Annotated in this window: 658 protein-coding genes, 9 tRNA genes, 1 other RNA gene, 2 pseudogenes and 1 riboswitch (1 of these 671 only partly in view); of the genes and pseudogenes, 358 read left to right on the top strand and 312 right to left on the bottom strand. The window is 40.7% G+C overall.

Translation table 11 applies throughout. The annotated features are described in order from the left end of the window. Positions 1 to 12 precede the first annotated feature (12 nt). Positions 13 to 288 carry a tRNA (cytidine(34)-2'-O)-methyltransferase gene (locus GYY70_RS06320; protein ID WP_084562462.1) on the bottom strand — a complete coding sequence of 92 codons (276 nt, stop codon included), beginning with the start codon at positions 286 to 288 and terminating at the stop codon, positions 13 to 15. Between the two features lie 95 nt (positions 289 to 383). Between GYY70_RS06320 and GYY70_RS06315 the strand changes: the two genes are divergently transcribed. The 6 genes from GYY70_RS06315 to GYY70_RS06290 all read left to right on the top strand — a co-directional run bounded on the left by GYY70_RS06315 (position 384) and on the right by GYY70_RS06290 (position 8,361). Continuing rightward, positions 384 to 1,814 (top strand): UbiA family prenyltransferase, encoded by a 1,431-nt coding sequence (locus GYY70_RS06315; protein ID WP_202984446.1) that lies wholly within the window; start codon positions 384 to 386, stop codon positions 1,812 to 1,814. Positions 1,815 to 1,837: 23 nt separating this feature from the next. Beyond that, positions 1,838 to 2,212, top strand: coding sequence for an EamA family transporter (locus GYY70_RS12225; RefSeq protein WP_174831643.1), 375 nt, complete (start codon positions 1,838 to 1,840; stop codon positions 2,210 to 2,212). A gap of 1 nt (position 2,213) precedes the next feature. Continuing rightward, the gene (locus tag GYY70_RS06305; RefSeq protein ID WP_174831642.1) at positions 2,214 to 3,188 is read left to right on the top strand and encodes an NAD(P)-dependent oxidoreductase; all 975 of its coding nucleotides are present in this window, start codon (positions 2,214 to 2,216) and stop codon (positions 3,186 to 3,188) included. After that, positions 3,188 to 5,515, top strand: a complete 2,328-nt coding sequence (locus tag GYY70_RS06300; protein WP_174831641.1) for a hypothetical protein — start codon at positions 3,188 to 3,190, stop codon at positions 5,513 to 5,515. Before GYY70_RS06305 ends, GYY70_RS06300 begins: the two co-directional genes overlap by 1 nt. A gap of 331 nt (positions 5,516 to 5,846) precedes the next feature. Next, entirely contained in the window at positions 5,847 to 7,034 is a 1,188-nt protein-coding gene (locus GYY70_RS06295; RefSeq protein ID WP_202984445.1) for a M20 aminoacylase family protein, read from the top strand. Positions 7,035 to 7,074: 40 nt separating this feature from the next. Continuing rightward, a complete protein-coding gene (locus tag GYY70_RS06290; protein WP_174831640.1) occupies positions 7,075 to 8,361 on the top strand; it encodes an MFS transporter in 1,287 nt (428 codons plus the stop codon). Positions 8,362 to 8,423: 62 nt separating this feature from the next. On the opposite strand, the gene tkt is transcribed toward GYY70_RS06290, so the two are convergent. Then, on the bottom strand, positions 8,424 to 10,409 hold the full coding sequence (tkt, locus tag GYY70_RS06285; protein ID WP_174831639.1) for a transketolase: 1,986 nt from the start codon (positions 10,407 to 10,409) through the stop codon (positions 8,424 to 8,426). Positions 10,410 to 10,720: 311 nt separating this feature from the next. Here tkt and GYY70_RS06280 point away from each other — a divergent pair, with 311 nt between their 5' ends. After that, positions 10,721 to 11,038 carry a ComEA family DNA-binding protein gene (locus GYY70_RS06280; RefSeq protein WP_244895221.1) on the top strand — a complete coding sequence of 106 codons (318 nt, stop codon included), beginning with the start codon at positions 10,721 to 10,723 and terminating at the stop codon, positions 11,036 to 11,038. A gap of 22 nt (positions 11,039 to 11,060) precedes the next feature. Here the strand turns inward: GYY70_RS06280 and GYY70_RS06275 are convergent, their stop codons facing one another. After that, positions 11,061 to 11,948, bottom strand: a complete 888-nt coding sequence (locus GYY70_RS06275; RefSeq protein WP_084547758.1) for a LysR family transcriptional regulator — start codon at positions 11,946 to 11,948, stop codon at positions 11,061 to 11,063. A 235-nt stretch (positions 11,949 to 12,183) separates the two neighbouring features. Here GYY70_RS06275 and GYY70_RS06270 point away from each other — a divergent pair, with 235 nt between their 5' ends. The 6 genes from GYY70_RS06270 to GYY70_RS06245 all read left to right on the top strand — a co-directional run bounded on the left by GYY70_RS06270 (position 12,184) and on the right by GYY70_RS06245 (position 17,902). Beyond that, complete coding sequence (locus GYY70_RS06270; protein WP_025329972.1) at positions 12,184 to 13,548, top strand: CitMHS family transporter; 1,365 nt, start codon at positions 12,184 to 12,186, stop codon at positions 13,546 to 13,548. 43 nt (positions 13,549 to 13,591) lie between these two features. Beyond that, on the top strand, positions 13,592 to 14,929 hold the full coding sequence (locus GYY70_RS06265; protein WP_084562470.1) for an acyclic terpene utilization AtuA family protein: 1,338 nt from the start codon (positions 13,592 to 13,594) through the stop codon (positions 14,927 to 14,929). Positions 14,930 to 14,931: 2 nt separating this feature from the next. Continuing rightward, complete coding sequence (locus GYY70_RS06260; protein WP_025329974.1) at positions 14,932 to 15,234, top strand: hypothetical protein; 303 nt, start codon at positions 14,932 to 14,934, stop codon at positions 15,232 to 15,234. 123 nt (positions 15,235 to 15,357) lie between these two features. Next, positions 15,358 to 16,011, top strand: coding sequence for an acetate CoA-transferase subunit alpha (atoD, locus tag GYY70_RS06255; protein ID WP_025329975.1), 654 nt, complete (start codon positions 15,358 to 15,360; stop codon positions 16,009 to 16,011). Between the two features lie 13 nt (positions 16,012 to 16,024). Continuing rightward, entirely contained in the window at positions 16,025 to 16,690 is a 666-nt protein-coding gene (locus GYY70_RS06250; protein ID WP_174831638.1) for a 3-oxoacid CoA-transferase subunit B, read from the top strand. Positions 16,691 to 16,720: 30 nt separating this feature from the next. Next, on the top strand, positions 16,721 to 17,902 hold the full coding sequence (locus GYY70_RS06245) for an acetyl-CoA C-acetyltransferase (protein WP_174831637.1): 1,182 nt from the start codon (positions 16,721 to 16,723) through the stop codon (positions 17,900 to 17,902). A gap of 120 nt (positions 17,903 to 18,022) precedes the next feature. On the opposite strand, the gene GYY70_RS06240 is transcribed toward GYY70_RS06245, so the two are convergent. The 3 genes from GYY70_RS06240 to GYY70_RS06230 form a co-directional block, all read right to left on the bottom strand. Then, on the bottom strand, positions 18,023 to 18,493 hold the full coding sequence (locus GYY70_RS06240) for an ester cyclase (RefSeq protein WP_174831636.1): 471 nt from the start codon (positions 18,491 to 18,493) through the stop codon (positions 18,023 to 18,025). A gap of 162 nt (positions 18,494 to 18,655) precedes the next feature. Then, a complete protein-coding gene (locus GYY70_RS06235) occupies positions 18,656 to 19,075 on the bottom strand; it encodes a GFA family protein (protein WP_174831635.1) in 420 nt (139 codons plus the stop codon). Positions 19,076 to 19,129: 54 nt separating this feature from the next. Continuing rightward, on the bottom strand, positions 19,130 to 19,513 hold the full coding sequence (locus tag GYY70_RS06230; protein WP_025329980.1) for an MAPEG family protein: 384 nt from the start codon (positions 19,511 to 19,513) through the stop codon (positions 19,130 to 19,132). Between the two features lie 257 nt (positions 19,514 to 19,770). Here GYY70_RS06230 and GYY70_RS06225 point away from each other — a divergent pair, with 257 nt between their 5' ends. From GYY70_RS06225 to GYY70_RS06215, 3 genes are all read left to right on the top strand, one after another. Continuing rightward, positions 19,771 to 20,946: a phosphoglycerate kinase gene (locus tag GYY70_RS06225; RefSeq protein ID WP_025329981.1), complete on the top strand. Its 1,176-nt coding sequence runs from the start codon at positions 19,771 to 19,773 to the stop codon at positions 20,944 to 20,946. Positions 20,947 to 21,389: 443 nt separating this feature from the next. Further along, positions 21,390 to 23,798, top strand: coding sequence for a membrane-bound PQQ-dependent dehydrogenase, glucose/quinate/shikimate family (locus GYY70_RS06220; RefSeq protein WP_174831634.1), 2,409 nt, complete (start codon positions 21,390 to 21,392; stop codon positions 23,796 to 23,798). A gap of 169 nt (positions 23,799 to 23,967) precedes the next feature. Next, on the top strand, positions 23,968 to 24,489 hold the full coding sequence (locus tag GYY70_RS06215) for a Spy/CpxP family protein refolding chaperone (protein WP_174831633.1): 522 nt from the start codon (positions 23,968 to 23,970) through the stop codon (positions 24,487 to 24,489). Between the two features lie 81 nt (positions 24,490 to 24,570). On the opposite strand, the gene GYY70_RS06210 is transcribed toward GYY70_RS06215, so the two are convergent. The 6 genes from GYY70_RS06210 to recC form a co-directional block, all read right to left on the bottom strand. Next, on the bottom strand, positions 24,571 to 26,652 hold the full coding sequence (locus GYY70_RS06210; protein WP_174831632.1) for a TonB-dependent receptor domain-containing protein: 2,082 nt from the start codon (positions 26,650 to 26,652) through the stop codon (positions 24,571 to 24,573). A gap of 105 nt (positions 26,653 to 26,757) precedes the next feature. Beyond that, the gene (locus GYY70_RS06205; protein WP_174831631.1) at positions 26,758 to 28,074 is read right to left on the bottom strand and encodes a DUF445 domain-containing protein; all 1,317 of its coding nucleotides are present in this window, start codon (positions 28,072 to 28,074) and stop codon (positions 26,758 to 26,760) included. A gap of 296 nt (positions 28,075 to 28,370) precedes the next feature. Further along, complete coding sequence (locus tag GYY70_RS06200) at positions 28,371 to 29,372, bottom strand: hypothetical protein (RefSeq protein WP_174831630.1); 1,002 nt, start codon at positions 29,370 to 29,372, stop codon at positions 28,371 to 28,373. Between the two features lie 117 nt (positions 29,373 to 29,489). Beyond that, the gene (locus GYY70_RS06195) at positions 29,490 to 29,891 is read right to left on the bottom strand and encodes a hypothetical protein (RefSeq protein WP_084547747.1); all 402 of its coding nucleotides are present in this window, start codon (positions 29,889 to 29,891) and stop codon (positions 29,490 to 29,492) included. Between the two features lie 54 nt (positions 29,892 to 29,945). Further along, entirely contained in the window at positions 29,946 to 33,572 is a 3,627-nt protein-coding gene (gene recB / locus GYY70_RS06190) for an exodeoxyribonuclease V subunit beta (RefSeq protein ID WP_174831629.1), read from the bottom strand. Beyond that, positions 33,572 to 36,796 carry an exodeoxyribonuclease V subunit gamma gene (gene recC / locus GYY70_RS06185; protein WP_174831628.1) on the bottom strand — a complete coding sequence of 1,075 codons (3,225 nt, stop codon included), beginning with the start codon at positions 36,794 to 36,796 and terminating at the stop codon, positions 33,572 to 33,574. The genes recB and recC overlap by 1 nt, the downstream gene beginning before the upstream one ends. A gap of 251 nt (positions 36,797 to 37,047) precedes the next feature. On the opposite strand from recC, the gene GYY70_RS06180 reads away from it, so the two are divergent. Beyond that, a complete protein-coding gene (locus GYY70_RS06180; protein WP_025329990.1) occupies positions 37,048 to 37,419 on the top strand; it encodes a hypothetical protein in 372 nt (123 codons plus the stop codon). A 75-nt stretch (positions 37,420 to 37,494) separates the two neighbouring features. On the opposite strand, the gene dsbD is transcribed toward GYY70_RS06180, so the two are convergent. Both dsbD and folE2 read right to left on the bottom strand, forming a co-directional pair. Then, complete coding sequence (dsbD, locus tag GYY70_RS06175; RefSeq protein WP_232332564.1) at positions 37,495 to 39,354, bottom strand: protein-disulfide reductase DsbD; 1,860 nt, start codon at positions 39,352 to 39,354, stop codon at positions 37,495 to 37,497. A 150-nt stretch (positions 39,355 to 39,504) separates the two neighbouring features. Continuing rightward, on the bottom strand, positions 39,505 to 40,278 hold the full coding sequence (folE2, locus tag GYY70_RS06170) for a GTP cyclohydrolase FolE2 (RefSeq protein WP_174831627.1): 774 nt from the start codon (positions 40,276 to 40,278) through the stop codon (positions 39,505 to 39,507). 256 nt (positions 40,279 to 40,534) lie between these two features. Here folE2 and GYY70_RS06165 point away from each other — a divergent pair, with 256 nt between their 5' ends. The 3 genes from GYY70_RS06165 to GYY70_RS06155 are packed head-to-tail and all read left to right on the top strand — an operon-like array spanning position 40,535 to position 43,319. Beyond that, positions 40,535 to 41,692: a PLP-dependent aspartate aminotransferase family protein gene (locus tag GYY70_RS06165; protein ID WP_096765443.1), complete on the top strand. Its 1,158-nt coding sequence runs from the start codon at positions 40,535 to 40,537 to the stop codon at positions 41,690 to 41,692. Positions 41,693 to 41,712: 20 nt separating this feature from the next. Then, entirely contained in the window at positions 41,713 to 42,495 is a 783-nt protein-coding gene (locus tag GYY70_RS06160) for a J domain-containing protein (protein ID WP_174831626.1), read from the top strand. 47 nt (positions 42,496 to 42,542) lie between these two features. Next, positions 42,543 to 43,319, top strand: coding sequence for a ferredoxin--NADP reductase (locus GYY70_RS06155; protein ID WP_174831625.1), 777 nt, complete (start codon positions 42,543 to 42,545; stop codon positions 43,317 to 43,319). An 81-nt stretch (positions 43,320 to 43,400) separates the two neighbouring features. Here the strand turns inward: GYY70_RS06155 and GYY70_RS06150 are convergent, their stop codons facing one another. Then, entirely contained in the window at positions 43,401 to 43,778 is a 378-nt protein-coding gene (locus tag GYY70_RS06150; protein ID WP_174831624.1) for a CHAP domain-containing protein, read from the bottom strand. Positions 43,779 to 44,280: 502 nt separating this feature from the next. Between GYY70_RS06150 and GYY70_RS06145 the strand changes: the two genes are divergently transcribed. From GYY70_RS06145 to GYY70_RS06110, 8 genes are all read left to right on the top strand, one after another. Further along, a complete protein-coding gene (locus GYY70_RS06145; protein ID WP_174831623.1) occupies positions 44,281 to 44,697 on the top strand; it encodes a DciA family protein in 417 nt (138 codons plus the stop codon). A gap of 186 nt (positions 44,698 to 44,883) precedes the next feature. Beyond that, positions 44,884 to 45,423 carry a hypothetical protein gene (locus tag GYY70_RS06140; protein WP_174831622.1) on the top strand — a complete coding sequence of 180 codons (540 nt, stop codon included), beginning with the start codon at positions 44,884 to 44,886 and terminating at the stop codon, positions 45,421 to 45,423. Between the two features lie 355 nt (positions 45,424 to 45,778). Beyond that, positions 45,779 to 48,448: a preprotein translocase subunit SecA gene (secA, locus tag GYY70_RS06135; protein ID WP_084562488.1), complete on the top strand. Its 2,670-nt coding sequence runs from the start codon at positions 45,779 to 45,781 to the stop codon at positions 48,446 to 48,448. A 268-nt stretch (positions 48,449 to 48,716) separates the two neighbouring features. After that, positions 48,717 to 49,493: a ferredoxin--NADP reductase gene (locus GYY70_RS06130; protein WP_025329998.1), complete on the top strand. Its 777-nt coding sequence runs from the start codon at positions 48,717 to 48,719 to the stop codon at positions 49,491 to 49,493. Positions 49,494 to 49,605: 112 nt separating this feature from the next. After that, the gene (locus GYY70_RS06125; protein WP_174831621.1) at positions 49,606 to 50,523 is read left to right on the top strand and encodes a lysine exporter LysO family protein; all 918 of its coding nucleotides are present in this window, start codon (positions 49,606 to 49,608) and stop codon (positions 50,521 to 50,523) included. A gap of 1,330 nt (positions 50,524 to 51,853) precedes the next feature. Continuing rightward, the gene (locus GYY70_RS06120) at positions 51,854 to 53,122 is read left to right on the top strand and encodes an MFS transporter (protein ID WP_174831620.1); all 1,269 of its coding nucleotides are present in this window, start codon (positions 51,854 to 51,856) and stop codon (positions 53,120 to 53,122) included. Positions 53,123 to 53,144: 22 nt separating this feature from the next. Then, entirely contained in the window at positions 53,145 to 53,969 is an 825-nt protein-coding gene (locus tag GYY70_RS06115; RefSeq protein ID WP_174831619.1) for an amidohydrolase, read from the top strand. Positions 53,970 to 54,241: 272 nt separating this feature from the next. After that, positions 54,242 to 54,790 carry a hypothetical protein gene (locus GYY70_RS06110; protein ID WP_084563732.1) on the top strand — a complete coding sequence of 183 codons (549 nt, stop codon included), beginning with the start codon at positions 54,242 to 54,244 and terminating at the stop codon, positions 54,788 to 54,790. A gap of 130 nt (positions 54,791 to 54,920) precedes the next feature. Here GYY70_RS06110 and GYY70_RS06105 read toward each other — a convergent pair whose 3' ends face one another. Next, a complete protein-coding gene (locus GYY70_RS06105) occupies positions 54,921 to 56,348 on the bottom strand; it encodes a P-loop NTPase fold protein (protein WP_174831618.1) in 1,428 nt (475 codons plus the stop codon). Between the two features lie 501 nt (positions 56,349 to 56,849). Between GYY70_RS06105 and uvrB the strand changes: the two genes are divergently transcribed. The 3 genes from uvrB (at position 56,850) to mqo (ending at position 61,386) form a co-directional block, all read left to right on the top strand. Next, on the top strand, positions 56,850 to 58,877 hold the full coding sequence (gene uvrB, locus GYY70_RS06100) for an excinuclease ABC subunit UvrB (protein WP_084553346.1): 2,028 nt from the start codon (positions 56,850 to 56,852) through the stop codon (positions 58,875 to 58,877). A 163-nt stretch (positions 58,878 to 59,040) separates the two neighbouring features. After that, positions 59,041 to 59,475: a hypothetical protein gene (locus tag GYY70_RS06095; RefSeq protein WP_174831617.1), complete on the top strand. Its 435-nt coding sequence runs from the start codon at positions 59,041 to 59,043 to the stop codon at positions 59,473 to 59,475. A gap of 399 nt (positions 59,476 to 59,874) precedes the next feature. Beyond that, positions 59,875 to 61,386 (top strand): malate dehydrogenase (quinone), encoded by a 1,512-nt coding sequence (mqo, locus tag GYY70_RS06090; RefSeq protein ID WP_174831616.1) that lies wholly within the window; start codon positions 59,875 to 59,877, stop codon positions 61,384 to 61,386. A gap of 947 nt (positions 61,387 to 62,333) precedes the next feature. On the opposite strand, the gene GYY70_RS06085 is transcribed toward mqo, so the two are convergent. Beyond that, positions 62,334 to 62,681, bottom strand: coding sequence for a helix-turn-helix domain-containing protein (locus GYY70_RS06085; protein WP_174831615.1), 348 nt, complete (start codon positions 62,679 to 62,681; stop codon positions 62,334 to 62,336). 114 nt (positions 62,682 to 62,795) lie between these two features. Between GYY70_RS06085 and GYY70_RS06080 the strand changes: the two genes are divergently transcribed. Then, a complete protein-coding gene (locus GYY70_RS06080; RefSeq protein ID WP_174831614.1) occupies positions 62,796 to 63,356 on the top strand; it encodes an NAD(P)H-dependent oxidoreductase in 561 nt (186 codons plus the stop codon). A gap of 263 nt (positions 63,357 to 63,619) precedes the next feature. On the opposite strand, the gene rnz is transcribed toward GYY70_RS06080, so the two are convergent. The 3 genes from rnz to GYY70_RS06065 all read right to left on the bottom strand — a co-directional run bounded on the left by rnz (position 63,620) and on the right by GYY70_RS06065 (position 65,143). Then, on the bottom strand, positions 63,620 to 64,537 hold the full coding sequence (gene rnz, locus GYY70_RS06075) for a ribonuclease Z (protein ID WP_174831613.1): 918 nt from the start codon (positions 64,535 to 64,537) through the stop codon (positions 63,620 to 63,622). A 103-nt stretch (positions 64,538 to 64,640) separates the two neighbouring features. Beyond that, on the bottom strand, positions 64,641 to 64,856 hold the full coding sequence (locus GYY70_RS12345) for a lysozyme inhibitor LprI family protein (protein ID WP_370521155.1): 216 nt from the start codon (positions 64,854 to 64,856) through the stop codon (positions 64,641 to 64,643). An 83-nt stretch (positions 64,857 to 64,939) separates the two neighbouring features. Then, the gene (locus tag GYY70_RS06065; protein ID WP_370521154.1) at positions 64,940 to 65,143 is read right to left on the bottom strand and encodes an MFS transporter; all 204 of its coding nucleotides are present in this window, start codon (positions 65,141 to 65,143) and stop codon (positions 64,940 to 64,942) included. A gap of 511 nt (positions 65,144 to 65,654) precedes the next feature. Between GYY70_RS06065 and GYY70_RS06060 the strand changes: the two genes are divergently transcribed. Then, on the top strand, positions 65,655 to 66,464 hold the full coding sequence (locus GYY70_RS06060) for a DUF3304 domain-containing protein (RefSeq protein WP_174831610.1): 810 nt from the start codon (positions 65,655 to 65,657) through the stop codon (positions 66,462 to 66,464). Between the two features lie 495 nt (positions 66,465 to 66,959). Here the strand turns inward: GYY70_RS06060 and GYY70_RS06055 are convergent, their stop codons facing one another. Continuing rightward, the gene (locus GYY70_RS06055) at positions 66,960 to 67,388 is read right to left on the bottom strand and encodes a hypothetical protein (protein WP_174831609.1); all 429 of its coding nucleotides are present in this window, start codon (positions 67,386 to 67,388) and stop codon (positions 66,960 to 66,962) included. An 849-nt stretch (positions 67,389 to 68,237) separates the two neighbouring features. On the opposite strand from GYY70_RS06055, the gene GYY70_RS06050 reads away from it, so the two are divergent. The 4 genes from GYY70_RS06050 to GYY70_RS06035 all read left to right on the top strand — a co-directional run bounded on the left by GYY70_RS06050 (position 68,238) and on the right by GYY70_RS06035 (position 74,961). Further along, positions 68,238 to 69,929, top strand: a complete 1,692-nt coding sequence (locus tag GYY70_RS06050; protein WP_084548045.1) for a glutamine--tRNA ligase/YqeY domain fusion protein — start codon at positions 68,238 to 68,240, stop codon at positions 69,927 to 69,929. A gap of 128 nt (positions 69,930 to 70,057) precedes the next feature. Beyond that, the gene (gene yccS / locus GYY70_RS06045; RefSeq protein WP_174831608.1) at positions 70,058 to 72,214 is read left to right on the top strand and encodes a YccS family putative transporter; all 2,157 of its coding nucleotides are present in this window, start codon (positions 70,058 to 70,060) and stop codon (positions 72,212 to 72,214) included. Positions 72,215 to 72,407: 193 nt separating this feature from the next. Beyond that, complete coding sequence (gene proP, locus GYY70_RS06040; protein WP_100116453.1) at positions 72,408 to 73,973, top strand: glycine betaine/L-proline transporter ProP; 1,566 nt, start codon at positions 72,408 to 72,410, stop codon at positions 73,971 to 73,973. Positions 73,974 to 74,064: 91 nt separating this feature from the next. Next, entirely contained in the window at positions 74,065 to 74,961 is an 897-nt protein-coding gene (locus GYY70_RS06035; protein WP_174831607.1) for a hypothetical protein, read from the top strand. Positions 74,962 to 75,276: 315 nt separating this feature from the next. On the opposite strand, the gene GYY70_RS06030 is transcribed toward GYY70_RS06035, so the two are convergent. The 4 genes from GYY70_RS06030 to tsaD are packed head-to-tail and all read right to left on the bottom strand — an operon-like array spanning position 75,277 to position 79,202. After that, complete coding sequence (locus GYY70_RS06030; protein WP_084548049.1) at positions 75,277 to 75,705, bottom strand: DUF4124 domain-containing protein; 429 nt, start codon at positions 75,703 to 75,705, stop codon at positions 75,277 to 75,279. A gap of 20 nt (positions 75,706 to 75,725) precedes the next feature. Further along, the gene (locus GYY70_RS06025) at positions 75,726 to 76,211 is read right to left on the bottom strand and encodes a hypothetical protein (RefSeq protein WP_037392261.1); all 486 of its coding nucleotides are present in this window, start codon (positions 76,209 to 76,211) and stop codon (positions 75,726 to 75,728) included. A 24-nt stretch (positions 76,212 to 76,235) separates the two neighbouring features. After that, positions 76,236 to 78,140, bottom strand: coding sequence for an ATP-binding cassette domain-containing protein (locus GYY70_RS06020; RefSeq protein ID WP_084585868.1), 1,905 nt, complete (start codon positions 78,138 to 78,140; stop codon positions 76,236 to 76,238). 39 nt (positions 78,141 to 78,179) lie between these two features. Continuing rightward, on the bottom strand, positions 78,180 to 79,202 hold the full coding sequence (gene tsaD, locus GYY70_RS06015; RefSeq protein WP_037392266.1) for a tRNA (adenosine(37)-N6)-threonylcarbamoyltransferase complex transferase subunit TsaD: 1,023 nt from the start codon (positions 79,200 to 79,202) through the stop codon (positions 78,180 to 78,182). Between the two features lie 201 nt (positions 79,203 to 79,403). Here tsaD and queC point away from each other — a divergent pair, with 201 nt between their 5' ends. The 6 genes from queC (at position 79,404) to GYY70_RS05985 (ending at position 88,429) form a co-directional block, all read left to right on the top strand. Next, positions 79,404 to 80,066, top strand: a complete 663-nt coding sequence (gene queC, locus GYY70_RS06010; RefSeq protein WP_174831606.1) for a 7-cyano-7-deazaguanine synthase QueC — start codon at positions 79,404 to 79,406, stop codon at positions 80,064 to 80,066. A 110-nt stretch (positions 80,067 to 80,176) separates the two neighbouring features. Continuing rightward, positions 80,177 to 80,449: a YbeD family protein gene (locus GYY70_RS06005; protein WP_025330038.1), complete on the top strand. Its 273-nt coding sequence runs from the start codon at positions 80,177 to 80,179 to the stop codon at positions 80,447 to 80,449. Beyond that, positions 80,446 to 81,090 carry a lipoyl(octanoyl) transferase LipB gene (gene lipB / locus GYY70_RS06000; protein WP_174831605.1) on the top strand — a complete coding sequence of 215 codons (645 nt, stop codon included), beginning with the start codon at positions 80,446 to 80,448 and terminating at the stop codon, positions 81,088 to 81,090. The genes GYY70_RS06005 and lipB overlap by 4 nt, the downstream gene beginning before the upstream one ends. After that, on the top strand, positions 81,087 to 82,043 hold the full coding sequence (lipA, locus tag GYY70_RS05995; RefSeq protein WP_174831604.1) for a lipoyl synthase: 957 nt from the start codon (positions 81,087 to 81,089) through the stop codon (positions 82,041 to 82,043). Before lipB ends, lipA begins: the two co-directional genes overlap by 4 nt. A 460-nt stretch (positions 82,044 to 82,503) precedes the next feature. Further along, positions 82,504 to 86,970, top strand: coding sequence for a glutamate synthase large subunit (gene gltB / locus GYY70_RS05990; protein ID WP_037475329.1), 4,467 nt, complete (start codon positions 82,504 to 82,506; stop codon positions 86,968 to 86,970). Between the two features lie 49 nt (positions 86,971 to 87,019). Continuing rightward, positions 87,020 to 88,429 (top strand): FAD-dependent oxidoreductase, encoded by a 1,410-nt coding sequence (locus GYY70_RS05985; protein WP_025330042.1) that lies wholly within the window; start codon positions 87,020 to 87,022, stop codon positions 88,427 to 88,429. Between the two features lie 77 nt (positions 88,430 to 88,506). Here GYY70_RS05985 and GYY70_RS05980 read toward each other — a convergent pair whose 3' ends face one another. Both GYY70_RS05980 and GYY70_RS05975 read right to left on the bottom strand, forming a co-directional pair. Further along, on the bottom strand, positions 88,507 to 90,135 hold the full coding sequence (locus GYY70_RS05980) for an FAD-dependent oxidoreductase (protein ID WP_174831603.1): 1,629 nt from the start codon (positions 90,133 to 90,135) through the stop codon (positions 88,507 to 88,509). Positions 90,136 to 90,148: 13 nt separating this feature from the next. Further along, positions 90,149 to 91,657, bottom strand: a complete 1,509-nt coding sequence (locus GYY70_RS05975; protein ID WP_084585861.1) for a polyamine aminopropyltransferase — start codon at positions 91,655 to 91,657, stop codon at positions 90,149 to 90,151. A gap of 197 nt (positions 91,658 to 91,854) precedes the next feature. Between GYY70_RS05975 and GYY70_RS05970 the strand changes: the two genes are divergently transcribed. The 4 genes from GYY70_RS05970 to speD are packed head-to-tail and all read left to right on the top strand — an operon-like array spanning position 91,855 to position 95,541. Further along, positions 91,855 to 92,253: a DUF350 domain-containing protein gene (locus tag GYY70_RS05970; protein WP_041879341.1), complete on the top strand. Its 399-nt coding sequence runs from the start codon at positions 91,855 to 91,857 to the stop codon at positions 92,251 to 92,253. 32 nt (positions 92,254 to 92,285) lie between these two features. Further along, positions 92,286 to 93,329 carry an SPFH domain-containing protein gene (locus tag GYY70_RS05965; protein ID WP_084548056.1) on the top strand — a complete coding sequence of 348 codons (1,044 nt, stop codon included), beginning with the start codon at positions 92,286 to 92,288 and terminating at the stop codon, positions 93,327 to 93,329. A gap of 8 nt (positions 93,330 to 93,337) precedes the next feature. Next, the gene (locus tag GYY70_RS05960; protein WP_174831602.1) at positions 93,338 to 95,176 is read left to right on the top strand and encodes a DUF4178 domain-containing protein; all 1,839 of its coding nucleotides are present in this window, start codon (positions 93,338 to 93,340) and stop codon (positions 95,174 to 95,176) included. After that, positions 95,164 to 95,541 (top strand): adenosylmethionine decarboxylase, encoded by a 378-nt coding sequence (speD, locus tag GYY70_RS05955; RefSeq protein WP_174831601.1) that lies wholly within the window; start codon positions 95,164 to 95,166, stop codon positions 95,539 to 95,541. Before GYY70_RS05960 ends, speD begins: the two co-directional genes overlap by 13 nt. Positions 95,542 to 95,828: 287 nt before the next feature. On the opposite strand, the gene GYY70_RS05950 is transcribed toward speD, so the two are convergent. Then, positions 95,829 to 96,635, bottom strand: a complete 807-nt coding sequence (locus GYY70_RS05950; RefSeq protein ID WP_038648650.1) for an outer membrane protein assembly factor BamD — start codon at positions 96,633 to 96,635, stop codon at positions 95,829 to 95,831. Here GYY70_RS05950 and rluD point away from each other — a divergent pair. The 20 genes from rluD to GYY70_RS05850 all read left to right on the top strand — a co-directional run bounded on the left by rluD (position 96,634) and on the right by GYY70_RS05850 (position 114,448). Beyond that, on the top strand, positions 96,634 to 97,764 hold the full coding sequence (gene rluD / locus GYY70_RS05945) for a 23S rRNA pseudouridine(1911/1915/1917) synthase RluD (RefSeq protein WP_084548059.1): 1,131 nt from the start codon (positions 96,634 to 96,636) through the stop codon (positions 97,762 to 97,764). The two genes, GYY70_RS05950 and rluD, sit on opposite strands and share 2 nt — an antisense overlap. Positions 97,765 to 97,773: 9 nt before the next feature. Next, positions 97,774 to 98,565: a peptidoglycan editing factor PgeF gene (pgeF, locus tag GYY70_RS05940; RefSeq protein WP_174831600.1), complete on the top strand. Its 792-nt coding sequence runs from the start codon at positions 97,774 to 97,776 to the stop codon at positions 98,563 to 98,565. A 320-nt stretch (positions 98,566 to 98,885) separates the two neighbouring features. Then, the gene (locus GYY70_RS05935; RefSeq protein WP_174831599.1) at positions 98,886 to 99,413 is read left to right on the top strand and encodes a DUF6882 domain-containing protein; all 528 of its coding nucleotides are present in this window, start codon (positions 98,886 to 98,888) and stop codon (positions 99,411 to 99,413) included. A gap of 402 nt (positions 99,414 to 99,815) precedes the next feature. Further along, on the top strand, positions 99,816 to 100,547 hold the full coding sequence (locus GYY70_RS05930; protein WP_084548062.1) for a beta-ketoacyl synthase chain length factor: 732 nt from the start codon (positions 99,816 to 99,818) through the stop codon (positions 100,545 to 100,547). 41 nt (positions 100,548 to 100,588) lie between these two features. Further along, the gene (locus GYY70_RS05925) at positions 100,589 to 101,314 is read left to right on the top strand and encodes a 1-acyl-sn-glycerol-3-phosphate acyltransferase (RefSeq protein WP_238791854.1); all 726 of its coding nucleotides are present in this window, start codon (positions 100,589 to 100,591) and stop codon (positions 101,312 to 101,314) included. Between the two features lie 3 nt (positions 101,315 to 101,317). Continuing rightward, on the top strand, positions 101,318 to 101,575 hold the full coding sequence (locus GYY70_RS05920; RefSeq protein ID WP_025330055.1) for a phosphopantetheine-binding protein: 258 nt from the start codon (positions 101,318 to 101,320) through the stop codon (positions 101,573 to 101,575). Between the two features lie 37 nt (positions 101,576 to 101,612). Beyond that, entirely contained in the window at positions 101,613 to 101,870 is a 258-nt protein-coding gene (locus tag GYY70_RS05915; protein WP_025330056.1) for an acyl carrier protein, read from the top strand. Continuing rightward, positions 101,863 to 102,411: a membrane protein gene (locus tag GYY70_RS05910; RefSeq protein WP_041879327.1), complete on the top strand. Its 549-nt coding sequence runs from the start codon at positions 101,863 to 101,865 to the stop codon at positions 102,409 to 102,411. Before GYY70_RS05915 ends, GYY70_RS05910 begins: the two co-directional genes overlap by 8 nt. Positions 102,412 to 102,413: 2 nt before the next feature. Continuing rightward, on the top strand, positions 102,414 to 104,117 hold the full coding sequence (locus GYY70_RS05905; RefSeq protein ID WP_174831597.1) for an AMP-binding protein: 1,704 nt from the start codon (positions 102,414 to 102,416) through the stop codon (positions 104,115 to 104,117). Beyond that, positions 104,114 to 104,854, top strand: coding sequence for a glycosyltransferase family 2 protein (locus GYY70_RS05900; protein WP_174831596.1), 741 nt, complete (start codon positions 104,114 to 104,116; stop codon positions 104,852 to 104,854). Before GYY70_RS05905 ends, GYY70_RS05900 begins: the two co-directional genes overlap by 4 nt. Then, positions 104,847 to 105,797: a glycosyl transferase family 2 gene (locus GYY70_RS05895; protein ID WP_174831595.1), complete on the top strand. Its 951-nt coding sequence runs from the start codon at positions 104,847 to 104,849 to the stop codon at positions 105,795 to 105,797. Before GYY70_RS05900 ends, GYY70_RS05895 begins: the two co-directional genes overlap by 8 nt. After that, positions 105,781 to 106,230, top strand: coding sequence for a thioesterase family protein (locus GYY70_RS05890; RefSeq protein ID WP_174831594.1), 450 nt, complete (start codon positions 105,781 to 105,783; stop codon positions 106,228 to 106,230). Before GYY70_RS05895 ends, GYY70_RS05890 begins: the two co-directional genes overlap by 17 nt. Before the next feature lies 1 nt (position 106,231). After that, entirely contained in the window at positions 106,232 to 106,834 is a 603-nt protein-coding gene (locus GYY70_RS05885) for an outer membrane lipoprotein carrier protein LolA (protein WP_174831593.1), read from the top strand. After that, entirely contained in the window at positions 106,818 to 109,166 is a 2,349-nt protein-coding gene (locus GYY70_RS05880; protein ID WP_174831592.1) for an MMPL family transporter, read from the top strand. The genes GYY70_RS05885 and GYY70_RS05880 overlap by 17 nt, the downstream gene beginning before the upstream one ends. Then, entirely contained in the window at positions 109,153 to 110,406 is a 1,254-nt protein-coding gene (locus GYY70_RS05875) for an NAD(P)/FAD-dependent oxidoreductase (protein ID WP_174831591.1), read from the top strand. Before GYY70_RS05880 ends, GYY70_RS05875 begins: the two co-directional genes overlap by 14 nt. Next, entirely contained in the window at positions 110,400 to 110,840 is a 441-nt protein-coding gene (locus tag GYY70_RS05870; protein WP_174831590.1) for a hypothetical protein, read from the top strand. Before GYY70_RS05875 ends, GYY70_RS05870 begins: the two co-directional genes overlap by 7 nt. Continuing rightward, positions 110,833 to 112,053 (top strand): beta-ketoacyl-ACP synthase, encoded by a 1,221-nt coding sequence (locus GYY70_RS05865; protein WP_174831589.1) that lies wholly within the window; start codon positions 110,833 to 110,835, stop codon positions 112,051 to 112,053. Before GYY70_RS05870 ends, GYY70_RS05865 begins: the two co-directional genes overlap by 8 nt. After that, entirely contained in the window at positions 112,034 to 112,501 is a 468-nt protein-coding gene (locus tag GYY70_RS05860; protein WP_037392603.1) for a hypothetical protein, read from the top strand. The genes GYY70_RS05865 and GYY70_RS05860 overlap by 20 nt, the downstream gene beginning before the upstream one ends. Further along, on the top strand, positions 112,494 to 113,228 hold the full coding sequence (fabG, locus tag GYY70_RS05855) for a 3-oxoacyl-ACP reductase FabG (RefSeq protein ID WP_174831685.1): 735 nt from the start codon (positions 112,494 to 112,496) through the stop codon (positions 113,226 to 113,228). Before GYY70_RS05860 ends, fabG begins: the two co-directional genes overlap by 8 nt. Beyond that, entirely contained in the window at positions 113,222 to 114,448 is a 1,227-nt protein-coding gene (locus tag GYY70_RS05850; protein ID WP_174831588.1) for a beta-ketoacyl-ACP synthase, read from the top strand. The genes fabG and GYY70_RS05850 overlap by 7 nt, the downstream gene beginning before the upstream one ends. On the opposite strand, the gene GYY70_RS05845 is transcribed toward GYY70_RS05850, so the two are convergent. Continuing rightward, positions 114,432 to 115,076 (bottom strand): 4'-phosphopantetheinyl transferase superfamily protein, encoded by a 645-nt coding sequence (locus GYY70_RS05845; protein ID WP_174831587.1) that lies wholly within the window; start codon positions 115,074 to 115,076, stop codon positions 114,432 to 114,434. The genes GYY70_RS05850 and GYY70_RS05845 overlap by 17 nt on opposite strands. A 33-nt stretch (positions 115,077 to 115,109) precedes the next feature. Between GYY70_RS05845 and GYY70_RS05840 the strand changes: the two genes are divergently transcribed. The 16 genes from GYY70_RS05840 (at position 115,110) to GYY70_RS05765 (ending at position 127,441) form a co-directional block, all read left to right on the top strand. Beyond that, positions 115,110 to 115,535: an excinuclease ABC subunit A gene (locus tag GYY70_RS05840; RefSeq protein WP_174831586.1), complete on the top strand. Its 426-nt coding sequence runs from the start codon at positions 115,110 to 115,112 to the stop codon at positions 115,533 to 115,535. 239 nt (positions 115,536 to 115,774) lie between these two features. After that, positions 115,775 to 117,565 carry a 2-isopropylmalate synthase gene (locus tag GYY70_RS05835; RefSeq protein WP_084548094.1) on the top strand — a complete coding sequence of 597 codons (1,791 nt, stop codon included), beginning with the start codon at positions 115,775 to 115,777 and terminating at the stop codon, positions 117,563 to 117,565. A gap of 223 nt (positions 117,566 to 117,788) precedes the next feature. Next, the gene (gene ureA / locus GYY70_RS05830) at positions 117,789 to 118,091 is read left to right on the top strand and encodes an urease subunit gamma (RefSeq protein WP_084548076.1); all 303 of its coding nucleotides are present in this window, start codon (positions 117,789 to 117,791) and stop codon (positions 118,089 to 118,091) included. 91 nt (positions 118,092 to 118,182) lie between these two features. Further along, on the top strand, positions 118,183 to 118,497 hold the full coding sequence (locus tag GYY70_RS05825; RefSeq protein ID WP_025330074.1) for an urease subunit beta: 315 nt from the start codon (positions 118,183 to 118,185) through the stop codon (positions 118,495 to 118,497). 103 nt (positions 118,498 to 118,600) lie between these two features. Then, the gene (gene ureC / locus GYY70_RS05820) at positions 118,601 to 120,322 is read left to right on the top strand and encodes an urease subunit alpha (protein ID WP_174831585.1); all 1,722 of its coding nucleotides are present in this window, start codon (positions 118,601 to 118,603) and stop codon (positions 120,320 to 120,322) included. Positions 120,323 to 120,352: 30 nt separating this feature from the next. Next, positions 120,353 to 120,868: an urease accessory protein UreE gene (gene ureE, locus GYY70_RS05815; protein ID WP_174831584.1), complete on the top strand. Its 516-nt coding sequence runs from the start codon at positions 120,353 to 120,355 to the stop codon at positions 120,866 to 120,868. 13 nt (positions 120,869 to 120,881) lie between these two features. Continuing rightward, entirely contained in the window at positions 120,882 to 121,601 is a 720-nt protein-coding gene (locus GYY70_RS05810; protein WP_174831583.1) for an urease accessory protein UreF, read from the top strand. Between the two features lie 22 nt (positions 121,602 to 121,623). After that, positions 121,624 to 122,181: a HupE/UreJ family protein gene (locus GYY70_RS05805; RefSeq protein WP_037392624.1), complete on the top strand. Its 558-nt coding sequence runs from the start codon at positions 121,624 to 121,626 to the stop codon at positions 122,179 to 122,181. A gap of 151 nt (positions 122,182 to 122,332) precedes the next feature. Next, positions 122,333 to 122,968: an urease accessory protein UreG gene (gene ureG / locus GYY70_RS05800; protein WP_174831582.1), complete on the top strand. Its 636-nt coding sequence runs from the start codon at positions 122,333 to 122,335 to the stop codon at positions 122,966 to 122,968. Beyond that, positions 122,968 to 123,780 (top strand): urease accessory protein UreD, encoded by an 813-nt coding sequence (locus GYY70_RS05795; RefSeq protein WP_174831581.1) that lies wholly within the window; start codon positions 122,968 to 122,970, stop codon positions 123,778 to 123,780. The genes ureG and GYY70_RS05795 overlap by 1 nt, the downstream gene beginning before the upstream one ends. A gap of 268 nt (positions 123,781 to 124,048) precedes the next feature. Beyond that, positions 124,049 to 125,158 carry a hypothetical protein gene (locus tag GYY70_RS05790; RefSeq protein ID WP_174831580.1) on the top strand — a complete coding sequence of 370 codons (1,110 nt, stop codon included), beginning with the start codon at positions 124,049 to 124,051 and terminating at the stop codon, positions 125,156 to 125,158. A 127-nt stretch (positions 125,159 to 125,285) separates the two neighbouring features. Next, on the top strand, positions 125,286 to 125,960 hold the full coding sequence (locus GYY70_RS05785; protein ID WP_084563218.1) for an XRE family transcriptional regulator: 675 nt from the start codon (positions 125,286 to 125,288) through the stop codon (positions 125,958 to 125,960). A 449-nt stretch (positions 125,961 to 126,409) separates the two neighbouring features. Continuing rightward, positions 126,410 to 126,631, top strand: coding sequence for a hypothetical protein (locus GYY70_RS05780; RefSeq protein ID WP_041879282.1), 222 nt, complete (start codon positions 126,410 to 126,412; stop codon positions 126,629 to 126,631). 34 nt (positions 126,632 to 126,665) lie between these two features. Continuing rightward, a complete protein-coding gene (locus tag GYY70_RS05775) occupies positions 126,666 to 126,908 on the top strand; it encodes a hypothetical protein (RefSeq protein WP_084548085.1) in 243 nt (80 codons plus the stop codon). Between the two features lie 72 nt (positions 126,909 to 126,980). Beyond that, positions 126,981 to 127,190 (top strand): hypothetical protein, encoded by a 210-nt coding sequence (locus tag GYY70_RS05770; RefSeq protein ID WP_174831579.1) that lies wholly within the window; start codon positions 126,981 to 126,983, stop codon positions 127,188 to 127,190. Positions 127,191 to 127,192: 2 nt separating this feature from the next. Continuing rightward, positions 127,193 to 127,441 (top strand): hypothetical protein, encoded by a 249-nt coding sequence (locus GYY70_RS05765; protein WP_084563214.1) that lies wholly within the window; start codon positions 127,193 to 127,195, stop codon positions 127,439 to 127,441. 1,101 nt (positions 127,442 to 128,542) lie between these two features. On the opposite strand, the gene GYY70_RS05760 is transcribed toward GYY70_RS05765, so the two are convergent. Then, positions 128,543 to 128,618: transfer RNA gene (locus GYY70_RS05760), tRNA-Ala, on the bottom strand. A 239-nt stretch (positions 128,619 to 128,857) separates the two neighbouring features. On the opposite strand from GYY70_RS05760, the gene mltG reads away from it, so the two are divergent. From mltG to GYY70_RS05675, 17 genes are all read left to right on the top strand, one after another. Then, a complete protein-coding gene (gene mltG, locus GYY70_RS05755; protein ID WP_174831578.1) occupies positions 128,858 to 129,862 on the top strand; it encodes an endolytic transglycosylase MltG in 1,005 nt (334 codons plus the stop codon). 15 nt (positions 129,863 to 129,877) lie between these two features. Continuing rightward, positions 129,878 to 130,504, top strand: coding sequence for a dTMP kinase (tmk, locus tag GYY70_RS05750; RefSeq protein ID WP_037391743.1), 627 nt, complete (start codon positions 129,878 to 129,880; stop codon positions 130,502 to 130,504). Next, entirely contained in the window at positions 130,501 to 131,490 is a 990-nt protein-coding gene (gene holB / locus GYY70_RS05745; protein WP_174831577.1) for a DNA polymerase III subunit delta', read from the top strand. The genes tmk and holB overlap by 4 nt, the downstream gene beginning before the upstream one ends. 9 nt (positions 131,491 to 131,499) lie before the next feature. Next, positions 131,500 to 131,859, top strand: a complete 360-nt coding sequence (locus tag GYY70_RS05740) for a PilZ domain-containing protein (protein ID WP_037391894.1) — start codon at positions 131,500 to 131,502, stop codon at positions 131,857 to 131,859. After that, a complete protein-coding gene (locus GYY70_RS05735; RefSeq protein ID WP_174831683.1) occupies positions 131,859 to 132,641 on the top strand; it encodes a YchF/TatD family DNA exonuclease in 783 nt (260 codons plus the stop codon). The genes GYY70_RS05740 and GYY70_RS05735 overlap by 1 nt, the downstream gene beginning before the upstream one ends. Next, positions 132,638 to 133,429 carry an MBL fold metallo-hydrolase gene (locus GYY70_RS05730; protein ID WP_174831576.1) on the top strand — a complete coding sequence of 264 codons (792 nt, stop codon included), beginning with the start codon at positions 132,638 to 132,640 and terminating at the stop codon, positions 133,427 to 133,429. The genes GYY70_RS05735 and GYY70_RS05730 overlap by 4 nt, the downstream gene beginning before the upstream one ends. 1,841 nt (positions 133,430 to 135,270) lie before the next feature. Then, complete coding sequence (locus GYY70_RS05725) at positions 135,271 to 137,625, top strand: SdrD B-like domain-containing protein (protein WP_174831575.1); 2,355 nt, start codon at positions 135,271 to 135,273, stop codon at positions 137,623 to 137,625. 1,279 nt (positions 137,626 to 138,904) lie between these two features. Beyond that, complete coding sequence (locus GYY70_RS05720) at positions 138,905 to 139,495, top strand: rhodanese-like domain-containing protein (protein WP_174831574.1); 591 nt, start codon at positions 138,905 to 138,907, stop codon at positions 139,493 to 139,495. A gap of 38 nt (positions 139,496 to 139,533) precedes the next feature. Further along, positions 139,534 to 143,337, top strand: a complete 3,804-nt coding sequence (locus GYY70_RS05715; protein ID WP_174831573.1) for an Ig-like domain-containing protein — start codon at positions 139,534 to 139,536, stop codon at positions 143,335 to 143,337. 45 nt (positions 143,338 to 143,382) lie between these two features. After that, positions 143,383 to 147,777 (top strand): RHS repeat-associated core domain-containing protein, encoded by a 4,395-nt coding sequence (locus tag GYY70_RS05710; RefSeq protein WP_174831572.1) that lies wholly within the window; start codon positions 143,383 to 143,385, stop codon positions 147,775 to 147,777. Between the two features lie 290 nt (positions 147,778 to 148,067). Continuing rightward, on the top strand, positions 148,068 to 148,268 hold the full coding sequence (locus GYY70_RS05705) for a hypothetical protein (RefSeq protein WP_174831571.1): 201 nt from the start codon (positions 148,068 to 148,070) through the stop codon (positions 148,266 to 148,268). Between the two features lie 320 nt (positions 148,269 to 148,588). After that, entirely contained in the window at positions 148,589 to 149,059 is a 471-nt protein-coding gene (locus GYY70_RS05700) for a hypothetical protein (protein WP_174831570.1), read from the top strand. Between the two features lie 404 nt (positions 149,060 to 149,463). After that, positions 149,464 to 149,763, top strand: coding sequence for a zinc ABC transporter substrate-binding protein (locus tag GYY70_RS05695; RefSeq protein ID WP_180214718.1), 300 nt, complete (start codon positions 149,464 to 149,466; stop codon positions 149,761 to 149,763). Positions 149,764 to 150,460: 697 nt separating this feature from the next. Beyond that, positions 150,461 to 150,865, top strand: coding sequence for a DUF4279 domain-containing protein (locus GYY70_RS05690; RefSeq protein ID WP_174831569.1), 405 nt, complete (start codon positions 150,461 to 150,463; stop codon positions 150,863 to 150,865). 306 nt (positions 150,866 to 151,171) lie between these two features. Next, positions 151,172 to 151,741 carry a hypothetical protein gene (locus GYY70_RS05685; RefSeq protein WP_174831568.1) on the top strand — a complete coding sequence of 190 codons (570 nt, stop codon included), beginning with the start codon at positions 151,172 to 151,174 and terminating at the stop codon, positions 151,739 to 151,741. 245 nt (positions 151,742 to 151,986) lie between these two features. Beyond that, positions 151,987 to 152,220 carry a hypothetical protein gene (locus GYY70_RS05680; protein WP_025330157.1) on the top strand — a complete coding sequence of 78 codons (234 nt, stop codon included), beginning with the start codon at positions 151,987 to 151,989 and terminating at the stop codon, positions 152,218 to 152,220. A 682-nt stretch (positions 152,221 to 152,902) separates the two neighbouring features. Beyond that, a complete protein-coding gene (locus tag GYY70_RS05675; protein ID WP_174831567.1) occupies positions 152,903 to 153,505 on the top strand; it encodes a hypothetical protein in 603 nt (200 codons plus the stop codon). A gap of 51 nt (positions 153,506 to 153,556) precedes the next feature. Here the strand turns inward: GYY70_RS05675 and GYY70_RS05670 are convergent, their stop codons facing one another. The 3 genes from GYY70_RS05670 to GYY70_RS05660 form a co-directional block, all read right to left on the bottom strand. Beyond that, a complete protein-coding gene (locus GYY70_RS05670) occupies positions 153,557 to 154,120 on the bottom strand; it encodes an RNA 2'-phosphotransferase (RefSeq protein WP_238791834.1) in 564 nt (187 codons plus the stop codon). Between the two features lie 447 nt (positions 154,121 to 154,567). Next, complete coding sequence (locus GYY70_RS05665; protein ID WP_174831566.1) at positions 154,568 to 155,602, bottom strand: NAD(P)-dependent alcohol dehydrogenase; 1,035 nt, start codon at positions 155,600 to 155,602, stop codon at positions 154,568 to 154,570. A 481-nt stretch (positions 155,603 to 156,083) separates the two neighbouring features. Beyond that, positions 156,084 to 156,833, bottom strand: coding sequence for an amino acid ABC transporter permease (locus GYY70_RS05660; RefSeq protein WP_025330161.1), 750 nt, complete (start codon positions 156,831 to 156,833; stop codon positions 156,084 to 156,086). Between the two features lie 235 nt (positions 156,834 to 157,068). On the opposite strand from GYY70_RS05660, the gene ribF reads away from it, so the two are divergent. From ribF to fetB, 6 genes are all read left to right on the top strand, one after another. Continuing rightward, positions 157,069 to 157,998: a bifunctional riboflavin kinase/FAD synthetase gene (gene ribF / locus GYY70_RS05655; protein WP_174831565.1), complete on the top strand. Its 930-nt coding sequence runs from the start codon at positions 157,069 to 157,071 to the stop codon at positions 157,996 to 157,998. 90 nt (positions 157,999 to 158,088) lie between these two features. Further along, positions 158,089 to 160,875, top strand: a complete 2,787-nt coding sequence (ileS, locus tag GYY70_RS05650) for an isoleucine--tRNA ligase (RefSeq protein WP_174831564.1) — start codon at positions 158,089 to 158,091, stop codon at positions 160,873 to 160,875. Between the two features lie 104 nt (positions 160,876 to 160,979). Then, positions 160,980 to 161,465: a signal peptidase II gene (gene lspA / locus GYY70_RS05645; protein WP_037475735.1), complete on the top strand. Its 486-nt coding sequence runs from the start codon at positions 160,980 to 160,982 to the stop codon at positions 161,463 to 161,465. 43 nt (positions 161,466 to 161,508) lie between these two features. Continuing rightward, a complete protein-coding gene (gene ispH / locus GYY70_RS05640) occupies positions 161,509 to 162,450 on the top strand; it encodes a 4-hydroxy-3-methylbut-2-enyl diphosphate reductase (RefSeq protein WP_037475651.1) in 942 nt (313 codons plus the stop codon). Continuing rightward, positions 162,447 to 163,163 carry an ATP-binding cassette domain-containing protein gene (locus tag GYY70_RS05635; RefSeq protein ID WP_084562122.1) on the top strand — a complete coding sequence of 239 codons (717 nt, stop codon included), beginning with the start codon at positions 162,447 to 162,449 and terminating at the stop codon, positions 163,161 to 163,163. Before ispH ends, GYY70_RS05635 begins: the two co-directional genes overlap by 4 nt. Next, positions 163,081 to 163,959 carry an iron export ABC transporter permease subunit FetB gene (gene fetB / locus GYY70_RS05630; RefSeq protein ID WP_202984443.1) on the top strand — a complete coding sequence of 293 codons (879 nt, stop codon included), beginning with the start codon at positions 163,081 to 163,083 and terminating at the stop codon, positions 163,957 to 163,959. The genes GYY70_RS05635 and fetB overlap by 83 nt, the downstream gene beginning before the upstream one ends. A gap of 132 nt (positions 163,960 to 164,091) precedes the next feature. On the opposite strand, the gene iscX is transcribed toward fetB, so the two are convergent. The 11 genes from iscX to serB form a co-directional block, all read right to left on the bottom strand. After that, complete coding sequence (gene iscX, locus GYY70_RS05625; protein ID WP_084547429.1) at positions 164,092 to 164,286, bottom strand: Fe-S cluster assembly protein IscX; 195 nt, start codon at positions 164,284 to 164,286, stop codon at positions 164,092 to 164,094. Between the two features lie 80 nt (positions 164,287 to 164,366). Next, complete coding sequence (fdx, locus tag GYY70_RS05620) at positions 164,367 to 164,708, bottom strand: ISC system 2Fe-2S type ferredoxin (protein ID WP_025330169.1); 342 nt, start codon at positions 164,706 to 164,708, stop codon at positions 164,367 to 164,369. A 72-nt stretch (positions 164,709 to 164,780) separates the two neighbouring features. Then, positions 164,781 to 165,407, bottom strand: coding sequence for a glutathione S-transferase family protein (locus GYY70_RS05615; RefSeq protein WP_084547430.1), 627 nt, complete (start codon positions 165,405 to 165,407; stop codon positions 164,781 to 164,783). 53 nt (positions 165,408 to 165,460) lie between these two features. Further along, the gene (gene hscA, locus GYY70_RS05610) at positions 165,461 to 167,329 is read right to left on the bottom strand and encodes a Fe-S protein assembly chaperone HscA (RefSeq protein WP_174831563.1); all 1,869 of its coding nucleotides are present in this window, start codon (positions 167,327 to 167,329) and stop codon (positions 165,461 to 165,463) included. Between the two features lie 89 nt (positions 167,330 to 167,418). Next, positions 167,419 to 167,922, bottom strand: a complete 504-nt coding sequence (gene hscB, locus GYY70_RS05605) for a Fe-S protein assembly co-chaperone HscB (RefSeq protein WP_084547432.1) — start codon at positions 167,920 to 167,922, stop codon at positions 167,419 to 167,421. Between the two features lie 143 nt (positions 167,923 to 168,065). Continuing rightward, positions 168,066 to 168,386, bottom strand: a complete 321-nt coding sequence (gene iscA / locus GYY70_RS05600) for an iron-sulfur cluster assembly protein IscA (protein ID WP_025330173.1) — start codon at positions 168,384 to 168,386, stop codon at positions 168,066 to 168,068. A gap of 313 nt (positions 168,387 to 168,699) precedes the next feature. Then, positions 168,700 to 169,083, bottom strand: coding sequence for a Fe-S cluster assembly scaffold IscU (iscU, locus tag GYY70_RS05595; protein ID WP_025330175.1), 384 nt, complete (start codon positions 169,081 to 169,083; stop codon positions 168,700 to 168,702). Between the two features lie 133 nt (positions 169,084 to 169,216). Further along, positions 169,217 to 170,431 carry an IscS subfamily cysteine desulfurase gene (locus GYY70_RS05590; protein WP_025330176.1) on the bottom strand — a complete coding sequence of 405 codons (1,215 nt, stop codon included), beginning with the start codon at positions 170,429 to 170,431 and terminating at the stop codon, positions 169,217 to 169,219. Between the two features lie 40 nt (positions 170,432 to 170,471). After that, a complete protein-coding gene (locus tag GYY70_RS05585) occupies positions 170,472 to 170,942 on the bottom strand; it encodes a Fe-S cluster assembly transcription factor (RefSeq protein WP_025330177.1) in 471 nt (156 codons plus the stop codon). Positions 170,943 to 171,486: 544 nt separating this feature from the next. Beyond that, positions 171,487 to 172,428, bottom strand: coding sequence for a prolyl aminopeptidase (gene pip, locus GYY70_RS05580; RefSeq protein WP_174831562.1), 942 nt, complete (start codon positions 172,426 to 172,428; stop codon positions 171,487 to 171,489). Positions 172,429 to 172,537: 109 nt separating this feature from the next. Next, a complete protein-coding gene (gene serB / locus GYY70_RS05575; protein ID WP_174831561.1) occupies positions 172,538 to 173,380 on the bottom strand; it encodes a phosphoserine phosphatase SerB in 843 nt (280 codons plus the stop codon). 304 nt (positions 173,381 to 173,684) lie between these two features. Here serB and GYY70_RS05570 point away from each other — a divergent pair, with 304 nt between their 5' ends. After that, entirely contained in the window at positions 173,685 to 175,727 is a 2,043-nt protein-coding gene (locus tag GYY70_RS05570) for an OPT family oligopeptide transporter (RefSeq protein ID WP_174831560.1), read from the top strand. Positions 175,728 to 176,446: 719 nt separating this feature from the next. Here GYY70_RS05570 and GYY70_RS05565 read toward each other — a convergent pair. Both GYY70_RS05565 and GYY70_RS05560 read right to left on the bottom strand, forming a co-directional pair. After that, positions 176,447 to 176,674, bottom strand: coding sequence for a hypothetical protein (locus GYY70_RS05565; protein WP_174831559.1), 228 nt, complete (start codon positions 176,672 to 176,674; stop codon positions 176,447 to 176,449). Between the two features lie 653 nt (positions 176,675 to 177,327). Continuing rightward, positions 177,328 to 177,403, bottom strand: a tRNA-Glu gene (locus GYY70_RS05560). A 319-nt stretch (positions 177,404 to 177,722) separates the two neighbouring features. Here GYY70_RS05560 and GYY70_RS05555 point away from each other — a divergent pair. From GYY70_RS05555 to GYY70_RS12090, 5 genes and pseudogenes are all read left to right on the top strand, one after another. Then, on the top strand, positions 177,723 to 177,899 hold the full coding sequence (locus GYY70_RS05555; RefSeq protein ID WP_174831558.1) for a hypothetical protein: 177 nt from the start codon (positions 177,723 to 177,725) through the stop codon (positions 177,897 to 177,899). A 47-nt stretch (positions 177,900 to 177,946) separates the two neighbouring features. Next, positions 177,947 to 178,177, top strand: coding sequence for a hypothetical protein (locus tag GYY70_RS05550; RefSeq protein ID WP_084584844.1), 231 nt, complete (start codon positions 177,947 to 177,949; stop codon positions 178,175 to 178,177). Between the two features lie 380 nt (positions 178,178 to 178,557). Next, positions 178,558 to 179,808 (top strand): hypothetical protein, encoded by a 1,251-nt coding sequence (locus GYY70_RS05545; protein WP_174831557.1) that lies wholly within the window; start codon positions 178,558 to 178,560, stop codon positions 179,806 to 179,808. A gap of 416 nt (positions 179,809 to 180,224) precedes the next feature. Next, entirely contained in the window at positions 180,225 to 182,471 is a 2,247-nt protein-coding gene (locus GYY70_RS05540) for a glycosyltransferase (RefSeq protein ID WP_174831556.1), read from the top strand. Positions 182,472 to 183,266: 795 nt separating this feature from the next. Then, a pseudogene (locus GYY70_RS12090) lies at positions 183,267 to 183,539 on the top strand (IS3 family transposase); the annotation flags it as partial. A 66-nt stretch (positions 183,540 to 183,605) separates the two neighbouring features. Here GYY70_RS12090 and GYY70_RS05535 read toward each other — a convergent pair. Continuing rightward, positions 183,606 to 184,430, bottom strand: a complete 825-nt coding sequence (locus GYY70_RS05535) for a helix-turn-helix domain-containing protein (RefSeq protein ID WP_174831555.1) — start codon at positions 184,428 to 184,430, stop codon at positions 183,606 to 183,608. 201 nt (positions 184,431 to 184,631) lie between these two features. Between GYY70_RS05535 and GYY70_RS05530 the strand changes: the two genes are divergently transcribed. Beyond that, the gene (locus GYY70_RS05530; RefSeq protein ID WP_174831554.1) at positions 184,632 to 185,996 is read left to right on the top strand and encodes an MFS transporter; all 1,365 of its coding nucleotides are present in this window, start codon (positions 184,632 to 184,634) and stop codon (positions 185,994 to 185,996) included. A 127-nt stretch (positions 185,997 to 186,123) separates the two neighbouring features. Here the strand turns inward: GYY70_RS05530 and GYY70_RS05525 are convergent, their stop codons facing one another. Genes GYY70_RS05525 through GYY70_RS05515 form a run of 3 tightly spaced genes read right to left on the bottom strand, consistent with a single transcriptional unit; the run spans position 186,124 to position 188,858 of the window. Next, the gene (locus tag GYY70_RS05525) at positions 186,124 to 187,494 is read right to left on the bottom strand and encodes a histidine kinase dimerization/phospho-acceptor domain-containing protein (protein ID WP_174831553.1); all 1,371 of its coding nucleotides are present in this window, start codon (positions 187,492 to 187,494) and stop codon (positions 186,124 to 186,126) included. Next, positions 187,491 to 188,153 (bottom strand): response regulator, encoded by a 663-nt coding sequence (locus GYY70_RS05520; protein WP_037475621.1) that lies wholly within the window; start codon positions 188,151 to 188,153, stop codon positions 187,491 to 187,493. The genes GYY70_RS05525 and GYY70_RS05520 overlap by 4 nt, the downstream gene beginning before the upstream one ends. 6 nt (positions 188,154 to 188,159) lie before the next feature. After that, positions 188,160 to 188,858, bottom strand: coding sequence for a VIT family protein (locus GYY70_RS05515; protein ID WP_084548249.1), 699 nt, complete (start codon positions 188,856 to 188,858; stop codon positions 188,160 to 188,162). A gap of 145 nt (positions 188,859 to 189,003) precedes the next feature. Between GYY70_RS05515 and GYY70_RS05510 the strand changes: the two genes are divergently transcribed. Next, positions 189,004 to 190,632: a phosphoethanolamine transferase gene (locus GYY70_RS05510; protein ID WP_174831552.1), complete on the top strand. Its 1,629-nt coding sequence runs from the start codon at positions 189,004 to 189,006 to the stop codon at positions 190,630 to 190,632. Positions 190,633 to 190,657: 25 nt separating this feature from the next. Here the strand turns inward: GYY70_RS05510 and GYY70_RS05505 are convergent, their stop codons facing one another. Genes GYY70_RS05505 through GYY70_RS05495 form a run of 3 tightly spaced genes read right to left on the bottom strand, consistent with a single transcriptional unit; the run spans position 190,658 to position 196,630 of the window. Then, positions 190,658 to 192,892, bottom strand: coding sequence for a DEAD/DEAH box helicase (locus GYY70_RS05505; RefSeq protein WP_174831551.1), 2,235 nt, complete (start codon positions 192,890 to 192,892; stop codon positions 190,658 to 190,660). Then, positions 192,892 to 194,196, bottom strand: a complete 1,305-nt coding sequence (locus GYY70_RS05500) for an ATP-binding protein (protein ID WP_174831550.1) — start codon at positions 194,194 to 194,196, stop codon at positions 192,892 to 192,894. The genes GYY70_RS05505 and GYY70_RS05500 overlap by 1 nt, the downstream gene beginning before the upstream one ends. Before the next feature lie 4 nt (positions 194,197 to 194,200). Further along, positions 194,201 to 196,630, bottom strand: coding sequence for a TerB N-terminal domain-containing protein (locus GYY70_RS05495; RefSeq protein ID WP_174831549.1), 2,430 nt, complete (start codon positions 196,628 to 196,630; stop codon positions 194,201 to 194,203). A 377-nt stretch (positions 196,631 to 197,007) separates the two neighbouring features. On the opposite strand from GYY70_RS05495, the gene GYY70_RS05490 reads away from it, so the two are divergent. Together GYY70_RS05490 and dcd are read left to right on the top strand one after the other, a co-directional pair. Further along, positions 197,008 to 197,910: a recombination-associated protein RdgC gene (locus GYY70_RS05490; RefSeq protein ID WP_025330195.1), complete on the top strand. Its 903-nt coding sequence runs from the start codon at positions 197,008 to 197,010 to the stop codon at positions 197,908 to 197,910. Positions 197,911 to 197,999: 89 nt separating this feature from the next. Then, complete coding sequence (dcd, locus tag GYY70_RS05485) at positions 198,000 to 198,566, top strand: dCTP deaminase (protein ID WP_025330196.1); 567 nt, start codon at positions 198,000 to 198,002, stop codon at positions 198,564 to 198,566. Between the two features lie 73 nt (positions 198,567 to 198,639). Here the strand turns inward: dcd and GYY70_RS05480 are convergent, their stop codons facing one another. After that, complete coding sequence (locus GYY70_RS05480; protein ID WP_037393604.1) at positions 198,640 to 198,984, bottom strand: DMT family protein; 345 nt, start codon at positions 198,982 to 198,984, stop codon at positions 198,640 to 198,642. A 280-nt stretch (positions 198,985 to 199,264) separates the two neighbouring features. On the opposite strand from GYY70_RS05480, the gene GYY70_RS05475 reads away from it, so the two are divergent. The 11 genes from GYY70_RS05475 (at position 199,265) to GYY70_RS05425 (ending at position 208,290) form a co-directional block, all read left to right on the top strand. Beyond that, on the top strand, positions 199,265 to 200,833 hold the full coding sequence (locus tag GYY70_RS05475) for a hypothetical protein (RefSeq protein WP_174831548.1): 1,569 nt from the start codon (positions 199,265 to 199,267) through the stop codon (positions 200,831 to 200,833). Next, positions 200,830 to 202,167 (top strand): S49 family peptidase, encoded by a 1,338-nt coding sequence (locus GYY70_RS05470; RefSeq protein WP_174831547.1) that lies wholly within the window; start codon positions 200,830 to 200,832, stop codon positions 202,165 to 202,167. Before GYY70_RS05475 ends, GYY70_RS05470 begins: the two co-directional genes overlap by 4 nt. A 9-nt stretch (positions 202,168 to 202,176) precedes the next feature. Then, positions 202,177 to 202,635 (top strand): hypothetical protein, encoded by a 459-nt coding sequence (locus tag GYY70_RS05465; RefSeq protein ID WP_174831546.1) that lies wholly within the window; start codon positions 202,177 to 202,179, stop codon positions 202,633 to 202,635. Between the two features lie 15 nt (positions 202,636 to 202,650). Beyond that, positions 202,651 to 203,829, top strand: coding sequence for a hypothetical protein (locus GYY70_RS05460; RefSeq protein ID WP_174831545.1), 1,179 nt, complete (start codon positions 202,651 to 202,653; stop codon positions 203,827 to 203,829). Positions 203,830 to 203,869: 40 nt separating this feature from the next. Next, positions 203,870 to 204,319: a hypothetical protein gene (locus tag GYY70_RS05455; RefSeq protein WP_174831544.1), complete on the top strand. Its 450-nt coding sequence runs from the start codon at positions 203,870 to 203,872 to the stop codon at positions 204,317 to 204,319. 6 nt (positions 204,320 to 204,325) lie between these two features. Then, a complete protein-coding gene (locus tag GYY70_RS05450) occupies positions 204,326 to 204,847 on the top strand; it encodes a hypothetical protein (protein WP_174831543.1) in 522 nt (173 codons plus the stop codon). 2 nt (positions 204,848 to 204,849) lie between these two features. Then, positions 204,850 to 205,689, top strand: a complete 840-nt coding sequence (locus tag GYY70_RS05445; RefSeq protein ID WP_174831542.1) for a hypothetical protein — start codon at positions 204,850 to 204,852, stop codon at positions 205,687 to 205,689. Then, a complete protein-coding gene (locus GYY70_RS05440; RefSeq protein WP_174831541.1) occupies positions 205,689 to 206,201 on the top strand; it encodes a hypothetical protein in 513 nt (170 codons plus the stop codon). Before GYY70_RS05445 ends, GYY70_RS05440 begins: the two co-directional genes overlap by 1 nt. After that, positions 206,201 to 206,608 carry a hypothetical protein gene (locus GYY70_RS05435; RefSeq protein ID WP_174831540.1) on the top strand — a complete coding sequence of 136 codons (408 nt, stop codon included), beginning with the start codon at positions 206,201 to 206,203 and terminating at the stop codon, positions 206,606 to 206,608. The genes GYY70_RS05440 and GYY70_RS05435 overlap by 1 nt, the downstream gene beginning before the upstream one ends. 11 nt (positions 206,609 to 206,619) lie before the next feature. Then, the gene (locus GYY70_RS05430) at positions 206,620 to 207,831 is read left to right on the top strand and encodes a phage tail tube protein (RefSeq protein ID WP_174831539.1); all 1,212 of its coding nucleotides are present in this window, start codon (positions 206,620 to 206,622) and stop codon (positions 207,829 to 207,831) included. An 81-nt stretch (positions 207,832 to 207,912) separates the two neighbouring features. Continuing rightward, positions 207,913 to 208,290, top strand: a complete 378-nt coding sequence (locus GYY70_RS05425; RefSeq protein ID WP_174831538.1) for a hypothetical protein — start codon at positions 207,913 to 207,915, stop codon at positions 208,288 to 208,290. Positions 208,291 to 208,632: 342 nt separating this feature from the next. Here the strand turns inward: GYY70_RS05425 and nrdB (GYY70_RS05420) are convergent, their stop codons facing one another. Together nrdB (GYY70_RS05420) and nrdA (GYY70_RS05415) are read right to left on the bottom strand one after the other, a co-directional pair. Further along, positions 208,633 to 209,676, bottom strand: a complete 1,044-nt coding sequence (gene nrdB / locus GYY70_RS05420; protein WP_238791853.1) for a class Ia ribonucleoside-diphosphate reductase subunit beta — start codon at positions 209,674 to 209,676, stop codon at positions 208,633 to 208,635. An 84-nt stretch (positions 209,677 to 209,760) separates the two neighbouring features. Beyond that, positions 209,761 to 212,115: a class 1a ribonucleoside-diphosphate reductase subunit alpha gene (nrdA, locus tag GYY70_RS05415; protein WP_174831536.1), complete on the bottom strand. Its 2,355-nt coding sequence runs from the start codon at positions 212,113 to 212,115 to the stop codon at positions 209,761 to 209,763. Positions 212,116 to 212,241: 126 nt separating this feature from the next. On the opposite strand from nrdA (GYY70_RS05415), the gene GYY70_RS05410 reads away from it, so the two are divergent. The 12 genes from GYY70_RS05410 (at position 212,242) to GYY70_RS05350 (ending at position 228,315) form a co-directional block, all read left to right on the top strand. Then, the gene (locus GYY70_RS05410) at positions 212,242 to 217,833 is read left to right on the top strand and encodes a phage tail tape measure protein (protein ID WP_174831535.1); all 5,592 of its coding nucleotides are present in this window, start codon (positions 212,242 to 212,244) and stop codon (positions 217,831 to 217,833) included. Between the two features lie 6 nt (positions 217,834 to 217,839). Continuing rightward, positions 217,840 to 218,175 carry a phage tail protein gene (locus tag GYY70_RS05405; RefSeq protein WP_255454278.1) on the top strand — a complete coding sequence of 112 codons (336 nt, stop codon included), beginning with the start codon at positions 217,840 to 217,842 and terminating at the stop codon, positions 218,173 to 218,175. Continuing rightward, positions 218,175 to 218,894 carry a phage minor tail protein L gene (locus tag GYY70_RS05400; protein ID WP_174831533.1) on the top strand — a complete coding sequence of 240 codons (720 nt, stop codon included), beginning with the start codon at positions 218,175 to 218,177 and terminating at the stop codon, positions 218,892 to 218,894. Before GYY70_RS05405 ends, GYY70_RS05400 begins: the two co-directional genes overlap by 1 nt. 1 nt (position 218,895) lies before the next feature. Further along, positions 218,896 to 219,642 carry a C40 family peptidase gene (locus tag GYY70_RS05395; protein WP_174831532.1) on the top strand — a complete coding sequence of 249 codons (747 nt, stop codon included), beginning with the start codon at positions 218,896 to 218,898 and terminating at the stop codon, positions 219,640 to 219,642. Beyond that, entirely contained in the window at positions 219,635 to 220,390 is a 756-nt protein-coding gene (locus tag GYY70_RS05390) for a tail assembly protein (protein ID WP_174831531.1), read from the top strand. Before GYY70_RS05395 ends, GYY70_RS05390 begins: the two co-directional genes overlap by 8 nt. A 1-nt stretch (position 220,391) precedes the next feature. Beyond that, a complete protein-coding gene (locus GYY70_RS05385; protein WP_174831530.1) occupies positions 220,392 to 221,957 on the top strand; it encodes a host specificity protein J in 1,566 nt (521 codons plus the stop codon). 63 nt (positions 221,958 to 222,020) lie between these two features. Then, positions 222,021 to 223,937, top strand: a complete 1,917-nt coding sequence (locus GYY70_RS05380) for a tail fiber domain-containing protein (protein ID WP_174831529.1) — start codon at positions 222,021 to 222,023, stop codon at positions 223,935 to 223,937. Beyond that, complete coding sequence (locus GYY70_RS05375; RefSeq protein WP_174831528.1) at positions 223,924 to 225,600, top strand: DUF1983 domain-containing protein; 1,677 nt, start codon at positions 223,924 to 223,926, stop codon at positions 225,598 to 225,600. The genes GYY70_RS05380 and GYY70_RS05375 overlap by 14 nt, the downstream gene beginning before the upstream one ends. Before the next feature lie 9 nt (positions 225,601 to 225,609). Then, positions 225,610 to 226,788, top strand: a complete 1,179-nt coding sequence (locus GYY70_RS05370; RefSeq protein WP_174831527.1) for a hypothetical protein — start codon at positions 225,610 to 225,612, stop codon at positions 226,786 to 226,788. 106 nt (positions 226,789 to 226,894) lie between these two features. Next, a complete protein-coding gene (locus tag GYY70_RS05365) occupies positions 226,895 to 227,281 on the top strand; it encodes a hypothetical protein (RefSeq protein WP_174831526.1) in 387 nt (128 codons plus the stop codon). Beyond that, the gene (locus GYY70_RS05360; RefSeq protein ID WP_174831525.1) at positions 227,274 to 227,567 is read left to right on the top strand and encodes a hypothetical protein; all 294 of its coding nucleotides are present in this window, start codon (positions 227,274 to 227,276) and stop codon (positions 227,565 to 227,567) included. The genes GYY70_RS05365 and GYY70_RS05360 overlap by 8 nt, the downstream gene beginning before the upstream one ends. Continuing rightward, the gene (locus GYY70_RS05350) at positions 227,551 to 228,315 is read left to right on the top strand and encodes a peptidoglycan-binding protein (RefSeq protein WP_180214717.1); all 765 of its coding nucleotides are present in this window, start codon (positions 227,551 to 227,553) and stop codon (positions 228,313 to 228,315) included. The genes GYY70_RS05360 and GYY70_RS05350 overlap by 17 nt, the downstream gene beginning before the upstream one ends. A 249-nt stretch (positions 228,316 to 228,564) precedes the next feature. On the opposite strand, the gene GYY70_RS05345 is transcribed toward GYY70_RS05350, so the two are convergent. From GYY70_RS05345 to GYY70_RS05105, 48 genes are all read right to left on the bottom strand, one after another. Beyond that, on the bottom strand, positions 228,565 to 229,020 hold the full coding sequence (locus tag GYY70_RS05345; RefSeq protein ID WP_174831524.1) for a hypothetical protein: 456 nt from the start codon (positions 229,018 to 229,020) through the stop codon (positions 228,565 to 228,567). A 93-nt stretch (positions 229,021 to 229,113) separates the two neighbouring features. Continuing rightward, positions 229,114 to 231,270 (bottom strand): AAA family ATPase, encoded by a 2,157-nt coding sequence (locus GYY70_RS05340; RefSeq protein WP_174831523.1) that lies wholly within the window; start codon positions 231,268 to 231,270, stop codon positions 229,114 to 229,116. Positions 231,271 to 231,283: 13 nt separating this feature from the next. Further along, positions 231,284 to 232,063, bottom strand: coding sequence for a hypothetical protein (locus GYY70_RS05335; RefSeq protein WP_174831522.1), 780 nt, complete (start codon positions 232,061 to 232,063; stop codon positions 231,284 to 231,286). A gap of 191 nt (positions 232,064 to 232,254) precedes the next feature. Further along, the gene (locus tag GYY70_RS05330; protein ID WP_174831521.1) at positions 232,255 to 233,292 is read right to left on the bottom strand and encodes a metallophosphoesterase; all 1,038 of its coding nucleotides are present in this window, start codon (positions 233,290 to 233,292) and stop codon (positions 232,255 to 232,257) included. Beyond that, the gene (locus tag GYY70_RS05325) at positions 233,270 to 233,488 is read right to left on the bottom strand and encodes a hypothetical protein (protein ID WP_174831520.1); all 219 of its coding nucleotides are present in this window, start codon (positions 233,486 to 233,488) and stop codon (positions 233,270 to 233,272) included. Before GYY70_RS05325 ends, GYY70_RS05330 begins: the two co-directional genes overlap by 23 nt. 9 nt (positions 233,489 to 233,497) lie before the next feature. Then, complete coding sequence (locus GYY70_RS05320) at positions 233,498 to 233,980, bottom strand: hypothetical protein (protein WP_174831519.1); 483 nt, start codon at positions 233,978 to 233,980, stop codon at positions 233,498 to 233,500. 13 nt (positions 233,981 to 233,993) lie between these two features. After that, positions 233,994 to 234,455, bottom strand: coding sequence for a hypothetical protein (locus GYY70_RS05315; RefSeq protein WP_174831518.1), 462 nt, complete (start codon positions 234,453 to 234,455; stop codon positions 233,994 to 233,996). Positions 234,456 to 234,502: 47 nt separating this feature from the next. After that, positions 234,503 to 234,706: a DUF2116 family Zn-ribbon domain-containing protein gene (locus tag GYY70_RS05310; protein WP_174831517.1), complete on the bottom strand. Its 204-nt coding sequence runs from the start codon at positions 234,704 to 234,706 to the stop codon at positions 234,503 to 234,505. A gap of 10 nt (positions 234,707 to 234,716) precedes the next feature. Continuing rightward, entirely contained in the window at positions 234,717 to 235,148 is a 432-nt protein-coding gene (locus GYY70_RS05305; RefSeq protein WP_174831516.1) for a hypothetical protein, read from the bottom strand. A gap of 9 nt (positions 235,149 to 235,157) precedes the next feature. After that, a complete protein-coding gene (locus GYY70_RS05300; RefSeq protein WP_174831515.1) occupies positions 235,158 to 238,343 on the bottom strand; it encodes a DNA polymerase in 3,186 nt (1,061 codons plus the stop codon). Further along, on the bottom strand, positions 238,343 to 238,906 hold the full coding sequence (locus GYY70_RS05295; RefSeq protein ID WP_174831514.1) for a hypothetical protein: 564 nt from the start codon (positions 238,904 to 238,906) through the stop codon (positions 238,343 to 238,345). Before GYY70_RS05295 ends, GYY70_RS05300 begins: the two co-directional genes overlap by 1 nt. 113 nt (positions 238,907 to 239,019) lie before the next feature. Next, the gene (locus GYY70_RS05290) at positions 239,020 to 239,559 is read right to left on the bottom strand and encodes a PolC-type DNA polymerase III (RefSeq protein WP_174831513.1); all 540 of its coding nucleotides are present in this window, start codon (positions 239,557 to 239,559) and stop codon (positions 239,020 to 239,022) included. A 42-nt stretch (positions 239,560 to 239,601) separates the two neighbouring features. After that, the gene (locus GYY70_RS05285) at positions 239,602 to 240,420 is read right to left on the bottom strand and encodes a hypothetical protein (RefSeq protein ID WP_174831512.1); all 819 of its coding nucleotides are present in this window, start codon (positions 240,418 to 240,420) and stop codon (positions 239,602 to 239,604) included. Positions 240,421 to 240,651: 231 nt separating this feature from the next. Beyond that, complete coding sequence (locus GYY70_RS05280) at positions 240,652 to 243,552, bottom strand: hypothetical protein (protein ID WP_174831511.1); 2,901 nt, start codon at positions 243,550 to 243,552, stop codon at positions 240,652 to 240,654. 1 nt (position 243,553) lies between these two features. Next, positions 243,554 to 244,498, bottom strand: coding sequence for a helicase-related protein (locus tag GYY70_RS12340; protein ID WP_174831510.1), 945 nt, complete (start codon positions 244,496 to 244,498; stop codon positions 243,554 to 243,556). Beyond that, on the bottom strand, positions 244,488 to 245,234 hold the full coding sequence (locus tag GYY70_RS05270; RefSeq protein ID WP_174831509.1) for a DEAD/DEAH box helicase family protein: 747 nt from the start codon (positions 245,232 to 245,234) through the stop codon (positions 244,488 to 244,490). The genes GYY70_RS12340 and GYY70_RS05270 overlap by 11 nt, the downstream gene beginning before the upstream one ends. Then, positions 245,194 to 246,153 (bottom strand): hypothetical protein, encoded by a 960-nt coding sequence (locus GYY70_RS05265; protein WP_174831508.1) that lies wholly within the window; start codon positions 246,151 to 246,153, stop codon positions 245,194 to 245,196. The genes GYY70_RS05270 and GYY70_RS05265 overlap by 41 nt, the downstream gene beginning before the upstream one ends. A 258-nt stretch (positions 246,154 to 246,411) precedes the next feature. Beyond that, positions 246,412 to 247,242, bottom strand: a complete 831-nt coding sequence (locus GYY70_RS05260; RefSeq protein WP_174831507.1) for an FAD-dependent thymidylate synthase — start codon at positions 247,240 to 247,242, stop codon at positions 246,412 to 246,414. Further along, positions 247,239 to 248,165 carry an ATP-dependent DNA ligase gene (locus tag GYY70_RS05255; protein WP_174831506.1) on the bottom strand — a complete coding sequence of 309 codons (927 nt, stop codon included), beginning with the start codon at positions 248,163 to 248,165 and terminating at the stop codon, positions 247,239 to 247,241. Before GYY70_RS05255 ends, GYY70_RS05260 begins: the two co-directional genes overlap by 4 nt. Continuing rightward, the gene (locus GYY70_RS05250; protein WP_174831505.1) at positions 248,135 to 248,359 is read right to left on the bottom strand and encodes a hypothetical protein; all 225 of its coding nucleotides are present in this window, start codon (positions 248,357 to 248,359) and stop codon (positions 248,135 to 248,137) included. The genes GYY70_RS05255 and GYY70_RS05250 overlap by 31 nt, the downstream gene beginning before the upstream one ends. A 14-nt stretch (positions 248,360 to 248,373) precedes the next feature. After that, positions 248,374 to 248,742 (bottom strand): dATP/dGTP diphosphohydrolase domain-containing protein, encoded by a 369-nt coding sequence (locus tag GYY70_RS05245; protein ID WP_174831504.1) that lies wholly within the window; start codon positions 248,740 to 248,742, stop codon positions 248,374 to 248,376. Next, positions 248,730 to 248,921 (bottom strand): helix-turn-helix domain-containing protein, encoded by a 192-nt coding sequence (locus GYY70_RS12335; protein WP_174831503.1) that lies wholly within the window; start codon positions 248,919 to 248,921, stop codon positions 248,730 to 248,732. Before GYY70_RS12335 ends, GYY70_RS05245 begins: the two co-directional genes overlap by 13 nt. After that, the gene (locus GYY70_RS05235; protein ID WP_174831502.1) at positions 248,918 to 249,187 is read right to left on the bottom strand and encodes a hypothetical protein; all 270 of its coding nucleotides are present in this window, start codon (positions 249,185 to 249,187) and stop codon (positions 248,918 to 248,920) included. Before GYY70_RS05235 ends, GYY70_RS12335 begins: the two co-directional genes overlap by 4 nt. After that, positions 249,157 to 249,492 carry a hypothetical protein gene (locus GYY70_RS05230; protein WP_174831501.1) on the bottom strand — a complete coding sequence of 112 codons (336 nt, stop codon included), beginning with the start codon at positions 249,490 to 249,492 and terminating at the stop codon, positions 249,157 to 249,159. The genes GYY70_RS05235 and GYY70_RS05230 overlap by 31 nt, the downstream gene beginning before the upstream one ends. A 491-nt stretch (positions 249,493 to 249,983) precedes the next feature. Further along, positions 249,984 to 250,499, bottom strand: coding sequence for a hypothetical protein (locus GYY70_RS05225; protein ID WP_174831500.1), 516 nt, complete (start codon positions 250,497 to 250,499; stop codon positions 249,984 to 249,986). Continuing rightward, on the bottom strand, positions 250,496 to 250,771 hold the full coding sequence (locus tag GYY70_RS05220) for a hypothetical protein (RefSeq protein WP_174831499.1): 276 nt from the start codon (positions 250,769 to 250,771) through the stop codon (positions 250,496 to 250,498). The genes GYY70_RS05225 and GYY70_RS05220 overlap by 4 nt, the downstream gene beginning before the upstream one ends. A gap of 107 nt (positions 250,772 to 250,878) precedes the next feature. Beyond that, complete coding sequence (locus GYY70_RS05215) at positions 250,879 to 251,352, bottom strand: antirestriction protein ArdA (protein ID WP_174831498.1); 474 nt, start codon at positions 251,350 to 251,352, stop codon at positions 250,879 to 250,881. Positions 251,353 to 252,031: 679 nt separating this feature from the next. Further along, positions 252,032 to 252,349, bottom strand: coding sequence for a hypothetical protein (locus GYY70_RS05210; protein ID WP_174831497.1), 318 nt, complete (start codon positions 252,347 to 252,349; stop codon positions 252,032 to 252,034). A gap of 19 nt (positions 252,350 to 252,368) precedes the next feature. Then, complete coding sequence (locus tag GYY70_RS05205; protein WP_174831496.1) at positions 252,369 to 252,578, bottom strand: hypothetical protein; 210 nt, start codon at positions 252,576 to 252,578, stop codon at positions 252,369 to 252,371. Between the two features lie 56 nt (positions 252,579 to 252,634). Continuing rightward, positions 252,635 to 253,450, bottom strand: coding sequence for a hypothetical protein (locus GYY70_RS05200; protein WP_174831495.1), 816 nt, complete (start codon positions 253,448 to 253,450; stop codon positions 252,635 to 252,637). Positions 253,451 to 253,686: 236 nt separating this feature from the next. Then, a complete protein-coding gene (locus GYY70_RS05195; protein ID WP_174831494.1) occupies positions 253,687 to 253,908 on the bottom strand; it encodes a hypothetical protein in 222 nt (73 codons plus the stop codon). A gap of 13 nt (positions 253,909 to 253,921) precedes the next feature. Further along, positions 253,922 to 254,314: a hypothetical protein gene (locus GYY70_RS05190; protein ID WP_174831493.1), complete on the bottom strand. Its 393-nt coding sequence runs from the start codon at positions 254,312 to 254,314 to the stop codon at positions 253,922 to 253,924. Between the two features lie 85 nt (positions 254,315 to 254,399). Further along, positions 254,400 to 254,696 (bottom strand): hypothetical protein, encoded by a 297-nt coding sequence (locus GYY70_RS05185; RefSeq protein ID WP_174831492.1) that lies wholly within the window; start codon positions 254,694 to 254,696, stop codon positions 254,400 to 254,402. A gap of 118 nt (positions 254,697 to 254,814) precedes the next feature. After that, positions 254,815 to 255,279, bottom strand: a complete 465-nt coding sequence (locus GYY70_RS05180; RefSeq protein ID WP_174831491.1) for a hypothetical protein — start codon at positions 255,277 to 255,279, stop codon at positions 254,815 to 254,817. 30 nt (positions 255,280 to 255,309) lie between these two features. Further along, positions 255,310 to 255,777, bottom strand: a complete 468-nt coding sequence (locus GYY70_RS05175) for a hypothetical protein (protein WP_174831490.1) — start codon at positions 255,775 to 255,777, stop codon at positions 255,310 to 255,312. Continuing rightward, on the bottom strand, positions 255,770 to 256,477 hold the full coding sequence (locus tag GYY70_RS05170; RefSeq protein ID WP_174831489.1) for a hypothetical protein: 708 nt from the start codon (positions 256,475 to 256,477) through the stop codon (positions 255,770 to 255,772). Before GYY70_RS05170 ends, GYY70_RS05175 begins: the two co-directional genes overlap by 8 nt. Then, a complete protein-coding gene (locus GYY70_RS05165) occupies positions 256,470 to 257,180 on the bottom strand; it encodes a hypothetical protein (RefSeq protein ID WP_174831488.1) in 711 nt (236 codons plus the stop codon). The genes GYY70_RS05170 and GYY70_RS05165 overlap by 8 nt, the downstream gene beginning before the upstream one ends. Positions 257,181 to 257,424: 244 nt before the next feature. Beyond that, entirely contained in the window at positions 257,425 to 258,108 is a 684-nt protein-coding gene (locus tag GYY70_RS05160) for a hypothetical protein (RefSeq protein ID WP_174831487.1), read from the bottom strand. Between the two features lie 55 nt (positions 258,109 to 258,163). Beyond that, positions 258,164 to 258,823 (bottom strand): hypothetical protein, encoded by a 660-nt coding sequence (locus GYY70_RS05155; protein WP_174831486.1) that lies wholly within the window; start codon positions 258,821 to 258,823, stop codon positions 258,164 to 258,166. Beyond that, positions 258,820 to 259,749: a recombination-associated protein RdgC gene (gene rdgC, locus GYY70_RS05150; protein WP_174831485.1), complete on the bottom strand. Its 930-nt coding sequence runs from the start codon at positions 259,747 to 259,749 to the stop codon at positions 258,820 to 258,822. Before rdgC ends, GYY70_RS05155 begins: the two co-directional genes overlap by 4 nt. Before the next feature lie 680 nt (positions 259,750 to 260,429). Further along, positions 260,430 to 260,609, bottom strand: a complete 180-nt coding sequence (locus tag GYY70_RS05145; RefSeq protein WP_174831484.1) for a hypothetical protein — start codon at positions 260,607 to 260,609, stop codon at positions 260,430 to 260,432. Next, a complete protein-coding gene (locus GYY70_RS05140; RefSeq protein WP_174831483.1) occupies positions 260,606 to 260,890 on the bottom strand; it encodes a hypothetical protein in 285 nt (94 codons plus the stop codon). Before GYY70_RS05140 ends, GYY70_RS05145 begins: the two co-directional genes overlap by 4 nt. A 99-nt stretch (positions 260,891 to 260,989) precedes the next feature. After that, entirely contained in the window at positions 260,990 to 261,475 is a 486-nt protein-coding gene (locus GYY70_RS05135; protein WP_174831482.1) for a hypothetical protein, read from the bottom strand. A gap of 241 nt (positions 261,476 to 261,716) precedes the next feature. After that, positions 261,717 to 262,253 carry a hypothetical protein gene (locus GYY70_RS05130; protein ID WP_174831481.1) on the bottom strand — a complete coding sequence of 179 codons (537 nt, stop codon included), beginning with the start codon at positions 262,251 to 262,253 and terminating at the stop codon, positions 261,717 to 261,719. A gap of 30 nt (positions 262,254 to 262,283) precedes the next feature. Beyond that, on the bottom strand, positions 262,284 to 262,868 hold the full coding sequence (locus tag GYY70_RS05125; protein ID WP_174831480.1) for a hypothetical protein: 585 nt from the start codon (positions 262,866 to 262,868) through the stop codon (positions 262,284 to 262,286). After that, positions 262,865 to 263,464: a hypothetical protein gene (locus tag GYY70_RS05120; protein ID WP_174831479.1), complete on the bottom strand. Its 600-nt coding sequence runs from the start codon at positions 263,462 to 263,464 to the stop codon at positions 262,865 to 262,867. The genes GYY70_RS05125 and GYY70_RS05120 overlap by 4 nt, the downstream gene beginning before the upstream one ends. Before the next feature lie 101 nt (positions 263,465 to 263,565). Then, positions 263,566 to 264,543, bottom strand: coding sequence for an antA/AntB antirepressor family protein (locus GYY70_RS05115; RefSeq protein WP_202984442.1), 978 nt, complete (start codon positions 264,541 to 264,543; stop codon positions 263,566 to 263,568). Between the two features lie 118 nt (positions 264,544 to 264,661). Next, positions 264,662 to 265,306: a hypothetical protein gene (locus GYY70_RS05105; RefSeq protein WP_174831478.1), complete on the bottom strand. Its 645-nt coding sequence runs from the start codon at positions 265,304 to 265,306 to the stop codon at positions 264,662 to 264,664. Between the two features lie 895 nt (positions 265,307 to 266,201). Here GYY70_RS05105 and GYY70_RS05100 point away from each other — a divergent pair. From GYY70_RS05100 to GYY70_RS05085, 4 genes are all read left to right on the top strand, one after another. Beyond that, positions 266,202 to 267,137: a DUF723 domain-containing protein gene (locus tag GYY70_RS05100; RefSeq protein ID WP_174831477.1), complete on the top strand. Its 936-nt coding sequence runs from the start codon at positions 266,202 to 266,204 to the stop codon at positions 267,135 to 267,137. A 206-nt stretch (positions 267,138 to 267,343) separates the two neighbouring features. Beyond that, a complete protein-coding gene (locus tag GYY70_RS05095) occupies positions 267,344 to 268,546 on the top strand; it encodes an RNA-guided endonuclease TnpB family protein (protein ID WP_174831476.1) in 1,203 nt (400 codons plus the stop codon). A gap of 168 nt (positions 268,547 to 268,714) precedes the next feature. Further along, positions 268,715 to 269,098, top strand: coding sequence for a hypothetical protein (locus GYY70_RS05090; RefSeq protein WP_174831475.1), 384 nt, complete (start codon positions 268,715 to 268,717; stop codon positions 269,096 to 269,098). Continuing rightward, a complete protein-coding gene (locus GYY70_RS05085; protein WP_174831474.1) occupies positions 269,091 to 270,815 on the top strand; it encodes a phage terminase large subunit family protein in 1,725 nt (574 codons plus the stop codon). The genes GYY70_RS05090 and GYY70_RS05085 overlap by 8 nt, the downstream gene beginning before the upstream one ends. Here GYY70_RS05085 and GYY70_RS05080 read toward each other — a convergent pair. From GYY70_RS05080 to GYY70_RS05055, 6 genes are all read right to left on the bottom strand, one after another. Continuing rightward, the gene (locus GYY70_RS05080) at positions 270,790 to 272,046 is read right to left on the bottom strand and encodes an integrase arm-type DNA-binding domain-containing protein (protein ID WP_174831473.1); all 1,257 of its coding nucleotides are present in this window, start codon (positions 272,044 to 272,046) and stop codon (positions 270,790 to 270,792) included. The genes GYY70_RS05085 and GYY70_RS05080 overlap by 26 nt on opposite strands. A gap of 787 nt (positions 272,047 to 272,833) precedes the next feature. Continuing rightward, entirely contained in the window at positions 272,834 to 273,940 is a 1,107-nt protein-coding gene (locus tag GYY70_RS05075) for a class I SAM-dependent methyltransferase (RefSeq protein ID WP_238791831.1), read from the bottom strand. A gap of 159 nt (positions 273,941 to 274,099) precedes the next feature. Continuing rightward, on the bottom strand, positions 274,100 to 274,792 hold the full coding sequence (locus tag GYY70_RS05070; protein WP_078475113.1) for a Bax inhibitor-1 family protein: 693 nt from the start codon (positions 274,790 to 274,792) through the stop codon (positions 274,100 to 274,102). 209 nt (positions 274,793 to 275,001) lie between these two features. Then, positions 275,002 to 275,616 carry a 7-carboxy-7-deazaguanine synthase QueE gene (locus GYY70_RS05065; protein ID WP_174831472.1) on the bottom strand — a complete coding sequence of 205 codons (615 nt, stop codon included), beginning with the start codon at positions 275,614 to 275,616 and terminating at the stop codon, positions 275,002 to 275,004. Further along, on the bottom strand, positions 275,603 to 276,040 hold the full coding sequence (queD, locus tag GYY70_RS05060; RefSeq protein WP_174831471.1) for a 6-carboxytetrahydropterin synthase QueD: 438 nt from the start codon (positions 276,038 to 276,040) through the stop codon (positions 275,603 to 275,605). The genes GYY70_RS05065 and queD overlap by 14 nt, the downstream gene beginning before the upstream one ends. A gap of 83 nt (positions 276,041 to 276,123) precedes the next feature. Continuing rightward, a riboswitch (PreQ1 riboswitch) is annotated at positions 276,124 to 276,169 on the bottom strand. A 115-nt stretch (positions 276,170 to 276,284) separates the two neighbouring features. Continuing rightward, entirely contained in the window at positions 276,285 to 277,955 is a 1,671-nt protein-coding gene (locus GYY70_RS05055) for an AarF/ABC1/UbiB kinase family protein (protein WP_174831470.1), read from the bottom strand. A 73-nt stretch (positions 277,956 to 278,028) separates the two neighbouring features. Between GYY70_RS05055 and GYY70_RS05050 the strand changes: the two genes are divergently transcribed. Together GYY70_RS05050 and GYY70_RS05045 are read left to right on the top strand one after the other, a co-directional pair. Then, the gene (locus GYY70_RS05050; protein ID WP_025330203.1) at positions 278,029 to 278,568 is read left to right on the top strand and encodes a C40 family peptidase; all 540 of its coding nucleotides are present in this window, start codon (positions 278,029 to 278,031) and stop codon (positions 278,566 to 278,568) included. A 17-nt stretch (positions 278,569 to 278,585) separates the two neighbouring features. Continuing rightward, entirely contained in the window at positions 278,586 to 278,783 is a 198-nt protein-coding gene (locus GYY70_RS05045) for a hypothetical protein (protein WP_232617000.1), read from the top strand. 217 nt (positions 278,784 to 279,000) lie between these two features. On the opposite strand, the gene GYY70_RS05040 is transcribed toward GYY70_RS05045, so the two are convergent. The 3 genes from GYY70_RS05040 to GYY70_RS05030 form a co-directional block, all read right to left on the bottom strand. Next, on the bottom strand, positions 279,001 to 279,525 hold the full coding sequence (locus tag GYY70_RS05040; protein ID WP_025330205.1) for a hypothetical protein: 525 nt from the start codon (positions 279,523 to 279,525) through the stop codon (positions 279,001 to 279,003). 140 nt (positions 279,526 to 279,665) lie between these two features. After that, positions 279,666 to 280,292: a BON domain-containing protein gene (locus GYY70_RS05035; RefSeq protein ID WP_174831469.1), complete on the bottom strand. Its 627-nt coding sequence runs from the start codon at positions 280,290 to 280,292 to the stop codon at positions 279,666 to 279,668. A gap of 30 nt (positions 280,293 to 280,322) precedes the next feature. Next, positions 280,323 to 280,910: an SIS domain-containing protein gene (locus tag GYY70_RS05030; RefSeq protein ID WP_025330207.1), complete on the bottom strand. Its 588-nt coding sequence runs from the start codon at positions 280,908 to 280,910 to the stop codon at positions 280,323 to 280,325. Positions 280,911 to 281,169: 259 nt separating this feature from the next. On the opposite strand from GYY70_RS05030, the gene rsmI reads away from it, so the two are divergent. Further along, positions 281,170 to 282,048 carry a 16S rRNA (cytidine(1402)-2'-O)-methyltransferase gene (gene rsmI, locus GYY70_RS05025; protein ID WP_174831468.1) on the top strand — a complete coding sequence of 293 codons (879 nt, stop codon included), beginning with the start codon at positions 281,170 to 281,172 and terminating at the stop codon, positions 282,046 to 282,048. A 150-nt stretch (positions 282,049 to 282,198) separates the two neighbouring features. Continuing rightward, positions 282,199 to 283,134: a peptidoglycan DD-metalloendopeptidase family protein gene (locus tag GYY70_RS05020; protein WP_174831467.1), complete on the top strand. Its 936-nt coding sequence runs from the start codon at positions 282,199 to 282,201 to the stop codon at positions 283,132 to 283,134. 313 nt (positions 283,135 to 283,447) lie between these two features. On the opposite strand, the gene GYY70_RS05015 is transcribed toward GYY70_RS05020, so the two are convergent. Then, positions 283,448 to 283,993 carry a cysteine hydrolase family protein gene (locus GYY70_RS05015; protein ID WP_174831466.1) on the bottom strand — a complete coding sequence of 182 codons (546 nt, stop codon included), beginning with the start codon at positions 283,991 to 283,993 and terminating at the stop codon, positions 283,448 to 283,450. A gap of 66 nt (positions 283,994 to 284,059) precedes the next feature. On the opposite strand from GYY70_RS05015, the gene GYY70_RS05010 reads away from it, so the two are divergent. Continuing rightward, a complete protein-coding gene (locus GYY70_RS05010; protein ID WP_174831465.1) occupies positions 284,060 to 284,491 on the top strand; it encodes an Lrp/AsnC family transcriptional regulator in 432 nt (143 codons plus the stop codon). A gap of 18 nt (positions 284,492 to 284,509) precedes the next feature. On the opposite strand, the gene GYY70_RS05005 is transcribed toward GYY70_RS05010, so the two are convergent. Together GYY70_RS05005 and GYY70_RS05000 are read right to left on the bottom strand one after the other, a co-directional pair. Beyond that, a complete protein-coding gene (locus GYY70_RS05005) occupies positions 284,510 to 285,085 on the bottom strand; it encodes a hypothetical protein (RefSeq protein WP_238791829.1) in 576 nt (191 codons plus the stop codon). Positions 285,086 to 285,286: 201 nt separating this feature from the next. Next, positions 285,287 to 285,922 (bottom strand): flavin prenyltransferase UbiX, encoded by a 636-nt coding sequence (locus GYY70_RS05000; protein ID WP_037393625.1) that lies wholly within the window; start codon positions 285,920 to 285,922, stop codon positions 285,287 to 285,289. A gap of 233 nt (positions 285,923 to 286,155) precedes the next feature. Here GYY70_RS05000 and GYY70_RS04995 point away from each other — a divergent pair, with 233 nt between their 5' ends. Then, positions 286,156 to 286,653: a hypothetical protein gene (locus tag GYY70_RS04995; protein ID WP_174831464.1), complete on the top strand. Its 498-nt coding sequence runs from the start codon at positions 286,156 to 286,158 to the stop codon at positions 286,651 to 286,653. A gap of 91 nt (positions 286,654 to 286,744) precedes the next feature. Here the strand turns inward: GYY70_RS04995 and GYY70_RS04990 are convergent, their stop codons facing one another. Further along, complete coding sequence (locus tag GYY70_RS04990; protein WP_174831463.1) at positions 286,745 to 287,908, bottom strand: extracellular solute-binding protein; 1,164 nt, start codon at positions 287,906 to 287,908, stop codon at positions 286,745 to 286,747. Between the two features lie 320 nt (positions 287,909 to 288,228). On the opposite strand from GYY70_RS04990, the gene alaS reads away from it, so the two are divergent. Both alaS and GYY70_RS04980 read left to right on the top strand, forming a co-directional pair. Then, on the top strand, positions 288,229 to 290,856 hold the full coding sequence (alaS, locus tag GYY70_RS04985; RefSeq protein ID WP_174831462.1) for an alanine--tRNA ligase: 2,628 nt from the start codon (positions 288,229 to 288,231) through the stop codon (positions 290,854 to 290,856). Between the two features lie 85 nt (positions 290,857 to 290,941). Beyond that, a complete protein-coding gene (locus GYY70_RS04980; RefSeq protein ID WP_025330218.1) occupies positions 290,942 to 291,559 on the top strand; it encodes a phospholipid-binding protein MlaC in 618 nt (205 codons plus the stop codon). Between the two features lie 54 nt (positions 291,560 to 291,613). Here the strand turns inward: GYY70_RS04980 and GYY70_RS04975 are convergent, their stop codons facing one another. The 5 genes from GYY70_RS04975 to miaA all read right to left on the bottom strand — a co-directional run bounded on the left by GYY70_RS04975 (position 291,614) and on the right by miaA (position 297,046). After that, on the bottom strand, positions 291,614 to 291,865 hold the full coding sequence (locus GYY70_RS04975; protein ID WP_084548264.1) for a GlsB/YeaQ/YmgE family stress response membrane protein: 252 nt from the start codon (positions 291,863 to 291,865) through the stop codon (positions 291,614 to 291,616). Between the two features lie 293 nt (positions 291,866 to 292,158). Further along, positions 292,159 to 292,365, bottom strand: coding sequence for a hypothetical protein (locus tag GYY70_RS04970; protein ID WP_025330220.1), 207 nt, complete (start codon positions 292,363 to 292,365; stop codon positions 292,159 to 292,161). 293 nt (positions 292,366 to 292,658) lie between these two features. Further along, positions 292,659 to 293,909, bottom strand: coding sequence for a serine hydroxymethyltransferase (glyA, locus tag GYY70_RS04965; RefSeq protein ID WP_025330221.1), 1,251 nt, complete (start codon positions 293,907 to 293,909; stop codon positions 292,659 to 292,661). 318 nt (positions 293,910 to 294,227) lie between these two features. Next, positions 294,228 to 295,745, bottom strand: coding sequence for an acetyl-CoA hydrolase/transferase family protein (locus GYY70_RS04960; RefSeq protein WP_037475978.1), 1,518 nt, complete (start codon positions 295,743 to 295,745; stop codon positions 294,228 to 294,230). A 356-nt stretch (positions 295,746 to 296,101) separates the two neighbouring features. Next, a complete protein-coding gene (gene miaA / locus GYY70_RS04955) occupies positions 296,102 to 297,046 on the bottom strand; it encodes a tRNA (adenosine(37)-N6)-dimethylallyltransferase MiaA (protein ID WP_174831461.1) in 945 nt (314 codons plus the stop codon). A gap of 702 nt (positions 297,047 to 297,748) precedes the next feature. Between miaA and GYY70_RS04950 the strand changes: the two genes are divergently transcribed. From GYY70_RS04950 to GYY70_RS04930, 5 genes are all read left to right on the top strand, one after another. After that, positions 297,749 to 298,639, top strand: a complete 891-nt coding sequence (locus GYY70_RS04950; RefSeq protein WP_025330224.1) for an NAD(+) kinase — start codon at positions 297,749 to 297,751, stop codon at positions 298,637 to 298,639. 244 nt (positions 298,640 to 298,883) lie between these two features. After that, positions 298,884 to 300,545 carry a DNA repair protein RecN gene (gene recN, locus GYY70_RS04945; RefSeq protein WP_174831460.1) on the top strand — a complete coding sequence of 554 codons (1,662 nt, stop codon included), beginning with the start codon at positions 298,884 to 298,886 and terminating at the stop codon, positions 300,543 to 300,545. A 323-nt stretch (positions 300,546 to 300,868) separates the two neighbouring features. Next, positions 300,869 to 301,108, top strand: a complete 240-nt coding sequence (locus GYY70_RS04940; protein ID WP_174831459.1) for a sulfurtransferase TusA family protein — start codon at positions 300,869 to 300,871, stop codon at positions 301,106 to 301,108. Between the two features lie 142 nt (positions 301,109 to 301,250). Continuing rightward, positions 301,251 to 302,291: a dihydroorotase gene (pyrC, locus tag GYY70_RS04935; RefSeq protein WP_174831458.1), complete on the top strand. Its 1,041-nt coding sequence runs from the start codon at positions 301,251 to 301,253 to the stop codon at positions 302,289 to 302,291. Positions 302,292 to 302,293: 2 nt separating this feature from the next. Further along, the gene (locus GYY70_RS04930; protein ID WP_084563328.1) at positions 302,294 to 302,734 is read left to right on the top strand and encodes a thioesterase family protein; all 441 of its coding nucleotides are present in this window, start codon (positions 302,294 to 302,296) and stop codon (positions 302,732 to 302,734) included. Between the two features lie 69 nt (positions 302,735 to 302,803). On the opposite strand, the gene GYY70_RS04925 is transcribed toward GYY70_RS04930, so the two are convergent. Next, a complete protein-coding gene (locus GYY70_RS04925; protein WP_025330229.1) occupies positions 302,804 to 303,025 on the bottom strand; it encodes a YdcH family protein in 222 nt (73 codons plus the stop codon). Positions 303,026 to 303,168: 143 nt separating this feature from the next. On the opposite strand from GYY70_RS04925, the gene GYY70_RS04920 reads away from it, so the two are divergent. The 4 genes from GYY70_RS04920 (at position 303,169) to GYY70_RS04905 (ending at position 307,063) form a co-directional block, all read left to right on the top strand. Next, the gene (locus GYY70_RS04920) at positions 303,169 to 303,759 is read left to right on the top strand and encodes a LemA family protein (protein WP_025330230.1); all 591 of its coding nucleotides are present in this window, start codon (positions 303,169 to 303,171) and stop codon (positions 303,757 to 303,759) included. Between the two features lie 396 nt (positions 303,760 to 304,155). Beyond that, on the top strand, positions 304,156 to 305,019 hold the full coding sequence (locus GYY70_RS04915) for a YgcG family protein (RefSeq protein WP_238791828.1): 864 nt from the start codon (positions 304,156 to 304,158) through the stop codon (positions 305,017 to 305,019). A 124-nt stretch (positions 305,020 to 305,143) separates the two neighbouring features. Then, positions 305,144 to 306,073, top strand: a complete 930-nt coding sequence (locus GYY70_RS04910; protein ID WP_174831457.1) for a DnaJ domain-containing protein — start codon at positions 305,144 to 305,146, stop codon at positions 306,071 to 306,073. A 435-nt stretch (positions 306,074 to 306,508) separates the two neighbouring features. Continuing rightward, complete coding sequence (locus GYY70_RS04905) at positions 306,509 to 307,063, top strand: TPM domain-containing protein (protein ID WP_238791825.1); 555 nt, start codon at positions 306,509 to 306,511, stop codon at positions 307,061 to 307,063. Between the two features lie 366 nt (positions 307,064 to 307,429). On the opposite strand, the gene GYY70_RS04900 is transcribed toward GYY70_RS04905, so the two are convergent. From GYY70_RS04900 to modA, 4 genes are all read right to left on the bottom strand, one after another. Continuing rightward, positions 307,430 to 308,224 (bottom strand): TOBE domain-containing protein, encoded by a 795-nt coding sequence (locus GYY70_RS04900; RefSeq protein WP_174831456.1) that lies wholly within the window; start codon positions 308,222 to 308,224, stop codon positions 307,430 to 307,432. Next, positions 308,211 to 308,906, bottom strand: coding sequence for an ATP-binding cassette domain-containing protein (locus tag GYY70_RS04895; RefSeq protein WP_202984441.1), 696 nt, complete (start codon positions 308,904 to 308,906; stop codon positions 308,211 to 308,213). Before GYY70_RS04895 ends, GYY70_RS04900 begins: the two co-directional genes overlap by 14 nt. 72 nt (positions 308,907 to 308,978) lie before the next feature. Then, positions 308,979 to 309,659, bottom strand: coding sequence for a molybdate ABC transporter permease subunit (modB, locus tag GYY70_RS04890; RefSeq protein WP_174831454.1), 681 nt, complete (start codon positions 309,657 to 309,659; stop codon positions 308,979 to 308,981). 65 nt (positions 309,660 to 309,724) lie between these two features. Beyond that, a complete protein-coding gene (modA, locus tag GYY70_RS04885; RefSeq protein ID WP_174831453.1) occupies positions 309,725 to 310,492 on the bottom strand; it encodes a molybdate ABC transporter substrate-binding protein in 768 nt (255 codons plus the stop codon). Between the two features lie 464 nt (positions 310,493 to 310,956). On the opposite strand from modA, the gene fdnG reads away from it, so the two are divergent. The 7 genes from fdnG (at position 310,957) to GYY70_RS04850 (ending at position 319,844) form a co-directional block, all read left to right on the top strand. After that, positions 310,957 to 314,064, top strand: a complete 3,108-nt coding sequence (fdnG, locus tag GYY70_RS04880; RefSeq protein ID WP_174831452.1) for a formate dehydrogenase-N subunit alpha — start codon at positions 310,957 to 310,959, stop codon at positions 314,062 to 314,064. A gap of 12 nt (positions 314,065 to 314,076) precedes the next feature. Then, positions 314,077 to 314,991: a formate dehydrogenase subunit beta gene (gene fdxH, locus GYY70_RS04875; protein WP_037476001.1), complete on the top strand. Its 915-nt coding sequence runs from the start codon at positions 314,077 to 314,079 to the stop codon at positions 314,989 to 314,991. Continuing rightward, positions 314,991 to 315,650 carry a formate dehydrogenase subunit gamma gene (locus GYY70_RS04870; protein ID WP_174831451.1) on the top strand — a complete coding sequence of 220 codons (660 nt, stop codon included), beginning with the start codon at positions 314,991 to 314,993 and terminating at the stop codon, positions 315,648 to 315,650. Before fdxH ends, GYY70_RS04870 begins: the two co-directional genes overlap by 1 nt. Positions 315,651 to 315,791: 141 nt before the next feature. Further along, positions 315,792 to 316,592, top strand: a complete 801-nt coding sequence (fdhD, locus tag GYY70_RS04865; protein WP_084548278.1) for a formate dehydrogenase accessory sulfurtransferase FdhD — start codon at positions 315,792 to 315,794, stop codon at positions 316,590 to 316,592. A 99-nt stretch (positions 316,593 to 316,691) separates the two neighbouring features. Then, positions 316,692 to 318,017, top strand: coding sequence for a cation:dicarboxylate symporter family transporter (locus tag GYY70_RS04860; RefSeq protein ID WP_037476005.1), 1,326 nt, complete (start codon positions 316,692 to 316,694; stop codon positions 318,015 to 318,017). A 245-nt stretch (positions 318,018 to 318,262) separates the two neighbouring features. Beyond that, a complete protein-coding gene (locus tag GYY70_RS04855) occupies positions 318,263 to 319,192 on the top strand; it encodes a formate dehydrogenase accessory protein FdhE (protein WP_174831450.1) in 930 nt (309 codons plus the stop codon). Between the two features lie 88 nt (positions 319,193 to 319,280). After that, the gene (locus GYY70_RS04850; protein WP_084548280.1) at positions 319,281 to 319,844 is read left to right on the top strand and encodes a hypothetical protein; all 564 of its coding nucleotides are present in this window, start codon (positions 319,281 to 319,283) and stop codon (positions 319,842 to 319,844) included. On the opposite strand, the gene GYY70_RS04845 is transcribed toward GYY70_RS04850, so the two are convergent. After that, positions 319,845 to 320,393, bottom strand: coding sequence for a TetR/AcrR family transcriptional regulator (locus GYY70_RS04845; RefSeq protein ID WP_084548281.1), 549 nt, complete (start codon positions 320,391 to 320,393; stop codon positions 319,845 to 319,847). A 262-nt stretch (positions 320,394 to 320,655) separates the two neighbouring features. Here GYY70_RS04845 and GYY70_RS04840 point away from each other — a divergent pair, with 262 nt between their 5' ends. Further along, positions 320,656 to 321,054, top strand: coding sequence for an HPP family protein (locus GYY70_RS04840; RefSeq protein WP_202984440.1), 399 nt, complete (start codon positions 320,656 to 320,658; stop codon positions 321,052 to 321,054). 266 nt (positions 321,055 to 321,320) lie between these two features. On the opposite strand, the gene GYY70_RS04835 is transcribed toward GYY70_RS04840, so the two are convergent. Further along, positions 321,321 to 322,388: a saccharopine dehydrogenase gene (locus tag GYY70_RS04835; RefSeq protein WP_174831449.1), complete on the bottom strand. Its 1,068-nt coding sequence runs from the start codon at positions 322,386 to 322,388 to the stop codon at positions 321,321 to 321,323. A gap of 568 nt (positions 322,389 to 322,956) precedes the next feature. Here GYY70_RS04835 and GYY70_RS04830 point away from each other — a divergent pair. Both GYY70_RS04830 and GYY70_RS04825 read left to right on the top strand, forming a co-directional pair. Beyond that, positions 322,957 to 324,096: an MFS transporter gene (locus GYY70_RS04830; protein ID WP_174831448.1), complete on the top strand. Its 1,140-nt coding sequence runs from the start codon at positions 322,957 to 322,959 to the stop codon at positions 324,094 to 324,096. 171 nt (positions 324,097 to 324,267) lie between these two features. Further along, positions 324,268 to 324,837: a TetR/AcrR family transcriptional regulator gene (locus GYY70_RS04825; RefSeq protein ID WP_174831447.1), complete on the top strand. Its 570-nt coding sequence runs from the start codon at positions 324,268 to 324,270 to the stop codon at positions 324,835 to 324,837. Between the two features lie 204 nt (positions 324,838 to 325,041). On the opposite strand, the gene glp is transcribed toward GYY70_RS04825, so the two are convergent. The 4 genes from glp to GYY70_RS04805 are packed head-to-tail and all read right to left on the bottom strand — an operon-like array spanning position 325,042 to position 327,542. Continuing rightward, on the bottom strand, positions 325,042 to 326,232 hold the full coding sequence (glp, locus tag GYY70_RS04820) for a gephyrin-like molybdotransferase Glp (protein WP_174831446.1): 1,191 nt from the start codon (positions 326,230 to 326,232) through the stop codon (positions 325,042 to 325,044). Next, a complete protein-coding gene (locus tag GYY70_RS04815; protein WP_174831445.1) occupies positions 326,229 to 326,840 on the bottom strand; it encodes a molybdenum cofactor guanylyltransferase in 612 nt (203 codons plus the stop codon). Before GYY70_RS04815 ends, glp begins: the two co-directional genes overlap by 4 nt. Continuing rightward, entirely contained in the window at positions 326,831 to 327,292 is a 462-nt protein-coding gene (locus GYY70_RS04810; RefSeq protein ID WP_174831444.1) for a molybdenum cofactor biosynthesis protein MoaE, read from the bottom strand. Before GYY70_RS04810 ends, GYY70_RS04815 begins: the two co-directional genes overlap by 10 nt. A gap of 1 nt (position 327,293) precedes the next feature. Continuing rightward, positions 327,294 to 327,542, bottom strand: coding sequence for a MoaD/ThiS family protein (locus tag GYY70_RS04805; protein ID WP_174831443.1), 249 nt, complete (start codon positions 327,540 to 327,542; stop codon positions 327,294 to 327,296). A gap of 187 nt (positions 327,543 to 327,729) precedes the next feature. Here GYY70_RS04805 and moaA point away from each other — a divergent pair, with 187 nt between their 5' ends. Beyond that, positions 327,730 to 328,704, top strand: a complete 975-nt coding sequence (gene moaA / locus GYY70_RS04800; protein WP_174831442.1) for a GTP 3',8-cyclase MoaA — start codon at positions 327,730 to 327,732, stop codon at positions 328,702 to 328,704. A 71-nt stretch (positions 328,705 to 328,775) separates the two neighbouring features. On the opposite strand, the gene GYY70_RS04795 is transcribed toward moaA, so the two are convergent. Further along, positions 328,776 to 330,419 carry a lactate permease LctP family transporter gene (locus tag GYY70_RS04795; RefSeq protein ID WP_174831441.1) on the bottom strand — a complete coding sequence of 548 codons (1,644 nt, stop codon included), beginning with the start codon at positions 330,417 to 330,419 and terminating at the stop codon, positions 328,776 to 328,778. Between the two features lie 660 nt (positions 330,420 to 331,079). Between GYY70_RS04795 and GYY70_RS04790 the strand changes: the two genes are divergently transcribed. The 5 genes from GYY70_RS04790 to GYY70_RS04770 all read left to right on the top strand — a co-directional run bounded on the left by GYY70_RS04790 (position 331,080) and on the right by GYY70_RS04770 (position 337,347). Next, positions 331,080 to 332,657 carry an inorganic phosphate transporter gene (locus GYY70_RS04790; RefSeq protein WP_174831440.1) on the top strand — a complete coding sequence of 526 codons (1,578 nt, stop codon included), beginning with the start codon at positions 331,080 to 331,082 and terminating at the stop codon, positions 332,655 to 332,657. Between the two features lie 176 nt (positions 332,658 to 332,833). Next, on the top strand, positions 332,834 to 333,970 hold the full coding sequence (locus GYY70_RS04785) for a polyamine ABC transporter substrate-binding protein (protein WP_174831439.1): 1,137 nt from the start codon (positions 332,834 to 332,836) through the stop codon (positions 333,968 to 333,970). Positions 333,971 to 334,423: 453 nt separating this feature from the next. Further along, positions 334,424 to 335,176: a 5'/3'-nucleotidase SurE gene (gene surE, locus GYY70_RS04780; RefSeq protein WP_037393579.1), complete on the top strand. Its 753-nt coding sequence runs from the start codon at positions 334,424 to 334,426 to the stop codon at positions 335,174 to 335,176. Further along, a complete protein-coding gene (locus GYY70_RS04775; RefSeq protein ID WP_025330257.1) occupies positions 335,170 to 335,847 on the top strand; it encodes a protein-L-isoaspartate(D-aspartate) O-methyltransferase in 678 nt (225 codons plus the stop codon). Before surE ends, GYY70_RS04775 begins: the two co-directional genes overlap by 7 nt. A gap of 456 nt (positions 335,848 to 336,303) precedes the next feature. Beyond that, entirely contained in the window at positions 336,304 to 337,347 is a 1,044-nt protein-coding gene (locus tag GYY70_RS04770) for a zinc-dependent alcohol dehydrogenase family protein (RefSeq protein WP_174831438.1), read from the top strand. 73 nt (positions 337,348 to 337,420) lie between these two features. Here the strand turns inward: GYY70_RS04770 and GYY70_RS04765 are convergent, their stop codons facing one another. From GYY70_RS04765 to tsaB, 11 genes are all read right to left on the bottom strand, one after another. Then, positions 337,421 to 338,431: an aldo/keto reductase gene (locus tag GYY70_RS04765; RefSeq protein WP_174831437.1), complete on the bottom strand. Its 1,011-nt coding sequence runs from the start codon at positions 338,429 to 338,431 to the stop codon at positions 337,421 to 337,423. A 191-nt stretch (positions 338,432 to 338,622) separates the two neighbouring features. Next, complete coding sequence (locus tag GYY70_RS04760) at positions 338,623 to 339,591, bottom strand: LysR family transcriptional regulator (RefSeq protein ID WP_084553962.1); 969 nt, start codon at positions 339,589 to 339,591, stop codon at positions 338,623 to 338,625. Positions 339,592 to 340,318: 727 nt separating this feature from the next. Continuing rightward, positions 340,319 to 341,518, bottom strand: a complete 1,200-nt coding sequence (locus tag GYY70_RS04755) for an MFS transporter (RefSeq protein WP_174831436.1) — start codon at positions 341,516 to 341,518, stop codon at positions 340,319 to 340,321. Between the two features lie 269 nt (positions 341,519 to 341,787). Next, positions 341,788 to 342,588, bottom strand: coding sequence for an ABC transporter permease subunit (locus GYY70_RS12330; RefSeq protein WP_174831435.1), 801 nt, complete (start codon positions 342,586 to 342,588; stop codon positions 341,788 to 341,790). Beyond that, positions 342,585 to 343,529, bottom strand: a complete 945-nt coding sequence (locus GYY70_RS04745) for an ABC transporter ATP-binding protein (protein WP_096765737.1) — start codon at positions 343,527 to 343,529, stop codon at positions 342,585 to 342,587. The genes GYY70_RS12330 and GYY70_RS04745 overlap by 4 nt, the downstream gene beginning before the upstream one ends. 463 nt (positions 343,530 to 343,992) lie before the next feature. Continuing rightward, a tRNA-Asp gene (locus GYY70_RS04740) sits at positions 343,993 to 344,069 on the bottom strand. 32 nt (positions 344,070 to 344,101) lie between these two features. Continuing rightward, positions 344,102 to 344,177, bottom strand: a tRNA-Val gene (locus tag GYY70_RS04735). A 65-nt stretch (positions 344,178 to 344,242) separates the two neighbouring features. Continuing rightward, positions 344,243 to 346,216, bottom strand: a complete 1,974-nt coding sequence (locus tag GYY70_RS04730) for a monovalent cation:proton antiporter family protein (protein ID WP_172332926.1) — start codon at positions 346,214 to 346,216, stop codon at positions 344,243 to 344,245. A 99-nt stretch (positions 346,217 to 346,315) separates the two neighbouring features. Next, complete coding sequence (locus tag GYY70_RS04725; RefSeq protein ID WP_174831434.1) at positions 346,316 to 347,182, bottom strand: uracil-DNA glycosylase family protein; 867 nt, start codon at positions 347,180 to 347,182, stop codon at positions 346,316 to 346,318. Beyond that, positions 347,176 to 347,607, bottom strand: coding sequence for a ribosomal protein S18-alanine N-acetyltransferase (gene rimI / locus GYY70_RS04720; RefSeq protein ID WP_174831433.1), 432 nt, complete (start codon positions 347,605 to 347,607; stop codon positions 347,176 to 347,178). The genes GYY70_RS04725 and rimI overlap by 7 nt, the downstream gene beginning before the upstream one ends. Then, complete coding sequence (gene tsaB, locus GYY70_RS04715) at positions 347,604 to 348,287, bottom strand: tRNA (adenosine(37)-N6)-threonylcarbamoyltransferase complex dimerization subunit type 1 TsaB (protein ID WP_174831432.1); 684 nt, start codon at positions 348,285 to 348,287, stop codon at positions 347,604 to 347,606. The genes rimI and tsaB overlap by 4 nt, the downstream gene beginning before the upstream one ends. Before the next feature lie 261 nt (positions 348,288 to 348,548). Here tsaB and gluQRS point away from each other — a divergent pair, with 261 nt between their 5' ends. From gluQRS to GYY70_RS04670, 9 genes are all read left to right on the top strand, one after another. Next, the gene (gene gluQRS / locus GYY70_RS04710) at positions 348,549 to 349,442 is read left to right on the top strand and encodes a tRNA glutamyl-Q(34) synthetase GluQRS (RefSeq protein WP_084563351.1); all 894 of its coding nucleotides are present in this window, start codon (positions 348,549 to 348,551) and stop codon (positions 349,440 to 349,442) included. A gap of 38 nt (positions 349,443 to 349,480) precedes the next feature. After that, positions 349,481 to 351,184 (top strand): thiol reductant ABC exporter subunit CydD, encoded by a 1,704-nt coding sequence (gene cydD, locus GYY70_RS04705; RefSeq protein ID WP_174831431.1) that lies wholly within the window; start codon positions 349,481 to 349,483, stop codon positions 351,182 to 351,184. Further along, positions 351,181 to 352,836 (top strand): amino acid ABC transporter ATP-binding/permease protein, encoded by a 1,656-nt coding sequence (locus tag GYY70_RS04700; protein ID WP_174831430.1) that lies wholly within the window; start codon positions 351,181 to 351,183, stop codon positions 352,834 to 352,836. Before cydD ends, GYY70_RS04700 begins: the two co-directional genes overlap by 4 nt. Positions 352,837 to 353,217: 381 nt before the next feature. Continuing rightward, a complete protein-coding gene (locus GYY70_RS04695; RefSeq protein WP_174831429.1) occupies positions 353,218 to 354,762 on the top strand; it encodes a cytochrome ubiquinol oxidase subunit I in 1,545 nt (514 codons plus the stop codon). Between the two features lie 9 nt (positions 354,763 to 354,771). Further along, on the top strand, positions 354,772 to 355,920 hold the full coding sequence (cydB, locus tag GYY70_RS04690) for a cytochrome d ubiquinol oxidase subunit II (protein WP_174831428.1): 1,149 nt from the start codon (positions 354,772 to 354,774) through the stop codon (positions 355,918 to 355,920). Between the two features lie 64 nt (positions 355,921 to 355,984). Continuing rightward, a complete protein-coding gene (cydX, locus tag GYY70_RS04685; protein WP_025330274.1) occupies positions 355,985 to 356,104 on the top strand; it encodes a cytochrome bd-I oxidase subunit CydX in 120 nt (39 codons plus the stop codon). A gap of 260 nt (positions 356,105 to 356,364) precedes the next feature. Continuing rightward, positions 356,365 to 356,646, top strand: a complete 282-nt coding sequence (locus GYY70_RS04680) for a hypothetical protein (protein ID WP_174831427.1) — start codon at positions 356,365 to 356,367, stop codon at positions 356,644 to 356,646. 369 nt (positions 356,647 to 357,015) lie between these two features. Continuing rightward, positions 357,016 to 357,378, top strand: a complete 363-nt coding sequence (locus GYY70_RS04675) for a DUF423 domain-containing protein (RefSeq protein WP_174831426.1) — start codon at positions 357,016 to 357,018, stop codon at positions 357,376 to 357,378. A gap of 27 nt (positions 357,379 to 357,405) precedes the next feature. Next, positions 357,406 to 357,894, top strand: coding sequence for a hypothetical protein (locus GYY70_RS04670; RefSeq protein ID WP_025330277.1), 489 nt, complete (start codon positions 357,406 to 357,408; stop codon positions 357,892 to 357,894). A 97-nt stretch (positions 357,895 to 357,991) separates the two neighbouring features. Here GYY70_RS04670 and GYY70_RS04665 read toward each other — a convergent pair whose 3' ends face one another. The 3 genes from GYY70_RS04665 to GYY70_RS04655 form a co-directional block, all read right to left on the bottom strand. Beyond that, a complete protein-coding gene (locus GYY70_RS04665) occupies positions 357,992 to 359,362 on the bottom strand; it encodes an NAD-dependent succinate-semialdehyde dehydrogenase (protein WP_174831425.1) in 1,371 nt (456 codons plus the stop codon). A 179-nt stretch (positions 359,363 to 359,541) separates the two neighbouring features. After that, positions 359,542 to 360,231 (bottom strand): LrgB family protein, encoded by a 690-nt coding sequence (locus GYY70_RS04660; RefSeq protein ID WP_025330279.1) that lies wholly within the window; start codon positions 360,229 to 360,231, stop codon positions 359,542 to 359,544. Between the two features lie 36 nt (positions 360,232 to 360,267). Then, positions 360,268 to 360,672, bottom strand: a complete 405-nt coding sequence (locus tag GYY70_RS04655; RefSeq protein WP_084548311.1) for a CidA/LrgA family protein — start codon at positions 360,670 to 360,672, stop codon at positions 360,268 to 360,270. A 105-nt stretch (positions 360,673 to 360,777) separates the two neighbouring features. Between GYY70_RS04655 and GYY70_RS04650 the strand changes: the two genes are divergently transcribed. After that, a complete protein-coding gene (locus GYY70_RS04650; protein WP_174831424.1) occupies positions 360,778 to 361,671 on the top strand; it encodes a LysR substrate-binding domain-containing protein in 894 nt (297 codons plus the stop codon). Between the two features lie 232 nt (positions 361,672 to 361,903). Next, a complete protein-coding gene (locus GYY70_RS04645; RefSeq protein ID WP_174831423.1) occupies positions 361,904 to 362,254 on the top strand; it encodes an antibiotic biosynthesis monooxygenase in 351 nt (116 codons plus the stop codon). A gap of 100 nt (positions 362,255 to 362,354) precedes the next feature. Here GYY70_RS04645 and coaD read toward each other — a convergent pair whose 3' ends face one another. Next, positions 362,355 to 362,870 (bottom strand): pantetheine-phosphate adenylyltransferase, encoded by a 516-nt coding sequence (gene coaD / locus GYY70_RS04640; RefSeq protein ID WP_025330283.1) that lies wholly within the window; start codon positions 362,868 to 362,870, stop codon positions 362,355 to 362,357. Between the two features lie 849 nt (positions 362,871 to 363,719). Here coaD and GYY70_RS04635 point away from each other — a divergent pair. The 11 genes from GYY70_RS04635 (at position 363,720) to nagZ (ending at position 375,897) form a co-directional block, all read left to right on the top strand. Beyond that, positions 363,720 to 364,907: an efflux RND transporter periplasmic adaptor subunit gene (locus tag GYY70_RS04635; RefSeq protein ID WP_051506402.1), complete on the top strand. Its 1,188-nt coding sequence runs from the start codon at positions 363,720 to 363,722 to the stop codon at positions 364,905 to 364,907. A gap of 3 nt (positions 364,908 to 364,910) precedes the next feature. After that, entirely contained in the window at positions 364,911 to 366,848 is a 1,938-nt protein-coding gene (locus GYY70_RS04630) for a MacB family efflux pump subunit (RefSeq protein WP_037393504.1), read from the top strand. Positions 366,849 to 366,950: 102 nt separating this feature from the next. After that, positions 366,951 to 368,324, top strand: coding sequence for a TolC family protein (locus GYY70_RS04625; RefSeq protein WP_370521145.1), 1,374 nt, complete (start codon positions 366,951 to 366,953; stop codon positions 368,322 to 368,324). Between the two features lie 602 nt (positions 368,325 to 368,926). Continuing rightward, positions 368,927 to 369,667, top strand: coding sequence for a DNA polymerase III subunit epsilon (gene dnaQ, locus GYY70_RS04620; RefSeq protein WP_172332912.1), 741 nt, complete (start codon positions 368,927 to 368,929; stop codon positions 369,665 to 369,667). Further along, positions 369,664 to 370,371: a 2-C-methyl-D-erythritol 4-phosphate cytidylyltransferase gene (ispD, locus tag GYY70_RS04615; RefSeq protein WP_174831422.1), complete on the top strand. Its 708-nt coding sequence runs from the start codon at positions 369,664 to 369,666 to the stop codon at positions 370,369 to 370,371. The genes dnaQ and ispD overlap by 4 nt, the downstream gene beginning before the upstream one ends. Beyond that, the gene (gene ispF / locus GYY70_RS04610) at positions 370,368 to 370,850 is read left to right on the top strand and encodes a 2-C-methyl-D-erythritol 2,4-cyclodiphosphate synthase (RefSeq protein ID WP_041879117.1); all 483 of its coding nucleotides are present in this window, start codon (positions 370,368 to 370,370) and stop codon (positions 370,848 to 370,850) included. Before ispD ends, ispF begins: the two co-directional genes overlap by 4 nt. An 87-nt stretch (positions 370,851 to 370,937) precedes the next feature. Next, positions 370,938 to 371,606 carry a ribose-5-phosphate isomerase RpiA gene (gene rpiA, locus GYY70_RS04605; RefSeq protein ID WP_174831421.1) on the top strand — a complete coding sequence of 223 codons (669 nt, stop codon included), beginning with the start codon at positions 370,938 to 370,940 and terminating at the stop codon, positions 371,604 to 371,606. A 163-nt stretch (positions 371,607 to 371,769) separates the two neighbouring features. Next, positions 371,770 to 372,420, top strand: coding sequence for a thermonuclease family protein (locus GYY70_RS04600; protein WP_174831420.1), 651 nt, complete (start codon positions 371,770 to 371,772; stop codon positions 372,418 to 372,420). A gap of 12 nt (positions 372,421 to 372,432) precedes the next feature. Beyond that, the gene (gene nth, locus GYY70_RS04595; protein WP_174831419.1) at positions 372,433 to 373,074 is read left to right on the top strand and encodes an endonuclease III; all 642 of its coding nucleotides are present in this window, start codon (positions 372,433 to 372,435) and stop codon (positions 373,072 to 373,074) included. Positions 373,075 to 373,160: 86 nt separating this feature from the next. Next, positions 373,161 to 374,630: a Do family serine endopeptidase gene (locus tag GYY70_RS04590; RefSeq protein ID WP_174831665.1), complete on the top strand. Its 1,470-nt coding sequence runs from the start codon at positions 373,161 to 373,163 to the stop codon at positions 374,628 to 374,630. 169 nt (positions 374,631 to 374,799) lie between these two features. Beyond that, on the top strand, positions 374,800 to 375,897 hold the full coding sequence (gene nagZ, locus GYY70_RS04585; RefSeq protein ID WP_238791821.1) for a beta-N-acetylhexosaminidase: 1,098 nt from the start codon (positions 374,800 to 374,802) through the stop codon (positions 375,895 to 375,897). Between the two features lie 65 nt (positions 375,898 to 375,962). Here the strand turns inward: nagZ and adhP are convergent, their stop codons facing one another. Beyond that, positions 375,963 to 376,976, bottom strand: a complete 1,014-nt coding sequence (adhP, locus tag GYY70_RS04580; protein ID WP_025330295.1) for an alcohol dehydrogenase AdhP — start codon at positions 376,974 to 376,976, stop codon at positions 375,963 to 375,965. Positions 376,977 to 377,791: 815 nt separating this feature from the next. Here adhP and truB point away from each other — a divergent pair. The 4 genes from truB (at position 377,792) to GYY70_RS04560 (ending at position 380,000) form a co-directional block, all read left to right on the top strand. Then, positions 377,792 to 378,715, top strand: coding sequence for a tRNA pseudouridine(55) synthase TruB (gene truB, locus GYY70_RS04575; RefSeq protein WP_174831418.1), 924 nt, complete (start codon positions 377,792 to 377,794; stop codon positions 378,713 to 378,715). Between the two features lie 87 nt (positions 378,716 to 378,802). Further along, the gene (gene rpsO / locus GYY70_RS04570) at positions 378,803 to 379,069 is read left to right on the top strand and encodes a 30S ribosomal protein S15 (protein ID WP_025330297.1); all 267 of its coding nucleotides are present in this window, start codon (positions 378,803 to 378,805) and stop codon (positions 379,067 to 379,069) included. A gap of 392 nt (positions 379,070 to 379,461) precedes the next feature. Continuing rightward, positions 379,462 to 379,686 carry a hypothetical protein gene (locus tag GYY70_RS04565; protein WP_174831417.1) on the top strand — a complete coding sequence of 75 codons (225 nt, stop codon included), beginning with the start codon at positions 379,462 to 379,464 and terminating at the stop codon, positions 379,684 to 379,686. Further along, a complete protein-coding gene (locus GYY70_RS04560; RefSeq protein WP_041879136.1) occupies positions 379,686 to 380,000 on the top strand; it encodes a hypothetical protein in 315 nt (104 codons plus the stop codon). Before GYY70_RS04565 ends, GYY70_RS04560 begins: the two co-directional genes overlap by 1 nt. Positions 380,001 to 380,294: 294 nt before the next feature. Here the strand turns inward: GYY70_RS04560 and GYY70_RS12325 are convergent, their stop codons facing one another. Further along, positions 380,295 to 380,402: a RepB family plasmid replication initiator protein gene (locus tag GYY70_RS12325; RefSeq protein ID WP_110414477.1), complete on the bottom strand. Its 108-nt coding sequence runs from the start codon at positions 380,400 to 380,402 to the stop codon at positions 380,295 to 380,297. A 67-nt stretch (positions 380,403 to 380,469) separates the two neighbouring features. Next, positions 380,470 to 381,045: an acyl-CoA thioesterase gene (locus GYY70_RS04550; protein WP_041879139.1), complete on the bottom strand. Its 576-nt coding sequence runs from the start codon at positions 381,043 to 381,045 to the stop codon at positions 380,470 to 380,472. A 429-nt stretch (positions 381,046 to 381,474) separates the two neighbouring features. Between GYY70_RS04550 and pnp the strand changes: the two genes are divergently transcribed. After that, positions 381,475 to 383,598: a polyribonucleotide nucleotidyltransferase gene (gene pnp / locus GYY70_RS04545; protein ID WP_174831416.1), complete on the top strand. Its 2,124-nt coding sequence runs from the start codon at positions 381,475 to 381,477 to the stop codon at positions 383,596 to 383,598. A gap of 141 nt (positions 383,599 to 383,739) precedes the next feature. Here pnp and GYY70_RS04540 read toward each other — a convergent pair whose 3' ends face one another. Then, entirely contained in the window at positions 383,740 to 384,780 is a 1,041-nt protein-coding gene (locus tag GYY70_RS04540) for an alpha/beta fold hydrolase (RefSeq protein ID WP_174831415.1), read from the bottom strand. A gap of 656 nt (positions 384,781 to 385,436) precedes the next feature. Between GYY70_RS04540 and GYY70_RS04535 the strand changes: the two genes are divergently transcribed. Together GYY70_RS04535 and mpl are read left to right on the top strand one after the other, a co-directional pair. Then, the gene (locus GYY70_RS04535; protein WP_174831414.1) at positions 385,437 to 385,853 is read left to right on the top strand and encodes a hypothetical protein; all 417 of its coding nucleotides are present in this window, start codon (positions 385,437 to 385,439) and stop codon (positions 385,851 to 385,853) included. Between the two features lie 283 nt (positions 385,854 to 386,136). Then, positions 386,137 to 387,540 (top strand): UDP-N-acetylmuramate:L-alanyl-gamma-D-glutamyl-meso-diaminopimelate ligase, encoded by a 1,404-nt coding sequence (gene mpl / locus GYY70_RS04530; RefSeq protein WP_174831413.1) that lies wholly within the window; start codon positions 386,137 to 386,139, stop codon positions 387,538 to 387,540. Between the two features lie 193 nt (positions 387,541 to 387,733). Here mpl and GYY70_RS04525 read toward each other — a convergent pair whose 3' ends face one another. Next, positions 387,734 to 388,009 carry a hypothetical protein gene (locus tag GYY70_RS04525; RefSeq protein WP_025330303.1) on the bottom strand — a complete coding sequence of 92 codons (276 nt, stop codon included), beginning with the start codon at positions 388,007 to 388,009 and terminating at the stop codon, positions 387,734 to 387,736. Between the two features lie 183 nt (positions 388,010 to 388,192). Between GYY70_RS04525 and GYY70_RS04520 the strand changes: the two genes are divergently transcribed. Beyond that, complete coding sequence (locus GYY70_RS04520) at positions 388,193 to 388,870, top strand: helix-turn-helix transcriptional regulator (protein WP_025330304.1); 678 nt, start codon at positions 388,193 to 388,195, stop codon at positions 388,868 to 388,870. Positions 388,871 to 389,035: 165 nt separating this feature from the next. On the opposite strand, the gene clpX is transcribed toward GYY70_RS04520, so the two are convergent. Further along, positions 389,036 to 390,298, bottom strand: a complete 1,263-nt coding sequence (clpX, locus tag GYY70_RS04515) for an ATP-dependent Clp protease ATP-binding subunit ClpX (protein ID WP_084562430.1) — start codon at positions 390,296 to 390,298, stop codon at positions 389,036 to 389,038. 410 nt (positions 390,299 to 390,708) lie between these two features. On the opposite strand from clpX, the gene GYY70_RS04510 reads away from it, so the two are divergent. From GYY70_RS04510 to GYY70_RS04480, 7 genes are all read left to right on the top strand, one after another. Beyond that, positions 390,709 to 391,659: a D-alanyl-D-alanine carboxypeptidase family protein gene (locus GYY70_RS04510; protein WP_084547286.1), complete on the top strand. Its 951-nt coding sequence runs from the start codon at positions 390,709 to 390,711 to the stop codon at positions 391,657 to 391,659. A 470-nt stretch (positions 391,660 to 392,129) separates the two neighbouring features. Beyond that, positions 392,130 to 392,882 carry an SDR family oxidoreductase gene (locus tag GYY70_RS04505; protein ID WP_100125256.1) on the top strand — a complete coding sequence of 251 codons (753 nt, stop codon included), beginning with the start codon at positions 392,130 to 392,132 and terminating at the stop codon, positions 392,880 to 392,882. A 10-nt stretch (positions 392,883 to 392,892) separates the two neighbouring features. Further along, complete coding sequence (locus tag GYY70_RS04500; RefSeq protein ID WP_174831412.1) at positions 392,893 to 393,402, top strand: Fur family transcriptional regulator; 510 nt, start codon at positions 392,893 to 392,895, stop codon at positions 393,400 to 393,402. A gap of 631 nt (positions 393,403 to 394,033) precedes the next feature. Further along, positions 394,034 to 395,158 carry a sterol desaturase family protein gene (locus GYY70_RS04495; protein ID WP_084551784.1) on the top strand — a complete coding sequence of 375 codons (1,125 nt, stop codon included), beginning with the start codon at positions 394,034 to 394,036 and terminating at the stop codon, positions 395,156 to 395,158. Between the two features lie 19 nt (positions 395,159 to 395,177). Next, positions 395,178 to 396,278, top strand: coding sequence for an acyl-CoA desaturase (locus GYY70_RS04490; protein ID WP_078474281.1), 1,101 nt, complete (start codon positions 395,178 to 395,180; stop codon positions 396,276 to 396,278). Positions 396,279 to 396,445: 167 nt separating this feature from the next. Next, on the top strand, positions 396,446 to 397,249 hold the full coding sequence (locus GYY70_RS04485; protein WP_174831411.1) for a carbon-nitrogen hydrolase family protein: 804 nt from the start codon (positions 396,446 to 396,448) through the stop codon (positions 397,247 to 397,249). Positions 397,250 to 397,446: 197 nt separating this feature from the next. Then, positions 397,447 to 398,808 carry a sodium-dependent transporter gene (locus tag GYY70_RS04480; RefSeq protein ID WP_084551781.1) on the top strand — a complete coding sequence of 454 codons (1,362 nt, stop codon included), beginning with the start codon at positions 397,447 to 397,449 and terminating at the stop codon, positions 398,806 to 398,808. 261 nt (positions 398,809 to 399,069) lie between these two features. Here GYY70_RS04480 and GYY70_RS04475 read toward each other — a convergent pair whose 3' ends face one another. Next, positions 399,070 to 399,912, bottom strand: coding sequence for a class II glutamine amidotransferase (locus GYY70_RS04475; RefSeq protein WP_174831410.1), 843 nt, complete (start codon positions 399,910 to 399,912; stop codon positions 399,070 to 399,072). 437 nt (positions 399,913 to 400,349) lie between these two features. Beyond that, the gene (locus GYY70_RS04470; protein WP_174831409.1) at positions 400,350 to 402,587 is read right to left on the bottom strand and encodes a calcium-binding protein; all 2,238 of its coding nucleotides are present in this window, start codon (positions 402,585 to 402,587) and stop codon (positions 400,350 to 400,352) included. Positions 402,588 to 403,812: 1,225 nt separating this feature from the next. Here GYY70_RS04470 and hslO point away from each other — a divergent pair. Continuing rightward, positions 403,813 to 404,727, top strand: a complete 915-nt coding sequence (gene hslO, locus GYY70_RS04465; protein ID WP_078474318.1) for an Hsp33 family molecular chaperone HslO — start codon at positions 403,813 to 403,815, stop codon at positions 404,725 to 404,727. 74 nt (positions 404,728 to 404,801) lie between these two features. On the opposite strand, the gene GYY70_RS04460 is transcribed toward hslO, so the two are convergent. The 6 genes from GYY70_RS04460 to GYY70_RS04435 all read right to left on the bottom strand — a co-directional run bounded on the left by GYY70_RS04460 (position 404,802) and on the right by GYY70_RS04435 (position 409,251). Then, positions 404,802 to 406,118: an aminopeptidase P N-terminal domain-containing protein gene (locus tag GYY70_RS04460; protein WP_174831408.1), complete on the bottom strand. Its 1,317-nt coding sequence runs from the start codon at positions 406,116 to 406,118 to the stop codon at positions 404,802 to 404,804. Between the two features lies 1 nt (position 406,119). Then, positions 406,120 to 406,503: a VanZ family protein gene (locus tag GYY70_RS04455; RefSeq protein WP_238791819.1), complete on the bottom strand. Its 384-nt coding sequence runs from the start codon at positions 406,501 to 406,503 to the stop codon at positions 406,120 to 406,122. Further along, a complete protein-coding gene (locus GYY70_RS04450) occupies positions 406,500 to 406,709 on the bottom strand; it encodes a hypothetical protein (RefSeq protein WP_025330322.1) in 210 nt (69 codons plus the stop codon). The genes GYY70_RS04455 and GYY70_RS04450 overlap by 4 nt, the downstream gene beginning before the upstream one ends. Positions 406,710 to 406,772: 63 nt before the next feature. Continuing rightward, positions 406,773 to 407,501, bottom strand: a complete 729-nt coding sequence (locus GYY70_RS04445; RefSeq protein WP_174831407.1) for a YebC/PmpR family DNA-binding transcriptional regulator — start codon at positions 407,499 to 407,501, stop codon at positions 406,773 to 406,775. A gap of 170 nt (positions 407,502 to 407,671) precedes the next feature. Continuing rightward, entirely contained in the window at positions 407,672 to 408,151 is a 480-nt protein-coding gene (locus tag GYY70_RS04440; protein WP_084547142.1) for a low molecular weight protein-tyrosine-phosphatase, read from the bottom strand. Continuing rightward, the gene (locus GYY70_RS04435) at positions 408,151 to 409,251 is read right to left on the bottom strand and encodes a conjugal transfer protein (protein WP_174831406.1); all 1,101 of its coding nucleotides are present in this window, start codon (positions 409,249 to 409,251) and stop codon (positions 408,151 to 408,153) included. Before GYY70_RS04435 ends, GYY70_RS04440 begins: the two co-directional genes overlap by 1 nt. A gap of 215 nt (positions 409,252 to 409,466) precedes the next feature. Here GYY70_RS04435 and htpG point away from each other — a divergent pair, with 215 nt between their 5' ends. Together htpG and GYY70_RS04425 are read left to right on the top strand one after the other, a co-directional pair. Continuing rightward, positions 409,467 to 411,368 (top strand): molecular chaperone HtpG, encoded by a 1,902-nt coding sequence (htpG, locus tag GYY70_RS04430; protein ID WP_174831405.1) that lies wholly within the window; start codon positions 409,467 to 409,469, stop codon positions 411,366 to 411,368. A 432-nt stretch (positions 411,369 to 411,800) separates the two neighbouring features. Next, positions 411,801 to 412,217: a DUF2628 domain-containing protein gene (locus GYY70_RS04425; protein WP_037392114.1), complete on the top strand. Its 417-nt coding sequence runs from the start codon at positions 411,801 to 411,803 to the stop codon at positions 412,215 to 412,217. A 191-nt stretch (positions 412,218 to 412,408) separates the two neighbouring features. Here GYY70_RS04425 and GYY70_RS04420 read toward each other — a convergent pair whose 3' ends face one another. The 8 genes from GYY70_RS04420 to GYY70_RS04385 form a co-directional block, all read right to left on the bottom strand. Further along, positions 412,409 to 413,788, bottom strand: coding sequence for an amino acid permease (locus tag GYY70_RS04420; RefSeq protein ID WP_174831404.1), 1,380 nt, complete (start codon positions 413,786 to 413,788; stop codon positions 412,409 to 412,411). Between the two features lie 82 nt (positions 413,789 to 413,870). Then, positions 413,871 to 415,121, bottom strand: coding sequence for a kynureninase (gene kynU, locus GYY70_RS04415; RefSeq protein ID WP_174831403.1), 1,251 nt, complete (start codon positions 415,119 to 415,121; stop codon positions 413,871 to 413,873). Between the two features lie 161 nt (positions 415,122 to 415,282). Continuing rightward, the gene (locus tag GYY70_RS04410) at positions 415,283 to 416,668 is read right to left on the bottom strand and encodes an amino acid permease (RefSeq protein ID WP_238791815.1); all 1,386 of its coding nucleotides are present in this window, start codon (positions 416,666 to 416,668) and stop codon (positions 415,283 to 415,285) included. A gap of 161 nt (positions 416,669 to 416,829) precedes the next feature. Beyond that, the gene (locus tag GYY70_RS04405; RefSeq protein WP_174831402.1) at positions 416,830 to 418,287 is read right to left on the bottom strand and encodes an NAD-dependent succinate-semialdehyde dehydrogenase; all 1,458 of its coding nucleotides are present in this window, start codon (positions 418,285 to 418,287) and stop codon (positions 416,830 to 416,832) included. An 82-nt stretch (positions 418,288 to 418,369) separates the two neighbouring features. Then, positions 418,370 to 419,644 carry a 4-aminobutyrate--2-oxoglutarate transaminase gene (gene gabT, locus GYY70_RS04400; protein ID WP_174831401.1) on the bottom strand — a complete coding sequence of 425 codons (1,275 nt, stop codon included), beginning with the start codon at positions 419,642 to 419,644 and terminating at the stop codon, positions 418,370 to 418,372. A gap of 772 nt (positions 419,645 to 420,416) precedes the next feature. After that, positions 420,417 to 420,857: a hypothetical protein gene (locus GYY70_RS04395; RefSeq protein WP_174831400.1), complete on the bottom strand. Its 441-nt coding sequence runs from the start codon at positions 420,855 to 420,857 to the stop codon at positions 420,417 to 420,419. Between the two features lie 1,095 nt (positions 420,858 to 421,952). Next, a complete protein-coding gene (locus GYY70_RS04390; RefSeq protein ID WP_174831399.1) occupies positions 421,953 to 423,167 on the bottom strand; it encodes a sugar efflux transporter in 1,215 nt (404 codons plus the stop codon). Between the two features lie 520 nt (positions 423,168 to 423,687). After that, positions 423,688 to 424,689 (bottom strand): asparaginase, encoded by a 1,002-nt coding sequence (locus GYY70_RS04385; RefSeq protein ID WP_174831398.1) that lies wholly within the window; start codon positions 424,687 to 424,689, stop codon positions 423,688 to 423,690. A gap of 112 nt (positions 424,690 to 424,801) precedes the next feature. Here GYY70_RS04385 and gltX point away from each other — a divergent pair, with 112 nt between their 5' ends. The 3 genes from gltX (at position 424,802) to GYY70_RS04370 (ending at position 429,377) form a co-directional block, all read left to right on the top strand. Continuing rightward, positions 424,802 to 426,193, top strand: a complete 1,392-nt coding sequence (gene gltX, locus GYY70_RS04380) for a glutamate--tRNA ligase (RefSeq protein ID WP_174831660.1) — start codon at positions 424,802 to 424,804, stop codon at positions 426,191 to 426,193. A gap of 258 nt (positions 426,194 to 426,451) precedes the next feature. Continuing rightward, a complete protein-coding gene (mnmA, locus tag GYY70_RS04375; RefSeq protein WP_084547682.1) occupies positions 426,452 to 427,558 on the top strand; it encodes a tRNA 2-thiouridine(34) synthase MnmA in 1,107 nt (368 codons plus the stop codon). A gap of 154 nt (positions 427,559 to 427,712) precedes the next feature. Further along, positions 427,713 to 429,377: an AMP-binding protein gene (locus GYY70_RS04370; protein WP_174831397.1), complete on the top strand. Its 1,665-nt coding sequence runs from the start codon at positions 427,713 to 427,715 to the stop codon at positions 429,375 to 429,377. A gap of 554 nt (positions 429,378 to 429,931) precedes the next feature. Here GYY70_RS04370 and purE read toward each other — a convergent pair. From purE to GYY70_RS04350, 4 genes are read right to left on the bottom strand one after another with little or no spacing between them, the layout of a single operon-like run. Continuing rightward, positions 429,932 to 430,429 carry a 5-(carboxyamino)imidazole ribonucleotide mutase gene (gene purE / locus GYY70_RS04365; protein WP_174831396.1) on the bottom strand — a complete coding sequence of 166 codons (498 nt, stop codon included), beginning with the start codon at positions 430,427 to 430,429 and terminating at the stop codon, positions 429,932 to 429,934. Then, positions 430,426 to 431,124: a hypothetical protein gene (locus GYY70_RS04360; RefSeq protein WP_174831395.1), complete on the bottom strand. Its 699-nt coding sequence runs from the start codon at positions 431,122 to 431,124 to the stop codon at positions 430,426 to 430,428. Before GYY70_RS04360 ends, purE begins: the two co-directional genes overlap by 4 nt. A gap of 27 nt (positions 431,125 to 431,151) precedes the next feature. Then, a complete protein-coding gene (locus GYY70_RS04355) occupies positions 431,152 to 431,820 on the bottom strand; it encodes an O-methyltransferase (RefSeq protein ID WP_174831394.1) in 669 nt (222 codons plus the stop codon). Positions 431,821 to 431,837: 17 nt separating this feature from the next. Then, on the bottom strand, positions 431,838 to 432,023 hold the full coding sequence (locus GYY70_RS04350; protein ID WP_084585198.1) for a DUF3460 family protein: 186 nt from the start codon (positions 432,021 to 432,023) through the stop codon (positions 431,838 to 431,840). Between the two features lie 204 nt (positions 432,024 to 432,227). Here GYY70_RS04350 and pcnB point away from each other — a divergent pair, with 204 nt between their 5' ends. The 16 genes from pcnB (at position 432,228) to GYY70_RS04270 (ending at position 452,628) form a co-directional block, all read left to right on the top strand. Continuing rightward, complete coding sequence (gene pcnB / locus GYY70_RS04345) at positions 432,228 to 433,562, top strand: polynucleotide adenylyltransferase PcnB (protein WP_084554071.1); 1,335 nt, start codon at positions 432,228 to 432,230, stop codon at positions 433,560 to 433,562. Beyond that, positions 433,559 to 434,065: a 2-amino-4-hydroxy-6-hydroxymethyldihydropteridine diphosphokinase gene (gene folK / locus GYY70_RS04340; RefSeq protein ID WP_174831393.1), complete on the top strand. Its 507-nt coding sequence runs from the start codon at positions 433,559 to 433,561 to the stop codon at positions 434,063 to 434,065. Before pcnB ends, folK begins: the two co-directional genes overlap by 4 nt. A 19-nt stretch (positions 434,066 to 434,084) precedes the next feature. Beyond that, positions 434,085 to 434,717: a deoxynucleoside kinase gene (locus GYY70_RS04335; protein ID WP_025330346.1), complete on the top strand. Its 633-nt coding sequence runs from the start codon at positions 434,085 to 434,087 to the stop codon at positions 434,715 to 434,717. 546 nt (positions 434,718 to 435,263) lie between these two features. Beyond that, entirely contained in the window at positions 435,264 to 436,055 is a 792-nt protein-coding gene (gene panB, locus GYY70_RS04330; RefSeq protein ID WP_174831392.1) for a 3-methyl-2-oxobutanoate hydroxymethyltransferase, read from the top strand. A 172-nt stretch (positions 436,056 to 436,227) separates the two neighbouring features. Then, complete coding sequence (thiD, locus tag GYY70_RS04325) at positions 436,228 to 437,052, top strand: bifunctional hydroxymethylpyrimidine kinase/phosphomethylpyrimidine kinase (RefSeq protein WP_174831391.1); 825 nt, start codon at positions 436,228 to 436,230, stop codon at positions 437,050 to 437,052. Positions 437,053 to 437,145: 93 nt separating this feature from the next. Then, on the top strand, positions 437,146 to 437,805 hold the full coding sequence (gene ung, locus GYY70_RS04320; protein ID WP_174831390.1) for a uracil-DNA glycosylase: 660 nt from the start codon (positions 437,146 to 437,148) through the stop codon (positions 437,803 to 437,805). Positions 437,806 to 437,877: 72 nt separating this feature from the next. Then, positions 437,878 to 439,875 carry a DNA helicase Rep gene (gene rep, locus GYY70_RS04315; protein WP_174831389.1) on the top strand — a complete coding sequence of 666 codons (1,998 nt, stop codon included), beginning with the start codon at positions 437,878 to 437,880 and terminating at the stop codon, positions 439,873 to 439,875. An 87-nt stretch (positions 439,876 to 439,962) separates the two neighbouring features. Beyond that, complete coding sequence (locus GYY70_RS04310; protein ID WP_025330351.1) at positions 439,963 to 440,445, top strand: peptidylprolyl isomerase; 483 nt, start codon at positions 439,963 to 439,965, stop codon at positions 440,443 to 440,445. 195 nt (positions 440,446 to 440,640) lie between these two features. Then, positions 440,641 to 443,334 carry a bifunctional [glutamate--ammonia ligase]-adenylyl-L-tyrosine phosphorylase/[glutamate--ammonia-ligase] adenylyltransferase gene (gene glnE, locus GYY70_RS04305; protein WP_174831388.1) on the top strand — a complete coding sequence of 898 codons (2,694 nt, stop codon included), beginning with the start codon at positions 440,641 to 440,643 and terminating at the stop codon, positions 443,332 to 443,334. Positions 443,335 to 443,475: 141 nt separating this feature from the next. Beyond that, positions 443,476 to 444,144 carry a DnaA regulatory inactivator Hda gene (gene hda / locus GYY70_RS04300; protein ID WP_037392794.1) on the top strand — a complete coding sequence of 223 codons (669 nt, stop codon included), beginning with the start codon at positions 443,476 to 443,478 and terminating at the stop codon, positions 444,142 to 444,144. Beyond that, complete coding sequence (locus tag GYY70_RS04295) at positions 444,141 to 444,806, top strand: HAD family phosphatase (protein ID WP_037392796.1); 666 nt, start codon at positions 444,141 to 444,143, stop codon at positions 444,804 to 444,806. The genes hda and GYY70_RS04295 overlap by 4 nt, the downstream gene beginning before the upstream one ends. A 945-nt stretch (positions 444,807 to 445,751) precedes the next feature. After that, complete coding sequence (locus GYY70_RS04290) at positions 445,752 to 448,022, top strand: NADP-dependent malic enzyme (protein WP_084585204.1); 2,271 nt, start codon at positions 445,752 to 445,754, stop codon at positions 448,020 to 448,022. A gap of 77 nt (positions 448,023 to 448,099) precedes the next feature. Beyond that, positions 448,100 to 448,606, top strand: a complete 507-nt coding sequence (greB, locus tag GYY70_RS04285; protein WP_084547692.1) for a transcription elongation factor GreB — start codon at positions 448,100 to 448,102, stop codon at positions 448,604 to 448,606. 197 nt (positions 448,607 to 448,803) lie between these two features. Continuing rightward, positions 448,804 to 449,715, top strand: a complete 912-nt coding sequence (locus GYY70_RS04280; RefSeq protein WP_174831387.1) for a MoxR family ATPase — start codon at positions 448,804 to 448,806, stop codon at positions 449,713 to 449,715. Beyond that, positions 449,699 to 450,634 carry a hypothetical protein gene (locus GYY70_RS04275; RefSeq protein ID WP_096765647.1) on the top strand — a complete coding sequence of 312 codons (936 nt, stop codon included), beginning with the start codon at positions 449,699 to 449,701 and terminating at the stop codon, positions 450,632 to 450,634. Before GYY70_RS04280 ends, GYY70_RS04275 begins: the two co-directional genes overlap by 17 nt. Further along, positions 450,628 to 452,628 (top strand): DUF3488 and transglutaminase-like domain-containing protein, encoded by a 2,001-nt coding sequence (locus tag GYY70_RS04270; protein ID WP_174831386.1) that lies wholly within the window; start codon positions 450,628 to 450,630, stop codon positions 452,626 to 452,628. The genes GYY70_RS04275 and GYY70_RS04270 overlap by 7 nt, the downstream gene beginning before the upstream one ends. A 528-nt stretch (positions 452,629 to 453,156) precedes the next feature. Here GYY70_RS04270 and GYY70_RS04265 read toward each other — a convergent pair. The 3 genes from GYY70_RS04265 to grxB form a co-directional block, all read right to left on the bottom strand. Beyond that, positions 453,157 to 453,831 (bottom strand): LexA family transcriptional regulator, encoded by a 675-nt coding sequence (locus GYY70_RS04265; RefSeq protein ID WP_174831385.1) that lies wholly within the window; start codon positions 453,829 to 453,831, stop codon positions 453,157 to 453,159. Between the two features lie 132 nt (positions 453,832 to 453,963). Continuing rightward, entirely contained in the window at positions 453,964 to 455,676 is a 1,713-nt protein-coding gene (locus tag GYY70_RS04260) for a thiamine pyrophosphate-dependent enzyme (protein ID WP_174831384.1), read from the bottom strand. 262 nt (positions 455,677 to 455,938) lie between these two features. Further along, a complete protein-coding gene (grxB, locus tag GYY70_RS04255; protein ID WP_037392813.1) occupies positions 455,939 to 456,586 on the bottom strand; it encodes a glutaredoxin 2 in 648 nt (215 codons plus the stop codon). A 221-nt stretch (positions 456,587 to 456,807) separates the two neighbouring features. On the opposite strand from grxB, the gene hemF reads away from it, so the two are divergent. Next, positions 456,808 to 457,734, top strand: coding sequence for an oxygen-dependent coproporphyrinogen oxidase (gene hemF, locus GYY70_RS04250; protein ID WP_174831383.1), 927 nt, complete (start codon positions 456,808 to 456,810; stop codon positions 457,732 to 457,734). A gap of 25 nt (positions 457,735 to 457,759) precedes the next feature. Here hemF and GYY70_RS04245 read toward each other — a convergent pair whose 3' ends face one another. Then, on the bottom strand, positions 457,760 to 458,992 hold the full coding sequence (locus tag GYY70_RS04245) for a chloride channel protein (protein ID WP_174831382.1): 1,233 nt from the start codon (positions 458,990 to 458,992) through the stop codon (positions 457,760 to 457,762). Positions 458,993 to 459,137: 145 nt separating this feature from the next. Between GYY70_RS04245 and GYY70_RS04240 the strand changes: the two genes are divergently transcribed. Together GYY70_RS04240 and GYY70_RS04235 are read left to right on the top strand one after the other, a co-directional pair. Beyond that, positions 459,138 to 460,766, top strand: coding sequence for an ABC-F family ATPase (locus GYY70_RS04240; RefSeq protein WP_025330365.1), 1,629 nt, complete (start codon positions 459,138 to 459,140; stop codon positions 460,764 to 460,766). Positions 460,767 to 460,805: 39 nt separating this feature from the next. Beyond that, complete coding sequence (locus GYY70_RS04235; RefSeq protein WP_238791809.1) at positions 460,806 to 461,363, top strand: GNAT family N-acetyltransferase; 558 nt, start codon at positions 460,806 to 460,808, stop codon at positions 461,361 to 461,363. A 48-nt stretch (positions 461,364 to 461,411) separates the two neighbouring features. On the opposite strand, the gene crcB is transcribed toward GYY70_RS04235, so the two are convergent. Further along, entirely contained in the window at positions 461,412 to 461,798 is a 387-nt protein-coding gene (gene crcB, locus GYY70_RS04230; RefSeq protein WP_174831381.1) for a fluoride efflux transporter CrcB, read from the bottom strand. Between the two features lie 123 nt (positions 461,799 to 461,921). Here crcB and GYY70_RS04225 point away from each other — a divergent pair, with 123 nt between their 5' ends. The 5 genes from GYY70_RS04225 to GYY70_RS04205 all read left to right on the top strand — a co-directional run bounded on the left by GYY70_RS04225 (position 461,922) and on the right by GYY70_RS04205 (position 465,052). After that, complete coding sequence (locus GYY70_RS04225) at positions 461,922 to 462,458, top strand: NUDIX hydrolase (RefSeq protein ID WP_037391996.1); 537 nt, start codon at positions 461,922 to 461,924, stop codon at positions 462,456 to 462,458. A 16-nt stretch (positions 462,459 to 462,474) separates the two neighbouring features. Further along, positions 462,475 to 463,230 (top strand): hydroxyacylglutathione hydrolase, encoded by a 756-nt coding sequence (gene gloB, locus GYY70_RS04220; RefSeq protein WP_174831380.1) that lies wholly within the window; start codon positions 462,475 to 462,477, stop codon positions 463,228 to 463,230. 158 nt (positions 463,231 to 463,388) lie between these two features. Further along, positions 463,389 to 464,729, top strand: coding sequence for a deoxyguanosinetriphosphate triphosphohydrolase (locus GYY70_RS04215; RefSeq protein WP_174831658.1), 1,341 nt, complete (start codon positions 463,389 to 463,391; stop codon positions 464,727 to 464,729). A 161-nt stretch (positions 464,730 to 464,890) separates the two neighbouring features. Further along, positions 464,891 to 464,967: transfer RNA gene (locus GYY70_RS04210), tRNA-Arg, on the top strand. Between the two features lie 10 nt (positions 464,968 to 464,977). Continuing rightward, positions 464,978 to 465,052 (top strand) — tRNA-Glu (locus tag GYY70_RS04205). A 151-nt stretch (positions 465,053 to 465,203) separates the two neighbouring features. On the opposite strand, the gene recG is transcribed toward GYY70_RS04205, so the two are convergent. The 15 genes and pseudogenes from recG to GYY70_RS04130 form a co-directional block, all read right to left on the bottom strand. Continuing rightward, positions 465,204 to 467,240 (bottom strand): ATP-dependent DNA helicase RecG, encoded by a 2,037-nt coding sequence (gene recG, locus GYY70_RS04200; protein ID WP_174831657.1) that lies wholly within the window; start codon positions 467,238 to 467,240, stop codon positions 465,204 to 465,206. A gap of 190 nt (positions 467,241 to 467,430) precedes the next feature. Continuing rightward, the gene (gene ilvD / locus GYY70_RS04195) at positions 467,431 to 469,299 is read right to left on the bottom strand and encodes a dihydroxy-acid dehydratase (protein ID WP_084552840.1); all 1,869 of its coding nucleotides are present in this window, start codon (positions 469,297 to 469,299) and stop codon (positions 467,431 to 467,433) included. A 189-nt stretch (positions 469,300 to 469,488) separates the two neighbouring features. Continuing rightward, positions 469,489 to 470,079 carry an RDD family protein gene (locus GYY70_RS04190; protein WP_174831379.1) on the bottom strand — a complete coding sequence of 197 codons (591 nt, stop codon included), beginning with the start codon at positions 470,077 to 470,079 and terminating at the stop codon, positions 469,489 to 469,491. A gap of 905 nt (positions 470,080 to 470,984) precedes the next feature. Continuing rightward, the gene (locus tag GYY70_RS04185) at positions 470,985 to 471,608 is read right to left on the bottom strand and encodes an RDD family protein (protein ID WP_174831378.1); all 624 of its coding nucleotides are present in this window, start codon (positions 471,606 to 471,608) and stop codon (positions 470,985 to 470,987) included. Positions 471,609 to 471,733: 125 nt separating this feature from the next. Continuing rightward, positions 471,734 to 472,150 (bottom strand): transcription antitermination factor NusB, encoded by a 417-nt coding sequence (nusB, locus tag GYY70_RS04180; RefSeq protein ID WP_084547423.1) that lies wholly within the window; start codon positions 472,148 to 472,150, stop codon positions 471,734 to 471,736. 34 nt (positions 472,151 to 472,184) lie between these two features. Beyond that, the gene (gene ribH / locus GYY70_RS04175) at positions 472,185 to 472,637 is read right to left on the bottom strand and encodes a 6,7-dimethyl-8-ribityllumazine synthase (protein ID WP_174831377.1); all 453 of its coding nucleotides are present in this window, start codon (positions 472,635 to 472,637) and stop codon (positions 472,185 to 472,187) included. A gap of 133 nt (positions 472,638 to 472,770) precedes the next feature. Beyond that, positions 472,771 to 473,667: a DMT family transporter gene (locus GYY70_RS04170; RefSeq protein ID WP_084547407.1), complete on the bottom strand. Its 897-nt coding sequence runs from the start codon at positions 473,665 to 473,667 to the stop codon at positions 472,771 to 472,773. Between the two features lie 152 nt (positions 473,668 to 473,819). Then, positions 473,820 to 474,902, bottom strand: a pseudogene (ribBA, locus tag GYY70_RS04165) (bifunctional 3,4-dihydroxy-2-butanone-4-phosphate synthase/GTP cyclohydrolase II); the annotation flags it as partial. Positions 474,903 to 475,678: 776 nt separating this feature from the next. Next, positions 475,679 to 476,302, bottom strand: coding sequence for a riboflavin synthase subunit alpha (locus GYY70_RS04160; protein ID WP_174831376.1), 624 nt, complete (start codon positions 476,300 to 476,302; stop codon positions 475,679 to 475,681). A gap of 20 nt (positions 476,303 to 476,322) precedes the next feature. Next, positions 476,323 to 476,820, bottom strand: coding sequence for an acyl-CoA thioesterase (locus GYY70_RS04155; protein WP_025330379.1), 498 nt, complete (start codon positions 476,818 to 476,820; stop codon positions 476,323 to 476,325). Between the two features lie 81 nt (positions 476,821 to 476,901). Continuing rightward, complete coding sequence (corA, locus tag GYY70_RS04150; protein ID WP_174831375.1) at positions 476,902 to 477,978, bottom strand: magnesium/cobalt transporter CorA; 1,077 nt, start codon at positions 477,976 to 477,978, stop codon at positions 476,902 to 476,904. 25 nt (positions 477,979 to 478,003) lie between these two features. Beyond that, on the bottom strand, positions 478,004 to 479,503 hold the full coding sequence (gene ppx, locus GYY70_RS04145) for an exopolyphosphatase (protein ID WP_174831374.1): 1,500 nt from the start codon (positions 479,501 to 479,503) through the stop codon (positions 478,004 to 478,006). A 351-nt stretch (positions 479,504 to 479,854) separates the two neighbouring features. Then, on the bottom strand, positions 479,855 to 481,273 hold the full coding sequence (gene glnA / locus GYY70_RS04140; protein ID WP_025330382.1) for a type I glutamate--ammonia ligase: 1,419 nt from the start codon (positions 481,271 to 481,273) through the stop codon (positions 479,855 to 479,857). A 430-nt stretch (positions 481,274 to 481,703) separates the two neighbouring features. After that, complete coding sequence (locus GYY70_RS04135; protein ID WP_084585086.1) at positions 481,704 to 482,834, bottom strand: P1 family peptidase; 1,131 nt, start codon at positions 482,832 to 482,834, stop codon at positions 481,704 to 481,706. A gap of 74 nt (positions 482,835 to 482,908) precedes the next feature. Beyond that, complete coding sequence (locus GYY70_RS04130) at positions 482,909 to 484,381, bottom strand: MFS transporter (protein WP_084547415.1); 1,473 nt, start codon at positions 484,379 to 484,381, stop codon at positions 482,909 to 482,911. 461 nt (positions 484,382 to 484,842) lie between these two features. Here GYY70_RS04130 and aroE point away from each other — a divergent pair, with 461 nt between their 5' ends. Together aroE and mtgA are read left to right on the top strand one after the other, a co-directional pair. Further along, a complete protein-coding gene (gene aroE / locus GYY70_RS04125) occupies positions 484,843 to 485,652 on the top strand; it encodes a shikimate dehydrogenase (protein ID WP_174831373.1) in 810 nt (269 codons plus the stop codon). Continuing rightward, positions 485,649 to 486,344 (top strand): monofunctional biosynthetic peptidoglycan transglycosylase, encoded by a 696-nt coding sequence (gene mtgA / locus GYY70_RS04120; RefSeq protein ID WP_084547417.1) that lies wholly within the window; start codon positions 485,649 to 485,651, stop codon positions 486,342 to 486,344. Before aroE ends, mtgA begins: the two co-directional genes overlap by 4 nt. Positions 486,345 to 486,378: 34 nt before the next feature. Here mtgA and GYY70_RS04115 read toward each other — a convergent pair whose 3' ends face one another. Beyond that, positions 486,379 to 486,645 carry a chaperone modulator CbpM gene (locus GYY70_RS04115; RefSeq protein WP_078475325.1) on the bottom strand — a complete coding sequence of 89 codons (267 nt, stop codon included), beginning with the start codon at positions 486,643 to 486,645 and terminating at the stop codon, positions 486,379 to 486,381. Between the two features lie 15 nt (positions 486,646 to 486,660). Continuing rightward, positions 486,661 to 487,629 carry a DnaJ C-terminal domain-containing protein gene (locus GYY70_RS04110; RefSeq protein ID WP_174831372.1) on the bottom strand — a complete coding sequence of 323 codons (969 nt, stop codon included), beginning with the start codon at positions 487,627 to 487,629 and terminating at the stop codon, positions 486,661 to 486,663. Positions 487,630 to 488,576: 947 nt separating this feature from the next. Here GYY70_RS04110 and aceE point away from each other — a divergent pair. The 6 genes from aceE to GYY70_RS04080 all read left to right on the top strand — a co-directional run bounded on the left by aceE (position 488,577) and on the right by GYY70_RS04080 (position 497,676). Beyond that, positions 488,577 to 491,285, top strand: coding sequence for a pyruvate dehydrogenase (acetyl-transferring), homodimeric type (gene aceE / locus GYY70_RS04105; RefSeq protein ID WP_370521143.1), 2,709 nt, complete (start codon positions 488,577 to 488,579; stop codon positions 491,283 to 491,285). A gap of 108 nt (positions 491,286 to 491,393) precedes the next feature. Continuing rightward, a complete protein-coding gene (gene aceF / locus GYY70_RS04100; RefSeq protein WP_078475322.1) occupies positions 491,394 to 493,034 on the top strand; it encodes a dihydrolipoyllysine-residue acetyltransferase in 1,641 nt (546 codons plus the stop codon). A 112-nt stretch (positions 493,035 to 493,146) separates the two neighbouring features. Next, positions 493,147 to 494,898: a dihydrolipoyl dehydrogenase gene (gene lpdA / locus GYY70_RS04095; RefSeq protein ID WP_174831371.1), complete on the top strand. Its 1,752-nt coding sequence runs from the start codon at positions 493,147 to 493,149 to the stop codon at positions 494,896 to 494,898. A 276-nt stretch (positions 494,899 to 495,174) separates the two neighbouring features. After that, positions 495,175 to 496,302: an AI-2E family transporter gene (locus GYY70_RS04090; protein ID WP_174831370.1), complete on the top strand. Its 1,128-nt coding sequence runs from the start codon at positions 495,175 to 495,177 to the stop codon at positions 496,300 to 496,302. Between the two features lie 121 nt (positions 496,303 to 496,423). After that, positions 496,424 to 496,690: a 30S ribosomal protein S20 gene (gene rpsT / locus GYY70_RS04085; protein WP_025330392.1), complete on the top strand. Its 267-nt coding sequence runs from the start codon at positions 496,424 to 496,426 to the stop codon at positions 496,688 to 496,690. 32 nt (positions 496,691 to 496,722) lie between these two features. Continuing rightward, entirely contained in the window at positions 496,723 to 497,676 is a 954-nt protein-coding gene (locus tag GYY70_RS04080) for a bile acid:sodium symporter family protein (protein ID WP_174831369.1), read from the top strand. Positions 497,677 to 497,824: 148 nt separating this feature from the next. Here GYY70_RS04080 and recX read toward each other — a convergent pair whose 3' ends face one another. From recX to GYY70_RS04060, 4 genes are all read right to left on the bottom strand, one after another. Further along, the gene (gene recX, locus GYY70_RS04075; protein ID WP_025330394.1) at positions 497,825 to 498,295 is read right to left on the bottom strand and encodes a recombination regulator RecX; all 471 of its coding nucleotides are present in this window, start codon (positions 498,293 to 498,295) and stop codon (positions 497,825 to 497,827) included. Further along, a complete protein-coding gene (locus GYY70_RS04070) occupies positions 498,292 to 498,999 on the bottom strand; it encodes a phosphoglycolate phosphatase (protein ID WP_174831368.1) in 708 nt (235 codons plus the stop codon). Before GYY70_RS04070 ends, recX begins: the two co-directional genes overlap by 4 nt. 158 nt (positions 499,000 to 499,157) lie before the next feature. After that, positions 499,158 to 500,228, bottom strand: coding sequence for an aldose epimerase family protein (locus GYY70_RS04065; RefSeq protein WP_174831367.1), 1,071 nt, complete (start codon positions 500,226 to 500,228; stop codon positions 499,158 to 499,160). Beyond that, positions 500,215 to 501,528, bottom strand: coding sequence for a replication-associated recombination protein A (locus tag GYY70_RS04060; RefSeq protein ID WP_174831366.1), 1,314 nt, complete (start codon positions 501,526 to 501,528; stop codon positions 500,215 to 500,217). Before GYY70_RS04060 ends, GYY70_RS04065 begins: the two co-directional genes overlap by 14 nt. A gap of 168 nt (positions 501,529 to 501,696) precedes the next feature. Between GYY70_RS04060 and GYY70_RS04055 the strand changes: the two genes are divergently transcribed. Both GYY70_RS04055 and thrC read left to right on the top strand, forming a co-directional pair. Further along, positions 501,697 to 502,044, top strand: coding sequence for a hypothetical protein (locus GYY70_RS04055; protein ID WP_025330398.1), 348 nt, complete (start codon positions 501,697 to 501,699; stop codon positions 502,042 to 502,044). A 38-nt stretch (positions 502,045 to 502,082) separates the two neighbouring features. After that, on the top strand, positions 502,083 to 503,498 hold the full coding sequence (thrC, locus tag GYY70_RS04050) for a threonine synthase (protein WP_174831365.1): 1,416 nt from the start codon (positions 502,083 to 502,085) through the stop codon (positions 503,496 to 503,498). 65 nt (positions 503,499 to 503,563) lie between these two features. On the opposite strand, the gene GYY70_RS04045 is transcribed toward thrC, so the two are convergent. Together GYY70_RS04045 and GYY70_RS04040 are read right to left on the bottom strand one after the other, a co-directional pair. Then, entirely contained in the window at positions 503,564 to 505,066 is a 1,503-nt protein-coding gene (locus tag GYY70_RS04045; protein ID WP_078475313.1) for a sodium:proton antiporter, read from the bottom strand. A 104-nt stretch (positions 505,067 to 505,170) separates the two neighbouring features. Continuing rightward, on the bottom strand, positions 505,171 to 506,109 hold the full coding sequence (locus GYY70_RS04040; protein ID WP_025330401.1) for a Dyp-type peroxidase: 939 nt from the start codon (positions 506,107 to 506,109) through the stop codon (positions 505,171 to 505,173). 332 nt (positions 506,110 to 506,441) lie between these two features. Between GYY70_RS04040 and GYY70_RS04035 the strand changes: the two genes are divergently transcribed. Further along, the gene (locus GYY70_RS04035; protein WP_174831364.1) at positions 506,442 to 508,172 is read left to right on the top strand and encodes a cation:proton antiporter; all 1,731 of its coding nucleotides are present in this window, start codon (positions 506,442 to 506,444) and stop codon (positions 508,170 to 508,172) included. A gap of 137 nt (positions 508,173 to 508,309) precedes the next feature. On the opposite strand, the gene GYY70_RS04030 is transcribed toward GYY70_RS04035, so the two are convergent. The 11 genes from GYY70_RS04030 to GYY70_RS03980 form a co-directional block, all read right to left on the bottom strand. Then, positions 508,310 to 509,695, bottom strand: a complete 1,386-nt coding sequence (locus tag GYY70_RS04030) for an MFS transporter (protein WP_202984439.1) — start codon at positions 509,693 to 509,695, stop codon at positions 508,310 to 508,312. A 95-nt stretch (positions 509,696 to 509,790) separates the two neighbouring features. Next, positions 509,791 to 510,681, bottom strand: a complete 891-nt coding sequence (cyoE, locus tag GYY70_RS04025) for a heme o synthase (protein WP_174831363.1) — start codon at positions 510,679 to 510,681, stop codon at positions 509,791 to 509,793. A 9-nt stretch (positions 510,682 to 510,690) separates the two neighbouring features. Continuing rightward, entirely contained in the window at positions 510,691 to 511,023 is a 333-nt protein-coding gene (cyoD, locus tag GYY70_RS04020; protein WP_025330405.1) for a cytochrome o ubiquinol oxidase subunit IV, read from the bottom strand. Further along, entirely contained in the window at positions 511,020 to 511,631 is a 612-nt protein-coding gene (locus tag GYY70_RS04015) for a cytochrome o ubiquinol oxidase subunit III (RefSeq protein ID WP_025330406.1), read from the bottom strand. Before GYY70_RS04015 ends, cyoD begins: the two co-directional genes overlap by 4 nt. Continuing rightward, on the bottom strand, positions 511,631 to 513,616 hold the full coding sequence (cyoB, locus tag GYY70_RS04010; RefSeq protein WP_174831362.1) for a cytochrome o ubiquinol oxidase subunit I: 1,986 nt from the start codon (positions 513,614 to 513,616) through the stop codon (positions 511,631 to 511,633). The genes GYY70_RS04015 and cyoB overlap by 1 nt, the downstream gene beginning before the upstream one ends. 19 nt (positions 513,617 to 513,635) lie before the next feature. Further along, positions 513,636 to 514,526, bottom strand: coding sequence for a ubiquinol oxidase subunit II (gene cyoA, locus GYY70_RS04005; protein WP_174831361.1), 891 nt, complete (start codon positions 514,524 to 514,526; stop codon positions 513,636 to 513,638). A 1,020-nt stretch (positions 514,527 to 515,546) separates the two neighbouring features. Further along, on the bottom strand, positions 515,547 to 516,554 hold the full coding sequence (gene hemB / locus GYY70_RS04000; RefSeq protein ID WP_174831360.1) for a porphobilinogen synthase: 1,008 nt from the start codon (positions 516,552 to 516,554) through the stop codon (positions 515,547 to 515,549). A gap of 351 nt (positions 516,555 to 516,905) precedes the next feature. Next, positions 516,906 to 517,508, bottom strand: a complete 603-nt coding sequence (locus tag GYY70_RS03995; protein ID WP_174831359.1) for a LysE/ArgO family amino acid transporter — start codon at positions 517,506 to 517,508, stop codon at positions 516,906 to 516,908. Between the two features lie 234 nt (positions 517,509 to 517,742). Continuing rightward, positions 517,743 to 518,498: an endonuclease/exonuclease/phosphatase family protein gene (locus GYY70_RS03990; protein WP_084547862.1), complete on the bottom strand. Its 756-nt coding sequence runs from the start codon at positions 518,496 to 518,498 to the stop codon at positions 517,743 to 517,745. Positions 518,499 to 518,520: 22 nt separating this feature from the next. Further along, positions 518,521 to 518,964: a dihydroneopterin triphosphate diphosphatase gene (gene nudB / locus GYY70_RS03985; RefSeq protein ID WP_174831358.1), complete on the bottom strand. Its 444-nt coding sequence runs from the start codon at positions 518,962 to 518,964 to the stop codon at positions 518,521 to 518,523. A 4-nt stretch (positions 518,965 to 518,968) separates the two neighbouring features. After that, on the bottom strand, positions 518,969 to 520,390 hold the full coding sequence (locus tag GYY70_RS03980; protein ID WP_174831357.1) for a mechanosensitive ion channel family protein: 1,422 nt from the start codon (positions 520,388 to 520,390) through the stop codon (positions 518,969 to 518,971). Between the two features lie 318 nt (positions 520,391 to 520,708). Here GYY70_RS03980 and rpsF point away from each other — a divergent pair, with 318 nt between their 5' ends. The 5 genes from rpsF to mltB all read left to right on the top strand — a co-directional run bounded on the left by rpsF (position 520,709) and on the right by mltB (position 523,311). Beyond that, on the top strand, positions 520,709 to 521,092 hold the full coding sequence (gene rpsF / locus GYY70_RS03975) for a 30S ribosomal protein S6 (RefSeq protein WP_025330414.1): 384 nt from the start codon (positions 520,709 to 520,711) through the stop codon (positions 521,090 to 521,092). 19 nt (positions 521,093 to 521,111) lie between these two features. Further along, positions 521,112 to 521,408 (top strand): primosomal replication protein N, encoded by a 297-nt coding sequence (gene priB / locus GYY70_RS03970; RefSeq protein ID WP_174831356.1) that lies wholly within the window; start codon positions 521,112 to 521,114, stop codon positions 521,406 to 521,408. A gap of 5 nt (positions 521,409 to 521,413) precedes the next feature. Then, positions 521,414 to 521,644, top strand: a complete 231-nt coding sequence (gene rpsR / locus GYY70_RS03965) for a 30S ribosomal protein S18 (protein ID WP_025330416.1) — start codon at positions 521,414 to 521,416, stop codon at positions 521,642 to 521,644. 15 nt (positions 521,645 to 521,659) lie between these two features. Further along, on the top strand, positions 521,660 to 522,115 hold the full coding sequence (gene rplI / locus GYY70_RS03960) for a 50S ribosomal protein L9 (RefSeq protein ID WP_041880712.1): 456 nt from the start codon (positions 521,660 to 521,662) through the stop codon (positions 522,113 to 522,115). 116 nt (positions 522,116 to 522,231) lie between these two features. After that, a complete protein-coding gene (mltB, locus tag GYY70_RS03955; RefSeq protein WP_370521152.1) occupies positions 522,232 to 523,311 on the top strand; it encodes a lytic murein transglycosylase B in 1,080 nt (359 codons plus the stop codon). Positions 523,312 to 523,660: 349 nt separating this feature from the next. Here the strand turns inward: mltB and GYY70_RS03950 are convergent, their stop codons facing one another. Beyond that, positions 523,661 to 524,818 carry a hypothetical protein gene (locus tag GYY70_RS03950; protein ID WP_174831354.1) on the bottom strand — a complete coding sequence of 386 codons (1,158 nt, stop codon included), beginning with the start codon at positions 524,816 to 524,818 and terminating at the stop codon, positions 523,661 to 523,663. A gap of 675 nt (positions 524,819 to 525,493) precedes the next feature. On the opposite strand from GYY70_RS03950, the gene dnaX reads away from it, so the two are divergent. The 3 genes from dnaX (at position 525,494) to recR (ending at position 528,840) form a co-directional block, all read left to right on the top strand. After that, positions 525,494 to 527,452: a DNA polymerase III subunit gamma/tau gene (gene dnaX, locus GYY70_RS03945; protein WP_174831353.1), complete on the top strand. Its 1,959-nt coding sequence runs from the start codon at positions 525,494 to 525,496 to the stop codon at positions 527,450 to 527,452. A gap of 57 nt (positions 527,453 to 527,509) precedes the next feature. After that, the gene (locus tag GYY70_RS03940) at positions 527,510 to 527,851 is read left to right on the top strand and encodes a YbaB/EbfC family nucleoid-associated protein (RefSeq protein WP_025330421.1); all 342 of its coding nucleotides are present in this window, start codon (positions 527,510 to 527,512) and stop codon (positions 527,849 to 527,851) included. Between the two features lie 383 nt (positions 527,852 to 528,234). Further along, positions 528,235 to 528,840 (top strand): recombination mediator RecR, encoded by a 606-nt coding sequence (recR, locus tag GYY70_RS03935; RefSeq protein ID WP_025330422.1) that lies wholly within the window; start codon positions 528,235 to 528,237, stop codon positions 528,838 to 528,840. Between the two features lie 161 nt (positions 528,841 to 529,001). Here the strand turns inward: recR and ilvA are convergent, their stop codons facing one another. Next, positions 529,002 to 530,534, bottom strand: coding sequence for a threonine ammonia-lyase, biosynthetic (gene ilvA, locus GYY70_RS03930; RefSeq protein ID WP_078475305.1), 1,533 nt, complete (start codon positions 530,532 to 530,534; stop codon positions 529,002 to 529,004). A gap of 199 nt (positions 530,535 to 530,733) precedes the next feature. Between ilvA and GYY70_RS03925 the strand changes: the two genes are divergently transcribed. Continuing rightward, positions 530,734 to 531,876, top strand: a complete 1,143-nt coding sequence (locus tag GYY70_RS03925; protein WP_238791807.1) for a D-alanyl-D-alanine carboxypeptidase family protein — start codon at positions 530,734 to 530,736, stop codon at positions 531,874 to 531,876. A 135-nt stretch (positions 531,877 to 532,011) separates the two neighbouring features. On the opposite strand, the gene GYY70_RS03920 is transcribed toward GYY70_RS03925, so the two are convergent. The 16 genes from GYY70_RS03920 to purL form a co-directional block, all read right to left on the bottom strand. Next, positions 532,012 to 533,304, bottom strand: coding sequence for an adenylosuccinate synthase (locus tag GYY70_RS03920; RefSeq protein WP_174831352.1), 1,293 nt, complete (start codon positions 533,302 to 533,304; stop codon positions 532,012 to 532,014). A 36-nt stretch (positions 533,305 to 533,340) separates the two neighbouring features. After that, positions 533,341 to 534,492: an ATP phosphoribosyltransferase regulatory subunit gene (locus GYY70_RS03915; protein ID WP_174831351.1), complete on the bottom strand. Its 1,152-nt coding sequence runs from the start codon at positions 534,490 to 534,492 to the stop codon at positions 533,341 to 533,343. 151 nt (positions 534,493 to 534,643) lie between these two features. After that, the gene (locus tag GYY70_RS03910) at positions 534,644 to 535,462 is read right to left on the bottom strand and encodes an undecaprenyl-diphosphate phosphatase (RefSeq protein WP_038648776.1); all 819 of its coding nucleotides are present in this window, start codon (positions 535,460 to 535,462) and stop codon (positions 534,644 to 534,646) included. A 98-nt stretch (positions 535,463 to 535,560) separates the two neighbouring features. Further along, the gene (locus GYY70_RS03905) at positions 535,561 to 536,256 is read right to left on the bottom strand and encodes a thiol:disulfide interchange protein DsbA/DsbL (RefSeq protein WP_025330427.1); all 696 of its coding nucleotides are present in this window, start codon (positions 536,254 to 536,256) and stop codon (positions 535,561 to 535,563) included. Between the two features lie 29 nt (positions 536,257 to 536,285). After that, positions 536,286 to 536,996 (bottom strand): SPOR domain-containing protein, encoded by a 711-nt coding sequence (locus GYY70_RS03900; protein WP_174831350.1) that lies wholly within the window; start codon positions 536,994 to 536,996, stop codon positions 536,286 to 536,288. Between the two features lie 98 nt (positions 536,997 to 537,094). Further along, positions 537,095 to 538,588 (bottom strand): YifB family Mg chelatase-like AAA ATPase, encoded by a 1,494-nt coding sequence (locus GYY70_RS03895; RefSeq protein ID WP_174831349.1) that lies wholly within the window; start codon positions 538,586 to 538,588, stop codon positions 537,095 to 537,097. Between the two features lie 11 nt (positions 538,589 to 538,599). Beyond that, positions 538,600 to 538,905: an accessory factor UbiK family protein gene (locus tag GYY70_RS03890; protein WP_078475299.1), complete on the bottom strand. Its 306-nt coding sequence runs from the start codon at positions 538,903 to 538,905 to the stop codon at positions 538,600 to 538,602. A gap of 89 nt (positions 538,906 to 538,994) precedes the next feature. Continuing rightward, complete coding sequence (locus tag GYY70_RS03885; RefSeq protein WP_174831348.1) at positions 538,995 to 539,435, bottom strand: hypothetical protein; 441 nt, start codon at positions 539,433 to 539,435, stop codon at positions 538,995 to 538,997. Positions 539,436 to 539,522: 87 nt separating this feature from the next. After that, a complete protein-coding gene (locus GYY70_RS03880; protein ID WP_174831347.1) occupies positions 539,523 to 540,314 on the bottom strand; it encodes an NUDIX domain-containing protein in 792 nt (263 codons plus the stop codon). Then, the gene (acpS, locus tag GYY70_RS03875) at positions 540,311 to 540,697 is read right to left on the bottom strand and encodes a holo-ACP synthase (RefSeq protein ID WP_025330433.1); all 387 of its coding nucleotides are present in this window, start codon (positions 540,695 to 540,697) and stop codon (positions 540,311 to 540,313) included. The genes GYY70_RS03880 and acpS overlap by 4 nt, the downstream gene beginning before the upstream one ends. A 29-nt stretch (positions 540,698 to 540,726) precedes the next feature. Next, positions 540,727 to 541,458 (bottom strand): pyridoxine 5'-phosphate synthase, encoded by a 732-nt coding sequence (gene pdxJ, locus GYY70_RS03870; protein ID WP_084563445.1) that lies wholly within the window; start codon positions 541,456 to 541,458, stop codon positions 540,727 to 540,729. Positions 541,459 to 541,537: 79 nt separating this feature from the next. Beyond that, on the bottom strand, positions 541,538 to 541,849 hold the full coding sequence (gene yfaE, locus GYY70_RS03865) for a class I ribonucleotide reductase maintenance protein YfaE (protein ID WP_025330435.1): 312 nt from the start codon (positions 541,847 to 541,849) through the stop codon (positions 541,538 to 541,540). A gap of 55 nt (positions 541,850 to 541,904) precedes the next feature. After that, entirely contained in the window at positions 541,905 to 543,038 is a 1,134-nt protein-coding gene (nrdB, locus tag GYY70_RS03860) for a class Ia ribonucleoside-diphosphate reductase subunit beta (protein ID WP_096765293.1), read from the bottom strand. A gap of 86 nt (positions 543,039 to 543,124) precedes the next feature. Continuing rightward, positions 543,125 to 545,404, bottom strand: coding sequence for a class 1a ribonucleoside-diphosphate reductase subunit alpha (gene nrdA / locus GYY70_RS03855; protein ID WP_174831346.1), 2,280 nt, complete (start codon positions 545,402 to 545,404; stop codon positions 543,125 to 543,127). Between the two features lie 386 nt (positions 545,405 to 545,790). Further along, complete coding sequence (luxS, locus tag GYY70_RS03850) at positions 545,791 to 546,297, bottom strand: S-ribosylhomocysteine lyase (RefSeq protein WP_084563444.1); 507 nt, start codon at positions 546,295 to 546,297, stop codon at positions 545,791 to 545,793. Positions 546,298 to 546,316: 19 nt separating this feature from the next. Then, on the bottom strand, positions 546,317 to 550,252 hold the full coding sequence (gene purL / locus GYY70_RS03845; protein WP_174831345.1) for a phosphoribosylformylglycinamidine synthase: 3,936 nt from the start codon (positions 550,250 to 550,252) through the stop codon (positions 546,317 to 546,319). A gap of 166 nt (positions 550,253 to 550,418) precedes the next feature. Between purL and GYY70_RS03840 the strand changes: the two genes are divergently transcribed. Beyond that, complete coding sequence (locus GYY70_RS03840) at positions 550,419 to 550,757, top strand: P-II family nitrogen regulator (RefSeq protein WP_078475291.1); 339 nt, start codon at positions 550,419 to 550,421, stop codon at positions 550,755 to 550,757. Between the two features lie 103 nt (positions 550,758 to 550,860). On the opposite strand, the gene GYY70_RS03835 is transcribed toward GYY70_RS03840, so the two are convergent. From GYY70_RS03835 to dapA, 11 genes are all read right to left on the bottom strand, one after another. After that, positions 550,861 to 551,448, bottom strand: coding sequence for a biotin transporter BioY (locus GYY70_RS03835; RefSeq protein ID WP_174831344.1), 588 nt, complete (start codon positions 551,446 to 551,448; stop codon positions 550,861 to 550,863). A gap of 87 nt (positions 551,449 to 551,535) precedes the next feature. Beyond that, positions 551,536 to 552,873, bottom strand: a complete 1,338-nt coding sequence (gene hslU, locus GYY70_RS03830; protein WP_084563441.1) for an ATP-dependent protease ATPase subunit HslU — start codon at positions 552,871 to 552,873, stop codon at positions 551,536 to 551,538. Positions 552,874 to 552,930: 57 nt separating this feature from the next. Then, the gene (hslV, locus tag GYY70_RS03825) at positions 552,931 to 553,464 is read right to left on the bottom strand and encodes an ATP-dependent protease subunit HslV (RefSeq protein ID WP_025330443.1); all 534 of its coding nucleotides are present in this window, start codon (positions 553,462 to 553,464) and stop codon (positions 552,931 to 552,933) included. Positions 553,465 to 553,695: 231 nt separating this feature from the next. After that, positions 553,696 to 554,244: a hypothetical protein gene (locus GYY70_RS03820; RefSeq protein ID WP_174831343.1), complete on the bottom strand. Its 549-nt coding sequence runs from the start codon at positions 554,242 to 554,244 to the stop codon at positions 553,696 to 553,698. Between the two features lie 257 nt (positions 554,245 to 554,501). Continuing rightward, complete coding sequence (locus tag GYY70_RS03815) at positions 554,502 to 555,320, bottom strand: symmetrical bis(5'-nucleosyl)-tetraphosphatase (protein WP_174831342.1); 819 nt, start codon at positions 555,318 to 555,320, stop codon at positions 554,502 to 554,504. Between the two features lie 60 nt (positions 555,321 to 555,380). Next, positions 555,381 to 555,767: a RidA family protein gene (locus tag GYY70_RS03810; RefSeq protein ID WP_174831341.1), complete on the bottom strand. Its 387-nt coding sequence runs from the start codon at positions 555,765 to 555,767 to the stop codon at positions 555,381 to 555,383. Between the two features lie 30 nt (positions 555,768 to 555,797). Beyond that, positions 555,798 to 556,997 (bottom strand): radical SAM family heme chaperone HemW, encoded by a 1,200-nt coding sequence (gene hemW / locus GYY70_RS03805; protein WP_174831340.1) that lies wholly within the window; start codon positions 556,995 to 556,997, stop codon positions 555,798 to 555,800. Continuing rightward, positions 556,990 to 557,601 carry an RdgB/HAM1 family non-canonical purine NTP pyrophosphatase gene (gene rdgB, locus GYY70_RS03800; protein ID WP_174831339.1) on the bottom strand — a complete coding sequence of 204 codons (612 nt, stop codon included), beginning with the start codon at positions 557,599 to 557,601 and terminating at the stop codon, positions 556,990 to 556,992. The genes hemW and rdgB overlap by 8 nt, the downstream gene beginning before the upstream one ends. Next, positions 557,594 to 557,833 (bottom strand): NGO_0222 family membrane protein, encoded by a 240-nt coding sequence (locus tag GYY70_RS03795; RefSeq protein ID WP_025330449.1) that lies wholly within the window; start codon positions 557,831 to 557,833, stop codon positions 557,594 to 557,596. Before GYY70_RS03795 ends, rdgB begins: the two co-directional genes overlap by 8 nt. Before the next feature lie 1,180 nt (positions 557,834 to 559,013). After that, a complete protein-coding gene (gene bamC / locus GYY70_RS03790) occupies positions 559,014 to 560,162 on the bottom strand; it encodes an outer membrane protein assembly factor BamC (RefSeq protein ID WP_174831338.1) in 1,149 nt (382 codons plus the stop codon). Between the two features lie 46 nt (positions 560,163 to 560,208). Then, positions 560,209 to 561,084: a 4-hydroxy-tetrahydrodipicolinate synthase gene (gene dapA, locus GYY70_RS03785; protein WP_084563436.1), complete on the bottom strand. Its 876-nt coding sequence runs from the start codon at positions 561,082 to 561,084 to the stop codon at positions 560,209 to 560,211. A gap of 224 nt (positions 561,085 to 561,308) precedes the next feature. Between dapA and GYY70_RS03780 the strand changes: the two genes are divergently transcribed. Beyond that, positions 561,309 to 562,703, top strand: a complete 1,395-nt coding sequence (locus GYY70_RS03780; RefSeq protein WP_037394020.1) for a nucleobase:cation symporter-2 family protein — start codon at positions 561,309 to 561,311, stop codon at positions 562,701 to 562,703. A gap of 251 nt (positions 562,704 to 562,954) precedes the next feature. Here GYY70_RS03780 and GYY70_RS03775 read toward each other — a convergent pair whose 3' ends face one another. From GYY70_RS03775 to GYY70_RS03740, 8 genes are all read right to left on the bottom strand, one after another. Further along, the gene (locus GYY70_RS03775; protein WP_174831337.1) at positions 562,955 to 564,355 is read right to left on the bottom strand and encodes a DHA2 family efflux MFS transporter permease subunit; all 1,401 of its coding nucleotides are present in this window, start codon (positions 564,353 to 564,355) and stop codon (positions 562,955 to 562,957) included. A 772-nt stretch (positions 564,356 to 565,127) separates the two neighbouring features. Then, positions 565,128 to 565,874 (bottom strand): phosphate/phosphite/phosphonate ABC transporter substrate-binding protein, encoded by a 747-nt coding sequence (locus tag GYY70_RS03770; protein WP_174831336.1) that lies wholly within the window; start codon positions 565,872 to 565,874, stop codon positions 565,128 to 565,130. Between the two features lies 1 nt (position 565,875). After that, entirely contained in the window at positions 565,876 to 566,379 is a 504-nt protein-coding gene (locus tag GYY70_RS03765) for a PAS domain-containing protein (protein WP_238791804.1), read from the bottom strand. A gap of 441 nt (positions 566,380 to 566,820) precedes the next feature. Beyond that, positions 566,821 to 567,183, bottom strand: a complete 363-nt coding sequence (locus GYY70_RS03760) for a roadblock/LC7 domain-containing protein (protein ID WP_025330457.1) — start codon at positions 567,181 to 567,183, stop codon at positions 566,821 to 566,823. A 608-nt stretch (positions 567,184 to 567,791) separates the two neighbouring features. Beyond that, positions 567,792 to 569,768, bottom strand: a complete 1,977-nt coding sequence (locus GYY70_RS03755; RefSeq protein WP_174831335.1) for a DNA topoisomerase IV subunit B — start codon at positions 569,766 to 569,768, stop codon at positions 567,792 to 567,794. A 127-nt stretch (positions 569,769 to 569,895) separates the two neighbouring features. Further along, complete coding sequence (locus GYY70_RS03750; protein ID WP_037394009.1) at positions 569,896 to 570,435, bottom strand: RNA pyrophosphohydrolase; 540 nt, start codon at positions 570,433 to 570,435, stop codon at positions 569,896 to 569,898. Positions 570,436 to 571,713: 1,278 nt separating this feature from the next. Next, positions 571,714 to 571,854 carry a hypothetical protein gene (locus GYY70_RS03745; RefSeq protein WP_157785008.1) on the bottom strand — a complete coding sequence of 47 codons (141 nt, stop codon included), beginning with the start codon at positions 571,852 to 571,854 and terminating at the stop codon, positions 571,714 to 571,716. A gap of 299 nt (positions 571,855 to 572,153) precedes the next feature. Then, complete coding sequence (locus tag GYY70_RS03740) at positions 572,154 to 573,485, bottom strand: DEAD/DEAH box helicase (protein WP_174831334.1); 1,332 nt, start codon at positions 573,483 to 573,485, stop codon at positions 572,154 to 572,156. Between the two features lie 425 nt (positions 573,486 to 573,910). Between GYY70_RS03740 and GYY70_RS03735 the strand changes: the two genes are divergently transcribed. The 5 genes from GYY70_RS03735 to hisC all read left to right on the top strand — a co-directional run bounded on the left by GYY70_RS03735 (position 573,911) and on the right by hisC (position 579,851). Further along, complete coding sequence (locus GYY70_RS03735; RefSeq protein WP_174831333.1) at positions 573,911 to 574,858, top strand: class I SAM-dependent methyltransferase; 948 nt, start codon at positions 573,911 to 573,913, stop codon at positions 574,856 to 574,858. Between the two features lie 28 nt (positions 574,859 to 574,886). Then, complete coding sequence (locus GYY70_RS12320; protein WP_174831332.1) at positions 574,887 to 575,477, top strand: ricin-type beta-trefoil lectin domain protein; 591 nt, start codon at positions 574,887 to 574,889, stop codon at positions 575,475 to 575,477. Positions 575,478 to 575,957: 480 nt separating this feature from the next. Then, on the top strand, positions 575,958 to 577,145 hold the full coding sequence (locus tag GYY70_RS03725; RefSeq protein WP_174831331.1) for a 5-(carboxyamino)imidazole ribonucleotide synthase: 1,188 nt from the start codon (positions 575,958 to 575,960) through the stop codon (positions 577,143 to 577,145). A gap of 30 nt (positions 577,146 to 577,175) precedes the next feature. After that, positions 577,176 to 578,711: a SulP family inorganic anion transporter gene (locus tag GYY70_RS03720; RefSeq protein ID WP_174831330.1), complete on the top strand. Its 1,536-nt coding sequence runs from the start codon at positions 577,176 to 577,178 to the stop codon at positions 578,709 to 578,711. Between the two features lie 81 nt (positions 578,712 to 578,792). Beyond that, positions 578,793 to 579,851, top strand: coding sequence for a histidinol-phosphate transaminase (hisC, locus tag GYY70_RS03715; protein WP_174831329.1), 1,059 nt, complete (start codon positions 578,793 to 578,795; stop codon positions 579,849 to 579,851). Positions 579,852 to 579,926: 75 nt separating this feature from the next. Here hisC and GYY70_RS03710 read toward each other — a convergent pair whose 3' ends face one another. Both GYY70_RS03710 and GYY70_RS03705 read right to left on the bottom strand, forming a co-directional pair. Beyond that, on the bottom strand, positions 579,927 to 580,895 hold the full coding sequence (locus tag GYY70_RS03710; RefSeq protein WP_174831328.1) for an FAD:protein FMN transferase: 969 nt from the start codon (positions 580,893 to 580,895) through the stop codon (positions 579,927 to 579,929). Between the two features lie 24 nt (positions 580,896 to 580,919). Then, positions 580,920 to 583,697: a flavocytochrome c gene (locus GYY70_RS03705; RefSeq protein ID WP_174831327.1), complete on the bottom strand. Its 2,778-nt coding sequence runs from the start codon at positions 583,695 to 583,697 to the stop codon at positions 580,920 to 580,922. Positions 583,698 to 584,167: 470 nt separating this feature from the next. On the opposite strand from GYY70_RS03705, the gene GYY70_RS03700 reads away from it, so the two are divergent. The 5 genes from GYY70_RS03700 to sbmA all read left to right on the top strand — a co-directional run bounded on the left by GYY70_RS03700 (position 584,168) and on the right by sbmA (position 590,482). Next, a complete protein-coding gene (locus tag GYY70_RS03700) occupies positions 584,168 to 585,418 on the top strand; it encodes a lipoprotein-releasing ABC transporter permease subunit (RefSeq protein WP_174831326.1) in 1,251 nt (416 codons plus the stop codon). Next, positions 585,411 to 586,106: a lipoprotein-releasing ABC transporter ATP-binding protein LolD gene (gene lolD, locus GYY70_RS03695; protein WP_174831325.1), complete on the top strand. Its 696-nt coding sequence runs from the start codon at positions 585,411 to 585,413 to the stop codon at positions 586,104 to 586,106. The genes GYY70_RS03700 and lolD overlap by 8 nt, the downstream gene beginning before the upstream one ends. Positions 586,107 to 586,141: 35 nt before the next feature. Beyond that, a complete protein-coding gene (gene recD, locus GYY70_RS03690) occupies positions 586,142 to 587,923 on the top strand; it encodes an exodeoxyribonuclease V subunit alpha (RefSeq protein ID WP_174831324.1) in 1,782 nt (593 codons plus the stop codon). Positions 587,924 to 588,068: 145 nt separating this feature from the next. Next, complete coding sequence (locus GYY70_RS03685) at positions 588,069 to 588,797, top strand: 5'-methylthioadenosine/adenosylhomocysteine nucleosidase (RefSeq protein ID WP_084551613.1); 729 nt, start codon at positions 588,069 to 588,071, stop codon at positions 588,795 to 588,797. Positions 588,798 to 589,279: 482 nt separating this feature from the next. Then, positions 589,280 to 590,482, top strand: coding sequence for a peptide antibiotic transporter SbmA (gene sbmA / locus GYY70_RS03680; protein WP_084552921.1), 1,203 nt, complete (start codon positions 589,280 to 589,282; stop codon positions 590,480 to 590,482). Positions 590,483 to 590,687: 205 nt separating this feature from the next. Here the strand turns inward: sbmA and GYY70_RS03675 are convergent, their stop codons facing one another. Beyond that, positions 590,688 to 592,457 carry a sodium:proton antiporter gene (locus GYY70_RS03675; RefSeq protein ID WP_038648789.1) on the bottom strand — a complete coding sequence of 590 codons (1,770 nt, stop codon included), beginning with the start codon at positions 592,455 to 592,457 and terminating at the stop codon, positions 590,688 to 590,690. Between the two features lie 371 nt (positions 592,458 to 592,828). On the opposite strand from GYY70_RS03675, the gene fumC reads away from it, so the two are divergent. Beyond that, on the top strand, positions 592,829 to 594,217 hold the full coding sequence (gene fumC, locus GYY70_RS03670) for a class II fumarate hydratase (protein WP_174831323.1): 1,389 nt from the start codon (positions 592,829 to 592,831) through the stop codon (positions 594,215 to 594,217). Positions 594,218 to 594,353: 136 nt separating this feature from the next. Here fumC and GYY70_RS03665 read toward each other — a convergent pair whose 3' ends face one another. From GYY70_RS03665 to GYY70_RS03640, 6 genes are all read right to left on the bottom strand, one after another. After that, the gene (locus GYY70_RS03665; RefSeq protein ID WP_080690442.1) at positions 594,354 to 594,788 is read right to left on the bottom strand and encodes an META domain-containing protein; all 435 of its coding nucleotides are present in this window, start codon (positions 594,786 to 594,788) and stop codon (positions 594,354 to 594,356) included. A gap of 90 nt (positions 594,789 to 594,878) precedes the next feature. Next, the gene (locus GYY70_RS03660; protein ID WP_143555265.1) at positions 594,879 to 595,721 is read right to left on the bottom strand and encodes an RnfABCDGE type electron transport complex subunit B; all 843 of its coding nucleotides are present in this window, start codon (positions 595,719 to 595,721) and stop codon (positions 594,879 to 594,881) included. Between the two features lie 145 nt (positions 595,722 to 595,866). Beyond that, a complete protein-coding gene (locus GYY70_RS03655) occupies positions 595,867 to 597,261 on the bottom strand; it encodes an efflux transporter outer membrane subunit (protein ID WP_174831322.1) in 1,395 nt (464 codons plus the stop codon). Next, on the bottom strand, positions 597,258 to 598,517 hold the full coding sequence (locus GYY70_RS03650) for an HlyD family secretion protein (RefSeq protein ID WP_174831321.1): 1,260 nt from the start codon (positions 598,515 to 598,517) through the stop codon (positions 597,258 to 597,260). The genes GYY70_RS03655 and GYY70_RS03650 overlap by 4 nt, the downstream gene beginning before the upstream one ends. A gap of 17 nt (positions 598,518 to 598,534) precedes the next feature. Then, a complete protein-coding gene (locus GYY70_RS03645; protein WP_174831320.1) occupies positions 598,535 to 600,268 on the bottom strand; it encodes an MFS transporter in 1,734 nt (577 codons plus the stop codon). Positions 600,269 to 600,710: 442 nt separating this feature from the next. Next, positions 600,711 to 600,786 (bottom strand) — tRNA-Thr (locus GYY70_RS03640). 201 nt (positions 600,787 to 600,987) lie between these two features. On the opposite strand from GYY70_RS03640, the gene GYY70_RS03635 reads away from it, so the two are divergent. Beyond that, on the top strand, positions 600,988 to 602,208 hold the full coding sequence (locus GYY70_RS03635; protein WP_078474813.1) for a uracil-xanthine permease family protein: 1,221 nt from the start codon (positions 600,988 to 600,990) through the stop codon (positions 602,206 to 602,208). Positions 602,209 to 602,515: 307 nt separating this feature from the next. Here GYY70_RS03635 and GYY70_RS03630 read toward each other — a convergent pair whose 3' ends face one another. Next, positions 602,516 to 602,719 carry a cold-shock protein gene (locus tag GYY70_RS03630; RefSeq protein ID WP_025330479.1) on the bottom strand — a complete coding sequence of 68 codons (204 nt, stop codon included), beginning with the start codon at positions 602,717 to 602,719 and terminating at the stop codon, positions 602,516 to 602,518. A gap of 226 nt (positions 602,720 to 602,945) precedes the next feature. Between GYY70_RS03630 and clpS the strand changes: the two genes are divergently transcribed. Both clpS and clpA read left to right on the top strand, forming a co-directional pair. Then, entirely contained in the window at positions 602,946 to 603,251 is a 306-nt protein-coding gene (gene clpS / locus GYY70_RS03625; RefSeq protein ID WP_025330480.1) for an ATP-dependent Clp protease adapter ClpS, read from the top strand. A 142-nt stretch (positions 603,252 to 603,393) separates the two neighbouring features. Further along, a complete protein-coding gene (gene clpA / locus GYY70_RS03620) occupies positions 603,394 to 605,688 on the top strand; it encodes an ATP-dependent Clp protease ATP-binding subunit ClpA (RefSeq protein WP_174831319.1) in 2,295 nt (764 codons plus the stop codon). Between the two features lie 222 nt (positions 605,689 to 605,910). Here clpA and GYY70_RS03615 read toward each other — a convergent pair whose 3' ends face one another. From GYY70_RS03615 to GYY70_RS03605, 3 genes are all read right to left on the bottom strand, one after another. Beyond that, positions 605,911 to 607,494 (bottom strand): phosphoethanolamine transferase, encoded by a 1,584-nt coding sequence (locus tag GYY70_RS03615; protein ID WP_174831318.1) that lies wholly within the window; start codon positions 607,492 to 607,494, stop codon positions 605,911 to 605,913. Positions 607,495 to 607,501: 7 nt separating this feature from the next. Further along, a complete protein-coding gene (locus GYY70_RS03610) occupies positions 607,502 to 608,503 on the bottom strand; it encodes a 2Fe-2S iron-sulfur cluster-binding protein (protein WP_174831317.1) in 1,002 nt (333 codons plus the stop codon). A gap of 184 nt (positions 608,504 to 608,687) precedes the next feature. After that, a complete protein-coding gene (locus tag GYY70_RS03605) occupies positions 608,688 to 609,491 on the bottom strand; it encodes a basic amino acid ABC transporter substrate-binding protein (protein ID WP_084563411.1) in 804 nt (267 codons plus the stop codon). Positions 609,492 to 609,734: 243 nt separating this feature from the next. Between GYY70_RS03605 and panC the strand changes: the two genes are divergently transcribed. The 3 genes from panC to GYY70_RS03590 all read left to right on the top strand — a co-directional run bounded on the left by panC (position 609,735) and on the right by GYY70_RS03590 (position 615,442). After that, positions 609,735 to 610,574, top strand: a complete 840-nt coding sequence (gene panC / locus GYY70_RS03600; protein WP_174831316.1) for a pantoate--beta-alanine ligase — start codon at positions 609,735 to 609,737, stop codon at positions 610,572 to 610,574. Between the two features lie 53 nt (positions 610,575 to 610,627). Then, positions 610,628 to 614,299, top strand: coding sequence for a DNA translocase FtsK (locus GYY70_RS12070; protein WP_238791800.1), 3,672 nt, complete (start codon positions 610,628 to 610,630; stop codon positions 614,297 to 614,299). A 765-nt stretch (positions 614,300 to 615,064) separates the two neighbouring features. Then, entirely contained in the window at positions 615,065 to 615,442 is a 378-nt protein-coding gene (locus tag GYY70_RS03590; protein WP_084552727.1) for a DUF805 domain-containing protein, read from the top strand. Between the two features lie 319 nt (positions 615,443 to 615,761). Here the strand turns inward: GYY70_RS03590 and GYY70_RS03585 are convergent, their stop codons facing one another. From GYY70_RS03585 to GYY70_RS03570, 4 genes are all read right to left on the bottom strand, one after another. Continuing rightward, positions 615,762 to 616,103, bottom strand: a complete 342-nt coding sequence (locus GYY70_RS03585; protein WP_084561887.1) for a hypothetical protein — start codon at positions 616,101 to 616,103, stop codon at positions 615,762 to 615,764. A gap of 476 nt (positions 616,104 to 616,579) precedes the next feature. After that, the gene (locus GYY70_RS03580) at positions 616,580 to 616,921 is read right to left on the bottom strand and encodes a hypothetical protein (RefSeq protein WP_174831315.1); all 342 of its coding nucleotides are present in this window, start codon (positions 616,919 to 616,921) and stop codon (positions 616,580 to 616,582) included. Positions 616,922 to 617,405: 484 nt separating this feature from the next. Further along, positions 617,406 to 617,747 carry a hypothetical protein gene (locus GYY70_RS03575; protein ID WP_174831314.1) on the bottom strand — a complete coding sequence of 114 codons (342 nt, stop codon included), beginning with the start codon at positions 617,745 to 617,747 and terminating at the stop codon, positions 617,406 to 617,408. Positions 617,748 to 617,773: 26 nt separating this feature from the next. After that, on the bottom strand, positions 617,774 to 618,142 hold the full coding sequence (locus GYY70_RS03570) for a tlde1 domain-containing protein (protein ID WP_174831313.1): 369 nt from the start codon (positions 618,140 to 618,142) through the stop codon (positions 617,774 to 617,776). A 201-nt stretch (positions 618,143 to 618,343) separates the two neighbouring features. On the opposite strand from GYY70_RS03570, the gene GYY70_RS03565 reads away from it, so the two are divergent. The 10 genes from GYY70_RS03565 to GYY70_RS03520 all read left to right on the top strand — a co-directional run bounded on the left by GYY70_RS03565 (position 618,344) and on the right by GYY70_RS03520 (position 632,197). Next, positions 618,344 to 620,275: a histidine kinase gene (locus GYY70_RS03565; RefSeq protein ID WP_174831312.1), complete on the top strand. Its 1,932-nt coding sequence runs from the start codon at positions 618,344 to 618,346 to the stop codon at positions 620,273 to 620,275. A 16-nt stretch (positions 620,276 to 620,291) separates the two neighbouring features. Next, on the top strand, positions 620,292 to 620,945 hold the full coding sequence (locus GYY70_RS03560; protein ID WP_084547296.1) for a response regulator transcription factor: 654 nt from the start codon (positions 620,292 to 620,294) through the stop codon (positions 620,943 to 620,945). Between the two features lie 189 nt (positions 620,946 to 621,134). Continuing rightward, positions 621,135 to 622,358 (top strand): nitrate/nitrite transporter, encoded by a 1,224-nt coding sequence (locus GYY70_RS03555; protein ID WP_174831311.1) that lies wholly within the window; start codon positions 621,135 to 621,137, stop codon positions 622,356 to 622,358. A gap of 12 nt (positions 622,359 to 622,370) precedes the next feature. Then, positions 622,371 to 623,741, top strand: a complete 1,371-nt coding sequence (locus tag GYY70_RS03550) for a NarK family nitrate/nitrite MFS transporter (protein ID WP_174831310.1) — start codon at positions 622,371 to 622,373, stop codon at positions 623,739 to 623,741. Between the two features lie 98 nt (positions 623,742 to 623,839). Further along, the gene (locus GYY70_RS03545) at positions 623,840 to 627,535 is read left to right on the top strand and encodes a nitrate reductase subunit alpha (protein ID WP_174831309.1); all 3,696 of its coding nucleotides are present in this window, start codon (positions 623,840 to 623,842) and stop codon (positions 627,533 to 627,535) included. Between the two features lie 13 nt (positions 627,536 to 627,548). Continuing rightward, a complete protein-coding gene (gene narH / locus GYY70_RS03540) occupies positions 627,549 to 629,102 on the top strand; it encodes a nitrate reductase subunit beta (RefSeq protein WP_174831308.1) in 1,554 nt (517 codons plus the stop codon). A 9-nt stretch (positions 629,103 to 629,111) separates the two neighbouring features. Then, positions 629,112 to 629,747 (top strand): nitrate reductase molybdenum cofactor assembly chaperone, encoded by a 636-nt coding sequence (gene narJ, locus GYY70_RS03535; RefSeq protein ID WP_078474594.1) that lies wholly within the window; start codon positions 629,112 to 629,114, stop codon positions 629,745 to 629,747. A 12-nt stretch (positions 629,748 to 629,759) separates the two neighbouring features. Then, positions 629,760 to 630,449: a respiratory nitrate reductase subunit gamma gene (narI, locus tag GYY70_RS03530; RefSeq protein WP_037391857.1), complete on the top strand. Its 690-nt coding sequence runs from the start codon at positions 629,760 to 629,762 to the stop codon at positions 630,447 to 630,449. A gap of 401 nt (positions 630,450 to 630,850) precedes the next feature. After that, a complete protein-coding gene (locus GYY70_RS03525; RefSeq protein ID WP_174831307.1) occupies positions 630,851 to 631,528 on the top strand; it encodes an XRE family transcriptional regulator in 678 nt (225 codons plus the stop codon). 447 nt (positions 631,529 to 631,975) lie between these two features. After that, entirely contained in the window at positions 631,976 to 632,197 is a 222-nt protein-coding gene (locus GYY70_RS03520; RefSeq protein WP_084562022.1) for a hypothetical protein, read from the top strand. A gap of 492 nt (positions 632,198 to 632,689) precedes the next feature. Here the strand turns inward: GYY70_RS03520 and GYY70_RS03515 are convergent, their stop codons facing one another. Continuing rightward, entirely contained in the window at positions 632,690 to 633,307 is a 618-nt protein-coding gene (locus tag GYY70_RS03515; protein ID WP_174831306.1) for a LexA family transcriptional regulator, read from the bottom strand. A 378-nt stretch (positions 633,308 to 633,685) separates the two neighbouring features. Between GYY70_RS03515 and GYY70_RS03510 the strand changes: the two genes are divergently transcribed. After that, the gene (locus GYY70_RS03510) at positions 633,686 to 634,114 is read left to right on the top strand and encodes a hypothetical protein (protein ID WP_084547110.1); all 429 of its coding nucleotides are present in this window, start codon (positions 633,686 to 633,688) and stop codon (positions 634,112 to 634,114) included. A gap of 487 nt (positions 634,115 to 634,601) precedes the next feature. On the opposite strand, the gene GYY70_RS03505 is transcribed toward GYY70_RS03510, so the two are convergent. Continuing rightward, positions 634,602 to 635,192, bottom strand: coding sequence for a LexA family transcriptional regulator (locus GYY70_RS03505; protein ID WP_174831305.1), 591 nt, complete (start codon positions 635,190 to 635,192; stop codon positions 634,602 to 634,604). A gap of 362 nt (positions 635,193 to 635,554) precedes the next feature. Here GYY70_RS03505 and GYY70_RS03500 point away from each other — a divergent pair, with 362 nt between their 5' ends. From GYY70_RS03500 to GYY70_RS03485, 4 genes are all read left to right on the top strand, one after another. Further along, entirely contained in the window at positions 635,555 to 636,457 is a 903-nt protein-coding gene (locus GYY70_RS03500; protein WP_174831304.1) for a phage antirepressor N-terminal domain-containing protein, read from the top strand. A gap of 302 nt (positions 636,458 to 636,759) precedes the next feature. After that, entirely contained in the window at positions 636,760 to 637,248 is a 489-nt protein-coding gene (locus tag GYY70_RS03495) for a hypothetical protein (protein WP_078474179.1), read from the top strand. Between the two features lie 3 nt (positions 637,249 to 637,251). Further along, entirely contained in the window at positions 637,252 to 637,593 is a 342-nt protein-coding gene (locus GYY70_RS03490) for a hypothetical protein (protein WP_078474178.1), read from the top strand. A 52-nt stretch (positions 637,594 to 637,645) separates the two neighbouring features. Continuing rightward, positions 637,646 to 638,080, top strand: coding sequence for a M15 family metallopeptidase (locus GYY70_RS03485; RefSeq protein WP_174831303.1), 435 nt, complete (start codon positions 637,646 to 637,648; stop codon positions 638,078 to 638,080). A gap of 471 nt (positions 638,081 to 638,551) precedes the next feature. On the opposite strand, the gene ssrA is transcribed toward GYY70_RS03485, so the two are convergent. Continuing rightward, positions 638,552 to 638,912, bottom strand: a transfer-messenger RNA (tmRNA) gene (gene ssrA / locus GYY70_RS03480). Between the two features lie 269 nt (positions 638,913 to 639,181). Here ssrA and GYY70_RS03475 point away from each other — a divergent pair. The 21 genes from GYY70_RS03475 (at position 639,182) to GYY70_RS03380 (ending at position 654,917) form a co-directional block, all read left to right on the top strand. Beyond that, positions 639,182 to 639,583 (top strand): BPSL0067 family protein, encoded by a 402-nt coding sequence (locus GYY70_RS03475; RefSeq protein WP_174831302.1) that lies wholly within the window; start codon positions 639,182 to 639,184, stop codon positions 639,581 to 639,583. Then, a complete protein-coding gene (locus GYY70_RS03470) occupies positions 639,567 to 639,920 on the top strand; it encodes an STY0301 family protein (protein WP_174831301.1) in 354 nt (117 codons plus the stop codon). Before GYY70_RS03475 ends, GYY70_RS03470 begins: the two co-directional genes overlap by 17 nt. A 207-nt stretch (positions 639,921 to 640,127) precedes the next feature. Then, a complete protein-coding gene (locus GYY70_RS12315; RefSeq protein ID WP_370521139.1) occupies positions 640,128 to 640,481 on the top strand; it encodes an STY0301 family protein in 354 nt (117 codons plus the stop codon). Between the two features lie 384 nt (positions 640,482 to 640,865). Then, on the top strand, positions 640,866 to 641,363 hold the full coding sequence (locus GYY70_RS03465) for a DUF1841 family protein (protein ID WP_174831300.1): 498 nt from the start codon (positions 640,866 to 640,868) through the stop codon (positions 641,361 to 641,363). A 111-nt stretch (positions 641,364 to 641,474) separates the two neighbouring features. Continuing rightward, a complete protein-coding gene (locus tag GYY70_RS03460) occupies positions 641,475 to 641,930 on the top strand; it encodes a DUF441 domain-containing protein (protein WP_037475441.1) in 456 nt (151 codons plus the stop codon). A gap of 68 nt (positions 641,931 to 641,998) precedes the next feature. Further along, positions 641,999 to 642,089: transfer RNA gene (locus tag GYY70_RS03455), tRNA-Ser, on the top strand. 262 nt (positions 642,090 to 642,351) lie between these two features. Then, complete coding sequence (locus GYY70_RS03450) at positions 642,352 to 642,858, top strand: Gp37 family protein (RefSeq protein ID WP_174831299.1); 507 nt, start codon at positions 642,352 to 642,354, stop codon at positions 642,856 to 642,858. 8 nt (positions 642,859 to 642,866) lie between these two features. Beyond that, entirely contained in the window at positions 642,867 to 644,270 is a 1,404-nt protein-coding gene (locus GYY70_RS03445) for a phage tail sheath subtilisin-like domain-containing protein (protein WP_174831298.1), read from the top strand. 9 nt (positions 644,271 to 644,279) lie between these two features. After that, a complete protein-coding gene (locus GYY70_RS03440; protein ID WP_037475438.1) occupies positions 644,280 to 644,795 on the top strand; it encodes a phage major tail tube protein in 516 nt (171 codons plus the stop codon). 121 nt (positions 644,796 to 644,916) lie between these two features. Further along, positions 644,917 to 645,201, top strand: coding sequence for a phage tail assembly protein (locus GYY70_RS03435; RefSeq protein ID WP_025330546.1), 285 nt, complete (start codon positions 644,917 to 644,919; stop codon positions 645,199 to 645,201). Further along, on the top strand, positions 645,143 to 645,349 hold the full coding sequence (locus tag GYY70_RS03430) for a GpE family phage tail protein (protein WP_080690445.1): 207 nt from the start codon (positions 645,143 to 645,145) through the stop codon (positions 645,347 to 645,349). The genes GYY70_RS03435 and GYY70_RS03430 overlap by 59 nt, the downstream gene beginning before the upstream one ends. Before the next feature lie 165 nt (positions 645,350 to 645,514). After that, positions 645,515 to 648,040, top strand: a complete 2,526-nt coding sequence (locus GYY70_RS03425) for a phage tail tape measure protein (protein ID WP_174831297.1) — start codon at positions 645,515 to 645,517, stop codon at positions 648,038 to 648,040. Continuing rightward, positions 648,040 to 648,936, top strand: coding sequence for a phage tail protein (locus tag GYY70_RS03420; protein ID WP_174831296.1), 897 nt, complete (start codon positions 648,040 to 648,042; stop codon positions 648,934 to 648,936). Before GYY70_RS03425 ends, GYY70_RS03420 begins: the two co-directional genes overlap by 1 nt. A 2-nt stretch (positions 648,937 to 648,938) precedes the next feature. After that, positions 648,939 to 649,160: a tail protein X gene (locus tag GYY70_RS03415; RefSeq protein ID WP_025330549.1), complete on the top strand. Its 222-nt coding sequence runs from the start codon at positions 648,939 to 648,941 to the stop codon at positions 649,158 to 649,160. Continuing rightward, positions 649,148 to 650,245 carry a phage late control D family protein gene (locus tag GYY70_RS03410; protein WP_174831295.1) on the top strand — a complete coding sequence of 366 codons (1,098 nt, stop codon included), beginning with the start codon at positions 649,148 to 649,150 and terminating at the stop codon, positions 650,243 to 650,245. The genes GYY70_RS03415 and GYY70_RS03410 overlap by 13 nt, the downstream gene beginning before the upstream one ends. Beyond that, positions 650,229 to 650,858, top strand: a complete 630-nt coding sequence (locus tag GYY70_RS03405; protein WP_174831294.1) for a phage baseplate assembly protein V — start codon at positions 650,229 to 650,231, stop codon at positions 650,856 to 650,858. The genes GYY70_RS03410 and GYY70_RS03405 overlap by 17 nt, the downstream gene beginning before the upstream one ends. 82 nt (positions 650,859 to 650,940) lie before the next feature. After that, on the top strand, positions 650,941 to 651,312 hold the full coding sequence (locus GYY70_RS03400; RefSeq protein WP_025330552.1) for a GPW/gp25 family protein: 372 nt from the start codon (positions 650,941 to 650,943) through the stop codon (positions 651,310 to 651,312). Next, entirely contained in the window at positions 651,309 to 652,454 is a 1,146-nt protein-coding gene (locus GYY70_RS03395; protein ID WP_174831293.1) for a baseplate J/gp47 family protein, read from the top strand. The genes GYY70_RS03400 and GYY70_RS03395 overlap by 4 nt, the downstream gene beginning before the upstream one ends. Beyond that, a complete protein-coding gene (locus tag GYY70_RS03390) occupies positions 652,447 to 653,025 on the top strand; it encodes a phage tail protein (RefSeq protein ID WP_174831292.1) in 579 nt (192 codons plus the stop codon). The genes GYY70_RS03395 and GYY70_RS03390 overlap by 8 nt, the downstream gene beginning before the upstream one ends. Continuing rightward, positions 653,025 to 654,266: a phage tail protein gene (locus GYY70_RS11935; protein ID WP_180214713.1), complete on the top strand. Its 1,242-nt coding sequence runs from the start codon at positions 653,025 to 653,027 to the stop codon at positions 654,264 to 654,266. The genes GYY70_RS03390 and GYY70_RS11935 overlap by 1 nt, the downstream gene beginning before the upstream one ends. A gap of 9 nt (positions 654,267 to 654,275) precedes the next feature. Next, entirely contained in the window at positions 654,276 to 654,917 is a 642-nt protein-coding gene (locus GYY70_RS03380) for a hypothetical protein (protein ID WP_174831291.1), read from the top strand. 362 nt (positions 654,918 to 655,279) lie between these two features. Here GYY70_RS03380 and GYY70_RS03375 read toward each other — a convergent pair whose 3' ends face one another. Together GYY70_RS03375 and tsaE are read right to left on the bottom strand one after the other, a co-directional pair. Beyond that, complete coding sequence (locus GYY70_RS03375) at positions 655,280 to 656,602, bottom strand: N-acetylmuramoyl-L-alanine amidase (protein WP_174831290.1); 1,323 nt, start codon at positions 656,600 to 656,602, stop codon at positions 655,280 to 655,282. A gap of 3 nt (positions 656,603 to 656,605) precedes the next feature. Continuing rightward, positions 656,606 to 657,076 (bottom strand): tRNA (adenosine(37)-N6)-threonylcarbamoyltransferase complex ATPase subunit type 1 TsaE, encoded by a 471-nt coding sequence (gene tsaE, locus GYY70_RS03370; protein ID WP_041879587.1) that lies wholly within the window; start codon positions 657,074 to 657,076, stop codon positions 656,606 to 656,608. A gap of 235 nt (positions 657,077 to 657,311) precedes the next feature. On the opposite strand from tsaE, the gene murI reads away from it, so the two are divergent. The 6 genes from murI (at position 657,312) to upp (ending at position 661,789) form a co-directional block, all read left to right on the top strand. Further along, positions 657,312 to 658,118: a glutamate racemase gene (murI, locus tag GYY70_RS03365; RefSeq protein ID WP_038648809.1), complete on the top strand. Its 807-nt coding sequence runs from the start codon at positions 657,312 to 657,314 to the stop codon at positions 658,116 to 658,118. 23 nt (positions 658,119 to 658,141) lie between these two features. Beyond that, on the top strand, positions 658,142 to 658,783 hold the full coding sequence (gene purN / locus GYY70_RS03360) for a phosphoribosylglycinamide formyltransferase (RefSeq protein ID WP_174831289.1): 642 nt from the start codon (positions 658,142 to 658,144) through the stop codon (positions 658,781 to 658,783). A 17-nt stretch (positions 658,784 to 658,800) separates the two neighbouring features. Beyond that, positions 658,801 to 659,475 carry a DUF3108 domain-containing protein gene (locus GYY70_RS03355; protein WP_174831288.1) on the top strand — a complete coding sequence of 225 codons (675 nt, stop codon included), beginning with the start codon at positions 658,801 to 658,803 and terminating at the stop codon, positions 659,473 to 659,475. A 9-nt stretch (positions 659,476 to 659,484) separates the two neighbouring features. Next, positions 659,485 to 660,747 (top strand): RsmB/NOP family class I SAM-dependent RNA methyltransferase, encoded by a 1,263-nt coding sequence (locus GYY70_RS03350; RefSeq protein WP_174831653.1) that lies wholly within the window; start codon positions 659,485 to 659,487, stop codon positions 660,745 to 660,747. Positions 660,748 to 660,769: 22 nt separating this feature from the next. Further along, positions 660,770 to 661,081, top strand: coding sequence for a Grx4 family monothiol glutaredoxin (gene grxD / locus GYY70_RS03345; protein WP_025330563.1), 312 nt, complete (start codon positions 660,770 to 660,772; stop codon positions 661,079 to 661,081). A gap of 75 nt (positions 661,082 to 661,156) precedes the next feature. Then, entirely contained in the window at positions 661,157 to 661,789 is a 633-nt protein-coding gene (upp, locus tag GYY70_RS03340; protein ID WP_025330564.1) for a uracil phosphoribosyltransferase, read from the top strand. Between the two features lie 265 nt (positions 661,790 to 662,054). On the opposite strand, the gene GYY70_RS03335 is transcribed toward upp, so the two are convergent. The 6 genes from GYY70_RS03335 to arsC all read right to left on the bottom strand — a co-directional run bounded on the left by GYY70_RS03335 (position 662,055) and on the right by arsC (position 667,631). After that, the gene (locus GYY70_RS03335) at positions 662,055 to 663,464 is read right to left on the bottom strand and encodes an ATP-binding protein (RefSeq protein ID WP_174831287.1); all 1,410 of its coding nucleotides are present in this window, start codon (positions 663,462 to 663,464) and stop codon (positions 662,055 to 662,057) included. After that, positions 663,440 to 664,102 carry a response regulator transcription factor gene (locus GYY70_RS03330; protein ID WP_084547155.1) on the bottom strand — a complete coding sequence of 221 codons (663 nt, stop codon included), beginning with the start codon at positions 664,100 to 664,102 and terminating at the stop codon, positions 663,440 to 663,442. The genes GYY70_RS03335 and GYY70_RS03330 overlap by 25 nt, the downstream gene beginning before the upstream one ends. Positions 664,103 to 664,230: 128 nt before the next feature. After that, on the bottom strand, positions 664,231 to 664,491 hold the full coding sequence (locus tag GYY70_RS03325) for a hypothetical protein (RefSeq protein WP_084562939.1): 261 nt from the start codon (positions 664,489 to 664,491) through the stop codon (positions 664,231 to 664,233). A 434-nt stretch (positions 664,492 to 664,925) separates the two neighbouring features. Beyond that, positions 664,926 to 666,215: a glutamate-1-semialdehyde 2,1-aminomutase gene (gene hemL / locus GYY70_RS03320; RefSeq protein WP_174831286.1), complete on the bottom strand. Its 1,290-nt coding sequence runs from the start codon at positions 666,213 to 666,215 to the stop codon at positions 664,926 to 664,928. Positions 666,216 to 666,614: 399 nt separating this feature from the next. Further along, positions 666,615 to 667,274, bottom strand: coding sequence for a YdcF family protein (locus tag GYY70_RS03315; protein WP_174831285.1), 660 nt, complete (start codon positions 667,272 to 667,274; stop codon positions 666,615 to 666,617). After that, the gene (arsC, locus tag GYY70_RS03310; protein ID WP_025330570.1) at positions 667,275 to 667,631 is read right to left on the bottom strand and encodes an arsenate reductase (glutaredoxin); all 357 of its coding nucleotides are present in this window, start codon (positions 667,629 to 667,631) and stop codon (positions 667,275 to 667,277) included. It abuts the gene before it with no gap. Positions 667,632 to 667,899: 268 nt separating this feature from the next. Between arsC and GYY70_RS03305 the strand changes: the two genes are divergently transcribed. Next, on the top strand, positions 667,900 to 668,418 hold the full coding sequence (locus tag GYY70_RS03305; RefSeq protein WP_174831284.1) for a TlpA disulfide reductase family protein: 519 nt from the start codon (positions 667,900 to 667,902) through the stop codon (positions 668,416 to 668,418). Here GYY70_RS03305 and nadB read toward each other — a convergent pair. Further along, on the bottom strand, positions 668,413 to 669,951 hold the full coding sequence (gene nadB / locus GYY70_RS03300) for an L-aspartate oxidase (RefSeq protein WP_174831283.1): 1,539 nt from the start codon (positions 669,949 to 669,951) through the stop codon (positions 668,413 to 668,415). The genes GYY70_RS03305 and nadB overlap by 6 nt on opposite strands. After that, complete coding sequence (gene nadA / locus GYY70_RS03295; RefSeq protein ID WP_174831282.1) at positions 669,923 to 671,146, bottom strand: quinolinate synthase NadA; 1,224 nt, start codon at positions 671,144 to 671,146, stop codon at positions 669,923 to 669,925. Before nadA ends, nadB begins: the two co-directional genes overlap by 29 nt. 218 nt (positions 671,147 to 671,364) lie before the next feature. On the opposite strand from nadA, the gene GYY70_RS03290 reads away from it, so the two are divergent. The 3 genes from GYY70_RS03290 to GYY70_RS03280 all read left to right on the top strand — a co-directional run bounded on the left by GYY70_RS03290 (position 671,365) and on the right by GYY70_RS03280 (position 674,901). Continuing rightward, positions 671,365 to 672,324 (top strand): hypothetical protein, encoded by a 960-nt coding sequence (locus GYY70_RS03290; RefSeq protein ID WP_084586299.1) that lies wholly within the window; start codon positions 671,365 to 671,367, stop codon positions 672,322 to 672,324. A 215-nt stretch (positions 672,325 to 672,539) separates the two neighbouring features. Then, entirely contained in the window at positions 672,540 to 673,412 is an 873-nt protein-coding gene (gene nadC, locus GYY70_RS03285; RefSeq protein WP_174831281.1) for a carboxylating nicotinate-nucleotide diphosphorylase, read from the top strand. Between the two features lie 127 nt (positions 673,413 to 673,539). Then, positions 673,540 to 674,901 carry an FAD-binding oxidoreductase gene (locus GYY70_RS03280; RefSeq protein WP_202984438.1) on the top strand — a complete coding sequence of 454 codons (1,362 nt, stop codon included), beginning with the start codon at positions 673,540 to 673,542 and terminating at the stop codon, positions 674,899 to 674,901. A 121-nt stretch (positions 674,902 to 675,022) separates the two neighbouring features. On the opposite strand, the gene GYY70_RS03275 is transcribed toward GYY70_RS03280, so the two are convergent. Both GYY70_RS03275 and yaaA read right to left on the bottom strand, forming a co-directional pair. Then, a tRNA-Ser gene (locus tag GYY70_RS03275) sits at positions 675,023 to 675,113 on the bottom strand. A 107-nt stretch (positions 675,114 to 675,220) separates the two neighbouring features. Then, positions 675,221 to 676,003 carry a peroxide stress protein YaaA gene (gene yaaA / locus GYY70_RS03270; RefSeq protein WP_174831279.1) on the bottom strand — a complete coding sequence of 261 codons (783 nt, stop codon included), beginning with the start codon at positions 676,001 to 676,003 and terminating at the stop codon, positions 675,221 to 675,223. Positions 676,004 to 676,182: 179 nt separating this feature from the next. Here yaaA and GYY70_RS03265 point away from each other — a divergent pair, with 179 nt between their 5' ends. The 3 genes from GYY70_RS03265 (at position 676,183) to GYY70_RS03255 (ending at position 679,843) form a co-directional block, all read left to right on the top strand. Then, positions 676,183 to 677,367, top strand: coding sequence for an O-succinylhomoserine sulfhydrylase (locus GYY70_RS03265; protein WP_174831278.1), 1,185 nt, complete (start codon positions 676,183 to 676,185; stop codon positions 677,365 to 677,367). A 158-nt stretch (positions 677,368 to 677,525) separates the two neighbouring features. Next, on the top strand, positions 677,526 to 677,855 hold the full coding sequence (gene trxA / locus GYY70_RS03260) for a thioredoxin TrxA (protein WP_174831277.1): 330 nt from the start codon (positions 677,526 to 677,528) through the stop codon (positions 677,853 to 677,855). 725 nt (positions 677,856 to 678,580) lie between these two features. Beyond that, positions 678,581 to 679,843 carry an MFS transporter gene (locus GYY70_RS03255; RefSeq protein WP_084547708.1) on the top strand — a complete coding sequence of 421 codons (1,263 nt, stop codon included), beginning with the start codon at positions 678,581 to 678,583 and terminating at the stop codon, positions 679,841 to 679,843. Between the two features lie 102 nt (positions 679,844 to 679,945). Here the strand turns inward: GYY70_RS03255 and GYY70_RS03250 are convergent, their stop codons facing one another. The 3 genes from GYY70_RS03250 to aroA form a co-directional block, all read right to left on the bottom strand. Continuing rightward, complete coding sequence (locus tag GYY70_RS03250) at positions 679,946 to 681,334, bottom strand: phosphomannomutase/phosphoglucomutase (protein WP_174831276.1); 1,389 nt, start codon at positions 681,332 to 681,334, stop codon at positions 679,946 to 679,948. Positions 681,335 to 681,425: 91 nt separating this feature from the next. Next, positions 681,426 to 682,466 (bottom strand): Holliday junction branch migration DNA helicase RuvB, encoded by a 1,041-nt coding sequence (gene ruvB / locus GYY70_RS03245; protein ID WP_025330817.1) that lies wholly within the window; start codon positions 682,464 to 682,466, stop codon positions 681,426 to 681,428. An 80-nt stretch (positions 682,467 to 682,546) separates the two neighbouring features. Next, positions 682,547 to 683,860, bottom strand: coding sequence for a 3-phosphoshikimate 1-carboxyvinyltransferase (aroA, locus tag GYY70_RS03240; RefSeq protein WP_174831275.1), 1,314 nt, complete (start codon positions 683,858 to 683,860; stop codon positions 682,547 to 682,549). A 192-nt stretch (positions 683,861 to 684,052) separates the two neighbouring features. Between aroA and GYY70_RS03235 the strand changes: the two genes are divergently transcribed. From GYY70_RS03235 to hfq, 15 genes are all read left to right on the top strand, one after another. Next, positions 684,053 to 684,670 carry a hypothetical protein gene (locus GYY70_RS03235; protein WP_084547712.1) on the top strand — a complete coding sequence of 206 codons (618 nt, stop codon included), beginning with the start codon at positions 684,053 to 684,055 and terminating at the stop codon, positions 684,668 to 684,670. Positions 684,671 to 684,843: 173 nt separating this feature from the next. After that, positions 684,844 to 685,518: a (d)CMP kinase gene (gene cmk, locus GYY70_RS03230; RefSeq protein ID WP_174831274.1), complete on the top strand. Its 675-nt coding sequence runs from the start codon at positions 684,844 to 684,846 to the stop codon at positions 685,516 to 685,518. Positions 685,519 to 685,742: 224 nt separating this feature from the next. Next, positions 685,743 to 687,428: a 30S ribosomal protein S1 gene (gene rpsA, locus GYY70_RS03225; protein WP_041879471.1), complete on the top strand. Its 1,686-nt coding sequence runs from the start codon at positions 685,743 to 685,745 to the stop codon at positions 687,426 to 687,428. Positions 687,429 to 687,434: 6 nt separating this feature from the next. Next, positions 687,435 to 687,752 carry an integration host factor subunit beta gene (locus tag GYY70_RS03220; RefSeq protein WP_037395076.1) on the top strand — a complete coding sequence of 106 codons (318 nt, stop codon included), beginning with the start codon at positions 687,435 to 687,437 and terminating at the stop codon, positions 687,750 to 687,752. A gap of 147 nt (positions 687,753 to 687,899) precedes the next feature. After that, entirely contained in the window at positions 687,900 to 689,060 is a 1,161-nt protein-coding gene (gene zapE, locus GYY70_RS03215; RefSeq protein WP_041879476.1) for a cell division protein ZapE, read from the top strand. Between the two features lie 88 nt (positions 689,061 to 689,148). Then, a complete protein-coding gene (ndk, locus tag GYY70_RS03210; RefSeq protein ID WP_025330810.1) occupies positions 689,149 to 689,574 on the top strand; it encodes a nucleoside-diphosphate kinase in 426 nt (141 codons plus the stop codon). A 78-nt stretch (positions 689,575 to 689,652) separates the two neighbouring features. After that, complete coding sequence (locus tag GYY70_RS03205; protein ID WP_025330809.1) at positions 689,653 to 690,414, top strand: hypothetical protein; 762 nt, start codon at positions 689,653 to 689,655, stop codon at positions 690,412 to 690,414. A gap of 99 nt (positions 690,415 to 690,513) precedes the next feature. Beyond that, positions 690,514 to 691,596, top strand: coding sequence for a 23S rRNA (adenine(2503)-C(2))-methyltransferase RlmN (gene rlmN, locus GYY70_RS03200; RefSeq protein WP_174831273.1), 1,083 nt, complete (start codon positions 690,514 to 690,516; stop codon positions 691,594 to 691,596). A gap of 4 nt (positions 691,597 to 691,600) precedes the next feature. After that, on the top strand, positions 691,601 to 692,365 hold the full coding sequence (gene pilW, locus GYY70_RS03195) for a type IV pilus biogenesis/stability protein PilW (RefSeq protein WP_084547716.1): 765 nt from the start codon (positions 691,601 to 691,603) through the stop codon (positions 692,363 to 692,365). After that, positions 692,365 to 693,255, top strand: a complete 891-nt coding sequence (locus GYY70_RS03190; protein WP_174831272.1) for a RodZ domain-containing protein — start codon at positions 692,365 to 692,367, stop codon at positions 693,253 to 693,255. Before pilW ends, GYY70_RS03190 begins: the two co-directional genes overlap by 1 nt. Position 693,256: 1 nt before the next feature. After that, entirely contained in the window at positions 693,257 to 694,525 is a 1,269-nt protein-coding gene (gene ispG, locus GYY70_RS03185) for a flavodoxin-dependent (E)-4-hydroxy-3-methylbut-2-enyl-diphosphate synthase (protein ID WP_174831271.1), read from the top strand. A gap of 66 nt (positions 694,526 to 694,591) precedes the next feature. Further along, positions 694,592 to 695,884, top strand: coding sequence for a histidine--tRNA ligase (gene hisS, locus GYY70_RS03180; protein WP_174831270.1), 1,293 nt, complete (start codon positions 694,592 to 694,594; stop codon positions 695,882 to 695,884). Then, entirely contained in the window at positions 695,884 to 696,510 is a 627-nt protein-coding gene (locus GYY70_RS03175) for a tetratricopeptide repeat protein (RefSeq protein WP_041879496.1), read from the top strand. The genes hisS and GYY70_RS03175 overlap by 1 nt, the downstream gene beginning before the upstream one ends. 135 nt (positions 696,511 to 696,645) lie before the next feature. Then, positions 696,646 to 698,097, top strand: a complete 1,452-nt coding sequence (gene der, locus GYY70_RS03170) for a ribosome biogenesis GTPase Der (protein ID WP_037395057.1) — start codon at positions 696,646 to 696,648, stop codon at positions 698,095 to 698,097. Between the two features lie 85 nt (positions 698,098 to 698,182). Continuing rightward, positions 698,183 to 698,431: an RNA chaperone Hfq gene (gene hfq, locus GYY70_RS03165; protein ID WP_037395054.1), complete on the top strand. Its 249-nt coding sequence runs from the start codon at positions 698,183 to 698,185 to the stop codon at positions 698,429 to 698,431. A gap of 50 nt (positions 698,432 to 698,481) precedes the next feature. On the opposite strand, the gene GYY70_RS03160 is transcribed toward hfq, so the two are convergent. The 7 genes from GYY70_RS03160 to GYY70_RS03130 form a co-directional block, all read right to left on the bottom strand. Beyond that, positions 698,482 to 698,814 carry an SMR family transporter gene (locus GYY70_RS03160; RefSeq protein ID WP_037476230.1) on the bottom strand — a complete coding sequence of 111 codons (333 nt, stop codon included), beginning with the start codon at positions 698,812 to 698,814 and terminating at the stop codon, positions 698,482 to 698,484. Between the two features lie 260 nt (positions 698,815 to 699,074). Beyond that, a complete protein-coding gene (locus GYY70_RS03155; RefSeq protein WP_025330799.1) occupies positions 699,075 to 699,752 on the bottom strand; it encodes an epoxyqueuosine reductase QueH in 678 nt (225 codons plus the stop codon). 129 nt (positions 699,753 to 699,881) lie between these two features. Then, a complete protein-coding gene (tpx, locus tag GYY70_RS03150) occupies positions 699,882 to 700,379 on the bottom strand; it encodes a thiol peroxidase (protein WP_084551136.1) in 498 nt (165 codons plus the stop codon). 290 nt (positions 700,380 to 700,669) lie between these two features. Further along, positions 700,670 to 701,179 (bottom strand): dihydrofolate reductase, encoded by a 510-nt coding sequence (locus GYY70_RS03145; RefSeq protein WP_172396979.1) that lies wholly within the window; start codon positions 701,177 to 701,179, stop codon positions 700,670 to 700,672. Then, complete coding sequence (locus GYY70_RS03140) at positions 701,176 to 701,970, bottom strand: thymidylate synthase (RefSeq protein ID WP_025330796.1); 795 nt, start codon at positions 701,968 to 701,970, stop codon at positions 701,176 to 701,178. The genes GYY70_RS03145 and GYY70_RS03140 overlap by 4 nt, the downstream gene beginning before the upstream one ends. A gap of 36 nt (positions 701,971 to 702,006) precedes the next feature. Continuing rightward, positions 702,007 to 703,080, bottom strand: coding sequence for a tRNA dihydrouridine(20/20a) synthase DusA (gene dusA / locus GYY70_RS03135; RefSeq protein ID WP_174831269.1), 1,074 nt, complete (start codon positions 703,078 to 703,080; stop codon positions 702,007 to 702,009). A 171-nt stretch (positions 703,081 to 703,251) separates the two neighbouring features. Continuing rightward, positions 703,252 to 705,630, bottom strand: coding sequence for a tetratricopeptide repeat protein (locus tag GYY70_RS03130; protein WP_174831268.1), 2,379 nt, complete (start codon positions 705,628 to 705,630; stop codon positions 703,252 to 703,254). Between the two features lie 426 nt (positions 705,631 to 706,056). Here GYY70_RS03130 and GYY70_RS03125 point away from each other — a divergent pair, with 426 nt between their 5' ends. After that, positions 706,057 to 706,251 (top strand): CsbD family protein, encoded by a 195-nt coding sequence (locus GYY70_RS03125; RefSeq protein WP_174831267.1) that lies wholly within the window; start codon positions 706,057 to 706,059, stop codon positions 706,249 to 706,251. 40 nt (positions 706,252 to 706,291) lie between these two features. Here GYY70_RS03125 and GYY70_RS03120 read toward each other — a convergent pair whose 3' ends face one another. Together GYY70_RS03120 and GYY70_RS03115 are read right to left on the bottom strand one after the other, a co-directional pair. After that, the gene (locus GYY70_RS03120) at positions 706,292 to 706,933 is read right to left on the bottom strand and encodes a hypothetical protein (RefSeq protein ID WP_174831266.1); all 642 of its coding nucleotides are present in this window, start codon (positions 706,931 to 706,933) and stop codon (positions 706,292 to 706,294) included. 285 nt (positions 706,934 to 707,218) lie between these two features. Next, entirely contained in the window at positions 707,219 to 708,403 is a 1,185-nt protein-coding gene (locus GYY70_RS03115) for an MFS transporter (protein ID WP_174831265.1), read from the bottom strand. A gap of 243 nt (positions 708,404 to 708,646) precedes the next feature. Between GYY70_RS03115 and GYY70_RS03110 the strand changes: the two genes are divergently transcribed. The 3 genes from GYY70_RS03110 (at position 708,647) to GYY70_RS03100 (ending at position 711,326) form a co-directional block, all read left to right on the top strand. Beyond that, positions 708,647 to 709,537: a LysR family transcriptional regulator gene (locus GYY70_RS03110; protein WP_174831264.1), complete on the top strand. Its 891-nt coding sequence runs from the start codon at positions 708,647 to 708,649 to the stop codon at positions 709,535 to 709,537. Positions 709,538 to 709,703: 166 nt separating this feature from the next. Next, positions 709,704 to 710,402: a JAB domain-containing protein gene (locus GYY70_RS03105; RefSeq protein ID WP_174831263.1), complete on the top strand. Its 699-nt coding sequence runs from the start codon at positions 709,704 to 709,706 to the stop codon at positions 710,400 to 710,402. 15 nt (positions 710,403 to 710,417) lie between these two features. Beyond that, positions 710,418 to 711,326 carry a DUF5655 domain-containing protein gene (locus tag GYY70_RS03100; RefSeq protein ID WP_174831262.1) on the top strand — a complete coding sequence of 303 codons (909 nt, stop codon included), beginning with the start codon at positions 710,418 to 710,420 and terminating at the stop codon, positions 711,324 to 711,326. Positions 711,327 to 711,569: 243 nt separating this feature from the next. On the opposite strand, the gene GYY70_RS03095 is transcribed toward GYY70_RS03100, so the two are convergent. The 16 genes from GYY70_RS03095 to GYY70_RS03020 form a co-directional block, all read right to left on the bottom strand. Next, positions 711,570 to 714,674: an HsdR family type I site-specific deoxyribonuclease gene (locus GYY70_RS03095; protein ID WP_174831261.1), complete on the bottom strand. Its 3,105-nt coding sequence runs from the start codon at positions 714,672 to 714,674 to the stop codon at positions 711,570 to 711,572. Beyond that, positions 714,667 to 715,836 carry an AAA family ATPase gene (locus GYY70_RS03090; protein ID WP_174831260.1) on the bottom strand — a complete coding sequence of 390 codons (1,170 nt, stop codon included), beginning with the start codon at positions 715,834 to 715,836 and terminating at the stop codon, positions 714,667 to 714,669. The genes GYY70_RS03095 and GYY70_RS03090 overlap by 8 nt, the downstream gene beginning before the upstream one ends. Before the next feature lies 1 nt (position 715,837). After that, entirely contained in the window at positions 715,838 to 717,082 is a 1,245-nt protein-coding gene (locus tag GYY70_RS03085) for a restriction endonuclease subunit S (RefSeq protein WP_202984437.1), read from the bottom strand. Between the two features lie 14 nt (positions 717,083 to 717,096). Then, positions 717,097 to 718,662, bottom strand: a complete 1,566-nt coding sequence (locus GYY70_RS03080; RefSeq protein WP_084547733.1) for a type I restriction-modification system subunit M — start codon at positions 718,660 to 718,662, stop codon at positions 717,097 to 717,099. Between the two features lie 1,023 nt (positions 718,663 to 719,685). Beyond that, positions 719,686 to 721,251: a glutamine-hydrolyzing GMP synthase gene (gene guaA / locus GYY70_RS03075; protein WP_084551170.1), complete on the bottom strand. Its 1,566-nt coding sequence runs from the start codon at positions 721,249 to 721,251 to the stop codon at positions 719,686 to 719,688. A 111-nt stretch (positions 721,252 to 721,362) separates the two neighbouring features. Continuing rightward, positions 721,363 to 722,310 carry a DUF2806 domain-containing protein gene (locus tag GYY70_RS03070; RefSeq protein WP_174831259.1) on the bottom strand — a complete coding sequence of 316 codons (948 nt, stop codon included), beginning with the start codon at positions 722,308 to 722,310 and terminating at the stop codon, positions 721,363 to 721,365. A 342-nt stretch (positions 722,311 to 722,652) separates the two neighbouring features. Further along, positions 722,653 to 723,207: a hypothetical protein gene (locus GYY70_RS03065; protein ID WP_174831258.1), complete on the bottom strand. Its 555-nt coding sequence runs from the start codon at positions 723,205 to 723,207 to the stop codon at positions 722,653 to 722,655. 165 nt (positions 723,208 to 723,372) lie between these two features. After that, positions 723,373 to 723,906 (bottom strand): hypothetical protein, encoded by a 534-nt coding sequence (locus GYY70_RS03060; RefSeq protein WP_084584741.1) that lies wholly within the window; start codon positions 723,904 to 723,906, stop codon positions 723,373 to 723,375. A gap of 294 nt (positions 723,907 to 724,200) precedes the next feature. Then, entirely contained in the window at positions 724,201 to 724,716 is a 516-nt protein-coding gene (locus GYY70_RS03055) for a hypothetical protein (RefSeq protein WP_174831257.1), read from the bottom strand. 107 nt (positions 724,717 to 724,823) lie between these two features. Then, complete coding sequence (locus GYY70_RS03050) at positions 724,824 to 725,081, bottom strand: hypothetical protein (protein WP_084547083.1); 258 nt, start codon at positions 725,079 to 725,081, stop codon at positions 724,824 to 724,826. A 321-nt stretch (positions 725,082 to 725,402) separates the two neighbouring features. Next, positions 725,403 to 725,849: an SsrA-binding protein SmpB gene (gene smpB, locus GYY70_RS03045; protein ID WP_174831256.1), complete on the bottom strand. Its 447-nt coding sequence runs from the start codon at positions 725,847 to 725,849 to the stop codon at positions 725,403 to 725,405. A 136-nt stretch (positions 725,850 to 725,985) separates the two neighbouring features. Continuing rightward, positions 725,986 to 727,326: an MFS transporter gene (locus GYY70_RS03040; RefSeq protein ID WP_174831255.1), complete on the bottom strand. Its 1,341-nt coding sequence runs from the start codon at positions 727,324 to 727,326 to the stop codon at positions 725,986 to 725,988. 94 nt (positions 727,327 to 727,420) lie between these two features. Next, positions 727,421 to 728,437 (bottom strand): ketol-acid reductoisomerase, encoded by a 1,017-nt coding sequence (gene ilvC, locus GYY70_RS03035; protein ID WP_025330776.1) that lies wholly within the window; start codon positions 728,435 to 728,437, stop codon positions 727,421 to 727,423. Positions 728,438 to 728,523: 86 nt separating this feature from the next. Continuing rightward, positions 728,524 to 729,015 (bottom strand): acetolactate synthase small subunit, encoded by a 492-nt coding sequence (gene ilvN, locus GYY70_RS03030; protein ID WP_025331818.1) that lies wholly within the window; start codon positions 729,013 to 729,015, stop codon positions 728,524 to 728,526. Between the two features lie 12 nt (positions 729,016 to 729,027). Next, positions 729,028 to 730,752, bottom strand: a complete 1,725-nt coding sequence (gene ilvB / locus GYY70_RS03025; protein ID WP_174831254.1) for a biosynthetic-type acetolactate synthase large subunit — start codon at positions 730,750 to 730,752, stop codon at positions 729,028 to 729,030. Between the two features lie 389 nt (positions 730,753 to 731,141). Next, positions 731,142 to 731,999: a chorismate mutase gene (locus tag GYY70_RS03020; protein WP_025330775.1), complete on the bottom strand. Its 858-nt coding sequence runs from the start codon at positions 731,997 to 731,999 to the stop codon at positions 731,142 to 731,144. 240 nt (positions 732,000 to 732,239) lie between these two features. On the opposite strand from GYY70_RS03020, the gene GYY70_RS03015 reads away from it, so the two are divergent. From GYY70_RS03015 to GYY70_RS02980, 8 genes are all read left to right on the top strand, one after another. Further along, a complete protein-coding gene (locus GYY70_RS03015) occupies positions 732,240 to 733,238 on the top strand; it encodes an HlyD family secretion protein (protein ID WP_025330774.1) in 999 nt (332 codons plus the stop codon). A gap of 1 nt (position 733,239) precedes the next feature. Then, a complete protein-coding gene (gene rbbA / locus GYY70_RS03010) occupies positions 733,240 to 736,044 on the top strand; it encodes a ribosome-associated ATPase/putative transporter RbbA (protein WP_174831253.1) in 2,805 nt (934 codons plus the stop codon). After that, a complete protein-coding gene (locus GYY70_RS03005) occupies positions 736,045 to 737,172 on the top strand; it encodes an ABC transporter permease (RefSeq protein WP_025330772.1) in 1,128 nt (375 codons plus the stop codon). A 31-nt stretch (positions 737,173 to 737,203) separates the two neighbouring features. Next, positions 737,204 to 738,682 (top strand): efflux transporter outer membrane subunit, encoded by a 1,479-nt coding sequence (locus GYY70_RS03000; protein ID WP_174831252.1) that lies wholly within the window; start codon positions 737,204 to 737,206, stop codon positions 738,680 to 738,682. A gap of 157 nt (positions 738,683 to 738,839) precedes the next feature. Further along, positions 738,840 to 740,396 carry a patatin-like phospholipase family protein gene (locus GYY70_RS02995; protein ID WP_174831251.1) on the top strand — a complete coding sequence of 519 codons (1,557 nt, stop codon included), beginning with the start codon at positions 738,840 to 738,842 and terminating at the stop codon, positions 740,394 to 740,396. Positions 740,397 to 741,289: 893 nt separating this feature from the next. Then, the gene (gene aspT / locus GYY70_RS02990; protein ID WP_084554107.1) at positions 741,290 to 742,990 is read left to right on the top strand and encodes an aspartate-alanine antiporter; all 1,701 of its coding nucleotides are present in this window, start codon (positions 741,290 to 741,292) and stop codon (positions 742,988 to 742,990) included. Positions 742,991 to 743,020: 30 nt separating this feature from the next. Further along, entirely contained in the window at positions 743,021 to 744,613 is a 1,593-nt protein-coding gene (locus GYY70_RS02985; RefSeq protein ID WP_025330768.1) for a bifunctional aspartate transaminase/aspartate 4-decarboxylase, read from the top strand. 183 nt (positions 744,614 to 744,796) lie between these two features. Then, on the top strand, positions 744,797 to 745,522 hold the full coding sequence (locus tag GYY70_RS02980; protein ID WP_174831250.1) for a glutamine amidotransferase: 726 nt from the start codon (positions 744,797 to 744,799) through the stop codon (positions 745,520 to 745,522). A 19-nt stretch (positions 745,523 to 745,541) separates the two neighbouring features. Here the strand turns inward: GYY70_RS02980 and GYY70_RS02975 are convergent, their stop codons facing one another. Then, on the bottom strand, positions 745,542 to 745,557 hold the end of the coding sequence (locus GYY70_RS02975) for a YkvA family protein (protein WP_174831249.1). It continues 341 nt past the right edge of the window; the window shows 16 of its 357 coding nt (coding positions 342–357); the start codon falls outside the window, past its right edge; the stop codon is at positions 745,542 to 745,544.

The following is a 745,557-nucleotide window of genomic DNA, read 5'->3' as shown; positions in this document are numbered from 1 at the left end:
CTGTTACTGTATCTAGGCCAGAGAGGGGAAGGACTGCTGACGCAGCGCTTCGTAGAGGACGATGGCGGCGGCGTTGGACAGGTTCAGTGAGCGGATGTGCTCTGACTGCGGAATTCGCAGACATTGCCCGGCGCGTGCCTGTGCGAATGCCTGGGGCAGTCCGGTGGTTTCGCGACCGAAGAGAAAGTAGATTTGCTGATTGGGGTCGCTGTAGTCGAACTGAGTGTAGTTGCGAGTGCCGTAGGTTTCTATCAGGTAGACTTGTGCGTTAGTCTGAGTTTCAGTCATGCTGATGAAAGGCCTCCTGATAGTTGTCTATTGATGATAGCCTACCATCTAGGTAAAATTAGTGCTTTATTTAATCGATATACTGGGGAAAAATAGTGACAGAATCAAGTCTTCCGCTAGTTGTGGATTTAGATGGAACATTAATTCTGACTGATTCATTACATGAAACCCTGATCAGTATGCTTAAATTATATCCGTTTAAGCTTTTCAAATTAATAAAAATATATTTCCAAGGTAAGGCAGAATTTAAAAAATTTGTCTATGAACATAGTAATTTTAATGCTGATAAAATACCTTATCGTCATGAATTAGTTAACTACATACAAAAGCAACGACAACAAGGAAGAAAAGTCATACTTGCTACTGCTGCCTATAAAGATATTGCATATAAAGTAGCGGATTTTTTGAATTGCTTTGATGATGTTATTGCTACGGATTCACAAAAAAATTTAAAAGGAATAAATAAATTTAATGCGATAGAACAGAAAATCGGACGAAAATTTATATATGCAGGGGATGATAGTGCTGATTTGCCGATTTGGAAAGAGGCTAGCGGAGCTATTGTTACAGGAAATAAAACTGATAAACTTATAAAAATAATAAAGCAAAGCGGAACGCCGGTATTAAAACAGTTCAGCAATAAAGATAAAAAAATGATGACATGGCTGAAAGCCATACGTTTACATCAATGTTTGAAAAATCTGCTTCTCTTTGTTCCACTCCTTACTTCTTTTCAGTTTTATGATTTTCAAAAATTTTTAATAGTATCTACTGCATTTATCGCTTTTTCTTTAGGTGCATCAGCAACATATATTTTAAATGATTTATGGGATCTGGAAAATGACCGTCAGCATTTGAATAAAAGACATCGACCGTTTGCTTCCGGAAATTTATCGATTGCTCAGGGTCTCAGGCTAAGTTTATTGCTTTTAACGAGTGCAGGATTAATTTCTATTTTGATATCAAGATATTTTTTTGGTATATTTTTATTATATTTATTAATAACAACATTATATAGTTTAAGGTTAAAACAGATTATATTATTAGATATAATAGTTTTATCCGTTTTATATACCGTCAGAATATTAGCAGGCGGAGTAGTAGCTAATATAGAATTAAGTTACTCTTTACTGGCATTTTCTGTCTTAATATTCTTAAGTTTGGCTACTGTAAAACGGTGTGCTGAGTTAGTTTCAAAGTCCGATGAGAATAATTCGATTGTTGGTAGAGGGTATATAAAAGCTGATTTAGATATTCTCTGGCCATTAGGTATAAGTACATATATTGGTGCCATTATTGTTTTTGGTCTTTATATTAACGCTCCGGAAACCATTGTTTATTATAGAACTCCTGCTTTATTATGGTTGGCACAATTATTGATGGTCTATCTGATTGGTAATTTATGGATGATGACTAAAAGAGGTTTAATGCACGATGACCCGATCGTATTTTTTATTCAAGATAAAAAAAGTCTGATTTTACTGGCTTTAATAATATATATCATATTGTTAGCCAGATATATTTAGTTTTCTGATTTGGAAGAGTTAGAGTGAATTTATTAACATTTATGCTTGCAGTTATCAGCGTTACACTAAATGCTCTGGCACAAATTGCATTACGTAAAACTATGCAGACTATTGGGACGTTTCCCCAAAGTGCTTCAGATTATTTTTACTTTGGATATCAGCTAATATTGAATGCATGGTTTATTACTGGTATGAGCCTTTATGCAATTAGTATTGGTTTATGGATGGCTGTATTGGGCAAAACTGAAGTGAGTCTGGCTTATCCGCTTTTATCGATTGGTTATATCATTACTGCTTTTATCGGGTATTTCTTTTTACATGAAAATGTTAATCTGCTTCGTATTATAGGTTTGGTTACTATTTGTATAGGAATCATAATTATTTCCAGGAGTGCATAAATTGCGTCATATTATTACCGGAGGTAGCGGGTTCACAGGACAGATTCTCATAAGAAAATTATTACAGAATGGTAATGAAGTAGTTAATTTTGACATAAAAAATTATACTGATTGCACTCTGGAAAAACAGAGTCAGTTTGTTTATGGTGATATACGTTCAGTTCAGGATATAAGAAAATTAGATCTTCAACCGGATGATATTGTTTATCATTTGGCTGCACGACAGTTTGCTGATAATGTACCTAAATCAAATCGTCAGGCTTGGTTTTTTGAGGTGAATGTTGCTGGTACTCAAAATATTTTGCAGGCAATGTCAGCAGCAGGTACAACCAGAATGGTATTTTTTTCTACTGATATGACCTATGGTTTAGTGAATTCATGTCCGGTATCAGAGGAGCATCCCCAAAATCCTTTGGGACCATATGGAAGCAGTAAAGTTGAAGCAGAAAAATTAATTCGAAGTTATGAAAAATTAAATGCTACTATTTTTCGTCCGAGACTGATTACCGGAGCCGGGCGTTTAGGTATATTAGGTAAATTATTCAGGTTGATATCATTAAATTTACCTGTGCCGATGATAGGAAATGGTACTAATCGTTATCAGATGGTAAGTGTTGATGATTGTGTTACTGCTGCTTTGCAGGCCTGTAAAAATAACTTTCCCAGAGAAAACTTTAATTTGGGTTCATTAAATCCTCCGACAACCAGAGAGCTGTTAGAGGCAATCATCAAACATGCTAATTCAAAATCTTTTTTAATACCGGCTCCTGCAAGATTGATTAAACCGGTACTGTCCGGACTGGATAAAATAGGTATGACAATATTATATCCTGAGCAGTATACCATTGCTGATCAGAATACTTTGCTTGATATTACAAAAGTTAATCAGTTGCTAGACTGGTCACCTTCATGTTCAGATATAACTGCTATGTGTGCTGCATATGACAATTATATCAATATAAAGAAAACCCAATAATGAGTAATGAAAACGTAAATGTTAAAGAGGCATTGTTATTCTCAATATTTTATTCAATTGCAATAATTATTATATGTAGTCTGTATCAGAGTGATTTTTTTTGTATTGATGATGCTTCTTATGAATTGCTTGGTTTTTTCAGACAGATTGGCCATATTTGGTCAGAAGGGAAAATACCTTTTATAGTTGACTCTATGTATATCGGTGGTAATGAGATGATTGATTTAGGGAAAGGTATATTTTTACCTCAGAATATTCTGGTTTCTCTTATTACTTCTCGTTTTCATCATATTCTGTTATCTGGGTGGATACTGGCTTTTATAAATATCGTATTGGTTTCGCTATCTTCCTTGGTTATTGCCAGATTATTCAGATTATATAAATGTTATGCTTATACACTGGCCGCATTTACAGTTATTCAGCCGGTCTTTCTTTATCAGTATCTGGGTGCCTGGTGGAATGCCGCAAACGGACAGGCATGGGCAATGGTGTCTATTGCCACATTTTTATTACTTAAAAAAAATTACTCTAAAACCTATATTATTCTGAACTTTACATCAGTTATTTTTTTGCTTTCTGCCGGCTGGCCACATGGAGTAATAGGTTATGCTGTGTTTGTCGGAATAACTCTGGTTTTTGAATTTAAACAATCAGGTAAGTTGAATAAGGTTGTTTATTTGAGTATTCCGGCTATTCTGGCACTTATTTTTTCTTTCCCAATTTATTCCGAATATATTTTTTCGTATGATTTAACTAATCGTGTAAGTGGATTTGATAGTTCACTCAGAGCTTTTACTCCTTCATGGTCTGCTATTACTCTGGGTTTTTTTCCTACTTTTTATGATTATATGACTTATTTCAGCTATAAGCTGGTGTTAGTACCCTTTGGTTTTTCGACTGTATTTTTGCCTATGGTATTTTTTTACCACAATATCAAAGAACTTTGGCATCGAAATGATAATCTGAAATGGTTTTCTATATTAATTATAGTTTTTTTTCTTTTATCGCAAATGCCTGCTCAATTCGGTCCTTTGCGCTGGCCATTTCGATTTTTACCCTTTATTTCTTTTTTTATTTGTCTGGCTGTTTTCTATATTTTGCAGTATGCACATGCTATCCGAGGTAAAAAGCTAATATTAAATAAAAAAATTTATATTTCTTTATATATTATCTTAGGTGGATTTTTTTTATTTTTACCAGTTTATGCCGGCTTTGATACATTAACATTGATTCTGAGTTTAGTATTGATGCTGTTTTTACTTGAACATGATTTATTTAATTTTAAAAAAAGTATATTAGCTAATTTTAATAAAAAATATTTTTTAGTTATTTTATTTGCATCGTGTCTGGTTTTTTTTAATTCCTGGAATCTTCATCCGTTTTATGTTGTATTGCAAATTTTTTCTGTCTGGCTGCTTATATTGAGCCCGATAATTATAGAGAGAAAAAGTTCATTCAGGATGATAGGCTTAACTTTATTAATTTTATTATTGTTACTTAACGGATTGCCTACTTTGGGCGGTTATTATCTGCGTCAGACCGAATTAACTGAACGTATTCAGTTACCAGATAATGTTAATTTACAAGGTTACGTTTTGTCTCTTCCATTAAATATTTATTTAAAACAAACCCGGCAATTAAATGATATTGCTTCAGCTCAGTTCGGGTTTTATGATATTAAATCAATAAATGGTTATTCTCCTGTAGGTAGTAAAAGACTCGAGAAAATATTACCGGTTAATCAGTCTGCACATGGTATTTTTGCATCTAAACCGACATTGGAGAATATTTTACAGAGTGCAAAAGGATTCAATGTTTGTCAGGCAGTGTTGATGCAGATTAGCACTATTATCGTTAATAAGGATGATTATACTGCCTTTAGTCATCAGTTTAAGCAGTGCGGATATAGTGAAGTTCAATCAGCAGATAGCCGTAGTGATTTGTATGTATCGTTACCATTTACTCTGACAAAAGGGTGGGAAAATAATTCTCCTTTTGTATATCCTGATATAGCTGGTGTCAGAATTGTGAAACACGAAAATAATACAGATTGGGTTCAGATTCCAGAACATAAAGATAATATTACGCTGATATTCCCGCGTTTATGGTGGTATGGCTATTCTGCTAAGATTGATGATCATATATTATCTGTTACTGCAGATAGTTCAGGTTCATTGGTACAGGTTTCTGTACCGCCTGATTTTAATGGAGTGTTACGTCTGAGTTATTTTCCGGTAACTTGGCGATATTTATGGTTTTTGCCCATATTGGCAATAATAGGATTGATAACTTTATTGTTTTTTAATGGAAAATTAAAGAATGATTAAAACTTGAGTAAAAATATTTTAAATCACGGTTTAATTAAATATCTTTTCTAAATATAAAAATGCACTTTAAATTTCAAAAAGTGCATTTTTTGTTCTGTCATCAGACGGGTATTTAGATTTTTTAATGTAAAAGAGACAAAACAGATTAATATTGAAAACTATTCTTTTAGGTTATATAAATAACTGGTTTTTATTATTCATATTTTGTTTTAAATATACTTAAAAAATTAATCTTATAAGACAATGTATTAAATTATTTTGTTTTGTCAATAATAATTTTGTTTGTTAAGCTATAGTCTTCTTAATTCATTAAAAATGTAAAGGTATGTTTATGAAAGAAATTCATGAGCTGATTGAAGCTGAGTTAAGTACTTTTGTTCAGCTGCGTCATGATATTCATCAACACCCTGAATTGGCTTTTGCAGAAAATCGAACCAGCGATAAAGTTGCCGCTTTGCTGGAGCAGTGGGGATATAAAGTTGAACGGGGTATTGGTGGTACTGGTCTGGTAGCGCAACTTCAAGCTGGAAATGGTGACAGACGGATTGGTATCCGGGCTGATATGGATGCATTGCCGATTACTGAAGAAAGCGGTGTTGCGCATACAAGCCAGCATACAGGCAAAATGCATGCATGTGGTCATGATGGACATACTGTAATGCTATTGGCTGCGGCTAAAGTATTAGCCAGCAGAAAATCGTTTAATGGTACATTGAATCTGATTTTTCAGCCGGCAGAGGAATATGGCAAATCTGGTAGTGGTGCTATGCGGATGATTGCTGATGGTCTGTTTGAAAAATATCCGTGTGATGCCGTATATGGTATGCATAATATGCCGGGTTATCCACAGGGGCAGCTACATTTTTATGATGGCTGGATGATGGCTTCATCTGATGTGGTCACTATTACAGTAAAAGGTGTGGGCGGGCATGGCGCGAAACCGCACAATACGCATGATCCGATTGTGGCTGCTTCTTCTATCGTAATGGCTTTACAGACAATTGTGTCACGCAATGTCAGTCCGCTGGATTCGGCTGTGGTTACAGTAGGTATGTTTCATGCCGGTGTGGCGAATAATGTGATTCCGGAGCAAGCTGAGTTAAAACTGACTGTGCGTTGCTTCAAGCCTGAAGTACGTAAGCTGTTACAGCAACGTATTGTGGCAATCGCTCAGGCTCAGGCACAAAGCTTTAATGTTGTGGCTGAAGTGGATTATCAGCATGGATATGCTCCTGTATTTAATACCAGTAAAGAAACTCAGTTTGCGCGCCAGGTAGCACGTGAAGTGGTAGCGGAAGAAAATATTGTCGATCAGACTGAACCAATGGCCGGAAGTGAAGATTTTGCATTTATGCTGGAAAAATGTCCGGGAAGTTATTTGTTTATTGGTAATGGTCTGAAAGAAGTGGATGCTGCTTCGGGTTTTGATTTGCATAATCCTTATTATGATTTCAATGATAAAAATATAGCTATTGGTGCGACATACTGGGTAGCACTGGCTGAGCGCTTTTTAAAATAAATCAGATTTGAATTTTTAATAAAATAATTGGAGTAATAATATGAATACAGGACAAGTAGCTATAGAGCATAATAAGCCACCGGCGAAAGCGATTGCGGCGGCGGTGGCAGGGAATGCACTGGAATTTTATGATTTTATTATTTATTCATTTTTTGCAGTGTATATTGCGCAATCGTTTTTTCCCTCAACCAATAATGATAAATACACCAGTTTGCTTGCTGCAGTAGCTGTATATGGTGTCGGTTTTTTTACGCGACCGTTGGGTGGTTTACTTATTGGTGCCTATGCAGACAAGAAAGGTCGCCGGGCAGCGATGATGCTGACAGTGGCATTAATCACGCTGGGAACGCTGGGACTCGCTGTTACACCCAGCTATGAGGTGATCGGGATTGCAGCTCCTGTTATTGTGGTTATTGCACGTATGGTTCAGGGGCTGGCTTTAGGCGGAGAAGTAGGTCCCGCTTCTGCAATGCTGATTGAATCTGCTCCGCCAGATAAACGTGCTTTTTATGCCAGCTGGCAAATGGCCAGTCAGGGAATTGCGGTAGTGATTGGTGGTTTGGTTGGTATTACTGTTTCCAGTATTCTGACTCTGGAACAATTGAATGCATGGGGCTGGCGCATACCTTTTCTGGTAAGTCTGGTATTAATTCCGATTGCTCTGTATATTCGCCGTGCCTTACCGGAAACGCTGGAAGAACCGACTTATCACAGTGGTACTCAGATGATAATAATCATATTTTCCCGTTATAGGAACGAGGTGATGCTGGGAATTATGGTGCTGATGTCGACGGCTATTACCGCTCAGGTAGGTAATTATATGACTACTTTTGCTATCGATACGCTTAAATTTAAGCCAAATATTGCGCAAATCTGCACTACTTCGGGTGGATTGATGATGTTTGTGTTTTCATTACTGGCAGGTATGCTGGCTGATAAATATGGTCGTAAAAGTATTATGTTATGGCCACGGGTGGCTTTAATGCTGCTGATTGTACCGATGTTTTATCTGTTGGTAAAAACTGAAAGTGTGGCGATGCTGTTGCTGGTAACAATGATGGTAACGTTGTTAACAGGGATGAGCGGCGCCAGTAGTTTAGTGGCTATACCGGAAATGATACCGATTAAAATACGCGCAACCGCTGTATCACTAATTTATGCTATTGGTGTAACTTTGTTTGGTGGTACGGCACAATTTATGATTACCTGGCTGATCAGGCATTTTGGTGCAATATCGCCGGCTTATTATGTAGCAGGTACCAGTTTATTATCTGTAATAGCTATTCTGATGATGCCGGAAACACGTCATATAAATGTAAAAGATTAAATCTAATTCATAATGATATAAAAAATGCCGGCAAACAATGCCGGCGTTTTTTATATGCTCATTTAAATGATATTTTTCACTACTTCAACAACCTGTTCGACAGTGAAACCAAATTCCTGAAAGAGTTTCTCAGCTGGTGCGGATTCACCAAAACGATTAATACCAATAATGGCGCCATTTGTACCCACATATTTATACCATGAATCACTGACACCGGCTTCAATGGCAATACGAGGCAGATGAGCAGGTAAGACGCTGTCACGGTAGGCCTGATCCTGCTGATCAAAAATATGGGTATTAGGCATAGATACAACTGTTGTGGCAATACCTTGTTCAGCTAATTTGCTCTGAGCATTGACAGCCAGCTCCACTTCAGATCCTGTGGCAATAAGTACTGCCTGTGCAGCCTTTGTATCGGGTGCTTTCAGTACATAACCGCCACGACGGATATTGGCTAGCTGCTGGTTATCCCGTGGCATAAATGGTAACCCCTGACGGCTGAATATCAGGCAACTGGGGTGATTGGTTGCAGCGGCGGCATCTGCCCACGCTATCAGTGATTCGGCACTGTCACACGGTCGCCATACACTCATGTTCGGAATCAGACGCAGGGTGGCAATTTGTTCAATCGGCTGGTGTGTCGGACCATCTTCTCCCAAGCCGATAGAATCGTGTGTGAATACAAATATCGGGTTGATTTTCATTAGTGCAGCCATGCGCAAAGCATTACGGGCGTATTCACTGAACATCAGGAAAGTAGCTCCGAATGGTTTGATACCACCGTGCAGGCTCAAACCATTCATAATGGCTGCCATACCAAATTCTCGCACGCCATAATGGATGTAATTGCCGCCACTGGTGGCTGTCACGGCAGTACTGCCAGACCAGTCGGTCAGGTTTGAGGGGGTAAGATCTGCAGATCCGCCTACAAATTCAGGTAGAATTTGTGCCAGAATTTCGATGCTGTTCTGACTGGCTTTACGGGTGGCCACTTTTTCAGCTTTGCTGCATACTTCATTTAATGCATTTTGAACGTGTTCTGCAAAATTTTCCGGCAGTTTACCGTCCATGCGGCGGATAAATTCAGCTGCTTCAGCAGGGTATTGTTGCTGATACCGATTAAACAGATTTTGCCACTGCTGTTCCAGTTGAGTACCGGCTTTAAGCGCACTCCAGTCGTCATAGATTTCTTGCGGAATGGTAAATGGTTCATGTGTCCAGTTCAGAGCAGCGCGGGTAGCGGCAATTTCTTCGGCACCTAATGGTGCGCCATGGGTTTTATGGCTGCCTTCTTTGTTAGCGGCACCTTTGCCGATTCTGGTTTTACAGCAGATAATCGATGGTTTCTCGGTTTCGGCTTTTGCTGCGGTAATGGCTGCGCGGATAGCGGTTTCATCATGGCCGTCTACATTGGCAATTGTGTGCCAGCCGTAAGAGGTAAAGCGTTCAGGAATGTTTTCGCTGAACCAATTGTCTACTTTGCCATCAATTGAGATGTTGTTGTCATCATACAGAACAATGAGTTTGCCCAGTTTAAGCGTGCCGGCCAGTGAACATACTTCATGGGATATTCCTTCCATCAGACAGCCATCGCCGACAAATACGTAAGTATGGTGATCAACAATATTCAAGCCCGGTTTATTAAATCGGGCAGCCAGAATTTTTTCTGCTAGTGCCATACCAACGGCATTACCAATTCCTTGTCCAAGTGGTCCGGTTGTGGTTTCTACACCATCAGTGTAGCCATATTCCGGATGTCCCGGGGTCTTACTGTGCAGCTGGCGAAAGTTTTTCAGATCTTCAATACTGAGATTGTAACCGCTCAGATGCAGCAGACTATACAGCAGCATGGATGCGTGTCCGTTCGAAAGGATGAAACGGTCGCGGTTGTAAAACTTGGGGTTAGCTGGATTGTGTTGCAGGAATTCGCGCCACACTACAGTAGCCATTTCGGCCATACCCATTGGTGCGCCCGGATGCCCTGAGTTAGCCTGTTCAATTGCGTCCATTGCCAGGAAGCGAATAGCATTAGCGAGATGTGAAGCCATGAAGTTGCCTTTTGATGAGGGGATTGCTGGTTGCAATAGCGATGTGAGTTAATGGACTGTACTCCGCCGCAAGAGACAAAGGTTATCCAGTGCGAATTATCCTGAATCTGCACAAACCTTTCAAGGAAAGACTGTTTTTATCTGATTTTGATGGTTTGAAAAAGGGACAGTTAAGTTGAGATATTCATAATAGTATAGTACTTTTATTAATTAAAATAATAATTGCATAATTTGAGCCTATATTTTATGCTATTGTCAATTTATAAGTATGATTTGATCAGCACATCTTATTAATCAAAGGAGAATACAGAGTGCAAAAGATTTGTATGATTCTGGTACTGTTGTTTGCTATGGCCTCGTTATGGGCCGCTGTTAATATTAATACTGCTTCTTCACAGCAGTTACAATCTTTACCGAATATTGGTGCAGTTAAAGCGCAGGCAATTATTGATTATCGTAATGCCCATGGACCTTTTCATTCCACGGAAGATATTATGCGTGTAAAAGGCATTGGTAAAGCAACTTATGAAAAATTGCAAAATTATATTAGTGTCAGGGGTGTAACGATTAATTCGAACCCAACTTCTAAATATCGTCGTGCTGTACCTGCTACCGCTGCATCCAGATAGTATTAGCTATCTGCATATACTTTTAGTCTCTGAATATGTTGGCTTTAATGTGATGATAAAAATTCTCAGCCTGCGGTGATAGTTTGCGCTCTTTATGTTTAATCAGATAAATGGAACGTTCCAGATTCATGTCTCTGACATCTCTGACTACGAGATTTTTATGTTCAAATTGAAATAATGTTAGTCTCGGTACTATGCCAATGCCATAATTAGCCGCTACCAGTCCCATCATGGTGGTGAGCTGGCTAACTTCTACTACATAATTTATTCCAAATAAATCTACAATTTTATCAACGAAATGGCGAATGCTGGTACCTTTAGTAAATCCAATCATGCCATATTCAAGTAAATCTTTTAATTCAATATCTGCTTTGCTGGCCAGTGGATGATTGATATGACATATAAGATGAAACTTGTCAGAAAAAAGAAACTCGGCAGAAATTTCAGTCAGAGAGGGAGATTTTGCGGTTAACGCCAGTTCTGCATGTCCTTGTAATAGGGCTTGCAGACACAAATCCCATTGTGTATCGAGTAATTCAACTTTGACATTGGCATGCTGATGATGAAAAGTAGCCAGCAGCTGTGAAACCCATTGTACGACGATAGACGGCATAACTGCCAGTACCAGTTTTTCCTTATGATTATTGGCATGTGAGCGGATTTCTTTGGTAGTGCGCTCATAGGCAAACATGAGTTCACGAGCCAGTTTGATGAAGTGGATTCCGTCTTCATTTAGCTGAACTTTTCGGGTATCCCTGTCAAACAGGCGATAGCCGATTTCCTGTTCCAGATTGGCAATCAGGCTACTGAATGCAGGCTGAGACAAATGGATCTTCTGGGCTGCACGGGTGAAGTTATCTTCTTCTACCAGCGCCAGAAAGGCTTTTATCTGCTTAATTGATATATTCATATAGCATTATTTGCCGTATTTAAATCCATATTGCTATCTACAATAGCATATTTAGCGTCAATACATATTGAGTTTTATCAAATTTTTCATATGCTGCCGGATTTATCGAATTTGTTTATTAATCGATTTTTATTATCGATTAGACAGGGTGTGTTGTTATGGCGAGAATGCAGAGGCTTTCTTAAATATTTATTCATTTATTCTTTTTTAATAATAACCCAAAAAGGGGATTCTTATGCTGGCTTTAGTAGGCATATTAACTATTGCAACTTTGCTATTTTGCATTATGAGCAAGCGGTTATCGCCGATAGTCGCTTTGATTATTATTCCTATTCTAGGGGCTGTAATCGCACTATATATCGTACCGTTGTTTCAGGGTAGTCTGGATGTAGTACCTCATTACACCGTTATACCAAAAATGGTGGTAACAGGAATATCCAAACTGGCACCTATGGCAGCGATGTTTGTGTTTGCCATTATTTTCTTCGGTGTGGTAAGTGATGCCGGGATGTTTGATCCGATTATCGCCAAGATTCTGAAGGTGGTAGGTACTAATCCTAAGAGAATTATTATTGGTACTGGTGTTCTGGCATTGATTGCGCATCTGGATGGTAATGGAGCTGTGACATTTCTGATTACAGTACCGGCCATGCTGCCTTTATATAACAAACTTGGTATTGATAAGCGAATTCTTGCCGGGATTACAGCACTGAGTGCTGGTGTAAATTTCCTGCCATGGACAGGACCGATGATTCGTGCTTCCGCAGCGCTGGAGGTATCTACACATGATCTGTTTACGCCACTGATTCCGGCGCAGATTTGCGGGCTGGCGTTTATGGTGTTTATGGGCTGGTACTGGGGACGCAAAGAAGAAAAACGCTTAGGTCTGGCCGGAGCTGGTGCTGGTGCGGTAATCGGTGGTGAAAATGAAGAAACAGCAACACATTTTGCGCCAAAAGAATTAACCGAAGAAGAGCAAAAGCTGCGTCGGCCGCATTTATTCTGGGCGAATATTACTCTGGTGATTCTGGTAATTACGGGTATGGTAGCCACAAAAATATCACCAGTGGTTATTTTTATGGTGGCATGCTGTATTGCGCTGACATTAAATTACCGCAAGCCTGCTGAACAATCTGCACGGATTAATGCTCATGCTAAGGGCGCGCTGATGATGGCATCTATTTTGTTTGCTGCCGGTGTGTTCACAGGCATTATGGGTGAATCCGGTATGCTCAAAGCTATGGCAAATTCAGCCGGTCATTTTGTACCTGACAGTTTGTCTTCTCATATTCCGTTTATTGTCAGTCTGGTAGCAATGCCGCTGAGTCTGGTATTTGACCCTGACTCCTATTATTTCGGCATTATGCCGGTGGTAGCCAATATTGGTGGTTTCCCGCCTATTCAGGTGGCTCAGGCTTCTTTACTTGGACAGATGACTACTGGTTTCCCGGTTAGTCCGCTGACTCCGGCTACCTTCCTGTTGTGCAGTCTGTCCGGCGTTGATTTGGCTGACCATCAGAAATTCTCTATTCCGATACTTTGGCTAGCTTCTATCGTGATGGCTGTAGGTGCAATGTTATTCGGAGTATTCCCGATATAAACAGGTTGTTTTTAAGTTGTTGAATGTAAAAAGGGTATGATATATGAAAAAAATCAGAATTGGTTGTGGTGCCGGATATGGTGGCGACCGGATTGAACCGGCTGTAGAGCTGGCGGAAAAAGGGGATATTCAGTATCTGGTATTTGAATGTCTGGCTGAACGCACGATTGCTATCGGTCAGCGCCAGAAAAAGCATAATCCGGAAACCGGTTTTAATGAATTACTGGCAGCGCGTATGCAGGCAGTATTACCGGCCTGTCTGGAAAAGGGAATCAAGATTGTTACTAATATGGGTTCTGCCAATCCGCGTGCAGCAGCCAAAGTAACTGCCGAAATCGCACGTTCTCTGGGCGCAAAAAATCTGAAAATTGCCATTATTGAAGGCGATGATGTTTACGAACAGGTTATGCAGCAGGATCTGCCACTGGATGAGCTGCAAAAACCGGTTTCACAATGCGGTAAGAAAATTGTTTCAGCCAATGCTTATATCGGCGCTGAACCAATGGTACAGGCGCTGGACAACGGTGCAGATATTGTTATTGCCGGCCGTGTTTCTGACCCTTCTCTGTTCCTGTCAATCATGATGCATGAGTTTAAATGGGGTGCAGAAGATTGGGAGCATCTGGGTAAGGGCACTATTCTGGGACACTTGCTTGAGTGTGCCGGCCAGATTACTGGTGGTTATTTTGCTGATCCGGGTTACCGCGATGTACCTGATCTGGCACGTCTGGGCTTTCCGATTGCCGAAATCAGTGCCGATGGTGATGCAGTAATTACTAAAGTTGAAGGCTCTGGCGGCATGGTTACTCCTGATACCTGTAAGGAACAGATGCTGTATGAAATTCATCGCCCGGATGAATATAAAACACCGGATGTCACCGCAGATTTCACGCAGGTAACCTTTACACAAGTAGGTAAAGACCGTGTTGCTGTTACTGGCGGTACAGGTCGTGCCCGTCCTGAGACGCTGAAGGTATCTGTAGGTTATGAAGATGGTTTTATTGGTGAAGGTGAGATGAGCTATGCCGGTCCGGGAGCGGTAGAGCGCGGTCGTCTGGCACTGGCCATCGTAAAAGAGCGGTTTGAAATTGCACATGCAGAACCACAAGAGGTGCGTTTTGATCTGATTGGTATTGATTCTCTGCACGGTGCAACTTTGTCACAGAGCAGCCTGCCGTATGAAGTTCGTGTGCGTGTAGCCGGACGTTTCGCAACTAAAGCTGCGGCAGCAGTTGTGGGTAATGAAGTTGAAGCTTTATATACCAATGGTCCGGCCGGCGGTGGCGGTGCTATGAAATCTGTAAAAGAAATTGTGGCTATGGATTCAACATTTATTCCCCGTAATCTGGTGACAACCAGTATTGACTATCTGGAGGTTTGATAATGAAGTTACGTGAAATTGCACACTCTCGTACTGGTGATAAAGGTAATACTTCAAATATTTCGGTAATTGCTTATCGACCTGAAGATTATGAACGTATTAAAGCAGCAGTGACTGCGGAAAAGGTTAAAGCGTTTTTTGCAGACATCGTGACTGGTGATGTCGTGCGCTATGAATTACCGAATATTGGTGCACTGAATTTTGTTATGTATGGTGCTTTGGGTGGCGGTGTTACCCGTACGCTGGCACATGATATGCATGGTAAAGGTTTGAGTGCAGCAATTCTGGATATGGACATTGAGTAATTAATCACTTGCCGGCGGTGCTTTTCAGGGTATCGCCGGCAAATCAAATATTGTCATAGATCTATAACAAAATCAGTTGTTATGTATTTGTCCGGTCTTTGGTTTATCTCAGGTTAGAAGAGTATGAAAACAAAACAGCTCAGTTTAGCGGATGTAAAAAATCATCTGTGGGATGGAATGACCATTATGTTTGGCGGTTTTATGGGAATCGGTACGCCCGCCAGACTGGTACAGGCTATTCTGGATTCAGGGGTTAAGGATTTAACTATTATTGGAAATGATACTGCGTTTGTAGAAACCGGTGTCGGCCCGCTGATTACGAATAATCGTGTCAAAAAAGTTATTACTTCGCATATCGGTACTAATCCGGAAACCGGTAAGAAAATGATTGCCGGTGAGATTGAAGTTGAACTGGTACCGCAGGGTACGCTGGCAGAGCGGATTCGTGCTGCCGGCGCAGGTTTGGGTGGTGTGCTGACACCTACCGGATTGGGAACAATTGTCGAAGAAGGCAAACAGAAAATCGCGGTAAACGGACAGGAATACCTGCTTGAATTGCCATTACAGGCTGATCTGGCCATTGTGGAAGCAAAAACGGCAGATAAGTTGGGTAATCTGGTGTATGAACTGTCTGCTCAGAATTTTAATCCGCTGGTTGCTCTGGCTGCGAAAAAGGTAATTGTTGAAGCAGGCAATGTGGTTGAAGTGGGTGAGATTTCACCTGATGCGGCGACTACACCGGCAGCGCTGGTTGATTATATTGTTTATCCGGAATAAAGGAAGAGTCACCATGAATGCAAAAGAATTAATTGCACGCAGAATTGCATTGGAATTCAATGACGGGGATGTGGTGAATCTGGGTATTGGTCTGCCGACTCAGGTAGCCAATTATGTACCGGAAGATATTCATATTACTTTGCAGTCTGAAAACGGTTTTCTCGGTCTGGCTGCACTGGACCCTGAAAAAGCCAATCCTAATCTGGTGAATGCAGGTGGTCAGCCATGTGGTATTGCTGCCGGCGGTTGTACTTTTGACAGTGCATTTTCATTTGCACTGATTCGCGGCGGCCATGTTGATGCTTGTGTACTGGGTGGTCTGGAAGTCGATCAGCAGGCAAATCTGGCAAATTGGATGGTACCGGGCAAAATGGTACCGGGCATGGGTGGTGCAATGGATCTGGTAACCGGTTCGCGCCGGGTTATTATTGGTATGGAGCATTGTACTAAAAATGGTGAATCCAAAATTCTGAAACAATGTACTTTACCGCTAACAGCAAAAAACAAAGTTAATCTGATTGTTACTGAATTAGCTGTGTTTGGTTTTAAAGACGGACAACTGGTTTTACTGGAACATGCACCAGGCGTTGATCTGGAAACAATTAAGGCTAAAACTCAGGCTGAATTTACTGTGGCTGAAGATTTCCGTGAAATGGCAATCAGCCAGCGTGGTTTATAGGCTGGTAACAGTCAGATTTAGGAGTTAAATATGGAAAATGCAGTTATTGTCAGTGCAGCGCGTACACCTGTAGGCAGCTTTAATGGTTCGCTGGCCAGTGTAGGCACAATAGATTTGGGTAAGCTGGTTATTGCTGAAACTTTAAACCGTGCCGGTGTTGAAAGCGGGCTGGTTGATGAAGTAGTGATGGGTAATGTGCTGCAGGCCGGGCTGGGACAGAATCCGGCACGACAGGCAGCCCTGGCAGCCGGACTGGCTGATAGTGTACCGGCGTATACTGTTAATAAAGTATGCGGTTCGGGATTAAAAACGGTAGCACTGGCCGCTCAGTCTATTGCCGCGCAGAATGCAGAGGTAGTGATAGCCGGCGGTATGGAAAATATGACGCGGGCACCATATCTGCTGGATAGCCGTGCACGCTGGGGCTATCGTATGGGTAATCAGCAGGTGATTGATACTATGGTACACGACGGGCTGACCTGTGCTACCAATCATTATCATATGGGGATTACTGCTGAAAATATTGCACAGAAATATCAGATCAGCCGGCAGGAACAGGATGAGCTGGCTTTACGTTCTCAGCAGCTGGCTGCGCAGGCGGTTGCAGCCGGTGTATTTGATGCAGAAATTGTGCCCGTAACAATTAAAACACGTAAAGGTGATACTGTATTTGCGCGTGATGAATATCCGCGGGCTGAGGCAACTGCTGAAGCACTGGCTAAATTGAAACCGGCATTCAGTGCCGATGGAACGGTGACTGCCGGCAACTCATCAGGAATTAATGATGGTGCTGCTGCTGTGTTGGTGATGGCGGAAAGCAAAGCAAAAGAACTCGGATTACAGCCTCTGGCACGTATTCGCAGTTACGCCAGTGCTGGTGTCAGTCCTGCACTGATGGGGCTGGGACCTGTACCTGCGACACAGAAAGCTTTGCAGAAGGCCGGTCTGGCACTGACAGATATTGATTTGGTTGAGGCAAATGAAGCTTTTGCTGCACAATTCCTCGGAGTAGGCCGCGAATTGCATTTTGATATGGATAAGACCAATATCCATGGTGGTGCGATTGCGATTGGTCATCCGATTGGAGCCAGTGGCACACGCATTCTGGTAAGTCTGTTATATGGTATGCAGGCAAAAGATGTTCAGTTCGGGCTGGCTACGCTGTGTATCGGCGGCGGTCAGGGTATTGCAATGATTGTTGAGCGTATGTAATACAGTTTAATTTCACTGAATATCCAATTGAAAACAGACTATATATTAAATATATATGGTCTGTTTTTGCTTGAACGAAGAAAGCGCTGTTAAGGCGCTTATAAGTTGTCGGATTAATCATTAAAACATCGTATTATTATTTTCTGCCTGCTCTGGTACATTTTGAATCACATCCCAATGCTCAACTATTTTTCCATCTTTAACTCGGAATATATCAACTACTGCTTTACCAAGATCATCTTCATTGATTTTAGAATGGACATGTAACCATACTATATCGCCCTCCACAGATGAACGAATTATGATGGCACTTGATTGCGGATTTTGTTTAAAGAAATCTTCGAAATAAGTAATCGCAGGTGTTCTACCATTAGCGACATAAGGATTATGTTGTTTATAATCTTCAGCCAGTGTTTTTGTTGCCTCAGCAAGTTGATGTTTATTAAAGAAGTTATTATAAAAATTGATAACCAGTGTTCGATTTTCTTCTTCTTGAGCGATATTTCTTTGCTTTAGATCTTTTGCAGCGGCAACACCTGTGAAACTCAACAAACAAATACCAATTAAAAAGCTTTTTTTAATTACATTCATACCAACTCCAATTCCTATTTTTATTTTAATTTAGATAAACTCTAACTATAATGCGTTATTAATCTATAATGCATACCGCTTGAATGGTCGCAATTAAACTAAATAAAACAATATAGTTATTTATTCGGATAAGAACTGTTGGATAGACTAATCCGGCCGTGATTATTTCTGCTGCTCTGCTATCATTTGCTGAATATCAGCCTCTGTCAGGTTATGTGTCTGATTGGCGAAAGAATAGCATTCCGGTTTGTTATCAATATAAACCTGAAGATTGAAATCCAGGGCGTCAGGCTGGTTAAGTGTCCATGCGGCTATGTAGTATTGGTCGCTATTTTTTAAGTGATAATACAGATGAGTACCGCATTCTGAGCAAAATCCTCGTTCCGCCCATTGTGATGAATTGTAATTTTTGATGAATTCTGTATTTTCAAACTGAATCTTACCATTATGCATAATTGTCATCAGCGGACCTGCACTCCATTTACGGCAGGTACTGCAATGGCAGGCACTCAGTGAGTGGTTATCTGTTTCCAGAGAAAATTTAACTTTGCCGCAAAGACATGAACCTGATTGTTTGCTCATATACTACCCCTTTATTGCAGATTGAATTATCAAAATTACTTGCCAGTATTGTATTCAGATTGCAGCTATGTAAAGCGCAATGATACAGATAACGCCCACTCCCCAGATACATGAACGGGCAAAAGATTTATCTTTAATGTAACAATAAAAATAACCTAGACGACTGAGAATAAACAATACACTCCAGAAGTTAATGGTGAACTGGGCAGCATTATCAGTTGCATGGGCAATAATGACCGCAGCAGCGAAAGGTGCAAATATTTCGTAACCATTTTGCTGTGCAGCATTAGCACGTGCAGCTTTACCTTGAGCTTTAGCCATAAATTCACGGGGCTGATGATTATCATCAGCTTTAAATCCACCACTTTTCTTAGCATAAGATGCTGCAATCCATGGCAGAAGCATGGCTATTAAAACACACCAGTAAGCAAGAGTCATAATGTTGTACCTCGGTAGTTATGTGTGTACTGCAATTAAATAAATAAATTATGTGATGGCGCTGGTTAAGTACGGGCAGTTTTATCCTGTCTGTGACTTTACCCTATGGGTAAATTATAAGATAATTTAAAGTTTTTCAAGCTTTTTGTGATTTATAACTATTTTATCTGTTTGTGATGCGCTGATGTTGTCATTCTTTGGGAGGTACGGAGTGATATAACAGATTTATCAGCGTTTTTTATTGCGGGAACTCAACCATGTTGTTTAAAAAATTAGCTGATCAGGATGTGTCTGGCAAGACCGTTGTGATTCGGGTAGACATGAATGTGCCTATTAAAGATGGTGTTATTGTTGATGATACGCGTATTCGTGCTTCTTTAGCTTCGATTCGTTTTTGTTTGCAGCAGGGTGCAGCAGTTGTGGTGCTGACACATCTGGGACGACCGAAAGCCGGCGCTCCAAAACCGGAAGACAGTGTTGCTCCGGTGGCGCAACGATTAGGAGAATTATTAGGTCAGAATGTCAGTGTGGCAGAAGACTGGCGTGAACACAAACCACAGTTGCAGGCCGGACATGTAATCATGCTGCCTAATGTTCGTCTGAATATCGGCGAGAAGGAAAATGACCAAGCTCTGGCTGCAGCTTATGCTGCGCTTGGTGATATCTATGTTAATGATGCTTTTGGTACTGCACATCGTGCAGAAGCTTCTACAGCGGCAGTGGCAGAATTTGCACCGCTGGCCTGTGCCGGTATGCTGCTGACAGCTGAACTGGAAGCGTTAACTCATGCAGTACAGAATCCGCAGGCTCCGGTAGTGGCTATTGTGGGCGGAAGTAAAGTATCAACTAAACTGACGATTCTGGAAAGTCTGGCCGATAAGGTGGATCATTTAATTGTAGGTGGCGGAATTGCCAATACATTTTTACTGGCAAAGGGACTGCCTGTAGGGCAATCGCTGGCTGAAGCTGATCTGGTTGATAGTGCACGGCAGATTATGGCTAAGATAGCGGCTAAGGGCGGTGATATTCCTTTGCCTGTTGATGTGGTGGTAGCCAAACGTTTTGCTGCTGATGCAGCTGCTGAAATTAAAAACGTAGCCGATGTGGCCGAAGACGATATGATTCTGGATATTGGTCCGCAATCAGCACAGAGACTGGCTGAGATGATGAAAGAGGCAAAAACGATTGTCTGGAATGGTCCTGTAGGTGTATTCGAATTTGCTGCATTTGCTCATGGTACTAAGGTGCTGGCAAAGGCAATTGCTGATAGTGATGCTTATTCAATTGCCGGTGGCGGTGATACGCTGGCTGCAATTGCTCAGTTTGGTATAACTGATGATATCAGTTATATCAGTACCGGTGGCGGGGCATTTCTGGAGTTTCTTGAAGGTAAGACTTTACCGGCCGTTGCTGCGCTGACTGCACGAGCCTGATTGCTAATTTTATTTATCGGCATCGTTACGGATGCTTTTTTAGGCGAAATTGCTTAATACCGCAATTTCGCTTTTTTCATGTCTGTTGTTTTTATGATGATTCAATGACATAAGAAGTTAACTTCTTTCCGGCAGAAACATATTTTGTTGTATGTGAATAAAACTCGGATTGTACTGAGATAAGTACATTATTCGGGCATCCCTCCTGTATTAAAAAACTGAGTGTTAATTTTTTGACAATGGCTTATTTAAAGGTTAATAATTTAGTTACTTTGTAAATTCTAATTTATTTATGTTTATTTAAAGTATCTTTTTGTATTTATTAATTTATAAATAACTAATTTTAAATAATTTAAAAATATTGCTGCCTGATAAGTAAAGTTTTATGTACTTTACATGTTGGTTAGCAATATTTATTCACACATTCAAGTTAGGAGTAGTTGATGTCTGGTTCTTCAGGAAGTTGCTGGCGTAATCTGCCACGCTGGCTGCTTGTATTGATATTGCTGGCTGGCGGTCTGGCGCTAGGCTATGGCGGAATTAAGCTATTGATACTGGGCGGTTCCGGCTATTATTTACTGGCTGGTATTGCTTATCTGGTACTTGCGATAATGGTTGGTTTGCGTAAGTCTTATACTGCCTTGTTTTCGCTGGCAGTGTTTGTGGCAACGCTAATCTGGGCATTAACAGATGCAACGGAGTTAACTTATTGGGCTCTGATGCCGCGTCTGGTTATACCTGCACTGTTTCTTATGATGACTTTGTGGTCAGGCAGTGGCTATCAGGGTGTTTCAGCTTCCGGCCGCCGTTTTTATAATTTTAGCGGAGTTGTTATATTTCTGGCTTTACTGGTCACGCTGATTGCGTCGTTTTATCCGCATGGTCAGATTCATAATCAGGTTAATATCAGTGAGAATGCTGATGCGGTACATGAAAATGCTCAAAATCCGTCTGACTGGGCATTTTTTGGCAGGAATCAGCGCGGTACCCGCTTTGCACCGTATACCCAGATAAATCCGGATAATGTGCGTAATCTGCAGGTAGCATGGACATTTCATACTGGCCGCCGTACTTCCGGTAAAGCAATCGGTGTAGACGAAAATACACCATTGCAGATTGGTGACAAGCTGTATTCATGCACACCGGAAAATTTGGTATCTGCAATTGATGCGGATACCGGTAAGTTAATCTGGCGCTTTGATCCTAAAGCACGTACTGCGGAGCATGTAACCTGCCGCGGGGTAGGCTATTATGATATGGATAAGGATGATAGCCTGACCAATGCTGAAAAAGCCGCTTATACTCAGTCTGTATGCCGGCGCAGAATTGTTGTATCTACAGTGGATGCACGTCTGTTTACTCTGGATGCAGATAAAGGGACGTTATGTCCGGGTTTTGGTGACAATGGTTATGTGAATCTCAAGGCTTATATGGGGCCGACTGAAAACAGTAAGCGCTATCATCCGACTTCTCTGCCGGTAATGATGGGACATTTAACTGTTGTAGGCGGCTGGGTTCGAGATATTGTTCATGGTGAACCATCTGGTGCGGTACGGGCATTTGATGTACGTGACGGTAAGCTGGTGTGGACATGGGATATTGGTAAACCTGAAGGTCTGGCTAAGCCCGGTCAGAATTACACACTTGAAACACCTAATGTCTGGACTATTCCTACTTATGATAAAGAACTGAATCTGGTTTATTTACCAACCGGCAATGGACCGCCGGATTACTGGGGTGGTGACCGCAATCATATTAAGGAAAAATTCGGGGCAGCAGTGGTTGCTCTGGATGCCAGCACCGGTAAATTACGCTGGGTACGTCAGCTGGTTCACCATGATGTATGGGATTATGATTTGCCTTCTCAGCCTGTACTGTATGATGTTACCAATGATAAAGGCCAGAAAATTCCTGCTCTGATTCAAACTACTAAAACCGGGCAGATTTTTGTAATTGACCGGCGAAACGGGGAATTTGTCACTAAAGTTGTGGAAAGCCCTGTACCTACAGCTCCGGCAGCCGAAGGTGAACATTTGTCTGCTACGCAGCCTGATTCTGTGGGTATGCCCAATATTGGTAATGAGCCGCTGACTGAACGCAGTATGTGGGGTATCACACCGTTTGACCAGTTATATTGCCGTATTCTGTTTAAGAATTCTGTATACAAAGGCCGGTTTACGCCACCGAGTGCACAGCCGTATATTGAATGGCCAAGTCTGCTTGGCGGCATGAACTGGGGTGGTATCTCAATTGATGAATCACGGAATCTGATGTTTGTGAACGATATGCGCATGGCACTGCGTATGCAGTTGGTTACCCGTGAGGAGGCAAAACAGTTCAAGGTTTCTACTGATGAAGTACCGGGATTTATGGGTACGATTCGGCCGCAGGTTGCCGGTATTTATGGCGGTGTGAAAATCGACATTCTGCAATCTCCGCTGGGTGTACCATGTCAGCAGCCGCCATTTGGTACGCTGAGTGCTATTGATTTGAACACCAAGCAGCTAGTATGGCAGGTGCCAATGGGCACGGTTCAGGATACCGGACCTCTGAATATTAAGACAAAACAGCCAATGCCGATTGGTATGCCTACGCTGGGTGGTCCGACAGCCACTGCCTCCGGTCTGGTATTTTTTGCCGGTACGCAGGATTATTATCTGCGTGCAATAGATGCCAAAACTGGTAAGGAAGTTTGGAAAGCACGCCTGCCAGTGGGTTCGGTTGCTGCTCCGCTGATTTATGTCTCTCCGAAAACCGGTAAGGAGTATGTGGTTATTTCAGCCGGTGGTACCAGCCATTCAAATGATGTTGGTGACTATGTAATTGCTTATGCATTGCCGGATAAAAAGTAAATCTGACCGGCACTAAAAAACAGCACCTGGGACGGGTGCTGTTTTTTAAAGAATTAATAAAATTGTTTACTAATTAATTTCAATTATATTCATGATTTTACATACTACTATGAAATACTGTTTGTTAAATATGAATGTATTCTTAACTCAAATAACAAGGAGTTGTGTTATGAAAACTTTTATCCGTGTAGTAACGCTTGCTGCTTTGTCTTCAATGAGTATGGGTGCTTTTGCTGCTGCCGGAACAGAACAGCCGCCGACAGCAGTAGTCACTGAAACTGAAACAGTGGTTGTGCATGAGCAGAAACCGGTTTTGGGTCCGGTAAATCCACATTCAATTTTGCCTCAGTTGAATTTAAGTAATCAGCAAAGGGCACTGGTACAGAAAATTGATCATCAGTATGCCAGCCAGCGTCCGCTTATGAGCAATGAAAATCGTCAGATTCTGGCTAATTTGCAACAGGAGCGTAAAAATCTGGTATTAAATAAACAATTTGATGATGTTAAAGCTAAAAATATGATTGCACAGGAACAGCATCTTTGGGCTGAACAGCAACAGGCACGTGCTGATTATGATTTTTTACAGTTAAAACGCGAACATGATATCTATCAGATTCTGACTCCGAAACAGCAACAGCAATATTGGCGTTTGCGTCAGCAACAGAAGTTGCTGCACTCCAAAGCGCGATAATTTATTGTTACTGTAGTTCGGTTTTGTGATTTAAAACCCCGCATTGCGGGGTTTTTATTTTTCTCTGGTAAGAAATCTTTATCAGAATTTAATCTGTGCCCGTGCCCACAGTGTACGTCCTGGCTCGTTAACACGGTATTGTTGTACGGAATAGGTGTCGAAATCATAAGCAGATTTATTTACTGCTTCGGCATAGGTTTTGTTAAAAACATTGTCGATACCGATTTGTACCAGCATATTTTTACCGGGTTTCCAGCCGGCATTTAATGCCAGTGTCCCAAAGCCGCTGCTCTGACCTAAGTCCATGCCAACAATGTTGCCCTGATTTTTGGCATAGCGGTGCTGACTAGTAACAACACGCCACAAGGCACCGGCGCTGAAATGCTCGTTTTCCCAGTTGAGGTAAGTACGCCATTCCAGTGGCGGGGTTTGTGCCAGTGGTCGTTTATCACTGCGGTTACTGGCATAGGTATAGGCGAGGCTACCGCCAAGATTCCAGTGTGGTGCGAACTGCCAGTTGGTTCTGGCTTCGAAGCCATAGCGGCGCGCATCTATCTGGCGGGCTGAATTTTTGCTGTTAATGCTTTCAATCAGAATAAAATCATTGATTTGTCCTGCAAAAATATCAATTGAGCTGCTGATGCTGTTACCCTGATAGCTTAAACCGGCATCGATTTCATGGTTGGTTTCCTTACGCAATTTTTCGCCGTTGGCTTTACTGCGTTCCCAGTAATCAGGAGCACGCTCGGCAATACCATAGCCGAGATAGCTGGTTAGTTTATTGTTGTGGTGTTCCAGACGGATAAAGCCGGCATTCAGTCCCTGATGCTGGCGCAAATACTTTGAGGCAATGGAATTTTTCTGCGGATTAAATAGGGTACTGGTCCAGTCATGACGAAAACCGCTAAAGAGACTGTTATTATCATTTATATTCCATTCACTCTGAATATAGGCACCGTGACGTTTATAAGTCTGGTTCCAGATAAAGGGCAGTTTGTAATAATTTTCTGCCTGCTGTTTATTGGTACTCATTACCATAGGCCGGGTGCTGACTTCATCATTTTGCCAGTCTGCACCGATTTCACTGTGTGTATTTCCCAGCTCTATTTGTGCTGACAATTTAGCTGATTTTATTTCACGCGAAGGATTCATTACTGAATACATGCGGCGTACCGGCATGGTGGTATGCATACCATTCATATTGGGCATATCCGATGCCATTTTGCTCATACCGGAAGCCATTTTCATCGGTGCAGGAGTACGCAGACTGAAATTATCCATCACATGGTCGATTTTGCTGCGACCATATTCAAACTGCAGCTGACTCAGCCAGTTGGTGATATTTTGCTGGCGCAATTTCATTGACCAGCCATGGCGGTCGAACTGGGTGCCGTCCATACTGCGGTCGGCATAGCGGGCATGGCCGGTGCTGTGTTCATATTGTACAGCCAGCAGGGTGTCAGTAAATGGGGTAAGAGCTGCCTGAGCCATCTGATTATTGCGTTTGAATGCAGAATGAATGGTGTCTCCATTACCGTCTTTGTAATCTTTAGACTCATTGTGACTGGCATTAAGCCGCAGCCAGCCGTACTGATTACCTAGTATACCGTCGATATAAGCATCACTGCGCCCGAATGATCCTTTTGTAAAGGCACTGTCTAATTTGGCAGTGGGCTGAGATAGTGGTTTTTCATCACGGATAAAACGTACAGAACCGCTAATCATTCCCGGCCCCTGATTAACTGCTTGTGGTCCCTTGGTAATAATGACTCTGTCGTAGCTGGCCGGAAACAGATAGGAGGTGGGCGGATCCATGCGTCCGGGACAGCCGCCCAGTACAAACTGGTCGTCAGCACTGATCAGCAGGCGTGAACCGCCCAAACCGCGTAGCAGAGGATCCCCTGAGCTGCCACCTTTACGTGTGACACTCATTCCTGCAACTGATTTAAGTAAATCAGCACCGTCCTGTGCCGGTAAAGGCTGAAGGGCTGTTTTGGGGTTGATTACTTCCACACCCGGTGTATTTTGTTTTGAAGCGACCACCACTATCGGACTTAATTCTGCTGTATGCGGTTCTGTGTTTTCTGATTGTGGCTGGGCACGAACTGTAGAAATGAGACAGGACAAGGCTAAGAAAAAAAGAGATTTGTCACGATAATGCATGGGAGTGCCTGAATGACTGAAATAATGTAATTTATTATATCTTAAATTATCTAAGTAAATATTTTAATAAATTTATAAATTAAATTAAATGTAAATATAATATATTCAGGCAATTATCCACTGGGATACAATGTAAATAATCAGACCGATGCATCCGCCGACGAGGGTGCCGTTAATGCGGATAAATTGTAAATCTCGCCCGACACTCAATTCGAGTTTATCAACCATTTGTTTACTGTCCCAGCTTTTGACTTTATCGGCAATGAACTGACTGACGCGATTTTTATACTGGCGAGTGATGAGTTTTGCACACAATGTAATCCGGGTATCCAGTCGCTGCATAAATCGCGGGTTTTGCATGGCTTGCTGCTGTATATGGGTAGATAACCGGCCGAGCTGCTGCTGCCACCATGAATTACTCTGGCTGGTGTCGTGTTCACTCCATGCCACAAAACTATCCCATAAATCCATTATGCTTTGTTGCAATGCTGCAGAATGCAGCAGTTGTTGCCGTCCGGCCGCAAGCCGTCTGTGCCAACTCCGGCTGCGACGTAATTTGCGTTCGGTAACGAGAAGCTGTTTTCGGCAGGCGCGCCAGAAAAAGTGCTTTGGGTTCGCCAATACCGCATCTATATAGGAATCTGCCCAATCGAGTGCTTTGCCGGCAACCCAGTCATCAATACGTGCAGTCAGTGTCGTTTTCAGCGAAGCCTTAAATTTATCCCATGTACTTGGATCGCTTTTTTCAATTTTACTTACCCAGGATAACAGACTTTTTTCAAGTTGTGCCCGTGTCTGTTCGTTTTGTAGCCATTGGCGTATTTGTTGCAGTAAAGATCGTATCAGCAGTGTATCAATACCTTGTTTATGGATTAAATGAAGAAAGTTAGCCAGTGTTTTGCCCAGACGGGCACCGCTGTACTGGGTGTTTAGCAGCTGACTGCAAAATCCGGCTACTTCACGGGCACTGGCGGTATTTAATAGCAGCGGAATCTGGCGGGTCAGAACAGGCAGCCATTTTTGCTGATTTTGCGGAGCACACAGCCATTGTAGGGTTCTGCTGGCCGGATGCATACGGTAGATGCGTCCGGCAATCGCTTTATCCTGTAAAAAATTATTTTCAATAAAACGTCCGAATTCATTGGCGATTCTTTCCTGTTTCTGAGGCAGAATTGCGGTATGAGGAATAGGCAGACCAAGGGGGTGGCGAAACAGGGCAGTAACTGCAAACCAGTCTGCCAGTGCTCCTACCATAGCGGCTTCGGTAAATGCTTTAAGATAGGCCAGAGCCGGATATTGTTTTTGCAGCAGGCAGCTTAAAACAAATAAAACACAGGCAATAATCAGCATACTGGTAGCCAGTATTCGCATCCGTCGCAGACGCTGGCGCTGTATCAGACTGGTAATGGTGGCTGTGTTCATAATATCGGTGTGTTTCAGATATCCGGATAAAATTTTTCAGTATATAAGCTTACTGGTTAATTGGTCTTGTTGCCGATTTGATTTCCTGAATTTACTCAACTGAATGAAAGTATCAATCTTGATAAGGGAGAAATAGCCGGTAGTTAAAGGTTGGTATCGTTAGCTGGATTTGATTTTATAATAAATTTTTTACCCGGACGCTATATTAAATAATACATATTATTTAATATTCCATGAATATTTCATTGATATGACGTTATGCTTTTTTGGCTGATAAAAATAATACTGGAAACTGATTATTCGGGTAATGGTTTTTGGAATGCTTTTACCGACAAAATAATGAGTACGCCAATATAATTTAAAATCATATAGAGCGAATAGTTAATCAGCCATACAATTTCGAATTGCTCTCCGGCTGCTGCACCGCAGAATTTCCTTGTTAGTCCGTATAAAATAGTGAGTGCCAGTAAATAATAGGCTGAACTGAAAGCTAAATAATTTAATAAACCAGACCGTGTAACTTGATTTTTTCTGGTAACACTATCTTTGATAGCGAGAGCAAAGGCCGGTAATATATAAATCCAGTAAAGTATAAAGCACAGAAACATTACTACAGAGAGGATATCAAGTATGCCACTTTCAAAATAAGGAATCATTAATCCTCTGCCAATTATGCTGTTACTGCAAGTCAGCACAAACAGATAAACTGCCGTGAAAATGAGCAACTTTTTAATACTGAATTTACCCTTGCCGGCTTTTTGTTCAGTGTTAGTTTTTTTGATGGTTAATAAATTATCGGAAGCAGAAGCTGTTTTACGACATTTAAATGATAAAACCTGACAGATAAATTTAAATATTAAAATAATAAAAGCACCAATGCTGTTAACAAAGGCATAAATAAAAACAAGGTAGTTATTGAAATAATTGAAATTGAGATATGTGATTGGTTTTAAATAAAGAAATAAAACAAAAATTAGAAAATAACTGATTGAATAACGCAAAAGTGTAACGGTTGATGGCGTCTTATCAGGACTACACACCCCTTTGAAGTATGAAGAAAAAATCTGCTTTATTGTTAGTCCGAATACCCATATTAATAAAAGACCAGAGGCCTCTGCACAGAAAGGAGCACAAAGGAATGAAAATAAAGTAAACTCATTATAAGATAGGTTTATATTATACTCATATAAAATTCTCCAGATATTCCAGATAAGATGAGTAACAGTCAAACAAATTAACGAAAGCTTCAGAGAATTATTCGTGTTAAAAATTTCTTTAGATTGATTTTTTATACTCAATTTATTCAGCCCCTGGCGATAACCTTAATTTGATTATCTGTAATCTCATCAATCCGGAGTTTTGTATTAATTGTATTTTTAACAATATGTATCAGACTATTTCAGTAAACTGTAACCTCAAGCCGTTACTTGTGGTTTACGGCGTTTATGCTGCCACCACTTGAATCCGTAACCGGCAATGACCGGAATCAGCGCATAAATAATCAGGGCTGTCCAGCTGCCGTACCAGTGTACCAGTGTGGTGGTACTGTTATCATTGTTAAGAACAATTTCGGTAGATGAGTAACAAATAGCGCGCCACCAGCACATAACCAGAAGCCCCAGAAAAACCGGCCAGATTTTGCATGTACGCCCGCGCTGCCATAACAGGAAAAATACCAGCGCCCATATCAGTGTCAGGGTAGTAACTAATAAACCCGTATCAGTTGGCAGATGCAGATAGCGACAGATAATAAAGGTGATAACGACCCATATGCCGGCAAGTATGGCCATGATAAATTCTTCGGGCTTGTTGAGCATGTTGTTGCTTCCTTAGCGAAAAATACGGCTGGAATGGTTAATATACCGCAGCTGCTATACTTTGTCATGTTCTACTAGCCATGGCCTGAGACTGGCTGTGTCTATATCCCATTTCCATATGCCATTCTGGTTGTGCGGATTAAGTCCGCGCAGGAAGAGATAACGTACGCTGATACTGGGCGGCAGCTGCCGGCGACTGTGCAGAAATCGTGCACAGGCAATGCTGTAAATGAGTGCCTGAAGGTAGTAATGATGTCTGGCAATAGCCTCGTCCATGTTTTCCTGAGTATAGTCTGACAGACGATTTCCCAAATGGTTGGATTTGTAATCAATAACATATACCTGACCATGCCGGTCTTCGCCTAGAAGATCGATAGCCCCGTTGATAAATCCGTTTACTGTAGCAAAATCCAGCTCCTGTGCCGCCTGAACACAGCATTGCGGTAATCCGGATGCGTGGTTAAACCACTGTTGTAAATCTGCGATACTGAAATCGGCAACCCGCAGCATGAAATTCATTTCAGCCACTCGTTGTGCTTTAGGTATGTTTGCAATAATGGTTTGTGGTGACAGCTGGCATTGGCGTACGGTATCAGTAAGCGTCTGCATGGTGGTGCTGTGCCGGCTGTCGAAACCATAACGCGCCAGACAGTCGAGAATATGCTCCTGTTCCGTTGCAGTAGCCGGCAGGCTGAATTCGGTCTGTTCCAGTATGGCATGCAGACAAAGTCCGGCGTTGATACCGCGCTCGAATGCGAGCACAGGTGTTTCCGCTTCTGTATCGGGGCTCAGCGGCTGAGTCTGTACTTCAGCCTGATCCAGCGCAGGTGCTATTTTTTCTTCTTCCGGAGCAGATTCGCGGTGACTGTAATCATGCCGGCTCAGACTGGTGAAACTGGTATAGCGTATGGATTGAAAAGTCCGTACTGTCGGTGTTAGCGCACGATAAGGTTGTTCGGGTTTTATACTGATATCAATACAGACAGGGTCTACACTACCTTCACACCATTGAAACAGCTCAGGGTTGCCGGCAGCCAGACATTGATGCCATGCAGCACGTAAAGTACTGGGCAGATTGGGCTTATGAGTTTCCTGCCAGAATTGGCGTGATTCTTTCAGGGTATTGTCCGGCTGTCCGTCCAGTAGCCATGCCATGGGGTTACTGGCGGTATTGTTGCAGGCGGCAGTGTACAGTATCAATTGTTCGCGTGCCCGGGTAAAGGCCACATAATACAGACGCAAGCGTTCGGCCATACTTTCGCATTCCAGCTCCTCCCGGTCGCTGTCACTGAGCAAACTATTGGCAATCAGTTCCACTTTATCCTGCTGATGCAGACGTTGCCAGTGTTCCTGATTATTAATGGCCTCTTTACCATCCCATGCAAACGGACAGAATACCACCGGATATTCCAGCCCTTTGGAAGCATGCATGGTCACAATTTTAACCAGCGCTTCATCACTTTCCAGTCGCAGCAGACTGCTTTCACCTGCTGAACGCTCGTTGCTGATGGCACTGGTCAGCCAGTTCAGCAGGGCGTTGGCCGTCGGCAGGGTTTGTTCAGCATCAGCCAGTAATTCGGCCAGTTGCCACAGATTGGTCAGACTGCGCTCATTGCGCTGTGTAAGCAATCTGATTTCCATGCCGGTCTGGCCGGCAAACCACTGTATGGCAGAATAAATACCATACTGCTGCCATTGTTCGCGGGTTTGTATTGCCAGCTGTATCCATTCGCTCAGTGTATTTTCATTTTGGTTCAGTTCTGCCAGCTGTGCTGCTGTCCAGCCGAACAGTACACCGCCAAGGATAAAGCGTAATGTTTCAGTGCGCTGCGGTTGCAGCCAGAAACGTAACAGAGCCTCGACAGCCTGTGCCTCAGTGCTGGAAAAAACTGAATGGTTTCCAAGAGAGACGCTCATGATGCCGCAGCGTTTCAATGCGCCGGCAATCATGCGGCCTTCATTATGTGAATGCACCAATACGGCAATATCGCCAGCCTGTAACGGCCGGTTACTCAGTAGCAGTTCTCCGCGCATACCCTGATTAATCATGCCGGCAATTTCATAGGCACAATATTCGGCCGCACGTGTCCGCAGACTGTCTTTATTCGGGATAATTTCCGCTCCCTTCTCGCTGACATCTATTTTTTCATGCAGCCAGCGCACCACTACTGCCGGTATAACAGTATTGCCGTGACTGTAATGCAGACGGTTATTTTCTGCCTGTGCCTGAACCTGCGGATAGCTGATACCCTCAAGAATAAAAGGCAGCTTTTTGCCGCTGAACAGGTGGCCAATGGCTTGTACCAGTGCCTGATGGCTGCGGTAATTGGTGGTCAGGGTATAGCGCTGCTGTGGCGGGGTATCGGCAGCGGCGCGCAGATAGGCGTGAATATCAGCACCACGGAAACGGTAAATAGCCTGTTTCGGGTCACCCACCATAATAAGCGGGCGGTTTTGTTCGGCAAACGCAGTTTTGAAAATTCGGTACTGCAACGGATCAGTATCCTGACATTCGTCTACCAGTGCAATCTGCCATGTTTGCGCCAGTGCTGCGGCCAGTGTTTCAGACATGGGATTATCCGCAGACAGTGCCAGACCCAGATCTGCCAGTAAATCGTCAAAGCTGCGCTGATGGCTGTTGCGCCGGTGCTGATTCAGACACTGGCGCACGTAGTTAAAACAGTCCAGCTGTAATTGCAGTGATATGCTGTCTTCTGCAATCAGCATGGCAGTAACAGCTTCTGCCAGCTCTACCAGTGGGGCAATGTTAGCTATCAGCTCATTATTGAGTGTTTGATTTTTTTTGGTGTTTTCCTGTAGCTGGGATGAGGCCAGTTTGGCACACTTTTCCAGTACAGAAGAAGAAAAAGAATGGCAGTTTACTTCGCTTTCCATTACCTGCTGCAGGTCAGTGAAAAGCTGCTGATAACTTTTCTGGCGGTAAATATTGCCATTTAGCTGCTGATGTAACTGCCAGAATGAATCCTGAATAAGGCTGAAATGTGTACATACGCTTTGCCATGCCTGTTGCCAGCAGTTATTTATGCCGGCTATATCCGCAACCGGCGGCTGGCGTACCTGTAAATCTACCATGCCGCAGTGCCGTCCCATTTCCTGCATAACCCGGGCAGGGGTAAGTTTGTAAGCGACGGCCAGAGTGGCCATGCTGCTGTTATTGCTTACCTGCTGCCGCCAGAAGTCTTCGGCAAATCGGCACAGCATTTCCGGATCAGTTTCAATAGTTTCCGTATCAAATGGTGTCTGGCATAAAAAGGCATAATCAGTGAGTACGCGCTGGCAGAATCCGTGAATGGTGTAAACGGCTGCACGGTCAAACTGGGTAATGGCTGCCTGTAGGCGTAGAATCAGACTGGCATCATCATCCTGACTGCGGGCACAGTCAATCAGCTGTTGCAGTACTGGGTCATTCTGTTCCGCAGGCAGATTATTTTGTAACAGAGCCAGAGCCTGATTAAGGCGGGTACGCAAACGGGTTTTCAGCTCCGCTGTAGCTGCTTTGGTAAAAGTGACCACCAGAATAGCGTCAACCGGCATGCGTTCCAGTAACACCAGCCGTGCAAACAGGGCGGCAATGTTAAAGGTTTTCCCGGTACCGGCAGAAGCTTCAATCAGGCTGCTGCCGTTTAAGGGCATGGTAATCGGATTTAATGCTTGGCTCATTATAATTTATCAGCGGTTTCCAACACTGCTGTCATGGGCAGCAGTAATTCTTCAATTAGTTGCCAGAACAGCGGGGTGTCAATCGGCAGTTCTTCATCGCGGCCAAATACCTGAGCTACTTCGGGATAGTCTGCCTGCGGTTTTCCGTTATGGCTGTCTGCATAGACTTTAAACGCGGTGCTGCGTTCTTCGGCACCATATTCGGGCGTACGGTTTTTCTTTTGCCGGTTACGATACCATTTAAGGGCTGTGGTAAGGCTGGTTTTCGGAAAAAAGGGCAGTGGCCGGCTTTGACCCAGCCGGTAATACTCCAGCCATAAAGCCAGTTGCGCTTGTGCATCAATCCGGCTCATTGCTGCCAGCATGCGCGGTTTGGCCGGATAAAGCTCATATGTGTCCTGTGCACCTTCGCTTTCAGTAGCGCAGAGGAGTAAATGGCGCAGATATAACTCAATATTATCCGGTGCTGTCGGGGCGTGATTCCGTTCAATAAGCTGCCCGCACTGATGTAAACAGCTGATGTTGCCACTTAGCTGTAACTGTTCATGTTCAAAAATAAAGGCAATATCGGCGACAGCGGGACTGAACAGTATGCTGCTGTCCAGAGCCAGTGTCTGATTGCGTAGAACCTGGCTGACGATCACGCCCAGCTCGCCTTCAGGCACCAGTCCGCTTACTGCCAGTGCTGCATCTACCTCAGCAAAGTCCAGATGCTGCCGGCGTGCACGGGTATAGGCAGTATAAATCGATGCACTGTTTTCAATTGCAAACGGTTCTGCTGCACTGACTGGTGTTTCCTGATAGGGTGCCTGCCATTGTAACTGCTGCTGAAGCCAGTGACGTACCGGATTACGCCAGAACCGGATAAAGGATTCAATATCAACTTCCTGATTCTGTTTTTCCGGTTCAGTTATTTTTGCATAAAATGGCGCAGGCTTATCTGTATTCTGATTCAGTGCCATGGCGTAATCACTGCGGCAGCTGACTAAATCGCCGTTAAAATAGCGATAGGAAAAGGGTTGTAACGGGTGTCTGATGATATGCTGCTGATTAAATACCAGTGGATTACAGCCGGTCATGGCGGCCAGAACATCGGTCAGCTCATAAAGCAGAGCAGAGGGGGCCAGTTCTTCGTTTTTGCGAATATCTTTACCGATATACGACAAATACAGTTTTTCGCGCGCACTTAAAATAGATTCAAGAAACAGATAGCGGTCATCGTTACGACGGGCACGATCGCCGCGGCGCGGGTGCTGTGCAATCAGGTCGAAAGCAGCAGATTTGGTAGTACGGGGAAATTCGCCGTCATTCAGACCGAGCAGACAGATACAGCGAAAGGGCAGGCTGCGCATCGGTACCATACTACAAAAGGTAATCCCGCCGCGCAGAAATCCGGCCTGACGGGTAGTGGATAAATAATTCTGCAAATGCTCGATTGCAATGGCCGGTTCAATAGTCAGATTAAATTGTGCCAGTGCTGCCTGCGCCTGCCATTCAGCCAGACTGGTTTCCAGTTGCTGCATGGCATGTCCGGACAGAGAATCAGTATCGGCTAAATCCCGCAGAAGTTGTCGTGTACGCGCAATCCATTCGGGAATGGTAGCTGCTTTTTGCCAGCAGCTATGATGTTTAATCAGACAATCTATTAACTGTTGTGCGCGTGCCAGAATTTCAGTCTGGCCGATATCACCGAACCATGGAAGCTGTTGCTGCCACAGTGCCGTATATTTATTTTCCGGCAGCAGCCAGCCGAGTACCGTACGTTCACGCGCCTGCTGCCAGGTAAAGTGCTTACCCTGTCCGCCATATTCATGACGCATATCTGCATCCACACCCCAGCGTACCCCTTGTTCGCTCCAGACACGGTGAATCAGTTCTGCATCGCTGTCGTTTAAATCAAAACGTGCGCGCAGAGCAGATTCATCCAGCAAAGGCAGCACAGTTTCAATATCAAACCGGCTCTGCATCAGTTGCAGCAGTTTTTCGAATAATTGCAGTAGTGGTTCATGCAGGCTGATTTTAACGTCGGCAATGCTATAAGGCAGAGCAGGCGTGTTGCCCTGCGTTTGTCCGAATACTGCGTGGATAAAAGGCAGATAAGGCTCAATATGTGGGGTAAGTACCGCAATATCCTGCGGCTGCCAGTGCGGATGTGCGGCCAGGTCCTGAATCAGCTGCTCTTTGAGAATTTGCAGTTCACGCAGGCAGGAATGCGCCGCCACAATCTGAATGGAATTATCATATTCCTGCAGCCGGTAGGGTGGTTCAGACTGTTTCGGATGTTGCAGGCACTGAATATCGTTTTGCAGACGGTGTAACAGAGTATCTGCCACTTCATCACACTGAGCATAGACAGAAGGCATATACACTACTTCACCCAGATCATTGAGTGCATCAAAAAAATCCCGCCCCTGTTTGCCCAGACTGGCCAGTAAAGGATGACCAACCACACTCAGGTCAGTTTCCTGACTATTGAGCAGCATATCTGCTGAGAGAACATTGCCCCAGTACTCAGCACACGGGTTTACCGCAAATATATGCACATCAGTATATTGGGCTATTACCTGTAATGCATGCAGATAAACCGGTGCCAGTGTGGCAATACCGAATACGAATATCCGCTCGGGTAAATGTTCAGAACCAAGTTTGCTCAGAAATTCCTGCATTAAGCCGGCGCGGTGTGGTAAATCTGATTCATTGTTCAGCCAGCGCCATAGCTCTGCCTGCCATTGCTCATCTTCACCCAGATTCGCAGATTTGTTTTCCTGCCAATTATTTATCCAATCATTGCGATAGATTAAATATTGGTCAAACATATCAGCAAGTTTTCCGGCCAGATGGTAAGGTGCCTGAGTACTGCTATCAAGATAAGAATGTAGTGCGGTAGCAGTTTGGCATAACTGAGGTTGTCTGAACGCCGGGCTATGAAACAATCCCAGTAAGCGCCAGCGCAATACTTCTGACTGAAACGGGTTAAGTGCTGGTGTTTGCGGTAATACCTGATGAGTTAATTGCCAGATGTAGCTGGCCGGCAGACTGAAATGCAGATTAGCGGCAATACCGTGCTCCTGAGCCAGATAGTGATTCAGATAGCGGCGCATACCCTGACTCTGTACCACGATTTCTGTTGCAGCCCATGCTGACTGTGGTGAGGTATGCTGATATACGCTGGCAAACAAAGCAGCTAAATCAGATAGTTGATTGGATTGATAAACATACAGCATAACAGCATCCGGCACCAGTTAAGACTGTTATTATAGCTGTACCAAAGTAACTTGAGCGGTTAGCCGGATACAAATTTGCTCCTATGTCAATTTTATTGCTATGACATAAATGCATGTTTACAGATATCAAATTAAAAAAATTTCTTTATAAAAATAGTTAATACTGGTCAAAAGCTGGAAAAAATTGGAAAATAGGTAATTAAATACTCTGCCATAATTAAAATACTGGCAATATAAAGAAGGATATCACAGTGAGATTTGATGGCGTCATTGATGAGTTAGCGGCAACTAAAGGTGTCATGGCGTGTGCTGTCGTGGATTATGAAAGCGGAATGTTTATAGACGGGGTTAGTCCGTCAGGCATGGATCTTGACATTCTGTCCGCCGGCAATACCGAAATTGTGCGTTCAGAAATAAAGGCTATTGAGCGCCTTTATGGTCAGGACAACAATGAAGATGCTATAGACGATATTCTTATCAGCCTGCATAAACAATATTATTTATTGCGGCCGATGAAGAATGTTCAAGGTGTGTTTATGTTTATGGTACTCGACCGCAAAACAGCCAATCTGGCACTGGCACGGCGCGCTTTAAAAGTGGCTGATCGTCATTATCAGGATTGAAACACTCAAACAGAAAAAGTATGCACTGTTAACTCTCTGTGCAACAGCCTCTTTGCAAGCAAAGAGGCTGTTAATTTATTGTGCTTTCTGTACTTGTTTGTCATACCAGCTTAACAATTCTGATGCCGGTACATAGCCAATCAGTGGCTGGCTGCGATAGCCGTTTCTGTGTACAACAAATAATCCCGGAGGTCCGTACAGACCATAGCGCTGCATCATTCTGCGCTGTGCCGGCGTATTATTGGTTACATCAATCTGTAAAAAACGCTTTTCTTCAATTACCCGTCTGACTGAAGCTTTACTTAAAGTAAATGCGGTCATTTCCTTGCAGGATATACACCAGTCTGCATAAAAATCTACCAGTACCGGCTTATTCGGATCTTCATCAAACAACTCTTGCATAGCCTGACGTAATTGTTCCGGCTTATCAAAATAACGACCAAAATGCTGACCGTTTGGCGGAGTTAAAGTAAGAAAACGATGTAAAGGCGTCACACAGTTCATTATGCTGGCAGAAACAAAACCAATGCCACAAGCCAGAAACAGTATACCGGTAATCGCATTAAACCAGCGCTGGCGTGCTGATGAATGATACCACTGCCAGCCTAAATAGATTGCGGGTATCAGCATCAGTAAAGTATAAATAGTGACTACCAGATAGTAATTCAGAAACGGAGTGGCAATATAGGTAGCTGCACCCAGCAGCATCAGACCGAACAGATATTTGACACCAATCATCCACTTACCGGCACGGGGCAGAATATGCACACCGAATACAGAAATCAGAATCAGCGGGATGCCGGTACCCAGTGCCATAACATACAGAGCCATGCCGCCCAGAGCAGCATCCCCGCTCTGAGCAATATAACCCAGTGCAAAAGCCAGAGGTGGTGCGACACAGGGGCCGACAATCAGCGCTGACAATGCCCCCATTATCAGCACAGAGAGCAAATGTCCGCCATGAAAGCGACCGCTGACCCGCTGAAAAAACGTCTGCCAGCGTGCCGGCAACTGAATACTGTATAAATCAAACATTGATAAAGCCAGTATCACCAGTATGGCTGCGGCAGCCAGCACTACTGCAGGCTGTTGCAGCCATCCGGTCAGAAACGCACCGGTACGGGCAGTAACAATACCAACAATAGTGTAGGTAAAAGCAAGCCCCTGTACATAAACAAATGACAGGATAAATGCCCGCAATTTAGTGGTTTTCCGGCGGGTACCCATTACGATGGCTGATACTATCGGCAGCAGCGGATACATGCATGCTGTCAGACTCAATCCCATCCCGGCAATAAAAAAAGTCATTAAATTGGTAATCAGCGTTGCGCGGGAAAGCTGAAACAGACTGTCTCCGCCTGAGCTGCCTGACCACTCCGGTGGCGGAGCTTTAACCGGAGGGTCAGTAAAAGTATCCGGCGGGACTGGCTGAATATGTGTTGATTGTGGCGTAATACGATATTTGCCGGTACGGCTGATGGTAAATGTATTTTCTACCGGCGGATAACAGATTCCTGCATCTGCACAGCCCTGATAAGATAAAGTTAACTGATACGGAACAGTCTGTGCATCTGCCTTATAGTGCCAGACTGCATCTGCATGATTGTAGTAAACCTGCTGGGTACCAAAAAACTCATCGTGCTTTTGCTGTCCCTGCCGGATAAATTGTCCTTCACCAAATATATCCGCCGGCTCAGTAGTAATCTGAATTTTATTCCGGTACAAGTAATAGCCGTCGGCAATAACAAAATGTACACGAATATCCTGATTATGAACGATCAGTTCCGGTACAAAAGCCTGTTCCGGAGGTAATAAATTTTTATTGTCCGCAGCCAGTACCGCACTATTCAGCCCCGGCAGCAATACCAGCAGCATAAACAGCAGTTTTAACAGGGAAGCCATACAGACACGAGAACGGGTAGGATTGTGATACATAAAAAATGGTCACAGTAACCAGTGTAATTTCAACCTGAACAATCAACAAAGAAAATGACTACCGGCAGAACCGAAGGGTAGTCATTATCTCCCCTTAAGTGCTTTCTGATTTCGTTTATCCAGATAAAGCTAAGTCTGCAAACAATCAGTTTACGGGTATTGTATCAGTGCATAGGCAGAATGGTTATGAATAGATTCAAAATTTTCACTTTCTACTGTAAAAGACTGAATACGTGTATCAGTTTTTAGCGCGGTAGCAACATCACGAACCATATCTTCAACAAATTTGGGGTTATCATAAGCATATTCAGTGACATACTTTTCATCCGGCCGTTTCAGCAAACCGTATAACTGACATGAACCCTGTTGTTCTACCAGATCAATAATTTCTTCAATAGCAATTGATTCAGTGCATACCAGCGTAACAGTGACATGTGAACGCTGATTATGCGCTCCGTAAGCAGAAATTTCCTTACTGCACGGGCACAGACTGGTAACCGGAATGATAACCTGCAATGTTTGCTGATAAATACCGGCCTGAATTTCGCCACTGAGCACCACTTCATAATCCAGCAGGCTGGAAATACCGCTTACCGGAGCCTGCTTTTGCCGGAAAAAGGGAAAGCGCATACTGATTTTACCTGCTGTTGCCTGAAGTTTTTCTAACATGGTGGCAGTCAGTTGCCGCAGTACAGTAAAATCAATACTGTCATGCTGTGTCTGCATTAACTCAATAAAGCGTGACATATGTGTGCCTTTCTGTTCGGCCGGCAGTGACACAGTCATGGTTAAATCAGCAACAGTATGTTGTTTACCTGCAGCACAAATAATACTCAGCGGCAGGCGTAAGCCTTTCACGCCAACCTGATTGATTGGCATATTGCGTTTATCAACACTGCTTTGCACGTCGGCAATAGTGTCCATTCTGATAATTTTCCTTGCAAAACAAATCTGAATCCAGCCGGCGCAGTATAGTTAAACCACAGAAACCGCCGGCATATAAGGCGTAAAATTATACTGTATGCCTTAATTCCGAGCAAATCAGTCGGGATTAGTGTAAAAGAAACAGTATGCTGCCTGATAACCAGAGTGCGTGCTAAACTAGCAGCCTCAGTACTAATGCCGTTACCCGTATAAACAGCTGTCTGAACAGCAAAACCAGTAATCAAATGGAGAAAATATGAAATTTGCCACACAGACCATTCATTCCAGTTATCAGCCGGAAGAGCATAACCGTGCCCTAATGCCGCCTATTTATCAGAACAGCATGTTCGCCATGAATGAAATCGGCGAAAATATTCCGTTCCGTTATGCGCGTATTTCCAATCCGACACGGCAAGTACTTGAAGACACAGTCGCCGAGCTGGAAAATGGCTGTGCCGGTTTTGCCTATGGCAGTGGTATGGCCGGAATCGATGCTGTGTGGCGTACTTTTCTGCGGCCGGGTGATACCATTGTTGCGGTAGCCGATATTTATGGCGGAGCTTATGATTTATTAACCGAAGTATATGCCCAGTGGGGTGTTAACGTTATTTTTGCCGATCTTACCAATCCGGATAATCTGGACCGGATACTGGCACAGACCAAAGTAAAAATGGTATGGCTGGAAACCCCGAGTAATCCGCTGCTGCGTCTGGTAGACATCGCTGAACTGTCTGCTAAAGCCAAAGCTGCCGGTGCCATTGTCGGTATGGATAATACTTTTGCGACACCCTACGTACAGAATCCGCTGAATCTGGGTGTGGATATCGTCTTTCATTCCGCAACCAAATACCTGTGCGGACATTCAGATGTGCTGATGGGTATTGTTGTGGTAAAAGATCCTGCACATGCAAAATTATTACGTGCCATAAGTATTAATACCGGCGGCGTGGCCGGCCCGATGGACTGTGCACTGGTATTACGCGGTATCAAAACACTGGTTGTGCGTATGGACCGGCATTTATCCAATGCGGCTGAACTGGCCAGACGCTTGCAGCAGCACCCTGCGGTAGAAAAAGTATTTTATCCCGGTCTGGCGGAGCATGAACACCATGATATCGCCTGTAAACAGATGCAGCATGGTTTTGGCGGAGTGGTCTCCATTTATTTACGTCAGAACAGTCGCGAAGCAGCCAATAGTGTGATAAAAAATCTGCGCATGATTCGGATGGCGGCCAGCCTTGGCGGCGTCGAAAGCCTGATTAATCACAGTGCCAGCCAGTCGCATAGCGGCATGAGTAAAGAAGTTAAAGAATCTCTGGGCATCCGTGAAGGCCTGCTGCGCATTTCCGCCGGTATCGAAGATATTGAAGATATCTGGGATGATATCAATCATGCACTCAATACCTTGATTTAACCTGTGTAAGTGAAAAATCCGTGCACAATTATTATGAAGTATTAAATGTTGCTCAAGGGGCATCCGACGAAGTCATTCGTGCGGCCTATCGGGCTTTGTCACAAAAATACCATCCTGACCGCAATCCGCATAATCCGCAGGCGCATCAGCGTATGGCTGAGATTAATAAAGCATATGCAGTACTGTCTGATCCGGAGCAGCGCCATCATCATGATGTGTGGATTGCGCGGCAAAGCCTGCAGGCAAGGTTGTCACCGTCATTGCTGGCGCGCCGGCAGACACCATTTGCGCCTCCGGTTTTATTGCCTAACCATCAGGATAAAGTTGTCGACCTGCACGAACGCGGTCATGGCTGGTTATGGATTGTGGGGATTGCCGTACTGATTGCTATGGGCGGAGTTTGGTGGAGGCTGGCATATCCGCCGGCTAATAATGTTAATGAGCAGGGCAGCATGCCAGTTACCGCGGCACCCAATGGACAGCTTTTCCCGCTTAAAGCGGCTTATGTATCCGGCTATCCGGTTTTGCGTGAGCGCGGCAATAATAATATTGTTGTACATGCCACCTCCTTGCAATCGCCGGTATTTGCCCAATTATACGAATTGCACGCCGGTAAATTTACTGCTATACGCACCTTTTATATTCCGGCGGGCGAAACCTTTACCCTGCATAAAATCGGTGATGGCAGTTTCAGCCTGCAATACCAGCGTATTAATGATGGAAAATGGGCAGTAAGTGATGGTATTGAAATCAGTCATACCGAAGCCAGCCGAAAATATCAGGATATCGATATCAGACTGTAATCATACTGTCACCGCTCAGGCGGTGCTACACACACAGGAATAACTGCATGCAGGCTGCCGCAGAAGCTAAATTTACTGAAGAAACCGTACTCTGGGTCAAACAGCATACCCCTAAACTGCTGACTTTTGCCATCACCCGGCCTGAAGCCTATCGCTTCAGTGCCGGTCAGTTTTCGCGTCTGGGTTTTCGAGACGGCGCAGGTTTTATCTGGCGCGCCTATTCTGTTGTATCTGCCGAATATGCAGATACACTCGAATACTTTGTAGTATTGATTGAAGGCGGACCGATGAGCGCCCGGCTGGCACAATTGCAGGCAGGCGATTCTATACTGCTGGATAAAACCGCTTTTGGCTTTTTTCTGCCGGGGCGATTTACTGATGGCGAGCAGCTGATCATGCTCAGTACCGGCAGCGGCATTGCACCGTTTCTGTCTATGCTGCAACAGCCTGCTGTCTGGGAACGTTTCCGGCATATCGGGCTGGTACATTCCGTTTCATATGCCAAAGAACTGATTTTCAGCCAGCATATAAACGAGTTAATCCATCACCCTCTGATTGGCGAATATACAGATCAACTGACTTACCAGCCGGTAGTTACCCGTGAACCAACTGCCGGAGCACTCGGTCAGCGTCTGCCGCAATTATTGCAGAATGGTACGCTGGCAGAAGGTCTGGGTTTGAATTTCAACCAAGAACAAACCCGTTTTATGCTGTGTGGTAATCCGGCCATGGTTACCGATACTTTTCAGACCTTACTGGATATGGGCTATAGCATGCACCGCAACAGAATACCCGGACAGATTATTATGGAAAACGGCTTTTAAATGGTTAATATACTATTGCTTTAACATAAAGCCGATCCAATGGAGCTACGTATTACTGTTGATGACTCATTATGGATTTACTTATTCCATTCGATAAATTTTATATGAAGGTTTTTTTTCGGTGTAAATTGAACCGGGCCAGAAATTTTTTTGTTTAAAATCTGAAATCCACTGAGAACCAGAATACATTTGCATATGACCATGTTTATGTTGAGCATCCGGATTCTGTATTACAGCAATGTCGCCAGCTTTATAGCCACCGGGAACAGAAGAATATTCAGTAAACCCAGCGCTTTTTAAAAATGGGCCATAGTCTTTTGCCGAAGTTGGTCTTGGTCCCAATAAACTAATTCCACCTGCTTGAATGGCTTCTCTAACATATTTAGCACAGTACCCTTGTGATTGTGACTTCGCATGGTTCTTAAGGTGAGTGACGGCTTTGTTAACATCCCATGTCATTAGAAATTCTCCTGATTTTGATTGCCCTAAAAAATTAAATGAAATTTAATCATTTGCTATTGTTCAGTAAAATATTACAAATACAATTTAATACCAAATAGACTATTGTTTTGTTGAGAGGCAGTAAATTTTTGAATTCAATACCACCTTCAATTTTACTATATATTTTTATAATATGCAAAAGTATGTCAATATATATAGCTATTTGTATAGAAAAAGCTATTAATCATTACAATAATATTAAATTATTTAAAATTATGCAATATTTGTGTTTGTGTGCATGGAAGAATAAATGCAAATTTGTTTTTATAAAAATATACTGCATGTTATTGTTTATAGTTGATGTAGATGAGTTCGTAGTAATTACTGCTTGCGCAGCTTAGTAATTTATAATAATTGTTTTTTAAATCAATATTTAAAAATGATTATAAATAACGTTCATCGCTATTTAAATAAATGGTGAATGCCATTGTATCTCGAATAATTTACGTTAGTATTTAAAATGAATTTAAACCGTTTCGGCAAAACGAATGCTCAGCTGAATCATTTACTGGTGCAGTCTGCACACTGGCAGCGGTTGAATGCATGCCTTAAACAGGAGCTACCAGCCAGTCTGTGTGCTCATTTTAATGTGGCCTGTGTGCGTGCTGGCTGTCTGGTAGTGATTGCTCATAATAGTATGGTGGCTTCACGCTTACGCATGGTGTTGCCAGCACTATTACCACAAATACAAAAAATTGATACCACCATTGAAAATATAAAAGTTAGAGTAAAACCAGCAGATTCAAAACAGAAGGTGATTAAAAATGCCAGTTTAAGCCCTGTAGCTCGTAATGCATTGATGCGTTCGGCTCAGGCTTTAAGCCATCATCCGGAACTGGCAGCAGCATTACGCAGCTTAAGTGAAAAAAACGATTAGAATAGTATTTTTGCAGAAATAAGTAAACTAATCATTTCTGATTATGAATCATATTGAGGTTTGAATATACACATTGATTTTATTATGATAATATTTTAGCTATAATACTTTATCGCTAGTACGTTTTGTTTTGCAAAAATATCATTTAATCTAATTATTATACTTATTTATGATTAGGGTCAAAACATGAGAACACAAAATATACTTTTATGCAGTTGTTTACTTATTTTCAATTTAGCTGGGGGGGCAGCAATTGCAAAAACTAATACAGTAGTATTGAGCAATCAATTCAAGGCTGCGCTATTGTGCAAAGCCGAACCTGTTGATGCACGTGATTCAGGTATAACTACACAGCTTAATAAACAAAAAATTACTGTAAAAAATTTCGAAAAAGACGGCCTTATTGATCTGGAATATCGCTTTACTAAACCGCTGCAGATTGCAAATACTTCTGTTTCTGTGGTTCGATATCAGGGCGATAGCGGTTCATATTTTTTTGCCATAGCCAAAGGCGATATGGCCAGATTTGCTAAATCTATTGGTGCCAAACCCGTACCGGTTCAGTTAAAAGAGACTCTTTCCTGGGGCGATAATATAAACCAGTACTATCAATATACAACTGACGTAACTGCTGATAATCCCTATCCAGACACAATTCTTATCGGACGAGACAAAACTTCGAAACAGGGTGAATTTTATTTTGGCTGCTTACGATTTGATTATTAATCATTTAAAAAAAACAAAATCGTAACAATAACATAGCCTTTACAGCTAAATTTAACCATTCTCGATATTTCTTAACCACATTATCATCTGCATTGCAGATGATATTTTTTTATAGACACTGCTGTATTAATCACAGCAGCAACAGCATCTTTTACCACAGACAGCGCTTGGAAAAAACAGTTTTACCATTATATTAAGCACCATAAACAGCAATCAGTAACTTCTGAACAGCTTCAGATTGCACATAATTGACACAGGCATGCAAACAGCCGCACAGCAGCGTAGGCGCTTGTGTTAAAATCTTCTATTTCAAGCTTACTATTTATTGCGCCAGCAGGTGCCGGACTGTTGATTTATGTTGAAAAACTTAGCTAAAAAAATTCTCGGAAGCCGCAACGACCGGCTTTTGAAACAATATCGTAAAGAAGTATCCAGAATCAATGCGCTCGAACCGCAACTTCAAGCTTTAAGCGATACTGAACTACAGGCTAAAACTGCTGAATTCAAACAACGTCTGGCTGATGGGGAAAAACTCGATAGCCTGCTGGTAGAAGCTTTTGCCGTATGCCGTGAAGCCAGTAAGCGTGTACTCGGTATGCGGCATTTTGATGTGCAGCTTATCGGCGGTATGGTACTGCATTATGGCAAAATTGCCGAAATGCGTACCGGTGAAGGGAAAACTCTGGTTGCCACGACAGCCGTCTATCTGAATGCTCTGACCGGTAAAGGCGTACATGTAGTTACCGTGAATGATTATCTGGCTGCACGTGATGCCGGAATCATGCGTCCGCTGTATGAATTTCTGGGCATGTCTGTCGGCATCATTATCAGCAACATGGATCATGCCGATAAAAAAGCCGCTTATCTGGCTGATATTACTTACGGTACCAACAATGAATACGGCTTCGATTATTTACGCGACAACATGGTAAGTGATCAAAGCGAAAAAGTGCAGCGTGAGCTCTCATTTGCAGTAGTTGATGAAGTAGACTCCATTCTGATTGATGAAGCCCGTACACCGTTGATTATTTCCGGTCAGGCTGACGATAACGTCACGCTTTATCAGGTAATGAATCAGATTCCGCCACAGCTGATTGCCCAGAAAAGCGAAGACGGTGAGGGCGATTACTGGGTAGACGAGAAAGCCCGGCAGGTAGTGCTCAGTGATCAGGGGCATGAGCATGCCGAGCAGATTCTCACCAAAATGGGTTTGCTGCAGGAAGGCGATTCCCTGTATTCCACTACCAATATCATGCTGATGCATCATCTGATGGCTGCGCTGCGTGCTTATACACTCTACCAGCGCGACCAGCATTATGTGGTACAGGATGGCGAAGTAATTATTGTTGACGAATTTACCGGCCGCCTGATGGCCGGACGGCGCTGGTCTGATGGTCTGCATCAGGCTGTTGAAGCCAAAGAAGGCGTGGAAATCAATAAAGAAAACCAGACACTGGCTTCCATTACTTTCCAGAATTTCTTCCGTCTGTATGACAAACTGGCCGGCATGACCGGTACTGCCGACACGGAAGCCTTTGAATTCCAGAATATTTACGGTCTGGAAACCGTTATCATCCCGCCAAACCGCCCGATGATACGTAAAGATCTGAACGACCAGATATATCGTTCAATCGAAGAAAAATACGAAGCTGTGGTTGCCGATATCAAAGAGCGCCATGCCAAAGGTCAGCCAATCCTTGTTGGTACCACCAGTATTGAAAATTCCGAACTGGTATCCGCCTTACTGGATAAAGAGCACCTCAGACATAATGTTCTCAACGCCAAAGAACATGCTCGTGAAGCGGATATTATTGCTCAGGCAGGCCGCCCCGGCATGATTACCGTAGCCACCAATATGGCCGGTCGTGGTACGGATATTGTGCTTGGTGGCAATATCAAGCCGCAAATAGATGCCATTAATGCCGATGACAGCCTCAGCGAAGAAGCGAAAAAAAGTGAAATCGACAAATTACAGCAGCAATGGCAGATTGACCACGATGCCGTGATTGCAGCTGGCGGTTTACACATTATCGGTACCGAACGCCATGAAAGCCGCCGTATTGATAATCAGCTGCGCGGCCGTGCCGGTCGTCAGGGTGATGCCGGTTCCAGCCGCTTTTACCTGTCGTTTGAAGATCCGCTGTTGCGCCTGTTTGCACTTGACCGTGCAACAGCCATTCTTAACCGTCTGGCTCCTGAACGTGGCGTGGCTATAGAAGCCGGAATGCTCAACCGTCAGATTGAAGGAGCACAGCGCAAAGTCGAAAACCGTAACTTCGACATGCGCAAACAAGTACTCGAATACGACGATGTAGCCAACGACCAGCGTAAGGTTATTTATCATCAGCGTGCCGATATTCTGGCCAGCAACGATATTGACGGTCTGATGCAGGAAATACGCCATGATGCAATTGTTGATACTGTAGACAGCTTTATTCCGCCGGATAGCATGGAAGAGCAGTGGGATATTTCCGGTCTGGAAAACAAACTGGCTGCTGATTACAACATTGAAGTTTCCATCAATGACTGGCTTAAAGAAGACAACAGCCTCGACAACGAAAGCATTTCTGAACGTCTGCTGGATATAGTAGAAAAAGATTATGCTCATAAAGTCGAACTGGTTGGCATCGACACCATGCGCAAATTTGAACGCGACATCATGCTGCAAATCATTGACAGCCGCTGGCGCGAACATCTGGCCGATATGGATTACCTGCGTCAGGGTATTCATCTGCGCGGTTATGCCCAGAAAAACCCGAAACAGGAATACAAACGTGAAGCATTTGAAATGTTTCAGGCCATGTGGAGCAATATTCGCCATACCGTTGCTTCATTGCTGATTTCAGTGCGTTTTCAACCGGCCTCTGAAGAAGAACAGCACGAAGTATTCGCTGCTGATAATGTAGCAGAAGATGAAGATTTCAGCCCGGAAGCTCTGGAAGCGCGCGGTATTGTTATTCGTCGTAACGATCCGTGCCCGTGTGGCAGCGGTTTGAAATATAAACTGTGCCATGGCCGTCTGTAACTGCGGATAAACCAGCTTAACATCAACAGGTTGCTATAATTATGGCAACCTGTTGATATATTTACTGCTGTTCAGATAAAACTGTCTGAAACAGAGTACTTTTATTAAAGTGAATACTCTAAAACCCATTGAACAGCACATCAAATTGTCTTAAAATTCACACCTTACGTCAGCGACCAGAGCATAAAATGTCCCTGAATGGCAACAGAAAGCTGGCGTGTTTTCGGTTTACGCTAATAATACCGCTTTCCTTAACCATGGATAATTAATGGCAGCCTATAACACACAAAAAGTATTGTCTGTACACCACTGGACAGACGCATATTTCACATTTACCTGCACACGGGACGAATCATTACGTTTTCAGAATGGTCAGTTTGTGATGATTGGTCTGATGGTAGACGGTAAACCCCTGATGAGAGCCTACAGTATTGCCAGTGCCAATTGGGAAGAAGAGCTGGCTTTTTTCAGTATTAAAGTACAGGATGGTCCGTTAACCAGCCGCCTTCAACATCTGAAACCGGGTGACGAAGTACTGGTGAGTAAAAAGCCTACCGGTACCCTGATTGTCGGTGACCTTAACCCCGGCAAACACCTGTATCTGCTGTCTACCGGTACCGGTCTGGCACCATTTCTCAGCGTAACCAAAGACCCGGACATCTATGAACAGTTTGAAAAAATTATTCTGATTCACGGCGTGCGCTATAAAAAAGATCTGGCCTATTATGATCATTTCACCACAGAGTTACCCAATCATGAATATCTGGGTGAATTAGTACGTGAAAAACTGATTTACTATCCGGTGGTTTCCCGGGAAGATTTCATCCATCACGGACGCCTGACTGATTTAATGAAATCGGGTAAACTGTTTACCGACATTGGCTTGCCGCCGATTAATCCTGCTGACGACCGGGCGATGATTTGCGGCAGCCCCGAAATGCTCAGAGACAGCTGTGAAACACTTAACAGTTTTGGTTTGACTATTTCCCCGAAAATGGGGCAGCGTGGTGACTACGTTATCGAACGCGCTTTCGTTGACCAGTAAAATCTGAACGTATATTTCACAGGCAGCCATTGTCACACAATGTGCTGCCTGTTCTGTACCTGCCTGTAGCTAAACCGTTTATTATCCCTAATTCTGCCGTACACAAATATCCATGCAAAATTTAATTTCCCTGCTAATCATTCTGATTCCCTTGTTTATCGGATTTTGCATACCCACACCGGCACGGGTTGTAAACTGGCTGAATTACGGGCTGGCATGGCTGGTATATCTGATTTTATTTCTAATAGGATTATCACTGGCGCAAGAACCCGATCTGGGCGCACAGCTGGCTAATATCAGCTTAACAGTAGCGGTATTATTCGTCTGCCTGATTGCAGCCAACCTCCTGATATTTATCTGGTTTGACCGTCGTTATCCGTGGCGGCTGAAACGGCAGCAACAAACAGGCCAGTCCGGCAATACCAGTATTATGGGCAGTCTTAAGCAGGTTGGTTGTCTGCTTGCCGGACTAATCGCCGGCAATTATCTCTCTTTTGACTGGTTGGGCAGCCCGCTGGCTGCTGTTAATAAAGCGCTGATAATTTTACTTTTACTGGTGGGCATGCAGTTGCGCAGCAGCGGCATTACCCTGCATCAGGTATTTCTTAATCGCCGCGGCGTTATCTGTGCCGGATTATTCACACTGGCCAGCCTGCTTGGCGGTTTGCTATTTGCCCTGATTATGCCTGATGTGTCTGTAAGTAAAGGGCTGGCACTCAGCAGCGGTTATGGCTGGTATTCACTTTCCAGCATTATCATGAGTCAGGCTTACGGTGCAGTCTGGGGCAGTATTGCCATGTTTAATGATCTGGCACGCGAATTCTTTGCCCTTATTTTTATTCCCGCACTGATGCGTCGTTATCCCACTACAGCCGTCAGCGTAGGTGGTGCAACCAGCCTGGATTTTACTTTGCCAGTAATACAGTCTTCCGGCGGCATTACTGCAGTACCGGTGGCAATCAGCTTTGGTTTTATTGTTAATATTACTTCGCCAGTATTGATGGTGTTTTTTTCATCACTAAAGTTTTAACAGATAATATTAATTGCTGTTACAGAATTATCCTGAAAATCTTGTATAAAGATTGCTATTCGAAAACATAGCTATCTTCTTTCCCTGTATATTTGCCCGAAAATAAATAATTATAGAATTCGTATTTAGATAATCACGAAGTAATAGAAAGTCAGTTTGTATGAAGAAAATAATTATTTTTAAAACCAATACTTGGAAGAGGAGTATTACAGCACATTCTCACAATTAACACTGTCCGGTTTAAATGATTAAAAAATAGAATTTTTGCTTACTGAAAAATCAAATAAAGGTATAAATAAAAATATTCTTAGCCGTAATTTTATATTTACTTTAATAAATTATAAAAAATGGAATTCGGTTTCTTAATCTTATCAAGTACGGAAATTACAGAAATTATTCTGTTTAGTATTAATACACTATGTTTATTATCTAATTCAAAACTTTCATCTGTTTTATAGGTAAATTTTGAAAGAAATTTCAGCAGTATTAAAACTCTAGATAATAGCAATAAATGAAGTAAAATTATTTAATGTTAAAATTAAATTTTTAATGTAAAAATTAATTTGATTAAATATATTGTTTAAAAATATAATCTGATATATGGGTTTGTTTTAATTTAATCAAAGCTTAAACTCAGGGAGGATAAGATGGATTATAAGTAAGCATCAAGACAGAGATATATATAATTTTTTATAAAAATAAAAATATATATTGTCTGACAATAAAATGGTTCATTCACCATAATAATCATTTAATATTATTTGCATAAATTGTATGCCAGATAAAATGTATGTTTTAATGCTTGTCAGGGACAACTACGGATAAATATCGGATATTTATTGGTATTTATTTTTAAAAAATATATTTTTATTAAAATAATATTCGTTATTAAGAATAAATTTTCATAATTTATTGCTAAAACAAATATAATAGAAAAAAAGGTGCACAAAATGTGCCAATTTTATTAGAATTAAAATAATTTATTAATTAATAACCTTTATGTGCAATAAAGACTTAAAGATTTGCTTAAAATCAAAACTTTATTGTATATAATTGTAGTTAAATGGAAAAAGACTAATATACTAGTGTATGTATCTGGAAAGATAAATCTTGTATATCTTAATGTTTAATAGATTGATTATCGAAATAGGGTGATTAATGAAAAATTTCATCTGTTTTATTTTATTTTGAATTACATTATGTTTTTTTATTGGCTTTAAATGCTATTAAGCGTAAATTAAAGACATAAAGTTTTAAAAATTAAGTTTTATATCTGCTGCAAGCATAACAAATTGATATTCTCAAAATTAGATAAAGAAAGAGAAACTTTATGTTTAAGTGGTACCGGGCAGTTTCAGCAAATGAAAGAAAAACCTTTTGGGCATGCTTTAGTGGCTGGGCACTCGATGCTCTGGAAACACAGATGTTTGGTTTGGTGATTCCGTCACTGCTTGTATATTTTGCTATCAGTAGAGGGGAGGCCGGCTTATTCAGTAGTGCCACACTTGTCACTTCAGCACTGGGTGGCTGGTTTGCAGGAGCTCTTTCAGACCGGTACGGACGCGTTAAAACATTGCAAATTATGATTATATGGTTTGCAATTTTTACATTTCTGGCGGCATTTGTTACCGAATATCACTGGTTGCTGGTGCTGAAAGCTTTACAGGGATTTGGTATTGGCGGTGAATGGGCAGCCGGAGCTGTACTGATGGCAGAAACCATTTCCAGCCAGTATCGCGGCAAAGTGATGGCAACAGTACAAAGTGCATGGGCTGTGGGATGGGGACTGGCCGTTATACTGTTTTCCGTTGTATTCAGTCTGGCTCCGGAAACTTTCGCCTGGCGCATCATGTTTGCAGTTGGTTTATTGCCGGCACTACTGATTTTCTATGTACGCCGGCATGTACAGGAGCCGGTAAAACAAACTAGCGTAGTTTCGAAAAATGAAAACAGCATGCCTATAACCGAAGCACTGTTCGGCATCTTTTCTCCTTCACTGATTCGTACTACTTTACTAGGCGGTTTGCTGGGTTTGGGCGCACATGGCGGTTATCATGCAATCATGTCGTGGCTGCCTACGTATCTGAAAGAAGAACGCCACCTTTCTGTGCTCAATTCCAGTGCCTATCTGGCAGTAATCATCGTTGCCTTCTGGTGTGGCTGTATGGCCAGTTCAGTTTTACTCGATAAAATCGGCAGGCGTTTTAATGTTGTCTGTTTTGCTATCTGCTGTGTAATTACAGTACGTATTTATCTGTTTGTCCCCTTAACCAATACCCAGATGCTGTTTCTGGGTTTTCCGCTGGGATTCTTTGCTGCCGGTATTCCCTCCAGTCTTGGAGCATTATTTAATGAATTGTATCCGCAGAAATACAGAGGTGCCGGAGTAGGCTTCTGTTATAATTTCGGCCGTATTCTTTCCTCTGTATTTCCGCCTCTGGTCGGGCATATGAGTGTTTCAATGTCGCTGGGTTCAGCCATCGGTATAGATGCCAGCTGGGCTTATTCAATCGTGGTCATTAGCGTATTGCTGTTACCGGAAACCAAAGGGCGCGACTTAAGCGAAATTGATCAGGACGGTCAGATATCTGACAAATAGCAGATTGAGAAAGAGAAATAACATGAATCAGGAGTCGGTAGGTATTATAGACAGCCATGCCCATGTTTTTATGCTGAATTTACCGATGGCGGCCGGCCGCCGCTATACACCGGCACAAAATGCGCCGCTCGCTGATTATCTGGCACATCTGGATGCTCATGGCTGTACACATGGCGTATTGATTCAGCCCAGTTTTCTGGGTTATGACAACAGCTTTATGCTCCAGGCTATTGCACAGACTAAACCCCGTCTCAGAGGCGTTGCCTGTGTTGAGCCATCTGTCACAATGCCTGAACTTGAAGCACTGGATAAAGGCGGTATTGTCGGTATACGCCTGAATATTATTGATGGTGTCCAGCCGGATTTACAAACCGATTCATGGCAAAATCTGCTTGATAAAGTGAAAGAGCTTAACTGGCATGTAGAAGTACATTGCCGCAGTAACAAACTCAGTGACATGATTGCAACACTGCTCAAACAGGATGTGAAAGTGGTGATTGATCATTTCGGCCGGCCTTCGGATTGTCAGCCTGCCCGCGATTATGGTTTTCAGCAGTTACTTGAGTGGGGGCGTAGCGGAATGATATGGTGCAAACTGTCGGGAGCATACCGGATTAGTGCAGCCGCAGCAGAAGGTCACAAATTCTTTGCTTCTGCCATCCCTTTATTAGTAGAAAATCTGGGCAGCCATCGGCTGATGTGGGGAAGCGACTGGCCGCATACCCAATTTGAACAGCAGATTACCCCTGATTATCTGTCTACGCAGCTGAATATGCTGTTGAAGGATAAACAGCTGACACACAATATACTCTGGGATACACCGGCAAAGCTGTTCAGATTTATCTAAAAGTGCGGATTCGACTAACTGAAATCACTCAGGTAATTAATCAGCACAGTATGCAGAGAAACTGGCTTCAGCAGACAAATAAATAAAAACTTATTTACCATACACACTATATGTTTAAATATTAATAATTCATTGATATCTTTATTGTGAAGTTATCATGGATTAAGAGAAACAGAATTTAAGCTTTATTGTCGCTGTCTGCATGGAGGCTCTGGCTATATCTGATTTGATATATAAAGTTAAAGCAATATCTGATTAATCAGGAAAACCGTATGAACAAACTGCTGCTTACCTCTGTCTTATTGTTTTGTATATCCGCCGGTGCTGCTGCCAAAGAATACAATTATGAAACCAGCGATGTGAATGATCTGCCGCCGCAGTGCATTACATTAAAAGCTTTTGTATCCACAGCCAATAATCAGTATGACATGGCTTACAAAGGGCAGAAATCTTTATCTGCTGCCGATAATGTTGTTTCCACCGAAATCAGAGCGGCGTTTCTGAAAGGGACGCCGGAAGAATATCTGAATAATGGTATGCTGCAATATTATAATCTGATAAAAAGAAACGGCCTTGAAAAGGAAATTGCAGAGAACCGGATTTATAATCTGACCGGTTTCATGTCACGTGAGGATTTAATCAATATCGCTAAAAAAATCAAAAATCAGGCCTTAAGCGGTAAACTGGACAGTAAACAGTTCAGACTGAATGATGAAACAGTGATTAATGCCTGTCTTAAAAAGGCAGCCAAACCGCCGGCAGGTAGTGGCGCAGATTATTACAAAGCCATTGATTATTCTAAACGTACACCGAAAAAATAAATATTTAACCGCCTGTATGGCGGTTTTTTTATTCAAATTTTATTTTTGCCAGCAGGTTTCAATATTTCTGGATATTAATTCTTTATTCGTAAAAAAGATAAAAAATGTAGATAAGTACCTATCCGAAAAATTAATTAAATTTGAATGAATTAGAAATTTCAATGAATTTTTTTATGTCAAACAATTGTGATAAATCTATATGAGGATTTCCATAATCAGCTCTAATTGTCTCAAGTCTATTTTTTTTATTTTCATCAAAATGAAAATTGTTAACATACTGTTCAATAAATTCTTGTGATGAAATTGAACGAGATAAAAACGATTTCGAGATTTCTAAAAGTAAGTATTCTATTAGTTCTAAGTAATAATTTAAATCTTCATTATTTGGAGTGCAATGAGAACGAATATTTTCTAATGTATTTGAAATAAAATCAGTATCATTTTTGTTATCCAGACTTTTATATAAATCTGGAAATTTTAATTTTAATATAATTAAAAAAATAATTGTAAGAACTGTCCAATTGTCTAAATGAGCATTACTTTCCGTTCTAATAATAACATTAAAAATATTAAAAAAAGCTTCTTGTTCTCTTAAGCTTAATTTATATTTGTGAACAATGTTTACTAAAAAATCTCTAGTTGGTAAACGATAAAATCCTGCTTTTTGGAAATAATTTTCAAGTGAAAATTTATTCATTAAGTGAATAATATATGATGCATCTGATGATAGCGGAAGCAGATAATCAAAATCAATAAACCGGCGCAGATAGCCGTTAACATCCAGTCCTTGGCCGTACACGGCTCTGATAGAATGGCTAAGCTGAGTTTTATCCGTTGCCAGTACAAAAATAATATTATCCACATTAAACAAATGTTTGGCTTTTTCCAGTACCTCAATCGCAAAATCAGGGCGGCAGCGATCCAGCTCATCAATAAAAATTACTAATGGTTTTTTCTCTTCATTACTGGAACAGCACTCAGCTAGTCGGCTTAACGCCTGTTTGAATTCAAGCAGAACTTGTTTAGATTTTTCATATTTTTCAATTTGGTCTTTGGCTAGAGCAGCATTCAGATTAGTAGCAAATTCAGCAATTTTATCAGCTTTAATGTGACCTTTTGAAATAAAACTGCCAATGGCTGAGACAATTGTCAGCCACTCCTTAGATGATCCATCCTTTATCAGGTACCGAATTTTATCTTTAATAATACTTAACAAACCTTTAGCTTTTGATTCAGCTTCGCCCGACAGATTATCGATAGCTAGACTAATTTCCCCAATCAGTGCAATCAAGGCATCGTCAGTATAATCACTTTCCCATGCATTAAAATAAATAGTAGTTATATTCCGTTTCTTCAGATACTGCTGCCACATTTTGATAAAGGTGGTTTTACCCTGTCCCCAGCCACCATCAATACACAGTACAATAGACTGTTCAAAGCTGGTAATAAATTGAGTCAGAACGGTGATATTCTCCTCTCTGCCCAGTACATCGTTTTTAAACGGATTATCGGCATCAATTTCGATTGGCTGGCATTTGCTCAGGCTGAGTTCACCCATAATACTTTTTCCCCTGTATAACAATATTCTGCCGGTACTCACCGGTTATTCCGGTTGGTGTAATCAATGATTTGATTATAATATTTCTGAATGGCTGTAATACAGAAATCAATCCGGAAAGGCGCATAAAAATAGACCCTTTAGCGGGTTTTACAACATAGCCAGACATGGCGCAGTATGATTTCACCAACTATCTCTTGCCTGCTGTCGGCTAACGCAAAACCACCGGCCGGCAGGGCAGGCTCGGCATAATATGCCTGATTGGCTGCTGTGGAATATTAACTTTCTGATTAAATAACTGATTTGTTAGAAAACCACCATAAAAAGTAAAGTCTGGCAGCAGCCGGTTTTTCAGCAGGCAGAAGTGATATAAAGCATTATGTTCAAACTTGCTTTTTACCTGTAATGGCCTTATTTGTAAGCCAAAACCGCTGCCGGCGGTTTTGGCTGTTTCAGCCGTGATTTTTTTGCTGAGTTGAATTTTATTTAGGTTACAAACTTATGGATGTTATTCAGTATCCGGGTAGTGTGTTTAAACTGCATCAGCCATTTCCCCCTGCCGGTGATCAGCCGGCTGCAATCAAAGGATTGCTGGAGGGACTGGAAGACGGTTTGTCCGGCCAGACTCTGCTCGGCGTTACCGGTTCCGGTAAAACATTCACCATGGCCAATGTGATTGCGCAAAGCGGCCGGCCGGCAATTATCATGGCGCATAACAAAACGCTTGCTGCCCAGTTATATGCGGAAATGCGTGAGTTTTTTCCGGAAAACGCAGTTGAGTATTTTGTTTCCTATTATGATTACTATCAGCCGGAAGCCTATGTGCCCAGCCGTGACCTGTTTATTGAAAAAGATTCGGCCATTAACGAGCATATCGAGCAGATGCGTCTGAGTGCCACCAAAAGCCTGATGCAGCGTCAGGATGTGGTGATTGTGGCAACTGTATCGGCCATTTATGGTATTGGTGACCCTAATGAATATCACCAGATGATTCTGCACCTGAAAGAAGGGCAGAAAATCGACCAGCGCGATATCATCGCGCGTCTGGTAGCCATGCAGTATGAGCGTGGCGATATCGACTTTGCCCGCGGTTCTTTCCGCGTGCGCGGTGATGTGATTGATATTTTCCCCGCGGAAAGCTCTGAGCTGGCTTTGCGTGTCAGCTTGTTTGACGACGAAGTAGACCGCATGCAGCTGTTCGACCCGATATCCGGCAGCCTGCAACAGCGGGTAGGGCGCTATACTGTATTTCCGTCCAGCCACTATGTTACCCCGCGCGAAACCGTATTGCGGGCATGCGAAAACATCAAACAGGAGCTGGGCGACCGGATTAAATGGTTTACCCATGAAGGACGTCTGGTCGAAGCGCAGCGCATTGAACAGCGCACCCGCTTTGATCTGGAAATGCTCTATGAAATGGGTTTTTGCAAAGGTATTGAAAACTACTCACGCCACTTTTCCGGCAAACCGGAAGGAGAGCCGCCGCCTACTTTAATGGATTATCTGCCCAAAAATGCACTGATGTTTATCGATGAAAGCCATGTTACTGTCAGCCAGATTGGCGGTATGTACAAGGGCGATGCTTCACGTAAGCAGAATCTGGTGGATTATGGCTTTCGCCTGCCGTCTGCGCGGGATAACCGGCCGTTAAAATTCCATGAATTTGAGCGGGTGATGCCGCAAACCATATTTGTGTCGGCTACTCCGGCGAAATATGAAGAAGAACATGCCGGTCAGGTAGTCGAGCAGGTGGTGCGACCCACTGGTCTGGTGGATCCGGAAATCATTATCCGTCCTGTGGCCACACAGGTAGACGACTTACTCTCGGAAATCAATATCCGCCGTGAGCTGGGGGAGCGCGTGCTGGTCACTACGCTAACCAAACGCATGGCCGAACAGCTTACCGATTACTACGCCGAGCTGGGTGTAAAAGTGCGCTATCTGCACAGTGACATTGATACCGTCGAACGGGTAGAAATCATTCGTGACCTGCGTCTGGGATTGTTTGATGTTCTGGTAGGCATTAACCTGCTGCGTGAAGGGCTGGATATTCCCGAAGTTTCACTGGTGGCAATTCTGGATGCGGATAAAGAAGGTTTTCTGCGCAGTCACCGCAGCCTGATTCAGACCATAGGCCGCGCTGCACGTAATGTTAACGGTAAAGCTATACTGTATGCCGATAAAATTACCGATTCCATGAAAGCCGCCATAGATGAAACCGAGCGTCGCCGTGCCCGCCAGATATCTTTTAATGCAGAACACGGTATCGTGCCGCAGCAAATTAAAAAGCAGGTACGCGACCTGATAGATGGCGTTTACCATGATGAAAACGGCAGCAAAGGGCGAGGTCGCAGCAAACTCAAAGTCGGGGAAATCCGTAACGAAGATGATGCTGTTAAAGAAATCGCCAAGCTGGAAAAAGCCATGCAGGCTGCTGCACGTGATTTACAGTTTGAAGAGGCAGCACAGATTCGTGACAAAATCCGTGCGATTAAAGAAAATCTGTTATTTGGTGCCAGCGAAGCTTAATCACTGGCTTTTTCTGCGCCGGCTGCGGTAAAGTATCTAGTATCATGCCGGAGTAGTCAGAGATACTTAACAACCAGACAGCATACCTGTATGCGGCATTGTCAGGTACACTGAATAACACAGCCGGCTCCTGTCAGCCGGCCGGTCAGAACGGGACAGTATCATGCAGCACAGGCAGATCCATACCCACCATCCATCAGCTTTGGCCAGACTGCCCGCACTTATGCTGCAAACGCTAAGCAGTGTAAACATCACCGCTTTATTCTGTACTATATTATTTTACTGGCGCGCCAATAGTGAACTGCCCTTGATGCAGACCAGCTTACTTAATTCTAATGATATCAAGCTTATTCTTGTACTTATCTGTGGCTGCATGCTTTTTGCGTTAGTCCCTTCACTATTGGCGGCCGTATTCTGCTCTTGTTTTGTCCGGCGTCTGCCGCGCTTTCTGCTCGGCGCAGCCGCCGCCATTATTGCCTTTTCAGTCGCACTTCTGCAAAACTGGCTATTTAGCTGGCCGCTGGACTGGATACCGATACTGTTTAATGCACTGGCTGCCGCCATCAGTGCTCTGTGTGTTAACCGTTTGCAACAGTAGATACAAAAAAATCAGCCATAAACGCAGCGGTTATGGTCGGCATAGCTGTAATACCCTTGTTATTGATTTGTAAAAATTTGTATTAAAATATATAAAAATTAATTTAAAACAATAAAGATATAATCATTTGCTGTTACTATAAAATATCATTGTCATGCTAATAAAAAACAATTTTCTTAATAAACAATAAAATAGTCAATAAAAAGCCATAGAGTCTGGTACATACTGTATTTTGCTATTGCTGCCTGTTAGTAAAAGTGCTTAAATTAACCACTTGTTATTGTCAATGATTTAAGTCAAAAACAAGTAAATCACACCAATACTGATTACTTCGTGTGCGAACTTCCAGATAAACATTTAATCAGAGTAGCCTGAAGAGAAGAGAAAAGAGTTTGCGTTATGAAAAACACCAATAGCGATAGCTCAGCAGACGTAGTATTAATCGGCGCCGGCATAATGAGCGCGACACTGGGAACCTTTCTTAAGGGGTTACAGCCAGACTGGCAGATTAATATCTACGAACGTCTCGCTGGTGTGGCTACAGAAAGCTCAGATGCATGGAATAATGCCGGTACCGGCCATTCAGCCCTGTGCGAACTCAACTACACCCCTGAGCTGAAAGACAGCACAATCGAAGTATCCAAAGCAATTAAAATTATTGAACAGTTTGAATTGTCCAAACAGTTCTGGGCATCACTTGTCGATGCCGGTATGATTGCCAATCCCGGTGAATTTATCCGCAGTGTGCCGCATATGAGCCTTGTACGCGGTGAAACTGATGTTGCTTTTCTGCGTAAACGTTTTGCTGCCTTGCAGCAATACCGCCTGTTTCAGGATATGGTTTATACCGAAGATAAAGAGCAGATTAGCCAGTGGGTGCCGCTCATGATGCAGGGGCGGGATAACAGTGAGCCAATAGCCGTTACCTGGTCGGATCTGGGTACTGATGTCAATTACGGCGCCTTAAGCCGCATTCTGATTAACAACCTCACCAGTCACGGCTGCCAACTGCATCTGCAGCACGAAATTATCGACTTGAAACAGCAGGATGGACGCTGGCACCTGAAAATCAAAGATTTAACTAATCAAACCTGTCAACAAGTATCTGCCCGCTTTGTATTTATCGGCGCAGGTGGCGGCTCCCTCAGACTGCTGCAGAAAAGCCAGATTGAGGCCGGCAAAGGCTACGGCGGCTTTCCCGTCTCCGGTCAGTGGCTGGTGTGTAAAAATCCCGAAATTGTCAGACAGCATAATGCCAAAGTATATGGCAAAGCATCAGTCGGCGCCCCGCCGATGAGTGTGCCGCATCTTGATAAACGGGTTATCGATGGCGAAGAAGCATTACTTTTTGGCCCTTTTGCCGGCTTTACCACCAAGTTTCTCAAATGCGGCTCATTTAAAGATCTGTTCCAGACTCTGAATTTTGCCAATATTTGCCCCATGCTCACCGTCGGTGTGCATAACTTCGCGCTTGAGCATTACCTGATACAGCAGGTACGGTTAAGCTTTACCGACCGCATGCAGGAATTACGTACCTTTTATCCCGAAGCCCGCGATGAAGACTGGCATCTGGCCGTTGCCGGCAATCGCGTACAGGTAATCAAAAAAGATCCGCAAAAAGGTGGCGTGCTGCAGTTTGGTACTGAGCTGGTAAAATCTACCGATGGTACACTGGCTGCCCTGTTAGGCGCATCTCCGGGTGCTTCTACTTCCGTATCCATTATGCTTGAATTACTCGAACACTGCTTTGCCGATAAAGTCAGCGGCGAATGGAAGCAAAAACTGCATGAATGGATACCGAGCTATGGTCAGAAACTGGAACAAAACCCGGAGCTGGTACAGCGTATTCGCGACTGGACGATTAAATCGCTGAACTTACATACTCCGCAACAACAAAGCATAAACAACTGAACACACACATACTAAAAACCATTATTGCCATAAACTTCCTTACCAAATTCTTGCTGAATTTGGTTTTTTTTTGTGTTATTGCCGCAACTTTCAGTATGCACGTACCAGAATACAGAGATAGTTTCGTCCGTAATTATTACTGTACTGGTTATACTGTAGTTACTATCCAACACTATAATTTTTAAATTGCAACCAAAGCATAAAACCGAAAAAAATACTTGCTGTATGGATTAAATTTATTTAGTATCAGTTAAAAGAAAATAACATAGACATACAAAAATATATAATTATAACTAATACTTATAACTATATAGTGTAGTAATAAGCGCCACTTCATTTTCAAAAATGCGGTGGCGTTGTTTTTGTATCAGACCAGTTGCAACAGGTATGATTTATATCACCGGATAAAATTTTTCCTGATAGCAGGGCAGAGCCTGCATTCACTGTTAATCCGGTATCTTGAGTAATATTCCATTTATGATAATACTGCTTAATCCATCGAATATAAGACACTGGTTTTCCCGTGTATCACTATCAGACTCAACAGTAATCTTATTTTCTGAACAATAGCGGCATATCCGTGCTTATCTCTAAAACTTATATTAAAAATCCATACACATAAAAATACCGCTATATCAATAGCACAATAAACTCAGGATAAACTAACAAACTGATTATGCAAGGATTCCGTATAACTGCATCGATATAAGCTATTACATTGATATCAGAACTTAAATATAGTCTGATATATATTGTTATATATCTTTGCTGCGTATTGTAATCAGCAGAGGAATAAAGATCAGGCAAAGAAATACAATAAATAGAATTTGATAATTTGAAGCTTCCAGGATTAAACCGTCAGGATAAGTTCCAATCCCTCCGCCACCAAATTCTGTCTTTAGTCATATAAATACGCCGACAATGTCGGCGGATAAAGTTTTTTCAGATTATGATAATGGGTCATTTTTATGATTATTTCCCCATTGGCAAAACATATCTAAAATAGGAACTAAAGATTTACCTCGTTCTAATAACCCATATTCCACTTTAGGTGGAATTTGCGGATATTCTTTTCTAAAAATTAATTTATCTTTTTCCATCTCTTTTAGGGTATTACTCAGTGTTTTAAAAGAAATATGATTAATGCTTCGTTTAAGTTCATTGAACCGCATTGATGGTTGATTTTCGTTTAACCAATAAAGAATAACAATTTTATACTTACCTCGAATCATTGAGAGTGTGTAATTAAATCCACTATTCTCAAAATGATCTTCGGCACAATGATGATTTTCCATGTTCACACTTTCCATAAAGATAGTACATAACAGTAATTACCGTACTTCAAAACTAATCGTATTAATATTAGTATGACTTAATTATTGATAATAATATAGAAGGAATATTTAACAATGAAACGCACTTTAGTGATTGTTGCTCATCCTCACTTAGCCTCTTCAAGTGTTAACCGATGCTGGGTTAATAGATTAAATCAGTATCATGAACAAGTAACCATACATGATTTATATTCTTACTATCCCTCTTTTAAAATAGACTCTGGTTTCGAACAAAACTTAATTGAAAATCATCAAAATTTGGTAATTCAATTTCCGGTATATTGGTTTAATTGTCCACCATTATTAAAACAATGGTTAGATGACGTTTTCACTTACGGATGGGCATTTGGTGCCTTAGGCGATAAATTAAAAAGTAAAAAAATTGGTTTAGCTGTTTCGGCAGGTATAAAGAAAGCGGACTATTCTCAAACAGGACATTATAAATATACACTTGAGCAAATTCTCAGCCCCTTTGAATTAACAATAAATTACGTTCAGGCTGATTATCAGCCCGTTTTTGCAATTTATGGCGCAAATAATGAGCCAGACTATCCGGATAAAATTACACAAAAAGATATAGATAAAAGTGCAGATGATTATGTGAATTGGATGAAAAAATTAGGAATGCTAATTTAAAACAGATCATTAAAGTTCATCCATGCTTATTACTAAATAAATCTACTGTAGATTAAAAAATTAAGAAATATGCTGCATATTTCTTAATTTTTTCTAAAGTAATTGGTATTTAATGATTTTATTCTGAATAAAAAATGAAACAGTACAGACTCCTGAATATTTTTTACAAAATCTATAAATTTCAGGCTCAATTAGCTTTTCTTGCGAAACTTTATTACTAATTGAAACATCAGCAAACTAGCCGATAATGTCGGCATATTTGTCTATACTTGGAACGTGGCAAAATCAGTTGCGATTTCAGTATGGATAAAAATGCTCTTAGCCTCATTAACTAATTTGGCATTGTCATTGAGAGAATATCGAGGGCTTATATGCGTCATAATCAATCTTTTAACATTGGCTTGTTTAGCAATCGTGGCTGCATGAACAGTGGTAGAATGGCCATGCTCAATTGCTTTTTGTCCTAATGCATTTTCATGCGTTGCTTCATGGACAAGTACGTCAACATCTTTAGCTAATTCAATTGAAGCATCACAAGGTCCTGTATCACCTAAAATAGCCAGTTTTTTCCCTTGTTTAAAATCACCAAGATAATTACGACCATCAATGACACGGCCATCGGCTAGTGTTACTGTTTTACCTTCTTTTAAATAGGCATAATGTGGACCAGGATTAATATTATCTTGCTGTAATTTGTCGATATCTAAGACAGGTGGCGAATCCTTTTCAATAACACGATAACCAAAACAAGGTACCCGATGCGCTAATAATTTGGCTTCAACCTGAAATTTAGTATCTTCAAATACCAAACCATCTTGATCAAGTTCAATAATGTTTAAAGGATAAGTTATCCAGGAATAACTAATATCAATCACAGTTTGAATAAATTGTTTGATGCCTTTAGGGCCAATCAAAGTTAGTTCCGATTGATTTTGGGTTAATGAACGTGTAGTTAAAACACCCGGTAAACCAAACAGATGATCACCATGCAAATGTGTTATAAATATCATCTCTAATTTGGCTAAGCTAAATTTTGCTTTCTGCATTTGCATTTGAGTTGCCTCACCACAATCAAAAAGCCATAATCGGCCTCTTTCTTGTCGGAGATCGAGCATAATACTACTTACATTGCGCTCGGCGGTTGGTGAACCTGAGCTTGTTCCTAAAAAAGTTAGTTTCATAACTATATCAATCTTTTGTTGAATGTCTTATTACATACTAAGAATAACAATATATAACTTTATTTTTATGCAATAACAATAAGTGGAAAAAATTTTATAACAGTTACAAACAATCAGACCAATAAAGATCAAGTTGTTTTGTTCGTTGAAAATTCAGTTCAGCTAAATAAGTGTATTTTAACATATTTAGAGCATTACCAATTGCTCCACCCCCTAACGAATAAGTAAAGTCACACTGTAAATCACGATATTTAATCAATTCTTTATTAGATTTTTTAAGTTTATTTTTTGCAATTACCGATGTACTCTTTGTCTTCATACCAATTTGAAAGTGCATTAAAAAATTTCTGCTGCGATTTATTTAACTCAGCTTGACTGATATAAAAATTTTTTTCTAAGCATTTAGTCAATTCTGCTTCTGAAGAGGAGTAATAGAATCTTCTTACGACCATACCAATCATTATAAAAACCATAAAACGGTTGCAGCACACCATATGAAACGAGATATGCAGTTAAAATGATACTTGCCTGAGAAATAGGGATGCCAAAATCCAGTGAAATATCGGGTAAAAGAAGTGAAGCCATCCAATTATCTGTAGCTGAAATAAACCCAGCAAATTCGAGTAAGATAAGAACAAAATAAATTTTTTATAAAATTCATCATTAATTCTGCTTAATATTTTGATTTATATATAAAATAATTAATATATATTAATTTACATATTAATGATTAAAGAGATACGGCGCGTCTTTTAACGATCCTTATTTAGTTGTTTATAATCTACTTTATCGAAATCATTTTAACAACAAATCCTAAAGAAGAAATATCAATTCCATCAATATTAATAAATTGAGTCCTATGCAATTTATCGATATAAATCAAACCTTCATCAGCAAAATTAAATATAATATTCAATCTGTTGAGTCTGCATTGGCATTGCTCAATATGATTAATCCATTGCTATACCGTTTGTTTAATTCAATAACAAACAGGTTTAGTGCAGATAAAATACAGTAAGCGCATTTATCGGATGATAGTCCGCTATATTTTATTGAATGATATATATGTAGACCATAGAAACTGATATTGTCTTTTATATCTATAGAGTGAGCATAAATGTCCGGCAAAAAAATATTCACCGCAAACCTCCTTATCCGGTTGTGCTTATTATTGCTGTCGGCAACTGCGATCACCTCCTGCGGAGAATACGTTGATCCTTATGTTGGTATGACAGGTAAAAAACAATCCTATGCCGTGCCGGTTGATGTGCTTGTATACACTGATGAAAATATTTCCGGCGGTTCCGTTATTTCCGGCGGCTCAACCAGAAATATTTTCAGTGATTCAACCAATGATGGCTGTATTCCGAATACCAATGGTGTTGATGATGATGAAGTAGGTAAAAAACGTTATGGTGGTAGCGGTTCTTGTGGAACAGCTTATCTTCCGATGAAATGGAAACCGGGGATGATGGTACGTATCAACTGGCGGGTATCACCATATCCGGAATGGCATGCCAGAGGATTGAATGTTCCAGATCCTAAAGAAGCAGCTATTCTTAATCAGTATGATGAAAACTATTCGGCAGTAATACCGTTACCACCGCCATCGGCATTTGCAGGAAATCATTCTGGTAAGGCAAAAAATATCACCATACATTTTCTGGCCTGTAATCAGATATTGATAGATTACGGTACTCGAAAGGAAAGAACACCGGAAGTGGTGAAAAAACAGTTTGAACTATTTGCGAAAAGCCAGAAGCTATGCACGCCACGCCCATCCATCAAATCCATGGCGGACTACCGGCGCAATAAAGTCAAGATGGATGCAATCAAGCAGGAACGGGCAAATATTAAGCAGGTAATCTTACCGGAATATATAAAGGAACTGGAACAGCAGGGAAAACTGCCGGTTAGCAGTAAGTAAGTTTTGCAGGCTATCTGTGGTCACCGGCTGACATTTTACCGGTGCAATTAAGCATGCGCCGGTAAGTCTAAACTGTTTTATTTGTTAAAAAGCCGGCTGATTTAGCCATAGCCGGAATCCTGAATCTTCTGAGAATAACGCCATTGTCCCTATATTGGGACAGTGGCGTTTTATTATCCGCAGTCAATATGGCAAATATCGGTTCGAATAATAACAAATCTCCATTTCCGTGCTGGTTATTGATAATATATTTGCATAAAATGCTGATAGATGTATTTAATTATTTTTAATAAAGCAATAAAAATAAATAGGAATACAGACCAGTGGAGAACAAAATTAACAGCTAAATCCTGAATATAAAGATAAAACGTTCAGCTGTTAATTTTGCCGGATTGGTTAGATATGCCGATGGTTTTATTTGATATTATAAATTATTTTCTCTGTTATTGTTCTCACACTAATAATACGCTATGTGACAATTAGAAATTTATCTGGTTAATGATGTTCTTGCCGGATTTTATGCTCTTTGTTTCGGGATTGTGTACTATTATTGTGGGTTTTGATGGGAGCAGGTGTATTTTTTATACTGGAATTCGGTAAAGTGTGTGTGTTGGTGATACTGGCATGTTTTAATCTGATAATATTTCTGACCGATGCAAAGATAATTAAAGCGATACATATTAATACGGAGAATCTGGCGCTTGTTTGCAGTGTGCTTATGCGGTTTTTTCTTCTTACGGTTTTATCAGGGTTGAAATAGTAATGATACAGGCGCAAAAGCAGGGAAGGGGTTGCGGTGCCTGCAGATGTCTGTATTTCCGGACTGACTTTGTCTTTGATCAGGGATTGCTTATCACCGCCTGTTTGTTGCCGGCTTGTTTTTTTAAATTTATTCTGCCAGTTGAATTTGTTTACTCGTACCATGATTAATCCTTTGATATCAGCTGCTTTCTGCCGGATATTTCATGCTCTTAATGCCTGAATATCTATTTACCGGTATTAAGACCTGCACTAAGGCTGGTAACTGCGCAGGCTGTATGCCAGATTGTGTCTGGCACTGAAACCGGAAGAAAGCATGTGTTGATAAAAATTTCGGGTTGTTGATCGTGCGGGTAAAGATGTGTGTATTTTTATTTGAATGAATTTTCAAATTTAATTCTGATAATTGTACATAAAAACTTTGTTTTGTAGTCTGATTATTATATGAAATAAATTAATGCAGATATTAATGTATGCTTGGGTTTATGGCGGCTTAGTGATTTATTATGGCTTTTAGTAACTGGCTGATGTGATGCGGCTCGTATCCAGAAGATGTTTTACTGAAAATATGTTTACAGAATAAATTGTGTTAAAGACGCAATGTCATTTTAACGAATGTGGCGTTACAAGCTGTGTGTTGTATTCTGTGCTTTACGACTGCCTTGATTTTTATATTTTGAATATTAAGCATATTTTATTTTGTACGAGCAGTGTGCATCTGACAATCTGACACGTAGGTATTTCGCTGTTGAATCTGCCCGGTGATAGACAAAGGCAATTTGGTTTTTTCCGGTGATGGATGCTGAATTTAATTAATCGGTAAATTATTGTTTGTATTTCATCTGATTTGGTTTAGTATTTGCTTAATTATTACTAAACTGTTTAATTGATACGTTTTTGGTTAGTATAATTGTATATTGCTTATATAAATTGGGTATATAATTATTACCTTTTAGTTGGTGTTTTCAGGCGTTTTTATTCTGCAAAACACATTTGCACATATTCAGAAGAACTATGCTTAATAAAGATCAGTTTGCCGATAATCATTTTATACGCTCTATTATTGAGGAAGACCTGCAAAGCGGGAAATGCCGGCAGGTAATTACGCGTTTCCCTCCCGAACCTAATGGTTATCTGCATATCGGCCATGCTAAATCAATCTGCCTGAATTTTGGTCTGGCTTATATTTATGATGGTTTGTGTAATCTGCGCTTTGATGATACGAATCCTGAGAAAGAATCGGATGAGTATGTGCGCTCAATTAAGGAAGATGTGCAGTGGCTGGGTTTCCAGTGGCATGAGGAACGTTTTGCTTCAGATTATTTTGAACGTCTGTATGAGTATGCGCTGGAGCTGATTAAAGCAGGTAAGGCGTATGTGGATGATCTGGATGCTGAAGAAATGCGTCAGTATCGCGGTACGTTAACGGAGCCGGGTAAAAACAGCCCGTATCGTGAACGTACGATAGAAGAAAATCTGGATTTGTTTGCCCGTATGCGCAATGGGGAGTTTCCGGACGGCAGTAAAACGCTGCGGCTGAAAATTGATATGGCTGCGGGCAATATTAATCTGCGTGATCCGGTAATCTACCGTATCCGCCGTGTGCATCATCATCGCACTGGTGATAAATGGGTTATTTATCCGATGTATGATTATACGCATGCGATTTCGGATGCGATTGAAAATATTACCCATTCGCTGTGTACGCTGGAATTTGAATCACACAGGCCGCTGTATGACTGGGTGGTGGAGAATATTACGATTGCGCATCAGCCACATCAGTATGAATTTTCACGGCTGGAACTGCTGTATTCGATTACTTCCAAACGCAAGCTGAATCAGCTGGTAGTGCAAGACCATGTGTCCGGCTGGGACGACCCGCGTATGCCGACTATTTCCGGTATGCGCCGCCGTGGTTATACGCCGGAAGGGCTGCGTCTGTTTGCCAAACGGGTAGGTATTTCCAAGAGCGAAAATGTGGTGGATATGAGTGTTCTGGAAGGTGCTATTCGTGAAGATCTGGAAAGTGTGGCACCACGGATGATTGCGGTGCTCAATCCGATTAAAGTTGAGCTGATTAATTTTGATGAGGCGGTAACGCAAAGCCGTGAAGCACCGTTTCATCCGCATCATCCGGAAATGGGCGAGCGTCTGATACCGCTGACGAAAACGATTTATATTGAAGCAGACGATTTTGCGTTGGAGCCGCCTAAAGGCTGGCAGCGTTTAACGCCAGGCGGTGAAGTGCGCCTGCGTTACAGCTATGTGATTAAGTGTGAGGAAGTGGTGCAGGATGCGTCTGGACGGGTGGTATCGCTGAAATGCTCGATAGACCATGACACGCTGGCTTCTAAGCCGCAAGGACGTAAGGTGAAAGGTGTTATTCACTGGCTGTCTACTGAACATGCTGTGCCGGCAAAGGTGCGGCTGTATGACCGGCTGTTTACTGTGGAACGTCCGGATGCAGTACGCGGTGATGATGGTCAGTATCGTGATTTTACTGAGTTTCTGAATCCGGCCTCGGTAACAGAAATTGATGCACTGGTGGAGCCGGTAGCAAATACGCTGGCACCGGAAACACGCTATCAGTTTGAGCGTCTAGGCTACTTTGTGACTGACCGCTATGACCATACTGCGGAAAATCCAGTATTTAACCGTACTGTAACTTTACGTGATACCTGGCAGGCACAGGTTGAGAAGAAATAATTGTGTCTGTATATGAAAAACCGGCTTTTTGAAGCCGGTTTTTTTATGCTGTAAATAATCTGTCCGGTTTATCCGACAGCTTGCTAAAATGAGGCAGGTTGTGTTTTCTGGTCATTAGAGGCGGTTTGATGCGAACAATTCCGGTACGTGCAGGTTATCTGGCCAATTTACCGATGCTGCTCAGTATGATGCTGGCAGCACTGTGGGTATGGTATACGGGCAATACGGCAGAAAGTACGGCGCTGTTTCTGGGGATTATTGCCGGCGGGCTGGTGGATCTGGATGATGGATTTACCGGCCGTTTACGCAATCTGTTTTTTACACTGATACATTTTTCTCTGGCCGCTACTGCAGTGCAGTGGACATTCGGGCATCCGCTGGCGTTTTCGTTGCTGATGGTGTGGGCGGCATTCAGTATGACGATGATGGGTGCTATTGATGTGCGATACCGTACGATTGCTTTTGGTACGCTGCTGGTGATGCTGTATACGGTGCTGACTTATTCGCCACTTTTACCCTGGTATACCAATCCAATTATGCTGGTTTGTGGTACCAGTTTGTTTAGTCTGTGTACGCTGGTGCTGCATCTGCTGTTTCCCAACCGGCCGGTGCAGGACAATCTGGCCGGCTCTTTTGCCAGACTGGCCGATTATATGCTGGTAAAAGCTCAGTTTTTTGACCCGGATGAGGTGGATTTGCTTGCAGAAAGGGAACTTGAGCTGGCAATGAAAAATACGGCAGTGATTAATGGTTTTAATCAGTGCCGTACTGCTTTGTTTTATCGTCTGCGCCGGCAGCACCGGCAGCGTAGTATTGGCATGCTGCTGCAATATTATCTGACTGCACAGAATATCCATGAACGTATCAGTTCGCGTCATGTTGATTATGCGGCACTGGCGCACAAGCTGGCACACTCTGATTTAATTTACCGTATTCAGCGCCTGATTGTATTGCAGGCGCAGGCTTGCCGGCAGATGAGTGAATGCCTGCAGGAAGATAAGCCGTATGCATTTAATCTGATGCTTCAGCGTGCCGGTGAAGGTGTACAGCAGGCTGTGGCACGTTATTGTGCAGAACATGGCAGTGATGAGGATTTACCGGGTTTACAGCAGCTAACGGCTAATATTCTGGCGATTAATGAGCAGCTGTTGTGGCTGGAACAGGTAAAGAATAACAGTAAAGAACAAAACATCGGTGATTTGCAGATTGCCGGGCTGGATGTTGACCGGATACGCGATATTCTGCCGGCGTTAAAAGCACATTTTACTTTTCAGTCGAATGTGTTGCGCCATGCTGTGCGTCTGGCCATTCTGACTGCTGTTACCTGTGTGGTGGTTGAAAGTTTCCATCTGAAAATGGGTTACTGGATTTTGCTGACCGGGGTTATTGTCTGTCAGCCGAATTATTCGGCAACAACAGCCAGGCTGAAACAAAGAATTGTGGGTACGCTGCTGGGGGTAGTAGTCGGTTCGGCATTGCCCTATTTTGTGCCTACGCTGTCTGGCAGGCTGATAATTGTGGTGGTTAGTACGGTGCTGTTTTTTGCATTCAGGGTTCGTCGCTACAGTTTCTCCACGTTTTTTATTACGGTTCAGGTGCTGGTGGGTTTTGCGATTATCGGTATGGATACGCAGTCAGCCATGCTGTCACGCTTTACGGATACGATTCTTGGCTCAGTGCTGGCGTGGTGTGCGGTATCGTATTTGTGGCCGGACTGGCGTTATCTGACGCTGGGGCGGATTGCCGGGCGCGCCTTAAGCAGTGACGGTGTCTATCTGCGACAGGTAGCGCAGCAGTTGCAGAACGGGCTGAGCGACGATGTTGTTTATCGCGCGGCACGACGCAATGCACACGAGCTGGCGGTTACGCTGAGTAATACTGTAGCTGATATGTCGATGGAGCCAAAACGTTACGGGCAACATCTGGCTGAGGGTAAGACCTTGCTGCAACTGAATTATGTATTGCTAAGCTGTATTTCTGCACTGGGTGCGATTCGTGCTCAGGTGGATCGCCTGCGACCACAGCTGACGCCGGAACAGGTGCAATACTGGATGACGATTGCCGGCAGTCTGGCAGAATTGATGGAGCAGAAATCCGATTCCGCACTTTTTCAAATTAAGTGGGAGGCTTTGGCAGAGCTGTTAAAAGTGAGCAGGCCGCTGCCGGATGATGATGTGGTTGAAAAGGTATTATGGCGGCAATTGCATCAGATTCATGTACAGCTGCCACTGTACAGGCAGGCTTTGCGGGCTGATGCCGGAGCAGGCAGGATAGCGGCTCAGTAATGCGGCAAACAGGCTGTGAAAGTGAATTAATAAAAGTTTGAAAAAATTGGTGTGGAATAAAATAATTGTAGCACAAGCGCTCTTTTATCGATTATGCTGTAGATAGTTTTCTTTAAAATTCAATTACAAAGCGTTTTTCAGACGTATGTTATAATTGAAATATCATTTAAATATTAATAATGAGAGGATTATCATGACAGCAGTTAATGAACAAAATGAGGCTTCTTCTCATGTTCCACCATTGATTCCTACTCAGAACGGAACGCTGGAATTACACGATATCACTATTGTTGACCAGAATAAGCTTAAAAAGGCCATTTCTGCCGCTGCACTGGGTAATGCCATGGAGTGGTTTGATTTTGGGGTATATGGTTTTGTGGCTTATGCGCTAGGACAGGTATTTTTTCCGTCTGCTTCGCCCAGTGTGCAGATAATCGCCGCATTGGGTACCTTCTCCGTACCATTTCTGGTGCGCCCGCTTGGTGGTGTATTTTTCGGGATACTTGGCGATCGCTTCGGCCGGCAGAAAGTATTGTCGACTACTATTATTATTATGGCACTCAGTACATTTTGTATCGGTCTGATTCCATCGTATAACAGTATTGGTATGTGGGCACCTTTGCTGTTGCTGTTGTGTAAGCTGGCTCAAGGGTTTTCAGTGGGCGGTGAATATACCGGAGCGGCTATTTTTGTCGCGGAATATTCACCCGACCGGCAGCGCGGGTTTCTGGGCAGTTTTCTGGATTTTGGTTCAATCTGCGGGTTTGTGCTTGGGGCAGGGCTGGTGGTATTGCTGGAAAATATTATGGGTTCGGCACATTTTCTCTCGTGGGGCTGGCGCATTCCGTTTTTTCTGGCTGCTCCTTTAGGTCTGCTGGGCTTGTATTTGCGCCATGCTGCGGAGGAAACTCCGGCTTTTCAGCAACATCTGGATATGATGGAAAAGGCTGAGCAGGAAGACGTTGGTAACCGGCCTCAGGTTTCGTTTAAGAAAATTGTGCAGCGTTTCTGGCCTACATTGCTGGTGAGTGTCGGGTTGGTGTTAACCACAAATATCACTTACTACATGCTGCTGACTTATATGCCCAGCTATCTGTCGCATAATCTGCATTATGGTGAAGATCGCGGTGTGCTGATTATTATTGCGATTATGATTGGTATGATGTTTATGCAGCCGATTATTGGTTTTGTCAGCGATAAAATCGGACGTAAGCCATTTGTGATTGGCGGTTCAATTGCTTTGCTGATTCTGGCTATTCCGTGTTTTCAGCTGATTACCAGTGGCAAAGTAGGGCTGATTTTTCTCGGGCTGTTTATTCTGGCGCTGATTCTGAATTCTTTTACCGGTGTTATGGCTTCTACGCTGCCGGCACTGTTTCCTACCCGTATCCGTTACAGTGCTCTGGCCAGTGCGTTTAATATTGCGATTATTATTGCCGGTTTAACGCCGACTATTGCCGCTGCGCTGGTGGATGCTACTAATGATTTGTTTATTCCGGCTTATTATCTGATGCTGGTGGGAATTATCGGTATTGTTACCGGTATCTGCCTGAAAGAAACGGCCAACCGCCCGCTGCGAGGTGTGTCTCCTTCAGCTTCGAATAAGCAGGAAGCGCGTGAGCTGCTGGTGCAGACTTATCAGCATATTGAGCAGAGTGTGGATGATATTGATGCAGAAATTGCCCGCTTACAGGAGCAGATAGGCGAGCTGGAAAAGCGTAAGCAGCAATATATTGATTTACATCCGAAGCTGGAGTGAATAATTAATTTAAATTGAATATAATTAAACCACTATGTTAACTTTTGTTTGTTAATATAGTGGTTTTTTAATTTCAGGGGAGTGTTAAAAAATGAATAAATATTCAGATTTGCTTAAATCAATTAATACTGGGTTAGCTACAGTTGGTATTTTATGCAATGTTATGGGATTTATGATTGTAATTATTTATTGCATTCACATCAGATTTTATCCAACTGGTTTAACTATAAATGATGCTTTGTTTTTTTGGTGGATTTTGTTGATATTTGGTTTTTTATATATATGTATCACTTCGATGATATATCACGCAAGTTTATTAGTGATTAAACTAAATAAAAGACCTATAAATAAAATTTTGAAAAAATGTAATATGAATCAAATGTATTTTCCAAAGAGCTCAAAAGTATATACTGCATTTGCTATTGTAATGCAAATTTATTTAGTTATATTTGGCTTTCTGGATCGAGAATTAATTCAAATAATTTTTGGGTTAGAAATTGGCATGATTTTTGTATTAATTTTTAAATATTCTATGTATGAAAGAATTAATTTAGCAGAAAATAAAAATACAAGTGAAAAAGTAAAAGTATTTGTACCAAAATATTTTGAAAACCACAAAAAATTATTTTTAAATATTACAACTTGTATTGTTTATTTACCTTTGTCATTAATGTTGTTAGTATATTTATCAGATAATTTAACTTTTAGAATGGCAGGAATTAAATATAAAAATGTAACTATATATACTGATATTAGTTATGGTAAATTTTTACAGAACAGAATTAATACATTAAAAATAGAGAATAAAGAATTACAATCAGTTAATATAAATTGTACAAATTTGTGCAACATAGATTCAGTAGATATTTTATTTACCAATATTGGTTCCAAAACTTTACTAGCTATCCCGTCAGATGATATTAATAAGCAAGGTTTACGTTTGGAGTTGCCAACTGAAGAAATTAAAAGTATTGAAGAAAAAAAATAAGAATTTGAGAAAAGAATCATCAGATGTAAATTGATTAATCAGAAAAAGAAAAATCTTTTTGTACTGATAGTGATGCTTATCTATTATTTAATCAATATTGATAGTAGTTTTAACAGATATTTGATTGATGCGTTGAGGCTGAGGATGATGTTATTACTTTATATCAGAAATGCTTTTATATGGTTTTATCTACGATTTATTATTGATAATACTGCCTGAATAATAGAGTTAATTCTCAGATATATACTTTTAATGAATCATTCAAGTTATTTACCGGCTAAAAAGTATTTTAAGCCGGTAAATTCTAAGCAGATTTTATTTGCCATTCAGAGCTTTATCCAAATCCTGCTGCCGGGATTTTACGGCATCTTCCAGACCTTTTATGCGTTCCTGATAGCGCACGTAGTTGCGTTCATTTCCCATACGAATTTTTTTACCGTCTTCCAGTGCTTTTTTGGCATCGGCAAGGTTTTTACGGGCAGCAGAAATCGCGGCCTGATCAGGCTGGTTGCGGGCGGCTGAATCTGCATCTTTGGAATTGGTATCAGGAGTGGTTACGACAGGTTTGTAGGCAGAAGTGGTTGAGAAATTCCCGCCCAGATTGCTGACAGAATGGCAGTTTTTACCTTTCGGAACTTCGCTGTAACTGTGATTCCCCCGGCTGTCGGTGCATTCATATATCTGTGCCAGTGCAGAAGTACTTATCAGTGTACACAATGTAGCAAGTATCAGGGATTTTCTCATGATTTATCCTTTATCTGGGTTTACATACGACCAAGTTCCCGCTGTATGGCCTGAATGTTCTGCTGCCGGTCAAGTACCGCGCTTTGCAGTTCGGTAATATTACCGCCTTTACCGGTACGGCTGCGGTTCAGTGCCTGCTGTGCCTGAGCAAGAGCATTACGTTCATTGGTCAGCTCCTGCTGCAAAATGGCACGACGGGTATTGTCGCTGCCTTTAGGAACGATATTAACTGTGGGTTGCAGGCCGCTATAGGCTGTTGCTACCTTGGTTGCAGACCGCGGGCGGCTGCGTATTGTGGCCGAAGCACTACTGTTGCGGTAGCTGGGGCGGCTGTCGCTGTAGCTACCGATAGCCGGTAAGTTGGCTACGGCACAATTTCCCTTTAGTTTTGAGGTATAGACAACTTCGCCGTTTTCAAGACAGGTATACACTTTTGCAACGGCACTCTGTCCTATAAACAGGCCACTGGTAAATATTAGTATGGGAATGATTTTTTTGTATGTCATTATTGAGCCTTATACTGCAATAATTCAAGTAGTCTGGTTAATGTTTTCGACTTCTTGCTGCCATTCAAGCCATTTTTCTTCAGTCTGAGCTAATTTTACTTTGAGCTCGGCCAATTGGGTAAGGGTTTGTTGTAATTTTGTCTGATTTTCGTCAAGATATGCTTCTTCACTGGCAAGAAACGCTTCATGTTGTTTGCGTTGCTGTTGCCAGTTTCCCATATCCCGTTCGGCTTTTTCGATATTTTTCAATAACGGTTTAATCAGACGGGCACGCTGCTGACGTTGTTGTGCTTCAATGCGTTTCTGCTCTTTGCGATTGTGATTATCACGCGAATCCTGCGGCTGTTCACCGTTATGCTGATCCTGAGTTAAACGCCACTGGCGGTAATTGCTCAGGTCACCATCAAAGTGTTTCAGTTCGCCATCACTGAGATAAATTAAGGCATCAGTAGTGGATTCAAGCAGGCTGCGGTCGTGAGAGACTACGATCAGTGCGCCTTTAAACGTCTGTAATGCTACAGTTAATGCATGGCGCATGTCCAGATCAAGATGGTTTGTCGGTTCGTCCAGTAGCAGCAGGTTCGGTTTTTGCCAGACTATCATTGCCAGTGCCAGACGGGCTTTTTCACCGCCGGAAAAAGGGGCAATTGGTTGTAAAGCCATATCACCGATGAAGGCAAAGCTACCGAGGAAGTTGCGGATTTCCTGTTCGCGTACGGCCGGTGACAGCTGCTGGATATGCCAGACCGGACTTTGGTCTGCACGCAATGTTTCGAGCTGATGCTGGGCGAAATAGCCGATTTTGAGTTTTTCCGCACGGATAATCTGGCCGCTTAGTGGTTTCAGGCTGCCGGAAATGGCTTTGATAAGGGTGGATTTACCGCTGCCGTTTACCCCGAGCAGACCATAACGTGCTCCGGATTCAACTGAAAGGTCGATATCGTGCAGAACGGTTTTGTCACCATAGCCAAGGCTGATGTGTTCCAGTTTCAGCAGCGGATTAGGCAGATGGTCAGGCTGTGCAAACTGAAACGAAAATTCACTGTCCAGATGTGCCGGCGCAATGCGTTCAAGCCGTGCCAGTGCTTTGATTCGGCTTTGTGCCTGTACTGCCTTGGTGGCTTTAGCTTTAAAGCGGTCGATAAAGGATTGCAGGTGCTGAATATGAGCCTGCTGTTTAAGATAGGCAGCCTGCTGCTGAGTCAGCCGCTGTGCACGTTCCTGCTGATAAAAATCATAGTTGCCGCCGTAGAGGATAAGCTGCTGTTGTGTCAGTTCAACTGTCTGAGTGGTGGTGGCATTCAGAAAATCACGGTCATGCGAAATGATTATCTGGGTGGTGTCCAGACCGGCCAGATGCTGTTCCAGCCACAATACTGTTTCCAGATCCAGATGGTTGGTAGGTTCATCCAGCAGAAGTAAATCCGTACGGCACATCAGTGCCTGAGCCAGATTCAGGCGCATACGCCAGCCGCCGCTGAATGATTTTACCGGTTGCTGCTGTTCCTGCTGTGAGAAACCAAGACCGTTGAGCAGTTTGGCTGCACGTGCCGGTGCACTGTATGCGCCGATTTCATCCAGCCTTGCATGATATTCTGCCTGTTTGAAGCCGTCGTCGTCATCTTCGGCCTGTTGCAGTAGCTGTTGCAGTTGCTGCAATTCGCTGTCGCCCTGCAACACATAGTCCAGCGCGGGTATATCCAGTGCAGGTGTTTCCTGTTTGACAGTGGCCAGTTGCCAGTGTTTGGGTAAACGGATATCACCGCTGTCATGGCTGATTTTACCTTCAATCAGAGCAAACAGACTGGATTTGCCAGTACCGTTTTTACCAATCAGGCCGATACGCTGACCCGGATAGATGGTCAGGCTGGCATTATTCAAAAGTTGTTTATTACCACGTTGTAAACTAAGGTTTTTAATTTCAATCATATTAATCTGTACGGTTAACCATGCTGAGGGTGCACGGTATTACTGAACAATCTGGCTGAGCGGCCAGCGCGGCTTTACATTAAAACCGGCAGCAGGCTGTGCGCTGCTCAGGTGCATGGCGCCGGCAAAAGCAATCATGGCACCATTATCTGTGCAGTAGGCCATTGGCGGAAAGAATGTTTGTATTCCCGGCAAGTTGCTGAGGCTCTGGCGTAACTGCCAGTTTGCGCCGACACCGCCGGCAACAACCAGCTGCTGATAACCGGTTTGTTTTAATGCCTGTTTGGCTTTGCTGGTGAGTACATCTACTACGGCGTTCTGAAATTCGCGGCAAATATCATTGCGAATTTGCTCCGGAAGCTGTTCTTTACAGCCTGTTTCTGTGCGGATTTTGTTTACTGCGGTCAATACTGCGGTTTTTAAACCGGAAAAACTCATGTTTAAGTCGTGTGAATGCAGCATGGGGCGGGGAAAATGCAGGCTGCCCGGTTGTCCCAGTCTGGCCAGTTCAGACAGTTTGGCACCGCCGGGATAAGGCAGGCCAAGCAGTTTGGCGGTTTTATCGAAAGCTTCTCCGGCAGCGTCATCTATGCTTTCTCCCAGAAGGGTATAGTCGCCAATCCCTTTTACGGCCATAAACTGGGTATGTCCGCCGGAAACCAGTAAGGCGACGAAGGGAAAGGCAGGTTTGTCTTCGCTCAGTAATGGCGAGAGCATGTGTCCTTCAAGGTGATGTACCGGAATAACCGGTTTGTTCAGGGCGAATGCCAGAGCATTGGCAAAGCTGGCGCCGGCCAAAAGTGCACCGCCCAGACCCGGTCCCTGAGTGTAGGCAATAGCGTCGATATCACTGTATGTTTTATCTGCCTCTTGCAGACAGGCCTGAGTAAGCGGTGTCAGCCGGCGGATGTGATCGCGGCTGGCCAATTCGGGCACAACACCGCCATATTCTGCATGCATGGCAATTTGTGTATGTAGTTGATGAGCCAGCAGACCGTGCGTGCTGTCGTACAGGGCGACGCCGGTTTCATCACAAGAAGATTCTATTCCCAGTACCAACATGTTTGTGTATTTGAAATATCAGCAATAAAGCCGGTTATTTTACCTGTTTTACACGCTTTCGTGACCAAACTGTCAGTATAAGAGGGCAAATGTTTTATAATTTGTAATAAATGACTGCGTGGTTCGCAAACCTCCCACGTCAGGCGGCCGGAAAGAGGGCTTTCCGGCTGGTTCTGAAATCAAAACTAAGGAATCTGGATAATGAAACAATATTCTAAGGCGCTGGTAATTTTTTCCGGCGGTCAGGACTCAACTACCTGTCTGTTGCAGGCTATTGCTGCTTACGGGCGTGAGAATGTGCAGACGATTACGTTTCAGTATGGTCAGCGTCATGCGATTGAGCTGGAAAAAGCACGCTGGATTGCACAGGATCAGGGTGTGGCACAGACAGTGATGGATTTGTCGCTGTTGCAAAGTATTACCCATAATGCGCTGATGGATAAACAGCAGACGATTGAAGCACCGGCAGAAGGGTTGCCCAATACTTTTGTCGACGGACGGAATGCGCTGTTTTTACTTTATGCGGCTATTTTCGCTAAGGGTCAGGGTATTCATGATGTTATTGCTGGTGTTTGTGAAACAGATTTTTCCGGCTATCCTGATTGCCGTAATGTGTTTGTCCAGTCTATGAATGTAACGCTGAATCTGGCTATGGATTATGAATTCAGGCTGATAACGCCGCTGATGTATCTGGATAAGGCGCAAACATGGGCATTGGCGGATGAGCTGGGCTATCTGGACTATGTACGGAAACACACACATACCTGTTATGATGGTATAGAGGGCGGTTGTGGTAAATGCCCGAGCTGTGTATTGCGCGAACGGGGATTACAGACCTATCTGGCACAAAAAACAGGTGTTTAGTCTGGCTGTACAGCTGTTCTTAGCTTTGGATTAAAAAATTTTACGTGAATAAGCCTGTTTTGCATGGGATTTACATGGTACAAACGTGAGCAGACAGGAAAGGTACAGAAATGAGTGATAATCTGAAAACCAGTATTATTGAATTTCCGCTGGATTTCCCGATTAAGGTAATGGGTGCACAGCATCCGGAATTTGAGGCTAAAGTGCTGGAGGTGGTGCAGCAGCATGCACCGGATACAGCGGCAGAAAATATTAATACCCGTCCGAGCAGTAAGGGTAATTATATTAGTGCAACGGTGGTGGTTCGTGCTGAAAATCAGGAACAGCTGGATAATATTTATCGTGCTTTAAGCAGCCATCCGATGGTGAAAGTTGTACTATGAAAGTGGTGCAGCTGGGTTTACGCTCCTATCAGCCGGTTTTTGCGGCTATGCAGGAATTTACTGCACAGCGTACGGCTGATACTGAAGATGAATTATGGGTAGTTGAACATCCGCCGGTGTTTACTCAGGGTATGGCTGGTAAGCCCGAACATATTCTGGTGCATGATGATATCGAGGTAGTGCAGATTGACCGTGGCGGACAGGTTACTTATCACGGTCCGGGGCAGCTGGTGGTATATACGCTGATTGATTTCAAGCGCCGGCATATTACTGTGCGCGAACTGGTCAGCCGGCTGGAAAACAGTATTATTGCAACGCTGGCTGATTACGGAATCACAGCGGTAAATGATCCGAAACGTCCCGGTGTTTATGTGAACGGTCAGAAAATTGCTTCGCTTGGTCTGCGTATTAAACAAGGCGCGGTGTATCACGGGCTGGCACTGAATGTGAATATGGATCTGACTCCGTTTACACATATTAATCCGTGCGGTTATGCCGGTTTGCATATGACCCAGATAGCGGATTTTGTTAAACCCTGTCCTGAGCTGGCCGATGTGGCTGAGCGTTTAACCGGCTACCTGACTTTAGAATTGAATGCACCGCCGCCTGAGCGGAAATCTATACAGAAAGTTGTACTATGAATCAAGATAACAGCCAAGGGGTAAAACATAAAGGTGCAGAAAAAACTGCGCGCATTCCGATTAAGGTTGTGCCGCTGGAAGAAAAACTGAAAAAGCCGAAATGGATACGGGCACGGCTGCCAAGCAGCCAGAAGTTTTTTGAAATTAAAAGCATTGTGCGTGAGCAGAAGCTGCATACTGTATGCGAAGAAGCCAGCTGTCCGAATATTGGAGAATGTTTCAGCAAGGGTACGGCAACATTTATGATTATGGGTGATATCTGCACCCGCCGCTGTCCGTTCTGTGATGTGGGACATGGCCGTCCTAATCCGCTTGATCCGCAGGAACCAAAGCATCTGGCTGCTTCAGTGAAAGCAATGAATTTACGTTATGTGGTGATTACTTCGGTTGACCGTGACGACTTACGCGATGGCGGGGCACAGCATTTTGCCGACTGCATTACTGCCATCCGCGAGTCAAGCCCGCATACACAGATTGAGGTGCTGGTGCCTGATTTTCGCGGCCGTCTGGATACTGCGCTGGATATTCTGGCACAGACACCGCCGGATGTACTGAATCACAATCTGGAAACCGCACCGCGCCTGTATAAGCAGGCTCGTCCCGGAGCCGATTATCAGCATTCACTGAAACTGCTGAAACAGTACAAGGCATTAAGGCCGGAAGTGGCGACCAAATCCGGTCTGATGGTAGGGCTGGGAGAGAGTGATGAGGAAATTCTGGAAGTTATGCAGGATTTACGTGCTCATGATGTGGAAATGATTACTATCGGCCAGTATTTGCAGCCAAGTAACAGCCATTTGCCGGTATTGCGTTATGTTACGCCGCAGCAGTTTAAGGAGTTTGAAAAGCGTGCTTACGAGATGGGCTTTAAGCATGGTGCCATTGGTGCCATGGTACGCTCCAGTTATCATGCTGATGTTCAGGCTGAACATGCGGGTGTCGTTAATGAATAATATTTATCGGGGAGATGCCGGCATCTCCCTTTTTTTATTTATTACAGCCGAAAAGTATAAAAACAGGATGCGCCTGTTTTTTTATATTTAAAGCCGGAAATAATTAAATCAGATAATTTTATATTGTTGAATTAGAATAATAATTGATTATTATTCTCAATTAAAATAATTTGCCAATAGCATAATTTGTGCTTTTGGCAATTTTTTTGGCTGTTTAGGCAGTTTTTATTAATTATCTCTAAATTGGTGAAAAATAGCAGATATTGTACTCAATTCCATTTTTATACGCAGTAAAACGGATTATCGTAGTGATTTAATCTAAATTTAAATGAAATCACAGAGTTTTTTTTGCGGTGCCGGAGAAAAAAGGTTTTGACGCTTATAGGTAAATTTTTGTATGTTTGTTACCTTGTCTAATTAATTTGTGCTTTGCAGTTAGTGCAGCAAATGAGGTTTCCCGATGTCCAGCTTATACGACCACTCTCTGGTAAAAGAAAACTGCGGTTTTGGATTGATTGCCAATATTGAAGGCGAAGCCAGCCACAAGGTGGTGCGTACCGCAATTCTTGGGCTGTCACGCATGCAGCATCGCGGTGCGATTTTATCGGATGGCAAAACAGGTGATGGTTGTGGCCTGTTACTGCAAATGCCGAAAAAATTCTTTCAGGCTGTTGCCGAAGAAGAAGGAATTACGCTGGCCAAAAACTTTGCCGTAGGGATGATTTTCTTTCCCCGTGATGAGGCTTTGCTAGAAGAATATAAAGCAATAATTGAGGAAGAACTGACCCGTGAAACGCTGAATATTTCATTCTGGCGGCCTGTTCCCACTAATCCGAAAATGCTTGGTTCCATTGCTCTGGCGGATATGCCTTATATTCAGCAGGTGTTTGTTAATGCGCCTGCCGGCTGGCTGCCGCGTGATTTGGAACGGCGGCTGTTTATGACCCGCCGGCGTGTTGAAAAACGGATTAATCATCGTGATTTTTATATTTGCAGCTTATCCAATCAGACGATGATTTATAAAGGGCTGTGTATGCCCAAGGATTTGCCGCGGTTTTATCCTGATCTGGCTGATTTGCGCATGCAAAGTGCTATTTGTCTGTTTCACCAGCGCTTTTCAACCAATACATTGCCACGCTGGCAGCTGGCACAGCCATTCCGTTATCTGGCACACAATGGTGAAATTAATACTATTTCAGGGAATCGTGCCTGGGCGCGCGCACGCTCGTATAAATACCATACTCCGCTGATTCCCGATTTGCAGACTGCTGCGCCGTTTGTAAATGAAACCGGTTCGGATTCCAGCTCTCTGGACAATATGCTGGAGCTGTTTGTGAATGGCGGTATGGATTTGTTCCGGGCTATGCGTCTGCTGGTACCGCCGGCATGGCAGCACAATCCAGATATGGATGAGGATTTGCGTGCATTTTACGATTTTAATTCCATGCATATGGAACCATGGGACGGTCCGGCCGGTATTGTACTGAGTGACGGCCGCTATGCGGCCTGTACGCTGGACAGAAATGGTTTACGGCCGGCGCGCTATGTTATTACTCAGGATAAACTGATTACGATTGCTTCTGAAGTGGGTATCTGGGATTACGCACCGGATGAAGTACTGGAAAAAGGCCGTGTCGGACCGGGTGAGTTGCTGGTGATTGATACGCGTGAAGGCCGGCTGATGCATTCAGCGGATATCAATACTGAGCTGAAAACCCGGCATCCGTATAAAGAATGGCTGGATAAAAATGTATTATCGCTGATTCCGTTTGAAAAACTGCCGGATGAAGAGGCCGGTACTTCCAGTTTGTCAGCAGACCAGTTGCTGGTTTACCAGAAACTGTTCGGTTATGACATGGAAGAGCTGGAAAATGTGGTGCGGATACTGGGAGAAAACGGACAGGAACCGGTAGGATCAATGGGTGACGATACGCCATTTGCGGTGTTGTCACAACGACCGAGGGTACTGTACGACTATTTCCGTCAGTATTTTGCTCAGGTAACCAATCCGCCGATTGACCCCTTGCGCGAAAAACATGTGATGAGCCTGAATACTTGTATCGGGCGCGAAATGAGTGTGTTTTTTGAAGCTGAGGGAATGTCACATCGGGTGAATTTTAAATCGCCGGTATTGCTGTACTCTGATATGCAGCAGTTATTGCAGTTATCAGCTGAGCATTATCAGCATCATCATCTGGATGCTGTCTATAACCCGAATGAAACCAGTTTGCAGGAAGCGCTGGTACATTTATGCGATGAAGCTGTGGCTGCTGTCAGAAACGGTGCTGTTCTGCTGGTGATATCAGACCGCAATGTCAGCCGGAATGCTATTGCTATTCCTGCTGTTTTCAGTGTCGGTGCTATTCAGCAGCGTCTGGTCGAAACCAATTTGCGCTGTGATGCCAATATTATTGTTGAAACTGCCTCGGCACGTAATCCGCACCATTTTGCGGTACTGATTGGTCTGGGTGCCACGGCAGTGTATCCGTATCTGGCGTATGAAAGTCTGGCCAGAATGGTTAGCATAGGTGCAATTACCAAACCATTACGGCAGGTAATGCTGAATTTCCGCAATGGTATTAACAAGGGGCTGTATAAAATCATCTCCAAAATGGGTATTTCAACGATTTCTTCCTATCGTTGTGCCTGTTTGTTCGAAGCAGTGGGCTTTCATCACGAAGTGATGCAGTTATGCTTTAAGAATATGATTAACCGGATTGAAGGTGCAACATTTGCCCAGCTGGATGATGAGCTCAGATGGCTTCACAAGCGGGCATGGCAGAAAAGCCGCGGACTGGAAATCGGCGGTTATCTGAAATACAAGCCGCAGGGTGAGTATCATGCCTATAATCCTGAGGTGGTGAATACATTGCAGGCGGCCATAAATACCGGAGACTATAGCCGTTACCGTCGTTATGCAGATGCAGTTAACCACCGTCCGCCTGCTATGCTGCGAGACTTGCTGCGTCTGAAAACTGATAATGCAACGCCGGTTAAACTGGAACAAGTAGAAGCCGCAGAAAATCTGTATAAGCGCTTTGACAGTGCGGCAATGTCTATCGGTGCACTGAGTCCGGAAGCGCATGAAGCGCTGGCTACTGCGATGAACCGTCTGGGTGGTTTCTCCAATTCGGGAGAAGGGGGCGAAGATCCGAACCGCTACGGCACTGAACGGGTATCACGGATTAAACAGGTAGCTTCCGGCCGTTTTGGTGTAACACCGGCTTATCTGATGAGTGCTGATGTTATTCAGATTAAAGTGGCACAGGGTGCCAAGCCGGGCGAGGGTGGTCAGTTACCTGGGGATAAAGTGACTCCGTACATTGCTCAGCTGCGCTTTGCCGTGCCCGGGTCTACGCTGATTTCGCCGCCACCGCATCATGATATTTATTCAATTGAAGATTTGGCACAGCTGATTTTTGACTTGAAACAGATTAATCCACGTGCGCTGATTTCAGTTAAGCTGGTGTCTTTACCGGGTGTGGGTACGATTGCTACCGGTGTGGCTAAGGCATATGCCGATCTGATTACTATTTCCGGTTATGACGGCGGTACCGGTGCCAGTCCGATAACCAGTGTGAAATACGCCGGCAGCCCGTGGGAGCTGGGTCTGGCTGAAACTCAGCAGGCTCTGGTAGAAAATAATCTGCGCCACAAAGTGCGCTTGCAGGTTGACGGTGGTTTGAAAACCGGGCTGGATATTGTGAAGGCAGCTATTCTGGGGGCTGAAAGTTTTGGTTTTGGTACCGGACCGATGATTGCACTGGGCTGCCGCTATCTGCGCATTTGCCATCTGAATAACTGCGCTACCGGTGTGGCGACACAGGATGATACTTTGCGCCATGAACATTTCCACGGCCTGCCTGAGAAAGCAATGAATTATTTCAAATTCATTGCACAGGATGTCCGCGAAATTATGGCGCAGCTTGGTGTAACTCAGTTAACTGATTTAATCGGCCGTACTGAGTTACTGGAAATTGTTTCCGGAATTACGCCTAAACAAGGTACGCTGGATTTGAGCAAGCTGCTGTATTCCCCGAAAGTACCGGATGGCAGCTCACGCTACTGTACCCAGACCAATCCTCCGTTTGATCCGGGGCGCCTTAACCGTACCATCATGCAGGATATTGGTGATGCGATACAAAGCGGTGAGGATGTTGAATTAAATTATGATATTAATAATACCGACCGTTCAGTAGGTGCCTCATTATCCGGCCGGATTGCGGAAACTTACGGTAATCGCGGTCACGTGCCTCAGCGTTTTGATATTTATCTGACCGGAACAGCCGGACAAAGTTTTGGCGTATGGCTGGCCGGAACGGTAAATTTATATCTCACCGGGGATGCCAACGATTATGTGGGTAAAGGTATGGCCGGCGGCAAAATTGTGATTCATCCGCACGGCGGCACAGCTTTCCGTCCTGAGGACACGACTATTATCGGCAATACCTGTCTGTATGGTGCTACCGGTGGCAAGCTTTTTGCTTCCGGTAAGGCCGGTGAACGTTTTGCTGTGCGCAATTCCGGCGCTACGGTGGTCGTAGAAGGCATTGGTGACAATGGCTGTGAATATATGACTGGTGGTGTGGTATGCGTACTCGGTAAAACCGGAATTAATTTTGGTGCCGGTATGACCGGTGGCTTTGCCTATGTACTGGATGTAGACGGCTGCTTTAAACAGCGGATCAATCCGGAGCTGGTGGAAGGGCTGGATATCAGTGAATTAACTATGCATCAGGAAAATCTGCGCGGGTTAATTGCCGAGCATGTAGAAAATACCCACAGTCCGTTAGGGGAGCGCATTCTGGCAGAATGGGATAATTATGTCAGCCGTTTTGTGCTGGTTAAACCGAAAGCCAATGATGTTGATGCGTTACTGGGACATAAGCCGCGTACAGTTACAGAACTGCGTGCAGTGACCCAGTAAGCCCGCCGGATAATGCAGAAATAATTAGAAATATTGCAAGGAACACCAGATGAGTCAACGCGAAAATGTTTATCAGTTTATTGATGTGCCGCGTGTGGATCCCCCGAAAGAACCGCTGACTGTACGTCGGCATGAGTTTGCGGAAATTTATCAGCCGTTTACTACTGCACAGGCTATTGCGCAGGCAGACCGCTGTCTGGCCTGTGGTAATCCGTACTGTCAGAATAAATGTCCTTTACACAATAATATTCCCAACTGGCTGCGACTGGCCAATGAAGGAAGAATTATCGAAGCAGTTGAACTGGCACACTCCACCAATAGTCTGCCGGAAGTCTGCGGACGGGTTTGCCCGCAAGACCGCTTGTGTGAAGGTGATTGCACACTGAATGCTGAATTCGGAGCGGTTACGATTGGAGCCATTGAAAAATACATTACTGAACAGGCTTTTGCACAGGGATGGCATCCTGATATCAGTAAGGTGGAAAAAGTAGGCAAAAAAGTGGCGGTAGTCGGTGCCGGTCCGGCCGGGCTGGGCTGTGCCGATGTACTGATTCGCAATGGTGTGGATGTTACAGTTTACGAACGGGCGACAGAAATCGGCGGTTTACTGACTTTCGGTATTCCGGCTTTTAAACTGGAAAAAGAAGTGATGATGCGCCGCCGTCATGTACTGACTGATATGGGTATTGAGTTCAGACTGGGGGTAACAGTAGGTGAAGATGTTACCCTGCAAGAACTCGAACAGCAGTATGATGCGGTATTTCTGGGTGTGGGTACTTATCAGGGGCTGCGCGCAGGTATTGAAAATGAAGATGCTGCTGGTGTTTATCTGGCATTACCTTATTTAATTGGCAATACCGAACATTTGCTGAATATTCCCAGTAAAGATTATGTTTCTATGGCCGATAAGCGCGTAGTGGTTCTTGGCGGTGGTGATACTGCCATGGATTGTGTGCGTACAGCTTTACGTCAGCAGGCAAAAGAGGTTATCTGTGCCTATCGCCGCGATGCGGCCAATATGCCCGGGTCAAAAAAAGAATTCAATAATGCGCGTGAAGAAGGTGTTCAGTTCAAATTCAATGTGCAGCCACAGGCAGTAGTGACTGATGCTGATGGCACAGTAAGCGGTATTCAGGTAGTAAAAACCATAATGGGTGCGCCGGATGAACGCGGGCGCCGGCGTGCTGAAATTGTTGCCGGCAGTGAAGAAGTTATTGCCTGCGATGCGGTGATTGTGGCGTTTGGTTTTGCTCCGCACAGTATGCCCTGGTTAAACAGTGTTGGCGTTACTGTGGATGAACGCGGCCGGATTCAGACTTGTGGTGAATATAAACAGCAGACAGCCAACCCCAGAATTTTTGCCGGTGGTGATATTACCCGTGGTTCTGACTTGGTGGTTACTGCTATTGCCGAAGGTCGTGATGCGGCACAAAGTATTATGGATTATCTTGAAGTTTAGAAAGTTTGTTATCTGAATCAAACAGCCTGCTGCCATATTTCTGGCAGCAGGCTGTTTGTTTGTTCTGATACCGCATATTAGTGTTGTGCCAGTATCTGAACTGCCGCACGTTTACCCCAGTAGCAGGCTTCTTCAAAAATCGAATAACCGGATAAATCACTGTGTGCAAACTGTAAGCGACCGGTATAAGTACGCAGTGACTGTAAACCCTGATTGGACAGATAGCCCGGTTGCGGTACAGCCATGGCATGGCCACGTAAACTTAAACGCGCCTGCAACATACGCCGGCGTAGTTTAACTCCATAGATTTGCTCCAGTTCTGCGGCCGCACATTGATAAATTTCATCGGTTGAGGCAGACAGCATCCAGCGGCGCACATTAGCAGGGGTATCATGATTCAGCGCAGTATAGGCGGTAAATGAGGTATAGGTCGGTGGACCCTGCCGGATTTGCTGGTGGGTTGCCACCACATAACCCAGTCCTTTCCCCTGATAGAGGATATTATCCCAGGCGAGTTTGCTGCCCTTGCGTTCTGCCGGAAAACCACGCAGCAGAAAATTTGCCACAATCCATGGTGCATATTGCGGCATATGAATATCCGGTTTGAATCCGTACTGCTGAATATCTTTAACCACATGGGCTGCAATATAAAGTGGCATGGCACATACAACATGCTGAGCTTCAAGCCAGTAATATTGTTGCCGCTCTGTACAGATAAGCAGGCGAACACCCTGATTATGCTCCTCAATTGAAACAGCAAAGGCATTGATACTATATGGCTGAGTGCGTGGCAAACTAATATCCGCCAGACTGGTTGCCGGATGCAGGCGGCAGAATGTGCGTATCCGTTGTGACAGTTCATTCAAACCATCAGGCCATGTCATTATTGTGCCATGCTCATTTTGCTGATTACCGCGCGCACAAAAATAGTGCAAACCTGCCCAGGCACTGATTTGTCTGATACCTTGTCCGTAATCATCACGGCAGCAATAGTCCAGATACCATAAAAATGTCGGCGAACGATAGTTTTGCTGCTCAAGCCAGTCAGCAAATGTTATTTTTTCCAGACGGCGCCATTGGCTATCCATGCTGGCTAAATCAAGCGGAATAGTGAATAAACGCTTACTATCCGTACCACGCTGACTACTGAGCCTGTGTATAAACTGAAAAAAGCGTTTACTGTCGGCATCTGTATGCGGCAGTAAATCGTTCTGCCATTGCTGCTGATAAAACAGACGCTCATTGGGTACTTGAAGCAAAGCCCGTTCATCATAGACACCATGCTGACAGAGCTGTAAATCACTAAGTAGTTCGCGAATATGTTCTGATTCAGGCGAAGGCAGGGGCAGATAATGGGCTCCGGTCGGATAGTTTACGCCAAACTGCTGTTCGCCGCGGTTATTGCCATTGCGTTCAGCCCCGTCAAGTAAAATATAATCCTGCATGCCTTGTCTGGATAATTGCCACGCCGCAGCCAGAGCTGCCGCCCCGCTGCCGACAATCACAGTATTCACACTGAATCTGGGTATCTCTGCCGGGACATTTATACGAGCATCACGAATAGCATGGCCGGTTGCCTTACCGGGAAAATCTATACTGACTGGCGGTTGTCCGGGTCTGAAATAGCGCCATGCCTCATAGCCGGTTAGACCTACCATACTGGCACCGAGCACATGGCTGAGAAAACGGCGACGACTGATTTTCATTTCTGCTATTCCTTTAGCGCATGACAGCGCGCCAGTCAGCCTCAAAATACTCTACCAGCTTTTGTGTATTCAGATGATTGGGTTCAACAGAGCGGCGTTGCATATCTTTCGGAAAAATAAACATTTCTCTTGTACTATCGGCATCCAGATAGCGTGTTGGTACCTGATAATGATCAGGAATCAGAAATTCACCGCTCTGATTTGCCATTACATAACCCCATTCACCGAATGACGGAACATAAACATGGTAAGGCAGAGTCTTTAAGCCGGCCGTTTCCAGCGTGTTTACAATACACCAGAACGCATTCGGGGCAAAATAAGGTGAAGTGGACTGCACTACGATATTGCCCTGCGGATTTAAATGTTGTGCAACCATCCGGTACATCGGAACTGAATACAGCTTGCCCAGAGAAAAATTAGACGGGTCGGGAAAATCGATAATGATTGCATCAAATTTCTGCTGATTGTGTTCCAGCCACTGTGCCGCATCCGCATTGATAATATGCATTTTCGGATTATTCAGTGAGTTCTGGTTTAGCTGGCGCAAATGAGTAGAGTTACGGAATACTTTAGTCATGCTGGCATCCAGATCGACCAGAGTAACCTGCTTAACCTGAGGGTATTTCAGTACTTCACGAGCAGCCAGTCCGTCACCGCCGCCCAGTATCAGAACGCTGGCAGTCTGAGGATTCTGTTCCATTACCGGCAAGACCAGTGCTTCGTGATAACGGGCTTCATCCATTGAAGAAAATTGTAAATTGCCGTTGATAAATAAACGGGTATCATTATGCCATTTTGTAATGACCAGACGCTGATAAGGAGAGGCTGTGCTGTATACGACCGGATCGCCGAAATAATGCTGTTCTGCCTTATCGGTAATTTTATTGGCATAGCAGAAAAGAAGAATCAGAATAAGCAGAACCACATTACCGCGCAGATACAGGCTGCGGTAGCGGCGTAAGTTTTTTTTAAATAACCGTGCAGTTAATAATGCAACAACCGTATTCAGAATACCGAACAGCAGGGCACTTCTGGCCATACCGAGTTTGGGTGCCAGAATCAAAGGAAAGAGCAGGGAAACAGCCAATGCGCCCAAATAATCAAAAGTCAGCACCCGGCTAACGACTTCTTTAAATTCAACTTCCCGTAAATTGAGTACCCGCATGACCAGCGGCAGTTCCATTCCGGTAACAATACCAATGGTCAGTACCATTCCGTACAGTATCGAACGAAAAGGTGTCTCAGAGAAGCCAAACAGAACAAACAACAGCAGCGCAGAAATACCGCCAACGATACCCACCAGAATTTCGATATCAATAAAACGGCTTAATGCATCTTTGTCCTTGATATAGCGTGTCATATGTGCACCGATACCCATTGCAAACATGTACACGCCGATAATTGAAGAAAACTGAAGTATCGAATCACCAAGCAGATAACTGGCCAGAGCAGCAATAATCAGTTCATATGCCAGACCGCAGCTGGCTACCACAAATACCGATACAATTAAAGCAGGATTCACCGTTTATCCTTTTATTCATTTTGTCTGCTTCAGGCACAGGCTGCTGTGAGGCATCCTGTCTGACTAAACTGTATATACTGATAAGGCAATAGTTATATTCAGATGTTAAATTTATGCATATTAAAGTAAATTCAATACTATACAAAATAATTATTATACGGTATGTTTAACATCAGAAATAATCGGGATAATAAATAATGACAATTCCTTTATTGCAATATCTCCAATATTTAAAATATTTTGTGGTGGCGCTATCCATGCTAATCGCATTTGCTTTGTTATATATGCGTATTACACCTATAGCTGAGCTGAAATTAATTAAACAGGGGAATATTGCCTGTGCTGTTTCACTGAGCGGCTCAATGATCGGTTTTTGCATCACTCTGACTTCCAGTATGCTGCAATCAGTTAATCTGCTCAGTTTTATTATCTGGGGCATAGCAGCCATGATTATTCAGATTCTGGTGTATTTGATTGCTACCTTGCTGATACCTAAAGCTAATCAGGAACTGGTAAATAATAATATTGCAGTCGGAATTCTGTTTTTTGGTTTGTCTGTGGCTATCGGTATTCTTAATGCTGCAGCATTAAGTTAATAATTAACTTTAATTTAAACTGGATACGAACAATGGTAATGAATTCAATTTTTGGCAGTAATGGTCTGGGTGGCTTCATTAAGAAACAATTTATTGACGTTATCCAGTGGGAAAATCCTGACCCGGATGTGTTAATGTGGCGGTTTCCCTTACAGGATCAGGAAATTCAGAATGGTGCTGCTCTGGTGGTGCGTGAAGCACAGTCTGCTCTTTTTGTGGATGAAGGTCAGATTGCAGATCAGTTTGGTACAGGAACATTTACCCTTAATACCCAGAATCTGCCTTTACTCACCAATCTGAAAAACTGGAGTAAATTATTTCAGTCTCCATTTAAATCAGATGTGTATTTTTTCAATCTGCGTCAGCAATTATCCAGACGCTGGGGAACTGCACAGCCGGTTACCATTCGCGACAGTGATTTTGGCGTCATCGCTGTACGCTCGTTTGGCATGTACACTTTTCGCATTGCCCAGCCGGCAGTTTTCTTTCGTGAAGTAAGCGGTGTCTGTGAAGAATACCGAACTGAAACATTGGAAGAGCAGCTGCGTAATCTGGTCATTACTCAGATGGCCACTGCTTTTGGCAATTCTTCTATTCCTTTTCTGGATATGGCTGCTAACCAGCTAATGCTGTCACAGCAAATGATAACATTACTAAAACCGGCTTTTGCAGAGCTCGGACTGGAGCTGGAAAAGTTTACTGTGGAAAGCATTACTCTGCCGGAAAATCTGCAAAAGCGTCTGGATGAGCGTATCGGCATGGGTATTGTCGGGGATATAGCACGTTACACCCAGTATCAGACTGCACAGGCCATTCCGCTGGCAGCGGAGAATGAAGGCGGTATTGCCGGAATTGGTGCCGGACTGGGGGTCGGTATGAATATAGCCACTGTGATGACTTCAGGTCTGACCGGAACGGTGGCTGCACAGACTGCACCGGCCGGTAGTACTGAAAACGGATCTTCAGATTTAACTGCGCGGCTCGCGCAACTGAAAACATTGCTGGAGCAAAATCTGATTAGTCAGAATGATTATGATACTGCCAAGGCTGAGATTATCAAAAAAATCACCGGTTAATTCGCAGTATGAATAGTTCATCCTCTTATCTTCTGCACACAAACTGTCCCAGCTGCGGGGCTGAAATCGGAATCCGTTCAGCCACCGCAGTAACTGCGGTTTGCGGCTATTGTCATTCTGTTTTATTAGTTAATCAGAACAAACTGCTTCAATCAGGGCGCCATTCTGCAGTATTGAATGATTTATCTCCGCTGCAAATCGGTACTACCGGTAAGTGGCAGGGTAAGTCATTTATTCTGATCGGGCGTATACAAGTACATTATGAAGCAGGTTTATGGAATGAGTGGCATGCACTGTTAGAAGATGGCAGCAGTGCATGGCTGTCTGAAACTAATGACCGTTTTGCTTTTACCCGTTTGCAGCCGGCATCTGCCAGTGAGGAAAAATTACCCGAATTCAGTAGTCTGAAAGTCGGTAAAACATTTTTTAAGTATCAGTCACGTCGGTATGCTGTAGCTGATATTCACAAAACCAGCCGCGGTCAGTATGTGGCTGAAGGTGAGTTACCTGTATCGCTGCCAAATTCTGAAACAGCACTGGTAGCTGATTGCCGTAATGGTTTGTCATTTATTACGCTGGATTACTCATCCGGTCAGCAACAGCCTGAAGTATTTGCAGGCCGGGGAGTGACCCTGAAATCACTGAAACTGCAAAACACTCGCAGAAAAGAACAGATACGCAGCCAGGCCGGTTATGTAAAAGGCAGAACTAAAAGAGGTAAATGCCCGAGTTGCGGCGGTGAAATTCTCTGGGTAAGCGGGGTAACCGATTACGTACTATGCCAGTATTGCCACGGTCAGATGGATATGAGTGAAGACGCGGCATTACAGAAAAACATCAGTGAGAAGCGTGAATGGTATGAGCGTCAGTTAACCATTAAAATTGGCAGTAAAGCACGTATCAACAATGAAGACTGGTGGGTACTGGGTGCAATGATACTGGTGGAATTACCAGTACAGATAGCTTTTCCAGATGTACCTTTGTATGTTCAGGTTATGCGTGAAGAGACAGAGGAAGAAGACAGTCTTGGTTGGACTGAATATCTGCTTTACTCACCCAGAAAAGGCTTTTTATGGCTGCTGGAGCTGGAAAATAATCAATGGGCAATGGCTTCAACACTGGACGATTGGCCTATTTTAAACGGACCATTACAACCTGTTGATTTGAAAAGAGAAGACATTCCATTTTTATATGATTATGCCGCCCATGTAATGTATGCTGCCGGTGCATTTTACTGGCAGGTTGCTCCGGGCGATAGAATGTATTATATCGATTATGGTTGCAAGGCGCATAAACTGTCTACAACGCTCACGGACAACGAACAATCATGGTCTGTGGTCAGCACCATCCCTGCTTCTCTGGTGGCTGCATGGTTTCAAAATGATAAAAATATCAGTATTAAAGCAAAACCCCTTGAGCGGGATAAAGCTGTTGAAATTGTGCGTGAACATCAAGGCATTAAAGCAAAAGATTTTAATGCCGACAATATCAGAAAATGGTCCCGGCAAACCTTTATAAATTCTCTGTTTAATATTTATAACCCTAATTTCTGGATAGCTTTATTTGTTGTTTTAAATTTACCAGTAATTTTTATAATATTGGTCGGCGGACCGGCTGATTATGACTATGGAATTGATGCGGTGCTAGTGTTTATACTTGCTTTTAGTTTACTGTCGACTGTGCCCAAATTAAAAACTCGTCAATTAAATAAAACCAGAAAATATAATATATATATTGCTGCAATACTATTAATTGCATTTACATGGATAGATTATGCCGCGCATGAAACAGATACAAACTCTTCGGGCGGGCATTATTATAGTAGCAGCGGGCGATGGCACAAATAAAACAGCTTAGTCATAGTGTAGGGCAGCACTGTTTACTGGATGTTTATCAAACAAACGGTAACTGGTTGCAGGATGCTGTTGCCATCGAAGAATTATTGCGTCAGGCTGCGCAGGCAGCACAGGCGCATATTCTTACCAGTCATTTTCATACTTTCGGCGGTAACGGTGGTGTTACGGGTGTATTGTTATTGGCTGAATCACATATCAGTATCCATACATGGCCTGAACATCACTATGCTGCCATTGATATATTTATGTGCGGACAGTTACTGACTGAAGCTGCTGTGGCAAAATTACAAAAATTATTACCGGATGCACAGATGCAGATTCGCTGGTTAGCACGCGAATATTTGCCAGAAGTATAAAATTTTTTCTGAACTGAAATCAGGGTAACAATAATCAGAACATACTTTTCAATTTCAGAAACGATGCCTGCAGAAATTCCGAACATATTGAATAAATATTTGCTGTAAAAAAGACTACAGATTACTTGTATTTGTAAGTTCTGATTACTTCTGTGCACCATGTGCAAAAACTATACAGAGCAGAATAATCAATTGCGCATATACAAAAAATCAGACCAATACCTGCGAATTGGTCTGATTAAGAAGTGTAGCTTATCTGAGACTGAGTACCGGAATATCAGCCGTAATTACTTCCAGTAACGCCACCATGGAATGGTATTGTGATCCTGCCATGGTTTCTGTAAATACGGGCTGTTCGGGAAATTCTGTGCCAGTACACGTTTGGTATCATCACTGAGTTTCTGCTCGCCCAGATTTGCATATGCTGAAACCATGATTGCCAGAGCTTCTTCAACATTTGGCGTATTCTGAAATTGAGAAATGACAGTCTGTGCCCGTCCTACCGCAGCAAGCCACGCACCGCGCTTCATATAATACCGTGCCACTGAGAGTTCATTACCACCCAGTGCATCCAGCAGTTTCTGCATTTTGGCACGGGCGTCGTCAGCATATTTGCTCTGTGGAAAATACTGTACGAGCAGAGCAAAAGTAGCATAAGCTTCGCGGTTCGCTTTAGGATCGCGGTCAGACCAGTCCTGTTTTGCCAGTTTGCTGACAAATGATTTGTCTTCATTGAGCTGAATCAGCGCTTTCAAATATAACGCATAATCCATATTCGGATGTTGCGGATAAAGACGCTGGAACTGTTCAATCGCAGCCAGTGCCTTATCGTTCTCATCATCCTTATAATAAGCATAAGCCGTATCCAGCTGAGCCTGTTCGGCATAAGAACCATAAGGAAAACGTGCCTGCAGAATTTCGTATAATTTCTCTGCATGAGTATAATTACGGTGCATCAGCTCATCATGTGCTTCATTGTACAGACGCTGAACTGACCAGTCCTGGGTAATCTGGGAATCTTTATCTACCGTACTTGTGCTGGCACAGGCACTCAGTAACAGGCCTAAGGCCACCGCCAAAAACAAATTTTTCATGAAAGACACTTCTTTGTTAGAGAATGATGACGATTATAACGATGATTTGCCATTTACGGCAGATGATAGTACACAAAGTTATAAAAATTGGACAGTACCTAATGAACTGGCCGGCCTGCGTCTGGATGCCGCACTGGCAAAACTAGCGCCAGAATTTTCCCGCAGCCGGCTGACTGCGTGGATAAAAGACGGCCATGTCACAGTCAATGGCAGCGTTGTCCCGCCCAAGTATAAACTGATAGGCGGCGAAGCCATACAGGCAGCTATCCAGCAGGATGAAAGCCAGCTGGCTTTCATACCGCAGGCTATGTCACTGGATATTATATATGAAGATGATAGTGTACTGGTACTGAATAAACCGGCCGGGCTGGTTGTACATCCTGCAGCAGGAAACTGGCAGGGCACATTACTCAATGGTCTGCTCGCGTATTGCCCGGCACTGACACAAGTACCACGAGCCGGTATCGTACACCGTCTGGATAAAGATACCAGCGGATTAATGGTTGTCGCCAAAACCATAGTCGCACAAACTCATCTGGTTCGTCAGTTACAGGCACGGACAGTCAAACGTACCTATCGTGCTGTTGCTGACGGGGTAGTGCCGTTTGACGGTAAAATTGAAACACTGATCGGACGTGATCCGCATAATCGTACCCGTATGGCTGTTGTCCCTTTTGGCGGCAAAGAGGCCATTACGCATGTAAAAGTACTCGAACGTTATGCCGATTTCAGCTATATCGAATGTCAGCTGGAAACCGGCCGTACTCATCAGATTCGCGTGCATATGAAAGCTGCCGGACATCCGCTTGCCGGAGATGCTCTTTATGGTAATCCGCGCCATCACGCCACAACAGAAGTCAGAGACGCTATTAAAATGCTGGCACGTCAGGCACTGCATGCCTACCGGCTGAGTTTTATTCATCCGCAAACTCAGGAGAATATGCAATTTGAAGCTCCGTTACCGGCTGATATTTATCATTTACTGTCTGTACTGCGTTTACAGGCTGGCATGGACTCTTCCATTAAAACCGAAGACCAATGGCAGCAGCGGCTGAGTGCGGAAGCAGCAGAAGATGATGACTGGGACGACGATGATTATGATGTGGATGTTATTTATGTACGCGAATAGGACAGAGGAATGAATCAATGGGACATGAATCAGGCACTCGGTCTGAATCAGAATAAAAATGTCTTTTTTAATGCACAATGGCCTGCACCAGCCAGTGTGCATACCCTGTTTACAACACGTCAGGGCGGTGTGAGCCAGCCACCGTTCAATTCATTGAATGTCGGAGCACATGTCGGTGATAACGCAGATGCCGTGCAGCATAATCGTGCATTAGTACAACAACAGGTAGCAAAACCTCTGGCTTATCTGAATCAGGTGCACAGCGCAGATGTTATTAATGCTGTGTCTGCGTTAACTGCGTTGCAGTCAGGTACACCGGCCAATGCTGATGCAAGCTTTTGTCACCGCGGCGAATCGGCAGCCTGTGCGATTATGACAGCCGATTGTTTGCCGGTATTATTGTGTGACCGTGCCGGAACTGTTGTTGCTGCTGCACATGCCGGCTGGCGCGGACTGGCAAACGGAGTATTGCAGAATACTGTAGAGGCTATGCAGGTTAACCCTCTGGAAATATTAGCTTACCTTGGTCCTGCAATCGGACCGGAGGCTTTTGAAGTCGGCGCTGAAGTATGGGAGGTGTTTTGTCTGAAACAGCCAAAGGCGCAGACTGCATTTACAGATATTGGTAATGAGCACTATCTGGCTGATATTTATGCTCTGGCACGGCTGGCTCTCGCAGATGCCGGTGTGCATCAGGTATATGGTGGAACGGAATGTACTGTATTGCAGCGGGAGCGTTATTTTTCTTATCGTCGTGACGGGAAAACCGGACGTATGCTTAGTGCAATCTGGCTCGAATAAAACCGCAATGGATTAAATTGCTTACAAATTGAATTCATTTTTTAGCCAGAGCATCAATGTTTTATAGAAAATAATCAACTTAAAAAATAAATTGTTGATGCTTCTGGCGAAAAATTTAATCCGGTCATGCATGCTAATAAAGTGGTAAATATCTGATAATAAATGCTTAATAATATTGTAAGTATATACTTTGTTTAGTTAACTATAAAAAACTGATTTAGAATTTAATAATTATCGTGATATAATTCAAATAGTTATAACGATTAATAAATATATAAAATAATTTTTTCTTAACCAATATTATAAACAGGGGATAAAACATGGGTAATTTCTTAAAAAAACTTTTTGGCAGCAAAGAAAAAAATACTGATCAGCATACAACAGAGCTTTCCGAGCCAGAGCTTACCATTGTACGCGCAAATAACGAGATACAATTACGCACACAGATGGCAATAGATACTTGGGGTCTTGATACCGCTGAATGGAGTGCAGACCTTGATACCGGTACGATTACTTTTGTCAGTCATGAAAAAAAACTGATGGTAACTGCCCCAATACAAATAGTTGGTACATACAATACTGAAGACAATACCTGGTTATGGGGGTGGGATCATCCGTCAGTCAGTGAATCGCTCAGTATAGCTGCACAAAAAGTGCGAGATTTTGGTACTGAGTATCATCTGGAAAAACTCACCACTCGCAAGCTTATGGTTTCTATGGATGATGCATGGGGATTTGCTGCACTTGCGTGTTACCTCAGCGGCGGTGAAGGCTGCTATACCGGTTCGGCAGACACAACGAAAATATTCATGGTCTATGGTACGGTAACAATAAGTAATAAAGACTAACTGGCAATCTATTATTGAAGTAATCAGTAAGATTAGATGTGCATTGCTTTGTTGATATGACATTGAAGTTTACATAAATAAGCGCTTTAACAGAGGAGCGCGGCTTTTATGTGCTGATAGGTATACACTAATATCTGTAAATACATTAATTTAAAATCTAAATAATAATTAACACTTAATTTAAATTTAAAATTACTTTTAGCCTTTTACCCTTAATGTTTTTAATCATTAACTATTAATTATTTAGGGTCTTTAATATTGCATAAACAAATACTTTAGATTTTGCCAGATATATTGAAATTAAATAGATTCAAATGACATTAACAATAAACAAAAATATTTTATTGTTTATTGTTATATATTTACATATAATGTCAAGTTTATAAGATTTTCAACAGATATATGAAGTTTTCAATATCTGACTGGCATGCTGTTAGTCCTTTTCATCATACGCCGGAAGACTGGCAAAAATGGGTTGCTCAGCGCAGAAATGTAGGTGATTTACCGGCTAAAGATGTGGATTTATCTTTTTTGCCGGCAATGAAAAGACGTCGCTTAAGCTCTGCTGCTCGTTTGATGTTTGCTGCGTCATGGCCGCTGCTGCAAGAGGATGCTTCCTGTCCGGTAGTTTTTGTTTCTCATGATGGTGAGATCAACCGCAGTTTTCAATTGTGGAAAAGCCTGATACAGCAAGAAGAGTTATCACCCACTTCGTTTGCCTTATCAGTACATAATGCCATTATCGGACAATGGTCGCTGATGCGGGGTGATATGAGTGAAAGTATTGCGCTGACTGCCAGATACAATGGTTTGGAAATCGGAGTTACTGAGGCTGTAGGTCTGCTGGAAGAGGGGGCATCACAGGTTTTGGTAGTCGTAGTAGAAGAACCTCTGGCTGAGGAATATAACGTAGCCGCTGTACGTGCTCCGTTTCCGCTGGCACTGGGGTTAATTATTACCAGAGGTGAACAGGTAAGCCTGACTTATTCAACAGCAGATACTGGCAACGAATTATTATCTGGTGAACTGAATTATTACAGTAGTGCACTGGAATGGATTACACAGCAGATTACAGCGCAACCCGTGCGTCATCAATCTGCAGAGCAAGGTATCTGGCGGTGGCAAATTGGTTAACAGATTGGTGTAACTGGCTGTGGCGCTGGTGTGCAACAGCAATGGGTTTTGTAATTTTTGGTGTATTCGGGCTGCTGTTTAAAATAATTCTGTGGCCTTATACCTTACCTGCTGTAAGAAAAAATGCAGATAGCCAGATAAAAGCGCGACGGCTGGTTGCATCTGTCTGGGCGGCATTTATCCGTTATCTGAGTATCACAGGAGTTATTGCTGTCCGCTATCATGGTTTTGAACGTTTGGGTCGCCCCGGGCAACTGATTTTAGTGAATCATCCTTCATTACTGGATGTTGTGTTTATGCTGGCCAAGGTACCGGTGCTCAACTGTATTGTTAAGAACGATTTATTGCGTAATCCGGTAATGAAAAGCTCGATACTTGCCTGTGGATTTTTACCGAATGATGAATCTTTACAGGTTGTTGAGGATGCGGATGCAATACTGCGCAGCGGGCAGAGTATGCTGATTTTTCCTGAAGGGACACGTACCGGATGGGATAATAAAATTTGTTTTAATCGTGGTGCTGTGTCTATCGGATTACGCAGTGCCAGCGTAATTACTCCGGTCGTGATTGTCATGAATCCGCCGGCGTTGAAAAAATACCAACCCTGGTATCAGGTACCAAAACAGAAAATTCATTATGATTTTTATGTTGGTGATGATATCGATCCACAGCAGTGGTTACAACACAAACCTTTGCCAATTGCGGCAAGACAACTTAACCAGCAGTTGCAGGAATATTTCCAGCAGGAATGCAGTAGAAGAAAGTAGTAAATGAGCGATTTAGTTATTCAGATTAAAGAATTAATTATTGACAGTTTAGGGCTGGAAGATATCACAACAGATGATATAGGTGATGATATGGCCTTATTCGGGGATGATGGTCTAGGACTGGATTCAGTAGATGCTTTGGAGTTAGGTCTGGCCATTCAGAAAAAATTTGGTTTGCAAATGGAAAATGACAGCAGCCAGCTGCGCGAGTATTTTTTTAGTGTTAATACACTAGCAAATTACATCCAAAGCAAACGTTAAAGATAACCTGTTTTTATTTTAAAAGGGAAACCTGTGTATGACTGAACAGGAAATTTATGCCATTCTGGCAAATGCACTGGAAAATCTGTTTGAAATTGCTCCAGAGCGAATCAAACCGGAAGCAGATTTATTTGCAGATTTAGAAATTGACAGTATCGATGCTATTGATCTGATTGATTATATCAAGCGCCAGACTGGACACAAATTACAGGCAGAGGATTTTCGCAATGTGCGTACGGTAGCTGATGTAATTCAGGCAGTCATGAACAAGGCCAAACAGGCCGAGAATGCCTAAATTATATCCGGTAATTAATACTGTACTCGTTCTGGTCAGTATCCTTTATCCGTTTATCTGGTATTTTGGTCAAAAATACACCGGCGTTATTCCGGTTGCAGTATTGATGGCGCTGATCTGGCTGTTACGGGCATTACTTAACCGTCAGCCATTACAAAAGCTGTTGTCATGTGCAGTAATGTTACTGTTTATCGTTTTAGCATGGCTGCATTCAGCTAAAGCCATGTACTGGTATCCGGTAATGGTAAGTGCGCTGCTTTTGCTGGTATTTGGTGCAAGTCTGTATAGCCGGCAGTCCTTAATTGAGCGTCTTGCCCGCTTACAGCGTCCTGATCTGCCTGCTTCAGGTGTGCGCTATACCAGACGTATTACTCAGATATGGTGCGGTTTTTTTTGTGTGAATATCATAATTACCGCTGGTTTGATTACCGGTGAATACTGGCACGCATGGACTGTATATACAGGGCTGATTTCTTATCTGCTGATGGGAATACTGTTTGGCGGAGAGTTTCTGTATCGGCGGTTAATATTAAAAATATAAATATGATGACGTCAGAGCAATTCTGGGCAGAGCGGGCCCGAAGTCAGGCTTTATTTACTACTGGTCAGAGCAGCCTGAGCTGGCAGCAAGCCATGGCACAAATAACGGCATTAAGCCAGTATTTGTCTGATCATTCTGTCAAAAGTGCCGGTCTGTATTTTGATGATAATGCTCATTTTGCCATCGCTTTACTGGCATGTGTGCAGGCCGGTACAGATGTTTATCTGCCGGCTAATCTTTCTGATGAAAATGCTCAGTGGCTGGAGCAGACTGTAGATATTTATCTGTCTGATGAAATTAATAATAAACTGAATATTCCGTCATTACCGGCATCTGCATGGAATTCACAGAGCTACAGTGAGTCTGACAGAAAGCCGATAAATAATATCGCGGTATTTTTGCAAACATCAGGTTCTACCGGTAAAGCCAAACTGATTAAAAAAGACTGGAACGTATTGTGTCTTGAAGCACAGATTCTGGCAGAAGTATTACCGGATTCAGTTATCAAAGACCAGCCGATTGTGCTGGGCAGTGTCAGTGTACAGCATATGTATGGGCTGAGCTTTCTTATTATGCTCAGCATGTATCTGGGATTGCCGCTTTATCGTCATCGCCTTATTTTTCCGGAGTTATTGCTGGTAACTAGTCAGGCTTTTAAAAAAGTGATCTGGATCAGCAGCCCGACTTTACTGCATACATTCCGGCAGACTCATGATATCTCTCTGGCTAAAGGGCATGTGAGTGCTGTTATTTCTGCCGGCGGAATACTGGCACAAACCAATAAAGATTTTTTGCTTGAACATATCTGTTCTGAAGTAATTGAAATTTATGGCAGTACTGAAACTGGCGCAGTAGCCAGTCGAATCAAACAGCCATACTGGCAGTTTTTTCCTGATATTAGTTATAGCGTTAGTCAGAATGGTTTGTCTGTTCAGTCGCAGCGCTGTACTACCGAGCAATTACTGGCTGATGCAGTGGTGGAGCATGAGAATGGTTTTGATTTGTTAGGCAGGATAGACCGGATTATCAAACTGGCAGATAAACGTATTTCCCTTATGCAACTGGAAAATCAGCTTATGCAGCATGAATGGGTTGCTGATATTCATATTCTAAAGCATCCTGAGGGTACTCATCTTGCTGCATGGGTGGCTTTGACCGATGCCGGCGTTCGTGAATGGTGCAAGCAGGGACGCAAAGTTATTATTCATCAGTTAAAAAACTATCTGGCTAAAAGTCAGGAAAAAATTGCCTTGCCGCGCCATTGGCGGTTTACAACAGTGTTACCGCGCAATTTACAAAGTAAACTGAATCCGGAGGATGTGCAACAGGCCATTTTACAGCCAGTTATCAACCCTGTTGTTCTGGATCAGAAAATGGTTTCTGCAGATGAATACTGGTTACGGATTCAGGTCCCTCTGGATCTGGAGTATTTCAAAGGTCATTTCGATGTATTTCATCTGGTACCGGGCGTTATTCAGATTAAATGGATAATAGAGCTGCTACAACAATGTTCATGGCTGGTTCAGGCACCATTACAGATGGAAAATCTGAAATTTCAACATTTTCTCCGGCCGGCTGATGTTATTGAACTGGTATTTAAGCGTGATTGTGTCCGTAGAAAAATTTCCTTTCAATGCACAATGCAGGATAAAAAAATTACTTCCGGCCGGTTGGTGATACCTGATAGTGAAAGTGATGCATCATGAGACTGCTGGCATTGATTCCGCATTATAACCATTTGCATACAGTAGGTAAGGTGGCTCAGTCGATGCTGGGCTACGGGATAGATTGTCTGATTGTAGATGACGGTTCTGATGAAACAATTCGTACGCAATTACGTGAATTATTACAACCCGGTATTGAAATAATTTATCGTGCCTGTAACGGTGGCAAAGGTGCTGCGGTTAAGGATGGCATAAAGTATGCTGCTGTACATGGCTATACACATATTTTGCAGGTGGATGCTGATGCACAGCATTGTCTGGAAGATACGCAAAAACTGATAACTGCCGCTGAAGCACAGCCTCATGCAGTTATTTGCGGGCGACCGGTTTACAATGACGATACACCAAAAGCACGTCTTTATGGACGTAAAATTACTAATTTCTGGTTGGCAGTAAATACGTTATCAATGGATATTCAGGATGGAATGTGCGGATTCCGTATTTATCCGCTGGTTCCTACCATTGATGTGATCAGAGAAAAAAATATTGGTAATTACATGGATTTTGATGCTGAACTTCTGGTGTATCTGCATCGGCGGGGCTGTGTCTTTATCTGGATTGATACGCCGATTACTTATGCTTCCGATGGTATTTCCCATTTTCGGGTCTGGAAGGATAATGTTCTGATTTCCAGAATGCATGCGCGTTTATTTTTCAATATGTTATTGAATTTACCGGAAATTTTACGAAATCGCCGGAAAAGGAAGCTCCATGGCTAATTCAATCCGCCACTGGGCTAATCAGCAGGAACGGGGAAGTAGCTTTGCCTTGCTTCTGACCCGTTATCTGGTTAAATATTGTCCTGTACTGCTTTTGTCACCGATAGTTTGTATAGTAGTGGCATATTTTTATCTGACCGCGTCATCGGCACGCCGAAATGTTGCCTGTTATCAGCATTTATTAGCAAAAAGCCATACAGAGCTGTCCCGGATTCTGTCCGTAAAAGGATCTGTATTCTGGCAGTTTTATGCTTTTGCTCAGGCTATAGTCGACCGCTTCGCAGTCTGGCAGGGGCGCATCAGATATGAAGATTTGATTATTCATGATCCGGATAATCTTACTCAGTATATTGATCAGCCTGTTGCAGGTACTACGGGACAGATATTTGTCTGTTCACATTTGGGTAATACAGAAATCTGCCGTGCATTAGTCAAAAAGCATAAAAATCTTATACTGAATGTGCTGATTCATAGCAGCCATGCAGTGAAATTTAATAAGGCTTTAAAAGACGCCGGTGCTTCACGGATTCGTTTAATTCAGGTGACATCTCTGGATACAAAGGTAATGATGGAGCTGAATGAAAGAGTGCAGCGTGGTGAGTGGCTGGCTATTGCTGCTGACCGTGTACCGGTAAGAGGAGAGAAAATTGTAGCCATCCCATTTCTCGGGCAGACAGCAAACTGGCCACAGGGACCATGGTTATTAGCCGGATTATTAAAAGTACCAGTCAATACCTTGTTCTGTTTTAAACAGCAGGGTAAGTATCATTTACATATTCAGCGTTTTGCAGCAAATGTGAACTGGAAACGGCAAAAAAGGGAACATTGTATTAAACAATATGTTCAGCAATATGCTCAATTGTTAGGTACCTATTGCTGTAAAGCACCAAGACAATGGTTTAATTTTTTTGATTTTTGGAATCAGGATGACAGGGCAATATAAGCAGTTACGGCACAGTGTGATTATTGAAGTACCTTTCTTTGATATCGACTCAATGGATATTGTCTGGCACGGGCATTATGTCAAATATCTGGAAGTAGCACGCTGTGCTTTTTTAAGTGCTATAGGTTATGATTACAATGTCATGAAAGCCAACGGTTATGGCTGGCCGATTGTGCAACTTAATCTCAAGTATGTACGACCGGCTGTTTTCGGACAGAAAATCCGCGTTGAAGTTGTATTAAAAGAATATGAAAGCTGTTTGAAGTTTGATTATGTCATCAGTGACATAATCAGCGGCAAAAAGCTTACCAAGGCATCAAGTATGCAGGTTGCTGTGTGTATGCAGACACGGGAAACTCAGTTTCAGACGCCGGAAAGCTGGTTACAGGCAGTGCGAAATGCCATGCAAAATGGTTTGAAAGGGGAAGATTAATATGTTGAGAAAAATTTTATTTATTTGCTGGTGTTGCCTGTTTAGTGGATTGTTATGGGCTTTTGATTTAACTGAGTTACAAAATCAATTGCAACGGCCACAAAATATAAAAGGTGATTTCACACAGCAGCGTTTTTTACGCGGTACCAATAAACCCATTATTGCACAGGGACAGTTTGTACTGGTACCAAAAGCCGGCTTATTATGGCAGATGAAAAAACCTTTTGCAGATACCATGAGGGTGCGTAAATCAGGTATTGATCAGCTAAACGCCAATAATAAATGGATTGCCAGTAAACAATCAGCCAGTGCGCAAAAAAATCAGGTAAAGCTTTTTCTGGATCTGCTTGCCGGGCAAACTAATGGCATACAAAGCCAGTTTACTTTGCAATTGCAAGGCACTGCTCAAAATTGGAAATTACAATTGCAGCCGAAAAGTGTATTGATGAAACAAATCTTCACCAGAATTGATATTCAGGGTGATGAGTCGGTGAAAAAAATTGTACTGTCTGAAGTGCAGGGCGATCGTACGGAAATTACATTTTCCGCTTTGAAAATTAATACAGCCCTGAACAGGTTTGAGCAAAATGCCGTTTTACCGTAAACGCGTCTGGGCTGGTCTTTATTTACTGCTGATATTTTTTGTGGCGGCAGCGTTATTTTATAGCTTTCTGCAACAGAATCGTCTGGATACTGATTTAACCAGCCTGTTGCCTGATGACGGGCAGAATACACAGGCACAGCAGATGGCTAAAATGCGCATGAATCAGCGTATGAACCGTGATATTGTGGTTTTAGTGGGCAGTAAGTCGCCTGACAAGGCGGTTGAAGCGGCACAGATGATTCAGCAAAAATGGCAGGATAGTCATATATTCCAGTCTGTTACAGGTAAACTTGAACCAGATGTTGCCGCTTTGCAGGCCAGTATGCAACGACTGAGTCTGGCTGTCGTTTCAGAACAAAGCTGGCGCAATATTATCAATCAGCCTGAAGAAGCTTTTGCCAGACAGGCGCAAACACTTGTTAATCCGTTTGCTGAGCGTAGTATATTACCTGTTGACCAGGACTGGCTCGGACTGGGTAACATCATTATGCATCAGGCCAGTCAGGACGGACCTGTTTATTATAATTTTCAGACAGGCTGGCTGAATATAGATGATGGTGATACTACATGGGTTTTATTACGGGCGCGTTTACCGGAAAAAGCCGGACTGATTAATGTACCAGATGGTCTTCTTAATGTAATTCATGATACTCAGGCATCTCAGGATGTGCAGGTACTGATGGCTGGTGGTGCTATTTTTGCCGCAGAAAATAAAGCCACCGGAGAGAAGGAAAGCCAGTATATGAGTATACTGGGTATGGGTTTAACTTTTCTGCTGCTGTTGTTGCTTTTCCGCAGTCTGCGTATTTTATATTTATTGCTTCCTCTGGCAGTAGGTATCTTATTTGGTCTGGCAGCTACCGTAATGCTCTTCGGACATATCCATATTCTCACTCTGGTAGTGGGAACCAGTTTGATGGGTGTATTGCTGGATTTTCCTTTACACTGGCTGGCCAGTGGCGTGATTCAGCAGCAATGGAATCGCTGGCAGGCTTTACATATTGCAGCTAAAGCCTTTTTATTAAGTTTGATTATTACTTTACTGGGTTATGCGGCTTTACTGATTACACCTTTGCCGATATTGCAGCAGACGGCGATATTTTCTGCTGCTGCGCTGATTAGTGCATTTTTATTCAGCTTACTTTGTTTACCTGCATTTTTTTCTACTACTCAGGCATATATCTATCCGCAGGCTTTGGGTGCCATGTTATCTTTCGGTAAATTTATCGTCCGCAAGAGGCAGACTATGGTACAGAAAAAATGGCCGGTATTACTGATTCTGCTGCTTATGGGCGGAGGCTTATTGCGGCTGAACACTCAGGATGATATCCGCCAGTGGGCTAATCTGTCACCACAATGGATGGCACAGGCACAAAAAATCGGTTTACTTACTCAGACGATGCCGTCCGGACAGTATTTTGTATTACAGGCAGATAATGATGATGAATTGTTACTGAAAAGTCGTACTCTGGGCAAATCATTACAGGATTTGGTTATACAAAAACAATTATCCGGTTTTCAGTCTCTTGATCAGTGGGTTATGCCGTTTAGCATCCAAAAGCAGCGCCAGCAGGATGTAAGTTGTCTGTTAAGCAATACAGATAACTGGCGTGATTTAGTTAATTTGGGCATAGATGAACACAGTATCCGGGATTATCTGACTGGTTTACAAAAACTACCTTTGCAAACAATTTCCCAAAGTCTTGATAATGAACTGGGAACCGCATGGCAGGATTTATATCTGGGCAAAATGAGTAACGGAAAAGTTGCGGCTATTGTCAGTTTGTCAGGAGTAAGTCAGGTTACTGCTTTACAGAAGCTGGCCGATAAAAATAACGGTATTTATTTTGTTAATAATTTACAGGCATTAAATCAGTTATTTACACATACGCGAAATCAGGCAATTGCATTGAAGATAGCTTCTTATCTGGTAGCCATCGTATTGCTGGCTTATGCTTTTGGCTGGCGTAAAGGACTTTTAATGCTGGCTGTACCTGTTCTGTCTTCATTAGCCTGTCTGGCTGTATTTGCTTATGCGGGCTGGCCATTGTCTTTATTTGCTATTTTTGGTCTGTTTCTGGTTACGGCAATAGGTATGGATTATGCAATCTATGTTTCCGTCAAACAGATGGCAGTAGCCGAACGTCTGGCCGGTGTATTGCTGGCTGCGACAACAACAATGATTTCGTTTGCTATTCTTGGTTTCAGCGCAACTCCGGCTATTGCCAGTTTTGGTCGCAGTGTTGCTCTTGGGGTATTTTTTAGCTTGATACTGGCTCTGGCCTTGCTGCCCGGAGCCGATAACAGGGGGAGGTGTAATGAGTCAGTTTGATGTGGTAATAATTGGTGCCGGTCCGTCCGGATCTATTGCCGGTGCTTTATTAAATAAAAAAGGTTATCGGGTTTGTGTACTTGAAAAACAAGTTTTTCCCCGGTTTGTGATTGGTGAAAGCCTGTTACCTCATTGCATGGAATTTATTGCAGAGGCCGGAATGCTGGAAGCAGTAAATGCAGGTGCTGCCGATGGTTTCCAGTTTAAAAATGGTGCGGCATTTAGCTGGGGTAATCGCTATACCACTATAGATTTTACCGATAAATTTTCACCGGGTCCGGGTACTACCTTTCAGGTAATGCGGGGACGTTTTGATCATATTCTTATTAGTGAAGCACAGAAACAGGGCGTAGAAGTTCGTTTTGAACACAGTGTTAACGGGATTGAGTTTGAGGATGCTGCTGCTGTTCTGTCAGTAACAGATACACAGGGAGTGCCTTATCAGATTCGGACGCAATTTGTGCTGGATGCCAGCGGATACGGACGGGTATTAGCAAAATTGCTTGATCTGGAACAGCCGTCTTCCTTGCCTGAACGCATGGCTTATTTTACTCATATTGATGATAATGTTACAGATCCGGTATTTGACCGTAACAAAATTCTGATATGTACCCATCCAGATTTACGTGATGTGTGGTTCTGGTTTATTCCATTCAGTAACAATCGTACCTCTATTGGTGTGGTCGGCTTGCCGGAATGTCTGAACAATCATGGAGCAGAGGGTGCGGAGGCTATTTTACAAAAATTTGTCAGTGAAGTGCCCATGCTCAAACGCATTCTGGTCAATGCACAATGGCACAACGATGTACCATTTCGGACTTTACGCAATTATTCTGCTAACGTTAAAAGTCTGTATGGAAAACGCTTTGCTTTATTAGGAAATGCTTCAGAATTTCTTGATCCGGTTTTTTCATCCGGCGTAACGATTGCCATGCATTCGGCCAAACTGGCTACAGATGTACTGCACCGGCAGTTTTCCGGAGAAACAGTAAACTGGCAGCAGGATTTTGCTGATAAATTACAGATAGGTATTAATACCTTTAAGACTTATGTCAATGGCTGGTATAGCACAGCTTTTCAGGATGTTATATATGCTGAAAAAATTAATCCTGAAATCAGACGCATGATAAGCTCTATTCTTGCCGGCTATGCATGGGATGAAACCAACCCTTATGTTATCAATTCAGAACGTCGTCTGGCTGTTCTGGCAGAAATTTGTGGTCAAGCCAAAATATGTTAAAGAATTTTGTTATTTGGCTGATGATGTTGTTTTGTCTTAGCGCCTGTCAAAGTTTACCAGTGATTGATTCGTTACCGGTATTGAAGCAAACGCTCACTTTGCAAGTTACAGATAAAAATGGCAGTAACAGTCTGCTGTTAATTGAACCGTTGTCGGAGCAGCAATGGCGGTTTGTACAGGTTGATGGTTTAGGTGCACCGATATCCAGACAGATTCTGCAACAGGGAAAATGGCATAATGACGGTTTTTTACCTCCTAATCCCAAAGCACGTCAGCTATTTACTGCCGTCTATGCTTATCTTGGTCATCAGTATCATTGGTCTGTACCTGCTGAACTGAATGATGTAAGAGTTTCTTCTGGTACAGATGGTATGGTTGCAGAAATAGAATGGCATAAACAGCATTGGAAAATCCGGGAGGTAACTGATGAATAAACCGGTTTTTCTAAGTCGTCCTGCTATGGTCAGTGCTCTCGGCTGTGGTGTGCATGAGCATATAAGTGCTTTGCTGGGTGAAGCAGACAATTATCTTACCCGTAGCGATTTCTGGGTAAATGGTAAATCATATTTATTCGGATCAGTCCAGACAGCATTAAGACCCTTTCCGACCGGATTGAATCCGGATTTCTGTAGTCGTAATAATCAGTTGCTTTGGCACGCACTTTTACAGATTGAAGAAGACATTCAGGATGCCATAACTGAATATGGGAACGATCGGGTAGCAGTTGTACTCGGTACATCGACAACTGGCGGTGATGATAACAGGGCTGCCCTTGAGTATGGATTTACGCGGCAGGACTGGGTAAACAGTGGTTATAATCAGACCTTGCAGTTAATGTCTTCACCGGCAGATTTTGTGGCTGAGATGTATCAGTTGCGTAATGTCCGCTATGGTATATCAACTGCCTGTACTTCAGGAGCACGAGCACTCATAAGTGCGGCACGGTTATTGCGTACTGGTATGTGCGACGCTGTAATTTGTGGTGGAGTAGATACTCTTTCGGCGCTGACTATTAATGGTTTTCATGCATTAAAGGTATTATCTTCCGGGCAATGTCAGCCATTTACCGCCATGCGCGATGGCATCAATATTGGTGAAGCAGCAGCTGTATTCGTAATGACCCGGAATCCGGCCAGAGGTCTGCCTCTATTAGGATATGGTTCAAGCAGTGATGCCTATCATATGTCCAGTCCGCGTCCTGATGCGGAAGGAGCCAGAAAAGTAATTCAGCAGGCTTTACATAATGCACAGTTGCCGGCCAGTGCTATTGGCTGGGTTAATCTGCATGGTACTGGTACTACTCAGAATGATGCTATGGAAGCGCTGGCTATTCATAACGAATTGGGTGAGGAAGTATCCTGTGCTTCAACTAAAGCACTTACTGGTCATACACTTGGGGCAGCAGGTGCACTCGAAGCTGCTTTCTTATGGACAGTAATCAGTCGCCAAATTAATCCTGATGGTAAATTACCCCCGCATCGGGCAAAAACAAATCTTGATCCCGAATTAGCATTCATTCATCTGACACAATTTCAGGAAGCATTCAATGCTGATAATCCGCGCATAGCATTAAGTACTTCATTTGCTTTTGGTGGTAATAATACCGCACTGATTATGGGGAGCAATAATGCAAACCCCGATTTATGATGTGGCTTCCCTGCTCCCACATAGTGGCAGAATGGTGTTACTGGATGAAATCGTAAATTATGATGAACATAGCTTAACAGCCTATGCATACGTAAAACCAAATCAGATCCTGGTTACGGGAGAATGTCTTCATTCATGGGCAGCAATGGAAATCATGGCTCAGGGCGTAGCGGCATGGGCTGGCGCATTAGCTCATGACGCCGGTGAACCGGTGCGTCTGGGATTTTTGCTGGGAACAAGAAAGCTTCAGCTTTATTTTTCAGCATTACCAGTACCCGTTATCTTGCAGATTAAGATTCATGCTTCTTTACAGGATACAAACGGCTTTGGCGTTTTTGACAGCCAGTTATGGCTGTGTGATGAAGCCAGAAATCCGAATCAGTTACTGGCGGAAGCAGCACTTAATGTATACAGTCCTACTGAAAATGATCTAATACATGATGAATAATGATAAAACCATTCTGGTTACCGGTTCCGCGCGCGGAATCGGCAGAGCAATCGCACTGACGCTGGCTCAGGCTGGCTGGGATATTGTGCTGCATTGTCGCAGCCGGCGTGCTGATGCTGAAAAAGTAGCTGCTGAAATAGCGGCATTTGGCTCTCACAGCCGCATACTGACTTTTGATATCAGTGACCGGCAAGCCTGTCAGGAAGTTTTACTAAATGATATCGAACAGCATGGTGCTTATTATGGTGTGGTACTGAATGCTGGTATTACCCGTGATAACGCTTTTCCGGCACTAAGTAACGATGACTGGGATCAGGTGCTGGATACCAATCTGGATGGTTTTTTCAATGTACTGCATCCGCTGATGATGCCCATGATACGCCGGCGAAAAGCCGGGCGTATTGTTTGCGTTGCTTCTGTTTCCGGAATAACAGGTAATCGGGGGCAGGTAAATTACAGTGCATCCAAAGCCGGTATGATTGGGGCAGCCAAGGCACTTGCAGTTGAGCTGGCCAGACGCAAAATTACAGTTAATTGTGTAGCGCCCGGGCTGATCGAAACAGAAATGATTGATGAACATGTACCTGTTGCTGAGATTCTGAAGGCTATACCTATGAATCGTATGGGACGGGCAGAGGAAGTAGCCCATGCAGTAGCTTTTCTGGTATCAGAACAGGCTGCTTATATTACCCGGCAGGTGCTGGCTGTAAACGGAGGTTTATGTTGAGACGTGTTGTGATTACAGGCATGAGCGGTGTCAGTGCGCTGGGGAATGACTGGGCTTCAGTTAAAAGCGGGTTGCTGGCTTATAAAAATAAAGTAGTCCGTATGGAAAGCTGGGATCGGTATCAGGATTTAAATACCAGACTGGCTGCACCGGTGACAGACTATTCTCCTCCTGCACACTGGACGCGCAAACAACTGCGCAGTATGGGAAAAGTAGCCCAGATGTGTACACAGGCTGCTGAAAATGCACTGGCAGATGCAGGACTGCTCGGAGATGAGTCTATTAAGGACGGGCGAATGGGCGTAGCATGTGGTTCGTCTACAGGCAGTCCGCAGGATATTCGCGACATCAGCGAACTTGTTCTTAATGGCAGCTCTGCAAATTTTAATGCCAATACCTACGTACGTATAATGCCGCATACTACGGCTGCTAATCTGTCAATTTTCTTTGGTCTGACCGGAAGGGTAATTCCTACATCCAGTGCCTGTGCTTCAGGTAATCAGGCAATTGGTTATGCTTATGAAGCAATTAAATCTGGCAAAATTGATATGATGCTAGCCGGAGGTGGTGAGGAGTTATGTGTTTCTGAAGCTTTCGTGTTTGATTCGTTATATGCAACAAGTTTGCGTAATGAGACTCCGGAGCTATCACCAAGTCCCTATGATGCTGATCGTGATGGACTGGTTATTGGAGAAGGTGCAGGTATTCTTGTACTGGAAGAGTACGAAATGGCTAAAGCACGCGGAGCCAGAATTTATGCTGAAGTTGTGGGATTTGCCTGTACTAGTGATGGGTCACACATCACCCGACCGGAACGTACGACAATGCGCCGTTGTATGCAGATGGCACTTGAAGATGCGCATCTGTCGGCTGCTGAGGTTGGTTATATTAATGGTCACGGTACAGCAACTGAACAGGGAGATATTGCGGAAACTCTTGCTACGGCGGATGTGTTCGGATACGTGCCGATCAGTTCGCAAAAAAGTTATCTTGGACATACTCTTGGCGCCTGCGGCGCACTGGAATCATGGTTTTCAATTCACATGATGAATGAAGGCTGGTTTGCACCAACTTTGAATCTCAATCAGATCGATAGCCGGTGCGGTGAGCTGGATTATATTGTCAATAAAGCCCGCGAAATTGATACAGAGTTTGTTATGAATAATAATTTTGCTTTCGGAGGGGTAAATTCATCTCTGATATTTAAACGGATGAGCTAACAGGCCATTGATGCCAGTTAAATTTGTAGTTATGCCAGCGACCAAATCCATAAGTACAATTTAACGGGGATGTAGAGCAGTCAGCAGGATAGACTACACTGATATGCCAGCAATTATCGACAATGCAGCTGTATGCCTGAACCGGAATATCCAATGCCGGAATATAAATTCCATCATATCCGTCAGGTATTAAATTATATTGGTGCATATCAGATAACTGACCGTGTCTGACTTTAATCAATGCTTCTTTGAGCGTCCATAACTGGTAAAAAGAGCAAGATAGATTCTGCTGTTCAGATAGCCATTTCTGTTCGTTATCTGTACAGCAGAGCTTTGCCAGTGATATAAAATCACGTTCCTGTGCATACTCCATATCAATACCCGGAATATGCTGTATTGAAGAACAGGCGATTAAACCGGCATAACCTTTCTTATGTGTAAGAGAAAGCCGTTTATAGAAAGCAGAAAGCTGCTGTTTCAAAAACCGGCTGCTTTGCCAGTCGGTACGCTGAGCTAAATGCGGATTTTTCTGTAAACGCTGTTTGTCTGCCTGATCCAGTTTCAGGTTATTGTATTGTTCGGAGACTTCGGATGATGCAAGCAAAATCAGACAATCTTGATTCATCATGTAGTACACTTCATTAATTAAAAGGAGTAAGGAATGAAAAAGTTTTCTAAAGTAATAACACTGGCAGCATTGCTGGCTTGTGTGTCTGCTGCTTATGCACGTGATGATAAATTGCTTTTGTCTATTCAGGATGCAATTAATGCACCGGAAGCTACACAGGTATTGAATCCGAAAATAAAAGTTTATTTTGCTCAGAGTTCAGGACGGGTAGTGCGTGCCGGTCTGGTTAGCAACCGTAAAACCAATAGTGTAGGCAAAACAGATGAAGAAGCCTGCCGTTGGGCATTTCTATCTGCTGTAAAACAGCTACAGGAACAGGCCGTTGCTCATAATGCCAGTAAAGTAACCAATATTGTCAGCTATTATAAGAAAAACAGTATGGCTAGTACAAAAGAATATGAATGTCATGCTGGCGGAGTGATTGCAGGTGTTGCTCTGAAAGGAGATCTGGCAAATTAAAATCACAGCTGTTTGCCATACAACCGCCATTTATCTGAATAAAAGATAAACCGGCGGTTTTTTATCACAAGTATAAACTCAAAAATAATTATCTCTCTTTTGTCTAAAATGTCTAAATAAAATTATTCTATTAAGAAAAATAGAAATTTAACTTGCTTTAATGTCTAATTTTACGTATATTAGCTTAACGGAATATATTGTAGCACAATAAAATGAGTAAATTGGACAAAAGGTCAGTTATGCAATTGAATATAGACCGCTTAATTGCCTATTTTGGTGGCGTCAATGCTTTGGCAGAAGCACTCAAACAACATTATCCGGATAATGCTGCTTCTACAGCTGCTATTTATAAATGGCGTAAGCGTGGTTCATTACCATTAAATCAGTTACAAAAAATTATTCTGATGGCTGAGAAACAAAATAAGCCGCTGGATATCAATGCATTTATGCAACACAATAACACTACCTTGGAGAGACCAAGAATGACCAGTACCAATAATCGAGTCATTATATTTGACACCACCCTGCGCGATGGAGAACAGTCGCCGGGTGCAGCCATGACCAAAGAAGAAAAAATCCGCATCGCACGCCAGTTGGAGAAGTTAGGTGTAGATGTAATTGAGGCAGGATTTGCTGCTGCCAGTCCGGGTGATTTCGATGCTATTCACAGTATTGCCGAAATTATTCAGAATGCAACGGTATGTTCACTGTCACGGGCTAATGAACGAGATGTACGTAAGGCCGGAGAAGCTATTGCACCGGCAAAGCGCAAACGCATTCATACTTTTATTGCTACCAGTCCGTTGCATATGGAACATAAACTGCGCATGAAACCGCAACAGGTTAAAGAAACCGCAGTTAAAGCAGTAAAAATTGCACGCGAATATACTGATGATGTGGAATTTTCCTGCGAAGATGCATTGCGCAGTGATATCAATTTTCTTGCCGAGATTTGTCAGGCAGTTATTGAGGCAGGTGCTACTACCATCAATATTCCGGACACAGTGGGTTATGCCATTCCTTTTCAGACTGAGGCATTTTTCCGTGAATTGATTCAGAAAACACCCGGCAGTGATAAGGTTATCTGGTCGGCACACTGTCATAATGATCTCGGGCTGGCCGTAGGAAACTCACTGGCCGCCGTAAGCGGTGGAGCACGACAGGTAGAGTGTACTATTAATGGTCTGGGTGAACGGGCAGGTAATGCCAGTCTGGAAGAAGTAGTCATGGCACTGAAGACCCGTCACGACATTTTTGGTCTGGAAACCAATATTGATACCACACAAATTGTTCCTACCTCAAAAATGGTTTCTACAGTTACCGGTTATCCTGTCCAGCCAAATAAAGCCATTGTAGGCGCAAATGCTTTCGCCCATGAGTCCGGTATTCATCAGGATGGGGTGCTGAAATGCCGCGAAACTTATGAAATTATGTCTGCTGAATCAGTTGGCTGGAGTACAAACCGGCTTACACTGGGTAAACTTTCCGGTCGTAATGCTTTCCGGACTAAATTACAGGAGCTGGGTATCGAGCTGGATAGTGAAGAAGCACTGAATGCAGCCTTTGCCCGCTTTAAAGAGCTTGCAGATAAAAAACGTGAAATTTTCGATGAAGACCTGCATGCGCTGGTTTCAGATGAGCTGGTTAGCCGCGCACCGGATCGTTACAAATATGTATCTCTGAGTATTCACAGTGAAACCGGAGAAGAGCCGGTAGCAGAAATTGTTTTTAATCTGGACGGAAACGAAAAACGGGCTAGCGGTCATGGTTCAGGACCAGTTGATGCGGTATTCAAAGCCATTGAATCTGAAGCGCACAGCACAGCCGATTTACAACTGTATTCAGTTAATGCCATTACTGCCGGTACTGAAAGTCAGGGTGAGGTTACAGTCCGTTTATCGCGTGAAGGTAATCTGGTAAGCGGACAGGGTGCTGATACAGATATTATTGTCGCCAGTGCCAAAGCCTATCTGTCTGCTTTGAATAAGCTGGATAGTCAGCCGCGGGTTAAAGCTCAGGGCGTGATTTAGCAGCTAGCCGGCTTTCATAACAGTTACAGCTTGATAAAAATTAGTTATTAATTTAACAATACCCGTATAAATAATAGTTTATACGGGTATATTTTATTGAGAAAAAATCTTACTATATACAAAAACCCTTATTTAAGTTTATTATTAATTATTAATAAATAAATTAATTTTCTTAAGTATAATTGTAAATAACACCATAATATTTACAAAGGAAAACTTAGATATGCATCTAACCAGTCGTGAACAGGAAAAACTGATGCTGTTTCTGGCAGGAGAACTTGCGGCCAGACGGCGGGCACGGGGAATAAAACTGAACTATCCGGAAGCGATAGCTTATATCAGCAGCCAGCTACAAGAAGCTGCACGGGATGGTATGAGCGTTGCCGAACTCATGCAGTACGGAGCAACACTGCTCACCACTGCTGATGTTATGGAAGGTGTTGCTGATATGGTAGATGAAGTCCAGATTGAAGCTACTTTTCCGGACGGGACAAAGCTGGTTACCGTACATCAGCCTATTCGCTGAAATAAACGTCAGTTATTCTGAGATTAGCTGCAGGCGAATTATTATTAAACAGCAAATAATATCTGTTCAAAACAAATTCAGGAGAAACAGCATGATTCCGGGAGAATATATTCTGGCCGCAGATGACATTATGGCCAATCAGAATCGCCGTACAATGACCATTGTTGTCATTAATCGTGGTGATCGTCCGATACAAGTGGGTTCCCACTATCATTTTTATGAAACCAATCCGGCACTTGAGTTTGAGCGGGAACAGACACGCGGCATGCGTCTGAATGTTCCTTCCGGTAACGCAGTCCGGTTTGAACCCGGAGAATCGAAAACGGTAGAACTGACGGAGTTTGGCGGGCACAAAAAAATATTTGGTTTTCATAATGCCATAAATGGCAGCGTAAACAGTGAATAATTTATCTGACTGAGCAATAACAGATTGATGTAAATATTCTGATTAATAGCAAAAATAACTTACCGAAAAATCGATACAAATTATTTAGACAGAGAAACCAGCTATGAGCCTGAAAATTTCCCGCCGGCAATATGTTGCTACTTACGGACCAACAGTAGGCGATAAAGTGCGTTTGGGTGATACTGAATTATTTGCAGAAGTAGAGCGTGATTTACTTACATATGGTGACGAAGGAAAATTCGGTGGTGGTAAATCCATCCGGGACGGAATGGCACAGTCTGCTACAGCAACGCGCAGTAATGAAAATGTGCTTGATATGGTTATCACTAATGTACTGATACTGGACTATTGGGGCATTGTAAAAGCTGATATTGGTATTCGTGACGGCAAAATTGTTGCTGTAGGTCAGTCAGGGAATCCGGATACAATGGACGGAGTGCACCCCAGAATGATTATTGGTGCTGCTACCGAAGTGCATAATGGTGCCAACCTGATTGCGACCGCAGGCGGGATTGATACCCATATTCACTTTATTTCTCCGCAACAGATTACTCATGCCATCGAATCGGGTATTACTACCATGATTGGCGGTGGTACTGGTCCGGCCGATGGTACCAATGCCACCACAGTCACACCGGGCGCATGGCATATTCAGAAAATGTTACAGGCTGCTGAACAAGCGCCGGTTAACCTTGGTTTTTTTGGTAAAGGTAACTGTGGCACTCCGGAGCCGCTGCGTGAACAGATAAATGCCGGAGCACTGGGGTTAAAAATCCATGAAGACTGGGGAGCTACAGCCGCTGTCATCGATGCATCATTACGGGTGGCCGATGAGATGGACGTGCAGGTGGCAATTCATACTGATACGCTGAATGAAGGCGGTTTTCTTGAAGATACCATGCGTGCAATTAATGGCCGTGTAATCCATACCTTTCATACTGAAGGTGCAGGTGGCGGGCATGCTCCGGATATTATTAAAGCTGCGATGTATCCGAATGTATTACCGGCTTCCACCAATCCTACCCGTCCGTTTACAGTTAATACCATAGACGAACATCTGGATATGCTGATGGTGTGCCATCATCTGGATAAAAGTGTAGCAGAAGATGTGGCGTTTGCTGATTCACGAATTCGTCCAGAAACCATTGCTGCCGAAGATATTTTGCATGATATGGGTGTATTTTCGATTATGAGTTCAGATTCGCAGGCTATGGGCAGAGTGGCAGAAGTCATTCTGCGAACATGGCAAACTGCCGATAAAATGAAACAGCAGCGCGGACGTCTGACCGAAGAAACAGGTGCGAATGACAATTTCCGTATTAAGCGATATCTGGCGAAATACACCATTAATCCGGCTATTGCTCAGGGCATCAGTGATTATGTCGGCTCAATTGAAACAGGTAAAATTGCCGATTTGGTTCTGTGGAAACCGGCATTTTTTGGAGTTAAGCCGGAAATTATTATCAAGGGCGGCAGCATCAGTTATGCACGTATGGGTGATCCGAATGCCTCTATTCCGACACCGCAGCCAGTTATTTACCGGCCGATGTTTGGTGCGCTGGGGCGTGCTGTTCAGGATACTGCTGTGTTATTTGTCTCTCAGGCAGGAGTGGATAATGATATTCGCAAAAAATACGGTTTATCTAAACAGACTCTGCCTGTGCATAATTGCCGTGCAATCGGTAAAAAAGACCTGATTCACAATAATGCTATGCCGGAAATCAGCGTAAATCCGGAAACTTATGAAGTACGGGTGAATGGCGAACATATTACCTGTAAACCAGTAAATAAAGTGGCTTTGGCGCAGCGATATTTTCTGTTTTAATATGCAATAATATTTTTTATAAAACCACAAATGAATCTAATTATCCAAACCATTATCGGCAATCTGCAAACTCTAAAACAGGAAAAGCAGATTACTACTCAGATGCTGGATACTGTCTGCCTGCAATGGTTTGAAGCAGACCGGCGCATTATCCGTACTACAACTGCCGGCGGGCGCGAAATTGCTTTTCGCCTGCTGAAAGAGGGGCAGCGACTGCATCATGATGATGTGGTTTATCTGGATAAACAGCTGGTCATTGCAGTGCAAATCGAGCCAAGTGAAGTCATAGTACTTGCTCCGCAAACTTTGCCGGAAATGGCACGTGCTTGCTATGAAATCGGCAATAAACACACACCATTGTTTCTGGATGGTAATGAATTACTGTTGCCGTTTGATAAACCTTTATTTGAGTGGCTGCAGGCTGCCGGATTCGCACCGACACGTCAGCAACGAAGATTAAGTGAACAGTTGCGGGCTAATTCAGCGCCGGGTATCGGTGCAGGACACAGCCATAGCCATGATATAACCGGCCATCACCATCATTAATGAATTTCACTATATGTCCGGCTCAGACCGAAAAATTGATATAGAAACACTGACACGAGCAGGATTATTGCTGCAACTGGCCGACCCGACGCTACCAATAGGTGGTTTTAATCATTCCGGAGGGCTGGAGACTTTTGTTCAGCAGGGCATTATTTATGATGCTGTTACACTGAAAGCATTTGCTGAAACACAGTTAAAGCAAAACTGGTTACATAATGATGGTGCTTACATGTCTCTGGCTTATACTGCTGCTACTGAACATAATCTGAATGCCCTGATATCTCTGGACAGACAGATAGGGGCGACAAAAATCGCACGTGAATTACGGGAAAGCAGTTATAAGCTCGGCATACGTCTGCTGAAAATTTTTGCACCACATACCAGCTCAGCAATAGTGGCTTCCTATCAGACTGCTTTAACAGCACAGCAGGTACGCGGGTTTTACCCGCTGGTATTTGGATTACTTGCTGCGTCCATGCAACTGGATAAAGCGGCTGCATTGCAGGCATTTTATTACAATGCGGTAGTAGGTTTAATTACCAACGGAGTTAAGCTGATACCGCTCAGCCAGATGGCCGGACAGGAAATGTTAATTGAATTGCATGCAGTAATAGCTCATATCGTTATTGCAAGTATGCAACCGCAACAACAGCAACTTGGCGCTACTACACTGGCAACGGACATTCGGGCGATGCAGCACGAACGTTTGTATAGCCGTTTGTATATGAGTTAATGTCTCAACACTGGAGGAAAACATGAAAAAAATATTTGCTTTATTATTATTATCCCCGGCATTTGCCTTTGCTCATCCCGGACACCTTACCGAAGGCTGGATGGCAGGCGTTCAGCATCCGCTCAGTGGCTGGGATCATCTGCTGGCTATGGTAGCAGTAGGTTTATGGGCGGCAACTTTTCAGGGTAAAGCACGCTGGCTGATTCCTGTTACTTTTGTCAGTGTGATGACTGCCGGATTTGTGATGGGGGCACAGGATATCCGAATACCAATGCTGGAGCAGGGGATTGCCGTTTCCGTACTGGTATTGGGGCTGGCTGCGGCCTGGCTGAAAAAAGTACCGGCAGGTGCTGCTATGCTGCTGGTTGGCTTGTTTGCTTTGTTTCATGGTATTGCACATGGTGCCGAAATGGGCTCACATGGTGCATTCAGTTATGCCTGTGGCTTTATTATTGCAACGGCGGTTTTGCATGCCATCGGATTTGCACTGGGTACTGTAATGAGTAAACATCAGTGGGTATTACGTTTTATCGGCAGCGTGATTGGTCTGATTGGTTTCGGTATGCTGTTTGCAGGCTGATAACAATACTCGGATAAAATCAGTTCAGACAGAAATGGCTTCTGAACTGATTGTTTAATAAACAAGCTGTTCTGTCTGAATAGAAGCAGCTGAGTTAGTCGTGAAATACTGTATCAGACCGAATAAACGTAATCGATGCACAGAGAACACTATGCGTGAATACATTAAAATCGGCGTTGCCGGTCCGGTAGGTTCCGGTAAAACTGCACTGATTGAAAAACTTACCCGTCATATGGCTCAGGAATATAGTATTGCGGTGATTACCAATGATATCTATACGCAGGAAGATGCTGAATTTCTGACCAAAAACAGCCTGTTGCCACCAGAACGAATTATGGGCGTAGAAACCGGTGGTTGTCCGCATACTGCCATTCGTGAAGATGCCAGTATGAATCTGGAAGCAGTAGATGAAATGACAGCACGCTTTCCAGATATTCAGATAGTATTTATCGAAAGTGGCGGTGATAATCTTTCTGCTACTTTCAGCCCTGATCTGGCTGATGTTACGCTGTTTGTTATTGATGTGGCGCAGGGAGAAAAAATTCCGCGCAAAGGCGGACCGGGTATTACCCGTTCTGATTTGCTGGTTATCAATAAAACTGATTTAGCGCCGTATGTGGGTGCCAGCCTTGAAGTGATGCAGCATGATGCACAGCGTATGCGTAAAGGGCAGCCATTTGTATTTACCAATCTGATGGCAGAGGAAGGTATTACCACTGTAATCAAATGGATTAAAAAATACGCCTTACTTGAGAACACAGACGAACCAGCCGGTCTGATACGTTAATGCACAGCCGTTTACATCTATCTACTCAGCTAAACCGGCACGGACAGACTACCTTTGCCAGTTGCTTTTATACACCACCGCTGAAAATTTTGCCTTTACCGCAAATGATATCACCGGTATGGTCGCTGGCTTTGCCGGCGATACAAATGAGTTCATCACCGGGATTACTGGCAGGGGATAGTATTGATATTGATATAGAGCTGGCGGAACAAACTCAATTGTATTTGTTTACCCAAGCATTTACCCGGGTGCAATCCATGCCGGCTGCTACGGAAGCACAGCAGCATACCCGTATCTGCTTGCATGAACACAGCCGGCTATGCTATCTGCCTCATCCTTTAGTTTTGCATCGTGATGCAGCTTTAACACAAACCATGCATATTACTCTGGCAGATAACTGTCAGCTCATGCTGGGCGAAATCATAGCCTGCGGTCGCGTGCTTAATCAGGAAAGCTGGGATTTTCGCTATCTGTCTTCACGCATTAACATTGATTACCGGCAGCAGGCATTGCTTAATGACAATATATACTGGCATCCGCACCAGCAGCCGTTAAATGTACTGGGACAGATGGAGCAATATACCCATCAGGCTTGTCTTTACTATGTCAATACCGCTGCCAGCAAAAACGAAATCCAGCAACTGGTTAACGAAATCTATTCTGCACTACAGCCAGACTGGCCGTTAGAAAATAATCAGTATTTATGGGGGATAACTCAGGCTGGCGATTGTGCTTTATGTATACGTGCATTAGGTTTGAACGCAGAAACGTTACAGCAGATATTAGAACAAATGGCACGTTATTTAAGTTAATACACTCTTATATTTATCCGGATAATGATTAAAATGAACTAATGCTATTGTTAATTTTTTAATAATTTTTGTATAAATATTTTTTATTTTTGGATAATATAGTTAATAGAGAAATTTATTTTAGTAAATTGAGTATAACTCTGTATCTGAATCAGTAATTATTAAAAATAATCGTTTTACTTAGTTTTATTCAGAGCTGTCATTAATTTTTGTGATTCTGATATAGACATAATAGTTATCATAATTAAATGTGGACAGGATGCGGTCTATGACTTACTACACCGAAATTTTTACTCCGGAAACATATCAGGCTTTTACTCAATCAGATCGAACGATTGATGGTTTTTATGAACGACATAAAGAGGTTGCGAAACGGGTTAAAGCCGGAGATATTTTAGTTTGTTATGTTACCCGCATCTCTCGCTGGTGTGGTTTACTTGAAATACTTGATAACGAGCCGTTTAGGGCTATTAAACCTGATTTTGTAGAAACAGACGATCAGCATGTTTTGTGTTTTCATGTACGACCAAAAGTATGGTTATCCTTGCCTGATTCAATCCCAATTCGTGACGATAAAATCTGGCAGCATCTTTCTTTTACTCAGTCATATCCTAAAAATAGTAGTATCTGGACCGGTATTCTGCGAAACAGTTTAAATAAACTTAATGATAAAGACGGAGAGTTATTAGCAGAGATGCTATCGATGCAGGCTAATAATCCTTTTCCTTATCCTTTAGATGAAAAAGAGTTGAAAAACTTAAAAAAACATACTGTGAATCGTGTGGATAAGGTAGTTCAAGTTTCTGTGCCTGAAAATGATGAATCTATAGATGATAATGAAGGCAGTCAAAATAATGATGTTCGTGAATCAATTAAAATGCAGGCATTACTGGCTCAGATAGGAGCTTGTATGGGACATCGAATTTGGTTACCTAAGGCAGATCGCAGCAGAGTCTTAAAAGAATGGAACAAAGGTACCGAAGCTTTATTGGATAGATTACCGCTTAATTATGATGAAGCGACAATAAGTACGATTGAACAAATAGATGTTATCTGGTTAAAAGGGCGTTCAATTGTTCGGGCGTTCGAAGTAGAGCATACGACTTCAGTTTATTCGGGTTTATTAAGAATGGCCGATTTACTTGCACTGCAACCGAATATGAATATCAAATTACATATTGTTGCACCCGATTACCGGCAGGAAAAAGTTTTTCAGGAAATACTCAGACCGGTTTTTTCTCTTTTAGAAAAAGCACCTTTATCTGAAATTTGTAGTTATATTTCTTATAGTAAACTGAAAGAACTCAGTAAACAAAAGCATTTAGACAGAATGAATGATGGGGTATTGGATGATTATGATGAGCAGGCAGAATTGTAATTTTTATTTTAAATTGTCAATTCAAATGGGTTTTATCTTAGAATTTTAGTACAGTCTCAACACGATTAAGTTATTGAAGCATTATTACATATGTGATAAATTTTAATTTTTATCCGGAAAGCGATCTATGACCACATTCGGAGAACGTCTGGCTAAGCTTCGTGAAAGTAAAAATCTTTCACAAGCTAAATTAGCAAAAATGGCAGGCGTCCCACAAAGTACAATCGCACAAATAGAAACAGGCAGAAATAAAAGCACAAAAAAAATAATAGAGCTTGCAGAAATTCTGGATACTACGCCAAATTATTTATTGAATGGAGTAAAAGATTTAAGTGTAGTTCCGGTATCCTCTGAAATTGGTAGCTATTCTGACAAAAATATTAGTGATAAAGGGGCGTATGTGAAAATTCCGCATTACGATATTAGTTTATCTGCAGGTATTGGTAACGCAACTTGGATAGTTCGTGATAATCCGGATAAATTACTCTTCAGAGAAAGTTGGCTACAGAGAAAAGGTCTTAATGAGTCATCTCTTAAAGCAATGTATGTTCGTGGTGAATCCATGGAGCCCTTACTTTATGACATGGACACGATTTTGCTGGATATAAATGATATAGAGATTGTAGATGGCAGTGTATATGCAATAATATTTAAAAATAGATTATATATTAAAGAATTACGTAATTCTGAAGATGGTGTGGATATCATTAGCTATCACCGGGATTATGAAACTATGCATGTAACACAAGAAACATATGACCATTTTAAAGTACTAGGTAAAATGGTCTGGCGAGGAGGCTAAAACTTCAAACTTGATACCGCTAATAAATAGCGGTTTTTTTACAACAAATAATCACAAAATTAATAATTAATTCGTTTAATAATCAAATTATTACTATTTTTAAGTCTAAATAATCACAAAATTGATTGCTTATATTTAATTACAATTGTAATATACACCCATCGACCAAGTTAAAGAAACTGACGACTTCGGCATGAAACAGTGTCGGGGAAAGGAAGCAAAAGAATGACTGGTCAGATTGCCGAGTTTCATAAGCTGAGGATAAGCAAGCACTCCTTTATTATTCTTGAAATTGTTTATCGGTTTTTTTTAAAAATTTCAGCTATAAACGGAAATAAAATGAGTTTAAAAACCACAATAGATATATCAACAATAAATATATTTTAGTTTTTAGAACTCGGTAACAGTGCAACTCTCACCACTTAATCACTTTTAAAAAGGAGTTAATTATGCTGGAAATTGTTCAACCCTCAAAAGAAAGAGTTAACTATCCGGTTGCTCGCAGGGATCCGGAGTACGGATTTATTGTTCTGTTTTTTTCTGAAAGCCATGGAGTTGTTATTTCTACTACTGATGAAGATGAGTACAACATCGGCGATACGTCACTTAATTGGTTATCTTGTAAAAATAGTGAAGATTGGGAACCAGTAGATTTAACAATTTCAGGATAAGCATAATTGATTTAATAACAAGCAGGAGAACGTGATGGAAATCAGCTTAACCAAAATAAAGCGACCTGATCGTGGCTTTGACTGGATGCATAAAGAAAGCGGTTTTGTAATATCCAAATACGCTATTATTAATAACGAACCTATTTTTGCCGTTTATTATAAAGGTAAAGCAGCGTTTTTCTCTTCTTTTAAAACAGCCAGATATTTTATTTGCCATTGTATTAACTCTTCCAAAACTAAGAAAAGCTTTAAACAAAAATTAGAACATATGCATTAATTTATCTGCATCACAAATGCACCGTAACAGATATTTGCAATAACAAATGCGCCGGTCTACAAAGGAGAAAAAATGTGCAAATTATCGACCACCATCTTGGTGGTCTTTTTTATAGCAACTATTTTTGATGTAAAACCTTCTCCGCTTTCAAAAATGCAATGTGAAGGACAATGTTTGATGCAAAAGAAACAGGAAGAAGCTGATAAGGAAGGCAATCACATGAGAAAAATAATGGACAGTAAAGAATATAATCCGGTAAATGCTATTGTACTGGAACCATAGTTATGATTAATAGTAAAACAATATTCAGGCATCTAACTGATGAAGAGTTAGTCAGACACGTATGGCAAAACAACAATGTCTTTTCTAATATTTGTTTAGAAACTGAGCTATGCCATCGTCTGGAGCGACGTCTGGATTGGATAGATCCGGTATTGTTGCAACATTACGGCTATGCAGATTGTAGTGCACTGATAGCAGATCTCGATATGCTCGCCCGGCTACGTAACAGTTTTAACCCGATAAATGACTAAATAATATTTTCTATTTAAATATGAGTCTTTAGATATTAATGCAGAAATGAGTACAAATCTTTTTATTCAGATTGGATGCTAAAACTTATAGTTAACTTTAACGAGCCAAATATTAAATAAGCGATCAAACACTTTCTATGCTGAATAGTGGCTTTGTAAATTGAAATTAGTATAAACAAAACTTAGCTGGCTTTTAATTGGGTGCTATATGTAAATTTTATTAACTATTGCAAAAGTTGCATATAACTTGCACTAATTTCTGAAGTTGTTTCATAGCAATGCCTGCACATAAATCCTTTAGTCACAAGTATTTTTAAGAAAAATATGATAAATGACTAAAAACTAATATAACTTTTGTAAGTTTAAGAAGCTAAGTATATAAAAGGAGTAGAGCAAATCTAGTAAATAATATGTGTCTGCCAAAGGAAAAACAGGTGGGGATGGTATTATTAAGAAACCATCCTGAGAATACCTAGCGTAAAACTAACGCAGTATAGTTAAAAGAAAAGTCTGAGTATTTAAAATTTATTGTAATTTTTGTACTGGCGACAGGTTTGAGAAGAGTAAATATTGTAGGTTTTAAAAAGGAAGAATACAAATTGATTTATCACGTCACATTACATTGATTTTGCATTTTAAACAAAATAATTAAAATCAATTGAAATATGATTAAATAATGAAGTAATACTCACTATTTTAAGTCGGCTAGACAAATATAATAATGTATGTATTTATCAATAAACATAAAATAATCAAAAAATTGCCAGTTATCCATGGAAAAAAGCTTTAAAGCGCGCCAAGATTGAAAATTATAGATTTCATGATAACCGGCATACGTAGGCAACTAATCACGCAGTACAAGGGACACCCACGCGGCAACTAACTGAGTTAGACGGCTGGTCTGGTGAAAAGATATGCGCGCATGAATGTATGATTGAGTTGGCAAATAAAATGCTGGAAACAGACCTGTAACTGAGCAAATCCCTAACAATCGTAAGAAAGAAAGTGCCATGACCCGCGCAAAACCCGCGCAAAGATTTTATAAATACAAAAATAGACGCTGGCGGGCGTCTAATTATGTTTACTAATCAAAATGTTAACTGGTGGAGGTAAGCGGGATCGAACCGCTGACCTCTTGCATGCCATGCAAGCGCTCTACCAACTGAGCTATACCCCCACTGTGTGCAGCGAATTACTGCTGAATAGGTTGCGCATTTTACCTGAACTACCGAATTTTGCAAGCACTGATTCAATCTTTGCTGAGAATGAGAGAAAATATGGTTTTCAACCGGTATGATTTTTGAATATAACGCTTATCCCATAATAAACATGGATTGATAAAGTAGTCGCATCTGCTAATTAAATTTATACTTACATGCTAACCCAGATTTTTTGTTCTCAAACAGGAAAGCGTTTATGCAGCGCAAAAAAAGACAGACTATACTTTTAATACTAACAGGCTTACTGGTATTTGCGCTGATGTGGGCAACACTTTTATTCCTGCCTAAAAGCAATACAGGCTATCGGTTAAAAGTACCGGCTGGCTACGGCATCAGTGGAGTAAGTCGTAATTTATCTGCTAATGATGTGATTTACAGCCGCTGGGTTTTTGTCGGTACTGCTTATATGCTGGGTATGGGAGATAAAATCCATCGTGGTAATTATCGCATTCCCCGTTCAGTTTCCAGCTGGCAAATTTTACAAAGGTTGCGCAACGGTAAACCAGACAGCATTACGGTGCAGATTATTGAAGGCAGTACATTTGCGCAAATGCGCAGGTTAATTGATAACACACCGGATATTGAGCATATTACGAAAGACTGGCCGGACAGCAAATTGTTACAGCAGCTAAATGCTGAAAGTAATTACACTCAGGCGGAGGGGCTGTTTTTTCCGGCTACTTATGATATTAGTTCAGACAGTAGTGATTTATCTCTTTATCAGCAGGCATTTAATACGATGCAGCGACATTTACAGGCTGCATGGGAAGAGCGTCGCAGTGATTTACCTTATCAGTCTGCTTATGATTTACTAATTATGGCCAGCCTGATTGAAAAAGAAACCGGCCATGCTGAAGACAGAAACAATGTAGCAGCTGTATTTGTCAACCGGCTTAATCAGCATATGAGATTACAAACAGATCCTACTGTCATTTATGGTATGGGTTCCCGTTATAAAGGCAAGATTGGAAAAGCGGATTTGCGCCGTGATACACCATATAATACTTATACTCGTTCCGGTCTGCCGCCTACTCCTATTGCTCTGCCGGGTAAAGCAGCGCTCGAAGCTGCGGCACATCCGGCCAGTAACAATTATCTTTACTTTGTAGCGCGAAATGATGGTACAGGACGCAGCCAGTTCAGCCATAATCTGAATGAACACAATGCTGCTGTCCGCCAATATATTCTGAAAAAGCATTAACCGGGTTTACTATAGATGAAAGCAAAATTTATTACTCTGGATGGAATTGACGGTGCCGGTAAATCAACCAACCTCAATACCATACGTAACTGGTTTGAAAAACACCAGTTGCCGGTACTCTTTACCCGGGAACCCGGCGGTACGCCCATTGGTGAGGCATTACGCGAATTATTATTAAACCCGGCTACTCATGCTAATGCCCGTACTGAAACTCTGATGATATTTGCTGCACGCCAGCAGCATCTGGATGAGGTTATTAAACCGGCACTGGAAAAAGGCATACATGTAGTCAGTGATCGTTTTACCGATGCTACATTCGCCTATCAGGGAGGTGGCCGTGGTTTACCGCTGACAGATATCACTATTCTGGAAAACTGGGTGCAGCAAGGTTTTCAGCCCGATTTAACTTTATTACTGGATGTACCTCTGACAGTTGCACAGCAACGTCTCAGCCAGAATAGCCATCCTGACCGTTTTGAACAACTGGATGCTGCGTTTTTTGAGCATACTCGCGCTGTTTACCTGGAACGTGCTGCGGCCACACCCCGACGCTATTCTGTTATTGATAGCAGTTTGAATCTTCAGGATGTGGCACAGCAAATTAACCAAGGGTTAGCACAGTTGTTTGGATTAGATTCATGATTTATCCATGGCTTGAACCAGTCTGGCAACAGATAGCCCGGCACTGGCAGCAACAACCGCATGCATGGCTGCTTTATGGTCATCCGGGAATTGGTAAACGGGAATTTGCTGAATATCTGGCACAAGCATTATTATGCGAGTCTCCGGGTACTAATCATCAGCCGTGTGGTGAATGTACATCCTGTCATTTATACAGTCAGCACAGCCATCCCGATTTTCTGCTGGTTACCCCCGAAGAAACAGATGGCGAAGGCGGAGAGCGTAAACAGCCACTGATTAAGGTGGAAACTATACGTAACGTTCTGGATTTTGCCCATCTGAGTGCTCATCGTGGCGGCAAACGTGTAGCTCTGATTTATCCGGCAGAAAATATGAACTTGCAAGCAGCCAACGCACTGCTGAAAATTCTGGAAGAACCGCCGCAAGGTATGGTATTTATTCTGGTAAGCCATCAGAAAGATCGTCTGTTACCAACAATTAAAAGCCGTTGCCGGCAAGTGGTGTTAACCATACCAGCACCTGCACAGGCACTGGCTTATGCACAACAGCAACACGGAGATAATGCAGCTGAACTGTTAGCCTTTCACGGCGGAGCCCCCTTGTTTAATGAAAACGACAGCCATACTCGGCTGCGTAACGAATTAATTACCTTGCTGGTTAAGCCGCGTCTGATTGCTTTGCTGGATTATGCCGCTACTTTTGATAAACACAAACTGGCTCTGGCTACTTTTCTCGACTGGCTGGCTAAATGGTTACTTGATCTGTCACTGGCTCAGCAAAATATACAACCCATGTATTACCCTGTATGGAGTAAAGCATTAAATGAGATTAGCCGGCAGGCAGATACATTATCGTTGTTTGCCTTAATTGATAAAGTAAACAAGCTTGCCCCTTACGGTAAACATACACTAAATGTTAAAATGCAGCTGGAAGATTTATTAATTGAATATCTGAATATTTGGCAGCAAAAAAACATAAAATCATAAAGGAAATTTATGGCCGAAGCTCCTGCTAATCTGCCGGGCAAAATGCTCAATTTAACAATACCCGACAAACCGGAACTGTATCGCAGTTACATGGCTTTTCTGCAGCATGGTGGTCTGTTTGCTCCTACCACTGATACATTTAATATGGGTGAAGAAGTATTACTGGTCGTTAACTTGCCAGAATTCAACGAAGCTAAATATTTGCGTACCACCGTAGTATGGATCAACACTGCTACCACTTCCACCGGGCAGCCACAGGGTATCGGGCTGGCATTTGGTAAAGATGAAGACAGTATTGCAGTAAAACAGTCGATTGAAGATATTTTGCCCGGATTACTGCTAAGCGAACGTACTACTTATACTTTATAATCATGCTTATCGATTCACACTGCCATTTAAATATGCCTGATCTGGCAGTCAGATTACCGCAAATACTGGAAAATATGGCTCAGGCAGACATAGGTCAGGCTATTGCTATTAGTGTAGATCGTACTAGTGCTGCTGAGGTACTGGCGCTGGCAGAACAGCATACCAATCTGTTTGCCAGCGTTGGTGTTCATCCTGAAGATCAGAATTCAGCAGAAATGAGTGTGGATGAATTGGTTGCCGCTGCCCGACATCCAAAAGTAGTGGGTATCGGAGAAACCGGACTCGATTATCATTGGTGTAGCGGAGATCTGGCATGGCAGCATCAGCGCTTCAGTACGCATATTCAGGCATCTAATCTGACCGGCCTACCTCTGATTATCCATACCCGGGAAGCTACCAGCGATACATTGCGCCTATTGCATGAAAATCAAGCACAACAAGGTGTGATTCACTGTTTTACAGAAGATACTGCATTTGCCAAAGCTGTACTGGATTTGGGTTTTTACATTTCTTTTTCCGGAATTGTAACCTTTAAAAATGCCAGACAGATACAGGAAGCGTGTCGCTATGTTCCGTTAGACAGGATACTGGTGGAAACTGATGCTCCTTATCTGGCACCTGTGCCTAAACGCGGTAAACAAAATGAACCGGCTTACGTGCGTTATACTGCCGAATTTGTAGCACAACTGCGCGGAGACAGCATCACCAGCATTGAAGAAGCTACAACGGCTAATACCTATCGGCTTTTTAGTAAAATTCCGCCAATCAGCAATCAGTCATGACACAGATTACTGTTACTGTACTTGGCTGTGGCAGCTCATCCGGTACACCGGTTATCGGGTGTGACTGTTCTGCATGTATCAGCACAGATCCCAAAAACCGGCGTACCCGTTGCAGTGCACATGTACAGATTGGTGAACAATACTGGCAAATTGATACTGGTACTGATTTTTATCATCAGGCCTTACAACATAAGCTGCAGCGTATCGATGGGGTGCTTTATACTCATCCGCATGCAGACCACCTTAACGGCATTGATGATTTGCGTGCATTCTGCTACAGACAACGTGCAGCTATTCCTGTTTACGGACACCATGACACCTTGTCCAATATTCAGAACCGTTTCGATTATGCCTTTCTGGAGCAGAATAACCATTGGAACAGGCCGGTATTACGTGCATATGAACTGCCATTGAATCAAGGTAAAAATAGCGTTCTGACTATTGACGGTGTACCTGTGTGGCACTTCGGTGTACCACATGGTAGCTGGACAACCAGTGCCTTTCGTATTGGCAACATCGCCTGGTTTACCGATCTTAACCATATAGATGAATCTGTATTTCCGTACTTAAACGGGCTGGATTATCTCTTTCTCGATTGCCTGATGGATACCCCATATCCAAGTCATCTGAGTACCGAGCAAGCTTTCACTTATGCTAAGCGTATCAATGCCAGACAAACTTACTTCATTCATATGACTCATAATTTGGAATATCACGCACTCAAGCATCGCTGCCCCAAAAACTGCACACCGGCTTATGATGGTATGGTGGTAAGCAGTCATTATTAATTTTTTTATTAAGAATAGTCTAACTTTTACAAGTAGAAATTTTTTGATTGCAAATAAATTTCTATTATTTATCTTATCGCGGATTACTAATTTATTTGTTTTAGCAGGCTCAGTATCAAAATATTTTCATTTATACAATTTTTATTGGATTTGCCTTGCAATTAATACTTTCTTTATCACTTGCTATATACAGTTATCTGTATTCTTAGAAAATAAAATTGATACGGTATTGCTCTGATAAATAAACGGATTATGGTGTATTGTTCTAAAAACTGAAAAACAGAATTAATACCTGAATAATCAAAACACAAATGTTAATGATTTATCTGAAAATACACTAAAATTTTAAGTGGTAAATTGCACAAATTTGCTCATTATATCTCTGGCGCTTGATATCAAATGATTGCTCTGTTACAGAATATAATCATTCTGATTAAAAGCTTTATGCATCGGATGTATCTTAAGACATTACCGTACTTTTTTAACAATCATGCTGATACAAATTTTATAGGTAATATCAGTGTCAGAATAGAGAAGTTGGTGTGAGATATATATGATGTTTCTTCTGATAATAGACAAAACGCACTTTTTACCGATATAAGTAATATAAAAACATATTCACAGTATAATTTGGTGAAGGTCTTTAATTTAACTTCTAAAGCATTAATACAGGATGTATTATCTGTCTAGAATTATTGAACAGGATTAATAGTATGGATTAACACTTGCAAAGTATGTTAAAAACAGAGTATAGTAAGAAAAATATTTTAAAATTTAATTGTGTGATACAGATATTTATAAATACATTGTTTCTGAATAATGTGATTTTAGAAATTTACTTTTAAAGTTGTGAATGAATAAAAGAGAAATAACAAGGAAATGGAGTTTAATTTTAAATTATCGGTATAAAATACTTAAATAAGTTCCGGATGAATTAATAATCATATTTAATATTTGAGTTATTGACACAAAATTATATTTTTATTGAAATCATTTAAATTATCTTGGTCAGATGAATAAATAGTAGATTAAGTTTCAAATATTGCTGATATCACTGATTAAAGATAAAGTCAGTATTTAAAAAAGCTGTTATATTTAAAGAAATAGATGTCTGCTTAATTTTAATGTATATTTAATATGAAAGTGGCATTTATTTATTGGTTGTTTTAAATTTGAATTAAATAAATAGAATTAGCTTTTATAGTTTGCTGCAGGTATTAATATCATTGTTGAGTTTGAATTAAAAGTATTTGTATTATTATGATACTTGAAATAAATAATATTTTGCTCACATATATCATCCATCTTACCTGTATTTACTTCATTAATCTGCATAATTTAAACAACTGACGCGCTTTTATTAAGCTTTGGTTGTTATATTTAAATTTTTTTCTGACAGGATGCAACACTGCTGCCAGTGTGGTTAGATGTTGCTCTTAAATGACGAATAATTAATAAAATTGCAATAATTGCATTACATAGCTAAGCAATCCGCTTATAGTTTAAAATTCATTTGTAATAATTATTTATAAAGCATTTATAAGTAATTATTTATCTGAAAATCACAATAAACATAACTTACTAAACAATAGAACATACGGATATAAAAATGGAGATTAAGAGATATTTATAGATAAATCAAATCTGAATTTAAATAATAGATTAAAGGGAGAGTAAACAGATAATTGGATGGATATATGAAATTATTGAATACAATATCTGTAAATTCAACAAGATAAATAATGATACGTGAAGGTTAAATAATGAAGGCTAACCTATTAAAATACTTTAAAGGGTTTTGCCATATACTGACTCTGCTGGCATTTTTTTTCTGCAGCATAATGCCCGCCAGACCAGTATTTGCGCAAGATGCAGAATGTGCAGAAGTTAAAATAGTAATTGAGCAAAAGCTATCTTTTGAGCGGCAGGCATTTGATGCACGAATGCTAATTAAAAATGGTTTGGATACCAGACTGAAAAATATACGGGTTGAGTTAGTTTTTACTGACAAAGATAATCAGCCGGTTGAGGTAACCCAAAAAACTGAGGATGGAGAAGCTAAATTTTTCTATCGGATTAACTCCTTGTCAGGAATAGACAATATTAACGGAACAGGACAGGTAGCTGAAAAATCCAATGCGGATATTCACTGGCTGATTATACCGGCCTACGGAGCAGCTAAAGATAAAGATACGCTTTACAACATTGGTGCTAAGCTGACTTATGAGCTTAATGGTCAGGAGACCACAGTAGATGTTGTTCCAGACTATGTGGTAGTGAAACCCCAGCCATTACTGTCACTGGATTACTTTTTACCTGGTGAAGTTTACGGAGATGATCCATTCACGCCAGAAGAAGAATCTCCGGTTCCGTTTGCTTTGGGTGTACGCATAAAAAATGAAGGTAAAGGTATTTCCTATAAAACCATGATTGATTCTGCTCAGCCCAAAATTGTGGAAAATAAAAAGAATCTGCTAGTAGATTTCAGCATTCTGGGCAGTTATATAGGCAATCAGCAGGCAGGTAAAAGTTTGTTACTGGATTTTGGTGATATAGAGGCCGGTGCTGTAGCTGTCGGTCTCTGGAATATGACGGCCAGTCTGTCAGGTACATTTACGGATTTCAAGGCCACATTTACTCATGCCGATACTTTAGGTGGTGCGGTTACCAGTCTGTTAAAAGCTACGAATACACATACACTGATCCATGATGTAAAAGTCGATTTGGCCAGCAGTGATAATATTACCGATTTTCTGGCACGTGAAGGCGATGCCTTGCGCCTGTATGAGTCTAATGGTGTGGACACTAATGTAACTGACCAGAGTAGTAAGGCTGATTTAAAAGAAATCAGCAACAGTTACCAGCTAACATTCCCTGCATCTAAAGGGTTTGTTTATGCAAAAGTACTCGATCCTTTTCATGGTAGCCGACAACTGAAAAATGTTGAGCGTTCAGATGGTAAGCGCTTACTAAATGATAATGTCTGGTTATCTAAATCACGTAATGAAGATCTGTCATGGTCTTATTATGTGAATGTATTTGATCATGATTCAACTGGTAAATATAATTTATTTATAAAAGGTAGCGTTCAGGATCAGGCAGTGATAGCCGGTATGGTATTTAATGATTTGGATGCAAACGGATTGTTGAATAATAATGAACCGGGATTGAATCATATCAAAGTTGTCCTGTCCGGAAAGGATAATGCCGGTAAACGCATTGATCGGGTTGCTTATACTAATGAGGCAGGTAAATTTATTTTCGAAAAATTACCTGCCGGTGATTATTCTGTATGGGTTGTCGATGTAGAAGGAATGATTGATGGTCCTGCTGTTGCTGGTAGCGCCGGCGGTAATGCTGTTGCAGGCAAAATTGAGCACATTGTACTATCAGATGATATGCATGCAGACAATAATCTGTTTGCAAAGCAAAAAATTAGCCAGCCTCCTGCAACCGATAATGCCGACATTTCTATCAGTGCTCAAGCAGTGGAATGGAACAATTCATTACCTGACGATACTGCGCAAATATTGATCACGATTAGTAATCACGGACCTGAGATTGCCAACAATATTTATATTCAGCATGATTTACCTGAGAATCTTGAAATTACTGATCAGAAAGTTGTGGCAGGAAACTATAATACACAGGATAAACGTATTGATAAACTTGCTTCAGGTGAAAGTACCACACTATTATTGACAGTTAAGATAACTGGGGATGATAAGGCAGGCCAGTTTACTACGCATATACTCAGTCAGACTAACGATCCTGATTTAAGTAATAATCAAATTAGTATTCCGGTTTTACCAGGAAAGGCAGATGTTGAGCTTGAAGTTGAAAAACTGGAACGTGTACCAACACTGCCTGCAGACAGCGTACAATTATTATTAACTATCAGTAATAATGGCCCTGCTGATGCTCGTAATGTTTATTTGCAAACTGATTTGAGTTCTGATATAGAAATAACCAGTCAGAAAGTTTTGATGGGAAATTATCATATTAAAGATAAGCGGATAGACAGGCTGGCAGTAAATGATGCAACTATATTGTTATTAACTGTAAAAGTAACTGGTTCCGATGGAAAAGGAAATTTTGTTGCCCGGGTAACAAGTCAGCTTACCGATCCGGATAAAAATAATAATACAGTTACATTTCCTGTATCAGTAATAAATCAGGCAAAATCTGTACATTAAATGATGTAATTTGTTAATGGCTTCTGATTAAAATAGAAAATCGTACAGTAAAGTACGATTTTCTATATCCGCAAATTTAAACAAAAATATACACAATATACTAATTATTTGAAATTTTTATTGAAAATTATTTGCCTGTGAAGATTAAGGTATGATAATATTTACCAACAATTTAAATTAATTCTTCTTTTTTAGAAAAACAACACTGATACATTAATCTGATACTGAAAAGAATATTGAACGCAAAATTCAAAGTTCTGAAATATTCTTATATTTATCTGGCTATTTAGATTAATCATTACACTTGTTAGTAGATTGCTGATTTCTGGTAAATAAATCTACAATTATTCAAATATTTATCGTCGCATTATTTTGTCTGAAAAATAATGCAAAATGAATAATGTATAAAATTATTTCCTCTAGTATTTATCAGATAAGTAAATTAAACCTGTTAATTATTTCAAAAGCTTATGGAGTGCTGAAAATTTTATTTTGAGTTCAGTAGAATCAATATGAACTGATATTGGATGATATTTAAAAAGCTGATAATCCCTTTTTGATGTAATTTTGTACTGATATATAAATTAATGCCATTAAACTTAATTTGGGTACGAATTTTTATTATATGAAATATGTCAGCAGAAATAATTATTATTGAAATGCATATTAAAGTGAAACTGGATGATCTTTATTAAATAATTCATATGCAAAATCTTGGATGGAAATATCAGAATTTTATATATATAGCATTTTAAATACTGTTGAAAACATAGAGATTTATATTTTTAATTTATATTTCAGTCTTTTGTCTACAAGAGTGATAAGGAAAATTAATCGAATTGATGGCTTTATGCATTATGAAAATAAAGCAATATAAGCTCAGAATCAGCTAGTAGATTATTAAGACAATTTTTCAGACTAATAACCAGTTTATGTCTAAATATATAAAATTTAAATATTTTATCCAGATAGTAATCGGTAATTAAATAATAAATAAAAAGAATCAGTTATGCTTAGATTTAGTAAATTTTTTATCCTTATGTGCTTACTAGTTATCTATAAAACACTAATATTCGCACAAAATATTTCAGCATGTCAGAGCAATATATCTGATCCCGTAATATCGCCTGAGGCTATCAAATGGCCAGATAACCGGAATAAACAGCAGCTGGATAAAAATTTCTGGCTGACAATGGATGAAATAAGTAAAAAGCAGCCGGATAATATTATTTTGGTGGATGTCAGATCAGGAATAAAAGAAAAAATTTCCGGATTAAATATGCTGACCATCCCACTTAACCAAATATCTGAAGCACGCTTTTTAATGGATAAAAACGTAATTCTGGTTGGCAGCGGCTTTGATCAGATTCCGATAAATCAGACTATTAATTATTTAAGAAAAAAAGGCTTTAAACGTATTTTTGCTTTAACTGGCGGTATATATGCCTGGGATAACCAGCAAGAATCAGTGTCACTGCGTCAGCTGGAAATTTCACCGGAAGAATTTTTATCCGGAGGAAAAACCATACACTGGCAAATCATTTCTATAGGCTTAAGTACCGAACAATTGTCTGTACTACCAGAGCAGCCGGTTAAACAATTTGCATTTACCCAAAATACAGTTTCAGAACTAAATCAGTTTATGCAAAAAAAATTTACTAATAAAGATACTTTTATTCACTATGTATTGGTTGGTGCAAATGAACAGGATATTAAATTGTTACAACAGCAAATTAAACTTAGTAAATCAGCCAATATTACATGGTTGCGAGGCGGAATAATTGCTTACCAGCATTATGTACAACAACAAACAAATTTAATTAACCATACCGGAAAGAGTTTATACAGACCTTGCCGATTAAACATATAACTTACTTAAGGAGTTTTCTGACTAATGAGGGGTATAAAATGAATATTTATCAATACTGGAAAAACCGGTTTCCCGGTTTAAGCCGAACGGAAAATTCAAAACTTAAAAACAAACAGAAAAATGCATTTGTAATGATTTTCTGTGCATTATGCACTATTGCATCTGCATCAGGCTATGCCGGAACAGATACCCATTTAAATGGTGATAATATGGTAAGTGGTGCATTGCCTATTGGTTTTGAGTTTAATTATTATGGCAAAAAATATAATAAATTTTATGTCACTACTAATGGCTTGCTGCAATTTGACAAACCTAAGAAAAATTATATCAATGCTTGTTTACCAAAAATTAATAATACGCTGTATGTATTCTGGGATGATTTAGTTACCAATGTCCCCGGCGAGCCTATGGGTAATATCAAATATGAAACTCAAGGGGTGGCTCCGAACAGGCAGCTGATAGTTCAATGGACGAATCAATATTTTAAAAATACGAAGAATCCTCAGCCTATGGGTACATTTCAGGCTATCCTTTATGAAGGTTCAAATCAGATTAAATACCAATATAAGTCTTTGACTGATGAGCGCAGCAGGGGTAACAGTGCAACTATAGGCATACAAGGTACTCGACCAAATACTGTCCAGATCGGTTGTAATAAGGCTGATATTATTCGATCAGAACAGGCAATCTTATTTACGCCCAATGGTAATTCAACAGCATACACTAAGAATGAAAATGCTGAATATGATTTCATTGATATTTCAGATTTAATCCCTCCGGCACCACAGCCTGTTGCCACTTATAGCAATCAGCCTCCGGTCTGGTTATGGAAAAATACTGATACATTTAACACCTGGGAAATTGAGATTCAGGATACTGCCGGGAATTCTGTGCATAAAGAAGTGCTGAATCATGTAAATCAGTTTACTTTCACCGATGGTTTACAGGATGGCAAGTCTTATCGTGCCCGTATAAGAGGGAGTATTAATAATGGTGCAAGCTGGGAAATGTGGTCTCCATTATCTGCTCCAACCACAATTGATACAGTCAACCCAGTTGTTGAGCTGAATAAATTCAACCGTATTAATAGCAATACTGTTCAAATTAGTTACAGCAGCAACGATAATTTAAGTGGTGTTGCTTCTGTACATTTGCAGATAGCAAATAATCCTGAATTTAATAATCTTTTGATTGATAAGGATATTAATACTCAGGCTAATAGCGTGCAAATTGATAATGTGCCCTCTGCAGGTATTTTATATGCACGTCTGAATGCATTGGATAAGGCAGGTAACAGCTCTGGTTATACCAAAGCTACTGCTATTATGATTGCACCACCTGTACTTATTAATCCGGTTACTCAGGCAAAGATTAAAACCTCTTTATTAAAAGTACAGGGTACGGCTGAAGCAGGTAGTAAAGTACAACTATATTTAAATAATCAATCGATTGGGAAGCCTGCAATAACGGATGAAGAGGGTAATTTTAATCAGGATATCCGGTTATCTGAAGAAGGTAGCTATCGCTTGCATGCTATTGTGATAAATGGTTCTGCCAGCAGTGAACCCAGTGCTCCTGTAATATTTGATTTCGCTTTACCTGTACCTACAGGAGCAATCACAACACCCGGAGAAAATCAGACTCTTTCTGCCCCTATAGATATTCAGGTAGATGCAGCAGATGAACTGGGGATTGAAAAGGTAGAGCTGTTTATTGATAACAAACAATTTGCAGCCCTGACCGAGCGTCCTTATCAGGCACACTGGCCGCTTACTATGCAGGATAATGGCAGTCATGAATTATCAGCAAAGATAACCAATACCAGTGGCAAAACCATAACCAGTACACGTACGGTAAATGTTAAGATTGAACCGCCGGCACCTCCGCCTATACCTTACAGCGGTAAAATAACAGCAATTAGCCCTGCCGTCAGTTATGGTCCTCAGCCTGTTACAATTTCCGGTCAGGCACTATATCGTGCTGATAATACTGCTGCAGCAAATGTACCATTGAAACTGGTTTTAAATGTAAAAGGTTTTGAGCGAAAAATTGCTGTTGCTACAGATGAAAATGGTAATTTTTCCTATACTTTTACTCCGCAGGATTCTGATTCCGGTACTTATCAGATTGGTCTCATTCATCCTGATGAAAAAACAGTTATCAGTCAGGGTAGCTTTGCAATTAACCGGATTGCATTCAATATTCAGGGTTATCAGCTTAAGGCACCGCGTACCATTCCAACCACGATAACCGTAAATGCTACGGCCAGTACAGGCGCCAAAAAATTACGCTGGGTACTTGCAGCTGAGAATCAGCCGGATGGCGTATTGCCACAAGGTATTAATATAGAGTCTGAAGCAGTTGATATCGCGCCCGGACAAACCCGTTCTACAACAATTAAATTTACTGCCGATAATAATGCTGCAGAAAAGGGGAGCTTATATCTCGTTGCATTTGCTGAGGATTCAGGAGATTTGGTACGCGGAAAACTGCAGATTAATTATCAGCTTGGTCAGCCAATGCCTGATTTGTATGCTTCTCCGACCTATATCCAGACTGGTTTGAAGCAAAATACAACAACCACGGCTAATATTCATATCGGCAATAAAGGTTTAGCAAAAGCCGAAAATGTTCAGGTAGAGCTGGTAGATGAACAGGGTAATCCGGCACCGGAGTGGGTATTTATTGCCAGTGACAAAAATATTAATGCAATTGCGGTTGATGAAAAAGTACCTGTGCAAATCATGGCTCAACCGGACAACAGCATAACTGATGGAATCTACAATTTTATTATCAGAGTTTCCACGGGTGGAAAACTGTCCGGCAAGATTCCGGTAAGCATTTCTGTTACCCAAAGCGGACAGGGTATTGCATATTTTGATGTGGCTGATATTTACACGGCTACACTGGATGCAGAAGGTCAGCTCATTAAGGGGGTTAAAGGAGCAACCATTAAATTACAGAATGATAATGTTCTAACCGAACAATACACACTCAGTACTGATAAAGATGGTATTGCTTCATTAAGTGAATTGCCGGCAGGTATTTATCGCTACCGTGCCAGTGCACCTAATCATATGGATGCCAGTGGCCGGATTGTAATTAATCCCGACAGTACCACTAATCAGCACATTTTTCTGGAATATCAAACAGTCAATGTAGAGTTTGGTGTAACTGAAACTTCGATTAAAGATGTCTATGACATTAATGTTAATGCCACCTTTAATACACAGGTACCGGCACCGGTAATTTTGCTGGAACCTCTGTCGATTAATCTGGGTGCTATGCAGATAGGTGAAGAAAAAACCGGAGAGATTACAGTAAGTAATTATGGATTAGTTCAGGCAGAGAATGTCGTTTTAAATTTGCCTAAAACCGATTCCAGATTCAAATATGAATTTTTCGGAGAAGTACCCAGTGTGCTGAAACCAAAAGAAAAAGTAGTTATTTCATATAAAGTTACTGCTCTTGGTCCGAAGCAGCCGGCATTGTTGCAATCCAGAAGTGCTACGTTGCCTGATTTATTGCGCTCAGCACCTGCTACTAATGAAGGGGATTGTACGTCTTATGAAGCCCCCTATACAGAAATCCATCAGAGTGAATGTCCCAGTGGTGACGTTTCCAAAGGCAGCAGTAGCGGACGGTTTTATCAGTATACGGGTAAGAAATGCTCTGCCAATGGTATTGGCGGAAGCTGGGGTGCAGGTGGTTCAGTTGGTGGTAACAGTGGAGGTTTTGGTAGTGGTAGCAGTATTAGTTCACCGGCCGCCATGCCGATTTCACCCGGATGTACACCTGATGCTCCGTGTTCGAGTAAAGGAGCGAGTCCTGGTGGATGTTAAGCATTATAAATAAAAAAATCTAATTTTCGAAATAAAGGACATAATATGAAAATAAAAAATATTAATCGGCATAGAATCAGGAGCGTCGATAAGCTACATATTATTAGCAGTCTGATTATTATGCTAATTATGATAATGTCACAAACGATCTATGCCAGTGTGAGATTACCTAATACCGAATACACTGAAAGTACTACAGATATGAGTGTCAAAGTACTTGGCGGCAGTGTAAGGCTGAATCGAACTTGGGAAAATGGACGCTGGTATCTGAATCCGGCGTGGGCAGAGCTGCATTTTAAACTAGATCCACTGGACAGCAGCGTCAAAACCATCGACCGGGCTGGTACTATTTATAAACGTAGTGGCACTTCTGACCTGTACACTTTTCACCAAGTATCTATTCATAAAACAGAAGATGGCTGGCGTTGGACTGATAAACATGGAAACTGGATTAATTACGATAGTAAAGGGCGACCACTTAATTATGGTGATGCCAATAACGTTAAGGTTAACTTTGAACTTGATAAAGATGGCCGCCGTAAAGCAATAAAAGACCACAATAATGAGTTGGTTTACAGCCTTGATTATGACAATAAAGAACACTTGATTAAAGCGACCGATCGTAGTGGTCGTAGCGTTAATTATACGTGGTCAGGAGATAATTTAACTAAGGTCACAGATGTTCTAGGTAATGTTTGGCAATATGGATACGATAAAAATGGTCAGATTAGTAGTCGCACTGAGCCTGATGGTGGCGTAACCAAAATTGATTATGTTCTCTCCGTACCTTCATCCGCAATGTATATGATGGACAGTGGAAGGGCCGGTGGTAGTTTTTCACAATCAATTGTAGTTAGCACTGATACATCTGGTAACAATAAAAAATTGGCACGCGTTGGTAAAATCACAGCTCAAACTGGCGCAGTGACTGTATATAATACAGATTATAACCGTGTTAATAAACAGTATACGATTACTGTTAATGATCCGCTTGGTGTTAAAACAGTAAATGTGTATGACTCAAAAGGTGAAAAATTATCAACAACTGTTAATGGTGAACTTAAGGAGCGTTACGAATCAGATACTGCTACTAATCAGGTAAAAATATTTGATGAACGTGGTATTGCAACAATTGTTCAAAAAGATAGCGAAGATCGCCCGATTAAGATTACTGCAGCAGATGGTAGTACAGAAAGTTATCAGTACAATAGTACAGGTAGGCTGACTAAGTATGTCGATATCGGTGGTAATGTAACTGAATTTCAATATAATGATCAAAATAATCTGACCCAGATTATTCGTGCAAAAGGAAAACCGGAGCAGCACATAATATCGTGGGAATACGATCAGCTGGGTCAAGCAAAGAGCTTAAAAACTGGAGAGAAGCAGAAAATAAATCTGCAGCAGACATTTGATAAATATGGAAATGTCGCTAGTTACAATGATGGTAATGGTAATATTTATCAATTTACATATAATGTACAAGGCCAAGTAACCAGTGTCAAAACCCCGAATAATAATATTTGGCAACTAAGCTACAATGCAGCAGGTATTCCTGAACAATTTATTGATCCACAAGGGCATATAACAAAATATACCAGTGATGCTCTGGGAAGGATAACTCAGATAACGGATTCAATGGGTAATACCACCAATTACAGTTATCAATACAATAGTCAGGGTTGGCAGGTAAAAGCTACCAATGCACTAAATCATACTTATACCTATAATTTTGATCTGGTCGGAAATTTTATCAATGTTATTTTACCGTCAGGCTTGGAGCTCAAACAAAGTTACGATAAACAAGGAAGATTTAAAAGCCAGCAAGATATTGCGGGAAATACTACGTCAATAGAATATGGTGCTAAAGGCAGCGGTTTGGATGGTCTGGTTGTTAAAGCATTGTTTCCAACCTATAATGAAAAGTATAACTATGATTCCTTTGGTTCACTTACTAGCATTAGCCAGATTTTAGATAATAATACAAGTTTAACCACAAGTATTAGCTATAACGAGCAGAAATTGCCGGCCAGTATTACCTTTCCGGATGGCAGCACATTCATGACCCGTTATGATGCATATGGTAATGTTGTAAAATATATAGATGCACTGGGTGCGGAAACCAGTAGTAAATGGGATGAACTTGGCAATTTAAGCAGTATCATTGATCCCGCTGGTCATAGCTATACGTTCAGTTATGATAATAATGGTAACCTGATTAAAGAAAGCGAATCTGCCAATAATCAGACAAGCTATAGTTATGATAAAGATAATCAGCTTATAGCTCAAAAAGATGCTAATGGTAATGAAGTACGTTATCTATATAACCAGACAGGTGACCTGATTGAAGAAAGCCATTTTAAAAAAAATCAGGCAGATCCTGTTCAACGCATAATTTATAGTTATAACGACATTGGTCAACTCACAGGTGTGAATCAGGAAGGTGATACACAAAGTAGCTTTAATTATGTGCTGGATAAACTTGGTCGTAAAATCAAAGAAACTATTACATATCAAAACAATAATAGGAAAATAAGTAAAACATTACAATATAGCTATGATATTGATGGTAATCTAGCCAGCATTACCTATCCAGATAATAGTGTAGTTAAATACTCATATATACAAGGAAATTTGAAAGAAGTAGCGTTACCAAATGGCGAAAAAATAATCTGGAATAGCTATCTTTGGAATGAGCCTGAAAGCATTACTACTCCAGGCAGTAAAACTGATATAACTTATACAGCTTTACAGCAGCCTTTAAGTATTCAGGTTATCAATACAGATAACAAAATTTTGCTTCAACGCAATTATCAGTACGATAAGTCTGGCAATATTATTCAGAGTAAAACGGAGGAAGGTACTACTGATTATCGCTACGATATATTAGACCGTTTAACACAAGTTAATCCGGATCAGAAATTACGACAAAAAGGTCTATCAGCAGAGGCATATAGCTATGATGTAATTGATAATCGTATTGGCAGTGCCAATCAGGCAGAAAAATGGCAATATAATAGTAATAACCAACTAATTCAATGGGGCAGTGGTGAACAGCAGACTGTACTGAGCTATGATGAATCAGGTAATTTAATTAACGAGCAAAAAGCTAATAAAAATAATAATTATCAATATGATCATATAAATCAATTGATCAGTATTCAGGATGGGAAAATTGAAAAAGCACATTACCAATATGACCCATTTGGTCGCCGAATCAGCAAAACAGTAAATGGTGAAACTACCTATTACTTATATAGTGATGAAGGTTTGATAGCTGAGTTTGATCATAATGGTAAAATGCAAATAGCATATGGATGGATGCCTGATACCGTATGGGGAACCAGTCCACTGTGGCAAGCTGGTCTAAGTAATGAACAAACTCTAAAAAATGCAGATTATAATTTTTTAATAACTGATTATCTGGGAACTCCGCAACTTGCTGTAAACTCCAGAGGACAGCAGACGTGGAAAGGTATTGCAGATGCTTTTGGTAATACTCATCTAGATCCTAATAATATTATTACCATGAATCTGCGGTTGCCGGGACAATATTATGATCAGGAAAGTGGTTTATATTACAATCTTAATAGATATTATAACCCGCAAATCGGTCGTTATATTGGATCAGATCCATTAGGTATAGAAGGTGGTCTTAATCTATATAACTACGCAGAAAGTAATCCATTAATGAATATAGATCCATATGGATTATATTCGTTTCCCAATTTTATTGATGATTCAAGCAATTTTTCTTCAGGATTTGGTGATGGTCTAACATTCGATGGTACTAAATGGATTAGAGATAAAAATGGTTGGGGTGCGGTTGATGATTGTTCTTGGCTGTATAAAACAGGAAAGGTTGCAGGTGAAGTAGTTCAATTTTATTTGGGCGGTAAAATTATTGGGAAAATAATTATACCAGTGGTTCCGGCTGCTCAAAAAGCAAGTCAAAAAGCTGCTGCCTTGATTGCTGCATGGCGATTCAAACCTGATGTTACAGCAAATTTATTTATACGTGGTAAAAAAATTAGGGATTGGAATCAAACAGCAAGAAAGGTAAAAAATCCTAAATTGTTTGATTCTAACAAAAAAACTTTAATACATGAAAAAGTAGATGCAAAAAATGCCAAGGAAATTAAGAGAAATAGCAGTAAAAGATATCCAAATGGTGATATGAGTACAGCCCATGCTGAGATAGGTGCATTGCAAAGAGCTACGGATCAAGGATTAACTCTAGGTGCCGATGCTGAGATGACGGTAAAAGGACAATTGCTTTGTACTTATTGTTTAAGTGATGTGTTTGCGATGGCTCAAAAGTCAGGGCTTAATTCTTTAAAAATAGTTGCAGAAAATACAGAAAAGGGAGAAAGGGCATATTATGTATGGAAAGCTGGGTGGAAAAAACATAAAATGAGAAGGCTTCCTCCAAAAAAATAACTATAGATTTATGATATTAAATAAATATTTGAAAATTTAGTATGAAATATATAAAATAATGGAATAGTAAAATGAGAAATTTATTTGAATTTAATGGAGTGTTATACGGATGCATCAGAAGAAAAATTCTATCTGATAAAGGAATTCATATTGATAACATTACATTAGCAGACATTAATGATACTTTAAATTTGTTTGTATCTGCGACCGGTTCCCTTTATTTGGAACAATATAAGCAGAAAGGTATCGAACCTTATCAATTAATTCTTTACTCATAAAATCGGAAATATATGGTGATGTTTGCATATGTTAGTGTAGGAACTGATGATGAAATCAGAACTTTTTATGATCCGACACGCCCCAAAATCATGGTAGATATGCTTGGTGATAATTGGGATAATAGAATGATTGTCGACAATTTTAGTCTGGTTAGGAGAGCTTTTACTGAATTTTATTTAACAGGTGATATTGATCGTGAAATAGTTTCTTAATAACTAAAAAAGCCCCGGTTAACCGGGGCTTTATAATTAAAAGTAAATCAGTTAACAATATCAATTTTCTTAATATGTCTTGTTAAGAGACGATATAAAATTGGATTAATACAGCCTTAAAACGATAAGGAATGATCGTAAATAGGATTTACACAAGTGATTCAGCAAATAATTGATTAAAGATTGATATTGCTATAGAAAAGATTCGTTTAATCGATTTCTTCAGATTAAGAAAGGGATGAGATAGTTCTGAAGAAAAGAAGCCAATAGTATGAAAATCGTAATAGTTGTAGAGTGACCTTTCCTAAGGATAAATTCAGATGATTATTGAAGATTTAAATATAAACTGGAAAGCAGATGGCTTATCAACATATGATTGGCCTGCAATGGATAAAAATGGAAAAATTGCAATAATGGTGAATGAATCTTGGGGGGATTTACCTAAAGCACTATTATCCAATGATAATGCAAAATCATTATTAAATCCTTTTTTTGAACATATCTATGAAGGTCTGGATGAATATAGTCAGTATTCATACAACAAACATGGACAAACAATATTGGATTTATATACAAACAATTATACAAATTTAAAAGAGAGGAAAGATGTTGAAAAGTCAGTAGCAAAGTTATCTAAGCAGAAGGTACTTTTAGATGAGGGACTATTTGCGAAAAAGGGTGTGTTTGTATATTATGGATTTCTTGATTGTGAGGAAAATTATTTTTTAGTTGATTATACAGGAAAAATTAAAACCGGGGATTATTATAGATCTTATCTTCCAACAATCTAAGCTTCAATCGAAGATTTACCGAAAGAGTTATGGCCGGTAATCGTCGTATCTGATACGGTGGATTTTACAAAAGATAGAATATTTGATAATGATAAAATTAGTGAGTATTTTTCCAGAATGTTTAGCTAAAATATAGTTTAATTAAAAGCTCAGCTTATACTGGATTTTAATAGTTTAAAAAATCTGGAAAAATTATTAGTATTTAAAGGAACTGAAAACTTTTAGGAAGTAAAATATTATCGTAAAAAAAACATGAGCTAAGGTAGTCAGTAAAAACATTAATTCTTTAAATATTTATAGACTACTAAAAAATGGTAGCTGGACAAGGCAAGAATACCTACTAAGTATGTCTGGACGATTCCCAAAAAGGTAAAATAATAGATAAAAGAGAAATTTATATAGAGATGCTTTATTGGGCATTACCTTATATTAGAAATCTTCAAACTCATGGTATGCTTAGAAAAGCTTTGGATAAATCCTGCTATTTAGAAGCTCAACTGGTACATAATTTGCCATTAAAACTTTTGAATTCAGATTTTAATGAATCTCATGTGCATTTTTTAAATTATCAGGCTAAATATTATTTTGAAAATTGTAATAATAGAATATCACCAAACTATAATATACATATTGAATGTATTAAAAAATTATTTAAATTAGTTCCCGATGAATTAAAAAGAAAACTTGAATGGAATGGTCCATGATTCTTAAAAAATTAAGCATTTAATAAAGCTAATACACAGTTTCTGTTCTTAAACAGGGACTTTTTTACCATGAGTGATATACAAAAATTTATTCTGCTAGACTTTTCTTTTATTTTTAAAGCAAAGAAAAGCAATATTTTTTAGATATATATTACTCATAATTTTATAAATCTATCTTCTAAAATTATGATGTCAACAGGTATAAGATAAAAAAATTCAACTAATAACAAAAATAGTTATATGAACCAATATGACTAAACATACGGAAAATTTCTCCCTTGTACCTATTTTAGTATTTCGAATTGCAAAAATAGAAGCTATGTAGTAGGAATAAGCTAAAGCCTATTGCCGGTATATGATAAAAAAGAAATAAAATTTAGATAAAAGAAATATAGTTACTTTCGATGTGCTGAAGCTTATTGATAATGGTCGGAATAAAAAATGTTAAAATAAATAGTGCTTAATGCTGAAAAGCAATATCTGAAGCACTTGGACCAAATTAAAATAAAAGTAAAGGAAATCAAAAAATGCAAAAGATAATTATTTAAATAAAATGATTATGAACATAAATTCGTAGTTAAGAAGAAATAGTCGAAGTAGTAAATAGATAAATAAAGATACAAAAAAATTATGAATATTCAAACATAGTGAATTTGAAAATGGTATTCTAAATGGGTATTGCTGATAAGAGTATAAAATGTTACAAACTGAAGTGATTATAGAATTTATCATATGCGGACCAGATTTTAATCCAGATAGTGTAACCAAATTACTTGGAATTTCGCCTACAAAATATACTATCAGGGGAAGTATGAAAAATTGCAAATATAGCCCTGCTATAGAAACCACCTGGTGTTTACGGCGTAGTATAAATTCACTAAATGATCTGGATCATCAAGTACGTCAGATAATTGATAGGATTGAAAACAAATTAAATATATTATTAACATTTAAAGAAGAGAATGATATAGATTTTGTATTCACAATTTATGGTCATGTATATAAGAATGAAAAGCGATCAGAGATATATTTGAGAAAAAATACGTTAGATTTCATATCTGATTTGGGAAGTAAATTAACTATAGATATCGAATTTTGGTAAATAGATATACTAATATTTTTCTATAAACTATTATAGAAAGTGAATTAATAATCAAAAAAATCCTGGTTTTCAAGCTGGGATTTTTCTAAGTGATTAACTAAAACAAGTGAGTATTCTGAATTATAAAAGAGGTAAATTAATAGAATTAGGCAGCTTAATAATAACATTGAAAGTAAAAATATTTTAATTGAAATTGATATTAAAAATTTAGTATCAAATTAATCTAATAAAAACTGAAAATCAATGCGATAATATGAACATATTAGGAAGTATGTATGAAATATACAAAACGTTGGGATAGTAAAAATGAAAAACTTATTCGAATTTAAAGGAAGGTTGCACGGGGGTACTCATCAACCATTAAATCACCCATCAACAGAGATCTATTTTAAAAAAGAATTTCAAAGCGTGTACGGTGAAGATGTGGATCTTAATCTACCTACATTACATAATCAATCTACATTAGCAGAGATCTTTAAGGGATTTTTTTACCGAATTACAAGAAGAAAAATTCAATCTGATAAAGGAGTTTATATTGATAATACTACATTAGCAGACATTAATGACACTTTAAATTTATTTGTATCTGCGACCGGCTCCCTTTATTTGGAACAATATAAGCAGAAAGGTGTTGAACCTTATCAATTAACACTTTACTCACAGAATCAGAAATATATGGTGATGTTTGCATATTCAAATGTAGGAGAAGATGATGAAATCAGAACTTTTTATGATCCGACACGTCCCGATAACATGGTAAATATGCTTGGTAATTTTTGGAATAATAGAATGGTAGTCGAGGATTTTAGTCTGGTTAAAAGAGCTTTTACTGAATTTTATTTAACAGGTGATATTGATCGTGAAATAGTTTCTTAATAAATCTATTAAATTTATGAAAATATCACAAATAAATAGAATAAAATTGATATTCAATTAGAATTATTTAATTTAGTTATAGTTAATAATAATTAAGATAGGGTATTACTATTTAAAACAAGATTATATATAGTACAACAGAAACTAAAAATTTTTAGGATAAAAGTTGAAAGTAGAGAAAGAAGAGGAGTAGTATCAAAAAAAGTATGGTGAAAGTAGATGCTTTTATTAAATAGGGAGTTATGATGAAATATCAAGATGGTAGTGAAATAAGGGCAGGAGATGAGATTCTTCTTGACGGAGGAATGACTGGTGTTGTCCTGTGCTGTTTTGATTCGAGTGAATATACTCCTGAGTTTGATTATGATAATTGGATTGATTTGTTTAAGACCGGGCTGATGGTAGATTCGGATCAAATAGGTTTAATTTATTATTCTGAGCCGGATTTAGAATTTGAATTAGTTAGTAGAAAAAAATAGTTTATTAATTATATTAGAAATTCTGTTAATCATTGAATTTATGAAGATTCGTCTATATTGGAAATAATTAAAATTGGTATTATGTTCATAAATTTCATTATGTTTTTACTTGGAGTAAAGGGGAATAAGTGCCATTGATAGCGAGGTTGATAAAAGAGTTAAAGAAATAATCAAAAAAGTGATAAATTTGAATATGATTTAAAACAATATTTAGATATTCTTCCAGAAAAACAACTCAGGAGAGCAATATATAGTCTCAGAAAACTATTATATTTATGCAGAGATTTCTTCAGAAGAAATGTTTAAGTTTATAGTTTATATGTTTTCTGAGGATAAAATAATATCCAAGGTTAATTTTTTTGATTTTATTTTCTATGTTGTTTTAAAGATAGATTTTAATAGTCTTCAAAATTTAAAATTGAAAAAATGGAGATTCTATGTGTAAGTTGTGACAACTTTTATCGTATGAACAGATTATTAAATCAGTTATTTAGTAAGCAGAATTTAATGAATTATATTGCAGATATGATTGAAAAATTAAATAGAATTAATTCAGTTTTTATTGTATCATTTTATTCCATTCTGTTAGACAGTGACAATAAAGAAATCATTTAGTATATTTCGTCGATTATCAATAGTAATAAGTTAGTGAATAAACTATCTGATAAGGAGTAATAAGGTAATGAGTGCCTTTGATGAAGAGATTGAAATTGAAATTGATGAGATAACCAAAAAAAGTAATAATTTTGGATATGATTTAAAACATTATTTAGATAGTCTTCCAGAAAAACAACTAAGAAGAGCTATATATATTTTATCAAAATTTTATTATAAAGATGTTTCATCAGAAGAGATATTTAAATTTATAGTTTATATGTTTTCTGATGATAAAATAATATCCCAAGTTACTTTTGATAATTTTATTCTTACTGTCATAGTAGAGTTAGACACAGAGAATTTTAATAGTGCTCAAAAATATAAATTGAAAAATATAGTAATGGAAAAAATGGAAATTTTATGCAACAGTTGTGACAACTTTTATCGTATGAACACATTATTAAATAAATTATTTAGTAAGCAAGATTTAATGAATTATATTGCAGATCATCTAATTGCAAAATTAGATAGAATTAATTCCGCTTTTATTGGATCATTTTTTTCTATTCTGTTAGATAGTGATGATAAAGAAATTATTCAGTATATTTCGTCGATTATCAATAGTAATAAGTTAGTAAATAAACTATCTGATAAGGAGTTAACTCTATTGAAAAGACAAATTTTGTAAACTCTTCGTTTTTAATAAAATATTGTTTTTAAATATTTATAATTTATTTGCTCATCTATATGGTTGTAAATATTGTGTTGGTACGGTTTGAACCAGCCATACTCCGTTTTCCGCCAGATAGAATTGATATGCTTCCTGATACATTATTAAGGCGTGTATTTGCAGCACAATAGGGTTGCCATGACGTGTGCCGACTTTTATCGCAGTATTCACATCTGCTGACAGATGTACATAATGGCGGCTCCCTGCGATTAATCCTTGCTGTTTGATTGAGTCCATAAATCTTGTGGCTGTACCGTGATATAAAAACTCTGGCGGTTTTTGCGCATTATGACTGATATGAACCTGATCAGTTGAATGTCCCTGTGCTGCACGAATTTTTAAGCCATCTTCAGAAATGGTAAATCGTTTTTTATCACTTGTTTTAACAACCACCTCGATAATATCTCTGGTGAGTTGTTCTCCATGCAGGTTTGCCTGTTTGATTAAGTATTCTATATTTCCCCATCCCTGCTGATCTAAGGTGATATCTATTGTTTCCGGCTTATGTCTTAGAATATAGCTTAGGAATTTACTGGTTTTGATAATTTTCTCTGACATTAATTTCGTATTCATATGTTCTATATTGTATTAATTTGAAATCATAGTTTATTAAGTTAAGTATTAGTTCATTGGTGTTGTGTTGGCTGATTTTAATATAGTAAATGTATATTAAAAATGAGGAATAGTATATGTTAAAAATATAAGATTGGTTGAAGAATAGTTAGTTATACCGGAAAATTTTTGAAAATTCAGAGATTTATTTTTTTACTAGGATGATAACTTAAAGTATTGATGGTAGTGATGCGGTAAAAAATATATGAAGTCAGTAAAATTGTTAATGAGAATGGGTTATTGCGAAACAGATTTTCTTTTTAAGTTTGGTCTGCGTTGATACAACAGCCACCGGATGGTTTTTTTATTGATGATAGTAATTAATTGTTTATCCCTCAAGATAACGTGAATTTTATAGAATCAGGCTGTGGTTATACATATTGCTCAGCCTGATTCTATTAGGAAAGATTAAGGTATTAGTACTGCACGGCCATTAATCTGCCCTTTAATCAGTTTATCGTATACTTCCAGAGCCTGTGAAAGAGGGTAGGTGGTGTATTCGATATTTATAATACCTTTTCTTTTCATGTCCAGCACTTCCATCAGTTCAACCCGTGAACCCCAATAGGGTGTACAAAGCGATGCTCCCCATGGCTGATTCATGCAGTGCCAGTCGAGTTTGCCACCACCCAGACCAACTACTGTCCAGTCGCCGTTTAATCCGACTGTTTGTGAGCCCAAAGTCAGAGTTGGCTTATTGCCAACAAAATCAAGTACGACGGCACATTTCTTCACACCGGTAATACGGGTAATTTCTTCGACAATGCTATCGGTATCGCGGTCGGTACGTATTACATAATCCGCACCATATTTTTTGGCCAGTTCCAGTTTTTCATCATTAATATCACCGGCAATAATGGTGGCTGAATATAGCTGTTTCAGGATTTGTACAGCCATATGTCCTAAACCACCTATGCCGATTACGAGAACAAAAGCAGATGGTGTTATTTTGCCGGCAGAACGTTTAATTGCATGATAGGGAGTTAAGGCTGCATCGGAAAGAGGGGCTACTTCTTCCGGGTGCAGGTCATGCAAAGGTACGAGTAAACGGCTGGATGGAACAATCATGTATTCAGCCATGCCGCCATTGGTACCCAGTCCACCACCGAGGATCGGAGATTCCGATTGATGCTCACAGTAGTTTTCCATAGATTGCTGACAAGGCTGGCAATGTCCGCAACCCCATGGTCCGTATACCATGACAGCATCTCCTACTTTAAAATCGGTTACTCCTTCACCCAGTTCTTCAACCCATCCGGCATTTTCATGTCCCAGGGTAAATGCAGGAGCACCAGCAGGAATACCACTTTCGATCAGGTGTATATCTGAGTGGCACACGCCGGCTGCGCCGATTTTTATCAGTATTTCACCGGCTTTGGGTTTTGGTTTTTCGATTTCATCTATGCGGATATCGTGTTGTGCATGTAATCTGACAGCTTTCATGTTTTTCTCTTTTTCTGTTGATAAGATAAATATATAAGTTAATAGTTAATCAATTTGTTTAATTTGTGTCAAGTTATTAGTTTTTATTATATATTTTGTTTAAATCTATAGTACAAATTTTTAAAATGTAAATAAAGCTGTATGAATTAAGATATTTTTGATATCTGTCTCCTGATGAGTTACATATTGAAGCTAATCGATAACTGACTGGTGTTATTTATGATGATTAATATTTGATAGCTGATTCAAATAGATTTTTTCAGTGTTGGATTTGCAATTTGAAATAGCTGGTTTGCAATAATATTGATTGGGTCGGAAAACCATATGTAATAAATGTAATTGATTTGACTCTGGTGTCAGTAAAGCTATAAATCAGTTTGTACATTGGTGTTATGAAATTGAATTCTGCTATTTTATAAAATGAAACAGGACGGTTGATTTTTAACCGTCCTGTTCTCATGTTGTTGATTTCTGTCTAAGCTCAGTGCTGATAACCTTTATTGTATTTTTTCTCCAGCCATGAGAAGAACCAGCTTAAGGCGATGGTCATTATCAGATAGATTATGGCAATGGTGTATAGCGGTGTCTCGTAGTTAAGATAACGTCCGGCTGCTGCGCGGGCAGCAAAAGCCAGTTCGACTACGGCGATGGCGGATAAAAGTGAGCTGTCTTTAAGTAAGGTAATAAATTCGTTGCCAATTGGCGGCAGCATACGGCGGATAGCCTGTGGCAGAATGACATAGCGCATGGCTTGTGTATAACTCAGACCAAGAGAGCGGGAGGCCTCGAATTGTCCGCGGTCTATTGACTGGATGCCTGCACGGAAAATCTCGGTAATGTAGGCTCCTGAATTAACTGAAAGTGCAAGTACGCCGGCAATCAGTGCACCGTAGCTGCGGCGCAGTTCGACAGCCAGATCGCCGCTGATAATCAGACCGTCAGCAGGGTTGATAAGCAGTGGAAACCAGACAAAATACCAGATGAAAATCTGTACAAACAGGGGTGTGCCGCGGAAAATGGTTACATAGAGCAGGGAAATCTGGCGCAATGACCATACGAATGCACGCATGGGCAGCCCGCCTTTTTCAATGCGGATAATGCGTGCAAGGGCAAAAATCAGACCGAGAAGTGTGCCCATAAATGTGGAAATCAGGGTGACGCCGAGTGTTGTAAGCGCACCGTAATAAAACATTTCACGGTATTCGTAGATGATGTCAAAACGAAAGGCCATTGTGTTACCTAATAAATTTTCTGAGGTGTTGCTGGCTATTGATAGCCTTAGCGTCAGGGTGGCGGCTATTTTAGCAAGAAATAGGGGGATAACTGTATTAAAATTTGTTTGTTCTTGAGAATAAAGTGGATTTGATGGTTGAAACGGCTGGAAAATCCTGAGCAATTGCGCTGGCTAAGGCTGGCTGAAATGTTTACAATGATACGTTTTATTATTTGATTTATTCAAGAATTGTATGCGAGTTTGGTTGGGGAGCGGGCAGCAGCCGGATTGGCCGGATGGTACTGCGGTGACTATCGGTAATTTTGACGGGGTTCATTGCGGGCACCGGCATATTTTGATGCGTTTGCGTCAGGAAGCCGGACAGCGCGGGCTTAGTTCGGTGGTGATGATGTTCGAGCCGCAACCACAGGAATTTTTTGCGCAGCAGGCAGGGAAAACTTTGCCGTTTCGTCTGACTCCGCTGCGCGATAAGCTGGATCTGCTTGCTGCAAGCGGCTGTGTTGATGCGGTTTATGTTGTGCGGTTTAATCAGCAGTTTGCAGCTATGCAACCGATGGATTTTATCAGTCAGATGCTGGTTAAACATTTGCACACGCGCTATTTGCTGGTAGGTGATGATTTCCGCTTCGGTACACGGCGCAGCGGTGATTTTACTTTATTGCAGGCGCAGAATGAGTTTGTTACTGAGCACACGCCTTCAATTGTGGTTGAAGATGTGCGCGCATCCAGTACTGCGGTGCGGATGGCACTGGCTTCGGGTAATCTGGCTTATGCACAGTTGTTGCTGGGGCACGAGTATACGCTGAGTGGTCGTGTGAAGCATGGGGCCAAACTGGGGCGTGAACTGGGTTGTCCTACTGCTAATGTGCATTTACCGGCTTTGCACTATGCTCTGAACGGGGTATTTGTGGTCGATGTATCCGGAGCTTTCGGGCGTAAGCGCGGGGTAGCCAGTTTTGGTAAAAACCCGACTGTCTCTTCGGGCAGTTTACAAAAGCTTGAAGTGCATATTTTTGATTGTGAAGATGATTTATACGGGCAGCGTTTACAGGTGCATTTTTTGCATAAGCTGCGCGATGAGCTGAAGTTTGAATCGCTGGCTGCGTTACAGACGCAGATTTTTGCTGATATGGAAGCCGCCCGAATATGGCAGGCTGCCTGAACAGCAGGATTATGTTCGGGTGGCCGTAAAATTTATTGAACTGAATTTATTCTGAATATTAAAAGTTAAATATATTTTAAAGAGAAAGTCATGACTGACTATAGTAAAACAGTAAATTTATTGGATACGCCGTTTCCAATGCGCGGTAATCTGGCCAAGCGTGAAGGCGGCTGGCTGAAATCTTGGTATGAACAGAAGCGTTATCAGAAACTGCGTAAACTGGCAGCGGGAAGACCTAAGTTCATTCTGCATGATGGTCCTCCATATGCAAATGGTGATATTCATATCGGCCATGCTGTAAATAAGGTATTGAAGGATATTATTATCCGGAGTAAGACGCTGGCTGGTTTTGATGCACCATATGTTCCGGGCTGGGATTGTCACGGTTTGCCGATTGAGCTGATGGTGGAGAAAAAGCACGGCAAGAATATTCCGGCTGCAAAATTCCGTGAGTTATGCCGGGAATATGCACGGGAACAGATTGACCGGCAGAAAAAAGATTTTATGCGTCTGGGTGTACTGGGTGACTGGGAACATCCATATCTGACTATGGACTATCAAACCGAGGCAGATATTGTGCGTACGCTGGGACGAATTCAGCAGGGCGGTTATTTGTATCGTGGTGAGAAGCCGGTACAGTTCTGTCTGGATTGCGGCTCTTCGCTGGCAGAAGCAGAGGTAGAGTATAAGGATAAGGTTTCTTATGCGATTGATGTGGCTTATCAGTTTAAAGATAATGCTGCTGTGGCGAAAGCTTTCGGATTGAATGAGCTGCCGGGTGAGGTATATGGTGTTATCTGGACAACAACTCCGTGGACTTTGCCGGCCAGTCAGGCAATTTGTGTCGGACCTGAAGTGGTTTATCAGTTGATTGATACGCCTAAAGGTAAGCTGGTGCTGGCTAAAGAGCTGGCTGAGGCGGCTTTAGCCCGGTTTGGTTTTGGTGCGGATAATACGGCGGTACTGGCTGAAACAGCTGGCCGGCAACTGGAAAATCTGCATTTAAATCATCCGTTTCTGGATAGAGATATTCTGGTATTACTGGGTGACCATGTTACTACCGAAGCTGGTACTGGTATGGTACATACTGCTCCGGCACATGGTCTGGATGATTATTTTGCCTGTCTGCGCTATGGGATTAAGTTGTATAACCCGGTAAATGCTGAAGGGCGCTATATCAGTGATGTGCCACGGTTAGCCGGTATGACAGTCTGGGAAGGTAACCCGGTGGTAATCGACTGGGTTGCGGAAGAAGGTAAGTTACTCTCTAATGGCAAAATTACCCATAGTTATGCGCATTGCTGGCGCCATAAAACACCCTTGATTTACCGGGCAACCGGTCAGTGGTTTATCGGTATGGATAAGGAAGGTACCGATGGTAAAACATTGCGCAATAAGGCTATGAATGCTGTTGATGTTACTGAATTTTTTCCTGCATGGGGACGTGCGCGTCTGGAGGCAATGATTGAAGGGCGTCCGGACTGGGTGGTTTCCCGCCAGCGTTACTGGGGTACTCCGATGGCGTTTTTTGCGCATAAGGAAACTGGTCAGTTGCATCCGCGTTCGGCTGAGTTACTGGAAGAGGTAGCTAAGCGGATTGAGCAGCACGGAATTGAAGCCTGGTTTGCATTGGATAAGCATGAGCTGTTAGGGGCTGATGCAGATGAATATGAAAAGCTGCCGGATACGCTGGATGTCTGGTTTGATTCAGGCAGTACGCATTATGCAGTATTGCGTCAGCGCCCTGAACTGGCATGGCCGGCTGATTTGTATCTGGAAGGTTCGGATCAGCATCGCGGCTGGTTTCAGTCTTCATTGCTGACAGCTTGTGCAACGGTTGGCAGTGCTCCTTATAAACAGTTGCTGACACATGGTTTTGTGGTGGACGGTAATGGACAGAAGATGTCCAAATCTGTTGGGAATGTGGTTGCACCACAAAAGGTCAATGACAGTCTGGGTGCTGATATTCTGCGCCTGTGGGTGGCTTCTACCGATTACTCCGGTGAACTGGCCATTTCTGATGAAATTCTGAAACGGGTTTCTGAAAGCTACCGTCGTTTGCGCAATACGCTGCGCTTTTTGCTGGCCAATCTGAGTGATTTTAATCCGGAAACGGATGCAGTAGCGATTTCAGATATGCTTGAGCTGGACCGCTATGCTCTGGTATTGGCTCAGCAGTTACAGGAGCGCGTAGCTAATGATCACTTTACCCGTTATGCATTCCATTTTGCGGTACAGGATATTGTGCATTTCTGTTCGGAGGATATGGGTGCTTTCTATCTGGATATTCTGAAAGACCGTCTGTATACAATGCAGGCAGGCAGCTATGGCCGTCGGAGTGCACAGACTGCGCTTTATCATATTACGCGTAATCTGGTGTTGCTGCTGAGTCCGATTCTGTGCTTTACGGCTGAAGAAGCCTGGGCTGTTTTAACAGGTAATGATGAGGATAGTGTGCTGTATCATACTGCACATGTGTTCCCGTCTATGGCTGAGGCGGAATTAGCCGGTCTGGCACAGAAATGGCAGGCAATCCGTGCAGTAAGAGATACTGTTAATGCGGCTATTGAGCCTTTGCGTGCTGATAAGAATGTTGGTTCGTCATTACAGGCCGATGTGGCTATTCGAGTACCGGCGGATATTCTGCCTTTTATTACGGCAATTGGTGATGAGTTACGCTTCGTGCTGATGGTTGCCAAGGTTACTGTTGAGCAGGGTGATGAGCTGTCGGCTACGGTCACTGTTGATCAGGGTACTAAGTGTGAACGTTGCTGGCATTATACAAATGATGTGGGTTCTGACCCGAAACACACGACAATCTGCGGTCGTTGTGCACTTAATATCGATGGTGCCGGTGAACAGCGGTTATATGCTTGATGCGGGTTAATGATTTTAATCTTGCCGGTTATTTTGGCATGATTTGAATGATTCAGGCGTAATTGGTTTGGCCGGTTACGCCTGTTTGGTTTTTAGGGAAGGTTATGCTGAGTAAAAAATTGTTTTTATATGGTGCAATTATTATTGCGGGGCTGATAGCTGATCAGTTAACGAAATATCTGGTTTTATGCCATATTCAATATTTGGAAAGAATTACGGTAATACCGGGTTTTTTTGATCTCACACTGACATATAACCCCGGCGCGGCGTTCAGCTTTCTTGCAGATGCCGGAGGCTGGCAAAAATTCTTTTTTATGGGACTGGCTCTGGTGATTTGTGTTTATCTGTTGCGTGCAATTATCCGTGATGAATTCGCAAAGCTGGGTAAAGTTGCTGCAGCCATGATTATAGGAGGGGCCGCAGGTAATGTAACAGACCGGCTGGTGCACGGGCATGTGGTTGATTTTCTATTGTTCTACTACCATAATTGGTTTTATCCGGCATTTAATGTTGCTGATAGCCTGATTTGTGTCGGTGCGGTGTTGCTGGTGCTGGAAAGTATTTTCCATCAGAAGAAAAAGGCGGTCTGATTGATTCGTCTGTGATGAATTCAGCCAGGTAACGGGATGTTTAATGAGTGACAAAAAGATTTTACTGGCCAATCCGCGTGGATTCTGTGCCGGTGTAGACCGTGCTATCAGTATTGTAGAACGGGCACTGGAAGAGTATGGTGCTCCGATTTATGTACGGCATGAAGTAGTACACAATAAGTTTGTGGTTGATAATCTGCGCAATAAGGGTGCGGTATTTATCGAAAATCTGGATGATGTGCCTCCTGATGCGACGCTGATTTATTCTGCTCATGGTGTATCTCAGGCTGTACAGCAGGAAGCAGTTGCACGCGGCTTTCGTATTTTTGATGCTACGTGTCCTCTGGTAACTAAGGTTCACCGGCAGGTATCACGGCTGGATGAACAGGGTTATCAGATTATTATGATTGGTCATAAAGGCCATCCTGAAGTTGAAGGAACGATGGGGCAATTGCCGCCGGGTGTGATGTTGCTGGTGGAAACAGTTGCTGATGTGGCAAGTTTACAGGTCCGCAATGAAGAAAAGCTGGCGCATGTGAGCCAGACAACGCTTTCGGTTGATGAAACCAGCGGTATTATTGCCGCTTTAAAACAGCGTTTTCCTCACATTAAAAGTCCGCATAAAGAGGATATTTGTTATGCAACCACCAATCGTCAGGATGCAGTGAAAAAACTGGCTGCTACCTGTGATGTGGTGATTGTGGTGGGATCTCCTAATAGTTCGAACAGTAATCGTTTGCGTGAAGTAGCAGCATTACTGGGTGTTGATGCCTATATGGTTGACAATGCCGGCTGTCTGCAAACACAGTGGTTCAGTGGTAAGCATCAGGTTGGTATTACAGCCGGTGCTTCAGCACCTGAGGTACTGGTGAATGATGTTGTACAAACTATTGTTTCCTGGGGATACCCGACAGTTACCGAAGGTGCTGGTGTGGAGGAAAATATTATGTTTGTTCTACCGAAAGAACTGCGTGGCTCATCATGAATACGCCGATTTTATCCGGTGAGGGTGTGTGTCAGCGTGCCCATGATGATGGCAGGATGTTATTACAGGATATCGATTTTCAGCTCTGGGCTGGAGCACGTGTGGCAATCAGCGGTGCATCCGGGGCAGGAAAATCGGTTTTTTTACGTACGATTTCTCTGCTGGATTTACCAGCTTCGGGCACGCTGTATTGTCATAATCAGCCGGTTCGTCTGAATGCACATTGTATTGCACAGCATCGCAGCCAGATCGCTTATGTACGGCAGCAGGCGGTGCTGATTCCGGGTACGGTGCGTGATAATCTGTTTTTACCTTTTACTTTGCATCATTATCAGCATAAAAAATTTCAGCCGGATAATGTACAGCGGGTGTTAGAGAGTCTGGGTAAAGATGGTAATTTTCTGGAACGGGATGCAACGGATTTATCCGGAGGAGAGGCACAGCTGGTGTGTCTGTTGCGTATATTGCAATTAAATCCGCCGGTTTTGCTGCTGGATGAGCCAACGGCTTCTCTGGATGAAGATTCGGCACAGGCCGTACAAAAGCTGGTCGGTCAATGGCAGGAAGATAATCCTCAGGCTGCCTATATTTGGATTTCACATAGTGAGCAGCAGATTAATCAGGTAGGTGATGAAATCTGGTATCTGGATGCCGGACGGATTACTCACACCAGAAAATCACCACGGGCGGGAGGCAATAATGCAGGGAACTAATTACATTAGTGTTGCAGAACTGGCTCTGGCTTCATTGCTGATTCTGGTGAGTGCCGGTGTTTCATTATGGCTGAAGCTTGGATTGACAAAACGTATTCTGATTTCAGCAGTTCGGGCTATTGTGCAGCTGTCCGTTGTGGGTTTGTTATTAAAATGGATATTTGCCTCTAATCAATGGTACTGGGTACTGCTGATTATTGTTGTTATGACTGTGATTGCCGGTTTTTCTGCGCGTTCGCGGGGCAGTTATGTATATCGGGGTCTGACCCGTGATGCTTTATCATCTGTATGGCTGGCTTCGTGGTTAAGTGCTGCTGTGGGATTATATGCGGTACTGCATATCCGGCCATGGTATTCACCGCAGTATGTGATTCCCCTTCTGGGGATGGTATTGGGTAATTGTCTGACAGCTGTAGCATTGTGTCTGGACCGTTTAACACAGGATTTACGTCAGCAGCAGGCTCGTGTAGAAGTGATGCTGTCTATGGGCGCTACAGGCTGGGAGGCTTATCGGGATACTGCGCGTGCAGCGGTAGTAGCAGGGATGTTGCCAACAATTAATCAGTTGAGTGTAGTGGGGTTGGTAAGCTTGCCGGGTATGATTACCGGGCAGATTCTGGCCGGTGCCTCTCCTGATCAGGCAATCAGGTTTCAACTATTCACTATGTTTCTGATTTGTGCCGGTTCTGCCGGCGGTTGCTTATTATGTGCGGTTTTTGTTTACCGGCATGTATTTAATCGTTGCTGGCAATTTTGCAGCTGGCGCTTGCGCCGCAGAAAAACTGATAAGATTTAGTGATTTAATTTATATATTAAACAAACCGGTTGCCTATAGAAGTTGGCAACCGGTTTGTTTCAGTTATAAGCCGGACATCATCTGTAACATCATTATTTGTACGGATATTCTGATAAATTTAGATGACTAAATTCAGGCAATTTCATCAATCCATGCCTGCTGAACCGCTTCGAGTATGCGCTCGCCGCAGTGCTCCGGATTGTCATCAAATTCTGGCAAAGCCAGTATCAGATCACGCAGTTGGGTAAAGCGGATACTGGCAGGGTTGATGTCTTCGTAGCGGTCGGCCAGTTCCTCGGCGATTCGGTGTATATCAGTCCATTTCATGGTTTAAGCCTGCACTTAATTAGATAATTAAAAAATATTATTAATTCAATCGGTTTGGAGAGTATTGTCATCAAATATGATTAATGCTCTTCACGTGCATGATTGATGGTATATTTGGGAATTTCGATGGTAACATCACTATCAGCCAGACGTGCCTGACAGCTCAGGCGTGAATCGGCTTCCAGCCCCCATGCCTGATCAAGTAAATCTTCTTCCTGTTCAGTCGGTTCAGGCAGGCTATCGTATCCTTTGCGGATAAGAACGTGACAGGTTGTGCAGGCGCAGGATTTTTCGCAGGCGTGTTCAATTTCAATATCATGCTCAAGTAATGCATCACAAATACTGGTTCCTGTGGGAATGTCACTTAAAACTTTACCTTCAGGACAGAGTTGAGGATGGGGCAGTACAGTAATTTTGGGCATGGTAATTCCGTGTTTCTAAATAAAGCAGGCGTGTCCGGTTTTAAAATAAAACCATTCACGCCGAAAATGTTATTAAATTATACCTTGTACTTTCAGTACGGTGGATACACCGGTATCAGCACTTACGCGCTGATAGAATTTACTCAGATTATGATATGCGCTCAGATCAATGTTACATCTTTTTGTCCAATGTGCTTCTATAAAAATGTAAACATCTGCAATAGTGATATTATCGCCAGTCAGGTAATCCTGCTGAGCAAGAATATTATCAACAAAGGAAAATAAATTTTTCAGAGCAGCGCTAGCATAGGCCTTCAGATTCTCCTGTGCTTTTTCATCATCTACCATGCGTGCTGCATAGAAATAAGGTTTAAAGCTCATGTGTAAATCAGAATTGGCAAAGGCCAGCCATTGGCGGGCAAGAGCGCGTGCTTTGGGATCATGTTGTGCTGTAACGCCATAGATACCTTTATCCGGTGCAAGATCATTGATGTAATCAATGATTGCCACATTCTGACGCAGTGCCCAGTTGCCGTCAGTCAGTAATGGTACTTGCCCCTGAGGGTTCAGTGCCAGATATTCCGGCGATTTGATTGTGTCGCGACCTACCTCTTCAGCGGTATATTCGAGTCCGCTCCATTCTAGTGCCACATGCGGTACAAATGCACAGGTATTTGGTATGTAATATAGCTTTAACATGAGGTTATCTCCATTGTATTGACAGACAATTCAATTTGTCTGCATTTGAAATATCAGATTTCTCTGACGTTTTTACCTTGCAAAGCTCGTTGGATATTGCGGTTCATGCGTTTGGCAGCAAATTCATCAGTTGCGTGATTCAATGCATGAATAGCATCACGAATATCCTGAGCATCTCCTTGCTGGATTTGTTGTCGGGTGTGTTCCAGTGCAGTTTGAATAGCCTGTTGTTCATCATGGCTAAGTAAGTCAGCATCCATAGACAGTGCATTGGTGACCGCCGCAATAATGCTTTCTGCTTCTACTGTGGCTTCTGTACGGGCACGTTGTCTGGCATCGGTTTGTGCATGAGTAAAACTGTCTTTCAGCATTTGGGTAATAACGGTATCGTCAAGTCCGTACGAAGGTTTTACTTCAATATGAGCCTGTACTCCTGTAGTTTGTTCGCGGGCAGAAACAGAAAGCAGACCATCGGCATCAACCTGAAATGTTACCCGTATGCGTGCTGCTCCGGCGGCCATCGGCGGGATACCGCGGAGTGTGAATTGTGCCAGACTGCGGCAGTCTGCGACTAATTCACGCTCACCCTGTACAACATGAATCATCATGGCTGTTTGCCCGTCTTTAAAGGTTGTAAAATCCTGAGCGCGTGCTGTAGGTAGGGTACTGTTGCGCGGGATAACCTTTTCAACCAGTCCGCCATAAGTTTCCAGCCCGAGTGATAACGGAGTTACATCCAGTAACAGCCATTCATCATCATTTTTATTGCCTGCCAGTACATTGGCCTGCATCGCAGCTCCCAATGCTACAACCTCATCTGGATTAAGGTTGTTCAGTGGAGTCTGACCAAAGAAAGTGGCTACAGCCTGCTGTACATGCAGCATGCGCGTAGCTCCGCCTACCATAATTACCCCTTTTATCTCACTTTTACTGATACCGGCATCGCGCATTGCCTGTTTAACCGGCTCTAGTGTTTTGGCTACCAGAGGCTGAGTTAGCTGATGAAAGGTGTCACGGCTGATATCAGTGAGGACTTTTTGTCCGTTAGAAAGAGTGGTGGCAATGGTGGTTGAAGTTTCACTTGTCAGAGCTTCTTTGGCTGCACGTGAAAGTGATTGTAATAATGCGCTATCCTGTGCATTTAACTGTGATAATTTATTCTGTTCCAGCAACCAGCAAAACAAACGCTGGTCGAAATCGTCACCACCCAGAGCACTGTTACCGTTTGTTGCTTTTACTTCAAACAGACCACGGCTTAAGGTTAAAACTGAAACATCAAATGTTCCGCCGCCAAGATCATAAACGATAAATGTTCCTTCAGCGGCATTGTCCAGACCATAAGCAATTGCAGCCGCGGTGGGTTCATTCAGTAAGCGTAAAACATGCAGACCGGCCAGACGGGCGGCATCCTTGGTTGCCTGGCGTTGTGCATCGTCAAAATAGGCCGGTACGGTAATTACTGCGCCGGCAAGTTCACCACCGAGTGTGTTTTCTGCACGGGTTTTCAAAACACGTAGAATATCTGCAGAGACATCTATCGGGGTTTTATTTCCTGCACGGGTGTGAATGCTGATAATGCGCTCATCATTAGTAAAATGATAGGGCAGATAACGGGTTTCAGACTGATTTTTGATATCTTCAAGAGTACGGCCAATCAGACGTTTAGCTGAACTGATGGTGTTGGCCGGATCGATTCGCTGTGCTTTTAATGCATCTGTGCCTACTTCCGGTAGACTATCCTGCTGGTAGCGGACAACAGAGGGCAGGGTAATCCTTCCCTGTTCGTCTGCAAGACATTCGGCATAACCACTGCGTACGGTTGCAACTAAGCTATTAGTTGTGCCTAAATCAATGCCTACAGCACGACGATGTTCATGCGGTACAGCGGAAAGGCCGGGTTCGGCAATTTGCAATAAAGCCATAATCTGAATTTAATCCTGATTTCTTAAATATTACTTAATACTTCGTTTTTTTATCAAAGCATATCTTTAATACATTGATTCTGATGATGTCAGGGAAGCGCAGCTTGAATTTCACTTTGTAATCTGTGTAAAAAACGCCCCTGGCGTACCAGTTCTGCTGCTTTTTCCGGCTGATTCTGTATAAAGGCCGCATCCAGTTGCTGGTATAAGCCAGTTTGTTCGAGCTCAATAGTGGCTGCAAGTTCTTTCAGTGTCGTCCAATCAGCTTCTGCACGGGCGTCTTCGAGTGTCTCACGCCATTGCATCTGCTGCATTAAAAACTCAGCCGGAAAGTGCGTATGCTCAGGTGCATCCGCATCTATTCCCTGTTGTTTCAATAAATATGCAGCCCGGTCAAGCGGATTGCTCAGAATACGATAAGCTTCGTTAACGGTAGCAGCCATCATCATGGCCTGCTTTTGTTCAAAAGCACTTCTGGCAGCAAATTTATCCGGATGGCACTGTGCTGCCAGCAGGCGATAATTCTGCTCCAGTTGCTTATCATCAATATTGAACTGTTCAGGTAATTGGAAAAGCGCAAAGTATTGGTTCATGTGGCTCACCTTTATGGTGAAAATTGGGTCAAAGCTAAAGATACCGGACATGAAAAACAGGCTTTTCGCAAAATTTGGCTGTAATGCTGTATTTTGCTTATCAGCCGGCAGAATTGCGACATTCCGGCAATAGGGTTATTTATTTAAACATGAAAGCTTTCACCACAACCGCATTCATCTTTGGCATTGGGGTTGGCAAATTTAAAACCTTCCTGTAATCCTTCTTTAACAAAATCCAGTTCAGTACCATCCAGATAAACATGGCTTTTAGGATCAACAAATACTTTGACACCATGTTGTTCAAACAATAAATCTTCCGGCTGGATGTTATCAACAAATTCAAGAGTATACGCCATACCCGAACAGCCACTGTTTTTAACCCCGAGACGAATACCTTCGCCTTTACCACGTTTGGTCAGATAATTGCTAATATGCTTAGCGGCTTTTTCAGTCAGAGAAATCATATTCTCACCTGTTGGAAATTTGTCCTGAATTTACTATGCAGTACCTTCAGGGTTTTTACAATTATGATTAAAACGACGTTTGTAAGATGAAAGAAATGATCGCTTAATGGCAATATTTTCTTCACAGTTAATACAAAAACGTGTACCAGGAAACTGAAGCTGATGTTCAGATGATATTGATTCACCGCATTCCAGGCAAAATTGACTGGTACACATTCTGATATCGTTTAGGCGTACTGCATTAACCGATTGATTGTCATTATTTTCAGTAGTGGGTTCGTTGTTATTTGCGGTACTGCCAAAAATCATCATATTACTCGTTATGTTTTTTTCGATAATCTGCTACAGCAGCCTTAATAGCATCTTCTGCCAGAATAGAACAATGTATTTTTACTGGCGGTAATGCTAGTTCTTCAGCAATGGCACTGTTTTTAATGGCCAAAGCCTCATCCAGACTCTTACCTTTAACCCATTCTGTAATCAGACTTGAAGAAGCAATAGCAGAACCGCAGCCATAAGTCTTGAATTTGGCATCTTCAATAATACCGTTATCACTTACTTTGATTTGTAATTTCATTACATCGCCGCAGGCTGGTGCGCCTACCATACCAGTACCCACGCTCTGGTCACCCTTTTCAAAAGAGCCGACATTGCGCGGATTTTCATAATGATCAATGACTTTGTCACTGTAGGCCATAATAAGTTCCTTTTACAATTCTTCTGATGCCAGAATAACTACAATTGCTTTTATATTCGCAGCAAATAACCTGTTTTTGGTGTAGCCCTGCGATATATAGCAGGGCAGAATATATCGTTTCAGTCTGAGCTGATTAATGTGCTGCCCATTCGACACTACTCAAATCAATGCCTTCCTGATGCATTTCCCACAATGGAGACAATTCGCGTAATTTACCGATTTTGGATTTAATCAGTTCAGCAGCATAATCAATCTCGGCTTCGGTAGTAAAACGTCCGAATGTAATACGCAGAGAGCTGTGCGCCAGCTCATCATTGCGACCCAGTGCGCGCAGTACATAGCTTGGCTCCAGACTTGCGGAAGTGCAGGCAGATCCGCTGGAAACAGCGATATCTTTAACAGCCATAATCAGACTTTCACCCTCAACAAAATTAAAGCTGATATTCAGATTCTGATACACGCGATGTTGTAAATCACCATTGATATATACTTCTTCAACACCTTTAATTGCATTAAGGAAACGGTCACGCAGTGCTTTAGCATGAGCATTGTCTTTATCCATTTCCAGACGCGCCAGACGGAACGCCTCACCCATGCCGACAATCTGATGAGTAGCCAGTGTGCCGGAACGGAAACCACGCTCATGCCCGCCGCCATGCATCTGTGCATTCAGGCGGACACGGGGTTTGCGGCGTACATACAAAGCACCAATTCCTTTAGGGCCGTAGGTTTTGTGTGCAGACATACTCAACAAACCAATCTGATTGGCTTTTACGTCAATATGAACTTTACCGGTAGCCTGAGCAGCATCGACGTGAAAAATGACTCCTTTTTCAGCACAAAGTGCACCAATAGCTGCAATATCCTGAATTACACCGATTTCATTATTTACCCACATCACACTGACTAAGGTTGTATCAGGACGGATAGCAGCTTCCAGCTCTGCCATATCAATCAAACCGTTCTCCTGTACACCCAGATAGGTAACTTCGAAGCCTTCTCTTTCCAGCTCTCGCATGGTATCCAGAATAGCTTTATGTTCAGTTTTGACCGTAATCAGATGCTTACCTTTACTGGCATAAAACTGTGCCGCACCTTTCAATGCCAGATTGTCAGATTCAGTGGCTCCTGAAGTGAAGATAATTTCTTTAGAATCCGCACCAATCAAAGCAGCAATTTCATTGCGTGCATTTTCTACGGCTTCTTCTGCCTGCCAGCCAAAGCTATGGCTATTGGATGCCGGATTACCAAAAAATTCCGTCAGGTAAGGAATCATTTTTTCAGCCACACGCGGATCAACCGGTGTTGTAGCTGAATAATCAAGGTAGATAGGAAGTTTTACGGTCATTGTCGTGTTCTCTTTAAATATCTATGGCTGCGCCGGAGTATTAATGCAGATTAATTAAGGTAACTGGCTGCTCCGGGTTGCTTTTTTTTTCATTACTGTTGTTATGGTAAGTTCGCTGATTCAGAATGCATTGCAAAGTAATGCCGCGCAAATAGCTGTCTATGGTTTTATTCAGATTTGCCCATAAGTCATGAGTCAGACAAGGTGAACCGTCCTGACAATCAGCATGACCGCCGCAAACGGTAGCATCCAGAGTGTCTTCCGCTGCAGAGATAATATCTGCAATATTAATCTGAGCAGCATCATGACTCAGTACATAGCCGCCCCCCGGCCCGCGAATACTTTCTACCAGCCCGGCACGGCGTAATTTTCCGAACAGCTGCTCAAGATAAGACAGGGAAATGCGCTGGCGTTCACTTATTGCAGTCAGGTTTACTGCACCAGATTGCGCATGCATAGCTAAATCCAGCATGGCAATGACGGCAAAACGCCCTTTGGTGGTTAAACGCATGACAAAACCCGAAACAGATTGACAATGTATGAATTATCTAATACCCGACAATTTTAGTCAACTTTATTCATGGATAAATCAAGTAATTATGTCAGAATAAATTCCATCACAAATACATAAGATTCTAAAATTAATACTGGTTAAAACACTGGAAATACAGACTGTTTACAGCTGCCTGGCAGCAGAACCGAACGAATTGTTTTAATTTTTGCGGATGATATTTCCAGATTATTAATAACATTCATCCAATCAGAGCGTTTGTATATGATAAGCACAGAATGATTAAGAAATTCGGGATTATCGGTTTTTCTGAGAACAGGCCGGAATCAAGCTCACGGATAGTAAAATGAAAAAATAATGCAAGCCGTAAAAATACTGAAGTTGTTAATAAAGCTGAGCTAATAGCTTAACTTTAAAAGATATTGATACTTTGTTTGAGAAGAAATTAAAATTCTAAATATTTATGCTGATTGAAAAATCATATTTCTGATAATAAAACAGGTCTGAATATATTCAGACCTGAAAGAAATGTCCGGAATAAATGTTATAAACTGGCAAAAGCATCGGTAGCAGCCACCAGAGCAGCCTGATTTGCCGGTTCAAAGCCAGAATGACCGGCCATAGTGACTACCAGTCTGGCATGCGGTAAAGCCCGCTGCAATTCCCATGCGCTTTCAATCGGTGTGCACATATCATAGCGCCCCTGAACAATGACAATCGGAATATCAGCCAGTATCTGAATATTTTCCAGTAAGGCAAATTCGCTTGCCAGCCAGCAGCGATGGACAAAATAATGATTTTCAATCCTTGCAATTGCCAAGGCACGCTGCGGATCATTATATTCGTCTATACCAGCCTGATTATGCTCTAAATGTACAATACTACTTTCCCATTGGGCCCATGCTTTAGCTGCATTGAGCTGAGTTGTTTCATCCGTATAAGGATGGCATAACAACTCATGATAGGCATCTACTAAATTATGCCGTTTATCTTCAGCAATCGGTGCGAGATAATTCTCCCATGCTTCCGGAAAAATATGATTTGCGCCTTGCTGATAAACCCAAGTAATTTCATGTGGTCGGCACAGAAAAATACCGCGCAGTATCAGCTCACTGACTCTTTGCGGATAAGTTTTAGCATAAGCAAGTGCCAGTGAGCTCCCCCATGAACCACCAAATACCTGCCAGCGTTCAATGTGCAGCATCCTGCGAACTTTTTCTAAATCTTCAACCAGATCCCATGTAGTATTGTCGTCAATACAGGCATAGGGCAGGGAACGCCCGCATCCACGCTGGTCAATAATAATAATGCGGTATTTTTCCGGATTGAAGAAACCGCGGCATGCAGGCGAGGCACCGGCTCCTGGCCCGCCATGTAAAAAAATAACTGGTTTACCGGCCGGATTGCCGCTTTCTTCCCAGTAAATCTGATGAATTGCAGAAACCTGCAATAATCCGGACTGATATGGTTCAGTTATTGGATACATAAATGTGTTCCTGAAAGCATCTGCAAACTAACTAAATGATTATTATTAAATTATAATTCAATTTGTATCTGGTTTTATCACTGTTCTGCCGGCTGTCTGCGGTTATCAATCAGCGAAACCACTTACGTACGGCGTCCAGACCGCCAAAGCGTATATTAATAGACGTTGCGGCCTGTGTTTTCGTTTTGGCGTGGTAGGCAACTCCAAAACCGGCTGCCTGTAGCATCGGAATATCATTTGCACCGTCACCCATTGCCAGTACCTGCATTGGGTTTAGTCCAAGTTTTTCTCTGAATTGAACCAGTAAATCAGCTTTAGCCTGAGCATCAATAATTCTGCCTGCCAGCTCTCCGTTCAGAACATTATCTTGTATCACCAGCTGATTAGCAAAAGTATAATCAAGCCCGTATTGTTGCTGTAGCCGTTGAGTAAAATAAGTAAATCCACCGGAAACCAGCATGAATTTAACTGCATGTTTCTGACACTGCTGCAACAGCCATTCTGCACCCGGAGAAAGTTTCAGTACATGTTCATAAACCTGTTTTAATTCTTCAACCGGTAAACCCTTCAATAAAGCTACACGCGCCCGTAACGATTGCTCAAAATCAATCTCACCGCGCATTGAGCGTTCGGTGATGGCCGCAACCTGTGCCTGTAATCCCACTCCGGCAGCAATTTCATCCACACATTCAATGGTAATCAAAGTGGAATCCATATCACTAACAATTAATCCTAAGTCTGCAAAACTCTGATCAGGCAAAATAGCAAAATCAATTTTTTGCTCAATCAGCTGAGTCTGTGCTGATTCAGATAATTCAAAATCAACACTAACCGGCAGCCGCAGCACAGAATTATCAAATGTATATTCCGGATTTGACGGCATAATTGCGTTTAAATGGGATAAGTCGCACAGATGTAAATCTGTATGTTGTAAAACCAGAACAGGAAGCATAACAAATATACAGTCAGAAAAAAATTCAGTATAGACATCCATAATAGGCTTGACAACCAACAGTTAAAAAGAAAATTAGTGCTGAAATCAGAATCCGGAAATTGAGTAAAATTAATCTTATTTAAACTAAAAATAAAAACAAAAAACTTAATTTACATTAAATTCATTAAACATAAAAAAAAATTACAAATGAGTTTGTACAATGCAACTTTTTATCCAAAATTGCGGTCGTGAAAGGATAAATATCCAGAAAATTTAGTATTAATTACTATTATTCCGAACTGCATCTTTATGGAGTTATTACATGCAACACCCCTCAACCACCTCATCGGCGGTCGATCAGTATCGCGAACTTACCGTTCGCGGCATGATCTTAGGTGCATTAATCACAGTAATATTTACTGCATCTAATGTATATCTGGGGCTGAAAGTTGGCCTGACATTCGCTTCATCCATACCTGCTGCCGTAATCTCTATGGCTGTACTCAAATGCTTCCATGGTTCAAATATTCTTGAAAACAATATGGTACAAACACAGGCATCGGCGGCCGGTACTTTGTCTTCAATTATCTTTGTTCTGCCCGGTTTATTAATGATTGGTTACTGGCAGGGTTTTCCATTCTGGCAGACAACCTTGATATGCGTTGCCGGCGGTATTCTTGGTGTTATTTTCACTATTCCTTTACGCCATGTACTGGTTGTTAATAGTGATTTACCTTATCCGGAAGGTTTAGCCGCTGCTGAAATACTCAAGGCCGGTGACCACAATCAACCACGGGAAAATGATGAAGATTCACCGCAAAGCGGAGTTAAACAGATTGTTACCGGTGGTATTTTATCCGGTATTTTCAGTTTTCTGGCTGGTGGCTTACGCGTAATCAGTGAAAGTGCCAGTTACTGGTTTAAAGTAGGCGGAGCCGTATTTCAGGTGCCAATGGGCTTTTCACTGGCTTTACTGGGTGCCGGTTGGCTGGTAGGTATTACCGGCGGTATTGCTGTACTGCTAGGCATGTTTTTTTCGTGGGGAATAGCCGTACCGTATTTCACCAGCACCACTGCAATGCCTGAAAATGTTTCAATGATGGATTTTGCAATTAAACTTTGGGTAACCAAAGTCCGCTATATTGGTGCCGGAGCCATCGCTGTTGCTGCAATCTGGACATTAATTACCCTTTTCAAACCTATGCTTGAAGGCATGAAACTTTCTTTTCAGGCCTTTGGATCGGATTCACAAACCAGCAAGACACAGGAGCGGGTAAATCAGGATTTATCGCCTAAAACCATGATGCTGATTGTAGTGGCTACTCTGATCATTCTGGTTGCTACCTTTTACAGCTTTATTGCCACTGCGCCGATATCTTTCGGACTGGCCTGTGCTTTGGTTGCGTGTGCCACCATCATGGCCTTCATTATAGGTTTTCTTGTGGCTGCAGCTAGTGGCTATATGGCTGGTCTGATTGGTTCTTCTTCCAGCCCGATATCCAGTATCGGTATTGTTTCAATCATCATTATATCGCTGGTATTCATGGTGATTGGTCAGTCTAGCGGTATTTTCGCACAAGCTGGTGGTAATCAGTTTATGACAGCTTTAGCATTATTTACTGCTTCTGTGGTTATGGCCATTTCTACTATTTCTAATGATAATCTGCAGGATTTAAAAACCGGCCATCTGGTTCAGGCTACACCGTGGCGCCAGCAAGTAGCACTAATTATTGGCAGCATTGTTGGTGCGATAGTAATCTCACCAGTACTTGAACTGTTGTATAACGCTTATGGTTTTACCGGAGCTTTACCACGTGCCGGAATGGATGCTGCTCAGGCACTGTCAGCACCGCAGGCAACTCTGATGACCACTATTGCCAAAGGGATTTTTTCTCACAATCTGGAATGGGCATACATCAGAGCAGGTGTATTTTTGGGTGTATTCCTGATTGTGCTTGATGTAGTGGTTAAATATCTTCGTCCGGGCTGGAGTGTACCGCCGCTGGCAGTGGGTATGGGTATTTATCTGCCGGCTTCCGTCAATATGCCAATCTTTATCGGAACAGTATTATCCTATTTATGTTTGCGTTATATCAAAAAACGCCACACTGATCCTGTTATTCAGGAGAAAGAGGTTAAAGCCACAGATCGTCGTGGTACATTGCTGGCTGCCGGATTAATAGTAGGTGAAAGTATCGTAGGTGTAGTAATGGCTATGGTAATTGTTGGGTCTATTGCTCTGGGCGGCGGCGAATCCCCACTGGCTTTGAATTTGCAGGGTTGGGATAAAATTGGAGAACTATTAGGTTTACTTCTCTTTATCTCATTTATGGCAATTCTGGTACGGCAAATAATAAAAAAATAACAGTTAATTAATTAAAACAGCGCATAAAAAGCGCTGTTTTTTTGTATATCTTCTGAGTTATACAGACTTAAATAAAATAATTCTACAGTATATTTATATGCCATTATACTTAAGAAAAATAAAAAAATAGCTTCAATACTAGCTGTCTTGAAAATATCTAATGTTAATAGAAAACATATAAGTTATTATTGTATAAATATTTTATTAGTATTTTTTTATATATCCTCATAGAGAATAATTTTTCATGTAATGAATATTATAAAAATGAATACAGTAATAATTGAACACATTGCACAATAAACTGTTATTGCAGATTAATATATCAACTAACTCTGATTTTTAAATTCATTATATTTTTTGTAATAATATCTCTTTTTATTATAGTAAATTTTGATATTCACATTATCAATCTGGAAACTGGGAAATTTTTATTTTCTATTGTTAATGCACAGCGGATGCATTCCGCACTTGGTGCCACGTTGACAGGGGGCTAGCAGGTGAGCGAAGAAGTTACAAGTACCGTGAGTTAGTAGGTTTTATATACTAAAGAAAAAATCAGCTAGGTATTGTGAAGATTAAACTGATTTATGCCGGTAATTTACATATAACAACATTGCAGCATTTGCCTTACCGGATGCTGATCTTTGAAACTGATACCGACCAGCGTACTAGATCAGAAATGCGGGGACAACTTAACTAGCCGGTTGCCTCAAGGATTATTAAAATAAACGCTGCACACCTAGGACAAAGCTCAAAATCATAATATTTCCCTCCCGCTGCATAATTTTTACATACAAAGTTTCTGCAAACATAAATGATTTTTCCACAATTTGGACATTTACACATATCTCTTCTAAATTTATTTTTAATAAAATTGTTGCTCGGATTTTTTTATAACAAAACGGACAACGACCTAATGGTTTAGCCTTTGGTGTTTGTTTATTCATAATTGATACCTTAATAAATCCATATTCGGTATTATTAAAATGTGTTAAAAATGGAAACCAATATATTTCTAATCAATTAATGTCTTAATACTTCGTTAACCAAACAGTAAGTTATATAGCTAAAGATTAATCAATTTATTAAATAAATACAACTTAATCAAGTATAGTATAAATTTGAGTTTTTCATGTTAAGAATATTTTATTTATTTAAAATATAGTTAAATAAAATATAAAGAATGTCTAATATCTATGCTTAAAAATTCTGAATAAAAAGAACAAATTGAATTCATTAAAATAAACTGAACGATGTCAAGCGTAAACGTGATACGTTAATAAATGCAATTGAGAACGGTTCAGATGAAGTAAGTTCAATTATGAAACGAATATCAAATTATGATGAAAGAGAAAGAGCTCTATTAATTGAACAGGAAAAAATATCTGCTGAACCTGTCTTTGTCGAGCCTTCTGGTATTGAAATTGATTCAGCTGTTAAAGCTCTGCGGGATATCATAACAAATATAAAGAATGTACGAAAAATAAGGATTTTATTACAATCATTTATAGAGAGTATTGAAGTATTTGATGATGAAATAGTTATAAACTATTTACCCGAACGGATTGTGAATGCAAAAGCGGTTCGTAGTAAGAACGAATGGCACGCCTACAGGGATTCGAACCCCGGTTTCTACCGTGAAAGGATAGTGTCCTCGGCCTCTAGACGATAGGCGCATTAATATGTGTTAGTGTGTATATGATACTACAATTTGTATAAACGTATATCATTTTCACAAGTCTGGAAAGCAATTCTAACAGTTTTAATTATTACAAAAAATATCTCTTTATCAGAATTATTATATTGTCAACTTAGATCTTACACTGCTTTTTTTTAAAAGAAAAATTAAAATCGATTAATAACATATCTATAATAAATTAACTAAATGTTAAATTAAGTTAAACTAATATATAAATAAATATTTTATGATATAATATATTTGTTGTTTAAACAACATAACAATAATATTATATATTTATTTACAAAGGTGAAAATATGGCTTTTTTTTCTGTTACTGCCACTCATGGACCTAAAGTGCTTATTAACAGCAATATGGTATATAAAATAGTTGATAGTGGTAATTCTCGTGCCATTTATCTAGGAAATGATAAAGATTTTGTTGCAGTTAAGGAAAGTTTTTCTACCATTTTCGATGATTTAAAGAGTAAATAAAGGATGTATAGGTTAAATTTTATTTTCTTTGAGAAGGAATTCATAAAATGAAAACTGATTTAACATGCATTCTTTTAACATTACTGTTATCTTTTTCATTTAGCAATGTTTTTGCATATAAACCTTCTCAATTTGATAAAATTCGCCTGAAACAAAATTGTAAAAATGAGCAGGAGTCGCCATTTAAAGACTTCGCTGGTACGCCCAGTTGTGACAAGCTGAAAAAAATCGAAATCGATGAAAATCAGCCAACTTACCGGGTAATTCATGAACAATAAATGAATCTTATCTGAAAAGGTAAGTATAAACGTAGCCTGATTAGGCCAATCTGGTTACAAAGTTGACAGATTTAAACTCTGCAAGCTGCATCAGAACGACGGTTCTGATGCAGCTTAAATTTTATTAATAATAGTATTTTTATGTCGATTGACAGGGTAAGTAACCAAATAAATGAATAATACATATCTTAAATGTACTATTTTAATTTTATTTCAGTCCATTGTTCAGTTATTTGCTTATTTGTTATAATTTAATTTGAAATTTTAATTAAATTTAATATTAATGTTATAGTTTATTTTAATGCGTTAATATTATATAATATATAGAAATTATTTTAATTTAGATATACTAAATTTTAAACTTTTAATAAATATAAGTTATGAATGTATTAATATTAACAAATCATTTGGTTGAACTTTGTGGTTCAGAAATTCAAGTTTTGGAGATATATAAGTATTTCAAAGAAAGAGATCATAATATTTCGGTATATGCAAATATTTTGGGTGATCCTATTATTAAATATTTTGATAAAAATGATTTAATAACAAATTTAGAACAAATAAATTTAGAAAATATTAATTTTATTTGGTCTCAACATTGTATGGTTGCTAGACTATTTCAAAATCATATACATAAAAATATCGATCTTAAATTAATTTCAGTGCATTTATCCCCATATGAAATGATGGAGTTATGCTCATTACCATATATGAAATTATTAGATTGTATATATGTAGCAAATAGCAAAGAAACAAAAGATAAATTAGTTTCGTTGGGTATTGAAACCAAAAATATTTTTATTAGCAGTAATTGTGCCCCGAGTAAATATTTGGATAACTCTATTAAAGAAACTAAGCTGAACAATATTTTGGTAGTATCAAATCATTTACCACAAGAAATAATCGAGGCTACAAATATATTAGCTAAAGATTTTAATGTAAATATCATAGGTGGAAAAAAAGCTGTATTAGTCACCCCTGAGCTAATAAAACAATATGATATGATAATAACTATCGGTAAAACAGTACAATATGGATTATTATCTAATATTCCTGTATATTGTTATGACCATTTTGGCGGACCAGGTTTTTTAAATTTTGAAAATTATGAAGTAGCAAAATATTATAATTTTTCAGGAAGAGGTTTTGAGAAAAAAACTGCACAAGAAATTGTTTTAGAAATCAGAGAAAATTTTCAATTTTCCGTTGATTTCTTTAATAAATTTTCAAAAAAAAATGACTTTATACTTGAAAAATTTATGGACAACCTCTTTCAGCAAAATAAAAAATGTATTCTTACAAAGGAAAAACAGCAATTATTACTTCCTTTTGTGGCTTTTGAAAAAAAAATCGCTGAATTATATTCATTAATGAAAAAAGAACAGCATTATAGTGGTCAACTTTTGTTAGAAATGGTCAAATTAAAAACTGAGCTTAATAGTAAAGAAGAGAAACTAACCAATTTTTCTAAAGAATTATATTTGGCTAATGAAAAAATTAACTATAAAGAAAGTAAAATAATAAAGTTACAGAAAGAAAAACAAAAATTAAAAAGAAAATTAAAAAAAATTCTAATTATATTTTTATTAGCATTTACAATGTTATCAATATTCATTTATAAATTAATATAATTTAACTAGATAAAGAAATATGCAATTAAATAGCCAAATTTAATAATTAATAATTAATTATTAATAATAATTAGAGAAATTAATAATAATTAGAGAAAGAAGATTAGCATGTAGAATAAAATTCTAATATTTAAAATTATTGTGCCCATAAAATATATTTTTTATTATAATTTTATGTTCGATTTATTATTAGTGGATACTTAATTGTAAAATTTAACTATTTGAATTTTTTAAGTTATTTAAATTCTTATTTTATTGTAAAATTATTTATAAGCTAAGAAATTGCATACCTATATGATTTATATATGTAAATTTTATATGAAGTATTTTTATGTTAAAATATTTACACATTTAAGCTAATAAGATATTATCTTAACTTTATTGAATATAATTAGCAATATAGTTGGTGTATAAACATGCTTAAGAGAATACAATCATCTAAGTTTGTAAAAATTAAACTGCTGGGGTTAACTATTTATAAAAGAGATACAGATTCCGAAAGACAATATATTTTGAAAAGTTTGTTAACCATCAAGAAAAATCAAACACATAAAACTATTCGATTATTGGGAATAAAAATTTACTCTAAAAAAATAATTACAAATAAAAAAAAGTCTGATAATTTAAATCAAACTGATAATTTGTGGTTTGTTCCTACAATCCCGTCAGATGATGACTGGAACAGATTATCACCTTGCAAATATACACATTCAACTCGTTGTGTAGTGGTTTTACCTGTTTATAAAGGGTTAAATGAAACTTTATGCTCAGTTTTTCATGCATTAAAAAGCCGAATTTCTGATTCTTACAGTCTTTTAGTTATAAACGATTGTGGACCTGACGAAGAGCTTAATATTAAGTTACAGCAACTTTCTGAGAAAGGTCTTTTTGATTATTATTGTAATAAAACAAATTTGGGTTTTGTTAAAACAGTTAATTATGCAATTACACATCTATCACATAATCTTGATGTAATTTTACTGAACTCAGACGCTTTTGTTTTTCCCGGATGGTTTGAGAAAATGATTCGTTATGCTGATCAGGATGAATCTATTGCTACAATCACACCAATGTCAAACAATGCTACAATATGCAGTTATCCATTTACTAATTATGATAATAATAAAGAGTTGGAAATAACACCTGCCCAACTTAATAATCTTGCTTCTGAAATAAATAAAAATTTATATGTAGAAACGCCAACAGGTGTTGGTTTTTGTTTTTATATGAGAAGAACAGTTATAGACAAGATAGGACTTTTAGATGATGTACATTTTAAAGTTGGATATGGAGAAGAAAATGATTTTTGTATGAGAGCAATACATGCCGGCTTTAAGAACATTATTATTGGTGATGTTTTTGTTTTTCATGTTGGGTCTGTTTCTTTTTCTGCTACTAAAGAAGAAAATATGAAGCGCGGAGCAAATGCATTAAAATTAAAACATCCGAATTACAACTATTTAGTTCAAAATTTTATTAATGTTGATCCACCTTTTTTATTAAGAGCTAATCTTGATTTGGCAAGATTAAAATTTTTGATTAAAAATCAAAAATGTATTGTGTTTATATCACATAACTGGGGAGGGGGAATTAATACATATCTTGAGCAGATAATCAATAAATATACTAATGAATCTATTTTTTGTATTGTTTTAACTGTACATGATAGAGAGTTATATTCTATTAGCTTGGAAAAATTTGAACAATTAGATTTTAATAACTTAAAAAATCTTTCTTTAAGAGGAAATTTAGACTTTTTAAATCTTTTTTTTAAAACCATTGATCCGGATTTGGTACATATTAATAGCTTTGCAGGTCTTGATTGGTATTACCACCAAAAATTATTAACATATTTTTCATCATCTAACTTAAAGTATAAATTTGTTATTCATGATTATGCCTGTATGTCTAATGATTATACACTTCTAAGTCCTGAATACATTTATGAAAAAGAACCCTCTTTAGAAAAAAGAAATATTTGGAATAATTTTAAAACACCAATATCAAATTTAAATATGACAGATGTATTTGAAAGGCAGGCAGTTTATGCTGATTTTTTTCATAATTGCTCAATAATTGAAGCACCTTCCAAACGTGCTAGAGATATTATATTAAGTGATTTTCCTGATTTAAATATAAATGTTATTCCTCATGATTCACTAGTTAAAAATATATTGCCTGCCAGGAGAAGTAAAGAAATTGGTAAAATTAAAATTGCAACAATCGGAGCCATCGGTTTAGCAAAAGGATCGCAATTACTATCAGCACTGGCTCTAGATTCACAAACAAGAGATTTAAATTTAACCTACTTTGTAGTTGGATATGTAAATGCAGCTCTTAAACAAGATATGAAGAAAAATGGCATTAGTATTTCTGGTAAATTTCAGAATGAAAATGAATGTATTAATATACTTAGAGAAATTTCTCCGGATATAGTTTTACTGCCAAGTATTTGTGAAGAAACCTTTTGCTATACCTTATCTATAGTTTTAGCTTTAAAAATACCAACTATTGTTTTTGATATTGGTGCTCAGTCAGAAAGGACTCAGGAATTTGATTGGGTTATACGTTTAAACCCATCATTAATGAGTAATCCTAGGGCTATTTCAGATATAATTAGTAGACTAAATATTGATGATTTATGGGAAAAGGCTAACAGTTGAAATCATTAAATATTTATATTTGTGTAAATTTTATATTAAATAAAATAATTAATAAAATTTTGGGCTTAGAATAAAATAATAATATTATTATATAGAGTTTAGTTATGCCTATAAGGTAGTCTTTTATAGGCATAATAAATAATAATTGTTTATTTATTATTGTATTTATACACTTATATACTGAAGATAACTATTAAATATCTTACTAAGTAGTTATTTGTTTAGTATTTAATGAGTTTAAATTATTGAATGAATTGATCGTTTAATTATTTTATTAAATAATAATATTTATATAATAAGTACATTTTATTAATCCTGAAAATATTCTTATTAATTATTACCTAATAATTAATTTTAAAGATTTAAACAATAAAAAAATTTAATTTTATAAGGGTTTATATTTCAATTCAATTTGAAATATGGAATATGTATTTTGTTTGTTTTGCAAATTTTTAATTTTAAGTTCTAAACTATATAACATAGTAATACCATCAAAAATAGACAGTCCTAATCCGCTGCCAGTACTTTTTTGCCCAGCCGGCCGGAAAAGTGTTCGCGCAGACGTTTCAGGTTTTCTAAAACAATATTATTAAAGGGATTAGTAATGCTGATAGAGTTTGTGTTCAGGGTTAAATTAATACTACTGTGTTCAGGACTATAGCGAATGGCATTATCAGGCAGTTTACGGATAAGAATAGTCAGCAGGGTATAATTACGTAATACTGCCGCCGCATCAGTATTAAATTACTGCAAGATACGACACTGGCGTTCACGTACCAGCAAGTTCACACTTAGAATTTACGAATAAAGCCCCAAAAAACGCCTTAAACGAGTGATACCTGATTCATTAGCGGTTCCCAGAACATCTATGAATGTTAGTCAATGGATTTTATGCATGACCAGTTGACTGACGGACGGAGCTGCCGATTATTTAATGTGATTGATGATTTTAATCCAGAAGGCTTAACTATAGAGAGAAACTTATCTTTGTCCGCAGTTCTGGTTATACAGTCGTTAAATCGGATCATCGAATGGCGGGGGCAACCTAAATCGTTACGCTGTGATAATGAGTTCTAGTTTTTTAGTGAAAAACTCTCTGCATGGTTAAAAAATAAGGTTTATGTTGTGTTGTATTTAACCAGGCAATGTAATGTGAGTGAAGTCTCGCCATGAGAGACGGTTTCTCATGGTTTTTTGGTAGTTTCCCGGTGTGATCCCGAGATTTCGTCGGAAAATAGAAATAAACCCGCTAATATTGTCATAACCTAAATATAAAGATATTTCTGTGACAGGTTTTCCGGCAGCAAGCAATTCCAATGCTTTTAACATGCGCAGTTTCTGACGCCATTCTGTGAAGTTAAACCCAGTTTCATTTGTAAACCGACGTGTTAATGAGCGTCGGGAAATGCCAGCCCAAATGCTCCAGTCGTTAATCTTTCTATCATCACCAGGATTATCACACAAAGCTAAAGCGATTTTTAACAGACGCATATCTTTTGGCATTGGAAGTGCTAGCTCAACTTGAGGCATTGTTCTAATCTCGTCAAGGATTACGGCAATTAATCGCTTCTGTTCAGGTTCCAGTTCAGAATTATGCCATGACATGGTTCGTGTAATTGCTTCACGCAGTAAGTCAGATAATTCTAAAACGCATGGTTTGACAGGTAGTTTAGTACATGCGTTTTTTTGTATATAGATGCTCCATCCTTCGAATGGTCCATGTGATCCAAGAAGACTATGCTGTACATTCGGAGGTATCCAGACCCCATGAGTTGTGGGCACTACCCATTGACAATTTTCTGCTTCAATTGAAATTAAACCTTGTAATGTGCCGAGTAATTGTCCTCTCGCATGACCATGACGTTGTGTCACTCTTTGTGAAGAGTGGCTGACTGTCGATATGATCATTGGTTTGCTATCAGAAGAAGCGATCTGTGGAGAAATGAGCGGAGTATTCATTTATATGGCCCCGATGGGATATTTTGTGGCTTAAATTGGTTAGTAAAACTCTATTCTACTGTCTATCCTGAAGCCTCTTAATTGTATTGAAGATAACAAATTAGCAATAAATAGATAAGTTGTAGATGAGCAAAATAATAGTTTTTTATACAAATTTATTGGGTATTTTCAATTTTATTAATCATCTAGAGAGAGGTTGACATGGCACAATCAGTTGAGCTGACGGCCGCAGAAAGAAAGTTAGTGTTTGCTATGACGCTATCTAGTATATTGCCATTACTGGATGGCAGCATTGTTAATGTTATTTTATCCTCAATTTCGAATGACATTAATGCCTCTTATGCTTATATACAGTGGGCTGTTACTGTATATATGCTAGCCTGTGCTGCGGGTATATTACTATCTCCTTATATACATGAAAGATTTGGACTCAAGAAAGCATGGATATACTCAATTTTTGTTTTTCTTGTAGGTTCTATATTGGTTGGATTTTCATATAATCTGGTTTCTTTAATTCTGTTTAGATGTCTGCAAGGTTTTGGTGCAGGAATATTAATTCCAATTACTCAATCCACAATAGCGACTTATTTTGGTAAGGAAAGACTAAAGCCGGTTATGGCATTGATTGCTATTCCGTCAGTCTTTGCTCCTGCACTAGGACCAGTTTTTGGAGCAATCATATCAGAACAGTTAAATTGGAGAATAGCTTTTTTTATCAACATACCTTTAGTACTTGTGGCTTTTTTCTTTGGCAGGACGACAATACCCGCTAATAAAACGTCTAAATACAATATGAATATTTATGTATTTATGACATTTTTAATTTCTTTAATTCTATTTTTTATCTCTATTAAAAATATCGCATCTGGGCATTTTTTTGATATTTCTAATATTATTATGCTGGTTTTCGGTATTGGTTTGATGATGATTTCGCTTATTACTAATAACAAGTCAGACAGTAAACTGATTGATTTAAGTGCATTTAATAGTCCTCAATATTCAATGTCAATAATGATGGGGTTTCTGACGTCGCTTATCTTTTTTGGTTTTATGATTTTTTTTCCTTTAATACAAGCAATAAATGATAATGTATCTATTACATATATTGGTATGCTGCTTGCCCTGCAAGGTGTAGGTGCCTGGTTGGCTAGAAAATTTATTTATAAATCTCTAAGTGAGATAAATTCATTTCTAATTATTGGTGTAGGATTAATAATATCAGCAATAAGTATATTAATAATTCAAGTTGGTGGGAACGCCTCTGAAATCATCGGTTTTACTGTTCGAGGCTCCGGATTAGGCATCGCCACGATTGCTGTTCTGTCTTCTCCATTCGAGTTTTGTGATAAAAATCAAATTAAGGACACGAGTGCTGTCACGCGTGTTGTACAGCAGATTGGCGGCGCATTTGGGGGAGTATTATCAGGAATACTTATCTACCTGACGCAAGCTCAATTAATTTCAGTAAACAATGCTTACCATGTAATGTTTTTTGTATCTCTTGTATTTGGTGTTATTGCTGTTATTGCCTATATTTTCTTTGGTCGAGTGAATAAAATCGCTTAACATAAGATTTGGTTCATTTATATGAATTTTGGGCGCCGATTAACAAGTCTGTTGCTGAGAGAATAGTGCAAACATTAGCTAAAAGCCCCACCGTCTTACAAACAAATCCTTAGTTAATATTATTGTATTATGATGCTTTTTGTTGCAGTTTAACCTGGAAATTAATAGTTTCATTTTTATACTTTCTAATCTTTACTATATCTAATTCCATTTGCAGCCAGTGCAGCTGGGCAATACCATCAACAATAGACAGTCCCAAGCCACTGCCACTGCTTTCTTGCCCTGCCGGCCGGAAAAAGCGTTCACGCAGACGTTTCAGGTTTTCTGAGGCAATATCATTACAGGGATTAGTTATGCTGATAGAGTTTGTGTTTAGGGTTAAATTAATAATACTGTGTTCAGGACTATAGCGAATGGCATTATCAAGCAGATTACGGATAAGAATAGTCAGCAGGGTATGGTCACCGCAAATAGGTAATACTGCCGCCGCATCAGTATTAAATTGCCGCAGGATACGACACTGGCGTTCACGTGCCAGCAAGCTGACACTCTCTATAGCGTCATTGGTAATATCTGTCCAGTTAATTGCTTCGGTATGGGGTAACTCGGTAAGTGGATCAAGGCGGGAAAGAGTAAGAAGCTGATCGACCAGACGGGTAGTGCGGTCGATGCTGTGTTCAATGCTGCGTACACGCTGTTGCTGAGCATCGTTCAGACTGGTCAGTGCCAGCACTTCTGTTTGTACTTTAAGTGCGGCTAACGGGCTGCGCAATTCATGTGCTGCATCTGCTGTGAAACGCAGTTCACGTGCGCGAGATTGTTCTATACGCTGAAATAAATCATTTAATGCAGTGATAATAGGCAGAATTTCGGTAGGTGCAATATTAGAAAGAGGTGTAATACTGTGCGGTTCTCTATGGTACAGAGTTTGTGCCAGTGTCTGAAGTGGCTGTGTACCACGGCGTACGCTCCATGCAATCAGCCATAGTAAAAGCGGCAGAGCAAGTATAGATACTGCCAGTTGAGACCATACTGCACGCAATACAGTTTGCAAACGTTCGTGCATACTGAATGATACGGCTACTTTGAGTTGCTGCTGAGGACTGTTCAGATAAAAAATACGCCATGCATGGCTTTGCCACCAGTATCCCTGATTGATAAATCCCTGATAATCTGGTTGATAGGGAATAGACTGGCCTGTTTCATCGGCATTAATCAGTTTACCTTTATACCAGATGGCGTATCCGGATTCTTTAGCATCAATAAGCCCGCGCTGTGGTTTTGGAATAGATGGTAAAGCGGGATATTGGCTGGAATTGAGATTGATCGGTGTATGTAATAATCGCTGTGCCAGCTGACTCATCTGTGTATCACCGGCTTCATTGATTTCATGCATTACCGCCACTGCGCTAATGATGGCTGTCAGAATCCACAGAAGTGGCAGGGTGATACCAAGATAGATAATTAAGCGCCGGCTGATAGCGGTGGTTGGCTTCAAGGTGCCTCTCCGAGCTGATAGCCCAGTCCGCGCCGGGTACGAATAATGGTTGTGCTGATTTTTTTACGTAAATGATGCACGTGTACTTCTATGGCATTGCTCTCGACTTCCTGTTCCCAGCTATACAGTTTATCTTCGATTTGAGCACGGCTGAAAACATGTTGCGGATGAGTGACGAGTAGTTGTAATAACAGCCATTCACGCTGGGTAAGATTAAGTGGTTTGCCATACAGGCAGGCATGACAGGAGTTAAGTTTCAGACTCAGCTGCCCGAAGTTAATTTCGGTCTGACTGATGCCCTGACTGCGACGAATAAGCGCATGCAAACGTGCAATCACTTCATCAAGCGCAAAAGGTTTACATAAATAATCATCAGCACCGGCATTCAGACCGGCAAGTCTGTCGGGCAGGGCATCGCGGGCAGTGAGAATCAAAACCGGTGTACTGAGATTCTTGCTGCGCCAATGGCTTAAAACGTCCATACCATCTCTTTCCGCCAGACTTAAATCAAGTATTACAGCATCGTATGGTGCTACACTTAATGCCTGTTCTCCAAGGCGGCCGGATGCAAAAATATCGCATGCCATACCTTGCTGGCTCAGACCGGCAGTGAGGCCGTCAGCAATGTCTCTGTCATCTTCAAGAATAAGTATACGCATATTTTTTTATATAGTGATACCAATAATCCGACCTATCATGCTGGTAAAGGCCAGTGCAAGTGCACCTAATATGACTATTCGGATTACAGCCGGACGTTTGGGAGCTCCGCCCAGATGTGCTGATATGCAGCCCAGAATACCAAGACCGGCTATGGTGGTAACCGACAGTATGCTCATCAGCCATACGGTAGAGCTTAACAGAGATAGTAATACTGGTAACAAAGCACCGCAAGCAAAAGACAGTGCGGAAGCCAAAGCTGCCTGAAGCGGATTGGCTTTACTGACTTCGGTGATACCGATTTCCTCACGGGCGTGGGCTTCAAGGGCATTATGTTTGGTTAGAGCTTCGGCAACCTGTTGTGCAAGTGTTTTGTTTAAACCACGCTGACGATAAATATTAGCCAGTTCTTCCAGTTCTATTTCCGGATATCGGATAAGTGAGTCCAGTTCTTTGCGTAAATCAGCTGCTTCTGTATCGCGCTGGCTGGAAACGGAAACATATTCTCCCGCAGCCATAGAGGCGGCACCTGAAACAAGCGCTGCAATACCGGATATAAGCAAGGTATGCTGATCCGGATCGGCTGCTGCCATCCCCATTAGCAGGCTGGCAGTGGAAATCAGTCCATCGTTAGCGCCAAGAACGCTTGCACGTAACCAATTGTTACGATTAGAAAAATGTTGTTCATCATGCCATGACTGGCTCATTTCGGGCTCCTGATAAGTACAAATTAGTACTTTGCAGACATATTAATTACCGTACCACAATGACGCCGCCTATTGGCATGGTTTACCTTAAGCTTCACTTAAGGCTGTTTTTTTACACTTGCCGCTGTTTAGTTAACAGGGGCTGATGATGCAGTCGAAATGGGTATTAAGCAGCAATCGGGCCATATTATTGCTCAGTATTTATATCTTATTGATATTTAATGTAGGTTTCTGGAGCTATCTGTTTCAGCATGTAACCCTGAAAAATAATGTTATTTTTTGGTTTACCGTACCCGTTCTGATGCTGGCAGCAATGAATTTTTGTATGCAGTTGTTATTCTGGCCATATTTACACCGGTTGATGGTGCCACTGCTTCTGTTGCTGGGTTCAGCTGTAAGTTATGCAGTGATGATGCAGCATATTTATTTTGATGCCAATATGCTGCAAAACATTATGCAAACTGATATGGGTGAAGCCGGTGCCTGGCTAACGCCTCAATTCTGGATGTGGCTGGGCATTACCGGCTTATTGCCGGCGCAGTGGTATTGCTGGGGTGTTAATATTCATTATACAAAACCATGGTATCGTGAATTCGGCAAACGAATTGTGGTCATAATTGTTTCTTTAATTACGGTTTTTACAGTTATTCTGCTTGCGTATGGCAGTTATATTTCTTTTTTCCGGAATAATAAGACTGTGAATCATTTAATAGTGCCCACTAATTTTGTCGGAGCAGCAGTAAAAACAGCTTATAACTCATATGATGCTCATCAGCCTTTGCAACGCATAGGACTGGATGCCAGTCATCAGCGTCATGGGAATAAGCGGTTATTGATACTGGTGATGGGTGAAACCACGCGCGCTCAGAATTGGGGATTGAATGGTTATCCGCGTCAGACTACGCCAGAGCTTGCTGCTATGGGTAATCAGGTTGTCAATTTCCCTCAGGTTAGTTCGTGTGGTACAGCAACGGCTGTGTCTTTACCCTGTCTTTTCTCGAATATGCCACACCAGTATTATCAGGCTAATCTGGCAAAACATCAGGAAGGGCTGCTGGATGTTTTGCAACGTTCAGGAGTTGCGGTAAGCTGGCGTGATAATGATGGCGGGTGTAAAGGTGTATGTGACCGTATCCGTCATCTGGATGTGCGGGACTGGGCGCCGAATTTGAAATGTAATAGTGATGGTTGTCTGGATGAAAGCCTGTTAATTAATTTACACGATATGATTACTAATATGCCTGATGATGCTGTACTGGTATTGCATACAATGGGTAGTCACGGTCCCGCTTATTTTCAGCGTTATCCTGAGGCATTCCGGCGCTTTATACCGACTTGTGATACGAATCAGATTCAGCAATGTACCAGGGAGCAATTGCGTAATACATACGATAATACAGTACTGTATACAGACCATATACTGGCAGAAATAATTAAGTTATTACAAAATGAATCCGGTCTGGCCAGTGCGATGTGGTATTTTTCTGATCATGGAGAATCTTTGGGTGAAAACGGTATATATCTGCATGCAACACCCTATGCCATTGCACCGGAAGAGCAAACCCGTGTACCTATGCTGTTCTGGGCAAACCATGATTTTGCCGAAATCAGTAATCTGGATATGAACTGCTTACGCTGGCATGCGCATCAGCAAGAATTTTCACATGATAATATTTTTCATTCAGTACTGGGACTAATGGATGTGAGAACCAGTGAATACCAAACTCAGCTGGATTTATTCGCATCGTGCCGGAAAAATAACTTTAATTATTGATTTGAAAATAATTATTATATGAATATTATGTTTTAGTAATTTCTGATTTTGTATGAGCAAATTGCTGTAACCATTTTTTTGTTGCTTGTAGATCAAAAGCCTGACGCGCATATTTCATTAATAACAAATGTTCAGGGAGATAAGAGTCAAATTTTTCCTGTTTTTGTTCTGGAACAAGTTGTGCAAGTGCCCAATCTTCACCAAAATCTTCCTCAGCAAGTTGTTTTAATATTTTTTCGACATCTTCAATTGATTTATCATATACTAAGATTATTCCATTATTTATCGCTAGGGTCAGATCTTTCCGATGTAAAAGGGCAAAGAGAGTATTAATAAGTTTGTCTCCTTCCCACGTTAATATATACACTGTGTTATCGTACTGGATTAATCTTTCTGTAGAAAGTTTAAAATATTTAAAAAAACGACAGCTTTCAATAAACAGGTTTTTAGCATTATTATCGGTAAAATCTGCTTTCCCGTTTGCAGCTGATATCCTGAAATCTTCATCACATAATATTTGATACATTTCCTTACGGATAGTTCCATGAATATTTAAACTATTATTTTGAAATGTCGGAGGAACTCCTCCTTTTGTTTTATCAACTAAAATGATTTTATCTGAAATATCAATGCTGATTATTTGCCAGCGCTGGCCAGCAAAAATGATATTTTGTCCTTTTATGAGTATATTCGTGACAGGTATAGATCCTAGCGTTTTGTTTTTGGTTATTACCCGATACTCAAGCGGAGTTTGGAAGACACTATAAAAAGTATAATGGTTAACAAGTTTTTCACCATTTACGCCTAAAATCAGAATATCGTTGTGTGTCTGTCCAATTAATTGCTCTGAACCCATATGTCTGAGCAAACTTTTAAACTGTGATGTGGTAACGTTTTGAAAAGGTCCTTCCTTGCATAATAATTGGTAAAGCTGTTCTATCCGGATACCACCCCATTGAGCAAGTACAGACAAAATTTGATGCAAAAGTGTTGAGAAATGAAGCAAGCCGTTATCGACTGGTTCAAACCAGTTACTGCTGATTAACAGACGTACCATCGCTAAAGCTTGAATTAATTCCAGATGTAATAAATCGATAAAATTAGATGTTTCTGTTTTTTTTGTTCCAGCTATTAACATCCGTAATATTGATGAATTGCCACGTCTGCCACTTCGTCCTACCCGCTGTCGCAAACTAGAAACTGAATGCGGGCTACCTATTTGTATAACCGAATTAACTTTACCAATATCAATTCCTAATTCAAGCGTCATGGTGCAAATTGCAGTAGTAGGAAGTGAACTTTTCTGTAAACGTTGTTCTAAGGATTCCCGAAATGATTTTGCTAAAGAGCCATGATGCGGGAAAAATTCATTCGGCAGATTTTTTTGCTCACACATATCACTCAGGCAAACAGCAATTTTTTCACACTTTGGTCGGCTATTAACAAAAACAAGATTGTTACTACCGCGGCAAAAGCGAAATATGTCCTGACAAATTTGATCTGTAACAGTATTAGTAGTTTTAGAAAAACGATTTTCTATCTCATCCTGTTTAGATTGATCAATATAGCCACGTACTTGTAATTTAAGTGAAGAATGAGCATGGGTTTCGCGAATTATCTGGCAATGGAGTCTTTGATTTGGTCGTAGCGACAGAGGAACACTGTTTAAATCGCCTAATGTAGCACTTAAGGCAATGCGTGGAACTGGTGTTTTTAGCTTGCCAATAAGGTGCTCAGTACGAGTTAGCAATGATAATAATTGTATGCCTCTTTCTTGACCGATAAAAGCATGAAATTCATCAATAATGATATATTGCAATGACTGAAAAGCTTTTCGGAACCAGCCAGAATCATTGAGAAGCATTGATTCTAACGATTCCGGTGTAATTAGCAGAATACCAGAGGGAGATTTTTTAAATTTAGTTTTCTGGTTTGCAGGAATATCTCCGTGCCATGGGGTAAGTTGCATCGACAGCACTTTCGTCAGACTATAAAGGCGACGATACTGGTCATTAATCAATGCCTTTAATGGACTGATATATAAGATACTTACTCCATTTTGTATTTCCATGCATTTACTACAGGCAGGCAAAAATGCAGCTTCTGTTTTGCCTGCAGCTGTTGAGGCACTAATTAATACATCGGTTTTTCCAGCAAGTATCGGAGCAATAGCAAGTTGCTGAATTTCTCGCAGGCTATTCCAACCTTGCTGGTAAATCCACTTCTTTACTTTTTGGTTTAGTAAATGATAGCTTTGCATTACAGTCTGAAATCTGTCAGATTATCATCATTTTCAATTTCTATTTCCATATCAGAGTTTTTTTCTTCTTCTATTTTGAGTGATTCAAGTAGTTGCTGCCATGAAATCTCTGGATGTTGTTCTATAACGGTAAGCATATCCAAAAATGCCTTAATAGTGTTACGTGGCGTTTTGAAATAGGCTTCTCCGATGGTTTGGTTACAATGAATCAGAAATGCCGTTAAAGAATCATCTGGGACAAGGTATTTAGTACTGTCTCCTGAGGCATAAATATGCCGAAGATTTTTTAGTAAAATATATAATTCTTCAGGGGAAAGACAGGCTAAATGTAATGCTGGGGATGAGTAATCGATTACGTCTGCTTGTTTAGCAAAATTATTTTCTGCAAGTCTTGTTTGCAATGCTTCATAACTATATAAGCCTTTGTAAGGATCAAGCAGAAATTCAGGTGTTCCACCTAATAAGAAGCCAATATATTCAGCATTTCCCTGTAAGCAATCATTTAATATGCGTAGTATTTGCTCATAATTAGATTTTCTGGCCTGTGTATTGCTTAGCTTATATAAATTTACCATTTCGTCCAGATTAACCAATAATCCGCTATAACCAGCCTGTCGTACAAATAGACTCATTATTTTTAAAGCATCGTAAAAAAAAGCGTCGGAAATAATGGTTCTCACCCCTAAATCATTGCGGGCATCGGTTTTGGTGCTGTATTCTGCTCTTAACCATTTAATCGCACAAGCTTTTAAATGTTCATTATCCTCTTCGCTTGCTTTCCAATATATTTCAATAACTTTGGCAAAATCATAACCTCCAACCATTTCAGATATGGCTGTGAGTCTTTTATGAATAACTTTCTCTACACTGTAGTCGTTGCTTTCTGCTTCTTTCTGAACTTGGGTAATGAATTTTTCTACAACACTGGTCAGGGCGTTTCCATCAGGTTTATTACGTGTAGACATATTTTTCATTAATTCTGAGTAGAGATTTTTGGCCTGACCACCAGTAGCATGCAGGCGTCTGTCTGGAGATAAATCTGCATGTAATGTTACTAATTTCCGTTCCAGTGCAATTGCTCTTACTACACTCATAAAAAAAGTTTTGCCTGAACCATAGTCACCAATAATCAGCCTGAAAGCAGCTCCTCCATCTTCTATACGCTGGATATCTTGTATCATGGCTTTTAATTCATTAACTCTTCCCACCTGTATATACTGAATACCGATTTTCGGAGTAACACCTGCTTTCAGGGATTGAATAATTGCATCTCTTTCTTTTGCTCTGATTTTTTTTTCTGCCATCATTTTATCCTTGTAATTCAGTTAATATTTCAAAATCTATATAAATATCATTATTTTCTTCTATAAGTGGTGCATCTACACATTCATAGGCCCATTCGTTTATGGTTTCAATTGCACCGTCGGGCAATAAATTAAATTTTTTGCATAATTCAATATATTCATCACGCTTCCAATGTTCTCTTGTAATCAAAATGTTTAAGAACTGTTGATGAGTGCTATCAAGATTCTGGTTATCCGGCAATTCAGGCTGAGGTACTGTCGGTTCTTCTTCAATATCAGTAAATATAGAGCTTAATAACGATTGCACATCACTGGTTTCGCTTTCATGCAGTTTAAGAATAGCCGAGTCAAGGATAATATTGCTTTTTTTATCTGTATCAGTTTTATTATTTTCTGATGCTGCTAATGGTTGTTTTTGCAGAGCTTTGTTGGAGGATGCTGATAGTGTGTGAATGTCATTGACTACGGTAAATTTGTCTAACCCTAAAGCAGTGTATAATTTTTCAATCTGTTTGATTTCAGCAGGTGCTGCATCACCGTCTGCCAGAGCAATGGAAATGAGCAGATGACTAATAATTTTTCTTTGGTTGGAATCAAGTTTTGCTATTTTATCTCTTAAACCTTGCATGCCATGAGTATTATTCAAACACGATAATAAAAAAAGTTGTAAATACTGTTTTTCTGTATCTTGTAAATCTTGATTAGAATCTATAAAACGTTTTAGTAATTCTTTTTCTTTCTCATGAATAAAACCATCAATATTTGCTACGATTACGCCTAGTCTTATTAATAGCTCAGTATATCGAAACTCTGCACTGGGCTGAAAATTCACTAAATCCGGACAATCATGTATTACAATTTTATCTTCAGGATTGATTTTAATTGTTTGAATGCGGCTGTCAGGTATTATAGTTAAACCAAATTTGTTTGCCATCCGCTGCATCAGCTCATTTTCTTTTTTATTAATTGCTTTTGGTAATTCGGTATTGATATTTTTCCAAAAATCCTTTACCGAAGCCAAACCGTTCTGCTCCAGCAAGACATGATTGACCCATGCTCTGAACTGTTTAATTACAGCAGAATCATTTTTATTAAACAGTTCTGCCGGCAACAAAGTTAGGGCAGTAATATCGTTACGGGAAGAATTTTCTCTTGCTAAGTAACGGCTGTATTCACCCAGTAAATTTGTACATAGTTCCGCTATTGCAATCAAGCTTTTTAAAGGTTTTGTTAATATGCTTGGGTCTGGTAAATTGGGATTATCCCATTGGCAAAAGCCAATAGAGCGATTTGCAGCCTGATAGTCGATTTTTAATCTTGTCTTATTAGGTTTAATCAGGATACCCGCAGGAAAATGTTCATTAAATTTCAGAAAGAAAAGCTGTCGAAACTCCTCTTTACAGCGTCGTGCAGCTGTTCTGAAATAATATTCAGAAGTGTAATCTAACCAGTCTAATGCTAAGCTTGCCTTTACAGGTTTTTCATTTTTTACTGTTACAGCCAGTATCAGTTTAAAAAATAATTCATTTGAAAATTGGAATAATTCATTTTTCAGCTGTTTGGTAATAGCTGGACGTAAATAGATCATTAATGCCAGTAAATTGCCCGAATAATTATTGAAAGAATAATTACTGTCATAAATTTTCCGTAAACGTATTATTTCATAAAATATTTCAAAATATTCTTTTGTATCAATTAAATGAATGGAGTTTTTGTTGGCAATGATGCGACGTTCCAAACCATAAAAATATAGGAAAACATAGCCTATAGGCATATTGGGATGAGAACGATCAGATGCCAGCCAATCTAAATATATCCCGCGACATTGAGGAGAAAGTTCTGAATAGTTTGGCCAATAGCATAATGTAGCATCAGTATAGAATTCAGTCTCATTTTCAATTTCAACTGGTTTAGACACAGGTAAAGCAGGATCAATCAAACTATCTTCACTACTGTATCCGTTTAATCCCATTAATTTACTGCCGTAGAAAATAAATCCTTTGTTCAATTCCCGGTTTTGAATGGTAATTGAACTATCCAGCGGGAGCCAGCGTCCGTCTTCGATATCCTGAATTTCTGATTTTTTTGAATAATTATCGGAGGTAATTGTAAAAGTTACCAGTTCATCATCTTCATTTTTATTAACTGATTGTTTATCATTATTATATTGAGTCGATAACTCGATAATAACTGAATTGATATTATTTTGAGAATAGGGTTGTTGCGTGTTGCTATCATATTCTGATTTTTCAGATTCTGTTTCTACAGACAAAATATTATCTTGATGAGGTTTGGCTATTTGCGAAGCCGAGCTTTTCTGAATACGATTGCGTGATCTTGGAGCTGGTGGTTTTTGCTTTTTATTGGAAAAGATGATTATTAATGAAAAAAAAATTGCTATACAAGTAAAAATCACCATTTTATAAAATGCCATTCCACTTTAATTCAATGTTAAAAACATATAGAAATAGTTAACAAACAAAAGCTGACTGCCTAATACACATTTTATGTAAATATATTTTTAGATATTACGACCATATATATATTTAAGCCAAGTTATTTGGCTTTTTTTAATTTGAAATGGAATAATTTATTAGTTTGTGTTGTTTTATGTACAATAAATTTGATGTGTATAAAGCTATTGAGATGATTAACTAGGTCAATTCTTATACTATATTAATATTTTTGAAGAAATTAACTTGGTTATTTATTTGAGCAATTATTATTTTATTAAGTTGTATAGATAACGCACTTAGGTTCAAGCTGCCGTATAATCACTCATTTCCTAGTTGGCTGTGAAAGAAATTACGCATGTGGTTTAAGCAATTAAGTATTTATCCGCTCAATAAAGACAATCTGCCGAATTTAGAAACTTTAGTTGATAAGCTGACCGAAGCTCAGTTTAAGCCGTGTATGGGATTGGATTGGGACAGTATTGGTTTTGCCAGTCCTGTATCGTTTAGCCCGGAGATGGTGTTTCCGGCACAGAATACATGGCGTATTGCGCTAAAAAAAGAAGAAAAAGTATTACCGGCAGCCGTGGTGCGAGATATTCTTGACGAAAAAATTAATGAAATACGCGAAGCTGAGGGGCGGAATGTCGGGCGTAAGGAGAAGATGGAACTGAAAGAAACCATCACCGATGATTTGTTACCGCGTGCTTTTACTAAAAGTGGTAAAACAGAAGCCATTATTGATACTCAGCGCGGCTTATTAATGATTAATCAGGCCAATGCCAACCGTGCTGAAATGCTGCTTACGAAATTACGTGAGGCACTGGGTGGGCTGGAAGCGAAGCTGCCACGCACTCAGCAGTCGCCAGGTAGTCTGATGACGGAATGGCTGTTAAGAGGAGATGCTGCCGGTCATTTTGAGCTGGACTGTGATTGTGAACTCAAAGGACTGGGTGATGCTGCACCAGTAGTTCGTATCAGCCATCAGGATTTAACCGCAGAGGAAGTGGTTAATCTGGTCAAAAATGGTAAGGTTGTTACTCAGTTGGGGTTATGCTGGCAGGACAGAGTACGTTTTGTGCTGACGCAGGATTTTACTCTTAAACGTATTCAGTTTCTGGATGTGATTCAGGAGGAAGCTGCAGGGCAGGGAGACGATATGCAAAGTATAACCTTCGCATCACAAATACTGATGGCAGAAGCCTTAGGCGATCTGCTTGCTGAGCTGGTGCATCATCTGGGCGGCTGGTTACCGGAATAATGGCTTTAAACGGCGTAAATAGTCGCAATTTGCCTGCAACAGTGGCATTGGCTTCGGTATAATGCGCTAAATTTATTAAGGATACTGTCATGAGTATTAAGTCAGACAAATGGATACGCCGTATGAGTGAAGAGCACGGCATGATTGAACCGTTTGAACCTAATCAGATTAAACAGTTAAACGGTGAAAAAATCATTTCCTATGGTACTTCCAGCTATGGTTATGATATTCGCTGTGCACGCGAATTCAAGATTTTTACTAATATCAACAGTACTATTGTAGACCCGAAAAATTTTGATACGCGTAATTTTGTAACTGTTGAAGACGACTTTTGCATCATTCCGCCTAACTCGTTTGCTTTGGCACGTACTGTGGAATATTTCCGTATCCCGCGCAATGTTCTGACTGTTTGTCTGGGTAAATCCACTTATGCACGTTGCGGTATTATCGTTAATGTCACGCCATTTGAACCTGAATGGGAAGGCTATGTAACTCTGGAATTTTCCAATACCACGCCATTACCGGCTAAGATTTATGCTAATGAAGGGGTGGCACAGGTATTGTTTTTTGAAAGTGATGAAGAGTGCGCTACTTCTTATAAGGATCGTGCCGGTAAATATATGGGGCAGACGGGTGTAACTTTACCTAAAGCTTGATATAAGTCTGTGTTTGAAAAAGGACGCGATTGCGTCCTTAAAAATTGCGATGTTCAGGCGGCGGTTTTACAGATTAGCGTTTAAAAGCAAAATATACTGCACCAAGAATAAAGCCGAAGCTGATTAAATAGTTAAGTCTGAATTCATCTTTTAAATAAAGAATCGCAAACAGGGTAAATACGACCAGTGTCACTACTTCCTGAATAATCTTCAGTTGGAATGGTTTAATTCCCCACTGTGCCCCCAGATGATTGGCCGGCACTGCAAGACAATATTCAAATAGAGCAATTCCCCAGCTAATCAAAATAATCTGCCAAAGTGGAAATTGGTAATTATTAGGTTTAATATGCCAGTACCATGCAGTAGTCATGACCAGATTGGATGCTGTGAGCAAACAAATAACAATTAAGTAATGCATAATGATGTGGTGTATATAAATTGATGATCTCTTAATAAGATAAATCATACAATGAAGAAATGGTTTTGTTCATATACTCGGAATGAAAAATAGAGTATTTATTTATATTGTTGAAAATAATATAAATAAATGGAATTTGGCGGTAATAAAGTACCTCTTTAGGTACCAGTTTAAAATTTGGCTAACAAGCCAAATTTCTTTACATTTTATTTGTTCAAAAAGTTTCACAATTGTGTACAAAGTGGTATAATGTTTCTGTATTAATAAGTAATTAGCAAGTATGGCGTTTTTATCAGGTGTTAAGCAGTTTTTTAGCCGCAATTCCGCGGCTCAAAGTACACCTAAAAACGGCACTAAAGTCAGTGTTCAGCAAAATAATTTTAATCCCTCACAAATAAAAGTACCTAAGCAGCAGCAGGGTAAAGCTGTCTATTTAACTAAGTCTGCAATGTCTAGTGGCCAACCACTAAGCAATACTGACCGAAATTTAGTTAATACTGACATTACTACTTTCAGAACTGAACAAGATACTCAAAAAGTAATCCGTCAGTTTGCCATTGCAATGCCAGATTTATCGGCGTCTGTAGCTGCTTATATTCGGATGGCAGTAACTAAAACATACACTGCCACCGCCAAAAATCAAGATGGTACTTTTAATAGAGATGCGACTACAGCTCTTCAATCAATTCTGACGAGATTCGATGTCTTGAAAAATTACGAAGAAGGGTTTTCAAATACTGCTTCTATACGTGCTGTAGCTGAGATGCTGGCAAAGGAATTGAGATACTACGGAGCTTGCGCTCTGGAGTTAGTTTTAGATAAGCAACGATTACCTGTTCGTTTACAACCTATCACAGTGTCATCTATTAAGTTTGTTCCTGAAAAAGATGGCAGTTTAAAACCAATTCAAAAAGTAGACAGCGATGAAATCGATTTGGATATTCCGACCTTTTTTTATCGCCCTATAGATCAGGATTTACTTACTGCTTATCCAGACAGCCCTTTGGAAGCAGCACTACAACCTGCGCTATTTAATCAGCAGTTCATGGATGATTTACGGCGTATTGTTCGTCAGGCTATTCATCCACGAATGAAAGTGACGATTAATACCGAAAGTATATTAGCGCAGATGCCTGCTTACTATCAGGAATCTTCGGATGATGAAGACGAGAATACTAAGGTAAATAATTATATACAAGGTGTTGTTGACTCAATATCTAACATAGTAAACAGCATGGAACCAGAAGATGCCTTTGTTTCTACTGACAGTATTGAAGCTTCATATATAACGGCCGGTAACAATTCTCATGATTCAGAAATAGTTAATTTACAAAACATGATTGATGCCAAGGTTGCTACAGGTACTAAAACTCTACCTGCAATCCTAGGTTATGGCTCAGCTTCCAGCAATATCGCCTCAACTGAATCTCTGCTGTTTATGAAATCCGCAGAGGGTGTCCAGTTTGCCTTGAATGACATTTTTAGTCAGGCATTGACACTTGCTCTAAGACTAATGGGTTATGACGTCTATGTGGATTTCAGTTTTGGCTCTATCAATTTACGCCCGGATGCTGAGTTGGAAGCTTTTAAAGCAATGGAACAGTCCAGAATTCTGGAACAACTAAGTTACGGATTTATTTCTGACGATGAGGCTAGTTTACGACTTACAGGGAAATTGGCTCCTGAAAGCATGCCTGAACTGTCAGGAACAAACTTCACAGTTAATAAATCGTCTGTTTCAGAAAATCCTTATAGTAACACATCACAAGGTGCCTTAAATCAGGATTTGAATCAGACCAATACACCAAAAAATGCAAAGAGCAAAAACGGAGGGAAAGCAGGTAATTGAGTATTAGTTTGAATAAACCAGAATTATGGTTAGGTACTGAAAGTTCTTTGGCTTCTTATCAAAATTTTTGTGCGAACTACGAAGAAAAACTAGCAGCTAACATGAAACTTTCTTCAAGTGATTCTCCTCAATCACTTCTTGAGCAAGACCTTTATATTAAACAAGGTGATGTTGCCATTGTACCTATTAAGGGTGAATTAGTTAATGAGGATATTCCTGTAGTTTTAGCAAAATTGTGGGGGGTAACTACATACAACTCTCTACAAGAATCTTTTTATGAGCTTGCTGAAGATAAGGATGTAAGCCGGGTCATTTTAGATATTAACTCAGGCGGTGGAAGTGTCTCAGGTATAGATGTTACACACTCAGCTCTTAAATATCTTAAGAGCAAAAAACCTGTTGCAACATTTGCTGATCAGTGTCATTCCGCAGCTTATTGGTTGGGTAGTTTAGGAGAAAAGTTCGTACTGGCTAGACTTGGTTCAGTAGGGTCAATAGGTGTAGTTACGTTTCTTTTATCACATAAAAATCGACTGATTAAGGAAGGTATCACCCCAACGGTAATTCGGTCAGTCGATAAAAAGTGCTTAGTCAATCCGTATGAAGACCTGACAGATACTGCTAAAGCCGAGGTACAAGAACGTGCAGATTATATACATGGCATTTTTGTAAATACAGTAGCCCAAAACCGGCTTTTAAATCCTGAATATGTAAAAACCAATATGGCAGACGGTAGCAGCTATTTTGGTAATGAAGCAGTTAACCGTCATTTTGTGGATTCAATTGATACCTTGGAATCCCTCTTATCTACGTGGCAACCACAAGCTTCGGGTAGCCGCAATTATCAACCCAGTAGTCACCTGACTACATTTAATGGAGAACCTAGTATGAGTGTAACAGCTCCAGAAGAAAAGGCAGCTACTGAGGTAACTGCAAACACTTTTCAACCTGAAATTGCAAGCTTACAAGCTCAATTAAAAGAGCAAGCAACAAAACTTGCAGACTTGACTAAGCAAAACTTTACGCTTTCAAGCCGAAATACAGAATTAGAGGCTACAAACAAAGCCTTAGCTTCCAATTTAGTAGATGCTAATCAAACTGCGGATAAGTATGCCGAACTTCTGGGTTCAGCTATTCAGGCTAAAGCGGCTGCTTTAAACGTAGAAGCTTACCTGCCGACTGACATTGCGGGTTTAGAGGCTCTGAATCAACAAATTGATATGAAGTTTCAACAAAAGTATCCAGCGGGTGGGGTAGCTGTAACTGATCCAAAAGCTATGGAATCCGAAACTAAGCAAGAAATCGATTGGATGAGTCGGATAAAGGTTAACTAAGGAGATTGAATGGCTAAACATATTCTAAGTATTGTCGAAAAACATAATCTTCGAAATACAGTTACTAGTACGTTCGGCACGTTAAAGTCGAAGTTCTCGAATAACGATCACAACAAAGCAGTTAAGCGTACAAGTTCTAATGCGATGGTGCTGTGTGAAGAGGGTGATGAAATTGAAGGTTTTGTTGACTCTATAGAACCAGGTACTTTGGATGGCTTGTCCTACGGAGCTTGTGTTTGTCATGCCCCTCTGGTTCGTATGTTTGTAACCGGACAGGATTTAAGTTTTGGAGATTATGTTGTATGTGGTGCTCAAACTGAACCGAGCGTTTCTAATGGAAATGATGATTTTCTTTTAAATAAATATGGCACGACTGTGGTGAAGAAAGGTTCACCCACTAACTTTAAATGGCGAGTTATCGCTTCAGATGCTCGTAATCCAAATGTGTATTTAATTGAAGCAGTTTAATAACGAAAGGAACTTATGTCAGGATTTGTAGGTAATGCAGCATTTATTGAAGCAGGTGGTAGACCTTCTCAAATACCTATTTCTGTAGATCTTTATAAATTGGCAGCAGATGATAATATGTCTGTACCAGAGTATTTACAGCAGGAATATGGGCACAAAGCTGATAAAAACTATGCAGGTGGTAATGTTTTTTCACAAGTGATGGCATCCTTAAACACCCCTATTAATGTGAAAGGTAAGGGTTTTCGAGGTATGAAGCTTGGAGATGTTTTGGACGGAACATTTCGAGCAGCAGCAACTCAGGATGCAAAAACAGCGAGCACAATTTTAGCACCGGCTGCAATTTTGTCAATAGTAGAAGAAAATAAGGCGGAAGACCATACTGATACCCTTAGTATGTTTGAAAAGTTAGTTGCATTAGATGAGTCTGTTCCAAATGACACGTTTGCAATGCCAATTTTTGATTCATCAAATGCTGATAAACAACAGGCGTCTGCAATTGGTCAGTTAGCAACACCTAATATTGTGGGTCAGTTAACGATCTCTCAGAAATCACACACTATTCCAACTTTTTCGTACGGTTTAGAGGCCTCAGATAAGGCTTTAAAAGCCTACTCCATTGATAGTATAGCAATTTACCTAAAACGTCTTCGTAATCAACTGGCCTTTAACTTAGTATGCCAACAGTTAAATTCTTTGATTAACGGGGATGTTGATATGGATATGAAACCGTTACCTGTAGTTCCTATCACTAGATATGATAGTGAAGCTGGTAATGGTGTGTTAACCCATAGGGCTTATGTGAAGTGGTTACGGGCTAATTGGAAATTCCGTCAGGTAGATTATGTTCTGTGTAATGAAGACGATTATTTCAAAATTATTGATCGTAAGGGTCGACCAACTATATTGACTAACCCTGTTACTAGTTCAGAACAAATGGCTTATCCGGCTAAACCTATCAATATGAATATTTATGAGCCTCAAATATATATCCTTGAAGAGGGAATTATTCCGGCTGGTACGTTAGTAGGTATTGATTCACGGAGTGCTATTGCCAGAGTTAGAAACTCTCAGGCTAACTATGATGCGGTTGAAGATTTGGCAATGCGCCGTGGTAAAGCAATGCGTTTTGACGAAGGACAAGTTGTTTATCGTCATGACGATAAGGCTTTTAAAGTAACTACTCTAAATTAATCAATTGAACAGGCTGCTTCGGCAGCCTCCTGGAGAATTTATGGCAAGAAATAACCAACAAAATAAGTCTGATCAGGTTGACAACACAGAACAACCCGAACAGCTTGAACAGGATGCAGGCGTAGACCTGACTGATACAGTAGAACAACCTGAAACTACTGATACAGTAGAACAACCTGAAACTACTGATACAGTAGAACAACCTGAAACTACTAAACAGGAGACAATTAAACAAAAACCCCCGAAGGATAACCCTGCAATGGAGACTGAAAAAGCAGTTTCAAAATTACCAAAGACTGTCAAAGTCCGTGTAACTCACGGTTATGATTTACTTCACCCTTATACAAATAAATGTGTTAAGACTGAATTACAAGAATTTCCTTGTGATAACTGGATGCTGGCACAACTACAGGCAGGTTTCGTAGATATGTACACAATTACCAACGAACGTTTACTGTGGAAATGCGGTAAATTGGTGTACGCAAAGTAGTTGAATATGTCAATGGAAATACCTGGCACAGGCTTACCAGACCCGGCAGCTATTCAGGCTGCCGCAGGTGCACCGCTGGATATTGTATTGGAGCCTTTTGGCACACTGACAACGACTGACGAAGTTCGGGCTATTTTTGGTCTCTCCTCAGCAGAGTTGTCAGACGACATGTTGATGCAACCTGTCTATATAAGTGAAGTAAAGGAAACCTTGTTACGGATTCGTCCAGAGTTATTCAGTAATTGGGATACTTTACAGAATGAACGATTGCTGGAGATGGTCAAACGAGTTGCTCTTTACAGCATCTGTAATTTAATAGGTGAGACTTTACCACTTATAGCAGCACGTGTATTGACTGATTCCAAAGCTTCAATTCAACGTTTCAACTCAGATTTATCCAGTATAGCTGAAACGATTCGAAATCGACTGAATCAGGCAATAAGAGCATTGAAGCAGTCTAAAGCTTCTAATCAACTTCCACGGTTTATGGGTGCAGGTCAGCCTAGCTATGACCCTGTGACTGGGTAAATATGGATTTAGTAGCGGTTTCTAGACGGTTCGACCTGACCCCTATATGGGATGCTTACACAGGGGAGAAGTTAAAAGCCACCTGTCAGGTAACTGTATGGGATAACCCAAGACGAGACGGTTTAACCACATTACGGCGAACGTTGTCTATGGCGTATTCTGTAAAACTACCTGTAAGGCATACCCTTATTATAGGGGGACAGGTTTGGATAGTATCAGCTTATTCAAACCCTGACACATGGGAAAAAGATGTAAGCCGTAAAGGTTATGTTGCTCAGTTGGCTGAATTAGGGAAGGTAGCCAGAACCAGCCAACTGTTAGACGGCTCAGGTGAACATGTTTATATGTCCAGAGTCTGGGTTAAGGATGTTAAAGATATTACAACATCCTCTGAATTTCAAAGTCAGTACTACATCTACTTTACAAAAGGTGAGCACTTTGAAGAGGGTGAATTTGCATTCATTAAAGACCGCTGGCACATCATTCGAAATATATACACGTCTACTGCCGGGTTTTATATAGCTGAATGTAATGAACTGGAACCTGAGTGTCTTTTCTCCTTATCAGTTGATATCGGAGATTACGATCCTGTTTCAGAAACAACTACTAAAAATATCCGCCAAATACCTGTTATTAAGCTGGATTGGCGGGACGACTATACCAACAGCCTACCATCAGCAGAACCTCAACAGGTCGGAGATATCCGGTTCAGAACCTCTCAAGAATATGCTGAATATTTGGAGAAAGCTGTAGAAGTCGATTTTGAAGGAGCGAAGTGGAAGCCTGTCAGGGTTGAGCATAAAAATCATGGAGCTATTTCTGTGGTAATTAGGAAAGTTTAATGCGGGTAGTTTTGAAAAAACCAAAGAACGGTTTACCTGTACTTAATTTGCTTCAAGCTCTTGTACGAAAAGAGGCTGCTGAACGGTTGATGTTTTTAGCTAAAGTGGCTCTTGAAGTTGCTACAGAACATACACCAAAGTGGTCAGGAGCTGCCACAGAGAGTTGGAAATTGTCGCTAAACGGGGAAACCGTAGTAGATTCCGGCTACCCAGTATTTGTTGATTCTCCTGCATTTGAGGAAGGTATCCATGACTCAAAAGCACCAGCATTTAACAGGTCTGTTGTAAATGCTGAATTAAAACGAATTCGCTTGGCGGTGTATGCAAAAGTCCGGGCAGGTAAAGATGTAAAAATCACTCTGTATAACTCTCAGCCTTATGCTACCAGATGGCTATCTTCCAACTCATTGGGAATTTTGCTGCGTGCAGTAAATCAGGATTACTACACGTTTAATGAGATTTGTGCCGAGGTAAGGGTATCTGCACGTTTAGCGCAATTCGGGAAGTGGTAATGGATAGAGAACTTTTTCGTGACGCGGTCACAACTAAATTCAGAGATAAATTCTCAAAAAGAACGGACTGCCTCGTTCAGTATGAAAACGACAAGCATGTCGATATTGGAGAAATAACTTTACCCGTGCTTTCTTATGAGGTTGTTTATTCAAATTCAGAGCAGGCAGATTTAAACGCTAATCCCTATATACATGATGAGGGGAATATTCTGGTAACAGTTTTAGTACGAGAAGGTACAGGTACGAAAGACCCCATCAGATTACGAGAGGAGTGTGCTGTCTTACTGCAACGCCAATATCTGGCCGGTGCTCAGATGGAAGTTGGCAAATTGCTACCTAATTCTCATGCTGTAAAAGGATGGGTAGGTTATAGGGTTTCTGTACCTTTTCATCATTATCATTTTTAAGAAAGGAATTCATGACATTACGTGTTGGCTCAACCTCCTATGCTCAGTTGGCTTTTATGCCTGAAGCTGAGATAGGAAAAACCCCGACTACCGGTAAGGGTATAGATTTAAGAATGACCGGTGAAAGTTTGGAACAAAACATTACAAAGGATGTTTCAAAGGAGATTAACCAGTCCCGTCAGGTATCCGGTATGTTTCTTACCGATGCCCAGACATCCGGTGGTTTTAATATTGAACTTAGTGCTCGTGAGTATGACCCGTTATTTGAAGCTCTGTTGATGGGTACATGGTCTAAGTTTGGTGATAACGGTGTACTTAGTGTTCAGAGTATAGCAATCTCTTACGATGACACTACACAGTTAAGTAAACTAGAAATCACAGCAAACAGAAATACTGACTTTACCAAGCTTCTGTCAGTTGGTAATTATTTCTCAGTTTCTGCTGACGAAGCTTCGGCAGAGTTTAACTATCCTCTTATAGTGGCCCAGGTTGAAGCTGGAAGTATTTATGTAAAAACAAAGCTCACTGACGCTACTTTGGCCACCAATGTGAAGGTATACCATGGTCATGTTAGTAATGGAGTGACTGATCGCTCATTCTCTATTGAAAAACGCTTAACTGATAAAGACCAGACATTTGTATATTCGGGTATGCACGTGAATAAAATGTCTTTAAGTTTTGAGAGCCAGGCTGCTGTAACCGGTAACTTCGATTTTATCGGTATGTCCTCAGAATGGGGTACCGGCCGGATGCTTGGAGATAAAAGTGAATATATCCCAAGCCAGACCGGAATCCCGATTAATACCGTTGTTGGTATGAAAGGTGCACTACTGGATGGAGAGGATGTCCGTGAAAAATTAACCGCTGCTATCGAAAAAATATCTATTGATTACGATAACTCTATGAAGGGTCATGCAGGGATAGGTGTTCTGGGCTTTGTTGATATTACAGCCGGAACTATTAATGCTGGCGGCACTATATCTATGTATTTTAATGATGCCAGTATTTACAACGATGTGATTAGTCAGAAGCATCACCGTCTGGAATTCGCTGTCTACGATAAAGATGGACATGGCTATGCATTTATCTTCCCGTGCTTAGAGTTGAAAGACCCTAAAGCAGCAGTTAGTGGTAAAGACGAAGCATTAAAAATGGAGCTGGGTTATACAGCTTTGCAAGACAGCGGAAATACTGATAAGACATTTTTTATTGAGAGGTTTTAAACATATATGGCAACAAAAAGCCGGAAGATACCAAATCAAAAAGTAGCAGGCTTTTGTCCTGAACGTGAGTACACCTTTGATATGGAGAAGGAAACACAGGGTGTCTGGGTTGATATAGATGCTGCCACTGACGCTAAGGTTAAGGTAGCACGGTTTGGTACTACTCGATACTACCAAGTTTATAATCAGATTCTGCAAAAAATTGCTCCGAACCCAGAAAGTCTGACTAAAGAACAAGAGGATGAGGCTGCCCGTAAAGTTCTAAGTGAGTCTGTAGCAGAATGTATCCTTCTGGATTGGAGAAATTTTGTAACACTAGACGGTACTGAGCTTCCATATTCAAAAGAAGAAGCCCTTAAATTACTCAGTTTAGATCCGTTCCTTGATTTAATTCTGACATTCTCTCAACAGGTAGAACGTTACCATAAATACGCACTGGATGCAGCTGTAAAAAACTGATTGCTGTCCTCGAATGGGAGAATAAGTTCGGGTCTTCAATTGAAACTTTCTTAGCTCTGCAAGCTGACGGAGTGAAGGTTAAAGCTTTAGAGATAAGACCTGAACTAAAACAGGAATATATATGGTTGTACAATGCATATTCCTTTCTCTCACCCAGCAGGACACTAGGTGCAGTGGGTGAATACTATATACCTTTGTCAGAATATGAAGCTTATTTTTCCATATTTAAAATAGAGGAGGTGTCAGTAAGAGAATTTGCTTTGACCGTTTTGTATCAAGTAGACCATGCGATGCTTAGTTTACGTTATGCAGAAAAAACCACCGGATAACCGGTGGTTTTCTTTAAAGTTCAAAATCGCTTAAGTCGTCTTCATTAAGTTCGGCATCAATCTGGCCGACCAGATAAGAACTAATTTCTACCTCCTGAGGTGCTACCTGCACGTTATCAGAAGAGAGCCATGAATTAATCCACGGAATGGGATTCTGTTTAATCCTGTACAGATCAGGTAAACCTACCACCTGCATTCTCTGACCAGATATAAATTTAATGTATTCAGTCAGGATAGTTTTATTCAGCCCAATCATAGAGCCATCTTTGAACAGATACTCTGCCCAATCTATCTCCTGTTGAACAGCGCGTTGAAATATATCTACTGAATCCTGCTGACACTCATTAGCAACCTGTTTCCATAACTCACCCTCTGAGCCATTACGCAAGTTATTCAACATCTGCTGGGTACCTGTGAGGTGTAAAGCTTCATCACGGGCAATCAGTTTGATGATTTTGGCATTGCCTTCCATCAGTTCGCGCTCAGCAAAAGCAAAGGAACAGGCAAATGAAACATAAAAGCGGATAGCTTCCAGTACATTGACACACATCAGGCATAGATATAATTTTTTCATAGTAGGTACAATATCAGTACCCCCTTGAATCCAGTCTTGGGTAGCTGCTATCAAATCATCGTAGTAGACAGCCACCTCATCAGCGCGGGCCAGAATATGCTTATTGTCCATGATGTCATTGAAGACTACCGACGGGTCGGTAAAGATATTCCGGATAATATGCGTATAGCTTCTTGAGTGTATGGTTTCGGAAAATGTCCAAGTGGTTACCCAGGTCTCCAGTTCAGGTAAAGAGCATATGGGTAAGAAAGCTATGCTTGGGCTTCGCCCCTGAATAGAGTCTAGAAGAATCTGATATTTCAGATTACTAATAAAGATGTGTTTTTCATGCTCAGGAAGACTGGCGAAATCTGAACGGTCTCTGGATACATCAATCTCTTCTGGTCTCCAGAAGAAAGACAACTGTTTTTCAGTTAATTTTTCCAGAAACAGGTATTTCTGCTGGTCATAGCGAGCCACATTTACAGATTGACCAAAGAACATAGGTTCCTGTAACTGATTATTATGATTCCGATTAAATATAGAAAAAGTCACAAATACTCCTTGAGGTCTTGCGACCTCATGAATTTAGATTTTACAAGCACCACTGTCACAACCACTGTCTGCCAACGAATCCTGAGTATCATCAGACCCGTCTCGGGTATTGTGGTAGTACAAGGTTTTAACTCCATATTTATAAGCAGTCAGCAAATCTCTCAGCAGTACTTTCATAGGAACTTTAGCGTTCTCATATTTTGCTGGGTCATAATAAGTGTTAGCAGAAATAGACTGATCCACAAATTTTTGCATCACGCCGACCAATTTTAGATAGCCCTCATTAGATTCTATATCCCAAGCCAATGTGTAGTCTCTGGCCAGTTGGTTAATATGTGGAACTACCTGTTTTAATATCCCATCTTTAGAAGCTTTAACAGTGACAAGTCCGCGTGGAGGTTCAATACCATTAGTAGCATTTGAAACCTGACTGGAAGTTTCTGAGGGCATAAGTGCAGTAAGCGTAGAGTTACGTAAGCCATATTTTTGAATGGCGAATCGTAAGTCTTCCCAATCCTGAATTAACGGAGTTGAGCAAAATTCGTCTATATCTGTTTTATAGGTATCAATCGGAAGTAATCCTTGAGCATAAGAGGTATCTTCGAAACTGCTACATTTTCCACGTTCTCTAGCTAAATCAATAGAGACAGTTAATAACATATACTGGATTGCTTCAAATAATTGGTGAGTTTTACGAACTGCTTCCGGACTACCATATTTCAGACCGTTAGCGGCCAGATACGTTGCAAAATTAATGACGCCGATACCCAGTGGACGACGGGCTAGGGTCGCTTGCTTGGCAGCTTCGGTTGGATAATCCTGATAGTCCAGTAAATTATCCAAGGCTCGCACTAATAAAAATAAAACCGTACCAAATGAAGCAGCAATGCCTTCATCATCTAAATCCTGTGTTTCAAAATCTATTTTAATAAATTTTTCAAGATTAATTGCGGCAAGTGTACAGAGTGCAACTTCACCCAGCTTTTCAGGGTTTTCGAGGCTTTCTCCCGGACGAGTGGGTAAAGTAATTTCAGCACAGAGATTAGACTGATAAATTGGAGCTTTCTCAGGATTAAAAGCACTGTGTGTGTTGCAGTGATCTACATTCTGAATATAGATACGTCCGGTACTAGCCCGTTCCTGCATTAAAATAGAGAATAAATCTTTTGCCAATACAGTTTTTTTACGAATAGACTTATCAGCCTCATAAAGAGTATACAATCGCTCAAATTCTGATTGGTCAGCAAAAAATGCTTCATACAAACCAGGAACATCAGAAGGTGAAAACAGTGTGATTTTCCCGTTTTCAATTAAACGGGTATACAACAGGCGATTAATTTGTACACCGTAGTCAAGATGCCGAACGCGGTTCTCTTCAACTCCACGGTTGTTTTTCAGTACCAGCAGATTTTCTACTTCCAGATGCCATAACGGGAAATATACCGTGGCAGCTCCCCCACGGACACCACCTTGTGAGCAGGATTTAACGGCTGCCTGAAACATCTTATAAAATGGAATACACCCAGTATGCTTGGCTTCACCGCCACGAATTGCACTGCCCAGTGCGCGAATTCGACCGGCATTAATACCAATGCCTGCGCGCTGAGATATATATTTTACAATTGTATTAGAAGTAGTATTAATGCTGTCGAGGCTGTCATCACAATCAACCAGAACACAGGATGCAAACTGACGGGTTGGGGTACGTAACCCTGCCATAATGGGTGTGGGGAGAGATATGAAAGACATGGCTAAAAACTGATAGAAAAATTTCACATAGCCTAGCCGGACATCTGCTGACTCTTTTCTGAACAAACACATTGCTACAAGCATGAACAGAAACTGCGGTGACTCATAAATTTTCCCAGTTGTCCGATTCTGTACCAGATATTTTCCTTCTAACTGTTTAATTCCTGCATAGGCAAAAGTCATGTCATAATCGTGATCAAGGAAATCATCAAGACTGTCAATTTCTTCTCTGCTGTAATCTTTTAAAATCTGACTGTCGTATAAACCCAATTCAGTTAGATTAGTGATATGTGTATATAACTCAGGCGGAAAAAAATCACCAAATGCCAGTTTCCGAATTCTAAATAAAACTAACCGGGCAGCGATGTACTGCATCTCTGGTTGCTTTTCTGAAATTAAATCGGCTGCGGATTTTATGAGCAGCAGATGGATATCATCGGTAGAGATACCATTGTAAAGTTGAATATGTGCATTTGCTTTAATTTCACTGATAATATCCGGAACCTCAAGCTGTATATAGTTCTGGTTATCCTTTTTTTCAGAGCAGCTTATTACTGCCCATTTTAAGACATCGTCAATCTTACTTTCATTATAATCTTCCAAATTACCATTACGTTTAGTTACTTTTAGATTTGACATAGTTTCACAGCGTTAATTAAGAGAAATAGTATTGTAATTTTTTGCGTTCTATTTGTACACAAAAACGAAACAAAAAGAACGAAAAAATGGTAAAATTAGGACTTCAAATGCGATGTCTGAGAGTTAATGGAAGAGAAGTACGAATTAGGTTTTAGTAGTGAAGGTTTGTCAGAGCTATTGGCACAAATAGTTAAATTAAACCAAGCTCTTACAAATTTAGGTCAAAATACTCAAGGTTTAGAGCACTTTAATCAGGAATTCCGCAATGTCGATGCGCAGATGCGTAAAAGCACGGCAGGGATGGTTCAGGCTTCCAGAAACCTATCACAGACGCTAGCCAGTCACTCACTTGCAACAGCAGAGTCTCTAAAAAATATTAAAAAAGCTCTGAGAGAAGTAGAACCCGAAGCTCGTAACTTTCTGACTAATCTTCTTAAGAATAATAACTTTGACCGTTACCTGTCTGACCTGAATAAATTAAATAAGGGTCATGAGTTTACCCGGAATCAATTGCAAAAGTTGGCTAAACAGGCAGAGGATTTTAATTCTGTCGTCGACCATCTTCGTAAGGACTCAGGGATTTTTACTGCGTTCAAAAATATGTTCGGCAGTGACGCAGCCTCGCATCTGCAAAGTAAGGATTTTCTGGCTGACTTAGACCGAATCCGTAGGTCTCTTAATCAGATTCAGAAAGTAGACACTTCCAAATCCCTAGACTCCCTGACTCGTCAAAATAATAGAAATCAGCTTTTAAATGATCAGGTAAGAGAACGTGTCAAAGTCTTACGTTCAGAGACAGAACTCAATAAGCTTAATGCAGCTCAGCTAGGTAAACACCTAGCTGAGCTTCGGGCGATAAGCACCGAATATAGTCGCATTCAGGCCATGCCTAAAGGAGCTGAGAGGTCTTCGGCTTTTAGGGAATATCGTAGAAACTATGGTTCGGCTGCTGCTACGGCTGCTTCACAGCAGAGTATTAGTAAAGCACTGGCGAGCGGAGATGTACGAGCTGCGCAATTACTGGCTCAGGCAGAAGGGCGGACTTTAGATGTACTGGTTAAACAGCAGAATGTCAGTCGCAATCTGAATCAGCAACTAGAACAGCGACTCGCTATTGCGCAAGCTGCATCTGTAAGTAATAGCAGACAGGCTGCACAATTAGAGGCACAGCTTCACTATTTGCGCGAGATGCGTAATGAGTATCTGCGTATCAGTGCTTTACCAGCCTCACCTTTAAAGTCCGCAGAACAGCGTGTTTATAAGTCTCGTTACGGTGCCTATGCAGCATCTGAAGCAAGCATGCCTACTATCAACAAGGCAATCGAGTCAGGTGAATCTGCATTATCACGCTGGCGACAGATAAACGGGGAAATTCGCAATGTAATGGTGTCTTCGCGTGACCTGCATCAGGTGTGGCGAGGTATGGCCGCAGGTGTTAATCAAATATGGTTGAGTTGGGGTTCTTTACTCCCAATGGCGGCTGGCCTTGCCGGAGCCTCTACAGTATTTAAGTCTTTAACTGTGGGTAAAGACTTTGGCTGGCAGATGGAACAGGTAGGTGTGGCTGCCGAGGCGGGTAGTGCAAAAGTAGCAGAACTGTCTCAAAAAATTCTGGATATGGGTTCCCAGCGGTTGGTTCAGGGACCAATTCAGATTGCACAGGCTTTAAAAGTTCTGACGCAGGCAGGTCTTTCAGCATCTGACGCTTTTAAGGCAATACCTGCCACACTTAATCTAGCTCTTGTAGCTGGCGACCTGTCCGATGAAGATTCTGCCAAGTTTCTGGCAGGTCTGCGTTCAGCATTTCATCTGAATAATGAAGACGGGTCTTTAAACGCGCATGCTTTGCAGGAGGCTGCTGACCAGGCTGCAATGGCAGCGAACGTTTCTCAGACTTCCGTAGGGAAGATGACTGAAGCACTAAAGCAGGCGTCCTCTGAGGCTGCCCGTTTTGGCTTATCGGTTACAGATACTTCTGCTGCGCTGTCTATTCTGGCTAAATATAATATTGAAGGTTCCGCAGCCGGTACATCTCTGAAGAATTTTCTAAGTGACCTTTCAGGACGTACAGCGAAATCTACTAAAGCCCTTAACCAGTTAGGTCTGTCAATTTATGATGTGAACGGAATGGTAAAACCGTTCAGTCAGGTGGTTGCTGAGCTGCAATCTAAATTGCGCGGATTAACTGATCAGCAGCAACAGCAGTGGTTAAAAGCCATATTCAACGAGCGTGGTTTGAAGACAGCCAACATTTTGCTGTCTCAATCTGGAGATGAATTTACTAAACTGCATAACCAGATTGCCCGTGCGGGTGAAAACATGGGTTACACCACGACGCAGGCTGCTCGACTGGGTGATACTGCTCAAGGTTCTTTCCTGAAAATGAAGAACTCCTGGGAAAACACCTTTGCCTCAATCGGACAAAATACCCAAGGTGATTTTAAGGGTTTGATGTCTTCGCTTTCGAACTTTGCTAACGATGGTAATGTTCGTCAGATTATTACAGGTCTTACATCGGGATTCCTGAAACTGGCCGACACGGTTGTAAATACTGTTAAGGTTTTAACTCCGGTTGCTCCATTACTCACGGGCATTGCCGCAGCCGCCGCTACTGTATCGTTTATGAACTGGGTAGGCGGACTTGGTCTGGTATCAACGGCTGTTGGCTTAGTCTCATCTGCCTACAAAAGTGCTTCTCTAGCTACACAGACATTTGCAGCTATTCAGGCTGGTACAGCAACCACGCTGGCAGGAACTACTGGAACATTAGCTGCTCTCAAAACAACTGTTACCGGGTTGTTTACCGCAATGGGACCCATTGGCTGGTCTGCATTGGCTGTAGGTGGTTTTGCTGCGTACATGGTTTTATCCAAAAAGGCTGTAATTGATTTATCCAGTGAAATTAAAACTCTGGATTCCAGTTTAGCTGCGGTTAAAACCGATGTATTGGAGAAATTTAATACAACTGGTGCCGGTCTTCGTTTAGATCAGAAATTAGGTTTAGGCTATAAGTCAAACTTCCAGCAATATGCTTTGGAAGCTGAAACTACAATTCAGGCTTTTGAAAAGAATCGTCAGAGGATTGATGCAGCAGTACAAGATTCCCTTGCTCAGATAAACTCAGCAGCAAGTCAAAGCTCTGCGTACCGGATAGAGCAGGAAACCTTGTTGCTTGACCGTAAACGGACATTAATACAAGAAGAACTAACACGATTTGACCAGGCTACTCAGCATAAAAATGAATTAGATACTCAATCTGCCCAGATTAGAAGTAATCTGGTGAACGACCTGTATACGCTTGAAATGAATTTGATGTCTAAGCGTACTGCGATGGCTATGCAGCATATGCAGGAAATCCAGGCAGAAGCTGTAAAAACTCAAAGTCTTCTCAGTAGCTTAACTGACGGAAAAAGATCAGAAGCCCATGACCGTTTAGAATTCGTAAACAATAAAGACTTCCAGCATCTGTTAAACCCCGAAGATAAGAAATTTAAACTTCTTGTATCTCAGGGTATGCCGGCAAATCAGGCTAATGCTCTGACATCTTCTACATTTACAGAAGATGAATTACGGGAGAGATTAAATAAATTACTCACTCCTGCCGGTTTAAAAGAACTTAAAGAGCAAATCGAACTAGACCCCCAACGGACAGCCATTTACCTGCAAAACCTGAAAATCGGTGCTGAAAATCTGGCTTCAATAAGTGCTTACAAAAATCAGACCCCTTATGGTGTGAAAAGGGGTTCTGAGGGTATTGCTGATATTTATGCTCAGACATTAGACCCTAACCCAGGCAAACGTAATCTTCTGTCTAGTAGTAACGCTCACATAACTAAGGATGCTTTACCTGCTTTAACCTCGTTACTGTCACAGGCTGAGGCGAAACTGGCCGGAGAACGTAAAACTTCCCTTGAAGTTCGTCAGTCTAAGAATCTGATTGAAAACCCGCCTGTATTAAATCCGGCGTCTTCCAGACCTTTACCTACATACAATTCAGACTTAGGTAATCTGGAAAAGACTGCTTTACAGGATACACAGAAGTCACTACGTGACCAGATGCAGAAAGAGCTAGCTGCAAAGGGAAGTGTCTCAGATTCTCTGGTAAAAGCCTTTATGGACAATGCGCGTGCACTGGATGAAATCAGCCAGTCTGAGTACACCCGTAAACTGCGCCAGAAACAAATAGAAGCTGAGAATTTTCTGAAAAGTAAAGGTTCCGCTGAGGATAAAGCCCGCGCTCAGAAAACTCTGGATGCTATCAAAAATGTGACAAATAAGGGTTCAGAACTGGCATATCAGGCTCTGACCAGTGGTATGACGAGGGTCACCTCTGGTTTTGGCCACAGACATTCACCTAAAGCTGGGGCTTCCACTTACCACAACGGTATAGACTTGGCCATGCCTGTAGGCACAGTGATTAATGCACCGGAGAGCGGTAAAGTTATCCGCTCTTGGTCTGGTGGTGCCGGTGGAACACAGATGCAATTTCAGGGCGACAGCGGAATCATCTATGGTATGGCGCACCTGTCTGCCGTCCTGCGTCAAACAGGTGACAGAATAGAACGCGGGCAGGCTTTAGCCCGCTCTGGAAACACAGGTAACACTACCGGACCACATCTACATCTGACAACAACTGTTAATGGAAAAAAGGTAGACCCTAGAACAGTAAAGCTCGGTCAGCGTAGTGGAGCGTCCAATGCGCTCGCAAGTGCTATAGGTGGAGATACTACTAACTATACTGAAGCTGCACGAGATACTGTACGTGAGCTGCAAATGCAGGCTCAGAAATACTCTTTAGACCAGCAGAGTAAACTACTGGAGCAAAAGAAAGTAGAAGTAGATCTGCAAAATCAACTGGGCGTTATTACTGACCGTGAAAAAGCCAGACAGGAGATGCTTCTGCAAGTTGAAAGCCTGCGTATAAAACAGGCTCAGGCTCTGGCTGAATTAAAGTCTAAAAACGTAGATGAAAATGCAACAACTTATAAAGATACATTTGCAGATTATCAACGTCAGATTGAAAACACACAACGTACATTTGAAGCTGCTCAACAGGCACAAACTAACTGGAAAGTTGGCTTAAAACGTTCTTATAACCAGCTAGTAGATGAATCTATTAGCTATGGTACTTTTGCACAAAAGGCTTTTAATTCAGTTACTGACTCTGTCATTTCAGCTATGCAGAATCTGGCTGTAACCGGAAAACTAAATTTTAAGAGTATGACAGCCAGCATTCTCGGAGACTTAGCCAAAATAGCAATGCGAATGGCTATGCTGAAACTCATTAATGTAGGGATGAGTGCTTTCGGAGGTGGTGCAGGTGGTAGTTTAAACAGTTTATTTGCTCGCGGCGGTGTTGTATCACAAGGCGGAACCCTCGCTTATGCTAACGGCGGCGTGCTGCATCACCCGACTACATTTGCTATGGCCAGAGGTATGGGGCTGGCAGGTGAAGCTGGTCCGGAAGGAATTTTACCCTTAACCCGAATGGCAAATGGTGATTTAGGTGTACAGGCTACCGGAGGTGGAGCAGGTACGGTAATAAATACTCCTGTAACGGTGTCTGTAACTATTAACTCAGATGGTAGTTCTGAGTCGTCTGTGGATGCCAAAGGAGCTGAGGGTTTAGGCCGGACAATAGGTAAAACTATAGAGACTGAGGTTTATAAGATTTTAACAAAAGAAACACGTGCCGGTGGCATGTTCGCAAAGGGTTAATAAAGTATGGATATATTTAATCGAGACTGGATTCCGGACCGAGATATGGGTGTTGAGGATAGCTCGGATGCTGTAAAGGTGATTCAATTTGGTGGAGGTGTCGTGCAACTAATTCCATTGAGAGCTGGTTCACCTCTGAAAGTCTATAGCCTGACGTTTACACGTAAGCCTGCAACCATTAAAGCAATTGAGGATTTTTTAAACCAGCATACAGGTAAGCGTTTTCTATGGGAACCCCCTCTAGAGAGTCAACAAATAATTGTTATTCATTCTGATAAATCCATTAAAAAAACGGGATTTGAAGATGTTCTGTCTGTAAAGTTCACTGAGGTTGCTATTTGATGAATGCACGTATTAACCAGATGAGTGAAGAGTGGTTTAAAGCCACTGAAAAGTTGGATCAGGATGTACTGGTTGAACTCTGGACAATTGATTTACGGAATATTGGTGGTCAGATTTATAGGTTTGCAAATGATACTAACGAGCTGGGTAAGAATTTTATCTGGCAAGGGCATGAATTTGCAGTTTACCCGATTTTAGGTGAGGGATTTGAAGTCTCCACGCAAGGAACATCTAACAGACCAACTCTGACAATATCCAATGCTCTGGGCTTTGTAACCGGAGCTGTAGAAGAGTATGACCAATTAAAACGAGCCACTGTCTATCGGCATTTGGTCTATAAGCAATTTATGGATGCTGAAAATTTTGCTGAGGGGAATTCTTCTGCTGACCCGTTACAGGAGATTAAAACCAGCTACGTTATTGAGCGTATGGTTTCCTTAACAAGAGAACAAGGGGTATTTGAACTGGCAGTGCCCAGTGAGTCAGATGGTGCAACCGTACCATGCAGGGTGATGACCTCACAAAATTGTTGCTGGCAGTATCGTGGTGAAGGCTGTGGTTATACCGGACACGCTGTGGCCGATGAAAATGATATGCCCACCAACGACCCCTCACTAGATAGCTGCGGTAAACGTTTATTGAGCTGTAAAGCCCGATTCGGAGAAACCGCTGTGTTACCAATCGGTGCTTTCCTGTCAGCAAAAAATGTAAAGGCCTAATATGAAATTAACTAAAAAAGTCCAAGGTCTGATTAAAACTCATGCGGCAGACAGCAAAACAGAAATTTGTGGTTTTGTTGTACAGAATAAAAGAAGTCAGACCTACTACCCGTGTACAAATGTTTCAGCTCTACCTGAGGAGAGTTTTGAAATAAGTTCAGATGACTGGATAACTGCGGAAAAGCAAGGAGAGGTAGTCGCGATTGTCCACAGTCACCCGAATAATGAACCTTATCTATCTGGTGCAGACCGGGTAGCTCAGCACCAAAGTAAGTTACCCTGGGTTTTAGTAACAGGAGGTGAAATAAAGACGTTCAGATATGCCCCGTTATTACGCGGAAGAGTGTTTGAATATGGAACACAGGATTGTTTTACTCTGATTCGTGATGCTTTTATGCTGGCTGGTATTGAATTTCGTGACCATCAGCGAATTGACATTAATTATGATGCGGAAATTCACAGCTTTGAAAATAACCTGCCTGACGGAGGCTTTTCTAAAGTTCAGGAACTACAGGTGGGTGACGTTATTCTGACAGCTTACAGCAATATTCCTGCCCATGTTCTGCTGTACATTGGCCACGGGGAAGTTATTCATCATAAGGTTGACCGCCTAAGTGGTAAAGAAGTCTACACAGAGGCACTGCGCCGGCGCACTGACAGCATCTGGAGACATAAAGACTGGCAGCCGGACATGATTGCAGCCATAAAGAATGATTTAGAAAATAATGTAAGAGGTTTAAGTGATTAAAGTTGTTTTTCATGGCGATTTACGTCGATATGGTCAGGAGTTCAGTCTGCACGCTCACAGTCCGGCTGAGGCTCTGAAAGCCTTAATGGTACAGATTGAAGGCTTACGTGCTTATATTAATGCCGGACAGTATCAGGTGAAGTTCAATCAGGATATTCTGGATGAAGAAGCTGTTAAAGAAAAATTCCACCAGTATGCTAAAGGTGAGTTACATCTGACACCTGTTACTTCTGGTGCGGGTAAATATACACAGATTGTTGTAGGTGTAGTGTTGATTGCTGCAAGTTGGTATGCAGGTGGTGCTGCTGGCTGGGCATATCTGGGAACAGGTACATTGGCCGGCGGGATGTTTATGATGGGTGCGTCACTGGTGCTTGGAGGTATAGCCCAGCTATTAACTAAAACACCATCACTAGATATGAACTCTGGCAAAGAGGAAAAGTCCAGCAGAAATACATCATTTTCTAATCTGCAAAATTCTGGAGCAGACGGTCAGCCTGTTCCTCTTGCTTATGGTCGTGTCCGGTGTGGTGCGAGAGTGATCAGTCAGGGTTATCAGACCCGCAGGGTAGATACTAAAAATGACCCGGTAATGCAGAACCCGGATATTGGTTTAAATCTGAATTTAAAGAAAACGTTTGTGTCTCCGGTAGCAGCAACTGCCCCTAACGGCGTTGCTTACAATATTGACCGTAATAATGATAGTGTACTTAATGCCAATTATACTGTTAGTGTAGGAGTGGATTGATATGGGTGGTAAACAGTCTAGTGGTGGTAGCCGGACACCTTATATTGCCCCTAATACCGGCTCAAGTGCTCAGTCTCTGAAAGTAGTTCATGCTATATGTGAAGGGGAAATACAAGGTTTTGTAACTAAAGATCCTCTGCAATCCGTATATTTTGATAACACACCTGTACAAAGCCGGTCTGGAGAATTTAATTTTCACGGTGTAACCGGACTATTTACTACTGGTGCCGCTGATCAGACTTATCTGCCTGGATTTGAGCAGGTTGATAATGTTACGAATGTAGGCGTGGAAGTTAAAAAATCTCTGAATATTTCCAGAACTGTGTCTAATGATAATCTGACCAGTTTACGGGTGACTGTAGGTGTAAGTAAAAATTCCAAGACAGATAAAAAGACCGGAGATGTTAAACCTACTACCACACAAGTAGTGGTAGATTTAGTTAAGAATACTGTCTTCTCTTCTCAAGTAGTAACATTCACAGAGAAAAGCAGCGGTAACTTTATGACCGATGTGGTATTTGATAAAGTTCCGGCCTCACCATTCAATATCAGAGTTTCCCGAATTACCGACGATAGTAACTCGGATTTAGTGGTGAATAATACCTATTTTTTCTCGTATGTCGAGATTATTGGTACAAAACTGAATCACGCTAACACTGCGCTGGCTGCGTGGTCAATTGATACTGATCAGTTTGGAAGCAGTATGCCTACGATTACCTATGATATTCTGGGTAAGCTGATTCAGGTTCCTTCAAATTACGACCCTGTTAATGGGACATATAACTCTCCGGTTTGGGATGGCTCTTTCAAAGTGGCGTGGTCTAATAATCCTATGTGGGTGCTGTATGATATTTTAACGACCAGTCGTTACAGCAGTATTGCCAGTCGGATACAGGCTTCTGACATTGATAAGTGGACACTTTACGCTATAGGTAAGTGGTGTGATGATTTAGTTGACGATGGGTTTGGCGGAAAAGAGCGTAGGGCAGTATGCAATGTTTATGCTTCGGAAGAGCGCGCTACTTATGACTTAATATCTGACTTGTGCTCTATTGTGACCGGTTATCAGATTTGGAATGGTGCTCAGTTCTCAGTAGTGGTCGATAAAAATGACCCACCGGTTGCACAATATACCAATACCAATGTGGAAAATGGTCAATTTACTTATTCAGGTGTAGGTGTTAAAGCTATTCATACTGCCGTGTATGTTCAATATATTGACCGGAATAACAATAGCGAGCCTACACAAGAGTTAGTACAGGATGACGAGGCAGTCCGTAAATATGGGTTTATTGCCAAAAATGTTACTGCATTTGGCTGTGACAGTCGCGGTCAGGCTATCAGGTTTGCAAAGTGGCTGCTTGAAACTGAGCGACGTCAGCAGCTATCCGTATCATTCACTGTAGGTCGGGAAGGTTTAAGACATTTACCTCATGACATCATTCAGGTGGCTGATAGTGACTACGCAGGAACACCCTTAGGCGGTCGAGTTACTTCGGTTAAGGGTAATAAAATACGAGTGCCAAGTCTGAGGCTTGAAGAAGTTCCAAGTAAGCCTAAAACGTAATAGATTGCTGAAATAACAGGCAAAAAAGAGTATAATATACGCGGTTTAACTGCGTATATTTTTATGGTTGAAGTAACAAAAATTGATCTGGGATTAGATTCTACAGGTAGAGGTGGAGACAGTCAAAGGACTGCATTTGAGAAGTGTAATGATAATGTTGATATTCTGGTTGATAGCATCTCCAGGGTGTCAGAACAATTAGAAACTGTTAGTAGCACTAATAAGGAATTAACTACAACTATTAAAAACTTCGCTACTAAAGGGGATAATTCCGATATAACAGCTTTAAATGGCTTAAAACACAATATTATTCAGCCAGCAGATGCTTCGGATAATATGGGTTCTGTTACTCTGCGCCAGCTTAATGCTAAGTTTGCTCAAGGCTCAGGTTCTTCAAGCGGTACAACCCATGTAGTTTCAGACTACATCGGAGCTATTCAGTGGTTTAATGGCTCTCGTGCCGCAATCCCTGTCGGATACATACCAGCGGACGGACAACTCCTGAATAGAGAAGATTACCCTGAATTGTGGGACACACTGTCAAGAGACTTACTTAATATAGTTAGTGATACAGAATGGCTTAGTGCCTCAGATAAACGTGCTTCTTTTTCTTCCGGAAATGGCTCAACAACTTTTCGGGTTCCGGATATTAACGGTAAGCAGTCTGGCAGTCTGAAAGGGTTGTTTGTTCGTGGTGATGGTTATGCTGCAAGCGGTACTGTAAATGGCGATGCTATCAGAAATATTGAAGCTTCTATTCATGCAGCAGGGGCTTCTGCCTGGCAGTTGCCCTCAGGAGCGTTTTATTTAGCCGGCAGCAATGCTACAGTGGCTGAATACACTAACTCAAGTATGTCACCCACAATATTGAGGTTAGATGCATCAAGAGTCGTTCCAACCGCAAATGAAAACAGACCTGTCTCCGCTAATTTTATAGCTATCATTCGTGTAAACAATATTCTTAGTGTTAATACACGGCAGGAAATTGTGACAGCTCAGTCTAATGTACCTGTTAATGGCTCAGTAGTATCCGGGGGTGTTTTAGAAACTTCACTCTCAGTTAAAGGCAGTAAATACGCATCAGCCAGTATAAATAGTATTAAAACAGTTGGTGTAGACGGAGCTGGTATTCAATTTAATACAGTGGATTACTCAACTAAAACACCTACTACTCGCCAATATACTTTAAATTCAGATTCCGGAGAGATTTTTACTTATAGTAATCCGGCAATGGGACGAAATAAGTTGGGGCTGGGTACTGCATCTACCTATAATGTTGGTCAGGATGGTGCCGTCATACCTGTACTGAATCAATCTAACGTATTTTCAATGCCTCAGGTTATTAGAACATACGGAGGTGGGAACACTAATCTTTGTTTAGAGAATAGTGCTGGTTGGGGTGCTGGAGGTGCAGTTGTAACTGGGCAGGTATATCGAGGTCCGTTGTTGACTTCCAGTTGTCCTATGTGGGGTGATCAGCAAAGAGGAATACGGGCAGACTTCTTTATAGAAGAATGTGCGGGTTATTCTACACAGGCAACTATTAGTCTTAAAGATTGGAGTCAGAACTGGCATTACTGGGTATTTAAAAATGATAACAACGCTTATAGTTCTGGTACTTGGATTAGTTCATCTGATAAACGTTTAAAGACTGAATTTAAGGTTATAGGTTCAGATACTGATATTCTAGAGCAGTGCAAATCCTTCAGAGGTTATGTATTCAAACGAAAAACCAATAATCATTATGAAGCAGGATTTATAGCACAAGATATTGAAAAGGTGCTGCCTGAAAGTGTCTACGTGAATCAGGATATCACTCTGAATGACGGTACAGTAGTCAAAGACTCATTAAGTCTGGACTATGGTGCCATGAGTGCCTATAACCATGAGTGTATTCTGGCTTTAATCAGTAAAGTGGATGAGTTAACTAAAAAGATTGAGAGTTTAGAGAAGAAACAGGAGACGGATGCCGAAGTTTAAGCATAAATCCGTAGTAGGCGGTACAATTTTTGTAGCAACAAAAAATGGTATCAAGAGCGCAAAGATAACAGCTCAATCTGGAAGTAACTTAACTATCGACCCTGTTATCCCGATACAAGAGGGAGATACTTGTGTTATTCATATGGATGTTAAGTCCAGGCTGTTTCGCACTGTAAGTATCACAGAGAACGCCAGAGAAGAGACCTACACCATCTCAGCAGTTAGTCACGACCCTTCTAAGTATGGTGAGATAGATTCAGCCGCTAATTTCCCGACCACAATTAATAAAACTGATAAAGCCGAAATTAATAATATTACGGTCTCAGATGAGGGCGGTAAGGTTAATGTAGGTTGGGATGGGTCATTGTCTGGTTCCTACGTTTCTTATGATGTCAAGGTTTACCGTAATGGTGTGTTTTATCGCCATATACCTGACGCACAAACCCCTAATATAGAATTAAATGATTTACCTTGTGGTAACTACCGTATAGAGATACGAGGTAGGACTGCTAAAGGTACACTGTCAGAACCTCAGGTAAAGACTTTTGTTATTGACTACACCTTGACAGGATTTCAAGCAAAAGGCGGCTTATATTCTATTCACCTATCTTGGGTTAATCCTATAACTGTCGTAAATCAGGCTTGTACCGAAATATTCATAAACACTGAGAACAGATTAGACACTGCGCAGTTATTGGTTTCTGTACCTTACCCCACTAGTAGTTACACAGTACAAAATGTAAAACTATCCGACCACTATTTTCTATGGGCGAGATTTAAGGATGAAACTGGGGTAACTGGTGATTTCACAAATGTTATTGAAGCAACCGCCGACCCTGACCCTAAACCTATTCTCGACCAGATTAATGGAAGTCTATCTTTTGAACAGTTTAAACCAGAAATTACCGACGAATTACTTCAAAACATCCCAGACTTCGCTGGGGACAGTCAGGAGATGGCTGGAGATGATACACCGCGCGCTGGAAAGTGGGATGTTTACTCTCAGATTACCAGCGGTGACTATGCTCTAACCAAACAAATAAAAGCGGTCAAATCTCAGGTTAATCAGAATATAGCTACTGTCGCTGAACAGATAACAACATTAGCAGATAAGCAGCATGCTGAGAGTGAAAAACTAACCACAGTCGTTGCACAGGTTAATGATGCAAAAGCTCAGGTTACCGAGGTTGCTCGTTCATATGCGGACCTGAATGGGAAGCTGTCTGCGACATGGCAGGTGCAGGTGTCTGTAGATAATTCTAAAGGGCAACCGGTTATCGGAGGTGTGCATCTGGGTGTGGACGGAGCCAGCGGTCAGTCTGAATTTGTGGTACAGGCAGATAAGTTTGCGGTCTGGACAAGCCAGAAAGTGCCTCTGTTTACCGCTCAGGAAGGCATACTTGGTTTAAATGGGGATTTAGTACTTTCTGGTACTTTGAGTGGTAAAACTTTAATCGGTAACGAACTACGAGGTGGCCAGATAAATGGTGGTTCATTAAACATAGGTAATGGACGTTTTGTAGTTGATAACGGAGGTAACGTCAGCATACGGGACAACAGTCAGACTAAACGTGGACTGGTTCTTACTAGTCAGAATATCTGTGTATATGATACTAACGGAAATATTATGGTTGTTATCGGATATCTATCCGGACGGTATTAGAGGTGTTGTTTGTACGGTATAGAAGTTTATTTAGGCTCAGGTGTAAAACTCCTGTCTACAACTGAAATGGGTGTAGCGTTTGATATTAATAAATCCGGACAGAATGTTGATTATAGCTGGACACCCAATAAATATTCTCAAGTTGAATTCCCACTTTCGCCCATTATGGGTTACTGGTCAGACTCTGAACAAGGTGTAGTTGATCAGTTCAATGCTGCAACCTCTGACTCTGTAGCTCATCAATTATGTGAGAACACTTATACTCCCGGCTCAATTTCCTATGCCAACGGGCACATAGTTAGTTCAACAGCCAGCCTTCTAGGTTTAACAAATACAATAAATTCCCCGGCTAAAGCTATTATTCAGCCCAGTGCACCTACATATGGGTTTTGGGGTCAGGGGAGTCTGATCAGCATTATGCAAGAGATGTCTTCATATATGCTTAAAAGTAAATTTGTTCAGCGGTCACGGCGGATGTGGATGAAACGTGGCAAAGTGAAATTTGACAGTCCTACCATGCATCTATTAGTAGTGCGTGTAGGACAGGATGAAGTGGCTGCTTTATATCCGGCGGATTTCTCCAGTTCATTTTCTATTGGATTATTCAGTAAGACACCTACACAGGAAATCTACGTAATTTTCAGTGAAGCTGATTACGTGGATATTCAGATACAAATATATAGTAAATGGCCAACCGCACCTATCTATCCGGGCTACGGTATTGAAACTTTCCGGACAGACGGTAGTAAAACATTTACATCTCAAAATCCACCCCTGTTACCGGTCTTTGTTTCTAACTCAGGGAGTATCAATTCTATTCCGTCATCAAGCTACAAACTTGGATGCGTATTCAGTCGTGTAGATACTTTTGTCTATGGGAGACAGTCAGGGTCAACTGCCTGCTGTGTATTTAACGGTATTAACTGGGTGCATGGTAGTAAATGGGCTTCATCTCTAATGGGATTTACCGGCGGAGGCGAATGGAATCCAAGTGATAAATCCAAACAGTTCTCTTTTAGTATGGGTACATTTGACTCAAATACATGGGACTGGATGGCCAGCAGAAGTTCAAACTCGAAAGAAGGAGCCTACGTGAAATACTCCTTACCTAAGTTTGCAAAAGACAGAGGAATAACTAAAGAGGCTTTAGAGCAGGTGGGGGTTTTTATGGGTGTGGTAATGTATTAGTTAAATTCACTGTTATAATTCATTTATAATAGTGAATACACTATTTTATAAGGAAAAAATAGTGAATTTATGCTATAATATAACTTATTAAATACCAAAAGAATCTATGTCTTTAAGTTCAGGCGGATCTAACTATGTTCTGAATCTGGGTGCTGTAGGAATAACCGGTACTTTTCTAGGAATGCCTATTGAGGCTCTGGTTTTAGGCGCATTAGCCGGTGCAGCAGTTCAAAGTCTTCAACCGTCTATAACCCGGTTGTCTGGCGTAACGAATGTAGTTACAAGCACATTATTAGCCGGTGCATTCACACCGGTATTACAGTTTACGATTGAGAAAGAATTTAATCTTGATAATGCCAATGCCTTTTTTAGCGCAGCTATCCCTGTTGTGATTGGTGGTGCATGGCCTTGGCTGTTACCTATTGTTGCAGATGGAGGAAAACGAATATTGACAAGTTTATTTGATAAGTTCGGAGGCTCAAAACATGATTAACCTATTAGCATCCATAAAAATAACTGCGTCAGTATTTATCTTCCTTTTTGCAGTGTGCCGGATATCCAACCGGCAGTGGAAATTTTATCAGCTAGAGATGTGGGCGTATGTCCTGCTTACAGCCGGAGCAGTCTCGGCAATTGCAATGGTGCTTCTGTCACCAACGATTGTTCTGGCACCGGCTGATATTCCGATTGATGTGGGTATGGCTTTATTTTTCTATTCCCAGATCACTCAATTAACTAAAAACCGCAAACCAAAGGGTGTACATGATAAGACAAGGTAGCAAAGGAGCAGAGGTGCGTGCGTTACAGCATGCATTAGGTTTAACAATAGATGGTATGTTTGGTGTCAAAACCCAAACGGCAGTTGAACAATTTCAACGACAATCAGGTTTATTAGTAGATGGTGAAGTTGGCTCTAAGACTTGGGCTAAATTAATGCCAGTATTAAGAGAAAAAGACCTGAAACCCATTAATCCGAAGATATTTTTTGATAGTATCCGACCGTTATTCGGTAAGTTCACTCAGACTCAGGTAGATTGCCTGAATATTCTCGTGCCTTGTATGGCAGGGCAAACCACTAATAATACGGCTTACATACTGGCAACTGCTTATCATGAGACGGCTGCGACTATGCGGCCAATTGAAGAGTATGGTAAGGGTAAAGGTAAGAGGTATGGTAGACATATCAGAAAAGATGGCAAGGCATACAACAGCAGTCTGCCTATCTATTATGGACGAGGTTACGTTCAATTAACCTGGTATGAGAATTACGAGAGAGCAGGTAAAGCATTAGACCTTGACCTGATCCATCACCCGGAACTGGCTTTGAAAACAGATGTAGCTTATGCCATTATGGAACAGGGTATGGTTGAAGGTTGGTTTACTGGTATGAAGCTAGAGAATTATATTTCTTTAAATAATGCGGACTACAAAGGAGCAAGGAAGATTATTAATGGTACAGACAGAGCAGTAAAAATTGCAGGTCATGCAGAACTGTTTGAGCTGGCTTTACGTAAGGCTCGCGCATGACTGTAAAAGACGTTAAATCTCTAATGGCAATTGCCGTATTTATAGGTTTGGTGTCGTATTTTACTGTAGACAGAGAATTGAAATATGAGAAAGGGCGGTTAGAACCAATCGAAGATTGTCAACCTAGACCCAAATAGACAAATAGACAACTGGTCAGATGAATTATGCATCTGACCAGTTTTTGTAGTTAGTGTAATATATTGAGTTGCTTAAATTAATATAATTCATGCAAACCTCATAGTTTAAAGGTTAATTTTTAGTTCCCATCTTAGAATGTAATTTCCGTAAATTACTCAGACAGTTGAGAAGAATCTCTAGTTCCTGCATGCTGACATTATTCTTTTCCAGCATTTCTAACATCTTAGAAGAGGATTTCGAATCAACAGGGATATTAGGGACACGGTCAGGTACCTCCCATTCCAGCTTAAAGGCCTCTGCTATAAGAAGCATAAGTTTCCGATTAGGATGTCTGCTGTAAGACTTGTCTGAGCTTTCGTACTTGACACCCGAACTTCTGGATAGTCCTACAATATCCCAGAACTCTTCAGTAGTTAAACCCAGAAGAGCAGTCCGGAGATTAATGATATACGACTTCCATTGTCTGGGGTCTTGCGGGATAAGTGGATTTACACCTATATCTTTAAGCGTCCGTTGTGCTCTCGCAGCTAATATTGAATTGTCTTTAGTCTTGTCTTTGTTAACCATTCTCACTTGTTCTTGATAAAATTAATTTAAAAATTTATTTTACCGTATTAATAAGGAAATAAAAACCAGAGGAGTTAACTCTGGTTTTTACGTTTACAATGTAATCAGGTTATCAGCAACAGCTTCCGTTGTATCTTCATGCGTGACGATAATTATCTGATCAAAGCCTGTAGAAGTAATAAATCCTAAAGCTCGCATCTGGCGTTCAACATCACAGGCTGCAAAAGGTTCATCCAGTAACATAAAACCGCATGTTGGCAAAAACGTTTTCGTTAGTGCTACCCGAATCGCTATGCCTAAAACATCCAGCGTACTGCCTGACAGTGCTTTAGTATTATGGCCATCTACTTCAAACCCGGTACTGGCTTTAGTAACTATAGAAGGTGTATCTCGCATGGTGCTGAAATACTGGGAAATTGTATTGCAGACCTGCTGCCAGATGGTGTTGGCCAGTATAGGTTTAATCTCACGTAAAGCCTTTAACAATGCGTTATTAATTTGAGTATTAATAATCTCATTCTTAAAGTTATTAATTTTGTCTTTTACATTATTTTCCTCAGTTTTAAGTTCAGAATATTGTTTGCGCAATTGCTCAACTTTAACCGGTATCTCAGATTTTTTACTATTAACTGAATTGATACCATGTTGAATATCATTCAAGTCCAGTCTAACCTGATTTAAAGTGTGGGAAAGCTCAGCAGATGAGGTATCAGATTCAGGTACCAGAGCAAGGTTTTCAGTTAACTCCGCCAGTTGGGTTTCAGCATCAACAAGCTGTTGTTTAAAAACTTCCTGCTTAGATTCCCACGCTGATAAGTCCTCCAATAAATCTTCGTACACTTCCAATTGTCTGGAGACCTCATGATCAACCTCTGCGAGCTCTCCACCTGTCCATTTATATTTCAGTGGATATTTTCCGTCATCATCTATGACCCATTTTGAGTTTATTGCAGGGGTAAATTCAGGCTGACGCAAAACCGCTTTCAACTTATTAATTTCAGATTCGACTTCAATAATAGAGTTATCCAGTTTGGCCAACTCAATGTTGAGTTCAACAATTTCCTCGGAAATACGAGCGTTGTTTTTCTGCATCTCATCTGCATTATCCCACTCCCGTTTACAGGTGGGGCAGCCTAAATTAGTACATTTCTGATCTTCCAGGTTCTTGCGCTTTAACAGTAACTCCTGTTTCCGAATCCTGTACTCACTATAGTTTGATTCAAGCATTCCTATATCTTGCTGTATGGATTCTTTTGTTCCATTAATTCTGATAAGTGGATTTTTAGAATCAAAATGACTAGGACAATAGTAGGAATAACTTAAATAATCTAAATGCAGAATCCCGAGCTTTTTCTGAATGTCGGCTTGTGCACGTATATTTTTTAATTGCTCATGAAATTTCACACGTGATTCAGCATCCGCTACAAGATGAGCGTTTGGTCGTGTAGATACAGGTGCATTTAACCCTGACCTTATAGAATCAAGGCTCTTTTCAACGTTTGCAATAGAGAGTTTTAACTTATTTCTGGTTTCTTCTTCTCCTCGGATTTTATCCAACTGCTCTGTAAGTCTGTCTATATCAGATTTTTTACCAGTAGCCTGAGCTTTAAGTGCCTGTAACTGTTCATCTAGAGTACTATTTTCAGTAGCCTCAAACTCATCAATATCGATAAAGTCATCTATCTGCTGGTGGGTATTGACCAGTTGAGTTTCCAGTTCTGCAACTAGCTGTTGCAGATGGTCAGACTTACCTAAACTAAAATTGGTCTGTAGAGTATTAATGTAACCATCGACCACATCAAAATCTGCCAGCTTCTCTATTAGTTGGATAGATTTACTACCTTCATCTAGTGTGCCTCTGACTGAATTCTGCGAGGCAAACATTAAGTTAGTACCTGTTCCGGGCTTTAAATCCAGAAGTTGTTCACAACGTCTGGTTACTTCACGCTGTCCTGTGATTTTTATATCACCTGAATTAAGCTCTGCCCCTCTAGCAGAACGTACAATGTGATATGTCTGACCGTTTAAATTCAGTTCTAAGGTTACAACATGGGATTTGTCTGGTGCACCCCAGGTAGTTAAATCATTTGAACGACAGGCTTCTACACCGAATAGCGCAAAGGTTACAGCTTCGAATATGGTTGATTTACCACATTCATTTGCTCCTCGAATAACTGTAACACCTTGCGTAAATTCTAATTTGAGAGAAGTATGCTGTCTGAAATTTGTTAATTCTAATTTTGTTAGCATAAATTCTTTTTTATTAAGCCATTAAGTGTCTAACTTCAAATTTATATTTTTTGGCCTGACGCTCTAAATTATTGTATAGATCACCCATTTTAGACAGTATACGTTCCTTGATGCTTTGAGGGTGATTCCAATAAAATAACTCTTCCCGTGCTTCTGGAGAAGCAGGCGTGACAGATAAATTCATAGTATTTAAAGTACAAGTGAAACGAAGCAAGTCACCTTTAGGTGGTAAATTTTTATTACTATAAACAAGGTTAGCGTTAGAAATGTACCCGGCTATAAAAGGTTCTACGTCTGAGCGGTAAACTACTTTTTTCAATCCATAAAAAAGTAGTTTACCATCTAACTGTAAATTATGTTCTTGTCTTAATATAGGGTCTTTCTGAATAACATATAAATGGTTTATAACTTTAAGATATTCCATATACTGTACTAAACCCAACTCTTTGTAAAATATTACACGGGCAAGTTGGTCTACTGTTTGGTTAATAAAACTCTCCTGTTCAAGCCTGGTATCTAAACGTCTATCTTTTTCCCAAGTTAATATATGACGAGAAGGGCTTCTAATAACAGCGTTCTCAGCCAGTAAAACTTTAATATCAAAACATAGAAATAACTTATAGACTTTCTTCCTTGTCCTTACCGCTTTGTATTTAAGTTCTATATCCGAAACTGAAAATACATATTGAAGAATTTTCTTTAATCGAACCTCTATTTCACTTAACACTTCATCAATTTTATAAGGCTCTACTGAGCTGAATAAACTTAAATCTAAAATATTTTCACTTGTCATAATAAATCTTTCATAATTTTCCGAAATAGCCTAAAAGCCCAGTAACAGCCACCAGGGCTGTACATAATATAGCTATAAGAATTATGGAATCTCTAGCTTTGTTTTCAGATTCTTTTATAGTATCTGTAGCTGAAAATACCGTAGGAATTAAAATAAAAAGTGCCATAATTACTATAAGTGTGAAGTTCAATTTAATTATCCTCCATCAAAGCTACCACCTCTTCAAATCTATGTTTCAATGACTCAGATAGTCTGCTGGCAACCAACTCTTTAACATCATATTTTTTAACATCGTCAACCTCTGCAAACTTTTCATTACTTAGAGATTTAATTCGAATTGAATTTGTTACCACAAAAGCCTCAGATTTCTGACGTATATTTTTAAGTGTTGAAATAGTGGCAGCCGCCTCTGACTGATCAGCTTCACCGGATATTCTTAAAAAGTGTTTCTCCGGAATCTCTGAGGCAGTCCAATCAATTTCAGCAAAGCAATCTGCTATCTGCTGATAAGTTACATATTGCAAAACTGTGTCATATAACACTACATATTGTTTAGTATCGTCGCCCAGACAGTCAGCAATTGAGCTGATAATCTGATTTCCTACGATATGAACATTACCTATTTGTCGTTTTTTGTGCTCATGCGCAAATACTAGGGTAGTACCTACTTTTGCAAATTCCAGAGCTAAATCGGCAGACACATTTAAAGAGTGGTCGGTCTGAGCTGCGAACTTGTTGTCATAATTTGCATGTAGAAAAACATACTTAGGAGACTGTTTTAAAACCTCTGCCAACTCCTGACTAAACAAATCCTGATTCATCATGTGCGGAATGACAAATATTCCCGGATAAATCTCTTCGTATTTTTTACTAATGATTTTTACATTAGAAATTGAAGCTTCTAAATACGAAGCCAAATTATGAAAACTGGAAATAACATCTGAACTCTTGCTTTCATCGTGATTTCCAGCCGCCAAAAATAAGGTTTTATTCGGATTATTTACGCACCAGTTTTGTAGATGTCTAAACACAAAAAATTCAATTGACTTATCTACATCAGACTTATCAAACAGGTCTCCATTTATTAATAAGTCTGAATTATTTGCTCTGTTTAATAAATCTAGAAACTGCTGTTTCATGAATTCTGTCAGTGCTTTCTGACTTTCAGGTGTAGTTCCTGTCTGACGAGACACACCTAAATGTGTGTCATTTATTACGGTGAGTTTCAATAGATTCCTTTTTAGAAAATTTAGTTTTTAATTGAATAAAAAGATTACAGGTTATACATATTAGAAAAGTTAAACTTCTTGAAATTATGGCCACTAATATAAATAACCCAGTAATTCCTAATATCAATTCCCAATCCCAATTCCAATCCCAATTCCAATCCCAAGTAAACCTGCTTACATAGCCCAAGTTCTGCATCAGGTTTCCTTATTCATCAATATCTAAAACTTCAGGAGTTTTATGCTGATTAGTAGTGGGGTTTAATGCTGAGGATAAATAACTTCTAACTTTCGTTAATTTCTTATTATTATCTGAGGCTTCGATTTCGTTAATTGCTCTCGTTATTAGTTTTTTTAGAGTTTTTTCCCTGGATTTAGGAAATTTTAAACCGGCAGGGGTGGTCATAGTAAGTTTGTCAGCGTAATCAAGAATTATATGTTTGTAATAACCTTCTTCTACATCAATTCGTATATATAAAAGGTAAGAGTTATACGATATACAAGATTTATACTTATCTAAATCAGATAAAATAATTTCCAACATATCGCATATATTATCGTCAGCTACAGGCCAATCGCCATAATCGATTATATCCATAACAATTTGACTTAATTTATAAGAACCAAAAGCTACAGCTAACAGACAAATTACAATTAACATATAAAGTAAAATAGTGACTAACAAATCCATAAAATTTCCTCTGTTAATTATTCGCTGAGTTCTGTGACAGAACCTCTTTTAAAACTGCCAGCAACGCGCTGTCAGCAGTAAGATGTTTTTCATAATTACTTAAGTCAATACTGGCTTGTCCTTGAATATTGAAAATTTCATAGACAACATCTAAAGGTACTACGTGCCAGTATCCAGCTTCGTAATGGTGAACTAAAACAGATACAGTACTTCCGGCTTTCGAACGTCTGTACAATTTAGCGCGTTGATTGCTACTAAAGGCATTCTTACTTAATCGATAAGCATGTTTAGTGCTTTTGACCTCGATTACCCCATGATGATTAGGCAAAAACCACTGGAAGTCGCCTACCTGGGCCATAAACGTATTTCTGGCCGAAGTAGCGTCATACATACGTTGCCAATCGAAAATAGGAAGATTTACATTTTTAAGAGCCTGTCTGACGAGTTCTTCTGACTCTTTACCTGTATTACGCATAAACACCTCCGGGTGTTAGTTTTAGAACTAACACCCTGTATTAAAAGTTACATATTCTTTAATTTTTGGTCTCGTTCGTAGTCATCCCGACACTCAACAGAACACCAGCGTAGGTCACCTTCCACGGGGTCACCGCAGTACAGGCAGTAACCTGTAGGTTTAGTAGTTTCTGTATTTTGTTTGGAATTACGAAGAGCCGCTTCTAAAAGGCTTTGCTCAACCAAGGATGCCTGATCAGCAATATCTACCATCAGTGTCTCCTTAACTATAAAAATAATTGAGTCGCGTAAGTTGGTCGCGCAGGATATACTCCATTTCTAGATAGTCGCCCTTATGTAATAGCTTGACTATTTCAATAAGAATTTCTTTATATTCAGTCCGGAGCTTTGAGCATTCTTCATCTGAATTCAAATCACCTGAATCTGAGTCAGCCCTTAACTTTTCTATTACTTCTTCTTTACTAACTAACTCTTTCTTAAGCTTGGTATTTTCAGTGGTTAACCTTTCTAGATTATCTTTAAGCTCAACAAAATCCTTTGGTTTACCCACCGCAATATCCTGAGATAATAAACCTCTGACAATTTTGTAGAGCTTAGCGTTTTCAGTTTTATAAACTTTTAGAATTCGAGATAGAGCTTCCAGCTCTGCTAATCTGGCTTTACTCACTATGCTTTGAACAATTACGTTACTCATAATGTTCCCTCATGCAGCCTGTAATTCGCGATCAGACACTTTGTTAATAAGCGCAGTAATGTTTTCAGCCGTAGGAACAACGTCATCACCTAACTCATGCTGATCACCAAACGTCCAGCCGATTGAGACAGAACTTTGAATAGGAACTTGCATATTGGCATAAGGTGCAGTCATAGCTTTGTAGATTATCGGGATAACTTCTGGCATATCCTTAATAGCAATAGAGAAGACTAACTCATCATGAATCGGAGCCAGGAAACGAATATCATATTTATCTCTGATACCTGCTTCATAAATACGTCCCATTGCAAGTTTAGTCATTTCAGCACCGGAACCTTGCACCATGAAATTAACCGCCCGACGTTCATCTTTTGACGCTTCATAGATATTAGTGCTATTAATGTTCTCAAGATGACGACGTGCGCCTAACATAGTCAGACTATATCCAAGGGCTTTGGCTTGTTTGACTACTTGGGTTTTCCATTGCTCTACACCAGGGAAAGCATCGACTTTGGCTTTGATGTATTCAGAGGCATCATATTCAGAGCAACGTAGTGTAATTGACAATTTTTGTGCCTCAACCCCGTACTGTGTGCCAAAGTTGACTGTTTTAGCTAATTTACGCCAGTTTGAAATCTCTTTGTGACGAGGGTCGTCTTCATTAACCTGAATAGCTTTGAAAGCTTCATAGTCCATACCAGAAATTTTGGCACCAGTAATGGAGTGCATGTCTCGTAGATTTTCACCAACATAACAGGAGAGCATATTTTCATCCTGAGATAAGTCAGCAATAATCCTTAACTCCTGCGCTGAAAAGTCCAGCGACACTATCATGGCCTGATTATGATGAGGTTCTATAATAGTACGGAAATCTCCGGCACCTTTAGGAAACTGTTGCAGGTTCGGATTGGATGAAGAGAATCTGCGGGTGTTCGTACTGCACTGGTTCAAACTGGCATGGATTTTCCGGTCTTTCCAGTGTGGAAGCATCCGATAGGTTTTATAAAACAGATTAAACCTAGTTCGTAATGTCTTTATTACTAATAGATTTTCTAATACTTTCCGTCTTTCTGTATATTCTGTATATTCTGTAGTGTCATAGCAGATAGCTAGCTCTATAGCATCCGCATCTGTCTTAGGTGAACCCCCTTCCTCATAAAAAGGTTGAAGCCCAGTTGGTTTATTCCGAATACGGACAGGTAGCTGTAGAGTCTCGTACATAAGTTTGGCTAACTGGTCATGGCTATTGAAATTAAAATCAGGTTGACCCTTAAACACAGCTTTTAAAGCTTTGTTTAAATACTCAAGATCACCATCCTCTAACCAGCTTCGTAAATCGTCAGCACCAGCTAAAGAAAGCTCTTCAAGTAAAGCTTCAAATTTACGTTTACGTGTCGTAAATGGTTGACCTTTTAAAAGTTGATATGCATATTTAATACCGGCGGGTGTTTTATAATTCTCCTCCGTCAGAGGTTTGAATACTGTACCTTCCCATTGTTTTTTAATCAGAAATTGATAAATTTCATTCTGGTATTTTTCTAATTCGGCTTTATCTCGTTTATCTAATGCAGCTAACGTAGCCAAGTTGATATTCAAACCATCCAGAAAAGCTTGTGCTGTCCAGAACGCTGCGCTAATTTCAACCTTACGGTAGATTTCCCAGCTTTGCTCTGTAAGCATAAATAAGCGATACCACTGGAAGAGGGCAGCAGTACAGATCGTGTCATCTGAGGCATAACTTAAGGCCTCTGTTAAAGTCAGCTCGTCCATCTTCCGGATGTGGCCATCAGAATCAGTAACGGTCTCAGCAAATGTAGCCTGTTCATAATTCAACCAGCGTTTTGAGTTTTCTTTTAAGCCTAACGGACTGTTTTCATCCACATAAGATGCCATTAACTTAGTGTCATCAATGTCTCGCAAAAACCATCCGTAAGTATTTTTCAGGACAGGTAGCTCAAAGTTAACGTTCTGGATCACAAACCTATGGGTGGGATTAAGAAATAGTAGAACTTGCTCAACCATTTCTAGCGAAAGATTCTCTGTATTAGCGTGATTAATACTGAAATCAAATGTATATTGAAAATTGCCGCCCAGAGTTAATTGCACACTAACTAACTCAGATCCAAAAACGTCTAGTTTCTGACCATGCCCTTTTTTAGTTGCATTTATCGCAGCCAGCCAGTCATCTGACTCTTCCGGAGTTGATGTTTCAATATCCAGAGACACATAGGGACTTTCTGTTGCAATCCGTTTAATCTGGCTAAAGACTTCATTGAAATTACTTTGGGTTACACCAACTACTTTTTGAGCGTAATTCAAAAGATTTGGGTGATGAATCACACCAGTCTTATTAACCCCATGTTGCCATTCTAATAATGACGGTTGAATCATTTCAGTATGCAGTTTGGCACATTTTAAGGACAGTTCAACAGACTGTGAGTGGTCAATCAGTTTTTGTAACTGAGGACATTTCTCTACGTCTTCCTGCATCTTTACTAAAGACTTAGTTTCAATGAGTCTACGTAAAACTTCTAAACCATTATCTCCAAACTTAGCATAAACAGCTTCAAAAGCTTTTTTACCAAATCCTGGTGCACCTTTGATGTTGTCCGAAGTATCACCTACAGTAGCCTTATAAACATCTATAAAGCCCACGGGGAAGTCGCCGAATGGGTTAGTATTTAAGTTTTCGTTTATATAGGTAGATACATTTGAATGTTTCGAAAGAATAGCTAAGTCACCATCAACTGACCAAACCAATACAGGCTCCTCAGTTATAGTTTGAGCAAACCATGCAATCAAATCATCTGCTTCAACCCCTGGATGTGAAACAACTTGTGAACCAAGATTGAGCATAGCCTCAGTCCACATTTCTTCTAGTTTATTGTACTCATTAAAGATAGCCTGGGATTTAGTTCTACCTTGTTTATATTCAGGATAGATGGCTTTTCTGAACTGAGTTCCGGCTCTTCCTTCTTTTACCCAGACGATATCTTTAGGATTTAAGTGAAGCTGTTCACAAAAGGTTTTTAGTACATTAGTAGCATTATCAAATCCGTACTGTGAAGTATTTATCCATTGAGATGTAACTTCATCATTCTCATTTGTAAGTTCTTCTATGTACCCAAATTCACTATCTTTCCCAGCAAATAGGGCTTTTTTAAGAATACCACTAGTATCAGCAAATACTTGCATTAGCGTCTCCAGAATCTGTAACTTGTGTTTTTGCCCGGAAATAAGACGCGGGCAATTTCTAATACGTTCAGAAAGTTCTGTTTAACGTCCGGTTTATGCAAAATGAGAGGAAAAACACTGACACAGTAGACATAAAGGTCATGTGCCCACTCATCTCGTAGATTAACCGGACTGTTTTGAAAAGATTTCAGACATTTAATAGGGGAGACGGATGTTTTATTCTGATAGTTTTTTAGAGCGATATCAGTCCACAAACCCCACCGGTCGTGGCTCCATCCGAGATTTACATCATTAAGTTTGATAAGCAACTGCTCATTTGTAATTATTAAACCGCGATGCTTATCCAATGCATTTAGTTCCCCTAAAACATCAGTGAGTAACCAGAGAAAATACCTGAAGCTTTGCGCATGTTTGTTCTGCACAGTTGAGCTGTTTAATAACCACTTCTGAACATCAGGGGGTAATTCAGGTATTGTCGGGTTGTAGATCCAATCAAATAATCTGTTTGTATTATTTTCAGGGATTGGATGTTGCCACTCAAAAATGTTTAATCCGAAAACCATTTGTTTTTCCAACGCAATAGTCGGAGCTTTAAATATTGGCTCTCGCGCTGGACTGGAAAAAACTGCACTTTTAGGTAGTGCAGTCAGGAACCTTTCAAAATCCTCAGTAAAACTCAAGATTTGTTTTGAGAACCTTTCAATAGATCTTCAAATGTTAAATTGAGATTGGATAAAAAGTATCTAAGAATGTCACAGGTAGATTCGATATCACTCAAAGCAGCATGAGCAGGTCTTTGCTCTAATTCTAGATTCATCACTGCGGTTTGCAGTTTGTGATTCTCCCATTCAGGAAACTGTTTACGAACTAAAGGATATGTATCTAAAATCTGTTTCCCAGAAAATCTATCTCCACCAATCATCCGTATATCAAATTTCACATTGTGACCAAATATAGTATCAACACCCTGTAGCCAATTTAAAAAAGGAGATGTTTTAAATACTTCTTCAATGGTTGGCTCATTCTTCACATCCTCATCAGTAATACCATGAATACGAGAAGCACTTTCAGGAATGGAAATTAAAGGGTTAATCCTTTGACTTATACAATCAACTGTTTTTAAAGTTTTAGCATCAACTAAAATTGCTCCCAGCTCTACTACTTTTGCAAAATACCCTACACCAGTTGTTTCTGTATCAATACCTAAAATATACATAAAGTCCTTACAAGGCGTTGATTACAACGCCTTTAATAGTTATTAGGCAGCTTGTTCCGGAATTGCGATACTATTTTGCTGAGCTTGGCGAGCTAATACCTCTTTTAAATTAACTACATTTACAGCAGTAAATTCAAACTGTGACCAAGATACATTACTGTTTCGGATTTTGGCCTCTTTATCGATTTTAGCAAGTTGAACACAATTACAAGCTCCGGGGTTCCATGCTGCTTGATAACGGTAACTTTCTTCCGCATTGTCCCAAGCTTTCAAACTTGTTGGTGACAAAAATACAGTTACAAAATCTATTGTTTTAAGCGCTAACTCTATACCTGGGGATGTTGGTACCCCTTTAGATTTTAGAGGTTCACCTGAAACAAATTTACAATACAAAGCACCGCGTTTTTTCCAATCTGCCTTGGGATATTGTTTTCTAACTTTGGCTAAATAGTCTTCCTGAGAGTAAGAGACCCCTTCTTCTTCTACGATACCGTTATAAGCTGTAACAGATATAGCAGGGGTTTCTTCAGAATTCCCATCGTTTAAACTCAATTTGTCATACAATGTAAGTGAAATTGGTATAACAATTGCGGACTCCAGTAACATATTAGGAGTACCACCTTTAGTCTGAGCTATAGCTATGCCAGACGTTTTAATCATAACGCTATGAGAGTTCGACAAATCTCTGCGCTCTTTTGGTTTAGAAATATTAAATACGTTGGTATTCGCCCCAGGATTAGTGACTGTAGCAGGATTTTGTGTTGAGATTACCTGAGGAACTGTGTTACCTGTTTCATTTAGAGTTGTGGAATTTAAAGAGTTGTTAGTTGTTTCTGTGGAATTTAAAGGTTGTTCTAGCATAAATTTTCTTTCATAAAATGATAATAAAGTTCAGTAAAGTAATAAATAAAGTTCAATAAGGATATATTTTAGAACATCAAAAAAGTATAAAAATTCAAACCATAGTTAAATGGTTCGTTATTGATACTTTTTTGAACATATAGAAGGAAAAGAAAACTAACCATCTATATGGTTGAGTTGATAATAACCCAAATTTAAATCCAATTCAAGACTAAATTTGGGTTGAATCAACTATTTGGTACTAAAATTAGCTACACCGGCTTCTTCCATTTTGGCAACATCAATTTTGATACAATCTGTGCCTAGTGAGGTATCTGTAAAAGAGTCGACTGCAAAAGACGCATTCTTCAGAACAGAGTGAAGTTCTCTATCAGATGAATAAACAGGTACGACTCCAATCTCTTTACAGCGTTTTCTATAACTAAAGAATAGTCTGGGTGCAGAAACAATTAAGTATTGAACTCTGCCCGCAGCACTGTCGCCATCCATAAAGCGGTAATGTGTTCCAATCACAATCTTACCAACAGAAATATCTGACTCTCTGGAAGCATTCGACATAGATTTCATAAACATAACTACTTCACTGGCTACTTCTGTAGTCCAGAAAGCTTTATTCAGTAAAGCTAAACGCATTGCTTTTAACTTTTCTGTAAAAACATCTCCGAAATGCTCAAATAATGTCGCTGTAAAGAAGTCAAAACCGGCTGTTACAGCAATAGCATTTGAAACAATACGGTCATTTGCTCCGTTATATAAAAGATGAGAAACCTCCTCTTCAACAGTAAGATAAGAATTTTTTAAATCAAGTAAATCACATGTAATAGCACGTTTGGCCAGTAAATAGCCAAGAGCACTGATCAGTACTTCGTTTCTGGACAGAAATTTAACATGTTCTGCGCGACCCACTTTGTCATCCAAATGAAACATGGCCGGAACAAGACGTTCCAGCAGTGACGTTTGCGATGTGTCTATCGATTCCCCTAGCCATGCAATAGGAGCCAGCATGGGTTGATTGCTTAACTCTGCATAATGCGAGCCGGCAGTGTTGCCTCCACCCTTACTTACGGTTGAACCAACTGTATAGGCTACTTGAAGCAGACCTCTGAAGTCTTGTAACCACTGAGGTGATACATTCTGAGGCTTTACTTCATCCACTACTACCGGAATAGAAGCTGAACTGACCAACCGTTTCTCAATCGCAAATCGTGAAGTATTATTCGCAGCTAATACATTTAACTTATTTTTAAACGAAAACAGATTCAACAGCAAATTAATAGTTGTAGTTTTACCTGATCCGGCCTGGCCCACAATCTGCATTAATGGAAAATTTTTTATTAAGTCCATTCTATACAAAATGTGTTTAATAAAACATGCGGAGAACCAACCCAGAACCACAGACAAACTATAAGTATTACCATTTAAATCTAATAAGTGTTTTACAGCTTCCTGCAACTCACTCTTATTTTGTTCAGGTACATTAAATAAATCTGTCTTAAAAATCCCCGCTTCATTTGAAGCATCTACATAAAAAGGGTAGTTATGTATCGAAGATTTTGAAACTACCCCCTCATGAGTAGTCTTGGCTTCAACCCAGAATCGACTAAACAGACTTTCTGTATGATGTTCTTCATTTTCTTTAGCATCCGCCACATCAACATATACACCTTCAAGACAGGTGGCTTTTAATTCTTCATAACCATCAGAAGATGATCCTGCAAAATTAAGCAATGCCTGACGAAACCGGCTAGACTCTTTCATGGTCAAACCCATTATATGTCCGCCTAATTTCTGAATATGTAAAGAGAATTTAACCTGATTATTCAGCTCAGCTAGCGATATAACCATTCTGGGTAAAGAGTTACCCAGAACTACAGGTATCACACTATAGTGCGTAATTAAACCATTCTCGTCTCTAATTACTTGGAGTGAGTCAGGTTTCCAAGCATAGTCTGATACAGTTAAAACATCTTTAGAAGTTAACTGTACAACGCCAAGATCACTGGCGTGCATGTCACCTGCCATATTCTGAACAAATTTTACGCGCTCAATTTCATCCTTCATATCTATACCGCAATAATCCAGATTGGAAGCATATTCTTCTTGTAAGATAGACCTTAAACCTATTGAAGTATACTCAAAATAGTTATTTTCAGCTACATACCGAAAAGCCTCACGCATAGCTACTTCTATGTCATGTTTGGATGAATGGGTTAACCCCTTTATTTGCGAACGTTTTTCAATAAAACCTTTAATAGATTCTATATATTTATCTTCATGTTCCAGAGTATTCATACCTACAGCTACCGCAGCAATAGCCATCTGTAACTTTATATCGTTCAGGTTCTTACCTTGATTAACAGCATCTCCTGAAAACAGTGCCTGAATAGTAGGTACAGCACTCGGATTAGGGAAACTTAGTTTCTTAGCCTTATTTTTAGCTCTTGTCTTCTTCTGTTCATTTAAGTTAGCTATAGCAACAGAATAGAGAGTTGATAGCCCCTTATTAAATTCCGCATCCTCCGGGCGGATATCCGGACGTTTTTGGGAACACCAATCCCAGTAACCCTGTTCATCCAGAGTTAGTAGTTGCTCTGGGTGGATAGGGACTTTCCACGAAATCTGTCCGTTGTCCAAAGTTCGTGATCGATAGGTAGTACGCCACATTCTTCCACGTTTGGCAGTATAAACCCGCATATCTAAATGAGGTGTAATTAACTCCCAAGCTAAACTTCTATAAATGTCAGGTAGGTCAGGAACACCTTTCAGCATTGCAAGATTTTTTGCTTTTTCTGACATCAGACAAACCATAGGAATAGTGCAATGCACACCTTTACGTCCGGATAACCACCATGACGCCTGACGTAAATCGAAACCCAATTCTTGCAGTTTTCGCATAAAACTGCGGACGTCCTCTAAAACTGAATTGATATCTCCGTCACTGTCCCAATCAAGATAAAACGGTCCTCGGTAAGCCAGGTTTTCCGGGGGGGGTTCACCTTTATTCCACTTAGCATTACAATCCAGAATAGTCATAAACTCAGGTTTATGCTCATTAAGATAGTCTTGGCGATTTATATCTTCTAAGGTTTGCCACGGACTCTTTCCGGTCATGACACTATAATACCAACTCATTTTAACCTCCGAACAACCAATCACGTAAATCTTTATAGGAATATTGGATCCGGTTGGCTATAGTATCTTTAGCTAATAAAATTTCCTGTCTGCGCATTTGTACTGTACCTTTGGCACAAGCTAGTCTAACCCGGCAAGTTTCTGTTTGACCGTTTCTATCAATTCGACCTATAGCCTGAATCAATTCTTTAGGTATCATAGGTAGCTCAACAAATAAAATATCTGTACAAACTTTCTTGATACCGTCTAAACCAGAACCCATAGATAAGGGTTGGCCAATTAAAATCTTGCAATCATCTTCCTTAAGAAATCGATTCAAATTTTGCATTTTGACTTTCGCTGTTAGCTTTCCGTAAATTTCTACAGCATTCCAGGGTTTACAAAAATCTTTTAAAGCCCTAATTGTGTTCTGGTAATAGGCAAAGATAACTAACTTCCGGCCACCAAGTTCTGACATAATCTGTTCAATAAGTTCAAAAGCTTTTACTTTTTTACGGGCTTCTTGTTTAGATTTTTCATCTTCAAAAAATGACTCATAACCTACGATTATTTGTTGCAACATTATGTGAAGCTTCTGAACTGTATTCCCATTAATTTTCTCATTGCCGTATTTAAATAAAGCATTCTCAGCTAAACTGTCATAAGCTTCTTTATGTGATTTCTCTAATTCATAAAAAATAGGTTTGAAAATAACCTCAGGTAAATACTTATCTACATCCCTACGAAAAACCCTTGCACTATTAAACAAAAAGTTTTCATTTAACTCATCCTCATTCTTATACTCAAGAATCTTGTTAAAAAAATCTCTGGATTTCACATGCTTAGCATCAAACCATTTTTTAGATACATAAGCATCAGGGTTCGTAATTGAAATATAGGCATAAGCATCGTCGGGTGTGGTCAGAGGCGTACCAGTCATAGCTATAAATCTACGTTCAGCTACCACGATATGTATCCTTCAACAATTGCTGTAATAAATTAATTGATTCAGTTGAGTCTTGTTTTTGGGCAGACGTCTTAGTAGACTGTTTTCTTTTAGTCTTTGCTTTATGATTTAAAAATAACGCAGATTGACCAGTTAAGAATGCCTTGACCGCTTTATAATTCCCTGTAGCAATATTTTTCATAGATGTAGCTTCATCTACGATGAGGGTAACTTTCTTATCGAGAAAGAAGTCAAACAAACGTTTAAAATCATTTTTAAACACCTCTATAGACATAAGCAAATAATCAACATCTAAAGAAATTCTGCTACGTTCATCTGGCGTACCAGCATAGATTTGAACACGTTTAATTTCAGGAACTAGTTTGATAGTTTCTTCCCACTGAGTTAAGAGGATAGGGGGCATTAAAATAATTGTTGTCTCATACCCTTGTAACTTGTGATAGAGAGATGCAGCTAGTGCGGTTAAAGATTTTCCGGTTCCAACTTCAAAATACATTCCCGCAGCCGGTTTATCTGCAAAGGCATTTACCCAAGTCGATTGGTATGGATAAAGTGGAAAGGGTATCGAAAACTGGTTTTCTACTAATTCAGCAGCATTAGATAAAGGATAATAATCAACAACCTCTTCTGCTGGTAATTCATTTAGAAGACGCTTATATTCTTCTGCACTGACAAAGTGCTGCTTAGGACTAAACCTAAGATGCCCATGCTCGAGCTGTTCCGTAGTTGGGGTCATAATCAGATTTTTGGGGGATTCCAAGGCTGGAGAAATCCCACTTTTTTCTAGCGTATTCTGAAATATCTGTGTCATTATCTACGTCCACCTCACGTTTAAAGTTTTCTATCATAATTTTTTTATCTTCTTGTTTTCTTCTCTGAACCTTCTCGTAGTATTCAAGGGAGGATAACGGTGAAATATCTACTTGTTGTAATTTTTGTATCGATTTGCCTGACGCATCCCACTCTACGACAGCTTGAATGACAGGTTCTTTATCGTAATATTCCGGATATTCTAAAAAAAAGACATAATCTGGTAGATACCCTTGTCTAATCTTGTGTCGTAATACATTAATTTCTAATTCAAAAGGATGACGAATCAATCTATAAGTCTTACCTAACTTTTCTTGCATATTTTTAGGAAGTTCCTGACAGAGTCGTACTTCTTTTATAGAACGGTAGTACCGAAGACCCATAGGATCCATGTGTCTGAATTTTGCTAAGAGAGCTATATAGCGTTCCGGTTTACTCAAATCTCTGTCTATATATATAGTTGTATCTGTATCTATACCCATCTCCTGCATAATAGCTTTGTATTCGGGATCATCCTCTGAACGGTCACCGATTGCTTCTACTTCGGGGTGTGGATTTTCAACTTCATATCTGTAATTCCGCCACAAAATCGGAAAATGCTCCTGAAAATGTTTTACTAACTCTGGTTTTTTCACTTTTAAGCGATTCACGCTTAAAAGCCATGAAATAAAATCTTCTCCATCCAGAGCAGCCTCCCTCTGAGACCTGCCACTAAATTTTAAAGTTTGAAAAGACTTATATACTCGAACTCTCTCATGGTTATTTCTCCAATTCATACCTAAACAATTAACAATTCTGGAAACCGGAAGAAGACTTCCATCAGGGATAAACTCCAAAGTTTTCATCTCCCCTGTATCCATATACTTAAATACAAACGGCTGTAAAAGTGCTGACATAGAACCCTCGTCACTATAAAAGTTCTAAATTGAAATAATTTAAATCAAAAAAGAACAATTAAAAGCCATAGAAAAACCTGGGCGGAACAAAGTTCCAACCCAAGTCCTTATACTACTGAATCTAACGAGTGTTCGTCAACCTTATATTTAAGGCATAATGAATTATCTGATAAAAAGCCTCAGTATTTAAGTTTAAAACTCTAAGTATTAACATATTTTCCCCTCTTCACGCAGGGTTCGTTGGCTTTTCCAACCTCTGAGGTTTGCGTAGTATTCTGTATCTTCACAAGCAATAGCTTGATGTTCAAGAGGTGAATAGTGCTCTGGTTTACTTCCTACAAGTTTATCGTATAACTTTGCATTCTCGTCATATGATGGAAAGTTTCCATCATGATTCAGATAGGAAACACGAGCACAACGTGCTGCTGAATCTTTACCAAATAATTCCATCAATCTTAAAGGTGATTGGTTTTCATGATCACCACCTAAGTAATAGGGTAGATGTATATTGGTTAACTTAGGCTTAGAAGTCTGTAAAGCATTTCGTATTTTCTCTGCCAAGTTTCTAATTTCAGGTTGTGCAGCAGGGTGACAACGTAATGCAAAGAAGTTATCCCAATCTGTAGCTGTAACTACTACAGATATCTGAGAAAACCATTCTGTAGGTCTATTTGCCCACTGCTTATGTAGACCTAACTTAGAGAGAATCCAGACACCAAGACTATTATTTATGGCCATGCCATACCAAATAGCTTTTGCAAGCCAAAGACGGACGCCTTTCAGATTTTCATCTTGAGCCTGCATTCCCGCCTGATTTTTACCCCAGCGGACAGGTGTAACAAAATTATCCCAAATGTTCTTTAGCATTCTGGAAACTGGAACAGCACGGCTACTTGAAGCATTCCGGGAAAACATTCTATGAGTCATAAACTCAGAGTGGATGTATCTGGGATATTTCAGATTCAGAGTAGTTATCCGGCATCCTTGTGAACTGATAGAATCAGCTAATACTTTAACTTCTACTTTTGCTAATTTCATATATCCCCGCTTGTCCGTAACCGTAAGAAAACAGGGTGGCGAGGTGCTTCCTTAATACCATGTGAAAAATACTTATATGTTACTAACCGACCAAGTAACTCATCTCGACGCTTCCAGAATTCCTGACGCTGGGCATCGTTAAACCCAGTACCGATTTTGAACTCAACACCCTCAGGTGTTTTACAAATTAAAGCTCCTAATTTGTTACCCCCTTCTAAATTTTCTTTATGAGAAGAACGCTCAGTAAGTCCAAGTGCATTAGTAACTGCCTGATTATGATTATGCATTAGTTCTTCAAAACCAATAATCTCAGCTTCAGCATCTAAGAATCGTTTCAGCTTTATCATACCCTGCTCCTTAAGGGTACTACGACCTTGCTTGTACAGTGCTGTAGGGGAACGGAGAATTACTCCTTCATAACCTTGAGCTAATACTTCTTGTTCATAAGCTACTAACTCTTCGTATGAAGTGATTAATTTGGTATCAACAAGTTGAAAAAAGACCTCTGGAAAATCCTCACTTGCGACTCTGAAACCTTTAAAAGGCCTCAATAGTAAACGGAGTCTGTTTTCATAATCCATGTCTGGGATGTGGCAAAGATCAAAAACACAGAAAGTGACATCCGGTTCCCCAGATTCTTTTCTAACAGCACCTGATGTATTGATGTATACATCTTTATCATAAGGGTTACCAACTACTAACTCACCATCACAACCATCCAGTATATTGTTAAAAGATTTTATGATATTTTGTACATGCTTGTTAGAAATTAGCTTATTAGAACGGGTATAACCTACACCATCCTTAATGTACATACGCACACCATCAATTTTAGGTGATGCCAAGAGTGGAAACTTTAAATCTTTTTCTTGACCTTTTTTCAAGGTTGCTGCTAACATAACTCTGAATTTTTCATTCGACACATTTTATCCTTTACAGAATTTGGAATTTTAGGTAACTCAGACCACGCAACGTCAAAGCCATCCACAGGGGTGCCGATACGCAAAACTCCATACTTGGACAGCATTAATAACTTAGCTGCCCGTGGGTCTGGTTTATTTTCTTCAATATCTTTTAAATACACTAATGCTGCTGTTGGAATAGTTTTATTCAACACACAATAAAATCCTTTTAGCTTTTCTTAACTTCACTAAACCCCTTACACAATTCTTCCCAACCAGATTTTGATTGATTTATTGCTGCCCAATATAAATCATTCAATTCAGGTTTTTCCTGTAATACATATAGCATCATCAAATTACAAGCCGCATGAATAAGATGAGGACGTCCTGACTCAGGATCATTTATCTCACCAGAATGAAACGCAGTCAGATGTCTTTGGAGAGCTGCATACAAGCGGCTCCAGTTCAAGCCCTCCCGCCAATTATGATCTGAGTATTTTTCTGCTCCGAATCCTAAAACCGTAGCAACCGCTGTTAGCCATTTAGGGTCTACTAAATCTAAACGGGGTTTTCCATTGTCATATTTTATACCGGGCATTTTGAACCCTCGAATCTTAATATATATGCATAAGTATCTCGGTTATAGCCAGCAGGGAGTTTGCCATTTAATCGGTCAAACGGAGGCAGAATTCCAAGTCTAACCCATCTATATATAGTGGATACTGATACGTTCAATACTTTAGCCACATCTGATACGGAATAAAAATCTTTACTCATACAATCTCCAATTTATATAAATGTCTTTTTACTAAGGATCTAATTCGATTTAGATACATAACAAACATGGCATTTAAAGAACCTGGACCGGCATAACCCATATTTTTTAAATTTTCTTCTGCTGAACTTAGTATCTGTATTAACTTATCAGGCTCAGTATTTTGAATTTTTTCTGTAAGAGGAGGGCACCAGTCTCCCTTACATGCTGCTTCTAAATACGGTCTTAGTTCAGAGTCTAGGGTTGTTGAGATTGGGATTTCAGCCATTGAGATATCTCCAAATAAGTGGTTGGAAGATAAAAACTATTTTTAAATGCATTACTGTTAGGGAAATAGTTTTTCTTCGCCGCTATTAGAATTTCATAGTTATTTTTAGAGTGAATATAAGAATCTTGATAATAACCAGAGGCTGTAGCAACTATTTTTAGTAAAGATTTATTGCCAACATAATTATTCTCAATAAATTTAAGGGTTTTATTACGTTTTAAATAACTCTCTAAGTTATATTCAAATTCACTTAGAGAACCCCTAATTATCATTACGGGTATCCCATAAATGATATTAATGGTCATCCTTGTACTCCTTGATAGCATTCAGTAGAAAACCATAGAATCGATTCGGTATAGAGGTATCCTCCTGCTCAACAGTACGAATTAGACCTTTTAATAAAATATCTACCTCCTGTAATGACAAATTTTGAACAATCTGGTTTATGTCTGAATCTGACAAATGTTTCATAAGTAAACCTTTATTCATACTACTTTTAACAACTTACTTCGTATCGAAGGTTATTATATCAAGTGTTCAAAAAAATATATATAATTTGTAATAAATGTACACATTATATATATAAATACTTGTTTAATATCTTAATTTAATAATCAATTTTTAAATCTACTTATCATTTAAGATACCTAATTTATATTTATGCTCGGGTATGACGGTGAGAGAGTTTTCAGAATCCCTAAATTTTAATTTACCGGATAAAATTAAACCCTGAACATGTTGCTCAGGGTTTTTAACAGTTTTATCCAATTCTACAATTGCATATTCATATGTATTCTTAAATACACGATAAGATTGCTTGCCTTCTTGCACTAAATTTCCTCAAATTACTAAAATAATTAACCGAACCTGTTTCAGTGACTTCACCTAACCCAACAGAATTAGCAAAGTCTACTAACTGGTTATACATAAGTTTATATTCTCTGTTTACGGCCCTCCTTAGGTTAGTTTTATTCAAGTTTTTTGGAACAACTGAAAAACAGAGTAGGGTATTAAGCCTGTTGGTTTCCCCACTTACTGTTGGTAAGGATTTCTCAGTTTTCCACTGTAATAAACAATCTGATATAAAACTTTCAAGTTCTAATTCAGAGTTAATAAGAATCTGAAAACCAGAAGTCTTCCCGTAGCATAACTTGTACTGATAAAAGATAGTTTTCTTATTGGTTCTGGAAACAAATTCATAAGCATCATGATAAGCTTGAATAAGAAACCTTAAATCATCTGACAAATCCCAACAATCGTCGGCTGCTACACTAATACTTGAGGCTTTAAACTGAAAATTTTCAATGCTCATGAAACTGAGCAGTTAAGGGGGGTATTATCCAGCGTTTTGGCCACCTGATTTAAAAACTCAGGGTTGTTGATCTTAATATTTTTAAATTCTTCAGCCAGACTTTTTAAAATATCTGAGTCTATTCCATCTAAAATACCGGCCAGAATTAACGCATTTATTTTGGCCATATGAACGGGGTCTTTGTTGTAAAGGTCACCTATAAACTCATCTGCCTCTGTAATTAAACAATCACTTTTAATTAAACTGGCTACACTGGTTTCGGTAGTTTCCATAAAACCTCTAATTATCTAAATTGAAAAACATACCCATCAGTAAATGTGTAATTATCATATTTAAACGCTTGAACGGCCTCGTCTAAATCCACAAGATCTAAAATAAACTAATAAGTTCTATATAGCTCCCCTGTTTTAGGATCTACTGACCCAGGTAAAGCCTTTAATATCTCTTCCAAGAAGTCGTAGACATAATCACCAGGCTCCGAGTCATAGCTACCTATGTACGACTTTCTCCCTTCTTCTAGAGCTTCTTTTACAGATAAATCACTATCATAGTTACCCCAGGCAGCTAAAACGCATGTCAACCCCTCGGAGTCTAACTCAAACACATCCCAAGCTTGAGGGTCAACTTGTGAGCCTTTCACAAGCTGTTTTAATAGAGGTCGAACTTCCGAATCAAAATCAAAATCCTGAAACATAAACTCAGGCTCATCTTCATCTTTATGAAGTTCTTTACAGGCAGCGATAAAGTCATCATAACTATCGTAATCTGACATATCCAGCCACTTACCAGCTAATTTATTATCGTTACCTTCGTTATATTTTTTATAAGTTCCTACATAAACACCAGCATACATATAGTTCTCCTAAAATGAAAAGACCTCCGGATTAAGGCGGTCTTTAATTAAAAAGCCAGCGGTTAGCTGGCTAGTTATTGTTTATCTGGTTCAGGTTTTTCGTCTTATCCGGCTTGGATATAGTTACTCTTTTAAATTCCCTGTTCGGGTAGTATTCAATCACAATAATGTTGTTTTGATTTACTGAAAATTTCCACACTAAAAAGAGTGTAATAGTACGAACAAGTTGATAAATAGCAGGACTAAAAATTATTAATCCAATGGATAGTAGGTTATCATTTAAAATATTAAGAATTTGAATAAAGGTTGACATCTTACTCCTTTGTATTTTAGTTATGTATTCAGTCTTATTTCCTAAAAGGAAAAATATCAGACCACATATGTTTACGATGATTCTTATAGTCGAAAAACCAAAGCAATGGGATCATGAACATCGGGAACAATATAAATAAAATTAAAGATGACCATGTTATTAATGCAGAGGAGGGTGCATCGTCTAATATAGTTTCATTAATCTCTCTAAGGCTACGGTATAAACTTTTTAATAGATCTATAAGTATTACAAAAGGGAATCCCACTAGAACAACCAAACAACACAGGACCCAGCAAAACAATAAAATAAATAAATTTTTCAAATATCGCTCCAAAAAAAAAAAATTAAGCCAGCTAAGTGCTGACTTTAAAGTAGAAGCTCTCCGGAAGAAGTAATCCAACGTACTCGATTCTCCATACGGATTTCTGAGTGTACTTCTGTAGGTTGATCGTCAAACGTATATTTGTAAAACCACCCGTCATCCTCCGAGTCATACTCCAGATAAAAATATCTGTTCGATAGTTTTACTATAGAAGCTACACGTTCATAGCCCCAATCCCTTCGTAATGTTTTATCTGTATGCGAAAAAGTATAAACTAGCTTTTCAAGTATGCGTTCACTTAGGTATTCACCTCTATCAATTTTATTTAAAAGGTATTTTTCAATAGTTTGTTTATCTGACACAGTACTCTCCATAAGTTAATTAGAGCTGGTACTTAACTGGCTTAGCATTTTCCCAATCACAAGTTATTCCACCTGAATTTCCAGAATCAAAAATTAAACAGGTAACTGTCCGACCGTCCTCTAAAGTCCTGCGCAGTTCAATCGTGCTCCAGGATGAAATCGTGCTTTGCAAACCACAACCAGCAATAAAGAGAGTCGCCATAGCGACTAGAAATAATTTTGTTTTCATAGAATTCTTTCCTTTAGAATTAGAAGTTCAAAATATTCTCCAAAAATAAGAGCCAGCTAGGTGCTGGCTTTTTTGCGTTCATTAGAGCATTTATAAGTAATCTCTCCTTTAACACTATCGTAATTAATAATTTTAATTTTGATAGTGTTAACATTCCCCCAAATCACCCCATCGGAATTAATAATTTCATTCGCATCAACATTACCGATAACTTGTCCACCATAAAGATTAATAATATTAGCCTTAACATTTTTATGAACGTATCCAGAAGTGATAGTAAAAATATCAGCTTTAATATTTCCAAAAATATTAGCGTAGCTAGTCATATTAACAATATTAGCTTTGATGTTTGCTGCATGAATTTGTCCATGATAAAGTATATTAAGACTTTTAATTACAGAATGCCCTCTGATAAATGAATAAAAATTAATAACAACAATATTAGCCTTAAGTTTAGTTCTTACGTAAATACTCGCATAATTATCTAAATAAATTTCATTAGCCTTTACACGGTTCGCATCAACTAACGCCCAGTTTCTAAGATCTAATTTTCCATTAATTTTAAGATTCCCTTTAACAATAATTCGCTTTTGCTTTTGAGAAACAACATTCCCGGTAATATGAACATTTCCATTATAAAAAAGATGACCATTTACATAGTCTCGTACTAAAGGTTTTTTATTAAAAGGTAAATTCTTTACTAATAAAACACCTAAACTTCCGTAATCAAAATCCTCACATAGCTTTAGTACTTCTGAAACTTTCCCACCATTGGGAAAATGCTTTTTAAAAGTTTGAATATCGTTATTTACACAGTCTTCCAGTGTTTCAAGCCATTCTTGAGTAACTATAAACTCTTCTACATTCTTCATTTATAAACCTTTTAATAAGAAAATCTAATATTTATATAGTTATGTCTAAAGTTAGACAATAAAATGGCCGCTTACGGCGGCTAGTCGGCACGTACTACTGGATGAAATAACTCCAGTCACGTGCTGCACGCTGTTACTTCCGCCACCTGCGTGCTGGGCGGTCAACAGATCAAGATAAATAAAAAGTCGCTATAGCGACTGGAATTGGTTTCATTTTCATTTTCAGATTTTTTAGTTTAACCTGTAATTGTGATATCTACAGGTTCCCAGTGTTCATGATCAAAACAGTTTGTCCAACTAGTAAACTCCTCACCCAATTCATAAGTAACACTTTCATCAGGTTTTATAACAAACCCTTTGTCTGTAGAAAAAAACACAACAATATAATTTCCCTCTATGTGTCTTCGAGCAACAGGAAATACAAATGGTTTTTCGGGCACCTTAATAACTTCCAGCATATATAACTCCTTTTTAATTATTTTGTATTTTTTCAATATTAAAATCATATGGATCAAGCCTAGCACTGAACTCCACAACTTTTAAAGTAATTCCTTTGCTCCCATCAACATCAGGAAAGCCTACCGTTTGTGCAATATAATCTTCTATAGAAGACCAACGACCATATCCGCACATCTCAGATGTGAGGTATGAATAAGCTAAATTGGAAATAATTTGCAGGCATTCCTGTAAGCACTCAATAAAATTATCTTCAGTGAGCTCTAGATCATGAAAAATAGCCATTTGTTCAATGACTTCATATAAATTTTTATTTTTAAAATCGACTTCAAAAATTACATAACAATCCGGGAAAAAGTAATCTTCTGAAACTTTATATTGTTCTTTTCCTGAATATTCATTATTCATAAACTCTCCATAATCAATATGTAAATTATGGCCACTATATAGTGGCCATATTTCAATTTAATAATTAACAATGAAGTTAATCGTCCTAAGGACGTGCTTTAAAAGTAGCCTGTTCTTGACTGTTTGCACAGTGCTTAGAACCCTTAATAAGTGATTTCAAATCCACTTTGACTGGCTGTTCTGGGAATTTGGAATTAAATTCATCAAGAAAACCAGAAGAAGAACCAGAAATTACAGGAAAATACCACCAAAAAATTGAGAAATACTGGTCTTGCAGTTTAACTATAGTTGAAACTGCTTCAGCTATACCTTCTTCTTTGACATGCTCTTTATAAGGGAAGTCTCTTACAAGTCTTTTAAGTTCTTTTTCTGTTAAATCCACTCTTTTATCAATTTTCTCTAAAATTAATTTTTCAAAATCTGAATCATTTTCCTTGTTAATCTCCTTAAAAATAAAGCCACTGTATAGTGGCTTTGTTTATGTGCGTTACAAATTTGACTTAAAACTTCTTCCCGTTAGTACCTGAACGATGTTCTCTGGTATGGTCTACACGTTTAGTGTTGTAGTCCCATTTTTCCATCATAATATTGCCAATTGGTATGTTAAATGCACCTGCCAGGTCCAGAATTCGAATAAGGGCATCAGCCAGTTCTACCGCAAACATATCGTACTGAGGTAAGTGGTCGTCTTTAAGGTCTTTTCTTAAACCTTCTAAAGCTTCACTTATTTCAGAGTGAATTAAAGCTAATTTTTGAGTTATTATAAGATTTATAGACGTATTTATACTATCTAATACTTCAGATTTATAACCCTCAGGAAGGTGATCGATATCCGATATATTATCTTTTCGGAATCGTTTTGCCGCCAAATCATCCCACCAACCAACCTCAGAGTTATGTTTGTAAATTGACTTTGAAAGGTCATTAATAGTTGAACTGAGTTCTTCTTTGTTCTCAAAAGACATTTAAATATTTCCTATTAAAAAAGCCAGCGGTTAGCTGGCTTGGGTTAGTTTGTCTTCATTATGCTTTGATTTTTCGGAAATTACTCTAGACATAGTATTTATTGATTTATCTGCATCTTCCTGTGTTCTATAGAGCAAACCAAACTCAAATTTGAATTTAGATTCCGGATTGGAAGGGTCATATATCAATGTTTCACTGATTGGCACATATTCTGGAAAAGCATTGGTTACCATCCAAATTACTGTTCCAGCTTCGGGTTCGTCTGTAATATATGAAAACTCCTCAGGATTCTCTTTCATATACTCAAAAAGAAACTTTTTAGCTTCCTGAGCATCTTCTTTAGTCAAAAAGCAAAGAGAAAGTCTTGTAAGTTCTTTTTCTACCCAATCATGTACGGATTTAATTGCTAAAGCTTTATCAAAGTCTGAAAAATCCAAAGAAAAATAAATTGAATCTAATTCAGGTAATCCGTTTATGCAGATAAATTCTTTACTCATGGTCTCTCTCTTTAGTCAAGAAAGCCCACTGTTCAGTGGGCTTTAGTAATTTTGGAATCGTAGGGTTTATCAGGTTTAGCATTTTTATACCTGCACGTAATGCATGTTTCTCTTTAGAAAAGAATAATCCGAGTTTTAAATAACGAACATGCCAAGGTATCTCCGGGTCATATTTAGTCCATATAACACCAGATTCAAGACCAAAATATGAATAATAGACCTTTGTTCCTCGCTCTGGAGCTTTAGTTAAAAACTTATATTTAAATTTTTTCTGCTCCATAGCTAGAGCTTTTGTTATTATACCTGCGGCTTCTCTAAGGTCTTTAGAGGTATTATAAAGAAACCCGTTTATTAACAACCTTTGGTGTCTTTCATTCTTAAAGTCAAAATAGATACTTCTAGAATCAAGCTCTAGACCATCCATATCTACACCATACCAGACTTTAGTTCCTGGTGCAGGTTCAGATGTAATGTATTTTAATTGTTCTTTATGGGATTTTATGAAGGTCTTTAGAAATTCGAGTGCTCTTTTAACGTCCTTTTCAGTTGGGTAAATTCTATAAATTGTGAGCCAATATTTTTCAACGTGAATACCCTTCCATTCACGGTTCAAATACCCACTAGTACTATAATTAGTCAAAAAATAGACTATTTGACCTTCTTTAGGCTCCTTTTTTAAGCATTTAAATTTCTTAGTCATGGTCTCCCTCGTTAGTTAATAAAGTCCATTGTTTAGTAAGCTTTAATCGTTTAGAACCTAAAGGATTAATTTGTTTTAGCATAGCTCTACCGGCGCGTAACGCATGTTTCTTTTTAGAAAAAAGTAATCCAAGTTTTAAATAGCGAACAAATTCAGGCGCATCAGGGTCATACTCCCATCCCTCAACACCGGATTCAACACCACAATGTGGGTAATAAACAATGGATCCAGGTTCAGGAACCTCCGTTAAAAATTTATATTTAAATCTTTTATATTCCATAGCCAAAGCTTTTGTTATTATTTTTGAGGCTTTTTGAACCATATCCGAGCTATTATAAAGTAAACCTAGTTTTAATAGTGATTGATGGTTTGCATTCATAGGGTTGAAAACAAAACTCCTAGGATCGTCCACAGAACCGTCCATATCGAGGCCATACCAGACTTCGGTTTCAGGTTCAGGCTCAGATGTAATATAATTTAGTTGTTCTTTGTGGGATTTTATAAAATTCTTTATAAATTTAGCAGCACGTTTAACGTCTCTTTTGGTTAAATAGATTCTGCGCTCGGAAAGCCAATTATAAGAATGAGCTTCTCCCGTCCACAGAATTTGCAGATAAAAGCTATTACTATCCTCCGGAGTTAAAAGAAAGACGGTTTGACCTTCTTTCGGAGCCTTTTTTAAAAATTTAAATTTCTTAGTCATAATTAATTCTCCTAAAAATTAAAGCTCACCGGATAGTGAGCTTTGAAATGTTGTTTCAGGTACTTCAAAGGTTAATTCGACGTATCAGCTTTTGATGCACGTTGGGTTTCTTCCTTCTGTTTCAGTTCCTTTTTATTTTCCTCAGCTAAAGCTTTTTTAATAACTCTAAAGCTTTGTTTGTATAAGTAGTATCAACACACCCATTTCCAGTCATACCAAAACTCCTTCATTAAACATTTGGCCATTAATCACAGTTAGTCTCCTTTAATCGTGAGTTATTGTTTAATACTGGTAAATCTAACCAAGTTTGAAGTACTTCTACAGCATCATCTCTACATGTAAATAATAAATTCTGGTCTGAGAGACGATTATGATCCGGGTTGTCTGACTTAAATCTAATAGAAATTACAGTGCCTGAATAAGAGTCTGGAACATAAAATAATTTGTTTTCTAAGGGGTGACGGTAATTAAATAGCTTATCAATATCAATTGGGATAGACCTATTAGATATCATAACTTTAGTATGTAAAGCTTGATCTAACTCTTCTTTAGCTTTTAATACGGCTTTTTCAGTTACATAAACTAAGCCACTCTCCATCAAATATTCTATATCTGAATAATCTCTCCGTGAGTGTTGATGAAAAAACCCATTCAGATAACCCATTTTCAAAATATATATGGGACCTTTATGATCAGTTTTTAAACAAGAAAATCTGTTAGGGGTATTTTTTATATAATCTAAAAGAAATTTTGTTGCGGCTTGCGCGGATTGCCAGTCTTTAAAAAGAACAGTTTCAGAGCTGCAATAATTTTTGTAACTTTGACACCATTCTGTACGTATATAACCTCCGGCTTTTGTAAAACAAGGCAAATAAATAACTTCTCCATCCATAGGCTTACGGTTAAATATATTGAACTTTTTAGGCATAATAATCTTCCATTAAAAAAGCCACCGAGTAGGAGGCTTTTAAAAAATTAAATAATCAATAAGCATAATAAGAGAAAAAATCCCTGGAGGGATTTAAAACTCTTACCATTCGTTCTAGGGCTCGACTAGCGTAGCCTTTCGAAGAATAGATGAGACAGTTGGATAGAAGCTCTTTGTGTATTTTATTGGACGAATCAAACTCAATACTCATAACACTATTAGATGAAGTATCTGGAATAAAAACTACAGTTCCAGATTCAGGAGCCTCAGTAAGACAATTAAAATGTTGGGTTGTAAATTGAGATTTTAATGCTTTTAATAGTTCTCTAACCATACGTTTTGCATCGGCTTCACTATAGAAAGCAAGTTCGTTCGACCAGTAGAACTCTAAATTTTCAACACTATTCGCAGGGATTTGTTGATAAGGTGTAGGGTATAAACCAAAATTTATGATATAAACAGTTGTTAATCCGGATGGGGTATCTCTACATAAGTGTGTAGTACCTTTCGCTAAGGCGGTCTCAATTAAAAATTTAGTAGTATTACTGACTAAACTTAAAGAGTCATAAGCTAAATATTCAGTAAAATACCAATAGTCCTCTGGATTACACCCCCAAATTTTTGTTGTATAACCTCCAACACGTGCAAAGTCAGGTACATAATATTTATCTCCCAGAATTGGTCTATCTACTAAAGGAAAAATGTGAGTATTCATATCTGCTTCCAACCTCCAGATAACTCCACTATGTCATTGATTAATGAACTAAGAAATACTGACCGGTCATAAAGAACGTTATCCCAAGGTGTGTCTTTTCCAGGGTTATCCAGAAACTTAACAGATTTCAGGTTGAAGTCCTCAGTTAAAGTAAATTCAACAAGGTCTTTCCAAACCATATTCAACTGAGTTACTTTTACACCAGCATTTAAATGTTGTACGACTTGTCCTGAACTAATATCACCATTCGATATTCTTATTACTTGACCTTTTTTGGAATCTTCACAAATCACACAACTGGAACCAACTTCGAATTTTCCATCTTCGGATTGACCGTTTCGAACTACTTCACGCATAAACTCATGAAGTGGAACAACAGTAGCAGGGGTTGAGGCCCAGAATTCACCTAAATCTGATACAGCGTTGCGTAATGAATTAACAAACGTATCAGCACGGGATGGGTTGGTTGTGTTGATCAGTAATAGTTTATTTTGAGTATCTATAACACCTTCGGTAATGAACGTTTCAGAAAAGGCTATTGGTAAATAATCTGTAATAATTTGGTCTTTAAGTAAGATTTTCTCTTCTTTACTCAAAGAAGCATAGGTATCAGTCTTAGAACTCAAGCCAGTTATAGGAGAACGAGAAAGGAGATTCTCCACCATCAAATCTTTAATCATGGCTTCGGTCAGAATCTTTTGTTCAGTTTGAAGTCGCATGTAAGAGATTTTGTCTATAGTAATCTGATACCGGTCTCCTAATATTTCTGGATTAATAGGGATGAATCCAGAGCGTGACCTCTGATTAGGTTCGGGAGGTCTAAAATGAGCCTTAAGCAGTTGGTCTTCGATTTCAGGGTATATGTTTCGTAATCGATATAATTTCACCTGTGAAAAATGCGGATGTTTTACGTTTGATTTCGACATAAGTTCTCCAAGTATTGTTTTGGTTGAGGTGGAAGAGGGGGTGGAAAAGGTATGGGAAGTAAATGCTATATGAATATTCCCAGACACCTTTTGGTAATAGGTAGATAAATTTCTTAAAAGAGGTATGGGAAACTTAATGCTATATGAATATTCCCATACCTCTTCTAAGATTAATTCAATGCTATATGAATATTCCCAGACACCTTTTTAGGTCAATTCAATGCTATTTGAGTATTTCCACCCCTCTTTTTTGCCTAATTTTTAGGCAGACGTAGGCAGTTGCAGTGGTTTAAATTAAGAGAATTTCCACAAAATATAAATATAAATCAATTATATAATTGTGATTTTGGCTGTTGGCAGTGGGCTTTTGTGTAGGCAGTGATTTTCAAAAAGGGGGTACCCCTATTATTATTTTTATGTGTTCAAAATTAGAATAAAAAAATTCTCTCTATATATATTTAAATACTTATTTTATATAATAACTATATGTTACTAAATTTGGTTTAGTATTTTTGTTAAAAATATATATAAAATCAATTAATTAAAATTATATAACAAATGCATATTTTTTAGAGTCGAGACTCTAGGGAAGCACTGTAACCCGGAATGCACCTGCCTGCACAACTTTTGACCCAAAGGGGTATTACAATACCCTTATTGCATAAAATTTCCACCCCCCTCTAGCAAACAGGTAGTGTTCCAACCACTGCACTCATGTCTATTAGCAAACCTTCCCTGTAGATCTGCCGCTGTACAGCGAAAAATGGAACATCCAGCTTAGCGATATTAGGCTTTCTGGAAGATACATTGGATTTCAGAATTTTTCCGTCGCGTGACAGATATCGTACTTCGTAGGTCATGAAAAGAACTCCTTCGGTTTGGTAACACCTGTAATCAGCATGAAGAAATTGGTGGCCAGTTCTGCTAAGCCTCGTGATTCAAAGTCGGATATAGGAAAGTAGGCTGTCTGTTCGTATTTTCGAATTTTGACTGAAGTGCAGGATACTGATACGTATAGTAGCTTTCCCATTGAGATAGAGACATAGCCGTAATTTTTATCGGATATTTTTATCCTCTTATCTTTAGCAGCCGCTTTGATAGCTTTGACAATCAAAGTCAATATCTGGTCCATACTCATCATCTAAAGATCCTCGCAGAAACGTATAAAGAAAAAGGCAGCCAAATGGCTGCCATTAGAAATGTGAACATTATGTTCTCCGGATTGTAGATTTCCTAAAATCTATGGGTTCTCCTGATATCCCACTATAGAGATTCCATTAGTATGGCTAATAGCTATTTTTACGTAAGTCCATAAGCCTCTGTAGTCGGGACCTGTAAAGTTTCTTATCTCATGCCGGGTTTCAGGTGTTAAAACCAAAAACTTGTATTGGCCTACAATTCTGTGGTCACCTAAGTCTGTATAACTACTCATAATAATCCCTGCTAAACCATTAATTTCTACGACTTCTTGTCCAAACGTTAGTGACGTGTTACTTAAAACAACGTCAATTGGTTGCCATTGCTCATCATTTGTACATTCACAAAAACCTGAATATACAGAATCTAATTCATACCCATTTTTTGAGGGCTTTAAGAATGCTGCTTTTGTCTTAGTAAAAAATAAAACAATATCTCCAGAGATTTTTTGGAGATAGAGTCTAGGAAACTTCAAATTATCTTCGTCTATTAGTTTCCTATCTAAGGGTTCCCAACTTATATCTATCATGTCTACTCCTTATTATTATCTTTAGAAAACCAGCCCCCTGTTGTGCGAAATTCGGAGCAAAATTTTCAAATTTCGTTTTCAAACCGCCCAACGTTCATTATAAAACGCCCATCGCACAACGCCAATCATAAAACACCCACCGATATTCGGACAAAAAGCCACCTACAACGCACGATTGGCATCGTACGCAGCCAGACCTACGTCTTTTAACTTGCGTCGCTCTACGGGCGTTTATGGGCGATTAATGGAAATTGAGAACGTGAGAATTAGGACGAGTTTGAATAGCTGCCGGACGAGCCTCGCGCCCTGATTGATTGTTTAACGGCATTAGAACGATTTGTCTGTTTTTAGGTGATGCTTTGTGAAACTCACCGAAGCCGGTTGGAGTAGGGCGTTTGTCCTTTCCCCGCATGAATTTGTCCAGACATTCTTCGAACTCTGCCCGTGTTTCCGGAGTCTGATATGCTGTCTTTGACCTTTTGATTCCGAATTCATAAAGTACATCAGCCGGAGCCTGCGCTATAAGTTTTTTAAACTTATTCCGCTCATAGACCTCATTCTCTGCCCACTGTGCAGCGGTCCATATACATTGGGCGAATTCCTCATCGGCAGTAAAAAAACCTCGCAGAAAACCAAAATACTGCTTTGCGTTGCCTGGAGGTTTTATTCCGTAGAGTTTAAACGGGCAATGATCCTTGAATCTAATCCAGTAGGGGATTTTTGAAAGAACTTCTCTCACCTGTTTTTTATCTAATTTTGTAAGGTTAAAAGGTTTCATTTTTCATCCTTTTGAATTTCATTTTCATTTTCAAACCTCAGATTCTGCATCGAAACGCCTGCCATCAGCATAAAAATAATAGTTGTTTTCTTTTGCCTCTAAAGGAAATGAACTTAAAACATATTCATACTCTTCCTGTAGTGGTTTCGCGGCATGTTCTATAGCAGACTCAAGACAGTATTCTAATGAACGTCTGTATTCTTTTTGTTGAATGGATTCTTTAAGTCCGTAAACAAACGCATTCGTAATCCAGTCAAGACTTTCATCCTCAATCTTTTGTATTTTTGAAATTCGTTTTTTACCATTTAACCAATAGACTTTTGGACAGAAAGCCAATTCATGGTAAAAATACAGAAGTTTTTTTAATATTGTTATAGGTGCCATACGGTACCAAATCAGGTCACTGGATTGATTAAACCAGACGTGGTGCGTCCCATAGTCAAACTCCCAGGAGTCAACTTCAATTCCTAAATCTTTTAGCTTTGCGATAAAGTTTCTCCACTCATCAAACATGCAATATGCTGGATCAGAGTCTAACCAATCAGATTCAGCTTTTTCTTGCGCAGGTTTAGACAACTCATCGTAGCTGTAAATATTTATTGAAACTGTTTTCATAGCTCATTTCCCCAAAAATCCAGAGCACAAGAACCATCTCTGAAAAATAATTCGTTTTCTATCTCTTGAGATGAATTACTAATAAGTTTTTGAGTGTCATCTATTAAAGCCTGAGCTGCCTGCTTAATAGCTTCCTGAAAATAATCATAAAGTGTTAATTCCAGATTTTTATTCTGGATTTGTTCTTTTAAGCAGCTCATAAAAGCCTGTTCATGAGCATTTTTCCAGTACCAATTTTTCATAAAAACTTTTGAGACATACTGACCCTTATTTAATTTATAAGTTTTAGTAGCCAGTCGCAGACCATCATAGAATGCCATAACCTTTTTAAGCGCAGATTTGCCGGTTATATCTTTTATAAATTGATTTGTACCTAGCGTGCTGTAAGGATCCACATCAACTTCAGCTCTCCATATATTAAAATCCCCATACTTTAGTACAAGGCCTTTTTGTTCCAGGGTTTTACAAAATTCCTCCCAATATAGAAGATATTGGATTCTGTGAAATTTGTCATACCAGCTTTCTATAGCTATTTTTTGGATTTTTTCCGGTAATTCTGCGTATGGAAATTTTCGTCTTGGTCTTTTCATTCTCATTTTCAAACCTCTCAGATTTAAACAGTTTTCAAAATTCGATTCGATTTCAAACCGCACGATAAATAAACAAAAACCGCCTTTAGCAAGCGGTTTTTGTTTATTTACCAACAGTTATTTAGATGTTTGATAGTGTCCAACTGACGGCGTATTTGATTACTTAGTGTTGAGCTTTGTGTAGTCTCACATATATAGACTAAATTTTTATTATGCCGATTTAATAAGTCGACAAACTCCTGTTCATATATCCAAAGTAATTGGTAATGTGGATATTCGGCTAAATCTGGAGGTGCTTTGAAGTACTGAAACATAGATAGAAGCCTATATGCCCAGACAGAAATTCGAGCAGATTCCCAGATAAAATCGTTCATATCCAGTGGGCGTTCTTTTACAGCTATAGCGTCCAATCTGTCTTTGTACGCTTCCAATAGTTCATATTGCAGATTCTGGCTTTTACGTTCGCACTCTATAAAATATTTACGTACTTTCCGCCCGATGTCCGATTTCTCGACCATAGCCAGCTCTTTTGCCATGTCCAGTGTGAGAATGTACTCTTTAGTTGGGCGTCCTCCTTTAGGGTTTTTTATAGTCCTATATAAATTTGTTATATCTAAGTCTATATTTATAGGTTTTCCCCAATTTTGGGGAAAACTATCATTTTGAATATTATCAGTATTTATACTTTCATTAGGTTTTTCCCAAATTTGGGAAAAACCTCCCTTAGGTTTTTGCCAATTTTGGCAAAAACTATTGTCACCCTCACTTTGAGTAGTTTTCGCCAAATTTGGCGAAAACTCAGAAGAGTTCTCAGAGTTTTTGATTCCCCAAATTTGGGGAATCAAGCTATTATTTTGATTAATAGGAAAAATACTAATTCCTAAACTCTCATCGGCAATATGGTAATCTACACCAGCCACAAAATCATATTCCTCAATACGGTCTTTAATCCATGTTGCAAAGACTTTACCCACATTTAATAATTGATGTAGTTGTCGAGCGTCGCACACTAGCTGTTCTTCTCCATGCACTAGGGCAGGGAATACAGCCACCAACTGTGCACTGTCCGGTGTTGTATTTGTCATTGTTTAATATTCCTATGTCATTTTGAAAAATGGACGACAAAAAACCGCCTTTATGGGGCGGTTTTTATCTCAAAGAGTCTATTTTATAGTTTTTGGTCTATAGTTCTCCTTTCTCAGATTATGCGGCTTTTACTTCTTGTACTGCTAAACTTGGCATATTCTGCATTTCTTGGGCTTCTTCTCGTTGTGCGTTGTCTTTATCAGCTTGAATAGATGAGCACATTGCTTCTAACTGTTTTACATAGTCCAATAATCCAAGACTGTTAAATTCTTTCTTTAGTCTATTAACTCCTTTCTCTGCTCGTTCAAGTTTCGTGCTTCTTGGTGCGTTTGCTTTTTCCTGCTTTTTAGCCTCTTTCCGGGCTTCTATCACTTCAACTGCATAAGGGTTAGGTGTTTTCAGTACGTCATCTGCTGCATTCTCTGGCGCACGTTTAGCATAATCTGAACGCTTTAAGACACCAGTCTTACTGTTTCTTTTTACTGCGTAATTAAAATCGTTCAGAATCTTACGCGCAGAATCAAACATATTAAACAACTTAACCAGACTAACAAGGTTAGTGTCATTATTAACACGGATAGAAAAACTAATTATCTGCTGTATAGATGCAAAAATTCCTTCCCGCTGAGCACGTAGTTTTTCAGCCATTGCACCCTTTTCTGCTTGAATTTTATCCAGCGTTTGCAAGGCATTGATCAGGTTATTAACTGTATCAGTAAAGTTATTTGCATTAATTGTGTTGTTGACAATTTTATTTTCCATGGTATCATATCCTTTGTTAATAGGGATTGATGTCAATTGATGGAGATTGATATCAATTGATAAAGCCTAGTAGTAAGAGGTCTTTATTAATCCCTGTTGATAAAGTTATAACCTTTGTTAGGTTGTTTAAAAAAGTTGTTTGGCAATGTTACAGGGTTGCAGCCCTATTGCCTCACACAGTTGTAAAAAAGTTATTAACAGGTAACACCTATTAATAACGCCCGCATTGGGTGGATTTATCCATACAATGCTAAGAAGTTTATAAGCTGCTGGTAACAGCTTATAGGGTCATATGCGTTAGGGTGGAGGCTAACAAAGCAAACACCTTAACGTATATTATCTTTTGTGCGGTGTAGTATTCGCACATGCTACAGCACGTTACATGTGTATAGCTTGGTTAAACGTGTAATATACGTATTAACTCTTGCTTATCCTAATTGTAAAAGAACGTCCCACGCCTTACGGCTAGAGAGTGCGCAATGACAAATTCATGTCTTTATTCAATACACAGTAACGTGTATAGTCGCATATCTTAAAAAGCAGTATGCTAGTTTTCCGGCACCCGTCGTACGTGGTGCTTTTTTAGTCTTACTGCTTTAAGTTGTTAAATATCAGTAAAGGACTGTATCGCTTTGTGTCGCTCTGTGTCCTTCGGTATGTGTGTATATTAAGTCATAAGGCTTAAAGTTACAAGGCATTTTACAGAACTTAACATAATGACTGACGGGTACACATTTGTCATGATAGCCCGCCAATCGGGGCTTCTGAGGTCTCTCAAAAAATTTTTTGAATTTTTTTGAAACTTTTTTGACACAAACCAGAATTTATTTTGACCTGAAATTACTGTACTTTTATAATACTATTGTTAATAAATTGTAAAAGGTGGTGAGGAACGATGCCTAAAAAATGGCTTAGTTTTGATGAAGTCAAACAAAAATATGAGCATAGTTTTCCTAAAAATAAATTACTGGAATTTACTAGGTATGATGAAACATGCATAATAGAATGCCCTACACACGGGGTGATTAGTGGGCATACCTATAAAAGTATATATAGAACAGCGCATGGCTGTCCGTTATGCAATAAAGAGTTATTTAAACAAGGTAGCTCTCTTGCTGAAAAACGTTTTAGAGACGCTAATAAGAGATTTGAGCAAAAGTTTCCTGGTAAAAAGTTAATTTCCTATACAAATTTTTATGGAGATTGTGTAGTAGAGTGTCCCACCCATGGGGAAGTTACAGCAACTTTTGCAAACGCGATGAATACTAAATACGGCTGCCCATTATGCGGCAAAGAGCTGTCTATTAAAGCCCTGCGCTCAAAGTCCAAACCTAAAACCTCTTCAGATAAACAGATAACCGAAACTCCTCCGACTGTAGTCCGCCCACTGATCTATGGTGAACACGCAGAGTCCTCTGATAGCTCTTTCGTTCTCGTGCCGTACTATGCGGATTTGAGGTTGTCCGCTGGGGCAGGGCAGATTACCGAGAACTTAGAGACAACCCCAATTCCGTTAAGTCGTGTCGACTTACAGAAGAAAGGGATTAGTCCGAAGAATGTCATGTGTTGTAAAGTTCAAGGTGATAGTATGGAACCTATGCTGCAAGACGGAGCTTTGGTTGGCATCGATACTTCCGATAAAGTCATTCATGCAGGGAAAATTTACGCTTTTGTTCAGGCGGATGGTCTTCTTAGAATTAAATCTCTAGTGCTTTCTGACCCGAAACACATAAAAATTCACAGCATTAATTTTGCATATCCGGACGAAACTGTTCTGGCAAGTTCAGTAACTGTCATCGGAAGACTGTTCTGGGCATCAACACTGTTTTAACAAAGTCTTGACACAGTCTGAACTAATTGTTAATATCGAAATAAGTTATCTATACCCATGTAGATAATCCTTTCATTAAATTACGTAATAAAAAAGAAGTGGAAGCCTAAAGCTTCCACTTTTTTTTAATTTTCTTTTGTTCAAATATATTGACAAAATGAACAAATCAGAATAATCTACACCCACATTTGATTCCATAGACACTTATGCTGGTTAGAAAAGCCTTTAAATTTGAATTGATGCCAAACGGTGCTCATGTCCGCAAAATGAAACAATTTTGCGGCTGTGCCCGTTTTGTATTCAATAAGGCTTTAGCCTGGCAAAATGAACAATATCAGGCAGATAACAGTGTTAAGTTTAGCTATACTAAAATTGCTAACTTATTGCCGTCTTGGAAATCTGAATTTAACTGGTTAAAAGACTGTCAAGCGCAAGTATTACAGCAGTCACTTAAAGACTTGGAATCTGCATTCCGGAATTTCTTTGCTAAGCGGTCAGACTTTCCTAATTTCAAAAAGAAGGGAATTAAGGATAGTATTCGCTTTCCTCAGAATACGAAATTAGAGCAGCACAACAACCGTATCTACCTGCCGAAAATTGGCTGGGTTAGATACAGAAACAGCCGTCAGGTAGTAGGAACCATTAAAAACGTTACGGTCAGCCAGAAATGCAATAAATGGTATGTATCTATTCAAACCGAATTTGAGCAGCCCGACCAAACGCCAAATGGTGGCGAAGTCGGTATTGATATGGGCGTTGTACGTCTTGCTACATTAAGTAATGGTCAGTATTTTGAACCAAGCAATAGTTATAAAAAGTCTCTACCGAAATTAGCAAAACTGCAACGGCAGATGAGCCATAAAACCAAGTTCAGTAACAATTGGAAAAAAGCCAAAGCTAAGGTTTCCAAACTACATTTTTCTATTGCCAATATCCGACGGGATTACCTGCATAAAATCTCAGCTCAAATTAGCCAAAACCACGCGATTGTGTATGTTGAAGATTTAAAGGTAAGTAATATGTCTAAGTCGGCCAAAGGTAATAGTGAGCATCACGGCAAAAATGTAAAACAAAAATCAAGATTAAATCGTTCAATTCTTGACCAGTCATGGTATGAGTTTAGACGACAGCTTGATTACAAATTACTTTGGCGTGGTGGTCACCTGATTACTGTAGATCCAAGAAATACCAGTCGCACTTGTCCGATATGCGGACACATTAGTAAAGACAACCGTAAAACTCAGGCTCAGTTTGAGTGTGTAGATTGTGGTTTTGCAGCTAATGCCGATGAAGTAGGTGCGATTAACATTTTAAGGGCAGGGCGTGCCCGGTTAGCCTGTGAAGTGAACGATGCAGTAATGTCGTCAGCAGCAGGAACCCACCGAAGTGATTTAGCGGAGTGCTGCTAAACACAGTAGGAATCTCCGCCTTTTAGACGGGGAGGACGTCATTTCCTTTGTGGTTAGATATTCCTACTCCTTATATAAATAGAAATTTTTTCAAAAATAAACACTTTAGTTTCAAAAATGAACAATAAATGATAAAATAGCTTAAATTTTAAACAGGTAGTTGTTAGTTTGACTGGAAAAAAGTTTGACGCTTCGCAGTATACGCGAGAGGAATTAAAAGAGTTAAATCAGAGATTATCCGAGTATTTAGGTTTAGTTCCTAAAGACTTAGATATCCAAGCAGAGATTAAAGAACATTATTTCAGATGTAAACGGATAGCTGAAGCCGCAGAAGCTAAATTTGAGGCTAACCCCTCAGCTATGTCATCAGCACTGAACACTGTTAATTCTGCATTAAAAGAATTAAGCCGTCAGGAAACAGACATCTATAACGCTGCAAGGGCCAAAGCCTTAGAAATGGCTATTATTAATACACTAAAGGAATTTTCAGACCTAGCTCCTGGTATCCTTGATAGGTTTCATGCAAATTTAAAGGGGGTTATGCATGTCTAACCGCCTAAATCTAGCTAATATCTATCAACGTATAGAGAGTGCAGTATTAGATCGGTATGACCTTACTCAGGTAGCCGATTGGATGTGTAAAAATATAAAACTGAAAGGTCGTAATTTATCTTTCAAAGGTTACGAATATCAAAAAATCATTCTTGATTCTAATACCGTATCAGAGTTAGTGATAAAAAAGTGTTCCCAAGTTGGTATTTCAGAGCTGATGTTGATGAATAGCTTGGCTATGTGTCAGCTAGTGGATGGCTTTAACATTATATATACGTTACCTACAGCTACTTTTGCTCAAAATGTAATGAAAACCCGTGTAGATCCTCTTATTCAAGGTTCTCCGGAGTTAGCACAAAATATAGCTAAGACTTTAGATAATGCTTCTGTTAAAGGTTTTGGTAATAGTCATTTATATTTAAATGGGACCAATAGTAATAATGCCGTAATTTCTGTTCCCGCAGATGCTATTTTTGTTGATGAATTAGATTTTTCTGACCAAGGGATGATAGAGAAACTCCAGTCCCGTTTAACTGCATCGACTTACAGATGGTGGCGATATTTTTCTACGCCTACTGTAGAGAATTACGGTATAGATAAGAAATTTAAAAATACCCGACGATTCTATAACTTCTGTAAATGTGTTCACTGCGGCCACTACTTTATTCCACAGTATTTGGAACATGTCAGAATCCCTGGATATAAGGGGGATTTATTAGCTATTACCAAACCTATGTTGAATGTAATAGATTGGAAATCAGCTACCTTATTCTGCCCAAAATGCGACAAGCCTGTAGATTTGTCGATTGAGCATCGGCAATATGTTTGTGAAAATCCAGAAGATGTAGGTTTTGAAGGGGAAGGCTATCAGGTGTATCCAACAGACGCTCCTGAGGTTATCAAAATGTCTGACTTAGTTTTATGGTCTACAGGCTTTGATAGTAAAGTACAGTTTCAAAATTTCCATTTGGGTATTACAGCAGAGGATGAGGATTCTGGTTTAAACCCCGATGACTTTGAAAGAATGAAACTTGTAGGTGAGCAACCTCTTCGTGGTCAAAAAGTTTTTGGTATAGATTTAGGAATAATCTGTCATATAGTTGTAGCAGTAACTAATGGTACAGATAAATTAACTGCGTTGGAGTTGCACAGAGTTGACTATACAGACTTTGAAAAAACGCTACAAAAACTAATTAGGATTCACCACCCTGCAACTATTTTGTCAGATAGTCAACCTTATGTAGAAACAATTTATAGATTACAAAACTCTATTCGTAACCTTTACGGTGCATTATATGTTGCTAATAAATCTATGGAATTATTCCGCCTATTGACTACTCAAGAGGATTTATCCAGAGCTACCTTGAAAGTTAGACAGGTTAATATTAACCGTAACTTCGCCTTTAATACCTTAATGGATTCCATTCGTGAAGGTTATATAGGTGTTGTTCCAAATATCCCTGATATCAATATCCTAGCTGAACAGCTTCAGGATATGCGAAGAGTACCAAATGGTACAAGACAAGCCTTTAGCGATGGGGCAGATACAGCGGAAGTAGAAAATTACAGATGGGTAAAAACATCTGGAAATGACCACTTCCACCATGCACTTCTGTATGCTTATATAGCTATGTTTTTAGTGAAACACGTTCCGGACATGAAACATGTCTCACCCCTTTTTTGTACCAGTTTTAAAATAAAGAATCAAAATCTTTAATCTCGCTTAGACAGTAATCTGCCCAAGCCTGCATCATTTCTCGACGTTCCTCAATCAAAGGCTGTCGATCATAGGCTCTCTGAACTTTACTACCGTACTTATGACATAGTTGAAGTTCAGAGAGTCTGTCTGAGTAGCCCATACTAACTGCCCACCCCTTAAATGTAGATCTAAAGCCGTGGGTAGTTATACATCTATCCGGAATATCAGATTTAAAATGTTTGGCATGGTTATTTAGGAATGTCCTTGTAGCTATATGGTTTAGAGGTTTTATACCATTACGTGAAAAAACAAGAGTATTTGTACTTTTTCGGCACGACACTAGCTTAATAACTTGTGTACTCAACGGAAAATAACGGTTAACAGAGGTCTTTGATTCTTCTCTTTCCGGACTCAGTGTCCATATGTTTGTTTCAAAATCAATATCACCCCATTGGATAAGTCTAGCTGCACTTTTACGACATGCAGTTAAAATAATAAACATCAAACAGTATTTACTTTTACTTTTTCTAGTTTGCCCAATTACAGTTTTAAAAAATAAAGGTATATCTTTCCAATCTAAGGCTGGTTGGTGGGCCTCTTCTTCTGGAGGTTTTCTTTGTTTACCAAGAGCTCTTCTTACAGAGGTGCAGGGGTTATGTCCGCAGTACCCCATTATATTTGCCCATTCGAAAATCTCACGAATATGTGATAACACATTAGTAGCTGTACTCGGTTTTGTATTCCAAATTTCTTTAAGTAATTCCGTAATATCACGTATATTAATTTCTGTTATAACTTTATTAGCCAAAGTAGGGTAGACATAAGTCTGTAAACGTCTTTTAAAGTTGTACGCACTCCTTGGGTTTTTCCACCTACCCATTTCTTTTTCATGATTTAAATACTCCTCAGCTAAGTATTCAAATGTATAACTTTGCTTTTGTAATTCCTGGTCTTTATTTTTCTGTTTTTCGACTTTAGGATTTAACCCTTGTTTTAAAGCTGCCCTATAGAGTTTTGCTTCAGCTTCAGCTTCAGCTATACCCATTTTAGGGTAGTGACCTAGGGTCATTTTTGTGCGTTTTTTAGAAGAGTTATCGTAATAACGGAGAATCCAAGCCCCAGCACCTTTTGTGCTTGAACTAGGATAGAATACAAGACCAGCTACTGCTGAGCTGGTTAGAGGTTTACTTTTGGGAGCTATATTGCGTAGCTTACTATCTGTTAATCGCTTTCCAGTTTGTGTCGCCATGTTATCCTTAAAAAACAAACTGAGTATATCACAGAGAAGTTTTAAACGTTAAGTACCATTTTAGGTACCAGTTTGGTGCTTAAGTATACGCTTACGTGCACCTAGGTGACAAAAAGCACCTCTAGTAACCCTTTAATTATATAGATTTTATTGTCAAATAGGGGTAGAGGGACGCAGCTAAGAGAAAAAGCATTTGTTCGGAATGAAAAATATATCTTACTGCAATCAATGTTTTATTCAAAGATAAATAGCAGGAAGTAATAGAAATGTAATAAGTAATTAATACAAAATTTCAGATGTTTTATTGATATATATTTCAACTTTGAATTCAGTTGTATATTTACACTCAATATTAAGTATATCTGTAATTATCTGGAATTGTATTGAGATAGTTTAAGTAAAAGGTTTACTGTATCTGCGGGTAAAGAGTACAGATGGTATTTTGAGTAATAAAAATGATGAAGCAGATATTGATTAAAGCAGAAGGTTTTTGCAATATGTGTCTGGATTAGTAATTAAAATATATGCTTTTCAACTGAATTTCTTACAAACTGAAATTAATTTCAATTTGGCGCCAGGCAATGGTGATATATCTGAAAAAGATATTTATGACTTGTAATTCTAAATAAATCAATAATTTTTGTGTTAAGGGTGAGCTGGACGTTGAAAGTGGTTTCCGGTGCTATTAAGTTCACTAAATTATAGTTTATGTTTGTGAATAGATTTTTTGTCTGTATGTACGATGAAGAATAAAACAGGTGTTTGCATTACTATGCAAACACCTGTTTTATTGAATGCCCAATTGCCACAAAGAAGTGATTTCACGATTACGGGCATAGGAAAGTGGATGATGTTGTTCCCGGGCTTTTTGATGCGTGGGTTGAGTATCGATTTTATGAATAATTTTTAACCCTGCTGCTTCTATCCATTGATGTAATGCTTCTGAGGGGCGTAAGCCCAGATGTTCAGCTATATCGGACATAATCAGCCATACCTGCCCGTTTGCTGAGAGGTGGTTTCTGACATTTTCCAGAAATGTATTCAACATTTGATGGTTGGGGTCATAGAGTGCAGTTTCTATATCGCTGCTTGGTTTAGCGGGTAACCATGGAGGATTGCAGACAATGAGATCGGCCTTGCCCTCAGGAAACAGGCTGGTATGCTGAATATGAATTTGTTTATTTAAACCCAGATGCTCTATATTTGCTTGTGCGCATGCAATGGCGCGCGGGTTATTATCTGTTGCAATGATTTCAGGTATTCCACGCTGTGCGAGTATAGCAGCCAGTACGCCACTGCCGGTTCCTATGTCCCATGCTGTCTGACAATCTGAGGGAAGTGCTGCATGGGCAACCAGTTCAAGATATTCACCGCGTACGGGCGAAAATACACCGTAAGGAACATGGATTTTTTGTCCTTGCAATGCAGGAATGGAAACACCGGTTTTATGCCACTCATAAGCGCCAATATAGCCTAATAACAGATGTAATGGCAGAAGTAGGACGTTCTGATTGGGTTTGCCGAATACGTCGTTCAGAGCAGCTGCAATGTCTGGTGCGCGACTATTGTTAAGTATGCCCTGAGGCTGAATCTCTACTAATAGAAGCTGGAACAGGCGGCTGTGCTGAGCCTGTTGCAAACGATGTTTATGAAAATCAGTATGAATACGGGCTTTACTGCGAACACGTTTTTTAATCGCAGCCAGTAGTTGTTTACCCTGATGATAATCTCCGCGCCAGAGCAATGCAGTATGCTGACGCATGAGTTGAATCGCCTGTTCTGCGCTGATCTGAGTGATAGCCTGAATGTGTTCCGGAGCGGGATGGCGGCTGTCGCCTCCCCAGTCTGCCTGCATGTTTTGTGCGTTTTCTGTCCAGTGAATGGTTTCGTTCATGTTGGTTTGTTATATAAAAGGCATTATATAAGAGAATAATATGTTAAACAGGATTGCAGGTAAATAATAGGGCTGTGGATTGGGTGTACGTGATTTTGCAGAAATAAAAACTGCCTGAACTTAACAGATGTTCAGGCAGTTTTGTAGTTGGTATGTATTTTAGCGGTTATCCATTATAGCCAGCAGAATTTGTATCAGACTGGTAAAGATATTGTACAAAGAGACAAACAGAGTGAGTGCTGCACTGGTTGCACTGTCTTCACCACCGGCAATAACTGTACGGATTTGCCACATAATCATCAGTGAACTGAAAATGACAAAACCGGCTGCAATAGTGAGTGACAAAACCGGTAAATGCATAAACATATTCAGAATCATACCGATAATTAAAACAACTGCTCCAACAACCAGAAACTGACCAATACCTTTCATTTCAGATTTGGAACGATGAGCAATTGTTGCCATGGTAAAAAATACGGCCGCTGTCATTAATGCTGCCATACCTACAATTTGTGATCCGACAGCAGAAGCCACAGCAAGTTGTAAAAGCGGAGAGATGAAAAATCCGATAACAAAAGTAAAAACCATTAACAAGGCTATACCCAGATTGTTATAACGGTTTTTTTCAATTGCAAACATCAGCCCGTAAGCGAGAATAAAAAACGCTACAACTGATAGCCATGAATTGCTAAACAGAGCATAGAAATTTATATAATTACCTGCGTAAGCACCTGCGGCACAGGGCAGGAAAGATAGTCCGAGCAGGCTGTAGGCTTTGCGCAGAACAACGGTTTGCTGGTTGTCTTCTGCCTGACCCAGCTGGGTAAAATCGTAAGTGTTACGAGATTTCATGAATAATATTCTCCGTGATTTTGTCAGTAAATAATTTCTCTGGTTGATTATATTGTAACAATTGTTGGCAAAATATGCACAATAATGATGAATTGTTACAATAAAAATGTTGATTTTTATTTTTAAATATATTTCTAATAATATTAGGCTGATTTGGATTTTTTCAAGGATTTTGAATCGCCGGCAGAATACATAGATGAGCAGAAATATTATTCTATATTGGCCAGTTTGTGTGTCTGAATGCTTAGCAACCATTTATTATTATGGCGGTTTTGATTCAGTCTGCCGAGATATTGTAATGTCGAAAGCATATTGAACTGGTTGTTTTGTTCGCAGGGCGAAAGAAAATAGTGTCTGGCCTGAATATGTTGTTCTATGTTCTGGCAGAAGGTAAGAAAATCCGGATGGTTTTCAACTACGATGCGTACTTCGTCAGCCTGACGCTGTAGTGGAAACGGATATTGGTGACGATAATAAAATTTCGGGCTCAGGGCTATATAGTCGATAAGCGGGTCTACTGTGCCCAAACCATTGCTTTCGATGGCAAGATAATAATTTTCCTGTTTAAGTGCGCGTAAAAGTAAGGGCAGTTTTTTGTTGATAGTAGGTTCGCCGCCGGTAATGATTATGTTTTTACTCTGAAACTGACTGACGGTATTGAGGATGTGCTCCAGACTCATACTTTGGTAACTCATGAAGTCAGTATCGCACCATGGGCATTTGAGGTTACAGGCTGCCAGACGGATGAAAATAGCAGGCATACCGGTATTGTAGCCTTCGCCCTGCAGGGATTCGAAGATTTCGACAATATTAAACTGGATCATAGCTGGTATTCTGATATTCGCAATAGGAGGTAGGGGTTTCCCATAGGGTAATTTTGGATACTGGCAGATGAGCTGTAAGCTTATTGAAGATAAACCGGCTCATGCTTTCAGCAGTAGTGCGACAGGGAAAGGCAAATACTTTTCGCTCCATTTGGCGAAGGAGGGCTGCGATTTTACATTCGTTGCTATTGGTTTCATCATACAGATAGGCATGATCCAGCTGGCTGATAATATGCTGGTTAATGATATTTTTGATGTCGGAAAAATCCATAACCATTTCTTTGCTGGATCCTTGCTGATGTAGCTGGTCGCTTACTTCGACAATCAGGCGATAGGTGTGTCCGTGCAGGTTATGACATTTGCCCTGATGCCCGTCCAGCATATGGCAGGCATCGAACTGGAATTCTTTGGCGATTTTAAACATATTTTCTGTCTAAAAGCCAAAGAAGAAAGATTTGTCATTAAGAGAAGATGATATTGCAGAATACAGTTGATACATGTGTAGCAGGGCTCCTAGTTTTTTTTCGTGGGATGGATTGCGAACCACGTGGTTATTCAGTTTTCAATAACACATTTGCTGTGTGAAGGGATTTCTATTACTTCAAGTATATATTTTAATGGGATCAGCTGTTTTCTTACAAGGGTAACTGAGTAACTGCGGGATTGATTCAGTGTCGTCCTGAACGCCAGATTGACCAGATTACCCAGAGGCTGTTGCTGAATGCCAGTAAATAGCCAATCAGTCCGAAAAACGACAGACCGAATATTTTCGGGCCGGAGTTAATACTCATAACAATAGATGAGCCAATGATAAGTGCCGCTGTAACAATTCCCATTGTCAGGCGATTAACAACTTTATCCAGCTGGTTATTAAATTTATCGATGTGCTGAATGTTCAGGTTAACAGGGAGCTGTCCGTGCCGGATGCGTTTACTTAGACGTAATAGATTTTGGGGTAGTGTATCTATTAACTGAGCTAAAAGATGTAACTGTATTTTATTGTGGCGCCAGATTGACTGGATGTTAAAGCGATTGCGCAGTACGTTTTTGATGGTGTTTCGTGCATGATTTAACAGTTCAAAGTCGCCGTCTATTTTTTTTATAACGCCATCAAGGGTAATCAGGCATTTGAACAGGATAATCAGATCCGCAGGCAGGGTGAGACCATGTTCACGAATAATATGGGTAATATCGTTAATTATCTGACTGATACGCAGTTCTTTACTATTGAGCTGCTCATAATTATTCAGCATTTCCAATACATCTGTTCCGAGCTGGTCTTCGTTAATAATTTCTCCCTGCGCCCAGTTGGACAGAACATATTGCAGTGCAAACTGGTCGTGCTCCAGCAGTGCATGAATCAGAGTGATGATTTCCTGATGGCGCTGCTGGCTTAACCGGCCGACAAGCCCGAAATCAATTAAGGTGATTCGTCCATCATTTCGTACTAAAATATTACCCGGATGCGGGTCTGCGTGAAATAAACCATGCTGTAATATCATATCAAGAATGGTATCGACCAGTGTGGCTGCAAGATTTTTTCGCTGCTGCTTGTCCCAGCCGGTGAAATCAAGATTTTTAAGTAAAGTATCGTCAATATATTCTTGTACTAATATTTGCCGGTTAGAATATGCCGCATAAGTTTGTGGTATATGGATTTGCTGCTGATAGTTGTAAAGGCGGGAAAAATGTTGCATATTGCGACGTTCGGCAGACAAATCTGTTTCTTTTTCGAGTGAACGGGCAAAATATTGCACCATTTGTACCGGATAGTAACGTCTGGACTCGGGTATTTCCGATTCAAGCAGTTGTGCTATGTGGTTAAGAATACGCAGATCAGCTGCTACGGTTGACTCAATACCCGGGCGTTTAACTTTAATGGCGACCTGTTCTCCGCTGATAAGTGTGGCGCGGTGAACCTGTGCTATGGATGCGCTGCCGACAGGCTGAGCTTCTATATTACTGAAAATGCTTTCCAGTGGCTGGTTAAGCTGAGCCTGAATAATATTTCTGATGTCTGGAATCGGAAGAGGATGTGTGTTGTTTTGCAGATGGGCAAATTCCTCTGTCCATTCTTCTCCGAAGACATCGGTACGGGTAGCTAATATTTGTCCGAGTTTGATGAATGTTGGTCCGAGCTCTTCAAAGGCGAGCCGCACTCGTTTTGGTGTGCTCAGGTAGTGCTGGTGATTCTGGCCTGAAGGGTCGGAGTGTTGGTACCAGCGTCTTGGTAATTTGATACGAACAAGAAATTCACCCAGACCGTGTTTGGCCAGAATGGTGATAATTTCGCGCATACGCGCCCAATCGCTGATATGGGATGAGCTGGGTGAATACATATGATGATGTCCCGAACAATTGCTATTTACAGGATAGCAGAATTGTTTGATGAACTGATGGAATAATGTTGGCATGAAGTGGATAAAAACATTAATGAAGACGGCAACGGTATGCTTGTGTGCCAATTTCATTCTGATTTCGCCGGTAATGGCGGCACCGGATGAAGGTCTGGATAATGCAGCGCTGGAGCGTTTGATTCGTGACAGGACTGCTACACCGGCTGTGCGTACAGGTGATGACGCCAGTGACCTGATTATGAACGCAATGGGACTGCTTGGTGTTGCCTATCATTTTGGCGGAAATTCCCCCACAAGCGGACTGGATTGTAGTGGTTTTATGCAATATATCTTTCGGCGCAGTATGGGTGTTACTTTGCCGCGCAGTTCACGGCAGATGGCTACGGTAGGTGAAGCAGTCAGCCGAACCAGTTTGCAGCCGGGGGATCTGGTATTTTTTAGTCCGGGTGGTGGTGGGATTTCCCATGTGGGTATGTATATCGGTAATGGCCGGATGATCCATGCGCCGCGTACGGGTAAGAATATTGAAATTACCAGTATTGAACAGGGTTATTGGTCTCGTGCTTTTGTGACTGCGCGCAGGGTGAAACACTGATGAAACCTTTACCACCGATGCCGAAGTGGGTAGATGATGCGGGCAATGTGGTCTCTTGCACTGAAAAAATTAAGGTGATGCAGCAAAATATGCAGGAGATCTATGAGCTGGCACAGGAAGCTTTTGAAGACGGACTACTGATGGGGTGTCAGGAAAAGCAGTTACGCGCTTATCTGAGCGAACTGATGAACGCAGTGGAGAACCCCTATCAATAATGTATTGATAGTGTGTACTGCTTAAGCACTCATCGAACTTCATCTATCAAAATTCTGAATATTTGGTTATGTATGCTAATTTGTTGCGTACATAGCAATGGTTTACTGCTGCCTTTAAAATGATTAAATACAACTATGAAATTTTATTAGGGTCGCCAGTTGGCCATAAATAACGCCCATCATCAGGATGGGCGTTATTGTTGCTGTGAATATTGGTTTAAAACAGATTATCCAGCGGTTTGCCGTTATTTCCGTTTGCTGCGGGTTTTGGTTTTGTTGTCGGAGCGGTATTAACAGGAGTTTCAGAGTTATTTTCTCTATTAGTGGCAGCGGGAACGTTTGTGGGCGTAATAGGCCGAATTTCTTGTGTATTTTCCGGGGTGGCTCTGTCTCTGGTATTAGCTCTGCCGGTAGTAGCAGGTAGAGCAGGTTCGGAAGCAGTATCAGGTTCTGTACTCTCTGAAGCAGCTATAGCAGGATTGGGTGAAAATACTGGTGTTGGAACATTACTGCCTGTTACCGGTGCACCGGTCGGAGTCAGTACTTCAAAGCTTGCCTGCGAGGCGAACTCTGTGGTTTCAGAGGTTGAATTCAGAACTTGCCATGCGTGAAAAACAAACCAGACAACAAATATGGCCAGAATCAGAAATAAAGTCAGTAGAATTTTGGTGAATGTACTCAGACCAGTTTTAACCGCTTTTTTTTTGTTTTTTGTTTCCGGTGCGGTAGGTTTAGTGCTCATGATAGGTAATCCTTCAGGGATATCGTTGCGTATAATATCGTTATTATACGCAAAATTTTGTTTACGCTAATCAGATACTGGCAATTTACTGCTTCGATAAGCTTGGTCTATATGGTTGTATCGCAGCAGAATGTCGGTTATCAGGGGTTGACCGGTGTACTCTTCGGAGTATTTTCAAAGGTTTGATACAAAGTAATAACTTTCTGAACACCAGACGTTGTACTGATGGCCGTTGTAGCGGCCTGTTGTTCATCTGGTGTCAGAATACCCATTACATAGGTAACGCCATTATAAGTAACTACTTTGACGTGATTTGCCGATACGCCTTTGGTATTTAGCAGATTGGAACGTATTTTTGAGGTAACCCATGTATCATCTGTAACATGACTTAATTTACGATTCTGAGTGGCGATATCAATGTAGTTATAGATTTTTTGTGCCGCAGGCTGGGCACGGGCAACGCGCTCTACCAGATTTTTATCATTTTCACTGGCTACTAAGCCAAGCAGTAATATCTGCCGGTTGTAGCTGATAACGGACAGTGTAGGCTGGAATTTACTTTCCTGTGCCTGACTATTCAGGTATGAGATAGCACCATCATGAATCCGAACTTCCATTATTTTGTCATCTGCCTGTGCGCCAGTAGTACGTCGGTCGATAACTGAAAGCGTACCAACAGTGGCACCACCTACCAGAACAGCCGGACAGCCGGTCAGGGTAGTGGTCAGGCAAAGTCCCAATGCCAGAGCAGAAAGATATTTTTTCATGAAATACACCTGTAAATTGGTTGTTGCAGGTTATATACCACCTAGCAATAATTGGTCAATCTGTGCGCACAAGGCATGAATAGTTACCTGATGTGCCTCAAGTACACGTAACGGATGGTCGCCGGGTACATTGAGCCAGAGATCGTCATCGCGCAATAATCCGGCAACTTCACCACCGCTTCCGCCGGTAATCGCCAGCACTCGCATATCACGTTCATGCGCGGTTTTAATCGCACTAACCAGATTGATATTCTGTCCATCTGCCGATAGTACACAGAGCATATCATGCTGTTTGCCAAGTGCGTGAATTTGCTTGGCAAACATATCGTTAGGACCGCTGTCGGTTAATATGCTGAGTACAGAAGGATTATTACACAGTGATAAGGCGGCCAGTGCCATGCGTTCCTGTTGTAATCGGGTCACCATATAGGCGGCGAGCGTGTTTGCCAGTGATGCATATGCACCATTACCGGCAATAAGCAGCTTGCCATCACTCATCAAGGCCATCAGTATTCCCTGAGCAACTTCGGCAATTGGTTCAGCCAGTAAGTCTGCACACTCGTTCAGAAGCTGGGCACTATCGGCAAAATGTTGATGGACGGAGATGGATTCTGTCATATAAATTAATTTGTTAATTAAGGCGGGAGCATGAAATATGCTTGGTATTCACAATGTGTTACGCGTAAATACCCCTGTGCAGGTTTCAGGCTGCGTGACTTCTGAAACGGCACTATTATACGGTTTATAACCCGTGCAATTGTTAACCGTAAACTCTGAAACATTATCACTACGTGGTATAGTAACAGTTTCAGGCTTATGTACGGAGTTTTCAGTTTAATGCCTGATGATAAAGTTTAATCAGATTACGGATTTATAAATGCAAGCCCATTACCAGAAAGCTGTTGCCAGCATTGTACCGCAAACCCTTTATGTAGTGGCTACTCCGATTGGTAATCTGGCAGATCTGAGTTTTCATGCATTGGCAGTATTATCCCGGGCAGATTTAATTTGTGCAGAAGATACACGCGTAACACAGCAATTACTGCGTGCATACGGTGTTTCTGCACGATTGATCAGTGTGCGTGAACAGAACGAACAAAGTATGGCAGAGCGCGTTATTGCTGCTCTGGCTGCCGGTCAGGTAGTGGCGCAGGTTTCTGATGCCGGTACGCCGGCAGTGTGTGATCCTGGTGCACGGCTGGTAACACGGGTACGTGCGGCCGGTTATCAGGTATTACCGGTAGCAGGCCCGAGTGCAGTAATGACAGCTTTGAGTGTTGCGGGAGTTACTCAGTCAGATTTTTATTTTGCGGGATTTTTACCGGCAAAAAGTGGTGAACGTCATCAAAAGCTACAGTTATGGAAAGAAGTATCTTATCCGGTAATTATGTTTGAAACGCCCCACAGAATTGCAGATACACTGGCACAAATGGTTTTACTTTATCCGCAACGTACTCTGATGCTGGCACGTGAAATCAGTAAAACTCATGAAACCTATCTATGCGGCACAGTTTCTGAAATTCAGTCGATTGTACAGGCAGATGCTAATCAGAAACGTGGTGAGATGGTACTGATACTTCATCCGGCACCAGTGGAAAAAAATACCGAGCTATCTGCTGAAGCTATTAATATTATGCAGATTTTAGTGCAGGAACTGCCAACCAAGCAGGCTGCTGTACTGGCTGCGCAGATTAGTGGTGAAAACCGAAAAGCCTTATATGATTGGGCAATTAATGCTAAAAAGTTATCAGAATAAACACAATCATTAGGACATGTTAAAATAATTTATGCCCGATGCTATTTTACACAATGCCGGTCATTGTTTATGATACTGTCTGAATTGGCTATTGCCGCCGCTGTTGCGCTGGCACCCCCTGAATATTGCAATGATTTAAGGTAAACCGTTATGTTGAAAAAAAGTGTGAATCGTTCCGGCTGGTGCTTGCTGGTACTGGCATTAAGTGCCTGTACTCTTTTCAAACAGCCGGCAGCACCGACAGAAACGGGTAGCAGTGATGTAACTACAGGTACTGCTGCTACCACTGCCGACAATCCATATGGTGCTGCTCCTTATACGCCACCGGCAAATACAGCTCCGGCTTATACACCTGCCGCTGCAGGTACTTCTACTGGTTATGTGGGCAATTACTCTCCGGTTGATATTAATGCAGCAACGCATACGGTACAGCGCGGAGATACGGTATATAACATTTCCAAACGTTATCAGATTACTCAGGATAATCTGCGTTTATGGAATAATATAATAGAGAATAATATTAAGGTAGGGCAGGTTCTGCGCGTGAAGCCTGCCGGCTATGTGGCACCGGCTGGTAGCACAAACACAACTACTACTGTGACTGCTCCTGTACAAACAGCAAATGTCACTACTACTACCAGTACAACCACGACAACTACACCAACCAGTACAAGTACTGTATCAACCAGTAAAACAGTGAGTGTTGGAGGCGTCCGTAATGTAAGCGGAATTGAATGGCAGCGTCCGACCGCCGGTAATATTCTGCAGAGTTATGGCGGCAGCAGTAAAGGTATTGATTATGGTGGTAATGCCGGGCAGCCTATTCTGGCAGCTGCTTCTGGTAAAGTAGTGTATGCCGGTAATGGTTTGCGTGGCTATGGTAATCTGATTATCGTACAGCATAATCAGACATATCTGACCGCCTATGGTAACAACCAGAATATTCTGGTAAAAGAAGGTCAGCAGGTTAAACGCGGCCAGCAGATTGCTACTATGGGGAATACTGATGCTAAACGCACTCAGCTGCATTTTGAATTGCGTGAAAATGGTCAGCCACAGGATCCCAGCCGTTTTCTGCCAATGTGATTATCAGACGACTAACTGAATGTGTTAGTTGTCAATAAAAGCACTTATTCACTGGATAAATAAATTCAGAGAGTAAGTGCTGTTTTTATGCAAAATAAATTAACTTATATAGGTAGAGATAAACTAAACCCAATTGAAAAAATTAATAATGGTTGCTGGATAAAATTGATAAATTTGACAAAAAGTTAAATTCAGCATTAGAAATGCGCTCCGTTATTCTGCAAGCGGATAAGGTTCACAGGCGTATTTCTAAAAATTTATGTAAGCTGCTGACTGAATTGCGATTCAAGTAAAATTTATACTATTAAAAGTATTAACAGAGGAACTGTTCAGCAGATTGTACAGTAGCAAGATAATTCAATGCGGCTAAAAAACTGTTTTGTACATTTGTCGCGCTAATGATGGTGCTATTAAACTCCAGATTCAGTGTTGCGCATGCATCTGCAATAACAATTGGCTGATAACCGAATTCAACTGCCTGACGAGTGGTAGAGTCAACACACATGTGTGTCATCATGCCACAGATAACCAACTGCTCTATATTCTGTTGTTGAAGGTGTTCATGCAGGGTTGTTTGTAAGAAGCTATTGGGATAGCTTTTATGAATTATAAATTCATTCGTGTCTGCAATCGGCAGTAATTGATGATGTAATTCTGCACCATGGCTGTCAGGCTGAAAAAAAGTAGCTCCCGGTTTATTATTAATATGCTGGATGTAATACACGGGCAGCTGCTGATTGCGGAAATACTCACGAACCTTCAATATTTTTTCCAGTGCCAGTTGTGGCTGGTACAGTTCCATTTTACCTGATGAAAAATAATCATTTTGTACATCAATTATAATGAGTGCTTGTTTCATTAGTTATATCCTGTTGGTTTTAATAATTTAATTATGCGCCTTATCTGTTTTCGACAGAATAGGCTGATGAAAAAGATATACACGATTTATTTTCAGGATGAAACTATGGATAAAAAAGACAGAGCAATTCTGGATTTATTAAAAAATAATAGTCGTTTGTCGTGGAAAGAGATTGGCGAGAAAGTATTTCTTAGCGGACAGGCAGTGGGGCTAAGGGTACAGAACCTGCTTGAGACCGGCGTGATAGAACGTTTTACACTGACTGAACACTTGATATCGGAACAATTTATTTTTATTTATATGAATAGCAGCCGGTTTGCTGAATTCGAGCATTTGGTGAGTACCTTTGCTGAGGTACAGGCTCTGTATAAAATTACGGGTGATGGTTGCTATTATATTCATGCAAATTTTACTGCCGAGCAGCTGGAACCGTTTTTACAACAGATAACAGTTTACGCACGTTATAAAGTAAGCCATAAATTACGCAGACTGATTTAATCTGATATCTGCGTAAGCTTATTGAGTAAGACATGCGGCCATAATGGTATCTTCTTTCAGACACAGATTGTGAGCAAAATATAAACTATTTTCTACCAGCCCCAGATCTTCTTCGCACTGAGTTTCAGTTTCAATAATCAGCATTTGTTCCGGCCGTCCGGCATGCAGGCTCATGCGCATTTGTGCGGGCGTAAACGGCAGATTATGCTTTTGGGCGAAGCTGCGTGCACGGCTGTTTGCTGTTTTCAGCATGGGTATCAGGGTAATATCCAGATGAAAAATTCTTACACCCATGACCAGAATACGTGCGGCAAACCAATCTGCCTCATCACTGATAATATCAGGAGTAGGTTGTTCAAAGCCCAGACGCTGTGCAGCAATTAACATTGCTATCAGGCGCAGTTGAGGAATCAGAGCTTCACTAAGCATAAATGCAGTCTGGAATTGTGGCTGTAGCTGGCATAGGTCAGAGCGGTGCTGATTGCCGTCAACAATCATGTACCAGCGTTGAAGCTGAGCCACAGGTGATTCTGATTGCCGTAACTGATTTAGCGGTAATGCGGACATTTTATTCTCCAGTAGTTGTCGATTCATTTGTAATGCCTTTCTGTATGAGGCGCTTGTAGCAACAAAAAACCGCCTCGGTTTGGCCGGGCGGTTCACTTTTTTATTTTGCTTATTAGATATTATATAAACGCAAAAAAGCACCGCACCGAGGTGTGGTACCAATAATAAGCAAAAGAGAAAGTGGTTGCGTTTTTCATCATTAAACCTTAAACCTTATTGAAACATGTGTCAAGAATTATTTTCTTCACCCCAGCGTGTAATCAACTGATGAGGTATATGCAACTGATCCAAAATACGTCCTACTACAAAATCCACCATATCCTGAATAGTTTGAGGGTGCTGATAAAAACCGGATACCGGGGGCAGAATGCATACACCCAAACGTGACAGTTTAAGCAGATTTTCCAAATGAATGGCTGATAAAGGCGTTTCCCGCGGTACGATGATCAGCGGACGATTTTCTTTAATCGATACATCAGCTGCCCGTTCAAGTAAATGGTCGGAAGTACCAGCTGCAATGGCGGCAACACAACCCATGCTGGCCGGACAGATAATCATTGCATCAGCAGGATTGGAACCGGAGGCCGGAGGTGCAAACCATTCATCGCGGCCAAATACAGTAAGCATGGATGAGTCTACGCCGTATTCTGCACACAATGCGGCATTACACTGTTTAGCATTTGCAGGTAAATGCCAGTTGATTTCCTGTTGTGCGACTATCTGGGCAGCCTGTGAATACAGTAACCAGACCCTTATATCAGCCTGTAACAGGCAGCCCAGCAGACGTTTGGCATAAGGCATACCCGATGCTCCGGTAAGAGCCAGTGTAACGGTTTTGACAGAATGAGCAGAGGGAAAAATCATAATAAAACTAGTGTATATTCAAATATGCCTGTTATTATAGCTATTTTGTTTTCAATATAACATTTGGCATATGACAGCTATATTCAGATGAAAACCATTATTAGCCAGTTGAAGTTTTATTTTCTGTAATTGTGATTAATTAATCAAGCTCCGCAGATAATGGCAGGCTGGCAAAAACTTAAATTTCTGAATAACTAAATACAAATATTAAAACTGATCATGGAATGATAAGCATGTTGTGGAAAAAAATATTATGGTGGCCCTGTTTTTGTGTCAGTATTCTGGCCGGCTGTGCTCAGGTTCCTCCTCCTGTTGCTGAAGAGCGTGAATGTGATTCGAGAGCGATGGCAATGGCTTTATTGCAATCTAATCAGCCCTATGGCACCAATAAAATTCGCTGTGCGGTATCGTCAAAAAACTTACCTGTAATGAAACCTGAACGTACCGCACCACCTGAAGTCAGCCTGCGTATTGAACGGCCGGTGACAGAAGTGAGTAAGTGTCTGCATGAAAAATTTCAGTCACGGTTTAAACTGCCGCAGGAATTTTACAAAATCAGCTCCTATCCTAATGGCACTCAGACACTGGCACTGGTAAATCCTTTCACACAGACAGAAGGTTTACAGATAGACGTAGTTAAAGCAGGTATGTCGCAAAGTATAGTTAATCTATATTCTAATGGTATGACTTTGTCGGAAGCGTGGAAAAAATTTCCTGAGCTGTGCCGCTAAATGGAATCAGTTTTTGATTTGCATAAAGTAGAATGTATCAAGCCCCTCTCAAAGGAGGGGCTTTTTGCAAACAAGGGGTTTAGCCTGAAATTTATTTTCCTGCTTTAAGATTTTGCCATAATCGCAATTCGTATTTCAGAGTATCCGATTTTGCCGGTAATACCAGATAACTGTTAGCCAGAACCTCATCTGACGGAAAAATACTGTTATCTTCGCGATATTCTTTTTTTATCAGTTCTTTTGCCGGCATGCTTGAAGGTGCGTAACTAACATAATTGGCGTTTCTGGCTGCTATTTGCGGTTCCAGTATCCAGTTCAGGTAGCGATAGGCATTTTTGAGGTTGGTTGCATCTTTCGGAATAGTTAATGTATCTATCCAGAGAGAAACCCCCTGAGTCGGAACCAGTACCACGATATCTTTTTTACCGGTTGCATCCAGCCGGCGTCGTTTGGCAATGTTCAAATCACCGCCAAAACCGATGGCTACACAAACATCGCCGCGTGCCAGATCGTCTATGTAGCCAGAAGACGAATAGCGTAATACATTGCTGCGGTTTGCTTTGATAATATTAGCAGCAATATCTATATCATCTTTGCTCTGGCTGTTCGGATCTTTGCCGGCATAATGCAACGCCAGCGGAATCATCTCTACCGGACTATCCATGTAACTGATGCCACAGTTTTTCAGTTTATCGGTATACTCAGGATTAAAAACCAAATCCCAGCTATTTTCCGGCATTGGTGTAGCACCGAGTGCCGCATTCACTTTTTCAATATTGATTGCAATGGTATTCATACCCCAGTAGTTGGGGACCGCATACTGATTATCCGGATCTACGTCTTTTAATAAATCCAGTAATTTCGGGTTAATGTATTTCCAGTTAGGCAACTGATTTTTGTCTAGTGGCAGGTATGCTCCGGCTTTAATCTGGCGTCCGACAAATGAGTTGGACGGCCCGACAATATCATAGCCGGACTGCCCGGTCAGAATTTTGCTTTCCAGTGTTTCGTCACTGTCATAAAAATTGTAAGTAACTTTAATGCCATATTTTTTTTCAAATTCACCAATAGTTTTCGGGTCAACATAGTCTGACCAGTTAAATATTTTAAGTGTCTTGGTGTCGCTCAAACTATCAGGTTTGCTGGCCGCTACAGCAGAAGCCGGTTGAGGACCGGCATTGTCGTGTGAACCGCTGCATGCAGTCAGAATACATAAAATCAAACCGGATAAACCCAGACAGGCTGTGTTTTTCATGTCCGTCCTTTTCAAAGATGTGCCAAGGCTGGCTGGCATGGTTATGTGTTATTACCACCTTTGTAACTTCAATCTGTTCGTATGGGGGTAACTATACCGCATAAGGCATTAGTGTTGTCGGAATTGTCATTTTGGCATGGATTTTCGTCTGTTCAGGTAGGCTTATGCGTAAAACTGCGGTAAGATAAGCGGATGATTTTAACAAGGGTGATGGTTGAGGTGGACTAACCAGTGTCCTGTTTTTATATCTATGTTCAGGCAGTCTGTGTTTTATACAGACTGCCTGAATACGATTAATCACCCGTCTTATTGAAACTACCATGAAAACAGCAGAATTACGTTCTAAATTTCTTCAATTTTTTGCAAGTAAGGGTCATCAGGTTGTACCTTCATCTTCACTTGTACCTCCGCAGGATGATAAAACCCTGTTGTTTACCAATGCGGGTATGAATCAGTTTAAAGATGTGTTTCTGGGTTTTGACAAGCGCCCGTACAGCCGTGCGACAACAGCACAAAAATGTGTGCGTGCCGGTGGTAAACACAATGATCTGGAAAACGTTGGTTATACCGCGCGCCATCATACATTTTTCGAAATGCTGGGCAATTTCAGCTTTGGCGATTATTTTAAGCGTGATGCCCTGCATTTTGCCTGGGAATTTCTCACCAGTAAGGACTGGCTGAATCTGCCACAGGAAAAACTGCTGGCAACTGTTTATGCGGATGATGATGAAGCTTATGATATCTGGTTAAATGAGATTGGTCTGCCACCGGAAAAAATTATCCGTATAGGTGACAATAAAGGCGCACGCTATGCTTCTGATAATTTCTGGCAAATGGGCGATACCGGTCCGTGCGGTCCTTGTTCGGAAATTTTTTATGATCATGGCGAACATATCTGGGGCGGGCCTCCGGGCAGTGCCGAAGAAGATGGTGACCGTTTTATAGAAATCTGGAACTGTGTATTCATGCAGTATAACCGGGATGAAAACGGTACTATGAATCCGCTTCCTAAGCCGTCAGTTGATACAGGGATGGGACTGGAGCGGGTGTCGGCGGTATTGCAGCATGTACACAGTAATTATGAAATCGATCTGTTTGTCAATTTGCTGCATGCTGTAGCGCGTGTTGTAGGCATTCCGTATAGTCAGGATGTACCCAGTCTGAAAGTCATTGCCGACCATATCCGCTCTTGTGCGTTTTTAATTGCTGATGGTGTATTACCCAGCAATGAGGGGCGTGGCTATGTATTGCGGCGTATTATCCGCCGGGCTGTACGCCATGGTTATAAACTGGGTTGTAAACAGGCATTTTTCCATTTGCTGGTAACGGATCTGGTGCAGGAAATGGGCTCTGCTTATCCTGAGCTGGTTGAAAAACAGGCACAAATTAGTGATGTACTGAAACAGGAAGAAAGCCGTTTTGCGCAAACACTGGAAACCGGAATGACTCTGCTGGAAAGTGCCTTGCAGAATGGGGGGCAGACACTGGCTGGTGAGGTAATTTTCAAACTATATGATACTTATGGCTTTCCATATGATTTAACCGCTGATATTGCGCGTGAGCGTAATATCAGTCTGGATGAAGAAGGATTTGAGCGTGAAATGGCTGCTCAGCGTGCCCGTGCCCGTGCAGCGCAGAATTTTAAAGCCAATACTCAGCTTACCTATGAAGGTACTGATACAGAATTTACCGGCTATCAGCAACGCCAGAATGAAAGCAAAGTTCTGGCTTTGTATCAGGATGGTGAAGCTGTTGAGCAGTTAAATGCCGGTGAATCAGGTGTGGTCGTGATTGATTTCACACCGTTTTATGCAGAATCTGGTGGTCAGACTGGTGATACTGGTTATATTTTTGCCGGTGAAAATCGCTTTCAGGTGGAAGATACGCAAAAAATCAAAGCTAAAGTATTTGGTCAGTTTGGCGAAATGCTGTCCGGCAGTCTGAAAGTGGGTGATGCTGTTACCGCTCAGGTAGATAGTGTACTGCGCGAAGCCAGTATGCGTAATCACAGTGCCACTCACCTGATGCATCGCGCCTTGCGTGAAGTATTGGGTACACACGTTGAGCAGAAAGGTTCTCTGGTTAATGCTGAGCGCACCCGCTTTGACTTTTCACATCCACAGCCGGTTACTGCTGCACAACTGGCCGAAGTTGAACGTCGGGTAAATCAGGCAATTGTGGCCAATGTTCCTGTATGTGCGCAGAATATGAGCTTTGATGAAGCCATTGCTGCCGGTGCGATGGCGCTGTTCGGAGAAAAATACGGTGACGAGGTACGTGTACTGAGCATGGGCGAATTTTCTACTGAATTATGCGGTGGTACCCATGTTGCACGGACTGGAGATATTGGTCTTTTCAAAATTATTTCTGAAAGTGGTATTGCTGCCGGAGTACGCCGTATTGAAGCTGTGACCGGATTGAATGCTTTACAGTTTGTTCAGCAGCAGGAAGAGTTGCTTAAGGCGGCGGTTGCCGAAGTAAAAGCACAGACTGCTGAAGATTTGCTGCCTAAACTTCAGGCAATACATACTCAAACCAAACAGTTGGAAAAGGCATTAACTGAAGCCAGAAGTGAACTGGCCAGACAGGCAGGTACCGCTTTGCTGGCTCAGGCCAGAACTATCGGTACAGCTCGTCTGGTGCTGGGACAAATTGAGGCAGAAAGCAGTGCTCTGAGAGATATTGCTGCTGATTTAATTGCACAGGGTGATAATATTATCGTTCTGCTGGCAGCAGTAAATGATGGTAAAATTGCCATCATAGCAGGAGTATCAAAAGCATTAACTAAAACAATCAAGGCTGGTGAGCTGGTTAATTATGTTGCCGGTCAGGTTGGTGGTAAGGGTGGCGGTCGTCCCGAACTGGCACAAGCCGGCGGGCAGGATATAGCTGCATTAGAACCGGCGCTCGCCAGTGTAACTGACTGGTTAGCTTCCAAATTAGGATAAGACTTTAGTAAATGAAAAACAGCAAGCGGTTTATGGATGATAACAAACATAAGCCGTTTTTTTTGCTTATTCACAGGAGAATACAATGCAGAGGTATGTAAAAGCTTGTTTGGCAGGCTGGATGCTGATGGTTGCAGTATGTTCGTTCGCTGCAACGCAGGAACAGCTGGCGCAACAACAGTTACAGCAAAATGTGGATATGGTGTTATCAGTGGCTCGTGACAAAAGCCTGAATGAACAACAGCGTATTAGTCAGATTGAACGTTATGCCGATCAGTATCTGGATTATGAGCGTATTTCAGCTTTGGCTGTAGGTATGCAATGGCGGCAGTTTACTGCACAGCAAAGACAGGATTTCAGTGCGGCCTTTAAAAATATGATTGTGCGCATTTATGCACATTCAGCATTGATGGGTGCCAGTAATGCATCTGTGAAGGTTATACCAAAGGTAGTGAATCAGGGTAATAACCGGCTGGAAACATTTACCGAAATTGTTAGTGCCGGTAATAAACACTACACCGTGGGTTATCAGATGTATTATGCTAATGGTGTCTTTAAAATTTATAATTTCCGGGTCAATGGTACCAGTCTGGTTACAGTATACCGCAGTCAGTTTGATCAATTGATTCAGAAACAGGGTATTGATGCAACTATTGCTCAGTTACGTGATAAAGGTTTGGGTAAAGTGCAGATCAATAAATAATACATATATTTGAACAAAAAAACGGTGATGGATTGAATGTCCATCACCGTTTTGTTATATCTGTCTGTTTTTAATTTTGCCGTAAATAAACAGAATAATGCAGGCAAAAATAATCGAAGCTATTAAACCGGCTTTTTCACCTGCATGGTACCAGCCAAATGCCTGACCAACATATCCGGCCAGTAATGAGCCGCCTATACCGAGTAAAGTGGTGACCACTATGCCAAGTTGCTGTTTGCCCGGATAGATTAGTTTGGCAATTAAACCAATGATAAAGCCAACTATAATTGTCCAGAGTAACCCCATGATGTTGTACTCCTGAGAATAAGGAAGCTTTATCTTAATCCTGTGGCTATAATAAAAGTTGAGTTATTAAGTAAAATCAATATTAATTATGATTTTTTAAATAAATATATGTAATCAGTAAGTTATATTTTAAAGATAAACACAAGAACAACTGACGGAAGATTTAAGCAGTGTGAAAGAGAAAGTGTAGGATAATTCTTAGTTTACTCTCTGAGAGAATAGTATTTTGTATGAAAATAGATAAATAAAAAAAAAGCATAACAATAAGTTATGCTTTTTTTATTGCCGGACTGTTAGTGGTTACCAGCGTAGGTATTAACAGTACGGAAAGGAGTATTTTCTGGTGTAGAGTCAGAAACATGAGTGTTTTGACCATTTTGAGCAGTAGATTCGCTGAAATGACGAACATCAGTATCATCGTTGTTACTATTAGCCATAGCGAAACCTGCAGTCATAGCCAAAGAAGCAGCCAGTAAAGCAGAAGAAACTAATTTTTTCATTTTTGTTTCCTTTCAAAATGAATTATCAAAATATTTTAAATTTAAACGCCAAATTGTTATTTTTGCTTTTGCAATGTGGTTATATTAATACTTTATTAGTATTTTGATAATACCTGATTAGTTAAAGATGAATTTCTTATTGAGAAACTCAATGGCGATGTTTAATGTCAATAAAAAACAGACTAAAACGTCATTGATTCAATGATGAAAAAGTCTGTTTTGAGTATAAGTACTATTTGAGTATCAATCAATAGAAATGATTGAGAAATATATTAATACTATAATATTGTGGTTTATTTTCCATATACGGGTAAACGATTGCAAATTTTCTGTATTTTTTCTGAGACTTCTGAAATAACTTTTTCATTGTCTGCATTATCCAGTACATCAGCAATCAGATGACCAAGTTCACGCGTATCTGTTTCAGTAAAGCCGCGAGTAGTAATCGCTGCCGTGCCTAAACGGATACCGGAAGTGACAAATGGTTTTTCCGGATCATTAGGGATGGCATTTTTATTAACGGTAATATGTGCTTTGCCCAGCACCGCTTCTGCCGTTTTACCGGTAAGTTTTTTTGGTTGCAGGTCTACCAGAAATACATGGCTTTCAGTACGGCCTGAAACAATACGCAAACCACGTTCAATCAAGGTTTCTGCCAGTACTTTGGCATTAGCTTTAATCTGACGGGCATATTGTTTGAATTCCGGCTGTAAGGCTTCTTTGAAGGCTACTGCTTTGGCTGCAATCACATGCATTAACGGACCACCTTGCAGGCACGGGAAAATAGCTGAATTCAGTGCTTTTGCGTGTTCGTCGCTGCGGCACATAATCACACCGCCACGCGGTCCGCGCAGAGTTTTATGGGTAGTAGTGGTCACAAAATCAGCAAAAGGCACTGGATTCGGATACTCTCCGCCAGCGACCAGACCGGCGTAATGCGCCATGTCTACAAACAGATAAGCACCTACTTTATCTGCAATCTCACGGAAACGTGCCCAGTCTATTTCCAGAGCATAAGCAGAAGCACCGGCCACAATCATTTTCGGCTTATGCTCCAGTGCCAGCTGTTCCACCTGTTTGTAGTCGAGGATTTCATTTTCATCCAGACCATAGGTAATGGCGTTATACAGGCGACCGGAAATATTGACACTGGCTCCGTGAGTCAGATGCCCCCCATGCGCCAGAGACATACCCAGAATAGTGTCGCCCGGTTGTAATACGCTGGCGTAAACAGCCTGATTGGCCTGAGAGCCGGAATGAGGCTGTACATTGACATAACTGGCGCCAAATAATTCTTTCAGGCGGTCGATAGCCAGCTGTTCTACTTCATCGACATATTCGCAGCCACCATAATAACGTTTACCCGGATAGCCTTCGGCATATTTATTAGTTAACTGGCTGCCCTGAGCCTCCATTACGGCGCAGCTTACGTAGTTTTCTGATGCAATTAGTTCTACGTGATCTTGCTGGCGCTGATCTTCACGGGCAATGGCACCGGCCAGTTCCGGATCAAATTTTTCGATGGTTAACGCTTTGGAAAACATGGTGGTTGTTCCTTTTGAGGATGAAGAAATAAAGAATTTGCTGAATGCAGCAGAGAGTGAGTGGTGGCTATTTTAACTGATAGTAATGTGTATGTGGCTGAATTTGATAATGTGTGATGATGAAGTATATTCATAAATACACATTCTGACGATGTAGCACTGGATTTCAGTCTGGTAAGGGTAATAACCTGTTTTTAGGATTCAGTAAATCAATTGCGGATGCTGAACCAAAAATAAATTATCTGGTAGAGAAGTGATGCAGTCTGATAAAAAACAGCCCTGTTGGAAACAGGACTGCCTGACATTATCCGGAATCAATTACATTTTCATAGAACCGGTTTTCAGGAATTGTTCATGCCAGCTTAAAGCTTCAGTGAGAATATGAGGTGTATGAATACCTTTTGCCGTTTGCAAAGCACGGTCGTAGTAATCCTGCAACTGATCGCGATAATCCGGATGAGCACATTTTTCAATCATCACTTTTGCTCTCTGCCGCGGAGCCAGACCGCGCAAATCAGCCAGACCCTGCTCAGTAACAATAATCTGTGTATCGTGTTCGGTATGGTCAACATGTGAAACCATCGGCACGATGCAGGAAATCTTGTCATCTTTAGCAGTAGACGGGGTAACAAAGAAATTCAGGAAGCTGTTGCGTGCAAAGTCACCTGAACCGCCGATACCATTCATCATGCTGGTACCCATTACATGGGTAGAATTGATGTTGCCGTAAATATCGGCTTCAATCATTGAATTCATCCCAATAATACCTAAACGACGCACCAGTTCAGGGTGGTTGGAGATTTCCTGCGGGCGCAGAATAATGCGTTCACGGTAAAAATCAATATTGTCTGCAAAATCCTGGAATGCCTTAGCAGACAGGGAAATAGCGGTAGCAGATGCAGTAGCCATTTTTCCGGCACGTATCAGATCCAGCATACCGTCCTGCAATACTTCGGTATAACCATACAGATTTTCAAACGGACCGGTTAACAAACCTGCCAGTACGGCATTTGCCACGTTACCAACGCCAGACTGAATTGGCAGCATTTCTTTAGGCAGACGCCCCATTTTGATTTCGTGAGACAGGAAATCAACAATATAAGCGGCAATCTGTTTGGATTTGTCATCAGGTTCGCTGAAGACATTGTCGCGATCCGGAGCATTGGATTCAACAATAGCGACTATTTTGTTTAAATCAACTTTCAGGTATTTTTCACCGATGCGATCATCAGCGCGGGTCATGTTAATTGGTTTGCGGTGGGGCGGAATAGCATTATCCATAGGAATATCATGCATGCCTTCCATTTGTATCGGCAAACCGGTATTGATTTCCAGAATAACCTTGTCCGCCATATCCAGCCATGTCTGATTATTACCGATTGCGGTAGACGGAATCAGATGTCCGTCTTCAGTAATGCCCAGTACTTCGATAATGGCTACATGCATGTGACCCAGAAAACCAAACCATGCCTGCTGGGCAACATGCGATAAATGCATGTCAATAAAATTGACATCGCCATTGTTGATTTCCTGACGCATATGGCGATCAGTATTAAATGGTAAACGCTGATTTATTGCATGTGCCTCAGCTAGTGCGCCATCACATTCCGGCGCAGTGGAAGCACCAGTCCATACATTAATTTTATATGGCCGACCGGCAGCATGTTCAGCACGGGCAAAATCAGCAATAGCTTTCGGCAAAACTTTAGGATAGCTGGCGCCGGTAAATCCGCTCATGCCGACATTGGCATTATTATCTATCAGGGTAGCAGCTTGCTCAGCAGACATAAGGCGGGAATGAAGTGAGGTATAACGAATGCGATCCTGTACGGACATCGTGTTTTCTCCTTATTAAATCAAAAATGCCTGACCCTTGCCTGGTCAGAGTGAGGCGTAGAAGATAAGTGTTTGTCTTTGCCGTATATTCAATTCAGTACGAATGCTATGACATAATGACTCTAACAACGGACTGCATTTTACTGTAAATAATTTTGTTTTGCTGTTCTGTCTTTGTACTGAAAAAGTGCAGAACAGCAGGTACAGATAAATAATTACAAATTAATAATTAAGAATTTGAATTAATACATTAAGTTGCAAAATAAAAAGACTATCAGATTAGACAATGTTTACACAATATTTTAATAGTATTGCCTAAGGTTTCGTTGCCGGAGAATTTTCTAAATTAAATCAGTTTAAGCAAAAAACTGCTGTATTAATTGCTGCGCATGTTCTTGCAGCCCTGCAGGATTAAACGGATCGCATACATGTTCGGGATTCAGTTTACGCAACCATGTAAGCTGACGTTTTGCCAGTTGTCGGGTGGCAGTAATCCCGCGTTCAACAAATGTACTGTAGTTAGTTGTGCCATTAAGATAATCAAAAGCCTGCCGATAGCCTACACAGCGAATTGAAGGCAAATCAGGATGCAATTCCGGGTATTGCAGCCGAAGTGCTTCCACTTCTTCCACAAAACCCTGTGCCAGCATCGAATGAAAGCGGGTGGCAATCTGTGTATGCAGACGGGCACGGTCGGCCGGTAAAAGTGCCAGCGTACATACATTTAAAGGACTCTGCCGGCTTTCCTGTTTAGCCAGATGGCTGCTCATGGGAACACCGGTGATGTGATAGATTTCCAGTGCACGTTCAATACGCTGGCTATCACCGGCAGGCAAGCGGGCAGCAGTAATGGGATCCACCCGCTGTAATTGTGCATACAGAAAGTCTGTACCGTGCTGTTGTTTAAGTTTATCCAGTTCGGCACGGATTTGCGGACTGGCTTCCGGCAGGCTGTTCAGTCCCTGTGTCAGGGCATGGTAATACATCATGGTACCGCCCACGAGCAAAGGCAGGTGACCGCGTGTATGAATTTCCTCAACTAAATCCACACAATCACTGACAAACTGGGCAGCGCTGTAGCTTTCAAGCGGTGAAATAATATCAATCAGATGATGGGGGACTGCTTCTAACTCTTCTGCACTGGGTTTAGCCGTACCGATATTCATATCACGATAAATCAGGGCGGAATCCAGACTGATAATTTCAATCGGAAACTGCTCAGCCAGACTCAGAGCCAGACTGGTCTTGCCTGACGCTGTAGGACCAAGCAGAGCAAAAACTTTTGGCAGAGATGCAGACATAGTGGCTACCGTAGTTTAAACAGTTATTGTAGCGATTTACGCTCAATTGAGCGATAGATAGTTAGATAAGAGTATAAATCGGGATAAGCAGCATAATGTGATGTAATCTGTTAAAGCAGTTAAAGAAAATCAAAGCATAAATATGAAGATTATTTTTTGAACATTAGATATTTTAAAATTTTCTTTTTTGCAGAGATATTTGAAGCAATAAAGTAACAAAAAAATTAGCGAGTAATTTCAATTGCTGATTAGCTGAATTGAGAAGAAAACAGCTATTGTACGAAAGCAATGATAATTTACTTGCATAACACCGGTGTATTTCTAATCAGATGTCAGCTAAACGACTTTAAAATTGATCTGTGCCGGCAAATTAATATAACTGTTGTGCAAGAGGTATTCTGCTAGTAATTAATATTTTGTTTTAAGTTAAGATTTAATTTTATGATTCGGAATAATCAGATATCTCAGTAGCAGACATTTCAGCCAGCTAAAAGAATAAGTGCTGCGGATATCAGCAACCATGAAAGTAATATCTTATATCTATATCTTTTCAAATTCACTATCAGTTCATTTGCATAATATTTGCATTCAGCATGAAAATGCACATAATATAAGTTTATTGTTACACTAACCTTTATAATAGCCAAATAAAGTTATGGTAGTTATTTAGAGAGAGTAACTTAGTCAGGAATAAATGTTTACATGAATAGCCAGTTTAACCATATCGGAATTGTGACACGGCCGCAAACACCAATGATGAGTGAAGTACTGGACGAACTCATTACTTTTTTATGTGAAGAAGAAATTTCGGTGTATCTGGATAGTGAAGCGCAAGCGGATAACCAGATTAATCCGGTATTGCTGCAACGCTGTAATATTATTAATAAATGTGAAATGGGGCGGCGCTGTGATCTCGTTATGGTACTGGGTGGTGACGGTACTTTATTGTCTGTTGCCCGTAAACTGGCACCTTACCGGGTACCATTGATTGGTATTCATCAGGGACATCTTGGTTTTCTGACACAAGTACCGCGTGCTCAGATGGTAACTGAATTAACCGGCATGCTGACTGGCAAATATCTGCCCGAAGAACGTATTTTGCTGGAAGCGACAGTAGTACGTGCAGGTGAAGAAGTTTATCATTCACTGGCACTAAACGACGTTGTACTCAGCCGTGGTGCACTGGGGCAGATGATTGAATTTGAGGTATTCATCAATAAAGAGTTTGTTTATACCCAGCGTTCAGACGGTTTGATTGTGTCTACACCTACTGGTTCGACGGCATATGCTCTGGCTGCCGGTGGTCCTATTTTACAGCCAACTCTGCGTGCATTCAGTTTGGTGCCTATATGCCCGCAATCCATGTCCAACCGGCCGATTGCTGTCAGTGATACCAGTGAAATAGAAGTGCTGATTACCAAAGGCAGCGATGCCCGGGCTCATTTTGACGGACAGGCATTTTTTGATTTACATACTATGGATAAAATCCGTATTTGCCGTTATCGCAATTCTCTGAGGATTTTACATCCGGTTAATTATCAATATTATAAAACTCTGCGTCAGAAACTGCATTGGGGTGACCAGCTGGTATAGCTATTTGTTGTATAAACAAGCTTAAGCCGTTAATCAGATTTTAAGTAATTTTTGTAGCCTGACTTAATCTCTGAAAAAAATAATGTTTATTTTTGCTATTGGTGGAAAAAATACAATAAAAATTAATAAAACCGAAATTTATTATCGATTATTTTAGATTTTTCTAAAAAATGGTTTCTTATTTTCCTAAAAAATACTAAAATCCGGCATAAATCATTAATACTTTCTCTAAGAAAGGTTGTTTATGCTTCTGGCGCTGTCTTTGCGTGACTTTGTCATTGTTGATGAGCTGAATCTGAGTTTTCAAAGCGGCTTTACCGTTCTGACAGGTGAAACCGGGGCGGGTAAATCAATCACGCTGGATGCATTAGGTCTGTTGTTAGGTGATAAAGCTGATTATGGTCAGATAAGACATGGTGCCAAAGAAGCCCAGTTATCAGCACTGTTTGATGTCAGTGATGTAACACATGCCCGTACCTTACTACAGGAACAGGGATTACTGGATGAAAATGAAACACAATTAAGTATCCGACGTATAATTGATGTAAAAGGAAAAAGTCGTAGCTTCATTAATAATCAGGCGGTTACTTTGAGTCAGTTGCGGCAGATAGGTGAATTATTAATTGATATACATGGTCAGAATGCGCACCACTCTTTAAACAGTGAATCCGCGCAACGTATATTACTGGATGCATTTGCGGGTGCTGATACAGAAGTTGCTCTGGTACGTGAAGCCTATCAGCGCTGGCATGAAACCAAAAAAGAACTGGAAAAAGCGCAAACACAGGCTGATAGCCTGAATATTGAGCGTGAGCGCTTGCAATGGCGCTTTGATGAGCTAAATGCCCTGAATCTTCAGGAGCATGAGTGGGAAAATCTCAGTCAGAGTCATGATTCATTAGTACATGCGGCGGAAATACTGCAAACAGCGGAAAATGTAGAAGAAGTTCTCAATGGTGATGAGGGTTTACAAAGCCGTTTGTATCACTGCCGGCAGCAACTGGCTGCACTGATTAAAGCAGCTCCTGCTTTTGCAGACAGTGTGGCATTACTGGAATCAGTAGAAGCAGAATTGAGTGAAGTCAGTGCGTATTTGCGTGAAGCCACTGCCAGTGTAGAGACTGATGAAAATTTATTAGCACAGCAGGGACAGCGCATGCAGGAGTTAATGAGTGTTGCGCGTAAATATCGGATCGAGCCACCACAATTGCCTGAAGAGCTTGTAAAAGTTGAATCAGCTCTTAATGAACTGGAGGCGGCTGCGGATATTGAAGCGTTACAGGCACGGGTAGCAGAACGCGAAAATGAATATATGCATGCAGCACAGCAATTATCAGTGAAACGCCATCAGGCTGCGAAAAAGCTGGCGAAACAAGCCACAGCTCACATGCAAAATTTATCAATGCAAGGCGCACGCTTTCATATTGAATTGTTAAGTGCCTCACCATCTGTGCATGGTCTGGAGCAGGTACAGTATCAGGTAGCTGCAAATCAGGGCACGCCTTTAAGAGCAATGAGCAAAGTTGCTTCCGGTGGTGAGTTGGCACGTATCAGTCTGGCTCTGCAAATGGTTACCAGTCAGTATAATGCGGTACCTACATTGATTTTCGATGAGGTGGATACCGGTATTGGCGGAGCTGTAGCTGATGTTGTTGGTCATGCACTGCGTAGTCTGGGGCAGAATCGTCAGGTGCTGGCTGTTACTCATCTGCCGCAGGTCGCAGCTTGTGGTCAGCAGCACTGGCAGGTGCGAAAGCATAACAGCAAAGGGCAGACTGTAAGTGAAATAAACGTACTCGCTGCGACAGATCGGGTGAATGAGATTGCACGAATGCTTGGCGGCGAAACCATTACCGATACCACACGTAATCATGCCAGGGAAATGCTGGAGCTGGCGCAAAGTTAATTCTGCTATTACGAATTTATCTGCAAGCTCTCTGATTTTTCAATGTATATATGTCATTACTGGAAAGCCGGAAATGATATTTATTTAAGTAAATAATTTTAAAATAACGTTTATCTGCTTATGTTTTATGCATGCTGTTCTTGATTACAACGGTTTTAATAACAAAATATATTCTGATAATTTTCCTGTCAGCGTGCATTTTTATAATATATGACTGATATAGACTGGAACGGGCTGCTTTAGCCTGAGCAAGGTGTGTAGATTCAGTCTGTTTCATGCACGATGTATAATGATAACTTTCAATATTCTATGATGAGTTGCTGATGAGTGAACCACAGAGTGATAGAACACTAGATGTTATCGATTTAAATTGCCCGATGCCGATTTTACGTGCAAAAAAGGCGCTGGCAGCAATGGATAGCGGAGAAGTATTGCTAGTACTGGCAACAGATAAAACTGCTCCTGATGATTTTGCAGCTTTCTGCCGGCAGACAGGTCATGAATTATTGCACCAGCAAATCAGAAATGATGGTGTAATAATGATGTGGGTAAAACACCGCTAAGTTTTTCAGACGGTAATTTATTACAATTAATTACAATATTTTGTTAACTTTATTCAGGTTCAGGTTGTAGAAGCTGCGACAGAATAGTACATTAACCTATTATTTTTTAGCTGTGTAATACACGCTGATAGAACGGATACAGATGCAGACTCTCACTATAACCCGTCCGGATGACTGGCATCTTCATGTGCGTGATGGTGCAGCATTAAAAGCAGTAGTACCGTTCAGTGCACGGCAAATGGGGCGAGCCCTGATTATGCCAAATCTGAAACCACCGGTAACCTCAGTTGCAGCAGCACTGGCTTATCGTGAACGTATACTTGCTGCAGTACCTGCGGGCAGTCATTTTCAGCCATTGATGACTTTATATCTGACTGACCAGACTACGCCGGCACTGATACGCGAAGCCAAAGAAGCAGGTATTATTGCGTGTAAGCTTTATCCTGCCGGTGCCACAACTAACTCTGCGGCTGGTGTCAGTGATTTGTGGGCTTTATTGCCGGTATTGGAAACTATGGCTGAAACAGGCATACCATTACTGGTGCATGGTGAAGTAACCAAAAGTGAAATTGATATTTTTGACCGTGAAGCAGTATTTATTGATGAACTTTTACAGCCGCTGTTACAACGTCTGCCTGAACTGAAATTAGTATTTGAGCATATCACTACTGCACAAGCTGCTGAGCTGGTAATTCAGGCTGGTGAAAATGTGGCTGCTACGGTAACACCCCAGCACTTGCTCTACAATCGCAATGCTTTACTGGTTGGGGGAATCCAGCCTCATCACTACTGTTTGCCGGTACTAAAGCGCGAAACCCATCGTCAGGCACTGTTACAGGCTGTAAGCGGTACACAGTCACATAAATTTTTTCTCGGTACCGATAGTGCGCCGCATGCTCAGCACAGTAAAGAATGTGCTTGCGGATGTGCGGGTATATTCAGTGCCTTTGCTGCTATTGAGTTGTATACAGAAGCTTTTGAGCAGGCGGGAGCACTGGATAAATTACAGGCTTTTGCAGCAGAAAACGGTCCGCGGTTTTATGGTCTGGAAATCAATAAGGAAACCATTACACTGGAAAAAATAAATCGCACAGTGCCACCATACTATCCGTATGGTAATCATGAACGACTGATTCCGTTGCGTGCTAATCAGACCATTAGCTGGAGTGTGGTAAATAACTAAATATGCAAGATTCAACTCAAATTACAGACCGGCTATCAGTACAAACACATCAAACTGAAATTCGGGTGCGCGGCTTTCATATAGATGTATACCGCCATGTTAATAATGCACGCTATCTGGAATTTCTGGAAGAGGCACGCTGGCATTATTTTGATGAAGCCGGCTTAACGCCAATGTTTACTGAAGCCGGTTGTGGAATGGCTGTGATAAATATCAATATCAGTTACCGGCGCAGTGCCGGTTTCGGAGATGATTTGCTGATATCTACTGCTTTGAGCAAAATACAACCGCGCAAAGTAGAAGTTAATCAAACGATTACTCTTAAAAATACTGGGCAGACAGTTGTGCAGGCTGTAGTGACATTTATGGCTTTTGATCAGCAAAGCAATAAAGCGATTTCTTTTCCTGCTGCGATACAAGAACGCTTTAATGCTATCAGGTAACAATATGAGTTAAGTCAGTAAAAAACCCTGCGCTTGGCAGGGTTTTTTACTGACTTAACTCAACCACTATCAGGCTTTACCGTCAGCTTCACGCAGCATGGCGTAAATTTCATCTTTCAGGCGCAATTTTTCCCGTTTCAGTTCGTCCAGATTATCCAGACCACTGGTTACCGGGTTATTAGTCAGACCTGTAATTTTATCGTCCAGTCGGTTGTGTTCTTCGAATATATTGGCAAAATGGGTATTTTCCGCCTTTAATTTGGTAATCAGATCGCGATATTCAGGAAACATATAACATCCTTTACAGTTGGTTAAAATGATTTTTATTATTTTGCATTAATTATAGCTTAAGGTATATAAGATTGCGCTAGTTATGACGTAAAAAGTAACTAGAGCATGTTAAACTGGCACAATAATACATACGGGAGTTTATAATGTATAAACGGTTAATGGGTTGGATAGGCGCATTTATTCTGGCTTTAAGCCTTAGCGGGTGTGGCTATAATACAATGCAGTCACAGGATGAGGCTGCAAATGCTGCCTGGTCGGAAGTGCTGAATCAGTATCAGCGTCGTGCTGATCTGGTACCCAATCTTGTAAATACAGTTAAAGGCTATGCCAAACATGAACAACAAGTTTTAACCGACGTTACTAATGCCCGTTCACGTGTAGGCAGTCTGAATATGACCAGCAGTGATGCTGATAATCCGGCAAAAATGGAGCAGTTTTCACAGGCACAGGGAAATCTGAGCAGTGCTCTGAGCCGTTTGCTGGTAGTAACAGAAAATTATCCTGATCTGAAAGCTGATCAGAGTTTCCGGGATTTACAAGCGCAGCTTGAAGGCACAGAAAACCGTATTGCTCTGGCACGAAACCGCTATATTCAGACAGTACAGGTTTACAACACTACTTTGCGTTCTTTCCCGAACAATATCACAGCTAAAATTTTCGGAATGCATGTTCGCCCGAATTTTGTACCGGAAAATGAAGCGGCAGTAAAACAGGCGCCGCAGGTAGAATTTTAATTTGTTTTCTGTTGTTATTTTATGTGATTAATTAAACAGCCAGTTTGTCAGAACTGGCTGTTTGCATATCAGTATAGTAAGTAGCTGCTACTATTGTGCAAATTGTTTATTTGCAGAATCTGACAAAATGGAAAATAAAAGTTTATATGGTTGCGACTATTTTCCGAACAGACAAGGGTAACTGTTAAATATAACAGCAGTCCGATAAAAACCTGCAATGATAACTGAGGAAATTTGCTGTATCGGACTGAATACTTGTATTCTGATGTAATAACAGAATCTGTTTGTCTGAAAGTATGGAGTCAGATAATAGTGGTCTTATTATACTGATAAACAAAAAGTTAGTATGAACTAAAATACAAGCAAATTTGCTTTTATGGCATTAAGGTTGCAAAGATGAACACAATACGCTTATCAGTCCACAGGCTTCTCGGTCTTTTTCTGGGCTGTTTTTTTGCAATGCATTTGCTCGCTGCCGATGGTTTGGTTCCTGTACCAGCGTTGACTGATCCGGTAATGGATACAGCCAATATGTTACAGCCGGCTACCCGTGCAGAATTAAACCAGCATTTACTGGAGTTCAGCCGGCAGCATGGCAGCCAGATTATAGTATTGACAGTTCCGGCTATCTCACCGGAAACACCTTTTGACTACGCTACGCGTGTTATGGATAGCTGGAAACCGGGGCGTAAAGGAATTGATGACGGTGTACTGTTGTTGCTGGTGCGCGATGAACATAAAACGTTTCTGGCACCCGGTCGTGGATTAGAAGGTGCTATTCCTGATGTTTATGCTAAAAGAATTCTGGATGATGTGCTTCGTCCGCAGTTACAGGCAAATAATGCAGACGGCGGTGTACGTGAGGCTGTAAATCAGCTGGAGAAGCTGATTAACGGTGAAAAATTACCGGTACAGCAATCTGCACATCAGGAATCTGATGATTCAGGCTCAACAATTTTTGGAATTCTGTTACTGATATTTATAGCCGGTTCATTTTTGAAAAATATATTTGGTAATACGCTGGGCAGTGCAATAGTTGGATTTCTGGTATTAAGTTTTGGCTGGTATTCGGGCTGGAGCCTGTTTGCAGCGATTATTGGTGCAATTCTGGCATTCATAATAGCGCTCATTTTTGCCGGTAATATTTTTATTGGCGGCTCTGGCGGTGGTAGGGGCGGTTTTGGCGGTGGTTCAGGAGGCGGAGGGTTTAGCGGAGGAGGTGGCGGCTATGGTGGTGGCGGAGCTTCCGGCAGCTGGTAATACTGGCAGTCATAACTGAGTTCCCCGTTAAATACTGATAATTTGTAAATTTTAAGTAAAATAATGTATAGTTATTTATTTATATGATTATGATTATTTAGCATTTCGTTTCTGGTGGGCATACATGTCTAAAGTCGGTTATGGTATCTTTTTTCTGCTGATGTACTTTTTAGTCATACGTTATAGCGTGTTCGGAGTGCTGATTGATATTGTACTAATCATACTGATTATGTTTTATCTTCGGGCTGTGCAGATTGTAGATGATGGTACTGAAGCATCTATCGCTGCCGACAATAATCTTTATATAGTTGTTATGTTTGAAGTGGCCGGTCAGATATGTGCAGCCAAAGGACATGTTTCTGATGAAGATCGGTCGCGTGTCTATGACATGATTAAAAAAATGCAGTTGGATGCAGAAACTGAAGTTTTGTCGCGTTATGCTTTTAATATGGGGCAGACAAAAAATTATCCGCTCAGAACCAGACTTAAACAACTATACCGGGCTTATAGTGATGACAAGCGCGGTTTAATGCTGTTTTGTAAAAATATGCTTGAATTAGCGCTGATTGACGGACGGCTGCATAATAATGAACGGCGCATTCTGAATATCATAGCGGATGAATTTCATATTCCTTATGCACAAATGCTTATTTTTGCCAGCCAGACTATTCATCAGGAAAATGAATACCGGCATTACTGGCAGACCAACGAACAATGGAAACAGCAGCGTCAGCGTGCGCGTTCAGAGCAACGCCGACAACAATATCAGCAACAGCAGAAGCAATATCAGCAGCAATACCAGCAACAACACCATAATCAGCAACAACAGCCTGAAGAACCGTTTGGTACTGATCCTTATCTGGTACTGGGTATCTCAGCAAAATCGAGCCCGCAGGAAATTAAACAGGCATATCGCCGCCTGATGAATAAATATCATCCGGATAAACTCATTAAACAAAATTTGTCGGAAACTAAGATGCAGCAGGCAACTGAACATGCTCAGCGTATACAGGCAGCCTATGCTTATGTGAAACAGTTACGTGGATTTGTTTAGATAATAGATAAGGCCTATAGAATCTATATTTATTTCAAAATATATAACCGTCAAAAATTTGAATAATCTCTAATTTCCCAATCTGAGAATTTGTCAGAGCTGGCTCTGATAATAGGTTGGTTTTTATGTTAGAAATCATTTTTGCTCTCTGGTAATATCTTGATTTTTACTGTACAGGCTAATTTTCCCTGCTAGATCAATTAGTATCGTTATCATCAAAATATATGCTAACTGGTGTCGCCAGCAATAATATCCGTTACATCTGACTTTCCGGTTTTCTGTTTTTATATGATATATATTGTTTTTGTTATCAGCCTGGTAACAGCAGCATTTTCTTATTAAGAAAATTTATGGTAGTGTAAGTGGAATGCTGATTATTATGAAATTAATTAAGTAACTCAATATATACTTTTTAATAAATCTGTGGTGCTAACGATGAAATCAGATATACAGGAAAAAGCAGAATGTACGAGCTTAAATAAACTCAGTATGCAATTATTACCACGTATCTGGCGCCACTGGGTAAATCCGCGTCAGCGGGTAAGTAAATATTTTCCTGCGCTTGCATTGCAACAGCTAACTGAACAAATTACATTATCCGAGCAACGTCATACCGGACAGCTACGGTTTGTGATTGAATCCAGCCTTGATACAGCGAATTTGTGTCATCACACTACGGCACGCCAGCGTGCACAGTATTGGTTCGGAAATCTGGGTATATGGGATACTGCTGAAAAAAGTGGTATTTTGGTTTATGTACTTTTTGCTGATCGCGCAGTAGAAATTATTGCAGACCGGGGTATTAATACCTGTGTGAGTATGGTGCATTGGCAGCAGATATGTAATCGCATTACTCAGGCATTTCAGCATCAACGATACATGGATGGTTTAACTGCCGGACTGGATGAGCTGACGGAATTACTTGTACAGTATTTTCCGCGTACGCATGCCGGTACTAATGAACTGGCTGATGAAGTTATTCTGCGCTAGTTTTGAAAAACTAAGTATTTATATGGGTTAATTTTCAAAGTACTGTAACAGCTTAATATTCAATTAAGTTATCAGTGTGCAGCATTTTCAGTAAATTAGCCCATAATTACAAAAGATGTGGAATTAATTATTAATATTTCGGGATAAAACGCCATAAATGGTTTTTTTGAATTAAATTTATTTAATAATATTAAAATACAAATATATAAGGTCTATAATATATCTGCGGCTTAAAAGGACAGATTGACAAAGAGGGAATGTGCATGGCCGCAGGTAGTTTGACTATCGCACGTAAGCATAAGCCGGAATAATCTGATATTGCATGACAGGGTTATTCTGGCTTCAGTTTGTCTGATGAGTGCACGTTCAGCGCAAGCGTCCGATAATAATGTTCGGCGCCTTGATTAACAGCATGATTTTATCTTCATTTTTCAATTGCATAGTTTGTGCACTATGACAGGTAATACTGGCGGTCAGGCTGACAGCTGCGCCTAAATCCACAGTAATCACACTGTTTACAGCACCAGTATCTATGTGGCGTATTTGACCGGTTAGCTGGTTACGAGCGGATATTTGTAAATTCGGATCGGGACGTGCAAGCATAATGGCTGATGCCTGAATGAGTGCCAGTGCATCAACGCCTACAGCCAGTTCCATCTGTTCACAACTGTGTCTGGTAAGTATGGCAACCAGTTCCTGTCCGTTGCTCAGTTGCAGATGAACCTCATTATTTACAGCCCCTTCAATGATTTGGCTGACTCTTCCGGCGAGCTGGTTATCAGCACTTAAATCCAGATTCATTTTTTGCCATAAACCATGATGACTATTGTCAGCGTCAGCTTCCAGTTGCCTGATAAGTTGCTGATGACGTTGCTGCATAGTGTGATAATAATTTAAAAAAGCTTCACCAAAAGCTGTTAATACGCTGTTTCCGCCGCCCTGACCACCGGTTTGCCGTAAGACTAAAGGTTCAGGCGCCAGATTATTCATTGCATCTATGGCATCCCATGCTGCTTTATAACTCATAGGTACCGCTTTAGCTGCCTGAGTAATGGAATTGAAACGCCGGATATTTTCCAGTAAAGTAATCCGTTTGCTGTTGCCAATTCGCTGGCCGTTAATAGTGGGAATTAGTTCACTGTTAAGATTAAATTGATTCATTGCGATTGTTACGGGGAGCTGAGTACAGACATCCATTATCCATATGCCAGATTTGTGCGTCAAAAGCAGCTGCATCTTCCGGATCGTGAGTAATCAGTAGCATGGGTAAATTTAATTTCTGCTGCCAGGCAGATAACTCAGAACGCATTTGAGCCCGTAGCTGAGTATCCAGTGCAGAAAATGGTTCATCCAGCAGAATAGCCCGCGGCTGAGCAATCAATGCACGAGCCAGAGCCACACGCTGGCGCTGCCCGCCGGACAGATGAGCCGGATATTGTTCTGCTACCGAATTGAGCTGCATAGCAGTCAGCCAGTGTTCAACTTCTGTATACCGGCTGCGTTTTTTCGGATTGAATAAGCCATGACGAATACCGCAGGCAATATTCTGCCGGACATTTAAATGGGGAAAGAGGGCATAATCCTGAAATACAAATGCCAGTTTACGTTGTTGCGGGCTAAGATTAATATGCTGCTGTGCCTGAAACAGAGTAACACCATTCACATTAATATGACCCTGTTCAGGAGTCAGCAGACCGGCAACAGCCTTTAGCATCAGACTTTTACCGCTGCCAGAGGCTCCCATAATCACTGTACGCTGTGACTGACAGCACAGGCGGATATCCAGAGTAAAATGACTTCCGTCATTACGTTGAAGGGTTTTCTGAAAATTAAAATCTAACATAAAAACCATTGGCCGGATTAAAAACTGGCAAAGCAATATCGGAAAACCATATTGTTTGATTCAGGTAGCGGATTATTTAAGATTGGTCATAGGTACTTTGCCGGATAAGAGTTTGCCGGTAAGCAGTAATATCAGAATACAGACCACAGATATAATCAAGACCAGAGTATTGGCCAGATAGTCATCTCCGGCCTGTACTGCTTCATATACGGCAATCGACAGTGTTTGTGTCTGCCCCGGAATGCTGCCTGCCACCATCAGCGTAGCACCGAATTCACCCATACTGCGAGCAAATGCCAGTAATACGCCGGCCAGAATACCTCTCCAGGCCAGCGGCAGAGTAATGCGCAGAAACACCCCGGCATTACTGATACCCAGAACACGCGCTGCTTGCTCCAGTTGGGAATCCAGACTTTCAAAAGCAGCACGTGCCGGTTTAAATACCAGGGGAAACGATACGATTGTTGCCGCTACAACAGCACCCTGCCAGGTGAAAATCAGATTAATACCCAGATAACGTTCCAGCCACTGACCAATAAAGCCATTTTTTCCAATCAGAACCAGTAAGTAGTATCCCAGTACCGTTGGCGGCATTACCATTGGCAAAGTGAGAATGGTATCAATCAGCTCCTTGCCCCAAACAGTTTTACGAGCAAGTATATAACCTATACCGACCCCCAGAGCCAGATTGATAGCAGTTGCCCACAGGGCGATTTTAAGTGACAGGGCAAGAGCAATCCAGGCCGCAGCCATTATCTACTCCTTGAAATAAAAATTCAGACAGATTCGCGGGAGGATAACTGCCGGTGGAAACATACTCAGCGTGCGCTTTGAAAACCATAACGCTTAAGAATTTTCTGACCTTTTGGCGACTGGATAAAATTAATAAAGCGGCTGGCAGCCACTGGTTCTTTACTGGCTACTGTCTTAGCAATCGGATAGCTGATTGGCTTACTGGTCGGGATGGTTGCAGCTACACTAACTTTATCCGGCATAATGGCCGCATCTGTGCCAAATACGAAACCGGCTTCTGCTGACTGATTAGCTACGTAATCCAGAGCCTGACGGACATTATTCACATTCACAATTTTAGGCTTTACCGTACTCCATACTTTTGCCTGCTCCATTGCTGCCTGAGCATAACGTCCGGCCGGTGTAAAAGCGGGGTTGCCCAGTGCAATATGTTTAATACCTGGTTGCTGCAAATCTTTCAGTCCGCGTACATTCAGATTGCTTTTTTTCGGAGTAATCAGTACCAGACTGTTATTTACGAAATTAATTCTGTCCTGTGCCCGTACAAGATTCTTGGTCTGAGCCTGATCCATAGTTTGCTGATCAGCAGAAGCAAATACATCTACAGGTGCACCATTTTGCATCTGCTGAAGCAGCGAGCCTGAAGCTCCGAAATTAAGCAGTACTTTATCCTGAGGATATTGCTGCTGATATGCTTTGGCAATGTCATTAAATGCATTGGTCAGACTGGCAGCTGCTGAAACTGTGATATTGGCGGCAAGTGAAGCAGTGCTCATTACACTCAGGCTGATTGCAGTAATGATGGTGGTCAGACGAACTTGGTTAAAGCGCATATTTTTATCCTTATTTGAAATAAATTATTATCCGGCGCCGGGTCGGGCAATGCCGATTATAAAGGAAAATTATTACGAAATATACATAGGTATATAGCGATAGACAGTCATAGAGATGTGCGATACAGCATATATGTCATATCAAATAAATAATTTATAAATCAGTTTGTATGCAAAATATTCATGACTAATAGAAATAATTTATTGAATAAATTATTTCTGTTTATTGCCAATGTAATAACTTGTATTTTAACCTTTATACTAATTAAATCCTGAGTTTAAATGAAAATTGTAATTATTTATTTAAAGTGGAAAATACTAATAAAATTTTATAATAGTTTAAATAAGGTATTATAATAGGATTAAATGTTAGTATAAATTAATTTTCTGGCATAATTAGTAAGCAGTGCGGGAATAGATTTCCTGCAAATAAATAATAAAAATTTTATTAGGAACATACACACATGAACCTGACAAGACGCCAGTTTTTCAAGGTTACCGCAGCGGGTGCCGGCGCGACAGGACTGGCAGTGATGGGCATGGCTCCTGCCACAGCCTTTGCTGAAGTCCGCCAGTACAAACTGTTGAGGGCTACAGAAACACGTAATAACTGCACATATTGCTCAGTTGGTTGTGGTACGTTGTTGTATAGTCTGGGTGACGGTGCCAAAAACGCCAAAAAGAAAATTTTTCACATAGAAGGTGATCCCGATCATCCGGTCAGTCGCGGCAGCTTATGCCCCAAAGGCGCCTCGCTGATTGACTTTGTTAACAGCCCGAACCGTGTACTGCATCCGCAGGTTCGTGAAGCCGGAAGCACAGAGTGGAAAGACATCAGCTGGGATGATGCACTGGATCGTATTGCACGCCTGATTAAAGAAGAACGTGATGCCAATATTATTGAAAAAAATGCTGATGGTGTTACGGTTAACCGGCTGGAAAGTGTGGGTATGCTGTGCGCTTCTGCCAGCTCCAATGAAACCGGTATTCTGACTCAGAAATTCATGCGTTCGCTCGGGCTGGTTGGTGCTGATTCACAGGCACGGGTTTGTCATGGTCCGACAGTATCAGCACTGGCTGCTACGTTTGGTCGTGGAGCCATGACCAATACCTGGACTGATATCCAGAACGCCGATTTTATTCTGGTTATGGGTGGTAATGCCGCTGAAGCACATCCGGTAGGTTTTAAATGGGTTATCGAAGCCAAAAAACAAAAAGGCACCAAACTGATTGTTTGCGACCCGCGTTTTAACCGTACTGCCTCTGTAGCCGATCATTATTTGCCGATTCGTTCCGGTACCGACATAGCTTTCCTCGGAGCGGTAATCAACTGGCTGATTAAAAATGATAAAGTGCAATGGGATTATGTTAAAAACTATACCAATGCTGCCTTTATTCTAGCTGATGGCTATGGTTTTCATGAAGGTCTGTTTTCCGGACATGCCGATTACACGACTGAAGACGGCAGCGCGGCACCGGAAGCAGCTCCGAAAGGAGCCAAAGGCGGGGCTGTTTATAATAATGCCAGCTGGACATACGAGCTGGATGAAAACGGCTATGCCAAAGTAGACCCGACTTTAGAAAACCCGCGTTGCGTCTGGCAGATAATGAAAAAGCATTATGCCCAGTACACCCCGGAAATGATGCACAAAATTACCGGTACCCCGATTAAAGATTTTCTGCTGGTGTGTGAAGCTCTGGGGGCAACCTCGGCAAAAAACAAAGCCGGTACAATTCTGTATGCACTGGGCTGGACTCAGCATACTTATGGTTCGCAGAATATCCGTACCATGGCCATGATTCAGCTGATTCTGGGTAATATCGGTATGCCCGGTGGGGGTGTGAATGCTTTACGCGGCCATTCCAATATTCAGGGCTTGTCTGATCTTGGTTTGCTGTCTACCAGCCTTCCGGGCTATCTGAGCCTGCCTAACGAAAAGAAAAATCCGACTTTTGCTGATTATCTGAAAGTTCAGACACCAGCAGCCATGCGTCCGGGACAGCTTAATTACTGGAGCAATACGCCCAAATTTATGGTAAGCCTGCTCAAATGGTTCTTTGGCGATAAGGCTACCAAAGAAAATGACTGGGGCTATGACTGGCTGCCGAAGTGGGACAAAATGTATGATGTGCTGCAAATGACCGAAATGATGTATCAGGGTCAGATGCACGGTTTGCTGGTACAGGGTTTCAATGCCATGGGTTCCTTTCCGGATTCCAACCGTATCATCGAAGCATTTTCCCGCCTCAAGTGGATGGTAGTAATGGATCCGCTTAATACCGAAACGGCTACCTTCTGGGAAAATCATGGTGATGCGCATGACGTAGATTCCCGCTCTATCATGACGACAGTGTTCCGTCTGCCTGTCCCTTGTTTTGCAGAAGAAAATGGTTCGATTGTCAATTCTTCACGCTGGCTGCAATGGCATTATGCCGGAGCCGAAGCTCCGGAAGAAGCCAGAGCCGATCTTGAGATTCTGGCTGATTTGCATTTACGTATTAAAGCTCTGTATGAGAAAGAGGGCGGTAAAGTACCTGAGCCGATTCTGAATCTGAGCTGGCCGTATAAAGTGCCGCATTCTCCGACGCCGGAAGAAATGGCACAGGAATCCAATGGCTGGGCACTCACGGATATTAAAGACGAAAAGGGTAATATTATCGTGCCTAAAGGCGGGCAGCTGGATAGCTTTGCTCAGTTACGCGATGACGGCACAACAGCCTGCGCCTGCTGGATTTTTGCCGGTTCCTGGACTAAAAACGGTAACCAGATGGCACGGCGTGATAACAGCAATGCCGGACTGGGTAATACCCCGGGCTGGGCGTGGGCCTGGCCGGCAAACCGCCGTATTCTGTATAACCGCGCTTCCTGCGATCCGTCCGGCAAAGCCTGGGATCCTGACAGAATATTAATTCACTGGGACGGCAGCAAATGGATTGGTGCGGATGTGGCTGACTACAAGGCAGATCAGGCACCTGACACCAATATGAATCCGTTTATTATGAATGAAGAGGGTGTTGGTCGTCTGTTCTGTACCAAAAAACTGGTAGATGGTCCGTTTCCGACATTCTATGAGCCTACTGAATCACCGGTTGGCAAAAACCTGCTTTATCCTAAAGTGCTGAATACGCCCGCAGTGCGCTTGTTTGACAGCGTTAAAGGTCGTATCGGCAATAAAGATGAATTTCCTTGTGTCGGCACTACATATCGTCTGACAGAGCATTTTCAGTTCTGGACGAAATCCGTGAAATTGCTGATGATTGCTCAGCCTGAACAGTTTGTTGAAATCAGCGAAGAGCTGGCAGCACAAAAAAATATTGCTAAAGGCGATACAGTTAAAATCAGTACTAAGCGCGGCTGGGTAGAGGCTAAAGCCGTGGTAACCAAACGCCTGCGTCCGTTGGAAATTAACGGGCAGACCGTCCATCAGATAGGTATTCCCCTGCATGGTGGCTGGGTGAATGTTGGTGAGAAAAAACAGTTTCTCATTAACACACTCACACCATTTGTTGGTGACTGCAATACACAGACACCAGAATACAAAACCTTTTTATGCAATATCGAAAAAGCGTGAGGGGAATAAGTCATGGCTTTACAATCTTTGGATATAAAACGTCGTTCAGCTACTAATCAGCTCACGCCGCTACCACAGGCAAGAAAACCAATTGAAATTGCCAAACTGATTGATGTTTCGACCTGTATAGGCTGCAAAGCCTGTCAGGCTGCATGTTCAGAATGGAACGACATTCGCGATGAAGTTGGCACCAATCATGGTGTATACGATAACCCGATTGACCTGAGTGCCGATAGCTGGACGGTAATGCGGTTTTCTGAAACCGAGCAATACGGCAAGCTGGAGTGGCTGATTCGTAAGGACGGCTGTATGCACTGTTCTGACCCGGGCTGTCTGAAAGCCTGCCCGTCACCGGGTGCAATCATTCAGTATGAAAATGGTATCGTCGATTTCCATCAGGAAAACTGTATTGGTTGCGGTTACTGTATTTCCGGCTGCCCGTTTAATATTCCGCGTATTTCAAAAAAAGATAACCGCGCTTACAAATGTACCCTGTGTTCCGACCGTGTTGCCGTCGGGCAGGAACCGGCCTGTGTGAAAACTTGCCCTACCGGTGCTATTCATTTCGGCAGCAAAGAAGACATGAAGTCTTTGGCCGGGGAGCGTATAAAAGACTTAAAACAGCGCGGTTTCGAGCAGGCAGGGCTCTACGACCCGCAGGGTGTGGGTGGTACCCATGTTATGTATGTACTGCATCATGCGGATAAACCCAGCCTGTACCATGGTCTGCCGGACAATCCGCGTATCAGTACAACCGTTAAATTGTGGAAGAGTATGCTCAAACCGATAGCAGCATTTGGTATTGCTACCGCTGCTTTTGCCGGCTGGCTGCACTACATTACCATTGGTCCGAATCGCCCTGATGATGATGAAGAACAGGTTCTGAATCGCGAAGGCGAAATCCTCAAAGATAAAGGGGACGCATAATGAAAAGATTATTAATTCAGCGATATAAAAAATCCGAGCGGTTTAATCACTGGGTAGTAGCCGGCTGCTTTGTGCTGCTGGCTGTTTCCGGTCTGGGTTTTTTCTATCCGTCTTTTTTCTGGCTCACTGAAGTTTTCGGTTCTCCGCAACTGGCACGCATCCTGCATCCGTTCATCGGAGTGGTGATGTTTCTTGGCTTTTTTATCCAGTTTTTCCGCTATGTAAAATATAATTTTTTTGAGCGGGATGATATTAAATGGTTAATGGGAATTAAGCATATTCTGCTGGGAAGAGAAATTGGCGATACTGGCAAATATAATGCCGGACAAAAATGTATGTTCTGGCTGATGACCATCAGTATGGCTCTGCTGCTTATCAGCGGGCTGATTGCCTGGCGGCAGTTTTTTTCCGGATATTTTCCAATCTGGGTGGTGCGCATTGCTTTGCTGGTGCATTCTGCCTCTGCAATCCTGCTGATTGTCGGTATTATTATTCATGTGTATGCTGCATTGTGGATTAAAGGCACAATTCCGGCAATGGTGGAAGGGGTGGTTAGTCAGGAATGGGCGAAAAAGCACCATCCGCGCTGGTACCGCGAAATGATGGCAAAAAAAGAAGCCAAAGCGCAGCAAAATTCGACTTCACAGACAACTGAATAATTTAGATAATCATCATCAGTAGTACTGTCTGTATGGCGTATTGTCTTACAGACAGTAATATTTTATCTTTTTGCATGACCTGGTTAATATGTCGATACAAGTCTTTTCCGGCTGTTACCGGCTCATAAATATAGAAACCTCATGAATTATACCCCCGCCCAAAATCGCACTGTCTGGGTGGCACAGGCTGGAGAATGCAGTAGTACCAGTGATAATATCAGTGCCGAAATCCCGGTAGCACTTGTTTATAACGGTATCTCCCATGTCGTATTAATGGCTACGCCCGCTAATATTGCCGAACTGGCATTGGGTTTCAGTCTGAGTGAAGGCATCATTGAAAATGCAGAGCAAATTTATGCGATTGAAATTACTGAACATCTGCATGGAATTGTGGCTGAGATTGAGCTGGCCAGCGCAGCATTTGCACGTTTGAAAAGTCGCCGTCGCCAGATGAGCGGACGAACCGGTTGCGGGCTGTGTGGTATTGACAGTCTGGCAGCAGTTCAGCCAGAATTAGAGCCAGTTTTACGCGATTGGCATGTAGAATTTAGCATAATCGGGCGTGCTTTGACCGATTTTAACCATCATCAGCAGCTGCGGGCGCAAACTGGTTCAGTTCACGGTGTGGCGTGGGCTGATATGACTGGAAAGATTGTAACCGTCCGTGAAGATATCGGCCGGCACAATGCTTTAGACAAGCTTATTGGCTGGGGATTGCATGCAAAAGTGGATTGGAAGCATGGTTTTGTGGTATTGTCCAGTCGCGCTAGTTTTGAAATGGTAATGAAATCAGCAATAACCGGTATCGGGTGTATCGTGGCCGTATCTGCGCCCACCACCTATGCCATTGATTTGGCTCACAAGGCCAATATCACGCTGGTGGGTTTTGCGCGTCATAATCGCCAAGTAATTTATACCCATCCTCAATTTTTTCATCCTTAACGCATGTTTAAACAAAAAATAATAGAATATACTCTATTGTTTTTGTTTCGCTTTTTAGATTGAATAAGAACTATATTACCACTTACAGTAAGGACGACTATGTTATCGATTATTAAACGATATAGCCGTAATTTGGCCTGGCAAATTTTAATCGCACTGATTATGGGGGTAGCACTGGGATTATATCTGCATACTTTTTCAGATCCTTCTCATCCCTACTACAAAACCTATCAGTCGTGGGTAATCAATGTATTACAACCGATGGGGGATATTTTTATCCGCCTGATTAAAATGATTGTGCTGCCCATCATTCTCAGTACGCTGACATTGGGTATTGCCGGACTGGGTAACTCAAAAAGTCTGGGTCGACTGGGCGGTAAAACCATTCTGTATTTTGAAATTATCACTACTATCGCCATTGGTGTGGGTTTACTTTTCGGTAATCTGTTTCACCCGGGTAGCGGCATTGATATTTCTAATTTGCAACACAGCAATGTCAGTCAGTACGTACAAAAAAGTGAAGCACTGGCCGAAAAGCCTCATGGTCTGGTTGTAATGATTCTGGACATGATTCCGCATAATATATTTGATTCGCTTAGCAGCGGTGAAATTCTGCCGGTAATCTTTTTCTGTGTGTTTTTTGGTCTGGGCTTAACTAAGCTGCCTGATAATCAGCGCCTGTTCTTTTCAGATTTTCTGAAAGTGATTTCGGACGTAATGTTCAAAATCACCAATATGATTATGCGTTACGCACCTATCGGGGTATTTGGTCTGATGACTGTTACCATCAGTAAATTCGGTTTCGGTTCACTGATTCCGCTGATGAAACTGATTTTAATAGTTTATCTGGCGATGATAGTATTTACTCTGGTGATTCTGGGTGGCGTGGCCTATTTCTGCCGCTTTAACATTTTCACTATTATCAAAATCCTGAAAGATGAGCTGATTGTGGCTTTCTCAACCTCCAGCTCAGAAACTGCGCTGCCAAAAATGATTGAGAAAATGGAAGCATACGGCGCGCCGAAATCTATTACCAGCTTTGTGATTCCTACCGGATATTCATTTAATCTGGATGGTTCTACGTTGTATCAGAGTATTGCAGTAATCTTTCTGGCGCAGTTATACGGTATTTCTCTATCGGTTAGTGATCAGGTAATGATTGTGATTACGCTGATGGTGGCTTCTAAAGGTATTGCCGGTGTACCGGGTGTATCGTTTCTGGTACTGTCTGCTACGCTGGCTACAACATCCATACCGTTAGAAGGTCTGGGCTTTATTCTGGGTATCGACCGTATTCTGGATATGGGACGTACTGTAGTTAATGTAATCGGTAATGCTCTGGCTTCATTGGTTATTTCGCGCTGGGAACATGATTTTGATGATGAAAAAGCGCGGGAATATGAGAAATCACTTGGTATTAAATAATTAGTTTTCAGTAATAAATAAGGTTCAGAAGTTTCTGAACCTTTTTTGTTATCCGATTTATCACATTTTGAAAAACAAATTGATAAGAGACATTATCTTTCTCTATCGATGAAATATAGAAAATCGTAGACAGTAAATCCAGACAGAATACCTATTTTTGGTTAAACTTGGTTATTTAATTTGTTGATAATGATAACGGTACTATTACCTGAACAAGTAATATCGTTATATAACCGCGTTGATACATGAAAACACAAGCAACACCAGAAACCATACAAGCACAGGAATTTTTTCACATCCCGTTCTGGCAGCAGCCTCCTGTTAATATTTTCAGCCGGCGCGCATTGCGGCTGAATGAATTGGCTGTAAAAGACAATAGTGACTGGCAACCATACTTACAGCTACTGGCTGTTATCAATAATGCTCAGCAAAATTTACTTGAGCAATATGCACAGGAAGCCTGGGTAATTCCTGATACTGATAAAGATGAAGTTCCGCTTACTCTGGCATTACTAAGTGCCAATAGAGGCCTGATAGAGCGTCTGTTTACCGATTTACATGCTTTATTGCAAGCAGATTTGTCACCAACTGCTCAGCAAGTATGGAAAGAGTTATTGCAGCTCGACAGTGAAAGCCGCAACCAGTTATGCCAGCATGCATTTAATCAGCAGCTCGGAATAGCTCAGCAGGATTATCAGGTCTGGGTAAATGCAGTGGTGCAGATTGTTTATACTCATGCAGCGTTAAATCTGGCGGCTACAACGGTAAAACCTTTGTCTGAACCGGGTTTTTGCCCCTGCTGTGGTACTGATGCTGTGGGTTCAGTAATAGTCGGTCTGGGTGAACTTGAAGGGCTGCGCTATTTGTGTTGTGGTGTATGCAATAGTCGATGGCACAGTGTACGGGCACGCTGTAGTTTTTGTGATAATAGCCGTGATCTGGGCGTACACCGGATTGAACAGGTAAAAGAAGGTGTATTGGCTGGTGCAGAGGCGGAATGTTGCCCCAGCTGTCATGCTTACCGTAAACGTTATCGCCTGGCCAAGCAACAATATGCTGATCCGATTGCTGATGATTTGGCCTCTTTAGCTCTGGATATACTGTTGAATGAAGAGGGATGGCAGCGTGGCGGAGCTAATCCGTTTTTACTGATGGGAAAAATACCCAGACATTAAATTAAGCTAAAGCTGTTTGGCTTGAATAAATAATAGGGAGTCAAACAGCTTAAATAAGAAAATCTGATCTAACAGATGGACAATAAAGATGAAAAAAGTGGAGAAGTTTTTTTCCAGAGTAATTGGTCCTTTAATTATCGTATTGGGGATAATCTGTTTAGCTGAAAGTAAAAGCAATCACCAGCACTATTATCTTCCTTTGCAAAATAAAGCCAAATATCTTTTATCATTGAATTGTGCACCAAACCAATGCACTACACAGGGAAAAATGATATATAACCATCCGGAAAATATATCTGCTAAATCCATCAGTACACCAATTTATCATTTTCACTATTATTTCCAGATAGCAGATAAAACCTATATTAATGATGATTTGCGTGTTTTTAGTGAAGGTTTTGGTTTTAACAAAGCGGGATTGCGCTATTTTCCTGCAGGTGGCCTGAATTCAGCTGAATTTTTTTCAGAAGAAATCATTTTTGACCCAGCTAATCCAAATATAAATTTACCCGCGACATATGCAAAAGTTCTTCATGAGATTCCCAGCCCTTATGGCTTTTTTGAAGGCTTTTTTATTATTATTGGAGGAATTATTCTTACTCTAATCAGCTATTGGAATAAAATTTTTTTAAAAAACAGGCTTGATAAATAATTAAAGAAGTATTTCTGATACCCAATTAAAACTATTTTTTATTATTTCATCGTAAAGTAATTTATTATCTTTATAAATAAGACTGATATTACTGAGGCCTTCTAATATCACCATTAATTGATTGGTTATTGCCTCATTTTGTGGGTTTTGCCGGAGTTTATCGCGGATTAAATTTCGAATAAATTCTTTATGCTCCATAACCAGCTCTTTTATTGCATTGTCGTTATGGATTTCTTCTCTTGCTCTGACAAATAAGCAGCCATTAAAATCGTCTTGATTGTACCAGTCTAAATGCCATTTAAATATTTGAATAATGGACTGTTGCTGGTCAAGATCAGCTATTGCTTCGGTAAGTTCTTGTTTAAATCGCAAGTCTCTTAGTTTTAAAACTTCAAAGATTAAATTGTCTTTATTGCCAAAATGTTTATATAGCGTTGTTTTAGAACAACCTGACTGGTCTCTTATTTCATCGACTCCTACATTGCCAAAACCTTTTTGATAAAAGAGTTGTTCTGCTGTATCAGCAATTAATCTGTATGTTTTTTTCATTTATTATCCAAAGTGTTTGATAAGTGGACAGATCTGTACTATTATAAAAATGAACAGATTTGTTCACTTTTGTGCTGGCACTAATTGCTAACACTCAAGCTAATCTTATAGGATATAAAGAATAATGAAACCATTTTTTTTCGGCAAGGAGAAACTGCCACCAAAGCCCACAAATATTGAATTATTGCAAAGTCTGACCGGTGGTTTCGTAGCTATATTTTTTCTGATTTGGTTTAGTCGGGTAACCGGCTATACTTTAATAATGGCACCATTTGGAGCAAGTTGTGTACTCTTGTTTGCTGTATCTCAATCACCACTTGCGCAGCCAAGAAATGTTATTCTGGGACATTTAATTTCAGCTTTTTGCGGGTTACTGTTTTTAAAACTATTCGGTCATGATGTCATTACTATTGCTTTGGCTGTAGGCATAGCAATTATCGCTATGCAATATTTTCGGGCAGTGCATCCACCAGCCGGTGCTAATCCATTAGTCATTTTATTAACAGCAGATAAAATAGATTATGATTTTACTTTTCTATTGTTTCCAGTGCTGTCCGGGTCAGTAATATTGGTAGCAATTGCTTATTTAGTTAATAATCTTTTTAATCAAACGCATTGGCCTGTCTATTGGCTGGCACTCTTTAAAGAAAAGGAAAAATAATAATAAACCTATCATGTTGTTATCAGTAAATTGAAAAAACTGTGTGATACTTTTTTGGCGCAGAAAATTCGTCAGAAGATAAGGTAATCCAGTGTATATTAGCTTATGATAAGCTCGTACTATCTGCTGTATCAGTTATTAAAAAAATCTTAGTTGAAATGATTTATTAATCATTTCATGTGCTGATTAATAAATCATAATCTTTTGTTTAATTAAAATATTTCAGAATTTATTGTCTGAAGACTTTGATAAGCTTCAGATAAATATTAGTTGAAATCGATTTTCACGCCTTCTTTTTTAAGTATATTGGTTGCAATATTCATATCCGGTAGTGTTTCGCCGAAGTAAACCCGATTAGATAATTGCTGAGTGAGTATCGAATGTATCTGGTTAAATGCACCAATAGCGGTGAGATGGGACTGACCTTTAGGATCTGTAATGGATAAGATGGATTGAGCTGGCTGGTTGGCCGAATCTGTGCCTGTGAAATTGATTAAAATGCGGTGCTCATCACCTTTACCCGGATTGTATAGCAGTTTCTGGCGAAATGTTTTAAAACGTTGCGTTGAGATTAAACGCCAGAAGCCACTATGAATTAATACATAGAAAAGGCGGTTGGTTATATTGCTGTTAAAACCAATTCGTGTGGATACTGATCTGGCTTGGGTTAACATTGGCAAGGTTAACTGATCAGGTGTATCAAAGCGATAAACCCGAAAACGTTTTTTATCTGTAAAGCTGACCAGCCTGCTGTCTGAAAATGGCATACAGCTTTGAGTGTGTCCTTCGGCGATGACTTCAAAAGGAATCAGCATTCTGTCCATATAATCTACAGAATTGATTCCTGAGTTATCTTGCATAGAATAGAGAATATTAATATCTATGCTGTTTATCTGCTTGAATTTAAGTGTGTGCCGGAGTATCAGGCTGGCAGCTACACCAGCCATCCATGTGGAAGAAAATACTATGGGAGCATGCAACTGGTCGAATGTATGGGTATAGGTAATCGCTGTTTTTAATTTATCCGTCCAGCGGGTGATATCAAGATAGGCAATCTGATTTTTGATGGCAAAATGCAGTACGCGGTTATCGGGATCATTGGCCAGGGTTACGATTAATTGGGGTCGGATATTGTCTGGAAGCTGTGGTGTATTAATATCGAATTGTATTGCAGATGCTCTGGATAAGGTACTGGCAAATGCAGTTGAAGTATGTATATTGCGCCCGCCAATAATAATATGTACATCCGGATAATATTGATTTAACAGTGCCGCTACTTGTTTGCCTACTACACCATAGCCACCGATTAATAATACTGACAGCCGATTGTTCATGCAGACTTTCTATTTTAGGTTGATTGACCTAAAATAATATACTAAATAATTTATTTTTGGTCAATTGACCTATTTATAAAAATCATAATGTATTTCAGATATTAAAAAAGATAAACTTAACTCATTTTTTGTCAGGCCATTACCACATCTTTTAGAAATGAATTTACCGGATGATTTTGAAATTATTTATCCTAATATGATTATGAATAATCATATTAGTTTAGGTTCCTCCACGAATGATTTTTAAAATCTCGAAAATACCAAGTTATGGCTTGGTTCAAGTAGTAATCCTGGTAATGTACATGGTGTTAGAGTTAATATTGAGCCGTTCAATTCAAATGTTTATATTGATATTTTATATCAGCATGACCTTTGTAATGCTAATAGTGTACACACATTTTCAGAAAGTTTGATTAGAGCTTTAAATATGTTGATCCTATAAAGTTAATTATAAATGACTGACAAGGGGATCGTTGAAAGATTTGTTGTTAATATACGTATTAATATTTAGTTTACTAATTATTTTAAATATGAAATTATCAAATAAACTGGATTCGATTATAAATTTATGAAAAATTATTTTGTTCTTGTTTTAGTCGGATTTGCTGGTTTTATCTCTGCCGCAGATAATTGGGTTGCTTCACTTCTTTTACCTGACATATCTGAAGATTTCGGTATTTCAATTTCTCAAGTAAGTATAGTTTTAACTGCCTATTTAATTCCATATGGGGTACTTCAACCTGTCTATGGTTATTATAGCGATCGGTATGGTAGAAAAAAAATACTATTACTACTCATGCTTTGCTTATCAATCTCCACTCTATTGTGTTCGATAGCGCCCAATATTGCTCTACTTACTGTATGTCGATTTATCACAGGGTTATTTGCAGCAGGGATTATTGCAGTTTCATTAGGGATTTTAGGAGAGCTATACGAAAAAGAAATTTTAACTAAATTTGTTGGAATTTTTCTTGGTTTAATATTTTTAGGCCAGGGATTAAGTTCAGCAGTTGGTGGGTGGTTAATTGAAATAAGCAATTGGAGAAATATATTTATATTATTTTCAATATTATCCTTATTGTCATTTTTTTCCATCTTTTGCTTACCTTCAAGTGGCTATATAAATACAAAAAAATCGGCATTTATCAAAGCTATTTGTTCATTACTAGCACAGAATACATTACGTAAAATTTACTTTCTTGCATTCTGTAATGGTTTTATTGTGCTTGGGACATATTCTTATATTGGTGCTTATTTTTCAACTTCTCTTAGTGTTGATTATAGATATGTCGGTATTGGTCTTATGTTATTTGGTATTATTTGCTTTATGACGGGGTTTCTTAATAGATTTTTTTTGAAAAATATTGCAAATAGGAAAGTATTAATATCAGGGTTTTCCTGTTCGGCAATCTCGTTACTTCTGCTCATGTGCCATAACATACTTCTGACTTATTTCGCAACAATGTTTCTTGGAATGGGATATATTTTAGTTCAATCAATTCTTGCGAGTAGAGCTCTTGAGCTTGCGTTAAATGATAAAGGTCTATCATCAGGTATAATTGGTGTCGCCATTTTTGGCGGAGGGGGGATTGGTACTTATCTGGGAAGTCTGGTATTAGATGTTTCTGAATATCAAATGCTATTTTTATTATTTCTTTGTTTAATTGCGGTTCCGCTTTTTATTTCTATGTGTAGCAAGGATGTTTAAAATTAATTTATTCAACTAGAATTGGATTCTAGTAACAATGTAATGATAGATGTCTGTGTGGTTACATTGAATTCTTTAATAGTCAATCCATGAGTGAATTTTGAATTTATCGTTTTATTTATTCTAATAACATAACTGTTTCTATCGAATTTTAGTAAACTTATCACATTGATGGTTAAATTATCTCCAAAAAAAGAACAAATACTGACTACTGCCGCGCGGTTGCTGGCGACACGGGGCGGGGTGAATTTCAGTATGCGGATAGTGGCAGATGAAATGGGAATACGGTTAAGTAATCTGCAATATTATTTCCCTACGCTGGAAAAACTCTTTAGCGCGCTGGTTGAAAATATGCTGCTACTGGTTGAGCGGAAAATAAATCTTGCGCTAAAAAGTGATGCTGAAACGATGAGTGTACTGATAGATATCATTTGCTCAGAACTTGATGATGTTTACAATTGTCAGTTAATGTGGGAAATCTGGGCACTATCTGAACGAACAACAGAAGCTCATCATGCTATTGATTTGTTTTATCAGGAATATTTAAAAAAAATAGCTTGTTTCGTCCAATCACAGAATACTTTACTCAATAATGATGAAATACAGCGACGCGCATTAATCATTGTTAGCTTGCTCGAAGGCGTATGGGTGGTCGCGGGTAAAAAACGCTCGGGTATTGAGTTGGATAAAATTAAGGCAGATTTACTGCATACGATTAATCTGATTATCAGCAGCACCTGATCACGATGCGCAATATATTTATAAAAACAAATTGAGCAGTAATTTAAACCAAATATAGTCGGCCATTAGCAAATTGAAATTCTGCTCGGGTTATCAGATAATTTGGCTAATCAGATAATAAAATCAGAAAAATCCTGATTATATGAAAGCCGGAAAAAGCTCTCTTGCTTTTTCCGGCCTTATTTTTGCTGAATAATTTATTTTTTATATCGGATAAACTGTCAGCCACTGTCCCTGCTGAATATCAGTTTGTGCGGGAATATCGATTAATACCTGTGCATTCACGCAACCGGAAAGCATATGTGAACCCTGTTTATTTAATGGAATAACCTCCGGACCATTATTGGTAAAGCGTAAGCTTCCACGCAGGAATTCACGTCGTTTTTGCCGGTTCGGGGTTATGCTGAATGCAGCTTTGGCCTGATAGCATTCGGGTAGTGCTTGCAGAATATGGCGCCCGGCGGCTGTTTGCAGTGCCGGTAGTCCAAGCAGTTTGAAGGTAACAAAGCTGGCTACCGGATTGCCGGGCAGAAGCATGACGCGACATTCACCGATACAACCCCAGCCAAAGGGTTTACCCGGTTTTATCGCCAGTTTCCAGTGTTCTATACTGCCTAATTGTTGCAGTGCCGGTTTAACCAGATCACGATCACCTACAGAAGCACCACCGGAAATAATAATGCTGTGGCTGCTGGTGGCGGCTTTGGAAAGGGTTTCGGTGATGATATCGAGATTATCAGGCAGAATACCGCCGTCAATGATTTCAATAAATGTGTAAGTTTGAAGACAGGCCAGCAACATGGGGCGGTTACTATCATATATCTGATGTTGCTGTAACTGGCTATTGCCGCTTACCAGTTCATCACCGGTGGTAAATACGCTTACACGCAGTTTTTGGTAAACCTGTAGTTCGCTGAATCCCTGTGAGGCGGTCAGTCCGATTGCCTGAGCATTAAGTAATGCACCTTTTTCCAGTAAAGTTGCCCCTTGTTTCAGCTCTTCGCCCTGACGGCGAATATTTTCATTGGCAACGGGTGTGCTGGTGCAGCTGAGGGTGAGTCCTTCAACGCAGGTGTTCTCCTGCATAATTACTGCATCAGTATTGACCGGAATTCCGGCACCAGTGTAGATACGCATAGCCTGACCGTGTTGCAGGGTTAGCTGTCGTGTATCTCCTGCTGCGGCTGTATCGGTTAGTTGCCATTCAGAGCAATCGAGTCCGCATATCGCATAGCCGTCCATAGCGCTGTTGTCGAATGCGGGAGAGTCTGTAGTAGCTATAATGCTTTGGGCGAGAATACGCCCGGCAGCCTGATTAAGCGGTACGGTTTCAGTTTCGACTATGCGGCTTGCCTGTTGCAACAGGGCTTCCTGCCCTTGATAAAAATCCATCATAAGGTTGTTTCTCCGCTGCGCATGCTGGTAAACATTGCGCTGCTGTTATAGTTGGTAAACGGAATACTGTCGGCAAAGGTAACGATAGCATGCCGGTATGGCAGAATGACGGAGCGGACACTGTGTTTGCCAGTGCTGTTAAGCTGTTGCCGGATATGCTGTAAGTGACGGCGCCGCATCTGACAAACGACGGGGTGCAGAGTGAAAGAATCTGCGGCGCAAACAATGTCAAGTTCAGGCTGGCCGGATAGTTTCTGATATAAACCGGCAATGATATCGGTGTTGAGTAATGGCAGGTCACACGGTACTATTTGCAGATATTCAATAGCTTCCGGTAAATGTTGTGCAGCACTGATGATACCGGCAAGTGGTCCCATCCCGCTATAGGCCGGCAGATCAGAATATACGGGATAGCCGTATTTTTCTATTCGGGCAATATCCCGGTTGGCACTGATAATAATGTGCTCGCTGCAGTGACCAAGCTGATGCAGAAGATGTTCCAGCAATGGCTGACCATTTAGTGTCAGCAGGGCTTTATTGGCACCACCTACACGGGTACCGAGTCCGCCGGCCAGAATAATCAGCCCGAGCTTTGCATTTATTCCCATGATTTTGTGCGTAGCCGGTCTGTATGTTTCATTTCTACCCAGTGCTGCTGACCATTGGCAAAACATTCTTTTTTCCAGAATGGTGCTTCGGTTTTGAGGTAGTCCATAATAAAATGATTGGCCTGATAAGCATGTTCGCGATGGCCGCTGGCAGTAAGTACCAGTACTATTTGTGCACCTACTGGTAATTCACCCACACGATGAATGACGCAGGCGTAGGGTAAAGACCAGCGTTCGCTGGCACGGGTGATGATTTTGCTGATTTCATGCTCGGTTACTTCCGGCATATGAGTGAGATACAGATGACTCAGTGGTTGCTGCGGGTTATCGTTGCCGCGCACTTTACCAATAAAACTGACTACAGCTCCGCAATCCGGCGCAATTTTTTCAGCCAGTGCCAGTTCATGACTGAGGTTGAAGTCTTCTGTCTGTATTTGTATGCGTGTCTGCATTTTAACCTCCGGTTACTGGTGGTAGCAGTGCGATGCTGTCTCCGTCTCTAATGGCTGTGTTGCCATGCTGAATAATATTATTTACAGCAATTTTATATACTTTTCCCTCGGCCAGTACCTCGGAGAACGGTATTCCGCGCTGCCGCAGATAGGCGAGCAGGGTATTGCTGTCATCAAAACTGCATGCAAGCACTTCCTGTGCCATGCCCAGTTCTTCGGCAAAGCGTGCCAGATAAATAACCGTAATCATGATAAAGACATAGTTAAACCAATAATCGGTTATTATGCCGTGTTTTTTCTTTTTGTGGCAGATAGCTGCTGCCAATGCTATTGGATTTAAGTAATAATTTAGGATAAAATGCCGTTCTTTTCTTAATTATTCCAATCATTTGCCTTATTCTGAAATTTTTTTCTGATAACAGGCTTTTACCTATCTCATGCTGATTGACCGCTTCAACAGACGTATTGATTATTTACGAATTTCGGTAACGGATAAATGTGATTTGCGCTGTACTTATTGTATTCCGCAGGGATTCACAGAGTTTGAAAAACCGGTCAACTGGCTGTCGTTTGCTGAGATTGAGCGTGTTGCCGGTGCATTTGCCCGTATGGGCGTGTCACGTTTCCGTTTAACCGGCGGCGAACCGCTATTGCGCAAAAATCTGCCCGATCTGGTTGCACGGCTGGCGGCATTGCCCGGGGTTTCAGATTTGTCGTTAACCACCAATGGCACGCAACTGGACAGGTTTGCCTATGATTTACGCAAAGCTGGACTAAACCGGCTGAATGTGAGTCTGGATTCACTGCGGCGTGAATGTGTACAGGAGATTTCCGGTAAGGATAGCTTTGATAAGGTAATAAATAGTCTTCAGGCGGCACGCGATGCAGGCTTTGAGCAGATTAAAATTAATATGGTACCGCTGCCGGGGGTTAATACCGGTGATATAGAGGATATGGTGGCGTTCTGTATTGCCAATGGCTTTATTCTGCGCCTGATTGAAGTAATGCCGATGGGGGTAAGCGCCCGCGGACTGGATTATTTTAATTTACTGGAACTGATTGAAAATCTGCGCCCGAAATATCAGTTACGTGAAAGTAAACGTGTCTATGGAGGCGGGCCGGCTAAATACTGGGAAAGTGCGGATGGCCGATTTACTTTAGGACTGATTACGCCACGTTCCCAGCATTTCTGTGCCACCTGTAACCGGGTACGTATGTCTGTTGATGGGACATTGTATTTGTGTCTGGGGCAGGAACAGAGTATGGCATTAAAACCTTTATTAATGGCAAATTGTTCTGATGCTCTGCTGGAGCAGGCAATTCAGCAGGCAGTGGATTTAAAACCGGAAAAACATGAATTCAATGAAAAACCGGATAAAATTGTGCGCATTATGGCCAAAACCGGTGGTTAGTATTCTGGTTATTGCTGTTACCGGATAACAAAAGCCCGCTCAGGAAAGCGGGCTTTTGTTTTAGAACTAAATCAGAACAGGATGAGTGTCCACGGTAACAGATAAGTTTGTACGACGGTAAATAAGCCGGCGATTACACAGAAAAGCAGGCTATGACGTACGGTAAAGCGGAACAGATCTGATTCTTTACCGGCCAGACCCACAGCAGCACAGGCAATGGCAATAGACTGTGGTGAAATCATTTTACCGGTTACACCACCAACTGAGTTAACTGCTACAGCCAGTACCGGATCCATACCGACCTGCATAGCAGTATTAGCCTGCAGGGCGCCAAACAGAGCATTGGCAGAAGTGTCTGAACCGGTGAGGAAAACGCCTACCCAGCCTAGGAATGGTGAGAAAAACGGAAATGCTTTGCCGGTATCAGCCAGCGCCAGAGCCAGTGTGGAGGAAAGACCGGAATAATTAACCACGTATGCAAAAGCCAGTACTAATCCGATAGACAGTACCGGATAGCGTAAGTCGTACAGAGTATGTTTGAATGTGTCGACAGCCAGACGTGGTTTTATTTTTAATAGCAATATGGAAATAATAGCAGCCAGCAGTATGGATGTGCCCACTGCTCCTAACAGATTAAGTTTAAATTCGGCTGCGATAGGGGTGTTTTCCGTTACGATAGGTGCGGTTTTAATCACCAGATTATCAAGCCACGGCCATTGAATTTTAATCAGGCTGAATGAGTTAAACCATTCTTGCAGTGGTTTGATTGTCCAGACTGCAACACAAACGGTCAGAATAATGAAAGGCGACCAGGCCAGGGCAATTTGTTTGACGCAGTATTCTGAAGTACTGCGTTGTTTTTCAGGCTGCTGCATGCCGCTGAACGTAAATATCTGTTTCGGCTGCCAGAATCGAAGAAACAGCGCCAGACACACCATACTAACCAGGGCAGATGTAACATCCGGCAATTCAGGCCCGATAAAATTGGCTGTGATGAACTGGGTAACGGCAAAAGAAACACCGGAAACCAGCAGAGCAGGCCATGTTTGACGAATACCGCGCATCCCGTCCATGATAAATATCAGATAAAACGGAATAACGACAGACATCATAGGTAACTGCCGGCCGGCAAGCTGGCCGATATGAAATGGGTCAATACCTGATACTTGTCCGCCAACCAGAATCGGAATGCCCAGTGCGCCGAATGCTACTGGTGCAGTATCGGCAATCAGACACAGTCCGGCTGCATATAATGGTTTAAAACCAAGACCTACGAGTAGTGCTGCACTGATGGCAACAGGTGCACCAAATCCGGCTGCACCTTCCAGAAAAGAACCAAAGCAAAAACCAATCAGCAGCAATTGCAAACGCTGATCTTTAGTAATGGACAGAATAGATGAGCGAATGATGTCAAACTGTCCGCTTTTAACCGTAAGATTATAGAGAAAAACTGCGGTAATAATAATCCAGGCAATTGGCCACAGACCATAAAAGAAACCATACAAGGCTGAGGAAAGGGCGAGAGCAACCGGCATTTTATATGCGGCAACGGCCACGATAATTGACAGAATCAGCGTAATGGCTCCGGCAACGTGGCCTTTCATGCGCAAAACGGTGAGTGCTGCAAAAAAAAATATGATAGGTAAAAGGGCTGCCAGCAATGTGAGATAAATGCTGTTGCCTAATGCCGAGTAACTTTGTACCCATTGGTGCATATATTTCTCCTCAATGTATGAGTCTGTGTGTGATAAGTTGATTGGTATGTGCGTTTTTGAAAATGCTGAGTACTATTAATTTTTTAATGCTAACTAACACATGATGCATTGCAGGCTGTTACTTTAAAAAATAAAAATGTTAACGTCAATGTTTGTATATTATATTTTAATCTTTGTAATTAAGGCCGATGCGGCTGAATAATTCTTTTTTCTGCTCAATCAGAAGATAAATTTAGGATGATAATATATTAATTGTTTACTTTGTCTGATTTTAGTGTCTGAGAAAACAGATTATTTTTAATTATTGCCTTGTTTGGTCGGGTGATTTATAACTATATTGTTAATTTTATGTATGCTAGTGATAGCAGAGTTTAATTACTGTCTGTATACTGATACAGCAGAATAATAGATGTACAGTAATTGATTACTGTACGGCAAGAATAATATGAATGTTGTGCTGGCGCAGAAATGCAGCTGTTTGTATACCGATTGTCTTTTATCAGCCAAATTTGGGTCATAAGGAGAATTCCGGCATTGGCAATAAAATTGTGTTTGTCACAAAGTTGTCATGTTGGTCTTTTACAATAAGTCAGGGTAATTCCTAACATTAGGGAGAAAGCTGTGTCTGCTTCGTCTGCGGCTTCGTCGTCTGGGGCAATTATGTCTGCATCTAGTAAAACCAGTAAAGTAAGTAAAATTTTATTCCTGCTGATACTAATGGGTGGTCTGGCCTATGCCGGCGTTTGTATTTATCATGATTTGCAGGGAATTCCCACTTCTTCATTGTTGGTATATGCCTTATTAACAGTAGCACTTCTGATTGCGCTGGCGTTTGAGTTTGTGAATGGTTTTCATGACACCGCTAATGCAGTGGCCAGTGTTATCTATACACGTTCGCTTAAACCCAATACTGCGGTAATCTGGTCCGGAACGTTCAATTTTCTCGGGGTGATGCTCTCTACCGGTGCCGTGGCTTATGGTGTGATTTCTTTACTGCCGGTGGAGCTGATTCTGCATATGGGCAGTGATGTTGGCTACGCGATGATTTTTGCTTTGCTCTCAGCAGCCATTATCTGGAATCTGAGCACATGGTGGCTTGGCTTACCAGCTTCCAGCTCGCATACTCTGATTGGTTCAATCATCGGTGTGGGGGTGGCTAATCAGCTGATGTCGGCACATCAGGGAACCAGCGGTGTAAGCTGGAATCAGGTAATTAATGTTGGTGAATCGTTATTATTTTCGCCGTTACTCGGTTTTATGCTGGCTGCTTTGCTGTTAATTCTGTCTAAAAAATTATTGCGTATCCCTGCTTTATATAAAGCACCGGAAAATGATATGCCACCACCCTGGCCAATTCGTCTGCTGCTGATTTTTACCTGTACTACAGTAAGTTTTGCCCATGGCTCAAATGACGGACAAAAGGGTATGGGTCTGATTATGCTGATTCTGATTGGTACCGTGCCCATGGCGTATGCTCTTAACCATACTGTACCCAAGGAAGAATGGGCAAAATTTTCAGCTCATTCAGTGGCTGCACAGAAAACCATCCATGATTTGCTGCCACCGGGCTTTGTGTTGCAACAAGGTACAGATGTGCGGGCACAGGTCACAGCTTTAGTGGAAAATAAACAGGGTACGCCGGAACAACTGGACGCACTGGCTCAGTTGGTAGAAATTGTGGCGCATGATGTGAGTAAAAGCGACAGTCTGCGTAATTTACCGCCTGAACAGGTAGGTAATATCCGCAACGATATGTATCTGGTGTCTGAATCAATGACCTTGTTGCAAAAAAATGCCCTGGTTCATCAATACAGTCTTAATCAGGTACAGATGGATAGTTTAAAGACATATCATACGTCAATTGATCATGCCACTAAGTATATTCCGGTTTGGGTAAAGGTACTGGTTGCACTGGCACTCGGACTGGGTACCCTGGTTGGCTGGAAACGGATTGTGGTAACAGTGGGTGAAAAAATCGGCAAAACCCATTTGTCCTATGCACAGGGTGCTTCTGCGGAATTGGTAACGGCCGCGCTGATTTTTGCTGCTGATCGCTTTGGTCTGCCAGTAAGCACAACACATGTACTGACTTCCGGTATAGCCGGTACGATGGCTGCCAATAAAAGTGGCCTACAAAAATCCACAATTCGTAATCTGGTGATGGCATGGGTGCTTACTCTGCCGGTTTCCATTCTGCTGGCCGGAGGCTTATTCTGGTTTTTTCGGATGATTTTCTGAGTATGTATTATTATTTGTGTTCTGAGTGGTTATAAACTCTGTAATAATTTGCCAAATGCTCTTGCATGGTACGGTATTTCACAGTTTAATGTCGGTTTAGTGGTGGCTGTGCTGGTGCACGTCATAGATACTTGCTTCCTCCCGTTATAACGGGGCATACAAATTGGAAATCGTGTATGAAAAAATTACTGGTATTGTCAGCTATCGTAAGCTTGCTGATAGTTGCCTGCTCGGATGCCGGTACAGCAAATAAAGATGCTGCTTCCAATAACGGAGTCATGAATCCAACTGATCAGCTTAATATCTATAACTGGTCTGACTATGTTGATCCCGATACAGTAAAAAATTTTGAAAAAGAAAATAATGTCAAGGTTCGTTACGATTATTATGATAGTAACGAAACATTGGAGGCCAAAATTCTGATTGGTCGTTCCGGCTATGATCTGGTTGTACCATCCATTGCCAATGTCGGCCGGGAAATTAAAGCCGGTGCTTACCGGCCGGTAGATAAAAGCCAGCTGTCCTATTACAATAATATCGACCCGAATCTGTTGAAAATGATGGATAAGGTAGATCCGGGTAATAAATATGCAGTGCCTTATTTCTGGGGTATTAATACTATCGGTATCAATACTGCTATGGTAGAGAAAGCACTTGATGGCAAATTACCGGATAATCTCTGGGATCTGGTATTTAATCCGGAATATACACATAAACTGAAAAATTGCGGTATTTCTCTGTTTGACAGCCCTACAGAGCTGTATCCGCTGGCTTTGCATTATTTAGGTAAAGACCCGAATAGCAGTGAACCGGATGATATCCGTGCTGCAACCAATCTGATTAAATCCGTACGTAATGATGTGAAACGTTTTAGCTCATCAGGCTATATTGATGATATGGCTCGCGGTGATCTGTGTGTGGCTACCGGTTACGGTGGTGATTTAAACATCGCTAAAAAACGTGCAGAGGATGCCAAAAGTGGCGTGCATTTACAGGTGCTGGCACCGAAAGAAGGGGTTGGAATCTGGGTTGATTCGTTTATGATTCCTAAAGATGCCCAGAATGTAGCCAATGCTCTGAAATACATCAATTACACACTCGAACCTAAAGTTGCAGCGAAAAACGGTAATTATGTGACTTTTGCACCAGCCAGCAAACCGGCACGAGCACTGATGAGAAGTGAAATTGGTAGCGACCCCAGCATATTTCCCACTCAGGAAGTACTGGATAAGAGTTTTATCGTATCACCGAAATCACAGGATGCTGTGCGTCTGGCTGTGCGCCTGTTCCAACAGGTAAAAGCAGGGCAGTAGCTGTTTGATATACGCGCACGCAGGTTTCAATAAAAAACGAATCGTTCCGGTTCGTTTTTTATTTAGGATGATTAGTTTATCTTGGAGAATCATCGGAACATAACACTCTTTGTAAGGGTGTAGTATGCTGGTAATGACAGAATCGTTATAGATATTAGCTGTCAGAATATGGGTAAACACTTATAATCAGAGGCTACAGCACCAGTTCTGATTGTTGAAGGTCAGACAAAATTTGAGAGTGAATATCAGCATATTTTCATATAGCAGATAGTAAATCAATGAAATTATCAGTCATTATCGGAAGTAATGGTTTTTATTCATTTAAAATAAAAATTTGTTCTGAAATTTTTACGTTTAATCTTTAATCTGACTGGCTGCTTACGGCCGGATAAAAAGTGTAAAGGGCAGCAGCGTTAGCAGAATAAAGGTTTTAAAGTTTTAAATTGGATGGTTATGAAAATTTTAATTTGTAATGATGACGGTTATTTATCAGATGGGATCGCTTTACTGGCACAGGTAGCATCTAAATTTGCTGAAATAAGAGTTGTTGCTCCGGAAAGTGATCAGAGCGGCGTAAGCAATTCATTTACTCTGAACCGGCCTCTGTCGATTAAAAAAGCCGCAAACGGATTTTATTATGTTAATGGCACACCAACTGACTGTATCCATGTAGCTATGCATACCATGACTGACTTTAAACCTGATTTGGTTTTGTCCGGCATTAATCATGGTGCCAATATGGGTGATGATGTGCTGTATTCCGGTACAGTGGCTGCGGCTACTGAAGCCTTTCTGATGGGTATACCCGCACTGGCATTTTCAATTAATGATCGCAGCGGTGAGTATTGGGCAACGGCTGAAAAAGCCGTCATGACTATTCTGGAAAAAGTATGTGTACAGCCGCCGGCTGAACCGGTTTTATGGAATGTTAATATTCCGGCTGTAAAAGCAGAATCAGTGCAGGGCTATCGTGTGGCTAAACTGGGGCGCCGACACCATGACCAGTGTATCGTGCCGTATAGCAGTCCTCGCGGCGAAACCCTGTATTGGATTGGTGGCGTAGGTGCCGCTGATACTCGCTGGCAGGAAACTGATTTTAGTGATAACGAAGCAGGTTTTATTACCATTACGCCATTATCGCTTGACTTAACTAATTATCAGCAAATGGGTGCAGTCAGTACATTTTTACACGACATACAATGGTGACAGAAGTGGGACAGGGCGTAAGCTGGACCGGATATGAATTCCGGCGTGCACGAATGGTAGAGCGGTTGAAACAGATGGGTATTACCCGTGCTGAAGTATTGGCTGCTATGTCTGCTGTGCCCCGGCATGTATTCGTTGAAGAGGCTTTGCGCTCTCATGCTTATGATGATATGTCTCTGCCGCTGGGTTTAGGGCAAACTATTTCCCAGCCATATACGGTCGCAGTCATGACGCAGTTATTGTTTGCCAGACGGCCAATACAAAATAATCTGCGGATACTGGAAATCGGTACTGGTTGCGGTTATCAGACAGCTATTTTACAGGCACTGGGTTTACGTGAAATTTACTCAATAGAGCGTTTGCGTCCGTTACATGAGCGTGCCAAACAGAATTTACGTGCAGTACGTTTACTGGCTCATGCACGGCTGGTCTGTGGAGATGGTTATCTGGGTTTGCCGCAGGAAGCACCTTTTGATGGCATTATACTGACAGCTGCGCCGAAAGAGGTACCTTTGCCTTTATTACAGCAACTTTCAATTGGCGGACGTATGGTTTTACCTTTGGATGAAGGCGGGGTGCAGTTTTTATGGGTAATCGACAAAACTGCTGAAGGTTTTCAGGAAACCTGTGTGCAACAGACATTATTTGTACCATTGGTAAATGATAATTAAACCAAAGGCATTCTGTCATTTTATTTTGCCGGTTTACGTAACCACTTGAATCCAGGCATAGATACAATGCCTGTCAAACTGACTGATCCCCTTTACTGTCAGAAGAGCCTGAAAGAGTAAACGGGATCACAGTATCAAATAACTGAACACCATTAAATGTATAAAAATAGCTATCGTTATGAAATAACGAATAAATAATATGGCTTATAACCAAACCGGCTGCTACTGTGCATTGCCTGATGAAAAACTCAGTAAATAGCGTAAAATAATCTTGTCTTAGTATTTTTTAATGAAAAAATTAATGATAGCAAAGAGTTATTGCTAAACAATACAGAAAAAGCCGGAAAAATTCTTTGGTTCCTTCCGGCTTAATCTGAATAGTACTGATTCACTATGTTATATAAAGTGATTTGGCTGTCAGAAACAGGTAAATCACAGTAATCTGGGAAAATAACTATGAAAGTAGCAGTATTCGTTGAACCGGGAAAAGTAGCTATACGGGAAATGGAAAAGCCGGTTATTCAGAAACCTACTGATGCCATTATTCGCATTGTTCGTGCCTGTGTTTGCGGTTCTGATTTATGGTGGTATCGCGGAATCAGTACCTGTGAGCCGGAACGAATTGTCGGCCATGAAGCTATTGGTGTTGTTGAAGCTACCGGCAGCGCAGTAACTCATGTCCGTAATGGTGATTTTGTTATTGTACCGTTTACGCATGGTTGTGGCCATTGTGCTGCCTGTAAGGCAGGTTTTGATGGTAATTGTCAGAATAAAGAATATGAGCGCAACGGCGGGTATCAGGGTGAATATCTGCGCTTTACTAATGCAGACTGGGCTTTGGTGAAAATTCCCGGTCAGCCGCAGGATTATTCAGATGCTGTTTTAAATTCGTTACTTACCTTGGCCGATGTTATGGCTACCGGTTATCATGCTGCTGCCAGTGCTGAAGTAAAGCCGGGAGATACGGTAGTGGTGATGGGCGATGGAGCAGTTGGGCTGTGCGGAGTCATCGCGGCGAAACTGCGCGGCGCTGAACGAATTATTGCGATGAGCCGTCATCCTGACCGGGCAAAACTGGCAAAGGAGTTTGGAGCAACTGATATCGTGCCTGAGCGTGGTGATGAAGCGGTAGAAAAAGTGTTGTCGCTTACCCGGCAGGCTGGTGTTGATGCAGTATTGGAATGTGTGGGAACTCAGCAATCGTTGCAAACAGCAGTTGCTGTAGCCCGCCCCGGAGCAATTGTTGGTTGTGTTGGTATACAGCATGACACAGAAATTAAAACCAGCGATGTTTTCTGGCGGAATATTGGATTACGCGGCGGTATTGCCAGTGTCACCACTTATGATAAAAATTTATTACTGCAAGCTGTGTTAAATGAAGAAATTCAGCCGGGGAAAGTATTTACCCATCGGTTTGATTTAACCGATATTCAGGCTGCCTATCAGGCTATGGATCAGCGTCAGGCGATTAAATCATTAGTTATTGTCAGCCATGAATAATAGATAACTCCCGCAGCTTAACAAGCTGCGGGAGTTATCTGTATGAACAGCAAAGCTTATTCTACCGGTCTGATCAGAAAATGCCTTTCATACCTTCCGGTGTATAGCGTTCTCCCTGAATATTGATATGATTTTTCAGCTCATTCAATGTCTGAATATCTGCTGTATCCAGTTTTAACTGGCAAGCCTGATTATTTTCATTCAGGTATTTTTCACTTTTGGTTCCCGGTATCGGTACAATATGTTCCCATTGAGCGAGCAGCCAGGCCAGTGCGATTTGACCCATTGTGCAATTATATTTAACAGTCATGGGTTCTAATGCCTGAAGCAAACGTTTGTTATGTTCCAGATTATCATCCTGAAAACGCGGGTTGGTACGGCGGAAATCATTTTCAGCCAATTCATTTTTATTCTGAATTTTACCGGTCAGAAAACCGCGCCCGAGAGGTGAGTAGGGTACAAGACCGATATTCAATTCTTTCAGTAATGGCAGCACTGAATCATCTTCTATATGACGTGTCCACAGCGAATATTCTGTTTGCACCACATCAACCGGATGAACTGCATGGGCACGCTGCAAAACAGGGGCAGAAACTTCACATAAACCGACATGGGCTATTTTCCCTGCCTGTACCAGTTCTGCCAGAGTTTGCATCGTATCTTCAATTGCAGCATTAGGATCTAAACGATGGATATAAAATAAATCGATCTGCTCAATGCCGAGTCTGGCCAGAGAGTCATCGCAGCATTGTTTAATATATTCTGGGCGGTTATTAATGCTGCGGTTATAACCGGAAGTATTGTTTCTATCAATACCGCATTTGGTTGCGATAGTAAGCTGTGCCCGTACTGAAGCAGGCAGAGTTTTCAGTACCGAACCGATCAGTTTTTCGTTTTCACCACGACCATACATATCTGCTGTGTCAATCAGCGTAACACCGCTATCAATTACTTTGTGCATCATTGTGCGGGCATGTGCTGTATCTATATCACCATAAAATTCGCTCAGACCCATTGCTCCATAGCCCATTGCAGATACGGTAATGTTTTGTCCAAGTTTTCGTTGTGGTAAAGAATGGCTCATTATTTTCTATCCTCAGATTAGTTATATCTGAAACGCTTAATCAAATAATGCTTTTATTCGACTGCGGTCAGATAATTGTTAATTACTGATAGTGATAGTAATTAATTAACCTTGCTAAGAGAAATATAAAATCATTGATATAAAAAATATATCAATGATTTGAGCTTCTGAACCTTCCGGAAATATACATGTCACAATGGTGTATTAACTGAATTATGGTGCTTAAAATACTCAATAATGGTTTGTGTCACAGTATTTTCAGCCTGCTGATGCCAGAGCAGATGTATATCGATTGATAGTTGCTGTTCATATTCAGTAGTTAATTTTTTATATACCACTCCCGGGATATGTGCCTGTGCCATAGAAGCCGGAAGTAATAACATGCCTCTGCCCATGGCAATTTCCATCAGCATGGTTAAGAAATTAGGTAATTTCGGTTGTAAAACCAGAGAAGCAGTTAAGTTGCTGATGACTTTTTGCAGTTGATCATACAATCCCGGATTCTGGTATCGTTTACACCAGTACAAAGGTAAGTCTGTTACTGTATTTAAATCTATTTCATCCCGTGAACAGGCAGGGTGGTTTTCAGGTAAGGCCAGTACCAGTTTTTCCTGATAAACTAATAAACTATTTGCCTGATCATTATTTTTTTTATAATCTGAAATAATAACCAGATCAATATTGCTTTTATTAAATTCAGCCAATAGCTCTTTTGAAGAGTAGTCCTGCTGCAAAAGATCGATGTTTGGCTGGAATTTATTAATAAATTCGCTGAATAGCGGAATAAAATTAAAACCCAGAATTTTAGTTATGCCAACAGTTATTCTGTCTGTTGAATAATTATTAACATTGGTTATGGCCAGAGATAAGCCTTCCAGCCAGTTTCTAGCTTTGTCTCTGAATTGTCTTCCCTGTTCTGTAAGCATTACATAGCGGGTATTACGTACTAATAAAGTAGTTTGCAGCTTTTCTTCCAGCTCTTTGATTTGCATCGATAACGGAGGCTGACTAATACCCAGTCTGCTGGCAGCCTTGCGAAAATTGCCTTCTTCACATACTGCCAGAAAATATTGCAATTGTCGGACTGTTGGCAGATGCCGACTGTAAATGGCTGAGTTATCGAGATTATGTTCTGTCTGAGCAGGTAATTGATTATACATATTTCCCCTGATTCATTGTTGTGCATCCGTTCGCAATTAAACTGTATAAGCGACAATATTTTCGTCAATCAGACTGGAAAAGCACATCATGCGAATGTTTAATGGAAATGATTTAAAAAAATCAAATCTAAAATTAAATTATCTGCAGGTAATTATTGATATCGTCGGGAATCATAACAGAAAAGATATAGTTAATGTTAGTATGAAAGTTAACGGGAAAATATTAATTAAATCTATAGAAACTAATAATGAGAGAAATAATACCAAATAATCTGGTGTAACAATCGTATGTGAAGCTAAATATATGGTTTACAGATATCGGCTAAGCTAATTATCAATTATGCATTGGCTGGATCAGCAGAAAACAGATATTGTTGAAAATAAGTTGTGTCAGTTTCACTTATGAATTCGTTTAGCTATTTTATTTAATGGCAGAATCTCAAATATTGTCTGCATATCTGTATTTAAGTGTTTATGTATGATGTCAAAGAAAATCTCTTTTTCACCGTTGGTGTTTACTTTGATTATTGAATTATTTGACTAATCTGTTATATACGTAAGCTCTGCGCTATCAAAGGCAATTGCTATCGGAGCATTGAGCTTGTAGGTGATCATCTTAAAATTGTCATACTTAAATCATCAATAAATCTGCAAAATATAAATATCGAGGATGATAATAATCTTTTTTCATAACGAGTTTCCTTATTAATAAATTCCTGTATTTTTATTATTTATGATTATTTTTAATAAGTTGAATACCAACTAACGCTAAGATCAGATTTAACGTTGATAACAGAACACAAATGGCAATTACTCCATTCCAGGTCATGTTTTGATAAACTATACCTAATAGATAGGTGCCAATACTGCCTCCTGCCAAACACGAGAGTAAATATAAAGACGAAATCGCACCGCGCGAATTAATTGGCACAATTTTATTAAGCATGGCTATAACTAATGGCTGAATGCCAAATACAAATAAAAACAAAGCAAAAATCCCGAATCCGATAATATATATTGCTGAGCTATAACCAATAGTCACAACCGATATACATACAGCTAGCAAACAGATGATTAAGAGAGACCGTTCTTTGATAATCTGTGATAATTTACCAGTAATTATGGTGCCAATAACCGCACTCAGACCGGCAAAATTAAGCCAGCCTAAAGTTGTTGCAGACAAATAAAAAGGTGAACTTTTCAAATAAAAAGTAAGTAATGAAGATAATCCTAAATAAACAAAAAATAGTAAAAAGCCGACTAATAAAAAAATAATTACCGTTTTATCAAGTAATAATTTAATTGCCGCTAGATAAGTACCCCGTACACTATTAGTTGAAGGTTGGATTATTGAGCGTTTTATACCGTAAGGGACAAAAAAACATGTTGCAGTTATCAAACTCGCATAAATAATAAATGCAACTTGCCAGGACCAAAGATCGGTCAGCATTGCGACTATACTTCGACTAAAAATCATGCCCACAATAGAAGCTGAAATCATCATTCCCATTGCTTGGGGTAACTTATGGTTAGGCGTGTTTTTAGCTGTATAAGCGAATAATGCCGCAGGAACAGCAGCGGCAAAAAAACCGATTAATGACATGGTGACCAAATACAACGTAAAAGAATCAACAATCACCGATAAAAATAAACAACAAACAGTTCCAATACTACCGACCAAAACTAACAACTTTGTCGAAACTTTGTCCGAAAGCGGGCCATAAATAAAAAAAGAAATGGCATAAAAAAAGCAAGATAAGCTGAATACATTTCTCGCTGCTAAAATATCAATATGATAGCTTTGAGAGATCTCTTGAAAAATAAGTTGGCTGATATAAACCGACCCGACTAACAGCATGATTAATAATGCTGATAACATTAAATTCGGTTTTGTCTGTACAAGATTTTCTTTAGACTTTGCTTCCATGAACAAAATCCCGATTAGCGAGTGATTGAGTTCAAGACAGGTTAACTAACAAAATAAGAATTGAGAAATATATAATTTGTTATACGAAATTCGTATTGTAGAAAAAACAAGATAAACCAATGCAAAAAGCAAAGACCTCAATCATACTAATCTGATTGAGGTTGATAAATTGCAGAATAGCATAAAGGTCAGACTGAAAATATCAGTTAAATTGCTGAATTATTAAATAATATTTTGAAGCCTGACCTTTAAAATTTTAATGTTAACAGTTAGTTGGATAATGAAATATCACGCCGTCTGAATATCAATGTGGCTATCAGGAAAAAAATCAATGCATAAACAATATTGGCTGCCAAGATAATAAAAAATTCACTCTGGACAGGCTGATCAACTGTTTTAGAAATTAACTCAATCAAATAGCTGTTTACATTTAATGGGCTTAATTTGTATATCCATCCGTCTTCAGGTAAATCAAGGTAGAAAAAGTTGATTGTTTTCCACAGACCACTGGCAAAGAAATAATACACAATACAGCTACCGGTTATGAGTGCACTGCTGTTAAATACAGAAGAAAGCATCAGAGCAAAAGCAGTAAAAAATATTGTAATGGCTAATATGAATATGCCGTATATTCCAGTGTACTTTAATATGATGCTAATTTCCGGCATTTGGTGAATTGTCAGTATATGTAATAATAGGGAAATGATTACAGATATAATCAGAAACACAGGCATTAATATAGTAATCGCTGCAATTTTAGCCAGTAATATTTTGTAGCGCTGATAAGGACGGGTCAGAATAAATTTAACTGTTCCTTTGGATATTTCAGAACTTAGAATATTAGATGCATAAATAATAGAGATAAAATTAATAAATTTGTAACAAATAGTGATACTAAATAAAAAGACGTGGTCACTATCATCTTTAGAAACTGAATGTGATGTATGAGTGATCACAAAATGCATAGTGCTGAAATAAATAATTAATATCAATAATAATATTATGGGTATGATAATGATATTTCGGTTTTTTTTAAGGTATTTACGCCATTCATTAATTAGTAATTTCATTTGTTGGCCTTTTGTTGATTATCGTTTTTTATGCTTTGCAGAAAAGAATCTTCCAGAGAGTAATGAGTCAGCTTCAAACCAATTAAGGGAATATCATGTTGAACAAGAAGTCTGGCAATTTCTGCACGCGGATCGTGGTCAGTTGAATCAGTTGCAATTTCAAGATTATTGAGCTGACGGGTAACCTGATACCCGTTGTTCAGCAGAATTTTTTCTGCCGGTGCTAAATCTCCGTCTACTTCGATATGAATAATGTTATTGGATTTACCCAGAAAATCACTCATTGTTCCCGCATAGACCTGTCTGCCCTGATTAACGATAAAAATATCATTAACAATTTCCTGAAGCTCAGAAAGCAGGTGGCTGGAAATAATAATACTGTTTCCATGCTGGACAAAATTTTTCATCAATGTACGAAAATCTTTCATTCCTTCCGGATCAAGACCATTCATGGGTTCATCCAGAATTAATACTTTAGGCTGATGAATAGTTGCGTTTGCGACGCCTAATCTTTGGCGCATACCCAGAGAATAGCCTTTGACTTTTTGGTGTTCTGCACCTTTAAGCCCGGTTCTGGTTAATGTTTGCATTAAATCATCTTTACTGATTGACTGACGGCTCATATCAGCAAAGATTTGCAGATTATTAAAACCGGACATGTAATTATAGAATTCCGGATTTTCAATGATGGTACCAAGATTAAAAGCTGCTTTTTCAAAGTCTTTTTGTATATTGTGCCCACAGATTTTAATGTCTCCGGAAGTGGGAAACATCAGACCTGTGAGTATTTTCAGCATAGTGGTTTTGCCGGCACCATTGGGGCCTAAAAAGCCCATAATCCGACCGGGTGCAATCTTGAAAGAAATGTTATCCAGAATCTTCCTGTTTTTGATTTTTTTGCTGACATTTTTAACTTCAATGAGATAATTGATTTTTCCCACTCTAAACCTTTCTTGTTCAGGGAGTTAAATTTATTGACTTTGTCGATGTTATATGAGTAAAGCAATACCTGTCTTTATGGTATACGGAATTTTTATTTTCCTTATTTATAATAATGTATTATACATAATTTAACAATATTAAAATGTCTGGTTTATTGATGGTTTATTCAGCTGGACATGCTGAATATAAGTTGAGTGTTGCTTTTGAATCTTTTTTATATAATGAATCAGATAAATAGCTATAAGCAGAACAAATCTGACTGAAATAATTTTTTGCTGTAATCAAAATTATCTGCCAGAAAAATTCTGGGAATGATGCATAAATGGTCTGATTAAAGGATATCTGTTCTATAAGGATTAAGTATTTGAATATTCGGGTTTGACGTAATAGATTGTCTGAAAAATGTTTGTATATAATGAATAATAAAAAAGCACAGCTTATGCTGTGCTTTTTTATTTAATTTGGCGCGGCGGACGGGGCTCGAACCCGCGACCCCCGGCGTGACAGGCCGGTACTCTAACCAACTGAGCTACCACCGCGCAAGTTTTATGCAACGCATAAAACAGAAAACTGGTGGGTGATGACGGAGTCGAACCGCCGACATTCTGCTTGTAAGGCAGACGCTCTACCAACTGAGCTAATCACCCCTGCTTGGGAAAGACGCTATTAAACCAGATATGCCGTTCGCTGGCAAGTACTAGTTATGAAAAAATTAGTTCGTTCCCTGTAGTGACCAGTTTTCAAAAAGAATTACTTTGTCTCTGGGACCAAGTACAACCAGGGTATCTGCATTTTTAAAACGGAATTCAGAGTCAAATTTGCGTAATTGATGAGCATTGCGGCGTACTGAGAGCAGTTTTACTTTCAATTTGTCCAGCGGAAGGTCGTCTACACTTTTACCTACCAGAAAAGCATCTGGCGGCAGAGTGAAAGCCTGACGGAAATAATGGATATTCTCATCAGAAACGGTGTCATCGCTGCCGGCAAATAAACCTTCAAGTGCCTGATAACGGTTTTGACGAATACGCTGCATGATTTGATAGACTTCATCAAACGGCTTACCTGAGCTTAATAATGCCTGACTGGCGAGCGTAAGGCTGGATTCTTTTTCATCAGAAACGATGTCGTCTGCCCCCATATTGGTTAGCACAGGAATGTTGTCGTCGTTGGTAACGCGCACAATTACCGGCATGGTAGGGGCAATCAGCATAATATTATTGAGAATATGCTTAGCCTCTGTCATGTTGTTGATGGTAATCAGTACGGTATTGGCACGTTTTAATCCGGCTGCCTGTAATACTTCCTGCCGTTTGGCATCACCGAAGGTGACCGGTTCACCGGCAGCTTTGGCTGTGGCAACCCGTTCAGCATCCAGATCAATGGCATAGTAGGGTGTATCCTCCTGTTGCAGGATACGGGCAATGCTCTGACCGCAGCGGCCGAAACCGATAATGAGGATATGGTCAGATTTACTCATGGTATCTACCAGTATGCTCTGTAAATCAACTGCCTGTTCGTCCCAGCTGCGTTTAACCAGTAGTTTGTTGATTTTATCTGCACTTCGCATAATAAAGGGCGCCAGTATCATGGAAAGCAGGATGGCGGCAATGGCTGCCTGTTGCAGCTCAAGAGAAATGAGTTTTAATGCGCCGCTAATGGCCAGCATAACAAAGCCGAATTCACCGCCTTGAGCGAGATACAAAGCTGTTTTAATGCTGTCGCCGGTATTTTCTTTCATGTAGCGGCTAATGCCAAATAGTACCGCTGCTTTCAGAATAACCAGCAGTGCTCCCAGTATCAGTATCATTAACCAGCTTGACTGTAAAACTTGTATATTCAGTTTCATGCCGATGGTAATGAAGAAGAAGCCGAGCAGAATGTCCCGGAAGGGGCGAATGTCATCTTCTACCTGATAGCGGTATTCGGTTTCTGATATCAGCATACCGGCTACAAAGGCGCCCAGTGCCAGTGAGAGACCGGCCAGCTGAGTAAGATAAGCAACTCCGAGAGTGACCAGCAAAACGTTAATCATGAAAAGTTCGCTGGATTTGGTGCGGGCAATCAGACGGAACCACATAGGCATGATTTTACTGCCGACCACCAGCAGCAGACCTAAGGCAAGTGCCATGGTAAGCAGGGCTTTGCCCATTTGCAGGATCAGACCGTCACTGCTGTGAGCCAGAGCAGGTAATAAAATCATCAATGGAACGACGGCAATATCCTGCATCAGCAGTACGCCCATAATCATGTGGCCGTAATGCTGTCCCAGTTCGTTTTTTTCTACCATAATGCGGCTGACAATAGCCGTAGAAGACATAGTCATGGCTGCGGCTAGGGTAAACGCCCATGTCAGCTGAATACGCATAGCTGCAAACAGGATAAAAAGTATCAACAGGGTAAGTGCGACCTGTAATCCGCCTAAACCAAGCACCAGCCTGCGCATGGCTTTAAGTTTGCCGATGGAAAACTCAAGCCCGATGCTGAACATAAGAAACGTAATGCCGATTTCTCCGATAAATTCGGTGGCATGACTCTGATTAATTAAATGCAGCCAGCCAGGACCGGCTATGAAGCCAACTACCAGGTAGCCTAGCATGGCGGGAATGTGTAAACGTCGGCAGATGATAGAGGCCAAAACGGCCACCAAAAGAATCATCACGACAGGGCCAAGAGAAATATGCATAATATATTGATTTTATTTAATTAAAATTTTATTATCATATTTTAACATAGATGTTTTGGCTTGTGCGGACTTATACCTTATAAAGATACATTTTTTAACAGATTATTGTAAGAAATTGCGCAATTGTTTAAGTGCTGTCCATGCATTGGCTTTTAAATGGCTTTGACGCAATAATCGTGCAGGGTGGGGCGATATTACGTAAGGAATATTGTGCAGATTCTGTGCCAGTATTGTCTGGTCGAGCTGGCTGAATATCTGCCCGAGCAGCAGAATAGCCTGAGGCCGGATATGTTCGATCTGAGCACTCAGATAAGGCAAACAGGCTTGCAGATGCTCATCAGTAATACGCAGGCTGACATTAGGCGCACACTTTACCTGGCTGGTAAAAAAAACTTCTTCAGCAGTAATATTAATGGCTGCCAGCATATTGCTGAGCAATTTGCCGACTTCTCCGCTGAAAAGCTGCCTGCTGCTGTCGTCCGGCGGTGCAGGATTAGAGCTGATGACCAGAAGCCGCGCATTGCTTGCACCATATCCCAGTAGCGGGGTGCAGCGCTCCTGATGTAAATTACAGCGGGTGCATGCGGCCAGTGTTGCCGGAATGGATTCGAAGCTGATATTTAATTTATCATTTGTGGTAATGGGGCTGATTTTGCTAGTGTTATCTTCTTTAGCAGTCTGTTTTACAGGTTTAGTTGGCGGCTGATTAATAATTTGCCGGAGTGCGTCACGATGCCGGCTGGCTGGCTGAATTGCAGAAATATCAACCGGTGGACTCGAGTAAGAAGTTCTCACTGGTTGTAGATGGACAGAATTGTCCGGAGCAGAACGCGCAACAAGCCGGGTATTGTTTTTTACTGGCGTATTTGTTTCCGTAACCTGGGAAGGTATCAGATAAGCAGTTTGTGATAACCACATGGGGCCGAGGCCCAGTGCTTCGTGCAGATAAAGATAGCGGCTGTCTAGCATGGTTTTTCCATTAATACAGCATCATCACCATTCTGGTAATAATTTTTACGTATGCCACAGGATACGAAACCATTGTTTGTATACAGTTGTAGTGCACCGGAATTGCCGGCACGCACTTCAAGCAATATCCGGCTCAGATGCTGTTGCTTTGCATGCTGGAATAAATGCTCCAGTAATTGTTGTGCATAACCCTGCCGTCTGAAATCAGGATGGGTGTCAAGCAAATGAATTTCGGCTTCCCCCGGCAGTTTTTGCCAGACCAGCATACTGACAATTCCATGCGCAGGCAGCTTGATTACCCATACAGGTTGTGGTGCATAAACGGTATTGGCCAGTTGTGTTGCTGACCATGGCGCCGGATTACACTGTTGTTCAAGCTCATGCAAAGCGGCGACATCGGCGAGAGTGGCGGCACGGATATTCATGCTATCTGACTCGCAGTTCGTCTGGCAGCCTGTTCGGCAGCTGTCAGGGCAATTTTATTGCGGACATAATGCAGGCTGGCATGAGCAGCATCAGTTGCTTTGTAACGACCGGATAAGGCCAGTTGCACGTACTCCTGAGCTCTGGGCATAAGATTCTGCCCTGATACGGGTAAAGTGATATTCAGCCCGTAAGCGTTACCGATACCTGTAGCCTGATGCTGACCGGCCGGCAGACGGATGCTTTCGGCAGTACCCACCATATAATCACTCAGAAGTTTATGATTATGGGTGTCATACCATGCATAGAATAGTTCGTTCATACGTGCATCTGTTGCGGCCAGTACGCAAGGCTGATCCGGTGCGAGAGCAGCTACGGCATCCAGACAGGGAATGCCAATCAGTGGCAGACTGAATGGTAATGCCAGACCAGTAGCTACACCCAGACCGATGCGTAATCCGGTGAAAGCACCGGGGCCTTGTGCGTAAATGATGGCATCCAGCTGAGACAGTATCAGTCCGGATTCTGCCAGTAACTGCTGTATACGCGGTAATATCAGTTCAGACTGTTTTGCACCTGCTGCTTCGCAGATGCTGTCAGTATGTCCGTTGTGATGCAGCCCCAGTGACAGATAACTGGTGCTGGTATCGATTACAAGCAGACGTGAATCATTGCTAATCATGATGTGTTAATGTATTCGGATAAATTGAATTATACCGTTTTATGCCTTTATTTTTTAGGTTAAATATTGTGCCAGAGTAAAGTTATAGGTAAGGGTAATAAATGCTATTTTTGGGTAATTTTTTGATAAATAATTGTTTATATTATAGATTTAGTGATTAATTATTACGGCTGGTTTGTACTTTTTCGGGTGTGATGTTAAGTTATATCAGCTGTCCCGGCTGTGAAATTGAATTAAGAATGGAAGTTGTTTGTGGATGAGTTGTATGTAGGGCGTTTTGCCCCCAGCCCTACCGGTTTGTTGCATATCGGTTCGCTGCTTACTGCGGTAGCTTCTTATCTGGATGCCCGCAGCCGACAGGGACGCTGGCTGGTGCGGATGGAAGATCTGGATCCGCCACGTGAAATGCCGGGTGCGGCGGCAGCTATTTTATCTGCACTGGAAGCTTTTGAACTGCACTGGGATGGTGAAGTTGTTTATCAGAGCAAGCGTCATCACCTTTATGCTGCTGCTCTGGCGCAGTTAAAGGCGCAAGGACTGGTGTATCCATGCTTTTGCAGCCGGAAAACGATACAGGCTGAAGCACAGGGCATGGGTGTGGATGGTTTTATTTATGGCGGGCATTGTGCATCTTTGAATGCAGATAAGTCTGTCTGTTCAGAGAAAATGCCGGCATGGCGTTTGCGGACTGATGCAGATATAACCGGTTTTACGGATGCAATACAAGGTTATAAGCAACAGTGTCTATCCAGAGATGTGGGCGATTTTGTTTTGTTGCGGGCAGATGGTTTCTGGGCTTATCAACTGGCGGTCGTAGTTGATGATGCGGATCAGGGAATCAATCATGTAGTACGCGGTCAGGATTTGTTATTATCTACTCCCCGTCAGATTTATTTACAGCAGTTACTGGGTTTTGCACAGCCGGCTTATGCTCATTTACCGTTGCTGACTAATACGCTGGGACAAAAATGGTCAAAACAGACGCAGGCACCTGCATTAGATTTGCGCCGGCGTGAAACTTTACTGCGGCAGGTTCTTACTTATCTCGGGCAGCCGCAGGCACCAGAAGTGGATAGTCTGTCTGATTTGCTGAGCTGGGCGGTGCAGCACTGGCAGCTTAAGCGTGTTTCACCACAGGCAATTGCAACAAATTAATGCTGATAGAAAGTTTTAGACAACGAGGGAGAAAAGGGTTGGTTCGAAGTAACTTACATGCATCTGCTCCGCGATTTTATCTGCGCTTATGGCAAAAACAACAGCGCCGCTCATACCGGCTGGCATGGGTGCTGATGGTTACCGCAGCAGTATTAATTATTGTACAGAGTGCTCTACTGGCTAACCTTTTTGCTTTGTGGCTTAATGGAGAAAATGTAACTGAGACTTTATTCCAGTTTTTACCTTATCTATTAATCTGCTGGCTGTTGCGGCCGTTACTGAACTATTTTAAAGACCGGTTGCTATTACGGGCGAGTGTGGCAATCAGATTACAGTTGCGCAGTCAGTTAATGAAAGCACTGGCGTTATTGGGACCTGAGCGCAGCCAGTATGGCAGTGATGGAGCTCTGTCTACAATGGTTCTGGAACAGGTAGATGCTCTGGATGGTTATTTAAGCCGCTATGTTCTGCAACAGCAACTTGCAGCACTGATGCCGGTACTGATTGCCGCGGCTACTTGTTTTTATAGTCCATTTGCTGCTGCGCTATTATTGCTGACTGCGCCATTGGTTCCGATTTTTATGATTTTGCTCGGACAGGCGGCAGCACGTAAAAATCGTGCGCAGTTTTCAGCACTGGCGGCTTTAAGCGGACGTTTTCTGGATTTGTTGCGGGGTCTGCCCACGTTACGTCGTTTAGGTGCTCAGTTGCAGGCACAGAAGACTATCGATGCCGCTGCTGAATCTTATCGGGTGCGAACAATGGCGGTATTACGGCTGGCATTTCTGTCTACAGCTGTTCTGGAACTGTTTGCTTCACTGGCAATCGCACTGGTGGCTGTCTATCTGGGTCTTGGACTGCTGGGCGTATTGCCCTGGGCAAACGGACAAATACCGGTACCTTATCAGGGTGCATTGTTTATTTTATTGCTGGCGCCGGAATTTTATGCACCATTGCGTCAGCTTGGTGCTGATTATCATGATAAAGCTAAGGCAGAGGCAGCAGCCGAGACATTAATGCCACTATATAAAGTGGTCGAAAATATACCTGCTGTTTCTGAAGAAGTTGATTTTGTATTGCAAACACCTCCCAGTTTGCGCGCAGATTATCTGGTGGTATACGGACGTGATGAACGTATCCGTCTGCCGCAATTCAGTTTTTGCATAGAAGCCGGAGAACGTGTTCTGCTCAGAGGAGCGAGTGGCAGTGGAAAATCCAGTCTGCTGCAGGCCTTACTGGGATTTGCTCCTTACTCTGGTACTTTATGGATCAATCAGCATAATTATGCTGAATTAAATTTACCGCTATTACGGCAGTCAGTGGCTTATCTGGCACAGACGCCACCAATATTGTCACTATCAATTGCCGAAAATTTGCGGCTGGCCAGCCCGGATGCTACGGATGAAGAGTTGCAGCAGGTACTGCAACAAGTAGGACTGTGGGTATTAATTCAGCGTTTACCTCATCAAATGGATACACAACTGGGTGAGCGTGGTCGTGGAATGTCCGGCGGACAGTTACAACGACTGGCGCTGGCACAAATGCTGTTACGAAAAGCACCGTTATGGCTGCTGGATGAACCAACCGCTCATCTGGATGCGCAAACAGCATCGGAAATTATGCAGTTGCTGGCGCAGCTGAGTATCGGTAAAACGGTAATACTCGTTAGTCATGATATTAGTTTTGCCGGATGGGTTGACAGGGAAATCATGCTGACTGACCAGCAGGAGCAATTACGATGAAGCGTTATCATTTGTTATGGTCACAACAGCAGCTGAAACTGTCTAATTTATTACTGAGCCGAAAAAGTGCCTGGTTACTGGCATGGTTATTGGGGCAGGTAACGGCTATAGCCAGTATCGGACTGCTGGCTCTGTCCGGCTGGTTTATTACTGCTGCCGGGCTGGCCGGAATAATAAGTCTGGCAACAGCTTATACTTTTAACTATTTTACTCCGGCAGGGGTGATCCGTTTGCTGGCTATTGTGCGTACCGCGGGGCGCTATGGTGAGCGTCTTGGTTCACATGATGCAGTACTGGGTCTTCTGGCTGATTTGCGTAGCGGGCTGTTTTCTCGTCTGGCTACAGGTAAACAGCAGCAACAGAACGCTCTGCGGCAGATGCATTCTTTACTGAGTGATATTGAATTGCTGAATAACTGGCCGCTTAATGTTGTATTGCCATGGTTATGGGCATTATTCATGTTACTGAGCATTCTGGGGCTAACTGTAATTGTGGCCGGCAGCAAACTGGCATTGTATCTGTCTATTCCATTATTCCTGGCAACTGTCGTGATTCCGGCATTGGCTGCTCTGTACGGACAAAACTGGGGTAAACAGCAGGCAGGATTGGCTGAAAAACGGCGTACAGCTTTACTGCAACCGCTTGAAGCAATAACAGCCTTGTTGCAATGGCAGCAATGGTCACGCTTTGCAACGGTTTTTCATGCCGAAGATGAATATTATGTCTCTGGCCAGTTGCATCAGCAGCAACTGGCAGGAAGAGTAGTATTGTTACAGCAGGTATTGATGGCAGCAGCAGTGGCTGTTTTGTTATGGCTGGGAAGTGAGTGTTTCGGTGGCAATGAAAACCTTTCAGTAGCTATGTTGCTTGCGTTGGTGCTGGCTGTATTTGGTTTTACAGAACTGGTGCTGGTACTGGGTATGAATATGATGACCTATGGTTTGTGTCAGGCTGCATGCATACGTCTTAATGCAATTACGCCCGCACTGACTGTCGAAGAATCAGATAAAAAGCCTTTACCAGCACAACTGCATTTACAGGCGCGTGCATTACAGGCACGCTGGCCGGATGCGCTGAACGGAGTGGAAAATGTCAGTTTTGATTTGGTTAACGGTAATATTTTGTTGCTGCAAGGGGCATCTGGTGCCGGAAAATCTACTTTGCTGGCAGTATTAGCGGGAGAACTGGAACCAGCAGCAGGGCAATTGTGTTGTAATCAGCAACCGTTTTCAGCATGGCAGTGGCAGGGAGAGGTGGGTTATCTGGCTCAGCAACTGGATATATTTGATTTAACTCTGGCTGAGAATCTGCGTTTGGGTAAAGCTGATGCTACTGAGGATGAGTTGTGGTCAGTACTTTCCAGCGTCGGGCTGGCTGTATGGGCTGAAAATCAGCCCCAGCTTCTGGAAACACGTCTGGGAGAATATGGAGCAGCTGTGTCCGGAGGGCAGGCTCGTCGCATTGCTCTGGCGCGTTTACTGCTGCGTCCTTATAAAGTACTGATACTGGATGAACCGTTTGCCGGTATTGATGAGCAGGCGCAGGCAGAGCTGGCTTCTGTGCTGCAACAGCATCAGCAGCAAGGTATTCTGATTGTAGCAAGCCATCAGACTAATCCATGGCCTGAGGCTCAGATTTTGCAAATAAATTGAAGAAATTCTGAATAAATTTTTAGCTGATTTACTTTTCTGGCAGCCATTTGCGGCTGCCTTTTATTTGATCTAGATCAAATAAAATAACTAATAACAAATTTTAACAAAGACATTGTATTATAATTTTTAAATATATATTTTTAGCATTTATAATGTATAAGTAAAATATATAATATTTTTAACAATAGAAGTTTAGTTTATTTTTAATTTTACATATTTAATGTAAACTTAAATAACTATATTTATTTGTTAAATTAATGCATTAGTTTAATATTTTCGATTTGTATAGTATATTAAATTCTATTAAATTGAAATATTTGTCAATGCGCCGGTTTAAAGATAAATATAATTTTTATTAATATAAATCACAGGAACAAAGCCATGGATTTAGTGGAACTGTCAAGGCTGCAGTTTGCGCTGGTCGCGCTTTATCATTTTTTGTTTGTACCGCTAACATTGGGGATAGTATGGATTCTGGTAATAATGGAATCCACGTATGTGTTAACCGGTAAGCAGATATATAAAGATATGACGCGATTCTGGGGCAAATTGTTCGGCATCAATTTTGCTCTGGGTGTAACTACCGGTATAACAATGGAATTCCAGTTTGGTACCAACTGGTCATATTATTCGCATTATGTAGGGGATATTTTCGGTGCGCCATTGGCTATTGAAGCGCTGATGGCTTTTTTTCTGGAATCCACTTTTGTAGGCCTGTTCTTTTTTGGCTGGGAAAGACTGAGCCGGCCTGGTCATCTGTTAGTTACCATTCTGATGGCACTTGGTTCCAATCTGTCTGCATTGTGGATTCTGGTAGCCAATGGCTGGATGCAGGATCCGGTAGGGGCGCATTTCAATTTTGAATCAATGCGTATGGAAATGACCAGTTTTACTGAAATTTTCCTGAATGAAGTAGCGCAGAATAAATTTGTACATACAGTTTCTGCCGGTTATGTAACCGCTGCGGTTTTCGTGATGGCTATTTCTGCCTGGTACATGCTGAAACGTCAGGATGTCGAATTTGCCAAGAAAAGCTTTCGTATTGCCGTAGCTTTTGGTGTAGCTTCAATTCTGTCAGTTATTATATTGGGTGATGAATCCGGTTATACCGTGGGAAAATCACAGCAAACCAAAATGGCGACACTGGAAGCCATGTGGGAAACAGAACCGGCTCCGGCTTCGTTTAATCTGATTGCTCTGCCAAATGAGCAGAAAATGGAAAATGATTTCGCTATCGAAATTCCATGGGTAATGGGTTTAATCGGTACCCGGTCACTGGATAAACAGATTCCGGGAATCAAGGAAATCATTGCTGAGAATACGGAGCGTATTCGTAATGGCCGGGAAGCTGTGATTGCGCTGGAAACATTGCGTAAAGACCGTACAGATGCACAAGCACAGGCTGCCATGAAAAAATATGGTGATGATCTGGGCTTTGGCTTACTGCTTAAATCTTATGTGCCGGATGTACGTCAGGCTACTGAATCTGATATCGCACATGCAGCCCGGGAAACTATTCCGCGTGTCGCTCCGATGTTCTGGAGTTTCCGTATCATGGTATTGTGTGGCTGTCTGTTGCTGTTGCTGATGGTTGTAGCATTTTATGCTTCAGTTAGAAATAATTTTGCAAAAAAACGCTGGTTGCTTAAATGGGCGTTCTGGAGTTTACCATTGCCCTGGCTGGCCTGTGAGGCAGGATGGTTTGTTGCAGAGTATGGACGCCAGCCATGGACAGTATATGGTGTACTACCGACTAATCTTTCGGCTTCTTCGCTGACGGCTGCTAGTCTCTGGGGATCAATTTTCGGTTTTGTAACGCTGTACACAATATTATTAATTGTGGAAGTGTATCTGATGGTACGGTTTTCCCATCAGGGCCCGGGTTCGCTGGGTACAGGGCGTTATGCTAATGAAGCAGAACATTAGGAGTAGACCATGGAATTCTTGGATTATTCGGTATTAAAATTCATCTGGTGGTTGTTGCTGGGTGTTCTGCTGATTGGCTTTGCCATTATGGACGGGCAGGATATGGGAGCAGGTTCTCTGCTTCCGTTTGTTGGCAGAAACGATAACGAGCGCCGTGTCATTATTAATTCAGTAGCCCCGCACTGGGATGGTAATCAGGTGTGGTTTCTTACTGGTGGTGGTGCTATTTTTGCAGCATGGCCATATGCTTATGCAACAGCATTTTCCGGCTTTTACTGGGCAATGATGGCTGTGCTGTGGGCAATGTTTTTCCGTCCGGTAGGATTTGACTATCGCAGTAAAATCAATAATGCCCGCTGGCGTACTACCTGGGACTGGTTACTGTTTGTCGGCAGTTTCGTTCCGCCGCTGATTTTCGGTGTGGCTTTTGGTAATCTGCTGCTGGGTGTGCCATTTCATTTTGATGATGATTTGCGTTCTTTCTACACAGGCTCATTCTGGGCTTTGCTCAATCCTTTCAGTTTGTTGTGTGGTGTGGTATCGGCTGCAATGATTACCTTTCATGGTGCGATTTATCTGGCATTGCGCACAGATGAACAGGTAAGACAACGTGCACTGCGTGCCAGCACAATTGCTCTGATTGTTGTGGTAATCGCATTCTCACTGGCCGGTATCTGGATCAATATGGGAATTAATGGTTACAGTATGGTTGAGGGAAGTTATTTGCCCGGAGCTTCACCTGATCCGCTGAATAAACAAGTGGTCAGTGCCACAGGTGCATGGATGAATAACTATCAGCAATATCCACTGCTGTTAGTGATACCGGTACTGGCTTATGTTGGTTTTATAGTGGCATGGCTTCTGGCAAAAGGCGGGAAGAATTTTGTAGCATTCTGGTTTTCAGCATTGGGTCTTGGCGGCGTAATCAGTACTGCCGGTGTATCCATGTTCCCCTTTATCATGCCTTCAAGCACAGATTTGCGCTCCAGCCTGACAGTATGGGATGCCAGTTCGAGTGAATTTACTCTTAAAGTTATGCTGGTGGTGGTATTAATTTTCGTGCCGCTGATGTTGTGTTATACCAGCTGGTGTTATCGGGTGATGCGCGGTAAGGTAACTACCGACATGATTCGCAAGAACGACCATAGCCTGTATTAAATTCGGCTTAGTCTGCCGCTGGTATTTTAGCCGGCAGACAAGCCAGTAAAACAAGGAGTATTTTATGTGGTATTTCGCTTGGTGTTTAGGTATTGGTTTTGCCATATTGCTTGGAGTAGTAAATGCATTATGGGGTGAATATCAGCAAGACAGAGATAAGCTGGATCAGCAATCACAACAATGAAATAGTGTATGCCAATCCGATACATTCTGTTACTGAATTAATTAATTTTAAAAAAGTTCCTTTGGTTTGCTGTATACCAGATTGCTTGGTATACAGCTTTTTCTTTTATACTAAGGTTAATACAAAGATAACAATTATATTTATTGAAATGATTTGTTCATTATTGTTTGATTTACAGTAAATTTGATGTATTTTGCTGGAAAGTGCTGGTTTTTTGTATTAGTATATTTAATGAATATAATCTTCGGAAAGGAATCCGAATGAATAAATCTATGCGTAATAGTCTGATTTTTGCTATTGGGCTGGTTGTAGCAGCAAGTGTTAGTGCCAAGGAAATCAAAGTAGCCAGTAATAACACTGCATATTCGCCGGAAGAAATACAGAAACTGGCCAATACAGCAGTAAAAATGGGGGTAAAAGAACCTCTGAATATGAATGTTGCTTCCGGTAATCTCATTGTTACCGGCAGTAGTGACACTAAATGTATATTTAAAGTAGGTACGGCAAAAACGCCACAAATTAGCGGTATCAGCTGTAAATAAATAGAAAACAGCTATTACAATCAATAGATGAAAAACTGACCTGTTCATAGTAATTGGGTCAGTTTTTTTATCGGTAATAGCATGATGAAAATTAGAAGAAAGAGTGAAAAGATTAATGTATCTTGGAGAAAAATTTACTCTTTCGATTGTTTTTATAAATTTTATTTTCAGCAATATAATCTTTCCATCAGCTTTTATTTTGGTTTTTACTTGCATGAAGGGCAGAAAATGAAAATTTGCCATGATTGTATTTGTGTAAGTAATTTGAGATTCAGTAAACCGACCTTTATACTGCGCTTAGCTGAATAGTCTGTTTGTTATAAGACAGGCACATCTACGGTTTAATTAATTGAATAATGGGGAATTGATATGTGGTTAGGTATTGCAGCAGTTAATCTGGCTTTGGCAGTAATGCTGGGTGCGTTTGGTGCACACGGATTAAAACATATGGCCAGTGCGCAGCAACTGGAGTGGTGGCATACAGCAACACAGTATTTTTTCTGGCATGCATTGGGATTACTGGTATTAGGCGTACTAGCAAAAGCAGTTCCGGCATTTATGGTAAAAATGCCGTTTTCTTTGCTACAGCTAGGATTGATTATTTTTTGTGGTTCACTATATCTGATGGCTTTGGGTTTGCCACGCTGGCTCGGTGTAATTACACCGGTTGGCGGTGTTTTAATGATTGCCGGCTGGCTGACTCTGGCATGGCTGGCTTTTAAGCAGCAGTAAATTTATGAAACCTGACAGGAGGTTGCTATGCGCGGTAATGTTTATTCAATGATAATGAGTTTCTTACTGGCAGGCAGTCTGTGTGCTTGTAGCCATTCAGCAGCTGTCACAGCTAATAGCTCTGCTCAGGTTTTCAACCAATCAGCAACGCCAGTTGCTTATCAGCTGGCCGATAATTACTTCATTAAAAATACGGTAACCGGATTAGTCCCGAGACACATTAGTTCATCTGTTGAATTTGCCCGTTATTTCGGTATGGCTGCAACTATGGGGAAAAATGGGAAACCAACTCCTATTGATTTTGCAGCTCATGATGTAATTGTATATGATGCCGGAATCGTGCAAAAGCAGTTGGAAATTACGCCCTTAACCTTAAATTATGCTCAGGATAAGCTGGTATTAGATGTACGCATTCGTTCTGGTGCAAGACAAAGTTATCAGATGCATCCGTTTGTAATTTTGATTGTGCCTAAAAACTTACCTGATAAAGTGGAATTCAAATTGCTACAACCATAAGCAGTAAAGATATGGTTGGTGTTTTATAGCCAGTAACTGGTTATTATCTAAAAAAGCAGTCTGTATAAACAGACTGCTTTTTGCATAAATAGGAGGATTAGTCCTGTGCAAGTACCACAAGTTTGTGATTAACAAATTCTTTAATGCCCAGATCACTTAGTTCACGTCCGAAGCCTGAACGTTTAATTCCGCCAAACGGCAATTCAGCCACGGAATCACCGAAGCGGTTAATAAACACCATACCGGTTTCAATTCGCGAAGCCAGTTTTTTAGCGCGTTCAATATCTTTACTGAAAACAGTTCCGCCCAGACCAAAATTAGAATCATTAGCCAGTGTAATTGCCTCTTCGTCATTTTTTACAATATACAATTGTGCCACGGGACCGAAAAACTCTTCAAAGTAGGCCGGATTATCCCGGCTGATATCTGTAATCAGTGTAGGGGTAAAGAAATTGCCTTCAGCAGGTTTGTTACCACATAATACTTTAGCACCATGGGTAATGGCAGCATCAAGCTGCTCTTGTAATGTATCCTTGCTTTTACGAGATGAAAGTGGTGCCAGTGTCGTATTTTCATCCAACGGATCGCCCATCACTACCTGGGCAAAATCTTCCTGAACAATCCGGGTGAATTGTTCAGCCACTTTTTCATGCACGATAAAACGTTTTGCTGCAATACATACCTGACCGGCGTTAAACAAGCGACCTGCTACTGCGGTATGTGCGGCGGCTACTACATCTGCATCATCTGTGACAACGAATACATCGTTACCGCCCAGTTCCATAGTAGATTTTTTCAGTTTATTGCCAGCCTGTCCGGCTACAATACTGCCGGCACCTTCTGAGCCTGTCAGAGCCACACCCTGTACGCGTTTGTCACCGATAATGGTTTCTATCTGCTCAGGAGTTACAAACAGATTGGTATAAGTACCGGCTGGTGCCTGGGCTTCATGCAGCAGATCTTCCACTAGTTGCGCACATTGCGGAACATTACTTGCATGTTTGGCTACAACCGGATTGCCTACAGCAATAGCCGGTGCAATAACCCGGATAAGCTGGTAAATAGGAAAATTCCATGGTTCAACTGCCAGAATGATACCGATAGGATGATGTTCCACCCAGCCTTTGCCCAGTTTGCTCGGATAGGCTGCCGGTTTTAGCAATTCTGCAGCCTGTTTTGCATAGTACTGGACAATTTCAATGCAATTAACAATTTCGTTACGGCTCTCTGCAATACGCTTACCCATATCCAATGTGATAATACGGGCAATTTTTTCCTGATGCCGTGTCATAATTTCAGCCAGGCGTTGTAGTAATGCCTGTCTTTCGCTGATGTTTTCCGGTTGTGACCATTCAGACTTGTACAGAGCATGAGCCTGAGTCAGTGCGTTTTCTACCTCAGTATTAGTATGATTGGAAAAAGTTCTGGCCAGCTCGCCAGTAAACGGATTGATAGATTGATAAGCCATATTCAGCTATCCTCCACAGATGTAATAGATAAGAGTAATTTGTCTGTAAAAATGCAGAGCAGAAGAAAGCGGCTGTCCGAATCATGCCCGAACAGCTTTAACGCAATTAAGAAATAGTAACAGAAGCCGCTAATGATTGTACGGCAGCGGTAAAGTTTATGTAAAGCAGCTTATCTTTATTATAACCAGACTATGATTTTCACTATTAACGGTCCGGCCAGCACCATAAATAGACCTGCCAGAATCATAGTCAGGCTGGCAACCACACCTTCGTCGGCATTACGCTGAATTGCCCGCGAAGTACCAAATCCATGTGCGGCATTACCAAAAGCAGCACCATTGGCCAGATGCATCCGGCTGCGACTAAAAGCCAGTGTGATATCACCAAACAGCATGCCTGTCAGTCCGGTTATGATGGTGAATACGGATACCAGCGCGGCTGAACCATGAATTTTGTCTGCGAGCTCAATGGCAAACGGAGTAGATACGGAACGTGCCATGAGGCTGTAAGTCACTTCGTGGTTAAAATGAAATAGTCGAGCCATCAGATAAGCACTACCCACTCCGACAAACATTCCCACAATAATAGCTGTCATCAGAATCGGTAACTGACGTTTCATTACATCACGATATTGATAAATCGGAATGGCAAAAGCAACAGTGGCAGGACCAAGTAAGCCAGAAATATAACGTGTATATTGATTATATTGTGTATAACTGATGTCCAGCCATTGCATGAGGGCTATGGTTAATACACTAAAAGTAATGGCTGGTGACAAAAATATAACCGGCTTGGCGCGATAGCATTTTTTTGCCAGTGCATACAATGCAATTGTCCAGATAAAACAGCCGGCAGCAATTATATTCATAACAGATATCCAGTTAGAAATTAAATATGTGCCAGTTCAGACATGGCGATGTTTAATCCATACACGGCGCAGACGATAGCAGTATTTTAAGGTCAGAGCAGTACTGCTCATTACCAGAAATGTACCTGTTACGATGCTAATAACCAATTGCCATCCTTCAGCAGCAAACAATGCCTTGTATTGAACCACTGCAATAAGAACAGGCATAAAATACAACATTAATTCACCCAGCAAAACCTGTGCGCCACTGGCGATCCATGATAATTTCAATATGTTAAGCTGTAATAACAGCAATACCAGAAACAATCCGATTACACCGGCAGATAAAGGGATATGGGCAGCTTTTTCGATACCCAGCCCTATCAGCCAAAATAAAATGATTAGTAAAATTTGTGCGCATATATGTAAGCAGTTTGCCGTGCGAAGGTGTAACATATTCATTATGGCTGTTCCTTATAGCCAATTATTGGAAACCACTCATTATAATTAGCCTTATTAGGCATAATATGAATTATAATTTTATTATTATTCTTTTTTTGAATATTTATGATTGATATAAAAGCACTTCAATGCTGGGTCACTCTGGTTCAAAATCACAGCTTTTCAGTTACTGCGGAAAAACTGGCATTGTCCCAACCGAGTATCAGCAAAATAATTCACGCACTGGAAAATGATTTAAATGTAGCCTTACTGCAGAAAGGAGAAAACGGACGCAAGCGTCAGGTACTGCCAACAGAAATTGGTAAGCGTGTATATGAATATTCTCTACAGATACTTAATCAGGTGTCGTTGCTGAAACAGGAGGTAGAAGATTATCGTGAACTAAAATCGGGTACATTGCGTATCGGTATGTCGTTACTAGGGAGCCGTTTGCTAACACCGGCTTTTTTTAATTTTCATCAGCAATGTCCGGATATTGAGCTGGCTTTTATTGAAGCCGGTACTCGTGATATTGAAGCAGCCTTGCTGGAAAACCGTCTGGATGTAGGTCAGTTACTGTTACCGGTAAGTGATGAATTTGATTATATTCCTTTATGCGATTACCCGATGATGGTACTGTTTCCGCGTAAACGGTTAGCAAAGATACCTGCGTCTATGTCTTTGCGCAGTTTGCGTGATGAGTCTTTTATTTTGTTTAGTCGCGGTTTTGTTTTATTTGAACGTGTTGTTAATGGTTGTCGTGATCAGGGATTTGAGCCAAATGTGGTTTGCTGTACCAGCCAGTGGGAACTTTTGCGTGATATGGTAGCAAAAGAAATGGGCATTGCTTTACTGCCCAGTTATTATACGGATGAATTTGACGATAAAATATTTGCAGCAGTTCCGTTAACCGATCCGGCAATTAACTGGAGTTTGTCTATGGCGTGGCCTCGTCACAAAAAACTGACACCGGCTGTAAAAGCATGGCTTAAAGTTATCAGAGAGGAATTTTCCAAATAACTGTTCAACGTATAGGTAAGCAGAGTATTGGAAAATGCAGAAAAAAAGTAACCAATGACAAACAGCAGCCTGAAAAATAGCTTGCTTTATTGTTTGCAGAATGATAACGATTTATATTTTTACAAAGAATTATTGTAAAAACTAGCAGGGGATAAATTTATATAATAATCGAAAAATCTCTTTTATCACTTTCCCTTACACAATACGGCAATCAAGAATAAAAAGGTTTTAAATGATCAGTAAAGTATTTGAATTACCCTATTATGCCGTTATTTTTACCTCTAAACGCAGCCCGGGAGATTTTGGCTACTCAGAGATGGCACAAAATTTATTAATTGAAGCCGAAAAAATAGAAGGATTTTTGGCAGCGGACAGTGTCAGAGACACAGAAGGAATCGGTATTACAGTTTCGTACTGGCGAACACTAGAGGCTATTGATAAATGGAAAAACCATACTCTGCATATAGAGGGGAAAAAAATGGGTATTAAACAATGGTACAAAGAATATTCAATTCGTATTTGCAAAGTTGAAAATGAAAAATTTTTTGAATCCTCTGTTTTAAAACCAGATGGAATAGGGTAGCTGATAATCAGCTATCCTATTATTCAAGAATCAAGATTAATACAAAATCAGTCTCTGAACCGGGCACGCAAGTTGCGACTGTCCGGATCATTCTGTCTGTTCAATTCTCAGTGTACATATGGTCTTGCATAATTTTTTCATAAACTGCATCAGGGACATAACGGCGAATCATGGCCTGCCAGTTTTGCGGGCCGACCATGCCTTTTATCATGGTTGAGGACACTTCGGCATATTCACGCGGCGGTATCAGGAAGATAGTGGAAATTTCCGGTTGTAAGTCATGATTGATATGGCGCATGGAACGCTCATACTCATAATCAGAAGCGGTACGGATACCGCGGATAATGAAATCTGCACCAATACTGCGCGCATAATTAACCAGATACTGATTTTGAAAACTGGAGATTTTAACATTGGGAAAATTTGCCGTGATAGCCTGAAGCATTTCTTTGCGTTCTTCAACTGAATATGTGGCATTTTTTTCCGGATTAACACCAATAGCGACGATTAGTTCATCAAATAATGGTTGTGCTTCACGAATCATCCATAAGTGACCATTGGTAGGGGGATCAAAGCTGCCAGCATAGACTGCACGGCGGGTAGTTGAATTAGTCATTGTTGCTTATTCCAAACTGCTTTTTCATGTGCCGAAAAATAACCAGTATGCAGATATTATCTGCTGAACATGATTGATTTAACTGTAAACAGTTATTATTTTTTCAATGTCGTTAATATAAAGCTGCGCAGCTTAATCAGTTGTGTGTGCATTGTCAAAACATAAATGTTTTTTTATGAGGGAAAGAAATATTAAGCCGAATAAAGGTAAAGAATTCAAAAGAATAATATGAAATATTATAAAATAATCACTTTTGTTTTAATAGTGTAAATAGTAAGTAGTTTGCCTGCTTAATTTTGCCATATATGAATATCAGATTAGGTTTCGTCATTTTGTTTTAACTGTTCATATAAAAAGGGATGTTTTTTAATCTCAATTTAGATAATTTTTTATATTGATTTTATTAATTTTATTAAAAAATACTTAAAATTTTGGAATCCTTTAATTTTTTCTGCTGTATTTGTAGTAGCGGTTTTTCTTAATAACTACTATATTTTTATTATCAGAATTTTGATATGGAGCAGCAACTCTGTAGCCAATGAACAGTTAAATATATTTTCAGACTCTTATTCATATTTGAGTATCAGTAAAATGTTTATTTGGTTGAAATCATTTAAAATTTTATCATTATATTTTTTAAGCGAGCTAACGATTTAATATATATGATTTTATAATGATCTTGGATTATTATTTAATATTCATAAACTAATAATGGATATCAGATATTAATAACTAACATGATATATTGATGAGAATGGTTTTCATCCTTTACAATCTTAATCTTTTGCCGCTATTTATTAAATTTATTAATTAGAGCAAAATTTGAGTGATATACGGATTATTAAGCAAATGAAAAAAAAATGGGTTAAAAGGTTTGTATGGTTGTTAGTTGTGGTGGTGCTGGTTGCTGTTGTATGGAGTCTGTTTTTTAAACCTAAAGACCAGATGAATTTTGTGACAGATGATGTTCGCCGCAGCGATATCATGCAGACAGTTAATGCCACAGGAGAAATTGCGGCGGCACAATTGGTTGATGTCGGTGCTCAGGCTTCCGGCCAGATCAAGAAACTGTATGTCAAACTGGGCCAGCAGGTTAAAAAAGGTGATTTGATTGCTGATATCGATTCCACTACTCAGTTAAATACTCTCAACACTAATAAAGCTAAGCTGGATACTTATCGTGCTCAGCTGGTATCTGCTCAAATTGCATTGAAAATGAAGCAGCGTGCATTTGACCGTGAACGCGCGCTGATGGGGCAGGATGCTACCTCTAAAGCAGATTTTGATAATGCTCAGGATAATCTGGCCGCAGCACGGGCTAACGTGGCTGAGCTGAAGTCACAAATCCGGCAAACACAGATTGCCATTAACACTTCAGAAGCGGATTTAGGCTATACCCGCATTACTGCTCCGATGGACGGTACAGTTGTATCCATTCCGGTAGAAGAGGGACAAACGGTGAACTCCAGCCAGAATACGCCAACGATTGTACAGCTGGCTGACTTAAGCAAAATGCTGAATAAAATGCAGATTGCCGAAGGCGACATGAGTAAGGTTAAGGCAGGAATGCATTTAACTTTTACTACGCTGGCGGACAATAACAAAGTGCGTAAAGCTACTCTTGAAGCAGTAGATCCGGGATTAACCAAGATGTCTCAGGGAAGTTATGACACCAGTACGGATACAACTGATACAGCTATTTATTACTATGCCCGGGCTCTGGTTCCGAATGATGACGGCACACTGCATATCGGGATGACTACTCAGAATAATATTTTTGTGAAATCTGTCAAAAATGTACTGACTGTATCGAATCAGGCAATCAGGCATAACCGTGGTAAAAAAGTGGTGAAGGTGCTGGGCGATAATCAGCAGGTTCAGGAAAAACAGATTGAGACTGGTATTACAGACGGTATGCGCACAGAAGTGAAATCAGGCCTGAAAGAGGGTGACCGGGTAGTTTTATCTGCGCTGAGCAAGGCAGACGCTAAAAATGGTGTCAGCAAAGAGCCGAAAATGCGCGGTCCGAGAATGTAAGCCATGAGTTTATTGGAAATTAAGGCAATCAATCGCTGGTTCGGCACTGGTGAAAACCGGGTTCAGGTGCTCAAAGATATTAATCTGAGCATAGAAAAAGGCGATTTTGTAGCTATTATCGGTCAGTCTGGTTCGGGTAAGTCTACTCTGATGAACATCATTGGCTGTCTGGATGTGCCGTCCAGCGGTTCGTACAAAATTGATGGCGTAGAAACTGCTGCTATGACCGCAGATGAACAGGCCGCTTTGCGCCGTCGCAGCTTTGGTTTTATTTTTCAGCGCTATAACCTGCTCGGCACATTAACAGCACGTGAAAATGTAGCCCTGCCGGCTGTATATGCCGGTATGGAATACGATGAACGAATGAAACGGGCGGATGAGTTGCTGGCTCAGCTCGGGCTTGCCGGTAAGGAAGAAAACCGTCCCAGTGAACTGTCCGGTGGTCAGCAGCAGCGGGTAAGTATAGCTCGTGCGCTGATGAACGGCGGTGAAATTATTCTGGCAGACGAGCCAACAGGTGCGCTGGATACCGGTAGCGGAAAAAACGTGATGGAAATCCTGCATAAACTGCATGATGCCGGTCATACCATTGTGATGGTTACACATGATCCGACGATTGCTGCTAATGCTAACCGGGTAATTGAAATTAGTGACGGACGGATTATCGCCGACCACAGTAAGAATACAGATATTCCGCCCAGCAATATTGAGAGTATTGAAGAGCATAATTCATGGCATTTTTACCGTGATCAGTTTTTTGAATCTTTTCTGATGTCTATTCAGGCGATTATGGCGCATAAGATGCGCTCGTTTCTTACGATGCTCGGCATTATTATCGGTATTGCTTCAGTGGTATCGGTAGTAGCACTGGGAAGAGGGTCGCAGGAAAAAATTCTTGAAAACATCAATGCTATGGGCACAAACACGGTTTCCGTATATCCGGGTTACGGATATGGGGATCGCCGTTCTTCGCGTATTAAAACGCTGACTGTTGGTGATGCAGAGGTCCTGAAGCAACAGGACTATGTTGACAGTGTCACTCCGGGTGTTAATACCAGTGGTACGCTGACTTATGATAATCAGTCTCTTTCAGCTCAGCTATATGGTGTAGGTGACCAGTATTTTGATGTACGCGGTATCAAGCTTGCTTTTGGCCGGCTGTTTAATGAGGATGATGTAACTCAGAACAGTCAGGTAGTCGTAATTGATGACAATACCAAAAACAAATTGTTTGCAGATGGTACTAATCCGCTGGGAAAGGTTATTCTGTTTAATAAACGGCCATTGCGTATTATCGGAGTAACAGAACCTAATAATAACGGCTTTTCGGATAGTGACAGTTTACAACTGTTTACTCCTTATACCACGCTGATGAACCGGATTTCCGGCTCTAAGTACATTACTTCAGTCACAGTGAAGGTAAAAGATAATGTCAATTCACAAACGGCAGAAAAAGGCATTATTGAATTACTTAAAGTACGTCATGGTACAGAGGACTTTTTTACCCGTAACAGTGACACTATTAAGCAGACAATTGAAAGTACTACCGGCACCATGACTCTGCTGATATCAAGTATTGCGCTGATATCTCTGGTCGTTGGCGGTATCGGGGTGATGAATATCATGCTGGTATCGGTAACTGAGCGGGTGAAGGAGATTGGTATACGCATGGCTATCGGTGCACGTCAACACAATATTCTTGAACAGTTTCTGATTGAAGCGGTGCTTATTTGTCTGATTGGCGGGTTGGTAGGTGTACTGTTTTCGTTTGCCATCAGTATGCTGTTTAATTTGCTGGCAACAGATTTTGCTATGTCATTCTCAACAATTTCTATTGTGATGGCTGTACTTTGTTCAAGTGTAATTGGTGTGCTGTTTGGTTTTATGCCGGCAAAACGTGCATCACAGCTTAATCCTATTGACGCGCTGTCACGCGATTAATTGTGTTGATGCTGAAATTTAAATCTGGCGGAAATGGCTGTACTGCATTGATAAATGCAGTAAGCGTCAGAATAAAAAGTTACGATGATGAGAGATAATTTTGTGAAAAAACGCAGCGCAGTATGGATGCTGAGTCTGAGTCTGCTGTTAACCGCCTGTGCTACGCATAGTTCCTATCCGCAGCAAAGCATGCATAAAGCCGGAATGCTGAGCAGTTCAGAAATTGCTGCGCAGTATCAGGTTAATGCTAACTGGTGGGAAATTTACCATGATGAAACTCTGAATCAACTGGTAAATACTGCGCTGGCTAATAATGTTGATTTGCGTCAGGCCGCACTGACAGCTGAAAAAGCACGTTATAGTGCCCGTCTGACAGCAGTAGACCTGGTACCGAATGCCAGTGGTTCTCTTGGCGCCAGCAGCTCCAAAGATTTGAAACATGGCGGGGTGTCCAGCCGTAATTTTACCGGTCAGCTCGGATTAAGTTATGAACTGGACGTATGGCAGAAAATTCGTGCCAATACCAATGCGGCACGCTGGAAATATCAGGCCAGTGAAGAGGATCTGGCCGCCAGCAGACTCTCACTGATTAATAGTGTCGTCGATAATTATTTTCATCTTGCCTACATTGATGGTGCAATCAGTTTAACTAAAGACAGTATTGAACAATACCGGCAGATTGCCAGAATCTCTCAGGCACAGTATCAGGTAGGTAAAGTCAGCAGCATTAATGCCACTAATGCCAAACAATCGTTACTGAGCGCAGAGAATAATCTGACCTCATTGCAGCAGAACCGGCTGGAAGTATTGCAGAATCTGCATAATTTACTCAATCAGCGTCCGGGTGAGGTAACGGATATTCAGCCAACACCTTTAAATCAAATTCATTTGAGTGAAGTGAATCTGAATGTCCCATTGTCTGTACTGGCTAATCGCCCTGATTTACGTGCGGCAGAATATCGTTTGCAATCTGCTTTTTCCAGTCAGCAGGCAACTAAACGTAGCTGGTATCCGAGTATTAGTCTGAATGGTGCGGTTAATTCGCGTTCTGAGGCTGCTTCTTCGGCTTTACATTTTCCAGTCGGTACGGCAAGTGTTAATGTAAATTTGCCTTTTCTCGACTGGCAGACTCTGTATTGGCAAAACAAACAGGCTAAGGCAGATTTTGAAAGTGCAAAACTGACTTTTGAACAATCTCTGACTACCGCCCTTAATGAAGTTGAACGCTATTACCGGCAATACACGCTTAGCCGCAATACACTGGCCAATAATGAACAAAAATACCAGTACGATTTAAAAAACAGTCGCTACTACCATGCCCGCTATCAATACGGCACTAATCCGCTTAGTGACTGGCTGGATGCTTTGAATACTCAGTATTCTTCGGCACAAAACGTGTTAAACAACCGTTATAGTGTCCTGCAAAATGAAAATCTGATTTATCAGGCTATGGCCGGACGCTATCAGCCGCAATAATTATTCAAGCCGGCCTGTTTGAAAATATACAGACCGGCTTTTTATAGGTTGGTTGATAATTGAATTATTTTTCTGTTTTTATTACACTGATGACTAACAAAAAAAATCGCCCCTCAAAAAGGGGGCGCAAAAAGGAACACAAACCACTACCAATAGAAAAGTGCTAAATAAATTGTTGAATAAAAACAATCTATTTCAAATCTGTGAGTATGTTCAGAAATGGCTGCAAAATATTTGTGAATATTTGTGTCGTTTCGTGAACATAGATGCATCATAAACAAATTGTTTTCTAATTGCAAATGATAGTTATTATTATTTGCAAAAATAATTGAGAATTTTATTTATAGTTTTGTTTCTAAAAGAAAAATAAATAGTGGTATATATACCCGTTAATAGAAACTATGACAAAAATATCAAAAATTAATGTTTTATCCGGATAAAACCGTTTGATGACTATTAGTATGTAATAGTCATCTGCTGGGTTTGCCTGCTGAGTAATTTGTTTTACCGGCACGAACCGCTGTTATGCACCGGAGTTGATTTTTTAGTATTATCGGAGTTTTAAGTCAGCGGTGTTCAACCGCATAAAGCATTGAATCAATATGCGTCAAATTATTCTTGATACTGAAACCACCGGACTGTATGCAAACAATGGTGATCGCCTGATTGAATTTGCCGGTGTAGAAATGGTAGACCGGCGCCTTACCGGAAATAATCTGCATCTGTATATTAATCCTGAGCGCGATATTCCAGACGAAGCTGTGGCAGTACACGGAATTACACTGGAAAAGCTACACGAAATGAATGCTCCGGTGTTTGCCGGTGTGGCTCAGCAGATTGCCGACTACCTGCATGGTGCCGAACTGATTATTCATAATGCTGCGTTTGATGAAGGCTTTCTGGATATGGAGTTTGAGCGTCTGGGTATGCCCAAGATTGAAACGATTACCAGTGGGATAGTTGATACGCTCAAAATGGCTCGTGATAAATATCCGGGACAGAAAAATTCGCTGGATGCTTTATGTACGCGGCTGGAAGTAGACCGCAGTAAGCGTGTACTGCACGGTGCGCTGATTGACTGTGAATTACTTGGTGAAGTTTATCTGGCTATGACCCGAAGCCAGTTCAGTCTGGTAGATGAACTGATGGCCACTGCTGCTGCCAGTGAAAATCAGATTGCAGAAAGCAAATATCAGATAAAACATACTGGATTAACAGTAGTGGAACCCAGTGCAGAAGAACTGGCTGAACATGAAGCTTATTTGCAGGCGTTGGATAAAATAGTTGGTGAACCCTGTATGTGGCGGAAATGGCAGGAAAATAACGGAGATAAATCTGTATGACCCGGCATGTAGTGCTGATTCCTGCCGGGGGTGTCGGAGCACGATTTGGTGCAGGATGTCCGAAACAATATGTTACTTTGGCCGGTCAGACTGTATTACAGCATACAGTGTCGCGACTGGCACAAATCAGTGCAATTGATCTGTTTTTGATTGTTGTATCAGAACAGGATGAATATATCGATGCTGTCTATCCGGCAGATTTATTACCGCCGGATGTGCATATCCTGCGTTGTGGCGGAGCGACGCGGGCGCAAACTGTGCGCAATGGGATTGTGCAGGCGCAAAAATATTTTAATGTACAGGATAACGACTGGATCTTGGTACATGATGCCGCTCGCTGCTGTGTGAGTACGGATTCTGTAAAACGTTTATTAGCTGCTGTGCAGAATCATGCGGTAGGCGGGTTACTGGCGCTTCCCGTAGCAGATACGCTTAAACAGGCAGATGAGCAACAGCAGGTGAGCCGGACAGTGAACAGGACAGGTTTATGGCAGGCTCAGACTCCACAAATGTTTCGTACCGGTATTCTGGCCAGAGCACTGGCACAGGCAGATTTGGATGTAATTACAGATGAATCTTCTGCCGTAGAGGCGCTTGGTCTGGCTCCATTACTGGTAGCAGGGGACATACGCAATCTGAAACTCACCAGTGCACAGGATGCGTTACTGGCTAGCTATTTTTTACAGCAGGACACCATTAAATGAGTTCTTTAAGAATTGGTCAGGGTTATGATGTGCATCAGCTCGTTAGCGGGCGGCCATTGTTACTTGGCGGCGTAAAAATTCCTTTTGATAAAGGTTTGCTTGGTCATTCTGATGCAGATGCGCTATTGCATGCGATTACCGATGCACTGCTGGGTGCAGCTGCTTTAGGTGATATTGGCAAGCTTTATCCGGATACAGCTGCTGCAAATAAAGATGCCGATAGCCGTGTACTGTTACGCGGTGCCTGTGCTGCCGTTCGGGCTGCAGGCTGGCGTGTGGTCAATGTTGATAGCACGGTTATTGCTCAGGAGCCGAAATTGCGTCCTTATATAGATCAGATGCGCATGAATATTGCAGCTGATTTGAATATAGCTGTGGATGCAGTAAATGTTAAGGGTAAAACCAATGAAAAATTAGGCTATCTGGGGCGGAAGGAAGCTATTGAGGCTCAGGCAGTCGTATTGCTGACGGCAGTTTAATCCTGTTGCGGCATCAGTTATAATTTCGTGCAGGAATAATTATTGTTTGAAATGTACTTAAAGTTAAGCTGATCAAGGAGCAGTAGAATGACCACACAGGATGAGTTGAAACGTCAGGCAGCTCAAAAAGCTGTTGAATATGTCAATGAAAACGAGTATCTGGGTATTGGTACCGGTTCTACCGTGTATTTTTTTATAGAGGCACTGGCACAAAGTAAAAAGCAGATTAAAGGTGCAGTATCCACATCTGCCCTGACCAGTGAAACTTTGAAAAAATTTGGTATTCCGGAAGTAACACTCAATGAAGTGAATGGTTTACCGCTGTATGTTGATGGAGCTGATGAAATTAATCATTTATTGCAGATGATTAAAGGTGGCGGCGGTGCATTGTTAAATGAAAAAATTGTTGCCAGTGCTGCTGAGAAATTCATTTGTATTGCTGATGAAAGTAAGTATACCAGTCGTCTTGGTCATGTATCGTTACCAGTGGAAGTGACACCCAATGCCCGTTCACTGGTAGCGCGCCGGCTACTGAAATTTGGCGGAGAGCCTGAACTGCGTCTGGGTTTTACTTCTGATCATGGTAATCAGATTCTGGATGTAGCTAATCTGAACTTTGATGAGCCGATTAAAATGGAAGATGCCATTAATAAGATACCCGGTGTAGTAGAAAATGGTTTATTTACTCACCATCCAGCTGATTTACTGGTGCTGGGTTGCAGCGATGGTGTCAAGGTATTAACTGCCAGAGTCTGAATTTGCTGCAGCAGAAGTATTTAATAATACAATTAATTAATATCTGCGCAGCCAGTTACCTGAAAAAAGGGTAGCTGGCTGCTGTTGTTTTAAGGGTTTATTTTACTGTCTGTGATTTATTCTGTTCATGCCGGGCATATTTAACAATGTGGTTTTCTGATAAATGCATAAAAGAAAAAAAATTCTGACTAACTGGCGTAAAATTCTGGTCTGGATGGCTGTTATTCTGACAATCGCTAAAGTGTGGTTGCCGGAAAGTATAATTGCACCTTTAGCGGAATGGACACAGAAAGCGGACAGTATTGTGCGCTCTGTACAGGATTTGCTTAATGGTAAGGCGCCTGTAAGAGGAAAAAAATGGGCAGTAGCCAGTAAAGGACGCTATTCCGGTAATGTTGACAGTGTGCATGACGGAGATACTGTGCATATCAGAGACAAGGACGGGCATACGCATAAAGTTCGTCTGGCTAATATTGATGCGCCGGAAATCAAACAAGCTTATGGTATAGCCAGTCGCGATGCCTTAAAAGCACGTATTGAGGGTAAGTATGTTGATGTCAATGTGGTTGCTATAGATCAGTATCAGCGTGAGGTTGGTCAGATTATTTTGAATAATGCAGATATTAACTTATGGATGGTTCAGCAGGGGTATGCATGGCATTACGACTCAATTGCTAAAAAGCAGCAGGATCGATTAGGTTTTGGACGTTATCAGAGTGCTCAGATACAGGCGCGCCAAAATCGTCTCGGTTTATGGCACAATGCCAGTGCAATAGCACCGTGGCAGTTTCGTCAGCAACAAAAAAACCGATAATGGTTTAATTTCATGAATGCACAAAAGCGCAAGAAAATATTCACTCGTTTGCAGGCCGTCTGTCAGAATCCGACTACAGAGCTGATATATCATTCACCATTTGAATTATTGATAGCTGTTATGCTCTCGGCACAGGCAACGGATGTTTCTGTCAATAAATGCACTGTACATTTATTCCGAATGGCACCCACAGCACAAGCTATGCTGGAGTTAGGAATAGATAAAGTTATGGAGTGTATTCGGACCATCGGTTTATATAAAACCAAAGCCAAACATGTGATGGAAACTTGCCGGATTCTGGTACAGCAGTATAACGGAGATGTACCGCAAACCAGAGAAGAGCTGGAGGCATTGCCGGGAGTAGGGAGAAAAACGGCTAATGTCGTGCTGAATACAGCTTTTGGTCATCCAACGATTGCAGTAGATACGCATATTTTCCGGGTATGTAATCGTACTGGTCTGGCACCGGGTAAAACGGTACGTGAAGTTGAGGATAAATTAATGCAGGTGGTGCCGAAACAGTTCAGACTTAATGCACATCACTGGCTTATTTTACACGGACGTTACATATGTAAAGCGCGTAAACCGCTGTGTGAGCAATGTCTGATAAATGATTTGTGCGAGTACCCGGCAAAGTCGACTTTAACCGTCTGATTGTGTAACTTAACGCCTCTTTTCGTTACAATATTATTAATCTTTGCTTGTGTAAGAAAACAAAAAAGTTAGGGAAGTGGATGCGGATAAATCGCAAATATATGTTGACGGCAATTTTGTCAGTGTTGTTGGTAGCAGCAGGTTGTGACAGGCTGGAACAATGGTTTGGCAAAAATAAGGACGGTCAGGGTTTTGTGAAGGAAATACCTGCCGGTACTGATGGGAACAGCAATCAGGTAGCTATGTTGTTGCCCGATTTTACCCGGCTGGTCGACCAGCAAGGTCCGGCAGTAGTCAATATTCAGGCTACACGCAATAACCGTAATATCGATAATGAAGCCGGTCCGGATGCTTTGCCTGACAATGATCCGTTTTACGAATACTTCAAACGCCTTTTGCCAAATGTACCGCAAACCCCGCAGGCAAACGATGATGAATATAATTTTGGTTCAGGTTTTATTATCAGTAAGGATGGTTATATTCTTACCAACACTCATGTAGTCAACGGTATGAATAATATTAAGGTTTTACTGAATGACAAACGTGAATTTCAGGCAAAACTGATTGGTGCTGATGCTCAGTCTGATGTTGCATTATTAAAAATCAGTGCAAATGAATTACCGGTTGTAGAACTGGGTAATCCTGAAGAATTAAAAGTCGGAGAATGGGTAGCGGCCATTGGTGCGCCGTTTGGTTTTGATAATAGTGTGACTGCCGGCATCGTTTCAGCCAAAGGACGCAGTCTGCCGGAAGAAAACTATACGCCGTTTATCCAGACTGATGTGGCTATTAATCCCGGAAATTCAGGCGGACCATTATTTAATCTTAAGGGACAGGTAGTAGGAATTAACTCACAGATATACAGCCGCAGTGGTGGCTTTATGGGTATTTCTTTTGCCATTCCGATTGATGTGGCCATGAATGTAGCGGAACAATTGAAAACATCAGGTAAGGTACAGCGTGGCCGGCTTGGGGTAGTTATTCAGGAAGTCAACTATAATCTGGCCAAATCTTTTGGTCTGGATAAAGCTAATGGTGCACTGATTACGCAAGTTGTTGTCGGCGGACCGGCTGCTAAAGCAGGCTTATTATCCGGTGATATTGTACAAAGTGTGAATGGCGATGAGCTAAAGAATTCAAGCGATTTGCCGGTGAAAGTTGGTTTACTGCCACCAGGTAAGCAAATCGTTCTGGGTATCTGGCGTAAAGGTCAAAAAGAAGAAATCAGGGTAACGCTGGATAATGTGTCTCCGGCTGTAGCTAATCCGGCCAGTTCTGCCAGTAGTACCATTATGCCAACTGACGGAACCAGTTTTGCCGAACACCGTCTTGGTCTGGTATTGAGGGCAACAGCTCAGGGGCTGATTATTGAAGACATCAGCGGGCTGGCTGCACAGGTAGATTTACGTCGTGGCGATATTATTATCGCCGTTGGTCAGAAACTGGTACATGACGAAAAAGATTTTGATAATGCAGTAGCAGCCAGTGGAAAAAATGTACCTCTGTTAATCAGGCGTGCAAACAATACCCTGTTTATTGCTATGATGCTGCCGTAATCTTTTCATAAAGATATTGTTTTTAGGATATGTTCTAGTTGGATTATCAGTTAATCGCACAGGTCGTTTACACCATTATGTAGGTTTTATTAATTGCTCCATTGTTAATGATGGATCACTTTCTGGTCAGACCACACGCGATTCATTCAGAAAAATTTTGGAATAATTTATGTTGTCAGTACATCCCAAAGCATTAGCACGTGGTCCGGTTATGGCTGATGTGGCAGAGTTCAGGTTAAGTGATATCGAACGTGAACGTTTATGTCATCCGGCCATTGGTGGTGTGATTCTGTTCCGGCGCAATTATCAGTCACGTGCTCAGTTAACCGAGCTGGTTGCGGAAATTAAAGCATTAAGAACACCGGAGCTTATTGTCGCTGTTGATCATGAAGGCGGGCGAGTACAGCGCTTTATTCCCGAATTTACCCGATTGCCGGCCATGCGTACTCTGGGACAGTGCTGGGAGCAGCATGGTGCAGCAATGGCCGACAAAATGGCCGAAACGGTAGGCTGGGTACTGGCTACTGAATTACGTGCCTGTGGCATAGATTTATCATTTACGCCTGTTCTGGATTTGGACTGGGGTGAATGTGCTGTTATCGGTAATCGCAGTTTTCATCAGCAGCCGGCTGTAGTCAGCTCTCTGGCAGTAGCTTTGCAACGTGGTCTGGCTCGTGGTGGTATGGTTTGCTGTGGCAAACATTTTCCCGGGCATGGGGCAGTCAGTGGTGATAGCCATCTTACCTTGCCGGAAGATAACCGTAGCTGGGAAGAATTATGGGCTGATGATATACAGCCATTTAAAGATTTAATTCATAATGGTATGCCGGCACTCATGCCCGCACACGTGGTATATCCTAAAGTTGATCCGACAGAACCGGCAGGATTCTCCACTATCTGGCTGGGGGGTGTTTTGCGCGATAAAATGCAGTTTGACGGGGTGATTTTCTCTGATGATTTAACTATGGAAGGAGCCAGCTGCGCCGGTGATATCCATGCACGTACAGCGCAGGCTTTTGGCGCCGGCTGTGATATTGCTCTGGTATGTAATAAACCAGACTGGGTAGATAATCTGCTGACTGATTTTGTCTGGCCGGATATCAGCCGGCTGGCACAGCGCTGGCAAATGATTGCCGGTAAGGGGAGTGCAACAGAATATATTGCTACTATGCAGACACCTGAATTTCAGGCAGCTCAGCAACTGGTAGCCAGTCTGGCCTCTGCTCAGGATACTCTCAATGGTGTTCAGGTAGGCGAAGCCTGCTAATTATTTCTCCGGACAACAAAAAAGCCATAGTGAAACTATGGCTTTTTTAAACTGCCTAACAGATATCAGGCATTTTTAAAGTCGATTACCATACGACCAGTAAATTTACCGGCAGTCATTTCATCAAAAATATCATTGATATCTTCCAGAGGGCGCATAGTTACTTTTGGTACTACTTTACCTTCTGCGCCAAACTGGAATGCTTCACGTAAATCTTCACGTGTACCTACCAGTGAACCTACCACTTCAATACCATCCAGAACCAGACGCGGAATATTCAGATCCATAGTGTCAACTGGCAATGCTACAGCAACAATACGTCCGCCGGCACGTACAGAGGCTACGGCTGAATTGAAAGCGGATTTAGCTACAGCTGTAACCACAGCAGCGTAAGCACCACCTACTTTTTCCTGAATGATTTCTTCTACTTTTTCTTTAGCAGGGTTCAGAGTCATATCTGCGCCCATTTCGCGTGCCAGCTCAAGTTGTTTTTCATTGACATCAATAGCAATTACTTTAGCATTAAACACGTTTTTGGCATACTGCAACGCCAGATTACCTAAGCCACCAAGACCATAAATTGCAATCCATTGACCCGGCTGGATATGAGAAACTTTGATTGCCTTGTAGGTTGTCACACCGGCACAGGTAATACTGCTGGCTGCTTCAGAACTCAGTCCGTCCGGTACTTTAACTGCATAATCTGCTACAACGATACATTCTTCAGCCATACCACCGTCTACTGTATAGCCGGCATTTTTAACTTCACGGCAGAAGGTTTCACGACCACTGTTGCAATATTCACAATGTCCGCAGCCTTCAAAGAACCAGGCAACACTGGCACGGTCACCCACTTTTAAAGAAGTAACATCTTCACCTACAGCAGTTACAACCCCAATACCTTCATGTCCCAGTGTTACACCAGTTACGTCGCCAAAATCCGCATTTTTTACATGCAAGTCGGTATGGCAAACGCCACAGCATTCCATTTTCAGCAATGCTTCATTGGCTTTCAGCGGGCGTACAGCTTTATCTTGGATGGCAACTTTTTTGTCTTTTGTTACTACGGCTGCTTTCATAATGAACCCTTTTCATCAGTAAAGAAGAAGTGTTTAGTCTGTTAGTTTCTGTTCTCAGATAAACAGACCGGTACAACCAGAAAATCATTTACCGGATAAAATCGATACCGGTATAAATATAATCCTGAATAAAAATGACAGAAAATTATTCAGAGGTGTAAATGTACCTCATATTACCGATTAAATGTCATTTAAAACAGGATTAAAATATTTATTTTCTACCAGTTATTCTGACAGATATATCAGCGCAGTACCAGCACTAGTATATAAAATAATTGTAACTCTAAATAAAGCATCTGCGTAAGACTTAATTACAGCAAAATACCATATATTTATAAGAAATTTTAATAAATTTCAATGATTCCTTTGTGCTATTGTCCTACTAATCAGATCTGCTCAGGTAAGAAAACATAAAATCTACATAGAGGCATGCACACCTAAATTAAGACAATAAAACAGTATGCAAAATTAACTGTCTCAAGGGTAAACATCGCAGGAAATCAGGAATAGTATGACTACCAGCATATACATTTGATCCATACACCTATCTGGGGCCGCAGATTTCACTGATAGTGAAAACTGGTAATTATGTCATCTGTGTGCATCCTGATAAGATGTTTTTATAGCAGTTTTTAAGTTTGGAAATATTAATGTCCGAAGTCCTGTTATCGGCAGAACCAATATTTTTAAAAGCCAGTACTGGTTCTCAAGCCTGTTTCTGATCGAAAAAGCGACTAATCCTGAATAGGCCGGATAAAGCATGTTATGATGCGCTCGCCTAATGACCCTGAAACTGAAATTAGATAAACAACATCATGAATACCCAGACTAGCCGGCGCAAACGCGTTCTTAATGGTGTGCTGTTACTCGATAAAGACAGCGAAATGAGTAGTAACAGTGCTTTGCAGCGGGCGCGCTTTTTATATGGTGCGGCCAAAGCAGGGCATACTGGTGTACTGGATCCGCTGGCAACAGGTTTGTTACCCGTATGCTTTGGAGAAGCAACTAAATTTGCTCAGTATCTTCTGGATGCAGATAAAGCTTATATAGCGACTTTACAACTGGGTGCGGCTACCAGCACAGGTGATGCTGAAGGTGAAATCGTTGCCACTTCCGATACTGTGATTACACTGGCGCAGGTACAGGCAGCCATTTCTGCTTTTAGTGGTGAAATTACTCAGACACCGCCTATGTATTCAGCTATTAAATATCAGGGTAAGCCATTATATGAATATGCCCGTGCGGGTATCACCATCGAACGGAAAAGCCGCCAGGTAACGATTTATCAGATAGATATTATTGAATTTACTTTTCCACGGCTGGTCATCAGCGTACGTTGCAGTAAGGGAACGTATATACGTACTCTGGCTGAAGATATGGCCAAACATATGGGAACTGTAGCGCATCTGACTGCATTACGCCGCACTGCTACTGCCGGCTTTACCATTGAACAAACTCATTCACTTGCAGCAATCAGTAATCTGGATGAGGCAGCACGGGATAACTGGCTTTTGCCTTGTGATGTACTCGTACAACATTTTCCGGCTGTCACTCTGAATGATAAAGATATTTTGCAGTTACAGCATGGTATAGCCGTGCATTCTGAGCAAAATTATGGCACAATGTGCCCCTTGCGTATTTATGCTGTTGATGACCGCTTTATCGGGCTGGTGCAATATCAGGCTCCCAGCAGGCGTTTGAAAGTGCTGCGTCTGATGAATACGGCTTATATCAGTTAAATATGTATCCGGAGTTGGTATTTGTTAATGACATATATTAGCTTGGCCAACTTGTCTGCCGTAAGGCTTTTTTTAAGAGTAAATTACATGTTATCTGTTGAACAAAAAGCACAAATTATTAAAGATTATCAACGTGCCGAAGGGGACACTGGTTCTTCTGAAGTACAAATCGCGTTATTGACTTTCCGTATTAATGATCTGACTGGTCACTTTAAAGCTAACCCGAAAGACCATCACAGCCGTCGCGGTCTGTTGAAAATGGTTAGCTCCCGTCGTCGTTTGCTGGCCTACATCCGCCGCACTAAACCGGATACCTATCGCGAATTGATTGCACGTCTGGGTCTGCGTAAATAAGCATTCTCCATCTGAAAAAAAGCCGTCTTTAAAAAGACGGCTTTTTTATACCTTATCGTACCTTTCTACTTTGAGCGAACAACAAAGGCAATTGGCCAAGGCATGGACAGCCTTCGGGGTTTCTATAACAAGCTTAAAACAACGGTAGAGAACAGGTTGAGCGTGCGGCAGGATACTTGACCAGAAGGGAACTGAAAGGGTTGCGATTGAGCTGAGTAATGATAAGGATGATGACGAACCAAGTATGTGAAAAAATTGAAACAAAATAAATTTTAACGTATTGACTTATAATTTAGTTAAAGCGTTTAATTTCTTTATCAATACTGGCAGTTTTAAGTATATCAGCAGTAACTGCTACCGCTGCTGACCAAAAGCATTCTAGTGTAACTAGTATGTTGAGTAGTAAGAAACAGAATCAAAAACAAGATAATGAAGGATTGCTGCGTTTATCAGTAATTCAGCTTAAACGGTGCAACCAGCAACATAATCGTTGTACTGAAGGCCTTATTCCTAATATAGGGTTTCATCAGTGTTATGCAGCCTATACGTATTGTCTTGGCCCTGATAGTGGAGGTATTTTTGACTTACCTGGCGGGGCGGCGAATCATGATTGGTAATGGATATGGACAAATCAGAGTTTTCTCATGAGCAACTAGTTGAGATTAACCAGAGAGCTAATGAATTAGGTAAGGCTCTTGATCAATTTGCTCTAGATTTACGACATAAATATCATTTTTACCCTGATCTAACTGTTCATGCATGTGGAACAGCTTTAGGTAATATGATTAACATAAATATGCTTGTCTATCATCTGTGTCCTGAATTAGCACCACCATATTTACATGGTACTGATTATTCCGTTGTTGTTGAAAGGATCAAACAAGAAAAACAAGAGTTTGATAATGAGATAGCGCGATATGAACAGAAATAAGCTGCAAAATCTTTGTGAAATTAAAAAAAAGCCCCAAACGGGGCTTTTTTGTTTAGCTTACAGTCTATGACTTAATCGCGCTTCAGCATGTACCATAAAATTTAATAGCTCGCTTATGATACAGACAGCTTGTAATTGTCCTAGCGCCCCTGTTTCAAGCCACGTTTTATCTTCTGCCAGAAAGAGCAGGCAGCGGCATAAGCACTATAACTAATACCTTGCACGCTAAATGCTTTAGCTTCCTGTTTTTGGTTAAATCTTAGCTGTATCCAGCGTATTTCGCGCTTACATTTTCTAAAATGAAATATCAATATTAAAATCAGTATTGGTATTGATTTGTTCAACTGCCGGAGCAATTACGAATTTTTTAAGGCTACTAATTTCTTTGTATTTGTCGCCAATAGCCTTGAATCAAGGCTGAAAAATCAATACTACACACCGGCAGAAGAGAAATGCAAACAAATCTGAATTATCCTATTTCGTTATATAAATCGGGATTTAAACGCGCATTCTGTGTCTGACACCAGTCCAGATGATCTTTATTTAAATGAAAAGCTTTTGCCTGAAATTCTTTCAAAGCTTCCTGCTGTTCTATCTTGCGAGTATATGAGCGTACAAAACGGCGTACTTCATTGGATGTTTCCAGAATCAAACCGGGTACAGACTGTGGCTTACCAGTGGCAGAATCAATGGCGACCATGGTGAAATAACTGGAATTACTATGACGAATTTCTCCGGTAACCAGATTTTCCGCTTCTACACGAATACCAATCATCATGGATGATTTACCTACATAATTGACTCGTGCTTTAATTGAGACCAAATCACCCACATAAATTGGCGTACGGAAATTAACGGTATTAATAGCTGCTGTTACCGTTACAGAACGTGAGTGTTTACAGGCACATGCATACGCGGCCTGATCCATTAAAGCCAGAATACGTCCGCCAAAAATAGTGTTGTTTGCGTTGGTATCTTCCGGATGCATCACAACAGATAACAGTACATCACTGTCAGTTGGTTTTTTATACAAAAATTCAGACATTACTTTGTCCTCAATAATACAGGTACAGCCAGATCCGGTTGAACCAATATGGTAATTTACATTAGTAAAATCAATTCTAACATACAAGTAAATAGTTTTAATATTAATGATTTTGGGTAAAGAAAAAATATACAGCCAATAGAAATATTTTTATGGCAGATTGAAAAAGACCAAAAATGCATATCCTGAGCTTAACCAGCGTCGTGACAGTCATTGAGTTTGCGATAAGGTAAAAAATATATGTTAGAATTTGACCATAATACAAAATGTATTTATAGCCTGTTGCAGGCTTGATTAAGACCTCATTAATAATCATTTTGCAAATCACGCCCGGCCAGAAACCCTACCTATGTATATGCCTGTTACGTGTACATTGTTAGGTTTTTTAGCAGGTGCGGTATCTGCAAAAAATTAGAATGGAAACACAATATGTTTAATAAACACATTAAAACCTTTCAATACGGCAATCAGACAGTTACTTTGGAAACTGGTGAAATTGCCCGTCAGGCAGCCGGTGCAGTAAAAATTTCCATGGGCGATACTGTGGTACTGGTAGCCGTTACAGCTGCTAAAGAAGTCAAACCTGGTCAGGATTTCTTTCCGTTGACTGTAGACTATCTGGAACGCACCTATGCAGCCGGTAAAATTCCGGGCGGATTTTTTAAGCGGGAAGGCAAACAGAGTGAAAAAGAAATCCTTACCAGCCGCCTGATTGACCGTCCGATTCGTCCTTTATTTCCGGAAGGTTTCTACAACGATATTCAGATAGTTGCCATGGTAGTTTCAGTTGATCCGGAAATTGATTCAGATATTCCGGCTATGCTAGGTGCTTCAGCTGCACTACTACTAACAGGTGTACCTTTTGCCGGTCCGATTGGTGCAGCCCGTGTCGGCTATGTCAATGGTGAATATGTTCTTAATCCGACAAAAAACCAGCTCGCTCAGTCACAACTGGATTTGGTTGTTGCCGGTACAGAAAAAGCCGTATTAATGGTGGAATCTGAAGCAGATGTACTGTCTGAAGAAACCATGCTGGGTGCAGTAGTATTCGGTCATGAACAGATGCAGGCAGCCATCCGTGCCATCAATGAATTTGCAGATGAAGTTAATCCGGAAATGTGGGACTGGCAGGCTCCTGTTGCTGATGAAAGCCTGATTGCCAAAGTACGTGAGCTGGCTGGTGCAACAATTGATGAAGCATTCAAAATCAAGCAAAAACAAGCCCGTACAGCAAAACTAGATGAAGCATGGTCTGCTGTTGAAGCGGCTTTGATTACCGAAGAAACTGATACCTTACTGGCTAACCAGATTCGCGGTATTTTCAAAGATCTGGAAAAAGAAGTAGTTCGTGGCCAGATTCTGGAAGGCCAGCCGCGTATTGACGGCCGTGATACCCGTACTGTTCGACCTATTAATATCCGGACCGGCGTATTACCGCGTACACATGGTTCTGCCTTGTTTACCCGTGGTGAAACTCAGTCACTGGCTACAGCAACACTGGGCACTCAGCGTGATGAACAGATTATCGATGCTCTGAGTGGTGAATATACCGACCGCTTTATGCTGCATTACAATTTTCCGCCATACTCAACCGGTGAAGTAGGCCGTATGGGTGCACCAAAACGCCGTGAAATCGGGCACGGCCGTCTGGCAAAACGCGCACTGCTGGCTGTATTGCCTGATGTTGAAGATTTCAGCTATACCATGCGTGTAGTATCTGAAATTACTGAATCCAATGGTTCTTCTTCCATGGCCAGCGTATGTGCCGGATGTCTGAGTTTGCTAAATGCCGGCGTTCCTCTGAAAAGCCATGTTGCCGGTATAGCCATGGGTTTAATTCTGGATGGCAATAAATTTGCTGTACTGACTGATATTCTGGGCGATGAAGACCACCTTGGTGATATGGACTTTAAAGTTGCCGGTACCACTACTGGTGTGACTGCTCTGCAAATGGATATCAAAATTCAGGGAATTACCAAGGAAATCATGCAGATTGCACTGGCTCAGGCGAAAGAAGCTCGTTTGAATATTCTCGGACAAATGCAGGAAGCAGTAAAAGGTCCGCAAGAATTATCTGCACATGCACCACGTTTATTTACCATGAAAATCCATCAGGACAAAATTCGTGATGTTATTGGTAAAGGCGGTGAAACCATCCGTGCATTAACCGCAGAAACCGGTACTGAAATTAATATTGCCGAAGATGGTACAATTACCATTGCTGCCAGCACCAGTGAAGCAGGAGAAGCGGCCAAACGCCGTATTGAAGAAATTACTGCTGAAGTAGAAGTGGGTAAAGTATACGAAGGCACAGTAATCAAGATTCTGGATAACAATGTTGGTGCTATCGTATCAGTTATGCCGGGTAAAGACGGCTTGGTACACATCAGCCAGATTTCACATGATCGTGTGAAAAATGTAAGCGATTACCTGCAAATTGGTCAGCAGGTTAAAGTAAAAGCACTGGAAATTGATGATCGCGGCCGTGTACGCCTGTCAATCAAAGCTTTGCTTGAAAAGGCACCGCAAGAACCAAAACCGGCTGAAAATTAATCGTTAATATTGAGTATTCAAGACTGCCTTACATGTAAGGTAGTCTTTTTTTGTAGCAAAATAGAGTATTACATCATTTTAGGGGTATAACCCATTATAAGAATAATAAGAAACAGCATCATTTAAAGCAGCTTTTTGAAATCAGTTTTTATAATTTGAAAATGTCTTAGATAAAAAATCAACAATGAGATGAGTAATTTCACGATGAATCTCACTTCTATTCCGACTGCCGCCATCCTTACAAATAATTCCTTCTCCTTCTTTTTCTTGATTCAATATATCAATTGCATCAGATTTACAAATTTGGATAAAACTAAAATGCATTGCATCTGGAATAATAATATAAGTTGAGGACGATTTTGGTAGAAATTCTTGTACATAACCCGATTCAAGTTGTGTATTTGTATCACCTATATCAACTCTTGCACCAATAATAAGAGATGGTATTTTGATTTTTTGTAAGCTTTCAATGGTAAACCCTCTTGTCAAACCAGCATCCAATGATACGAATGCTTTTATCCTGGGGTCTGACATATTCCTATTAAGCTCTGAATTTGCCAAACCAAGTTCAGATATCAAATGACAAGCTTTTAAATATGAATATTTATTACAATCTTTCTTAAAGGATTCTGTATCAAATCTGGCTCCGGAAAGTGCAATTACTGACCAACCACCAAGCGAATGGCCTATAGCGGAAATCTGATTTAAATTAATGATATTTGAGAATGTTTGATTTTCAGCCAGCGCATCAATAGTTTTACTTAAATCTTGCGGCCGTAACCATAGTTTGGCTGACTGCTCAGTATTCTGATCAAATCCAGTTGTCCCCGGATGATTAGGAGCTGCAACAATATATCCTTTTGTAGCTAATGCATGTGCAAGCCAGCTTAAACTTCGCCAGCTCCCACCGTAACCATGTGAAAGTAAAATTAATGGCGATTTAGTATTCTTTATTTTTGGTACTGCATCGGCAATAACTTCAGAACCATCAAAAATAGCATTATCAGCTATAGTTATTGAATTTTGCTTATTATTAGTGGCATACCAAACAGCAATATCTAATGGTCTTCCATCATGTATATCATAGTGAATTCGCTTAAAACCAATATGTTCTGAAGCGTTGGAGATAAGTGGAAAAAGTAAAATAAATGAATTGATAAAGCAAAAAAGTAATTTAATCATAGCATCCCTCTTTAATAAGGGAGTGTTGTTATAATAATTTCAAATAATATAATAAGGAATATATCAAAGCCATTATCAAAGCAGTAATCAATGTTCAATATTCCGTTATATAAATCAAATTCAAATCCGGAAATGAATATAAAATTCAGCGTTTACTTGTTTTTTATGATAAAGATAATCAGCTTTTCAGAAAACCATTCCGATTAACATCATAACGGTGGAAACTTATCAGCATTTCAAAATAATCAGCGAGTTCAACAAGACAATACTGAATTTGATATGTCCTAGCAGTTATGTCTATTATAGATATGAGGGCTATACTGCTGTTTGCAAACAGATATTGTCAGAGCAGTTTATGCAACGGAATCAAGTAAAATTGATTCCGTTATAATTTGCTGATTAAAAAATAGGCAGTTAAATTTAATTTATATATAACAAGGCTATAAATTACTTATCCACAGTTTATGTGCAACACCATCCCAATAATCACAGGAATAATGTGTATTTATTCATCTTATCGCATACACTGACAGATACGTGGATAAAAACTGGGAAAACAATATCAGGTATTATGATTGTGGATAAACTAAAATATATTTATTATATTGACAGGATTAAAAAAATTTTGAATTTTTTAAAAATTACGGATATCTTATATGAGTAATGGTTTAAAGTTAGAAAATATCGAAGCATATTTTGCAGAGCATAAATTACCAAAATTCGACAGTTCATCAATATTGTATGGATCAATAGATGCAAAATTATGGCTAAAGATTGTAATAACTGAATTTTCTGGATTATTTATTAAACATCTGCTTATTTATTTTAATGCAGAAAAAATAATTCTGATTGGTTTAACCTTGAATACAAATTTAACAGATGCAATTACTGTTATTCCTATGACAGAAGTTTCTGAACTAAGCTTCAAATCAGGCTTTATCAGAGGCAAGCTGACATTTAAATTTAAACAAAAAAAATATCTTATAAAAGTCCCGAACTTTATTCTTGTCGCGAAATGGCAAAAAAGAAATTTGAAAAATATCCTTCAGCGTTACATTATTAAATATTCATAAAAAAACTAAATAATTATTTCTCAGTATTAGCAGATAATAATATATTTGATAATCAAATATTTATAATGATTCAATACAAACCCTTTTAAATTAATCATAATAGTCTGTTTTCTGTTTTCTGTTTTCTGTTTTCTGTTTTCTGTTTTCTGTTTTCTGTTTTCAGTGCCTGTTTGTATTTTGAATTTAATTTCAGTGGTGATAGTGTATAGAAAATACAAAACATCCATGTAGTAAATATGAGGAAAGTCTATAATGCTGGTTTTCATCGCATAGAGACAGAGAAATGCAGCATATCCACATCATTGGCATCGGCGGAACATTTATGGGAGGAATTGCCGCTATAGCCAAACAGGCAGGCTATCATGTAACTGGTTGTGATGCCAAAATGTATCCGCCCATGAGTACACAACTGACTGATTTGGGCATTGATGTGGTGGAAGGATTCGAAGCAGCACAGCTGGACAGATATCCCGCTGATGTCTATGTAATTGGTAATGTTGCTCGTCGCGGCATGCCTGTCATTGAGGCCATCCTTAATCGTAACTTACCTTATACTTCCGGCCCGCAATGGCTGGCTGAAAATATTCTTCAACAGCACTGGGTACTGGCAGTAGCCGGCACTCATGGTAAGACAACGACAGCCAGTATGCTGGCATGGGTGCTTGAAGATGCTGGTCTGGCTCCCGGATTTCTGATTGGCGGGGTGCCGCAAAATTTTGCTGTATCAGCGCGCTTGCCTCAGGTACCACCGGCTGAGCAATCTACATCTGAACCAGAGTGCAGTCCGTTTTTTGTTATCGAGGCAGATGAGTATGACACAGCTTTTTTTGATAAACGCAGTAAGTTTGTCCACTATCGTCCGCGTACGGCAATTCTGAACAATCTGGAATATGATCATGCGGATATTTTCCCCAATCTCGCAGCAATTCAGACTCAGTTTCATCATTTGATTCGTACAATTCCCAGTGAGGGGCTGATTGTCGTTAATGAACAATCTGCTGCACTGGACGAAGTTTTACAGCAAGGCTGCTGGTCAGAAGTAGAAGGTTTTGGTCTGAATAAGGATTGGCAAATTGGTGAAATTTCCTCAACCGGTGGCTTCGATGTCCTCTATCAGCAACAAAAGGTGGGACATATAGAGTGGAAACTACTGGGGCAGCATAACCGCATGAATGCACTGGCAGTAATTGCTGCGGCACGTCATGCAGGTGTGTCGATCCGGCAATCATGTGCGGCATTATCTCGTTTTGAGAATGTTAAACGGCGCATGGAAGTCAAAGGTGTTGTTAACGATATTACGGTTTATGATGATTTTGCTCATCATCCGACAGCCATTGCTACAACTATTGCCGGCCTGCGTCAGAAAGTCGTTAATGCACGTATTCTGGCTGTGCTTGAACCACGCTCTAATACTATGAAGCTGGGTACAATGAAAGCTGCTTTACCTGCCAGTCTGGCGGAAGCTGATAAAGTATTCTGTTATGCCGGCGGGGTTGACTGGGATATTGCGGCTGCACTTAGTCCGTTACAGGATAAAGTAGCAGTTTTTCAGGATATGCAGTCACTGGTTGAAGCTATCACTGCACAGGCAGAGCAGGGGGATCATATTCTGGTCATGAGTAATGGCGGTTTTGGTGGTATTCATCAGCAATTATTGACTCAGTTACAACACAAAGCAAATAATTAATTATTTTTGTACTGAATTCAAGGTAAAACAATAACCCCTGTTCAGATTTTCTAAAGGCCGTAGCTATCTGTTATTTCAGGTACTCAGGCTTTTATTTTATGTGCGTTTTAAAACAGTGCAGTAACAGGGTAAATATAAAAAATAATGAAATTACGTGATTGATAGTACAACAGAAGCAGAGCGATACAATATTTCAGGAAGCCTCATAAACCGTAGCTTTTGCCATTTCAGTATGATTCATTTTTCCGTATGCATTCTGCCAGCTTTGTGCAGCTTCACGCTGGTCACAGTTTTTGGCTACTTTAATCTGGGTTGGATTCATTTCAGTATAAGTTAAATTCGCCAGATGCTGGCAGTCCAGCGTTTGCGAAATCAATGCCGCAGGAGCTGTAGCACGAGCTGGTACTGAATGAAAATTGCCCAGCAACAATAATAAAGCCATTAACCCATATATTTTTAATAATTTCATAATCCATTCCTTATTTAGAAAAATCTAATAAATTGTTTAATTTTTATTATATTAATTAGAAAAAAATAAATATTCAAGAAATTTATTTCTTAAATATTTAGTTACTTTTCATTTTTCTAAAAATGAAGTATAATAAAAACAAATTTATTGACGATATTTCTAAGAAATTGCCGGAATTTGTGCATGCAAACATTTAAAGACCGTCTGGCTTCACTGTGGCCGGGTGAGCGCCAGTCTAAAATTGCCACAGACATTGATATGACTATGGCCGGTTTCAGCCGTATCTGGCATGAAGGCGGGTTACCTAAAGCAGAAACCCTGAAACGTATCAAAGAATTAAAAGGTTGCAGTATTGACTGGCTGCTGACCGGAGAAGGGGAGCCCTTTCCTGAACAGCAAACTCAGGCAGCACATGATACGCTGGGTAATCCGGTGAATACTGAAGATTTTGTTTATGTGCCGCGTTATGCAATTGAAGCAGCTGCCGGACATGGTAGTTTAGTTGCTAATGAAAAACCGATGTTTACCATGGCGTTTCGCAAGGACTGGATAAATTCAATGATTAGCCCTGAAGTTAGTGGTTTGTCAGTGATTTCGGTCAAAGGCGATTCAATGGAAGGTGTGCTCAATGACGGAGACACCATTCTGGTACAGCAAATGAATCATATACGCCGTGATGGTTTGTATGTACTGCGTATTAACGATAATCTGCTGGTTAAGCGTTTACAGCTGATGCCGGGTAATGTAGTGAATGTTATTTCTGCTAATGAAGCCTATCCGAGTTTTGAAATCCGTCTGGATAGTGAAAGTGATGATGTACAAATCATCGGTAAAGTATTGTGGTTTGGCCGTTATCTGTAATATTCTGATAATAAAATTTCATACTGAAAAATCGGTTTGATAATCCGGGTATTACTGCGGACACATTATTAACCGGTTAACTCATTTATTCTGTACATAAAAAAACCGTCTGAAATTCTAAAATTCAGACGGTTTTTTTATGCACGTAAAATTCAGCTTATGGTTTTAGCCTTTATAAGCACTGCCATCAGCCAGTAACCATTCAGGTTCAGCACCTTTATCAATTACATCCTGATTAACAACCACTTTTTTTACATCGTTTAAATCCGGCAAAGCATACATAGTATTGAGCAACGCTTTTTCTACAATTGAGCGTAAGCCGCGGGCACCAGTTTTGCGCGCCATGGCCAGCTTGGCAATTGCCCGTAATGCAGAGGGTTGTACCTGTAGCTCCACACCTTCCATCGCAAACAGAGCCTGAAACTGTTTAATTAATGCATTTTTAGGTTCGGTAAGGATATTAATCAGTGCATCTTCATCCAGCTCAGTGAGCGTTGCAATAACTGGCAGACGACCTATCAGCTCTGGAATCAAACCGAATTTAATCAGGTCTTCCGGTTCTACCGTCTGAAACAGCTCGCTTACATTGGTATTTTCGTCTTTGCTGTGTACCGCAGCACCAAAGCCGATACCACCTTTTTCAGTACGCTGACGGATAACTTTTTCCAGTCCGGCAAATGCACCACCACAGATAAACAGAATATTAGTAGTGTCTACATTAATAAATTCCTGATTAGGATGTTTGCGTCCACCCTGTGGCGGCACAGATGCAACAGTTCCTTCTATCAGTTTAAGTAAAGCCTGCTGAACACCCTCACCGGAAACGTCGCGGGTGATAGAGGGATTATCACTTTTGCGGGAGATTTTATCGATTTCATCAATGTATACAATGCCTTTTTGTGCTTTTTGTACATCAAAATCGCATTTTCCCAATAATTTAGTGATAATTTGTTCCACATCCTCACCAACATAGCCGGCTTCGGTAAGTGTGGTGGCATCAGCCATCACAAACGGAACATCCAGTTTGCGCGCCAGAGTCTGAGCGAGCAGAGTTTTACCCGAACCGGTAGGTCCAATCAGCAGAATATTGGATTTAGACAGCTCTACCTGACCTTCTTCCTTACCCAGACGCAAGCGTTTGTAATGATTATATACCGCTACAGCCAGTGATTTTTTTGCTGTTTCCTGTCCGATTACATACTGGTCAAGATTAGCAACAATCTCTGCCGGAGTAGGCAGTTTTTCCTGACCTTCTCCGTCAGTTGCCGGCATGCCATTCTCTGTAGAAGAAGCACCCGGATTATGTAGCATTTCATTGCATGTATCCACGCACTCATTACAGATTAATGCGTTTTCACCTTCAATTAAATTTTTAACTTCGTTTTCAGGTTTACCGCAAAACGAACAATAACGAATTTCTTTACTCATAAACAGGATTTCATCAAGAAAATAGAGCTTATATTGAACGCCGGACCAAATACATAGATGATATCGTATCGGATTCAGCCAAAAAACGAGTATATAGTTTTATCAGGCTGATATCAAACTGAATGCTAGTGTGGTTTTAATCACTGAAGAAATCAGTTTGATAATGAAAATCTGATTAAAATATCGTTTATAAACACCTTTTTTAGCCAAATATAATAAGAAAATACCGGCCGTAAGCAAATTTGTCTTATAATTAGATTGAGAAACAATATATTTATTGAATAATTGGACGTTAAAAACTTCTTTCAAACACAGACAATAATTATGTCTGTCTCTCTATTACGTTCAGTTTGAGTAGTATTCTCTTGAGAAATAAATTACCCTGATTCAGGGTCAAAAAGGAAGTTATCATGTCATGTTTATCACGTCTGCGTCGCTGGCAGTGGGTAAGCCTGTTAAGCAGTAGTCTGTTTTTTGCAGTACCTGCTGTAGCCGGAGACCTTGATGTTCTCGGCCAGTTTATCGAACAAAAGCAGACAGGTGGTCAGTCTGACACACTCAGCACATTTATCAGCAACCATCCCGATGCCAATCTGGAAACTCGTGCACAGATTGCCGGTCCTTTATTAAGCTCACAATCGGCTCTGATTATGAATAATCAGACCGGTGAAATTCTTTACCAGAAAAATATCAATCAGGTACGTTCAATTGCATCCATTTCTAAGCTAGTTTCAGCAATGGTAGTGCTGGATGCCAATCAGAATATGAATGATCAGATTACCATCACAGATGCCGAAATTGACCGGCTGAAAAACTCAACCAGTCGTCTGTCTGTTGGTACAGTAATGACCCGGCGTGAGCTGTTGCATATTGGTTTAATGAGTAGTGAAAACCGAGCAATCCATGCTCTGGCACGTACTTATCCGGGCGGTATGCCGGCATTTGTAGAAGCCATGAATAATAAGGCGGCTGAGCTGGGAATGACTAATTCACGTTTTTACGAACCAACCGGGCTTGATCCGCGCAATCAGTCCACTGCACGGGATTTGGCTTTACTGGTGCGTGGTGCCAGTCAGTATCCGCTTATCAGACAATATTCAACAGATAATTCCGGTTCGGTATACACCAGTAATGGCAGAGTAGAGCAATATCACAACTCCAATGCACTGGTACGCGAAGGTTTATGGCCGATCGCGCTGCAAAAAACCGGATATATTCGTGAAGCAGGTCGGTCTATGGTGCTGCTGACCAGCGTGCAGAACCAGCCGGTAACCATTGTTTTACTGAACTCTCCCAGTTCAACAACCCGCGTAAGCGATGCCCGCGCTTTACGTTCATGGGCGATGCAGCAATCCTTATAAACCATATATCTGTTATCAAAGAGCCCCGTTAGCGATAACGGGGTTTTTTATCAATAAATCTATCCATTTATATCGTAATGTAACTGTCAAATCAGTTAATGAACATGATAGAAAGCCAGACATAGCCTGTGAATATCAGCAATCTAAAGTAATTTAACAGATTTGATTAATAGCGTTTTTATAAATGTACTAGTTGATTCGTCTGCATCTTTTATTTGTAAAATAATAGGCAAGGCATAGTTTCCGAGAATAGTACTGAGTAAAAAGCTTAATCATCAGTGTAAAATATTGGTTCTCAGAAAGATAAATATTCCTGAGGGATGAATGAATGGATGTCACCGGTTGATAAACAAGACTCGGTCGTAGCAAAATAGAAATGTAATACCATAATATTGGAAATGGAATAAACATAGATTTATCTCATAAGGGACAAATAGAGGTGTTATCTTTAAACAGAGAAAGATACTGACATGGCAATATTGATTACAGGTGCTTCTGCAGGATTTGGCGCAGAAATGTGTCGTGTGCTGGTTCATGCCGGTTACCAGGTTATTGGTGCCGCACGGCGGCTGGATAAGCTGCAACATTTACAGACAGAACTGGGTGCACAGTTTTTACCATTACAAATGGATGTAGCCGATAAAAGCAGTGTAGATAATGCATTAGCCTCCTTACAGGGTACTTGGGCGGATATTGATTTACTCGTGAACAATGCCGGGCTGGCACTGGGCATGGAACCGGCGCAGGAAGCAAACTTTGCTGACTGGGAAACCATGATTCATACCAATGTTCTGGGTTTAACTTATGTCACCCGGCAAATATTGCCACGTATGGTAGCTAAAAATAGCGGCTATATCATTAATCTGGGTTCTACTGCCGGCTCATGGCCATATAAAGGCGGCAATGTTTACGGTGCTACCAAAGCTTTTGTACGCCAGTTCAGCCTGAATTTGCGTACTGATCTGGCCGGTACCCGCATACGAGTAACCAATATTGCCCCCGGTTTATGCGGTGATACTGAATTTTCCAATGTACGCTTTCGCGGCGATGATAAACAGGCTGCTGCCGTGTATGAAAATATCAGCTATCTACAACCGGCAGATATTGCCAACACCGTTTTGTGGCTGTATCAGACTCCGGCACATATGAATGTTAACCATATTGAAATTATGCCGGTATCACAAACCTTCGCCGGTCTGAGTGTAACCCGTGATTTGGCTTGAGGTTTGAGTCATGACGGATAAACTTGCATGGTCGACAAGAACCACAGAGAAAACGCGCATATTGGCTCAATGTGAAGCACAAGGTGTAACCATCACTCAGTTGCGCGCACAGGTTTTGGATATCGTGCTGAGCATGAGCGGAGTGATTAAAGCTTATCAGGTTTTGGCTCATATGCAGCAAAGTAGTCGCAACACAATTGCCCCGCCGACAGCGTACAGAGCGCTGGATTTTTGGACAGAACAAGGTATTCTGCACAAAATTCCGGCTATTAATGGCTATATATTATGTCGGCATGCTCAGCATGATTGTGGTGAACAATGCCAGCCGGATCATATTCATCATAGTGATTTTGTGCTGGTATGTAATCAGTGCGGAGCAGTGGATGAGCAAAGTATGAGCCCGGAATGGGTAGCTTTACGACAGAGGGTAGCTGATAGCGGATTTATACTTAATGATGAACATATTGTTTTGACTGGTATGTGTAGCCAGTGTCGTACTCAAAATGAAAACTTTAAATAAGTCATCCAGTCAGTTTCGGATTCTTAAACCGGTTGAAACCATTCCTTTATCTTTTATGTATAAGAAACGCCGAATTATTCGTAAAAAAATGGTTAATTAAACAACATTATTACCTATACATTCTCAAGGAATTAAGTGGAATTACCTATCCTGATGGCGTTTTATAATGTTGAATGAAAACTTTATGCACTAAATTTTATTGTTATAGCAAATATCCTACTAACGGAATAAATTGTGTCCAAACAGTAATAAAGAAAAACAAATATAGATTACATTAGATTGTTGCGTCTGACATTATTCCATTATTTATTGTATGACATGCTATTCTGTAATAATTAAATCGGATTGAAAGCGATATTGTCATATCCGATTATAAGCCAGCATTTAAAATAAATGTTAAATCTAGTTTTTTTATGATAAATAAAATTAGAAAATTTGATCTAGAGTAAAGTATCTAATTTTAATGTCTGTATTATGAAGTCTGTCTTTGAATTTTTAGAATTTAATTCTTAAAAGATTATAACTATTATTTGATCTGATTCTAAGCAATCGCTGAACTACTGCAGTTAGCCGGAAATATAGATTAATAAATAACAGTTAATATTTTACCAATTAAGTTATTGGAAGCAGAATGAATACATTGACATTCCCTATTATCTTTATGCTGGTTTGTATCTATATTGAAGCAATATTATTGAAATGGATTAAAAAGCAGAATATTAATTGGCTTGATATTATCTTCAATTTAAATTCTGGGCATCTTGTTTTGTGGTTATTCAGGGGGCTGGAAATTTTATGTTATGCCTATGTTTATCAAAATTGTAGTTTAAATTTATTTTCTTCAACCCCGGTCTTTTATATATGGATATTTGCCATCTTTGCCTGGGATTTTTGCTTTTACTGGCAGCATCGTTTATTACATACTTTTCGTTTGTTATATGCTGTTCATTTAATTCATCATCAGGGTGAAAATTTTAATTTGTCACTGGCGGTCAGAAATTCCTGGTACTCTTCTATACTGTCTGCTGTATTTAATGTTGGTTTAGCTTTTCTCGGATTACCTACAGAAATTTTCCTGACAGTTTCTATAATACATTATTCTATCCAGTTTTTTAATCATAATGATTTCACGCCCCGACTAGGTTTTTTAGAGAAAATTTTTGTTACACCCACTCACCACCGTGTGCATCATATTAATGACAGATATTATTCTAATCGCAATTTTGGTGGTTCATTTATTATATGGGATAAATTATTCGGTAGTTATGCTGAAATGCCGGAAGGCACTATTAATTATGGTTCTCCGGGCGTAAAAACATTTAATCCGTTATTAGCCAGTAATTTTCCTTTTATGCAAATATTTAAAATCCCTTTTCAGCCTTCCCCGTTTCCTGACAAATTTACTATTTCAAATTTACTCATGACTTTAGGGTCAACAGCATTGTTTATTTTAGCTATTAGTTATATCTATACATATGGATACGGTCTGAGCGATATTAGTTTAACTCAATATATATTATTTGCTTATCTGGCTGGTGGAACAGTTTTTCTGGGCGCGATGTCCGAAGGTCGCCCGTGGGGAATAATAGGCTGGATAATATTAACTTTAACTATGCCATTGTTATTTTTGTATGGATTTCAATGGCATCAGATCTACTGGCAAATTACTATGGCACTGCTGAGCATACATGGCATCATTATTTTCATTAACTGGATAAGAGTATATCGAAAATCTCTGCCTGTAATCGAACCCTGAAGCCGAGTACGGATAAAATATGAGATCTGAATTAAGAGAACTTGAATACAATTCGCAACAGGATAAAAGTTTAAAAAAGGCTCTTAATGATGCTTTGCAAGAATATCTGACTGCACATCAGGATCATCGTTATGCTGACAGGGGTATGAAGTTCAAGCTGGCAATACTTTGTCTGTTTTGTGCTGCAAGCTATATTACGGCATTGCATCAAAGCTCAGTAATTTGGTTTTCATTATTATATTTTTGCTATATTACCTTTGCGCTGCTGCTGGCTATTAATGTAGTACATGATGCTTCACATAATGTTTTTTTCCGTTCCGGACGAGCAAATAAATGGTTAAATTGTCTTATTACCATTCCCCTGGGTATTGATCCAGACTGCTGGCGTGTTCGTCATGTTATTCAACATCATCCTTACACTAATGTTGAATACTACGATTTAGATATTGATTATAACGGAGTGTTGCGACAGACTCCGTTTCAGGTACATTATTGGTTTATGCGCTATCAGCATTATTACTGGCCAATAGTAGCAGCAATGACATTTCCGGCTATTGTCTGGTGTTTTGACTGGCAGGACAGATTAGGTCTTAAGTTCAATGTTAAAAAATTTACTAGCCAGGGCAGGAATGGATGGATGGTATTTTTACTAGCTAAATCGGGGCATATTTTACTGGCGTTCATTTTGCCGGCTTGGGTATGTCCGCAATTCAATTTTAGCTGGATTGTGCTGGTTTATTCTTTAAGTCAAATGAGTTCTTCGCTGATATTTGTTGTATTGATTTTAGGTAGTCATTGGGCTAAAGCTACTTTCTATCAGGCGCCGGAAAATGGACATTTTATGCATGGACGTTTGCAGCATGCTTTTAACACAACGCTCAACTGGCATCTAAAATATGGCTGGCTTGAATATTGGCTGGGCGGATTGAATTTGCACTTAACCCATCATTTATATCCCGGTGTTAGCCACCGGCATTATCATAAACTGACTCCTATTGTGGCGGATATAGCACAGCAATTCAATATTTCGTATCAGGCTTTATCTTTAATCGGTCTGTTTAAATCTCAACAGGAATTTCTGAAGAAAATGGGAAGCAATTATCGAGAGAATTTGTCGTAATATTTGCTGTTATCCATGCTAATCAAAGTAAAATAAATCCGCATGTGCCAACGCTTACAAAATTGAGATCAAAATTCAGATAATATTGTTGAAAAGAGAATAATTTGCCAGACGGCTATGTTACGGTTATAAAGAGCATAGGTGAGGATAAAATTCGGGAGTAACTGATGCTGAATGTAAAAGTAGCTATAGTGCAAATGGTATCTGGTACTCAGGTAGCAGAGAATGTGCGCACAATGCAACGACTGGTGCAACAGGCAGCTGCTGAGGGTGCAGAGTGGGTAGTATTACCTGAATACTGGCCGATAATGGGTAAAGACGAAACAGATAAAGTAGCTGTAGCTGAGGTTCTTGGAGATGGTCAATTGCAAACAGCTTTGAAAACTCTGGCTGCTGAGCTGGGGATCATACTATTTGGGGGTACCATACCTTTACAAAGTACGGATAAAACCAAAATATTTAATACCATGCTGGTGTACGGGCGCTCAGGAGAGTTACTGGGTTTCTACCATAAAATGCATTTGTTTGGTTACACTGGTGCCAATGAGTCTTACGCAGAAGCCGATACAATACTGCGTGGCATGGATGTACCGGAGCTGAGAATTGATAATATCGCTGTGGCACAGGGTATTTGTTACGATTTACGTTTTCCTGAATTTTTCCGTGCCCAGCTTCCGTTTGAAGTACTGGTATTACCGGCAGCATTTACTTATACCACGGGTAAAGCACACTGGAACACATTATTAACTGCCAGAGCAATTGAAAATCAGTGTTATGTGCTGGCGTCTGCACAGGGCGGGCAGCATCAAAATGGCCGCCGTACATATGGCCATAGTATGATTATTAATCCTTGGGGAGAAATTCTTGCCTCTTTGCCAGAAGGAGAGGGGGTTATTTGTGCAGAGCTGGATACTGAATTTCTGCAATCAGTACGAACTAAGCTACCGGCACTACAGCATCGACTGTTGTAAATATGTTTTTTAAGTTAGTATTTTTTGAACCAGCCTGAATTTAATCCATACTTAAGCCCATTATTTGGACATAATGTCTGAATAATGGGCTTAATAGTCTCAAAAACGGTACATTCACAATCATTTCTTGTCCAAAAATGCGATTCATGGCATGATTATTGATTAAAGTTTGAATTAAGAAGTAAGGGGCAGTAGCGATGAGTGGCGGAACAAAGAAAAAGTCGCATTCTCAGTGGAGCTCGCGGATGGGGTTTATGCTCGCCGCAGCAGGTTCAGCAGTTGGTTTGGGTAATATCTGGAAATTTCCCTATATGGCCGGTCAGATGGGCGGTTCTGCATTTGTGCTTACCTACCTGATTTGCATGTTTGTGATTGGTTTGCCTATTCTTGTGGCTGAATGGCTGATTGGCCGTCGCGGGCAGAAAAATCCGATTCATACCATGGAAGATGTTGCTGCTGATGAAGGGCAATCTAAATCATGGCGCTGGGTAGGTATTATCGGCGTACTTGGTTCATTCCTGATTCTTTCTTTTTACAGCGTTATTGGCGGGTGGGCTGCTGATTACATTTTTCTTGCCGGTACTGGCACTTTTAAAGGTTTAAATGGCGAGGGCACCGGTCAGGTCTTCCAGCAATTTCTTGGTAGTGTAAGCCATTTACTTACATGGCATACCGTCTTTATGTTTGCTACCGCTTTGATTGTAGCCATGGGTGTTGGTGCCGGTTTGGAACGTTCTTGTAAAGTGATGATGCCGGGGCTGGGTCTATTACTGATTGGTCTGGTGGTTTATGCGGCTGTTGTCAGCGGACCTTCATTTGGCAAGGCTTTTGCTTTCCTATTTACTCCTAACTGGTCTGCTATTACCGGTAAGGCAGTACTGGCGGCATTGGGGCATGCATTTTTCAGCCTGTCTCTGGGCATGGGTATTATGATGGCTTACGGTTCCTATCTGGGTAAAGATGTGAATCTGATTTCTACAGCACGTACTGTAGTTATTCTGGACGTTATTGTTGCCATGTTATCCGGTATGGCCATTTTCCCGCTGGTATTTGCCAATGGTCTGCAACCGGGAGAAGGTCCGGGTCTGATTTTTGTTACCTTACCTATCGCTTTCGGCAATATGGCCGGTGGTACTATTATTGGTGTCGTATTCTTTATTTTCCTGACCTTTGCCGCCCTGACTTCCTCAATTTCATTGCTGGAGCCGACAGTTGAGTTACTGGAAGAAAAAACACATTTGGGACGTAAATCAGCGACTTTAGTAAGTAGTTTATTTATCTGGGCATTGGGCATTGCCTGCCTGCTGTCTTTTAATGAGTGGCAGGATATTACAATTTTCGGCAAAAATATTTTTGATTCTCTCGATTATCTGACCAGTAAGCTTATGCTACCGTTAACCGGTCTTGGTACGATTGTATTTGCCGGCTGGATGATGAATCAGGAAAGAATTCGTCAGGAACTGAATTTAGGTCCGGCTGTATTTGCTTGTTGGAAAGTGCTATGCCGCTATGTTATTCCGATAGCCGTAATAGCAATTCTGATTTATGGATTTATGTAATCAATATATAGTTAATATTCTCATATCTGAGTAAAAAAATCCCGGAATTATCCGGGATTTTCTTTTATGGATTCACTAATTACTATAGAAAATGCCTGAAAGCAGATATAGATATTTAATGAATATCTGGATTTGCATCAAATATCTGCAATTGTTACTATACTTTAATCTGATTTTAATCCATTCTGGATAAATAACATAAGATAGTTCAGTTAATAACAGATTTTCTGAAATTTTAGTTTCTCAGTTTAATTTAATCTGTTACATGCTGACGCCGGCTTTGCGTGCGATGGCCAGACCATCTTCTACACTCATATATTGAGCCGGCTGGATACAATCACGCAAAACTATTTCTCCCTGGCTGAACATCACCAGTTCATTAACCGCCAGCTGCTGCCACTGCTCATTACAGGTAAGCGGTAATGTGGCAATTACAGCTACACGATCATGTGGCGTAGTAACTGCGGAAAAATCAATAGCCACGTCTTCATCTGCCAGAACAGCTTTACCAAAAGGTGCCTGCCGGATAATATAAAAAAGCAGGGTACTGGCATGGGCAATTAACCAGTCACCATTCGAAAGCATATAATTAAATAAACCATACTGACGCAGCTCAGCAGTAATTTCTGCTATAGCATTAAATAAAACTTCTCGCGAAGGCTTGTGACGAAAGCGCTGACGTAGCTGCTCAAGCAGATAGCAAAAGGCCTGTTCTGAATCCGTAGAGCCTACCGGGTTGAAATATTCACCTTCAGAAGGATTAAAACGGCGCAAATTGCCATTATGTGCAAACACCCAGTATTCTCCCCATAACTCGCGTACAAACGGATGTGTATTTACTAAATGCACTTGTCCCTGAGTAGCTTTGCGAATATGGGCTATTACATTTTCCGATTTGATTTTATATTGCTGCACCAAATCCGCTACAGGTGAGCTGGCACAAGGCTTATCATCCTGAAGCAGACGCACTCCGTGCCCCTCGAAAAAAGCAATGCCGAAACCATCTGCATGGCTGTCAGTCAGACCTCCCCGCAAACGAAAACCTTCAAAAGAAAAGACAATATCAGTAGGGGTATTGCAATCCATGCCTAACAACTGGCACATTTATTATTTCTCCATAGATAAATCAACAATATAATTTTTCGTATTTCACCAAATAAAGATTATACATCGTGATTATATTAATCCATAATTTATAAGCATGCATACCCATAAAAAAGCCTGTAACCTTAGGCCTAAAATTCAATTTGAATAAAATTTTTTATCAACTGAATATCCTTAAAGATACTGCAATAGAATTACTCTGTATAAAAAATTGTATATTTAAATACTCAATATAGATATTTATTCATAGTAAAAAACAAATTCATAATTGTTTTATATTTGAGCGAATTAATTGTTTATTTTTGATCATTGGTAAACTGATTAAATGAAAAATTGCTAAATATGTAAATAAAATAAAAATCTAAGTTTGAAAGATAAAAAATTACCTGTCAGTTTATAGCTGGCAGGTAATAATTAAAGTTAATTAAATCGGTTGATTAGCCCCAATAGGCAGCAACATTTGCTTTTTGTATAAATTGCTGCATCTGACTGGCAATATCCGGAGAGTTATAGTCGCAATCATTTGTAAATGCAGCCATGGCTTCAACCAGTTGTTGTATCTGATTTGAATTTATCCTTTTACCATCAGCAGTAATAACATTATAGTTTTGATAATCAGTATTTTCAAACCATGAAGTAACTGTTACCTGATCGTTTGTTCCGATATGGCTGATAATCAAATCAGATCCATCCTCTCTGAACCATAATTCATTACTATGATATTCTGTAAATTCAAGTGAGTTAATGTTTTTAGGATTGTAATTCCATCCTGTGTCTGTAACCGTATCCTGTCCATGACCAGCTTCAAATATATAACGATCACTTCCGCTTCCTCCATCAAGAAGATCATTTCCACTGCCACCGATTAAAATGTCGTTACCTTCATCTCCTGAAATATCATCATCACCTGCACCTCCGTAGAGAATATCATCACCTTCATATCCGAAAATAGTATCATCACCTGCACCCCCGTAAATAATATCATTTGTTTCGTCACCCTCAATGTAATCATTATCACTGGTGCCATTAATTGGCAGGTTTTTAGGAATATCAATACTTGATATAGTACCATCTTCAAATATCAATCTGTAATCCTGATAATAATCAATCTCAAAGAATTCTTTTAATCTAACTGAATCATTACTGTTATATGCACGAATAATTAAATCATTGAATTCACGGTAAAATTGGATATTATCTTTTTGAGCACCTTTAAATATCAGTTCATTGGTTAATGCTCCATCTTTAAGAGTACTATTTTCACCTCCATCTTCGATGGTATCCTGACCATGACCTTCTTCAAAAATATAGATATCCTTACAATCTTCAGAACCAATCATGTAATCGTTACCACGACCACCAATCAGAATATTATATTCACCGTTTGCAATCAGAGTGTCATCACCATCACCGGCATCTATGAAGTTATATTCATTTTCTCCAGATAATCTATCATTACCATTGCTGCCGATTAGCTGATTATACAATTCACCGGTTTCCGAATTTTCGCCTGATAAAACATCACCGGGTTTTGAAGCAGTCTGTATACCCTGAGAAATGAAATTATCAAGTATCTCTGCCATGCTTTCACCACTTTGCTCTGACAGTTTCTGCGCAATACCACTAATATCCAATGTCTGATCCTCAAAACAGAAGATAAATGCCCGATGGAAAGCATCTTTAAAATAATCTTTTAGTCTGACACAGTCATCATTTTTGTATGCATAAACTAATAAATCTTCTCCGTCACGTTTGAATACTGCATCAGTGCTTTTAGCCTCTGTAAATTTGAGCTGATTGCTCTGGGATAAGAATGGCAACTGATCGTAGCCCTTATCTTCTATAATGTCTTGCCCATGACCTTTATGAAAAATGTAAGAATCACTTTCCCAGTCACCGCCAGCCAGATAATCGTTGCCGGCTCCTCCAATCAGGGTGTCGTGTCCACCACCTCCATAAATTTCATCGTCTCCGTTACCACCATCAAGATAGTCGTCGCCATCCCTGTTAGCTTCAGAATACTCATCTCCTCCATAGAGAATGTCATTACCATCTCCTCCGTAAATAGTGTCATTGCCCATCCCACCGCTCAATTCGTCATTACCATCATAGCCATAAAGAATGTCATCACCGTCGTAACCATACAAAGTATCTGCTTTTGAACTACCTTTAATAATGTCGTTTCCAAGCCAGCCTGTATAAGCTCTATATAAAGGATTATATGGTGCTTCAAAAGGCATATGACTAATGTCATTCAGCGTAATTGTTTTATCCTGAAATATAAATTTATAGTTTCTATATCTATTGTTGTCTTCCGGATTAGCAGGATCAATGAAAAAATTACGTAAAGTGACTGAATCTTTTTCGCCATAAGCTTTAATAATCAGATCATTTCCGGACCTGATAAATGCGGTATTAACCGAATTTGAATCTTTGAAAATTAATTCGTTAATTTCATTTTCAAAATTTTCTAAACGTTTTTGCTCATCAGATTCTTCATAGTATTCCAGAGTATCATCCGGGCGGCTTGCAAAGCCGATATCTTCAATAATATCTTGTCCGTGACCTTTCTGAAAAATATAACGATCTTTTTTATAATCAGTACCTTTCAGAAATTCATTTTCTGAAGTGCTAACAACAGTATTAACGGTTGATATATTCTGAGATTGGGTCATTATTATCTCCTAAATGTAATCATTTCAATAAATAATAAAAATTATCCTGATCATATTTATATAATATTAATATGATAAATATATATTTACTGTTTATAATAAATTTGATTATCTATATGCTTCTCCTTTATAAATTAGAAAATATTTTATTAGTAATAGAATATAGAATTAATTTTAATTTTATATTCTAGAATATTGTGACAATTTAATTTTCATCTCTCGAAAGAAAATTATACTGTATCAAAGAGTTAAAAATTTAATATAAATCAAATATTCTCTTTAAATTTGATTTATATTAAATTTTTAATAAAAGTTATTGAAAAATAGAAACTGTTTCCAAATAAAACCACTTGCCGGTTATAGAGTAGCAGGTATTTATATAAAGCAAGCAGAGCTAAATCTATTAATTAATCCTATATGGCAGCTAAGTTTGCATATGAATTAAACTACAGCATTTAGTTGATTATTTCTGTATTAAAACAGGTAGAGGAAGAAAAATTATACTTATTTATTCAAGTATCAGTTATATTTATTTCATTGGTATTATAATATCCAGATAAAGCATTAATCAGTTATCTGAGCTGCACCTATTTGTTTGTATCGGAAGTTGTAATATTAAAATGTTAGGTAATTGAGCCTTATGAACTAATGTTTATTTAGTCTGAGGTATCTATGTGATTAATGATTAATTCATTAGAATTTAAGCTAAACAAAGTTCATTGCTGGCGCAGCCGGAGACAAAGATGGTTTTTATATCATCAGGAAGAATGGTATTTTCTACTATTTCATCCAGCCCGGATCCTGATATAAAAAAGTAGATGTTACTTTCGGTTGTTCCCAGAGAGAATTAAGACTCTTACCTTCAATCAGGATACAATTATTATTATTTCTATATATGACAATCATTGCCACTTCTGCAAATTTATAGTTACTTAGTTGCAATAATAGTATTCATATTTTATGCATTTTTGCTTTTAATATTGTTTTTAAGTTAAGTATGTATATTTATAAATAATTTATTACATTGTTATAGTTAATTTTTGGGTTGAAATTATTAAATGATAATTAAAATTTAATTTATATATATATCTTAGTTTAATTTTATATTTTTAGTATAAACTGATTTATCAGGTCAAATATATATTAATGCAAACGGAGATTTCTTTTACTTGATTTTTGGGCGGATGAGGTCATATTGTTTGATTATTTTGCCGGGATTGGAATGATGACAGAAAATAAAATGGTGCAAGCAGATCAGTTAACGAGGTTTATGTTTGATGACTGTCCTGTACGTGGTCTGCATGTGAATTTGCAGCAGGTATGGCGGCATGTGGCAGAAAATAAAATCTATCCTAAGGCAATTCATCAGGCTCTGGGTGAGCTGACTGTGGCTGCGGTATTGTTGGCCAGTAATCTGAAATTTGATGGTAATCTGATTGTACAGGTGCAGGGTAAGGGCGTTTTGAAAATGCTGGTGGCGGAAGCTACATCGGCAGCAACCTGCCGGGCAACAGCACGCTGGGATGAATCTGCTGTCATTGATGACAATATGACACTGGTAGATTTGCTTGGTGAAGGAGGAATGTTTGTACTGACTTTGCAGCCCTCTCAGGGTGAATCCTGGCAGGGTATGGTGGAGCTTAGTGGTAGCAGTATTGCTCAGATGCTGATGAATTATATGGCGCGTTCCGAACAGCTGGCTACATATATTATGCTTGCTGCGGATGATGAGCATGCCAGCGGTCTATTACTGCAAAAGTTACCCGAACAGGATATAGATGAAGATAGCTGGACAGAGTTATCAGCTTTATCTGAGACGCTTACGGCGGATGAGTTGTTGCGGCTGGATGTGCAGACATTGCTATTCAGGCTGTTTCATGAGCATGAGCTAAGGGTGTTTACACCTCAGAATGTTGAATTTTCCTGTACCTGCTCGCGTGCTAAGGTTGGTGATATGCTGCTATTGCTTGGCGGACAAGAAGTAGGTGAGGCTGTAGCGGAGCAAGGCAGTATTGAGGTGAACTGTGATTTTTGTCATGCACGCTATGTATTTGATGAGGCAGATGTGAATTCTTTGTTTGGTACTGATATTGTGGCTACTGCGCAGGAGGAACTGGCTGCACGACAGCTTAATCATTAAATGTACATTTATAAAAAATAGCCGGATAAATGTTATCCGGCTATTTTAATGGCTAATACTGATTAAATTCTGATTTAGTGCTGCATCAATGTTTCGATTTCTGCGGTAGTTTTAGGTACAGAAGCAGTGAGTACTTCATTACCGGTTTCTGTAATCAGAACGTTGTCTTCAATGCGGATACCAATATTATGAAATGCCTGAGGTATATCATCTGCTGCGCTGATATATAAACCAGGCTCTATGGTCGTTACCATTCCCGCCTGAAGCAAAATAGGCTGTTCATTGCTGTCAAAACGGCCACCAACATCATGAACATCCAGTCCGAGCCAGTGTCCGAGCCCATGCATATAAAAACGCCGATAAGTCTGAGTTTCAATATTCTGTTCGAGACTGCCATGGAGGATGCCCAGATCAATCAGCCCCTGGGTTAGCATGCTGATGGCTGTAGCACTGATATTCTGCCAATTTGCTTGTTTTACAGTAGAGGCAATGCTCGCCTGGTTAACAGCCAGTACTATATCGTAGATATCTTTTTGTGCACTGCTGAAACGCCCGCTGACGGGAAAGGTGCGGCTAATATCACCAGCATACATCTGGTATTCGGCACCTGCATCAATCATGAGTAAATCATTTTGCTGCAACTGACAGTTATTGCTGACATAATGCAGACAACAGGCATTTTTGCCCCCGGCAACTATGCTGTTGTACGATGGATAGCGTGCTCCGCGTTGCATGAATTCATGCAGAATTTCTGCCTCTACCTGATATTCATACTGACCGGCACGAGTAGTCTGCATGGCACGAATATGAGCTTGTGCGCTGATTTCTGCGGCAATGCGCATGATCGACTGTTCATGTTTATCTTTGATAAGACGCATCGGATCAAGGATGCTGACCAGATTTACCAGGCTGTCAGGTGCAATCTTACTGCCATTAGCACTGCGATAATTGGCTATACGGGCAACTTCATACCATAATTCAATGAGCTTAGGGTCATTTTCAGGATATAGTCCCCACAATGCGAAGAGTCGTCGGTGACCAGCCAGTGCTTGTTTAAGCAAAACCGGCCACTGGTTGATATCATCGGCTGAGTCGAAAGCAAATTGCTCTCGTGCAGCTGTATAACCATATCGGAAACCGTTCCAGATTTCGTGTTCAGGGTCTTTATTGCGGCACAGAAGAGTGGAGGTGTGTTCACGTCCATTCAGTATCAATGCTGCTCCGGGCTCAGGAAAACCGGTCAGGTAATGAAAGTAGCTATCCTGTCTGAAGGGGTATTCTGTGTCATTACTGCGGCGTTGTTCCGGAGCGGCAAATATAATGGCAATGCCATCTTCGCCGATTTTATTCAGTACAGTCTGACGGCGTTGCTGATAAACGGTAATATCCATTTTAATATTTCTCCCTGCTGATGTTGCGGCGAGCTGTTTGTATTTGACGAGCCAGCCAAAGTGCCAGTGCGGCACCGATGAGATCGGCCATTGCATCCATTATATCGCCCTCACGTTTAGTGAACAGTGCCTGAATGATTTCGCTGGAAGCAGCCCAGATAATGGCAGTTATAATTAGCAGGCGTAGCGGAATTGTGATGCCGGCACTGAAGCAGGATTTGGACAGGAGCCAGAATTGGCCGAAAAATAAGCCAAAGTGACAGATTTTATCAAATTGCGGAATAGGCACCTGATTACCGCTTGCTTTGAAGAATAAAAAATACAGGCTGGCCAGAAACCAGATGGCGGCAAGGAACAGCCATTTATTCATCCATGATGATTTCATAATGAGTCTGTTTCAATTAGCCATTGCTGACACAGGGTAGCCAGACGGTTAAATTTACTGCCGCGCTGCTGAAACAATTGTTGCCATAGTTTTACTGTATGTACATCTGGTGCTTCATCAAGGCTGCATTCGTTGAGCCAGAAATCTAAAATTTCAGCGCATTCACCGGCAGAAGCTGTTTGAAAAAGTTCGGTTATAGCTTGCATGAATCAATGGTAATAATATGCTGTTAATGATAAAAACGGACTGAGTAACAGTCCGTTTTATGTTTATTCAGTTTCCAGTACGGCTGTAGTATAAACGTTCTGAACATCATCAAGATCTTCAAGTGCGTCTAATAAACGCTGCATTTTTTCAGCTTCTGCTCCTTGCAGAACGGTTTCATTAACTGCACGCATGGTTACTTCGCCATCGGCCGCGTGCAAACCCGCTGCTTCCAGTGCTTCTTTAACACTGCTGTACTGATAGGGCTCGGTGATGACTTCTTTAGAACCATCTTCCTGTACGATAACGTCTTCAGCACCTGCTTCGAGAGCAGCCTCCATGAGAGTATCTTCATCCACTTCCGGGCTGAAGAGTAAATAGCCCTGATGAACAAACTGAAAAGCTACTGAACCGTCTGTACCAAGATTGCCGCCATGTTTGGTGAAGGCATGGCGTACATCGGCTACGGTACGGGTTTTATTGTCGGTCAGGCAGTCTACCATTACTGCCGCTCCGCCAATGCCATAGCCTTCGTAACGCAGTTCTGCATATTCAACACCTTCAAGATTACCTGTACCTTTATCTATTGCCCGCTGAATATTATCTTTGGGCATGTTGGCATCAGTGGCTTTATCCATTGCCAGACGCAGGCGTGGATTGGCATTCGGATCGCCACCGCCCAGACGGGCTGCAATGGTAATTTCTTTAATCAGGCGGGTGAAGATTTTGCCGCGTTTGGCATCCTGACGACCTTTACGATGCTGGATATTGGCCCACTTACTATGTCCTGCCATTTTAAATTCCTTATTGCTATGTTGATTTTACGTACCAAAACAATGCCAAAGCTGAGCGCTTTGGCAAGTTTTAATACCATCAAATAATTGAAATATGGTATTAATTTTACCATATTGCTCTTTTATTGAGTAGATTCTATCCGGATAGTATAAACGGCGGGTAATCTGGATTACTGTTTGCCTGCTGAGGTTTGCCAGTATTTGAGCCATGCCTCGCAGCCGGCATGGATGATGGTGCAGGTTTCTGTAAAATTACCGCTGAAATAAGGGTCTGGTACGTAGTCATATTCGCTGTCTGGTAATAAATCGGTAATTTTGTAGACTTTATCCGGACGGCTACACCCAAAAATACGGGATAAGTCCTGCAGGTTTTTATCATCCATAGCAATAATATGATCGTAAATGGCAATATCCTCCGGCCTTACTTCACTACTTTGAAAATCTTTAGTACTGATTTGTTTTGCATGCAGAATTTCTTTGGTGCCTGAGTGCATGTCTTCACCATTGTGCCAGCCGGAAGTGCCGGCGCTGGCAATTTCAATCTGTTCACTCAGACCTTTTTTTGTTACCAGGTCGCGCAGAATGTATTCTGCCATGGGAGAACGGCAAATATTACCCAGACAGACAAATAATACTTTAGTTGCAGCCATCAGTGACTCCGTGGGAAAAGTGGGTTATGCCCGACCATATTGATAGATTGGGCATAATTAGGCAATTGGGCCTGCGCACTGATTGGTTCATGTAACAGACGAATATTTTCAACATTGCACTCAGCCAGAAGATCAATGAAATTTTGTATTATGCTGTCAATGTTGTCTGCCTGTGTCAGCGGCCAGCGGAAAATTTGTGGCTGAAGTTCAAATACACTGTCGGTTGCGTTGAAGCCAAATAATATATTCCCGCCTTCCTGAGCAGCAATAACTACGCCAACCCGCGGACTTTGCAGGCGAATCGCCCGGATAGCATTAGTCGTAAAGACATCACAGGCCATTCGCAGACGCATGGCACTGCCAGAGCGTAAGGCGTTTAATGGTGATTGTGGCGCAAGCGGGTTGATAAACAGCGTAGCACCGGCTGTAGCCAGATGAGTTTGCCAGACTTGCATGAGCGGCAGGGCAGTATCTGCCAGATTGCAGTTAAGGGCAGACTGAATGTCTGGTCCGGAAAAACCAAGGGCATAAAAAACCTGTACTGATTGTCCGCTTTCAACTATTAGTGGTGTTTTAGGTAACTGACCGAGAAAATCTGCGGCCATCTGTTGATTTTGTTTAGCAGCATACCATTGACTGGCTTTGATATGGGTCAGGGTAGTATCACTCACAAGATGAGATGCCCAGTGAATTTTATTCCATTCATCAGACCATGGACGGTTTTTGAAGATTTCAGCAATGGCTTCTGCGGGTATGCTGTCTGGCAGAGAGATATTTTCTTTAGCACCACCTACTATTATCACGGGCAAAGCCAACCATTGTACTTCTGTCTGATTACGTGCTTGTAATACAGTTTCCATATTGTTCCACAGTGCATTGTAAATATCACTATTGGCCGCCATAGCCAGTGCTACAGAAAGGTTGGTATAGTGATTTTGTGCCAGCATACGGCTGATTTCAGTTTGCAGGCTCTCACGGGCAAGGGTAGTTTGTGCTTTTGATGTAGGTGTTACTAGACTGGCTGCATGCAGCAGCAGTTCGTTTTTAACCTGATCGGTAGGAAATGCGCGGGTATCAGGCAAACAATGATGGGTGTTCATGATGTTTGATCGTTTTTATTTAGTAGGCTTAGTAAATATTCTATTGTAACAAATTAGCTTTGTCTGAAATGTATATACTGATATTTGTCTGATATTTTGTGCTTGCGGAAAAAGCTGTACATCAAGCAGACATATGACTATCCGGCTTGAAACTGAAATGTGCTGCCCATATTTTAAATTAACAACAATCATATATTTGGGCTTTTGAGAAAATTATGAAACAGACACACAGTTTTCAGACTGAAGTAAAACAGTTGTTACAGTTGATGATTCATTCTTTATACAGCAATAAAGAAATCTTTTTGCGGGAACTGATTTCCAATGCTGCCGATGCGTGCGATAAATTGCGCTTTGAGTCTCTGAATGATGCTTCTTTGCTGGGAGATGATGCAGAATTCAGGATTAAGGTTACTGCTGATGCAGAAGCTAAAACCATTACTGTATCTGATAATGGTATCGGTATGACTGAAGCCGATATTATTGAACATCTGGGCACCATTGCTAAATCCGGTACCAAAGCATTTCTGGAAAAACTGACTGGCGACGATAAAAAAGATGCCAATCTTATCGGGCAGTTTGGTGTAGGTTTTTATTCTGCATTTATCGTGGCTGATAAGGTAACTGTTGAAAGCCGCAGGGCAGGTGCCGCTGAAAATCAAGCTGTACGCTGGGTGAGTGTTGGTGACGGCGAATTTACTGTTGAACCGATTAGTAAGTCTGCCCGTGGTACAGATGTAATTCTGCATCTTAAAGATGATGAAAAAGATTTGTTGTCTGACTGGACTTTGCGCCGGATTGTAACAACTTATAGTGATCATATTTCTGTGCCGATTTATATGAAAAAAGCGCCTGAATATGATGAAGAAGGTAATGTAAAAGTTTCAGATGAGCTGGAAGTGGTTAATCAGGCTCAGGCTTTATGGCAGCGGCCGAAAAATGAAATTACCGATGAGCAGTACCAGACTTTCTATCGTCATGTATCACACGATTATGATGATGCTTTAGCGTGGACACATTTCCGTGTGGAAGGACGGCATGAATACACCGGATTGCTGTACATTCCGAAACATGCACCATTTGATTTATATGAGCGTGAACCTAAGCATGGTGTACAGTTATATGTAAAACGTGTATTCATTATGGATGATGCGAAAAAGCTGATGCCTTCTTATCTGCGTTTTATTCGCGGAGTGATCGACAGCAGCGATTTGCCTTTGAATGTATCCCGTGAAATTTTGCAGGAAAGCCGTGATCTGGATGCAATTCGCTCTGGCAGTGTTAAAAAAGTATTGTCTCTTTTAGAAGATCTGAAGAAAAATCAGCCGGAAAAATATGCTGAATTCTGGCAGGTGTTCGGTAATACACTGAAAGAAGGTATTGCTGAAGATTTCACTAATAAAGACAAAATAGCTGGTCTATGCCGGTTTGCCTCTACGCATAATGATAGTAGTGAGCAAAATGTTACTCTGGCTGATTATATTGGTCGGATGAAAGAGGGGCAGGAGAAAATTTACTATATTACTGCCGATAGTTATGCTGCTGCCAAAAATAGCCCGCATCTGGAAATTTTCCTGAAAAAAGGTGTTGAGGTACTGCTGCTGACTGATCGTGTGGATGAATGGGTGGTAAACAGCTTATCTGAATTTGACGGCAAGGGTTTGGTAAGTGTAGCCAAGGGTTCACTGGACTTAGGTAATCTGGCTGATGAGGAAGAAAAAGCAGCTCAGGCTAAAACAGAAGAAGACAATAAGGAACTGGTAGAGCAGATTAAAACTGCTCTGGGTGATAAAGTTGACGCTGTTCGTGCTACTGCCCGTTTGACAGAAAGTCCGGCATGTCTGGTTGTTGGTGAGCATGATATGAGCCAGCATCTGGCAAGAATGCTGGAAGCTTCCGGCGGCGCAGCCGGTCAAATTCCGCAGACCAAACCAACACTGGAAATCAATCCGGATCATCCTTTGATTAAGAAAATTGCTTCTGAGCAGGACGAAGTACAGCGCAATGAACTGGCTGAGCTGGTATATGATCAGGCTTTGCTGGCTGAAGGCGGTAAACTGGAAAATCCGGCGGCATTTGTAAAACGCATGAATCATTTATTGCTGACACTAAATCAGTAATATTGTTTTTATCAGACCAAAAGAGCTGCTTTATCACAAGCAGCTCTTTTGTTTTACCTGTCGGTAATTTTTTGCTGAACAGATAAAAATGTAATTTATTAAATAAGAATAGTATTTCCGTAATTAAATAGTAGTATTACAGTTGAGAGAATATTAAATTTTCTGATTGTGATAGATGATAATCTATAGTTAATCACTGATATATCACAAAATATTGATAATTATAAATAATTAAATTATTAGATGAAAATTATCAGTAAATGAACTGTGATTATATTCAAATTAATCTCTAAAATTTAACAATAGTCAAACAATATTAAGGTAAATTCTGTAATATTATTTAAATAAAATTATTTATGTTAAACTTAATGAAGTTTTTTTGTATTTAATTAAAATTTTTAAATTAGTAATTAATATATCTATAGGTTATTTATGGACGAGAGTACTGAAAAAAAATGTGATTTTTCCGACATGGGGCTTAGTGATGCATGGCTGTTCAGATTCAAATTTTATGAAGAAAATGGTATACCAAAGGTTTTCAAACAAACAGATAAATATGTAAAAAATTTTAAAAGTTTACCATTTAAGTCACAAATGACGATGGCGATGAACTGGAAAGCATTCTTTTTTGGTCCTTTCTATTATTTTTATTTAGGTATGTGGCGTAAAGCGCTAACTATATTGTTATTTTTAACAGTACTAGATTTATTACTAATACTGCTTCTTTCTAAAGCGGCAGCAGGTTGTTGTTATGCAATCTTTTGGGCTGTTATGACTAATCCTATTTATTATGTACATAGAACTAAAAAATCCAAATCTTTTAATCCTTTTGAAGGAATGCAGATTTAATATAATAAATATTTAATTTATATAAAAATTATATATTGAGTTTACTAAAATTCAATAAATATTATTTTATTTATTATTGATGAAAAATAGATATTTAATTTATTAATCCCATATTGTTTTCTATTAATTTAATAACAGCATCAATGCCAGTTGGCATTGATGCTATTATGATATATACACTTTGTACATATTTATTTATTTATACTTTTTTTATGATATATCTGAATAATATATGCCAGAATTAAAAATGCCAGAAAAGGTAAACCAAATAATAAGGTAGCATGAAATATCGGGGTAAACCATGTGGTGATCATGATGCTGATGATTGCCAATAAACCGGCTATAGTGACAAATGGAAAACCGGGTACACGGAATTTTAGTTTTTGCTGTTGCCGCTGCATCCGGATGCGAAAACACAGATGTGTCAGAAATACAGCTCCCCAGCTGAATAATGCACCAAACATAGACAAAGCTATCATAACCGGAAAAGCTGTTTCCGGATTTAAAATATAAACCAGTGCGGCGACAGCGATACCGGCAGAGGATAAAGCCAGTGCATTCAGTGGTACGCCATTACTTTTTACTTTACCGAATATTTGTGGTGCTTCGTTAGCACGAGACAGGCTGAACATCATACGGGTAGCAATATAGAGCATACTGTTCATGGCTGAAAGTGCGGCAACAATGACAATAAAGTTCAGAATACTGTCGGCAAATGGTATACCTACGTTTTTCATTACGCTGACAAACGGGCTGGTGCTTCCTTCTTGAATTAATTCCTGCCACGGTACCAGCATGACAATCAGACTGAGTGCAAGCAGATAAAATATCAATAGCCTTGCAAAAGTTCCTTTAAACGCGGTTTTAACTGCCTGTTCAGGATTGGTGGCTTCACCTGCGGCTATAGCGATCATTTCAATACCGAGATAGCTGAAAATGGAAATAATCACACCGGTCCAGATACCGGAAAATCCATGCGGAGCAAAACCGCCGCTAAACATGTTTTGTTCAATTCTGCTGATACTGCTTTGCGTTAGTAATACACTGACGGCCAGTACAATAAATACGATAATGGCAAAAATTTTAATGGTGGAAAACCAGTATTCAACTGAACCGAAAGCTTTGACACTATAGGCATTAACGCCGATCAGGCAGCATGAAAACAGTGCAATCCATATCCATGAATCAACCTGTGGAAACCAGAATTTCATGTATTCAGCAATGGCAGTGACTTCTGTACCCACAGCCAGAACAATACAGGCCCAGTAACTGTAACGCACCAGAAAACCGGCCAGAGGATGCAGATAAAATTCAGCATAAGCACCAAAAGAACCCGAAGTAGGGTGCTGCACAGTCATTTCAGCCAGACATCCCATTAAAGCCAGTGCAATCATGCCGCCCAGTGCATAACTGATGATAACAGCAGGGCCGGCAAAGCCAATGGCAAATTTGCTGCCCAGAAATAAGCCGGTTCCTATTGCTCCGCCAATGGCAATCATGCTCATCTGACCGGCGGATAGCTTTTTGTGTAATCCTGTTTCCCGAGACTGAATACGCTCGAAATTACCCATCGTTTTTCCTTAAGATGAAAAGCATAAGCCGAGCAGAATATTCATGCCCGGCCTGTACCTGTGTGGATTAAAGAAATGCAAATCAGGTTACCTGTCCGCGCGTGTGAAACTGTGGCTGAGCCCACTCCTCATTAATTAATACCTGTTTCAGATGCTGAACAGCATGCCAGATATCGGTATAACTCAGATATAATGGTGTAACTCCCAGGCGAATTACTTCCGGTTCGCGATAATCTCCGATTACACCGCGGGCAATCAGAGCCTGAACTATGGCATAACCATGAGGGTGACGCAGGCTGACATGGCTGCCACGGTGAGCATGTTCACGCGGTGTAATCAGCGTTAAGTTATGTCCGGCACATTCCTGCTCAGTAAGAGCAATCAGTAAATCAGTTAGTTGCAGAGATTTGTGCCGCAGTGACTGCATATCTGTTTGTAAAAAGATATCTACGCCGCTTTCTATCAGGCTCATAGATACAATTGGCTGTGTACCGCATAAATAGCGACGGATATTATCTGCAGGTGTATAGCTTTCAGCCATATCAAACGGCCGCGCATGACCCCACCAGCCGGATAATGGCTGGCTGAATGCAGTCTGATAACGCTCATTTACCCACAGCATAGCAGGTGCTCCGGGACCGCCGTTCAAATATTTGTAAGTACAACCAATAGCAAAATCACTGTTACTGGCATTCAGATCAATAGGTACAGCACCGATTGAATGACACAAATCCCAGATAAGTAATGCACCATGCGAATGTACCAGTGCATTGATTTCTTCCATGTCGTGCAGGTAACCGGTACGATAGTTAACATGAGATAACACTACAACAGCAGTGTTTTCATTAATACGGGCGGGCAGATCTGCCGGTGTATCTATTAGATGAAGCTGATAACCCTGATTAACCAGAGCCATGAAACCTTCAATCATATAAATATCAGTAGGGAAAGAATCACGCTCAGCGATAATGATTTTACGGTTATTGTCATTATTCTGCTGAATATGGATGGCTGTGGCCAATACTTTAAACAGATTCAGACTGGTTGTATCGGTAACAACGGTTTCATTTTCCTGAGCACCAATCAGCTGACCGACTTTATTGCCTAGTCGTACCGGTAAATCCCACCAGCCGGCTTTATTCCAGCTATTAATCAGATCGGTACCCCATTGCTGATTAATCACTGCCTGAGCATTTTCTGCAGCTTTTCTGGGTTTCGCACCCAAAGAGTTACCATCCAGATATATAACCCCTTGTGGTAATTCAAACTGATTTTTTAGGGGAGCCAGAATATCGGCGGCATCCCATTGCTGACATTGTTCTAGTGTAATCATTTTGTGCCGGTTGAATTTCAAAATGAATAGTGTACTGAATTGTTGCCAGTTATGGCGAATAAAATTTAAATTAATTTATCCGAATATTTATCTTAATCAATCTGTGTCAAGATAGATAAATATTATTACTGCTCTAATCTGTATAAAACCAATATTAAATATTAGTCTGTTTTATTCTGCTGGCTGCCGATTTTGAATATTTGTGCCACTATACCCATTATCAGGATGATGGCCGCCAGTATGCTGGTATATATTACTGCATATTTATAGGTTCCTTCGATAATCATAATAATAATCGAAGCAATAATCAGCCCGATAACCAGATAAGTCAGCCATGGAAAGCACCACATTTTAAATGTCAGTGTCTGCCCTTGTTTTTCCAGTTTTTTACGCAGAAATAATTGTGAGCAGCTGATAGCGAGATAAACATACAGGGCAATCGTACCGGTAGCAGTCATCAGTACATTGTAAACATCCATTTTGGCGGTAGCGGTGAGATACACTGCAAACAGGGTAAAGACACAGGAAATAAGCACGCCAATTTGCGGACTGCCATTTTTCGAGGTATAGGACATGATCCGATGAGCATCGCCGCGTTTTGCCAATGAATATAACATGCGCGAACAGGTATACAGAGCTGAATTAAAACAGCTTAAAACTGAAGTAAGGACAACAAAGTTGACGATATGACGTGCCTGAGGAATTCCCAGTGAGGTTAATACTACACTGTATGTTCCCCATGTGGCGTCATTCAGCCGCGGGTCGTTATACGGAATCAGACAAACGGTAATAAAAATCGAACCTACATAAAACAGGATGATGCGCCAGACAACAGATTTTGTGGCTTTACGAATTTCTGTAGCCGGATGGCTGGATTCTGCGGCAGCAACAGTAACGATTTCAGCACCAATATAGCCAAACATAACACCCAGCAATGCTGTTACCACAGATGATGATCCTTTAGGCATGAATCCCTGATCAGTTAAGTGTGTCCAGCCTTTTGCATCTGCCTGACCCCACGGCCATAAATTGATAATAGCCAGACTGCCTACAATCAGAAACAATACAATGGCGACTACTTTGATTAAAGCAAACCAGAATTCAAATTCCCCGTAATTTTTAACATCCATCAGATTGATAACAACCAGAGCTACGGTTACTGCCAGCATATAGCTCCAGATAGGAAATATTGGAAACCAGTTATTAAGAATTTTACCGGCTACATAGGCTTCCCAGCCCATAAGCAATGCCCAGAAAAACCAGTATAACCAGCCAATGCTGAAACCTGCCCAGCGGCCGATGGCAGTATCGGCATATGTGGAAAAAGAGCCGCTATCCGGATGAGCTACAGCCATTTCTCCTAACATGCGCATAATCAGCATGACCAGAAGACCGCCGGCACCATAGGCAAGAATGGCTGCCGGTCCTGTATCGTAAATTACGGAGCCGGAGCCAATAAATAAAGCTCCTCCGATCACGCCGGCAATAGAAATCATAGTCAGATGGCGTGATTTAAGTCCGTTTTTCAGTGTGGATGATGTGCTCAAATTAATTCTCCTCTGGAAAAAGTAATATCAGACTGAAACACCTTTAGCAGGCTGAATTCAGTCAACAATGTCCCATCCTGATTTATGCAGTGCATTCAGGATTTTTATAATTGTGAAGAAAGCGGCAGCGAAGCAGATTATGGCTGCCGCGGATTCAGGAATTACTGGTCAACGCCGGCAAGAAGTACATATTTAATTTCAACGTAATCTTCTATACCGTATTTAGAACCTTCCCGACCAAGACCGGATTGCTTGACGCCGCCAAAAGGTGCTGCTTCATTTGACAGCAGTCCTGTATTGATGGCTACCATGCCATAATCCAGATTTTCGCTGACACGTACTATTCTGCCGATATCACGGCTGTAGAAATAACTGGCCAGCCCGAATTCGGTGTCATTAGCCCAGCTGACAACTTCGTCTTCGCTTTCAAAACGAAATACCGGCGCCAGCGGACCGAAAGTTTCCTCACGGGCAACTTTCATGTCCTGAGTAACATTTTTCAGTAATGTAGGCTGGAAGAATAATTCACCGTGATTATCTGCGGTTCCGCCGGTAACGATTTCCGCCCCTTTGCCAATAGCATCAGTAATATGTTCCTGAACTTTGTTAACTGCACCTGCATCGATTAATGGTCCGACAGTTACACCCTGATCCAGTCCGTTGCCTATTTTCAGTTTGGCAATGGCCTGAGCCAGTTTATCCACGAATTCATCATATACAGCACTTTGTACGTACAACCGGTTGGCACATACGCAGGTCTGGCCGGCATTGCGGAATTTGGAAATCATTGCACCTTCTACGGCTGCGTCGATATCAGCATCATTGAAGACGATAAATGGCGCATTACCACCCAGTTCCATAGATACTTTTTTTACTGTACCGGCGCACTGAGCAATCAGTTTACGACCTACCTCGGTAGAGCCGGTAAAACTGAATTTTTTTACCCGGTCGTCTTCAGTTAATACTTTACCAATTTCACTGGAGCTGCCGGTAATGACATTGACTACTCCGGGCGGGATGCCGGCACGCTGTGCCAGCTCAGCAATGGCCAGTGCAGATAATGGTGTTTGCGAGGCCGGACGAATAACAAAAGTACAGCCGGCAGCCAGAGCCGGAGCAATCTTGCGGGTAATCATCGCATTCGGAAAATTCCACGGTGTAATGGCTGCACATACGCCGATTGGCTGCTTAAGTACCATAATCCGTTTGTCATTTGACGGTGCGGGTATGGTGTCACCATAAATACGCTTGGCTTCTTCTGAATACCATTCCAGATAGGATGCACCATAGGCAATTTCACCTTTAGCCTCAGCCAGCGGCTTCCCCTGTTCTGAAGTCAGGATAATGCCCAGATCTTCCTGATGCTGCATCATTAGCTCAAACCAGCGGCGCAGAAGATTACTGCGTTCTTTAGCTGATTTGGCTTGCCATGGTTTCAATGCTGCATGTGCTGCTGCTACAGCACGTTCAGCTTCTGCTGTACCCATGCGGGGCACATCTGCCAGATTGTTTCCGGTAGCCGGATTGATAACTGAAATAACTGCGCCATTATCGGCGTTCAGCCATTGTCCATTTATATAACACTGGGTTTTTAATAATGCAGAATCATGCAATTGCATAGTTTTTTCCTAAAAAAACTGAAACAGACATGACAGGCTGCCGGTAAAGTATTCTACCGGATCAGCCTGCAGACAATGAATATTATTGAGCCTGACGCAGGGCAGTTTCAAGTATATTCAATGCTTCATCAAATACATGATCTTCAATAGTAAGCGGATAGAGACAACGAATTACGTTGTAATACTGTCCGCAGGTCAGAATCATCAGACCGTTTTCCAGCGCCAGTTGCTGTACTTTTTTGGTACGTTCAGCATCTGGTTCTGAGGTACCGGGTTTAACTAATTCAATGGCGACCATGGAGCCTGGTCCGCGTACTTCTGCAATAGACGGAATAACTTCTTTTAAATTATTAAAGCGCTCTTTCAATCTGTTACCCAGAATATTGGCGCGCTCGCACAGTTTTTCTTCTTCGATAACATCAATAACTGCATTAGCAGCAGCCAGTCCCAGCGGACTGCCGGCGTAAGTGCCGCCCAGGCCGCCTACTACAGGAGCATTCATTATGGCTTCTTTGCCTACTACACCGGAAAGCGGAAAACCGCCGGCCAGAGATTTGGCAATAGTCATTAAATCAGGCTGTACGCCGGTCAGTTCGGTAGCAAACATTTTTCCGCTACGGGCAAAGCCGGACTGAATTTCATCAAAAATCAGCACAATTCCGTGTTCATCCGCCAGCTGGCGTAAGGCACGCAGAAATTCATTTGGTGTAACATTAAAGCCGCCTTCACCCTGAACTACTTCGATAATAATAGCAGCAATATCACTGGGCGCCAGATGGCATTTGAAAATATTATGAAGTCCATGCAATGCATCTTCAATGCTAACGCCATGCAGTGCATTCGGATAAGGTGCATGTACGATATCAGCAGGGAACGGCCCGAAATCTACTTTATAGGGTGCGATTTTGCCGGTTAAAGCCATAGTGAGATTGGTACGGCCATGAAAGGCACCGTTAAATGCAATCACACCACGTCTTTTGGTATAGGCACGGGCAATTTTAATGGCATTTTCAACAGCTTCAGCACCAGAAGTAACAAACATTGTGCGCTTGTCGCCGGCAATAGGTGCTCTGGCATTAATTTTTTCGGCAACCTTAGCATACAGCTCATATGGAACAGTATTAAAACAGGTATGCGAAAATTTCTGCAACTGATCAGCTACTGCTTTTTGTACTTTGGGATGCAGATGACCAGTATTCAGAACGCCGATACCTCCGGCAAAGTCAATATAACGTTTACCTTCAGGAGTCCAGAACTCAGCATTTTTAGCGTGATCAATATAAAAATCGCACATGAAACCGACGCCACGAGGGGCTGCGGCCAGTTGACGCTGACGAACATTGCTTGTTTGACTCATAATATTTTCTCCAAAAAAGTGCAGACCGGCCTAAGCAGGTTTTTACTAATATCAACGGTATGATATGTGTTCTGACAATATAATTAACTGACTGAATCTATCAGTCTTATAATTGATTGGTTTATTCGGTTAAATTACGGGATTAAATTTATACTGTCAATCTGGGTAAATATTCTTCTAACGTAGAATATTGAAAAAAATTCAATAAGAATGAAATTAAATGTTTTTATAATTGGTATTATTAGCAATTAATATTAATTATAAATATTATTTTAAGAATTAATTGCTTAATTTATGCGTATATTCTTAATTGCTGAGCGTCTGCCGGCATGCAAATAAAGTGCTGCCTTATTTGATTATTGATTTCAATGATGTATAGATGTCAGTGTTAATTAAAAAGGCTAAACCGGTTGGATTTAGCCTGATAGAAATTGGTGTTGTGTAGTGTTATTCAGTTAAAACTAATCAATACTGTTGTTAAGAAACTATTTTGGTATAGACTGGTTTAGCAATAATCAGACAGAAAATAAATGAAACAGACACCATTGCAAGTGCAATCACATAAATAATGTGATGGCCGAAGCTGGCAGAAATTACGTCCTGTAACAAACCAGGCAGAATAGTACTGTATAAAGGCAATTGTTAAACAAATTAGAAATTAAATAGTTCAACTGGGAAGCTGATCCTGAAAATACAAGATGCAGACATTGGCACACTTGATTAATTTTAATTTTTATTGAACATGTCGAAGTAAGTTTGGTTAACGAAACAACTATTGTAACTCCCACTCTTTTTTGATGGCTTCAATTGATGGATTAGACTTTATTTTACCATTTACAAATACCAGCGGTGGAGCCATTGTTCTGACATATTGATATCTTTTAATCATCTGATTTATTTCTCTTTCTGACATAATGTTTTTCTGTCTGAAATTGTAACTATTAGTTCGGGTCGCAGGAATATTCTGTTTATTTAGTTCTGTGACCAGATAATCAGCAATCTTTGCCTGCCGTGACGGACAATTGACTGGAGCCACAATGACAATTCCCTTACTTTCGGTAAGATTATCTGATATATCCAGAAAACCATATTGATCTGTTCTGGATTTGATATCCTGAACAAATATTCTTTTTTCTTGTATGCTTTTATGCCATTGATAACCCGCAAAACACAGGGCACAGGATGCTACTACTGTTAGAATGATCCTTTTCATTAATCTTCCTCTTTTTGAAATTATCCGGCTATTTACAAATGTATATGCTTAATATCAAAGTAGAGCCAAGCAAAAATAAAGTACAGGTTTATCAATTGGTTTTGCATCATACAGATTGTAAACTCTCCTTGTTTTATTTGCAATATTTTGTATATTTATGTTAATAAAAAACAATTTATTAAATTTAAATAGGTTTTTTATCGCTGAATGACGGAGAATTTATTTTTCTTTCTAAATTGTCTGAGTAATTCAGAGAAGCTCCTATTATTCTTATGATAATAACTTTTGTTAATATATGATTTTTCCCAAACAACCACATTGCAACCAAACCTGTAACTATTTAGCGCCTTCAGTGGTAGCATCTTGAGTATGTTCAATAATTTTGCTACTGCCTGACTATCAATCAAAGGGCTTACGTTAACACCTGCATCCATACCGTGACTAAGGTCAAATTGTTGATAGTTTCTTAGAATTTAGGCACAAACTGGTTGTTGACAGCGCTTTGCACATAAATATGATTGGCACAGGCTTAGGTTTGTCCGTCATTGTGGAATTTGAAAATTATGGCGCTGGTTACTGCTGCATCAATATCTGTATCATTGAAAACAATAGATAAAGCTTTCCCCAAGTTCTATAGAAATTTTTTTACTGAAAATGCTTATTACGCAATAAGTTTTGTTCCAACTTCGTTTTTAAAGTAATCCGGGTGGCAGTTACCGCACATACAGCTTCTGTGGTAACCATTTTAGGATTATCAGCCAGTTTTTCACCGATTGCAGGATTGGATACGGGTATGATTTTTTTATTATCAGCATTTAACCATTCACCATCAACTTAGCACCGGTTTTGAATAATTTAGAATCAGACAACTGCGTTTTATTTTCCCTGAAATATGACTATTTAAATGTTTACAACTGTTAAACGATAATATGATTATGCCGGATAGTTTAGGAAAATATTTGTTTGTTAATGCGGATTTTTGGCGGTATGAATTTATTTATTACTACAGTGCTTTACTGATATTGATAATAGATGTTTTAAGATAAGCCTATAGTCAGTTTTAGAACCTTGTTAGAATGGTGATTACGGTGCTGATCAGTGATTAACCTTTGAGGGCGATTTAATTGCTGAAGGCGGTGGCTGAATAATCAGGCACAAGATGAAAGATAAAATTACCATGGCTAAAGAAATGGTATAGATACTCTGATGGCCGAAGTTGGCCGAAATAACACCCTGCAACATACCGGCCAGAATAATACTGCTAGAAATACAGTTATTAAACAATGTAGAAGCAACACCCGTACGTTTAGGTAATAAATCCTGAAAATAAATCAGACCGATACTGGCTATTATGCCGATAAATAAACCATTAAAGAATTGTAAACCAATCAGCATCCATTCGTTTTGGGTAGAAACCATACCGATATAAAATATGATGCCGCAAATGACTGCAAAACAAATCAGATTTTTATTACCAAAGCGCGGTACCAGCATGCTGGCAATCAGCATAGCGGGAATTTCAATGGCAGCAGCTATGCCCATCAAATGTCCGGGCAGTGAAGGTGAACCGGGCAGAATGTCATCGATATATAAAGGCATATCAATCAAATACATCATATTTGCTGTACCCATACTGATTGAAGCGATAAACAGCAAAATGACATTAGGATTATTGAAAATCTTTTCTTTTGACTCTTGTTTTTTAGTAACAGATGCCGGACGTTTTATAACAGGGAAACACAGAAAAACGATCAGCATGGCAACAAAAAACATAGCTGCCGCACTCAGATACATAATGGTAAATCCGTAATTCACGGCTAATGCAAATGATAATGGCGGACCGATTACCCAGGCCAGTGACAATTGTGCCCGTAAAATGCCATTGAAAACGACAACGTTGCGGCCGGTTTTATCTGTATATTCACGTGCGGATGCAAAAATTTGCGGCATAGCTGCAGAGGTAAAAGCTGAAAAAAATATGCCTACGGTAACGAGGATAAAGTATTGGCGCGAAAATGCAAACGTAATGCAATTTCCTATGCCCATCAGACAACAAAATAGAATAATATTCCGTCGAACACCTTTATTATCAGAGTATTGTGCCAGCAGAAAGCTGACGACAATGCCGGCAACGGCATTGATTGAGTAAAATAAACCTACCTGATATGGATTAACCTTCACATCTTCGGCAAGATAACGGCTGAGTGTCGGTGCCTGCAATGCACCGGCAATACCAATAATAAATGCGGCAACCAGAAAAGAACCCAGAATAATATAAGCCTTTTGTTTTATCGCAAGGTTTTCTTCCATAACTGACTTTTCTATTCTGAAAAGAAAGAGTTATATCATAAATCATGGTTATAGGTATTTAAAACTCTTAATAAAAATATCATATTTTATTTAATAAAGCACATAAGTTATTGTTAATTTGTTAATTAAATTTCAAATTATGGATATTTATTCAATTTGAATTTATTAATAGTAAGTATAAATGCAATATATATATGAAATCGTGTTTGATAAAAATTTGCCACATGGCTATAAAACCCAATAAACTTTTATCTAAAATAATTGGCAGAGACCAGTATTTGTATAAAAAATATTTGATTATTACAAATTGGTTTAAACGATTAATTTAAAATGAAATTTTTTGGGATATTTGAATAATTTTTCAAGGAAAGTTTCAAGTAATCGAGGATGCAAAAAGTTGTTAATAGCTTTTTATAGTATCGACGATACCGGACTAAGCTATCGCAAGCTCTTTATTAACAAAATTGTGCAGGATTAATCGGTTACAGAGTAAGCCGGATAATCCTGCAAAAGTAAATATTTAAATCAGCTTCTGTGTATGCAGCAGATTTTCAATTTGTTCTTTATTCCAGTTATTGCTTACGGCCAGTGTCAGGATAGCCACAGCAGTTTCCAGATTACATTTACCGCCGTTGATAACGCCGGCTGCACGCAATTCATGTCCTTGTGCGTAAACAGCAGAGGCACATCCCTGTAAAACCTGACTGATATTCAGAATAGGTATTGATTGCTCACTAATCTGTCTGATTGCAGCCAGAAAATTCCTATCATTAGGTGTATTGCCATTGCCATAGCTTTGTAAAATTACTCCGTCAGGAGGATTGTGAGTAAGACTGGCGGTAATCATTGCCAGATTAGCACCCGGAGTCAGAGTAAAGCAGTGAATTCTTGCCGATGTACTGATGTCATATTGTGCAGATAGGTCTGAATTGCCGGCAACAGGCAGATTAGTATTAAACCATCCTTCGGATTCTGACCATTGTGCCAGTGAACCAAACTGCGGATTGGCAAATGCGTCTGACTGTTCTGTACTGATTTTGCTGCTGCCGACAGCCGGCCAGAGCTGTCTGTTAAAAGCAATGGCAGTTTGGGTAAAACCCGGCAGGCTGAATGCAGCTAGTGCAGTACGCAGGTTTTGTGGTGCATCACTGTTATCAGCTTCCAGGGGTAGCATGGCTCCGGTAAGGATAATGGGGATATTCAGTTTCGGCCGTGCCAGCGCAATTATATTGGCACTGTAGGCCATGGTATCGGTACCGTGCAGAATGAGCAGACCATCATAATTTTCAGCTTTGCTGTCTATCCAGTTAAGCCATGTCTCCCAGTTTGAAAGGGTAATCGCTGAAGAATCAATCAGTGGTTCACAAATAAACCAGTCGCATTTGAGCTGGTGACTGTATTCCTGAAAAATGGGCGCAGCCAGGCTGGCAAGATTGACAGCCGGAGCCAGTCCGGCCGGTGTTTGCTGCATACCAATGGTTCCGCCAGTGTAGTAAACAGCCAGATGTTTCGGGGAGTTCATATATGCTGCCTTTCATACGGTTACAGGTATTAGTGCAAGCATATCACGAACGGGTTTTGTTTACTCTGGCTTACGCGTACAATAAGGTCTTTTCTGTGTCTGAAGAATGGTAATCATGATTCGTACTCGTTTTGCTCCCAGTCCTACCGGTTTTTTGCATATTGGTGGTGTGCGCACTGCTTTGTTCTCTTGGGCATTTGCACGTAAACATCATGGTAAGTTTATATTACGAATTGAAGACACGGATTTGGAACGTTCTACGGCTGAATCAGTGCAGGCGATTATGGACGGTATGCACTGGGTTGGTCTGGACTATGATGAAGGTCCGTTTTACCAGACAAAGCGCTTTGACCGTTATGCTGAAGTTTTACGTGAGTTATTGGCTTCCGGTCATGCTTATTATGACTATACCAGCCGTGAAGAACTGGAAGCAATGCGGCAGGAAGCTGAGGCACGTGGTGAACACTTCTGGTATGACCGCCGCTGGCGGCCGGATGAAGGCAAAACACTGCCACCTGTACCCGAAGGTGTTCAGCCGGTCGTACGTTTTAAAATGCCGCTAACTGGTGAAACGGCATGGGATGATTTGGTTAAAGGTCATATTGCCATTGCCAATCAGGATCTGGATGATCTGATTATTGCGCGTGCCGATGGTACGCCTACCTATAATTTCTGTGTAGTTGTAGATGATTATGATATGGGTATTACGCAGGTTATCCGTGGTGATGACCATGTCAACAATACGCCTAAACAGATTAATATTCTTTTAGCTATGGGTGCATCTTTGCCTCAATATGCTCATTTGCCGATGATTCTGAATGAAAAAGGCGCAAAAATGAGTAAGCGCCGGGATGCAGTTAGTGTGGTTGATTATGACCGGCAAGGTATTTTACCGGAAGCTTTGCTGAATTATCTGGCACGACTCGGCTGGGGACATGGTGATGATGAATTCTTCACGATGGAACAGTTTGTTGAATGGTTTGATTTAAAAGATGTCAGCCCTTCAGCTAGCCGTTTTGATCATGAAAAGCTGTTGTGGCTGAATGCGCAGCATATTAAAGCCAGTGATAATTCCCGTCTGGCTGAGCTGGTGCGCCCGCGTCTGGCACAGCAGGGCATTGAAGTAACTGAGCAGCCGGATTTGGCTGAAGTGATAGCACTGGTTAAAGAACGTGCTCAGGATTTAAATCAGCTGGCTGAGGAATGCAGATATTTTTATGCTAAAGCAACTCCCGGAGAAAAGGAAGTAGCTAAACACTGGGATGCAGATGCTCCGGCACGTATGCAGCGCTTTGCAGCCCTGCTTGAACAGTTATCACAATGGGATGCAGAAAGTATTCATGCTCTTTTTGCACCATTTTGTGAAACAGAAAATATTAAAATGGGTAAATTGGGTATGCCTTTACGTCTGGCTGTATGTGGTACAGGAAAAACCCCGTCGATTGATCAGGTGCTGGCTTTATTAGGGCGCGATGAGGTATTGCGTCGTCTGCGTCAGAACTGAGTTTGATTTGCATTTACACAGGCTGCCGGTCTTGTGATTTTTTGTCTACAGACAGATATTACAGTACCGGCAGCCTGTGTTATTTATACTGATAATATAGAGTAAAAATTTTTTTTGTGTAAATAAAAAGCTGATTATGGATGTAAATTGTGTATTTATGACGTTTTTTTGTAAGTTTGATACACAATTAATTATGCCGGCAGGTTGCTGCTATGTTCTGCCTGTGGCACAATCTGCGCCGGTTTTGGATGAATGTAAATGAATACAAAAGCAAATTTATCACAACGTATTGTTGTTGGCATGTCCGGTGGAGTGGATTCATCGGTTACAGCCTGGCTGCTCAAGCAGGGCGGTTATGATGTGCGCGGTGTCTTCATGCAAAACTGGGAAGACGATAACGATGACGAATATTGTTCTATCAAGCAGGATTCACTGGATGCAGTAGCAGTGGCTGATCTGATTGATATGGATATTGATATTGTTAATTTTGCAGGTCAGTATAAAGATAATGTCTTTGCATATTTTCTTCAGGAGTATCAGGCTGGTCGCACACCCAATCCTGATGTGTTGTGTAATGCAGAAATTAAATTCAAATGTTTTCTGGAACATGCCCTGAACGGTGGTGCAGATCTGATTGCAACAGGACATTATGCACGTAAGGATGTACGTGATGGCGTACATTATCTGCTCAAGGGGCTGGATCAGAATAAAGACCAAAGCTATTTTCTGTATCGACTGCAACCATACCAATTACAGCGTGCATTGTTTCCGCTCGGTGACCTGGAAAAATCTGAAGTACGCCGATTGGCGGAGCAGGCTCAGTTACCCACAGCCGGAAAAAAAGACAGTACCGGAATCTGCTTTATTGGTGAACGACCGTTCAGACAATTTTTACAGCGTTACCTGCCTACTAATCCGGGAGCAATGGTGACACCGGAAGGTAAAATTGTAGGTGAGCATGAAGGACTGATGTATTACACACTGGGGCAGCGCAAAGGTTTGGGTATCGGTGGCGACGGAGAGCCGTGGTTTGTTGCCGGAAAAAATTTGCCGAATAATGAGCTTCTGGTTGTGCAGGGACATGATCATCCACTGTTGTTCAGTCGCAGCCTGATTATGCATGATTTAAGTTTTACGACACCTGAACGTCCGGCAGAAGGGCGCTATGGTGTGAAAACACGTTATCGCATGCCTGATGCGGCAGCTCAATTGCGTTATCTGGCTGATGATTGCGCGGAACTGGTATTTGATGAACCACAATGGGCAGTAACGCCCGGTCAGTCTGCTGTACTGTATGCTGGCGCTGTGTGTCTGGGTGGTGGTATTATCAGAGATACCGACAGTCATAGTATTCAAAATAATTAATTTAATCACTTATATCAACAGACTGGCTGGCTACAGTCAGTCATCTTGCAGACAATGCTGATGTTCTGATTTGATGTTTTCTTTGCAGTCTGTTTTGACTGATGTTTCCTTACTTCACTTTAAATTAGACGCATTGTTGCAGAGGAAAAAGATAATGGAAAAAATCTGGTTACAAAGTTATCAGGAAGGGGTGCGGGCAGAAGTAGATGTGCGTGCATATTCGTCAATTATTGACGTTCTTGACACCAGTGTGAAGAAATTCGGCCCGCAGCCAAGCTTTTCCAATATGGGTACTACACTCACGTATACTCAAACTGCTACTTTTGTAAATCAGTTCACCTCATATTTGCAGAATGTACTGAATCTGCAAAAAGGTGAGCGGGTAGCAATTATGATGCCTAATGTATTGCAGTATCCGATTGCGGTATTCGGGGTGTTACAGGCTGGCGGCGTAGTTGTGAACGTCAATCCTCTGTATACGCCGAGGGAATTAGCTCATCAGTTGATTGATTCCGGTGCGACTGCGATTATCGTACTGGAAAATTTTGCGCATACAGTGGCTCAGGTACTGGAGCAGACTGCAATCAGGCAGGTGATAGTGGCCAGTATGGGCGATATGCTTGGCTGGCTGAAGGGTGCTGTAGTGAACTTCATGCTGCGCAAATTCAAAAAAATGGTGAAGCCTTTTCAGATTGAGCGGTCAGTTACTTTTCTGCATGCTTTGGAATTAGGGAAAAAACAACGTTTTACTCCGGTACCGCTTGAGCTGGAAGATTTGGCTTTATTGCAATATACCGGCGGGACAACCGGTATGTCCAAGGGCGCAATGCTGACGCACGGTAATATTGTAGCCAATATGCAGCAGGCATCAGAATGGATTAAGGCAAATCTGGTGCCCGGACAGGAAGTAGTAGTAACACCATTGCCGCTATATCATATTTTTTCACTTACTGTGAATATTATGATTTTTGCTAATGCCGGTTCCAAAAATATTCTGATTACCAACCCGCGTGATATTAAAGCTTTGGTTAAAGTTCTGAAAAACAATCGGGTAACGGTAATGAGTGGCGTTAATACTCTGTTTAATGCACTGATTCATAATGAAGAATTTAAAACGATTGATTTTTCAACCTGGAAGCTTGTGCTGGGTGGAGGAATGGCAACTCAGAAAATGGTGGCGCAGGAATGGAAAGCCATTACGGGTGTGCCCATTATTGATGCTTATGGTCTAACTGAGGCCAGCCCCGGCGTGTGCGCTAATCCGCTGAATAATCCTGAATATACGGGTACTGCCGGTTTGCCGGTTTCGAATACAGATATTGAAATTCGTGATGATAACGGCAAGGTTCTCGGGGTTGGTGAAGTAGGCGAGTTATGGGTTCAGGGGCCGCAAGTAATGAAAGGCTACTGGAACCGACCGGAAGAAACAGCTAAAGTTCTTGATAGCCGTGGTTTTGTGGCTACCGGTGATATGGCTGAAATTGATGCTAAAGGTTATGTAAAACTGGTAGATCGCAAAAAAGATATGATTCTGGTATCGGGTTTTAATGTATATCCGAATGAGGTAGAAGAGGTTGTAGCCGCTATGCCAGAGGTGCTGGAAGTGGCTTGTATCGGTGTACCTAATGAAAAATCAGGCGAAGCAATCAAGTTATTTGTAGTAAAACGGGATCCGAATCTGACTCGTGAACAAATTATTGCCTATTGTCGCCAGAATCTGACCGGTTATAAGGTGCCTAAAGATATAGAGTTTTGCTCAGAATTGCCCAAATCTGCTGTAGGAAAAATTTTGCGTAAGGATTTGAGAACAGAAAAATAATATTTTGTTATAAAAAATGGATACTGCTAATATAGGAGCAGTATCTTTTTTTATTCAGTAAATAAAATGTAATAATTTATTTATTATGGGTATCAAGCATAATAAATGATATAAACATATTTATAGGTTTTATTTGTTTAATATTAAAATTTTGTTTAGTTATAATAAATAAATGAATTTACTAATTTTTTAGCTTAATTTATTGTTAAAACTGAATTGTAAATCAATCCAATTTCGATTGTAATTCAAATGAAATATTTAATTTAGAATGAATATTTTTAGTATTTGTTGTTGGCAATAATAAGAAAGCTGGAATTTTATTTTTAATTTTAAATCTTTATTCTGCTTTCAGTTACTTAGCAGAAATTCTTTAGATTAAATTGATAACTAAAAACTGATATTGCTTTTTGGAGCTAATTCTAATCATGTAAATATGCTCATGCTACTGAGGATAATAGTCAATTTTCTTTCTTATTTGAATACAATTAATATCAATAGCATAATGATATTATTCATTATATTTATGCAGCAAATATGTCTGAATTAAATAGTAATCAGGCTGGAATGCTGGGTAAATTCATATCCAGAACACTTTGTTTCTGGCTTTCACGAAATTCTGCCAGTTTTTGTGCCAGCTGCGGATTGTCATTGGCCAGCATGGAAATGGCAAATAAAGCAGCATTGGCTGCACCAGCTTCACCAATAGCAAAAGTGGCTACTGGTACGCCTTTAGGCATTTGGACAATAGACAGTAGTGAATCTTCACCGCGCAGATATTTACTTGGTACAGGTACGCCCAGAACAGGAACGGTGGTTTTGGCAGCAACCATGCCCGGTAGATGAGCAGCCCCGCCGGCGCCGGCTATAATCGCTTTCAAGCCGCGGGAACGGGCGGTTTCAGCGTATTCAAACATTAAATCCGGAGTACGGTGTGCGGATACAACCTGTATTTCATAAGGAATACTGAATTGTTGCAAAAACTGCTCTGCCTGTTGCATAACCGGATAGTCACTATTGCTACCCATAATAATGCCGATTTGCGGAGTGTTCATCGAGTTCCTTTTTTGATTGGTAACAGGTTTTTTAATTGATGCCTGGCTTTAACAGCGGCATTACTGTTGGGATAACTACTGATAATGTGCTGATAAGTAAGGCGGGCAATATCCTGTTGCTGTAAATGAGTCTGACATTGTGCCACCAGATAAAGGGCGTTGGCACTTTGACTGTTTTGCGGATAAAGGCTGTTAAAGCGCTTGCCGATATTAATTACCGATTCACAATTATTCAAACGGGAATGGTTTTGCAGCAGCAGCCACATGCGCTCTTGTGCCTGGGCGCTGCCATTGCCACCACTATCAGCATTTTTCAGCAGACGAATGCTTTGGCTATAAAGACCGGCATTATATAGCCGGCGTGCTTCGCTGGTATTATCATTAGTAGCGGAGGCTTTGGCCGGGGTAGTGTGACTGACCGGAGTACGTACATTCAGGTAGCGCGATAATGTATCTTGTTGCTGACGAATATCATTCATCTGGTTTTGCAGACCATTGATCTGTATCTGTAAAGCATTCAGTTGCGTCTGAATCTGGTCAAGCTGTTCAGTGGATTGGTTACTATTTGTGTGTACTTCTTCCGCTGCAGAAGTGCTAGCTGCAACAGAGGAGGATGGTATGTTACTGCAAGCACTGATACAAAATGTAACTATCAGGATTAGGCTGAAATGGTATTGATTTAAACGTGAATTCATGTATTTTTCTCCTCCGGTTGTTTGTTATTATCTTTTCTGAATAAGTGTTAAACCATCACCAAATGGTATAGTTAACGGAATTATCCGCGTATCGTTTATCAAGCTGGCATTGAACTGACGCATAATATGAACACTTTCTGATTCATTAGCATTGGCTGTATGTGCAACACGACCGTGCAATAAGACATTATCAATGGCGATAATGCCGCCGGGACGAACCAATTGCAGGCAGCGCTCAAAATATTGAGGGGTGGGTATCTTATCCGCGTCTATCAGAGCAATATCGTAATAATTGTTTTGATTATTGGTAATCAGTTTATCGAGGGTTATTATTGCCGGCTGCAGATACAGCTGGATTTTATGGCTGACATTAGCCTCTTGCCAGTAGCGGCGGGCAATATCGGTATAGGTTACGTTAATATCACAGGCAGTGATATGTCCGTCTTCCGGCAGTGCCATTGCCATAGCTGTACTACTGTAACCGGTAAAAACACCAATTTCCAGATAGTTGCGAGCCTGAATCATCCGTGCAAGCCATACCATTAATTGAGCCTGTTCCGGTGCGATACTCATATTACCCTTGCGATGTCGTGCCGTTTCAGCACGCAGCTGTGCCAGTAGTGGCGCTTCTGCAGGGTTTATTCCGGCAAGATATTGCCTCAGCTCCGGGGTAGTCAGACAACCGTTCTGGCTCATAACGGGTTAAATAGAGATTATTCAGTTAGATAGGTATAGCCTTTTTTCGGCAATCTGGAGGCGGCAAAGTTTGCTTCATCTTCCGGATTGAGCTGTACATCCCATAGCATGCCGCGATGTTCGATTTGTGCTTGTGCTTCTTCCGGGTGCTTAGTCAGAAATTCATTCAGAAACTGGGTAGTGTCAGACTGATAATTATACATATCGGTTTCTTCTTACATGATGAGTTCAGAAACGGGTGTATTATATACAAAGTAGGCAGTGGTAGTGAAGAAAATGCCGGCAGATTGCACTTGTCTGTGTGGTGAGGAATGATGAGATACGGATAGATAGGTTATACTATAGTACTTTATCGGTCGTGGTTGCTGCGGCACGCGAGTATTTTTTCATAAGCTTTTGTATTATTTATGCTAACAAAGTGGTTACACAAGGTTTTGCCGAGAAAGTCTGCCCGGCGTGGCAAAAGGCGGGAAATCTCATTGGCACAACACCATATTCAGGCAGATGATCTGAGTTTTGCAGCGGAAAAGGTAATCACCCGCTTGCAGAAGGAAGGCTATCAGGCTTATGTGGTAGGTGGAGCTGTGCGTGATTTACTGCTTGGTGTGACACCTAAAGATTTTGATGTGGCAACAGATGCCACACCCGAACAGATACATAAACTTTTCCGGCGCAGCCGCATTATTGGCAGGCGTTTTCCGATTGTGCATGTTATGGTTGGTCCGGAAACTATCGAGGTAACAACTTTTCGGGGCGGGGCAGTCAACAGCCATAATGAGCTAGGCAGGATTATGAAGGATGTCAGTTTCGGTACGCTTGAACAGGATGCAATGCGCCGGGACTTTACTGCCAACGCTCTGTACTATGATCCGAAGCAGCAAGTAGTTCTGGATTTTCATCATGGCGTTGAAGACATACTTAACCGGCGTCTGGTAATGATAGGTAATCCGGCTGAGCGTTATCAGGAGGATCCGGTGCGCATGCTACGGGCAGCCAGATTATCTGGAAAACTTGGCTTTACCGTAGATAAACACACATCTAAACCGATAGCTGAATGTGCGCAGTTGTTAAAGCGGGAACCGCCGGCACGGCTATTTGATGAAGTACTGAAAATATTGTTCAGTGGTTATGCACAGGCATGTTTGCGCCAGATGAATAATCTTGGTCTGAAAGATATTCATCCTCTACTTGATGCATTAATGCCGGGCGGCGAAAGTAATGATAATATTGTCGCATTGGCTCTGCACAATACTGACGAACGCCTGCGGGCAGATAAATCTGTATCTATGGGCTTTGTACTGGCGGCTGTATTATGGCCGCATATCAGAACAGTATGGCAGCGGGAACTGAATAGTGGTATGCGCTCCAGTGCGGCGATGAATGCGGCGATTACTTCAGAACGTCAGCATGTAGATAAAAACTGGGGTGTGCCGCAGCGATATAGTGTAACCATGCGTGAAATCTGGAGTTTGCAGCCGCAGTTTGAAATTATGCGCGGGGCGCGTCCTTACCGCTTACTCGGACAGCCGCGTTTTCGTGCTGCTTTTGATTTTATGTGTTTGCGTGCCAGTCTGGGCGAATTATCACAGGAGACAGTTCAGTGGTGGCAGGCTTTTCAGCATGGTTCAGATGTAGAGCGTGAGCAATTAATTCGTACTGCTTCGCAATCAGAAAAAAATTCAACAAGACAAAAAAGATACCGTAACAGACGTACCAACAAACCTAAGCAGGAGGAAGCATGAATTTAGTTACAGCGGTAATTGCTTTAGGGGCTAATCTTGATAATCCACGTAAACAGGTTGAAACAGCTCTGGCAGCTTTGAATCAGATCAAAGAGGTTCGGGTCAAGGCAATTTCACCACTTTATATTACTAAGCCGGTAGGGATGACTGATCAGCCGGATTTTGTCAATGCTGTGGTTCTGGTTCATACCACTTTAAGTGCTCATGAACTATTAAATTCTTTATTGGATCTGGAAAACAGACTGGGACGGGTACGTGATGTTCCAAACGGACCGCGAGTGATTGATCTGGATATAATTGATTATGATCATCAGAATATTAATGATGCGAATCTGACACTGCCGCACCCGCGTGCGTGTGAACGTGCTTTTGTAATGGCACCGCTGGCTGCGATTGCACCTTATTATGTAATTGGTACTCATGACAGTGCTTCTGCGGTGGCTGCGGCATTATTGAAGAAACAGCCGGATGCAGTAACTATAATTACTGACGAACAGGAATAAAAGCAGGGGAACAGGGAGTATGGATTATCGCTACATTGTCGTAGAAGGATCTATTGGCAGTGGGAAATCAGCTTTAAGCCGCCGTCTGGCACAATATTTTGATGCTCTACTGCTGTCGGAAATTCCGGAAAGCAATCCGTTTCTGGAAAAATTTTATCTGAATGCGACTAATCACGGACTGGCGACAGAGATGCATTTTTTAATGCGTCGTTGCGAGGCAATAAATGTGATTTATGCTGAGGATGAGCGACGCTCGCGGGTTATTGCTGATTTTCTGCTTGAGAAAGATCAGATATATGTGCCGGTAATTCTGCGTGAAGAGGAACAGACTCTGTACTGGCAGATTAAGCAAAAAGTAATGCCGAAATTTCCGGTTCCGGATCTGGTGATTTATCTGGAAGCTGATGACGAGTTGCTTGATAAGCGTTTGCGTCAGCGTGATGACGGAATGGTTAATCTGTTTCCAGCTGGTTATTTACAGCAGATTCACGCTGAGTATCGCCGGTTTTTCCATTTATATCAGCATGCTCCTCTATTGATTGCTAATACTAATGAGCTGGATTTTCTTGGTAATGACGATCATTTTGAACTGTTGCTGAATACCATTGCCAATATGCAGGGCAGCCGTAATTATCTCAATTTGAGCGAATAGTTATTTAAAATTGTTTGGTGAAATAATTATTTCTGTTGTCTGCGTGGATATTTCAGTCAATCTGATTTGTCGTAAATTAGCTATATCGGCATTTTATGCCGTTTAATTTGAGTAAAAAAATATCAATGACAATATTCTGTTAATTTGGTATTTATTTTCTATTTGCGATGGATTTCAGACTTACAAACTGTACTTTTTTTAGAAAAAAGTACAGTTTTTGTATATGGGATTACAGAATTCAGATACGTATTTTTCCGGCATTATCGAGGATGAAATTACTGGTTTAGTACCAATATCTTGATATATCCATATTAGATAAATAGTTTTAAAGATATTCCGGTCAGATGGGAATAAAGGATGGCAAAATATTTGTTAATCTGTTCTGGTTTGACTGTAGTCTGTGGTATTTTGCCGGTCATTACAACTAGCCGGATATTTGTTGTAACAAATTTGGGTTTCTTTAGCCGGAATGCAGGTTAAAAATAAATGAGCTGTTATTACCGGCAGTATTTTCTGATAAAACATAAATAGCGGATTTATCTGTATATGCATACTATTCATACTTTAAGGAAAATGAAGGCAGCCGGTGAAAAAATTGCCATGCTGACTTGTTATGATGCCAGTTTTGCCCGTCTGATGAGCGATGCCGGTGTTGATATATTGCTGATTGGTGATTCGCTTGGTATGGCGGTACAAGGGCAAACATCTACTATACCGGTTAGTGTTGATGATATCTGCTATCACACGGCTGCTGTAGCACGGGGTAATCAACAGGCAATGATTCTGGCTGATCTGCCTTTCGGAGCCTATCAGCAAAGCAAAGAACAGGCTTTTGCTGCTGCCGTACGCCTGATGGTTGCCGGTGCACATATGGTGAAACTGGAAGGAGGGGCATGGATAGCAGAAACCACACAGTTTTTACAGCAGCGAGGTATTCCGGTATGTGCACATATCGGTCTTACGCCGCAATCTGTTCATACACTCGGAGGCTATAAAGTACAAGGTCGTGGTGAAGCCGCGGCACAATTAATGGCCGATGCTCAGGCTCATGCACAGGCTGGTGCTGATATGGTATTAATGGAGTGTGTACCCGGCCGGCTGGCAGCAGAGGTGACAGCAGCACTTAGCTGCCCGACAATCGGTATTGGTGCTGGTGTCGACTGTGACGGACAGGTTCTGGTAATGCATGATATGCTGGGTATTTATCCGGGTAAAACAGCTAAATTTGTCAAAAATTTTATGCGGGATCAGGATAGTATTCAGGCAGCTGTCAGTGCCTATGTTAGTGAAGTAAAAGCAAAAACTTTTCCGGCAGCAGAACATATTTTTGCTGATTGAAAGTTTGAATTAAATTTCTGTTTTTAATTGAAAATATTATATTTTTTTGTGGGTTTTTCTTTACAAATAGTCAATAGGCATATTTTGCGGATATTTATACGGGCTTGTTTTTTTTTCTGGAAGTATATATAAGTTAATTCGTTGACAAATAAAAATTTTCAGGGAGATGCTTATGGCGCTCGCCAAGCCTTACCCCCGTGCTTTAACTATTGCCGGATCTGATTCCAGTGGCGGAGCAGGTATTCAGGCGGACTTAAAAACTTTTGCTGCGCTGGGCGCATACGGTACCAGTGTGATTACAGCCATTACTGCACAGAATACTTTTGGTGTACAGCAGGTTATGGTAGTAACGCCGGATATGATAGAAGCGCAGTGTGCAGCAGTGATGTCTGATATTCGTATTGATGCGGTCAAAATCGGTATGCTGGCTGATATTGACAGCATCCGTACGGTTGCTCAATCGCTGCAACAATATCATCTGCCTTTTACTGTACTGGATCCGGTCATGGTGGCTACTTCCGGTTCAGCTTTGTCGATAGAAAATACTGTGCAGACAATGAAGCAATTGCTGATGCCGCTGGCTGATATTCTGACACCTAATCTTTTTGAACTGTCTATCATGACACATAAGCCGATAGCCACTACGGATCAAGAAATGCTGGAACAGGGACAGATTTTACTAAATGAAGGCTGTCATGCAGTACTGGTAAAAGGCGGGCACCGTAATAATTCTGAAGATGCTGCAGACTGGCTGATGGAACGGGATAATGAACCGGTATGTTTTAAAAGTCTCCGGATTCATACTTCACATACTCATGGTACCGGCTGTACTCTTTCAGCTGCGATAGCCGCTTTGCGACCACAGCATGAAAATCTGGCCAATACAGTTGCGGCTGCCAAAAGTTATGTACATGGTGCGATTGAGGCAGGGCAACACTGGCATCTGGGACATGGGTATGGTCCGTTAGCGCATTTCTGGCGTATAAGGCATGATTAGTAGTTTTGCCGCTATGCTAAAATTGGCAGCTTGACGGGTATAAGGTCGACTGCAAGGTATAAATTGCTTTTTTATCAGACAGGGGAAGTTTTAATGCAGACATGGCATCAGGCAATTGGTGCAGAAAAACAGCAACCGTATTTTCAGCATATTCTGGAAACAGTACGTGCTGAAAGGCTGGCCGGTAAGGTGATTTATCCGCCGGCACAAGATGTGTTCAATGCGTTTAAGGCAACTGAATTTGCTCAGGTTAAAGTGGTTATTCTTGGTCAGGATCCTTATCATGGTCCGCAGCAGGCGCATGGTTTGTCTTTTTCTGTACGGCAAGGTGTAGCCATTCCTCCTTCACTAGTCAATATATATAAAGAACTGACTGAGGATATACCCGGCTTTCGTATTCCGCAGCATGGCTATTTGCAGCACTGGGCAGAGCAAGGTGTATTGTTGCTTAATACCGTTTTAACCGTGCGCGCCGGTCAGGCACATTCACATGCAGAGCTGGGCTGGGAAACTTTTACCGACCATGTGATTGCTGTCTTAAATGCTGAACGTGAACATATTGTATTTATGCTTTGGGGCAGCCATGCCCAAAAAAAAGGTGCTATGATTGACCGGAAAAAACATCTGGTGTTAACTGCACCTCATCCGTCTCCTTTATCTGCATACCGTGGTTTTTTCGGATGCAGGCATTTTTCACGGGCTAATGCATATCTGCAGGAGCACGGAATAAGCCCGATAGACTGGCAGTTGTAAGATATCCGGCTGACCAGAAGCCGGTCTGATAAACAGTACGGTTGTGTTTTTGCCGGAAGCATCAATAAAACCATGTTAAATCTGAATCCGCAACAACACGAGGCTATTCACTATCTTGATGGACCATTACTGGTGCTGGCTGGTGCCGGCAGTGGTAAAACGCGTGTTATTACTGAAAAAATTGCTTACCTGATTACACAAGCACATTATCCTGCCCAGCAGATAGCTGCAATTACCTTTACTAATAAAGCGGCACGGGAAATGCAGGAGCGTGTTGGTCATTTATTAAGTAAACCGCAAACCCGCGGTTTAACTATATGTACTTTTCATTCGCTGGGAATGCGCTTTTTACGTGAGGAAGCAGCAGCTGCGGGATATAAAAAACAATTTTCTATTCTCGACAGTGCCGATGCGGGCAAAATCATCAGTGAATTACTGGGCAGTACCGGCAGGGAAATGGTGTTTAAAGCCCAGCATCAGATTTCACTGTGGAAAAATAGTCTGCTTTCTCCGGAAACTATTATTCGGCAGGCTGATGATACATGGACACATCAGATGGGGCAGTTATATGCCTCTTATCAGGATACTCTGACCAGCTATCAAGCAGTAGATTTTGATGATCTAATCCGGATACCGGTTGAGCTGCTCCAGTCACAGGCAGATATTCGCTATAAGTGGCAGCTTCGTTTGCGTTATTTGCTGGTAGATGAATGTCAGGATACCAATACCTGTCAGTATGCGCTGATGCGTCTGCTTACCGGTGCAGAAGGTAAGTTTACTGCCGTAGGTGATGATGATCAGAGTATTTATGCCTGGCGTGGTGCCAATATGGAAAATCTGCGTTTGCTGCAACAAGATTATCCGGATTTAAAAATTATTAAACTGGAGCAAAATTATCGTTCTACTGCACGTATTCTGCGTGTAGCCAATCAGGTGATTGCCCATAATCCCAAACTTTTTGCTAAAACATTATGGAGTGAATACGGGTTGGGTGACATGATTGATGTTATTGCCTGTAAAAATGAAGCTCACGAAGCTGATGTAGTCGTCAGCAGAATTGCTCATCAGAAACTGATTGGTGGGGATGCAGTACATTACCGGGATTTTGCGATTTTATATCGTGGTAATCATCAGGCGAGAGTTTTTGAAGAGGCATTACGCAGCCGGAGAATTCCATACAGACTTTCAGGCGGACAAAGTTTTTTTGATAAGGCTGAAATCAAAGATGTTCTGGCTTATGTTCGTTTACTTGCTAATCCGGACGATGATCCGGCATTTCTGCGCGCAGTAACGACACCACGGCGAGGAGTAGGTGAAACCACACTGGCTAAGCTGAATAATTATGCCAAAGTAGCACAATGCAGTTTATTTGAAGCTGCACGCAGTATGGATGCGCTGGCAGAGCTGTCAGCAAAAAGCCGTGAACCGTTACAGCAGTTTATGGCTTTGCTGGTTGATTATCAGACACGTGCTACTGTGGAAGATGCCGGACAATTGTTGCATAATTTGCTTGCCGATATAGCTTATGAATCACATTTGCTCAATACGGAAGAAGGACGAGCCGGAGAAATTAAATGGCGCAATGTGCAGGATTTGCTCAGCTGGATAGGCAAAAAAGGTGAAGAAGATGGCCGGAATATTCTGGAAATAGCCCAGACTATAGCACTAATGACATTGCTTGATGGTAAAGAAGATGAAGATGCAGATATGGTGAGTATGTCCACTCTGCATGCGTCTAAAGGTCTGGAGTATCCGCATGTGTTTCTGGTAGGCTGTGAAGAAGGAGTATTTCCGCATGCTGACAGTATCGAAGAAGGCAATATTGATGAGGAACGCCGGCTGATGTATGTGGGTATTACCCGTGCACGGCAAACTCTTACTCTTACACATTGTCATAAACGCAAACGTGCCGGTTCCTGGGAATTTCATGAACCCAGCCGTTTTATTGATGAAATGCCGGGCGAAGATATTCGTTTGCTGGGACGTAAGGGCAGTGAACCCGTTGTTAGTCAGTCGGAAGGTAAAAGCATTCTTGCCAGAATGATGGCACGGCTGGATAGCCTGCAATAGCAGTCTGTAACGTCATGTGGTTTGCACCATTACATGTTAAAATACAAATTGTTTGCTGCCTGTGCAGCTTGATTATGGAAAAAAATTATGAAAATCGCCAAAAATTCTGTTGTGACACTGGACTATGAAATGTTCAATGCTGATAACCAGCTGATCGACAAAACTGAAGAACCGATTAGCTATTTGCATGGTGGCTATGACGGTATTTTTCCGTTGGTTGAAGAACAGTTACATGATAAGACGGTTGGCGATGTAGTAGATGTAAAACTGGCACCAGATGATGCATTTGGCGAACAGGATGAAGATCTGATTCGTATTGAACCATTGGATGTGTTTCCGGTTGAAGTTGAAGTGGGCATGATGTTTGAAGCAGATGACCCGGAAACTGGTGATGTAATGGTTTATCGTATTACCGATGTGGCAGATGGTAAAGCTGTCGTCGATGGTAATCATCCGTTGGCTGGACAGTGTATTCGTTTTAAAGCAACTGTAAAAGATATTCGCCCTGCTACTGCAGAAGAACTGGAACATGGTCATGTACATGGAGCGCATGATCACCATCATCACTAATTAGTTACATTACTGGGTAATTAAACCTGAAAAAAGGAAGTTTCGCTGAATGCGCAAACTTCTTTTTTTTTTAATTCCGGCAATATTCAGCTTCTCACTGAAATACTGCATGTTATTGTCTCTGATTTACTGATTCACAGTATTAGTTTCAGACGGTATGATAAACCATGCATTCATTTTCTTATTAATGCCATTATGACTCCCGAACAAATTCTTGCAGCAGCACGTCCGTATTCATTGTTTCTAAGCCGTTTACTGGATAATCAGTTACTTAATACAGACAAACTTTATCCCTGGCTGGAACGGCAACTGACCATTGATGATTTCCGGGATTTCGCTGACTGGGCGCAATTACAGAGCAGTGAAAATGAAGCTGAACTGGCACGCCAGTTACGCCTGCTGCGCCGTTATGTAATGGCACATATTATGGCTCGTGATTTGGCGCGGGTAAGCGATTTAAATGAAGTCACTGTAACCATTACTCATCTGGCGGATTTCGCTATAAATATTGCTGAGCAGTATGCACATGCCTACTATGCTGGTTTGTACGGACAGCCAATCGGTCAGTATAGCGGGGATAAGCAACGCCTTAGTATTGTAGGTATGGGGAAAATGGGTGGCTATGAGCTGAATGTATCGTCTGATATTGATTTAATTTTTGTGTTTCCGGAAGCCGGAGATACTGATGGTAAACGACAGAAGAGCAATCAGGAATTTTTTACAAAAGTCGGACAGAAAATCATTGCTCTTTTAAATGATATTACCGGAGATGGTCAGGTTTTTCGGGTTGATATGCGTTTGCGTCCAGATGGTGATTCCGGAGCACTGGTAATCAATGAAACCGCATTAGAGCATTATCTGATTCAGCAGGGACGGGAGTGGGAGCGTTATGCATGGACAAAGGCGCGTCTGGTCACTGACTATCCGAATAATATCGCAGCACTGGTACGACCTTTTGTGTATCGCAAATATCTGGATTTTAATGCTTATGACGGCATGCGCAACCTGCACCGGCAGATACAGCGTGAAGTTACCCGTAAAGGTATGGCCGATAATATCAAGCTTGGTGCCGGTGGTATCCGCGAGGTGGAATTTGTTGCCCAGATATTCCAGTTAATACGGGGCGGACAGGTACGCAGCCTGCAATTAAAAGGCACACAGGAAACGCTGCATGCTTTGCTTCAGCACGGTATGCTGTCGCAGGATAGTGTCGATACATTACTGAAAGCCTATTATTTTTTGCGGGATACCGAACACCGGCTGCAATACTGGGATGATCAGCAAACCCAAATGTTACCAACTGGTGAAAAGCAACAGCAAATGCTGGCACAAAGTATGGGATACAGCGACTATAAAGATTATCTGGCTGCCCTGAATCAGCACAGACAGGCTGTACACCAGATTTTTGAAGCAATATTTACTGAACCGGAAGACAAAGCCAAAGTAAACGATCCAGATATGTTGCGTGTATGGCAGGATGAAAGTGACAACAAAGAAAAAATCGCTTTGCTGACTGCACATGGGTTTGATGCCAAAAATGTATTACAGCGGCTGCAACAATTGCATCATGGCAGTCAGTACCGGCAGTTATCGTCTACTGCACAAGAGCGTTTTGACGAAATCATACCGTCAGTGCTTAGCATTGCCGCAAAATGTCCGCAAGCGGATGTTACTTTAGCCCGTTTACTGGATTTTCTTGAGGCTATCGGCCGGCGCAGCTCTTATCTGGCATTTATGCATGAGCATCCTGAGGCCCTGGAAAAACTGGCTGGTTTAATGAGCCAGAGCAGCTGGGTAGCTACTTATCTGCAGCAACATCCGGTATTGCTGGATGAGCTGCTCAGCAATGAATTAATGCGTATAAATACTGATTGGGCAGCTCACTCGATTGAACTTGAGCATCAGCTTGATGAGTGTCACGGTGATGTTGAAGCCCAGATGGATGTTTTACGCCGGTTTCAGCATGCATGGACTTTCCGTCTGGCTGTGCAGGATCTGGCTGGCTTGTGGACAGTTGAGTCCTTATCCGACCAGCTTTCCGCTTTAGCAGATTTGATTATTCATGCTGCACTTACAAGAGTATGGACTGAATTACCACGCAGGCATACTGATACTGCGCACTTTGCTGTGATTGGTTATGGCAAATTAGGCGGCAAAGAGCTGGGCTATACTTCTGATCTGGATTTGGTTTATGTATTTGATGATAATCATCCGGATGCTGTCGATACTTATACTCGTCTGGCACGCCGCTTGACCAGCTGGCTCACTGTTCCGACTGGCGCCGGCATGCTCTATGATATTGATTTACGCCTGCGTCCGAACGGAGATTCCGGTTTTACCGTCACACATATACAGGCTTATGAGCGCTATGAACGTGAAAGTGCATGGACATGGGAACATCAGGCTTTAACACGTGCCCGCTTTATTGCCGGAGACAGTATAGTTGGCAGACGCTTTGATGCTGTACGGAATGAGATACTGTGTCGTCAGCGTGATGCAGAACAGCTTCGGAAAGAAATTATTGCCATGCGCGAAAAAATGTTCCCTACACATCCTCCAGTTGACAGTAACGTGAAATATGCCCGCGGCGGTGTCGTTGATGTGGAATTCATTGTGCAGTATCTGATTCTGTCTTTTGCACATCAGTATCCGCAATTATTACAAAATTATGGCAATATTGCTTTACTCAGTATTGCGGCTGAGCTAGGGCTGATTGACACTAAACTGGCGGAAGGCAGCCGTACTGCGTATCGTTATTATCGGCAGCTACAGCATAACACCCGTCTTCGTGACGCAGTCACTACGCCCATAGATGCTTCCTTACTTGAATATTATCAGGTAGTGAAGAAACTATGGAAACAGGTATTTGCCGCCGAACCGTCGGAGTAAATATTTTATCTGTCGGTTTTCACTTCCGCTAAATATAAAATCCTTATTCATCAGTTAAATTCCATCGTTATGCTGCTTGATATGAACAAAGCAGACAGCTACAATCAAAGGTCGCACTAGCTTTCAAACTGGTCTACTGTAGTGAACCAACTGATATTTGACTTTGACGATCGTAGCTATCCCGGATTTGATAAATTTCTTGGCCATACCAATGCGGAACTGATTTATGTGTTACAGCATCAGGCTGACCCGTTTATCTTTGTCTGGGGGGAAGCAGGCAGTGGTAAAAGCCACTTGCTCAAAGCATGGGTGGCACAAGCACAGTCACGCGGACTGAAAGCTGAATATGTTGATGCAGCCAGAGAAGGTCTGGGACACTGGCTGTTCGATCTGGACTGTGTTGCCGTAGACCAGATTGAATTACTCAGTGCCACTGAACAGCAGCAACTATTTTCTCTTTTCAATCATTTTCGCAACAGCCGGCACGGTAATCTGCTTTTAAGTTCAGCAATTCCCCCTCAGCAGCTAATGATTCGTGAAGATTTACGTACACGCATGGCCTATTGTCTTGTCTACGAAATCAAACCATTAAGTGATGATGAAAAATTCAATGCTCTGGTAGGCATGGCTCATGCAAGGCAAATACCGGTTGATGCAGAAGTAATCCGCTATTTGCTGGCTCACTGGCGCAGAGATCTGGATAGCTTGCTGCTGATGCTTAATACCCTGAATGATTATTCACTGGCGCAGGGTAGACGCATCACTCTTACATTATTGCGCCAGTTACTTAAACAACAGGAAAATGCATGAATCTGGCTATTTTTGACCTTGACCACACACTGATTAACTGTGATTCAGATAATGAATGGCCGAAGTATCTGATGCAAAAAGGACTGGTAGATAAATCGTTTGTTGACATGAAAAACGACAAATTCTACCAGGATTACCTGAATGGCTGTCTGGATATTGATGAATTTCTGAAATTCCAGCTTGCACCACTGGCGCGTTTTAGCCGCGCAGAGCTGGATGAAATGCATAATGAGTATATGCGCGATTTTATCGTGCCGCATATTTCTACTATGGCTAAAATGCTGGTACAAGGTCATCGCGATGCTGGTGATGAAATGCTGCTTTTGTCTGCTACTAATGAATTTATTATCGCACCCATTGCAAAAGCGTTTGGTATTCAGAATATTATCGGCGTGCAGTTAGAAACAGATGCAGACGGTAACTATACCGGACACTATACAGGTACGCCCAGTTTTAAAGAAGGCAAAGTTACCCGCTTGCAGCAGTGGCTAGCACAGCGAGGACAGCAGCTGGAAGATTTTACTAAAGTGTATTTTTACAGTGATTCGCATAATGATTTGCCCTTGCTCAATTTGGTAACTGATCCGGTTGCCGTTAATCCTGATGAGAAACTCGTGCAGTATGCCCATCGCCATGGCTGGCCGATACTGAATTTTATGTAATGACGTATCATAATTTTGGCAGACAGTATACAGATTTCAGGCTAAGTGATCGCTATCAGCCCACTTTACGTGATTTAAATGCAGTATGGCTGGCCAATTGAAATGGAAGGTGGCGATTATCAGATACTGGATAATCCGAAGCTGGCTGTTCTTGAAAAGGGCGGATACACATTGATAAAAAGCTTATTGAGGTTGTCTAGCTAAAGCCAGAAAGCTGGGTGTAAAAAAAACTCTATGTTGAAATTCATACCAGTCTGAAGCCGGCAATATACCTTTATCTACAAGCCGGTTTTAAGGAAATCACTGGTCAGGCAAATACTTTTAACTTATTAAATATGCATATGGAACTTACTTTATAATCTTTAAATATAATATATTGAATTCGATATTTAAAAGAAAAGCCGGCGTTTCAGATATCAGGTGCGCCGGTTTATTGATATATCAGTTAAAATTTGCTGAAATCATTGTCTGATTAATAGCATAGTTTTCATTTAAATAAATTATATTCTGAATAATATGGTCAGATTATAAAACTATAATTTCTCTTTTTAATTAGTTTAACTGAACTGTATTTCCTGAGTTTATATAAATTAATCAGTAGGCTGTATTGTATGAAATATGATGATTCAGACTGAATATAAATTAACCGGTAAAAATAATTTTAATAAATACCGACTGTTGTTTTATAAAAATAAGAAAACGTATTTTCCGGTTTAAAGAATAGTTGTTTTAAATCCAGTAGAATCGCAAGAACCGGATGTTTACAATGAATGGCAATTGATTATACTGATAATAAAGCGGTGTATGATTTTGTTAATTAACGCTATAATGTGAATAACTTTTATCTTGGCCATATTTAGTAAATTGCTCGGGTAAAAGTGACTTTTTAGCGTGCTCTTTCAAGAACAGCTTACTGGTGTTGAAAACCTAAGACTGAGAAAAGATATGGATGAATTAATCAAAGAAGCAGCATTACATTTTCACGAAGAACCCCGTCCCGGTAAAATTCAAATTACGCCTACCAAACCATTGGCTACTCAATATGATTTGTCACTGGCCTATTCACCGGGTGTGGCTGCACCGTGTATGGAAATTCACCGTGATCCCCTGAATGCATACAGATATACTGCACGCGGTAATCTGGTTGCAGTTATTTCCAATGGTACAGCGGTACTGGGTTTGGGTAATATCGGTGCTCTGGCCGGAAAACCAGTAATGGAAGGTAAGGGAGTACTGTTCAAAAAATTCGGTGGTATTGATGTATTCGATATCGAAATTAATGAAACTGATCCGGACAAACTGGTAGATATTATTGCTTCACTGGAACCGACATTCGGCGGTATTAACCTTGAAGATATTAAAGCACCGGAATGTTTTTATATTGAGAAAAAACTGCGTGAGCGTTGCAACATTCCGGTATTCCATGATGATCAGCATGGTACAGCAATTATTACTGCAGCAGCGATTAAAAATGGTCTAGAAGTTGTTGGTAAAGATATCAGTCAGGTTAAACTAGTATGTTCCGGAGCCGGTGCAGCAGCGATTGCCTGTCTGGAGCTGCTGGTTGCGCTGGGTATGAAGCGTGAAAATATCACTGTGTGCGATTCAAAAGGTGTGATTTACCAGAATCGTGAAGAAAACATGGTGGAATCGAAAAAATTATTCGCTATACCGGATAATGGTCAGCGTAAGCTTGCTGATGCTGTTCATGACAAAGATATTTTCCTCGGATTATCTGGTCCGAATGTGTTGAGCGTGGATATGCTCAAAACTATGGCCAAAGACCCGATTATTCTGGCTATGGCTAATCCGACTCCGGAAATCTGGCCGCCTGAAGCTAAAGCTGCACGACCGGATGCGGTAATTGGTACCGGACGTTCTGATTTTCCGAATCAGGTAAATAATGTTCTATGTTTCCCGTTTATTTTCCGTGGTGCACTGGATGTAGGTGCAACTACCATTAATGAGCAGATGAAGCTGGCCTGTGTGCATGCTATTGCTGAACTGGCCAAAGCTGAGCTGAGTGATGAAGTTTCTGCTGCTTATGGCAACACCGAGCTTTCTTTTGGACGTGAATATCTGATTCCTAAGCCATTTGACCCTCGTTTGATTGCTGTAGTGGCGCCTGCTGTAGCCAAAGCAGCTATGGATTCCGGTGTGGCAACTCGTCCAATTGATGACATGGAAGCCTATGTAGAGAAACTGAGTCAGTTTGTCTATAAATCCAGCCTGTTTATGAAACCGGTATTCTCTCAGGCGAAAAAAGAACTGAAACGTGTGGTATTGTGTGAAGGTGAGGATGAGCGTGTTCTGCATGCAACGCAGCACATTGTTAACCACAAGCTGGCCTTCCCGATTCTGATTGGCCGGCCGGCAGTAATTGAAGCACGTTCGAAAAAACTAGGTCTGACTATACAGCCAGGCAAGGATTTTGAGATTGTTAATAATCAGGATGATCCTCGCTACCGTGAATACTGGCAGGCTTATTACGAGCTGCGTAAACGTCACGGTGTCACCGAGGAAATGGCCCGGCGCCGGATGATTAGCAGTTCTACTCTGATTGGTGCAATGCTGGTGCGGATGGGCAGTGCCGATGCATTACTGTGTGGTACGGTAGGTCGCTTCCATGATCATTTCAATATTCTGGAAGAAGTAATCGGCTATAACAATCCTGAACAGAATGCCTGTGCTATGAACGCACTGATTATGACCTCAGGTAATATGTTTATTGCTGATACCTATGTTAATCCGGAACCGACTGCAGAGCAGATTGCTGCTAATACACTGATGTGTGTTGATGAAATGAAACGTTTTGGTATAGAACCAAAAGTGGCTTTGTTGTCCAATTCAAACTTCGGTTCACTTGATCAGCCAAGCAGCACCAAAATGCAGGAAGCGCTTGCTTTAATTAAAGAGGCATCTCCGGAGCTAAACGTTGATGGTGAAATGCAGGGTGATCTGGCATTGGATGAAAAACTGCGTCAGAAACTGATGCCGGACTGCAAACTCAAAGGTGCCGCAAACTTGCTGGTAATGCCGAATGTTGAAGCAGCGAATATCAGTTATAATCTGTTACGTACTTCATCTCATGGCGTAACGATTGGCCCGATCCTAATGGGTATGAATGAATCTGTACATATTGTAACTCCTATGGCTTCTGTACGCCGTATAGTAAATATGGTGGCTTTGGCTGCTGTAGATGCCCAGCGTAAATAATCGCTGAATTCTAGGAGAATCATGCAGGCTGTCTGTGTTTTCAGACAGCCTTTTTGTGTCAATTATGGAGACAGTTTATGAGTAATGTGTCAGCACCCCAGACTGCACCTAATTATATTACCCCTTCGGGCCATCAGGCTTTACAGGATGAGCTTTATCAGCTTGTTCATAAAGAACGCCCTGAAATTGTTAATGTGGTGAACTGGGCAGCGGGTAATGGTGACCGAAGTGAAAATGGTGATTATTTGTATGGAAAACGCAGGTTGCGTGAAATTGACCGACGTATCCGCTTTCTGACTAAAAGACTGGAAGCTGCGCAGGTTATTGATCCTGAAGCACGTGAACCCAGTGATCAGATTTTTTTTAGTGCTACTGTAACTATTTTACGCGGCAATGGTCAGGAGCAGACTGTACATATTGTTGGTACAGATGAAATCGATACCAGTAGAAATAAAATTTCCTGGGTTTCACCGCTTGCGCGTACTTTATTAAAAGCACATGAAGGTGATGAAGTGCGTTTGCATGGCCCTGACGGAGTGGAAAATATTGAAATATTAACAGTAGAATATATTCGCATTGAATAATGTACACATACTCATGAATAGTGTTAATATTCGTTATAAAATTTAATTTTAACAATTTATATACGTATGTATTGCTGCAAAAATATATGTATAAAATAAATTTTGTATAAATAATACAGAATTATTTCCAGTAGTAACATTTTGCAATAACAAACCCGATATCACTGCCGGATTTTTTATTATTACTGTATCCAAACATGAATCCAAAACTCGAACCGATTTTCAAACAACTCAATGCCCTTATTCTGGGCAAACAACAATTGCTGATACAAATTGTTACCTGTGTACTGGCACGCGGGCATATTCTGCTTGAAGATGTACCAGGAGTTGGTAAAACCACACTGGCGCATGCACTGGCAGCGGTACTGGGATTAAATTATCAGCGCGTACAATTTACTAACGATATGTTACCGGCTGATTTACTGGGTGTCAGTATATTCCAGCCAAATTCCAATGAGTTTATTTTTCATCCGGGACCGGTTTTCAATTCTTTTTTACTGGCTGATGAAATTAACCGTGCTTCTCCCAAACTGCAATCGGCTTTGCTCGAAGCTATGGAAGAGGGGCAAGTATCTGTGGATGGTAAAACCTATGCGCTGCCGAAACCATTTCTTGTAGTTGCTACCCAGAATCCGACAGAACAGCTGGGTACTTACTCTTTACCTGAATCGCAGCTGGATCGGTTTATGATGTGTCTGAGTATTGGCTATCCGGCAGAAAAAGAAGAAAAACAGCTCTACATCTCTGGCGGGCGTCGCCAGTTTGTGCCACGCATTAAAGCAGTATGCAATGCGGAAATATTACAGCAATGGCAGGCAGAAGTATCCAAAATAAATTTATCTGCAGCTGCAGCGGATTATATTTATCGGCTAGTTGCAGCTACGCGTACTCCGGGTACATTCGCAGTCGGGCTGAGTCCGCGTGCCGGATTGGCGGTAGTTCAGGCTGCAAAAGCATATGCATGGGTACAGGGAAGGGCACATGTTGTTCCGGAAGATGTGAAAGCTGTCTGGGTAGCAGTAGCGGCACACCGCCTGCAACCTTTACAAAGTCAGTCCCGAAGCAGTACTTTACTTACAGGAATGCTGGACCATGTGGCTGTGGTCTGAGACACCTGCACCTACACTTATTGACGGGCACACAGCTTTGCGTGCACGTAATATACGTGTCAACCTGACACGTATGGGCTGGGGTGTGGCTATTGCCAGTTTTCTGTTATGGGTTATGGCAGTTAATTATCAGGTAAACGTAGCCCATGCACTGGTGTTCTGGTTAGTGGGCATTTTATTATTTGGTGCACTTGCCGGTGTCCGCCAGCTTACCGGGATAGTATTGGCGATTAAACCCCAACAGGAATATTTTGCTGGTAAAGAATGTGTTCTGACTTTGCGAGCCTGTGACAGCTGCAAACGTACACGCTGGTTATGGCTGCAAACAGCACAGGAAATAACCGGCACAGCCAGTGACTGGGAATTGTGGACAATTACACCAGAAAATACTGAATTTCTCTGGAAATTACCTCCGCAGCGCCGTGGTATTCTGCCACCATTAATACTTGCCGGAGCCAGTATGGCGCCGTTTGGGTTGCTGATGATTAAAACTCAATGGGAATTTACTGAAGAACTTGTGATTTTTCCGGAACCTTTAGAACATACTATTTCAGCACAGCGTAGCAGTGATGACGAACCCAGCGCCCAAATCAGTCTGAGCGGTCAGGATCCGGCTTATCTGCTGCCTCATCAGAGTTCAGCTTCAATGCGGCAGATAGCATGGAAACATTATGCCAAAACAGGTGATTTATTGGATAAATATTTTGAACAGGGAGGTAAGCGGGTAGAGCCGTTACTGATTTCCTATCGGGATTATCCTCAGGGAACCAGCCTGGAAAAGATGGCGAGTATGATGTGCTATCGGGTACTGGCAGCAGATGCTATCGGGGAAAAATATATACTGGAGTTACCAAGACAGCGCTATGAGGCAACGACAGGTCAACGGACAAAATGTCTGAATGCTTTGGGTAGATGGTAATGTGGCTTGCTGATCCGGTTTTTTTACGTAAATCCCCATCTGTACGCACTCAGCTTATTCTGTTACTGATGCTGGCATGGGTATCGTTACCCTTATTATTTGAATTACCTCTGAGTGTGTGCGCTGCATTCGCTCTGTTGTGGATTGCGCGCGTTGCTTTGCTGTTTACCAGTATTAAAAAATTGCCGTTATGGGCATTAATAATATTGCTGGTGGCTACTTCTGTATGGGTATATTTTCGTGTGGGAACGATTATTGGCCGGGATGCCAGTGTTTCTTTGCTCATGTTAATGATAATACTCAAGGCATTTGAGGGTGAAACGTTACGCGACTGGCAAATATTATTATTAGCTCAGCTAGTACTGATGGGCGGCGGTCTGCTGTTTAATCAAAGTATATTAATGGCTCCCTGGCTGATTGTAGCGTTGTTCTGCCTGATTTCATCTCTGGGATTACTGGCGGGTATCAAACCGATGACGGCAATACGGCAGGGCGCAGTAATTTTAATTCTGTCTTTTCCACTGGCCGTTATTTTATTTATAGCGATGCCGCGCAGAAATACGCCATTATGGGGTGTGCCGCAGCCGCAGCAATCATCTGTTACAGGATTGTCGGATACCCTTGAATCAGGGAGTGTCAGCAATCTGATTTTAAGTAATGAACTGGCTTTCAATGTTATCTTTGATAATGATGCTATTCCACGCAATGCTGATATGTACTGGCGTGTAATGGTAATGGGTAATAACACGGATGGAAAATGGCATGCGGTAAAAGAACAGTATACGGATGAAGATACTTTACAGCTGCCAAGCAGAGCTTTGCTGGAACAGCGTACCGACAGCAAAATGGTAGGATATCAGTTGATTATTCAGGATGATCACGGGCGATTACCGGCTCTGGATCAGCCTTTGCCTAATGAACAGTTTGGTTTCAGCCGACGAGTTGGTAACGTTGTCAGGGTCAATAATAGTCGCGAAGGTTTGCGCAGGGTACATTTATATTCTCAGATGACACCATACCTGCGTCAGCAAATGGATCAGGGTTTACTGAATTATTATACGCAGTTGCCGGCTGAATTGAATCCTGAAACCCGCAGACTGGCAAAACAGCTGGCCGATAAGTCCGGTGGCAGCGAAGAGTTTATCAATCATATACTAACTTATTTCAAAAGCAGTCATTTTCAATACACTCTAACCCCAAAACGGAACCAAGAAACACAGAATAAAATAGATTATTTTTTATTCGAGGGACATGAAGGTTTTTGTGAAGATTATGCAGATGCTATGGTGTGGCTGGCTCGTTCAGTCGGTGTACCGGCACGAATCGTAATTGGTTATCAGGGAGGAGAATATCACCCTGACAATAAGTTCTGGCAGATTCGCAGTAAGGATGCACATGCATGGACTGAAATCTGGATTGCTGAAAAGGGTTTATGGAAACGGGTAGATCCGACCACGGCAGTTTCATCAGTGCGTATAGACAAAGGGGTGGAAAGTGCTTTACCGGCAGAACAGCGTGCCGGATTATCTTCAGCTTTTCCGTTATTACAGAAATATCTGGATAATGGTCAGTTTTACTGGCAGCAATGGGTGGTTAATTATGATAGGGGCAGTCAGAAGTCAATACTTAGCTGGCTGAATTTAAAAAATATACCTATATATGTATTGATAATAGTCATTATAATCGCAATTGTCATTACGTCTCTTCCACTGATTTTCTGGTTACGCCGTCAGGGTAATGTGCAGACTCAGCCATTAACCGATGGTATTAATCTGCTTAAGCAGACTACTGTAGAAGGTGAAGAGTCAGAATTATCTGCAATCGGTCCGCTTGAGTTACAAAATATTCTGGCAGAGCATAATTTGCTTAATGAAGATTTGGCTGCTTTATTGACACAGTATATAGACTGGCAGTATGGAGCAGCAGGAATGCCAGACATGCGCAGCCAGCGCAAATGGTTGCGTAAAATGAAGAAAGCTGTACGCAATCTGTAATTATGCCGATTATCCTGATACATCATATTGAAGTTGTCTGGATAAATTATTAAGCACAGAAACGAAAACTACCCAGCAATCAATGTTATCAAGAGCTGGGTAGTTTATTATTACGTTTTATGACCATATTAATTTTTAGATCAGTCGTGTTTCCGTATGGTCTGGAATGCCTGACTTTCCGAAATCACTACTGACAGATAACTTTTACTCGGTTTGAATAAAAGTTAAGAAATAACAATACTTTAAATTCTTTGGAATGAAAAGGAGTAATTAATGTTAATAATTAACTATTTGATTTTAAAAAATATAAAAATAGAATAGATTGTTGTTAAAAATATAATATTTTTTAATTTTGAAGTTGCTTTAAGATTGTTGGTGCTGATGGATATTTGTATCTTGCATCACTAAAATTTTATTTCATATTAATTAGCTATCTTTATGAATTAGAAAAATATTTTATGTTAAATGTATAAAAAATTTTGATGTCTATTTTCAAAATGTCAGAAGATAAAAAAGAAATAAAGAATATTAGCCACAGCGCCAGACTTTTTTTCCTAAAATTATAAAATTATCTAGATGATTAGAAGAAATTTTAATAGTTTCATAATCACTATTTGAGCTTATGAGATTTATACCATCAACGGTTTGACGGATTTGTCTTATAAAAAAATGTTTATTGTAAATAATAGCATATGTTTCATCATCAACAGGCTCAACATCATTAGTGTTTATTATAACAATGTCGTTATTTTCCAAGTTAGGAGCCATGCTGTTACCTTTTACACGCATGGCACGCAAATCATCAGAGATTAAATTTTTAGATGTGAACCAATTATTATTTATCAGTAGTGGTTCTTCAAATTCTGATAAAACCCAATTGATATTTTCATGATTTTTTGATAAATCAATATTGTATATCATAATTTTTTTATATTCGTCACTGGGACTGCGGTTTTCAGTTGGTTTTGGATTTTCATCTGTTTGTATAAAATTTTCCCCTGTATATAGCCATGTAACCGTTACTCCTAAAATTTTTGCTACTTCCTCTAACCGTTTTCTTTTTGGAGCTGTGGCTTTAGTTTCATCTTTATTTTCCCATAGTTGGATAGCTGTAATTGATATATTTAACTTTTCTGCTAATTCAGCTTGGGTTAAACCTTTATTAGTTCTAGCTTGTTTAATACGGCTATGAATAGTGTGCATAAATTTTGACTTATTTTTTATTTCAAATAATAAAAGATTCAAGAATACAATTAACTTATTAATTTAAATAATTATTTTTGATTAATGTGTAAAAAACGCCCGCTGTATCAATCAGCGGGCCTGTTAAAAGGTTTAGATGTTATTTTTGATCATATCAATAACTTCTTTGCCTTTACCTTCGAGGATGGCTTTAGAACCATACCAGACCATGTTTTTCACATTTTCATAGCTGATTGCCGGTGGCATTATCAGTTCTTTGTCACTGATTACGACATCCAGTAATGCCGGACCTTCGTGTGCAAGAAATGTTTTTACAGCAGCCTCCAGCTCAGAAGATTTGCTTACGCTTTGAGCACTGAAACCACAGCCTTCTGCAATGGTTTTGAAGTCACCGTTTTTCAGGTCAACATAGACTTCTACCAAACCTTCGCCTTTTTGTTCCTGCTCCACGAAGTTCAGGGAACTGTTGTTGAAAACAACTATTTTAATCGGCAGATTTTCCTGTTTGGCAGTAAGCAGATCACCCATCAGCATGGCTAAACCGCCATCTCCGGATAAAGAAATGACCTGTCTGCCCGGAAAGGCTTTCTGGAAACCATAAGCCTGAGGCATACCGTTTGACATGGTGCCGTGTTTAAGGCTGGTCAGGAAGCGTCGTTTGCCATTCATGGTTAAATAACGGGCTCCCCACAGCATTGGAGTTCCTACATCTGCGGTAATCAATGCATCATCACTGGCATACTTATCTATCAATTCTATTAGTTGCTGCGGGTGAATTGGATGTTTGTCATCCGGAGTGGCATACGTTTCAAATTTATCCATAATTTTGGCAAATAAAGTGGTATGGTGCTCCAGAAAACTGCTGTCGTTACGAGTCTGTATTTTCGGCAAAATTGTTTGCAGAGTGGTTTTAACATCACCAACCAGCCCCAGATTAATGGGATGACGCAAGCCTAACTGAGTAGCTTCATGGTCAATCTGGATGATATTGGCCTTTTCCGGATAATATTCAGACCATGCAAAGCTGCAACCGAGTAATAATAAGGTATCGCAGTTTTTGATGGCATCATAACCAGCCTTAGTACCAAACATCCCGGTCATACCCACCTGATAAGGGTTATCCCAGGCAATGCTGTCTTTAGCACGGGAAGTGTGTACAACTGGTGCCTTTAGTTTTTCTGCCAGTGCAATTACTTCATCATGTGCATCTTTAGCACCAAAACCAGCGTAAATGGTGATTTTATTTCCCTGATTAATCGCTTTAACCAGTTCTTCTATTTCGTTATCATTCGGACGGGTAACTGGCTGCGGGTGCCATATTTTTACTGGTTTCTCAGCTGCTTCCATTTTGCTGATGTCGCTGGGCAGGATGACAACGGCTACACCGCGTTTATTAATGGCGGCCTGTGCGGCCTGAGTGAATATACGCTGAGCTTCTTCCGGCTGGTTTACCATCTGGCAGAAAACGCTTGTATCCTGATAGACCTTGAGGAAATCCACTTCCTGCGGGAATCCGGTGCCCATAGAAGTGGCGGCCAGCTGACTGGCAATAACAATTACTGGTGCATTATTGCGGTTGGATTCGTATAAGCCGTTAATCAGATGCAAGCTGCCGGGACCACAGGAACCAGCACATGCAGTAAGTTTGTTTGTAATCAGAGCTTCAGCGCCGGCAGCAAAGGCAGCTGCTTCTTCGTGACGTGTATGCACCCAGTTAATACTACTTTTTTCTATCGCTTTGCCAACAAAGTTCAGGGTATCACCGATGATGCCGTAACAGTTGCTGACACCGGCTTCGGTAAGAACATCAACCAATATTTCTGATACAGTTTTCGTTTTAGACATGCTGTATTTCCTCTTAAAATTGATTATTTATTTCAAAAATAATAAAGTAAATATTTTCTTGCTATTTATTTATATAACCATATGTTATAAATAAATAAAATTTTTATATTAATTCTTTATCAATATTGTTTGTATTGTAATATTGTGTAATCAACAAAACAAGATTATTGTTGAAAATCATTTAAAAGCGATATTTTCGAATAAATTTTTATAAAAATGGCAGCCTTTATGTTTTGCCGGCTGCCAAAAAACTGCTTAATAATCAGATTGCGCGGTCATCAAACAATGGAATGCGGGTAATCCGGCTAATGCTGTGCATATAATCCAGCACCGGCGCAGTCCATTCGATTCCTTTGACCATAGTCATATTGCGCAGTAAGGGAAATAAAAGAATATCTTCCATTCCAAAAGTACCATTACTACCGTGATCATTCACAATCAACGGCGATAGTGCAATCAGATCGGCATTGAACCGGTTAATATAGGTTTGACTATTTTGTAAATGGTGCTGAAAATCACCAAAAATAGCAGTTTTTTTGTTGATGAAATAATTGATGGCATTCTGAGTAGCAAACTCAGGCAGGTTGATACTGATGCAGCGCGGTAAAGTCAGGAAATTACGGTAAGTATCAACAATTTTTATCCAGCCCTCAATTTCAGGCCGTACTGTATTGTTTATAAGAGCAGTACCAGAAAGCTGGTCAATGTAGTGAACGATATCCAGACTTTCTCCCATGGCAGTACCATCATCTTTTACCAGAATCGGTACCATTTTTTTTCCGATTAATTTATTCGGAGTGTCTTCATCATCATTCAGCAGATAGATATTTTCTACCGGTACTATTTTTTTACCGAATATCATTCTGGCTCGTACACAGTAGGGACAATGGTCATAAATATAAAGTTGCATTCAGATTTCCTTTTCGGATTTAGTGTGTTGATTAAATGTACAATATACAAAAAATATCATGTTTTAATATTTATACTGATAGTTTCGTATTGTTAAATAAGCGATAAATACTGTCAGGTAACAATAATACTGATTAAAATAATCTGTTATTGTAGATTGTGTATTACAAATATTAATTAATATTATACATATATTAATTAAACTTAGTTTACGGTTTTTTCATGAGTTGCGATGTCTTTAATCAAAATCTGGATTTTTTTCAAAACTTACAATTACATTTGGCTGATGCCCTGGCAAAAGAGGATGGTACTGCGGGGTTTGTAACAGATGAATGGTCTGGCAAATTGGGAAACGGGCGCAGTATGGTGCTCAAACAAGGTGCTGTGTTTGAACAGGCTGGCGTTAATTTTTCTCATGTTAAAGGTAGCTCTATGCCGGCTTCAGCTGTGCGTAAACGCCAGTATCTGGCAGGAGCTCCTTATGAAGCAATGGGGGTGTCACTGGTTGTGCATCCGTGTAATCCATATGTACCTACCAGTCATGCGAATGTACGCTTATTCATTGCATATCCGGAACGCAGTAACCCGGTTTGGTGGTTTGGCGGCGGTTTTGATTTGACCCCTTTTTATCCATTTATTGAAGATGTAGTGCATTGGCATAAGGTTGCTTATGATGCGTGTCTGCCTTTTGGTGAGACGGTATATTCAGAATTTAAAGAGTGGTGTGACCGTTATTTTTATCTGCCTCACCGGCAGGAACAGCGAGGCGTAGGCGGATTATTTTTTGATGATTTAAACCGCTGGGATTTTGCTCGCTGTTTTGCTTTTATACGAGCAATAAGTGCTGCTTATTTACAAGCTTATCTGCCTATTGTGGCGCGGCGCAAAAATATGGATTTTGGCGAGCGTGAACGTCAGTTTCAGTTATACAGGCGCGGACGTTATATTGAATTTAATTTATTGTGGGACAGAGGCACTCAGTTTGGTTTACATGCCGGCGGGCGAACAGAATCTATTCTGATGTCTATGCCGCCTTTAGCCCGCTTTGAATATCAGTATGAACCGGTAACTGGTTCTGCTGAAGCAGGTCTGGCCGGATATTTACGGGCGCGTGACTGGCTGGCAGAAGCAGAAAACTGTCTGGTTTGAGTAGTAAAATTATTATATATACTGTTTAACTTTGTTTTTTGTTCAATCCTTGCTGGCAGGATAGTGCTGTAAGCAGACACAGGCAAATTGGCATTATCATGTCGGGCGTAATATTGGTTATTTCCAATACAAATAATATGGCGGTAAGAGGCATTTTTTGCTGTACTGCCAAAAAAACGGTAGCTCCGGTCACTACTGCGGCGACTATGGGAACAGGTGGCAGCATGCTGTTCCATGCAGTGGCTGCCAGTAATGCAATCAGACCGCCAAGCATCATTGAAGGAGTAATAAATCCCCCGTATGCTCCGGCACGGGTGGCCAGTAGAAGCGCCAGCCATTTACCGATTAATAGTGCCAGAGCATAATGCCAGCTTATCTGGTCATTAAATAACAGTTCATTACCGGCTTTTCCGTTACCAAGTATCTCCGGCAGTTGCATGGACAAAACCCCGATGAGTATAAAGGTACCGATACTGATAAAGATCAGCTTGGGGCTGGTACGTACAGCCGGTTTGCAATAGGCGAGCTGGTATTGTAACAGCCATGAGAATGCAACAATCAGTGGTCCCAGCAACAACGACCAGATTAACAGTGGACTGTTCAGGGTAATTGCCGGTAGCTGATAGGCTGGCTGGCTACCCAGTCCGATCCGGCCTACCCATGCTGCGGTTGTACAGCAGATTAAAGCCGCAATAACAGTATTGCGCTGGAAACTGAATAATAAAGTTTCCAGTGCAAACAGAGCACCGGCCAGAGGTACATCAAAAACCGCGGACAGACCGGCGGCTGCACTACAGGCAAGCAGGACTTTTCTCTCTTCTATACTGATGTTAAATCGCCGGCCGATAAAATCAGCAATGGCTGAACTGATTTCACGTGGCGCTGTCTCACGTCCGAGAGGTGAACCCATGCCTACTGTGAATATCTGTAACATACCATGAAAGAAAGTAGAAACTAATGGTATAGGTGTGGCATTGTTGCCAATTGCCTCCCTGATATCAACCAGTTTGGGAGCAAAACGGTGCAGCAGGTACCAGCCGGCGCCCGCTATTACGCCACATGCACTTAATGCAAGTAAACGATGTATGGCTGTGGTTTGTTCGACAATATTACGAAATGTGATGCCGTCTGTACGGACAATTCCGTACACTAACTGCTGGATTAAATGCAATAATCCGATAAGTGACATGCCTGCCACGCCGGCGATGGCACCACAAAATAGTAATAAGGCAATCAGTTTCGGACTTAATCTGAACATGGCACGATAAATTTGCGATAAATCAAAGATACTTTTGCATTTTAAATAACGATATTGTAAACGACAGCACAGAATTTGCCGAATTTTGGCACGCGTCTGTGTTAAAATCAGAATATTTTGTCAGGAATTTAAAGGAAGTATTACGGTGATCAGTACCAATAAAATTACGATGCAGTTTGGCGCGAAGCCATTGTTTGAAAATGTATCGGTTAAGTTCGGTGGGGGCCATCGTTATGGGTTGATTGGTGCCAATGGCTCGGGTAAATCAACTTTTATGAAGATTCTCGGCGGTGATCTTGAACCTACTAGTGGTGAGGTGGCCATTGATCAAGGCCTGCGTCTGGGTAAGCTGAGACAGGATCAGTTTGCGTATGAGGATATGCGCGTACTGGACGTGGTACTGATGGGGCACACAGAAATGTGGGCAGCCATGACAGAACGCGACGCCATTTATGCTAATCCGGATGCCACTGAAGATGATTATATGCGCGCGGCCGATCTGGAAACAAAATTTGCCGAGTATGACGGCTATACAGCTGAGGCACGGGCGGGAGAATTACTTGCCGGTGTCGGTATCGATGAACATCTGCATAATGCCAGCATGAGTGAAGTTGCACCGGGTTTTAAACTGCGTGTATTACTGGCACAGGCACTGTTTTCCAAACCGGATGTGCTGTTGCTGGATGAACCGACCAATAATCTGGATATTAATACTATTCGCTGGCTGGAAGGTGTGTTGAACAGCTATGAATCCACCATGATTATTATTTCGCACGACCGCCATTTTCTGAATGAAGTATGTACTTATATGGCCGATGTAGACTATGGTGGTATTACTCTGTATCCGGGCAATTACGATGATTATATGCTTGCCTCTACACAGGCACGTGAACGTACTTTAAAGGATAATGCTAAAGCTAAGGAAAAACTTCAGGAATTACAGGAGTTTGTGGCACGTTTTTCTGCCAATAAATCCAAGGCAAGACAGGCAACCAGCCGGGCGAAACTGGCTGATAAAATTAAGGCAGATATGGTGGAAGTGAAACCTTCCAGCCGTCAAAGCCCGTTTATCCGCTTTAATTTTGATGATAAGAAAAAGCTGCATCGGCAGGCGCTTGAAGTTGAGGATTTATCAAAACGTTTTGACCGGCAATTGTTTAAAAAGCTGAGTTTGATGCTTGATGCCGGTGAACGTCTGGCAATTATCGGCCCTAACGGTGCTGGTAAATCTACGCTGCTGAAATTACTGGCTGGTGCATATAATGAAGCATACAATGATGGCATTAAAGCAGATAGCGGTACTATAAAATGGGCAGAGAAAGCACAGGTTGGCTATTACCCACAAGATCATGAAAATGATTTCGATGTATCTATGACTCTGACTGAATGGATGCGTCAGTGGGGCAAGGAAGGCGATGATGAGCAGGTGATTCGCGGTACTTTAGGCCGTCTGCTTTTTGGCAGTAATGAAGTCGGCAAGCAGGTACAAGTACTTTCCGGTGGTGAAAAAGGCCGTATGCTATATGGTAAACTGATTTTGCAGGAACCTAATGTGCTGGTAATGGATGAACCTACAAATCATATGGATATGGAAAGTATTGAGGCGCTGAATATGGCGCTGGAAAAATTCCCGGGTACTCTTGTGTTTGTATCTCATGACCGCCAGTTTGTTTCCAGTCTGGCTACACAGATTATTGAGCTGGATGGTGAAGGTGGTTATGAATATTATCTGGGTGATTATGAAGGTTATCTGGCTAAAAAGGGTGTAGTTTAATATTTGTGAGCTGCCTGTGTTTACAGGCAGTTTTTTTATATGGGAGAAAAAATGAATACCGGCAAAAGTAACCCAGTTAAGCTGATTGAATGTAATGAAAAAGAACATGCGGCAGCCATTCTGGCGCTGTTTAACGATACTATCGCCACCTCAACTGCACTGTATGATTATGAGCCCCGTTCACTATCATTTATGCATGGCTGGTTTGCAGCTAAACGTGAGCGCAATTTTCCGGTTATCGGTGCAGTAAATAGTCAGGGTGAACTGTTGGCTTTTGCTTCATGGGGTGCATTCCGTGATTATCCTGCCAATAAATATACGGTTGAACACAGTGTATATGTACGTAATGACTGTCGCCGGCAGGGACTGGCACGCAAACTGATGCAGGAACTGATTGTACGTGCACGTCAGGCTGATTTACATGTATTAATGGGTGTGATTGATGCAGCCAATGACAGCAGTATTGCTCTGCATGAACAGCTTGGCTTCAAACATGTCGGCACATTCCCTCAGATTGGTTTTAAATTTGGTCACTGGCTGGATGCGGCACTTTATCAGTTAATTCTGGATACTCCAGCTCAGCCTGTCGATGGTTAATAATAATTCGGCTTTTTACAAAGCTCGCAACCAATACAAAATCATATCTTAGCCGGTTTTAAGCCACCAGTGCACAGTTACTAAACCCAGAATAGTCAGCAGTAAAGAACCGCCTGTATGCAGCAGTATATGTGTTACTGCCAGAGTATAACGTTGTGACAAAAGCATTTGCACGGCTTCGAGTGAGAATGTGGAAAACGTAGTCAGCCCGCCGAGAAAACCAGTAATAACAAACAGACGCCATTCCGGAGCAATCTGGGTAAAATGTATACACAATGCACTGAACAGACCAATCAGATAAGCACCGATCCAGTTTGCCAGCAGTGTGCCATAGGGCAAACCGGAATGAAACGTATTCAGCGAGATTCCCAGAAGCCAGCGCATGATGGCACCCAGAGCTGCGCCGGCAGCAATGGCAAATAAAGATAAATACATAATCAATCCAATCATACGACGAATATACAATTAATAATTTTAAACTAAAGCCGGACATGCCATATTGCCTTCTGCTGCTGAAATGACTACGCTAGTGTTTTTAGACATGTAGAAAGTATCAATATGGATCTGACTGAAACCAAAATTTCCAGTAAAGAAGTTTATCGCGGTTCCTTTTTAAATGTTTTAGAAGACACTGTTCGTTTACCCAATGGCAACCAGGCACAGCGGGTAGTTGTACAGCATCCGGGTGCCGCGGCTGTACTTGCGGTTACGGCTGAGCAAAAAGTGGTATTGGTACGACAGTGGCGCTATCCGGTAGGTGAGGCTTTACTGGAAATCCCCGCCGGTAAGCTGGACGGAAAAAATGAAGATCCTGCGCATGCTGCTTTGCGCGAGCTGGCTGAAGAAACCCCTTATACTGCTGCTGAAGTGAAACTGATACATACTTTTTATACTGTTCCCGGTTTCGGTGATGAAAAAATGTATCTTTATCTGGCTGAACATGTGCAACCAAATAGTGTTCTGGCGGCGGATGAAGATGAAATTATTGAACCGGTGTTGCTCAATCGTGAGCAAGTGCGTTCGGCACTGGCAAATAATCAGATTCATGATGGAAAAACGCTGATTGCTTTGCAGTACTGGTTGTTATATTGTTAATAAATTTATATTTGTCATGAAAATAATCCCGTTACCCGCTCTTTCTGATAACTATATCTGGCTGTTGCAGCAAGAAAATCAGGCTATAGTAATTGATCCGGGCGAAGCACCTGTTGTTATAAATTATCTGATTGAACACAATCTGACCCTAGATGCTATCTGGCTTACTCATTCTCATTATGACCATATTGATGGGGTGGCGGAATTAAAAAAACATTATTCGCAATGCCAGATTATCGGTTGCATTGATTGGCATATTGTGAATATACCCGTAACTGAAGGCAGTAAATTTCAAGTATTCGGTCAACATGTAACAGTTTGGCATATTCCCGGGCATACTACTGATCATTTGGCTTATCTGGTGTGCGATTCTGCCGGTCGTTACAGAGTATTTTGTGGTGATACGCTGTTTAGTGCAGGCTGCGGACGAGTCAACGGGACTATGGCACAATTGTTCAGCAGTTTGCAGCGTTTAAACAGTCTGCCGCCTGATACCTTGTTTTATCCGGCACATGAATATACCGCAGCAAATTTGAAATTTGCACAAGTCGTTGAACCGAATAATTCTGCAATCAGAAAAGCATTAGTACAGGCAGATAAATTACCTACCTTACCGGTAAGTCTGGCACATGAACGCACAATCAATCCTTTTTTGCGTATCAGTCAACCGGAAGTGATGACCACATTACGCCAAAAAGGCCTCTCAGAGCAGCAGCTTGCTCAACCATTGGCAGTGTTTACTTATTTAAGGGAGTGGAAAAATCATTTTTAAAAATTAATCACAGTGTGACTTTCTGCATGCTATGATTATTTCAACATAATAACGAAGGAATAAATGAGTTGAAACTGAGCTAAAGAATGGCGACTGATTATCTCAGCCGGCATATAAAGCTTTCAATTTATCTGAATATGAAAAAATCATCATATTGCATGGGCTGGACTAAGTTGCTCAGTACCCAGCGCTTTAAGCCGGAAAATGGTTGTATTGTGCCTACAGTGACCGCTTCAAGTGAAGAGGGGGCGGATGCACTGCGTACTGATTTTCATATTGATTATGATCGTGTGGTTTTTTCCAGTGGTTTTCGCCGTCTCGCCCGTAAAACGCAGGTTCATCCGTTTGCCTTACATGACCATACGCATAATCGTCTGACTCATAGTGTTGAAGTTGCCAGTGTCGGGCGCAGTCTGGGAAATCGGGTCGGTGTAATGCTGAATGCCGGCCATTTCCTGCCATCTGGCAGCCATGCTGCTGATATCGGGGCGATTGTACAGGTTGCCTGTCTGGCTCATGATTTCGGTAATCCGCCATTTGGCCATACAGGTGAAGATGCATTGCGTGAATGGTTCCGTGATCCGCAGCATGCTCATTATTTACAGGAATTGAGCAATACAGAACGCAATGATATCGAAACTTATGAAGGAAATGCACATAGCTTGCGTCTGGTAGCCAGTCTGGAAATGTATCAGAATGATGGCGGAATGCGTCTGACTGCTGCTGTCATCGGTGCTTTAATTAAGTATCCGTGGACCAGTTCTGCGCCGCATAGGCGGAATAAATTCAATATTTATCAGACTGAGCTGCCCTTTATGCGTTGTATTGCAGAACAGCTGGGGTTACCGCAAACCGGTGAAAATCAGTGGATGCGCCATCCGCTTTCATATTTAATGGAAGCTGCTGATGATATTTGTTATGCCTTGCTGGATTTGGAAGATGCTGTCGAAATGGGATTATTACAGGTGGCAGACGTAGAGCAAATTCTATCCAGGCTGACAAATAAAGAATATTTCTGGCAGTCTTATAGCAGTCAGGAGCGTTGTGCCCGATTGCGCGGAATTGCTATCGGAAGAGCAGTAGACGATATTGCACATACTTTTATTAAGCATCATCGGGATTTATTGAACGGTTCATTTCGAGGTAAGGATTTGCTTGCTCTGGCTAGTCCGGATGTTAGTGAAGCTCTGAACGCTGCAAAAGAGCTGGCTCGCACACGTATATTCCGCCATCAAAGTAAGCTCATTACTGAAATTGCTACTTTCCCTTGTCTGGGTTCGATACTGGGTTTGCTTGTACCTGCGGTGCATGCCTTTATTAAAACCGATCAGCTTAGTAAAAGGCAAGAGCTGGCATTGTCATTATTAAAAGAACAAAAACTGGATAAAAAGGATGGTTTATATCTGGGATATATGAAAGTTCTGGATTTTGTAGGTGGTATGACTGACAATACTGCGGCAAAGCTGGCGCGTGAAGTATCCGGAATCGGAATGCTGTAGATTTTTTTTTGCTTATATAGTTGCAAAATAAATATATAAAAATCAATATATTTATCTATTTGTTTTCATTTTTATCTATTTTTGGCTTGCCAAAAGACCATTTATTGCGTATTATCGCGCTTCTTGATTTTCGGTGACTCTTAAACGAGTTCGAAAGCAGTGCACCCGTAGCTCAGTTGGATAGAGTATCTGGCTACGAACCAGAGGGTCGGGCGTTCGAATCGCTCCGGGTGCACCATCAAGCTAATGCGCCCATCGTCTAGCGGTTAGGACATCGCCCTTTCACGGCGGTAACCGGGGTTCGATTCCCCGTGGGCGTGCCAGATTTTAAAACCTGTTTGATTTTTCAAACAGGTTTTTTTATTTTAGCTTGAAATATTGCTGGTTTAATTGTTTAGTCCTGAGAATATAGCTGCTAAATTTTGTCATTAAATTTTTCAGGTTTCACTGGAGCTGTTAATACAGATAAATATTTTATACGCCCAAATAAGCAGACCGTTGAGATAGCCACCGTTGCAAGTGTTTATTGACTACTTCAGGTTGCTGGCTAATCAGAACAGGCGCTAAATCACGTGCTTTTTCCAGTATGGGCAGATCTTCTTCCAGATTGGCAAAACGCAGCATCGGCATACCACTCTGGCGTGCTCCCAGAAACTCTCCCGGTCCGCGAATATTCAAATCTTGCCGGGCAATTTCAAAGCCGTCGGTATTTTCATAAATTACTTTCAAACGTGCTTTGGCTACATCACTAAGAGGTTCACTAAATAACAATACACAGCGGCTGGCTGCTGCTCCACGTCCCACCCGACCGCGAAGCTGATGCAATTGTGCCAGTCCCATACGTTCAGCATGTTCTATTACCATCAGACTGGCATTGGGTACATCTACACCAACTTCAATCACTGTTGTAGCTACCAGTACCTGAATACTGCCTTCAACAAATGATGTCATAACAGCTGCTTTTTCTGCCGGCTTGAGCCGTCCATGTATTAAGCCTATATTCAGTTCCGGTAACGCCGTCTGTAATTGAGCAACTGTATCTACAGCAGTTTGCAATTGCAGTACTTCAGATTCTTCAATTAACGGGCAGACCCAGTATACCTGCCGGCCTTGTGCACAGGTATGCTTTACCAGTTTTTCAACTTCCTGACGGCGGGCCGTGTTTACCAGACGGGTTATAACAGGTGTTCGTCCGGGAGGCAGTTCATCAATGACAGAAACATCCAGATCGGCAAAAAAACTCATTGCCAGTGTGCGTGGTATTGGTGTGGCGGACATCATCAGCTGATGTACATCTTCACCTTTATTTTTTAATGCCAGACGCTGGGCAACGCCAAATCTGTGCTGTTCATCAACAATAATCAGACCCAGATTATGAAAAGTAACATCATCCTGAAATAGAGCATGCGTACCTATTGCCAGCTGAGCAGTACCATCTGCCAGTTCTTTCCGTGCTTCATCACGAGCTTTTTTCCGCATACTGCCTGAAAGTCTGAAAATCCGGATTCCTAAAGGTGAAAACCATTGTGTGAATTTCAGATAATGTTGTTCAGCCAGAATTTCTGTGGGCGCCATGACTGCTACCTGAAAACCGGCTTCTATTGCTATTGCCGTTGCCAGAGCACAAACAATGGTTTTACCGCTGCCCACATCTCCCTGTAGTAAACGGTGCATCGGGTGTGTCTGAGCTAAATCATCAGTGATTTCAGCAAGAGCACGCTGCTGAGCTTCTGTTAAGGTAAAACTCAGGTTAGCCAGTAAATGCTCACTAATATGGCCGTTACCAGTTAAAGCTTTTGCATGCCCGTTTAAGCGTTGCTGGCGTGCCAGCCTCATGGATAACTGCTGAGCCAGCAATTCATCAAATTTCAGTCTTTGCCATGCCGGTAAAGTACCTTCATGTAAATCACGCGCAGTGTACTCTGGTGGCGGAGAGTGCAGAAAAATCAGGCTTTCCAGCAGGGGAGGTAATTGTAACTGCTGTAATAATTCAGCCGGCAGTGTATCATCTGCCGGCAAGTGCTTGAGTGCAGCCTGAATCAGCCGGCGAAGAGCAGGCTGGTTTAGTCCGTTAACGGTGGGATAAACCGGAGTAAGGCTTTCTGCCAGTCCTTTATCAATATCAGTGCGAATTTTTGGGTGCACCATCTCATCGCCAAAAAAACCATGTCTGATTTCACCCAGAGCCCGAATCACATTACCTTCTGCCAGTTGTTTTTGCTGATTAGGATAAAAATGCAAAAAACGCAGGTACAAGACATGTCCGGATACGTCCTGAACTTGTACTACCAGCTGTTTACGCGGACGGAATTGTATTTGCTGATGAATAACAGTAGCTTCAATCTGTACCGGCACCCCGTTCTGTGCATCAGCAATCGGCGTAATATGTGTCTCATCTTCATAGCGTAATGGTAAGTGTAAAGCCAAATCCCATATATTAGTAATATTGAGTTTGTTCAGTTTGGCAAGCGTATTGGCACTTACTGGAAAGGGAAAATCAGCAGCAGACATAGTGACAAACAGTAAAAGCATATTACAACATGGTTACAATAGCATGTTTGCACGTATAGCGCTAATCTGACTACTTTAATCATATTTAAAGAATTGATCAGAATATCAAATTAATACACTGTGTATTTTGATTAAAAAATAAACCCGTTTCGCTATCCGGACAGCGAAACGGGTACTCTGACAGAATGAATTAATCTTGTCGCTCAACCTGTGTTACATCACGTACAGCACCGGTATCAGCACTTGTAGTCATGGCTGCATAGGCACGTAAAGCAACAGAGACATGACGCTGACGTTTAACAGGTTTCCATGCACGGGCACCACGACTTTCCATTTCTGTGCGGCGTTGTACCAACTCTGCATCAGATACAGCCAGATGTATCCGGCGTTCAGGAATATCAATTTCGATAATATCTCCTTCCTGTACCAGCCCGATATTGCCGCCTTCAGCAGCTTCAGGAGAGGCGTGACCAATCGAAAGACCCGAGGTGCCCCCGGAAAAACGACCGTCTGTAAGCAGAGCACATGCTTTACCCAAACCTTTAGATTTCAGATAACTGGTCGGATAAAGCATTTCCTGCATTCCTGGGCCACCTTTGGGACCTTCATAACGGATAATAACCACATCACCAGCTACTATTTGATTACCCAGAATGGCTTCAACAGCTTCATCCTGACTTTCAAACACCCGGGCGCGACCAGTAAATTTAAGGATGCTATCATCTACACCAGCCGTTTTAACAACACAGCCGCGTTCTGCGAGATTACCGAATAACACAGCCAGACCGCCGTCCTGAGAATAAGCATGCTGTTTATCACGGATACAGCCATTTTCACGATCCAAATCCAGAGAAGGCCACATCGCGTTTTGTGAGAAAGCCTCAGTTGAACGGATTCCGCCCGGTGCAGCGCGATAACGTTGTATTGCCTCAGTATTGTTCTGATTGCTTACATCCCAGTGCTTAATCGCATCTGCCAGTGTAGGCATATGTACAGTATGTACACTGGTATCTAGTAAACCGGCATGATTAAGCTGGGATAAAATGGCCATAACACCACCGGCACGATGCACATCTTCCATGTGATATTTTTGTGTAGCCGGAGCCACTTTACACAGGCAGGGTACATGGCGGCTTAACTGGTCAATATCAGCCATTTTAAAATTAACACCGGCCTCGGTCGCAGCTGCCAGCAAGTGTAATACCGTATTGGTAGAACCACCCATAGCAATATCCAGACTCATAGCATTATTAAAAGCTGCCTTAGTTGCAATACTGCGCGGAAGCACACTGGAGTCATCCTGTTCATAATAGCGTTTGGCTAATTCAACAATACGCCGGCCTGCTTCAAGAAAAAGTTCTTTACGTAATGCATGGGTAGCAAGTAAAGAACCATTACCAGGTAAAGATAAACCCAGCGCTTCAGTCAGACAGTTCATTGAATTAGCCGTAAACATACCTGAGCATGAACCGCAGGTAGGGCAGGCACTACGCTCCACTTGTGCAACCGTTTCATCGCTGATTTTATCGTTACCAGCCTCAATCATTGCATCAATCAGATCCAGCTTGCGGATTTGTTGCTCACCATTGGTGGCTGCGATAATTTTACCCGCCTCCATCGGACCACCGGAGACAAAAATAGTCGGAATGTTCAGGCGCATAGATGCCATCAGCATTCCCGGAGTAATTTTGTCACAGTTGGATATACACACCAGTGCATCAGCACAATGTGCGTTGACCATATATTCCACACTATCCGCAATCAGGTCGCGTGAAGGCAGACTATAAAGCATTCCTTCATGTCCCATAGCGATGCCATCATCAACCGCGATGGTATTAAATTCCTTAGCAATACCGCCAGAACGTTCAATTTCACGTGCTACCAGCTGACCTATATCGTGCAAATGCACATGTCCGGGAACAAACTGAGTAAAAGAATTGGCTATAGCAATAATCGGTTTACCAAAATCACTATCAGCGACACCTGTTGCACGCCAGAGTGCGCGTGCACCGGCCATATTGCGCCCATGTGTAGAAGTTTGTGAACGGTATTGTGGCATTATGCATTCCCTTGTATTGGTTTTTATCTGTAAATGTAAAACAACTGCCAGCATAGTACGCAGGCAGTTGATGTTTGTAAACTTAGAACTGAATTGATTATATAATTTTAACAGGTTAATTTCAGGCTATACAAAAGTTTATATAGATGAAACAGCATATCAGTATGAAATATCCCTAAGTATATATAATTATACTTTTATGACAATTGTTTTGGCCAAATAATCTTGTAAAGTCCGACGATTGGTATCCACTCTGAACAGCATTACCAGGCAAAATAACGGAATTAAATATCCATATACTGGATTCAATATCAGAACAGCTAACATATCAACGTTTAAAAGATAGATATAAAATTCTATCAATAAATATGAAAAAATACCGGAAATTGTATAAAACACAATTTCACGAATTAATACAGTACCGACAAATCCCGGATTGCGCCCGTCAAGCTTAATAACTTTAATTTTCAACAGATATTTGCCAATCGACTGACCTGCTTTACTCATCATAATTAACTGTAATATGAAAAAAGGCGTTAAAAATATTAACATAAATATATAGAAAGCTATTTCATCAATACTCTCAGATTCTTGCTGAAAAATATATTGAACTATATATAACAATGAACTCATACAGCAAAAGAAAAGAAAAAGTATACAATTAATTATATGTGCTGCAATTCTTTCCCATGGACTTGCAAGTTTAACTTCAATTTCTGAATCATGAAAATCATCATAATCATAAATATTTTTTGAAAAATCTTTCTGAATATAAGGCATGGTAAATTTTATTAAAATTTATAAAAAAACATTAAGTCAATTTATTATAATTCAAGTATATTAAGTAGATAATTTAATAAATATTTGTAATATAATCAAGATTAATTTTTCAATAAGTTAAATATAGTTAATCATTTTGCTTTGTTTTTTGTCAACTTGTCAATCATGAGTTTTCTAAATTATTTTTTTATTTAACAATTCAGAATATACAAATATGTGAATATTTTTCAAAAATCAGTTTTAATGTTTTATATTAATATTGCTAATTTAACAAATTTAATTGTTTGAAAATAATATGATTGAAATACATGATGTTATAAAAATACAAAATCTTGATAAAGATAATAATTCTGCAAAAGATTATGTGGCGGCAACTTCCTTGCAGCGAATAATTGCAGTCATAATTGTATTACTCTTGATGCATTTTTTTAATGATTCTTCCATTCTGGCAATGTTTCTGGATGCGGACACGTGGACTGTTTATAGGTAAAAAATAATGGGTATCAAGGTAATACACCTTGATAACACATCGCCTGATTTTTGGACAAATGTGATAAAAAGGGAATTTATTTATTATATATTCTTACAATAAGTATTTTTATTTACCAGATCCGCATAATGAGGTTTTTTATATTTTTTCTTATTTATGCCATTTAATTTGTTTTTATCAGTAACAGCACGTCCATTAATACTTGTAATTTTTCTGATAGATATATTTAATTTGATGTGTTTGTATCGTCTATTTTCGAATAAATTTTTATCTGTTACTTTACAAGATAAATTTGTAAAAACTATAGTAGTACAAAATGTTTCAAAATAGCTTTTGTAAAAATTATATTTATAATATATAAATCAATCTACATTCAGTAAGCCCCGGAAAATTAGAATTATCCGGGGCTTACTGGTTATTTAACTTTTACAACGATCGTGTCAGCCAGAAAGTCTTGCAGGGTACGTCTATACCAGCTGGTAGCAAATACCATACATGGAATAAACAGGAAAATCAAAGTTCCAAAACCCAATGTCATCATACTAATGATACTTGCTATAAAACCGTATACAATTTCACGTAGCAGTATATTATGTATAAATCCCGGATTATCTCCATTGGTTCTGATTACACGAATTTTAAGTAAACGTTTACCTATTGACTGACCATATTTTGTCATCCAGCAGATTTGCCAGATAGTATAAATAATCGATGTTACAAAAGTGAAACCAATAATAATTTCAGTTAATGGAAGAATAAGCCAGTTTAAAAAAAAATGCTCTAAAAAAAACTGGACCAATTGTTCTATATTATCTAATGCATCTGCTTCATCAGGATCAATACTCCCTAAAAATTTACATATCGAAATCGTATAATAAATGTAGAAGGGTGTAGCAATCAGATATCCAATTATATGGTTAATTACTACAGCACTTAATCGATCAGCTGGCGACGCTAATTCCAGTTTACCATTAGCTAATGCAGATAAAGATTTATTTGAATTAACTAAATCAACACTACCACGGTAATTTTTTTGCATAAAAAGATAATATATGTAATAAACAGTTTTTAATTGTATTTGTATGATAAATATTTTGCAATATATAAATTTATATAACAAAAACAGACAGGCTAGACAGCCTGTCTGTTTTTTCTAATAAAATTTTATAAAGAAGTTCGTAATTCAGCCGAGAGTTTATCCAGAATACCATTAATGAATTTATAGCCATCGGTACCACCAAAGGTTTTAGTAATTTCGATAGCTTCATTGATAATTACCGGATGGGGGGTTTCAGGCATAGCAGAAAGTTCATGACAGGCCATCAGTAATACAGCCCGTTCAACCGGATTAAGCTCATCTTCGTGGCGGTCCAGCAGAGGACGGATCCGTTTCATGTAATCACGCTGATTGTTATAGGCACCAAAAAATATCTGGGTAAACAATTCTTCATCAGCTTTGACGAAATATTCATTATCACGGATATTCTGCGCAATAATAGCAGCTGATTCTTCGTTATTCAGTTGTGCCTGATATAAAGCCTGAACAGCAAACTGACGGGCACGACGACGTGGTGTAATCATTGACATGTATACAATGTCCTTGTTTAATAAATAATCAATATTGAATTTTAAGCAGATTGGCCATTTCTACTGCCACTATAGCCGCTTCACTGCCTTTATTGTGCATACGTGCCAGTGCCTGAGCATCGTTTTCGGTAGTCAGTATAGCATTGGCAATGGGTATATTGTGATCCAGACTAACTCGGGATACACCTGCGGCGGCTTCGTTGGACACCAGCTCAAAATGATAAGTCTCACCGCGGATAACCACTCCGATGGCCACCAATGCATCAAATTTGCCACTACCAGCCATGCTTTTCAATACCAGAGGTACTTCTAAAGCACCCGGTACAGTAGCCAAAGTTATATCGCTGTCTTTAACCCCCAGTTTAATTAAGCGGCTGCAACAGGCTTTGACCAGCTCTGCTCCGATAGGATTAGTAAAGCGTGCCTGTACAATGCCTATACGCAGGCCAGAGCCGTTATGTTCCGGGGTGATGGTATTCATTCAGTTTCCTTTTTTCATCTGTTACGCCTCAAGCACCATTGCATTGTCCGGAATAAAATACTTACATCACAGACACACAAGTATTTATGCTTAGCATTCTGATTTTACCGAATTTGCCAATAGGGTGGAATGTTTAAACTGTTTTTTTCTGTTTGTGTCTGGGCTTAAGTGAGCCCAGATAAATGGCCAGTAAGGTCAGTGCAGTACCAGTCCATTGCACAGTATTTATCGGTTTATTCAGCAGGAAAAAATCGATCAGAATTGCAGCAACAGGTTCACTTAATAGTAATAAACCGGTTAAAGTCAGTGACAGCAAAGGTACGGCATAAGCAATTAACCCCCAGGCAAAACACTGCATGACCACACCGTAAATCATGATCAGAAGAATATCTTTTGTGTTAGTAGGCCAGAAATGGCTTGAGTCAATGAGGATACTTGGCACAATTAATGCACCGACTGCTCCGACACTGACCAGCAGCATCAGCGGAAATAATGCAACCGGCTCTGCCAGATGTGCCTGACGAATACATGCCATGGAGGCAGCCATTGCTGCACCGGAAATCAGACCGATAAAAATACCATAACCACCATGTGAATTGTGTCTGAGTTCAGGGTGGGCGATCAGTAAAATACCGATTACAGACAATATCATGCTGAATAGTTGTAATTTGCTCTGTCGTTCACCGAAGAAAAACCAGGCAATTGCCGCCAGAAAAAAAATCTGCATACTGTTGAGCAGAGTAGAAATTCCCGGACCTACTGCATGAATGCTTTCATGCCAGAATGCCAGATCAAAACCTAAAAATACACCTGATAGCATACAAAACCGTTTTGCTTTATTGCTTTCAGGCAGTTTCTGACCAAAATAGCGACTTAAAATCAGAAAAACGATACCACCAATGAATACACGCCATAATGCAATGGCATAAGAACCAATAGATACAAATTTAACAATCAGGCTGCCGAGTCCGAAAACAACGCAGCCGAAAGTTAAACCGGAAGCAGCCCATTTTTGCGGGGTCAGTTGCATTAGATACCATCCTTAAATAACAGCCATTACAATAGGCTGTCGGAAAATACCCGATGCCGGTGTTCAATGGCAACAGATAATTCAGACAGCCTGAGGTGGGGTATTGTATTTAATTGTGTTACTAAAATATATACTTGTTTAGTAAAGAATTATTATCGGGATGGTTCTTCAAACCCGGTAACTTCCAGACCAAATCCATTCAGGCCGGTAAAGGCAGAAGGCTTACCCATTACCCGCATGCGTTTGACTTTTAAACCAGCCAGTATCTGAGCACCGATACCATAAGTTTTACTATCCCACTGTCTGGTCTGATGAGTGCCTTTGGGTAAGGTGCGGTCTAATAAAGTGGCTCCGGTTTCGGTACGGTGCATCAGAATAATTATACCGGCATCAGCTTGCTGTATACGTGCCATAGCTTCAGGTAGTGGCCATGTATGCAACTGATCCGGTTGCAGAAAATCCATGGCGCTAAATGGTTCATGTACTCTTACCAGTACTTCACCGGCAGTTTCCGGATCGCCTTTAACCAGTGCCAGATGGGTTTCACCGGATAATTGATCAACATATACATGCTGAGTAAAATCTCCCCATGTTGTGTGGATAGTATTTACTCCCAGTTCTTCTATCAGACTTTCGTGACGGCTGCGATATTCAATCAAATCAGCAATAGTGCCAATTTTAATATCATGTTTTTCAGCAAAAACCATTAGCTCCGGCATACGGGCCATAGTGCCATCGTCATTAATGATTTCACAGATAACGGCTGCCGGAATCAGGCCGGCTAGTTTGGCTAAATCAACGCTTGCCTCAGTGTGTCCGGTACGAACCAGAACGCCGCCTTTTTGTGCACGTAATGGAAAAATATGACCCGGCTGGACAATATCTTCTGCTTTGGCTGTAGGGGAAACTGCTGCCTGTACAGTATGGGCACGGTCTGCTGCGGAAATACCGGTAGTAATACCATGTGCTGCTTCTATGGAAACCGTAAAATTAGTACCATACTGAGCGCCGTTATTCTGTGTCATCAGTGGTAAGCGGAGGCGATCTACTATTTCTTCTTCCAGAGGCAGACAAACCAGACCCCGGGCATATTTAATCATGAAATTGATGGCTTCAGGTGTGACAAACTGTGCAGCCATGATTAAATCACCTTCGTTTTCACGGTTTTCTGCATCAGTAATAATAACCATTTTACCGGCTTTTATGTCGGCAATAATTTCAGGAATGGTGGCAATACTCATGATAGTAAACAACGCTCCCTTAATAAAATAAGGATTATTTTACTCTGGATTACCGGGACTGGTGCGCTTTTATCTTAGTGTTATTCGAATGCCGGCTACGAAATTAACGGAATAAAAAAATTAAAATAAACAGATTAAGCTGCAATATCATTAATCAGGCAGGAAATTATATAAATAATAATGATTTTTTACTCAAGTTACAGAATAGATAGTGAGATAATAAAATTTTACTTGCAGGCATTATTGATGAATAAAAGATGAGTCAGTCGCTTTCTTTAATTTTTCAGGTACAAAACTTTTTTGAAAGCAGCAAACCGTTTTCAAAACGGACTGATTGTGAAAAGTGGATAAATACAGACTTGACGGAACAGCTTTTCTCATTGGGGAAACAAATATTTATCAGAAATCGCCGTAAAAGATATAAAAAGAATTAAATTAAAAAATCTGATTTTTCTTAAAACCATACAATGAACCAAGCAATTTCTTAAAATAAACCATACAATTTTTTAAAACAAACCATACTACTTATTAAAAACTAAGGTGCTGACTATTTTTTAAACATTAATATAATTAATATACATATTTATTTAAATTGTGTTGTTTCAAATTTTATACTATGTGAATTTTTTTACTTAAAAAAGATGATAAACTAACAAATAATTATTTATAGCTGAATATTTTGAAACCGATTATTACTTATTTGGATAAATAGTAATCAGTTTCTGTATATTTATATAACATATTTTGTATATAAGCAAATTTATAATTAATTAATTTTTTACTTTATTTATATATTTTTGCATATATTTCTGCGCGGTATCAACAATTGCCTGTGTCTGAGCATCCACTTCGAGATTGATGCGATCATTTACCTGACAGCTTCCAAATAAAGTCCGGTTCATGGTTTCAGGAATCAGATGAACGTTAAATTCAGTAGCGGTTACCTCGCCGATCGTCAGGCTGCAGCCGTTCAGCCCGATAAAACCTTTAGTAAGGATATAAGGGGCTGCACTTTCAGGGAGATTAAACCAGACAGTACGATTATCAGGGGTGTCTTCAATTTTATTAATGGTGGTCGTAGTAAAAATATGACCACTCATAATATGACCGCCAATTTCATCCCCATAGTGTGCAGCACGCTCAATGTTTACCGCATCACCTACTTGTAGTTGTCCTAAATTGGTTTTGGCCAGACTTTCCGCCATGACATCAAAACATACTTCATCACCTTTAATAGCTGTAATGGTCAGGCAGCAGCCATTATTGGCAATAGAAGCACCGATAGTCAGGTTGTCACAGGCTCCCTCAGGGAGACGTACCTGTATTGTGCGCAATTGTTCATACTCTTGAATAGAGGTAACGGTACCTAAACCGCAGACAATTCCTGTAAACATTTATATTCCCTTTAAACAGATCAGGCAGATTGTGTATGTCTGGTTTTTGCAGCCTTTAACCGGGCTTCTTTGCGAATGGCTCCTTCCTGAAAACGGCGAGCCTCTTCTTCGCTGGCAATACACAGCGGCGGTACAACTGTAGGTTTGCCGTTTTTGTCTACAGCAACCATGCTGAAATAACAGCTATTAGTGTGACGTGCACTGCGATGCTGGATATCCTGTGCTTCCACGCGAATACCAACTTCCATAGAAGTTCGGCCGACATGGTTGACTGACGCATAAAAAGTAACGAGTTCGCCCACGTGAATTGGTTCTTTGAATATTACCTGATCAACTGATAATGTTACTACATATTCGCCAGAATAACGACTGGCGCAGGCATAGGCTACCTGATCCAGTAGCTTGAGTAAATCTCCGCCATGTACATTTCCGTGAAAATTTGCCAATGCCGGAGTCATAAGTACAGACATGGAGAGCTGATGCTGCGCACCTTGCGGTGGTAAAGGTGTAGGTTTCATGGAATAGCCTCTGATGTGTGTTTCTGTGTTAATTATTGTCTTTCTATGAAGACTGGTTGTTATTATAGAAGCTATTGATAGTTATAACCAGCGCCGTCTGTAGAAATAAATTAATAAGCTAATAATTATAGTCGCCATAAGACCGAGTACCACAAAATAACTATAATGCCAGTGTAATTCAGGCATGTTATCAAAATTCATCCCATAGATACCGGTAAGGACATTCAGTGGCATAACGATGATAGTGATAACGGTAAGCATGCGCATTTGTTCATTCAGATGGTTTGACTGATAGGATAAATGCACATCCATCATGCCCATTACAGTATCTCGTGCACTGTCGAGCGTTTCCATTAATTGCTGGGTATGGTCATACACGTCAAGTAAATAAACATGGGTGTTCTGACTGAACATGGAAAATTCTCCATGTACAATTCGGCCGACAATATCACGGATAGGGGAAAGGGTACGGCGCAGATTACTGGCATCACGTTTTAACTGGTGGATCAGAATCAGTAAGTTTTTATTACTGTTGCTAAACAGGCGTTTGTCTACACCTTCAACCCGATTATCAAATTCATCTACAGTAACGAAATAATCATCAATGATACGATCCAGCAATGAATACGCCAGAAAATCAATTCCTTTGCGGTAGATATCGCTGTAATTATGCTGAATATATTTACGGATAATATGCAGTAATCCGAGCGGTTCAAACTGGAAAGTAATAATATAATTCTGACCAATGATGATATAAATCTGGTTATATTGCAGTTTTTGTTTTTTATAAACAAAAACTCGTGCGGCTACAAACAGATAATGTCCATAGTCTTCAATTTTCGGACGCTGCTTGCGACTAAGCATGTCTTCCATGGCCAGTTCATGGATATTAAAAGGCTGTAATAGCTGATGCAGCTGTTCGTTATCAGTAATACCAATCAGGTGAATCCATGTAAGACACTCTGTATCAGGTACCGGTATGTTTTTACTGCATATATCGTCGCCAGTGAAGCTATGATTGATTAGTTGCTTTTCTTTAATCCGGATAATAGTCATGGATTGTGCCGGCATGTTGCTGACATTGCTGCGATGTACCAGACTAGGCAGATTATGGGTCTGAGCCAGTTTGTTACTGGAAACATTCGGCGTTGTACTCATGGGACATCCTTGACTGAATTATGGTTTACATGGCTTTGATTTCTAACTGTAATCCAATTTTCTGCCATAAAACAGATTCCTGCAATAAGACACTATCTGTAAGCGGATTGTGTTTTAACCATTCTTTACTCAGGCTGATGGTCAGTTTCCTTAACTGTTGGTCATAGTGAATGTCACAATGATTCACCGGTATCTGAATGTCCTGCCGTGCCCGGCAGAACAGTGCAGCCAGCCGTAATGACAATATACCCAGCCAGAGCATTTCCTGCTGACTGAATTCAGCTATTTTGCGCAGGTCGCCGCGCTGTCCTAATACCATTGTGGCCAGAATATGCTGTTCTTTACGTGAAAAACCGGGCATATCAGCCTGATCGAGAATATAGGCTGCATGCTTATGAAAACCAGTATGGGAAATATCCAGACCAATTTCATGTACCAGCGCAGCCCAGTGTACATATTGCTGCCATTGTTCCGGATGATCAGGAGAGACAGAGGCGGACAGATGATTGAATATCATTTGAGCCAGCACGGCTACCCGTTCTGCCTGGATGGTGTCAACATGATATCGCTGCTGAAAATCAGCTATAGTCTGGTTGCGCATATCATCACCAAGTTGTCGTCCGATCATGTCGTAAAACACACCATCCCGCAGTGCGGCGTCGGTTACTGTCATTTCGCTGATATTCAGTTCGGCAAAGGCGGCAATCATTACAGCCAGTCCGCCGGCAAAAACCTCTGTCCGGTCTGATTTTAAGCCTTCCAGTTTGGCTTTTTTGGTGCTTCCGGCTGCAATAATATGATTGGCAATTTTGTGCATTTGTGTTGCGGTAATTGCATCAATGGTTGTGTCGCCGGCTGCAATCACATCGCGAATAGAGCGGGCAGAGCCGGAGGTACCAATAGCGTGATGCCAGCCAATATTTTTGAGTGCGACGGAAATACGCTGAATTTCTGCCCGTGCATTGTTGACTGCGGCCTGAAAATTTTTATGGTGTATTTTACCGCGCGGGAAGAACCGCATACTGTAGGAAACACAGCCAAGATTCAGGCTTTCAGTAATGGCAGGCTGTAAATCCTGTCCGATAACAAATTCAGTAGAGCCGCCGCCAATATCTATTACCAGCATGTTTTCACCCTTAGGCGGTAAGGTATGAACCACACCGGTATATATCAGTCTGGCTTCTTCGCGTCCGGCAATAATATCAATCGGAAAACCCAGTCTGGCTTCGGCAAGCGGTATAAACTGGCTGATATTTTTGGCAACGCGAAAAGTATTGGTTGCAACAACTCTTACCTGATCGGGATTGAAACCACGCAGTCTTTCTCCGAATCTGGCCAGACAATCCAATGCGCGTTGCTGAGAATCCTGATCAAGATTTTTTTGTTCGTCCAGTCCTGCTGCCAGCCTTACCATTTCTTTGATGGAATCAATGACCTGTAAATGGCCGTTCTGATTGTGGCAAATCTGGAGACGAAAGCTGTTAGAGCCTAGGTCTACAGTAGCGAGCATGTCTTGCGTGGTCATAATAAATATTTTTTAGTTCAGATAGGCATAATGTTACCGTATCCCTACCACAACTGCCATGAAAGGCTGTTTTGCCAAACGCTGTCGGCGAAAATGATACACAAGTAACAGTGAATTTTATTTTTGGGTAAAAATAAAAAGGGGAAATTTGCGATTGAATGTACTTAAGTATTTCGGCAGAGCTGAGTACTTTACATTGCTATTATGCTGACAGATTGCAGCAGTGCATAGAGCTAGAATCAGCTGAAATCCGGATACAATTCAGACCGCTGTATCTGTGGAATAAATTTTGCCGGTATGGCGGATTTATTCATGGATAAGCGGTCTGAGAATCAGCTTGAGACTAATATTTTACAGACTGTAATACATTTCAAATTCAAGCGGATGTGGTGCCATACGGATGCGTTTTACATCATCGCTCTTGAATTCAATATAGCTGTCGATCCAGTCCTGACTGAATACGCCGCCACGGGTTAAAAATTCATGGTCTGCTTTCAGTGCTTCTAGTGCCTCTTCTAAAGAAGCACATACGGTTGGTACCAGAGCATCTTCTTCCGGTGGTAAATCGTACAGATTTTTATCTGAAGGATCACCCGGATGAATTTTATTCTGGATGCCGTCCAGTCCGGCCATTAACAAAGCGGTGAAAGCCAGATAAGGATTAGCGGTAGGATCCGGAAAGCGAGCTTCGATACGGCGGGCTTTTGCACTGGCAACGTACGGAATGCGGATAGAAGCTGAACGGTTTTTGGCAGAGTAGGCCAGTTTGGTCGGGGCTTCAAAATGCGGAACCAGACGTTTGTAAGAGTTGGTTGACGGATTAGTCAGCGCATTCAGTGCTTTAGCATGTTTAATGATACCGCCGATGTAGTACAAAGCCAGATCAGACAGGCCGGCGTAGCCATCACCGGAAAACAGATTTTGTCCGTCTTTCCAGATAGACTGATGTACATGCATACCGGAACCATTGTCACCGAGAATAGGTTTTGGCATGAAAGTAGCAGTTTTGCCAAAGTTGTGCGCTACATTCTGGATGACATATTTCATATCTTGTGTCCAGTCAGCACGGCGCACCAGTGTATTGAAACGGGTACCGATTTCCATCTGACCGGCAGTGGCAACTTCGTGGTGATGTACTTCTACCGGAATGCCGATCGCTTCCAGTGTCTGGGTGCAGGCAGAACGTAAATCCTGACCGGAATCAACAGGTGCTACAGGGAAATAGCCGCCTTTAACGCCCGGGCGGTGTCCGGTATTCTGACCGTCATATGATTTACCGCTAGACCATGCGGCTTCTTCAGAATGAATTTTATAACGGGTACCGCTCATATCGGTTTGCCATTCTACGCCGTCAAACACGAAAAATTCCGGTTCCGGACCAAAGAATGCAGTATCACCGATACCGGTTGATTTCAGATAAGCTTCGGCACGTTTTGCGATGGAGCGCGGATCACGGTCGTAACCCTGACCATTGGCCGGATCGATAACATCACAGGTTAAAACAACTGTGGTGTCATCATAGAAAGGGTCAATAAATGCTGTCGATGCATCTGGTCTCAGAGTCATATCGGAAGCCTGAATTCCTTTCCAGCCGGCGATGGAAGATCCATCAAAAGCCTGACCGTTTTCAAACCATTCTTCAGGGTCTTCCAGCACAATTCTGGCTGGTACGGATACGTGCTGCTGTTTGCCTTTTGTATCGGTAAAGCGCAAATCAATGAATTTGGCATCATTTTCTTCAATCAGGCTAACTACTTTTTTTATTGACATATTTAAGGCTCCCATTAAGGTCTGGAGAGTGACAAACTCTCCGGCAAGTTAAGGTGATTCTGCCACATTCAATTTGTAAAAAAAACGCATTGATGTAAAAAAAGCCGGTTTTTTATAACGGATTAAATTAATTTATTTAAAAACATGTTGTTATATATATCTATTCTGGTTTATATCAGAATTTGTGAACTATCAGATTTAGATATTCACTACAGAAAAATTTAATAAATCAAATAATGTCAGGAAATAAGGAAGAGCCAGGTTGATGTACCAGGCAGAATATTACCGTAAATAAAAGCGTTATTTCAAATTTTCTTATGTTATTGATTCAGAATGTTGATATTTGAATCGAATCGTATTGATTTGTTTCAGCCCGTAAGTTATCTATTAACTCATAATTAACGGGCTGAAATTAATAAATATTAATTATTTATTTGATTTTTCCGTATTTTTTCAAAATAGCTAACAGTTGATCCTGCGGTAGTGCCTGAACCAGATTGTGGTCACGACCTTCCATGGTTTCAGCTGCACATAAAGCATTTAATACTGCTTCTTCAACTGCTTCTACTGTGGCAATATAAAGCGGATCAATAATTTCATCGCTCAGCATATCAATTTTGCTGATGCCCAGACTGTAAGCATTTTCATTAGCGGTAGAGAAAGCCAGAAAAATGTCGCCGGAACCGTTATCACCATAAGCGCCGAGTAAGCCTATGCCAATAGGGACACGTTTGGTGAGTTTACTCAGTTGCCAGGGAAGTAACGGGGCGTCGGTAGCCAGAATCACAATGATAGATCCTGTTCCCGGTTTGGGGGCAAAAGTATTAATTACTGGCATGGTTTCAGGGCCAAATTCATCTTTCAGCGGAATACCGCAAATTTGAAAAGTATCACGCATACCATGGTTGGCCTGTACCAGTACACCCAGAGTAAATTCACCGGCTTCTGTGCTGACTATACGTGATGCGGTGCCGGTACCACCTTTGAAATCATGGCAGATCATGCCGGTGCCACCACCGACGTTACCTTCAGCAATGGCACCTGCGTGTGCATTATTTAAAGCCTCAAGTGCATGTTCAGGTCTGATATGAAAACCATTAATGTCGTTTAATAATCCGTCCCATGTTTCGCCCACTACCGGATAAAAATATCCTACGCCGTCTACAGGCTGACCATTGTTAACATATGGAAAATAAAAGTGATTATCTATCATCCATTTGCTGGTGGTATCGCGTACAATACCTACGCTGTTAGTATTGGTAATGAGTACCGGACCATGCATTAAACCTGAATCATCCAGCCAGTGTGTGCCGGTTAATTCTCCATTGCCGTTTAAATCATGCCTGCCGACAAATACGGCACTTCGTTGTTTACCTCTGGGCAAAATAGCGGTTACACCAGTACGGGCAAAAGCTGAACCCGGACCTGTATAATCATCCGGTGTACCATAGATAACGGTACTGTAGCCAACTTCAATGCCGCATACATCGGTTATCGCATTGTTTTTGCCAGTGGTGCCGGTTAGAGGAATTCCTAATTCCCGTGCACGTTTCTTAGTCATAATATTTCTCCTTTTTTACATATATCATGTTGTTTATCTTGATTATATTGTAAAAATCAGCTTTTGCAGTATTTTTACAATAGTTGTTTGAAATTACTGGTGGTGTACGGCTGCTGCTCTTTTTTTGCTTTAAGAGCGGTAAGTAATGCCTGATAACGGCTGCGGGTCAGTGGATAACCAATGGCACACAGTGCAGCAATAATGCCGGCTAATGCATGAATCCATGTGTTTAATTCCAGAATAGCCTGTTGTGCCAGTGGTGGCTGAATAATGGTTTCCTGACCTGTGGATGATATATATCCATGTTTCTCCAGATAAAAACCAATAAACCAAATGGCCAGTGCACTACCGAATTTTTGTAAGAATGACATCAGGGCTGTAATTGCTCCTTCTCTTCGTTTGTTGTTAATAAAATCATCCAGCTCACTAATGTCGTACATCATGGAATAATATATAGTCCAAAAATAACTATTACCAAGTTGCAGCAGAATTAAAAAAATTATCAGCATAGTTCTGTTAGGAAATCCGCAAAAAAAGAATACGCCTGTGCCTATTGAGCTGATGAGCATAGACAGATAATAGACATTTCTTTTATCAAATTTCTGCGCGGTATAATTAACAGCGGGAAGCCAGGCAAGAGCCAGTAAGCTGTAAATCAAAAAACAGATCGCAGCATCTTTTTCGCTGTATGCCATGTTGTTTAAGAATAAATAATATAAGGCTCCGGTACTGAGCGCGTAAGCAGCCGACCAGAAAAAAACTGATGCGCCAAGAAATTTACTTGATGAAAGACGCCAGATTTCAATCATATTACTGATAACTTCGCGAATAAAAGCCAGAAGCCGGTATCTGCTGTGTATTCGGCTTGTTTTATGCCGGACAGGCAGTTCATAACCACGTGTCAGAAACCAGCAGGTGAGTCCGCTCAGTAAAGTCAGAACAGCAAATATCACACTCACGCCGTGCCAGCCGCTGCTGACACTGAATCCATGATCTACAATCCATTTAACAATCAGCGGCGGAGCGGAAGAAGATACAAGAACGGCTGCATTAAGTGCATAACCCGCCCATACCCGAAGCGAAGTACGTTCATCAAAGTTATTGGTCATTTCTGCACCTAAAGTGTAGAAAGGTATGACGTAAATTTTGTAAGCAGACCAGAACAGAATGGCAATTATGGTGAAATAAACCGTTTTCTGATTGGTGCTGAGAGATGAAATATCAGTATAGAGCAGTAACAATAGCAGGGTATATGGCAGAATAGCTGCCAGCATTAATGGTCTGCGCCGCCCCCAGTGTGAACAGATATTATCTGAAAACTGACCGACCAGCGGATCAGCTACAGCATCCCAGATAACAGCAATCAGAACAATGGTACCTGCCTGAGCAGCAGGAATGCTGGCAACGTTTGTCAGAAAAAAAAGATAAAAAACATAAAAAAGATTATAGGCAAGTGAATCAGCCATTTGTCCGATGGCATACCCCAGTTTAACGTGTAAGGGTAATTTATTGAATGTGTGAGGAGTGACAGGCCGGCGAGTATGCATGATTCATCCTGATAAAAACTATATCAATTGGCATTGCAATATGCATTGCATAAAAATTTTTGCTTCAGATGCTGGCCTGATATCAAATTATTTTTTGAACGTGCTGATTGATTAAATGCCAGCTGATTGATAAGTAGTTTTGTGTTTACCTGGATGTAATCAGGTTTTATTACAGCTAATCGATAATCCGAAAATTAAAGAGTAAGCGTGGGTAAATCATACGGTAAATTGAAGTTAAATAAAAATAAATTTTTACAATTGTTGCTAATTTGTCTGGTTTTCAGGCTAAAAAACTAATTTTATTCAGTCAGAAATTTATTTAGCGGCCAGATATGCATGCGTATCAAAGCCAGCGTTAGCCTATCATGAAAGAAAAATTAATGGTTTTATGATAGGGTTTTGCCTTTGACCGGTGTAGTCTGGATAATGGCAACAGTTATTTACATAGCAGAGGGGAGTCAATGAGTATATTTGCAGTATTAGGTAATCCTGTAGCGCATAGTCGTTCTCCGCAAATTCATCAGGCTTTTGCTGCACAGCACGGTCAAAAGTTAATTTATGAGCGGCGTCTGATTGCTTTAGATGATTTTGCTGTACAAGCCAGAGAATTTTTTAAAGCCGGCGGAACCGGAGCTAATGTTACTGTGCCTTTTAAGCATGAGGCTTATATTCTGGCTGATGTGCTGACTGAAAGGGCTAAAGCAGCAAAAGCTGTTAATACTTTATTCTGGCGCAACGGACAGTTGCTGGGAGACAATACTGACGGTATCGGTCTGGTGCGGGCAATTGAAGAATTATTGTCTTTTTCTCTGAGTAATAAACATATATTACTGCTGGGAGCGGGTGGAGCAGCGTGTGGTGTCATTCAGCCGCTTTTGCAGCAACTGCCGGCTTCACTGACCATTGCTAACCGCTCAGCAGAAAAAGCGCAGCTGCTTGCTCAGGAGCATAATGTAAACTGGTGTGCGGTAACGCAGATAAAACCGGAATATGATGTCATTATCAATGCTACCTCAGGTAGTTTACACGGGCAGAAATTGCCTGTGTCCGCGCCTGTACTGGCCAGAGCGCAACTGGTTTACGATATGATGTATTCGGCAAAGCTAACCCCTTTTTTGCTTCAGGCTCATGAAGCAGGGTGCCGGAATCTGGCTGATGGTCTTGGTATGCTGGTAGCACAGGCAGCAGCATCATATGCATTGTGGCATGGTTTTAATCCTGATATCCGGCCGGTAACCGAGCAGATACGTAAAGAAATGGAACGGTCATGAAAATCGTGCGTAATTTGTTAATTGTGCTCGTTACGCTGTTTTTGCTGTTTAATGTTTATATTTATGGCAGTCTGTTAATCTATCGGACAGTGGCGCCGCACCGCACCATGTTTATGTTATTACGTATGCATGAGCTGGCTGAAACCCGTCCGGATACGCAGTTGAATTATCAGTGGGTAGCTTACAACCGTATTTCGCCAAATCTGAAAAAAGCGCTGATTGCCTCAGAAGATGCGCGTTTTGCTGAACATGATGGTTTTGACTGGAATGGTATCCGTACGGCAATCAAAAAAAATGAACGTCAGGGTAATATTAAGGCTGGCGGGTCAACCATCAGCCAGCAGCTGGCTAAAAATCTGTTTTTATCTGAAAGTCGCAGTTACTGGCGTAAAGCAGAAGAAGCAGTGATTACTTCGCTGCTTGAAGCTACAACCAATAAAGACCGGATTTTTGCGCTATATCTGAATGTTATTGAGTGGGGATATGGGGTATACGGTGCCGAAGCGGCCAGTGAAACGATTTATGGACGAACCGCCATGCAGTTGTCTCCGCAACAGGCAGCCAAACTCGCTGCGCGTGTACCCAGACCGCTTTATTACATTGATCATCCGCGAGATAAAGAAATTCGCCGTAAAGCCAACGTTATTTTACGGCGAATGGGTTCTGCACAATTGCCGGATAATGACCAGTAACTGCAAGGAGTATTGGTTAATTAGTCACTCCGGATTAACCGCGTCGGCGTAAATCTTCTACTTCATCCAGTAATTGCAGAATCAGTGCAGTGGCACTCGCGCTGGCATCAAAATCACGATGAATACGCCATGCACGGCGGGCAATAGCCATATGATAGCCACTATAGCGCGCCAATTGCGGTTCCTGTTCAACAGGTATAACGCTTTCAGCAATCAGGCTTAATATCCAGTTACTCTGATTGTCACAGGCACGAACCAGATCATCAAAGCTTAATTCAATATCTTGTTGATTTTTATTCATTCTTCGCTCCTGTTATCAAACATGATTCTGGGGTTTAAAACCGGCGTAATGCGTGGCAAGTGCCTGCCATGCGGCACGGTCTGCTTCGTTACTGGCTTGTGGCAGCACAATATTAATTAGCAGATACAAATCACCGGCTGCTTTTGCCGGTATACCTTTACCCTTCAGGCGCATTTTCTGCCCGTTGTGGCTGTTGGCAGGAATATTGACACTCAGTTTGCCGGCAGGAGTAGTAATATCTGTTTTACCGCCTAATGCAGCAGTCCAGGGAGCGACGTTGATACGCTGGTAAACATCTTTACGGTTCTGGACATATAAATTATCCTGATTACGGAAACTGATTTTTAAATATAAATCTCCGGATGAACCGCCGTTAAAACCAGGTAATCCCTGACCGCTAAGCCGGATTTGCTGACCTTCAGTAATCCCTGCCGGAATTTTTACATTGAGTGTTTTACGCTCATAAGTCATTTGCCCCTGAGCATTCAGTGTAGGCATATCCAAAGATAAATTACGCTGTGCTCCCTGATAGGCTGCGGCTATATCAATAACCAGCTCAGCATGCTGATCTTCTCCGCCTACCGGACCGCTTCGGCGTTGTTGAAAGCCTTGTCTTGCACTGCTCCCGAAAGCAGAGAACAAATCGTCAAAACGAAAATCGCCATTGCCAAAAGGCCCATTCTGGCCAAAGTGACTCGGGTCAAAATCATACTGCTGATAACTGTAATCACCCTGGTTGCCTCCAGCCTGCCGGCCGCTATGCCGGAACGGATTGTCCAGCATTTCATCATATTCAGCCCGCTTTTCCTTATCATGTAAGGTTTCATAAGCAATATTGATTTCACTAGTTTTGGCTACGGCATCAGGATCTTTACTTACGTCTGGATGATATTTGCGAACCAGTTTACGATAGGCTTTTTTGATATCGTCTTCGCTGGCCTTTCGATCAACACCCAGAATTTCATAATAATTGCGTTCAGCCATATTTTATCCTTTGCTGAAATTTCTATTCGTTTTCAAAATACTATTTAAATCAAAATAAGGTCAAATGATTAAGATTTAAAGTGCTTATTTTAGGTAGTAAAAACAATTAATAAAATGTATATTTGTGTTTTAATTATAGATAAATAAAAATGAAATAATTAATTCTTGAAGTCTGAAAGAAATTAAAAATTTGATTTAATAATACGGTAAAGAAAAATTGAAATAATGCTGATAATATTATTATATTAATGAAATTAGAAATCGAGTTTGAAAATAATAGAAAGTGAAATAATTTTATGGTATTAACCTATGATAATAAATTAATATTAAGCCATGAACTGGATTCTAAAAGACAAATTTGAGATGTAAAATTTAGAAAATTTCATTTGTCTGAGTAAAACGATATTAATAACCTGATTTTGGTTTGGTTGTTTAAAGCAGCGAATAAACAAATATGATTGTCTAATAATATAGTTTGTATTAAATAAAATTTAATTATTAACAAATGTTAATTGATGTATAAAAATTTAGAATAAATTTTAATCCTGAATTTATTTATAAAAAATAGTTTTTGTTAATGATAATTACGTATTTGGTATTACTATAACTTATTATATTTACTTTTGTTTTATCCAATTACCTGTTCTTGGCATAGTAAAAATCATTTACCAGGATCTGATAAACTATTTTGTGATGATTTGTTTACTTGTTTTAAATCAGAAAATTGGTGTAAAAATACATTGCTGTTTAGGTATTACGCTGGTACGATTTGAACGTAAATACAGTATGTTGCATCACAATAATCTATGCTTTTATTCAATTAAGATTATGCATGTTTATTGTAAGTTGTTTGAATTTATATGTATTTCTTTTAATCAATTTGGTAAAGCATCTGGTTAATAAAGAAAATGATAAATGAAATGGCATCAACATAAAGTTTTTGGTTCATGACTCAATCCCAAATGAAAGAGGATATTGCTATGTCTGCTGACTTCCATGATCAAGATATCGATCCGATTGAAACCCAGGAATGGCTGGATTCACTCAGCTCGGTGCTGAAAGAAGAGGGACCTGAACGCGCGCATTATTTAATGGAAAGCCTAGTGCGCTATATCCGCCGCCGGGGCATTTATATGCCGTTCAGTGCCACAACAGCCTATCTGAATACTATTCCTGTTGGTAAAGAAAAAAAATCACCGGGTAATCATGAATTAGAGCACCGAATCCGATCACTGGTGCGCTGGAATGCAGCAGCACTGGTATTAAATGCCAGCAAAAAGAATCTTGAGCTGGGCGGGCACATTGCCAGCTTCCAGTCTTGTGCTACTTTATATGATGTTGGTTTCAATCACTTCTGGCATGGTAAAACAGATAATCAGGAAGGCGATCTGGTATTTTTCCAGGGTCATAGTGCACCTGGTTTCTATGCACGTGCATTTGTTGAAGGCCGTTTAACTGAAGAACAGATGAGTAATTTCCGTCAGGAAGTACATGGTAATGGTCTGTCTTCTTATCCTCATCCATGGCTAATGCCTGACTTCTGGCAGTTCCCGACAGTATCTATGGGGCTGGGACCAATTCAGGGTATTTATCAGGCCCGTTTGCTGAAATATCTGGAATCCCGTGGTCTGGCGAAAACTCAGGGCCGTAAAGTCTGGGTATTCTGTGGTGACGGTGAAATGGATGAGCCGGAAAGTCAGGGCGCAATTGCACTGGCTGCCCGTGATGGATTAGATAATCTGATTTTTGTTGTTAACTGTAACTTGCAGCGTCTGGACGGACCGGTACGCGGTAACGGTAAAATTATTCAGGAACTGGAAGGCAATTTCCGCGGTGCCGGCTGGAATGTACTGAAAGTAATCTGGGGCAGTAAGTGGGATGCACTGCTGGCTCAGGATAAAGATAATCTGCTGAAAAAACGCATGGAAGAATGTGTTGACGGTGATTATCAGATGTATAAATCACAGAATGGCGCATATGTGCGCGAACATTTCTTTAATACGCCTGAACTGAAAGCCATGGTGGCTAATATGTCAGACGATGAAATCTGGTCACTGAACCGCGGTGGTCACGATCCGCATAAGGTGTATGCCGCTTACTATGAAGCCGTTAATAATCCTGATGGCCGCCCGACTGTAATTCTGGCCAAAACCATTAAAGGTTATGGTATGGGTGCTTCTGGTGAGGCACAGAATACTGCTCACCAGGCTAAGAAAATGGATATGAAATCTTTGAAACAGTTCCGTGATCGTTTCCAGATTCCGGTAACTGATGAAGAGATGGAACATACTCTGCCATTCTTCCGTCTGCCTGAAGACAGTGAAGAAATGAAATACATGAAAGAGCGCCGTGCTCAGCTGGGTGGTTTCCTGCCTTACCGTCATCCTGATTCTGAGCAGCTGCCAATTCCGCCATTAAGTGAATTTGAAGCTCAGTTGCAGGATAGCGGTGACCGTGAATTCTCTACAACAATGGCCTTTGTACGTATTCTGAGTACACTGCTTAAAGATAAAAATATCGGTAAGCGGATTGTGCCGATTGTGCCGGATGAAAGCCGTACATTCGGTATGGAAGGTCTGTTCCGTCAGTATGCTATCTGGAATCCGAAAGGTCAGATTTATACCCCTCAGGATCACGACCAGCTAATGTTCTATAAAGAATCTAAAAATGGTCAGATTTTTCAGGAAGGTATTAATGAGCCGGGTGCAATGAGCTCATGGATTGCTGCTGCAACAAGCTATTCCAATAATGATTGCCCGCTAATCCCATTCTATATTTATTATTCAATGTTTGGTTTCCAGCGTATCGGCGATCTGGCCTGGGCTGCCGGTGATCAGCGTGCCCGCGGCTTTATGCTGGGTGGTACTTCCGGCCGTACAACTCTGAACGGTGAAGGCTTGCAGCATCAGGATGGTCACAGCCATATTCAGGCTGAGCTGATTCCGAACTGCATTTCCTATGACCCGTCTTTCTCATATGAAGTTGCTGTCATTATTCAGCATGGTCTGCAGCGCATGTATGTAGACCGTGAAGATGTGTTCTATTACATCACTCTGATGAACCAGAACTATAAACATCCGGCTATGCCGCAGCGTGAGGGAATCGAACAGCAGATTCTGAAAGGTATGTATCTGTTGCAGGAAGGTAGCAGCGGTAAACTGAAAGTGCAGTTAATGGGTTCCGGTGTTATTTTGCAGGAAGTGATTGCTGCAGCAGAATTGCTGAAACAGGATTTCGATGTTGATGCCAATATCTGGAGTGTGACTTCATTTAACGAACTGTACCGTGATGGTATTGATATCGAACGCTACAACCGTCTGCATCCGACCGATACTCAGAAAGTACCTTATGTGACTCAATTATTGTCTGGTCATGAAGGTCCGATTGTGGCTTCAACCGATTATGTACGTCACTTTGCTGACCGTATTCGTGCTTATGTACCACAGGATGTGTTCACAGTTCTGGGTACAGATGGCTTTGGTCGCAGTGATTCCCGTGACAATTTGCGTGAGTTCTTTGAAATCAACCGTTACCACGTGGCTGTAGCTGCTCTGAATGGTCTGGCTGATGAAGGCAAGATCAGTAAACAGGTGGTACAGGATGCCATCAATAAATATGGTATCAAGGCTGATGTAGAACCGAGCTGGGCACGTTAATAACCCAATGCCTGAAGTTCATTCGGATTTCAGGCAGGTTTTGCTGGCTGTGCAAGCTAATGATTGTCGGACGCAGGCTTAAGCCTGCTGTCATCAAAGGACATAATGATGAGTCAGATTGTAGAAATAAAAGTGCCTGATATCGGTAATTATACTGGTGTCGATGTTATTGACGTGGCGGTCAAAGTTGGCGATAGCATTGCGGTAGACGATACCCTGATTACGCTTGAAACAGATAAAGCCACTATGGACGTTCCTGCTGATAAGGCTGGTGTGGTGAAAGAAGTCCTGGTTAAAGTAGGTGATAAAGTATCTGAAGGTAATGTGATTGTGAAAGTAGAAACTTCTGCTGCTGCAAGTGCATCTTCATCTGCCGGTACCACTACTGAAGCTCCGGTTAAGGCAACAACTACCGAAGCAGCCGGTACAGCTGCTCAGTCTGTTGCTGTGAAAGTGCCGGATATCGGTAATTTCTCGAATGTTGATGTAATTGAAGTAGATATTAAGGTTGGTGATGATGTGGCTGTTGATCAGACACTGGTTACCCTGGAAACTGATAAAGCGACGATGGATGTACCGTCTACTGTTGCCGGTAAAGTAACGGCTGTACATGTAAAAGTAGGCGATAAAGTATCAGAAGGAAGTGCTCTGATTGAAGTGGCTGTTGCTCCGGCAAGTGCTGCTGCCGCACCGTTAACGCCGGAACAAAAAGAAGCTTCTGAAATCAAAAAACAGGTTGCTGCCACACCATCTGCAGAAAATAACGAATTACGTGCCGAAATCAAAAGCCATGTGCCTCAGGCTTTTGGCAGCTCTGATATTGATGAGAAGGGTTTTGAAAAAGCCCATGCCAGCCCGTCTGTACGCAAACTGGCTCGTGAACTTGGTGTAGATTTAGGACGTGTAAGTGGTAGTGGGCGTAAAGGACGCATTACTCCTGTTGATCTGCGTGAATTTGTTAAATCGGTTATGCAGAAGGTTGAGCAGGGTGGTAGCGGTGCCTCTCTCGGAGGTGGGCTGGATTTATTACCATGGCCTAAAGTAGATTTCAGCAAATTTGGTGAAATTGAAGTTAAAGAACTGTCACGAATCAAGAAAATCTCCGGTCAGAATCTGGCTCGTAACTGGGTAATGATTCCTCATGTTACTTTACATGAAGATGCAGACATGACAGATCTGGAGGCTTTCCGTAAACAGCTGAATAAAGAATGGGAGCGTGCAGGTATTAAAGTATCGCCGCTGGCTTTCATCATTCTGGCCTGCGTGAAAGCATTACAGGAATTCCCTGAATTTAATTCTTCGCTTGATGGTGATAACCTGATTCTGAAGAAATACATTCATATCGGCTTTGCCGCTGATACGCCGAATGGTCTGGTTGTGCCGGTTATTAAAAACGCTGACCAGAAAGGTCTGAAAGAAATCACGCAGGAACTGGCTGATATGAGTAAGCGTGCCCGTGAAGGCAAGCTGAAACCTCAGGAAATGCAAGGCGCTTCTTTCACCATTTCTTCTTTAGGCGGTATTGGCGGTACAGGCTTTACGCCTATTGTTAATGCACCGGAAGTGGCTATTCTGGGCGTTTGTAAATCACAGATCAAACCGACCTGGAATGGTAAGGAATTTGAGCCGCGCTTACAATGCCCGCTGTCTCTGTCTTTTGACCACCGTGTGATTGATGGTGCAGCCGGTATGCGTTTTCTGGTATTTATCAGCCAGCTGCTGGCTGATTTCCGCCGCGTATCTCTGTAAGTTTTTAAATAACAGGCTGCCTGAAAACAGATTGGTTTCTGGCAGCCTGTATACATGAAATACAGGCAATTACTGTTGTATCTGATGCAACAGTCAGGCAAAAGGTAAGACCATGAGCTTAATTGAATTGAAAGTACCGGATATCGGCAATTATAAAGATGTTGATATTATTGCGGTAGAAATCAAACCGGGCGATACCGTTGCGGTAGATGACACACTGATTACGCTGGAAACAGATAAGGCCACGATGGATGTACCGGCAGAAACAGCCGGTGTGGTGAAAGAGGTTAAAGTTAAAGTTGGTGATAAAATTTCTGAAGGTGGTGTGATTGCAGTAGTAGAAGCTGCAGCTAAACCGGCAGCAAGTGCTCCTGCGGCTGAAAGTTCACCGGTAGCAGCACCTCAGGCAGCCAGTTACTCCGGCAGCAGTGATGCTGAGTACGATGTTGTTGTACTTGGCGGCGGCCCGGGCGGATATTCTGCGGCTTTTGCCGCAGCTGATGAAGGTCTGAAAGTTGCCATCGTGGAACGTTATGCAACTTTGGGTGGTGTTTGTCTGAATGTCGGTTGCATTCCATCCAAAGCTTTACTGCATAATGCAGCTGTAATCGATGAGGTTAAAGAACTGAAAGCCAATGGCATTGAGTATCCGGCACCAAAAATCGATATCGACCAGTTGCGCAGCTACAAGGAAAAAGTAGTAGCGAGAATGACCGGCGGTCTGGCCGGCATGGCTAAAACCCGTAAAGTTGATATTATTCGCGGTAATGGTCGTTATATCGATCCGCATCATATTGAAGTCAAACTGACTTCAGGTGAAGGACGTGTTGAAACCGGTGAAACCAAAACACTGGCTTTTAAAAATACCATTATTGCTGCCGGCAGCCGCGTAGTTAATTTACCGTTTATTCCTGAAGATCCACGCATTGTTGATTCAACAGGCGCTCTGGCACTGAAATTTGTGCCGGAAAAAATGCTGATAATCGGCGGTGGTATTATTGGTCTGGAAATGGGTACAGTGTACAGCACACTGGGCGCACGTCTGGATGTAGTAGAAATGATGGATGGTCTGATGCAGGGTGCTGACCGCGATATGGTCAGAATCTGGCAGAAGAAAAACGAACATCGTTTTGATAATATCATGCTGAATACCAAAACCACAGCTGTTGAAGCTAAAGAAGATGGTATTTACGTGACATTTGAAGGCGCTAAAGCTCCGACACAGCCGCAACGCTATGATTTGGTTCTGGTTGCAGCCGGTCGTGCACCTAATGGCAAGCTGATAGGTGCAGAAAACGCCGGAGTGGCCGTTACAGATCGCGGGTTTATTAATGTTGATAAGCAGATGCGTACTAATGTACCGCATATTTTTGCCATTGGTGATATTGTGGGTCAGCCGATGCTAGCGCATAAAGCTGTACATGAAGCCCATGTGGCTGCTGAAAATTGTGCCGGTCATCAAGCGTATTTTGATGCACGTGTTATCCCTGGGGTGGCTTATACCAATCCAGAAGTTGCATGGGTAGGCATGACAGAAGATCAGGCGAAAAAAGATGGGGTGAAAATCACTAAATCCGTATTCCCCTGGGCTGCTTCCGGCCGTGCTGTAGCCAATGGTTGCAGTGAGGGTGCTACTAAGCTGATTTTTGACGCTGACAGCGGACTGATAATCGGCGGTGCAATTGTTGGTCCGAGTGCCGGCGATATGATTGGTGAAATCTGTCTGGCTATTGAAATGGGTTGTGATGCAGATGATATTGGTCGCACCATCCATCCTCATCCGACGCTGGGTGAATCAATAGGTATGGCGGCTGAAGTCGCTATGGGTACGTGTACTGACCTGCCACCACAGCGTAAAAAGTAAGAACTAAAATTCTTATGTCACAAGCTGTCCGGTTTTTCCGGACAGCTTTTTTATTGGACAAAAAAAGGTAAATTCGGAAATAATTGATTAAATCAGCTGGTTAAATTGAATAATATTTGCAAAAAAATATCAGTATCTGATACGTAAGTTACATTTAGACATTCCAGTACTGCGCTTATTCAGCTATTATCAAAATAAATATGCTGATAAATCACTATCCGTGTATTGCTGTGAGCTTATATTTTTATTAATCAGTATGAGTGTAATTGAATGAATATGAACAGCAAAACCTCTTCTGGTATTGCCCCCTGGATTATAGGCGGGTTGGTACTGCTGGCAACCATCAGTCTGTTTATAGGGCTAAAACCGATTCTAATGCCTTTTGCCGCAGCCGGAGTACTGGCTTACATTTTAAATCCGCTGGTAGTAAAACTTCACAGTCTAAAACTTTCCCGTTCACTGGCAGCAATGCTGGTGATGTTTCTGGGACTGAGTGTTATTGTGATTTTGCTGCTGATTGTGATACCGATGCTGATTAATTTGCTGGACAGTATATATGAGAAACTGCCTGCATTTCTTGATTGGGTGCATCACCGGCTTGTTCCATGGCTTAATCAGACATTTCATATCCGTATCCGCTGGGATGCGGATTATATGTCCAAGTATGTAGCACAATGGATTCAAACTCATAATGCCAGCATTAAAGACGCCGCTTCAAAAGTTTTACCTGTAGTATGGCAGCATAGCAGTGGTATGGTAGAGTGGGTGACCAATCTGCTGTTACTGCCTTTTCTTTTATATTATTTTCTGCTGGACTGGAATCGCTGGACCTCCGGTATCCGTCATCTGATTCCGCGCCGTGCCTTACCTACTTATAATCGTATCGCTACCAATATGGATACGGTACTGGGTGAATTCCTTCGTGGTGAACTGCTGGTAATGGTAATTATGGGTATGGTTTATGGTCTGGGGCTGGCATTGGTAGGGCTGGAATCCGGATTTGCTATAGGTATGGTTGCCGGTTTGCTGGTGTTTGTACCTTATCTGGGTGCTTTTACCGGTCTGCTGCTGGCCACGCTGGCAGCATTATTGCAGTTTAATGGCTGGACAGGACTATTACTTGTCTGGGGTGTATTTGCCATTGGTCAGTTTCTGGAAAGCTTCTTTGTCACTCCGAAAATTGTGGGCGACAGAATTGGTCTGTCGCCGTTCTGGGTTATTTTCTCATTAATGGCATTCGGGCAGTTACTTGGTTTTGTCGGTATGCTGCTGGCGTTACCACTGGCTGCAATATGTCTGGTATTGATTCGGGAAGGAACTCAGGCGTACTGGAGAAGTGATTATTTCCGCAAATTGCCGGAAAATAGCATAATCAAGGATGAAAAAACACAGCAGGACAGGTAATCCTGGCTACTTGTTTTTATATGTTGCCTGCTGAAAAAACAACACCGGTACTTGCATTTATGCTGTGAAGTCATTAAAATTCTGCGTTTCATGATTTGTATATGTATGTTAGGAGATATTGATGGCCAATAGTGCACAATCTCGTAAGCGCGCCCGTCAGGCACTGAAACAACGTGCCCATAACGCTAGCTTGCGTACCGCTTTTCGCACTGCGGTTAAAAAAGTATTGAAAGCCGTTGAAGCTGGTGACAAAGCAGCTGCTCAGGTTACCTACAGCGAGAGCGTTAAAGTGATTGATCGCATTGCTGATAAAGGTGTTTTCCATAAAAATAAAGCTGCACGTCATAAAAGCCGTCTGGCTGCCAAAATCAAGGCTATGGCTGCTTAAGCTGATTTTTGTCATTGCATGAGACGATTCTCATGATTGCTATTATCACAAGGCTGTTCCCATTGTGGGCAGCCTTATGTTCTATCTTTGCCTATTATAATCCTGCCGTTTTTATTCCTCTGAAATCTCATATCTCTGAAATGCTGATGCTGGTGATGCTATCCATGGGCATGACGCTGAGAATTGAGGATTTTACCCGGGTATTGAAGCGGCCGGCGCCTATTGCGGCAGGTATTGGTCTGCATTATCTGATTATGCCACTGGCGGCATGGCTGATTGCCAGATTGCTGAACATGTCGCCAGAATTGCAGGCAGGAATGGTGCTGGTAGGGTGTGTGGCCAGTGGTACTGCTTCGAATGTGATGGTGTTTTTATCCAAAGGTGATGTTGCATTGTCTGTCACAATCAGTGCCTTGTCTACTGTAGTGGGTATTTTTGCTACACCACTATTGGCAAAACTTTATATAGCTGCATCAATCGAAGTACCTGTCGTAACTATGCTCAGGGAAATTTTGCTGATTGTTGCCTTACCTATTGCTATAGGGGTAAGCATTAATTATTTTGTGCCGAAACTGGTAAAAAAACTTATACCTTCACTACCACTGATAACGATGTGTATGATTATTATTGTGCTATCAACTGTGGTGTCATTAAGCAGCGATAAAATCGGAATAAAAACGGTAATTGTTGTTGTTGGTGTGATTTTGCATAATGCTTTAGGGCTGATTGGCGGTTACTGGGGTGGACGGTTGTTTGGTTTTGATAAATCCATCTGTCGCACACTATCTCTGGAAGTAGGAATGCAGAATTCTGGTCTGGCAGCAGTATTGGGATCTGAATTTTTTGGTTCGATGGCTGCTTTACCGGGCGCAATATTTTCATTATGGCATAATATTTCCGGTTCATTTCTCGCCAGTTACTGGTCGGGAAAGCCTACAGGTACAAGTAACGACCATGTAAAACGTGAAGATGTCAGTTTACATTGATTAATTTGATATACTAAAAAAGCCCAGTTATTAGTCCGGGCTTTTTTTATTGAATAATGCTTTGCTGAATTAAATGTACAGGTATTGATTTTGTATATATACGAAATTTTGTATTTTCAAGATGTGCTGTCAGCATCTGTCATTATAATCAGTATTCATCTTCGTCAGGCAGCGAAGTATCAGCCCACGCCTGGCGGATAGCTGAGTGAATAATATCCATACTAAAACCGCGGTAAGCAAGAAAATGCATACATTTATGTTTTTCTTTTAAGTCAGCGGGAGGCTGGCGATATTTTTTTTGCAAAACAGCTATAGCATTAATTGTCTGTTGTTCTCTGTCCGGTAAATAATCTGCAATCAGAGCTGCATCAACACCTTTTTGCTTCAGGCTTTGCTCTAAACGCAGATTACCATGCAGCCGGCTTTTACTATTGATATAAGTTTCCGTATATCGCTCATCTGATTGCCAGTGCTTTTGTGCCAGTTCATCCAGTAATGCTTCAAGATTGTCGTTTTCATCTGCATAAGGATGCAGTTTACGTGCCAGCTCAGCTCTGCTGATTTCCCGCCGTGCCAGTAGGGCAATGGCACGGGCACGTAAACTGATTTTTTGCTTCATGCGCGGATTTCGCTGTTAGCATGATGACGTATGCCATCATCAATCTGAGGCAGATGATCAACAATAATGTCCGGTTTAGTCTGTGTGTTTTTTGCCAGCTGTGCCATATCTGCATAACCCCATGTGACGCCACAGCTTAAAGCTCCGGCTGCTTTAGCTGCCAGAATATCATTAGCAGAGTCACCAACCATCAGTAAATTTCCGACGGGTACGCCTAATACTTCTGCTGTGTGCAATAAAGGTATAGGAGAGGGTTTTTTTTCAGCCAGTGTATCACCACCCACAACCAAACTGAATGAATCAGCCAATCCAAGCTCACATAATAATTCCACTGCCAGAATTTCATTTTTATTTGTGATTACTGCTAAAGGCAAACCACGGGCACGGAATAATGCCAGTGCGGTTTCTACTTCAGGATAGGGGCGGGTGTGAACACTCAAATGAGTACGGTAATAGGAAATAAAAGCAGTAAATCCCTGTGTCCAGATTGTTTCATCCACCAGACCGTCCCGATCACCACTGAGAGCCCGGTGTACAAGGCTGGATAAACCGTCACCTACATAGGTAGTCAGTTCAGATTCTGGCAGTGGTGACAGTCCTAGTTCCGCGCGCATATGATTGGCAGCAGCACATAAATCGGCGATTGAATCGACCAGGGTACCATCCAGATCGAATGCTATGGCATGAATATCATTCCATTTCATGATTGGCTTATTGATTGGGTAAAAGACATGCTTATTTTATCATGTTCAAATAACCAGTAAGGCTGCCGGTAACAGTATATTTACTCTGTTTAGCAATCCGGTATTATTAAGGTTCAGACATAGCCGGACAAAACTACAGGCAATTAATCCGGTTGCAGTTAGTTTATAACTGGCTGAATGGGATCACGGCTGAATATATAAGCTATATGCTGTTTAAACTTTGTACCGGCATGCAGAATATTATTCGGAAATGCATGGTGATTCGGAGCATCTGTATAGCCTTGCGGTTCAAAACAGATTGCTGCAAATGGCAGAAGTGATTTACGTGCCGGTATCTGTTGCTCAGGCAGATTTTGAGCATTATAGACCACCATTACAGGTGCATCTGTTTTTACCGCCATGGACAAACCGGTATCCGGAGCACTTAAGCGCGCAACAATGTTGTTTGCTGAATTTGGTGGTAATACATAGGCCGTATCAATAATACTGCTGCCTATGGGACGTGCTGAATGGAAATCAAGCGTTGCCGGTGCTTTATGAATATCACCAGTTGGTATCATATCTTTATCAGTCACGATGACTTCTTGTGGTAACAGCCATAACTGATGTTCGCTGATCGTGCTTTCTCTCAGAGCCAGATTAAAATAACTATGCTGAGTCAGATTAATTAAAGTATCACGATCTGATTCAGCGCTGAAATCAATATTCAGTTCGTTATTTACTGTCAGGGTATAGCATACCTGTACATTCAGGTTACCCGGATAGCCTTCTTCACCATCGGTACTAAAAAGCTGCATGGTAACCGAAGCGCAATGTTCATCATTGTGGGTAGCACATACTTTCCACCACTTCTGATCAAAACCAGTATATCCGCCATGCATATGATGTTCTCCCTGATTAGCAGTCAGGTGGAGCAGTTCATGGTTGAGCGGTGCATGTGCAAAGCTGATGCGTCCGGCATGCCGTCCGATTACAGCGCCCAGATGGGGGTTGCTGGCACGATAACTGGTGCTGGCATAATCCTCAGCATTATTGAAACCCAGAACACATTGCACAGGATTACAATCTCTGTCAGGCATGATGATCGAGGTAACTATGGCACCGAAATCCATAACAGATACCTGCATCCCCTGACTGTTTGTCAGTGTCCACAATGTGGCACTTTCACCGTCTACCAAACCGAATGGCTGGGTACTAATCGTACATAATGAATGTTCATTTGATTTCATTCTGTCCGGCCTCTTCATCAAGATTATGTAAGAACGCCAGTTTTTCGGCGATTTTAATTTCCAGCCCGCGAGCTACCGGCTGATAGAGTGCCGGTTCATCCATCCCTTCAGGCATGTAGGTTTCTCCGGCCGCATAGGCATTAGGTTCATCATGGGCATAGCGGTATTCACGCCCGTAGCCCAGCTCTTTCATTAACTTAGTCGGTGCATTGCGTAAATGAACCGGTACTTCATTAGACGGATGTTTTTTGACAAAAGCACAGGCTTCGTTATACGCAAGATAACCGGCATTGCTTTTTGCTGCACACGCCAGATACAGTACTGCCTGCGCCAGAGCCAGTTCCCCTTCAGGGCTGCCAAGTCGTTCAAAAGTCTGCGCTGCATCATTGGCTATTTGCATCGCTCTTGGATCAGCCAGACCAATATCTTCCCATGCCATACGGATTATACGTCTTGCCAGATAGCGGGGATCAGCACCACCATCCAGCATCCGGGTAAACCAGTACAGAGCGGCATTCGGATGAGATCCGCGTACTGATTTATGCAGTGCAGAAATCTGTTCGTAGAAGCTGTCGCCGCCTTTATCAAAACGGCGTAATTGCGTGCCAAGACTGCCGGCAGTTAACTCTGCGCTGATTTCAGTTTGCTGTTGTGCTTGTGCGGTATGGATCAGTTGTTCGAGTAAATTCAGAAAACGCCGGCCATCACCATCAGCGCTGTTAAGGATTAATGTCTGTGCATCCGAACTGATACTGAATGATTGAAACTCAGGCAGGCTGAAAACTTTATTTTGCAATTGTTTCAGTTCTTCAATGCTGAGTGAGTGCAAGGTATACACCTGTGATCGGCTTAGCAGTGCCGGATTAACCTCAAAAGAAGGATTTTCTGTTGTAGCGCCTATAAAAGTAAATAAGCCGTTTTCGACATAAGGTAAAAATGCATCCTGCTGTGATTTATTAAAGCGATGTACTTCATCGACAAAAAGTATGGTGCGTTGTCCCTGTTGTAAAGCCAGCTGAGCTTTTTCAACCGCTGTACGGATTTCTTTTACTCCGGAAAAAACCGCTGATAAAGGAATAAACAGAGCATTAAAGCTTTGTGCCAGAATCCGTGCCAGAGTGGTTTTACCCACGCCGGGAGGACCCCATAACAGCATGGAATGCAGATGTCCGGTTTCTACGGCAACACGCAGAGGTTTACCTGCACCAATGAGGTGTTGCTGCCCGATTACTTCGTCCAGATTTTTCGGGCGTAACTGTTCTGCCAGTGGTGGTAAAGGTTTCTGATTAAATAAATCCATAACGTGTCATTCAGTACACGATAATTCGTGTAATATATTGTACCTGATTATGTAAACTTTGCAGGACTGGTAACCATTGGATTATAGGTATAATCAGTATGGTTATATATTGTATAAATAAGAAAAGTTGTATTCTAGACTTAAATTTAATCCAACTGAAGAAATTGTATGAGTAAAATATTGTTTTTTCTGGTTTTTGTAGTTGTAGTGATAGGGGCTTATATAAATTATGACAGAAAATCAGAATACGGGCTGATATCTGGTATTGGCAGATATATGATCGATCAGGAATGTCAGCGTCAGTTTGGTCAATCGGTAAATAAACAGTTGACAGAATTATTTATCATCAAAAGAATCAGTCAAAAGGATTGTAACTGTATTGCAGTACATGCAAGTCGAAAACTCAGCATTAAAGAAATTGCAAAAATGGTCGATCCGCAGGTTCGTCAGCAAAGAGTGCGTGAATTTACTGTATCTCAGGCCAGAGTATGCAGGATAAGATTCCAGCGTTATTAACTATAGCTCAAATATGATTAAATCATACGGGAGAAACAATGAAATACATTAGTACCAGAGGGCAGACCGCGCCAAAAAGTTTTAGTCAGGCATTAATGGCAGGTCTGGCAGATGACGGTGGTTTATTATTACCACAAAGCTATCCGCATATTGATACATTTACTCTTCATGAGTGGCGGTCATTAAGTTATGCTGAACTGGCTATGCAGATTATCAGTCTGTTTGCTACTGATATTCCTAAAGCAGATTTACAGAAGATAATTAATAAGACATATACAAAAGAAATATTCGGAAGTAATGAGATTACTCCGGTCAGAACTTTGCATGATGGAATTCTGATTGAAGGACTTTCAAATGGTCCGACGCTGGCATTTAAAGATATGGCCATGCAATTATTGGGTAATTTGTTTGAGTATGTGCTGGAACGTGAAAACCGCTTTCTGAATATTATCGGCGCCACCAGTGGCGATACCGGTTCTGCTGCTGAGTATGCTCTGCGCGGCAAAAAGCGGGTAAATGTATTTATGTTGTCCCCATATGGAAAAATGAGTGATTTCCAGCGTGCTCAGATGTATAGCCTGAAAGACAGTAACATTTTTAATATTGCTGTTAAAGGCATGTTCGATGATTGCCAGGATATTGTAAAAGCGCTGCAGAATGATCATGCTTTCAAGGCACACCATCATTTAAGTACAGTTAATTCTATCAACTGGGGTCGTATTGTTGCGCAGGTGGTGTATTATTTTAAGGGCTATTTTGCGGCTACCAGCACAAATGAACAAAAGGTTTCATTCTGCGTACCCAGTGGTAATTTTGGTAATGTGCTGGCAGGACATATTGCCCGAAGCATGGGGCTGCCTATTCATCGTCTGATTGTTGCTACAAATGAAAACGATGTGTTGAATGAATTTTTCAATACTGGTCATTATCGTCCCCGTGATACGGCACATACATTTGTTACTTCAAGCCCGTCTATGGATATTTCCAAAGCTTCTAATTTTGAACGCTTTGTTTATGATTTGCTTGACCATGATGGTTCTCATGTGCAAAAACTCTGGCAGCAGGTTGCAGCAGGCAATGGATTTGATTTAAGCTATATGCTGAATAAAATTCAGCATCAGTATGGTTTTGCTGCTGGTAAAAGTACTCATGCTGATCGTTTGCAAACCATTGCCCAGGTGTATCAGGAGGACAATGAACTGATTGATCCGCATACAGCAGATGGCGTAAAGGTAGCGCGACAGTTGCGCGAAGCCGGCGAAATCATTGTGTGTCTGGAAACTGCTCTGGCAGCTAAATTTGCACAGACCATTCATGAGGCAGTTGGAAGTGATGTAACCATACCGCGCCCTGATAATCTAGACGGACTGGAAGATTTACCACAGCATGTTACCGTGATGAATAATGATGTGGCTGCGGTTAAACGGTTTGTGGAAACACAATTGGATAAATAAAAGTAGATGTAAGTTTTTTCAAATTTTAAAGACCGGCATGGTTATGCCGGCCTTAGTTTTTCAAATTAGAAATTATCCGGATTTTCCAGTTTATCTACTTTTTGTTTTAATTCTTCAGGAGTCAGTGCAATTTCTTCACTTGGATTAGCCGCTGCAGTGGCTACTGCAACAGGATTATAGACAGAAATGTATTCTGATCCGTCAGAACGATCCTCAATAGTGTACATCACTCCGCTGCGGTTGAAACGGTGGCACTGGCGCTGATACCAGCCTCTGAACCCGGTTTTAGGTTCATTCGGGTTGTAATAGAATGCGTTGAGTATTTCCGGTAAGCCAAGGCCGCATACCACACCGGAAAGCAATACACAGATAAATGTATAACCAACCAGAATATCGCTGTATTTAGCTAATGCTGGCATATTGGCTACAGCCAGTATCAGGGCGAGAGAGATACCACCACGTACACCGCCCCAGGACAAAATGGTAAGGCTGCCATGATAGCTTTTCTTATATACTTTCGGGAACAACATAAATGCCAATATGTTTCCGGCAAAACGGCTCAGATGCAGTAATACGAAAGCTATAATACCGCCAATAACCAGAGTTTTGCTCATATCAACGATAAAGAGTTCCAGACCGATTAAAGTAAACAGAAATGAATTGATGATGCCTTCTACAGCGTGCCAGAAGTTATTAACATCATCTATTTCTTTTTTCTGTAAAACTTCCTGCCATTTATTTCCAACGATCAAACCGCCGACTACACAGGCAATCGGGCCGGACGCATGAGCAAAATAAGCCACCAGATAAGAACCGGAAGCCAGCAAAGCTGTTGTCAGAATCAGTGATTCATTTTCATGTTTGCCATGCAACAGGCGCAATGCGCCAATGCCGAAAATAAACCCGATAATAACGGCAACAACAATTTCATAGAAGAAATTTTCAATAACACCTAAAGGAGATACGTGCTGACCATTAATCAGAGTAAGAATGGTCATGAATACTACGATACACATGGCATCATTGAATAATGATTCACCTTCCAGTTTAACCATTAAATGGCGCGGGGTACGTACTGAGCTCAGTACACCTTTAATCCCGATAGGGTCTGTTGCACCCAGAGCAGAGCCCAGTAACAGCAGAACCAGCAGAGGAACATGATCGCCGACCAAAAACTGAAACCCATATAGCAGACCGCCAAACAGCACTGAGCACAGCAATAATCCCAGAGTGGCCAGAATCAGAATTTGTCTCCAGTAACGTTTTAAATCAGAAATCTTAAATTTAAGAGCAGAGGAGGTCAGGATAAAGCAGATTACGCCGTTTACCAGAAAATCATAAAAATTAATATGACTTACGGCCGCCTTTAACGCCATGATATCTACATGGATAAAATGATTGCGTCCGAATAAATTCATGCCCCATTGCAGTGCAAATACCAGAATCGCAGAAACAATCGGTACGCCAATGGCCTGCGGCATGTCAAATAAGCGTTTATTTAATAATGTGGTGACAATAGACAGTGAAAAAATAACCGTTATTGCCTGTAAAAAAAGTACACTACCCATGCAAACAGTTTTCCTTTATTTAAGTATTGTAATAAGTTGCTGATGAATCGAATCTGTCGCAGTTTGTAGCAGGTTCCCCTTGAATCAAAACTTGCAATAATAACTTACGAATCAAATTCATCCAGTAAATCAGGTGCTGGAATAAAATAGAGACTGCCGCTTACCGGTGTGCTGAAATCCAGCAGACGGTCTACGTGACCTTCGTCATTTCCGGTAAACATATGCTGCAGCATTTGGCGTGTTACTGCAAATGAACGTGCATAACCTATAAAAAACGTACCGTACTCATTTTTTGACGGATGAGCAAATGCTACATTGGCACGAATAATTTTCAGTTCATTGCCTTGTGCATCATAAGCCTTACTCACGTTACTATGCGCAGTTTTCGGCTTTTCTTCATCAGAAAGCTCAATGTCATTAAAACGGCGCCGACCAATGACTTTTTCCTGTTCTTCTACTGATAATTGCCGCCATGCCTGCATGTTATGCAGATATTTCTGAGTAAAAGCATAACTGCCGTTGCGGAATAACGGATCTTCATCACCCACCAGAGCATATTCTGCTTTGGATACATCTTCCGGATTTTCGGTACCGTCAACAAAACCGATGATAGCGCGACCATCCAGATAACGGAAACCACTTACTTCATCAATGGAATAAGTCGCATCAGCCAGTAATTCATCAATCATTGCGGCCATTTCATAACAAATGTCCTGACGATCGGCACGGATATGAAAGAAAAGATCGCCTGCTGTCGCTACGGCAGTATGTTTTTCGCCTTTAATAGCAGTAAAAGGAACCAGTTCCTTAGGCTTTGGTTTACCCGGCCGCAGCTTGTCCCAGGCTTCCGAACCAATCCCCATTAATGCATTAAAATTTTCATCATGAAACCGGCCATGCATGCTGCGTACTAACGCTGAAAAACCAGTAATAAATTCGAGTACCTTGGTAATCGCTGCCTGATTATTCTGTATACCTAACGTAATAAATAAAGCACTTTTACCCGGATAAGCTAATACTGAAGGTGTTCTGTATATTGTCATTAATAAATACTTTCCTAAACCATTATTATAATGAAATCAACGTACGTTATTAAGTACAAACTGACATGAATTTAAATATTTTTAACTATGTCATAAAAAATCGCCTGTAAATATGTTCAGCACTGTAAACCGAACCGAGTAATAAATCCGGCTTTTCTCACTGCTTGTATTAGTAACGCAATTAATAAATGGGGATACTTATACATAAGATATGAAAATTATCGATAAAATATGATAATTATAACCTAAAAGAGTATAAAAGCTTTTATTTGCTGATATTTTTCCGCTAGTATAGATTGCTTACTATTATTTACTATTACCCTGAGAAAGCAATGCATCACTCATTTCCATTGGTTGAAACCATCGTAGGTGGTTTATTTTTCGCCTTTGTGCTCGGTTATATCGCACATAAGCTGCGTATGCCCCCGCTGGTTGGCTATTTGCTGGCCGGCATAATTGTCGGACCGTATACCAAAGGATTTACTGCTGATATGCATTTATCACAGCAATTGGCCGAACTGGGCGTGATTTTGCTGATGTTTGGAGTGGGGCTGCATTTTTCCATTCGCGATTTACTGGCAGTTAAGCGGGTAGCGATACCGGGCGCACTTATCCAGATTGTTCTGGCTACTTTACTTGGCTGGTTACTTGCCTGTCTGGCCGGCTGGACTACAGGTGCCGGTATCGTCTTCGGATTGGCTCTATCTTGTGCTTCAACTGTTGTCTTAATAGCGGCTTTACATCGCTGGCATTTGGGGGACTCTACACAGGGGCGGATTGCCACCGGCTGGCTGATTGTTGAAGATATTGCCATGGTGTTTGTGCTGGTGATGATTCCGGCTCTGGCACCGGTTTTATCAGGAGAGGGTGTTGTTTCCAGTGCAAATTTGCTTTATTTACTGGGTAAAACCGGAGTACAAATCATTGCATTTATACTGGTTATGCTTTTTCTTGGTCGCAGAATAATTCCATGGTCTTTACAGCGTGTAGTGAGCACAGGAAGTCCTGAGTTGTTTCGTCTGGCTGTCATTGCTATTGCTTTAGGCTGTGCCATACTGGCCAATTATTTCTTCGGTGTGTCGTTTGCTCTGGGTGCTTTTTTTGCCGGAGCCATCATCAGCGAAACCAGTATGAATCACACTGCTGAAGAAGCATCCGGCGGCTTACGTGATTTTTTTACCGTACTGTTTTTTGTTTCAGTGGGTATGCTGTTTGATCCCAGTATTATTGTCCGTAATCCATTATTACTATTAGCCACTTTATTAGTGGTGGTAATAGGTAAAAGTGCGGGAGCATTTTTGATTGTGCGTGTATTCGGCTATCCGCCTCAAACTGCACTAACAATTGCTGTTGCGCTGGCTCAGATCGGTGAGTTTTCCTTCATGATTGCCAGTCTGGGCGCGGTATACAATATTTTGCCGCAATTAGCCAGTGATCTGATTCTGGGTAGTGCACTAATATCCATAATCTGTAACCCGTTTTTATTTGTCTGGCTCAACCGCTATCTGGAAAAACAGTCACAGCAAAAAACTTCTGCTACAACCATTGTGTCCGAGAGTAATCGATTATCAGATAAACCTCATGCCAAAGTAGCTGCACCGATTAAGCCGGTTTCAATCTATTTTGTAGATGAAGATATGGCTATTGCTCCTGCGGTGAGCGATCATACAGTGTTGGTGGGAGCAGGTCCGGTCGGACAAGAAATAATCAGGCATTTACATGCACGTAATGAAACAGTCTATGTACAGGAAAATCGTTTAGAAGTTGTTACAGAGTTGCGTGCACGTGAGATACCCGTTGCCTATGGGCATGCATTATCTGATGGGATGCTGGACGCTGTATTTGTCGCTCAGGCTAAAAATCTGATTATTACTATTCAGAACAAAACTGAAGTGATATCAATTATAAAGGCTGCTATCGCGCTTAATCCGCAACTGCACATAGTCACATTCAGCAGATATGAACAGGACAAACAATTGTTTATTCAGGCAGGGGCAACCAAAGTTGTTGACAGTCAGCTCGTACTGGCCAATGAAATTATGCAAGCATTCGGACAGGTCTGAAAACTAACATTGATTCCAATAGAAAAATATAATTTTTTTATTAGTTTTTTAAAAATAATCCAATATCCTGAGAATGATATTTTCTGAAACAGGCGTAAATCAATAATTATCTAATATTGATTTGCGCCTGTTTTGGTTTAATTACTTATGGTATCGATGAATACTTCCAGTTGTTCACGGTTAGTAATTTTACTGTCTATTTTGATATATATACTGTGTTCTTCAGGAATAATCAGTACCTGATGTACACCAGCCTGTTCAAGTAATTGTTCTCGGGCATTGTCAGGTAAAACACGACCCTGTTTCAGGATAATGCGCAGACTGGCCAAATAGGGTGGTTCGTGCATTGTCAGGCTCAGCAGAAGCCAGATAAAAGTTAATCCTGTGCCGAAGATAAAAACACTATGTGCACCGGTATGTGCAGCCAGCCAGCCTCCGATTGTTCCTCCGCAGGCTACGCCCAGAAACTGTCCGGTTGCATAGATGCCCATTGCAGTGCCTTTATAACCTGCCGGTGCTTCTTTACTGACCCATGAAGGCAAGAGTGCTTCCATCAGATTAAAAGCAATAAAGAATAATAAAACACCTGTGATAAGCGGCCAGAAAGAAATATTAGCCAGCCATAATACACTTTCAGCAATCAACAGTCCGGCAACACACAAGATAAACACTTGCTTCATTTGCCGTTTGCTTTCAGCATAAATAATTGGTGGCAGAACAGTAATGAAAGCAATCAGCATCGTGTATAAATAAATCTGCCAATGTCTGGCTGCCGGAAAGCCTGCCTGTTCCAGTTGTATAGGCAGTGCAACAAAAGTCGACATAAGCAGAAAATGCATGCAGAAAATACCGATGTTCAGCTTAAACAGGGCAGGGTTGCGCAGTACAGTACCAAAACTGCCGCGTACAATGCCTGATTCACGGTTAAGTATATGAACAGTACTGTCGGGTACAAAAAACAATGTCAGGCCGATAGCAGCCAGTGCCAGTACCGCAATAACCCAGAATAATCCATGTAAACCTATTGCGTGTGTAATGATGGGACCGCAGACCATGGCAATTGCAAAAGTGATACCAAAGCTAATACCAATAAAAGCCATGGCTTTGGTGCGGTTTTGTTCGCGTGTCAGGTCAGATAATAATGCCATTACAGCTGCTGCAATAGCGCCACTGCCTTGTAATGCACGTCCCAGTATGACTCCCCAGATAGAGGATGTTAAAGCAGCAATAATGCTGCCCAGAGTGAAAATCAGCAAGCCGCCTACGATTAAAGGTTTACGCCCGAAACGGTCAGACCACAAACCAAAAGGAATTTGCAATATAGCCTGCATCAGACCATAAATTCCGATTGCCATTCCGATCAGGCTTTCACTTGCTCCCTCTAATTTCATACCATAAGTAGTCAGAACAGGAAGAACCATAAACATGCCCAGCATGCGTAGCGAAAAAACTGCCCCTAACCCCCAAGTTGCACGCCTTTCGGCAAGATTCATGTGTGTATCGGTGTTGTTCTTGGAATTCATGTTTAATATTGCTTAAAAGAAAAACCTGCCTATTGTAAAAGAAACAAAGGCAGGTTGGGTTGGTTTGCGTATTGTTATATATTTATGTCACGGTATCAGCCAGCAAAGCTTAATACAGTTTGTGAGGCCGGAGTCATAAAATCTACCGACATCATTATGCTTAAGGTAGTGATAGCAATAATCGAAAACACAAACAGTTTGCGTGCCCATATACGATCATTATTCTGTGCTTTATAGCCAGATAATGCCATACACAGCCACCACACGCTGACAGCCGCAGCAACGACCAGATATTTGTAGCCGGCGTAGCCGCCTATTGACAGCATCAATGTTGCAAACATAAAGGCAATAATATAAAACGTGATATGGTGTTTTGCTACAGCAATGCCTTTTACTACCGGTAAAACCGGAATATTAGCCGCCTGATAATCCTTAAAGCGGTAAATCGCGATTGCATAGGAATGCGGCATCTGCCAGAGACTGAAAATCGCCAGCAGAATAAGTGCACCAGCATCAAAATTATTGCTTACAGCGCAATAACCGATTACTGGAGGTGCGGCACCCGACAGACTGCCAATTAAAGTTCCGTAAACTGAATGCCGTTTCATATAGAGACTGTAAATCCCTACATAAACCACAAAGCCCATTACAGATAACCACATGGCTAAGGGATTTGCGCCAAAATAAAGCACAACAAATCCGGCAATACCCAGTATCGTGGCCAGTGCAAATGTTACACGGGCAGATGCTAATCCCTGCACAAGCACACGATTCTTAGTACGCTCCATTTTCGGATCAATATCACGGTCAATCAGGTTATTAAACGCACAGCCGGAAGCTACTACCAAAGACACGCCCAGCAGGGTAAGGATTAGCAGGTAGCCGTTTATGCTGCCTTTTGACGCCAGCAAAAACCCGCCGACAACCGAAATCAGGTTGCCGACGATAATACCTGGTTTTGTTACTTGCAGGTATGGCTTAATCATGAACTGCCTTTAACCTAACACCATGTTTGCGTTGAGGCTCCACATAATCCAGATGGAAAGACCTACCAGCAATACAATCACAATAGCAGTGAAGATAAATGAAATCAGATTCCAGCGTTCTTCAGGGTTACTGCCCAGATGTAAAAAGCATACCAGCTGAACAATAAGCTGCAAAACGGCAGTAATGACAATCACAGCAAACAAAGTCTGTTTGTCAGCAGACTGATTCATTACCATCATAAATGGAATCAGAGTTAAAACTACAGACAGGATAAACCCGATAATGTAGTTTTTAGCACTGCCATGTTGTGGGATATGGTCTTGATGGTTTGACTGACTCATAACGCTACCCCCATCAGATATACAATTGAGAACACGCAAATCCACACGATGTCCAGAAAGTGCCAGAACAGGCTCAGGCAATTAATGCGCATGCGGTTAACACTGGTAAGACCGCGTGAAGCTACCTGAATCATCATTACAGCCATCCAGATTAAACCGGCAGTAACGTGCAGACCATGGGTGCCGACCAGAGCAAAAAAGCCGGAAAGATAACCACTGCGGTCAGGACCCATACCACTTGTAATCAGGTGATGAAATTCATACAGTTCCATCCCGATGAAGCATGCACCGAATACAAAAGTAATCACCAGCCATAATAAAACCTGACTCTGATTATTGCGATTCATTGCCAGCACGGCAAAGCCGTAAGTAATGGAACTCAATAAAAGAGCAAAAGTTTCTACCAGCACAAAAGGCAGCTCGAAAATGTCTTTGCCGCTTGGACCACCTGCTGTGCCCGGCAGGAGCACGATATAGGTGGCAAACAGACAGGAGAACAAAATCAAGTCACTCATCAGGTAAATCCAGAACCCGAATACCTTCAGTGAACCGTTGTCGTGGTGAGCGTGCTCATGCGCACTACCGTGAATCAAGGTTTCAGTTGACATTATTTCAGTCCTGCTTTAGTTAATTCATTAAAACGTTTGCTTTCAATAGCTTCGATTTCAGCAACCGGAACGTAGTAATCCACATCCGTGTCAAAGCTCTTGACAATAATGCTGATAATCATGCCGGCAAAGCCAACGATAGCCATCCACCAGATATGCCAGATCAGGGCAAAGCCGCAAATCATTGAGAACACTGCAATCACTAAACCGGCAGCAGTATTTTTCGGCATATGAATTTCTTCATATTTGGCTGGTTTCTTGTAAGCAATACCTTTTTCTTTCTCATCCCAGAATGCATCACGGCTTTCAACCTGTGGCTGCACAGCGAAATTATAGAAAGGTACAGGGGAGGAAGTAGACCATTCCAGAGTACGACCATCCCACGGATCACCCGTAACATCAAGGTTTTCCTTACGATGCAGGCAGGAAACTACAACTTGAATCACCATGCATACTACGCCCAGAGCGATAATGGCAGCACCACTGGCAGCAACGCACAGCAAATTATGGTAAGCCGGATCAATGTGCTGACTCAGACGGCGGGTCATACCCATGAAGCCCAGTGCATATAAAGGCATGAATGCTACAAAGAAGCCGATAAACCAGCACCAGAAAGCCCGTTTGCCCCATTTTTCATCCAGCTTAAAGCCGAATGCTTTCGGGAACCAGTAGTTAAGCGCTGCAAACAATCCAAACACTACACCACCGATAATGGTGTTATGGAAGTGAGCGACTAAGAACAGACTGCCATGCAGTACAAAGTCCGCACCCGGCACAGCAAGCAGTACACCGGTCATACCACCTACGGAGAATGTAATGATAAAGCCTACAGTCCACAGCATCGGCACATGGAAGGAAATACGACCTTCATACATGGTAAACAGCCAGTTGAAGATTTTTACCCCGGTCGGGATAGAAATAATCATGGTGGCGATACCGAAGAATGCGTTGACATTGGCACCTGAACCCATGGTAAAGAAGTGGTGCAGCCATACGATAAAAGACAATATGGTGATACACACAGTTGCCCATACCATTGAAGTATAGCCAAACATGGTCTTGCGTGAGAATGTAGCTGTAACTTCTGAGTACACACCAAAGATTGGCAGTATCAGAATATATACTTCCGGATGACCCCATGCCCAGATCAGGTTGATATACATCATCATGTTACCGCCCAGTTCATTAGTAAAGAAGTGGGTGCCGAGGTAACGGTCTAATGTCAGCATGGCAACAGAGGCTGTCAGGATAGGGAAAGAAGTCAGAATCAGAATATTGCTACAAAAAGATGCCCAGCAGAAAATAGGCATTTTCATCATAGTCATGCCCGGGGCACGCATTTTCAGGATAGTAGCAATAAAGTTAACAGCACTAACCGTTGTCCCGATACCTGATATCTGCAAACTCCATATCCAGTAATCAACACCTACGCCCGGACTGAATTCCAGACCAGACAGAGGCGGATAGGACAACCAGCCGGTTTGTGCAAATTCACCGATTCCCAGTGATAAGTTAACCAGTACCACACTCACAGCAGTAAACCAGAAACCCAGATTATTCAGGAATGGGTAGGCCACATCGCGCGCACCCAGTTGCAGCGGGATGACAAAGTTCATCAAGCCGATTACAAAAGGCATGGCAACAAAGAAAATCATGATTACACCGTGAGCGGTGAAAATCTGATCGTAGTGATGTGGTGGCAAAAAGCCGTCACTGGTGCCTGAAGAGGCTAAAACCTGCTGACTACGCATCATCACTGCATCGGCAAAACCACGAACCAGCATCACAATAGCGACAATGATATACATGATACCGATGCGTTTGTGGTCAACTGTAGTAAACCATTCTTTCCACAGATAGCCCCATTTATGAAAATACGTAATTGCACCTATCAGCGCCAGACCAATAATGATGATAGCTGTAATCGTTACCATGACAATCGGTTCATGGAACGGTATCGCATCTAAAGATAATTTTCCGAACATTGTTTATTTCCTCGCAAGCTTACTCAGCACTGCTGGCTGCACTGGCCTGTAGAGCAGCAGGCATATTGTGATTGGCAAATTTAGCAATCACGTTGCCGTACAAACCCGGATTTGCGCTGGAGAAATATTCCACTTTATGGAATTGACTAGGCGCAGCCAGTTTGTTGAATGAAGCCATGTCATTAAGTGTATTGGGCGACTGTTTCACCTTATCCACCCACTGATTGAAGCTGGCTTCATCCGGTGTCGCAATGGCAGTAAATTTCATGCCAGAGAAACCGGCACCGCTGTAGCTGGATGAAATACCTTTGTATTCACCTGCTGTATCAGCAACCAGATGTAATTTGGTTTGCATACCAGCCATAGCATAAATCTGGCTACCTAGCTGCGGAATAAAGAATGAATTCATCACTGTATTGGAAGTGATTCTGAATTCCACCGGGGTATCTTTCGGAAAAGCAATTTCATTAACAGTGGCAATACCCTGTTCAGGATAAATAAACAGCCATTTCCAGTCTAATGAAATTACTTCGATTACCACCGGTTTTTTATCACTTTCCAGCGGACGATAGGGATCCAGAGAGTGAGTGGTTTTCCATGTGATTGTTCCCAGAATGAGAATAATCAGGATAGGAATACCCCAAACTACGGCTTCGAGTTTGTTGGAATGCGCCCATTTCGGTGAATATTTGGCATTACTACCCTCTCTGTATTTCAGAGAGAATAAAACTGCCATGATAATCACCGGAATTACGACTATCAACATCAAGCCTAAGGCTGTCAGTATCAGTGTGCGTTCTTCCTGACCTATATGGCCTTTAGGGTTTAGCAGAGCTGCATCACAGCCGCTTAAAAAAAGCGAACCGATCAGCATAGTCAATACTATCCCTGAGAGCTTACTTAATTTCATGTAACGACCTCAACATTACGGGAAACACGATTAACGTTTGTAAAAAACGGGTGCTACTATTTTAAGACAATGTTGCTGAACTGTATATTGCAGTATTCAACACATTATTAAAAAACATAGCAGAATAAATAAAAAATTTTAAATATATTTGTAATTATTTATTATATAAAACAAATATGTATATTTAAAAATTACTTTATATTTGTTTGTCGTGAAGATGAGAATGCTGCTTTGATTTCCGGAAATAATCCGTTTATTAACATATAAATGTCATCATGAAAGTTTGTTTAATATTTAAATTTATCATGAATAAGCTTAAGTTTTTATTAAATTTAAAATACTGATTTATATAAATAAATATAAGATATATGTTTTGAGAAAAAATCAGTAAGCTTTTTTCTGAAAAAAAGAAGATAAATGTTAAAATTCTAAAAAGGTTAATCTGTATCAATTTTATGTGAAATTTTTTAAAAAATAATATTTTTTAAAAAATTTCATACAATAATTATAAGCCCGATTGTTCAGTTGTTGAATTTAAAGCTTTGTATTATATGATTTTTTAAGAACTTATTTTGAAATAAACAAATATTCGGGTGTTGTAAATGTATCGACTGAAATAAAATATTGATTGATTTCTTTTTGCAACGCAGTATAAATAATATAACTAAAGTAAACAATTTAATTCAAATTAGATAATTATTATCTTTATTATTTTAATGCTTATTTTTCCTTGCTTGTTAACATTTGAGTAGATGTTTAGCAATTTTCATACCATTTTGCGTATTTTCTGTATTGAATTCATATTTATTGTAATTTCTCAAAATAGTCATTAAATGTTTTAACTATCTGATTATCTATATTGTTAATGATATTTGTATGTTGATTTGGAAGAATCAGTGATCCAACTCAAAATGGTCAGCATGCATTCAAATATAAATATATAAATGCATCAGTTTGCTTTCATACCGGTTGGGTTGTTTGCAAACTGATGTATTCCAGATGGCTATATATCTTTTTATTCTAGCTATTTTGTTGTAATTGCTGCGCTGCTTCCAAAGCAAAATAGGTCAGAATACCATCTGCACCGGCTCGTTTAAATGCAAGCAGGCTTTCTAAAATTACTTTATCAGCCTCGAGCCAGCCATTACTGATGGCTGCCTGCAGCATGGCGTACTCTCCTGATACCTGATAGGCATATGTAGGAACGCCAAATTCATCTTTAACCCGTCTGATTACATCCAGATAAGGCATACCCGGTTTAATCATCACCATATCTGCACCTTCAGCTATATCAAGTGCTACTTCATGCAGCGCTTCATTGCTATTAGCAGGATCCATCTGATAAGTATATTTATTACCTTTGCCCAGATTGCCGGCACTGCCTACCGCATTGCGAAACGGACCGTAAAAAGCTGAAGCATATTTGGCAGCATAAGACATAATCCGGGTATGAATCAAACCATTTTCTTCCAATGCTTCGCGGATAGCTCCGATACGTCCATCCATCATGTCGCTTGGAGAAAGAATATCCGCACCGGCTGCTGCATGTGAAAGTGATTGTTTGATAAGAACTTCTATCGTTTCATCATTTTTAATATAACCATTTTCATCAGGCAGGCCATCCTGTCCGTGGGTTGTATAAGGATCGAGAGCCTGATCTGCCATTACACCCAGCTCAGGAAAACGGGATTTCAGAGCACGGATAGCACGCTGAATGATACCGTTTTCATCCCATGCCGCCCGTCCGTCAGCGGTTTTGCTATCAGGATTGGGAACACCAAATAAATCCAGAACCGGTACACCCAGTTTTAAAGCCTGTTCCGCAACTTTTAATAATTCATCAATAGATAAACGTTCTACTCCGGGCATACTGTCAACAGGCATACGCCCAGTTTGTTCATGTACAAATACCGGCAAAATAAAATCATTGGCTGTCAGTATCGTTTCACGCATCATACGCCGTGAAAAATCATCATGTCGCATACGCCGCATACGTGTATTGGGCATAATTCGAGGAGGAAAGTTCATAATAATAATCCTGATTTTTAATAATTACAGCCAGCCACCCTATAAGCTGGCTAAAATCACGGCCTGTAAAGCTTAGTGAAATTTGGATTGTTATTCTAAACCCTTTCAGGCAGGACTTCTAATGACATAATTCTGTACTGATTATTAATAAAAACTATTAAATTCTGGTCTGTAATTAAAAGTGTATTTATAAGATGTAATTAGGAAAAAGCATAATTGTTTTTAAAGTTCCTTGTGTTTAGTATTTATTTAAAATTGATGAACAAAGTCAGACTGAGTTAATTAATAGAATAATTTTTTTGCTGATAGAAAAGAAAACTGATTTTTCAATAAATTTAGTATTCAAAGCGATTATTTAGTGAAAATCAGGCTAAAACTTATACTCCACATAATAACGCCTATAACTAAGTCTAATATCTTCCATGAAAGATTTTGATTAAATAAAGGAGATAAAAATTTTGCACCATAGCCTAATGAAAAAAAGAACAGCCATGAGGCAAGCATAACTCCAAGTGTAAATAGATGAAGATTATCTTTGAATGATACCGATATCGAACCAACTAAAATCACTGTATCCAGATACACATGTGGATTTAACCATGTAAAAGCCAGACATACTCCAATAACTTTCATTAAGGAACTTTTATCAATCAGGCTTGGTTTCAGCGCTGAATTTTGATTCAATGCAGAATAAAAACTTCGTATGCCATAAATAAATAAAAAAGTAGCACCAAAATATTTGGCATAAATAATAATTTCCGGATAGCGGTTAAGTACTTTAGCAAATCCGGTTACCCCTAAATAAATCAGAATAGTATCTGATACTGAGCAGATCAGGCATACCCAGAAAACATATTGCTGCTTTAGACCTTGCTTTAAAACAAATGCATTTTGGGCACCAATAGCTATAATTAATGAAAAGCCAAGGCCTAGTCCTGATAGTAAAGCAAACATTGAGTTTAACCTATTAAACTATTGAAATGTAAAATAATCAACGCAATTTCTATTACTTGTTATATTAAAATATATTTATATAACAAGTTTATTTTATTAATAATTTTGCTGGAAGCTTTATTAATTCAATAGATACGACAATTTTTAAAATTATTCAGAAAATGTCTGGGTAAAAATAGCTTAGATGAAATCCGGCTTAGGAATAATGATTTAGATTCATTTGAAAATAGGTTATTAAGTTTTACTCAGAGGGCTGACAACTGCGTACAAAGGCAGATGGTCAGAAAGTTTTTGCCAAGGCTGACCAGTTAATGGTTTCGCTTCATGTATTTCCAGATGGCGGGTAAAGATTCTGTCGAGACTTAAAATAGGCAGGCGGGCTGGAAAAGTTTTCGGCGCATGGCGATAAGCATAAAATGCATCATGCAAATTTAATTTTAAGCCTAAAGTATCGTGGGAACGCTGGCGCCAGTCGTTGAAATCACCGGCTAAAATTAATGGATTGGCCGGATCTATTTCACTTTGGATATAGTCATAAATAGTCTGATATTGTTTTATTCGGTCTGGTTCACGTAAGTTTAAATGGGCACACAGGCATACCAAAGGTCGTGTCCAGTGCGGGGGCTGTATTTCACAATGTAACAGTCCTCGTTGTTCAACACTGTTTACACTTATATCCAGATTATGACAGGTTACAATCGGCAGCTGACTTAAAATAGCATTACCATGATCGCGGTATTTATAACGGGCATTACGTCCGTAACTGACGTTGTAGGCTAGCTGTTCGCCGAGTACTTGGTAATGGGGTTTTTTGGGAAAATCCGGCATATTTTCTGCCCGTTTACTATTGATTCCTTGTACTTCCTGCAAAAACAGTATGTCTGGTGCCAGCTGATGCAGTGCTGCCGCCATTTGGGGAAGTTGTACTTTTTTATTAAGTGCTGACATGCCTTTATGTATGTTATAGGAGGCAATAGTGATTTTATTCATGAAAATAGCCGGTGATTTTAAATTACCAGTGTTGGGGTAGTTGCAATATTGCTGAACGGTTCGATGGCGAAAATACTTTTTCCGCAGCCTGTTCAGGCGAACACCAAATATAGTTTAAATGTTCGCGTGGGGACAGAAGAATAGGTGTTTCTGCTGCAATACACAGGGAAAAGATATGCTCGGTATTATGAGTAACTCCGGGAGCATAGCGATGACGCCAGTGCGGATAAATTTCGTAGATACTGGATTGCTGCCAGTTAAGAATATCATTGCTGTAAATGCCGGTTTCTTCTTCCAGTTCTCGTTTTGCAGTCTGCTCAATTGTTTCTCCCGGTTCCTGACTGCCAGTTACAGATTGCCAGAAACCCGGCTTATCTGCGCGTTCCAGTAGCAGTATCTGCCGGTTGTTATCATAAATAACAACCAGTACAGATACAGGTTGTTTATATGGTTTATTGCTGATCATGATGCTATTGATGGGCTGAGCGATAGGATGAAACGCTTAATGCTGTGGGTAAGGGCTCCGGATAAGCTGATGCAGTTTCAGTTTTTACTGAACTGGTTATGTTATCGCAGGTAATCGGATCTGCTTTATCATTGAGAATACGTATTTCTTGCTGCGGAAATGGAAATTCTATACCCACTTCTTTAAAACGATTCCAGATTTCCAACAAAATTGCAGAATTGATACTTAGAAAACCATTTTCCGGATCACGAATCCAGTAATTAACATACAGATTAATTCCGGAATCAGCAAAGCCGGTAACATAACTGTTTGGTTTAGGATCATCGCATACTCGAGCCTGTTTGGCTGCTGCCTCTTTTAGTATTTCCAGAGCCTGAGGCAGATCAGTATTGTAGGCTACCTGTAAGGTCAGGTTGTTGGACATGATTTTACTGGAATAAGAATCATTGATAACTGTATTGGAAACAAAAGTATCATTCGGAATCAGGGCTTCTGAGCCGTCACTGCTGCGTAGTACTACAAAACGGGCAGTTATCTTGGTTACATAGCCGGTGAAATTATTAATATTCAGTCTGTCACCAGGACGCACGGAATGGTCTGCCAGAATGATAAAACCGGATACATAGTTGCTGGCAATTTTCTGTAAGCCCAAGCCAAGACCAACACCCAGAGCACCACCAAAAACAGAGAGAATAGTTAAGTTAATTCCTACCATTGGTAGGGCTATCAGTACGGCAACCACTACCAGTAATGTTTTGACAATTTTTACCAGTACATAACGCAGATTGACGTCGAGTTTTTCTGCTTTAAGAATACGTCTTTCGGTAAATCTGGACAGCCACATAGCAATAATAATGGCAATCCCGACAATAATACTGCCGGTAATGACGGTATACAGGCTCAGACTAGTGGAACCTATGGGCAGAGCCAGTGACTTGAGCAAGCGGACAATAAAGGTATCCAGACTGGTGAGCCATAGAATAAAACATACCCATAGGAATGTGGATAGTGAGCGCTCATAATGCTCATTAAAACGGTTATTCGGGATAGCGTTGTGCAACACGGCCATAATGATGCGAATCATCAGTAACCAGCGCGCAGTAAATGTGGTTATTTGCAGCCATAATACTGATTCGCCTGTACTGGCCCTCCAGATAATCATTGCGATAATGGTGCAGATAAATAGCAATACAGGCCATAGCAGGCGTGTAAACAGGTGGTACAGAAACGGAAATTTAATGTTGTTCTGGTTTTCAGTACGTTTGGATACGGCCGACAGCATTTGCAGGCTGAGCCAATAAGTACCAATCATAATCACCACTGCACAGGCCAGTTCCAGCCAGCCGGTGGTGGTTTTTAAACTATGTACTATCAGGCGTGCCAGAAATTCTTTGCGGGCAAACATGGAGTCAAAGTAGTTATTCATGGTAGGGCAAAGAAAAAATTTTAAAATTGACCTAATGGTAGGCGTTTTAATAGGTTTCTGTAAACTGTCGTTATTAAAATTATCAAATATAGATAACTAAGCTGTGCGTATGATATTGGTGAATAATACTTGTAAGAATGATGGTTTATTTAAAATTATTGATAAAAACATATTTTTGTTGTGATTTTAACAAATCAGATTAAGCAGGCAACTTATTATTTGATTCTGAATGCAAAGATGCTTATAATGATCGGTTTTCCAACCTTGCCCTTTGCACTTTCGCATGGTAAAGGGATCGATTAGCCACAAGGAGTACTCATGCGTCATTATGAAATCGTGTTCATTGTCCATCCGGATCAAAGCGAACAGGTCGGTGCTATGGTTGAACGTTACAAAACCATGATTACCGAAGCTAACGGTAAAATTCACCGTCTGGAAGACTGGGGCCGCCGTCAGCTGGCTTACCCGATCAATAAAATTCATAAAGCACACTACGTGTTAATGAATATTGAAACCACACCTGAAGTGATTGACGAAATTGAAACAGCATTCCGCTTTAATGATGCTGTATTACGTCATCTGACTGTAAAAATGGACGCAGCAGTGACTGAAGCTTCTCCAATGATGAAAGACGAGAAGTCTAAAAATCTGTTAGCAGGTAACAGCACTGAAACTGCTTCAGAAGAAGCAGCTGAAGCCTGATTAATTTACTGAGGCCGGTTTGCTGAATCAAATATACCTGTGTGCACAGATTAAAAGTCTGGACAATTTACGCTATACGCCTGCCGGTTTGCCGGTTCTGACCATGTGGCTTACCCATGAGTCATGGCAAACGGAACTGCAACAGCAGTATCTGGCAAAAGTGGAAATTCAGGCGAAAGCACTGGGCGATTTAGCTGAAAACTGGTCGTATCAGCCGGGAAATATGGTCGAAGTCAGCGGATTTCTCAGCCAGAAAGGTATATACCACTCCCGTCCGGTACTGCATATCCAACAAATTCGTGAATATAAAGGTTAAACGACATGGCTCGTCAATCATTCAAACGTAGAAAATTTTGCCGCTTTACTGCGGAAGGTATCAAACAAGTAGACTATAAAGCAGTTGATTTGTTAAAAGATTTTATTACTGAAAATGGTAAAATCATTCCGGCACGCATTACCGGAACCAAAGCACATTACCAGCGTCAGCTGTCTACAGCGGTAAAACGTGCCCGTTTTCTGGCTTTGCTGCCTTACACCGATCAACATAAATAATAAGGAAGAGTTATTATGCAGATTATTTTGTTAGAAAAAGTCGGTGGCCTGGGCAATCTGGGTGATCTGGTTAATGTAAAAAACGGCTATGCCCGTAACTTTTTGATTCCTCAGGGTAAGGCTCAGCGTGCTAATGCTGCCAATCTGGCTGCATTTGAAGAAAAACGTGCTGAATATGAAGCACATCAGGCTGCTGTTCTTGCTGATGCTGAGGCACGTAAACTGAAACTGGATGGTCAGAACATCAGTGTAGCGCAAAAAGCTGGTGTTGATGGTCGTCTGTTTGGTTCTGTAACTACTCATGATATTGCAGAAGCTATTAAAGCTGCTATTGGTGTTGAAGTAGTTAAAGCTAATGTGCGTTTGCCAAATGGTCCTTTGAAAGCCATTGGTGAATATGAAATCGAAGTAGCTCTGCACAGTGATGCTGTTGCTGCTATCACAGTAACTGTTGTAGCTGCTGCGGAATAAATATAACTGACACACATCAGGAAAGCGTAAGCTGTTCGGGTTAATCCGGACAGCTTTTTTGTTATTTATGGTAAAATTAGTTTAAACTGTGCATGAAGCATATGCTAGGAACCATAATAATGAAATTAGTTAGGATGATAAGTGCAGCTTTGTTTCTGTCTGCTTGTCAAAGTACCCATCCAATTCAGGAAAAACCACTTCAGCCTACTGCTACAACCAGTGTATCGTCACCAGCTGATAATAAAGTGTTTGCTTTGACGGACAGTGGAATAGATTTACTGAAACGTAATGATGTAAATCGTTTTATTGATTTTGAAGTTAAGCGGGGACAATATAGCAGGGCTCAATTGGAAAATTTTTTCCGGCAGGTAAGCTACCGGCCAAGTATTGTTCGTGGTATGGATAAACCGGGAACATCCTTACCGTGGTATACATTTGTACAGAATAATGCCAATAATGTTCGTATTAATACCGGAAATATCTTCTGGAAAAATAATACCGGAATAATTCAGTCAGTATCAAAACGTTATGGAGTAGCGCCGCAATTGCTGGTGGCGATTGTTGGAATTGAAACCAATTACGGCAATACTATGGGCTCATATCGGGTAGCTGATGCACTGACAACATTGGGCTATCACTATCCGCGGCGGGCTGAATATTTTCAGCGTGAGCTATCTGAATTTTTGCAACTGGCTTATGAAGAAAAGCAGGATCCATTAAGCTTTAAGGGCAGCTTTGCCGGGGCAATGGGTATGCCACAGTTCATGCCATCCAGTTTTCGCCAGTTTGCCGTTGACTGGGATGGTGACGGACATCGGGATATCTGGCTTAATTCCGGTGATACACTGGCCTCAGTGGCCAATTATATGAAACAGCATGGCTGGCAGTCCGGAGCGCCGATTGCTGTTCCGGTAAATATGCAGCCAACACCGCGATTACAGCAAATCATTGATGAACCTATTTCGCTTAAATACACCGCAGGTCAGTTGCGTCAGTTAGGCGTAATCATTCCTGCGCAGATTAAAGATCAGGAAAAGGGTATTTTATATCGTCTGGAAAGATCTCCCGGCGAATATGATTACTGGTTTGGTCTGAATAATTTCTACACTATCTGGCAATATAACCATAGCCGGCATTATGTGGCTGCCGTTCGTCAGATTGCGAATAATCTGGCAGATGCCAATGCTAATTTATAAATGAGTATTCATTTGCAATCATCAGCCATCTTGTTATACAGATGGCTTTTATTTTGCTATGGAAAATAGTAATTGATTAAAATAATTATTAAAAAATTTAAATAAAGATGAAACTAATCAAGTGTAATTCTTACCTGTATTAATATTGCAGGATATTCAATTAAACCATAGTCTGATTTATCATTGAAATGAGGATAAATGTCTGATTAATGATTATTAAATTAGTTATAGTAGAAGCTATTAATATTAGTTTATGTGTTCAATTAAGTTTTTATCTTTCATTGCCGATAACGCTGATTTAAAATTTTATCTAAATATGGCTATTTGTGTTTATTAGATGATGAGTAAATTATTGATTTACCTGCATTTCCTCGATAACACTTTCTATAATCTGATAAGCCAGTTTAGCTGCATCTAATTTTTGATTGATAGAATTTTGATCATCATTATCAGGATTATTCTTATAATTAATTGTAAAAGAGTATAAGTAGGAAACTTCCCAATTATTAGTAAAATCATGAGTTATATAGCATTTTAAATCATAATCAGTCGGGCAATTAATAACAAGAGGTTCCGTTACAGATGGTAACCAACCGGGATTGGGAACGGTTATGACATTATAGTAGTGATCAAAAAACTTAAACATTTGTACTTGATTATCAAATTTTAAATTTTCAATCAATTCAGTGTGATGATTCACTATTTCATAATTTAATTTTTCTTCTTTAGTATAAATATATTTATTATTCAGATCGTCTTGAAATTGTTGCCATGGACTTTTAGTATTCTTATCTTTTTTTATCAGTTCGAATTCAAGCCATTCAAATTTTATTTGTCTGGTTTCCGGATTTTCACAATAGCCGGCCATTTTTTTTGAAATCGGATGTTGGCATAAAGTATTTAAATCTATATTTATTTTACCAATGGAGTCAATTAAAGTTGGTTGAGAAGCTGAAAACTGCCTGCAAAAATTCTTTTGAGCAGTATTAAAAATATAATCTTCTAACTTAGGAGCAAGGCTTCTAATCCAAAATGATGGATATTTGGAGATCGGGTAAATACGTAAGTTAATATCTTCTGATAAAGCCACTAATCGGCCATTTTGTTTGCATTCACTGTCTGGACGGTTTTGCCAGTATTCTATTAACGGCGGAGCGACAAGATAGGCTGGCCAGAAAAAGGTACATAAGAATGGCAAAACAATATAAACAATAACAGAATAAAATTTTTGCTTAATGCCTTGAAAATGAGCCGTGAAGGATTGACAGTAGCGAAGAATAACTGGAAAAAGTGCTCCTGTTATTGAAAATAAAAAAATATAGATGTCAGCAAATATCAGGCTGAAAACTAACCATCCGGCAATAATAATGGCAAAGCCTATTTTGATAAATTTATAAATTTTTCCAAAAACAATTATCAGGGTAGGAAGAAAAACGATGTAGAAAAAAGGCAGTATAAATATCCATACAAAAACATAACTATCTGTATGATAATAAGGATGATCCATGTACAGGCTCACTAAAAATATCTTTTTAAAATTATATTGACCCTGTTATTAATATAAATTAATTATTTTATTTAAAACAAATAATATTGATATATTGTGTATTTATATCAAACTATTGGTAGGTTAATTTGTAATTACAAACTCTTTTGACAAGGATAAATAAATCTCTGGTAATTTTTTACTCATCCAAATGCTTAGATTAAGAGTAAAAATATTTAATATTGGAATAATGTGATTGTTAAACGAGGTTGCTCAAGTGATGTTATATATTTCATGAATTAATATTGGTTTATAATTAAGCATACAGACTAAGTGCGTGGTTACATGTATTCAGATAGTTTTTTCATGTAGCAAATGATTTTTTATTTCTTTTTGTTTTTATTTTCGCGTAGTTATATTTACTAAGAGCGATTTGTGTAAAATATTTGTACTTTAATTTATTATTGATGATTCAAGCATATTAAATATATATTCTGCAATCTTAACTATTTAAAGTAATAACAACAGATGTTAAAGCAAGTTGAGGTTGTTTCATCTGATTGTTTCACTTAGTTTGTGGCTTCGGTATAACCTTTTATGCTGGTTTTTGGTTACAATAAAGTGCTTGTTTAGATTGCACTGAACAAGATTTATTTTGCCTTTAAGTTTTGCTGTGGCTGGCAGTTGCGGATGGTTATGACTTATCAAGTATTGGCACGAAAATGGCGACCAAAAAAGTTTGCCGATTTAGTAGGACAGGAGCATGTAGTCAGGGCATTGTTAAATGCGCTTGATAAAGGACGTTTGCATCATGCTTATATGCTTACGGGGACTCGCGGTGTAGGTAAAACCACCATCGCCCGTATCCTGGCCAAAAGCCTGAATTGCCAGCATACTGAACATGGTGAGCCATGTAACCAATGTGATTCTTGTCGCCAGATTGATACCGGCCGTTTTGTTGATGTGCTGGAAATTGATGCTGCTTCCAATACAGGAATTGATAATATCCGCGAAGTACTCGAAAACGCACAATATGCACCAACAATGGGGCAGTATAAAGTCTATATCATCGACGAAGTGCACATGTTGTCGAAAAGTGCTTTTAATGCCATGCTCAAAACTTTAGAAGAGCCGCCTGAACATGTGAAATTTATTCTGGCGACAACAGATCCGCAGAAAGTACCGATTACGGTTTTAAGCCGGTGTCTGCAATTTGTCTTGCGCAATCTGAATAGTACTCAGGTACATGATCATCTGGTTTATGTATTACAGCAGGAGCACATTGCTTATGAAGATCCGGCATTATGGCTGTTAGGCCGGGCTGCTGCCGGCTCAATGCGTGATGCACTCAGCTTGCTTGATCAGGCTATTGCCATTGGTTCAGGAAAGGTAACTGAATCTGATGTGCGGAATATGATCGGTGCGGTTGATAAAAGTTATTTGTATGCGCTTTTGGAAGCCTTGGCTGTACGGGATGGTCAGGCATTACTGGCTAAAGCGGAGGAAATGGCCAGTTGCGCGGTAGGATTTGATAGTGCGTTAACTGAGCTGGCTCTGTTATTACAGCGATTAACAATACTGCAATCTGTTCCGGCAGTCGGCGCTGATGATCCTGAGTATGCGGCTTTAACTCGTTTTGCGGGTTTGTTTTCAGGAGAGCAGATTCAATTATATTATCAGTGTGTATTACGAGGTAAGGCAGATTTGCCGCTTGCTCCGGATGAGAAAGCCGGGTTTGTCATGACCTTATTGCGGATGCTTGCATTTGCACCTCTGGCTGCACTGAATACACAACGTTTGCATGGACAAATCGACGGTACACAGTTGCATGATATGCCAGTAAACAATAAGCAGACGGATAATATACCAATTGTTTCTGAAGAAAATAGTCCAGCTTCAGTATCTGAAGCACTGTCAGAGACAGCATCTGATGCAACTACTGAAGTACCGGTAACATTAGAAACTGAAATAATCGAAAAAAAATCGTCGTCGATAACAGCTGCTGATAGCAAGATATTAAATGATTCTTCACCTGCTTTGCAGGAACCTCAGTCTGTAACGATTAGCGATGAGCCTCCGCCACCCTGGGAAACAGGTGTTGATGACTTATCCTACGAGGCTGTGAGTGTGTTTGAGTCTGTAGAATCAGTCAATGCAAACGCAGCAGAAAAGTATGATGAAGATACGGATATATCCGCAGAAAAACCCAGAGATGATCAGAATTTATCTCTGGTAAAAAATGATTTTCCACCATTGACGGCAGATAACTGGCCGGAAATTTTAACTTTGCTGGCACATCGTCTCGGTGCAGTACAGTTGTTCAGTCAGCATACGGCGATTGTTGCTTATGATGAAAATAGTGGTGATTTAACTATTGCTCTGGCTGAGCAGGGTGAGCCGACAGCCAATCGTGAGTTATTAAACCGGCTAGCTGAATCGTTGTCAGAAGTTTATCAACGGCCGATACATCTGCATACCTGTAGCTGGCAGGAGCAGAGTATGCCGGAAACACCGCAAATGCGTCAGCAGCGATTACATGCAGAACAACAACAGCAGGCAAAGACAGTGTTAGAAGCGCAGCCCGCTGTAAAGATGCTGATGGAAACTTTTAATGCAGAATGGATACCGGAAAGTTTACATCTGGATAAAGAATAATTGCCATTATTTGTTTAATTTTTTCTCTCTATTTAATTGACGTGTAAGGAAGATATTATGTTTGGAAAAGCAGGTTTGGGTGGTTTGATGAAGCAGGCGCAACAGATGCAGGAACGTATGAAAAAGGCGCAGGCTGATCTGGCTAATGTAGAGGTGGAAGGTGAATCTGGGGCTGGTATGGTTAAGGTAACCATGAATTGTCACTATGGAGTAAAACGTATCCATATTGATGACAGTTTGCTTGCAGATGCTGCTGATGACAAAGAGATGCTGGAAGATTTGATTGCAGCTGCGGTTAATGATGCCGTACGTAAAGCTGAATCAACTTCTTCAGAACGTATGAGTCAGTTTACTCAGGGTATGAATTTACCAGCAGGTATGGGAGATTTATTTAAATAATTATGCCAATAAAAAAGGGTAACGGTTACGTTACCCTTTTTTATTGTTTTTAGTTTAAGTTGTTATCATTAAAACCTTTGTTATCTGCTTAGTTATGAAACTAAGCAGATAAAATGTTATATTAAAGTTCAGAAGTCAGTATGATAAGTGATCCGGATTAGTCTGATGGTAATCTTACATGGTATACAAATGTCAGGTTGGGTAAGGTGAAGATATTTGGTCTGAGTTGGTGAAGCCAGTTCCGTTTCTTCCGGTTTGATGAGAGTTTAATTACATGAGAGCTATATAAATAGTCTATAGTTTTTATGGAATAAATCCGGGTAGTCAATCAGTGAAAACGGGCTGGTTTTATGTATGACTTAAGAGTTTGTTGCAGGTAAAGAATGAGTACAAAACAAGTGGACGCATTTAGCCGCTTAACCAATGCATTAAAAGTATTGCCTAATGTTGGCCCTAAAACAGCGCAGCGCATGGCATATGAATTATTACAGCATCAGCGTCAGGGCGCAGAAGAGCTGGTGGAAGCAATTCAAGCTGCTTTATTACAGGTACAGCATTGTCGTTTATGTAATACTTTCTGTGAAGGTGAATTGTGTGCAATTTGTTCTGATGAGCAGCGTGACACCAGGCGATTAATGATAGTACAAATGCCGGTGGATGTAGCCAGTATGGAATCAGCACATTGCCATGATGGTATGTATTTTGTATTGATGGGACAGGTTAGTCCGGCTCAGGGAGCAGATTTGCAGGCCATTGCTTTGGATAAACTGGTAACGCGATTACAGCATCATGAAGTAGATGAGATTATTATTGCTACCAATTTTACTGCTGAAGGAGATGCTACTGCGTACGTGCTGGCACAATTACTGGCTGAATTTCCGGCAAAAGTTACGCGTCTGGCGCGAGGTATGCCACTCGGAGCAGAACTGGAATATATAGATGCGGGTACTCTGGCTCAGGCTGTTTATGAACGCCGTAATGTAAAGTAAACAGTATAATTTACAGATAAAATCGGCTTAATGGCAGAATGGAGAATAAAAATATCACTAGGAAAGATTAAGCCTGTTACAGATTCATTTAAAAAATCAGACAGAGTAATTTCAGCAATTACTCTGTCTGTTGTTTTGTGGTTGTATTTCTGATTTATTTATCAGGCGGTGGCGGATTCGCTTAGAAATAGCTGATAAGCGGCATTGTGAGTTTGTTCCTGATAGATATAACCCACATTATCCAGAAATGCATAGAATTTTTCTGCATCAGCCGGTGGAATATTCAAACCAACCAGTACGCGACCGAAATCGGCTCCATGATTGCGATAATGGAACAAAGTAATGTTCCAGTCGGATTGCATATGTATCAGAAAACGTCTTAGGGCACCTGGTCGCTCAGGAAATTCAAAACTAATCAGACGTTCATTAGCAACTTTGCTGGTACGACCACCGACCATATACCGGATATGCAGTTTGGCCATTTCGTTATGAGTGAGATCCAGAGCCGGCAAACCATTGTTGTTCAGTTCCTGTACGATAGTCTGTAAATCAGCAGTATCATTGCTTTGAATACCAACAAATATATGGGCCTTCTGATCATCACCATAGCGATAATTGAATTCGGTAATATTTCTGTTACCGATTAAATCAATGAAAAAACGAAAGCTACCGGGTTTTTCCGGGATGGTTACTGCAAAAATCCCTTCATGTCCCTCTGTCAGTTCACAGCGTTCAGAGACGTGGCGCAGTTGATGGAAATTCATATTTGCACCGCTGGTTACTGCGATTAGATTTTGATGCTGACATTGATTCCGGGCAATATAGGCTTTTAATCCGGCAAGAGCCAGTGCACCGGAGGTTTCAGTAATACTGCGGGTATCATCGAAAATGTCTTTAATTGCTGCACAAATACTATCGGTATCTACAATAATAATGTCATCCAGTAAGTCTTTGCATAGTGTGAATGTTTCTTCACCTACCAGTTTAACGGCAGTCCCATCCGCAAACAGACCTACTTCTTTAAGTTCTATGCGTTTGCCGGCAGCAATAGATTGCTTCATAGCACAGGCATCTTCAGTTTCTACGCCGATTACTTTGACCTCCGGACGTACATTTTTAATGTACGCCGCCACTCCTGCAGCCAACCCGCCTCCACCAATAGCAACAAATACAGCATCAATAGGTTTCGGATGCTGGCGTAATATTTCCATACCGATGGTACCCTGTCCGGCAATGACATCCGGATCATCAAACGGTGGAATATATGTGAGGCCACTTTGGGCAACCAGTTGCATGGCATGGTTGTAGGCATCATTATAGGACTCACCAGCCAGTACTACTTTGCCACCGCGTTTTTTTACAGCATCGATTTTAATTTGTGGTGTGGTTTGTGGCATAACGATAGTTGCTTCACACCCAAGTTTTTGTGCTGAAAGCGCTACGCCCTGAGCATGGTTGCCGGCCGAGGCTGTGATGACACCTTTTTTCAGGGCATTTTTATCCAGTTTGGCCATTTTGTTATAAGCCCCGCGGATTTTGAAAGAGAATACTGGTTGTAAATCCTCCCGTTTCAGCCAGATGTGATTGTTGAGTCGATCTGACAGATTAGCAGCATAATCCAAGGGTGTTTCAATGGCCACATCATATACTGCGGCAGTAAGAATGCGGGTAAGGTAGTTTGTGTGATTGTTCATAATGTAGAATGAAAAAACTGATTTTATTTTGCAGATTATCTGCTTAACTGAATTAATCAAAAATTAACGATAACGCGGCTGTTTTTTTTATGCAAGTAAATTTGCCAATATTGCTTCTCTTGTGCAGACTACTGTTTATAATAAGCGGTTATGGAAGTAGTTAATCGCGGTTAATTCAGATTTAAATTTGATAATAGAAATGATGAGAAATTTTTTTCGCTGGCTCATTGCAACTGTGCTGATGAGTGTTTTGCTATCGGCACATGCTGTAACTATGCCTGAAATTAATGCTGCTGCATATGCAGTGGCAGATCAGCAAAGTGGTACAGTTCTGGCCAGCCGTGATAAAGATGCCCGGATTGAACCTGCTGCACTGACAAAGCTAATGACAGCTTATCTGGTATTAGATGCTTTGCATACGGGTAAACTGAAAGCGCAGCAACCGCTGAAAGTTTCCGCTACCGGCTGGCAGGCAGATGGCAGCCGGATGTTTTTACAGCAGGGTGTTCCGGTAAATGTGGAAACGGTTGTGCAGGGTATGCTGGTTATCTCAGCTAACGATGCAGCAATTACGCTGGCTGAAGCTGTGAGCGGAAACGAAAAAGCATTTGTGCGCAAGATGAATGCTGAGGCGCAAAAAATGGGACTGACAAATACCAATTTTGTCAATTGCACCGGATTACCGGCAGAGGGACAATATAGCAGTGTGGGGGATCTGCTGCTGCTGGCTCAGGCTTTGGTGCGCGATTTTCCGCAATATCAGAGCTGGTTTGCTAAAAAATCTTTTGCTTATAATGGTGTTACTCAGTTAAACCGTAATTTGCTCCTATTCAGAGATGATCAGGTAGATGGTCTGGCAGTAGGCTATACTATACATGGTGGTTACAATCTGGTTGTAAGCAGTAAACGCAATGAACGCAAAATTGTAGCTGTACTTGTAGGAGCTGACAGTAGTGAGGCCAGAGCAGCAGAGGGAAGTAAATTATTAAGCTGGGCTCTGACAAATTTTAATACGGTCAGATTATATCCGGCCGGACATAAAGTAAGTGATATTACTGTTTATAAAGGTGCACACAGGAAAGTAGCAGCAGGTTTTTTAGGTGATGCTTATGTCACTTTGCCTTCTGGTAGTGCTAAACAATTATCTGTAGAGCTGGAGGCTGTTCAACCAGTGGTAGCTCCGGTGTATAAAGGCCAGAATATCGGAACTTTAAAATTGCTCTCAGGTAAACAGGAAATTGCCCGACAGAATGTTGTGGCACTGGAAAATGTGGGTGAAGCAAGCGGGTTTGGTCGTTGGCTGGATGGTATCGCCATGTGGTGGCATAACCTTTTTAACTGATAAAGCCGGCTGCTTTTTGAGAGATAAGCATTTATCTAAACGACTAATTAATCAGTTTAAAGGTAATATGTGCTGAATTGATTGATTTGTTTTAAAAATAAACCCATCAGCTGATGGGTTTATTTTTAATTTCAGTTATTCATAAGGATGACGGAGCAGAATGGTTTCTTCCCGATCAGGACCGGTAGAAATCATGGCAATCGGAGCACCGCAAATTTCTTCAATACGTTTCAGATAGGCTTTAGCATTGTCTGGTAGTGCGTCGTATGATTTCAGACCAAAAGTGCTGTCCTGCCAGCCCGGCATTGTTTCATAAATAGGCGTACAGGCAGAAACGGCGTCGGAACCACAAGGCAAAATATCTATTTTTTGCCCGTTATAATCATAACCGACACAAATATTAATGCTATCCATGCCGTCCATAACGTCCAGTTTAGTTAAACATAAGCCGGAAATACCATTTACCTGGATAGACCGTTTCATCAGAGCAGCATCAAACCAGCCGCAGCGGCGCGGACGTCCGGTTACTGCACCAAATTCATTGCCGCGTTCTGCCAGACCTTCACCCACGCTATCGAAAAGTTCGGTCGGGAATGGTCCGGAACCAACTCGTGTTGTGTATGCTTTGACAATACCCAGTACGTAATCAAGTTTAGTCGGTCCTACACCAGAACCGACAGCTGCCGCTCCGGCAATGCAGTTAGAGGAGGTAACGAAAGGATAGGTACCGTAATCAATATCAAGGAAAGTACCCTGAGCACCTTCAAACAGCAAGGATTCACCACGGGCATTCATGTCGTTCAGTTCACGGGAAACATCTCCGACCATTGGTTTTATCTGATCGGCCAGTTCCAGAGTCTGCTGGTAAATTTTTTCAGCATCAAGTGCTTCCTGACCATACAGGCCGGTAAGCTGGCAGTTATAAATGGCTACTGCATCTTTAATTTTCTGCTGTAAAACATCAGGCTGAAATAAATCCATAATACGAACTGCACGCCGGGCAATCTTGTCTTCATATGCCGGTCCGATACCACGACCGGTCGTGCCGATTTTCTTATCGCCTTTAGCTGCTTCACGAGCATGATCCAGAGCGATATGATAGGGAAGAATTAAGGGACAGGTCGGTGCAATGGTTAATTGTTTGGTTACATCAATACCCGCCTGCTGTAATTCAGCCATTTCGCTAAGCAGAGCTTCTGGTGATACGACAACACCAGAACCGATAAAACAACGTTTACCTGTATGTAAAATACCACTGGGAATCAGGCGCAAAACAGTTTTTTTGCCATTGACCACCAGAGTATGCCCTGCATTATGTCCGCCTTGATAACGTACCACGCCGGAGGCACGTTCAGTCAGCCAGTCTACAATTTTACCTTTGCCTTCATCACCCCACTGGGTGCCGACAACAACGACGTTTTTTGCCATATGGTTTTACCTGCTCATACTAAGGGTTAATTATTGCTACAAAGGAATCAGCTGCCATTGCTGGTTTTGCCATACCAGCTGGCGGTCGCATCCTCTGATATCGTTACATTCGGGAGTGTAATCAATAATGACACACTCACCGGCTGAACGCAGTTGCTCTATTTCGGTTTTTGCAGCAGAGGCATCTTGTACGCTGACTTTTATGCCGCGCAGTTTTTCTACCGGAGGCAGATGCCCGATTAAATCACGTAAATCAAAACTAAAACCGGAAGCAGGGCGGTTACGGCCAAAATATTTACCCAGACCATTATAACGTCCGCCTCGTGCCAGTGCGTCCGGCCAGTCTTCGCTATAGGCAGCAAACAGCAACCCGGTATGGTAGTTGTCTACTCGCAATTCACTTAAATCAATAAATATATTATGGTTTGCAAATGCTGTGCAGATTTGCCGGAGCTGCTGTAATGCTTCACTTATTTCCGGCAGGTCTGGCAGACAGTCTGCGGCAGTCTGCAATACTGTCTGGGTTCCATATAATGCAGGTAAAGCGACGAAAGCTTTAATCCACTGCTCAGGAAGCTGCCATTGTTGTACACACTGCTGAACTGCGGCAGCATCTTTAGCCTGCATCAGCTGTAATAAAGTTGCCGCCTGTTGTGTAGTCAGGCTGGCAGCATTAGCCAGTGTATGAAAAATACCGATATGCCCAAGTGACAGTGTTGGTTTGGGTACATTGACAATGGTCAGGCTTTTGAGCATTAAATCAATAAGTTCGATGTCGGCTTCGATACCCGCATACCCATATAATTCAGCACCGATCTGTAAAGGCTCCCGGGTACTTAAAAAGCCGTCAGGCCGTGCATGTAAAACCGGACCGGCATAACACAGTCGGTTAATCCCGCTATTGGCTGACAGCAGATGAGCATCTATACGGGCAACCTGGGGTGTGATATCTGCGCGCAGACCAAGCTGCCGGCCACTAAGCTGATCGACAACACGGATGGTTTTTAGTGACAGCCCTTCATCAATACGGGTAAGTAAGGACTGGCTGTATTCAAGTAAAGGGGGGCTGACAAGTTCGTAGCCATGGACGCGATAAAGTGCTAACAGCTGTTCTTTGGCGCTTTCAAGCTGGCGCGCCGCTGAAGGTAGAATGTCGGCAATATATTCGGGCAATTGCCAAGACTGCATTGGGATTCCTCACAAAATACAAGCCACACTGACCCTGACGGAACAGTGTGACGTGGACGTGGAAAGGCAGCTGAATGTTGTGCCTGAGGTTTTTTAAAATATCACTTTATCACAATTTAACGTTTTTATACCAGAGACAATTAGATTCTGATTACCATTTTACCCAGCCTGTAGCCCAGGTAACTAAAATGATACCGCCAAATATAATTCGGTACCACGCAAAAGGGATATAGTTTTTATGGGCAACAAAACGCAGTAAAGCCTTCACTGCAACCAGAGCAGAAAGAAATGCGGCAACAAAACCAATAGCAATCAACAATAAATCATCCCGGGTAAACTCATGCAGATGCTTAAGCATGTCGTAACCGGTGGCAGCAATCATTACTGGTACGGCCAGAAAAAAAGAAAACTCTGTTGCTGCTTTGCGCTCAATCCCCCAAAGCATGCCGCCCATAATCGTACTTCCAGAACGAGATGTACCGGGAATTAATGCCAGAATTTGCGCCAGTCCGACAATAAGTGCATCGCGAGGTCGCATGTCCTCAACAGTTTTAACTTTCGGTTCGGTACGGCTCTGACGTTTTTCAATCCAGAGAATCAGTAAACCGCCTATTACAAGTGCCGTAGCAACAGTAATTGGATTAAACAGATAATGCTTGATTTGTTCACTGAACAGTAAGCCCATGATGGCTGCGGGAATAAAGGCTATAGCCAGATTAAGAACAAAGCGGTTGGTAGCCGGTTCTTTACCAATATGGGTAATAATATGAGCAAATCGGTGTTTATATTCAAAAACAATGGCAAGAATTGCACCAAGCTGTATCGTAATGTCGAATACTTCACCTGTAGTCTCAAATTTCAGCAGATTACCGACTACTATCAGATGTCCGGTACTGGAAACAGGCAGAAATTCGGTCAAACCTTCTACAATGCCCAGAATCAGGGCTTTTAAAAACAAGACAATATCCATTTTATTTACTGTATTTGTGTATTTAAGCCATGAAATTTATACAAAACAATAGTGTGTTTAAGGTTAAACACACTATTGTTTTGATCGAAGACCAGAGTCTATCGATTGGCAGAGGCTGCCAGTGAGGCACCTATGCTTTTGGGTAGTTTACGTGTGCTTGCAGCATGTGCGCTATTCTCATTGCGTACTTTTTCAATTAGTTCATTCATTGTTTTCATTCCTGCTGCAAATCCTTTCGGAAATTTAAGTACGTATTTGCCGCCTACAATAACAGTAGGTGTTGACGTAATGTTGTATTTTTCGCCCATTTTACGCATGCTGGTGGCTGTAGCTGAATTTTCCAGACTGTTATAGGCTTTTACCAGTTTTTGCCCGTCAAAAGCAGTTTGTTTTATAGCCCACTTGTTAAATACATCAGGTTGCCATAATTCGATGTGTTTATTAAAAATAGCATCAAAGATTAGCGGGTCTGCCTGTAATTTCATTCCGGTACTGTTTACTGCGGCAGCAACACGGGCAAGATTGAAATAAACGTCATCATCCCAGACAACATGAACGGGACGCAGATAGGTATCAGGCGCAAAAGATTTCATTTCTTTAAGCATAAAGGGCTCAAGATGTGAGCAGTGTATACAGCTGTAGGAGAAAAATTCCAGAACTTCTACTTTGTCTTTATGCAGTTGCGGAATGGGTTTATCCAGTACATCATAATCTATTTTTACTATTGCTGCCTGTGCTATGCCAGTGACAAAAGCCATTGCTGTCACCATGGTAGTAATGATTTTTTTTAGCATGTTAATTTCCTGTTATGAAACTGGCTGACTCAGGATGCTGTTCTGGTCAGGCTGTCGATATTATGCTGCTGTAAAGTTTGTTTAATCTGTTTTGCCTGATTCTGATTCAGATTATCAGTCTGAACACGATATTTGATTGTACCGTTCACTTTAGCACTATGCACGCTGCTGTTAATTCCCAGCATCACTAGTTTGGCACGCTGGGCATCAGCATCAGTACGGTTGTTATATGAACCGATTTGTAAAAAAACTTTGTCTTCACTATGCTGCTTTGCTGCTGCACGCTGAGCTTTTTCAATACTACCGTTATTCAGAATTTGTTCCGGAGTTATATGTGTATGACTGACTGGGGGTGCTTTTCTGGGTGTTTTTTCTGGTGTTTTATGTGGTATGGGTGGTTGTGTTGTCGGTGTGTGTTCAATAGTAATGTCATTTTCAATCCCTCCCATATTGACTGGTTGTGAAGCTGGTATAGTCTCCGGGGTTTCAACGGTGGTTCCTGAAGACGCAGGAGTATCAGGAGTAAAGATTTGAGAAGATGCTGTTGTACTATTGGCCGGAGTAAGTATTTCGGGTTGTGGCGGAACAGAAGCAGCGGGATTATCAGGATTTTTAAAATCTGATTTGCTTTTATTCAGGAAGAACAGGATACAGGCAATGATTAAGGTTGCAAGAAGCAAACCTATTATAAAGCTGACAAGCCCCTTACCTGCCTGACGAAGTGGTGTGTACATATGCATGTTAAAAGCCTTTATGTTTGGCATTATATACGGCAAATTCTGTTCAGAACCGCAAGCTATCTGTATAGATAACATTATCAATTTCAGTTCTGCTGATATTATAAAGCACGGCGGAAGCTTATGGCGCGTAAAATGTGACTGGTTTCAACATCATGTATATCATTCATATCTGCTAAGGTACGTGCAATACGTAAAATACGATGAAAACTGCGTGCTGACAGCGACAATTTTTCCATCACACTGGCCAGAGTTTGTTTGGCTTCAAGGGTGATTCGGGCTATATCATCCAGTTCACGGTTGCTCAGTTGAGCATTGATTTTACCCTGACGCTGATACTGGCGCGAGCGTGCTGTTCTGACACGCTCACGAATACTGCTGCTGTTTTCACCGTTTGCCTGCTGTAGCAAATCACTGGCAGGTAAACTGGGCACTTCAATGATCAGGTCTATACGGTCAAGCAGCGGACCGGAAATTTTATCACGGTAACGGTTTATGGCTTCGGGCGTACAGCGACATGGTTTAACTGGATGTCCGAGATAGCCACAAGGGCAGGGGTTCATTGCTGCTATCAGCTGGAATTCAGCCGGATAAGTAGCCTGACGTGCTGCGCGTGAGATATGAATTTCTCCGCTTTCCAGTGGTTCTCGCAGAACTTCAAGAACTTTCCGGTCGAATTCCGGCAGTTCGTCCAAAAATAAAATACCATGATGTGCCAGTGAAATTTCACCAGGTCGGGGATCGGAACCACCACCTACCAGTGCAACAGCCGAAGTACTATGATGGGGCGAGCGAAATGGCCGGTTCAGGCGGTATTTTTGCTGTCCGTGAGGCAACAATGACTGTAATGACCAGACACTGACGAGTTCTTTGGCTGTAAGCGGCGGTAAGATACCGGGTAGACGCTGTGCCAGCATAGATTTACCGGTTCCAGGCGGTCCGGACATGAGGATGCTGTGACCGCCGGCTGCAGCGATTTCCAGTGCCAGTCTGGCTGTTTGTTGCCCGCGTACATCGGCCATATCAGGATAGTTTGTTTCATCAGGCTGTTGTATATGTTGTACATCAACAGGGGAAAGTGGTTGGTTCTGATTAAGATGAGCTGCTACTGCCAATAATGTATCGGCGCCATAAACATGCGCATCGGGTAACAGGGCAGTTTGAAAAGCATTATCTGAGGGCAGAATAAATGAACGCTGGTGCTGTCTGGCTGCTTCTGCCATGGCGATAGCCCCGCGGATAGGCCTGATCTGACCGGACAGGCCAAGTTCTCCGACCAGTTCATACTGATGCAGATTGGTACCATCAATCTGACCGGATGCTGCCAGTATGCCGATAGCTATCGGTAAATCAAACCGGCCTGATTCTTTGGGTAAATCAGCAGGTGCCAGATTAACGGTAATTTTTTTAGCCGGAAAGTCAAAACCGGACTGAATAATAGCCGCTCTTACCCGATCTCTGCTTTCTTTAACTTCTGTATCCGGCAGACCAACAATGCTGAATGCAGGTAAGCCGTTGGCCAGATGAGCTTCTACCTCTACAAGTGGTGCTGCCATGCCAGCCAGAGCACGACTATAAACAACTGCCCATGACATGGCGTAATTCCTTAGTCAGACAAATCAGTATGATTATCTGTCGGAGCAACCGGATCGGTGGTTTCATGGTTGTTATTATTTTGTGCTAACAACGCTTCCAGCGCGATCACTCTGCTTTCCAGTTCAGCCAGTTTTTCCCGGGTTTTTAGTAAAACCTGTTGCTGAATATCGAATTCTTCACGTGTAATCAAATCCATCCGGTTAAAAGCACTGCCAAGCATAGATTTAACATTTTTTTCCATATCTTTGATGGGACTGTTACTGATGGTATCGCCGAGTTTATCGCTGATGTCTTCAAAAAATTTTTTGCTGATCATGACCTGAATCCTTTTAATGGCAAGGTAATCAATGTCTGTGATTGTACGGGTGAAACAGTCTGAGATGCAATGCTTATATGTTGTGCTGTTTACGGTGCAGTGAACACAACATTGTAATGCTTGCCGTCAACAGTTAAATCACCAAGAAAGTCATTACGTTCGTCAACACATACGGGCAATACGGCACGGTAAGCTGTCCATACCCCCTGTCCCTGCGGTTTGAAGTCAGTACGATTAAAACCCAGACTCATATTGCGCATGGTGAAATGTATGCTGATTCGTTTTACAGAAGCAGGTACTTTACGCATGCTGATATCAAAAGGTTTAGTGATATCTGCCGGAGGCGTAAATTGAATGACAGCTCCTCCGGGTAATATGCAGCCGGTGCGGACATTACAGTTACTGAGGGTGCTCAAAGCATCGGTACGGGTGTTATGCCAGAAAACTATGCCAATAATAAGCGGAACAGCTATGATAAAAATAAGTAGTCCGATGATAACAGCAGTTGATTTTTTTGCGGGCTGATTCATGAGATTGGCAGACCAATATAAATTAAGAAAAATTATCCGGTAATTGCAGTACAGGTGGTCGTGAATACACAGAGGTTGTAATACTTATTATTGTTGTTCCAGTATGATGCCATGAACACCCAGTGTCATCCAGTCTGGCTGTGCAATGAGCTGAGCGTTTGTTTGCTGTAAAACCATAACGGGTACAGAGGAAGGCTGATTATGCAGCAGATGAAGCAGCTGTTGAATATCTTCATATTGGCCTACCGGCCAGATTATCGCCGCAGCTGTTTGTGCATGTAGCCACTCTTCACTGTTATGACATATAGCCCAGATAGCGCTGACAGGATGCAGATTCGCCAGTTGCTGTAGCTGATTTGCTGGTGTATAAATAATTGATCCTGCTGCTATTCCTGAGTGGTAAGGGTATATTTTTAAGGCAGGTTCCTGCTTTGACGCTGTATAAAAACCTGTATTTAAATTTCCGCTCATATGAGCAGGAATCGCTAATGCGGCCAGAATAGGTGCATTAGCAGGTAATATGGGGGTAACAGTAAGACAACCTGGCTGCTGCCAGCTCCAGCTTTGCTGTTCTCGTGCAGTTAGTTGTCCCTGCCACTGATCGGCTGCAATGCGATAAAATTGCAAATGTACGTGGGCATGTTCGTAACGATGAGTTTTACTTATCCATGGTGTAGCTGAATTAACGGTTATGCCCAGTTCTTCGGCAAATTCCCGCTGCAATGCCGCCAGCCGACTTTCCCCTGATTCTACTTTACCGCCGGCAAATTCCCAGTACCCCGCATATGCTTTGCCTGCCGGACGTGAACTAAGCAGGAATTCGCCGCGCTGGTTATAAAGGACACCGGCAACTACTTCAATGAGATTATCCTGCGTCATTTAGCATACTCTGCTACAGCAAAAGCCACTATGTAGTCGTCTTCATCTGTGAGACTCAGATGAATACGGCCAATGTTTTTTTGTTTGAGCCATTGTGCTAATGGCTTTTCAACAATAAATTCAGGCCGGCCGAGTTCATTATGACCAATTCCGATATTGCGTAAGGTCACTGGACTGCGCAGACCGGTATGGACGGCTTTGGCAAAAGCTTCTTTAGCGGCAAAGCGTTTGGCCAGAAACTGTACAGGATGATTGGCTGAAGGCCACTCTAGTGCTTCAATCCGTGACAGCATTTTTGCTGCTACGGCATTGGCACCATAGGTTTTACACATTTTGGCAATACGTTCAATTTTAACTAAATCTGTACCTATGCCGTAAATCATGTTGTTCCTTTTGCTGGTAAAAGGTTAGGTTAATAAGGAAGGCTGCGTGCACGGAAAATAGTGGTCTTCATTTGTTCAATGGCTTGTGGTAAGCCGATGAAAATAGCCTGAGCAATCAGGGCATGACCAATATTCAGTTCGTTTATAGCCAGAATTTTAGCAATAGGGGTGACATTGTGAATATTCAGACCATGGCCGGCATTAACAATTATGCCCATTTCACTGGCCTGATGAGCTGCTTCTTCGATTCGTGCCAGCTGCTGCCGGCGCTGATGCATTTCAGGTGCATCAGCATAAGCACCGGTATGCAGCTCAATAACTGGTGCACCGACTTCCTGACAGGCCTGTATCTGCCGGCTATCAGCATCAATAAACAGTGATACGCGTATCCCCGCAGCTGTCAGTTTCTGGACATATTCTGCTACTTTATCCTGTTGTGACAGAACATCCAGTCCGCCTTCTGTGGTAATTTCCTGTCTTTTTTCCGGTACGATACATACGTCGGCAGGCTGAACAGCCAGAGCGTTGTCAAGCATTTCCGGAGTAAGTGCCATTTCCAGATTAAGACGGGTGCTGATGGCATTTTTTACGGCAAATACATCAGCATCATGAATATGGCGGCGATCTTCACGTAAATGCATGGTAATCAGATCGGCACCATGTGTTTCGGCAAGCAGTGCTGCTTCCAGCGGGCTGGGATAGATACTGCCGCGAGCGTTACGTACTGTTGCTACATGATCTATGTTTACGCCAAGTAACATAAGTTTTTACCTAGTGCTGAGTTAAATGGATGTCACGATACTTTACCTTTTTCCGGCGGTAAAGATAACCGGTTTAACTTTATTTATCTGCAAATAAATCGTTGTCAAAAAGGTCTGGATTGTGTTCCGGTGTATCGGTTCGAAGATGGCAGACCAGATGCAAATCGGTTTTTACCTGACAGCAGCAGGGAAGTATCTCTCCCGGGGCGATAAAGGCCAGCGGCTGTTCTGCATAACTGACCTGCCCGGATAGCAGTTTGAGCCGGCATGAACCACAATAACCGCTGCGACACTGATATTCAACTTCATGTCCGGTACGTTCCAGACCTTCCAGCAGGGTTTCATCCTGCTGAAGAGTGAATGTTTTGTCGCAGGTGGTGATTAAGCTCATTTTAGCTGAAGCTGCTCCGGTAGGTTTTGTTGAAAACTGGGTTCAGACAGAAATTTTAAAGTTCAAAATCGCTTAAGTCGTCTTCATTAAGTTCGGCATCAATCTGACCAACCAGATATGAGCTGACTTCTACTTCCTGTGGTGCTACCTGAACATTGTCGGAAGACAACCATGCATTAATCCACGGAATAGGATTTTGTTTGGCGTGTTCAAAAGCCGGCGGTAAGCCTACAGCCTGCATACGCAGGTTGGTGATATATTCGACATACTGACCAAGAATATCTTTGTTCAGACCAATCATGGATCCGTCTTTAAATAAATATTCTGCCCAGTCTTTTTCCTGTATGGCAGCACGACGGAAAAGCCGGAAACATTCTTCTTCCGTTTCAGCCGCTATCACTGCCATTTCCGGATCATCTGCACCGGTACGCATCAGGTTAAGCATTTGCTGGGTACCTGTGAGGTGTAAAGCTTCATCACGGGCAATCAGTTTGATGATTTTGGCATTGCCTTCCATCAGTTCGCGCTCAGCAAAAGCAAAGGAACAGGCAAATGAAACATAAAAGCGGATTGCTTCCAGTACATTGACACACATCAGGCACAGATACAGCTTTTTCTTCAGCTCATGTAAATTGATTACAACGGTTTTACCGTTAATCTCATGTTCACCTACGCCCAGTAAGTTGTAGTACTGGGTATATTCGATTAAATCATCGTAGTAACAGGCAATTTCTTCAGCACGGGCAATAATGTGCTTGTTTTGTACAATATCATCAAACACAACCGAAGGATCATTCACGATATTGCGGATAATGTGAGTGTAACTGCGTGAATGAATGGTTTCAGAAAAAGACCATGTTTCAATCCATGTTTCCAGCTCAGGAATAGATACCAGAGGCAGTAAGGCAACATTAGGACTGCGCCCCTGAATGGAATCAAGCAGGGTCTGATATTTCAGATTACTGATAAAAATATGCTTTTCATGCTCTGGTAAATTGGCATAATCGATGCGATCACGCGATACATCTACTTCTTCAGGTCGCCAGAAGAATGAAAGCTGTTTTTCAATCAGTTTTTCGAATATATCAAATTTCTGCTGGTCATAACGGGCTACATTAACCGGCTGTCCGAAGAACATCGGTTCTGTCAGGGCATTATTCGGTTTTTGACAGAATGTACTGTAATTCATAGACAGATGTTCACAGGCCATGGCGATACTCTTTATTTAATTAATGTAGAAAAAGGAGATAAGGGTGCTGATGCACCCTTGTTTAATCAGATTTTGCAAGCACCGCTGGCGCAACCGTCATCCTGAATACTGGTTTGCATATCATCGGCACCATCACGGGTATTCTGGTAATACAAAGTTTTCAGACCAAATTTATAGGCGGTCAGCAAATCTTTGATTAATTGCTTCATCGGGACTTTTTGTCCTTCAAAACGCTGCGGATCGTAATTGGTATTGGCAGATATCGACTGGTCGATAAATTTCTGCATAATACCGACTAAATGCAGATAACCTTCATTATTTGGCATATCCCAGAGCAATTCATACTGGTTGTGCAGACGTTCGAATTCCGGTACTACCTGTTTAAGAATACCATCTTTGGACGCCTTCACCGATACCAGCCCGCGCGGTGGTTCAATACCGTTTGTAGCATTGGCAATCTGGCTGGATGTTTCTGATGGCATGAGTGCCGTCAGGGTGGAATTACGCAGGCCGTGTTTAACTATATCGGCACGCAATGATTCCCAGTCCAGATGCAGAGGTTCCTGACAGATTTTGTCCAGATCTTTTTTGTAAGTATCAATCGGTAATAAACCCTGAGCATAAGTAGTATCGCTGAATTTAGGGCATGCTCCCAGTTCCTGTGCTAGTTTGACAGAAGCTTTCAGCAGATAATACTGAATGGCTTCAAAAGTCCGGTGGGTAAGGTTTATAGCAGAACCATCACTGTATTTAACGCCATTTTTGGCCAGATAGTATGCAAAGTTAATGACACCGATACCTAATGTCCGCCGGTTCATGGTAGCCAGTTCAGCTGCTTTGATAGGGTAGTTCTGATAATCCAGCAAAGCGTCCAGAGCACGGGTAGCCAGCTCGGCCAGTTCTTCGAGTTCTTCCAGATTGTCCAGTGCACCCAGATTAAATGCTGAAAGGGTACAGAGAGCTATTTCTCCCTCAGGGTCTTTAATGTCATTTAACGGACGGGTAGGTAAAGCAATTTCCAGACACAGATTTGACTGACGAACCGGAGCCAGTTTGGGGTCAAACGGGCTGTGGGTATTACAATGGTCGACATTCTGAATGTAAATGCGTCCGGTACCGGCACGTTCCTGCATTAATAATGAAAATAAATCTACTGCCGGAATACTGCGGCGGTTGATGCTGTTGTCTTTTTCGTATAAAACATAAAGACGTTCGAATTCGTCCTGATCTGCAAAAAATGCATCATATAACCCCGGGACATCTGAAGGCGAAAACAGACTGATATTTTCACCCTTAATCAGGCGGGTATACAGCAGGCGATTAATTTGTACACCGTAGTCAAGATGCCGTACGCGGTTTTCTTCAACTCCGCGGTTGTTTTTCAGTACCAGCAGATTTTCTACTTCCAGATGCCACAAGGGATAGAACAGGGTAGCAGCACCACCGCGGACACCGCCTTGTGAGCATGATTTCACAGCTGCCTGAAACATCTTATAAAATGGAATACAGCCTGTATGTTGTGCCTCTCCGCCACGGATTTCGCTGCCTAGTGCACGGATCCGGCCGGCATTAATGCCAATGCCTGCGCGCTGAGATACATACTTCACAATTGCACTGGTAGTAGCATTGATGCTATCTAGACTATCATCACATTCAATCAGTACGCATGAAGAAAACTGACGGGTCGGGGTGCGAACACCTGACATAATTGGTGTTGGCAGGGAAATTTTAAAAGTACTGATGGCATGATAGAATTTTTTTACATAAGTCAGTCTTGTAGCCTGAGGGTAACGTGCGAACAGGCACATTGCTACCAGCATGTATAAAAACTGCGGACTTTCAAAAATTTGTTTGGTAACACGGTTCTGAACCAGATATTTGCCTTCCAGCTGTTTAACTGCAGCATATGAGAAAGTTAAATCACGGTTATGTTCAATGCAGTCATTCAGTTCATCAAATTCTGCACGAGAATAATCTTCTAAAATATGTTTATCGTACTTACCTGATTCTGTCAGCTTACTCACATGATCATACAAGTGAGGCGGCTCAAACTGACCGAAAGCAATTTTACGCAGATGAAAGATAGCCAAGCGGGCTGCCAGATACTGATAATCCGGTGTTTCTGTGGAAATCAGGTCGGCTGCTGCTTTAATAATGGTTTCGTGAATATCGTCAGTACGAATACCATTATAAAATTGAATGTGTGAGCGCATTTCGACCTGAGATACGGATACATTATCCAGACCTTCTGCAGCCCAGGTAACGACCTGATGAATTTTATCCAGATTGATGTCTTCCAAACTACCATTACGTTTGGTTACTTTAAGGTTGGCAACCGCATTCATGAGTTATTCTTTCTAGCATAATTAACGCAGAAAAAAACAGTGCCAACACAAAATGTAGTGGTCAACTGTTATTCCGGACACAATATACTGGTTTTTTGCTTTAAAAAAAAGACTTGTCAAAACTGACTATATCCGCTTCTTGATAATGGTTGGGTTAAGTGAAGTAATGATTTTTGTTGATTGACAAGCAGTTTGCTTTGATTTGTCTCAATTTGAATAAAATTGTAAAAAAAATTATTAATTTTTTTGTTTTATTAGTTTTTTTATATCAGGGGATAAGTTTATGCTGTATATATCTACATTTACAGGAAAAAAGAAAAACTGCCTAAAATATAAGCTCAGCACAGCTTCGTTTAATTTCAGGCAGCAATGACAAAGATTAGCATCTAGTGTTGCAATAGTGACTCATCTAGTTTTAAATCATTGTTGTAATTGATACTAATTTGATTTTCAAGAACTGTTCGGGCAATGGACTTGGCTTCTTCAAGTGAATGCATGGTATAGCTGCCACACTGGTAGCGGTTAAGTTCAGGTATGCGGCTCTGATCCGTTACCGCAAGTACATCCTGCATAGATTCCGCCCAGGCTTTGGCCACAGTTGCTTCATCAGGTGTTCCGATCAGACTCATATAAAAACCAGTGCGGCAGCCCATTGGTGAGATATCAATAATTTCCACTTGATCACTGTTAAGATGGTCGCGCATGAATCCGGCAAACAAATGTTCAAGAGTATGCATGCCTTTTTCAGGCAGTATAGTCTGATTCGGTTTGCAGAAGCGTAAATCAAATACAGTAATGTCATCTCCTTTGGGTGTGGTCATATTCTTAGCCACACGTACTGCCGGAGCATGCATACGGGTATGGTCTACAGTAAAACTGTCGAGTAATGGCATGATGATTCCCTCGTAATTATCAGTTTAAAATTTTTCGTGCATTGGCAAACAGCCGGTACCAGCCGGACATTTCCGGCCAGTCACGCGGAGCCCAGCTCATTTGCGCTGTCTGGAATACCCGTTCAGGATGCGGCATCATAATGGTGACGCGACCGTCCGTACTGCTGACACCGGCAATACCGGCCGGAGAGCCATTCGGGTTGAGCGGATATATATCCGTTACCTGATTCTGACCATCAACATACTGGAGTGCAACAGAAAGATCTGCCGGTATGGTTTCATTGGTCAGGTGAGCAAAATCTGCACGTCCTTCTCCATGACTCACCACTACCGGTAAACTACTGCCGACCATATCAGCCAGAATTAATGATGAGGAAGCCGGAATAGTGACCATACTCAGACGAGCTTCAAACTGTTCGGAAATATTGCGCCGAAAGCGTGGCCAGTTATCTGCACCCGGGATGATTTCAGCCAGATTGCTGAGCATCTGACAGCCGTTACACACGCCTAGTGTCAGTGTATCCTGTCTGTCAAAGAATTCTGCAAACTGTTGTCGCAGTTGTTCATTAAACAGAATACTTTTTGCCCATCCTTCTCCGGCGCCCAGTACATCACCATAGCTGAATCCGCCACAGGCGGCCAGCAGTTGAAAATCACTTAATTTAACCCGTCCGCTTAGTAAATCACTCATGTGAACATCGTAAGTTTCGAAATTAGCGCGGGTAAATGCAGCCGCCATTTCTAATTGTCCGTTGACGCCCTGTTCACGAAGAATGGCAACTTTAGGCTGCTGATGCCGATGAATATAAGGTAAAGCAATATCTTCTTCCGGATTAAAGCTCAGGCTGGCAAATAATTCTGACAGCTGTTCCTGCTCCAGTAAGGCAAATTCACTGTCTGCACAGCAAGGATTATCGCGTAAGCGTTGCATTTGATAGCTGGTTTCACTCCAGCTCTTTTGCAATTCAACACGGTTTTCATTGAGTAAAACAGTATTACCATGCTGAACCATTAACCGGTCAGTTGTATTGATGTGACCAAGTACATGTAAAGTTTCAGCCATGCCGGCAGAGGCAAAAGCATTCTGAATGCCGGCAAGGTCATCATTGTGTACCTGAATAACCGCACCAAGCTCTTCTGTAAACAGACTGCGTACAGCGGCATCTTGCAGCTTCTGATTCTGGCTGTGTTTATTGGTTTGCTTGATAAGAGATGCAATATCAATAGTCACCCCGATATGGGCAGCAAACATCATTTCAGCCAGTGTTATTACTAATCCGCCATCACTGCGGTCATGATAGGCCAGAATTTTATTTTCCTGAATCAATGACTGAATAAGTGTGAAAAATTTAGAAATGATTTCGGGATTGCTGATATCCGGAGCTGAACCGCAGAGATTTTTCCATACCTGCTGCAAAGCACTTCCACCCATTCGGCTGTACCCCTGACCGAGGTCAATGGCCAACAGAGTAGTATCTGCAATATTCTGTAGCTCGGGTGTCACAGTGTTGAGCACATTCTGAACCGGTGCAAAGGCTGTGATGACAGCAGATAAAGGCGAAACTACCCTTTTTTCTTCACCGGCATCATGCCAGCGTGTTTGCATTGATAATGAATCTTTGCCTACAGGTATACTGATTTGCAGTTTCTGGCACAGTTCGGATACGGCTTTGACAGTCTCATACAGACGGGCATCTTCTCCGGCAAAACCACAGGCAGCCATCCAGTTGGCAGAAAGTTTAATTTTGCCCATTTCTCCGATGTCTGTGGCAGCAATATTGGTTAATGCTTCACCAACTGCCATACGCCCTGAGGCTGCACCGGAAAATAAGGCTACAGGTGATTTCTCACCCATACTCATGGCTTCGCCACGTAAGGTATTAAAGCCCATTTTGGTTACGGCAACGTCTGCAACCGGTGTCTGATATCTTCCAATCATCTGATCGCGATGCGTGAGGCCGCCAACACTGCGGTCGCCAATGGTAATCAGAAATTGTTTGCTGGCTACAGCAGGCAGACCTAATACTCTGTACAGGCTTTCACGAATATCCAGTTTACTTCCGTCAAAAGGAGGAATCTCTTCAATAACGGCAGAATCAGTGCGAGTCACTTTAGGAGGTTTGCCCAGTAACACGTCCAGAGGAATATCTACCGGGTTGTTATTGAATAATTCATCACATAATTGCAGCTGGCCATCATTAGTAGCTGTGCCGACAACAGCAAACGGACAACGTTCACGCTGGCATATGGACTGAAATATTTCCAGATTTTCAGGCTGTACTGCCAAAACATAGCGTTCCTGAGCTTCATTACACCAAATCTGCAACGGATTAAGGCCGTGTTCTTCAAGTGGTATGCGGCGTAACTGAAAGATTGCCCCGCGGCCGGCATCGTTGACCAGCTCCGGAAAAGCGTTAGATAAACCACCTGCACCAACATCATGAATGGATATAATCGGATTTTCTGAGCCAAGTTGCCAGCAGCGGTCAATAACTTCCTGTGCACGCCGCTCAATTTCAGGATTACCACGCTGTACTGAGTCGAAATCCAGATCAGCATGATTTGCTCCGGTACTCATGCTGGAGGCTGCTCCGCCACCCAAACCGATCAGTAAGCCCGGTCCGCCCAGCTGAATAAGTAATGCACCTGCGGGAATATTGTCTTTGAAAACCTGCTGTGCCTGTATATTACCCAGCCCGCCTGCAATCATAATAGGTTTATGAAAGCCGCGCATAGTACCACTGAATAATTCTTCAAAGGTGCGGAAATAGCCGAGCAAATTAGGACGACCAAATTCATTATTAAAGGCCGCGCTACCGATTGGGCCATCCAGCATGATATCCAGCGCACTGCTGATATGGGCTGGCTTACCGTACTGATTACGTGTAGTTGTATATTGTTCCCATGGCTGAGTAAATTCGGGGATACAAAGATTAGAAACACTGAAACCGCTTAAACCTGCTTTAGGACGTGCACCTTTTCCTGTAGCGCCTTCATCACGAATTTCCCCGCCGGAGCCGGTTGCAGCGCCGGCAAATGGTGCGATAGCGGTAGGGTGGTTATGGGTTTCCACCTTCATCAGAATATGTGTTTCTTCTGTGCTGAACTGATATTTCTGCTGTTGATTTGCCTGTGGGTAAAAGCGTTCAATACTGGCACCGGCAATGATTGATGAATTGTCTTTGTAAGCGACCAGTGTACCTTCAGGATACGCCTGATGCGTAGCCCGAATCATGCCAAACAGGGATTCAGGTTTGGCTTCATCATCAACAATAAATTTGGCATTAAATATTTTGTGTCGACAATGTTCTGAGTTTGCCTGAGCAAACATCATCAGTTCTACATCGGTAGGATTACGTTGCAGTTGCTGATAATTTTCAACCAGATAATCTATTTCATCTGCGGATAATGCCAGCCCCATTTGCTGGTTAGCTGCTTGCAGAGCTGTTTTGCCATTTGCCAGTATATCAATACTGGTAAAACTTTTTGCCGCAGTTGTGTGAAACAATTGTGCAGCGTCTGCTACAGCAGTTAGTACACTTTCTGTCATGCGGTCATGCAGTATGGTTTGCCAGCTATCCTGTTCCTGTTGACTAAGCTCTTGAGAAAATGAATACAGGATGCCGCGCTCAATGCGCTCAATTACGTTTAGTCCGCAATTGTGTGCAATATCGGTTGCTTTGGATGCCCACGGTGAAATAGTGCCCAGACGAGGTGTAACCAATAATTGCGTGCCTGTCAGAGTATTGCTGTTCTGATGGGTAGCACGTAAAAGTTGAAGCAGTTTTTGCTGTTGACCAGAATCAAGTTCGGTAGCTGAAGCCACAAAATAGCGATATTCGCTGTTGATCTGAATATTACAATCCAGTTGTAATCTGGCTGCCTGCTGTAACAATTTTTCGATACGAAACGGGGATAGTGCGGCCTCGCCGCACAGTGACAGAACAACTGACATGATGAGAGTAGCTCACTTTAGTAGTGGGTTTTGGCTGAAACGCAATTTTACGCGAAAAATAAGTGCTTTGCTTAAATTTATGTTATTAAATCATGGTAGTTTGAGTTTCAGATAAGGATATGGTAGTTTTTAGCACTGTGGATACAGTAAAAAGGAACATGGCGGCATGAAAAAAATTGAAGCAATTGTTAAACCGTTTAAGCTGGATGATGTACGTGAAGCTTTGTCTGATGTGGGTTTCAGCGGAATGACTGTATCTGAGGTCAAAGGTTTTGGTCGGCAGAAAGGACATACAGAAATTTATCGCGGCGCTGAATACGCAGTAGATTTTTTACCCAAGGTAAAAATTGAACTGGTATTACCGGATGACAGAGTAGAACAGGCGATTGAGGTAATTATTGCCGCTGCTCATTCCGGCAAAATCGGAGATGGTAAAATTTTTGTATTACCGGTAGAAAGCGCTATTCGTATTCGAACCGGAGAGCGGGACGATACAGCAATTTAAAAAATAGTCAGAATAAATAGAAAACCGTCTGAGAATAGCAGTGATAATATGACTCAAGTATGTTAATACATTGCTTTCGTACGGTTTTCTTATCTTTAAGATATTAGCTTGGCTTTTTACCAAATTGCCACAGAGTGAACATAATAGTCGCAGCAATAAAAAATTTAAGTAAATCAAAACCGGCAAATGGCAGATATCCTAATTGCAATGCATGATAAATACTGGTATGCAAATAAAAAGCCAGATAAAAAACACCAAAGACAAATATAATCTGATGAGCAAGTGCAAAGGCGCATAATCCGCTGAAAAAATGTCGGTCATAGCCTCTTTCAGCAGCCCAGCCGGCGATATACGCACTGAATATGAAACCGTACAGATAACCGGCAGAGGCTGATACCAATACATTTATTCCGCCATGCCCACCCGCAAAAAAGGGCAGACCGCAGGCGCCGAGCAGCAAATATTCAAGTATGGCTAATACAGCGAGCTTTCGCCCTAAAAATGCACCGAGCAGTAAAACTGCCAGCGATTGCAGCGATAAAGGGACGGGGTGCAGAGGAATGCTTATATTGGCTGATATAGCCATTAATAATGCTGCTAATGTAGTAGCAAGTAATTGGTGTGACCACTGGGTTAACCTATAGTGCTGTAAAAGATAAGGCTGATAGGTTCGCGATAAAATTGAGGGCATGGATTGGTTATATTTAGTTGAATATCAGGGAGAAAAAAAGAGGTTCGCAATTAATAAAAAAGCGGCCGAAGCCGCTTGAATATAGAATTACAATACGTAACGAGCCAGATCCTCACGTTCAGCTATATCCTGTAAACGAGCATCAACGTAAGCTGCATCAATGGTTATATCGCCGGCTGGCGCATCAAAGGAAACTTCTTCAAGTAATTTTTCCATAACCGTATGCAATCGGCGTGCACCAATATTTTCGGTTTTTTCATTAACTTGAAAAGCGATTTCAGCAATACGGGCAATGCCGTCATCAGTAAATTGCAGATTGACATCATCAGTTGCCAGTAAAGCAGAGTACTGTTCAGTCAAATTAGCGTGGGTCGTTGTCAGAATGGCTTTAAAGTCATCTACACTCAGATTATCCAGTTCAACACGAATCGGAAAGCGCCCTTGTAATTCGGGGATTAGATCACTGGGTCGATTAAGATGAAATGCGCCAGATGCAATAAATAAAACATGATCAGTTTTAATCATGCCATACTTAGTCTGTACCGTTGTCCCTTCAACCAGGGGCAGTAAATCACGCTGCACACCCTGACGTGAAACATCTCCGCCATGGCGACTGCTGTCAGTAGCAATTTTATCAATTTCATCCAAAAATACGATGCCATTTTGTTCAACTGACTTAATTGCCTGTTCACGTAATTCTTCTTCGCTTACCAGTTTAGCTGCTTCTTCATCCAGCAGTAATTTCATGGCAGCGCTTACTTTCATTTTCTGAGCTTTGGTTTTACCATGTCCCATGCTGCTGAACATATCTTGCAACTGATTCGTGAAGTCTTCCATTCCCGGAGGACCCATAACAGACATGGTCGGAGAAGGATTAGCGGCAACCTCAATCTCGATTTCCTTATCGTCAAGCTCGCCTTTACGCAGCATCTGACGGAATTTCTGCCGGGTATGATTTTCCGGTTGAGCTTCCTGTGGCTCACCGGCAAAACCGACACTGCGTGGCGGAGGCAGCAGGGCATCCAGAATGCGGTTTTCTGCGGCATCCTGAGCACGGTCGCGGTTTTTAGCGATTGTCTGGTTACGAATGTTTTTCAGGGCAATTTCAATCAAATCGCGAATAATACTGTCAACATCACGGCCTACATAGCCTACTTCAGTAAATTTGGTAGCTTCTACCTTAATAAAAGGTGCGTTGGCCAGACGGGCAAGTCTGCGGGCTATTTCAGTTTTACCTACACCAGTAGGCCCAATCATCAGAATATTTTTCGGAACGATTTCGCTTTGTAAGGGTTCGGCAACGCGACTGCGGCGATACCGGTTTCTCAGCGCTACTGCTACTGCACGTTTGGCCTGAGTTTGCCCGATAATATGATTATCTAATTCATGAACGATTTCGCTCGGGGTCATTACAGATGTACTCATCTTGTTCCAATCTTGAGATATGACCGTTTTTAAATACAAATTAAACGGCCAATAAAATTACAAGGTTTCAATAGTGTGGCTCTGATTTGTGTAAATGCAGATATCACCGGCAATCTCGAGGGACTTTTTAACTACCTCAGCCGGTTCAAGCTCGGTATTTTCCATTAATGCACGTGCTGCCGACTGGGCAAAAGCACCACCGGAACCAATAGCTGCAATGCTTTGTTCCGGTTCGAGCACATCACCATTTCCGGTAATTACCAGTGTATTTTTTTTATCTGCCACAATTAACATTGCTTCCAGACGGCGTAATGCGCGATCGGTACGCCATTCTTTAGCCAGTTCAATTGCAGCCAGCATCAGTTTACCCTGATGTTTTTGCAATTTACTTTCAAATAGTTCTATCAGAGTAAATGCATCAGCGGTACCCCCGGCAAAACCGGCCAGCACCTGATTGTTATACAGTTTGCGTACTTTGCGTGCAGTCCCTTTAATAATGGTATTACCCAGTGTCACTTGACCATCTCCACCGATGGCGACGTTTTCACCGCGGCGAACGGAAATAATGGTTGTACCGTCGAATTGTTGCATGTCTCGTGATCCTTTACTGACCAGCAGCCAGATAGCTGCCGGAGAAAATAACTGCATTTAAATAAGGGCAGTTATTACCGCTTTCAAGTTAAACCATGATTTATTCTGATTTATTAGAATTTGTCTATCACTCCGGCTGGCTAGTACAGATACTAAGCAGGAGAGTTTTTTATTCATATATAAAATAAAAACGGCAACCTGAAAGGTTGCCGTTGTTCAAAACACAATCAATTATTTTTTGTGTTTGTATACTTTTTTGGTAGTAACAGTTTTGGTGGTTTTAACAGTTTTGGTTTTAGCCGGAGCTACTGCCACTGTACCATTATCTATTACGCAGTTCTGGGTAACAATTTGCGGAACAATTTTTTCCTGACCGTTAATTACCTGTTTGCTTGGCTGTAACAGACCCAGAGCACCAACTTTATCTACAGTATCGCTGTTGGCAATAGCGGTTTTCCAAGTAATGCCTTCGGGAGAAACGAAAGTATTGTAGTTAACATCACGTGCATCACGCATCATTACAGGAGAAAGTCTGCCCTGATAATTTACCTGAGCTGCCACGACGTTCTGACCTTGCAATCCATACATTACAGTCAAACGGTTTTTAGCTGCACCAGTACCGCACAAATAAGCTACTTCTTTACGCGCATCAATCTGTACATTCGCTGTAGTTGCTGCAGGTACGGCTACCTGTGCAGAAGGTGCTTTATGATGATGTTTTGATGCACAACCGGTAACAGCCAGCATCAACAATACAGCCGGGACAAGAACTTTTTTCATGACAACTCCTTATAAGCATTTATGAATAAATCTTCTGATAACATAAACCATCATACTTGGCTTAGGTAAAGAAGCAATAGCTGTATCTTAGTCTTTTTTAGCTAATGTACGGTAGTATTAAATAATACAGTTTAAACGTTATCGTTACTATATTAATAATACATGAATAAAAAATTCTTCACAACAACATGTTTCAAGTGAAATATTTGCTTTCAAGGCCAACTGTCAGTATGTTAAGGTCATTATTTTAACTGTATTTAATTTTCAATATTTAACTTTATTTCACTTGGTATCTGTACCACGCTTCTGTCATTCAGATTAAAAGCTGTTAGATAGCCCCCCCATAAAGCACCGGTATCCACACACACAACATGATCGGCCTGATATAAACCTAATGCCGACCAATGACCGAATAGAATAGTTTTATTGATATTTTGGCGGTGCGGCGCCTTAAACCATGGTATATGATGCGCTGGTATATTAATGAGCGTCCCTTTATAATCAAAATCCATTGCTCCGTCATCAGTCAGTGCACGCATCCGGGTAAAGCTGTTAGTGATAAAACGCAATCTCTCATCGCCACTGAGATTATTGTTCCAGTGAACAGGTTTATTTCCATACATTCGGGAAAAAAATTGTTTCGGAGTATTTTGCAATACGGTTTCCACTTCCTGAGCCAGTAGCTGTGCCTGATCGCATGTCCATGTTGGCCAGATACCTGCATGGACCATGACATAATTGTCCTGCTGGCGATATAAAGGCTGTCGGAGTAACCAGTCAATTAATTGTTTTCTGTCGGGCGCATTCAGAATGTCACTGATTGTATCTGCACGTTTGAGTTTGCCATAACCATAATGCAGTGCAAGTAAATGTAAGTCATGATTTCCCAGAATAGTCTGCATACAGCCATCATGCTGTTTTACCAGACGCAATGTGGCCAGTGATTGCGGGCCCCGGTTTACCAGATCGCCGGTAAGCCATAAGGTATCAGTACCGGGATTAAAATTCAGTTTATCCAGTAGTTTTTTAAACTCTGTCAGACATCCCTGTAAATCACCAATCACATACTGTGCCATATTCATCTCCTGAGAAATCGGGATAAACCTAATCAAACTGGTTTGTCCCGATTTGTCTGTTTACTTGTCCAGTACCAGAATGGCTTCAGCTTCAACCAGAGCACTTTTAGGTAAAGCAGAAACTTCAACAGCAGCACGAGCTGGATAAGGAGTTGTAAAGTATTGCGCCATAATCTCATTAAACGTAGCAAAATTACTCAAATCAGTCAGATAGGCATTTACTTTTACTAAGTCATTCAGACTGCCTCCGGCAGCTTCTGCAACCGCCCGAAGATTTTTAAACACCTGATGTGCCTGTTCAGCAAAACCACCATCAACGATTTGCATTGTTTCAGCTACTAACGGAATCTGACCGGAAAGATATACTGTATTGCCAGCACGTACTGCTTGTGAATAAGCACCGATAGCGGCCGGTGCTTTCTCAGTATGAATAATATTTTTTTCCATGTTTTTACTCCTTGGTATGAAAAGGGGTTATCAGTCTTTCAAAAATAAAGCCAGTAAATCATTCAGAAAAGTACGTCCGTGTGCAGTTGGACGTAAGTTTAACGGATCTGCGTCCATTAAACCTTTCTCTACGGCCTGAGTAATCGCACATTGAATGGAGGTAACAGGCAAGCCGGTACGCTCACTAAACCATGTAGTAGGAACTCCATCAGTTAATCTCAGAGCATTCAGCATAAATTCAAAAGGTAAATCCTGTGCAGAAATTTGCCGGCGGACAATAGCACACTGAGGTTGCTGCTGCATCGCTTGCAGATAATCTTTCGGATGCCTAGATCGGGTAGTGCGCTCAATTGCCTGAGCACTGGATATCTTACCATGAGCGCCAGCTCCGATACCGATATAATCGCCAAATTGCCAGTAGTTCAGATTATGCCGGCATTGTTGCTGAGGCTGGGCGAAGGCAGACGTTTCATAATGATGAAAACCTGCCTGTGACAGTGATGTATGTACAGCTTCTTCTATATCAGCAATATGGTCATCATCTGGTAGCTTCGGAGGAGGTGAATGGGCAAAAGGTGTATTGGGTTCCAGTGTAAGTTGATAAGCACTAATGTGCCTTACTCCGGTTGCAATTGCTGTATTAATATCTTCCTTTGCCTGTGCGACAGTTTGTCCTGGTAAGGCATACATCAAATCAATATTGAGTTTAGGAAACAGAATTAAGCCTGATTCAATGGCATTTAGTGCTTCATTGCGGTTATGAATTCTTCCCAGTGCAGCCAGTTTGTCATTGGCAAAACTTTGTACTCCGATGGAAAGCCGGTTTATACCAGCTGCTGCATAATCTGCAAAACGATCGCGTTCAAATGTGCCCGGATTGGCTTCAAGAGTAATTTCTGCCGTAGGTAACAGATTAACCCGTGCACGAATGCCGCTTAAGAGCTTTTCAAATGCAGATGCGGAAAATAGACTAGGTGTCCCTCCGCCGATAAAAATTGTGTGAACAGACCTACCCCAGAAATAAGGCAGTTCAGTTTCCAGATCAGTTAATAAGGCATCAATATACTTCTGCTCATCCAGTTCTTGTTTAAGCTGATGCGAATTGAAGTCGCAATACGGACATTTGCGAACACACCATGGAATATGAATATACAGAGATAGTGGCGGTAAACTGGTCAAAACTGGCGTAATAGAATGCGGTATTTGCAGAGAAACGGGAAACTCAGACATGAGTATTCAGGCCATACTGCCGACGCAGTTTATCCATTAAAATATTTAATGCCTGAGCACGATGACTTATCCGGTTTTTTTCTTCCTGACTCATTTGTGCTGCAGTCAGTTTCTGGTCTGGAACATAAAAATGCGGATCGTATCCAAAACCATTGCTTCCTGCAGCAGAGGATTGCCACAGCCCAGACCAATTGGCTTCAGCAATTAATGGCTGTGGATCATCAGGATGACGCACTAAAACCAGTACGCATACATAAAACACACTTTTGTCATCACAATTGCATAATTCATCATCCAGCTTGGCATTATTGGCTGTATCTGATTTCGGTTCTGTACCGGCATAACGTGCTGAATGGACACCAGGTTTACCATGCAGTGCATTGGCACAAATACCAGAATCATCGGCCAATGCCGATAAGCCACTATAACGGCTGGCATGACGTGCTTTAGCGAGTGCATTTTCAACAAATGTGACATAAGGTTCCGGGCACTCAGGAATATTAAATTCAGACTGCGGAACAATTTCGATATTTAAAGAATTAAACAGGCGGCTAAATTCAGTCAGCTTGCCCTGATTATTACTGGCAAGAACAATTTTATTCATGGTTTACATCATTTGAGGATAACACTTGATTAATTTGCCGGTATGCACGTTCACGCAAAGTAAACGCAAGCGCAGCAAATTGCCCCAGTACACTAATAAAAGCGAGTAAACAGCAGATTATCGCAATAGTGTGCTGTTGATGTACCCAATAATAACAGCCTAGCACAACCCAGCCAATAAACATAAATGTACATGAAGCCAGAATGAGTAATAAAAGTTTGAGTTTCGTCATTCGTAAATGCTTTAAAAAGATATAAATTGGCTGGGCAGATTGGTTAATTAAGAAAGATACAGCTATTTACAATTATTACTTACAGCCGGAATAAAATAAATCAGTTTATAAATCAATTTTAAGTAAAAAATATGAGTTATTTATAAAATACAGATTAATATTAATTATAGTGATTTCATAAACTGAAAAATTTTATTTTTTTCCCAATGAAGTAAAATCTGTAGTTGTTTCAGATTTCTGCTGATTCTCTTGTTTCATTTTGGTTAATTTAAAGGTCAAAGGCATTTCTCCGATGGCCATAATTGCACCTAGAATAAAAAATGTTTTACTATAAATTGTCAGTTGCTGATCTTTATTATAGAGAAAAAATCCGATACCGAGAAAGATTACAAACATAAGGCTTGTGCAGATATGCATTATAATTAATTTTTTCATTAGTCTGATATCATAAAAGGTTAAAGAAGAAATTACGACCAATTATATACAGAAAATCTGTTAAATGAAAACTATTGTAAATATTTAAACAATAAATATTTATAGCTTACGGTTAAAAATATGCATATAATATAAATTGATATTATTTACAATGGATATTGAATTAATTTAAGTTTCGATTAATTTTAATTATTTTAATGGTAAATGGCGTTAGTATTATTAAGCCGAGTGCAGCAATAATAAAACAGGTGATACTATACCATAATGGATAACGTATATCCGCAAAGAATATTGTACCGATAACCAAAGCCGCAATTACGGTCATTGAAAGAAAACAATAGCTAACAATTAATTTTTTCATATTTGACACTTCAGAATTTTTTATTTTCTATCTTTAGAATCTGTTTATCTGTCTAATAAACAAGAAAACCGGTTTTATAATAAACAGATTGAACAGTAAAAAAGATTGTATAAAAATAATTTTATTTTTAAAAGATATAAATATTAAGTCGTTAGTATGTAATTTAAAAAAGTATTTGATAAGCAATTTAATTGAACCCTGAAAACAGCATAAAACAAAAATCCGGTGCCAGTTAAATTAATCTTAAAGTAATTGATTAGCTTTGAATACAAATCAAACAATCCATTTAATCCAAATTAATTCTAATTATTTAATTAGGTGATCTGAATAAAAGTCTGGGTAGTTGTTTTGTTTAAAAAAGCCTGCATAAGCAGGCTTTTAAAGTTAGCGTAATTGCTGATCCAGTTGCTGAAGCCATTTTGTGGCATCTTTTCCGGTATATATTGTGCCATCTTCATTGGCCAGAGTGACACGTGTTCCGCCATCCTTGAGAGGTATTGCCAGTACCATCAGACGAGGTTGCTGTTTTGGCTGTTGCTGTTGTTCAGCTTTTTTGCTGCGCCCGAACATACGTCCGAATAATCCTGGTTTTTTATTAGAAACAGAAGAGGCTTCTGCAGCAGCTACTTCAACCAGATAAGCATATTGACTCTGGTTTTCTCCAATTACATTCAGACCAACACGATCCAAAGCCAGTGCAACACGACGCCAGTTACGTTCCTGAGGCCCGAGCAGGTAAATACTATTGCCATCAATTTTGGCTAAATTGTATTCATTCGGGTTTTGTTTTTGGGCAGCTATCTGTTGCTGAACCTGTTTGGCGTCTGCACCAAGATATTGCATAAAGCGTGCAAGAAATGCTGCTTCCAGCTCAGGCTCATTAGGTCTTGGCTGCCATGCAGTGCTGTCGCCATCTTTGCTGGTATAGACTTCTTTCATACCTTTCTGGCTGAAGAATACATCTGTACCGCCTTTGCTGTTACGTTCCAGACGGATAGTAAACATATCCCGCTCGCCGCTGGAGTAAACACCACCCAGACCTACTTTTTCGAATATACCGCGAATCACATCAGATGGTAGTTTGGCACGGTTTTCCGCCCAGTTGGTTTGCATCAGACCAATGGATGGTTCTTCACGCTCGATAGTAAAGCCCTGTTCCTGCCAGAATGCTCTGAGCAGCGGCCATAATTCAGCAGCTTGTTTGTTATCGATAGTCAGCCAGCGAATACTTCCATCACGCTGCAAATGAATATTCGGTACCTGAGTCAGTACCTGTGCATTCGCATTATTCTGAGTTTTTCCCGCTTTTTTGTTCATGTCACTGGCACGTACAGCCCCATTAATCAGTGAACTGCCAGGTGCACTAAAGCGGTTCCCCTGATTCGGATCAGTCAAATCAGGAGGTACATCCAGCTGAACAATTTTTTTATTGTCAGACTGGTAATCCAGTTTAGGCAGGTTTTCTTTTTTGCTGGCACAGGCGGCAAGACTTGCTGCCAGCAGGGTTAGAGCAACGGTTTTACTTATATTCATATCGGCCACTTTCAGTGTGCTTTACAATGGCAATTTAGGCTTGTGTTTAAATTAATTCGGCTTCCTGCATGGCGGCCAGCACGACAGCCTGTCCGGCAGAAGTTAATTCAGTAATAGGCAGACGGCAAACCGGATTGATTTTACCCAGTTTAGACAGTGCCCATTTCGTTGGTGCAGGGCTTGGTTCACAGAAAAGATCACCATGCAGGCGCTGTAATTTATCATTTAAAGCGCGTGCACCTGTAATATCTCCGCGCAAAGCTGCATGACACATATCTGCAAACAATTTCGGAGCAACGTTAGCAGTAACGCTGATAACACCATGACCGCCGCACAGTAAAAATGCCAGAGCAGTAGGATCATCACCGGAATAAACTGCAAAATTTTCTGGTACGTGCTTAAACAAATAACATGCGCGACCAATGTTGCCAGTGGCTTCTTTAATACCAACAATATTGTCAATTTCTGCCAGACGTAAAGCAGTGTCCGGTTGCATATCGGCAACAGTGCGACCCGGGACATTATACAGAATCATGGGGATACTGGTTGCTTCGGCAATAGTTTTAAAGTGGCGGTAGATACCTTCCTGATTCGGTTTGTTGTAGTAGGGTACTACAGACAAAGTCATATCAGCGCCAGCCTGCTGAGCCTCCTGAGCCAGATAAATTGCTTCGTGAGTATTGTTGGCGCCAGTACCGGCAATCACTTTCACGCGTCCGGCTACATGTTCTACAGCAGTTTTGATGACATTCAAATGCTCATCCACGCTGAGTGTGGCTGATTCACCGGTTGTTCCCACGGCGACAATGGCATCGGTTCCTGACTCAATATGCCAGTCAATAAGCTGTTTGTATTGTTCATAATCAATACTGCCATCTTCATGCATAGGCGTTACGATGGCAACCAGGCTGCCTGTCAACATAATTCTACCCTTTACAGGTGAGCTAAAAATGTGATGATTGTAGCGTATTTTTTGCTTACATGGAAAACTGCCGGTATTCGAACCACTTTTGATAAAAGTAGTTTGCTTGTGTTAAAGATTCTATTCCTCAATAGTTTGCTCTGGATTAAACAGTGCCGTATCGCTTAAAATACGCTGCTTTATATACATTTCACACATGCATAAAGCAAATAAGGAAGGATGACATGGCCGATAATTCCTCTGTTCGTAAGCAGAATGAACACTCTGATCTGGTCTATGGTCTGGAGGAAAAACCTCCTGTTTTAAATGGTTTGCTCAGTGCATTAACCCATTTACTCGCTCTTTTTGTTCCTATGGTGGCGCCGGCTCTTGTGGTGGGCGGTGCGCTGAAACTGCCGGCTGATATGACTGCTTATCTGGTCTCAATGTCTATGGTGGCTTCAGGTGTAGGTACTTATATTCAGGTACACCGCTTTGGTGTTATTGGTTCGGGGCTGTTATCAATTCAATCAGTTAATTTTTCATTTGTCACTGTCATGATTGCGCTGGGGCTGGGCATGAAAGAAAGCGGGATGAATGAAAATACTATGATTTCAACTTTACTGGGCGTCTCATTCGTGGGCGCCTTTTTAGTAATCGGGGCATCATGGCTGTTACCTTTTCTGAAAAAAATCATCACACCTACTGTAAGCGGAGTTGTGGTATTGATGATAGGCCTGAGTCTTATTCATGTCGGTATTACTGACTTTGGCGGTGGTCTTACTGCAAAAGCAAATCATACTTTTGGTTCATGGTCTAATCTGGCTCTGTCCACATTTGTACTGTTTACTGTATTGTTATTTAACTGCTTTAAAAATGCATGGTGGCGTATGGCCGGCATTGCGGTAGGTTTGATATCAGGTTATGTAATTGCGATTTTTATGGGAATTGTAGATTTTTCCAATCTGCACGATTTACCCTTAATTACAATACCGATTCCATTTAAATACGGCTTTGCTTTTGACTGGCATGCTTTTATGGTGGCCGGTACTATTTATCTTTTAAGTGTATTTGAAGCAGTAGGTGATTTAACTGCTACCGCCATGATTTCTAATCAGCCGGTAGATGGTCCGTCTTACACAAACCGTTTACGCGGCGGGGTAATGGCTGATGGTCTGGTATCCGTAATTGCTACAGCACTGGGTTCATTGCCGTTAACCACTTTTGCCCAGAATAATGGCGTTATTCAGATGACGGGAGTTGCTTCCCGGTATGTCGGTAAATATATTGCTGCTATTCTGATTATACTTGGCTTATTTCCATGGGTTGGTGCTATTTTTACCACTATTCCCAGTCCGGTCTTAGGTGGGGCAATGGTGGTTATGTTCGGTTTGATTGTTACCGCCGGTATCAGAATTATTATTACTGCCGGCATCCGACGCCGTGAAGCAGTTATCTGTGCTACATCACTGGGGCTTGGTCTGGGTGTGGCTTTTGAACCGGAAGTGTTTGCTCAGTTACCAATATTGTTTCAAAATCCGATTTGTATGGGCGGAATTGTAGCGATTATTCTAAATATAGTGCTGCCACATGATAAAAGTGAACCGGCTGTTTATTTAAGTGACGACATTCCACATTAATTATTATCTGAAAAAAGGCTGCCGAAAATATTGGCAGCTTTTTTTATAAATTTAAAATAATAATTTTAAATAGTAAGTTCTACTTTAATTAATGAGTACTATAAATTACATGGAAAAGTTTAATTATTTGTAATTCTGAATGGTATTAGTTTTGTATTAAAAATTACTTTTAGTTTGATATTATCCTTTGACTTAATAACTATATCAGGCAGATAAGTAATTTTTTTGTCAGAATTCAGAAAATTGTTAATCTATGCTTTTTCCTTTGAAAGCAGATTAGCACCATCAGTTGAATGCAGACGGGCAAATATCCAGCTTGAAAGCAGAGTGAACACGCCGAGAATAATAAAAGTAATGCGAAAGGCGGTAGTAATATTGTGATTGATAAAGCTGGCACGACTAAAAGATTGCAAAAGTAATGCGCCAATTGCTATGCCGAAACTTAATGCCAGTTGCTGGTTAACAGCCATCAGACTAGTGCCGCTACTAACTTGATTAGGGCGTAAATCAGCCAGTGTAATGGTATTCATACCAGTAAATTGCAAAGAGTTGCAGGCGCCCAAAATACACAGATGTAATAATATCAACCATTGCGGTGTACTGGCACTGATTAAAGCGAGTGACATAATCAGTATACCGATAATACGTGTATTCCATGAGAGGGTATTACGATAACCAAAATGATTCATTAAAGGTTTTAGAAAAGGTTTGGCAAATATAGCCGCCAAAGCAAGAGGCATCAGCAGCCAGCCTGAATTTACCGCATCATAGTTAAAAGCAACCTGAAATAATAAAGGCAATAATAAAGGCAGGGCGCTCATGCCAAGGCGGCTTACTAAGTTACCTGCCAGCCCCAGACGAAATGTACGCACCAGAATTAAATGCGGAGGATACAAAGCACGGTTGTTCTGACGTGCATGAGCAAGATAGGCAAATAAAGCGCCAATACCTGCAATAGCCATCATACAGCCAAATAAAATATTGTTAGCATGTGACATGGTTTCAAAAGTAAGCGTCATGCAAAAAGCAGATGCCGAAAACAGAAAGAAACCTAATCCATCAAAGTAATTTGCCGGACGGTTAAAATTGGGCATGATATACCAGGTAACCAGTAATCCTAATAACCCTATCGGTACATTAAGCAAAAATATCCAGTGCCAGCTGGTATATACCACAAGATAGCCACCAATAATCGGCCCCAGTACTGGGCCGATCAATGCCGGCATAATGGCATAATTCATAACAGTTATGAGTTTAGAGCGGTCGTAGGCCTGCATCATGGTTAAACGGGCTACAGGTGTTAACATTGCGCCACCCAAACCCTGAATGATTCTGGCCAGTACCAGCAAAGCAAGATTATTACTTGCAGCACATAGTACAGATCCGATAATAAATATGACCATAGAACCCATAAAAAGTTTACGTGTTCCTAATTTATCCGACAGAAAACCAGACAGAGGCATCATTATTGCTAGAGTTAGCGCATAGGCAATAATTGCAGATTGCATATTAAGCGGCGACTGCCCCAGATCGGCAGCCATTGAGGGCAGAGCAGTATTCAGGATAGTAGCATCCAGCTGTTGCATAAAAATGGCTATTGCCAACAAAATGGGCAAAAAGCGTGAGGGTTTACTGTCGTTAATAGTAGCCATAATTGCTGTTTATCAATAATGGATTCATTTATTATAACAGACTCATGTGATGCATCATTTTGTTAATATAAAAGCATAAATTTATGAAAATATATTTGTTATATTCATAATTTTAAGATAATAAATGTATATAAAAAGTGTTTATGTTCTAGGTTTGATATATGTTTTATTATGGCAGATTAATAATACGGAGCAGGCATGCATTATCAAATTCTGATAAGTAATTTTATAAAACATAGGTTTGTTGAGTTTGTTTATAATATTTGGATAATAGGATAGATATTATTTTATTTTTTCTGAATTATATTTAAGCTTGTATATAAGTCTGGAGAAAAATGCCAGTATATAAATAACTTTCGGTATAACTTTTATTTACATCTGTTAAACTTAATTATCATAAGACACATTGCTTCACTACAATGGAAAAAACTAACAAACATACAAAGTAATTATTATAAATTTAGCGTAAAAAACAAAATATTCAGATATATTAAATAATAGTCATTGTATATATATCATTATGAATGTTAGATAAATTTATTATTGCAAATGCTGGTTAGTACAAGCTTGCTTTTAGTATCCGGTTTGTAAAAAAATTTTAGATAAAGGCGGATAATTTAAAAATGAAAAAGTATTGAATAAATCTCAAAAAAATTGATATATGTTGTACATGGATAATATCTACTCTGTTTATATAAAAGAAAAAGGTTAGACATAAAATAAACCGTGTTAGTTTAATAAAGCTAACACGGCCTAGAATGCAGTTATAGACTTACATACGTAATGTGTCTACAACATCAATCATGAATTCCATATCTTCTTCAGATAATCCGATAAAGCCTTCTGGAAAACTCAATGCTTTAACAATAGTAGCGCCATCAGAATCGTCTGCCATTTTGCATAATATCTCTCTCAATGGCTCTACTTTATCAGCTATATCTTTATGATATAACATGACATGAGATACTTCATTAATCCGGCTTTTCAGTAATACTTTTAACTGATCTTTGGTTACAGAGTTAAAGCTGTCATATACTTCAGCTTGAATAATGCCAATTTTTGCCTGCTGGCGGATAACGCTGGAAGCTACCATGAGGAAGTTATCTTTACGATTGATAACCAGCTCATCATCGTTCAGATTAGCAGGTTCAAGCAAACGCAAACCAATAAAGTTGGCATCTTCATTATTGGAAAGAGCCAGTTCAACAGTACCTTTGAGCTCTTCAATAGCATTAATTTCTGAATCAGCAGCAGTAACAATTACAATCTCATCTGGTTGATTTTTAGGTTTAACCAGTGGTAAATAACCTTGTTCACGTACATAATTACCGGCAGCAAACGGATTAACAAAAAGCATAGAGACTTTTTCTTTATCTTGCTGTGCTTTTACTTCATCAAATGAAGGAGGCATAATCAGAGAAATATTCTGATCGCTTTTCTTTTGCAGGTAATTATTGAGCAAATACCAGGTGCTGAACTGATCAGGCAAATAATCGGGTACAACCATTAAACTCAGCATATTATTTTCCTTCCTGTTCAGTTTTCAGCATTTCTACATACTTGGCACTCATTTCGTTAACACGTTCACGGCTTGGTTTGCGACGAATTGAGCTATAGCCAATCACTTTGCCTTGACGTAAGTTCGGAATTACAGTGGCGTATACCCAGTAATGGCCGCCATCTTTTCGTAAGTTTTTAACATAACCGTACCAGCGTTCCCCTCTTTGCAAGGTTTCCCACATATCGGCAAATGGAGCTTTGGGCATGTCAGGATGACGTAACAAACAGTGTGGAGCACCAATAATTTCATCACGTGTCCAGCCACTGATATCAACAAAGACGTCATTGGCATGCGTGATAATACCGTTAAGATCTGTACGTGATACAATTAAAGCACCATCAGGATAAGGAAATTCCTGATGAGTTACATATACTGTTGATTCTCCGTCTTGCTGATAATGCTTAATTTTATACTCTGAAAATTCACCTTCAGGCTTTGGCTGAATCCAACGACTCATATCCATATTTATCTGTCCTTCAATTTTGGTTTAATCTGATAAAGAATGAGTGTGTGCTTAATAGAAATGCATTTCAGATTTTTTATGTTTTTACAGTAATTTATTCTTTCTGCTTTAATAAATTTACTGCTAATATAAATTTCTGGAAATGCATACAATCGGGATTTTTAAATATTACCCAATACATATATGCGATGCGTTTCAATATAGTTATAAAACATTTAAACGCCCTTTCATGCAATAAATTCAGTTTAAGCTTTAGTTTTCTTTAGGTTTGACTAACAGCAATTTAGTCAGAATTCAGAAAATATCCGGATATAAGGGTGGTGCCTGATTTTAAAGCTTATTTTTACAGTATTATAAACTGTAATAAAACGTGTTAATTTCAAATTTGCATGAGCGGGTATTTAAATAGCATTGCATATTTCAGATCAAGCAAATTGATTATTAACCAAAATGGTCAGCTAATTCTTTCAATGCCCGTTTAGCTTCAAACAGAATCAGACCTAATTTGGCTTCATGAGTGGTAGTAATGGTTAACAGAATAGCTTCAGAGGCCTGAAACAGCAGCATGTAGCCTTTATCAGTGTGAATAATGGTGTTGTCCAGAGTACCTTTTAATACTTCTTTTGCAGAACGATTACCCAGAGACAGTAATGCTGCAGCCATTGCACCGATACGGTCTTCATCCATGCCACTCTGCAAAGCTGAAGCAATTGGCAAACCATCGGTTGAGATAACTGCTGAAGATGTAATGTCGGGTGTACTGTTCAGGGTTTTCAATACGCCTTCGATGAAATCATATTTCATGAAAATTCCTCTTAAATTGACTGTAACTTTGTCAATTATAAAGATGGGTGAATTTTTTTGCAAAAAAATGTTATTAAATTTTATTAATTATCTTTATTTAAGTTTTCTATTTTATTTACATTTCTTTAGTTTTCTTGCTTATCTATAATTATTCAGAGCAATGAAAACTATTGTTACAGTTTATTGAATTCTATTGAAATGTAAATGAAATTATAGCATTTTGAATAGGAGATTGCGTAATATAATCCGGTCAACTTAGCTAAAGTTTGATATTTATCAAATGTTATCTCATTTTTTATATTTTATATGCTATTGAGACTGCGAATATATGTTTAATTCTATGCATAACTTAATGGTAAATGAATTGTTTTAAATAATAAAATCTTACTTTTTTAGTGTATATTAATATATAAATTAATAGTGTGTTGTAAGTTTGCTTATATATTTTACAAATTTAAATTAATGTTATTTATTAAAAAGACAATTAAGTGAAATTAATGCTTTTATAGTTTGATAATGTTAATTATGTTTACTTTGTTGTTTAATATATAAATTAATTTAAACAGGTTGTTCTTAATATGATAAACAACCTGTTTGTTAGATTAATTTTAAATATCGGCTTCTACTTTATCTCCTTCAGCTTCCATCCATACTCTTCTGGAAGCTGCTTCACCTTTTCCCATTAATTTGATAAAAATATTTCGGGTTTCACTGTTTTCTTCATCGGGAATATGTACTTGCAACAGACGGCGTGTATCCGGATTCATGGTAGTATCCTTGAGCTGATCAGGATTCATTTCGCCTAAACCTTTAAAGCGATTTATGTGATAAGTACTTTTTTCTAGTTGCAATCTGTCTTTAATGCTTTCCAGTTCTGCCTCATCCTGAGCATAAATTTTGCGTGCAGGTTTGCTTTTACCCTGTGCATTTACATCTATACGAAAAAGTGGTGGTTGGGCAACATAAATGTGTCCGGCCTCTATCAGTCGCGGAAAATGGGTATAAAACAAGGTAAGCAATAGAACCTGTATATGAGCACCATCAACATCGGCATCTGATAAAATGGCTATTTTTCCATAGCGTAAGCCAGATAAATCAGGATTATCGTTTCTACCGTGGGGGTCTACTCCGATGGCAACAGAAATATCATGTATTTCTGCATTACCAAATAATTGGTCGCGATGAATTTCAAAACTGTTTAAAACTTTACCGCGCAATGGAAGAATTGCCTGAGTATTTTTATCCCGTGCCAGTTTAGCTGAGCCGCCGGCTGAATCACCTTCTACCAGAAACAATTCATTTTCGCGGATGTCTTCACTTTCACAGTCTGTAAGTTTGCCTGGTAAAACAGCTACGCCAGAGCCTTTTTTCTTTTCAATTTTTTTAGTTGAGCGCATTCGTGCCTGTGCTTGGCTAATAGCCAGCTCAGCTATTTTTTTACCTGTGTCGATATTCTGGTTTAACCAGAGTTCTAATGGATCACTACATACTGCGGCTACCAGTTTGAGTGCATCACGACTGGTTAATTTGTCTTTTGTCTGCCCTTGAAACTGAGGGTCGAGCAACCGTGCTGAGAGAACGAAGGCGACGCGTGAAAAAACATCGTCTGACTGTAGTTTTACGCCACGCGGAAGTAAATTATGATGATTGATAAAGTTGTTTACAGCATGAAAAACTGCCTGTTTCAGCCCGGCTTCATGAGTGCCGCCTAACGCGGTAGGAATTAGATTAACGTAGCTTTCACTTGGTGTATGACCGTCTTCCAGCCATGTCAGAGCGAAAGCTGCGCCTTCACCCTGATTAAAATCAGTTCCATGATTTGAGTTTAAATAATTTTCACTGGAGAAAATAGGGGTGGCAGTCTGGCTGTCTGAGAGTAAGTCAAGTAAATAACTTTTCAGGCCATTCGGATAATGCCAGTTTTGTGTCTGAGCTTCATCCGTAGCATTCTGGTAGCGGGTAAGGGTAACATTCACGCCGGGTAATAAAACAGCTTTAGCACGTAAATTGCGTTCCAATTCCGGCAGATTGTATTGCGGATTATCGAAGTAATGTCCGTCAGGCCAGATACGAACTTCGGTACCACTGTCTTTAACGGCGCATTTGCCGGTTACAGCCAAAGGTTGAATGACGTCACCACCAGCAAAGGCAATATGGTAAATATTTCCGGCTCTTTTAACAGTAACTTCGAGCCGGGAAGACAGTGCATTAGTCACGGAAACGCCTACACCATGTAAGCCACCTGAAAAAGCATAAGCACCGTCGCCGCTTTTTTTATTGAATTTACCACCAGCATGAAGTTGGGTGAAAACCAGTTCAACTACGGGGACTTTTTCGGTTGGGTGTAATCCGGTGGGAATGCCGCGACCATTGTCTCTGACAGTAACGGATCCATCGGGATTCAGAGTAACATCGATATTTTGTGCATAGCCGCCCAGAGCTTCGTCTGCGGCATTATCAATTACTTCCTGAATGATATGAGTAGGGCTATCCGTTCTGGTATACATCCCAGGGCGTTCTTTAACCGGTGCCAGACCCTTCAGAACGGTGACACTGGATTCATCATAAGTTGTGGATTTGCTCATAATTTATTTTTAGATAAGTATTAATCGCAATATAAAACAAATTACCGTAAAAAATTTATTTTTTCGGTAATTTGTTTCAGATTCAGAATTTTGGCGGAATCTTCAATACAGAAATATTCACAGGCAATCATTCTGCCAGTGAGTATTTATCATCATGATTTTGTCGAGTTTGAACAAATTCAGTCCAGCTGGGCAGTTCGTGTAAAAAGCGTGAAAGCTCGTGTAATGCATTCAGATAGACATTTCTTTTGAATTCAATAACTTCATCAACAGGGGCCCAGTATTGGTGCCAGCGCCATGCATCAAATTCAGGATGATGGGTTGCTCGCAGATGAACATCACTTTCCCGTCCGGTTAGGCGCAGCAAATACCAGATCTGTTTTTGGCCTTTATAAGAACCCCGCCATTCGCGTTTGATCCAATGTGTAGGTACATCATAACGTAACCAGTCCCGGGTGCGTCCGATTATTTTGACATGATGCGGCAGCAGGCCGACTTCTTCCATGAGCTCACGATACATGGCGGCTTCCGGGCTTTCACCCGGCTTAATACCGCCTTGCGGAAACTGCCAAGAGTGTTCATGTACACGCTTGCCCCAAAAAACTTCGTTACGGTCGTTAGTAATGATTATCCCGACATTGGGGCGATAACCTTCTCTGTCTAACATGGTAGTTCGCCCAATAAATAAATTGAATTTTCGCACAAATCAGGCAGTGAGACTAGTAAGGATTAAATGTGCAATATCAAATTTAATTAAGTAAATTTTTATATTATATTGGCATGTATGAGGTTTTCAGTTAAAAATCAGGATTTATTTATGAATAATATTGGTGAAGTCTAACAATAAAGATTAATTATATATCTGGGTTAGTTTTAATCATTCAAGTTGGGTATTTAATCAGTCTGGTTATTAATTGTTATGCTTCAATTCGAACTGATGTATAAAAAATTCAGCGAGGTTATTTATTTGTATCGATAGAATATATTTGTTTGCATTATATTTTATTTATAGTTATCAGAAATCAGATAATTGAGTAAATATCAAATCAGTTAAGAGCGTAAAAAAACGTATCTATCTTTATCTATGAATAGAAGATCATTGGGATTATATAATCGTTTGGGATAAACGATATACAAAAATTATTTCTCCAAATATTTTTCTGATTTCCAATACTCTCAGACAAAAAATAGTCTTTATGCTGATAAACAGGTAAATCATTATTTCTAATGTTCTGCTTATTTTCATTCTAATATTTTAAATAAGGCTATTCTGTTAAATCTATGAATGATTGAACAGTTGGTAGGGTATATTAAATTGAAAAAATCATTAATATTAATCAATTATCATAAAATTAATTGTCTAAAAAAGCAATATTGTAGTAAGGGTAGTTGAATCTATTCTATAGTGACTGGTACAGCTGTTGATAATTCATATCGCCCTTGGGGCTTAATCCTGAAAAGGTTGAAATTGTGGGACGGTATATAAAAGATAAAAATGTCTATCTGGTCGAACTAAAGTCATTTACAAAATGAATGCAGGTGCAGAGAAATTTAATATTTTTATTTTAGCGCAGAAATATTCAATTTTAGGACTAAGATATAATAATATTTACTGTATTGGCAATCGTTTGATTTATAAAAATTTATTTAATTTAATGTGGTTAAATATACTAATTAATAACTGATTAAAAATTATTTTCATACCGATTTATAATAATTGAATCTGTACTTAATAATTGAATTAAAACAAATTCAGCCGAAAAGAATCCACATTGCTGCAATCTTTTTATATTTTAAATTTTATTATAAATAAAATGTAATGAGTTTATAGGTATTTGATACTGGTAATAACTTTTCCGAAAATATTATTTAAAGTTTGAATTAAAAAGAGCATATATAAAAAGAGCCCTGTCTCTACAGATAGGGCTCTTTATTAGCAGAAATTTTATTGATGAACAGGTTCGAAATTGTGAATGGCTTTTTCGTTTTCAGGAGTTTGCTCTTTGCCATTTACAGCCTGAGTATGTTGATAAAAAGCAGCGCGTTTAGCTGCCTGAAAAATTTGTAATCTACGACGATGTTGCATAGTTAAATCCTTTCTCGCTTGCTGGTGTGGGGCACCAACTGTTGTCATTTATAACTTGGAAGTATAAGTTTACTGATAAATTAATAATGCAGATCAGTTATCAGTTCGGATATTGTTTTTAACGTAATAATTTATTAGTTCATTAAACAATATATAAGATATAACAGAATATTGCAAGACAGCGATGTATGTCTGTCTTTAAATTGAGAGGAAATAATAAATAGAAAAAAACGCAGAAAATTGTTAAAAGGTCAGGTCTGAATATCAGTAGCCTGACCTTTTATTACGATAAAGTGAGCTTATTGCTTGGGTTGGCTATTACTACGTCTGTTTGGCTGGCTGTTTCTCTGACGGGCAGCCGGATTGTTCTGGCGGGAACGGTTTGGTTGCTGTTCGCCAGACTGACGGCGGTTTGCATTCCAGTTACCATTTTTATTGTGATTACCATAGGAGCGGCGACCTTTATTCGCTATCTTACCGGCACGCTTACGTGTCGGTTCCATGCCGGCAATAGTTTGCTCAGGTAATTTGCGGTTTAGGTAGCGTTCAATTTTATGTACTTTAATGTACTCGTTTACTTCAGCAAAAGTAATGGCCAGACCGGTTCGGCCAGCACGGCCTGTACGACCGATGCGATGTACATAGTCTTCAGCCTGCTTAGGTAAATCATAATTAATGACATGTGTAATGGTTGGTACATCAATACCACGGGCGGCAACATCAGTAGCCACCAGTATTTTAATCCGGCCTTTGCGTAAATCCATTAATGTACGGTTACGCCAGCCTTGTGGCATATCGCCATGCAGACAGTTAGCCGAAAAACCTTTTTCATACAGTTCATCAGCCAGCTGTTCAGACATAGCTTTGGTGGCAGTAAATATTACTGCCTGATCGATACTGGTATCACGCAACAGATGATCAAGCAGACGGTTTTTATGCCGGATGTCATCACAGTAATACAGTTTTTCATCAATTTTGCCTTGTTTTTCTTCCCGGGCAATATCGATTTTTTGCGGCTGATGTGTTAATTTTTCGGCAAGTTTACCTACCATGCCATCCCAGGTTGCTGAAAATAACAGGGTCTGACGTTTAGCAGGAGTTGCGGCAACTATGGTCTCAATATCATCAATAAAACCCATATCCAGCATTCTGTCTGCTTCATCCAGAATAAGTACTTCCAGCCGGCTAAAATCAATGCGTCCCTGACGCATGTGATCCATCAGACGTCCCGGAGTAGCTACAATAAGATCAATCGGACGGGATAATGCACGGATTTGCTGACCGAAAGCTGTACCGCCTACCAACGTTACTGTGCGCAGCCAAGGCATGTTTTTACCATAAATCTGAGCGTTTTTTTCTACCTGTTGAGCAAGTTCGCGTGTGGGTGTTAATACCAGAGCCCGCGGGCCTTTGCCTGATTTTTCACTGCGTTTGAGCAGTTTTTGCAGTGTTGGTAATAAAAATGCGGCTGTTTTTCCAGAACCGGTTTGGGCGGAAACCATTAAATCCTGGTTATCCAGAACTGCCGGAATAGATTCAAGTTGTACTGGTGTTGGATTTTCGTAGCCGGCAGCAGTGAGTGCATTGGTAAGCTGTTTGTCTAGTTTTAAATCTGAAAAAGACAATGTCATGATTTTCCTTTGGTTAAACGAGCAACCAAACGTGATAATCTAGTTTATTGATGTGAAATTAGATTACAGGGAACTGTTGCTAGCTTAAGCCAAAAAGAAAATAATAAAGGAAAGATAGCAATTGGTTGTCGTAAGTGTGTGTGTTCAGGTATTTTATACATCGACAACAACCAGACAACGTACGCATTGCTGCGGGTGTTGGGTGAGCGGCATTACAAAACTATTAAAGTAATAATGAATTCGCTGTATTTAATAAGGTTGCAAACGATGGTTTCAAATATTATCTTTTTAATTATAAGAGATATGGTCTTTTTAAGCAAGAGCACTATTATATCTGTATATGTAAATGTGCGAAGGGTTCTGTGGTTTTTTCCGTTACAATGTGACTGTTAGTGTATTTATTGCAGAAATGTAAAATTTTATTTATGAGTGAAGATATTGGTGCTTTTGTCAATCGTCTGGGTAAAAATATTAAGCATTTACGTAAATGGGCGCAACGTCAGGATTTAGAGGCATGGCGTATGTATGACCGGGATATTCCGCAGTATCCATTTGCTGCTGACATTTATGCCGATCATGTACATTTACAAGAATATGATACGGGCTGGCTGATGCATAAGACAGACTATGAAAAATGGTTGTCTGAGGTAGTGGAGGCTGTTTTATTTGTGACTGGTCTGCCTAAAGAACATATTCATGTGAAAAAAAGACAAAGGCAAAAAGGTAAAGATCAGTATGAAAAAACTGGTATTACGGGTACGGATTTTGTAATTCATGAGCATGGGCGTGCATTTTGGGTGAATCTGGATAAATATCTGGATACAGGTTTATTTCTTGATCATCGTAATACCCGCCAGAAAATAGGCAATATAGCGGCGGGAAAACGTTTTTTGAATTTGTTTGCTTATACAGGCAGTTTTTCAGTATATGCTGCAACTGGCGGTGCATTATTCAGCGAAACTGTAGACCTTTCGAATACTTATCTGCAATGGGCACAACGAAATTTTGAATTGAACGGGCTGGATATGCAGGCTCATCAGATTGTTCGTGCTGATGTATTTCAATATTTGCAGAAAGCTGTTGAAGATCACAAACAGTTTGATTTGATTGTAATGGATCCGCCAAGTTTCTCAAATAGTAAGAAAATGCTGGATATTCTGGATATTCAGCGGGATCAGGAAAAACTGATAGATGGTGCAATGCGTTTATTATCGAAACAGGGTAGTTTGTATTTTTCAAATAATCTGCGTAGTTTTACTTTAAATCCGGTTCTGGAACAACGTTATGATGTAAATAATATTTCCAGAAAAACAATACCTGAAGATTTTCGCAATACTCGTATTCATCAATGCTGGGAAATTCGGCATCGTTAATCAAAAGGTCAATTTGCGGGAGATAAAAATGATTCGGGCTATACAATTATTTTTGGTTTTTGGTGTATTGAGTTTGTCAGATTGGTTATTTTCTGTAGCTGAGGCCGCTGTTATCTACCATTCAGGACGTGGCGAACGTCATGTTTATGTCGATTTACCCGTTTCATCAACTACAACCATTAATAAAACGGTACATATTGATGCTCCTGCCGGTGCAACAGTGATTTATACGGATACGCCGGTTTATCCTGCTGCACTTCCGTATCCGCCGGTTTATCCTATGGCATCCAGTATTAGTTTACGGCCGGTAAGCCATGGCTGTCTGCGTAATGACGGCATGGCTTCGGTCTGGCAGTCGGTAGCACTCGATTCCTGTGCAGGCGGTGAAATCAGCGAGGCTTTTTATTTTCATCAGGGGCAGGTATGGCTGAATAATCGTTGTCTGGCGGTGAAAAATCATTCAGTGGGGACAGTTTTCTGTGAACCGGACAGGAACAATAACTGGTTGCTTACAGGCAGGCAGATTCGTGACAGAAACAGTAATTTATGTGTGGATAGTTCCCAAGGACATTTACAATTGCGGCCTTGCAGTAATGATAAAAGTCAGCAGTTTCATTAAATCTGTTTACAGATTTGTTAATATAATAAATATATCCAATAAAAAATATTGTTATATTTTATAATGCGAATCTATGTTTGTAATATTTTGTTTAATTGATAAATTTGGTAAAAGTAGATAACTTTTGACTTTAATGTAATTCTACATGTTTATGTAATGTTATATTTTATTATGTTAAGATAATGCTTAATGAAATTGCTTTAAATTTATTGAAAAATTTGTTTTTATATTCATAATCATAAATACGGACATTAGTTTTATTTATGTTGTGCCTGTGTAAACTTTGCCTGTTTCAGTGGTTTCACTGGTGGAATAATAGCTGTTAAAGAAGTAGTAATTAAGCTATTAATCTGATTTATCAGGTAAAAATATAACGAATATGTATGAGAAAAAGCGATTTCATACAGATGACTTTTACTGCAGGAATTTTGATTTCAGCTAATTTTATTTATATTCTTGGTAAGGTAATTTAATACCACTATGTCTCGTTTTTCTTCCTGTATTCTGCCGCCGGCGATGCTGGGTATTCTGGGTGGCGGCCAGCTGGGTGCAATGTTTACGGTAGCTGCTAAGACAATGGGTTATCAGGTAACGGTTCTGGATCCTGATCCGAATGCGCCAGCAGCACAGTTTGCTGACAGACATTTGTGTTCTGCATTCGATGATGCTGATGCTTTGCAGCATATGGCCAAATGTGCTGCTGTTACAACTGAATTTGAAAATGTAAGTGCTGATTCAATGCGCTGGCTGGCACAATATACGGTTGTATCGCCCTCGGGAGATTGTGTTGCGATTGCTCAGGACAGGCAGCAGGAAAAAGAATGGATTGACCGCGCCGGTCTGGTTACCGTGCCTTATGATGTTATCAGCACGGAATCTGATATTAATGATTCTCTGAAAAAATTGTTACCGGGTATTCTGAAAACAGCCACTCTGGGTTATGACGGAAAAGGACAGAAAACAGTTGATTCTATCGCTGAATTGCGTGAAGCTTTTACTCAATTGCAGCATGTGCGCTGTGTGCTGGAAAAAAAAGTAGATTTACGTGCTGAAATATCAGTAGTGGTTGCCCGTCTGAATAATCAGTATGCAGTATGTTTTCCGCCCGCAGAAAATCAGCATAAAAATGGTATTCTGGCGTACTCATTAGTACCGGCAAGGCTACCTCAGGCTATATTAAAGCAGGCTGAAAATATGGCTTTTAAGCTGGCTCAGGCCATGAATTATCAAGGGGTACTGGCAGTTGAGATGTTTGTTGTAGGCAATGATATGCAGTTGATTGTTAATGAAATTGCTCCCCGTCCGCATAATTCAGGTCATTACACTTTAGATGCCTGTATTTCTGATCAGTTTCAGCAGCAGGTACGATTAATGTGTGGTTTGCCTCCGGCAGCTTCAGATTTATTAAAGCCCTGCTGTATGGCGAATATTCTTGGTGATGTCTGGCCTGAAAACGGCGAACCGGACTGGAATGCTGTTCTGAATCATAAAACTGCCAGTTTACATCTGTATGGTAAAAAACAGGTGAGACCCGGCCGTAAAATGGGACATTTTACTGTTCTGGCTGAAAACACTGATCAGGCATGGCAGACAGCACGCGATCTTCATCATCACTTGCAAAACTCAGCTCAAAATTCTTGCTCGACTGCTTTAGATAAATCCTGTTGACATAGACAAAAGGATAATACCTTGAAACTGATGAGCACAAAACAGTCTCCATTGGCGTGGTTTTCTTCTGGCTGGAAATTATTGGGATATGTCCTGCCAATGGCTCTTGCCTGTGCTGGTATTGCCGGTTTACCTGTATCTATGGCAATTGCAGGTGTGATGTGTGCTTTGTTATGCAGTCTGCTTTTGGGCGGTAGTAAAAAAATATTATTAACACCATCACCTTTTTCCGCACTAATGCTGATGGCGGCAATAGCCTATTATGCAGGTGTAGTCAGTGAACGTATCGCTGTGGCCAGTTTACTTACGCTGTTTACCGGTGGCTGGTTAATATTGATGTCACTGATATTACCCAAACATTGTCTGAACTGGATTGCACGGCCAGTCTGGCATGGTATTGGTTTGGGTATGACGCTGACCTTGATTGTCATGCTTTTTCCGGTCATTTTAGGTGTGCAGGCCAATAATAGTTCATGGCAGGGAATGTGGGAACTGCTGATTAATTGGCAAAGCTGGAACTGGCCAAGTGTGGTTTTGGCCGGTTTATCATTTGCCTTGCTGGTGTTATGGAGAAGCAAAACTCAGCCCAAGGCTTTATGGGTATTATTACTGGTATGGATTCTCAGTTATATATGGCCGTTTGCGCTAGTCGGAATTGCTACTCCGGTTCAGCAAAATGTGCAGCTCTGGCCATTTATGAATCCCATACATGCTGACTGGCCATTATTATTTTTTTTAAGTGCCACAATAGCACTGTTAATATATATGGAAAGTTGTCAGTATTTATCTAATCAGTTCAGGCGTAATGTTGGCCTGGTTGGTTTTAGTAATATTCTAACAGCATTTACCGGAGGTATGGTAATCAGTTTAGGCTACATAGCCGATGAGGTTCTCAGGATTAAGCGTAATACGCTGATAGCAATGTTATTGCTTATGGCACTGATTTTTTGCTGGTCATGGCTGGCATATGTACCATTACCTGTGCTGGCAGTAATTGCGTTATATGTTATTTGTGTTCAGATTAACTGGTGTGAATTACGTTTATATTGCGGGCAATGGAGCGATTTATTGTGGCTGTGTATATCTGCAATACTTATTATTCTGTTTGGTGTCTGTACGGGTTTGTGGCTGGTGATTTCTTTTGCTCTGATAGTAATGTGCTGGTATTCACTCCGGATGCATGCCTGGCCGGTTTTATTGCCTGAAGTTCAGATTATTGCGCAAGAAGCAGTTATCATTTTACCGCAGATATTATTGTTTGCTAATGTCAGCACGCTGCTGAATAAAAGCTATCTTCTTATTAATACGCTGGATGTTAAAAAAATATATCTGGATATGAGTGCAGGCTGTCATGCTGATGTAACTGTATTTTTTCATTTACAAGCTCTTGCCCGCAGATTGCATCAGCAGGAAAAAATGTTATTTGTATGTGGTCTGAATGAAAAAACATATCGTATACTTATTGCTAAAAAGCTGGATTATTTATCAGCCGAGCAATTCAGTACCCTCAGTGCTGAATCTTTGTTAATATGTCATAAGTATAATAATGGTCCTGTAATAGCATGATTTGCTCAATATGATAATTGTTGATATGAATGTCAGATCTGAGATTTTAATACTGAATATTTTATTCAGGCTGGAGAGAGAATGAGTAAATTCTGGAGTGAGAAAACCAAACAGCTGCAACCTTATGTACCCGGAGAGCAGCCCAAAATAGCTAATCTGGTTAAACTGAATACCAATGAAAATCCATTTCCGACTTCTCCGTTGGTATTAAAAGCAATGCAGGCTGCTACAGGAGATTTGCGTTTATATCCTGATCCGAATGCAGATAGATTAAAACAGACCATTGCTGATTATTATGGTTTGTCCAGAGAGCAGATTTTTGTGGGTAATGGTTCGGACGAAGTACTGGCTCAGGCATTTGCTGCTTTTTTTCAGGGAAAACAACAATTATTATTACCTGATATCAGTTATAGTTTTTATCCGGTCTATTGTCAGTTATATGATGTTGAGGCCCGTTATATCCCGCTTGATGAGCACTTCACTATTAATCCGGCCGATTATTATGGTGCTCAGGCCGGAGTTGTTTTTCCTAATCCGAATGCACCTACCGGATGTATTTTGCCGCTGGCTCAGGTTGAGCAGATATTACAAGCCAATCCGGACTGTGTGGTACTGGTAGATGAGGCTTATATTGACTTTGGCGGTGAGTCTGCGGTGGCATTGATTGCTGATTACCCTAATTTGCTTGTGGTGCAGACACTTTCAAAATCTCGTTCGCTTGCCGGTATGCGGATTGGTCTTGCACTAGGGCAAGCAGAGCTGATTGAAGGACTTGAGCGGGTTAAAAACAGTTTTAATTCTTATCCGCTTGATCGTTTAGCACAAGCTGGCGCTATTGCGGCATTCGAAGATGAAAATTATTTTCGTTCAACTTGTGCTAAAGTTATTGAAAACCGTATCTGGCTGACTAAACATCTGTCTCAGCTCGGATTTGAGGTTTTACCTTCGCAGGCCAATTTTGTCTTTGCAAGTCATAAACATAAAACAGCTGTGGAAATTTCTGCTGAGTTACGTCGGCATGGAGTAGTGGTTCGGCATTTTCCTCAGGAAAGAATCAATAATTTTTTACGAATCAGTATCGGAACACAGCAACAGCAGCAAAGGCTGATTGAAGTATTGGAAGAAATGCTGAATCCATAGACAAATATACATTCTGATTTTGCTGGTCTGGAAGATGCAAATTATCATAAAAAGGTATTTGTTTGGTTAATGCAGTTAAGAATAGCTGATGAGCTGATAATCATCTGCTGTTAATTCAAATGTGAAATGCTGATTGGATTGAATGATTATTTTTTTATTCCGTGTTACGAATATGACTCCGATATTTTGCTTTTTTTTCAGTTCATTCAAACCTTGTCTGATACCTAAGCCATAAAAAATAGTTGAATAAATATCTCCTGTTAATGAGTTATCAGAAATGATGGTTACACTGTGCAACTCATTGTTCAGAGGATAGCCGGTGTGCGGATCTAGGATGTGATGATATAGCTGGTCGTTAGAAATGAAATAGCGTTCATAAATGCCGGAAGTGACTACTGATTTGTCTTCGACATGTATGATTCCGAGCAAATTGTTTGCCTCAGCAAAAGGGCGTTTCAAACCAATATGCCATTGCTTGTCAGCAGTAATTGGTGAGTAGCCGATTGTTAGTACATTACCTCCGCAATTGATAATTGCCTGAAAAATGTTATATTGAGCTAAGAGCAATTTGATAATGTCCGCAATATAGCCTTTGGCAATGGCTCCTAAATCAATTTCCATACCAGCTTTAGCCAGATATACAGTTTGATTTGTCCGGTTCAGCTCAATGTGATGCGGGTTAGTCAATGTTAGTCTACGGGCTATTTCATCTTTTTCTGGAATACTGTGTCCGTTAAAACCTATTTTCCATAATTTCACCAACGGTCCAATTGCCAGATTAAACTTGCTTTCAGGTAACAGGCTGGCTGCTTTGGCCTGACTAATTAAATCAAAAACCAGTTTGCTTACTGCTACCGGCTGTTTGCCGGCAGCATGGTTAATGCTCATCACCTCTGAATGGTAGCGGTTTACCGTTAACCGGGCTTCCAGTTGCTCTATAGCATTAAAAACGGCAGAGACTGCGGTTAGGTTTTCAACAAACAGTTTCAGGGAAACCGTTGTCCCCATTAGCTGTTGGCTATAGGTGTAACTTGTACCAGACATAAGTGATGAGGCATTTATCAGTAATTAATGATTTTTAGCATATGCAGCAGCCTGATCACCGGCCTGAATACCAAAAATAATGATATCGGCAATGGCGTTCCCTCCAATGCGGTTGCCTCCATGTACACCACCGGCAACTTCACCCGCGGCATAAGCACCTTTAATGATCTCTGCATGAGTATCAAGAACTTCTGTTTTCGTATTGATGGTTACACCACCCATAGTGTGGTGAATGCCCGGTGCAATGCGGATAGCGTAAAAGAATGGCTGGTTCAACTGGTGACGCATGCCGGTAGTACGCCCGAAATCTTCATCATGCTGCTGTTTTACAAAATGATTGTAGCGCTCTACTGTGGTAATGAGAGAATCCGGATTAATATTCAGCTTTTCTGCAAGTTCAGCTAGTGAGCCAGCTTTTACCGCCAATCCTTTGCTGATATAGGTTTCTGCTGCTTTATTTTCAGCACAAATCTGTTCATCAAATAATATATAGGCATAATGTTCAGAAAGGGCAATGATGCTGTTGGATACTTTGTCACGTGTGTCCAGCTCATTGACAAAGCGTTTGCCTTTTTGCGATATCAGAATAGCACCTCCGCCACGGATGGATTCTGATATCAGATAAGCAGTATTTTGCTCTACTGTGGGATGAATCTGTATTTCGTTCATATCAACAGTGCCGGCACCAATTTTTTGTAATAAAGCAATGCCTGAACCGGTTGCTCCTTTATGATTGGTGGTGACAAAATCAGCTAAATCAGGGCGGTAATGGGTGACCATTTGTGCATTGGCTCCAAAGCCACCGGTTGCGATAATGATTGCTTTGGTGCTGATGCGTTGTTCATTTCCTTCTTCGTCGCGCACGATTACTGCGTTAATGTGCCCGTCCTTCATTTCAATATCCGTTACAGAGGTTTCCAGCATTACCTCTATCCCGCGGTCATTAATATTTTTCAGCAGACCGCTAATCAGAAAACCGCCGACTGCTGCACCATTATCGGGACGATGAGTGCGGTCTACACTCATACCGCCTGTGGTAGTCAGGTTATTTAACCGGATTCCTTTTTCATCCAGCCAGTCTATTGCAGTGGGAGCATGCTCGACAAAGTAGTGTAATAATTGCGGGTTATTTTTATTTTTACCGCCTTTTAGGGTTTCGTTATAAAACCATTCTTTATGGTCGGTAATTCCTGCCTGTTGCTGAAAGCGGGTTTCAGCCGCATTCATACCTGCGGATGCTTTGTTGGTATTGCCACCGATAACCGGCATTTTTTCAATAATAATGACTGATACCCCTTTATCATATGCTTCAATAGCTGCGGCCAGTCCGGCACCGCCGCTTCCGACGACGACTACGTCACAGGATTTATCATTAGCATCACCGCCTTCTACAATTGTCGCTACTTTATATGAGGTTGAAATGGCTTTAGTTACAGCTTTTTTAAATGCATCACATTGTGAAGTAGCGCCACTGATTGCATCTACATAAGGGCTATTGGCTGCCAGAATCCGTTCTTTAATTTCATTGAAATTACGTACAGAAACATGATCCAGTTTTTCGGCATTCACTAAAGACAAATCTTTGATAAAGTCTTGCCCCAGTTCTACATTTATGACAAATTGGTTATCAAAATCGTCGCTGACAGTTTGCTGATAGGTGCCGGCATGGAATTTTCTGGTATTGATTTCTCTTACCATGCTATGAATAAGCGGAAAGCGCCATAATGGCTCAGGAATGTTCAGGTTAGTACGCTGATCGCTGTTCATGGATAGCTGTAAATCATTATGTTTCTGAATGCGTTCAGCCCAGTCAGGATAGGCCACACAGGCGCGCCCTGTAGCGATGAGATCATAGCCATGTGCCATTGCTGTTTCTGCATCAGTTTTATTCACGACATTACCGACGCCGATAACCGGTATCTTAGCCAGTACGGCAGAGCGTAATTGTATGTATTTATCAATTAATGGTGTTTCATCATTGCTGTCAATGATGGATGGTCGCAGTGTTGCAGCCATAGAAAAATGTATATAGTCCAGACCAATTTGAGCGAGTTTGTCTAGCAGGAATAATGAATCGTCAAAAGTAATGCCCGGCACTTCGAGTTCTTCCGGTGAAAACCGGTAACCGATAATAAATTCATTAGAAGCATATTTTTTAGCCATTTGCCGGCTGATTTCAAGTATGGCGAGCGGGAAGCGGGCGCGGTTTTCGCGGCTGCCGCCCCATTTATCCTGGCGCTGATTGGCGTGTGGTGAAAAAAACTGTTGGATAAGATAAGTATTGGCGCCATGTATTTCGATTCCGTCAAAACCCGCGGCAATTGCGCGCCTGACAGCTTCGCCGAATTTCTCAATCATATCTTCAACTTCACCGGCTGTCATTGCTACAGGAACCGTTGCATTCGGACGCGGAATAGCAATTGCACTGGGGCCGACAGGTGTCTGACCGCCGATTAATTGCGGCTCAACCATTCGCCCGCCATGATAGATTTGTATAACAGCTTTGGAACCACGCTCTTTTATGGCTGTGGCTAACAGGCTCAGACCTTCGATACAATCATCATTATGAATGCCTATTGCTCCCGGAAAAGCCGGTCCTAAAGTATCAACATAAGCACATTCAACAATTACTGTGCCAATACTGCCTGCACGTTCATGATAATAATCAATCAGATTATCTGTTACAGTTCCATCATAAAAACCACAGCAGGTTGTCATAGGAGCCATAACTAAACGGTTTTTTAATACAGTACCATTCGGTAACGTCAGCGGATTGAAAAGGGGCGAAGATAGCTTGTTCATATTTTGATACGAGTTCATCAGAACGGGATAAAAAGACTTAAATATATGGTAGCGTAAACGCTAATAATCATCTATTAAGCAAAAGGGTTATATATTACAATGACATATATATAATATATTGCATTGATGTTTATCAAATTAAGCGGGTTAAATCGGGTAAATAATTTGTTTTGGGTCAGTTTTAAATACTTCTTTGACTATGAGTGAGATTGTTCACTACCACTCTTATATTAAACAGTTTGTACTGCTTACTGATTTATACGAGCCACATCCGGCTTTGCGGTTTTCATTATTGAACTAGATATTATCAACAGAGCATAATTAGGATTGGTTCTGCATGTTATTTAACGTGCTGAAAAGATAAAAATTAATTTTTTACAAATATTAATAATCAGGTATTTGCTGTATAAGCATGACTTTGTTTGCTGCGCTCAGGTACAATCTGTTTTTTCTATTGAAATACAGTACTCATGGCATCTCTGGAAACATGGATTGGTTTACGTTATTTACGTGCCAGAAAACGTAATGGGTTTATGTCATTCATTACAGCAGTATCAATAGTTGGTATTGCATTAGGAGTGACAACATTAATTGTTGTTTTATCTGTTATGAATGGTTTCCAAAAAGAAATCCGCAATCAGCTTTTGAGTGTTGCTCCTCATGCTGAAATGGGATTTTATGAAAATAGTCTGGACCAGCACTGGCAGGATTTGCAGAAGCTTGTTAAAGGTAATCCGCAAGTACTGGGCTCAGCTCCTTATGTGGCTGATCAGGCTTTGCTTGCTAATGCCGGCGAAGTTCGTGGTGTGCAAATACGCGGAATAGATCCGGCACTGGAGGGTAAAGTTGCAGATTATGGTCAGGGTATGCCCAAAAATGGGTTTGCAGATCTTAAGGCGGGTGAGTTTGGTATTCTTCTGGGAAAAGATTTAGCCGATGCACTGGGTGCCAATATCGGAGATAAGATAACCGTTATCACCCCAGATGGCAATGTTACGCCGGCAGGTATGGTGCCACGGCTGAAGCAGTTTACATTAGTAGGTGTAATTAAAACCAAAATCTATGAAGTGGATAATACACTTGCTTTAGCTCATATTACTGATGCACAGAAATTGTACCGGCTGGGAAATAATGTAAGCGGATTGCGTTTAAAGCTGGCTGATCCGCAGAATGCACCGTCTGTCATTCAAAATATTGTGCCGGCAAAGCTTCACAATGAAATCTGGATTCGCGACTGGACTTTTCAAAATCGCAGTTATTTTGATGCAGTGCAGATGGAAAAACGGATGATGTTTATTATCCTGTTATTAATCATTGCTGTAGCTGCCTTTAATCTGGTTTCTTCTTTAGTCATGGCGGTTACTGAAAAACAGGCTGATATTGCTATATTGCGCACCCTCGGACTTTCGCCGGGCGGCGTCATGCGTATTTTTATGATTCAGGGTGCCATAGCCGGATTCTTCGGTACATTTTTTGGTGTATTTTTTGGTGTAACACTCGGACTGAATATTGGCCGGATCGTTGCCTTTTTTGAACATTTGACTGGTAAGCACCTGATTCCTTCACAAGTGTATTTTGTAAGCTATCTGCCTTCAGATGTGGAATTTTCTGATGTGTGTATGATTGCTGTTATTTCATTATTACTGGCTTTCGTTGCTACTTTATATCCAAGCTGGCGTGCCGCCAAAACTCAGCCGGCGGAGGCTCTGCGCTATGAATAAACCAGAATATGTTCTTGAATGTGAGCATGTCAGCAAAACTTATGATGACGGACATTTACAGGTATCTGTACTGGATGATTTAGATTTCAAAGTCAGATGCGGTCAAAGTGTGAGTATAGTTGGTGCGTCCGGGAGTGGAAAATCTACTTTGCTGCATTTACTTGGCGGACTAGATACACCCAGTAGCGGTACTATACGTCTGATGGGACAAGATATTACCCGTCTTGGGCAGAAAGCCATAGGTCAGTTGCGTAACCAGTATCTGGGTTTTGTTTATCAATTTCATCATTTGTTGCCAGAGTTTACTGCGCTGGAAAATGTAATGATGCCTTTACTGATTGGGCGCATATCAAAGGCTCAGGCAGAAGAACGTGCTAAGGAAATGCTGGATAAAGTAGGGCTTAAGCAGCGTATGAGCCACCGCCCCGGTGAATTGTCCGGCGGTGAGCGGCAACGGGCTGCTATTGCCCGTGCACTGGTAACTCATCCCGCCTGTATATTGGCTGATGAACCTACAGGCAATCTAGATCGGAAAAATGCCGGCAATGTACTGGATATGATGCTGGATTTACAACATGAACTGAATACAAGTCTGGTAGTTGTTACCCATGATGATGAGCTTGCTCAGCGTTTTGATGAAGTATTGACAGTAACAGATGGTAAATTAGTACCATTCAATGTTCGTTGATGTATGAATGTATAGGTTGTATTGATTGATTAAATATGGCTGAAGCTATCAATCCGTCAGAAACTCAGGAACAGTCTGCACATCCTGCGCTCGCTGCAATTGAGCATGTGCTTCGGGTGGTTGCCCGGCATGAGTGGGAAATTATTCAGCCATGGGCAGATAAACTGTTATGGGCGCTGAATCGTGGAGACAGTTATATTATTGTTCCCCGACAGCATTCGGAGGCGCTTCGTAAATGCAGAATTCTTGTTGGAGCTGCTGGTACTTATACGCCATTTATTTTGCAAAGCAATCATTTATTTTTAGGAAGAATGTGGCAGCTTGAGCAGGATATAGCCGAGTCTATGCTGGCATTGGCCAGTATTCCGCCTGTTCATTTGAATATGGATGTAGCTGCTGATCTGGCGGACTGGTTTCCTGATGCCGACAGTACCCAGCAACGTTTTGCTGCGGCACTGGCTCTTATTCAGCATTTTGTAGTGATTAATGGCGGGCCCGGAACAGGTAAAACGACTACTGTAGCCAAAATACTGGGTTTATTGCTGAAACATACCTGGCATTTATCACGTCCGCCGCAAATTGCACTGGTAGCTCCAACTGGCAAAGCTGCGGCACATATGGCCAGTGCTTTACAACGTGCATTGGATAAACTGCCATTATCTGATGACAGCAGGCAATTGCTGGCGGATTTATCAGGTCAGACGGTTCACCGCCTGTTACAGTTACAGCCTCCATTATTAACAGGACCATTTGATGCAGAACATCCTTTACCGGTTGATATACTGGTAGTGGATGAATCCTCGATGCTGGATTTGTCACTATTTCGTGCACTGTTGCGTGCTTTAAAGCCTGATGTTCGTATCATTTTGCTGGGAGATGCTAATCAGCTGCCTGCTGTAGGTGCAGGAAATGTGCTGGCTGAATTATCACAGCCGACAGTACTGTCTTCTGAACTGAAAAAACAGCTAACGGCTTTATTGCCCGAACAGTCTTTGCCTCCTGTCAGCGATAATGCCGGTATGGCTCAATATGTTGCAACTTTAACTCACAGTTACCGGTTTGATGCGACACAGGGTATTGGCGCTCTGGCCTCCGCTTGTATCAACGGTGACGCGACGGCTGCACTTAATGCAGTAAACAGTTTTCCGGAGCAGTTACAACTGCACCAATTTGATATACAAGTACTGTGTCGCAAATTATATTCACAGCAACAGCTATGGTGGCAGGCAGTGGCTGAAAATAATATTACTCAAGTATTCAGCCATCTTACCGATATTATGGTGCTGACTGCATGGCGTACTGATGCAGAAGCATTTAATCAGCAATACCGAAGCTATTTACGGACTCAGTTACATCAGAATACAGATAGCTGGTTTGCTGGTATGCCGATTCTGATTACTCAGAATGATTATAGTGTGGGTTTGTTTAATGGTGATATCGGCGTGATTCTTCCTGAACAGAATAATAGTGGGCATTTACTCGCTTATTTTGCTGAAGGGACAAATTATCGTTCAATTTCCCTCAGCCGCTTACCACAGCATGAGGCAGCTTTTGCCATTACGGTACATAAAAGTCAGGGATCAGAATATGATGATGTCTGGTTGCTGGCCCCGCAGTTGCGCGCAGCAGCTGATGATTCGTTGTTTAACCGTTCTCTTTTGTATACCGCATTAACCAGAGCCAGAAAACAGTTTACTTTTTGCGGTGCGTCTAAACAGCTAGTACAAGGTATAAAAAATAACCAGCAGCGGCATAGTGGATTAGGTACAGCTCTGACTCAATTATTGAGGAAACAGACGCAATTGTCTTTATTCTGAGTTGGCGGAATCTGAATCCGCATTGGTTGTTTTGTTCAAATAATTCATCTGTTAATCATTAAATTGTTGTGCATTACATCCATGTGGTGAATAAAATAAGATTATGCTATTCTGTTTGATTCTATTACAGAATAAAGTTTCAATTATGCAAAAACCTTTAATTGCCATTATTGCGGCTATGCAGCCTGAGCTGGATTACCTGCTTGAACAACTGGATAACCGGCAGGATAGTCAGGCTGGTGCTGTTCATTTTCATCAGGGTGAAATTAAAGGCGTACCAGTGATACTTGCACTGAGTGGTATTGGTAAAGTCAATGCGGCGCTGACAACAGCAGTAATAATTGAAAGATTTACACCTGATTATGTTATCAATACTGGTAGTGCCGGTGGTTTGAAAGCCGGTATTCAGATTGGCGACGTTGTTGTAGGTTGCGAAATAGCTCATCATGATGTTGATGTAACTGTTTTTGGTTATGTGCCGGGGCAGGTACCACAATTACCGGCACGATTTAACGCTAACCAGTATCTTGCTGATGCAGCCAGAAAAGCCGCACACGTATTTACAGGTGCAGAAATCTATACTGGTTTAATTGTCAGTGGTGATCAGTTTGTTGGTACTGCTGAACAAAATCAATTGATTAAAGAAAAATTTTCTGATGTTGTGGCTGTAGAAATGGAAGCCGCTGCCATTGCGCAAACTTGCTATCAGCTTAATATCCCTTTTGTGATTATTCGTGCTATTTCAGATAATGGTGATGCAAATGCTTCTGTCAGCTTTGATCAGTTTCTGCAACAGGCTGCCGGTAATTCTGCACAAATGGTAATCAACTTAATTACTTCAGGATTGAATAAATCTGCCTTTGAAAACAAGTAAATTAGAGTAGTGATACTGAAAACAGAGTAGATATTCAGATAAATAAATATTCTGATACTGCTCTGTTTTTTTATTTCTTGCTCTGAATTGTCTTAATATAGTGTTGGGTACTGTCAATCTTTTGACATTTATTAGTCTGGGCAGAAAATAATAAATAATTTGGATTATCTGTGATTGAGCATGTTTATGCAGAAAATTTTCTTAAAAGCATTACATTGCTAAAATTTAATTTTGCCGGTTTCTCAGATATCGAATTTGATACAGGTGCTGTGTGATTACATTAAATTTTTGTTTGAAAAAATTTGATTATAAACAATTTAAATATTATTAATTGACTTTGTAGACAAGCCACTATTTAATAGCTTCTTTACAATATAGCTGGTTATGTAATAACTGTATTTACTGTGCTGCCCGCAGCTATAGAAAATTAAGACTAATAATAGCTTATTTTTAACCGGCATTTATTTCATCAGGATGAGATTGTGTTCCATTCATTTTTTCCAAAGCCACGTTGGTTTTTTCCGTCTGCCATATTGTGGATAGGCCTGAATATTGCCCTCTGGTATTGTGGTGGGGAGAGTGCCGGAGAGTGGTTTGGCTGGCCGCAAGGCTATGCGGACAAACCTCTGACTATTGGTCTTTCGCGTTTCTGGTCGCCGGCATTTTTGTGGTTTTATCTCTGGTTTTTGCTGGCTACAATCATTTTTGCTGTTTTCTGGTCAGTAGTAGCAAAACATCCGTGGCAGCGCTGGTCAATATGGGGTTCTGCTTTAATTCTTTTTAATATCTGGTTTAGTGTACAGATAAACGTAACGATTAATGCCTGGTATGGTCCTTTCTGGGATATGATTCAGAAGATGCTCAGTAGTGGGGGTGGGCCGATCAGTGATTTGTATCAGAATATACTAACATTTTTGCAGATTGCGATGGTTGCAGTAACAGTATTTGTATTAAATACTTTTTTTGTCAGTCATTATGTATTTCGCTGGCGTACAGCCATGAATTATTACTATATTGAAAACTGGTCGAAACTGCGTACTGTTGAAGGGGCTTCTCAGCGTGTTCAGGAAGATACAATGCGCTTTGCCACTATTGTAGAAGAGTTGAGTGTCAGTCTGGTTCGGGCGGTTATGGTATTGATTGCATTTTTACCTCTACTGTTTCAGTTATCCAGCCATGTGCCGGCATTACCAATAATTGGTGAAGTAAAATATTCACTGGTTTGGGCAGCACTGGGCTGGTCCTTGTTTGGTACAGTTTTATTAGTTGCGGTCGGTATTAAATTACCCGGACTTCAGTTTAATATTCAAAAAGTAGAAGCTGCATATCGTAAAGAGCTGGTATATGGGGAAGATGATAGTGAACGTGCTCAGCCGGCGACATTGAAAGAGCTTTTCGAACGGGTAAAGGTTAATTACTACAGACTGTATTTTCACTATGCCTATTTCAATATGGTGAGTATATGGTATTTACAGCTGGATGGTATATATGGGCTTGTTATGTTATTTCCATCCATTGCAGCGGGTACCATGACTCTGGGCTTAATCAATCAAATTCTTAACGTATTTAATAATGTTCGTGAATCATTTCAGTATCTTATTAATTCATGGAAAACCATTATTGAATTGCTGTCAATTCATAAACGTCTGAAGGCTTTTGAATCTATACTGAATGACAAAAATTGATATCTGATTGTTTAGAAAATTCTATAGGTATCCGGCTCTGACCGGATACCTATAGAATTTTATCATTTTGCTCCGATTCCGATAGAGAAAGATTAGTGATAATGTAACCAAGAGTTACATGAGATTTTTATTGGATATTTCTCAAATTTAAATTTACAAGTTGTAATTAAGCAAAATAAATCTTGATTATATTTGCAGAGTTTTTTTATTGATAATCCAGTGCAATCAATTTTTTATCAATAGCTGTTGCTGGCTGAAATTCAGAGCTGATGATATACAAAATGTTATTTTTATCCTGTAAAAAAAGCGGAATAGCCTGCGGATGATCATGACAATACTGGTGATAATCATAGGTAGCGGTAATATTGGTAATTTTAATTTTTGTCTGCTTACCAAGCATATTTTCCAACCTTCTGAAAGTCACATCTTTGCCAAAAAGCTGGCGGGAAACATATTGATACTGTTTTTGTGCACGCGAAGTTAAATCCTGTTCTTCATTAAAACGGATGCGATATATATTCTGTTCGCCAAAATCATGCCGAAATTGCAGTTCACATAATGTATTCAGTTCTTTATCTCGGCTAACAGCAAACAGATAGCCAATACCTATCAGGTCAAGCTCAGTTTGTGCATTTTCTGAAACAGGGTTGCCAAAATATGTACGCAAACCCTTCATGCGCGCACGGGCAATTTGTACATAGTGATAATCGGCAACTAAAACATCAATATTAAGCTGCTTAAGTGTTGTAGCCAGCATCAGGGCTACTTCATTACTGCCTACAATCAGTACACCGTTATTACCGGGTTCACGGACTTTTAGTATACCGGCAACGGTTTTGGCACCAAGTCCCTGTATCAAGACAGTGCCGATAATAATCAGAAAAACCATTGGTGCCAGTAGCTCAGTTCCGGATAAATGTTGATTTTGCAGGCGTAATGCAAACAATGAAGCAATGGACGCAGCAACAATACCGCGCGGACCTATCCAGCTAATCATTATTTTTTCCTGGATACTCAGGCCGGAATTAAAAGAAGAGAACCATACAGCCAGAGGACGTGCAATAAACATTGCGATAAATAGCAAAGCCAGCCCACGCCAGCCTAAACCCAGTAATGCAGTAACGTCCATACGGGCAGCAAGAATGATGAATAGTGTAGGTATAAATAATAAAGTTAAAGATTCATTAAATGCGAGAATACTTTGGCGGGGAAATTGCGGCCAGTTTGCCAGGGCGAGTCCTAAAATAGTAACGGTTAACAAACCAGACTGGCTTTCGAGATAATTGGATACGGAAAACAAAATTAAAACAAAGGCAAATGTTACGACATTGCGCATATATTCAGGCAGCCAGTAGCGTTTGATGGCATTGGCAAGAAATACTGCACCGAGACCACCGCAAATAAATGCTACCAGTACAATTTTGCTAAAAAGCAATAGAGAATTTTCATGTCCGTCAGAAACGATATATTCGTATACCAGTACAACTGCAATGGCACCTACTGGATCAATAATAATCCCTTCCCAGCGCAGAATATTGGCAATTTTCGAACGAGGACGCACACTGCGCAGCATGGGTGCAATGACAGTAGGACCAGTTACACAGACAAGTGCACCAAATAACAGAGCTACCCGAAAATCCAGATTAAACAGCCAGTATGCCGCCAGCGATAATACGATAATAGTTATCACTGCTCCAAGCGTTACCAGATTCTGCACAACACGTCCGTGCTGGCTTATTTCATGAAATTGCAGGGTTAGTGCGCCTTCAAACAAAATAATGGCAACGCCAAGTGAAATAGAAGGAAAAAGTAAACTTCCCAGCACAGTATCAGGATGAAACCAGCCCAGAACCGGACCAATCATGATTCCGGTAAACAACAAAAAGAGTACGGACGGTTGTTTTAAATACCATGCCAGCCATTGAGCGCCCATGCCCAGAGCCAGTAATATCGATAACTGAAAAGCGATATCCATTGCTTATATTTGTGTAGTTCTCAGAATTGCTATTCTGCCACAAACTTGTTTCGCTATTATTATTTTCGATGAAGTGACGATTATGTATTAACTAAATGATATTTGTATTGACAGATTATCAAACTTAGACTGATTGTTTGGCAGGCAAATACATGTTAATGGAAATTAACATGTATATCTTTAGGTTATATTAATTTATGTTTATAAATACAATTAATTTGTAGCTAAATTGACTGAATCGCTGCACAATTATGCATGTTTATAATGGGAATTAAGTATATTCCGGATTTCTGTGAATGTAATTAATGCCTGTCTTGTGCACAAATTATTGTTTTTCATCAATAATACAAGCACACAATCATGGAGACGATATGAATACACGTATTGAACATGACAGCATGGGTGAAATCGCTGTATCTGAAAATGTTTACTGGGGTGCGCAGACGCAGCGCAGTCTGCAGAATTTTGATATTGGCGGCGAAACTTTGCCTCCGGCAATGATACAGGCAATGGCTTTGGTGAAAAAAGCAGCAGCTTTAACCAACCAGCAGCTTGAGCGTATCAGCGGAGAATGTGCCGGTTTAATAGTACAGGCTGCTGAACGTGTTCTGGCTGGTGAACTGGCAGACCAGTTTCCATTGGTAGTATGGCAAACCGGCTCTGGTACGCAGAGTAATATGAACATGAATGAGGTTCTGGCTAATGTGGCCAATGAAATAGCCGGTCAGCCACGTGGCAGTTATAAACCGGTACATCCGAATGATCATGTTAACCATGCTCAGTCTACCAATGACTCATTTCCGACTGCTATTCATGTCGCTACAGCAATTCAGATTAATAAGCATTTGATTCCCGCTGTACAGGCTTTACGTGATACGCTGGCTTCTAAAGCAGAAGCCTTTAAAGATATTGTTAAAATTGGTCGTACACACCTGCAGGATGCGACACCGCTGACACTGGGTCAGGAATTCAGTGGCTATGTCAGCCAGCTGGATCATGGATTAGAGCGTTTGCAGCAGGCATTACACTGGTTATATGAATTGCCATTGGGTGGTACGGCTGTAGGCACTGGTTTGAATAGTCATCCGCAGTATGCAGAAAAATCAGCAGCTAAACTGGCTGAGTTAACCGGTTTACCGTTTGTTAGTGCACCTAATAAATTTGAAGCACTTGCAGGACGTGATGCAGTGGTATTCGCTTCTGGAAGCCTGAAAACTCTGGCAGTTAGCCTGAACAAGATTGCCAATGATATTCGCTGGCTGGCCAGCGGACCTCGCTGCGGTATCGGGGAAATTACTATTCCGGCAAATGAACCGGGTTCAAGTATTATGCCGGGTAAAGTGAATCCGACACAGTGCGAAGCTATGACTATGGTAGCTGCTCAGGTAATAGGTAATGATACAACTATTACAGTAGCGGGTGCTTCGGGTAATTTTGAACTGAACGTATTTATGCCGGTACTGGTGTTTAATATTCTGCAATCAGTACGTTTACTGGCTGATGCATGCAATAGTTTCAATCTGCGTTGTGCACAGGGAATTGAGCCTGTAAAAGAGAAAATTGATGCCAATTTACATCATTCACTGATGCTGGTTACTGCGCTGAATCGTCATATTGGTTATGAAAAAGCAGCTAAAATTGCTAAAACTGCTTATGCACAGAATACAAGCTTGAAACAGGCAGCAATAGAGCTTGGATTTCTGACAGCAGAAGAGTTTGATAAATGGGTTATTCCTGAAGATATGATTGCACCACACTAATGGTTTAATCTGATTAAAAGCCGCATCGAAATTAATTCAATGCGGCTTTTTTGATATTAAATTCAGTATTATCAGGTGTCTGATTAAACTATTGAAATTGATTACAATCTGATAATAAATTTTTTGTTTAATTTAGTTAGTTTGCTGTATTTTTAATTAAACGCGCTTCTAACCTTACATAGCGGTGTTTGTCCAGTAATTGCAGACGAACACCAGTAGTGTCATTGATTATACGCCATGATTTAACAAAACCTAGTGTACCGGTACCAGTCCGTTCATCTTCTATATTGGCACATAGTTTAGTGATGCCGAAAGGCTGACTTAATCGCAATGTATGACGATAGTCGCGATAGGTTCCATTTATATGATTACAGCCGAAATAAGCAAAATACTGGTGTGTATTCGGATCAAAACGAATGCGAGAAGAAGTATCTGGTGTGGGTTCACCATTCAGAGAACGGATTTCCCAGTTACCGGATAAAAATCTGGTATTAGGCTTATCTGCAAAAGCACAGGCATTAGTTATAAGCAAAACAGCCATACAGCCCAGAAAGAATGTTAGTTTCTTCATCTTTTAAATTTCATTTACTTATATAGCCAATTAATTTTGACATATTTTAGGATTTTAGCATTTTTATTCAATTTTGTCAGATTTTGCGCATTATTGTTCGGATTCGCGTTGTTGTTTATACAAACGTAACCATTCAAGAGCTTCTGCTTTTTGCTGATCATTCCCATATTGTAAATCTCGCATGGCGCGGCGGTAACCAGCCTGCTCCTGTGCCTTGGCAATTTGTTGCTGCTGAAAAGAGTCCTGATTATCAGGCACTCTTCTGTGTATCTGTTGCGTTTGTGCTTTAGCCATTGCTTTTGCAATCAGGGCTGCCGGATTAATTTTGCCGGCAGACTTTGCTGCAGAAGTTGTGGTTGTTGCAGGTTCTTTAGTTTTGCGTGCATGCAGTTGTTTCTCTTTTAAACGCTGCAAGCGTTGCAGACGTTCGGTACGATGCTGAAATCGCAGACTGGCCTGAGTAGCAGCGGCAAAACGGTCACTTTCCTGCTCATCGGTCAGTGTTCTTGCCTGTGGTAACCAGTGTTCAAGTACCGGCTGCATATCGATACAATCAACCGGGCAGGGGGCAATACATAATTCACAACCGCTGCATTCAGCGCTGATTACTGTATGCATTTGTTTGGTTGCGCCCATAATCGCATCTACCGGACAGGCTTTAATACATGCCGTACAACCGATACACTCGGTTTCATCAATTACAGCTATTGCTTTAGGGAGGGCAGCTTTAAGCACATCAGCCGGAGGTAGAATCTGCACATTTAACAGTTTAGCCAGATCATTGATGACAGCAGTACCGCCCGGTGTACAGAGGTTAATTTCAGCTTCGCCGCGACTCAATGCCTGAGCATACGGCAAACAACCCTGATATCCACATTGCCTGCACTGCGTCTGAGGTAAAAGCCGGTCAATGTGTTCAGAAGCAATAGACATGATAAAACTACGTAGTTTTTAATACTTAAAGAACTATTCTAACATAAAGCTAAAACAGCAAATTTATACATATAAGCAGACTTTATTAAATATTATAGTCTGTTTATTCTGCTTTGTATTCAATCCTGTGCGGTTGTTGCTGAAATTATTTACCTGCAGGTGCTGTCCAGCCTCCGCCAAGAGCCTGATAAAGTGAAACCTGTGAATTCAGATAATCTGCTTTACTCTGAATCAGCTGACTTTGTACGCTCAGTAAATTGCGCTGGCTGTCCAGAACATCAAGATAAGGAGAATAACCTGCACGATAACGATTTGTTGCATGATGCAGGGCATTCGCCAGTGCATCTCTTTCCATTTCCAAAGCTTGTTCCTGTTCCTGCAGGCGATAGCTGCCGGATAATTGGTCTTCAACTTCCTTCAGAGCAGTCAGAACAGTTTTACGATAGTTCCAGACAGCTTCATTACGTTTGGCTACATTCAGATCAAAATTTGCTTTTAATTGTCCGCCTTCGAATACAGGTGCCAGAATACTGCCGCCTATACTCCATAAATTAACCGGTTCTTTAATTGGTGATGTGGTAAACAGACGGCCGAATGTAGCGCTGATTTTCACGGAAGGTAAAAATTGTGCCTGAGCCGAAGCCAGACTGGCATCACTGGCAGCTATTAATAGTGCAGACTGAACTATATCCGGACGATTTTTCATCAGATCAGAAGGCAGTATGTCAGGTATAGCCGGTGCATGCAGTTCCGATAAGGATAAACCGCGTTCAATGGTACGGCTGCTACTGCCTGTGAGCATACTCAGAGCATGTTCCTGCTGGCTGATACTGGATTGAACTATCGGAATCTGTTGCAGTGTAGCTGCATATTCAGCCTGTGCCTGATTCAGTTCCAGCTTGGATGTATAGCCGACATTAGCTTTAGATTGAGCAATTTTTAGCTCTCGCTGACGCGCTTCCAGAGTTTTTTGCAGTAAATTCAGCTTTTCATCAAGTGCACGTAAAGTGACATAAGATTTAACCGTAGTTGTAATGACACTCAGACGGGTTGCTTCTTCGGCAATTTCACTGGCTTGCCGGTTCAGACGACGTGCTTTCCATGCATTACGGTTCTGACCAAAAACATCCAGTTCGTATGCAGCCTGAAATGTTGGCTGTTCTACACGGTTAATGGTAGCAATACCAAAAGCATTCAGGCTTTTTTGCCGTGACGTTCCGCCGCTGGTTTCCAGACTGGGTAGTAAGGATGCGCGCGAAGCATGTTCCTGAGCGAGAGCTTCCTGTATTCGTGTTTGTGCCAGAGCGATATCAATGTTATTAGCAAGTGCTTCACTGATAAGCCGGTTTAAAACCGGATCATTAAGCTGAGTCCACCATTGTGCATCTGCATTTTGAGCGGAGTGATGATACTGTTCATGCCACTGTACCGGAACTTCGACCCGCGCAGTTGCCGGAATGTTCGGAATTCTGGGAATACAACCACTGGCATTGACTGATAGAGCAATCAGGGTAAACAGTCTGATTAAAGGTGTTTTCATGCTTTCACTCTGGTTGTATCTATACTTACTACCACAGACATGCCCGGGCGCAGACGTTCAAAAAGATCATTACTGGTATCAATGCGTATGCGGACAGCGATACGCTGTGGTACTTTAACGAAGTTACCTGTAGTGGTATCTGGTTTGATTGCAGAAAACTCACTGCCGGCAGCCGGAGAAATTTTTTCTACGGTACCTTTTACTCTGGCTCCGTTCAGGGCATCCACTGTAAACCATGCTGGCTGACCAACACGGATATTGGCTGTCTGTGCCTCTTTAAAGTTAGCGACCACCCATTTGCGTGCAGGTACCAGAAACATTAATTGTGTTCCGGCATTTACCAGCTGACCATTTTTGACACTGATTTCACTTAACCGGCCACTTTCAGGCGCCCGGACAACGGTATTGGATAAATCAATCTGAGCCAGTCCGAGCTGTGCATGTGCATTATCAACGTTGGCTTTCAGGCCGCTTTTGTTAACATGAGTGCTTTTCAGATCTTCCTGAGCAACCCGATATTGTGCTTTAGCTTCCGCAACTCCGGTTTGAGCCTGTTTTAATGCAGCTCTTGTCTGGTCGCGTTCACGTAAGGAAAGCGAACCATCAGCAACCAGAATATTTACCCGGGCCATATCAGCCTGAGCTTTTTCCAGTTGCGCCTGAACATTGGCAATATCTGCCTCACGAGCTGCCAGAGTTGCTTCTTTACTGCGGCGATTCTGTTCGTAATTGGCTAAAGAGCTATCCTGTAAACCAATTCCGGCTTCAGCGGCTGCAACTTTTTGTTTGTAGATGCGGTCATCAATCTGTATGAGTGGCTGTCCAGCCTTAACGTCGTCAAAATCCTGAACATATACCTTAGTAACGTAACCAGTTACTTGAGGACTGATTATGGTAGTCTGACCACGTACATATGCATTATCAGTTGATACCATTGAGTTGCGGAATGGCGGTAATTTCCATGCACGTAAAATCATCAGGACACCAAGCATTAATACCAGTACCAGAATGGCAGTTACAAACCATTTACGTTTAGGAGGCTGCCACTGACTGGCTGCCGGCTGAGCAGGCGAGGGATTGGCCTTACCGGCAGAAGCGGATGAGCTGCTTTGCTGATTTGTGCCCGCCTGATTCGAATTTGGCTGTACTGATGTCTGTTCAGTAGCGGTTTTGCTTGCTACCGGAGCAGACTGTGTGGTTTGATTGCCGGTTGTTTTCTGATTTTGATCCGGATTGTTTTGTTGTGTGTCAGTCATTATTGTCCTTCTTTATTTTATTGTTTTGGCGGTTCTTGCATTGCACGCTGGCGGGCAGCCGCATAGTTTCTCAGTTCACGTCCGATTGGGTTGGTACCGTGTATCTGATGCCACCAGCGATGTGCGCCGACAACCAGAAAGCAGATTAACGAACCGATTCCCACCAAAACAAATAAATCATTGTAAGCAGCCACTTGTGCCAGCATGGTGTCCTGTTGAATCAGTTTACTGACACCATAGGCATGATTCCAGCTGCTATCAAAACTAAAACGCTGGCTGGCCAGAGCATTCTTCTGAATTGCCTGATTGACTAACGGGTCTGTCAGGTATGCACTGTCTGCGCTGTTAATCAGATGAATGCGTGTTCTGATCGTAATGAAAGCATTAAGTAACGCTGAACCGATTAGCCCGCCGACAGTTTGTGAAAAACCGAATACAGCCGAGAAACTCATGATATAGACAGGATCTTTGGAAAGAGCTCGTATCAGTCCTTCCATCATAACCGGCCCGAAGAAAAACAGCGAAGCAAAGGCAATCATGAACTCGGGAATATAGAAGTTCACCGGACGTGACCACTGATTCTGACCAACTTCCATAAAACTGGCCATAGCAATAATGGCAAATGAAATGACCAAAGGTAATTTAATATCAAGAGGATTGAATGTTAATACACTAGTAAGCAATCCGAGTGCAGCACCACAGGAAACAACCGCATAAAAATGTATCATCTGGTCATTACTCAGGCCTAAAGCTGTCATCAGACCGGCAGCACCCATGTTTTGCTCAGATAAAGCTAATCGTATCAATGAACCGAAAATCAGTATCTGGAGCATGCCATTGGTATGCATCATCCATTTGATATCCAGCATCGGGCGTTTGCGGTTGTATTCAATAATCACGGAAAGCATACAGCATACGACGCCGGCTACAAACAGCCAGCCAATCCAGTCTTTGTCCCACCAGACAATTCTGCCTTGTACCGCTCCTGCAGAAATAAAGGCAATTCCGGCAGCCAGCAAAGGGAAGCTTATCAGATCAATTTTTTCGAAAGATTTTTCCAGATAGCCAGAGGGAATAGGTAACAGCCATACTGCACCGCATACCAGCAATGCCATACCTAGCTGAAAGCTGAATACAAGTTGAAACTGTTCGTGCTGTAAAAGCAGGGGAGAAATAAATCTGGCCAGTGGCTGGCTGAGCTGAGTAAGCCCCAGTCCGAATATCATGCCTTTACCACGATGAATAGCCGGCATCGCCTGCATCATGTAATACATGGCTACACTGTTTAAGCTGCCGCCTACCAGCCCGCTCATACCACGTGCGAATAATTCCATATAATAATCATGGAAAAAAAACTGAAGGCAATTAGTCAGTATCAGCCCAAGAATGATATAGCCTACATAACGCGGCAACCCGAAATTCTGGCGGATTTTAAAAAGTAATACACTGATAATGGCGCTGAACATGTAATAGGATACCTGTATCCAGCCGCCCTGTTCAGGTGTCAGTCCCAAGTAGCCCTGAATCTGGGGAATGTTGGCCAGCATCATGCCATTGGTAAATCCGGCAGTTAAGCCAACGATTGTGCCAATGATGCCGTAGCATAAACGCCTTTTCCACGGATGATCGGGAAATGACGGTGAGCCGGCCATCATGGGGCGTTCATGCGGTTTTAACTGATAGGTATTTTGAGACATGGATTTTTTACTGCAATATACATATGCTGAAGCCGCTACAATTAAAAATGCCATCCAGTAATCCTGATTAACTCAGATGGATGGGCGACAAACGTTCAGCGTGTAAGTATTCTAAAACAAATTTTTGGTTTCTGCTAACAATATTTTAATATCTGTGATAATAACTCTGCTTTAGAATAACGGATATAAATTGTTAATTTTTAAAATTATTTATCATTGTATAAATTTAAAACCATTGTGTCTGTCAATAAATCTCAAGTGATTGAGATAAATTACAATTACATAAATATACAATAATTAAAACAGACAAGACTGCATATTAGTTTAATGCAGGATAGGACGAAAGTTCAGTAATTACTGATTGATTTTTAGAGACAGGCATGAGTGATAATCACTCATAAGTATTAACTTATTTTGTTAATAAAAATCCAGAAGAATAGATGGTCGTTAAAAACAAAAAAGCATAATCCTGAGATTATGCTTTTTTGTTTTTAACTGGTGCCGGCACCAAGAGTCGAACTCGGGACCTTCTGATTACAAGTCAGCTGCTCTACCAACTGAGCTATGCCGGCGAAAGAGGAGCGCATTATGCGCAATAAAATTAAATCGTGCAAGCCCTTTTGGTGATTATTTTTTAAATTTACAATTAAACTGCTGTTTTAACGATTAATTAAAATATTCAAGTTTTAGCCTGACGGCGACAAACTATAACTATTTTTTATAACGTCCTATATTATAATACAGGGTTTTGTTTATTTATCGGGAGTGTCAGGGTGGGACACCATTTGAAACTCGCGCTTGCCGGCGCGCAAATTCTGTTTGTAGCATTTGGTGCTATGGTTCTGGTACCGTTGCTGACAGGGCTGAATCCGGCACTGGCATTAATGGGTGCAGGTATAGGTACTTTATTATTTCAACTTTGTACTAAACGTAAAGTACCGATTTATCTGGGTTCCTCTTTTGCGTTTATTGCACCGATTATTTATGCCATGCAGGAATGGGGACTGGGTTCAACTATGTTTGGTCTGTTTGCTGCCGGCTTTATGTATTTTGTTTTTGCCGCATTAATTAAATGGCGCGGTCTGGCTTCAGTACATCGTTTACTGCCACCAGTGGTCATTGGTCCGGTAATTATGGTGATAGGTTTATCGGTGGCTGTGGTAGCAAGCAGTATGGCTATGGGCAGATCCGGTGATAAGCAGGTGGTTGATTACGCTCATTCTTTGTTTTTGTCTGGTTTCACATTTGCTGTAACGGTTATTGTTACAGTATTCGGCAGCAAAATGATGCGGCTGATTCCGATTCTGATCGGTGTGGCTGCCGGTTATATTATGGCCTTATTTACCGGTATGGTAGATACCAGTGCCATGGCAGCGGCACCATGGTTTGCTGTACCCCATTTCGCTACGCCTGAGGTTAACTGGCAGGCTGCACTGTTTATGCTGCCCGTAGCTATCGCACCGGCTATAGAGCATATTGGCGGAATCATGGCGATTGGTAAGGTAACAGGCCACGATTATGTCAAAGACCCCGGTTTGCATCGGACTTTGCTGGGTGATGGTTTAGGCGTATGTGTAGCCGGTCTGATTGGCGGTCCTCCGGTTACTACTTATGGTGAGGTTACTGGCGCGGTAATGATTACTAAAAACAGTAATCCGGTAATTATGACCTGGGCAGCCGTTTTTGCAATTTTTATGGCTTTCTTTGGTAAGTTTAATGCTTTTCTCAGCTCTATTCCGTTGCCGGTAATGGGCGGGATTATGTTGTTGCTGTTTGGTACTATTGCTTCACTGGGTTTGAAAACGCTGATTGATGCCAAAGTGGATTTGATGGAACCGCGTAATCTGGTGATTGTCAGTTCCGTACTGACTGTCGGTATCGGTGGTATGGTTGTGAAGATTGGTACGATGGCTTTTGCTGGTGTGGGTTTGTGCGCTTTACTGGCGATTGTGCTTAATTTGCTGTTACCGGCTAAATCATCTGTTCAGTCCTGATAGATTATTTAAACGATTTATCTTGTAAAAAACCGCAGCTTGTTTATTGCTGCGGTTTTTATATTTGGATATTAATTCTGTCTTTTAAAATGGTTTCAGTAAGAAATATATCATTCAGATACAGGAATTTCAGGACAAATTATGTGCAGGAATATTAATTGTCTGAATATTAACGGCCAGTTAAATAGTGATTAATGATATATATTAATATTCAGGTCATTATCCTGCAAAAGACAATTTATTCAATTTCAAACAGAAAATAGCGGCTTTTGCCGCTATTTTAGACTAACCGGACAACCGGCTAAGATTAAGCTGCCTGAATATTAGCCGCTTGTTTACCTTTTGGACCGGTGGTCACATCAAAAGATACACGTTGACCTTCTTTCAAGGTTTTGAAACCATTCATGTTGATTGCAGAGAAATGTGCAAACAAATCTTCGCCACCTTCATCTGGGGTAATAAAACCAAAACCTTTAGCGTCGTTAAACCACTTAACAATACCAGTTGCCATGAAACTTCCTATACATAAAAAACAAAATAAAGAACAAGTTTACGACACAAAAAGGCCAACAAAGTAGTGAACGACTGTACAACAGTTTGTCTGGCAGTCTATGTCTGACTTGTTAAGTAGTCTTTTTACATAGGTTAAGAACTAACGTCAAGCAAGCTTACCGAAAAATGATAAAATTATTAAAACCGTTACTAAAAACCCACAGATACATGTAGATTAATAGACAATGTCAAATTCGAAGATACAAATTGTTAGCCAGAGCCAGAAATCCATGATAATGCCGCCCAAGCGCTATAAAGTGGTTTTGCTGAATGATGATTACACGACAATGGACTTTGTAATTGCGATTTTAATGGATGTGTTTCATTTACCACATACGCAGGCCATCGCCATTATGCTGATGGTGCATGAATCAGGCAGCGGGATATGTGGTGTGTTTCAAAAAGATATTGCAGAAACAAAATGTAATCAGGTTTTGTCACGCTCGGAAGCTGCCGGGTTTCCTTTACAGTGTCTGGTAGAAGAAGCCTGAATTGCCTGTTTGGGTAATTACGGGTGAAAAATTGGTTCTGCGGGTGCCACTTGAATTTTATCGTGTATGCTTCATGTTTATACAAGTGAATAAAATTGGTTGCAGTCGCTATTGATAACGTTACTTTGTCAGGAGGTCGGATATGATTTCGGCACAGCTTGAAAAAATTCTGCAATATGTTTATGCCGAGGCTCGTAGCCGTGCCTTTGAATTTATTGGAGTGGAACATTTATTGCTCGGCCTGTTGCAGCAAAGTGAAGATGTCAGTGAAGTATTGCAGGCTGTGGGTGTAGATAATCATTTGCTGGCTAAACAATTACAACAGAGTATTCATGAAAACACTCCGGTCTTGCCGGATAATGAGCTGGAACAGTCTGAATTACAGCCTACACTGGGTTTTCAACGGGTTTTACAGCAGGCTATCGTGCATGTACGTGCGGCTCAGACAAAAGGAGAGGTAACACCGGTTGATGTACTGGTTGCGATTATGTCGGAAAAAGACAGTCACGCTGTCTATTTTATTGAATCTCAATCAGTAACCCGTCTGGATGTGCTGAGGTATCTGACACTGGGTAATCATCGTTTTTCTCAGGATAAAAATACTGAACAGAATAATGAAACGGAAGCAGCTAAAGCAGAGGCAAAAGCACTCGAGCTGTATACAGTGAATCTTAATATGGAAGTAATGGCCGGACGCATTGATCCATTAATCGGACGCACTGAAGAAATGCAGCGGCTGATTCAGACATTATGTCGCCGGCGTAAAAATAATCCATTACTGGTAGGTGAGGCTGGTGTAGGTAAAACCGCTTTGGCGGAAGGTCTGGCCTATCTGCTGGTGAATGAAAAAGTACCTGAATCTATTAAGGGGTCAGTAGTTTTTTCTCTGGATATGGGTGCACTGCTGGCCGGTACCAAATATCGTGGCGATTTCGAAGCACGCCTGAAAGCAGTAATCAAAGAATTAAGTGAGCTGGATAAAGCTGTATTGTTTGTTGATGAAATTCATACCATCATCGGAGCAGGCAGTGTATCCGGCGGGACAATGGATGCATCCAATCTGCTTAAGCCGGCGTTAGCTAAAGGAAGTATGCGCTGTATTGGTGCCACTACGTATCAGGAATATCGCACTATTTTTGATAAGGATCATGCATTAAGCCGGCGTTTTCAAAAAATAGATGTAGTAGAACCTTCTGTGCCAGAAACGGTACAGATATTGCAGGGCTTACGTCCGGCATTTGAGCACTTTCATCAGGTACGTTATACCCGTGCAGCATTACAGGCTGCTGCTGAGTTATCTGCACGCTATATAAACGAGCGGTTTCTGCCTGATAAAGCGATTGATATTATTGATGAGGCAGCTGCTGCACAGAAAATTCAGCCAAAATCCAGACAGCGCAAAGTTATCGGACGAGCTGAAATTGAGGCTATTGTTGCTAAAGTTGCACGTATTCCGGAAACTGCCGTTTCTCATGACGATAAGCAGGTATTGCGTTTTCTGGCCGATAACCTGAAAGCGAAAGTTTTTGGACAGGATCAGGCTATTGATGTGCTGGCTGCATCAATAAAGATGGCTCGTTCCGGTTTGAAACCGGCTGATAAGCCGATTGGCAGCTTTCTGTTTGCCGGGCCTACTGGCGTTGGTAAAACTGAGGTTGCCAGACAGCTGGCGCAGTTACTCGATTTACCATTACTGCGCTTTGATATGTCTGAATATATGGAACGGCATGCTGTTTCGCGTTTGATTGGTTCACCGCCGGGCTATGTTGGATACGAGCAGGGTGGATTGCTAACTGATGCGGTGAATAAACAGCCTTATTGTGTATTGCTGCTGGATGAAATTGAAAAAGCCCATCCTGATGTATTTAATGTGCTGTTACAGGTGATGGATTATGCCAAACTCACAGATAATAATGGTCGTAGTGCGGATTTTCGTAATGTAATTGTTATTATGACTACCAATGCAGGTGCTGCCGAGCTTGCCAGACCGAATCTTGGATTTACCGGTCAGCGTGAACAGTCTGACAGTTTGATTGCCATTAAGAATACTTTTACTCCTGAATTTCGCAATCGTCTTGATGCTATTGTTCCATTTAAGGCGTTGGATGAACAAATTATTGCGAAAGTGGTTGATAAATTCTTGCTGGCTCTGGAACAGCAGTTATTGTCTAAACAGGTTGTGGCAGAATTTACACCAGCTCTGCGTGCTTTTCTGGCTAAAAATGGTTTTGATGCAGCAATGGGTGCGCGTCCGATGCATCGTCTGATACAGGAACGTATCCGTAAATTGCTGGCAGATGAATTACTGTTTGGCAGATTAAGTGAGGGCGGTGCCGTGCTTATAGATTATCTTCCCCAGTCAGATGAAGTAGTACTGGATTTTGCGGCTTCACAGGAAGCTGATCAGAACAAGTTTGAATCAGTAACAATTGAATAATTATGTTAAGAATGTCAAAATTAAGATAAAAAAAAGTGTGGCGAAAAGCCACACTTAAACACACACATCAAGAGGAAACCAATCAAAGTAAATTCATTATAATGTTTTTGTTCAGAAGTGTTTTGATTCATATCAAATGTAAAGCTTTAATCTAAAATTATTTGAAAAATTTAATCTCTCTGCTTTGTAAAAAAACAGAGAGATTGTTTTTTTATGCAATTGTCACTGCAATTGTGCAGGGAGAGGATCGTTTTGCAGCTTATCTACAGGTTGTAACCGCTGATTGAGATCCAGAACCTGTAGCTGAGTACTGTCCGTTTCACTGAAAAATTGTTTACTATACGGCAGTTGCGGGGTGTTGATTCCCAGCCATTGTGCAACTCCGTCCAGCAATTCTAAACCGCTGCGCCGTGCTTTGTTACGTAATTGTCCGGTTTGATTGCTGCTGATAATCACTAATGGTACGTGGTAGTTCTGATAGAAGTGATCATTATGACGAAGAATACTTTCAGAACGCACGATGCTGTTTTTTTCATAACTGTTTTTATCGTGACTTAAACCGTGATCGCTGAAATACAACATACTGAATGGCTGACCGCTGTGCTGTAATGCACTATATATCTGACTTAGTAAATTGTCTGTCTGCCGGATAGTGTCAATATAGCAGTTACTGTTGTTATTATCGACATAGTGATGCGATGGTTGAGGAAGACGGTCGCACGGATTAGGATGAGAACCCATGATATGCAGCACAATCAGTCGCGACCGATTCGAAGGCAGTGGCTCATTTAAAACTTTTTGCAGTGGTGCAATAAGCTGATCATCAAAGCTGCGTATACCAAAATCGTATCCGGTAGTTTTCAGAAAAGTCACATGATTTGCCTGATGAGCAATAGTGGAAATTGATGTATCGTATTGTCCGAGAGCCCCCTGATTAGATAACCAGACAGTATCCATACCGGCTTTTTTAGCCAGAGTAATAATATTATTCTGAATGCTGAAAGGTTTGCCATGGCTTAGCGTTAAGCCGTGTAATAATGAAATAGGTGTATTGGGGCCGGCAGAAAGCATATTATCCATAACGATATTGGCATGTTTATCCAGAAATGGTGTATCTGCATATTTAAAGCCATACAGATGCATATAGTCTGCACGTACACTTTCGCCGATAATCAGTACATAGTTACGATAAATCTGATGGCTGCTGCTGATTTGCCAGTTGTCAGGTTTGGCTAAATCCTGTTTCATTTTTGCCAGTTCAGCAAAATAGGCTCGTGGTTGCAGATAGGCATCTGCTAAAAATTCCACCGGCTGTGCGCGCAACGCAAAACCACCGGTTGTATAGCCCTTACGTGCTGTCTGTACTGTCATTACCATCAGAATCAGTACCAGCGGAATACTCCAGTAAAAACGCCAGCGAGGTGCTGCGGCTTTACGATTGAAACGCACAATAAACAGCGGAATGGCAGCCAGTAAAATAGTAGCAAAGTAAGTGTGCCATGGAATAGCACCAATATATTCACTTGCTTCACTGGCGGTTGTGCTTAATAACGAAGCAACAATGCCAAAACTTGGCCGGCCGTACAGAGTAGCAGTAGGGTGGTATAAAAGAATAATAATCGCACTTAACCACATCAGCCAGCGCCATATACTCGGGAAGAAACGCTGTAAAAGCAGCATAAGCAGCCAGGTTTCAATAATCCGGTTAGGATTAGGCGGATAAGCCAGCGCATAAATCATTACCAGGCTGTAAATAAGTAATAACACAATCACCAGCAGATAATGTTTACGAGGTGTCAGTTTCATAAATAACTCAGGATGCAGGAGTAAAATTATCGGCAAAGAAAGCTGTTTCTGCTAAAGCAGCCTGTTTGAAGAATAAGGATTGTGCACTGGCAATCATTTGCGGATGTCCGCAAGCATATACTTCATGGTTGCTCATGTCAGGATAATCATTTAAAGCGATATCCTGTACATACCCTCGAGCTCCTTTCCAGGCTGATTCCGGACGGGAGAGTACCGCTGTCCACTTTGCCTGAACCAATTCGGCGCAGAGATTGTCCAATAAGGCAGCATCGTACAAATTTTCTTCTGCGGCTACTCCCCAGTATACATGGATAGCCTGCCGGTATTGCTGTTCAGCCAGAGTATTCAGCATAGCTTCAATTGGCGCAATACCAGTACCAGAAGCCAGCATAATTAATGGTTTTTGCTGTTTACTCAGTTGAAAGCTGCCTAAAGGTCCGTGAATGTGAATAATATCTTTTTGCTGAAGCCGTCCGTCAAATAATTGTTCAGAAAAAACACCACCCGTATGTCGGCGGACATGAATAACCAGCTGACGAATATCGGTATTAAAACCGGCGATGGAGTAACTGCGACGCAAATTATCAGCGAGAACAATATCGACATATTGTCCGGCTGTAAAGTTAAACTGTTTTTTTAGCGGCAGTTTCAGGGTAACAATGGCTACATTGGCACAATAGCGAATATCATCAATCCGCGCATTCAGCGTTTGAACCGGCTGATTATTTTTACCCTGATAATTGGGTAGATAAAGTGTTATATCACTTTCAGCACTCTGACAGCATAATAAAATATCCTGCTGATTGCTGTCTTTACTGTTCAAGGCCGCCTGTGAATTGATTTCAGTAGTTTTGCCCTCGGTCAGTTGCGCCTTGCAGGCACCACAACAGCCACTTTTACAGGCATGCGGCAGCATAATACCGTTTTCAATAGCCGCATTAAGCAGTGATTCCCCTTGTTTTGCGTAAAAAGTTTCACTTGCCGGTAAAACAGTTATCCGATAACTCATATCTGTTTTATATTATTTTAAAGAAAACGGCTATTTTAGAACCTTGCCAGATAAAAGCCAAATCAGGAGGTAAAAAGTGATAATAAATACCGCAGCATAGATTACATTATTGTTTAATGAAAAAAGCCTGTTATGCTAAATAACAGGCTTATCATGAATACTGCCTGAAAAGGCAGGGAAAGATTTAGTTGGAAAAGTATTTGGCGTAAATTTTGTCGTACTCGCCACTGGCACGAATTTTTTTCAATGCATCATTCAGTTTTTCTACTGTAGCTGCATCACCTTTGCGTACCACGAATCCATAATGGTCTACACCAAATTCCGGTACCTTATTAATAGTAAATTTATCAGCACCGTTAGCTTTAACATAATTACTGATAACAGCACCATCTGATACCATAGCCTCAACTCCGCCATTTTCCAGCTCTTTAATGGCTAAAGGTACACTGTCAAAACGGGCAATTTTGGTACTTTGGGCACCAAGTATCTTCTGAACTGCCAGATCACCGGTCTGACCACTTGCAACAGCTACGCGTTGCATATTATTTAATTCAGCCAGAGAATGAAAGGTTTTTGCTTTCGGTGTCAGTACCATCATAGAAATATCAAAGTACGGATCGCTGAAAGTCATACTTTGTTTACGTTCATCAGTGATGGTTACCCCGGAAGCTACTATATCTAAATCGCCATTATTCAAGCTAGCAAACAGACCGTCCCAGGGCTGGTCTTTAAACTGTATTTTGAAATTACCGGCTTTAGCCATTGCTGTAAGCAAGTCAATATCAAAACCGGTAAGTGAACCATCAGCGGTGCGTGACTCAAAAGGGGCAAATTCGGCATTTGTACCGACAATATAAGTTTTATCGGCACCAGACTGTGCAGTTGCAGGTGCAGATGCAGATTCTGAATTATTTTTACTTCCGCCACAGGCCGTTAGCACCAGTGCAGAGCACATGGCCGCAGCGGCGAACCAGTGTTTGATTTTCATAAATTTTCCTTGAGTTCAGATGGGTTAATTGGCTAAGGAAGATGTTCTATACAAAAATTTACATTTGATAATACGCATCCTTACTGCCATGTCTGGTTTGATAGTAACATATTTAAATGATGACACAAGCTTTATAGATACTCTGTAATGTAGGTTTGCAGTGTTATAATTTCACCCTCACATATACATGACATTTATTAACAGTATATAAATTATGTGTGTTTTAGTTTTACAGGATAATTTATGCATATAATACATACCATTGCTGAAATGCGTTCATGGCGCAGGCAGGCTAAATGCGTAGCCCTGGTACCGACTATGGGTAATCTGCATGAAGGTCATTTGTCACTGGTACGTACAGCTAAAGCTTATGCCGATTCAGTGGTAGTAAGTATATTTGTTAACAGGATACAGTTTGGTGCCGGGGAAGATTTTGATAAATATCCGCGTACTTTAGAGCAGGATGCAGAAAAGCTTAAAGCAGCTGGTGCCGATGTGGTATTTGCACCTGATGAAGGCGAGCTTTATCCAAATGGTGTGCAGAGTTATTTTGTTGAACCGCCGGCAATCCAGAATGAGTTATGCGGGCGCAGCCGACCGGGTCATTTTCGCGGTGTGGCGACAATAGTAACTAAACTGTTTAATATTGTTCAACCTGATGTAGCCTGTTTTGGTAAAAAAGACTATCAGCAACTGGCTGTGATAAAAGGCATGGTTCAGGATCTGAATATGAATGTAGAAATCATTCCGGTAGAAATAGAACGGGCACAAACCGGTTTGGCTTTATCCAGCCGTAATGGTTATCTTTCGGCACAGGAGCATGTACAGGCAGCACAATTGTTTGCACAGTTACAAAATATTGCCGATGCAATTAAGCTGGGAAATACTAACTTTTCGGCTTTGGAAAATAGTGCCGCAGCGTATTTGCAACAAAATGGATGGCAGGTTGATTATATTGAAATCAGGCAGGCACAAACGCTGTCAAAAGCTCAGATATCCGATAAAAATCTGGTTATTCTGGCTGCTGCAATTTTGGGAACTACCCGTTTAATTGATAATATAGAAGTCAATTTGTCGCATTAATAAGAAAAATAGTCTGTTAACCAGATATTAACCATAAGGCAGCGTGAACACGTATGTGGTGGATTGTATTAATACTGTTAATTATTGCTATAGGCGCTTTATTCTGGTGGCGTAATATTCAGGAACGCAAATGGCAACTGGAATTGACCTACCTGACCCGCTATGAAAACCGGTTTCAGGCAGGTCAGTTACCGGTATTGAAGGTAGCCAGACCCTCTTTGAAAAGCCGTATTTCTTATCTGACGCAAAAGCTTGTACAGCGCAATCAGACAGTTCAAAGTTCAGCGCAACAAAAACAACCGTCAGAACCAGAGTTGCCAAAGACTGAATCTGAAGCAATAGATACAGTAAATAATCATCAAGAAATTCACCTGGCTGTACCAGCTAATAGTACAGGTAAGAGCTGTCTGCTAGAACAACAGACTGAAAAATCGGAATCTGAACCGGTTACTCCTCAGATTACAGTTATCGAGTCCGCCCCTATACCGGTAAAAAGTGAAACGGATAAAACAGTCAGTCAAAATGGAGATAGTTTACAAGATATAGCCGAAACTGATAATGAATTGCCGGTAATAAAGGATAACCCTTTGTTTCCGGTTAAATTGTTTAAATCTTTAAAAGAAGATGCAGCCGATGGTAATGATATTCATGCCGAAGCTGTGGCCGAAGAAAATATCCTGCCGGATACAGACGAAGAGACTGATATCGATAATGATGATCAGACAGATAAAAACATACTGATTACCAGTGATGAGCATGCTGAAACCGCTGTGGTGTTCCCTCCGGATAAAAATCTGGAAGTAATTACTCTGGCAGAAGCTACCCGTAAAGTGGCAACTCATCCGCTTACTGATACGGTTAGTGAACAGGCGCCTGCTCTTGAAGTTATTCAGCTTAAATGGCAGTACAAACCTTTAAACAGTCAGAATCAGCAGCGCAATCGCAATGCGAAAGAAATTACTGTCGATGATCCGATATTAAATAAAGTTCGTTCGCGTACTAAAGCCGAACAGGCTGCTTTGTTAAAAGCCCGGGCATTAAAAAATTTTGATTTGGATGATTTACAACAGGCTACCCATCACAAACTGGGTAATTCTGTTGGAGCTCCTTCGCACTTGCCGCATTCTGTAACTACTATTCCTGAGCAGTCAGTTCATGAGCATAGACTCGGGAGAGAACATAATGGAGTGCAAATTATTAACGAAGAAGATATTCGTTTGAATCTGCTGCGTCAGCGACTGGCAAGACAGCGCCATAACGAAAATGCCCAGCAGTTTAATTCTGGTTATAGCATACCGGTAATAGCTGAAGATGAAATATATGCGAATTTGGCCAAAACCGATTCACCGGTAAACAGACAGAAATTTCAGCGACCGGTAGTTAGAGAAAGTGTTATTCCGGCAGCTGCACGTATCGGTAAAAGCCATACAGTAAAAATGACAGCACCAATAGCTGATATGTCTGCAGACAAAGGTTTTACAGATGTTGACGGCAGTGCACAGGCACCACTGTCAACAAGATTTACACCTTTTCATTCCATGCCGCCAACATCTATTACTACAGTTGCGGCTGGAAATGCTCCTGTAGCAGAAGATTACACCAGCAATAATGTTGACTATAGCGATTCTTTTAATCAGCAGCCAGTACAGCAGCAGAATGAAAATTTTACTGAGAATCTGCGCCCGAGAAGAAGTCAGTTTCATTATTCTCAGGGTATGCCAACAGTAAAGCAGGCAGTAACTGTCAATAATAATTCAGAAAATTCTTATTATGAGAATTCTGATTTTAGTATTGGAAACACTTCCTATCTGTCTGATGATAGTGATGGAGAGGTTGCTGTGGCGGAAACTCCGGTATTGGCTACAGAAGATCCATTTTTTGCTGAAATTGAAGAGCAGACAGAAACGCCAGATTATTTCCCTTTGCATGAACATTACAACGAAGAAGAAGCTAATACAGATATATCTGCATTTTTGCCAAAGGTTGAAACTCAACCACAAGGCAATTCGGAAGTTGTTAATCATGTTGAAGTAATTGAAACAGATAAACAACAGACTGAATCAGTACCGGTTGTCGAAAGCGCTGGAGTAGTTATCCGAAATAACCGGCAGTCACTACCCACAGAACAAAAAGACTATAGTGCTCAGCCATCGCAAACTGCTATCGGTATGTCACTGCAAAAAGCTTTGCATAAAACAGCGGCTGTCACGCCGGTGCACAAACCACAGTTAAAACCTATGCTGCCGGGGATGGATTTATTATTACCACCATATTATGATCCCGCGGCACAACAGAGTGAAGAAACCTTGCTGGAAAATGGTATCACCATCGAAGAAAAACTGGCTGAATTTAAAGTTAAAGTTCGCGTAATCGATGCATTTGCCGGCCCAGTTATTACTCGTTATGAAATTGAACCGGCACAGGGTGTTCGCGGTAGTCAGGTTGTTAATCTGGAAAAAGATTTAGCACGCAGTCTGGGCTTTGCTTCTATCCGGGTAGTTGAAACGATTCCGGGCAAAACCTGTATGGGGCTGGAATTACCTAACCCCAAACGACAGATTATTCGTCTTAGTGAGATTTTTTCAGCTTCGGTATTTCAGCAATCCCGTTCTAAACTGACGCTGGCTCTTGGTCAGGGTATTACTGGTCAGCCTGTGGTAACGGATTTGGCTAAAGCACCACATCTTTTGGTAGCCGGAACAACAGGTTCTGGTAAGTCGGTAGGTGTTAATGCCATGATACTGTCTTTGCTGTTTAAAGCCACACCTGAAGATGTACGTCTGATTATGATTGATCCGAAAATGCTTGAATTGAGCATTTATGAAGGTATCCCTCATCTGCTGGCGCCCGTGGTTACGGATATGAAGCTGGCTGCTAATGCGCTGACTTGGTGCGTAAACGAGATGGAAAAACGCTACCGGCTGATGAGTCATGCCGGTGTGCGTAATCTGGCCGGATTCAATCAGAAAATTGCCGAGCTGGGTGCACGCAATCAAAAACTGTTTAATCCGTTCTCACTTACGCCGGATAATCCTGAGCCACTGGAAAAATTGCCTTTTATTGTTGTGATTGTTGATGAATTTGCCGATTTGATGATGACAGCCGGCAAAAAAATTGAAGAACTTATTGCACGTCTGGCGCAAAAAGCCCGTGCTGCCGGTATCCATTTGATACTGGCTACCCAGCGTCCCAGTGTAGATGTTATTACCGGACTGATAAAAGCCAATATTCCAACCCGTATTGCTTTTCAGGTATCCAGTAAAGTAGACAGTCGCACCATTCTTGATCAGATGGGTGCTGAAAACTTGCTCGGACAGGGTGATATGCTGTTCTTACCGCCGGGTACTGCCTATCCGGAGCGTGTACATGGGGCCTTTGTTGCCGACGAAGAAGTGCATCGTGTAGTACATTATCTGAAACAGTTTGGTGAACCCCAATATATTGATGATATTTTAACAGCCGGAGTCAGTGATGATGATATGTTCAGTAATGCATCGTCACGCAGTAACGATGATGAGCTTGATCCTCTGTATGATGAAGCAGTAGCGCTGGTAATCAAAACCCGTAAAGCAAGTATTTCTTCTGTACAAAGACAATTGCGCATCGGTTATAACCGTGCTGCGCGCTTGGTTGAGCAGATGGAAGCAGAGGGTATAGTGTCTGCTGCTGAAGGTAATGGCAATCGCACTGTACTGGCTCCGCAAAATAGCCATCTGGATGGATAGTCTTTTCAAATAAGTTTGTATTTAATAGATTTCTTAAACGCATATTTGTATATGCGTTTTTTTATATCAATATGAAATGTACCCTTTAGTATGTACTAGTATTTTATTAAAGTGATGATTTTAAAAAAACAGTATTGCTGCATAATAGTTGATATCAGTATTCAGCATCTGATGAAAAATTCAATAAAATAATATTTAGTAGTACGGTATATTTAGTGTCAATTTATAGTATTGAATTTTTTCAGTTACTGATATGTAGATATTTATAAAATAAACGATAAATAGAAAATTTAAACTAAATTTTTTAGTCTGGATATTAAACCAATTAAGTATTTGAGTTAATTCTATGTATTTATTTGTATGATTAAAATGAATTGATTGTAATAATGTTGTTTAATTTATACATTTTACAGCCTTTTTTCAATGAAATGTCATATTTATTGAGAATTGTCTGCTACGCTGAAACGCAGTCTATGCTTAAATAATGTCAAACAATTAATTAATTCTAATTGTTATGTATAAAAACGCAAATAAATATACAAATATATTAATTAAAGTACATAAATTCTCATAATTGATAAATTATAAAAAAAAACTATATCAATTTTTATCAATAAATAAATATTGTAAGTAATTATTTTTAAAGTTAAATTGTTTGAATCGTTTATAGATAAGTCTTAAGATAACTTGGCAATGTTTGAAATATAAATCCTAATTTTAAAATTTATATAAATGTAAATATATTAATTATCTGGAGATGAATTTATGATTGAATCTTACAAACGGTTCTGGCATAACATTCTGAATTTTTCAGGGACTTCTAATCGTGCTGATTATTGGTGGCCGATTGTGATTAACTATGTTCTTGGAATAATTTTGACGTATGCAGTTGAAAAAATGCTCGGACATCCGATTAATGATATCTATACATGGGGCGACTGGACGATTGATTTTGTCTTTCTGGTAGTCTGCTTTGTTGTATGGATAGCGACTTTGTCACTTCAGTTCAGACGGCTGCATGATACAAACCGTTCTGCATGGTGGATTCTGATTACTCTTATACCGATCATCGGGCAAATTTGGTTTATCATACTGATGCTGTTGCCGGGTAAGCCAAACCGTTTTGAGCAAAGATTATTCTAGTATTTTGCAGACATTCCCTCTGGAAAATAATAAAGACAAAACTAAAAGTTTAGTTTTGTCTTTATTTAGTCAGAGGGTTATATATTATGATGATAAAAATAAACCACTAATTGAAAAATTTATTGCCATTGTAAAAAATGTCAACTATAAATTTTCATTTTGAATTATAAGAAGATAACAACAAGATTAGCAGGATGTAATAAATATTACATTTTTCTTATATTTTCATTTAAGTTTTAGTTTAAAAAATATTTAATTTATTTTTAACTATATGATTTTAATTAAAAAATAATGTAACTAATGATAACATCTCATTTATTTATTTGTTTGAAACACTTCTTGATATTAAATAGACATCAGCAGCAGTCTCTGAACATTCTCCATAAGAAGCATCATTTTTAGTAATGGTTTCATAAGTATTTCCTGTTGTATCATAAAAAATAAAGTGATAAATCTGGGTATATAAGCCTTTTGCTTTTTTCTCAGATGCTAATAATGTTATCTTAGTTTTAGATTCATCTAAATTTATGTTATCAACTATACCAATTTTTTTTAACCAGCCTTCACTTATATTCATTGGCCAGGAATAGCAATCAGGCCCTTTAGCAAAGCTTAATATAGGTAAGACTGCTAATAGTGTTACTAGTAAAAATTTTTTCACTTTTTTATCCTTAGATTTTATCTATTATGCTATTACTTCAAGAATTTTTTCACCGCTGTTCCACATATCTTTTCGACACTTTTTATCTAGAATTATACAACCTTGAGAAGCAGAACCGGGATGCGTTTTACTATCACCATGAATTAAAAAATTGGATCTACCACATATATTATTACCTGGATCAGGTTCTAACCTGATTGAATATGCACAACAATATGGATGTTTCAAGATAATCTCTAAGATTGCAAAATGTAATAAATATTACATCTTACTTATATATTTATTTGATACAAAGACTATATAAATTACTGTAATCAAAATTTCACTATTCCAGAGCTGAATAAATGATATGATTTAAGTTTTATTTTAAAAAAACATCTAATTTATTTTAAAAATTTATGATGAAAATCATATATCTATTTTAAATATATGATTTTCCTTAAAAGATATGTAACTAATGATAATATTTCATTCATTTATTTATTTGAAACACTTCTTGATATTAAATAGACATCAACACCAGTCTCTGAACATTCTCCATAAGAAGCATCATTATTAGTAATGATTTCATAACTATTTCCAATTGCATCATAAAAAATAAAGTGATAAATCTGGGTATATAAGCCTTTTGCTTTTTTCTCCGATGCTAATAATGTTATCTTAGTTTTAGGTTCATTTATATTTTCGATAGCAACTATACCAGCATTTTGTAACCAGACTTCACTCATATTCATTGCCCAGGAATGGCAATCAGGTCCTTTAGCAAAGCTTAATATAGGCAAGACTGCTAATAGTGTTACTAGTAAAAATTTTTTCACTTTCCTTCATCCTTAGATTTTATCTATTATGCTATTACTTCTAGAACTTTATCTCCGCTGTTCCACATATCTTTTTGATACTTTATATTTACAATTATACAACCATGAAAAGCAAAACCGAGATGCGATTTACTATCACCATGGATGTAAAAACCGGATCTACTACACATATTATTACCAGAATTAGGTTCTAACCTGATTACATATGTACCACAATGTAGATGTTTCAAGATAATCTTTAAGATGGCAGAATGTAATAAATATTACATCTTATTTATATATTTATATATTTATTTGATACAACGACTATATAAATTACTGTAATCAAAATTTCATTATTCCAGAGCTGAATAAATGATATGATTTAAGTTTTATTTTAAAAGCATCTAATTTATTTTAAAATTTATGATGAAAATCATATATCTATTTATAGATACATAATTTTCCTTAAAAAATATGTAACTGATTATAATATCTCATTTATTTACTTGTTTGAAACACTTTTTGATATTAGATAGATATCAACACCAGTCATTGAACATTCTTGATAAGAAGCATCATTATTAGTAATGATTTCATAACTATTTCCTATTTTATCATAAAAAGTAAAGTGATAAATCTGGGTATATAAACCTTTTGCTTTTTTCTCGGATGCTAATAATGTTATCTTAGTTTTAGATTCATCTAAATTTATGATATCAACTATACCAGCATTTTGTAACCAGCCTTCACTCATATTCATTGGCCAGGAATCGCAATCAGGCCCTTTAGCAAAACTTAATATAGGCAAGACTGCTAATAGTATTACTAGTAAAAGTTTTTTCACTTTTCTTCATCCTTAGATTTTATCTATTATGCTATTACTTCTAGAATTTTATCACCGCTGTTCCACATATCTTTTCGATACTTTATAGGTAAAATTATACAACCTTGAGAAGCAGAACCGGGATGCGTTTTACTATCACCATGAATTAAAAAACCGGATCTACCACACATATTATTACCTGGATCAGGTTCTAACCTGATTACATATTCACCACAGGTTTGATGTTTCAAGATAAGCGCTTTCATAATATATTTACCTCTGGGCAGAGGACCAACATTGCGCACACATTGCATTGAAGGGTTAAATTTCCCTTCGCCAAAACCTGCATACCCAGTTTTAATAAACTTACCATTATGTGTCAAGACACCAGATTTTTGTGCAAAAGTCCAAGTCATAGCAATCCACCCCTTTTTATAGTTAATAAAAATCTAAAATAGATTAAAATAAGTTATTTTATTATTTAAATTATTAAATTTATTAAAAAATAGTAAATATATTATATTTTTTATTGGTAAAGATATCAAATTTTAAATGAATATCAAATCTTTATTTCGACTTTTGCGTTATAGTGCTGCCAGTTTTCTGATTGGGGTGTTATGAAAAATCTGTGGCAAAAGTTTGATCGGTCGTTTTTACGCGGACAGAAGTTATCAAAAGTCCTGGTTGTGCTGATTGCTGTGTGGCTGTTTCTGGCTACCAGTCTGGTAGGGTTGTCGTTGAATACCTCATGGCGGCTGGAAGAGCTGGGAATGGCAATCAATGAAGCCGGCAGTCTGCGCAAGCGGGTGTTTTATATGGTATTGGTCACGAAAACACCGGGTGCAGAGCAGCAGTTTGCGGATGAAAAGCGTCAATTTAAGGAAATACTTGGTCATTTATACGAATTGCATGATACCGGTGTTATGAACGGTCAGCGCCATAAACAGTTATTAACTCAAGTTCAGGAAATTGAGGAGCAGTTGCAGGATTTTCTTGCTGACCGTGAAGCTTATTTACAGGGCAGACTAAGCGGAGAAGCTTTCCTTGCTCAGGCCAGAGAATTCACTGCGGTAATTGACCGGCTGGTTTTGCTTATTGAGCAAGATAATACCCACAATATCAAACTGTTGCGCTGGTTACAGGTGCTAGTATTAATGATGGCTGTTCTATCTGCGATTGTATCATTGCTGTTACTGCATCATCTGGTTATTTCGCCGCTGTTACGTCTGAATCAGGGGATCAGTCAGATTGGTAAGGGTTATTTTGATACACGCCTGAAAGTGGGTACGGCCAATGAGTTCGGGCAGGTAGCACAGGGTTTTAATTTGATGGCCGCCAAGTTGTATGAGGTATATGACACGCTGGAAAACCGGGTGGCTGAGCAAACGCAGGCAGTGGTTAAGCGTAATCGTGAGCTGGCGGTATTATATGCTATGACCTCATTGTTTCAGGAGCAGCATGATCTGACGGTGCTGGTACAAATATTTATGCATAAAATGAAGGCATTCAGTGGTGCGGATGCCTGTGTGGTGCAGTTAAAAAATCGCCATTCACAGATGCTAGAAGTAGCCGGTTCGGACGGGCTGACAGAGGAGCAGGTAGATATGTTCCGTGATTATCGCTGTGATGGCGGGCGCTGTGTGCGGTTGCATCAGTCTGTGGTTAATTACAATAATCAATCGCTGGTTATTCATGAGGAAAATAATCACTGCTGTCAGATGCAGCAGGTTCTGCCGTTTTGTCTGACATTTGCAGTGAAATCAGTAGATGATGAAATTGGTATGCTGCACTTGTTTGCACTGAAGCCATTTGCACTGAGTGAAGAAAATCAACGTCTGATTTCAACTGTTTGCAGTCAGTTCGGGATAGCGATTGAAAGTATGCGCCTGAATGAACTGGATAAGCAGATGGCGATACTGGAAGAGCGTAACCTGATGGCGCAAGGATTGCATGACAGTATCGCGCAGTCGCTTTCATTTATGAATATGCAGATACAGGTACTGGAAAAATCTCTTGCAGAGCATAAACAAGAGCAGGCTAAACAGACTCTGGATTTTATTCATGAGGGTATTCAGCAATGCTATGATGATGTACGCGAATTATTGTCAAATTTCCGGGTACGTCTGGTTTCAGAAGGGCTAATCAGTTCCTTGCAGGAAGTGATGAAAAGATTTGAACAACAAACAGATATTGTTGCGGACTGGTCAGTAGAAGGCGATGTGTATGAGGTAGAGTCGGATGTACAATTGCAGGTGGTGTTCATTGTGCAGGAAGCATTATCAAATGTACGTAAACATGCGCACGCCGATGCTGTGCGGGTGAGGCTGGTATATCTGGCTGATCGCCTGAATCTCTGTATTGAAGATAACGGAATAGGTTTTGCCGAGGATACGCTGATTCAGAAGGGGCTGCACGGGCATGTGGGTGTGCATATCATGAAAGAACGAGCCGGCAAGATTAATGGAGAATTAAAAATATTTGCACGTGAAAATAACGGGGTATGTGTAGAGTTGATGGTGCCGCGTCAGTATATTCATGCGCAGGAATAATTTTGGGAATTTAATAATGCTTAATGAAAACAAGTACCGGATTCTGATTGTTGATGATCACACTTTGTTTAGGCGTGGTTTGCGTGCACTGATTGATAGTTGTGAGCGTTTTGAGGTGGTGGGTGAGGCCACAGACGGGCTTGAAGGGGTAAAAATGCAGCAACAGCTCCAGCCGGATGCTGTACTTCTGGATCTGGATATGCCGGTAATGAGAGGACTTGAAGCACTACCGCAGATGATAAATCATAATCCGCAGCAGGTAGTGCTGATGCTGACAGTCTCTGAAGACGGTAGTGATTTACTCGAATGTATGCGGCTGGGTGCCCGCGGATATCTGTTAAAAAATATTGATACAGAATTTTTGCTGGATAGTATTGAAAAAGCGATTAGCGGTGATAGTGTGTTATCGCCTGAAATGACAAGTAAGCTGGTAACAAGGTTGCGCAGGCAGGAACAGGCTGACGAGAAAATTACTGAACCACTGACACCGCGCGAACGGGAAATTTTGCGCTGGCTGGCAGGTGGGAATAGTAATAAGGTGATTGCGCGTAATCTGGATGTAACTGAAAGCACTATAAAAGTGCATGTTCAGAATATTTTACGCAAATTAAATGTAGCCAGCAGGGTACAGGCTGCTGTTTATGCCATTGAGCATGGTCTGGATAAATAAACAAGTGAGTTGAGTATCGGGTAATAACTACTGAATATCAGAATTTGATAAAGGCCTATTGAGTTTGTCAATAGGCCTTTTTGCTTATTTGGCGTTGTGCTTTCTGGTTAATGATTTTGCTTCTGATGACTAATTGGATATGAAAAGGTGATTACGTACACTAAAGAGAATTATTAATGGGGGTACAGAATGGATTCTGGTGTTAGAAAATCGGTAACAGTGCTTACTTCCAGCACGATTGCATTTATTGTCTGTTTTATGATCTGGATGATATTTGCTGTTTTGGGAATACCTATTAAAAAACAATTACAACTTAGTGAAGCTGAATTTGGTTTGCTGGTAGCGATGCCTGTACTGTCCGGATCACTTATCCGGGTGCCTTTAGGTATCTGGACTGACCGTTTTGGCGGTCGTATTGTATTTTTTCTGCTGATGCTGTTATGTGTTCCGGCAGTCTGGCTGCTTGAATATGCACACACATACAGTCAGTTTCTCTGGATTGCGCTGTGGCTGGGATTGGTAGGCGGCTCATTTTCTGTTGGCACTCCTTATGTGGCCAAATGGTTTCGTAAGGAACGTCAAGGTTTGGCAATGGGTATTTTTGGAGCCGGTAATGCCGGTTCTGCCGTAAATAAGTTTCTGGCACCTGCATTGATTGCAGCATATGGCTGGCAGGCTGTACCCCGCGTATATGCCGTAATTTTGCTGGTTATTACAGTGCTGTTCTGGTTTTTCAGTTATCCGGAGCCTAAAGCAGTCTCTGCGAAACAGCCAAGTCTGAAAGCTCAGTTGTTATTAATGAAAAATCCGCAAGTGCTGAAATACAGTCAGCTGTATTCGGTAGTGTTTGGTGGCTATGTGGGTATTTCGCTGTGGATGGTGAATTACTATGTTAACGAATATAACTTCGGCTTAGCGCAGGCAGGGTTGCTGGCTGCATGCTTCTCTCTGCCGGGAGGTGTACTGCGTGCATTCGGTGGCTGGCTGTCTGATAAATACGGTGCTTATAAAGTTACTTGGGCTGTAATGTGGATTTGCGCAATTGCATTCTTTCTGTTGTCTTATCCGCAAACACAAATGTCTATTCGTACAGTGAACGGTCATCTGGATATGCATATTGGTTTAAATGCAACGATATTTACTGTGCTGCTGTTTGTGGTCGGTGTGGCTATGGCAATCGGTAAAGCTTCGGTATTCAAGTTTATTTCTGATGAATTTCCGGATGATATGGGTACTGTATCTGGTGTAGTGGGTCTGGCCGGGGGACTAGGCGGTTTTCTGTTGCCGATTATGTTTGGTCGGTTAGTAGACTGGACAGGTGTACGTTCTACCTCTTTCATGCTGATGTTTGGCACGGTATGTATCAGTTTAATCTGGATGCATTTTTCTCTGAAAAACCCTAAGCACCAATAAAGTGAGTTTGATATGGGTAAAGTTTTAAAAGATTGGCGGCCGGAAGACCAACAATTCTGGCAGTCTGGTGGTCGTGCAATAGCACGCAGAAATTTATGGATTTCCGTTCCTGCATTGTTACTGGCGTTTGCTATCTGGCAGGTATGGAGTGTGACGGTAGTAAAACTGCCACTGGTGGGATTTAAGTTCAGCAGCAATGAACTGTTCTGGCTGGCGGCCTTGCCGGCATTATCAGGTGCAACTTTACGAATTTTTTATTCATTTGTGATTCCGATTTTCGGTGGCCGCAAATGGACGACAATTTCTACAGCCAGTTTGCTGATTCCTGCACTGGGCTTGGGCTTTGCTGTACAGAATCCGAATACTTCTTATACAACGATGTTCATTCTGGCACTTTTATGTGGTTTTGGCGGAGCAAATTTCAGTTCATCTATGTCCAATATCAGTCTGTTTTTCCCGAAATCGGAAAAAGGTCAGGCGATGGGGATTAATGCCGGTTTGGGCAATCTGGGCGTATCCGCAGTACAGATTGCTGTGCCACTGGCGATTACTAGCTGCCTGTTTGGTGCAATGGGCGGTGAGTCTCAGACAATTTCTACGCCACAGGGTTCTGCACAGGTTTGGTTGCAGAATGCTGGTTTTATCTGGGTACCGTTTATTGTGCTCAGTACGCTGGCTGCATGGTTTGGGATGAATGATATTGGCAGCATGCATTCCTCACTAAAGGAACAGTTTGTCATTTTCAAGCGGTTGCACAACTGGATTTTATGCTGGCTTTATGTGGGCACATTTGGTTCGTTTATCGGTTTTTCGGCTGCTTTCCCGTTATTAATCAGCCATTCTTTCCCGCATCTGGATGCAGTTAAATTTGCCTTTTTAGGTCCGTTTGTAGGTGCAGTACTGCGTGTGGTAGGTGGCTGGTTGTCTGACAAGATGTCTGCGGCAAAACTTACTGAAATCAGCTATGCCATGATGATTGTCGGGGTTATTGGCGTTATGGTATCTCAGCCTATTGGCGGCAATGAAGGCAGTTTTGTTGGTTTTTTCTGTAGTTTTATGTTGCTGTTTGCCTTTAGTGGTATTGGTAACGGTTCAACTTATGCGCAGGTGCCGCGGATTTTCTCTCAGTTTCATCGTCATCTGCATCAGGGCGATGTTAAGACCTCAGAAGCTCATGCCACTAAGGAATCAGCTACGGTATTAGGCTTTATGGGCGCAATCGGTGCTTATGGTGGTTTTCTGATTCCGAAAAGTTTTGGTTCTTCGATTGAGGCGACAGGCAGCGCATCAGTGGCTTTATGGGGCTTTATTGTTTTCTATGTAAGCTGTCTGATAGTTAATTACTGGTTTTATGTTCGCAAACAATCAGTTACGAGTTGTTAGTTTGAAGTGATCGCACCATTGTCATAGATAATGGTGCAGAAAAAATATAAATCAATAAGAAACTGTTTGAGGCTTTTGCCTCTATGGAGCACAAATTCATGAGCCATTTTTTAGACAGACTGAATTTTTTACGTAAAACCAAAGAAACATTTTCTGCCGGACATGGGGCAGTTGTGGCTGAGAGCAGAGAATGGGAAGATGCTTACCGCCAGCGCTGGCAGCATGACAAAATTGTACGTTCAACTCACGGGGTAAATTGTACCGGTTCTTGTAGTTGGCGCGTTTTTGTTAAAAACGGTTTGATTACATGGGAAATGCAACAGACAGATTACCCGCGTACTCGTGCCGATTTACCCAATCATGAACCGCGGGGCTGTCCGCGCGGTGCATCATATAGTTGGTATGTTTACTCTGCTCAGCGGGTGAAATACCCAATGATTCGCTCTTCTCTGCTGCGTATGTGGCGTGAAAAACGCCAGACTCTGAATGCAATTGAGGCTTGGCAGAGTATTACTCAGAATCCGGAATTGGCGAAAAAATATAAATCTGAGCGTGGTCAGGGCGGTTTTGTTCGTCTGGACTGGAAAGAAGCTTATGAAATTATTGCTGCTGCCAATGCATTCACAATTAAAGAATTTGGCCCGGATCGTGTAATTGGCTTTTCTCCGATTCCGGCAATGTCGATGGTGAGCTATGCTGCCGGTTCGCGTTATCTGAGTCTGATTGGCGGTGTACCGCTGTCATTTTACGACTGGTATTGCGATTTACCACCTTCCAGCCCGCAAACATGGGGTGAACAAACCGATGTTGCAGAATCTGCCGACTGGTATAACGCCAACTATCTGATGGTATGGGGCTCTAATGTACCCATGACACGTACTCCGGATGCGCATTTCTATACTGAAGTGCGTTATAAAGGTACAAAAACAGTAGCAGTTTCATCTGATTATGGTGAAATGGTGAAATTCAGTGATATCTGGATGGCACCAAAACAGGGGACAGATGCTGCACTGGCAATGGCAATGGGACATGTGATTCTGAAAGAATTTCATCTGCAGAATCCGTCAGAATATTTTATTGATTATTGTCGTCGTCTGACAGATATGCCTAATCTGGTGGTGATTAATCAGGAAAACGGCAAACTGCTGCCGGGCTACTTCCTGCGTGCAAGCCAGATAGCAGGCGGGCTGGATGAAAGCAATCATCCTGAATGGAAAACACTGGTTATCGACGAAAATACCGGTGATATTGTTGCTCCGAAAGGATCGATAGGTTTTCGCTGGGGTGAGCAGGGTAAATGGAATCTGCTGGCACAAAAATCTGACAGTACAGAAATCAAAGCGCTGATATCACTCAAAGATAATCATGATGCCATCATGGGTGTGTCTTTTGATTATTTCGGCGGGGATGATGCAGCAGAAGTAATTGTTAAAAATATTCCGATTAAGCAGATAATTAATGCAGATGGTGAAAAAATACTGGTAACCACAGTATTTGATTTGATGTGTGCCAATTATGGTATTGACCGTGGTTTTGGTGGTGATGGCGTTACCGATGATTATCTGGCTGATGTGCCTTATACACCATTGTGGCAGCAGAAACATACTGGCGTGAAGCCGGAGCTGGTGATTCAGGTAGCACGCGAATTTGCCCAAAACGCACATGAAACACATGGTCGCAGTATGGTAATTGTGGGTGCCGGTCTGAATCACTGGTATCACATGGACATGGCGTATCGTGGCATTATCAATATGCTGATGATGTGTGGCTGTATCGGTCAGAGCGGCGGTGGCTGGTGCCATTATGTCGGTCAGGAAAAATTACGCCCGCAAACCGGCTGGGCACCTCTGGCTTTTGCTGCTGACTGGAACCGGCCTTCACGCCAGATGAATGGTACTTCTTTCTTCTATGCACACACCAGCCAGTGGCGGCATGAAAAACTGAAGATGTCGGAAGTTATTGCGCCAACTCATGCCGGTCAGATGGCTGAAATGAGTCAGCTGGATTTCAACGTTAAAGCTGAACGAATGGGCTGGCTGCCTTCTGCTCCGCAGCTGGGACGTAATCCGCTTGATGTGACCCGTGATGCAGAAGCACAAGGTAAAGATCCGATTGCATTTGCTGTTGAGCAGATGAAATCGGGCGCACTGGATATGGCTTGTACTGATCCGGATAATCCGCAGAATTTCCCGCGTAATCTGTTTGTCTGGCGTTCCAATATTCTTGGTTCATCCGGTAAGGGGCATGAGTATTTCCTCAAGTATCTGCTTGGCACACAAAATGCACTAATGAGTGATGAGACTGATGCTATTAAGCCGATTGATGTACAAGTCCGTCCGGCAGCAGAGGGTAAGCTGGATTTACTTACCGTACTGGATTTTCGTATGTCCACTACCTGTCTGTATGCAGATATTGTGCTGCCTACAGCCACCTGGTATGAAAAAGATGATCTGAACACTTCGGATATGCATCCGTTTATCCATCCGCTTAGCGAGGCAGTAAAACCGCTTTGGGAAAGTAAAACTGACTGGGATATTTATCGTGGTCTGGCGAAAGCGTTTTCCGAAACTGCCAAAGATTATCTGGGAGTGCGTAAGGATCTGGTATTAACACCATTGATGCACGACAGTCCAGAAGAGCTGGCACAGCCGTTTGACCCGAAAGACTGGAAACTGGGTGAATGTGAACCGGTACCGGGCAAAACCATGCCGAAAATGACCGTGGTTGAACGTGATTATGGTGCTATTTATGACAAGTTCACATCTGTAGGACCGTTGCTGGAAAAAATCGGTAATGGTGGTAAAGGTATTAGCTGGCAGACTGGTGCAGAAGTAGATTTACTGCGCAAACTTAACAACACCCAATCCGAAGGTGTGGCTACAGGCCAGCCGAAACTGCACACAGCTATTGATGCTGCGGAAATGATTCTGACACTGGCTCCGGAGACCAATGGTCATGTGGCAGTTAAGGCATGGGAAGCTTTATCAAAAAATACAGGTATCGACCATACTCATCTGGCCATTGCCCGTGAAGATGATGCTATTCGTTTCCGCGATGTGCAGGCACAACCGCGCAAGATTATTTCATCACCCACTTGGTCTGGTCTGGAAAGTGAAAAAGTCAGCTATAACGCTGGTTATACCAATGTGCACGAACTGATTCCATGGCGCACCTTAACCGGCCGGCAGCAGTTTTATCAGGATCATCAATGGATGCGGCTGTTTGGTGAGGGACTGGTTTCCTATCGTCCGGCTGTAGACCTGAAAACCACACTGAATGTGAAAGGCCATCAAAGCAATGGCAACCCTGAAATCGTACTGAATTTCATCACACCACATCAGAAATGGGGTATTCACAGTACTTATTCAGATAATTTGCGAATGCTGACCTTATCACGCGGTGGTCCGCATGTGTGGGTTTCTGAAATTGATGCTAAACGTGCCGGTCTCGAAGATAACGACTGGGTGGAAGTATTCAATGTGAATGGTACGCTGACCGCACGCGTAGTGGTTAGTCAGCGAGTACCAGAAACCATGATTCTGATGTATCACGCACAGGAAAAAATTGTCAATGTGCCCGGTTCAGAGCTGTCCGGCAAACGCGGAGGTATTCATAACTCAGTCACTAAAGTGGTTATGAAGCCAACGCATATGATTGGTGGTTATGCTCAATTATCATGGGGCTTTAATTATTACGGTACGGTAGGTACCAACCGTGATGAGCTTGTCGTAGTACGCAAAATGAACAGAGTGGAATGGCTGGATCAACCGGCCAAAACACCGGTGACAGAATAAAAAGGACACAATCATGAAAATTCGTGCACAAATCGGAATGGTGTTAAATCTGGACAAGTGTATTGGCTGTCATACCTGTTCTGTTACCTGTAAAAATGTATGGACAAGTCGTGACGGGGTTGAATATGCCTGGTTTAATAATGTAGAAACGAAACCCGGTATCGGTTATCCGAAAAACTGGGAGGATCAGGAACAGTATAAAGGTGGCTGGGTACGTGAAAATTCAGGCAAGCTGAAACTAAAGCAAGGTAATCGTCTCAAAGTACTGGCCAATATCTTTGCCAACCCTAATATGCCAGCTATTGACCAGTATTATGAACCGTTTACCTATGATTATGAGCATCTGCAAAATGCCCCGCTGATGCAAACACCGCCTACAGCACGCCCTGTTTCGGTATTAACCGGGCAGAAAATGGATAAGATTCATTGGGGACCGAACTGGGAAGATGATTTAGGCGGTGAATTTGCCAAGCGTTCTAAAGATAAACTTTTTGATGGCATTCAGAAAGATATCTACGCTGCTTTTGAAAACACATTTATGATGTATTTGCCGCGTCTGTGTGAGCATTGCCTGAATCCAGCCTGTGTGGCCAGTTGCCCGTCTGGTTCAATATACAAGCGTGAAGAAGATGGGATTGTCCTGATTGATCAGGATAAATGCCGTGGCTGGCGTATGTGTGTCTCTGGCTGCCCTTATAAAAAGATTTACTACAACTGGGTAGCAGGCAAAGCGGAAAAATGTATTTTCTGTTATCCGCGCATTGAAGGCGGTCAACCGACAATTTGTTCGGAAACCTGTGTTGGCAGAATACGTTATCTCGGTGTACTCCTCTATGATGCAGACCGGATCAGTGAGAGTGCTGCGACAGAAAATCCTCAGGATTTATACGAACAGCAACTGGATATTTTTCTCGACCCGAATGATCCTGAAATTGCCAAAGAAGCACTGGCTCAGGGAATTCCGGCAGACTGGATACAGGCTGCTCAGAATTCACCGGTTTATAAAATGGCGGTTGAATGGAAAGTGGCATTTCCGTTGCATCCAGAATATCGTACTTTACCGATGGTTTGGTATATTCCGCCGTTATCACCAATTCAGTCTGCGGTTGAATCCGGTGTTATTGGTCAGAATGGCCTGATTCCGGAAATAAAAGATATGCGAATTCCGATTGAGTATCTGGCCAATCTGCTGACTGCCGGTAAAACCGAACCAATTATTAATGCTCTGCAAACCATGATTGATATGCGTAAATACATGCGCAGCAAAAATATTTATTCTGAAGAGCAGGCATTACAGGAATTGTCCGGCCATCGTTTGAGTGCTGCGCAAATTGAAGAAATGTATCAAGTAATGGCAATTGCCAATTATGAAGACAGATTTGTTATTCCAAGTGCACATAAAGAACTGGTCAGCAATACTTTTGAGGAAAAAGCCAGTTGCGGATTTTCATTTGGAGATGGCTGTCATAACGGCCACAGCAAAGAAAGCCTGTTTGGTACACGTAAAGCTTCACCGATTATTTTTCATGGACTGCGTAAGAGAAATAATCGTCAGTCGGCCTCATAGGACAGACAAATGTATAAAATTTTATCCATTTTACTAAGCTATCCAAGGCAGGAATGGTTAGACCATACGGATGAATTGCATTCAATTCTGGCCGATCAGTTATCTGCTAATCAGATTTCGGTATTACAGCCATTTTTTGAACATTTACGCACGCATGATGAAATCGATCTTCAAGAAGTATATGTAGCTACTTTTGATCGCAGTCGCAAACATGCTTTACACATGTTTGAACATCTGCATGGAGAAGATCGCATCCGTGGTCAGGCGATGGTTGACTTACTGGCAGAGTATCAGAAACACGGCTTTGAACCGGCTGATAATGAATTGCCGGATTATCTGCCTTTATTTTTAGAATTTTTGTCTCATGTTGCCGAAGATGAAGCCAAAAATTTACTTGCTGATGCAGTACATGTGATTGGCTATATAGCTGACAACCTGCATCAGAGTAAATCAGTGTATGCACCGGTTATGGATGCAGTTGTCGCTTTATCTCCGGTTAAACCGCAGCCATTACAGGCTGCACCAGTACGCAATATGGACGAAGCTCTGGAAAAATTCGGACCAACAGCAGAAGGGCTCGAACCGTTATTAAATCAGCCGTCTGTGCAGGAAGTGCAATTTTTCCGCAATAAAAAATTCAATTAGCCGGGAGACAGCATGTATTACCTTAATCAATTTATTTTCGGCATTTTTCCTTATATTGCCGCCAGTATTTTTTTTCTGGGCAGTTTGATTCGTTTTGATACAAATCAGTATTCATGGAAGTCTGAATCAAGCCAGCTGCTTTATCCGCGTCTGCTGCGAGTTGGCAATATTCTGTTCCATATTGGTGTACTCGGACTGTTTTTCGGACATCTGGTCGGTTTGCTTACGCCTGTAGTAGTTTGGGATACCCTTGGTGTCACTCATGAAGCCAAGCAACTGACAGCAATGATTGCCGGCGGAATAATGGGTACCCTTGCTTTAATCGGATTACTGATGCTTATTTACCGGCGTTTCAGCTGTGCACGTTTGCTGGCTAACAGTAGCTGGCGCGACAAACTGGTATTAATCTGGTTGCTGATTACGCTTTGTCTGGGGCTGGGTACTATCCATGTTTCTGCTCATCATCTGGACGGAGCAGAAATGATTAGCCTGATGCAGTGGGCTCAGCATATTGTGACATTCAGAGGCGGTGCAGCGGATATTATTGCGCATGTCAGCCCGATTTTTAAATTACACCTCTTTATGGGTATGAGTGTATTTGTAATCTTTCCATTTACCCGTTTGGTGCATATCTGGAGCGGATTTGGTACTTTAGTCTATCTGAAGCGTAAAGCACAGCTGGTCAGAAGCAGACGTTATTAAATAGTTTCTAAAAAACAAAAGGCAGTACTGGTATTCAGTACTGCCTTATTTATAATTCATTGCATGATAGTTACATTAAATATATTGGAAATAATCAATGATTAACTCTTAATACTCAGCTGGTTAAAGTATCGCTCTGAATATTAATAGTCATATATACCATAGTTGTTATTGATTTCAATAAAGAATGTGATTTAAAAAATAATTAAACTAATATCTGATAACAAATCTGATGCCAGTACAGAATTTAATATCAAAATAATACTATAAATCATGCGCTCAATTGTGATGAACTGTAAACAAATATTTATATAAATTTATATTAAATTGATAATAAAATTAAGTTATTGAAGCAATATCACATATGTGATAAATTTTGACTTTTATTCAGAAAGTGATTCATGACCACATTCGGCGAACGTCTGACTAAACTTCGTGAAAGTAAAAATCTTTCACAAGCCAAATTAGCACAAATGGCGGGCGTTCCACAAAGTACAATCGCACAAATAGAAACAGGCAGAAATAAAAGTACAAAAAGAATCATAGAGCTTGCAGAAGCTCTTGACACTACACCGAATTACTTATTAAACGGTGTAAAGGATTTAAGCGTTGTTCCGTTATCTTCTGAAATTGGTAGTTATTCTGACAAAAATATTAGTAGCAACATAGGGGCATATGTGAAGATTCCATATTTTGATATGAGTTTATCTGCAGGTATGGGTAATGCAACTTGGATAGTTCGTGATACTGATGATAAATTGCTTTTCAGAGAAAGCTGGTTACAAAGCAAGGGACTTGATGAGTCATCTCTTAAAGCAATGTATGTGCGTGGAGAATCGATGGAACCACTTCTCTATGACATGGATACAATATTGTTAGACATAAATGATCTGGAAATAGTGGATGGCAGCGTATATGCAATAATCTATAAAAACAGATTGTATATAAAAGAGTTACGCAACTCAGAAAATGGTATTGATATTATTAGCTATCATCGTGACTATGAAACTATGCAGGTTACACAGGAAACATACGCTCAATTCAGAGTGCTTGGTAAGATGGTCTGGCGAGGAGGATAAAGTTCTAAATTAAAACCGCTATCACGAATAGCGGTTTTTTTACGTCATTTAATCACAAAAGTGATATTTAATACTTTTAATAATCAAATATTTATAATTTATTTGCTTAAATAATCACAAATATAATTGCAAATATTTAATTACAATTGTAATATATACACATGGAAAAGGTTAAGAAACCAACGACTTTGACAGTAAACAAAACCGCAAAAAGGATGTGATTGATGACGGAACTAATTATAGCTGTTCATTAACTAAGACTGAATTACTTTTGTATACTTTTCTCAATGTATTGATTTTTTTAAATAAGATTTAGTTAAACCAGAATCAAAATAAGTTTAAAAACTACAGGATATTTGTCACATAAAAGTATGTTTTAGTTTTTAAAACTTGGTAGTAGCAAATTTTTTTACTATTACCATTTAATCATATTTACAGGAGTTAATTATGTTGGAAATTATCAAATCTTCAAGCAAAAGAATTTCATATCCGGTAGCTCGCAGAGATCCGGAATATGGATTCATTGTTTTGTTTTTTTCCGACAGCCATGGAGTAGTTATTTCAACAACTGAAGAGGATGAATACAACATCGGCGACACTTCTCTTAGATGGGTATCTTGTAAAAATAGTGATGATTGGGAACCAATTGAGATAACCATTTCAGGTTAAAACCATCAGCTATAAGCATAGAGAGCATAATAAAAATAGATTTGATTAAAATAGAGTATAGCAGCCATATTTTAATTAAAGCCACAAAAAATATTTTATAATAAATGCATAAAATATTATTAATTTATAATAAAAAATACGTTGTACAAATTTGCTGTAAATAATTTAATTTTTTAAATGATAATGGATTCATTTATTTTATTAAAAAGATAATATTTTGTTTTAAAAAAATTTATAAAATAAAGATTTATTAATATATACTTAAAAGGAATTATTTTATGCATTATACTGTATCATCATAAATTTTTATAGAAAATATTAATTTATATGAATAGAATTCATTTTAACAAATCTTGATTTTTGGAAAATGGTAGGGGATAATCCCCCCAATTCTAAAATAGCTATGCTAGTAATAAATAAATTTTATGTTTATTCAACTAATACTATAAGTATCCAAAAACTAGCAATAAACCAGTTAAATTAGTCAAATTCCTAGACATATATTTTAAATTTTTCTATGACGACACCACATATATAAAAGTTATCAGACATTTTAATAATCGGGTAGCGGTTATTGAGTGGTTTTAAATAATGATAGCTACCCTCACTGACATACTGTTTAAACATGGCTTCATTGTCGTTTTCACGGACAATTACAAAACAGCCATCTTTTACAGATTGCTCGGGATCAACAATAATTCTGTCCCCTGCGGTAAATTCAGGTTCCATGCTGTCACCTTTAACTTCAAGTGCAAACGCATTGTTGCCTGGTTTGCGTAGTGTTGGTACCCAGATAATGTTGCTTTCTGTTAAAGCATTTTTGTCCAGCTGTTTGGTAGCATCTATCCAAGATAGTAAGGGCACTTTATAACCATTAAACAAAATTTCGTTAGTTTCAAATGAACCAATACCAAAATGCTCAGGTTGAACAACATCGGCAAAATATGAAACCAGCTTGTCAATATGTGTTTTATCTACACGACCAGTCTGGATCCAACTAGTTACTGAAGGTGGCTTGATTCCAAATGCACGAGCTACATCCGCTTTGCGGACACCTTTGAGTTCAATCGCCGATTTAATAGCCTCACCTAATTTTTTACCAGTATACATAATTAACCCTTAGTTTTTACCTAATCTTATTTAGTGGTTGCATAATTAGGCAATGATTTGCATTTTATTAGTTATTGACTTATTATTATGACAATTTTGATAGATAGATACGGTTTTTATTAATGATAATCAATTTTATGTAAGGCATAAGCAAAGATTTATTTATTAAATTATATGATAATACAAATGCATAATCTAATTTATAAGGAATATTTATAATATAAAAAAGGAATCAAATGATTTTGCAAAAAATTTTAACCAATATTTAATCTGAGTATATATTCTAAATATTAATGCCTAATTAAAAATATATAATAAATTAAAATATTTATTATAAAATTAAATTAATTAGCATATTTATTAAATTAAGGTATATCTATGAAAGACTATAAATTTGAAGTAGATCTGGCGGAAAATGTATTGCGTGCTTATGAATATTGCATGAGAGATACAATCAAAAAAGGGCATTGCCGAAGTATAGAGTGGAAATATCAGGCACATACAGCTGAAAAAAATGTTCAGCAGACACTTTATCCTACTTATCAGCCAGAAGTGTATGATATGGTAAAAGCATCTATGGGAAATCTGTTTTACAAGAATCGTGAAGCTTTTGCTTTATTATCCAGTAAATACTGTAAATTAAGTCCCTTATATAAACGTCAGAATCAAAATACAATCAAACGTAATCAGCGTAGACGTTATTCCAGTAAGGACTGGAATGAGTCAATTGAACAAAGTTTGTGGCTTTTTTGGCAAGAAATGAAAACACAATCAGATTTTGAAAAATATTTTCGGTTTTCTTCTTGACAATTATATTACAAATATTATAATACATTTATATTTTATAGGTATGCTTAACCTTCAACAGCTGATAATTAAAGTTCCCGAAAGGGAGCTTTTTTGCGTCTTGAGATAGCGTTTTTCACTTCCTTTTGTATAAAGATAAATTTTATATTTCGTTATTGAATGAGTAAAATTAAAGCAGGTTTATAGCCCAGCTTATATTTTATTTTTAAAGTATTATTTAATTAATCATCATGTATTCAATTTTGGTTTATATTCATGTGTTAATAAATTAAAATTGAATATTTATAAAATAGATTAAATGTATATATTTTAAAGTATTATGTATATAAATGCTGAGATTTTCAATTTGATATTAATTTAGAAAAGTTTACTTGTTAATATTTTAGAATCTTATAATTATATATTAAGCCGAATGCACATTTCTGGCATCCGACTTAATATCTGATGAAAACATTTATTATTGATATTGTGGTTGTAGTTAAAGAGTCTATAAGAAGCCTCCTCTGTAAATGATTTGGCCGATTAATTCGATATCGTTTAATGTTACAATTTCATCTGGATATTCATAGGAATTATAGCTTTTAATACGTATTTGCTGTTCAGGTAAGTTTTGCAGAATTTTGATTCTGAATAAATTACCTTGATTAAAAGCATAGATTTTTCCATCTATTAATTTTTTTTGCGAAGTATCAACAATGAGTTTATCTCCATCATTTAAAAGATTTTGCATTGAATTACCACTCATGATGACATAGAACAGATTATCCATATGAAATTTATGAGCAGTTATATCAGTTTTTAAAATAGTAATATGAGTGTTCTCTGAATTTGCAGTTTGTTGAAATAAAGGTGGTATATTCAGATAACTATTTTGATTATCTTTAGAAGGCGCTAAAGATTCAATATTATGAAAATTAAGTATTTTCATAATTTTATTCATTGTATCTAGCCTGGGTATAACTTTGCCCAGCTCATATCTGGATATCAAAGATGGAGTAATACTGGCTTTTTGAGCCAGTTCTTTTTGGGAAAGTCCTGCGGCCAGTCTGGCATTTTTTAATTGATTAGCAAATTTCATGATATAAGCATAATTGATTAATAGTGGAAAATTAATAATGAATGATAAAATATGGCTCTAAAAGACCATAAAGTGCTTGTAATTATCTTTTATAAATTTTAATATAGCCATATATGGTTATTTTGATAACCAATTCAGGTTATATTACCTTAAACTTACATAGAGTTAAAACAGCTATTCAACTTATTATATAGTTTTAGTAAATATATTTTATTAAGTATTGATTAATTTGTATAAGGTTAAAATTGAATAAATTAAATTTAAATACATAGAATTTATTTTTAAAAAGGAAAATACCTCAAAGGCTGCCACCTATGAGGTATTAGATAAACAAAACCCAAGCCTAATTTAAGGAGTTTTGAATGGATAATAATATCACATTTGTTTCTTTTCATGGGAGTAGTTTGGCCACTGTCAAGGTCAAAAATACTATTTACGTTTGCATGAAATCCGTGGTGCAGGGGATTGGACTGGATTGGTCTACCCAGCATCGTAAATTAAAAGGTTGCTACCAAAAATATGGTTGTGGATTTTTATCTATACCAATCAAAAGCGGTACTAAAAAAATTCTGGTTATTCCGTTAAAAAAACTGACAAACTGGTTGCAAAGCATTAATCCGAAAAAAGTAAAAGACAGTTTGAAGGAATTGGTTGGGGTGTATCAGAATGAGTGTTCTCAAGCCATTCATTCACATTGGCGTAAATCAAGAGTAGCTAAAAAGCGTGGCCGACCTGGATTAGTTAAAGAGAATGGCGCTTCTGGATTGTTGCCGGCACAGATTACCATGATCAAGACTTTGCACAAACAGCTGGTAATGTCTGTTGAACCTGAAAAACAGACTGAACTGGCTATGACATTATGGCAGGCTGTACGCACACGTTATGGTGTCAGCTATGAAAAAGTCCCGTCATCTAAATTTATTGATGTAATTTGCCTTTTAAGTCGGGTCGCTGTTAAAAAAGTTAATTTTAACAGTAAGGAAGTTACTAAAAGCTGTTCAGACGAAATTCATGTTTCGGTGCAAAGTCTGATAAATTTATATGAATCATTTGTTTGTTCTCAGAAAATGCGTTTGATGTATGAACATTTATTACCTGCTTTCCGTATCCTTGGTAGTAAATATGAATCTCAGATTCATGAATTTGGCTATGGTATGGATAGCATTTTTAATAAATGTCATAAAGCTTTCTTACCTTTATTTGAAAAAATACCGGATTCTCCTGCCAAGGAATCAGCACGTGAATACCTCGCTAAATTGATGTAAACATTCAGGCTGAAGAAGTATTTTAATTTTCACTGAGTTTTAGCCATGCTTTATAAAATTAAAGGTATGGCTAATTTGCTGTTAAAGATATTTCGCAATATTACAAATGATTTAAATCAGAATTATGAATATAAAATATAGTTTTATATTATTTAATTGTATTTTAAATTTCATAAAAGATTAAAAATATATTGGAAGATATTTGTTTATATTTATGATTATAAATAGATATTTATAAACTATTGGTATTAAAGCCGGCTTTCAGCCGGTTTTTTTGTTTTTGAGGATTTGATGGAAGATTTATGAAAAATGTGGAATTGGTATTTCAATTACTTTATTCACTGTTGGATTTAAGATTTTTACCAGATAAATTACAAAGATGGTTGTTTGATACAGGTACAAGAGTGATCACTGTTACCAGTGCGCTGGTTATGATAGGCTTTGCTGGCATATTTATTTTGGGTGGCAGCGAAGTTTTTCATTTGAAACTGTATAAAGGTTTTTTGCTATTGCATCCTTTAACTCTGTCTGTGTTGCTGATAGGTGTGGCTTTAACACAGCTGGTTATTGCAATATTTAAGTCTAATCGGTGCAGTGTATTGTCTGGATATTTGCTGATTTTTTCAGCACTAATATGGGCTGTAATTTCAGCTACTTTCTGGGCATCTTATCCACCATTAACAACTGGAATGACAACTTATCCTGTGCTGGCTGTGGTATGTGCTCTGGCCGGGAGAAATTTGATCAACTACGCTAAACGGATTGAAGATTCTAAATATAAAGGACGATAAAGTATGGAGTTTTTAAAAGATGCTTTTTCCGTCTGTATTTTATTTGCGCTGGTAGGTGGGCTGGCTGGTTCTTTACTGGTTACAGATTACAAACGCTATGGTTGGTTTATGACAATTTTATTTGTCTTGTTGGGAATGATTTTTGCAGCGGCAATAACTGATTATTTTTTTCCACAGAATCATCCATGGCTTTTTGCCGGAGTTGGTGTATTTGCAGGAATGTCAACTACATCGTTTCTTGATGCATTTAAAGCTGCTGCACCGAAACTGGCACAACGCATAATGAATATTGTTAGTAAAAAAGCAGAAGAGTTTGTTGGTAGTGATAAATCAACAAAAGAATAAACATAAATATAAATTAAGCAGCCTTTGGGCTGCTTTTTTTTGGGTGATAAATATGTATAAATTAAGTAATCGATCCTTACAGCGTTTGTATGGAGTCAATTGCAGCCTGACCAACGTGGTAAAGCGGGCTATACAGATAACAAATCAGGATTTTATGGTAACTGAAGGGGTGCGTTCGCGTGAGCAATGCTGTATTAATTATGGTAAGGGGCGAACCGCACAACAATGCAGCCAGAAAGGAATACCGGTAAAATATGCTCAGCCAGATTTAAGTAAGGTGACCTGGTTAAATAATCCTTATGCCAGTAAGCATGTTACAGGCAAAGCTGTGGATCTGGTTCCATATCCGGTTGACTGGACAGATTTGAACAAATTCCGGACTATTGCGCTGGCAATGAAGCAAGCGGCTGCTGAACTTGGAGTGAAGATAATCTGGGGCGGAGACTGGAAAACCAGTAAGGATTATCCTCATTTTGAAATTTTATAAATATTTTTATAATTATAGCGATAATTTATCTGATTTAAATTATTTTTTTGCTTTTTTCAAGCTGAAAAGATCAGATTAAATCAGTTGATTAAAGTACTTTATATATAAAAAATAATTATAAAACGATATATTATTCTGGTAATAGTAAGTTTATTTATTGTTTAATAATAAAATCTTGCTTACTTGTTTATCAGATAAAAATCTAGTAAGAGTAATTATATAGTTTATTTTTTAATATTATTAATGATGATATTTACTTAATTAAAATAAATTTATTGACTAAATCTTAAAATATGTTATAATTCTTAAAAATTAACAGGTATGCTTAACCTTAAACAGCTGATTACACAAGTTCCCGGAAGGGAGCTTTTTTGCATTTTAAAGAAATAAAATCTTATGTTTATAATTTTTGACAGGTTGTTATACAGATGTTTAGAAATTAGAAAGAATTTGAAATAAAAATAGAAAGACTGGTGGAGGCGGGGGGAATCGAACCCCCGTCCGAAAGTCCTCTACAGAGCGATCTACATACTTAGTCTTGCCAACTTCGAATCTTATTCACAAACCGCCGACAGACAGGCTGTTTGTAAACCAGTTGCCATAAATCTTATTTAATGTCAGACAACACGACATTAAACCAGCCAATGTGAATGTCGTTGCAGTGAGTTGCCTCACACGGCCCATTGGCGAACCGCTGCAACGTTTAGCCTTAAGCGGCTAAAGCGTAAGTTTCGTCGTTTGCGACTATATAAATTCAGTGTTTAACGGGAATCTGAGACCCCGGTATGCACGCATCTGCTTTGCAACCCCCGTCGAAACCAAGGTCGCCCCCAGATGGTTTATTTTGTTAATTATACTAAATTTTGATGTATATGCATAGCTATTAGTCACCAGATTGATTTAAGTTAGATTAAAAAAGATTGAAAAACTGTAGAATAGTTTATATTAATTATTTTTAATATGCTGTACATATGGTAAATTGGATTAATAATTTAATTTATTTTAAAAATATTTAATATTTTATGTAAATCCTGTTATTATGATAAATATAATTTACAATATATTTACTTTTTTTGTTTTTATCTTAATTAAGGAAATTGTATGCCGTTTATTGTTTCTGATGCAAATTGGAAAAAACTTATTTCTACAGTTGAAAATAATAAAACGATACAAAATAAGGACGAAAGGACATGGTTTGGAGAATCTCGTGAATGTGTTGCCGCTGTTAAGAGTTTAGCAAATGCACCGCATACTTCTTTTTGGAAAAGAGGGGCTCTTGTTAAATATAATTTTAGTATAAAAAAAGGCACAGTAATAGCGACATTTAAAAGTGAGAGTCAGTATAAAGGTCACGCTGCAATATATGTAGAACAAAATTCCAATGGTATTATTGTTTATGATCAATGGAAAACTAAGGCAATTTCAATGCGATTAATTCGTTTCAATCGGCCCGAAAATGGTATTTCAAATGATGGAGATAAATTTTATGTTGTTGAAAAATAAAATAGCCACATTGTTATCAAGTGCCTTAACTGTAATGATATCAATTAATTGTCAGGCAAAAACTCCTATTGTGAGTTGTCCAGCGACATTTTCTGATGGACATAATGTTTACCAGTTTAAGAATGCTAGTGTATTCGATGGACCAATTGAATTAAATGCTGAATTAAAGCCAGAATTTAAAAAAGATAAACAATATTGGAAGGTGTTTGGAACGAAGTATGATCCTTTTTTAATCTGCACATACGCCAATGCTAATCATTATATTGTTTTTGATGCAAAGGGTGCGAGCTTTTGCGAAGTTACCAATAAACCTTTACAGGCAAGATGTATGCCTTAATCATTTAATATAATCCTGATTAGTTTATCGGATAGAAATAACTCAGCTGCATCTTTTTGGATTTGGAATATAACCAATCATGGCAGATTATTCAAACCCAAAAGGAGTATCGATTCTATGAATAATGAAATACTAAATTATGAAAGTGATGCGATTTTGAGTTTGAAAAATTAATGCTTATACTCAAAATGACAGATATTAATTTATATGTTATCAAATAGTACAGAAATAGTAGCATTATTTATTAGCCTGTTACTTGGCGTAGTATCAATTAATTGCTATGCTCAGACTCCTGTTGTGAGTTGTCCGTCATCTTTTTCTGACGCACATGGTGTTCATAAGCTTGATGATGTTTATGCATATGATGGTCCAGTATGTATGAAGGTATCATTAGTACCTGAGTATAAAAAAAACAAACAAGTATGGGATTTAGATGCTTTAAGGGATCCTTCGTTAGTTTGTACGTATGAAAATACTGAACATTACGTTGTTATTAATGCGAAGGGGGCAGCTTACTGTGAAAGAACAACGGCACCAGTACAGGTAAAATGTATGCCATAGTCATTTAGTGCAAACAGTTAACTCATATCGTAAGTTATTTGCAAGCTTTTTATAAAGTTACGGTACTGGTAATCTGATAATGCCAATTGATAGGATGAGTCTGGCTTATAAGAAAATAAAAAATCTATGATTAGTTTATTACCGCTAGCTGCGGTAAGGCTCGCAGTAATTACTGTATACATCAGCTAATTTTTCTTTATTTTGATTGATATACAATTTAATGAATAGTTATTGATGTCTGGTTATTAATCCATTTTGAAAATATGTGCTGTTACAGAAATAAGGATTATTAAGAAGAAACTGGTTGCGATAGGAGTAATAAATTATCAGTAATAAGGTCATTGTTTTATAATTTGCATTATTTTGTCTGCAATGAGTGCTGTTATGTATGATGTCAATACTAATGATGTACGTCATTTTTTTGCGGATGTATGGCGTAAACGTCAGCAGCCGCAGTTGCTGGATGCGCTGCAACAAAAAGCGTTGAGAATTATTGCTGCACACACAGAATATGCACCTTATCTGGAAAATATCGAGCAGTATTTAACCCGGGTATGGCGGCCTGAAGAAGGTGAAACTAATCCGTTTCTGCATTTATCTTTGCATTTGTCTGTACAGGAGCAGGTAGCGATAGATCAGCCTTTCGGGATTGCTGCAATTCATCAGCGTTTGTGTCAGCAATATGCAGGCGACTGGGTGAAAGCGGAACACGATATGATAGAAGTTCTGGCTGAAACTTTATGGCAGGCGCAACGTTATGGTCAGGGGCTGGATGTTAATGATTATATGACACATTTGCGCAGTCTGGTCGGATTGGGGCAGGAAGATAAGGCACGTTTAAACCCTCATGAAGTCGGAAAAATTTCTGATATACAAGCATGAATTGCTCTGGCTTTGATTATGGTTTATTGTTTTGTACATTTGTATCTGTCACTCATGTTGTTGCAATGGGATTGATACGGGTATTTATTTTCAATAATCTTAAATCAGGGGATGAATATGTCTTTCTGGGCAAGTAATGCAAATGCTTTGCTGCTATTATTGTTTGTGGCTTTGGGTATTATCGGACATAACCCTTCTGTAACCATTTCTGCACTGATTATTTTGCTGGTGCAGCAAACGCCTTTGCTTAAATATGCACCTGTACTGGAAAAATACGGTGTGCAACTGGGTATTATGTTACTTATGATAGGGGTACTGGCTCCTTTAATTACTGGTAAGGTTCAGCCTGCACAAATTGCAGCTCTGGTAACCAGTTGGAAAACCATGGCTGCAGTAGTGGTAGGTATAGTGGTGGCATGGCTGGGCGGACGCGGTGTTCATCTGATGCAGGTTAATCCGACCATTGTCACTGGTTTAATGATTGGCACCATTATTGGTGTGGCTTTTTTACGCGGAGTACCGGTCGGACCTCTGATTGCGGCAGGATTGTTATCACTGATTTTATAGTAGCCGGATTGCGAAGTTCTTGCCAGAAAGATACGCTCTCGTTATAATGCGCGCAATTCCATTCTCACGGAGAGGTGGATGAGTGGTTGAAGTCGCACGCCTGGAAAGCGTGTATACGTGAATAGCGTATCGAGGGTTCGAATCCCTTCCTCTCCGCCAAATTATGATTAAAAGCTGCGAATGCAGCTTTTTTTATAGCTGTTATTTAAAATGCTTTTGTCATTTTAATGTTTATACTTTTTTGTATATTCATATTCTGAGTGTCATCTTTGTTAAAGATGACAATTTGATTTTGTAAATATTTTATTGATTTTTTGCTGGCAGGTTTAAGCTGTAAACTGTTTAGTCGCAATATTTATTTCCCTCACAATTTTGATTGTGAGGTTTTTTTGTGCCTGCCGGAATGTATGGAGAGTACTGGATGAATTTAACCCGTTCTGTTTTAAATGATGTGCAGACACATCTTCAGCAAGCATTGCCGAAATATTCAGTACAACTGATGCCTAATAGTTTAAAGAATTATCAGTTTGTTCATTCGCTGGGTACGGTCTTAATCGGTTATCAGCGCAGTAAATTTAAAAAGCCGCGCAGTACGGATCTGATTGTACAGGAGAGGCATTTGCAATTGCGTTTTACTGTTTTTGCACGTGCTTTGGATGGTGAAAACGGTGTTCTGGATTTACTCGATTCTTTACGTCTGGCATTAGTGGGATTCCAGCCTGAACATTGCCAGCAAATCCGATTGTTGAGTGAGCGCTTTCTGGGTGAGGCCGACGGAGTCTGGCAATACCGGTTACGCGCTCGCACCGAGACACTTCAGGTGGAGCAGCGTCCGGTGATTAATCAGCAAAATTTGGTCAAGTCTATACCAACTCGTGGTGAGATTAAGGCCAGAGCTATTTCACATTCTGTAATTTCGAAGGAGTAAAAATCATCATGGCAGCAGCCTATTTGCATGGTGTTGAAACAATTCGTATTGATGGTGGCAGCAGCCCTGTCTATACCGTAGACGGGGCAATTACTGCAATTGTCGGTACCGGTATGTCTGGTCCGGTTAATGAGTTAACTGTATGTCAGACTGTTAAAGATTTCAGTCAGTTCGGTTTCCTGACTGGTGCAGGTTTCACTTTACCTGATGCGGCCAATATCTGGACTCGTTATCAGTCTGGTGTTGCTTATGTAGTGAATGTACTGGATCCGGATAAACATAAAACGGTCGTTGATTCTGAGTTACTGGTTATTGACGGTGATACGCTGACTGCGAAAACAGCCCATCCGGCTGTACAGGCAGGTTATACAGTTCTGGCTGGTAATCAGACATTATCAGAGGGTACTGACTATGCTTTGAATAATGAAACAGGTGAGCTGACTTTTGTTCAAATGCGTTCAGATGTCTCTATTAGTTATACTTATCTTGATCCAAGTAAAGTAACTTCAAAGGATATTATCGGCGGTTACGAGGCAGCTACCGGTAAGCGCAAAGGGATGGAACTGCTTACGGAAGGTTTTACCCAGCTGGGAGCAGATGCAAAAATTATTATTGTGCCTCAGTTTGATGCGGAAGCGACAGTGGCGGCAGCTATGGTTACTCTGGCTGATAAGCTTGAAGCTATTGCCTATATTGCTGCGCCGAAAGGAACAACGCTTACTCAGGCTGTTCAGGGGCGCGGTTCGCTCGGTAATATTAATTTTCAGACGTCTTCGGATCGGGCGCAATTATTTTATCCCTATGTTACCGGTACCAGTGGTGAGCTGGAAAGTCTGGCTACTCATGCAGCCGGTTTACGAATGCGAACTGATGTTGAACAGGGTTATTGGTTCAGTATTTCCAATCGTGAACTGTCCGGTGTAACGGGTATGGAGGTTTCGCTGACTGCACGTATTGATGATCCGCAGGCAGAAACCAATCGTCTGAATGAAAAGGGTATTACGACGGTATTTAACAGTTATGGTACTGGTTTCCGCTTATGGGGTAACCGTCTGGCCTGTTTCCCGACAGTAACACATATTAAAAACTTTGAAACTGCACAGCGTACCGGCGATTTGATTAATGAATCAATTCGCCGCGCTCAGTTACAGTATATTGATTTGCCGATTGATGATGCGCTGATTGACAGCCTTCTGGGTACGGTGCGCACCTATCTGGGTACGCTGAAGAGTATTGTTGGTTTTAGTGTTAGCCTGGATTATGACTATGATCTGGCTGATGCTTTTAGTAAAGGGCAGGTACCAATTAAGTATGACTATACGCCTAAACTGCCTGCAGAACGTATCACTAATACCAGTGTGATGACCCGTACTTATCTGGCTAATTTGATTAGTAACCAGTCTGCCGCTTAGGAAACAGTTATGACAGAATTTAATGCAATTTATAATGCCAATGTTTATGTTAATGGTAATAGTCAGTTAGGCCGTGCCAGTCAGTTTAAATTACCGGATATTTCTGTTGGTCAGACAGAAACTAAAGGTCTGGGTCTGGTGGGCTCAGTAAAACTGCCTAGCGGGATTGAGGCACTGGAAGGGGAAATCACCTGGAATAGTTTCTATCCGGATGTGTTTACAAAAGTATATAACCCTTTTAAAGCTTGTCAGTTAATGGTTCGTGCCAATGTGCAGGCATTTAATGCTTCCGGACTTGCAGCTGAGGCTCCGATGGTCGTGACTGTAATGGCAACTTTCAGCAAAAATCCGTTGGGAACTTATAAACCGAAAGAAAAAGCTGAATTCGCCAGCACTTTTCAGGCTACTGAAATTCATCAGACAGTAGCTGGTCGTGAAGTGTTGTATTACAACGCATTTACCAATCAGTACCGGGTGAATGGTGTGGATATGCTGGCGCAGATGCGTGCAAATATTGGTATGTAATTTTTATTTGTATTGATGTATTTGAATGCTCACTCTGATTACCGGAGTGAGCTTTTTTATGGTTGAAGTATTTTTATATGCTGAATTGATTCAGTAATTATTGATTAGTCGAGGAATAAATATGGCACAAACTGAAGCGCAAAATCTGCAAGAACAATTGGGTACAGGCAAAGTAATTAAACTGGCGGAACCACTGCAAACACCAAGTGGTGCGATAACGGAGCTGACATTGCGCCGGGTACGGGTTAAAGATTTTAAACGTGCTGCAGAACAGTATCCTGATAATGCAGTATTACAGGAAGCTCAGTGTCTGGCTATGGCATCTGGTCTGCAAAGTGAAGATTTTGATGAGTTGTCATGGGAGGACTACACGCAGGTGCGTCAGTTTTGTCTGGGTACTCACTGATTGGGATAGTTTTTATCAGGCAGCTGCGGATTTAGCGTGGTGGTTTGGTTTTTCTCCGGCAGATATTGATGAAATGTCTCTGGAGGAAATTTTGCAATGGCAGCAACAGGCTAACCGGCAGATTAAAGCCAAATACAGCAAACTATAACTGGTTGCTGTCTGAAGTAACTGTGCTGTTAACTTGTTGTAAGCTTATAAGCGTGGTTATGAAGCGATAATAAGTTGACAGTCACAGTAATCGAAACAACAAATAATATAAATAAGTAGATTCCAATACAGTTAGGTGATTGGAGAAAAATATATTGGTGCCGTTATGGATAATGGATTCGTTTCTGATTTTGGTGAGGTGCACCGTTCTGTAAAGGCTTTTGGCTTTGCTATCAGTACAGCGACCCGGCATGTTGAGGAGATGGGAAAAGCTTTACAAGGTTTACATGGACAAATTCGCTCTATTGATAGTTTTTCAGCAGCGACGGCTAAAGCGGGTAATGCTCAGGATAAATTAACTCAGGCAATTGAAAGACAAAATAAGCTTCTGGAGCAGCGCACTAAAATCGGTAGTGAATTAAGCAAAACTAAGAGCACGCTGCAAGCTTTGATGAAACCAGCTGAAAAGTCTGTAAAAATTTATATGGAGCGCGAAACATCTGAAACCGGGCTGAAGCAGGCTATGATGCAAAATGATGGCAGATCAGGCGGATTTGATCAGATTAATGCCCGAACAGCACAGCTAAGCCTTGAGCAGCGGGGAAATAAAAATGATTTTACCAGTCTTGCCACTAATATGAAGATGGCTAATATGTCTGATGATTCGCTACTTCAGGGAGGTATGAAGTCAATAGCCAGTTTTAATGCATTATTCGGTAAAAAAATTGAGGATATTTCTGTTGCCAAAGGGCTGATGCAAACTTATAAGCTGAAAGATACTGAATTATCAGCCGGTCTGGACGCTGTACAGAAAATGGCTTATTCGACCGGAATGAGTTTGGAAGATATAGAAAAATTTCAAAGTGCTATGGCTTCTCCTCTGCAAAGACTTCATCTGACCGGTTTACAGAATCAGCAAAAAATATATGCTTTAGAAGGTATGGCAATACAAGGCGGTATCAGTAAAGCTGCGGCCGCAGATGGGATGGAAGAATTTCTGAATAAGCTGGCGCAGGGACCTAAAGCTATGCATCTGGCTACGTCAGCTATGAATGCGGAAATGCGCCAGATGATGCAGAAATCCGGTGTAAAGTTTGATTTATTTAATAAAGACGGTTCACTTAAAGACATGCGTGTGGTTATTAGTGAGCTGGAAACGAATTTTAAAACTGTTAAAACTAAGTATGGTGAACGCGCTGCACTGAATATGATGGATGCTGTGTTTGGCGGGAAGGGCGGACAAGTTGCTTCAGCCGCTGCTAAAGGTGGTCATACCGGTTATCAGACCATGCAAACTAAAATAAATCAGCAGCCTTCTCTTGATCAGCGAGCAGAACTGCAGACAAATACGCTGGCTGTCAGTATGGAAAATCTGCAAGATTCGGTTGCTGAGGTCGGGAATGCTTTTGGTGCTATTCTGGCACCGGAGATTAATACTTTCGCTCAGGTGGCTAAAGATGTGCTGCTTAATACTGTATTGCCTTTTATTCAGAAACATCCGACGCTGATTAAATCTGTAGTGGCTTTTGGTATTGGAATGGCAGGCTTACGGATGGTATTACTGACTGTTCGTTATGCGATTACTATGGTTACCGGTCCGCTGGCTGTTCTGCGTACTATTTTTGCCCGTTTTCAGGTGGCACGTGAGCTTAAGCAAAGTGGTTCTGTATTTAAGCGTCTTCGAACTGCAATTTCCTCAGTCGGAAAATCTGCAGGTTCATTGCGTCAGAAACTGATGTCTTTTGGCAGTAAGCTGTCCGGCATTGGAAAAAAGTTTGCTGTTTTTAGTAAAGGTCGTGCTGCATTAGGTTTATTGAAGAAAGCATTTGGTGCAATTGGTCGTGCAGCAATGGCTCCCATCAAAAAAATTGTGCAGTCTTTTGGTCTGATTTCTAAGGCGTTGAGACCTCTGTTTTCGGTTTTTTCGAATTTGGGGAAGGGGTTTAGTGTTTTAGGTAAAGGCAGGTTTGTACTTAATTTGCTGCGTCAGGGAATTATGGCAGTAGGCCGGGCCTTCTTGATGTCACCGATAGGCTGGGTTGCGCTGGCCATTGGTATGGCCGCCTTATTGATTTATAAATATTGGCAGCCAATCAAGAAATTCTTTATTGGTTTATGGGATACGGTTAAGACCAAATTTGAAGCCGGTATGAATTTTTTCAGAGAATTACCTGCTAAATTCAGTGAATTCGGGCGCAATATTATTGATAGTCTGGTCCGAAGCTTTACTGAAGGTATCAGTAAAGCTGTTAATGCTGTAGGTGAGTTTGCCAGTAAAATTATTAATAAGGCTAAATCAGTATTGGGTATTAATTCCCCCAGCCGGATATTTAAAAGTATCGGCAGCTCGCTGATGGAAGGAATGCATCTGGGAGTTGATCTCGGGGCGGATAAACCTGTTTCGGCGATAGGTCAGGTAGCTGAGCGTTTACAGCAGAAATTTAAAGCCGGTTCCGGAAAGCTGACTGCACAGTTAAATGAAAAAATGCAGCTAAATGCAACAGAGTTTGCACAGAACCGTTATCCGGCCGGACATGATTCAAGTGCTGTAACCATTAATTTTAATCCAACAATTCAGGTTAATGGTAATGCTGACCGTTCAGTCATTCAGCAGGCGCTTGCACTGAGCCAGCGTGAATTTGAGCAGATGTACCGGCGCATGATGCAGGCAAAAGAGTTGAGGAGTTACTGATGTATGCAATGCTAGGGGATATTCGCTTTGAACTGCTGGATAGTTTCACCAGTTATGAAGAAACGCACAGTGCTGTTTTTGCCAAACATGATGTACTGGCCGGGCGACCGCGCCTGCAGGCTACCGGTAATGATTTGACTACGATACGTTTTGGTATGCTGCTGCATTGGAAGCTGGCTAATCCGGATAATGCCTATAATGCGCTGATTAGTGCTAAAGAAGCGCAGCAGGCGCTGGCGCTGGTGTTCGGTTCCGGGCGGTTTGCGGGCTGGTTTGTGATACAGCAATTAAGCAGTACAACTTTAATCCAGGATGCTAAAGGGCGTACGGCGGCGCGCGAAATTAGTGTTGAATTGCTTGAATTTGTTGGTGATCCGAATAATCCGTTACCAACACCGGGAATCATGACCGGACAGAATCCGCTGCTTGCTTTTTTACCGGAGTCGGTTAAAGGCGCGGTTAATAAAGTTTCCGCAGCGGTTCAGACTGGTGTGCGTATTTATCATTCTGTTGAACAGAATATTACTGATATTCAGAACCTGATTACGCGCGCGCGTACTGTTCAGCATAATACTGCCGGCTGGATGGGGTTGATTGCAGATGTATTGTCTATAGGTGGTCAGACTCTGGATAAACTGAATACTTTACCTGAGATTGGTGAATGGTTCGGAAATCTGGCCGGAGCAGCAGATTTTCTGTCTTACACGGGTCAGGCAGCCTGTCAGCTGCAAACATGTATTAATTTAATACAAACCGGTTACGATAGCGGAGAGTGGGGCGACTGGCTGAATACCAGTGAACAAGTGTTAGCAACGGTAGAAGACAGTATTGGAAATGCAACTGCAGGTACTCAGTCATTGACGGCGTGGCTGGCAGCAAGAAAAGATGAGGTCTGATTATGGTTGATTCAGTCTTGCAATATCAGACCAGTGAAGGGGATCGCTGGGATTTGATTGCACATAAATACTATGGTGATGCCACGATGATTGACAGGCTGATTGCGGCCAACCCGCATTTAGCGCTGGCTGAACAATTTACGGCAAATCTGACTGTACTGATTCCGGTTATCCGGTCTGATACTCATGCTGCTCAGGAGGATATGCCACCATGGATGCGTTAAATATGCTAAAAGGATTATCCGGCTTAAGCAAAACACATCCGGTTACTATGCCGGATTTTATTATCGGATATGAAAAAAAAGACATTACATTAGCAATTAAACCTTATCTTATCAGCATTAGTTATACGGATTATCTGGGTGAGCAATCAGATGAGCTGTCTGTGTCGTTTGAAGATACAGATGGCAGATGGTTGCGTAACTGGTATCCTGAACAGGGTGATTTGCTGTCGTTTTCTCTAGGTGATCAGTTTACCGGTCTGGTGAATCTTGGTAATTTTGAGATTGCGGATATCGATTATGCATTTAAACCAAATGTGATTACTCTGAAAGCGCTTTCTACGGGAATTACTTCGGCCAGCCGGACTTTACAGCCTAAGGCGTATGAAAAAACCACTCTGGAAAAAATTGTACAGACAGTAGCCGCACGATTACAACTGGTGGTTAAAAATCCGATTGCCAAGCTGGAAATTGAACGTATCACACAGTATCAGGAAAGTGATGTTGAATTTCTGGCGCGACTAGCAAAACAGTTTGGCTATACTTTTAAAATTGTTGATAAGACTCTGGCTTTTATTGCCAACACGGAATTAACTGCACAGGAACCGGTACTGGAGTTGCTGCCAGAAGATATTGAGTCAGCCAGTTTTCGCGATCAGATCAAAGGCGTTCCTAATGAAGTGGTTGCTTCCGGCTACGACCCTAAGACTAAACAAGTACGTACGGTTAAGCGTAAAGGACAGCCGTTACGCCCGCAAAGTAAACAGGGTGCAAGCGGTGACCAGCTGAAAATTGTGGCTAATAAAGGGGAATCACAGCAGCAATTAGCTGCACGTGCAGATGCTGCATTGGCCGATGCACGCAAGTGTCAGGTAACCGGCACTCTGGATCTTTTTGGTAATGTCAAGCTGGTAGCCGGTCAGATTATTCGTCTGAGCGGTTATGGCAAAATGTCGGGAAATTACCAGATTAAGCAGGCAAGCCATAATTTGAGCCGCAGTTCAGGTTATGTAACGTCTCTGGAAATAAATATGATTGAATATATTGCTGATGACGCAGATGGTGATACGCATGCAGAAACTGTATGAATTCGGTGCGACTTTACAGTTTGGTATTGTTGAATCCATAGATGCCGGACGGCATATGCTTAAAGTCAGTTTACCGGCATTAGAAAATATTCACACTGACTGGCTGCCAATGCTGACTGCTGCTGCAGGCGGAAACAGTTTTTATTCACTGCCTGACAGAGGAGAGCTGGTCGCCTGTATTCTGGATGCACGGGGAGAAAATGGTGTGGTTCTGGGAGCCTTATACAATCAGGCTGATAGTACACCGGTAAATAATAATAATGTCTGGATGAAAAAATTCAGCAATGGTACGGTGATCAGCCATAATCGCAATAGTGGTGAAGTTTGTGTTCAGACTGGCGGAGCAGTAATCGTAGAAGCAGATACGGTACTGGTTAAAGCAGGAGATATTACTCTTGATGCACCTACCACTACTGCTACCGGCAGCTTACTGGTACAGGGGCAACTGACCTATCAGGGCGGAATGGCCGGTTCCGGCGGTGGTGGTACGGCGGCCTCAATAACCGGCACAATTAAAGTTGAAGGCGGAGATGTATTAGCCGATGGTAAAAGTCTTAAGAGTCATACTCATCCTGATCTGACTTCAGGTGGAAATACGGGCAAACCAAACTGATAATCAGCGAAACGCTCTGCTAATTCTTATTTTTTATATCCCTGTTCATTCTGACAGGGATTTTTATTTTTGGAAAACCGCTATGACCATAACACCGCGTACCCGCCACTGGCAGCTAGCGCCACTGGATAGTGGCTGCGATATTGTTACCGGTATTGATGATATTAATCAATGTATTTTGAATATTTTAATAACCCGTAAAGGGACAGATGTAACCCGGCCGACTTTTGGTTCAGACCATCTGGACTATCTGGATACACCAGAAGATGTCTTTATTCCGGGTGTAACCCGTGAAGTGATTCTCGCTATTCAAACCTGGGAAAAGCGTGTGGTAGTGGAACAGGTCACTTTTACTGGTCACGCACCTGAACTGACGATAACTGTTCATTGGCGGATCGCAGAAGAGGTAGCCGGTGAAATTTATCAAACAAATATTGGGTTGGTACAAAAATGACAGATTTAACTAAGCTTTCACGAACAGATGTAAAAATAGTTGAAGACGATCTGGCAACGATTCTGGCCGATACCATAAATGATTATCAGAATCGTACCGGCAAAACATTACAGCCGGCGCATATTGAACGCTTACTGATTAATACTTATGCCTATCGCGAGGCATTAACCCGCCAGCAGATAAACGAGGCCTATAGGCAGCAACATGTACGTTTTGCTACCGGCCTGATGCTGGATTTATGTGGTGATGATGTTAATACTCCGCGATTACAGGCTCAGCCGGCACAAACAACCCTGTGTTTTCAGGCTGCTCTAAAAGGTAAAGAGCAGATTATGATTCCGAAAGGGACCAGAGTGACTGTAGATTCGCTGATATTTGCCACTACCGCAGCAGGCATGCTTACTGCAACCACTCCCAGCATTGAGCTCAATGCTGTCTGTCAGGCATCGGGAATCATAGGAAATGGCTGGTCAGCAGGCCAGATTAATACTTTAGCCGATCATTTGACTGATATTGCTGAGATTAAGGTCAGCAATGTTACAACCTCAGGAGGCGGCATAGATATTGAAAGTGATGATGCTTATCGGGTACGTATTCTGCTTGCTCCTGAATCATTTTCAGTTGCCGGACCTGTAGGAGCTTATGAATATTTTGCCAGACAGGTAAGTCAGGACATCATAGATGTCTATGTAAGCAATGATACTGATAAACAAGGTAAACCCTTGGGAGGTGTTGTTGCAGTGACTTTGCTTACAAAAACCGGTTTGCCCTCAGCAGAACTAGTTAATCAGGTTCAGACAGCTTTGTCTGATGAGCGGATACGCCCACTATGTGATCAGGTGATTGTACGGGCTCCGAAAACGTTTACTTATCAGGTAAATGCAATATTAACTTTATATATTGGTGCTGATGCAAGAACTGTGCTTGCAGCAGCCCGAGCTGCCTGGCAGCAATATCAGATTAGTCAGGAGCAACGACTCGGAGTAGATGTAGTTCCGTTAGTTATACAGTCATTATTAAAAGTTGATGGTGTTTATAACGTTGCCACACCGAATTTAGCGTTGACTAAGATTGCTGCTGATACATGGGCACACTGTACGGATCTGACCCTGAGCATAGCTGAGGAGGCAGTGGATGGCTAGGCTGACATATGCAGCAGTGATTGAGCGTGATCAGCGTATGCGGGCACTGGCTGCTCTGGGATTGCGTCTGGATTTGGTGAGTACGCCACAGCTTATGCCCCGGCTAGTAGAACTGGTATTGCCCGATCATCTTGAACTTCTGGCTGAAAGCCATTGTATTCTCGGAGTAAACGGATACTGGCTGGCAGAAAGCAATCAGGCCAAACGTCAATTGATTAAAGGTGCATACGAGCTTCACCGTAACAAGGGAACACCCTGGTCGTTACGGGAGATTGTCCGCCGCCTCGGCTTTGGTGAAATAACGATTATTGAAGGGCTTAATCACCAGCGGCACAACGGTAATATTCAGCGCGATGGTATGTATGTACGCGGACATAATAGTTACTGGGCGCATTACCGTATCTTACTGAATAACCCGATTACTAATCAACAGGCAGCTTTATTACGTCAAACTCTGGCTGCTTTTGCTCCGGCACGCTGTGTGCTTTCCAGTCTCGACTATACTGCTGTACCACTACAGCATAACGGACAGGCACAGCGGGATGGCTCATTTAACAAAGGAACTGCTTAATGGCAAATTTAAAAGAATCTTCGTTCTGGGAAGAAGGTATTTATCAATGGGAAACATCCGATCCGGTATTGGGCGGGGAAAATGGTATCGATAATGTACCGACAAGACAGCTGGCTAACCGAACCAAATGGCTGAAAGACAATAAGCTGGATAAATCAGCTACCGCTGCCAGCGCAGATTTGGCTAAAAAAGCACAGGTAGCTGACAAACTTAGCAAAGCCAGAAATGTGGGTGGTGTCGCATTTGATGGTACAGCGGATATTGATTTACCCGGTGTAAATAAGCCCGGAAATCAGGATACATCGGGAAATGCGGCTACAGCCTCGTATGCGGCTCAGATAGCTGCAAGAAAAATTGGTGGAGTTATATTTAATGCCAAAACAGATGTAGATTTACCCGGTGTCAATATCAAGGGTAATCAGGATACATCTGGTAATGCTGCTACTGCAACTAAATTGCAAGCGGCCTGTAAAATTGGTGATGTGCAATTTGATGGTACAGCGGATATTGATTTACCCGGAGTAAATAAACCCGGTAATCAGAATACATCCGGTAACGCAGCTACTGCCTCATACGCGGCTCAGATAGCTGCCAGAAAAATTGGTGGAGTTATATTTAATGCCAAAACAGATATAGATTTACCGGGTGTCAATATTAAAGGTAATCAGGATACATCTGGTAATGCTGCTACTGCTACCAGATTGCAAACAATATGTACAATAAATGGCGTGCCATTTGATGGCAATACCAATATTAATACTACGCCTGCCGGAGCTGTACAGTTTTTTGCCATGGATTCTGCACCAGTCGGCTGGTTAAAAGCTAATGGTGCAGCTTTATCACGTACTACATATGCAAATCTGTTTGCTGCAATTGGCACACGCTTCGGTGCCGGGGATGGCTCAACAACGTTTAATTTACCGGATTTACGTGGTCTATTTTTGCGAGGATGGGATGATGGGCGAGGTTTAGATAAAGATAAAAACCGTGAATTAGGAAGCTTGCAACATGATGAAACTTTCTCAGATAAAGATAAGACAAATAGATATTATCTAGTAGATTCAAAAGATCATAAAAATAAAATACTGATAGAACAAAACAATCTTCAACAGGAAGCAATATATAAAACAAATATGGTATCAACAGCCGTATTTGGTTCTGACCACATAATAGCCATTGGTGGTAGATCTTCTGAAGTACGCCCAATGAATGTTGCATTATTAGCCTGCATTAAAATTTAAGGAATGAAAATGGAAACACAAGCAAAAACTATTCCTGTATGCCAGTTAGACGAAAATAATTATTTTGTTGGAATGACTATCGCTGACTTAGATCCTCTGGCAAATAATGGTCATTATTTAATTCCCGCATTATGTATTCAGACTGAACAGCCGGAATTCAAACATGGATTTGTTGCTCAATGGACAGGTAAAACATGGAAGTATATTGAAGATCATCGCGGAGAAACCGTTTATAGTAAGAAAACCGGAGAAGTGGTGGTAATCAATGAATTGGGCATATTGCCAGCTACTGTAACTACAATACCTTGTCCTGATATTTACCATCAATGGTCTGATAAAACAAATAACTGGATAGAAAAAGCGGATGCTGAACAGTTACGCTTGCAGGATAAACGTAACAATGCCGGTTCATTATCCCGCACACAAATGCTTTCTCAATTGGAAATCACTCTGGGGAAAAATAAAGAAGCGTTAGTGAAAGATGCAGAAAATGTGTTAAAGGGAATTGATTTAATCAAGATTCGTAATTACATTCTGGAAACTCAGCTTTTTGCTTTAAACGATGATAATTGGTGGAAATATTTAACTGACGTTTTGCATCTGGGTGAAAAGCAAATATTTGATATATGGAATGAAGCCAGTAATATTTAATTGAATTATTTTTAATAATTTAATCTATAGCTTTGTGATAAGTTCATAGTTATTAATAGCTACGAAATATTATCAAATTTATTAAATAAATTGTTTTTTTGTTATTTTAATTATTAATTAATTCTATTTATTCCTAGTAATTTCAATTATTACAGGATATTGATTGTTGGCGGAATGAATAACCACAATCAATATCCTGTATTTCTTTTTATCTGATACCAATTTGTTCAAACTTTAAATTTATAAAATAAATTATTTTGATATTTAGGTATCCGATTTGTCTTTATTATGTCTATATAATATTGATTGCTTAAAATTAATATCATTTAGTCATTTTCTTTTTGTTTTTCCGAAGATTCTTATCAGCGGCGCGCCAGCACTGCTGTAGACAGATAATCCTTAATTCCGCTGCTAATTGAGTTTGCAACTTTTTTTCTGAAATCGCTGTTAGATAGTAAACGTTCTTCAGTCGGATTGGAAATAAAAGCTGTTTCAACCAGAATTGATGGGATATCCGGTGCTTTCAGGACGGCAAAATTTGCCTGGTCGACACTGCCTTTATGCAGGTTGTTGATTTTGGCCAGTTGATTCAGTACGTCTTTACCGAGTTTCAGACTATCATTGATGGTAGCTGTCTGAGTCAGATCAAACAGTGTGTTGTTGACATTTTTATCAGTTGAATAATTTACCCCGCCAATCGAATCAGCTGCATTCTGGGTTTGTGCCAGATATTTGGCTGCTGCACTGGTGGCGCCTTTGGGATTAAGTGCATACACACCAGTACCTTTTGCTGACGGATTGGTAAATGCATCTGCATGAATGGAAACAAAAACATCTGCTCTGAGTTTACGCGCTTTGGCTACACGTACACCCAATGGGATAAAAATATCTTCGTTTCGGGTCATATAAGTTTTATAACCATACGAATCCAATATTTTTTTTACTTCACGCCCTATGGCGAGTACTACATCTTTTTCACGCAGACCGGAAGGACCTGTGGCTCCGGGATCTTCACCACCATGTCCGGGATCAATCATGATTACAGGCTGACGATTCAGTTTATTTGGCGTACCTGATGGTTGAGGAGGCTGCTGAGTTACTGGGGGTTTATTTTCAGGCAGTTTTTTTACCGGAGGTGTGGAGGCTGTAGCCTGAGGACGGGTAGTGCCGTCACTGTTTACTTTACCGTGACTGTAATCCTGTAATAGAGCCATTAAGGGATCGTTTTTTTCCTGTTCCATGGCTACGGTGGCTGTAGGGTATAAATCCACTACCAGTCTGTTTTTAAAGCTGGCAACCGGAGCAAGCGAAAATACCTGAGGATTAACGGTGGTTTTCAAATCCATCACGATACGGATGGTTTCAGGATTAAATTGTCCGACGCGGACACTGGCAATATAGGGATCCATTGGGAGAACTTTATTGCTCAGTTCACGTAAAAACTGATTGGTGGCTGACCCCTGAATATCAATAACCAGACGGTCAGGATTCTTTAGCTGAAAATATTTAAACTGGATGGGTGTTGTGGATTCTAATGTCATCCTGGTATAGGCTGTGGCCGGCCAGATGCGTGAAGCCACAATATCAGCCCCTGTCTGGGCTGCGCGTACAAATGGAGTCTGGCTGATTAAAAGCGTGCCAGTAGATGCAATTAATAATTTCCGGCGGCTGATGTGGTTGGACATGGTTTATTCTGTAATTTTATTTAATGTTTTTGTTCCGTTTGTAGTAACGGCATTTATCTGTACTGTGCGGCCACTACCATTGATGGTGATGTTCAGGATAATGTCAGCCGGAGGTGCCAAATCACCGCCGAGCTGTGGCCATTCAATCAAAATAATGCTGTCTGCTGTAATCAGTTCATCCAGTCCTGCATCCAGCCATTCTTCCGGATTTTGAAAACGGTATAAATCAAAATGATGCAGGTTAAAGCTTTTAAACGGGTAGGTTTCAACTATATTGTAGGTAGGGCTTTTAACTGCACCGTTGTAACCAAGAGCGTTGAGTAAGCCTCTGGTAAAGGTTGTTTTGCCCGCACCCAGATCACCTTCCAGCCAGATAATCAGAGGAGGGCTGATAAGCTGTGCAAAACGTTCGCCCAGTTTCAGGGTATCGTTTTCATCAGCCAGAAAAATTTCACGGACTTCAGTGGCAGACATGGTGTTTTTAATTAATCAAAACGGGGTTATTATGCGATAAAGTTTGTAATAACGAAAGTAATAAAATTCAGTCTGTCTGTCTTGTTTCCGGATTCAGGCTTCTTTTATGTACATTTGTTGTGTACTGAGCTATGAGTATATTTCCGGGTCAATGCTATAATCACAATAATGACTGATATCCGATTAATTCAGTTTATGCTGAACTGAGTTGTCATGGTCAATAATGAAGAGACAAATGACTGCAATACAACAACCTATAGGTGTATTTGATTCCGGGGTGGGCGGCCTGACAGTGGTTCGCGCACTGATGGAACGGCTCCCTAATGAAAATATTATTTATTTTGGTGATACGGCGCGTGTTCCGTATGGTATGAAATCCAGACATACAATTGAAGTTTATACTGAACAGATTGTATCTTTTCTGCTTGAGCATGATGTTAAGGCGCTGGTTGTGGCCTGTAATACTATAGCTGCGGTGGCAAGAGAAAAAGTAAGGCAGCTTGCAGGCACAATGCCGGTTCTGGATGTAATTGCCGCAGGTGCACAGGCTGCTCTGGAAACCACTCAGAATAATCACATTGGTGTAATAGCCACCAGTACTACTGTTAACAGTAATGCTTATGCCCGGGCGATTCATAATCAGAATGCACAAACGCGTGTTTTTTCACAGGCCTGTCCGTTGCTGGTGCCGCTGGTGGAAGAAGGATGGCTGGATCATGAAGTTACCCGCTTGACAGCACGGGAGTATCTGAAGCCGATTCTGGCAGAAGAAGTGGATACGCTGGTTTTGGGATGTACTCATTATCCGTTACTGAAGCCTTTAATCCGTCAGGAGGCTCCTGATCTGAAATTAGTTGATTCAGCGATTACGACTGCTGAAGCCACTGCATTGGCACTGGAACAGCATAATCTGATTAATCCTGATCATTCAGGTGCGCAATACCGGTTTTATGTCAGTGATATTCCGCTACGTTTCCAGACAATTGGTGAGCGATTTCTGGGGCGAAGTCTGGAGCAGCTGGAAATGGTTTCTTTGGGCTAGGTATTTTGGTTGACAGGTGAGAGATGAGCGCTAAAAAAAGAATTGTGATTCTGATTTCCGGTCGCGGCAGCAATATGCAGGCTCTTGCAGAAGCCGATATTGCGCAGGCAGAAATTGTGGCAGTAATCAGTAATCGGGCTGATGCAGCCGGTTTACTGTGGGCTGAGCAACACGGGCTGACAACTGAGGCAATCAGCCATCATGATTATCCAGGCCGTGAATCATTTGATGCGGCATTGATTAAGCATATTGATGCTTATCAGCCTGATTTGGTGGTACTGGCTGGCTTTATGCGCATTTTAACACCTGAGTTTTGCAAACATTATACGGACAGATTAATTAATATTCATCCGTCATTATTGCCCGCTTTTACCGGACTGCATACTCATCAGCGTGCACTGGATAGTGGCTGCCGGGTTGCAGGCTGTACGATTCATTTTGTCACTGCCGAGCTGGATTGCGGTCCGATTATAGCCCAAGGTGTAGTACCTGTTCTGAACGGGGATACAGCCGATACTCTGGCACAGCGGGTATTAAAGATTGAGCATCAGCTTTTACCAAAAGCAGTGGCTGATTTTGTTGCTGGAAATCTGGTAGTTGAAGGTAACAGAGTTAAAAATCTTGCTGATGCTGTTACGGATAATGTGGCCTGCCTGAAAAACTGAGATGTTATGAGAAAAATATGAAGTTAAAAGTATATTCAGGTTTGTTGTTTGTCTGGATAAATTTGCTGTTTATACCTATGGCACAGGCAGCAGACCTGCCTAAGCAGGCACAATTGCAGTTTGTCGACAGTTATGGTTTGCCGGTAAATATGGATTTTGTGCAAAAGGATGGTCAGTATCAGATTAATACGCAAATTAATTTGATTTTTTACCAGATGCAGTTTGTTTCGTCCGGAACCGTAAAAGACTCAGTTTTAAATCCGCTTTCCTACACTGACAGCCGCTTTGGCAAACCATATGCTCAGGCACGTTTTTCTGAGCATGGGGTTGATTATGGTAAGGTTTCCGAAGCAGTTAAACATATGTCGGTGAACGGGCCGGTATATGATATGTTTGCTCTTGGCTGGCAGCTGGGCTTTAATCAAGGTAAATTGCCCGCAAATACTTATCTGACTAATGGTAAAAAAGTGTACCAACTGGATGCAGTTAATAGCCGTGGTAGTGATCAGCTGATGTTAAACGGACGGCAAATTGAGATCAGACAGTACAGTATCAGTCGTGGCGATGATGTAGTGGAATATGCATTCGCTCCCCAGCTTGAAAATATTCCGGTACGGATTAGCTATGTGGACAATGGTAAAGTATATACATTGCAACTGAAAGGCGGCCGGATTAACGGGAAGGTTTTTTAAGAAATTATGATAAATGCACAACAACTTGATTTAACTACTTCTGCGCTGGCACAGGTGTTAACATTCAGACAGCCTGCAGATGTTGTGCTCTCAGCTTTTTTCCGGCGTGAGCGCAAGCTGGGTATGCGTGACCGGCAGGAAATAGCTGAAACTGTGTTTGCTACTATCCGCCATTTGCAGAAAATTCAGAAGATGCTGCCAAAACCGCATCAAAAACCACGTCGGGCAGCTTTGGCTGCATTGGTTTTAGGGCGGGGAATAAGCGTACACGGTGTAGAATCACTTTGTGACTCAGAAGAAAAGCAGTGGCTGATTGATGTTAAAGAGCAAAAGTCTGCTTTTGCTTCCGATCTGACAACAGCTGCTGAGCTGCCTCAATGGTTAATTGAGTGTCTGCAACAGCAGGGCTGGGATGATAATCAGATTGCTACTTACGGTCGCAGTGTTATGCAGCCGGCGCCGCTGGATGTACGGGTAAATACTCAGAAAGGCAAACGTGATAAGATTCTGTCTGCGTTACAGGCAGAAGGAATGCGTGCTGAAGCTACGCCTTTTTCGCCATGGGGAATCCGGCTATTTGATAAACCGGCTTTAAACAAGCATCCGCTGTTTTTAGACGGTGTGCTGGAAGTTCAGGATGAAGGCAGTCAGCTGCTGGCGTTGCTAACAGGCGTTAAACGCGGTCAGATTGCTGTCGATTTCTGTGCCGGAGCCGGTGGTAAAACACTGGCGATGGGGGCAATGATGGCTGGCAGCGGACGGCTGTATGCTTTTGATGTGGCTGAAAAACGTTTGGCTAATATGAAGCCGAGAATGGTTCGGGCAGGTCTGACTAATATTCATCCGCAGCGGATTGATAATGAGCATGATGCCCGTATTGCCAGATTAAAGAATAAGGCAGATTGTGTGCTCGTTGATGCGCCCTGTTCCGGAATGGGCACCTTGCGTCGTAATCCTGATTTAAAATATCGTCAGAGTAATGACAATATCCGGACGTTGCTCGAGCAGCAACAATCAATTTTACAGGCAGCTTCTGAACTGGTACGTCCGGGCGGAAGGCTTGTATATGCAACTTGCAGTATTCTGGAAACGGAAAATCAGCAACAGTTAAATAATTTTCTGGCAGCCAATACAGGCTGGCATATAGAGCCGGTGCAGACTTTGCTTAAAAGTAATGTCTTACCTGATATGCAGGGTGACTATCTGCAGTTGAATACCGGTGAACATCATACAGACGGTTTTTTTGCCGCTGTACTTACACGCATTAAATAAAGTGATATAAGAAGGAATGTACATGAGTACTCAGGAAAGAATTAAAACGCTTGTTACTGAACATCCGGTTGTGTTGTTCATGAAAGGCACTAAGCAGTTTCCACAGTGTGGTTTTTCATCCCGTGCTGTACAAATTTTGCAAGCTGCCGGTTTAAAAGAGTTTTATACTGTTAATGTGCTCGAAGATGAAGATATCCGTCAGGGTATCAAGGAATATGCAGACTGGCCGACAATTCCGCAATTGTATGTAAAAGGTGAATTTGTCGGTGGTTCTGACATTATGCTGGAGATGTACGAAGCAGGTGAATTGCAGACTTTGCTGGCGTCTGTCTGACAGAGTTTTGTTCGGAAATATTTTCCGGTAGCTGTTTTATTCAGGTTTTATAGCAATTATTTTTTGGAACTGGCTATGAATATAAATGTGATTGACCATCCTCTGGTGAAGCACAAGCTGTCATTAATGCGAGAAGAAGATTGCAGTACTTATCGTTTTCGTACGCTGACTAAAGAACTGGCACGCTTAATGGCTTATGAAGCCAGCCGTGATTTTGATATAGAAATTGTCAAAATGCAGGGCTGGTGTGGTGAGATTGATGCTTACCAGATTAAAGGCAAAACGGTTACTATTGTACCGATTCTGCGGGCAGGGCTGGGTATGCTGGATGGCGTACTGGACTTAATTCCTACAGCTAAAATCAGTGTAGTAGGTTTACAGCGCGATGAAGAAACGCTGGAACCGGTACCTTATTTTGAAAAATTTGTCAGTCAGATGGATAAACGCCCGGCATTGATCATTGATCCAATGCTGGCAACAGGCGGATCCATGAATGCAACTATTGAGTTACTTAAGAAAAAAGGTTGCAAGGATATTAAGGCATTGGTTCTTGTGGCCGCTCCGGAGGGGGTAAAGGCGGTCAATGAAGCTCATCCTGATGTGACTATTTACGCGGCAGCTCTGGATGATCATCTGGATGATAATGGCTATATTATTCCTGGTCTGGGCGATGCTGGTGACAAGATTTTTGGTACCAAGCACTGGTAATTAAAATCCAGATTATTTCATGCAGTCTGATTACTGAAAGAATCTGCAAGTAAAAAACACAGAATTTTTGTATGGAAGATTCTGTGTTTTTTATTATGCTGAATTAAATTTAGGTTTGTTTAAAAAAAAGATATAGGTATCAGATAAATATTCTAAATAGAATTGGCTGGTCGGATAAGAAATAAATTTTTGTTTATAAAATGATAAATCGAATATTTTCCGGTTAATTATAATCTGATGCAATCATTTTGTTAGATTTAAGATGTTATTTGTTTTGTGCTTGCAGCTTATCTGGGCTGAATATCAGGCTTACAGCCAGTCCTGCTTTCTGTTCTGAATTTCGCAGGCCAGAGTCTGCCAGACTGATACTGATGTGCCACTGATCACACAGGGTCTTAACGATTGCCAGCCCGAGGCCGCTTCCGCTTTCATTGTTGCCCAAAATACGGTAAAACGGTTCAAATACTAGCTGGCGTTCAGTTTCAGAGATTCCCTGACCATTGTCTTCTATAAGTAAAATCGTTTTGTTATCTGTGGTTGGTCTAATGCCAATGCATATTTGCCCATCAACAGGAGTGTATTTGATGGCATTATTCAGTATATTTTTCAAAATAGTATATAAATCATTACTGCTGATTGGCAGAAAAACATCTTCGCTAATGTCGAAACTTAAATTCTGTTTTTTTTGTTCGGCCAGCGGCAATAATTCGGCAATTAAATCACGCAGTAAGGGCATTAGTGCAGTTTTCTGAGCATTGTTCGCTATCAGATGTTGCTGCTGCTGATGCTGTGCTCTGGCCATAGATAATAATTGGATAAGCAGCTGTTCGGTTCTTGCAATACCTGCTTTGATTTGTTCAATAAGTTTGTGTTGTTCCTGAATAGTTAATTCCGGTTCATCAAAACGTGCTATTTGCAAGGTAAGTGCGGTAATTGGTGTACGTAATTCATGTGCTGCATGACTGATAAATTTTTTATCATGCTCCATCGCAGCCTGTAACTGACTGAACAGGCGGTTAAGTGCGGTAATGAAAGGGCGGATTTCTGTCGGTACGTGCCTGGTATCCAGAGGTGATAAATCATTGGCGTTGCGTGCGGTTAATTCGCTACTCATTTCCTGCGTTGCCCGAAACAGGCGACGAATCCAGATAGCTGTAAACAGCCATAGAATAGGCATTAAAATAAGAAATGGCCAGACTACACTTAATGCACTGTCTTTGGCTATATGATTTCGGTATGCAGTACGCTGAGCAACAATAATTCGCTCACGTTCACGGGTGAGCAGGTAAACCCGCCAGTGACGAGCTACCGTAGTAAAGTTATGAAAACCATCAGGTAATTGCTGAAGGTTCTGCACAGCATTATCATCTCCCATCAGAATATTGAGATAGGGTGAATCTAGTGTCTGTGCCAGCACGCGCGGTTTGGGCAGCGTTCTGGCGCTTTCAGGAAAATTGAGATCTTCCTGTGTATCTCTGCGCAGTATGGAACTGCGCGGATCAAGTAAATGGGCTATCTGCTCCAGCTGAGCATCTTGTAAATCCTGTGTTTCCCGAAAAGCAGTCTGATAGGCAAGAATGTCACCAATAATAGCGATTGAAGTTACTACTATTGTTAAAACCAGTAATAAGCGCCACTGTAGTGATGAGACTATCCGCGTCGGTCTACCAGCCATCCCAGTCCTCGTACATTTTTAATCACATTACTGCCCAGTTTTTTTCTAATTCCGTGAATAACTACTTCTACGGCATTGCTTTCTACTTCTTCATTCCAGCCGTAGAGCTTTTCTTCCAGTTCCTGTCGTGACAGTATCGTGCCGGGTTGGAGCAATAAACTGTACATCAAAGCATATTCTCGTGCTGACAGCCGGGTAACCTGTCCGTTGGCACTGACTTCACGAGTAGCAGGATTCAGGGTAATGGTGCCATTGCTTAGTATAGGAGTTGCATGTCCGCTACGGCGGCGTAATAAAGCCCGGATACGCGCCAGTAATTCGGAAGGCGCAAAAGGTTTAATTACATAGTCATCGGCACCGCTGTCCAGACCATTAATGCGTTCTTCCACTGTGTCTCGGGCAGTAATCAGAATAACGGGTAAATCACAGTTTTTTGCACGCAAGTGACGTAACACACTTAGTCCATCCTGTCCGGGTACACCAATATCCAGTAGGGCAATATCATAAATTTCTGGTTGCAATGCATTTTCAGCTGCAATACCGTCAGCAACACAATCAACGGCAAAACCGGCAGCATGCAGCATATCGCTTAATGCCTCTGCAATCATTTTGTCGTCTTCAAGAAGTAGAATTCGCATGAGTTAACATTTTTCCGCATAGACTTGTAAACCAGTCTGTATTGTTTCAGACTGTGAGATATCTATGATAACAAAAACCGTTTCAGGATTCCTGAAACGGTTTTATTCAAACGTTAACCAGCGACTGATTAGTTAGTTTCAGTAGTGGTAGTAGTTTGTTTGGTTGTAGTAGTACTAGCAGCTGCTTTTCTTGCATGTGCTTTTTTAGTATGTACTTTTTTTACTGGTGTTTTTTTAACAGCTGGTTTTACAGTTTTAGCACTGGTGTTTTCAGCAGTAGTAGTTGTAGTAGTGGTGGTGGCTGTAGCTGGTTTAGGAGGTGTAGCAAAGGCAGCAGCAGCAGTTAAACCAAAGATAGCACTTACAACAGCAGCAGTGATTTTTTTCATGACAGATCTCCATTAAAAGTAATTAAAGACAATAACCATCTCGGTTCTTGTTGATGCACAGTATGGCTTTAAATACTTAGGCAAGACTTAGCTAAATGTTGTTTATTGTTAATTTAATGTAATTAAATGTTATTATTTAGAGTAAGTCTAGATTCACTTATTAGTTTAAAATTTAAAATAATATGCTTTTATAATGGTTTATGTTTGATGCATTGAATAAAGACTATTATTTATATGCTATTGAAATCTATTCGCTAATAATAAATAAATGAGATTTTTATAGAAAATGGAATTTAATCTTGTCTTAATATGTGGCTTCTATAAGTATAAATATAAAGATATTTAGATTACGTTATTATTAGTTCAGAGTTGATTATTATCTAGGATACCAGTGTATGTTTTACTTTTGACATACACTGGTAAAAATAAGTGTCTCAGACAGTGCGCGCAATTTCCGTAAATGCTTCGGCAGCTAAACCCAGTGTATCTGCAATGATTTCACTGCTATGAGCAGCTGAAACAAAACCCGCTTCATATGCTGATGGTGCAAATGCAACACCGCGTGACAGCATGGCATGGAAAAACTCTTTAAATAATATCTGATTGGTATTTTGCATATCTGCAAAACAGGATGGCAGATTATCAGTAAAGTAGAAACCAAACATTCCGCCTTCACTGCGGCTGCTGAAAGGAATATTGGCTTCACGTGCGATTGCCGTCAGACCATCACTCAACTGTCGGGTATGTTTGCTGAGTGTAGTGTAAAAATCCGGTCGTTGTATGATTTCCAGTGTTTTTAGTCCGGCTGCTACGCATACCGGATTACCGGAAAGGGTACCTGCCTGATAAACACCACCTAAAGGCGATACACAGGCCATAATGTCTGCACGGCCACCGAAAGCTGCTACTGGCATACCTCCGCCAATTACTTTGCCAATTGTAGTTAAATCAGGCTTAATACCATGGATAGATTGTGCTCCGCCCAGAGCAACGCGAAAACCGGTCATTACTTCATCGTAAATAAGAACACTTCCGTACCGTTCTGTAAGTTCCCGCAGTGCCTTAATAAACTCTGTTGTGGCGGGTATCATGTTCATATTACCGGCTATTGGCTCGACAATAACACAGGCAATACTGTCGCCCTTGCTGGCAAACGTTTGTTGTAAAGCCTCAACGTCGTTATAAGGTAATACCAGTGTATGGCGGCTGAAATCTTCAGGTACGCCGGCAGAGCTGGGATTACCAAAGGTTAGCAGACCAGATCCGGCTTTAACCAGCAGACTATCTGAATGACCATGATAACAGCCTTCAAATTTAATGATATTGTCCCTGCCGGTAAAACCTCTGGCCAGACGGATTGCACTCATGGTTGCTTCTGTACCTGAACTGACCAGTCGAATCTGCTCCATGCTGGGCATGATATGGCGTATTTCTTCAGCAATTCGGATTTCATTTTCTGTCGGTGCACCAAAAGATAAGCCATTTTCGGCCGCCTGACAGACTGCCTGAACAACTTCAGGGTGAGCATGACCGACAATGGCTGGTCCCCATGAACCGACATAATCAACATAACTGGTTTGATTTTCATCCCATACATAAGCTCCCTGAGCTTTGTTAATAAAGCGGGGTATGCCGCCGACACTGCCAAAAGCTCGTACAGGAGAATTTACTCCGCCGGGAATAATGGTTTTTGCCTCTTCAAAGAGCTGCTGGTTTCTATCCATGATTATGACCTCTGCTTTATTGGAATATCAAATAACTTGCATTCAGGGATTAATCATACTATCGATTACCCTTAAAGGTTAATTGTCTTTAGCTTTTCGAACAGGAATCCGGAAGATAAAATAAAATATCAGGGTAGCAGTAAGTAATTTTAATGGTGAAATAATTGATTTATTAAATATTAATATGTAATTTCTTACTATTGATACTTGATTAAGTAAAACTTTCTATTTTCTGAGAAATAAAATTATCTATAGCTGATTGTAAAATAGTAAGTCTCACATACATAAACACAGAGCTAAGATTTCAGATTTAAAATCTTATAGCTATATGAAATTTATGTTTTTTAGCTAAATTAATGGACAGAATTCTCAGATTCTAAGGTAACTAAAAGAAAATTACTAAACTAGCGTACGTAGCATACGAATAAAACGCGGAAATTTTGATAAATGCTGCACCCACTGATAAACCATTAAAGTGTAGCTTTCCTGCGCAATAAAGCGTAATTTCGACTGGGTTGCGGTGTAGCGGGTAGTTGGAGTAGGAGAAAGCTGTACATTTAAACCCAGATCACGTGCCATAAAGCAAGCACGTGCCAGATGATATGGATCGCTGACAATAATAAAGCTGTTTAAATCATTGTCATCAGCTAAGGCTTTTGCATTAACCAGATTCTGCCAGGTATCGCGCGAATGATTTTCATAAATAATATCATTGGCATCAACCCCATTACGGATAGCATAGCGGCGTCCGACGGCTGCTTCCGTCATGAAACCGGCTCTGGGGCTGCCACCGGTGAAGAGAATTTTTTTTACTATGCCGGCACGATACAGGTTAATGGCATGATTGATACGTTCACGGAAAACTGGTGAAGGGCGTTTATCCCATGCAGCTGCACCAAGTACGATAGCAGCATCGGTTTCTGTCAGTACTTGCTGCGGATGGCTGAGCTGGTAGACTGTAGCAACACTAAAAGCATAGTTGGCTCCAACAAATAGGCTGCATCCGGCAATTACAGTGCGCAGACAATACCAAAAACCTAAACGTGTGCCGGAGCTCATTTATTGTTCTAGTAAAGCTTCAATATTCGTTAACGGGCGACCTATAGCGGCATGTTCGCCGTATACAGCTATCGGTCGTTCAATCAGAATCGGATGTGCTGCCATTGCGGCAATCAGAGTATCTTCATCTGCTTCAAGCAGATTTAGTTGTGTGAACAGATCATCTTTGCTGCGCATCATTTCCCGTGCTGAATTGATGGCCAGTTTTTGTTTCAGTGAACGAATTTGTGCTTCGGATAAAGGCTCAGTCAGGTAGGGAATGACTTTGGTATTAATATTGCGTACTCGGAGTAAAGACAGGGCAGCGCGCGACTTAGAGCAATTTGGATTATGGTACAGTATGACGGTGTGTGTCATGATTATCCCTGAACTTCTAAAAATAAAAAATCTAAATTGGAAGTGTGGACGAAACTTCAAATTTTGACAAGTATTATTAATTATTCTAAAGCTAAAGCTGAATTAATGTGCCGGATGTAAATAAATTATCTGTTTTTGAATATGCATTTCAATTGATTTATACAAAATAAAAATAAATAAACCTCTTAACTGCTAATGTTTTTGCGGCAAAATTGTATATGAATTATTCTATAATAATTGCTATTAAAGGTAATATTAAGGTAATGATATGTTTCCGTCTGCCCAAGTCTTGAAAAAAATATTTTTAATTAGCGCACTGTTTCTGAGCTGTATTCGTGTGCATGCTGCAGAATTACAAAACTGGCCTCAGCGTACACCAGCTACTTTACCAACTAACTCCCAAATAATGGTAGTAAATGTATGGGCAACATGGTGTAAACCTTGTCGTAGTGAAATAGCTATGCTTTCGCGCTGGTATCAGCAACAACGAACTTCAGGGAAGAAAACCATTGCTGTCGTTGGAGTATCTTTAGATAATGATGCAAATTTACAACGCTTTACTCAGCAGGTGTCCGTACCGTATCCGTTATACCGTTATACAGGTTCGGATAGCCGCGCATGGATGCAACGTTTAGGCAATAATATTGGCGGAGTACCTTTTACTCAGATTCAGGCACCTAAATGCGGTTTTCAGCGGGCATTGATAGGTACACTGAGTGAAATAAAGCTGAATCAAGTGATTGCTGAAGCCAGACTGCAGTGTAAACAGCACAACGTTCGTTTATAGATTTTCCTGTAGGTCAAGATTAAAGTGTGTGCCACGGTTCATTTGCTGATTCAGTCCGTCCTGTACCATTAATAGCGCAGTTGCCAGTGGCAGCTTATGTTGCTGATTAATGGTTTGCTGATACCAGTATTGTAATATTTTATGCAGCGTGAGCATTTCATCAGTTCGCCGGCAAATTCCAAAATAACGGCTCATAGAGTGTTGCAGTGCTTGCATGCTGAAAGAAGGGATATCCTGATTCGGATGAGGTTGTTCCGGAAAAATAATTTCCTGCCAGGTTAATTTTGATGAATTCACCTGCTGATTGATTGGCCATGTTTGCGGATGTTCTTTAGAAGCAATTATCGATGCCGCGGCATTGCGTCCGGTTACGACACATTCAAGTAAAGAATTACTGGCCAGACGATTGGCACCATGTAGCCCGGTACAGGCAGTTTCACCTATAGCATACAACTGAGCTATATCGGTACGCCCATCGGTGTCTGTAACAATGCCGCCACAGGCATAGTGTGCTGCTGGTGCTACCGGAATTAATTCACGAGTGATATCCAGACCCTGTTGCAGACAATGCTGGTAAATTTGCGGGAAATGTGTGCAGATAAAGCTTTCAGGTAAATGAGTGATATCCAGATACACACAGTGATGGCCGGTTTTAGCTATTTCGCTTGCAATGGCTCGTGCAACAATATCACGCGGAGCCAGCTCGGCACGGTTATCGTATTCAGGCATAAAGCGCCGGCCTTGCTGATTACGTAAAATACCTCCTTCACCGCGTACAGCCTCAGAAATCAGAAAACACGGATTTTCAGGTAATGCAAGTGCTGTGGGATGGAACTGTACGAAAGCCAGATTCTGAGTTCTGCAACCAGCCAGAGCCGCTAAAGCAACTCCTTGTCCATTTGCTGTTACCGGATTAGTGGTCAGAGTGAATAATTGTCCCAATCCTCCGGTTGCCAGTACTGTATGCTTAGCCTGAATAGTTACAGTCTCATCAGTTTGTGCCATCTGTACGACTGCTCCGGTACAAACTGAATTTTCATGCACTAAATCGATAACACAGCTATGCGGCAAAATATGAATATTGGGTCGTGCTGATAGCTGTTGCTGGAGTGTATGAGTAATACTGCGACCAGTATGATCTGCCGCATGTACGATACGCCGCAGACCATGTCCGCCTTCACGTGTCAGATGCAGGCGTCCATTCTCACGGGTAAATTCCACGCCATGGGCGCATAACCATTCAATAGCACTACTGCCTTCAGCCAGAATCTCGGCAGTCTGTTTTTCATTACAGCAGCCGGCACCAGCTATAAGCGTATCCTTAATATGTTCGGCTACACTGTCTGCCTGATCAATAACGGCTGCTACTCCGCCTTGTGCCAGATTACTGGCACAGGTTGATAAATTTTCTTTTGCCAGCAAAGTAATGTGAAAATTTTCCGGTAAAGATAAGGCTACCGTCAGCCCGGCCAAACCGGCACCAATAATCAAAACATCGGTAGTATTAACAGAGCAGGGTGTGATATTGGTCATGTTGGCTAATCCAGTGAGCAAAAATATCGGGGGAATGGTTTTCTCTAAGGTGAAGATTGGTCTTATCAGTATGAAATTCCCGCCATGCAGTTGAAAAATCAAGCATACGCTGTATGGAAATACCAGCCTGTTTACCTAAAGCAGAAGGTAGATCAATTTTATGCTGTTCTGGTTTGCTTAAAGCATCTATACAGGCTTGTAATCCGTTCATAGCCATCCAGGGACAGAAAGCACAAGACTTGCAGGTGGCACCATTGCCTGCAGTAGGCGCAGCCAGAAAGGTTTTTTCCGGAGCATGTTTATGCATTTCATGTAATATGCCCTGATCTGTCGCTACAATAAATGTATCTGCCGAATCGTGAATTGCTGCCTGCAACAGACGGCTGGTAGAACCTACTACATCAGCTAAAGCGACTACAGCTGCCGGTGATTCAGGATGAACCAGTATTTTGGCATGCGGATAGCGTGCTTTCATTAAAGCCAGTTCCTGACCTTTAAATTCATTATGTACCAGACAGGAACCTTGCCAGAGCACCATATCTGCACCAGTCTGATTCTGAATATATTCTCCAAGATGTCTGTCCGGTCCCCAGATAATTTTTTTTCCCTGGGCATGTAAAAAAGAAACAATTTCCAGAGCAATTGACGAAGTAACGACCCAGTCAGCCCTGGCCTTAACTTCGGCACTGGTATTGGCGTAAACCACAACTGTCCGATCCGGATACTGATTGCAGAAAGCAGTAAATTCTTCTGCCGGACAACCCAGATCAAGAGAGCAGGTGGCTTCAGTATCGGGCATAAGAATGGTTTTTTCCGGACTGAGTATTCGTGCTGTTTCGCCCATAAATTTCACTCCGGCTACCAATAAAGTCTTTGCCGGATGCTGTGCTCCGAAACGTGCCATTTCCAGTGAATCACCAACCATACCGCCAGTAGCCAGAGCCAGATCCTGCAATTCCGGTTCAACATAGTAATGTGCCAGCATCACAGCCTGCTGTTGCTGCAATAGAGCTTTTACCTGTTCAATATATTTTTGCTTTTGTTGCCAGTCCAATTGCTGTGGAATTTTAGCCCAGGCACATTGCAGCACAGCAGATTCATCTTTAGTAGTTTTTGCAGCATTCTCATTAGCTGCAACTGATGACAATTGTGGTTTTTCGTAATCGAATGCACGCCATTGATTGGTACTTTGCATAATCGCTCCTGAAAGGAATAATTAATTATGCTCATAATGAGTATATAAGGCAATACGAAAAAAACCAAAAACTCGAATAAACTCGACTGAATGTGATAATCAGTTGAATTCAGTTAGATACAACGGTGCTTTTGCGGTAATGTACTCAATCAGTGAATTTTGTTTTTTTGCGACAAATTCTTTACAATTAGCCAGCTTTAATAAAGGAGTTTATCCGCATGCACTCTTCAGCTGAATATTCATCTTCAAGTTATAGCGACAGTGCAGCTGAACTCGTGGCGGTATTGTTTGCTGTTACCGATTTCAGTGCTCGGGTACTTACCATAAACGATGGAAAATTATTGCCATATGGTCCACTAAAACCTGTACATCATTCTTTACAGGCTGGTGCCAGAACTTGGGTGCATCAGCAGACAGGTCAGCCATTAGGCTATATGGAACAGTTATATACATTTGTTGATGTCAAACGCAGCCATCATTGCGGCCATGCTGTAATTAATATCAGCTATCTCGGACTGGTAAAAGAAGCTGCTGAGAGTGGTTTAAAGCTGGAAGCTAAATGGCATGACTGGTATGAATTTTTTCCTTGGGAAGACAGCAGACTGCCTCAGCATAAGCAGATCCTTGATCAATTAATCCTGCCGATGCAGAACTGGGTAGATGCTGCTCCGAATCAGGAAATCCGCAATCAGCGTCAGCAGCGCCTGAATTTATGCTGGGGAATAAACGGGCAGCAATGGCTGGCAGAAAATGCTCTGTTGCGTTATGAATTGATGTATGAAGTTGGCATGATTACTGAATCTCCCTATTTCGACGGTCGTCTGCCGGCTATGCTGACCGGTCGCTCCATGCAGTTTAATCATCGCCGTATTCTTGCTACTGCTGTATCTCGTTTACGAGCTAAATTACAATATCGTCCGGTGATTTTTGATTTAATGCCGCCTCAATTTACTCTATATCAGTTGCAGAGAAGCATAGAGGCACTGAATGGCGTAGATTTGCATAAACAGAATTTTCGCAGATTAATCAACAATCAGCAGCTGGTTGTGCCAACCGGAACCACAGTAGTGGCTGAGCGCGGACGTCCGGCACAGCTGTACCGTTTTAATGAAAATGTTTTACAGGAAAGTCTGCTCTCCGGTTACAGATTACCATTAATTAATAACCATATTCAGTAATTCGACTAGCATAATTGTCATCAATTCCGTTGATAAAATAGAAATTTTCTGATTAAAAATTTTTGATTTTTGGTTTTAAACAAATAAATCTGATTAATTTGCTGAATTTAAAAACTACCGCTTTTCAAATTTATCTACTTATTATTTGTTAACGTATTTTCAGACTTTGACTACTAATATATACTCTAAAAGAGTATATATCAGGGCTTAACAATATGATTAGCGATTTACCAGAAATAATTACCCGGCCACTGGTACAGGCTGCACTGTCAGAAGATTTAGGCAGACGCGGAGATGTTACCTCACAGGCAGTGATACCGGCAGACAGGATGGCCGCATTCAGTATTGTAACCAGAGTGCCCGGTGTGGTATGCGGTTTAGAGCTGGCCCGGCAGAGCTTCGCTCTGATGAATGAAAATCTGGAATTTACTGCATACAAAAATGATGGCGATATTACAGCCGCCGGTACAGTGCTGGCCCGGGTTGCCGGTAATGCACGTGCTATTCTCGCTGCCGAACGCACAGCGTTAAATTTTCTGACGCATCTTAGCGGAATAGCCACTACAACTCATGAAATTCAGAAATCAATAGCCCATACCGGAGCTCAGCTGACGTGTACACGTAAAACCATACCTAATTTGCGTATAGTCCAGAAATATGCAGTAAGAATGGGCGGGGGACGTAATCATCGCATGGGTCTGGATGATGCCATACTGATTAAGGACAATCACATAGCGCTTAGCGGGGGAGATATTATTACTGCTGTTAAGCAAGCTAAATCTTATGCCGGCCATTTGATTGCAGTGGAAGTAGAAGTTGACACATTGGAGCAATTGCGTCAGGTTCTGGATGAAGGCGTCAGTTTGGTATTGCTGGATAATATGTCAATAGAAGAAATGCGAACAGCTGTGAGCTGGTGTAAGGGACATTGTCAGACTGAGGCTTCAGGTAATTTGCGGCCTGATACAGTGGTAGCTGCTGCAGAAACAGGCGTAGATTTTCTGGCGATGGGCTATCTGACCCACAGCGCACGTTATCTGGATATTGGTCTGGATTATGCAGATAATCAGAATATTCTGAAAAAGTGAAAATAATCAAAATTTTGTTTTAGAACAAATATTATATCATCATTAATTAGTACAATAATATGTCTTTTATAAGAATAAATATTATTTAATAATGAAAAAACTAATTATTTGGTATAGCTGTTTTTGTTTGTTGCTGCCATTAACTGCGTATGCGGTGGTAGTCAATGATGTTACCGGTATGACGCCAGTACAGATGGCCTCTGTGATACAGCCGGAATCAACCGAAGAGGTTGCAGAGCTGGTTAAGCACACAACTGGTCCCATTAGTATAGCTGGTGGTAAATACAGTATGGGCGGGCAAACTGCAGTTCAGAATGGCGTGCAAATAGATACTCAAAAACTTAATCATGTAATTGCTTTTAATCCTGAACAAAAACTTTTAACTATAGAAGCAGGTGCAAACTGGCGTCAGGTACAGGAGCTGATTGATCCATATGGATTATCTGTGAAAATCATGCAAAGCCTGGCTGATTTTAGTATTGGTGGTTCTTTAAGTGTTAATGTACATGGTCGATATATGGGGGCAGGTCCTATTATCCTGTCTGTCGAACAAATTAAAATAGTACTGGCAGATGGTTCAATAGTTTTAGCCAGTCCGCAAGAAAATTCGGATATTTTTTATGGTGCTATTGGTGGCTATGGTGCACTGGGAGTTATCACAGAAGTAACATTACGCCTTACTGAAAATGTAAAAGTAAAACGAATTAATGATGTGATGCCGATTAGTCAGTATTCCTCTTATTTCTCTGAGCAGATTCGTTCTGACAGAACGGCCATATTTCATAATGCCATTATTTATCCTCCTGATTTCAAAAAGGTTAGAGCAGTGACTTTTAAGCAGACTGATGAACCATTAACTATTTCTGCCCGTTTAAGACCTCTTTCTGCACCAACACGCAAACGCCAAAGACAATTGAAAATTGTTGCGGCATCGGATTTTGGTAAAGAATTGCGCAAATTATATGATGTTGCCTATTTTGTAAAACAGCCAGTAATGATGCGTAATTATGAAGCCAGCTTAGCAGTAGCGCTTTTAGAGCCTATTTCCATGCAAGATAAAAGTTTTGCTTTGGAAGAATATTTCATACCGGTAGAAAAGTTTGATGATTTTTATCCGCAGATGATAGACATCCTGAAAAAGCATCAGGCAAATATTATCAATATCTCTATTCGCCATGCTAATCCTGATAGTGGTTCTTTGCTGGCATGGGCTCAAACTGAGGTATTTGCTTTTGTGATTTATTATCAGCAAGGAACTGATGAACAGAGTAAAAAGCAGGTAGGAATATGGACACGGGAATTAATAGATGCTGCATTGGCAAACGGAGGTACTTATTATTTACCTTATCAATTGCATGCAACTGAGGAACAATTTCAGCGCGCATACCCACGGGCAGCAGAATTTTTTAAGCTTAAAGAGCGCTTAGATCCGGAGAATAAATTCAGTAATTTATTTCTGGAGCGGTACAGTCCGGCAACTATTCAGTAGGTATAGTGTTTGAACTTAGCTTTGAATAAATTGAATATTTCTGGAATAAAAAGACGACCTTAATCTTTATTAAGGTCGTTTTTGTTCATTCGATACTAATAAAAATATTTAAATAATATCTTGGCGGAAGCGGTGAGATTCGAACTCACGGAGGGCTATCAACCCTCGACGGTTTTCAAGACCGTTGCATTAAACCGCTCTGCCACGCTTCCGTCTTTGAAGATGCGCATAATAGACGATTAATACGGATTTGCCAAGTGTTTTGTATAAGCAAACAGCGAATTTCTGGTTAAATCGTTCATTTTATTTTTGATTAAATTTAGTGATGGCTGTTTTCGTCACGCAGGAATACCCACTCTGATTCACTGGATGAAGCTTTATCATAATAATAGCCATCATAATCGAATTCTTTTAACTGTTCCGGATCTGTTAGCTGATTTTCTGCTGCAAAGCGCATAAACAAACCTCGCGCACGCTTGGCATAAAAGCTGATAATTTTATATTTACCGTTTTTTTGATCTTTAAAAACAGGTGCAATAACAGGTACAGAAATTTTTTTAGTATTTATTGCTTTGAAATATTCTTGTGACGCGAGATTAATAAGTACTTTATATTCTTCTGACTGTATATTCTGTTCAATGGTATTGGTAATGATGTCTCCCCAGAAACTATATAAATCTTTGCCGCGAGCATTTTTAAGTTTAATACTCATTTCTAAACGGTAGGGCTGAATTAAATCTAAAGGTTTAAGAACACCATATAAACCTGACAGGATGGACATATGTTGTTGCAAATAATCTAACGCAGGTTCAGTTAAATGCAGCGCATCCAAGCCTTCATAAACATCACCATTAAAAAGATATACAGCCTGTTTGGCGTTTTCAGGTGTAAAAGGTGGCTGCCAGTTATGATAACGTTCGGCATTTTGTAAAGCGAGTTTATCGGAGATACTCATAAGAGTAGCAATTTCGTGGGGAGCCAGTTGTTTTAGTAATGGCATTAGTTGTTGTGCCTGATCCAAAAGTTTAGGTTGCGTATACTTTTTGGTAGGAATCTCTACTGATTCATTTAATTTTTTTGCTGGTGAAATGACAAAATACATTTTTTATCCTTATTTTCAATTATTTTTTTCCAATATACTGAGGCACTGCTATTTGCTTGATGTATGGGGCTTGAAATAAAGAATACTATATTCTTTGTTTATAAAAGCCGGTTATTTGCACAATTATAAAAAAAGCGGCACAATTCTTTACTCAATATTTATAGATAAATTAAACAATCATGTCTACTTTACAATTGCATCCTGAAACTATCGCCATCCGGGGTGCTAAGGAACAAACTCCTTTCAATGAACACAATTCTGCACTGTTTCTGACCAGTAGTTTTATGTTTGAAAATGCAGAAACTGGTGCATCTTTATTTGCCGGTTCTACACAAGGTTATACTTATACACGTACTAATAATCCAACTGTTGCGGCTTTTCAGGCAAGGGTAGCTCAGCTCGAACAGGGAGAGGCTGGTCTGGCAACGTCTACAGGAATGGCTGCAATCAATGCTACTTTTCTTGCTCTGTTAAAAGCTGGCGATCATTTGGTAGCCAGTAAAAGTTTGTTTGGAACTACGATTGGATTACTGAATAATATTTTGCCACGTTTTGGGATTGAAGTGACACTGGTGAGTCAGACTGATATTACTGAATGGCAGGCCGCTATCCGTCCTAATACCAGAATGCTTTTTGTTGAAACGCCGTCTAATCCGCTGAATGAACTGGCTGATATCACTAAACTTGCAGAAATTGCACATGATAATCAGGCTATACTGGTTGTTGATAACAGTTTTTTATCGCCGGCTTTGCAACAGCCGCTGCGACTGGGGGCAGATTTATCAGTAGAGTCTGCTACTAAAGCGATTGATGGTCATGGGCGTGTAATGGGGGGAGTTATCTGCGGCAGTGCTGCATTGGTAAACGAAATTTTTTTACATGTCCGTACTACCGGCGAAGTGTTGTCACCTTTTAATGCATGGATACTCCTAAGTGGTTTGGAGACTTTGTATATCCGCATGGAAAAGCAGTGTGCTAATGCGCTGGAAGTAGCTCAGTTTCTTTCGACGCAACCACAGGTAATAACAGTACATTATACTGGTCTGTCTAATCACCAGCAGAAATCACTGGTGCAAAAGCAACAGCAAGGTGGCGGAATTGTTGTAGCTTTTGAGGTTAAAGGTGGTGAAAAAGCTGCCTGGCAGGTAATTGACATGTTAACTCTGTTTAGTAAAACCGGAAATCTGGGCGATGTTAAATCAACTGTCACTCATCCATGGACGACTACACATGGCCGTATGCCTCCGGAAGCCAAGCTGGAAGCTGGAATTCAGCCCGGACTGATTCGCTTATCTGTCGGTTTGGAGCATGCCTCTGATTTAAAAGCTGATTTGGCTAATGCATTAAGTAAGATAAGTATTTGATGTATTGAAAATAATTTTCAGATTAATTTAAACAGCTATTAGTGTTTTGTGTACATGGTATCTGATTATCATGTAATCAGTTAGTTTTATTTTACTATTGCATTGATAGCTGATTAGCTATATTTTATATAGAAACCCGATAATAAAAGGAAACCATAATGAGTAGCGATTTAATTGTTCATGTAGGTGATGGCAATTTCGATTTAGAAGTTTTGCAGGCGAATGTGCCGGTACTACTGGATTTCTGGGCTCCCTGGTGTGGGCCGTGCAAAATGATTGCGCCAATTCTGGACGAATTGGCTTCGGCTTATCAAGGTAAGTTGAAAATTGTGAAACTTAATGTAGATGAGAATCAGGATACTCCTGCTAAATTTAATGTTCGTGGTATACCCACATTGATGATATTTAAAGATGGTGCTAGTGTTGCTACAAAAGTTGGAGCTTTGAATAAAGGACAACTGGAAGCATTTATCAATGCATCTATTTAATAATTTCTAACTAAATTAAGAATTATTTCGTGCTTTTGAATAAACTGAATCATATATAAGCTTGATAATTAGTTTTATATGATTCAGTCTTTCAAAAGCATAATTTTTTATCATTTGTATTTATCTATTATTTTGTAGCTGGTAGGTTTTTCAAAATTTTCTCTATTCCATTAACTGCAAGTTTATTTGTATAAACTGAATAAATATTCTTATAATAAGGTTTTTTACTGGATTGATATAAAAAATAGATTTAATGTCTTATAATTTTATTATTTATTGAATTTAAATAATAATTAATCCATCGCCAAAACATATAATACTATCGCTATCAATATTTATAATTCATAAAATATTTGTTTATGTATTAATCTTGAGCTTAATTAAAATTGTGTTTATAAATCTTCATTTGATACTTTTGTTCATGCTATGATGTTTTTTGTATCCTGTGTAAATATGGTGTAAATCAAAAATCCGATAATTAGTGAAATATAGTTATATTTGTAAAATTGAACAGAATATTTTATTAATTTGGCATTTTGAAAGCATAATATTGTTTTAATAATGCTTAAGTTTGATTAATGTTTTATTTTTTGTTTAAATTAATGTAATTTAATTATATTGTTTCTTATTTTAAGTATTTGGGAACTTTATTGTGTACGTAACACGGGTTTTGTTAGAATGATTTTGTGATATTTCATTCGGAATTAAACGAAAGCGAGTACGCTATGAATCATAAATCCAATATGTCAGTTTCTCCACCAAATGCTGATCAATCCAGTGCATTAAATAAAACGTTTATAATTGCCTGGTTTATTTGCGCTATTTTCTATTTTGTACAATATGCATTACGCTCGGCCCCAAGTATTATGCAGGCTGAAATTATAGACACTTTGCATATTTCTAAAGTTGAAATGGCTGGCATTATCGGTCTGTATTTTTATTCATATGCTTTCTTTGCACTGGTATCAGGGGTGATGCTGGATCGTATCGGGCCGCGTTTTACTGCCTCGTTGGGTATTATTTTAGTTGCTATTGGTTGCGTACTGTTCTGTTCCGGAACAGTTATTACTGCTCAATTCGGTCGATTCCTGCAAGGTGCAGGTTCCGGACTTGCTTTTACCAGTGCAGTATTTCTGGCCACACGCGGTTTTCCGAAAAAATGGCTGGCAACTGCTGTCGGTATGACTCAGTGTTTCGGTATGCTTGGCGGATTTATGGGACAAGCTGTTGTATCGCCGATTATTAAAAATCAGGTGCTGACATGGCAGATGTTCTGGATGGTAGCTGCCGGTATACTGGTTGTGGTTTTCTTTGGTTCAGTGTTATCTACACCACGTACTCGTGAGGGTAAAATTGACTGGAGTGGTTTAAGCCATCCTTATATTGTGGTATTGAAAAATCCACAGTCTTACATTTGTGCTTTCATCGGTGCCATGATGTTCCTGCCTACCAATGTTGGTAATATCGCATGGGGAAATCAGTTTTTACAGGACGGACTGATTGCTAAAGATGACATAGCCTTACGTTTGGCAATGGTTCCGCTAGGCTGGGTAATTGGCTGTCCGATTTTAGGTTATTTATCTGATGTAATTGGTCGCCGTAAACCAGTTGTGATGGGTAGCCTTATTGCTATGGGCATTACTGGTGGTTTTATTGTTTACTTGCCTGATGTTATGCCGCCTTTTGTGATGGGTTTATTATTCGGTATTGCATCCGGTGCAGCAATGATCCCTTATACAATGATTAAAGAAGTGAATCCTGATGAAGTTAAAGGTACAGCTACTGGTGTGATTAACTTTTTCGTATTTGTGATTAGTGCAATTATGACCAATATGTTTAATATTCTGATTGACCATCTGACAAAAGCAGAAGGTCAGCTGAATTTGAAAGTTTTCCAAACTGCAGACTATGTTTTTGTAGGTGGTTTGATTCTGGCATTTATCATGACAATGTTTGTTCGTGAAACCGGCAGTCAGGCTAAAAAATAATGTTTGAGCGGATATAATAATCGGCTTTAAAATTAAAACGGCTACTTTAGTAGCCGTTTACTTTTATATTTTAAGTCAGAAAATTATTGGGTTGAAGTAAATTCAGTCCCAGTTTAAGTCTGGATTTTGAGCAATAACTGCTTTGAACTGAGCGATAATATTATCTAAAGCTTGCTGATTATCAGCTTCAAAGCGTAATACTAGTACAGGAGTGGTATTGGAAGCTCTCATCAGGCCGAATCCATCTTTAAATTCCACACGCAGTCCGTCTATAGTAATGCGCTCAATCTCATTTTCAAATTGTGCATTTTGTGCCAGACTGGAAATAATTTCATGTCCGGTTTGTCCGGCCGGAACAGCAATATTCAGTTCTGGTGTAGAAACTCCTTCAGGTAAATCATTTAAAACAGCAGAAGGATTTTCATGTCTGGATAAAATTTCCAGCATACGTGCGCCTGCATATAATCCATCGTCAAAGCCTAGCCAGCGTTCTTTGAAGAATACGTGACCACTCATTTCACCGGCTAATAATGCATTGTGTTCTTTGATTGCTGCTTTGATAAAACTGTGACCAGTTTTGCTCATGATAGCTTCACCACCATGTTGTTCAATCCAGGGTTTTAATAATCTGGTGGATTTTACATCATAGATAATTTTTGCTTGCGGATTGCGTGCGAGAACATCAGCAGCAAAGAGCATTAGCTGACGGTCAGGATAGATAATCCGTCCATCTTTTGTTACAACACCAAGACGGTCACCATCTCCATCAAAGGCTAGTCCGATTTCGGCATCGCTTTTTTGCAGTACCTGAATTAAATCCTGTAAATTAGCAGGTTTAGCTGGGTCAGGGTGATGATTTGGAAAATTGCCATCTACTTCGCAAAATAATTCCTGTACTTCACAGCCCAGAGCGCGATATAAATCGCCGGCATAGGCTCCAGCCACACCGTTTCCGGCATCAATAACGATTTTCATTGGTCGCTGGAGCTGAACATGATTAGTTATATAATTAATATATTCTGATGCAATAGGTAAGGGAACAACATTACCGGTATGTTCAGATTGAGCGGCAAGTTCATCGGATTCGATAATTTTACGTAAAGCCTGAATATCATTTCCAGCCAGAGTAGTACCCGCCAGCATCATTTTAAAACCATTATAGTCAGGTGGATTGTGACTGCCTGTAATCATGATACCGCTGCCTTGGCAATGTTCAACAGCTGCAAAATACAGCATTGGTGTGGCAACCATACCTATATCGATTACATTGATACCGCAGGCAGTGATGCCCTGAATCAGACTTGCTGCCAGAATCGGACCGGATAAACGACCGTCACGTCCTATTGCAATCTGATCAACTCCTTTGCTGAGGGCTATTGTGGCAATAGCACGGCCAATCAGTTCGGCTGTATCTTTATTCAGTGAAACATCTACGATTCCGCGGATATCATATGCTTTGAATATGCCGGCATCTATCTGTTTATTATTCATGTATTTTTCCTTGTTTGTTCCTGTATTTGAATCTAGGTATGTTTATATTTAATTGGTATTTGATGATATAACCGGAATATTAGTGCAACAATTAAGCTTTATTGCCGGGTGTAGGTAAACCAAAATGACTATAACTTAGTTCAGTGGCCATGCGTCCTCGCGGCGTGCGCTGTAAGAATCCTTGCTGAATTAAATAGGGCTCGATAACATCTTCGATGGTATCAGTTGATTCACCAATTGCCGCGGCAATATTATCCAAGCCGACAGGTCCGCCTGAAAATTTGTATAAAATTGCTTCGAGATATTTACAATCCATAACATCCAGTCCCGACTGGTCAATATCAAGCATTTTTAAGGCTGCATCTGCTGTAACGGCATTTATTTCACCCTGATGTTTTACTTCTGCATAATCTCGTACACGTCTGAGCAGACGATTAGCAATACGCGGTGTACCGCGGCTGCGTCTGGCTATTTCTGCCGCTCCGGTATTATCAATTTTGAGTTGCAGCAGCTGAGCCGATCGGCTCACAATCGTGGTTAAATCTGCATTATTATAAAATTCCAGACGTGAAACTATACCGAAACGATCTCGCAAAGGGTTAGTTAACATGCCAGCGCGTGTGGTTGCTCCGACCAGAGTAAATGGCGGGAGATCGATTTTGACTGAACGCGCAGCGGGTCCTTCACCAATCATGATATCCAGCTGATAGTCCTCAAGTGCCGGATACAATATCTCTTCTACTACAGGATTCAGCCGGTGAATTTCATCAATGAAAAGTACATCATGCGGTTCCAGATTGGTAAGCAGTGCGGCCAGATCGCCTGCGCGTTCAAGTACAGGTCCAGATGTCTGACGTAAATTGACGCCAAGTTCATGAGCAATAATATGTGCCAGAGTGGTTTTACCAAGTCCCGGAGGACCAAACAATAAAGTATGATCCAGAGCTTCGTGCCGTATTTTGGCTGCCTGAATAAATATCGAAAGCTGCTCTTTGGATTTGTGCTGACCTATATAATCTGATAATGCACGCGGACGCAGAGCTCGTTCGAGTAGCTCTTCCTGGGCTGAAGCTGTTTGCGGGCTGATGACGCGTTGTGGCTGTGCGCCTGATAACTGGTCTGTTTGTAACATGAGTAAATAAAAAAATAAATTATATCAATATTGAACTGAAACCTGAGTAAATGGAAAACAGACTAAGTAAAATTGTGATTTTAAACAGGTGTACACATGCTGGCAAAAACCTGAAAATATTCAGGGAAGGTTTTATTGACACACTGCGGATCATCAATATAAACAGGTGTTCCTAGTAAACTGATAAGTGAAAAACACATGGCCATTCTGTGGTCATCATAAGTGCTAATATGAATATCTGAATGTAATTTTGCCGGTGGTGTAATGCTGATGCTGTCTTCAGTCTCTAATACTGTGGCACCTAATTTACGTAATTCACAAGCCATGGCATTGATTCGATCAGTTTCTTTAACACGCCAGCTGGCAATATTGCGAATATGACAGGTACTTTTGCTGGCGAGAGCTACGATAGCCAGTGTCATAGCTGCGTCAGGGATATTATTAGCATCAATATCAAAAGGCAGGATGTTCTGATGTGGTGCACGGGATATTTCAATAAATTGTTTACCCCAGTGTACAGTTGCTCCGATTTTTTCAAGCTCTTGCACAAATGCTACATCACCTTGAATACTTTTTTTATCTATACCATTGACACGAATAGGTTTTCCTGAAATCAGACCGGCAGCAAGAAAGTAGGAAGCACTGGATGCATCTCCTTCCACATAAATTTGAGCCGGAGCATGGTAATGTTGTCCTGCATTCAGTCTGAATGTCTGAAAATGATCATGTTCAATGTCTACTCCAAACTGTTTGAGCAGATTCAGAGTAATTGCGATATAAGGTTTAGAAATTAACTCACCTGTAACTTCGATAGTATACTTTTTACCTGTTAATGGTAAGGCAATGAGTAATGCAGTTAAAAACTGGCTGGAAACATTACCTTTAACACTAATATGATCAGTATTCTGTTGCCGGATTTTATGAATTTGTAATGGCGGAAAGCCGTTTTGTCCTTTATACTCAATCTCGGCACCTGCCATTCGCAATGCATTAACCAAATCACCGATAGGACGTTCATGCATACGATTTACACCATGTAAATAATATTCACCGCCTGTTATCGCCAGTACTGCTGTTAATGGTCTGAATGCAGTACCTGCATTACCAAGAAACAAATCAGCTTTCTGTTTAGGAAATTTACCCTGACAACCATATATTCTGATATATAAACCAGAATTGGTACTTTCTATGGGAAGATATTCAATTCTAACGCCAAGTGTTTTCAATGCTTCCAGCATATAGCGGGTATCATCTGAATCAAGTAAATCATAAATTTCACTGACATTATCCGCCAATGCAGCAAGGAGTAAGGTGCGGTTGCTGATACTTTTGGAACCGGGCAGATTAATACTGGCAGGATGACAGGTACAGGCTTTTAAATGCAAGGTCTTCATGTATAAATTGGTAAATTTGAAGTATTTGATTGAAAGTTTATCAGTTAATTGTACTGTGGGATATGCATATCAATCGCAAATAGGATAAATATACATAAAATCGGGAACCATGAAGGAATATAATTCAGTGAGTAGCAGTAATATTGGTTATAATAGTAAGTATATTAATATATTAATTTAGTAAGTATAAATATGAATTTTGATTGGCGCTGGTCTAAATCCAGTACAGTTTGGTTATTAATGATACTGGCTGTTCCTTTTGTTCAGCAATTACATATCAATCCTGACTGGGTATCCTATGTAGAAAATACACAAACCATTTTTCTGCTATTTTGTTTTTTATTTACTTTACTTTCAACTTTATGCAGTGGTTTAAAAGGAAAAGAGAAAGCATTCTGGCTCTGGGCATCATTATGGTGGCTGGTATTGCTGGGTCGTGATCAGAACTGGGGCAGGCAAACTTTTTCCGGATATTCTCATGCTGTGTATCATGGAATTGCTGCTGTACTGATTTTAGGTCTGATTTTAATGTTGCTGTGGCCGCGGCTGCGCGCAGGAATCCAGTATTATTATCATCAACCGTTTCCTGTATGGAATTTCCTTTTGGCTGCAGCCGGCTTTCTGCTGGCTGATGCAATTGAGCGTGGTCGCTGGATTGCACAGTTTATTTTGTTAAATCCGGTTTATGATGATATGCTTGAAGAATTGTATGAATGTCCGTTCATGCTTGCATTATTTACTGTCTCTGCAGTATTGCAATGGCGAACAATTATGCAGATGAAAAGATCTTTAAAGCAGGTTAAGGTGTAATATTTCATTGATACAGATAAAAATTGAGCCATCAGAGTTTGCTAACCAGTCTGATGGCTCATTAGTTTTTGATATAAATGATATCAGTTTGTGTTTAGAACGAATTTTCTGATATATAAATATAATTCGGGACAATCTATAAGGCTGAAAAAAGCTTGTTAAAAGGTACTAATATGGTTGCAATACAATCAGAACCGCGATTAAAGGTAATTGCAATTGATGGTCCCAGTGCGTCTGGAAAAGGAACGGTGGCAGCAAGGGTAGCGGCTATTTTGTCCAGAGATTATCTGGATTCCGGGGCGCTTTATCGGTTAACTGCATTATATGCGCAGCAACGGAATATAAACTGGCATAACGAACATGATGTGGCTGCTCTTGCACAAGAACTTCCGGTAGTTTTCAAGAATGATTCGATTATTCTGAATGATGAGGATGTAACTTCAGCTATACGGACAGAAAGTATTGGCATGGGTGCATCTGCTATTGCGGCACTGCCTGAAGTACGGACTGCATTGTTACAACGTCAGCGAGATTTTTTAACGCCAAGAGGACTGGTTGCTGACGGAAGAGATATGGCTTCTGTTGTTTTTCCACAAGCCGAACTCAAAATATTTCTTACAGCCAGTGCACAAGTACGGGCGCAGCGGCGGGCTTTGCAGTTAGGTCTGGCTGTTGATGGTCCGGATTTTGTGCAAATTCTTACTGATATCGAAAAACGTGATCAGGCGGATCGTCAGCGTACTGTAGCACCGCTTAAGCCAGTTAGTGATGCAAAAATTTTAGACACTTCCTCTCTTAATATTGAAGAAAGTGTGAAAAAAGTACTTGATTGGTATCGAAAAATCTAAAATTAGGTTATAATTAAACTTTTTGTACTAACATTCTTAGCATTTCAATATTTGAAAATGTTTGAATTTTGTACTAAATAATTGTTTTACATGTTTTTATACTGACAGGCTTGTAATAGATGCCGGCAGTAATTATATGATTTGACTGGCACAGTCAGGGTGTGCCGGTTTTGATTAACTAACTTTTGTATCCCCTGACGATACCTGTTTGAGAACATAAATATATGACTATGGAAAATTTTGCCCAGTTGCTGGAAGAAAGTTTCACCTTGCAAGAGATGAATCCCGGCGAAGTCATCACCGCAGAAGTTGTTGCCATAGACAATAATTTCGTCACTGTGAATGCCGGTCTGAAGTCAGAATCTCTGATTGATGTGAGCGAGTTCAAAAATGCAGCGGGCGAGATTGAAGTTAAGGTTGGCGATTTTGTCACCGTAACTATTGAATCTGTGGAAAACGGTTTTGGTGAAACCAAGCTGTCACGTGAAAAAGCCAAACGTGCTGCTGACTGGATCAAGCTGGAAGAAGCCATGGAAAATGGTGAAATTCTGTCTGGTGTGATTAATGGTAAAGTCAAAGGCGGTCTGACTGTGATGATTAACAGCATCCGCGCATTCCTGCCCGGTTCACTGGTTGATGTACGTCCGGTTAAAGATACCTCTCACTTTGAAGGCAAGGAAATTGAATTCAAAGTTATTAAACTGGATAAACGCCGTAACAATGTTGTGGTTTCACGCCGTGCTGTTCTGGAAGAAACTCTTGGTGAAGAACGCAAAGCCTTACTGGAAAACCTGAAAGAAGGTTCAGTAGTGAAAGGTATTGTGAAAAACATTACCGATTACGGTGCTTTCGTTGATCTGGGTGGTATCGACGGTCTGCTGCATATTACTGATCTGGCATGGCGCCGTGTTAAACATCCAAGCGAAGTGCTGGAAGTTGGTCAGGAAGTTGAAGCTAAAGTATTGAAATTTGATCAGGAGCGCAGCCGCGTTTCTCTGGGCTTGAAACAGCTGGGTGAAGATCCGTGGAATGGTCTGGCCCGTCGTTATCCGCAGGGTACCCGTCTGTTTGGTAAAGTTACCAATCTGACTGATTATGGTGCATTTGTGGAAATCGAACAGGGTATCGAAGGTCTGGTACACGTTTCTGAAATGGACTGGACTAATAAGAATGTTCATCCAAGCAAAGTAGTTCAGATGGGTGATGAAGTAGAAGTGATGATTCTTGAAATTGATGAAGATCGTCGTCGCATCTCTCTGGGTATGAAACAATGTCAGGCTAACCCATGGCAGGAATTCGAATCCAACCATGAAAAAGGCGATAAAATCAAAGGCGTTGTGAAATCCATTACTGACTTTGGTGTATTTGTCGGCTTGCCCGGCGGTATCGATGGTCTGGTTCATCTTTCTGATCTGTCATGGACAGACGGTGGCGAAGAAGCTGTACGTCAGTTCAAGAAAGGTGAAGAAGTTGAAGCTGTGGTTCTGGCCATTGATGTTGAAAAAGAACGTATTTCTCTGGGTGTAAAACAGCTGGCTGGCGATCCGTTCAGCAACTATGTCAGCGTAAATGACAAAGGCAGCATCGTAACCGGTAAAGTGAAATCACTGGATGCTAAAGGTGCGGTTATTGCATTGGCTGATGATGTTGAAGGCTATCTGCGCGCATCAGAAGTTTCAAATGATCGTGTTGAGGATATTCGCAATGTCCTGAAAGAAGGCGATGATGTTGAAGCTGTGATTACTACGGTAGATCGTAAAAATCGCAATATCAATCTGTCTATTAAAGCTAAGGATGCACAGGAAAACAGTGCTGCTATGCGTTCGTTGTCTACTAACAACAATGCTTCAGCCGGTACTACCAGCCTGGGTGATTTGTTAAAAGCTAAATTATCTGGTGAAAGCGAATAAGCGGTTATGACGAAGTCGGAGTTAATGATTCGCCTGGCGGAATTATATACTGCTAATAATGATAGTACTGTATTAAATGCTAAGGACGTTGAGCAAAGTATTAAGATTCTTGTTGATACGATGACTCGGGCTTTAGCTAAAGGTCAGCGAATTGAAATTCGTGGATTTGGTAGCTTTGATTTAAATCACCGTCCAGCTCGTGTTGGACGTAATCCTAAAACAGGTGAAAAGGTGTCAGTACCGGAAAAATATGTACCGCACTTCAAACCTGGTAAGGAATTACGTGAACGTGTTGACAAAGCTCTCGTATCTAAAGATAAATAATTCTGTTTTATTTTAGATAGACGTTAACGCCGCAGTTTCTGCGGCGTATTTTTATTTTATGGTGGTCGGATGCTAAGTAGGTGTGCTAAGGTTACGTCTTTTAACTTTTGCTAAATACAATTCTGACATCCAGAAGAAATCAATCATATGACCACATCAGTCTTTGTTGCTCCCGAATTTAATAATCAAAGCCCTCTTACTTGGTATCAGGCTGCAGAACAGCAACCCGGATTCATACATGATGCAGCTCAGTTACGTGCAATTAAACAACTGGACAGACTCTGGACAGAGTTGATGATGTTCAAACGTAAACGAAACCGCTTTCTCGGGCGCAGCCTGCGTTCGCCGCGCGCACCGAAAGGCTTGTATATGTATGGCGGAGTCGGGCGTGGCAAAAGTTTTTTAATGGATGTTTTTTTTGGATGTTTACCATATCGGCGCAAACGCAGGGTACATTTCCATGCTTTTATGGCAGAAGTACAGGAACGATTAAAAGATCATCATAGTCAGACTAATCCATTGAGTGCAGTCGCACAGGATATTGCTCGTGAAGTAAGAGTGTTGTGTTTTGATGAATTTCATGTCAGTGATATCGCTGATGCCATGATTCTGGGAAGATTACTTGAGGGCTTATTTGAGCAGGGTGTGGTTATGGTGGCTACGTCCAATTACGCTCCGTCTGAGCTCTATCCGCAAGGTCAGAATCGTTCCAGTTTTTTGCCTACTATTGCACTAATTGAAAAAGAGCTGACTATTTTAAATGTAGATGGCGGTGAAGATTATCGAATGCGTACATTAAAGCCGGCAGATATATTCTATATACCAGCAGATGCAAGCAGTGAACAAAAATTAACAGAGTTATTTCACAAAATTAATGGTGAACAGGAAATTACTGGCGGAGAAATTGAAATACTTGGGCGTAAATTACCATACAAAGCAATTTCTGATACAACAATTTGGTTCGACTTCAATACATTATGCTGTGGTCCGCGCTCACAAAATGATTATCTGGAACTGGCAAAAAAATTTCGCGTATTAATTTTGTCAGACATACCCAAAATGGGATCTGGTCAGATGGCTGAAGCACGACGGCTTACCTGGTTAATTGATGTTTTGTATGATTATCGTATCAAGCTATGTGCCAGTTGCGAGGTCGCTATAGATGATATCTATACAGACGGCGATTTCGCCAACGAGTTTACTCGTACAGCCAGCCGTCTTACAGAAATGCGTTCAGAAGAATATTTAACTTTGCCTCATTTAACACTTGATAGTGAAAATGCAAGTATAGGAAAAGATATTAAATAAGACTGAATTTTGTTAAAATGACAAGATATGTTTTTTGAAGCAATTTTGCGGCAAAAAATTAGTATATTCAATATTTATGGAAACAAATATGACTATCGAGCGCACATTATCTATTGTTAAACCTGATGCAGTTGCTAAAAACGTTATCGGACAGATTTACAGCCGTTTTGAAAATAACGGGCTGAAAATTGTTGCTGCTAAAATGAAACATTTGTCTCAAGCTGAGGCTGAAGGTTTTTATGCTGTTCATAAGGAACGTCCGTTTTTTGCAGATCTGGTAAGTTTTATGATTAGCGGACCAGTGATGATTCAGGTGCTGGAAGGTGAAAATGCAGTCGCCAAAAATCGAGAATTAATGGGTGCAACTAACCCTAAGGAAGCCGCTGCAGGCACAATTCGTGCTGATTTCGCTGATTCAATTGATGCCAATGCTGTTCATGGCTCAGACAGCCTTGAAAATGCAGCTATTGAAATTGCATATTTTTTTGCAGCCGATGAGCTATGCGCTCGTTAATACTGTAAATAAATTTATTGAACTTAGTCCACCTGTACAGGTGGACTAATTTGTATAAATACAAGTAGGAGAAATAAAGTGTCTGATTTTTTTAATTTATCTGTTTTAAAATCGCTTCCGGTTCAGAAATTTAATGAAACCAAACCATTTCCAAATCATTTATTTAAGGAAATATTACTACCCGAAGCATTTAATGAATTGTATAACAATTTTCCCAGTCTGGATCTATTTGAAAAGCATGTGAACAGACCGCGCGGAAAAAGCGGGCAGCGGCCGCACAATCGATACTATCTGGCATTTGAAAAATCTATCTATCATAAAAATGATCAGTCCGGACTTGGCGTAACCAAAATTGAGCAGTTGCCGAATGTATGGCAGGAATTTGTACGTGAGGTACAAACATCGGAGCCTTATCTGGAGTTTTTAAATCGTTATTTAAATCTTGATGAATATACTATTCGTTACGCTTGGCATGTAGGTGAAACTGGTTCTGAAGTTTCACCGCACTGTGATAGTCTTGATAAAATCGGTACACACATTTTTTATTTTAATACTTCAGCCGACTGGGAAATTGAATGGGGCGGTTCCATTTTAGCTCTTGGCGGTAAAAAAACAGATAAAACGAATCCTGATATCAGTGATTTTGAAACGGTGGAAGGTTTTGATATCCGCGATAACAGCAGTTTCTTATTTAAAAATACTTCCGACGGATGGCATGCTACTGAAGTTTTGACTTGTCCTCCAAACCACTATCGTCGTTTATTTAATGTCATTGTTCAGAAAAAGAAAACGGAAAAACCACTGAAAAAAATATGGCATTATCTGTCTGGTAAAAATTAAAGAATTGTATAGATTGTTGAATAAAGTTGTATTATCAGCATAATAGAATGACTGAAAACCAGTTATTACTATTTATTGCTTACTTAATGTATTACCCTGATGAAAACCAATTTGCTAAATTTTGACTTACCCGGTTTAACTGCCCATTTTGCTCAAATGGGAGAGAAACCTTTTCGTGCCAGACAAGTGATGCGCTGGATGCACTTAGGCGGAATAGCCGATTTTACAGATATGACTGATCTGGCTAAATCTTTGCGTCATAAATTACTGGATAATGCGGAAGTAAAAGTACCGGATTTACTGATTGAGCAAAAATCAGCTGATGGTACATGCAAATGGTTGCTTGATGTTGGTACTGGTAATGGTGTGGAAACGGTTTTTATACCGGAAGATACCCGGGGTACGTTATGTATTTCTTCGCAAATAGGCTGTGCATTGGAATGCATGTTTTGCTCTACCGGCAGACAGGGTTTTAACCGCAATCTGACCACAGCAGAGATTATCGGGCAGTTATGGTGGGCTAACAAAGCCCTTGGTGTTACACCTAAGGATGAAAGAGTAATTTCCAATGTGGTTATGATGGGAATGGGCGAGCCATTAGCCAATTTTGATAATGTGGTGACAGCATTAAGTATCATGCTGGATGACCACGGCTATGGTTTATCACGTCGTCGTGTAACTGTATCAACCTCTGGCATGGTACCCCAGATGGATCGCCTGAAAGAAGTTATGCCTGTAGCATTAGCTATTTCACTGCATGCTTCTAACGATCAGGTGCGTGATAAACTCATTCCATTGAATAAGAAATATCCGCTTAACCAGTTAATGGCTGCATGTCAGCGTTATCTGGTAAAAGCACCGCGTGATTTTATTACCTTTGAGTATATTATGCTGAAAGGTATTAATGATGCTCCCGAACATGCGCGTGAATTAATCGATCTGGTTAAAGATGTGCCGTGTAAATTTAATCTGATACCGTTTAATCCGTTTACCAATTCGGGGTTTGAGCGTTCAACAAATGAACGTATCCGTGTATTTCGTGAAATTTTGCAGGAAGCAGGTTTTGTAGTAACAGTCAGAAAAACCCGTGGTGATGATATTGATGCAGCATGTGGTCAGCTTGCGGGAAAAGTAAAAGACAAAACGCAGCGACAACAAAAGTGGCAACTTGTACAGGGATGATTCGATGAAAAAAATGGGGTTAGCTCTATTATGTGCACTGGTATTATCAGCCTGTGCTACTGAGACTATGAACAAAAAACCGACAGCGGCACAGCGAGCCAGAGAGGTTGCACAGATTAAAACTCAGCTGGCGGTAGAGTATTTGAAAAATCAAAATTATCGTCAGGCTGTTGAAGCGATTGATGAAGCGATAAAAAATAATAGTAGTTCACTTGATGCATGGTTGATACGAGCTCAGATATGGCAGTATTTAAAAGAACCGGCAAAAGCAGAAGAGAGTTTTCAGCGTGCTTTGTCATTAGCATCAGATAGTGCAGAAGTAAATAATAACTATGGCTGGTTTGTGTGTGATGTTTTGAAGAAGCCGAATGCATCATTAGCTTATTTTGATAAAGCTTTGGCTGATCCGACTTATCCTACACCGGAAATTGCCCAGTTCAATAAAGGTATTTGCAGTAGTCGAATGGGGCAGTATCAGCTGGCCAACAGCTATTTTGAACGATCTTTGGCAGCAAATCCGAATTTTATTGCTGCAAAGAAAGAAATGGCACGTAATAATTTGCTGGCAGGTAATGCTTCGGATGCCAATTATCTGTTTAAGCAGTATCAGAGTCAGATAAATAACTTATCTGCTGATGATTTATTATTGGGGTGGAGAATTGCAAGATCTTTGGGTAATATGCAGGCCGCTTACGAATATGAAGCACAACTGCGTAATAATTTCCCTTATTCTGCTGAGTTAGAGCAGGTTTCTACAGGAAAATTCTGATGAATGAGCAAACCAAAAATCCCGAGTCCGGCCCAAATGCAGCAGTTACTCTGGGAACATTACTTTCTCAGGCACGAAAACAGAAAGGACTGTCTGTAGGTGAAGTTGCCGAACGTTTAAAACTGCCGGCACGGCAAATTGAGGCAATGGAAAGCGGTAGCTATAAAGGTTTGCCAGAAGCTGTATTCATCAAAGGCTTTTTAAGCTCATATGCCCGTTTGCTCGAAGTAGATGAAAAAGAACTGAAGCAATATTTTCAGCAGATTTTTCCTGCTGCCAGTCACTTGTCAACTTCAGACAGCAATAAAGTCGTTTCTGCGGATCTTGATTTCAAAGGTAAGCCGCAGCGTCGTCATTTTCCACGCTGGCTGATTGTTGTATTAGTAGTAATTTTAATTAGTGCAGTGGTATATGCATGGCAGACTAAATCTACTTCTGAAAATGCCAGACAAACTGCTACAGCCGGTCAGGAAGTATCTGTGCAAACAGCTTCTATTAGTGATATCGCTGCCAGCAATATTCGTGTTGTACCGATGACGGACAATGAACACACCGGTTCTCAGCCTGTTACCGAAGTTACTGCGGCCAGTCAGTCTGCTAGTACAAGCAATACTACAGATACACAGGTTTCTCAGCCTGCTGTATCAGCTTCAGATACACTGGTAATAAAACTTGAAAACAGAAGCTGGTTGCAGGTAAGTGATAAAAATGGCAAGGTGCTCATCAGTCAGGTGGTGGATGCCGGTAGTACACATCAGTTTGGCGGGGCTGCTCCGTACAAAGTAATACTTGGTTATACCCCTGGTGCCAGTATCCGGTTTGCCGGAAAAGATATCGCTATTGAACAAAACAAGAAAAGAACCGCAGCAATGACGGTAGGTGGAAATTGAAATGACCTTGGCTGGAGTACGAAGGAAAACCCATCAGGTAAAAATTGATCATGTAGTTATCGGATCTGAAGCACCTGTCAGAGTACAGTCTATGACTAACACTGATACTGCTGATGCTGAACAAACAGCCATTCAGGTAAAAGCACTGGCAGATGCCGGTTCCGAACTGGTTCGAATTACAGTTAACTCACCTCAGGCGGCGGCCAGAGTATCTGAAATTCGCCAGCGTCTGAATGACATGGGCTGTAATGTCCCCTTAGTTGGTGATTTTCATTTTAATGGCGATCGCCTGCTTAAAGATTATCCGGATTGTGCAACAGCACTTTCAAAATACCGGATTAACCCGGGTAATGTGGGTAAAGGTGTGAAGGGCGATGAAAAATTTGCTTTCATGATTCATACAGCAACAGAGCACAATAAAGCTGTTCGCATCGGAGTAAACTGGGGCTCGCTGGATCAGGCTCTTGCAAAGCGCATGATGGACAATAATCTGGCTTTAGCAACTCCTCAGCCTGCAGAATCAGTTATGAAAGAAGCATTGATTGTTTCTGCACTGGAATCTGCGCAAAAGGCAGAAAGTCTTGGTTTACCGGCTGACCGGATTATATTGTCTTGTAAAGTATCTAATGTACAGGATTTAATAGAGGTTTATCATAACCTTGCTTCCCGTTGTATGTATCCGCTGCATCTTGGTTTAACCGAAGCAGGAATGGGGAGTAAAGGTATCGTAGCGTCTACTGCGGCTTTGGCTATTTTATTGCAACAGGGTATAGGTGATACCATTAGAGTATCGCTTACTCCTGAGCCGGGAAGTGCACGGACTCAGGAAGTAGTGGTTGCTCAGGAAATCCTGCAAACCATGGGATTGCGTTCTTTTACGCCGCTGGTAACAGCATGTCCCGGATGCGGACGTACAACCAGTACCGTGTTTCAGGAACTGGCGCGGGATATTCAGCAGTATTTGCGTGAAAAAATGCCTGTATGGCGGCTGCAATACCCGGGTGTTGAAAATCTGAATGTAGCGGTTATGGGTTGTGTTGTTAACGGGCCTGGTGAAAGTAAACTCGCCGACATTGGCATATCTTTGCCTGGTACGGGTGAAACACCTGTTGCTCCTGTATATGTGGATGGCGAGCGCAAAACTACCTTAAAAGGCGAACATATGGCTGAAGAGTTTCTGGCCTTAGTAGAAGAATATATTCAGACCAATTATGGTGAGCAGGGTAAAAAGCGGGAAACAGCGAAAGTGATTCCGATTACGGCTTTATAAGATAAATATACTGTTATAGCTGTCAGCAGCTAATATAGTTTAATAGGGATATACAAATTAATTAATATGGGTCAGAAAATCCAGGCCGTTAAGGGCATGAATGATTTACTGCCAGTAGAGCAGAAAGATTTTAAACTGACATCTGCACTCTGGCAGGCGTTTGAAGACGTAGTGGTCGCATGGACACGCAGTTTTGGTTACAACCAGATTCGTACACCGATTGTTGAGCAAACTGGTTTGTTTGTACGTTCAATAGGTGAAGAAACCGATGTTGTGGGCAAAGAAATGTATACATTTGCCGATTCCAACGACAAACTGAGCCTGAGCCTGCGGCCGGAAGGTACAGCCTCCTGCCTGCGTGCAGTTGTTGAGCACAACTTACTTTACAATAGTCCGCAAAAATTATGGTATATGGGGCCGATGTTCCGACGGGAGCGCCCACAAAAAGGGCGGTATCGTCAGTTCCATCAGGTTGGTGTTGAAGCATTAGGATTTAACGGCCCTGATGTAGATGCCGAGCTGATTGCCATGACTGCAAATCTCTGGGAACGGCTGGGTATTCGGGAATACCTCACACTTGAATTAAATACTCTGGGTAATCAGCAGGAGCGTACTGCTCACCGTACTGCACTAATTGCTTATTTACAACAGCATGAAGCCATTCTGGATGAGGATAGCCGGCGTCGTATGCATACTAATCCGTTACGTGTGCTGGATACTAAAAATCCCGATTTACAGGCAATGGCGAATGCTGCGCCACGTCTTATAGATTATCTGGGTGCAGAATCACTTGCACACTATAATACTTTAAAAAATATGCTGGACGGGCTTGGTATCACATATGTAGAAAACCCCCGTCTGGTTCGCGGTCTGGACTACTATAATCTGACCGTTTTTGAATGGACGACAACTAAACTTGGCGCACAGGCAACTGTATGTGGTGGCGGTCGTTACAACGGGCTGATTGAAGAGCTTGGCGGTAAACCAGCGCCGGCTATTGGCTTTGCATTGGGTATTGAACGTCTATTACTGCTTGTACAGGAATTTGGCAAACTGCATATTAACAATGCGCCTGACATATATATCATCCATCAGGGAGAAGGAAGCAGTCTGATTGCCATGCAGCATGCCGCATTATTACGGGCAGCAGGTTTGAATGTTTATTTACACTGTGGTGATCAGAGTCTGAAAGCACAGTTGAAAAAAGCTGATGCCAGTGGTGCGGCAATAGCTGTAATCGTTGCTCAGGAAGAGCAATTAAACAATACCCTAACGCTTAAGAATTTGAGTACTCATGAACAACAGACTGTTGCTGCCGAAGCAGTTTTACAGTTAATCCAACAATGGAAGAATGCATAATGGTTGTACATATTCAGGATGAACAGGAAGTTGCAAATTTCAAATATTTCTGGCAACGCTGGGGACGCTGGATTTTTGCTATACTGGTTATATTGTCATTGGCATATCTGGGTTATGTGCTGTATCAAAGTCATTTACGCAGTAATAATGAAAAAGCAGCAGAAGTATTTGATACATTTATTTCACAGGCTAGTGCCAATAATTTGACTGAGAGTAAAAAAGCACTTGTACAATTACAGGAAAAATATCCTGATACCATGAATGCAACTCAGGCTACACTGATGATGGCCGGTTCAGCATTTGACGATGGTAAATATGATGAAGCCATCCGCCATTTGCAATGGGTTAAAGCCAGACAGCATGATGACTTATTGCAAACAATCGTTGCGCAACGGCTGGCTACCGTATATTTACAGCAGGGTAAATACAATGAAGCCTTACAGGCGCTGGACGTGAAAGTAACCAATGAATTAAAGCCGGTTCTGCTTGAAACCAAAGGTGATGTTTTACAGGCACAGAAGAAAAATACCGAAGCCGTTGCTGCTTACCAGCAAGCTTTGAATTTATTATCAAAAGATTCAGTACAGCGTGAAGTCATCCAAATGAAAATAAGCAGTTTGAGTTAATCAATGCTTAATAAAACCTGAAATTCCGGCCCGAAAAACCGGTAGGAATTTCAGGTTTATCAGTTGTACTGAAAAGCTTGCCGCTGGCAGGCTATTGCTGTTTTAGAGCAATAGAAATTATCTGAAAGAATGAGTATGAAACCAACGATTGTTCTGGTTGGTCGCCCGAATGTAGGCAAATCAACATTATTTAACCGTCTGACCCGTACACGTGATGCACTGGTTGCCGATTTACCCGGCCTAACCCGCGACCGGCATTACGGGCACGGCAGAGTGGGAAGTAAACCTTATCTGGTTGTTGATACCGGTGGTTTTGAGCCGGTAGTAGATAGCGGTATCTTATATGAAATGGCTCGCCATACTCTGCAAGCCGTAGATGAGGCGGATGCAGTTATCTTTCTGGTAGATGGACGTACTGGTCTGACACCACAGGATCAGATTATTGCCAACCATTTGCGCCAGAGTTCCCGGCCTGTATATCTGGCAGTGAATAAAGGTGAGGGCGCTAACAGACCAATTCTGGCAGCAGAATTTTATGAACTAAGTCTGGGAGAGCCTATCGTTATATCAGGGGCGCATGGTGACGGCGTGTACGGGCTGATAGAAACTGTACTGGAAGACTTTCCAGAAGAAGAGGAACCGGTAAACAGTCATCATCCGGTTTTTGCAGTTATTGGTCGGCCGAATGTCGGCAAATCAACTTTGGTTAACGCAATTCTGGGTGAGGAGCGGGTTATTGCTTTTGACATGGCCGGTACCACACGTGACTCAATTCACATTGATTTCGAGCGCAACGACAAACCTTTTACCATTATCGATACTGCCGGAGTACGTCGTCGTGGCAAAGTAGATGACGCCATCGAGAAGTTTTCCGTTATTAAAGCAATGCAGGCTATCGAAGCAGCTAACGTAGCTGTACTGGTACTTGATGCACAACAGGATATAGCCGATCAGGATGCAACTATTGCCGGCTTTGCATTGGAAGCAGGGCGTGCTTTAGTTGTTGCAGTAAATAAATGGGACGGAATAACCGAAGAGCGTAAGCAACAGGTTAAGCGTGATATAGCACGTAAACTGTATTTTCTTGATTTTGCTAAATTTCATTATATTTCGGCATTGAAAGAAAAAGGAATTGACGGGCTCTTCAGCTCAATTCAGGCAGCCTATGATGCTGCAATGATTAAACTGCCTACCCCGAAAATTACCCGCGTATTGCAAAGTGCACTGGAACGGCAGCAGCCTCCGCGCGCCGGCTTAATTCGCCCTAAAATGCGTTATGCCCATCAGGGCGGCATGAATCCGCCAGTTATAGTCATACATGGTAATGCCTTACAGCATATCAGCGATGCTTATACCCGATATCTGACACAAACATTTCGCAAAGCATTTCATTTACAGGGGACACCTTTACGTATCCAATATAATGTAAACGAAAATCCATATCAGGAAAATGACAGCAAACCGGCGCAGCCATTGCGTCGTGTCAAACTAAGTAACCGAATTGCCAAGCGTGAACAGATAAAACAATCGAAAAAGCAGGTAAAGCGTAAAAATAAAGTCAGTTCAAAGAAAACAAATGCCCATTAATGTGATAGCATTGACACTGCTTTCTAAATCGCTGTACGCAGGTGCAGCTAAGCGATAACATAATCAAAAAAACAGGAGTAGCCAAATGAGCGCCAAAGGACAAATGTTACAAGATCCTTTCTTGAATGCACTGCGAAAAGAGTATGTGCCAGTTTCAATTTATCTGGTAAACGGTATTAAACTACAGGGTCAGGTGGAATCATTTGACCAGTATGTTGTACTTTTACGTAATACTTCAGTAACACAAATGGTATACAAACATGCGATTTCCACAATTGTGCCTGCTCGTGCAGTAAGCTTGCAGCATGAACCGAAATCTGCATCAGCAGAATAATACAGTCATACTGCATTAGCAAAAAACCGTGGAAATCCACGGTTTTTTTGCTAATGAGTCATCGATTTGGAAAACAGATTAATCACAATAACACCCGCCAGTATCAGACCAATGCCAATAATTGCCGGCATATCCAGCTTTTGTCCGAATTTGATCCAGGCTATGACTGACACACAAACAATGCCCACACCGGACCACACTGCATAAGCAATGCCTACAGGCATAGTTTTCAGAGTTTGTGCAAGCGAATAAAACGAAATAATATAGCCCAGAACAGAGCAAATACTGGGCATCAGCCGGGTAAAACCATTACTCAGCTTAAGCATACTGGTTGCAAATATCTCAGCCAGTATAGCGATGGAAAGAAAAATCCATTGATTCATGTTTATCCTTCTCGTTACTGCATTAGTTTCCTTGTGCAGTTATATTACGTATGGTTGATATAAACTGAGTACAAATTTATCGAGTTTTACATAATGTTCAACAAAAAATTTCAATATTTGCTTGAATGAAAATAAAGCCATTCATGAAAAATTTAACCTGAACACTTTCCCATATAAAAGCGGATTCAAGTCTGAATCCGCTTTTAGAGAGTAATACTGATGAAGTGACTCAAAATACAACCAATGATTAGCAAAAATACTTAAGCCTTTTCTTCAGTACCATAAAATTTCGTACCAATTTTAATGCTTTCTCTGCCATGCTCACGCCGCCAGGCATTGCTGTCACGTAAAGAATAAGCACAGCCACAGTATTCCTGCTGATAAAACTGCTCACGCTTACTAATCTCAATCATACGCTGACTACCGCCGCCTTTACGCCAGTTATAATCCCAGTAAACAAGATTAGGATATTTTTCTGCTGCACGTTTGCCGCAATCGTTTATTTGCTGCATATTTTTCCAGCGGGAAATTCCTAATGAACTGGTAATAACCGAAAAACCATTTTCATACGCGTACAATGCTGTGCGTTCAAAGCGCATATCAAAACACATAGTGCAGCGAATGCCGCGTTCCGGTTCAAACTCCATCCCTTTAGCGCGTTCAAACCAGTTGTCCATATCATAATCAGCATCAATAAAAGGAATATTGAATTTTTCCGCAAATGCCTTGTTTTCATCCTTGCGGATTTCATATTCTTTTTTCGGGTGAATATTAGGATTATAGAAATAAATCGTATAATCAATACCAGAGGCCAGCATTGCTTCCATAACCTCACCAGAGCAGGGCGCACAGCAAGAATGAAGCAATACTTTATTTTCCCCGTTGGGAGGAGTTAATTTCGGGCGTTGTATATCGGTAGTCAGTTTTTGTGGGTTCATTGATGTGATTTCCTGTTATTCTAGTTAAATATCTTTATCAGTAGATTTTAACAAAGCTGCCAGCGCAACGACATAGCCCGAAAGAAAAAAAGCGTTCAGATATCTGAACGCTTGTATGAAAAAGCCATTTTAAAGAGCGGCTAATGCCTGCTCATAATCCGGCTCTGTCGTAATTTCAGCTACTAACTGACTGTATAAAACCTGATTATTTTCATCCAGCACAATAACCGCACGGGCACATAAGCCGGCTAAAGCACCGCTGCTCAGTTTAACCCCGTAGTTTTCCTTAAATTCAGGATGACGGAATGTTGACAGAGTTTTTACCTGATCCAGCCCCTCTGCACCACAAAAGCGAGCCTGCGCAAATGGCAAATCGGCAGAAATACACAACACAACAGTATTAGAAAGATTGGCCGCAGCTGCATTAAAATGGCGTACAGATGCAGCACAAACACCCGTATCTACACTAGGGAAAATATTCAGTACTTTACGTTTACCGGCAAAGTCGGTAAGCGATAATTCATTTAAACCGGCATCAGTCAGCGTAAAAGCTGGTGCTGTACTGCCTGCTTTTGGAAACTGACCACTGACTTCAACAGCGGTACCTTGAAGAGTTACTGTACTCATGACTGCATCCTTCTGATGTTTAATTTGATTAACAATGTGCAGGCTTATTGTGGGGGATTGGCAGGTAACTGTCAAAGATTATCTATGCTGATTATATGCAGTAAATAGCAGACAAATATAGCACCTGCATAAACGCAGAAAACCAACATTTTCCCGACAATTCAGCGAAAACGTAAATCTTAGAAAATACTACTGAGAAAATTTACAGCATCATCAATCAGCCAGTCTGTATTGCAGTCTCTGATTTCAGAGCAATCGGACTGAATACAAACTGGCTTGCGCAATAAAACTTACTCAACACCAGACCGGCGTACATAATGCTGTAAATCATAAGCAATATTATTTTTACTGCTTACATGACTGCTGCTTTCAGTTTGCTGCCAGATATCCGTATCAATTGCCGGAAAAAAAGTATCTCCGGCAACATCAACATGAATTCTGGTTAACCGCAAATCGGTAGCCAGAGGCATCGCCTGAGTATAAATTTGTGCCCCGCCCATAATAATAATTTCAGAGCAACCGGCTAATTGTCTGAGCGCATCTTCAACACTGTGACACAAAATTGCTCCGCTGAATGTCTGTGCATCCTGCCGGCTGATAACATAATTGGCGCGGCCAGGAAGCGGTTTTCTGGGCAGCGACTCCCACGTTTTACGTCCCATAACAACCGGCTTGCCCATAGTGTAACTTTTAAAAAATTCAAAATCTTCGGGCACATGCCAGGGAATACGGTTATTTTCGCCAATACAGTTATTATCCGAAAGAGCGGCAATCAGCGTAATTTTATTCAGAGTATTCATACAGCTACAGGTGCTTTAATGTGGGCATCCGGATGATAATCAGTAAGCGTAAAATCTTCAAACTGAAAAGAAAACAGATCTTTTACATCAGGATTCAGATGCATTTGCGGCAGTTTTTTCGGTGTGCGGCTTAACTGCAGTTTAGCCTGTTCAAAATGATTACTATATAAATGAGCATCACCCAGCGTATGAATAAATTCCCCCGGCTCTAAATCACATACCTGAGCAATCATCATCGTTAGCAGAGCATAGCTGGCAATATTAAAAGGCACACCCAGAAAAATATCAGCACTGCGCTGATAAAGCTGACAGGAAAGCCTGCCTTCAACCACATAAAACTGAAACAGAGCATGGCAGGGCGGTAAAGCCATCTCATCTACCAGTGCCGGATTCCATGCAGATACAATCAGGCGGCGGCTGTCGGGATTGTGTTTAATCTGTTGCAGCAGATTACTGATCTGGTCGATATGACGGCCATCCGGAGCCGGCCAGCTGCGCCACTGATAGCCGTATACAGGCCCCAGATTACCATCAGCATCTGCCCATTCATCCCAGATAGAAACATTATGTTCATGCAAATAGCCGATATTAGTATCGCCGCGCAGAAACCAGAGTAACTCATAAATAATTGAACGTAAATGCAACTTTTTAGTAGTCAGCACAGGAAAGCCATCAGCCAGATTAAAACGCATCTGATAGCCAAAAACCGAGCGCGTACCCGTGCCGGTACGGTCTGCTTTATCTGTGCCCCGATCTAAAACGTGTTGCATTAAGTCAAGATACTGTTGCATGCGGATTTATCCAAATAAAAACGGCCTAATTGTAACTTAAATCAACTCAGACTGGCTTGCGGCACTTTCTTTTACCGCCTGCCATGCTTCCGCAATCAGACTGACATCGTTATTTTTTAATAACGAAGCATCAGACAGCATTCTCCGCCATTGGCGCGCACCAGGTAAACCATGCATCAGCCCCAGATAGTGCCGAGCCATATGACGCAATGAAACGTCCGGCTTAACCAGCTGCCGGCGAGCGTAGTCAATTAACTGATTAACCAGATCTTCATATTCAATAGCCGGCTGGCGACTGGCATAAAATTCAGCATCCCAGCTGCGCATCAGCATCGGATTATGATAAGCCTCACGTCCGACCATTACCCCGTCAACATACTGCAAATGCCGGTGAATTTGTGCATTATCGGTAACCCCGCCATTAAGAATAATTTCCAGATCAGGAAATTCCTGTTTCAGACGATAAACATAATCATAACGTAAAGGCGGAATATCACGGTTATCTTTCGGCGATAACCCTTCCAGCCATGCATTGCGTGCATGAACAACAAAAATACGGCAGGCCGTTTTTTCATGTAGCGTACCGACAAAATCAGCCAGAGGCTGATAGGCTGTTTCCTTATCCAGACCGATGCGATGCTTAATCGTTACCGGAATATTCACTGCTTCCTGCATAGTATTTAAGCATTGCGCTACCAGTTCAACTTCACGCATCAGGCAGGCACCAAAAGCACCTTGCTGTACCCGCGGGCTAGGGCAGCCGCAGTTAAGATTAATTTCATCATAATCATAACCGGCAGCAATTTTAGCAGCCTGTGCCAGAATTGCCGGCTCACTGCCGCCCAGCTGCAAAGCAACAGGTTGCTCCTGCGGATGATAGGCCAGTAATCTGTCACTGTTGCCATGGATGATTGCATTAGCATTAATCATCTCTGTATACAGCCACGTATTTTTGCTAATCAGTCTGGCCATATAGCGGTAATGCCTGTCTGTCCAGTCCAGCATCGGCGCTACGGATAAAGTTCTCTTCGGTTTGGCATTTTGCCGGAGCTGGTGTGCATCACTCCCGGCTGAATATTCTGCGGCAATCAACTGTTTATGTTCCTGCATAGTCCGGCACTCATATAACACCGCCAAAGAAATACCGAACGGATATTTCCGGCCGGTATTTAGTCGGTTAAATTTCTGATACAGGCAGATTATACATGGGATAACCGAACTGCCAGTTTAGCAATAGCAGTAAAGCTGATATTTTAATTAATCCTGCTGTTTTAGCCTGAATCAGCGCAGCGGCATTTCAGATTTAATCAGCTTAATTTCTCTTTCACGCTGTTTCTTTTTAAAATGATTTTGCAGCCATATTTTATGCTGTATCTTGCATTGCGGACCCAGATAAATATTATCAATATATTCTTCTACTTGCGTATATTCGACATACAAACTGTTAGCAGACTGGTAATCCTGCGGTTCAACAATATTATCATCGGCAATATGAGTAATATAAATCATCCGGCACTCATCTTCATCTTCAAAAGCAGCATGTTTTATCAGGCAGGAAATGGGTAAAACCGCCAGACTGAGTAGTTCGTCTAGATTAGAGATTTTTTGTAACTTGGAATTATCCAAAAGTTCTTTAATCAACTCTTTTATTTTTTCTAAATTGTCACGAATACAACTGATTTTTTTAGGTTCATCTAATGATTTAATATATTCATTCCACTCGCTATCAATGGCTTTTGGTGTTTTTTCATTTTTGTTTTCCAGATAAAAGGATTGTTTATTGCGTTTAGCTAACGCCATATATCCTGTTTCTGGATCAAAATACAGGCAACGGTATAAAGGCAAAGGATAAAGAGTATTGGCACTTATAATTTCGATTTGCTCAGTTTCAAGTTTTACTTGTTTATTTTCAAACGATTTGATAGATTTAATACTGTGTAATGAGATTATTTCGTTATTGATACTGCGTTCTGTATCCAGACCAAAAAAATTTTTATTAAAAGCAATACTGATACCGGAACCAATAATGTTATCTTCATTACCGTATAAACGAAACTGATTCAGACAATTATGATTAAAGGAAAAACTGGCTAAAAAGCTTTTAATTTCATTATCAGGATGATTGCTAATATTCAGCCAGCTGGTTAATACCTGATTTTCACTGGGGTCATTCATGAAATCTACGATATTAAGCCGGAATTTACTGGGATTTTCTCCTTTAAGCAGATTAAATAATACAGCTGGCTTGGTATAATGAGCGACACGTCGTTCCGGCTGTTTTTTGCTATATTTATTATCTAATATTTTAGAAATAAATAAAATATTTTTAATATTATTAGTTAAGTTACATAAATTTTCAATTTTATTATAGATGAAATCTTTAAGTTCGTTAAATTCTTTTTCATTAAAATCATGATTAAAGTTATTTTGTTTCAACCCCAAAATTAATTGAGCGCAAATATATTGATATGGATAACGATTTGAGTAACTCTCAATTTTAGAGGCAAGGAGAAAGCAGTCTGTAGCTTGAGTTTCTTTTTTAATTTTTTCTGTATAGATTTTGCCTAAGATATCTTGAGCTTGAGCATAGATTTCAGGATTGTTCTCTTTAGTAATTTTAAAATAAAAAGCTTTAGCCTGATCATAATCGTGTTTTATTTCTTGATATATATATCCTAAAAAAAATTGAGCTTTAGCATAAACTTCAGGATTATCTTCTTTGTTGATATTTAATAAAAAAACTTCAGCCTGATCATAATCGTGTTTTATATCATAATATATATATCCTAAATTACCCTGAGCTAGAGCATAAATTTCAGGATTATCTTTTTTGTTGATATTTAGATAAAAAACTTCAGCCTGATCATAATCGTGTTTTATTTCTTGATATATATATCCTAAAAAAAATTGAGCTTTAGCATAAACTTCAGGATTATCTTCTTTGTTGATATTTAATAAAAAAACTTCAGCCTGATCATAATCGTGTTTTATATCATGATATATATATCCTAAATTACCCTGAGCTAGAACATAGATTTCAGGATTATCTTCTTTGTTGATATTTAAATAAAAAACTTCAGCTTGATCATAATCGTGTTTTATTTCTTGATATATATATCCTAAAAAAAATTGAGCTTGAGCATAGATTTCAGGATTATCTTCTTTGTTGATATTTAATAAAAAAACTTCAGCCTGATCATAATCGTGTTTTATATTATTATATATATATCCTAAACCAAACAGAGCTAGAGCATAAACATCAGGAGTATCTTTTTTGTTGATATTTAAATAAAAAGTTTCAGCCTGATCATAATTATGTTTTATTTCTTGATATATATATCCTAGACTAAACTGAGTTTTAGCATAAACATCAGGATTATCTTTTTTGTTGATATTTAAATAAAAAGCTTCAGCCTGATCATAATCGTGTTTTATTTCTTGATATATATATCCTAAAAGAAACTGAGCTAGAGCATAAACTTCAGGATTATCTTCTTTGTTGATATTTAAATAAAAAGCTTCAGCCTGACTATAATCGTGTTTTATATTACGATATATATCTCCTAACTCAAATTGAGCTTGAGCATAAGTTTCCTTACCATCTTCACGGGTAATTTTACTTAATTCTTCAATTTGCTGATCAATATCTTTTTCTTCCATTACTATTCCTGTTTATTTATAGCTAAGCAATTAATTTGTACACTGTTAGAAACATTGCCTGGTAGTAATCAAATAATTTGAAATTTTTAAATTTGTCGAAAAATGAACAAATTTATTAATTTACAATTTAACTAATAATAACAAATATTAAATTTAATATCATAAAATTCATAATTATCTACAGCTATATTTAACCAAATAGATTTTTATTTCTAGATAAAGAAAATTGTAAATAAATTGATATTAAGTTAATTAACTGCATGATTTACCAATAAATTATTTTTATATGTAATTAGCTGCAAATATTGGCGTTTTCCATTGCTTACTGCTAATTGTCTCTCTAAGATAAATCATTGAAGGATAAGAATTTACTTGTGTTTAATTGAATACTGTTGCATGCAGTAGACATACAGAATGGAGATGGTTATGAGCGATAACGGATTTGTAGATAAAGCCAAAGGCGAAGTAAAACAGAACGTGGGTAAAGTAGTGGGTGATACAAAAACCCAGTCTGAAGGAATGGTTGATAAGGCCGTTGGCGGCGTGAAAGAAGCTGTGCATGAAGTGGCTAATGCTATAGATGGCGCAGTAGATTCAATCAAGAAAAAATTTCAGGATTAATTTGTAAACTAAATAAAACCGCTCCTATGAGCGGTTTTATTTAGGAATTATCCTTAGTTGTTCGAATTAAATCAGGATATTTATTTATGATTCGGTTTGTAGCAGATACAACAACAGTATCTCTATACTTTATCAGTGCACAAAGAAATGTTGTTAATATAAATGGTACCATTAAAAAATAAATTACAATTTTTTCAAAAAAATTATTAAAGATAAAAAGAATTAGTCCTATTAATATTGATATTATGAATGAACTCCAAAAAAGGTAAGAAGGCCATTTATTGGCTGATAATACTTCCTTTTGAGTATTTGTTTTGTCATTGATCGAAAGTGAATTAAAATAGTAATAAGTTAATTCGCTTTCATTCCATATAATTCTTCTTATACCTTTATGCCAGCTACCTTGTGCAATATATAGATCAAATAATAAATTAATATCTTCACAATATTTTTGTTGCCAATCATTTATTTGGCTTAGCTCAAGGTATTTTAAATAGGGTATTGTAAATAGTATAAGTTTTTGTTCCATAATACTAGCATTTTTATTTTTTAACTCTTTTCTTTTTTCAATTAAATACTTTGAAATTTTTGTCATATCTTCTTCTGAAGGGATGAATCGATCATTGAAAAACTCTTGAATAAAGCTCATAGGGATAATTTTGAGCACTGATAAGATATCCATATTACAAATTTCCTTTATATTGGTATTTACTTATCCGTAAAAGGGATAAACTATTTTTATTAGTGGATATTTAAATTTATATAATGAGTGATTATATGAATCTGAAATATCTGCAATCAAGAAAAAATTTCAGGATTAATTCTGAAATGTGTGAATAAGGCCGCTTATTTCAGCGGCCTTTGATTTGAGTTTATATTTCTTTTAAATCAGACAAATTAGCTACAGCTTAAATTCTTCTGAATTGGCGGCATTAGATATAAAAATGTATAAGTCAATATATTGGTTTCACTGCGCCGGTTTATGCATCGTTTTGCTGATTAGTAATTGTAACAGGCTGAATAAAGTGATCAAAGAGGCAATTAAATAAAGCATTTTCATATTGCCGAAATCAATAATTCCCGCTCCGATAATCGCCCCAATGCCTACGGCTCCATTAAAAATAGCTGCATAAATAGCAGAGGCGGGTAAAGCGTTATCATTTCCAGCCAGCCGTATTACCCATGCCTGAATACCAACAAATAATATGGCTACACCCAAACCCCACGCAAGCACCAATACCATCAGCATGATTGGACTATGTGACAAGACTGCACTCAGCAGAGTCAGACTGCCACAAATCAGCACTAAGCCTGCACCAAGTATACTTTTCAGATATCTGTCTATAAACAGACCACATAACAGATTACCAGCTACACCGGCTATACCGAATACAAACAGACAAACCGCAATCCAGTTGGCAGCAATAGCCATTTCTTCGGCCATAAATACTTCAATATAGGTAAAAGCAGCAAAATGGGCGATAATGGCAGCAGTAGCAATCAGATAAACATGGCGTAACTGCTTAATCTGAAGAACTGCTGAAAATTGTTTTCGCCCCATTCGGGAAGTACCGGATACAGCCGGCAGGGTAAAAGTCAGAATAATTGCGGTAATTATGGCTAATACGCCCAGTAATAAAAATGATAAACGCCAGCCAATTGTGCTGCTAATCCAGTTAATAAAGGGAACACCGAGTATACTGGCTATTGAAACACCGCTGAATATAATTGCTGTGGCTCTGCCGGTATATTTGTCTGATACCAGTTGCGCCCCCATAGTGCCCGCCATCGCCCAGAATGCACCATGCGCAGCTGCACCGCACAAACGAGCGATTAAAAGTACAGAAAAATGCTCACTAATAGCCGCAATACCATTCGATGCAGCCATCAGCAACATTAATACAATCACTACTGATTTACGAGGCAGATGGCTGAATGTAGTAACTGAAACAAGGGCAGAAACAGCCCCCAGCCATGCATACAAAGTCACAACCAAACCGGTAGTACCGCTGTTTTGTCCCATAGATGAGGCTATAGCTGATAACATACCAATCGGTGCCAGCTCGGTACTCACCACAATAAATGACGCTATTGCAAGCATGCAAACAGCCATCCATTTACGCCATTGTGTCTTATTTTCTGAATTATTCACTAAATCATTTCCTTTTTTGCAATCAATTTTTCAAACAGATAGAGTTCGGCCTGATATACAAAACTAAAAAGGTCAGCAATTGTTCACAGCCGGCTGAAAACAGATGGTATTGAGTTGTTATAAATCTGCTTTTAAACATAGTTATCAGCTTGGTGAAAGCAGCGTTAATTCAGTATACTTTGCGAAAATTGACAGATATATAGCTAAATCTGGTAACTTGTTTTCCAAAATCGGAAATCAAATATGAACAAAAAACTATGCTGGGATGATACTAAAGTATTTCTGGCAATCGTACGTGAAGGCACATTGAGTGGTGCTGCAAAGACATTAAAACTTGGCATTGCTACAACTTACCGCCGTCTGGAACGTATGGAAGAAGTGCTGGGATATAGGTTATTTATCCGCGATCAGCAAGGTTATAAGCTGACAGATGAAGGCAGAATACTCGTTTCGCAGGCAGAAATACTGGAACAGGCCGGACACGCGTTTGATGCCATGGCTACCGGAGTCAATGCCAGTGTCAGCGGGCACGTGCGTTTGGCTACGGCTCAAGGGCTGGCAGATCATCTTATTATTCCGGCTTTACCCAAGCTATATTCAGCACACCCTGATTTAACCCTGGAACTGGTTACTGGTGTATCAACTATCAATTTGCAAAGAAGAGACGCTGATATGGCCTTGCGTCTGGTTCGCCCGGAGCAGGGTAAAGTAACCATCCGCCGTTTAGGAGAGCTTGGTTTTGGTTTGTATGCATCTGAAAGCTATTTACAGCGCAAACCGCTAAACAAAGAAGAAACAATGTTAAAAAACGCTGATTTTATCGGCTGGCCGGAAACACACCAGAACTTGCCGGCAGCAAAGTGGATAGAAAAAAACAGCCGTGGCAAAACCTGTTGTCTGACAGCCGGCAGCATGTCTGCACATATCAGTGCAGTTGAAACAGGTATCGGAATGGGTGTCTTACCGAATTTTATTGCCTTAACCAAAAATCTGATTTGTGTTCGCAACGATATTGGCTGCAATCAACCCATTTGGCTAGTCATCCACTCCGACCTTACTAACTCCCGAAGAATAAGAGTAGTAGCTGATTTTCTGAGTAATTTGGTGCAAGAAAATCAAACACGACTTGGTTGAGCGGCCTATCCAGACAACAGATTTATTTCTTCACCACTCATTAAATTAATCAATTAATATGCAAAAATACAAACAATATATCATTGGTTTAGCAAATGCTGTTTACTTATAATAATGAGTAAACTATGTTATATTTTAGGTTAATGCTCTTAACTATAAACGATGTATGGATATTAAACTTGGCAAAAACGATAAGCGTTATATAGAAGGTTCAGATGATGTATTCAGCATCATGCAACGCGTACTTCTTCGTGAAAATAAGATAGACAAAGAAAAAGAGCATTTCTGGATTATCGGTATGAACGAAGCAGGGTATATCCTCTATATCGAATTAATTGCTTTAGGTTCAGTAAAGGCCGTTAATATAGAGCCTATGAATGTATATCGTGTAGCCGTTATGAAAAATGCGTCACGTGTTATTGCTATTCACAACCATCCTTCAGGGCGTCTTGTTCCTTCCAAAGCAGACTTAGATATTACTGATCGTCTTATCCAGGTAGGCCGTATACTTAATATTGCATTAATTGATCATCTTATCATCAGCACAGAAGCCTATGAAAGTTTCAGAAACATGGGCATTATGGATGATTTAGAGAAAAGTCTTACCTATGTCCCGACTTATCAGGTGGTTGAGCAGATTAGGAAAGAAGAGAAAAAGATTGCTAGGGATAAAGTAAAATCGGCAAATGATAAAACCAAAATTGAACGGGCAAGAAGAGAAAAATTAGAGTTTGCTATGGTTTCAACATTGATTGATAAAAATGTTTCTATTGAAGATATAGCAAAGATTATGGAAGTTACACCCAAAGCAGTCGAAAGTATAGTTAATAAATTTAACTTTCTTGCAAGTAACAAGGCAAAATAATTGGAAGAATAGATAATGCAAATTTTCTCAAATAAAAATAGTAAATTGAAAATTTTAAAAGAAAAACAATTTAAATTAGAAAAAGAAATTCAGTCGTTATTTGAAGAAAATTTGGAGACCATCAGTAATTTAAAATTTGTTAAGTCTGAATTTGTTATTAAAGATTATCGTATTGATACTCTGGCATATGATACTGAAGCTAATGCGTTCGTAATTATTGAATATAAAAGAGAGCGTAATTTTAGTGTTATTGATCAAGGTATTACCTATTTAAATCTAATGCTGGAATACCAAGCCAATTTTATTGTTGAATATAATGAGTCTTGCCAAGAAAATTTAAAGCGCAATCAGATTGATTGGTCACAAAGTAAAATTATTTTTGTTTCATCTGCATTTACTGACTATCAAAAACAATCAACTAATTTTAAAGACTTAGCCATTGAACTTTGGGAAATAAGACGATTTGAAAATGATTTGGTTTCAATCAACCCGATTAAAAAATCCAAATCAGCACCAAGCATTAAGAAAGTCCAACAAGCTAAAGATTCTGCTCTCGCAAAAGTAACTAAAGAGCTAGTTGTTTATGATGAAGATTATCATTTGAAAGACAGGGCAGATGATATTCTAGAACTCTATGAAAGTTTTAAGAATGCTATATTAATTTTATCACCTGATTTAGAAATATCACCTAAAAAATTTTATTTAGCCTTTAAGCAAGGTAAAAATAATATCGTTTCTATCCACTTACAAAATAAATCGTTAAAAATGTGGATTAACGCTAAAAAAGGTAACCTCGATGATCCTAAAAAATTGACCAAAGATGTGTCGAATGTAGGACACTGGGCGACAGGGGATTATGAATTAACCGTTAGCGATACAAAGAATCTTGAATATATTATGAGTTTAGTGAAACAAGTATTATAATATACTATTCAATATAACGACTTTAAGTGAACTTTATTAGCCATGAGTCACTTCGTTTTTAATAATATATTAAAAGACATATTATGGTTGTCAATATAGTAATTGAGCACCAGCAGCTATCTTTAAACTAACGACTCTTAAGTGTAAGACAAAAGTTTTTACGCTAGCTTTTTAATAAGCATAAAACTGAATGTTACATCCAAATTATCGTGACAGAGAACAGTGGATGCTTTCTTAAAATATTTATATTTTTCCACCTACTCCCTTATATTTTTCAACAAATGCTGCAATTTTTTGAAAAACACTTTGTTTTTTTATTAGGTATTGAGGATTGAGCGGACTCATTTTAGGTAAAACTGCATTCAATTCAGTGCCATTATCGCTAGCAAACCCACGTTTCAGAGAAGTAGTGATATAACGTTTAGCTTCTTCTTCGTTCAGATTTTCGGAGCTAATTAAATCTTGTGCCTCACGTTGTTGTTCTATTTGTGCAAAAGTAAAGAAAGCCTCAATAATATTAGCTTTATCATTAATTTTATCTAGGTCTGTTTGGTTAATAAAATCAACAACCAGACTTTCTTTGGCTCGGTTACCGAGACTAGCACGGATTAATCTACGAACTTCGTCAATTAAGCCTGCTTTACTTTTATTTTTTTTATTGTGTTCAAAAATTAATTCAAGAATGTAATCAAGATTAATTTCCTGTGATTTCAGCAAGTCCACTTCAAAGATAACATCATCCCAATCAATATTTGATTTTTCTGTTTCATTGGACAATTTTTCTTGGCGCAACCAATCGCGAATGTCGTTATAAGCTGATCGGTAGTCCTGAATTTTTCGTTCAGCAGGCATCCTGACGGTCTGCAATACCGCCAGATCGTCATCATTTAAATAGTGTTGTTCTTTAAAAGTATTAACAGCTTCACTATCATTCATATCGACGCTTTGCAGGGCTTTCAGGCTGGCAAATTCATCATAGTTTTGTAATACATTCTCTACACGTAAATATTCACCAAATAACTTCACGAAGTCTTTTTTATCTTTTTCTAAAATAATTTCATCAGGGTTGGGGAAGCGCTGTTCTAATTCTGTAACAACGTCTACAAAGCCTCGTCTCGCTTCACCAGTTACTATATCGGTAAAGCCTTCCATATACTCTTTGTAGCTCTTTTCCAGAACTATATTTTTAGTGTTTTTGTCGCCGAACAGAGTAATAGCGTCAATGGTCGCCTGTTCTAAATCGCGGAATGTGACAATATTACCGAAAGTCTTGGTAGCGTTATAAATACGGTTAGTACGTGAAAAAGCCTGTATTAAACCGTGGTAACGCAGATTTTTATCGACAAATAAAGTGTTGAGTGTAGGTGCATCAAAACCGGTAAGGAACATACCCACTACAATTAGCAAATCAATTTCCTTTGATTTGACACGCTTAGCTAAATCACGATAGTAATTTTGGAAGTCATTACTTTTTTCTAGGCTAAAATTGGTTTTAAAGAAATCATTATAGTTTTTGATAGCAGCGCTTAAAAACTCTTTAGCGCTGCTATTCATTGCCGAGACATCAAAACTTTCGTCCGGAATATCGCCTACAGCATCCTGCTCCTCATTGGCTGCAAACGAAAAGATAGTCGCTATCTTCAGCGGCTTATCACTATGTTCTTGTAGTTTATTCAGCGACTCATAATATAGCTTGGCGGCATCCACACTACTCACAGCGAACATAGCATTAAAGCCTTGAGCATTTGATTGTAGCCGGTGAGTTTTCTGCCTGAAATTATTCAAAATGTACTGAGATATTTCTCGAATACGTTCAGGGTGCAATAGAGCTTGCTTATTTTCCGCCGCATTAAGCTTTTTCTCATCCAACTCCGTTTCAATTTCCTTAAATTTTGGTCTCACATCATTATAGTCCACCTTAAATTTAAGCACTTTACCATCGCGAATAGCGTCGGTGATTACATAAGAATGCAATTCACAGCCAAACACGCTGGCCGTTGTGTCAGCACCCAAGGCGTTTTTTGGAAAAATAGGCGTGCCGGTAAAACCAAACTGATAGAATTTTTTAAATTTTTTCTTCAGGTTTTTCTGTGCTTCACCAAACTGACTGCGATGACATTCATCAAAAATGAACACGACTTGCTTATTGTATATTGGTAAGTCAGCTTCACTTTTCATCAGGTTGTTAAGCTTCTGGATGGTAGTGACAACAATCTTATTATCATCTTTATCCAAATTACGCTTAAGTCCGTCGGTACTATCAGAGCCATTAACGCTGTCAGGCGAAAAGCGCTGATATTCTTTCATAGTCTGGTAGTCAAGGTCTTTTCTGTCTACTACAAAAAACACTTTGTCAATAAACGATAGTTCAGTAGCTAAACGCGCGGCTTTAAAGCTGGTTAAGGTTTTCCCTGAACCGGTGGTATGCCAGATATAACCGCCACTTTCAGATTTACTCCAGTTTTTAGTCTCATACGAACTATTTATCTTCCACAAAATTCGCTCTGTAGCGGCAATCTGATAAGGACGCATCACTAATAAAGTATTGCTAACGTCAAATACCGAATAATGAAGTAGGACATTGAGTAGAGTATTTTTTTGGAAGAATGTCGAGGTAAAATCTTTTAGATCTTTAATAAGGTTGTTTTTAGCATCCGCCCAGTTCATAGTAAAATCAAAGCTATTTTTACTACGTTGGGTTGTATTGGCAAAATAGCGACTATCGGTGCCGTTGGAAATCACAAACAACTGTAAATATTTATATAGTGAATGTTCGCTATTAAAGCTCTCCTTACTGTAACGGTGTACCTGATTAAAGGCTTCACGAATCGCTACCCCGCGTTTTTTCAGCTCAACCTGTACCATCGGCAGGCCGTTCACCAAAATAGTGACATCATAGCGATTGGCATAGGAGCCAGTTTGTTCAAATTGTTTAATCACCTGCAATTTGTTGCGAGCAATATTTTTTTTATCCACCAAATAGATATTCTGGATGCGGCCATCATCGAAGACAAAATCATGGATATAGTCGTCGTGAATTTTGCAGGTTTTATCGACAATGCTATCACTAGGATTATCCAAATAGGTTTCTACAAATCGCTGCCACTCTCCGTCAGTAAACTGCACATTATTCAAAACTTTCAACTGTTCACGCACGTTAGCTAGCATTTTTTCAGGCGTATTTATATCAGATACATACTCGTAGCCCTGTTTGTTTAAGTCCTGAACGAACTCTCTTTCCAGGTCACTTTCACTTTGATAGTTTTCGTTAGCCTGCAATGCTTTAGTATATTTATTGAGTACAATAAAGTTATTTAATTCCGCGATAGTTTCAGTGTAATCAACCATGCTGTTTTTCCTGTTGCCAAAAATTGTAATTGGTAACCAAGTGATTCAGTAATAACGCAACCATCTTTTTTTCAGGTTCACTTGGTTGAGTAACGGCTTCATTTGATAACGTTGAATGGCTGGTAAATTGGATAATCCGGTTTAAATAAGCTTGTTTATCGTCAGGCAAGAGTTTCGACCATCTTGGATAACCCAAAAAACTAGCAGTTTTTTCATACAGATTACGCAATAAAGTAAAGTGATATTTTTGCACTTGATTATCTGCGATTGCTTTTTCAAGAATTTGTTTGAGATGCAGATGGTAGGAAAAACTCGTATTGGAATCACCATTTTTTTCTGTAAGGGCAAAGTTGCCATCCTCGAAGCGTTCTAACAGATAACAAACTTTATTTTTTATATTAAGTTCATTGAAGAGTACGTTATAAAATAGCGGGTTGTGTGTTGTGATGATAAACTTTAAGCCAGACTGGCTGGATTTAATTAAAACGGCTAGATTGACGGCTAACTCAATTAAATGGTTTTCATCCAAAGAACTCACTGGATCATCAATAAATACATATTCCAATTGGTCAAACTGATTGGTTTCACGATAGTCAGGTTCAGCAACGTTGAGAACGTTAATAACCTGATCCAGAAGTGTATAAAAAATACTCCAGATAAAATTACTCTCTTCACCTTTAGAAATTTTCAGGTAGCCTGAATTTTCATCATCACCTCGTTCAAGCGAAAAGGTCACTTCCGAAAAAGCCTTTATAATAACATCGTTACCTTCTTTATCTTTAAAAAAATATTCTTCATTAAAATTAGGGGTTAATTTGTCATTGGTTAAATGCTGAAAATTTGTAATAATATTTCGATCTTGCCCCTGATCTTTTAGTATCCAATCAGTAAAGGTATTAGGCTGGATTTTCAACTTTGGTTCAGCATCCTGATTTAAATCATTATCCCAATAAAACAAATCTTCAGTAAAAGCATTGTAATAAAGAATTTTATTGCGTGTGAAGGATGACTCTTGATTTTCATCATCTTTTGTTGGTGCAATTAGTCGCTTAAACTCACATGAGAGTCGGGTTTTACCTGTACTATTGAAGGCATAAATTAACTGCACTTTTTTATCAGCACTTTTTAACTGCTGGGCTATTCCCATTAGAGTTTTGCTCATATTATGGCACTACCTGTTCTTGCATAGGAAAACTAAACAGCAAATCGCGGTAATATTCATATTGTTTCTGGCGTAACTTAATTTCATGCGGTAAACCGTCGCTTATAGAGTTTGTTAAGGCGTCGAATTTATCTAGTATGGAAACGATGTGGAGTTGTTTTTCTAATGATGGAACAGGTAACTTGTAGCTTGATATCATCGACAAATTAAGTCCTCCTCTGGTTCCACCGCCTGATGATATTTGGCGTAAATTTTCGTATTGTGTTCTTAAAAAATGATATACATAATCTGGGTTTATAATTTTATCATCAAATATAAGTGATGCTAGAGATTGATTTGTTGTTAAATTAATTCTTGTTCTTGCGACTTTACCACGAGTTTTCCCCTGTCCAGCAAGGGCAATTACGATTGAGTTTTTCGGAACGAATTTGGCACTAGAATTTTTTAATCCAGATTCGCTAATATATTTTTCAGTTTTGTAAATAGTTTCTAAATTAACCTCCCCTGAACTCATCCAAGGGATTGTGCCATTGTCCCAGTATTCTGAAATGCTTGTTTTAGGAGTCCCTCCAGAATAAATTTTCTCTGTGACTTCGCCCAATGTCTTCCACTCAACTTCACCTTCTTTGAAACTCAACAATTGGTCTCGGTAGTAGTTGTATTGTTTTTTACGTGCGGTAAGCTCGGTGGTAAGCTCGGTGGTAAGCTCCGTAAATGCATCCAAAATACGAACAATTTTAGTTTGGATTTTTAGCGATTTCTCTGGATTTTCAGAGCAGGGGATAGGTATTATTGCTTTGCTTAAGCCATTTGCATTTATTGCAGAAATTTTCCCAGAAGAGATATTTTTCTTTATTTGCTCCTTAAAATGGCTAGTTCTAAGATAATAGGATACATACTTTGGATCTAATTTACTTTTATATGCAAAGCAAGCATCGTGAATTACAACATCATTTTTGCCTAACCAAGCCGTGCCATTGCCAATATCTTCTACTGTTTCCCCAGCCGCAACAATAATGATATCGCCATGACTAGCAACTCGTAACTTTGAAGCTAATTCTTCATCAACGAATGATTTTGTTTCATTAGCCCAGATACCGTAATGCGTATACATTTCTCCATAATGAATACACGGTTTCCCCTCTGAAATCATATCGGTTTTTACAAACCTTTTCCCTCTAACAAAATCACCAATTTCCCCTAGGGATTTCCATTCCACATCAATGCCATCCAACAGTTTTTCCATAAAGTTCCTACTACTCATGCTTCGACCTCACTGCCTTTATCACCCTCAATCTCCACAACAATGGCATCAATCTCTTTACGCAATTGATCGATTCTGGCGACGGTATTTTTTAGTTTGGTAGTAAGCTCAATAATATTCACCACTTCACGGTTGTCTTTGACTTCGACATAGCTGCTGACAGACAAGTTATAATCGTTAGCAACAATTTTTTCAAAAGATATCGATTTGGCTAAATAGTCAATGTCATCTTTGCTATCGAAGACTTCCATAATCTGCCTAATATGATCGTCCGTCAGGACATTGTTATTAGTTTGTTTTTTAAATAGACCACTGGCATCAATAAATTGAGTTTCGGTATTGGTTTTGTGTTTGGAGAGCACCAAAATATTCACTGCGATGGTAGTACCATAAAACAGGTTAGGTGCAAGAGAAATCACAGTTTCAACATAGTTATTATCTACCAAATATTTACGAATTTTTTGCTCAGCGCCGCCTCGATAAAAAATACCGGGGAAGCAAACAATCGCTGCGCGACCTTTACTTGAAAGATAACTTAGTGCATGCAATACAAAAGCAAAGTCAGCTTTAGACTTAGGCGCGAGTATACCTGCGGGGGCAAAGCGATCATCGTTAATTAGAGTAGGATCGTCCGAGCCAATCCATTTTACCGAGTAAGGTGGGTTAGAGACAATGGCATCAAAAGGTTTATCATCGCCAAAATGTGGATCGATTAGAGTGTTGCCCAGCTGGATATTGAACTTATCGTAATTGATGTTATGCAAAAACATGTTCATACGCGCAAGGTTATAAGTGGTGTGATTAATCTCCTGACCAAAAAAGCCCTCTTCAATAATATGGGCATCAAAATGCTTTTTGGCTTGTAGCAGTAGAGAGCCTGAACCACACGCAGGGTCGTAAATTTTATTAACGCTAGTTTGCTTATGCATTGCTAGCTGCGCAATCAGTTTCGATACATATTGCGGGGTGAAAAACTCACCGCCGGATTTACCGGCATTGGCGGCATAGTTGGAAATAAGAAACTCGTAGGCATCACCGAATAGGTCAATGTGGCTATCTTCAAAGTCACCGAAATCTAAGCCTGCAACACCTTTGAGTACAGCAGCCAGACGAATATTTTTTTCTTTAACAGTATTACCAAGTCGGTTGCTAGTGGTATCAAAATCGGCAAATAAACCTTTGATATCTTCTTCTGAAGGGTAACCATTAGCAGATGTTTCTATGGCGCCAAAGATATCAGCCAAATCTGTATTCAGTTTCTCGTTAGTGTTAGCACCAGCAACTACGTTAATGAATAGTTGGCTAGGGTAAATAAAGTAGCCCTTAGTTTTGATAGCATCGTCTTTGATTTCAGGAGTGATGACGTTATCAGTGAGCTCTGCATAGTTAATGCTATCATCACCTCCTTCAATATAGCTGGAAAAGTTTTCGCTGATAAAGCGGTAAAACAGTGCACCTAATACATATTGCTTAAAATCCCAGCCATCCACTGCACCGCGTACATCATTGGCAATTTGCCAGATCTGGCGTTGCAGTGCGGCACGTTGTTGGGTACTTGTCATTGTAAAACTCCAGCTTTATTTTGTTGATAGGCATGACCTTATACTGAGTACAGTATTATAACGAGAAAAAAGATAATATTCATTTTCGAATTTTTAAAGGTCACAGAGGTAATTCGAAAACATTTTTGGTATGCATTATTTGATGTAACATCAAGATTTCTTGATCATGGATTCTTAAGCCAATGTGACACAGCATTAAAAATTATATTGCTATTTTAAATTTGTAAATGATAAATGACTATTTTCTATTCTTCATCTACTCTTATCAAACACGCATTTATCTAAACCTTATTGATAAACCTTTTTGAATTGTTTAGAAAACTCAATTTGCTTATGTACTAATAAATAGTTTTTAAACCATTTTTCTATTATTTTAAATACACATATAGAATTATTTTTATTAGTTCTGTTGTATTTATCATAAAATTAACTGAGTATATCAAAATAGACTAAAATCATATAAAGACCCAATTAAAACTATAATTATAAGTTTTTATTAATATCCTTTATTTTTGTAATTAAATAATAAGTCTCAAATAAATGTAAATTGAAAACTACGCAGTATTAATTCATCTATTTCACCAAGGCGTGCTACAATAGTAGTATCTTTATATCGTTGCTTATTATTAAATAGGACTATTAGCTAGCTTTTTATTATTGTTATTTGAAAACTAAAGTAATCTTTTGAATCACGCCTAATTCCATATAAGTAATATATTTACCCATCATTTAAAGCGAATGCTAATCTACCTGATTTTATTCGTTTTTGTAAATTCTCTTTTTTTATGGTGATGAGTAATAGTCGAATCTGAATATAAAATATAAATAGATTAAGCTTTAGCTTTAATAATTCAATTACAATATTTTATAAGGAAATTTACTTTCATGCTGAATTAAATTTTATTTATTGTTATTTTGTTGAAAATTATGATATAATTTTATGCTTTTAATATACAAAAACCCAGTATATTTATTAATATAACTGGGTTTGATAAAGAATTGAAAACTACCAAAAACTAAATTTTATTCCCACTCGATAGTGGCTGGCGGTTTGCCGCTGACATCGTAAACGACACGGTTAATGCCGCGTACTTCGTTGATGATGCGATTGGAAACGCGGCCGAGCAGGTCGTAGGGCAAATGGGCCCAGTGTGCTGTCATGAAATCGCTGGTAATTACTGCTCGCAGGGCTACTACGTATTCATAGGTGCGACCGTCTCCCATTACACCTACAGATTTTACTGGCAGGAATACAGCAAAAGCCTGGCTGGTTTTATCATACCAGGATACACCGTCTTCATCGCAGGTGTTACGCAACTCTTCAATGAAAATATGGTCGGCACGGCGCAGTAAATCGGCGTATTCGCGTTTTACTTCACCCAGAATTCGCACACCCAAGCCCGGACCGGGGAAGGGATGACGGTAAACCATATCACGCGGTAATCCCAGTGCAACGCCCAGTTCGCGTACTTCATCTTTGAACAAATCACGCAGTGGTTCTAGCAATTGCAGATTAAGGGTTTCGGGCAGACCACCTACATTATGGTGGCTTTTAATAGCATGTGCTTTTTTGGTTTTAGCACCGGCGCTTTCGATTACATCAGGGTAGATGGTGCCTTGTGCCAGCCATTTTGCATTTTGACGTTTGCCGGCTTCTTGCTGAAATACTTCGACAAATTCGGCTCCGATAATTTTACGTTTACGTTCAGGATCGGTTTCACCGGCAAGTTTGGCGAGAAAATCGGCAGAGGCATCAACGTGAATCACATTGACGCCAAGGTTTTTGCCGAACATATCCATAACCATTTGCGCTTCCTGATAGCGTAACAGGCCATGATCTACAAATACGCAGGTGAGCTGGTCGCCAATGGCGCGATGAATCAGTGCAGCAGCTACGGATGAATCTACTCCGCCGGAAAGGCCAAGAATAACTTCATCGGAACCAACTTGTTCGCGAATTTTGATAATAGCTTCTTCGATATAGTTAGGCATAGTCCAGCTGGGTTTGGCCTGACAGATATCAAGTACAAAGCGGTTGATTAGTTCACGTCCCTGTTTGGTATGGGTAACTTCAGGATGAAACTGAACACCGTAAAAGTGCTTGTGCGGGTTTTCAATGATGGCATACGGACAGCTTGGTGTATGTCCGATACTTTTAAATCCTTCTGGCAGTTTGCTTACTTTATCGCCATGGCTCATCCACACATCCAGTGTGTTAGGCTGGTTATCAAAAATGCCATTGGTAAACTGGCTGTCTTCTGTATGTACCTGAGCATAGCCGAATTCGCGCTGATCGCCACCGCTGACTTCGCCGCCCATGGTATGTGCCAGCCATTGCATGCCATAACAAATGCCAAGAATGGGTATACCGAGATTGAGTATTTCCGGGTTAGCCTGATAGTCTGATTCATAAACTGAATTGGGACCACCGGACAGGATAATGCCTTTAGGGGCGAATGCCTTGATATCTTCAATAGGCATGTCAAATGAATGTAATTCACAATAAACATGAGCTTCACGTACGCGCCGGGCGATAAGCTGGGTTACTTGTGAACCAAAATCGAGAATTAATATTTTATCCTGATTCATGCTAGGCTCTTGACAGGTGTTTAAATAAAGCGTGTTATTTTATCACTATTCAGATTTTAATTCTGTAAAAGATATCATTATGATTGCGTTGATAAATAAGTTAAATTTAAATTATTTTATAGAATATACTTTTATTTCAGATGTAATTTCTTTTTTAATAGGATCCCAATTACTATAATATATTTTTTTAAACTTATTTTGTTTTGATTCAAATGGAGATTTATTTTGTTCTAATATAATACTAATTAAATGATCTATATCAAGAGGCTTATTTTCTTTTATTAAAATTGAAGAATAAATAGCTTTTGCTGCTTGTGTTAGAGGCCAAGTAATGATGTATGGTACTTCTTCAATCACATCCTTTTCATATATAAAAAACATGTGAGTTGAATTTGTTATATAGTATATTTTCTTATTTTTTAATTTCTTTTGTTTCCAATTAGATGATGTATATATCCTAGGTGTATAATGAGTAATTAATCCTGCATCTCTTAAACAAATCAGTTCTTCTTTACTAAATAATTTATCACTATCTTTTTCTGGATTTAAAATACAATCACCATACAATATAAAAGTAGATAATTTATCAAAACATTCAGCTTCAAATTTTGAAAGATTTCTTATTTGATCAAGAGTTCTTAGTGATAATGTATTAGGATTATTAATTTCTTCAGCTAAAATTCTTCCCCATATATCTTTTAAAGTTTCATCTGCGATTAATTTAGCTTCATTTCTCCATTTATTTAGAAAATCTTCCGATGGCTTATCATCAGCATCTACTTTATAATTTATATATTTAAGAGAATTTTCAATACATTTTAAGATATTTATCGTCTCATCTGTTTTTATTGTTTCCGCTACAACTTCGATCAAATTGCGTTCAGGATTTAGTGAAAGATGATTAGTATTGAGATCATATGTAATTTTCCCCGATAAAATATTTTTTTTATCAACTTCATTTTGTGCATCAGATAAAATTTTCATTCTTTCACTTTTAGCAAGCTTATTACCAAATAATAAATAAGAAACTATCTCACCTACTCTAGCTGATTTTTCCATAATTGGTTTAAGAGGAATGCCTAAATTGGTTTTTAATTTGACATTAAAATTTGAATTTTTTTCATATATTAATCCTCGTAAAAATTTTTATGGTAACTTTTTCTTTTTTAATAAGATCTTTTTACTATTTTAAAAAGTTGAAATTGAAATTCTGTTGTTTTTTAACATTTTAATGAAGATATAATCGAGTTTCAAGAGAAAATATCAATAATTTATATAACATCAATACTTTAATATTAGAATAAAATTTATCTGACTGAAAGAAAAAAATTATTAGAAAGGCTAATATTAAAGAGCTTAATATGCACAAATGGTTTAAATACTAAATTAATAGACTACTGTTCACAAATTTTTTAATGATTCTCTTTTTTCTTTTGCAAAAGATTTCAGAATATTGATAAAGTTGTTTTGATAATCGTAATCAGCAATATTTTCTACAATTCCGTCACTAAATTGTATATAGAAGTGTATATCTTCTTTTATGTTTGAGTTTTTATTAAATGTCATAACAAATTCAAAGGCTTTTATATTGTCAGGATAATTTTCGCTGGAGATTAATGGATTAGCTTTGATTATATGCTGAACAAATGCAATAGATTCCAGATAAGATATATCTATTTTTTCATTTTCTACATAGATTGCATCTGGTGTGAAAAGAACCTTTTTAATTAATTCATTAGTTTTTTTTAATTTAATAACTGCAGGGATTACTACAAATAGAAGTATTGTTGACCAAAACCAAAAGTATTGCCCAAAGACGAAAGGAATCAGATAAGCACAAAAATAAATAAAGTAAACGAAATAATTAATATGTGCAAAAAGTTTATTAGAGGTAAATTTTTTAGATTCACTTCTCCATTCTTGCATGACTTTTAAATTTTGTGCTTGGTCATTCATAAAATCTCTTTCCGGGATTCTGCATGATTTAAAATTTACAGGATAGATTTTTATAAAGTTTGATGCAATAGGTAAAGTGTTTTGATTTTTAAGTAAAATATGTTGGTAGATATTATTTTTCTTATTCTGATTCAACCAGCATGAATAACTTATTTTTCAGTAAAATTAGATTGCTTTACCGGAATCTTTTAATAGCTCTCTTCTTTCTTTTGCTAAATCTTCCAGAATAGTGATGAAACAATCTTCAAAATTATAATCCTGATACTTCCATCGAAATGGCTTACCGAATTCCATGTAAAAATATATATCTTCTTTAATTACTCGGTTTTCAGTAAATCTTATGCAGAACTTAAATGTAGACCCTCTATTATAAGTAGGGTATTTAAGTTTAATAAATGTAATAGATTTAAGATAAGATATATCTATTTTTTTGTTTTCTATATAAATTGCTTTTGGTGTGAAATAAACCTGTTTAATTTTTTTTCTTTTAGCTTTAAAAAGTTTCCAGAAAAAAAAAGTACTTATTGCTGCAAGTAAAGCTATTAATGTGTTTAAAATCTGATCTTCAAATAATATATTTAACTGCTGATCTTTTAATATTATATTTAATAGGTACATAAGGCAAATATAAGCACCTGTAGCTCCAAAATACAAATGAATAAATGCATGATATCTTGAACAACAATGCCATTCTTTCATGATTTTTAAATATTGGGATCGGTCATTCATAAAATTTGAATATACAGTTTTTAAATTAGGTATGGAATGTTAGTAAGGGTGTTTGCTTATATTGATGTAGCAATACTATTTTAACATAATTTAACTTTTTTGTCTGGTGAAATTATAAAATTCAACGTGATTTAAAGTGCACAGGAGCGGTTTTTATGTGATTAGATGCAATGAGTAAAGTGATTATGTGATTTGATTTTTAAATAAAAATATGTTGGTAGATATTATTTTCCTTATTCAGATTCTACCAGCATGAATAACTTGTCATTCAGATATATTAGATGCTTTACCAGAATTTTTTAGTAGCTCTCTTCGTTCTTTTGCTATAGTTTCCAGAATAGTAATAAAGCGGTTTTGATAGTCATAATCTTCATTCCATTCAAATAGCCTATTACCAAATGCCATGTAAAAATATACATCATCTTTAATTACTGGGTTTTTGGTAAATTTTATGCAGAACGTAAATAGAGCTTTATTTAAACTAGGGTATGGTTGTTCAATCAATGTAACAGATTCAAGATATGATATATCAATTTTTTTATCTTCTATATAAATGTCTTTTGATGTGAAGTAAACCTGTTTAATATTATTTCTTTTAGTTTTAAAGAGTTTCCATAAAAAAAGTGTACTAATTGCTGCAAGTAAAACTGTTATTATGCTAAAGTTTGGACATTTAAATAATATATTCATTAGGTACAAAAAACAAATATAAGCACCTACAGATCCAAAATATAAATAAAGAAATGCATAGGCTCTTGAACAACAATACCATTCATGCATGATTTTAAAATCTTGTGGTCGGCCATTCATAAAATTTGAATAAACAGTTTTCTTAAATTAAGTATGGAGTCTGATGGTAAATAAAATATTTATTTAATAATTCATGTTTACCGGCATTTTCGCGGACTTTTTCCTTTTAGTTCTTCATTTGTCCTGGTGTCGTAAATCCGGACTGTGGCTTTAGGAAATGCCTTACATAGTACAATTTTTGAGCGATAAATTCCTGTTCCTTGAGCCAGCATTTGTACTTTAGGTGCCAGGTCGTTACCATTTTCATCCAATGCAACGAGACGGTAATCTCCGTTTAATGTCATACAGCCGTTTAGCAATAAAATTATTGATAGCAGACCGATTTTCTTCATCATTACACACCCTGTATTGTTAATAATGCTTGCCTGTATTGATACAGTAATACAAGTTTAACATAATTTAACTTTTTTATGTCTAGTTAAATTTAACTATTTATTATATTGAGAATGGATGTTAAAGGATGATTTATAAAATACTGATTTAATAATAGATTATGATTAATTTGATTTGGTTTATATGAAATGTGATTTTCTGGAGTTTATTAGTTGTATTATTTTACCAGATAAAAAGAGATGCTTTAATTAGTTTAATTTTTTTATTTATACGGGAAATTAATGAATTTAATTTCCCGTTTTATTATTAATATTTGCCAGGATTTAGTGTGTCTGTTTAAGCAGGCGTTGTTTCTCACGATTCCAGTCTTTTTCTTTGCTGCTTTGGCGCTTGTCATGCTGCTTTTTACCTTTGGCCAACCCCATATCGATTTTTACATAACCATGGCTGTAATGCATGTTAACAGGCACAAGGGTATAACCACTGCGTTCTACTTTGCCTATCAGTTTGTTGATTTCTGATTGTTTCAGTAATAATTTTCGCTGCCGTACGGGATCGGGTTTTACATGATTGGAAGCGGTGGGTAAAGCAGTAATGTGACTGCCAACCAGATAAAAAGCACCTTTTTTCCATTGGATATAGCTTTCTTTGATTTGTACTCGTCCGGCACGAATAGCCTTTACTTCCCAGCCTTCAAGAACAATTCCGGCTTCTATCTGTTCTTCGATAAAGTAATCGTGAAATGCTTTTTTATTGTTGATAATGCTCATTTTAGATATCTGCTACATAGTATTTTTATGTGTATTTTAGCAGAAAGATTTATTATGGAAACAGATTAAGCTAACACTAAGGTGAATTAATCGCTAAGATAAAAAACCGATTGGTTAAATCGGTTTTTTATCTGTTTTAATTTTCAATTTCCTGTTTATGTGTTTCTGGTAGCAGTAGTACTGCAATCATACTAAGTATACAGGCGGCAATCAGAAACCAGCCTATATATACTGTACCCTGTAAGCCATATGTTTTAACTATCCATGCTGCAGCAAACGGGGTAAGTGATCCACCCAAAATACCGCCAAAGCTGAAGGAGATAGCTGCACCGGTATATCTTACGTTGGTAGGGAATATTTCTGGTAAGAATGCTGCTAAAGGTGTCCACAAGATACCCATTATAAACAGAGCAGAAGATAAGAAAATGGCAGCTGTAATGGCACTGGAAGAATTGATTAAGTCACCAAAAAAGAAACCGATTATGATTGTGGCTATACCACCTATCAGAAATACCGGGCGACGGCCGATTCTGTCTGAAAGCCATGCAGATATCGGGGAACCGACAGCCATAAATACAATGGCACCCATGAGAATGGATAAATACTCAATTTTATTAAATAATGCTGTACTTTGCCACTCATGCTTTGTAGTAGCATATTGCAAAGAAAATACGGTTGTTAAAAAGAACAGGGTAAAGCACGATGTAGCAGCCAGAGAGCCTAAAAAAAGCTGATTGTAATGTTTGCGTACAGTGTCAGTCAGAGGGATTTTTACAGCACTCTGTCTGGCAACCATGGTACGAAAAGCATTACTTTCAATAATGGACATGCGAACATACATACCCAGACCAACCAGAACAATGCTCAGTAAAAAAGGGATACGCCAGCCCCACGACATCATTTGTGCATTATCAAGATTTTTGGATAAAACAATGAAAATCAGGCTGGCAGTAATGAATCCGATAGGAGGCCCGATTTGCGGAAACATAGCAAAAAGAGCACGTTTACCTCTGGGCGCATTTTCGGTAGCCAGTAAAGCGGCTCCGCCCCATTCACCACCTAAGCCAAGACCCTGACAAAAGCGCAGGACGCATAAACAAACCGGTGCAATAATACCTGCCTGCTGATATGTCGGCAGAACACCGATCAGGGTTGTACTGATACCCATTATCAGTAATGATGCTATCAGGGTGGTTTTACGACCAACTTTATCGCCAAAATGTCCGAATAATCCGGCACCAATAGGGCGGGCAACAAAGGCTATTCCAAAAGTAAGAAATGAGGACATGATGGCAATTGCCCGATCTTTGGTTGGAAAAAACAGGTCGCTTAATACGAGTGCAGCAGCAAGTCCGTATATGTAGAAATCGTAAAACTCTACGGCTGTACCTACGAGGCTGGCAATCGCTACTTTGGCAGGGGAGTTCTGAGTAATTTTGTTTGCAGATTCAGACTGCGGAGCGGGTGGAGTAGTCATATTCTTTCTTGAATTCGGGGTTTAAAAAAAGCTTGTATATGAAAATGCATACACAAGCTTTTTGCTTTGTTACAAACAGACTTAAGCAGCTATATTAGTTTTTATCCTGATCAACCAGTTTGTTTTTGGCAATCCATGGCATCATGCTGCGTAACTGGTTGCCAATGATTTCGATCGGATGATCAGCATTCTGACGACGGCGGGCAGTCATTGACGGATAGTTGGTTGCACCTTCTACGATAAATGATTTGGCATAGTCACCATTCTGAATGCGTTTTAATGCCTCGCGCATAGCCTGACGTGAATGTTCATTTACGACTTGCGGGCCGGTAAAGTATTCGCCGTATTCGGCATTATTGGAAATGGAGTAGTTCATGTTTGCAATACCACCTTCGTAGATTAAATCTACGATCAGTTTCATTTCGTGCAAACATTCAAAATAAGCCATTTCCGGAGCATAGCCTGCTTCTACCAGTGTTTCAAAACCGGTTTTGATTAATTCAACCAGCCCGCCGCACAATACGGCCTGTTCACCGAAGAGGTCGGTTTCAGTTTCTTCTTTGAAGGTTGTCTGAATCACGCCGCCTTTGGTACCGCCATTGGCTGCAGCATAGGATAAAGCGATGTCGCGGGCACGACCGGTTGCATCCTGATGTACTGCAATCAGGCTGGGCACACCACCGCCTTTCAGGAATTCACTGCGTACTGTGTGACCAGGCCCTTTGGGTGCAATCATCACTACGTCAAGATTTTTGGCCGGAATAATCTGGTTGTAATGAATATTAAAACCATGAGCAAAAGCTACTGTGGCATTGTCTTTCAGATTAGGCGCGATTTCATTCTGATAAACTGCCGGCTGAAATTCGTCAGGTGTCAGAATCATCACTACATCGGCTGCTTTTGTGGCTTCTGCAACTTCCCGTACGTCATGACCGGCATTTACTGCTTTATGCCAGGAATTACCGCTTTTGCGCAGCCCGACGATTACGTTTACACCTGAATCTTTCAGGTTGGCAGCGTGAGCATGGCCTTGTGAGCCATAACCGATGATGGCTACGGTTTTGCCTTTGATTAATGAGAGATCTGCGTCTTTATCGTAATAAACTTGCATTGCTATTCCTTCAATTTAATGTGTTGATTTTAAAATCAGGGTTTTAATATGTTTTTAGGTCGGATAATGCTTTAAAAATGTCCGGCTTAAATACGTAACATGCGTTCGCCGCGACCTATGCCTGCTGCACCGGTACGTACGGTTTCCAGAATAAGTGTTTTGCCCACGGTATCCAGAAAGGCATCTAGTTTGCTGCTGGTGCCGGTGATTTCCACTGTATAGGTTTTGTCGGTTACATCAATGATGTGTCCGCGGAAGATATCGGTCAGACGCAGTATTTCATCGCGATCCTTGCCGGTAGCACGCAGCTTAACCAGCATTAATTCACGTTCAACGTAGTTGCTGTCGTTCAGATCGATAACTTTGATAACTTCTATCAGTTTATTAAGCTGCTTGGTTATCTGTTCCATTACTTTGTTATCGCCGCTGGTGACAATTGTCATTCGTGACAGGGTTTTGTCTTCTGTTGGAGATACGGACAGGGAATCGATATTGTAAGCACGGGCTGAAAACAGACCAACAATACGGCTCATGGCTCCGGCCTGATTTTCCATCAGAATGGATAAAATATGTCTCATGATGTGCTCCGGCTATTCTTCTCTCATATGTGGCGGTAATACCATTTCATCCAGACCTTTACCATTGCCTACCATGGGATAGACATTCTGAGTACGGTCGGTAATGAAATCCATGAATACCAGTCTGTCTTTGAGTGCAATGGCTTCTTTCAGTGCACCTTCGATGTCGGCTGCTTTTTCCACTCTGATGCCGACATGCCCGTAGGCTTCAGCCAGTTTGACAAAGTCAGGCAATGATTCCATATAGGTTTCTGAATAGCGGTTGTCATAATAGAGTTCCTGCCACTGACGAACCATTCCAAGGAAGCCGTTATTAAGATTGATCACTTTAATCGGCAGACGATACTGATAACAGGTGGAAAGTTCCTGGATATTCATTTGTATAGAACCTTCACCGGTAATACAGAATACGTCTTCTTCCGGTTTAGCCAGTTTGGCACCCATAGCATAAGGTAGTCCAACGCCCATTGTGCCCAGCCCGCCGGAGTTTAGCCACTGGCGCGGGCGTACGAATGGATAGTACTGTGCTGTAAACATCTGGTGCTGACCAACATCCGATGTGATGAGGGCATTGTTGTCGGTCAGTTTTGCCAGTGTCTGGATTACTTGCTGAGGTTTGATAATTTCATCTGAACTTTCAAACCAGATGCTGTTACGGCTGCGCCAGTTTTCGATGTTTTTCCACCATCTGTCCAGTGCATTACTGTTAAAGTTCAGATTCTGCTTCTGCCACAGGGCTAGTAAATCAGCCAGAACGTTTTTAACATCACCAACAATGGGTACGTCTACTTTTACGCGTTTGGCAATGCTGGACGGGTCGATATCAATATGGATGATTTTTTTGCCATCGTCAGTGAATTTATCGGGTACAGAAATAACACGATCATCAAAACGGGCACCGACAGCAAGTACTACGTCGGCATTTTGTAAAGCAATATTAGCTTCGTAGCTGCCATGCATACCTACCATGCCAAGAAATTGACGGTTGGTGGCAGGAAATGCGCCTAATCCCATCAGGGTAGAGACACAAGGTGTACCAGTAGACTGAATAAAATCGGTAAGGATGTTGCTGGCATTACCCAGGATTACGCCTCCGCCGTACAGTACAATTGGTCGTTTAGCTGCAGCCATCACTTGTGCTGCTTTTTTTATCTGACCTGTATGTCCCTGAGTAACGGGCTGGTAGGAGCGGATATTGATGTCTTCCTGCGGATAGCTGAATTTCGCCATTGCCTGGGTCACATCTTTGGGCACATCAATCACTACTACACCGGGTCGGCCGGTACGCGCAATCTGAAAGGCTTTTTTAACTGTTTCTGCCAGCTCACTTACGTGGGTAACCAGAAAATTATGTTTTACACACGGGCGGCTAATGCCGACAGTATCGACTTCCTGAAAGGCATCAGTACCGATAGCAGGTGAGCCAACCTGACCGGATATGACTACGAGCGGGACAGAATCGGAATTGGCGGTGGCTATGCCGGTTATGGCATTGGTAGCACCCGGACCAGATGTTACCAGAGCGACTCCGATTTTTTCTCCGTTGCTGGCGCGTGAGTATGCATCAGCAGCATGAACTGCAGCCTGCTCATGACGGACAAGTATGTGGCGGAATTTTTTTAATTGAAAGATGGCGTCGTAGATTTCGAGAACTGCTCCGCCGGGATATCCGAAAACATATTCTACATTCTCGGCTTTAAGACTCTGCACGAGTATTTGTGCACCTGAAAGTTGCATATCAACCTCTTATGTTCTAGTAGTCCGACTGATACATTGCCAATGCATCTTCATCCGGTAAGATTAATAAGTGTAAACGGCGGTTTAGGGTACGCGAATATACTTATTGTGATGATCTATTGGCTCTGCATCCGGTAGTCGGAATAGCAGGTTTGGGTTAGCTAAATGAGTGTTTACGATAAAACAGGTATAGATGTTAAGCAAGCGCTAATTTTGAAAAGAATGCTAGTTATATGATTATATTAATTTATTTTATGCTAAATATTTTATATTTTGCGCAATATTATACTTGTTTTAGACAAATTTAACGTTTTAAATGATTAAATTTGTCTAAATTTATAAATAATATATGTTTTTATAAAATTATTGGTTTTGGACTTATTGTCCAGTTAATGTATGACAATATGAGCACCTGCAGCTTGTGCCAGTTGCATAAGTGTTGCACTGTCCATATAGGCATGAGCGAGGCGGGAAATATTGGCCACAATGGGCAAATGAGTAATCTGTCTGGCTTTAACAATGGCTTCTACATCAAGCCGGTAAGGAGCGTTTCGCTCCAGACTTAATGTACCTGCTTCACCCAGCATCAGATGATGATTGCCTTTTAAGGCAATATGCTCAGCTGCAATCAACCATTCATCTACCTGATGATGTTTGTCTTTGCAGAGTACAACCGGAATATTCAGACAGCCTACTTCGTTAAGGAGTGTGCGATTAGACATTAACTCTCCGCCCAGATAGATAATATCTGCTTCTGCCTGTAAAGCCGGTTCTAGCTGGCGCACATCCCTGATACGCAGCCAGACGGGTTTATTGGCTGCATGTGCCTGCTTAATTTGTTGTTGCATGCTGATATTGGTTTGCGGCACTGTCGAATAGGGTGAAAATGCCTGATAAAAAGGATCGATAAAGACATTAGCTCTTTGCGGAAGCCGGGTGCCGCTCATGCTGTCGACTATATGAAAATGGTTGCCGCCAAAGTTCTGTCCTCGTACGGTGATAACTGTATCCTCGGGCTGACTTTCACGGCTGATGATGCGCCAGTCCTGTAGTATGCGCATGGCTTTTTCAACGCCGGCAAGTGCTTCCAGTTCGCGTGGTTCGAAGACTCTTTCATCACCAACAGCACCGATGATGGTGCGTTCTGCGCCACGGGATAAATGTTCGTGCAATCCGCGTCCACGGATAAAACTGATGACATTGCTGATCTGTGTTTCGGTTGCCTGACGCTGCATTACGATAATCATATCCGAATTCCTTGAAAACAGTATTCTGATTGTCAGAAAAAAACAGAATGCTGACAAGTGGCAATTAGTTGTTTAGCACTCAGAATTTGCTTGGCGCAATTTTCGCAAATATGTAACAGTAATAGTAAACTATTGTTATTGATGAAATGAATGGATATTTTATGTGTTAAATTGTGTGAGCAAGATATGGCGAGTTTCGTGATGCGGAACCAATAAAACAGTTTGTTCAGGGAAAAATAAATGAAAACAAAAAAACTGTTGTTTGTGTTGGTGGTATTGGTATTAGCCGGACTGGCAGTGTGGATTAATATGCGCAGCCATACTGATTTACCTGATGGTTTTGCTGGCGGTAATGGCCGTATGGAACTCAAACGGCTGGATGTGGCTACTTTATATGCTGGTCGTGTCATTGAGATGAAAGTGGATGAAGGTGATGTAGTCGCTAAAGATCAGGTTCTGGCTGAGCTTTCATCTGATCAGACCAGTAGCAAGCTGGATGCTGCCCGTGCTGATAAAAAGCGTGCACAGGAAAATGTCTCTAAAGCAGAAGCAGAAATTGCCGCTCAGCAGCAGATACATAAGGTTGCTCAAATGGATCTGGATAATGCGCGTCAGCTTAAATCAGATGAACTGGTTTCTTCACCTGAATTACGCCGGAGACTGGCTGAACGTGATGCTGCAATAGCCAGAGTTAAATCTGCTCAGGCAGCCCGCGCTGAGGCTCTGGCAGCAGTACAACAGGCTCAGGCTCAGATTAATGCTACTTCTTCTGCTAATAACGATATGCTGATACGTGCGCCTAAAGCCGGGCGTGTAGAGTATCGTATTGCCGAGGCCGGTAATGTACTGGGTGAAGGTAATAAAGTTGTGTCATTACTTGATCCGTCTGATGTAACGCTGTCGGTGTATTTACCCACAGATACTATCGGTAAATTAAAGCTTGGGGATGAAGCAAGGATTATTCTGGACGGAATGAATGCAGTCTGGCCGGCTAAGGTGGATTTTATTGATTCCAATGCTCAGTTTACGCCTAAGTTTGTAGAAACTCAGAATGAACGGCAAAAGCTGATGTATAAGGTTAAGCTGAAAATTCCGCCTGAGATTGCATTGAAATACAGTGGACTGCTTAAGGGCGGGCTGACAGGTAATGGATATATCCGTTTTGATAACAATAAAGCATGGCCGCAGCAATGGCAGGTAAATTTACCCAGTATAAAACAATCTGCCAAAGGTGCCTGATATGGATAGTACGGCCAAAGCGCAGGCTGTAACAGGAGAAGAATGGGCTGTAGATTTACGCCATGTTTTTCATCAATACCGTCAGACGAAGGCATTGCAGGATGTATCATTGCAAATCCGGCGCTGTGCAACGGTGGGTCTGATTGGTCCGGACGGGGTAGGTAAGTCTACTTTGCTGTCTTTGATAGCCGGTGTAAAAATTATTCAGCAGGGCGAGATACTGGTATTTGGCGACAGTATGGCGGACAAGCATAGCAGGCAGTCGCTAAGCCATCGGATTGCGTTTATGCCGCAAGGGCTTGGTCAGAATCTTTATCCTACTTTGTCGGTTAATGAAAATGTTGATTTTCATGCTCGTTTATTCGGCTTACATGGACGTATGCGTCACGAACGTATTGCGCGTTTATTGCAGGCGACAGGATTATCACCTTTTGCTGACCGGCCGGCAGGTAAGCTTTCCGGAGGCATGAAACAGAAATTAAGTTTATGCTGTGCGCTGGTGCACAATCCGGAATTACTGATTCTGGATGAACCAACTACCGGAGTGGATCCGTTATCCCGTCGGCAGTTCTGGCAGTTGATTGATGAATTGCGGACAGAAAACCCGGATATGACGGTGATTGTAGCCACGGCATATTTTGATGAAGCGAAACGCTTTGAATATCTGCTGGCAATGGATAATGGTCATCTGATTGTCAATGCGCCCACTCAGCAGGTTTTGGATGATACCCATACGGATACGCTGGAACAGGCTTATGTCAAACTTTTGCCTGAAAATAAGCAGAATAAATCGGGCAGTCTGCAACTAACGCCGTTTGTTCCGGATAAAGACTCACCACCGGCGATTGAGGCAAAGGATTTAACCAAACGTTTTGGTGATTTTATTGCCGTTAATAATGTTAGTTTCAGGATTGAGCGGGGCGAAATTTTTGGTTTTCTTGGTTCGAATGGCTGTGGTAAATCAACAACCATGAAAATGCTGACGGGGCTGCTGGATGCCAGCTCCGGTTCTGCTGAGCTATTAGGTCATACGGTTAATGCCAATGATATGACGACTCGGATGAAAATCGGTTATATGTCGCAGTCGTTTTCTTTATATGAAGAGTTAACGGTACGACAGAATCTGGTACTTTCAGCCCGATTATACCGTATGGATGCTGCCCAGATTGATTCTTCTGTTCAGCAGTCTCTACAGGAATTCGATCTGCTTGAATTTGCGGACATTCAGCCTAGTGAAATGCCGCTGGGTATCAGACAGCGTTTGCAGCTGGCAGCAGCCTGTCTGCATCATCCTCAGGTATTAATTCTGGATGAGCCGACATCCGGGGTTGATCCGGTGGCCAGAGATATGTTCTGGCATCATCTGCTAAATTTGTCGCGAAATCATCGCACTACTATTTTTGTCTCTACGCATTTCATGAATGAAGCGGAGCGCTGTGACCGGATATCATTCATGCATCAGGGGCGGGTTCTGGCTATCGGGACACCAGAAGAACTGTGTGAAAGTAAAGATACAGATGATCTTGAAACTGCATTTATTGATTATTTGCAGGAGGCTGTAGATAAAAATCAGCCTAAATCTCAGGTATCTGCTTCTGATACAAAAGAAACCGCAAACACCGCGCATGAAAGCGGATTTGGTCAATCTTCGGGTAAAACAACGGATGTTGATAGCCTGGCTTACTGGCTACAGACTATATGGACATTTGCTGTACGCGAAGGCAAGGAATTACTGAGGGATAAAATTCGTTTATTCTTTGCTTTGTTCGGACCGGTGGTGTTAATGATGATGGCTGCATGGTCAGTATCTTTTGATGTTGAGCATGTTAAATTTGCGGTAATAGATCGAGACCAGACGGTAGAAAGCCGCGCTTTGATTGAGCAATTTCAAGGTTCACGTTATTTTACTTTCACCGGCAATCTTCACAGTGCTGCTGAGATTGATAATACGCTTAAGGTTTCCAATGCCAGAATGGTGATTGATATCCCGCCGCATTTTGGTCGTGATCTGTTGCGTGGTAATAAGCCGGAAGTGGGCTTTTATGTTGATGGTACGATGCCGTTTATGGCAGAAAATATTAAAAGTTTTATTTTATCGACACTAAATAACTATACTGCGATGAAATGGACTGAAACAGGTTTGCCAATCTCTCTTAAGCCGGCTGCGCAGATTGCGCCACGCTATGTTTATAATCAGGATTTTAAAAGTATTTTTGCAATCACCCCCGGTATGATTATGATGGCAATGATGCTGATACCGGTAATGATGACGGCTCTCGGGGTAGTGAGAGAACGGGAAATCGGTTCAATTACTAATTTGTATACTTCCCCCGCATCGGTTAGACAGTTTCTGATTGGTAAACAGCTTCCATATGTTTTTGTTTCTTTTCTCAGCTATCTGATTCTCGTATGGCTGGCCGTAGTGGCATTGGGTGTGCCGGTGCGTGGCAGTTTTCTGGCGATGAGTCTGGGTGCGCTGGCATTGATATTTGCAGCGACAGCGTTCGGTTTATTGATTTCCAGCTTTGTAAAGTCGCAGGTGGCTGCCATTTTCGGTTCGGCAATCTTATCATTAATTCCGGCGCTGAATTTTTCCGGTCTGCTGTATCCGCTGTCTACACTCAGCGGGGTTAATTATTGGTTTGGCTGGAGCTTCCCGACTGCATGGTATCAGTTAATCAGTTTAGGCGGTTTTACTAAAGGCTTAGGCTTTCTGGACTTTATTAACTATTACTTGATATTAATGGTATTTTGTCTGGTATACGTTTTTCTGGCCGGCTGCTTGCTGAAAAAGCAGGAGGTATAGATGCTGCAATGGTTTAAAAATGTATGGGTGCTGAGTGTAAAGGAGCTGAAAAGTCTGCTGAGTGATGTGGTTTTAATTGCATTAATGGTGGTCGTGCTGTCTTTAGCCATTTACTCAGTTGCAACCAGTATTACTACCGAAGTGCGCCATGCTTCAGTTGCCATTATGGATGCTGATCACAGTGCCTTGTCTTACCAAATTCGTGATTCTTTGCTGGAACCTTATTTTAAACCGCCGGTAGAAGTAAAGCGTGAAGAAATTGATGCGGCTATGGATAAAGGCGATTATGTCTTTGTACTGGATATTCCGGCCAATTTTGAACGCGATGTGGTGGCAGGACGGTCTCCTGCCATTCAGGTGCTGGCTGATGCAACGTCAGTAACTCAGGCTGGTATAGGTTTTAATTATTTAAGCCAGATAATTGATGCACAGACACGTTCTTTTTTACATCAGCAGTCTGCAGTGAAGTTATCTCCGGTTACGCCGGTGTTAAATATTCAGTTTAATCCCAATGGTGAATCCTCATGGTTTATCGCTACGATGAATGTGGTGTCCAATCTGACTTTACTGGCAATTATTCTGGTCGGTGCTGCGGTAATCCGTGAGAAAGAGCATGGTACGATAGAACAGTTGCTGGTTATGCCGGTACGACCCAGTGAAATTGTGATGGCCAAGATTTTTGCTAATGGTGCGGTTATCTCAGTAGCTTCTCTGCTGTCTTTATGGCTGGTCATTCAGGGCTGGCTGCATATCCCGATAAACGGCTCAATATTTTTATTTAGTATGGGGATGTTTATTTATTTGTTTTCTGTGGCATCTCTGGGTATCTGGTTTGCAACGCTGGCTCCTACCATGCCGCAGTTTGGTTTGTTATGTTTGCCGATTTATGTGGTAATGCGTTTACTTTCAGGCTCTGAATCGCCATTGGAAAGTATGCCGGCAGTTTTTCAGTATATAACTTGGTTTTCACCGGAAACTCAATTTACCCAGTTTAGTCAGGATGTGCTCTTTCGCAATGCCGGTCTGGATATTGTCTGGCCGAAAATTTTGATGATGAGCATAATGGGTGTGTTGTTTCTGGCTCTGGCGCTATCGCGATTTCGTGGCATGCTGGCACAGCATTCCTGATGCTTACACCGGATTTTAGGGACGTATGGTGATGAATAAAATATGGTTGTCTGTATTATTGGCTTTAGGATTGGTGGCAGGTTGCAGCAGAACTGATATTAAGGTGAAATCTACTGTCGGAATGCCACAGCAGTTTGATCAGAATGCGGCAGCACGCGGCTCAGCTGATATCAGCCGCTGGTGGCAAAGCTGGCCGGATCCGGTACTGAATGAGTTAATCGAAACCGGATTAAAAAATAACCGGAATCTAGCCAAAATGAAAGCAAATATGCTTGCAGCACGAGCCAGTGCCGCTATGGCTGAGTCTGATTTAGGACCGCAGGCAGGTGTGGAAAGCAGCGGAGGTTTACATCGTTACAATGGTGATAATTCACTTAAAGATTTAAACTTACCGGCCATTGGTAATGCAAAGGATTACTTGCAGGCAACTGGTTCGCCGCTGGGTAATAATCGCCAGCATGCTCATGGTAATACGGTTCAGGCAGGTTTTACAGCCAGCTGGGAGCCGGATGTATTCGGGCAGAAGCGCAGTGATGCTGATGAAATGCATTATCTGAGCCTGAGTGAAACAGAACGCTGGCATGGTGCGCAGATGATGCTTGGCAGTGAAATTGCCGATAATTATCTGAAAATGCGTGCGATGCAACAACGAGTAAAAGTAGGAGAGCACAGTGTTGCTACTCTTAAGCAATTGCAGCGATATACGGAAGGGCGTTTTCGTGCAGGTCAGGCATCCGCTTATGATGTAAAAGAAGTTGCGGCAAAACTTTCAGCTATGCAGGCAAAAATTGCTACTTATCAGGCACAGGCTGATGTTTTTCAGCGCAATATAGCGGTATTGACCGGTCAGCCTTCGCAAGGATTTGTGGTTGCGCCTGCGTCTTTGGATATTTTTCAGCATTTACCTTCTGCTCCGGCGGGACAGGTTCCACTGGATCTCATTACCCGGAGACCGGATATCCGCACCCAGGAAAATCTGGTGAAAGCGATGAGTGCCGGTTTAGCTAGTGCTAAAGCTGACCGTCTGCCAAGATTTTCGCTTAATTTTTTATGGCAGACCGGACAAATACATTTAGACAGCAGTACTTCATATTTAAAAAATACGGCCGGTTTGCTGAATGCAAGTATGACTATTCCTGTGTTTACTGCAGGCAGAATCAAACATAATATTGAGCGGGCTGATGCTCAGTTACAGGCAGCTATTGCCGGATATGACCAGATGATTTTACAGGCTCTGGCTGAAGTAGATAGCGCATATCAGATGCAGTTTAGTCTGAATAAACAAAACCGGTTAATGCATCAGGCTCAAATGCAGGCTGCCAGTCAGGCCGGTGCGGCTGAAAAACTGTTTCGCTATGGCGATATGACCCTAGACCGCAGTTTACGGGCACGCCTGAATGCAGAAGATTTGGATGATCAGCAAATTCAGGGCAAACTGGAAGAGGCACGTAATCTGGTTAATCTGTATAAGGCATTAGGCGGAGGCTGGCAAATTACTGATGAAAACTGATTTAAGATAATTAAGCTGAAAATTATGTTATCGTTTAATTTTCTGTTTGTATGAATAAGTGGCAGTAATGGTACACTGATAGATTACATGATAATAGCAATTATTAATTAATCAAAATATATCAGGTATCCTGATATTTTCTGCTCCGGGAGCTGTAATGCCGCTAAGTATTACGATATCTGTTAGATGGTACCTGCTGATACTGATTGCCGTATTGAGTCTGAGTGCCTGTTCTACACTGCAATATCAGCCTATAGACACAATTGATCATATTGATGAACAGGAGGGTTATCGTTTACAACATGCATTGTTAAACAATGATGAGAAGAAAATAGACGATGTAATCGGTATTGTGATGCTTTCCGGTGGCGGAACCCGTGCAGCTGCGTTTGGTTATGGGGTTCTGGAATCTCTGAAAAAGCAGCAAGTAAAAATTGACGGTAAACAGGTAAGTCTGCTTGATACGGTTGATGTGGTTTATGGTATATCCGGAGGCTCAGTTTTAGCTACTTATTTTGGATTACACGGAGCCGATACAATACCGAAATTTGAGCAAAATTTTCTCAATTTAAATTTGCAGAAAATGTTAGTTGGTCAGGTTTTTTCGATGGCTAACTGGTCGCGGCTGGCTTCACCGGAATTTGGCCGCGGTGATTTGTTACAGGAACAGCTGGATTTACATTTATATCATGGCGCTACTTATGAGGATTTAAATAATAAACGTAAGGGGCCGTTTGTGGTAATTAGTGCTACTGATATGAGTTTAGGCAGCCGGCTGGATTTTACGCAGGAGTATTTTGATTTACTCTGCATTGATTTAACTAAATTACCCATTTCCCGTGCCGTAGCGGCATCCAGTGCTGTGCCGCTTGTTTTTGCACCGGTAACTCTAAATAACAATGGCGGTAATTGCCATTATCAGTTACCAGATAATCTGGTTGATAGTAATAATGCTGATGCTACCGGCACGACAGCTTTCCGTGCTCAGACACGCACAGCTTATCGTAATAATCTCAAGCAATATCAGGATAGTCAGAAAAGACCTTATATTCATTTACTGGATGGTGGATTAACGGATAATCTCGGATTACGCAGTTTGCTGGACACAACTGAGTTATATAGTAATAAAACTTTGTATGACCAGCTGGAATCAGCGAATATTCATAAAATCATCATTATTAATGTCAACGCCCAGACACAGCGCAAAAATGAAATTGACAGTAGCGCCAGTGTTCCCGGAACTACTGAAGTCGTGAGAGCTTTAACCAGTATCCCGATTGAGAAGTATTCAGAAGATACTCAGCATCAATTTCAGAAATATGTAGACTGGTGGAATGAAAATCGCAGTGAGGGTACACCGCGGGTATATTATATAAGTGTGAATTTACTGGATTTACCTTCTTCCCCTTTAAGGGACAAAGTGATTCATATACCAACAACGTTTTATCTGGCACGCAGTGAAGTGAATAATTTGCGTAAAGCTGCGAAAGAGCTATTAGCCCAGTCTGCCGAATATCATCGGCTGATTAAAGATATTGGTGTAGATTCATCCGATACTAATACAAAGGCATTTAGTTTATATGATGAAGAATCTGATGATGGTGATGATTCAGCAGATGCTACAGATCAACCGAATGCAGAAGATAATCCTCAAAATAATTTGAGTAATGTGGTTAATTTTATCAATACTGAATCATTACCTTTATTACGCTGAAAAATTTTATTGTATAGTGAAGCAGATACTTTTATCTGTTTGATTGTTTGAAAAAAGCCTGAAAGAAAATTATTCAGGCTTTTTTATATTCATTTCTGGAAATACTCAGACTCTTATCAGATATAGCGTGTATATGTCAGGCTAAAATTCTTGTCTGAATTGATTTATTTTAAGTATTAAAGAGTTATTAGTATAAATGTCGATGAAGTAATCCCTTATCAATAAAACCATCTGCCTGAATTCAAGTCTGAGAAATCAAAAAATAATTATGTAAACTTTATGTAGTTAAATGGTTTTAATTAGTTATAATTTGGAATGAATATTTTAATTAGTAATTTATGTTAATTTTAATATCATTTTTTTTAGAAAAAATAGATGATTTGTTGTGAAATGGCAACAGAAATCTGACTGTTCAGCGTAGTTGTTAAACAGGATTCTTATTATCATTTCAATATGTTAGAGATTATCAATCGTATTGAAAAATAGTTTATATAGTTTAATAATTAAATATGCATTCTGATTAAATATATTCAATTAGAAATAAATTATTTTATTGGCTATTAAGTTATAAGAATAACAGATTATTTAATGAGTTTTATTTAATATAGATATTATAGTTCTAAATTACATTAATATATTAATAAAAAATTCTGAACAAAATCTTAACTTTTCTCTTTGAAATCAGTTGAAAAAAGCAAAAAACAGGATTGGCGCATGAATGTGAAATTATTCTTACATAGTAATTAAACGCGATTAATTGGATTAATTAAATGCCAATGTTGTTAACAAAATACCAAAATTATCATTAATTTTCGTACATATGAATATTTAGACAAAAATTAAAAGCGCACAAGCGCACACTAGCCTACGTTCTTTCAGGAGAAGGTAGACATATGTTGAATTGGGTATTGACTAATATTCAGGAATCACCGGTTATTCTGATGTTTCTGTCGTTAAGTCTGGGTTATTTGCTGGGCAATATACGCTTCGGTAAGTTCCAGCTCGGCGGGGTTGCCGGTTCCCTGCTGGTGGCAGTGGTTTTGAGCCTGCTCAATGTTCACATTGATTCTGGTCTTAAGGCATTGCTGTTTACTTTATTTATTTACGCTGTGGGTTATGAAAGCGGTCCTCAGTTTTTCCGTTCACTGGGTGTAAAAACTCTGCGTGAAATTTTTCTGGCATTGTTTATCGCCATTACCGGCTTTATTACGGTAATGATTATGGCACGCCTGTTCCATCTGGATAAAGGTCTGGCCGCTGGTCTGGCTGCCGGTGGTTTAACCCAGTCTGCAATTCTGGGTACGGCTGCCGATGCTCTGACACATATGGGTCTGCCTGCCGATCAGTTACAGCAGTTACAGGCTAATGTAGCTATTGGTTATGCGGTGACATATATCTTTGGTTCTCTTGGCGCAATCATAATTTGTATGAATGTGTTACCGAAAATCATGGGTCGGGATATTCGTGATGATGCGGTAGCTGCTGAAGCTGAACAACTGAAAGGTGCTATGGCACTGGAAGGTAATCAGGGGATGGCAATTACACAGATGGTGGGACGTATCTATGTGGTTGAACATGATATTCAGAAATCTATTAAAGATATTGAATTAGAAAATCTGGGTATTACGATTGAACGCATTAAACGTCACGGTAATCTGATTGACTGTACTCCGTCTACGATTCTGAAACGGGAAGACATCATCCTGATTGTTGGTCGTCGTGAAGCTGTGACTTCTGTCAGCACTTTATTCGGCCGCGAACTGGATGCCGAGCCGGGTCTGGAAGTCATTGTTGATACTAAAAATGTGGTTTTCCGCAACCCTGAGTATGCGAATAAAACCATGGCTGAAATTCGTTCCAAAGTTCATATGAGCGATAAAGATTTTGAAATTCAGCATGGTATCTATCTGATTGAACTGCATCGCAATGGTGAAAAAGTGGATCTGACACCTGACACAGAGTTCAAACTGGGCGATGTAATGACCATTTACGGTTCTACCAGTGATATTAACCGTGTTGTACACATTATCGGTGCACCTATTACGGTTAACAGTAAAACTGACTGGGCTTATCACGGTATGGGTGTAGTACTTGGTCTGATTATCGGCTGGGTAGTAATTCGTATCGGCAATATTCCGATTACGCTTGGTGCCGGTGGTGGTGCATTGTTATCCGGTCTTTTCTTTGGCTGGCTGCGTGCCCGTAAACAGACATTCGGCAATATGCCTGCTGCGGCTTCTCAGTTTATGAAGGACTTCGGTCTGGCCGGCTTCGTATCTGTTGTGGGTCTGCAATCAGGTTTACAGGCAATTACCACTATTAAAGAACATGGTCTGACTCTGTTCCTGATCGGTGTGGTGGTTACTCTGGTTCCGATGATTCTGGCTATTTTCTTTGGTCGCTATGTGCTCCGTTATGACAATGCAGCTGTATTTGCAGGTGCCTTGGCTGGTTCACGCAGTGCCAATCCTGCATTTGGTGAAGTTCTGGATAAAGCTGGCAATGCAATTCCGACTACTCCATTTGCCGTTACATATGCATTAGCCAATGTGTTCCTGACATTGTTAGGTCCGTTGATTGTGGCTCTTGTTTGATATGTGCTTTAACTTCTTGAGGAAACTATTATGACTTCAAAACATGATTTTGAAAAATATGCTAATTTAAGCCCGTTTGAGTTGAAAAATCACTTGATTGATCTGGCACAGAGCCGCAACGATCGGATGATGCTGAACGCCGGTCGTGGCAACCCTAACTTTTTAGCTACTTTACCACGCAATGCCTTTTTTGAATTAGGTTTGTTTGCTGCAGAAGAGTCTGAAATTTCTTTCTCTTTCCTGGATCAGAATATCGGCGGCATGCCGTTTAAAGATGATCTGATGGCACGCTTTGACGACTTTATCCGTCGTAACCGCCACAAACCAGGCGTTGATTTTCTGAGCAAAGCCATGTCTTATGTACGTGACCAGCTTGGCTACAATCAGCATCAGTTCCTGTTGGAAATGACCGAAGGTATTTTGGGTTGCAATTATCCTGTACCTGACCGTATGCTGCGCTTGTCTGAAGAAATCGTTAAAACCTATATTCTGGAAGAAATGGGTGCTAAAACGATGTCTAATGACGATATCGATCTGTTTGCAACTGAAGGTGGTACTGCTGCTATGGCATACATTTTCAGTTCACTGAAACAGAATGGTCTGATTCGTCATGGCGATAAAATTGCTCTGGGCGCACCAATTTTCACACCCTATCTGGAAATTCCTGAACTGAACGATTATGAACTGGAAGAAGTTCTGATCAATGCTGATCCGAAACTGGACTGGCAGTATCCTGAAAGTGAATTGCGCAAACTGGAAGATCCTTCAATCAAAGCATTCTATCTGGTTAACCCATCCAATCCGCCTTCAGTGAAAATGGACGACCGCAGTCTGCAGATTATTGCTGACATCGTGAAAAAACGTCCTGACCTGATTATTCTGACTGATGACGTATACGGTACATTTGCTGAGAACTTTGAATCTCTGTTTACTCTGTGCCCGTACAACACTATTTTAGTGTACTCTTTCTCTAAATACTTCGGTGCTACCGGCTGGCGCTTGGGTGTCATTGCCATGGCCAAAGAAAATGTACTGGACAAGAAAATTGCTGAGCTGCCTGAAGAAGAACGTCAGGTATTGCACAAACGTTATCTGTCTATTACTCCGGAACCGGAAAAACTGAAACTGATCGACCGTATGGTTGCTGACAGCCGTGCTGTTGCTCTGAACCACACAGCTGGTTTGTCTACACCACAACAGGTGCAGATGGTACTGTTCTCTCTGGCCGAAATGATGGATACCAAGAAACAGTATAAAGATGCTCTGATGGCTCTGATTCGCAACCGCAGTGCTGCCATGTACAAACAGCTGGGTATTAAACATGAGTTTAATGAAAACAGTGTGGATTACTACACTCTGGTTGATATGGAAGATACTGCACGTCAGCTGTATGGTGATGAGTTTGCTGAATGGGTTGTTAAAACCAAAAATCCGAATGAACTGCTGTTCAGAATTGCGGATGAATCCGGCGTAGTATTGTTACCGGGTAAAGGTTTTGCCGTACGTCACCCATCCGGTCGTGTTTCATTAGCCAATCTGAATGAATACCAGTACAAAGCTATTGGTGCATCTCTGCATAAACTGGCTTGTGAATATCATGAAGAATTTAAAGCTAGCAAGTAATTAATTTTACCCTAGCTTAAATCAGCGCCGCACTGTTTGTGCGGCGCTATTATATTTGCTTTGACTATATCCTAAATCAAAAATCTGATGAATGGAGATCCTTATATAATTGGATATCTACCGGAAAAAACCGTATAGTTTAACCGGTTCATTCTGATTTTATTGTATGTGAGGAGAATAAAATTGCGAGTACATTTTATTATTCATCAGGATTATGAAGAAGCTGCAGCTTGTGAAGAATGGGCAATCAGCAGAGATTATCAGATTTCGCATTCAAGAGTTTATCTTGGCGACAAATTACCCGAATCTGCAGCCGGTTTCGATATGCTGATTATTATGGGGGGGCCGCAATCACCAGTTACGACAATTGAGGAATGTCCCTATTTCGACACTAGAGCAGAGCAAAGTCTGATTCTCAGTGCTATTAATAATGGTAAGGCTGTGCTTGGTATTTGTTTAGGTGCCCAATTAATCGGGCAGGCTTTGAACGGAATGTATGAACACAGTCCTGATAAAGAAATTGGTTATTTTCCAATCTATTTAACTGAAGCAGGTATGGCGGATGAACTTATCTCTCATTTTGATAAAGAAATGCTGGTGGCACACTGGCATGGTGATATGCCGGGTCTGACCGAACAGGCACAAGTGCTTGCCTATAGTAAAGGTTGTCCGCGTCAGATTATCCGTTATGCACCGTTGGTATACGGTTTTCAGTGTCATCTGGAACTGAATGCAAAAGCTATTGATAAATTAATTGCAGCTTCTGCATCTGAATTAGAGAAAGCAGCTGATTATCCTTTTATTCAGACAGCAGAGGAAATCAGATATTTTGATTATTCTGTTATGAACCAGCAGCTTTTTATTTTTATGGATAAATTGATGCGGCTATATCAAAATAATATTGAATAGCTTAGCAGGAAGGTATGATTTATCGGTGAAAGAAT

The organism is Snodgrassella sp. ESL0324, from assembly GCF_013344955.1.
Classification (GTDB): Bacteria; Pseudomonadota; Gammaproteobacteria; order Burkholderiales; family Neisseriaceae; genus Snodgrassella; species Snodgrassella alvi.
Note: the sequence above shows the minus strand (reverse complement) of the source record. Positions and strands in the feature narration are given on the sequence as shown.

What these genes read in the sequence shown, in the direction of transcription:
- ribF (WP_174831565.1), top strand. Translation starts at nt 157,069, where the DNA reads ATGCGAGTTTGGTTGGGGAGCGGGCAGCAGCCGGATTGGCCGGATGGT.
- ureA (WP_084548076.1), top strand. Translation starts at nt 117,789, where the DNA reads ATGCATCTAACCAGTCGTGAACAGGAAAAACTGATGCTGTTTCTGGCA.
- rbbA (WP_174831253.1), top strand. Translation starts at nt 733,240, where the DNA reads ATGGATAGTACGGCCAAAGCGCAGGCTGTAACAGGAGAAGAATGGGCT.
- tsaB (WP_174831432.1), bottom strand. Translation starts at nt 348,287, where the DNA reads ATGATTAGCAATGATTCACGTCTGCTTGTAATCGATACCAGCACCAGT.
- ilvN (WP_025331818.1), bottom strand. Translation starts at nt 729,015, where the DNA reads ATGAGACATATTTTATCCATTCTGATGGAAAATCAGGCCGGAGCCATG.
- nadA (WP_174831282.1), bottom strand. Translation starts at nt 671,146, where the DNA reads ATGCAAAGTACCAATCAATGGCGTGCATTCGATTACGAAAAACCACAA.
- recC (WP_174831628.1), bottom strand. Translation starts at nt 36,796, where the DNA reads ATGCTGTATGTTTATCAATCCAATCAACTATCTGATTTAGCTGCTTTG.
- GYY70_RS05900 (WP_174831596.1), top strand. Translation starts at nt 104,114, where the DNA reads ATGAGACTGCTGGCATTGATTCCGCATTATAACCATTTGCATACAGTA.
- GYY70_RS03100 (WP_174831262.1), top strand. Translation starts at nt 710,418, where the DNA reads ATGCAAATTTTCTCAAATAAAAATAGTAAATTGAAAATTTTAAAAGAA.
- GYY70_RS04695 (WP_174831429.1), top strand. Translation starts at nt 353,218, where the DNA reads ATGGATTTAGTGGAACTGTCAAGGCTGCAGTTTGCGCTGGTCGCGCTT.
- rpsR (WP_025330416.1), top strand. Translation starts at nt 521,414, where the DNA reads ATGGCTCGTCAATCATTCAAACGTAGAAAATTTTGCCGCTTTACTGCG.
- GYY70_RS05880 (WP_174831592.1), top strand. Translation starts at nt 106,818, where the DNA reads ATGCCGTTTTACCGTAAACGCGTCTGGGCTGGTCTTTATTTACTGCTG.
- GYY70_RS04795 (WP_174831441.1), bottom strand. Translation starts at nt 330,419, where the DNA reads ATGCACCAATGGGTACAAAGTTACTCGGCATTAGGCAACAGCATTTAT.
- purE (WP_174831396.1), bottom strand. Translation starts at nt 430,429, where the DNA reads ATGAACACTCCGCAAATCGGCATTATTATGGGTAGCAATAGTGACTAT.
- pdxJ (WP_084563445.1), bottom strand. Translation starts at nt 541,458, where the DNA reads ATGTTACTTGGCGTAAACATAGATCATGTAGCAACAGTACGTAACGCT.
- GYY70_RS06250 (WP_174831638.1), top strand. Translation starts at nt 16,025, where the DNA reads ATGAATGCAAAAGAATTAATTGCACGCAGAATTGCATTGGAATTCAAT.
- recN (WP_174831460.1), top strand. Translation starts at nt 298,884, where the DNA reads ATGCTTCTGGCGCTGTCTTTGCGTGACTTTGTCATTGTTGATGAGCTG.
- modB (WP_174831454.1), bottom strand. Translation starts at nt 309,659, where the DNA reads ATGGCTGCGGCCTGGATTGCTCTTGCCCTGTCACTTAAAATCGCCCTG.
- htpG (WP_174831405.1), top strand. Translation starts at nt 409,467, where the DNA reads ATGAAACAGACACACAGTTTTCAGACTGAAGTAAAACAGTTGTTACAG.
- GYY70_RS04480 (WP_084551781.1), top strand. Translation starts at nt 397,447, where the DNA reads ATGAGTGGCGGAACAAAGAAAAAGTCGCATTCTCAGTGGAGCTCGCGG.
- GYY70_RS05660 (WP_025330161.1), bottom strand. Translation starts at nt 156,833, where the DNA reads ATGGCCTTTCGTTTTGACATCATCTACGAATACCGTGAAATGTTTTAT.
- ileS (WP_174831564.1), top strand. Translation starts at nt 158,089, where the DNA reads ATGACTGACTATAGTAAAACAGTAAATTTATTGGATACGCCGTTTCCA.
- GYY70_RS04635 (WP_051506402.1), top strand. Translation starts at nt 363,720, where the DNA reads ATGAAAAAAAAATGGGTTAAAAGGTTTGTATGGTTGTTAGTTGTGGTG.
- GYY70_RS04035 (WP_174831364.1), top strand. Translation starts at nt 506,442, where the DNA reads ATGCATCACTCATTTCCATTGGTTGAAACCATCGTAGGTGGTTTATTT.
- GYY70_RS03555 (WP_174831311.1), top strand. Translation starts at nt 621,135, where the DNA reads ATGGATTCTGGTGTTAGAAAATCGGTAACAGTGCTTACTTCCAGCACG.
- GYY70_RS03485 (WP_174831303.1), top strand. Translation starts at nt 637,646, where the DNA reads ATGTATAAATTAAGTAATCGATCCTTACAGCGTTTGTATGGAGTCAAT.
- GYY70_RS02985 (WP_025330768.1), top strand. Translation starts at nt 743,021, where the DNA reads ATGACTTCAAAACATGATTTTGAAAAATATGCTAATTTAAGCCCGTTT.
- GYY70_RS04485 (WP_174831411.1), top strand. Translation starts at nt 396,446, where the DNA reads ATGCTGAATGTAAAAGTAGCTATAGTGCAAATGGTATCTGGTACTCAG.
- coaD (WP_025330283.1), bottom strand. Translation starts at nt 362,870, where the DNA reads ATGACTAATTCAACTACCCGCCGTGCAGTCTATGCTGGCAGCTTTGAT.
- GYY70_RS03050 (WP_084547083.1), bottom strand. Translation starts at nt 725,081, where the DNA reads ATGATGAAGAAAATCGGTCTGCTATCAATAATTTTATTGCTAAACGGC.
- GYY70_RS05825 (WP_025330074.1), top strand. Translation starts at nt 118,183, where the DNA reads ATGATTCCGGGAGAATATATTCTGGCCGCAGATGACATTATGGCCAAT.
- bamC (WP_174831338.1), bottom strand. Translation starts at nt 560,162, where the DNA reads ATGAATATAAGTAAAACCGTTGCTCTAACCCTGCTGGCAGCAAGTCTT.
- GYY70_RS04565 (WP_174831417.1), top strand. Translation starts at nt 379,462, where the DNA reads ATGTTGAGTAGTAAGAAACAGAATCAAAAACAAGATAATGAAGGATTG.
- dnaX (WP_174831353.1), top strand. Translation starts at nt 525,494, where the DNA reads ATGACTTATCAAGTATTGGCACGAAAATGGCGACCAAAAAAGTTTGCC.
- GYY70_RS04700 (WP_174831430.1), top strand. Translation starts at nt 351,181, where the DNA reads ATGAAGCGTTATCATTTGTTATGGTCACAACAGCAGCTGAAACTGTCT.
- clpA (WP_174831319.1), top strand. Translation starts at nt 603,394, where the DNA reads ATGATTTCGGCACAGCTTGAAAAAATTCTGCAATATGTTTATGCCGAG.
- GYY70_RS04355 (WP_174831394.1), bottom strand. Translation starts at nt 431,820, where the DNA reads ATGAGCCAGAACGGTTGTCTGACTACCCCGGAGCTGAGGCAATATCTT.
- GYY70_RS04870 (WP_174831451.1), top strand. Translation starts at nt 314,991, where the DNA reads ATGAAAAGATTATTAATTCAGCGATATAAAAAATCCGAGCGGTTTAAT.
- GYY70_RS03510 (WP_084547110.1), top strand. Translation starts at nt 633,686, where the DNA reads ATGAAAGACTATAAATTTGAAGTAGATCTGGCGGAAAATGTATTGCGT.
- aroE (WP_174831373.1), top strand. Translation starts at nt 484,843, where the DNA reads ATGAGTATATTTGCAGTATTAGGTAATCCTGTAGCGCATAGTCGTTCT.
- GYY70_RS04810 (WP_174831444.1), bottom strand. Translation starts at nt 327,292, where the DNA reads ATGCAGACACGCATACAAATACAGACAGAAGACTTCAACCTCAGTCAT.
- GYY70_RS05915 (WP_025330056.1), top strand. Translation starts at nt 101,613, where the DNA reads ATGACTGAACAGGAAATTTATGCCATTCTGGCAAATGCACTGGAAAAT.
- queC (WP_174831606.1), top strand. Translation starts at nt 79,404, where the DNA reads ATGAAACAATATTCTAAGGCGCTGGTAATTTTTTCCGGCGGTCAGGAC.
- GYY70_RS05905 (WP_174831597.1), top strand. Translation starts at nt 102,414, where the DNA reads ATGATGACGTCAGAGCAATTCTGGGCAGAGCGGGCCCGAAGTCAGGCT.
- ureG (WP_174831582.1), top strand. Translation starts at nt 122,333, where the DNA reads ATGCGTGAATACATTAAAATCGGCGTTGCCGGTCCGGTAGGTTCCGGT.
- GYY70_RS03425 (WP_174831297.1), top strand. Translation starts at nt 645,515, where the DNA reads ATGGATAATGGATTCGTTTCTGATTTTGGTGAGGTGCACCGTTCTGTA.
- GYY70_RS05160 (WP_174831487.1), bottom strand. Translation starts at nt 258,108, where the DNA reads ATGCCTAAAAAGTTCAATATATTTAACCGTAAGCCTATGGATGGAGAA.
- mnmA (WP_084547682.1), top strand. Translation starts at nt 426,452, where the DNA reads ATGAATACAAAAGCAAATTTATCACAACGTATTGTTGTTGGCATGTCC.
- GYY70_RS06260 (WP_025329974.1), top strand. Translation starts at nt 14,932, where the DNA reads ATGAAGTTACGTGAAATTGCACACTCTCGTACTGGTGATAAAGGTAAT.
- GYY70_RS03520 (WP_084562022.1), top strand. Translation starts at nt 631,976, where the DNA reads ATGTTGGAAATTATCAAATCTTCAAGCAAAAGAATTTCATATCCGGTA.
- GYY70_RS06225 (WP_025329981.1), top strand. Translation starts at nt 19,771, where the DNA reads ATGTTGTTTAAAAAATTAGCTGATCAGGATGTGTCTGGCAAGACCGTT.
- uvrB (WP_084553346.1), top strand. Translation starts at nt 56,850, where the DNA reads ATGGATGTTATTCAGTATCCGGGTAGTGTGTTTAAACTGCATCAGCCA.
- aroA (WP_174831275.1), bottom strand. Translation starts at nt 683,860, where the DNA reads ATGAAGACCTTGCATTTAAAAGCCTGTACCTGTCATCCTGCCAGTATT.
- GYY70_RS04975 (WP_084548264.1), bottom strand. Translation starts at nt 291,865, where the DNA reads ATGGGGTTACTCTGGACAATTATAGTTGGCTTTATCATTGGTTTAATT.
- GYY70_RS06145 (WP_174831623.1), top strand. Translation starts at nt 44,281, where the DNA reads ATGAATTTAAACCGTTTCGGCAAAACGAATGCTCAGCTGAATCATTTA.
- GYY70_RS03545 (WP_174831309.1), top strand. Translation starts at nt 623,840, where the DNA reads ATGAGCCATTTTTTAGACAGACTGAATTTTTTACGTAAAACCAAAGAA.
- atoD (WP_025329975.1), top strand. Translation starts at nt 15,358, where the DNA reads ATGAAAACAAAACAGCTCAGTTTAGCGGATGTAAAAAATCATCTGTGG.
- GYY70_RS05030 (WP_025330207.1), bottom strand. Translation starts at nt 280,910, where the DNA reads ATGACAGAATCCATCTCCGTCCATCAACATTTTGCCGATAGTGCCCAG.
- GYY70_RS04130 (WP_084547415.1), bottom strand. Translation starts at nt 484,381, where the DNA reads ATGCATACTCGCCGGCCTGTCACTCCTCACACATTCAATAAATTACCC.
- GYY70_RS03495 (WP_078474179.1), top strand. Translation starts at nt 636,760, where the DNA reads ATGAAAAATGTGGAATTGGTATTTCAATTACTTTATTCACTGTTGGAT.
- GYY70_RS03895 (WP_174831349.1), bottom strand. Translation starts at nt 538,588, where the DNA reads ATGTCATGGGCAGTTGTTTATAGTCGTGCTCTGGCTGGCATGGCAGCA.
- GYY70_RS05685 (WP_174831568.1), top strand. Translation starts at nt 151,172, where the DNA reads ATGAAAAACTTATTCGAATTTAAAGGAAGGTTGCACGGGGGTACTCAT.
- GYY70_RS03395 (WP_174831293.1), top strand. Translation starts at nt 651,309, where the DNA reads ATGACAGATTTAACTAAGCTTTCACGAACAGATGTAAAAATAGTTGAA.
- GYY70_RS04435 (WP_174831406.1), bottom strand. Translation starts at nt 409,251, where the DNA reads ATGAACACCCATCATTGTTTGCCTGATACCCGCGCATTTCCTACCGAT.
- GYY70_RS05115 (WP_202984442.1), bottom strand. Translation starts at nt 264,543, where the DNA reads ATGACAAATACAACACCGGACAGTGCACAGTTGGTGGCTGTATTCCCT.
- gloB (WP_174831380.1), top strand. Translation starts at nt 462,475, where the DNA reads ATGAAAATAATCCCGTTACCCGCTCTTTCTGATAACTATATCTGGCTG.
- GYY70_RS03710 (WP_174831328.1), bottom strand. Translation starts at nt 580,895, where the DNA reads ATGTCTGGTACAAGTTACACCTATAGCCAACAGCTAATGGGGACAACG.
- GYY70_RS05220 (WP_174831499.1), bottom strand. Translation starts at nt 250,771, where the DNA reads ATGGAAACTACCGAAACCAGTGTAGCCAGTTTAATTAAAAGTGATTGT.
- recG (WP_174831657.1), bottom strand. Translation starts at nt 467,240, where the DNA reads ATGTCTGCTGCTGATTTTCCCTTTCCAGTAAGTGCCAATACGCTTGCC.
- GYY70_RS04470 (WP_174831409.1), bottom strand. Translation starts at nt 402,587, where the DNA reads ATGACCCAATCTCAGAATATATCAACCGTTAATACTGTTGTTAGCACT.
- GYY70_RS05700 (WP_174831570.1), top strand. Translation starts at nt 148,589, where the DNA reads ATGATTATTGAAGATTTAAATATAAACTGGAAAGCAGATGGCTTATCA.
- ispD (WP_174831422.1), top strand. Translation starts at nt 369,664, where the DNA reads ATGACCCGGCATGTAGTGCTGATTCCTGCCGGGGGTGTCGGAGCACGA.
- GYY70_RS04805 (WP_174831443.1), bottom strand. Translation starts at nt 327,542, where the DNA reads ATGATTACGGTTATTTATCTGGCACGCTTTGCCGAAGAACTGGGCATG.
- hemB (WP_174831360.1), bottom strand. Translation starts at nt 516,554, where the DNA reads ATGAACTTTCCTCCTCGAATTATGCCCAATACACGTATGCGGCGTATG.
- GYY70_RS05540 (WP_174831556.1), top strand. Translation starts at nt 180,225, where the DNA reads ATGCTTAAGAGAATACAATCATCTAAGTTTGTAAAAATTAAACTGCTG.
- GYY70_RS05565 (WP_174831559.1), bottom strand. Translation starts at nt 176,674, where the DNA reads ATGAATAAACAAACACCAAAGGCTAAACCATTAGGTCGTTGTCCGTTT.
- GYY70_RS06125 (WP_174831621.1), top strand. Translation starts at nt 49,606, where the DNA reads ATGCAAAATTTAATTTCCCTGCTAATCATTCTGATTCCCTTGTTTATC.
- GYY70_RS05280 (WP_174831511.1), bottom strand. Translation starts at nt 243,552, where the DNA reads ATGAGTTGGTATTATAGTGTCATGACCGGAAAGAGTCCGTGGCAAACC.
- GYY70_RS03775 (WP_174831337.1), bottom strand. Translation starts at nt 564,355, where the DNA reads ATGGCTACTATTAACGACAGTAAACCCTCACGCTTTTTGCCCATTTTG.
- rsmI (WP_174831468.1), top strand. Translation starts at nt 281,170, where the DNA reads ATGCAAGCCCATTACCAGAAAGCTGTTGCCAGCATTGTACCGCAAACC.
- GYY70_RS05425 (WP_174831538.1), top strand. Translation starts at nt 207,913, where the DNA reads ATGGAGAAGGAAACACAGGGTGTCTGGGTTGATATAGATGCTGCCACT.
- GYY70_RS05165 (WP_174831488.1), bottom strand. Translation starts at nt 257,180, where the DNA reads ATGACTAAGAAATTTAAATTTTTAAAAAAGGCTCCGAAAGAAGGTCAA.
- panB (WP_174831392.1), top strand. Translation starts at nt 435,264, where the DNA reads ATGCATACTATTCATACTTTAAGGAAAATGAAGGCAGCCGGTGAAAAA.
- GYY70_RS03020 (WP_025330775.1), bottom strand. Translation starts at nt 731,999, where the DNA reads ATGATTATCGTAATGCAGCGTCAGGCAACCGAAACACAGATCAGCAAT.
- GYY70_RS03220 (WP_037395076.1), top strand. Translation starts at nt 687,435, where the DNA reads ATGACGAAGTCGGAGTTAATGATTCGCCTGGCGGAATTATATACTGCT.
- GYY70_RS04755 (WP_174831436.1), bottom strand. Translation starts at nt 341,518, where the DNA reads ATGGAAGCAAAGTCTAAAGAAAATCTTGTACAGACAAAACCGAATTTA.
- GYY70_RS04535 (WP_174831414.1), top strand. Translation starts at nt 385,437, where the DNA reads ATGAGTAATGGTTTAAAGTTAGAAAATATCGAAGCATATTTTGCAGAG.
- tmk (WP_037391743.1), top strand. Translation starts at nt 129,878, where the DNA reads ATGAAAGCAAAATTTATTACTCTGGATGGAATTGACGGTGCCGGTAAA.
- GYY70_RS03570 (WP_174831313.1), bottom strand. Translation starts at nt 618,142, where the DNA reads ATGACTTGGACTTTTGCACAAAAATCTGGTGTCTTGACACATAATGGT.
- moaA (WP_174831442.1), top strand. Translation starts at nt 327,730, where the DNA reads ATGCTGATTGACCGCTTCAACAGACGTATTGATTATTTACGAATTTCG.
- tsaD (WP_037392266.1), bottom strand. Translation starts at nt 79,202, where the DNA reads ATGTTGGTACTGGGAATAGAATCTTCTTGTGATGAAACCGGCGTCGCC.
- ilvD (WP_084552840.1), bottom strand. Translation starts at nt 469,299, where the DNA reads ATGCCACAATACCGTTCACAAACTTCTACACATGGGCGCAATATGGCC.
- GYY70_RS05080 (WP_174831473.1), bottom strand. Translation starts at nt 272,046, where the DNA reads ATGGCGACACAAACTGGAAAGCGATTAACAGATAGTAAGCTACGCAAT.
- GYY70_RS04825 (WP_174831447.1), top strand. Translation starts at nt 324,268, where the DNA reads ATGGTTAAATTATCTCCAAAAAAAGAACAAATACTGACTACTGCCGCG.
- GYY70_RS05555 (WP_174831558.1), top strand. Translation starts at nt 177,723, where the DNA reads ATGGCTTTTTTTTCTGTTACTGCCACTCATGGACCTAAAGTGCTTATT.
- GYY70_RS03125 (WP_174831267.1), top strand. Translation starts at nt 706,057, where the DNA reads ATGAGCGATAACGGATTTGTAGATAAAGCCAAAGGCGAAGTAAAACAG.
- GYY70_RS04950 (WP_025330224.1), top strand. Translation starts at nt 297,749, where the DNA reads ATGAATAGCCAGTTTAACCATATCGGAATTGTGACACGGCCGCAAACA.
- aceF (WP_078475322.1), top strand. Translation starts at nt 491,394, where the DNA reads ATGAGTCAGATTGTAGAAATAAAAGTGCCTGATATCGGTAATTATACT.
- GYY70_RS03255 (WP_084547708.1), top strand. Translation starts at nt 678,581, where the DNA reads ATGAATCATAAATCCAATATGTCAGTTTCTCCACCAAATGCTGATCAA.
- recX (WP_025330394.1), bottom strand. Translation starts at nt 498,295, where the DNA reads ATGAAGCAAAAAATCAGTTTACGTGCCCGTGCCATTGCCCTACTGGCA.
- rnz (WP_174831613.1), bottom strand. Translation starts at nt 64,537, where the DNA reads ATGAAACTAACTTTTTTAGGAACAAGCTCAGGTTCACCAACCGCCGAG.
- GYY70_RS03070 (WP_174831259.1), bottom strand. Translation starts at nt 722,310, where the DNA reads ATGGAAAAATCAGCTAGAGTAGGTGAGATAGTTTCTTATTTATTATTT.
- rpsF (WP_025330414.1), top strand. Translation starts at nt 520,709, where the DNA reads ATGCGTCATTATGAAATCGTGTTCATTGTCCATCCGGATCAAAGCGAA.
- GYY70_RS05105 (WP_174831478.1), bottom strand. Translation starts at nt 265,306, where the DNA reads ATGGAAAATAAAATTGTCAACAACACAATTAATGCAAATAACTTTACT.
- GYY70_RS05570 (WP_174831560.1), top strand. Translation starts at nt 173,685, where the DNA reads ATGCAACACCCCTCAACCACCTCATCGGCGGTCGATCAGTATCGCGAA.
- GYY70_RS03820 (WP_174831343.1), bottom strand. Translation starts at nt 554,244, where the DNA reads ATGAAAAAAGTTCTTGTCCCGGCTGTATTGTTGATGCTGGCTGTTACC.
- GYY70_RS04510 (WP_084547286.1), top strand. Translation starts at nt 390,709, where the DNA reads ATGTCATGTTTATCACGTCTGCGTCGCTGGCAGTGGGTAAGCCTGTTA.
- GYY70_RS06295 (WP_202984445.1), top strand. Translation starts at nt 5,847, where the DNA reads ATGAAAGAAATTCATGAGCTGATTGAAGCTGAGTTAAGTACTTTTGTT.
- GYY70_RS03565 (WP_174831312.1), top strand. Translation starts at nt 618,344, where the DNA reads ATGAAAAATCTGTGGCAAAAGTTTGATCGGTCGTTTTTACGCGGACAG.
- GYY70_RS05980 (WP_174831603.1), bottom strand. Translation starts at nt 90,135, where the DNA reads ATGAAAATCAGTCGTCGCCGTTTTCTCAGCCATGTGCTCGGTGCCAGT.
- GYY70_RS04115 (WP_078475325.1), bottom strand. Translation starts at nt 486,645, where the DNA reads ATGAATAAAAATCAACAAGATATTGAATTAAGCTTTGATGATCTGGTT.
- GYY70_RS05315 (WP_174831518.1), bottom strand. Translation starts at nt 234,455, where the DNA reads ATGCGTAATACAGGTAAAGAGTCAGAAGAACTCGTCAGACAGGCTCTT.
- GYY70_RS03410 (WP_174831295.1), top strand. Translation starts at nt 649,148, where the DNA reads ATGGATGCGTTAAATATGCTAAAAGGATTATCCGGCTTAAGCAAAACA.
- GYY70_RS06165 (WP_096765443.1), top strand. Translation starts at nt 40,535, where the DNA reads ATGAAATTTGCCACACAGACCATTCATTCCAGTTATCAGCCGGAAGAG.
- GYY70_RS04960 (WP_037475978.1), bottom strand. Translation starts at nt 295,745, where the DNA reads ATGTCCGTACAGGATCGCATTCGTTATACCTCACTTCATTCCCGCCTT.
- GYY70_RS04675 (WP_174831426.1), top strand. Translation starts at nt 357,016, where the DNA reads ATGTGGTTAGGTATTGCAGCAGTTAATCTGGCTTTGGCAGTAATGCTG.
- nusB (WP_084547423.1), bottom strand. Translation starts at nt 472,150, where the DNA reads ATGATTACACCACGTCGTCGTGCCCGTCAGTTTGCTGTTCAGGCTTTA.
- nrdA (WP_174831346.1), bottom strand. Translation starts at nt 545,404, where the DNA reads ATGAATGCGGTTGCCAACCTTAAAGTAACCAAACGTAATGGTAGTTTG.
- GYY70_RS03460 (WP_037475441.1), top strand. Translation starts at nt 641,475, where the DNA reads ATGAATATGTCTTTCTGGGCAAGTAATGCAAATGCTTTGCTGCTATTA.
- GYY70_RS06105 (WP_174831618.1), bottom strand. Translation starts at nt 56,348, where the DNA reads ATGGGTGAACTCAGCCTGAGCAAATGCCAGCCAATCGAAATTGATGCC.
- GYY70_RS06205 (WP_174831631.1), bottom strand. Translation starts at nt 28,074, where the DNA reads ATGAACACAGCCACCATTACCAGTCTGATACAGCGCCAGCGTCTGCGA.
- GYY70_RS05845 (WP_174831587.1), bottom strand. Translation starts at nt 115,076, where the DNA reads ATGATGAATCAAGATTGTCTGATTTTGCTTGCATCATCCGAAGTCTCC.
- GYY70_RS03105 (WP_174831263.1), top strand. Translation starts at nt 709,704, where the DNA reads ATGGATATTAAACTTGGCAAAAACGATAAGCGTTATATAGAAGGTTCA.
- GYY70_RS04170 (WP_084547407.1), bottom strand. Translation starts at nt 473,667, where the DNA reads ATGCAACTGACCCCGCAAAAATGGGCTGCTTCCGGTTTAACTTTCGGC.
- GYY70_RS03290 (WP_084586299.1), top strand. Translation starts at nt 671,365, where the DNA reads ATGCACTCTTCAGCTGAATATTCATCTTCAAGTTATAGCGACAGTGCA.
- GYY70_RS05670 (WP_238791834.1), bottom strand. Translation starts at nt 154,120, where the DNA reads ATGAATACGAAATTAATGTCAGAGAAAATTATCAAAACCAGTAAATTC.
- GYY70_RS04160 (WP_174831376.1), bottom strand. Translation starts at nt 476,302, where the DNA reads ATGTTTACAGGAATTGTCTGCGGTTTAGGTACCGTTACCTCTATTCAA.
- GYY70_RS03420 (WP_174831296.1), top strand. Translation starts at nt 648,040, where the DNA reads ATGTATGCAATGCTAGGGGATATTCGCTTTGAACTGCTGGATAGTTTC.
- GYY70_RS06290 (WP_174831640.1), top strand. Translation starts at nt 7,075, where the DNA reads ATGAATACAGGACAAGTAGCTATAGAGCATAATAAGCCACCGGCGAAA.
- GYY70_RS05860 (WP_037392603.1), top strand. Translation starts at nt 112,034, where the DNA reads ATGCAAACCCCGATTTATGATGTGGCTTCCCTGCTCCCACATAGTGGC.
- GYY70_RS04785 (WP_174831439.1), top strand. Translation starts at nt 332,834, where the DNA reads ATGAAAAAATTACTGGTATTGTCAGCTATCGTAAGCTTGCTGATAGTT.
- fabG (WP_174831685.1), top strand. Translation starts at nt 112,494, where the DNA reads ATGAATAATGATAAAACCATTCTGGTTACCGGTTCCGCGCGCGGAATC.
- hemF (WP_174831383.1), top strand. Translation starts at nt 456,808, where the DNA reads ATGAGTTGCGATGTCTTTAATCAAAATCTGGATTTTTTTCAAAACTTA.
- GYY70_RS05385 (WP_174831530.1), top strand. Translation starts at nt 220,392, where the DNA reads ATGGGTGGTAAACAGTCTAGTGGTGGTAGCCGGACACCTTATATTGCC.
- grxD (WP_025330563.1), top strand. Translation starts at nt 660,770, where the DNA reads ATGAGTACTCAGGAAAGAATTAAAACGCTTGTTACTGAACATCCGGTT.
- queD (WP_174831471.1), bottom strand. Translation starts at nt 276,040, where the DNA reads ATGTTTAAAATCGCCAAAGAATTCCAGTTCGATGCCTGCCATATGCTG.
- GYY70_RS05175 (WP_174831490.1), bottom strand. Translation starts at nt 255,777, where the DNA reads ATGAGTAAAGAATTTATCTGCATAAACGGATTACCTGAATTAGATTCA.
- GYY70_RS04030 (WP_202984439.1), bottom strand. Translation starts at nt 509,695, where the DNA reads ATGAATTCCAAGAACAACACCGATACACACATGAATCTTGCCGAAAGG.
- GYY70_RS05805 (WP_037392624.1), top strand. Translation starts at nt 121,624, where the DNA reads ATGAAAAAAATATTTGCTTTATTATTATTATCCCCGGCATTTGCCTTT.
- GYY70_RS04135 (WP_084585086.1), bottom strand. Translation starts at nt 482,834, where the DNA reads ATGACTAAGAAACGTGCACGGGAATTAGGAATTCCTCTAACCGGCACC.
- GYY70_RS04540 (WP_174831415.1), bottom strand. Translation starts at nt 384,780, where the DNA reads ATGATTAAATTACTTTTTTGCTTTATCAATTCATTTATTTTACTTTTT.
- GYY70_RS12345 (WP_370521155.1), bottom strand. Translation starts at nt 64,856, where the DNA reads ATGAAGACAAAGAGTACATCGGTAATTGCAAAAAATAAACTTAAAAAA.
- GYY70_RS05225 (WP_174831500.1), bottom strand. Translation starts at nt 250,499, where the DNA reads ATGAGCATTGAAAATTTTCAGTTTAAAGCCTCAAGTATTAGTGTAGCA.
- GYY70_RS03515 (WP_174831306.1), bottom strand. Translation starts at nt 633,307, where the DNA reads ATGTATACTGGTAAAAAATTAGGTGAGGCTATTAAATCGGCGATTGAA.
- GYY70_RS05480 (WP_037393604.1), bottom strand. Translation starts at nt 198,984, where the DNA reads ATGCATTACTTAATTGTTATTTGTTTGCTCACAGCATCCAATCTGGTC.
- GYY70_RS05870 (WP_174831590.1), top strand. Translation starts at nt 110,400, where the DNA reads ATGTTAAAGAATTTTGTTATTTGGCTGATGATGTTGTTTTGTCTTAGC.
- GYY70_RS04650 (WP_174831424.1), top strand. Translation starts at nt 360,778, where the DNA reads ATGATTGATATAAAAGCACTTCAATGCTGGGTCACTCTGGTTCAAAAT.
- GYY70_RS05965 (WP_084548056.1), top strand. Translation starts at nt 92,286, where the DNA reads ATGGTAATGAATTCAATTTTTGGCAGTAATGGTCTGGGTGGCTTCATT.
- GYY70_RS04440 (WP_084547142.1), bottom strand. Translation starts at nt 408,151, where the DNA reads ATGGCTGCAACTAAAGTATTATTTGTCTGTCTGGGTAATATTTGCCGT.
- GYY70_RS04520 (WP_025330304.1), top strand. Translation starts at nt 388,193, where the DNA reads ATGCAAACATTTAAAGACCGTCTGGCTTCACTGTGGCCGGGTGAGCGC.
- GYY70_RS05705 (WP_174831571.1), top strand. Translation starts at nt 148,068, where the DNA reads ATGGTGATGTTTGCATATGTTAGTGTAGGAACTGATGATGAAATCAGA.
- GYY70_RS03250 (WP_174831276.1), bottom strand. Translation starts at nt 681,334, where the DNA reads ATGAATAATAAACAGATAGATGCCGGCATATTCAAAGCATATGATATC.
- GYY70_RS06005 (WP_025330038.1), top strand. Translation starts at nt 80,177, where the DNA reads ATGAGTGATAATCTGAAAACCAGTATTATTGAATTTCCGCTGGATTTC.
- GYY70_RS05725 (WP_174831575.1), top strand. Translation starts at nt 135,271, where the DNA reads ATGCCCGCCAGACCAGTATTTGCGCAAGATGCAGAATGTGCAGAAGTT.
- nth (WP_174831419.1), top strand. Translation starts at nt 372,433, where the DNA reads ATGAATGCACAAAAGCGCAAGAAAATATTCACTCGTTTGCAGGCCGTC.
- GYY70_RS03675 (WP_038648789.1), bottom strand. Translation starts at nt 592,457, where the DNA reads ATGGATATCGCTTTTCAGTTATCGATATTACTGGCTCTGGGCATGGGC.
- GYY70_RS05310 (WP_174831517.1), bottom strand. Translation starts at nt 234,706, where the DNA reads ATGGTAGATATTGCTGATCAGGCATCCTTGGTTGAGCAAAGCCTTTTA.
- GYY70_RS05230 (WP_174831501.1), bottom strand. Translation starts at nt 249,492, where the DNA reads ATGACCATTAATATCATTTATGGGATACCCGTAATGATAATTAGGGGT.
- GYY70_RS06270 (WP_025329972.1), top strand. Translation starts at nt 12,184, where the DNA reads ATGCTGGCTTTAGTAGGCATATTAACTATTGCAACTTTGCTATTTTGC.
- pip (WP_174831562.1), bottom strand. Translation starts at nt 172,428, where the DNA reads ATGTATCCAATAACTGAACCATATCAGTCCGGATTATTGCAGGTTTCT.
- GYY70_RS05460 (WP_174831545.1), top strand. Translation starts at nt 202,651, where the DNA reads ATGTCAGGATTTGTAGGTAATGCAGCATTTATTGAAGCAGGTGGTAGA.
- GYY70_RS04420 (WP_174831404.1), bottom strand. Translation starts at nt 413,788, where the DNA reads ATGGGTAATTTCGAGCGTATTCAGTCTCGGGAAACAGGATTACACAAA.
- GYY70_RS03095 (WP_174831261.1), bottom strand. Translation starts at nt 714,674, where the DNA reads ATGGTTGATTACACTGAAACTATCGCGGAATTAAATAACTTTATTGTA.
- ung (WP_174831390.1), top strand. Translation starts at nt 437,146, where the DNA reads ATGCAGACATGGCATCAGGCAATTGGTGCAGAAAAACAGCAACCGTAT.
- dcd (WP_025330196.1), top strand. Translation starts at nt 198,000, where the DNA reads ATGAGTATTAAGTCAGACAAATGGATACGCCGTATGAGTGAAGAGCAC.
- hscB (WP_084547432.1), bottom strand. Translation starts at nt 167,922, where the DNA reads ATGAACCAATACTTTGCGCTTTTCCAATTACCTGAACAGTTCAATATT.
- GYY70_RS04665 (WP_174831425.1), bottom strand. Translation starts at nt 359,362, where the DNA reads ATGGCTTATCAATCTATCAATCCGTTTACTGGCGAGCTGGCCAGAACT.
- GYY70_RS03060 (WP_084584741.1), bottom strand. Translation starts at nt 723,906, where the DNA reads ATGAAAGAATGGCATTGTTGTTCAAGATATCATGCATTTATTCATTTG.
- gltB (WP_037475329.1), top strand. Translation starts at nt 82,504, where the DNA reads ATGTCCAGCTTATACGACCACTCTCTGGTAAAAGAAAACTGCGGTTTT.
- GYY70_RS05950 (WP_038648650.1), bottom strand. Translation starts at nt 96,635, where the DNA reads ATGAAAAATTTGTTTTTGGCGGTGGCCTTAGGCCTGTTACTGAGTGCC.
- GYY70_RS03550 (WP_174831310.1), top strand. Translation starts at nt 622,371, where the DNA reads ATGGGTAAAGTTTTAAAAGATTGGCGGCCGGAAGACCAACAATTCTGG.
- GYY70_RS04500 (WP_174831412.1), top strand. Translation starts at nt 392,893, where the DNA reads ATGACGGATAAACTTGCATGGTCGACAAGAACCACAGAGAAAACGCGC.
- GYY70_RS03655 (WP_174831322.1), bottom strand. Translation starts at nt 597,261, where the DNA reads ATGAAAACACCTTTAATCAGACTGTTTACCCTGATTGCTCTATCAGTC.
- hemW (WP_174831340.1), bottom strand. Translation starts at nt 556,997, where the DNA reads ATGTCTGAGTTTCCCGTTTCTCTGCAAATACCGCATTCTATTACGCCA.
- dapA (WP_084563436.1), bottom strand. Translation starts at nt 561,084, where the DNA reads ATGTTGACAGGCAGCCTGGTTGCCATCGTAACGCCTATGCATGAAGAT.
- GYY70_RS04990 (WP_174831463.1), bottom strand. Translation starts at nt 287,908, where the DNA reads ATGAAAAACACAGCCTGTCTGGGTTTATCCGGTTTGATTTTATGTATT.
- GYY70_RS04055 (WP_025330398.1), top strand. Translation starts at nt 501,697, where the DNA reads ATGAGTAAAATATTGTTTTTTCTGGTTTTTGTAGTTGTAGTGATAGGG.
- GYY70_RS05430 (WP_174831539.1), top strand. Translation starts at nt 206,620, where the DNA reads ATGACATTACGTGTTGGCTCAACCTCCTATGCTCAGTTGGCTTTTATG.
- GYY70_RS04980 (WP_025330218.1), top strand. Translation starts at nt 290,942, where the DNA reads ATGCAGAGGTATGTAAAAGCTTGTTTGGCAGGCTGGATGCTGATGGTT.
- GYY70_RS03900 (WP_174831350.1), bottom strand. Translation starts at nt 536,996, where the DNA reads ATGCATATGTACACACCACTTCGTCAGGCAGGTAAGGGGCTTGTCAGC.
- GYY70_RS05200 (WP_174831495.1), bottom strand. Translation starts at nt 253,450, where the DNA reads ATGAAGAATGTAGAAGAGTTTATAGTTACTCAAGAATGGCTTGAAACA.
- GYY70_RS05095 (WP_174831476.1), top strand. Translation starts at nt 267,344, where the DNA reads ATGCTGGTTAGAAAAGCCTTTAAATTTGAATTGATGCCAAACGGTGCT.
- GYY70_RS06230 (WP_025329980.1), bottom strand. Translation starts at nt 19,513, where the DNA reads ATGACTCTTGCTTACTGGTGTGTTTTAATAGCCATGCTTCTGCCATGG.
- GYY70_RS03145 (WP_172396979.1), bottom strand. Translation starts at nt 701,179, where the DNA reads ATGAATACTCTGAATAAAATTACGCTGATTGCCGCTCTTTCGGATAAT.
- hscA (WP_174831563.1), bottom strand. Translation starts at nt 167,329, where the DNA reads ATGGCTTTATTGCAAATTGCCGAACCCGGCCTTTCCGCTGTACCGCAT.
- GYY70_RS05545 (WP_174831557.1), top strand. Translation starts at nt 178,558, where the DNA reads ATGAATGTATTAATATTAACAAATCATTTGGTTGAACTTTGTGGTTCA.
- GYY70_RS05395 (WP_174831532.1), top strand. Translation starts at nt 218,896, where the DNA reads ATGAAATTAACTAAAAAAGTCCAAGGTCTGATTAAAACTCATGCGGCA.
- cyoA (WP_174831361.1), bottom strand. Translation starts at nt 514,526, where the DNA reads ATGAAATTAAGTAAGCTCTCAGGGATAGTATTGACTATGCTGATCGGT.
- hemL (WP_174831286.1), bottom strand. Translation starts at nt 666,215, where the DNA reads ATGGATAGAAACCAGCAGCTCTTTGAAGAGGCAAAAACCATTATTCCC.
- GYY70_RS04260 (WP_174831384.1), bottom strand. Translation starts at nt 455,676, where the DNA reads ATGTCTAAAACGAAAACTGTATCAGAAATATTGGTTGATGTTCTTACC.
- GYY70_RS04065 (WP_174831367.1), bottom strand. Translation starts at nt 500,228, where the DNA reads ATGAAATCAAATGAACATTCATTATGTACGATTAGTACCCAGCCATTC.
- narI (WP_037391857.1), top strand. Translation starts at nt 629,760, where the DNA reads ATGTATTACCTTAATCAATTTATTTTCGGCATTTTTCCTTATATTGCC.
- GYY70_RS03140 (WP_025330796.1), bottom strand. Translation starts at nt 701,970, where the DNA reads ATGCAACAGTATCTTGACTTAATGCAACACGTTTTAGATCGGGGCACA.
- GYY70_RS05270 (WP_174831509.1), bottom strand. Translation starts at nt 245,234, where the DNA reads ATGACCCCAACTACGGAACAGCTCGAGCATGGGCATCTTAGGTTTAGT.
- GYY70_RS03435 (WP_025330546.1), top strand. Translation starts at nt 644,917, where the DNA reads ATGGCACAAACTGAAGCGCAAAATCTGCAAGAACAATTGGGTACAGGC.
- tpx (WP_084551136.1), bottom strand. Translation starts at nt 700,379, where the DNA reads ATGAGTACAGTAACTCTTCAAGGTACCGCTGTTGAAGTCAGTGGTCAG.
- ilvA (WP_078475305.1), bottom strand. Translation starts at nt 530,534, where the DNA reads ATGAACAATCACACAAACTACCTTACCCGCATTCTTACTGCCGCAGTA.
- GYY70_RS06265 (WP_084562470.1), top strand. Translation starts at nt 13,592, where the DNA reads ATGAAAAAAATCAGAATTGGTTGTGGTGCCGGATATGGTGGCGACCGG.
- GYY70_RS05465 (WP_174831546.1), top strand. Translation starts at nt 202,177, where the DNA reads ATGGCTAAACATATTCTAAGTATTGTCGAAAAACATAATCTTCGAAAT.
- GYY70_RS03645 (WP_174831320.1), bottom strand. Translation starts at nt 600,268, where the DNA reads ATGGCATTTTTAATTGTAGCGGCTTCAGCATATGTATATTGCAGTAAA.
- GYY70_RS03080 (WP_084547733.1), bottom strand. Translation starts at nt 718,662, where the DNA reads ATGACAAGTACCCAACAACGTGCCGCACTGCAACGCCAGATCTGGCAA.
- GYY70_RS03905 (WP_025330427.1), bottom strand. Translation starts at nt 536,256, where the DNA reads ATGCTAAAAAAAATCATTACTACCATGGTGACAGCAATGGCTTTTGTC.
- GYY70_RS05795 (WP_174831581.1), top strand. Translation starts at nt 122,968, where the DNA reads ATGCACAGCCGTTTACATCTATCTACTCAGCTAAACCGGCACGGACAG.
- ispF (WP_041879117.1), top strand. Translation starts at nt 370,368, where the DNA reads ATGAGTTCTTTAAGAATTGGTCAGGGTTATGATGTGCATCAGCTCGTT.
- GYY70_RS04815 (WP_174831445.1), bottom strand. Translation starts at nt 326,840, where the DNA reads ATGGGAATAAATGCAAAGCTCGGGCTGATTATTCTGGCCGGCGGACTC.
- GYY70_RS03910 (WP_038648776.1), bottom strand. Translation starts at nt 535,462, where the DNA reads ATGGATATTGTCTTGTTTTTAAAAGCCCTGATTCTGGGCATTGTAGAA.
- GYY70_RS05305 (WP_174831516.1), bottom strand. Translation starts at nt 235,148, where the DNA reads ATGAGTAACGTAATTGTTCAAAGCATAGTGAGTAAAGCCAGATTAGCA.
- GYY70_RS05740 (WP_037391894.1), top strand. Translation starts at nt 131,500, where the DNA reads ATGGCCGAAGCTCCTGCTAATCTGCCGGGCAAAATGCTCAATTTAACA.
- GYY70_RS03980 (WP_174831357.1), bottom strand. Translation starts at nt 520,390, where the DNA reads ATGAATAACTACTTTGACTCCATGTTTGCCCGCAAAGAATTTCTGGCA.
- GYY70_RS05120 (WP_174831479.1), bottom strand. Translation starts at nt 263,464, where the DNA reads ATGAGAATGAAAAGACCAAGACGAAAATTTCCATACGCAGAATTACCG.
- purL (WP_174831345.1), bottom strand. Translation starts at nt 550,252, where the DNA reads ATGTCAGTTGTTCTGTCACTGTGCGGCGAGGCCGCACTATCCCCGTTT.
- lpdA (WP_174831371.1), top strand. Translation starts at nt 493,147, where the DNA reads ATGAGCTTAATTGAATTGAAAGTACCGGATATCGGCAATTATAAAGAT.
- GYY70_RS03305 (WP_174831284.1), top strand. Translation starts at nt 667,900, where the DNA reads ATGTTTCCGTCTGCCCAAGTCTTGAAAAAAATATTTTTAATTAGCGCA.
- GYY70_RS03505 (WP_174831305.1), bottom strand. Translation starts at nt 635,192, where the DNA reads ATGAAATTTGCTAATCAATTAAAAAATGCCAGACTGGCCGCAGGACTT.
- recB (WP_174831629.1), bottom strand. Translation starts at nt 33,572, where the DNA reads ATGAGCCAAGCATTAAATCCGATTACCATGCCCTTAAACGGCAGCAGC.
- GYY70_RS05695 (WP_180214718.1), top strand. Translation starts at nt 149,464, where the DNA reads ATGCTTTATTGGGCATTACCTTATATTAGAAATCTTCAAACTCATGGT.
- ruvB (WP_025330817.1), bottom strand. Translation starts at nt 682,466, where the DNA reads ATGTTACAAACAGACCAGTTATCAGGCGCACAGCCACAACGCGTCATC.
- GYY70_RS04850 (WP_084548280.1), top strand. Translation starts at nt 319,281, where the DNA reads ATGAAAAAAGTGGAGAAGTTTTTTTCCAGAGTAATTGGTCCTTTAATT.
- GYY70_RS05180 (WP_174831491.1), bottom strand. Translation starts at nt 255,279, where the DNA reads ATGTCTTTTGAGAACAAAGAAGAACTCAGTTCAACTATTAATGACCTT.
- GYY70_RS05510 (WP_174831552.1), top strand. Translation starts at nt 189,004, where the DNA reads ATGATGCAGTCGAAATGGGTATTAAGCAGCAATCGGGCCATATTATTG.
- GYY70_RS05130 (WP_174831481.1), bottom strand. Translation starts at nt 262,253, where the DNA reads ATGAAACCTTTTAACCTTACAAAATTAGATAAAAAACAGGTGAGAGAA.
- GYY70_RS06220 (WP_174831634.1), top strand. Translation starts at nt 21,390, where the DNA reads ATGTCTGGTTCTTCAGGAAGTTGCTGGCGTAATCTGCCACGCTGGCTG.
- GYY70_RS04070 (WP_174831368.1), bottom strand. Translation starts at nt 498,999, where the DNA reads ATGAAATGGAATGATATTCATGCCATAGCATTCGATCTGGATGGTACC.
- tkt (WP_174831639.1), bottom strand. Translation starts at nt 10,409, where the DNA reads ATGGCTTCACATCTCGCTAATGCTATTCGCTTCCTGGCAATGGACGCA.
- GYY70_RS03390 (WP_174831292.1), top strand. Translation starts at nt 652,447, where the DNA reads ATGGCTAGGCTGACATATGCAGCAGTGATTGAGCGTGATCAGCGTATG.
- proP (WP_100116453.1), top strand. Translation starts at nt 72,408, where the DNA reads ATGACAGCAGTTAATGAACAAAATGAGGCTTCTTCTCATGTTCCACCA.
- GYY70_RS03940 (WP_025330421.1), top strand. Translation starts at nt 527,510, where the DNA reads ATGTTTGGAAAAGCAGGTTTGGGTGGTTTGATGAAGCAGGCGCAACAG.
- GYY70_RS05070 (WP_078475113.1), bottom strand. Translation starts at nt 274,792, where the DNA reads ATGAAATCTCGTAACACTTACGATTTTACCCAGCTGGGTCAGGCAGAA.
- GYY70_RS03475 (WP_174831302.1), top strand. Translation starts at nt 639,182, where the DNA reads ATGCCGTTTATTGTTTCTGATGCAAATTGGAAAAAACTTATTTCTACA.
- GYY70_RS04060 (WP_174831366.1), bottom strand. Translation starts at nt 501,528, where the DNA reads ATGGATTTATTTAATCAGAAACCTTTACCACCACTGGCAGAACAGTTA.
- GYY70_RS04910 (WP_174831457.1), top strand. Translation starts at nt 305,144, where the DNA reads ATGTCTAAAGTCGGTTATGGTATCTTTTTTCTGCTGATGTACTTTTTA.
- GYY70_RS04525 (WP_025330303.1), bottom strand. Translation starts at nt 388,009, where the DNA reads ATGAAATTATTAAAAATATATGGGTTAATGGCTTTATTATTGTTGCTG.
- GYY70_RS05055 (WP_174831470.1), bottom strand. Translation starts at nt 277,955, where the DNA reads ATGTATTCACCCAGCTCATCCCATATCAGCGATTGGGCGCGTATGCGC.
- nrdA (WP_174831536.1), bottom strand. Translation starts at nt 212,115, where the DNA reads ATGTCAAATCTAAAAGTAACTAAACGTAATGGTAATTTGGAAGATTAT.
- guaA (WP_084551170.1), bottom strand. Translation starts at nt 721,251, where the DNA reads ATGAATCAGGATAAAATATTAATTCTCGATTTTGGTTCACAAGTAACC.
- lolD (WP_174831325.1), top strand. Translation starts at nt 585,411, where the DNA reads ATGAATAAACCAGAATATGTTCTTGAATGTGAGCATGTCAGCAAAACT.
- GYY70_RS03835 (WP_174831344.1), bottom strand. Translation starts at nt 551,448, where the DNA reads ATGCCCTCAATTTTATCGCGAACCTATCAGCCTTATCTTTTACAGCAC.
- GYY70_RS04970 (WP_025330220.1), bottom strand. Translation starts at nt 292,365, where the DNA reads ATGAAAAAATTAGTTTCTTCTGCTTTACTGGCTGCTTCTTTGGCTATG.
- murI (WP_038648809.1), top strand. Translation starts at nt 657,312, where the DNA reads ATGACTGCAATACAACAACCTATAGGTGTATTTGATTCCGGGGTGGGC.
- GYY70_RS05635 (WP_084562122.1), top strand. Translation starts at nt 162,447, where the DNA reads ATGAATACGCCGATTTTATCCGGTGAGGGTGTGTGTCAGCGTGCCCAT.
- GYY70_RS04040 (WP_025330401.1), bottom strand. Translation starts at nt 506,109, where the DNA reads ATGACAATATACAGAACACCTTCAGTATTAGCTTATCCGGGTAAAAGT.
- GYY70_RS05500 (WP_174831550.1), bottom strand. Translation starts at nt 194,196, where the DNA reads ATGGCAGAAAAAAAAATCAGAGCAAAAGAAAGAGATGCAATTATTCAA.
- GYY70_RS04915 (WP_238791828.1), top strand. Translation starts at nt 304,156, where the DNA reads ATGAACACAATACGCTTATCAGTCCACAGGCTTCTCGGTCTTTTTCTG.
- GYY70_RS03815 (WP_174831342.1), bottom strand. Translation starts at nt 555,320, where the DNA reads ATGGCACAGTATGTGATTGGTGATTTACAGGGATGTCTGACAGAGTTT.
- mltG (WP_174831578.1), top strand. Translation starts at nt 128,858, where the DNA reads ATGCAGCGCAAAAAAAGACAGACTATACTTTTAATACTAACAGGCTTA.
- nrdB (WP_238791853.1), bottom strand. Translation starts at nt 209,676, where the DNA reads ATGTTCTTTGGTCAATCTGTAAATGTGGCTCGCTATGACCAGCAGAAA.
- fdx (WP_025330169.1), bottom strand. Translation starts at nt 164,708, where the DNA reads ATGCCCAAAATTACTGTACTGCCCCATCCTCAACTCTGTCCTGAAGGT.
- GYY70_RS03950 (WP_174831354.1), bottom strand. Translation starts at nt 524,818, where the DNA reads ATGGATCATCCTTATTATCATACAGATAGTTATGTTTTTGTATGGATA.
- GYY70_RS05515 (WP_084548249.1), bottom strand. Translation starts at nt 188,858, where the DNA reads ATGAGCCAGTCATGGCATGATGAACAACATTTTTCTAATCGTAACAAT.
- iscU (WP_025330175.1), bottom strand. Translation starts at nt 169,083, where the DNA reads ATGGCCTACAGTGACAAAGTCATTGATCATTATGAAAATCCGCGCAAT.
- GYY70_RS03705 (WP_174831327.1), bottom strand. Translation starts at nt 583,697, where the DNA reads ATGAACAAGCTATCTTCGCCCCTTTTCAATCCGCTGACGTTACCGAAT.
- hslU (WP_084563441.1), bottom strand. Translation starts at nt 552,873, where the DNA reads ATGAGTACATCTGTAATGACCCCGAGCGAAATCGTTCATGAATTAGAT.
- GYY70_RS03130 (WP_174831268.1), bottom strand. Translation starts at nt 705,630, where the DNA reads ATGGAAGAAAAAGATATTGATCAGCAAATTGAAGAATTAAGTAAAATT.
- GYY70_RS03795 (WP_025330449.1), bottom strand. Translation starts at nt 557,833, where the DNA reads ATGACGAAACTCAAACTTTTATTACTCATTCTGGCTTCATGTACATTT.
- GYY70_RS03990 (WP_084547862.1), bottom strand. Translation starts at nt 518,498, where the DNA reads ATGAATAAAATCACTATTGCCTCCTATAACATACATAAAGGCATGTCA.
- GYY70_RS05100 (WP_174831477.1), top strand. Translation starts at nt 266,202, where the DNA reads ATGCCTAAAAAATGGCTTAGTTTTGATGAAGTCAAACAAAAATATGAG.
- GYY70_RS05085 (WP_174831474.1), top strand. Translation starts at nt 269,091, where the DNA reads ATGTCTAACCGCCTAAATCTAGCTAATATCTATCAACGTATAGAGAGT.
- GYY70_RS05615 (WP_084547430.1), bottom strand. Translation starts at nt 165,407, where the DNA reads ATGTTAAAGCTATATTACATACCAAATACCTGTGCATTTGTACCGCAT.
- GYY70_RS04560 (WP_041879136.1), top strand. Translation starts at nt 379,686, where the DNA reads ATGGATATGGACAAATCAGAGTTTTCTCATGAGCAACTAGTTGAGATT.
- GYY70_RS05245 (WP_174831504.1), bottom strand. Translation starts at nt 248,742, where the DNA reads ATGCCCGGTATAAAATATGACAATGGAAAACCCCGTTTAGATTTAGTA.
- luxS (WP_084563444.1), bottom strand. Translation starts at nt 546,297, where the DNA reads ATGCCATTACTCGACAGTTTTACTGTAGACCATACCCGTATGCATGCT.
- GYY70_RS03380 (WP_174831291.1), top strand. Translation starts at nt 654,276, where the DNA reads ATGGAAACACAAGCAAAAACTATTCCTGTATGCCAGTTAGACGAAAAT.
- lipA (WP_174831604.1), top strand. Translation starts at nt 81,087, where the DNA reads ATGAATCAAGATAACAGCCAAGGGGTAAAACATAAAGGTGCAGAAAAA.
- GYY70_RS06120 (WP_174831620.1), top strand. Translation starts at nt 51,854, where the DNA reads ATGTTTAAGTGGTACCGGGCAGTTTCAGCAAATGAAAGAAAAACCTTT.
- GYY70_RS06025 (WP_037392261.1), bottom strand. Translation starts at nt 76,211, where the DNA reads ATGACATACAAAAAAATCATTCCCATACTAATATTTACCAGTGGCCTG.
- GYY70_RS03415 (WP_025330549.1), top strand. Translation starts at nt 648,939, where the DNA reads ATGGTTGATTCAGTCTTGCAATATCAGACCAGTGAAGGGGATCGCTGG.
- GYY70_RS05720 (WP_174831574.1), top strand. Translation starts at nt 138,905, where the DNA reads ATGCTGACCATCCCACTTAACCAAATATCTGAAGCACGCTTTTTAATG.
- hisC (WP_174831329.1), top strand. Translation starts at nt 578,793, where the DNA reads ATGAGTAAATTCTGGAGTGAGAAAACCAAACAGCTGCAACCTTATGTA.
- GYY70_RS05135 (WP_174831482.1), bottom strand. Translation starts at nt 261,475, where the DNA reads ATGATAGATATAAGTTGGGAACCCTTAGATAGGAAACTAATAGACGAA.
- GYY70_RS04770 (WP_174831438.1), top strand. Translation starts at nt 336,304, where the DNA reads ATGAAAGTAGCAGTATTCGTTGAACCGGGAAAAGTAGCTATACGGGAA.
- GYY70_RS03780 (WP_037394020.1), top strand. Translation starts at nt 561,309, where the DNA reads ATGGCCGATAATTCCTCTGTTCGTAAGCAGAATGAACACTCTGATCTG.
- yccS (WP_174831608.1), top strand. Translation starts at nt 70,058, where the DNA reads ATGCGAACAATTCCGGTACGTGCAGGTTATCTGGCCAATTTACCGATG.
- GYY70_RS06110 (WP_084563732.1), top strand. Translation starts at nt 54,242, where the DNA reads ATGAACAAACTGCTGCTTACCTCTGTCTTATTGTTTTGTATATCCGCC.
- GYY70_RS03560 (WP_084547296.1), top strand. Translation starts at nt 620,292, where the DNA reads ATGCTTAATGAAAACAAGTACCGGATTCTGATTGTTGATGATCACACT.
- GYY70_RS03040 (WP_174831255.1), bottom strand. Translation starts at nt 727,326, where the DNA reads ATGACTACTCCACCCGCTCCGCAGTCTGAATCTGCAAACAAAATTACT.
- GYY70_RS04775 (WP_025330257.1), top strand. Translation starts at nt 335,170, where the DNA reads ATGGTGACAGAAGTGGGACAGGGCGTAAGCTGGACCGGATATGAATTC.
- hfq (WP_037395054.1), top strand. Translation starts at nt 698,183, where the DNA reads ATGAGCGCCAAAGGACAAATGTTACAAGATCCTTTCTTGAATGCACTG.
- thrC (WP_174831365.1), top strand. Translation starts at nt 502,083, where the DNA reads ATGAAATACATTAGTACCAGAGGGCAGACCGCGCCAAAAAGTTTTAGT.
- recR (WP_025330422.1), top strand. Translation starts at nt 528,235, where the DNA reads ATGAGTACAAAACAAGTGGACGCATTTAGCCGCTTAACCAATGCATTA.
- nadB (WP_174831283.1), bottom strand. Translation starts at nt 669,951, where the DNA reads ATGACCAATATCACACCCTGCTCTGTTAATACTACCGATGTTTTGATT.
- GYY70_RS05290 (WP_174831513.1), bottom strand. Translation starts at nt 239,559, where the DNA reads ATGTATATTTTAGGTATTGATACAGAAACAACTGGTGTAGGGTATTTT.
- GYY70_RS03175 (WP_041879496.1), top strand. Translation starts at nt 695,884, where the DNA reads ATGGTTGTACATATTCAGGATGAACAGGAAGTTGCAAATTTCAAATAT.
- GYY70_RS05490 (WP_025330195.1), top strand. Translation starts at nt 197,008, where the DNA reads ATGTGGTTTAAGCAATTAAGTATTTATCCGCTCAATAAAGACAATCTG.
- GYY70_RS05895 (WP_174831595.1), top strand. Translation starts at nt 104,847, where the DNA reads ATGGCTAATTCAATCCGCCACTGGGCTAATCAGCAGGAACGGGGAAGT.
- nadC (WP_174831281.1), top strand. Translation starts at nt 672,540, where the DNA reads ATGATTAGCGATTTACCAGAAATAATTACCCGGCCACTGGTACAGGCT.
- grxB (WP_037392813.1), bottom strand. Translation starts at nt 456,586, where the DNA reads ATGCAACTTTATATTTATGACCATTGTCCCTACTGTGTACGAGCCAGA.
- GYY70_RS04390 (WP_174831399.1), bottom strand. Translation starts at nt 423,167, where the DNA reads ATGGAAGAAAACCTTGCGATAAAACAAAAGGCTTATATTATTCTGGGT.
- GYY70_RS05865 (WP_174831589.1), top strand. Translation starts at nt 110,833, where the DNA reads ATGAATAAACCGGTTTTTCTAAGTCGTCCTGCTATGGTCAGTGCTCTC.
- GYY70_RS04290 (WP_084585204.1), top strand. Translation starts at nt 445,752, where the DNA reads ATGGATGAATTAATCAAAGAAGCAGCATTACATTTTCACGAAGAACCC.
- GYY70_RS05040 (WP_025330205.1), bottom strand. Translation starts at nt 279,525, where the DNA reads ATGAGCACTAAACCTACCGCACCGGAAACAAAAAACAAAAAAAAAGCG.
- glyA (WP_025330221.1), bottom strand. Translation starts at nt 293,909, where the DNA reads ATGTTTTCCAAAGCGTTAACCATCGAAAAATTTGATCCGGAACTGGCC.
- GYY70_RS05360 (WP_174831525.1), top strand. Translation starts at nt 227,274, where the DNA reads ATGATTAACCTATTAGCATCCATAAAAATAACTGCGTCAGTATTTATC.
- pnp (WP_174831416.1), top strand. Translation starts at nt 381,475, where the DNA reads ATGTTTAATAAACACATTAAAACCTTTCAATACGGCAATCAGACAGTT.
- dnaQ (WP_172332912.1), top strand. Translation starts at nt 368,927, where the DNA reads ATGCGTCAAATTATTCTTGATACTGAAACCACCGGACTGTATGCAAAC.
- GYY70_RS04490 (WP_078474281.1), top strand. Translation starts at nt 395,178, where the DNA reads ATGAGATCTGAATTAAGAGAACTTGAATACAATTCGCAACAGGATAAA.
- GYY70_RS04045 (WP_078475313.1), bottom strand. Translation starts at nt 505,066, where the DNA reads ATGGGTAGTGTACTTTTTTTACAGGCAATAACGGTTATTTTTTCACTG.
- GYY70_RS05265 (WP_174831508.1), bottom strand. Translation starts at nt 246,153, where the DNA reads ATGAAAACTTTGGAGTTTATCCCTGATGGAAGTCTTCTTCCGGTTTCC.
- der (WP_037395057.1), top strand. Translation starts at nt 696,646, where the DNA reads ATGAAACCAACGATTGTTCTGGTTGGTCGCCCGAATGTAGGCAAATCA.
- GYY70_RS03880 (WP_174831347.1), bottom strand. Translation starts at nt 540,314, where the DNA reads ATGACGCAGGATAATCTCATTGAAGTAGTTGCCGGTGTCCTTTATAAC.
- GYY70_RS04905 (WP_238791825.1), top strand. Translation starts at nt 306,509, where the DNA reads ATGAAATCAGATATACAGGAAAAAGCAGAATGTACGAGCTTAAATAAA.
- GYY70_RS04335 (WP_025330346.1), top strand. Translation starts at nt 434,085, where the DNA reads ATGGATTATCGCTACATTGTCGTAGAAGGATCTATTGGCAGTGGGAAA.
- GYY70_RS05885 (WP_174831593.1), top strand. Translation starts at nt 106,232, where the DNA reads ATGTTGAGAAAAATTTTATTTATTTGCTGGTGTTGCCTGTTTAGTGGA.
- GYY70_RS05260 (WP_174831507.1), bottom strand. Translation starts at nt 247,242, where the DNA reads ATGAAATTAGCAAAAGTAGAAGTTAAAGTATTAGCTGATTCTATCAGT.
- GYY70_RS06030 (WP_084548049.1), bottom strand. Translation starts at nt 75,705, where the DNA reads ATGAGAAAATCCCTGATACTTGCTACATTGTGTACACTGATAAGTACT.
- GYY70_RS05550 (WP_084584844.1), top strand. Translation starts at nt 177,947, where the DNA reads ATGAAAACTGATTTAACATGCATTCTTTTAACATTACTGTTATCTTTT.
- GYY70_RS04190 (WP_174831379.1), bottom strand. Translation starts at nt 470,079, where the DNA reads ATGCCTTATATTCAGAAAGATTTTTCAAAAAATATTTATGATTATGAT.
- gabT (WP_174831401.1), bottom strand. Translation starts at nt 419,644, where the DNA reads ATGAGTCAAACAAGCAATGTTCGTCAGCGTCAACTGGCCGCAGCCCCT.
- GYY70_RS04475 (WP_174831410.1), bottom strand. Translation starts at nt 399,912, where the DNA reads ATGTGCCAGTTGTTAGGCATGGATTGCAATACCCCTACTGATATTGTC.
- GYY70_RS04845 (WP_084548281.1), bottom strand. Translation starts at nt 320,393, where the DNA reads ATGAAAAAAACATACAGATTAATTGCTGATACAGCAGAACAACTCTTT.
- GYY70_RS04995 (WP_174831464.1), top strand. Translation starts at nt 286,156, where the DNA reads ATGTTGTGGAAAAAAATATTATGGTGGCCCTGTTTTTGTGTCAGTATT.
- GYY70_RS05505 (WP_174831551.1), bottom strand. Translation starts at nt 192,892, where the DNA reads ATGCAAAGCTATCATTTACTAAACCAAAAAGTAAAGAAGTGGATTTAC.
- rplI (WP_041880712.1), top strand. Translation starts at nt 521,660, where the DNA reads ATGCAGATTATTTTGTTAGAAAAAGTCGGTGGCCTGGGCAATCTGGGT.
- GYY70_RS06035 (WP_174831607.1), top strand. Translation starts at nt 74,065, where the DNA reads ATGAATAAATATTCAGATTTGCTTAAATCAATTAATACTGGGTTAGCT.
- GYY70_RS03760 (WP_025330457.1), bottom strand. Translation starts at nt 567,183, where the DNA reads ATGAAATATGATTTCATCGAAGGCGTATTGAAAACCCTGAACAGTACA.
- rluD (WP_084548059.1), top strand. Translation starts at nt 96,634, where the DNA reads ATGAAAGACACTTCTTTGTTAGAGAATGATGACGATTATAACGATGAT.
- GYY70_RS05300 (WP_174831515.1), bottom strand. Translation starts at nt 238,343, where the DNA reads ATGCAAGTATTTGCTGATACTAGTGGTATTCTTAAAAAAGCCCTATTT.
- GYY70_RS04860 (WP_037476005.1), top strand. Translation starts at nt 316,692, where the DNA reads ATGTTATCGATTATTAAACGATATAGCCGTAATTTGGCCTGGCAAATT.
- GYY70_RS05765 (WP_084563214.1), top strand. Translation starts at nt 127,193, where the DNA reads ATGATTAATAGTAAAACAATATTCAGGCATCTAACTGATGAAGAGTTA.
- lspA (WP_037475735.1), top strand. Translation starts at nt 160,980, where the DNA reads ATGCTGAGTAAAAAATTGTTTTTATATGGTGCAATTATTATTGCGGGG.
- GYY70_RS04600 (WP_174831420.1), top strand. Translation starts at nt 371,770, where the DNA reads ATGCATAAAAGAAAAAAAATTCTGACTAACTGGCGTAAAATTCTGGTC.
- GYY70_RS05675 (WP_174831567.1), top strand. Translation starts at nt 152,903, where the DNA reads ATGAGTGCCTTTGATGAAGAGATTGAAATTGAAATTGATGAGATAACC.
- GYY70_RS05375 (WP_174831528.1), top strand. Translation starts at nt 223,924, where the DNA reads ATGCCGAAGTTTAAGCATAAATCCGTAGTAGGCGGTACAATTTTTGTA.
- GYY70_RS03745 (WP_157785008.1), bottom strand. Translation starts at nt 571,854, where the DNA reads ATGCAACATCGTCGTAGATTACAAATTTTTCAGGCAGCTAAACGCGCT.
- GYY70_RS05835 (WP_084548094.1), top strand. Translation starts at nt 115,775, where the DNA reads ATGCAATTGAATATAGACCGCTTAATTGCCTATTTTGGTGGCGTCAAT.
- cyoB (WP_174831362.1), bottom strand. Translation starts at nt 513,616, where the DNA reads ATGTTCGGAAAATTATCTTTAGATGCGATACCGTTCCATGAACCGATT.
- GYY70_RS04405 (WP_174831402.1), bottom strand. Translation starts at nt 418,287, where the DNA reads ATGCAATTGCATGATTCTGCATTATTAAAAACCCAGTGTTATATAAAT.
- GYY70_RS05710 (WP_174831572.1), top strand. Translation starts at nt 143,383, where the DNA reads ATGAAAATAAAAAATATTAATCGGCATAGAATCAGGAGCGTCGATAAG.
- GYY70_RS05450 (WP_174831543.1), top strand. Translation starts at nt 204,326, where the DNA reads ATGTCAATGGAAATACCTGGCACAGGCTTACCAGACCCGGCAGCTATT.
- cmk (WP_174831274.1), top strand. Translation starts at nt 684,844, where the DNA reads ATGGTTGCAATACAATCAGAACCGCGATTAAAGGTAATTGCAATTGAT.
- recD (WP_174831324.1), top strand. Translation starts at nt 586,142, where the DNA reads ATGGCTGAAGCTATCAATCCGTCAGAAACTCAGGAACAGTCTGCACAT.
- clpX (WP_084562430.1), bottom strand. Translation starts at nt 390,298, where the DNA reads ATGAGTAAAGAAATTCGTTATTGTTCGTTTTGCGGTAAACCTGAAAAC.
- GYY70_RS03525 (WP_174831307.1), top strand. Translation starts at nt 630,851, where the DNA reads ATGACCACATTCGGCGAACGTCTGACTAAACTTCGTGAAAGTAAAAAT.
- ureE (WP_174831584.1), top strand. Translation starts at nt 120,353, where the DNA reads ATGAATCTAATTATCCAAACCATTATCGGCAATCTGCAAACTCTAAAA.
- rdgB (WP_174831339.1), bottom strand. Translation starts at nt 557,601, where the DNA reads ATGAATAAAATTGTTCTTGCCAGTAATAATCAGGGCAAGCTGACTGAA.
- fetB (WP_202984443.1), top strand. Translation starts at nt 163,081, where the DNA reads ATGAAATCTGGTATCTGGATGCCGGACGGATTACTCACACCAGAAAAT.
- glnA (WP_025330382.1), bottom strand. Translation starts at nt 481,273, where the DNA reads ATGTCAATAAAAAAAGTAGTTAGCCTGATTGAAGAAAATGATGCCAAA.
- GYY70_RS05155 (WP_174831486.1), bottom strand. Translation starts at nt 258,823, where the DNA reads ATGAATACTCACATTTTTCCTTTAGTAGATAGACCAATTCTGGGAGAT.
- GYY70_RS06060 (WP_174831610.1), top strand. Translation starts at nt 65,655, where the DNA reads ATGTCCGGCAAAAAAATATTCACCGCAAACCTCCTTATCCGGTTGTGC.
- GYY70_RS05435 (WP_174831540.1), top strand. Translation starts at nt 206,201, where the DNA reads ATGGATAGAGAACTTTTTCGTGACGCGGTCACAACTAAATTCAGAGAT.
- ilvC (WP_025330776.1), bottom strand. Translation starts at nt 728,437, where the DNA reads ATGCAAGTTTATTACGATAAAGACGCAGATCTCTCATTAATCAAAGGC.
- GYY70_RS03685 (WP_084551613.1), top strand. Translation starts at nt 588,069, where the DNA reads ATGCAAAAACCTTTAATTGCCATTATTGCGGCTATGCAGCCTGAGCTG.
- GYY70_RS05775 (WP_084548085.1), top strand. Translation starts at nt 126,666, where the DNA reads ATGGAAATCAGCTTAACCAAAATAAAGCGACCTGATCGTGGCTTTGAC.
- GYY70_RS04660 (WP_025330279.1), bottom strand. Translation starts at nt 360,231, where the DNA reads ATGAATATAATTGCTGCCGGCTGTTTTATCTGGACAATTGCATTGTAT.
- GYY70_RS03665 (WP_080690442.1), bottom strand. Translation starts at nt 594,788, where the DNA reads ATGAAGAAACTAACATTCTTTCTGGGCTGTATGGCTGTTTTGCTTATA.
- GYY70_RS05235 (WP_174831502.1), bottom strand. Translation starts at nt 249,187, where the DNA reads ATGGCTGAAATCCCAATCTCAACAACCCTAGACTCTGAACTAAGACCG.
- rpsO (WP_025330297.1), top strand. Translation starts at nt 378,803, where the DNA reads ATGTTATCTGTTGAACAAAAAGCACAAATTATTAAAGATTATCAACGT.
- GYY70_RS05405 (WP_255454278.1), top strand. Translation starts at nt 217,840, where the DNA reads ATGGATATATTTAATCGAGACTGGATTCCGGACCGAGATATGGGTGTT.
- GYY70_RS04930 (WP_084563328.1), top strand. Translation starts at nt 302,294, where the DNA reads ATGCAAGATTCAACTCAAATTACAGACCGGCTATCAGTACAAACACAT.
- GYY70_RS05340 (WP_174831523.1), bottom strand. Translation starts at nt 231,270, where the DNA reads ATGCTAACAAAATTAGAATTAACAAATTTCAGACAGCATACTTCTCTC.
- GYY70_RS05125 (WP_174831480.1), bottom strand. Translation starts at nt 262,868, where the DNA reads ATGAAAACAGTTTCAATAAATATTTACAGCTACGATGAGTTGTCTAAA.
- GYY70_RS04920 (WP_025330230.1), top strand. Translation starts at nt 303,169, where the DNA reads ATGTATAAACGGTTAATGGGTTGGATAGGCGCATTTATTCTGGCTTTA.
- GYY70_RS05780 (WP_041879282.1), top strand. Translation starts at nt 126,410, where the DNA reads ATGCTGGAAATTGTTCAACCCTCAAAAGAAAGAGTTAACTATCCGGTT.
- smpB (WP_174831256.1), bottom strand. Translation starts at nt 725,849, where the DNA reads ATGAGCATTATCAACAATAAAAAAGCATTTCACGATTACTTTATCGAA.
- aspT (WP_084554107.1), top strand. Translation starts at nt 741,290, where the DNA reads ATGTTGAATTGGGTATTGACTAATATTCAGGAATCACCGGTTATTCTG.
- GYY70_RS05345 (WP_174831524.1), bottom strand. Translation starts at nt 229,020, where the DNA reads ATGGTTAACAAAGACAAGACTAAAGACAATTCAATATTAGCTGCGAGA.
- GYY70_RS05035 (WP_174831469.1), bottom strand. Translation starts at nt 280,292, where the DNA reads ATGAAAAAATATCTTTCTGCTCTGGCATTGGGACTTTGCCTGACCACT.
- rpsT (WP_025330392.1), top strand. Translation starts at nt 496,424, where the DNA reads ATGGCCAATAGTGCACAATCTCGTAAGCGCGCCCGTCAGGCACTGAAA.
- GYY70_RS03465 (WP_174831300.1), top strand. Translation starts at nt 640,866, where the DNA reads ATGTATGATGTCAATACTAATGATGTACGTCATTTTTTTGCGGATGTA.
- GYY70_RS03500 (WP_174831304.1), top strand. Translation starts at nt 635,555, where the DNA reads ATGGATAATAATATCACATTTGTTTCTTTTCATGGGAGTAGTTTGGCC.
- GYY70_RS03065 (WP_174831258.1), bottom strand. Translation starts at nt 723,207, where the DNA reads ATGAATGACCAAGCACAAAATTTAAAAGTCATGCAAGAATGGAGAAGT.
- thiD (WP_174831391.1), top strand. Translation starts at nt 436,228, where the DNA reads ATGGCGCTCGCCAAGCCTTACCCCCGTGCTTTAACTATTGCCGGATCT.
- GYY70_RS05075 (WP_238791831.1), bottom strand. Translation starts at nt 273,940, where the DNA reads ATGAACGAAACCATTCACTGGACAGAAAACGCACAAAACATGCAGGCA.
- GYY70_RS03015 (WP_025330774.1), top strand. Translation starts at nt 732,240, where the DNA reads ATGAAAACAAAAAAACTGTTGTTTGTGTTGGTGGTATTGGTATTAGCC.
- nagZ (WP_238791821.1), top strand. Translation starts at nt 374,800, where the DNA reads ATGTTGTCAGTACATCCCAAAGCATTAGCACGTGGTCCGGTTATGGCT.
- GYY70_RS05585 (WP_025330177.1), bottom strand. Translation starts at nt 170,942, where the DNA reads ATGCGTTTAACCACCAAAGGGCGTTTTGCCGTCATTGCCATGCTGGAT.
- GYY70_RS02995 (WP_174831251.1), top strand. Translation starts at nt 738,840, where the DNA reads ATGCCGCTAAGTATTACGATATCTGTTAGATGGTACCTGCTGATACTG.
- GYY70_RS06275 (WP_084547758.1), bottom strand. Translation starts at nt 11,948, where the DNA reads ATGAATATATCAATTAAGCAGATAAAAGCCTTTCTGGCGCTGGTAGAA.
- GYY70_RS04760 (WP_084553962.1), bottom strand. Translation starts at nt 339,591, where the DNA reads ATGTATAATCAATTACCTGCTCAGACAGAACATAATCTCGATAACTCA.
- GYY70_RS04940 (WP_174831459.1), top strand. Translation starts at nt 300,869, where the DNA reads ATGAGTGAACCACAGAGTGATAGAACACTAGATGTTATCGATTTAAAT.
- GYY70_RS04450 (WP_025330322.1), bottom strand. Translation starts at nt 406,709, where the DNA reads ATGCAAGCTATAACCGAACTTTTTCAAACAGCTTCTGCCGGTGAATGC.
- rpsA (WP_041879471.1), top strand. Translation starts at nt 685,743, where the DNA reads ATGACTATGGAAAATTTTGCCCAGTTGCTGGAAGAAAGTTTCACCTTG.
- GYY70_RS03700 (WP_174831326.1), top strand. Translation starts at nt 584,168, where the DNA reads ATGGCATCTCTGGAAACATGGATTGGTTTACGTTATTTACGTGCCAGA.
- GYY70_RS06245 (WP_174831637.1), top strand. Translation starts at nt 16,721, where the DNA reads ATGGAAAATGCAGTTATTGTCAGTGCAGCGCGTACACCTGTAGGCAGC.
- GYY70_RS04630 (WP_037393504.1), top strand. Translation starts at nt 364,911, where the DNA reads ATGAGTTTATTGGAAATTAAGGCAATCAATCGCTGGTTCGGCACTGGT.
- GYY70_RS05050 (WP_025330203.1), top strand. Translation starts at nt 278,029, where the DNA reads ATGAAGTGGATAAAAACATTAATGAAGACGGCAACGGTATGCTTGTGT.
- cydX (WP_025330274.1), top strand. Translation starts at nt 355,985, where the DNA reads ATGTGGTATTTCGCTTGGTGTTTAGGTATTGGTTTTGCCATATTGCTT.
- GYY70_RS03840 (WP_078475291.1), top strand. Translation starts at nt 550,419, where the DNA reads ATGAAAAAAATTGAAGCAATTGTTAAACCGTTTAAGCTGGATGATGTA.
- GYY70_RS04350 (WP_084585198.1), bottom strand. Translation starts at nt 432,023, where the DNA reads ATGTATAATTATCAGTCTGACACTACCCAGTTTCTGAATGAATTTCTG.
- GYY70_RS04295 (WP_037392796.1), top strand. Translation starts at nt 444,141, where the DNA reads ATGAATCTGGCTATTTTTGACCTTGACCACACACTGATTAACTGTGAT.
- GYY70_RS06095 (WP_174831617.1), top strand. Translation starts at nt 59,041, where the DNA reads ATGCAGCACAGGCAGATCCATACCCACCATCCATCAGCTTTGGCCAGA.
- GYY70_RS05810 (WP_174831583.1), top strand. Translation starts at nt 120,882, where the DNA reads ATGTCCGGCTCAGACCGAAAAATTGATATAGAAACACTGACACGAGCA.
- GYY70_RS04385 (WP_174831398.1), bottom strand. Translation starts at nt 424,689, where the DNA reads ATGAACTCCCCGAAACATCTGGCTGTTTACTACACTGGCGGAACCATT.
- GYY70_RS05140 (WP_174831483.1), bottom strand. Translation starts at nt 260,890, where the DNA reads ATGATGAGTATGGACCAGATATTGACTTTGATTGTCAAAGCTATCAAA.
- yaaA (WP_174831279.1), bottom strand. Translation starts at nt 676,003, where the DNA reads ATGTATTTTGTCATTTCACCAGCAAAAAAATTAAATGAATCAGTAGAG.
- GYY70_RS04265 (WP_174831385.1), bottom strand. Translation starts at nt 453,831, where the DNA reads ATGCACACTATTCATAGCCGTATTAAACAAGCTAGAACTAATAAAGGT.
- GYY70_RS04155 (WP_025330379.1), bottom strand. Translation starts at nt 476,820, where the DNA reads ATGAAACCTACACCTTTACCACCGCAAGGTGCGCAGCATCAGCTCTCC.
- ispG (WP_174831271.1), top strand. Translation starts at nt 693,257, where the DNA reads ATGACCTTGGCTGGAGTACGAAGGAAAACCCATCAGGTAAAAATTGAT.
- GYY70_RS03885 (WP_174831348.1), bottom strand. Translation starts at nt 539,435, where the DNA reads ATGAATCAGCCCGCAAAAAAATCAACTGCTGTTATCATCGGACTACTT.
- GYY70_RS03160 (WP_037476230.1), bottom strand. Translation starts at nt 698,814, where the DNA reads ATGAATCAATGGATTTTTCTTTCCATCGCTATACTGGCTGAGATATTT.
- GYY70_RS03440 (WP_037475438.1), top strand. Translation starts at nt 644,280, where the DNA reads ATGACAGAATTTAATGCAATTTATAATGCCAATGTTTATGTTAATGGT.
- cydB (WP_174831428.1), top strand. Translation starts at nt 354,772, where the DNA reads ATGGAATTCTTGGATTATTCGGTATTAAAATTCATCTGGTGGTTGTTG.
- GYY70_RS04310 (WP_025330351.1), top strand. Translation starts at nt 439,963, where the DNA reads ATGAAAATCGCCAAAAATTCTGTTGTGACACTGGACTATGAAATGTTC.
- GYY70_RS03000 (WP_174831252.1), top strand. Translation starts at nt 737,204, where the DNA reads ATGAATAAAATATGGTTGTCTGTATTATTGGCTTTAGGATTGGTGGCA.
- trxA (WP_174831277.1), top strand. Translation starts at nt 677,526, where the DNA reads ATGAGTAGCGATTTAATTGTTCATGTAGGTGATGGCAATTTCGATTTA.
- rdgC (WP_174831485.1), bottom strand. Translation starts at nt 259,749, where the DNA reads ATGTCGAAATCAAACGTAAAACATCCGCATTTTTCACAGGTGAAATTA.
- GYY70_RS03335 (WP_174831287.1), bottom strand. Translation starts at nt 663,464, where the DNA reads ATGGCTGGTAGACCGACGCGGATAGTCTCATCACTACAGTGGCGCTTA.
- ispH (WP_037475651.1), top strand. Translation starts at nt 161,509, where the DNA reads ATGAGTGACAAAAAGATTTTACTGGCCAATCCGCGTGGATTCTGTGCC.
- GYY70_RS04925 (WP_025330229.1), bottom strand. Translation starts at nt 303,025, where the DNA reads ATGTTTCCTGAATATCGCGATCTGATTACCAAATTAAAGGCGGAAAAT.
- GYY70_RS04090 (WP_174831370.1), top strand. Translation starts at nt 495,175, where the DNA reads ATGAACAGCAAAACCTCTTCTGGTATTGCCCCCTGGATTATAGGCGGG.
- rlmN (WP_174831273.1), top strand. Translation starts at nt 690,514, where the DNA reads ATGAAAACCAATTTGCTAAATTTTGACTTACCCGGTTTAACTGCCCAT.
- folE2 (WP_174831627.1), bottom strand. Translation starts at nt 40,278, where the DNA reads ATGGACACTATTGCCGACGTGCAAAGCAGTGTTGATAAACGCAATATG.
- GYY70_RS03470 (WP_174831301.1), top strand. Translation starts at nt 639,567, where the DNA reads ATGTTGTTGAAAAATAAAATAGCCACATTGTTATCAAGTGCCTTAACT.
- clpS (WP_025330480.1), top strand. Translation starts at nt 602,946, where the DNA reads ATGTCAAATTCGAAGATACAAATTGTTAGCCAGAGCCAGAAATCCATG.
- GYY70_RS05930 (WP_084548062.1), top strand. Translation starts at nt 99,816, where the DNA reads ATGAAGTTTTCAATATCTGACTGGCATGCTGTTAGTCCTTTTCATCAT.
- GYY70_RS05875 (WP_174831591.1), top strand. Translation starts at nt 109,153, where the DNA reads ATGAGTCAGTTTGATGTGGTAATAATTGGTGCCGGTCCGTCCGGATCT.
- GYY70_RS12320 (WP_174831332.1), top strand. Translation starts at nt 574,887, where the DNA reads ATGATTCGGGCTATACAATTATTTTTGGTTTTTGGTGTATTGAGTTTG.
- purN (WP_174831289.1), top strand. Translation starts at nt 658,142, where the DNA reads ATGAGCGCTAAAAAAAGAATTGTGATTCTGATTTCCGGTCGCGGCAGC.
- modA (WP_174831453.1), bottom strand. Translation starts at nt 310,492, where the DNA reads ATGCGCTTTAACCAAGTTCGTCTGACCACCATCATTACTGCAATCAGC.
- GYY70_RS04655 (WP_084548311.1), bottom strand. Translation starts at nt 360,672, where the DNA reads ATGAATATGTTACACCTTCGCACGGCAAACTGCTTACATATATGCGCA.
- GYY70_RS11935 (WP_180214713.1), top strand. Translation starts at nt 653,025, where the DNA reads ATGGCAAATTTAAAAGAATCTTCGTTCTGGGAAGAAGGTATTTATCAA.
- GYY70_RS03405 (WP_174831294.1), top strand. Translation starts at nt 650,229, where the DNA reads ATGCAGAAACTGTATGAATTCGGTGCGACTTTACAGTTTGGTATTGTT.
- pyrC (WP_174831458.1), top strand. Translation starts at nt 301,251, where the DNA reads ATGCAGACTCTCACTATAACCCGTCCGGATGACTGGCATCTTCATGTG.
- GYY70_RS05910 (WP_041879327.1), top strand. Translation starts at nt 101,863, where the DNA reads ATGCCTAAATTATATCCGGTAATTAATACTGTACTCGTTCTGGTCAGT.
- kynU (WP_174831403.1), bottom strand. Translation starts at nt 415,121, where the DNA reads ATGATTACACTAGAACAATGTCAGCAATGGGATGCCGCCGATATTCTG.
- GYY70_RS06320 (WP_084562462.1), bottom strand. Translation starts at nt 288, where the DNA reads ATGACTGAAACTCAGACTAACGCACAAGTCTACCTGATAGAAACCTAC.
- greB (WP_084547692.1), top strand. Translation starts at nt 448,100, where the DNA reads ATGAGTAATGTGTCAGCACCCCAGACTGCACCTAATTATATTACCCCT.
- dusA (WP_174831269.1), bottom strand. Translation starts at nt 703,080, where the DNA reads ATGCAGGAACATAAACAGTTGATTGCCGCAGAATATTCAGCCGGGAGT.
- folK (WP_174831393.1), top strand. Translation starts at nt 433,559, where the DNA reads ATGAATTTAGTTACAGCGGTAATTGCTTTAGGGGCTAATCTTGATAAT.
- GYY70_RS03430 (WP_080690445.1), top strand. Translation starts at nt 645,143, where the DNA reads ATGAGTTGTCATGGGAGGACTACACGCAGGTGCGTCAGTTTTGTCTGG.
- upp (WP_025330564.1), top strand. Translation starts at nt 661,157, where the DNA reads ATGAATATAAATGTGATTGACCATCCTCTGGTGAAGCACAAGCTGTCA.
- GYY70_RS03770 (WP_174831336.1), bottom strand. Translation starts at nt 565,874, where the DNA reads ATGCTGAGTTTAATGGTTGTACCCGATTATTTGCCTGATCAGTTCAGC.
- tsaE (WP_041879587.1), bottom strand. Translation starts at nt 657,076, where the DNA reads ATGTCTGCCACTGAAGTCCGTGAAATTTTTCTGGCTGATGAAAACGAT.
- GYY70_RS05410 (WP_174831535.1), top strand. Translation starts at nt 212,242, where the DNA reads ATGGAAGAGAAGTACGAATTAGGTTTTAGTAGTGAAGGTTTGTCAGAG.
- GYY70_RS04280 (WP_174831387.1), top strand. Translation starts at nt 448,804, where the DNA reads ATGAATCCAAAACTCGAACCGATTTTCAAACAACTCAATGCCCTTATT.
- alaS (WP_174831462.1), top strand. Translation starts at nt 288,229, where the DNA reads ATGAAAACAGCAGAATTACGTTCTAAATTTCTTCAATTTTTTGCAAGT.
- GYY70_RS12315 (WP_370521139.1), top strand. Translation starts at nt 640,128, where the DNA reads ATGTTATCAAATAGTACAGAAATAGTAGCATTATTTATTAGCCTGTTA.
- GYY70_RS03265 (WP_174831278.1), top strand. Translation starts at nt 676,183, where the DNA reads ATGTCTACTTTACAATTGCATCCTGAAACTATCGCCATCCGGGGTGCT.
- rpiA (WP_174831421.1), top strand. Translation starts at nt 370,938, where the DNA reads ATGACCACACAGGATGAGTTGAAACGTCAGGCAGCTCAAAAAGCTGTT.
- GYY70_RS06020 (WP_084585868.1), bottom strand. Translation starts at nt 78,140, where the DNA reads ATGATTGAAATTAAAAACCTTAGTTTACAACGTGGTAATAAACAACTT.
- GYY70_RS05520 (WP_037475621.1), bottom strand. Translation starts at nt 188,153, where the DNA reads ATGCGTATACTTATTCTTGAAGATGACAGAGACATTGCTGACGGCCTC.
- hslO (WP_078474318.1), top strand. Translation starts at nt 403,813, where the DNA reads ATGACAGAAAATAAAATGGTGCAAGCAGATCAGTTAACGAGGTTTATG.
- GYY70_RS05840 (WP_174831586.1), top strand. Translation starts at nt 115,110, where the DNA reads ATGAAAAAGTTTTCTAAAGTAATAACACTGGCAGCATTGCTGGCTTGT.
- GYY70_RS05215 (WP_174831498.1), bottom strand. Translation starts at nt 251,352, where the DNA reads ATGTATGCTGGTGTTTATGTAGGAACTTATAAAAAATATAACGAAGGT.
- GYY70_RS03810 (WP_174831341.1), bottom strand. Translation starts at nt 555,767, where the DNA reads ATGGAAAAAAATATTATTCATACTGAGAAAGCACCGGCCGCTATCGGT.
- GYY70_RS04505 (WP_100125256.1), top strand. Translation starts at nt 392,130, where the DNA reads ATGGCAATATTGATTACAGGTGCTTCTGCAGGATTTGGCGCAGAAATG.
- GYY70_RS05785 (WP_084563218.1), top strand. Translation starts at nt 125,286, where the DNA reads ATGACCACATTCGGAGAACGTCTGGCTAAGCTTCGTGAAAGTAAAAAT.
- GYY70_RS03155 (WP_025330799.1), bottom strand. Translation starts at nt 699,752, where the DNA reads ATGAACCCACAAAAACTGACTACCGATATACAACGCCCGAAATTAACT.
- GYY70_RS04670 (WP_025330277.1), top strand. Translation starts at nt 357,406, where the DNA reads ATGCGCGGTAATGTTTATTCAATGATAATGAGTTTCTTACTGGCAGGC.
- ppx (WP_174831374.1), bottom strand. Translation starts at nt 479,503, where the DNA reads ATGACCACGCAAGACATGCTCGCTACTGTAGACCTAGGCTCTAACAGC.
- GYY70_RS04275 (WP_096765647.1), top strand. Translation starts at nt 449,699, where the DNA reads ATGTGGCTGTGGTCTGAGACACCTGCACCTACACTTATTGACGGGCAC.
- GYY70_RS05045 (WP_232617000.1), top strand. Translation starts at nt 278,586, where the DNA reads ATGCCGAAGTGGGTAGATGATGCGGGCAATGTGGTCTCTTGCACTGAA.
- secA (WP_084562488.1), top strand. Translation starts at nt 45,779, where the DNA reads ATGTTGAAAAACTTAGCTAAAAAAATTCTCGGAAGCCGCAACGACCGG.
- rimI (WP_174831433.1), bottom strand. Translation starts at nt 347,607, where the DNA reads ATGAATATCCGTGCCGCCACTCTCGCCGATGTCGCCGCTTTGCATGAG.
- mpl (WP_174831413.1), top strand. Translation starts at nt 386,137, where the DNA reads ATGCAGCATATCCACATCATTGGCATCGGCGGAACATTTATGGGAGGA.
- GYY70_RS04895 (WP_202984441.1), bottom strand. Translation starts at nt 308,906, where the DNA reads ATGTTAGATTTTAATTTTCAGAAAACCCTTCAACGTAATGACGGAAGT.
- GYY70_RS04855 (WP_174831450.1), top strand. Translation starts at nt 318,263, where the DNA reads ATGAAAACACAAGCAACACCAGAAACCATACAAGCACAGGAATTTTTT.
- GYY70_RS05380 (WP_174831529.1), top strand. Translation starts at nt 222,021, where the DNA reads ATGGTTGAAGTAACAAAAATTGATCTGGGATTAGATTCTACAGGTAGA.
- GYY70_RS06055 (WP_174831609.1), bottom strand. Translation starts at nt 67,388, where the DNA reads ATGGTACGAGTAAACAAATTCAACTGGCAGAATAAATTTAAAAAAACA.
- GYY70_RS04765 (WP_174831437.1), bottom strand. Translation starts at nt 338,431, where the DNA reads ATGAGCCATTCTTTACCACAACGAAAACTTGGACAAAACATTACCGTA.
- GYY70_RS05680 (WP_025330157.1), top strand. Translation starts at nt 151,987, where the DNA reads ATGAAATATCAAGATGGTAGTGAAATAAGGGCAGGAGATGAGATTCTT.
- GYY70_RS04725 (WP_174831434.1), bottom strand. Translation starts at nt 347,182, where the DNA reads ATGCTAGACAGCCGCTATCTTTATCTGCACGAAGCACTGGGCCTCGGC.
- GYY70_RS05145 (WP_174831484.1), bottom strand. Translation starts at nt 260,609, where the DNA reads ATGACCTACGAAGTACGATATCTGTCACGCGACGGAAAAATTCTGAAA.
- GYY70_RS05325 (WP_174831520.1), bottom strand. Translation starts at nt 233,488, where the DNA reads ATGCAGAACTTGGGCTATGTAAGCAGGTTTACTTGGGATTGGAATTGG.
- GYY70_RS06210 (WP_174831632.1), bottom strand. Translation starts at nt 26,652, where the DNA reads ATGCATTATCGTGACAAATCTCTTTTTTTCTTAGCCTTGTCCTGTCTC.
- GYY70_RS03445 (WP_174831298.1), top strand. Translation starts at nt 642,867, where the DNA reads ATGGCAGCAGCCTATTTGCATGGTGTTGAAACAATTCGTATTGATGGT.
- GYY70_RS03325 (WP_084562939.1), bottom strand. Translation starts at nt 664,491, where the DNA reads ATGAAAAAAATCACTGCTGCTGTTGTAAGTGCTATCTTTGGTTTAACT.
- GYY70_RS03925 (WP_238791807.1), top strand. Translation starts at nt 530,734, where the DNA reads ATGATGAGAAATTTTTTTCGCTGGCTCATTGCAACTGTGCTGATGAGT.
- GYY70_RS12335 (WP_174831503.1), bottom strand. Translation starts at nt 248,921, where the DNA reads ATGAGTAAAGATTTTTATTCCGTATCAGATGTGGCTAAAGTATTGAAC.
- holB (WP_174831577.1), top strand. Translation starts at nt 130,501, where the DNA reads ATGATTTATCCATGGCTTGAACCAGTCTGGCAACAGATAGCCCGGCAC.
- GYY70_RS03330 (WP_084547155.1), bottom strand. Translation starts at nt 664,102, where the DNA reads ATGCGAATTCTACTTCTTGAAGACGACAAAATGATTGCAGAGGCATTA.
- GYY70_RS04460 (WP_174831408.1), bottom strand. Translation starts at nt 406,118, where the DNA reads ATGGATATTACCGTTTATCAGCAACGCCGTCAGACTGTACTGAATAAA.
- GYY70_RS04270 (WP_174831386.1), top strand. Translation starts at nt 450,628, where the DNA reads ATGGTAATGTGGCTTGCTGATCCGGTTTTTTTACGTAAATCCCCATCT.
- GYY70_RS05065 (WP_174831472.1), bottom strand. Translation starts at nt 275,616, where the DNA reads ATGATCCAGTTTAATATTGTCGAAATCTTCGAATCCCTGCAGGGCGAA.
- GYY70_RS04080 (WP_174831369.1), top strand. Translation starts at nt 496,723, where the DNA reads ATGATTGCTATTATCACAAGGCTGTTCCCATTGTGGGCAGCCTTATGT.
- GYY70_RS05285 (WP_174831512.1), bottom strand. Translation starts at nt 240,420, where the DNA reads ATGCTAGAACAACCTTTAAATTCCACAGAAACAACTAACAACTCTTTA.
- GYY70_RS05890 (WP_174831594.1), top strand. Translation starts at nt 105,781, where the DNA reads ATGACAGGGCAATATAAGCAGTTACGGCACAGTGTGATTATTGAAGTA.
- GYY70_RS05715 (WP_174831573.1), top strand. Translation starts at nt 139,534, where the DNA reads ATGAATATTTATCAATACTGGAAAAACCGGTTTCCCGGTTTAAGCCGA.
- GYY70_RS06115 (WP_174831619.1), top strand. Translation starts at nt 53,145, where the DNA reads ATGAATCAGGAGTCGGTAGGTATTATAGACAGCCATGCCCATGTTTTT.
- GYY70_RS05010 (WP_174831465.1), top strand. Translation starts at nt 284,060, where the DNA reads ATGAAAAAGATATACACGATTTATTTTCAGGATGAAACTATGGATAAA.
- fdxH (WP_037476001.1), top strand. Translation starts at nt 314,077, where the DNA reads ATGGCTTTACAATCTTTGGATATAAAACGTCGTTCAGCTACTAATCAG.
- GYY70_RS05495 (WP_174831549.1), bottom strand. Translation starts at nt 196,630, where the DNA reads ATGGCATTTTATAAAATGGTGATTTTTACTTGTATAGCAATTTTTTTT.
- fdhD (WP_084548278.1), top strand. Translation starts at nt 315,792, where the DNA reads ATGAATTATACCCCCGCCCAAAATCGCACTGTCTGGGTGGCACAGGCT.
- GYY70_RS06140 (WP_174831622.1), top strand. Translation starts at nt 44,884, where the DNA reads ATGAGAACACAAAATATACTTTTATGCAGTTGTTTACTTATTTTCAAT.
- GYY70_RS05730 (WP_174831576.1), top strand. Translation starts at nt 132,638, where the DNA reads ATGACACAGATTACTGTTACTGTACTTGGCTGTGGCAGCTCATCCGGT.
- GYY70_RS03660 (WP_143555265.1), bottom strand. Translation starts at nt 595,721, where the DNA reads ATGTCTATTGCTTCTGAACACATTGACCGGCTTTTACCTCAGACGCAG.
- arsC (WP_025330570.1), bottom strand. Translation starts at nt 667,631, where the DNA reads ATGACACACACCGTCATACTGTACCATAATCCAAATTGCTCTAAGTCG.
- GYY70_RS03590 (WP_084552727.1), top strand. Translation starts at nt 615,065, where the DNA reads ATGATTGAATCTTACAAACGGTTCTGGCATAACATTCTGAATTTTTCA.
- glnE (WP_174831388.1), top strand. Translation starts at nt 440,641, where the DNA reads ATGACTCCCGAACAAATTCTTGCAGCAGCACGTCCGTATTCATTGTTT.
- GYY70_RS05665 (WP_174831566.1), bottom strand. Translation starts at nt 155,602, where the DNA reads ATGAAAGCTGTCAGATTACATGCACAACACGATATCCGCATAGATGAA.
- GYY70_RS06195 (WP_084547747.1), bottom strand. Translation starts at nt 29,891, where the DNA reads ATGCTCAACAAGCCCGAAGAATTTATCATGGCCATACTTGCCGGCATA.
- GYY70_RS04445 (WP_174831407.1), bottom strand. Translation starts at nt 407,501, where the DNA reads ATGGCAGGACATAGTAAGTGGGCCAATATCCAGCATCGTAAAGGTCGT.
- GYY70_RS06215 (WP_174831633.1), top strand. Translation starts at nt 23,968, where the DNA reads ATGAAAACTTTTATCCGTGTAGTAACGCTTGCTGCTTTGTCTTCAATG.
- GYY70_RS05015 (WP_174831466.1), bottom strand. Translation starts at nt 283,993, where the DNA reads ATGAAACAAGCACTCATTATAATTGATGTACAAAATGATTATTTTTCA.
- GYY70_RS03315 (WP_174831285.1), bottom strand. Translation starts at nt 667,274, where the DNA reads ATGAGCTCCGGCACACGTTTAGGTTTTTGGTATTGTCTGCGCACTGTA.
- GYY70_RS05190 (WP_174831493.1), bottom strand. Translation starts at nt 254,314, where the DNA reads ATGAATAATGAATATTCAGGAAAAGAACAATATAAAGTTTCAGAAGAT.
- GYY70_RS04680 (WP_174831427.1), top strand. Translation starts at nt 356,365, where the DNA reads ATGAATAAATCTATGCGTAATAGTCTGATTTTTGCTATTGGGCTGGTT.
- nrdB (WP_096765293.1), bottom strand. Translation starts at nt 543,038, where the DNA reads ATGAATTACAGTACATTCTGTCAAAAACCGAATAATGCCCTGACAGAA.
- GYY70_RS05205 (WP_174831496.1), bottom strand. Translation starts at nt 252,578, where the DNA reads ATGAAAACAAAATTATTTCTAGTCGCTATGGCGACTCTCTTTATTGCT.
- GYY70_RS03090 (WP_174831260.1), bottom strand. Translation starts at nt 715,836, where the DNA reads ATGAGCAAAACTCTAATGGGAATAGCCCAGCAGTTAAAAAGTGCTGAT.
- GYY70_RS05850 (WP_174831588.1), top strand. Translation starts at nt 113,222, where the DNA reads ATGTTGAGACGTGTTGTGATTACAGGCATGAGCGGTGTCAGTGCGCTG.
- iscX (WP_084547429.1), bottom strand. Translation starts at nt 164,286, where the DNA reads ATGAAATGGACTGATATACACCGAATCGCCGAGGAACTGGCCGACCGC.
- GYY70_RS05935 (WP_174831599.1), top strand. Translation starts at nt 98,886, where the DNA reads ATGGGTAATTTCTTAAAAAAACTTTTTGGCAGCAAAGAAAAAAATACT.
- rep (WP_174831389.1), top strand. Translation starts at nt 437,878, where the DNA reads ATGTTAAATCTGAATCCGCAACAACACGAGGCTATTCACTATCTTGAT.
- GYY70_RS05925 (WP_238791854.1), top strand. Translation starts at nt 100,589, where the DNA reads ATGGGTTTTGTAATTTTTGGTGTATTCGGGCTGCTGTTTAAAATAATT.
- GYY70_RS05020 (WP_174831467.1), top strand. Translation starts at nt 282,199, where the DNA reads ATGTTGAAAAAAAGTGTGAATCGTTCCGGCTGGTGCTTGCTGGTACTG.
- ureC (WP_174831585.1), top strand. Translation starts at nt 118,601, where the DNA reads ATGAGCCTGAAAATTTCCCGCCGGCAATATGTTGCTACTTACGGACCA.
- speD (WP_174831601.1), top strand. Translation starts at nt 95,164, where the DNA reads ATGGCACAAATAAAACAGCTTAGTCATAGTGTAGGGCAGCACTGTTTA.
- GYY70_RS06080 (WP_174831614.1), top strand. Translation starts at nt 62,796, where the DNA reads ATGAAACGCACTTTAGTGATTGTTGCTCATCCTCACTTAGCCTCTTCA.
- GYY70_RS04835 (WP_174831449.1), bottom strand. Translation starts at nt 322,388, where the DNA reads ATGAACAATCGGCTGTCAGTATTATTAATCGGTGGCTATGGTGTAGTA.
- narJ (WP_078474594.1), top strand. Translation starts at nt 629,112, where the DNA reads ATGTATAAAATTTTATCCATTTTACTAAGCTATCCAAGGCAGGAATGG.
- panC (WP_174831316.1), top strand. Translation starts at nt 609,735, where the DNA reads ATGCATATAATACATACCATTGCTGAAATGCGTTCATGGCGCAGGCAG.
- GYY70_RS06240 (WP_174831636.1), bottom strand. Translation starts at nt 18,493, where the DNA reads ATGAATGTAATTAAAAAAAGCTTTTTAATTGGTATTTGTTTGTTGAGT.
- ndk (WP_025330810.1), top strand. Translation starts at nt 689,149, where the DNA reads ATGACTATCGAGCGCACATTATCTATTGTTAAACCTGATGCAGTTGCT.
- serB (WP_174831561.1), bottom strand. Translation starts at nt 173,380, where the DNA reads ATGCTTCCTGTTCTGGTTTTACAACATACAGATTTACATCTGTGCGAC.
- GYY70_RS06155 (WP_174831625.1), top strand. Translation starts at nt 42,543, where the DNA reads ATGCAGGCTGCCGCAGAAGCTAAATTTACTGAAGAAACCGTACTCTGG.
- GYY70_RS06130 (WP_025329998.1), top strand. Translation starts at nt 48,717, where the DNA reads ATGGCAGCCTATAACACACAAAAAGTATTGTCTGTACACCACTGGACA.
- GYY70_RS04360 (WP_174831395.1), bottom strand. Translation starts at nt 431,124, where the DNA reads ATGAATTCACGTTTAAATCAATACCATTTCAGCCTAATCCTGATAGTT.
- GYY70_RS03235 (WP_084547712.1), top strand. Translation starts at nt 684,053, where the DNA reads ATGAATTTTGATTGGCGCTGGTCTAAATCCAGTACAGTTTGGTTATTA.
- GYY70_RS03450 (WP_174831299.1), top strand. Translation starts at nt 642,352, where the DNA reads ATGAATTTAACCCGTTCTGTTTTAAATGATGTGCAGACACATCTTCAG.
- GYY70_RS12330 (WP_174831435.1), bottom strand. Translation starts at nt 342,588, where the DNA reads ATGAAATTACTAATTAATGAATGGCGTAAATACCTTAAAAAAAACCGA.
- GYY70_RS06050 (WP_084548045.1), top strand. Translation starts at nt 68,238, where the DNA reads ATGCTTAATAAAGATCAGTTTGCCGATAATCATTTTATACGCTCTATT.
- mtgA (WP_084547417.1), top strand. Translation starts at nt 485,649, where the DNA reads ATGAAAATCGTGCGTAATTTGTTAATTGTGCTCGTTACGCTGTTTTTG.
- GYY70_RS04015 (WP_025330406.1), bottom strand. Translation starts at nt 511,631, where the DNA reads ATGTCAACTGAAACCTTGATTCACGGTAGTGCGCATGAGCACGCTCAC.
- GYY70_RS03375 (WP_174831290.1), bottom strand. Translation starts at nt 656,602, where the DNA reads ATGTCCAACCACATCAGCCGCCGGAAATTATTAATTGCATCTACTGGC.
- GYY70_RS05320 (WP_174831519.1), bottom strand. Translation starts at nt 233,980, where the DNA reads ATGGATTTGTTAGTCACTATTTTACTTTATATGTTAATTGTAATTTGT.
- GYY70_RS03630 (WP_025330479.1), bottom strand. Translation starts at nt 602,719, where the DNA reads ATGGCAACTGGTATTGTTAAGTGGTTTAACGACGCTAAAGGTTTTGGT.
- GYY70_RS03750 (WP_037394009.1), bottom strand. Translation starts at nt 570,435, where the DNA reads ATGTTAGACAGAGAAGGTTATCGCCCCAATGTCGGGATAATCATTACT.
- GYY70_RS12070 (WP_238791800.1), top strand. Translation starts at nt 610,628, where the DNA reads ATGTGGTGGATTGTATTAATACTGTTAATTATTGCTATAGGCGCTTTA.
- aceE (WP_370521143.1), top strand. Translation starts at nt 488,577, where the DNA reads ATGACTCAATCCCAAATGAAAGAGGATATTGCTATGTCTGCTGACTTC.
- fdnG (WP_174831452.1), top strand. Translation starts at nt 310,957, where the DNA reads ATGAACCTGACAAGACGCCAGTTTTTCAAGGTTACCGCAGCGGGTGCC.
- GYY70_RS04790 (WP_174831440.1), top strand. Translation starts at nt 331,080, where the DNA reads ATGTCTGCATCTAGTAAAACCAGTAAAGTAAGTAAAATTTTATTCCTG.
- GYY70_RS03190 (WP_174831272.1), top strand. Translation starts at nt 692,365, where the DNA reads ATGAATGAGCAAACCAAAAATCCCGAGTCCGGCCCAAATGCAGCAGTT.
- GYY70_RS03915 (WP_174831351.1), bottom strand. Translation starts at nt 534,492, where the DNA reads ATGCAGTCTTGGCAATTGCCCGAATATATTGCCGACATTCTACCTTCA.
- corA (WP_174831375.1), bottom strand. Translation starts at nt 477,978, where the DNA reads ATGAGTACAACGCCGAATGTTTCCAGTAACAAACTGGCTCAGACCCAT.
- GYY70_RS04185 (WP_174831378.1), bottom strand. Translation starts at nt 471,608, where the DNA reads ATGCAAAAAAATTACCGTGGTAGTGTTGATTTAGTTAATTCAAATAAA.
- iscA (WP_025330173.1), bottom strand. Translation starts at nt 168,386, where the DNA reads ATGATTTCTCTGACTGAAAAAGCCGCTAAGCATATTAGCAATTATCTG.
- GYY70_RS03725 (WP_174831331.1), top strand. Translation starts at nt 575,958, where the DNA reads ATGTCTCGTTTTTCTTCCTGTATTCTGCCGCCGGCGATGCTGGGTATT.
- crcB (WP_174831381.1), bottom strand. Translation starts at nt 461,798, where the DNA reads ATGTATTTATCTTTATTTGCCATTGCTGCCGGCGCAGCTCTGGGTGCC.
- GYY70_RS04645 (WP_174831423.1), top strand. Translation starts at nt 361,904, where the DNA reads ATGATCAGTAAAGTATTTGAATTACCCTATTATGCCGTTATTTTTACC.
- mqo (WP_174831616.1), top strand. Translation starts at nt 59,875, where the DNA reads ATGAAAAACACCAATAGCGATAGCTCAGCAGACGTAGTATTAATCGGC.
- GYY70_RS03890 (WP_078475299.1), bottom strand. Translation starts at nt 538,905, where the DNA reads ATGATCAGCAAAAAATTTTTTGAAGACATCAGCGATAAACTCGGCGAT.
- zapE (WP_041879476.1), top strand. Translation starts at nt 687,900, where the DNA reads ATGACCACATCAGTCTTTGTTGCTCCCGAATTTAATAATCAAAGCCCT.
- GYY70_RS05590 (WP_025330176.1), bottom strand. Translation starts at nt 170,431, where the DNA reads ATGACCGTAAAACTTCCTATCTACCTTGATTATTCAGCTACAACACCG.
- GYY70_RS06085 (WP_174831615.1), bottom strand. Translation starts at nt 62,681, where the DNA reads ATGGAAAATCATCATTGTGCCGAAGATCATTTTGAGAATAGTGGATTT.
- GYY70_RS05170 (WP_174831489.1), bottom strand. Translation starts at nt 256,477, where the DNA reads ATGACTAAGAAATTTAAATGCTTAAAAAAGGAGCCTAAAGAAGGTCAA.
- GYY70_RS05985 (WP_025330042.1), top strand. Translation starts at nt 87,020, where the DNA reads ATGAGTCAACGCGAAAATGTTTATCAGTTTATTGATGTGCCGCGTGTG.
- yfaE (WP_025330435.1), bottom strand. Translation starts at nt 541,849, where the DNA reads ATGAGCTTAATCACCACCTGCGACAAAACATTCACTCTTCAGCAGGAT.
- GYY70_RS04235 (WP_238791809.1), top strand. Translation starts at nt 460,806, where the DNA reads ATGGGAGAAAAAATGAATACCGGCAAAAGTAACCCAGTTAAGCTGATT.
- adhP (WP_025330295.1), bottom strand. Translation starts at nt 376,976, where the DNA reads ATGAAAGCAGCCGTAGTAACAAAAGACAAAAAAGTTGCCATCCAAGAT.
- hslV (WP_025330443.1), bottom strand. Translation starts at nt 553,464, where the DNA reads ATGCAACAATTCGACGGTACAACCATTATTTCCGTTCGCCGCGGTGAA.
- GYY70_RS05365 (WP_174831526.1), top strand. Translation starts at nt 226,895, where the DNA reads ATGTCTTTAAGTTCAGGCGGATCTAACTATGTTCTGAATCTGGGTGCT.
- GYY70_RS04245 (WP_174831382.1), bottom strand. Translation starts at nt 458,992, where the DNA reads ATGTTCAGATTAAGTCCGAAACTGATTGCCTTATTACTATTTTGTGGT.
- GYY70_RS04395 (WP_174831400.1), bottom strand. Translation starts at nt 420,857, where the DNA reads ATGAAAAGGATCATTCTAACAGTAGTAGCATCCTGTGCCCTGTGTTTT.
- GYY70_RS05335 (WP_174831522.1), bottom strand. Translation starts at nt 232,063, where the DNA reads ATGACAAGTGAAAATATTTTAGATTTAAGTTTATTCAGCTCAGTAGAG.
- GYY70_RS04110 (WP_174831372.1), bottom strand. Translation starts at nt 487,629, where the DNA reads ATGGCTGAACGCAATTATTATGAAATTCTGGGTGTTGATCGAAAGGCC.
- GYY70_RS03650 (WP_174831321.1), bottom strand. Translation starts at nt 598,517, where the DNA reads ATGACTGACACACAACAAAACAATCCGGATCAAAATCAGAAAACAACC.
- GYY70_RS04370 (WP_174831397.1), top strand. Translation starts at nt 427,713, where the DNA reads ATGGAAAAAATCTGGTTACAAAGTTATCAGGAAGGGGTGCGGGCAGAA.
- GYY70_RS06235 (WP_174831635.1), bottom strand. Translation starts at nt 19,075, where the DNA reads ATGAGCAAACAATCAGGTTCATGTCTTTGCGGCAAAGTTAAATTTTCT.
- GYY70_RS06300 (WP_174831641.1), top strand. Translation starts at nt 3,188, where the DNA reads ATGAGTAATGAAAACGTAAATGTTAAAGAGGCATTGTTATTCTCAATA.
- nudB (WP_174831358.1), bottom strand. Translation starts at nt 518,964, where the DNA reads ATGATCAGCAATAAACCATATAAACAACCTGTATCTGTACTGGTTGTT.
- narH (WP_174831308.1), top strand. Translation starts at nt 627,549, where the DNA reads ATGAAAATTCGTGCACAAATCGGAATGGTGTTAAATCTGGACAAGTGT.
- GYY70_RS03615 (WP_174831318.1), bottom strand. Translation starts at nt 607,494, where the DNA reads ATGAAACTGACACCTCGTAAACATTATCTGCTGGTGATTGTGTTATTA.
- GYY70_RS05690 (WP_174831569.1), top strand. Translation starts at nt 150,461, where the DNA reads ATGTTACAAACTGAAGTGATTATAGAATTTATCATATGCGGACCAGAT.
- GYY70_RS04900 (WP_174831456.1), bottom strand. Translation starts at nt 308,224, where the DNA reads ATGAATCAATTTAATCTTAACAGTGAACTAATTCCCACTATTAACGGC.
- miaA (WP_174831461.1), bottom strand. Translation starts at nt 297,046, where the DNA reads ATGTCTGCATCTCTGCCAAAAGTTTTTGCTCTGCTTGGTCCTACAGCG.
- GYY70_RS05440 (WP_174831541.1), top strand. Translation starts at nt 205,689, where the DNA reads ATGCGGGTAGTTTTGAAAAAACCAAAGAACGGTTTACCTGTACTTAAT.
- GYY70_RS04425 (WP_037392114.1), top strand. Translation starts at nt 411,801, where the DNA reads ATGGACGAGAGTACTGAAAAAAAATGTGATTTTTCCGACATGGGGCTT.
- GYY70_RS03605 (WP_084563411.1), bottom strand. Translation starts at nt 609,491, where the DNA reads ATGAAAATCAAACACTGGTTCGCCGCTGCGGCCATGTGCTCTGCACTG.
- GYY70_RS03085 (WP_202984437.1), bottom strand. Translation starts at nt 717,082, where the DNA reads ATGGAAAAACTGTTGGATGGCATTGATGTGGAATGGAAATCCCTAGGG.
- GYY70_RS03755 (WP_174831335.1), bottom strand. Translation starts at nt 569,768, where the DNA reads ATGAGCAAATCCACAACTTATGATGAATCCAGTGTCACCGTTCTGAAG.
- GYY70_RS04830 (WP_174831448.1), top strand. Translation starts at nt 322,957, where the DNA reads ATGAAAAATTATTTTGTTCTTGTTTTAGTCGGATTTGCTGGTTTTATC.
- GYY70_RS03005 (WP_025330772.1), top strand. Translation starts at nt 736,045, where the DNA reads ATGCTGCAATGGTTTAAAAATGTATGGGTGCTGAGTGTAAAGGAGCTG.
- GYY70_RS03490 (WP_078474178.1), top strand. Translation starts at nt 637,252, where the DNA reads ATGGAGTTTTTAAAAGATGCTTTTTCCGTCTGTATTTTATTTGCGCTG.
- GYY70_RS05770 (WP_174831579.1), top strand. Translation starts at nt 126,981, where the DNA reads ATGTGCAAATTATCGACCACCATCTTGGTGGTCTTTTTTATAGCAACT.
- GYY70_RS03355 (WP_174831288.1), top strand. Translation starts at nt 658,801, where the DNA reads ATGAAGTTAAAAGTATATTCAGGTTTGTTGTTTGTCTGGATAAATTTG.
- cyoE (WP_174831363.1), bottom strand. Translation starts at nt 510,681, where the DNA reads ATGATTAAGCCATACCTGCAAGTAACAAAACCAGGTATTATCGTCGGC.
- GYY70_RS05960 (WP_174831602.1), top strand. Translation starts at nt 93,338, where the DNA reads ATGAATAGTTCATCCTCTTATCTTCTGCACACAAACTGTCCCAGCTGC.
- lipB (WP_174831605.1), top strand. Translation starts at nt 80,446, where the DNA reads ATGAAAGTGGTGCAGCTGGGTTTACGCTCCTATCAGCCGGTTTTTGCG.
- GYY70_RS05530 (WP_174831554.1), top strand. Translation starts at nt 184,632, where the DNA reads ATGGCACAATCAGTTGAGCTGACGGCCGCAGAAAGAAAGTTAGTGTTT.
- GYY70_RS03740 (WP_174831334.1), bottom strand. Translation starts at nt 573,485, where the DNA reads ATGACATTGTCTTTTTCAGATTTAAAACTAGACAAACAGCTTACCAAT.
- surE (WP_037393579.1), top strand. Translation starts at nt 334,424, where the DNA reads ATGAAAATTTTAATTTGTAATGATGACGGTTATTTATCAGATGGGATC.
- GYY70_RS03055 (WP_174831257.1), bottom strand. Translation starts at nt 724,716, where the DNA reads ATGCATGAATGGTATTGTTGTTCAAGAGCCTATGCATTTCTTTATTTA.
- GYY70_RS05400 (WP_174831533.1), top strand. Translation starts at nt 218,175, where the DNA reads ATGAATGCACGTATTAACCAGATGAGTGAAGAGTGGTTTAAAGCCACT.
- GYY70_RS03765 (WP_238791804.1), bottom strand. Translation starts at nt 566,379, where the DNA reads ATGGATATGAGTCGTTGGATTCAGCCAAAGCCTGAAGGTGAATTTTCA.
- ribH (WP_174831377.1), bottom strand. Translation starts at nt 472,637, where the DNA reads ATGAATACCATCACCCCGGAACATAACGGCTCTGGCCTGCGTATAGGC.
- pgeF (WP_174831600.1), top strand. Translation starts at nt 97,774, where the DNA reads ATGAATCAATGGGACATGAATCAGGCACTCGGTCTGAATCAGAATAAA.
- acpS (WP_025330433.1), bottom strand. Translation starts at nt 540,697, where the DNA reads ATGATTTACGGCATAGGTACAGATTTAGTTAAAATTGAACGTATTGCC.
- fumC (WP_174831323.1), top strand. Translation starts at nt 592,829, where the DNA reads ATGAATACACGTATTGAACATGACAGCATGGGTGAAATCGCTGTATCT.
- GYY70_RS05295 (WP_174831514.1), bottom strand. Translation starts at nt 238,906, where the DNA reads ATGGTTTTCGGATTAAACATTTTTGAGTGGCAACATCCAATCCCTGAA.
- hisS (WP_174831270.1), top strand. Translation starts at nt 694,592, where the DNA reads ATGGGTCAGAAAATCCAGGCCGTTAAGGGCATGAATGATTTACTGCCA.
- GYY70_RS04215 (WP_174831658.1), top strand. Translation starts at nt 463,389, where the DNA reads ATGGGCTGGACTAAGTTGCTCAGTACCCAGCGCTTTAAGCCGGAAAAT.
- glp (WP_174831446.1), bottom strand. Translation starts at nt 326,232, where the DNA reads ATGATGGATTTTTATCAAGGGCAGGAAGCCCTGTTGCAACAGGCAAGC.
- cyoD (WP_025330405.1), bottom strand. Translation starts at nt 511,023, where the DNA reads ATGAGTCAGTCAAACCATCAAGACCATATCCCACAACATGGCAGTGCT.
- GYY70_RS05000 (WP_037393625.1), bottom strand. Translation starts at nt 285,922, where the DNA reads ATGATTTTTCCCTCTGCTCATTCTGTCAAAACCGTTACACTGGCTCTT.
- GYY70_RS05535 (WP_174831555.1), bottom strand. Translation starts at nt 184,430, where the DNA reads ATGAATACTCCGCTCATTTCTCCACAGATCGCTTCTTCTGATAGCAAA.
- pcnB (WP_084554071.1), top strand. Translation starts at nt 432,228, where the DNA reads ATGCTAACAAAGTGGTTACACAAGGTTTTGCCGAGAAAGTCTGCCCGG.
- dsbD (WP_232332564.1), bottom strand. Translation starts at nt 39,354, where the DNA reads ATGTATCACAATCCTACCCGTTCTCGTGTCTGTATGGCTTCCCTGTTA.
- GYY70_RS04550 (WP_041879139.1), bottom strand. Translation starts at nt 381,045, where the DNA reads ATGTCTGAATTTTTGTATAAAAAACCAACTGACAGTGATGTACTGTTA.
- GYY70_RS04455 (WP_238791819.1), bottom strand. Translation starts at nt 406,503, where the DNA reads ATGAAATCATCATGGATGAATAAATGGCTGTTCCTTGCCGCCATCTGG.
- GYY70_RS05970 (WP_041879341.1), top strand. Translation starts at nt 91,855, where the DNA reads ATGACAATTCCTTTATTGCAATATCTCCAATATTTAAAATATTTTGTG.
- GYY70_RS04840 (WP_202984440.1), top strand. Translation starts at nt 320,656, where the DNA reads ATGGCACCATTTGGAGCAAGTTGTGTACTCTTGTTTGCTGTATCTCAA.
- GYY70_RS05475 (WP_174831548.1), top strand. Translation starts at nt 199,265, where the DNA reads ATGGCGTTTTTATCAGGTGTTAAGCAGTTTTTTAGCCGCAATTCCGCG.
- GYY70_RS05790 (WP_174831580.1), top strand. Translation starts at nt 124,049, where the DNA reads ATGACTTACTACACCGAAATTTTTACTCCGGAAACATATCAGGCTTTT.
- GYY70_RS03400 (WP_025330552.1), top strand. Translation starts at nt 650,941, where the DNA reads ATGACCATAACACCGCGTACCCGCCACTGGCAGCTAGCGCCACTGGAT.
- GYY70_RS03995 (WP_174831359.1), bottom strand. Translation starts at nt 517,508, where the DNA reads ATGTTTGCTTTACTATCAGGACTAGGCCTTGGCTTTTCATTAATTATA.
- GYY70_RS03610 (WP_174831317.1), bottom strand. Translation starts at nt 608,503, where the DNA reads ATGAGTTATCGGATAACTGTTTTACCGGCAAGTGAAACTTTTTACGCA.
- pilW (WP_084547716.1), top strand. Translation starts at nt 691,601, where the DNA reads ATGAAAAAAATGGGGTTAGCTCTATTATGTGCACTGGTATTATCAGCC.
- GYY70_RS05455 (WP_174831544.1), top strand. Translation starts at nt 203,870, where the DNA reads ATGGCAAGAAATAACCAACAAAATAAGTCTGATCAGGTTGACAACACA.
- GYY70_RS06150 (WP_174831624.1), bottom strand. Translation starts at nt 43,778, where the DNA reads ATGACATGGGATGTTAACAAAGCCGTCACTCACCTTAAGAACCATGCG.
- truB (WP_174831418.1), top strand. Translation starts at nt 377,792, where the DNA reads ATGAATACCCAGACTAGCCGGCGCAAACGCGTTCTTAATGGTGTGCTG.
- GYY70_RS03720 (WP_174831330.1), top strand. Translation starts at nt 577,176, where the DNA reads ATGAGCACAAAACAGTCTCCATTGGCGTGGTTTTCTTCTGGCTGGAAA.
- GYY70_RS03920 (WP_174831352.1), bottom strand. Translation starts at nt 533,304, where the DNA reads ATGGCAAAAAACGTCGTTGTTGTCGGCACCCAGTGGGGTGATGAAGGC.
- GYY70_RS05920 (WP_025330055.1), top strand. Translation starts at nt 101,318, where the DNA reads ATGAGCGATTTAGTTATTCAGATTAAAGAATTAATTATTGACAGTTTA.
- GYY70_RS05445 (WP_174831542.1), top strand. Translation starts at nt 204,850, where the DNA reads ATGGATTTAGTAGCGGTTTCTAGACGGTTCGACCTGACCCCTATATGG.
- GYY70_RS05005 (WP_238791829.1), bottom strand. Translation starts at nt 285,085, where the DNA reads ATGAATCGACAACTACTGGAGAATAAAATGTCCGCATTACCGCTAAAT.
- GYY70_RS03735 (WP_174831333.1), top strand. Translation starts at nt 573,911, where the DNA reads ATGAGTGAAGATATTGGTGCTTTTGTCAATCGTCTGGGTAAAAATATT.
- GYY70_RS04225 (WP_037391996.1), top strand. Translation starts at nt 461,922, where the DNA reads ATGGATCTGACTGAAACCAAAATTTCCAGTAAAGAAGTTTATCGCGGT.
- ilvB (WP_174831254.1), bottom strand. Translation starts at nt 730,752, where the DNA reads ATGCAACTTTCAGGTGCACAAATACTCGTGCAGAGTCTTAAAGCCGAG.
- GYY70_RS05195 (WP_174831494.1), bottom strand. Translation starts at nt 253,908, where the DNA reads ATGCTGGAAGTTATTAAGGTGCCCGAAAAACCATTTGTATTTCCTGTT.
- GYY70_RS03110 (WP_174831264.1), top strand. Translation starts at nt 708,647, where the DNA reads ATGAACAAAAAACTATGCTGGGATGATACTAAAGTATTTCTGGCAATC.
- GYY70_RS03120 (WP_174831266.1), bottom strand. Translation starts at nt 706,933, where the DNA reads ATGGATATCTTATCAGTGCTCAAAATTATCCCTATGAGCTTTATTCAA.
- GYY70_RS05350 (WP_180214717.1), top strand. Translation starts at nt 227,551, where the DNA reads ATGATAAGACAAGGTAGCAAAGGAGCAGAGGTGCGTGCGTTACAGCAT.
- GYY70_RS04495 (WP_084551784.1), top strand. Translation starts at nt 394,034, where the DNA reads ATGAATACATTGACATTCCCTATTATCTTTATGCTGGTTTGTATCTAT.